General features: G+C 42.3%; 900 protein-coding genes, 2 tRNA genes, 2 other RNA genes, 42 pseudogenes, 5 riboswitches and 1 other annotated feature (2 of these 952 cut by a window edge). Of the genes and pseudogenes, 339 read left to right on the forward strand and 607 right to left on the reverse strand.

The genetic code is table 11. From position 1 onward, the window contains the following. The 75 genes and pseudogenes from cheY to CDO84_RS08175 form a co-directional block, all read left to right on the forward strand. On the forward strand, window positions 1–212 hold the 3' portion of the coding sequence (gene cheY, locus CDO84_RS07810; protein WP_014476812.1) for a chemotaxis protein CheY. 151 nt of this gene lie to the left of the window's left edge; only the last 212 of its 363 coding nucleotides appear in the window; its start codon lies off the left edge, out of view; it ends in the stop codon at window positions 210–212. Between the two features lie 14 nt (window positions 213–226). Beyond that, window positions 227–886 (forward strand): flagella biosynthesis regulatory protein FliZ, encoded by a 660-nt coding sequence (gene fliZ, locus CDO84_RS07815; RefSeq protein ID WP_040083170.1) that lies wholly within the window; start codon window positions 227–229, stop codon window positions 884–886. Beyond that, window positions 879–1,544, forward strand: coding sequence for a flagellar type III secretion system pore protein FliP (fliP, locus tag CDO84_RS07820; RefSeq protein WP_003245692.1), 666 nt, complete (start codon window positions 879–881; stop codon window positions 1,542–1,544). Before fliZ ends, fliP begins: the two co-directional genes overlap by 8 nt. A 14-nt stretch (window positions 1,545–1,558) precedes the next feature. After that, window positions 1,559–1,828, forward strand: a complete 270-nt coding sequence (gene fliQ, locus CDO84_RS07825) for a flagellar biosynthesis protein FliQ (RefSeq protein ID WP_003220888.1) — start codon at window positions 1,559–1,561, stop codon at window positions 1,826–1,828. A 7-nt stretch (window positions 1,829–1,835) separates the two neighbouring features. After that, window positions 1,836–2,615: a flagellar biosynthetic protein FliR gene (gene fliR / locus CDO84_RS07830; RefSeq protein WP_040083169.1), complete on the forward strand. Its 780-nt coding sequence runs from the start codon at window positions 1,836–1,838 to the stop codon at window positions 2,613–2,615. Further along, window positions 2,615–3,697 (forward strand): flagellar biosynthesis protein FlhB, encoded by a 1,083-nt coding sequence (flhB, locus tag CDO84_RS07835; protein ID WP_014663980.1) that lies wholly within the window; start codon window positions 2,615–2,617, stop codon window positions 3,695–3,697. The genes fliR and flhB overlap by 1 nt, the downstream gene beginning before the upstream one ends. Window positions 3,698–3,729: 32 nt before the next feature. Continuing rightward, a complete protein-coding gene (gene flhA, locus CDO84_RS07840; RefSeq protein WP_014663981.1) occupies window positions 3,730–5,763 on the forward strand; it encodes a flagellar biosynthesis protein FlhA in 2,034 nt (677 codons plus the stop codon). Continuing rightward, complete coding sequence (gene flhF / locus CDO84_RS07845; protein ID WP_040083168.1) at window positions 5,763–6,860, forward strand: flagellar biosynthesis GTPase FlhF; 1,098 nt, start codon at window positions 5,763–5,765, stop codon at window positions 6,858–6,860. The genes flhA and flhF overlap by 1 nt, the downstream gene beginning before the upstream one ends. After that, the gene (flhG, locus tag CDO84_RS07850; protein WP_082033009.1) at window positions 6,851–7,747 is read left to right on the forward strand and encodes a flagellum location/number ATPase FlhG; all 897 of its coding nucleotides are present in this window, start codon (window positions 6,851–6,853) and stop codon (window positions 7,745–7,747) included. The genes flhF and flhG overlap by 10 nt, the downstream gene beginning before the upstream one ends. A 1-nt stretch (window position 7,748) precedes the next feature. Beyond that, window positions 7,749–8,819 carry a protein-glutamate O-methylesterase CheB gene (cheB, locus tag CDO84_RS07855; protein ID WP_040083166.1) on the forward strand — a complete coding sequence of 357 codons (1,071 nt, stop codon included), beginning with the start codon at window positions 7,749–7,751 and terminating at the stop codon, window positions 8,817–8,819. 5 nt (window positions 8,820–8,824) lie between these two features. Beyond that, window positions 8,825–10,840: a chemotaxis protein CheA gene (gene cheA, locus CDO84_RS07860; protein WP_040083165.1), complete on the forward strand. Its 2,016-nt coding sequence runs from the start codon at window positions 8,825–8,827 to the stop codon at window positions 10,838–10,840. A 21-nt stretch (window positions 10,841–10,861) separates the two neighbouring features. Continuing rightward, on the forward strand, window positions 10,862–11,332 hold the full coding sequence (gene cheW, locus CDO84_RS07865; protein WP_003231938.1) for a chemotaxis protein CheW: 471 nt from the start codon (window positions 10,862–10,864) through the stop codon (window positions 11,330–11,332). An 18-nt stretch (window positions 11,333–11,350) separates the two neighbouring features. Next, window positions 11,351–11,980, forward strand: a complete 630-nt coding sequence (gene cheC, locus CDO84_RS07870; protein ID WP_003231935.1) for a CheY-P phosphatase CheC — start codon at window positions 11,351–11,353, stop codon at window positions 11,978–11,980. Continuing rightward, a complete protein-coding gene (cheD, locus tag CDO84_RS07875; RefSeq protein ID WP_014476818.1) occupies window positions 11,977–12,477 on the forward strand; it encodes a chemoreceptor glutamine deamidase CheD in 501 nt (166 codons plus the stop codon). Before cheC ends, cheD begins: the two co-directional genes overlap by 4 nt. Window positions 12,478–12,499: 22 nt before the next feature. Further along, entirely contained in the window at window positions 12,500–13,264 is a 765-nt protein-coding gene (sigD, locus tag CDO84_RS07880; RefSeq protein ID WP_003220911.1) for an RNA polymerase sigma-28 factor SigD, read from the forward strand. 28 nt (window positions 13,265–13,292) lie between these two features. Next, window positions 13,293–13,796 (forward strand): hypothetical protein, encoded by a 504-nt coding sequence (locus CDO84_RS07885; protein WP_040083164.1) that lies wholly within the window; start codon window positions 13,293–13,295, stop codon window positions 13,794–13,796. A 143-nt stretch (window positions 13,797–13,939) separates the two neighbouring features. Then, window positions 13,940–14,680 carry a 30S ribosomal protein S2 gene (gene rpsB / locus CDO84_RS07890; protein WP_003220918.1) on the forward strand — a complete coding sequence of 247 codons (741 nt, stop codon included), beginning with the start codon at window positions 13,940–13,942 and terminating at the stop codon, window positions 14,678–14,680. Window positions 14,681–14,781: 101 nt separating this feature from the next. Further along, window positions 14,782–15,663, forward strand: a complete 882-nt coding sequence (gene tsf / locus CDO84_RS07895) for a translation elongation factor Ts (protein WP_014663986.1) — start codon at window positions 14,782–14,784, stop codon at window positions 15,661–15,663. A 145-nt stretch (window positions 15,664–15,808) separates the two neighbouring features. Beyond that, window positions 15,809–16,531, forward strand: coding sequence for a UMP kinase (gene pyrH, locus CDO84_RS07900; RefSeq protein WP_003220923.1), 723 nt, complete (start codon window positions 15,809–15,811; stop codon window positions 16,529–16,531). A gap of 1 nt (window position 16,532) precedes the next feature. Beyond that, on the forward strand, window positions 16,533–17,090 hold the full coding sequence (gene frr, locus CDO84_RS07905; RefSeq protein WP_003231927.1) for a ribosome recycling factor: 558 nt from the start codon (window positions 16,533–16,535) through the stop codon (window positions 17,088–17,090). A gap of 130 nt (window positions 17,091–17,220) precedes the next feature. Further along, on the forward strand, window positions 17,221–18,003 hold the full coding sequence (locus CDO84_RS07910; protein ID WP_040083163.1) for an undecaprenyl pyrophosphate synthase: 783 nt from the start codon (window positions 17,221–17,223) through the stop codon (window positions 18,001–18,003). A 3-nt stretch (window positions 18,004–18,006) separates the two neighbouring features. Then, window positions 18,007–18,816: a phosphatidate cytidylyltransferase gene (cdsA, locus tag CDO84_RS07915; RefSeq protein ID WP_082033008.1), complete on the forward strand. Its 810-nt coding sequence runs from the start codon at window positions 18,007–18,009 to the stop codon at window positions 18,814–18,816. A gap of 61 nt (window positions 18,817–18,877) precedes the next feature. Further along, window positions 18,878–20,029: a 1-deoxy-D-xylulose-5-phosphate reductoisomerase gene (gene dxr / locus CDO84_RS07920; protein ID WP_014663990.1), complete on the forward strand. Its 1,152-nt coding sequence runs from the start codon at window positions 18,878–18,880 to the stop codon at window positions 20,027–20,029. Between the two features lie 6 nt (window positions 20,030–20,035). Continuing rightward, on the forward strand, window positions 20,036–21,304 hold the full coding sequence (rseP, locus tag CDO84_RS07925; RefSeq protein ID WP_082033007.1) for an RIP metalloprotease RseP: 1,269 nt from the start codon (window positions 20,036–20,038) through the stop codon (window positions 21,302–21,304). A gap of 32 nt (window positions 21,305–21,336) precedes the next feature. After that, the gene (gene proS, locus CDO84_RS07930) at window positions 21,337–23,031 is read left to right on the forward strand and encodes a proline--tRNA ligase (protein ID WP_040083160.1); all 1,695 of its coding nucleotides are present in this window, start codon (window positions 21,337–21,339) and stop codon (window positions 23,029–23,031) included. A gap of 108 nt (window positions 23,032–23,139) precedes the next feature. Continuing rightward, window positions 23,140–27,453, forward strand: coding sequence for a PolC-type DNA polymerase III (locus CDO84_RS07935; RefSeq protein WP_040083159.1), 4,314 nt, complete (start codon window positions 23,140–23,142; stop codon window positions 27,451–27,453). A 328-nt stretch (window positions 27,454–27,781) separates the two neighbouring features. Then, window positions 27,782–28,252, forward strand: coding sequence for a ribosome maturation factor RimP (rimP, locus tag CDO84_RS07940; RefSeq protein ID WP_014663994.1), 471 nt, complete (start codon window positions 27,782–27,784; stop codon window positions 28,250–28,252). A gap of 34 nt (window positions 28,253–28,286) precedes the next feature. Beyond that, entirely contained in the window at window positions 28,287–29,402 is a 1,116-nt protein-coding gene (nusA, locus tag CDO84_RS07945) for a transcription termination factor NusA (RefSeq protein WP_014663995.1), read from the forward strand. Window positions 29,403–29,415: 13 nt separating this feature from the next. Next, window positions 29,416–29,691: an RNase P modulator RnpM gene (gene rulR / locus CDO84_RS07950; RefSeq protein WP_014663996.1), complete on the forward strand. Its 276-nt coding sequence runs from the start codon at window positions 29,416–29,418 to the stop codon at window positions 29,689–29,691. Window position 29,692: 1 nt separating this feature from the next. Then, window positions 29,693–29,995 carry a YlxQ family RNA-binding protein gene (locus tag CDO84_RS07955; protein WP_003220946.1) on the forward strand — a complete coding sequence of 101 codons (303 nt, stop codon included), beginning with the start codon at window positions 29,693–29,695 and terminating at the stop codon, window positions 29,993–29,995. A gap of 19 nt (window positions 29,996–30,014) precedes the next feature. After that, entirely contained in the window at window positions 30,015–32,162 is a 2,148-nt protein-coding gene (gene infB / locus CDO84_RS07960) for a translation initiation factor IF-2 (protein WP_014663997.1), read from the forward strand. Next, entirely contained in the window at window positions 32,159–32,437 is a 279-nt protein-coding gene (locus tag CDO84_RS07965) for a DUF503 domain-containing protein (RefSeq protein ID WP_003220950.1), read from the forward strand. Before infB ends, CDO84_RS07965 begins: the two co-directional genes overlap by 4 nt. Before the next feature lie 16 nt (window positions 32,438–32,453). After that, on the forward strand, window positions 32,454–32,807 hold the full coding sequence (gene rbfA, locus CDO84_RS07970) for a 30S ribosome-binding factor RbfA (protein WP_009967251.1): 354 nt from the start codon (window positions 32,454–32,456) through the stop codon (window positions 32,805–32,807). 82 nt (window positions 32,808–32,889) lie between these two features. Next, entirely contained in the window at window positions 32,890–33,819 is a 930-nt protein-coding gene (gene truB, locus CDO84_RS07975; protein ID WP_040083158.1) for a tRNA pseudouridine(55) synthase TruB, read from the forward strand. Between the two features lie 18 nt (window positions 33,820–33,837). After that, window positions 33,838–34,788, forward strand: coding sequence for a bifunctional riboflavin kinase/FAD synthetase (gene ribF, locus CDO84_RS07980; RefSeq protein ID WP_040083157.1), 951 nt, complete (start codon window positions 33,838–33,840; stop codon window positions 34,786–34,788). Between the two features lie 156 nt (window positions 34,789–34,944). Then, the gene (rpsO, locus tag CDO84_RS07985) at window positions 34,945–35,214 is read left to right on the forward strand and encodes a 30S ribosomal protein S15 (RefSeq protein ID WP_003220957.1); all 270 of its coding nucleotides are present in this window, start codon (window positions 34,945–34,947) and stop codon (window positions 35,212–35,214) included. 172 nt (window positions 35,215–35,386) lie between these two features. Next, window positions 35,387–37,504: a polyribonucleotide nucleotidyltransferase gene (gene pnp, locus CDO84_RS07990; protein ID WP_014664000.1), complete on the forward strand. Its 2,118-nt coding sequence runs from the start codon at window positions 35,387–35,389 to the stop codon at window positions 37,502–37,504. A 116-nt stretch (window positions 37,505–37,620) separates the two neighbouring features. Next, window positions 37,621–38,580 (forward strand): polysaccharide deacetylase family protein, encoded by a 960-nt coding sequence (locus CDO84_RS07995; protein WP_040083156.1) that lies wholly within the window; start codon window positions 37,621–37,623, stop codon window positions 38,578–38,580. 39 nt (window positions 38,581–38,619) lie between these two features. Beyond that, entirely contained in the window at window positions 38,620–39,849 is a 1,230-nt protein-coding gene (locus CDO84_RS08000; RefSeq protein WP_040083155.1) for a M16 family metallopeptidase, read from the forward strand. Window positions 39,850–39,926: 77 nt separating this feature from the next. Then, the gene (locus CDO84_RS08005; protein ID WP_014664003.1) at window positions 39,927–40,184 is read left to right on the forward strand and encodes a YlmC/YmxH family sporulation protein; all 258 of its coding nucleotides are present in this window, start codon (window positions 39,927–39,929) and stop codon (window positions 40,182–40,184) included. A gap of 185 nt (window positions 40,185–40,369) precedes the next feature. Further along, the gene (gene dpaA / locus CDO84_RS08010) at window positions 40,370–41,263 is read left to right on the forward strand and encodes a dipicolinic acid synthetase subunit A (RefSeq protein WP_040083154.1); all 894 of its coding nucleotides are present in this window, start codon (window positions 40,370–40,372) and stop codon (window positions 41,261–41,263) included. 2 nt (window positions 41,264–41,265) lie between these two features. Then, window positions 41,266–41,868, forward strand: a complete 603-nt coding sequence (gene dpaB / locus CDO84_RS08015; protein ID WP_040083153.1) for a dipicolinate synthase subunit B — start codon at window positions 41,266–41,268, stop codon at window positions 41,866–41,868. Window positions 41,869–41,993: 125 nt separating this feature from the next. Beyond that, complete coding sequence (gene asd / locus CDO84_RS08020) at window positions 41,994–43,034, forward strand: aspartate-semialdehyde dehydrogenase (protein ID WP_014664007.1); 1,041 nt, start codon at window positions 41,994–41,996, stop codon at window positions 43,032–43,034. Between the two features lie 91 nt (window positions 43,035–43,125). Beyond that, the gene (gene dapG, locus CDO84_RS08025) at window positions 43,126–44,340 is read left to right on the forward strand and encodes an aspartate kinase (RefSeq protein WP_040083152.1); all 1,215 of its coding nucleotides are present in this window, start codon (window positions 43,126–43,128) and stop codon (window positions 44,338–44,340) included. Window positions 44,341–44,370: 30 nt separating this feature from the next. Continuing rightward, a complete protein-coding gene (dapA, locus tag CDO84_RS08030) occupies window positions 44,371–45,243 on the forward strand; it encodes a 4-hydroxy-tetrahydrodipicolinate synthase (protein WP_003245816.1) in 873 nt (290 codons plus the stop codon). 177 nt (window positions 45,244–45,420) lie between these two features. After that, window positions 45,421–47,088, forward strand: a complete 1,668-nt coding sequence (gene rnjB / locus CDO84_RS08035) for a ribonuclease J2 (protein WP_040083151.1) — start codon at window positions 45,421–45,423, stop codon at window positions 47,086–47,088. A 115-nt stretch (window positions 47,089–47,203) separates the two neighbouring features. Further along, window positions 47,204–47,941, forward strand: coding sequence for a translocation-enhancing protein TepA (gene tepA / locus CDO84_RS08040; RefSeq protein WP_014664011.1), 738 nt, complete (start codon window positions 47,204–47,206; stop codon window positions 47,939–47,941). Next, entirely contained in the window at window positions 47,938–48,150 is a 213-nt protein-coding gene (gene tepJ / locus CDO84_RS08045; RefSeq protein WP_003231871.1) for a YlzJ-like family protein, read from the forward strand. Before tepA ends, tepJ begins: the two co-directional genes overlap by 4 nt. A gap of 130 nt (window positions 48,151–48,280) precedes the next feature. After that, on the forward strand, window positions 48,281–50,644 hold the full coding sequence (gene spoIIIE, locus CDO84_RS08050; protein WP_040083150.1) for a DNA translocase SpoIIIE: 2,364 nt from the start codon (window positions 48,281–48,283) through the stop codon (window positions 50,642–50,644). Between the two features lie 144 nt (window positions 50,645–50,788). Next, the gene (locus CDO84_RS08055; protein ID WP_040083149.1) at window positions 50,789–51,514 is read left to right on the forward strand and encodes a GntR family transcriptional regulator; all 726 of its coding nucleotides are present in this window, start codon (window positions 50,789–50,791) and stop codon (window positions 51,512–51,514) included. Window positions 51,515–51,650: 136 nt separating this feature from the next. Next, on the forward strand, window positions 51,651–52,862 hold the full coding sequence (gene bcbE / locus CDO84_RS08060) for a bacillibactin exporter BcbE (RefSeq protein WP_080478329.1): 1,212 nt from the start codon (window positions 51,651–51,653) through the stop codon (window positions 52,860–52,862). Between the two features lie 198 nt (window positions 52,863–53,060). Beyond that, the gene (gene yfmF, locus CDO84_RS08065) at window positions 53,061–54,341 is read left to right on the forward strand and encodes an EF-P 5-aminopentanol modification-associated protein YfmF (protein ID WP_040083148.1); all 1,281 of its coding nucleotides are present in this window, start codon (window positions 53,061–53,063) and stop codon (window positions 54,339–54,341) included. Beyond that, window positions 54,338–55,624 carry an EF-P 5-aminopentanol modification-associated protein YfmH gene (gene yfmH / locus CDO84_RS08070; protein ID WP_040083147.1) on the forward strand — a complete coding sequence of 429 codons (1,287 nt, stop codon included), beginning with the start codon at window positions 54,338–54,340 and terminating at the stop codon, window positions 55,622–55,624. Before yfmF ends, yfmH begins: the two co-directional genes overlap by 4 nt. A 54-nt stretch (window positions 55,625–55,678) precedes the next feature. Further along, a complete protein-coding gene (gene ymfI / locus CDO84_RS08075; RefSeq protein WP_040083146.1) occupies window positions 55,679–56,407 on the forward strand; it encodes an elongation factor P 5-aminopentanone reductase in 729 nt (242 codons plus the stop codon). Between the two features lie 80 nt (window positions 56,408–56,487). Then, window positions 56,488–56,745, forward strand: a complete 258-nt coding sequence (locus CDO84_RS08080; RefSeq protein WP_003245199.1) for a DUF3243 domain-containing protein — start codon at window positions 56,488–56,490, stop codon at window positions 56,743–56,745. 129 nt (window positions 56,746–56,874) lie between these two features. Further along, window positions 56,875–57,666: a DUF3388 domain-containing protein gene (locus CDO84_RS08085; protein WP_040083145.1), complete on the forward strand. Its 792-nt coding sequence runs from the start codon at window positions 56,875–56,877 to the stop codon at window positions 57,664–57,666. Window positions 57,667–57,684: 18 nt separating this feature from the next. After that, window positions 57,685–58,599, forward strand: a complete 915-nt coding sequence (rodZ, locus tag CDO84_RS08090; protein WP_040083144.1) for a cell shape determination protein RodZ — start codon at window positions 57,685–57,687, stop codon at window positions 58,597–58,599. A gap of 49 nt (window positions 58,600–58,648) precedes the next feature. After that, window positions 58,649–59,230, forward strand: a complete 582-nt coding sequence (gene pgsA, locus CDO84_RS08095) for a CDP-diacylglycerol--glycerol-3-phosphate 3-phosphatidyltransferase (RefSeq protein ID WP_014664019.1) — start codon at window positions 58,649–58,651, stop codon at window positions 59,228–59,230. Between the two features lie 17 nt (window positions 59,231–59,247). After that, entirely contained in the window at window positions 59,248–60,498 is a 1,251-nt protein-coding gene (locus tag CDO84_RS08100) for a competence/damage-inducible protein A (RefSeq protein WP_040083142.1), read from the forward strand. Between the two features lie 172 nt (window positions 60,499–60,670). Further along, window positions 60,671–61,717 (forward strand): recombinase RecA, encoded by a 1,047-nt coding sequence (gene recA / locus CDO84_RS08105; RefSeq protein WP_003245789.1) that lies wholly within the window; start codon window positions 60,671–60,673, stop codon window positions 61,715–61,717. A gap of 166 nt (window positions 61,718–61,883) precedes the next feature. Continuing rightward, window positions 61,884–63,059: a serine hydrolase domain-containing protein gene (locus tag CDO84_RS08110; RefSeq protein ID WP_014664022.1), complete on the forward strand. Its 1,176-nt coding sequence runs from the start codon at window positions 61,884–61,886 to the stop codon at window positions 63,057–63,059. Window positions 63,060–63,335: 276 nt separating this feature from the next. Further along, window positions 63,336–64,898, forward strand: a complete 1,563-nt coding sequence (gene rny, locus CDO84_RS08115) for a ribonuclease Y (RefSeq protein ID WP_003221010.1) — start codon at window positions 63,336–63,338, stop codon at window positions 64,896–64,898. 69 nt (window positions 64,899–64,967) lie between these two features. Then, the gene (ymdB, locus tag CDO84_RS08120) at window positions 64,968–65,762 is read left to right on the forward strand and encodes a 2',3'-cyclic-nucleotide 2'-phosphodiesterase (RefSeq protein WP_040083141.1); all 795 of its coding nucleotides are present in this window, start codon (window positions 64,968–64,970) and stop codon (window positions 65,760–65,762) included. A 198-nt stretch (window positions 65,763–65,960) separates the two neighbouring features. Then, complete coding sequence (spoVS, locus tag CDO84_RS08125) at window positions 65,961–66,221, forward strand: stage V sporulation protein SpoVS (protein ID WP_003154135.1); 261 nt, start codon at window positions 65,961–65,963, stop codon at window positions 66,219–66,221. Window positions 66,222–66,486: 265 nt separating this feature from the next. After that, entirely contained in the window at window positions 66,487–67,530 is a 1,044-nt protein-coding gene (gene tdh / locus CDO84_RS08130; protein ID WP_040083140.1) for an L-threonine 3-dehydrogenase, read from the forward strand. A gap of 13 nt (window positions 67,531–67,543) precedes the next feature. Continuing rightward, entirely contained in the window at window positions 67,544–68,722 is a 1,179-nt protein-coding gene (locus tag CDO84_RS08135) for a glycine C-acetyltransferase (protein WP_040083139.1), read from the forward strand. Between the two features lie 144 nt (window positions 68,723–68,866). Then, window positions 68,867–70,396, forward strand: a complete 1,530-nt coding sequence (gene miaB / locus CDO84_RS08140; RefSeq protein ID WP_040083138.1) for a tRNA (N6-isopentenyl adenosine(37)-C2)-methylthiotransferase MiaB — start codon at window positions 68,867–68,869, stop codon at window positions 70,394–70,396. Window position 70,397: 1 nt separating this feature from the next. Continuing rightward, window positions 70,398–70,829, forward strand: coding sequence for a regulatory iron-sulfur-containing complex subunit RicA (gene ricA / locus CDO84_RS08145; protein ID WP_014664027.1), 432 nt, complete (start codon window positions 70,398–70,400; stop codon window positions 70,827–70,829). 261 nt (window positions 70,830–71,090) lie between these two features. Continuing rightward, the gene (gene cotE / locus CDO84_RS08150; protein ID WP_003221022.1) at window positions 71,091–71,636 is read left to right on the forward strand and encodes an outer spore coat protein CotE; all 546 of its coding nucleotides are present in this window, start codon (window positions 71,091–71,093) and stop codon (window positions 71,634–71,636) included. 132 nt (window positions 71,637–71,768) lie between these two features. After that, window positions 71,769–74,360, forward strand: a complete 2,592-nt coding sequence (gene mutS, locus CDO84_RS08155) for a DNA mismatch repair protein MutS (RefSeq protein ID WP_040083136.1) — start codon at window positions 71,769–71,771, stop codon at window positions 74,358–74,360. A gap of 15 nt (window positions 74,361–74,375) precedes the next feature. Continuing rightward, on the forward strand, window positions 74,376–76,259 hold the full coding sequence (gene mutL, locus CDO84_RS08160) for a DNA mismatch repair endonuclease MutL (RefSeq protein WP_040083135.1): 1,884 nt from the start codon (window positions 74,376–74,378) through the stop codon (window positions 76,257–76,259). Between the two features lie 189 nt (window positions 76,260–76,448). Beyond that, window positions 76,449–76,574 carry a hypothetical protein gene (locus tag CDO84_RS21820; RefSeq protein WP_269429571.1) on the forward strand — a complete coding sequence of 42 codons (126 nt, stop codon included), beginning with the start codon at window positions 76,449–76,451 and terminating at the stop codon, window positions 76,572–76,574. A 66-nt stretch (window positions 76,575–76,640) separates the two neighbouring features. Then, window positions 76,641–76,838: an XtrA/YqaO family protein gene (locus CDO84_RS08165; protein ID WP_052438160.1), complete on the forward strand. Its 198-nt coding sequence runs from the start codon at window positions 76,641–76,643 to the stop codon at window positions 76,836–76,838. Window positions 76,839–76,880: 42 nt separating this feature from the next. Continuing rightward, a pseudogene (locus CDO84_RS21555) lies at window positions 76,881–77,204 on the forward strand (VWA domain-containing protein). A gap of 511 nt (window positions 77,205–77,715) precedes the next feature. Continuing rightward, window positions 77,716–77,964: a hypothetical protein gene (locus tag CDO84_RS08175; protein ID WP_040083134.1), complete on the forward strand. Its 249-nt coding sequence runs from the start codon at window positions 77,716–77,718 to the stop codon at window positions 77,962–77,964. Between the two features lie 158 nt (window positions 77,965–78,122). Here CDO84_RS08175 and CDO84_RS08180 read toward each other — a convergent pair whose 3' ends face one another. Beyond that, entirely contained in the window at window positions 78,123–78,404 is a 282-nt protein-coding gene (locus tag CDO84_RS08180; RefSeq protein WP_040083133.1) for an LCI fold-containing protein, read from the reverse strand. A gap of 500 nt (window positions 78,405–78,904) precedes the next feature. On the opposite strand from CDO84_RS08180, the gene CDO84_RS08185 reads away from it, so the two are divergent. Next, window positions 78,905–79,369, forward strand: coding sequence for a hypothetical protein (locus CDO84_RS08185; RefSeq protein WP_040083132.1), 465 nt, complete (start codon window positions 78,905–78,907; stop codon window positions 79,367–79,369). 416 nt (window positions 79,370–79,785) lie between these two features. Here CDO84_RS08185 and CDO84_RS08190 read toward each other — a convergent pair whose 3' ends face one another. The 3 genes from CDO84_RS08190 to CDO84_RS08200 form a co-directional block, all read right to left on the reverse strand. Beyond that, complete coding sequence (locus tag CDO84_RS08190) at window positions 79,786–79,911, reverse strand: YjcZ family sporulation protein (RefSeq protein ID WP_014664033.1); 126 nt, start codon at window positions 79,909–79,911, stop codon at window positions 79,786–79,788. Between the two features lie 578 nt (window positions 79,912–80,489). Then, the gene (locus tag CDO84_RS08195) at window positions 80,490–80,945 is read right to left on the reverse strand and encodes a regulatory YrvL family protein (protein ID WP_014664034.1); all 456 of its coding nucleotides are present in this window, start codon (window positions 80,943–80,945) and stop codon (window positions 80,490–80,492) included. 134 nt (window positions 80,946–81,079) lie between these two features. Next, a complete protein-coding gene (locus CDO84_RS08200) occupies window positions 81,080–81,637 on the reverse strand; it encodes a hypothetical protein (protein ID WP_040083130.1) in 558 nt (185 codons plus the stop codon). A 120-nt stretch (window positions 81,638–81,757) separates the two neighbouring features. Between CDO84_RS08200 and CDO84_RS08205 the strand changes: the two genes are divergently transcribed. The 16 genes and pseudogenes from CDO84_RS08205 to CDO84_RS08280 all read left to right on the forward strand — a co-directional run bounded on the left by CDO84_RS08205 (window position 81,758) and on the right by CDO84_RS08280 (window position 158,314). Continuing rightward, the gene (locus tag CDO84_RS08205) at window positions 81,758–82,375 is read left to right on the forward strand and encodes a TetR/AcrR family transcriptional regulator (protein ID WP_040083129.1); all 618 of its coding nucleotides are present in this window, start codon (window positions 81,758–81,760) and stop codon (window positions 82,373–82,375) included. Window positions 82,376–82,560: 185 nt separating this feature from the next. Further along, entirely contained in the window at window positions 82,561–83,238 is a 678-nt protein-coding gene (locus CDO84_RS08210) for an MBL fold metallo-hydrolase (protein ID WP_040083127.1), read from the forward strand. Between the two features lie 110 nt (window positions 83,239–83,348). Beyond that, window positions 83,349–83,618, forward strand: a pseudogene (locus CDO84_RS08215) (hypothetical protein). Beyond that, window positions 83,615–84,481 carry an ACP S-malonyltransferase gene (fabD, locus tag CDO84_RS08220; protein ID WP_040083126.1) on the forward strand — a complete coding sequence of 289 codons (867 nt, stop codon included), beginning with the start codon at window positions 83,615–83,617 and terminating at the stop codon, window positions 84,479–84,481. Before CDO84_RS08215 ends, fabD (CDO84_RS08220) begins: the two are co-directional and overlap by 4 nt. 498 nt (window positions 84,482–84,979) lie before the next feature. Then, entirely contained in the window at window positions 84,980–85,954 is a 975-nt protein-coding gene (locus CDO84_RS08225) for an acyltransferase domain-containing protein (RefSeq protein ID WP_040083124.1), read from the forward strand. After that, window positions 85,951–88,254, forward strand: a complete 2,304-nt coding sequence (gene fabD, locus CDO84_RS08230) for an ACP S-malonyltransferase (protein ID WP_040083123.1) — start codon at window positions 85,951–85,953, stop codon at window positions 88,252–88,254. The genes CDO84_RS08225 and fabD (CDO84_RS08230) overlap by 4 nt, the downstream gene beginning before the upstream one ends. Before the next feature lie 61 nt (window positions 88,255–88,315). Next, entirely contained in the window at window positions 88,316–88,564 is a 249-nt protein-coding gene (locus tag CDO84_RS08235; protein ID WP_040083122.1) for an acyl carrier protein, read from the forward strand. After that, window positions 88,542–89,789 carry a polyketide biosynthesis malonyl-ACP decarboxylase PksF gene (gene pksF, locus CDO84_RS08240; protein ID WP_040083121.1) on the forward strand — a complete coding sequence of 416 codons (1,248 nt, stop codon included), beginning with the start codon at window positions 88,542–88,544 and terminating at the stop codon, window positions 89,787–89,789. Before CDO84_RS08235 ends, pksF begins: the two co-directional genes overlap by 23 nt. Further along, window positions 89,790–91,052, forward strand: coding sequence for a polyketide biosynthesis 3-hydroxy-3-methylglutaryl-ACP synthase PksG (gene pksG / locus CDO84_RS08245; RefSeq protein ID WP_040083120.1), 1,263 nt, complete (start codon window positions 89,790–89,792; stop codon window positions 91,050–91,052). Further along, window positions 91,040–91,819 carry an enoyl-CoA hydratase/isomerase gene (locus CDO84_RS08250; RefSeq protein WP_082033004.1) on the forward strand — a complete coding sequence of 260 codons (780 nt, stop codon included), beginning with the start codon at window positions 91,040–91,042 and terminating at the stop codon, window positions 91,817–91,819. The genes pksG and CDO84_RS08250 overlap by 13 nt, the downstream gene beginning before the upstream one ends. 39 nt (window positions 91,820–91,858) lie before the next feature. After that, window positions 91,859–92,608 (forward strand): polyketide synthase, encoded by a 750-nt coding sequence (locus CDO84_RS08255; protein WP_040083118.1) that lies wholly within the window; start codon window positions 91,859–91,861, stop codon window positions 92,606–92,608. A 44-nt stretch (window positions 92,609–92,652) separates the two neighbouring features. Next, window positions 92,653–107,772, forward strand: coding sequence for a non-ribosomal peptide synthetase (locus CDO84_RS08260; RefSeq protein ID WP_040083117.1), 15,120 nt, complete (start codon window positions 92,653–92,655; stop codon window positions 107,770–107,772). Beyond that, window positions 107,756–121,381 (forward strand): type I polyketide synthase, encoded by a 13,626-nt coding sequence (locus CDO84_RS08265; RefSeq protein ID WP_082033003.1) that lies wholly within the window; start codon window positions 107,756–107,758, stop codon window positions 121,379–121,381. The genes CDO84_RS08260 and CDO84_RS08265 overlap by 17 nt, the downstream gene beginning before the upstream one ends. A gap of 15 nt (window positions 121,382–121,396) precedes the next feature. Continuing rightward, window positions 121,397–134,158, forward strand: coding sequence for a type I polyketide synthase (locus tag CDO84_RS08270; protein WP_040083113.1), 12,762 nt, complete (start codon window positions 121,397–121,399; stop codon window positions 134,156–134,158). 67 nt (window positions 134,159–134,225) lie between these two features. After that, entirely contained in the window at window positions 134,226–150,692 is a 16,467-nt protein-coding gene (locus CDO84_RS08275; RefSeq protein ID WP_082033046.1) for a non-ribosomal peptide synthetase, read from the forward strand. Between the two features lie 14 nt (window positions 150,693–150,706). Continuing rightward, a complete protein-coding gene (locus CDO84_RS08280; protein ID WP_040083111.1) occupies window positions 150,707–158,314 on the forward strand; it encodes a beta-ketoacyl synthase N-terminal-like domain-containing protein in 7,608 nt (2,535 codons plus the stop codon). A 42-nt stretch (window positions 158,315–158,356) separates the two neighbouring features. On the opposite strand, the gene CDO84_RS08285 is transcribed toward CDO84_RS08280, so the two are convergent. The 4 genes from CDO84_RS08285 to aprX form a co-directional block, all read right to left on the reverse strand. Then, window positions 158,357–159,571, reverse strand: coding sequence for a cytochrome P450 family protein (locus CDO84_RS08285; protein WP_040083109.1), 1,215 nt, complete (start codon window positions 159,569–159,571; stop codon window positions 158,357–158,359). Window positions 159,572–159,800: 229 nt separating this feature from the next. Then, a complete protein-coding gene (locus tag CDO84_RS08290) occupies window positions 159,801–160,157 on the reverse strand; it encodes a protein YmzB (protein WP_014664051.1) in 357 nt (118 codons plus the stop codon). A gap of 78 nt (window positions 160,158–160,235) precedes the next feature. After that, on the reverse strand, window positions 160,236–161,060 hold the full coding sequence (locus CDO84_RS08295) for an MBL fold metallo-hydrolase (protein WP_082033002.1): 825 nt from the start codon (window positions 161,058–161,060) through the stop codon (window positions 160,236–160,238). Window positions 161,061–161,170: 110 nt separating this feature from the next. Further along, window positions 161,171–162,499, reverse strand: a complete 1,329-nt coding sequence (gene aprX / locus CDO84_RS08300) for a serine protease AprX (RefSeq protein WP_040083107.1) — start codon at window positions 162,497–162,499, stop codon at window positions 161,171–161,173. A 223-nt stretch (window positions 162,500–162,722) separates the two neighbouring features. Here aprX and CDO84_RS08305 point away from each other — a divergent pair, with 223 nt between their 5' ends. The 3 genes from CDO84_RS08305 (at window position 162,723) to CDO84_RS08315 (ending at window position 164,465) form a co-directional block, all read left to right on the forward strand. Continuing rightward, window positions 162,723–162,956, forward strand: a complete 234-nt coding sequence (locus CDO84_RS08305; protein WP_014664054.1) for a hypothetical protein — start codon at window positions 162,723–162,725, stop codon at window positions 162,954–162,956. A 279-nt stretch (window positions 162,957–163,235) separates the two neighbouring features. Then, the gene (locus tag CDO84_RS08310) at window positions 163,236–163,943 is read left to right on the forward strand and encodes a poly-gamma-glutamate hydrolase family protein (protein WP_014664055.1); all 708 of its coding nucleotides are present in this window, start codon (window positions 163,236–163,238) and stop codon (window positions 163,941–163,943) included. Between the two features lie 69 nt (window positions 163,944–164,012). Then, a complete protein-coding gene (locus CDO84_RS08315) occupies window positions 164,013–164,465 on the forward strand; it encodes an OsmC family protein (protein ID WP_040083105.1) in 453 nt (150 codons plus the stop codon). A gap of 13 nt (window positions 164,466–164,478) precedes the next feature. Here the strand turns inward: CDO84_RS08315 and ebrB are convergent, their stop codons facing one another. The 3 genes from ebrB to CDO84_RS08330 form a co-directional block, all read right to left on the reverse strand. After that, on the reverse strand, window positions 164,479–164,832 hold the full coding sequence (ebrB, locus tag CDO84_RS08320) for a multidrug efflux SMR transporter subunit EbrB (RefSeq protein WP_040083104.1): 354 nt from the start codon (window positions 164,830–164,832) through the stop codon (window positions 164,479–164,481). A 13-nt stretch (window positions 164,833–164,845) separates the two neighbouring features. Continuing rightward, on the reverse strand, window positions 164,846–165,163 hold the full coding sequence (gene ebrA, locus CDO84_RS08325) for a multidrug efflux SMR transporter subunit EbrA (protein ID WP_040083102.1): 318 nt from the start codon (window positions 165,161–165,163) through the stop codon (window positions 164,846–164,848). Between the two features lie 135 nt (window positions 165,164–165,298). Then, window positions 165,299–165,580, reverse strand: a complete 282-nt coding sequence (locus CDO84_RS08330) for a hypothetical protein (RefSeq protein ID WP_040083101.1) — start codon at window positions 165,578–165,580, stop codon at window positions 165,299–165,301. Between the two features lie 89 nt (window positions 165,581–165,669). On the opposite strand from CDO84_RS08330, the gene CDO84_RS08335 reads away from it, so the two are divergent. From CDO84_RS08335 to CDO84_RS08375, 9 genes are all read left to right on the forward strand, one after another. Next, window positions 165,670–166,083: a YmaF family protein gene (locus tag CDO84_RS08335; RefSeq protein WP_080478223.1), complete on the forward strand. Its 414-nt coding sequence runs from the start codon at window positions 165,670–165,672 to the stop codon at window positions 166,081–166,083. A gap of 99 nt (window positions 166,084–166,182) precedes the next feature. After that, a complete protein-coding gene (miaA, locus tag CDO84_RS08340; protein WP_014664061.1) occupies window positions 166,183–167,127 on the forward strand; it encodes a tRNA (adenosine(37)-N6)-dimethylallyltransferase MiaA in 945 nt (314 codons plus the stop codon). A 39-nt stretch (window positions 167,128–167,166) separates the two neighbouring features. Next, on the forward strand, window positions 167,167–167,388 hold the full coding sequence (gene hfq / locus CDO84_RS08345; RefSeq protein ID WP_003221097.1) for an RNA chaperone Hfq: 222 nt from the start codon (window positions 167,167–167,169) through the stop codon (window positions 167,386–167,388). Window positions 167,389–167,588: 200 nt separating this feature from the next. Continuing rightward, window positions 167,589–167,861 carry a YmzC family protein gene (locus tag CDO84_RS08350; protein ID WP_040083098.1) on the forward strand — a complete coding sequence of 91 codons (273 nt, stop codon included), beginning with the start codon at window positions 167,589–167,591 and terminating at the stop codon, window positions 167,859–167,861. 81 nt (window positions 167,862–167,942) lie between these two features. Further along, entirely contained in the window at window positions 167,943–168,173 is a 231-nt protein-coding gene (locus tag CDO84_RS08355) for a hypothetical protein (RefSeq protein WP_003245262.1), read from the forward strand. A gap of 243 nt (window positions 168,174–168,416) precedes the next feature. Further along, complete coding sequence (gene nrdI / locus CDO84_RS08360; protein ID WP_040083097.1) at window positions 168,417–168,809, forward strand: class Ib ribonucleoside-diphosphate reductase assembly flavoprotein NrdI; 393 nt, start codon at window positions 168,417–168,419, stop codon at window positions 168,807–168,809. Then, window positions 168,769–170,871: a class 1b ribonucleoside-diphosphate reductase subunit alpha gene (gene nrdE / locus CDO84_RS08365; protein ID WP_040083095.1), complete on the forward strand. Its 2,103-nt coding sequence runs from the start codon at window positions 168,769–168,771 to the stop codon at window positions 170,869–170,871. Before nrdI ends, nrdE begins: the two co-directional genes overlap by 41 nt. Before the next feature lie 17 nt (window positions 170,872–170,888). Continuing rightward, the gene (gene nrdF / locus CDO84_RS08370) at window positions 170,889–171,878 is read left to right on the forward strand and encodes a class 1b ribonucleoside-diphosphate reductase subunit beta (RefSeq protein WP_014664066.1); all 990 of its coding nucleotides are present in this window, start codon (window positions 170,889–170,891) and stop codon (window positions 171,876–171,878) included. A gap of 48 nt (window positions 171,879–171,926) precedes the next feature. After that, entirely contained in the window at window positions 171,927–172,547 is a 621-nt protein-coding gene (locus CDO84_RS08375; protein WP_040083094.1) for a hypothetical protein, read from the forward strand. 63 nt (window positions 172,548–172,610) lie between these two features. On the opposite strand, the gene cwlC is transcribed toward CDO84_RS08375, so the two are convergent. Next, window positions 172,611–173,378: a sporulation-specific N-acetylmuramoyl-L-alanine amidase gene (gene cwlC, locus CDO84_RS08380; protein WP_040083093.1), complete on the reverse strand. Its 768-nt coding sequence runs from the start codon at window positions 173,376–173,378 to the stop codon at window positions 172,611–172,613. Between the two features lie 622 nt (window positions 173,379–174,000). Between cwlC and spoVK the strand changes: the two genes are divergently transcribed. From spoVK to CDO84_RS08415, 6 genes and pseudogenes are all read left to right on the forward strand, one after another. Beyond that, window positions 174,001–174,969 (forward strand): stage V sporulation protein K, encoded by a 969-nt coding sequence (gene spoVK, locus CDO84_RS08390; protein WP_003231746.1) that lies wholly within the window; start codon window positions 174,001–174,003, stop codon window positions 174,967–174,969. 132 nt (window positions 174,970–175,101) lie between these two features. Then, window positions 175,102–176,364 carry a GTPase HflX gene (gene hflX, locus CDO84_RS08395; protein ID WP_040083090.1) on the forward strand — a complete coding sequence of 421 codons (1,263 nt, stop codon included), beginning with the start codon at window positions 175,102–175,104 and terminating at the stop codon, window positions 176,362–176,364. Window positions 176,365–176,381: 17 nt separating this feature from the next. After that, a complete protein-coding gene (locus tag CDO84_RS08400; RefSeq protein WP_040083088.1) occupies window positions 176,382–177,647 on the forward strand; it encodes a methionine gamma-lyase family protein in 1,266 nt (421 codons plus the stop codon). Window positions 177,648–177,757: 110 nt separating this feature from the next. After that, window positions 177,758–178,165, forward strand: coding sequence for a transcriptional repressor GlnR (glnR, locus tag CDO84_RS08405; RefSeq protein WP_014664075.1), 408 nt, complete (start codon window positions 177,758–177,760; stop codon window positions 178,163–178,165). Window positions 178,166–178,223: 58 nt separating this feature from the next. After that, entirely contained in the window at window positions 178,224–179,558 is a 1,335-nt protein-coding gene (gene glnA, locus CDO84_RS08410) for a type I glutamate--ammonia ligase (RefSeq protein WP_014664076.1), read from the forward strand. Between the two features lie 84 nt (window positions 179,559–179,642). Further along, a pseudogene (locus tag CDO84_RS08415) lies at window positions 179,643–179,788 on the forward strand (peptidoglycan-binding domain-containing protein); the annotation flags it as partial. A gap of 38 nt (window positions 179,789–179,826) precedes the next feature. Here the strand turns inward: CDO84_RS08415 and CDO84_RS08420 are convergent. The 3 genes from CDO84_RS08420 to CDO84_RS08430 are packed head-to-tail and all read right to left on the reverse strand — an operon-like array spanning window position 179,827 to window position 182,380. Further along, window positions 179,827–180,126, reverse strand: a complete 300-nt coding sequence (locus CDO84_RS08420; RefSeq protein ID WP_040083087.1) for a contact-dependent growth inhibition system immunity protein — start codon at window positions 180,124–180,126, stop codon at window positions 179,827–179,829. Between the two features lie 53 nt (window positions 180,127–180,179). Next, a complete protein-coding gene (locus tag CDO84_RS08425; RefSeq protein WP_014664078.1) occupies window positions 180,180–180,488 on the reverse strand; it encodes a hypothetical protein in 309 nt (102 codons plus the stop codon). Between the two features lie 20 nt (window positions 180,489–180,508). After that, window positions 180,509–182,380, reverse strand: coding sequence for a T7SS effector LXG polymorphic toxin (locus CDO84_RS08430; RefSeq protein WP_088299186.1), 1,872 nt, complete (start codon window positions 182,378–182,380; stop codon window positions 180,509–180,511). Window positions 182,381–183,002: 622 nt separating this feature from the next. Here CDO84_RS08430 and CDO84_RS08440 point away from each other — a divergent pair. Together CDO84_RS08440 and CDO84_RS08445 are read left to right on the forward strand one after the other, a co-directional pair. Beyond that, a pseudogene (locus CDO84_RS08440) lies at window positions 183,003–183,172 on the forward strand (phage holin family protein); the annotation flags it as partial. 75 nt (window positions 183,173–183,247) lie between these two features. Further along, window positions 183,248–184,068, forward strand: a pseudogene (locus CDO84_RS08445) (peptidoglycan recognition protein family protein). A 682-nt stretch (window positions 184,069–184,750) separates the two neighbouring features. Here the strand turns inward: CDO84_RS08445 and CDO84_RS08450 are convergent. Both CDO84_RS08450 and CDO84_RS08455 read right to left on the reverse strand, forming a co-directional pair. Continuing rightward, window positions 184,751–185,209, reverse strand: a complete 459-nt coding sequence (locus CDO84_RS08450) for an SMI1/KNR4 family protein (RefSeq protein ID WP_040083791.1) — start codon at window positions 185,207–185,209, stop codon at window positions 184,751–184,753. A gap of 26 nt (window positions 185,210–185,235) precedes the next feature. Beyond that, window positions 185,236–185,448: pseudogene (locus CDO84_RS08455) on the reverse strand (HNH/ENDO VII family nuclease); the annotation flags it as partial. A gap of 43 nt (window positions 185,449–185,491) precedes the next feature. Here CDO84_RS08455 and CDO84_RS08460 point away from each other — a divergent pair. Then, window positions 185,492–186,076 (forward strand): annotated as a pseudogene (locus tag CDO84_RS08460) (DinB/UmuC family translesion DNA polymerase); the annotation flags it as partial. 41 nt (window positions 186,077–186,117) lie between these two features. Here the strand turns inward: CDO84_RS08460 and CDO84_RS08465 are convergent. Continuing rightward, window positions 186,118–186,294 (reverse strand): hypothetical protein, encoded by a 177-nt coding sequence (locus tag CDO84_RS08465; protein WP_040083082.1) that lies wholly within the window; start codon window positions 186,292–186,294, stop codon window positions 186,118–186,120. Then, window positions 186,284–187,420, reverse strand: a complete 1,137-nt coding sequence (locus CDO84_RS08470) for a response regulator aspartate phosphatase (protein ID WP_040083081.1) — start codon at window positions 187,418–187,420, stop codon at window positions 186,284–186,286. Before CDO84_RS08470 ends, CDO84_RS08465 begins: the two co-directional genes overlap by 11 nt. Before the next feature lie 286 nt (window positions 187,421–187,706). Here CDO84_RS08470 and CDO84_RS08475 point away from each other — a divergent pair, with 286 nt between their 5' ends. The 6 genes from CDO84_RS08475 (at window position 187,707) to xynB (ending at window position 194,034) form a co-directional block, all read left to right on the forward strand. After that, window positions 187,707–188,219: a GNAT family N-acetyltransferase gene (locus CDO84_RS08475; RefSeq protein ID WP_040083079.1), complete on the forward strand. Its 513-nt coding sequence runs from the start codon at window positions 187,707–187,709 to the stop codon at window positions 188,217–188,219. Between the two features lie 280 nt (window positions 188,220–188,499). Next, window positions 188,500–189,141, forward strand: a complete 642-nt coding sequence (locus tag CDO84_RS08480) for a DUF3885 domain-containing protein (RefSeq protein WP_040083078.1) — start codon at window positions 188,500–188,502, stop codon at window positions 189,139–189,141. Between the two features lie 268 nt (window positions 189,142–189,409). Beyond that, window positions 189,410–189,574: a hypothetical protein gene (locus CDO84_RS08485; protein ID WP_003231681.1), complete on the forward strand. Its 165-nt coding sequence runs from the start codon at window positions 189,410–189,412 to the stop codon at window positions 189,572–189,574. Between the two features lie 129 nt (window positions 189,575–189,703). After that, window positions 189,704–190,174, forward strand: coding sequence for a hypothetical protein (locus CDO84_RS08490; protein ID WP_040083076.1), 471 nt, complete (start codon window positions 189,704–189,706; stop codon window positions 190,172–190,174). A gap of 836 nt (window positions 190,175–191,010) precedes the next feature. Further along, window positions 191,011–192,402 carry an MFS transporter gene (locus tag CDO84_RS08495; protein ID WP_040083075.1) on the forward strand — a complete coding sequence of 464 codons (1,392 nt, stop codon included), beginning with the start codon at window positions 191,011–191,013 and terminating at the stop codon, window positions 192,400–192,402. A gap of 30 nt (window positions 192,403–192,432) precedes the next feature. Continuing rightward, window positions 192,433–194,034, forward strand: a complete 1,602-nt coding sequence (xynB, locus tag CDO84_RS08500; RefSeq protein WP_040083074.1) for a xylan 1,4-beta-xylosidase — start codon at window positions 192,433–192,435, stop codon at window positions 194,032–194,034. 107 nt (window positions 194,035–194,141) lie between these two features. On the opposite strand, the gene xylR is transcribed toward xynB, so the two are convergent. Next, window positions 194,142–195,296, reverse strand: a complete 1,155-nt coding sequence (gene xylR, locus CDO84_RS08505; RefSeq protein ID WP_040083073.1) for a transcriptional repressor XylR — start codon at window positions 195,294–195,296, stop codon at window positions 194,142–194,144. A gap of 240 nt (window positions 195,297–195,536) precedes the next feature. On the opposite strand from xylR, the gene xylA reads away from it, so the two are divergent. From xylA to CDO84_RS08520, 3 genes are all read left to right on the forward strand, one after another. Further along, window positions 195,537–196,874, forward strand: coding sequence for a xylose isomerase (gene xylA / locus CDO84_RS08510; protein WP_040083071.1), 1,338 nt, complete (start codon window positions 195,537–195,539; stop codon window positions 196,872–196,874). A 145-nt stretch (window positions 196,875–197,019) separates the two neighbouring features. Beyond that, the gene (xylB, locus tag CDO84_RS08515) at window positions 197,020–198,522 is read left to right on the forward strand and encodes a xylulokinase (protein WP_040083070.1); all 1,503 of its coding nucleotides are present in this window, start codon (window positions 197,020–197,022) and stop codon (window positions 198,520–198,522) included. Between the two features lie 243 nt (window positions 198,523–198,765). Further along, the gene (locus CDO84_RS08520; protein WP_040083068.1) at window positions 198,766–199,464 is read left to right on the forward strand and encodes a glycoside hydrolase family 11 protein; all 699 of its coding nucleotides are present in this window, start codon (window positions 198,766–198,768) and stop codon (window positions 199,462–199,464) included. 213 nt (window positions 199,465–199,677) lie between these two features. Here CDO84_RS08520 and CDO84_RS08525 read toward each other — a convergent pair whose 3' ends face one another. Further along, the gene (locus CDO84_RS08525; RefSeq protein ID WP_040083067.1) at window positions 199,678–200,289 is read right to left on the reverse strand and encodes a thermonuclease family protein; all 612 of its coding nucleotides are present in this window, start codon (window positions 200,287–200,289) and stop codon (window positions 199,678–199,680) included. A 409-nt stretch (window positions 200,290–200,698) separates the two neighbouring features. On the opposite strand from CDO84_RS08525, the gene CDO84_RS08530 reads away from it, so the two are divergent. After that, complete coding sequence (locus tag CDO84_RS08530; RefSeq protein WP_082033000.1) at window positions 200,699–202,114, forward strand: sugar porter family MFS transporter; 1,416 nt, start codon at window positions 200,699–200,701, stop codon at window positions 202,112–202,114. Between the two features lie 78 nt (window positions 202,115–202,192). Here CDO84_RS08530 and alr read toward each other — a convergent pair whose 3' ends face one another. Continuing rightward, the gene (gene alr / locus CDO84_RS08535; RefSeq protein WP_014664095.1) at window positions 202,193–203,377 is read right to left on the reverse strand and encodes an alanine racemase; all 1,185 of its coding nucleotides are present in this window, start codon (window positions 203,375–203,377) and stop codon (window positions 202,193–202,195) included. Window positions 203,378–204,023: 646 nt separating this feature from the next. Here alr and CDO84_RS08540 point away from each other — a divergent pair. After that, window positions 204,024–204,485, forward strand: a complete 462-nt coding sequence (locus tag CDO84_RS08540) for a DUF2691 family protein (RefSeq protein ID WP_014664097.1) — start codon at window positions 204,024–204,026, stop codon at window positions 204,483–204,485. 34 nt (window positions 204,486–204,519) lie between these two features. Continuing rightward, window positions 204,520–204,948, forward strand: a complete 429-nt coding sequence (gene dutA, locus CDO84_RS08545) for a dUTP diphosphatase DutA (protein WP_069149646.1) — start codon at window positions 204,520–204,522, stop codon at window positions 204,946–204,948. Between the two features lie 92 nt (window positions 204,949–205,040). On the opposite strand, the gene CDO84_RS08550 is transcribed toward dutA, so the two are convergent. Then, entirely contained in the window at window positions 205,041–205,688 is a 648-nt protein-coding gene (locus tag CDO84_RS08550) for a VanZ family protein (protein ID WP_332457862.1), read from the reverse strand. A 316-nt stretch (window positions 205,689–206,004) separates the two neighbouring features. Here CDO84_RS08550 and CDO84_RS08555 point away from each other — a divergent pair, with 316 nt between their 5' ends. Both CDO84_RS08555 and CDO84_RS08560 read left to right on the forward strand, forming a co-directional pair. After that, on the forward strand, window positions 206,005–206,844 hold the full coding sequence (locus CDO84_RS08555) for a thymidylate synthase (RefSeq protein ID WP_040083061.1): 840 nt from the start codon (window positions 206,005–206,007) through the stop codon (window positions 206,842–206,844). 539 nt (window positions 206,845–207,383) lie between these two features. Further along, on the forward strand, window positions 207,384–207,950 hold the full coding sequence (locus CDO84_RS08560; protein WP_040083059.1) for a hypothetical protein: 567 nt from the start codon (window positions 207,384–207,386) through the stop codon (window positions 207,948–207,950). A gap of 28 nt (window positions 207,951–207,978) precedes the next feature. Here the strand turns inward: CDO84_RS08560 and CDO84_RS08565 are convergent, their stop codons facing one another. The 5 genes from CDO84_RS08565 to CDO84_RS08585 all read right to left on the reverse strand — a co-directional run bounded on the left by CDO84_RS08565 (window position 207,979) and on the right by CDO84_RS08585 (window position 210,743). Then, window positions 207,979–208,191, reverse strand: coding sequence for a hypothetical protein (locus CDO84_RS08565; protein ID WP_040083057.1), 213 nt, complete (start codon window positions 208,189–208,191; stop codon window positions 207,979–207,981). Window positions 208,192–208,646: 455 nt separating this feature from the next. Beyond that, the gene (locus tag CDO84_RS08570) at window positions 208,647–209,363 is read right to left on the reverse strand and encodes a YrpD family protein (protein ID WP_040083056.1); all 717 of its coding nucleotides are present in this window, start codon (window positions 209,361–209,363) and stop codon (window positions 208,647–208,649) included. Between the two features lie 163 nt (window positions 209,364–209,526). Continuing rightward, window positions 209,527–209,883: a YoqO family protein gene (locus CDO84_RS08575; RefSeq protein ID WP_040083055.1), complete on the reverse strand. Its 357-nt coding sequence runs from the start codon at window positions 209,881–209,883 to the stop codon at window positions 209,527–209,529. Between the two features lie 250 nt (window positions 209,884–210,133). Further along, a complete protein-coding gene (locus CDO84_RS08580; RefSeq protein ID WP_040083053.1) occupies window positions 210,134–210,379 on the reverse strand; it encodes a hypothetical protein in 246 nt (81 codons plus the stop codon). Between the two features lie 175 nt (window positions 210,380–210,554). Beyond that, window positions 210,555–210,743, reverse strand: coding sequence for a twin-arginine translocase TatA/TatE family subunit (locus CDO84_RS08585; protein WP_014664108.1), 189 nt, complete (start codon window positions 210,741–210,743; stop codon window positions 210,555–210,557). 71 nt (window positions 210,744–210,814) lie between these two features. On the opposite strand from CDO84_RS08585, the pseudogene CDO84_RS21915 reads away from it, so the two are divergent. Both CDO84_RS21915 and CDO84_RS08590 read left to right on the forward strand, forming a co-directional pair. Further along, window positions 210,815–210,889 (forward strand): annotated as a pseudogene (locus tag CDO84_RS21915) (hypothetical protein); the annotation flags it as partial. A 39-nt stretch (window positions 210,890–210,928) separates the two neighbouring features. Then, window positions 210,929–211,327: a hypothetical protein gene (locus tag CDO84_RS08590; protein ID WP_040083052.1), complete on the forward strand. Its 399-nt coding sequence runs from the start codon at window positions 210,929–210,931 to the stop codon at window positions 211,325–211,327. 49 nt (window positions 211,328–211,376) lie between these two features. Here CDO84_RS08590 and CDO84_RS08595 read toward each other — a convergent pair whose 3' ends face one another. Next, complete coding sequence (locus CDO84_RS08595; RefSeq protein WP_040083051.1) at window positions 211,377–211,811, reverse strand: SRPBCC family protein; 435 nt, start codon at window positions 211,809–211,811, stop codon at window positions 211,377–211,379. Between the two features lie 256 nt (window positions 211,812–212,067). Between CDO84_RS08595 and CDO84_RS08600 the strand changes: the two genes are divergently transcribed. The 6 genes from CDO84_RS08600 (at window position 212,068) to pghL (ending at window position 217,034) form a co-directional block, all read left to right on the forward strand. Further along, a complete protein-coding gene (locus CDO84_RS08600; protein ID WP_014664111.1) occupies window positions 212,068–212,256 on the forward strand; it encodes a hypothetical protein in 189 nt (62 codons plus the stop codon). Between the two features lie 336 nt (window positions 212,257–212,592). Continuing rightward, the gene (locus CDO84_RS08610; RefSeq protein ID WP_040083050.1) at window positions 212,593–213,399 is read left to right on the forward strand and encodes a hypothetical protein; all 807 of its coding nucleotides are present in this window, start codon (window positions 212,593–212,595) and stop codon (window positions 213,397–213,399) included. 4 nt (window positions 213,400–213,403) lie between these two features. Beyond that, window positions 213,404–214,021 (forward strand): DUF4166 domain-containing protein, encoded by a 618-nt coding sequence (locus CDO84_RS08615; protein WP_040083048.1) that lies wholly within the window; start codon window positions 213,404–213,406, stop codon window positions 214,019–214,021. Beyond that, the gene (locus tag CDO84_RS08620; RefSeq protein ID WP_040083046.1) at window positions 214,018–215,658 is read left to right on the forward strand and encodes a YndJ family protein; all 1,641 of its coding nucleotides are present in this window, start codon (window positions 214,018–214,020) and stop codon (window positions 215,656–215,658) included. Before CDO84_RS08615 ends, CDO84_RS08620 begins: the two co-directional genes overlap by 4 nt. A gap of 77 nt (window positions 215,659–215,735) precedes the next feature. Then, complete coding sequence (locus CDO84_RS08625) at window positions 215,736–216,050, forward strand: hypothetical protein (RefSeq protein WP_040083045.1); 315 nt, start codon at window positions 215,736–215,738, stop codon at window positions 216,048–216,050. Between the two features lie 225 nt (window positions 216,051–216,275). Further along, complete coding sequence (gene pghL / locus CDO84_RS08630; protein WP_040083043.1) at window positions 216,276–217,034, forward strand: gamma-polyglutamate hydrolase PghL; 759 nt, start codon at window positions 216,276–216,278, stop codon at window positions 217,032–217,034. A gap of 41 nt (window positions 217,035–217,075) precedes the next feature. Here pghL and CDO84_RS08635 read toward each other — a convergent pair whose 3' ends face one another. Beyond that, window positions 217,076–217,525, reverse strand: a complete 450-nt coding sequence (locus CDO84_RS08635) for a YndM family protein (protein WP_014664120.1) — start codon at window positions 217,523–217,525, stop codon at window positions 217,076–217,078. A gap of 215 nt (window positions 217,526–217,740) precedes the next feature. On the opposite strand from CDO84_RS08635, the gene fosM reads away from it, so the two are divergent. After that, window positions 217,741–218,175 (forward strand): FosM family fosfomycin resistance protein, encoded by a 435-nt coding sequence (gene fosM, locus CDO84_RS08640; protein ID WP_040083042.1) that lies wholly within the window; start codon window positions 217,741–217,743, stop codon window positions 218,173–218,175. Window positions 218,176–218,609: 434 nt separating this feature from the next. On the opposite strand, the gene lexA is transcribed toward fosM, so the two are convergent. Further along, a complete protein-coding gene (gene lexA, locus CDO84_RS08650) occupies window positions 218,610–219,227 on the reverse strand; it encodes a transcriptional repressor LexA (RefSeq protein WP_003238209.1) in 618 nt (205 codons plus the stop codon). 149 nt (window positions 219,228–219,376) lie between these two features. On the opposite strand from lexA, the gene yneA reads away from it, so the two are divergent. From yneA to CDO84_RS08680, 6 genes are all read left to right on the forward strand, one after another. Continuing rightward, window positions 219,377–219,694 (forward strand): cell division suppressor protein YneA, encoded by a 318-nt coding sequence (gene yneA / locus CDO84_RS08655; protein WP_080478226.1) that lies wholly within the window; start codon window positions 219,377–219,379, stop codon window positions 219,692–219,694. Between the two features lie 19 nt (window positions 219,695–219,713). After that, a complete protein-coding gene (locus tag CDO84_RS08660) occupies window positions 219,714–220,367 on the forward strand; it encodes a YneB family resolvase-like protein (RefSeq protein WP_040083041.1) in 654 nt (217 codons plus the stop codon). A gap of 67 nt (window positions 220,368–220,434) precedes the next feature. After that, a complete protein-coding gene (locus tag CDO84_RS08665; RefSeq protein ID WP_003231595.1) occupies window positions 220,435–220,668 on the forward strand; it encodes a DUF896 domain-containing protein in 234 nt (77 codons plus the stop codon). A gap of 168 nt (window positions 220,669–220,836) precedes the next feature. Further along, window positions 220,837–222,840: a transketolase gene (tkt, locus tag CDO84_RS08670; protein WP_040083039.1), complete on the forward strand. Its 2,004-nt coding sequence runs from the start codon at window positions 220,837–220,839 to the stop codon at window positions 222,838–222,840. Between the two features lie 152 nt (window positions 222,841–222,992). Continuing rightward, window positions 222,993–223,439, forward strand: coding sequence for a sporulation inhibitor of replication protein SirA (gene sirA, locus CDO84_RS08675; protein WP_003231591.1), 447 nt, complete (start codon window positions 222,993–222,995; stop codon window positions 223,437–223,439). An 85-nt stretch (window positions 223,440–223,524) separates the two neighbouring features. Next, complete coding sequence (locus CDO84_RS08680) at window positions 223,525–223,743, forward strand: YneF family protein (RefSeq protein WP_003221221.1); 219 nt, start codon at window positions 223,525–223,527, stop codon at window positions 223,741–223,743. A 73-nt stretch (window positions 223,744–223,816) separates the two neighbouring features. Here the strand turns inward: CDO84_RS08680 and ynzD are convergent, their stop codons facing one another. After that, complete coding sequence (ynzD, locus tag CDO84_RS08685) at window positions 223,817–223,990, reverse strand: aspartyl-phosphate phosphatase YnzD (protein WP_024121579.1); 174 nt, start codon at window positions 223,988–223,990, stop codon at window positions 223,817–223,819. Between the two features lie 219 nt (window positions 223,991–224,209). Here ynzD and ccdA point away from each other — a divergent pair, with 219 nt between their 5' ends. The 3 genes from ccdA (at window position 224,210) to CDO84_RS08700 (ending at window position 225,938) form a co-directional block, all read left to right on the forward strand. Next, window positions 224,210–224,917 carry a cytochrome c-type biogenesis protein CcdA gene (gene ccdA / locus CDO84_RS08690; protein ID WP_040083037.1) on the forward strand — a complete coding sequence of 236 codons (708 nt, stop codon included), beginning with the start codon at window positions 224,210–224,212 and terminating at the stop codon, window positions 224,915–224,917. 88 nt (window positions 224,918–225,005) lie between these two features. Then, window positions 225,006–225,368, forward strand: coding sequence for a response regulator (locus tag CDO84_RS08695; protein WP_014113939.1), 363 nt, complete (start codon window positions 225,006–225,008; stop codon window positions 225,366–225,368). A gap of 78 nt (window positions 225,369–225,446) precedes the next feature. Then, a complete protein-coding gene (locus tag CDO84_RS08700; RefSeq protein ID WP_080478227.1) occupies window positions 225,447–225,938 on the forward strand; it encodes a CcdC family protein in 492 nt (163 codons plus the stop codon). Between the two features lie 31 nt (window positions 225,939–225,969). Here the strand turns inward: CDO84_RS08700 and yneK are convergent, their stop codons facing one another. The 4 genes from yneK to sspO all read right to left on the reverse strand — a co-directional run bounded on the left by yneK (window position 225,970) and on the right by sspO (window position 227,429). Next, window positions 225,970–226,398, reverse strand: a complete 429-nt coding sequence (yneK, locus tag CDO84_RS08705) for a DynA interaction protein YneK (protein ID WP_014664129.1) — start codon at window positions 226,396–226,398, stop codon at window positions 225,970–225,972. A gap of 233 nt (window positions 226,399–226,631) precedes the next feature. After that, entirely contained in the window at window positions 226,632–227,024 is a 393-nt protein-coding gene (gene cotM, locus CDO84_RS08710; protein ID WP_014664130.1) for an outer spore coat protein CotM, read from the reverse strand. Between the two features lie 80 nt (window positions 227,025–227,104). After that, on the reverse strand, window positions 227,105–227,251 hold the full coding sequence (locus tag CDO84_RS08715) for a small acid-soluble spore protein P (protein WP_003221237.1): 147 nt from the start codon (window positions 227,249–227,251) through the stop codon (window positions 227,105–227,107). Between the two features lie 31 nt (window positions 227,252–227,282). Then, on the reverse strand, window positions 227,283–227,429 hold the full coding sequence (sspO, locus tag CDO84_RS08720) for a small acid-soluble spore protein SspO (protein WP_003244839.1): 147 nt from the start codon (window positions 227,427–227,429) through the stop codon (window positions 227,283–227,285). Window positions 227,430–227,655: 226 nt separating this feature from the next. Here sspO and acnA point away from each other — a divergent pair, with 226 nt between their 5' ends. From acnA to CDO84_RS08755, 7 genes are all read left to right on the forward strand, one after another. Further along, a complete protein-coding gene (acnA, locus tag CDO84_RS08725; protein WP_040083035.1) occupies window positions 227,656–230,385 on the forward strand; it encodes an aconitate hydratase AcnA in 2,730 nt (909 codons plus the stop codon). 71 nt (window positions 230,386–230,456) lie between these two features. Then, window positions 230,457–230,969, forward strand: coding sequence for a redoxin domain-containing protein (locus CDO84_RS08730; protein WP_040083033.1), 513 nt, complete (start codon window positions 230,457–230,459; stop codon window positions 230,967–230,969). Window positions 230,970–231,048: 79 nt separating this feature from the next. Next, window positions 231,049–231,174, forward strand: coding sequence for an FbpB family small basic protein (locus CDO84_RS08735; RefSeq protein ID WP_003244964.1), 126 nt, complete (start codon window positions 231,049–231,051; stop codon window positions 231,172–231,174). A gap of 64 nt (window positions 231,175–231,238) precedes the next feature. Beyond that, window positions 231,239–231,385: an acid-soluble spore protein SspN gene (sspN, locus tag CDO84_RS08740; RefSeq protein ID WP_003221249.1), complete on the forward strand. Its 147-nt coding sequence runs from the start codon at window positions 231,239–231,241 to the stop codon at window positions 231,383–231,385. Window positions 231,386–231,420: 35 nt separating this feature from the next. Then, on the forward strand, window positions 231,421–231,672 hold the full coding sequence (tlp, locus tag CDO84_RS08745) for a small acid-soluble spore protein Tlp (RefSeq protein ID WP_014664135.1): 252 nt from the start codon (window positions 231,421–231,423) through the stop codon (window positions 231,670–231,672). Window positions 231,673–231,756: 84 nt separating this feature from the next. Continuing rightward, window positions 231,757–232,173 carry a YbgC/FadM family acyl-CoA thioesterase gene (locus tag CDO84_RS08750; protein WP_014664136.1) on the forward strand — a complete coding sequence of 139 codons (417 nt, stop codon included), beginning with the start codon at window positions 231,757–231,759 and terminating at the stop codon, window positions 232,171–232,173. A 15-nt stretch (window positions 232,174–232,188) separates the two neighbouring features. Further along, window positions 232,189–232,488: a hypothetical protein gene (locus CDO84_RS08755; RefSeq protein WP_014664137.1), complete on the forward strand. Its 300-nt coding sequence runs from the start codon at window positions 232,189–232,191 to the stop codon at window positions 232,486–232,488. A gap of 31 nt (window positions 232,489–232,519) precedes the next feature. Here CDO84_RS08755 and CDO84_RS08760 read toward each other — a convergent pair whose 3' ends face one another. Next, window positions 232,520–232,807, reverse strand: a complete 288-nt coding sequence (locus tag CDO84_RS08760) for a HesB/YadR/YfhF family protein (RefSeq protein WP_014664138.1) — start codon at window positions 232,805–232,807, stop codon at window positions 232,520–232,522. Between the two features lie 87 nt (window positions 232,808–232,894). Then, window positions 232,895–233,476 (reverse strand): glycerol-3-phosphate 1-O-acyltransferase PlsY, encoded by a 582-nt coding sequence (gene plsY / locus CDO84_RS08765; RefSeq protein WP_014664139.1) that lies wholly within the window; start codon window positions 233,474–233,476, stop codon window positions 232,895–232,897. A gap of 169 nt (window positions 233,477–233,645) precedes the next feature. Between plsY and CDO84_RS08770 the strand changes: the two genes are divergently transcribed. From CDO84_RS08770 to parC, 3 genes are all read left to right on the forward strand, one after another. After that, window positions 233,646–234,053, forward strand: a complete 408-nt coding sequence (locus CDO84_RS08770) for a CoA-binding protein (protein ID WP_040083030.1) — start codon at window positions 233,646–233,648, stop codon at window positions 234,051–234,053. Window positions 234,054–234,449: 396 nt separating this feature from the next. Beyond that, the gene (parE, locus tag CDO84_RS08775) at window positions 234,450–236,417 is read left to right on the forward strand and encodes a DNA topoisomerase IV subunit B (RefSeq protein WP_014664141.1); all 1,968 of its coding nucleotides are present in this window, start codon (window positions 234,450–234,452) and stop codon (window positions 236,415–236,417) included. A 3-nt stretch (window positions 236,418–236,420) separates the two neighbouring features. After that, entirely contained in the window at window positions 236,421–238,841 is a 2,421-nt protein-coding gene (parC, locus tag CDO84_RS08780) for a DNA topoisomerase IV subunit A (protein ID WP_040083028.1), read from the forward strand. 40 nt (window positions 238,842–238,881) lie between these two features. Here parC and CDO84_RS21825 read toward each other — a convergent pair whose 3' ends face one another. Together CDO84_RS21825 and CDO84_RS08785 are read right to left on the reverse strand one after the other, a co-directional pair. Beyond that, entirely contained in the window at window positions 238,882–239,007 is a 126-nt protein-coding gene (locus tag CDO84_RS21825; RefSeq protein WP_003231548.1) for a hypothetical protein, read from the reverse strand. Window positions 239,008–239,032: 25 nt separating this feature from the next. Continuing rightward, complete coding sequence (locus CDO84_RS08785) at window positions 239,033–239,386, reverse strand: hypothetical protein (RefSeq protein WP_014664143.1); 354 nt, start codon at window positions 239,384–239,386, stop codon at window positions 239,033–239,035. Window positions 239,387–239,897: 511 nt separating this feature from the next. On the opposite strand from CDO84_RS08785, the gene CDO84_RS08790 reads away from it, so the two are divergent. The 3 genes from CDO84_RS08790 to CDO84_RS08800 all read left to right on the forward strand — a co-directional run bounded on the left by CDO84_RS08790 (window position 239,898) and on the right by CDO84_RS08800 (window position 243,461). Beyond that, a complete protein-coding gene (locus CDO84_RS08790; RefSeq protein ID WP_040083027.1) occupies window positions 239,898–241,295 on the forward strand; it encodes an alanine/glycine:cation symporter family protein in 1,398 nt (465 codons plus the stop codon). A 328-nt stretch (window positions 241,296–241,623) separates the two neighbouring features. Next, window positions 241,624–243,123: a cellulase family glycosylhydrolase gene (locus CDO84_RS08795; RefSeq protein ID WP_040083026.1), complete on the forward strand. Its 1,500-nt coding sequence runs from the start codon at window positions 241,624–241,626 to the stop codon at window positions 243,121–243,123. Between the two features lie 74 nt (window positions 243,124–243,197). Continuing rightward, entirely contained in the window at window positions 243,198–243,461 is a 264-nt protein-coding gene (locus CDO84_RS08800) for a YnfE family protein (protein WP_040083025.1), read from the forward strand. A gap of 601 nt (window positions 243,462–244,062) precedes the next feature. On the opposite strand, the gene xynC is transcribed toward CDO84_RS08800, so the two are convergent. Both xynC and xynD read right to left on the reverse strand, forming a co-directional pair. Next, window positions 244,063–245,331 (reverse strand): glucuronoarabinoxylan endo-1,4-beta-xylanase XynC, encoded by a 1,269-nt coding sequence (gene xynC, locus CDO84_RS08805; protein WP_040083023.1) that lies wholly within the window; start codon window positions 245,329–245,331, stop codon window positions 244,063–244,065. Between the two features lie 109 nt (window positions 245,332–245,440). Next, window positions 245,441–246,982 carry an alpha-L-arabinofuranosidase gene (gene xynD, locus CDO84_RS08810; protein WP_040083022.1) on the reverse strand — a complete coding sequence of 514 codons (1,542 nt, stop codon included), beginning with the start codon at window positions 246,980–246,982 and terminating at the stop codon, window positions 245,441–245,443. Between the two features lie 578 nt (window positions 246,983–247,560). Between xynD and CDO84_RS08815 the strand changes: the two are divergent. From CDO84_RS08815 to CDO84_RS08825, 3 genes and pseudogenes are all read left to right on the forward strand, one after another. Next, window positions 247,561–248,012: pseudogene (locus tag CDO84_RS08815) on the forward strand (GtrA family protein). Window positions 248,013–248,018: 6 nt separating this feature from the next. Further along, window positions 248,019–248,912 (forward strand): UTP--glucose-1-phosphate uridylyltransferase GalU, encoded by an 894-nt coding sequence (galU, locus tag CDO84_RS08820; RefSeq protein ID WP_014664150.1) that lies wholly within the window; start codon window positions 248,019–248,021, stop codon window positions 248,910–248,912. Window positions 248,913–248,984: 72 nt separating this feature from the next. Then, window positions 248,985–249,581 carry an undecaprenyl phosphate transporter UptA gene (locus tag CDO84_RS08825; RefSeq protein WP_040083021.1) on the forward strand — a complete coding sequence of 199 codons (597 nt, stop codon included), beginning with the start codon at window positions 248,985–248,987 and terminating at the stop codon, window positions 249,579–249,581. A gap of 48 nt (window positions 249,582–249,629) precedes the next feature. Here the strand turns inward: CDO84_RS08825 and nrnB are convergent, their stop codons facing one another. The 21 genes and pseudogenes from nrnB to CDO84_RS08930 all read right to left on the reverse strand — a co-directional run bounded on the left by nrnB (window position 249,630) and on the right by CDO84_RS08930 (window position 304,889). Beyond that, a complete protein-coding gene (gene nrnB / locus CDO84_RS08830; RefSeq protein WP_040083020.1) occupies window positions 249,630–250,829 on the reverse strand; it encodes an oligoribonuclease NrnB in 1,200 nt (399 codons plus the stop codon). A 169-nt stretch (window positions 250,830–250,998) separates the two neighbouring features. Beyond that, window positions 250,999–252,534, reverse strand: coding sequence for an acyl-CoA carboxylase subunit beta (locus tag CDO84_RS08835; RefSeq protein WP_082032998.1), 1,536 nt, complete (start codon window positions 252,532–252,534; stop codon window positions 250,999–251,001). Between the two features lie 10 nt (window positions 252,535–252,544). Next, on the reverse strand, window positions 252,545–253,327 hold the full coding sequence (locus CDO84_RS08840) for an enoyl-CoA hydratase (RefSeq protein ID WP_040083017.1): 783 nt from the start codon (window positions 253,325–253,327) through the stop codon (window positions 252,545–252,547). A gap of 20 nt (window positions 253,328–253,347) precedes the next feature. Continuing rightward, entirely contained in the window at window positions 253,348–254,247 is a 900-nt protein-coding gene (gene ldeG, locus CDO84_RS08845; protein WP_040083016.1) for a hydroxymethylglutaryl-CoA lyase, read from the reverse strand. A gap of 14 nt (window positions 254,248–254,261) precedes the next feature. Further along, window positions 254,262–254,483 carry an acetyl-CoA carboxylase biotin carboxyl carrier protein subunit gene (locus tag CDO84_RS08850; RefSeq protein WP_014664155.1) on the reverse strand — a complete coding sequence of 74 codons (222 nt, stop codon included), beginning with the start codon at window positions 254,481–254,483 and terminating at the stop codon, window positions 254,262–254,264. Between the two features lie 14 nt (window positions 254,484–254,497). Further along, complete coding sequence (locus tag CDO84_RS08855; RefSeq protein WP_040083015.1) at window positions 254,498–255,832, reverse strand: acetyl-CoA carboxylase biotin carboxylase subunit; 1,335 nt, start codon at window positions 255,830–255,832, stop codon at window positions 254,498–254,500. 9 nt (window positions 255,833–255,841) lie between these two features. Continuing rightward, window positions 255,842–257,491 carry an AMP-binding protein gene (locus CDO84_RS08860; protein ID WP_040083014.1) on the reverse strand — a complete coding sequence of 550 codons (1,650 nt, stop codon included), beginning with the start codon at window positions 257,489–257,491 and terminating at the stop codon, window positions 255,842–255,844. 43 nt (window positions 257,492–257,534) lie between these two features. Beyond that, window positions 257,535–258,677: an acyl-CoA dehydrogenase gene (locus tag CDO84_RS08865; protein ID WP_040083013.1), complete on the reverse strand. Its 1,143-nt coding sequence runs from the start codon at window positions 258,675–258,677 to the stop codon at window positions 257,535–257,537. Between the two features lie 90 nt (window positions 258,678–258,767). Next, window positions 258,768–259,073 carry a DUF5367 family protein gene (locus CDO84_RS08870; RefSeq protein ID WP_082033045.1) on the reverse strand — a complete coding sequence of 102 codons (306 nt, stop codon included), beginning with the start codon at window positions 259,071–259,073 and terminating at the stop codon, window positions 258,768–258,770. Window positions 259,074–259,181: 108 nt separating this feature from the next. Continuing rightward, a pseudogene (locus CDO84_RS08875) lies at window positions 259,182–259,762 on the reverse strand (TetR/AcrR family transcriptional regulator). A gap of 109 nt (window positions 259,763–259,871) precedes the next feature. Beyond that, on the reverse strand, window positions 259,872–260,438 hold the full coding sequence (locus CDO84_RS08880; RefSeq protein WP_040083011.1) for a GNAT family N-acetyltransferase: 567 nt from the start codon (window positions 260,436–260,438) through the stop codon (window positions 259,872–259,874). 118 nt (window positions 260,439–260,556) lie between these two features. Further along, on the reverse strand, window positions 260,557–262,089 hold the full coding sequence (locus CDO84_RS08885; RefSeq protein WP_040083009.1) for a glycoside hydrolase family 10-like protein: 1,533 nt from the start codon (window positions 262,087–262,089) through the stop codon (window positions 260,557–260,559). Window positions 262,090–262,242: 153 nt separating this feature from the next. After that, complete coding sequence (locus CDO84_RS08890; RefSeq protein WP_014476970.1) at window positions 262,243–262,635, reverse strand: DUF1360 domain-containing protein; 393 nt, start codon at window positions 262,633–262,635, stop codon at window positions 262,243–262,245. A 111-nt stretch (window positions 262,636–262,746) separates the two neighbouring features. Next, window positions 262,747–266,586: a non-ribosomal peptide synthetase gene (locus CDO84_RS08895; RefSeq protein WP_082033044.1), complete on the reverse strand. Its 3,840-nt coding sequence runs from the start codon at window positions 266,584–266,586 to the stop codon at window positions 262,747–262,749. Window positions 266,587–266,593: 7 nt separating this feature from the next. Then, a complete protein-coding gene (locus CDO84_RS08900; protein ID WP_088299187.1) occupies window positions 266,594–277,408 on the reverse strand; it encodes a non-ribosomal peptide synthetase in 10,815 nt (3,604 codons plus the stop codon). A gap of 25 nt (window positions 277,409–277,433) precedes the next feature. Next, window positions 277,434–285,101, reverse strand: coding sequence for a non-ribosomal peptide synthetase (locus CDO84_RS08905; RefSeq protein WP_040083005.1), 7,668 nt, complete (start codon window positions 285,099–285,101; stop codon window positions 277,434–277,436). A gap of 18 nt (window positions 285,102–285,119) precedes the next feature. Next, window positions 285,120–292,799, reverse strand: a complete 7,680-nt coding sequence (locus tag CDO84_RS08910; RefSeq protein WP_040083004.1) for a non-ribosomal peptide synthetase — start codon at window positions 292,797–292,799, stop codon at window positions 285,120–285,122. A 24-nt stretch (window positions 292,800–292,823) separates the two neighbouring features. Continuing rightward, window positions 292,824–300,509: a non-ribosomal peptide synthetase gene (locus tag CDO84_RS08915; protein ID WP_040083002.1), complete on the reverse strand. Its 7,686-nt coding sequence runs from the start codon at window positions 300,507–300,509 to the stop codon at window positions 292,824–292,826. Between the two features lie 369 nt (window positions 300,510–300,878). Beyond that, window positions 300,879–302,354 (reverse strand): D-alanyl-D-alanine carboxypeptidase/D-alanyl-D-alanine endopeptidase, encoded by a 1,476-nt coding sequence (dacB, locus tag CDO84_RS08920; RefSeq protein ID WP_040083001.1) that lies wholly within the window; start codon window positions 302,352–302,354, stop codon window positions 300,879–300,881. A 33-nt stretch (window positions 302,355–302,387) separates the two neighbouring features. Then, window positions 302,388–303,365 (reverse strand): aldose 1-epimerase, encoded by a 978-nt coding sequence (gene galM / locus CDO84_RS08925; RefSeq protein WP_040083000.1) that lies wholly within the window; start codon window positions 303,363–303,365, stop codon window positions 302,388–302,390. A gap of 132 nt (window positions 303,366–303,497) precedes the next feature. Next, window positions 303,498–304,889, reverse strand: a complete 1,392-nt coding sequence (locus tag CDO84_RS08930) for an MATE family efflux transporter (protein ID WP_014664169.1) — start codon at window positions 304,887–304,889, stop codon at window positions 303,498–303,500. Between the two features lie 284 nt (window positions 304,890–305,173). On the opposite strand from CDO84_RS08930, the gene iseA reads away from it, so the two are divergent. Continuing rightward, on the forward strand, window positions 305,174–305,719 hold the full coding sequence (iseA, locus tag CDO84_RS08935) for a DL-endopeptidase inhibitor IseA (RefSeq protein WP_014664171.1): 546 nt from the start codon (window positions 305,174–305,176) through the stop codon (window positions 305,717–305,719). A gap of 90 nt (window positions 305,720–305,809) precedes the next feature. Here the strand turns inward: iseA and CDO84_RS08940 are convergent. From CDO84_RS08940 to CDO84_RS08950, 3 genes are all read right to left on the reverse strand, one after another. Then, window positions 305,810–305,882, reverse strand: a tRNA-Arg gene (locus CDO84_RS08940). Window positions 305,883–305,934: 52 nt separating this feature from the next. Further along, the gene (locus tag CDO84_RS08945; protein ID WP_014664172.1) at window positions 305,935–306,480 is read right to left on the reverse strand and encodes a site-specific integrase; all 546 of its coding nucleotides are present in this window, start codon (window positions 306,478–306,480) and stop codon (window positions 305,935–305,937) included. Window positions 306,481–306,795: 315 nt separating this feature from the next. Beyond that, window positions 306,796–307,026: an excisionase family DNA-binding protein gene (locus CDO84_RS08950; protein ID WP_003231472.1), complete on the reverse strand. Its 231-nt coding sequence runs from the start codon at window positions 307,024–307,026 to the stop codon at window positions 306,796–306,798. A gap of 184 nt (window positions 307,027–307,210) precedes the next feature. Between CDO84_RS08950 and ggt the strand changes: the two genes are divergently transcribed. Next, window positions 307,211–308,974 carry a gamma-glutamyltransferase gene (gene ggt, locus CDO84_RS08955; protein ID WP_040082998.1) on the forward strand — a complete coding sequence of 588 codons (1,764 nt, stop codon included), beginning with the start codon at window positions 307,211–307,213 and terminating at the stop codon, window positions 308,972–308,974. A gap of 126 nt (window positions 308,975–309,100) precedes the next feature. On the opposite strand, the gene CDO84_RS08960 is transcribed toward ggt, so the two are convergent. Further along, on the reverse strand, window positions 309,101–309,958 hold the full coding sequence (locus tag CDO84_RS08960; protein ID WP_040082997.1) for a LysR family transcriptional regulator YofA: 858 nt from the start codon (window positions 309,956–309,958) through the stop codon (window positions 309,101–309,103). Between the two features lie 128 nt (window positions 309,959–310,086). Between CDO84_RS08960 and CDO84_RS08965 the strand changes: the two genes are divergently transcribed. Then, complete coding sequence (locus CDO84_RS08965) at window positions 310,087–311,076, forward strand: zinc-binding dehydrogenase (RefSeq protein ID WP_040082996.1); 990 nt, start codon at window positions 310,087–310,089, stop codon at window positions 311,074–311,076. A 59-nt stretch (window positions 311,077–311,135) separates the two neighbouring features. On the opposite strand, the gene gltD is transcribed toward CDO84_RS08965, so the two are convergent. Together gltD and gltB are read right to left on the reverse strand one after the other, a co-directional pair. Then, a complete protein-coding gene (gltD, locus tag CDO84_RS08970; protein WP_040082995.1) occupies window positions 311,136–312,617 on the reverse strand; it encodes a glutamate synthase small subunit in 1,482 nt (493 codons plus the stop codon). Window positions 312,618–312,633: 16 nt separating this feature from the next. Continuing rightward, window positions 312,634–317,193, reverse strand: a complete 4,560-nt coding sequence (gene gltB / locus CDO84_RS08975; protein ID WP_040082994.1) for a glutamate synthase large subunit — start codon at window positions 317,191–317,193, stop codon at window positions 312,634–312,636. A 146-nt stretch (window positions 317,194–317,339) separates the two neighbouring features. On the opposite strand from gltB, the gene gltC reads away from it, so the two are divergent. After that, window positions 317,340–318,242, forward strand: a complete 903-nt coding sequence (gene gltC / locus CDO84_RS08980) for a glutamate biosynthesis transcriptional regulator GltC (RefSeq protein WP_014664178.1) — start codon at window positions 317,340–317,342, stop codon at window positions 318,240–318,242. A gap of 49 nt (window positions 318,243–318,291) precedes the next feature. On the opposite strand, the gene proB is transcribed toward gltC, so the two are convergent. The 4 genes from proB to CDO84_RS09000 all read right to left on the reverse strand — a co-directional run bounded on the left by proB (window position 318,292) and on the right by CDO84_RS09000 (window position 321,819). Then, entirely contained in the window at window positions 318,292–319,407 is a 1,116-nt protein-coding gene (gene proB, locus CDO84_RS08985; protein ID WP_040082993.1) for a glutamate 5-kinase, read from the reverse strand. Then, window positions 319,404–320,297 (reverse strand): pyrroline-5-carboxylate reductase, encoded by an 894-nt coding sequence (gene proC / locus CDO84_RS08990; RefSeq protein ID WP_082032997.1) that lies wholly within the window; start codon window positions 320,295–320,297, stop codon window positions 319,404–319,406. The genes proB and proC (CDO84_RS08990) overlap by 4 nt, the downstream gene beginning before the upstream one ends. 147 nt (window positions 320,298–320,444) lie before the next feature. Then, window positions 320,445–320,813 (reverse strand): replication termination protein, encoded by a 369-nt coding sequence (rtp, locus tag CDO84_RS08995; RefSeq protein WP_003220337.1) that lies wholly within the window; start codon window positions 320,811–320,813, stop codon window positions 320,445–320,447. Between the two features lie 289 nt (window positions 320,814–321,102). Beyond that, entirely contained in the window at window positions 321,103–321,819 is a 717-nt protein-coding gene (locus tag CDO84_RS09000; RefSeq protein WP_040082991.1) for a 3-ketoacyl-ACP reductase, read from the reverse strand. A gap of 152 nt (window positions 321,820–321,971) precedes the next feature. Here CDO84_RS09000 and CDO84_RS09005 point away from each other — a divergent pair, with 152 nt between their 5' ends. The 3 genes and pseudogenes from CDO84_RS09005 (at window position 321,972) to CDO84_RS09015 (ending at window position 323,694) form a co-directional block, all read left to right on the forward strand. Continuing rightward, on the forward strand, window positions 321,972–322,277 hold the full coding sequence (locus tag CDO84_RS09005; RefSeq protein ID WP_040082990.1) for a DUF948 domain-containing protein: 306 nt from the start codon (window positions 321,972–321,974) through the stop codon (window positions 322,275–322,277). A 69-nt stretch (window positions 322,278–322,346) separates the two neighbouring features. Further along, window positions 322,347–323,119 (forward strand): annotated as a pseudogene (locus tag CDO84_RS09010) (hypothetical protein). 41 nt (window positions 323,120–323,160) lie between these two features. After that, a complete protein-coding gene (locus tag CDO84_RS09015; protein WP_040082988.1) occupies window positions 323,161–323,694 on the forward strand; it encodes a GNAT family N-acetyltransferase in 534 nt (177 codons plus the stop codon). 156 nt (window positions 323,695–323,850) lie between these two features. Here the strand turns inward: CDO84_RS09015 and CDO84_RS09020 are convergent, their stop codons facing one another. From CDO84_RS09020 to CDO84_RS09040, 6 genes and pseudogenes are all read right to left on the reverse strand, one after another. Continuing rightward, window positions 323,851–325,356, reverse strand: coding sequence for an arylsulfotransferase family protein (locus CDO84_RS09020; protein WP_040083789.1), 1,506 nt, complete (start codon window positions 325,354–325,356; stop codon window positions 323,851–323,853). Beyond that, a pseudogene (locus CDO84_RS21560) lies at window positions 325,345–326,172 on the reverse strand (lipase family protein); the annotation flags it as partial. The gene CDO84_RS09020 and the pseudogene CDO84_RS21560, both read right to left, overlap by 12 nt. Window positions 326,173–326,196: 24 nt before the next feature. Then, window positions 326,197–327,027, reverse strand: coding sequence for a lipase family protein (locus CDO84_RS09025; RefSeq protein ID WP_040082987.1), 831 nt, complete (start codon window positions 327,025–327,027; stop codon window positions 326,197–326,199). Between the two features lie 190 nt (window positions 327,028–327,217). Continuing rightward, the gene (locus CDO84_RS09030; protein WP_040082986.1) at window positions 327,218–328,462 is read right to left on the reverse strand and encodes an MFS transporter; all 1,245 of its coding nucleotides are present in this window, start codon (window positions 328,460–328,462) and stop codon (window positions 327,218–327,220) included. Between the two features lie 94 nt (window positions 328,463–328,556). Beyond that, on the reverse strand, window positions 328,557–330,020 hold the full coding sequence (locus CDO84_RS09035; RefSeq protein ID WP_040082985.1) for an FGGY-family carbohydrate kinase: 1,464 nt from the start codon (window positions 330,018–330,020) through the stop codon (window positions 328,557–328,559). 4 nt (window positions 330,021–330,024) lie between these two features. Further along, the gene (locus CDO84_RS09040; protein WP_082032995.1) at window positions 330,025–331,059 is read right to left on the reverse strand and encodes a 2-hydroxyacid dehydrogenase; all 1,035 of its coding nucleotides are present in this window, start codon (window positions 331,057–331,059) and stop codon (window positions 330,025–330,027) included. Window positions 331,060–331,154: 95 nt separating this feature from the next. Beyond that, window positions 331,155–331,246: riboswitch (SAM riboswitch) on the reverse strand. A gap of 145 nt (window positions 331,247–331,391) precedes the next feature. Here CDO84_RS09040 and CDO84_RS09045 point away from each other — a divergent pair. Together CDO84_RS09045 and CDO84_RS09050 are read left to right on the forward strand one after the other, a co-directional pair. Beyond that, window positions 331,392–333,434 carry a molybdopterin oxidoreductase family protein gene (locus CDO84_RS09045; RefSeq protein ID WP_040082983.1) on the forward strand — a complete coding sequence of 681 codons (2,043 nt, stop codon included), beginning with the start codon at window positions 331,392–331,394 and terminating at the stop codon, window positions 333,432–333,434. A gap of 103 nt (window positions 333,435–333,537) precedes the next feature. Continuing rightward, window positions 333,538–333,831, forward strand: a complete 294-nt coding sequence (locus CDO84_RS09050) for a hypothetical protein (protein WP_040082981.1) — start codon at window positions 333,538–333,540, stop codon at window positions 333,829–333,831. Window positions 333,832–334,180: 349 nt separating this feature from the next. Here the strand turns inward: CDO84_RS09050 and CDO84_RS09055 are convergent, their stop codons facing one another. Continuing rightward, on the reverse strand, window positions 334,181–334,585 hold the full coding sequence (locus CDO84_RS09055) for a UPF0715 family protein (RefSeq protein WP_040082980.1): 405 nt from the start codon (window positions 334,583–334,585) through the stop codon (window positions 334,181–334,183). Between the two features lie 275 nt (window positions 334,586–334,860). Here CDO84_RS09055 and CDO84_RS09060 point away from each other — a divergent pair, with 275 nt between their 5' ends. Further along, a complete protein-coding gene (locus CDO84_RS09060) occupies window positions 334,861–334,986 on the forward strand; it encodes a hypothetical protein (protein WP_014664191.1) in 126 nt (41 codons plus the stop codon). A gap of 43 nt (window positions 334,987–335,029) precedes the next feature. After that, window positions 335,030–335,317 (forward strand): YozQ family protein, encoded by a 288-nt coding sequence (locus CDO84_RS09065; protein WP_040082979.1) that lies wholly within the window; start codon window positions 335,030–335,032, stop codon window positions 335,315–335,317. 114 nt (window positions 335,318–335,431) lie between these two features. Here CDO84_RS09065 and CDO84_RS09070 read toward each other — a convergent pair whose 3' ends face one another. After that, the gene (locus CDO84_RS09070) at window positions 335,432–337,117 is read right to left on the reverse strand and encodes a methyl-accepting chemotaxis protein (protein WP_040082978.1); all 1,686 of its coding nucleotides are present in this window, start codon (window positions 337,115–337,117) and stop codon (window positions 335,432–335,434) included. Window positions 337,118–337,423: 306 nt separating this feature from the next. On the opposite strand from CDO84_RS09070, the gene hpaB reads away from it, so the two are divergent. Next, window positions 337,424–338,875 (forward strand): 4-hydroxyphenylacetate 3-monooxygenase, oxygenase component, encoded by a 1,452-nt coding sequence (gene hpaB, locus CDO84_RS09075; RefSeq protein ID WP_040082976.1) that lies wholly within the window; start codon window positions 337,424–337,426, stop codon window positions 338,873–338,875. Window positions 338,876–338,912: 37 nt separating this feature from the next. Here the strand turns inward: hpaB and exlX are convergent, their stop codons facing one another. Beyond that, entirely contained in the window at window positions 338,913–339,611 is a 699-nt protein-coding gene (gene exlX, locus CDO84_RS09080) for an expansin ExlX (protein WP_040082974.1), read from the reverse strand. 271 nt (window positions 339,612–339,882) lie between these two features. Next, a complete protein-coding gene (locus CDO84_RS09085) occupies window positions 339,883–340,560 on the reverse strand; it encodes a YoaK family protein (RefSeq protein WP_040082973.1) in 678 nt (225 codons plus the stop codon). Between the two features lie 172 nt (window positions 340,561–340,732). Between CDO84_RS09085 and CDO84_RS09090 the strand changes: the two genes are divergently transcribed. Both CDO84_RS09090 and CDO84_RS09095 read left to right on the forward strand, forming a co-directional pair. Beyond that, window positions 340,733–341,770 carry a polysaccharide lyase family 1 protein gene (locus CDO84_RS09090; protein ID WP_040082972.1) on the forward strand — a complete coding sequence of 346 codons (1,038 nt, stop codon included), beginning with the start codon at window positions 340,733–340,735 and terminating at the stop codon, window positions 341,768–341,770. Window positions 341,771–342,001: 231 nt separating this feature from the next. Beyond that, the gene (locus tag CDO84_RS09095; RefSeq protein ID WP_040082970.1) at window positions 342,002–342,631 is read left to right on the forward strand and encodes an SOS response-associated peptidase; all 630 of its coding nucleotides are present in this window, start codon (window positions 342,002–342,004) and stop codon (window positions 342,629–342,631) included. Between the two features lie 502 nt (window positions 342,632–343,133). Here CDO84_RS09095 and oxdD read toward each other — a convergent pair. From oxdD to CDO84_RS09110, 3 genes are all read right to left on the reverse strand, one after another. Further along, window positions 343,134–344,312: an oxalate decarboxylase gene (oxdD, locus tag CDO84_RS09100; RefSeq protein WP_040082968.1), complete on the reverse strand. Its 1,179-nt coding sequence runs from the start codon at window positions 344,310–344,312 to the stop codon at window positions 343,134–343,136. Between the two features lie 122 nt (window positions 344,313–344,434). After that, window positions 344,435–344,917, reverse strand: a complete 483-nt coding sequence (locus CDO84_RS09105; protein WP_040082967.1) for a DUF4944 domain-containing protein — start codon at window positions 344,915–344,917, stop codon at window positions 344,435–344,437. Window positions 344,918–345,079: 162 nt separating this feature from the next. Further along, on the reverse strand, window positions 345,080–345,841 hold the full coding sequence (locus CDO84_RS09110; protein ID WP_040082965.1) for an N-acetyltransferase: 762 nt from the start codon (window positions 345,839–345,841) through the stop codon (window positions 345,080–345,082). 334 nt (window positions 345,842–346,175) lie between these two features. Between CDO84_RS09110 and CDO84_RS09115 the strand changes: the two genes are divergently transcribed. After that, window positions 346,176–346,535: a hypothetical protein gene (locus CDO84_RS09115; protein WP_040082964.1), complete on the forward strand. Its 360-nt coding sequence runs from the start codon at window positions 346,176–346,178 to the stop codon at window positions 346,533–346,535. 388 nt (window positions 346,536–346,923) lie between these two features. On the opposite strand, the gene CDO84_RS09120 is transcribed toward CDO84_RS09115, so the two are convergent. Next, the gene (locus CDO84_RS09120) at window positions 346,924–347,418 is read right to left on the reverse strand and encodes a hypothetical protein (protein ID WP_040082963.1); all 495 of its coding nucleotides are present in this window, start codon (window positions 347,416–347,418) and stop codon (window positions 346,924–346,926) included. Window positions 347,419–347,503: 85 nt separating this feature from the next. Next, the gene (locus CDO84_RS09125; RefSeq protein ID WP_040082961.1) at window positions 347,504–348,415 is read right to left on the reverse strand and encodes a VanW family protein; all 912 of its coding nucleotides are present in this window, start codon (window positions 348,413–348,415) and stop codon (window positions 347,504–347,506) included. A 337-nt stretch (window positions 348,416–348,752) separates the two neighbouring features. Here CDO84_RS09125 and CDO84_RS09130 point away from each other — a divergent pair, with 337 nt between their 5' ends. The 3 genes and pseudogenes from CDO84_RS09130 (at window position 348,753) to CDO84_RS09140 (ending at window position 350,399) form a co-directional block, all read left to right on the forward strand. Next, window positions 348,753–349,235, forward strand: a complete 483-nt coding sequence (locus tag CDO84_RS09130; RefSeq protein ID WP_040082960.1) for a DUF2975 domain-containing protein — start codon at window positions 348,753–348,755, stop codon at window positions 349,233–349,235. A gap of 10 nt (window positions 349,236–349,245) precedes the next feature. Next, a pseudogene (locus tag CDO84_RS09135) lies at window positions 349,246–349,502 on the forward strand (helix-turn-helix domain-containing protein). Window positions 349,503–349,607: 105 nt separating this feature from the next. Next, window positions 349,608–350,399 (forward strand): DUF817 domain-containing protein, encoded by a 792-nt coding sequence (locus CDO84_RS09140; protein ID WP_040082959.1) that lies wholly within the window; start codon window positions 349,608–349,610, stop codon window positions 350,397–350,399. 132 nt (window positions 350,400–350,531) lie between these two features. Here CDO84_RS09140 and CDO84_RS09145 read toward each other — a convergent pair whose 3' ends face one another. Further along, window positions 350,532–351,404, reverse strand: a complete 873-nt coding sequence (locus tag CDO84_RS09145; protein ID WP_040082958.1) for a LysR family transcriptional regulator — start codon at window positions 351,402–351,404, stop codon at window positions 350,532–350,534. Window positions 351,405–351,504: 100 nt separating this feature from the next. On the opposite strand from CDO84_RS09145, the gene CDO84_RS09150 reads away from it, so the two are divergent. Continuing rightward, the gene (locus tag CDO84_RS09150; protein ID WP_040082956.1) at window positions 351,505–352,383 is read left to right on the forward strand and encodes a DMT family transporter; all 879 of its coding nucleotides are present in this window, start codon (window positions 351,505–351,507) and stop codon (window positions 352,381–352,383) included. Window positions 352,384–352,548: 165 nt separating this feature from the next. Here CDO84_RS09150 and CDO84_RS09155 read toward each other — a convergent pair whose 3' ends face one another. After that, complete coding sequence (locus CDO84_RS09155; RefSeq protein WP_040082955.1) at window positions 352,549–352,980, reverse strand: hypothetical protein; 432 nt, start codon at window positions 352,978–352,980, stop codon at window positions 352,549–352,551. 326 nt (window positions 352,981–353,306) lie between these two features. Between CDO84_RS09155 and CDO84_RS09160 the strand changes: the two are divergent. Next, window positions 353,307–353,510 (forward strand): annotated as a pseudogene (locus tag CDO84_RS09160) (hypothetical protein); the annotation flags it as partial. Window positions 353,511–353,704: 194 nt separating this feature from the next. On the opposite strand, the gene CDO84_RS09165 reads toward CDO84_RS09160, so the two are convergent. Then, window positions 353,705–354,070 (reverse strand): DUF3221 domain-containing protein, encoded by a 366-nt coding sequence (locus tag CDO84_RS09165; RefSeq protein ID WP_040082954.1) that lies wholly within the window; start codon window positions 354,068–354,070, stop codon window positions 353,705–353,707. Window positions 354,071–354,440: 370 nt separating this feature from the next. Here CDO84_RS09165 and CDO84_RS09170 point away from each other — a divergent pair, with 370 nt between their 5' ends. Continuing rightward, complete coding sequence (locus CDO84_RS09170) at window positions 354,441–354,704, forward strand: hypothetical protein (RefSeq protein ID WP_040082952.1); 264 nt, start codon at window positions 354,441–354,443, stop codon at window positions 354,702–354,704. Window positions 354,705–355,110: 406 nt separating this feature from the next. On the opposite strand, the gene ppsA is transcribed toward CDO84_RS09170, so the two are convergent. Together ppsA and CDO84_RS09180 are read right to left on the reverse strand one after the other, a co-directional pair. Further along, window positions 355,111–357,711, reverse strand: a complete 2,601-nt coding sequence (gene ppsA / locus CDO84_RS09175) for a phosphoenolpyruvate synthase (RefSeq protein WP_088299188.1) — start codon at window positions 357,709–357,711, stop codon at window positions 355,111–355,113. A 332-nt stretch (window positions 357,712–358,043) separates the two neighbouring features. After that, complete coding sequence (locus CDO84_RS09180; RefSeq protein WP_040082949.1) at window positions 358,044–358,598, reverse strand: SMI1/KNR4 family protein; 555 nt, start codon at window positions 358,596–358,598, stop codon at window positions 358,044–358,046. Between the two features lie 113 nt (window positions 358,599–358,711). Between CDO84_RS09180 and CDO84_RS09185 the strand changes: the two genes are divergently transcribed. Beyond that, window positions 358,712–360,148 (forward strand): flavin monoamine oxidase family protein, encoded by a 1,437-nt coding sequence (locus CDO84_RS09185; RefSeq protein WP_157678354.1) that lies wholly within the window; start codon window positions 358,712–358,714, stop codon window positions 360,146–360,148. Between the two features lie 363 nt (window positions 360,149–360,511). After that, window positions 360,512–362,914, forward strand: a complete 2,403-nt coding sequence (locus CDO84_RS09190) for a peptidase G2 autoproteolytic cleavage domain-containing protein (protein ID WP_040082947.1) — start codon at window positions 360,512–360,514, stop codon at window positions 362,912–362,914. A gap of 1,141 nt (window positions 362,915–364,055) precedes the next feature. On the opposite strand, the gene xynA is transcribed toward CDO84_RS09190, so the two are convergent. Further along, the gene (gene xynA, locus CDO84_RS09195; RefSeq protein ID WP_040082946.1) at window positions 364,056–364,697 is read right to left on the reverse strand and encodes an endo-1,4-beta-xylanase XynA; all 642 of its coding nucleotides are present in this window, start codon (window positions 364,695–364,697) and stop codon (window positions 364,056–364,058) included. 311 nt (window positions 364,698–365,008) lie between these two features. On the opposite strand from xynA, the pseudogene CDO84_RS09200 reads away from it, so the two are divergent. Together CDO84_RS09200 and CDO84_RS09205 are read left to right on the forward strand one after the other, a co-directional pair. After that, a pseudogene (locus CDO84_RS09200) lies at window positions 365,009–365,179 on the forward strand (ATP-dependent DNA ligase); the annotation flags it as partial. A gap of 384 nt (window positions 365,180–365,563) precedes the next feature. After that, complete coding sequence (locus CDO84_RS09205; protein ID WP_390627141.1) at window positions 365,564–366,010, forward strand: transposase; 447 nt, start codon at window positions 365,564–365,566, stop codon at window positions 366,008–366,010. A gap of 103 nt (window positions 366,011–366,113) precedes the next feature. Here the strand turns inward: CDO84_RS09205 and CDO84_RS09210 are convergent, their stop codons facing one another. From CDO84_RS09210 to CDO84_RS09235, 4 genes and pseudogenes are all read right to left on the reverse strand, one after another. Further along, on the reverse strand, window positions 366,114–367,403 hold the full coding sequence (locus CDO84_RS09210) for a Na+/H+ antiporter NhaC family protein (protein WP_040082943.1): 1,290 nt from the start codon (window positions 367,401–367,403) through the stop codon (window positions 366,114–366,116). 485 nt (window positions 367,404–367,888) lie between these two features. Then, window positions 367,889–368,245: a hypothetical protein gene (locus CDO84_RS09220; RefSeq protein WP_040082941.1), complete on the reverse strand. Its 357-nt coding sequence runs from the start codon at window positions 368,243–368,245 to the stop codon at window positions 367,889–367,891. 804 nt (window positions 368,246–369,049) lie between these two features. Then, the gene (locus CDO84_RS09230) at window positions 369,050–369,364 is read right to left on the reverse strand and encodes an XkdW family protein (protein ID WP_014664233.1); all 315 of its coding nucleotides are present in this window, start codon (window positions 369,362–369,364) and stop codon (window positions 369,050–369,052) included. Window positions 369,365–369,404: 40 nt separating this feature from the next. Further along, window positions 369,405–369,783 (reverse strand): annotated as a pseudogene (locus CDO84_RS09235) (hypothetical protein). An 85-nt stretch (window positions 369,784–369,868) separates the two neighbouring features. On the opposite strand from CDO84_RS09235, the gene CDO84_RS21660 reads away from it, so the two are divergent. Beyond that, window positions 369,869–370,102 (forward strand): hypothetical protein, encoded by a 234-nt coding sequence (locus CDO84_RS21660; RefSeq protein ID WP_082032992.1) that lies wholly within the window; start codon window positions 369,869–369,871, stop codon window positions 370,100–370,102. Window positions 370,103–370,140: 38 nt separating this feature from the next. On the opposite strand, the gene CDO84_RS09245 is transcribed toward CDO84_RS21660, so the two are convergent. Beyond that, window positions 370,141–370,662 (reverse strand): hypothetical protein, encoded by a 522-nt coding sequence (locus tag CDO84_RS09245; protein WP_040082939.1) that lies wholly within the window; start codon window positions 370,660–370,662, stop codon window positions 370,141–370,143. A gap of 256 nt (window positions 370,663–370,918) precedes the next feature. On the opposite strand from CDO84_RS09245, the pseudogene CDO84_RS09250 reads away from it, so the two are divergent. Both CDO84_RS09250 and CDO84_RS21665 read left to right on the forward strand, forming a co-directional pair. Then, a pseudogene (locus CDO84_RS09250) lies at window positions 370,919–371,583 on the forward strand (SOS response-associated peptidase). Window positions 371,584–371,652: 69 nt separating this feature from the next. Continuing rightward, a pseudogene (locus tag CDO84_RS21665) lies at window positions 371,653–371,745 on the forward strand (ATP-dependent DNA ligase); the annotation flags it as partial. An 87-nt stretch (window positions 371,746–371,832) separates the two neighbouring features. Here the strand turns inward: CDO84_RS21665 and CDO84_RS09255 are convergent. Beyond that, window positions 371,833–372,739, reverse strand: a pseudogene (locus tag CDO84_RS09255) (hypothetical protein). A gap of 59 nt (window positions 372,740–372,798) precedes the next feature. Next, window positions 372,799–372,967: pseudogene (locus CDO84_RS09260) on the reverse strand (hypothetical protein); the annotation flags it as partial. Between the two features lie 145 nt (window positions 372,968–373,112). Between CDO84_RS09260 and CDO84_RS09265 the strand changes: the two are divergent. Beyond that, window positions 373,113–373,260 (forward strand): annotated as a pseudogene (locus CDO84_RS09265) (hypothetical protein); the annotation flags it as partial. A gap of 42 nt (window positions 373,261–373,302) precedes the next feature. Here the strand turns inward: CDO84_RS09265 and CDO84_RS09270 are convergent. Then, window positions 373,303–373,532: pseudogene (locus CDO84_RS09270) on the reverse strand (hypothetical protein); the annotation flags it as partial. A 427-nt stretch (window positions 373,533–373,959) separates the two neighbouring features. On the opposite strand from CDO84_RS09270, the gene CDO84_RS09280 reads away from it, so the two are divergent. The 4 genes and pseudogenes from CDO84_RS09280 (at window position 373,960) to phrK (ending at window position 376,655) form a co-directional block, all read left to right on the forward strand. Next, complete coding sequence (locus tag CDO84_RS09280) at window positions 373,960–374,334, forward strand: YoqO family protein (protein WP_040082937.1); 375 nt, start codon at window positions 373,960–373,962, stop codon at window positions 374,332–374,334. Window positions 374,335–375,189: 855 nt separating this feature from the next. Then, complete coding sequence (locus tag CDO84_RS21670) at window positions 375,190–375,267, forward strand: phage holin (RefSeq protein WP_231560778.1); 78 nt, start codon at window positions 375,190–375,192, stop codon at window positions 375,265–375,267. A 153-nt stretch (window positions 375,268–375,420) separates the two neighbouring features. Continuing rightward, a pseudogene (gene rapK / locus CDO84_RS09290) lies at window positions 375,421–376,536 on the forward strand (response regulator aspartate phosphatase RapK). After that, complete coding sequence (gene phrK / locus CDO84_RS09295; protein ID WP_004399440.1) at window positions 376,533–376,655, forward strand: phosphatase RapK inhibitor PhrK; 123 nt, start codon at window positions 376,533–376,535, stop codon at window positions 376,653–376,655. Before rapK ends, phrK begins: the two are co-directional and overlap by 4 nt. Before the next feature lie 54 nt (window positions 376,656–376,709). Here the strand turns inward: phrK and CDO84_RS21675 are convergent. Then, window positions 376,710–377,888, reverse strand: a pseudogene (locus CDO84_RS21675) (Y-family DNA polymerase). Then, window positions 377,881–378,205, reverse strand: a pseudogene (locus CDO84_RS09315) (YolD-like family protein). The pseudogenes CDO84_RS21675 and CDO84_RS09315 overlap by 8 nt, the downstream one beginning before the upstream one ends. 173 nt (window positions 378,206–378,378) lie before the next feature. Between CDO84_RS09315 and CDO84_RS09320 the strand changes: the two are divergent. Beyond that, a complete protein-coding gene (locus CDO84_RS09320) occupies window positions 378,379–378,714 on the forward strand; it encodes a YolC/YozM family protein (RefSeq protein WP_040082934.1) in 336 nt (111 codons plus the stop codon). A gap of 42 nt (window positions 378,715–378,756) precedes the next feature. Here CDO84_RS09320 and CDO84_RS09325 read toward each other — a convergent pair whose 3' ends face one another. Further along, window positions 378,757–379,113 carry a hypothetical protein gene (locus CDO84_RS09325; protein WP_040082933.1) on the reverse strand — a complete coding sequence of 119 codons (357 nt, stop codon included), beginning with the start codon at window positions 379,111–379,113 and terminating at the stop codon, window positions 378,757–378,759. Between the two features lie 5 nt (window positions 379,114–379,118). Then, window positions 379,119–379,586: a YolA family protein gene (locus CDO84_RS09330; protein ID WP_040082931.1), complete on the reverse strand. Its 468-nt coding sequence runs from the start codon at window positions 379,584–379,586 to the stop codon at window positions 379,119–379,121. 231 nt (window positions 379,587–379,817) lie between these two features. On the opposite strand from CDO84_RS09330, the gene bsrG reads away from it, so the two are divergent. Beyond that, complete coding sequence (bsrG, locus tag CDO84_RS21365) at window positions 379,818–379,934, forward strand: type I toxin-antitoxin system toxin BsrG (protein WP_052438156.1); 117 nt, start codon at window positions 379,818–379,820, stop codon at window positions 379,932–379,934. Window positions 379,935–380,234: 300 nt separating this feature from the next. Here bsrG and yobK read toward each other — a convergent pair whose 3' ends face one another. Then, complete coding sequence (gene yobK / locus CDO84_RS09335) at window positions 380,235–380,693, reverse strand: type VII secretion system immunity protein YobK (protein ID WP_003231326.1); 459 nt, start codon at window positions 380,691–380,693, stop codon at window positions 380,235–380,237. Between the two features lie 9 nt (window positions 380,694–380,702). Continuing rightward, window positions 380,703–382,505 (reverse strand): LXG family T7SS effector ribonuclease toxin YobL, encoded by a 1,803-nt coding sequence (gene yobL, locus CDO84_RS09340; RefSeq protein ID WP_040082929.1) that lies wholly within the window; start codon window positions 382,503–382,505, stop codon window positions 380,703–380,705. Between the two features lie 208 nt (window positions 382,506–382,713). Here yobL and CDO84_RS09345 point away from each other — a divergent pair, with 208 nt between their 5' ends. Both CDO84_RS09345 and CDO84_RS09350 read left to right on the forward strand, forming a co-directional pair. Then, complete coding sequence (locus CDO84_RS09345; protein ID WP_040082928.1) at window positions 382,714–384,174, forward strand: hypothetical protein; 1,461 nt, start codon at window positions 382,714–382,716, stop codon at window positions 384,172–384,174. A 21-nt stretch (window positions 384,175–384,195) separates the two neighbouring features. After that, a pseudogene (locus CDO84_RS09350) lies at window positions 384,196–384,309 on the forward strand (excalibur calcium-binding domain-containing protein); the annotation flags it as partial. Between the two features lie 123 nt (window positions 384,310–384,432). Here CDO84_RS09350 and CDO84_RS09355 read toward each other — a convergent pair. From CDO84_RS09355 to CDO84_RS09375, 5 genes are all read right to left on the reverse strand, one after another. Next, window positions 384,433–384,966 carry a GNAT family N-acetyltransferase gene (locus tag CDO84_RS09355; protein WP_040082927.1) on the reverse strand — a complete coding sequence of 178 codons (534 nt, stop codon included), beginning with the start codon at window positions 384,964–384,966 and terminating at the stop codon, window positions 384,433–384,435. Window positions 384,967–385,047: 81 nt separating this feature from the next. Then, window positions 385,048–385,257, reverse strand: a complete 210-nt coding sequence (locus tag CDO84_RS09360; RefSeq protein ID WP_040082925.1) for a bacteriocin-like WGxF protein — start codon at window positions 385,255–385,257, stop codon at window positions 385,048–385,050. Window positions 385,258–385,270: 13 nt separating this feature from the next. After that, window positions 385,271–385,891 carry an ATP-binding cassette domain-containing protein gene (locus tag CDO84_RS09365; RefSeq protein WP_040082923.1) on the reverse strand — a complete coding sequence of 207 codons (621 nt, stop codon included), beginning with the start codon at window positions 385,889–385,891 and terminating at the stop codon, window positions 385,271–385,273. Further along, window positions 385,888–388,059, reverse strand: a complete 2,172-nt coding sequence (locus tag CDO84_RS09370) for a DUF1430 domain-containing protein (RefSeq protein WP_040082922.1) — start codon at window positions 388,057–388,059, stop codon at window positions 385,888–385,890. Before CDO84_RS09370 ends, CDO84_RS09365 begins: the two co-directional genes overlap by 4 nt. Before the next feature lie 103 nt (window positions 388,060–388,162). Beyond that, window positions 388,163–388,492, reverse strand: a complete 330-nt coding sequence (locus tag CDO84_RS09375; protein WP_269429576.1) for a lactococcin 972 family bacteriocin — start codon at window positions 388,490–388,492, stop codon at window positions 388,163–388,165. Window positions 388,493–388,962: 470 nt separating this feature from the next. Here CDO84_RS09375 and CDO84_RS21570 point away from each other — a divergent pair, with 470 nt between their 5' ends. Beyond that, complete coding sequence (locus CDO84_RS21570) at window positions 388,963–389,115, forward strand: hypothetical protein (protein ID WP_197071821.1); 153 nt, start codon at window positions 388,963–388,965, stop codon at window positions 389,113–389,115. Window positions 389,116–389,775: 660 nt separating this feature from the next. Here CDO84_RS21570 and CDO84_RS09380 read toward each other — a convergent pair. After that, window positions 389,776–390,522: an SDR family NAD(P)-dependent oxidoreductase gene (locus CDO84_RS09380; RefSeq protein WP_040082921.1), complete on the reverse strand. Its 747-nt coding sequence runs from the start codon at window positions 390,520–390,522 to the stop codon at window positions 389,776–389,778. 169 nt (window positions 390,523–390,691) lie between these two features. Between CDO84_RS09380 and CDO84_RS09385 the strand changes: the two genes are divergently transcribed. Then, complete coding sequence (locus tag CDO84_RS09385; protein ID WP_014664240.1) at window positions 390,692–391,042, forward strand: winged helix-turn-helix transcriptional regulator; 351 nt, start codon at window positions 390,692–390,694, stop codon at window positions 391,040–391,042. Next, complete coding sequence (locus tag CDO84_RS09390; protein WP_040082919.1) at window positions 391,017–391,286, forward strand: hypothetical protein; 270 nt, start codon at window positions 391,017–391,019, stop codon at window positions 391,284–391,286. The genes CDO84_RS09385 and CDO84_RS09390 overlap by 26 nt, the downstream gene beginning before the upstream one ends. Before the next feature lie 329 nt (window positions 391,287–391,615). On the opposite strand, the gene csaA is transcribed toward CDO84_RS09390, so the two are convergent. From csaA to CDO84_RS09425, 7 genes are all read right to left on the reverse strand, one after another. After that, window positions 391,616–391,948 (reverse strand): chaperone CsaA, encoded by a 333-nt coding sequence (csaA, locus tag CDO84_RS09395; RefSeq protein ID WP_040082915.1) that lies wholly within the window; start codon window positions 391,946–391,948, stop codon window positions 391,616–391,618. Between the two features lie 64 nt (window positions 391,949–392,012). Next, complete coding sequence (locus tag CDO84_RS09400; RefSeq protein ID WP_080478332.1) at window positions 392,013–392,738, reverse strand: helix-turn-helix domain-containing protein; 726 nt, start codon at window positions 392,736–392,738, stop codon at window positions 392,013–392,015. A 14-nt stretch (window positions 392,739–392,752) separates the two neighbouring features. Then, window positions 392,753–393,496 carry a GNAT family N-acetyltransferase gene (locus tag CDO84_RS09405; RefSeq protein ID WP_014664245.1) on the reverse strand — a complete coding sequence of 248 codons (744 nt, stop codon included), beginning with the start codon at window positions 393,494–393,496 and terminating at the stop codon, window positions 392,753–392,755. Window positions 393,497–393,572: 76 nt separating this feature from the next. Beyond that, a complete protein-coding gene (locus tag CDO84_RS09410) occupies window positions 393,573–394,148 on the reverse strand; it encodes a TetR/AcrR family transcriptional regulator (RefSeq protein ID WP_040082913.1) in 576 nt (191 codons plus the stop codon). A gap of 5 nt (window positions 394,149–394,153) precedes the next feature. Next, window positions 394,154–394,855: an MBL fold metallo-hydrolase gene (locus CDO84_RS09415; RefSeq protein WP_040082912.1), complete on the reverse strand. Its 702-nt coding sequence runs from the start codon at window positions 394,853–394,855 to the stop codon at window positions 394,154–394,156. Between the two features lie 77 nt (window positions 394,856–394,932). Then, window positions 394,933–395,415 (reverse strand): GyrI-like domain-containing protein, encoded by a 483-nt coding sequence (locus CDO84_RS09420; protein WP_040082911.1) that lies wholly within the window; start codon window positions 395,413–395,415, stop codon window positions 394,933–394,935. 53 nt (window positions 395,416–395,468) lie between these two features. Continuing rightward, entirely contained in the window at window positions 395,469–396,407 is a 939-nt protein-coding gene (locus CDO84_RS09425; protein WP_040082909.1) for a helix-turn-helix transcriptional regulator, read from the reverse strand. A 206-nt stretch (window positions 396,408–396,613) separates the two neighbouring features. Here CDO84_RS09425 and csk22 point away from each other — a divergent pair, with 206 nt between their 5' ends. Continuing rightward, window positions 396,614–397,159 carry a mother cell-specific sporulation protein Csk22 gene (gene csk22 / locus CDO84_RS09430; RefSeq protein WP_014664250.1) on the forward strand — a complete coding sequence of 182 codons (546 nt, stop codon included), beginning with the start codon at window positions 396,614–396,616 and terminating at the stop codon, window positions 397,157–397,159. 26 nt (window positions 397,160–397,185) lie between these two features. Here csk22 and czrA read toward each other — a convergent pair whose 3' ends face one another. Further along, on the reverse strand, window positions 397,186–397,509 hold the full coding sequence (czrA, locus tag CDO84_RS09435) for a Zn(II)-responsive metalloregulatory transcriptional repressor CzrA (protein ID WP_003231284.1): 324 nt from the start codon (window positions 397,507–397,509) through the stop codon (window positions 397,186–397,188). A 192-nt stretch (window positions 397,510–397,701) separates the two neighbouring features. Between czrA and CDO84_RS09440 the strand changes: the two genes are divergently transcribed. Beyond that, on the forward strand, window positions 397,702–398,379 hold the full coding sequence (locus CDO84_RS09440) for a lysozyme family protein (protein WP_040082907.1): 678 nt from the start codon (window positions 397,702–397,704) through the stop codon (window positions 398,377–398,379). Window positions 398,380–398,468: 89 nt separating this feature from the next. Here the strand turns inward: CDO84_RS09440 and CDO84_RS09445 are convergent, their stop codons facing one another. Together CDO84_RS09445 and CDO84_RS09450 are read right to left on the reverse strand one after the other, a co-directional pair. Further along, entirely contained in the window at window positions 398,469–399,005 is a 537-nt protein-coding gene (locus CDO84_RS09445) for a DUF420 domain-containing protein (RefSeq protein WP_003231280.1), read from the reverse strand. 137 nt (window positions 399,006–399,142) lie between these two features. Then, window positions 399,143–399,925, reverse strand: coding sequence for a VLRF1 family aeRF1-type release factor (locus CDO84_RS09450; protein WP_040082906.1), 783 nt, complete (start codon window positions 399,923–399,925; stop codon window positions 399,143–399,145). Window positions 399,926–400,095: 170 nt separating this feature from the next. Here CDO84_RS09450 and CDO84_RS09455 point away from each other — a divergent pair, with 170 nt between their 5' ends. The 5 genes from CDO84_RS09455 (at window position 400,096) to desR (ending at window position 404,704) form a co-directional block, all read left to right on the forward strand. After that, on the forward strand, window positions 400,096–400,593 hold the full coding sequence (locus CDO84_RS09455) for an N-acetyltransferase (RefSeq protein WP_040082905.1): 498 nt from the start codon (window positions 400,096–400,098) through the stop codon (window positions 400,591–400,593). 63 nt (window positions 400,594–400,656) lie between these two features. Beyond that, the gene (locus CDO84_RS09460) at window positions 400,657–401,634 is read left to right on the forward strand and encodes a S66 family peptidase (RefSeq protein ID WP_014664254.1); all 978 of its coding nucleotides are present in this window, start codon (window positions 400,657–400,659) and stop codon (window positions 401,632–401,634) included. A gap of 161 nt (window positions 401,635–401,795) precedes the next feature. Continuing rightward, entirely contained in the window at window positions 401,796–402,854 is a 1,059-nt protein-coding gene (desE, locus tag CDO84_RS09465; protein ID WP_040082903.1) for a Delta(5) desaturase DesA, read from the forward strand. Window positions 402,855–402,973: 119 nt separating this feature from the next. Beyond that, complete coding sequence (desK, locus tag CDO84_RS09470; RefSeq protein ID WP_014664256.1) at window positions 402,974–404,086, forward strand: two-component sensor histidine kinase DesK; 1,113 nt, start codon at window positions 402,974–402,976, stop codon at window positions 404,084–404,086. An 18-nt stretch (window positions 404,087–404,104) separates the two neighbouring features. Then, window positions 404,105–404,704 carry a two-component system response regulator DesR gene (gene desR, locus CDO84_RS09475; protein ID WP_014664257.1) on the forward strand — a complete coding sequence of 200 codons (600 nt, stop codon included), beginning with the start codon at window positions 404,105–404,107 and terminating at the stop codon, window positions 404,702–404,704. A gap of 512 nt (window positions 404,705–405,216) precedes the next feature. Here desR and CDO84_RS09480 read toward each other — a convergent pair. The 6 genes from CDO84_RS09480 to CDO84_RS09510 all read right to left on the reverse strand — a co-directional run bounded on the left by CDO84_RS09480 (window position 405,217) and on the right by CDO84_RS09510 (window position 410,311). Next, entirely contained in the window at window positions 405,217–406,053 is an 837-nt protein-coding gene (locus tag CDO84_RS09480; RefSeq protein ID WP_040082902.1) for a LysM peptidoglycan-binding and 3D domain-containing protein, read from the reverse strand. Window positions 406,054–406,300: 247 nt separating this feature from the next. After that, on the reverse strand, window positions 406,301–408,076 hold the full coding sequence (recQ, locus tag CDO84_RS09485; protein WP_040082901.1) for a DNA helicase RecQ: 1,776 nt from the start codon (window positions 408,074–408,076) through the stop codon (window positions 406,301–406,303). Between the two features lie 141 nt (window positions 408,077–408,217). Next, window positions 408,218–408,404, reverse strand: a non-coding RNA gene (gene ssrS, locus CDO84_RS09490) — 6S RNA. 231 nt (window positions 408,405–408,635) lie between these two features. Next, complete coding sequence (gene azoJ / locus CDO84_RS09500) at window positions 408,636–409,262, reverse strand: FMN-dependent NADH-azoreductase AzoJ (protein ID WP_014664261.1); 627 nt, start codon at window positions 409,260–409,262, stop codon at window positions 408,636–408,638. A 150-nt stretch (window positions 409,263–409,412) separates the two neighbouring features. Further along, on the reverse strand, window positions 409,413–409,904 hold the full coding sequence (locus CDO84_RS09505) for a TraR/DksA family transcriptional regulator (protein WP_040082899.1): 492 nt from the start codon (window positions 409,902–409,904) through the stop codon (window positions 409,413–409,415). Window positions 409,905–409,978: 74 nt separating this feature from the next. Beyond that, on the reverse strand, window positions 409,979–410,311 hold the full coding sequence (locus CDO84_RS09510; RefSeq protein WP_040082898.1) for a hypothetical protein: 333 nt from the start codon (window positions 410,309–410,311) through the stop codon (window positions 409,979–409,981). 76 nt (window positions 410,312–410,387) lie between these two features. Here CDO84_RS09510 and CDO84_RS09515 point away from each other — a divergent pair, with 76 nt between their 5' ends. Further along, window positions 410,388–410,615 carry a hypothetical protein gene (locus CDO84_RS09515; RefSeq protein WP_014664264.1) on the forward strand — a complete coding sequence of 76 codons (228 nt, stop codon included), beginning with the start codon at window positions 410,388–410,390 and terminating at the stop codon, window positions 410,613–410,615. On the opposite strand, the gene yocM is transcribed toward CDO84_RS09515, so the two are convergent. After that, window positions 410,602–411,078: a salt stress-responsive protein YocM gene (gene yocM / locus CDO84_RS09520; protein ID WP_014664265.1), complete on the reverse strand. Its 477-nt coding sequence runs from the start codon at window positions 411,076–411,078 to the stop codon at window positions 410,602–410,604. The two genes, CDO84_RS09515 and yocM, sit on opposite strands and share 14 nt — an antisense overlap. Window positions 411,079–411,144: 66 nt before the next feature. Here yocM and CDO84_RS09525 point away from each other — a divergent pair, with 66 nt between their 5' ends. After that, the gene (locus CDO84_RS09525; RefSeq protein WP_004399338.1) at window positions 411,145–411,408 is read left to right on the forward strand and encodes a hypothetical protein; all 264 of its coding nucleotides are present in this window, start codon (window positions 411,145–411,147) and stop codon (window positions 411,406–411,408) included. 4 nt (window positions 411,409–411,412) lie between these two features. Beyond that, window positions 411,413–411,646 carry a hypothetical protein gene (locus CDO84_RS09530; RefSeq protein ID WP_014664266.1) on the forward strand — a complete coding sequence of 78 codons (234 nt, stop codon included), beginning with the start codon at window positions 411,413–411,415 and terminating at the stop codon, window positions 411,644–411,646. Between the two features lie 78 nt (window positions 411,647–411,724). Here CDO84_RS09530 and CDO84_RS09535 read toward each other — a convergent pair whose 3' ends face one another. Together CDO84_RS09535 and CDO84_RS09540 are read right to left on the reverse strand one after the other, a co-directional pair. Continuing rightward, window positions 411,725–412,069, reverse strand: coding sequence for a PH domain-containing protein (locus CDO84_RS09535; RefSeq protein ID WP_003220141.1), 345 nt, complete (start codon window positions 412,067–412,069; stop codon window positions 411,725–411,727). 354 nt (window positions 412,070–412,423) lie between these two features. After that, window positions 412,424–412,627, reverse strand: coding sequence for a DUF6501 family protein (locus tag CDO84_RS09540; RefSeq protein ID WP_003231245.1), 204 nt, complete (start codon window positions 412,625–412,627; stop codon window positions 412,424–412,426). Between the two features lie 229 nt (window positions 412,628–412,856). Here CDO84_RS09540 and dhaS point away from each other — a divergent pair, with 229 nt between their 5' ends. The 3 genes from dhaS (at window position 412,857) to CDO84_RS09555 (ending at window position 417,178) form a co-directional block, all read left to right on the forward strand. Continuing rightward, window positions 412,857–414,344, forward strand: a complete 1,488-nt coding sequence (dhaS, locus tag CDO84_RS09545; protein ID WP_040082897.1) for an aldehyde dehydrogenase DhaS — start codon at window positions 412,857–412,859, stop codon at window positions 414,342–414,344. Between the two features lie 100 nt (window positions 414,345–414,444). Next, the gene (gene sqhC, locus CDO84_RS09550) at window positions 414,445–416,343 is read left to right on the forward strand and encodes a sporulenol synthase (protein ID WP_040082895.1); all 1,899 of its coding nucleotides are present in this window, start codon (window positions 414,445–414,447) and stop codon (window positions 416,341–416,343) included. Further along, a complete protein-coding gene (locus CDO84_RS09555) occupies window positions 416,333–417,178 on the forward strand; it encodes a superoxide dismutase (RefSeq protein ID WP_014664269.1) in 846 nt (281 codons plus the stop codon). The genes sqhC and CDO84_RS09555 overlap by 11 nt, the downstream gene beginning before the upstream one ends. A gap of 31 nt (window positions 417,179–417,209) precedes the next feature. Here the strand turns inward: CDO84_RS09555 and CDO84_RS09560 are convergent, their stop codons facing one another. Beyond that, entirely contained in the window at window positions 417,210–418,547 is a 1,338-nt protein-coding gene (locus CDO84_RS09560; RefSeq protein WP_040082893.1) for a sodium-dependent transporter, read from the reverse strand. A gap of 219 nt (window positions 418,548–418,766) precedes the next feature. Between CDO84_RS09560 and CDO84_RS09565 the strand changes: the two genes are divergently transcribed. Continuing rightward, window positions 418,767–419,732 (forward strand): bile acid:sodium symporter family transporter, encoded by a 966-nt coding sequence (locus tag CDO84_RS09565; protein ID WP_040082892.1) that lies wholly within the window; start codon window positions 418,767–418,769, stop codon window positions 419,730–419,732. A gap of 48 nt (window positions 419,733–419,780) precedes the next feature. On the opposite strand, the gene odhB is transcribed toward CDO84_RS09565, so the two are convergent. From odhB to cdaS, 8 genes are all read right to left on the reverse strand, one after another. After that, complete coding sequence (gene odhB, locus CDO84_RS09570; protein ID WP_040082890.1) at window positions 419,781–421,034, reverse strand: 2-oxoglutarate dehydrogenase complex dihydrolipoyllysine-residue succinyltransferase; 1,254 nt, start codon at window positions 421,032–421,034, stop codon at window positions 419,781–419,783. A gap of 15 nt (window positions 421,035–421,049) precedes the next feature. Next, on the reverse strand, window positions 421,050–423,884 hold the full coding sequence (sucA, locus tag CDO84_RS09575; RefSeq protein ID WP_040082889.1) for a 2-oxoglutarate dehydrogenase E1 component: 2,835 nt from the start codon (window positions 423,882–423,884) through the stop codon (window positions 421,050–421,052). Between the two features lie 228 nt (window positions 423,885–424,112). Next, a complete protein-coding gene (locus tag CDO84_RS09580) occupies window positions 424,113–426,029 on the reverse strand; it encodes a vWA domain-containing protein (RefSeq protein ID WP_014664274.1) in 1,917 nt (638 codons plus the stop codon). 10 nt (window positions 426,030–426,039) lie between these two features. Beyond that, window positions 426,040–426,954: an AAA family ATPase gene (locus tag CDO84_RS09585; protein WP_080478239.1), complete on the reverse strand. Its 915-nt coding sequence runs from the start codon at window positions 426,952–426,954 to the stop codon at window positions 426,040–426,042. 63 nt (window positions 426,955–427,017) lie between these two features. After that, window positions 427,018–427,608 (reverse strand): superoxide dismutase family protein, encoded by a 591-nt coding sequence (locus tag CDO84_RS09590; protein ID WP_014664276.1) that lies wholly within the window; start codon window positions 427,606–427,608, stop codon window positions 427,018–427,020. Window positions 427,609–427,701: 93 nt separating this feature from the next. Further along, entirely contained in the window at window positions 427,702–428,940 is a 1,239-nt protein-coding gene (gene cwlS / locus CDO84_RS09595) for a D-gamma-glutamyl-meso-diaminopimelic acid endopeptidase CwlS (RefSeq protein ID WP_040082888.1), read from the reverse strand. A 379-nt stretch (window positions 428,941–429,319) separates the two neighbouring features. Then, window positions 429,320–430,537, reverse strand: coding sequence for a macrolide family glycosyltransferase (locus tag CDO84_RS09600; protein ID WP_040082886.1), 1,218 nt, complete (start codon window positions 430,535–430,537; stop codon window positions 429,320–429,322). Window positions 430,538–430,772: 235 nt separating this feature from the next. Continuing rightward, the gene (gene cdaS / locus CDO84_RS09605; RefSeq protein ID WP_082033042.1) at window positions 430,773–431,396 is read right to left on the reverse strand and encodes a cyclic di-AMP synthase CdaS; all 624 of its coding nucleotides are present in this window, start codon (window positions 431,394–431,396) and stop codon (window positions 430,773–430,775) included. A gap of 265 nt (window positions 431,397–431,661) precedes the next feature. Here cdaS and CDO84_RS09610 point away from each other — a divergent pair, with 265 nt between their 5' ends. After that, window positions 431,662–433,020, forward strand: a complete 1,359-nt coding sequence (locus tag CDO84_RS09610; RefSeq protein ID WP_040082884.1) for an MATE family efflux transporter — start codon at window positions 431,662–431,664, stop codon at window positions 433,018–433,020. A 14-nt stretch (window positions 433,021–433,034) separates the two neighbouring features. After that, the gene (rsbRC, locus tag CDO84_RS09615) at window positions 433,035–433,883 is read left to right on the forward strand and encodes an RsbT co-antagonist RsbRC (protein ID WP_014664282.1); all 849 of its coding nucleotides are present in this window, start codon (window positions 433,035–433,037) and stop codon (window positions 433,881–433,883) included. 25 nt (window positions 433,884–433,908) lie between these two features. On the opposite strand, the gene bshB2 is transcribed toward rsbRC, so the two are convergent. The 4 genes from bshB2 to rarD all read right to left on the reverse strand — a co-directional run bounded on the left by bshB2 (window position 433,909) and on the right by rarD (window position 436,190). Beyond that, window positions 433,909–434,574: a bacillithiol biosynthesis deacetylase BshB2 gene (bshB2, locus tag CDO84_RS09620; RefSeq protein ID WP_040082883.1), complete on the reverse strand. Its 666-nt coding sequence runs from the start codon at window positions 434,572–434,574 to the stop codon at window positions 433,909–433,911. Window positions 434,575–434,592: 18 nt separating this feature from the next. Next, on the reverse strand, window positions 434,593–434,943 hold the full coding sequence (locus CDO84_RS09625) for a YojF family protein (RefSeq protein ID WP_003231213.1): 351 nt from the start codon (window positions 434,941–434,943) through the stop codon (window positions 434,593–434,595). Beyond that, complete coding sequence (locus CDO84_RS09630; RefSeq protein WP_040082881.1) at window positions 434,940–435,218, reverse strand: hypothetical protein; 279 nt, start codon at window positions 435,216–435,218, stop codon at window positions 434,940–434,942. The genes CDO84_RS09625 and CDO84_RS09630 overlap by 4 nt, the downstream gene beginning before the upstream one ends. A gap of 75 nt (window positions 435,219–435,293) precedes the next feature. Continuing rightward, window positions 435,294–436,190 carry an EamA family transporter RarD gene (gene rarD / locus CDO84_RS09635; protein WP_040082880.1) on the reverse strand — a complete coding sequence of 299 codons (897 nt, stop codon included), beginning with the start codon at window positions 436,188–436,190 and terminating at the stop codon, window positions 435,294–435,296. A 98-nt stretch (window positions 436,191–436,288) separates the two neighbouring features. Here rarD and gerT point away from each other — a divergent pair, with 98 nt between their 5' ends. Beyond that, window positions 436,289–436,762 (forward strand): Hsp20/alpha crystallin family protein, encoded by a 474-nt coding sequence (gene gerT, locus CDO84_RS09640; protein WP_040082879.1) that lies wholly within the window; start codon window positions 436,289–436,291, stop codon window positions 436,760–436,762. 31 nt (window positions 436,763–436,793) lie between these two features. Here gerT and CDO84_RS09645 read toward each other — a convergent pair whose 3' ends face one another. Together CDO84_RS09645 and CDO84_RS09650 are read right to left on the reverse strand one after the other, a co-directional pair. Next, window positions 436,794–437,030, reverse strand: coding sequence for a hypothetical protein (locus tag CDO84_RS09645; RefSeq protein ID WP_040082877.1), 237 nt, complete (start codon window positions 437,028–437,030; stop codon window positions 436,794–436,796). Window positions 437,031–437,116: 86 nt separating this feature from the next. Continuing rightward, window positions 437,117–437,296: pseudogene (locus CDO84_RS09650) on the reverse strand (GntT/GntP/DsdX family permease); the annotation flags it as partial. Window positions 437,297–437,774: 478 nt separating this feature from the next. On the opposite strand from CDO84_RS09650, the gene CDO84_RS09655 reads away from it, so the two are divergent. Next, window positions 437,775–438,164: a tautomerase family protein gene (locus CDO84_RS09655; RefSeq protein ID WP_040082874.1), complete on the forward strand. Its 390-nt coding sequence runs from the start codon at window positions 437,775–437,777 to the stop codon at window positions 438,162–438,164. Window positions 438,165–438,530: 366 nt separating this feature from the next. On the opposite strand, the gene yodB is transcribed toward CDO84_RS09655, so the two are convergent. Then, the gene (gene yodB / locus CDO84_RS09660; RefSeq protein ID WP_014664291.1) at window positions 438,531–438,869 is read right to left on the reverse strand and encodes a transcriptional regulator YodB; all 339 of its coding nucleotides are present in this window, start codon (window positions 438,867–438,869) and stop codon (window positions 438,531–438,533) included. Between the two features lie 129 nt (window positions 438,870–438,998). On the opposite strand from yodB, the gene CDO84_RS09665 reads away from it, so the two are divergent. Next, a complete protein-coding gene (locus CDO84_RS09665; RefSeq protein WP_014664292.1) occupies window positions 438,999–439,607 on the forward strand; it encodes a nitroreductase family protein in 609 nt (202 codons plus the stop codon). Window positions 439,608–439,650: 43 nt separating this feature from the next. Here the strand turns inward: CDO84_RS09665 and CDO84_RS09670 are convergent, their stop codons facing one another. Then, window positions 439,651–440,253, reverse strand: coding sequence for an alpha/beta hydrolase (locus CDO84_RS09670; protein WP_040082873.1), 603 nt, complete (start codon window positions 440,251–440,253; stop codon window positions 439,651–439,653). A 14-nt stretch (window positions 440,254–440,267) separates the two neighbouring features. Beyond that, window positions 440,268–441,179 carry a ring-cleaving dioxygenase gene (locus CDO84_RS09675; RefSeq protein ID WP_040082871.1) on the reverse strand — a complete coding sequence of 304 codons (912 nt, stop codon included), beginning with the start codon at window positions 441,177–441,179 and terminating at the stop codon, window positions 440,268–440,270. A gap of 183 nt (window positions 441,180–441,362) precedes the next feature. Between CDO84_RS09675 and CDO84_RS09680 the strand changes: the two genes are divergently transcribed. Both CDO84_RS09680 and CDO84_RS09685 read left to right on the forward strand, forming a co-directional pair. Beyond that, window positions 441,363–441,563 (forward strand): DUF3311 domain-containing protein, encoded by a 201-nt coding sequence (locus CDO84_RS09680; RefSeq protein WP_014477095.1) that lies wholly within the window; start codon window positions 441,363–441,365, stop codon window positions 441,561–441,563. After that, complete coding sequence (locus tag CDO84_RS09685) at window positions 441,563–443,053, forward strand: sodium:solute symporter family protein (protein ID WP_040082870.1); 1,491 nt, start codon at window positions 441,563–441,565, stop codon at window positions 443,051–443,053. Before CDO84_RS09680 ends, CDO84_RS09685 begins: the two co-directional genes overlap by 1 nt. Before the next feature lie 33 nt (window positions 443,054–443,086). Here CDO84_RS09685 and ctpA read toward each other — a convergent pair whose 3' ends face one another. Next, window positions 443,087–444,487 carry a carboxy-terminal processing protease CtpA gene (ctpA, locus tag CDO84_RS09690; protein WP_040082868.1) on the reverse strand — a complete coding sequence of 467 codons (1,401 nt, stop codon included), beginning with the start codon at window positions 444,485–444,487 and terminating at the stop codon, window positions 443,087–443,089. A 152-nt stretch (window positions 444,488–444,639) separates the two neighbouring features. Between ctpA and CDO84_RS09695 the strand changes: the two genes are divergently transcribed. Together CDO84_RS09695 and CDO84_RS09700 are read left to right on the forward strand one after the other, a co-directional pair. Continuing rightward, the gene (locus CDO84_RS09695; RefSeq protein ID WP_014664296.1) at window positions 444,640–445,341 is read left to right on the forward strand and encodes a class I SAM-dependent methyltransferase; all 702 of its coding nucleotides are present in this window, start codon (window positions 444,640–444,642) and stop codon (window positions 445,339–445,341) included. A gap of 86 nt (window positions 445,342–445,427) precedes the next feature. Then, window positions 445,428–445,679 (forward strand): hypothetical protein, encoded by a 252-nt coding sequence (locus tag CDO84_RS09700; protein ID WP_014664297.1) that lies wholly within the window; start codon window positions 445,428–445,430, stop codon window positions 445,677–445,679. A gap of 80 nt (window positions 445,680–445,759) precedes the next feature. Here CDO84_RS09700 and ldcB read toward each other — a convergent pair whose 3' ends face one another. After that, entirely contained in the window at window positions 445,760–446,581 is an 822-nt protein-coding gene (ldcB, locus tag CDO84_RS09705; RefSeq protein ID WP_014664298.1) for an LD-carboxypeptidase LdcB, read from the reverse strand. A gap of 82 nt (window positions 446,582–446,663) precedes the next feature. Then, complete coding sequence (gene deoD, locus CDO84_RS09710) at window positions 446,664–447,365, reverse strand: purine-nucleoside phosphorylase (RefSeq protein ID WP_003241589.1); 702 nt, start codon at window positions 447,363–447,365, stop codon at window positions 446,664–446,666. 201 nt (window positions 447,366–447,566) lie between these two features. Between deoD and CDO84_RS09715 the strand changes: the two genes are divergently transcribed. Next, window positions 447,567–447,692: a hypothetical protein gene (locus tag CDO84_RS09715; protein ID WP_003231174.1), complete on the forward strand. Its 126-nt coding sequence runs from the start codon at window positions 447,567–447,569 to the stop codon at window positions 447,690–447,692. Window positions 447,693–447,730: 38 nt separating this feature from the next. Here CDO84_RS09715 and yodL read toward each other — a convergent pair whose 3' ends face one another. The 3 genes from yodL to CDO84_RS09730 form a co-directional block, all read right to left on the reverse strand. Next, entirely contained in the window at window positions 447,731–448,045 is a 315-nt protein-coding gene (yodL, locus tag CDO84_RS09720) for a shape determination protein YodL (protein ID WP_014664300.1), read from the reverse strand. Between the two features lie 60 nt (window positions 448,046–448,105). Beyond that, window positions 448,106–448,717, reverse strand: coding sequence for a phosphatidylglycerophosphatase PgpB (gene pgpB / locus CDO84_RS09725; RefSeq protein WP_040082866.1), 612 nt, complete (start codon window positions 448,715–448,717; stop codon window positions 448,106–448,108). A gap of 78 nt (window positions 448,718–448,795) precedes the next feature. After that, complete coding sequence (locus CDO84_RS09730; protein ID WP_003231166.1) at window positions 448,796–448,972, reverse strand: YozD family protein; 177 nt, start codon at window positions 448,970–448,972, stop codon at window positions 448,796–448,798. Window positions 448,973–449,090: 118 nt separating this feature from the next. On the opposite strand from CDO84_RS09730, the gene CDO84_RS09735 reads away from it, so the two are divergent. Beyond that, entirely contained in the window at window positions 449,091–449,234 is a 144-nt protein-coding gene (locus tag CDO84_RS09735) for a hypothetical protein (protein WP_040082865.1), read from the forward strand. Here the strand turns inward: CDO84_RS09735 and CDO84_RS09740 are convergent. From CDO84_RS09740 to cgeC, 14 genes and pseudogenes are all read right to left on the reverse strand, one after another. Further along, window positions 449,231–449,911: a hypothetical protein gene (locus CDO84_RS09740; RefSeq protein ID WP_014664302.1), complete on the reverse strand. Its 681-nt coding sequence runs from the start codon at window positions 449,909–449,911 to the stop codon at window positions 449,231–449,233. The genes CDO84_RS09735 and CDO84_RS09740 overlap by 4 nt on opposite strands. A 150-nt stretch (window positions 449,912–450,061) precedes the next feature. Further along, window positions 450,062–450,286, reverse strand: coding sequence for a YozE family protein (locus CDO84_RS09745; protein WP_003241575.1), 225 nt, complete (start codon window positions 450,284–450,286; stop codon window positions 450,062–450,064). 86 nt (window positions 450,287–450,372) lie between these two features. Continuing rightward, entirely contained in the window at window positions 450,373–450,651 is a 279-nt protein-coding gene (locus tag CDO84_RS09750; protein ID WP_040082864.1) for a YokU family protein, read from the reverse strand. Next, complete coding sequence (gene ablA / locus CDO84_RS09755; RefSeq protein WP_040082863.1) at window positions 450,648–452,063, reverse strand: lysine 2,3-aminomutase; 1,416 nt, start codon at window positions 452,061–452,063, stop codon at window positions 450,648–450,650. Before ablA ends, CDO84_RS09750 begins: the two co-directional genes overlap by 4 nt. Before the next feature lie 28 nt (window positions 452,064–452,091). Then, a complete protein-coding gene (gene ablB / locus CDO84_RS09760) occupies window positions 452,092–452,919 on the reverse strand; it encodes a putative beta-lysine N-acetyltransferase (RefSeq protein ID WP_040082861.1) in 828 nt (275 codons plus the stop codon). Then, window positions 452,897–454,207, reverse strand: a complete 1,311-nt coding sequence (locus CDO84_RS09765) for a peptidase (protein ID WP_082032988.1) — start codon at window positions 454,205–454,207, stop codon at window positions 452,897–452,899. Before CDO84_RS09765 ends, ablB begins: the two co-directional genes overlap by 23 nt. Further along, a complete protein-coding gene (locus CDO84_RS09770; protein WP_040082859.1) occupies window positions 454,188–454,868 on the reverse strand; it encodes a 3-oxoacid CoA-transferase subunit B in 681 nt (226 codons plus the stop codon). The genes CDO84_RS09765 and CDO84_RS09770 overlap by 20 nt, the downstream gene beginning before the upstream one ends. Continuing rightward, complete coding sequence (locus CDO84_RS09775) at window positions 454,853–455,542, reverse strand: CoA transferase subunit A (RefSeq protein ID WP_014664308.1); 690 nt, start codon at window positions 455,540–455,542, stop codon at window positions 454,853–454,855. Before CDO84_RS09775 ends, CDO84_RS09770 begins: the two co-directional genes overlap by 16 nt. 6 nt (window positions 455,543–455,548) lie before the next feature. After that, a complete protein-coding gene (locus tag CDO84_RS09780) occupies window positions 455,549–456,883 on the reverse strand; it encodes an aspartate aminotransferase family protein (RefSeq protein WP_040082857.1) in 1,335 nt (444 codons plus the stop codon). After that, window positions 456,864–457,018, reverse strand: a pseudogene (locus CDO84_RS21370) (hypothetical protein). Before CDO84_RS21370 ends, CDO84_RS09780 begins: the two are co-directional and overlap by 20 nt. After that, the gene (locus CDO84_RS21920; protein WP_370881202.1) at window positions 457,012–457,161 is read right to left on the reverse strand and encodes a YjcZ family sporulation protein; all 150 of its coding nucleotides are present in this window, start codon (window positions 457,159–457,161) and stop codon (window positions 457,012–457,014) included. The pseudogene CDO84_RS21370 and the gene CDO84_RS21920 overlap by 7 nt, the downstream one beginning before the upstream one ends. A gap of 43 nt (window positions 457,162–457,204) precedes the next feature. Continuing rightward, entirely contained in the window at window positions 457,205–457,984 is a 780-nt protein-coding gene (gene cgeE, locus CDO84_RS09790; protein ID WP_040082856.1) for a spore maturation N-acetyltransferase CgeE, read from the reverse strand. Window positions 457,985–458,012: 28 nt separating this feature from the next. Further along, the gene (gene cgeD, locus CDO84_RS09795) at window positions 458,013–459,293 is read right to left on the reverse strand and encodes a spore maturation glycosyltransferase CgeD (RefSeq protein ID WP_040082855.1); all 1,281 of its coding nucleotides are present in this window, start codon (window positions 459,291–459,293) and stop codon (window positions 458,013–458,015) included. 63 nt (window positions 459,294–459,356) lie between these two features. After that, on the reverse strand, window positions 459,357–459,662 hold the full coding sequence (cgeC, locus tag CDO84_RS09800) for a spore maturation protein CgeC (RefSeq protein ID WP_014664314.1): 306 nt from the start codon (window positions 459,660–459,662) through the stop codon (window positions 459,357–459,359). Between the two features lie 205 nt (window positions 459,663–459,867). Between cgeC and cgeA the strand changes: the two genes are divergently transcribed. Further along, window positions 459,868–460,269 (forward strand): spore crust protein CgeA, encoded by a 402-nt coding sequence (cgeA, locus tag CDO84_RS09805; RefSeq protein WP_040082853.1) that lies wholly within the window; start codon window positions 459,868–459,870, stop codon window positions 460,267–460,269. A gap of 6 nt (window positions 460,270–460,275) precedes the next feature. Then, entirely contained in the window at window positions 460,276–461,229 is a 954-nt protein-coding gene (cgeB, locus tag CDO84_RS09810; protein ID WP_040082851.1) for a spore maturation protein CgeB, read from the forward strand. A 70-nt stretch (window positions 461,230–461,299) separates the two neighbouring features. On the opposite strand, the gene CDO84_RS09815 is transcribed toward cgeB, so the two are convergent. Then, entirely contained in the window at window positions 461,300–462,448 is a 1,149-nt protein-coding gene (locus tag CDO84_RS09815; RefSeq protein WP_040082850.1) for a phytase, read from the reverse strand. Between the two features lie 344 nt (window positions 462,449–462,792). On the opposite strand from CDO84_RS09815, the gene CDO84_RS09820 reads away from it, so the two are divergent. After that, a complete protein-coding gene (locus CDO84_RS09820; protein WP_014664318.1) occupies window positions 462,793–463,818 on the forward strand; it encodes an SDR family NAD(P)-dependent oxidoreductase in 1,026 nt (341 codons plus the stop codon). A 43-nt stretch (window positions 463,819–463,861) separates the two neighbouring features. Here the strand turns inward: CDO84_RS09820 and msrB are convergent, their stop codons facing one another. Then, a complete protein-coding gene (msrB, locus tag CDO84_RS09825; RefSeq protein WP_040082849.1) occupies window positions 463,862–464,296 on the reverse strand; it encodes a peptide-methionine (R)-S-oxide reductase MsrB in 435 nt (144 codons plus the stop codon). Further along, the gene (msrA, locus tag CDO84_RS09830) at window positions 464,297–464,830 is read right to left on the reverse strand and encodes a peptide-methionine (S)-S-oxide reductase MsrA (protein WP_040082847.1); all 534 of its coding nucleotides are present in this window, start codon (window positions 464,828–464,830) and stop codon (window positions 464,297–464,299) included. Window positions 464,831–464,961: 131 nt separating this feature from the next. Between msrA and CDO84_RS09835 the strand changes: the two genes are divergently transcribed. Further along, on the forward strand, window positions 464,962–465,387 hold the full coding sequence (locus CDO84_RS09835) for a MarR family transcriptional regulator (protein WP_004398634.1): 426 nt from the start codon (window positions 464,962–464,964) through the stop codon (window positions 465,385–465,387). A 51-nt stretch (window positions 465,388–465,438) separates the two neighbouring features. Here the strand turns inward: CDO84_RS09835 and CDO84_RS09840 are convergent, their stop codons facing one another. From CDO84_RS09840 to ilvA, 7 genes are all read right to left on the reverse strand, one after another. Further along, window positions 465,439–466,776 (reverse strand): MATE family efflux transporter, encoded by a 1,338-nt coding sequence (locus CDO84_RS09840; protein WP_040082846.1) that lies wholly within the window; start codon window positions 466,774–466,776, stop codon window positions 465,439–465,441. 71 nt (window positions 466,777–466,847) lie between these two features. After that, window positions 466,848–467,042 (reverse strand): protein YpmT, encoded by a 195-nt coding sequence (gene ypmT, locus CDO84_RS09845; RefSeq protein ID WP_014664322.1) that lies wholly within the window; start codon window positions 467,040–467,042, stop codon window positions 466,848–466,850. Window positions 467,043–467,054: 12 nt separating this feature from the next. Next, window positions 467,055–467,618, reverse strand: a complete 564-nt coding sequence (locus CDO84_RS09850) for a YpmS family protein (RefSeq protein ID WP_040082845.1) — start codon at window positions 467,616–467,618, stop codon at window positions 467,055–467,057. Between the two features lie 9 nt (window positions 467,619–467,627). After that, window positions 467,628–468,395: an SGNH/GDSL hydrolase family protein gene (locus CDO84_RS09855; RefSeq protein WP_040082844.1), complete on the reverse strand. Its 768-nt coding sequence runs from the start codon at window positions 468,393–468,395 to the stop codon at window positions 467,628–467,630. 77 nt (window positions 468,396–468,472) lie between these two features. Beyond that, entirely contained in the window at window positions 468,473–469,054 is a 582-nt protein-coding gene (gene scuA / locus CDO84_RS09860; protein ID WP_040083780.1) for a cytochrome c oxidase assembly accessory protein ScuA, read from the reverse strand. Between the two features lie 147 nt (window positions 469,055–469,201). Beyond that, complete coding sequence (locus CDO84_RS09865) at window positions 469,202–469,453, reverse strand: YpmP family protein (RefSeq protein WP_014664326.1); 252 nt, start codon at window positions 469,451–469,453, stop codon at window positions 469,202–469,204. Window positions 469,454–469,538: 85 nt separating this feature from the next. Continuing rightward, the gene (gene ilvA / locus CDO84_RS09870; RefSeq protein ID WP_040082842.1) at window positions 469,539–470,807 is read right to left on the reverse strand and encodes a threonine ammonia-lyase IlvA; all 1,269 of its coding nucleotides are present in this window, start codon (window positions 470,805–470,807) and stop codon (window positions 469,539–469,541) included. A 248-nt stretch (window positions 470,808–471,055) separates the two neighbouring features. Between ilvA and CDO84_RS09875 the strand changes: the two genes are divergently transcribed. Continuing rightward, a complete protein-coding gene (locus CDO84_RS09875) occupies window positions 471,056–472,051 on the forward strand; it encodes a sigma 54-interacting transcriptional regulator (protein ID WP_014664328.1) in 996 nt (331 codons plus the stop codon). A 20-nt stretch (window positions 472,052–472,071) separates the two neighbouring features. Continuing rightward, the gene (gene trhA / locus CDO84_RS09880) at window positions 472,072–472,713 is read left to right on the forward strand and encodes a PAQR family membrane homeostasis protein TrhA (protein ID WP_014664329.1); all 642 of its coding nucleotides are present in this window, start codon (window positions 472,072–472,074) and stop codon (window positions 472,711–472,713) included. A 32-nt stretch (window positions 472,714–472,745) separates the two neighbouring features. Here the strand turns inward: trhA and CDO84_RS09885 are convergent, their stop codons facing one another. The 10 genes from CDO84_RS09885 to CDO84_RS09930 all read right to left on the reverse strand — a co-directional run bounded on the left by CDO84_RS09885 (window position 472,746) and on the right by CDO84_RS09930 (window position 481,077). After that, window positions 472,746–473,366 carry a lysophospholipid acyltransferase family protein gene (locus tag CDO84_RS09885; RefSeq protein WP_014664330.1) on the reverse strand — a complete coding sequence of 207 codons (621 nt, stop codon included), beginning with the start codon at window positions 473,364–473,366 and terminating at the stop codon, window positions 472,746–472,748. After that, complete coding sequence (dfrA, locus tag CDO84_RS09890) at window positions 473,367–473,873, reverse strand: dihydrofolate reductase DfrA (protein ID WP_040082841.1); 507 nt, start codon at window positions 473,871–473,873, stop codon at window positions 473,367–473,369. A gap of 142 nt (window positions 473,874–474,015) precedes the next feature. Continuing rightward, window positions 474,016–474,549: a phosphatidylglycerophosphatase A family protein gene (locus tag CDO84_RS09895; protein ID WP_040082840.1), complete on the reverse strand. Its 534-nt coding sequence runs from the start codon at window positions 474,547–474,549 to the stop codon at window positions 474,016–474,018. Window positions 474,550–474,566: 17 nt separating this feature from the next. Next, on the reverse strand, window positions 474,567–475,178 hold the full coding sequence (locus CDO84_RS09900) for a YpjP family protein (protein WP_009967559.1): 612 nt from the start codon (window positions 475,176–475,178) through the stop codon (window positions 474,567–474,569). 262 nt (window positions 475,179–475,440) lie between these two features. Beyond that, entirely contained in the window at window positions 475,441–476,223 is a 783-nt protein-coding gene (locus CDO84_RS09905) for a class I SAM-dependent methyltransferase (RefSeq protein WP_014664333.1), read from the reverse strand. Window positions 476,224–476,264: 41 nt separating this feature from the next. Beyond that, the gene (gene brxA / locus CDO84_RS09910) at window positions 476,265–476,699 is read right to left on the reverse strand and encodes a bacilliredoxin BrxA (RefSeq protein ID WP_040082838.1); all 435 of its coding nucleotides are present in this window, start codon (window positions 476,697–476,699) and stop codon (window positions 476,265–476,267) included. A 106-nt stretch (window positions 476,700–476,805) separates the two neighbouring features. After that, window positions 476,806–478,482, reverse strand: a complete 1,677-nt coding sequence (gene ilvD, locus CDO84_RS09915) for a dihydroxy-acid dehydratase (RefSeq protein ID WP_040082837.1) — start codon at window positions 478,480–478,482, stop codon at window positions 476,806–476,808. Window positions 478,483–478,770: 288 nt separating this feature from the next. Next, window positions 478,771–479,904 (reverse strand): conserved virulence factor C family protein, encoded by a 1,134-nt coding sequence (locus tag CDO84_RS09920; RefSeq protein ID WP_040082836.1) that lies wholly within the window; start codon window positions 479,902–479,904, stop codon window positions 478,771–478,773. 59 nt (window positions 479,905–479,963) lie between these two features. After that, window positions 479,964–480,581 carry an Mn(2+)-dependent (deoxy)ribonucleoside pyrophosphohydrolase gene (hdhQ, locus tag CDO84_RS09925; protein WP_014664337.1) on the reverse strand — a complete coding sequence of 206 codons (618 nt, stop codon included), beginning with the start codon at window positions 480,579–480,581 and terminating at the stop codon, window positions 479,964–479,966. Between the two features lie 13 nt (window positions 480,582–480,594). Next, window positions 480,595–481,077, reverse strand: a complete 483-nt coding sequence (locus CDO84_RS09930) for a glutathione peroxidase (protein ID WP_040082835.1) — start codon at window positions 481,075–481,077, stop codon at window positions 480,595–480,597. Window positions 481,078–481,405: 328 nt separating this feature from the next. Between CDO84_RS09930 and metA the strand changes: the two genes are divergently transcribed. The 4 genes from metA (at window position 481,406) to cspD (ending at window position 484,133) form a co-directional block, all read left to right on the forward strand. After that, window positions 481,406–482,311 carry a homoserine O-acetyltransferase MetA gene (gene metA, locus CDO84_RS09935; protein ID WP_014664339.1) on the forward strand — a complete coding sequence of 302 codons (906 nt, stop codon included), beginning with the start codon at window positions 481,406–481,408 and terminating at the stop codon, window positions 482,309–482,311. Window positions 482,312–482,541: 230 nt separating this feature from the next. Further along, complete coding sequence (locus CDO84_RS09940) at window positions 482,542–483,690, forward strand: diglucosyl diacylglycerol synthase (protein ID WP_040082834.1); 1,149 nt, start codon at window positions 482,542–482,544, stop codon at window positions 483,688–483,690. An 80-nt stretch (window positions 483,691–483,770) separates the two neighbouring features. Beyond that, a complete protein-coding gene (locus CDO84_RS21380; protein WP_136654129.1) occupies window positions 483,771–483,917 on the forward strand; it encodes a hypothetical protein in 147 nt (48 codons plus the stop codon). 15 nt (window positions 483,918–483,932) lie between these two features. After that, the gene (cspD, locus tag CDO84_RS09945; protein WP_003153604.1) at window positions 483,933–484,133 is read left to right on the forward strand and encodes a cold-shock protein CspD; all 201 of its coding nucleotides are present in this window, start codon (window positions 483,933–483,935) and stop codon (window positions 484,131–484,133) included. A gap of 51 nt (window positions 484,134–484,184) precedes the next feature. Here the strand turns inward: cspD and degR are convergent, their stop codons facing one another. Further along, window positions 484,185–484,367, reverse strand: a complete 183-nt coding sequence (gene degR, locus CDO84_RS09950; RefSeq protein ID WP_014664342.1) for a transcriptional regulator DegR — start codon at window positions 484,365–484,367, stop codon at window positions 484,185–484,187. A gap of 155 nt (window positions 484,368–484,522) precedes the next feature. On the opposite strand from degR, the gene CDO84_RS09955 reads away from it, so the two are divergent. Beyond that, the gene (locus tag CDO84_RS09955) at window positions 484,523–484,792 is read left to right on the forward strand and encodes a DUF2564 family protein (RefSeq protein WP_040082832.1); all 270 of its coding nucleotides are present in this window, start codon (window positions 484,523–484,525) and stop codon (window positions 484,790–484,792) included. 27 nt (window positions 484,793–484,819) lie between these two features. On the opposite strand, the gene CDO84_RS09960 is transcribed toward CDO84_RS09955, so the two are convergent. Further along, a complete protein-coding gene (locus CDO84_RS09960; protein WP_004397944.1) occupies window positions 484,820–485,002 on the reverse strand; it encodes a zinc-finger domain-containing protein in 183 nt (60 codons plus the stop codon). Beyond that, window positions 484,995–485,675 (reverse strand): ribonuclease H family protein, encoded by a 681-nt coding sequence (locus tag CDO84_RS09965; RefSeq protein ID WP_040082831.1) that lies wholly within the window; start codon window positions 485,673–485,675, stop codon window positions 484,995–484,997. The genes CDO84_RS09960 and CDO84_RS09965 overlap by 8 nt, the downstream gene beginning before the upstream one ends. 82 nt (window positions 485,676–485,757) lie before the next feature. Between CDO84_RS09965 and CDO84_RS09970 the strand changes: the two genes are divergently transcribed. From CDO84_RS09970 to sspL, 3 genes are read left to right on the forward strand one after another with little or no spacing between them, the layout of a single operon-like run. Next, complete coding sequence (locus CDO84_RS09970) at window positions 485,758–486,447, forward strand: queuosine precursor transporter (RefSeq protein ID WP_040082830.1); 690 nt, start codon at window positions 485,758–485,760, stop codon at window positions 486,445–486,447. After that, a complete protein-coding gene (locus CDO84_RS09975; protein ID WP_040082829.1) occupies window positions 486,447–486,845 on the forward strand; it encodes a reverse transcriptase-like protein in 399 nt (132 codons plus the stop codon). The genes CDO84_RS09970 and CDO84_RS09975 overlap by 1 nt, the downstream gene beginning before the upstream one ends. Before the next feature lie 41 nt (window positions 486,846–486,886). Continuing rightward, window positions 486,887–487,015: a small, acid-soluble spore protein L gene (gene sspL / locus CDO84_RS09980; RefSeq protein WP_003218255.1), complete on the forward strand. Its 129-nt coding sequence runs from the start codon at window positions 486,887–486,889 to the stop codon at window positions 487,013–487,015. Window positions 487,016–487,022: 7 nt separating this feature from the next. Here the strand turns inward: sspL and exnP are convergent, their stop codons facing one another. From exnP to kdgR, 14 genes are all read right to left on the reverse strand, one after another. Beyond that, the gene (exnP, locus tag CDO84_RS09985) at window positions 487,023–487,913 is read right to left on the reverse strand and encodes a 5'-3' exonuclease ExnP (protein ID WP_014664347.1); all 891 of its coding nucleotides are present in this window, start codon (window positions 487,911–487,913) and stop codon (window positions 487,023–487,025) included. Window positions 487,914–488,010: 97 nt separating this feature from the next. Continuing rightward, a complete protein-coding gene (locus tag CDO84_RS09990; protein WP_003230761.1) occupies window positions 488,011–488,157 on the reverse strand; it encodes a hypothetical protein in 147 nt (48 codons plus the stop codon). A 74-nt stretch (window positions 488,158–488,231) separates the two neighbouring features. Further along, on the reverse strand, window positions 488,232–488,489 hold the full coding sequence (locus tag CDO84_RS09995) for a YpbS family protein (RefSeq protein WP_040082827.1): 258 nt from the start codon (window positions 488,487–488,489) through the stop codon (window positions 488,232–488,234). Window positions 488,490–488,553: 64 nt separating this feature from the next. Then, the gene (locus CDO84_RS10000; RefSeq protein ID WP_040082825.1) at window positions 488,554–492,135 is read right to left on the reverse strand and encodes a dynamin GTPase; all 3,582 of its coding nucleotides are present in this window, start codon (window positions 492,133–492,135) and stop codon (window positions 488,554–488,556) included. A 175-nt stretch (window positions 492,136–492,310) separates the two neighbouring features. After that, window positions 492,311–492,400 carry a Fur-regulated basic protein FbpC gene (gene fbpC / locus CDO84_RS21385; protein ID WP_100069434.1) on the reverse strand — a complete coding sequence of 30 codons (90 nt, stop codon included), beginning with the start codon at window positions 492,398–492,400 and terminating at the stop codon, window positions 492,311–492,313. 70 nt (window positions 492,401–492,470) lie between these two features. Further along, window positions 492,471–492,977, reverse strand: coding sequence for an alkylpyrone methyltransferase (gene bpsB, locus CDO84_RS10005; protein ID WP_040082824.1), 507 nt, complete (start codon window positions 492,975–492,977; stop codon window positions 492,471–492,473). A gap of 3 nt (window positions 492,978–492,980) precedes the next feature. Further along, window positions 492,981–494,078: a type III polyketide synthase BpsA gene (gene bpsA / locus CDO84_RS10010; RefSeq protein WP_040082822.1), complete on the reverse strand. Its 1,098-nt coding sequence runs from the start codon at window positions 494,076–494,078 to the stop codon at window positions 492,981–492,983. A gap of 72 nt (window positions 494,079–494,150) precedes the next feature. Continuing rightward, window positions 494,151–495,467 carry a xanthine permease PbuX gene (pbuX, locus tag CDO84_RS10015; RefSeq protein WP_040082821.1) on the reverse strand — a complete coding sequence of 439 codons (1,317 nt, stop codon included), beginning with the start codon at window positions 495,465–495,467 and terminating at the stop codon, window positions 494,151–494,153. Next, on the reverse strand, window positions 495,464–496,048 hold the full coding sequence (gene xpt, locus CDO84_RS10020; protein ID WP_040082820.1) for a xanthine phosphoribosyltransferase: 585 nt from the start codon (window positions 496,046–496,048) through the stop codon (window positions 495,464–495,466). Before xpt ends, pbuX begins: the two co-directional genes overlap by 4 nt. 90 nt (window positions 496,049–496,138) lie before the next feature. After that, window positions 496,139–496,239, reverse strand: a riboswitch (purine riboswitch). Between the two features lie 140 nt (window positions 496,240–496,379). After that, a complete protein-coding gene (gene ypwA, locus CDO84_RS10025; protein ID WP_040082819.1) occupies window positions 496,380–497,885 on the reverse strand; it encodes a carboxypeptidase in 1,506 nt (501 codons plus the stop codon). A 111-nt stretch (window positions 497,886–497,996) separates the two neighbouring features. Continuing rightward, entirely contained in the window at window positions 497,997–498,989 is a 993-nt protein-coding gene (gene kdgT, locus CDO84_RS10030; protein ID WP_040082818.1) for a 2-keto-3-deoxygluconate transporter, read from the reverse strand. 44 nt (window positions 498,990–499,033) lie between these two features. Further along, window positions 499,034–499,624, reverse strand: coding sequence for a bifunctional 4-hydroxy-2-oxoglutarate aldolase/2-dehydro-3-deoxy-phosphogluconate aldolase (gene eda, locus CDO84_RS10035; RefSeq protein WP_040082817.1), 591 nt, complete (start codon window positions 499,622–499,624; stop codon window positions 499,034–499,036). A gap of 1 nt (window position 499,625) precedes the next feature. Continuing rightward, the gene (gene kdgK, locus CDO84_RS10040) at window positions 499,626–500,600 is read right to left on the reverse strand and encodes a 2-dehydro-3-deoxygluconokinase (protein WP_040082816.1); all 975 of its coding nucleotides are present in this window, start codon (window positions 500,598–500,600) and stop codon (window positions 499,626–499,628) included. Between the two features lie 37 nt (window positions 500,601–500,637). Next, window positions 500,638–501,657, reverse strand: a complete 1,020-nt coding sequence (kdgR, locus tag CDO84_RS10045; protein WP_040082815.1) for a pectin utilization transcriptional regulator KdgR — start codon at window positions 501,655–501,657, stop codon at window positions 500,638–500,640. Window positions 501,658–501,878: 221 nt separating this feature from the next. Here kdgR and kduI point away from each other — a divergent pair, with 221 nt between their 5' ends. Further along, window positions 501,879–502,706, forward strand: coding sequence for a 5-dehydro-4-deoxy-D-glucuronate isomerase (gene kduI / locus CDO84_RS10050; protein WP_040082814.1), 828 nt, complete (start codon window positions 501,879–501,881; stop codon window positions 502,704–502,706). Between the two features lies 1 nt (window position 502,707). After that, the gene (gene kduD / locus CDO84_RS10055) at window positions 502,708–503,472 is read left to right on the forward strand and encodes a 2-dehydro-3-deoxy-D-gluconate 5-dehydrogenase KduD (RefSeq protein ID WP_040082813.1); all 765 of its coding nucleotides are present in this window, start codon (window positions 502,708–502,710) and stop codon (window positions 503,470–503,472) included. Between the two features lie 41 nt (window positions 503,473–503,513). Here kduD and CDO84_RS10060 read toward each other — a convergent pair whose 3' ends face one another. Both CDO84_RS10060 and CDO84_RS10065 read right to left on the reverse strand, forming a co-directional pair. Then, the gene (locus CDO84_RS10060; protein WP_040082812.1) at window positions 503,514–505,439 is read right to left on the reverse strand and encodes an ATP-dependent DNA helicase; all 1,926 of its coding nucleotides are present in this window, start codon (window positions 505,437–505,439) and stop codon (window positions 503,514–503,516) included. A 102-nt stretch (window positions 505,440–505,541) separates the two neighbouring features. After that, on the reverse strand, window positions 505,542–505,733 hold the full coding sequence (locus CDO84_RS10065) for a hypothetical protein (protein WP_014664362.1): 192 nt from the start codon (window positions 505,731–505,733) through the stop codon (window positions 505,542–505,544). A 163-nt stretch (window positions 505,734–505,896) separates the two neighbouring features. On the opposite strand from CDO84_RS10065, the gene CDO84_RS10070 reads away from it, so the two are divergent. Further along, entirely contained in the window at window positions 505,897–506,049 is a 153-nt protein-coding gene (locus CDO84_RS10070; protein WP_010327933.1) for a YpzG family protein, read from the forward strand. Window positions 506,050–506,101: 52 nt separating this feature from the next. Here the strand turns inward: CDO84_RS10070 and CDO84_RS10075 are convergent, their stop codons facing one another. From CDO84_RS10075 to CDO84_RS10110, 9 genes are all read right to left on the reverse strand, one after another. After that, on the reverse strand, window positions 506,102–507,259 hold the full coding sequence (locus CDO84_RS10075; RefSeq protein WP_014664363.1) for a THUMP domain-containing class I SAM-dependent RNA methyltransferase: 1,158 nt from the start codon (window positions 507,257–507,259) through the stop codon (window positions 506,102–506,104). A gap of 100 nt (window positions 507,260–507,359) precedes the next feature. Next, an RNA gene (rnpB, locus tag CDO84_RS10080) (RNase P RNA component class B) lies at window positions 507,360–507,741 on the reverse strand. A gap of 65 nt (window positions 507,742–507,806) precedes the next feature. Further along, on the reverse strand, window positions 507,807–508,103 hold the full coding sequence (gene gpsB / locus CDO84_RS10085) for a cell division regulator GpsB (protein WP_003225629.1): 297 nt from the start codon (window positions 508,101–508,103) through the stop codon (window positions 507,807–507,809). A gap of 77 nt (window positions 508,104–508,180) precedes the next feature. After that, window positions 508,181–508,723, reverse strand: a complete 543-nt coding sequence (locus CDO84_RS10090; protein WP_040082811.1) for an SLOG family protein — start codon at window positions 508,721–508,723, stop codon at window positions 508,181–508,183. A gap of 89 nt (window positions 508,724–508,812) precedes the next feature. Continuing rightward, window positions 508,813–509,037, reverse strand: a complete 225-nt coding sequence (cotD, locus tag CDO84_RS10095; RefSeq protein ID WP_040082809.1) for a spore coat protein CotD — start codon at window positions 509,035–509,037, stop codon at window positions 508,813–508,815. 82 nt (window positions 509,038–509,119) lie between these two features. Then, a complete protein-coding gene (locus tag CDO84_RS21390; protein ID WP_003230707.1) occupies window positions 509,120–509,248 on the reverse strand; it encodes a hypothetical protein in 129 nt (42 codons plus the stop codon). A gap of 100 nt (window positions 509,249–509,348) precedes the next feature. Beyond that, on the reverse strand, window positions 509,349–510,590 hold the full coding sequence (gene mrfB / locus CDO84_RS10100) for a metal-dependent exonucleaseMrfB (protein ID WP_040082807.1): 1,242 nt from the start codon (window positions 510,588–510,590) through the stop codon (window positions 509,349–509,351). 15 nt (window positions 510,591–510,605) lie between these two features. After that, complete coding sequence (gene mrfA / locus CDO84_RS10105; protein ID WP_040082805.1) at window positions 510,606–512,855, reverse strand: ATP-dependent helicase MrfA; 2,250 nt, start codon at window positions 512,853–512,855, stop codon at window positions 510,606–510,608. A 102-nt stretch (window positions 512,856–512,957) separates the two neighbouring features. Continuing rightward, window positions 512,958–513,464 carry a PTS sugar transporter subunit IIA gene (locus CDO84_RS10110; RefSeq protein ID WP_040083778.1) on the reverse strand — a complete coding sequence of 169 codons (507 nt, stop codon included), beginning with the start codon at window positions 513,462–513,464 and terminating at the stop codon, window positions 512,958–512,960. A 138-nt stretch (window positions 513,465–513,602) separates the two neighbouring features. On the opposite strand from CDO84_RS10110, the gene CDO84_RS10115 reads away from it, so the two are divergent. After that, window positions 513,603–514,022, forward strand: a complete 420-nt coding sequence (locus CDO84_RS10115; RefSeq protein WP_040082804.1) for an Hsp20/alpha crystallin family protein — start codon at window positions 513,603–513,605, stop codon at window positions 514,020–514,022. Between the two features lie 20 nt (window positions 514,023–514,042). Here the strand turns inward: CDO84_RS10115 and CDO84_RS10120 are convergent, their stop codons facing one another. Then, window positions 514,043–514,420 carry a YppG family protein gene (locus tag CDO84_RS10120; protein WP_014664370.1) on the reverse strand — a complete coding sequence of 126 codons (378 nt, stop codon included), beginning with the start codon at window positions 514,418–514,420 and terminating at the stop codon, window positions 514,043–514,045. Between the two features lie 186 nt (window positions 514,421–514,606). On the opposite strand from CDO84_RS10120, the gene CDO84_RS10125 reads away from it, so the two are divergent. Continuing rightward, window positions 514,607–514,795 carry a YppF family protein gene (locus CDO84_RS10125; protein ID WP_003230690.1) on the forward strand — a complete coding sequence of 63 codons (189 nt, stop codon included), beginning with the start codon at window positions 514,607–514,609 and terminating at the stop codon, window positions 514,793–514,795. Window positions 514,796–514,834: 39 nt separating this feature from the next. Here CDO84_RS10125 and CDO84_RS10130 read toward each other — a convergent pair whose 3' ends face one another. Continuing rightward, window positions 514,835–515,206: a YppE family protein gene (locus tag CDO84_RS10130; RefSeq protein ID WP_040082803.1), complete on the reverse strand. Its 372-nt coding sequence runs from the start codon at window positions 515,204–515,206 to the stop codon at window positions 514,835–514,837. 45 nt (window positions 515,207–515,251) lie between these two features. Next, window positions 515,252–515,497: a DUF5446 family protein gene (locus CDO84_RS10135; protein ID WP_040082802.1), complete on the reverse strand. Its 246-nt coding sequence runs from the start codon at window positions 515,495–515,497 to the stop codon at window positions 515,252–515,254. A 197-nt stretch (window positions 515,498–515,694) separates the two neighbouring features. On the opposite strand from CDO84_RS10135, the gene sspM reads away from it, so the two are divergent. Beyond that, entirely contained in the window at window positions 515,695–515,799 is a 105-nt protein-coding gene (gene sspM, locus CDO84_RS10140) for an acid-soluble spore protein SspM (protein WP_003225606.1), read from the forward strand. Window positions 515,800–515,823: 24 nt separating this feature from the next. Here sspM and CDO84_RS10145 read toward each other — a convergent pair whose 3' ends face one another. Beyond that, complete coding sequence (locus tag CDO84_RS10145; RefSeq protein ID WP_040082801.1) at window positions 515,824–516,786, reverse strand: DUF2515 domain-containing protein; 963 nt, start codon at window positions 516,784–516,786, stop codon at window positions 515,824–515,826. Window positions 516,787–516,826: 40 nt separating this feature from the next. Between CDO84_RS10145 and recU the strand changes: the two genes are divergently transcribed. Both recU and CDO84_RS10155 read left to right on the forward strand, forming a co-directional pair. Continuing rightward, window positions 516,827–517,447, forward strand: coding sequence for a Holliday junction resolvase RecU (recU, locus tag CDO84_RS10150; RefSeq protein ID WP_014664374.1), 621 nt, complete (start codon window positions 516,827–516,829; stop codon window positions 517,445–517,447). A gap of 21 nt (window positions 517,448–517,468) precedes the next feature. Beyond that, complete coding sequence (locus CDO84_RS10155; RefSeq protein WP_040082800.1) at window positions 517,469–520,210, forward strand: PBP1A family penicillin-binding protein; 2,742 nt, start codon at window positions 517,469–517,471, stop codon at window positions 520,208–520,210. A 73-nt stretch (window positions 520,211–520,283) separates the two neighbouring features. On the opposite strand, the gene CDO84_RS10160 is transcribed toward CDO84_RS10155, so the two are convergent. The 18 genes from CDO84_RS10160 to CDO84_RS10245 form a co-directional block, all read right to left on the reverse strand. Continuing rightward, window positions 520,284–520,778, reverse strand: a complete 495-nt coding sequence (locus CDO84_RS10160) for a YpoC family protein (protein WP_040082798.1) — start codon at window positions 520,776–520,778, stop codon at window positions 520,284–520,286. Beyond that, window positions 520,775–521,434: an endonuclease III gene (nth, locus tag CDO84_RS10165; protein ID WP_014664377.1), complete on the reverse strand. Its 660-nt coding sequence runs from the start codon at window positions 521,432–521,434 to the stop codon at window positions 520,775–520,777. Before nth ends, CDO84_RS10160 begins: the two co-directional genes overlap by 4 nt. Before the next feature lie 18 nt (window positions 521,435–521,452). Next, window positions 521,453–522,151 (reverse strand): DNA replication protein DnaD, encoded by a 699-nt coding sequence (gene dnaD / locus CDO84_RS10170; RefSeq protein WP_014664378.1) that lies wholly within the window; start codon window positions 522,149–522,151, stop codon window positions 521,453–521,455. A gap of 92 nt (window positions 522,152–522,243) precedes the next feature. Next, entirely contained in the window at window positions 522,244–523,536 is a 1,293-nt protein-coding gene (gene asnS, locus CDO84_RS10175; protein ID WP_040083776.1) for an asparagine--tRNA ligase, read from the reverse strand. Window positions 523,537–523,678: 142 nt separating this feature from the next. After that, complete coding sequence (gene aspB, locus CDO84_RS10180) at window positions 523,679–524,860, reverse strand: aspartate transaminase AspB (RefSeq protein WP_014664380.1); 1,182 nt, start codon at window positions 524,858–524,860, stop codon at window positions 523,679–523,681. A 22-nt stretch (window positions 524,861–524,882) separates the two neighbouring features. Next, window positions 524,883–525,368, reverse strand: a complete 486-nt coding sequence (gene tseB, locus CDO84_RS10185) for a cell wall elongation/penicillin-binding protein regulator TseB (RefSeq protein WP_040082796.1) — start codon at window positions 525,366–525,368, stop codon at window positions 524,883–524,885. An 8-nt stretch (window positions 525,369–525,376) separates the two neighbouring features. After that, window positions 525,377–525,547: a YpmA family protein gene (locus CDO84_RS10190; RefSeq protein WP_003225588.1), complete on the reverse strand. Its 171-nt coding sequence runs from the start codon at window positions 525,545–525,547 to the stop codon at window positions 525,377–525,379. A 143-nt stretch (window positions 525,548–525,690) separates the two neighbouring features. Then, window positions 525,691–528,486: an ATP-dependent DNA helicase DinG gene (gene dinG, locus CDO84_RS10195; RefSeq protein ID WP_040082795.1), complete on the reverse strand. Its 2,796-nt coding sequence runs from the start codon at window positions 528,484–528,486 to the stop codon at window positions 525,691–525,693. 125 nt (window positions 528,487–528,611) lie between these two features. Then, the gene (gene panD, locus CDO84_RS10200; protein WP_014664383.1) at window positions 528,612–528,995 is read right to left on the reverse strand and encodes an aspartate 1-decarboxylase; all 384 of its coding nucleotides are present in this window, start codon (window positions 528,993–528,995) and stop codon (window positions 528,612–528,614) included. 1 nt (window position 528,996) lies between these two features. Further along, entirely contained in the window at window positions 528,997–529,857 is an 861-nt protein-coding gene (gene panC, locus CDO84_RS10205; RefSeq protein ID WP_014664384.1) for a pantoate--beta-alanine ligase, read from the reverse strand. A 1-nt stretch (window position 529,858) separates the two neighbouring features. Then, on the reverse strand, window positions 529,859–530,692 hold the full coding sequence (panB, locus tag CDO84_RS10210) for a 3-methyl-2-oxobutanoate hydroxymethyltransferase (protein ID WP_014664385.1): 834 nt from the start codon (window positions 530,690–530,692) through the stop codon (window positions 529,859–529,861). A gap of 245 nt (window positions 530,693–530,937) precedes the next feature. Further along, on the reverse strand, window positions 530,938–531,915 hold the full coding sequence (locus CDO84_RS10215) for a bifunctional biotin--[acetyl-CoA-carboxylase] synthetase/biotin operon repressor (protein WP_040082793.1): 978 nt from the start codon (window positions 531,913–531,915) through the stop codon (window positions 530,938–530,940). Next, the gene (locus CDO84_RS10220; RefSeq protein ID WP_040082792.1) at window positions 531,900–533,093 is read right to left on the reverse strand and encodes a CCA tRNA nucleotidyltransferase; all 1,194 of its coding nucleotides are present in this window, start codon (window positions 533,091–533,093) and stop codon (window positions 531,900–531,902) included. The genes CDO84_RS10215 and CDO84_RS10220 overlap by 16 nt, the downstream gene beginning before the upstream one ends. A 4-nt stretch (window positions 533,094–533,097) precedes the next feature. After that, window positions 533,098–534,231, reverse strand: coding sequence for an N-acetyl-alpha-D-glucosaminyl L-malate synthase BshA (bshA, locus tag CDO84_RS10225; protein ID WP_040082791.1), 1,134 nt, complete (start codon window positions 534,229–534,231; stop codon window positions 533,098–533,100). Next, entirely contained in the window at window positions 534,228–534,938 is a 711-nt protein-coding gene (bshB1, locus tag CDO84_RS10230; RefSeq protein WP_014664389.1) for a bacillithiol biosynthesis deacetylase BshB1, read from the reverse strand. Before bshB1 ends, bshA begins: the two co-directional genes overlap by 4 nt. Continuing rightward, window positions 534,931–535,344 (reverse strand): methylglyoxal synthase, encoded by a 414-nt coding sequence (gene mgsA / locus CDO84_RS10235; protein WP_014664390.1) that lies wholly within the window; start codon window positions 535,342–535,344, stop codon window positions 534,931–534,933. Before mgsA ends, bshB1 begins: the two co-directional genes overlap by 8 nt. A 15-nt stretch (window positions 535,345–535,359) precedes the next feature. Further along, window positions 535,360–536,163 (reverse strand): 4-hydroxy-tetrahydrodipicolinate reductase, encoded by an 804-nt coding sequence (gene dapB, locus CDO84_RS10240; protein ID WP_040082790.1) that lies wholly within the window; start codon window positions 536,161–536,163, stop codon window positions 535,360–535,362. A gap of 11 nt (window positions 536,164–536,174) precedes the next feature. Next, entirely contained in the window at window positions 536,175–536,510 is a 336-nt protein-coding gene (locus CDO84_RS10245) for a nucleotide pyrophosphohydrolase (RefSeq protein ID WP_014664392.1), read from the reverse strand. Between the two features lie 140 nt (window positions 536,511–536,650). On the opposite strand from CDO84_RS10245, the gene CDO84_RS10250 reads away from it, so the two are divergent. Then, complete coding sequence (locus tag CDO84_RS10250; RefSeq protein WP_040082789.1) at window positions 536,651–537,523, forward strand: YitT family protein; 873 nt, start codon at window positions 536,651–536,653, stop codon at window positions 537,521–537,523. Between the two features lie 43 nt (window positions 537,524–537,566). Here the strand turns inward: CDO84_RS10250 and ypjB are convergent, their stop codons facing one another. From ypjB to CDO84_RS10430, 36 genes are all read right to left on the reverse strand, one after another. Then, window positions 537,567–538,361, reverse strand: coding sequence for a sporulation protein YpjB (gene ypjB / locus CDO84_RS10255; protein WP_040082788.1), 795 nt, complete (start codon window positions 538,359–538,361; stop codon window positions 537,567–537,569). 68 nt (window positions 538,362–538,429) lie between these two features. Beyond that, on the reverse strand, window positions 538,430–539,023 hold the full coding sequence (locus CDO84_RS10260) for a lipoprotein heptaprenylglyceryl N-acetyltransferase LhaT (protein ID WP_040082786.1): 594 nt from the start codon (window positions 539,021–539,023) through the stop codon (window positions 538,430–538,432). Window positions 539,024–539,132: 109 nt separating this feature from the next. Further along, window positions 539,133–539,900: a menaquinol-cytochrome c reductase cytochrome b/c subunit gene (locus tag CDO84_RS10265; protein ID WP_014664395.1), complete on the reverse strand. Its 768-nt coding sequence runs from the start codon at window positions 539,898–539,900 to the stop codon at window positions 539,133–539,135. A 34-nt stretch (window positions 539,901–539,934) separates the two neighbouring features. Then, the gene (gene qcrB / locus CDO84_RS10270) at window positions 539,935–540,609 is read right to left on the reverse strand and encodes a menaquinol-cytochrome c reductase cytochrome b subunit (RefSeq protein WP_003225560.1); all 675 of its coding nucleotides are present in this window, start codon (window positions 540,607–540,609) and stop codon (window positions 539,935–539,937) included. Between the two features lies 1 nt (window position 540,610). After that, window positions 540,611–541,114 carry a Rieske (2Fe-2S) protein gene (locus CDO84_RS10275; RefSeq protein WP_004398062.1) on the reverse strand — a complete coding sequence of 168 codons (504 nt, stop codon included), beginning with the start codon at window positions 541,112–541,114 and terminating at the stop codon, window positions 540,611–540,613. 142 nt (window positions 541,115–541,256) lie between these two features. Continuing rightward, complete coding sequence (locus CDO84_RS10280) at window positions 541,257–541,703, reverse strand: YpiF family protein (protein ID WP_040082785.1); 447 nt, start codon at window positions 541,701–541,703, stop codon at window positions 541,257–541,259. Between the two features lie 54 nt (window positions 541,704–541,757). After that, window positions 541,758–542,297, reverse strand: a complete 540-nt coding sequence (locus CDO84_RS10285) for a ReoY family proteolytic degradation factor (RefSeq protein WP_014664397.1) — start codon at window positions 542,295–542,297, stop codon at window positions 541,758–541,760. 71 nt (window positions 542,298–542,368) lie between these two features. Further along, a complete protein-coding gene (locus CDO84_RS10290) occupies window positions 542,369–543,640 on the reverse strand; it encodes a tetratricopeptide repeat protein (protein WP_040082783.1) in 1,272 nt (423 codons plus the stop codon). A gap of 348 nt (window positions 543,641–543,988) precedes the next feature. Beyond that, window positions 543,989–545,275 (reverse strand): 3-phosphoshikimate 1-carboxyvinyltransferase, encoded by a 1,287-nt coding sequence (gene aroA / locus CDO84_RS10295; protein ID WP_040082781.1) that lies wholly within the window; start codon window positions 545,273–545,275, stop codon window positions 543,989–543,991. An 11-nt stretch (window positions 545,276–545,286) separates the two neighbouring features. Next, window positions 545,287–546,402: a prephenate dehydrogenase gene (locus CDO84_RS10300; protein WP_040082779.1), complete on the reverse strand. Its 1,116-nt coding sequence runs from the start codon at window positions 546,400–546,402 to the stop codon at window positions 545,287–545,289. Between the two features lie 48 nt (window positions 546,403–546,450). Continuing rightward, window positions 546,451–547,533: a histidinol-phosphate transaminase gene (hisC, locus tag CDO84_RS10305; RefSeq protein WP_040082777.1), complete on the reverse strand. Its 1,083-nt coding sequence runs from the start codon at window positions 547,531–547,533 to the stop codon at window positions 546,451–546,453. Window positions 547,534–547,543: 10 nt separating this feature from the next. Continuing rightward, window positions 547,544–548,347: a tryptophan synthase subunit alpha gene (gene trpA, locus CDO84_RS10310; RefSeq protein WP_040082776.1), complete on the reverse strand. Its 804-nt coding sequence runs from the start codon at window positions 548,345–548,347 to the stop codon at window positions 547,544–547,546. Continuing rightward, complete coding sequence (gene trpB, locus CDO84_RS10315) at window positions 548,340–549,542, reverse strand: tryptophan synthase subunit beta (protein WP_040082775.1); 1,203 nt, start codon at window positions 549,540–549,542, stop codon at window positions 548,340–548,342. Before trpB ends, trpA begins: the two co-directional genes overlap by 8 nt. Beyond that, on the reverse strand, window positions 549,523–550,170 hold the full coding sequence (locus CDO84_RS10320; RefSeq protein ID WP_040082773.1) for a phosphoribosylanthranilate isomerase: 648 nt from the start codon (window positions 550,168–550,170) through the stop codon (window positions 549,523–549,525). The genes trpB and CDO84_RS10320 overlap by 20 nt, the downstream gene beginning before the upstream one ends. Window positions 550,171–550,174: 4 nt before the next feature. Further along, window positions 550,175–550,927, reverse strand: coding sequence for an indole-3-glycerol phosphate synthase TrpC (gene trpC, locus CDO84_RS10325; protein ID WP_040082771.1), 753 nt, complete (start codon window positions 550,925–550,927; stop codon window positions 550,175–550,177). Next, on the reverse strand, window positions 550,920–551,936 hold the full coding sequence (trpD, locus tag CDO84_RS10330; RefSeq protein ID WP_040082769.1) for an anthranilate phosphoribosyltransferase: 1,017 nt from the start codon (window positions 551,934–551,936) through the stop codon (window positions 550,920–550,922). The genes trpC and trpD overlap by 8 nt, the downstream gene beginning before the upstream one ends. Then, on the reverse strand, window positions 551,908–553,455 hold the full coding sequence (gene trpE / locus CDO84_RS10335; protein WP_040082768.1) for an anthranilate synthase component I: 1,548 nt from the start codon (window positions 553,453–553,455) through the stop codon (window positions 551,908–551,910). Before trpE ends, trpD begins: the two co-directional genes overlap by 29 nt. 216 nt (window positions 553,456–553,671) lie before the next feature. Then, window positions 553,672–554,055, reverse strand: a complete 384-nt coding sequence (gene aroH / locus CDO84_RS10340; RefSeq protein WP_014664409.1) for a chorismate mutase — start codon at window positions 554,053–554,055, stop codon at window positions 553,672–553,674. Then, the gene (gene aroB / locus CDO84_RS10345; RefSeq protein WP_040082766.1) at window positions 554,052–555,140 is read right to left on the reverse strand and encodes a 3-dehydroquinate synthase; all 1,089 of its coding nucleotides are present in this window, start codon (window positions 555,138–555,140) and stop codon (window positions 554,052–554,054) included. The genes aroH and aroB overlap by 4 nt, the downstream gene beginning before the upstream one ends. Beyond that, window positions 555,140–556,312 carry a chorismate synthase gene (gene aroC / locus CDO84_RS10350; protein ID WP_040082764.1) on the reverse strand — a complete coding sequence of 391 codons (1,173 nt, stop codon included), beginning with the start codon at window positions 556,310–556,312 and terminating at the stop codon, window positions 555,140–555,142. The genes aroB and aroC overlap by 1 nt, the downstream gene beginning before the upstream one ends. Before the next feature lie 74 nt (window positions 556,313–556,386). Beyond that, complete coding sequence (gene cheR, locus CDO84_RS10355; RefSeq protein ID WP_040082763.1) at window positions 556,387–557,157, reverse strand: protein-glutamate O-methyltransferase CheR; 771 nt, start codon at window positions 557,155–557,157, stop codon at window positions 556,387–556,389. 236 nt (window positions 557,158–557,393) lie between these two features. Beyond that, the gene (gene ndk / locus CDO84_RS10360; RefSeq protein WP_010886554.1) at window positions 557,394–557,843 is read right to left on the reverse strand and encodes a nucleoside-diphosphate kinase; all 450 of its coding nucleotides are present in this window, start codon (window positions 557,841–557,843) and stop codon (window positions 557,394–557,396) included. 115 nt (window positions 557,844–557,958) lie between these two features. After that, on the reverse strand, window positions 557,959–558,921 hold the full coding sequence (gene hepT / locus CDO84_RS10365; protein WP_003246013.1) for a heptaprenyl diphosphate synthase component II: 963 nt from the start codon (window positions 558,919–558,921) through the stop codon (window positions 557,959–557,961). A gap of 25 nt (window positions 558,922–558,946) precedes the next feature. Next, window positions 558,947–559,648 carry a demethylmenaquinone methyltransferase gene (gene menG, locus CDO84_RS10370; protein ID WP_040082761.1) on the reverse strand — a complete coding sequence of 234 codons (702 nt, stop codon included), beginning with the start codon at window positions 559,646–559,648 and terminating at the stop codon, window positions 558,947–558,949. A 6-nt stretch (window positions 559,649–559,654) separates the two neighbouring features. Then, window positions 559,655–560,410 carry a heptaprenyl diphosphate synthase component 1 gene (hepS, locus tag CDO84_RS10375; protein ID WP_014664416.1) on the reverse strand — a complete coding sequence of 252 codons (756 nt, stop codon included), beginning with the start codon at window positions 560,408–560,410 and terminating at the stop codon, window positions 559,655–559,657. A gap of 163 nt (window positions 560,411–560,573) precedes the next feature. Further along, the gene (gene mtrB, locus CDO84_RS10380) at window positions 560,574–560,801 is read right to left on the reverse strand and encodes a trp RNA-binding attenuation protein MtrB (protein WP_003230576.1); all 228 of its coding nucleotides are present in this window, start codon (window positions 560,799–560,801) and stop codon (window positions 560,574–560,576) included. 21 nt (window positions 560,802–560,822) lie between these two features. Continuing rightward, the gene (gene folE / locus CDO84_RS10385) at window positions 560,823–561,395 is read right to left on the reverse strand and encodes a GTP cyclohydrolase I FolE (RefSeq protein WP_003225516.1); all 573 of its coding nucleotides are present in this window, start codon (window positions 561,393–561,395) and stop codon (window positions 560,823–560,825) included. A 187-nt stretch (window positions 561,396–561,582) separates the two neighbouring features. After that, on the reverse strand, window positions 561,583–561,861 hold the full coding sequence (hbs, locus tag CDO84_RS10390) for a non-specific DNA-binding protein Hbs (protein WP_003153447.1): 279 nt from the start codon (window positions 561,859–561,861) through the stop codon (window positions 561,583–561,585). A 374-nt stretch (window positions 561,862–562,235) separates the two neighbouring features. Continuing rightward, on the reverse strand, window positions 562,236–563,714 hold the full coding sequence (gene spoIVA, locus CDO84_RS10395; RefSeq protein ID WP_014664418.1) for a stage IV sporulation protein A: 1,479 nt from the start codon (window positions 563,712–563,714) through the stop codon (window positions 562,236–562,238). A gap of 182 nt (window positions 563,715–563,896) precedes the next feature. Beyond that, complete coding sequence (locus tag CDO84_RS10400; RefSeq protein ID WP_040082760.1) at window positions 563,897–564,631, reverse strand: YphF family lipoprotein; 735 nt, start codon at window positions 564,629–564,631, stop codon at window positions 563,897–563,899. A gap of 21 nt (window positions 564,632–564,652) precedes the next feature. Continuing rightward, entirely contained in the window at window positions 564,653–564,856 is a 204-nt protein-coding gene (locus CDO84_RS10405) for a DUF2768 domain-containing protein (RefSeq protein ID WP_014664420.1), read from the reverse strand. A 336-nt stretch (window positions 564,857–565,192) separates the two neighbouring features. Next, a complete protein-coding gene (locus CDO84_RS10410) occupies window positions 565,193–566,230 on the reverse strand; it encodes an NAD(P)H-dependent glycerol-3-phosphate dehydrogenase (RefSeq protein ID WP_040082759.1) in 1,038 nt (345 codons plus the stop codon). Window positions 566,231–566,247: 17 nt separating this feature from the next. Next, window positions 566,248–567,558 carry a ribosome biogenesis GTPase Der gene (gene der, locus CDO84_RS10415; RefSeq protein ID WP_014664422.1) on the reverse strand — a complete coding sequence of 437 codons (1,311 nt, stop codon included), beginning with the start codon at window positions 567,556–567,558 and terminating at the stop codon, window positions 566,248–566,250. A gap of 153 nt (window positions 567,559–567,711) precedes the next feature. Beyond that, window positions 567,712–567,906 (reverse strand): capping complex subunit for YIEGIA, encoded by a 195-nt coding sequence (locus CDO84_RS10420; protein WP_004398137.1) that lies wholly within the window; start codon window positions 567,904–567,906, stop codon window positions 567,712–567,714. Then, window positions 567,903–568,796: a YIEGIA family protein gene (locus tag CDO84_RS10425; protein WP_014664423.1), complete on the reverse strand. Its 894-nt coding sequence runs from the start codon at window positions 568,794–568,796 to the stop codon at window positions 567,903–567,905. The genes CDO84_RS10420 and CDO84_RS10425 overlap by 4 nt, the downstream gene beginning before the upstream one ends. Beyond that, a complete protein-coding gene (locus CDO84_RS10430) occupies window positions 568,793–569,392 on the reverse strand; it encodes a YphA family membrane protein (RefSeq protein ID WP_014664424.1) in 600 nt (199 codons plus the stop codon). Before CDO84_RS10430 ends, CDO84_RS10425 begins: the two co-directional genes overlap by 4 nt. Before the next feature lie 80 nt (window positions 569,393–569,472). Here CDO84_RS10430 and CDO84_RS10435 point away from each other — a divergent pair, with 80 nt between their 5' ends. Then, window positions 569,473–569,604: a YpzI family protein gene (locus CDO84_RS10435; RefSeq protein WP_003225499.1), complete on the forward strand. Its 132-nt coding sequence runs from the start codon at window positions 569,473–569,475 to the stop codon at window positions 569,602–569,604. A 42-nt stretch (window positions 569,605–569,646) separates the two neighbouring features. On the opposite strand, the gene fni is transcribed toward CDO84_RS10435, so the two are convergent. The 17 genes from fni to CDO84_RS10520 all read right to left on the reverse strand — a co-directional run bounded on the left by fni (window position 569,647) and on the right by CDO84_RS10520 (window position 585,540). Next, window positions 569,647–570,696 carry a type 2 isopentenyl-diphosphate Delta-isomerase gene (gene fni, locus CDO84_RS10440; RefSeq protein ID WP_040082758.1) on the reverse strand — a complete coding sequence of 350 codons (1,050 nt, stop codon included), beginning with the start codon at window positions 570,694–570,696 and terminating at the stop codon, window positions 569,647–569,649. 12 nt (window positions 570,697–570,708) lie between these two features. Then, the gene (rpsA, locus tag CDO84_RS10445) at window positions 570,709–571,857 is read right to left on the reverse strand and encodes a 30S ribosomal protein S1 (RefSeq protein WP_014477197.1); all 1,149 of its coding nucleotides are present in this window, start codon (window positions 571,855–571,857) and stop codon (window positions 570,709–570,711) included. Between the two features lie 232 nt (window positions 571,858–572,089). Next, window positions 572,090–572,764 (reverse strand): (d)CMP kinase, encoded by a 675-nt coding sequence (gene cmk, locus CDO84_RS10450; RefSeq protein ID WP_040082757.1) that lies wholly within the window; start codon window positions 572,762–572,764, stop codon window positions 572,090–572,092. Window positions 572,765–572,842: 78 nt separating this feature from the next. Then, window positions 572,843–573,019, reverse strand: coding sequence for a YpfB family protein (locus CDO84_RS10455; RefSeq protein WP_052438154.1), 177 nt, complete (start codon window positions 573,017–573,019; stop codon window positions 572,843–572,845). Between the two features lie 44 nt (window positions 573,020–573,063). Then, complete coding sequence (locus CDO84_RS10460; protein WP_040082756.1) at window positions 573,064–573,717, reverse strand: cyclic di-GMP receptor DgrA; 654 nt, start codon at window positions 573,715–573,717, stop codon at window positions 573,064–573,066. A gap of 93 nt (window positions 573,718–573,810) precedes the next feature. Further along, window positions 573,811–575,163, reverse strand: a complete 1,353-nt coding sequence (gene ypeB / locus CDO84_RS10465; RefSeq protein ID WP_014664429.1) for a germination protein YpeB — start codon at window positions 575,161–575,163, stop codon at window positions 573,811–573,813. A 34-nt stretch (window positions 575,164–575,197) separates the two neighbouring features. Further along, entirely contained in the window at window positions 575,198–576,115 is a 918-nt protein-coding gene (gene sleB / locus CDO84_RS10470; RefSeq protein WP_014664430.1) for a spore cortex-lytic enzyme, read from the reverse strand. Window positions 576,116–576,267: 152 nt separating this feature from the next. Then, window positions 576,268–576,924, reverse strand: a complete 657-nt coding sequence (gene prsW / locus CDO84_RS10475) for a glutamic-type intramembrane protease PrsW (protein WP_040082755.1) — start codon at window positions 576,922–576,924, stop codon at window positions 576,268–576,270. 118 nt (window positions 576,925–577,042) lie between these two features. Next, window positions 577,043–578,017, reverse strand: a complete 975-nt coding sequence (locus tag CDO84_RS10480; protein ID WP_040082754.1) for a YpdA family putative bacillithiol disulfide reductase — start codon at window positions 578,015–578,017, stop codon at window positions 577,043–577,045. 108 nt (window positions 578,018–578,125) lie between these two features. Then, window positions 578,126–579,400 (reverse strand): NAD-specific glutamate dehydrogenase, encoded by a 1,275-nt coding sequence (gene gudB / locus CDO84_RS10485; RefSeq protein WP_014664433.1) that lies wholly within the window; start codon window positions 579,398–579,400, stop codon window positions 578,126–578,128. A 158-nt stretch (window positions 579,401–579,558) separates the two neighbouring features. After that, window positions 579,559–580,143 carry a genetic competence negative regulator gene (locus CDO84_RS10490; protein ID WP_003230533.1) on the reverse strand — a complete coding sequence of 195 codons (585 nt, stop codon included), beginning with the start codon at window positions 580,141–580,143 and terminating at the stop codon, window positions 579,559–579,561. A 158-nt stretch (window positions 580,144–580,301) separates the two neighbouring features. Continuing rightward, window positions 580,302–581,081, reverse strand: a complete 780-nt coding sequence (locus CDO84_RS10495; RefSeq protein WP_040082753.1) for a metallophosphoesterase — start codon at window positions 581,079–581,081, stop codon at window positions 580,302–580,304. Between the two features lie 85 nt (window positions 581,082–581,166). After that, complete coding sequence (locus CDO84_RS10500) at window positions 581,167–581,610, reverse strand: YpbF family protein (RefSeq protein ID WP_014664436.1); 444 nt, start codon at window positions 581,608–581,610, stop codon at window positions 581,167–581,169. 62 nt (window positions 581,611–581,672) lie between these two features. Beyond that, entirely contained in the window at window positions 581,673–582,419 is a 747-nt protein-coding gene (locus CDO84_RS10505; RefSeq protein WP_040082752.1) for a LysM peptidoglycan-binding domain-containing protein, read from the reverse strand. Beyond that, window positions 582,370–582,972 carry a CPBP family intramembrane glutamic endopeptidase gene (locus CDO84_RS10510; protein WP_014664438.1) on the reverse strand — a complete coding sequence of 201 codons (603 nt, stop codon included), beginning with the start codon at window positions 582,970–582,972 and terminating at the stop codon, window positions 582,370–582,372. The genes CDO84_RS10505 and CDO84_RS10510 overlap by 50 nt, the downstream gene beginning before the upstream one ends. A gap of 26 nt (window positions 582,973–582,998) precedes the next feature. Continuing rightward, a complete protein-coding gene (locus CDO84_RS10515; RefSeq protein ID WP_040082750.1) occupies window positions 582,999–584,489 on the reverse strand; it encodes a RecQ family ATP-dependent DNA helicase in 1,491 nt (496 codons plus the stop codon). Beyond that, the gene (locus tag CDO84_RS10520) at window positions 584,482–585,540 is read right to left on the reverse strand and encodes a YpbB family protein (RefSeq protein ID WP_014664440.1); all 1,059 of its coding nucleotides are present in this window, start codon (window positions 585,538–585,540) and stop codon (window positions 584,482–584,484) included. Before CDO84_RS10520 ends, CDO84_RS10515 begins: the two co-directional genes overlap by 8 nt. 266 nt (window positions 585,541–585,806) lie before the next feature. Between CDO84_RS10520 and CDO84_RS10525 the strand changes: the two genes are divergently transcribed. Continuing rightward, complete coding sequence (locus CDO84_RS10525; RefSeq protein WP_003225461.1) at window positions 585,807–586,055, forward strand: ferredoxin; 249 nt, start codon at window positions 585,807–585,809, stop codon at window positions 586,053–586,055. 38 nt (window positions 586,056–586,093) lie between these two features. Here the strand turns inward: CDO84_RS10525 and fmnP are convergent, their stop codons facing one another. Continuing rightward, the gene (fmnP, locus tag CDO84_RS10530; RefSeq protein ID WP_014664441.1) at window positions 586,094–586,666 is read right to left on the reverse strand and encodes a riboflavin transporter FmnP; all 573 of its coding nucleotides are present in this window, start codon (window positions 586,664–586,666) and stop codon (window positions 586,094–586,096) included. Window positions 586,667–586,819: 153 nt separating this feature from the next. Next, window positions 586,820–586,954: riboswitch (FMN riboswitch) on the reverse strand. A gap of 208 nt (window positions 586,955–587,162) precedes the next feature. Here fmnP and serA point away from each other — a divergent pair. After that, the gene (serA, locus tag CDO84_RS10535; RefSeq protein WP_014664444.1) at window positions 587,163–588,740 is read left to right on the forward strand and encodes a phosphoglycerate dehydrogenase; all 1,578 of its coding nucleotides are present in this window, start codon (window positions 587,163–587,165) and stop codon (window positions 588,738–588,740) included. Window positions 588,741–588,782: 42 nt separating this feature from the next. On the opposite strand, the gene aroD is transcribed toward serA, so the two are convergent. The 15 genes from aroD to scpA form a co-directional block, all read right to left on the reverse strand. Next, window positions 588,783–589,550 (reverse strand): type I 3-dehydroquinate dehydratase, encoded by a 768-nt coding sequence (aroD, locus tag CDO84_RS10540; RefSeq protein ID WP_040082748.1) that lies wholly within the window; start codon window positions 589,548–589,550, stop codon window positions 588,783–588,785. Window positions 589,551–589,661: 111 nt separating this feature from the next. After that, window positions 589,662–590,768, reverse strand: coding sequence for a GerMN domain-containing protein (locus CDO84_RS10545; RefSeq protein WP_040082747.1), 1,107 nt, complete (start codon window positions 590,766–590,768; stop codon window positions 589,662–589,664). After that, complete coding sequence (gene sigX, locus CDO84_RS10550; RefSeq protein WP_040082746.1) at window positions 590,704–591,288, reverse strand: RNA polymerase sigma factor SigX; 585 nt, start codon at window positions 591,286–591,288, stop codon at window positions 590,704–590,706. The genes CDO84_RS10545 and sigX overlap by 65 nt, the downstream gene beginning before the upstream one ends. Window positions 591,289–591,492: 204 nt before the next feature. Beyond that, the gene (gene resE / locus CDO84_RS10555) at window positions 591,493–593,262 is read right to left on the reverse strand and encodes a sensor histidine kinase ResE (protein ID WP_040082745.1); all 1,770 of its coding nucleotides are present in this window, start codon (window positions 593,260–593,262) and stop codon (window positions 591,493–591,495) included. Further along, window positions 593,259–593,981 carry a DNA-binding response regulator ResD gene (resD, locus tag CDO84_RS10560; RefSeq protein ID WP_040082743.1) on the reverse strand — a complete coding sequence of 241 codons (723 nt, stop codon included), beginning with the start codon at window positions 593,979–593,981 and terminating at the stop codon, window positions 593,259–593,261. The genes resE and resD overlap by 4 nt, the downstream gene beginning before the upstream one ends. An 80-nt stretch (window positions 593,982–594,061) precedes the next feature. Beyond that, window positions 594,062–595,237: a cytochrome c biogenesis protein ResC gene (gene resC / locus CDO84_RS10565; RefSeq protein WP_014664450.1), complete on the reverse strand. Its 1,176-nt coding sequence runs from the start codon at window positions 595,235–595,237 to the stop codon at window positions 594,062–594,064. A gap of 19 nt (window positions 595,238–595,256) precedes the next feature. Then, entirely contained in the window at window positions 595,257–596,885 is a 1,629-nt protein-coding gene (gene resB / locus CDO84_RS10570; RefSeq protein ID WP_040082742.1) for a cytochrome c biogenesis protein ResB, read from the reverse strand. Then, window positions 596,882–597,421 carry a thiol-disulfide oxidoreductase ResA gene (resA, locus tag CDO84_RS10575; protein WP_014664452.1) on the reverse strand — a complete coding sequence of 180 codons (540 nt, stop codon included), beginning with the start codon at window positions 597,419–597,421 and terminating at the stop codon, window positions 596,882–596,884. Before resA ends, resB begins: the two co-directional genes overlap by 4 nt. A 94-nt stretch (window positions 597,422–597,515) precedes the next feature. Beyond that, window positions 597,516–598,250, reverse strand: a complete 735-nt coding sequence (rluB, locus tag CDO84_RS10580) for a 23S rRNA pseudouridine(2605) synthase RluB (RefSeq protein WP_014664454.1) — start codon at window positions 598,248–598,250, stop codon at window positions 597,516–597,518. A gap of 91 nt (window positions 598,251–598,341) precedes the next feature. Then, window positions 598,342–598,878 carry a spore maturation protein SpmB gene (spmB, locus tag CDO84_RS10585; protein WP_040082740.1) on the reverse strand — a complete coding sequence of 179 codons (537 nt, stop codon included), beginning with the start codon at window positions 598,876–598,878 and terminating at the stop codon, window positions 598,342–598,344. A gap of 4 nt (window positions 598,879–598,882) precedes the next feature. Further along, the gene (gene spmA / locus CDO84_RS10590) at window positions 598,883–599,473 is read right to left on the reverse strand and encodes a spore maturation protein SpmA (protein ID WP_014664456.1); all 591 of its coding nucleotides are present in this window, start codon (window positions 599,471–599,473) and stop codon (window positions 598,883–598,885) included. Next, window positions 599,461–600,609 (reverse strand): D-alanyl-D-alanine carboxypeptidase DacB, encoded by a 1,149-nt coding sequence (gene dacB, locus CDO84_RS10595; protein ID WP_040082739.1) that lies wholly within the window; start codon window positions 600,607–600,609, stop codon window positions 599,461–599,463. The genes spmA and dacB (CDO84_RS10595) overlap by 13 nt, the downstream gene beginning before the upstream one ends. 122 nt (window positions 600,610–600,731) lie before the next feature. Next, entirely contained in the window at window positions 600,732–601,271 is a 540-nt protein-coding gene (locus tag CDO84_RS10600) for a YpuI family protein (protein ID WP_040082737.1), read from the reverse strand. Window positions 601,272–601,325: 54 nt separating this feature from the next. Beyond that, window positions 601,326–601,919 (reverse strand): SMC-Scp complex subunit ScpB, encoded by a 594-nt coding sequence (scpB, locus tag CDO84_RS10605; RefSeq protein ID WP_014664458.1) that lies wholly within the window; start codon window positions 601,917–601,919, stop codon window positions 601,326–601,328. Next, on the reverse strand, window positions 601,909–602,664 hold the full coding sequence (gene scpA, locus CDO84_RS10610) for a segregation/condensation protein A (RefSeq protein WP_040083775.1): 756 nt from the start codon (window positions 602,662–602,664) through the stop codon (window positions 601,909–601,911). The genes scpB and scpA overlap by 11 nt, the downstream gene beginning before the upstream one ends. A gap of 213 nt (window positions 602,665–602,877) precedes the next feature. Between scpA and CDO84_RS10615 the strand changes: the two genes are divergently transcribed. After that, the gene (locus CDO84_RS10615; protein WP_040082736.1) at window positions 602,878–603,402 is read left to right on the forward strand and encodes a DUF309 domain-containing protein; all 525 of its coding nucleotides are present in this window, start codon (window positions 602,878–602,880) and stop codon (window positions 603,400–603,402) included. 13 nt (window positions 603,403–603,415) lie between these two features. Here CDO84_RS10615 and ribT read toward each other — a convergent pair whose 3' ends face one another. The 9 genes from ribT to CDO84_RS10665 all read right to left on the reverse strand — a co-directional run bounded on the left by ribT (window position 603,416) and on the right by CDO84_RS10665 (window position 610,847). Further along, window positions 603,416–603,790 (reverse strand): GNAT family N-acetyltransferase RibT, encoded by a 375-nt coding sequence (gene ribT, locus CDO84_RS10620; RefSeq protein ID WP_040082735.1) that lies wholly within the window; start codon window positions 603,788–603,790, stop codon window positions 603,416–603,418. Window positions 603,791–603,903: 113 nt separating this feature from the next. Further along, a complete protein-coding gene (gene ribH, locus CDO84_RS10625) occupies window positions 603,904–604,368 on the reverse strand; it encodes a 6,7-dimethyl-8-ribityllumazine synthase (protein ID WP_003223915.1) in 465 nt (154 codons plus the stop codon). A 32-nt stretch (window positions 604,369–604,400) separates the two neighbouring features. Continuing rightward, window positions 604,401–605,597 carry a bifunctional 3,4-dihydroxy-2-butanone-4-phosphate synthase/GTP cyclohydrolase II gene (locus CDO84_RS10630; RefSeq protein WP_014664462.1) on the reverse strand — a complete coding sequence of 399 codons (1,197 nt, stop codon included), beginning with the start codon at window positions 605,595–605,597 and terminating at the stop codon, window positions 604,401–604,403. A 14-nt stretch (window positions 605,598–605,611) separates the two neighbouring features. Continuing rightward, the gene (ribE, locus tag CDO84_RS10635) at window positions 605,612–606,259 is read right to left on the reverse strand and encodes a riboflavin synthase subunit alpha (protein ID WP_040082734.1); all 648 of its coding nucleotides are present in this window, start codon (window positions 606,257–606,259) and stop codon (window positions 605,612–605,614) included. A 10-nt stretch (window positions 606,260–606,269) separates the two neighbouring features. Continuing rightward, window positions 606,270–607,355, reverse strand: coding sequence for a bifunctional diaminohydroxyphosphoribosylaminopyrimidine deaminase/5-amino-6-(5-phosphoribosylamino)uracil reductase RibD (gene ribD, locus CDO84_RS10640; RefSeq protein WP_040082733.1), 1,086 nt, complete (start codon window positions 607,353–607,355; stop codon window positions 606,270–606,272). Window positions 607,356–607,484: 129 nt separating this feature from the next. Beyond that, window positions 607,485–607,629, reverse strand: a riboswitch (FMN riboswitch). Window positions 607,630–607,750: 121 nt separating this feature from the next. Further along, window positions 607,751–608,095 (reverse strand): hypothetical protein, encoded by a 345-nt coding sequence (locus tag CDO84_RS10645; protein WP_014664466.1) that lies wholly within the window; start codon window positions 608,093–608,095, stop codon window positions 607,751–607,753. A 232-nt stretch (window positions 608,096–608,327) separates the two neighbouring features. Continuing rightward, the gene (sipS, locus tag CDO84_RS10650; RefSeq protein WP_014664467.1) at window positions 608,328–608,882 is read right to left on the reverse strand and encodes a signal peptidase I sipS; all 555 of its coding nucleotides are present in this window, start codon (window positions 608,880–608,882) and stop codon (window positions 608,328–608,330) included. Window positions 608,883–609,215: 333 nt separating this feature from the next. Continuing rightward, window positions 609,216–609,422: a zinc ribbon domain-containing protein gene (locus tag CDO84_RS10660; protein WP_003230483.1), complete on the reverse strand. Its 207-nt coding sequence runs from the start codon at window positions 609,420–609,422 to the stop codon at window positions 609,216–609,218. 117 nt (window positions 609,423–609,539) lie between these two features. Beyond that, window positions 609,540–610,847: a VTT domain-containing protein gene (locus tag CDO84_RS10665; protein WP_040082732.1), complete on the reverse strand. Its 1,308-nt coding sequence runs from the start codon at window positions 610,845–610,847 to the stop codon at window positions 609,540–609,542. 626 nt (window positions 610,848–611,473) lie between these two features. Between CDO84_RS10665 and CDO84_RS10670 the strand changes: the two genes are divergently transcribed. Continuing rightward, on the forward strand, window positions 611,474–611,686 hold the full coding sequence (locus CDO84_RS10670) for a spore germination protein (protein ID WP_014664471.1): 213 nt from the start codon (window positions 611,474–611,476) through the stop codon (window positions 611,684–611,686). A gap of 138 nt (window positions 611,687–611,824) precedes the next feature. Here the strand turns inward: CDO84_RS10670 and CDO84_RS10675 are convergent, their stop codons facing one another. Further along, window positions 611,825–612,256 (reverse strand): peptidylprolyl isomerase, encoded by a 432-nt coding sequence (locus CDO84_RS10675; protein WP_003223931.1) that lies wholly within the window; start codon window positions 612,254–612,256, stop codon window positions 611,825–611,827. A 257-nt stretch (window positions 612,257–612,513) separates the two neighbouring features. On the opposite strand from CDO84_RS10675, the gene CDO84_RS10685 reads away from it, so the two are divergent. Next, entirely contained in the window at window positions 612,514–613,386 is an 873-nt protein-coding gene (locus CDO84_RS10685) for a DUF1002 domain-containing protein (protein ID WP_040082731.1), read from the forward strand. A gap of 28 nt (window positions 613,387–613,414) precedes the next feature. Here the strand turns inward: CDO84_RS10685 and lysA are convergent, their stop codons facing one another. From lysA to ansA, 23 genes are all read right to left on the reverse strand, one after another. Next, window positions 613,415–614,734: a diaminopimelate decarboxylase gene (gene lysA, locus CDO84_RS10690; protein ID WP_040083773.1), complete on the reverse strand. Its 1,320-nt coding sequence runs from the start codon at window positions 614,732–614,734 to the stop codon at window positions 613,415–613,417. Window positions 614,735–614,839: 105 nt separating this feature from the next. Continuing rightward, entirely contained in the window at window positions 614,840–616,321 is a 1,482-nt protein-coding gene (spoVAF, locus tag CDO84_RS10695) for a spore germination protein SpoVAF (protein WP_014664473.1), read from the reverse strand. Next, the gene (gene spoVAEA, locus CDO84_RS10700) at window positions 616,272–616,883 is read right to left on the reverse strand and encodes a stage V sporulation protein SpoVABEA (protein ID WP_014664474.1); all 612 of its coding nucleotides are present in this window, start codon (window positions 616,881–616,883) and stop codon (window positions 616,272–616,274) included. Before spoVAEA ends, spoVAF begins: the two co-directional genes overlap by 50 nt. 7 nt (window positions 616,884–616,890) lie before the next feature. After that, window positions 616,891–617,241, reverse strand: a complete 351-nt coding sequence (spoVAE, locus tag CDO84_RS10705; protein WP_014664475.1) for a stage V sporulation protein AE — start codon at window positions 617,239–617,241, stop codon at window positions 616,891–616,893. 1 nt (window position 617,242) lies between these two features. After that, complete coding sequence (gene spoVAD, locus CDO84_RS10710; RefSeq protein WP_014664476.1) at window positions 617,243–618,259, reverse strand: stage V sporulation protein AD; 1,017 nt, start codon at window positions 618,257–618,259, stop codon at window positions 617,243–617,245. A 12-nt stretch (window positions 618,260–618,271) separates the two neighbouring features. Continuing rightward, window positions 618,272–618,724, reverse strand: a complete 453-nt coding sequence (gene spoVAC / locus CDO84_RS10715; RefSeq protein WP_003223947.1) for a stage V sporulation protein AC — start codon at window positions 618,722–618,724, stop codon at window positions 618,272–618,274. Between the two features lie 12 nt (window positions 618,725–618,736). Further along, window positions 618,737–619,162 (reverse strand): stage V sporulation protein SpoVAB, encoded by a 426-nt coding sequence (spoVAB, locus tag CDO84_RS10720; protein ID WP_003230463.1) that lies wholly within the window; start codon window positions 619,160–619,162, stop codon window positions 618,737–618,739. Beyond that, the gene (gene spoVAA / locus CDO84_RS10725; RefSeq protein ID WP_040083772.1) at window positions 619,152–619,772 is read right to left on the reverse strand and encodes a stage V sporulation protein SpoVAA; all 621 of its coding nucleotides are present in this window, start codon (window positions 619,770–619,772) and stop codon (window positions 619,152–619,154) included. Before spoVAA ends, spoVAB begins: the two co-directional genes overlap by 11 nt. A gap of 126 nt (window positions 619,773–619,898) precedes the next feature. Further along, window positions 619,899–620,666: an RNA polymerase sporulation sigma factor SigF gene (sigF, locus tag CDO84_RS10730; RefSeq protein WP_040082730.1), complete on the reverse strand. Its 768-nt coding sequence runs from the start codon at window positions 620,664–620,666 to the stop codon at window positions 619,899–619,901. A gap of 11 nt (window positions 620,667–620,677) precedes the next feature. Continuing rightward, complete coding sequence (gene spoIIAB, locus CDO84_RS10735) at window positions 620,678–621,118, reverse strand: anti-sigma F factor (RefSeq protein WP_014664478.1); 441 nt, start codon at window positions 621,116–621,118, stop codon at window positions 620,678–620,680. Beyond that, window positions 621,115–621,468, reverse strand: a complete 354-nt coding sequence (spoIIAA, locus tag CDO84_RS10740) for an anti-sigma F factor antagonist (protein ID WP_040082729.1) — start codon at window positions 621,466–621,468, stop codon at window positions 621,115–621,117. The genes spoIIAB and spoIIAA overlap by 4 nt, the downstream gene beginning before the upstream one ends. A gap of 95 nt (window positions 621,469–621,563) precedes the next feature. After that, window positions 621,564–622,733: a D-alanyl-D-alanine carboxypeptidase DacF gene (dacF, locus tag CDO84_RS10745; RefSeq protein ID WP_040083771.1), complete on the reverse strand. Its 1,170-nt coding sequence runs from the start codon at window positions 622,731–622,733 to the stop codon at window positions 621,564–621,566. Between the two features lie 154 nt (window positions 622,734–622,887). After that, window positions 622,888–623,703 (reverse strand): purine nucleoside phosphorylase I, inosine and guanosine-specific, encoded by an 816-nt coding sequence (locus CDO84_RS10750; RefSeq protein WP_040082727.1) that lies wholly within the window; start codon window positions 623,701–623,703, stop codon window positions 622,888–622,890. 12 nt (window positions 623,704–623,715) lie between these two features. Then, the gene (deoB, locus tag CDO84_RS10755; RefSeq protein WP_014664482.1) at window positions 623,716–624,900 is read right to left on the reverse strand and encodes a phosphopentomutase; all 1,185 of its coding nucleotides are present in this window, start codon (window positions 624,898–624,900) and stop codon (window positions 623,716–623,718) included. A 160-nt stretch (window positions 624,901–625,060) separates the two neighbouring features. Next, window positions 625,061–625,951: a site-specific tyrosine recombinase XerD gene (gene xerD / locus CDO84_RS10760; RefSeq protein ID WP_014664483.1), complete on the reverse strand. Its 891-nt coding sequence runs from the start codon at window positions 625,949–625,951 to the stop codon at window positions 625,061–625,063. A 7-nt stretch (window positions 625,952–625,958) separates the two neighbouring features. After that, window positions 625,959–626,186, reverse strand: coding sequence for a YqzK family protein (locus tag CDO84_RS10765; RefSeq protein WP_014664484.1), 228 nt, complete (start codon window positions 626,184–626,186; stop codon window positions 625,959–625,961). Between the two features lie 124 nt (window positions 626,187–626,310). Next, complete coding sequence (gene fur / locus CDO84_RS10770) at window positions 626,311–626,760, reverse strand: ferric iron uptake transcriptional regulator (protein ID WP_003223972.1); 450 nt, start codon at window positions 626,758–626,760, stop codon at window positions 626,311–626,313. A gap of 112 nt (window positions 626,761–626,872) precedes the next feature. After that, window positions 626,873–627,517 (reverse strand): stage II sporulation protein M, encoded by a 645-nt coding sequence (gene spoIIM / locus CDO84_RS10775; protein ID WP_014664485.1) that lies wholly within the window; start codon window positions 627,515–627,517, stop codon window positions 626,873–626,875. Window positions 627,518–627,617: 100 nt separating this feature from the next. Further along, on the reverse strand, window positions 627,618–627,833 hold the full coding sequence (locus tag CDO84_RS10780; protein ID WP_040082726.1) for a hypothetical protein: 216 nt from the start codon (window positions 627,831–627,833) through the stop codon (window positions 627,618–627,620). Between the two features lie 87 nt (window positions 627,834–627,920). Further along, window positions 627,921–629,240, reverse strand: a complete 1,320-nt coding sequence (locus tag CDO84_RS10785) for a malic enzyme-like NAD(P)-binding protein (RefSeq protein ID WP_040082725.1) — start codon at window positions 629,238–629,240, stop codon at window positions 627,921–627,923. A gap of 16 nt (window positions 629,241–629,256) precedes the next feature. Beyond that, window positions 629,257–630,663 carry a malate-H+/Na+-lactate antiporter MleN gene (gene mleN / locus CDO84_RS10790; protein WP_014664488.1) on the reverse strand — a complete coding sequence of 469 codons (1,407 nt, stop codon included), beginning with the start codon at window positions 630,661–630,663 and terminating at the stop codon, window positions 629,257–629,259. A gap of 141 nt (window positions 630,664–630,804) precedes the next feature. Further along, window positions 630,805–632,232, reverse strand: a complete 1,428-nt coding sequence (aspA, locus tag CDO84_RS10795; RefSeq protein ID WP_014664489.1) for an aspartate ammonia-lyase — start codon at window positions 632,230–632,232, stop codon at window positions 630,805–630,807. A 44-nt stretch (window positions 632,233–632,276) separates the two neighbouring features. Beyond that, window positions 632,277–633,266 (reverse strand): asparaginase, encoded by a 990-nt coding sequence (gene ansA / locus CDO84_RS10800; RefSeq protein WP_040082724.1) that lies wholly within the window; start codon window positions 633,264–633,266, stop codon window positions 632,277–632,279. A gap of 181 nt (window positions 633,267–633,447) precedes the next feature. Between ansA and ansR the strand changes: the two genes are divergently transcribed. Next, entirely contained in the window at window positions 633,448–633,798 is a 351-nt protein-coding gene (ansR, locus tag CDO84_RS10805) for an HTH-type transcriptional regulator AnsR (protein WP_014664491.1), read from the forward strand. 8 nt (window positions 633,799–633,806) lie between these two features. On the opposite strand, the gene CDO84_RS10810 is transcribed toward ansR, so the two are convergent. Together CDO84_RS10810 and nudF are read right to left on the reverse strand one after the other, a co-directional pair. Beyond that, entirely contained in the window at window positions 633,807–634,970 is a 1,164-nt protein-coding gene (locus CDO84_RS10810; protein WP_040082723.1) for a TIGR00375 family protein, read from the reverse strand. Next, window positions 634,967–635,524 carry an ADP-ribose pyrophosphatase gene (gene nudF / locus CDO84_RS10815; RefSeq protein WP_040082722.1) on the reverse strand — a complete coding sequence of 186 codons (558 nt, stop codon included), beginning with the start codon at window positions 635,522–635,524 and terminating at the stop codon, window positions 634,967–634,969. Before nudF ends, CDO84_RS10810 begins: the two co-directional genes overlap by 4 nt. Window positions 635,525–635,597: 73 nt before the next feature. Between nudF and mciZ the strand changes: the two genes are divergently transcribed. Next, on the forward strand, window positions 635,598–635,720 hold the full coding sequence (gene mciZ / locus CDO84_RS10820) for a Z-ring formation inhibitor MciZ (RefSeq protein WP_040082720.1): 123 nt from the start codon (window positions 635,598–635,600) through the stop codon (window positions 635,718–635,720). 63 nt (window positions 635,721–635,783) lie between these two features. Next, on the forward strand, window positions 635,784–636,704 hold the full coding sequence (locus tag CDO84_RS10825; RefSeq protein ID WP_040082719.1) for an aldo/keto reductase: 921 nt from the start codon (window positions 635,784–635,786) through the stop codon (window positions 636,702–636,704). 166 nt (window positions 636,705–636,870) lie between these two features. Here CDO84_RS10825 and CDO84_RS10830 read toward each other — a convergent pair whose 3' ends face one another. Further along, complete coding sequence (locus CDO84_RS10830; RefSeq protein ID WP_014664496.1) at window positions 636,871–637,095, reverse strand: YqkE family protein; 225 nt, start codon at window positions 637,093–637,095, stop codon at window positions 636,871–636,873. A gap of 161 nt (window positions 637,096–637,256) precedes the next feature. Between CDO84_RS10830 and CDO84_RS10835 the strand changes: the two genes are divergently transcribed. Next, window positions 637,257–638,174, forward strand: a complete 918-nt coding sequence (locus CDO84_RS10835; protein WP_040082717.1) for an alpha/beta hydrolase — start codon at window positions 637,257–637,259, stop codon at window positions 638,172–638,174. Window positions 638,175–638,213: 39 nt separating this feature from the next. On the opposite strand, the gene CDO84_RS10840 is transcribed toward CDO84_RS10835, so the two are convergent. From CDO84_RS10840 to CDO84_RS10870, 7 genes are all read right to left on the reverse strand, one after another. Further along, entirely contained in the window at window positions 638,214–638,453 is a 240-nt protein-coding gene (locus tag CDO84_RS10840) for a YqkC family protein (protein WP_014664498.1), read from the reverse strand. Window positions 638,454–638,465: 12 nt separating this feature from the next. Then, a complete protein-coding gene (locus CDO84_RS10845; RefSeq protein WP_014664499.1) occupies window positions 638,466–638,789 on the reverse strand; it encodes an iron-sulfur cluster biosynthesis family protein in 324 nt (107 codons plus the stop codon). Then, window positions 638,786–639,817 carry a GNAT family N-acetyltransferase gene (locus CDO84_RS10850; protein WP_040082716.1) on the reverse strand — a complete coding sequence of 344 codons (1,032 nt, stop codon included), beginning with the start codon at window positions 639,815–639,817 and terminating at the stop codon, window positions 638,786–638,788. Before CDO84_RS10850 ends, CDO84_RS10845 begins: the two co-directional genes overlap by 4 nt. After that, complete coding sequence (locus CDO84_RS10855) at window positions 639,810–640,154, reverse strand: antibiotic biosynthesis monooxygenase family protein (RefSeq protein WP_040082715.1); 345 nt, start codon at window positions 640,152–640,154, stop codon at window positions 639,810–639,812. The genes CDO84_RS10850 and CDO84_RS10855 overlap by 8 nt, the downstream gene beginning before the upstream one ends. 9 nt (window positions 640,155–640,163) lie before the next feature. Next, window positions 640,164–640,634: a GNAT family N-acetyltransferase gene (locus CDO84_RS10860; RefSeq protein WP_040082714.1), complete on the reverse strand. Its 471-nt coding sequence runs from the start codon at window positions 640,632–640,634 to the stop codon at window positions 640,164–640,166. A gap of 183 nt (window positions 640,635–640,817) precedes the next feature. Beyond that, window positions 640,818–641,156 carry a YolD-like family protein gene (locus CDO84_RS10865; protein WP_040082712.1) on the reverse strand — a complete coding sequence of 113 codons (339 nt, stop codon included), beginning with the start codon at window positions 641,154–641,156 and terminating at the stop codon, window positions 640,818–640,820. Next, a complete protein-coding gene (locus tag CDO84_RS10870; RefSeq protein ID WP_080478242.1) occupies window positions 641,153–642,391 on the reverse strand; it encodes a DNA polymerase IV in 1,239 nt (412 codons plus the stop codon). Before CDO84_RS10870 ends, CDO84_RS10865 begins: the two co-directional genes overlap by 4 nt. A gap of 166 nt (window positions 642,392–642,557) precedes the next feature. Here CDO84_RS10870 and CDO84_RS10875 point away from each other — a divergent pair, with 166 nt between their 5' ends. The 3 genes from CDO84_RS10875 to CDO84_RS21575 all read left to right on the forward strand — a co-directional run bounded on the left by CDO84_RS10875 (window position 642,558) and on the right by CDO84_RS21575 (window position 644,682). Beyond that, window positions 642,558–642,764 (forward strand): YqzH family protein, encoded by a 207-nt coding sequence (locus CDO84_RS10875; protein ID WP_003226541.1) that lies wholly within the window; start codon window positions 642,558–642,560, stop codon window positions 642,762–642,764. A gap of 476 nt (window positions 642,765–643,240) precedes the next feature. After that, window positions 643,241–644,473: an MDR family MFS transporter gene (locus tag CDO84_RS10880; RefSeq protein WP_040082710.1), complete on the forward strand. Its 1,233-nt coding sequence runs from the start codon at window positions 643,241–643,243 to the stop codon at window positions 644,471–644,473. Window positions 644,474–644,523: 50 nt separating this feature from the next. Beyond that, on the forward strand, window positions 644,524–644,682 hold the full coding sequence (locus tag CDO84_RS21575; protein ID WP_041521369.1) for a hypothetical protein: 159 nt from the start codon (window positions 644,524–644,526) through the stop codon (window positions 644,680–644,682). Here CDO84_RS21575 and CDO84_RS10890 read toward each other — a convergent pair. The 5 genes from CDO84_RS10890 to CDO84_RS10910 all read right to left on the reverse strand — a co-directional run bounded on the left by CDO84_RS10890 (window position 644,679) and on the right by CDO84_RS10910 (window position 649,269). After that, a complete protein-coding gene (locus CDO84_RS10890; RefSeq protein ID WP_040082709.1) occupies window positions 644,679–645,065 on the reverse strand; it encodes a VOC family protein in 387 nt (128 codons plus the stop codon). The genes CDO84_RS21575 and CDO84_RS10890 overlap by 4 nt on opposite strands. Window positions 645,066–645,069: 4 nt before the next feature. Beyond that, window positions 645,070–646,029 carry a type I pantothenate kinase gene (gene coaA, locus CDO84_RS10895; protein WP_003245966.1) on the reverse strand — a complete coding sequence of 320 codons (960 nt, stop codon included), beginning with the start codon at window positions 646,027–646,029 and terminating at the stop codon, window positions 645,070–645,072. A 71-nt stretch (window positions 646,030–646,100) separates the two neighbouring features. After that, a complete protein-coding gene (gene dsdA / locus CDO84_RS10900) occupies window positions 646,101–647,450 on the reverse strand; it encodes a D-serine ammonia-lyase (protein ID WP_040082707.1) in 1,350 nt (449 codons plus the stop codon). 74 nt (window positions 647,451–647,524) lie between these two features. Then, window positions 647,525–648,304, reverse strand: a complete 780-nt coding sequence (locus tag CDO84_RS10905; RefSeq protein WP_040082706.1) for an SDR family NAD(P)-dependent oxidoreductase — start codon at window positions 648,302–648,304, stop codon at window positions 647,525–647,527. Between the two features lie 5 nt (window positions 648,305–648,309). Beyond that, window positions 648,310–649,269: an MBL fold metallo-hydrolase gene (locus tag CDO84_RS10910; RefSeq protein WP_040082704.1), complete on the reverse strand. Its 960-nt coding sequence runs from the start codon at window positions 649,267–649,269 to the stop codon at window positions 648,310–648,312. Between the two features lie 402 nt (window positions 649,270–649,671). Between CDO84_RS10910 and proC (CDO84_RS10915) the strand changes: the two genes are divergently transcribed. After that, window positions 649,672–650,505 carry a pyrroline-5-carboxylate reductase gene (gene proC, locus CDO84_RS10915; protein ID WP_040082703.1) on the forward strand — a complete coding sequence of 278 codons (834 nt, stop codon included), beginning with the start codon at window positions 649,672–649,674 and terminating at the stop codon, window positions 650,503–650,505. A 32-nt stretch (window positions 650,506–650,537) separates the two neighbouring features. Here proC (CDO84_RS10915) and CDO84_RS10920 read toward each other — a convergent pair whose 3' ends face one another. Beyond that, window positions 650,538–652,172, reverse strand: a complete 1,635-nt coding sequence (locus CDO84_RS10920; protein WP_040082701.1) for a M20/M25/M40 family metallo-hydrolase — start codon at window positions 652,170–652,172, stop codon at window positions 650,538–650,540. A 172-nt stretch (window positions 652,173–652,344) separates the two neighbouring features. On the opposite strand from CDO84_RS10920, the gene namA reads away from it, so the two are divergent. Further along, window positions 652,345–653,361, forward strand: a complete 1,017-nt coding sequence (gene namA, locus CDO84_RS10925) for an NADPH dehydrogenase NamA (RefSeq protein WP_040082699.1) — start codon at window positions 652,345–652,347, stop codon at window positions 653,359–653,361. A 109-nt stretch (window positions 653,362–653,470) separates the two neighbouring features. Then, complete coding sequence (locus tag CDO84_RS10930; protein WP_014664515.1) at window positions 653,471–654,232, forward strand: alpha/beta fold hydrolase; 762 nt, start codon at window positions 653,471–653,473, stop codon at window positions 654,230–654,232. 43 nt (window positions 654,233–654,275) lie between these two features. Here the strand turns inward: CDO84_RS10930 and rpmG (CDO84_RS10935) are convergent, their stop codons facing one another. Further along, window positions 654,276–654,425 carry a 50S ribosomal protein L33 gene (rpmG, locus tag CDO84_RS10935; protein WP_003226511.1) on the reverse strand — a complete coding sequence of 50 codons (150 nt, stop codon included), beginning with the start codon at window positions 654,423–654,425 and terminating at the stop codon, window positions 654,276–654,278. Window positions 654,426–654,504: 79 nt separating this feature from the next. Next, the gene (rnz, locus tag CDO84_RS10940) at window positions 654,505–655,428 is read right to left on the reverse strand and encodes a ribonuclease Z (RefSeq protein WP_040082698.1); all 924 of its coding nucleotides are present in this window, start codon (window positions 655,426–655,428) and stop codon (window positions 654,505–654,507) included. A 226-nt stretch (window positions 655,429–655,654) separates the two neighbouring features. Between rnz and zwf the strand changes: the two genes are divergently transcribed. Further along, a complete protein-coding gene (zwf, locus tag CDO84_RS10945) occupies window positions 655,655–657,124 on the forward strand; it encodes a glucose-6-phosphate dehydrogenase (RefSeq protein WP_040082697.1) in 1,470 nt (489 codons plus the stop codon). Window positions 657,125–657,246: 122 nt separating this feature from the next. Here the strand turns inward: zwf and gndA are convergent, their stop codons facing one another. Together gndA and CDO84_RS10955 are read right to left on the reverse strand one after the other, a co-directional pair. After that, a complete protein-coding gene (gene gndA / locus CDO84_RS10950; RefSeq protein ID WP_014664518.1) occupies window positions 657,247–658,656 on the reverse strand; it encodes an NADP-dependent phosphogluconate dehydrogenase in 1,410 nt (469 codons plus the stop codon). Between the two features lie 109 nt (window positions 658,657–658,765). Continuing rightward, complete coding sequence (locus tag CDO84_RS10955; protein ID WP_040082695.1) at window positions 658,766–660,010, reverse strand: DNA polymerase IV; 1,245 nt, start codon at window positions 660,008–660,010, stop codon at window positions 658,766–658,768. Between the two features lie 72 nt (window positions 660,011–660,082). On the opposite strand from CDO84_RS10955, the gene mifM reads away from it, so the two are divergent. The 3 genes from mifM (at window position 660,083) to CDO84_RS10970 (ending at window position 662,142) form a co-directional block, all read left to right on the forward strand. Then, entirely contained in the window at window positions 660,083–660,370 is a 288-nt protein-coding gene (gene mifM, locus CDO84_RS10960; protein ID WP_080478337.1) for a membrane protein insertion/folding monitor MifM, read from the forward strand. A gap of 30 nt (window positions 660,371–660,400) precedes the next feature. Beyond that, window positions 660,401–661,228 carry a membrane protein insertase YidC gene (locus CDO84_RS10965; RefSeq protein WP_014664521.1) on the forward strand — a complete coding sequence of 276 codons (828 nt, stop codon included), beginning with the start codon at window positions 660,401–660,403 and terminating at the stop codon, window positions 661,226–661,228. Window positions 661,229–661,413: 185 nt separating this feature from the next. Beyond that, window positions 661,414–662,142 carry a YqjF family protein gene (locus tag CDO84_RS10970; RefSeq protein WP_040082693.1) on the forward strand — a complete coding sequence of 243 codons (729 nt, stop codon included), beginning with the start codon at window positions 661,414–661,416 and terminating at the stop codon, window positions 662,140–662,142. 40 nt (window positions 662,143–662,182) lie between these two features. On the opposite strand, the gene CDO84_RS10975 is transcribed toward CDO84_RS10970, so the two are convergent. From CDO84_RS10975 to mce, 3 genes are read right to left on the reverse strand one after another with little or no spacing between them, the layout of a single operon-like run. Next, window positions 662,183–663,298 (reverse strand): tripeptidase T, encoded by a 1,116-nt coding sequence (locus tag CDO84_RS10975; protein WP_003230352.1) that lies wholly within the window; start codon window positions 663,296–663,298, stop codon window positions 662,183–662,185. Window positions 663,299–663,315: 17 nt separating this feature from the next. Next, complete coding sequence (locus CDO84_RS10980) at window positions 663,316–664,839, reverse strand: acyl-CoA carboxylase subunit beta (RefSeq protein WP_082033039.1); 1,524 nt, start codon at window positions 664,837–664,839, stop codon at window positions 663,316–663,318. Next, entirely contained in the window at window positions 664,832–665,254 is a 423-nt protein-coding gene (gene mce / locus CDO84_RS10985; protein WP_040082691.1) for a methylmalonyl-CoA epimerase, read from the reverse strand. Before mce ends, CDO84_RS10980 begins: the two co-directional genes overlap by 8 nt. Before the next feature lie 89 nt (window positions 665,255–665,343). Here mce and prli42 point away from each other — a divergent pair, with 89 nt between their 5' ends. After that, a complete protein-coding gene (prli42, locus tag CDO84_RS21395) occupies window positions 665,344–665,436 on the forward strand; it encodes a stressosome-associated protein Prli42 (protein WP_041521370.1) in 93 nt (30 codons plus the stop codon). 21 nt (window positions 665,437–665,457) lie between these two features. Here the strand turns inward: prli42 and CDO84_RS10990 are convergent, their stop codons facing one another. The 6 genes from CDO84_RS10990 to brxB all read right to left on the reverse strand — a co-directional run bounded on the left by CDO84_RS10990 (window position 665,458) and on the right by brxB (window position 670,010). Beyond that, a complete protein-coding gene (locus tag CDO84_RS10990) occupies window positions 665,458–665,988 on the reverse strand; it encodes a L,D-transpeptidase (RefSeq protein WP_014664525.1) in 531 nt (176 codons plus the stop codon). Window positions 665,989–666,039: 51 nt separating this feature from the next. Next, window positions 666,040–667,008, reverse strand: coding sequence for an aromatic acid exporter family protein (locus tag CDO84_RS10995; RefSeq protein ID WP_014664526.1), 969 nt, complete (start codon window positions 667,006–667,008; stop codon window positions 666,040–666,042). A 73-nt stretch (window positions 667,009–667,081) separates the two neighbouring features. Further along, window positions 667,082–667,804 (reverse strand): arginine ABC transporter ATP-binding protein ArtM, encoded by a 723-nt coding sequence (artR, locus tag CDO84_RS11000; RefSeq protein WP_014664527.1) that lies wholly within the window; start codon window positions 667,802–667,804, stop codon window positions 667,082–667,084. Continuing rightward, window positions 667,797–668,456: an arginine ABC transporter permease ArtQ gene (gene artQ / locus CDO84_RS11005; protein ID WP_014664528.1), complete on the reverse strand. Its 660-nt coding sequence runs from the start codon at window positions 668,454–668,456 to the stop codon at window positions 667,797–667,799. Before artQ ends, artR begins: the two co-directional genes overlap by 8 nt. Before the next feature lie 80 nt (window positions 668,457–668,536). Continuing rightward, complete coding sequence (gene artP, locus CDO84_RS11010; RefSeq protein WP_014664529.1) at window positions 668,537–669,304, reverse strand: arginine ABC transporter substrate-binding protein ArtP; 768 nt, start codon at window positions 669,302–669,304, stop codon at window positions 668,537–668,539. 268 nt (window positions 669,305–669,572) lie between these two features. Then, window positions 669,573–670,010 carry a bacilliredoxin BrxB gene (gene brxB, locus CDO84_RS11015; protein WP_014664530.1) on the reverse strand — a complete coding sequence of 146 codons (438 nt, stop codon included), beginning with the start codon at window positions 670,008–670,010 and terminating at the stop codon, window positions 669,573–669,575. Between the two features lie 160 nt (window positions 670,011–670,170). Here brxB and CDO84_RS11020 point away from each other — a divergent pair, with 160 nt between their 5' ends. From CDO84_RS11020 to bmrR, 3 genes are all read left to right on the forward strand, one after another. Further along, window positions 670,171–671,064 (forward strand): diacylglycerol kinase family lipid kinase, encoded by an 894-nt coding sequence (locus CDO84_RS11020; protein ID WP_014664531.1) that lies wholly within the window; start codon window positions 670,171–670,173, stop codon window positions 671,062–671,064. 100 nt (window positions 671,065–671,164) lie between these two features. Next, window positions 671,165–672,334: a multidrug efflux MFS transporter Bmr gene (gene bmr / locus CDO84_RS11025; protein WP_014664532.1), complete on the forward strand. Its 1,170-nt coding sequence runs from the start codon at window positions 671,165–671,167 to the stop codon at window positions 672,332–672,334. 72 nt (window positions 672,335–672,406) lie between these two features. Next, the gene (gene bmrR, locus CDO84_RS11030; protein WP_014664533.1) at window positions 672,407–673,243 is read left to right on the forward strand and encodes a multidrug efflux transcriptional regulator BmrR; all 837 of its coding nucleotides are present in this window, start codon (window positions 672,407–672,409) and stop codon (window positions 673,241–673,243) included. A 59-nt stretch (window positions 673,244–673,302) separates the two neighbouring features. Here bmrR and bfmBB read toward each other — a convergent pair whose 3' ends face one another. The 8 genes from bfmBB to CDO84_RS11070 form a co-directional block, all read right to left on the reverse strand. Then, on the reverse strand, window positions 673,303–674,577 hold the full coding sequence (gene bfmBB / locus CDO84_RS11035) for a branched-chain alpha-keto dehydrogenase complex dihydrolipoyllysine-residue (2-methylpropanoyl)transferase (protein ID WP_014664534.1): 1,275 nt from the start codon (window positions 674,575–674,577) through the stop codon (window positions 673,303–673,305). A gap of 21 nt (window positions 674,578–674,598) precedes the next feature. Next, entirely contained in the window at window positions 674,599–675,582 is a 984-nt protein-coding gene (bfmBAB, locus tag CDO84_RS11040) for a 3-methyl-2-oxobutanoate dehydrogenase subunit beta (protein WP_004398638.1), read from the reverse strand. Between the two features lie 13 nt (window positions 675,583–675,595). Then, window positions 675,596–676,588 (reverse strand): 3-methyl-2-oxobutanoate dehydrogenase subunit alpha, encoded by a 993-nt coding sequence (gene bfmBAA, locus CDO84_RS11045; RefSeq protein ID WP_040082690.1) that lies wholly within the window; start codon window positions 676,586–676,588, stop codon window positions 675,596–675,598. A 21-nt stretch (window positions 676,589–676,609) separates the two neighbouring features. Beyond that, on the reverse strand, window positions 676,610–678,034 hold the full coding sequence (lpdA, locus tag CDO84_RS11050; protein ID WP_040082689.1) for a dihydrolipoyl dehydrogenase: 1,425 nt from the start codon (window positions 678,032–678,034) through the stop codon (window positions 676,610–676,612). 20 nt (window positions 678,035–678,054) lie between these two features. Beyond that, complete coding sequence (gene buk / locus CDO84_RS11055; protein WP_040082688.1) at window positions 678,055–679,146, reverse strand: butyrate kinase; 1,092 nt, start codon at window positions 679,144–679,146, stop codon at window positions 678,055–678,057. Window positions 679,147–679,164: 18 nt separating this feature from the next. After that, complete coding sequence (gene bcd, locus CDO84_RS11060) at window positions 679,165–680,259, reverse strand: branched-chain amino acid dehydrogenase (RefSeq protein WP_014664538.1); 1,095 nt, start codon at window positions 680,257–680,259, stop codon at window positions 679,165–679,167. 11 nt (window positions 680,260–680,270) lie between these two features. Then, window positions 680,271–681,170, reverse strand: coding sequence for a phosphate butyryltransferase (gene yqiS / locus CDO84_RS11065; RefSeq protein WP_040082687.1), 900 nt, complete (start codon window positions 681,168–681,170; stop codon window positions 680,271–680,273). Window positions 681,171–681,294: 124 nt separating this feature from the next. Continuing rightward, window positions 681,295–683,373, reverse strand: coding sequence for a sigma-54 interaction domain-containing protein (locus CDO84_RS11070; protein WP_040082685.1), 2,079 nt, complete (start codon window positions 683,371–683,373; stop codon window positions 681,295–681,297). Window positions 683,374–683,525: 152 nt separating this feature from the next. Here CDO84_RS11070 and CDO84_RS11075 point away from each other — a divergent pair, with 152 nt between their 5' ends. Further along, window positions 683,526–683,762, forward strand: a complete 237-nt coding sequence (locus CDO84_RS11075) for a DUF2627 domain-containing protein (RefSeq protein ID WP_040082684.1) — start codon at window positions 683,526–683,528, stop codon at window positions 683,760–683,762. 42 nt (window positions 683,763–683,804) lie between these two features. Here CDO84_RS11075 and prpB read toward each other — a convergent pair whose 3' ends face one another. The 9 genes from prpB to CDO84_RS11120 form a co-directional block, all read right to left on the reverse strand. Further along, complete coding sequence (prpB, locus tag CDO84_RS11080) at window positions 683,805–684,710, reverse strand: methylisocitrate lyase (protein ID WP_040082683.1); 906 nt, start codon at window positions 684,708–684,710, stop codon at window positions 683,805–683,807. A gap of 16 nt (window positions 684,711–684,726) precedes the next feature. Beyond that, entirely contained in the window at window positions 684,727–686,142 is a 1,416-nt protein-coding gene (locus CDO84_RS11085) for a bifunctional 2-methylcitrate dehydratase/aconitate hydratase (RefSeq protein ID WP_082032987.1), read from the reverse strand. 14 nt (window positions 686,143–686,156) lie between these two features. Beyond that, window positions 686,157–687,275 carry a citrate synthase gene (gene mmgD, locus CDO84_RS11090; protein WP_040082681.1) on the reverse strand — a complete coding sequence of 373 codons (1,119 nt, stop codon included), beginning with the start codon at window positions 687,273–687,275 and terminating at the stop codon, window positions 686,157–686,159. A gap of 34 nt (window positions 687,276–687,309) precedes the next feature. Beyond that, entirely contained in the window at window positions 687,310–688,449 is a 1,140-nt protein-coding gene (locus CDO84_RS11095) for an acyl-CoA dehydrogenase (RefSeq protein ID WP_040082679.1), read from the reverse strand. A gap of 26 nt (window positions 688,450–688,475) precedes the next feature. Beyond that, window positions 688,476–689,339: a 3-hydroxybutyryl-CoA dehydrogenase gene (locus tag CDO84_RS11100; RefSeq protein WP_040082677.1), complete on the reverse strand. Its 864-nt coding sequence runs from the start codon at window positions 689,337–689,339 to the stop codon at window positions 688,476–688,478. A gap of 24 nt (window positions 689,340–689,363) precedes the next feature. Beyond that, entirely contained in the window at window positions 689,364–690,545 is a 1,182-nt protein-coding gene (locus CDO84_RS11105) for an acetyl-CoA C-acetyltransferase (protein ID WP_040082676.1), read from the reverse strand. Between the two features lie 127 nt (window positions 690,546–690,672). After that, window positions 690,673–691,404: a glycerophosphodiester phosphodiesterase gene (locus CDO84_RS11110; protein ID WP_040082675.1), complete on the reverse strand. Its 732-nt coding sequence runs from the start codon at window positions 691,402–691,404 to the stop codon at window positions 690,673–690,675. A gap of 77 nt (window positions 691,405–691,481) precedes the next feature. Beyond that, on the reverse strand, window positions 691,482–692,102 hold the full coding sequence (locus CDO84_RS11115) for an N-acetylmuramoyl-L-alanine amidase family protein (RefSeq protein ID WP_082032986.1): 621 nt from the start codon (window positions 692,100–692,102) through the stop codon (window positions 691,482–691,484). Between the two features lie 19 nt (window positions 692,103–692,121). Then, window positions 692,122–692,418, reverse strand: coding sequence for a hypothetical protein (locus CDO84_RS11120; RefSeq protein WP_040083767.1), 297 nt, complete (start codon window positions 692,416–692,418; stop codon window positions 692,122–692,124). Between the two features lie 307 nt (window positions 692,419–692,725). Here CDO84_RS11120 and CDO84_RS21400 point away from each other — a divergent pair, with 307 nt between their 5' ends. Both CDO84_RS21400 and CDO84_RS11125 read left to right on the forward strand, forming a co-directional pair. After that, entirely contained in the window at window positions 692,726–692,878 is a 153-nt protein-coding gene (locus CDO84_RS21400) for a hypothetical protein (RefSeq protein WP_156122887.1), read from the forward strand. Between the two features lie 72 nt (window positions 692,879–692,950). Continuing rightward, complete coding sequence (locus CDO84_RS11125) at window positions 692,951–694,069, forward strand: NADH-dependent flavin oxidoreductase (protein WP_040082672.1); 1,119 nt, start codon at window positions 692,951–692,953, stop codon at window positions 694,067–694,069. Window positions 694,070–694,282: 213 nt separating this feature from the next. On the opposite strand, the gene CDO84_RS11130 is transcribed toward CDO84_RS11125, so the two are convergent. The 28 genes from CDO84_RS11130 to CDO84_RS11270 form a co-directional block, all read right to left on the reverse strand. After that, entirely contained in the window at window positions 694,283–694,462 is a 180-nt protein-coding gene (locus tag CDO84_RS11130; protein WP_014664554.1) for a hypothetical protein, read from the reverse strand. Window positions 694,463–694,607: 145 nt separating this feature from the next. Continuing rightward, complete coding sequence (gene spo0A, locus CDO84_RS11135) at window positions 694,608–695,411, reverse strand: sporulation transcription factor Spo0A (RefSeq protein ID WP_003226427.1); 804 nt, start codon at window positions 695,409–695,411, stop codon at window positions 694,608–694,610. Between the two features lie 275 nt (window positions 695,412–695,686). Then, window positions 695,687–696,967: a SpoIVB peptidase gene (spoIVB, locus tag CDO84_RS11145; RefSeq protein WP_014664555.1), complete on the reverse strand. Its 1,281-nt coding sequence runs from the start codon at window positions 696,965–696,967 to the stop codon at window positions 695,687–695,689. Window positions 696,968–697,141: 174 nt separating this feature from the next. Next, on the reverse strand, window positions 697,142–698,872 hold the full coding sequence (gene recN / locus CDO84_RS11150; protein ID WP_040082671.1) for a DNA repair protein RecN: 1,731 nt from the start codon (window positions 698,870–698,872) through the stop codon (window positions 697,142–697,144). A gap of 36 nt (window positions 698,873–698,908) precedes the next feature. Next, complete coding sequence (argR, locus tag CDO84_RS11155) at window positions 698,909–699,358, reverse strand: arginine repressor ArgR (RefSeq protein WP_003230265.1); 450 nt, start codon at window positions 699,356–699,358, stop codon at window positions 698,909–698,911. A 96-nt stretch (window positions 699,359–699,454) separates the two neighbouring features. Continuing rightward, window positions 699,455–700,300: a TlyA family RNA methyltransferase gene (locus CDO84_RS11160; protein ID WP_040082669.1), complete on the reverse strand. Its 846-nt coding sequence runs from the start codon at window positions 700,298–700,300 to the stop codon at window positions 699,455–699,457. Continuing rightward, a complete protein-coding gene (dxs, locus tag CDO84_RS11165; protein ID WP_040082667.1) occupies window positions 700,297–702,198 on the reverse strand; it encodes a 1-deoxy-D-xylulose-5-phosphate synthase in 1,902 nt (633 codons plus the stop codon). The genes CDO84_RS11160 and dxs overlap by 4 nt, the downstream gene beginning before the upstream one ends. A gap of 175 nt (window positions 702,199–702,373) precedes the next feature. Beyond that, window positions 702,374–703,264 (reverse strand): polyprenyl synthetase family protein, encoded by an 891-nt coding sequence (locus tag CDO84_RS11170; RefSeq protein WP_014664560.1) that lies wholly within the window; start codon window positions 703,262–703,264, stop codon window positions 702,374–702,376. Then, window positions 703,254–703,508, reverse strand: a complete 255-nt coding sequence (locus CDO84_RS11175) for an exodeoxyribonuclease VII small subunit (RefSeq protein ID WP_003226409.1) — start codon at window positions 703,506–703,508, stop codon at window positions 703,254–703,256. The genes CDO84_RS11170 and CDO84_RS11175 overlap by 11 nt, the downstream gene beginning before the upstream one ends. Beyond that, window positions 703,505–704,851: an exodeoxyribonuclease VII large subunit gene (xseA, locus tag CDO84_RS11180; protein WP_040082666.1), complete on the reverse strand. Its 1,347-nt coding sequence runs from the start codon at window positions 704,849–704,851 to the stop codon at window positions 703,505–703,507. Before xseA ends, CDO84_RS11175 begins: the two co-directional genes overlap by 4 nt. Before the next feature lie 138 nt (window positions 704,852–704,989). Then, window positions 704,990–705,841 (reverse strand): bifunctional methylenetetrahydrofolate dehydrogenase/methenyltetrahydrofolate cyclohydrolase FolD, encoded by an 852-nt coding sequence (gene folD, locus CDO84_RS11185; protein ID WP_003226403.1) that lies wholly within the window; start codon window positions 705,839–705,841, stop codon window positions 704,990–704,992. An 11-nt stretch (window positions 705,842–705,852) separates the two neighbouring features. After that, a complete protein-coding gene (gene nusB, locus CDO84_RS11190) occupies window positions 705,853–706,248 on the reverse strand; it encodes a transcription antitermination factor NusB (protein WP_003230256.1) in 396 nt (131 codons plus the stop codon). Window positions 706,249–706,510: 262 nt separating this feature from the next. Beyond that, on the reverse strand, window positions 706,511–706,918 hold the full coding sequence (gene yqhY, locus CDO84_RS11195; protein WP_040082665.1) for a fatty acid biosynthesis protein YqhY: 408 nt from the start codon (window positions 706,916–706,918) through the stop codon (window positions 706,511–706,513). 20 nt (window positions 706,919–706,938) lie between these two features. Further along, a complete protein-coding gene (accC, locus tag CDO84_RS11200; protein ID WP_014664563.1) occupies window positions 706,939–708,291 on the reverse strand; it encodes an acetyl-CoA carboxylase biotin carboxylase subunit in 1,353 nt (450 codons plus the stop codon). 11 nt (window positions 708,292–708,302) lie between these two features. Next, complete coding sequence (gene accB, locus CDO84_RS11205) at window positions 708,303–708,785, reverse strand: acetyl-CoA carboxylase biotin carboxyl carrier protein (protein WP_014664564.1); 483 nt, start codon at window positions 708,783–708,785, stop codon at window positions 708,303–708,305. Between the two features lie 156 nt (window positions 708,786–708,941). Continuing rightward, window positions 708,942–709,598, reverse strand: coding sequence for a stage III sporulation ratchet engulfment protein SpoIIIAH (gene spoIIIAH, locus CDO84_RS11210; protein WP_040082664.1), 657 nt, complete (start codon window positions 709,596–709,598; stop codon window positions 708,942–708,944). After that, window positions 709,599–710,288 (reverse strand): stage III sporulation protein AG, encoded by a 690-nt coding sequence (spoIIIAG, locus tag CDO84_RS11215; RefSeq protein ID WP_040082663.1) that lies wholly within the window; start codon window positions 710,286–710,288, stop codon window positions 709,599–709,601. After that, complete coding sequence (gene spoIIIAF / locus CDO84_RS11220) at window positions 710,281–710,901, reverse strand: stage III sporulation protein AF (protein ID WP_040082662.1); 621 nt, start codon at window positions 710,899–710,901, stop codon at window positions 710,281–710,283. Before spoIIIAF ends, spoIIIAG begins: the two co-directional genes overlap by 8 nt. Before the next feature lie 13 nt (window positions 710,902–710,914). Then, a complete protein-coding gene (gene spoIIIAE, locus CDO84_RS11225; RefSeq protein ID WP_040082661.1) occupies window positions 710,915–712,114 on the reverse strand; it encodes a stage III sporulation protein AE in 1,200 nt (399 codons plus the stop codon). Window positions 712,115–712,132: 18 nt separating this feature from the next. Next, the gene (spoIIIAD, locus tag CDO84_RS11230) at window positions 712,133–712,534 is read right to left on the reverse strand and encodes a stage III sporulation protein AD (protein ID WP_003230228.1); all 402 of its coding nucleotides are present in this window, start codon (window positions 712,532–712,534) and stop codon (window positions 712,133–712,135) included. 6 nt (window positions 712,535–712,540) lie between these two features. After that, window positions 712,541–712,747, reverse strand: coding sequence for a stage III sporulation protein AC (gene spoIIIAC, locus CDO84_RS11235; RefSeq protein ID WP_003153142.1), 207 nt, complete (start codon window positions 712,745–712,747; stop codon window positions 712,541–712,543). A gap of 22 nt (window positions 712,748–712,769) precedes the next feature. Beyond that, the gene (spoIIIAB, locus tag CDO84_RS11240) at window positions 712,770–713,285 is read right to left on the reverse strand and encodes a stage III sporulation protein SpoIIIAB (protein ID WP_014664569.1); all 516 of its coding nucleotides are present in this window, start codon (window positions 713,283–713,285) and stop codon (window positions 712,770–712,772) included. Next, window positions 713,279–714,202, reverse strand: coding sequence for a stage III sporulation protein AA (spoIIIAA, locus tag CDO84_RS11245; RefSeq protein WP_040082660.1), 924 nt, complete (start codon window positions 714,200–714,202; stop codon window positions 713,279–713,281). The genes spoIIIAB and spoIIIAA overlap by 7 nt, the downstream gene beginning before the upstream one ends. A 75-nt stretch (window positions 714,203–714,277) precedes the next feature. Then, on the reverse strand, window positions 714,278–714,559 hold the full coding sequence (locus CDO84_RS11250; RefSeq protein ID WP_014664571.1) for a YqhV family protein: 282 nt from the start codon (window positions 714,557–714,559) through the stop codon (window positions 714,278–714,280). 145 nt (window positions 714,560–714,704) lie between these two features. Further along, the gene (gene efp / locus CDO84_RS11255) at window positions 714,705–715,262 is read right to left on the reverse strand and encodes an elongation factor P (protein WP_003226377.1); all 558 of its coding nucleotides are present in this window, start codon (window positions 715,260–715,262) and stop codon (window positions 714,705–714,707) included. A 24-nt stretch (window positions 715,263–715,286) separates the two neighbouring features. Further along, a complete protein-coding gene (papA, locus tag CDO84_RS11260; RefSeq protein WP_014664572.1) occupies window positions 715,287–716,348 on the reverse strand; it encodes an aminopeptidase PapA in 1,062 nt (353 codons plus the stop codon). Between the two features lie 2 nt (window positions 716,349–716,350). Continuing rightward, complete coding sequence (aroQ, locus tag CDO84_RS11265; RefSeq protein ID WP_040082658.1) at window positions 716,351–716,791, reverse strand: type II 3-dehydroquinate dehydratase; 441 nt, start codon at window positions 716,789–716,791, stop codon at window positions 716,351–716,353. Window positions 716,792–716,877: 86 nt separating this feature from the next. Then, window positions 716,878–717,414 carry a YqhR family membrane protein gene (locus tag CDO84_RS11270; protein WP_014664574.1) on the reverse strand — a complete coding sequence of 179 codons (537 nt, stop codon included), beginning with the start codon at window positions 717,412–717,414 and terminating at the stop codon, window positions 716,878–716,880. Between the two features lie 225 nt (window positions 717,415–717,639). On the opposite strand from CDO84_RS11270, the gene CDO84_RS11275 reads away from it, so the two are divergent. Next, complete coding sequence (locus CDO84_RS11275) at window positions 717,640–718,596, forward strand: DUF1385 domain-containing protein (protein WP_040082656.1); 957 nt, start codon at window positions 717,640–717,642, stop codon at window positions 718,594–718,596. A 39-nt stretch (window positions 718,597–718,635) separates the two neighbouring features. After that, window positions 718,636–719,031 (forward strand): SA1362 family protein, encoded by a 396-nt coding sequence (locus CDO84_RS11280; protein WP_040082655.1) that lies wholly within the window; start codon window positions 718,636–718,638, stop codon window positions 719,029–719,031. Here the strand turns inward: CDO84_RS11280 and CDO84_RS11285 are convergent. From CDO84_RS11285 to lipM, 3 genes are all read right to left on the reverse strand, one after another. Then, window positions 719,028–719,903, reverse strand: a complete 876-nt coding sequence (locus CDO84_RS11285; protein WP_014664577.1) for a patatin-like phospholipase family protein — start codon at window positions 719,901–719,903, stop codon at window positions 719,028–719,030. The two genes, CDO84_RS11280 and CDO84_RS11285, sit on opposite strands and share 4 nt — an antisense overlap. A 124-nt stretch (window positions 719,904–720,027) precedes the next feature. Then, window positions 720,028–720,456 (reverse strand): transcriptional regulator MntR, encoded by a 429-nt coding sequence (gene mntR / locus CDO84_RS11290; protein ID WP_014664578.1) that lies wholly within the window; start codon window positions 720,454–720,456, stop codon window positions 720,028–720,030. 99 nt (window positions 720,457–720,555) lie between these two features. Next, entirely contained in the window at window positions 720,556–721,392 is an 837-nt protein-coding gene (gene lipM, locus CDO84_RS11295; protein WP_014664579.1) for an octanoyltransferase LipM, read from the reverse strand. 190 nt (window positions 721,393–721,582) lie between these two features. Between lipM and CDO84_RS11300 the strand changes: the two genes are divergently transcribed. Beyond that, entirely contained in the window at window positions 721,583–721,963 is a 381-nt protein-coding gene (locus CDO84_RS11300) for a rhodanese-like domain-containing protein (RefSeq protein WP_014664580.1), read from the forward strand. 35 nt (window positions 721,964–721,998) lie between these two features. Here the strand turns inward: CDO84_RS11300 and gcvPB are convergent, their stop codons facing one another. From gcvPB to gcvT, 3 genes are read right to left on the reverse strand one after another with little or no spacing between them, the layout of a single operon-like run. Next, on the reverse strand, window positions 721,999–723,465 hold the full coding sequence (gene gcvPB / locus CDO84_RS11305; protein ID WP_040082653.1) for an aminomethyl-transferring glycine dehydrogenase subunit GcvPB: 1,467 nt from the start codon (window positions 723,463–723,465) through the stop codon (window positions 721,999–722,001). After that, complete coding sequence (gene gcvPA, locus CDO84_RS11310; RefSeq protein ID WP_040082651.1) at window positions 723,458–724,804, reverse strand: aminomethyl-transferring glycine dehydrogenase subunit GcvPA; 1,347 nt, start codon at window positions 724,802–724,804, stop codon at window positions 723,458–723,460. The genes gcvPB and gcvPA overlap by 8 nt, the downstream gene beginning before the upstream one ends. Before the next feature lie 28 nt (window positions 724,805–724,832). Beyond that, the gene (gene gcvT, locus CDO84_RS11315; protein ID WP_040082650.1) at window positions 724,833–725,921 is read right to left on the reverse strand and encodes a glycine cleavage system aminomethyltransferase GcvT; all 1,089 of its coding nucleotides are present in this window, start codon (window positions 725,919–725,921) and stop codon (window positions 724,833–724,835) included. A gap of 173 nt (window positions 725,922–726,094) precedes the next feature. Next, a riboswitch (glycine riboswitch) is annotated at window positions 726,095–726,196 on the reverse strand. A 168-nt stretch (window positions 726,197–726,364) separates the two neighbouring features. On the opposite strand from gcvT, the gene CDO84_RS11320 reads away from it, so the two are divergent. The 4 genes from CDO84_RS11320 to sinR all read left to right on the forward strand — a co-directional run bounded on the left by CDO84_RS11320 (window position 726,365) and on the right by sinR (window position 729,579). Further along, a complete protein-coding gene (locus tag CDO84_RS11320) occupies window positions 726,365–728,038 on the forward strand; it encodes a DEAD/DEAH box helicase (protein ID WP_040082648.1) in 1,674 nt (557 codons plus the stop codon). A gap of 20 nt (window positions 728,039–728,058) precedes the next feature. Beyond that, the gene (locus CDO84_RS11325) at window positions 728,059–728,853 is read left to right on the forward strand and encodes a YqhG family protein (protein ID WP_014664585.1); all 795 of its coding nucleotides are present in this window, start codon (window positions 728,059–728,061) and stop codon (window positions 728,851–728,853) included. 183 nt (window positions 728,854–729,036) lie between these two features. After that, complete coding sequence (gene sinI, locus CDO84_RS11330) at window positions 729,037–729,210, forward strand: anti-repressor SinI (RefSeq protein WP_003230187.1); 174 nt, start codon at window positions 729,037–729,039, stop codon at window positions 729,208–729,210. A 33-nt stretch (window positions 729,211–729,243) separates the two neighbouring features. Continuing rightward, window positions 729,244–729,579 (forward strand): transcriptional regulator SinR, encoded by a 336-nt coding sequence (gene sinR / locus CDO84_RS11335; RefSeq protein ID WP_003226345.1) that lies wholly within the window; start codon window positions 729,244–729,246, stop codon window positions 729,577–729,579. 93 nt (window positions 729,580–729,672) lie between these two features. Here sinR and tasA read toward each other — a convergent pair whose 3' ends face one another. From tasA to tapA, 3 genes are all read right to left on the reverse strand, one after another. After that, window positions 729,673–730,458 (reverse strand): biofilm matrix protein TasA, encoded by a 786-nt coding sequence (gene tasA, locus CDO84_RS11340; RefSeq protein ID WP_014664586.1) that lies wholly within the window; start codon window positions 730,456–730,458, stop codon window positions 729,673–729,675. A 63-nt stretch (window positions 730,459–730,521) separates the two neighbouring features. Continuing rightward, on the reverse strand, window positions 730,522–731,094 hold the full coding sequence (gene sipW, locus CDO84_RS11345; protein ID WP_014664587.1) for a signal peptidase I SipW: 573 nt from the start codon (window positions 731,092–731,094) through the stop codon (window positions 730,522–730,524). Beyond that, window positions 731,078–731,833, reverse strand: a complete 756-nt coding sequence (gene tapA / locus CDO84_RS11350) for an amyloid fiber anchoring/assembly protein TapA (RefSeq protein WP_014664588.1) — start codon at window positions 731,831–731,833, stop codon at window positions 731,078–731,080. Before tapA ends, sipW begins: the two co-directional genes overlap by 17 nt. 271 nt (window positions 731,834–732,104) lie before the next feature. Here tapA and CDO84_RS11355 point away from each other — a divergent pair, with 271 nt between their 5' ends. Beyond that, window positions 732,105–732,431 carry a YqzG/YhdC family protein gene (locus CDO84_RS11355; protein ID WP_040082645.1) on the forward strand — a complete coding sequence of 109 codons (327 nt, stop codon included), beginning with the start codon at window positions 732,105–732,107 and terminating at the stop codon, window positions 732,429–732,431. A 40-nt stretch (window positions 732,432–732,471) separates the two neighbouring features. Here CDO84_RS11355 and CDO84_RS11360 read toward each other — a convergent pair whose 3' ends face one another. The 11 genes from CDO84_RS11360 to corA all read right to left on the reverse strand — a co-directional run bounded on the left by CDO84_RS11360 (window position 732,472) and on the right by corA (window position 738,298). Next, complete coding sequence (locus CDO84_RS11360) at window positions 732,472–732,651, reverse strand: YqzE family protein (RefSeq protein ID WP_014480252.1); 180 nt, start codon at window positions 732,649–732,651, stop codon at window positions 732,472–732,474. Between the two features lie 71 nt (window positions 732,652–732,722). Then, window positions 732,723–733,097, reverse strand: coding sequence for a competence type IV pilus minor pilin ComGG (gene comGG, locus CDO84_RS11365; RefSeq protein WP_040082643.1), 375 nt, complete (start codon window positions 733,095–733,097; stop codon window positions 732,723–732,725). Next, entirely contained in the window at window positions 733,098–733,478 is a 381-nt protein-coding gene (locus CDO84_RS11370) for a ComGF family competence protein (RefSeq protein ID WP_040082642.1), read from the reverse strand. Between the two features lie 25 nt (window positions 733,479–733,503). Beyond that, window positions 733,504–733,851: a competence type IV pilus minor pilin ComGE gene (gene comGE / locus CDO84_RS11375; RefSeq protein ID WP_040082640.1), complete on the reverse strand. Its 348-nt coding sequence runs from the start codon at window positions 733,849–733,851 to the stop codon at window positions 733,504–733,506. Further along, on the reverse strand, window positions 733,835–734,266 hold the full coding sequence (gene comGD / locus CDO84_RS11380; RefSeq protein ID WP_040082639.1) for a competence type IV pilus minor pilin ComGD: 432 nt from the start codon (window positions 734,264–734,266) through the stop codon (window positions 733,835–733,837). The genes comGE and comGD overlap by 17 nt, the downstream gene beginning before the upstream one ends. Further along, window positions 734,256–734,552, reverse strand: coding sequence for a comG operon protein ComGC (gene comGC, locus CDO84_RS11385; protein ID WP_019258890.1), 297 nt, complete (start codon window positions 734,550–734,552; stop codon window positions 734,256–734,258). The genes comGD and comGC overlap by 11 nt, the downstream gene beginning before the upstream one ends. A 13-nt stretch (window positions 734,553–734,565) precedes the next feature. Further along, on the reverse strand, window positions 734,566–735,603 hold the full coding sequence (comGB, locus tag CDO84_RS11390) for a competence type IV pilus assembly protein ComGB (protein ID WP_040082638.1): 1,038 nt from the start codon (window positions 735,601–735,603) through the stop codon (window positions 734,566–734,568). Then, window positions 735,590–736,660 (reverse strand): competence protein ComGA, encoded by a 1,071-nt coding sequence (gene comGA / locus CDO84_RS11395; protein ID WP_040082636.1) that lies wholly within the window; start codon window positions 736,658–736,660, stop codon window positions 735,590–735,592. The genes comGB and comGA overlap by 14 nt, the downstream gene beginning before the upstream one ends. After that, window positions 736,623–736,841: a hypothetical protein gene (locus CDO84_RS21580; protein ID WP_040082635.1), complete on the reverse strand. Its 219-nt coding sequence runs from the start codon at window positions 736,839–736,841 to the stop codon at window positions 736,623–736,625. The genes comGA and CDO84_RS21580 overlap by 38 nt, the downstream gene beginning before the upstream one ends. 30 nt (window positions 736,842–736,871) lie before the next feature. After that, a complete protein-coding gene (locus tag CDO84_RS11405; protein ID WP_040082633.1) occupies window positions 736,872–737,282 on the reverse strand; it encodes a CBS domain-containing protein in 411 nt (136 codons plus the stop codon). A gap of 62 nt (window positions 737,283–737,344) precedes the next feature. Continuing rightward, window positions 737,345–738,298, reverse strand: coding sequence for a magnesium transporter CorA (gene corA / locus CDO84_RS11410; RefSeq protein WP_040082632.1), 954 nt, complete (start codon window positions 738,296–738,298; stop codon window positions 737,345–737,347). Window positions 738,299–738,439: 141 nt separating this feature from the next. Between corA and CDO84_RS11415 the strand changes: the two genes are divergently transcribed. Next, window positions 738,440–739,768, forward strand: a complete 1,329-nt coding sequence (locus tag CDO84_RS11415; protein ID WP_040083766.1) for a hemolysin family protein — start codon at window positions 738,440–738,442, stop codon at window positions 739,766–739,768. Window positions 739,769–739,817: 49 nt separating this feature from the next. Here the strand turns inward: CDO84_RS11415 and CDO84_RS11420 are convergent, their stop codons facing one another. Beyond that, window positions 739,818–740,654: an STAS domain-containing protein gene (locus CDO84_RS11420; RefSeq protein WP_040082631.1), complete on the reverse strand. Its 837-nt coding sequence runs from the start codon at window positions 740,652–740,654 to the stop codon at window positions 739,818–739,820. An 84-nt stretch (window positions 740,655–740,738) separates the two neighbouring features. Here CDO84_RS11420 and CDO84_RS11425 point away from each other — a divergent pair. Then, a tRNA-Gln gene (locus CDO84_RS11425) sits at window positions 740,739–740,809 on the forward strand. Window positions 740,810–740,875: 66 nt separating this feature from the next. Here the strand turns inward: CDO84_RS11425 and mgsR are convergent. Continuing rightward, window positions 740,876–741,256 carry a transcriptional regulator MgsR gene (gene mgsR / locus CDO84_RS11430; protein WP_014664601.1) on the reverse strand — a complete coding sequence of 127 codons (381 nt, stop codon included), beginning with the start codon at window positions 741,254–741,256 and terminating at the stop codon, window positions 740,876–740,878. 232 nt (window positions 741,257–741,488) lie between these two features. Here mgsR and CDO84_RS11435 point away from each other — a divergent pair, with 232 nt between their 5' ends. Beyond that, complete coding sequence (locus CDO84_RS11435) at window positions 741,489–741,734, forward strand: DUF2626 domain-containing protein (RefSeq protein WP_003226300.1); 246 nt, start codon at window positions 741,489–741,491, stop codon at window positions 741,732–741,734. A 39-nt stretch (window positions 741,735–741,773) separates the two neighbouring features. Here the strand turns inward: CDO84_RS11435 and CDO84_RS11440 are convergent, their stop codons facing one another. Beyond that, complete coding sequence (locus CDO84_RS11440; RefSeq protein WP_014480263.1) at window positions 741,774–742,409, reverse strand: MBL fold metallo-hydrolase; 636 nt, start codon at window positions 742,407–742,409, stop codon at window positions 741,774–741,776. Window positions 742,410–742,565: 156 nt separating this feature from the next. Between CDO84_RS11440 and CDO84_RS11445 the strand changes: the two genes are divergently transcribed. Continuing rightward, window positions 742,566–742,739: a DUF2759 domain-containing protein gene (locus CDO84_RS11445; protein ID WP_003230141.1), complete on the forward strand. Its 174-nt coding sequence runs from the start codon at window positions 742,566–742,568 to the stop codon at window positions 742,737–742,739. Between the two features lie 31 nt (window positions 742,740–742,770). On the opposite strand, the gene CDO84_RS11450 is transcribed toward CDO84_RS11445, so the two are convergent. From CDO84_RS11450 to CDO84_RS11505, 12 genes and pseudogenes are all read right to left on the reverse strand, one after another. After that, window positions 742,771–743,085 carry an MTH1187 family thiamine-binding protein gene (locus CDO84_RS11450; protein ID WP_014664603.1) on the reverse strand — a complete coding sequence of 105 codons (315 nt, stop codon included), beginning with the start codon at window positions 743,083–743,085 and terminating at the stop codon, window positions 742,771–742,773. Window positions 743,086–743,087: 2 nt separating this feature from the next. After that, complete coding sequence (locus CDO84_RS11455) at window positions 743,088–744,143, reverse strand: YqgU-like beta propeller domain-containing protein (protein WP_014664604.1); 1,056 nt, start codon at window positions 744,141–744,143, stop codon at window positions 743,088–743,090. A gap of 67 nt (window positions 744,144–744,210) precedes the next feature. Next, window positions 744,211–745,341, reverse strand: coding sequence for a M14 family metallopeptidase (locus CDO84_RS11460; RefSeq protein WP_082032985.1), 1,131 nt, complete (start codon window positions 745,339–745,341; stop codon window positions 744,211–744,213). 82 nt (window positions 745,342–745,423) lie between these two features. Beyond that, window positions 745,424–747,340: an LTA synthase family protein gene (locus CDO84_RS11465; protein WP_040082627.1), complete on the reverse strand. Its 1,917-nt coding sequence runs from the start codon at window positions 747,338–747,340 to the stop codon at window positions 745,424–745,426. 116 nt (window positions 747,341–747,456) lie between these two features. After that, a complete protein-coding gene (gene glcK, locus CDO84_RS11470) occupies window positions 747,457–748,422 on the reverse strand; it encodes a glucose kinase GlcK (RefSeq protein WP_014664607.1) in 966 nt (321 codons plus the stop codon). A gap of 10 nt (window positions 748,423–748,432) precedes the next feature. Continuing rightward, window positions 748,433–748,649: pseudogene (locus tag CDO84_RS11475) on the reverse strand (YqgQ family protein). Between the two features lie 113 nt (window positions 748,650–748,762). Next, entirely contained in the window at window positions 748,763–750,274 is a 1,512-nt protein-coding gene (yqgP, locus tag CDO84_RS11480) for a rhomboid protease YqgP (RefSeq protein ID WP_040082625.1), read from the reverse strand. A gap of 89 nt (window positions 750,275–750,363) precedes the next feature. Beyond that, window positions 750,364–750,537: a hypothetical protein gene (locus CDO84_RS11485; RefSeq protein ID WP_003230126.1), complete on the reverse strand. Its 174-nt coding sequence runs from the start codon at window positions 750,535–750,537 to the stop codon at window positions 750,364–750,366. Between the two features lie 66 nt (window positions 750,538–750,603). Further along, window positions 750,604–751,167 (reverse strand): 5-formyltetrahydrofolate cyclo-ligase, encoded by a 564-nt coding sequence (locus CDO84_RS11490; protein ID WP_040082623.1) that lies wholly within the window; start codon window positions 751,165–751,167, stop codon window positions 750,604–750,606. An 84-nt stretch (window positions 751,168–751,251) separates the two neighbouring features. After that, entirely contained in the window at window positions 751,252–751,401 is a 150-nt protein-coding gene (gene rpmG, locus CDO84_RS11495) for a 50S ribosomal protein L33 (RefSeq protein ID WP_003153056.1), read from the reverse strand. A gap of 83 nt (window positions 751,402–751,484) precedes the next feature. Next, a complete protein-coding gene (locus CDO84_RS11500) occupies window positions 751,485–752,564 on the reverse strand; it encodes a glycosyltransferase family 4 protein (protein ID WP_040082622.1) in 1,080 nt (359 codons plus the stop codon). Next, entirely contained in the window at window positions 752,561–753,031 is a 471-nt protein-coding gene (locus CDO84_RS11505) for a hypothetical protein (protein ID WP_040082621.1), read from the reverse strand. Before CDO84_RS11505 ends, CDO84_RS11500 begins: the two co-directional genes overlap by 4 nt. A 179-nt stretch (window positions 753,032–753,210) precedes the next feature. Here CDO84_RS11505 and CDO84_RS11510 point away from each other — a divergent pair, with 179 nt between their 5' ends. Both CDO84_RS11510 and CDO84_RS11515 read left to right on the forward strand, forming a co-directional pair. Continuing rightward, the gene (locus CDO84_RS11510; RefSeq protein ID WP_014477348.1) at window positions 753,211–753,564 is read left to right on the forward strand and encodes a hypothetical protein; all 354 of its coding nucleotides are present in this window, start codon (window positions 753,211–753,213) and stop codon (window positions 753,562–753,564) included. Further along, on the forward strand, window positions 753,561–754,025 hold the full coding sequence (locus CDO84_RS11515; protein WP_040082620.1) for an endolytic transglycosylase MltG: 465 nt from the start codon (window positions 753,561–753,563) through the stop codon (window positions 754,023–754,025). Before CDO84_RS11510 ends, CDO84_RS11515 begins: the two co-directional genes overlap by 4 nt. Before the next feature lie 30 nt (window positions 754,026–754,055). On the opposite strand, the gene pstB (CDO84_RS11520) is transcribed toward CDO84_RS11515, so the two are convergent. From pstB (CDO84_RS11520) to CDO84_RS11560, 9 genes are all read right to left on the reverse strand, one after another. Continuing rightward, window positions 754,056–754,838 (reverse strand): phosphate ABC transporter ATP-binding protein PstB, encoded by a 783-nt coding sequence (gene pstB, locus CDO84_RS11520; protein ID WP_040082619.1) that lies wholly within the window; start codon window positions 754,836–754,838, stop codon window positions 754,056–754,058. A gap of 10 nt (window positions 754,839–754,848) precedes the next feature. Then, window positions 754,849–755,658, reverse strand: a complete 810-nt coding sequence (gene pstB, locus CDO84_RS11525; RefSeq protein WP_040082618.1) for a phosphate ABC transporter ATP-binding protein PstB — start codon at window positions 755,656–755,658, stop codon at window positions 754,849–754,851. A 20-nt stretch (window positions 755,659–755,678) separates the two neighbouring features. Next, complete coding sequence (gene pstA, locus CDO84_RS11530; RefSeq protein WP_040082617.1) at window positions 755,679–756,563, reverse strand: phosphate ABC transporter permease PstA; 885 nt, start codon at window positions 756,561–756,563, stop codon at window positions 755,679–755,681. Further along, the gene (gene pstC, locus CDO84_RS11535; RefSeq protein WP_040082615.1) at window positions 756,563–757,492 is read right to left on the reverse strand and encodes a phosphate ABC transporter permease subunit PstC; all 930 of its coding nucleotides are present in this window, start codon (window positions 757,490–757,492) and stop codon (window positions 756,563–756,565) included. The genes pstA and pstC overlap by 1 nt, the downstream gene beginning before the upstream one ends. 67 nt (window positions 757,493–757,559) lie before the next feature. Continuing rightward, window positions 757,560–758,462, reverse strand: a complete 903-nt coding sequence (locus CDO84_RS11540) for a phosphate ABC transporter substrate-binding protein (RefSeq protein ID WP_014664620.1) — start codon at window positions 758,460–758,462, stop codon at window positions 757,560–757,562. A gap of 154 nt (window positions 758,463–758,616) precedes the next feature. Continuing rightward, the gene (pbpA, locus tag CDO84_RS11545; protein ID WP_040082614.1) at window positions 758,617–760,767 is read right to left on the reverse strand and encodes a penicillin-binding protein 2A; all 2,151 of its coding nucleotides are present in this window, start codon (window positions 760,765–760,767) and stop codon (window positions 758,617–758,619) included. A gap of 113 nt (window positions 760,768–760,880) precedes the next feature. Next, window positions 760,881–762,173, reverse strand: coding sequence for an MFS transporter (locus CDO84_RS11550; RefSeq protein ID WP_014664622.1), 1,293 nt, complete (start codon window positions 762,171–762,173; stop codon window positions 760,881–760,883). 106 nt (window positions 762,174–762,279) lie between these two features. Then, window positions 762,280–762,888 (reverse strand): superoxide dismutase SodA, encoded by a 609-nt coding sequence (gene sodA, locus CDO84_RS11555; protein ID WP_040082612.1) that lies wholly within the window; start codon window positions 762,886–762,888, stop codon window positions 762,280–762,282. Between the two features lie 178 nt (window positions 762,889–763,066). Next, window positions 763,067–763,549: a DUF456 domain-containing protein gene (locus CDO84_RS11560; RefSeq protein WP_014664624.1), complete on the reverse strand. Its 483-nt coding sequence runs from the start codon at window positions 763,547–763,549 to the stop codon at window positions 763,067–763,069. A gap of 110 nt (window positions 763,550–763,659) precedes the next feature. On the opposite strand from CDO84_RS11560, the gene CDO84_RS11565 reads away from it, so the two are divergent. From CDO84_RS11565 to ispG, 3 genes are all read left to right on the forward strand, one after another. Next, window positions 763,660–764,421, forward strand: coding sequence for a DUF1189 domain-containing protein (locus tag CDO84_RS11565; protein ID WP_040082611.1), 762 nt, complete (start codon window positions 763,660–763,662; stop codon window positions 764,419–764,421). Window positions 764,422–764,515: 94 nt separating this feature from the next. Then, window positions 764,516–764,815 (forward strand): LysM peptidoglycan-binding domain-containing protein, encoded by a 300-nt coding sequence (locus tag CDO84_RS11570; protein ID WP_040082610.1) that lies wholly within the window; start codon window positions 764,516–764,518, stop codon window positions 764,813–764,815. Between the two features lie 122 nt (window positions 764,816–764,937). Then, the gene (ispG, locus tag CDO84_RS11575; protein ID WP_080487989.1) at window positions 764,938–766,071 is read left to right on the forward strand and encodes a flavodoxin-dependent (E)-4-hydroxy-3-methylbut-2-enyl-diphosphate synthase; all 1,134 of its coding nucleotides are present in this window, start codon (window positions 764,938–764,940) and stop codon (window positions 766,069–766,071) included. A gap of 25 nt (window positions 766,072–766,096) precedes the next feature. Here the strand turns inward: ispG and CDO84_RS11580 are convergent, their stop codons facing one another. Next, window positions 766,097–766,486, reverse strand: coding sequence for a DUF308 domain-containing protein (locus CDO84_RS11580; protein WP_080478340.1), 390 nt, complete (start codon window positions 766,484–766,486; stop codon window positions 766,097–766,099). A gap of 132 nt (window positions 766,487–766,618) precedes the next feature. On the opposite strand from CDO84_RS11580, the gene CDO84_RS11585 reads away from it, so the two are divergent. After that, window positions 766,619–767,200, forward strand: coding sequence for a nucleotidase (locus CDO84_RS11585; RefSeq protein WP_014664629.1), 582 nt, complete (start codon window positions 766,619–766,621; stop codon window positions 767,198–767,200). 40 nt (window positions 767,201–767,240) lie between these two features. Here the strand turns inward: CDO84_RS11585 and zur are convergent, their stop codons facing one another. Both zur and CDO84_RS11595 read right to left on the reverse strand, forming a co-directional pair. Further along, the gene (gene zur / locus CDO84_RS11590; protein ID WP_004398578.1) at window positions 767,241–767,678 is read right to left on the reverse strand and encodes a zinc uptake transcriptional repressor Zur; all 438 of its coding nucleotides are present in this window, start codon (window positions 767,676–767,678) and stop codon (window positions 767,241–767,243) included. A gap of 136 nt (window positions 767,679–767,814) precedes the next feature. Next, window positions 767,815–768,696 (reverse strand): YitT family protein, encoded by an 882-nt coding sequence (locus CDO84_RS11595; RefSeq protein WP_014664630.1) that lies wholly within the window; start codon window positions 768,694–768,696, stop codon window positions 767,815–767,817. Between the two features lie 115 nt (window positions 768,697–768,811). Between CDO84_RS11595 and CDO84_RS11600 the strand changes: the two genes are divergently transcribed. Then, a complete protein-coding gene (locus CDO84_RS11600; RefSeq protein WP_014664631.1) occupies window positions 768,812–769,066 on the forward strand; it encodes a DUF2624 domain-containing protein in 255 nt (84 codons plus the stop codon). Window positions 769,067–769,092: 26 nt separating this feature from the next. Here CDO84_RS11600 and CDO84_RS11605 read toward each other — a convergent pair whose 3' ends face one another. Beyond that, complete coding sequence (locus tag CDO84_RS11605) at window positions 769,093–769,986, reverse strand: deoxyribonuclease IV (RefSeq protein WP_040082607.1); 894 nt, start codon at window positions 769,984–769,986, stop codon at window positions 769,093–769,095. A gap of 9 nt (window positions 769,987–769,995) precedes the next feature. Then, the gene (gene cshB / locus CDO84_RS11610) at window positions 769,996–771,312 is read right to left on the reverse strand and encodes a DEAD-box ATP-dependent RNA helicase CshB (RefSeq protein ID WP_040082605.1); all 1,317 of its coding nucleotides are present in this window, start codon (window positions 771,310–771,312) and stop codon (window positions 769,996–769,998) included. Between the two features lie 168 nt (window positions 771,313–771,480). Between cshB and CDO84_RS11615 the strand changes: the two genes are divergently transcribed. Further along, entirely contained in the window at window positions 771,481–772,218 is a 738-nt protein-coding gene (locus CDO84_RS11615) for a YqfQ family protein (protein WP_040082604.1), read from the forward strand. Between the two features lie 122 nt (window positions 772,219–772,340). Next, window positions 772,341–773,285 carry a 4-hydroxy-3-methylbut-2-enyl diphosphate reductase gene (locus CDO84_RS11620; RefSeq protein WP_040082603.1) on the forward strand — a complete coding sequence of 315 codons (945 nt, stop codon included), beginning with the start codon at window positions 772,341–772,343 and terminating at the stop codon, window positions 773,283–773,285. Window positions 773,286–773,307: 22 nt separating this feature from the next. On the opposite strand, the gene CDO84_RS11625 is transcribed toward CDO84_RS11620, so the two are convergent. The 25 genes from CDO84_RS11625 to rpsU all read right to left on the reverse strand — a co-directional run bounded on the left by CDO84_RS11625 (window position 773,308) and on the right by rpsU (window position 796,352). Continuing rightward, window positions 773,308–774,429 carry a Nif3-like dinuclear metal center hexameric protein gene (locus tag CDO84_RS11625; protein WP_040082601.1) on the reverse strand — a complete coding sequence of 374 codons (1,122 nt, stop codon included), beginning with the start codon at window positions 774,427–774,429 and terminating at the stop codon, window positions 773,308–773,310. Beyond that, window positions 774,422–775,072, reverse strand: coding sequence for a tRNA (adenine(22)-N(1))-methyltransferase TrmK (trmK, locus tag CDO84_RS11630; RefSeq protein WP_040082600.1), 651 nt, complete (start codon window positions 775,070–775,072; stop codon window positions 774,422–774,424). Before trmK ends, CDO84_RS11625 begins: the two co-directional genes overlap by 8 nt. A 256-nt stretch (window positions 775,073–775,328) precedes the next feature. Then, on the reverse strand, window positions 775,329–775,691 hold the full coding sequence (gene cccA, locus CDO84_RS11635) for a cytochrome c550 (protein ID WP_040082599.1): 363 nt from the start codon (window positions 775,689–775,691) through the stop codon (window positions 775,329–775,331). Between the two features lie 329 nt (window positions 775,692–776,020). Continuing rightward, the gene (rpoD, locus tag CDO84_RS11645) at window positions 776,021–777,136 is read right to left on the reverse strand and encodes an RNA polymerase sigma factor RpoD (RefSeq protein ID WP_003226225.1); all 1,116 of its coding nucleotides are present in this window, start codon (window positions 777,134–777,136) and stop codon (window positions 776,021–776,023) included. 199 nt (window positions 777,137–777,335) lie between these two features. Beyond that, window positions 777,336–779,147, reverse strand: coding sequence for a DNA primase (dnaG, locus tag CDO84_RS11650; RefSeq protein WP_040082598.1), 1,812 nt, complete (start codon window positions 779,145–779,147; stop codon window positions 777,336–777,338). 33 nt (window positions 779,148–779,180) lie between these two features. Next, a complete protein-coding gene (locus tag CDO84_RS11655; protein ID WP_014664640.1) occupies window positions 779,181–779,675 on the reverse strand; it encodes a YaiI/YqxD family protein in 495 nt (164 codons plus the stop codon). A 253-nt stretch (window positions 779,676–779,928) separates the two neighbouring features. Then, complete coding sequence (locus tag CDO84_RS11660) at window positions 779,929–780,741, reverse strand: pyruvate, water dikinase regulatory protein (RefSeq protein ID WP_014664641.1); 813 nt, start codon at window positions 780,739–780,741, stop codon at window positions 779,929–779,931. A 25-nt stretch (window positions 780,742–780,766) separates the two neighbouring features. After that, window positions 780,767–781,405: a transcriptional regulator CcpN gene (gene ccpN, locus CDO84_RS11665; protein WP_003237058.1), complete on the reverse strand. Its 639-nt coding sequence runs from the start codon at window positions 781,403–781,405 to the stop codon at window positions 780,767–780,769. A gap of 132 nt (window positions 781,406–781,537) precedes the next feature. Next, entirely contained in the window at window positions 781,538–783,577 is a 2,040-nt protein-coding gene (gene glyS / locus CDO84_RS11670; RefSeq protein ID WP_040082596.1) for a glycine--tRNA ligase subunit beta, read from the reverse strand. Then, window positions 783,570–784,457 (reverse strand): glycine--tRNA ligase subunit alpha, encoded by an 888-nt coding sequence (glyQ, locus tag CDO84_RS11675; protein ID WP_040083765.1) that lies wholly within the window; start codon window positions 784,455–784,457, stop codon window positions 783,570–783,572. Before glyQ ends, glyS begins: the two co-directional genes overlap by 8 nt. Before the next feature lie 82 nt (window positions 784,458–784,539). Beyond that, window positions 784,540–784,714, reverse strand: a binding site (T-box leader). Between the two features lie 39 nt (window positions 784,715–784,753). Beyond that, window positions 784,754–785,521, reverse strand: coding sequence for a DNA repair protein RecO (recO, locus tag CDO84_RS11680; protein WP_014664644.1), 768 nt, complete (start codon window positions 785,519–785,521; stop codon window positions 784,754–784,756). A 36-nt stretch (window positions 785,522–785,557) separates the two neighbouring features. Beyond that, entirely contained in the window at window positions 785,558–785,701 is a 144-nt protein-coding gene (locus CDO84_RS11685) for a YqzL family protein (protein WP_003230053.1), read from the reverse strand. A 147-nt stretch (window positions 785,702–785,848) separates the two neighbouring features. Further along, window positions 785,849–786,754, reverse strand: a complete 906-nt coding sequence (gene era / locus CDO84_RS11690) for a GTPase Era (protein ID WP_014664645.1) — start codon at window positions 786,752–786,754, stop codon at window positions 785,849–785,851. After that, window positions 786,735–787,145: a cytidine deaminase gene (locus tag CDO84_RS11695; RefSeq protein WP_040082595.1), complete on the reverse strand. Its 411-nt coding sequence runs from the start codon at window positions 787,143–787,145 to the stop codon at window positions 786,735–786,737. Before CDO84_RS11695 ends, era begins: the two co-directional genes overlap by 20 nt. 118 nt (window positions 787,146–787,263) lie before the next feature. Further along, complete coding sequence (locus tag CDO84_RS11700) at window positions 787,264–787,635, reverse strand: diacylglycerol kinase family protein (RefSeq protein ID WP_040082594.1); 372 nt, start codon at window positions 787,633–787,635, stop codon at window positions 787,264–787,266. Next, a complete protein-coding gene (ybeY, locus tag CDO84_RS11705; protein ID WP_014664648.1) occupies window positions 787,616–788,089 on the reverse strand; it encodes an rRNA maturation RNase YbeY in 474 nt (157 codons plus the stop codon). Before ybeY ends, CDO84_RS11700 begins: the two co-directional genes overlap by 20 nt. Continuing rightward, window positions 788,090–790,225, reverse strand: coding sequence for a cyclic-di-AMP phosphodiesterase PgpH (pgpH, locus tag CDO84_RS11710; RefSeq protein WP_082032984.1), 2,136 nt, complete (start codon window positions 790,223–790,225; stop codon window positions 788,090–788,092). It lies immediately after the preceding gene. Between the two features lie 78 nt (window positions 790,226–790,303). Further along, entirely contained in the window at window positions 790,304–791,263 is a 960-nt protein-coding gene (locus CDO84_RS11715) for a PhoH family protein (protein WP_014477373.1), read from the reverse strand. Continuing rightward, the gene (gene yqfD / locus CDO84_RS11720) at window positions 791,260–792,456 is read right to left on the reverse strand and encodes a sporulation protein YqfD (protein WP_003230033.1); all 1,197 of its coding nucleotides are present in this window, start codon (window positions 792,454–792,456) and stop codon (window positions 791,260–791,262) included. The genes CDO84_RS11715 and yqfD overlap by 4 nt, the downstream gene beginning before the upstream one ends. Window positions 792,457–792,474: 18 nt before the next feature. After that, the gene (gene yqfC, locus CDO84_RS11725; protein WP_003237082.1) at window positions 792,475–792,756 is read right to left on the reverse strand and encodes a sporulation protein YqfC; all 282 of its coding nucleotides are present in this window, start codon (window positions 792,754–792,756) and stop codon (window positions 792,475–792,477) included. A gap of 56 nt (window positions 792,757–792,812) precedes the next feature. Beyond that, on the reverse strand, window positions 792,813–793,232 hold the full coding sequence (locus CDO84_RS11730) for a YqfB family membrane protein (protein WP_040082590.1): 420 nt from the start codon (window positions 793,230–793,232) through the stop codon (window positions 792,813–792,815). Between the two features lie 24 nt (window positions 793,233–793,256). After that, a complete protein-coding gene (gene floA / locus CDO84_RS11735) occupies window positions 793,257–794,252 on the reverse strand; it encodes a flotillin-like protein FloA (protein ID WP_040082589.1) in 996 nt (331 codons plus the stop codon). Window positions 794,253–794,273: 21 nt separating this feature from the next. Continuing rightward, window positions 794,274–795,587 (reverse strand): NfeD family protein, encoded by a 1,314-nt coding sequence (locus tag CDO84_RS11740; protein WP_040082588.1) that lies wholly within the window; start codon window positions 795,585–795,587, stop codon window positions 794,274–794,276. Between the two features lie 130 nt (window positions 795,588–795,717). After that, the gene (locus tag CDO84_RS11745; RefSeq protein ID WP_040082586.1) at window positions 795,718–796,164 is read right to left on the reverse strand and encodes a GatB/YqeY domain-containing protein; all 447 of its coding nucleotides are present in this window, start codon (window positions 796,162–796,164) and stop codon (window positions 795,718–795,720) included. A 14-nt stretch (window positions 796,165–796,178) separates the two neighbouring features. Next, window positions 796,179–796,352 carry a 30S ribosomal protein S21 gene (rpsU, locus tag CDO84_RS11750; RefSeq protein ID WP_003152957.1) on the reverse strand — a complete coding sequence of 58 codons (174 nt, stop codon included), beginning with the start codon at window positions 796,350–796,352 and terminating at the stop codon, window positions 796,179–796,181. A gap of 172 nt (window positions 796,353–796,524) precedes the next feature. On the opposite strand from rpsU, the gene CDO84_RS11755 reads away from it, so the two are divergent. Further along, on the forward strand, window positions 796,525–797,448 hold the full coding sequence (locus CDO84_RS11755; protein WP_040082584.1) for a Na/Pi symporter: 924 nt from the start codon (window positions 796,525–796,527) through the stop codon (window positions 797,446–797,448). 37 nt (window positions 797,449–797,485) lie between these two features. Here CDO84_RS11755 and mtaB read toward each other — a convergent pair whose 3' ends face one another. From mtaB to gpr, 12 genes are all read right to left on the reverse strand, one after another. Then, window positions 797,486–798,841 (reverse strand): tRNA (N(6)-L-threonylcarbamoyladenosine(37)-C(2))-methylthiotransferase MtaB, encoded by a 1,356-nt coding sequence (mtaB, locus tag CDO84_RS11760; RefSeq protein WP_014664655.1) that lies wholly within the window; start codon window positions 798,839–798,841, stop codon window positions 797,486–797,488. Continuing rightward, window positions 798,841–799,611 (reverse strand): 16S rRNA (uracil(1498)-N(3))-methyltransferase, encoded by a 771-nt coding sequence (locus CDO84_RS11765; RefSeq protein WP_040082583.1) that lies wholly within the window; start codon window positions 799,609–799,611, stop codon window positions 798,841–798,843. The genes mtaB and CDO84_RS11765 overlap by 1 nt, the downstream gene beginning before the upstream one ends. A gap of 22 nt (window positions 799,612–799,633) precedes the next feature. Beyond that, entirely contained in the window at window positions 799,634–800,569 is a 936-nt protein-coding gene (gene prmA / locus CDO84_RS11770; protein ID WP_004398884.1) for a 50S ribosomal protein L11 methyltransferase, read from the reverse strand. A 24-nt stretch (window positions 800,570–800,593) separates the two neighbouring features. Further along, window positions 800,594–801,721, reverse strand: coding sequence for a molecular chaperone DnaJ (gene dnaJ, locus CDO84_RS11775; protein WP_014114461.1), 1,128 nt, complete (start codon window positions 801,719–801,721; stop codon window positions 800,594–800,596). Window positions 801,722–801,920: 199 nt separating this feature from the next. Beyond that, window positions 801,921–803,756: a molecular chaperone DnaK gene (gene dnaK / locus CDO84_RS11780; RefSeq protein WP_014114462.1), complete on the reverse strand. Its 1,836-nt coding sequence runs from the start codon at window positions 803,754–803,756 to the stop codon at window positions 801,921–801,923. A 23-nt stretch (window positions 803,757–803,779) separates the two neighbouring features. Further along, on the reverse strand, window positions 803,780–804,343 hold the full coding sequence (gene grpE, locus CDO84_RS11785) for a nucleotide exchange factor GrpE (protein ID WP_014664659.1): 564 nt from the start codon (window positions 804,341–804,343) through the stop codon (window positions 803,780–803,782). Between the two features lie 71 nt (window positions 804,344–804,414). After that, window positions 804,415–805,446, reverse strand: coding sequence for a heat-inducible transcriptional repressor HrcA (gene hrcA / locus CDO84_RS11790; RefSeq protein WP_040082581.1), 1,032 nt, complete (start codon window positions 805,444–805,446; stop codon window positions 804,415–804,417). A gap of 80 nt (window positions 805,447–805,526) precedes the next feature. Continuing rightward, entirely contained in the window at window positions 805,527–806,666 is a 1,140-nt protein-coding gene (gene hemW / locus CDO84_RS11795; RefSeq protein WP_040082580.1) for a radical SAM family heme chaperone HemW, read from the reverse strand. A 55-nt stretch (window positions 806,667–806,721) separates the two neighbouring features. Further along, window positions 806,722–808,557: a translation elongation factor 4 gene (gene lepA / locus CDO84_RS11800; RefSeq protein WP_014664662.1), complete on the reverse strand. Its 1,836-nt coding sequence runs from the start codon at window positions 808,555–808,557 to the stop codon at window positions 806,722–806,724. Between the two features lie 133 nt (window positions 808,558–808,690). After that, entirely contained in the window at window positions 808,691–809,029 is a 339-nt protein-coding gene (locus CDO84_RS11805; RefSeq protein WP_040082578.1) for a YqxA family protein, read from the reverse strand. 16 nt (window positions 809,030–809,045) lie between these two features. Further along, entirely contained in the window at window positions 809,046–810,251 is a 1,206-nt protein-coding gene (spoIIP, locus tag CDO84_RS11810; RefSeq protein WP_040082576.1) for a spore autolysin SpoIIP, read from the reverse strand. Window positions 810,252–810,313: 62 nt separating this feature from the next. Beyond that, window positions 810,314–811,420, reverse strand: coding sequence for a GPR endopeptidase (gene gpr / locus CDO84_RS11815; RefSeq protein ID WP_040082575.1), 1,107 nt, complete (start codon window positions 811,418–811,420; stop codon window positions 810,314–810,316). Window positions 811,421–811,623: 203 nt separating this feature from the next. On the opposite strand from gpr, the gene rpsT reads away from it, so the two are divergent. After that, window positions 811,624–811,890 (forward strand): 30S ribosomal protein S20, encoded by a 267-nt coding sequence (rpsT, locus tag CDO84_RS11820; protein ID WP_003229989.1) that lies wholly within the window; start codon window positions 811,624–811,626, stop codon window positions 811,888–811,890. 14 nt (window positions 811,891–811,904) lie between these two features. On the opposite strand, the gene holA is transcribed toward rpsT, so the two are convergent. Continuing rightward, window positions 811,905–812,948, reverse strand: coding sequence for a DNA polymerase III subunit delta (gene holA, locus CDO84_RS11825; RefSeq protein ID WP_014664666.1), 1,044 nt, complete (start codon window positions 812,946–812,948; stop codon window positions 811,905–811,907). Between the two features lie 39 nt (window positions 812,949–812,987). Beyond that, a complete protein-coding gene (locus CDO84_RS21405) occupies window positions 812,988–813,101 on the reverse strand; it encodes a hypothetical protein (RefSeq protein ID WP_134975484.1) in 114 nt (37 codons plus the stop codon). Window positions 813,102–813,177: 76 nt separating this feature from the next. On the opposite strand from CDO84_RS21405, the gene CDO84_RS11830 reads away from it, so the two are divergent. Beyond that, on the forward strand, window positions 813,178–813,312 hold the full coding sequence (locus tag CDO84_RS11830; RefSeq protein WP_003229983.1) for a YqzM family protein: 135 nt from the start codon (window positions 813,178–813,180) through the stop codon (window positions 813,310–813,312). Between the two features lie 40 nt (window positions 813,313–813,352). Here CDO84_RS11830 and CDO84_RS11835 read toward each other — a convergent pair whose 3' ends face one another. The 3 genes from CDO84_RS11835 to CDO84_RS11845 form a co-directional block, all read right to left on the reverse strand. Next, window positions 813,353–815,683 carry a DNA internalization-related competence protein ComEC/Rec2 gene (locus CDO84_RS11835; RefSeq protein ID WP_040082574.1) on the reverse strand — a complete coding sequence of 777 codons (2,331 nt, stop codon included), beginning with the start codon at window positions 815,681–815,683 and terminating at the stop codon, window positions 813,353–813,355. Window positions 815,684–815,686: 3 nt separating this feature from the next. Continuing rightward, on the reverse strand, window positions 815,687–816,256 hold the full coding sequence (locus tag CDO84_RS11840) for a ComE operon protein 2 (protein WP_014664668.1): 570 nt from the start codon (window positions 816,254–816,256) through the stop codon (window positions 815,687–815,689). 66 nt (window positions 816,257–816,322) lie between these two features. Continuing rightward, entirely contained in the window at window positions 816,323–816,940 is a 618-nt protein-coding gene (locus tag CDO84_RS11845; RefSeq protein WP_014664669.1) for a helix-hairpin-helix domain-containing protein, read from the reverse strand. An 83-nt stretch (window positions 816,941–817,023) separates the two neighbouring features. Between CDO84_RS11845 and comER the strand changes: the two genes are divergently transcribed. Further along, window positions 817,024–817,845 (forward strand): late competence protein ComER, encoded by an 822-nt coding sequence (gene comER, locus CDO84_RS11850; RefSeq protein ID WP_004398597.1) that lies wholly within the window; start codon window positions 817,024–817,026, stop codon window positions 817,843–817,845. A gap of 65 nt (window positions 817,846–817,910) precedes the next feature. Here comER and CDO84_RS11855 read toward each other — a convergent pair whose 3' ends face one another. From CDO84_RS11855 to CDO84_RS11890, 8 genes are read right to left on the reverse strand one after another with little or no spacing between them, the layout of a single operon-like run. Then, window positions 817,911–818,654 (reverse strand): class I SAM-dependent DNA methyltransferase, encoded by a 744-nt coding sequence (locus tag CDO84_RS11855; RefSeq protein WP_014664670.1) that lies wholly within the window; start codon window positions 818,652–818,654, stop codon window positions 817,911–817,913. After that, window positions 818,651–819,007 carry a ribosome silencing factor gene (rsfS, locus tag CDO84_RS11860; protein WP_014664671.1) on the reverse strand — a complete coding sequence of 119 codons (357 nt, stop codon included), beginning with the start codon at window positions 819,005–819,007 and terminating at the stop codon, window positions 818,651–818,653. The genes CDO84_RS11855 and rsfS overlap by 4 nt, the downstream gene beginning before the upstream one ends. Before the next feature lie 17 nt (window positions 819,008–819,024). Then, the gene (gene yqeK / locus CDO84_RS11865; protein WP_014664672.1) at window positions 819,025–819,585 is read right to left on the reverse strand and encodes a bis(5'-nucleosyl)-tetraphosphatase (symmetrical) YqeK; all 561 of its coding nucleotides are present in this window, start codon (window positions 819,583–819,585) and stop codon (window positions 819,025–819,027) included. After that, window positions 819,575–820,144 (reverse strand): nicotinate-nucleotide adenylyltransferase, encoded by a 570-nt coding sequence (locus tag CDO84_RS11870; RefSeq protein WP_014664673.1) that lies wholly within the window; start codon window positions 820,142–820,144, stop codon window positions 819,575–819,577. The genes yqeK and CDO84_RS11870 overlap by 11 nt, the downstream gene beginning before the upstream one ends. Before the next feature lie 11 nt (window positions 820,145–820,155). Then, entirely contained in the window at window positions 820,156–820,446 is a 291-nt protein-coding gene (gene yhbY, locus CDO84_RS11875) for a ribosome assembly RNA-binding protein YhbY (RefSeq protein ID WP_014664674.1), read from the reverse strand. Next, complete coding sequence (gene aroE, locus CDO84_RS11880) at window positions 820,440–821,282, reverse strand: shikimate dehydrogenase (RefSeq protein WP_014664675.1); 843 nt, start codon at window positions 821,280–821,282, stop codon at window positions 820,440–820,442. The genes yhbY and aroE overlap by 7 nt, the downstream gene beginning before the upstream one ends. Window positions 821,283–821,299: 17 nt before the next feature. Beyond that, the gene (gene yqeH, locus CDO84_RS11885; RefSeq protein WP_040082573.1) at window positions 821,300–822,400 is read right to left on the reverse strand and encodes a ribosome biogenesis GTPase YqeH; all 1,101 of its coding nucleotides are present in this window, start codon (window positions 822,398–822,400) and stop codon (window positions 821,300–821,302) included. Window positions 822,401–822,403: 3 nt separating this feature from the next. Further along, entirely contained in the window at window positions 822,404–822,922 is a 519-nt protein-coding gene (locus tag CDO84_RS11890) for a YqeG family HAD IIIA-type phosphatase (RefSeq protein WP_003226126.1), read from the reverse strand. Between the two features lie 361 nt (window positions 822,923–823,283). Here CDO84_RS11890 and CDO84_RS11895 point away from each other — a divergent pair, with 361 nt between their 5' ends. Beyond that, on the forward strand, window positions 823,284–823,424 hold the full coding sequence (locus CDO84_RS11895) for a sporulation histidine kinase inhibitor Sda (RefSeq protein WP_003226124.1): 141 nt from the start codon (window positions 823,284–823,286) through the stop codon (window positions 823,422–823,424). A gap of 305 nt (window positions 823,425–823,729) precedes the next feature. On the opposite strand, the gene CDO84_RS11900 is transcribed toward CDO84_RS11895, so the two are convergent. Then, on the reverse strand, window positions 823,730–824,461 hold the full coding sequence (locus CDO84_RS11900) for an SGNH/GDSL hydrolase family protein (protein WP_014664678.1): 732 nt from the start codon (window positions 824,459–824,461) through the stop codon (window positions 823,730–823,732). 432 nt (window positions 824,462–824,893) lie between these two features. Here CDO84_RS11900 and CDO84_RS11905 point away from each other — a divergent pair, with 432 nt between their 5' ends. Next, window positions 824,894–825,520 (forward strand): TVP38/TMEM64 family protein, encoded by a 627-nt coding sequence (locus tag CDO84_RS11905; protein WP_040082572.1) that lies wholly within the window; start codon window positions 824,894–824,896, stop codon window positions 825,518–825,520. An 18-nt stretch (window positions 825,521–825,538) separates the two neighbouring features. Here the strand turns inward: CDO84_RS11905 and CDO84_RS11910 are convergent. Beyond that, window positions 825,539–825,974: pseudogene (locus CDO84_RS11910) on the reverse strand (NAD(P)-binding domain-containing protein). Window positions 825,975–826,210: 236 nt separating this feature from the next. Between CDO84_RS11910 and CDO84_RS11915 the strand changes: the two are divergent. After that, window positions 826,211–826,933 (forward strand): YqeB family protein, encoded by a 723-nt coding sequence (locus CDO84_RS11915; RefSeq protein ID WP_040083764.1) that lies wholly within the window; start codon window positions 826,211–826,213, stop codon window positions 826,931–826,933. A 32-nt stretch (window positions 826,934–826,965) separates the two neighbouring features. Here CDO84_RS11915 and nucB read toward each other — a convergent pair whose 3' ends face one another. Further along, window positions 826,966–827,376, reverse strand: a complete 411-nt coding sequence (gene nucB, locus CDO84_RS11920; protein ID WP_014664682.1) for a sporulation-specific Dnase NucB — start codon at window positions 827,374–827,376, stop codon at window positions 826,966–826,968. A gap of 196 nt (window positions 827,377–827,572) precedes the next feature. On the opposite strand from nucB, the pseudogene CDO84_RS11925 reads away from it, so the two are divergent. After that, window positions 827,573–827,923 (forward strand): annotated as a pseudogene (locus CDO84_RS11925) (sigma-70 family RNA polymerase sigma factor); the annotation flags it as partial. Window positions 827,924–827,950: 27 nt separating this feature from the next. Here CDO84_RS11925 and spoIVCA read toward each other — a convergent pair. From spoIVCA to CDO84_RS11940, 3 genes and pseudogenes are all read right to left on the reverse strand, one after another. Beyond that, the gene (spoIVCA, locus tag CDO84_RS11930; protein WP_223257626.1) at window positions 827,951–829,411 is read right to left on the reverse strand and encodes a site-specific DNA recombinase SpoIVCA; all 1,461 of its coding nucleotides are present in this window, start codon (window positions 829,409–829,411) and stop codon (window positions 827,951–827,953) included. After that, window positions 829,369–829,547 (reverse strand): annotated as a pseudogene (locus CDO84_RS21685) (hypothetical protein). Before CDO84_RS21685 ends, spoIVCA begins: the two are co-directional and overlap by 43 nt. A 657-nt stretch (window positions 829,548–830,204) precedes the next feature. Next, the gene (locus CDO84_RS11940; protein ID WP_080528950.1) at window positions 830,205–830,798 is read right to left on the reverse strand and encodes a TetR/AcrR family transcriptional regulator; all 594 of its coding nucleotides are present in this window, start codon (window positions 830,796–830,798) and stop codon (window positions 830,205–830,207) included. Between the two features lie 158 nt (window positions 830,799–830,956). Between CDO84_RS11940 and CDO84_RS11945 the strand changes: the two genes are divergently transcribed. Together CDO84_RS11945 and CDO84_RS11950 are read left to right on the forward strand one after the other, a co-directional pair. Further along, window positions 830,957–831,952, forward strand: coding sequence for an NADPH:quinone oxidoreductase family protein (locus tag CDO84_RS11945; RefSeq protein ID WP_088299191.1), 996 nt, complete (start codon window positions 830,957–830,959; stop codon window positions 831,950–831,952). Window positions 831,953–832,191: 239 nt separating this feature from the next. Continuing rightward, window positions 832,192–832,355: pseudogene (locus CDO84_RS11950) on the forward strand (DUF255 domain-containing protein); the annotation flags it as partial. 245 nt (window positions 832,356–832,600) lie between these two features. On the opposite strand, the gene CDO84_RS11955 reads toward CDO84_RS11950, so the two are convergent. The 4 genes from CDO84_RS11955 to CDO84_RS11970 form a co-directional block, all read right to left on the reverse strand. After that, a complete protein-coding gene (locus tag CDO84_RS11955) occupies window positions 832,601–833,365 on the reverse strand; it encodes a YqcI/YcgG family protein (RefSeq protein ID WP_088299192.1) in 765 nt (254 codons plus the stop codon). 497 nt (window positions 833,366–833,862) lie between these two features. Continuing rightward, window positions 833,863–834,735 carry a collagen-like protein gene (locus CDO84_RS11960; RefSeq protein ID WP_088299193.1) on the reverse strand — a complete coding sequence of 291 codons (873 nt, stop codon included), beginning with the start codon at window positions 834,733–834,735 and terminating at the stop codon, window positions 833,863–833,865. Between the two features lie 50 nt (window positions 834,736–834,785). Beyond that, window positions 834,786–835,133 carry a DUF3992 domain-containing protein gene (locus CDO84_RS11965; RefSeq protein ID WP_040082472.1) on the reverse strand — a complete coding sequence of 116 codons (348 nt, stop codon included), beginning with the start codon at window positions 835,131–835,133 and terminating at the stop codon, window positions 834,786–834,788. A 75-nt stretch (window positions 835,134–835,208) separates the two neighbouring features. Then, window positions 835,209–835,892, reverse strand: a complete 684-nt coding sequence (locus CDO84_RS11970; protein WP_052438148.1) for a CotZ-related putative spore coat protein — start codon at window positions 835,890–835,892, stop codon at window positions 835,209–835,211. Between the two features lie 482 nt (window positions 835,893–836,374). Here CDO84_RS11970 and CDO84_RS11975 point away from each other — a divergent pair, with 482 nt between their 5' ends. The 6 genes from CDO84_RS11975 (at window position 836,375) to CDO84_RS21410 (ending at window position 841,857) form a co-directional block, all read left to right on the forward strand. Then, entirely contained in the window at window positions 836,375–837,751 is a 1,377-nt protein-coding gene (locus CDO84_RS11975; protein WP_088299194.1) for a glycosyltransferase, read from the forward strand. Continuing rightward, the gene (locus CDO84_RS11980) at window positions 837,748–838,854 is read left to right on the forward strand and encodes a glycosyltransferase (protein WP_040082470.1); all 1,107 of its coding nucleotides are present in this window, start codon (window positions 837,748–837,750) and stop codon (window positions 838,852–838,854) included. Before CDO84_RS11975 ends, CDO84_RS11980 begins: the two co-directional genes overlap by 4 nt. After that, window positions 838,841–839,548 (forward strand): class I SAM-dependent methyltransferase, encoded by a 708-nt coding sequence (locus CDO84_RS11985; RefSeq protein ID WP_052438147.1) that lies wholly within the window; start codon window positions 838,841–838,843, stop codon window positions 839,546–839,548. Before CDO84_RS11980 ends, CDO84_RS11985 begins: the two co-directional genes overlap by 14 nt. After that, window positions 839,545–840,216 carry a glycosyltransferase family protein gene (locus CDO84_RS11990; protein WP_040082469.1) on the forward strand — a complete coding sequence of 224 codons (672 nt, stop codon included), beginning with the start codon at window positions 839,545–839,547 and terminating at the stop codon, window positions 840,214–840,216. The genes CDO84_RS11985 and CDO84_RS11990 overlap by 4 nt, the downstream gene beginning before the upstream one ends. 344 nt (window positions 840,217–840,560) lie before the next feature. Next, window positions 840,561–840,962, forward strand: a complete 402-nt coding sequence (locus CDO84_RS21690) for a hypothetical protein (protein WP_232465396.1) — start codon at window positions 840,561–840,563, stop codon at window positions 840,960–840,962. Between the two features lie 550 nt (window positions 840,963–841,512). Then, the gene (locus tag CDO84_RS21410; RefSeq protein WP_156122884.1) at window positions 841,513–841,857 is read left to right on the forward strand and encodes a hypothetical protein; all 345 of its coding nucleotides are present in this window, start codon (window positions 841,513–841,515) and stop codon (window positions 841,855–841,857) included. A gap of 222 nt (window positions 841,858–842,079) precedes the next feature. Here the strand turns inward: CDO84_RS21410 and CDO84_RS12000 are convergent, their stop codons facing one another. Together CDO84_RS12000 and CDO84_RS12010 are read right to left on the reverse strand one after the other, a co-directional pair. Continuing rightward, entirely contained in the window at window positions 842,080–842,652 is a 573-nt protein-coding gene (locus CDO84_RS12000) for a cupin domain-containing protein (protein ID WP_040082467.1), read from the reverse strand. A gap of 123 nt (window positions 842,653–842,775) precedes the next feature. Beyond that, window positions 842,776–843,030, reverse strand: coding sequence for an ASCH domain-containing protein (locus CDO84_RS12010; RefSeq protein ID WP_052438145.1), 255 nt, complete (start codon window positions 843,028–843,030; stop codon window positions 842,776–842,778). 398 nt (window positions 843,031–843,428) lie between these two features. Between CDO84_RS12010 and rapE (CDO84_RS12015) the strand changes: the two genes are divergently transcribed. The 7 genes and pseudogenes from rapE (CDO84_RS12015) to CDO84_RS21585 all read left to right on the forward strand — a co-directional run bounded on the left by rapE (CDO84_RS12015) (window position 843,429) and on the right by CDO84_RS21585 (window position 848,171). Further along, window positions 843,429–844,556, forward strand: a complete 1,128-nt coding sequence (rapE, locus tag CDO84_RS12015) for a response regulator aspartate phosphatase RapE (protein WP_040082465.1) — start codon at window positions 843,429–843,431, stop codon at window positions 844,554–844,556. Beyond that, window positions 844,546–844,680 (forward strand): phosphatase RapE inhibitor PhrE, encoded by a 135-nt coding sequence (phrE, locus tag CDO84_RS12020; protein WP_014114495.1) that lies wholly within the window; start codon window positions 844,546–844,548, stop codon window positions 844,678–844,680. The genes rapE (CDO84_RS12015) and phrE (CDO84_RS12020) overlap by 11 nt, the downstream gene beginning before the upstream one ends. A 223-nt stretch (window positions 844,681–844,903) precedes the next feature. Continuing rightward, the gene (locus CDO84_RS12025) at window positions 844,904–846,796 is read left to right on the forward strand and encodes a T7SS effector LXG polymorphic toxin (RefSeq protein ID WP_040082464.1); all 1,893 of its coding nucleotides are present in this window, start codon (window positions 844,904–844,906) and stop codon (window positions 846,794–846,796) included. A gap of 21 nt (window positions 846,797–846,817) precedes the next feature. Next, window positions 846,818–847,177: a ribonuclease toxin immunity protein CdiI gene (gene cdiI / locus CDO84_RS12030; RefSeq protein WP_040082462.1), complete on the forward strand. Its 360-nt coding sequence runs from the start codon at window positions 846,818–846,820 to the stop codon at window positions 847,175–847,177. A gap of 51 nt (window positions 847,178–847,228) precedes the next feature. Then, a pseudogene (locus CDO84_RS12035) lies at window positions 847,229–847,552 on the forward strand (tRNA-Val4). 60 nt (window positions 847,553–847,612) lie between these two features. Then, window positions 847,613–848,002 carry an SMI1/KNR4 family protein gene (locus CDO84_RS12040; RefSeq protein ID WP_052438144.1) on the forward strand — a complete coding sequence of 130 codons (390 nt, stop codon included), beginning with the start codon at window positions 847,613–847,615 and terminating at the stop codon, window positions 848,000–848,002. Window positions 848,003–848,009: 7 nt separating this feature from the next. Then, window positions 848,010–848,171 carry an RNase A-like domain-containing protein gene (locus CDO84_RS21585; RefSeq protein ID WP_223497694.1) on the forward strand — a complete coding sequence of 54 codons (162 nt, stop codon included), beginning with the start codon at window positions 848,010–848,012 and terminating at the stop codon, window positions 848,169–848,171. A 98-nt stretch (window positions 848,172–848,269) separates the two neighbouring features. On the opposite strand, the gene CDO84_RS12050 is transcribed toward CDO84_RS21585, so the two are convergent. Continuing rightward, a complete protein-coding gene (locus tag CDO84_RS12050; protein WP_039076474.1) occupies window positions 848,270–848,593 on the reverse strand; it encodes a hypothetical protein in 324 nt (107 codons plus the stop codon). A 159-nt stretch (window positions 848,594–848,752) separates the two neighbouring features. Here CDO84_RS12050 and CDO84_RS21695 point away from each other — a divergent pair, with 159 nt between their 5' ends. Both CDO84_RS21695 and CDO84_RS21700 read left to right on the forward strand, forming a co-directional pair. After that, entirely contained in the window at window positions 848,753–848,998 is a 246-nt protein-coding gene (locus tag CDO84_RS21695) for a hypothetical protein (RefSeq protein ID WP_231560763.1), read from the forward strand. 120 nt (window positions 848,999–849,118) lie between these two features. Further along, the gene (locus CDO84_RS21700; protein ID WP_231560762.1) at window positions 849,119–849,400 is read left to right on the forward strand and encodes a hypothetical protein; all 282 of its coding nucleotides are present in this window, start codon (window positions 849,119–849,121) and stop codon (window positions 849,398–849,400) included. A gap of 74 nt (window positions 849,401–849,474) precedes the next feature. On the opposite strand, the gene CDO84_RS12060 is transcribed toward CDO84_RS21700, so the two are convergent. The 16 genes from CDO84_RS12060 to CDO84_RS12135 all read right to left on the reverse strand — a co-directional run bounded on the left by CDO84_RS12060 (window position 849,475) and on the right by CDO84_RS12135 (window position 863,152). After that, the gene (locus CDO84_RS12060; RefSeq protein ID WP_040082461.1) at window positions 849,475–850,449 is read right to left on the reverse strand and encodes an N-acetylmuramoyl-L-alanine amidase; all 975 of its coding nucleotides are present in this window, start codon (window positions 850,447–850,449) and stop codon (window positions 849,475–849,477) included. Between the two features lie 44 nt (window positions 850,450–850,493). Beyond that, complete coding sequence (locus CDO84_RS12065) at window positions 850,494–850,916, reverse strand: phage holin family protein (protein WP_040082459.1); 423 nt, start codon at window positions 850,914–850,916, stop codon at window positions 850,494–850,496. A gap of 45 nt (window positions 850,917–850,961) precedes the next feature. After that, window positions 850,962–851,855: a phage-like element PBSX protein XepA gene (xepA, locus tag CDO84_RS12070; protein WP_040082458.1), complete on the reverse strand. Its 894-nt coding sequence runs from the start codon at window positions 851,853–851,855 to the stop codon at window positions 850,962–850,964. Window positions 851,856–851,942: 87 nt separating this feature from the next. After that, entirely contained in the window at window positions 851,943–852,107 is a 165-nt protein-coding gene (locus tag CDO84_RS12075; protein ID WP_040082457.1) for an XkdX family protein, read from the reverse strand. Then, the gene (locus CDO84_RS12080) at window positions 852,104–852,439 is read right to left on the reverse strand and encodes an XkdW family protein (protein ID WP_040082456.1); all 336 of its coding nucleotides are present in this window, start codon (window positions 852,437–852,439) and stop codon (window positions 852,104–852,106) included. Before CDO84_RS12080 ends, CDO84_RS12075 begins: the two co-directional genes overlap by 4 nt. Before the next feature lie 9 nt (window positions 852,440–852,448). Beyond that, window positions 852,449–853,543 (reverse strand): hypothetical protein, encoded by a 1,095-nt coding sequence (locus tag CDO84_RS12085; protein ID WP_040082454.1) that lies wholly within the window; start codon window positions 853,541–853,543, stop codon window positions 852,449–852,451. A 3-nt stretch (window positions 853,544–853,546) separates the two neighbouring features. Continuing rightward, window positions 853,547–853,819, reverse strand: a complete 273-nt coding sequence (locus CDO84_RS12090; RefSeq protein ID WP_040082452.1) for a hypothetical protein — start codon at window positions 853,817–853,819, stop codon at window positions 853,547–853,549. Then, a complete protein-coding gene (locus tag CDO84_RS12095; protein WP_040082450.1) occupies window positions 853,816–854,394 on the reverse strand; it encodes a putative phage tail protein in 579 nt (192 codons plus the stop codon). Before CDO84_RS12095 ends, CDO84_RS12090 begins: the two co-directional genes overlap by 4 nt. Continuing rightward, window positions 854,378–855,424 carry a baseplate J/gp47 family protein gene (locus tag CDO84_RS12100; RefSeq protein ID WP_040082448.1) on the reverse strand — a complete coding sequence of 349 codons (1,047 nt, stop codon included), beginning with the start codon at window positions 855,422–855,424 and terminating at the stop codon, window positions 854,378–854,380. Before CDO84_RS12100 ends, CDO84_RS12095 begins: the two co-directional genes overlap by 17 nt. After that, complete coding sequence (locus CDO84_RS12105) at window positions 855,417–855,842, reverse strand: DUF2634 domain-containing protein (RefSeq protein ID WP_040082447.1); 426 nt, start codon at window positions 855,840–855,842, stop codon at window positions 855,417–855,419. Before CDO84_RS12105 ends, CDO84_RS12100 begins: the two co-directional genes overlap by 8 nt. Before the next feature lie 12 nt (window positions 855,843–855,854). Continuing rightward, on the reverse strand, window positions 855,855–856,121 hold the full coding sequence (locus tag CDO84_RS12110) for a DUF2577 family protein (RefSeq protein WP_040082446.1): 267 nt from the start codon (window positions 856,119–856,121) through the stop codon (window positions 855,855–855,857). Beyond that, window positions 856,118–857,098 carry an XkdQ/YqbQ family protein gene (locus CDO84_RS12115; protein WP_040082444.1) on the reverse strand — a complete coding sequence of 327 codons (981 nt, stop codon included), beginning with the start codon at window positions 857,096–857,098 and terminating at the stop codon, window positions 856,118–856,120. Before CDO84_RS12115 ends, CDO84_RS12110 begins: the two co-directional genes overlap by 4 nt. A gap of 13 nt (window positions 857,099–857,111) precedes the next feature. Next, window positions 857,112–857,771: a LysM peptidoglycan-binding domain-containing protein gene (locus CDO84_RS12120; RefSeq protein ID WP_019715086.1), complete on the reverse strand. Its 660-nt coding sequence runs from the start codon at window positions 857,769–857,771 to the stop codon at window positions 857,112–857,114. Continuing rightward, window positions 857,764–862,521 (reverse strand): phage tail tape measure protein, encoded by a 4,758-nt coding sequence (locus CDO84_RS12125; RefSeq protein WP_040082442.1) that lies wholly within the window; start codon window positions 862,519–862,521, stop codon window positions 857,764–857,766. The genes CDO84_RS12120 and CDO84_RS12125 overlap by 8 nt, the downstream gene beginning before the upstream one ends. Before the next feature lie 2 nt (window positions 862,522–862,523). Continuing rightward, on the reverse strand, window positions 862,524–862,661 hold the full coding sequence (locus CDO84_RS12130; RefSeq protein WP_021480099.1) for a hypothetical protein: 138 nt from the start codon (window positions 862,659–862,661) through the stop codon (window positions 862,524–862,526). Window positions 862,662–862,702: 41 nt separating this feature from the next. Then, window positions 862,703–863,152: a phage tail assembly chaperone gene (locus CDO84_RS12135; RefSeq protein WP_024122156.1), complete on the reverse strand. Its 450-nt coding sequence runs from the start codon at window positions 863,150–863,152 to the stop codon at window positions 862,703–862,705. Window positions 863,153–863,297: 145 nt separating this feature from the next. Here CDO84_RS12135 and txpA point away from each other — a divergent pair, with 145 nt between their 5' ends. Together txpA and bsrH are read left to right on the forward strand one after the other, a co-directional pair. Continuing rightward, window positions 863,298–863,477 (forward strand): type I toxin-antitoxin system toxin TxpA, encoded by a 180-nt coding sequence (gene txpA / locus CDO84_RS12140; protein ID WP_024122157.1) that lies wholly within the window; start codon window positions 863,298–863,300, stop codon window positions 863,475–863,477. Window positions 863,478–863,856: 379 nt separating this feature from the next. After that, the gene (gene bsrH, locus CDO84_RS21415) at window positions 863,857–863,946 is read left to right on the forward strand and encodes a type I toxin-antitoxin system toxin BsrH (protein ID WP_075058862.1); all 90 of its coding nucleotides are present in this window, start codon (window positions 863,857–863,859) and stop codon (window positions 863,944–863,946) included. Between the two features lie 292 nt (window positions 863,947–864,238). On the opposite strand, the gene CDO84_RS12150 is transcribed toward bsrH, so the two are convergent. The 19 genes from CDO84_RS12150 to CDO84_RS12240 all read right to left on the reverse strand — a co-directional run bounded on the left by CDO84_RS12150 (window position 864,239) and on the right by CDO84_RS12240 (window position 878,207). Then, window positions 864,239–864,682: a phage tail tube protein gene (locus tag CDO84_RS12150; protein ID WP_003229930.1), complete on the reverse strand. Its 444-nt coding sequence runs from the start codon at window positions 864,680–864,682 to the stop codon at window positions 864,239–864,241. A 2-nt stretch (window positions 864,683–864,684) separates the two neighbouring features. Then, window positions 864,685–866,085, reverse strand: a complete 1,401-nt coding sequence (locus CDO84_RS12155) for a phage tail sheath family protein (protein ID WP_040082441.1) — start codon at window positions 866,083–866,085, stop codon at window positions 864,685–864,687. Continuing rightward, on the reverse strand, window positions 866,086–866,277 hold the full coding sequence (locus CDO84_RS12160) for a YqzN/YkzM domain-containing protein (RefSeq protein WP_082032961.1): 192 nt from the start codon (window positions 866,275–866,277) through the stop codon (window positions 866,086–866,088). Then, the gene (locus CDO84_RS12165) at window positions 866,274–866,711 is read right to left on the reverse strand and encodes a phage tail terminator family protein (RefSeq protein WP_040082440.1); all 438 of its coding nucleotides are present in this window, start codon (window positions 866,709–866,711) and stop codon (window positions 866,274–866,276) included. The genes CDO84_RS12160 and CDO84_RS12165 overlap by 4 nt, the downstream gene beginning before the upstream one ends. Before the next feature lie 12 nt (window positions 866,712–866,723). Then, on the reverse strand, window positions 866,724–867,227 hold the full coding sequence (locus CDO84_RS12170; RefSeq protein ID WP_040082439.1) for an HK97 gp10 family phage protein: 504 nt from the start codon (window positions 867,225–867,227) through the stop codon (window positions 866,724–866,726). Further along, a complete protein-coding gene (locus CDO84_RS12175; RefSeq protein WP_040082438.1) occupies window positions 867,224–867,586 on the reverse strand; it encodes a YqbH/XkdH family protein in 363 nt (120 codons plus the stop codon). Before CDO84_RS12175 ends, CDO84_RS12170 begins: the two co-directional genes overlap by 4 nt. Next, window positions 867,583–867,978 (reverse strand): protein YqbG, encoded by a 396-nt coding sequence (yqbG, locus tag CDO84_RS12180; protein WP_015714318.1) that lies wholly within the window; start codon window positions 867,976–867,978, stop codon window positions 867,583–867,585. The genes CDO84_RS12175 and yqbG overlap by 4 nt, the downstream gene beginning before the upstream one ends. 4 nt (window positions 867,979–867,982) lie before the next feature. Beyond that, window positions 867,983–868,294: a YqbF domain-containing protein gene (locus tag CDO84_RS12185; RefSeq protein ID WP_040082437.1), complete on the reverse strand. Its 312-nt coding sequence runs from the start codon at window positions 868,292–868,294 to the stop codon at window positions 867,983–867,985. A gap of 10 nt (window positions 868,295–868,304) precedes the next feature. Continuing rightward, window positions 868,305–869,240, reverse strand: coding sequence for a phage major capsid protein (locus tag CDO84_RS12190; protein WP_003229922.1), 936 nt, complete (start codon window positions 869,238–869,240; stop codon window positions 868,305–868,307). A gap of 18 nt (window positions 869,241–869,258) precedes the next feature. Next, on the reverse strand, window positions 869,259–870,230 hold the full coding sequence (locus tag CDO84_RS12195) for an XkdF-like putative serine protease domain-containing protein (protein ID WP_040082429.1): 972 nt from the start codon (window positions 870,228–870,230) through the stop codon (window positions 869,259–869,261). Window positions 870,231–870,386: 156 nt separating this feature from the next. Then, window positions 870,387–871,292 (reverse strand): hypothetical protein, encoded by a 906-nt coding sequence (locus CDO84_RS12200; RefSeq protein WP_040082428.1) that lies wholly within the window; start codon window positions 871,290–871,292, stop codon window positions 870,387–870,389. 44 nt (window positions 871,293–871,336) lie between these two features. Next, a complete protein-coding gene (locus tag CDO84_RS12205; protein ID WP_040082427.1) occupies window positions 871,337–872,254 on the reverse strand; it encodes a phage head morphogenesis protein in 918 nt (305 codons plus the stop codon). Then, entirely contained in the window at window positions 872,251–873,783 is a 1,533-nt protein-coding gene (locus tag CDO84_RS12210; RefSeq protein ID WP_040082426.1) for a phage portal protein, read from the reverse strand. Before CDO84_RS12210 ends, CDO84_RS12205 begins: the two co-directional genes overlap by 4 nt. A gap of 3 nt (window positions 873,784–873,786) precedes the next feature. Next, a complete protein-coding gene (locus CDO84_RS12215; protein ID WP_082032960.1) occupies window positions 873,787–875,082 on the reverse strand; it encodes a PBSX family phage terminase large subunit in 1,296 nt (431 codons plus the stop codon). Then, a complete protein-coding gene (gene terS, locus CDO84_RS12220; protein WP_040082425.1) occupies window positions 875,075–875,794 on the reverse strand; it encodes a phage terminase small subunit in 720 nt (239 codons plus the stop codon). Before terS ends, CDO84_RS12215 begins: the two co-directional genes overlap by 8 nt. 67 nt (window positions 875,795–875,861) lie before the next feature. Then, window positions 875,862–876,326: a hypothetical protein gene (locus CDO84_RS12225; RefSeq protein ID WP_004398685.1), complete on the reverse strand. Its 465-nt coding sequence runs from the start codon at window positions 876,324–876,326 to the stop codon at window positions 875,862–875,864. A gap of 143 nt (window positions 876,327–876,469) precedes the next feature. Further along, entirely contained in the window at window positions 876,470–876,925 is a 456-nt protein-coding gene (locus CDO84_RS12230) for a hypothetical protein (RefSeq protein WP_040082424.1), read from the reverse strand. Between the two features lie 92 nt (window positions 876,926–877,017). Beyond that, window positions 877,018–877,470, reverse strand: coding sequence for a hypothetical protein (locus CDO84_RS12235; RefSeq protein WP_040082422.1), 453 nt, complete (start codon window positions 877,468–877,470; stop codon window positions 877,018–877,020). A 68-nt stretch (window positions 877,471–877,538) separates the two neighbouring features. Further along, window positions 877,539–878,207, reverse strand: a complete 669-nt coding sequence (locus tag CDO84_RS12240) for a hypothetical protein (protein WP_040082421.1) — start codon at window positions 878,205–878,207, stop codon at window positions 877,539–877,541. A 262-nt stretch (window positions 878,208–878,469) separates the two neighbouring features. Between CDO84_RS12240 and CDO84_RS12245 the strand changes: the two genes are divergently transcribed. Then, entirely contained in the window at window positions 878,470–878,829 is a 360-nt protein-coding gene (locus CDO84_RS12245) for a BLB8/JUQZ-1 family protein (protein ID WP_040082420.1), read from the forward strand. A 147-nt stretch (window positions 878,830–878,976) separates the two neighbouring features. Here the strand turns inward: CDO84_RS12245 and CDO84_RS12250 are convergent, their stop codons facing one another. From CDO84_RS12250 to CDO84_RS12305, 13 genes are all read right to left on the reverse strand, one after another. Next, the gene (locus CDO84_RS12250) at window positions 878,977–879,186 is read right to left on the reverse strand and encodes an XtrA/YqaO family protein (RefSeq protein ID WP_040082419.1); all 210 of its coding nucleotides are present in this window, start codon (window positions 879,184–879,186) and stop codon (window positions 878,977–878,979) included. A gap of 81 nt (window positions 879,187–879,267) precedes the next feature. Continuing rightward, window positions 879,268–879,696 carry a RusA family crossover junction endodeoxyribonuclease gene (locus CDO84_RS12255; RefSeq protein WP_040082418.1) on the reverse strand — a complete coding sequence of 143 codons (429 nt, stop codon included), beginning with the start codon at window positions 879,694–879,696 and terminating at the stop codon, window positions 879,268–879,270. 95 nt (window positions 879,697–879,791) lie between these two features. Next, window positions 879,792–879,941 (reverse strand): hypothetical protein, encoded by a 150-nt coding sequence (locus tag CDO84_RS12260; protein WP_080332533.1) that lies wholly within the window; start codon window positions 879,939–879,941, stop codon window positions 879,792–879,794. Continuing rightward, the gene (locus CDO84_RS12265; RefSeq protein ID WP_082032959.1) at window positions 879,932–880,873 is read right to left on the reverse strand and encodes an ATP-binding protein; all 942 of its coding nucleotides are present in this window, start codon (window positions 880,871–880,873) and stop codon (window positions 879,932–879,934) included. The genes CDO84_RS12260 and CDO84_RS12265 overlap by 10 nt, the downstream gene beginning before the upstream one ends. Further along, window positions 880,755–881,432 carry a DnaD domain-containing protein gene (locus CDO84_RS12270; RefSeq protein ID WP_156122886.1) on the reverse strand — a complete coding sequence of 226 codons (678 nt, stop codon included), beginning with the start codon at window positions 881,430–881,432 and terminating at the stop codon, window positions 880,755–880,757. Before CDO84_RS12270 ends, CDO84_RS12265 begins: the two co-directional genes overlap by 119 nt. Before the next feature lie 76 nt (window positions 881,433–881,508). Further along, entirely contained in the window at window positions 881,509–882,363 is an 855-nt protein-coding gene (locus CDO84_RS12275; RefSeq protein ID WP_040082413.1) for a recombinase RecT, read from the reverse strand. A gap of 2 nt (window positions 882,364–882,365) precedes the next feature. Then, entirely contained in the window at window positions 882,366–883,325 is a 960-nt protein-coding gene (locus CDO84_RS12280) for a YqaJ viral recombinase family nuclease (RefSeq protein WP_021480130.1), read from the reverse strand. 106 nt (window positions 883,326–883,431) lie between these two features. Continuing rightward, entirely contained in the window at window positions 883,432–883,626 is a 195-nt protein-coding gene (locus tag CDO84_RS12285; RefSeq protein WP_021480131.1) for a YqaI family protein, read from the reverse strand. Then, a complete protein-coding gene (locus CDO84_RS21420) occupies window positions 883,586–883,759 on the reverse strand; it encodes a hypothetical protein (protein WP_156122885.1) in 174 nt (57 codons plus the stop codon). The genes CDO84_RS12285 and CDO84_RS21420 overlap by 41 nt, the downstream gene beginning before the upstream one ends. Next, a complete protein-coding gene (locus CDO84_RS12290) occupies window positions 883,756–884,013 on the reverse strand; it encodes a YqaH family protein (RefSeq protein ID WP_021480132.1) in 258 nt (85 codons plus the stop codon). The genes CDO84_RS21420 and CDO84_RS12290 overlap by 4 nt, the downstream gene beginning before the upstream one ends. Beyond that, window positions 884,010–884,579, reverse strand: a complete 570-nt coding sequence (locus CDO84_RS12295; RefSeq protein ID WP_015714341.1) for a helix-turn-helix domain-containing protein — start codon at window positions 884,577–884,579, stop codon at window positions 884,010–884,012. Before CDO84_RS12295 ends, CDO84_RS12290 begins: the two co-directional genes overlap by 4 nt. Window positions 884,580–884,652: 73 nt before the next feature. Next, window positions 884,653–884,793 carry a hypothetical protein gene (locus CDO84_RS12300; RefSeq protein WP_032725213.1) on the reverse strand — a complete coding sequence of 47 codons (141 nt, stop codon included), beginning with the start codon at window positions 884,791–884,793 and terminating at the stop codon, window positions 884,653–884,655. 2 nt (window positions 884,794–884,795) lie between these two features. Further along, complete coding sequence (locus CDO84_RS12305) at window positions 884,796–885,035, reverse strand: helix-turn-helix transcriptional regulator (protein WP_032722187.1); 240 nt, start codon at window positions 885,033–885,035, stop codon at window positions 884,796–884,798. 155 nt (window positions 885,036–885,190) lie between these two features. On the opposite strand from CDO84_RS12305, the gene CDO84_RS12310 reads away from it, so the two are divergent. Next, complete coding sequence (locus CDO84_RS12310) at window positions 885,191–885,544, forward strand: helix-turn-helix domain-containing protein (RefSeq protein ID WP_021480133.1); 354 nt, start codon at window positions 885,191–885,193, stop codon at window positions 885,542–885,544. 265 nt (window positions 885,545–885,809) lie between these two features. On the opposite strand, the gene CDO84_RS12315 is transcribed toward CDO84_RS12310, so the two are convergent. Next, on the reverse strand, window positions 885,810–885,977 hold the full coding sequence (locus CDO84_RS12315) for a hypothetical protein (protein ID WP_052438142.1): 168 nt from the start codon (window positions 885,975–885,977) through the stop codon (window positions 885,810–885,812). Window positions 885,978–886,233: 256 nt separating this feature from the next. Here CDO84_RS12315 and CDO84_RS12320 point away from each other — a divergent pair, with 256 nt between their 5' ends. Both CDO84_RS12320 and CDO84_RS12325 read left to right on the forward strand, forming a co-directional pair. After that, on the forward strand, window positions 886,234–886,752 hold the full coding sequence (locus CDO84_RS12320; RefSeq protein ID WP_040082410.1) for an ImmA/IrrE family metallo-endopeptidase: 519 nt from the start codon (window positions 886,234–886,236) through the stop codon (window positions 886,750–886,752). Next, window positions 886,752–887,150: pseudogene (locus CDO84_RS12325) on the forward strand (sigma-70 family RNA polymerase sigma factor); the annotation flags it as partial. The gene CDO84_RS12320 and the pseudogene CDO84_RS12325, both read left to right, overlap by 1 nt. Before the next feature lie 102 nt (window positions 887,151–887,252). Here the strand turns inward: CDO84_RS12325 and CDO84_RS21925 are convergent. Both CDO84_RS21925 and CDO84_RS21710 read right to left on the reverse strand, forming a co-directional pair. Beyond that, a pseudogene (locus tag CDO84_RS21925) lies at window positions 887,253–887,357 on the reverse strand (recombinase family protein); the annotation flags it as partial. Further along, window positions 887,315–887,493, reverse strand: a pseudogene (locus CDO84_RS21710) (hypothetical protein). The pseudogenes CDO84_RS21925 and CDO84_RS21710, both read right to left, overlap by 43 nt. Window positions 887,494–887,678: 185 nt before the next feature. On the opposite strand from CDO84_RS21710, the gene CDO84_RS12340 reads away from it, so the two are divergent. Then, entirely contained in the window at window positions 887,679–889,112 is a 1,434-nt protein-coding gene (locus CDO84_RS12340; protein ID WP_014664691.1) for an ApeA N-terminal domain 1-containing protein, read from the forward strand. A 98-nt stretch (window positions 889,113–889,210) separates the two neighbouring features. On the opposite strand, the gene CDO84_RS12345 is transcribed toward CDO84_RS12340, so the two are convergent. Continuing rightward, entirely contained in the window at window positions 889,211–891,178 is a 1,968-nt protein-coding gene (locus tag CDO84_RS12345; RefSeq protein ID WP_040082406.1) for a hypothetical protein, read from the reverse strand. Window positions 891,179–891,493: 315 nt separating this feature from the next. On the opposite strand from CDO84_RS12345, the gene rapE (CDO84_RS12350) reads away from it, so the two are divergent. The 3 genes from rapE (CDO84_RS12350) to CDO84_RS21930 all read left to right on the forward strand — a co-directional run bounded on the left by rapE (CDO84_RS12350) (window position 891,494) and on the right by CDO84_RS21930 (window position 893,270). Then, window positions 891,494–892,621: a response regulator aspartate phosphatase RapE gene (gene rapE, locus CDO84_RS12350; RefSeq protein WP_040082405.1), complete on the forward strand. Its 1,128-nt coding sequence runs from the start codon at window positions 891,494–891,496 to the stop codon at window positions 892,619–892,621. Further along, a complete protein-coding gene (phrE, locus tag CDO84_RS12355; RefSeq protein WP_014114495.1) occupies window positions 892,611–892,745 on the forward strand; it encodes a phosphatase RapE inhibitor PhrE in 135 nt (44 codons plus the stop codon). Before rapE (CDO84_RS12350) ends, phrE (CDO84_RS12355) begins: the two co-directional genes overlap by 11 nt. 111 nt (window positions 892,746–892,856) lie before the next feature. Next, a complete protein-coding gene (locus CDO84_RS21930) occupies window positions 892,857–893,270 on the forward strand; it encodes a CDI toxin immunity protein (protein ID WP_040082404.1) in 414 nt (137 codons plus the stop codon). A gap of 229 nt (window positions 893,271–893,499) precedes the next feature. Here the strand turns inward: CDO84_RS21930 and CDO84_RS12365 are convergent, their stop codons facing one another. Next, complete coding sequence (locus CDO84_RS12365; RefSeq protein ID WP_040082403.1) at window positions 893,500–894,516, reverse strand: NAD-dependent epimerase/dehydratase family protein; 1,017 nt, start codon at window positions 894,514–894,516, stop codon at window positions 893,500–893,502. 128 nt (window positions 894,517–894,644) lie between these two features. Further along, window positions 894,645–895,226, reverse strand: a complete 582-nt coding sequence (locus tag CDO84_RS12370; protein WP_040082402.1) for a Crp/Fnr family transcriptional regulator — start codon at window positions 895,224–895,226, stop codon at window positions 894,645–894,647. A gap of 404 nt (window positions 895,227–895,630) precedes the next feature. On the opposite strand from CDO84_RS12370, the gene CDO84_RS21865 reads away from it, so the two are divergent. Both CDO84_RS21865 and CDO84_RS12380 read left to right on the forward strand, forming a co-directional pair. Continuing rightward, complete coding sequence (locus tag CDO84_RS21865; protein WP_040082537.1) at window positions 895,631–897,556, forward strand: ribonuclease YeeF family protein; 1,926 nt, start codon at window positions 895,631–895,633, stop codon at window positions 897,554–897,556. A gap of 13 nt (window positions 897,557–897,569) precedes the next feature. Next, window positions 897,570–897,857 carry a hypothetical protein gene (locus CDO84_RS12380; RefSeq protein ID WP_040082400.1) on the forward strand — a complete coding sequence of 96 codons (288 nt, stop codon included), beginning with the start codon at window positions 897,570–897,572 and terminating at the stop codon, window positions 897,855–897,857. Between the two features lie 192 nt (window positions 897,858–898,049). Here CDO84_RS12380 and CDO84_RS12385 read toward each other — a convergent pair whose 3' ends face one another. The 4 genes and pseudogenes from CDO84_RS12385 to CDO84_RS12400 form a co-directional block, all read right to left on the reverse strand. Next, window positions 898,050–898,325, reverse strand: coding sequence for a barstar family protein (locus CDO84_RS12385; RefSeq protein ID WP_040082399.1), 276 nt, complete (start codon window positions 898,323–898,325; stop codon window positions 898,050–898,052). Window positions 898,326–898,343: 18 nt separating this feature from the next. Beyond that, a pseudogene (locus CDO84_RS12390) lies at window positions 898,344–898,529 on the reverse strand (ribonuclease domain-containing protein); the annotation flags it as partial. A gap of 492 nt (window positions 898,530–899,021) precedes the next feature. Next, window positions 899,022–899,378, reverse strand: coding sequence for a hypothetical protein (locus CDO84_RS12395; protein ID WP_052438141.1), 357 nt, complete (start codon window positions 899,376–899,378; stop codon window positions 899,022–899,024). 147 nt (window positions 899,379–899,525) lie between these two features. Beyond that, entirely contained in the window at window positions 899,526–900,062 is a 537-nt protein-coding gene (locus CDO84_RS12400; protein WP_040082396.1) for an ATP-binding protein, read from the reverse strand. 269 nt (window positions 900,063–900,331) lie between these two features. Here CDO84_RS12400 and CDO84_RS21715 point away from each other — a divergent pair. Further along, window positions 900,332–900,592, forward strand: a pseudogene (locus tag CDO84_RS21715) (ImmA/IrrE family metallo-endopeptidase); the annotation flags it as partial. Between the two features lie 599 nt (window positions 900,593–901,191). Then, window positions 901,192–901,369, forward strand: a pseudogene (locus CDO84_RS21725) (DUF255 domain-containing protein); the annotation flags it as partial. Between the two features lie 201 nt (window positions 901,370–901,570). Here CDO84_RS21725 and CDO84_RS12415 read toward each other — a convergent pair. The 11 genes and pseudogenes from CDO84_RS12415 to bltR form a co-directional block, all read right to left on the reverse strand. After that, on the reverse strand, window positions 901,571–902,047 hold the full coding sequence (locus tag CDO84_RS12415; RefSeq protein WP_040082394.1) for an HXXEE domain-containing protein: 477 nt from the start codon (window positions 902,045–902,047) through the stop codon (window positions 901,571–901,573). Window positions 902,048–902,679: 632 nt separating this feature from the next. Further along, window positions 902,680–903,456 carry a sulfite exporter TauE/SafE family protein gene (locus CDO84_RS12420; RefSeq protein ID WP_040082393.1) on the reverse strand — a complete coding sequence of 259 codons (777 nt, stop codon included), beginning with the start codon at window positions 903,454–903,456 and terminating at the stop codon, window positions 902,680–902,682. Between the two features lie 59 nt (window positions 903,457–903,515). Next, window positions 903,516–903,743 (reverse strand): sulfurtransferase TusA family protein, encoded by a 228-nt coding sequence (locus CDO84_RS12425; RefSeq protein ID WP_014664707.1) that lies wholly within the window; start codon window positions 903,741–903,743, stop codon window positions 903,516–903,518. A 33-nt stretch (window positions 903,744–903,776) separates the two neighbouring features. Beyond that, window positions 903,777–904,941 (reverse strand): annotated as a pseudogene (locus CDO84_RS12430) (MBL fold metallo-hydrolase). Continuing rightward, window positions 904,907–905,476: a sulfurtransferase TusA family protein gene (locus CDO84_RS12435; protein ID WP_040082390.1), complete on the reverse strand. Its 570-nt coding sequence runs from the start codon at window positions 905,474–905,476 to the stop codon at window positions 904,907–904,909. Before CDO84_RS12435 ends, CDO84_RS12430 begins: the two are co-directional and overlap by 35 nt. Before the next feature lie 65 nt (window positions 905,477–905,541). Beyond that, on the reverse strand, window positions 905,542–905,916 hold the full coding sequence (locus tag CDO84_RS12440) for a rhodanese-like domain-containing protein (protein WP_040082388.1): 375 nt from the start codon (window positions 905,914–905,916) through the stop codon (window positions 905,542–905,544). A 41-nt stretch (window positions 905,917–905,957) separates the two neighbouring features. Continuing rightward, the gene (locus CDO84_RS12445; RefSeq protein ID WP_040082387.1) at window positions 905,958–906,440 is read right to left on the reverse strand and encodes a DsrE/DsrF/DrsH-like family protein; all 483 of its coding nucleotides are present in this window, start codon (window positions 906,438–906,440) and stop codon (window positions 905,958–905,960) included. A 153-nt stretch (window positions 906,441–906,593) separates the two neighbouring features. Further along, entirely contained in the window at window positions 906,594–906,854 is a 261-nt protein-coding gene (locus CDO84_RS12450) for a metal-sensitive transcriptional regulator (protein WP_003237170.1), read from the reverse strand. A 21-nt stretch (window positions 906,855–906,875) separates the two neighbouring features. After that, the gene (locus tag CDO84_RS21730; protein WP_082032958.1) at window positions 906,876–907,193 is read right to left on the reverse strand and encodes a sulfurtransferase; all 318 of its coding nucleotides are present in this window, start codon (window positions 907,191–907,193) and stop codon (window positions 906,876–906,878) included. 360 nt (window positions 907,194–907,553) lie between these two features. Continuing rightward, a complete protein-coding gene (locus tag CDO84_RS12465; RefSeq protein ID WP_040082386.1) occupies window positions 907,554–908,114 on the reverse strand; it encodes a cupin domain-containing protein in 561 nt (186 codons plus the stop codon). 355 nt (window positions 908,115–908,469) lie between these two features. Then, entirely contained in the window at window positions 908,470–909,291 is an 822-nt protein-coding gene (bltR, locus tag CDO84_RS12475) for a multidrug efflux transcriptional regulator BltR (protein WP_014664713.1), read from the reverse strand. Between the two features lie 114 nt (window positions 909,292–909,405). On the opposite strand from bltR, the gene blt reads away from it, so the two are divergent. Both blt and bltD read left to right on the forward strand, forming a co-directional pair. Next, entirely contained in the window at window positions 909,406–910,608 is a 1,203-nt protein-coding gene (gene blt / locus CDO84_RS12480; protein ID WP_040082385.1) for a multidrug efflux MFS transporter Blt, read from the forward strand. Window positions 910,609–910,808: 200 nt separating this feature from the next. Next, on the forward strand, window positions 910,809–911,267 hold the full coding sequence (gene bltD / locus CDO84_RS12485; protein ID WP_038829690.1) for a spermine/spermidine acetyltransferase: 459 nt from the start codon (window positions 910,809–910,811) through the stop codon (window positions 911,265–911,267). Window positions 911,268–911,470: 203 nt separating this feature from the next. On the opposite strand, the gene CDO84_RS12490 is transcribed toward bltD, so the two are convergent. The 6 genes from CDO84_RS12490 to CDO84_RS12515 form a co-directional block, all read right to left on the reverse strand. Then, window positions 911,471–911,935 (reverse strand): (2Fe-2S)-binding protein, encoded by a 465-nt coding sequence (locus CDO84_RS12490; protein WP_040082384.1) that lies wholly within the window; start codon window positions 911,933–911,935, stop codon window positions 911,471–911,473. Continuing rightward, window positions 911,928–912,770, reverse strand: coding sequence for an FAD binding domain-containing protein (locus CDO84_RS12495; protein WP_040082383.1), 843 nt, complete (start codon window positions 912,768–912,770; stop codon window positions 911,928–911,930). Before CDO84_RS12495 ends, CDO84_RS12490 begins: the two co-directional genes overlap by 8 nt. Further along, complete coding sequence (locus CDO84_RS12500; RefSeq protein WP_040082382.1) at window positions 912,757–915,087, reverse strand: xanthine dehydrogenase family protein molybdopterin-binding subunit; 2,331 nt, start codon at window positions 915,085–915,087, stop codon at window positions 912,757–912,759. The genes CDO84_RS12495 and CDO84_RS12500 overlap by 14 nt, the downstream gene beginning before the upstream one ends. A 5-nt stretch (window positions 915,088–915,092) precedes the next feature. Then, window positions 915,093–915,713, reverse strand: coding sequence for an NTP transferase domain-containing protein (locus CDO84_RS12505; protein ID WP_040082381.1), 621 nt, complete (start codon window positions 915,711–915,713; stop codon window positions 915,093–915,095). Continuing rightward, complete coding sequence (locus tag CDO84_RS12510; protein WP_040082380.1) at window positions 915,710–916,744, reverse strand: XdhC family protein; 1,035 nt, start codon at window positions 916,742–916,744, stop codon at window positions 915,710–915,712. The genes CDO84_RS12505 and CDO84_RS12510 overlap by 4 nt, the downstream gene beginning before the upstream one ends. Before the next feature lie 67 nt (window positions 916,745–916,811). Continuing rightward, on the reverse strand, window positions 916,812–917,780 hold the full coding sequence (locus CDO84_RS12515) for an FUSC family protein (protein WP_052438151.1): 969 nt from the start codon (window positions 917,778–917,780) through the stop codon (window positions 916,812–916,814). Window positions 917,781–918,076: 296 nt separating this feature from the next. Between CDO84_RS12515 and CDO84_RS12520 the strand changes: the two genes are divergently transcribed. Continuing rightward, a complete protein-coding gene (locus tag CDO84_RS12520) occupies window positions 918,077–918,943 on the forward strand; it encodes a DUF1259 domain-containing protein (RefSeq protein ID WP_040082378.1) in 867 nt (288 codons plus the stop codon). A 1,005-nt stretch (window positions 918,944–919,948) separates the two neighbouring features. On the opposite strand, the gene CDO84_RS12530 is transcribed toward CDO84_RS12520, so the two are convergent. The 3 genes and pseudogenes from CDO84_RS12530 to CDO84_RS12540 form a co-directional block, all read right to left on the reverse strand. After that, entirely contained in the window at window positions 919,949–920,986 is a 1,038-nt protein-coding gene (locus tag CDO84_RS12530) for a flavin-containing monooxygenase (RefSeq protein ID WP_040082376.1), read from the reverse strand. 87 nt (window positions 920,987–921,073) lie between these two features. Beyond that, window positions 921,074–922,009, reverse strand: a complete 936-nt coding sequence (locus CDO84_RS12535; protein WP_014664724.1) for a cation diffusion facilitator family transporter — start codon at window positions 922,007–922,009, stop codon at window positions 921,074–921,076. A 534-nt stretch (window positions 922,010–922,543) separates the two neighbouring features. Then, window positions 922,544–922,746: pseudogene (locus CDO84_RS12540) on the reverse strand (substrate-binding domain-containing protein) (its annotated part continues 211 nt past the right edge of the window); the annotation flags it as partial.

A 922,746-nucleotide genomic window follows, 5' to 3' on the forward strand; every position in this document is an offset into this window, starting at 1 on the left:
TTACGATGGATATCACGATGCCTGAAATGGATGGGATTACAGCATTAAAAGAAATTAAACAAATTGATGCTCAGGCAAGAATCATTATGTGTTCTGCTATGGGACAGCAATCAATGGTTATTGATGCCATTCAGGCCGGCGCTAAGGATTTCATTGTGAAACCTTTCCAAGCTGACCGTGTGCTTGAAGCAATCAACAAAACATTAAGTTAAAGGGTGTACGATTGTTGAAAAAAAGTCAATATTTCATCGCTTTTATTTGTTTTTTCGTTTTATTCACTGTACATCCAATTGCTGCTGCTGCGGCAGACTCTGAGAATTCAACTGTAAACGAATGGTTTCAAAAGAAAGATGAGAAAACTGCAGATAAGTCAGGGCAAAAGGAAGAAAAAACAACAAAAACTGCTGATGAGACGGAGGGAGCGGCTGCTCCTTCTGTCTCAGCTTTTGATTTTGTAAAGATGATTTTCGCTTTACTGTTTGTTATCGTGCTGATTTACGGGCTGGTTAAGCTCATGAACAAAAGAAATCGGCTCCTCAAGCCTTTTCAATATGTTGAAAATATTGGCGGCACATCGGTCGGCCAGAACAGATCCATACAATTGATCAAGGTCGGAAAAAGCGTGCTCGTCGTCGGTGTAGGAGAGACGATCCAGCTGCTGAAAGAAATTGAGGATGAAAAAGAGATTGAAGTCATTCTCAGTCAGCATGAAGAGGCAATGTCAAGCAAAATAGAGTGGCAAAAGTTTGTGAAGCCGCTTAAGAGTTCTGAGCATCAGCCGCAGCAAAAACTGCCTTCATTTTCAAAAGCATTAAAAGAGCAACTTGAAGAGTTAAAACAAAACCGTTCTGAAGGAAAGAAGAAAGGCCCACGTCATCATGAATGAGTTTATAAATATTTTCAGTTCAAGCGATCCGGAAAACGTAAGTTCAACTGTTAAATTACTATTATTGTTAACTGTATTTTCAGTGGCGCCTGGAATATTGATTCTTATGACTTGCTTTACTCGCATCGTCATCGTTCTGTCATTTGTCAGAACTTCACTTGCGACGCAATCTATGCCCCCAAACCAGGTTCTTATCGGGCTTGCGCTGTTTTTAACATTTTTTATTATGGCTCCTACTTTTTCAGAAATTAATAAAGAAGCGCTGACCCCATTGATGGACAACAAAATCAGCTTGGATGAAGCGTATACGAAAGCTGAGGAACCAATTAAAGAGTTTATGAGTAAACACACAAGGCAGAAGGATTTGGCGCTGTTCATGAATTACGCAAAAATGGATAAACCTGAATCATTAAAGGATATTCCGCTAACAACAATGGTTCCGGCTTTTGCCATATCAGAGCTTAAAACTGCATTTCAAATAGGGTTTATGATTTTTATCCCATTTTTAATTATAGATATGGTAGTGGCGAGCGTCTTGATGTCAATGGGAATGATGATGCTCCCTCCAGTTATGATTTCTCTGCCCTTTAAAATATTACTTTTTGTTTTGGTAGACGGCTGGTATTTAATTGTGAAATCTTTGCTTCAGAGCTTTTAGGGTAGGTGCTAAACGTGAGTTCAGAATTTGTAATTTCTATGGCGGAAAAAGCCGTATACGTAACACTGATGATCAGCGGGCCGTTATTGGCTATTGCTTTACTGGTCGGTTTAATTGTCAGCATATTTCAGGCGACAACTCAAATCCAGGAACAGACTTTGGCGTTTATTCCGAAAATCGTGGCGGTTCTTCTGGCCCTCATTTTTTTTGGTCCGTGGATGCTGTCGACGATTCTTTCATTTACAACAGAGCTGTTTTCTAATCTAAATCGTTTTGCAGGGTAATGCAGAGATGAATTCAATTATTGACTTATTTCCTGCTTTTTTATTGGTTTTTATTAGAATCTCTGCTTTTTTTGTAACGATTCCGCTATTCGGACATCGAAATGTCCCAGCTGTTCACCGCATAGGATTTGCTTTTTTTCTGGCGGTTATTTGTTTCAGCACCATTGATAAACCGCCCTCTTTGGAGATAGATGAGCAATATATGCTCTTGGCTTTTAAGGAAGCCTTGGTTGGCCTATGTCTGGGCTTAATCGCTTATATGATGATTGCCGCAGTACAAATTGCCGGCTCGTTTATTGATTTTCAAATGGGATTTTCAATAGCGAACGTTATTGATCCGCAAACCGGAGCGCAAAGTCCGTTGATTGGCCAGTTTATTTATACGATGGCACTTTTGTTTATGCTGAGTGTCAATGCCCACCATTTGCTGCTGGACGGTATTTACTACAGCTTTCAGTATATTTCAGTTGATCAGGCATTTCCGAATTTCGGCGATGAAAAGTTTGCTTATTTTATCGCGAAAAGCTTTAATGCGATGTTTATTATCGCTTTTCAAATGTCAGCGCCTGTTGTAGCCAGTTTGTTTCTAGTTGATTTAGCTTTAGGCATCGTGGCTCGAACTGTTCCGCAATTAAATGTATTTGTGGTCGGTCTGCCTTTAAAGATCGCTGTCAGTTTCATCATGCTCATTGTATGTATGTCCGTGTTCTTCGTCGTTGTGCGGAATGTTTTCAGTTTAACGATTGAAACGATGCGGAATCTTTTAGCATTGGTCGGTGTTTCTTAATGAAGCTTAGAATTGACCTGCAGTTTTTTGCCGGGGAGAAGACTGAAAAAGCCACGCCGAAAAAACGGAAGGATACGCGAAAAAAAGGACAGGTAGCCAAAAGTTCGGATGTCAATACCGCCATTTCTTTACTTGTTATATTCCTTTCGCTTATAGCAATTGGCCCGTATATGAGAGACAGGCTGCTGTCATTTATAGAAACATTTTATACCGAATCGCTCACAATGAAGCTCTCAGAATCAAATGTGCATACTTTGTTTGTCAGCTTATTAAAGGATACGGGCATGATACTTGCACCAATCTTGCTTGTAGCTCTTGTTGCAGGGGTCGTAAGCAACTATATGCAGGTTGGATTCTTGTTTTCTGCTGAAGTGATACAGCCTAAGCTTGAAAAACTCGATCCGATCAAAGGCTTTAAACGAATATACAGTATGAGGGCGATTGTGGAGTTGATTAAATCAATTTTGAAAATCGCAGTTGTCGGTTTTGCGGCATTCGCTGTGCTTTGGCTGCATTATGGAGAAATTCTCCGGCTTCCTCTCCTGACACCTGAAGAGGCACTTTCTTTCGTTTCAAAACTCACTTTGTGGATGGGACTGAGCGGTGCAGGTGCTTTATTAATTCTTGCTGGTCTTGACTATTTATATCAGAGATTTGATTATGAGAAAAATATCAAAATGTCAAAACAAGATATAAAAGACGAGTACAAAAAATCTGAAGGTGACCCGATTATAAAGTCTAAAATTAAACAAAGACAGCGGGAAATGGCGATGAGGCGGATGATGCAGGAAGTTCCAAAAGCAGATGTCATCATCACAAACCCGACTCACTATGCGATTGCCCTGAAATACGACGAAGAAAAAATGGACGCTCCTTATATTGTTGCAAAAGGTGTTGACCACCTGGCGTTAAAAATCAGGAAAATTGCTAAAGAGCACGATGTCATGATGGTAGAAAACAGACCGCTAGCCCGTGCGTTATATGATCAGGTGGAAATTGACCAGGCAGTGCCGGAAGAATTTTTTAAAGTCTTGGCAGAAATTCTGGCTTACGTATATAAAACAAAACAAAAAGTATATTGAATTTTTCGATTTAAAAGGAGAGAAAAAACAGCATGTCAACAAGAGATTTATCCGTTTTAATAAGTGTTGTCCTCATTGTGGCGATGCTGGTGATTCCATTTCCTCCATGGCTGTTAAGTATTTTGATCATTATTAATATTTCTCTTGCGTTGATCGTGCTTCTCACCACAATGAATATGCAGGAAGCTCTTCAGTTTTCGATTTTTCCGTCACTGCTGCTGCTTTTAACCCTATTTCGTTTGGGCTTGAATGTCTCAACTACCCGTTCAATTCTTTCACACGGTGAGGGAGGGAAAGTCGTCGAGACATTCGGGAATTTCGTTGTCGGTGGAAATGTATTAGTTGGACTCGTTGTATTTATCATCTTGATTATTATTCAGTTCATCGTCATTACAAAAGGTGCTGAACGTGTTTCTGAGGTTGCAGCAAGGTTTACGCTGGACGCAATGCCCGGGAAGCAGATGAGTATTGATGCTGATTTAAACGCAGGGATGATTACCGAACAGGAAGCGAAGCATCGCCGCGAAAAAGTGGCAAGAGAAGCAGACTTTTATGGAGCAATGGACGGTGCCAGTAAATTTGTAAAAGGTGACGCCATTGCCGGAATCATCATTGTGATGATCAATATTATTTTCGGAATCGTGATCGGAATGCTTCAGCAGGGCATGTCCATTCAAGAGGCCGCTTCACACTTTACGATGCTGACTGTAGGGGATGGAATTGTTTCGCAAATCCCGGCACTGTTAATTTCTACAGCTACGGGTATTGTGGTTACAAGAGCTGCCTCTGAAGGAAACTTAGGGCATGACATTACAGGCCAGCTGTTTGCGTATCCAAAGCTTTTATACGTCGCCGCAGCTACGATCATGCTTTTAGGTATTTTCACTCCGATCGGCATTTTTCTGACGGGGCCGCTTGCGGGGTTGCTTGCTTTTGGCGCTTATACGCTATCTAAATCTGGTAAGGAAAAAGAAGAAGTGGATGAGATTCTTGAGGAAGAGGCTGAGGTTGACGAGCTTAAAAGTCCTGAAAGCGTTGTTCAGCTACTGCATATAGATCCGATAGAATTTGAATTTGGCTATGGACTGATACCGCTTGCTGATGCCAATCAAGGCGGTGATTTATTAGACCGAATTGTTATGATACGCCGTCAGTTGGCTTTGGAACTCGGGCTGGTCATTCCTGTCGTGCGGATCAGAGATAATATAGCGTTGCAGCCTAATGAATACCGATTGAAAATTAAAGGAAACGAAGTAGCAAAAGGTGAGCTGTTGCTTGATCATTATTTAGCAATGTCGCCTACACCTGAAGACGATCTGATTGAAGGGATAGAAACAGTGGAACCTTCATTCGGACTGCCGGCCAAATGGATTAGCGAAGCGGTAAAGGATGAAGCCGACATGCTTGGTTATACAGTAGTTGATCCTGCATCAGTCGTTTCAACGCATATTACGGAGAAAATAAAGCAGCATGCTCACGAATTGATCGGAAGGCAGGAGACAAAGCAGCTGATTGATCACTTGAAAGAATCGTATCCAGTCCTGGTTGAAGAGGTTACGCCAAATCCATTGTCTGTCGGTGATATTCAGAAGGTGCTTGCTAAGCTTTTAAAAGAAAAGGTTTCAATTCGAAACTTAGTAACGATCTTTGAAACACTTGCTGACTATGGGAAATTAACAACAGATTCTGATCTTTTGACAGAGTATACAAGACAAGCACTTGCTAAACAAATTACAGCCCAATTTGCCAAAGATAATGAAGTGTTGAAAGTTGTTACTTGCTCGGGCCGGGTAGAGAAGGCTATAGCAGACGGTGTGCAGCAAACGGAACACGGAAATTATTTATCGCTCGAACCAGATATTTCAGAAAGCATAGTGCGTTCTGTCGCTAAAGAAGCTGAACAGCTGTCATTACGTCAGGAAACCGCGATTCTTCTATGCTCGCCGCCTGTCAGAATGTATGTGAAACAGCTTCTGGAACGATACTTCCCTGATCTTCCGGTACTCTCTTATAACGAACTTGAGGCGAATGTTGAGGTACAAAGCATTGGAGTGGTGGATATTTAATGAAAATAAAAAAATTTACTGCTGCTTCAATGCAAGAAGCGGCACTTCTCATCAGAAAAGAATTGGGCAATGAAGCGGTCATATTAAATTCGAAAAAAATTAAAAAGCGAAAATGGTTTGGCCTCATCAACAAGCCTGCTGTTGAAGTGATCGCCGTATTGGATCAGGACTTTCTTGAGAAAAAAACGCCTCAGAAGGCAACTGAACCGAAACAAACATTCAAAACTCCGGTCAGCAGTCCGAAAATAGAGGAGAGGACATCCCCTCAAATTCCGGTGCAACAGGAGCAAGGTGATTTTTCAGCATATCAATCTGTACTTCCTGAGCCACTGCGAAAAGCAGAGAAGCTTTTGCAAGAAACGGGAATTAAAGAGTCAACGAAAACGAGCACTCTGAAAAAATTGCTTCGCTTCTCTGTGGAAGCAGGCGGCCTTAATGAAGAAAATGTGGTCGGCAAACTTCAGGAATTACTATGCGATACGCTGCCTTCAGCAGACAAGTGGCAGGAACCAATCCATTCAAAGTATATCGTTCTCTTTGGTTCAACAGGGGCTGGTAAAACAACTACACTAGCTAAACTCGCAGCCATATCTATGCTTGAAAAACAGAAAAAAATCGCTTTTATTACTACAGATACGTATCGAATTGCAGCTGTTGAACAGTTGAAAACATACGCTGAGCTGCTGCAGGCTCCTCTGGAAGTTTGTTATACAAAAGAAGAATTTGAGCAGGCGAAGGAGTTATTTTCTGAGTATGATCATGTGTTTGTTGATACAGCAGGAAGAAACTTCAAGGACCAGCAATACATTGATGAACTGAAAGAAACGATTCCTTTTGAGAGCAGCATTCAGTCATTTCTTGTTTTATCCGCGACTGCAAAATATGAAGATATGAAACATATTGTCAAACGGTTTTCATCCGTCCCTGTCAATCAGTTTATTTTTACGAAAATAGATGAAACGACTTCCTTAGGTTCTGTGTTTAATATACTGGCAGAATCAAAAATAGGTGTCGGATTTATGACAAACGGCCAGAATGTGCCTGAGGATATACAGACTGTATCTCCACTTGATTTTGTAAGGATGCTGTGCAGATGAACCGATATGACCAAGCAGCAACTTTACGGGCGAAAATGGAAAAGCGTCAGCGCGTTCTGCCAATGGTTTATTCACAAAAAGCGAAGACACTTGCTGTCATCAGCGGCAAGGGCGGTGTCGGAAAATCTAATATTACCTTAAATATGGCACTTGCGTTGCAGGATAAAGGTAAAAAGGTGCTTCTCATCGACCTTGATATTGGGATGGGGAACATTGATATATTAATGGGAAATTCATCGTCTGCCACGATAATCGATGTTTTAACCGATCAGAAGCCGTTGTTACAGTCATTATCCGTTGGCCCAAAGGGTTTGCGGTATATATCAGGTGGAACCGGCCTGGATGTGATGTTTCAACTGGATCAGAGAAAATGGACGTTTTTTGCCAATGAACTTTCTCATGCATTAAGCCAGTTCGATTATGTGCTGTTTGACATGGGAGCAGGATTATCAAAAGATCAACTGCCCTTTATTTTATCAGCAGAAGATATTTTGATCATAACAACTCCCGAGCCGACGGCCATCATGGACGCATACAGTGCTGTCAAGCACTTGGTTTTGACAGGAAATAAGCTTTCGATGAAGGTGGCTGTCAATCGGTGCCGTGACCAAAAAGAAGGGCTTGACGCTTTTGCCCGCCTTTCTCGCACAATTCAAATGTTTTTGGATGTTCAGGTTCAGTTTGCCGGTTCCGTTTCTGACGATGTGATCGTGAGCAAAGCGGTTGTCGAACAGGTTCCTTTTTTCATAAAAAGCCCTCAGGCAAAAGCCAGCCGGTCAGTCCGCCTTTTAGCGGACGCCTTGTTTGAAAGAGAAGAAACGAGACACAAAGAAGACAAACAGACATTTATTGAGAAGTTATCTTCTTTTTTAATGAGGAGGGCTTAATTTGATTCGTGTGCTTGTAGTTGATGATTCAGCTTTCATGAGAAAAATGATAAGTGATTTTCTGACCGAGGAAAAGCAGATAGAAGTAATCGGAACTGCCAGAAACGGAGAAGAAGCGCTTAAGAAGATTGATTTATTAAAACCGGATGTTATTACTCTTGATGTTGAAATGCCGGTCATGAATGGAACAGATACGCTTCGCAAAATTATTGAGATTTATAACTTGCCGGTCATCATGGTATCGAGCCAGACCGAAAAAGGTAAAGAGTGCACAATTAATTGTTTGGAGATCGGTGCCTTTGACTTTATCACAAAGCCATCAGGCTCAATATCTTTAGATTTGTACAAAATTAAAGAACAATTAGTTGAGCGTGTCGTCGCGGCTGGACTTTCCGGCAAGCGGAACCGTCCTGTTTCCCAAACGGTTCGGCCCGAACCTATTGTGCGAGCTGTTAAGCCTGAATTGAGCAAACCGAAATCAGGCACAGGCAGACAAATTGTGTGTATCGGCACATCAACTGGCGGTCCAAGGGCGTTACAAAAGGTGATACCGAAGCTTCCTAAGGACTTGAACGCACCAGTGGTTGTCGTTCAGCACATGCCTGAAGGATTTACTGCTTCTTTGGCTGATCGGCTGAATCATTTATCTGACATTCAGGTGAAAGAAGCAAAAGATGGTGAAGCAGCTCTTAACGGCTGTGTTTACATAGCACCGGGCGGAAAAAACATTTCCGTTATTAAAAGCAGCGGAGGACTCCAGATTGTGCTTGATAATCTCGATACCCCGAGCCGTCATAAACCATCTGCTGATTATTTATTCCGTTCTGTCGGTAAACTGACAGATTATGAAAAAGTAGCGGTTATTATGACCGGAATGGGCAGTGACGGCACTGCAGGGCTAAAGGACATGCTAACAGCCGGCAATGTGAAAGCCATTGCGGAGTCTGAAGAATCTTGTGTCGTTTACGGGATGCCAAAAGCTGCTGTTAAAGCGGGTCTCATTCATGAGATTAAACATGTAGAAGATATCGCAGCATCCATCACAAGCTGTGTGAAAAAAGAGAGGGTGTGATTCAAATGGATATGAATCAGTATTTAGATGTCTTTATTGATGAGAGTAAAGAACATTTACAAACATGTAATGAAAAGCTTCTCCTTTTAGAGAAAGACCCGACTGACCTTCAGCTCGTACATGATATATTCAGGGCTGCCCATACATTAAAAGGAATGAGCGCAACGATGGGCTACACGGATTTAGCGCATCTTACCCACCTGCTTGAAAACGTGCTGGATGCAATCCGAAACGGAGACATGGCAGTTACCTCAGAATGGCTGGATATTTTGTTTGAAGCTCTGGATCACCTGGAAGCTATGGTTCAGTCTATTATTGATGGCGGGGATGGTAAAAGAGATATCTCAGAAGTGAGTGCCAAGCTTGATGTAAATGGTGCACACACTGAATCTGCTGCATCCGCGGAACCTGCAGAAGCACCGAGTTCAGCATCTGATTGGGAATATGATGAATTTGAACGTACAGTTATACAAGAAGCGGAGGAGCAAGGATTCAAACGATATGAAATCAAGATTTCTCTGAACGAAAACTGTATGTTAAAAGCAGTTCGTGTCTATATGGTGTTTGAAAAACTAAATGAAGTCGGAGAAGTAGCCAAAACAATTCCAAGTGCTGAAGTGCTTGAAACAGAAGATTTTGGAACTGACTTTCAAGTTTGTTTCTTAACACATCAATCAGCAGAAGACATTGAACAATTAATCAATGGCGTGTCGGAAATTGAGCATGTTGAAGTCAGTCAAGGGGTTCCTTTAACATCAGCTGAAAAGCCTGAGGAATCTAAGCCTGTAGACTCGCCGGCAGCTGTACCTGCGAAGCAGGAAAAACAAAAACAGCCTGCTAAAAACGATGAACAGGCGAAGCACTCAGCCGGCGGATCCAAAACAATTCGTGTCAACATTGACAGGCTTGATTCTTTAATGAACTTATTTGAAGAGCTTGTCATTGACCGCGGACGTCTTGAGCAGATTGCGAAAGAGCTTGAGCACAATGAACTGACTGAAACGGTTGAACGGATGACGAGAATTTCCGGAGATTTGCAATCGATTATTCTGAATATGAGAATGGTCCCGGTTGAAACCGTTTTTAACAGATTCCCGAGAATGATTCGCCAGCTTCAGAAAGAGCTGAATAAAAAAATTGAACTCTCGATCATCGGCGCGGAAACTGAGCTGGATCGTACAGTGATTGATGAAATCGGAGATCCTCTCGTTCATTTGATCAGAAACAGCATTGACCATGGTATCGAGGCGCCGGAAACGCGTTTGCAAAAGGGAAAACCGGAATCAGGAAAAGTTGTGCTTAAAGCTTATCACAGCGGTAACCATGTCTTTATCGAAGTAGAAGATGACGGTGCAGGCCTTAATCGCAAGAAAATCATGGAAAAAGCGCTTGAGCGCGGGGTCATAACGGAAAAAGAAGCTGAAACCTTAGAAGACAACGAAATTTACGAATTGATTTTTGCTCCGGGGTTCTCAACCGCTGACCAAATTTCTGATATCTCTGGCCGCGGCGTCGGACTTGACGTTGTAAAAAACAAACTGGAGTCTCTAGGCGGTTCAGTCAGTGTGAAATCAGCCGAAGGTCAGGGCTCTCTATTCAGTATACAGCTGCCGCTTACCTTATCTATTATTTCAGTCCTGCTGATTAAGTTGGAAGAAGAGACATTTGCCATTCCGATTTCTTCAATCATTGAAACAGCAGTCATTGACAGAAAAGACATTTTGCAAACGCATGACCGTGAAGTGATTGACTTTAGAGGACACATTGTCCCTGTCGTTTATTTAAAAGAAGAGTTTAAAATAGAAGATACAAGAAAAGATGCGGAACAGCTCCATATCATTGTCGTGAAAAAAGGCGACAAACCTACTGCATTTGTGGTGGACTCCTTTATTGGCCAGCAGGAAGTTGTGCTTAAATCACTCGGAGATTATTTAACAAACGTCTTTGCAATTTCCGGAGCTACTATTTTAGGAGACGGAGAAGTAGCGCTCATTATTGATTGTAATGCACTGATTATTTAACCATTCGAGGAGGTGTCTCACATGACTGCAGAAATTAAAACAGGCGAAAAAATGATTGTCTTTATGGTAAATGGAAAAGAATATGCCATTTCCGTCACTCAGGTGAAATCAATTGAAAAATGGCAAAAGCCAACGAGGGTACCTGGCGTCGAACCATATATTTGCGGGGTAATCAATTTGCGCGGGGTGGTGACTCCGGTTATTGATTTAAGAAAGCGCCTGAATTTGCCAGAGTATGAAATTACCGATGAAACACGAATTATCATTATTGCTTATCGTGATATTGAAGTCGGCTGGATTGTGGATGAAGCGAATGATGTGATAACCGTACACGAAAGTGAAATAGAATCCGCTCCAGAAGGCGTTCAGAAAGATACGGATGTGTCGATCGAACAGATTGTGAAACAAGAGAACAGACTCTTAAATATTATTGATGCGAACGCGGTTTTGGATAAAGAATCATCTCAGTCCGCTGTGCCCGATCAAGCTTAATCTTAAAGGGGTTATGACATGAGTATTTTTAATGGAATCAAAGAAGAGCAGATGGACATTTTGCGGGAAGTCGGCAATATAGGCGCCGGCCACTCCGCCTCTGCAATGGCCCAGCTGTTAAATAGAAAGATAGATATGGAAGTCCCATTTGCAAAGCTGCTGTCTTTTGATGAGCTTGTCGATTTTTTCGGCGGTGCTGATGTCCCGGTTGCCAGCATCTTTTTAAGAATGGAAGGCGATTTAACGGGTTCGATGTTCTTTATAATGCCTTTTTTTCAGGCGGAGCAATTTATCAGAGAGCTGATTGGAAACCCTGATTTTGATATAGAGGACTTAGGTGAAGATCATATGAGCTCATCCGCTTTGCATGAACTGGGCAATATTTTAGCGGGATCATATTTAACAGCTTTGGCAGATTTGACTAAACTCCAGCTTTATCCAAGTGTTCCTGAAGTTTCATTGGACATGTTCGGAGCTGTGATCAGCGAAGGGCTGATGGAACTCAGTCAGGTTGGAGAACACGCCATTGTGGTCGACACGTCAATTTTTGACCAGAGCCATCAGCAAGAGCTGAAAGCGCATATGTTTATGCTGCCGGACTATGATTCATTTGAAAAGCTCTTTGTCGCTTTAGGTGCATCATTATGAGTACAACTGAGGCTGTTGTTATAAAGGTTGGGATTGCTGATGTGAAGATCGCCCGCTTCCCGGATACCATTCGGACCTCTGGTTTAGGATCATGTGTGGGGCTGGTGCTTTATGATAAAGAAAAGCAAACGGCGGGTCTTGTTCATGTCATGCTGCCGGATTCGACGTTATCGAAAACTGCAGAGCTCAACCGGGCTAAGTACGCTGACACTGCCGTAAAGACCACGATTGATATGCTGATAGAAGCGGGATGTAGGAAATTTGCATTAAAAGCAAAGCTGGCCGGCGGATCAGAGATGTTTAAATTTAAATCGACAAATGATTTGATGAAGATCGGACCGAGAAATGTATTAGCGATAAAAGAACAGCTGTCTTTATTTAATATTCCTATTATTAGTGAAGATACGGGCGGCTCAAGCGGCCGGACGATAGAATTTGAACCGAAGTCCTGCATGCTGCATATTCGAACTGTTAAACAAGGTGAAAAAACGATTTAATTAAGGTATTAGGGGGATAACAATGCAATCCTTGAATTATGAAGATCAGGTGCTTTGGACGCGCTGGAAAGAGTGGAAAGATCCTAAAGCCGGTGACGACTTAATGCGCCGTTACATGCCGCTTGTCACATATCATGTAGGCAGAATTTCTGTCGGACTGCCGAAATCAGTGCATAAAGACGATCTAATGAGCCTTGGTATGCTTGGTTTATATGATGCCCTTGAAAAATTTGACCCTAGCCGGGACTTAAAATTTGATACCTACGCCTCGTTTAGAATTCGCGGCGCAATCATAGACGGGCTTCGTAAAGAAGATTGGCTGCCCAGAACCTCACGCGAAAAAACAAAGAAGGTTGAAGCAGCAATCGAAAAGCTTGAACAGCGTTATCTTCGGAATGTATCGCCCGCGGAAATTGCAGAGGAACTCGGAATGACGGTACAGGATGTAGTGTCAACAATGAATGAAGGTTTTTTTGCAAATCTGCTGTCAATTGATGAAAAGCTCCATGATCAAGATGACGGGGAAAACATACAAGTCATGATCAGAGATGACAAAAATGTTCCGCCTGAAGAAAAGATTATGAAGGATGAACTGATTGCACAGCTTGCTGAAAAAATTCACGAACTCTCTGAAAAAGAACAGCTGGTTGTCAGTTTGTTCTACAAAGAAGAGCTGACACTGACAGAAATCGGACAAGTATTAAATCTTTCTACGTCCCGCATATCACAGATCCATTCAAAGGCATTATTTAAACTAAAGAATCTGCTGGAAAAAGTGATTCAATAATGAATTTCATGGTTAGCGAGTGAAAAACATGTCAACACTATTATGGCTTTTAAGCTTTACGCTCCACGGCGTTCTTCTGTACGCTGTCATTATCCTGTATACGAGGCTCGCTGCAGTGAAAGAAACAGAAAAACAGCAAAAGCAGATACTTGAAGAGACGGAAAACACCTTGGCCGCCTTTCTTCTTGAATTAAAAGAAGAAAATGAGAAACTGATAGAAAACGCCGCTCCATCTTCAAGTGAATCTGACGCAGAATCTCAAAAGACAGATCTTCAGCACTTTGAAAAACATCCAGAGCGGGATGAAGTTCAAGAAATAGAGAACCTTCCTGAACATATTGAAGGTCTGATTACTGAGGTTGACCGTCGGGAAGAGATCGTAAACAGTGATGTCCCATCATTTGAAGACCAGGTCATAGAATTATATGAACAGGGGTATTCGGCAAGTCAAATTGCTCAGAAACTGAAGAGCGGAAAGACAGAAATCGAGCTATTTTTAAAATTTCGCTCCAAAGGTGTAAAGGATTCTTGATTGTCGGATAAAGCTGTGTTATATTATGTCTTGGTGTTAAATACACACGCTTAACGATTTATGCAGAGGGTGCTGCAGGCGGCAGTTCTGCACAAAAATGACCTAAGCGGAGGAAAAAAACCATTATATTAGGAGGAAATAACATGTCAGTCATTTCTATGAAGCAATTGCTTGAAGCTGGTGTTCACTTCGGTCACCAAACACGCCGTTGGAACCCAAAAATGAAGCGTTACATTTTCACGGAGCGTAACGGAATCTACATCATAGACCTTCAAAAAACAGTCAAAAAAGTAGAGGAAGCTTACAACTTCACTAAAAATCTTGCTGCTGAAGGCGGAAAAATCCTTTTCGTCGGAACAAAAAAACAAGCTCAAGATTCTGTTAAAGAAGAAGCTCAACGCTCTGGCATGTACTATGTCAACCAACGCTGGTTGGGCGGTACATTAACAAACTTTGAAACAATCCAAAAACGTATTAAACGTCTTAAAGACATTGAAAAAATGCAAGAAAACGGTACGTTTGATGTACTTCCTAAAAAAGAAGTCGTTCAATTGAAAAAAGAATTAGAGCGTCTTGAAAAATTCCTAGGCGGAATTAAAGATATGAAGGATCTTCCTGATGCATTATTCATCATCGATCCTCGCAAAGAGCGCATCGCTGTTGCGGAAGCTCGCAAATTAAACATCCCTATCATCGGTATCGTAGATACTAACTGTGATCCAGATGAAATCGATGTTGTAATCCCAGCGAACGATGACGCTATCCGCGCTGTTAAACTTCTAACTTCTAAAATGGCAGATGCAATCTTAGAAGCGAAGCAAGGCGAAGAAGAAGCGGAAGTTGCTGAAGAAACTGCACCAGAAACAGAAACAACAACTGCGTAACCTATTCAAAAGGTGATAAGAGGGACTGCCTTTTATCACCTTTTTTCAAGAAAAATGTGTAATATACATACTCTTGTTTAAACATATAAGGAGGAATACAAATGGCAATTACTGCACAGCAAGTAAAAGAACTGCGTGAAAAAACTGGCGCGGGCATGATGGATTGTAAAAAAGCGTTGACTGAAACTGACGGAGATATGGACAAAGCAATTGACCTTTTAAGAGAAAAAGGGATTGCAAAAGCAGCGAAAAAAGCTGACCGTATCGCCGCAGAAGGTTCTACTCTTATTAAAACTGACGGCAACAAAGGTGTTATCCTAGAAGTAAACTCTGAAACTGACTTTGTTGCGAAAAACGAAGGATTCAAAGAGCTTCTTAACACTTTAGCTGACCACCTTCTTGCAAATGCACCTGCAGATGTTGAAGAAGCAATGGGTCAAAAAATGGAAAATGGCTCTACTGTTGAAGAGTACATCACAAGCGCAGTTGCTAAAATCGGTGAGAAAATCACTCTTCGCCGCTTTACAGTTCTTACAAAAGACGACAGCTCTGCATTCGGTGCTTACCTTCACATGGGCGGCCGCATCGGTGTATTAACTGTTCTTAACGGTACAACTGACGAAGAAATTGCGAAAGATATCGCAATGCACGTTGCTGCGGTTAACCCTCGTTACATTTCTCGTGATCAAGTTTCTGAAGAAGAAGCTAACCATGAGCGTCAAATCCTAACTCAGCAAGCCCTTCAAGAAGGCAAACCTGAAAACATCGTAGCGAAAATGGTTGAAGGCCGTCTGAACAAATTCTTCGAAGAAATTTGTCTTTTAGACCAAGCGTTCGTTAAAAACCCAGATGAAAAAGTGAAACAAGTTGTTGCAGCGAAAAACGCAACTGTTCAAACTTATGTCCGCTACGAAGTTGGAGAAGGCATCGAAAAACGTCAAGAAAACTTTGCTGAAGAAGTAATGAACCAAGTGAAAAAATAATGGCGAAAAGATTTCGCGGCCAAGTCGCGACTTTTCAGGCAGTATAGGGGACACAATTTGTGTTCCCTATTTTTAAAACTATATTTACAAACCTTTTTTTCTCTTGCATAATAGAAAACGGCAATGTTTACACTTGGAGGTTATCATGGAAAAACCAAAATACAAACGTATCGTATTAAAGCTTAGCGGGGAAGCATTGGCAGGAGAACAGGGAAACGGAATTAACCCAACTGTCATTCAATCCATTGCAAAGCAAGTGAAAGAAATCGCTGAGCTTGAAGTCGAAGTGGCTGTTGTAGTAGGCGGCGGCAACCTATGGCGCGGAAAAACAGGAAGTGACCTGGGCATGGACCGTGCAACTGCTGACTATATGGGGATGCTGGCGACAGTTATGAATTCGCTTGCTCTTCAAGACAGCTTGGAAACACTCGGAATCCAGTCCAGAGTGCAAACATCCATTGAAATGAGACAAGTTGCTGAACCGTACATAAGAAGAAAAGCGATACGCCACTTAGAGAAAAAACGTGTCGTTATTTTCGCTGCGGGCACAGGAAACCCATATTTCTCAACTGATACAACAGCTGCACTGCGGGCTGCTGAAATTGAGGCAGACGTTATTTTGATGGCTAAAAATAATGTTGACGGTGTGTATAATGCTGATCCTAGAAAAGATGAATCAGCTGTTAAGTATGAATCACTTTCTTATCTTGACGTTCTTAAAGACGGCCTGGAAGTCATGGATTCAACAGCATCATCTTTATGCATGGATAATGACATTCCGCTTATCGTCTTTTCTATTATGGAAGAAGGAAATATCAAACGTGCCGTTATCGGTGAATCAATCGGAACGATCGTGAGGGGGAAATAACGTGTCAAAAGAAGTATTAACTCAAACAAAAGAAAAAATGGAAAAAGCAATTGCTGCTTATCAGCGCGAATTGGCTACTGTACGCGCAGGCCGTGCAAATCCATCTTTATTAGATAAAGTAACGGTTGAATATTACGGGGCACAGACACCTTTAAATCAGTTGTCTTCTATTAATGTGCCTGAAGCTCGTATGCTTGTTATCACGCCATACGACAAAACAGCAATCGGCGATATCGAAAAAGCGATTTTAAAAGCTGATTTAGGTCTTACACCGACAAGTGACGGCAATATGATTCGAATTGCAATTCCGGCACTAACGGAAGAGAGACGGAAAGAATTAGTGAAAGTTGTAAAAAAATATGCTGAAGAAGCAAAAGTAGCTGTCCGTAACGTTCGTCGTGATGCTAACGATGATCTCAAAAAACTTGAGAAAAACGGAGACATTACTGAGGATGAATTGCGTGCTTCCACTGAAGACGTTCAAAAACTGACAGATGAATATGTGTCAAAAATTGACAGTGTCACAAAAGACAAAGAAAAAGAAATCATGGAAGTTTAATGAAAAACTATGTACAATAGATAATAGTGAAAAGACCCTCTCATGTTTACAGGGGGTTTTTTTGTTAATACTGTTGATTACATTGATAATCAGCAGGGAATGTAACCTTTTTGGGTGACGGAGGAATCTCATGCTCAACATACTCAAAAATTGGAAGAATCAGCAAACTGCGGCTTCCAACTTAGAACGTTATACAAAAGAAGACATACTTAAGGGAGAAATTCCCGAACACATCGCCATTATCATGGATGGAAATGGCCGTTGGGCTAAAAAACGCTCTCTTCCCAGAATTGCAGGCCACCATGAAGGGATGAAGGTGGTAAAAAGGACAACGAAGCTCGCAAACGAATTAGGTGTCAAAGTGCTGACTTTGTATGCATTTTCAACAGAAAACTGGAAAAGACCGAAAATGGAAGTCGATTTTTTAATGAAGCTTCCGGAAGAATTTTTGAATACGTATCTTCCAGAGCTTGTTGAGGAAAATGTACAGGTTCGGATCATTGGGGATGAAACAGCTTTGCCGGCGCATACATTGCGTGCGATTGAAAAGGCTGTTCAGGATACGGCGCAAAATGATGGAATGATCCTTAATTTTGCCCTTAACTATGGAGGCCGTACTGAAATTGTCACTGCTGCAAAATCACTCGCGGAAAAAGTGAAGGAAGGCTCTTTGAATATTGAAGACATTGATGAATCGCTTTTTTCTACTTATTTAATGACTGAATCTTTGCAGGATCCTGAACTTTTAATTCGAACGAGCGGCGAGATAAGACTGAGTAACTTTATGCTATGGCAGGTGGCCTACAGTGAATTTGTCTTTACTGACGTCTTGTGGCCTGATTTCAAAGAAGATCACTTCTTACAGGCGTTAGGAGAGTTTCAGCAGAGAGGCCGGAGGTTTGGCGGAATTTAGAGGATGGTGGACATGAAACAAAGAATTTTGACAGGTGTTCTGGCAGCAATTGTATTTTTATTTTTGGTTATTGTCGGGAAATTGCCGTTCACCATATTAATTTATGCTATGGGCAGTGTGGCGCTTTTTGAACTTTTACGGATGAAAAAGCTGAAGATGATTTCACTGCCGGGTTTGATCGGTCTTTTATTATTGTGGATGTTCTTATTGCCAAGCCAGTATTCGTTTTTCGAAGCTGACGGAATTTCCAAAATGGAAATCGCTTTGTTTGCGGTATTGCTATTGCTGACTTACACAGTGTTGGTCAAGAACACCTTTACTTTTGATGAAGTCGGATTTATTACGCTTGCCGCAATCTACATCGGAATGTGTTTTCATTATTTTATCGAAATTAGAAATCTTGACCAATACGGATTAACATACATTTTTTATGCATGTGTTGTCATTTGGTCCACTGATTCCGGTGCATATTTTGTCGGTAAAGCGCTTGGGAAGCGAAAACTGTGGCCTGAAATCAGTCCGAATAAAACAGTGGAGGGTTTTGTAGGCGGAATTGTCATCGCACTTGTATTGGCGACGATTTTTCAGCTTGTGGCACAACTTCCGATCCCGTATATCTATTTGCTGTTGATCACGCTGTTTTTGTCTGTTTTCGGACAACTTGGAGATTTAGTGGAATCCGCCTTGAAAAGACATTACGATGTAAAGGATTCTGGGAATATTCTTCCCGGGCATGGCGGTATATTAGACCGTTTTGACAGTTTCTTGTTTGTCATGCCTTTCTTGTACTTTCTGCTTGCCCTTTTTTCATAAAAAAGTCTAATATGAATATGAGACTGATCATGCAGCAATAAGAATAGGAGTAGTGGCAACTTTGAAAAATATTTGTCTTTTAGGAGCAACAGGATCAATCGGCGAACAGACTCTTGACGTACTGCGTGCGCATCAAGATCAATTTCAGCTGGTATCTATGTCGTTTGGCAGAAATATTGATAAGGCCGTTCCGATGATTGAGGCCTTTCAGCCGAAATTTGTCTCTGTCGGTGATCTGGATACATATCATAAACTAAAACAAATGTCTTTTTCTTTTGAATGCCAAATCGGGCTGGGAGAAGAAGGACTGATAGAAGCAGCAGCAATGGAGGAGGTTGACATTGTTGTCAATGCTTTGCTCGGCAGCGTTGGCCTAATCCCGACATTAAAGGCGATTGAACAGAAAAAAACAATTGCGCTTGCAAATAAGGAAACTCTTGTCACTGCAGGGCATATAGTAAAAGAACATGCTAAGAAATATGATGTTCCGCTGCTGCCTGTTGACAGTGAGCATTCAGCCATTTTTCAAGCCCTCCAAGGCGAACAGGCCAAAAACATTGAACGCCTCATCATTACGGCATCAGGCGGAAGCTTTCGGGACAAGACGCGGGAGGAGCTCGAATCAGTAACTGTTGAGGATGCATTAAAACATCCGAATTGGTCAATGGGTGCAAAAATTACAATTGATTCGGCTACAATGATGAATAAGGGATTAGAGGTGATCGAGGCACATTGGCTGTTCGATATACCTTATGAACAAATTGATGTGGTTTTACATAAGGAGAGCATCATCCATTCAATGGTTGAGTTTCATGATAAAAGTGTGATCGCGCAGCTTGGAACTCCGGATATGAGAGTCCCAATTCAATATGCGCTCACATATCCTGACCGGTTGCCATTACCAGATGCGAAAAGGCTTGAATTATGGGAAATCGGCAGCCTTCATTTTGAGAAAGCTGATTTTGACAGGTTCCGATGCTTACAATTTGCATTTGAATCAGGTAAAATAGGAGGAACAATGCCGACAGTGCTTAATGCGGCAAATGAAGTAGCTGTCGCTGCCTTTTTAGCCGGCAAGATACCGTTTTTGGCTATTGAAGACTGTATCGAAAAGGCACTAACCCGCCATCAATTACTGAAAAAACCGAGCCTGGCGGACATTCAAGAAGTGGACAAAGATACCCGGGGATACGTCAATTCAATACTCACATAAGGTGGTATGTTCGTGAATACAGTTATAGCGTTTATCATTATTTTCGGAACGCTCGTTTTCTTCCATGAACTGGGCCATTTATTGCTAGCCCAAAGAGCGGGAATTCTCTGCCGTGAATTTGCGATCGGCTTCGGTCCAAAGATTTTTTCTTTCAAAAAAAATGAAACAGTTTATACGATCAGGCTGCTTCCGGTCGGCGGATTTGTTCGTATGGCCGGCGAAGATCCGGAAATGATTGAGGTGAAACCCGGTTACACGGTTGGGCTTCTGTTTAATAAAGAAGATCAAGTTGAGAAAGTCATCATCAATCAAAAGGAAAAATATCCGGATGCTTTAGTCATTGAAGTGGAAACAGCGGATTTAGAGCATGACATGAAGATTACCGGTTATGAACAAGGGAAAGAGGACGAACTTTCCAGCTTTACGGTCAGCGAAACATCCTTTTTCATTGTAGACGGAGAAGAAGTGCAGATTGCGCCGTATAATCGCCAATTTGGTTCCAAACCTGTGTGGAAGCGGATCAAAGCCATTGCTGCAGGACCGATTATGAACTTTATTTTAGCTTACGTCATTTTAGTGATGCTTGGGCTGATTCAAGGTGTACCGTCAAATGAGCCTATGCTCGGACAGCTGACAGACAATGGACGGGCGGCCGAAGCAGGGCTAAAAGAAGGGGATTACATCCAAAGCATCAACGGAGAAAAAATGAGGTCTTGGACTGACATTGTCTCCGCTGTAAAAGAAAACCCGGAAAAAGAAATGGACGTTGCAGTAAAAAGAGAAAACAAAACGCTTCATATTTCAGTGACTCCGGAAGCTGTTAAAGATGAGAATAAAAAAACAATCGGACGTTTCGGCTCCTATGCGCCGACTGAAAAAGGCGTTCTTTCAGCGGTGGCTTATGGCGCGACATCAACCGTTGATGTCACCAAAGCCATTTTAACCAACCTGAGCAAATTAGTAACAGGCCAATTTAAACTTGATATGCTGTCAGGTCCTGTCGGCATATATGACATGACAGACCAAGTGGCGAAAACAGGGATAGTGAACTTATTTCAGTTTGCTGCGTTTTTAAGCATTAACCTTGGGATTGTCAACTTGCTTCCGATTCCGGCACTTGACGGGGGAAGACTGTTATTTCTATTTATTGAAGCGATTCGGGGCAAACCGATTAACAGGGAAAAAGAAGCATTTGTTGTGTTTATCGGAGTAGCTTTCTTAATGCTTCTTATGCTGGTCGTCACATGGAACGATATCCAGCGGCTGTTTTTGTAAACGAAAAGTAAATCAATCAGAGGTGCGAAGAAATGAGACAAAGCTTGACGCTTATTCCTACGCTCCGTGAAGTTCCAGCTGATGCCGAAGCAAAAAGTCATCAGCTTCTTCTGAGAGCAGGATTTATCAGACAGAATACGAGCGGGGTATACAGCTATATGCCTCTTGCGTATAAGGTGATTCAAAACATTCAGCAGATTGTTCGAGAGGAAATGGAGAAAATTGATGCCGTAGAAATGCTCATGCCCGCATTGCAGCAGGCTGAGACATGGCAGGAATCAGGCAGATGGTATACGTATGGTCCCGAACTGATGAGACTAAAAGACCGTCATGGCCGTGAATTTGCTTTAGGGGCAACGCATGAAGAGGTTATCACTTCGCTTGTTCGCGATGAGGTTAAATCTTATAAGCGTCTCCCTCTGACTCTGTATCAAATTCAGTCTAAGTTCAGAGATGAAAAACGTCCTCGCTTCGGTTTGTTAAGAGGCCGCGAATTTATTATGAAGGATGCGTACTCATTCCATGCATCTGCAGAGAGCCTGGATGAAACGTATCAAAAAATGTATGAGGCTTATTCAAATATTTTTGCCCGCTGCGGCATTAATGTAAGACCTGTTATTGCTGATTCAGGCGCAATGGGAGGAAAGGATACGCACGAATTTATGGCGCTTTCTGCGATCGGAGAGGATACGATTGCGTATTCTGATGAATCACAGTACGCGGCTAATATCGAAATGGCTGAAGTTCTTTACCAGGAAGTCCCTTCAAATGAAGAACCTAAAGCTCTAGAGAAGGTTCATACGCCTAACGTGAAAACAATTGAAGAACTGACTGCGTTCCTACAGGTTTCTGCTGAAGCATGCATTAAGTCAGTATTGTTTAAAGCCGATGACCGTTTTGTCCTAGTGCTTGTTAGAGGGGACCATGAAGTGAACGATATTAAAGTGAAAAACTTGCTTCATGCAGAGGTTGTAGAGCTTGCCACACATGAAGAGGTCATTCAGCAGCTCGGAACAGAACCAGGGTTTGTAGGCCCTATCGGTATTCATCAGGATGTGGAAGTATATGCCGATCAAGCTGTGAAGACAATGGTCAATGCTGTTGCCGGAGCAAATGAAGGAGATCATCATTATCAAAATGTCAATGTGAATCGTGACGCGCAAATTAAAGAATTTGCTGATCTTCGTTTTATTAAAGAAGGTGATCCTTCACCAGACGGCAAGGGAACGATCCGTTTTGCTGAGGGGATCGAGGTCGGACAAGTCTTTAAGCTCGGAACACGCTATTCAGAAGCGATGAATGCGACATATTTAGATGAAAATGGACGCGCGCAGCCAATGATGATGGGCTGTTACGGAATCGGTGTGTCAAGAACGCTTTCTGCTATTGCTGAACAGCATCACGATGAAAAAGGCTTAATATGGCCAAAAAGCGTTGCACCGTACGATCTTCATATTCTTGCTTTGAACATGAAAAACGATGGGCAAAGAGAGCTTGCTGAAAAGCTGTATGCCGATTTAAAAGCTGAAGGCTATGAAGTGCTCTATGACGACCGTGCTGAGCGTGCCGGCGTAAAATTCGCTGATTCAGATCTCATCGGCCTTCCAATTCGCATCACTGTTGGAAAACGGGCTGACGAAGGCATTGTCGAAGTGAAAATCCGCCAAACAGGTGAGTCAACTGAGATTTCAGTAGACGAATTATCCGCATTTATCAGCAAGCAGTAATCACCATAACGATTTATCAAAAAACATGTTAAAATAGAAATAATAGAAGGTACCTCATTGCCTGAGGTACCTTCACTTATGATGTTTTTAGGGAGGGATACTGTCTTAATGGAACAGTTATCAGTAAACAGAAGGCAGTTTCAAATTCTTCTGCAGCAGATTAATATGACAGATGATACCTTCATGACATACTTTGAAGATGGCGAGATTAAAAAGCTGACAATACACAAAGCTTCTAAGTCTTGGCATTTTCATTTTCAATTTAAATCTTTGCTGCCTTTTCAAATATATGACACATTAACAACGAGGCTGACGCAATCGTTTGCCCACATAGCAAAAGTGACATCTTCAATTGAAGTTCAGGATAACGAGGTCAGTGAAAGTATTGTTCAAGACTACTGGTCACGCTGCATTGAAGAACTGCAGGGCATTTCGCCGCCAATTATCAGTCTTTTAAACCAGCAAAAACCGAAGCTGAAGGGCAATAAACTGATTGTCAAAACCAAAACGGATACAGAAGCGGCTGCGCTAAAGAACAAATACAGTTCCATGATTCAAGCAGGCTACCGTCAATTTGGCTTTCCGGATCTTCAGCTTGATGCTGAAATATTTGTATCCGAGCAGGAAGTTCAAAAGTTTCGGGAGCAAAAGCTTGCAGAAGACCAAGAGCGGGCTATGCAGGCCTTGATTGAAATGGAGAAGAAAGATAAAGAAAGTGATGAAGACCAAGCTCCATCTGGTCCTCTAGTCATCGGTTATCAGATTAAAGATAACGAGGAAATCCGGACACTTGACAGCATCATGGACGAGGAACGGAGAATTACGGTCCAAGGTTATGTGTTTGAAGTGGAGACGCGCGAGCTGAAAAGCGGGCGCACGCTGTGCATCTTTAAAATTACAGACTATACAAATAGTATTTTAATCAAAATGTTTGCACGTGAAAAAGAAGATGCGGCACTGATGAAGTCTCTGAAAAAAGGAATGTGGGTAAAAGCACGCGGAAGCATTCAAAATGATACATTTGTCAGAGATCTTGTCATGATCGCAAATGACGTAAACGAAATAAAAGCAAAAACCCGTGAAGATTCAGCACCTGAAGGAGAAAAAAGAGTGGAATTGCATCTGCATTCCCCAATGAGCCAAATGGATGCTGTTACGGGTATCGGAAAGCTTGTCGAACAAGCGAAAAAATGGGGGCATGAGGCCATCGCTTTGACCGACCATGCTGTCGTTCAATCCTTCCCTGATGCGTATTCTGCGGCCAAAAAGCATGGAATTAAAATGATTTACGGGATGGAAGCGAATCTCGTGGATGATGGCGTGCCAATTGCTTATAATGCCGCACATCGTCTGCTCGAAGAAGAAACATATGTTGTTTTTGACGTTGAGACGACAGGATTGTCTGCTGTATACGATACCATTATTGAGCTGGCTGCAGTAAAAGTAAAAGGCGGAGAAATTATTGATAAATTTGAGGCGTTCGCGAACCCGCATCGTCCGCTTTCCGCCACAATCATAGAGCTGACAGGGATCACTGATGATATGCTACAAGACGCTCCGGATGTCGTAGATGTCATAAGAGATTTCAGAGAATGGATTGGCCATGATATCCTTGTCGCTCATAATGCAAGCTTTGATATGGGATTCTTAAATGTAGCCTATAAAAAGCTTCTTGAAGTCGATAAAGCGAAAAACCCAGTCATTGATACGCTTGAACTTGGACGTTTTCTCTATCCGGAATTTAAGAACCACCGGTTGAACACGCTTTGTAAAAAGTTCGATATCGAACTCACACAGCACCACCGTGCGATCTATGATACTGAGGCAACCGCTTATTTGCTTCTGAAAATGCTGAAGGACGCAGCTGAAAAAGGCATTCAGTACCATGATGAGCTGAATGAAAATATGGGTCAGTCCAATGCTTATCAAAGATCAAGACCGTATCACGCCACATTGCTTGCTGTGAACAGCACGGGACTCAAAAATTTATTTAAGCTCGTGTCACTTTCTCATATTCATTATTTTTACAGAGTGCCCCGTATTCCGAGGTCTCAGCTTGAGAAATACAGGGAAGGGCTTCTGATCGGTTCAGCCTGTGACAGGGGAGAGGTTTTTGAGGGAATGATGCAAAAATCGCCTGAAGAGGTGGAAGACATCGCGTCATTCTATGATTATCTTGAGGTTCAGCCGCCTGAAGTGTACCGTCACTTGCTGGAGCTTGAACTGGTCCGCGATGAAAAAGCGCTGAAAGAAATTATTGCGAATATCACCAAACTGGGGGAAAAGCTTAATAAACCGGTTGTTGCTACGGGAAATGTTCATTACTTGAATGATGAGGATAAAATCTACAGAAAGATTTTAATATCCTCACAAGGCGGGGCAAATCCGCTGAACAGGCACGAGCTGCCAAAAGTGCATTTCAGAACGACAGACGAAATGCTTGAAGCTTTTTCTTTCTTAGGCGAAGAAAAAGCGAAGGAAATTGTAGTCACCAATACCCAAAAGGTTGCTTCTTTAGTTGATGACATCAAGCCGATTAAAGATGATTTATATACGCCGAAAATCGAAGGCGCCGATGAAGAGATCAGAGAAATGAGCTATCAGCGTGCAAGAAGCATTTACGGGGAAGAGCTGCCTGAAATTGTCGAAGCACGGATTGAAAAAGAATTAAAGAGTATCATTGGCCACGGCTTTGCTGTTATTTACTTGATCTCTCACAAACTTGTAAAACGTTCACTAGATGACGGGTATCTCGTTGGTTCCCGTGGTTCCGTAGGATCTTCATTAGTTGCGACACTTACTGAGATTACCGAGGTAAACCCGCTGCCGCCGCACTATGTTTGTCCTGAGTGCCAGCATTCTGAGTTCTTTAATGACGGTTCTGTCGGTTCTGGTTTTGACCTGCCTGACAAAACATGTCCTCATTGCGGAACACCTTTGAAAAAAGACGGCCATGATATTCCATTTGAAACATTCTTAGGATTTAAAGGGGACAAAGTACCTGATATCGATTTGAACTTCTCGGGAGAATATCAGCCGCAGGCACACAATTACACAAAAGTGCTGTTCGGAGAAGACAATGTATATCGTGCGGGTACAATAGGCACGGTGGCAGAAAAAACAGCCTACGGTTATGTAAAAGGCTATGCCGGAGACAATGATCTTCATATGCGCGGTGCCGAAATAGATAGGCTCGTACAGGGATGCACAGGTGTAAAACGTACAACTGGACAGCATCCCGGCGGTATTATCGTAGTTCCGGATTATATGGATATTTATGATTTTTCACCGATTCAGTTCCCGGCAGATGCCACAGGTTCAGAGTGGAAAACGACTCATTTTGATTTCCACTCCATCCATGACAACCTGTTAAAACTGGATATTCTCGGACACGATGATCCGACTGTCATTCGGATGCTTCAAGACTTAAGCGGAATAGATCCAAAAACAATTCCGACGGATGATCCTGAAGTGATGAAGATCTTCCAGGGAACCGAATCACTCGGTGTGACGGAAGAACAGATTGGCTGTAAAACGGGCACGCTTGGAATTCCTGAATTCGGAACCCGATTTGTCCGGCAGATGCTTGAAGATACAAAGCCGACAACTTTTTCAGAGCTCGTTCAGATTTCAGGCTTGTCTCACGGAACTGATGTATGGCTAGGCAATGCGCAGGAACTCATCCACAATAATATTTGTGAGCTGAGTGAGGTTATCGGCTGCCGTGATGACATTATGGTGTATTTAATCTATCAAGGCCTTGAGCCGTCCCTTGCCTTTAAAATCATGGAATTTGTGCGTAAAGGAAAAGGATTAACGCCTGAATGGGAAGAAGAAATGAAAAATAACAATGTCCCAGACTGGTATATTGATTCTTGTAAAAAGATTAAATACATGTTCCCGAAAGCCCACGCCGCGGCATATGTATTAATGGCAGTCCGCATTGCTTACTTTAAAGTGCACCATGCTCTTTTATATTATGCGGCTTATTTTACCGTTCGTGCAGACGACTTTGATATCGATACAATGATCAAGGGCTCTACAGCAATCAGAGCGGTTATGGAGGATATAAACGCTAAAGGACTTGATGCTTCACCGAAGGAAAAGAACCTTCTGACTGTTTTAGAATTAGCGCTTGAGATGTGTGAGAGAGGCTATTCATTCCAAAAAGTCGATTTATATCGCTCCAGCGCTACAGAGTTTATTATTGACGGCAACAGTCTTATCCCGCCGTTTAACTCTATCCCTGGATTAGGAACGAACGCTGCTTTGAACATTGTAAAAGCTCGTGAAGAAGGCGAATTCCTCTCAAAAGAAGATTTGCAAAAGAGAGGGAAAGTATCAAAAACGATTTTGGAGTATTTAGATCGCCATGGCTGTCTGGAATCACTGCCTGATCAAAACCAATTGTCACTGTTTTAACATAGAAGCAGAATTTCTCGGAAATTCTGCTTCTATGCATACATATGCGCAAAAAGTGTCATCGTATTATTAGAGTTTCTGTCACTTGCTTAGGTATGAAGGTAAGCGTATATCCATTTGCAATAAAAATATGGTTATGGTATAGTTTTATTGGAAATGCTAACGATTACCGAGGCAAAGAGTGGGGAAACCCGCTCTTTTGTATTGAACAAGAGAATTTTGTCTCGACATGTTCATCGTTTACTTTTTAGCCCCTGCTCTTTTGAAGCAGGGTTTTTATGCAGAGTGACGAGACGAATATGAGATCGACAGCACAAGGAGGAAGAACATGAGCAAAAAAGTGACTGACACCGTTCAAGAAATGGCTCAGCCAATCGTAGACAGCCTTCAGCTGGAACTCGTTGACATTGAATTTGTCAAAGAGGGCCAAAGCTGGTTCCTTCGCGTGTTTATTGATTCCGATGACGGTGTGGATATTGAGGAATGTGCCAAAGTAAGCGAAGCTTTAAGCGAAAAGCTTGATGAGGCAGACCCAATTAGCCAAAATTACTTTCTTGAAGTCTCATCTCCAGGAGCTGAGCGTCCGCTAAAGAAAAAAGCCGATTTCGAAAAATCACTTGGAAAAAATGTATACATTAAGACGTACGAGCCTATTGAAGGCGTAAAAGTGTTTGAAGGTGAACTGGCTGAATTTGATGGACAAACAGTGACAGTTGAGATCACGATCAAAACAAGAAAGAAACGGGTCAATATTCCGTATGAAAAGATAGCTAATGCAAGATTAGCTGTTACATTCTAATGAATACAAATGTTTTAAGGGGGGAGACCGTTAAATGAGCAGTGAATTATTAGATGCTCTCACGATTCTTGAAAAAGAAAAAGGCATCAGTAAAGAAATTATCATTGAAGCAATCGAAGCTGCGTTAATTTCTGCTTATAAGCGGAATTTTAATCAAGCGCAAAATGTACGGGTGGATCTAAACCGTGAAACTGGCTCCATCCGTGTATTTGCAAGAAAAGATGTCGTTGACGAAGTATACGACCAGAGATTAGAGATCTCTATCGAAGAAGCGCAGGGCATCCATCCGGAATATATGGTCGGCGATGTCGTCGAAATCGAAGTAACTCCTAAGGATTTCGGGCGCATAGCTGCTCAAACAGCAAAGCAGGTCGTCACACAGCGTGTGCGCGAAGCTGAGCGCGGTGTGATTTATTCTGAATTTATCGACCGTGAAGAAGACATCATGACAGGTATCGTCCAGCGTCTGGACAATAAATTTATCTACGTGTCTTTAGGCAAAATAGAAGCCTTGCTTCCGGTTAATGAGCAAATGCCGAATGAAAGCTACAAGCCTCATGACCGCATTAAGGTATTTATCACAAAAGTAGAAAAAACAACGAAGGGCCCGCAGATCTACGTGTCGAGAACACATCCAGGCCTGTTAAAGCGTTTGTTTGAAATTGAAGTGCCTGAAATTTATGATGGAACTGTCGAGCTAAAATCTGTTGCCAGAGAAGCCGGCGACCGTTCAAAAATTTCTGTCCGCACAGATGATCCTGATGTGGATCCTGTCGGTTCATGCGTAGGCCCTAAAGGCCAGCGTGTGCAAGCAATCGTCAATGAATTAAAAGGTGAAAAAATTGACATTGTCAACTGGTCCAGTGATCCTGTAGAATTTGTCGCGAATGCGCTCAGCCCTTCCAAAGTGCTTGATGTCATCGTTAATGAAGAAGAAAAAGCGACAACTGTTATTGTTCCTGATTACCAGCTGTCTTTGGCGATTGGCAAAAGAGGACAAAACGCACGCTTAGCTGCTAAACTGACAGGCTGGAAGATTGATATTAAGAGCGAAACAGACGCAAGAGAACTTGGAATCTATCCGAGAGAACTTGAAGAAGACGATGAGCCGCTCTTTACAGAGCCTGAAACTGCTGAATCGGATGAATAAGAGGTGACTTTAGGTGAATAAACACAAAAAGATCCCATTACGCAAATGTGTAGTGACTGGTGAAATGAAGCCTAAAAAGGAACTGATCCGAGTTGTACGGTCGAAAGAAGGCGATATCTCAGTAGACCCGACCGGCAAAAAGAACGGGCGGGGTGCTTATTTAACGCTGGATAAAGAGTGCATCTTAGCAGCAAAAAAGAAAAACACTTTGCAAAATCAATTTCAATCACAAATCGATGACCAGATTTTCGATGAATTGCTGGAACTGGCGGAAAAGGTGAAAAAATAAAATGTCTGGAATGGAATGGTTTCCCTTGCTGGGTCTGGCCAATCGAGCTCGTAAGGTCGTGTCAGGCGAAGACTTGGTGATAAAAGAAATCAGGAATGCGCGTGCAAAGCTTGTCCTGCTTACAGAGGATGCATCATCTAACACAGCAAAAAAAGTAACCGACAAGTGCAATTATTATAAAGTCCCTTATAAAAAAGTCGAGAGTCGCGCGGTTCTTGGACGCTCTATCGGTAAAGAAGCCCGTGTCGTTGTCGCCGTCACTGACCAAGGTTTTGCGAATAAGCTGATCAGCTTGCTCGATTAATATTTTTGGGGGTGAACGAATGGCTAAAATGAGAGTATACGAATATGCAAAAGCGTTAAATGTTTCAAGTAAGGAAATTTTGACCGCACTGAAAAACATGGATTTAGAAGTGAATAATCACATGGCCATGCTAGAAGAAAAGGCCATTAAAAAGCTTGATGCCAAATATAAAAAAGGCGGCGCTGCCGCTAAATCTCAAAAGCCAGCAGAAACGAACAAAAACAAACAGCCACAAGGGGTTAATCAGCAATCAGCTGGAAATCAACCAAACAAAATTCGAGACGGAAAGAAGAATGACGTGCAGAATAATCAATTTAACAAAAACAAGAAGAATAACAACAACAAAAAAAATAAACGCAACCACAACAATAAAAACCAACATCAGCAAAAGCCTGTAAAACCGAAAAAAGAGCTTCCTGAGAAAATTACATTCTCTGGCACTTTAACAGTTGGCGCACTTGCTGAAGAGCTTGGCAAAGAGCCTTCAGAAATCATTAAAAAGCTGATGCTTCTTGGCGTAATGGCAACCATTAACCAAGAGCTTGATAAAGACACAATCGAACTCATTGCATCAGAATATGGTGTTGAAACAGAAGAGGTCATTGTGCTTGAAGAAACAGAGCTGGAAAAATACGAAGAGCCTGATAAAGAAGAGGATCTTGAAATTCGTCCACCTGTTGTAACAATCATGGGCCACGTTGACCATGGGAAAACGACGCTTCTTGACAGCATCCGTAAAACAAAGGTTGTTGAAGGAGAAGCAGGCGGTATCACTCAGCATATCGGCGCTTATCAAATTGAAGAGAACGGCAAGAAAATCACGTTCTTGGATACACCGGGCCACGCCGCATTTACAACGATGCGTGCACGCGGTGCAGAAGTAACGGATATTACGATTCTCGTCGTAGCTGCCGATGACGGTGTCATGCCGCAAACAGTAGAAGCGATTAACCATGCTAAAGCAGCAGAGGTTCCAATCATCGTTGCTGTGAATAAAATTGATAAAGAATCCGCAAACCCTGACCGTGTGATGCAAGAACTGACGGAATACGGGCTTGTCCCTGAAGCTTGGGGCGGAGAAACCATTTTTGTGCCGCTTTCCGCTTTAACTGGAAAAGGCATTGATGAGCTCATTGAAATGATCTTGCTTGTCAGTGAGGTAGAGGAATTGAAAGCGAACCCGAACCGTCAGGCAAAAGGAACGGTTATTGAAGCTGAACTCGATAAAGGCAGAGGGTCAGTCGCGACATTGCTCGTACAGACTGGAACACTGCATGTCGGTGATCCGATCGTAGTCGGCAATACATTTGGCCGTGTCCGTGCGATGGTCAACGACATTGGCCGCCGTGTAAAAACTGCCGGTCCGTCTACTCCGGTTGAAATTACCGGTTTGAATGATGTCCCTCAAGCGGGAGACCAATTCCTTGTCTTTAAGGATGAAAAAACAGCTCGTTCTGTCGGTGAAGCCCGTGCTTCGAAACAGCTTGAAGAGCAGCGCAGCGATAAAGCGAAGCTCAGTCTTGATGACTTATTCGAGCAAATTAAACAAGGTGATGTAAAAGACATCAATCTCATCGTAAAAGCTGACGTTCAAGGATCTGCAGAAGCTTTAACGGCTGCACTTCAAAAAATTGAAGTAGAAGGCGTTAAAGTGAAAATCATCCATACAGGCGTTGGTGCGATTACTGAATCTGACATTATCTTGGCATCTGCTTCCAATGCAATTGTTATCGGGTTTAATGTGAGACCGGACGGAAATGCTAAGAGTACGGCTGAAGCTGAAAATGTAGATATTCGACTTCACCGTATCATTTACAAAGTAATTGACGAGATTGAAGCTGCCATGAAAGGTATGCTTGATCCTGAATATGAAGAAAAAGTGATTGGTCAAGTAGAAGTGCGCCAAACATTCAAAGTATCTAAAATTGGTACAATTGCCGGCGGATATGTTACTGAAGGAACCATTACGCGCGACAGCGGCCTCCGTTTAATTCGTGACGGCGTCGTTATCTTCGAAGGCGAAGTAGATGTTCTGAAACGCTTTAAAGACGATGTGAAAGAAGTTTCACAAGGCTATGAATGTGGTATTACAATTAAGAAATACAATGACATTCGTGAAGGTGACATCCTTGAAGCGTTTGTCATGCAAGAAATTGAAAGAACGTGATCGGATTTGCGGAGTGTGAATGCATCATTTATGATGCAGGATCGCTAAAAGAAAAGCGCGCCGTTCTGAAGCGAATTTTAACCAGGGTTCAAAACAAGTTCAATGTTTCGATTTCGGAGATTGGCTATCAGGACACCTGGCAAAGAACCAGCTTCGGAATCGCCGCTGTTTCTTCCTCTCGCGTTCAAACAGAAAAAGAACTACAGCGCGTCCTAGCGTTTATCGATTCTTTTCCTGAAATTGAACGGACGATCACTAGGACAGAGTGGTTTTAACTTAGAGGTGATTGAATTGAGTATGAGAGCAAACCGTGTCGGCGAGCAAATGAAAAAAGAACTCGGTGATATTATCAGCCGCAAGCTGAAAGACCCGAGAATTGGTTTTCTGACAGTAACGGATGTACGTGTATCAGGTGATTTGCAAATTGCAAAGGTGTATATCTCGGTTCTCGGTGACGAGAAAAAACGGGAAGAAGCACTGAAAGGGCTGGCAAAAGCGAAAGGATTTATCCGATCTGAAATCGGCAGCCGCATCAGACTTCGTAAAACGCCTGAAATTGAATTTGAGTTCGATGAATCAATCGATTACGGAAATCGAATCGAAACATTGATTCACGAATTACATTCAGAGAAACCATCTGAATAAAAAATGAGAGGATAGGCGTATATCGTCTGTCCTCTTTCTTCGTTTATAAGAAAAAAGCTAAAAAAGAAGGAGTGAAAGGCAAATGGTTAACGGAGTTCTCCTTTTACATAAACCTGTTGGCATGACATCGCACGACTGTGTCATGAAGATCCGAAAACTGTTGAAAACAAAAAAAGTAGGACATACGGGAACGCTCGATCCAGAAGTGTCAGGCGTGCTTCCGATTTGTGTGGGCAGAGCGACAAAAATAGTCGAATACTTAACTGAAAAATCTAAAACATATGATGCGGAAATAACGCTTGGCTTTTCAACGACAACAGAAGATCAAACCGGAGAAACGGTGGAAACAAAGCCTGTCAATCATGACATTGATAAAGCCGATGCAGAAAAGGTTTTAAACAGTTTAAAGGGTAAACAAGAACAAATTCCGCCCATGTATTCCGCTGTAAAAGTAAACGGCAAAAAATTATACGAATACGCAAGAGCGGGGATTGAAGTAGAACGTCCGAAACGTATGATTACCATTGAAAACATTGCCCTGACAACCGGGATTAAACATAATGGAGAAACCGCAAGCTTCCGGTTTACAGTGACATGCTCCAAAGGGACCTATGTAAGGACGCTGGCGGTCATGATCGGTGAAAAGCTCGGATATCCGGCTCATATGTCTCATTTAATCCGTACGGCATCCGGAGATTTTTCTCTCGACGAATGCTTTACTTTTGACGAACTGGAGGCACAGGTCCAATCCGGAACCGTGGAAGAGCATATAGTCCCTATTGAACGTGCGCTCAATCATTTGCCGAAATGGATCATAAGTGATACATTAGCTAAGAAAGTAGAAAATGGGGCTTTGCTTGAGACGCCCGAGCAGTTTTCTGAAATGACAAGTGAAGACCGAATTGCCGTCTTTACTGAATCCGGAAGCTGTTTGGCGATCTATCTCCCCCATCCTGCGAAAAAAGGGCTGTTAAAGCCGGCAAAAGTATTGATGCAAAAAAGCGAACAATAGAAAAAAGGTGACCGTTCTGTGAAGACGATACATATTACACATCCTCATCATTTAATGAAAGAGGAGCAGGCAAAATCAGTGATGGCGTTAGGTTATTTTGACGGCGTTCATCTTGGACATCAGAAGGTAATCGGCACAGCGAAGCAAATAGCCGAAGAAAAAGGCCTGACATTGGCTGTGATGACCTTTCATCCTCATCCTTCTCACGTTTTGGGCAGGGATAAGGAGCCAAAGGATCTAATTACGCCTCTTGAAGATAAAATAAACCAAATTGAACAATTAGGTACAGAAATTCTGTATGTCGTTAAATTTAATGAAGTGTTTGCTTCTCTTTCTCCCAAGCAGTTTATAGACCAGTATATTATCGGCCTTAATGTGCAGCACGCAGTGGCCGGCTTTGACTTTACGTACGGCAAATACGGCAAGGGTACAATGGAGACCATGCCGGCTGATTTAGACGGAAAAGCTGAGTGCACCATGGTAGAAAAATTAACGGAGCAGGATAAAAAAATCAGTTCTTCGTATATCCGTACCGCGCTTCAAAACGGGGATGTTGAATTGGCGAATGTCTTGCTTGGACAGCCTTATTTTATAAAAGGAATTGTAATTCATGGTGATAAAAGAGGGCGGACCATCGGGTTTCCGACAGCAAATGTCGGTTTAAATAACAGCTATATCGTTCCGCCAACGGGTGTATATGCCGTAAAAGCGGAAGTGAACGGCGAAGTCTACAATGGCGTTTGCAATATCGGCTATAAGCCGACGTTTTATGAAAAGCGCCCTGAACAGCCTTCCATTGAGGTCAATCTGTTTGATTTCGATCAAGAGGTATATGGAGCCGCTATAAAAATCGAATGGTACAAACGGATTCGGAGCGAGCGGAAATTCAATGGCATCAAAGAATTAACAGAGCAAATTGAGAAAGATAAGCAGGAAGCCATCCGTTATTTCAACAATTTGCGGAAATAACTTGCAACGCACGCAAATTTTATTCTAAAATATTTGCATATAGGCACGATTTTTAGTATGATAGTTTTCGTAGTCTTAAAACCATTGCTTGGCAATCCGAAGTCACCGACGGTTGCTAGGTAACTGGGGCTAAATATGATTTGGAGGTGAAACAGGATGGCAATTACTCAAGAGCGTAAAAACCAACTCATCAACGAGTTCAAAACACACGAATCTGATACTGGATCTCCAGAAGTTCAGATCGCTATCCTAACTGACTCAATTAACAACTTGAACGAGCATTTACGTACTCACAAGAAAGACCACCACTCACGTCGCGGTCTTCTTAAAATGGTAGGTAAGCGTCGTAATCTTCTTACGTATCTACGTAATAAAGACGTAACTCGTTACCGTGAGTTAATTAACAAACTAGGCTTACGTCGATAATCGTAAAAAGCGGGAGGATTCCCGCTTTTTTATCGTATTAAAGCGAAATTTCTTATAACAAATCATTGAAATCCTTTTACATACTACTTTGACATTGATATGTTCAATTCATTTCGTTCATAATAGGAGTAATTGATTATTTCACACAACGAAGAGAGGAGTTCGTAATCGTATGGGACAAGAAAAACACGTCTTTACCATAGATTGGGCCGGAAGAACGCTTACTGTTGAAACCGGCCAGCTTGCCAAACAGGCAAATGGTGCTGTGATGATCCGCTACGGTGATACAGCAGTACTTAGTACAGCAACCGCTTCAAAAGAACCAAAACCGCTTGATTTCTTCCCTCTTACTGTAAACTATGAAGAAAGATTATATGCGGTAGGGAAAATTCCGGGCGGCTTTATTAAAAGAGAAGGACGCCCGAGTGAAAAAGCGGTTCTTGCCAGCCGTTTAATTGACCGTCCGATCCGTCCTTTGTTTGCCGATGGATTCCGTAATGAAGTTCAAGTCATCAGCATTGTCATGAGTGTTGACCAAAACTGCTCTTCAGAAATGGCTGCCATGTTCGGTTCATCTCTTGCGCTTTCTGTATCGGATATTCCGTTTGAAGGACCAATTGCAGGGGTTACTGTCGGACGCATTGATGATCAATTTATCATTAACCCAACAGTTGATCAGCTTGAAAAAAGCGACATCAATCTTGTCGTTGCCGGCACGAAAGATGCCATTAACATGGTAGAAGCGGGAGCGGACGAAGTTCCTGAGGAAATCATGCTTGAAGGCATTATGTTCGGTCATGAAGAGATTAAACGCCTGATTGCATTCCAAGAAGAAATTGTTGCAGCAGTCGGCAAAGAGAAATCAGAAATTAAGCTCTTTGAAATTGATGAAGAGCTTAACGAAAAAGTAAAAGCTTTAGCAGAAGAGGATCTGCTGAAAGCTATCCAAGTTCATGAAAAGCATGCTCGTGAAGATGCCATTAACGAAGTGAAGAGCGCAGTTGTGGCAAAATTCGAGGATGAAGAGCATGATGAAGATACAATCAAACAAGTGAAGCAGATTTTATCTAAGCTGGTGAAAAATGAAGTTCGCCGCCTGATTACTGAAGAGAAAGTAAGACCGGACGGCCGAGGTGTCGATCAAATCCGCCCGCTTTCTTCAGAAGTTGGCCTCTTGCCAAGAACGCACGGTTCAGGTCTATTTACAAGGGGACAAACTCAGGCTCTCAGCGTATGTACGCTAGGTGCTCTGGGAGATGTGCAAATCCTTGACGGCTTAGGTGTCGAAGAGTCGAAACGGTTTATGCATCACTACAACTTCCCGCAATTTAGCGTTGGGGAAACAGGACCGATGCGCGGACCGGGACGTCGTGAAATCGGACATGGAGCACTGGGTGAGCGCGCGCTTGAGCCAGTTATTCCGTCTGAAAAAGACTTCCCTTATACTGTCCGTCTTGTTTCAGAAGTGCTTGAATCAAACGGTTCTACGTCTCAAGCAAGCATTTGCGCAAGCACACTTGCAATGATGGATGCCGGTGTACCGATTAAAGCGCCAGTCGCTGGTATTGCGATGGGTCTTGTCAAATCAGGCGAACATTACACTGTTTTGACTGACATCCAAGGCATGGAAGACGCGCTCGGAGATATGGACTTTAAAGTAGCGGGAACTGAAAAAGGCGTAACAGCCCTGCAAATGGACATTAAAATTGAAGGCCTTTCCAGAGAGATTCTTGAAGAAGCGCTTCAGCAGGCGAAAAAGGGCAGAATGGAAATCCTCAACAGCATGCTTGCAACATTAAGCGAATCAAGAAAAGAGCTTTCTCGATATGCGCCTAAGATCTTAACAATGACCATTAATCCTGATAAAATCCGCGATGTCATCGGACCAAGCGGAAAACAAATCAATAAGATCATCGAAGAAACCGGTGTTAAAATTGATATTGAGCAGGACGGCACAATCTTCATTTCCTCTACAGATGAAAGCGGCAACCAAAAAGCGAAAAAAATCATTGAAGACCTTGTCAGAGAGGTTGAAGTCGGCCAGCTTTACCTAGGTAAAGTGAAACGGATTGAAAAATTCGGTGCTTTCGTTGAAATTTTCAGCGGAAAAGACGGTTTGGTGCACATTTCAGAGCTTGCGCTTGAACGCGTAGGGAAAGTTGAAGATGTTGTGAAGATCGGAGACGAGATTCTTGTTAAGGTCACTGAAATTGACAAACAAGGACGAGTGAATTTGTCTCGCAAAGCGGTGCTCCGTGAAGAGAAAGAAAAAGAAGAACAACAATCTTAAATGAAAACATAAAAGGAGCCTGGGAGACCCGGCTTCTTTATTTTGAAGCTTTTCAAAAGCAGGCGGGTTCTACCTTGTCCTTCTCCTTCATAATGTGAGGTGAGGGGGGACAGAACATGTACAAAAAATTTGTACCGTTTGCCGTTTTTTTATTTCTTTTTTTTGTCTCATTTGAGATGATGGAAAATCCGCATGCACTTGATTATATAGGGGCAATGAAAAAAGATACGGTGACTGTCACGGCGTCCAAAGACCCGTTATATGAAGAATTGCTTCAAAAAGCGCCGGAGTACGAAGTTAAGCCCCAGAATGCAAGAATCGATAAAGTGTGGAAAAGCATTCCTGGCTACAATGGATTAAAGGTCAATATTGAACAATCATATAAAAAAATGAAAAAGCATGGCGAGTTTCGGGAAAATGACCTGGTGTACAGCCAAGTAAAACCAAGCGTTCATCTTGAGTCACTTCAGCCTGAGCCTATTTATAAAGGAAATCCTGACAAACCGATGGTGGCTTTTTTAATCAATGTGGCATGGGGAAATGAGTATTTGGAAAAAATGCTTCCTATTCTGCAAAAGCACCATGTCAAAGCTACGTTCTTTTTAGAAGGCAATTGGGTGAGAAACAATGAACAGCTCGCTAAGAAGATTGCAAAAGACGAACATGAAATCGGAAATCATTCATACAATCATCCGGATATGAGCAAACTGACTACAGGAAGAATTTCCGAGCAGCTCGACAAGACAAATGAGCAAATAGAACAAACGATCGGCGTTAAGCCAAAGTGGTTCGCTCCGCCGAGCGGAAGTTTCAGAAAAGCGGTTATCGATATTGCAGCTGAGAAACAGATGGGGACAGTTATGTGGACAGTTGATACAATCGATTGGCAAAAGCCGGCTCCGTCTGTACTTCAGACAAGAGTGTTAAGCAAGATACATAATGGTGCCATGATTTTAATGCATCCGACTGACCCTACGGCGGAAAGTCTTGAAGCGCTGATTACAAAGATAAAAGACAAAGGATACGCACTTGGAACAGTCACTGAACTAATGGATGAAACAAGACTATTGAAGTAACAGATGAAGGCAGCTTGTCTTTGAATAGGAGGAACAAATTTGATTAAACGATATACGTGTCAAAATGGTGTAAGAGTTGTGCTGGAAAATAACCCGACAGTCCGTTCTGTTGCGATCGGCGTATGGATCGGCACAGGGTCGAGACATGAAACGCCGGAGATAAACGGAATTTCTCACTTTTTAGAGCACATGTTCTTTAAAGGGACGAGCACAAAATCTGCACGTGAGATAGCAGAATCTTTTGATCGTATTGGCGGTCAAGTCAATGCGTTTACTTCAAAGGAATATACCTGCTACTATGCAAAGGTGCTTGACGAGCATGCGAATTACGCGCTGGACGTATTAGCAGATATGTTCTTTCATTCAACGTTTGATGAAAACGAGCTGAAAAAAGAGAAAAATGTAGTATATGAAGAAATTAAAATGTACGAAGATGCGCCGGACGACATTGTACACGATTTACTGAGCAAAGCCACTTACGGCAATCATTCTTTAGGCTACCCAATTCTTGGCACGGAAGAAACGCTTGCTTCCTTTAACGGTGACTCTCTCAGACAATACATGAATGATTATTATACACCGGACCGAGTGGTGATTTCGGTAGCGGGCAATATATCTGACAGTTTTATCAAAGATGTGGAAAAATGGTTCGGTTCATACGAGGCGAAAGGCAAAGCGACAGGACTTGAGAAGCCTGAGTTCCACACGGAAAAACTGACGAGGAAAAAAGAAACAGAGCAGGCTCATTTGTGCCTCGGATTTAAAGGCTTAGAGGTTGGCCATGAACGTATTTATGATTTAATCGTCCTCAACAATGTGCTCGGAGGCAGCATGAGCAGCCGGCTGTTCCAAGATGTCCGTGAAGATAAAGGACTTGCTTATTCTGTTTACAGCTACCACAGCTCGTATGAGGACAGCGGAATGCTAACGATTTACGGCGGAACGGGTGCAAATCAGCTTCAGCAGCTGTCAGAAACAATTCAAGAAACGCTTGCTACATTAAAACGTGACGGCATTACTTCGAAAGAGCTGGAAAACAGCAAAGAGCAAATGAAGGGTAGCTTAATGCTGAGCTTAGAAAGCACAAACAGCAAAATGAGCCGAAACGGGAAAAATGAACTGCTTCTCGGCAAACATAAAACATTAGATGAGATCATCAATGAATTAAACGCCGTGAACTTAGAGCGTGTCAACGGCCTTGCCAGACAATTGTTCACCGAAGACTATGCATTAGCACTGATCAGCCCTTCCGGCAATATGCCATCTTAAAAAGGAAAGCCTGCCCCATAATGGGGCAGGCATTTTTTAATCTTTTCCATCATACATAGTACAAGGGGGTGACAGACATGCGGCTCAGTGAATTATCAGGAAAGGAAATTGTAGACATCAAAAGAGCTGAACGGCTCGGAGTGCTCGGCCAGACCGATTTAGAAATTAATGAACAGGATGGACAAATTACAGCACTTCTCATTCCCACAGTTAAGTGGTTTGGTTTAAGAAAACAAGGTCATGACATTCGCGTCCCATGGCATCATATTCAAAAGATCGGATCAGATATGATCATATTAGATGTACCTGAGGAAATGTCTCCTCGACAAGAGTAAATCGCCTAATTGTCTGTAATGCGGGTTCTAAAGAAGACATCTGAAACATCGGCTCTGGCAGCCGATGTTTTTTTATATGGAAAAAGCGCATCTTTTATATTCACCGGTATTTCCTTTTGATCATAAGATGAAGGGGAGCTTAACAACTAGAGATCCAGTATATACAAAGAAGGTGAACGTTTAGAATGTTAACCGGATTGAAAATTGCAGTTATCGGCGGTGACGCAAGACAGCTCGAAATTATAAGAAAGCTCACTGAACAGCAGGCTGACATCTATCTTGTCGGGTTTGACCAATTGGATCACGGTTTTACCGGAGCAGTAAAATGCAATATTGATGAAATTCCTTTTCAACAAATAGATAGCATCATTCTCCCAGTATCCGCAACAACAGGAGAAGGTGTCGTATCGACTGTATTTTCGAATGAAGAGGTTGTGTTAAAACAGGAGCATCTCAACAAAACGCCTGCACATTGTGTCATTTTCTCAGGTATTTCTAATGCCTATTTAGAAAACATTGCAGCTCAGGCAAAAAGAAAACTTGTTAAGCTGTTTGAGCGGGATGACATTGCGATATACAACTCTATTCCGACAGTAGAAGGAACGATTATGCTGGCTATTCAGCACACGGATTATACGATACACGGATCTCAGGTGGCCGTTCTCGGTCTCGGGCGCACCGGGATGACGATTGCCCGGACATTTGCCGCGCTCGGGGCGAATGTAAAAGTGGGGGCAAGAAGTTCAGCGCATCTGGCACGTATCACTGAAATGGGGCTCGTTCCTTTTCATACCGATGAGCTGAAAGAGCATGTGAAAGATATAGATATTTGCATTAATACCATACCGAGTATGATTTTAAATCAAGCGATACTTTCTTGTATGACACCGAAAACCTTAATATTGGATCTGGCCTCACGTCCCGGAGGAACGGATTTTAAATATGCCGAAAAACAGGGGATTAAAGCACTTCTTGCTCCCGGCCTTCCAGGGATCGTCGCTCCTAAAACAGCTGGGCAAATCCTTGCAAACGTCTTGAGCAAGCTTTTGGCTGAAATACAAGCTGAGGAGGGGAAATAAGGATGTCGTCATTAAAAGGAAAAAGAATCGGGTTCGGGCTGACCGGGTCGCATTGCACATATGAAGCGGTTTTTCCGCAAATTGAGGCGTTGGTCAACGAAGGAGCTGAAGTTCGTCCGGTTGTCACATTTAACGTAAAATCCACAAATACCCGATTTGGAGAGGGTGCAGAATGGGTTAAAAAAATTGAAGACCTGACTGGATATGAGGCCATTGATTCGATTGTAAAGGCAGAACCCCTTGGGCCGAAGCTGCCCCTTGACTGCATGGTCATTGCGCCTTTAACAGGCAATTCAATGAGCAAGCTGGCAAATGCCATGACGGACAGCCCGGTGCTGATGGCGGCAAAAGCGACAATCCGAAACAATCGGCCAGTCGTTCTAGGTATCTCAACAAATGATGCACTCGGTTTAAACGGTACAAATTTAATGAGGCTCATGTCAACAAAAAATATCTTTTTTATTCCATTCGGGCAAGACGATCCATTTAAAAAACCGAATTCAATGGTAGCCAAAATGGATCTGCTTCCGAAAACGATTGAAAAGGCACTATTGCACCAGCAGCTTCAGCCGGTTCTCGTTGAGAATTATCAGGGAAATGACTAAATTTACAGAAAATCATTCCCAAACTAAAAAATTCGGTCATCACCCGCATATTCTATGGTAAAATAAAACGTAAAATCATAGTCAAATCAATTCAATGAAGCTGATTGGCGGAAGGAGTTTTACAGATGGGAAGAGGTTTACACGTAGCTGTTGTCGGAGCGACAGGGGCTGTGGGACAACAAATGCTTAAAACACTTGAAGACAGAAACTTTGAAATGGACACACTTACATTGCTATCTTCAAAACGCTCTGCGGGGACAAAAGTCACGTTTAAAGGCCAAGAGCTGACTGTTCAGGAAGCTTCTCCTGAGAGCTTTGAAGGGGTAAATATTGCTTTGTTCAGCGCCGGCGGAAGCGTATCACAAGCATTGGCACCAGAAGCTGTAAAACGCGGCGCTATTGTTATAGATAATACGAGCGCGTTCCGCATGGACGAAAATACACCGCTTGTTGTGCCAGAAGTGAATGAGGCAGACTTGCATGAACACAACGGCATTATTGCCAATCCAAACTGCTCTACAATCCAAATGGTTGCGGCTCTTGAGCCGATCCGTAAAACATACGGCTTAAACAAAGTCATCGTATCAACTTACCAGGCAGTATCAGGAGCGGGTAATGAAGCTGTAAAAGAGCTTTACAGCCAAACACAGGCAATTTTAAATAAAGAAGAAATAGAGCCTGAGATCATGCCTGTAAAAGGTGACAAAAAACACTATCAAATCGCCTTCAACGCGATTCCGCAAATTGATAAATTCCAGGATAACGGCTATACGTTTGAAGAAATGAAAATGATCAATGAAACGAAAAAAATCATGCACATGCCTGACCTTCAAGTAGCGGCTACATGTGTGAGACTGCCAATTCAAACTGGGCACTCAGAGTCTGTCTACATCGAAATAGACCGTGATGACGCTACAGTTGAAGATATTAAAAATCTATTAAAAGAAGCTCCGGGCGTGACACTTCAGGATGACCCGAGCCAGCAGCTTTATCCGATGCCTGCTGATGCTGTCGGCAAAAACGATGTGTTTGTAGGCCGCATCCGCAAAGACTTGGACAGAGCAAACGGTTTTCATTTATGGGTTGTTTCTGATAACCTATTAAAAGGCGCAGCATGGAACTCTGTTCAAATTGCAGAAAGCCTGAAAAAACTAAACCTCGTATAAAAGAGAGAATTTCCTAAAGACGAATAGAAGAGAGTAAGGCACTATCAGCCTGCTCTCTTCTGTTACGTCCGAATAATTTGGAGTGAAAACAGTGAAGATAATTGTTCAAAAGTTCGGCGGAACATCAGTAAAAGATGATAAAGGCCGCAAACTGGCTTTAGAGCATATTAAAGAAGCAATCAGTGAAGGATATAAGGTCGTCGTTGTCGTTTCAGCGATGGGCCGAAAAGGAGACCCGTATGCAACAGATTCTTTGCTGGGGCTGCTTTACGGCGATCAGTCAGCGATTTCTCCAAGGGAGCAGGATTTGCTTTTATCTTGCGGAGAGACCATTTCCTCTGTCGTATTTACAAGCATGCTACTTGATAACGGTGTGAAAGCAGCTGCGCTGACAGGGGCTCAGGCTGGCTTTTTAACGAATGATCAGCATACCAATGCGAAAATCATTGAAATGAGACCGGAGCGTTTATTCGGTGTGCTCGCCAATCATGATGCGGTGGTCGTCGCAGGCTTCCAGGGCGCAACTGAAAAAGGTGATACAACAACAATCGGCAGAGGGGGCAGTGATACGTCTGCAGCCGCACTCGGAGCAGCTGTTGATGCAGAATACATCGATATTTTCACCGATGTAGAAGGCGTAATGACTGCAGACCCAAGAGTTGTGGAAAATGCGAAACCGCTTCCTGTCGTGACGTATACGGAAATCTGCAACCTAGCGTATCAGGGGGCTAAGGTCATTCATCCGCGTGCTGTGGAAATCGCGATGCAGGCCAAGGTTCCGATCCGCGTCCGTTCGACTTATTCGAAGGATAAAGGTACATTGGTGACATCACATCACTCTTCCAAGGTCGGCAGTGATGTTTTTGAAAGGCTGATTACGGGAATCGCTCATGTCAAAGATGTCACGCAGTTCAAGGTGCCTTCAAAAATCGGCCAGTATAATGTTCAGACTGAAGTGTTCAAGGCAATGGCGAACGCGGGAATCAGTGTCGATTTCTTTAACATTACACCTAGTGAAATCGTTTATACGGTAGCCGGAAATAAAACAGAAACAGCTCAGCGTATTTTAATGGATATGGGCTATGATCCAATGGTAACAAGAAACTGCGCGAAGGTATCGGCGGTCGGTGCGGGCATTATGGGTGTTCCCGGTGTTACGTCCAAAATTGTGTCAGCTCTTTCAGAAAAAGAAATTCCGATTCTTCAGTCGGCTGACAGCCATACGACGATATGGGTGCTCGTCCATGAAGCGGATATGGTTCCTGCTGTAAACGCTTTGCATGAAGTGTTTGAACTTTCCAAGTAAATGTGATTGAATCATGATGAGGTGAATAAAATGAATTTCGGAAATGTGTCTACAGCGATGATTACACCCTTTGACAATAAAGGGAACGTAGACTTTCAAAAACTGTCTACACTGATTGACTACTTGTTGAAAAACGGAACGGATTCTTTAGTAGTAGCGGGAACAACTGGAGAATCTCCAACCCTTTCAACTGAAGAAAAAATTGCGCTTTTTGAATATACGGTAAAAGAAGTAAACGGACGGGTTCCGGTTATCGCCGGTACTGGAAGCAACAATACGAAAGATTCAATTAAGCTGACAAAAAAAGCTGAGGAAGCAGGCGTGGACGCTGTTATGCTTGTTACGCCGTATTACAATAAACCTTCCCAAGAGGGAATGTACCAGCATTTTAAAGCAATTGCAGCAGAGACATCACTTCCGGTTATGCTTTATAATGTTCCGGGCCGTACGGTTGCTTCTCTGGCTCCTGAAACGACAATCCGTTTGGCGGCAGACATTCCGAATGTTGTTGCGATTAAAGAAGCGAGCGGCGACCTCGAAGCGATTACAAAAATTATTGCTGAAACGCCTGAAGACTTCTATGTCTATTCAGGGGATGACGCTCTGACGCTTCCAATTCTTTCAGTTGGAGGAAGAGGAGTTGTGTCAGTGGCGAGCCATATCGCAGGCACTGATATGCAGCAAATGATCAAAAATTATACGAATGGGCAAACAGCTAATGCGGCACTGATTCATCAGAAACTGCTGCCGATTATGAAGGAACTGTTTAAAGCGCCTAACCCTGCTCCAGTCAAAACAGCGCTTCAGCTGAGAGGTCTTGATGTCGGTTCTGTGCGTCTGCCTCTTGTCCCGTTAACCGAGGATGAACGTCTGAGCTTAAGCAGCACGATCAGCGAACTGTAAGAAAATTTCATACAGTGAAACAAACGCGGTCATTCTCACATTCAGCTGAGTTTGACCGTTTCTTTTACATATTGGTTTTCCCTAAACCTTCTGCTTTATCTTGTTTTCTAAATTTACTTTCAGTTATAATAGGAACAAGTGATGATGGACGGGTATGAGACTAGGAGGATATAGATTTTGAAAAAGAAAAATACAGAAAACGTTAGAATTATCGCCCTTGGCGGTGTCGGAGAGATTGGGAAGAACCTTTATGTCATCGAAATTGACTCAGACATATTTGTCGTTGATGCCGGCCTTATGCATCCAGAAAATGAAATGCTCGGTATTGATGTGGTGATTCCTGACATATCATATTTGATTGAACGGGCTGATCGCGTCAAGGCAATCTTTTTAACGCACGGGCACGATGAAAATATCGGCGGCGTTTTTTACTTATTAAACAAGCTGTCCGTTCCAGTGTACGGAACAAAGCTGACGCTTGCGCTGTTAAGAGAGAAATTAAAACAATACGGACATAACCGAAAAACTGATTTAAGAGAAATTCACTCCAAATCTGTCATTACATTTGAATCGACAAAAGTATCGTTCTTTAGAACGATTCACAGCATCCCTGATTCTGTAGGTGTGAGCTTTAAAACATCACTTGGATCTATTGTATGCACGGGAGACTTCAAATTTGACCAAACACCTGCACTTAATCAGACGTGCGACATTGGCGAGATCGCCAAGATCGGCAATAGCGGCGTGCTCGCCTTGCTTTCTGACAGTGCAAATGCGGAACGGCCGGGTTATACTCCTTCTGAATCGGCTGTCAGCGGAGAAATTTCGGATGCGCTGTATAATTCAGAGAACCGGGTGATTATTGCTGTTTTCGCATCCAATATTAACCGGATTCAGCAAGTCATTCATGCAGCGGCTCAAAATGGCAGAAAGATTGCCGTAGCCGGAAAAAATCTTCAATCTGTCCTGCAGCTGGCAAGAAAGTTAGGATACATTGAAGCAGATGATGAATTATTTATTTCTATACAGGATGTCAAGAAATATCCGAAGCGCGAAGTGGCCATTATTACAGCCGGAAGCCAAGGTGAACCATTAGCTGCCCTTACAAGAATGGCAAACAAAGCTCACAAACAGCTGAACATTGAAGAAGGGGATACGGTTGTCATTGCGTCAACTCCAATCCCCGGGCAGGAACTTATTTATTCAAAAACAGTGGACCTACTTGCGAGAGCCGGTGCACAAGTCATCTTTGCCCAAAAGCGTGTTCATGTATCAGGCCACGGCTCACAAGAAGAGTTAAAGCTGATGATCAATCTGCTTAAACCAAAATATTTAATTCCTGTAAACGGCGAATACAGAATGCAAAAAGCCCATTCAAAAATCGCTGAAGAAACCGGCATGAAGCGCAGTGACATCTTCTTAATTGAAAAAGGAGACGTCGTTGAGTTCCGCGGCCAAAACGTAAAAATCGGGGATAAAGTTCCTTACGGCAATATTTTAATTGATGGGCTAGGTGTCGGTGATATCGGCAATATCGTATTGAGAGACCGCCGCTTGCTTTCACAGGACGGAATCTTAATCGTTGTCATTACACTTGATAAACAAAAGAAACATCTTGTATCAGGACCAGAAATTATCACTCGCGGTTTTGTTTATGTAAGAGAGTCTGAAGGTCTTATCGTACAGGCTACTGAGCTTGTTCGTTCCATCGTGACAGAAGCGACTGAAACATCAAATGTTGAATGGTCAACGCTGAAGCAGGCAATGCGGGATGCTTTGAACCAATTCCTTTATGAAAAAACGAAACGTAAACCGATGATCATCCCAATTATTATGGAAGTATAATGACTGACTAAAGACCGGAGCAGCTCCGGTCTTATTTTTTTGCCCTTTAAGCCGGGATTGAATTGAGTATCTTTGTTCATAATACAAAGAGAAACTCGGAAAGGGTGAAAGCGAGATGGATCATCGTATGGAAAATACAGAAGAAGAGCGTTCTGAAAAAAATGATGCGAAAGACAGCATTATGAATAAAATACAGCAGCTTGGTGAAACGTCACTTCCACAGCTGCCCCAAGATACAAATATTCATTGTCTGACTATAATCGGACAAATAGAAGGCCATGTTCAGCTCCCTCCGCAAAACAAAACAACAAAATATGAGCATGTCATCCCACAGATTGTGGCAATTGAACAAAATCCTAAAATTGAAGGCCTGCTGATTATATTAAATACTGTGGGAGGAGATGTTGAAGCCGGTCTAGCAATTGCGGAAATGCTGGCATCTTTATCGAAACCGACCGTTTCTATCGTGCTTGGCGGGGGTCATTCCATCGGCGTTCCGATTGCTGTATCCTGTGATTACAGCTATATCGCCGAAACAGCAACGATGACGATTCACCCCGTTAGGCTCACCGGTCTAGTCATCGGGGTGCCGCAAACGTTTGAATACCTGGATAAGATGCAAGAAAGAGTTGTTAAATTTGTAACAAGCCATTCCAATATAACTGAAGAGAAATTTAAAGAGCTAATGTTTTCAAAAGGAAACTTAACACGCGACATCGGAACAAATGTAGTTGGTAAGGATGCAGTTGAATACGGATTGATTGATCACGCAGGCGGCGTCGGACAGGCAATCAATAAACTGAATGAGCTCATAGAGGCAGCAAGGAAAGAAGAAGGACGGATGATCCAATGATTCTGTATACCGTGATGCCGCAGGAAATTGTGTTTGCAGAACAGAACCAAGAAACGAGCGCACATGAGCAAATAGAATATAAAGGTGTACCGCTTCTGGTCGAAATGAAAGGAAATGAAGCGGAAGTCATTCAAATTATGAGCACAAACCCAATGCATTTTCTGCATCCGGACATTTCACCGGGACAAAAGCTGAAATTAAACGTATAAGAATCCAATCCTTTTTTAAGGGCAAAATATGCTATAATAGGGGAATCCTACAGAAAAAACGCAGCCTGTAAACGGCTGCTTTCTTCATTATGTATGAACTTACATTTTTTAACGCAGTAAGGTGATGAGTGTGGCAAAGAAAAAACGAAAATCAAGAAAAAAACAGGCGAAACAGCTCAATATAAAATACGAACTCAACGGACTGCTGTGTATAGCCATTTCAATTATCGCAATCTTGCAGCTGGGGGTAGTCGGGCAAACATTTATCTATTTGTTCCGCTTTTTTGCTGGAGAGTGGTTTATTTTATGCTTGTTAGGTTTATTGGTGTTAGGAGTCTCGCTGTTTTGGAAGAAGAAAACCCCAAGCCTATTAACGAGACGAAAGGCCGGGTTGTACTGTATCATCGCAAGCATATTGCTGCTTTCTCACGTGCAGCTGTTTAAAAATTTGACGCACAAAGGGACTATTGAGTCCGCAAGCGTGGTCCGCAATACGTGGGAATTGTTTTTGATGGACATGAATGGCAGCTCTGCTTCTCCTGATTTAGGCGGAGGGATGATCGGTGCGCTGCTGTTTGCAGCTTCACACTTCTTGTTTGCGTCAACTGGTTCTCAGATCATGGCGATTGTCATGATTTTGATCGGCATGATTTTAGTCACAGGACGATCACTGCAAGAAACGCTGAAAAAGTGGATGAGCCCGATTGGACGCTTTATAAAAGAACAATGGTTGGCATTTATTGATGATATGAAATCCGTCAAATCAAATATGCAGTCATCGAAAAAAACAAAAGCGCCTAGCAAAAAACAAAAACCGGTCCGCAAAAAACAGCAAATGGAACCGGAGCCTTCTGATGAAGAAGGGGATTCTGAGACAGAATCGCCTCTTGTCCATTCAGAACCAATTATCTCAAGCTTTTCTGATCGTAATGAAGAGGATGAGTCTCCAGTTATAGAAAATCGCACCGAACCTGTATCGGAGCCGCTTCAGGACATCCAACCAGAGACAGGTGATCAGGAAACTGTTTCTGCTCCTCCTATGACCTTTACGGAGCTTGAAAATAAGGATTACGAGATGCCGTCACTGGATTTACTGGCAGATCCAAAGCATACCGGCCAGCAGGCTGATAAAAAGAATATTTATGAAAATGCGAGAAAGCTTGAACGGACCTTCCAAAGCTTTGGCGTAAAGGCGAAAGTCACACAGGTTCATCTCGGGCCGGCCGTAACAAAATACGAAGTGTATCCTGATGTCGGAGTGAAGGTTAGCAAAATTGTCAATTTAAGCGATGATTTAGCGCTGGCGCTTGCTGCGAAGGATATCAGGATCGAAGCGCCTATACCAGGCAAATCGGCAATCGGAATTGAGGTTCCAAACGCAGAAGTGGCAATGGTTTCGCTGAAGGAAGTGCTGGAGTCTAAATTAAATGACAGGCCGGATGCGAAGCTGTTAATTGGACTTGGCCGCAATATTTCAGGTGAAGCTGTATTGGCTGAGTTAAATAAGATGCCCCACCTTTTGGTCGCAGGCGCAACCGGAAGCGGAAAAAGTGTCTGTGTCAACGGCATTATTACAAGTATTTTAATGCGCGCAAAACCGCATGAAGTGAAAATGATGATGATCGATCCTAAAATGGTAGAGCTGAATGTCTATAACGGGATTCCGCACCTGCTTGCTCCGGTTGTAACCGATCCGAAAAAAGCATCGCAGGCTTTGAAAAAGGTTGTCAATGAAATGGAGCGGCGGTATGAATTATTTTCTCATACGGGCACACGAAATATTGAAGGATACAATGATTATATAAAACGCGCCAACAATGAAGAAGGAGCGAAACAGCCGGAGCTTCCTTATATTGTTGTCATTGTGGACGAGCTTGCCGATCTCATGATGGTCGCTTCGTCTGATGTGGAAGATTCGATTACGAGATTGTCCCAAATGGCGCGGGCTGCCGGCATCCATCTCATTATTGCGACGCAGCGGCCTTCGGTGGACGTTATCACAGGGGTGATCAAAGCGAACATTCCGTCACGAATCGCGTTCAGCGTATCTTCGCAGACGGATTCAAGGACCATTCTTGACATGGGCGGCGCTGAGAAGCTTCTTGGCCGCGGCGATATGCTGTTTTTACCTGTAGGGGCTAACAAACCTGTCCGCGTACAAGGAGCATTTTTGTCGGATGACGAAGTGGAGAAGATCGTCGACCATGTGATTACGCAGCAGAAAGCGCAATATCAAGAAGAAATGATTCCTGAGGAGACAACGGAAACTCATTCAGAGGTTACTGATGAACTTTATGATGAAGCTGTTGAATTAATCGTCGGCATGCAGACGGCATCTGTTTCAATGCTGCAAAGAAGATTCAGAATCGGCTATACGAGAGCGGCGCGCCTGATTGACGCAATGGAGGAACGCGGCGTTGTCGGGCCGTATGAAGGCAGCAAACCTAGGGAAGTCTTATTATCAAAAGAGAAATATGATGAGCTCTCTTCATAATGAAGGGAGTTCCATTCTCCTTTAGTTATCAATAATAACATTATGTAAACTGATAAGCTTTCTATTTATTTTTTCGACAAAACATGATATAGTTGTCCCAATTGTTCAATAATTTTTATCGAAAGTGGTTTACGGAGGGGAAACATGTCTACAAAAGCTGATAATCGGCACTTGTATTTGAAAGTAATTGAACGAATTAAAGAGGATATAAAAAATGGGATCTACACTGAGAAGGAAAAGCTGCCTTCTGAATTTGAGCTTTCCAAAAAGCTAGGTGTGAGCAGAGCGACGCTAAGAGAAGCCTTGCGGATATTGGAAGAAGAGCACGTGATTATCAGAAGGCATGGTGTAGGCACTTTTGTCCATTCTAAGCCGTTATTTCTTTCGGGCATTGAACAGCTGAACAGTGTAACGAAGATGATAGAACAGGCAAATATGACCCCTGGCACGATTTTTCTGTCATCACAAGTGCTTATGCCGTCTGAGGATGATACGAAGAGGTTTCATTTGGCAGAAGGGCAAGAACTTTTTTACCTTGAACGTGTTAGGACAGCTGACGGACAGCCGATTGTATATTGTGTAGACAAAATTCCGATGAATATTTTGCCGAATTCTTTTTCTCATCAGCAAGAATCTATGTTTGACCTGCTTGAGAAAAATTCAGGCTCCGTAATCAGTTATGCAGTAACTGATATAGAACCGATCGGCTATCACGATACCATTTCTCCAGTGCTGGAATGCGATCCGGAAACAGCACTTTTACTGTTAAAACAAACCCATTACGATCAGCACGATAAACCGGTGCTTTACTCGTTAAATTATTTCAGAGCGGATAAATTCAGATTTCATGTTTTGCGTAAACGATTCTAAAAACGGACGCTAGTGTGTCTGTTTTTTTATTTGCACTGATTCATGTTTCTTTGTACATACTTTCATTCCGGTTAACGCAATATATAAGAGATGACAAGAAAGTGAATGGGTGAAAATGTTGAGAAAGAAAAATGGAATGAAAAATATTATTGCATTGTCTTCCGTCCCGCTTGTGATGACACTCGGGAACTCCATGCTGATTCCTGTTCTTCCGATGATGGAAAAAAAGCTGTCGGTGACTTCATTTCAAGTGTCGTTAATCATTACTGTATATTCAGTAGTGGCAATTATTTGCATTCCGATTGCCGGATATTTGTCGGATCGTTTCGGGAGGAAAAAAATATTGCTTCCATGTCTTCTCATTGCAGGATTAGGTGGAGTGGTAGCTGCTTTTGCCTCAACCTACATGAAAAATCCTTATGCTATGATCTTGGCGGGGCGTGTTCTTCAAGGCATCGGTTCTGCAGGTGCCGCTCCTATCGTCATGCCGTTTATCGGTGACCTGTTTGAAGGAGACGATGAAAAGGTCAGCGCTGGACTTGGAGATATTGAAACCGCTAACACGTCAGGGAAGGTACTGAGTCCCATACTTGGCGCATTACTGGCTTCTTGGTACTGGTTCGTACCGTTTTGGTTTATTCCGTTTTTCTGTTTGATCAGCTTTTTGCTCGTATTGTTTTTAGTGGCCAAGCCTGAAGAAGATGAAGATGCGCCTGCGGTTTCTGAGTTTATCAAGAGCGTGAAGAAAATCTTTAAACAGGATGGGCGCTGGCTTTATACGGTCTTCATTATCGGGTGTGTCATTATGTTTTTGTTATTTGGCGTATTATTTTATTTGTCAGATACGCTGGAGAACAAGTATGCCATTGACGGAGTAGCTAAAGGCGGATTACTGGCAATCCCACTTTTGTTTTTGTCAACCAGTTCTTTTATAGCTGGAAAAAAGATCGGTAAAGATAAAGGCCGAATGAAGTTTTGCGTTGTGACAGGAATGATTCTGTTAACCCTGTCGTTTATTGCCTTGTGGTGGAACCACAGTTTTTATTTTTTATTTGTCTTTTTAAGCTTTGGCGGGATTGGGATTGGCATGGCTCTTCCTGCTTTAGATGCATTGATAACCGAAGGAATTGAAAGTGAGCAATGCGGAACCATATCCTCCTTCTACAATAGCATGCGCTTTATAGGAGTGGCTCTCGGCCCGCCTGTTTTTGCTGCATTAATGTCAAATGCAAACTGGATTATTTTCATCCTCTCGGCGTTTTGCAGCATTGTTTCTTTATTTTTAGTGCTATTTACTATAGATGCTAAAAAAAGTGAAGAAGAAGAAAAAAACTTAGGGACGGTCTAGCCAACCGTCTTTTTTTGCGCGCCCTTGCAGGTTCCAACCATCGCCGAGATTGGAAAAGAACTTACTATACCGTATGCGGAGGTTATTGTTTCCTTATAAATCCTACAGTTGCTATAATTACATGAAAGAGTGTTTCTGCGTATGCTTAAAATTGGTCATAATACATACTAATGAAGAAATGAACGAAGGAGGTTCCATATGTCATATGTTAATGAACTCAAAACAAAGCACGGCGGTTTAACCGCACACATTGTAGAAACAGAAAAATTTAAAACCGTCTCGCTTATTTTTAAGATGCTTGCGCCGCTGACAAAGGATCAAGTCACCAAAAGAGCGCTTCTCCCGCATGTGCTTCTTCGCGGAACGAAAAGCCATCCGAAAACCTCAGAATTGCGTTCCTATTTGGATGAGCTGTACGGTACATCAGTATCGGCGGATCTTACGAAAAAAGGAGAGCGGCACGTCATTACGTTCAGGCTTGAAATCCCGAATGAAAAATATTTAAAAGACCAAACACCGCTTCTTGAGAAAGGGCTTCAGCTTCTCGCAGAAATCGTCTTTTCACCTGCTTTAGAGGGGGGCGCTTTTCAGGCACAATATGTGGCTCAAGAAAAACGGACGCTTAAGCAAAGAATCCAAGCCGTCTATGATGATAAAATGCGCTACTCGAATTTAAGGCTGATACAGGAAATGTGCCAAAATGAGCCTTACGCGCTCCATGTCAATGGTGAAATCGACGATGTCGATGACATTACGGCCGAGCAATTATACGAAACATACCAAAGCGCTATCCAAAAAGACCAGCTTGATCTTTATGTTGTTGGTGATGTGGACAGTAAGCAGGTGCAAACGGCCATTGATAAGTATTTCCAAACCGAAGAGCGCACTCTTGACATGATTGAAAACAATCGGGCTGATGAAAAAGTTCAGGCAAAAGAAGTGATTGATGAGGAAGATGTCAAACAAGGAAAGCTGAATATCGGCTACCGCACCGGCATCACTTATACAGATCAGGACTATCCGGCTTTACAAGTGTTTAACGGATTGTTCGGCGGATTCTCTCACTCTAAACTTTTCATTAACGTTCGGGAAAAAGCCAGCCTTGCTTACTACGCTGCTTCACGTATAGAAAGTTTTAAAGGCTTGTTAATGGTGATGTCAGGCATTGAAGTGAAAAATTACGACCAGGCTGTTTCAATTATTGCGGAGCAATTTCAGGCAATGAAAAACGGCGATTTCAGTGAGCAGGACATCGAACAGACAAAAGCCGTCATTCGCAATCAAGTGCTGGAAACGATTGATACTGCATACGGTTTAAATGAATTTTTATATCAGCAGGCCGCTGCTCAAGTCGAGATTCCTATCGAAGACTTTCTTGCCAATATTGAGAATGTCACAAAAGAGGATATCATGAAAGCCGGCGAAAAGATTCAGCTTGATACGACTTATTTCTTAAAAGGGACGGAGGGAGCATCTTGATCAAACCAATCGAATATGAACAGCTTCAGGAGACGCTGTATCATGAAAAAATGTCCAACGGCCTTGACGTATACGTTTTGCCGAAAAAAGGCTTCAACAAGACATATGCGGTCTTTACAACAAAGTACGGCTCAATAGATAACCGGTTTGTCCCTTTAGATAAAAATGAGATGGTTCACGTGCCGGACGGGATCGCCCATTTTCTTGAGCATAAGCTGTTTGAAAAAGCGGACGGAGACGTTTTTCAAGATTTCAGCAAACAGGGTGCTTCTGCCAATGCGTTTACGTCATTTACAAGAACGGCTTATCTTTTCTCAAGCACATCAAATGTTGAACGCAATTTAGAGACGCTCATCGATTTCGTGCAGGACCCATATTTCACTGAAAAAACGGTTGAAAAAGAAAAAGGGATTATCGGGCAGGAGATTAACATGTACGATGATAATCCTGATTGGAGGCTTTACTTCGGAGTCATTGAAAACATGTACAAAGAGCATCCTGTCAGAATTGACATAGCGGGAACAGTGGAAAGCATTTCACATATTACAAAAGATCTTCTTTATGAATGCTATGAAACGTTTTATCACCCGAGCAACATGCTCCTATTCATTGTCGGCCCGGTAGATCCTGAAGCGATCATTTCCCAGGTCAGAGAAAATCAGGAGAAAAAGCCGTATACCGATCAGCCGGAAATCAAGCGTGAAGAAGTGAAAGAGCAAGAAGCGGTTTTCCGAAAAGAAAAAGAGATCAAAATGAACGTGCAGGGACCGAAATGCCTTGTCGGGCTAAAATCAAAGAACCCGTTTAGATTAGGCAAAGAGCTGTTAAAGCATGAACTTTCTATGAACTTATTGCTTGAAGCTCTTTTCGGCAAAAGCTCTGCCCAGTATGAATCACTTTATGAAAAAGGGTATATTGACGAAACGTTCAGCTTTGATTTTACTGCTGAATATGGGTTCGGTTTTGCAGCGATCGGCGGAGATACGCCTGATCCTGATCAATTGGCTGAAGACGTTTCAAGCATGCTTTTGCGCGCGGGCGAATTGATTACCGCTGAAAAGATTGAACTGGCCAGAAAGAAAAAGATCGGTACATTCTTAAAAGCGCTGAATTCCCCTGAATACATCGCCAATCAATTTACCCGTTATGCATTCTTGGATATGAGCCTGTTTGACGTCGTAACGGTACTCGAGCAGATTACTATCGAGGATGTGCAGAAAGTCATACAAGAGGAAATTGCTGCAGACAGACTGACTGTATGCAAGGTTGTTCCTAAATCATAAACAAAACATCCCTCCAGTGTGAGGGGTGTTTTTGTGCGGAAAGAGGGAAAGAGGATGAACAAAACAGCACTAATCACCGGAGCAAGCGGCGGCATTGGCAAAAGCATCAGCGAAACCCTTGCGGCTAAGGGATACAATCTGCTGCTCCATTACAATACAAATCAAAATGCGGCAGCGGAGCTTGCTGAAAAACTAAGAGAGAAGTTTGGCGTGCACGCGGAAATATTGCAAGCCGATCTGTCCTCGCCAGAAGGGGCAGATAAGCTGACAAGTTCAATTGTTCAGCCGATTGATGCGATTGTTTTAAACAGCGGAAGAAGCCATTTTGGGCTGATTACGGATGTGGATAACGTAACAGTCCAGGAAATGGTTCAGCTCCATGTGGCGAGTCCGTATATGCTGACGCGAAACCTTCTTCCAGGCATGATTCGGAATAAATCGGGAGCAATTGTGGCTGTCAGCTCGATTTGGGGAGAGACTGGAGCATCCTGTGAAGTGCTGTACAGCATGGCAAAGGGAGCTCAGCATTCGTTTGTAAAAGGGCTGGCTAAGGAGCTGGCGCCAAGCGGAATCAGGGTAAACGCGGTAGCGCCGGGCGCGGTTGATACAAATATGATGAATCAATTCACCCCGTCTGAAAAAGAAGAGATTGCTGATGAGATCCCGATCGGCCGGCTGGCCCGGCCGCAGGAAATTGCGGATGCAACAGCTTTTCTCCTGTCTGACAAAGCATCATATATCACCGGCCAAATTCTGTCGGTGAATGGCGGCTGGCACTGCTGATCCGAAAATATTCGGTGTATAGTTTCTTTTGCGAAGGACACAATAATCTTGTAACTTCACATGAAATGGAGGAAACAAGCATGTCAGTATTAGAAAACTGGGATAGCTGGAAAAACTTCCTTGGCGACCGTCTGAACTATGCGCAAGATAAAGGTATGAGCCAGGATACGATTACAGATCTTGCGACAGAAATCGGCAGCTACTTGGCTAATGAAGTGGAATCTAAGAACGAGCAGGAGAAAGTGCTGGCAGATCTTTGGAGTGTAGCATCAAAAGATGAACAGCACGCCATTGCCAATATGATGGTTAAGCTTGTTGAAAATAACAGCACTCACTAGGAAGAGAGGGGATTTTTCCTCTCTTTTTTATGTTTTCCTCATCACAGCAACATTCTTCTTTCTAATTAGAGAAAAATGCTTTATGATAAAGGAAGGTAAAATTTTGCCACAATGAAGGGGGTATATCATTTGGCAAAGCTCGAATGGTATTTTGAATATGAAATTCAAGTGAACCGCCCCGGACTGCTCGGGGATATCTCATCTCTTCTTGGGATGCTTTCTATTAACATCGTAACGATAAACGGCGTCGATCTTTCCAGAAGGGGAATGCTCCTCAGGTGCCGCCATATAGATCAAATTAAACGATTAGAATCAATCTTAAAAACGATGGAAACAATTAAAGTAACGAAGCTTAGAGAACCGAGGCTTCGCGACCGTCTTGCCGTACGCCACGGCCGCTATATTCAACGGGATGCCGATGATAAGAAAACGTTCCGCTTTGAACGGGACGAGCTTGGCTTATTAGTCGATTTTATGGCCGAATTATTCAAAAAAGAAGGCCATAAATTAATCGGAATCAGAGGAATGCCGCGTGTCGGAAAAACGGAATCGATTGTGGCCTCCAGTGTGTGTGCAAGCAAAAGGTGGCTGTTTGTGTCCTCAACCTTACTGAAGCAGACGATAAGAAGCCAGCTGATTGCCGAAGAATACAGCACTGAAAATGTCTTTATCGTTGACGGAATTGTGTCAACACGAAGAGGATCGGAACGCCATCTCCAGCTGGTCCGAGAAATAATGCGGCTTCCGGCAACAAAAGTGGTGGAGCATCCGGACATATTCGTTCAAAATACAGAGTATACACTAGATGACTTTGATTATATTATTGAACTGAGAAATGACCCTGATGAGGTTATTACATATGAACATGCCGAGGAACCCCAAATGTTTGATCAACCCGGGTTTTCAAGCTTTGATTTTTAAAATTGGAAGGTGTTTGTTGTGACTGAACTAGGAATCCGGCTCAAAGAAGCCAGAGAGGAAAAAGCAATGTCATTGGATGATCTCCAAGCGGCAACAAAGATTCAAAAAAGGTATTTAACCGCCTTGGAGGAAGGAAACTATGACATTATTCCGGGGAAGTTTTATGTTCGGGCATTCATCAAGCAATATGCAGAAGCCGTTGGGCTTGATGCGGATCAGCTGTTTGAGGAGCATAAAAAAGATATCCCGAATACGTATCATGACGATGTGTCTGAAAAGATCTCTGGCATGAATCTTCAAAAGGAAATGCCAAAGCCAGCATCTAAGGCGCTGGAGCTGCTGCCAACGATACTTGTCATTCTCGGCGTGATTGTCGTGATTGCCATTGTGTACGCGATCATTCAATTTGCGAATCACAAAAACAGTGATGATCACAATGCGGCATCAGAAAAAGCAATTACGCAAAGTGAGAGCAAGTACGAAATCCCTAAAGATTCAACGCTGAAAGAGAATCAAAATAACAGCTCTGAAAAAGAGACAGACACTAAAAAAGAAACGAAAGAAAACGAAGATAAGAAAAAAGAAAATGACAGTAAAAAGCTGGAGATTAAAGCTGCTGGCACTGAAGGATCGTTAACGACTTATGAAGTGTCCGGCGCTGATAAAATCGAGCTTGAATTGAAGGCAGCGGACAGCTCTTGGATTCGGGTGCGCGATGAAAACAGCAGCTCTTTAAAAGAAGGAACGCTGAAAAAAGACGAAACCTATAAAAAAGATATAACTGATCAGAAACAGGTTGAAATCCGCACAGGATATGCACCTAATCTGAAAATAAAAATCAACGGCAAGGTTCTTTCATATGAACTTGATCCGAAAAAAGTGATGGCACAAACCATAAAGATTGTAAATAAAAAGGAAGAAAAGTCATCTTAATTACCAGATGACTTTTCTTCACGTCCGAGTATGAAATTGGAGGGGCTTTATGTTTAACTTACCAAATAAAATCACACTAGCTAGAATCGCATTAATCCCAATCTTCATGATTATCATGCTGGCGCCGTTTGACTGGGGCAGGCTCGAAGTTGGAGACGAATCGATCCCGATCGCACACTTGGCGGGGGCCATTCTATTTATTATTGCATCTACAACAGATTGGGTTGACGGATATTATGCCCGAAAACTGAACCTCGTAACAAACTTCGGGAAATTTCTTGATCCGCTTGCGGACAAGCTGCTTGTATCCGCAGCGTTAATTATCCTTGTTCAATTTGATCTCGCGCCAGCTTGGATGGTCATTGTGATTATCAGCAGGGAGTTTGCTGTAACAGGTTTAAGGCTTGTTTTGGCCGGAACAGGAGAAGTCGTAGCTGCTAACATGCTTGGTAAAATCAAAACGTGGGCACAGATTATTGCGGTATCCGCATTGCTTCTTCACAATCTTCCATTTGAACTTGTGTCATTCCCGTTTGCTGACTTGGCGCTGTGGGTAGCAGTCTTCTTTACTGTCGTCTCAGGCTGGGAATATTTCTCTAAAAACTGGGAAGCGTTAAAAACATCTAACTAAGAAAGAAGGACTTCGTCATGGAATTTCCAAAAAAAGCAGAAATAATTGCAGTCGGTTCAGAGCTGCTGCTTGGCCAAATCGCCAATACAAATGCTCAATTTATCAGCAAACAGCTCGCTGAAATCGGGGTCAACGTATTTTATCATACAGCGGTCGGAGACAATCCGGAGCGGCTGAAGCAGGTCATCCGCATTGCTGAAGAACGCTCTGACTTCATTATTTTTTCAGGAGGTCTTGGACCCACAAAAGATGACCTGACGAAAGAAACGATTGCAAATACGGTGGGGCGTCCGCTTGTGTTAAATGATGAGGCATTCCAATCCATTGAGGACTATTTCAAGCGAACAAAACGCACGATGTCACCTAATAACCGAAAACAGGCGCTTGTGATCGAAGGATCTGACGTGCTGGCGAATCACTTTGGAATGGCCCCGGGAATGCTCATAGAGCATGAATCGCGCTTCTATATGCTTCTTCCTGGGCCGCCGAGCGAATTGCGTCCAATGTTTGAAAACGAGGCAAAGCCTCTTCTGCTCAAAAAGATGGGTTCAAATGAAAAAATTGTGTCCACCGTTCTTCGCTTTTTCGGTATCGGCGAATCTCAGCTTGAAGCCGATTTGGAAGACATTATTGATGCACAAACCAACCCGACAATCGCTCCTTTGGCTGCTGATGGAGAGGTGACGCTGCGTCTGACAGCCAAACACGCCGATGAAAAGGAAACAGAGCGTCTGCTAAAAGAAACAGAGGCCGTTATCTTAGAGCGTGTCGGTGAATTTTTCTATGGGTACGATGATACTTCTCTTGTAAAAGAGCTATCTAAAGCATGTAAGGAAAAAGGCATTACAATTTCTGCGGCAGAAAGCTTTACTGGCGGGCTTTTTTCTGAATGGCTGACGGATCTTAGCGGTGCTTCAACATTATTTGCCGGCGGTGTTGTTTGCTATACAAACGACGTGAAGCAGAATGTGCTTGGTGTGAAGAAGGACACATTAGACCGTTTTGGAGCGGTCAGCAAGGAATGCGCAGCCGAACTGGCTAAGGGTGTTCAAAAACTCACTGGCAGCGATATCGGCATTAGCTTTACTGGTGTAGCAGGACCTGATGCTCAAGAAGGGCATGAGCCTGGGCATGTGTTTATCGGTATTTCCGCAAATGGGAAAGAAGAGGTTCATGAGTTTCACTTTGCGGGCTCCAGAACGGGAATCAGAAAACGCGGCGCCAAATATGGCTGCCATTTAATCTTAAAGCTTTTAGAACAAAAATAATATTATCAGCACATTATCCTCCTAAGAAAACATGATTTCTCTGATACATTATGATGTTTTGATAGGAATCACGCCAAGAAAAAATCCGAATATGCGTTCGCTTTTTTCTTGGCAAATCCCTTCAAACAGGGTATAGTATATGTAGTGGTAACATAAAGGAGGAAAAAATAGAATGAGTGATCGTCAGGCAGCCTTAGATATGGCTCTTAAACAAATAGAAAAACAGTTCGGCAAAGGTTCCATTATGAAACTGGGAGAAAAGACAGATACAAGAATTTCTACTGTCCCAAGTGGCTCCCTTGCTCTTGATACGGCATTGGGAATTGGCGGATATCCGCGCGGACGGATTATTGAAGTATACGGTCCTGAAAGCTCAGGTAAAACAACTGTGGCGCTTCATGCAATTGCTGAAGTACAGCAGCAGGGCGGACAAGCCGCGTTTATCGATGCGGAGCATGCGTTAGATCCGGTATACGCGCAAAAGCTTGGTGTTAACATCGAAGAGCTTTTACTGTCTCAGCCTGACACAGGCGAGCAGGCGCTTGAAATTGCGGAAGCATTGGTTCGAAGCGGGGCAGTTGACATTGTTGTTGTCGACTCTGTAGCTGCTCTCGTTCCGAAAGCGGAAATTGAAGGCGACATGGGGGATTCGCATGTCGGTCTACAAGCACGCTTAATGTCTCAAGCGCTTCGTAAGCTTTCAGGAGCCATTAACAAATCGAAGACAATCGCGATTTTCATTAACCAAATTCGTGAAAAAGTCGGCGTTATGTTCGGGAACCCGGAAACAACTCCTGGCGGCCGTGCACTGAAATTCTATTCTTCCGTGCGTCTAGAAGTGCGCCGTGCTGAACAGCTGAAACAAGGCAATGACGTAATGGGGAACAAAACGAAAATCAAAGTCGTGAAAAACAAGGTGGCTCCGCCGTTCCGTACAGCCGAGGTTGACATTATGTACGGAGAAGGCATTTCAAAAGAAGGAGAAATCATTGATCTAGGAACTGAACTTGATATCGTGCAAAAAAGCGGTTCATGGTACTCTTATGAAGAAGAGCGTCTTGGCCAAGGCCGTGAAAATGCAAAACAATTCCTGAAAGAAAATAAAGATATCATGCTGATGATCCAGGAGCAGATTCGCGAACATTACGGCTTGGATAATAACGGAGTAGTGCAGCAGCAAGCTGAAGAGACACAAGAAGAACTCGAATTTGAAGAATAAAAATAAATAAATTTCAAATGATACAAAAGGCTGAGTGAAAAACTCAGCTTTTTTGTATTTTGCAAAAAAATGATAAAAATATTGCTTTTCTTGACAACTTTTTTAGGGCTTTATTCGTCTAACAAAACGTGTGCAAAATGGAATTTATTTCGGGAGGAAAAAATGAATGACGAGCCCAACCCGCAGAAGAACTGCGAAACGCAGACGGAGAAAACTAAATAAAAGAGGAAAACTTTTGCTTGGTCTTTTAGCAGTGATGGTTTGCATTACGATTTGGAATGCGCTTCATCGAAATAGTGAAGAAAACGAGCCATCTCAAGAAACTGCAGCGGTTTCAAATACCGATCAGAAAAAAGAGGTTAAAAAGAAAACTGCCAAAAAATCAGAGGAACAAATCAAAACAGTAGACCGAAATCAAAACATCAGCAATTATTTAAAAGAGATCGGTTTCAGCGGAACCGCTATGATTGTCAGAAATGGAGAAATCGTAACAAATAAAGGTTTTGGCTATGCAGACCGTGAACATCATATTCAAAATAATCCATTGACGTCTTTTTACGTCGGTTCGTCACAAAAAGCGCTGATTGCAACCGCTATTTTGCAGCTTGAGGAAAAGGGGAAACTTCAGACAAGTGATCCGGTAAGTACATATTTACCTCATTTCCCCAACGGACAAACGATTACTTTGAAGAATCTGCTTACACATACATCGGGGATAAACGGACATATTGAAGGAAACGGCGCCATTACCCCGGACGATTTAATAAAAGACATAGAACTTCAGGGAATCAAACGTCAGCCTGGCGTATGGGACTACAAGGATTCCAACTATTCTGTTCTCGCTTATATCATTGCTGAAGTAAGCGGTGAGCCGTATGAACAGTACATAAAAAAACACATTTTTAAACCGGCGGGAATGACGCATGCAGGCTTTTACAAAACATATGAAAAAGAACCTTATCCTGCCGTCGGATATAAGATGAAGGGCAGCAAAACGGTTACACCGTATATACCTGATCTATCTCAGCTGTATGGAGCGGGCGATATTTATATGAGCGCTATAGATATGTACAAATTTGACCAAGCGCTGATAGATGGAAAACTGTATTCACAAAAAAGCTATGAAAAGATGTTTACGCCAGGGAGCAGCTCCACATACGGCATGGGATTTTATGTTGCTCCCGGAAGCTATTCAAACCATGGCGTTATGCCGGGCTTCAATATCTTGAACAGCTTTAGTAAATCTGGGCAAACCATTGTTATTTTGTTCTCCAACATTCAAAATAACGCTAAATTGGGCCAAGTAAACAATAAAATATATCAGCTTCTGAATCAAGAATGATCCGTGATCTTCTTTTGGATAAATTGCATTCGGCACGGGAAAAGACGTCGGGTCTGCAAACGTTAAGATGGCAAGCTTGACAAGTATTTCCGACACATTTACAATGAAGTTGTAACATTTGTTTTTTTAACATGATTGTTAAACCATTTAAACTTGACAAGGGCGATGAACATACTCATTCCCTGTGAAGGTTCTGTATGTTGAGAAAACTAGACAATGTACATGCCGACACTTATTTAAGCAACAACCAAGTTCATAGCAAGAGGAGGTGAAAGTATGACCCCAATTATGATGGTTCTCATCTCCATTTTGCTGATTCTACTCGGTTTAGTTGTTGGCTACTTTGTTCGTAAAACCATTGCCGAAGCGAAAATTGCGGGCGCACGCGGTGCAGCCGAGCAAATTCTTGAAGATGCAAAGCGTGATGCTGAAGCACTGAAAAAAGAAGCTCTGCTTGAAGCAAAGGATGAAATCCACAAACTTCGAATAGATGCTGAACAGGAAGTTCGTGAAAGACGAAATGAGCTTCAAAAACAAGAAAACCGTTTACTCCAAAAGGAGGAAAACCTTGATCGCAAACATGAGGGAATTGATAAACGGGAAGCGATGTTGGAGAAGAAAGATCATTCTCTGAATGAACGACAACAACATATTGAAGAGATGGAAAGCAAAGTGGATGAGATGATTCGTATGCAGCAGTCAGAGTTGGAACGAATTTCGAGTCTGACTCGTGATGAAGCAAAGCAAATCATTCTTGAGCGGGTTGAAAACGAGCTTTCACATGACATCGCCATCATGACAAAAGAAACTGAAAACCGTGCGAAAGAAGAGGCGGATAAGAAAGCGAAAAACATTCTTTCACTCGCCTTACAGCGCTGCGCAGCGGACCACGTTGCCGAAACAACGGTATCAGTTGTCAATCTTCCAAATGATGAGATGAAAGGACGTATCATCGGACGGGAAGGGCGTAACATTCGTACGCTTGAAACGCTGACAGGAATTGACCTGATTATTGATGATACACCTGAAGCTGTCATTCTTTCCGGATTTGATCCGATCAGACGTGAGACAGCCAGAATTGCTCTTGATAAACTCGTTCAGGATGGCCGAATTCATCCGGCACGGATTGAAGAAATGGTTGAAAAATCTCGTCGCGAGGTCGATGACTATATTCGTGAGATGGGTGAACAGACAACATTTGAGGTTGGTGTTCACGGCCTCCACCCGGATCTCATCAAGATTCTCGGCCGCTTAAAGTTCCGTACAAGCTACGGTCAAAATGTGCTTAAGCATTCCATGGAAGTCGCATTCTTGGCCGGTCTAATGGCATCGGAGCTTGGTGAAGACGCAAAGCTTGCCAAACGTGCGGGTCTTCTTCACGACATCGGGAAAGCAATTGACCATGAAGTAGAAGGAAGCCACGTTGAAATCGGGGTAGAGCTTGCGACCAAATATAAAGAGCACCCAGTCGTGATTAACAGTATTGCATCACACCACGGGGATGAGGAGCCAACTTCCATTATCGCTGTGCTGGTTGCTGCAGCAGATGCGCTTTCCGCTGCAAGGCCTGGCGCGAGAAGTGAGACGCTTGAGAATTATATTCGAAGACTTGAAAAACTCGAAGAAATTTCTGAGTCCTACGAAGGTGTTGAAAAATCATTTGCCATTCAGGCTGGACGCGAAGTGCGCATTATGGTGAAGCCGGATTCAATTAATGATCTTGAAGCTCATCGACTGGCGCGAGATATCCGCAAGCGAATTGAGGACGAGCTCGATTATCCAGGTCATATTAAGGTGACTGTAATCAGAGAAACTCGTGCCGTAGAGTATGCAAAATAAAGTGATGCGCTAAGCATCACTTTATTTTTTTGACGGCTAAGGAATTTTCAAGAAGAAAGGATTTACAAAATGAGAATTTTATTTATCGGAGATGTTGTCGGTTCACCGGGCCGTGACATGGTCAAAGAATATGTACCAAAGTTAAAAACAAAATATAAGCCTCACTTTACCATTATTAATGGTGAAAACGCCGCACACGGAAAAGGCCTGACGGAAAAAATTTATCACAGCTTAATCCAGTCCGGTGCAGATGCAATCACAATGGGGAACCACACATGGGACAAAAAAGAAATTTTTGATTTTATAGATGACGTTCCGAATTTGGTTCGCCCGGCAAACTTTCCTGAAGGAACACCGGGGAAAGGGATCACATATGTGAAAGCAAACGGCAAAGAACTTGCGGTTATTAATTTGCAGGGACGTACGTTTTTACCGCCTCTTGATGACCCGTTTTTAAAAGCGGATGAATTGATTGCTGAAGCTGCGAAAAGAACACCGTACATTTTTATCGACTTTCATGCCGAAGCGACAAGTGAAAAGCTCGCGCTTGGCTGGTACACGGATGGACGGGCATCAGCTGTTGTAGGAACTCATACACACGTGCAGACAGCGGATAACCGCATTTTGCCGAAGGGAACGGCATATATTACTGATGTAGGAATGACTGGCCCATATGACGGTATACTGGGAATGGACAGAGAGACGATTATTAAACGATTCAAAACGAACCTTCCAGTCCGGTTTACTGTCGCTGAAGGGAAAACAACGCTCAGCGGAGTTGTCATTGACATAGATGATCAAACGAAAAAAGCCGTGAAAATCGAGCGTGTTTTAATCAATGATGATCACATGTTCTTTGAATAATTGAACATAGGTTATTTTATAAAAATATTAAAAAGAAAAGCAGGAATATAGCAACTCCTTAGTGAATATAGTAAAAATGGAAGGTAGCCCGCTATTTTTGAAAAGCATTGTGGGGATGGCTTTTTGGATAGCAACATCTAATAATGATTGTTCTAATGAACACTCACTTATCCATTGTAAAACTAAGGGGGAGCAGAAATGGAAATCTTAAAAGTTTCAGCAAAATCGAGTCCAAATTCAGTGGCAGGTGCGCTTGCAGGCGTGTTGAGAGAGCGAGGAGCCGCCGAGATTCAAGCGATCGGAGCTGGTGCATTAAACCAGGCTGTAAAAGCTGTGGCGATTGCCAGGGGATTTGTGGCGCCTAGCGGCGTAGATTTGATTTGTATTCCGGCTTTTACAGATATTCAAATCGATGGGGAAGAAAGAACAGCGATTAAATTAATCGTGGAACCTCGCTAAAAACAAATAAAGTATTCTCAACCTGTTTGCGTAATGCAAACAGGTTGTTTTTCATTTATTGTGATATTTTCTCCCGATAGTATTTTTGGCATATAATGGGCGGATATGCAAAATCAGAAATGAGCTAAAACGTTTCAAAAAAAAAATTCCGCCCATTTTTCAAGACAGATACTTTTGTCCTTCTGGAAAAGACAGTGCTGTTTACGCTTATTCCATATCATGGTACAATCCGAATGTAACAAGAATTTTTCAAGGAGGATTGTACATGCAGAGTGGAAAGATGAAAGCTCTAATGAAAAAGGACGGGGCGTTCGGTGCTGTGCTGACTGAAGTTCCTATTCCTGAGATTGATAAACATGAAGTCCTCATAAAAGTGAAAGCTGCTTCCATATGCGGCACGGATGTGCACATTTATAATTGGGATCAATGGGCACGTCAGAGAATCAAAACACCCTATGTTTTCGGTCATGAGTTCAGCGGAATTGTTGAAGCTGTGGGAGAGAATGTCAGCGGTGTAAAAGTAGGAGAGTATGTGTCGGCGGAAACACACATTGTCTGCGGTGAATGTGTCCCTTGTGTAACAGGAAAATCTCATGTTTGTACCAATACTGCGATTATCGGAGTGGACACGGCAGGCTGTTTTGCGGAATATGTAAAAGTTCCCGCTGATAACATCTGGAGAAATCCTGCTGATATGGACCCGTCGATTGCTTCTATTCAAGAGCCTTTAGGAAATGCAGTTCATACCGTACTCGAGAGCCAGCCGGCAGGAGGAACGACAGCAGTGATTGGATGCGGGCCGATTGGTCTTATGGCTGTTGCGGTTGCAAAAGCAGCAGGAGCTTCTCAGGTGATAGCAATCGATAAGAATGAATACAGGCTGAGGCTTGCCAAACAAATGGGAGCGACTTGTACTGTTTCTATTGAAAAAGAAGACCCGCTCAAAATTGTAAGCGCTTTAACGAATAGGGAAGGCGCAGATCTTGTTTGTGAGATGTCCGGCCATCCCTCAGCGATTGCCCAAGGTCTTGCGATGGCTGCGAATGGCGGGAGGTTTCATATTCTGAGCTTGCCGGAACATCCGGTGACAATTGATTTAACGAATAAAGTGGTATTTAAAGGACTTACGATCCAAGGAATCACAGGAAGAAAAATGTTTTCAACCTGGCGCCAGGTGTCTCAACTGATCAGTTCAAACGTGCTCGATCTATCACCTGTTATTACCCATCAGTTTCCGTTAGAGGAGTTTGAAAAAGGGTTCGAACTGATGAGAAGCGGCCAGTGCGGAAAAGTAATTTTAATTCCATAAAAGGGGGATAAACATGACGAAGGAATTTGAGTTTTTAAAAGCAGAGCTTGATAGAATGAAAGAAAACCATACATGGCAAGACATAAAACAGCTTGAATCTATGCAGGGCCCATCTGTCACAGTGAATCATCAAAAAGTCATTCAGCTTTCTTCTAATAATTACCTCGGATTTACCTCACATCCTAGACTCACAAACGCCGCACAGGAGGCCGTACAGCAGTATGGAGCCGGCACCGGATCAGTGAGAACGATTGCCGGCACATTTACCATGCATCAAGAACTTGAGAAAAAGCTGGCAGCCTTTAAAAAAACGGAGGCAGCACTTGTATTCCAATCAGGCTTCACAACGAACCAAGGCGTACTTTCAAGTATTCTTACAAAAGAGGATATTGTCATCTCAGATGAGCTGAACCATGCCTCTATTATTGACGGAATTCGACTGACAAAGGCGGATAAGAAGGTGTATCAGCACGTCGATATGAGTGATTTAGAGCGGGTGCTGAGAAAGTCAATGAATTATCGGATGCGCCTGATTGTGACAGACGGCGTGTTTTCCATGGATGGCAACATAGCTCCTTTGCCTGATATTGTAGAGCTTGCTGAGAAATATGACGCATTTGTGATGGTGGATGACGCCCATGCATCCGGAGTGCTTGGCGAAAACGGCAGGGGAACGGTAAATCACTTCGGTCTTGATGGCAGAGTTCATATTCAGGTCGGAACACTAAGCAAGGCAATCGGAGTGCTTGGCGGCTATGCTGCAGGTTCAAAGGTGCTGATCGATTATTTGCGCCATAAAGGCCGTCCGTTTTTATTCAGTACATCCCATCCGCCTGCTGTCACTGCCGCTTGTATGGAAGCGATCGATGTCTTGCTGGAAGAGCCGGAGCATATGGAGCGCTTGTGGGAGAATACCGCTTATTTTAAAGCAATGCTTGTAAAAATGGGCCTGACTCTCACGAAGAGTGAAACGCCGATTCTTCCTATTTTAATAGGTGATGAAGGTGTGGCAAAGCAATTTTCTGATCAGCTCCTTTCTCGAGGCGTTTTTGCCCAAAGCATCGTTTTCCCGACTGTAGCAAAGGGTAAAGCCAGAATTCGCACGATTATAACAGCTGAGCATACCAAAGATGAACTGGATCAGGCGCTTGATGTCATCGAAAAGACGGCAAAGGAGCTCCAGCTATTGTAGGAGGAAGAGTTTGCTCTTCCTCTTTTGATTCCTTATTGATTATTATTCTCAATGAGTGTACAATGATAGGTTGCCAGTTGTGCAGAGCTTCAATAACCTTTATACTGAAGGGTGGAAGTTTGGTTTGAAAGGAGAAAATATGATATGAATGAAAAACAAAAATTAGAGAGCGGACAAGTAAATCCATCGGACAAAAAATCCGAGAAGGATTACAGCAAGTACTTTGAAGCTGTTTACATTCCGCCTTCCTTAAAAGACGCGAAAAAACGAGGCAAGGAAGCCGTTACTTATCATAATGACTTTAAAATTTCTGAACAATTTAAAGGCTTGGGAGACGGAAGAAAGTTTTATATCCGTACGTACGGCTGCCAAATGAATGAACACGATACAGAGGTTATGGCAGGGATCTTTATGGCGCTCGGTTACGAAGCGACAAACTCTGTTGATGATGCCAATGTCATTTTGTTAAACACATGCGCAATCCGTGAAAATGCCGAAAACAAGGTGTTTGGCGAGCTCGGGCACTTAAAAGCACTGAAAAAAAACAATCCCGATCTGATTCTAGGCGTGTGCGGCTGTATGTCTCAAGAGGAATCAGTCGTGAACCGGATTTTGAAAAAACATCCGTTTGTCGATATGATTTTCGGAACCCATAACATTCATCGCCTGCCGGAGCTTTTGTCAGAAGCATACCTTTCAAAAGAAATGGTCATAGAAGTTTGGTCCAAGGAAGGGGACGTTATTGAAAACCTTCCGAAAGTCCGGAACGGAAAAATTAAGGGCTGGGTCAATATTATGTACGGCTGTGACAAATTCTGTACGTATTGCATTGTGCCTTACACACGCGGAAAAGAAAGAAGCCGCCGCCCTGAGGAAATCATTCAGGAAGTGAGAAGGCTTGCGAGTGAAGGCTATAAGGAAATTACACTGTTAGGCCAAAACGTAAACGCGTATGGAAAAGACTTTGAAGATATGACGTACGGACTTGGTGATTTGATGGATGAACTGAGAAAAATCGATATCCCGAGAATCCGCTTTACAACAAGTCATCCGCGCGACTTTGACGATCGCCTCATTGAAGTGCTGGCGAAAGGCGGAAATCTGCTTGATCACATTCATCTTCCGGTTCAATCAGGAAGCTCAGAAGTTCTGAAGCTGATGGCCCGCAAATATGACAGAGAGCGTTACATGGAGCTGGTTCGAAAAATTAAAGAAGCAATGCCGAACGCTTCTTTGACAACGGACATTATCGTCGGATTTCCGAACGAAACGGACGAGCAGTTTGAAGAAACGCTTTCTCTATATCGTGAGGTGGAGTTTGACAGCGCCTATACGTTCATTTACTCTCCGCGTGAGGGCACTCCGGCTGCTAAGATGAAAGATAATGTACCGATGCGTGTGAAAAAAGAGCGCCTGCAGCGTCTAAACGCACTGGTTAATGAAATTTCTGCTAAAAAAATGAAGGAATACGAAGGCAAGGTTGTCGAAGTATTAGTTGAGGGTGAAAGCAAAAATAACCCTGATATTCTTGCCGGCTATACTGAAAAAAGCAAGCTTGTCAATTTCAAAGGGCCGAAGGAAGCCATCGGCAAAATTGTCCGCGTGAAAATCCATCAAGCGAAAACATGGTCGCTTGATGGAGAAATGGTAGGAGAAGCAATCGAGGTGAAATAAGATGACGCTCTACTCAAAAAAAGACATTGTGCAGCAGGCACGGAACCTTGCAAAAATGATCTCTGAAACAGAAGAGGTTGATTTTTTCAAACGAGCTGAAGCGCAAATCAATGAGAATGACAAAGTGTCTGCAATCGTTAATCAGATTAAAGCCTTGCAAAAGCAGGCTGTCAATCTGAAGCATTATGAAAAGCATGAAGCGCTCAAACAAGTAGAAGCAAAAATTGACGCGTTGCAAGAAGAGCTTGAAGGGATTCCTGTTATCCAGGAATTCAGAGACTCGCAGATGGAGGTAAATGACCTACTGCAGCTCGTTGCACACACCATTTCCAACCAAGTCACAAATGAAATCATCACGTCAACCGGAGGCGACCTGCTGAAAGGGGAAACCGGTTCTAAGGTGAAGCATTCAAATAACAGCTGTTCTCTCTAAACACGGTGCCTTTACAGGCCCGTGTTTTTTTATCATTTATTTGGTTATAAATGAACTAAATTATCTATGTACTAAATGTTCAATTGGTTTTTCTGTGCTCAGCCGCGAGTAAACTTTATCGCACTTATAAGTAAAGTTTCTAGGCACACCTGCATACAATGGAACAGAAACTTTGTATTTTTATATTTTATTTATAAAAATGCACACTAGACAAATGCCCAGCATAAGATAACACGAAGAAGAACAAGGAGGCATGCCGGAATGTCTGAATACAGGGAAATTATTACGAAGGCAGTAGTAGCGAAAGGCCGAAAATTCACCCAATGCACCAACACCATCTCCCCTGAGAAAAAACCTAGCAGCATTTTGGGTGGTTGGATTATTAACCACAAGTATGATGCGGAAAAAATTGGAAAAACGGTAGAAATTGAAGGGTATTATGATATAAACGTATGGTACTCTTACGCGGACAATACAAAGACAGAGGTTGTCACAGAACGGGTAAAATACGTAGATGTCATTAAACTCAGATACAGAGACAATAATTACTTAGATGATGAGCATGAAGTAATTGCCAAAGTGCTTCAGCAGCCAAACTGCCTTGAAGTGACTATTTCGCCGAATGGAAATAAAATCGTTGTGCAGGCAGAAAGAGAATTTTTGGCGGAAGTGGTAGGAGAAACAAAGGTAGTTGTTGAGGTCAATCCTGACTGGGAAGAGGAAGACGAGGAAGATTGGGAAGATGAGCTTGATGAAGAGCTTGAAGACATCAACCCGGAATTTTTAGTGGGAGATCCTGAAGAATAAAAAAGGGACTAGGGGAGACAGTACCCCCAAGTCTCTTTTTTATATTGATATATCATTCTTTTATCACTTTTTGTTTATGTTATAATGAAGGTTGGAAAATAGATACGTTGATACATAGTGAGGGATTAAACAATGGCCGGATATACGCCTATGATACAGCAATATTTAAAAATTAAGGCAGAGCACCAGGATGCCTTTTTATTTTTTCGACTAGGTGATTTTTACGAAATGTTTTTTGAGGACGCTAAAAAAGCGTCACAAGAGCTGGAAATTACGTTAACGAGCAGAGACGGCGGTGGGGCAGAAAAAATACCGATGTGCGGTGTGCCGTATCATTCTGCTTCCGCGTATATTGAACAGCTTATTAAAAAAGGATACAAAGTGGCGATCTGTGAACAGACGGAAGATCCGAAGGCCGCAAAGGGTGTTGTAAAAAGAGAAGTGGTTCAGCTTATTACGCCCGGAACTGTAATGGACGGCAAAGGCATCCATGAATCGGAAAATAACTTTATCGCATCTGTTTCAGCCTGCTCGAATGGATACGGGCTTGCGCTTTCCGATTTAACAACGGGAGAAAATTTGGCTGTTTTGATTGAACGGCTTGAAGACGTCATATCAGAAATTTATTCCGTCGGCGCACGTGAAATCGTGGTTTCAGGAAGCCTGGATGCCGATACAGTCGCACAGCTGAAAGAGCGGTGCGGTGCAACGATTTCAATTGAAGACGGAGAAATAGACGAACACGTCACGATCATTGAGCACTTAAATAATGAAGATGTAACAAAAACGTTTATGCGCTTATATGCGTATCTGAAAAGAACCCAAAAGCGCAGCCTTGATCATCTTCAGCCTGTGCAGGTGTATGAGCTTGAGGAAGCGATGAAAATTGACTTGTACTCTAAGCGTAATCTGGAGCTGACTGAAACGATCCGTTCGAAAAATAAAAAAGGCTCCCTTTTGTGGCTGCTGGATGAAACAAAAACGGCAATGGGAGGCCGGCTTCTTAAACAGTGGATTGACCGGCCGCTTATCAGAGTCAATCAAATCGAAGAGCGCCAAGAAATGGTGGAAACATTGATGTCCCATTTCTTTGAACGGGAAGATCTACGTGAACGGTTAAAAGAAGTATATGATTTAGAACGTCTTGCCGGCCGCGTGGCATTCGGAAATGTCAATGCCCGGGATTTGATTCAGCTGAAGGAATCGTTAAAGCAAGTGCCTGGCATCAAACAGCTGGTTGCTTCACTTGCTCATGACAAGGCCAAGGAACGTGCAGAGCGTATTGACCCTTGCGGAGATGTACTTGAACTGCTGGAAGAAGCGCTGTACGAAAACCCTCCTTTATCGTTAAAAGAAGGAAACCTGATAAAAGACGGTTACAATCAAAAGCTTGATGAATACCGTGATGCAAGCAGAAACGGAAAAGACTGGATTGCCCGCCTGGAACAGCAGGAGCGGGAATACACAGGCGTTCGCTCTTTAAAGGTCGGCTTTAATAAAGTTTTCGGTTATTACATTGAGGTGACAAAAGCAAATTTGCATTTGCTTGAGGAAGGGCGTTATGAGCGGAAGCAGACGTTAACGAATGCAGAGCGCTACATTACACCAGAATTAAAAGAAAAAGAAGCGCTTATTTTAGAAGCGGAAAATAACATCTGTGAGCTGGAGTACGAGCTGTTTACCGAGCTGCGCGAGAAAGTGAAGCAGTATATTCCGCGGCTTCAGCAGCTTGCAAAACAGATGAGCGAGCTGGATGCGCTGCAATGCTTTGCGACAATTAGTGAAAATCGTCACTACACGAAACCGGAGTTCTCTAAAGATGAAGTCGAAGTGATTGAAGGCAGACACCCGGTTGTTGAAAAAGTCATGGACAGCCAGGAATATGTCCCGAACAACTGTATGATGGGCGATAACAGACAAATGCTTCTCATTACAGGTCCAAACATGTCAGGGAAAAGCACGTATATGAGACAAATCGCGCTCATTTCCATTATGGCGCAAATCGGCTGCTTTGTACCCGCGAAAAAAGCGGTACTTCCGATTTTTGATCAAATTTTTACGCGAATCGGCGCTGCAGATGATTTGATTTCCGGACAAAGTACATTTATGGTAGAAATGCTTGAAGCGAAAAATGCGATTGTCAATGCGACGAAAAACAGCCTCATTCTGTTTGATGAAATTGGGCGGGGCACGTCCACTTATGATGGCATGGCGCTGGCACAGGCGATTATTGAGTATGTTCACGATCATATCGGCGCCAAGACGCTGTTCAGCACACACTATCACGAGCTGACCGTTCTGGAGGACAAGCTGCCTCAGCTGAAAAACGTTCATGTTCGCGCTGAAGAATATAACGGAACTGTTGTCTTTCTTCATCAAATTAAAGAAGGTGCCGCTGATAAAAGCTATGGTATCCATGTAGCTCAGCTTGCTGAGCTGCCTGAAGATCTGATTGCGCGGGCTCAAGATATTTTAAAAGAGCTGGAGCAGTCAGGAAACAAACCAGAGGTGACCGTGCATAAATCCCAGGAGGAGAAACCCCAGGTGAAAGAAGAACCGGCACAGCTGTCTTTTTTTGACGCAGCGGAAAAGCCGGCTGATACACCAAAGCTTTCAAAAAAAGAAAAGCAGGTGCTCGATGCCTTCAAATCACTTAATATACTTGATATGACACCGCTTGAAGCGATGAATGAAATGTACAAGCTGCAAAAGAAATTACATTAAAACGGGGTGATGAATGTGGCAAAAGTCATCCAGCTGTCAGATGAGCTTTCAAATAAAATAGCGGCGGGCGAGGTTGTGGAACGGCCCGCCTCAGTCGTCAAGGAATTGGTGGAAAATGCGATCGACGCTGACAGCACAGTCATTGAAATCGATATTGAGGAAGCAGGACTTGCATCCATTCGGGTTTTGGATAACGGCGAAGGAATGGAGAATGAAGATTGCAAGCGTGCTTTCCGCCGCCACGCAACAAGTAAAATAAAAGATGAAAATGATTTATTCAGGGTAAGAACGCTTGGTTTTAGAGGAGAAGCCTTGCCGAGTATCGCGTCAGTCTCTCATCTGGAGATTACGACAAGCACTGGTGAAGGAGCTGGGACGAAGCTCGTCCTTCAAGGAGGAAACATCATTTCCGAATCGCGGTCCTCAAGCAGGAAGGGAACTGAAATTGTCGTTTCCAACTTGTTTTTTAACACACCGGCCCGTTTGAAGTATATGAAAACCGTTCATACAGAGCTTGGAAACATTACAGACGTGGTTAACCGTATTGCTCTGGCGCATCCAGAGGTATCGATCCGCCTGCGCCATCATGGGAAAAACCTGCTTCAAACGAATGGAAACGGAGATGTACGCCATGTCCTGGCAGCGATTTACGGCACTGCTGTCGCCAAAAAAATGCTTCCGCTGCATGTAAGCTCTTTGGATTTTGAAGTGAAGGGATATATCGCTCTCCCAGAGATTACACGGGCGTCGAGAAACTATATGTCGTCTGTGGTCAATGGCCGTTACATTAAAAATTTCCCGCTCGTCAAAGCGGTTCATGAAGGATATCATACGCTTTTGCCGATCGGACGCCATCCCATTACCTTTATAGAAATTACGATGGACCCGATTTTAGTCGATGTCAACGTGCATCCATCGAAGCTTGAGGTCCGGCTCAGCAAGGAAACAGAGCTTCATGACTTAATACGTGACGGGATTAAAGATGTATTTAAACAGCAGCAGCTGATTCCGAGTGCCCAGCTCCCGAAAAAATCAGCGCCTGCCATCAAAAATGAGCAGCAGATTATAACCTTTGATGAAAAACCTGCGGAAAAAAAAGTTCCGGAAAAATCGACTGCGCCATCTTATTCACCAATGAAGCTCAGCTCAGTCGTGAAAGAGCCGGTTGATGCGGAGGAAGAATTGCCTCCTCTCCATTTTGATGCTCCACCTATCGATGATGAGGAACAAACCCTTGAGGTGTCCAGTGTTTCAGAAGAACAGTCTGAAACATATGAGCAGGAATACCATGAGGAACAGCCGCAGCCAACGTCTGAGCGGGTTCCGATTATGTACCCGATCGGCCAGATGCACGGGACTTATATATTGGCACAAAATGAAAATGGCTTGTATATTATCGACCAGCACGCCGCCCAAGAACGTATTAAATACGAGTACTTCCGTGAAAAGGTGGGGGAGGTTGAACCTGAGGTCCAGGATATGATTGTACCGCTGACGTTCCACTACTCCACAAACGAGGCTTTGATTATCGACCAGCACAAACAAGAGCTCGAAAGTGTTGGTGTCTTTTTAGAGTCATTCGGCTCTAACAGTTACATCGTCCGCTGCCACCCGGCCTGGTTTCCAAAGGGAGAAGAAGCAGAGCTCATAGAAGAAATCATTCAGCAGGTGCTCGACTCCAAAAATATTGATATTAAAAAACTCCGTGAGGAAGCCGCGATTATGATGAGCTGCAAAGGCTCCATCAAAGCAAATCGCCACCTCAGAAATGACGAAATCAAAGCGCTTCTGGACGACCTCCGAAGCACATCAGACCCATTTACATGCCCGCACGGCCGCCCGATCATTATACACCATTCCACTTATGAGATGGAAAAGATGTTCAAACGCGTGATGTAGCGGGGGGTTGGTGAAGGGGAAAAGACCTTTTGCCCGTATTTTGTCCATACATTTTTCAAGCATTGAGATATTCTTCGGAATTGATCAATGCTTTTTTTATTGTGTTTTTTCAGTGATATGAATTTAAACATTTGAAGTCATCTTGACTGTAGAAAATAAAGACTTACGTCAGCATAGGGAAGTCATTACATGGATTATGACGGAAGAGGAGCGTTTGGAGTATATAAAAAACATCCAATCATCCCAACAGAAGAACCACAGACTAAGCTGCAAGTTTTCGACAATGAACGATTGGATGTGATAACAGTCATCTAATAGACGTCACCCGTATGGAAAAATAGAAACTCAACACTTTTATTATACCTTTCGAGTGCGTTTACAGTGAACTGTCTAAAACATATAGAAAATCTGGAACAGGTACTTAATCAAATTGAAAATGACAAAAATTACGTCATTGTGATTGACGGAAACAATAAATCATTCAAGTTAACGGAAATGCCGGAGCACGGGAAAACAATCGTACAAACGTCAAAAGGCAATCTCTCCAGAATTGATTTTGAGATCGGCTATAAAATGTGACGCAGAGGGGCCGGTCCTCTATGCGATAAGGGAGGAACAGACATGGATAAATTACAGGAAATTAAAGCGCGTATTTCAAAACTAAAAGGCTATGAAAATGCTAAGCTGACAGATCAATATTGGATGGCCAAAGAGCATATTGACTTTCTGATTGATCGGACTGAACTGTCTGTTAAGCAACAGGAAATCATTGAGGAAAACAAGCGTCAACAGGAAATACTGTACATTAATTTCGGCAGGCTCAAAAGAACATTCAGCAACTAAGCGGGGATAGAAACATATAAACAAGCATTAGAGAAGATCATTACCAATCGCAATTTTGCGATAACAGTTGACCAAAATGAATCGGAGGGTGATTCGAAATGAACAAGACTATTCAATTTTTGAAAGAGCTTCAAAATGAACTGAAAACACAGGATCGTGAAGTTTTCAAACTCCACTACAATTTTGGTCTGTAGGGGATTAACATGGATTTGAAATTCAGAGGATGTTGCGGAACGCTTTTTTGTTTACATCCCTGAAGATGGTGAATCATATGAACTGGAAAGTTATATAAAGGACATTAAGGAGAATAAAAAATTGTCCTCAGAAGCGATGGAAGATATAAAGTGTAAGTTTCCTCATTAAATTGGATACATGAATATGTAGACAGTGACGCTAATCTGATACCAGAAACAGAGGTTCATCACATCTATCAAAATATAATGTTTCTGACTAAAGCGGAGGCAAAACAGCACATAAAACAAAATCATTACCACTATACGAAAAAGGTTCATACCTACGCTATGACAGCTTGGAGAGTACCAAAAGTTGAACGGTTGCTCAAAATTCTTTAAACGTTTGGTTGGGATTCGTTCGGGAAAGAAGGTGCTGCAAAATGATTCCTTCACAAGTTGAACTTCAGCGGGCAGTCAAAGCCACAAAAGATGAAGCGATGACAGTTGAGCAGGCGGCGGAATATTTGAAAGTGCATCCAGATTACATACCGGTGTTCGTGGCAAAGTCAGAAGATCTGAAAATGATCGGTGATGAAACAATCATTGTAAAGCGTGATAAGACAAACGGTTGGCTCCTTGGGGCGATGATTTTGGTTTTATTCTTTGCAATCGCAGTTGGCTGGGAATAGGGGGATGACAGCATGATCGAATACAGCTGCCCTGAATGTGGTCACAACGAATTAGATATAAAAATCCGCCCAGATGCACGCTGCCCGAAATGTGGCTACAGCATGGGCGTTGAGGAAGAAATAACGTGAAAAGGGAGCAAAGCTCCCCATTGTAAATGTTAATATTTACGACCTTCATAGTAGGCTGTCCAGGTTCCATTGTTGTTTTTTGTAATTTTCTTCAGGTACCAAGTGATTCCATCTGCATCAGTGTATGAGTTGATAAAGATACCGGTATCATTAGTTTCTGTTTTGGTGTAAATATTAGCTTTGAAATCACTTGAAGCAACACTGGTCTGTTCAGAATGTGTACCATCTGGATTAGCAGCAAAAGCAGGAGCAGCAGAAACTAATAGAGCAAGGGACAATGCAGAACCAGTTAACACTTTTTTCAATTTCATTTTAAACACTCCTTTGAATTTTTGTGTTACACCATAAGGATTCAACGAAAGTAATTATTTCCCTTGTAAATAAATGTTAATTATTTGTGAACTTGCTTTATGATCGAATACAGCTACCCTGAATGTGTGGTTACAACAAATTAGATATAAAAATCCGCCCAAGATGTACGCTGCCCGAAATGCGGCTGTAGCATGGGCGTTGAGGAGGAATTTGTGTGATGGATTACAGGCAAGTTCATAAGCTGAAAATCTTGCCGGAATACTTCAAGTAATATCCCTTGTGGCTCTAGCGCCAGCCCACTTTTTGGTTGTGCGAATAAAGTCATACTTTTTGCGATTTTGTACCCAATAAGATCGTATTCATTATCAATTATATATTTATAATCGAGAATAGAAAACAAATAACCTAGTAGAAAATAAAGCCCAAAAATATGATTGTCATTAATTTACTAATATGTTAATATTTTTATTGTGCAAAGCAACAATATGGGGGGAATAAAATGGTGAAAAAGATTCTTACTTTGTTTAGCGTACTTATTTGCTTGGCGATCAGTCCGTTTGCAACGGCGAATGCATCATCATTGAACTCTGAAAAACCGACTGCGAATTCTGTAACCCCGGCTGCTTCGTGTTATGACTCTTACGATTTTGACTTTGAATTTTCCGCCAGACTCACGGGAGTAACCAGAGCCCTTTGTGCAGGAACCTTGAATGTTTCAGGAGAAATTTATGCTACTGGATATGAATTGGAAGACGAAACGACAGTATTAGTTGAGATTAAAAAAGATGTATTGGGCACTGACCCAGTGATCGACAGTTTTACAATAGATGTTGCAGATGGTGAAACCACCTATTTTGATGAGGATTTAGTAGATATACCTGCAGGAAATTATTATATGGTCATGAAAAAACAATCAGGTTCATATTGGTATTTTGAAGGATCTGGAACAATTTCAACTTATTAAATACAAAAATATGCCTACACCTCTTCTGGTGTGGGCATATTTTTGTAGAAAAGTGTTTACATCGTAAACAGTCTAGCATGTTAAAGTTGGCGGCACTGATCGAGTAAGAACGCAGAAATTAACGGATGTACTTAACCAATGTTTTATCGCAAGATACAAAATAGAAGATCAAAAAATATGGAATGGAGTTATTTAAACATTAATAAAAAAGATTAAAGCCCTCTTTAAGATGGGCTTTTTTATTCTCTGTAAACTGCTTCCGGTAAATCTCATGATAGACTATTGGCGGTTAACGGCTTTAGTGCGGTGGCAGTTTAGAGTTTGTTTCGGCAATCACATGGCAAAACGCCATAAAAACTTCTTATGGCGTCTGCCGTACAGGGAGGTGAGTCAAAAAGACTTTGGATACTCTTAGATTAGTAAAGGAATGAAGCACCAACAATGATCAACAAGATGAACAACACTACGATCAATACGAAGCTGCTTCCGCCTGAATATCCGCCGCCAGAGTATCCACCAGAATATCCACCGTAGAATCCCATGATGTCACCTCCTTTAGTCGAGATAGAATAAGGTATGCGAAACAATAACTTTCGACATAGTTTTAAGTCTAAAAAAGAAGAAATGAATATTTTGTCTAAAGGTGGACCAGTGGATTTCAGCAGACTATTAACAGTTGTACCTCACCTTCATCTTCATCCGCAGCAGTTGCGATTGAACCAACCTTATTAAAATACATCTCTACATCAACCCCTGATGAAGTTTTGCGATATCAATGCTTTTTATGTATCCATTGGAGTGTGAAACGGTTGTAAACGTGTGATCCATCATACTTCGCGGATATATCCATCTACATAACAAAATTTACATTTACAGGTAATTTAAAATAATGTATATTTTGGGTGAGGGGGTGGAAACACATGGCATGTGGTCCGAAGATCATTATCTTTTTGGATGAACTTGATGACCCGAATGTAAGAATCATTCTAGAATGCAGAATTTAAAATACATCATTGTGTTTGCTCCCTGTTCGTGTGAGCAGGGAGTTTTTTTCGTTTATATAACTGGTGATGTCCAAATATAAGGTGTTATGAATTCTCCATATCTGCCATCGGCATTTTTAAGCGGCTTCTCTATTTGGCTGGTTATCAAAAGCAAGTTCAATGAAAGCCATCAAAGCTGATATCACAACAAGCAAGACATCTGGAATATAAATAGACTGCATAAAGTAATCTGCAAAACAGATCGTTATAAGATTGCTGATAAAATACAGTATAAAAGCAAAAAGTGCAGTCTTTTTCAAAGAAAGTGATTTTTCCAAAATGATAGAGATTATCTTTGTGAGTGGGTCTATGATTACGCCTACAGCAAAGCAGGCTAAAATAAATAAAGCTAATGTTTGATTGGAAGCGTATGTGATGCCAAGTATGGAGAATAATCCTTTCATCCCGAAGAAAAAGCCGCCGAAGATGACTGCAAGTGCAATAGCCACGATAAAAATGACAGATATAATTCCGATTAATTTTGATTTCAGGTTAAAATCCTTAGAGTGCTCGTTCTGTTCTTTTTGGCACAAGGATGACACTCCCTTCACCTGCTTACTCATACAAACCGTATATCTATAAGTCTGTTTCTGACGAAAGTAGTATAACATATTTTAACAAAACCAAAAAAGGCCCTTTCCGCTGGGGAAGGGTCTTTTTCATCATGTTAATTTCTGAGATTCGCCGAAGATTTCTCTTTTTTTGGCCAAATAAAATAGCTGGCTGTAATGAGAAAGTCAATGCCTATAATGACAGTCCACAGTTTAAGAATGCCGCTCAATGCCTCGGTTCGGGCAGAGTCATTGATAAAATAAATCATCCCTGCCAATAGTCCCGCACCAATTAAGTAGGCCAGCACATGTCTTAGCCAGCCTTTCGCACCGTGCTTGGCATGGTCCATTCCAAAACGTTTCAGAGGTTTTGCGCCATTTTTTGTCACATAATATTGAAATTTTTCATCTGCCCATTGAATCATTTGTTTTCCATAAGCGATCGATATACCGATGTAAACAGCTGCAATTCCATGTGCTGCGGTCGCTGAGGCTCCGCGGTAAAGGTCCACACCAGTTGCCGCTAATAAGATCAAATCGATAACTGGAGTTAAGGCAAGGAATAGCAGTCCTAATGTATGTCGTTTGAATAGGTAGCGTACAGCAAGCCCCAAAACAATGACAACCCAAAACGCAATTTCACAGAAAACAATCATCCATGCGATACCGTTCAATCCATTCCCCTCTTTTCAATACAGTTGTATTATTTAAATAATATGTTACCACCTTTGTTTTTGTAACACAACTGTATTATAAAAATTGCTCTCTCATTTTTTTCTTGTTACAATAAAGCTATGCCAAAACAAATTGACCATGAGAAAAGAAGAAAACAAATTGCAGAAGCGACGTGGCGCGTTATTTTAGAACGGGGGATGGAGGGAGCATCAGCCAGGAACATTGCAAAGGAAGCAGGATTGTCATTAGGTGCGCTGCGCCATTATTTCACTACACAGGATGAACTGCTTGCGTTTGCAATGAAACTTGTTCAAGAAAAGGTGAGGGCCCGAATTAAGGACATTGCCATGAAGGATTTGCTCCCTAAGGAAAAAGTGTTGCACATTTTGCTTGAAATTGTCCCAACGAATGAAGAAACGATAAGAGAGATGGAGGTTTGGTTTGCTTTTACTGCTTACGCCAGACATAAAAAGGATATGTTTGATGCGAATCACGACGGGATTTTCAGCGGCATGCGGAATCTGATTGCCTATTTAGATGAATCCGGTTTACTAAAGCAGAATGCTGATAAAAACATTGAGGCTGAGAGGCTTTACGCGCTTGTTGACGGCTTGGCTTTACATGCGATGCTCGACCCTGTGCGAGTGAATAAAGACAGAATCAAGCGGGTCATTATGCAGCATGTAGAGTCCATTTGCGTGGAAGATACACGCGAGACACAAAAACGAAATCTCTAAGGAACTAGTGCGAAAAGCGATTCTTGTTGGACATGCTTCCAAAAGAATCGCTTTTTCTATATGCAAAGAACAAGGGTCTCTGAAAAAAATGGAAAACAATCATACTGTTTGATAAAGTGGAATGAAAGATGGAGGGTGAACATCGGTCCATCATTTAAGAACTTTACATGATAGGGATGGTATAAATGAATCTTACTTATAAGGTGCATCCAATTAAAACAAGGTATCAGGGCTGGACGAATTATTGCTATATCATTGAAGATATTGTAAGCAGATCTGCAATTGTTGTTGATCCCTCATGGGAATTGAGTAAAATAACAACTGCACTTTCTGAACTAAAAGCTGAATTAAAGGCAGTCGCATTGACACATTCTCATTATGATCATGTAAACCTAGTAGACCCGCTGACGAAGATGTTTAACGCTCAAGTTTATATGTCGAAAAAAGAAATTGATTATTATCAATTCCGATGCAGAAATTTAATTAGCCTAGAGGATCATCAGACGATCAGCATAGGGAACACAAGTGCACAATGCCTTCTCACACCGGGGCATACAGCCGGCGGAATGTGTTATTTGTTTTCTGAAAGTATTTTTACCGGAGATACGGTGTTTACGGAAGGGTGCGGCATATGTGAGGATGATGGCAGTTCTGCGGGAGAGATGTTTGATAGCATTCAAAGAATAAAATCGGAGGTTTCACCCCATGTACGGGTGTATCCTGGTCACTCTTTTGGCAAATCGCCCGGCCATTCAATAAAGGATCTTTATCAGCATAATATTTACTTTCAAATTGATAAGAAGGAATACTTTGTGAAATTTCGCACCCGTAAAAATCAAAAAGGCATTTTTGATTTTAAATAATCCTTTTGAATCTATTATCCTATTTTTCTTCGAATATCTAAATGCTTTTTATTTTTCAAAATGATTACATAGGAGGGTGTTATTTATTTTGAAAACTTATTAGGAAGAAAATGAAGCGCATTATCTTGATATGTCGCCCTATACGTGATGCAGGTCCTTTTTCTTATATTCTGTTATATCTACTGATCCTTTATTCCTCAATTGAAAGAAGCAGAAAAACAATTGGGTTAACTGTAGGAAAAATTAACTTGACGGATAATATTTACAGAGGTTACCATCAACTTGAACATGCTACTATTTATCCGGTCATCACTATTTTTTATAAAAACATACAAAAGTGAAACACATCTACTATCGGAAGGGTGGCTTTGAGAGAATGATCACATATGTTTTTCCGGGGCAGGGTTCGCAGAAACAAGGAATGGGCAGCGGCTTATTCGATGAATTTAAAGAACTGACGGATCAGGCAGATGAGATCTTAGGCTATTCAATCAAACGTCTTTGCCTGGAAAATCCTTATTCCAATTTAAATAAAACGCAATTTACTCAGCCGGCGTTATATGTGGTAAACGCACTAAGCTATTTGAAAAAAATCAAGGAAAAAGAAGTTAAGCCTGACTTTGTCGCCGGGCACAGCTTGGGTGAATACAATGCGTTATTTGCAGCTGGCGCCTTTGATTTTGAGACAGGTTTACAGCTTGTCAGAAAAAGAGGCGAGCTGATGAGTCTGGTAAGCAACGGCGGTATGGCAGCTGTTATGGGACTAAATGAAGAGCAGGTTGCAAAGGCTCTGAAAGAACATCATTTATATGATGTTGATATTGCTAATGTGAACGCCCCATATCAAATTGTAATTTCAGGGAAAAAAGATGAGATTGAAAAAGCCGCATCTCTTTTTGATACGTTGACTGAAGTTACAATGGTACTCCCCTTAAACGTAAGCGGCGCGTTTCATTCCAGGTACATGAATAAAGCAAAAGAAGAATTCGAGGAGTTCCTTCATGCCTTTCATTTTTCGCCCCCGTCTATCCCGGTTATTTCAAATGTGTATGCCAAACCGTATACATCCGAATTCATGAAGCAGACGCTGGCCGATCAAATTAATCATTCAGTGAAATGGACTGAGAGCATAAGCTACTTAATGAATAAAGGCCATATGGAGTTTGAGGAGATAGGTCCAGGAAATGTTTTAACCGGGTTAATACATCGCATAAAGAAAGAAGCGGAACCAATGCCCCGTTAAAAACGTTTGTTCCTATGGCCTTGTACCTCATTAATTAGAGCTAAAGACAGAATTCCTTTCCTTTAAGGTAGAAAGTTTTAAAGAGTCAATCGTTCGTTTGACACTGTTTCTAATTGAATAACTTTATATACTGTTACATAAAGAGGCTGAAAAAAGTTAGACATTTGAACTATGTCAGCCAGATTTCCAAACCATCGCTCTCACATCTAGATGGTCCCTTTTTAACTGCACCCACCAATCATAGAGTCAATGTTCTTTGCTGATCCTGTCATTAGGGTACATCAATTTTGAGATATCAACATACATCTACGATCACTTCATAAATGAACCGCATCCAGAGCACTAATAGCATTCCTTCCAAAGTTGAATCTCCTTTACTTTTTTCATATAAGACTTTTTTATTTATTTTCTTTCAATCGCTGCTATGTGTCTTTACAGCATATATAGAGCTGAAAAATCAAAATAGCCGTCATAAATAAAAAAAAGAAGGTTATACACATGAATGAACCGCTTGTTTTTATGTTTTCCGGGCAAGGTTCCCAATACTATCACATGGGGAAAGAACTATTTAAGGAAAATGCCGTGTTTCGCCAATCGATGCTTGAAATGGATGCCATTGTAGCACGGCGAATCGGCACATCTATTGTTGAAGAAATCTACCATCCAGATAAACGGGTGTCAGATCCGTTTGATCGTATTCTTTTTTCCCATCCAGCTATTTTTATGGTTGAGTATTCCTTATATAAAGTTTTGGAAGACAGGGGAATTTATCCTGATTACGTATTGGGATCGAGCCTGGGAGAATTCGCATCAGCGGCAGTTTCTGGTTTGTCAGACGCAGAGGATATACTGGATTGCATAATTGAACAGGCTATTGTCATCCAAAATTCCTGCGATAAAGGTAAAATGCTGGCCATTCTTGACAAACCGCAATTGCTGAAAGATTATCCGCAACTGTTTAGAAATAGTGAACTTATTTCTATCAATTATGATTCGCACTTCGTCATTTCTGGTGAAGAAAATCATATAAAGCAGATTATGGAGGCTTTAAAAGAGAAACAGATTCTTTGCCAGCTGCTTCCTGTATCCTATGCTTTTCATTCTTCGCTTATCGATCCGGCAGAGAGTGCCTATGAAGAATTTTTAAGATCAAAATCTTTTAAAAAACCGTTCATACCGATTGTATCGAGCTTAACGGGAAGCTGCCTTCACGTAATCGACAATCATTTCTTTTGGAATGCGGTCAGAAAACCAATGATGTTTCGTGAAGCGATTCGATATTTGGAAAGCAAGCATACATGCAAGTTTATCGATTTAGGGCCATCCGGCACCTTAGCTGCATTTGTGAAACAGCTGATTCCGGGTGATTCAGCTGACCGCTGCTGCTCAATCATAACACCATTTCATCAGGAGCTGAAAAATCTGAATACGGTTGAGGGTTTCCGTACACCAGAAAGGAAGTTTACAAGATGATTACATATGTCTTTCCAGGGCAAGGCTCCCAGCAAAAGGGAATGGGACAAGGGTTATTTGAACAATATCAGCATTTGACTGATCAAGCAGATCAAATATTGGGCTATTCAATAGAGAAGCTATGTACAGAGAAATCCTATTTGGATGTAAACCATACTGAATACACGCAGCCTGCTTTATATGTTGTAAATGCACTCAGTTATTTGAAGCGAGTGGAGGAAACCGGAAGAAAACCTGATTTTGCGGCAGGACACAGCTTAGGAGAATACAATGCGTTGTTGGCTGCCGGTGCATTTGATTTTGAAACCGGATTAAGACTTGTCAAAAAAAGAGGAGAATTGATGGGACGCATTACAGGAGGCGGAATGGCTGCTGTGATCGGCCTGAATAAGGAACAAGTTACAGCCGTTTTAGAAGAGCACCGCCTTCATGACATTGATGTGGCAAATGAAAATACGCCTCGGCAAATTGTAATTTCCGGCCCGAAAAAAGAGATTGAAAAAGCTCGGGCTGTTTTTGAAAACACGAAGGATGTAAAGCTGGTTCATCCATTAAATGTGAGCGGAGCTTTTCATTCCAGATATATGAATCAAGCAAAACAGGTCTTTAAGCAATATATTGACTCATTCCAGTTTGCACCTTTGGCGATCCCGGTTATCTCCAATGTCTATGCAGAGCCATACCATCAGGAACGGTTAAAAGATACATTATCTGAACAAATGGACAACACAGTGAAATGGACGGACAGCATTCGTTTTCTGATGGGAAGAGGAGAAATGGAGTTTGAAGAGATTGGGCCTGGTACTGTATTAACCGGTCTCATTCATCGGATTAAAAATGAAGCTCAACCATTGACATATATACCGAAAAAGAATCTCGCGATCAACGTGCATCTAAAGGAAAAAACCAATGTTCAAGCCGGCATTACGGCAGAATCTTTAGGAAGTGCTGAATTTAAACAGGATTATCATCTTACATACGCTTATCTTGCAGGAGGAATGTACCGCGGAATTGCTTCGAAAGAAATGGTAGTAAAGCTCTCAAGAGCGGGAATGATGGGGTTCTTTGGCACAGGCGGTCTGAGTCTGAATGAGGTTGAAGATGCGATCCGTGCTATACAAGGTGAATTAGGGAAAGGACAAGCCTACGGCATCAATCTGGTACACAATATGAAACATACTGAATCAGAGGAAAAAATGATCGATCTTTTATTGAGGAATCAAGTGAGCGTTGTGGAAGCTTCAGCATTTTTAAGTGTCACTCCTGCATTAGTAAGGTACCGCGCAAAAGGAGTGAAACGAAATGAAAATGGTGAGGTTATATGCTCAAATCGTCTCATAGCAAAAATATCACGTCCGGAAGTTGCAGAGTCATTTCTGAGCCCTGCGCCTGAGAATATGCTGCAAAAGCTTTTAGGAGAAAATAAAATCACCATGAATGAAGCAGAGTTGCTGCGGTGCATTCCGATGGCTGACGATATTTGTGTGGAAGCTGATTCAGGCGGACACACAGATGGCGGTGTGGCATACAGCCTGATGCCGGCGATGACATCTTTAAGAGATGACATGATGAAAAAATATCAATATCGGAAAAAAATAAGAGTTGGTGCAGCTGGAGGGATTGGAACACCTGAGGCAGCGATGGCGGCTTTTATGCTTGGGGCAGATTTTATTCTAACAGGTTCAATCAATCAATGTACGGTTGAGGCGGCAACAAGTGATAAAGTAAAGGATTTGCTTCAGCAGATGAATGTACAAGATACAGCCTATGCGCCTGCTGGCGATATGTTTGAATCGGGCAGTAAAGTGCAAGTGCTAAAAAAAGGCGTGTTCTTTCCCGCACGTGCAAACAAGTTATATGAACTGTACCAGCGGTATGGGTCTATACGTGAGCTGGATGCAAAGATGCTGGCCCAGCTTGAGGAGAAATACTTTAAACGCAGTTTAGAAGACATATATAAGGAAATTGCCTTACATTATCCCGCGGCAGATATTGAGAAAGCTGAACAAAATCCGAAGCATAAAATGGCTTTGATTTTCCGATGGTACTTCAGATACAGCTCAAAATTGGCAATCAGCGGAAGCGAACATTCGAAGGTCGATTATCAAATTCACTGCGGTCCCGCGCTGGGAGCCTTTAATCAATGGGTCAAAGGATCGCAATTAGAAAATTGGCGAAACCGTCATGTCGATGAAATCGCGAAAAAATTAATGACAGAAACGGCAGTATTGCTTCATGAACGGATGCAATCGATGTATCAGCCGTCGCATGAAACAGACAATATAAGGATAAAAGTTTGAATATTATGAAAATATACCTATAAAAATCATTAAAATGATCCATTGAAGGAGAGAGCGCGTTATGGATAAACAGAGAATCTTTGAAGTATTAATCACCAATATTTGCGAGGTGCTTCCTGAATTAGACGAACACAGATTTGAGCCTGAAGATCAGTTAGTTGAGCTAGGGGCTGACTCTGTAGACAGAGCTGAAATTATCACAATGGTGCTAGAAGATTTATCGTTAAAAATTCCTCGCATTGAGCTATCCGGAGTGAAAAACATCGGTGAATTAGCTGAGGTGCTTTATGACAAAGTGCAATCTGCCTGAGGTCGTAGTGACCGGTGTAGGCGTCACGGCCTCCATCGGTCAAGGAAAAGAGGACTTTGCTTCCTCGCTGCTGTCCGGCAGACATGCCTTTGATGTCATGAAGCGTTCAGGCAGACAAAAAGACAGCCGGTTTATCGGAGCTGAAATCGCATCATTGTCTTATCCCGACCGGCTTTCTAAAAAAATATTGCGGAAAGCATCATTTTCCAGCCGCGCTGCATTGGTAACTCTCACGGAGGCTTGGGAGGAGGCTGAATTGGACGATGCAGATTCCTCACGTATCGGACTAGTAGTTGGCGGGTCAAATTTCCAGCAGAGAGAAACCTTAGAGGTTTATGAAAGCTATCAAGACCGCTCTGGTTTTATTTCGCCGGCGTATGGCCTGTCTTTCATGGATAGCGATCTTTGCGGGATATGTACAGATCAGTTTGGCATCACAGGATTGGCATATACGGTAGGAGGAGCCTCGGCCAGCGGCCAGTTAGCAGTCATTCATGCGATTCAGCAAGTCCTGTCAGGCGAAGTTGATACTTGCATAGCACTTGGTGCTTTAATGGATCTTTCTTATATGGAATGTGAGGCGCTAAGGGCTTTAGGCGCTATGGGAACGGACAAATATGCTGATGAACCTGAAAAAGCGTGCCGGCCCTTCGATCAAAACAGAGACGGGTTTATTTATGGAGAATCGTGCGGTGCATTGGTAATAGAACGAAGGGAGACGGCTTTACAAAGAGGTGTTAAACCTTATGCAGCATTGCCTGGCTGGTCAATTAAACTGGACGGAAATCGGAACCCTGATCCTTCATTAGAAGGAGAGATTCATGTCATCCAGAAGGCGCTGGGGCGTGCCGGCCTTTCACCAGAAGATATTGATTATATTAATCCTCATGGTACAGGTTCTTTTATTGGAGATGAAACAGAATTAAAGGCGCTCCGTGCATGCGGGCTTTCCCATGCTTATATCAATGCAACAAAATCGATAACCGGACACGGGCTTAGTGCGGCGGGCATCGTAGAGATTATTTCTGTTTTGCTGCAAATGAAAAAATCTGCCCTGCATCCGAGCCGGAATTTGGATCATCCAATCGATGATTCCTTTCATTGGGTAAATGAGAAATCGATTTCATACCGCATCAAAAATGCGCTGAGCTTAAGCATGGGGTTTGGTGGAATGAACACTGCGGTTTGTATACAAAACATTGAGAAATGTGGAGGCGAATCATAAATGGTTTCAGCCGGAATAGAAGCGATGAATGTCTTTGGCGGAACGGCATACCTTGATGTCATGGAGCTGGCCAAATACAGACGCTTAGACACTGCCAGATTTGAAAACTTATTAATGAAAGAAAAAGCGGTAGCACTGCCTAATGAAGATCCCGTGACCTTCGGAGTCAATGCAGCTAAGCCGATAATTGATGCTTTATCTGAAGCAGAGAAGGACCGGATTGAATTATTAATCACTTGCTCTGAATCCGGGATTGACTTTGGAAAATCGTTAAGTACATATATCCACGAGCATTTAGGCCTCAACCGCAACTGCCGTTTGTTTGAGATTAAACAGGCATGTTATTCAGGAACGGCTGGATTTCAGATGGCGGTGAATTTTATATTATCCCAGACTTCCCCGGGGGCCAAAGCACTGGTTATCGCCAGTGATATTTCACGTTTTTTAATTGCAGAGGGCGGAGACGCATTAAGCGAAGATTGGTCTTATGCGGAACCAAGCGCCGGGGCGGGAGCGGTGGCCGTTTTAGTTGGCGAAAATCCCGAGGTGTTTCAAATAGATCCCGGAGCAAATGGGTATTACGGCTATGAAGTCATGGACACGTGCCGCCCCATTCCCGACAGTGAAGCGGGTGATTCTGATCTCTCTTTAATGTCATATCTGGATTGCTGCGAACAGACCTTTCTGGAATATCAAAAACGTGTACCGGGAGCCAATTATCAGGACACGTTTCAATATCTTGCTTACCATACGCCCTTTGGCGGGATGGTGAAAGGTGCACACCGGACAATGATGCGTAAGGTGGCGAAGATGAAAACAGCTGAGATTGAGACAGATTTTTTAAATCGTGTAAAACCAGGTTTAAATTACTGTCAACGGGTTGGAAATATTATGGGGGCAGCCTTGTTTCTGGCATTGGCCAGCATGATCGACCAAGGGAGATTTGATTCGCCTAAACGAATTGGCTGTTTTTCCTACGGATCCGGTTGCTGTTCCGAGTTTTACAGCGGAATTACAACTCCGGAGGGCCAGGAGCGTCAGCGAACATTTGACATTGAGAAGCATTTGGATCGCCGATACCAGCTCTCTATGGAAGAGTATGAGCTGCTGTTTAAGGGGAACGGGATGGTGCGGTTTGGGACGCGTAATGTAAAGCTGGACTTTGAGATGATACCGGGCATCATGAAGTCTGCTCAAGAGAAGCCGCGCTTGTTTTTAGAAGAAATTTCTGAGTTTCATCGGAAGTACAGGTGGATCACGTGACTTATCAAACGATAAAGGTCCGCTTTCAAGCGTCGGTTTGCTATATTACCTTTCACCGCCCTGAAGCGAATAATACGATTAATGACACGCTGATAGAAGAATGCCTGCAAGTGTTAAACCAATGTGAAACATCATCAGTGACAGTTGTCGTTTTAGAGGGGCTTCCCGAGGTGTTTTGTTTCGGAGCGGATTTTCAAGATATCTATCAGGAAATGAAAAGGGGCAGAAAACAGGCAAGCTCTCAAGAGCCTCTCTATGATTTGTGGCTGAAATTACAGACCGGTCCTTACGTCACGATATCTCATGTCAGGGGAAAAGTGAATGCAGGAGGTGTTGGATTCGTTTCTGCCACTGATATTGCCATTGCTGATCAGACGGCGTCATTCAGTCTCTCTGAGCTGCTATTTGGCCTGTACCCTGCTTGTGTTTTACCGTTTTTGATCCGCCGTATCGGCTGGCAGAAAGCGCATTACATGACACTTATGACAAAGCCGATTTCCGTTCAGGAAGCCAGTGAATGGGGGTTAATAGATGCTTTTGATGCTCAAAGTGACGTGCTGCTGAGAAAGCATTTATTGCGTTTGCGGAGGCTGAATAAAAAAGGAATCGCACATTATAAACAGTTTATGAGCTCACTCGATCATCAAGTCAGCCGTTCGAAAGCCACCGCTTTAACTGCAAATCAAGACATGTTTTCTGATCCCCAAAACCAAATGAGAATCATCAGGTATGTTGAAACAGGACAATTCCCATGGGAGGATCAGTAACCGTTTGAGCAATGAAATCAGAACCGTTAGGAGGACATCATGACGCATTCCGTTGTGGAGCTTATTGAAATTGAACACGCCATTATTCAGGTAAAAATGCATGATCGTGCTCATAAAAATGCGTTTTCACAAGAACTTACAGACGGTTTAATTCAAGCGTTTGAATACATACGGCAGCACCCCAAATATAAAGCGGTCATTTTGACAGGATATGATAATTATTTTGCTTCAGGAGGAACGCAAGAAGGACTGCTTCGAATTCAGCAGGGGTTGACCAAGTTCACTGATGACAATCTTTATTCTCTGGCGCTGGATTGCGAGATTCCAGTTATTGCGGCAATGCAGGGCCATGGAATTGGAGGCGGTTTTGTCATGGGGCTCTTTGCTGATTTTGTCATACTGAGCAGAGAAAGCGTGTATACGACTAATTTTATGAAATACGGATTTACACCTGGAATGGGCGCTACCTTTATCGTTCCTAAAAAACTGGGATTCAGCCTGGCCCAGGAAATATTATTGAATGCGGGAAGCTACCGCGGAGCTGAGCTTGAAAAAAGAGGGGTGCCCTTTAAGGTGCTGCCCCGTGCAGAAGTGTTAGATTATGCAGTGGAGCTGGCACAAGAACTGGCGGAAAAGCCGAGAAACTCATTGGTTACCCTGAAAGATCATCTGGTTGCCCCGCTTCGTGATCAGCTGCCGCGCGTCATTGAACAGGAACTGATGATGCATGAGAAAACATTTCATCATGAAGAAGTCAAAACAAGGATCAAAGGTTTATACGGGAATTAACTGAAAATCTATAAAAATTTCGCAGGTGAAATGGAGGCAGCGCGATGAGAAATAATGATAATATCCGCCTATTAGCTAATCCTTCTGTCAGTCATGGTGAGCCTTTACATATATCTGAAGAGCAGCCGTCAACAATACCTGAAGTTTTATACAGAACGGCTGCGGAGCTTGGAGATACAAAGGGAATCATTTATTTGCAGCCGGATGGAACTGAAGTTTACCAATCCTATAGACGATTATGGGATGATGGATTGCGCATTGTGAAGGGACTTCGCCAATCAGGCCTGAAAGCAAAACAAAACGTGATTTTGCAGCTTGGTGACAATTCACAGCTTCTCCCTGCGTTCTGGGGGTGTGTGTTAACAGGGATTGTTCCGGCTCCGTTAGCCGTTCCGCCAACGTATGCTGAATCGAGCAGCGGCACTCAAAAGCTGAAAGACGCATGGACGCTTCTCAACAAGCCGGCGGTCATTACAGACCGGGGGATGTACCAGGAAATGCTTGATTGGGCAAAAGAACAAGGGCTTGAAGGGTTCAGGACAATTGCTGTAGAGGATCTGCTCAGCGCTGAAGCGGACACAGATTGGCATCAAGCCAGTCCCGAAGACTTAGCGCTTTTATTGCTGACTTCAGGCAGTACGGGAACACCTAAAGCAGTGATGCTTAATCATCGTAACATTATGAGCATGGTGAAAGGGATTATTCAAATGCAAGGCTTCACCAGAGAGGATATTACGTTTAACTGGATGCCGTTTGACCATGTCGGAGGCATCGGAATGCTGCATTTGCGAGATGTTTATCTTGGCTGTCAGGAAATTAACGTCTCAAGTGAAACGATCTTAATGGAGCCGTTGAAATGGCTCGATTGGATTGATCATTACCGAGCTTCTGTTACGTGGGCGCCGAATTTTGCGTTTGGTCTTGTCACTGATTTTGCAGAAGAAATAAAAAATAGGAAATGGGATCTATCTTCAATGCGGTACATGCTAAATGGCGGTGAAGCAATGGTAGCCAAGGTAGGGCGCAGAATACTTGAGCTTTTAGAACCTCATGGACTGCCTGCTGACGCCATCCGACCTGCATGGGGAATGTCCGAAACTTCATCGGGCGTTATTTTTTCTCATGAGTTTACCCGGGCTGGAACAAGTGATGATGATCATTTTGTTGAAATAGGCTCTCCAATCCCCGGCTTCTCTATGAGAATTGTGAATGACCATAATGAATTGGTTGAAGAGGGCGAGATCGGCCGTTTTCAAGTTTCGGGTCTTTCTGTTACTAGCGGTTATTACAAGCGGCCTGATTTGAATGAGAGTGTGTTTACAGAAGACGGCTGGTTTGAAACCGGAGATCTCGGCTTTTTGCGAAATGGGCGCTTAACGATAACAGGCCGTACGAAAGATGCAATTATCATTAATGGCATTAATTATTACAGTCATGCGATTGAGTCTGCAGTTGAAGAGTTACCTGAAATTGAAACTTCTTATACTGCTGCCTGCGCTGTCCGTTTGGGCCAGAATTCAACAGATCAGCTGGCTATCTTCTTTGTTACTTCCGCAAAATTAAATGATGAGCAGATGTCTCAGCTTCTTAGAAACATACAATCCCATGTCTCGCAGGTGATCGGAGTCACTCCAGAATATTTGCTGCCTGTACAAAAAGAAGAGATACCAAAAACGGCTATCGGAAAAATCCAGCGCACCCAGCTGAAAACTTCATTTGAAAATGGAGAATTCGACCACTTGCTTCATAAACCCAACCAGATGAAAAATGCGGTCCAGGACGGGGAGATGCAGCAAGCAGACCATGTGAAAAGAGTAAGGGAAGAAATACAGGAGCAGCTGCTCACCTGTTTGACTGAGGAACTGCACGTTTCCCGCGATTGGGCGGAGCCAAATGCAAATATCCAAAGTCTTGGTGTGAATTCTATCAAGATGATGAAGCTCATTCGATCGATCGAGAAACACTATCAAATCAAACTTACAGCCAGAGAGATACATCAATATCCTACAATTGAACGCTTAGCCAGCTATATATCTGAACATGAAGGCATCAGCAGTTTGTCTGCTGACAAAAAGGGCACTGACACATATAAAACGGAACCGGAAAGGAGTCAGGCAATTTTTCAGCCCCTCTCTGAGGTTCAAAAAGGATTATGGACATTGCAAAAAATGTCACCCGAAAAAAGTGCATATCACGTACCGCTCTGTTTTCGATTTTCATCAGGGCTTCACCTTAAAACATTACAGCAGGCTTTCGACTCTGTATTGAATCAGCATCCAATCTTAAAGCACGTCATCCAAGAGAAAGACGGAGTGCCATTTCTGAAAAATGAGCCAGCGCTTTCAATTGAAATCAAGACAGAAAACATCTCAAGTATGAAAGAGTCTGATATTCCTGCTTTTCTTAGAAAGAAAGTAAAGGAACCGTATGTAAAGGAAAACAGCCTGTTAGTGCGTGTCATGAGCTTTTCCAGATCTGAACAAGAGCATTTTCTATTAGTTGTCATTCACCATTTGATTTTTGACGGAGTTTCGTCTGTCACATTGATGCGCAGTCTGTTTGATACCTATCAGCTTCTTTTACAAGGACAGCAGCCGGATACAGCTGTTTCTCCTGCCATTTATCATGATTTTGCGGCATGGGAGAAAAACATGCTTGCCGGCAAAGACGGTGTGAAGCATCGTACGTATTGGCAAAAACAGCTATCGGGAACGTTGCCGAATCTTCAATTGCCTAAGGTCAGCGCAAGTTCAGGCGATTCTGAGTTTGGAGAGGATACATACACCCGGCAGCTGTCCAGCGGCTTCATGAATCAGGTCAGGACGTTTGCGAAAGAGCATTCTGTAAATGTTACGACGGTATTCTTAAGCTGCTATATGATGCTGCTTGGCCGTTACACCGGGCAAAAGGCACAGATCGTCGGCATGCCGGCCATGGTGAGGCCGGAGGAAAGATTTGATGATGCCATTGGACATTTTCTCAATATGCTCCCGATTCGGAGTGAGCTGAACCCGGCAGACACTTTTTCTGGCTTTATTTCAAAATTGCAATTAACGATATTGGATGGGCTTGATCATGCAGCTTATCCTTTTCCAAAAATGGTGAGGGATCTGCATATTCCTCGGAGTCAAGCAGGTTCACCGGTATTTCAAACTGCTTTTTTCTATCAGAATTTTCTTCAATCCGGAAGCTATCAAAGCTTGTTGAGCCGCTATGCTGACTTCTTTTCTGTCGATTTCGTTGATTGTATTCATCAAGAGGGCGAATATGAACTAGTTTTTGAGCTGTGGGAAACAGAAGAAAAAATGGAGCTGAACATCAAGTACAATACAGCTCTGTTTGATGCGGCTTCGATATCCGCCATGTTCGACCAGTTTGTTTATGTAACAGAGCAGGCGATGTTGAATCCTTCTCAGCCTTTAAAAGAGTACGCTTTATTACCTGAGGCAGAGAAGCAGATGATTCTTAAAACATGGAACGCCACTGACAAAACGTATCCATATACATGTTTTCATGAGTTGTTTGAGCAGCAGGCGAAAAAGACGCCTGATAGAGCAGCTGTCAGCTATGAAGGCCGAACCTTGACGTATCGGGAGCTTGATGAAAGAAGCACACAGCTCGCCATTTATTTGCAGGCGCATGGAGTGGGTCCGGACCGTCTGGCGGGAATCTATGTGGATCGATCGCTAGAGATGCTAGTGGGATTATTAGCGATTCTTAAGTCCGGGGGAGCATATGTGCCGCTAGACCCATCCTATCCGGCTGAACGATTGGAATACATGCTAAAGGACAGTGAAGTTTTCATTACACTGACGACAGCAGAATTAGTAAATACTTTGAGTTGGAACGGTATCGAAACTGTTCTTTTAGATCAAGATTGGGGTGAGATTGCTCAAACAGCCTCAGATCGAAAAGTGCTTACACGAACTGTCACACCGGAAAACTTGGCATATGTCATTTATACGTCTGGCAGTACAGGAAAGCCAAAAGGTGTCATGATACCGCATAAAGCTTTAACAAACTTTCTCGTTTCGATGGGGGAAACACCAGGTCTTACGCCAGAGGATAAAATGCTTGCTGTCACAACCTACTGTTTTGATATCGCCGCTCTGGAATTATTTTTGCCTTTAATAAAAGGCGCACACTGCTATATTTGTCAAACGGAGCATACAAAAGACGTTGAAAAACTGAAACGGGACATCCGAATGATCAAACCAACAGTGATGCAGGCAACCCCCGCTACGTGGAAGATGCTCTTTTATTCAGGCTGGGAAAATGAAGAGAGCATGAAAATTTTATGCGGAGGCGAAGCATTGCCTGAGACATTAAAACGATATTTCTTGCATACGGGCAGCGAAGCCTGGAATATGTTCGGGCCAACCGAAACAACAATCTGGTCGGCGGTTCAGCGCATTCACGATGAATGCTCTCATGCCACGATAGGAAGGCCGATCGCCAATACACAAATTTATATTACGGATTCTCAGCTCGCGCCAGTTCCGGCTGGTGTCCCGGGTGAGCTGTGCATTGCAGGAGACGGTGTGGCGAAGGGCTACTACAAAAAGGAAGAATTAACGGATTCGAGATTCATTGACAATCCTTTTGAGCCGGGGTCTAAGCTTTATAGAACGGGAGACATGGCCCGCTGGCTTCCGGGAGGACGAATTGAATATATAGGCCGCATCGATAATCAGGTGAAAATCCGCGGATTCCGTATTGAACTTGGTGATATTGAAAGCAGGCTTAGTGAGCATCCCGGCATTCTGGAATGCGTTGTGGTTGCAGGTATGGATAACCTAGCAGCCTATTATACAGCTAAACATGCAAATGCTTCTATTACAGCGAGAGAGCTGCGTCATTTTGTGAAAAACGCTTTGCCTGCCTATATGGTGCCTTCTTATTTTATTCAGCTTGATCAAATGCCGTTAACGCCGAACGGAAAGATAGATAGAAACAGCCTTAAGACTATCGATGTAACAGGGGAACCGCTAATGGAAAGGCAGCCCTCACGTAAGAACATTCAGGATACTGTTTTGGCCATTTGGCAGGAAGTACTGAAAACGAGTGAGATTGAATGGGAAGACGGATTTTTCGATGTGGGCGGGGACTCGCTTCTCGCGGTCACTGTGGCTGACCGCATCAAACATGAACTATCCTGTGAGTTTTCTGTCACAGACCTGTTTGAGTTTTCATCGATCAAAAATATCAGCCAGTACATCGCTGAACAGCGCATGAATGATGCAAGCGATCATGTGCCGACAGAGCCAGCAGCTCATATTGCCCATTCTACCGAGATGAGCGATCTCCCGGACTATTATGAGAATAGTGTGGCGATTATTGGCATATCGTGTGAATTTCCAGGGGCGAAAAATCATGATGAATTTTGGGAGAACCTCAGAGACGGCAAGGAAAGCATTACGTTTTTCAGTAAAGAAGAGCTCCAGCGCTCTGGCATTTCAAAGGAAATAGCGGAGAATGCCGACTATGTCCCGGCTAAATCTTTTATTGAGGGGAAAGACAGATTTGATCCAAGCTTCTTTCAAATCTCCCCTAAAGATGCTGAATTTATGGACCCTCAGCTTCGGATGCTGCTGACTCATTCATGGAAAGCAATAGAAGATGCCGGTTATGCTGCGAGACAGATTCCGCAAACCAGTGTTTTTATGTCGGCAAGCAATAATTCTTATCGCGCGCTGCTGCCGTCAGATACAACAGAGAGCCTGGAGACGCCGGACGGCTATGTTTCGTGGGTGCTTGCACAGAGCGGGACGATTCCGACAATGATTTCTCATAAGCTCGGACTGAGAGGGCCAAGCTTTTTCGTCCATGCCAACTGCTCATCATCTCTGATTGGCTTGCATTCTGCCTATAAAAGCCTGTTGTCGGGTGAATCTGATTATGCTTTAGTTGGCGGTGCAACGCTGCATACCGAGTCAAATATCGGATATGTGCATCAGCCTGGGCTGAACTTTTCAAGTGACGGACATATTAAAGCTTTTGACGCTTCAGCTGATGGAATGATAGGCGGTGAGGGCGTTGCTGTTGTATTGCTGAAAAAAGCTGCTGCAGCTGTGAAAGACGGGGATCATATCTATGCCTTGCTGAGAGGCATAGGTGTAAATAACGACGGCGCTGACAAAGTCGGTTTTTATGCTCCAAGTGTCAAAGGGCAGGCTGACGTCGTGCAAAAGGTCATGAATCAAACGAAGATACAGCCTGAATCAATCTGTTATGTGGAAGCACACGGGACCGGAACAAAGCTGGGCGACCCAATCGAGCTGGCGGCTTTAATGAACGTTTACAGGCAATATACAGATAAAACGCAATTTTGCGGCATTGGATCAGTGAAAACCAATATCGGACACTTAGATACAGCCGCCGGTCTCGCGGGCTGCATTAAGGTCGTGATGAGTCTCTATCATCAAGAGCTTGCACCGAGTATCAATTATAAGGAGCCGAATCCAAATACAGACTTAGCCAGCTCTCCTTTCTACGTCGTCGATCAAAAGAAAACGTTAAGCCGTGAGATCAAAACGCACAGGGCTGCACTTAGCTCGTTCGGGCTTGGTGGGACAAATACCCATGCCATTTTTGAACAATTCAAAAGGGATTCAAATCAGAGAAAGATAGACAAGGCCTGCATTATCCCGATCTCGGCGAAAAATAAAGAGAGGCTGCAAGAGTATGCAGAAGATATTCTGGCCTATTTGGAAAAAAGAGGGCTTGAGAACAGCCAGCTGCCTGATTTGGCGTATACCCTTCAGGTGGGGCGGGAAGCGATGGAGCATCGCGTTGCCTTTATAGCTGAGCATGTAAATGGGTTAAAACAGAAGCTCGCAGATTTTATTAATGGAAAAACAGCGATTGAAGGCTGTTTTCACGGAAGTAAGAACAATGCAAGAGAGGTTTCATGGCTGACGGAGGATGAGGACAGTGCTGAACTTATCCGCAAGTGGATGGCCAAAGGAAAAGTAAACAAGCTTGCGGACATGTGGAGCAAGGGAGCGCATATGGATTGGATGCAGCTTTACAAGGGTGAGCGCCCATACAGAATGAGTCTGCCGACATATCCATTTGCAACGGAACGATACTGGCCGTCACAGGATGACCGCAAACCGGTGGCGCAGAGATCCGGAAATCAGACAGGGATCGGCTCTATTCATCCATTGCTTCATCAGAATACATCCGATTTTTCTGAACAGAAATTCAGTTCGGTTTTCACTGGTGACGAATTCTTCCTGAGAGACCATGTGGTAAGAGGAAAGCCGGTGCTTCCTGGTGTTGCGTACCTTGAAATGGCGTATGCTGCTATAAACCAGGCGGCAGGAAGTGAAATTGGCCAAGATGTCAGAATCAGATTGAATCATACAGTCTGGGTTCAGCCTGTTGTGGTTGATAAACATTCAGCTCAAGTCGATATCAGTCTCTTTCCTGAAGAAGATGGAAAAATCACTTTTGATATTTACAGTACACAGGAAGACGGGGACGCCCCGGTTATTCATAGTCAAGGCAGTGCGGAGCTGGTATCTGGAGCTGAAACGCCGATCGCTGACCTCGCTGACATATCACGTCGCTGCGGCGAAGCAGAGATGTCACCCGATCAATTTTACGAGGAAGGCAGGAGCAGAGGGATGTTCCATGGTCCGGCCTTCCAAGGAATTAAGAATGTGAATATAGGAAACAGAGAGGTTTTGGCTCAGCTGCAGCTTCCGGAAACCGTTTCTGGAACGAATGAACAGTTTGTGCTGCATCCAAGTATCATGGACTCCGCCTTGCAGACGGCAACGATATGCATCATGCAGGAATTAGCGGATCAAAAGCTGATTTTGCCATTTGCGCTTGAAGAGCTTGAGGTGATCAAAGGCTGTTCGTCTTCTATGTGGGCTTATGCTCGCTTAAGTGACAGCGACCACTCCGCGGGGGTTGTCCAGAAAGCGGATATCGATGTCATTGACGAGAGTGGAAACGTATGTGTCAGGATCAAAGGATTCTCAACAAGAGTATTAGAAGGAGAGGTTCATACTTCAAAGCCTTCAACACGGCACGAACGCTTAATGCTAGAGCCGGTGTGGGAAAAACAGAATGGAGAACGAGAGGACGAAGATCCTTCGTACACGGAGCATATCATTGTTCTCTTCGAAACTGAACGAAGTGTCACAGACAGCATTGCCTCCCACATGAAAGATGCCCGTGTGATTACTCTGAACGAAGCTGAAGGACATATTGCTGAACGTTATCAATGTTACACGCAGAATCTATTTGAACTCCTGCGAAGCAAGCTCCGTGAGCTTTCTGCAGGCCGCATCATTATTCAAGCGATCGTTCCGTTAGAAAAAGAGAAGCAATTGTTTGCCGGCGTTTCCGGTCTGCTTAAAACAGCAGAAATAGAGTTTAGCAAACTGACTGCTCAGGTTATCGAAATTGAGAAACCTGAAGAAATAAAAGACCTTCATCTCATGCTGAAAGACGATAGCCGGAGACCATTTGAAAAACAAATTCGATATAAAGCTGGAAACCGTTTTGTGAAAGGCTGGCGGAAAATGGCGATTCCTTCAGCTGATACGCCCCATATGCCATGGAGAGACGAAGGCGTTTATCTTATCACAGGCGGAGCAGGCAGCTTAGGCCTTCTGTTTGCAAAGGAAATTGCCAATCGAACTGGCCGATCGACGATTGTGCTGACGGGACGGTCTGTTTTAAGTGAAGATAAGGAAAACGAGCTGGAGGCTCTTCGAAGCATCGGAGCGGAGGTTGTCTATCGAGAGGCTGATGTAAGTGATCGGCAGGCTGTTCATCATCTTTTTGAGGAAATCAAAGAAAGGTATGGCACTCTCAATGGAATCATTCACGGTGCAGGCAGCATTAAAGATCAGTTCATCATTCATAAAACGAATGAAGAGCTTCAAGAAGTGCTGCAGCCGAAAGTAAACGGGTTGTTACATGTAGACGAATGCAGCAAGGATTTCCCATTGGATTTTTTCGTTTTATTCTCATCCGTTTCGGGATGTTTAGGGAACGCTGGACAAGCCGATTATGCAGTAGCCAATACGTTTATGGATGCCTTTGCCGCGTACCGCCGTTCTCTTGCGGCATCTAAAAAGCGATCCGGCTCCACCATTTCCTTCAACTGGCCGTTGTGGGAAGAAGGCGGTATGCAAGTCGGCGCTGAAGATGAAAAGAGAATGCTGAAAACGACGGGAATGGTCCCGATGCCGACAGATAGTGGCTTGAAAGCATTTTATCAAGGGATGGCATCTGATAAGCCGCAAGTTTTTGTGATGGAAGGGCAGCTTCAAAAAATGAAACAAAAACTGCTTTCAGCAGGAACGAAAGCCAAGCGGAACGATCAGAGAAAGGCGGATCAGGATCACGGACAAGCTCGACAATTGGAAGCAGCCTTAATCCAAATGGTTGGCGCGATTTTGAAAGTGAACACTGACGATATCGATGTCCACACAGAGCTAAGTGAGTACGGATTTGATTCGGTTACATTCACTGTCTTTACAAACAAGATCAACGAAGAATTTGAGTTGGAGCTAACGCCGACCATTTTCTTTGAATATGGCAGTGTCCAAAGCCTGGCTGAATATGTAGTTGCTGCGTATCAGGGCGAATGGAATCAAGATGCTACTGCTAAAGGCATAGATGAAAGAACAAATTCATTGCACAGTTTAAACAGCCTGGAGGCATCATTAAGCAGCATGGTCAGTGCGATTTTAAAAGTAAATAGCGAAGATATTGATGTCAATACAGAGCTAAGTGAATACGGATTTGATTCGGTTACATTCACTGTCTTTACAAACAAGATCAACGAAGAATTTGAGTTGGAGCTAACGCCGACCATTTTCTTTGAATATGGAAGCATCCAAAGCCTAGCTGAGTATTTGACTGCTGAATATGGGGACACCCTAGTTCAGGAGCGAGAAAAATCAAAGGGGCAGGAAGAGAGAAAAACAATATCCCCTGAAGCGCCGAAAATCACATCGCGTAGAAAGCGCCGCTTTACACAGCCAGATATTGCAAAAGCAGAAAGAAACAAAAAGCAGGCTGCCGATTTTGAGCCGGTTGCAATTGTCGGCATCAGCGGCCGATTCCCTGGCGCTATGGATATAGATGAATTTTGGAGAAATCTTGAGGAAGGCAAAGACAGCATTACAGAAGTCCCGAAAGAACGCTGGGATTGGCGGGAGCATTATGGAAACCCAGACACTGATGTCAATAAAACCGACATCAAATGGGGCGGATTTATTGACGGTATCGCAGAGTTTGATCCATTGTTTTTTGGTATTTCGCCGCGAGAAGCTGATTATGTAGACCCTCAGCAGCGCTTGTTAATGACATACGTATGGAAGGCACTGGAAGATGCGGGGTGCTCGCCGCAAAACCTTTCGGGTACAGGGACCGGTATCTTTATCGGTACGGGAAACACCGGTTATAAAGATCTATTTCATAGAGCGAATCTTCCAATTGAAGGCCATGCTGCTACAGGTCATATGATTCCTTCGGTTGGCCCGAATAGAATGAGTTATTTTTTGAATATCCACGGTCCGAGCGAACCAGTCGAGACGGCTTGTTCCAGCTCTCTTGTAGCCATTCACCGTGCTGTGACTGCGATGCAAAACGGTGATTGTGAGATGGCGATCGCTGGAGGCGTGAATACGATCTTAACAGAAGAGGCGCACATCAGCTACAGCAAGGCTGGCATGCTTAGCAAAGACGGCAGGTGTAAAACCTTTTCCGCCGATGCGAATGGTTATGTCAGAGGCGAAGGGGTCGGAATGGTCATGCTGAAAAAGCTGGCAGATGCCGAGCGCGACGGAAATCACATTTACGGTGTTATACGGGGGACGGCGGAAAATCACGGCGGAAGAGCCAATACCCTGACATCGCCTAATCCGAAAGCACAAGCTGATCTGTTGGTGCGTGCATATCGACAAGCAGGCATAGACCCAAGCACTGTCACATATATCGAAGCACATGGAACAGGGACTGAATTGGGCGATCCCATTGAAATAAACGGGCTGAAAGCCGCGTTTAAGGAACTAACCAACAAGAGACAGCTGGATGTTATTGATCACCGTTGCGGCATTGGCTCAGTTAAAAGCAATATCGGTCATTTAGAGCTAGCAGCAGGTATATCCGGTTTAATCAAAGTGCTTCTTCAAATGAAGCATAAAACGTTAGTGAAAAGCCTGCATTGTGAGACGCTTAATCCTTATCTTCAGCTGACTGACAGCCCGTTTTACATCGTTCAGGAAAAACAGGAATGGAAGGCTGTCACAGATCGTGACGGAAACGAGCTTCCGCGCCGTGCGGGAATCAGTTCATTTGGGATTGGCGGAGTAAACGCTCATATTGTGATTGAAGAATATATGCCAAAAGCCAATTCAGAACACACGGCTACAGAACAGCCAAACGTGATTGTGCTATCGGCTAAAAATAAAAACAGGCTGATAGATCGTGCTTCGCAATTGCTTGAAGCGATCCGCGATAAAAAATATACAGAGCAGGATTTACACCGCATCGCTTACACCCTGCAAGTTGGACGCGAAGAAATGGATGAGCGTCTTGCGTGTGTTGCGGGGACGATGCAGGAACTTGAAGAGAAACTGCAGGCGTTTGTTGACGGTAAGGAAGAAACAGAAGGATTCTTCAGGGGACAGTCTCATCGAAATAAAGAGACCCAGGCTATTTTTACAGCGGATGAGGATATAGCGTTGGCAATTGAAGCTTGGATCAGAAAAAGAAAATACGCCAAACTTGCTGATTTATGGGTCAAAGGCGTCACCATTCGGTGGAACACATTATACGGAGAGACCAAACCGCGCCTGATCAGCCTCCCTTCATATCCGTTTGCGAAGGATTACTATTGGGTGCCGGCAAAGGAACATTCACAAAGGGACAAGAAAGAACTGGTGAATGCAATTGAAGACCGCGTCACATGCTTTTTGACAAAACAATGGAGGTTGAGTCCAATTGGCTCAACAGTGCCGGGAACAAGAATGGTTGCTATCCTGAGCAATCGAGAGACAGCAGATTTAGCAGCAGAAGTGTCTTCGTATTTTCCAAATCATCTCTTATTAGATGTGAGCCGGATAGACAATAATCAGTCAGACATCGATTGGAAAGAGTTTGACGGTATAGTGGATGTCATTGGCTGCGGCGAGCATGATGAAGACCGGCTGGATTGGATTGAATGGGTGCAAAAACTGGTTGAATTCGGGCATAAAGAAGGACTCAGGCTGCTTTGTGTGACAAAGGGGCTCGAATCGTTTCAAAACGCATCCGTCCGGATGGCTGGCGCCGCACGAGCTGGTTTATATCGGATGCTTCAAAGCGAATACAGCCACCTTACTTCAAGGCATATGGATGCAGAGGGAATTATTGATCATCACCGTCTCGCGAAGCAGATCGCTGATGAGTTTTATTCAGATTCTCATGATACGGAGGTTTGCTACAGGGATGGTTTACGGTATCAAGCTTTTCTAAAAGCTCATCCAGAAACAGGTAAGGAAGCGGAACAGAACGCGGCCTTCCCGAAAGATCATGTGCTTCTCATTACAGGCGGCACACGAGGCATTGGGCTATTATGCGCCCGACATTTTGCGGGGCACTATGGAGTGAAAAAGCTGGTGCTGACCGGACGAGAGGAGCTTCCTCCGCGAGAGGAATGGGCTCGTTTTGACACCTCGAACACATCAGTGGCCCAGAAAATCCAGGCAGTGAGGGAACTGGAAGCACAAGGTGTGCAGGTGCAAATGCTGTCCCTTGCTTTATCTGATGATGCTCAGGTCGGGCAAACGCTGCAACATATCAGGCAAACCTTAGGGCCGATCGGCGGTGTCATTCATTGTGCAGGCCTGACGGATATGGATACGCTGGCGTTTATCAGAAAAACTGCCGATGATATTCAGCGGGTGCTAGAACCTAAAGTGTCAGGTCTTACAACGTTATATCGCCATGTGTGTGACGAGCCATTACAGTTTTTTGTCGTATTTTCTTCTGTTTCAGCTATTATTCCGGAGCTTTCGGCGGGGCAGGCTGACTATGCGATGGCCAATAGCTATATGGATTATTTTGCAGAAGCACATCAGACACATGTGCCGATCATCAGTGTTCAATGGCCGAACTGGAAAGAAACCGGTATGGGTGAAGTGACAAATCAAGCGTATCGGGCAAGCGGCTTATTGAGCATTACGAATTCAGAGGGATTACGTTTTCTCGATCAAATCTTATCAAGAATGTACGGACCGGTTGTTCTCCCTGCGATGGCGAATCAAACAAACTGGGAGCCGGAACTGCTGATGATGAGGAGAAAACGGCATGAGGGCGGTTTGCAGGAAGCTGCTTTACAGAGCACGTCAGCAAGAGACATTGAAGATGTCGATGCAGTTTCCAAAAATGATGGATTATTATCTGAAACACAGTCCTGGCTTGTTGACTTGTTTGCCGAAGAGCTGAGAATAGATCGTGAAGACTTCGAGGTTGACGGGTTATTTCAGGATTATGGCGTGGATTCGATCATTTTGGCGCAGGTGCTCCAGCGTATAAACCGCACATTAGAAACAGCGCTCGATCCGTCAATTCTATATGAATACCCGACAGTTCAAAGGTTCGCAGATTGGCTGATTGGTTCTTATTCCGAAATGCTGTCCGCTCTATTTGGAGGCAGGGTATCGGATGCATCAGCCCCTTTGGAGAACAAAATAGAGGCGGAGGTACCTGTTCCTGTGGAGGATCGAGCTCCTGCCACTCAGATTCAGGCGCCAGCGATTTTGTCACCGGGCTCTCATGCAGAAGATATTGCTGTTGTCGGACTCTCCTGCCGTTTCCCTGGAGCAGATACACTGGAAACCTATTGGTCGTTACTATCTGAGGGGCGTTCGTCAATCGGCCCGGTTCCTGAAGAGCGCTGGGGCCGTAAGACGCCATATTATGCCGGCATGATTGATGACGTCAGGTATTTTGATCCGGATTTCTTTTTGCTTCATGAAGAAGACGTAAGGGCGATGGACCCGCAAGCACTGCTTGTATTGGAAGAATGTCTGAAACTCTTGTATCACGCCGGTTATACACCTGAGGAAATAAAGGGCAAGCCTGTAGGCGTTTATATTGGAGGCAGAAGCCAGCACAAACCTGATGAAGAGAGCCTTGATCATGCTAAGAATCCGATCGTGACAGTCGGCCAAAATTATTTAGCGGCAAATATTTCACAATTTTTTGATGTCCGCGGCCCGAGTGTTGTAGTTGATACTGCATGCTCATCAGCTTTGGTCGGCATGAATATGGCCATTCAGGCGCTGCGTGGCGGAGAAATTCAATCCGCCATAGTCGGCGGTGTCAGCTTGCTGAGCTCTGATGCCTCTCACAGTCTGTTTGATCGGCGCGGCATTTTAAGCAAGCATTCATCCTTCCATGTGTTTGATGAGCGTGCTGATGGAGTTGTGTTAGGTGAAGGCGTCGGAATGGTCATGCTAAAAACCGTAAAACAGGCGCTGGAAGACGGAGATACCATATATGCTGTTGTGAAAGCGGCCTCGGTCAATAATGACGGAAGAACGGCGGGGCCTGCAACACCTAATCTGGAGGCGCAAAAGGAAGTCATGAAAGATGCGCTTTCCAAAAGCGGAAAAAAACCAGAGGACATCAGCTATCTCGAGGCAAACGGGTCGGGTTCAATCGTAACCGATCTCCTTGAGCTAAAAGCGATCCAATCCGTGTACCGTTCCAGTCATTCATCGCCTCTTTCTCTCGGTTCAATCAAGCCGAACATCGGGCATCCGCTATGTGCTGAAGGGATTGCCAGCTTTATTAAGGTTGTGCTGATGCTGAAAGAGCGCCGCCTTGTCCCATTTTTATCAGGTGAAAAAGAGATGGCGCATTTCGATCAACAGAAAGCGAACATCACGTTCAGCCGAGCCCAGGAAAAATGGACAGATTCACGGCCTGCGGCGGCCATTAACTGCTTTGCCGATGGGGGGACGAATGCCCATGTCATCGTAGAGGCGTGGGAAAAAGATGAAAAACACGCCATCAAGCGGAGTCCAATATCGCCTCCTCAATTAAAGAAACGAATGCTTTCGCCAGGCGAGCCAAAGCTGGAGGCGGAGACTTCGAAAATGACTGCGGCAAACATATGGGATACTTATGAGGTGGAGGTCTAACGTGAAAAAGATAACGAAACAACTCACATTATCGTTAAAAAATCCGTTTATTTATCACCATGTGGTTTACGGACAAAATGTCCTGCCGGGATTGGCTTATATCGATATAATCTACCAGATATTCAGAGAATACGGCTTCTCCTGCTCAGAGCTTCAGCTGCGCAATTTATCCATCTATCAGCCATTGACGGCTGAACAGGATGCAGTAATTGTTCTTACTATCCAATGCGCGGAGAAAAAAGAAGGACAGTGGCAAATCACAGCCAAGGGAATTGAAAAACGTGATGGGAAAGAAGCTTCAGAAGAAAAGCTCTATATGAAGGCTGACATGTACGCAGACTCCCCAGCCATATTTGAAGAAACACTGGATCTCAGTCAAATCAAAGCATCTGCACAGAACGTTGTTCAGCTTGATGATGTATATGAACAATGCAGACGTCAGGAATTGGTGCACAGCGAATATATGAAAGCAAGTGGCTGCATCTATGAAGAGGAAGACGGCGTCCTTCTTGAGCTTTCTCTCGGTTCGGAAGCCATGCTTCACGCAGAAGGCTTTATGTTTCACCCGACTCTCATAGACGGGAGCGGGGTGGGTGCCAATCATTTGCTCACATCTTTGCTTAAAGGAGAACAGAGGTTGTATTTGCCTCTGTTCTATGAATCCTTTTCCGCTTCTGCACTTTTGCAGTCGGATTGCATGACGAGAATTAAGCGCTCCTCCGTCCGGCGGGAAAAAGAGCTGATTTATGTAACACTTGACTTTTTTAATGCATCGGGAGAAAAAGTGGCTGAGTTGAAAAACTTTACAAGCAAATTGGTGCGAGAAGCGGAGCTGATTAGCGGAAAACATCAAGATGCACAGGAGACCCAGATGACAAGAGCGGACACTGCTGAGCGTGATAAACCTGCTGACGCGGTATCTTCTCCCATAGATTCCTATAGCGGGGCTGAACAGTTCGTAAGTCAATTAATCGCAGAGAAAATCAATAAGCCGATAGAACAAGTTGAAAAACAGGTCGGTTATTACCAAATGGGACTGAATTCATCGGGCTTGCTTGAGGTGGTAGAAACGATCAGTGATAAGATCGGTGAAAGCCTTTCGCCGACTCTTCTGTTTGAGCATACCACCATAGCTGAGCTGTCAGCGTTTCTTGCCGAGGAATATGCTGAGCATTTTAGTGCCGCTGGTTCCCTTGGCCAGAATGAAAGAGCACGCGTTTCCGACACAATAAACGATCGTAAGACTGTTGAAGAATCTCGTGCTGTACCTATCGAGGCAGCAGGCGACATTGCGATTATCGGCTTGGCGGGCAGGTATCCGAAGGCAGCCAATATTCATGAATTTTGGAACAATCTGAAAGAGGGGAAGGACTGCATTAGTGAGATCCCTGAATCACGCTGGGATTGGCGGCGCTTTGAAGGAATCACATCTCCTTCGGGTAAGGACATTTCCAAATGGGGCGGATTTATTGATGATCCCGAATGCTTCGATCCCCAATTTTTCAGAATCACGCCGAGAGAAGCAGAGACAATGGACCCTCAGGAGCGGCTGTTTTTAGAGACATGCTGGGAAACGATTGAGGATGCGGGCTATACGCCAAAGACGTTAGCCAAGCCTAAAGGACGAAACAAAAGGCAGCATGTAGGCGTTTTTGCTGGCGTCATGCACAAGGATTATACATTAGTAGGAGCTGAAGAAGCATCAGCAGAAAATGTGTTTCCTCTCTCGCTCAACTATGCGCAAATCGCCAACCGTGTTTCTTACTTTTGCAATTTTCACGGTCCGAGTATGGCGGTCGATACGGTATGTTCATCCTCTCTGACCGCAGTGCACTTGGCGTTGGAAAGCATACGCCACGGTGAGTGCGATGTCGCGTTAGCAGGCGGAGTTAACCTGTCTTTGCACCCGAATAAATATATGACATACGGGGTCTGGGATATGTTTTCCACTGACGGACACTGCCGTACGTTTGGAAAGGGTGGGGACGGTTATGTGCCGGCCGAAGGTATAGGCGCGGTTTTATTGAAGCCTTTGCAACAAGCGGAGGAAGACGGAGATCGCATTTATGCAGTTATTAAAGGAAGTGCTGTGAATCATGTGGGCACTGTCAGCGGCATTTCAGTGCCGAGCCCTGTTTCTCAAGCTGATCTGATTGAGACATGCTTGGAGAAAACGGGAATTGACCCGCGGACGATCAGTTATGTGGAAGCTCATGGAACGGGCACGTCCTTAGGAGATCCAATCGAAATACAGGGGTTAGTGAAGGCGTTCCGCCAATATACGCAGGATCGGCAGTTTTGTTCAATCGGTTCTGTAAAGTCAAACATCGGGCACGCCGAATCCGCCGCGGGGATCAGCGGTTTAAGCAAGGTTGCCCTTCAGCTTCATCATCAAAAACTTGTGCCTTCTTTGCATTCCGAAGAACTGAATCCGTACGTTGATTTTGAAAAGTCTCCATTTTATGTACAGCATGAAACAGAAACGTGGAAGCAGCCTGTTATCAAGGAGAATGGGGAAGACGTCCCTTATCCGCGGCGGGCGGGGATCAGTTCTTTTGGCGCAACAGGTTCAAACGCACATATTATTCTTGAGGAATATATTCCTCAAACAGCGGAGCAGGACGTTTCTTTGTCCTCAGATTCTGACATGTCCGCAGTAATTCCGCTTTCTGCGCGTAATCAAGAACGTCTTCGTGTATATGCAAAACGTCTCTTGGATTTTCTTCATGATGGGATTTTGATTAGAGATTTGGCGTATACATTGCAGGTAGGCCGTGAACCGATGGAAGAACGAGTTTCTTTCTTAGCATCCGGAATTCAAGAATTGAGCGACCAATTGAAGGCTTTTATAGAAGGACGAGAAACCATTCAGCATTCCTGGAAGGGCCGCGTGTCACGAGGAAGCGAATCATCGCTTTCTGCCGAATCGGTACATAAATTGCTGGAGCAAAGAAAGCTCGATCAGATTGCAGAGCAGTGGGCGAAAGGATCTGGTGTTGACTGGAAGCTGCTTTACGACGGAAACAAACCAAAGCGGATCAGCCTGCCGACTTACCCATTTGAGAGGGTGAGTTATTGGGTGCCGAAAGCGGAAAAAAAGACTGATCGTTTAAAGGAGAAACGACACATCCTGCATCCTCTCCTGCATCAAAATGTGTCCGACATATCGGGTGTCCGCTTTCGTTCAACGTTTACAGGACGTGAATTTTTCTTGAAGGATCATGTCATAAAGGGCGAACGCGTTTTACCTGGCGCGGCATTATTGGAGATGGTTCGAGCAGCTGTGGAAAGGGCAGCTGCGGATCAGTTCCCGGCAGGATTCCAGCTCCGGAACATCGTCTGGGTCCGGCCGTTTGCCTTCACGGAACAGCAAAAAGATATAGATGTATGTCTATATCCTGAGGACAATGGTGAGATTGCATTTGAAATCTGTCGGGACCCTGAAAGCACAGAGAGCTCTCCGATTATATACGGGCAAGGAAGTGCAGTGCTTGGTGAGACGGGTGAAAATCCGGTCATCAACATTGAAGAACTGAAGGCAGGCTATAATGAGCGGACTCTGTCACCTTTTGATTGCTACGAGGCTTATAGAGAAATGGGGATTCACTATGGCGACAGCCACAGAGCGATTGACAGCCTATATGCCGGTAAAAACGGAGTTCTAGTGAAATTGACGATGCCTCCTGTAGTTTCTGATACAGAAGACCATTATATTCTGCATCCGAGCATGATAGATTCGGCATTTCAAGCATCTATCGGTTTGAGGCTGGGAGAAGATACGAGTTTAGGAGACAGAAAGGCAATGCTGCCTTTTGCAATACAGGATGTCCAAATCTTCAAAGGCTGCGAGGCATCTATGTGGGCGCGGATCACATATAGCGAGGGCAGTACAGCTGGGGATCGTATGCAGAAGCTTGATATCGATTTATGCAATGAAGAGGGGCAGGTTTGCGTGCGGTTGAGAGGCTATTCTGCAAGAGTGTTAGAAACAGATGAAGAAGATCCTTCTGGAGCGACTGACACGCTATTGTTCGAACACATTTGGGAAGAATGTGCTGCAGAGAAGCAAGAGTTCATAGAGTACGACACGCATAAAGTCGTTGTCTGTGATATTGGAGAACAAATGGAAAGCATCCGAAATCATCTTGACTGTACAGTTCTGCAGCATGATGCTGAGGCAATTGATGAACGGTTTGAAGGTTATGCCATACAGTTATTTGAAGAAATCAAACAGCTGATGCACTCAAATACAGGGGGACATACATTCATTCAAGTGGCGGTGCCTGCGTTGGAAGAGCCTCAGCTATTAAGCGGCTTAACGGGACTGCTCAAAACGGCTGAACTGGAAAATCCAAAACTGACAGGGCAGTTGATTGAAATAGAAACCGGGATGCCAGCCGGTGACCTATTCAAAATATTGGAGGAAAACAGACGCTGTCCGCGTGACACGCATATCCGCCACTGGCAAGGAAAGCGATTTGTCAGCAGGTGGAAAGAAGCGTCTGGTATGCACCTAAGTACTGACATGCCATGGAAGGATAATGGCGTGTATCTGATCACAGGCGGTGCAGGGGGTCTTGGATTTATCTTTGCAACTGAAATCGCAAACCAAACGACTGACGCGGTTGTGATCCTGACAGGGCGCTCTCCGCTTGATGAAAGAAAACAGAAAAAGCTTCAAGCCTTACAGAAACTTGGCATCCAAGCGGTTTACAGACAAGCGGATCTGACCGAGAAACAAGCGGTTGATACTTTATTAAAAGAGATCCAAAACGTTTATGGCGACTTAGACGGCGTCATTCATAGCGCCGGTTTAATAAAAGATAATTTCATTATGAAGAAAAAGAAAGAAGAGGTTCAAACCGTTCTAGCTCCAAAGGTAGCCGGACTGATTCACCTTGACGAAGCAACGAAAAATATTCCGCTCGATTTCTTTATCCTTTTTTCCTCGGGTGCCGGGGCGGTAGGAAGCGCGGGACAGGCTGATTATGCAATGGCCAATGCATTTATGAATGCATTCAGCGAATATCGAAATGGCCAAGCGGAACTTCACAAACGTTACGGAAAGACTCTTTCAGTGTGCTGGCCGCTGTGGAAAGACGGGGGCATGCAAATTGATGCGGAGACTGCAAGAATGCTGAAAAGCGAGACAGGCATGGTGGCCATGGAAACAGATCGTGGGATTCAGGCGCTATATCATTGCTGGTCGTCTGGAAAGCCGCAAGTGTTAGTTGCTTCCGGTGTTACTGATCGGATTTGTGCATTTTTACATGAAACGGGACATGGCAAGGGCCAATCTCACAATATCCAAAAAGCAAGTCTCAATCAGGAGGCAGAAAAAGCAGGCATGATCGGGGAAGCCGATGAAGAGATACTGAGAGAAAAAGCCGAGAACTATTTTAAACAGGTGCTTTCTTCGGTGATCAAGCTGCCAGCCGGCCAGATTGATGCTAAAGCTCCTCTCGAAGATTACGGGATCGATTCTATCATGATCATGCATGTAACGGGTCAATTAGAAAAAGGATTCGGTTCTTTGTCCAAGACGTTGTTCTTTGAATATCAGGATATTCGGTCATTAACACGGTATTTTATTGATTCCCACAGAGAAAAATTGCTGGACATCTTGGGAATTGAAACAAGAAAAGCTTCTGTTGAAAGACAACCAGAACCTGAAAAACAAGAAATTCCAGTTACTCCAAGAAAGTCTGGATTTCTTCCTTTGCAAGGCAAAGAGCAGAAGAAGTTAAGAGAAAAGGAAACGGAAGAAATCGCGATCATCGGTATCTCTGGCCGCTATCCACAGGCAGACAATATTGATGAATTGTGGGAAAACCTGAGAAACGGTCGAGACTGTATTACTGAAATTCCGGAAGATCGCTGGGATCACAGTCTTTATTATGATGAAGATAAAGACAAGCCTGGAAAAACCTACAGCAAGTGGGGAGGCTTCCTAAAGGATGTAGACAAGTTTGATCCGCAGTTCTTTCATATATCGCCGCGTGAGGCCAAATTAATGGACCCGCAAGAGCGTTTGTTTTTGCAGTGCGTGTATGAAACGATGGAAGACGCAGGCTATACAAGAGAACACCTCGGCCGTAAGCGTGATGCTGAGCTTGGCGGAAGCGTCGGTGTTTACGTCGGTGTCATGTACGAAGAATATCAGCTGTACGGGGCACAAGAGCAGGTGCGGGGACGGTCTTTGGCTTTAACAGGAAATCCATCATCCATCGCGAACCGGGTATCTTATTATTTTGATTTTCACGGGCCGAGTATTGCTTTAGACACCATGTGTTCTTCTTCTTTAACGGCTATCCACTTGGCATGCCAAAGCTTACAGCGCAGAGAGTGTGAGGCGGCATTCGCGGGCGGCGTGAATGTGTCAATTCACCCAAATAAATATTTGATGCTTGGGCAGAACAAATTTATGTCCAGCAAAGGCCGGTGTGAAAGCTTCGGGCAGGGCGGAGACGGCTATGTGCCGGGAGAAGGCGTTGGAGCAGTGCTTTTGAAGCCATTGTCTAAAGCCATTGAAGATAGTGATCACATTTATGGAATCATTAAGGGGACGGCCATCAACCACGGCGGAAAAACAAACGGGTACTCAGTTCCTAATCCGAATGCCCAAGCAGATGTCATCAAAAAGGCGTTTGTGGAAGCGGAGATTGACCCGCGGGCAGTCAGTTACATTGAAGCCCACGGCACCGGAACCTCTCTCGGTGATCCTATTGAAATCACAGGGCTGTCCAAAGTGTTTACGCAAGAAACCGATGATAAACAATTTTGTGCAATAGGGTCAGCCAAATCAAATATCGGGCACTGTGAGAGCGCGGCAGGTATTGCAGGAGTAACGAAGGTATTGCTTCAAATGAAATACAGGCAGCTTGCGCCATCCCTGCATTCAAACGTGCTGAATCCGAATATTGACTTCCTTAACTCACCGTTTCAAGTACAGCAAGAGCTAGAAGAGTGGAAGAGGCCGATCATCAGTGTCAATGACAAAGACATCGAATTACCGAGAATCGCAGGAATCTCTTCATTTGGTGCCGGGGGTGTGAACGCCCATATTTTAATAGAAGAGTATGCTCCGGAACCTGTGGAGGAACGTTCCCAAGCGAGGAAGCAGCCAGCTGTCATTGTGCTCTCAGCAAAAAATGAGGAAAGACTTCAAAAACGCGCGGAAGATTTGCTGGATGCCATTCGGAAACAAAAATATGTTGAAGCAGATTTGCACCGAATTGCCTATACGCTGCAAGTCGGAAGGGAAGCGATGAACGAACGGCTGGCGTTCGTTGTGGAAACGATGCAGGAGCTTGAAGAAAAACTGAATGAATGTATCTCGGGAACAGAAAATCGTGAATATGTCTATCGCGGACAAGTAAAGCGCAACAAAGAAGCCATTGCTGCTTTTGCTGCTGATGAAGATATGTCAAAAACAATTGAGGCATGGCTGCAGAAAGGAAAATACGCGAAGGTTTTAGACCTGTGGGTAAGAGGTTTGCGAATCGACTGGAGCACGCTTTATCAGGATCAAAAACCGCGGCGCATCAGTTTACCCGTCTATCCTTTCGCAAGAGATCGCTATTGGATAGACGTAAATGCAAAGGCTGAGGAAAAAAGAACGGTAGAGACATTCGCTCCGGTACAGCCCGTTATTTCAAAGCCGTCTGTAGCCAGAGAAGCCAGCGGCAAGCCTGCCAATATAACGCTACAGCCTTTAACAGCAGACCAGGGAAAACCGCAGCTTTCAGCAATCCAGCTTCCTCCAGATACAGAAATAGAGACCATTACAGCGGAGTCCTTGTGCGATGAACTGACAGCGAGCTTAGCGGAAGTGCTGTACATGGACCAAAACGAGATTGATCCAGATGAAGCATTCATAGATATCGGAATGGACTCGATTACCGGGCTCGAATGGATAAAAGCAATAAATAAACAGTATGGCACATCGTTAAATGTCACAAAGGTATATGATTATCCGACAACACGTGAATTCGCTGTTTACTTAGCACGTGAGTTAAGCCCACACGCTAGGGAGAAAAAACAAACGGAGACGTACCCGCCAATCAGACAAAAAACAGCTGTGCCTGCTGCTAAACCGGCTAATATATCATTGCAGCCGTTAGAACATCAGCCAGTGCAAGAAGAACCTGAAGAAACGATTCAATATGCCGCGGCAGAAATATCTGTAGCAAGACAATATACGGAAGCAATTGAAACGCTGCATGAAAAATTGAAGGAAAGCATAGCGGACGTGTTATACATGGAGCCATACGAGGTGGATATTGACGAAGCGTTCATAGATATCGGAATGGACTCAATTACCGGACTCGAATGGATAAAAGCGGTGAACAAGCAGTACGGAACGTCTTTCACAGTGACCACAGTATATGATTATCCAACGATACGTGATTTTGCCGAAATGCTAAAGTCTGAGCTTGGAGCTCATCATGATAGAAAGATAGAGCATACTGTCCCGACCGAAGCAACGCAGCAAAAACCAGCAGCGCCATCTATTCCAAATCCGGCAGAGCGACCGCTACAGTCAGTTCAACATCCTATAAAGAAAGAACATGAGAAGGAACAAGTTCCTGTTCGTCAAGACCGCCCCGAGGATGCGATCGCGATTGTCGGGATGTCGGGAAGATACCCGGGCGCTCGTAATGTAAGAGAGTATTGGGATAACCTGGTTCATGCAAGGAATGCCATTCGGGACATTCCAACATCACGGTGGGATGTTGACAAATACTATGATCCTGCCCTCAACAAGAAAGGGAAAGTCTACTGCAAATCAATGGGGATGCTTGATGATATTGAACATTTTGATCCGTTGTTTTTTAATATTCCGCCGTCAGAAGCTGAACTGATGGACCCGCAGCATCGAATCTTTTTGCAGGAAGGCTATAAAGCCTTTGAGGACGCTGGGTATAACGCCAGAACTTTAAATGAGAAAAAATGCGGCGTATATCTCGGCATTATGAGCAATGAATACGGGGTCATGCTGAATCGGCAGTCAAGAACAAATGCCACCGGAAACAGCTTTGCGATCGCAGCGGCGCGTATTCCGTATTTTCTAAATTTAAAAGGGCCTGCGATTCCGATTGATACCGCATGTTCATCTTCATTGGTCGGCACTCATTTAGCGCGCCAGGCACTTATAAACAAAGAAATTGATATGGCGCTGGTCGGTGGTGTCAGCTTATATCTGACGCCGGAATCTTACATCAGTATGTGTGAGGCCGGCATGCTTTCACCTGATGGACAATGTAAAGCTTTTGACAATGGCGCGAATGGTTTTGTGCCCGGCGAGGGTGCGGGTGCGCTTGTTCTGAAAAGGCTGAAAGATGCAGAAGCGGACCGTGACCATATTTATGGCATCATCATTGGCTCGGGTATTAATCAGGACGGGAAAACAAACGGAATCACAGCACCGAGTGCGAAAAGCCAAATGGACCTGGAAAGAGGCATATATGAAACATACGGCATACATCCTGAGAGTATCAGTTATGTCGAGATGCACGGAACAGGAACAAAACAAGGCGATCCAATTGAATTAGAAGCCCTGTCTGCCGTATTTCAAGAAAAAACAGACAAAAAGCAGTTTTGCGCAATCGGTTCCGTCAAAAGCAATATTGGCCATACATCGGCGGCTGCAGGAGTAGCCGGGGTTCAAAAAGTGTTATTGTGCATGAATCATAAAACACTTGTGCCAACATTGAACTTCACGACGCCGAATGAGCATTTTCAATTTGAGCATTCTCCTTTATACGTAAATACGGAGCTCAAGCCTTGGGAAACGGCTGATGGAAAACCACGGAGAGCATGTGTGAGCTCTTTCGGATATAGCGGAACGAATGCCCATATCGTCATAGAGGAATACCAGCCTGAAAAGAGGAACGATCGATTAACAAAGCAGCACCGCTCAGCATTATTTGTACTTTCAGCGAAAAAAGAGAAGCAATTGAAGGCCTATGCGGAAGCAATGAAAGATTTCGTAACCGCCAATGAAGATATCAATTTGGAGGATATGGCATACACACTTCAGACGGGCCGGGAAGCAATGGATTATCGGCTGGCATTTTTGGCGGATTCGAGAGAAATGCTGATCAAAGCTTTAGATGATTATTTGGCTGAAATGCAGAACAACAGTATATTTGCTGCTCACGTGAAAACGAAAAAGAGCGAAATCAAGCTGTTTGAAACGGATCAAGATGCCAAAGCGTTGCTGCAAACATGGATAGAGAAAAAAAGACTGGAGAAAGTAGCGGAACTATGGGTGAAAGGGCTGCAGATAGATTGGAATGAGCTTTATGGAGAATACACGCCTCGGCGAATCAGCCTGCCTGCTTATCCGTTCGCGGAAGAGTATTACTGGCTGCCAACTCAAGAAGGCGAAACCGAAACCATTGCTACAGCACTCCCTCATTCCGAACTGATGACTAAACGCTGCTTTCTGCGTAAACAGTGGCAGCCTTGTCCGATTGAACCGGCAGAAATGACGAATCAAACCGTAGCCATTTTGGCAAATGAGGAGACAATGGTATTAGCGGAAGAGCTTTCGATGTATTTCTCGAAATACCATATATTTGACAGTCATGAGCTGGATCGGGTGTCTGCTGCGGACTATGAACACGTTGCTGGAGCAATCGATCTGATCGGATGCGGAACGAGCCACGAGCAGTCTTTGGGCTGGATAAACTGGCTCCAAAAGCTGATCGAGCAAGGACGTACAAGCAAGCATCATTTGACGATCTTAGGTGTAACAAAGGGGCTGGAGGCTTATGCAAATGACGCTGTTCATTTGTCTGGTGCTTCGCGGGCCGGTTTATACCGCATGCTTCAAAGCGAGTACAGCCACCTTACTTCAAGACATGCAGATATGGAGTGCGAAGCCTCTCTTGAGGAGCTGGCCAGACTGATTGCAGCGGAGTTTTATGCCAAGAGCACAGAAGCAGAAGTCTGTTATCGAAACGGACACCGATATCGCGCATATTTGGCAGAGCAGCCAGCAGAAGCCGCTCATAGTCATAAGCAAGTATCGTTTTCAACAGACAAAGTTCTGCTCATTACAGGCGGGACAAGAGGCCTCGGCTTGCTGTGTGCGCGGCATTTTGTAAAAACATACGGCGTTAAGCGGCTGGTGCTTATCGGCCGTGAAGAGCTTCCGCCGCGAGACCAGTGGAATTCGGTGAACATTGTCTCGCTTGCCGAGAAAATAAAAGCCGTTCAAGAGCTAGAAGACATGGGTGCGCAAGTTCAGGTGCTGTCTCTAGATCTGACAGACAGGGTTACTGTCGAACAGAGCCTGAAGACAATACGCGATACAATGGGAGCGATTGGCGGAGTCATCCATTGTGCCGGGATGGTGAACAAACAAAACCCGGCTTTTATCAGAAAATCACTTGAAGAGATCGAACAGGTGCTTGAACCGAAAGTCGAAGGTCTGCAAACGTTGTTTGACCTGCTTTATAATGAACCATTGGCGTTTTTTGCTTTGTTTTCCTCAGTTTCAGCGGCGATTCCTGCCCTAGCAGCAGGACAAGCTGATTACGCGATGGCAAATGCTTTTATGGATTATTTTGCAGAGGCTCATCGAGATAAATGTCCCATTGTAAGCATTCAGTGGCCTAACTGGAAGGAGACCGGGTTAGGTGAGGTCCGAAGCAAAGCTTTAGAACAAACTGGATTGATCAGTTTAACAAACGATGATGGATTACAGCTGCTTGACCAAATTCTATCTGACAGACAGTATGCTGTCGTGCTGCCGGCGGTTCCAGATAAAAATGTTTGGAAGCCGGACAAGCTGATGCAGCCGTCACTGCCTGCCGAAGCTCTTTCGCATCCTGAGATGAAAGAGCAGGCCGGCACTCGAACCGTGTTTCTTGAAACAGTAGATTGGCTCGTAACGCTTTTTTCAGAAGAACTGAAGATAGCTGCAGAAGACTTTGAAACGGATGAGCCTTTCCAAGAATACGGAATTGATTCAATTATATTGGCCCAGCTGGTACAGCAGATGAACGAACAATTAAATGGAGATATTGATCCGTCAATTTTGTTTGAATATCCGACAATAGAATCCTTTGCACACTGGCTCATTTCGAAATATGACATAGCAGCTGTTTTACAACCATCTGTTCCTGAGAAACAGACACCTGTCAAGCCGCAATCAGCAATGAAGCAAAAGCCGGTGCCAGAACAGCGGCCGCAGCAGATAGGCCATGAGAAAACGGCACTTCTTGCTGAGGACATCGCCATCATCGGTCTTAGTTGCAGGTTCCCAGGAGCGGAAACTCTTGAAGAATACTGGGATTTAATACGTGAAGGACGGTCCGCGATTACACCTGTTCCGCCTGACCGATTCGGGAACTCCAGCTCCAATTACGCGGGCCTCATTGAGGAAATGAACCGATTTGATCATGATTTCTTCATGATGTCCGAAAACGATGTCAGAGCGATGGATCCCCAAGCTTTGGCTGTATTGGAGGAAAGCTTGAAACTGTGGTATCACGCCGGTTATACAGAGAAAGAAGTGAAAGGCATGAGGGCTGGTGTTTATATAGGAGGCCGCAGCCAGCACAAGCCTGATCCGGCCAGTCTTTCAAAAGCAAGAAACCCGATAGTCGCTGGCGGACAAAACTATTTAGCGGCTAACATCTCACAATTTTTTGACTTGAAGGGACCGAGTATTGTCTTGGATACTGCTTGTTCCTCTGCGCTTGTGGGGCTGAATATGGCCATTCAGGCTCTGCGAAGCGGGGATATTGAGGCAGCAGTTGTAGGCGGCGTCAGTTTGCTTGATGCTGATGCGCATCGAATGTTTCATGAACGCGGACTTTTATGTGACAAACCGTCATTCCATATTTTTGATAAGCGGGCAGACGGTGTCATTTTAGGAGAAGGCGTTGGCATGGTTCTCGTCAAAACCGTCAGCCAAGCGCTTGAAGACGGAGATTCCATATATGCAGTCATTAAAGCCGCTGCGATTAATAATGACGGAAGAACGGCAGGCCCATCATCTCCGAATCTAGAGGCGCAAAAGGATGTCATGCTGACAGCGCTTGAAAAAAGCGGCAAAAGGACAGAAGAGATCAGCTATCTTGAAGCGAACGGATCGGGGTCGGCAGTAACAGATTTACTTGAATTAAAGGCGATTCAATCCATTTACCGTTCTGAATCAAAGGCTCCGTTAGGGCTGGGATCGGTGAAACCTAACATCGGGCATCCATTATGTGCAGAGGGAATCGCGAGCCTGATTAAAGTAGCTTTAATGCTGAAACATAGACAATTGGTTCCATTCCTGTCAGGTAACGAACATATGCCGTACTTTGATATAGAAAAGACAGATTTGTATTTCTGCAGATCACAGGTCGAATGGAAGGAGACAACGCCTGCTGCGGCAATTAATTGTTTTGCCGATGGCGGAACGAATGCACATCTCATTGTAGAAGGTTGGAATGACTCGGCTGAGCGTCCAATTAGAAGAAAACCTCTGGCTTTGCCGGAATTAAATCGACAGCCGATTTTAACAAAACCATTGGCTCAAAACGTGCAGAAAAAAGTGCATTCAGACACGAAGGCTTCTAACGAAATGTTTTGGAAAACTTTCAAATAAGAGAGGAGTGGGAAAATGATAACTGAACAACTGCACATTTCATTAAAAAATCCAATCATGTCCAACCACAAGGTATATGGACAAGCGTTATTACCCGGCCTTGCTTATATAGATTTGATCTATCAAGTATTCCAAGAACATGGTTATGCATACCAAGAGCTTGAATTAAAAAACCTGACCATTTTTAACCCTTTGATCGCAGATGAGTCATATGACATTGCCCTGACCATTCACGTGTCTGAAAGAAAGGAAGGGACATGGTCCATCATCATTGACGGACAAAAACAGCATGGAGAGTCGCTATCTGACAAGAGACAATATGTGACTGCTGACATGCATCGTAAAGAGCAAACCGCTTTTGCAGAATCAATAGACCTTAATCAGTGGAAACGTACAGCTGACAGGATTCTGAATTTAGATGAAATATATGAACAATGCAGATCTCAAGAGTTAGTGCATACCGGCATGATGAAGGCAGAAGGGCAGATTTATGAAACCAAAGAGGGGGCTGTAATTGATTTAGCAGTCGGACAGGAAGCGCTGCGTCATTCTGATGCTTTTCTGTTTCATCCCACGCTCATTGACGGGAGTGGTATAGGGTCAAGCTGCCTGCTCTCAGATCAAACGATGTATCTGCCATTGTGTTATGAATCGTTTTCAGCTTCAGAACGATTGCAAAAAGGATGTACAGCACGGATCCTCTCCTCATCTGTGCGCCGGAAGAAAGAGCTCACTTATATGACGATTGAATATTTTAATTCATCAGGACAAAAAGTGGCCGAGCTGAGACAGTTTGCAGGCAAGTCTGTACGGAATGGGTCAGTTTTTCACTCTGCAAAAGAAATTCAAGAAGAAAGAGCCGCTGTCTCTCAGCACACAAGTCGAGACTATCACGCATTTGAAACGTATTTGCGTCAATTGCTTGCTGAGCAGCTTGAAAGGCCGGCAGAACAAATGGATATCCACGCTGGGTACTATGAGCTTGGTCTAGATTCACCGTCGTTGCTTACAGTGGTTCAGGAAATTGGAGATAAGGTTGGAGCGGATCTTGCTCCAACACTGCTGTTTGAATTCACAACAATTGCAGAACTGGCTGCACATCTTGCTGATCACTATTCAATTAGAGAGGCGGACGATGCTGTCCGCCAATCTCCTTCACAAAAGAAGGATTATTCAGAAGGTGCTGCCTCTTCAATGGAGCTCGGGGAGGACATTGCTATTATCGGGATGGCAGGCCGCTATCCTAAGGCAAAAAACATTCAGGAATTTTGGGAACATCTTAAAGCTGGTACCGACTGCATCACAGAGATCCCGAACTCACGCTGGGAATGGAAAGAAAACGATGGTCTGGATTCCCCTGCAGGCAAGCCGCTCTCGAAATGGGGCGGGTTTATCGAGGAAGCTGATTGCTTTGATCCTCAATTTTTCAGAATCTCTCCTCGTGAAGCGGAAATGATGGACCCTCAGGAGCGGTTATTTTTAGAGACGTGCTGGGAAGCTATTGAAGATGCGGGTTATACACCAGAGACAATTGCTTCGCCAAAGGGAGAAAATAAAAGGCAGCATGTCGGTGTGTTTGCCGGTGTTATGCATAAGGACTATTCGCTAATAGGGGCGGAAGCTCTATCAGAAAACAATCCATTTCCTTTATCGTTGAATTACGCGCAAATAGCCAACAGGGTCTCTTACTATTGTAATTTCCACGGCCCAAGCATGGCGGTGGATACGGTCTGCTCTTCCTCATTAACTGCGGTTCATTTGGCAATAGAGAGCATCCGGAATGGAGAATGCGAGGCCGCGCTAGCGGGAGGCGTCAATTTGTCACTGCATCCGGCTAAATATATCAGCTATGGCAGTGTAGGGATGCACTCAAGTGACGGTTATTGCCATACTTTTGGAAAAGACGGGGATGGCTACGTATCTGGAGAAGGTGTCGGCACAGTATTGCTAAAGCCGCTGCGAAAAGCTGAACAAGACGGTGACCGAATCTATGCTGTCATCAAAGGCAGTACGATAAATCATGTAGGAAAAGTAAGCGGAATTACAGTACCAAGCCCGGTAGCCCAAGCTGATGTGATTGAAGCATGCCTAGAAAAAACAGGAATTGATCCGCGCACCATCAGCTATGTTGAAGCCCATGGCACGGGCACCTCATTGGGAGATCCGATTGAAATACAAGGATTAGTAAAAGCTTTCAGTCGCAATACGCAGGACAAGCAATTCTGTTCAATCGGTTCTGTGAAATCAAATATTGGCCATGCTGAAGCGGCAGCCGGCATTAGCGGTTTAACGAAGACAGTCCTGCAGCTGCATCATAAAACATTGGTGCCGTCATTACACTCAGAAGAGCTGAATCCTTATTTGCAGCTCGATCAAACCCCATTTTTTGTTCAGCATGAAACAAAGGAATGGGAGCAGCCATCTTTTGAAGAAAACGGGATGGACATCACATTTCCCCGCCGCGCAGGTTTAAGTTCGTTTGGCGCTTCAGGATCAAATGCGCATCTTATTTTGGAAGAATATATTCCGGCAGAGGACCATTCAGAGACGATTTTAACGAAAAATGAAGGAATAGTGATACCTTTGTCAGCGAGAAACAAAGATCGTCTGCAGGCTTACGCTCTTAAACTTCTGGATTTTCTTAGCGAGGACGTCAATCTTATAGCGTTAGCTTATATCATGCAGACAGGACGGGTTGAAATGGAGGAGCGCGCAGCTTTCTTCGCAAAAGACAAAACAGATTTAGCTGCTAAACTTCGGGCGTTTGCCAATGGCGAAGAAAAGATCGAGGGCTGCTGGACCGGACAAGCCAAAGAAGATCAACAGGCGGCTGGGCCAACGTCGGTGAATGCGCTGAATAACAATTTGATCACAGACAGTGAAATGAAGGAAATGGCGACATCATGGGTTCAAGGAAAGCGGGTCACTTGGGACGATCTATACGGCGATCGCAAGCCGTTTAAAATCAGTGCTCCGACCTATCCGTTTGCAAGGGAACGCTACTGGATCCCAGCTCCTGAAACGAAAACCAGCTCTGTGAATCACATCTTACATCCGCTGGTGCACCGCAATACATCAGACTTTACTGAGCAGCGCTTTAGCTCTGTATTTACAGGCAAGGAATTTTTCCTGTCTGATCATGTTGTACAGGGACAGAAGATTTTGCCTGGCGTTGCCTATTTAGAAATGGCAAGGGAAGCAGCGGAAAAAGCTGCAGGCGACCTGGACGGCGAACAAAGAATTGTGTCGCTTAAAGACATTGTGTGGATACGCCCTATCACGATAGAAAATGACCCAAAAGAAATACATATTGGCCTTTATCCTGAGGATAACGGAGACATTTCCTTTGACATTTACAGCAGCTCTGAGCAAGAGGAAACCATGACGATATACTGCCAAGGCCGCGCAGTCATTTCAGATGAAGCGGATACTTCTGTTTTAAACCTATCATCAATACAGACAGAATGCAGTCTGGACACAGTGACGTCAGAACAATGCTATGTAGCGTTTCGAAAGATTGGGCTTGACTATGGAAAGGGCTATCAAGGGATTGAAAAGATCTATGTCGGCAAAGATCAATTGCTTGCAAAAATCTCGCTACCCGCTTTTCTAAAAAACGATAAGCAGCATTTTGCGCTCCACCCGAGTTTAATGGATTCCGCGTTCCATGCCACAGTCGGTTTTATCGTTAGCTCAGTCAATGCCGCTGGACAAGCGCAGACGCTGTCTCTTCCATTTGCGTTGCAAGAGGTTGATATTTTCAGCCCGTGTCCAGAGGAGATATGGTCTTATATTCGATACAGTTCAGACAGTAAAGCGGAGGACAACGTCAGAAAGTATGATATTGATTTATGCGATGAGAACGGAAATGTTTGTGTGCGAATGAAAGGTGCCTCAATGCGGGCGCTTGATGGAGAGCGGCATTTAAGGCCTCAACTAGTAACTGCTTCTCAGCTGACCGGGCATACGATGATGATCCCCGTCTGGGAACCAGTCTCTCCAGAAGCGGAGGATAATGCTTCGTTTGCTGGTACAAGAGCTGTTTTATGCGGAGCTGCTGAAGCTGAACGGACTTTCATAAAGCAGCATTATCCGCAAATTTCCTTTGTCGATATCCGCCCTGCAGATGACATTGAGGCAATAGCGGACAAACTGCAAACGTACGGAAGAATTGACCATGTCTTGTGGATTGCCCCGTCAGACCTGGAGAATAGTGATAGACAAGGAGAAGCTGTTCTTCACTTATTTAAGTTTGTGAAAGCTTGCCTGCAATTAGGCTATGGCGAGAAACAACTTGAATGGTCTCTTGTGACAATCCAAGCGCAGCCGGTTACGCAACATGAGACAGTACAACCCGCTCATGCAAGCATTCATGGACTTGCCGGCACAATGGCAAAGGAATATCCTCATTGGAAAATCCGCCTTCTTGATCTGGAAAAAGACTGCACATGGCCGGTATATCAAATGTTTACGCTCCCTGCTGACCGTCTCGGACACGCTTGGGCCTATCGGAATCAGCAATGGCATCAGCAGCAATTGATCCCGTATCGGCACTCACCGGCAAATGACACGCTTTATCGAAAAGGCGGGGTGTATGTGGTCATTGGAGGCGCCGGGTACATTGGAGAGGCATGGAGTGAGTACATGATCCGCCGCTACCAGGCGCAAATTGTTTGGATTGGACGCAGTCAAATCAATGCTGCCATCCAGTCGAAAATAGACCGTCTTTCGGCGCTTGGCCCTGAGCCTTTCTATATTGCAGCCGATGCTGCCGATAAGCATTCATTGCAGCAGGCATATGATCAAGTGAAAAAACGCCATCCTCATATTCACGGGATTGTTCACTCTGCGATGGTTTTATTTGAACAAAGCCTAGAAAATATGACGTTTGAAGAATTCACCGCCGGACTGGCGGCGAAGATCGATGTCAGTATTCGGATGGCCCAAGTGTTCCGCCGGGAGAATGTAGATTTTGTTTTATTCTTCTCTTCGCTTGTGGCACATATCAAAAATGTGAAGCAAAGCCATTATGCCTCTGGCTGTACATTTGCAGATGCTTTTGCTCACCAGCTTTCCCAGAGCTGGGCATGCCCTGTAAAAGTCATGAACTGGGGATATTGGGGGAATAGTGAAGCGGCTGAGGATGAACATTATGTACAGCTTATGAATCAAATCGGCTTAGGTTTAATTGAGCCTGCGGAAGCTATGAAGGCGCTGGAAGCACTGCTTTCTGGGCCAGTCGGCCAAACGGCTTTCATTCATACGACAAAGCCTGTAGCAGTCGAAGGCGTGAATCAGAATGAATGCATCACTCTTTATCCCGAGCAACCTTCAGCAGATGCAGAGAGCCTGATGGAGCGTCTGCCGAAAACGGGACGAATACAAAGAGCGACACATGAAGAACTAGACGATCTTCTTTACAGGCTGTTGTTAGGACAGCTGCAAACGGCTGAACTGTTTGATGGTCATACATTATCGGTTGAACGTCTTCAACAATATAAGACTCGTGAATTTTATGAAAAGTGGCTTCGGCAAAGCAGCGAGTTTCTTTTGCAGCATGGCTATCTTAAGAAAGATGGAGATTCATTGGTGAGGAAGGATCAAGCAGAGGATATCGAGCTGCTTTGGCAAGAATGGAACGCCAAAAAAGAAAAGTGGCTGAAAGACAGCGAGACAAAGGCGATGGTTGTCTTAGCAGAGGCCATGCTAAAAGCACTACCGGATATTTTGACAGGGAAAGTCCCGGCAACAGATATCATGTTCCCGCAATCCTCGATGGAATTGGTGGAAGGCATTTATAAGCATAACCAAGTGGCAGACTATTTTAATAAAGTGCTTGCCGATACATTATTAGCTTATCTGGATGAACGTCTGAAGCAAGATCCTGAGGCATCAATTCGCATTATGGAAATAGGTGCAGGCACAGGCGGCACGAGTGCCGGAATCTTTGAAAAACTGAAACCATATCAAAAGCATATCAACGAATACTGCTATACAGATCTGTCGAAAGCATTTTTGCTGCATGCAGAAAAGGAATATGGGGCGGAAAATCCGTATCTGACGTATCAGCTATTTGACGTGGAAAAACCGGTTGACCAGCAGGAAATCGAGGCTGGCGGCTATGATGTCGTCATTGCGGCTAATGTCCTTCACGCGACAAAAAATATCCGTCAAACCCTGCGGCATACAAAAGCAGTGATGAAAAACAACGGAATGCTGCTGCTGAATGAAATGGCGGGAAACAGCCTGTTTCCTCACATCACTTTTGGTCTTTTGGAAGGCTGGTGGCTGTATGAAGATCCTGCAGTGCGGATTCCCGGCTGTCCAGGCTTACATCCTGACAGCTGGAAAGCGACACTCGAAAGCGAAGGCTTTGAATCTGTCTTTTTCCCGGCCGAGGAAGCCCATGATCTGAGTCACCAAATCGTAGCAGCCTCAAGCAACGGGCTGGTTCGCCGTATAATGAAAAATGAGCTCTTGCCGGAGAAGGATGTTTCACAGGCGTCTAATCAGGAGCCAGCCTGCATTCAATCCATAGATTCAGAGGGAGCAGGCCAATCTAAACATGCTCTTCTAAGAGAAAAAAGCACAGATTATATGAAAAAACTAATCGGAGAAACGTTGAAAATTCCTGCAGGTAAGATTGATTCATCTGAACCGCTTGAAAAGTACGGTATTGATTCTATCGTTGTTGTCCAGCTGACGAATACATTGCGTAAAGAATTTGACCATGTAAGCAGCACTCTATTTTTCGAGTACCAGACCATTGACGCGTTAGTGGAGCATTTCATCAAAACAAAAACAGAAGCGCTGATGAAATTAACAGGTCTTGACCGTCAAGTTCAACAACAGACACCGGCCGAAAGCAGAACCCAATCTTCACAGAAACCTGATGAGGCCGCTAAAAGAACACGGCGCTATCGCAAGCTTGGCTTCAACAGGGAAAAAGAAACACCGACAAACGCTCTTCCAAGCCGTGACGTTGCCATTATCGGCATTTCCGGACGCTATCCTCAGGCGGAAACAGCAGAAGACTTTTGGAACAACCTAAAAGAAGGAAGAAATTGTATTGAGGAAATTCCGAAAGAACGCTGGGATTGGAAAGCTTATTACGATAAAGAAAAAGGAAAAGAAGGATCGATTTATACGAAATGGGGCGGATTTATCAAGGATATGGACAAGTTTGACCCATTATTCTTTCAGATTTCGCCGCTTGAAGCAGAACGAATGGACCCTCAGGAGCGATTATTTCTGCAAACCGCTTATGCAAGTATTGAAGACGCGGGATACACGCCTGACTCGCTCAGTTCAAGCAGAAAAATCGGCGTCTTTGCCGGAGTTATGAACAAAAATTATCCGACAGGCTACGGCTATTGGTCTATCGCCAACAGAATATCCTATTTGCTGAATTTCCAAGGCCCGAGCCTTGCCGTCGATACAGCCTGCTCATCCTCTCTGACAGCGATTCATTTAGCGCTGGAAAGCATTTATAGCGGATCGAGTGATTGCGCCATTGCCGGCGGTGTCAATTTAGTCGTCGACCCGGTTCACTATCAGAACTTATCTGTCATGAATATGCTCTCTACTAGTGATACATGTAAATCATTCGGAGTTGATGCAGATGGATTTGTCGACGGTGAAGGCGTAGGCGCGATTGTGTTAAAGCCGCTGCAGCAAGCAATAGCGGACGGCGATCATATTTACGGTGTGATAAAGGCAAGTGCCGTTAACAGCGGAGGAAAAACAAATGGATACACGGTTCCAAATCCTCATGCGCAGGCACAGGTGATTAAAGATGCAATGGAGCGCGCCAACATTCCTGCCCGAACCATCAGTTATGTGGAGGCGCATGGAACAGGCACCGCATTAGGAGATCCGATTGAGATAGCGGGTTTAACAAAAGCATTTGAGGAAGATACGCAGGAGAAACAGTTTTGCGCGATCGGCTCCAGCAAATCAAACATCGGTCATTGTGAAAGTGCAGCCGGAATTGCAGGGCTGACAAAAATACTTTTTCAGTTTAAATATGGACAAATTGCGCCATCATTGCATGCTCAGCGGTTGAATCCGAACATTGAGTTCAGCCATACTCCATTTGTCGTTCAGCAGCAGCTTGGTGAATGGAAACGCCCGGTGATTGGCGGACAAGAGGTGCCTAGGCGCGCCGGATTGAGCAGTTTTGGCGCCGGAGGGTCCAATGCCCATATCATTCTGGAAGAATATATTCCGAGAATGGGAGTGCAAACGCCGGAAGACCATCCCCCAGCGCTGATTGTGCTGTCGGCCAAAAACATGGAACGTTTGCAAGAAAGAGCGGAACAGCTGTTCACAGCCGTCAAACAAAAAAGGTACCACGAATCAGATCTGATTAGAATCGCCTATACCTTGCAAACGGGACGTGAAGCAATGGAGGAACGGCTGGCCTTTATAGCGGAATCACTAGAGGATCTTGAGAGAAAGCTGAACGATTTTATCGAAAACAAAGCAGATAGCCTGTATCTGGATCGCATTGATGATAGCAAAAAAGCATTAGCAGTCTTATCAGCGGATGAGGATACGGAAAAAATCATAGAAGCATGGATGAGCAAAGGGAAATTCACGAAACTGCTGGATCTTTGGGTGAAAGGCTTGTCTTTCGACTGGGATATGCTGTACGGCACCCAAACGCCTGTCCGGATCAGTCTCCCGGCATATCCATTTGCAAAAGAACGATATTGGGCACCAGGCTCGGCAAAGGCCCCGGCGCCTATAGAAAAAAATCTTGATCAGCAAAGAGAAGAACCTTTCGAGGTTATGACATTTCAAGAAGTGTGGAAAGAAGAGCCGGCAACCCACGCTCCGAAACGTATCAAAACGCTCATCTGTTTTCTGACTGATAGAGAAAAGCAAAACGCATTTGCTTCAGCGGTAAAAAATGTTGATCAAGACACCAAGCTCATTTTTATATCACAGGGCGAAGTGTACAGCAAACAGTCTGAATATAGCTACCAGATTGTGCGGCAAGAACCCGTTACTTTTGAAAAGGCCTTCCAGAGCATTAAAGAAGAACATGGAGAGCCAGATGCAATTCTCTATATGTGGCCTGCGGAAGACAAGAGCTGTATAAAGGACCATTCCTGTCTTGTCTATTTATTACAAGGTATGTCCGCAGCAAAGCTGCATCCTTTACGGCTGATGCTGGCAGGCTGTTTTGAAAATGGCCTTGACCGAAGCTATCTGGAATCATGGATTGGTTTCGAACGATCGCTCGGGCTTGTCCTTCCGCACACAAAAGTGACTGGAATCTTTCAGCCGGCAGATCAAGGATCGATGGATGATTGGGCACGTAATATGTGGACAGAATTACAGGCTTCAATAGAACAAACCGTTTTGTATCAAAGTGGGAAACGGTATGTAAGTCACATAGAACGGACAACGTTACAACCGAACAAGAGCAAATTAAAATCTAGCGGGACTTATCTGATTACAGGCGGGTTAGGAGGGCTCGGCTATTTATTCGCCAAGCATTTGGCTAAAAACTATGCCGCAAACCTGATTTTGACAGGGCGGTCGCCTTTCAATGAAGAAAAACAAAAGAAAATAAAAGAATTAAAGAATCTAGGCGGCGAAGCGATGTATGCAGAAGCAGATGTATCTGACCCTATCGCGATGGGAGACTGCGTAAAAAGAGGGAAAGACCGATTCGGTGAAATCAACGGTGTTATTCATGCAGCCGGAATTGAGAGCGACTCTGCTATTTTTGACAAAAAGATCGAAAGCTTTCAGCACGTCATTGAACCGAAAATCAACGGAACGATAGCGCTTGATGAATGGCTTAAAAATGAAGCCCTTGATTTTATGTGTTATTTTTCTTCTTCTTCGGCGGTTTTGGGGGATTTTGGATGTTGTGATTATGCGATTGGCAACCGATTTCAGATGGCTTACGCACAATACAGAAACCAGCTGCATAGCGGCAATACGTTTGTCATCAACTGGCCTGTATGGAAAGATGGCGGAATGAAAATCGGTGATGAAGAAACAACTGATATGTACCTGAAATCAAGCGGCCAACGCTTCCTAGAAGCCGAGGAAGGCATCCGTATGTTTGAGCATATTCTAGCTCAGCAGGATGCTCAGCACCTCGTGATAGCCGGTCAACCAAGCCGTGTCAGCCGATTTTTAGGAATGACTGAACCAGTAATTCCAGAACCGGCCACTCAAGTCCCTGTCGTACAAGAAAAATACAATGAGGTAAAAACACTAAGCGTTGAAAAGCGGTTAGAACACGATTTGAAAGAGCATATCCACACATTGCTTAAGATTTCAAAGGACAAGCTGAATGTGAACAAAAATTGGGCTGACTTCGGATTTGATTCAATCTATTTGGCTAAATTTTCGAATGTGTTATCAAAGCATTTCAACATTGAAGTAACACCGGCTTTATTTTTCGGCTATTCGACTTTACAGGAATTGATCGGCTTTTTCTTAACGGATCATAAAGAGCTGATTGAAGCATTTTACCGGGATGATGCATCTGAGTCGCAAAAGTCCATAGAAGCTCCTGCTGCAAATTCTGTAGTTCCCGAAGCAGAAACCAGTAAAAAAAGCAACGGACAGGGTCACAATGAGCCGATCGCCATTATCGGCATGAGCGGCAGGTTCCCTCAAGCTGATTCGGTCTATGAGCTGTGGGATAATCTGCAAAACGGAAAAACGTGTATCTCTGACATCCCGGACGAACGCATGGACTGTGGGGGATCGAACGGAGATCCAGAAAAAGCAGTGCCAAGGTGGGGCGCATTTTTGAAGGACATAGACCGGTTTGATCCGCTGTTTTTTCAAATATCGCCTAAAGAAGCCAAAAGCATGGATCCGCGCCAGCGCATTTTTCTAGAGGAAGCATGGCGCACGTTTGAAGACGCCGGCTATATGGGAGACCGGATAAAAGGAAAATCCTGCGGTGTCTATGTAGGTGTGGAAGAAGGAGAATATGCGCATTTAACAGGAGATACGGATTACATTAATGGAACACAAAACGCCACATTATCTGCGAGAATTGCGTACGCATTGGATTTAAAAGGGCCTAATATGGCGTTGACAGCAGCATGTTCATCTGGACTTGTGGCGATTCACCAGGCATGTTCAGCTCTGCGTCAGGGGGATTGTGAAATGGCTTTAGCCGGCGGCGTCAGCTTGAATATTTCTCACATGTCTTTTGAGGCGCTGACAAGAGCCGAAATGCTGTCTCCGAATGGACAATGTAAAGTATTTGACGAGAATGCCAATGGTCTTGTGCCAGGTGAAGCGGTGGCTGCTGTTCTCTTGAAACCATTATCAAAGGCAATTGAAGATAAAGACCATATTTATGGCTGCATCAAGGCCAGCGGCGTGAATTACGATGGAAAAACCAACGGCATTACTGCGCCAAATCCTTTTAGCCAGGCAGAATTGATCGAAAACATTTATGAAAAAAATGAAATCAATCCGCTCGATATTCAATATGTGATGGCGCACAGTACCGGTTCGAATATTGGTGATCCGCTTGAGGTCCAAGCCTTAACGAACGTGTTCAGCAAATATACGAAGCAGAAGCAATTCTGTATGATCAGCTCAATTAAACCTTTAATCGGACACACATTTGCAGCGTCAGGAACGGTAGCTTTAATCAGTATGCTGATGGCTATGAAAAACCAGATCATCCCGGCTACTCATCACTGTGAATCGGAAAACCCGTATATTCCGTTTAAAGAAAGCCCGTTTGTGCTTTGCAAAGAAAACCGTCCATGGATCAGGAAAAATCAGAAGCCGAGGATGGGAACGATCAGCACGACGGGAATCAGCGGCACCAATGCGCATGCAGTCATTGAAGAATACATCCAAGATGATCAGCCGTTCACGCAGCGGCGTAATGAGTCACCGCAGGTCATCGTGCTTTCAGCCCAAAACGACGATCGGCTTCAGGATGCTGCCTGCCGCATGATTGCGTATCTGGAGCAGAATCACAACCTTTCTTTACCTGATGTAGCATATACGCTTCAGGTTGGGAGGAAAGCCATGGAAGCAAGGCTCGCGATCGTTGTAAACAATCAGGAGCAATTGGTGCGAAAATTGAAGGAATATGCAGAAGCAATGAAGAATGGTGTGGTATCGGGCCAACAGAGATCCCTTTATACAGGATATACAGAAGGGATATTAGAAGAACAGGAAGCTCTGCAAGCTCTCGCAAAAGAAAGAAATTTGGAAAACATTGCGGAACGCTGGGTGAAAGGATATCAGATTCCTTGGGAACTCCTTCATGATGGCGATGACGTACGGATGGTTTCTTTACCTGGTTATCCATTTGCAAGGGAGCGGTATTGGGTTTCGTCAGGCACACAGCAATCAGAGGCCGTTAAACAGCATTCACAATATATGAGTGGGGAAACCCATATTCAAAAGATCATTGTTCAATTTTTAGCACGAGAGTTGGACATATCTGAGGATCGAATCAATTTTAATAGAAATTTTCTGGATTATGGGATGGATTCAATTCTTGGCCGAAAATTGATGCGGCATATCGAAAAAACCACACAGCTGAAGATGACCGGCCGAGAAATCCTTGAATGTCAGACAGTGCAAGCTCTATCTAACCATTTGGCCTCAAAGGCTGAAAAACAAAATCATAGCGCAGCACATCAAACAACGGGCACGTATACAGACGAGCAAATCATCGGATTGATGCAAGAGGTGGCGCAAGGGAAATTGGATTTTAAGGGTGTGCAAAACATCATAGAAGGGAGTAAATCGTATGAATCATAAAGAAATTCTTGATGCCTTCAGATCAGGAGAATTAACCATTTCTGAGGTGGAAGAACGTCTTAAAGGCATGAAGCGGCAGTTGAAAAGTCCGCTTTCAGAAGGGCAAAAAGGGCTGTGGATGCTTCAAAAAATGTCTCCTGGGATGAGTGCATATAATATTCCTTTATGCTTTCGTTTCAGCAAGCCAATACATGCACAAACGTTTAAGAAGGCCCTTCTGTTTGTACAGAGACAATATCCTGTCTTAGCCAGTGTGATTCAAGAAGAGGATGGCATTCCATTTCAAACGGTTCAGTTATCAGAGAATCTTTATTTTGTGGAAGAGGATATATCAGCAATGAAATCAGCAGATATCTTGCCTTTTCTAAAAGAAAAAGCAAAAGAACCTTTCCATTTGGAAGCTGATCCGTTAATGCGCACACATCTTTTTCATCGATCGAAAGAAGAATGCATTGTTCTTATAACGATTCACCATATCATATTCGATGGTGTGTCGATGCTGACATTGATGGCGGCGCTATTTGAAGCGTATCAACAATTGCTGAATGGGATTGAGCCCGCGCAGCAGCCAATAACAGCTGATTATTACGATTTTGTCGCTTGGGAAAACCGGATGCTGACTGGCAGAGAAGGGGAAGAGCATCTCGCTTACTGGAAAGAACAGTTGTCTGGGAGTCTGCCAGTTCTTGATCTGCCAGCTGACCGTCCGCGATCTTCAGCACGAAAATTCAAGGGGCAAGCTTATAAAAGCTTGCTCCCACATCACCTGAGAAATCAAATTAAATCGTTTGCCCGCACTTATCATGTGAATGAATCTGTTGTGTTTCTCGCCATTTACAAAGTACTGCTGCATCATTATACAAAACAAAAGGATCTCATTGTCGGCGTTCCGACAATGGGTCGGCATGAAGATAGCTTTGAAACCCTAATCGGTTATTTTATCAATATGATGGCTGTTCGGAGCAAGAATATCGGAACTCAGCCATTAACAGCATTTATTCGGGAACTGCAGCTGACAATGGCTGACGGTCTGGATCATGCGGCGTATCCGTTCCCTGCATTGGTAAGAGAGCTGAATGTAGACCGATCGTCCGCGGATTCTCCGGTTTTTCAAACAGCCTTTCTGTACCAAAACTTTTTTCAGGCAACAGGCTTGCAAAAAGTGCTCGAGCCGTATCAAACGCTTGGCATCGAATATATTGAAGACATTCGGCAAGAGGGTGAATTTGAGCTGGCACTCGAAATATATGAGCAAGAAAATGAAACAGTGCTTCATCTTTTGTTTAACCCTGATTTGTATGATGTGTCCTCCATTGAAAGCATGATGGAGAACTATATGAAGCTTGCGCAGCACATGATGGAGGACCCGTCTTTGCCGCTTGAAGCCTACTCTATGCAATTAAATCAAGAACAAACTAGTTTGCTGGAACAATGGAATGCGACAGGGACAAACATCGCAAATGACAAGTGTATACATGAAGTGTTTGAGGAAAAAGCGAAACAAACCCCAGATGCGGTTGCTGTGATGTTTGAAGACAGATCACTTACATACAAAGAAGTAGATGAAAAAAGCACATCTGTGGCAGTCTACCTTCAACATCAGGGGGTTGGACCAGAACAGCCAGTTGGCATTTGTGCAGAGCGTTCGTTTGATATGATCATCGGAATTTTAGGAATACTGAAAGCCGGAGGAGCATATGTGCCGTTAGATCCAAGCTTCCCGCAAGAACGATTAGAGTACATGCTCAAAGACAGTCAGGCATCCGTTGTCCTCACCCAATCTAACGTTCATGATAGAATCAGCGGATTAACGGGGAGCCAAGTGAAAGCAATCAATATCGAGTTAGCTTGTCGAAACGGTTATCCTGATCAGCAAAGCAACGGCTTAAAACGGCAAGTAAAGCCAAAGCACCTCGCTTATATCATTTATACATCAGGAAGCACCGGACAGCCTAAAGGGGTTATGGTAGAGCATCGGAGCATTATGAATACCCTGAATTTTCTTGAATCTCATTATCCTGTTATGGCTGAGGATGCCTATTTACTGAAGACGAACTATGTGTTTGATGTATCGATCTCAGAATTATTCGGATGGTTTATTGGAGACGGCCGTCTTGTGATTCTTCCGCCTAATGGGGAGAAATCACCGCAGCTTTGTATGGATTACATTGAAACATATAAAGTGACTCACGTTAATTTTGTGCCGGCCATGCTGCATGTTTTTTTAGAAATGGCGAAAGACAACAAACGATTTACAGAGGATGGACCACTGAAGTATATGATGGTTGCAGGTGAAGCCTTCCCTAAAGAATTAGTGAAAAAGGCGGTATCGCTCTTTACAAACTGCCGTGTTGAAAATATATACGGACCGACGGAAGCCTCCATTTACGCTGCCTATTTCGGGTGCGGAGAAGGAGATATTGCAAGTCACCATACACCGATTGGAAAGCCTGTCTCCAACACGAAAATTTATATTGTGGATGAGCATTTGAAGCCTGTGCCAATCGGAAAGCCTGGAGAGCTTTGCATCGCTGGAGCCGGCTTGGCAAGAGGCTACTATAATAAGCAGGGGCTTACGGCTGAAAAATTTATTGACAATCCCTTTGAACCAGGGACGAAGCTATATAAATCGGGTGATTTAGCAAGATGGCTTCCTGATGGCAACATAGAATACTTGGGACGGATGGACAGCCAAGTGAAAATACGCGGTTTTCGCGTCGAGCTGGGCGCAATAGAAACAAAGCTGAGTGAATACCCGGGCATTTTAGATCAGGCTGTAGTGGTAAAGCAGCTGGAGGGCCATCAACAGCTCGCTGCTTATTATACAGAGGAAAGCGGACATTCCCCTGCCGATCCGAAAGATTTGCGCTGCCATTTAAAGTCCAGTCTGCCGGAATATATGATACCCTCACACTTTATCCGCTTGGATGAGCTTCCATTATCGCCCAGCGGAAAAGTGAACCGTAAAGAACTGGAAAAACGTGAGATTGTTTTCAATAGAAGGGAACCAAATCACTTGCAGGCAACGGAAATAGAAGATCAGGTGCTACACATTTGGGAGGAAACTCTCCAGGTCAGCGGATTTGGGCCGGAAGACGGATTTTTCGATGCGGGCGGCGATTCGCTTCTGGCTGTAGCTGTGGCTGAACGAATCAAAAAAGAATTCGATTGTGAGTTTAGTGTTACTGAGCTGTTTGAGTATTCCACGATCCGTGCAATCAGTGAATACATTTTGGAGATGAAAAACTCAGATCCAGCCGTGACGCAAAATGAAGATGATCATGATGACAAAAAAGATGGAAAATACCCGCAACAGACGATTCCCCCTTATTTTGACGACAGTGTTGCGATTGTGGGGATATCGTGCCAGTTCCCAGGCGCGAAAAATCATCATGACTTCTGGAACCACATCAAAGAAGGCAAAGAAAGCATACGATTTTTTTCTGAAGAAGAACTACGCGCAAATGGAGTTCCCGAAGAATTGATACAGCACCCTGACTATGTGCCAGTGCAATCTGTGATCGAAGGGAAAGACTTATTCGATCCCGGTTTCTTTCAAATCTCGCCAAAAGATGCTGAGTATATGGATCCTCAGCTCCGCCTCTTATTGCTGCACTCCTGGAAAGCGATTGAAGATGCAGGATATGTGGCTAAGGAGATTCCGGCAACAAGTGTATATATGTCTGCAAGCAGCAATTCATATAGAACGTTATTGCCGAAGGAAACAACAGAAGGACATGAATCACCTGATGGCTATGTTTCATGGGTGTTAGCCCAAAGCGGAACCATTCCGACAATGATTTCGCATAAGCTCGGATTAAAAGGGCCAAGCTACTTTGTTCATTCTAACTGCTCCTCATCACTAGTTGGTTTATATCAAGCATACAAAAGCCTGACATCAGGCGAATCAGAATATGCGCTTGTCGGAGGCGCAACATTGCACGCACAATCAGCGATCGGCTATGTGCACCAAAACGGGTTGAATTTTTCAAGCGACGGGCATGTAAAGGCGTTCGATGCTTCGGCGGATGGAATGGCTGGGGGCGAAGGTGTAGCGGTCATCCTGCTGAAAAAAGCTGTGGATGCCGTAAAAGACGGAGACCATATTTATGCCATTATGCGCGGAATAGGCATCAATAATGATGGGGCAGAAAAAGCCGGCTTCTATGCGCCAAGTGTAAAAGGCCAAACAGAGGTGATACAGCATGTATTGGATACAACCAAGATCCATCCTGAAACGGTCAGTTATATTGAAGCGCACGGGACGGGAACGAAATTAGGCGATCCTATTGAAATGTCTGCGCTAAATAAAGTGTACAAGCAATACACCGACAAAACACAATTTTGCGGAATTGGTTCAGTGAAAACGAATATCGGCCATTTGGATACAGCTGCGGGGTTAGCTGGATGCATTAAAGTTGCGATGAGCTTATACCATAATGAACTTGCACCGACCATCAACTGCACGGAGCCAAATCCGAATATAAAGTTTGAAAGCTCTCCTTTTTATGTTGTCCGGGAACGAAAATCGTTAGAGAAACACGCAGGTGTCCATCGGGCGGCTCTGAGCTCATTCGGGCTAGGCGGAACTAACGCTCATGCTATATTTGAGCAATATGAAAACAATACTGATGCAGGTACCGAAAACGAAGGCAATCAGCCTTACATCATTCCGATATCAGCAAAAAATAGAGAACGGCTCCAAGCATACGCGAAGGAAATGTTGTCTTATATCAGTCAAGACGAGAAAAGGAATTTCTCTTTAAAAGATATTGCCTATACCTTTCAGGTCGGCCGTGAAGCAATGGATAGCAGGATCGTTTTTATGGCGAATGATCCGGAACAATGGAAACAGCAGCTGGAAGCTTTTGTGAATGGGGAGACGCTTCCAGAGGGTTGTATCCAAGGAGAAAGAACGAAAATGACATCCACTGAACAGCTGCTTGGAAGTGCTGAGGCAGAAGATATGGCTTCATCACGGATATCAAAGGAAGAAGTGAGAAAGCTTGCCGAGATGTGGGCAAAAGGCTTTCACGTTGAATGGCGCAGGCTCTATCCTGATGTAAAGCCGCGCCGCATCAGCTTGCCGACATACCCTTTTGCCGAAGAACGATACTGGCCTGAAAGCAATACCATCACAGCAATTGAACCGGCGCGTTTGCATCCTTTAGTGCACCATAATACATCGGTTCTGTCAGAGCAGCGTTTCAGCTCCATTTTCACAGGACAAGAGTATTTTATTGCCGAGCATATCATTAAAGGCATGGCCATTTTGCCGGCGGCAGTCACGCTTGAAATGGCAAGAGCCGCTATAGAACAAGGAATTGGCGGATTGGAGGATCATAATACTGGAATCAGGCTGAAAAATGTCGTATGGATTCGTCCGGTTGTAGCAGGAAGTGAGCCGGTTCAGGTAAATATTGGACTTTACGATGAAGATGGCGGTCAAATCGCTTATCGGATGTATGGTGAGACGGAATCCGCTGATGCAGAACCAGTTGTATATAACCAAGGTACAGCGGAATTGATTCAGTTAAAGCAAGAAAAAGCACTGGATCTTTCTGAGATCAAGAAACAATGTGATCAAAGCAGAATGGATGCTGTCTCGTTTTATGAAAGCATGATCGGCGCCGATTACGGTCCGGGTTACAAGAGCGTAGAGGCCGTATATAAAGGCGACGGACAGCTGCTTGCCAAATTATCACTGCCGGAATCTGTCACACATACGTTGGACGATTATGTTCTTCATCCAAGTGTATTGGACGGAGCGTTACAGGCGGCTGAATATTTGCAAAATGTCGTCAGAGCGGAACTTTCAGACACGGAAGACTTTAAGGCAGCACTGCCATTTGCCTTAGAGGAACTTGAGGTCTTTCGTCAGTGCGTTTCTGACATGTGGGTTTATGTTCAATTCAACTCGAAAAACAAACCAGGAGATGCGATACAGAAAGTCGATATTCATCTATGCGATGAGCATGGCATGATTTGCGTGCGGCTGAAAGGATTTTCGGCGAGAGTGATGGAAGCAGATGTACAAACCGAACCATCAAACACCAACAGCGAAACTTTATTGCTTGAGCCCGTTTGGCAGGAACAAAAGGCAGCCGACGGCTTAGCTGCAAAAAAATATGCAGAGCATCTCGTATTTCTATGTGAATATGATCATGAGACGAGAAAACAAATTGAAGCAGCCATCGGGGATGTCCGTGTATACAGCCTGGAAGCAAGGCCTTCTTCAGTGGAGGGGCGTTTCCATTCTTATACAGAACAAGTGTTTAAAAAGGTACAAGAGATCATTCGTACGAAACCGAAAGACGGCATTCTCATTCAGATCGTAACCTCTGCAGAGGGAGAACAGCAATTGTTTTCAGGATTGACAGGACTGCTGAAAACAGCTTGTCAGGAAAATGCCAAACTAACCGGCCAAATGATTGAAGTCAGCAGTGAAGAAAGCGGAGAAAGCATTGCCAGCAAACTATTAGAAAATCAATTGAGCAAAGATTCATATGTCAAATATCAAAACGGGACACGGTATATTGCTGACTGGCGCGAAGTCAAACAGGCAAAAGGAGACGTCAGCAAACCGTGGAAAGACAATGGCGTTTATCTCGTTACAGGAGGCGCCGGCGGACTAGGCCATATTTTTGCAAAGGAAATCGCGGAACAAACGAAGAATGCGACAATCATTCTGACGGGCCGTTCCTCTCTTAGCGAAAGCAAAAGCAAAAAGCTGAAAGAGCTTCATAGCAAGGGGGCTGAGGTTACCTATCGGCAAACGGATGTTACCAATAAAATTGAAGTCTATCAGCTCATTGACGACATTCAAAAAAAATATGGCCGCCTGAATGGTATTCTTCACAGCGCGGGAATCATCAAGGACAGCTACATGGTCAATAAACAGGCAGAAGATCTGCATGATGTACTGGCGCCTAAAGTAAAAGGGCTTGTTTATCTAGACGAGGCAAGCAAGGATTTGCCTTTGGATTTCTTTATTCTCTTTTCATCTCTTTCAGGAAGTTTAGGAAGCATCGGTCAGTCTGACTATGCGGCAGCCAATGTATTTATGGATATGTATGCGGGCTATCGAAATAGGCTTGCCGACCTCAGCCAGCGGCATGGGAAGACGCTTTCTGTAAACTGGCCTTTATGGAGAGATGGAGGCATGCAGGTCGAACAAGAAACTGAGAAAAGGCTTGTACAAGTAGCCGGTATTGTTCCTATGAGGGCAGAAAAGGGAATTCAGGCATTATATCAAGCGCTTCATTCAGAGGCAAACCAAGTAATGGTGATCGAGGGCGATGGGCAGAAAATAAAACAAAACATGCTGGCAAAAACCGCCTCAGCACCTATGGAAAAGAAGGAAGCAAAAGACATGACTGAACAAGTAAATAGCATTGATACAGACAGTTTGCTGGATAAAGTAAAGGCGATGTTAAAGCGAGAGGTTGCCAAGCTGTTAAAGGTTAAGCTTGAAACGATTGATGATCATGCCGAGATGACGGTGTATGGTTTTGATTCAATCTCAATGACTGAATTCACCAACCATATCAATCGCGCCTATAAGTTAGAACTAACGCCAACCGTATTTTTTGACCATCCGACGATACATGCGTTTGGCAAGCATTTGTCAGAAGAATATCAATCGGTATTTGCGAAGACATTTGCTGTACGTGCTGCATCGGCTCAGATTCAGCCAGCCGTGAAACAGGAACAAGCCGTTCTCGCCAAAGCTAAAAGACGCCGAAAGCAGCAAGTCATGCAGCCAAACGCCATACAGAGTGATACTGGGCCTGAGCCAATTGCCATCGTAGGCATAAGCGGGATTTTCCCTATGGCGAAAGATATTGAGGCATACTGGAACATCTTAAAAGAGGGCAAAGACTGCATGACGGAAATTCCGAAAGATCGCTGGGATTGGCGTGAATATGAAGGTGATCCGGCGAAGGAAGTCAATAAAACGAACGTAAAATGGGGCGGTTTTATTGACGGAATAGCAGATTTTGATCCATTATTCTTTGGCATTTCTCCGCGTGAAGCTGAACAAATGGAACCTCAGCAGCGCTTACTGCTGACTTATGCCTGGAAAGCGATCGAAGATGCAGGATATTCGGCGAAAAGGTTGTCAGGCACAAAGACCGGCGTTTTCATCGGAACAGGAAATACAGGATACAGCTCTCTTCTATCTAAAGCGAACTCGGCAATAGAAGGATCAGCGGCAGCCAATACAAGCCCTTCAGTCGGTCCAAACCGGGTCAGTTATTTCCTTAATCTGCACGGACCGAGCGAACCGATTGATACAGCGTGCTCAAGTTCACTAGTGGCGATCCACCATGCCATCTCTTCCATTGAGGAAGGCACTTGTGACATGGCGTTAGCCGGCGGTGTAAATACGATTATCCTTCCTGAGGTGTATATCAGCTTTGATAAGGCAGGTGCGCTGAGCAAAGAAGGAAAATGCAAGACGTTTTCAAATCAAGCCGATGGTTTTGCGCATGGGGAAGGTGCCGGCATACTGTTCCTGAAAAAATTAAAAGCGGCTGAAGAAGCGGGAGACCATATTTACGGAGTCATCAAAGGCAGTGCAATCAATCACGGCGGACGTGCAGCCTCTTTAACGACTCCTAATCCGAAGGCGCAGGCAGATGTTATTCAGTCGGCATATCAAAAAGCGGGAATCGATCCGAAAACCGTGACCTACATTGAAGCCCACGGAACCGGAACGGAGCTTGGCGACCCGGTTGAAATTAACGGTTTAAAATCAGCTTTTAAAGCATTGGGGATAAATGAAGGAGACACATCAGCCAATCCTTACTGCGGATTAGGATCTGTAAAGACAAACATCGGCCACTTATCGCTGGCAGCTGGTGCGGCAGGAGTTATTAAAATATTGTTGCAGCTTAAGCATAAAACCTTAGTGAAAAGTCTGCATTGCGAAACCGTAAATCCGTACATTCAGCTAAAAAACAGTCCGTTCTATATCGTACGGGAAACGGGAGAATGGAAAGCGCTGAAAAATGAACGGGGAGAAGCACTTCCTCGCCGGGCGGGTGTCAGTTCATTTGGAATTGGCGGCGTAAACGCCCACGTGGTTATTGAGGAATATATTCCAGAAGCAGCTGATGAGAATATACCATCTATCACGCCGGAACATCCGGGTATCTTCGTTTTATCTGCTAAAAATGAAGCGCGGTTAAAAGAACACGCACAGCAGCTGGCAGATGCGCTTGATAAGAAAGCATACAGAGACGCTAATCTCACCCGGATCGCTTATACACTGCAAGCCGGACGGGACGCGATGGAGGAACGTCTTGGGATCATTTCTGGTTCCGTTGAGGATTTGCGGCAAAAATTAAAAGACTTCGCAGCAGGCAAAAACGATGTGGAGGATGTATTTAGAGGCAGGATTGATAAAGGCACACTGCAAATGCTGACAGAGGACGAAGAAATTCAAGAAGCCGTCAAGAAATGGATGGAACGGGGAAAGTATGCAAAATTGCTTGAATTATGGGTAAAGGGACTTGATGTAGACTGGACGAACATGTATGGCGAGACTGTGCCTAAGCGCATGAGCTTGCCGACGTATCCGTTCGCAAAAGACCGTTATTGGATCTCTGATCATATTGAAGATAGCGGCAGCACGAATGTAAATAAAGCAGCCTCCAGCGTTGGCGGAGCTGTGCTACATCCATTGATGCATCAAAACACATCGCACCTCTCAGAACAAAGGTTTAGCTCTATCTATACGGGAGAAGAGTTTTTCCTTGCTGATCATGTTGTGAAAGGCCAACGGATCTTGCCGGGAGTGGCTCATCTTGAATTGGCGCGGGCAGCTGTTGAGCAGGCCGCAGAGGTACAAGGTGTTCCGTGCACCATAAAGCTAAAGAACGCGGTGTGGGTGCGGCCAATTGTCGTAGAAGACCAGCCGATGCAAGTACACATCAGGCTTTCACCAGAGGAAAGTGGTGAAATTTCTTATGAAATCTATGGTCATTCAGACGTTGCAGGTGAACAGTCAATCGTCTTCAGTCAAGGCAGCGCGGTATTGAACCCTGCTGGAAATCTGCCGGCGGTTGATTTGCCATCCCTGCTGGAGCAGTGTAAGGAAAGCCATTTCAGCGTAAACGAAGTATACGACACATATCGAATGATTGGCTTTGAATATGGTCCTGCTTATCGCGGAGTGAAAAAAATCTATACAGCTGAACAATTTGTTTTGGCAAAATTGTCATTGCATCCGTCAGCTGCAGATACGCTCAGCCAATACAACATGCACCCGGGGCTGATGGATTCTGCTTTGCAGGCGTCAAGCATTTTGACAGGCGCCGGGGATAACCAGCTGACACTGCCTTTTGCGGTCCAGGAGCTTGAAGTCTTCGGAGCATGTTCGTCGGAAATGTGGGTATACGCAAGATACAGCCAAGGCAGCAAGGCAACTGATAAGGTGCAAAAACGGGATATTGATATTTTAGATGTGAACGGCAATGTTTGTGTTCGGATGAAAGGATTGTCATTCAGGGCAGCGGAAGGCGGCTTTGGATCGGCGGAACCTGATCAAACGCTGGAAACCCTGATGTTTGAAGAACAATGGGTGCCTAAGGCTTGTGTAAAAGAAAGTCCTGAGCCTCAATACGAACGGCACATTGTCATGCTTTGCGACATGAATGGCCTCTCAAAAGATAGCATTGAATCAAGAATGACAGGGGCGGAATGCATCGCTTTGGAGTCATTCCGCGAAGGACTTGCAGAGAGGTTCCAAGATTATGCCGAACAAGCGCTTGAGACAATACAGGGTCTTCTCAAAAACAAGCCGCAGGGCAATGTCCTGATCCAGCTTCTTACCTCAGCACAAAAAAAGCAGTACTCATTCTCAGGGCTATCGGCGCTCCTTAAAACAGCCGGTCAGGAGAACAAAAAACTAATCGGCCAGACGATTGAAATCGATTCACTTGAAAATATTGAAAGTGTGATAGAAAAACTGAAAGAGAATAAAAGACACATAGAAGATCAGCGTATCAAATATGAAAAAGGCAAACGGTACATCAATGATTTGCGTGAATTGCCAATGGCTGATCGGGAAATAAGCCTGCCGTGGAGAGATAAAGGCGTATACCTCATCACGGGCGGCGCGGGAGGACTTGGGTTTATTTTTGCAAAAGAGATTGCTCGTCAATCTGAACAGCCTGTGCTCATTCTGACAGGCAGATCTGCGTTGAATGCGGATCAGCAGGCGGAGCTTAACGAACTTCAGCAATTAGGGGCTCGCGCAGAATACAGGCAGGTAGACGTGACACAAACGGAAGCAGCCTCAGAGCTTATCACAAGCATTACCTCTGATTTCGGAGACTTGAATGGCGTCATTCACAGCGCAGGGCTGATTAAAGATAACTATCTGATGAGCAAAACCAATGAAGAGCTGACACAAGTTTTTGCTCCTAAGGTAAAAGGGCTTGTGAATGTGGATGAGGCAACTGAGCACCTTGCGTTAGATTTCTTTATCCTCTTCTCTTCAATATCAAGTGTTGCCGGCAGCGCGGGACAGGCGGATTACGCAATGGCTAACGCATTTATGGACAGGTATGCTGCTTATCGAAATGCGCTTGTAACCGCCATGTACAGGCACGGGCAAACGTTGTCGATCAATTGGCCGCTCTGGAAAGAAGGCGGCATGCGCGCGAATAAAGAAATTGAAAACATGACGTTGAAAAACACAGGTGTGACGCCAATGCGGACTAAGACTGGCATTCAAGCACTGTATAAAGCTTTGGCATTTGGCAAGGATCAAGTCATCGTCATGGAAGGAATCAAAGACATGATGAGGGAAAAGCTGGCTCAAAAGCCGTCTTCTGATGAAGTGCCACTGAAAACAGTACAAGTACCGGTGACAGCTGGAAAAAGAATGGATCAAGGGAATATGTTTGACCACATTCAAGAAGCTTTAAAGCAAGCAATCTCTCAATTGCTCAAAATCAAACCTGAAGAGATTGACCCGGACATGGAGTTTAATCAATATGGATTTGATTCGATTACCTTAACTGAATTCGCGAATACACTGAATGAGAAGTACAAGCTGGATCTCACGCCGACGATCTTCTTTGAGCACGCAACGGTTAATGCATTTGCAGGGTATCTGTCAGAAGAATATCCAAATGCTTTTGCAGCTCAAACACCTGCCAAAGCTGAGGTGCGGATGCAGCCTGTCGAACAGAATATAAAAAATATGACGTTTTTGACTGAAAACCGCTTTGCAAAACGCTCGGTAACACCAAAGCAAAAGGAAGCTGATCATAAGCCTGAGCCTATTGCGATTGTGGGGATGAGCGGCGTTTTCCCAAAGGCAAAGGACGTCGAGGAATATTGGGAGAACCTGTCATCAGGCACAGATTGTATTACAGAGGTTCCAAAAGACCGCTGGGATTGGCAGGAGTATTACGGAGACCCTCTGAAAGAAGCGAATAAAACAAACGTCAAATGGGGCGGTTTTATTGATGAAGTAGCTGACTTTGATCCATTGTTCTTCGGCATATCTCCATTGGAGGCTGAGCAGATGGAGCCCCAGCAGCGTTTGTTAATGACTTATGCGTGGAAGGCGGTAGAAGAAGCGGGACACTCAGCGAGAAGCCTGGCAGGAACCAAAACGGGCATCTTCATTGGGACAGGAAACACAGGGTACAGTTCGCTTCTCTCTAATGTAGACATTGAAGGCTCAGCGGCTGCGAATATGAGTCCTTCTGCCGGGCCGAATAGAGTCAGTTATTTCCTGAACATTCATGGACCGAGTGAACCGATCGACACTGCGTGCTCAAGCTCTTTAGTCGCCATTCATCATGCGGTCTGCGCCATTGAAAATGGAAACTGTGACATGGCGATTGCGGGAGGAGTCAACACGGTCGTAACTCCGCAAGGTCATATCGCTTATGATAAGGCCGGAGCGCTGAGCAAAGAAGGAAGATGCAAAACATTTTCTGACAAAGCCGATGGCTTCGCAGTCAGTGAAGGTGCCGGCATTCTCTTCCTGAAAAAGCTGACAGCGGCTGAACGGGACGGTGATCATATTTACGGTGTCATTAAAGGAAGTGCGGTAAACCACGGAGGCCGCGCAAATTCTCTAACGACTCCTAATCCGAAAGCCCAGGCGGATGTCGTAAAAACAGCATATGAAAAAGCGGGAATTGATCCAAGAACCGTAACTTATATTGAAGCGCATGGGACTGGAACAGAACTGGGTGATCCAGTAGAAATCAACGGCTTAAAAGCGGCATTTAAAGAGCTGTATAAAAAAACGGGGGACCCGGCTGTTCATGGCAGCCATTGCGGACTTGGCTCTGCGAAAACAAACATCGGTCACTTATCGCTGGCGGCCGGTGTGGCGGGTGTCATTAAAGTGTTATTGCAGCTTAAGCATAAAACGCTTGTCAAAAGTCTGTATAGTGAAACCATTAATCCGTATATCAGACTGGATGACAGCCCGTTTTACATTGTGCAGGAATCGAGAGAATGGCAGGCGCTTCGTGATGAAGCCGGCCGAGAGCTGCCGCGCCGCGCAGGTATCAGTTCATTTGGGATAGGCGGCGTCAATGCCCACGTGGTCATTGAGGAGTATATTCCGAAAGAAACAACCCATCCTGCACAAGCACCAGCTGTGACAGCACAGCACCCGGGCATCTTTATTTTGTCGGCAAAGGATGAAGACCGTCTGAAAGACCAAGCCCGGCAATTAGCAGACTTTATCAGCAAGCAATCTATCACGGCTCATGACCTCACTGATATTGCTTATACACTCCAAGAGGGTCGTGATGCAATGGAGGAGAGATTAGGGATCATCGCTGTCTCGACTGGGGACTTGCTGGAAAAATTGAACCTCTTTATAGAAGGGGGCACCTACGCGAAGTACATGTATAGAGGCAGAGCAGAAAAAGGCATCGTACAAACATTGAGATCAGATGATGAAGTACAGAAAACGCTCGAAAATAGCTGGGAGCCTCACATATATGAAAAACTGGTTGATTTATGGGTGAAAGGCATGGAAATAGGCTGGAGTAAACTGTATGACGGCAAACAGCCGAAACGCATAAGCCTCCCTACCTATCCATTTGCGAAAGAACGCTACTGGATAACGGATACGAAAGAGGAAGCAACTGCTCATCAAACAGTTCTAAAAACTGTCGAACCAGCAGCTTTGCACCCATTGGTCCAACTCAACACTTCAGATTTATCAGAGCAGCGTTTCAGCTCCACCTTTACAGGCGCTGAGTTCTTTTTCGCCGATCATAGGGTGAAGGGAAAACCGGTTATGCCGGGGGTGGCATACCTTGAGATGGTACATGCTGCCGTTACAAGAGCAGTGAGAGGAACCGAAGATCAACAATCTGTTATTCACATCAAAAATGTTGTGTGGGTGCAGCCGATTGTGGCGGACGGCCAGCCTGTTCAAGTGGATATCAGTCTACATCCCCAGCAGGACGGTGAGATTGCTTTTGCCATCTATACAGAGGCAGAGGATGCACACAATAATCGAAAGATACATTGTCAAGGCAGTGCTTCAATCCGCGGGGCAGAAGACCTGCCAGTCCAAGATATCAGCGTGCTTCGAGACCAGTGCAGTTTAAGCACACTCTCACACGACCAATGTTATGAATTGTTTAAGGCGATCGGCATTGACTACGGCCCTGGTTTTCAAGGGATAGATCGGCTTTACATCGGCCGCAATCAAGCTTTGGCAGAGCTTTCCCCGCCTGCTGGTGTAACTCACACAATGAATGAATTCGTTCTGCATCCAAGTATGGCGGACTCTGCTTTACAAGCGTCGATCGGGCTGAAGCTGAATTCCGGTGACGAGCAGCTTTCTCTGCCTTTTGCGCTGCAAGAGCTAGAAATATTCAGCCCGTGTACAAATAAAATGTGGGTATCTGTGACATCTCGCCCAAATGAGGACAAAATACAGAGACTGGATATTGATTTGTGTGATGAACAAGGCCGAGTGTGTGTAAGAATCAAGGGGATTTCATCAAGGGTGCTGGAAGAAGGTATACAACCGCCAGACGAGCCGACATCACTAAACTCCAAAGCAACTCTTGACGGAGCGCTTCTTATGGCGCCGATATGGGATCAAGTGCAGCTGGAGAAGAAGATCATTTCACCTGCTGATGAGCGTGTTGTCATCCTCGGAGGGGATGACAACAGCAGAAAAGCTGTTCAAAGGCAGTTCCCGTTGTCCAAGGAGCTGAACATTGAGCCGAACGCATCAATTCAGAGAATTGCAGATGAGCTTGAAGCACTTGGATCGTTTGAGCATATTGTGTGGATGTCTCCATCTCGTGTGCCAGATTGCGAAGTCGGCGATGAAATGATTGGAGCCCAAGATCAAGGCGTCATTCAATTGTATAGGCTCATTAAGGCAATGCTTTCTTTAGGCTATGCACGGAAGGAGATCAGCTGGACGGTCGTGACGGTGAACACACAATATGTTGATCAGCAAGATATTGTCAACCCGGTCGATGCCGGGGTGCACGGCCTGATTGGTTCAATGGCAAAAGAATATCCAAATTGGCAGACAAAGCTGATCGATGTTAAAGAATACGAAGACTTGCCGCTATCTCAACTCCTTTCCTTGCCTTTTGATCAAGAAGGGAATACGTGGGCCTATCGAGACAGGATTTGGCATAAGCTTCGTCTGATTCCAGTACACAACAATCAACCGGTGCACACGAAGTATAAGCACGGAGGCGTTTATGTTGTCATAGGCGGAGCTGGCGGTATTGGTGAGGCCTGGAGTGAATATATGATCAGAACATATCAGGCGCAGATCGTTTGGATTGGCAGAAGGAAAAAGGATGCAGCCATCCAAAGCAAGCTGGACAGACTTGCGCGTCTAGGGCCAGCCCCATATTACATTCAAGCTGATGCGGCTAACCGAGAGGAATTAGAACGCGCTTATGAAACAATGAAACAAACGCATCGTGAAATCAACGGCATCATTCATTCTGCGATTGTCTTACAGGACCGAAGCCTGATGAATATGAGTGAAGAATGTTTCAGAAACGTTCTTGCTGCAAAGGTTGATGTAAGCGTGCGAATGGCACAAGTTTTCCGGTATGAACCACTGGATTTTGTTTTGTTTTTCTCTTCCGTCCAATCGTTTGCGAGAGCTTCGGGACAAAGCAATTACGCTGCGGGCTGCAGTTTTAAGGATGCTTTTGCACAGCGGCTATCTCACATATGGCCTTGTACAGTGGCCGTGATGAATTGGAGTTATTGGGGGAGCATTGGTGTTGTTTCATCACCGGATTACCAGAAGAGAATGGCTCAGGCAGGCATTGGCTCTATTGAAGCCCCTGAAGCAATGGAAGCTTTGGAATTGCTGCTCGGGGGACCGCTGAAGCAGCTAGTGATGATGAAAATGGCAAACAAAACGAATGATGAATCGGAACATTCAGAAGAAACAATTGAAGTGTACCCGGAAACTCACGGCTCCGCCATTCAAAAGCTGCGAAGCTATCACCCGGGTGACAGCACAAAGATTCAACAACTGTTATAGGAGGGGAAGCGCCAATGCTGAATACAGAAGACATTCTCTGTAAAATGCTTTTTGCACAATTGCAGTCCATAGGTTTTTTCACTGAAAGTAAATCTCAGCCGGTATTGGAGAATTTCTATGGCAGATGGTTCGAAGAAAGCCAATCCATTTTAGAACGGCAGCAATACCTGAAGCGAACGGAGAACGGATATATTCCCACATGCTCAATGGAGAATATAGATGAACTATGGAAGGAATGGAATCAACAAAAATCAAACCTGCTTCAAGATGATAATATGAAAGCCATGGTGACATTGGTGGAGACAGCACTTAAAGCCTTGCCGGAGATTTTGACCGGCAAGTCGTCTGCCACCGATATCCTGTTTCCGGATTCATCTATGGATTTAGTAGAAGGGGTCTATAAAAACAATCAAGTCGCAGACTATTTTAATGAGGTGCTGGCGGATACGTTAACAGCCTATCTGCAGGAACGCCTGAAGCAAGAACCTGGGGCGAAGATTCGAATATTAGAAATCGGTGCCGGAACCGGCGGGACAAGCGCGGCAGTTTTTCAAAAATTGAAAGCCTGGCAGACACATATAAAAGAATATTGTTATACAGATCTGTCTAAAGCTTTTTTAATGCACGCAGAAAATAAGTATGGCCCGGACAATCCTTATTTGACATATAAACGATTTAATGTCGAGGAGCCGGCGGCTGAACAGCATATTGACGCGGGAGGCTACGACGCAGTTATCGCGGCAAATGTGCTTCATGCCACAAAAAATATCCGGCAGACATTGCGAAATGCAAAAGCAGTTTTGAAAAAGAACGGGCTGCTCCTTTTAAATGAAATAAGTAATCATAATATATATTCGCATTTGACGTTTGGCCTTTTAGAGGGCTGGTGGCTGTATGAGGACCCTGATCTCCGCATACCGGGCTGCCCGGGTTTGTATCCAGACACTTGGAAAATGGTGCTTGAGAGTGAGGGATTTCGCTATGTTTCCTTTATGGCTGAACAATCTCATCAGCTCGGCCAGCAGATCATTGCCGCTGAAAGTAACGGAGTCGTCCGGCAAAAGAAGAGAACGGAGACGGGGGCAGATCAAAGCCATATACAAATAAATGCTGAAAAAGCTCATTCACAGAAAAGCAATTCTCTCATCGAACAAACGACTCAATTTGTAAAGCATACCTTGGCAAAATCGATCAAACTATCACCAGAACGTATTCATGAAGATACGACATTCGAGAAGTATGGAATTGATTCGATTTTGCAGGTGAATTTCATCCGTGAATTAGAAAAGGTGACGGGGGAGCTTCCAAAAACCATTTTATTTGAACATAACAATACAAAAGAACTCGTCGATTATTTGGTAAAAGGGCATGAAAATAAGCTCCGCACAGCATTGTTAAAGGAAAAAACGCAGCCTGCAAAAAATGAAGCTCCTCTTCAAACAGAGCGTAAAGCCCCTAATCAGCCATTTGCTCTTAATACACGCCGCTTTGTTTTAGAGCAGCAAGTCACTGAAACTCAGCTGGCAAATACCGAACCGTCAAAAAAAGAAAAGACAAGTAATTTGCAAGGAACACCTTTAAATGATCCTCGTACAGAAGATATCGCAATAATCGGGGTAAGCGGGCGCTATCCGATGTCTAACAGTTTAGAAGAGCTTTGGGGGCATTTAATCGCTGGAGACAATTGTATAACAGAGGCACCGGAATCCAGATGGCGCACATCTTTATTGAAAACATTATCAAAGGATCCAAAAAAGCCGTCGAATAAGAAACGCTATGGCGGATTTTTACAAGATATAGAGGCATTTGACCATCAGCTTTTTGAGGTGGAGCAAAACCGGGTGATGGAAATGACACCGGAACTCCGTTTATGTTTAGAAACCGTCTGGGAAACGTTTGAGGACGGCGGCTATACGCGAACCCGGCTGGATAAATTGCGGGATGATGACGGAGTAGGTGTTTTTATAGGGAATATGTATAACCAGTATTTTTGGAATATCCCATCTTTAGAGCAGGCAGTCCTCAGCTCAAATGGGGGAGACTGGCACATTGCAAATCGGGTTTCCCACTTTTTTAACCTGACCGGACCGAGTATCGCGGTCAGCTCAGCATGCTCCAGTTCATTAAACGCCATACATCTTGCATGTGAAAGCCTAAAATTGAAAAGCTGCTCAATGGCGATTGCTGGAGGTGTCAATTTAACACTCGATCTCTCTAAATATGATTCTTTGGAGCGTGCCAATCTGCTGGGGAGCGGCAATCAAAGCAAAAGTTTTGGCACAGGAAACGGGCTTATTCCCGGGGAAGGCGTCGGTGCTGTCCTGTTAAAACCGCTATCGAAGGCAATTGAGGATCAGGATCATATTTACGCTGTGATCAAAAGCAGTTTTGCCAACCATAGCGGCGGAAGACAGATGTATACAGCTCCGGACCCGAAGCAGCAAGCGAAATTAATTGCCAAATCAATTCAGCAGTCCGGCATTGATCCAGAGACTATCGGCTATATTGAATCGGCGGCAAATGGCTCGGCACTTGGCGATCCTATTGAAGTAATTGCCTTAACAAACGCGTTTCAGCAATATACAAACAAGAAACAGTTTTGTGCGATAGGCTCTGTCAAATCCAATCTGGGGCATTTAGAGGCGGCTTCAGGCATTTCTCAGCTGACAAAAGTGCTGCTGCAGATGAAGAATGGGACACTGGTGCCGACAATTAACGCGACGCCTGTCAATCCAAATATTAAGCTGGAAAACACGGCTTTCTATCTTCAGAAACAAACAGAGCCATGGCCTCGTTTGAATGATCCTGACACTGGAAAGCAGTTGCCGCGCAGAAGCATGATCAATTCCTTCGGGGCGGGGGGTGCCTATGCTAATCTCATTATAGAAGAATATATAGAGACGGCCTCTGAGAAAAAACATCTCGCTTCCCGCCAGCAGGAATTCACTGCCGTTTTTTCAGCCAAAACCAAATGGAGCCTGCTTAGCTACCTTGAAAACATGGAATTGTTTTTAGGGAAGGAAGCGTCTATGGATATTGAACCCGTTGTCCAGGCTTTACACCGGATCAACCACAATTTAGAGCATAGGGCTGCATTTACAGTGACATCGACTCAGGAGCTGTCCGAAAAACTAAGGATGTTCCGAACATCAGAAAAAAGCTCACTCCAGCAAGGCATTTATACATCGTTCGATTTACAGCCATGTGCCGAATCAGCAACTAATGATAGAGAAATAAGCGCAGCAGAGCAGTGGGTACAAGGGGGATCGATTGCTTTTCAAGAAGCTACAGGAACAGGCTGGGTTCATCTGCCTCACTATGCCTTTGACCATAATACATCATTTCATTTCGATGTAACGCCGATCAATGAGAATTCGCCAGCTGTTGAAGGCGATATCCATCAGCCGGTCATACAGGATCAATTCACTTATGATGAGCCTTATGTTCAAGGACATATCTTCAACAATGAACGGGTGCTTGTCGGTGCCACTTATGGCAGTCTGGCCATTGAAGCGTTTTTTAACTTGTTCCCTGAGGAAAACAGCGGCCGTATCATCAAATTGAGCTATATCAATCCAATTGTCATCAAACAAGGCGAGACCATTGAACTGCAGGCAAAGCCGCTGCAAAAAGATCATGTCATAGAACTGCAAATCATGTATCGTGAGCCGGCTTCTCGTTCGTGGAAGCCTGCCGCAATCGGACAATGCGAAATCGGTTCTTTTAAGCCGAAAAAAGTAAATATCGAGAACGTTAAGCATTCATTAACCAAGCTTCATCACATTGATCGGATGTATAAAACCGAAAACGGCCCTGAATGGGGGGCGTTATTTAAGACAATTACTCATCTCTACAGAGATCACAAGTCTATACTGGCAAAAATTCGCCTGCCTCAAAACGGGCTGGCAAACGATCATCACTACACTGTAAGCCCATTGGTGACAAACAGCGCCTACTTGGCCATCCTCAGCTTCTTAGAGCAGTTTGACATGACGGGAGGGTACCTGCCATTTGGAATCAATGATATCCAGTTTACAAAGCAAACGATAAAAGAGGATTGCTGGCTTTTAATTACAATGGTGAAAAATACAGGTGACATGCTTCTGTTTGATGTAGATGTGATCAATGAGTCGTCAGAAACAGTCCTCCACTATTCAGGCTACTCGTTGAAGCAGCTTCGTATTTCGAATCAAGGAGGAATTGAAAATACGGCCATCAAGGACAGCAATCTGAAAGAACGTATCAGAAGCTATGTAATAGATAAACTGTCAGTCAACATGGCCGATCCATCAAAATTGTCTCTTGCAAAAGCGCATATCATGGATTTTGGAATCGATTCTTCTCAGTTGGTTGCACTGACAAGGGAGATGGAGTCAGAGACAAAGATCGAATTAAATCCGACACTGTTTTTTGAATATCCGACTGTTGATGAGCTGACCGAATTTTTTGAAGCCAAACATGAAACATCATTTGTGCGGCTGTTTGGCCAAACTGATCAGCAGCAGAAACGCCCAGCTCAATCCGAAATCAAAATGAAACAGATTCCGGCTTTTGAGATGAAGACAGATAAAGCAACCAACAACGCGGCTGACGGGATAGCCATTATCGGCATGTCGGGACAGTTTCCGAAAGCAAACAGCGTAACGGAATTTTGGAATAACATGATTCAAGGAAAGAACTGTGTCTCTGAAGTGCCGAAAGAACGCTGGGACTGGAGAAAATATGCCTCAGCCGATAAGGAAGGGCAATCAAGCCTTCAATGGGGCGGTTTTATAGAAGGAATAGGTGAGTTTGATCCCCTGTTTTTTGGCATATCGCCTAAAGAAGCGGCGAATATGGATCCACAGGAGTTTCTGCTCTTGATACATGCATGGAAGGCGATGGAAGACGCAGGCTTAACCGGACAGGCCTTATCAAGCCGCCCGACAGGAGTATTTGTCGCAGCCGGCAATACGGATACAGCTGTGATTCCTTCCTTAATTCCAAACCGTATATCCTATGCGCTTGATGTAAAAGGGCCAAGTGAATATTATGAAGCTGCCTGTTCCTCAGCTCTAGTGGCTTTGCACAGAGCTATACAATCCATTCGAAACGGCGAATGTGAGCAAGCCATTGTCGGGGCTGTGAATTTGCTGCTTTCACCAAAAGGCTTTATTGGCTTCGACTCAATGGGCTATTTGAGTAAGAAAGGACAGGCCAAATCCTTTCAAGCAGATGCAAATGGCTTTGTCAGAAGTGAAGGAGCAGGAGTTCTCATTATTAAACCTTTGCAAAAAGCCATTGATGATTCTGATCATATTTATTCGGTTATTAAAGGTTCAGGTGTATCGCATGGCGGCAGGGGAATGTCACTTCATGCACCAAATCCGGCCGGTATGAAGGATGCAATGAAGAAGGCTTATCAAGGAGCACAAATTGATCCCAAAACGGTGACCTATATAGAAGCGCATGGGATCGCCTCTCCATTGGCAGACGCGATAGAATTGGAGGCGTTAAAGTCAGGATCCAGTCAGATGGAACTTCAGGAAGTACAGGAGGAAGCGCCATGTTATATCAGCAGCTTAAAGCCGAGCATCGGACACGGTGAACTCGTCTCCGGCATGGCTGCTATTATGAAGGTCAGCATGGCGATGAAGCATCAAACAATACCAGGCATATCCGGATTTTCATCTTTGAATGACCAGGTGTCAATAAAGGGCACCCGCTTCCGAGTGACTGCCGAGAACCAGCCATGGGGAGATTTTCATGACGATGCAGGCAACAAAATTCCTCGCAGAGCGAGTATCAACAGCTATAGCTTTGGAGGCGTAAATGCGCACGTCATTTTAGAAGAATATATTCCTTTACCAAAACCACCGGTTAGTATGAATGAGCATGATTCCCACATTGTGGTTCTTTCCGCAAAGAATCAGGACAGGCTAAAAGCAATTGTTCAACAGCAGCTTGACTATGTGAATAAACAACAAGAACTGTCATTACAAGATTATGCTTATACACTCCAAACCGGCCGAGAGGAGATGGGGGACCGCCTGGCACTGGTTGTCCGCAATAAAGAAGAACTGGTAAACGGCCTGCAAGCCTGCTTGGCTGAGAAAAAAGGCGATAAGCCGAAAAACACTGTACCTGTCTTTAGCGGAAATGAAGAAAATGGCACGTCAGATATCGAAACATTGCTTGATGGACCATTAAGAGAAATGGTGATCGAGTCTTTGTTGTCCGGAAACAACCTTGAAAAGATCGCGTTTTGCTGGACAAAAGGGGTGCAAATCCCGTGGGAGAAGCTTTATAAAGGAAAAGGTGTCCGCAGAATACCTTTGCCAACCTATCCATTTGAAAAGAGAAGCTGCTGGAAGGGCTTTCAAGCAGTAGAGAATACGCCTTCTGTTTCACAGGATGAGCATATCAACAACAGCGGCGATCCTCACATATTAGCAAATGTATTAGGGATGGCTCCAGATGAACTGCAGCCTCAAAAGCCATTGCAGCAGTACGGGTTTGATTCGATTTCTTGCATACAGTTATTACAGCAATTGCAATCAAAGGTAAACCCTCACATAGTCTTGACGGAGCTTCAAGCATGTCATACGGTTCAGGACATGACGGACTTGATCGCAAAGAAACAGGAGGATACATCCTTGCAAAATGATCACGCTCGCACGTTTCCGGAATTGATACCGTTAAATGACGGCAAGCGGGGGCGTCCTGTCTTTTGGTTCCATGGCGGAGTAGGAGGGGTTGAAATCTATCAGCAATTTGCACAAAAGAGCCAGCGCCCTTTTTACGGCATTCAGGCCAGAGGATTCATGACTAATTATGCTCCTTTGCATGGAATTGAACAAATCGCTTCCTATTATATAGAGATCATTCGATCCATACAGCCTGAAGGCCCTTATGATGTAGGCGGATATTCATTAGGCGGGATGATTGCATATGAAGTCACACGCCAGCTGCAAAGCCAAGGCCTTTCTGTCAAAAGCATGGTGATGATTGACTCCCCATATCGTTCTGAGACAAAAGAGTATGAGGCATCTATGAAAACGTCAATGCTGCAAACAATTAATACGATGCTGGCATCGATTGCGAAACGGGATAAGCTTACTGATGTCCTCATCAGCCGTGAAGAGGTGGACATAAGCTTAGAGGATGAAGAATTCCTGTCTGTGTTGATTGAACTGGCAAAAGAACGAGGGCTAAACAAACCAGAGAAGCAAATACGTTCACAGGCTCAGCAAATGATGAAAACACAGCGCGCCTATGATTTGGAGACGTATACTGTTAAGCCTCTCCCTGACCCTGAGGCGGTAAAATGTTATTATTTCCGCAACAAAAGCAGGTCTTTCTTTGGTGATTTAGACATTTATTTCACTTTATCAAATGAAAAAGAACCGTTTGATCAAGCTGTCTATTGGGAGGAATGGGAGCGGCAAATTCCCCATTTCCATCTGGTAGATGTCGATTCAAGCAACCACTTCATGATATTAACCGAACCGAAAGCATCAGCAGCCATGTTAGAATTTTGCGAAAAGCTCTATTCAAATAAGGGAGTAGTAAATGCGAATTTCCTTAAGGCTTTCAGGAAAAAACATGAAGCGAAAAAAGAAGATGAATTGGTGAAGCGCTGAGAAACACAAACGCCCCCTCTTTTGAAGGGGGCGTTTTGAATGTTATTTTGAAAGTGAAACAGAGAGACTTTCTAATCCTCTTAAAAAGACATTTTTTCTCCATTGAATGTCATCAGGCATCGCGAGTTCAATATCAGGAAACCTCTTCAGAAGTGCGTTAAATGCAATGTGGCCTTCCAGCCTGGCAAGAGGCGCTCCTAAGCAGAAATGAATGCCAAAACCGAAAGAAATATGTCTGTTAGGCGACCGATTTATATTTAAAATTTCGGGGTTTTCAAAAAAGTTCGGATCGCGATTGGCAGATCCGATGCCTATAAAAATCATGTCTCCTCTTTTGATCGAATGCCCTTTGTATGTAAAGTCTTCGATGGCCCAACGATTTGCCATCATAACGACAGGTGAGGTGTATCGCAGCAATTCTTCAACCGCTGTAGCAATCATTTCGGGATGCTGCTTGAGCTTCTCATATTCCTTCTTATGCTGCAGCAATGCGAGGGTGCCGGAGCCGAGTAAGTTTACAGTCGTTTCAAGGCCCGCTACAACGAGCAAGAACAGCATGGAATAAAGCTCTTTTTCGCTTAATTTGCTGCCGTTTTCCTCAGCATGCACAAGTTTGCTGATTAAATCGTCTTTTGGCTTTATCCTTCTGTCATGGATCAGCTTGGCGATATAATCCTTAAATTCACGAAGGGCTTGATTAGTCAGCTCTCTGTTACCTTCAGAGGTATCAACCATCGCATTGGTCCAGATTTGAAACTGTGTTCGATCTTCTTTAGGAATACCCATCAATTCAGATATAACAATAAAAGGCAAAGGGGAAGCGAAGGATGTCATGATATCCGCTTTATCTTCTTTTTCCATTTCATCTAAAAGCTGTTCAGAAATTTGTTCGATGCTGCCGCGCAGATTTTCAATGGTTCGGGGAGTAAATGCTTGATGAACAAGTGATCTCAAGCGGGTATGGTCAGGTGTGTCTTTTGCCAGCATATGATCGGAAACAAAATCGATATCTTCACTAACGTTGAGCATTTTGATTTGTTCTTGGCTCATCACATTTTTCACGTCTCTTGTAATTCGAGTGTCTTTTAAAAAGGCCATACAATCATCGTATCGGGTTATTAGCCAAGCCGGATACGTGCCTCCGAACCGTTTTAATTCAAATCGGTGAATGGGATCTTCCTCTCTAAATCGTCCTAAAACTGAAAAAGGGTTATCATGAAACTCTTTACCATGCGGATGAAACATCAATTTTTCCATTTGCATTCTCCTCGCCTAATAGGGTAAATAGATGAATCAAATTGCTGAACTCGTTTACAAAAAACAGAATGATTTGAAATGTAATCCTGTCTCTAAAACTATATATCTATTATAGGCGTCATTCAATAGGATGAAGAACGAAAAAGCAAAAAAAGGGCTTGATGTAAAGCAGCGCCTTTGAGCGAATGCTCTAAGGCGCTAAGCTGCATTATTTCGATGAAAGTGAGAATCAGCTGTGCTGGATATCAATTGTATATACTGCACGATCTGTTACGACCTTCAATCCTTCGTTTTCTTGATGAATATGAATATCACCTAATAAAGGAATCTCATAGGCATTTTGCGGAAGCGGCACGTTTCCGTCCTCAGTGAAGGTTGTTCCTTCACCTTCTAAAACGAGCTCTTCTTTCGCTACATAGTCATCAGGGTGACTCGTGCTTCGTATAGCCACTTTTTGAAGGTGGAGAACAATCTGATCCAAGTCTGATATCTCTTCATCATGGGTCAATTCACCTTTTCTAATATCAAGTGTCTGGCCGACTTTTGATTCCAGCCATTGGGAAAGCTGTGTATTCGTGTGTGCCATCAATATTCCTCCTTTTGATCTACACGATACTATTCCCAATTGCTGCATCTTTTACACGGAAAAGAGCCGCCTCACCCCTTATGTATGAAACAATTCGCTGTTCAAAGCCTTGATATAACGTATGGCAGAACGCTGGACAGCTTCGCCGGCATTTTCTTTGACAACTTTAGAAAAAGCATTGTAAAGCCGGTTGAATTGAAGCGGTTTCACTTTGGCTGCTATTTCTTCAACTTTGGATGCGGGAAGGGGAATGAGATTTGGGTAGCTGTACATAAAGCTGACCCAGTTTCGATCCGCCGTAACCGTAATGATATCTCCAGTCAATAGACATCCTTTCCCTTTATTGCCGTTGCTCCAATGAAGAACAGCACCGCCTTTAAAATGTCCGCCCAGTCGGTAAAGGTCCAGCCCCGGCTTCATGCTGAGCGTTTCCCCTGACCAGAAGTGAATGTGATTGCTTGGTCTTGTCACCCATTTTTTGTCATCTTCATGGATATAGATCGGGGCCTGAAATGCTTCAGCCCACTCAACCTGAGTAGAGTAATAATGTGGATGAGACAAAGCGATGGCTTGAATACCGCCTAATTCGTTGATTTGGTCAATTGTCCTTTGGTCAAGATATGAAATGCAATCCCACAGCACATTAAAGCCCTTATGCTGGATCAGATGGGCTGTTTGTCCGATCGCAAACTCTGGTTCAGTTTTGATGCTGTAAAGATGGTCTTCTTCCTTTTTGAGAATGTTTTGAAGGTTTTCTTTCTCACGCATGTCTTCAAGAGTTGTCCAAGTTTGTCCATCAGGATGAATATACTGTCTCTCATCCTCGCAAATCAGACACGAGTTGGGCGGATCTACAGTCTGTGCATGCTGCACACCGCATGTGTTGCAGATATAATATGGCACTTTCTTCACTTCCTTCATCCATTTTCCATTATTTTACCTTATGGTTATGAATATTCAAACAAAAATCCGGCAGTTCTGCTGAGAGAAAATTGCCGGATTTTTGATGCTGTTTATTGGCCGGGAACGGAATTTTCCGCGTTGACAGCGCCCGCTCCGTACACATTCGGATCTTCATCTTTCCATTTGTCCGTGCCGTTTTTCAAAAGATCTTTCACTTCATCGGGTGAAAGATCCGGGTTTTGCTGAAGAATTAAAGCTGCGATTCCTGCGCAAATTGGTGTTGCCATCGAGGTTCCTGACATTGTGAAGTACTGAGATCCTACACGGCTTGACTTTTGAAGCTTATCAATATAGGAATTCGGAGAGCGAAGGGAAATAATATTAACACCCGGCGCTAAAATATCGGGCTTTTCTTTCCCGTATACTGTCGGACCGCGGCTTGAGAAGGAAGCGACCGTATCATCATCGTTGCTTGCAGTATCGTTATCGTCAAGCGCACCTACTGTAATCACTTTTTCGCTCACGCCCGGGCTTGCAATGGTCTGCGAATCAGGGCCTGAGTTTCCGGCAGCGACACAGACGACAATCCCTGCGTTCCACGCTTCTTCAACCGCTCTGACTAACGGATCTTCCTGTTCATTATCATATCTAAGGGCATCGCCCCCGAGCGACATACTCATAATATCAATCGGTTCATCAGGGTTGTCCTCATTGTATTGAATACACCACTCAACACCCTCTATAATATCTGCTAACGTTCCTGAACCCTGCTTGTTTAAAACCTTTACGCCGATGAGATTGGCTTCCGGTGCAGGTCCGCGGTATTTTCCGGAAGAGGATGCGCCGCTGCTTGCGACATCACCTGCACAATGTGTGCCATGACCATTATCATCGTATGGCTCTGTTTTTTGATTGACCATGTCCGCGAACCCGATAATCCTGCCTTCTAAATCAGGATGCGGGTAGATTCCTGTATCGACAACAGCGACAGTAACGCCTTTTCCTGTCAGGGTTTGCCCGTTTCGGACGACTTCCCTCGCATGGCTTGCTTCAGTTGCCGTGTCTAAAAGCGCTTTGACTTCGCGGTTTAAATACACTTTACGGATATTGCTGCATTCAGAAAGAAGAGAATGTAATGCTGAGGGGGTAACCTCCGCACTGCAGCAGTTGATTTTGTTGAAGCGGGTTTTTAGCTTACTCCGTTTTTCTTTTTGCAGTACCTCCCCAGCCATTTGAATGCCGGTCTCGTGACAGCCTTCCTCAAATTCAATAATGACTGACATTCTTTTTCTGTTTTTCAATTTGGTTTCGAAAAAATTATGCAAGAAGCAAGGAGTCCATTTGAAGGGCTTGTAAAGCTGCAATACGGTTTCCCGTAACGGCCAATCTAGCTTATGAGCATTTGCTCTCACCATTTGTACCATAGAGTACCCAAACATGTATTTTCCTCCTATTATAAGGTTCTCTGTATACTCTATGAACAGATGATAGGTTTGGTAAGTTTGTTTGTCCTTTATAAGAGGCGGATAAGAGTTTGTTTTTATGAATCTTTCGTATTAGATACGATGGATGAGAGGTTGAGGAAATCATTGGGGATTGAAAAGGAACGTTTGTTCGTATTATAATGTGGTCATATCAAACTGGGAAGGGGAGAGCGGCTGTATGAATTTCTACTTACATCGATCTTTGGAAAGCCAAATGCCAATCAGCATTATATATATGAAGAAAGACGGAACAATTAGTAAAAGAACGATTATTGTAAGGCAGAAAAGCAAAACGAAAATCAAAGCATTTTGTTTTTCGAAACAACAGATCAGAACATTTTTGTTGGACTCTATCCTCTCCTGTGACTTTGTGAGAACAAATAAGAAAAATCTTTATTTTGCAGGCCAGTAACAGGCGTCCGTCTCAGCAAGCGGCCAGCCTGTTACGAAAACCCTCCTTAAACCTATATACATTTATTTGCCAAGTGAGGTTGTTCCTACCTTTTTTGGCTTTCCTCTCAACCTTTTTTCACTCTTATTTGAAATGAACCGCTAATAACCGTGACAATCAATTGATTTTTTGAAACCGGGAACTTTTTCACTGATGATATCGTGTATACAATGGTAAGATAAAACCTATTGGCTAAACCTCATATAATGAACCGTGCCATTCTTATGAAAGGAGTTAAACATGAGAAGATTTTTACTAAATGTCATATTAGTCTTAGCCATTGTCTTGTTCTTGAGATATGTTCATTACTCATTAGAACCTGAACCATCAAATCAGCCAGATACATATTCAAATTTCAGCAGCTTGGCAGAGAATGAGAGTCCAGCCGATTACGATATTTCATATAATGAGAAAAAAGGAAGCAAAGTCTTAATTATGTCTCCGCATGGCGGAAGAATTGAAGGCGGAGTAAGTGAGCTTGTTCGGTATTTCAATCATGAATACTCTACATACCTGTTTGAAGGGCTGAAGTCCCATGATAACCAAACGCTGCATATTACAAGCACCAATTTTGATGAGCCATTAGCTAAAAAGAAAATCAAGGAGCATCAATATGTGGTGGCTTTTCACGGATATAAAGGGGAGAACAAGAATACCCTTGTAGGGGGAACGGACCGAAAGCGGGCAAAAATGATTGTGAGAGCTCTTGAGCGGAGAGGTTTTTCCGCTGAATTAGCGTCGTCTAAAAGCGGTCTCGCTGGATTGAATGCCGAAAATATTAACAACCAAGGAGAAACGGGGCTAAGTATACAGCTGGAAATCAGCCGCGAGCAGAGAGAAGCATTTTTTGATGATTTTTATTATAAAAATAGAAAATACACAAAGAACAGTGAATTTTATGCTTATGTCAGTGCGATCAAAGGTGTCCTGGAAAAAGAGTATTCGTAACAAGCAGATCAGGAGACAAAATACGAGAAGATCAGTAGACTGAAATAGGATGAACAAGGAGGCAAAACAATGGCAGATCATCATTTTTATTTAAAAGCGAACTGGCCGGGTAAACGCAATGATGTGGGTACGATCGAAAGCGGTAACCTGATCACATCGATTTCCATCCCTAAAGAAATGGATGGACCGGGAGAAGGGACCAACCCTGATGAAATGCTTCTCGGTGCGGCAGCGACCTGTTATATTATTACACTTGCAGCGATGATGGAAAGAAGCGGGCTGGAAAAAGAAGACTTGCAGATGGAGTCAGAAGGTATTGTCGACGTCACGAAAGGAGTCTTTACATACAAAAAGATCATTCACCGTCCCTTTGTTGTGCTTAAACATGATGCTTCACAAGACGACATCGCATTGGCGCACAAGCTTTGTGAAAAAGCGGAGTCGTCATGCATGATTTCGCGCGCGATTCAAGGGAATGTTGAGCTGCAGCTTGAAGCCTCTGTAAAAGTGGGAGGAGAATAATGAAAACAGACGGTTACTCACAGACCGTCTGTTTTTTATCTTCAGCGTGGGCTTTCGACTGATTTAGCACGACCACGCCCGCAATGACAAGCGTGAGACCGAATATTCCCTTTAAACTGATGGTTTCGCCAAAAAGCAAAAAACCGACAATGGCTGTAAGCGCGGTACCAACGCCCGACCATGTTGCGTACGCGCTTGATAAGTCAATTGTTTTTAAAGAAAAGCTTAGAAAAGTAAAAGCGGAAAGAAATCCGACTACGATTCCGGCAATGGGCCAGGCCTGTGTAAATCCTTCTGAAAGCTTCAGCATCGTGCTTCCAAACACTTCAGATAAAATGGCGAGAGCCAAATAAAGCAATCCTTTCATCATCCTCACTCCTTTACTGCCAGTTGAGTAATACAACCCCTGATATTAATAATAGAATCCCGAAAAGCCCTTTCGCATTCAGTTCTTCCTTGAAACATTTCACTCCGATTACTGTCGTCAGCACCGTTCCCGCCCCGCTCCAAGTCGCATAGGAGAGGCTTAGGGGAATATGGTTTAACGTCAGTGACAGCATATAAAAGGCGAGGGAATAGCCAATGACGACCAAGGCACTCGGCTTCCACTTTTTGAAGCCATCAGATACTTTCAGCATGGCTGCCCCTATCGATTCCGAACATATGGCAATCGTGAGGAATATATATCCTATTAACATCTTAAATTCTCCTCACTATATTTTTAGATTAGAAAAGAGCTTCAGCTAGAAAAATATTAGTGTATGCATATGTATGAGTCAAGAGATTCATTTTTACACACTTAAAAAGACCCCTTTTTGAGGGGTCTTTTGCGATTAATAATAATAAGGGAACGGGGCATACGGATAATAGGGGTATCCGCCATACAAATAAGGATTAAATAAAGCGCTTCCTATAAGCCCGCCTGCAAGGCCGCCGATAAACGGACCTCCAAAAAATCCGAATGGCCGGCCAAACCCAAATCCATAGCCAAATCCGGGTCTTCCAAACCCGTAACCGAATCCGAAAGGTCTTCCAAATCCAAACGGTCTCCCGAATCCAAAAGGTCTTCCAAATATTCTTGTATCTTCAGGATTGAAATTCTCTAACTCGTTCATGTTTTCTTTCCTCCTGTAATAAAGTGTAGATGATGCAGTGTATTCAGCCTGCCCGGATTTGATTGGGCGAATTAAGGAAAAAAGAGGATGTGAACACATTGGGCCTGTATCAGTCTGACTGGTCGAAAGCACCTCCCCACGCACATGCTTATCATGTCAAAACATCGAGGGAACAGGGCCATTATCATCTGATTGAAGGGTTTACTCAGCCCGCAAACGGATCAAATACCGATCAGCACACACATTACTATACAGGGATCACTTCATTTGAAAACGGCCATTTTCATCGGTATTACGGAATCTCAGGACCGGCGATTCCTTTAGCAGATGGCACACATTATCATGAAATCGAAGAAACGACGTATCTGGCCTATAACAAGCCGGTTGAGATCCAGTACGGAGGGGTTGTTTATGCTCCCGGAGATGACGAAAGAAAAACGCACCGTCATACCCTGAAAGGACAGACGAGGGAAATTGTCGGCAATGAGCCGATCGGCTGGTAGAAGGATGTTTACCGATGCAAAAAAAGGGCAAAATGGATAGGTGGTTGTCCATGTTGAATGCTATAATGGGGGGAGATTTATAAAAGAGAGTGATACATATTGAATAATACGAAGCAGCCCGTTGTCATTTTAGTCGGACCGACGGCAGTGGGAAAAACCAATTTAAGTATTCAGCTAGCCAAATCTTTAAACGCGGAAATTATCAGCGGAGATTCAATGCAGATTTATAAAGGGATGGATATTGGAACAGCTAAAATTACCGAACAGGAGATGGAGGGAGTTCCTCATCATCTGATTGACATTTTAGAACCCCAAGACTCCTTCTCTACCGCCGATTATCAAAGCTTAGTAAGAAACAAAATCAGCGAGATTGCAAATAGAGGAAAGCTTCCGATGATTGTCGGTGGTACAGGGCTATATATACAATCTGTGCTTTACGATTATACATTTACGGAAGAGGCAAATGATCCTGCATTTCGAGAGAGCATGCAAATGGCAGCTGAACGGGAAGGCGCTGATTTTCTTCATGCCAAACTTGCTGCAGCAGATCCCGAGGCGGCAGCTGTGATTCATCCCAATAATACAAGAAGAGTCATTCGCGCGCTGGAAATTTTACATACATCCGGAAAAACGATGTCGCAGCATTTGAAAGAACAAAAACGAGAACTTCTGTACAATGCAGTGTTAATCGGGCTGACAATGGATAGAGACACGCTTTACGAAAGAATTAACCGGCGGGTCGATATGATGATGGAGGCAGGTCTGCTTCCGGAAGTGAAACACTTGTACGACAAGAACGTGAGAGACTGTCAATCGATACAGGCGATAGGCTATAAAGAGCTTTATGCATATTTTGACGGTTTTGTGACACTTTCCGATGCTGTTGAACAACTAAAGCAGAATTCAAGACGGTATGCGAAACGCCAGCTGACGTGGTTTCGCAATAAAATGCAAGTTACATGGTTCGATATGACACCGCCAGTTGATATGGAGCTGAAAAAAAAGGAAATTTTCACACATATAGCAGGAAAACTCGAACTTTAATCGAAACTGTATGATATAGAGAATCAAGGAGGACGAAACATGAAACCGATTAATATTCAGGATCAGTTTTTGAATCAAATCCGGAAAGAAAATACGTATGTCACTGTTTTTTTGCTGAACGGCTTTCAGTTGCGGGGCCAGGTAAAAGGCTTTGATAACTTTACCGTTTTGCTGGAATCGGAAGGTAAGCAGCAGCTTATATATAAACATGCGATCTCAACGTTTGCGCCGCAAAAAAACGTCCAGCTTGAACTCGAATAGATCAAAAAATGCCATGTCAAGACATAAGAAGGCTGCCGGGGGATTCTCGGCAGCCATTTTTAACATGTAAATTCACTTTTGCTCCAAACTTTTTTGAGTAAGCTGACCATGCCAAGGCACGGTCTTTTTTTATGAGAACAACATACTAAAGAAAAAATGGTATATTATGTATAAATATGAACTTAGGGAGTGACGCGACCTTGTTTGAAAGTGAAGCAGAACTGAGACGAATCAGGATCGCCCTTGTGTGGATAGCTGTTTTTTTACTGTTCGGGGCGTGCGGGAGTCAAGATACCATCATTGAAACAGACAGCGGCAATTCAGACTATGAAACGCCTCAGCCAACCTCGTTTCCGCTTGAACATAATCATTTTGGCGTGATGGAGGACGGCTATATCAAAATTTATGAGTATAATGAGTCCCGCAATGAGGTAAAGCTGAAGAAAGAATACGCGGATGATGAGCTTGAATAAAATTCACAAGCATTCGAATTTACAAAGCGGATGCCAGCCGCTAAACTAAATACAGACACAGATCAAACAGAGGGTGAAAAAATGAAGCATAAAGTGATCGTGAATCATTGGGAAGAAATTTGCGAAGATGATTCTTGCTATGAATATGGAACAAGTATCATTGTGAACGGAAAAGAATTAATCAGAGAAGCGTCAATTATCACTGCTTTGAAGGCGGTTTTAGAAGAGATCGGCGCGGATGTTGAAATAGAAGAAACAGTAGAGAGCGAAAAATGCTGTGATAGCTTAAGAAAAAAAAATCTAGACTACTAAGCAGTTTTTTTTCATGTTATGATAAACATCGGCTAAAAAACGACACCCCGAGTAGGATGAGAGATGATTCTCGTTCTGCTCTCTTTTTTGGGCCCTAATGAGTCTGTCCATTTGCCTGATTTGATCAAAATATGAATTTTTCATAAAAACGAATCTATATATTGTGTTTTTGCTAGAGGGTAGTATACTATATATAGTGTTAGTGATGAGAGATTCATATTTTTTGATAGGTCGTGATAAAACGTGGTACAAATCATATTTGATTCGAAAACAGGGAATGTTCAGCGGTTTGTGAATAAAATAGGCTTTCAGCAGATACGCAAGGTGGACGAAATAGACCACGTGGACACTCCGTTTGTTTTGGTCACCTACACGACAAACTTCGGTCAGGTACCGGCATCAACACAATCATTTCTCGAAAAATACGCCCATCTCTTATTAGGAGTCGCTGCGAGCGGCAATAAAGTATGGGGCGATAACTTTGCAAAAAGCGCCGATACCATTTCTAGACAATATCAGGTGCCGATCTTGCACAAATTTGAACTCAGCGGCACATCTAAAGACGTTGAATTGTTTACTCAGGAGGTAGAAAGAGTTGTCACAAAATCAAGTGCCAAAATGGATCCAGTTAAATAACGAAATCATGATCCAAAAAGATGGAAAATTCCAGTTTGATAAGGATAAAGAGGCTGTACATAGCTATTTTGTAGACTATATCAATCAAAACACAGTTTTCTTTCACGATTTAAAAGAGAAGCTGGATTATTTGATTGAAAACCAATACTACGAAGAGGAATTCTTAAGCCTTTATTCTTTTGAAGACATTAAAGAAGTGTTTAAGACAGCTTACGCTAAGAAGTTTCGTTTTCCTTCCTTCATGAGTGCGTTTAAATTCTATAATGACTATGCTTTGAAAACGAATGACAAGAAAAAAATCCTCGAGCGTTATGAGGACCGGATCTCAATTGTTGCGTTGTTCTTCGCAAACGGCGACACTGAGAAAGCAAAAGAATATGTGAACCTGATGATCAATCAGGAATATCAACCGAGCACACCGACATTTTTGAATGCCGGCAGAAAACGCCGCGGAGAACTTGTCAGCTGCTTCTTGCTGGAAGTCAATGATTCCTTAAACGATATTTCAAGAGCGATCGATATCTCCATGCAGCTTTCTAAGCTGGGCGGCGGGGTTTCTCTTAACCTGTCCAAGCTCCGCGCGAAAGGTGAAGCCATTAAAGATGTTGAAAATGCGACAAAAGGCGTTGTAGGCGTCATGAAGCTTCTTGATAACGCGTTCCGTTACGCTGACCAAATGGGGCAAAGACAAGGGTCCGGCGCGGCGTACTTAAACATTTTCCACCGCGATATCAATGATTTTCTTGATACGAAAAAGATTTCTGCGGATGAAGATGTGCGTGTCAAAACGCTTTCTATCGGTGTTGTCATTCCGGATAAGTTCGTTGAGCTTGCACGTGAGGACAAAGCGGCTTATGTATTCTATCCGCACACGATTTATAAAGAGTACGGCCAGCACATGGATGAGATGGACATGAACGAAATGTACGACAAATTTGTCGACAACCCTCGGGTCAAAAAGGAAAAAATCAACCCGCGGAAACTGCTTGAAAAACTGGCGATGCTTCGTTCTGAATCAGGCTATCCATACATCATGTTCCAAGATAACGTGAACAAAGTGCATGCGAATAACCATATTTCCAAGGTGAAATTTTCTAACCTTTGCTCTGAAGTGCTGCAGGCATCTCAAGTGTCTTCATACACAGACTATGATGTAGAAGATGAAATCGGTTTGGATATTTCCTGCAACCTGGGCTCACTTAACATTCTCAATGTTATGGAGCATAAATCAATCGAAAAAACAGTCAAGCTTGCGACAGACTCTTTAACACATGTGTCTGAAACGACTGACATCCGTAATGCACCTGCTGTAAGACGTGCAAACAAAGCGATGAAATCAATTGGTCTCGGCGCTATGAACCTTCACGGTTACCTTGCGCAAAACGGTATTGCTTATGAAAGCCCGGAAGCGCGTGACTTTGCAAACACGTTCTTTATGATGGTGAACTTCTACTCCATCCAGCGTTCTGCGGAAATTGCAAAAGAGAAAGGCGAAACGTTTGATCAATATGAAGGCTCAACCTATGCGACGGGTGAATACTTCGACAAATACGTTTCCACTGATTTCTCGCCGAAATACGAAAAAATCGCCAATCTGTTTGAAGGTATGCATATCCCGACGACAGAGGACTGGAAACAGCTAAAAGCATTTGTCGCTGAACACGGTATGTATCACAGCTACAGATTATGCATTGCGCCAACAGGCTCTATCTCATACGTGCAATCAAGTACGGCGTCTGTTATGCCGATTATGGAACGAATTGAAGAAAGAACATACGGCAACTCAAAAACGTATTACCCAATGCCTGGGCTTGCATCTAATAACTGGTTCTTCTATAAAGAAGCCTACGATATGGACATGTTCAAGGTTGTAGATATGATCGCGACTATCCAACAGCACATTGATCAGGGCATCAGCTTCACATTGTTCTTAAAAGACACAATGACGACCCGTGATTTAAACCGAATCGATCTGTATGCACATCATAGAGGAATTAAAACCATTTACTATGCAAGAACGAAAGATACTGGGCAAGACAGCTGCCTTTCTTGTGTTGTTTGATTAAAGGAGAGTTTATAGTGACAAAAATTTATGACGCAGCAAACTGGTCAAAGCATGAAGACGATTTTACCCAGATGTTCTATAACCAAAACGTGAAACAGTTCTGGCTTCCGGAAGAGATTGCTTTAAACGGCGATCTCCTCACATGGAAGTACCTCGGAAAAAATGAGCAAGACACTTATATGAAGGTACTTGCTGGACTTACGCTTCTTGATACAGAGCAGGGGAATACGGGGATGCCGATCGTGGCTGAACACGTAGACGGCCACCAGCGGAAAGCGGTGCTGAACTTTATGGCGATGATGGAGAACGCTGTCCATGCGAAATCGTACTCTAATATCTTCATGACCCTTGCACCGACTGAAACGATCAATGAAGTATTTGAATGGGTTAAACAAAATAAATATTTGCAGAAAAAAGCGCAAATGATTGTCGGGCTTTACAAAGCCATTCAAAAAGATGATGAAATTTCACTGTTCAAAGCGATGGTTGCTTCCGTCTATCTGGAAAGCTTCCTTTTCTACAGCGGTTTCTATTATCCGTTATATTTCTACGGACAAGGAAAACTGATGCAAAGCGGTGAGATCATTAACCTGATTCTTCGTGATGAAGCGATTCACGGCGTGTATGTCGGTCTCCTAGCTCAGGAAATTTATAATAAACAGACAGAAGAGAAAAAAGCAGAGCTTCGTGAATTTGCGATCGACCTTCTGAATGAGTTATATGAAAATGAGCTTGAGTATACAGAGGACTTGTACGATCAAGTCGGACTCTCACACGATGTAAAGAAATTCATCCGCTATAATGCAAATAAAGCGCTCATGAACCTTGGATTTGATCCATACTTCGAAGAGGAAGACATTAATCCGATCGTTTTAAACGGATTAAATACAAAAACAAAATCGCATGACTTCTTCTCTATGAAGGGGAACGGTTATAAAAAAGCGACAGTTGAGCCGCTCAAAGATGATGACTTTTATTTTGAAGATGAAAAAGAGCAGATATAATATCTGCTCTTTTCGGCTTGAAGGTTAAATGAGGAGGACGCAGTACCCATGGGAAAAATGGACGAAATGATTTTAGTCGCCCCGCGTGATGATGTGTTTAAGAAAGAAAGCTTAACCTTCCAGGGCGTGAACAGCGAAGATAGCAGAGTAGCAGAAATCATGGCTCGGATTGAAGCTGCCTATCGTGAAATGAGAAGGGGAGACGCGGAAGAAGATCCGCGTTTCAAACAGCCGATACCTTATGTCGTCATCAAGCGCGAAGATGAAGTCTTCCTTTACGAGCGGCTGGCCGGCGGCGGTGAATCACGCCTGCACAACAAACTTTCTCTCGGCTTTGGCGGCCATATGAACGCGATCGAAGGGGCAGCTTCATTTGCTGAAGTCTTAAAGCTGAACACAGACCGTGAGCTTGAGGAAGAACTGCAAATAAATGAAGAAGATAAACAGGCGATTGTCACACTGGGATTGATCAATGATGATGAAAACAGTGTCGGTAAAGTGCATATCGGTCTTCTTTCTGCGCTTCAATTGAAGCCCGGCGCACAAGTGGAAGTGAAAGAGAAAGACCAAATTGCAGGTAAATGGATGAAAGTTTCTGAATTAAAACAGGATGACATCTATAACCGTCTGGAAACATGGTCACAGTTTGTTGTTGATATTCTTGAATAAAAAAACCCGGTTTCTCGTGATGAGGAGCCGGGTTTTTTTATGAGACGCTCGTCTCCGTCTCGACTATGATTCCAGAATCACAATAGCGTCAAAGCCGGCATTTCTCACTCTGGCAGCGAGAGTGTCCGCATTGTCTTTGGATGAAAATGCGCCAATCTGCACTTTGTATAATCCATCCTTTAAAAGGACAATCGAGTCAAACCCTTTAGCTTCGGCGCTCCTTGCCAGCGAGTCCGCATTCGCTTTGACTTTAAATGCACCGATTTGAACCTTATATAACCCTGTGCTGGAAGTCTTTTTAAGGTTAAAGGCTTGCTCCAGCCCGTTTGCATGCCCTCTTGCTAAGCTTTGAATAAAGCTGCTTGTTTTCAGTTTGTTTGCATCGGCAACGGTATCAAGGAAGCCGTTTTCGGTCAATAGGGCAGGCATGGCCGACTCCCTTAGGACGTGGAAGTTGGCTGTTTTTTTGCCGCGATCGGCAAAGTCGACTGCTTGTATCACTTCAGAGTGAATTGTCGATTGATAAGACGTCGTTGGGGCACCTACACCTGGATAAATGTAGCTTTCAAAACCTGTGCCTCCACCGGAATTAACGTGAATGGATAAAAAGAAATCTGCTCCCCAGTTATTTGCGGCAGATGTGCGGTCATTTAAGCTGACATATTGGTCGCTTGTCCGGCTCAGCAGCAAAGAAATACCTTCATATTCATTAGTCAATATCGTACGTAAGGCAAAAGCGATTTGCAGAGTTAACGTTTTTTCTTGAAGGCCATTTCCTGTTGCGCCAGGATCAGACCCGCCATGGCCAGGATCAATAAAAATTTTAACCATTCTTCATCACCTCATTACAGGATATGAAAAAACACGGCTTCTGCTTGTACGATTATCATTTATCTGAAAAATGAGGAAATACCCCTTCAACATCCGGAAATTATTTCTCGGGAAAGCGCACAATTCAACATGAAGCGACAACTGATACGGTCTGAAATGAAATATGTGCATATGTCAGATGTTAGTGAGTATTATGGGTTCGATTCTATCTGCACTGATTCCTGCTGGTTTTAAGCTGTGCTTTCATTTTAAAAGCATGCATTTAGATATGAGAGCGCCGTTCATTTTGAAAAAAGGAACGGTCATGAAAGATATCATTAGAAGAAAAGGAAAACACCTTCGCAGGGATCTTCGGGCGGATGATACGCTTTGCACAAAAAACAGCCCGTGTTTCTCAACGTGAAGGGAGAAAAGTATATATTACTCTAATAAAATGATTAAAAACAAAATCTCATGGTTTGTCCACCCCATGTCCGTGAATACAATAAGAAATAAAGTATTTCTCGGGAAAGCGCAGGATTCCCTATCGTTCCCGAAAAAAGCAACTGATTCGACACATGATAGGCGTTTGTCACAATCGGCATCCGCTTGAATATCATATAGAGAGAACAGAGAGGTGAAGATGTTGGAGCGCGCTGTGACTTATAAAAACAACGGACAGATCAACATTATTCTGAACGGGCAAAAGCAGGTGCTGACAAATGCTGAGGCAGAGGCGGAGTATCAGGCTGCATTGCAAAAAAACGAAGCAAAGCACGGCATTTTGAAGGAAATTGAAAAAGAGATGAGCGCATTAGTTGGGATGGAGGAAATGAAACGCAACATCAAGGAAATATACGCCTGGATTTTTGTGAACCAAAAACGCGCGGAGCAAGGCTTGAAGGTGGGAAAACAAGCGCTGCACATGATGTTTAAAGGAAATCCGGGAACGGGAAAAACGACGGTTGCACGGCTGATCGGCAAGCTTTTCTTTGAAATGAATGTCCTCTCAAAAGGCCACTTAATCGAAGCGGAGCGGGCTGATCTGGTCGGGGAATATATTGGACACACCGCCCAAAAGACGAGAGATTTAATCAAAAAGTCATTAGGCGGCATTTTGTTTATAGACGAAGCCTACTCGCTGGCAAGAGGCGGCGAAAAGGACTTTGGGAAAGAAGCGATCGACACACTTGTAAAACATATGGAAGACAAACAGCATGAGTTTATTTTGATACTCGCCGGATATTCTCGGGAAATGGATCATTTTCTCTCGCTAAACCCGGGTCTCCAATCAAGATTTCCCATCTCTATTGATTTTCCGGATTATTCTGTGACCCAGCTCATGGAGATTGCGAAACGAATGATTGATGAAAGGGAATACCAGCTCAGTCAAGAAGCGGAATGGAAATTGAAAGATTACTTAATGACAGTGAAAAGCACGACAAGTCCCATTAAATTCAGCAATGGACGTTTTGTCAGAAATGTGATCGAAAAATCGATCAGAGCACAAGCCATGAGGCTTTTAATGGGAGACCAATACTTAAAAAGCGACTTGATGACAATCAAAAGCCAAGATCTTTCCATTAAAGAAGAAGCATCTGGATCTGCATAGACCTCTCAGTTTTTGAGAGGTCTGTTTTTTGCTTGTATTTCTGCTTTTCAAAGCAATCGATTTGTGGTATACACATGCAGGGTTTGGTATGATAATACTACTGCCCAATATGCAAAAGAAAGGAACATCCATTTGAACGAACAAGAAACGATTCAGGAGAAAGCCATTTTAGTCGGATGTCAGCTGCCGCATATCACGGATGAGCATTTTGAAAACTCTATGGAAGAGCTAGCCTCTCTGACAAAAACAGCAGACGGAAAAGTATTGACCAGCGTCACGCAAAAACGGAACAGGGCTGACGCCGCTACATATATAGGAAAAGGGAAGGTAGAAGAGCTGAAGGCGCTGGTGGAAGAGCTTGATGCTGATCTCCTCATTTTTAATGATGAACTGTCGCCAAGCCAGCTGAAGTCATTGGCAACAGCAATCGAAGTGAAGATGATTGACCGCACGCAATTGATATTAGATATTTTCGCAAAGCGGGCGAGAACAAGAGAAGGCAAACTTCAAATTGAGCTGGCTCAGCTGCAATATGCACTGCCGCGTCTGACGGGACAAGGGATCAACCTCTCCCGGCAAGGCGGAGGAATTGGTGCCAGAGGTCCCGGGGAAACGAAATTGGAGACCGACCGCCGCCATATCAGAAATCGCATTCATGAAATCAACACACAGCTTTCAACTGTCATTCGTCATAGAAGCCGATACCGAGAAAGAAGAAAGAAAAACGGTGTGCTTCAAATTGCGCTTGTCGGCTATACAAACGCGGGGAAATCAACATGGTTCAACCGCCTGACGAGTGCTGACAGCTATGAAGAAGACCTCCTGTTTGCCACGCTGGACCCGATGACCAGAAAAATGGTCCTGCCAAGCGGCTACAGTGTTCTTCTTTCAGATACAGTAGGATTTATTCAGGATCTTCCAACGACATTGATTGCTGCATTCCGGTCAACGCTTGAGGAAGTAAAAGAAGCGGATTTGATCCTGCATTTAATTGATTCTTCAAATGAGGATTATGTGGGACATGAAAAAACAGTCCTTCGTCTGCTTGAGGAACTTGAAGCAGATGATATCCCGATGCTCACGGCTTACAATAAACGTGATCAAAGACTGCCTGATTTTATACCGTCCGCCGGAAGGGATCATATTATGGTCAGTGCGAAATTTGAGGACGACGATGAAACCTTTAAAGAAGCGATTCAGCGCTATTTGCGCAAAGAGCTGTTAACGTCTTTTGAAGCACATGTGCCGGCAAGTGAAGGGAAGCTCCTTTCCAGAATCAAATCGGAAACGATGGTAGACCGCTTCTATTTTAATGAAGAAAATGAACGGTATGACATATCGGGCTATGTCCAAGAAGAGCAAAGTATCATCGGTGAATTAAAGAAGTATATGTAGGAAGGAAATATAAAGACATGTTTGACACATTAACACACGGAGAATTACTCAAAAAAACGGCAATGGAAGTGGAAGCGGACATTGCCGGGGTTCATAAACAAATAGAAGAAATCAGCGAGCGCAATGAATGGAGAGTGCTTCAAAGCTATAGAAAACACAAAGTAAGCGACACGCATTTCACGCCGTCTACTGGATACGGCTACGATGATATCGGAAGAGACACGCTTGAAAGCATATATGCGGATGTGTTTGGCGGAGAAGCGGGGCTTGTAAGGCCGCAAATCATTTCAGGCACACATGCCATCTCGATTGCTTTGTTTGGTGTCCTCAGACCGGGGGACGAGCTCCTTTATATAACGGGCAAGCCGTATGATACGTTAGAGGAAATTGTGGGCGTCAGAGGCGGAGAAAACGCTGGATCATTAAAGGATTTTCAAATCGGCTACAATGCGGTTGATCTGACGGAAGACGGAAGGATAGACTACGATGCAGTCGCCGCTGCGATTAATCCGAAAACCAAAGTAATCGGCATTCAGCGCTCAAAAGGGTATGCCAATCGCCCTTCTTTCTTAATTAGTGAAATAAAAGAAATGATCCGTTTTGTAAAAGAAATCAATGAAAACTTGATCGTCTTTGTGGACAACTGTTACGGAGAATTTGTGGAAGAGCTTGAGCCTTGCCATGTCGGAGCCGACCTGATGGCTGGATCTCTTATTAAAAATCCCGGCGGCGGTCTTGCGAAAACAGGCGGTTACCTTGTTGGAAAAGCGAAATGGATTGAAGCTTGCTCATACCGTATGACATCACCTGGCATCGGCAGAGAAGCAGGGGCGTCTCTTTACTCGCTCCAAGAAATGTATCAAGGATTCTTTTTGGCCCCTCACGTTGTGTCTCAAAGTCTAAAGGGAGCGGTGTTTACAGCGAGATTCCTTGAAAAGCTCGGCTTCACTTCAAACCCGAAATGGGATGCGAAAAGAACGGATTTAATACAATCCGTTGAGTTTTCTGACAGAGAAAAGATGATTGTTTTTTGCCAGGCTATTCAATTTGCATCGCCAATCAATGCCCATGTGACGCCTTATCCGGCCTATATGCCGGGATACGAGGATGATGTCATTATGGCAGCAGGCACATTTATTCAAGGAGCAAGCATCGAATTATCAGCTGATGGCCCTATTCGCCCGCCGTATGTAGCGTATGTTCAGGGAGGATTAACCTATTCGCATGTGAAGAATGCCATATGCAGTGCGGTAGACTCATTGATGGAAAAGCAATTAATTTAAATTTTTTAAAAATTTCTTTGGATTTTGATGTTAAGAATCCTTACATCGTATTGACACAAAATATAACATCACCTATAATGAAACTAAGTTAAGAAAAGGAGGAAATTGAGATGAGTGATAATATTCGCCGCTCAATGCCTTTATTTCCAATAGGAATTGTCATGCAGTTAACGGAGTTATCAGCAAGACAAATTCGATATTATGAGGAAAATGGACTGATATTTCCAGCCAGAAGTGAAGGGAATAGACGATTATTTTCATTTCATGATGTAGATAAACTGTTAGAAATCAAGCACCTGATAGAACAAGGTGTAAACATGGCAGGAATTAAACAGATTCTGGCGAAGGCGGAAGCCGAGCCGGAGAAGAAACAAAATGAGAAGACGAAAAAACCAATGAAACATGATCTGTCTGATGACGAACTGAGACAGCTCCTGAAAAACGAGCTTATGCAAGCCGGCCGTTTTCAAAGAGGGAATACATTCCGTCAAGGCGACATGTCCCGCTTCTTTCATTAATCCGTTAGCAACTGTTTTGCTATATACATTTACCTTTTAAGAGGAGGAATTTTACCAAATGGCAAAGTACACTAGAGAAGATATCGAAACATTAGTAAAAGAAGAAAACGTGAAGTATATCCGTCTTCAATTTACTGACATTCTTGGAACAATCAAGAATGTTGAGATTCCTGTAAGCCAGCTTGGAAAAGCGCTTGATAATAAAGTCATGTTTGACGGTTCTTCTATTGAGGGATTCGTTCGTATCGAAGAGTCAGACATGTACCTGTATCCAGATCTAAATACATTTGTTATCTTCCCATGGACAGCTGAAAAAGGTAAAGTAGCACGTTTCATCTGTGATATTTATAATCCGGATGGCACACCTTTCGAAGGTGACCCGCGAAACAACTTAAAACGGATTCTGAAAGAAATGGAAGACCTCGGCTTCAGCGATTTCAACCTTGGACCTGAGCCTGAATTCTTCTTATTCAAATTAGACGAAAAAGGCGAGCCAACGCTTGAACTAAACGACAAAGGCGGATATTTCGACTTAGCTCCAACTGACTTAGGAGAAAACTGCCGCCGCGATATCGTGCTTGAGCTTGAAGAGATGGGCTTTGAAATCGAAGCGTCTCACCACGAAGTAGCACCTGGTCAGCACGAAATCGACTTTAAATATGCTGGAGCAGTCCGCTCTTGTGATGACATCCAAACATTTAAACTAGTTGTTAAAACAATTGCCCGCAAACACGGCCTGCATGCGACATTTATGCCAAAACCATTGTTCGGTGTGAACGGTTCAGGTATGCACTGCAATCTATCACTCTTCAAAAATGGTGTTAATGCATTCTTTGACGAAAACGCAGATCTTCAGCTAAGTGAAACAGCGAAACACTTTATTGCAGGTATCGTGAAGCACGCAACAAGCTTTACAGCAGTAACAAACCCGACAGTAAACTCTTACAAACGTCTTGTTCCTGGCTATGAAGCACCTTGTTATGTAGCATGGAGCGCGCAAAACAGAAGCCCGCTTATCCGTATCCCGGCTTCCCGCGGCATCAGCACACGTGTTGAAGTACGCAGCGTAGACCCAGCTGCAAACCCATACCTTGCACTTAGCGTATTGCTTGCTGCAGGATTAGACGGAATCAAAAACAAACTGGAAGCGCCGGCTCCAATCGACCGCAACATCTATGTGATGAGCAAAGAAGAGCGCATGGAAAACGGAATCGTTGACCTTCCAGCAACACTTGCGGAAGCGCTAGAAGAATTCAAATCAAACGAAGTCATGGTCAAAGCGCTGGGCGAGCACCTATTCGAACACTTCATCGAAGCAAAAGAAATCGAATGGGATATGTTCCGCACGCAAGTACACCCTTGGGAGCGCGAACAGTATATGTCTCAGTATTAATCTATCAATCCCTTGGCACTATTGGTGTCAGGGGATTTATTGATTAGTTAAACAATTTAATAATTTAATATAGATCCTGTAACACCAGACAAAAGGACGAGGAATAACGGCATTGACGGCGTGTATGGTCTGAAAACAGCAAATGCAGTCAAACGGTTCCAGTCAGTATGTGGCCTGACTGCATTTATGGACCTAAGACTAAAGCGAAAATTGAAGCGAAATTGAATTAATAAAAGAAGCCCTTCTTAAAAGAGGGCTCTTTTTCTAACTATGTTGTTTTAAGGTGTTTTCTAATTTGTTCAGTGACTTGCTTAAGCCATTCTAATGGAGTTATATCATCTTCAGGAAAGTGTATACCATCAGCTGCTTCTTCTATAAATTCATTCTTATCTGCTTCAGAATAATTACTATTTACAAACTCAGTTAGTGCTATTAAATCTCTTTCTTTTAGCTTTTGTGATGCTTCATTTAGATATTCATTAAGAGCATCTTCAGGAGATTCCATATCTTGGTGGAAATGTCCGCCGAGAAATCTAAATACAGGATCAGAAACTTCGATTTCAATCATTACTTATCACCACCAAGAAATGTTAACTTCAAATCTGAGAAATAGTGCATATCTTATTCTATATAACTTTCTGCTATATCAATATCGTTTGTCATTTCTAAGTCAGGGTACTTTTCATCTAATTTTCTTAAACAATTAATAAGTTCTTTACTTTGCAAACTTTCAGCTAAATCTTCAAATACCTCACTGATCCAATATAAATCTTCTTTATTACAATTTTCTAGATAGCTAATTGTATTTTCTTCATTTTCTGAGAGCACTTCAACTATTTCATCCCAACTTTTTTGAATTCCATAGTCATCATTAAGATTAAGTTTTTTTCTTTTAATTAATATAGCTTCCATTTTTTTCTCTAAATTCATATTGATCCTCCATACTTTGTCTATGGTTGTTTAGTTGCATCGGGGAAAATGGTTCCTATTTCTCCATTTGTTTTAATAACTCCAACCCTAACACCTTTATACTCTCCGAATATAGTCACACCATTTTCTGCATTAGTGAATTCGGGTAATTCAGCAATCTTTGCACCGGCTGCTGCAATATCAGACTCTGTCCAACTTTCGGGAAACCAAGATTGATTGGAGCCTGATCTTTTTGCTTTCACCTTGTGTCCGGGAACATTACCTACTCTAACACCATTTTCATATACTTTATTTATATTATAATCTATATTATTTTTTTCAAGAAATTCAATGTTACTTTGTCCATGTCCTCCACCTTTCATTTTTGAAATATTACCTGTTTTCGGGTTTTTAGTAAAATCACCTATGTCTGAGTGCTTAATGCTACTATCAGGAATATTAACCTTAAGACTGCCAGTATCTCTATGATTCCCACCGTTTGGTTTTTCTGACTTGAAGAGTACACTGCTTTTTTCATTTTCCGCAATACTTTTTAATAACGGAGTATTTTTAACGTTAATAGGATTCCCGGCGTCTTGTAGAATCCCTTCTAATGCAGGAGTATATCGATTAATATAAGGTTTGACAGATGGATTGCCATTTTTAATCTTTTCACTAGCTACTTTCCCAACTGTAGCAAGATCCTTCGATCCTGTTGAGACAGAGGACTTTCCACCTTTCAATAACAGAAGACTTCCGCCCAAATAAGTAACATAGTGCATCCGTGTATATGCATCCCCGTGAATCATTTTTTTATCCCAATTATCCTTCAATGTGTCAACCATACTTTGAAAGGCAGTTTGATAGTCGTATTCCAAAACGGTATCCAGCACTTTTTGAGGATCCTTGTTTAAGTTGTCAATTGTCCAACCGATATTCCATCCGAATTGAATAGCTCCTTCACCGGTATCCTTGGCAAGATCGTATATACCAACAATCGCACCCTTGGCGCCATCACCTATGATTTGCAACACTTCTTTTCCGTTATCCATGAAAGCTTTACGCTGTTCAAGAAATGAAACAAATTCAAGCTGTTCAGGGGTAAGATTCTCATAGCCGACCTTCTTGGCAATTTTTAAGTATTCATCCGGATCCGTCACTCCGTCAGCTAGCTTCTTCTTTAAATCTTTGATTTCTCGTTCTTTCGCTTCATCTTTCTTGATCTTCAAATAAGCTTCAGTCTGTTTCTCAATATCGCCTTTTTTCTTATGTATGTCACTTTCACGGTACGCCTTGGCGTTGTAGTGAATGGGTGTGGCGTTCTTCCCTTTGCCTGTGGATTCCTCAAGCTTTTGGAAGTCCTTCTTGATGAATTGCTCGTTTGGCTCTGACTGAGCATATTCAGTAACAAGTGCTTCGTCCACGCTACCTAGTTTGTCGACTGTTTTTTTGCGCTTGTCCTCCGCATTGGCGAGTTCGTCTTTGAAGTTTTCTGTCGAGAACAAATCAAGCGGAAGTATATCGTCAATATCATTTAAGATATCCTTCATGGCTTTCTTTTGTTCTGACATAATAGATTTTGATTTTGTGTAGGCGTTAGCCAGTTCGTGTTCTAAGAAGGATTCTTCTATATATGCATCAGATAAGCTGGCGTCCTCTAAAGTGCCTGAAATGCTCGTCAAGAAAGCAATTTTCATATCAAGTAAGTCAATCCAATTGTCAGCTACACCTGCATGATCTTGATAAAATGCTTTGATGTTGTCGGCGCCTTTTCCGGAAAACTCACTGTCATCTAAATCAGCTACGGCTTTAAAGGCCTTCTTGAGATTGACCATCTGACTTCTTAATTCCTTGTATTCTTTTGCGCGTCTATCTGCTTCTGAAAGCAGTGATTTGGCTTCAAATACTTTCATGATCATATCCTTTCGGTTGAATAGCTCCAACAAGATTTTACCATGGGAAAATGAAGAAATAGACACGGATGTGATTCAAAAGTGAGAAATGATTAATTTGATCTGTGTCATTTTACCTATCTGAATTAATTGAAGACCGTTTACGCAGTCAGGCGGTGCCAGCATGGATATCGCATAACAAAAATAGCCCTTTAGCACCTTACTTTTTTTGTTAAAATGATGAAAACAGCAAGGGGAGATAATATGGCATTACTACGCTTTATAAGTTTATATGGAATAGCCATCATTATACTGATGGTCATAGCGAATTTTGCTCCTTTTTTGGCGATGCCATTATACTATATTGCCATGGCTACATTAGTCTTTCTGATTGTTTATCTGATATATTATTATTCCCAAAAGTTTAGAGGGAGGAAAAAGTAAACAAGCAAAAAGAATTCCAAATATATTTTTGCGCAAACTTTGCACAAAAATATTGTTATAAATCCTATTAAATCAATGATTCAATAGGGGTGATTAACTCCCTCCTAGGTAGTAAGCATATTATTCATAAAACATGCTTTTGACCAAAATTAAGACCAAAATATGACCAAAAAAATTTGAAGTTATGAATCTAACTCCAATTGTGGCAAATATCGTAGATACAATCCTTAATCTGAACGGTGTCCTGACATTTGGAACCGTTCTTTTAATGAGGGACTTTCCATTACGGAGAACCTTACACAGATTGGCGTTAAGATTCCGGCTACCATTACTGAACGTCTTCACGTAATCGAAAGTGACAACGAATAAACAAACGAAAAAGATGAACAGGCTGCTGGGTAACCCGGCGGCTTTTTCTATATCAAAATAAAGGAGAGTACACTTATGACAATCAAAGTGAAAATGAATCTTGTATCAGAAGCTAAATACGGTTTGGAATGCCCGAATCACATGGACGCTGAATACATCACCATTCACAACACGGCAAACGACGCGTCAGCTGCTAACGAGGTCAGTTACATGACCGGAAACACCAGTTCAACGAGTGTTCACTTTGCAGTGATGATAAAGAGGTTATTCAAGGCCTGCCGTTAAATCGCAATGCATGGCACACAGGCGACGGTACAAACGGTCCTGGGCCGTAAGTCTATTGGCGTTGAAATCTGTTACAGCAAGTCAGGAGGGGCTAAATACTACGCGGCAGAAAAGCTGGCTATTAAATTTGTGGCGCAGCTGCTTAAAGAACGAGGATGGGGTATTGATCGTGTGCGGAAGCATCAAGATTAGAGCGGAAAGTATTGCCCGCATCGTATCTTGTCAGAAGGGCGCTGGGATGAAGTCAAAGCTGCAACTGATGCTGAATTAAAAGCGCTTGGCGGCAAAACATCTAGCAAGAAAACAACTTCATCTAAGACAGTTAAAAAATCAAGCTCAAGCAAAAAAGAAATCGTCCTTTAATCTACCTTCCGGCATTTTTAAAGTGAAGAGCCCATTGATGCACAGCAATGCAGTTGAGCAAATTCAAACAGCGTTATCGGCATTGCATTTCTATCCAGATAAGAAAGCCAAAAACTTTGGGATCGATAGCTATTATGGACCGAAAACCGCCGATGCCCGTACGACGGTTCCAGCTAATGAATGGATTAAAAGCTGACGGTATTTATGGGCCAAAAACAAAGGCGGAAATTGAAAAGCTTTTAAAATAAGTTTGTGAATTGACGAGGTTGAAAAATCTCGTATTTTTATACCGATAAGAATAAAAAAGGACGATTTAAGCATAAAAATATACCCGCGATGAATAAACCGGGAGTTTTTTTATGCAAAAAAAGAAAGCCTATTAGATCAGACTTTTGCAGTTTTCTAGTTAACATACTATAAGAAATTCTTAAAAAATGTTATCTAAAAAAGTTTTTTATAGCCTCTAAACGTATGTTATGACTACATTCTTCACAAGTATATTTTCCTTTCATGTTTTCTTTAACTTGCTTATATTTCAATGTACCTTCATATACTCTAAATCTTTTCCTGCAACTTATACAAATTACTTCATAATAAAAAATCACAAATCCCTCCTTTTCTCAAAATTAATATATACAAAAAGGACTTAATTCGAGAATTTTCATTTGAACTTTGACCGAACTATTCAAGATGAACGTAATGCTTCTCCAAAGTAAAATTGACATTAAGTTGCACATACAGCCAGCAATAACTACTATATGTGTTCCATACTTCATTTTAAAACAAAATGAGTGCAGTTTTCTATTCTATACAGGGGCTTAGGCAGGACAATATTTATGGACCTAAGACTAAAGCGAAAATTGAAGCGAAATTAAAGTAATAAAAGAGCCTCTCATATAATGAGGGGCTCTAAATTGCAATCCTTTGACCTTAATCGTCCCATTCTTCATCATCAATCCAGTCGTCTTTCGCTTCTTCAAGCTCTTCTATTAAAAACTCTAGGAATGTGCTACCAACTTGTTTACCATATCCCTCTTGGTTATCCCAAAGGATGACAGGGCATTCTCCTTCTTTTATCTTGTTAGTGTCAAGACAATAAGTAAATTCATCAACATATTCGATCACTACAAGACCATCGAAAAGGTTATAATATTTTTTATATTCATTGGTCTGTTCAACAACTTCAGCACCGTGAGAATCATATCCGAGTATCATTGTCCCGTATGCTCCCCCTGAACCATACTCAGTTAAAAACCATTTATAGCTGTCTGGAAGGGTTACATTAAGATCCTCTTCTATTTCTCTAATCTGATCTTCAGTGACTCCCCCGGTGAGAATTGAATTTTCTTTATTTTCATCAAAGAAAGTTTTCACTTTTGAATAATCCATTAAACTTTCACCTCTTATTCTTGGTTCTAAAATTGCTGAGCTCTCCATCTCCAATACCTTCTCCTAAAGCTTTTATATTGTTTATCAAGTACTGGATCGTTTCTAAAATTTTGTCCATTCTCTTTTAATCCATGCAAAACATCACTGTACTTATTGTGCCAGCTTTCAGGTATCTCGAGCATATTGCCAGGCTCTTCTTGAATCAAATGATACAAATTAATTTGGGTTCCATCTTTTGCATTAGTCATATCTTTAACTTCATTTGAACCTTTACGAACTCCTCTACCTAAAAAGTTCGGCATAATGGGAAACCAGTTGTATTATCATGCTCATGGAATCGATTTATCAGAAATAGGAGCTCCTTTGATGCAAGGGCAGATTAGTTTTGGTAAGAGTCAGATCTTGCTGAGGGATTATACAAGGAGAGAAGAGATTAAGGCTGTGCTTCTAGAGATATGTGAGGTCGCAAGAAGCGCACGTACACATAATAAAGTTGGTCGGACAATCAGCCTGGGAATTGGATACAGTAAAGATGAGCTTGGTGGTGGATTTCATCGAGCAAAAACAATTGATCTTCCTACAAATATCACAATGGATATTTATAGATGCTGCTTAATGCTCTTTAATAAATTTTACTCGGATAAAACAGTGAGAAGTATCTCAGTTACGTTATCAAATATTGAGGAAGATGTTAACCAGCAGTTGAGTTTATTTGAAGCGGATAATGAAAAGAGAAGGAAACTCGGGTTTGTCATGGATGGGATTAGAAGCAAATACGGATCGAAAGCAATTCTGAGAGCAGTTTCTTATACACCTGCAGGAACTGCACTCCACAGAGCTGGACTTACTGGGGGACATAAATCATAAAAATAACCCCCTCAATTTGGAGGGGGTATAAGAAAAAAATATTAAGAAGTATGTCCTCTGCTTGCAATTTCATACGAATGACCATCAGTAAAACCAATACTGGACGTATGTCCTCTGCGTGCTTCTTGGACATCTTTTTGAGTGTTAGTTAAATAAATGCTTACAAATCCAATTAAAACAATGGCTAAAATTAAGACAGATGCATGCTTAAGTTTCATAAAGACAATCCCCTCTCTGAATTTGTTTACGGGCATAAAGCACTTTCTCATAATAAACAACAGCCACTTTATGGTCTTCTTTTTCATTGTAATACTTCGCTGCATCTGCTGCTAAATCCTCCACGTCTGAAAACATTGACTTTAATTCTAAATAATTTAGAATCGAATTTAATTTTCCTTTGTCGTTATCTACATATAGGGCATGAATGAATTCAAACATTTTGGCCATTATCTCATCGTTTAAATCTTTGGATAAAGACAGACCATGTGCACACCAAGAAGTTCCCTCGGAGTGATTTCTCATTTTAAATGTGGTTTTTGTCAACATAAGTAAGATGTCTAATAAACGATTTGAGTGCTCATACCCATTATCCTGGTATACTCTAATACCCTCCTTAAAGTACTCAGCTGCCTTTTCATAAGCTTCCTCAGCAAATAAACATAAGCCAAGATTGTACAGAGATGATCCGATTAATCGTGACATATCGATTTCTCTTGCTTTATCTAGAGCATCTTTAAAATGAGGGATCGCTTTTTCAGGGAAGTCCATATCCAAATAGTTTAGACCGATGACAAATGAGCATTGAATAACTCTTACAGTGTAGTTTTCATGTGCTTTATAACTATCAATTGCTTGAACAATGTGATGCATCGACATATGAGTTTGCTTCATATGATAATAAATTTCTGCAACTTTGTAGTGGAATTCTGCTCGTTCAATCTCATCTGCAACAAGTGATAATTTTCTCTCGGCTTGCTTATAGAAGCTTATGGCATTAAGATATTCGTATTGTTCAAATTCATACATTCCACGGAAAAAGTTAAAATAATATTCAAGAATCCCTTTCAAATCAGTTTGGTTACTTTCAATCTTTTCTAATAAGTCTGAAATTTCAGGTCGTTCTTCGTTCATTGTTTTTGGTTCAAGGTAATCCAGCATTAATTGATGGCGAAAACACATGAGAGAATAGTACAGCAATAAATCTTGGTCTTCCTTCATATGTTTTATTTCTTCTTCAACCTCTGCTTTTAATATCTCTGCATCTGGAACGGCGAACATCCGTATGTATTTATACCACTCATTGATTTTAACTCCAACTGCGGATGACGGAATTAATTGCTCCATTGAAATCCCTCCCTATATGTATCCAATATACTAATATGTAATATTTTATCATATTTAAATGAATAAGGAAGATTAATGTTATCTTAAAAAACGAAAAAAAACCTTCTCAATTAAGAGAAGGGTAGAAGGTTTATCTCGGTGAATCATAATCCATTGCTTGTTCACTGTCAGAATCAGTTGATTCAAGTAAGTGGCAATATTATTGAATAAGGATAGTCATTTAAAGAGGTTATTGTTGTCTTCATATCGAAATAAAGGTCAAGTAAGAATGAGGGGAGTTACTTTAATGCACATAACAACAAAAAGGTTATTGATACGTGAATTCGAATTCAAAGATTGGCAAGCTGTATATGCGTATACATCAGATATTAATGTGATGAAGTATATACCAGAAGGGGTTTTTACTGAAGAAGACGCAAAAGCATTTGTAAATAAAAACAAAGGTAATAATGCTGAAAAATTCCCTGTCATATTAATAGATGAAGATTTACTTATAGGCCATATTGTTTTTCATAAGTATTTTGGTGAACATACATATGAGATTGGGTGGGTGTTTAATCCGAATTATCAAAATAAAGGGTATGCTTCTGAAGCAGCGCAGGCTATCTTGGAATATGGATTTAAAGAAATGAAATTACATAGGATTATAGCTACTTGTCAACCTGAGAATATTCCATCATACCGAGTTATGGAGAAGATTGGAATGAGAAGAGAAGGCTTTTTTAAAAAGTGTATTCCAAAAGGCAATGAGTGGTGGGATGAATATTATTACGCTATTTTAGAGGAAGAGTGGAATTGAACTATACTGATCTAGCGTTAATCATTTTATAACCGATCTTCTCACTTTTGCCTTAGTAAGAATTGATCTATGGTGAATTGCTTAATATGTCATTGAACTCAGAGAATAAAGTGAACAAGCCACAGATGTTCATTATCTTTTAAGGGGTTCCAAAAAGACCATATTCCTATCGATCGCTCAGAGTGAAAATGGTATACTAAAGTTACAATCATAGGAAGGAATTACAATTTTTCTAGGTCTACATAAAATCATCTGATTAACCGAAAGTGAGAATGTATGAATGAATGTAATAGGGTATATGGAGGAAAGGTTTCAAAACCTCGAATTAATTCCTAGCATCTATAATCAATGGGGCACAGGAATCCATTTTTGTCTTGGGGAAAATATCTATCAACTCAAAGCAAATGAAGAATTGAATCTAAAGATGTTTCAGATTGTATATGAACAAACCTCAATCATTTTTAATGAATTATTCGAACAAAATGATGACATATTCCTTGTGGCGAATATGTATAAGCACAAAAAGAAAGAGAAATGTATAAGAAAATTAAAGGTATATCAACCGTTTCTAAAGTGTAAAAATCTTTTGAATCAAATGATGGTGAAGACATATCCCTACCCTTTTGAAATCAATAAAGCTGAAGAATATGAGATGCAGCAATTTTCCTTGTTATGCAAACCTCGAGACTTACGTGTAACTGAATTACTTAAAGCCGCCAGTAACGAGGATTTTCCATTGAAACCGAAATTCGGAGGTTACTCTATTGATTACCCTGATGTTTTCTTTGTGAACATTACAAAAGACATTATTTTCTTTATCTATGATGACCGCGGATGTGAAGTCATAGCTCTTGATTTCAAACGAATACGTCACCTTTATGAAAAATACCACGACTGGGTAGAAGAGTATAAGTACGTGTAATACTCTTTTTTAATAGAAACTGAAAAAATCTAAGTTTTATATGGCTCTAGTTCAGTTCGACAAGCCATGGGACAACAGCTAAAATGGTTTTACGTAATTAGGGAAGGATTCTAAAGGTCGGGCTGAGAAATGAATGATTCAATTAGTTGTCCATTTCAAAAAAACCATATGCTGATGATGAGGATTGGATTAAATTAAGTGTCAACAAAAGGGATGGGAAATTTCAGAATTGCTTGACTTTACTTTATGATGAAAGGGGTCGAGTAAGATGGATAAAAAAAAGGATGAAATACAAAGAAAGTATAGGGAGCAAATGAGGGAGAAGAAAGAACGAGAAAAAGAAGATGGCAGTTCACATACTTTTGAAATTGTTGTTGTGCTAGCCATTATCATATTGATGTTTTTCTTTAATTCAGTATTTAAGGCTTTTTAGATATTGTACAGATGACTTTCAGGATTATTGAAAAAATAACCCATTGAGGTATTAGTATTGAAGGACTTATGAAAATTCAAGAGGCAGTTGAATCTTAAATAATTAATTACCAAATATCGGGGATGGAAAATGAAATTGTATAATGAATTTATCGATATAGCTAAAATTTTTAATAAAGAGCTAGACATCATTCCATTATTATATGGCTCTTTAGGTCTTGAAAAGGTAACTGGGTTGGGCTTTTCCCCAGAAGATATTGATATCCTTATTCCTTTAATTTTTTTAGAGGAAAAGTGGGGAAAACTAAAAAAAGTGATGGAACTGCATGGATACAAAATGGTTGATTTACATGAGCATGAATTTAAGAAAACTAATACCAAAATAGGCATTGCTTACATTGAGGATTTAAAACCATTTGCAGATGTAGACTATAATAACCTAGAGGTTTTTGAAGATGACGGAGCGAAATATCATTTGCTAACGATTGATGATTACCTCAAGGTTTATAAAAAGTCTTTATTAGATGGCTATAGAAGAAGGAAGAAGAATCATAAAGACCAAAGTAAAATTAACATATTGAATAAATTAATACAGAATTAATTTCTGTATTCTCTTTTGTTTTTACCCTCAATTAAATTTTTAAGATTAAAATAAGTTTGGATAAATCATAGTGTTTAACAGAGTTCTTAATCCTCAGACAGTCAAATAGCCATTTCTACTCCTGTTGAAAGCTTCTCTATTTTTGCTTCTTATTTATTCCTGTATTGATATATGTATGTAGGGTTGGACTTATAACATAAACTACTCTGGCCATTCCTTTCCTTTCTACTCATGACCAGGCTTGCCATCAGCATAAATCTACGCTAACAGTCTACATACATCCTGTTATCACCTTTATCAAACTCTTAAATGCAGCTTACCACTAACCAATTCCTTATTTCGCATAGATCATATTTGTCATGTGGTTACACAAGAATCTGTTTTCGGACTGATCGTTGTTAATTGATACATGACATTCGCAAATATTTGAGACACTGAATATAACGAAAGAGTCAAAAATCAATATTAATTTCATTCCTGTTTAAACTTTCTGAAAAAGATGTTGAAAAAGTCAAAGGGATTTTATAATATTAAGTCAAGTTAGTTTGTTCGGTCAACAAACTAATGAGGTGAACTTTAATTGTCTATCGATAAAGCTCTTGTTAAATATGGATGGAAGGGGGGAATTATAACAAACAAAAGAAAGAAGCTTTTATCCTTTTTCAGCATATAAAGTATGATGAAAAAAGATGAGTTTACTGCTTGCTGACCATTTAGATGATGAAAATGCTCTGTTTTGAAAGCGCTTTTATAAACACGTCCAGTCCATAAGTTTGAGGGGATTTTTAAACCGTTTCACACTGTTCCATATTAAAGGATCGAAAAGGGGAGAAATCATGCTCAGTGAAAATGTAAAGAAGATTAGCATGGTTGAAAAAGTTGGATATGCGTCTGGAGATTTTGCGTGTAATTTAATTTATGCAACAGTGTCTACTTATCTTTTGTTTTTCTATACAGATGTATTTGGTTTATCGGCAGCCGCCGCCGGTACTATGTTCTTAGTGGTTAGAATAATCGACGCACTCGCTGATCCTTTTATTGGAACAATAGTTGACAGAACGAATAGCAAATTTGGACGCTTTAGACCGTATCTTTTATTCGGAGCTTTTCCATTTGTCATACTGGCCATACTCTGTTTTACAACCCCGGATTTTTCGGATATGGGGAAATTAATATATGCCTATTTGACCTATGTTGGCTTGTCGCTTACATACACAACGATTAACGTGCCATATGGCGCATTAACTTCTGCAATGACCAGAAATAATCAAGAAGTGGTTAGTATTACGTCTGTCCGTATGTTATTTGCGAATCTTGGGGGACTTGTCGTTGCATTTTTTGTTCCTTTACTGGCTGCTTATTTAAGCGATACTTCCGGCAACGAATCTCTTGGTTGGCAACTAACCATGGGTATTTTGGGAATGATAGGCGGGTGCCTTTTAATCTTTTGTTTTAAAAGCACAAAAGAGCGTGTCACTCTTCAAAAATCCGAAGAAAAAATTAAATTTACGGATATATTTGAGCAGTTTCGTGTTAATCGTCCACTTGTTGTATTAAGTATTTTCTTTATCATTATTTTTGGAGTGAATTCCATCAGTAATTCGGTTGGCATTTATTACGTAACGTATAACCTAGAAAGAGAGGATTTGGTGAAGTGGTACGGTTTGATCGGAAGTTTGCCCGCTTTGGTCATTTTACCGTTTATTCCAAGGCTACATCAATTATTGGGGAAGAAGAAATTACTAAACTATGCATTATTACTGAATATAATCGGCCTCTTAGCTTTACTGTTTGTTCCGCCAAGTAATGTATACCTCATACTTGTCTGTCGCTTAATCGCTGCTGCTGGAAGTCTCACTGCCGGGGGATATATGTGGGCGCTTATTCCTGAAACAATAGAATATGGAGAGTACAGGACTGGGAAAAGAATGGGCGGTCTCATATACGCTATTATCGGATTTTTCTTTAAGTTTGGTATGGCCTTAGGAGGAGTTGTTCCAGGTCTGGTTCTTGATAAGTTTGGATATGTGGCAAATCAGGCACAAACTCCGGCGGCATTAACGGGGATTTTAATTACAACGACCATTATTCCCGTGTTCTTGCTGGCTCTGGCTTTAATTGATATTAATTTCTATAACTTAGATGAGAAAAAATATAAAAACATGGTTCGAGAATTAGAGAATAGAGACAAAGTTTATTTGGATCATATTGATGATTTCAAAGCTTAAAAAAGAAAATAAAATGAGGAGGAGTCCCAAATGAAGATTACCAATCCAGTCCTAAAAGGATTCAATCCCGATCCAAGTATTTGCAGGGTAGGAGAGGATTATTATATCGCTGTATCTACATTTGAGTGGTTTCCGGGAGTCCAGATACATCATTCAAAAGATTTAGTCAATTGGCGCTTAGTTGCACACCCATTACAGAGAGTTTCACAATTAGACATGAAAGGGAATCCTAATTCTGGTGGGGTTTGGGCACCATGTTTAAGCTATAGTGATGGAAGGTTCTGGCTGATCTATACGGACGTTAAGGTAGTAGATGGCGCTTGGAAAGATTGTCACAATTATTTAGTGACTTGTGAAACGATTAATGGTGATTGGGGAGAGCCGATACCATTAAACAGCTCGGGGTTTGATGCTTCTTTATTCCATGATACAGATGGAAAAAAATATTTATTAAATATGTTATGGGATCACCGTATTGACCGGCACTCCTTTGGAGGAATTGTCATCCAGGAATATTCTGATAAGGAGCAAAAATTAATCGGTAAACCGAAAGTGATATTTAAAGGAACTGACAGAAAGCTAACAGAAGCTCCGCACCTTTATCATATCGGGAACTATTATTATTTACTAACTGCAGAAGGCGGAACACGGTTCGAACATGCTGCAACAATTGCCCGATCTGCAAATATTGAGGGACCATATGAAGTTCATCCCGATAATCCAATCTTAACGTCATGGCATGATCCAGGAAATCAATTGCAAAAATGCGGACATGCATCCATTGTTCAAACACATACAGGTGAGTGGTATTTAGCTCATTTAACGGGACGTCCCATACATCCAGATGATGAGTCAATTTTTCAGCAGAGAGGATATTGTCCTTTGGGCAGAGAAACAGCTATTCAAAAACTCTACTGGAAAGATGAATGGCCCTATGTAGCAGGCGGAAAAGAAGGAAGCTTGGAGGTGGAAGCGCCTTCTATACCGGAAACCGTGTTTGAAGCCACGTACCCCGAAGTTGATGAATTTGAGGATTCAACATTAAATATCAATTTTCAAACGTTAAGAATCCCGTTTACAGAAAAATTAGGTTCATTAATCCAGGTGCCAAATCATTTACGATTATACGGTCATGAATCATTAACCTCGACATTTACTCAGGCATTTGTAGCCAGGCGTTGGCAAAGCCTCCATTTTGAAGCGGAAACAGCTGTAGCGTTTTTCCCGGAAAATTTTCAACAAGCTGCTGGATTGGTGAACTACTACAATACAGAGAACTGGACGGCTCTTCAAATCACGCATGATGAAGAACTTGGCCGTATTCTTGAATTAACAATATGTGATAACTTTTCTTTTTCACAGCCATTACACAATAAAATTGTTATTCCTCGTGAAGTAAAGTATGTATATTTAAAAGTAAATATCGACAAGGAAAAATATTATTATTTCTATTCTTTTAACAAAGAAGATTGGCACAAAATTGATATTGCATTGGAATCGAAAAAATTATCAGATGATTACATCCGTGGGGGAGGATTCTTCACAGGAGCCTTTGTAGGGATGCAATGTCAAGATACCAGCGGTCATCATATTCCGGCCGACTTTAGATATTTTCGCTATAAAGAAAAATAAAGTATATGTGAAAAAGGAGGCTCTATTTTAGAACTCCTTTTTCATATAAGAATGTGTCCTATATCACAAACAAAAAGCTCATCAATAAAGATGAGCGGAGAGCGACATTACATTGTAACCATATCCAGAAAATGATCAATCACAATGGAGGACATTCCTAATGCCGGCGCATTTTTTCCTAAGGAAGATGGTAATAATTCATAGCTATTGCCTAATTGGGAATAAACCCTGGACGATACTTCGCTTCTAATTGAATTTAAAACCATAGGATGGGATTCAATTATGCTGTTTCTTAAAATGATGGCTTGTGGATTGAATGTATTTAGAATATTGGTAAGGCCTATTCCTAAATAGAATCCAAAATTCTGTAATGCATGTAAGGTGCTGATATCATTTGCATGGGCGAGCTCTATGATATCTTGATAGGACACTTTTTTCTCTTTCGTCTGAAGAGATGTTAATAAAGCCTTTTCTGAAGCATATAATTCCCAGCAACCTCGGTTTCCGCAACTGCATTTAGGACCATTAAAGTCAATTGTCATATGTCCCATTTCTCCAGAGAATCCGCTTACCCCTCTATATAAATGGTTGTTGATAATAATACCGATCCCTATCCCTGTACTGATACTTGCATAAATAATGTTATCGTGATTTTTTGCAGCACCAAATACTTTTTCTCCATATGCGCCAGCATTTGCCTCATTTTCAATAAAAACAGGCACATTGAACTTCTCATGTATAGAAGATTTTAAGTCGATATCTTTCCAGTTCGAGTTCGGAGTGAAAACAATTTTTTGATTTTTATCAATGAGTCCTGGCACACAGATGCCTATACCAATAAGACCGTAAGGAGATTGGGGCATATGCGTAATAAAGTGATGAATCATATCAATTAAAATGTCTTTCGTTATTTCTGGAGAATTTGATTCTAAATGGTGGTGTTGATCAAGAACGATCGTCCCTTCAAGGTCTGTTAAAATGCCATTGATATAATCCACACCAACATCTATTCCTACGGAGTATCCTGCCTTTTTATTAAAAACAAGCATGACAGGCCTTCTTCCGCCACTTGATTGACCTTGTCCTATTTCAAATACAAGATTTTCTTTCATTAATGTGTTTACCTGTGATGAAACAGTTGATTTATTTAATCCAGTCATTTCAGATAATTTTGCTCTTGAAATCGGTGAATTTTTAAGTATTTCTTTTAATAATAACTTTTGATTTACTTTTTTAACAAAGGCTTGATCTGCGATATCCACTTCATCCACTCCATTTATATAACCTTTAAATTAAGTATGAACATAGTACATAGTGAATCTTCCCTTTATTATATCTAATGTGTTAATAAAAAACTAAAAAAATATTGAAAATACTGATGAGGTTATATAAGATGAAAATAAGTTAGTTTGTTCAGGCAACAAACTAACAAGCAGCTATGAAATAAATGCAGCTGTATTTGAATGATCATGTTTTGAATTTATTTTTAAGGGGGAAATCACATGGCTCAATCTCATTCTAGTTCAATCAACTATTTTGGAAGCGCAAACAAAGTGGTTTACGAAGGGAAAGATTCGACTAATCCTTTAGCATTTAAATATTATAATCCTCAAGAAGTACTCGGCGGAAAAACGATGAAAGAGCATTTGCGATTTTCTATTGCTTATTGGCATACATTTACTGCTGATGGCACAGACGTTTTTGGAGCAGCTACAATGCAAAGGCCGTGGGATCACTATAAAGGCATGGATCTAGCGAAGGTGAGAGTAGAAGCAGCATTTGAGATGTTTGAAAAACTAGATGCACCATATTTTGCTTTTCATGACCGGGATATTGCACCAGAAGGAAGTACGCTAAAAGAGACTAACCAAAATTTAGATATGATCGTGAGCATGATCAAAGATTACATGAGAAATAGCAACGTTAAGCTATTATGGAATACTGCAAACATGTTTACAAATCCCCGTTTCGTCCATGGCGCTGCGACTTCTTGCAATGCAGATGTGTTTGCGTACGCTGCAGCCCAAGTGAAAAAAGGGTTAGAAACAGCAAAAGAGCTTGGCGCCGAGAACTATGTATTTTGGGGCGGCCGTGAAGGATATGAAACATTGTTAAATACCGATTTAAAATTTGAGCTTGATAATTTGGCAAGATTTTTGCATATGGTAGTGGATTACGCGAAGGAAATCGGGTACACAGGGCAGTTTTTGATTGAGCCAAAACCAAAAGAGCCGACCGCCCATCAATACGATACAGATGCAGCAACAACCATTGCCTTTTTAAAGCAATATGGCTTAGACAATCATTTTAAATTAAATCTCGAAGCCAATCATGCCACATTAGCCGGGCATACATTCGAACACGAATTACGCATGGCAAGAGTGCATGGTCTGCTTGGCTCTGTTGACGCGAACCAGGGACACCCTCTGTTAGGCTGGGACACAGATGAATTTCCGACAGATTTATATTCTGCGACATTAGCAATGTACGAAATTCTGCAAAATGGCGGCCTTGGAAGCGGCGGATTAAACTTTGACGCGAAGGTCAGAAGATCTTCTTTTGAGCCTGATGATCTAATATATGCCCATATTGCAGGGATGGATGCATTTGCAAGAGGATTGAAAGTCGCCCATAAATTAATCGAAGATCGTGTGTTTGAAGATGTGATTCAACACCGTTACCGCAGCTTTACTGAAGGGATTGGTCTTGACATTATAGAAGGAAGAGCTAATTTCAATACACTTGAGCAATATGCGCTAAATAATCAATCAATTAAAAACGAATCTGGAAGACAGGAGCGATTAAAAGCGATATTGAACCAATACATTTTAGAAGTGTAACGGGATAAGCTTCAGATCCTGCGATACAAAGTCACCGAACTACCCGTCATAATTCCTTTACTCTTTCTGATTGTTATGACGGGTAATTTTTATAATTGGGATTTATTTAGAGTGAATGATTTTTTAAAGGGTAAGGAGTGGAAAAATGAAGTACGTCATTGGAATTGATCTAGGGACGAGTGCTGTTAAAACCATTTTAGTCAATCAAAACGGCAAGGTTTGTGCAGAAACGTCCAAACGTTATCCACTCATCCAAGAGAAGGCGGGATATAGTGAGCAAAATCCTGAAGACTGGGTGCAGCAAACAATTGAAGCATTGGCTGAATTGGTTTCTATATCTGAAATTCAAGCCAAGGATATTGATGGGATAAGCTATTCGGGACAAATGCATGGGTTGGTGCTGCTTGACCAAAATCGTCAGGTGTTGCGCCATGCAATTCTTTGGAATGATACCAGAACGACGCCTCAATGTATCAGGATTACCGAGACATTTGGCGATCATCTGCTTGACATCACAAAAAACCGCGTTCTTGAAGGGTTTACATTACCTAAAATGTTATGGGTGAAGGAAAATGAACCTGAACTTTTCAAAAAAACTGCTGTTTTTTTGCTTCCAAAAGACTATGTGAGATTCCGTATGACTGGTGCCATTCACACTGAATACTCCGATGCAGCAGGGACTTTACTTTTACATATTGCCCGCAAGAAGTGGAGCGATGATATTTGCAAACAATTTGGTATACCTGTAGATATTTGCCCTCCGCTTGTTGAATCTCATGATTGTGTAGGATCGCTGCTTCCGAATGTCGCCGCGGAGACAGGACTATTGGAAAAAACAAAAGTGTACGCCGGGGGAGCGGATAATGCTTGCGGTGCTATTGGAGCGGATATTCTTTCTTCCGGCAAAACATTATGCAGTATTGGGACCTCAGGGGTCATACTTTCCTATGAAGAAGACAATGAAAGAGACTTTAAAGGGAAAGTGCACTTTTTTAATCATGGAAAAAAGGATTCTTTTTATACGATGGGAGTCACGCTCGCTGCAGGATACAGCTTGGACTGGTTTAAAAATACGTTTGCGCCAAACGAATCGTTTGAGCAATTATTGCAGGGGGTGGAATCTATTCCGATAGGAGCCAATGGGCTGCTATACACTCCTTATTTGGTGGGTGAAAGAACGCCGCATGCTGATTCTTCTATTCGGGGAAGCTTGATCGGAATGGATGGAGCCCACAAAAGAGAGCACTTTTTGAGGGCGATAATGGAAGGTATCACATTCTCTTTGCATGAATCAATTGAGCTATTCCGCGAAGCGGGAAAATCAGCTAATACTGTCGTTTCTATTGGTGGGGGTGCTAAAAATGAAACGTGGCTGCAAATGCAAGCTGATATTTTCAATGCGAGGGTGATTAAGTTAGAAAATGAACAAGGCCCAGCCATGGGGGCTGCTATGCTGGCTGCCTTTGGAAGTGGTTGGTTTGAGTCCCTTGAAGAATGTGCAAAGCAGTTCATTCGTAAGGCTGCTACATTTTATCCAATGGAACAAAATGTCCAAAAATATAAAACACTATTTGATTTGTATAAGAGCATTTACACTCACACAAAGGATCTCAATACAGCTATGAAAAGCTTTCGAAAAAACGAATGACAATGGAACAATTAGCGACGAATCACCATCAAAGGCGTTATCTGTTAACAAAATTGAAAACGTTATCAAAAAAATGATTTCATGCAATTCTATTTTCAAAAAAACAATAGGCTATTACATTATAAACTAAGCTTTTTAGGGGGATTGAGAGAATAATTCTAACTACCATGGCAGCCTCTTTTGAAAGGTGGTGAGCACAACGGTAAGACCAAATACACCCTCATCAAACAGGAGGAATACCAAATGAAGCAAAAAAGAATGAAGTTTTTGTTAGTAGTTTTATTTAGTCTAGCACTGACATTACCTGCATGGTCCGCACAGGCGGCAACTACAATCACCTCAAATCAAACTGGCTCCCAAGATGGCTATGATTATGAATTGTGGAAGGATTATGGGAACACTAGTATGACGCTAAATAGCGGTGGCGCGTTTAGCGCCCAGTGGAGTAACATTGGGAATGCTTTATTCCGAAAAGGCAAGAAATTCGATACAACCAAGACTCACTCACAACTTGGAAATATATCAATTCGTTACAACGCAACCTTCAATCCGGGAGGAAATTCATATCTGTGTGTTTATGGATGGACAAAAGATCCGCTCGTAGAATATTACATCGTCGATAATTGGGGCACCTATAGACCGACTGGAACGCCTAAAGGTACATTTACTGTTGATGGAGGGACATATGACATTTATGAGACCACTAGAATCAACCAACCTTCCATTATAGGTATCGCAACCTTTAAACAGTATTGGAGTGTCCGGCAGACAAAACGAACAAGCGGAACCGTATCTGTCAGCGAACACTTCAAAAAGTGGGAAAGCTTAGGAATGCCAATGGGTAAGATGTATGAAACCGCACTTACTGTAGAGGGCTATCAAAGTAATGGCAGTGCTAATGTAACTACCAATGTATTGACTGTTGGTGGGAAAAGTCAATAATCCTTTCTCTTGGTTTACGATGAATATTGGTAGTATGTTCATGCACAAAAAACCCCCTCACATTAACGTGAAAGGGGTTTTTTATTATCTACGCTTTTTATATTATTCAAAAAGATTCATGTTGAAAAAGTAAGATCAACTCTAACTATTAGGAGTTGCGAAATCAGCTATCTCGTGTGCTATACAGCAGAAAATTTCGCAGGCAGTGTTTTTCTATTTCACACAGCCATGAAAACCTCTATTGGTCACGTATCCATTCTTGCTCCAGATGGAAATTTTTTCTAATTTTGCGTCTTGCTCATCTAGTCTGAATTGGTCTATGTATTTGGTGTTTGGCTCATATACATATGCTACTCTGGCCAATCCTTCTTTCAACAATGTTTCCTGAACAGATTTGCCGTCAGCATAAACGTAAGCTAACAGTCTTCCATACTTATCTCTGCGATCGCCTTTATCAAATTCCAGCTGCAGCTTACCGCTGTTGACCAATTCTTTATTTCGTTTTGACGCATCCTCACCGTATGGCTGAACACAAGAATGCGGTTTCTTCGTCTCAGGTGTATCAACGAGCAAGTAGCGAACTGTGTCTTTTTTTCCGTTGTAAATCACCTTAATCGTATCTCCATCAACTGTTCTATCTAATGTAACATCTACCAATTTCTTATGAGGCGTGCCAGCCTCTTGTTCTGGCTGTTTATATTCATTAGAGTGAGTATGCTCAGCCTCACTAGAACCTGAATGGTTTGTTGATGTGCGAATTGATCCGCAAGCTCCCAAAGTCATACTTAAAACGATGGCGATCATACTGACCAAAATCTTCTTCATATTCATTCCCTCTTTATCATTTTCTCTTTTCGCGTTTAAACATCAACATTATAACGATATGGACATTTTTTGTGAATGGAAAATTCCTATAACTTCAGGGGAGCTTCTTACACTGAAATTGCCAATGGTTAACTTTGTAATAAGGTGACCAAAATATTACCATTACAGAAGGAAGATAAACAATTCTGAAAATGATATTGACTGAAAATGCTTTTAGAATTATGATAATATCAGAAGTGACAATAATATGACAAAAACATCACTACAACATAACAATTAATGGCTTATGTTATTGATTAAAAATGCAAACGATTATAAACGCAGAAATCTAAGATCGAGATGACATTAGTTTTGTATCAATATCCACACTGAAAGAGCTTATTAAGTATTCTTAATAAAGGCAGGGGAGATGGATATGAATGAACATCGAAATCGAAGGTTAAAATTAATAATGATCTCAGCAACTTTTGGAGGACTTCTCTTTGGGTATGACACCGGAGTTATAAATGGAGCTTTGCCTTTTATGGCAAGACCAGATCAGCTTCATTTAACAGCGGTTACAGAAGGGCTTGTTACGAGTATTCTTTTATTAGGTGCGGCGTTTGGAGCGTTGTTATGCGGAAGATTAGCTGATCGATATGGCCGCCGTAAAATGATCCTTAATCTCTCTTTTTTATTTTTCTTGGCATCACTTGGGACAGCGTTTGCACCTAGTGTTTTCATCATGACGGTCTTTCGTTTTTTATTGGGACTGGCTGTTGGGGGAGCCTCAGCGATGGTACCGGCCTTTTTAGCAGAAATGGCACCGCATGAGAAGAGAGGACGTATGGTAACCCAAAATGAGCTAATGATTGTTGGCGGGCAATTTTTAGCATATGTTTTTAATGCCATCCTTGGTGTAACAATGGCAAATACGGGACATGTTTGGAGATACATGCTAGTCATTTGTGCCGTTCCGGCTATCATGTTATTTGCCAGTATGCTTAAGGTGCCAGAAAGCCCGAGATGGCTAATCTCCAAAGGCAAAAAAAATGAGGCGCTGCGTGTTCTTAAACAAATTCGTGAAGATAAACGTGCAGAAGCTGAATATCGGGAAATTGAAAAAGCGGTAGAAAAAGATACACAGCTTGAGAAGGCATCGCTCAAGGACTTTTCTACCCCATGGCTGCGCCGTCTTTTGCTGATTGGAATCGGTGTAGCCATCGTAAATCAAATTACAGGTGTGAACTCGATTATGTATTATGGCACACAAATCCTTAAAGAATCCGGTTTTGGCACAAAAGCGGCTTTAATCGCTAATATTGGGAATGGGCTGATATCCGTTATTGCAGTTATATTTGGGATTTGGCTGGTCGGAAAAGTAAGGCGGCGTCCAATATTGTTGATTGGTTTGGCGGGGACGACTACAGCGCTCCTATTGATTGCAATTTTCTCAATTGTGCTTGATGGATCTATGGCACTTCCTTATGTGGTGCTTTCTTTGACCGTTTTATTTCTTGCCTTTATGCAAGGGTGTGTAGGACCTGTGACTTGGCTGGTCATAGCGGAAATATTTCCTCAAAGATTGAGAGGACTTGGTTCTGGGATAAGTGTTTTTTTTCTCTGGATATTAAACTTTGTGATTGGTTTTGCTTTCCCGATCTTGCTTAGTTCTGTAGGGTTGTCTTTTACATTCTTTATATTCGTGGCTTTAGGTGTATTGGCAATTGGTTTTGTGTACAAATTCATGCCGGAAACAAAGGGGCGTACACTTGAAGAACTAGAAGAGCATTTCCGTTTTCGACATGATCATAATGCTCCTGAACAATCAGTTATTGAGGTATAGATATGTTGAAATCTCTCTTCTTCAGAAAAAACAAAATCCCTCTGCCAGAGGGATTTTGATTCAGCATGTTAAGATGTTCTACACGTATAATACAGGAGTTGATACTTTGAAAATCTCGCCATCTCTTATATAAAAACGAGGGATGCGGCGGCTTAATGTAGACACCACTTCATAGTTAATCGTATTGAGCATTTCAGCCACTTCATCAACGGAAATCTCAGCTCCTTTTTGCTTACCGTAAATTACGACTTCTTCTCCTTGTTCACCTTCACCGTTTTCTCCTAAACTGACCATGATCATATCCATTGTTACTCTTCCCGCTACAGGCACTCGTTTTCCGCGGTGAAGAACAAACCCGCGATTGGAAAGGGCACGAGAATAGCCGTCAGCATAGCCGATCGGGATTGTAGCAATTACTTCATTAGGTTCTGCAACGTATGTAGCACCATAGCTAACGGTTCGGGGCTCTGTCCGCATGGTTTTGACATAAGCGATGCGCGCTTTTAAACTTAGCGCAGGTTCAAGCTTAACGAGATGTAGTTGTTTAATATAGGAAGAAGGATATAAACCATATAAGCCGATACCTAAACGGATCATATCAGCGCTAAATTCCGGAAATGCGATAGCTGCAGCTGTGTTGCACATATGCACGGTGGGCAGCTCAATTCCTTGTTCTTTTAAAAAGCTGAGAAAATTGATGAATTTTTCGTGCTGCAGCTTTGTGAGTGTTGTGTCTGGTTCATCAGCTGTTGAAAAATGTGTAAAAATCCCTGTCCACCTGAGAAATTCGCTTGCCTTTAGGGCTTTCACTACTGCTAAAAGCTCTTCCTTTGTGCGTACACCTAATCGTCCCATGCCGGTATCCACGTTAATATGAATAGCCAGCCGATCAGTACTTGCTTCTTTCTCCAATATCTCGTTTGCTTCTTTTATCCAATCAACCTGAAATGCTGATAATGTTATATTCCAAGCCGCTGACTTCTTCACACAACTAAGGGACGTAAAACCAAGCACAAGGATAGGTGCTGTAATCCCCGCTTTTCGTAAAACGATTCCTTCCTCCACGCTGGCAACAGCGAGCTCACTCGCCCCGTGTTCAAGTGCATGACGCGCCACTTCTATAGACCCGTGACCATAACCGTTCGCTTTTACGACAGCCATAATTTTGCTCTTATGTGGAATATGACGGCGGATCGCTCGCAAATTCTTTTTGACGGCATCAAGATTGACTTCGATCCAAACTTCTCGGCAAAGCTTTATCATCAACGCTTCCTTCCTTCTTATGGATTGTAACTGCCACCTATTGCCGCAAGAATAAATGTTAATTGTTGGATGATTCGATCTTATTTTATTCAGCTTCATTTGAAATCATTCAACAGCAAATCCATGTGATACGAAAAGGTGCTAATCAATGTTCGAATAGCAAATACGGATAAACGAGGCTTGTAAGGGGATGAGAATGGATATGGAGGCTGAGGATATGAGAAGTACAACTAATCAAAAATAATCTTCAGTGATTATTTGTTTTGGTACACTCTCATAGGAGGAATGATAACCAGAAATCAAACAGGGAGGTTTCACCGTTCTCAATAACAAGGGATACCGATTAGAGTGTTGAACACTATGACGGAGCAAACTGCCCAAAACATGAAGATGATTAAAGCGAAAAAGTACGGTCTGCAGAGAATAGAACAAGAAAGACACTTTATATAAAGATACTGACTGAGCCTAGAGGAAAGGGGGGCGCCTAAGGTATGAACATTAGAAGAACCTTTTAAATGAGAAGGACTGAGAAAATTCTGTAAAAGATAATCCGTTCAAAAAGCAGTCGATTCCTTGTTCCATAAACCTGACATCAGAGTATATAATTAAATTCGTATTCAAAAAATTGTTTAAGTAAGGGGTATACATGAAAAGGGGAGTTAGTTTTCAAATACCGAATGAATATGGAAATTTTCTATGGAGAATACTGCAGCCAGTAGACATAGCTCATTATAAGTGGCAAACGAGTGGTGAATCTTATTTTGTAGTAGATGGAGAGCTCGATAATGAGGAGCTTTTTCATGACTTTGCTATTGTTGAAGGGGCGGATTTTGCGCAACTATTAAAAACGAATCAGTACTATACCATTTTCGTTGAATTGAAAGCATTTCCACATGGAAAAACAGTTAATCAAGTCAATACATATGAAGAGTTTGCTGACAGTGATTGCGAATTTGTACTTTTGATAGCAGATAATAGCTACGTTTCGATTTACTGTAAAAACAAAAATACCATTGAAAAACTTTATTTTAATGCTTTACACAATGATTTTGAAGACGTTCAGTTTATAACTGATGAAAATGACACAAGAACAGGCCTTACTGTATGATAGCCAATAAAATAAAAGGAGCTAATACATAACAATGCAAATTAAAATCAAATATCTAGATGAAACACAAACAAGAATCAGCAAAATTGAGAAGGGAGACTGGATCGATCTTCGAGCGGCTGAAGATGTAACAATCAAAAAAGATGAATTTAAGCTTGTCCCATTAGGTGTAGCAATGGAGCTGCCAGAAGGTTACGAAGCACATGTCGTTCCTCGGTCAAGCACATATAAGAACTTTGGCGTTATTCAAACAAATTCAATGGGTGTTATTGATGAGTCATACAAGGGAGACAACGATTTTTGGTTCTTTCCTGCTTATGCATTGCGCGATACTGAAATTAAGAAGGGTGATCGTATCTGTCAGTTTAGAATCATGAAGAAAATGCCGGCGGTTGAATTGGTTGAAGTTGAGCATTTGGGAAACGAGGATAGAGGAGGACTCGGTTCAACAGGTACTAAGTAAACAAAATAAATCCTTGGCTGTCTTCATGATGTGTGATTGATCAATGCAGATTACAGCCAAGGTACATATTATCTAATTTGATCAGCAAATGATTAAATGTTTATTGAGGTCCTATTTTTATTTTTATAGCGATTAGCTAGTCTTTTATAATACATGCTTAACATGTAAAAGAACCAATAGCCTAACAAAGTCCCTAAGGTGTTAAGCATTAAATCATCCACGTCAAAACTTCTGTAAACAGATTTTATATACACTGAATACGAAAGCTGTGTTAGTTCAATAAACAAAGAAATGAAAAATCCAATTAGTAATATTTTTTTAAGGTTATTAAGCTTTTCAAATAACAGTGGAAATAAAAAGCCAACTGGGAGCAGTAATATCAGGTTTCCTCCTATTGATCTGATTACATAAAATTGTAGGCCTTCGTGATAAACATCTACAAAGAAATAAAATGGGATGAAGTTATTCCCTGATACAAATGGGAGATAAGAGTCGTACCTCTTATCTTTTATCAAACCAGCATCTACGGGCAGAGGAAATAATGTAACACTTATCAAATTGAAAAAGTAAACCAATAAACAAAAGATAACGATATGCTTATGTATGGGTAATCCATCTTTTTTAAAAAGGGCTCGTTTAATGAGTCGATAAACTAGAAAGCAAAAATAGAGGACCATTAAAAATGGCAAGAGAAAAGACGAGTCGAGCATAAGTACACCACAATTTCCTTTTTGATTCATTTTAACACAAATAGGAAAATGAAGGAATTTCTAAAATAAAAGAATGTTTGATCAGAGGGCAAATAAAAACTAGGATATCATCAACTTAACCAAGTTAAATGGTGTGTCTGGGTCAAAACTTGCGGTAACTAAAAGCAATGTGACAGACTATGTTATGGAGAAATACCGATGTAAAAGAGGGGGTAACTCCTCTTTACACACAAAGGGATGGAATAAGAATCTCATTTTATCGGTGCGTGCTTACTATTTGCGATAATATTGTATTCGTAATATATTATGCCAAGCAACTGAAAATGAAGGAAGGAAATGAATTGCCATGACTCAATTCGATAAACAATACAGTTCAATCATAAATGACATTATAAATAATGGAATCTCAGACGAAGAATTTCAAGTAAGAACAAAGTGGGACTCAGATGGAACACCGGCTCATACACTAAGCGTGATTAGTAAGCAAATGAGATTCGACAACTCAGAGGTTCCGATTTTAACGACAAAAAAAGTTGCCTGGAAAACAGCCATTAAAGAATTGCTCTGGATTTGGCAGCTGAAATCGAACGATGTTAATGATTTAAACAAGATGGGCGTACATATTTGGGATCAGTGGAAACAAGAAGATGGCACCATTGGTCATGCATATGGATTTCAGCTGGGGAAGAAAAACAGAAATTTAAATGGAGAAAAGGTGGATCAAGTTGATTATCTTCTTCATCAATTGAAGAATAATCCATCTTCACGCAGGCACATTACAATGCTGTGGAATCCTGATGAATTAGACGCAATGGCCTTAACACCATGTGTATACGAGACACAGTGGTACGTGAAACAAGGGAAACTCCACCTTGAGGTAAGAGCGCGGAGCAATGACATGGCTTTGGGGAATCCGTTCAATGTATTTCAGTATAATGTGTTGCAGCGCATGATTGCTCAAGTGACTGGCTATGAGCTTGGTGAATATATCTTTAACATTGGGGATTGCCATGTGTACACCCGTCATATAGACAATTTGAAAATCCAGATGGAAAGAGAACAGTTTGAAGCACCGGAACTATGGATCAATCCTGAAGTGAAAGATTTTTATGATTTTACAATCGATGATTTTAAGTTAATCAACTATAAGCATGGGGACAAGCTTTCATTTGAGGTAGCAGTTTAATGCTGCCTTTTTTTATTTTATTGTTGGTAATTTTTATAAAATTTAAATATGAAAGGATATTCTATAACAGAATATAAGTTGCAAATAAAGAGAAAACAAAATTAGAGCGCATGTAACCGAAGGTATTGTTTAAAAGTGTCAGATGGTCTTACGTACAAGAGGAATGGCGGATTCTTTGATCTGAAAAAATTGAATACGCGGTGAAAAGGCAATTCGTTTTATCAGGTGTAATTCCTGCTAATAATATTATAGGCCTTAAGAATATTGTGTTGCGAAGAAAAGTCTATACGATAGCTGTAAGGATTGTTGAGTCTATTCTATGCTTCAAACTTTTATCGTTAGAATTGACTGGTTTTGTATTTATACATGCGATCACATTAAAGAATCGCCGTCATAATCTCTGTTTTTCATCTATTATTCTCTTACTCAGCCTATATATAAAAAATATTCCCAACATTTAAAAATAACCATTTAAATATATTTCTAGAAATTGTATACTTATATGGTACTAAATGAATACATAGAAAGGACTGTTGTTGATGAAAAAAGTTTTTTGTAAGTTAGCCATTAGTTCGATTGCTCTATTTATATTAGGTGTTCCTAATGGCAATGTATTAGCTGCTGAAAAAGGAGCAGACAAGACTGTTAACGATGTGGCATCACAAGTACATACTGTATTTGCAAACGAGTCGACTGAATCTGGAGGCGGAGAGTTTACTGCGCAATTTGTGAACGATTTTCGCAATGTTAAGATGAATGTTAAAACGTATAAAAGCTGGTCTAGTTTTAAAAGGGTATCCGATAATATAGCAACTGGCAGTAAAGGGGGATCTATTACTGCAAACAAAACAGTTACTTTTACAACAACTGTAAGCGGATCTATTAGTGGTTTAGGAATATCTACTGCAGGCTCTGTAGCTAGCTCTAAAGGATACACTCTAAATGTTGGAGCAAATAAAAGAGTCTATATGGCATATAGAGTTAGATATAATGTAGAAGAAGGGTACAACTGTCACAAGGATATTGTTACTGGTAAATGTGTATCAAAGAAAAAATATGTAGTTAAAAAACCTATGTATGGAGAATATGCTCTGAAAAACTATTAATCTTATATAAAAAAGATTAGCTTAAAAGCTAATCTTTTTTATTAAGAAGAAAATATCCTAATTTTGAAACTAGATACAAAGTGAAAGCGATCATTAATGTTCTTGATATAACTATTCCATGAATAGCTAAATCATATCCAGCAGGAATCAACGCTTTTGTATTAAACATAAAATACATTGATACCAGTAGAGCAATAATAACAAGAATTATCCCAAAAAGACCTGTTTTTTCGTATTTCATACAAATTCCACCCTATATTATAATGTGATATAAACAAACGAAAGAGCTGAATATTAAGATAATTCAATAATCAGCAAACAATAGAATATTGTCAAACTGTCTTTGAATATTATTTTTGTAATAAAGAAATAATTGAAAGCCCCACAAATGAGGGGCTTTTAATAGTATCTAGTTCTATATTACTTAAATAAATCATACCAAAGTTATTTTAAAATTTCAACTTTTGTTTTACTAATATTTATTAACATTGTTAACCTTTTCAACTATAGGAGAGAATTTCTTTTGTTTCTTACTCTTTAATCCCTTAAACAAAACGTCTTATTTTATCGCATAGCTGAACAAAAGGTTCTCTGTTCATATATCTCTATAATTTTGGAAACTGAGCGGGTTTTTTAGAGAGGACGAAAATGCTAGCAAAAACCGCCAGCAATGCTGGCGGCCTTTTGCTGCTTCGTTTATTTATTAACAGAGATTGTAACGTTATTTCCTGAAACAGAAACCTTTGCGAAATCCTGTGTATCTACCACAGGAGTGATAGCTTTATTGTCGATTGTGATGCTGTTAAAAGATGTCGAAAAGGCTGTTTTGATGGCATCACGCTGGCTTTCATAAGAAACTGCTGCAGTAGCAAGTGTTTTCCATTTTGAAATCGTGCCGATGTTGGTCCCTTGAATTTCTGTGATAATTCGTCCGGTATAGCCGTCATTGTTCGTTCCCCAAAGGGTCATGCGCGTATTGCCGTTTAAATTTTTATAGATTGTCATTTGGACTGTGCTTCCAGGGCGGAAGCCTTTATTGTATGTGAACTTGTCTTTTCCTTCGATGTACGTTTCTTCATTTTTGGATCCTACCTTCATGAGGGGCTTCCAGACGTTGTATTGCTTGCTGTACTGAAGCCCGATATCTGCCTCAGTTCCGCTTGTTGCCCTAAATCCTGAATAAATATAAGGAGTAGAGACCGTATCATATTTTACAGTGTCAGGAAGATTGATTTTAGCTGTGAAAACGGCGCCTGTACTATTCAGATAGGCGCGGCCGCCGATTCCCTTAGGCAGCTGGGAGGCTGCTTTTGCGACTTGAGCATCTGCCGCGGGCAAGCCTGGTATACCTGATGGAAGTGTTCCGAAAAGAATGGCTGTTCCTACTGCACCTGCAATCAATACTTTTTTCACTCAAATTCCCCCTTTTGATAGTGATTTCGTCATTTATTATACCTTATTTTGGAACTGGATTTATGTATATAAATCGACAAAATATTTCATTTTGAGTGATGTAAGGGACGAAACGTTTCTGAAATCTGAAAGCTATATACCTTTAACAAAGGAAATAATAAGATCATAATCGTTTTAACCGATTTGAAATTTTCCTCATAATAAAAGCACAAATGCTTAAAGAAACGATAATCAAAAGAATGCGCGCTATCGTTTCCCAGCCTGTAAAAAAGGGGTGCTGTTTCATCAATGTCTGTCCTTGTAACATGATAAAAGCACAGATACCGACTAAGAAAAGAAAACAAATGCTTAGAATTGCTAACGCTTTACGTGAGTATGTTTTCATTTCATCTTTAAAATACAGCAATACGAAAACAAAGCAGCTAACATTGGCGATTGTTCTTATCACCTCAAAGCTTGTCATGGCAACTGATATAAATAGACAAAGTAAAATGAGATAAAATACGATGTTTCTAGACAAACAACCTCCCCTTTTATGTGTGATACTCTAAGAGTTTATAAACATTCCTTTGTAACTGCAATAATTGGAAATCGAATTGAATCTGCCTATATAAGAACTAAATAAACTATGTACTAAATATTCATCATTCTTTTTTTAATTCAGTCACCAAGGTTTTTATAGAAAGTGAAGGGAAGCTTCAAGATGATAGTGCCCAAAAAAGCCCGGCATTAGCCGGGGAAAAGTGAAAACGAGGAGATGTGAATGGAGTTTAGTAATGTTTCTTATGCTTTTTATACTCTACAACATAATCATAGTCTTTTTTGTCGTGATCATAATATTTTTTATCGTAATCACAGTCATCATCTTTCTTATGATAGTCATCATATTTTTTGTCATAATCACAGTCGTCATCTTTTTTATCATAGTGGTATTTTTTATCATATTCGTAATACTTTTTATAATACGTTTTTTTGACCGTATAATACTCTTCTTTATATTTTTTGTAATAACCCATATATACTCCTCCTTTATTTATAATACGTTTTATTATACGGCGAGTTGCTTTTGCGGCTTGGACAGTTAAAATCATAGAAGGAAAAAAGGGCTGTCCAAATGGAAGAAAAAAGACAGGTGACATAGAAATAAATCAAAATAAAGAGCCGATTTTTCATCGGCCCAAACGATTTATCTTATATTTGTTTGTCTTCTTTGTTGTCTGCATCACTTTTTCTTAAATCCTGAGTCAGTCCGCTGGTTGCTTGTTTAAATTCTGATAAGGCTTTTCCTGCTGCACGGCCAAGCGCCGGCAGTTTATCAGGTCCAAACACTAAAAAACCTACAAACAAAATAACGAGTATTTTTGTGAAGCTTAATTCCATATCCCTTTCCTCCTGATTGAAGTACAACCTTTTACACAAATTATAAGAGATGGCAGTTCAAATGGGAATGCATTTATTTTGACAAATTAAAACCAGCACAAAAGCGGATTCTTAAAACAGCTGCTGCTGAATATAATGTCCAATGCCCTGCTTAAGATGATTGAAATAAAGGAGAGGTGTGGCTGATGAGATTTACTAAGGTATTTGGATTTTTGTCTGTTTTAGGGCTGGCGGCGGTTTTTCCATTAACGGCACAAGCAGAAAAAGCGGGAACTGCGGGAGCTGGAGAGTGGGATAAATTGGGGACTTACACATATACCTACTCAAGTCCCGCGGTATACTCGAGCGGAGGAGATTTTAGAGTGTGCCTTTCAGGAAGCACTCCTTTTTCTGTCTCACTGCACTTATATGAGGATGATGCCGGTGACAATCCTGATGATTATGTAGGGTCAAACTATTTTTCACCCGGAGAATGCTACACCTTTGGCAGTATTGGAAAATTTGTAGACGGGAGCAATAACAAGGCTGAGTTTTTTGTCACCGATTACTCTGGTAAACCTAAAGCTGTTACGTTTTATGATTGATTATAACCCTTTGTTAAAAACAAAAAAGAGAGAGATACCTCTCTCTTTTTTATTCTTCGACCGCCTTACGAAGCCGTTCATTTACGATGCCAGTCCAGCCGCCATCCATCTTACCGCGAATGACGGAGCTTTTCTCGTTTGCTTTGCCGATCAATTCATTCGGCTCTTTCCAGCCGCCGTGAATAAGGGTAAACTTCGTTTTTTCCCCCAAGTCTTCTAATTGAAAGGTAACGGTCCATCCTTCTGTATCCCATTCAAAAGAAAGTTCAGTTGGAGCTTGAACAGCCAAAACCTTACAAGGGGACGGTCCAAACGGTGATTGCAAGTGGAATTCTTGTCCTTCTTTGAGCTGAAAGTCATTGGGCATAAACCACTTGGCAATGCCTTCTGAAGTGGAGACTGTCTCCCAGACTTTCTGAATGGGAGCCTCCAGGGTAATGCTTTTCGTAATATCTGGTAATGTATTTTTATTATTTTGAACCATTTTGTTTACCTCTTGACATAAGATGTTTTTTCAATTTAATCATATAATAACTAATAAGATCATGTCCATAGCTTGCATTGTTTATGCTGCAGCTGCTGATGAATAGTGTATCAGCCGTAAATGTATAGTTGTGATTGCATTCTAGCTTATGTTTGAATCAGGTTCCTGTTCAGCCCATTTATTTTGCGCGATTTTGCTGTGCTTATCAGTTTTGTTTTAATAGTAAATCTCATTTTTCTAAAACAGGAGGTTTTTTATGCTTGGAAAAATCAAAGCAGCCATTGATAACAGTCCAGGGAAGCCAGCCAGAATCGTAGTTAGTGAAAAAGCGTTTCAGCAATTAAAGGAAGAAATGCGCTTTGTTTACGTATCCAAACCGAAAACGATAATGGGGATTCCTGTGGAAGTTTCAGATCAGGCAGAAAGCTTCAAACTGGAATTTTAGTTGATCCAAGACTGTCTAAAAAAGGTCAATTATGTTATGCTAAAATGTTCAATTTGATTTCTTGAAAGCATGATGAAATGTTCATCATGATATGTGCGCAGTAATCTTCACTCATGACTACAACTTTTAAATGCAGGCTAAACACTTCTTGGTCCCGCCTTAACACAAAGGGACGGTTAAGACTCAGTAATGAATCACAAGGAAGAGAAGAAAACCTCTCTTCTTTTTTTCTTGCATTTTTTAGGATTAAGATCCTTTTTTTGAAGAGATATACACTTTTCAAAACGACCAATATGCTAATATAGGAATTGCTTGAAATAGAAGGGAGGAGGGGCTATGAGACAGAAACCGATTTATGTAGAAATCGAAATGAATTCTGATTTGGATACACTCTGGGAATATACACAAAATCCATCACTGCATAAGGAGTGGGATCTCCGGTTTTCAAATATCACGTATTTGGATAGACAGCCATGCGAAAAACAGAAGTTTCTTTACGAAACAAGAATAGGTTTTGGGTTAAAGGTGTCAGGTACAGGAGAAACCGTCGGCGTTTTCGACAAATGTTCAGCTGAAAGATCTTCCTCACTGGCGTTCGGCTCAGATCATCCGTTATCTCTAATTCGGCATGGAAGCGGGTACTGGAGGTATATACAGAGAGAAAATGGGAAAATGACGTTTTTAACACAGTACCAATATAAAACAGCCTACGGACTGCCGGGAATGTGGATCGATCGTTTATTATTTCGGCCGCTGCTTGGATGGGCGACTGCCTGGAGCTTTGATGCATTAAGGCTTTGGATTGAGCAAAATAAACATCCGAAACATTTCATTCGATCTGCTGTCGTCTATGTGTTCATGTGCCTGTTTTTCAGCCTGTTTTGGTTTAATCAAGGCTTTACAGATGTTGAAACAAGCATTTTGGCAGGGACAGCGGAGATAGGTTTAGCTATTTTGTGGCTGATTCCTTTAAAAAGAAAATGGATCATTCATGGTGTCCAGGCTTGTATCTTTGCTTTGTTCGCTTGTCTAGGTTCCGAGATGCTCATATGGGTTCTGTTGAGTGTGTGTTCTGCGGCAAGCGGTGCTCTTAGCCTGCAGCTCCCTAGTGCCATGCGCACAAATCGAAAGAGAAAGAAGTGACATTGTGAGTTCGATTTATGAAAAATCAATTATTAACTACCATTTGCTCCATCCCAAGCTGCGGAAACGGTACCAATTAGACGGGTCTCATACCTTTAGCGGGACGGGAACGATGTCAGAAATCAGCGGAGGCTCTTTTCTGGTTAGAATACTGTTAAAGCTGGGCGTTTTGTTCAGATGTTTCTTTTCAGAAAGAGGCAAAGACATCCCATTTACGATACAAAATAGATCTTGCCTTATGAACTCGGAACATATCGGGATAGAATGGAACCGTACATTTTTCTTTAAAGGCAAAAAACGTTTCTTTGACGCGATTATGATATACGACGAGAAAGAAAATAGAATCCTTGATTTCTTTGGTAAACCTCATCTGCTGCTGTCTGTTTTGTCGTTCGAGGCATCTCATGACGGCTCTCTTACGATCACATCGGGAAAGCAATGGCTACTGATATGCGGAAAACGAATCCCGCTGCCAAAATGGCTGACAGGTACATCCGTAGTTTGCGAAACATTTGATGAAAGAAAGAATTGTTTCACCATTGAAGTGCATGTGCGAAATACAATTCTCGGCACTCTTTTCTTTTATAAAGGAACGTTTCAGGAGGAAGAGAGGGAATCATGAAACGAAATGGCATTGTCAGTGCGCTTTGTTTTATAGGATTTATTGCATCAGAAGCACCGGATATTTCAGTGGCAGAGGCACTCGTTTTGTTATCCATTCTTTTTTTCGTGCCGGGAATTTTCCCTTTTGTTTTTCGTCAATCGCAGCTTCGTGCTGCTCAATTCATTGAATACGGGCTAATCCATTGCTATCCGGCAGCCGCGTTCTTTGCAGTGCTGGCTCTTGTGACAGAGATTGGTGGTTTCGCGCTAATCTGGTGGATATACACAGTTTTTATTGCATTGTATGCGATCCTCCGCCTTTGGGAAACAAAGATACATAGAATCGAAGAGACATCGGTTTTGTTCGGTCTTATTTATTTGGCGGGAGGAGGATTTTGGTTTTTTGCTTATGCTGACCATTTGCAGATCATGCAATTTGCTCCTCTCATCATTTTGCTGACCGCTGTCCACTTTCACTATTCTGCTTTTCTGATCCCGATCTTCAACGGTTTACTCGGCAGAACCATTAGAAAGCATCGTATGTTGTACAGTTGGATAACATGGGTGATTTTGCTTTCGCCCCTTCTGATCGCACTGGGCATAACCTATTCAAAAACACTTGATGTCATTGCGGTTGGCATTTATATGGCGGCGATTTATCTTCATGGATTTTTGGTGTTCACGGCAGCTTTTGGCACCAAGACGGGGGCATTTCTTATTCGGCTTTCTTCCGCTGTTTTAATGATTACGATTGCTTTCTCGATGATTTATTCATTTGGTGTATTTCGGCAAGAAGTTACATTGACCATTAATCAGATGATTTGGATTCACGGTTTTGTAAACGCGTTTGGTGTTATCTTGCCCGCTCTCATAGGATGGAGAATAGAGGATCCGAAGCCTTTTGATGCAGGCCGTATAAAGACCTTCAGCCATATCTTCGGAAAAAGAAAGATTGGAAAAGACTTTTTAGCTAACATTCAAGCTGAGAGTAACGTCCAGTACAGCGGACTTGTGGACGATATGGGCAGCCTTCGTTCAAAGGATTTTTCACCTGAAAAACTGGCACCGCTCATTCTTTCGTTTTATGAACAAACCATCGAATACAATATCAAAGCAAAAGTAACATGGAACACGTGGTTTCGTCCGCTTGCAATTGTTTACGAATGGTTCAGCAGAAGAACCGGCCAAATACATCTTTCGACGAACCCTGACTGGTATAGAATGTACAGCGAAATAAAAGGTGTTCATTCAAAAAAAGACGGAAGAGAAAAAGTACGTGCCTGGATTAGAACAAATGAAAAAAACGAAACCATTTTTACCGCGCTATATTCAGTGTACCGTTCAAATGGAGAGGGGTATATGAATATTTCTTTGCCGCTTCCATTTAGCAGCATGACAGGTATTTTAAAACCATATCATCATCAGGAGAAGCTGATTTTAACAAGCAGGCGGAGAAAAAGCAGAGCGGGGGATGAGGGAATTTATCTGCAAACAAGAGCGGGAACTTGTCCGCTTCCTTTATCTGAAACCTTTCTGATAGAAGCTGCACATGACAACAAATTAACCGCTGTTCATCAAATGTGGCTCTTTGGAATAAAATTTCTAACTGTTCATTACAGTATGACACATATTACCCGGCCTATTGAAAGAACCTAACATAAAGAAGAAGCTTCGTCTGCCAGTTGCTGCATTTCAAAATTCTGCGCCGCATCTAGACAGGAAAGGAAGAATTTATGATGTTTTATATCAGTTTATTTCTGATTCTTTGGCTGGCTGCGGGGTTTGCAGTGGGAATGAAACAAGTGTATGTCGATCAACTGTTTGATAAAGCTGTGATCGAAAGGCTGGAAAAAGAAGCGAATGATCATGGACACGCTGACCGGATGATCAAACAGCGTGTCCTTTATATCGCAGCAGTGACATTAAGCGGATTTATTTCTGTTTATCATGAACTTAAAACAATTCCGCAAAGGCGAAACATAAGAAAAATTGAAAAAAACATCATGAAATTAAATCAAGCAAAAAAACGAAGAATGAAGAGAAAATAAAAAATGCACAGGCCAAATGGCAGGTGCGTTTTTGTTTTGTATGGAAATGTGAGGAAGTGGTGCCAGATTCCTTTTCATAAATTCAAAAATGAGAAGAACAGCGCCCGGGCTAATGGTATATAATATTGTGAATTTAACAAAAATTTAACAAGGAGGACGAGAGAAATCGTGCTAAAGCCTCAAAGAAACCGACATCCTGTTGATTTGGACTTAGAGGCGGAGTAGATGAAACCGGCCAAAGTATCCCTGCTCCGCCGTTTGCTCCATTCCTTGAAGCATGTTGATTGTAACATAGCCAAACGTTTTCCATCAACTATTAAAATTGTAAAATTATTGTTAATTTTTATGGTATTTACTCCGATTTCTTCAATTTATGCTGAAGATGTATATCAGAATTTTGAGGAATTAAAAAACAATGAAGACCCTTCTGATTACGACATTGTTACGAAAGAAACCGAAAGCCCTGTACTTGTTTTAGCCATTCACGGAGGAGGTATTGAAGGCGGGACAAGTGAGGTAGCGAGAGAGCTCAGCAAAGAGTACTCGCTGTATTTATTTGAAGGCTTAAAATCGTCGGGAAACTCAGTCCTGCACATTACGAGCACACATTTTGATGAACCTCGGGCCCTGAAAATGACGGAAAATCATGAATATGTCATTTCATTGCACGGATACGCAGAAGAAGATCAGCAGATCGAAGTTGGCGGTACAGATCGCGTAAGAGCGGCAGATTTAGTTGAGAAGCTGCAACATGCCGGTTTTCCTGCTGTATTGCTCAATACAGACCATCCGCATGCGGGCGTTAGTCCAAATAATATTGCAAATAAGTCAAAAACAGGTTTAAGTATCCAGATAGAAATGAGCACAGGCTTTAGAAAGTCTTTGTTCGGCATCTTTTCTTTAAAAAGCAGAGCTGTTACTCAAAATGAGAGGTTTTATGATTTTACAGAAGAGATGTCCCGTTTTCTCAAAAATAGCTACTGAAAAAATAGCTACTGAAAAATAGGAGGCAATTTGACAGCCTCCTATTCCTTATGCTTCTCATTCGTTTCGGGAAACAGCTCGTCCGCGGTTTCCGTTTGATACTGCAACGTGTTATCTCTGGCTGACAGTTCATTTCGGAAATTTTCATCAAGCACATTTTTCAGTAAATACCGATGAAAAAAGTATTCAAATACAGTAAGACAGGCAGCGGACAGAAGAGCAGCTCCAAATGGTGAAAAATCGTTTCTTGTTTGGGTTAAAACAAAGACCCAAAGAATCACGAAAGAAAGGCCAAAGTCAGCAAGTGAAGCTGTAATATTGTTTGTTCTCGGTAAGACGAGCATGTCGCCAGATAGATAGGAAACAAAACCCAAGAAAAGTGCAATAAACATCACGCTCAAAAAGGATGCGTGATAGACTCTGTCCAAAATCACATATAAAAGGGCGAGAGTGAAAGCAATCTTTGAAGCAAGCGCAATGATATGTTTCATTTGACCACCTAAATTGTTATTTTTTGAAGAAAATTCTTGGGAGAAACAAGTGATAAACATGGCAATTCGATATCATTCATAATGGTCATGACGATTACAGTGATTATTTTAAACAATCCGTTTTTGTTTACACTGGTATTTTTTTCAGCTGTATGAAACTTTCTAATGAAAAAGGTCGTATATGTAGATGATCAGCTTTCAAGGGGGAATGGTTTATGGAGATAAAAGGAATCAATCACTTGCTATTTTCAGTTTCGCATTTGGATACATCGATTGATTTTTATCAAAAAGTGTTTGGCGCAAAGCTTCTGGTAAAAGGGAGAACAACTGCATATTTTGATATGAACGGGATCTGGCTTGCGCTTAATGAAGAAGCAGACATCCCCAGAAATGAAATTAAGTCTTCTTATACTCATATTGCTTTTACGATTGAGGATCATGAATTCGAGGAAGTATCAGCGAAATTAAAAAGACTTCATGTCAATATTCTGCCTGGCAGAGAACGAGATGAACGCGATCGAAAATCAATTTATTTTACCGATCCTGACGGCCACAAATTTGAATTTCATACCGGAACCCTTCAAGACAGGCTTCGATATTACAAACAAGAAAAAACACATATGTCCTTTTATGACGATACGGCCTTTTGATATCACACACCATATATGGTTAAAAGCATATTTACTTGTTGTATATAGCTCACGACGATTTAGAGAAGTGAGCGGTTTTTAACAGAAAAATGAACTAAATAAACTATGTGCTAAATTTTCAATATATTCAATCGCCTCGCCCCTTAATAAATATGAAACCATATCCTTTCACGACCCAAAGAATGAAACATTTTTAAGAAGGTAGCGTCTAATATTATAAACATGCATGTGTTGATTAAAAGTTTCCTGAAGGAAAGAAAATTTCTTGACTTCAACAATCTTTTAGTGGATAATTATGGTGTAAACATGATGTTCTTTTTCCTCCTATTCAGGCTCGCACCCAAAAGTCAGGGCGAGCCTGCTTTTTTTGAACAACAAACCCCCTCTCCGTAAAGGAAGAGGGGGTTATTTCATGCATCTGATAGATCAATAGATTAATGGACCGTTCTGAACACGCCAATTACTTTCCCTAGAATGCTGACATTCTGCAAAATGATGGGTTCCATCGTTGGGTTCTCAGGCTGCAAGCGAATGTGAGTATCCTCTTTATAGAAACGTTTTACCGTAGCTTCATCATCTTCTGTCATCGCAACTACAATTTCCCCATTGTTCGCTGTGTTTTGCTGTTTAACGATGACATAGTCCTTATCGAGAATACCAGCGTCTATCATGCTGTCTCCCATAATCTCCAGCATAAATACATGTTCGTCTGGAGGAACCATGCGGTCAGGAAGCGGAAAGTATTCTTCAATATTTTCTACTGCTGTAATAGGAGATCCCGCTGTGACTTTCCCAATGACAGGTACATTAACAACCTGGCTTTGCGGAATGTCTACTTCTTCATCAAGAATTTCTATTGCTCTTGGTTTTGTCGGATCCCGTCTGATCAGCCCTTTTGTTTCCAATCGGGCCAAATGGCCGTGGACAGTAGAGCTGGACGCAAGCCCGACAGCCTCGCCGATCTCTCTCACGGAAGGCGGATATCCTTTTGATTTAACCTCTGCTTTAATAAAACGGAGGATATCAAGTTGCCTTTTTGATAGCTTCGTCATTTTTCGCACCTCAAAACGTCGATTTTAAGAAGATTATAGCATGATTTTCCTTACAGTACAAACATAGGTTCGAAAAAAACAATTGACAGAAACGTTTGTTCGTATATACTGAAATTATAAAAATGCGAACAAACATTCCTGTCGGAGGTATGATCATGAGTAAAGAATCTATTATTTTTGTCGGTCTGTTCACAGTGATTTTGAGCGCGGTTATCCTGATGCTGTCATATACAAGCAGCGGCCAAGAGCTTAATCAGTATGTTAAAATAGAAGTCCAGCAAGGGGACACACTCTGGTCAATTGCTGATCAGGTAGCTGATACAAAAAAGATAAATAAAAATGATTTTATCGAATGGGTGGCTGATAAAAATCATCTTCAGACGTCTGATATCCAGCCGGGTGATGAATTAGTGATCCCATTGAAAAAGAAGCATCAAGATGCATATGAATTGGCAACTGTAAGATAGAGAGGACAGATAGAAAAAAATGAAAGCACTCATTTATGCCCGTGTAAGCACAAATAAAGAACAACAGGAAACGTCGTTAAAGCGGCAGGAGGAGGAGCTTGCGGCCATTGCAGCTGAGAACGGCATGGAAGTTGTCAAAGTGATTTCTGAAAAAGCCAGCGGATATGAAATGGATCGGGATGGTGTATTTGAGCTGCTTGATGAGATTAAGAACGCTGGAATCGATGTCATTTTGGTTCAGGATGAGACAAGGCTCGGAAGGGGAAACGCAAAAATCGCACTGCTTCATTGCATTTACAGAGAAGGTGTGAAAGTCTATACAACTGCACACAGAGGTGAATTGGAGTTATCGGAGGCTGACTCAATGGTGCTGGAAATCGTCAGCATTGTGGAAGAGTATCAACGTAAAATTCACAACATGAAAATCAAACGGGGAATGAAGCGTGCAGTAAAAAACGGTTTTAAACCGCAAAAAAACTTAAAAAACCAACACGAGAACAGCGGAAAAGATAGAATAGAGGTGCCAATCTCTGAGATCGTCCGCCTGAGAGCGAATAAACTGACGTTTGCTGAAATCGCGGCTACCTTAAGAGGGTTTGGTTATGATGTCTCTAAAGCAACCGTTCACCGGCGTTTTCAGGAATACATAGAGAATGAAGAGACAGCGGAGTGAATCAGTTGTAAAACTTTTTTTGATCTAGTACTATATAGACAAAATGCAATAAATAAAGGAGTTTAACATGATTTCAAACGCGAAAATTGCCAGAATTAATGAGCTTGCTGCTAAAGCAAAAGCTGGCGTTATTACAGAAGAAGAAAAAGCCGAACAGCAAAAGCTCCGTCAAGAGTACTTGAAAGGTTTTCGTTCTTCTATGAAGAACACTTTGAAAAGTGTCAAAATCATTGATCCAGAAGGCAATGATGTAACACCAGAAAAGCTAAAAAGAGAACAAAGAAATAACAAACTTCACTAATATAAGAGGAATACGGCAATATCGTATTCCTCTTTTGCATATACTATAATCAAAACTCTTATGTGACAAAATTCAACAAGTTTCTCTCAAATTTAAGCTGAAACAGTTGAGAAAAAGTCGTCAGACATTTATGATGTAAGGGTACAACACATAAGGAAGGGGATTTTTATGGATACAATTGAAAAGAAATCAGTTGCTACCATTCGCACACTGTCAATAGACGCTATTGAAAAAGCAAATTCTGGTCACCCAGGGATGCCAATGGGGGCTGCTCCGATGGCATACACGCTGTGGACAAAATTTATGAACGTAAGTCCGGCAAACCCTGGCTGGTTTAACCGTGACCGTTTTGTTTTATCTGCTGGACATGGGTCAGCACTTTTATACAGCATGCTTCATTTAAGCGGGTTTGATCTTAGTATTGAAGATCTTAAGGGATTCCGCCAGTGGGGCAGCAAAACACCTGGACATCCGGAATTCGGACATACTGCCGGTGTGGATGCGACAACAGGTCCGCTTGGCCAAGGAATTGCCATGGCAGTCGGTATGGCAATCGCTGAACGCCATTTAGCGGAAACTTACAACCGTGATTCATTTAACGTAGTCGATCATTATACATACAGTATTTGTGGTGATGGTGATTTAATGGAGGGGATTTCTTCTGAAGCCGCTTCACTCGCAGGACATCTTCAGCTTGGCCGTCTGATCGTACTATACGATTCTAATGACATCTCTCTCGATGGAGATCTGAACCGTTCATTCTCTGAAAACGTAAAACAGCGTTTTGAAGCAATGAATTGGGAAGTTCTTTATGTTGAGGATGGAAACAATATTGAAGAATTAACAGCGGCTATCGAAAAAGCACGCCAAAATGATAAGAAACCTACATTAATTGAAGTGAAAACGACAATCGGATTCGGATCGCCTAACCGCGCAGGTACATCCGGTGTTCACGGCGCGCCGCTTGGTAAAGAGGAAAGCAAATTAACAAAAGAAGCATACGCGTGGACATATGAAGAAGATTTCTACGTTCCGTCAGAAGTATATGAGCACTTCGCTGCAGCTGTAAAAGAATCAGGCGAGAAAAAAGAACAGGAATGGAATGCTCAATTCGCTAAATATAAAGAAATTTATCCTGAACTTGCTGAACAGCTTGAACTGGCAATCAAAGGAGAGCTTCCGAAGGACTGGGATCAAGAGGTTCCTGTTTATGAAAAAGGAAGCAGCCTGGCATCCCGTGCATCTTCCGGTGAAGTTCTCAACGGACTCGCGAAAAAAATTCCTTTCTTTGTCGGAGGTTCTGCCGACCTAGCGGGATCGAACAAAACGACAATTAAAAATGCCGGTGATTTTACAGCGGTTGATTACTCAGGCAAAAACTTCTGGTTTGGTGTACGTGAATTTGCGATGGGTGCAGCATTAAACGGTATGGCGCTTCATGGCGGACTGCGTGTATTCGGCGGAACTTTCTTTGTCTTCTCTGATTACCTGCGTCCTTCTATTCGCCTTGCAGCGTTAATGGGCCTTCCTGTCACATATGTCTTCACACATGACAGTATTGCTGTAGGTGAAGACGGCCCGACGCACGAGCCTGTTGAACAGCTTGCTTCACTCCGTGCAATGCCTAACCTTTCTTTGATCCGTCCTGCAGACGGCAATGAGACAGCAGCAGCGTGGAAGCTTGCAGTACAAAGCACTGATCAGCCAACAGCGCTAGTGCTAACACGCCAAAACCTTCCTACCATCGATCAAACGCCTGAAGAAGCATTGGCAGGAGTAGAAAAAGGTGCATATGTTGTTTCTAAATCTAAAAACGAAACACCTGACGCTCTTCTCATCGCTTCAGGATCTGAGGTAGGTCTTGCGATTGAAGCGCAAGCAGAATTGGCAAAAGAAAATATCGATGTTTCTGTTGTCAGCATGCCTTCAATGGACCGTTTTGAGAAACAATCTGATGAATACAAAAACGAAGTCCTTCCTGCAGCTGTGAAAAAACGCCTAGCAATTGAAATGGGCTCATCATTTGGATGGGGCAAATACACGGGGCTTGAAGGAGACGTACTTGGCATAGACCGATTCGGTGCGTCTGCCCCTGGTGAAACCATCATTAACGAATACGGCTTCTCAGTACCGAACGTAGTGAATCGAGTAAAGGCATTAATTAATAAGTAAGTCTTTGAAAGAGGATGAGTCAAATCATCCTCTTTTTCTTGTTTATCCGACAAAAATAGTATTGGCTGTTTAACAGTAATAGACAATTCTTTCTTTTCTTCTTTTGTATAATAGAGAGCAAATGAAATGCTGCTGGAAAAGGGGATGAAAAGATGGAACGTCACTACTATACGTACCTGATAAAAGAGGAGTTTGCCAATCACTATTTCGGGCGGGAATCGGTTATGTTTGAGCTGTTTCAAGACTATCATTGGACAAGCCTTGAAAAGCAGCAATATGAAATGACAGAGAAACAGATTCAATATATTACACAACCAATCCCGATTTTACATATGCATCAGCGATTAAAAATGAATTTAAACAAAACGGATTACAGGCAGTTGGATTATATTTATAGAATAGCTTTGCCAAAAGCAAAAGGCCATGCGACATTTATGATGAAGGAGCACATGATAGAAATAGTGGCTTCGGGAGATTATGAGGCAGAAACGATATTCTTTGAAGTGTTAAGAAAAGTAAGCCCTTGTTTTTTAGCGATGGATTTCAATTCGAAGCGTTACGGATGGCTAAATCCGGTGAAAGAAAGAAATTTTGTCTAAAACCGAAGAAAAAGAGATGTAAATGTTGTATAATAGCTTTTGGTTTAGTACACTTTAAACTAGACAACATGAAGGAGGAAATAAAATGACTTTATGGGTTGGCATCCTAGTGGGCGTTGTTGCATTGCTCATAGGTGTTGCACTCGGGTTTTTTATTGCTCGTAAATATATGATGAGCTACCTGAAAAAGAATCCGCCTATTAATGAACAAATGTTACGCATGATGATGATGCAAATGGGAATGAAACCTTCTCAAAAGAAAATCAATCAAATGATGAAAGCCATGAATAATCAAACGAAATAATACGTAAAGATTATGATATAGAGAAACATGGTTATAAAATAAAAAACCCTTATACGGGTTTTTTATTTTGCGATCATTCATCACCCGCTACTGCTCGAAGGCGCTGCTTTTGATATTGTATGAGAAGATGGTCAAGCTCCTGACTGAGCTCTATCGTAATATGAGATGTCATTCCGTTCGCCATGACAATTTGCAGCAGCTCTGCTCTTTTTTTTTCAATTTCATTTAATAGATGCTCTCTAATCACAGGGATGTATCCTTTCATACATTAAATCTTCAAGTTGAATGTTTATATTATATCCATATTTATACTAATTTTCAAATGAGAAGGAGTACAATATCTCAATGTCAAATTAAATTATATAAGTTTTTTCTGAAAATAGAAATCCTTCAGGTGAAAGTGTTAAAAAAATGAAATGATTTTGTCATAACTTGAAGGAATGTCAAATCATGAAGGGATGATGACATGGGAGACGTAAATTATTTTTTGACATTCGGAGCGGGGTTTTTATCTTTTATTTCGCCTTGCTGCCTGCCGCTTTACCCAGCTTTCTTGTCATATATTACAGGGGTCAGCATGGATGATGTAAAAACAGAAAAGCTGCTGCTGCAGAAAAGAAGCCTGTTTCATACTTTGTTTTTTTTGCTCGGCTTTTCAGTCATTTTTATTGCTTTAGGCTATGGAACATCTTTAATTGGCAGCCTGTTTAGGGATTACCATGATGCGATTCGGCAAATTGGCGCGTTGCTTATTATTTTGTTCGGTTTCTTTACACTCGGCGTGTTCCGGCCAGAGGCTATGATGAAAGAGCGGAGAATCCATTTTAAGCATAAACCGAGCGGGTTTTTAGGTTCAGTCTTAATCGGAATGGCATTTGCGGCGGGATGGACACCGTGTACCGGTCCAATATTAGGTGCTGTTATCTCACTTGCAGGCACCAATCCAGGCTCAGCCGTGCCATACATGATGTTATATGTACTCGGTTTTGCTGTACCGTTTGTTTTATTGTCTTTCTTTATCACAAAGCTGAAGTGGATAAGAAAGAACCAGCTTTTGATCATGAAAGCAGGCGGCGTTTTAATGATTGTGATTGGTGTGCTGTTATTCTTTGATTGGATGAGCCTGATCATTATTTTGCTGTCTGACCTTTTTGGGGGATTTACTGGTTTTTGATGACGAATTACTTTCGCACTACTACTAAACCTGTTGTTTTTGGTACAATAAGACTATTATTTGTGGAAATCGTTTTTTGGAGGGGCATATGACAAGAGTTTTAGTTGTAGACGACGCCAAGTTCATGAGAGTGAAAATCAGAGAGATCTTGGAAGAGGCAAATTACATAATCGCAGGCGAAGCGGCGGACGGCGAGCAAGCAGCGGATCTGTATAAAAAACTGCGCCCGGACATTGTGACAATGGATATTACAATGCCAGTGAAAAACGGCATAAAGGCGCTTCGTGATATCCTAACCTTTGATCCTAAGGCGAAGGTCATCATGTGCACTGCCATGCGCCAGCAAAGAATTGTAACGGAAGCAATTGAGCTGGGGGCAAAGGATTTTATTGTGAAGCCGTTCGAGGAAACAAAAGTGCTGGAAGCTGTCAGCCGCGTTATGGGATATTAAAGTCATTTCTTTTCAAAATGGTTTTTTTTATTGTTTTGGAGTATAGTATATAGTATCAACACTCCGAGAAACAAAGGAATGATAAGTATGATGATTATAATTTCATCGATTATTGCTGTGTTCATGGCTGTAGCTGTCATGGTTGTCAGAATAAAGTCCTCTGACAAGCCTGTTTCACCAAAAAAAATCATTCTCCCGCCGATTTTTATGAGTACGGGAGCGTTAATGTTTTTATTTCCGGTATTTTGGGTAACTGGTGCAGAGTTTTTAGAAGCATTCACTTTAGGTGTGATTTTCTCTATTTTTCTAATCAAAACCTCTAAGTTCGAAGTTAAAAATAATGAGATTTACATGAAACGCTCTAAAGCATTTGTTTTTATATTAGTCGGTCTTTTAGTGATCAGAATCGTGATGAAATCGATTTTGAGCACATCAATTGATTATGGTGCATTGAGCGGAATGTTTTGGATTCTGGCTTTCGGTATGATTGTGCCTTGGAGAATCGCCATGTATTTATCATATCGAAAACTTCATAACGAGCTGCAGTCAGCTAATATTCAAATGAATTAAAAAAACCTTTCCTCTTGCCAGGAAAGGTTTTTTATTTGAGAAGGGTTTGATAAGGCTCCAGATCGATTTTTTTGTCCCGCAGATGCCTTTTTAAGAAGGTATGGTCTCTTTTAGGAGTTGCGAGAATATAACCTTTGATCATAAGTTGCTGATCAATCTTTGCTACCTTTTCTTTTAATGCAAGCTCACCGATTTTGCCTGCGATTTTGGCTTTTGCTGCATCTCTGAACAGCTCTGGCACCGGCGCTGTCAATTCATCTAGAAACTGTTTATTTTCATCGTTCCATAAATGTTTGCTGTTTTCAATATAGTAATCCTGCCAATCAAGCTCTGACCTGCCGTCTTCTTTTGGTAAACGCTTTAAAAACTTTCGAAACATAAAAAACCCGCCGATTGATAATAAGATAACCATCATGATCACCCAAAATAGAATAAACCACAAAAACCATCCTTCCAGCATCAATCATCCCCCCTTATTCTAACCATATTGTATACGAAGAGAGATTAGAAGAACACAGTAAAAAAAGAATAGAAAAAAGTGATAGATGTCTAGTCAAAAGAGATAGTAGATCATATTCTATTGTATAGTGAATCTGCTATTTGGCCATGGGAGAGTCACTAGAGGGTATTTGACGATAAATGGACGGAAAAAAAGTCACTTTCATTATAGGGGATGAAAGTGACTTTTTATGTTTAGCTGAGAGGGAATTGAAGAGAAAAAGAAGAGCCATCTTCTGTTTCTTTATTGACGGCGACTGTGAGTATTTGATTTTCGCATTCGGCTTGAATGGTTTTGTCATTAAAATAAAAAGGAAGCATCATTTGTTTTTCAAAAGTCTGTCCAGATGATTTGACTGTTAAAATGAACTCGCAGCCAGACAGGGTAACCATTACTTGTGTCGGCTGTAAAAAAGTCAGGTCCGCTTCTATAATATACTGCTGACTTGTTTCATATAAATCAATAGGCAATGTTTCGTCGTACCAGGCGAAGGGGTCTTCAAAAAATTGCCGAAGCCATTCATCCATACTATCGAAATCATTTGCATCATTACGTTTTGAATGAGTCATGGAAGCATTCCTCCACATATCAACCTTGCCTTACAGTATATGCGGTGGATAATAAATGGGTGAACGCATAAAAAAACAGACACTAAGGTCTGCTTTTCTTACATATCATGGCTTGAGTTGTGCTTTTGTCTAGTGTGGTTTCGATTCTTCACTTTTTTGCTTCCGCTTAAAGGCTCAGGCTGTCCCGGATTGTGTCCTTTTGGCGCATTTTTATGCATATCTTTACTTGTATTTTTATTGGTCATAAAATGAGGACCTCCTTAAAAGAGTTCGATGTTATTGATTGGTTTTTCTCTTTTTATTATTTTGGCGTTCAGCTTCAGTCAGTACAAGCTGATCGTTTTCGATATAGCCGGCGCCTTTGCCTTGGCTTTTGGCGTCATTCATTCCGTTAATAACGTGATTCGCTTTTCTTTTAACCATCATTATCACCTCAATCATAATATGGCTCCTTTTAGTGTGTTCTATGAGAGAGCATAAACAGTAAAAATTACCGGTGTATATTCTCATAAGTCGAACTTATTGTATTTAATAAAAACATTGATATTTACTTATGTATGATTTTGTTTTAATATGAAATTGTGAGAAAATTGTGATGGAATGTAATGTTCATCTGAGAATGATCTGATCTGAAGGGGGATTTTGGAGAATGACAAACGAGCAAAAAACTGCAGCAAAAGACGTTTTCCAAGCGAGAAAAACGTTTACTACAAATGGGAAAACATATCATTACTACTCTTTAAAAGCGTTAGAAGATTCAGGTATCGGGAAGGTTTCGAAGCTTCCTTATTCCATCAAAGTTCTTTTAGAATCAGTTTTGCGTCAAGTGGACGGATTCGTCATCAAAAAAGAACATGTGGAAAATTTGGCAAAATGGGGAACTGCCGAATTAAAGGAAATCGATGTTCCGTTCAAACCGTCTCGTGTTATTTTACAAGACTTCACAGGGGTTCCGGCAGTAGTAGACCTTGCTTCACTGCGTAAAGCGATGGCAGCTGTCGGCGGAGATCCTGATAAAATCAACCCTGAAATTCCTGTTGATCTCGTTATCGACCACTCTGTACAGGTTGATAAAGCGGGTACGGAAGACGCGTTAGCAGTAAATATGGATTTAGAATTCGAAAGAAATGCAGAACGCTACAAATTTTTAAGCTGGGCAAAGAAAGCGTTTAACAATTATCAAGCAGTGCCGCCTGCAACAGGTATTGTGCATCAGGTCAACCTTGAGTTCCTGGCAAGTGTTGTCCATGCCATTGAAGAAGACGGTGAGCTTGTAACGTATCCTGATACGCTTGTGGGGACAGACTCACATACAACAATGATTAACGGTATCGGTGTTCTTGGCTGGGGTGTCGGCGGAATTGAAGCTGAAGCGGGAATGCTTGGACAGCCTTCTTACTTCCCAGTTCCAGAGGTAATCGGCGCGAAACTTGTCGGCAAGCTTCCAAACGGAACAACAGCTACTGACTTGGCGTTAAAAGTAACACAAGTGCTCCGTGAAAAAGGCGTTGTCGGCAAATTTGTTGAATTCTTCGGACCGGGAATTGCTGAACTGCCGCTTGCTGATCGCGCAACAATTGCGAACATGGCTCCGGAATATGGTGCTACATGCGGATTCTTCCCAGTAGATGAAGAAGCGCTCAACTACATGCGCCTGACAGGCCGTGATCCTGAACATATTGATGTTGTCGAAGCGTACTGCAGAAGCAATGGCTTGTTCTACACTCCTGATGCGGAAGACCCTCAATTTACTGATGTGGTTGAAATCGACCTCTCACAAATTGAAGCAAACCTATCAGGTCCAAAGCGTCCTCAGGATTTAATTCCGCTTTCTGCTATGCAGGAAACGTTTAAAAAGCACTTAGTCAGCCCTGCGGGTAACCAAGGGTTCGGTTTAAACGCTGAAGAAGAGAATAAAGAAATTAAATTTAAACTTCTCAATGGCGAAGAAACAGTTATGAAAACGGGTGCGATCGCTATTGCCGCGATTACAAGCTGTACGAATACATCTAACCCCTACGTGCTGATCGGTGCAGGACTAGTAGCGAAAAAAGCGGTTGAGTTAGGGCTTAAGGTGCCTAATTACGTGAAAACGTCACTTGCACCAGGTTCTAAAGTCGTTACAGGATATCTTGTGAATTCAGGCCTTCTTCCATACATGAAAGAGCTTGGCTTTAACCTCGTTGGGTACGGCTGTACAACATGTATCGGAAACTCAGGTCCGCTTTCACCAGAAATCGAAGAAGCGGTTGCGAAAAATGATCTTCTGATTACGTCTGTCCTTTCCGGAAACCGTAACTTTGAAGGACGTATTCACCCGCTTGTTAAAGGAAACTACCTTGCTTCTCCGCCGCTTGTTGTGGCATATGCGCTGGCTGGAACGGTAAACATTAACCTGAAAACCGACCCGATCGGTGTAGGTAAAGATGGTCAAAACGTATACTTTAACGATATTTGGCCGTCAACAGACGAAATCAATTCACTTGTTAAGCAAACAGTTACGCCTGAGCTCTTCCGTAAAGAGTATGAAACGGTATTTGATGACAACGAGCGCTGGAACGAGATTGAAACAACAGATGAAGCGTTATATAAATGGGATAACGAATCAACTTACATTCAAAATCCGCCATTCTTCGAAGAAATGTCTGTTGAACCAGGCAAGGTTGAACCATTAAAAGGTTTGCGTGTTGTCGGTAAATTCGGCGATTCAGTCACAACTGACCATATTTCTCCTGCTGGTGCAATCGGTAAAGATACGCCTGCCGGAAAGTATTTGCAAGAAAAAGGGGTTTCTCCTCGTGACTTTAACTCCTACGGTTCGCGCCGAGGAAACCATGAAGTCATGATGAGAGGGACATTTGCAAACATTCGCATCAAAAATCAAATCGCACCGGGTACAGAAGGCGGATTTACGACGTACTGGCCAACTGGTGAAGTAACATCCATCTATGATGCGTGCATGAAATACAAAGAAGATAAAACCGGTCTTGTTGTATTAGCAGGAAAAGACTACGGTATGGGATCTTCACGTGACTGGGCCGCAAAAGGAACAAACCTACTCGGCATCAGAACGGTAATTGCAGAGAGCTTTGAAAGAATTCACAGAAGCAACCTTGTATTCATGGGTGTGCTGCCGCTTCAGTTTAAACAAGGTGAAAATGCAGATACACTTGGCTTAACGGGTAAAGAAGTCATCGAGGTAGATGTTGATGAAACAGTTCGCCCTCGTGACCTTGTGACGGTAAGAGCAATCAATGAAGACGGCAATGTAACAACTTTTGAAGCAGTCGTCCGCTTTGACAGTGAAGTTGAAATTGATTACTACCGCCATGGCGGCATCCTTCAAATGGTGCTTCGTGAAAAAATGAAGCAGTCCTGATGAATCAATAGGAAGAGAAGGCATTTCGCTTTCTCTTCTTTTTATGACAAAATGTGCTGCGGAGGTGGCATATGCTGAAAAAATGGCTTGCAGGGATCCTGATTATTATGCTTGCCGGTTATATGGGTTGGAACCTGTATCAAACATACAGCAAAAAAGAAGTCGGAATTGAAGAGGGGCAACAAGCACCTGATTTTTCTTTGAAAACGCTGTCGGGAGAGAATAGCTCCTTAAAGGATTCACAAGGCAAAAAAGTATTGCTCAATTTTTGGGCAACTTGGTGTAAGCCGTGCCGTCAGGAAATGCCGGCGATGGAAGAGCTGCAAAAAGAGTATGCCGACAAACTTGCGGTTGTTGCGGTAAATTTCACTTCAGCTGAGAAAAGTGAAAAACAAGTCCGAGCGTTTGCTGATACGTATGATTTAACGTTCCCCATTCTGATTGATAAAAAAGGGATCAATGCTGACTATAACGTGATGTCATATCCAACGACATATATCTTGGATGAAAAAGGTGTTATTCAAGACATACACATTGGCACCATGACAAAAAAAGAAATGGAACAAAAACTGGATCTTGATTAGATTCAGTTTTTTTATGTTCAGATATGCTTACAAGTTTTCAGAATTGGAAAAAATAAAAGAATATGCGGAGGTGAGAAGCGTGAAGAAGATGAGAAAACGTTCTTTTCATGAGCTCGTCATGGAAAACAAAAAAGAGCTGATGACTAATACAGAGTATTTAAATCAGCTTGAGGAAAAGCTTGAACAGCGATTTAAGCAAAAATAACCTTTAATTTGTATTCATGTTTACCCCTCCTTTTGAGAAACCTATCTGTTGAGGAGGGATAAGCATGGGAAACAACAAGAAAAACGGTCAGCCTCAATATGCTCCAAGCCACTTGGGTACAAAGCCTGTGAAATATAAAGCCAATAAAGGGGAAAAAATGCATGATACTTCAGGACAGCAGCCGATCATCATGCAGACAAAGGGCGAGTAGCGAAAAATCGAGTTTATTTCTAGGAGGTACATCCGATGACAAAGAACCAAAATCAATATCAGCAGCCTAATCCTGATGATCGTTCTGATAATGTAGAAAAATTGCAGGATATGGTTCAAAATACAATTGAAAATATAGAAGAAGCAGAAGCAACAATGGAGTTTGCTTCAGGAGAAGATAAACAGCGTATCAAAGAAAAAAATGCAAGACGCGAACAGAGCATTGAAGCATTTCGCAATGAAATACAGGACGAATCCGCAGCGAGACAAAATGGATACCGCTCTTAAAAAACCAGGGAAACCTGGTTTTTTTCTTTCTGATTTGGTTATGGTAAAATGGGGCTAAATTGACGTTAAGGGAGCAGAGTAATCTTGCATGTATCAAAAAAAGAAATAGAAGTGCGTTATGCAGAAACAGATCAAATGGGGATTGTCTATCACGCAAATTATCTTGTGTGGATGGAGGTCGGCAGAACTGCTTTAATCAAGGACTTAGGCTTTTTATATAGTGATATGGAGAAAAAAGGTGTTCTGTCTCCAGTCGTTGATATCAACATCTCCTATAAAAAGCCGCTTCATTACGGAGAAACCGCGGTTGTCCATACATGGATAGAGGAATATAACGGCTTTAAAACCGTTTATGGTTATCACATTTATAATCCGGCCGGTGAGCTTTCCATCAAAGCCACCTCATCTCATATATGTGTGGATAAAGAAAGCTTTAAGCCTATTCAATTCCGCAAAGCTTTTCCTGATTGGCACGCAGCATATGAAAAGGCCAAAAAATAGGGAAGTGAACGGGATATGGCGTTTGGTGTGAAACGGGAGGAACTGAACCGGTGGAAACAAGCAGTGAAAAAAGGAGAAATCGCATTTTTAACACATTACTGGCTTGATGACCGGTTTCCGGAAGCAAAAACTGTGACAAAAGCCGGCTGTGCAGATATTGATAAGCTGATCCGGTGGGGAGCAGCCTACGGGTTAAAGAAAGAATGGATACATAAGAAAAGTGAATTTCCTCACTTTGATCTGCTGGGGGAGACCCAAAAATATATTTTGGAACAAGAAAACCTAACCGATCATCTTATACGATTTCATTTGTAAAAAAAAGAACGCACATCATGTGCGTTCTTTTTTATTGGTATTCAAAAACCGGTTCATTAGCGTCTTCTGAATAGCTGACGAGAAGGTCGTGATTATCAAAGTACCATAAATCACTTTCTTCAATAAAGAAGGTAATGCCGTCTGCTTCTGCAGTGACTCCAGCCTCTTGTGGGGCATCTTTCGCTACACCGAGAGAAAAACCCTTTTGAACGTTGCTGCAGCCTCCGTAGCGGACGAAAAAGCGAACCTGGTCTCCGCTTTCCAAATCGAGCTCTTCTTTATACCAGTTCAATGCGTCTTCGTTAATTGTCATATTCATAACAGCACACCCCTTTGTTCTTCATTTGAATTTTCTCTATTATAAACGTATTAGGCTATTCTGTGTCAAAAGAGAAGGTTTTTAAGCTTATAGCCATTTTACTTTAGGTTCTGTTTTATTGATGATTCGTTTAATGTTTGCCCGGTGTCTGTATATCACAAAAATAGTGAGCAGGGTAACGACAATCAATAAATACGTATCATGGACAAAGAAACTATATATAACAGTATAGATCCCTGTTAACATTGATGATAGAGAAACAAATTTAGTCAAGTATAAAAAGATGAAGAATACCGCAACCATCGTGATAAATAACAGAGGTGCGTAAAATAGCAAAACGCCACCTGATGTTGCCACGGCTTTACCGCCTTTAAATTTAGCGAAGACGGGGAACACATGGCCTATAACCGCAAAGACTCCTGCAAGAAGCGGATGAATATCAACGTGCATGAGAAAAGGCAATGCAGTTGCCAGTGTCCCTTTCAAAATATCTCCGGCTATGACGACCGAACCTGCTTTTACGCCCAGTGTACGGAATGCATTGGTAGCGCCTAAGTTGCCGCTTCCGTGCTCCCGAATATCGATTCCCTTGGCAAGCTTGCCCACAATTAAGCCAGATGGAATGCTACCTATCAAGTAGGCCAAAATAATCAATAAAGCAATTAACATCTACATTTCTCCTTTTTCAAATTCCCTTCTTTCTATTTTAACATGAGATGTCATGATCTGATGATAAGTTTTTTTGTAAAGTTTGCTTACAAATCTAATCAAACCTGCATCATATTTTGATTTCTCCTGTTTTGATCGTGTAAAATAAGTGGAAAAGGAGTGACTCATGATGCAAAACCCTTCTAAAGCGGAAATTAAAGAGATTCTTCAAAGAAGCAAACGTATAGCAGTAGTGGGGCTTTCAGACCGTCCGGATAGAACGTCACATATGGTTTCAAAAGCAATGCAGGACGCGGGTTATGAAATTATCCCAGTGAACCCGACAATTGATGAGGCACTAGGTGTCAAAGCCGTTTCATCTTTAAAAGAGATTGACGGTCCGATTGACATCGTCAATGTATTCCGGCGCTCAGAACAGCTTCCTGGAGTGGCGGAAGAGTTTTTAGAGACAGATGCCCCGGTATTTTGGGCGCAGCAAGGGCTGGTAAACGAGGAAGCATACCAGAAGCTAAAAGAAAAAGGCAGAACGGTTATCATGGATCTGTGCATAAAAGTGGCACACGCTGTAACAAAATAGGTGCAGAACTGCAAAAATCCTTGTGAATTCAAGGATTTTTGCTTTTTAATTTTAAGATATTGTTTGCGTATTACGGTGAAACAGATACAATAAAGCTTGAACAGCTTTTTTTGAATACCTTGTCCAGCTGGGTTTCGGCCGTTCGATTTGCGAAGGTCTGCTGCTTTATATATAATAAACAAACATACGTTCTCATAGTGCGAAAACAGCACTAGCCGATGTTTTGAGAACTGATTCGTTAGCTCTATGTTGCGATTGCAAACATATTGGTTATAATGAGGAGTCCAAGGCAGTACCGGCTTGAGGCGAGGTTTATAAAAAATATCTTATATACAAATGATGTGTAACACTGAAAAAGAGAAAGACAATGTTAGTTTTTGAAAGGGGTTTGTACGTTTGGCTAGAAAACAGCAATTTGATTACAACGAAGATGCCATACAGGTGCTCGAAGGCCTTGAGGCTGTCCGGAAAAGGCCGGGTATGTATATTGGCTCTACTGACGCGCGCGGCTTGCACCACTTGGTTTATGAAATTGTAGATAACTCTGTCGACGAGGTGCTTGCCGGCCATGGAGATCACATAATCGTCAAAATACATAAAGACAATAGCATTTCTGTACAGGATAGAGGCCGTGGCATGCCGACCGGAATGCATAAGCTCGGCAAACCAACCCCTGAAGTGATTTTTACGGTACTTCATGCCGGAGGAAAATTCGGCCAAGGCGGCTATAAGACAAGCGGCGGGCTCCATGGAGTGGGTGCGTCAGTCGTGAATGCTTTATCTGAATGGCTGACAGTTACCATTGAACGGGACGGTTTTATCTATCAGCAGCGATTTGAAAATGGAGGAAAACCGGTTACATCTCTCGAAAAGATCGGCAAAACGAAAAAGACGGGAACACTCACACACTTTAAGCCAGATCCAACGATGTTCAGCGCAACAACCTATAATTTTGAAACGCTTTCCGAGCGCTTAAGAGAGTCTGCGTTTTTGTTAAAAGGATTGAAAATTGAGCTGATTGATGAACGCAATGACCAGCATGAGGTCTTTTATTATGAAAACGGCATAGAGGCGTTTGTCGCTTACTTAAATGAAGAAAAAGACGTCTTATCTGAAGTGGTCTCGTTTGAGGGAGAGCACCATTCCATAGAAGTGGATTTTGCGTTCCAGTTTAACGATGGTTATTCTGAAAATATTTTGTCTTTTGTTAACAATGTCAGAACAAAAGATGGCGGGACGCATGAGTCGGGTGCAAAAACTGCGATGACCCGGGCTTTTAATGAATATGCGCGAAAAGTGGCTTTGCTGAAAGAAAAGGATAAGAACCTTGAAGGCACCGATATAAGGGAAGGGCTTTCAGCCATTATTTCTGTCCGCATTCCTGAGGAGCTTCTTCAATTTGAAGGACAAACAAAAGGAAAGCTCGGAACGAGTGAAGCAAGATCAGCGGTTGATGCAATTGTTTCCGAGCAGCTTGCTTACTTTTTAGAGGAAAATCGGGACACCGCAACGCTTCTTGTCAAAAAAGCAATCAAGGCGAGCCAGGCGCGCGAAGCGGCACGCAAAGCCCGTGAAGAAGCAAGAAGCGGCAAAAAACGAAAAAAATCAGAAGCGACTTTAAGCGGAAAGCTGACGCCTGCGGGTTCGAGAAACCCGGCAAAAAATGAATTGTATCTCGTTGAGGGTGATTCAGCAGGCGGGTCAGCCAAGCAGGGAAGAGACCGCAGATTCCAAGCAGTTCTGCCTTTACGCGGTAAAGTCATTAATACAGAAAAAGCTAAGCTTGCGGATATCTTTAAAAATGAAGAGATCAATACGATCATTCATGCGATCGGCGGGGGTGTCGGAGCAGATTTCTCAATCGATGACATCAACTACGACAAAATCATCATTATGACCGATGCCGATACTGACGGCGCCCATATTCAAGTGCTGCTTCTTACCTTTTTCTATCGCTATATGAAGCCGCTCATTGAGCATGGCAAGGTGTTTATAGCGCTGCCACCTTTATATAAGGTCAGTAAAGGAAGCGGGAAGAAGGAAATCATTGAATATGCATGGTCTGATGAAGAGATGGGTGATGTCCTGAAAAAAGTCGGCAAGGGCTATACCATTCAGCGATATAAGGGTCTTGGAGAGATGAACGCAGACCAGCTTTGGGAAACGACAATGAATCCGGAGTCCCGCACCCTTGTTAGGGTCAAAATTGACGATGCGGCACGTGTAGAGAGACGTGTAACGACGTTAATGGGAGACAAAGTAGAGCCGCGCAGAAAGTGGATTGAGAAAAACGTCGCTTTCGGCTTAGATGAAGAAAGCAATATTTTAGAAAATGAAAACTTATCGGTCGCTGAGGAGGTTTAATGATTGTCACAGCCAGAATTATTTCATGATTTACCATTAGAAGAGGTGATCGGCGACCGTTTTGGACGCTACAGTAAATATATTATTCAAGACAGAGCGCTGCCTGATGCGAGAGACGGATTAAAGCCGGTACAGCGCAGAATTCTGTATGCGATGCATACAGATGGAAACACGTTTGATAAAAACTTCAGAAAAGCGGCCAAAACGGTCGGTAACGTCATCGGTAACTATCATCCGCACGGTGACAGTTCGGTTTATGAAGCAATGGTGCGGATGAGTCAGGATTGGAAAGTTCGTAATGTGTTGATCGAAATGCATGGAAACAACGGAAGCATCGACGGAGATCCCCCGGCAGCCATGCGTTATACAGAGGCACGATTATCTCCGATAGCATCTGAGCTTCTTCGGGATATTGACAAAAACACGGTTGAATTTGTGCCTAACTTCGATGACACAAGCAAGGAGCCTGTCGTACTCCCGGCGATGTTTCCTAACTTATTGGTCAACGGATCAACCGGGATATCAGCGGGATACGCGACCGACATTCCCCCTCATCATTTGGGAGAAGTCATTGATGCTGTCATTAAGCGTATTCAAATGCCATCTTGCTCTGTTGATGAACTCATGGAAGTCATTAAAGGGCCTGATTTTCCGACAGGCGGTATTATTCAAGGCGTTGACGGCATAAGAAAAGCTTACGAAACTGGAAAAGGAAAAATCATTATCCGCGGAAAAGCTGAAATTGAAACAATCAGAGGCGGACGAGAACAAATAGTCATTACTGAAATTCCATTTGAAGTAAATAAAGCAAACCTTGTGAAAAAAATGGACGAGTTCCGTATTGATAAAAAGGTTGAAGGCATCTCAGAGGTTCGTGACGAAACGGATCGAACAGGGCTGAGAGTGGTCATTGAGCTGAAAAAAGAAGCGGATGCCAAAGGCATTTTGAATTTCTTATATAAAAACACTGATTTGCAGATCACATATAACTTTAATATGGTGGCTATTCATAACCGCCGTCCGATGCTGATGAGCCTGCCGTCTATTTTGGATGCGTATATTGGACACCAAAAGGAAGTCGTCACAAACCGGTCCGTTTATGAGCTTCAAAAAGCAAAAGACAGACATCACATCGTAGAAGGGCTCATGAAAGCTTTGTCCATTTTAGATGAAGTCATTGCAACGATCCGTTCTTCAAGCGATAAACGTGACGCTAAAAATAATTTGATTGCGAAATACGAATTTACAGAGCCTCAGGCTGAAGCCATCGTGTCATTGCAGTTATATCGTTTAACCAATACCGATATCACAGCGCTTAAGGAAGAGGCAGAAGAGCTCGGTAAAAAAATTGAAGAGCTCGAATCTATTTTAAGCAATGATAAAAAGCTGTTACAAGTGATCACAAACAGCTTAAAAGCACTGAAAAAGAAATATGCAGACACGAGACGCTCCGTGATTGAAGAAAAAATTGAGGAAATTAAAATCAACCTTGAAGTTATGGTTGCGTCTGAGGATGTATATGTAACCGTTACGAAGGATGGCTATCTAAAACGGACAAGCCAGCGCTCATATGCCGCTTCTAACGGCCAGGATTTCGGAATGAAAGATACGGACAGGATGCTGCATCAATTTGAGATGAATACGACGGACGTGCTGCTGCTCTTTACGAACAAAGGAAGCTACATTTATTGTCCTGTTCACCAGCTGCCTGATATCAGATGGAAGGACATGGGTCAGCATTTTTCTAATATCATCACCATTGACCGTGATGAAACGATTGTAAAGGCCATACCGATAAAAGAATTTGATCCGTCGGCATATCTATTGTTCTTTACGAAAAACGGCATGGTGAAAAAGACAGAGCTCACCCATTACAAAGCACAGCGTTATTCTAAGGCGCTTGTGGCCTTAAATCTGAAGGGTGAAGATGAATTGATTGATGTTCATGTAACAAATGGGGAAAGCCAGATCTTTATGGCCACTCACTTAGGGTACGGCCTGTGGTTTAGAGAAGACGAAGTGAATGTAGTTGGCGCGCGTGCGGCAGGTGTCAAAGGGATTAACTTAAAAGAGGATGACTTTGTTGTCTCAGGAGAGATCCTTCAAGAATCTGATTCAATTGTTTTGTTCACACAGCGGGGAGCGGTAAAACGCATGAGTCTTTCTGAGTTCGAGAAAACATCCCGCGCAAAACGCGGTGTCGTGATGCTAAGGGAACTGAAAAAGAATCCTCACCGTGTTGCAGCACTGTTCGCTTGCGGTCTTGAACAGCGGCTTATGGCAGAAACAGAAAAAGGCGACAGAAAAGAACTGCAGGCAAAAGAGCTGCGGACAAACGACAGATACAGCAATGGCTCTTTCTTTTTTGATGAAGAGGAATCAGGCAAGGTTACAGCTGTTTGGCGCGTTCATACAGAACAATAATAAAAAACCCGCTCATATTACGTGAGCGGGTTTCGTTTATTTAGCTTTCATGGTTGGTGAATAGATCTGTTACGGCATGAATGACTTCAATTCCCTGCCATACAAATAAATTCAGCGCTGTGAAAGAAAATAAGCCTAATATCACCATTCTTAAGATAAACAACATGTTAAACAGCCTCCTCATATTATCGTTATATAATCGGGTGATGTTGAACATGAAGTTTGCCGAAATAAGACGACTGATAAAATTTGGCCAGTATAAAGCTTTTTTTCCGCTGGCGCCTGCGGGTGTATCCCGTACTTTTGCTTTCAGCGGTCAGAAGCAGAACAGCCATTGCCCACAAAGCGGTTAGCGCAAATGCCCCTGTGATGGATTTCTTCTCATCATCAGCATTTTGGCCGGCTTTCATCTCGTGCATTTCCTGCTGGTCGGCTACGGCTTTATAATGATGGCCGATATCAAAGGCGTGGGGAATTGAGAGCAAATGAAAACTGGCGATCGCCAAGAATAAGATGGATGCTTTCAATATCGTTACTTTTTTCAAATGATCTCCCCCTCCTTTAATATTACTGAATATTTTTATAATAATACCCCAATCCATCCTAAAAGTAAACCTGATTTATTAAATTTAAAAACTAAATTTCACTTTGTTAAGTATATATCTTTTTGCTTATTTTTGAAAGAGAAACATTCTTTATTAGTGTATGTATACCCGGTTTATGGTGTGAATAAAAGCATATTTTAGATGATATGTTTGTTGTCTAAGGTTTATTCCTTTATTTGTGAGCTAAAATCAAAGGAAAGGTAAGAAAATGAGAGGAAATGATTGCATTGTTAATAGGTACTTTTTTAAAAATGCAAACTTGCAACGAATGTTTTTATTTTTTATAGGAAAATGCTAGGGAAAGGGTCGACAGAGTAACATCTGGCTATGACAATATTCTTCGCGAAAAAACTTCCTAATTCGTCATATTGTGATATAATAAAACTCGTTATGTTAAAAAATCTAACATCAAAACGAATTCGTATTGAATTGATGAAAACGGGAGGTAAATATGGCGTCTTTTTTCGATAGTTTAATTCATATTCCAAGTGATTTCATTTGGAAATACCTATTTTATATTTTAATAGGGCTTGGATTATTTTTTACCATACGTTTTGGTTTTATCCAATTCCGTTATTTTATTGAAATGTTCAGAATAGTAGGTGAGAAGCCTGAAGGAAATAAAGGCGTTTCCTCTATGCAGGCATTCTTTATTTCCGCTGCATCCCGAGTCGGTACTGGGAATTTGACTGGTGTAGCTTTAGCAATTGCGACAGGCGGACCGGGCGCTGTGTTTTGGATGTGGGTTGTAGCTGCTGTAGGTATGGCTTCTAGCTTTGTTGAGAGTACGCTAGCGCAGCTTTATAAGGTAAGAGACGGGGAGGATTTCCGCGGAGGTCCGGCCTACTACATTCAGAAGGGTCTTGGAGCCAGATGGCTTGGCATCGTTTTTGCTGTCTTAATTACGGTATCATTCGGTTTAATCTTTAACGCTGTTCAAACGAATACTATTGCAGGAGCGTTGGATGGCGCATTTCATGTGAATAAAACAGTTGTAGCCATTGTCTTGGCTGTTTTAACTGCGTTTATCATTTTTGGCGGTTTGAAACGTGTTGTGGCTGTAACACAGTTAATCGTACCGGTTATGGCAGGCATTTATATTATTATTGCATTATTTGTTGTCATCACAAATATTACGGCTTTCCCTGGCGTTATCGCTACAATTGTTAAAAATGCTTTAGGGTTTGAACAAGTCGTCGGCGGCGGAATTGGCGGCATCATCGTTATCGGTGCGCAGCGCGGACTTTTTTCAAACGAAGCAGGGATGGGAAGCGCTCCGAATGCGGCTGCAACAGCTCATGTATCGCATCCGGCAAAACAAGGTTTTATTCAAACATTAGGCGTATTTTTCGATACATTTATCGTATGTACGTCCACAGCGTTTATCATTTTGCTGTACAGTGTAACGCCAAAAGGTGATGGTATCCAAGTAACCCAGGCTGCCCTTAATCATCATATCGGTGGCTGGGCGCCTAGCTTCATCGCAGTCGCAATGTTCTTGTTTGCATTCAGTTCAGTTGTCGGCAACTATTATTATGGTGAGACAAATATTGAATTTATTAAAACAAGCAAAACATGGCTGAATATTTACCGGATTGCGGTTATTGCTATGGTTGTCTACGGTTCTCTATCAGGCTTCCAAATCGTTTGGGACATGGCGGATCTCTTTATGGGTATCATGGCGCTGATTAACTTAGTTGTGATTACGCTGCTGTCAAACGTTGCTTACAAAGTTTATAAAGATTACGCGAAACAGCGTAAACAAGGACTTGATCCTGTATTTAAAGCGAAAAACATTCCAGGGCTGAAAAATGCTGAAACATGGGAAGATGAGAAACAAGAAGCATAAGAACACGGCTGCATTCAATTCATTGAATGCGGCTTTTTATTTGGCGCAAAGAAGCAGAATCTTTCAAATTAAACAAAAAGTAACGTGAATAGTCCTGATTAAACAATTTTCTATTTGGTCCGTATGTGTCAGCAGTATCTGAATCAAGACAAAAAGAGCAAATTGACAGGCTTTTAATCCGTCTAAAAACAAGAAATTAGGTTGATAGACAAAGATGAGATAAATTTTTACAATAGTCCGTGCCAAACAAAAACGGAAGGGAGGTGGAGCGGACGAGTTAATAGGCATATATTTTCGTCATGATGTAAAGGAGGAAAGAATACTATATATGAAACGTCAAGTCTCTATCTTAATCGTATGTTTATTAATTTCAATACTCGCAACCAGCGGCTTAGGAAATCCAGCAGCATCTGCTGCAGGAGCAAAAACGCCAGTCGCCATAAATGGCCAGCTTAGCATAAAAGGCACGCAGCTAATCAATCAAAACGGCAAAACGGTGCAATTGAAGGGGATCAGTTCACACGGATTGCAATGGTATGGCGATTTTGTCAATAAAGACAGCTTAAAATGGCTGAGAGACAATTGGGGCATTACCGTTTTCCGAGCGGCGATGTATACAGCAGATGGCGGTTATATTGACAACCCATCCGTGAAAAACAAAGTAAAAGAAGCGGTTGAAGCGGCAAAAGAGCTTGGGATATATGTCATCATTGACTGGCATATCTTAAATGACGGTAATCCAAATCAAAATAAAGAGAAGGCAAAAGAATTCTTCAAGGAAATGTCAAGCCTTTACGGAAACACGCCAAATGTCATTTATGAAATTGCAAACGAACCAAACGGTGATGTGAACTGGAAGCGTGATATTAAACCGTATGCGGAAGAAGTGATTTCCGTTATCCGCAAAAATGATCCAGACAATACCATCATTGTCGGAACCGGTACATGGAGCCAGGATGTGAATGATGCTGCCGATGATCAGCTAAAAGATGCAAACGTCATGTACGCGCTTCATTTTTATGCCGGCACACACGGCCAATCTTTACGGGATAAAGCAAACTATGCACTCAGTAAAGGAGCGCCTATTTTCGTGACGGAATGGGGAACAAGCGACGCGTCTGGAAATGGCGGTGTATTCCTTGACCAGTCGCGGGAATGGCTGAATTATCTCGACAGCAAGAAAATCAGCTGGGTGAACTGGAATCTTTCTGATAAGCAGGAATCATCCTCAGCGTTAAAGCCGGGAGCATCTAAAACAGGCGGCTGGCCGCTTACAGATTTAACTGCTTCAGGAACATTCGTAAGAGAAAACATTCTCGGCAACAAAGATTCAACGAAAGAACGCCCTGAAACGCCGGCACAAGATAACCCCGCACAGGAAAACGGCATTTCTGTACAATACAAAGCAGGGGATGGGGGTGTGAACAGCAACCAAATCCGCCCGCAGCTTCACATAAAAAATAACGGGAATACCACGGTTGATTTAAAAGATATTACTGCCCGTTACTGGTATAACGCGAAAAACAAAGGCCAAAACCTTGACTGTGACTACGCGCAGATTGGATGCGGCAATCTGAAACACAAATTTGTGACGCTGCATAAACCTAAGCAAGGCGCAGATACCTATCTGGAACTGGGGTTTAAAAAAGGAACGCTGTCACCGGGAGCAAGCACAGGAAATATTCAGCTTCGTCTTCACAACGATGACTGGAGCAATTATGCACAAAGCGGCGATTATTCCTTTTTCCAATCAAATACGTTTAAAACAACGAAAAAAATCACATTATATAATCACGGAAAACTGATTTGGGGAACAGAACCCAAATAGTTTAACTGTTGGCGGACATCAGCAATGATGTCCGTTTTCATTATCTTATCCAGTAAAACAAGGAGGTGTAGGGTGTGGATGAAACACTGAAGCAATATATGATGCTGTTCAAAGAAATGAATCATGCGATAAATGGTCCGGACTATCCAGGTAAGGAAAAAGACATCCAGTATCAAAAAGAACAGATTGAAGCTTACGAAAAACAGCTGCAGCAAGGATTTTCTACAGATTATGACTATGATGTGTTTGCTGACTCTGTTATCAAATGCGCATATGGCGATATGACGCTGGAAGATTTAGAAGCAGTTTATTATGGATTAACAACGCCATTTTTTTGATTAGCAACAAACCAATAAAATTTCATTTCAATTTCTGTCTCACTAACTTAAGTATACTTTTGATATGAGACAGAAATTCATTTATTTTGTTTACTTCCTAGAATATATATTATGTAAACTAAAAAGCGAATTCTTTTAGTAGTTGGTTATTAAATCTTGGCCTTCCGGTCTTTTCTTTTCTTAAAGTTTGAATTGTCAACAAGTCAAACTTTCGATAGCGTTCTACATTTCCCTTCCCTGAATATTCATAATATCTATCTCAGTAATAGTGCACCAGTTGTCGTTCAGAATGGATCTAGTTTTACTTTCTGTAAAGAGAACATAAAAGTGAATCCATTAAATGATAAAATACTTATTTGTTTATAACGCTTATGTTTATTCCTTATACATTTATTTTAACAAGCTGATGCCCTCCCACATTTAAAAACCTTGAATCATGCGTCTTCAAAACGACGCACGACAAGAAAAAAAGCGATTTTCTGAACGGAAAATCGCTTTTTTCTACTTCAACTTTTTTATTCCCGTGCAGGTTTATTTGCGGCACCCTCGGCGGTTAATGTCCGTATCCGCTCCAATGCGGTACCGCTTGCCTTAGGTGTCCTTAACGATTTACAACAAATGTTGTCACGCTTTGAGCTGGAAGATGGGCCCAAAAATGATTGCCTGATACAGTGAGATTCGTTCCAGGTTGTAGATTGCTGCTGCTGCTCGTGATCCATCTAGATACGTTTGAAGCAGATCCATTCTGCAAAACAAAGTTTTGGTTGACCCCTGTGTTGCTTTTGTTAATGGCAACAATAACGACCTTGTTGTCACCTTTATAGGCTGACACGTAAACGTTCGTATTAGGGTTTTTCGTTGCATCAATCCTTACATAGCCGGGACGCACAAACTTCGAGAAATGAGCCATATTGTAACCGCGTTTACTGATCGTACCATCTTCTTTCATAGGACCATATGATCTTCGGATGTACCACCATACATAAGCTTGAAAATCTCCCTCTACCATCGAATTGTGAATATGTTGTGAAACATCCAATGCCTCGGGCCATCGATCCGCCGAGTTGTTATCACTGTTCGGATAGTATACTTCCGTCATCCATAGGTCTTTTCCTGCTCCTTTTTGTTTGAAAAGAGGATAAGGGAATTGGCTGACCTGAGTGCCGTACAGGTGGGTTCCGAGAATATCCATATTGCCAAGAGCCTGCGGGTCGTTCAAGATCGGGTCCGACAAATTCTTCAAGTATTGAAATGACTCAGGCGCAATGACACGGGCATTGATCGAGCCGGCGTTTTCTCTCATAAAGCGAAGCATTTCTTGCGGCGTCCACCACGTCCACTCGTGAGCGTAATCAGGCTCATTTTGGACCGAAATCGCGTAAAGATTCACACCATTATTCTTCATGAAGGTAACAAAATCATTAAGATGCTGCGCATATGCGGCGTACTTGTCGTATTTCAGCCGTTTAGCCGATGTATCACCATTACGATTAAAGGTCTCAACCATACCACTTGGAGGATTCCAGGGAGAAGCAAAAACGATTGCCCCATGTTTGACCGCACTCTTGGCAGTCTCCACCTCTTTATACCAATTATTTCGATTTTCATCTACATGAATTCTTAAGATTGAAAAGCCTAACTGATTCTGTCCATTGCCAAAAGCCGTTTCTCTTTGAGCTGCTGTAAGATCCCCAGTCCAAGCCGGATGATTCATCCCTCCAAAACCGCGAATCACTTGTTTCTCTGCAGATACATTAACTGTTACATCACTGGCTGCCAAAACTTCAGTAGCGCCTGGCCCTAACATGACTGACAACATAGTGAAACATACTAATAATATACAAATTGTTTTTTTAAAACGTGGAATCATTTATTTCGCTCCTTCGTCATGTGTCTTTTACGGTATTAGAAAATTCATAATGGCGGGCTATTCCGGTGCTTGCCACCCGTCTCGTTTTTAAACGGTCCCATTACGAATCCTATCTTTGTGTAAACTGCCAGTAATCAAAATTAAACAAGTTTCCTGTACCTGTTCCGGTAAATACAAAGAATACTTTGTGCACACCGGTTGCCCCGCTTACTGCAGTTTCTATCTCTCTCCACGTTTGCGCTCCGCCTGTGGAAGGTACATTCAGGGTTCCAACAAGCTTACCATCAGCACTGTCGAGGCGCACTTCTATTTTTCCGCCTAAAGTGGATGCTACATTTGCTTTAAATGACCTGGCACCGCCCGCTCCAAAGTCTGCATTTCCTACAGCAATCCAGTCTCCATTTTGAATGCTTGTTACATGCTGATTATTTACTGGCCCGCCGGGGGCTGTGGACTTCTCTGTCAAAATGCGTCCATTCCAGGCAAACGTTTCAGCTTCTACCCGGTTATATGGGTTTAAATTGGAAAGCTGTGTTACACCTGCATAATTTGCTGCTACCTCTTGGATGGATCCATCTGGGTTATGCACCAGCTTATTAATATGGGGAGAACGGTAACCTTTGCCGGCCCCGAACAGAGCGGAACTGACAGTTTGCGCATGGTACACTGCATACCACTCGTTTTTAAAATTGAAAACAGCATGATGGTTGTTTCCGCCGCCTCCGAAAAATGCACCCGGATTTTTCAGGAAGTGCCCTCTATATGTAAAGGGACCCATGGGATTTGAACTGGTCATGTAGCCGATCTCACCTGGGGGTTTATCGGCCGGGTGCGTGCCGCCGAAATTGATGCAATAGGAATAGTAATATGTTCCGTTATACTTGTGCAATCCCGAATCTTCAAACATGAAAGGCGCATCAATTGTGGATGCACTTCCCTCAACACTCGTCATATCAGGCCCCAATTTTATGACTCTTGCCGTTTTAGGATTGGCCCATTGTCCCTGCGTTGGATTTGAACCGCCAGGAACGCCTCCCCCGGCATACATGTAACCGGTGCCGTCATCATCTACAAATACAGCCGGATCAAAAAGCCATACAACACCAGACATTCCTGGCGTACTTGGCGTTACGAGCGGTTTTCCGATTGGGTCGGTCCATGGACCAATCGGGCTGTCTGCGGTGAGAACCCCGATACCTCCGCCGCTGTTTGCGAAATAAAGGAAGAATTTATCCTTGCCATTTATTTTTTTAACTGTGATTGCCGGTGCCCATGACGCACCTGCCCATTTTGCAATTCCACGGCCTCCATTAGCTCCATTGGCACCTGCTACCGGAATGGCTCCGTGGTCTGTCCAGTTCACCATATCCGCTGAAGATATGACGAATACTCTATTCAAATTGGCAAATGAATTATCTTTAATTGTTCCGTTGCTATTATATTCATAATCATCACTTGACATATAAATGTAAACCCTTCCGTTATAGGTCAGCGCAATCGGATCTGCTCCCAAATGATGGTCGATAAGCGGGTTTGAATTCCCTATATGTTTTGCAATTGTAGTACTGGTGGCAGCATACGCAGACTTTCCAGATAAGCAGCTCAATAATAAAACTAGAATCCATAAACATACGCTACACTTTTTCCTCATCACTTAACATCCTCCTTTTTCCTTAAAATGGGGGGATTTTCTTTTGGAATTTGATAACAACAGGTCATGAAGAGCGCACCACTAAACCCATTGAACGGAGATGCATATTTATCCAAAATATCCCTTTGTCTAACATCCTACCTTATTAAAAAAATTGTGTATAGGATACTTTTGGAGGAATTCGTGTTCGATTCTACAAAGGAACTGGATACATTTATTCATTGATAAGATGGGGCTAACATAGACGGCTGTTACCGACTTCTTCTTCGCTTCCTGTTCCCTCGAATCTCGTTGTTTTAGAGCTATTGACATAATAGACATCTTTGCAGATAGGAAATCATGGCTCGAAACTTCTCAATCTATTGAATTCGGGCTGCTTTTTCTGCTGATTCCTGTTTACATTGTTCTCTTCTTTGTAAGACATTTCGTTATCATTCCGCCCTCTTCCCCTTCGACATACTGCATATTTTGTCCATCCTTATGTAAAGAGAGCGGTATACCCGCTTTTTCATGTTTTGTTCATATTTTATTAATTGTTTATTCAACACTGTCCGTTAAAGTAATCCATATCAACAAATATGGCAGCTATTCGCATCTTTTATGAAGGGAGGTCGGTGCCGTTATGCTGAAAGAAAAAATAAAAACATTAGGACGCTTTTGCACCGTAGGCGTCGGCAATACACTGATAGATTTTGGTGTCTTCTTTCTCCTTACTGCTTGTCATGTCCCTTATCTGTCGGCGCAGATCTGCTCCTATTCGGCAGGTATCATCAACAGCTATGTGTGGAACCGGAATTGGACATTTCGTGTAAAACGTAAGGCTGACGGGAAAGAGATCGTACGCTTTCTCATGATTAATATTGCCGCGTCGGGGATCACCTTTTTGCTGCTTTATTTGTTTCAAAACTGCGGATGCTCGCTTTTGGTGAGTAAGCTCGCCGCCACTATCGGCGGAATGATGATGAATTTTATCGGAAACCGAATCTGGGTATTTGGAGATTCGCTGAAAAATATACAGGATCAGGAGTGAAGATGAATGAGAAAAAAAGTGAGAAAAGCGGTTATTCCCGCAGCGGGTTTAGGAACGAGATTTTTGCCGGCGACAAAGGCGCAGCCTAAAGAAATGCTCCCAATCGTCGACAAACCAGCAATCCAATATATTGTAGAAGAGGCCGTAGAGTCAGGAATTGAAGATATACTGATTATTACAGGGAGAAACAAACGCTCGATTGAAGATCATTTTGACCGATCGGCGGAATTGGAATTCAATCTGCGGGAAAAAGGCAAGACGGAGACACTTGAAGAAATGCAGCAGATCGCCGATTTGGCCAACATTCATTACATCCGCCAGAAAGAACCGCTCGGATTAGGCCATGCGGTACTGTGTGCGGAGCATTTTATCGGAGATGAGCCTTTTGCCGTTCTCTTAGGTGATGATATTATGGTGTCTGAAACACCGGCTCTTCGGCAATTAATGGATGTATATGACGTTTATGGCACAGAGGTTGTCGGTGTACAGTCAGTTCTCCCTGAGGATGTCAGCAAATATGGTATTATAAATACATCAGGGTCTCAAGGGCATGTGTATGAAGTGAAAGATTTAGTTGAAAAGCCTTCACCTGAAGAAGCGCCTTCCGACATCGCCGTAATGGGACGGTATGTGTTGAATTCTTCGATCTTCCCCGTTTTGAAGTCAATTGGCAGAGGCGCGGGAAACGAAATTCAGCTCACAGATGCGCTTCGTGAGGTTTGCCGTAATGAGCCGATCCATGCTCGGCTGCTGGAAGGAAATCGATATGACATTGGCGATAAGCTGGGCTGTTTTAAAGCGAGCACTGAAATCGGCTTAATGCGTCCCGAAATGAGATCTCAGCTTTTGACCTATTTAGAAGGTGTAATCAAACGGGAAACGAAAGAAATGCTGCGGTAAAAAAATTGTAACCATCTTGCTCGTCAATCAGTCATATAATAGTGAAAAAGATTAGGACAGGTTGTGAAGAATGTGGGCAGTTTGATAAGCGAAATTTTAACATGGCTGACGAACATGGGATATGCGGGTATTGCGATTGGGTTAATGATTGAAATCATTCCGAGTGAGATTGTATTAGCTTATGGCGGCTATTTGGTATCGGAAGGCACGATTGGGTTTATTGGCGCCATTATTGCGGGTGTTATCGGAGGTACCATTGCCCAGATCTTTATTTACTGGATCGGCCGCTATGGAGGCAGACCATTTTTGGACAAATACGGGAAGTATTTATTGATTAAAAAGCATCATATCGACATGTCGGAAAACTGGTTTCAAAAGTACGGCGCCGGGGTTGTTTTCTCGGCTCGTTTTATACCGGTTGTCAGACATGCGATATCCATTCCTGCAGGTATTGCCAGAATGCCATTTCTCAAGTTTGTGGTACTGACTGTGCTTGCTATCATTCCATGGTCTATCCTGTTTGTTTATTTAGGCATACAGCTAGGAAGCCAGTGGGATGATGTAGAGAACATAGCGGGTACTTATACAACACCGATTATGATATTGGCTGTTGTTGTGATAGCCCTTTATTTTGTGATTAAGAAACGTACAGCCATATTCAAACGATAGCTAGCGGATATGCATAGGGGTGAATGAAGCTCCCCTATGCATATTTTTTTACTTGCGATGTTGATTTGCCAGCTTCAGATTCTCCGCTAAAAATGCGACAAACACTTCATCCCGCACGAGCGATGCGGCATAATTTCTTTTAATGAACCATTCTGCTTCTTCAAACGCTGCGAATGTTTCATCCTGTGTTTCCCCGTTAATTTGGATATTCCACTCGTTGTCTAAAGGAAACAGAAAAAATCTCATTTGAGCACGATTTTCATATAATGATCCGTTCGCAGATCCTTTTAGATTATAGATGTTACGGAAAGCATCAGGCCGTACAGGATCAATCCGGAAAGCTTCAGTTACAAACAACTCGTATACTTCGTCGGTTATTGAACAGCCGGATGCCTTTGCATGCCCCCCGCCTCCGTATCGGCCGGCGATCTCTGACACATCGATGTAATCATGAATGGTGCGCAAACTGACTCGTTTTGATCCCATGCTTAAAATCGCAATGTAATCGAGGTGCGGATTATCTTTCCCTAGCCTGTTTCCCAGTTCTGAATGGTACGATTCAGCGTGAACAATGCCTACACAGTGTTCGTGCACAAAGGTTTGTACCATTTCCCTTTTCTTTCTTCGGAGGTAACGCTCAATTTTTTCGTTTTCTAAATCAAGCAGCTTTTCTTCAAAATCATCGAAGAAAAATTCGTCATGCGAGGATAGGCGCTGAATCATTTTTGCCTCAAATTCATCAATTGACAACAAAAAGAAAAGATCATTAAGCCGCTTCGCCTGTTTTTGATCGTACCGCTCCCATTCCCATGTATCGTATTGGCGGACGAGCTCTGTGAATTGGTCTAAGGCATTTGTGGGTTTCATGAAGCTATTTTCAACGAGATAGCCATATAAAAGTGACGTCGCGGATGTGAGCCTTCCATCATCGTATTCCACCTGGATTAATCCCCATTCATGCTCATTCAAATGAAGGGCTGTTTTATGGTGGTCAATAAGCTTCACTTTGCCCCCTGCATGAACATAATCATTCAATCTCTGTTCGTTTTCTTCATTGACGGCGAGATCGGTGATGAATAATGCATCTTGTCTGTTGCTCTCCTTCATTTTTTCTAAAAAGTACTGCACCTGTGCGTTTAAGCCGTTGACAGAGTTATACCGGACCTCAACGTCTTTTCCGAATGCCAATTTTGCTACGATTCCGCATCCTACTCCGTCCAAGTCGTTATGTGAATATAAATGATACATAATGTAGGCCCCTTTTTATGATAAACTGACAATTGCCGCTAAAGATGCGGCAGCCTTTATTTACTATTCTAAAAAACAAAGCGTTTTATGCAAAGGCGATTAGTTTACATAATATTATTATTGTGAATATATAAAAGAGCGCTTTTGGCGCTCCTAAGTTCTTGCTATTTTATACCGGATAAACCGGATGTTTTCGATTGGTAAATGTCATTTCCTTTGTCATGTATGCCTTCAGCCGTTTGGCCAGCTCATTACGCAGCGAATTGGCTGGGATAACAGCATCAATGATCATTTCTGAAGCCAGACGGTAGATATTGATGTCCTCTTTGTATTCCTCCCGTTTGTTGCCGATAAATGCGGCTCTCTCTTCTTTTGGCAGTTCGGCGATTTTTTTAGCGTAGACAGCGTTTACAGCAGCTTCAGGGCCCATAACGGCGATTTGGGCGGTTGGGAGCGCTAGACAGCAGTCCGGTTCAAAGGCAGGCCCTGCCATTGCATACAACCCCGCTCCGTACGCTTTTCGGACAATGACAGAGAGCTTTGGAACAGTTGCCTCCGACATCGCAGAAATCATTTTCGCTCCGTGTCTGATAATCCCCGCCTGTTCCACTTTTGTGCCAATCATAAAACCGGGAATATCCGCTAAGAACAGCAACGGGATATGAAATGCGTCACATAAGGTAATAAACTTAGCCGCTTTGTCTGCTGAATCGTGGAATAAGACGCCGCCTTTAACCTTGGGCTGGTTTGCAACAATGCCGACAGGCTGTCCCTCGATCCGTGCGAAGCCTGTTACTAATTCTGGTGCAAATAAGGCTTTGATCTCAAAAAATGACCCTTCATCAATGATCCGCTCAATCAGCTCATGCATATCAAAAGGTGCGTTCTGGTTTTGCGGAATGACGTCGGCAAGCGGGATGTCGAAGTGTTTTGGCGGGTGTTCCTCATGAATGGGCGCCTTTTCTTGAAAATTTGCCGGAAAGTAAGACAAATAAGCCCGCGCCAGATGTATGGCTTCTTCTTCAGTTTCTGCAAGAATATCTCCGCAGCCGGAGATTGAGCAATGCATACGAGCGCCGCCCATTTCTTCGAGAGACACTTTTTCACCAATGACCATTTCCGCCATCCTTGGCGAGCCTAAATACATGGAGGCGTTACCGTCTACCATAACGACGATATCACAGAAGGCCGGAATATAAGCGCCTCCTGCCGCAGACGGTCCGAAAAGCAAACAGATTTGCGGAATGCGTCCCGATAATTTGACTTGATTATAAAAAATTCTTCCTGCTCCGCGTCTCCCTGGAAAGACATTGATTTGATCGGTGATTCTGGCGCCTGCTGAATCGACTAAATAAATGAGCGGAACGTTTAGTTTTTCGGCAGTTTCTTGAATTCTGATGATTTTTTCAACGGTTTTAGCTCCCCAGGAGCCCGCTTTCACTGTTGAATCATTTGCCATGACGCAAACAGTTTGGCCGCCAATTTTGCCGATCGCTGTTACCACTCCGTCAGCGGGAAGGCCGTCTGACATGCATTCCGCAAAAAAAGCGTCTTCTAGCTCAATGCCATCGTCAAAGAGAAGCGAGAGCCGCTCTCTGACAAAGAGCTTGCCTTTTTCTCGATTGCTTTGGTGATACTTTTCCGCTCCGCCTTTTCGGATTCGTTCGGCCAATTTTGTTCGTTCCTTTTCATAATCCATGAGCATTTCCTCCCTTTTATATTCCCTTGTATACGGCCCGTCTTTTTTCTTGAAACGCCTGAAGTCCTTCTCTCCTGTCTTTTGAAGGAATGGTATGTTCATACGCCTTTTGTTCAATCGCAAGACCTGTAGCGAGATCTGTCTCCAATCCTTTATTGATTGCGAATTTAGCTTGACGGACAGCGATCGGCCCGTTGGCAGAAATGGCTGCAGCCAGTTCCTCTGCTTTTGGCATAAGGTCGCAAGGAGCCGTGACATGCTCTACAAGGCCTATCTCTTTTGCTTCATGAGCGGTTACGCGTTTGCCAGTATAAATTAATTCTTTGGCTTTTCCTCTGCCAATCAGCCGAGGCAGTCTTTGGGTCCCTCCAGCGCCTGGGATAATAGCTAACCCTGTTTCCGGAAGTCCCAGCACAGCTGATTCAGATGCAATTCGAAGATCGCATGCCAATGCCAATTCTAGCCCGCCGCCTAATGCGCTGCCGTTTATCGCGGCTATGATTGGCTGCGGCAAGGCTTCAAGGAAAGACGCTGTTCTTTGAATGAGAGATACACTTTCCAGAACCTGATCTTCTATTAGTTTTATTCGTTCTTTCAGGTCTGCCCCCGCACAGAACGCTTTTTCGCCGGTGCCGGTGAGGATGACGCAGCGAATGTTTGAGTTGAATTCAATTTCTTGAAGAATCATTTGCAGGTTTCTAAGCATTTCTGCTGAAAGAGCATTTGCCGCTTGAGGCCTGTTTAAGGTGATCAACGCAATATGTTCATTTTTCACAGTGAAAAGAATAGATTCTCCCATTGTATGCGTCCTCTCTTTTATCAAGATGATTTAAATACTTGTAAATTTCGGCTCGGCAGCTGTTTGCCCATTTTTTCTTCAATCCATTTGGCCGCAGATAGCAGTTTTTCGAGCTTTACATTTGTTTTGATGCCCATCTGTTCAAGCATGTACACGATATCCTCAGTTGCGGCGTTTCCTGATGAACCTGGCGCATATGGACATCCGCCAAGCCCGCCTGCCGAGCCGTCGAATACCGTGATGCCCATTTGGAGCGCTGTGACCATGTTGGCGAGCGCTGTTCCTCTCGTATCATGAAAATGCAGGGCGATTTGATTCGCGGGGAACCGTGCCAAAAGAGCTTCAAGTACAGTTTCCACTTGGGCAGGATTAGCCGCTCCAATCGTATCTCCAAGCGACAGTTCAGAAATCCCAAATTCAAATAGAGCTTCTGAAAGGCGAATGACTTGTTCAACGGGGACATCTTTTTCGTACGGACAGCCGAAAACAGTCGAGAGGTAGGCTCTTGTTGTGAGGTTTGCTTTTTTTGCGTCATTGTTTACTTGTTTGAGTACACGAAGAGTTTCAGAAGTGGATTTATTGATGTTTTTTCTGTTGTGCGTTTCGCTGGCGGACATAAAAACGCAAGCTTCGTTAATGCCTCCTTCAAGCGCATTCTCCAGTCCTTTTTGATTCGGGACAAGCGCCGCGTACGTCACCCCTTTTTCACGGTCAATGCCTTTTGCTACATCAATAGCATCTCGAAGCGCCGGAATCCATTTCGGATGAACGAAGGATGTGATTTCAATATACGAAAGCCCTGTCCGGGAAAGCTGGTTGATCCAGGTTATTTTATCCTTTGTTTCGATCCATGCGGACTCGTTTTGTAAGCCGTCACGCGGGCCGACTTCTTTGATTGTCACTTTTTTAGGATATGACATGGTCTTCCTCCAAATTATTGAGTGGAATCGCTTAGTTCGAGCAGTACGTCGCCTTCATTTACAAAGTCGCCTTCATTTTTTTTGACTTCTTTTACGACTCCGCTTCGATCTGCAACGATCGGGATTTCCATTTTCATCGATTCCAAAATGGCAACCTCCTGGCCTTTTTCAATTTTGTCGCCTGCTTTGACGTGGACTTTCCACAGGTTTCCTGCCATTTGTATGCTAACTGTCATAACAACTGCCTCCTTTATAGGTGTTGTTTCAAAAAGTCAGTCGTAACATCCCCTTCTTTAAATGCCTTTGATGCCGCAGCCTGTATGAGAAGCGGAAGATTTGTTTTGATTCCTTCTACATGGTAGTCGCGAAGCGCTGTCTCCAGTTTTTCAATCGCTTCTGTTCTGGACTGGCCTTTGACGATCATCTTAGCGATCATCGGGTCATAAAAAGGGGTAACAATGCTGTCTTTTGCTACCGCACATTCGTGTCTGACCCCTTTATGGTCAGGGAGTGAGAACGCAGTGATCGTGCCTGGTGACGGGTAGAAGGTCTTGGGGTCTTCCGCGTATATTCTCACCTCTATCGCATGCCCGTTTCGTTTGATGTCTTTTTGAGAGAATGTGAGTGTATGGCCCGCAGCAATTCGCAGCTGCTGCTCAACTAAGTCCAGGCCAGTTATTTCTTCAGTCACGGGGTGTTCAACTTGCAGTCTCGTATTCATTTCGAGGAAATAAAAATTTTGCTTTTGGTCAACTATAAATTCGATGGTGCCTGCGTTCGTATAGCCGATCGCCTTTGCTGCTTTTACTGCCGTTTGCCCAATCCTCATTCTCAGTTCATCGTCTACAAATGGAGACGGCGCTTCTTCAATGACTTTTTGGTGGCGCCTCTGAACTGAGCAATCACGTTCAAACAGATGTACTGTATGGCCGTGTTGATCGGCTAAAAGCTGAACTTCGATATGGCGTGCATGTTCAATGACTTTTTCTATATACATTGATCCGTCACCGAAAAAATCTGCCGCGCGCTTTTTGTTCCCCTCGAACGCTTTTTTTAATGCTTCTTCATTTTCAACAAGCTGCATTCCGATGCCGCCTCCGCCCGCTGAAGCTTTCAGCATGACAGGATATCCGATTTGACTAGCAGTGCGGCAGGCTGCCTCTATGTCTTCGAGGGGTTCTGAAACGCCGGGCACCACAGGGACACCCGCAGCCTCCATTGCTTTGCGCGCTTCAATTTTGCTGCCCATCTTTGCAATGATATCGGGTGAAGGTCCGATAAACACGATGTTTTCTTGCTTGCAGCGTTCAGCAAATCGGCTGTTTTCTGATAACAATCCATATCCCGGGTGGATCGCGTCGGCATTTGCTTTTTTTGCCGTCTCTATGATTCTCTCTATATTTAAATAACTTTCTCTGACTCTTGATTCCCCGATCAAATAAGACTCTGTAGCGGCTTTTGTATGGGACGCTTCCTTGTCTGCTTCTGAATAAACCGCGACTGTTTTGATGCCTAGACGGCTGCACGTTCGGATAATTCTCATTGCAATTTCTCCGCGGTTGGCGATCAGTACTTTAGTAAACATGATTTCACCTCATTGAGTTGATGATAAGTTGAACATTTCAATGGTTTTTTCTCGCAGTTTATATTTTTGAATTTTACCTGAAGCCGTCATCGGATAGTCGTCTGTAAAAATCACATAACGCGGAATTTTGTGGCGGGCGATTTTTCCTTTGCAATATGCTTTAAGCTCATCAGATGAAACGCTTTTCCCGTCTTTTAGTTTAATCCAGGCTGCAGCCTCCTCCCCGAATTTGGCGTCAGGCACACCAACGACCTGTACGTCTAAAACAGCGGGATGCCGGTATAAAAATTCTTCAATTTCCCGCGGGTAAATGTTCTCGCCGCCTCTGATGAGCATATCTTTTAATCTTCCGGTGATACGACAGTACCCGTCTTCATCCATGACAGCAAGATCTCCTGTAAATAGCCATCCGTCATGATTGATTGCTTTTCTGGTCGCTTCTTTGTCTTTATAATAGCCTTTCATGACGTGATAGCCGCGGGTGCATAGCTCTCCCTGCACGCCTCTTTGAACTTCTTGGCATGTCCCGGGCTCTACAATTTTCACTTCAGTATGCGGCAGGGCTCGGCCGGTTGTTTCGACTCTTCTTATGAAGGAATCATTTGCCCTCGTTTGCGTAATGACCGGCGAGGCTTCTGTTTGTCCATAGGCGATTGTAATGTCTTTCATGCCCATCCTTTCAATCACAGCTTTCATTACTTCACTTGGACAAGGAGAGCCGGCCATGATGCCTGTTCGGAGCGTTGATAGATCATATGCATCAAAATCCGGATGATGCAGCTCGGCGATAAACATGGTAGGCACACCATGCAGCGCTGTGCATTTCTCTTTTTCTACCGTTTTAAGGACGGTAACGGGATCAAATTCTGGAACAGGTATCATGGCTGCCCCGACGGACACACATGCCAAAACCCCGAGCACGCATCCGAAGCAGTGAAAAAACGGAACCGGGATGCACATGCGGTCTTGAGCGGATAAAGCCATACATTCAGCGATATTGGCAGCGTTATTGATGACATTAAAATGGGTCAGCATCACGCCTTTTGGAAACCCTGTTGTTCCTGATGTGTATTGCATGTTAATCACATCGTCTTTATCCAGGCTGTTCATTCTTGCTTCCAGCTCAGCATCTGTCACTGTTTTTGCCAATATCTCTATATCGTCCCACTGATACAAGCCAGGCAATCGTTTATTGCCAATATAGATCAGCGTTTTTAAAAAGGGATAGCGTTCAGATTTCAGTTGGCCGGGCTTTGCTTCTTGCAGTTCTGGTATTAAACGGTTCACGATGTCTGGATAAGAAGTGCCCCTGTATGAATCCATGATGATAAGCGCCGCGGCATCCGATTGCTTTAACAAGTAATCAAGCTCGTGTGCTTGATAATTGGTATTGACGGTTACGAGCACGGCTCCGATCTTCGCAGTTGCGAACTGGACGGCAAGCCATTCAGGGATATTAGAAGCCCATATGGCGACGTGATCTCCTTTTCCAATCCCCATCCGCATAAGACCTTTAGCGGTTTGACGGCACAGACTGTCAAATTGGGCGTACGTATAGCGGATATTCCGGTCTGGATACACAACCGCGTCTCGATGGGGATGCGCTTCAGCTGTTTGTTCCAGCAGCCTGCCGATTGTGGAATGGATGAGTTCAGCCATTGATTGTTCCTCCTTTCTTAATGATTAGAAAGCGTTTACATTTTCATTTTAAAAGCTGTCTGGCGATCACGAGGCGCTGAATTTCAGATGTGCCTTCACCGATTTCCATTAATTTTGCATCCCGCAGCATCCGTTCCACCCCGTACTCTTTCATATATCCTGAACCTCCATGGATTTGAATGGCTTGATTGCAAGCTCTAGTCGCCATTTCAGATGCGAACAGCTTGGCGTACGCCGCTTCTTTTGTGAACGGACGATTATGGTCTTTCAGCCAGGCGGCTTTTAACACCATTTGCCGTGCCAGATCAATTTCCATCGCCATGTCAGCAAGCTTAAATTGAATCGCTTGGAAGGAAGAAATCGGCTGTCCAAATTGCTTCCGTTCTTTCGCATATGCCAATGATGCGTCAAGTGCCGCCTGGGCAATGCCAACCGCAAGAGCAGCAATGGAGATTCGCCCGCCGTCCAGCGTATATAGAAATTGTTTAAATCCTTTTGTTGGATCGCCGAGTAAGTTGCCCGCAGGCACTCTTACATCCTCAAGCAAAATTTCTGCTGTATTCGAACCACGGACGCCCATTTTATCGTACGGGCTCGTAATCGTGAGTCCTGGTGTGTCAGTTGGCACAATCAATGCGGAGATGATGTTTTTTCCGTCTTTGGTTTTGCCTGTTACCGCGGTCACAATAACTGTCCGTGCGTAGCTTGCATTTGTAATCCAGCACTTTTCGCCGTTGATTACATACTCGTCACCATTTGAAATCGCTTTTGTTTGAGTGCCCCCCGCATCTGAGCCGGCATTTGGTTCCGTCAGGCCGAATGATCCGAGTGCTGTGCCCGAAGCCAGCGGCGTCAAATGCGTCCGTTTTTGTTCTTCTGTTCCAAAGTAATAGAGAGGGCTGGCGCCTAATGAGACCGCTGCAGCGTAGCTTAATCCAGTACTGCCGCAAGCTTTGCCGACTTCTTCAACCGCTAAGGCATATGAAATCGTATCACCGCCAGATCCGCCGTACTCTTCTGGAAATGGAATACCCATCAGCCCAAGTTCACCCATTTTTTTGAATGTTTGGATCGGGAACTCGCCCGTTTGATCTACATGTTCAGCGTGAGGAGCAATTTCTTTTTTCGCAAAATCTTTTACCATTTCACGCACCATTTGTTGTTCTTTTGTCAGCTCAAAATTCACGTCGTTTCCTCCTTCACATCTTTGTAACATTTTATTAGGCGAGTTCTATAATCATTCCCTGACAAGAAAAGTCTGAAAATTAAAACTGAATCATTTTTTATGTGATAATATCAGCGGAATGAGCAAATACATGCCGTAGGCGCATACCATCCATATCGCAAACGCAATGACTTGGCCCTTTGATAGAGCCGGGAAGATGATGGGATGATTCCAAAGGGAAATCGTATCAATCAATAAACCGACCGCTGACCCCCATATACCGAGCTTGATCACCGCGTATTGTGATCGGTCGAGTTTTTGATAGAGAAAGAACACAAGGCATAAAAAAATGGCGGTGCCCGCTTCCAAGAGAAGAAAGCTCATCAAAAAGGCTTCTTCAGCCGGATCAGTCAACACAGCGTTTCCGAACAGAACAAAAAATAATGTGGCACCTAACCAAACTAGAAATGAAAACGTAAGGGCCAGTCTTAATTGCTGGGAAAACATGTTTGATCTCCTTTCGTGTTACATCATTTTTTCAGTCAGCTTCACCAGCATCCATTCGAGCTCTTGATAGACATCTTCGGTTGAAAAATTTTTAGAGACGAGAGACTGAATAGCAAGCCCGTCTATTAAAGCGTTCAGCATGATTCCCCATGTTGTTAAGGAAACGCCTTCAATTGGAGATGTGCCCCACAATCGAGTGAGCTCTTCTGTCAGAAGTTGATTTTCGGATTGTAAGAGATGACTTAGCTGTTCTTTGATCCGTTCATTTTGAAATCCTGATACGGTCAGCGTTAAAAATAGCCGGTGGAAATCAGCGCTATCTTTCGTTCGAGATTTTGCGGACAACAGTGCTTCTCTCACCTTTTCGATTGACGAAAGGCGGCTGTTTTTTACGTTCGCCCAAGAGCTGCCGCACACGTGGCGAACACCTCCAGCATGAGGTTTTCTTTCGTGCGGAAATGATAATAAACCGTTCCTTGACTGACATTGGCTTGTTCTGCAACTGATTTTAACGTCAGTTTTTCTAAACCTTTTTCTGAGATGCATATCTTGGCTGATTCAATGAGTGTTTCTTTAGAAACGACATTTGGTTTTGCCATGGCGATCCTCCTTATAAATTAGTTAGTTAAATAACTAACTTTTATAATGACTATCATATGGAATGTCTGTGAAGTTCAATACGGATGATTTCCCCTTTTGAATAAATATTTACATGAATTCTTTCTTTAGAATGCCGTAGATTTCTAAATCGACAACTCCTTTGCCAGACCAATAGGAAGCTTGTCTGATGACGCCTTCCTTTATAAATTTGTTTTTGAGGAGGACGTTTTTTGAAGCACTATTTTCAGGCATGACTTCAGCCTGTATTCTGTTTACATTGACTTTGTGAAATAAAAACTCTATCACTATACTGACAGATTCAGTTGCAATGCCTTTTCCCCAATAGTTCTCAGCTAAGAAATACCCAATGGATACCATGTTTACTTTTTGATTAAAATCCATCGCTTCAATGATTCCAACCAATGTATTGTCTTGACTCTTTGGAAAAATCCCCCACTTGATTCTGCTTTTTTTATTGTAATCCCGATCAAAATGGCCAATCATGTTATGTACTGTTTTTATGTTATGTTTCGGGATGATTCCGCAGTAATCGAATACTTTTTCATTATCATAGATCGAAAACACGTCCTGTACATGGATCTCTTCGATTTTACTTAGTACTAGGTTCTCAGATTCCAATACTGGAAAATGTCCAAACACCGCTTCCACATTCATGCGAGTCTCTCCCTTGCTTTTTTTGTTTCTATAAAAATTTCAGCGGCTTATCATCATTTCCTGTTTCCAACATCATTTTTTAAAAAAAGACGACTTGGAAAGCCGTCCGTCTCATTTCTTATTTTGTTGTTCGTTTGGAAGCCTTGCTTTCATTATGAAGCCGGTCTGCTGAGGTGACATAATACGTATATTTCTTGTTAGGATCTGCCGAGTTATCTAAGAAGGTTTGCTGCTCATGTGTTTTTCTTTGCGTTGCCAGCAATGTTTTCTGCTTTTTCCCTTCGGCTCTGTATATTGCGTAATAGGCTGTTTCTTTCGTTTTTTGATTTGATGGATGGTCTTTAATCTGCAGAAGGTTGCCGTTTTTGTTTTCGATGACTTTTGTAAGCTTCGGTTTTTTTGGAGCGGTACTGTCAAGCCAAGGCATTTGCGGAACCAATGCCGGCTTGCTGTAAAGATCAGTGATGAGCCTGTCTTTGATGCCAAGCGGATTTTTGTTGAGGTCCTTGAGGCTGAAATGCATGCTTCCTTTTACCAGCTCATGCTGACGGTTCAACGTGATTTGCCGCACATATTCCTCGGGGTCGGACCAAGGCGGATCAAAATTGTTATTGATTTTATATGCTGCCTGGCCAATATATAAGTGAACAGGCCTATTTTTAACTTCATTGCTCCACCAATCAGCCAGCACGTCGTAAGCCGCTGCGTTAAAGCCGATACTCCAATAAATTTGCGGAGCGATATAATCGATGTCACCTTCTTGGATCCAATGTCTTGTGTCTGCATATAGGTCGTCATAATTTCTGACGCCTGCTTTTGTATTCGATCCGGTCGGGTCATCTGCGGCGTTTCTCCATACGCCAAAGGGACTGATGCCGAATTTGACATACGGTTTTGCAGCTTTAATTGTTTGGTTGATTTGTTTGACAAGCTGGTTCACATTGTCCCGCCGCCAGTCATCAATATTCGAAAAAGCGTGTTTTCCGTATTGTTCATACTGTGCTTGATCAGGAAATTCCTTTCCCGCTATTTTATAAGGATAAAAATAATCATCCATATGAACGGCATCGATATCATAATGTTTTACGACTTCTTCAATTCCTTTAACGATAAAATCTCTCGCTTCTGGAATGCCCGGATGATAATACAGCTGGTTTCCGTAGGCGGCAACCCAGTCTGGATGTTTTCTTGCCGGGTGATCTTCAGACAATTTATTAAGATCTGTATGATTCATCGTAATACGGTAAGGATTAAACCACGCGTGATATTCCAAATTTCGTTTGTGGGTTTCCTCAATCATAAATGCAAGCGGATCATAGCCTGGGTCTTTCCCTTGGACACCTGTTAAGTATTCAGACCAAGGTCCGTATGCGGATGGATAAAAGGCATCAGCCGTCGGTTTAATCTGAACAATAACGGCATTCATTCCCATTTTTTGCACATCATCCAGCAGTTTGCTATACTCCTGCTTTTGCTTTTCAACCGATAACCCTTTTTTTGACGGCCAATCAATGTTCAATACGGAAGCTATCCATACGGCTCTCAGCTCCCTGTCAGACTGTGCATTGGCCATAAACGGAACGGAGATGACAAACGTTCCGACGATCAAGCTGACAAGGAAACGGACAATCGACTTTTGGCAAACCTTCATTCTGTTTCTTCTCCCCCATTACATCACTTTCACTATTCGCTATTACGGTATTCCCGGGCTATAAAAGGGTGATTAACAGAATGAAGAAATCAGGATTTATGTCTATCTCACTAAATAAACGAAAAAAGTCCTAAAGCATGTTGTGAGCCGCTTTTAGGACTTTTTATCATTCATCATGGTTTGCAGGCTTTTTAACACATCAATGAGTTTTACGCCGACACCGACAGCGGTTTCAAGGATCGCTTGTGCCCCGGCGATGGCTAAAATAAAGATCAGCGGTATAGCAATACGAGGCAAAAAAAGATAGCCAAGTCCGATCAAGATGGCACACCAAACACCGGCACACCAGTAGCAATTGAGCATGTATCCAAAGTTAGAAGCCGGCACGCTTTTTTCGTCTACATGCCCGTTTTGATCTACAATCCTTTTCTTTTTCATAAAAGGTTTTCGGATAAATTCTGTGATTTTGTCGAATACAATCAAATGTGTCAGCCTGTAACTGGCTAGAATCAGCATGATAAATGTAAGAAAAGATAGGTGATCCATGGGAAGCCTCCAAGAAAAAGGATAATGTTATCATTCCCTAGTGTCCTTTATCCATTCTTGATACAAACAGAAAGACGGACAGAGAATGCATGCCTCTGTCCGCTAATTCGCTTATCGTTTTTGCAGTATCGCGTTATTTAAAGTGATCTTGTCTATTATGTCGAGGATGATGTCAGCATTCTTTTCAGCATATGTTCCTTCCAGCATGTCTTTATGAGCGCCAAAGCCCGTGTACTCACTGTAGGTTCCACAGGCTCCCTCCCATTTCGTCAAGCCTGTATGCCCGCTGGTTTCGGTTTGAATTCCAGCTTCAATGAAATGAATGTTTGCTTTGATGCGCCCTTCATTTAGCAATTGTGCCCAATATGCCTGATAGTTTCTCTTTTTCTTGATCACCTTTTCCCTGACCGCTTCAGGCAAATATGCTGCAGATTCGTCATTTCCGGTATCGATAGGCAAAGACTGTTTTTTGAGATAAGCGTCCACGATAATGAAGTCGCTGACTTCCAATCCTTTGCGCTCCATAGCCTGTGCCACTTCAAAAGCCAGGTTTCCGCCTGCCGAGTAGCCTAATAAAACGTATGGGCCTTCAGGCTGTATGTCCGTGATGCAATTAACATATTGTTCAATGCGGGTGTCGTGTTCAATAAAGTGAAATCCGTAGACAGATGCCTTGTCATTCAGCAATAAAGCAAGGTCTTTGAAATAAATGCCAAATCCTGATATCGGCGGGAAGCAGAACAGGTTTTGCGCGCCGTGCTGGTTCAGTTTGATCACATGCTGTTCATTTGCGTCTGTCAGCTGTTTAGAGTAAAGTGTTTCGGCAAGCTGAGCGATTGTCGGATGTTCGAATAACAAATCAATCGGTATATCAATTTGCTGCTGGTGCTTCAGTGTGTGTATGACCTGCAGTGCTTTTAGTGAATGTCCGCCAAGTGCAAAGAAGTCATCATCAATACTGATTGTGTTGACACCGAGAACATGCTTCCAAATGTTCGCCAATTCTTCCTCAACCAAGTTTCTTGGCAGTGTGATGTCCTTCCGTTTGTCAGGCTTATTTTCTGGTATAGGAAGAGCGCTGCGGTCTATTTTTCCATTTCCGGTCAGCGGCATCCGGTCCACACGCACCCAGTGCTGCGGGATCATATAGTCTGGGAGCACACGCGTCAAATCGGCACGTATCTCCTTTTCTGTTCGTTTGTCATCGCCGACGTAATGAGCGTACAGCTGTCCCTCTCCGTCAATTTCTCTCATTGTCACTGCCGCTTCCTGCACACCTTCCATTTCTAACAGGCGCGCTTCAATTTCGGCGGGCTCAATTCGTTTTCCGCGGATTTTCATCTGCCTGTCAATCCTGCTGATGTATTCTAAGTTTCCATCGGGCAGCCAGCGCGCCAGATCACCGGTACGGTATATTCTTTCTCCAGGCAAGAAAGGATGTGGAGAAAAAACAGCATTTGTCAGATCTTCTCTGTTCAAATAGCCTTTTGCGACTCCATCGCCGCCTACACAAAGCTCGCCGGGAACGCCTATTGGCAAAAGTTGCCCTTTTGCATCTAAGATATAAGCGGTGCTATTGCTGATTGGTTTCCCGATCGGAATCGGCCCTGCATAATCTCTTTTCATCTTAAAAAAGGTTGAAAATGTCGTGTTTTCCGTAGGTCCGTAAATATTATGAAGCGCAAGATCAGGACAGGCATGTCTGACAGCATTCATCAGGGCGGGAGAGAGTGCTTCTCCTCCGACATATAATGTATGGAGCCCGCTGAACATGTCTGCTCGTACCTGTGCCAGCTGATTAAAAAGAGCTGTCGTTAAAAATAGCACGGTGATGTCATTTTCAATCAAATACGCCCCAAACCGATCAGGTGACAGCAGTGTCGATTGGCCAATGATATGAAGGCTTGCACCATTTAATAGCGCCCCGAACATTTCAAAGGTGACGGCGTCAAAGCTGATAGATCCAGTCAGAATAAATCGGTCATCAACGGACGCAGACGTATAATTGCTGTTTTTGACAAGGGACACGACATTGCGATTGGTGATCATGACGCCTTTCGGCCGGCCTGTTGATCCTGAGGTATACATGATGTACGCAAGATCATCCGGGCTGGAGCTGATGTTGATAGGGATATCGTTCTCTTCCATCAATCCCTGCGCATCTGAAATGATACTTGTTCCTGAGAATGCAGTTGTTTGCTCCAGCCCCTTTTGAACAATCAGCATTTTTGCTTGCGTTTCCTCAAGCATAAAGCTGGCTCGTTCAGGAGGGAGCTCAGCATCAAGCGGGAGGTATGCTCCCCCTGCTTTTAAAACGGCAAGCACACTGATGATGAATTCGGGAGAATGAGCAGCCAATATTCCGGCTGTCTCGTTTTTCCGAAACCCTTTTTGATATAACGCTCTGGCGAGTGAATTAGAGCGTTTATCAAGCTCTTCATACGAAAAAGACATATTCCCATATACAAGTGCGGTATGGTCTGGTGTTTTTTCTGCTTGTTCTCGAAATAAATCGATAATTGTATGATTCTTTGGATACTCTGTTTTTGTATTGTTGAACTGTGTGACAATCTGCTCTTTTTCTGTTGCATCAAGAAAAGAAAAATCAGCAATAGGAATATCAGGATAATGTGCAGCTGTGCTTAGTGCTTGCGTAAATTGCCTCTTGATACAGCTGATCCAAGCAGCATCGTAAACGAACGCATTATAGCTGAATTTGATGACAAGTTCTTCGCCGGGAGCAACGACAAGATTAAAGTGATATCCTGATTGCTCGGATACTTGAACTTGATCGATTTGCAGCGGTGAATCGGTATGATCAGCGGAATCGGCGATTTTCTGCTGTATCGGATAGTTTTCAAAGACGATAATGTGATCAATCAGTTCCTGTTTTAATGAGGTGTTTGCCTGAATATCAAATAAAGGCTGACAGGTAAACGGCTCAGCTTCCAGCATTTCTTTCTGGCATCGTCTGAGCAGTTCTTGGAACGTTTCGCCTTGCTGTGTTTTAATGCGAACAGGAATGGTATTGATAAACAATCCTATCATTTGCTCCACGCCCGGAATTTCTGATGGTCTGCCTGATACAACCGCACCAAATACAACGTCGTCGGTGCGGTTATATTGCTGGAGCATAACGCCCCAGACGGCCTGAATTAGGGTAGCGAGGGTGGCGCCCTGTTGTTTGGCAGTCTCTTTCAGCTTGTCAGTCAGTGACTTACTTAATGAAAATACCAAATCTTCACGTTGATAACCTTCTTTTGTTTCTTCATCAGACACACGAGGCAGCGGTGATGGGGTGCTGTAGTTTTTTAAATATGAATCCCAGTACTCCGCCGCTGTTTCTTTGTCACGGTTTGTCAGCCAGGAAATATAGGTGCTGTACGGACGAACAGGGTCTAAAGAAAGCGGTTTTCCTGCATGAATCGATTGATAAATCCGCATAAATTCCTGAAGAACGATGCCAAGGCACCAGCCATCCATTAAAATGTGATGATGGCTCCAGACACAGACATGCTCCTCTTCAGCTGTTTTGAACAGAGAAATTCGCATCAGCATGTCTTTTTGCAAATCAAAGCCTTTTTGTTTGTCTCTTCCCTTAAAGCATTCAATATACTCATTCTGGTCGTTTGTTGGCAGATGGGAAATGTCTTCACTGCACAAATGAAATTCGCGTTCAGTCATCACGACTTGCCGAGGTCCCGACAAATGGGGGACGTGCGGCAAAAAGACGGTTCTGAAAATGTCATGGCGGTCGATGATGGTTTGAATGCTGCGCTGAAACCATTCATAACTGAGGCTTCCTTTAATGGTGAAGAGCGACTGTTCAACGTATGCCCCCTCCTCTTTACGGAGGAAGGAATGAAAGAGCATTCCCTCCTGCATGTGACTCAGAGGATAAATGTTCTTGATTTTTTTGATGTTATTCATAATGTCTGCACCTTTCTTCACGGATTCATTAGTGAAAACTGAGCATATCAGCAATCTCTTGCAGGGCGTCCTCGGTTAGTTCTTGATCATCAAAATCACTGATGGTCTTTTCTGTTTCTCTTTTGTTCTGGCAGTGTTCGATCAGCTGTAATAAAAATTGACGGCATGTTTCGCTAAGCTGTTCGATGGTTTTGTGCTCAAAACGGGTAGTGTCATAAGTCATATTGACAGTCATTTTCCCTTCTGCAGCGATTGCACTGATATCCAGTAACTGTTCACGATTCCATGTTGTGCTGATATCATCCCCGGCACCCAGCGGAGAGAATGAGAAGGCGTCCTCTTCAGGTGCTTCAGCTGGGCCGCTGCTTTCAAATTGCCCCAAATAATTGAAGCTGATTTCTGGCGTGCCTGTGAAATTGATGTCTTTTTTGTCAGGCGGCGTCAAATATTTGATGACACCGTAGCCGAATCCTTTGTCCGGTACGCGTCTCAGTGTATCTTTTGTTGTTTTTAGCACATGAACCATGTATTCTTCCGAAGCTGGCAAGTCTGCGTTCAGTTTAATCAATAACGGATAAATGGCGGTAAACCATCCAACCGTACGGCTCACATCTATCCCGTCTAATACACCCTCTCGCCCGTGTCCCTCTAATGATAGTTTGAAGGCGGATCGATTGGTCCAATGGTGCAGCGCAAGAATGACAGAAGACAGCAGCATGTCCTGCGTATCAGTGTTATATGCGCTGTTGGCGTCTTTTAATAGCGCAGCTGTCTCTTTCTCGTTTAAGGTATACGAAATCGTGGACCGTTTTCTCTCGTTTTCTCTGGTTCCGCCGATTTGATCAAAAGGCAGTGCTTCTGTTTGATATTCTTCGATTTCGCGCCAATACTTAAGCTGTTTCATTAGCTGCTGGCTTTCAGCGTAGTCAGAGAGCTTTTTCGTATACGCTTTAAATGAGCTTGTTTTAGGCGGCAGCTGAATCTCTTCCCCGCCTGCAGCTTGACGATAGCCTAAAGCCAAATCTTCTAGCAGCACTCGCCACGAAATACCGTCAACAACGAGGTGATGAGCAGATAAAAATAAGAAATCACCGTCAATTGTGTGAAATAGACCGGCTTGCAGCAGCGGACCATTTTTCAAATCCATTTTCTGCTGAATATCAAGTACATGGGTTTTGATAAGAGGTTCATACGGTCTATTACCATCAGTGCCGTCCGAAGCCGACAAATCAATAATCTGAAGGCCGTACAGCGCGTCGTCCGAATGACTGAGCGGCCGATTATATTGACTCCACTTTCCTTGTTCATTCTGTGTAAATACCATCCGCAGCGCATCATGATGACACGTTATTGCTTTTAACGTTTTACGAAGTGCCACCTCTTGTACAGAAGTGCTCCGATGCAGCATAACGGACTGATTAAAATGGTTTCTTTCTTTTATCTCTTGAGAAAGAAACCATTTTTGAACAGGCGACCATTGTACGTCTCCCTCAACCGCAGCTTGGCTGGAACTTGTATCTGAATCACGGATATAAGCTGCCAGTTCTTGAATGGTCGGATGGCTAAACAAATCTTTTACTGCCATTTGCTTTCCTATCCGATGAAGCCGCGCGGATACTTGTAACGCTTTGATCGAATCTCCTCCAAGTTCAAAGAACGAATCAGCAGTTCCGATTTTTTCTGCCCCCAGTACTTCTGTCCATATATCCGCCAGTATTTGTTCCATCTTGCTGGCTGGCGCGAGGAATGGACGTTCAGCTCCGCTCTTCGATACGGGTTTCGGAAGTGCTCTGCGATCCAGCTTGCCGTTAGGTGACAATGGAAGTGCATCCAGTTTTTCAATAAACGCAGGGTGCATAAACACCGGCAGCTTGTTTTGTAATTCTGAGCGTACAGTATTTGTGCTCAACTCTGGTTTTGTCACAATATAAGCGCTTAATTCGGTTTGTCCTGACGCTGTTACATGAGCAACTACTGCGGCGTCTTGTACACCGTTTATACAACGGATGACCGATTCAATTTCTTTCGTTTCTACACGGTATCCTCTGATTTTGACTTGATCATCGATTCTTCCCAGATATTCGATTGTTCCGTCGGCCATCCATCTAGCGGCGTCTCCTGTTCGGTACATTCGGGTTTCAGGTTTGAATGGGTTCTTTGTGAAGGCTCTCTCTGTCTGTTCCGGAAGATTGACGTACCCCCTTGCAAGCCCTGTTCCAGCTATACAAAGTTCTCCCGCAACACCGATTGGCTGAAGCTGATGACTGCTATTTAAAATCAGTACTTGAGTCCCGTCAATCGGTTGGCCGATGCTTACGCATGTCTGCTTTTCCATATGTCTCATGACGGTTGTTGCCACGCTGTTTTCTGTAGGCCCATATTCGTTGGCGAGTTCGGTATGCGGACAAATGGCCAAGCTGCGGTGGATCAATTCGCGGTCAACTGCTTCTCCCGCTAGTGTGACGACTCTAAGTGTCTTTACATCTGACGGCTGCACTACGTCCAAAAGCGCTCGATATAAAACAGGCACAATAATCATATGTGTAATCCGGTGACGAGACAGCTGATGCTTAATGGCCAGAATGTCCTTTGCTTCCTCTTCATGAAGCAGAACTGCTTTTGCACCTGACAAAAGCGGTGTGAACATACTAGTTAAAAAGCCGTCAAATGAGAAAGAAAAGAGCTGCAGGATGGCATCTGTCTCGTTGAATGCATAAGTGTTTCTCCGCCACAGAAGCGTGTTGGCAATCCCTTTATGCTCGACCATCACCCCTTTTGGACGGCCCGTCGTTCCTGAAGTATAAATGATATAAGCCAAATGATGGGTAGACGACACTTGCGGCAGCGGCGATTTGTCATAAGCCTCCGCACTCTCTATCGTCAAGACCTCTCCTTCAAAATCAGCAAGTTCTCTCCAATCCGCTTCATTTACTGTCAACAGTAGTTTCGTTTCGCTGTCGCTGAGAATATATCGTTTCCGTTCCGATGGGTATTCAGGATCAATGGGAACGTAACAGCCTCCGGCTTTCCACACACCAAGTATGGCTGCTACCATACTAAACGAACGATGCACCATGATACCTACTGGTGTGTCCGGTTTAACACCTCTGCTGCGTAATGTGTGTGCGATTCCATTGGACCACTCGTCTAGCTCCTGATAAGTCAGTGTTTTGTCTCCGCTGACAAGTGCAGACGCTTTTGGTGTTTGCGCAGCTTGCTGTTCAAACAATTGACTGATGGTTTGTATTTCGTACTGATTCGCTTTCCCGGTGTTAAACTCATTGAGCAGCTGGTTCCGCTCTTCTTGTGTCAGGACGTCGATATGGTTGAGTGTCACCTCCGGGTGTTTGCCGATGATGCGAAGTATATTTGTCAAGTGCGACGCCCAGCGTTCAATGGTGGTTTTCTCAAACAGTGCTGTTGAATATTCAAAAAGGAAATGGATGTTTCCGTCACCTTCAGATGCTTGTAATGTTAAATCGAACTTAGACACGAGATGAGAAACTTGTGCCGGCTTCATTTGCAAATCATGCAGTTGCAATGGCTCGTAATCATTATTTTGGACAACTAGCATAGCATCAAACAGCGGGTTTCTGCTCATATCCCTTGTCAATTCAAGCTTATCGACAAGCTCTTCGAACGGATAATCCTGATGCTCGTAGGCTTCCAATGCTGTCTCGCGCACTTCCTGCAAATACTGTACAAACGGCTTCCCGCCCTCCGGGCGTGTCCGCAGCGCCAGCGTGTTCACAAACATGCCGAGTATCGGCTCCAGATCCTTGTGCGGCCGGCCGGCAATTGGCGAGCCGACGATGATATCTTCCTGTCCGCTTAAGCGTGACAATAACGCTGTGTAGGCCGCAAGGAGCACCATGTACAGTGTGCTTCCGTTCTCCCTTGCCAGCTTGTGGAGCCCTGATGCGGCCTCTTGATCAAGCGTAAATGAGACCTTGTCACCCGCAAAGCTTCGCACCGGCGGGCGGGGTTGATCAGCCGGGAGATCCAGCACCGGCAGCTCGCCCTCGAGCTGCTTCAGCCAGTACGCCTCCTGCGTTTTGTACGTGTCTCCTGTTTTGAATCCTTCTTGCCATACGGCGTAGTCTTTATATTGAATATGAAGCGTCGGAAGGGCCCGGTTGTTGTACAGCTCTCCGAATTCCCGAATCAGAATGTTGACGGAAACACCGTCTGAAATGATGTGATGCATATCAACCAGCAACAGGTGCCGCTCATCTGATACCTTTACGATTTGGGCACGGAACAGCGGCGCTTGGCTGAGATCAAACGGCTTGATAAACGCGGCTGCGGCCTCCTGTTCAGTTTGGTCGCCGAGAACTGTCGTCTGTAATGTGAACGGCACCTCGTCATGGATGCGCTGCACCGGCTCACCGCCTCCATCCTGTTCAAAGGAGGTCCGCAGCGACTCATGGCGATTGATCAGCGCTTTGAAAGCCCTGTCCAGCCTTTCTGGATCAAGCTTCCCTTCCAGTTCTAATACAGCCGGCATATTGTAGCCTGTCCCTCCGTCCTCCAGCTGCTGAAGGACATAGATCCGCTTTTGGGCAGATGAAACCGGATAGGTCTCACGCTGTTCCGTCGGCTTTATCGCTTCATATGGACTGTCCGTTCCTTCACGGATAACAGAAGCCAGTCCTTCTATCGTCGGATGGGCAAACACATCTTTCAGTGGCACCTGTACATCAAATTCTTTTGAGATTCGGGAGACAAGCGCCGTTGCTTTTAAGGAATGTCCTCCGCGGTCAAAGAAGTTGTCGTGAATCCCGACAGGGCCGTTTTTCAGGACGTCTTCCCACAGCTGGGCAAGCTTCATCTCGGTCACATTTCTTGGCGCTGTGTAGGTCTCTGCATCTGCCGCTCCGTTAGGAGCTGGCAGGGCGTTCCGGTCCAGCTTTCCGCTTGGAGTAACCGGCCACTGTTCCATCTCGATCATATGGGCTGGGATCATGTAGCCCGGCAGCTGTCTCTCAAGCTGCGCCCGCACTTCGTTTCTTTCGAGCCCTTCTATATAAGCGCATAATTCCGGCTCGCCGCTGTCTGTCCGTACGGTAACGGCCGCTTCCCTTATGCCTTCTATGCTTCTAAGCGCTGCTTCAATTTCTCCAGGCTCAATCCGGTAGCCGCGGATTTTCACCTGATCATCCGTGCGGCCGAGGAATTCCATATTCCCGTCAGGGAGCCAGCGGGCTACATCCCCTGTTTTGTACATGCGTTCCCCCGGGTAAAAGGGATCCTCAAGAAAACGCTCCTCTGTTAAGGCCGGCCGATTCAAATAACCTCTGGCCACACCCGCTCCGGCAATGTACAGTTCACCGATACATCCGGCAGGCAGCATCCGATGCTTCTGATTGAGAATATACAATCTGACATGGTGAACAGGTTTGCCAATAGGAATTCGTTCAAGTTTTTCATGCATCGGACAATCAAAGAATGAAGCTTCTACAGTTGCCTCTGTTGGCCCGTAGGAATTGGTTAATGCAACATTTGGAAGCAACTCGCTAAATCGGGAGACGAGATGGGCCCCCAGCTGCTCTCCACCGGAAAACACCCGCTTGAGTCCGTTTGGCTTCTTCATCGGTACAGAGCGATTTTTTATATGTTCTAAAAAGGCATGTAGCATTGAAGGCACAAAATGCATAGCTGTGATCTCTTGTTCTTCTATGGCCTTTGCGATCACTTCAGGTTCTTTTTCGCCTCCCTGAGGAAGCAGATAAACAGAAGCACCGGCATAAGGCCACCAAAACAGCTCCCATATTGAAGCGTCGAATGAATAAGATGTTTTATGCATAATCACATCTGATTGCTTCAGTTGATAACGGGACTGAAGGGAATTCAAAAAATTCACCGCTGATCGATGTTCAACTTCAACGCCCTTAGGCATCCCGGTAGAGCCGGATGTATAGATGACATAGGCTAAAGATTGCGGGAGAACGTCAACATTCGGATTGGACAAACGATGTTTCAGCCCGTTATTTGTCCGATTGAGATAAAGAATCTCTCCTGCAAATGCCGGAACATGAAGGCCGTCAGACTGAAGCAGAAGAATGTTTGTACCGCTGTCTTTGAGCAGAAAGCTGATTCGTTCTTCCGGATAATCCGGGTCAATGGGCAGATAAGCGCCGCCCGCTTTAAGAATGCCATAAATGCCAATCAGCATTTCAGGCGAACGCCTTCCCATAATGGCAACTGTTGTTTCAGATTTTACTCCCCGTCCAATCAGCTCCCAGGCGATACGGTTAGCCTGTTCATTCAATTCTTTATAGGTCATCGCTCCAGCTTCAAAGATAACGGCTGTCTGATCAGGCGTTTTTGCTGCCTGCATTTCGAGTGCATAGTGGAGCGTTTGATTCATCGGATAGCCCGTCCCCTGAACCGGATGGCATGATTCAATGAAATCTCTCTCTTCTTCTTTTGTTAAGAGTGGAATGTTGTCCAATTCTGTTTCAGGACTGGCAGCTGTATGTTCCACAAGGGTGGTGAAAAGGCCGGCCCACCTTTGGATGGTTTCTTTCTCAAACAAAGCTGTACTGTATTCAAACTGACAGAAAAGTTCGGAATCGTGTTCTGTAACATACAAGGAAATATCGAATTTTGATATTGGATGATGCAAGTCCTTCCATTGAAGCTGTACATCTTTCATTTTCAGCTTTTGCTGTTCCATATTCTGAAGGACAAGCGTTGTGTCAAACAGTGGATTCCGGCTCATTTCCCGCTGTACGCCGAGTTTATCCACGAGCTCTTCAAACGGATAATCCTGATGCTCGTACGCTTCCAGTGCCGTTTGTCTGACTTCTTTCAGAAATTCTTCAAATGTCTTATGACCGGCCGGGCGTGTGCGGAGAGCCAATGTATTGACGAACATCCCAAGAACAGCTTCAAGATCGGCATGGGGCCGTCCGGCGATAGGTGAACCAATCACGATATCATCCTGAGCGCTTAACCGTGATAAAAAAGATGAATACAAAGCGAGCAGTGTCATGTAAAGTGTGCTGCTGTTTTTATGGGCGAGCTGTTTTATCCGGGACGTGAGCTCTTTATCCATTTGAAAGGTTACTTTTCCGCCTGCGAATTGCCGTTCTGCCGGACGGCGTTTATCTGTAGGAAGCTCTAGTACAGGGAGGTCTCCGCTAAACTGCTGCAGCCAGTAAGTCTCCTGCTTTTGATACGAGTCTCCCTTTTTAAAAAGCTGCTGCCAGACGGCGTAATCTTTATACTGGATCCGCAGCGGCTTAAGCTGCCGTTTTGCATAAAGATCGGTGAATTCTCGGATTAGGAGCTGAACGGATACGCCATCTGAAATAATATGGTGCATATCTACCAGCAATACATGCTTCTCGTTCGACACTTTTACAAGACCCGCTCTAAATAACGGCGCTTGATTGAGATCAAAGGGACGAACAAATCTCTCGATATCGGTCTCTCTGCTTAATTCAAACGGTACCTCGGTGTGAATACGCTGAACAGGCTCGCCATCTGCCCCGGATACAAAGGAAGTTCGAAGAGGCTCATGCCGACTGATCAGTTCTTTACATACAGCAGACAGGTTAGCGACATCCAGTGTCCCTTCCAGTTCTAAGACCGCAGGCATATTATAGGCGACACCCTCATCAAGCTGCTGAAGCACATAGATCCGTTTTTGAGCGGAAGATACAGGATATGCCGCCCTTTCTTCTGCCGGTTCAATTGCTGCATACGGATTTTCTTCTGCATTTCGAATGATTGAAGCTAACCCTTCCACTGTCGGATAGGCAAAAATGTCCTTAAGCGGAACTTGCACATGAAATTCCTTTGCAATCCGTGACATCAGCACTGTTGCTTTTAGAGAGTGGCCGCCATGATCAAAAAAATTGTCTTGGATGCCTATAGAGCCATTCTTCAGCACATCTTCAAATAGTTGTGAAAGCTTTGCCTCTAACAGATTACGAGGGGCAGTATATGGATTTCCGCTGATCGAAGCATCTGGCTCTGGAAGTGCTGATTGATCTACTTTGCCATTTGGGGTAAGAGGTATGCTGTCAACCCATACCCATTTCGCCGGAATCATGTATTCTGGCAGCTCACTAGCCATATAGCTGCGTAAATCTATTGCATTCAGATTTTGTACACTGCAATAGTAAGCGCATAATTCATATTCACCGTTTTCATCTTGTCTGATGAGAATGGCAGCCTCTTTTATGTCCGGATGATTCATTAACGTGACTTCGATTTCTTGCGGCTCAATTCGATAACCCCTGATTTTCACTTGATTGTCTGCCCGTCCGATATATTCGATGTTGCCGTCTTCAAGCCGTCTGGCCAAATCACCTGTACGGTACATGATCGCACCAGGCCTGAATGGGTCGGATGAAAATTTGTCGCGTGTCAGTTTATCGTGATTGACATAACCTCTGGCAACACTTGCGCCGGAAATATAGAGTTCACCAGGTACGCCGCAGGGCTGCAGCTGTTTTTGGTGATTTAAAATATATAGATCAGTACAGCCTATCGGTTTACCGATTGGCGGAAACTCCGGAATAGGGCCTCCCGGATGAATGGTATACGTAGATACGACATGAGTCTCTGAAGGTCCGTAATGATTGTGCAGGTGCAGGCCGCGCTCACGCAATACGTCCTGAAAAAGCTCTGAAATTATTAATTGTTCCCCGGCTGCAATCAAGTGTTTGACGCCATAAGGAAACGAGTTCGCCAGTTGCTGTTCGCTGAAAATCATTTTGATAAAAGCAGTTGGGAGAAACACAATATTCGTCTGTTGCTTGTTTATAAATGCAAACAGCTGAGGCACATCTCTTTTTATGGATTCTGGCACGATGTGCAGTGTGCCGCCTTTCAGAAGCGCAGAAAATATTTCTTGATAGCAGACGTCAAAGGCAGGTGTCGCAAATTGCAGAACATCTGCTTCGAAATCAATGCCAGAGTGTGCATATTCGAACTTCAGCAAGTTAGCCATGTTTCGATGCTCAAATTGAACACCCTTTGGTTTACCTGTTGTACCTGACGTATAAATGATATACAGCAGATCGTCAGCATTATTGACTGACTTCATGTTACTGCCGTCTTCTTTGCTTTCGATATCTTCTGCATGAGTGATAATGTAATTGTTTTCTAACGATGAGGAGAGATGCGCTTGTGAAACAACATGCGAACAGCCGCAGTCATTTAGAATATAACGGATTCTGTCAGCTGGATAATACGGATCAATCGGAACAATAGCGCCGCCTGCCTTTAAGATTCCAAGAACACCTGTGATAAACGCCGCTGAGCGTTCCATCATAATCGCAACGGGCTCCTGTCTCGCAACACCCTTCATTCGTAAATGCCGCGCCAATCTGTTAGCCGATTTATTCAGTTCTTTGTATGTTAACGAGCAGGCTTGATCAATTACCGCATAAGCATCCGGCGTCTTTTCTGCTTGTGTTTCAAACATGGCATGGATGGTTTCGTAAACTGGTGTTCGATCTGCGATTTCTCCAATCAGCTGCCGCTTTTCAGTGTCTGTCGTAATCTCGATTTCGCCAGGTGAAAGATTCGGATTGTGTAAGATTTGCGATACAACATTCAGAAGATGCTCCTTGACAGAAAGCACAAAAGACCGATCATGCTGCTCAGCATCATAGCTCATTTTTATATGGATTTCTTCTCCTGGCGCTACCATAAGATAAAAGCTGTAGTTGGTTTCATCTGCGACAGCGAAGTTATGAATCTGAAAAAGATCTGAAGCATGGTCCTGTTTGTTGAGCATTTGAATCTCTTGCTGCACCGGATAGTTTTCAAATACGAGAATATGGTCAATCAGCCCTTGCTTAACCGCTGAACGGGCTTGAATCTCATATAAAGGATGGTAGCTGTATGCTTCAGCGGCAAGTCGGTCTTTTTGCATATCTTTTATGAGCTGTAGAAATGGTGTTTTTGCCCCCTGCACCCGAACCGGTATCGTGTTAATGAAAAGACCTACCATTTGTTCAATGCCTTCGATTTCGGCGGGTCTTCCAGACATGACAGAACCGAATACGGCGTCATCATGATTATTATATTTTTGAAGCAGAATGCCCCAAATGGTATGGAAAATCGTACTGAGTGTCACTTCTTCTCTTGCTGCAAGCTCCGAAAGCCTGCTGCTTTCTTTCTTAGAGAATGAAAACGTAACGTGTTCCTGCCTGCTTCTCCCTTTTGTTTTTTTCTGCTTTGGGAGCATGGTTTGCTGTTCATAGCCGGAAAGGTAATGATCCCAATATGAAACCACCTGCTCTTTGTCTTGCTCCATCAGCCATTTGATATACCTTCCGTATGGCTGAACCGGCTCTAGTGATATAGCGGATTCATTTACATAAGATGCATAAATATGAAGAAACTCCTTTAACACAATGCTGAGGCACCAGCCGTCCATCATGATGTGATGAAAGGTCCAAATACAAGTGTATTGGCCCTCTCCTGTTTGAATCAGAGTGATGCGCATGAGCAGATCTTTCTGCAAGTGAAACCCTTGAGCGCGGTCTTTTTCTTTCAATTGTTCGATAAACTGTGATTGCTTCTCTTTGTTTAAATGCGTAATGTCTTTTTCCTGCACGACGACATTGCGTTCTCTCAGGACAACCTGCTGGGGAGAGGAAACATTTTGACTGATAAAAATCGTCCTGAAAATATCGTGTCTTGCGACAAGAGCATTGATGCTGTTTTGAAAATACTGCGGATTGACTTTTCCTGCTATTGTAAAAGAAGCTTGCTCAACATATGCCTGTGAATCTTTTTGCAGGAGGGAATGGAAAAGCATCCCTTCCTGCATGTAAGACAGCGGATAAATATCCTGAATTGAATTCGATTTTGTCATGTTCATGTCTCCCTGTCACGATTTTCTACAATTCTTCCACCAAGCTGGATATACTGTCCAAATCCTCTGCCGTTAATGATTGACTGCTAAAATCGCTCAGTGTCTTTTCTGCTTTTTGTTTACCGGCGCAGTGTTTCATAATGTCCAGCAAAAAGTGTTCGATCCTGTTGATAAGCTGGTCCATTGTGTTTCTAAGGAAACGGGCCGGCGGATAGCTAAGATTGAAATGAAGCTTTTTGTCTGCTGCCATTGCACTTAATTCTATGATTTGCTCACGCTTCCATGTATGAGTGATATCCTTTCCGCTTCCAAGACTTGATGGGCGGAAGCTGCCCTGTCTTTCGATGTCGTTGAACTGGCCCAAATAGTTAAAACTGATTTCAGGTGTTTTTGAAAACGCAATGCTTTTGTTTTCAGGGTGTGTGAGGTATTTCAGCATACCGTAACCTATCCCTTTGTTTGGTATCCGGCCAAGTGTATCTTTAACGGTTTTTACTGCGGTTCCCAGCTCATCCCTTTGATTTTCAAAGCTTATGAGGGCCGGGTACATGGATGTAAACCAGCCGACCGTCCGGCTGATATCCAACTCCGGCATAATGTGCTCTCTTCCGTGTCCTTCCATAGCGATTCGGAGCTTGCTTCCTCCTGTCCATTCACAAATCGCCAACGATGCCGCCGTTAACAGAATATCTTGTGTATCTGTACCATAGGCGTGATTGACGTTTTGCAACAAAACGTCAGTGTTTGCTTCAGAGAGTGAAAAGCTTACCGAGTCCCTCTTGCTGCAGCCAGTGTTCTCATGAAGCGGCATTTCATATGGCAGTTCCGCAGTTTGCTGTTCTTCTGCACTTCGCCAATACGCCTCTTCACGAATCAGCTTGCTGCTTTGGGCATATTCCTGAATCCGTCTGGCGTATTCCTGGTAGGAATCAGTTTTAGGCGGAAGATCAATCGGCTGGCCTGAGGACGCTTGTTGGTACCCTGCTGACAAATCCTCCAGCAAAATCCGCCATGCCACACCGTCAACGACTAGATGATGGATCGCGAGGAACAAGTAATCTCCGGTCAGTGTTTTAAACCACGCGGCATGTAACAATGGCCCTTCCTGCAAATTGATGCTTTGCTGAAGATCTGCAACTTCTCGTTTGATTTGTGTTTCCCAATCGTTTTCAGATTGTGAAAGATCAGATATTTTTAACCTGTATAGCTGTGATTCATGAATGCCTTGGTTGATTTGAATCCATCGCCCGCCATCGTTACGATAAACCATCCGAAGCGCATCATGATGCTCCGCCAGCTTTTTTAAGGATGCTCTAAGAGCGTCTTCAGACAAACGGTCAGTATGGAAAAGCATGACAGACTGATTAAAATGGTGTCGTTCTTCTATGTCTTGTGAGAGAAACCATTTCTGAATAGGCGTCCATGGAACATCTCCCTGAACAGGTCCTTGTTCTATGACTCTCTCTGTTTTACGAATAAATGGTGATAAGTCTTTTATCTTTGGATGACGGAATAAATCACTTACCTGCAAGCTTAACCCGTGGCGCCCGAGACGTGCAGAAACTTGAAGCGCTTTGATTGAATCGCCGCCCAATTCAAAGAATGAATCCTCTATTCCGATCCTCTGGATGCCTAGAACCTCCTGCCAGATCAATGCCAGCTGCTCTTCAAGTTCGTTGCGTGGCGGGATGTATGTTTGTTTAGATGCGAAATCTGGTTCAGGCAGTGCTTTCCGGTTCAATTTGCCGTTCGATGTGAGCGGAAGATTCTCCATTTCAATGATATACGCCGGAATCATATAATTAGGCAGTGAACGGGCGAGAAGAGAACGCACTTGTTCAGCATTCGTGCCCGCTTTTACGCTGATATAGCCAAACAGCTCTTTGCTCCCTGACTGTCCTGTACGTGCCAACACCGCCGCTTCTTTGACTCCGTCTATGTGGCGAAGTGCTGATTCGATCTCGCCCAGCTCTACCCGATAGCCTCTGACTTTTACTTGATCATCAATACGGCCAACGTACTCAATTGTGCCATCGGGAAGCCAGCGCGCCAGATCACCTGTGCGGTACAGTCGATCGCCGGGTACAAATGGGTTTTGGACAAATTTCTCTTTCGTTAAATCAGGACGGCGTAAATACCCTCTGGCAACGCCATCTCCGCCGACACAAAGTTCGCCAACAGCTCCGGCCGGCTGCAGCATTCCCCATTGATTTAAGATATAAGCGGAGGAATTGCCAACCGGCCGCCCGATCGGAATGGAGAGTTCATATGTTTTTTGAATGTGGAAGCATGTCGAAAAAGTTGTATTTTCGGTTGGCCCATATCCGTTCCATATCGATACTTCCGGGCAGGCATTTCTGATTCGATTGACGTGGCTTGCCGACAAAGCTTCTCCGCCTATGATCAGATGGTTAAGCTGCGAAAATGTTGTCTCGAGTTGCTCTGTCAAATGATTGAATAGAGACGAGGTCAGCCACATCGTTGTGATTCCTTGATGTTCTATGTATCTCTTAAGCTGTTGGGAATCGAGAAAGGTTTGTTGATCGGACAGGTGCAAAGCGGCACCATTTAACAGCGGTCCAAAAAATTCAAATGATCCAACGTCAAAACCGATTGATGATGTCATCAGAAGGCGGTCAGCTGGTGTAAATGTAATATAATTGCTGTTTTTCACAAGACGAATGACACTTCGCTGCTCAATCATGACACCCTTTGGTTTACCGGTTGATCCAGAGGTATAAATGATATATGCAAGTGAATGGGGCCCTGCTGAAGATTCAACGTTCTTCGCCTCTCCTTGCTTTTGAATATCTTCGATTATGATTTGTTCACATTCGATGCCTACTAGCTGTTTTTCTGTTTTTTCAGATTGAAGGAGTAATGTTGCCCTGCTGTCAGACAGCATATAAGCTATGCGTTCAACAGGCAGATTAGAATCGATAGGCAGATAGGCTCCCCCGGCTTTCAGAATGCCCAGCATACCTGCTATGAGTTCTGGCGTTCGTCCTGCCAACAAGGCTACGACTCGATCGGGACCGACTCCCTTTCTCTGTAGAACTGAAGCAATTTGATTTGCCCAGCTGTTCAGATCCGCGTAAGTTAACTCTTGTGTATCGCTGACAATTGCTATGGCATTAGGCGTTTGTTCCGCCTGCATTTCAAAGAGTCTGCTGATGGTTTCATTTCTTGGATAATCCATTTTTGTACGATTGAGTTCATGGATAAGGTAATGGGCCTCATCTTCATTCAGGATATTTATTGTTCCGAGAACGGCTTTGTTGTCCTGGATGATGGAGAGTAACATATTGATGAAGTATTGAAGCCACTTTTCTATCGTTTTTTTCTTATATAAGTCAGTACTAAACTCCATTTGGAACGTCAGCAAACCGTGGGGCTGTTCCTGAGCATATAGGGTTAAATCAAATTTGGACGTTTGATGCCCATTGTTTGCTGCAGGTTTGAGACACAGTTCATCCAGGTCCAACGATTCCTGATCCATGTTTTGAAGAACAAACATGACGTCAAACAGCGGATTCCGGCTCATATCCCTTGTCAATTCAAGCTTATCGACAAGCTCTTCGAACGAATAATCCTGATGCTCATAGGCTTCCAATGCAGTGTCGCGCACTTCCTGCAAATACTGTACAAACGGCTTCCCGCCCTCCGGGCGTGTCCGCAGCGCCAGCGTGTTCACAAACATGCCGAGTATCGGCTCCAGATCCTTGTGCGGACGTCCGGCAATTGGCGAGCCGACGATGATATCTTCCTGTCCGCTTAAGCGTGACAATAACGCTGTGTAGGCCGCAAGGAGCACCATGTACAGTGTGCTTCCGTTCTCCCGTGCCAGCTTGTGAAGCCCTGATGCGGCCTCTTGATCAAGCGTAAATGAGACCTTGTCACCCGCAAAGCTTCGCACCGGCGGGCGGGGTTGATCAGCCGGGAGATCCAGCACCGGCAGCTCGCCCTCGAGCTGCTTCAGCCAGTACGCCTCCTGCGTTTTGTACGTGTCTCCTGTTTTGAATCCTTCTTGCCATACGGCGTAGTCTTTATATTGAATATGAAGCGTCGGAAGGGCCCGGTTGTTGTACAGCTCTCCGAATTCCCGAATCAGAATGTTGACGGAAACACCGTCTGAAATGATGTGATGCATATCAACCAGCAACAGGTGCCGCTCATCTGATACCTTTACGATTTGGGCACGGAACAGCGGCGCTTGGCTGAGATCAAACGGCTTGATAAACGCGGCTGCGGCCTCCTGTTCAGTTTGGTCGCCGAGAACTGTCGTCTGTAATGTGAACGGCACCTCGTCATGGATGCGCTGCACCGGCTCACCGCCTCCATCCTGTTCAAAGGAGGTCCGCAGCGACTCATGGCGATTGATCAGCGCTTTGAAAGCCCTGTCCAGCCTTTCTGGATCAAGCTTCCCTTCCAGTTCTAATACAGCCGGCATATTGTAGCCTGTCCCTCCGTCCTCCAGCTGCTGAAGGACATAGATCCGCTTTTGGGCAGATGAAACCGGATAGGTCTCACGCTGTTCCGTCGGCTTTATCGCTTCATATGGACTGTCCGTTCCTTCACGGATAACAGAAGCCAGTCCTTCTATCGTCGGATGGGCAAACACATCTTTCAGTGGCACCTGTACATCAAATTCTTTTGAGATTCGGGAGACAAGCGCCGTTGCTTTTAAGGAATGTCCTCCGCGGTCAAAGAAGTTGTCGTGAATCCCGACAGGGCCGTTTTTCAGGACGTCTTCCCACAGCTGGGCAAGCTTCATCTCGGTCACATTTCTTGGCGCTGTGTAGGTCTCTGCATCTGCCGCTCCGTTAGGAGCTGGCAGGGCGTTCCGGTCCAGCTTTCCGCTTGGCGTAACCGGCCACTGTTCCATCTCGATCATATGGGCTGGGATCATGTAGCCCGGCAGCCGTCTCTCCAGCTGCGCCCGCACTTCGTTTCTCGGGAGTCCTTCTATATAAGCGCATAATTCCGGCTCGCCGCTGTCTGTCCGTACGGTAACGGCCGCTTCCCTTATGCCTTCTATGCTTCTAAGCGCCGTTTCAATTTCTCCGGGCTCAATCCGGTAGCCGCGGATTTTCACCTGATCATCCGTGCGGCCGAGGAATTCCATATTCCCGTCAGGGAGCCAGCGGACTACATCCCCTGTTTTGTACATGCGTTCACCCGGGTAAAACGGATCGGCAAGAAAACGCTCCTCCGTTAAGGCCGGCCGATTCAAATAGCCTCTGGCCACACCCGCTCCAGCAATGTACAGTTCACCGGAGACACCTAAGGGCTGTACGGCTAAATGGGGATCTAAAACATACAAACGCGCACCGGGTACAGGCTTCCCGATCGGAATCCGCAAGCGGTCCCTGTTCCTCTCTGGGTCCAACACGTAGAATGCCGCGTCAACTGTTGCTTCTGTCGGCCCATAGCCATGGATCAGCGATACCTCAGGCAATAAAGAAGCAAATCGCGCTGCCACACGGGGTGCAAGCGGTTCACCTCCGGCGAATACACGCTTCAGGCTTGTCCCGTCACTTAGTGTTGCGATTTCCGCTTGATCGAGAAAACTGTTCAGCATAGCCGGAATAAAATGAACCGTTGTCACGTTTTCCTGATGAATGGCTTTGACGATCAATGCCGGATCTTTCTCCCAGCCCGGAGGAAGCAGATAAGCCGAAGCACCGGAAAGCGACCACCAAAACAGCTGCCACACAGACGCATCAAAGGAAAAAGAGGTTTTCACCATGACAATGTCATCTTCCTGAAGCGGAAACTGGTGCTGCATGCCGGTCAGAAAAGAAACAGCCTGGCGGTGCTCGACGGCTACCCCTTTTGGCTGCCCGGTGGAGCCAGACGTATAGATGACATAGGCGAGAGAACCGCTGTCAGCAGAAACAAATACATGGTTTTCTGCTTTTTCTCTCGCAAGTGATGTCAGGTCAACTTCAAGCGTCTCTCCGGAAAAGCTCGGTGCGGAGCACCCCGGCTGTGTCAGCAAGAGCGCTGCCCCGCTGTCTTTCAGCATGTAGCTCAGCCGCTCCTCTGGATACTCAGGATCAAGCGGCAAATACGCCCCGCCAGCTTTTAATACAGCAAGTACAGCGATCAGCATGTCAGGTGACCGCTCAGACAGGACACCTACGATGCTTTCCTTCGAGACGCCGCGTGCCGCAAGGCGGGCGGCCAGCCGGCTGGCATACATGTCAAGCTCAGCGTACGTCAGCGAACCGTCTGAAAATCGAATGGCTGTCCGTTCCGGTGTGAAAGCCGCCTGTCGTTCAAACAGAGCATGCAGAGTTGGGGCTTCAGGCGAAACAGATACTGACCTGTTGTTTTGAGAAACGATTTTCCGTGTTTTGTTCTCATCAAGCAATGTCATCTTTGACACAGGAAGAGATGGATCAGAGATGACGTCAGAGACCATGTGCAGCAAATAATCTTCTATTTCGGACATCATGCTTGGTTGATAAGCGCCGGTCTGAAAATGAATCCGAACGTACAAGGTACGGCCTGGGATCACTTTGACACTGCATTTATAATTGGTCACCTCTTCCATTTCAAAATCTTTGACGGAGAAATCAAATGACCCCGCTTGATTCAGTTTTTCGATCTCTTGCTGGGTAGGTGTATTTTCAAAGACGATAATATGATCGATCAACTCTTGCTTTAGAGCACTCTGCGCCTGAATATCATACAAGGGGAAGTAACTATAGGCTTCTGCCTCATTCATGTCCTTTTGCATTCTCCTGACTAGGTCAGAAAAAGACAGAGAATCACTTTGGGCTCGAATAGGAATGGTATTGATAAAAAGCCCGACCATGTTTTCCACATCTTTTAGCTCAGAAGGTCTGCCTGATATAACTGAACCGAACACAGCATCGCTGCTGCGATTGACCTTTTGAAGCATAATCCCCCATAAAGCTTGGAAAACAGTGTTTAGTGTCGCACCAGAAGCTGTTGCGATTTTCTGTAATTCGGCGGTTTCTTTTTCAGGAATGGTAAACGTGATCTGCTGTAGTGTCCCATTCGGAATTTGATCTGTTCTTTTCGGCAGGGGTGTAGATTTTTCGAAATGCTGAAGCCGCTTTTTCCAGTACTCAGCTGCTTCTTCACGATCTTGCTGCATCAGCCATTTAATATACGTCCCGTACGGCTGTACGGGAGGCAAATCAGGAAGCTGGCCTTTACCCAGCGCTTGATAAATGTGAAGAAAATCTTTAATGACAATGCCTAAACACCAGCCATCCATTAAAATATGATGGTGGCTCCAAATACAGACATAACGACCAGGCGCCCATTTTAAAATAGATATTCTCATTAGTACATCCGTTTGCAGATCGAATCCCCTGGATTTATCCTGCTCTTTGAATGCCTCTGTACAATGTTCTTTATCTTTTTCATTGAGATGAGAAATATCTTCAAAATGAACATGGCAAGGACGTTGCTTGAGCACGACCTGACGAGGCTTGGCAACATTTTTATAGATGAATGCTGTTCGAAAGATATCGTACCTGTCAAAAACAGCATCCATACTTTTCTGGAAACGCTCCAAGTCAAGCTGTCCATTGATCGTAAAAGAGGCCTGTTCAAAATAAGCTCTCGACTGTTCATCATACAATGAGTGAAAAAGCATCCCTTCCTGCATAAAAGACAAAGGGTATATATCCTGTATTTCGGGTTGCTGCGGCATCAGATGAATCTCCTCTCCCTATAGTTTGTTGACGGCTCCCATAATCTCGTTCAATTCATCAAGCGTTAAATCTTCATCAGTGAAATCCGATGCGCTCCATTCTCGGCTTTCTTTGCCCGTACAATGCTCAGTGATGTTTTCCAGTGTCTGTTTAAAATGCCCGGCAAATGTTTGGATTGTTTTTCCCTCAAATTGTAGCCTGTTATAGATGATGTGCAGGTTCAGGCATCCCGAAGAAATGGCACCGCTGATATCCAGTACATAAGGCCGCTCCCAGTTCGGGCTGATCTCATTTTCTGGCTTGATGTCAGACACTTCAAAGGCTTTTGATTGAATATCCTGATCAAATTGACCTAAATAATTAAAGCTGATTTCCGGGCTGTTTTTCTCAGAGTCCCATTTTTTGCTGATATATTTCAGCACACCGTAGCCCACACCTTTATGCGGTATACGATGCAGCATGTCTTTTGTCTGTTTAATGAGGTGGCCCAGCCGCTCATCGTTATTCTTATGTTCAGAATCGCTCATATCAAGCCACACAGGATAAATGGAGGTGAACCAGCCAACAGTTCTGCTAATATCAATGTCGTCAAGATAGGATTCTCTTCCGTGGCCCTCCATGCTGATTTTAAATTGGTTATTGCCCGTCCATTGCTGCAAAGCAAGTCCTAAAGCTGTCAGAAGGATATCATTCATCTCCGTGCTGTAAGCTTTATGCACAGCCGTTAACAGTAATTCTGTGTGATGGCGGGACAGCTCAAAATCAATCATTTCTGTATCTATGAATGTGTTAGGTGCTGCGTCATTGTCTTTTGGAACAGGCTGAATGTGACGGTTCTCGCACTCGTCCCAATACGCTGCTTCGCGCTGCACTTGACGGCTTTTTGAGTAGTCAGCTATTTTTTGTGAATACGTTAAATATGAGTCTGTTTTTTGCGGCAGTTGAATAGATTCTCCTGAGACTGCCTGTTTGTAAGCTGTTGAAAAATCCTCAAACAAAATGCGCCAAGAAACCGCATCAACGACTAAGTGATGAATCGTCAGAAACAAATGGTCACCATTCTCGGTTCTGAACAATCCAGCGTGAAGCAAGGGGCCGGTTTCCAAACGCATATGCTCCTGCATCTGGCTGGCTGCTTCCTTAATCCTGCTATGTGTGTCTGTTGCGTTACCCTTTACATCAAACAGTTCAAAAGCATATAGCTCCTCATCTGGCAGATCTATGCCTCTGTTTAGCTGAACCGGGCTGCCATTTTCATACCGGCATATGATTCTCAGTGCGTCATGATGGGTTACCAGGCTTTTTAGCACCTTTTTGAGCGCAATCTCGTCAAATCGTTCAGACCGGTAGAGCATAACGGACTGGTTAAAATGATGGCTTTCCAGAGATTGCGAGAAAAACCATTGCTGGATAGGTGTCCAAGTGATCTCACCTTCGACCGGACCTTGGTCAATGACGCGTACGGCTTTTTGGACACGAGCGGACAGTTCACCAAGAGTCTGATGTTCAAACATCTCACGTACTGTCGTTTCATATCCGCGCTGCTTCAGTCTGGCACAAACCTGCAGCGCTTTAATAGAATCTCCGCCCAGTTCAAAGAAATTGGCGTTTACGCCCAGCTCATCTACATCAAGAAGCTCCTCCCAAATTTCAGCCATCACCTTTTCAATCTCATCTCTTGGGCTGATATCATCAGCAGTATAAGTGTGTTTTTCAGGTTCCGGGAGAGCTTTCTGATCAAGCTTGCCATTAACAGTTAGCGGGATGCTGTCAATCTGTATCAAACGGGCGGGCAGCATAAAATCAGGCAGCATGGTTTTTAGAGAAATCCGGATGTCTGATATATTCGCAATTTGTTGATCTTTTATCACCATGTAAGCATATATAGCTGTTTGCCCTTGCTCGTCTGCTCTGGTAATGACAGCTGCCTCCTTAATCATTGGAAGCTGGAGAAGAGCCGCTTGGATTTCACCCAACTCGATGCGATGCCCTCTGACTTTAACCTGATCATCAATGCGTCCTAAGTATTCCAGCTCGCCATTTGACAGGCGTTTAGCAAGATCTCCCGTGCGATATAATCTGTCTCCCGGAAGGTATGGATTGGGTACAAAACGGTCAGCGGTTAACTCATCTCTGTTTAGATATCCCCGTGCCACACCTTCACCGCCTATATACAGCTCCCCTGGAACTCCGATAGGCAGCAGATTCATATGAGCGTCCATCACATAAGCCTGCAGAGTTGAAAGAGGCCGGCCGATATTGCTTTTATTTTTTGCAATATCTGCTGCGGACAATTTTTTGAACGTTACATGTACCGTCGTTTCTGTAATACCGTACATATTGATGAGATCGGTATGAGGATATTTTTCATTCCAGCTTTGAAGCATGCCTGGCTGTAAAGCTTCACCGCCAAAAATGACGTAGCGGATGGTTAATCGGTCCGAATGGTTTTGATCTTCATGCATCAGGCCGTAAAAAGCTGTTGGGGTCTGATTGAGTACAGTGACGCGTTCTTTTTTTAACAATAATCGGAATGCCTGGGGATCACGGGCTGTTTCCTTAGAGACCACGACTAGTGTGCTTCCGTTCAATAACGCCCCAAACATTTCCCATACAGAGAAATCAAAACAATATGAATGAGAGAACGTCCAGATGTCTTCATGGCCAAATTCAAAAGGTTGGTTTTGATGCTTTAAGAGACTGATCACATTGCGGTGCTCGACAATGACGCCCTTTGGCTGGCCAGTCGTTCCGGATGTGTATATCACGTATGCAGGCTGATCTGTTAATATTTGAATGTTATAATCAGCCGGAATTGAGTCGTTTTCGCCTTCATCGATATACAAAATATGTCCGTTGTAGCCTGCGGGCTTGTTTTGACTGCGCTCTGTCAGCAATATCTCTGTCCCGCTATCATTGAGCATAAAGCTAATACGTTCCTGAGGATATTCAGGATCAATCGGCAAGTAGGCCCCTCCAGCTTTTAAAATCGATAAAACACCAATGACCATATCAGATGACCGATCGAGCATCAGACCGACGATATCCCCAGCGCTGACTCCTCGTTTGATCAGCAGAGCAGCTGTCCGCTCGGCTTTTTCATTCAGCTCTCGATAGGTAAGCTGAGAGTCACCGCACACCACTGCGAGATGCTCGGGATGTTCAGCGGCTTTTTTTTCAAATAAGCTTACAATGTTTTCATTTCTTGGATAAGCTGCATACTGTCCCATTTTTTCAAGGAGCAAGTCACGCTCTTCAGAAGGAAGCAATTGCATACCAGAAATCCTCATCTCGGTATCCGCCGTTACACTTTTTATCAGCTCAATAAAATATGATGCCCACCGTGCAATGGTTTCTTCTTCAAAAAGAGCAGTGCTGTATTCAAAACGGCAGCGGATTCCGCCAGAATGCTCCTCAGCGTGCAAGGTCAAATCAAATTTAGATATATCGTGTTTAGGAGTGACAGACGAAATCGATAGACCCGGCACTTCGAACTGAAAATCATCACTGCTTTGAAGCACGAGCATCGCATCGAACAGCGGGTTGCGATTTACTTCTCTATGTGTATCGAGCTTATCTGCCAGCTTCTCAAAAGGATAATCCTGATGCTCATAAGCTGTCAGAGCCAGGTGGCGAATGTCCTGCAAATACGAGCTGAACGTTTTGCGGCCCTCGGGCTGGCAGCGAATTGCTAATGTATTGACGAACATCCCGATGACGCGCTCCAGATCGGCGTGCGGTCTTCCGGAAGCAGGTGAGCCGACAACAATATCCTCTTGTCTGCTGAGCTTAGATAACAAAATAGAATAGGAAGCCAGAAGAATCATATACAATGTTGTTCCCGTTTCTGCCATTACACGGTGCAGCTCATCAGCCGTGTCTTTATCAATGTTGACTTCGATTGTTCCGCCGCTGAAATCGGGGAGACGCGGTCTTGTTTGATCAAGCGGTAAATCTAATACAGGAAGACTCCCCCCTAGCTGATTGAGCCAATAGGCCTCCTGTTTTTTGTGTAATTCTTCAGGATACTTCTCTTGTTGCCAAACAGCAAAATCTTTATAATGCAGGCTTAATGCTGGAAGCTCTTTTCCACAATATAAGTCAGTAAATTCTTGGACTAAAGTGCTCATCGAGACACCGTCAGCGATAATATGATGCATATCAAGCAGCAAAAATCCGCGGTTATTGCCCATCGAAACGAGACATGCTCTAAAAAGCGGGCCGGACGATAAATCAAACGGTTTGATAAAGGACTCAATTGCAGACTCAAGCATTTGGTCTGATTCCATTTCAAGCTCTTTCAGATCAAAGTCCATCTCAGGATAAATGAGCTGTACGGCCTCTCCTCCATCAATCACAAAAACAGTCCGCAATGCTTCATGCCGAATCACAAGTTCTGTGAGAACGCTTCTCAGCCGCTGACGATCGAGGTATCCGCTTAATTCAAGTACAGCGGGCATGTTATAGCCAGTGCTGTCATCTGCCAGCTGATGAAGAGCATATATTCGCTTTTGTGAAAAAGACAGCGGATAGACATCTCTTTGATCCGCAGGTTCAATCTGTGTAAAAGCATGTTCTTTTAAGCTCATCAATTTGACAGCCATGCTTTCAATTGTCGGATTTGAAAAAACCTCACTGATCGGCAGCTCAATATTAAGCTTTTTATGTATTCTTGATACAAGTAAGGTCGCTTTTAAGGACTGTCCGCCTAACTGAAAGAAATCATTACGAATGCCGATTGGCTGTTTATTCAGCACATCTTCCCAAATACGTGCGAGATCAGCTTCGATTAAGGTTCGGGGCGCCATATATGTGAGGCTCGTATTTGTTTCAGGTTCAGGAAGTGCTGAGCGGTCAAGCTTTCCGCTGGATGTTAATGGCATTCGGATGATGTTGATCATACTTGCTGGAATCATATAGGACGGCAATGTCCCAACAAGATGCCGATACAAATCTGGGAGACTGTTTCCCTTTTCCGGAACGATATAAGCAACAAGCTCTTTTTCCCCAGCAGAAACATTACGGGCCAGTACGGCTGCTTCCTTTACACCTGGTATCTGTCGAAGAACCGTTTCAACCTCTCCCAGTTCAATGCGGTAACCCCTAATTTTCACTTGATCATCAAAACGTCCAATATATTCAATCGTTCCATCCGGCAAAAAACGGCCTGCATCACCTGTTCGGTATACGCGCTCCCCTTCAAGGAATGGATGATCGTAGAATACTTTCTCTGTCAGCTCCGCCTGTTTGTAGTATCCTCTCGCAAGGCCCGCGCCGGAAATACACAGTTCGCCCGCCGCGCCGATCGGCTGTATCTGATTTCCGTACAAAACAAATACCTTCGTGTTTGCTATCGGGTGTCCGATCGTGATCCTCTCTTTTTCGTTCAGTTGACGCAATATTGTTGTTGCCACACTATTTTCGGTCGGACCGTATTCATTTGCCAATTCTGCAGAAGGACAAATCTTTTCGCTCATCTTAACCAGGTCAGGTGTGACCGCTTCACCAGCAAATGTCACAATACGAAGACTTTTTGCATCCTCAGCAGTCATTACTTCCAATAACACCCGGTACAGAGAAGGAACAATGATCATGTGATTGACCTTATAACGGGCTATTTTTCGCTTAAGGGCTAGCACATCCTTCGCTTCGTCATCCGTTGTCAGCAATACGCAAGCACCGGATAAAAGCGGGGTAAATAAGCTCGTTACACAGCCGTCAAACACGTATGAAAACAAATGGAGGGATATATCCTGTTCGGTCATGCCATACTCTTCCCGTCTCCATTGCAATGTATTGGCAATGCCTTGATGTTCAACAAGAACACCTTTAGGCCGCCCTGTCGTTCCCGACGTATAAATTAAGTAGGCAAGATCACCAGGCGGCACATCTGGAGCTGCTGATTGAAGGCTTTCTGTTCGTTCTATCGATATCATGTTTCCTTCATAGTGCGGCGGGATAAATGTCATAAGGTCTTCTTCTATCAGCATTTGAGCCGCTTGACTGTCCTTCAGCAAGAAAGAAAGACGTTCTGTCGGAACATTTGGATCAAGCGGCATATAAGCGCCCCCCGCTTTCCAAATCCCTAGTAAAGCTGCTGGCATTTCCATTGACCGCCTCATCATCACAGCGACGATATCTCCAGATCCAACCCCTTTTTCTATGAGAGCATGCGCAATCTGATTGGCCCTTCCGTTTAATTGACGATAGGTCCAGCATTCGTCTCCCATTTTCAATGCAGCAGCTTCGGGTGTTTTGTAAGCTTGTTCCTCGAACAATTGGGATATCGTTTTGTTCACATAAGGACGCTCTGTTTCATTAAACAATTGGATAACCTGTTGTTCCTCCGGCGGCACGATATTGATGTCACTGACGGCAACATCGGGATGTGTCACAATGCATTCAAGCGCTTGCTTTAGATGGCCTTGTATCCGCAGCATCTCCTCACGTTCATAAACGGCTGCGTTGTAGCTGAATTTGATATAAAATGATTCTCCCGGAACGATCACGATATTAAAGTCGTAATTGGTTTGCTCCGACATTGAAATGTCACCTAGCTTCAGCGCATTTTCCTCATTCTCGCTCTCGATGCGTAATGCCTGATCAAGCTGTACGGGATAATTTTCAAAAACAAAAATATGATCGATCAAACCTTGCTTCAATGGACTATGGTTTTGAATGTCATAAAGCGGATAATACCCGTGCTGTTCAGATGATAAAAAATCCTCCTGCACAGTTTTGGCCAGCGAAGAAAACGTCATGCCCTCAGCAGATCGAATTCGCACTGGGACCGTATTAATAAACAAGCCGACCATTGATTCAATCCCGTCAATCGCTGACGGACGTCCAGAAATAACGGAGCCAAAAACGACATCATCAGCGGCATTATATCGATGGAGAAGCACGCCCCAAATACTCATAAACAACGTGTTTAGTGTGACTCCCCATTTTTGAGCGGCCGTAGTCAGTTTCTCAACCATTTCCGGCGCTAAAGAAAATCGGACCTGAGCGGCTTCGTAATCCCTGTCCGCTGGGCGGCTCTTTATCCGGGGAATAGAAGCAGTATTCCCGTACTCCTTCAAATATTCGCTCCAATAAGCAGCAGTCTCTTCTTGATCTTGTTCTCCGAGCCATTCAATATAACGGCTGTACGGCACCGTACTGCCAAACTGTACAGGTGAGTTATTTTTGAGTGAATCATACATGCTGAAAAACTCTTTCAGAATAATGCCGAGACACCAGCCATCCATAATGATATGGTGATGTGTCCAGACACATGTATATTGGCTGTCGCCTCTATCAAAAAGGGCAAGGCGCATTAATGGATCTTTTTGCAAATCAAATCCTTTTTCCCGATCCTTGGTCATAAAAGCATCAATCAGCGACTGCTGGTCTTGATCAGCCAGGCGAGAAATATCTTCTCTATATACTATCAATTCACGGTTTGACAAGACTACCTGCTGCGGCCCTGTAAGATCTGGTACTTCTTTAATGAAAATTGTTCTGAAAATATCATACCTTGAGACAAGAAGGTTTAAGCTCTTTTGAAACGAGTCGATACATAGATTGCCTGTGATCGTAAACGAGGTCTGTTCGACATAGGCTTTTGAGCTGAAATCCATCAGTGAATGAAACAGCATTCCTTCTTGCATGTGCGATAACGGATAAATATCTTGAATTTGCGCCGATTGTGCCATCAATTCCACACACCTTTTCAAAAGTTAAAGATCTTTCACCAAATTTTCGATGCTAGATAATGCAGACAACGTTAATTCCTTATTGCTGAAATCACTCAGCGTTTTTTCGCGTGCTTTTTTCTGTGAACAATGCTCAATCGTCTCGATAAGATGCCTGTGAAAACGATCCATAAAGCACTCAATCGAGTGTTTGCTGAATACTTGGGTGTATACCGCTTTTACGTGAAGCCGTCCGTCTGTAATGAGAGCATTGATGTCCAGCTCATATTCTCGTTTTCTCTCACCCGCTATTTCGTAACGGGGCTGGTAATATGACAATTGAAACGTTTCAGATTCCTTCTCTTCGCTAAATTGGCCGAGATAATTAAAGCTGACCTCAGGCTCTTTATGACGCAGTTCTCCTATGTGTGTTAACAATCCGTAACCAGTTCCTTTGTTCGGGACTCTTCTCAGCATATCTTTTGTCATCTTAATTCGGTATGCGAGCGGATCCTCGAAAGGCTCGGGAATACCCATGTCTAGCAGAATAGGATAAATGGAAGTAAACCAACCAACTGTCCGTGAAATATCAATGTTTGGCACATGCCCTTCTCTACCGTGTCCCTCAGTGCTAATCAGGATTCGGTCATGCCCTGTCCATTCAGAAAGCGCCATTCCTAAAGCTGTAAGCAAAAGTTCGTTGACATCAGTGCCATAGGCTTGCTGAGTCTCAAACAGCAATTTTTCAGTCCAGTCTCCGGATAGCACAAACGCTTGTGCATCGCTGTTCATTTGGAGTCTGCCCGGCACATTTTCTATGTCCTTAGGAAGAAAAGCAGTGTGAGCGTCTAAAATCGTTTGCCAATACGTTTTTTCTGAAAGCAATTGTTTACTTTCAGCTATTTGGGCAAGACCATTGGCGTAGGACAAATAAGAATCGGTTTTTGGCGGCAATTGGATTTCTTGTTTTTCTAAAGCCTGCTGGTATGCCGCCGCTAAATCCTCAAGCAGAATCCTCCAAGAAACACCATCCATCACTAGATGATGAAGCGCAATCAAAAGATGATCCCCTTCTGACGTTTTAAACAAACCTGCTTGCAGCAGAGGCCCTTGTTGTACATTCATTTTGCTTTGAATGACGGTTTCCTCAGCCGCTAGTTTTTCATCAAGGTGAGTCCTTTCCAGCGATGCTTTTGTCCAATCTGAAATATAAAGGCCAAATAGTTCATTATCCTTGTGATTGATTCCGCGATTAAACGGAATGACATAGCCGCTTTGGTCACGTTGGAAAATCATGCGAATGGCATCATGATGCTTGGTTATTATACGCAGCGCTAGACGAAGCGCGTTAGCATTGAATCCTTTTTCACTGAAAAGCATGACGGACTGGTTGTAATGATAGTGAAAAGCATGGTCCTGTCCGAAAAATCTTCTCTGAATCGGGGTGAGTTCAGCTTCACCTTCCACAGGTCCCTGGTCCGCTTGAGATGCCAATGGTGTGATATGTCCGCATAGTTCTTGAATCGTTGAATAACGGAATAAGTCGCGTATTGTCATGCTCCAGCCTTCAGCTGCCAGCCGTGCTGCCACTTGTAATGCTTTAATTGAGTCTCCGCCAAGCTCAAAAAAGGAATCGTGAATGCCGACTCGTGACATGCTCAGTACATCTTCCCATATGTACGCCATCGTTTTTTGCATGTCGTCAACTGGTGCAGTATATGGACGAGACAACACGTCATTTGGAGCCGGCAAGGCATTTCTGTCCAGCTTTCCGTTTAGGGTCAGCGGCATGTTTTCTAAAGGAATCAGATGTGCAGGAATCATATACGCTGGCAGCTCCTTTGTTAAAGCAGAACGGAGAGCATTCGTATTGACATCTGAAGGCACAATGTATGCTGCCAAACCTGCATGTCCATTTTTATCATGCTGAACGGCAACAGCAGCTTCTCTGACAAGCCCCGTTTGAAGCAAAACACTTTCAATTTCTTCTGTTTCAATTCTGTATCCATTTATCTTCACCTGATAATCCATTCGGCCAAGAAGCCGGATCGTTCCGTTCGGAAGGAAGCAGGCGCGATCGCCTGTTCTGTACAGCCTTTCTCCAGAGACAAATGGATTTTCTGTAAATTTCATTTTCGTTAAGTCAGTTTTATGATGATAGCCTTTCGCAACACCTGCCCCGCCGATGCACAGCTCGCCGGCAACACCGATCGGCTGAATTTGATCAGTCTGGCTGAGTACGTACATGCGTACATTCGGCAGAGGGCTGCCGATTGGTACGGTATCGCCCGTACACTCTTCACCCATACTTGTTTCATAAAAGCTCGAATCAATGGTTGCCTCTGTGACACCATAGCTATTGATAATGCGCATGCTTTGACCAAAGCGGTCTGTCAATGTTTTGAAATCTTGAGCTTTCACCATGTCGGAACCAAGAATCAGTATGTCTAGGTCAGAAAGCTTGAGCTTGTTACGGTATATATACTCCATAAGCGGGATAATGAGAGCCGGTGTTGACTCCATTATCGTAATTCGCCGGGCGCTCATGATTCCATATAATTCAGCAGGTTCCAGCCTCTTTTCATCTGAACAAATGATTAGCGTCCCGCCGTTTATCAATGATCTCGCCAAATCTCCTGAAAAGACATCGAATGAAAAGCTCGCGATTTGAAGCAGTCTGACAGGCTTCCGATCAAGCTCATAAATTTGACGCCAAGCAAGAGCAACATGAGTAAAGTTCTGATGGGTGACAATCACACCTTTAGGCGCACCCGTCGTTCCTGACGTATAAATGATATATACCTCCTCTTCAGGAGCAGGAGATAAGTTAAGGTTGCAGTTACTTTCTTCATAAGAGCTCTCATCGTCAAGGCAGATGTGAGACATCTCAGATTCAGGCGAGTTCGAAATCAAATGCTCCAACTCTCTCTGTAAAAGAAGAATATCTGCCCCGCTATCACGAAGAATGTATTCAATACGAGCTTTTGGATAGTGTGAATCGATTGGGATATACACTCCGCCAGCTTTCATCACTGCCAGCACGCCAACAATTGCATCAATGGACCGCTTGGCTAAAACTGCCACAGTTGGCTTCGGACCTTTTCTGTTTTGCAATGTTCGTGCCAGACAATTGGCTCTTTCATTTAGAAGCCGATAGCTAATCTCTGTTTCCTTATCAATAACAGCTATATGGTCTGGAATTTCTTCAGCTTTTGCTTCAAATATGCGATGAAAAGGAACATTACTTTGAGCAAATTCAACTTGAGTTTTGTTAAATGTAGTGAGAATTTTTTGTTTTTCTTTTTCACTAATGATATTTATTTGTGAAAGCCTTGTTTCAGGATTAGAAATGACCGCATGCAGTAATTCGATAAAATGAGCTGCCCAGCGTTCAATCGTATCTTTCAGGAACACTTCTGTACTAAATTCCAATTCGCAGCATACGGCTTCATCTGTTTCGGTTGCTATTAACGTGATATCGAATAAAGAAATGTGATGTGCGAATGTGGCAGGCCGGACTGTTATCTCTTCCAGATCCATCTCCTGCTTTTCCATATTTTGAAGGATAAACATCGCATCAAATACTGGATTCCGGCTCATATCCCTTGTCAATTCAAGTTTATCGACAAGCTCTTCGAACGGATAATCCTGATGTTCATAGGCTTCCAATGCTGTCTCGCGCACTTCCTGCAAATACTGTACAAACGGCTTCCCGCCCTCCGGGCGTGTCCGCAGCGCCAGCGTGTTCACAAACATGCCGAGTATCGGCTCGAGATCCTTGTGCGGCCGGCCGGCAATTGGCGAGCCGACGATGATATCTTCCTGTCCGCTTAAGCGTGACAATAACGCTGTGTAGGCCGCAAGGAGCACCATGTACAGTGTGCTTCCATTCTCCCGTGCCAGCTTGTGAAGCCCTGATGCCGCTTCTTGATCAAGCGTAAAGGAGACCTTATCACCCGCAAAGCTTCGCACCGGCGGGCGGGGTTGATCAGCCGGGAGATCCAGCACCGGCAGCTCGCCCTCGAGTTGCTTCAGCCAGTACGCCTCCTGCGTTTTGTACGCGTCTCCTGTTTTGAATCCTTCTTGCCATACGGCATAATCTTTATATTGAATATGAAGCGCCGGAAGTGCCCGGTTGTTGTACAGCTTTCCGAATTCCTGAATCAGAATGTTGACGGAAACACCGTCTGAAATGATGTGATGCATATCAACCAGCAACAGGTGCCGCTCATCTGATACCTTTACGATTTGGGCACGGAACAGAGGCGCTTGGCTGAGATCAAACGGCTTGATAAACGCGGCTGCGGCCTCCTGTTCAGTTTGGTCGCCGAGAACTGTCGTCTGTAATGTGAACGGCACCTCGTCATGGATGCGCTGCACCGGCTCACCGCCTCCATCCTGTTCAAAGGAGGTCCGCAGCGATTCGTGGCGCTTGATCAGCTCTTTGAAAGCCCTGTCCAGCCTTTCTGGATTGAGCTTTCCTTCCAGCTCCAATACCGCCGGCATATTGTAGCCTGTCCCTCCGTCCTCCAGCTGCTGAAGGACATAAATCCGTTTTTGGGCAGATGAAACCGGATAGGTTTCACGCTGTTCCGTCGGCTTTATCGCTTCATATGGACTGTCCGTTCCTTCACGGATAACGGAAGCCAGTCCTTCTATCGTCGGATGGGCAAACACATCTTTCAGCGGCACCTGTACATCAAATTCTTTTGAGATTCGGGAGACAAGCGCCGTTGCTTTTAAGGAATGTCCTCCGCGGTCAAAGAAGTTGTCGTGAATCCCGACAGGGCCGTTTTTCAGGACGTCTTCCCACAGCTGGGCAAGCTTCATCTCGGTCACATTTCTTGGCGCTGTGTAGGTCTCTGCATCTGCCGCTCCGTTAGGAGCTGGCAGGGCGTTCCGGTCCAGCTTTCCGCTTGGCGTAACCGGCCACTGTTCCATCTCGATCATATGGGCTGGGTTCATGTAGCCCGGCAGCCGTCTCTCAAGCTGCGCCCGCACTTCGTTTCTCGGGAGTCCTTCTATATAAGCGCATAATTCCGGCTCGCCGCTGTCTGTCCGTATGGTAACGGCCGCTTCCCTTATGCCTTCTATGTTTCTAAGTACTGCTTCAATTTCTCCAGGCTCAATCCGGTAACCGCGAATTTTCACCTGATCATCCGTGCGGCCCAGGAATTCCATATTCCCGTCAGGGAGCCAGCGGGCTACATCCCCTGTTTTGTACATACGTTCACCCGGGTAAAACGGATCCTCAAGAAAACGCTCCTCTGTTAAGGCCGGCCGATTCAAATAGCCTCTGGCCACACCCGCTCCAGCAATGTACAGTTCACCTGAGACACCTAAGGGCTGTACGGCTAAATGGGGATCTAAAATATACAAACGCGCACCGGGTACAGGCTTCCCGATCGGAATCCGCAAGCGGTCCCTGTCCCGCTCTGGGTCCAACATGTAAAATGCCGCGTCAACCGTTGCTTCTGTCGGCCCATAGCCATGGATCAGCGATACCTCCGGCAATAAAGAAGTAAATCGCGCTGCCACACGGGGTGCAAGCGGTTCACCTCCGGCGAATACACGCTTCAGGCTTGTCCCGTCACTTAGTGTTGCGATTTCCGCTTGATCGAGAAAGCTGTTCAGCATAGCCGGAATAAAATGAACCGTTGTCACGTTTTCCTGATGAATGGCTTTTACGATCAATGCCGGATCTTTCTCCCAACCCGGAGGAAGCAGATAAGCCGAAGCGCCGGAAAGTGTCCACCAAAACAGCTGCCACACAGACGCATCAAAGGAAAAAGAGGTTTTCACCATAACAATGTCATCTTCCTGAAGCGGAAACTGGTGCTGCATGCCGGTCAGAAAGGAAACAGCCTGGCGGTGCTCGACGGCTACCCCTTTTGGCTGCCCGGTGGAGCCAGACGTATAGATGACATAGGCGAGAGATTCGTCGCTAACAGAAGCAGACATATGACGTTCTGTTTCTTCACGCGCAAGAGATAACATGTCAACCTCAAGCGTCTCTCCAGAAAAGCTCGGCGCAAAACATCCTGGCTGTGTCAGCAAGAGAGCCGCCCCGCTGTCTTTCAGCATGTAGCTCAGCCGCTCTTCTGGATACTCAGGATCAAGCGGCAAATACGCCCCGCCAGCTTTTAATACAGCAAGTACAGCGATCAGCATGTCAGGTGACCGCTCAGACAAAACACCTACGATGCTTTCCTTTGAGACGCCGCGTGCCGCAAGGCGGGCAGCCAGCCGGCTGGCATACATGTCAAGCTCAGCATACGTCAGCGAACCGCCTGAAAATCGAATGGCTGTCCGTTCCGGTGTGAAAGCCGCCTGTCGTTCAAACAGACCGTGCAAAGTTGGGGCTTCAGGCGAAACAGCTTCTGTCTTGTTATACTCATACAACAATTTTTGCTTTTCTCTTGTATTCGTCATATCTAATTCTCTTATAAAGCTGTACGGTTGTTGAAGGGCGCTTTCCAGTAAGGTAAGCAGATGGTGTTGAATACGTTTAATATCCTCAAGAGAAAACAAGGTATTTTGATAGTCGAAATTTAATTGTATGGTTCCGGTGTCTACACGTTCCTGTATCTGAACAGAAAGCTCATTCGCGGTGTATCCGCTGAAATACAGCGCTGTTTCATAGTCAAAACCATCTGCATTATGCCACTGAAGTGGCTGATACTGCATAGATATACCGATAAGGTTGTGTAAATCCTTCTGTTCATTTCTTAATTCATTCACAAGCAAATTATAAGGAAACCGTTGATGACGCATAACGGAAAGCTGTTCCCTGCCTATTCTGCGGACAAAGGAAAGAAAATCTGTGTCAGGATCAACCGTTATTCTGATTGGAAGAGAACTGACGAACATGCCGAGCATTTCTTTTTCAGCCTTTGACCCTCTGTTGCCATAATAGGTGCCAATGGCAAGATCTTTTTTAGAAGTGATTCGGCTGATGCATATGTAAAATGAAGCCATAAATAAGGAAATGATATTGATCTTGTGTTCTTTACAGAAGATTCGAATCGTTTGCTCTAGATCAGGTGAAAGAATAATGGTGTCTCTGGATGCGGCTGTGCTCTGTTTTTGTAAGGACGTCTGGCCGGCTAACGAGTGATATTCCAACGGGCGCTGAAAGGTTTGCGTCCAAAATAAACGATCCTTTGCAAAACGTGAAGATTGTAGATATTGACTCTCTTTTTCAATATAGCTCAAGTAAGAAGGCTCCGGCTGATCTGGTAAAGGATCTTTCTTCTTTATTTTTTGATAAAGATCTATAATTTGATTTCCCATCACATTTAAAGAGATTCCATCCATGATGATGTGATGGAATTTCGCGAACAGCCAAACTTCATGAGAGTCAATTCTGAGGAGGTAAAATTGATAAAGAGGTGAGTTGAACAGTTTAAATGGGATTCTCGCTTGATCTTGTATCCATTGCTCCATTTCTATCATTTCAACATTTGAAAAATCTATTATTTCAAGTGAAACGTATTTATATTCAGTAAGGTACAGTCGCGGTTCAGGCTCTTCTCCTTCTAGCAGCTGAAATCTAATGGCGTCGTTGCGGGCGACGGAATGATTCAGTGCTTCCTCTAGGGCCTCAAGATCAATATCGCCCCTGAATTTCACGCAGGCGGTAAGATTGCAAATGCTAGTACCTGGCTCCAGCAGTTCGGTAAACCACACTCTCCTTTGGGCATGGGTTAAAGAATAAGTATGTACGTTCAACGGATTCCCTCCAGTTCTCATAATAAGAGGATAAAAAAGTAGAAAAAAGCAGAAAAATGACAATAAAAGAAATTATATGCCTGTATAATCCATATATGCACTATATTAACGGATATTTTTTAAAGTACAATAAAAAATATTAAATTTTTATAACATTTTTTTGAATATAGTATTATTTCTTTATTTTTAGTTTCCTTTTTTATCTAATTTTCGGATATAAAGTGATAAAAGTATGGTTTCACGTAAGGTCTTACACACTATTTTTTGATCAAACTAATTTGCTTTTGTGATAATTCTTCTAAGGTTCGACAGGGCGTTGTTACAGACATAAAAAAACCTGTTTTCTCTTGGAAAACAGGCCTGATACCATTATTGATTTGCTAAAACGACAGCAATTTGATCCTCAATATCTTTTCCATCCTCTTCATCAATCAATCCGTTTAGCAGAATAGAGAAAACAAGCTTTTTTCCGCTCTTTGTTTCTGCGTAACCAGATAGAGAGCTGACCGTACTTAGCGATCCGGTTTTTGCTCTTACTTTTCCTTGTGCAGGAGTATCTTTCATGCGGTTTCTCAGCGTTCCGCCTACCATTCTGTCAGGATTGCCTGCAACAGGTAAAGAATTTAGATAAGCCGAGAACCAACTCTGATCTTGAATGTCGTATAACAGCTGTGAGAGTTGATCTGAGGATACAGCATCAATATGTGAGATTCCTGATCCATCCCTTAAGATGAGTGATTTGGAATCAACACCAAATTCCGGAAGCGTACTGTTTAACACTTCGAGCCCCTTTTCCCAGCTTCCCTCTCCTTTTTTCACTTTCCCGATCTCTTTTACGAGTACTTCGGCATGTCCGTTATTACTTAATTTCATGAACGGCACAAAGAGTTTCGATAAAGGCATTGAGCGATGAGCGAGCAGCACGTCTGAAGAACCAGGTGCTGCACCCGTTTTGACGTCCCCTTTCACAGTAATCCCTTGTTTTTTAAGTGCTTGCTTAAATAAATCTAAGGCATATCCGGCAGGCTCCCAGACAGAAATCCATTCCTTTGTCTTGTTTGCGTCAACCGGTACGCTCCCTTCAATTGTAATCGTGTTTGTTCCATGCTCTCTTTCGATCGTGAGGTCTTTCTTTGAGCCGGCCGCCGTCGTTTCGGCATCATTCTTAATCGTTATATAATCGGTTTTCGGAGAGACAGAAACAGCAGGCTTTTCTCCTTCTTTTTTATTTGGGGTGACCTCAACAATCACAGTGCCTGCATCATAGTCTTCATTCGGAGACGCTGTTAGAGCGGAGATTGGCGCACCGTAATATGTGTATTCATCGCTCCAAGGCATATCAGGTGATAATCGCATGTCATCATACCACGTATCATCACCGATCAGATTGCCTTTAATTACTTTTACGCCGGATTCTTTTAATTTCTCAGCCATTTTGTCAAAATCAGATGGTAAAAGTGTCGGATCTCCCTTCCCTTTCAAATAAAGGTTACCATTCAGCTTTTTCCCTTTTAGTGCGCCGTCCGTCCGGACCTCGGTTGTAAAAGAATAGTTCTCGCCAAGGACAGAAAGTGCCGCAGCCGCTGTCAATAGCTTTAGAGAAGAAGCGGGCCTCATTCGGGTGTCTCCTGAATGTTCATATAGAACAGCACCTGTTTCCGCGGAGCGAACGGTGATGCCGGCCATTGCGCCTTCGAGTGCAGGATGATCAGCTAAAATCTTATCAATCTGCCCGGAAAGTGCACCTTGTTTTTCAGCGGCAAGCGCAGCCTGATGCATATAAGGAACCGAAGCAACGACGAAAAGCAGTAAAACAGCAACATAAACCTTTATGCTTTTTTTCATTAATTACCCCGCCTCTCTGCGCTTCATCATTGGCTATTGATGATTCAGTTCAATGGTGATACTGCTTTTGGCTGTCGTTTCTTCTCCCGGCTCCAGCACTTGTAAACCAGTGAGTGATGAAGGTAAATCAAGATTCACGGTGTTTGTCACCCATGTGTAAGGCTCAGGGCACAAATACCCTTGTTTTCCGTCCGCATTGTATACAACCCATTGTTTAAACTGTGCATCTGCCTTATAAATAATGCTTATATGTGCATGCTGATGATAAATGACTGCCTGATTTTCTCTGCCTCTCTTCTGATAAGAAGATAAAAAGACATCATCCAGCTGCTTGTGGCGCAAATCTATTCCTTCATGCAAAGCTTCTTTATACGGTACATCCATCAGTTTCCCGGTCGGCAGCAAGCGTTCATCTAATTCCCATTGCTGATCTGCTGTCAGGGAGAATAACGAGCTTTCTGCCGGAAATACAAATGTAGTATGATAACCAATTCCCCAAGGAAACGCTTCCTTTCCTTTGTTCATGACCGTCGCATGTTTAAATAGGGTATTCCCCTTGATTGTGTATGTCATCCGAACGACGGCATGATGAGGAAATTGCTTCTGCACATGGGGGAGCTCAGAAAGATCAATTTCTGTTTCAACAATCACTTCTTCATCAGTTTGCTTCGTGGTCACGACATTCCACTTTTCATGGTAAAGAAACCCGTGAAGATGGTTGTGTTTATCCTTCTCGTTGATATCAAAATGATACGTTCTGCCCCGGAAACTGAATGTTCCGTCACTTATGCGGTTAGGCGGAAACAGGATTGGAATGCCATACAATGTTGGTGTATCGTGAAAACTTTCTGCTGTTTCCGGTTCACGCAAAAGCTGGACTTTTGTTGTTTTGTCCACGAGTGAAATGACGTTGCTCCCCCACTCGGGGACAACAATCATTTCTAGATGTTCGTTGCCTGCTTTGATGGCCGGCGTTCCCAAATACGTGATGTTTTCAATAAAGTTTGCCATGTATACTCAACCTCTCCTTGATTCATTGCTAGTATAAGAATTCAATGTACTGTGCCATATTTCCTCCATTTTATGTTTCCCCTATCAAATAAAAAACACCGTTCAAACTCATGAACGGTGTGATTCGGGAGACTATTGGATGAGACGTGTGATCTGTTTCTTTTTCCACACGAATTGATAATACCCATAAATCAACAGCAGGCTGACGGCAAATGCAGCCGGATAGCCAACCCAGACGCCGAGTATTTCAAGCTTTGTGTAGTGAGAAAGGACGAAGGCGACAGGCACCTCAACTCCCCAGATCGAAAATATACTGATAACGGTCGGCCATAAAACCGTTCCGCTTGCCCGCATCGTTGCGGAAATAATTTGGGCATTTCCAAACAGCAAATAGCTCCACAATGTAATCATCAATAGACGGTGCGCAATGTAAAGCGTCTCTTGCTCGGTTAAAAATAACGCTAAAATCTGATGTGAAAAAACATAGATCAAAATGATCAGTACGCCGCCAATGATATAATTCAGCCAAATCCCCACGCGAATGACCTGCTTTAAGCGGTCAAATTCGTTCGCGCCAATCGATTGCGCAGCGAAAATAGAAACCGCGATACCAAGGCTGACGGCCGGCATTTGTACATAGCTGGCCACCTGGTTGACCACTCCGTATGCAGCTGTTGCATTAGAGCCGTAATGATTGACGAATGAAATAACCGCTATCTCTGATAATGAGACAAGAATCATATTGATGCTTGCTGGAATCCCAAGACGCAGCAGGAGAGCCAGCAGTTCCTTATCCATTTTCAAATAACGCCGCACTGTTTTATCAAATTGCAGCGGGTGTTTTCGTTTTCGTAAATACACCATTAACACAAGAAAAGTCGCAATCGTGGAAATGACAGTTGCATATGCCGAGCCGTATATGCCCAGTTTCGGAAGACCAAACATGCCAAGGATTAAGACAGGCAAAAGGGAGATGTTGATAACCGTACTCACAATCAGTGTATAAAACGGTGTCTTGGAATCTCCTGTTCCCCGCAAAAAGGTAGTATATGCAAAATATAAAAACATAAACGGCATAGCGTAAAATAAAATACGTGCATAGTTAGCGCTGACATGAATGACATTTTCAGGCGTGCCCATTAAACGAAGGATATCCAGGGTGAATATACTGCCGATGACGGCTAACACAACGCCTAATAAAAATGTAAACGTGAGCGTCGTCCCGACAACAGCCTTTAGCCGTTCTTCATTTTTCGCCCCATAGGCTTGTCCGATCAGAATCGAGCTTCCTGAACCAATCCCAATCGTAAATGAGATTAAAAGAAAAAATAACGGGAAAAAGGATGATACAGCTGCCACTGCGTCAACACCGAGCCATCTGCCTACAGCCATCATCCCGACAAGCTGGCCGACTGATTGCAGCACATTGCTCAGCAGAAGAGGCACCAAAAAGAGTGACATAGACCGCCAGACTGATGGTTTGCTTTTCTCTTGAGTTACATGAGGTTCTTGTGATGTTTCCATATTGAAGGACTCCTTTATTTGAATTCGTTTTGAACATGCCCTCATTTTTTGACAAAAACAGGAGATGCAACATGTTATTATTCATCACTGTATATATGAAAACCTTCCCGATTCTTCTCATTTTACACATCTTTTTAGCTTATGAAGAATAAACTAGCAAGTAATGGCGTATTTTTTGCGAGTAAAAGAATAAAAAATAATTTATGCAAAACTATTGTAATCTGGACGTAATTATTGTAACATTTGTAACATAAGAGAAAGAGATTTTGAAGGAGAGAGCGATAATGAAAAAATGTCTTCTATTTCTAACAACCATTGCACTTATTCTGTCATTAAGCACAAATGCATTTGCGAAAAATACATCAGGCGATTTATCACAAAAACAAGCACTGCAGCTGGCGTTATCCGCAAGAGAACATTTTTGGAACACAATGAGCGGCCACAATCCAAAGGTGAAAAAAGCAGTTTGCCCGTCCGGCACATTTGAGTATCAAAATCTTCAATATGTATACATGTGCAGTGATCTAGGCACTAAAGCAAAAGCGGTGAATTACCTAACTCCTATTTTTACAAAAACAGCAATCGAAAAAGGCTTTAAAGATTATCATTTCACTGTTTCAAAAGGAAAACTCGCTGTTCCGATCGGTGACGGAGACAACCTTTTAAATTGGAAAAAATCAACCGCTAAACTGATCTCTAAAAAAGGCAGCACAATCACTTACGAATTTACCGTTCCTACTTTAGACGGATCCCCTTCTGCAAAACGGAAAGTGACATATGTGAAAGAAAATAAAAAGTGGAAAGTTAATCAATTTGACGCAGTTATATAAGAAAAACGCCCTGCATAAGCGGGCGTTTTTTACTTGTGAAAAAAGAAAGACAACAGGCGAAAAGTGCCTGTTGTCTTTCTGTGAATATAACGCTCTAGGAGAGATTCGAACTCCCGACCTGCAGTTTAGGAAACTGCTGCACTATCCGCTGTGCTACTAGAGCTTTTGGTATTTATATAGTAGCTCTGATAATCAATATTTTCAAGCGATTTGTATTAAAGCCCTCCAAAAACCTTATACGCGGCTCTTGTCGTATCTTCATCAATACCGATATACCGCATTGTAATTGAAGGTGATGAATGATTCAGTATTCTCTGCAGCTCGGCGATGTCTTTTGTCCGCTGATAAAAATGATAGCCAAACGTTTTCCGGAGTGTATGTGTCCCTATCTCCTCAAGTCCGCACGCCGCAGCTGCCTCTCTTAAAATTCTGTAGGCCTGAATGCGGGAAATCGGCTTTCTGGTCCGCACAGATTTAAAAAGATATTCATTTTCCTTCATATCTTTCGTATACTCGTATATTTCCTGTTTCAGTGACTCTAAAATAAGAATCTTTCTTTTCTTTTTCGTTTTGCTTTCAGTCGCCCATAAATGATCTTTATGTTTAACGTCCTTCACTTGCAGCGGCAGAATATCAGAAATGCGGAGCGCGCTGTTGATTCCGAAAATAAACAGAAAATAATCCCGCTTGTTTTTGTTAAGCAAATACTGTTTGACTTCTTGGATTTTCTCTAGACTGCGAATCGGCTGTACAATATGCATCAAAAAACTCCTTAAAAACCGTTATGTAACGTTTTGAGGCTTATGTTACTATTATAGCTGAAAAACCTTGAATGTCAAAGCGTGACGGTATTTATGTAACATAATATACATAGTGTTACATAAGCGTGTGAGTAAGCTTCTGCAAACCTCCTTCCTTTTAAATGGCCTTTAGATCCTCTTATAAAGCTTTTAATCTCTCAGATACTTATCCCCCTAGTTATGATCAAAAAGCCTCTTAAAACGAAATCTGACGTTCCTGATTTTTCAGCGTTTCTGCAAAAACATACAAAAAAAGACACAATTTCAAATTGTGTCCTAATCTTCATCCTTTACATCAATATCTTCCGGGATTGGTTCATTTAATATTTCCTGCACAAGTGCTTTGTAATTCTCCAGCTGTTCGAGATGCGTTTTGAACTGCTCCTTATAAATCAAAAATTGCTCCCCGTCATGAACGGCCCTGATTTTTCCTTCGAGCACCAAGCTTTTAATATAATCCTCTGAAAGATTTGTATATTCTGCTGTTTCTTCGATCGTTAAATACATATAGCAGTCCCTTCTTAATCCGTATGCTGATTCTAATATAGCACATGGCTCATCTCAATATAATCAATTTTGCACAGAAAAACGGCTTTGTGTACTATATAATATACCATTTGTCACTTGTGAAAACGCTGTAATTTTTTTACGCTAAGATTGTAACAATACAGCTTCATATAGGAGGGAGAACATGAAAAGAATGTGGAACGTCTGTTTAACAGCTCTGCTTAGTGTCCTGTTAGTCGCTGGAAGTGTCCCTTTTCACGCGGAAGCTAAAAAACCGCCCAAAAGCTACGATGAGTACAAACAAGTAGATGTCGGAAAAGACGGCATGGTTGCGACCGCACATCCTCTCGCTTCAGAAATTGGTGCTGATGTGCTGAAAAAAGGAGGAAATGCCATTGATGCAGCGGTCGCTATTCAATTCGCACTCAATGTAACGGAGCCGATGATGTCAGGCATTGGCGGCGGCGGTTTTATGATGGTGTATGACGGAAAAACGAAGGATACAACGATAATCGACAGCCGTGAGCGTGCACCAGCAGGCGCAACCCCTGACATGTTTTTGGATGAAAACGGCAAAGCCATTCCTTTCTCTGAACGTGTGACAAAAGGTACTGCCGTTGGTGTTCCAGGCACGCTGAAAGGGCTGGAAGAAGCCTTGGATAAATGGGGAACCCGTTCAATGAAGCAATTAATTACCCCTTCTATTAAACTCGCTGACAAAGGCTTCCCGATTGATTCAGTGTTGGCAGATGCCATTTCTAATTACCAGGAAAAACTGTCACAGACAGCCGCAAAAGATGTATTTTTGCCAAATGGCGAGCCGCTGAAAGAAGGCGATACCCTTATTCAAAAAGATTTGGCCAAAACGTTTAAACTTATTCGCTCCAAAGGCACTGACGCTTTTTATAAAGGAAAATTCGCCAAGGCGCTTTCTGACACTGTCCAGGATTTCGGCGGATCAATGACGAAAGAAGATTTAGAAAATTACGACATTACAATTGATGAACCGATTTGGGGAGACTATCAAGGCTATCAAATCGCCACTACTCCTCCTCCAAGCTCCGGTGGTATTTTCTTATTGCAAATGCTGAAAATACTTGATGACTTTAACCTTTCACAATACGATGTCCGCTCATGGGAGAAATATCAGCTGCTTGCCGAAACGATGCATTTGTCTTATGCCGACCGTGCGTCATACGCTGGTGATCCCGAATTTGTAAATGTTCCTCTCAAAGGCCTGCTTCACCCCGATTATATTAAAGAACGCCAGCAATTAATCAACCTAGATCAAGTGAATAAAAAACCGAAAGCCGGTGATCCTTGGAAATACCAAGAAGGATCAGCAAACTATAAACAAGTCGAACAGCCGAAAGATAAAGTAGAAGGCCAAACAACCCACTTTACAGTTGCTGATCGATGGGGAAATGTTGTTTCCTATACAACAACAATCGAACAGCTATTCGGAACGGGTATTATGGTCCCTGATTACGGTGTTATTTTAAACAATGAATTAACGGATTTTGATGCGATACCAGGCGGAGCTAATGAAGTACAGCCAAACAAACGGCCTTTAAGCAGCATGACCCCGACGATTTTATTTAAGGATGACAAGCCTGTCCTCACTGTTGGATCTCCTGGCGGGGCCACAATTATTTCATCCGTTTTGCAAACCATTCTCTACCATATAGAATATGGTATGGAATTAAAAGCGGCTGTTGAAGAGCCAAGAATTTACACAAACAGCATGAGCTCTTACCGTTACGAAGACGGAGTTCCTAAAGATGTCCTCAGCAAGCTGAACGGCATGGGCCACAAATTTGGCACAAGTCCGGTGGATATCGGAAACGTGCAAAGCATATCGATCGACCATGAAAACGGCACCTTTAAAGGCGTAGCTGATTCAAGCAGAAACGGCGCAGCGATCGGCATTAATTTAAAACGCAAATAAAAAGAAAAAACTGTACTCTCTTCAAATGAGTACAGTTTTTTTATGCCCATCTTTAAAATAAAAACTGATAAACGGCTTTATTCTGCTAATGCAGTGTATCAGACCAGAAATCCAACACGTCTATCTTCATCTTTTCATTTCGTTTATCTCATCAAGAAATGTCTGAAACGCACTCGTAATAAAAAAGTCTTTCCTGTATATAAATACGATCTCTACGTCTTGATATGCTGCTGGCAGCTGATAAATCCATACATTCGTTCGATGCTCGGAGCAATCAATAGCGGACCTTGGGAGCAGCGCCGTACCCATCCCGGCGGAAACTCCTTTTATAATCGCCTCCAATGTGCCAAACTCTATGATTTTTTGGTTGGGTATGCCTGCTTCCTCCAGTAATCTTTTGACCCTGTCACGATGAGAACAGCCTGCTCCAAAAAAGAGCATCGGCTGCTGAAGCATAACCTCGGCCGACCCTTCTCGTGATGAAATCAAAACTAATTCATCACGGGAAACATGGATTTGTCTGACAGCAGTGTGCTCAACCGGTCCATATACAAAAGCGCCATCAACTTTATGATCAAGAACCTGTTGAATCAGATGATGCGTATCAGCTGTGTTCACCGATAAATCCACATCAGGAAAACGTCTGAGGAAGGAGGCGGCATGTTCGGGCAGATGCGTTACCGCCGTCGTTTCTAGTGAGCCGATCCGCAACGGCCCTTTCGGATGCCGGCTCATCTGTGCCGATTTTTCAGCTTCGTCTAACAGCAATAATACTTGATCAGCATATTGCAAAAGATTTTCTCCCGCAGCAGTCAGCTTCATCCCGCGATTCGTTCGATGAAAAAGCCTGATATTCAAATTTTCCTCAAGGTTATGTATTCTGGCTGTCACATTCGATTGAACATAATTCAGCATTTGCGCTGCTTTCGTTATGCTTCCTTCACGGGCCACAGCCTGAAAAATCTTTAAATCTCCGCTTTCCACGGGCTCTCACCTTCTTGCTATGATTAAAAGTGATAGTGGCTATCATATTTGTTCATTTTACTCGAAGAAAACTGCTAAGTAAAATATGTAAAGATATGAAAATACAATTCAATGAGGAGGAAGACAACATGAAAGCTGTAATTCACAATGGAACAACCGGACTGCAGGGATTATCATTTCAAAACGTCCCTACGAAAAAGCCTGGATATGGAGAGGTAAAGGTAAAATTAAAATCCGCGGGTCTGAATCATCGTGACCTGTTTCTCATGAAAAACAAATCTGAACAAGATCCTCACGTGATACTCGGTTCTGACGGCGCCGGTCTCATTGAAGAGATTGGTGAAGGCGTGAAAAATGTTACTGTTGAAACAGAAGTCATCATTTTCCCGACATTAAACTGGGATTTGACAGAGAATGTTCCGCCTGTACCTGAGATTCTGGGAGGTCCTTCTGATGGAACACTTGCTGAATATGTGATCATTCCTTCACAAAATGCAATCAAAAAACCTTCTTATTTATCTTGGGAAGAAGCGGGTGTTTTACCTTTATCCGCTTTAACTGCATATCGGGCCCTGTTTACGAAGGGACAATTGAAAAAAGACGAGCATCTATTGATACCCGGCATCGGAAGCGGAGTTGCAACCTACGCTTTATTGATGGCGAAGGCGATTGGGGCAACAGTAAGCATGACCTCCCGCAGTGAGGAGAAAAGAAAAAGGGCGCTGCAATTAGGTGCTGATTACGCATTTGACAGCTACAGCAATTGGGATGAACAGATGCAGGGAAAAAAGGCTGATGTTGTTCTTGACAGCATAGGCCCTGCCCTCTTTTCGGAATACTTCCGTCATGTAAAGCCGAATGGCCGCATTGTCAGCTTTGGGGCAAGCTCAGGGGACGATCTCAGTTTTCCGGTGCGTTCTCTATTCTTTCCGCAGATCAATGTTTTGGGAACTTCGATGGGAAGCGGTGAGGAATTTCGCGATATGCTCGCTTTCATTGAAAAACATAAGCTGAGACCTGTAATCGACCGCACATATCCTTTAGAAAAAACATGTGATGCATATAAAAGAATGCAGGAAGGCAGGCAGTTTGGAAACATTGGGGTCGTAATGGAATAAAAAAAGAAACCGGCTGGCAACCAGACCGGTTTCTTTTTTTATATGATAATCCCCTTTATTTACGGAAGAACTGAACTCCCCATCAAATACCGATCCACTTCACGCGCTACTTCACGGCCTTCATTAATCGCCCATACGATTAAGCTTTGGCCTCTTCTTGCATCCCCTGCGGCGAATACGCCATCGATATTTGTTTGATAATCCCCATATGCTGCACTAATTTTGTTGTTTACAGAATCCACACCGAACTGTTTCAACAGCGGCTGTTCTGTGCCTTCAAAGCCGATAGCGATAAAGACAAGCTGAGCAGACCATACTTTTTCAGTTCCAGGCAGCTCGCGGAACTCGTATTTTCCATGCTCATTTTTCACTTTTTCCATTTGGATGGTATGGAGCTCCTTCAGCTGGCCATTTTTATCCGCGACCATTTTTTTCGTTTGAATGGAGTATTCCCTCGGATCTCTTCCGAATTTTACTTCCGCTTCTTCATACGCATATTCAAGCGTAAAGACGTGCGGCTGTTCAGGCCACATATTGTCATTCGTGCGGGCTGGCGGAAGTTTTGGATGTTTGCCGAATTGATGCACGCTTTTGGCTTTTTGTCGCAGAGCAGTAGCTACACAGTCAGCTCCTGTATCTCCGCCTCCGATAACGATGACATCTTTCCCTTTGGCGTCAATGAATTGCTTGTCTTTAAAATTAGAATCTAAATAGCTTTTCGTTGCGAGCGTCAGGTAATCCATCGCGTAATGGACTCCTTTTGAGTCGCGCCCTTCAATTAAGAGGTCCCGCTGCTTTTGAGCGCCTGTGCACAGGATCACAGCATCAAATTGCTCCTTTAACTCATCCGCTGTTATGTCAACACCGATTTCTGTGTTCGTGACAAAATCAATTCCTTCTTGCGTCAGTAATTTAATTCGGCGTTCTACAATGCCCTTCTCAAGCTTCATGTTTGGAATGCCGTATGTTAAAAGGCCGCCCGCTCTGTCTGCTCGTTCAAAAACAGTGACGGAATGTCCCGCTTGGTTCAGCTGGTCAGCACTCGCCAGTCCGGCTGGGCCTGACCCGACGATGGCCACTTTTTTGCCTGTTCGTTTTTTAGGAATTCTAGGTTGAATCCAGCCGTTCTCAAATCCTTTGTCGATAATGGTTCGCTCGATATTTTTAATTGAAACGGCCGGGTCTGAAATCGCTAAAGTGCATGACCCTTCACAAGGGGCAGGACATACCCGCCCTGTGAATTCAGGAAAGTTGTTTGTTTTCAACAGACGTTCCAATGCTTCTTTCCATCTGCCCCGGTAGACAAGATCATTCCATTCAGGAATTAAGTTGTAAATCGGACAGCCGGATGTAAATCCGTTAATGTCCGCACCGATCTGGCAAAACGGTGTACCGCAATCCATACACCGCGCCCCCTGCCGTTTCGATGCTTCTTCTGAAAAAGGAGCAGAATATTCTTTCCAATCCTTTAAGCGAGTGAGAGGGTCCCGCTCAGCAGGTTTTTCTCGTTTGATCTCCATAAATCCAGTTGGTTTCCCCATGTTCCTCTCCCCTTCCTTACTGTACTACCGCTTGTTTTTGTCCAGCTGCTGTATTCTGCTTTGGCTTCGTGTTGGCCTCAAAAGCGAACATGATGGCTTCTTCTTCTGATAAACCTGCAGCTTTTTGCTCTTCGATGCTCGCAAGCATTTGTTTATAGTTTTTCGGAATGACTTTAACGAATTTTTTTACGCTGTCTTCCCATTGAGCAAGCAGATCTTGTGCTTTTTGGCTGTTTGTATACGCAGCATGTCTTTTAAGCATTGCTTTGATTTGCTGGATTTCTTTCTCATCCTCTAATGATTCAAATAAAATCATCTCAAGGTTGCATTTGCGTTTAAAGGCTTTGGCATCTTCAGCCAATACATAAGCGATTCCGCCGGACATACCTGCCGCAAAGTTTTTGCCTACATCACCGAGAACGACAACGCTGCCGCCAGTCATGTATTCGCACCCGTGGTCGCCGATGCCTTCTACAACAACGTTCACACCGCTGTTCCGAACGGCAAAGCGTTCACCAGCACGTCCGTTAATATATGCTTCTCCGCTTGTCGCACCGTAAAAAGCAACGTTGCCGATAATGACATTGTCATCCGAAGCAGAGTTGAATTCTTCTGGTGACTTGACGATGATTTTTCCGCCAGAAAGCCCTTTTCCGACGTAATCATTTGAGTCTCCGTCCAAATAAAGTGTCATTCCTTTAGGAACGAAAGCTCCAAAGCTTTGGCCGGCTGATCCAGTAAAGTGCAGCTTGATCGTATCTTCAGGAAGCCCTTCTTCTCCGTAGCGCTTAGAGATCTCACTGCCGGTTATCGTTCCGGCTACACGGTTTGTATTATTGATTTCAATCGATATATCAGCTTCTTTTCCAGATTCGATGGCTTCTTGTACTGCCGGGAGAATCGTTGTGATATCAAGCGATTGTTCAATTTTATGATTTTGCGGTGATTGGAACGTCCGTACGCCTTCAGGCTGATAAAGAAGTGTAGACAAATCTAGCTGGCTTGCTTTCCAGTGCCCCTTCGCCCGTTCACTTACATGAAGTGCATCAGTGCGGCCGATCATTTCATCAAATGTCTTGAAGCCTAACGCGGCCATGTACTCACGAACTTCTTCAGCAATGAACAGCATATAGTTCACAATATGGTCGGGATCCCCCATGAACTTTTTGCGAAGCTCTGGGTTTTGTGTGGCTACACCGACAGGGCATGTATCCAAATGGCAGGCACGCATCATGACACAGCCGAGTACAACTAACGGAGCCGTTGCGAAACCAAATTCTTCTGCACCGAGCAAGGCAGCCATCACAACGTCGCGGCCCGTCATGAGCTTTCCATCCGTTTCTAATACAACACGGTCACGAAGGCCGTTAAGCATTAATGTTTGATGTGCTTCTGCAAGACCAAGTTCCCATGGCAGCCCTGTATGTTTAATACTGGTTTTCGGAGAAGCGCCTGTACCTCCATCGTAGCCGCTGATCACAATGACATCTGCAGTCGCTTTGGCCACACCTGCAGCAATTGTGCCTACGCCTGCTTTTGACACCAGCTTTACGCTGATTCTTGCGTCACGGTTGGCATTTTTCAAATCGTGGATCAGCTGGGCTAAATCCTCAATTGAATAAATGTCATGGTGAGGAGGAGGTGAGATTAAACCGACACCTGGTGTTGACCCTCGGACATTAGCAACCCATGGATATACTTTGTTTCCAGGCAGCTGACCGCCTTCACCCGGCTTAGCGCCTTGAGCCATTTTAATCTGCAGCTCATCAGCATTAACAAGGTAATGGCTTTTGACACCGAAACGTCCTGATGCAATTTGTTTGATCGCACTTCTTCTATCATCGCCGTTCACATCTGGAACAAAACGTTTTGGATCTTCTCCGCCTTCACCGCTGTTGCTTTTTCCTCCAAGACGGTTCATTGCGATGGCTAAAGCTTCGTGTGCTTCCTTACTCAAGGACCCAAATGACATCGCACCCGTTTTAAAGCGTTTGACAATCGATTCAGCGGATTCAACCTCTTCCAGCTTCAAAGGCTTGCGGTTTCCGTCAAATGCGAACAAGTTCCGCAAAAATCCGATGCGTTCTTCATCTGCCGCTTTTGTATACTGTTTAAACAGATTGTAATCATTTCTGCGGCAAGCCCATTGCAAGGTATGAATCGTTTTCGGGTTAAACGCATGATGCTCTCCGCCATTTCTCCATTGGAAGTCACTTCCCGGTTCAAGCGTTTTGCTGTAATCATCCTGATACGCTTCTCGGTGACGGCGCTGCGCCTCTTCTGCAATTGTTTGTATATCGATGCCGCCGAGCTGTGATGCAGTACCTGTGAAATAGCGGTCGATCACATCACGGCTGATTCCTACCGCTTCAAAAATTTGGGCGCCTCTGTAACTTTGTACGGTTGAAATCCCCATTTTGGACATGACTTTTACAACGCCTTCAGTAATGCTTTTTCCATATTTGCTGACCGCTTCTTCATAGCCGATATCCAAACGGCCTTCATCAATTTCCTGCTTGTAGGTCGCATAAGCGAGATAAGGGTTAATCGCATCTGCTCCATAACCGATTAATGCTGCAAAGTGATGCACTTCACGTGCTTCTCCCGACTCCACAATAATGCTGACTTTCGTACGCAGCCCTTTGCGGATTAAGTGCTGATGCAGCGCGCTTACTGCCAGAAGCGGCGGAATTGGTGTCAAGCTCTCATTCATCTTTTTGTCTGATAAAATTAACAGGCTTACGCCTTGACTGATGGCTTTCTCTGCCTGTGTGAACATGTCCTTTAATCCGCGTTCAAGATCCTCTGAAAACAGCACATCGATTTTTTGGCTTTTTAAATCAGGATGAACAATCGTTTTCAATGCGTAAAACTGTTCATTGGATAAAACAGGTGTATACAGTTTAATCCGGCGAACGTTTCGTTCACTTGGGTGAAGAAGATCGCCTTCCGCACCAAGCCATGTCATCGTTGAAGTGACAAGCTGCTCACGAATCGCGTCGATTGGCGGGTTCGTTACTTGTGCAAACAGCTGCTTAAAGTAGTTAAACAGTGATTGCGCGCGATCGGAAAGTACAGCAAGCGGCGCGTCATTCCCCATTGAACCAAGGGGGTCTTTGCCTTCTTTAATAACAGGAATGAGATATTTTTGGATATCCTCATATGTGTATCCGAATGCCTTTTGGCGAGTTAGAAGATCAGTAAATTGTTCTTCCTCTCTTGATTCCGGATCAGGATTCACTTGGACAAGCTCTTCTTCTAGCCATTTTTGGTACGGGTATTCAGTTGCAATTTGTGTTTTGACTTCTTCATCGGAGATAATCCGGCCTTCTTCCAGGTCAATTAAAAGCATTTTCCCAGGCTCAAGACGGTTTTTATATAAAACGTTCTCCTGTTCAACGTCAATAACGCCTACTTCAGATGAGAAAATAATATAATCATCTTTTGTGACATAATAACGGGCCGGACGGAGACCATTCCGGTCAAGAATTGCGCCGATTTGTTTTCCATCAGTAAATGAAATGGCTGTCGGTCCGTCCCAAGGCTCCATCAGAGAGCTATGGTACTCGTAGAACGCTCTTTTTTCCTTAGACATATGCGTATTTTCCGTCCAAGGTTCAGGAATGAGCATCATTGCTGTATGTGCCGGTTTGCGTCCAGCCATCACAAAAAACTCAAATGCGTTATCTAAAATGGAAGAGTCACTGCCGTCAGCATTGAGAATCGGCAAAATCTTATTTAAGTCCTCACCGAAGCTTTCAGATACAAATTGCTGCTCACGTGCTCTCATCCAATTGATATTTCCGCGAAGGGTGTTAATTTCACCGTTGTGAACCAAATAGCGGTTAGGATGCGCTCTTTCCCAGGTAGGGAATGTGTTGGTGCTGAAGCGCGAATGAACAAGCGCAAAAGCTGAAACGAATGCTTCATCTTGCAAATCAGAATAAAACGCATCAACCTGTTCAGGTGTTAAAAGGCCTTTGTAAACAATGGTCTGGCTTGAAAGACTGGCAAAATAAAAATCAAAACCTTCCGTTACACCCCAGTTTTCAGCCTGTTTACGAATGACATACAACTTTCGTTCAAAAGATAAATTGTCCTTTAGGTCAGAGCTTGCGCCGATAAATACCTGACGGACAAACGGACAGCTTTTTTGTGCCACTGTTCCGATTTTTCCGACATTTACAGGTACAGTTCTCCATCCAAGAACGACTTGGCCTTCTTGTTCGATCAGTGCATTGATTTGCTTTTCAATTTTTTTTCTTTCATCTTTTTTCTGTGAGAAAAAGACCATTCCTACCCCATAACGTTCTTTTTCCGGCAGATTGATGTCTTTGCACTCTTTTCTAAAGAAAGCATCAGGGATTTGAACCAGTAAGCCGGCTCCGTCTCCTGTATCCGGATCACTGCCTTGCCCTCCTCTGTGGTCCAGCTGGCAAAGCATCTTAAGTCCTTGTTTGACAATGTCATGAGTCTGCTTGCCCTTTAAGTGTGCGTATAGGCCGATTCCGCATGCATCATGTTCAAATTCAGGATGGTAGAGACCTTGAGCTTTTGGCATTTGATTGTACGTCATAATTCCTCTCCCCCGATCAATTTCCGATAATACCGGTCATAAAATCTAACAACTCTATAATCATTGTAGGTTTTCAAAACGATATAAACAATATATAATTTAGATCAAAAGAATCTCAAATTGAGATAGATGGATGTGAGACAAACATGGAGTTGCGCCAACTGCGTTATTTTATGGAGGTGGCTGAAAGAGAACACGTTTCAGAAGCTGCTGATCATTTGCATGTGGCCCAATCAGCAATCAGCAGACAAATTGCCAATCTTGAAGAGGAATTAAATGTGACCTTATTTGAGCGTGAAGGGAGAAATATCAAACTCACGCCAATCGGGAAAGAATTTTTGATTCATGTGAAGACCGCAATGAAAGCCATTGATTATGCAAAAGAACAAATTGATGAGTATCTTGACCCGCACCGCGGAACGGTAAAGATCGGATTTCCTACGAGCCTCGCCAGCCAGCTTTTGCCGACTGTCATTTCAGCGTTTAAGGAAGAATATCCGCACGTCGAATTTTTGCTGCGCCAAGGCTCCTATAAGTTTCTGATTGAAGCTGTCAGAAACCGCGATATTGATCTAGCCTTATTAGGGCCGGTGCCGACGAATTTCTCTGACATAGCGGGGAAAATTTTATTCACTGAAAAAATTTACGCGCTTGTTCCATTAAATCATCCGCTCGCTCAACAAAAAACGGTTCATTTAATCGATTTGCGCAACGATCAATTTGTATTGTTCCCGGAAGGATTTGTACTCAGAAAAATGGCAATCGATTCCTGCAAACAAGCCGGCTTTGCTCCTCTCGTTTCAACGGAGGGTGAGGATTTGGATGCTATCAAAGGATTAGTGTCCGCAGGAATGGGCGTTACCCTTCTGCCTGAAAGTACGTTTGCTGAAACAACACCTCGTTTTACTGTGAAAATTCCAATTGAGTTCCCTCAAGTGAAGCGGACTGTCGGAATCATTAAACCGAAAAATAGAGAGCTGGCGCCTTCTGCGAATGATTTTTATGAGTTTGTCATTCAATTCTTCTCTAAGCTGGAGCAGTATCAATAAAAAAATGAACCCGATCTTCTTTATAGAAGCTCGGGTTTTTTGCTGCAAATTAATTAACAGGCAAAGTAAAATCCACATGGCAAACAAATGCTTCTTGATCAATTAGCGCTTTGTTGATCAGTTCTTTCTTCTTTTCTGGTTCTTGAAGCTGTACAGAAGAATATTTAACGATTCCAAGCCCGATTTCTGTTCCTTGTGAACTCATTAGCCGAACAACTGAACCGCTTTTGAATTTTCCTTTAATCTTCTGTACACCGTCCAGGTATAAGCTCGATTGCCCATTTGTAATTTTTTGTGAATAATCATCTGATAAAATCATTTCACCTTCAGGACCGGAATTAAAAGCGATCCATTGTTCCTTTCGATTCAACGGAAGCGTTCCTTTTGCTTCAAAATAGGTGCCTGCCGCCTCTTCACGAACAGCATGGTATAAAATATCGCCGGCATCTGCCTGACCAAGAAAACCTTTAATGCCAGAAGCCATGACGATTTTAAATGCATCAAGCTTAGAGCGCATGCCGCCGGTTCCGACAACGCTCCCACTGTCACCTGCGCACGCTTCGATGTCAGGTGTTATTTCACTCACTCGCTGTATCCTTTTCGCTTCTGGATTTGTGCGCGGATTGCCGTCATATAATCCGTCGATATCTGATAAAATCACAAGCATATCTGCATCAATCAATCCAGCGACTTTTGCTGCGAGCGTATCATTGTCGCCAAACTTGAGCCGATTGACTGTAACTGTATCGTTTTCGTTTATGATCGGGATGATGCCGCGCTCGAGCAGCACATTCATTGTATTCCTGACATTGTTATACCGATATTCATCAGAAAAATCGCTTCTCGTAATTAAAATTTGGGATGCGACATAGCCGTGTGCCAAAAACAGTTTTGAATAAGCTTCCATCAGCAATCCCTGGCCGATTGAAGCTGACGCTTGTTTTTCTGGAAGCTTCACGGGTCTTTGGATAAATCCGAGCTTCCGATATCCCGCCGCCACTGCGCCTGAGGAAACCAAAATCACTTCATATCCGGCGTCTTTGAGTTTGACGATCTGATCGACCAGCGCTTCTAATTTTCGAATGCTGATTTCTCCATGGAGGCTTGTTAATGAACTGCTTCCAATCTTCACTACAACTCTTTTTATGCTTGTATCAGGCGTCACTTTATCACTCCTGAAAGCGGCGCTGCTGTTTTTTCAATATCTTCGCTGATTTCCTTTGAACGCTTAGCTGCATGCTTTATCGCTTGAGAAATCGCTTCTCCGCCGCCGCTCTTTTTCAAGGCTTGCAGCCCCGCCGCTGTCGTTCCGTTCGGTGACGTGATATTGTCTCTCAAGATCTCGGGATGTTCCCCTGTCTCCATGAGCATTTTTGCTGCGCCTAATAGCGTCTGTGCGCCGATGCTTCGAGATAACTGTTTATCAAGACCCGCTTCCTCACCTGTCTTTTCAATGAATTCCATTAAATAATAAAAGTACGCGGGACCGCTGCCGGCAATTCCGGTGAATATGTCCATTTGATTTTCTTGGATTGTATAGACTTCGCCCATGCATCCGAGCAATGCTTCGGCCAGTTTATTCAAGTCTTCTGACACATACTTGCCAAGGGCAATCGCTGTTGCAGAAGCGCCGATCATACTGGAAGTATTGGGCATCACTCTGACAACCGGCTGTTCATTAAGCAATGATTGTTCAATAAAAGAGGTGGTTATGCCGGCAAGGACCGACAATATTAATTGATGGGGTTGGATACGTGATTTTAGTGATGACAGAGCGTTTTCGGCATCTTTTGGCTTCATTGCCAAAATGAGCACATCCATGTCTTCAATACATAGTTGGTTCGGCAAGGCGCCTTTGATTCCATATTGAAGTTCAAGTTCAGTTAATCGCTCTGTATTGCTGCGGTTTGTAACGCAGATGTTTTGTTTCGGGATTTTGTTGGCACGAACGATACCTGATATCATTCCTTCCGCCATAGATCCTGCTCCTATAAAGGCTACTTTCTTTTGATCAAAGATCGGTAACATCTCCTTTGTTCGCTTTTTTGTTCGCATTTTCACACGTTTTAAATGTTACCACGTGAGGAAATGATGTCAAGTTTGAAGGTCATCATTGATTTGTATTGTTTCTTTTCGACAAATATGTATAATGTAAAGCAGAAAACACCCGGTGCAGCAGTGTGTACCAGGTGTTTGTTTCTATTAAAAATTATCTGAGAGAGCTTTTTCAATCAGTTTTTTACAGCGGTCCAGCTCAACTTTCAGCTGTTTTTTATATAGTTTGGCAGCTTCGTAATCTTTAAATTGATAGAGGACGACTTCCTGAAGCTTAGCCCCTTCTTTTTTTACTTTAATTTGTTTTAGTATCCCATCATCAAGAAGCTCATGCAAAGACCGGTATACTTCAGTATGATTTGGTTTAAAACCAATCTCTTTAAATTCAGACCGAAGTACTTCAAGCAGCTTTAATCCATAGAGTCTCTCTTGCTCTGTCATTGTTATCATATAAAGCTTCAAAAATGCACGTTGTTTCACTAAAAAGCCGGTTGAACTCCTTTTTTCTTCTTTCATGATATGCACTCCTTCTTCTGTCACTGACAACACTATGTACTAAATATTCAATTTTCTTTTATTGTTTTCCTCCTTATATTAAAGACTGATCGTCGAGTTATCTCATGGTTACTGATTATAGGTGAAGCGGAAAATAAATAGGTCGTTGAACATTTGGCACATAGTTTTCTTAGTTCTATTATAGCCTACATTCACTGCCAGCTTCAATTTAAAACGATTTTCAGATTTGCATATGTCGGTATGAATTTCACTCAAATAAAAAAACCTGTCGAAAGACAGGTTCTCATTTTTACGGATTTGTTGACCATAATCCCGCTGTTTTGATGAAAATACGAGGATCTAATTTCAATTGCGCCACCATGTATTCAGCAAGATCTTCAGGCTGCATCACTTTTTCAGGATTACCGTCTGTCAAGTTCAATTCGATAGACATATCACTAGCGACAGTGCTCGGCGTTAACGCGCTGACTCTGATATTATGTTTTCTCACTTCTTGCATAAGAGACTCTGTTAATCCGAGAACGGCAAATTTAGAAGCGCTATAAGCACTTGTTACAGCAGCTCCTCTTTGGCCCGCTGTAGACGAAATATTAATGATGTCTCCGGCTTTGCGTTCGATCATTTCCGGAAGCACCGCGCGAGTCACATGATACACACCCATTAGGTTGACTTGTATTATATTTTCCCATTCATCGGCTGATAGATCTAAAAAACCGCCAAATTTGCTGATTCCGGCGTTGTTAATGAGAATATCGATATCACCAAGCTGTTCCTTCACTTGAGCTACGGCTTGGTTAACCTGCTCGGCATCTTTTACATCTGCAGCAGCAAATGCAGTTTTTACACCAAGCGCTTTGACTTCTTCTGCCACTTTTTCAACATTAGCGGCAGTCCGGCCGATTAACCCAATATTTACGCCTTCTTTCGCAAGAGCAAGAGCTGTAGCGCGGCCGATCCCTCTGCCTCCGCCTGTAATTAAAGCGGTTTTATTTTGTAAACTTTGCAATTGAAGCACCCTTTCTTTGTTTACCTATGTACGATATCACATTATAAGTAGAATATATCCAATACGCAAATCAAACGAACTGTGCAATCATCATTTCTTTGGATTAAAAAAGCGGAAACAGGGTAATGACAAAAGAAAAAAGGAGTGAACATATGGTTATTGTTTATATCAGTCTGGCAGTATTGGCTATTTCTATCATATTTTTAGGGTTTAATGTGATCCAAAACAAGAAAAAAATAGACCCCGCACTAAAGGAGCTCACTTCTGTTACGCAGGCTATGCAAAAACAAGTCGAGGGATTAAAAACAGAAGCAGAGCTGCTGACGCAAAAACAAAAGAAGATTCAGCATGATATCCAGATGAAAAAATACGCGTTTCAGCAGACAGCAGCTGAAGTGAAAGAAGTTCCCCAAGCAGTCAAAGAGGTGTGGCAGGCAGGACATTTTAATAGCAGATAAAGATGAATGAGATCTCGTTGTTACGATCAGAATGGACAATGGGATCTCATTTTTCGAGGAGGCTTACATATGATTATAAACCGCAGCTGCTTAAAGGAGTTCGCAGAGATACTACATTTTCTTCCCTCTTCACTTACAAAGTCCGATTTACTTACTGATCCATTTCGTCTCCATCAAGAAAACGAACTTGCCATCTACTATTCACCTCATAATGAATTTATCAATCGGGATGCCTCACTTGTGATTGCCGGGATCACGCCGGGTTTTTCCCAGATGAAGACAGCGTACGAAACAGCCGCCGAAAGCCTGCGGCAAGGCGGGACTCTTGAGCAAATGGCAGTAGACACAAAAATAGCAGCGGGTTTCTCCGGATCAATGAGGCTTAACCTTATTACCATGCTGGATTTATGCGGGCTGCCACAGGCTTTCGGCATTCAAAGCGCCGCGCAGCTTTTTGGTGACTTACGGCATATGCTCCATACAACTTCCGTTATTAAATATCCTGTCTTTATCCAGCAAAAAAACTATACCGGATACAAACCGGCCATCACTCGTTCTCCTATCCTAAGCACCTATGCTTTTGATCACTTCCCTGCGGAGCTCAATCATGTGGCGGGACCAGCTCTTCTGATTCCGTTAGGAAAAGCCGCCGAAACAGTATGTGAAACATTGATCAGACAGTACAGATTCCAGAATTTGATTTGCCTTAGCGGCTTTCCCCACCCATCAGGCGCAAACGGCCATCGTTTAAAACAATTCGCCAAAAACAAAGAGCAACTAGAAAGACAAATTCATTCTTTTGCTTTCTCAGTTTTTAATTTTCTATAGAAAAGAGAAAATAAAAGGGATATGATAAACAGAAACAAACATGGGGAGTGGTTGAATGTTTCCTGTATTAGAAACGGAGCGGCTTACACTTAGGCAAATGACAGATCAGGACGCGGAAGCCATTTTTGCTTGTTTCTCAAACCATGAAGTGACACGCTATTACGGACTTGAAAACATGGAATCTATAGAACAGGCCATTTCAATGATTCAAACCTTTGCCGCCCTCTATCAAGAAAAACGTGGTATAAGGTGGGGAATAGAAAGACGGGATACGAAAGATTTGATCGGAACAATCGGCTTTCACGCTCTGGCCCAAAAGCATAGGCGTGCAGAGATCGGTTATGAAATCACCCCGGCGCATTGGCGAAACGGCTTTGCATCAGAAGCCATTTCAGAGGCTGTCTCCTACGGGTTTACTTCCTTTGGCCTGACGCGTATTGGCGCAGTTGTATTTACCCAAAATGAAGCATCAAATCGGCTGCTTATAAAAATGGGATTTCAAAAAGAAGGTGTTTTAAGACAGTACATGTATCAAAATGGAATTCCCTATGATACAAATGTATATTCTATTTTAAAATCAAGCAAATAAACGGACGACATTCTCTCAATCTGTATGCACACTCCCTTCATCTTCTTGGTGACTGCCCAAAATAGAAGGGGCAGCCAGCCTCTGCACTGACTCCAGTATAGGACAGTAAATGCTAAATAGCCTGATAGAACACATCACAAAATATAGTGAAGAGGCTTATTCTTTTTCTTGCCCCGCATGAATGATCTGTGATGTACCAATGGTTTGGCCAGAAGAATTCAATGCTTTCACCTGAAAATATGGCCCAATCGAATGAACAAGTATATCTGTTTCAAATCCGGTTCGGGGAGCATCCGTTCCCACCTCAGACAATTTGTTAGGTGCTGGACCAGCTAACACTTTCCAGGCTACAGTTTCAGTTGAACCGTTCCATGATGCATAAACAATGGCTGCATCTTCACATAATGGATTTACAGCAATACTGGGTGGATAAAACGGCAAGCCTACCCATTTATCCTTAAACGCCCTATAAGAAAGATTTTGACCAGGAAACTGCATATCATATAACAAATTCAACGAAGGATCTTTTTTATTATTACCAGCACTCCTATATTCAGAAAGATACGGTTCCTGTCCCCATCCAACGAATTGATTTCCATTTGATAGTTTCTGAACATTTCCTTGACTTGGAACATACAGCGCTGGATCATGATAATAAGTTCGATCTGCTTTTGCAGTCATGTTATGGAAATCAAGTTGAAGGATTAAACCACGAGCCTCTCCCTCAGGCGGAGAGCTTGAAGAAGCACAACAAGCATCATCAAATAGACTTATCCGTGTTCTAGACCTAAAACGTGCATCATGTTGCCAAGAAAATGTTGCATTTGGCTCAAAAGTAAAATCGCTTTTTTTGCCACCAAGCTGCCAGACAATCTTTCCTGTTGTTTTATCAACCAAATAAATCGCCCACATGTTACGCATGCTTATTAGAAGAGTATTGTTCGGCCCTTCCTCAACTGAATTCACGTGAAAACAGTCCCAAATATTGTTAGCGCTTGTGGCGGATGACGCAGGTAACATCGAGTCATCCGGATTAACATGAGCAAGCACATCCCAGAAGAAAAGAAGCTCTCCTGTCTCAAGATCTACTTCTTGAATGGAATAATTGTCAAAGTACCCATCTGCCGGACCTCCATACATTGTGAGATCCGCTGGCACTTGTTTCACAGCAGTAAACAAAGCCGTATCTTGCTTTGTAATCGTAAACTCGTGAACATCAGAGGTAAATCCTTTTTTGGCGGTGAGTTTCTTAATCACTTTATAATTCTGATTGATGATTTGAAAAAAAGCTCCAGGTTCCGGATCCCCCGCCGGGAGATTAGGATCTTTAGACTGAGTTCCAGATATTGTTCCTTGCCACATGGTAAGAACGGGTTCCCCTTTGTAGGATTGTACCCTAAAGTCCGTATTTTGTGTAAATCTACTATCAAGAGGTCTAAACCATACTGGGTTACCTGCTTGATCTATGATCAGTGCACCTGTTTGCCCAATCATAGTCGCGCCGAACACAGTATAGGGTGCAACGAATATTAAGCCGGGTGCTGCCCCTGGCTTGTTGATATTTATAGAAACCTTCATGGGATGCAGGGCAGGAGCCGAAACAAAGTTCCATTCTTGTGAGCTTGAATGATTTGCGGATGCCTTATCACCGCATCCCCCCATAAATGGCACGCATAATTCCGTATCGGGACAGAATCCCGGGTTTTCATCACATAATGATTTGGCAAAGGCAGGATTTTGTTGGCTGAGGTTTTTAAAATAACAGACAATCTCATGATTGCGAACAGGTAAACTGTTCAGCTGAAAAGAGAGCGTTACCTTCTTGTCTACATGCTGATAGAATAATCCTTGCTTTGTAAACGGAGGCGGATATGCTTGATCCGGCAAGGTGGGAATAATGTCATGGATATTGAAAATACGAATACTATTCTTTACCGTTTGGTTGAACCGAGACGCAAAGACAGGGTCAGCGACTCGAGGGCTGCCATAAGTATACACAAAAGGATTTTTAAATCGGGTATTCACCGCAATATCAAAAGCGGCTAACACGGCTAAAGCTCCTCCTAAACTATGGCCTGCGACTAATATTCTTTTTGCTGCATAAAGCTTGGTTAATTCCCCGATCAGCTCATTTCTTGTCGATTGATAAAGACATGTAAATCCACGATGGGTTTTTCCTGCATTTCTGACAAACGGATATGGTACTTGATATAAGTCTTGGTCCGACTCATTGTCCTTAAATGTTCGGGTTCCTCTAAAAATTACAATGATCTGATCTTGTGACTCGGCAATAAAACCAAATACTTCAGCTTCCGGATCCTCAACACCAGCAAGAGCTCGTATGGTATATCGAAGGCTATATCCTTTTGGCAAGACAAGCGGTTCCTTTTCAAAGAGTTGATATGACTGATAGATCATGGCCGATAGCAATATCGAATCCTCACGGTTAAACATATAATATAAGCTTGAGTGATTCATCCGAGCAGCTCCTTTCTTTTATTCCTAGCATGTTCCTCGAAACGGAGTACACATGTCAGGATCGGGACAAAACCCTGGATTTTTATCGCATAATATTTCGGAGAAATCAGGATTCATTTTACTAAGGTATTTAAAATAACAAGCAATCGCATCATTGCGCGGCGTATTATTCAATTGAAAAGAGATTGGATACTTTGTTTTTACATGGTGATAGTATAATCCTTCCTCCGTAAAAGGTGGTGGATACTTTTTTGCTGGGAAAGTTGGAAAAGAGTCATGAATATTTACAATTCGTATACTATTTTTCACCACTTTGTTAAATTGGGAAGCAAAGACAGGGTCACCGATACGCGGACTGCCATACGTATACAAGAAAGGATGATTAAACCCAGTGTTCGCAGCAATATCTAAAGCAGCTAACGTTGCCAAAGCTCCTCCGTAGTTGTGCCCGGTAACAAACAGCTTTTTTGACGTAGAAAGTTTATTTATTTGTCTGATTAAATTGTTTCTTGTTGATTGATAAAGACATGTGAATCCACGAGACGTTTTCCCGCCATTTTTAACATAGGGATAGGGAACTTGAAATATGTCATAGGATGCTAAAAGATCCTTGGGATATGCTGCGTATCCTCTAAACGCTATAACGATTTGATCTTGTGATTCGGCAATAAAACCGAATACCTCTTCCATAGGATTCTCTACGTCAGCAAAAGCACGAATGGTATATCGAAGTTTAAAGTCTTTTGGTAAGGTAAGTTTCCCTTCTAAAAAGAATGGATATGTCTGATAGCTCATTGCTGCAAGAAATATTGCAGTTTTGCTGTTAAAAATACTGTTTTTATCTAAAGAAACCATATATACGCAATTCCTTTCTTAATACAGGTAAATATGATGTTAATGGTACAATATGAATGGAAACCCGGAATTGCTAATGATGGTGAAATGAACGGGGATATTGGTAAAAAAAACTGGGAAGTTACTTTATGACGGAATAAAAGAAAATGTAAAAAGACAAAAAGCGCCCTGTTGCAGGGGCGCTTTTTGATTAAGATGCATATTGAGGAGATGTTTCCTCTTTTACTGCTTTTTCTTCAGGTATATGAATGCATTTCGTCATGACCGTACTTGCAAGGTAAAGAACCGCAAAGATCCAGACGACGCCTTGCGCACCGACAAGGCCGATGAACAACCAAGCAAGCGCGGGACCGACAAACGCTGATAAACCTGCAGCCAAATTCAATACAGACATGGCTGCCCCTTTGTCTTTTCCGGCCACCGTCGGCACAATTGCACCGATCGGCACATAGCCTGCCAGCAAACCTCCCCAAATAAAGCCGATCACACTGACAACCGCTACACTTCCGCCGGAGAAAACCGGTGCGTAGTATAATAAGACGGTGAAAATACCGCAGCCGACTCCGCCGAACCACATAACAGTATTTTTCCAGCCGAATTTATCGCCGACAATTCCAAAGATAAGGTTAAACACAATGTTCCCCAGAAAAATGGTTCCCCAAATTTGCAGCCACACATTGGTTGAAATTCCGTGCTGAGCCATGTGCATCGGCAAAAAGACTGGGAATCCATATGTACCAATGCTGTTGATGATTCTGATGATTCCGCCTGTAAGCACGCGCGGGTTTGTAAATAGAATCGTAACCCCTTTTAAAAGCTCCTCGGCTGTTTCTGATCGTTTTCTTTTCTTTTTTTCAAAACGGTCTTTATTGATAAACAATGCGAAGAATGCACCGAGACATACCCAGAATATAGAGCTCCAAAGCGTATTCAAATAACCGAACGCTTTGATCGCGTAGCTTGAGTACCAAGCACCGAATACAAACATGCCGAGGCAATAGGCAATCCAAAACCAGCCGACAGCAGTGCTCAGTCTGTTTTGCGGTGTTCTGTAAATGACCCATGTCAAGAAAGAATAAGCAAATAGCGGGTAGCCTAACCCTTTTACGAAGTAAGTCACATACATCACAGGGAGGTTTAGCTGTTCAAACCCAAACACGATAAAGGCGGCTGTACCGATTACATAAAACAACAGCCCCATAAACATCGTCCGTTTTGCGCCAAATGCTTCGAGACATACACCTGAAAACCAGGAAGCTATGGCAAGCGCAATCCCGTAAATGCTAAAAATTGAAGCGGATTGCTGAACAGTAAGTCCGTTTTCGGTCAGAAACGGGCTGAGCCAGCCTTGTTCAAGTCCGTCTCCCATCATAAACAAAACAACTCCTAAAAATCCCCACGCAAGCCGCTTTGGTATACCAATTTTATCTAACATATCTGTTTCCTCCTTAGATGCTCATATACATTACCGTATTACCTTATTAAAGCTAAAAATTAGACAATTCCTCAAAACATCCGGATATGCCGCCTTATATCAACACTTTGCCTTCTGACCCTGAAAAAAAGCGCTGAGTTTGCTTCCATTCCTCATATAAAGCCAATTCTGTCTGACAGCTCTTCGGTTCGATCACCCGGACATTTGCTGACATCTCCTCCGTTAATTGAAAGGTTTCATTGCAAATGACTGCAGCACCAACGACAGATGCCTGATGATATCCCTCTTTGACATAGATTTTTTTCTGAAGAAGGTCAGCGATATATTGCGTGAGCGCTTTGCTTTGGAATCCCCCTCCACACACCCAAACATAGTCACGTGTAAACGGAGTAACCTCTGTTAAAATGTCAAAATTCCATTTGATTGAAAATGCGATCTCTTCTAGCGCCGCACGTACAAAATGTGCCCTCTTTAAATCTGCTGAAAGCGGAGTGTCAAAAAGAAAACCGCCTCTCGTCAATGCATTCTTTTCAGCTGATAAATAAGAGCCGAGAGCCGCTACACACGCATTGTCTTCTTTTGCAAGTGCAAAAATTTCCTCCTCCATTACGTCGTACGATTCATTCGGATAGAAAATCTGTTTTAATTTTTGATAATTCAGACCGGTAATTCCCGGATTCGTTTCTACTAGCCAATGCCCTTGATCTGTATGGCAGTTCAGCCAGGCTTTATGTTTTGTGTCGCCATGATCCGCAGTAATTTTGGTTATTGGCGTTGTTGTCCCTGATACGATGACAATGTCCTCAAGTCCAGCTCCGGTGCTTTTCACAGCTAGCTGTGTATCCCCGCCCCCGGTTATCACCTTAGCATTTATTGAAAGACATAATTCGGCTGCATATTCATTTGCTATTGTTCCAATTGCTGTTCCCGCTCTTACAAGAGGCGGAAGGAGAGATGGAGAAAAGCCGAATATGTCGCACATCTCTTCTGACCAAGTGTTATGCTTCACATCAAACAGCAGCGTTTCTGTTGCCTGCGATGGTTCATATGTTAGGATTCCGCTCAGTTGGTATGTCACCCAATCACTGATGCTTGTAAAGCTTGCAGTCTTTTCCCATAAAGAAGGCTGGCGCTGCTTCAAACCATAAAGCTTGAGCGCAGAAAAAAGCGCAGTTGGCAGACGGCCTGTACGGCTGTATATCTCTTCCCGATCTGGAATGCTCTCCTCCCACTCTCGGCCACGGTTATCTATGTTCGGCAGCCCGAGAAAAGAGTCACCGTTTTGATCGATCAGAACAATCCCCTGTCTTTGACTCGTCGATGTCAACCCAATGATGTCAATATCACGCGAACGGGATAGCGCACGTTTTGCCAACCTCATTACTTGCTTCCACAGTATCTGAGGAGAAAAATAACGGCTGTCCGGGTAAAACGTCTCAGTGGAATACTCGATGTCCTCCCGTTCAACCGTTTGAACAATGCCTGAGACACTCACGACCGCTACCCTCGCATTGCCTGTGCCGATATCGAAAACGAGATAGCCTTTTTGTTTTTTCATTCTGTTAACCTCTTTTCTTTACCTCTGTTCTCAGTTTGTCTTTGTTATACAATGTCGGATTATTGGGAATTTTTTCAACCTTCCACTTTTTGAGGGCATCATTCATGATCGACACGTGATGATCCTCTACTTCAAAGGTTGCCCCAGCGAGATGCGGTGTTGCCAGAACATTAGGCAATGAGATCAATTCATAATCTGATTCCTCTGGAGGTTCATGATAAAAAACGTCTAGTACCGCACCTCTGATTTTATGTTCTTTTAATACAGATAAAAGATCTTCACGGTTTACAACAACTGCTCTTGAAGTATTGACGAATATCGCACTCTCTTTCATCAGATCAAAATATTGCCGATCTATTAGTCCAAGTGTTTCCTCAGTGCGAGGCAGATGGACAGAAACGATATCACTGTCTGAAAATACCGTTTTAAGAGCTACTTTTTCATACAGCGGATAATCGTCTTGAATGTATGGATCGTAATACTTTATTTTACAGTCAAACGCAGTCAGCAGTTTTGCAATCCTTTGGCCAACCGCGCCGAACCCAATCATGCCAACCGTTTTTCCTGTTAGCTCATTTCCTTTAAATTTGATATAAGCCTGCAGGTAATCACTTTTCCACTTCCCATCCTTCAGCCACTGATTCGAGGCTCTGGTATGACGGAGAAAGGAAATCACATTTCCAATAAACAATTCGGCAACGGCTTGTGCATTCCGCCCTGGTGTATAAAAAACAGGTATACCCCTTTTTGAGGCAGCTGCCACATCCACATTGGAGGGCATTCCCCTGCAAACACCGACAAATGAAAGTTCGGGAACAGAAGCAAATACGCTGTCTGTTACCTGATCAAGCTCAGTAATCAAACCTGTCGCATTTGTTGCCTTTAGCAGCTGAATGAGTTCATCCTCCCGATATGCCCGGCCTTGTTCTTTCCAAGATTGATAAATAACTGAGCCAAACAAGTTTTTTAGCTCTTTTCGCCCTTCTTCGTTGTACGGCGCTGTAACCAAAACCGTCATGGTGCAAAACATCCTTTTCATCGTATTTTTTCATAAAAAAATCTCTTTCCGAAGATGGAAAGAGATTCATATATGGGCGCGCTCTGTTACAGGCAGACGCCGGTATAAACCTTGCTTTCCTATCTTTCAAGCTGACGCTTGCTGGAATTGGCACAATAATGTTGCCGAGGTTTCATAGGGCCAGTCCCTCCACCTCTCTGGATAGAAAATGTTGAGTATGTAATTTTCAGAATAAAGAATACGTTTATCATAAAGAAGTCTCAGATTGATGTCAATCTCTTTTTTCAGAATTGACGTTATCATCCGAAATGTTATAATTCTTACAAAATATCTAACTAGAGAGGAACTGGGCCATGAAATCTTTTGCCACACAACAAAACGGCATTTTTAAATCCGTTTGCTCGCTGGACTGCCCGGATCAGTGCGGATTATTAGTACATAAAAAAGACGGGAAAATTGTGAAAGTGCAGGGAGATCCCGATCATCCTGTCACAGCTGGAAACATATGCAACAAAGTCCGAAACATGACGGAGCGCATCTATGATGAAAAGCGGCTGACTACACCGTTTAAACGGACAGGCGCGAAAGGCCAAGCGATATTTGAACCGATTTCCTGGGAAGAGGCGATTGATACGATCACCTCCCGCTGGAAGCAGCTGATTGATGAAATGGGAGCTGAAAGCATACTTCCTTACAGCTTTTACGGAAATATGGGGAAATTGACAGCTGAAGGAATGGACCGCCGCTTTTTTTACCGCATGGGATCAAGCCAGCTTGAACGGACGATTTGCAGCAAAGCGGGATCTGAAGGCTATAAATATACAATGGGCATAAGCGCGGGAATCGATCCTGAGGAAACCATTCATACAAAACTATTTATTTTTTGGGGAATTAACGCTGTCAGCACAAACATGCACCAAATTACAATCGCCCAAAAAGCGCGAAAAAAAGGTGCCAAAATTGTCGTGATCGATGTACATAAAAATCAGACAGGGCGTCTTGCAGATTGGTTTATTCCAATAAAGCCGGGAACTGACAGCGCACTTGCTCTTGGCATTATGCACATTCTATTTAAAGAAAACCTTCACGATGAAGCATTCCTGTCTGAATACACGGTCGGCTACGACAAGCTCCGTGAACACGTGAAACAGTATAATCCGGAAAAGGTATCAATGATCACCGGGATCAGCACTGAAGGTATTTATCAGCTGGCAAGAATGTACGGGAAAGTCTCCCCTTCTTTTATCAGAATCGGAAATGGAATCCAGCATCACGATAACGGCGGGATGATTGTAAGGACGATTGCCTGTCTTCCGGCGATCACCGGCCAATGGCTGCATAAAGGGGGCGGCGCCATTAAGCATAACAGCGGAATTTTAGAATATAACACAAATGCCTTGCAGCGGCCCGACTTATTGAAAGGACGCACACCGAGGTCGTTTAATATGAATCAGCTTGGCAAGGTGCTTTTGGAAACAGATCCGCCTATCCGCTCTCTTTTTATTTACGGAACAAACCCTGCCGTCGTCGCGCCGGAAGCAAACAAAGTCAGACAGGGCTTGCTGCGGGAAGACTTGTTTACTGTGGTTCATGATTTGTTTTTAACGGAAACGGCTGCATATGCGGACATTGTACTGCCTGCAACATCCGCTTTTGAGAACACTGATTTTTATACCTCCTACTGGCACCATTACATTCAGCTTCAGCAACCGGTGATTGAGAACTATGGAGAAAGCAAGTCTAATACTGAGGTGTTCCGATTACTGGCTGAAGCAATGGGATTCACAGACCAGGAGCTCAAGGATTCAGATGAAGAATTAATCCGCCAAGCGCTTGACCATCCAGATAATCCGCATTTGGCAGAGATTAATTACGATTCACTTACTAAGCATTCATTTATGAAAGCGAAACGCGATAAACCGCTGTTTCCTGGCAAACTTCCAACGCCAAGCGGAAAAATAGAATTATATTCAGAACAAATGAAACAAGCTGGCTTCCCGGCTTTACCGACATTTACGCCTCTTGTAACCGATAATGAACATCCTTTTATGTATGTTCCGGCGCCAAACCATAATTTCTTAAACTCAACGTTTTCAAACAATGAAAAACACATCAAGCTCGAAAAGACGCCAAAGCTCTTTATCAACACAAAAGATGCTGAAGAACATGGAATCGTTGATGGGGCTCCTGTACGAGTTTGGAACAGCCGGGGAGAATGTGAGCTGACCGCATCAGTCGGAGAACAAGTGCTGCCAGGTGTCGTTGTCAGCCAAGGATTATGGGCAGATGAGCAAGGAAAAAAACAGCTTGTAAACGCGCTAACCCCAGACCGGCTGTCCGATATGGGGGGCGGCGCCACCTTTTTTTCAGGCCGTGTACAGATTGAAAAGGTTTGAAAAAACAGCCAGTATTCGTTTTGGCTGTTTTCTTTCAAATTTAATGAAACCCGGAGCATGCCATGCCCGTATATCATAACATTGACATAATGGAGGCATGCATATGGACGTTTTTTTAGGAATCGGTATTGCTTTGGCTGGCTATTTTATCGGTGAAGGCTTAAAGCAAATGAACCATCCAAAAGCATATGAAAAAAGTGATACCTATCTTATAAAAGAACGAGATATTCACTTTTACATCGGACATTTTTTAGGAATTACTACAGCTGAGGCTAAACAGTTAGCCGGAGATATGAAAGACATCCCTTACATCGAAATAAACGGAAAAAGATATGTACAGAAACAGATGTTAAAAGAATGGACATTCACATTAGTTGAAAAACTGCAGGGTGAATAAAGCAAAACTGAGGAGAGCGCAATGCTTTCCTCAGTTTAGTTTAGCTATATGGATTGACCCCCACCAAAACTTTGCCATAAGTGGTGATAAAACGATTAACCCCTTCAATTTCTTTCCTCAAACACTAGTTTTTATATTCCCTTTGATTGATGACGTTATCATCTTGATGAACGTATGTATCGTAAAAACTTAGAAAACCTATTCGGATTTGAATATGTGCTCTCATTATGCCCTTCCATACTGCGCCTTTATCCTAAAACTTTTAGGTTCACGCAGCAATGTAAGTGCAATATCCTGAATTTTCATTGAATCTCCGTCTTTTTTCATATTCAACTTTAGTTTCTTTGCTTTATACGCCCGAAGCTGTACGTTTATAAAGGATCAGGGAATCCCAGAACCAGTAAATCACTGCAGCTGTAATACTTAACAGATAATAAATATACGATTGCAATGTCCATGCTATTGACGCAGGTTCACCAATAAAAAATAACAAGAAAGCTACGATAAAAGCAATCACACTGTAAATCAATAAATACATGACATTGAATGTTCTCGCTTTTTTCTGCAACATCATTTGCAGCGGAACAGCAAAAAGGCCATACATCATAAAACCGTATAATAAAGCAATTGCTGCTGTAAACAATGCAATTATCATATCGCCATACATAACGAAAGAATATAGCCCGAAAAACAAACCAAAAGTAAGGCTGGATAGCCCTAATGTCATTAGATAATATGCTGCGATTTTTTTCATTTTTTCACCCCCCTTGTTTGATTTATTCACAGTGCTGTTAGTATACATTCACAACCTTTGCATTTCTTTTATCGAGATGTCTTCCCCCACTGCCATACGCAATGCGATGATAAAAAGTTTCAAAAATGCCGGCTTTTTATTAAATAATACGATTGGCATGGAGATGCCTCTCCTGATTGTCCAAATCGCGAATGAAAAAAACGAATGAATACCTGATCAACAGACAAAATAAGAAGAGTTGATATTTCAACACTTTTCGTAAAGGAGTGAAACCTATGAGCCAAAAAGGAATTCAAAATTCAAGTATTGAACAAATAAAAAATGACCATGAGACTGAGACAGCTTTTAAAGCAGATGATCCTAAAAAACATGGTTCTTCTGATCCTAAAAGAACGAAATAAGTTCTTGCCCTCATTAAAATTTCAATAATCTGGAGGAAGTAAAGTGACTCAAAAAAACGGAGCCGACAGACCTGATGATTATAAAAGATTTTCTTCAATAGACAAGGAATATAATTTTCAGCAATCTGTAAGCAGCAATGCTGAGACAGAAAACACTGAAACACAAACTCATAACAAAGAAAACATAAATGACACAACGGATGTAGCCGGGAAATCCTTTGAGCCCTCAGATTATAAAGGGACCACACAATTAGAAAAAGGATTGGCTGAAACTCATGAACAAGTCAGCGATGACTATTTTGAAGGGACGATCGATCAAAACTTGGACTAGTCATTCAAACGGAACGAGCTTGAGAAAAAAGCCGGTTCCGTTTTTAGAAACAATCTCAATAAAGGCAGTAAAACCCCACCTCATGAGATGGGGTTTTGCACTTTAGTAATCTGATTAATATTTAAAACGGTTAATGACGGATTGAAGCTCTTCCGCCAACTGAGATAAAGATTCTGCAGCATAGGAGATTTCCTCCATTGAATGTAGCTGTTCCTCTGATGATTTTGCAACCGCTTCTGTATTTGCTGACGTTTCTTTTGTTCCAGCGGCCAATGTATGAACTGTGTGCTGTATCACTTCAACGCCTGAAGTAAGCTGTTGAGTTGCTGCTGCGACTTCTTGTATTTGAGAAGTGACCTGTTCCACCAGGTTCAGGATTTCATTGAAATTTCCTGTTGTTTCTTGAGAAAGAACAATACCTGAGGTCACATTTTCTTGAACAACCTTAATATTATTTACCGTTTCTATCGATTCGTTTTGGATGGTCGCTACCACCGATTGAATGTGGTTTGCTGATTTATTTGTTTCATCCGCTAATTTCCGAACTTCTTCAGCCACCACAGCAAATCCTTTTCCTTGCTCTCCTGCTCTGGCCGCCTCGATCGCTGCGTTTAGGGCCAACAAATTGGTCTGCTCGGAAATTGTCGTGATAAGCGAGGAAATATCACTGATTTCTGCTGTGCTCGCTACCAATGCCTGTAATCCATTCCCGGCTGAATCTACGGATTTATCAATAAACTTCATCTGATCTAACATCTTGTTAACTGATTTAGATCCTATTTCAGCCTTGTCTCTCATCGAAGAAGAAAGATCCGCTATGTTCCCTGTATTTGAAGCAACAGATGATATACTGTCTAATAATTCAGTGATGGATTCTGCGCTCTTTTCTGTCATTGAGCTTTGCTTCACATTGCTGTCTGCAGCCATCTGCATGGATTGGGAAATATGTTCAGATGTTGATTTTGATTCTTCAGCGCTTGCCGATAATTCTTCGGAGGAAGCAGCGACTTGTTCAGATGAACTGCTGATTTGCTTCACAATTTGCGATAATGAATGAGTAAAAGCATTAAAAGATTGGGCAAGCTGGCCAAATTCATCTTTATTTTTCACTATGACTTTTTTGGTTAAATCAGCCTCGCCGTGAGCAATTTCTTCTAGCTGCTTATTTATGCTTCTTAGTGGCACCATAATGGACCTTAACAGCATTATGCTTAGAACAATGCCTAATATTACTGATATTCCTGTGACAGTGATGATGAGCCATTGACTCATTTTCCCATTGCACCGTATTTCATCCTTTAGATCTTCTACCTCTTGATCCAGGCGATCAGACAGCTTATTGACAGCCGGATCTACGACTTCTTTTCTTAGTGTTCTTTCTTCCCCAAAATGGATGGTTTCTGCTTTTTTCGGATCTGAAGAGTAGGCTGTTAATACTTGCTGATTCAAAGCTCTATACTGAGTAAAACTTGTCTTAATGTCTTCAATATTGGATTGATACTTCTCTTCATCAATCAAGTCATAAACCCGATCAAGGCTCTTTAAGACATCGTCTGATTTTTCCTTCATGCCTTCGTCATATTCTTTGTCTCCAGTAATCAAGAAGCCTCTTTCATCATTTGATAACCCGGTCAATTCATACTGAATGTGTTTCATCTCTTTTTGGAATTCCATTTTGTCTTTAAGTTCTTCATTCTTTTTCACAATAGAAGAAATCATAAAAACTGAGGAGCCCCCAATTCCAATGATTGAAACAACTAGTATTAATATAATCCCCAGCAATTTTGTTTTGACTTTCATGTGTCGTTTTCCCTTTCTCCACGAAGTAATGGCTGAAATAAAATATATTCAAGCGTATGAATCCAATTCGTTTACGCTTATGCCCATAATATCGACACCTGTTATCAAGTTTTATAGTGATGTTTTCACATAAATAAGCAAATGTTTTGACGTCTCTGAACTTACAGAAAAACCTTTACGGTATGTAAGTCACTCTTATTCGTTTTTCTAAAAAAGGCTTTTCCCATCTCAAATTGGCTGAACAGGCTGTTTTCTCGAAAATATAATGACAATACGCAGCATACATTTAAGGAGCGATACACTAAAATGGGGATCATCAATGGCAAAGAATTCATTGACCGATTGAACAAACTAGAAAACGAAATATGGTATGATGGCAAAAAAATAAAGGGTAACATTTCTGATCATCCGGCATTTAAAGGAATACTCAAAACAAAAAGCTCGCTTTATGAACTGCAAACAAAGGATGAGTTAATAAACGAAATGACTTATTGCCTTCCTGGAGATCATGATCGAATCGGCCTTTCCTATCTCCAGCCTAAAACCAAGAATGATTTGAAAAAAAGAAGAAACATGATTGAACATTGGGCTAGACACACTCACGGAATGATGGGGAGAAGTCCGGATTACATGAATACGGTTATGATGAGCTTTGCTTCGTCAGCAGAGCTTCTAAAAGATAAAGAGAATTGCTTTCCTGAACATATACTAGATATGTATAAACAAGCTGCTAAGCATGATCTTTCTTTTACCCATACATTCATTACCCCGCAAGTGAACCGGTCACAGTCCTATTTCGGGCTAAGTGAAAAACCGATATCTGCTAAAGTCATTGATAGAACCGAAAAAGGTTTAATCATTCATGGCGCGCGTCTGCTTGCAACACAAGGCGGGTTGACTGATGAAATATTGGTTTTTTCAGCGCCTAAATTTTTCTTTGAAACAGATGAAGCTTATGCTTTTTCACTCCCTTCTAATACAAAAGGCGTCAAATTCATCACAAGAGAATCATTTGTGTTAAGCGACTCTGCCTTTAATCACCCCTTAAGCTCAAGGTATGAAGAGATGGATTCAATTGTAGTTTTTGATCATGTGTTAGTGCCATGGAATCGTGTGTTTTTTTACGATAATGTGGAAGCAGCTAAAGAATTTATGACAAAAAGCTCATTTCATGCTTTTACCTTTCACCAGGTTGTCATTAGGCAAATGATAAAAATTGAATTTCTATTAGGCGTTGCACAGCTTCTGGTTGACACCATTAATGTTTCCGAATATCAGCACATACAAGAAAAGCTCTCTGAAATCATTGTGGGATTGGAGACAATCAAAGCGCTCATTGACAAGTCGGAAAATGACGCTCAATTAGATGAATTCGGCTATATGCGCCCTAGTTTAATTCCTCTTCAAGTCATCAGTACGATTATTCCTAAGCTATATCCTCGATTTACTGAAATCATACAATTAATTGGAGCTAGCGGGATGGTGACACTGCCTACTGAAAATGCGTTTGATTCAGAGATACGGGAAGATCTTGACCAATATCTTCAAGCAACCAATACAAATGCTGAAGAACGGGTGAAAATTTTCCGATTGGCATGGGATTTAACAATGAGTTCATTCGGAACAAGACAAACCCATTACGAAAGATACTTTTTCGGAGATCCTATTCGGATTTCAAGCAGGCTATATACCAGCTATCCAAAGCAGGAGCAGTTGAACATCATAAAAGCATTTTTACAAGCAGATGTAGAACAATGAAAAAAACAGCGGGAAAAGATCCGCTGTTTCGTATTTTTTATTTAGGAAACTGTACATGCCCTGGCACTGTATATGCATTGGACGTTCCGCTTTCAGGCAGCTTTGGAATGGTGTCTTTCACGACTTTCCCGCGAATGTCAGTTATTCTGACTTTGAGAGAGCCTGTCCCTAAATTCGTACTGACAAAATGGTTATAGTCCATTTTTTCCATGTTGATCCACTTGCCATTTTTTTCATATTCCATTTTCATAACAGGATATCTGTGGTTTCTGACTTGAATTGCCGCCCACCACCTGCTGCTGCCTTCTTTGACCCGGTACGTGAAATTTCCGGTGATTGGAGCTTTGACAACACGCCATTTAATATTGATTTTTCCATCTTTCATATTCCCGATTTTACGGAAGGCATTAGGTGACAGATCGAGAGCTCCCCGAGCACCTTCGGGATATAGATCAGTAACATAAACGATTGTTTTCCCTTTTGGCCCTTCAACTTCCAAATAAGAGCCGGCAAGAGCTGCTTTTACTCCTCCGTAATTGAGATCCGCCGGATTTATTGCAGTAATCTCCATATCGGAAGGAATGGGATCCAACAGGAAAGCTCCTCCTGAATAACCTGACCCTGTATACGTTGCATATCCTTCATGCAGGTCGTCATATGCTGCCGAAGCTTGCGGGGAAAAACAGAGGATCGTCAATAAAACCATACCAACAAATGCACTCATGATCTTTTTCATACTTGGTCCTCCTCAAACCAGACTTCAAATGAGAATCATTATCATTATAAGACTCAATCCAACTGGTTTGAAAGAGGAAATAGATTCATAGTTGATTTTAAGGCGAATTCACTATCATTCATATATCTAATGAAGCGTACTTATGAAAAAAGCAATTCGAATGAACGAATGTGCACATCAGCCGAATTTCTTATTTTCACCTCACAAAATTCACATAACCAATCAAAAAATGAGACAGGCTGTTGGCCTGATAACAGCTATGCAGGAAAAGCTATTTTTCCCCGCTTAGTTTCAACTTAGCTGTCATCATAATGCCAAAGATCAGCACAATCGGAACCCAAATAATGAAGTGATTAAAATCAGGCTCAGCCAGAGCAACAATAATAGCTCCCACACAATATAAAATAATAGCCAGTGCTCTTAACACAGTATCTCTTAAGAAAGTCTTCTTTTGCTTCTCAAAAAACAAACGGCCGGATATATCCTCTAATAGAGAAGCGAGTGTTCCGGTCAATACAGTTGAAGAAATACCTGCGATCCCCAGTTTTTTGGCTGCTATCGTTTGAATCCCCATGGAAATGCTCATGAGTATAATCAGAATGTGCACAGGAACAAAAGCCCGGTAAAAAGAAAGACAAGCAAAGACAAATAAAATGAATGCTTCAAGTGCAAGGGCTTTTGTTACAGCAGCAGGCCAAAGGGTATTTTCCGCCTTTCCGACAATCAGTGTTGCAATGATCACGCCGCATATAAATCCAATGAGCGCAGTTAAGGAATTGAAAACAGTGACCTGAAGGGATTTACCGATAGCTAATCCCAATAATACAATGTTTCCAGTCATATTAGCTGTGAACACATGTCCCAAGCTTAAATACCCAATTACATCCACGATTCCAGCTGTTAAACATAAAAGTGATAGCAAGGTGTTTCGATAAGCGGCTGCAGTCAACGTTGTATCAATCCTTTCTTCTATTTCAATTGTTAGTATGTCTTTTGACGCAATCTGTATTTTTTAAGTAACCAAGCGTTAATTGGGAAGATAGAACCTATCATCCCTTTCCATTAACTGTAATAATAATCTCCGCAAGGAAATGATTAAAATTGAAAGGAAGTATATTGTAATGAAACGATTTTGTTTATGGTTCGCCGTGTTTGGTTTGTTATTGGTTCTCTTGCCTGATAAAGCGTTAGGCGCAGTTGATTTTCCGAATACCTCGACAAATGGCCTTTTAGGATTTGCCGGAAATGCTAAAAATGAAAGAGGCATTTCCAAAGCGGGCACAACGGGTGGGAAAAACGGGCAGATTGTTTACATTCAAAGCGTAAATGAGTTAAAAACCCATCTAGGAGGATCCACACCAAAAATTTTAGTGCTCCAAAATGATCTTTCCGCATCTGCGAAAACAACATTTACCGTTGGCTCAAATAAAACACTCGTGGGCTCTTACGCGAAAAAAACGCTGAAAAATATTTATTTAACAACTTCTTCAGCTTCTGGAAATGTCATTTTTCAAAATTTAACGTTTGAACACAGTCCGCAGATTAACGGAAATAATGATATCCAGCTTTATTTAGACTCCGGCATGAACTATTGGATAGATCACGTCACATTCTCAGGCCACAGCTATAGTGCAAGCGGGAGTGATTTGGACAAACTCCTGTATATCGGTAAATCAGCAGATTATATCACGATCAGTAACTCAAAATTTGCGAATCATAAATACGGTTTGATTTTAGGATACCCAGATGATTCTCAGCATCAATATGACGGCTACCCGCACATGACAATCGCAAATAATTATTTTGAGAACTTGTATGTTAGAGGCCCGGGTCTGATGAGATACGGATACTTTCATGTTAAAAACAATTACAGCAACAATTTTAACCAGGCGATTACGATTGCCACAAAAGCAAAAATATATTCCGAATATAATTACTTTGGGAAAGGCAGTGAAAAAGGCGGAATCCTTGACGACAAGGGCACCGGTTATTTCAAGGATATAGGCAGCTACCCTTCACTCAACAAGCAAACCTCCCCTTTGACTTCATGGAATCCGGGGACAAATTACAGTTATCGCGTTCAAACACCGGAGTATACAAAAGAATTTGTCACGAAATATGCCGGATCACAAAGTACAACTCTGGTATTTGGCTACTGATATAAAAGAGGCCTGCGTAAAAAACGCTGTGCCTCTTTTTGTTCTTAAACGCGATTTTTAAACGATCCTTGGTCAAACCAAAAAGCATTATTTCTTTTTCACAATAACTTCTTAACTGTCTTTCTTATTATACCAGTTTATCGCAAGTAAAAAGAAATCATTGTCTGGTCCTGTATGTAATGAACGTTCGTCCCACACACTAATCAAAAACCCCTAAAAAGGATGATGGACATGTGCGGCAGGTTTACTTTATTCTCTGCATTTGATGATATTATTGACCAGTTTGACATCGATCAATTTTTTCCTAAAGATGAATACCAGCCGAGCTATAATATCGCACCATCACAAAACATTCTTGCGATCATCAATGATGGATCAAATAATCGCTTAGGCAAAATGATCAATGCTCGAGCCGAAACAATAACCGAGAAACCGGCTTTTAAAAGACCGCTTGTCAGCAAACGCTGCATCATCCCTGCCGACAGTTTTTATGAATGGAAACGGTTTGATTCCAAGACCAAAATCCCATTGCGGATCAAATTGAAATCATCTGCTCTTTTTGCGTTTGCTGGCTTATATGAAAAGTGGAACACACATCAAGGAGACCCTCTTTATACCTGCACCGTCATAACAACTGAGCCTAATGAGCTCATGAAAGATATACACGACCGGATGCCGGTTATATTGTCCCGTGATTTTGAAAAGGAATGGCTAAATCCTCACAATACAAACCCTGAATATCTGCAAAGCTTGCTTTTGCCTTATGAAGCTGATGACATGGAAGCATACCGGGTTTCATCATTAGTAAACTCACCTAAAAATAATTCATCTAGACTTCTTGATGTACAGAATCGTCTGTAGTGATTGCAATTCTATAGTAAGAACTTGCAAAATGGCTTTGTTCCTTAGGGCCAATCTATTTTTGTTGCAATGAATATTTAGTACACAGATCAATTAGTTATTCTTTTTCGGTTTTAAATAATATCATTATGTAAACTTAATGTTAATCCAATGATGTAAAAAGAATTTACATTGCTTATAAAATTGGTCACTTTTCAATTTTGTCAGCAAAAAAACTGAACCACATTAAACTGATAAAACCTGCCGCACCTGTGATTGCAAATATGATATACGCCCATATAGGTAAATCCATATCTTTTCCTCCTAAGAATTTAATTTTTTATCTTACATTAAGGTCTTCTTTCTTTTGTCTATCCAGTGTAATACCTAAACAGTTTAAAGCTCATTACAATACGATTCAAGCAGAAAACCCCTACATAACGCATACATAGGGATTAAATAAAAACGCAGGCCAACACCCAGCTCTAGTCACTTTAAGACCACTGTGTGATCGGTTCAGTCTTTACGTGCCTGGATATTTTACAACAGGCACTTTCTTCTTACGCAGAGAATCAAGCATGACTGATCCAGCATTTAAGTTGCTTTGCACTAATTCTTTAGGGGTCAATGCCATCCATTGATTGAGTGACACATCTGCATAACGGTCACTTTTGAACATTTCTAAAAACCATAAGGTTTCTGTACCAGTGTTTTGTATATAGTGTCCAGCATTAGAAGGCACGTATCCAACGTCACCTGCTCTATAGTCAAATGTGCGGGCAGTCCCATTCCCGATAAATACTGTCATGCGTCCCTGCCCTGTTAGATAATACTGCCACTCATCGCTATTAGGGTGCCAATGAAGCTCTCTCATCGCGCCAGGCTCAATCTGAACAAGTGCAGCGGCTATCGTTTTTGAAATCGGGAAGTTAGAAGAATCCACAATTCGTACGCTCCCCCCTGGCATTTGAATTGGGGGTTGATTTAGCAACTCGTGTTTAAAGGTCATGGGTACTTTTCCATATGGTGACTGAATGTCTTCACTTTCGACTGATCCCGGCACAATCCCTTGGTAGATATAGACTTGCTCTGAAGGAAGAGAGTTGAAAGCATTCTCCGGCACACCAAAATTCGCAGAGAGAACATCTTTTGGGGTGTGTGCAAGCCAATCAGAAATAGTTAACGTTGAAAACTCAGAAAAGTTTCCATCATCGAAAACGAGCAGAAATTCGCAGTGTTCTAATCCCTGTATGGAATGCGGAATTCCTGCCGGGAAGTACCAAAGGTCGCCGGGGCCAACATCAGCAATGAAATTTCGTCCGTCTTGGTCAACAGCGGTGATACGTGCCCGTCCCAAAAGCATATAAGCCCACTCCGCTTGCTTATGCCAATGAAGCTCGCGGACACCTCCCGCAGTTAAGCTCATGTTTACCCCTGCAATCGCAGTCGAAATTGGAAGTTGTCTGACGGTGATTTCTCTTGACCAGCCGCCATGATCTAATTTCATGGGAGCGTCTGAGAATGAAAATCTCAAGTTAGGAATCATACCTTCATCTGTAACAGGCGGAACAAGTATATTCGGATTTTGAATATCCCGCATCATATTTCGCGGGCCTGCATCAATAGCTCCAGCTCCATCACTTCGAATAGGCTGCGGCACGTTTCTGTCTTCATGATTGATTGGTTGTTGTTCCAACAGCATGCACCTCGTTTTAGAAATGAACAAGATTTTATTTCAGCCTATGCAGAGTCTTAGATTGCTGTGTCTAGGAATCCGCAAATAAAAAAGTGACCACAAATGTGATCACAAATACATCAAATAAGCTATTTTTTATACCATGGCTTCTTATGTAATTTGATTTCTTCTGTCTGTTTTTTCTGGCCTGTCTTCCACTCTACCTTCACTAATACATCATGTCCTATCACTTCATCTTCAGGCATATAATCAAAGGTGGCGATATGGTCCTCCATACGTCCCCCACCTGGCATTTCTTCACCTGTGTATTCTGATAAGTCATAATTTTCCCTGTCATCATACCTTTTACCATCTATATATAAGGTGATTTTTTCTATGACGGTCCGCTTCTCGTCTTCCTTACTCCCCTGCCAATACAAATTCAGAAAGTAATTAGGTCCAATTGAAGTTTTGTCTGATTTTTCAAGGTTAGACATCCACAGTCCGCTTTTCCCGCTGCCCTCATATTTCACTTTGTTTCCTGACACCATTACAAATAATGCGATGGCGCAGATGATCAAGAATCCAGCAATGATCAATAGCCATTTCTTAAAGTTGTTCTTTTTTATCATGTTTTTCCCCACTTTCCTGATTCTTTAGTAGGGAAACACGATCAAAATGTTACTGAAAAGAAAATAAAAAACTTCGAATTTAAATTAAAGCTCTTTCAGAGACAAAATTAAAACGTATATCACGCCTTACATAGTTTTAGAATGGGCTTATATTTTTAAAAATCAAGCTAACAAGAGTTTAATAAGTAACTTTTCAAATTTATTTACACTCATAATCTCATGAGTCACAAATCTCCCATCAAAAAAAACGCTAAAAGTTGTCCAAATAGCTGGTGATTTTTGTGCCTCTTCTTTTGAAGATAAATAAATTGACTGAAATTGAACTCCTTTCTTTTCAGTCAATTCCCGCAAATCATTTATCATGCCCACTGCAAACGGGCACTGAGCTGTATAGTATATGGTAATCCCCTTTTCATTGACGGAATCACTTTTCACCTGGCCCTTAAATGCAGGAGAAGCTGCAAGGCCATTCCAAGTTAAAGCCATTAATTGAAAATAAGGGTCAGCTTCATCTTGTAGAGTAAACCCCATATGCTCAAAGAAACGCTTATCACTTAAATAGGGACGTTTTTTCTTGCCTGCGATATGGACAATGCCATCCATGCCGCGGACTTTCGCATCTGCTATACATTTGTCCAACAATCGTTTCGCATGACCGTTATTTTTATATGTGCCAGATACCCACAAACAATTAATATACATAAAATTAGGCGCATCGATAGGCACCCATGCCTCATTCGCAGGTAGATATTCAATAAAGACTTTTGCCCGTTCATGTAAGCGATAGAACACCAATCCTTCATCCATTCGAGCTTTGAGCCATCTCTTCTTTTCATGAACTGCATGCTCATATTGTTTCGCGCCTAATGCGCAGCAAATATGATTGTCTTCAATATTGTCCTTTGTGATTTCAATGTAGCGCATCTCCTCTTTTCCCCTCCTTTAACACAATTACTTGGAATTCAACTCATTTTACCCGTCCCAACTCAAATACTTTTTCTTATCTTCTATTTTGCCAATTAATAAAAAAAACCTTCTTATATTGAGATTTTATCTTGATTCCTCTATCACCCATTTCAAATTGCAAGTGTGTTCATCTTCAAGGATTAGATGCACTCCTCTTGCTTTAACGTAATGGAAAAAAATAATACAAATATCGGTTAAAATGCTATAAATACGTACAAGAAGTTTTTTATTTGAAGTAATATTTGTTACGGGACAGCAAAAGCAAATAACAGTTAAAGGAGGATTAAACTTAGTGGAAAAATGTTATTCTTGTTTAATTTGCGGATACAAAGGATTAATTCAAAATCCTTTGTATAAAGGAGAATATCAAAAAACGTTTGACATTTGTCCATGTTGCGGTTTTGAATTTGGCTACAGTGAGGATCATGATGTGAGATTAGGTTTTATTGTAACTCCTGATCATTTAATTGAGGCTGCATTTCAATTGTATCGCAAACAATGGATTGAGAGCGGGATGGAAATTGCTCATCCGGAAGATATTCCAGAAGAATTGAAAAATGGTGGTTGCTTAAAATTCGACGTTTTGCTGGAACAATTAAAAAACTTAAATCTTGACATAGAAAATTTTGAAGTGAACGGTTTTAATGATTAAGTGGGGTGTTTTTTGTTTTTCAAAGGGTTAACACTCTTTATCCACACATTTCAAGCTAAAATGAGCAGGAGTGATTCAACCGCTTGTACATTTCCATGCTTTCTTTATTCGTATTCAATGACCTTATGACAATCAACAAACATTCACTTCAATTGGAGCCTTTTCTGGTTCTTCACTATAGTGATAAATTGCAGTCACTTTGGAATTGACTCATCTGTGATTGGCTTTCCAACTGTCATTTTTTTCTCTGGCAATGTACTGGCTTCATCATCAAACCCACATCATATTCGTATTCCTCTCCCCTTTCTCTGCGGTATGCTCAATGCTGGTTAATCTTATCTATCTAAGAAATATGACTATTCATATCGATGACTGACAAGTTTTTTGCCTAATTAACGCCATCCTCAGTGAATTTAAAGGTCTGTTTTAAATTTCTCCCTTCTTGTCCCTTTTGCGTCCAAATAATGACAACCTCTAATTCGGAGGCCTTATCTGCCAGCATAAAATGATTGAACTTCAGCGGTGAGCCATCGTTTAAACTTTTAGCTAACATTTTATGATCTTCTGGTTTGTCACAGTTTTCATCAGGGCATCCAAAAAGCGAAAACCTTGTGATTGAATCAGGATCATTTCTATACAATTGCACATCTACAGCAGCTGCTTTTTCTCCTACATTTTTGACTTCCAAGGAATATACTTGATATTCTCCTTTTTGAGATTCCGCAAATTCTTTTGCATTTTTTGCTTCACTTACTTTTACTGACCACTGGTCTGTTTTTTGTGTAATAGGCAACACCGTAAAAGTCAGAGCGTGCGCTTTTGATTGGCAAAAAGCAAATCCAACTACTATTACCGTACATACGGAAAAGAATACCCTTTTCATTTCATTTGTCCCTCCTTTCTTTTCACTGGCGATCCCTTAAAAAATTGAGCTCTCTTAAGCCATAGCCTTAACTACGGTTGTGTATTTACTGCTCAGCATTTATTTCTTTCGGTATCCGAGATGGAGCTTTTGGGATTTTTCTCAACTTGTTGTTGATCACATCAGAAGAGTATAGCGTAACAATCATACTTCCCCCATACCTTTTTGCCCGAATTAAGATTGGCTGGTTATATTGGTTTTGAAAACGAAAATCAGGGCCTCCCCAACTGACCGTAGCATCCCGTCCGGGTGGAACGTATGGCACGCTTCTAGTATGAGAATAGCGCTGAACGACCTGCAGCCCTGCCTGGTCGACTGCATTGAAAAGTGTTGAGGACACCTGGCAAATTCCGCCTCCTACACCTTCAGACAACTCCCCTTTTACAATAATGGGGGCACTTTTATACCCTTTGTTCCGAGTTCTCATGCCTACAACTTGGTTAAACGAAAACGTCTCATTAGGGAAAACAACGTGATTGTCAATGGCTTTTGCAGAAAGATAAATATTGTGTGAGCGGCTTTTATTGCTTGAATTAAAATAAGTCACGTACTGACCAAGCCGCTGCGTACTGATGTGAGAAAGCAGCTCGCTGTCAACCTTCGGATAAATGTTCATTTCCGGCACTTCTACCTTGGAGGGGCCTTGGCCATAAAAATACGCATAAAACTTTTCCTTAAAAGCCTGTTGATACAGTTTGTAGCCAACCCTGCCCGGGACGATGCTTCCATGATCGTTAAGGACAGCGTTTATCGGCTCCCGGTACACTTTCTGATCAAGCTGTTTGATAAATTTACTGTATTTTTCATCGTCGACCATTGGAGTGCCGGGAAGAGGCATTGTAAAGTCTTCACGGTGAACAGTGGCAATTGTTCGTCCTTGCTGTGTAACCGTTAAGCTGTCATCCGGCCCACTCGGCTGAGCCAATAAAAAAAGACCAGTGATCAAAATTTGTATCATAAGCTGCTTTACCTCCCGATCATTAGTATGAACAGCAGCTTCTCCTTTGATGTATTTCTTCCCATCGTTTGTTTGAATCTTTAGATGTTCATAAAAGAGCTATCACTATAATTGTTCACACCGATCCCTTGAGCCCACTGAAGTACACGGTTCATTCAGTCGCCAAGTTTAAAATAGCAGAGCATCTCAGTGATGTGGGATGCTTTTTTGTCTTGCTCAAAAAATGAAAAAGGGTTTCCCATAACAACAACAAATTAGTTCTTTTCAATATTTTTTTATTGAGAAACGATAAATTTTTTGTTACATTCAAATAGACAACAAACAAATGAGGTGCGTTATGAATCGAATGTCAACACTCTTTTTAAAGATAGCTGTTATTTTTATTGGAATTCCAATTCTTGCTTTATGCATTTTTTTAGTGCCTAAGATAGCCAACTATTCAGCAGAATTACTTCCAAATATCGTTTATATAAAATATCTCGTTTTCATCTATTTGTATGTAACGGCGATTCCTTTTTACTTTGCTCTTTATCAAGCGTTCAAACTTTTAAGCTATATTGACAAGAATAAAGCTTTCTCGGGATTGTCAGTAAGGGCTTTGAAGAATATAAAATACTGTGCGGTCACTATCAGTATCTTTTATGCAGCAGGTATGCCTGTCTTTTATCTGATAGCCGATATAGACGACGCCCCGGGTATCATAGTCATCGGATTGGTTATTATTTTTGCTTCAATGGTCATTGCGGTCTTTGCTGCTGTTCTGCAAAAACTATTAAAAGAAGTGATTGATATAAAATCAGAAAATGACTTAACGGTCTGAGGTGATGACTATGGCAATTATTATTAACATTGATGTGATGCTTGCTAAAAGAAAAATGAGCGTAACAGAGCTTTCGGAGAGAGTTGGCATCACCATGGCTAATCTTTCGATATTGAAAAACGGAAAAGCAAAGGCCATTCGATTATCAACTTTAGAAGCGATTTGCAAGGCTTTAGAATGTCAGCCCGGAGATATATTGGAATACCGAAGTGATGAAGACACAAAGGAGTCGTAAAAAGCAAATATGTGGCATCAACAGAAAAATAAAGTGATTGGCGGTGAGCCTATGGACATAACCTTATATCCATCCAGCTCCTATACTAAGCGTCCCTTACATACACGAAGAATACTCCTTTGGAGGGGGCATATAACATGAGAGCTTTAAAACAAATCGTTCATTTCGGCTGGGAACAAGCGCTTTCATGTTTGTTTCCTGTCGTTATTTTTGCCTCTTTGGCTATCACACAAATGATCCCACTACCCTTCTTGCCGCGGTACGACTGGCTTCTCATGATCTGCGTCCTCATGCAATTGTGGATGGTGCGTTCTGGTCTTGAAACTCGGGATGAATTAAAAGTGATTACATTGTTCCACCTTATCGGGCTTGCTCTGGAACTTTTTAAAGTCCATATGGGCTCTTGGTCTTATCCAGAAGAAGGATACTCCAAAATATTTGGAGTACCTTTGTATAGCGGCTTTATGTACGCAAGTGTAGCCAGTTATTTGTGCCAGGCATGGAGAAGGCTTAAGGTTGAATTGGTTAAGTGGCCGCCTTTTTTTGCGGTTGTTCCGCTTGCCGCTGCGATTTATTTGAATTTTTTCATCCATCATTTTTCGATTGATATTCGATGGTGGTTATCTGGACTTGTCCTCATTGTCTTTTGGCAAACATGGGTTACATACGAGGTGAATGCAGCTCGTTACCGTATGCCGCTCGCACTTTCTTTTGTACTCATCGGATTTTTTATATGGATAGCGGAAAATATCGCTACGTTTTTTGGGGCTTGGAAATATCCAAACCAAATCGAGACATGGAGTCTCGTACACCTCGGAAAGGTAAGTTCATGGCTCTTGCTGGTGATTGTTAGCTTTCTTATAGTAGCATCATTAAAACAAGTTAAGGAGCAGAGTCCCACAAAGCAGAGAGGGGTGAATCTTTTTTAGGTTAACAGTCTGCTGGCATACAAGACTCCAGCTAAAAAGAAAAGCAACGTTCAAATGTGTTGCTTTTCTTTTTTGTCACTCTGCCTGCGGGTATCCATCTTCTTCAAACTTCGTCGCACCACGAGAACTGATTCAGATTACGACTGCTTTCAACGACTTGACAAACTCATGCGCCGCCGGCGTTATCTCTTCAAATGAATGTGCGATGACGCCGATATCGCGTGTGATCCTAGGAAAAATGTTCTTTTTGCTCAATTGATGCCGGACGGATGAAAGTGTAAAGTTTGAAATAATGCCTATGCCCAAGTTATTTTTGACCATATTAATCAAGGTTTCGGCATTTTGCACAGTCAAGTTTTCCTTTAATTCGATGTTGTATTGCGAAAATGCGTTTGACATCGCGATTTCATGACCGCCTTTACAGAAAATGAGTTCATCTTGATATGTTTCAAGGTTGACATGCTTTTCCTGTTTTAATTCATCACGCTGCTGCGGGATGACGGCCACCATATAGTCGTTACACAATAGCTGATTTTCAAATGGTTCAAATGGAGATGCTGCGATCCCAATATCAACCGTCCGATCCTCAACCCATTCTTTTATTTGGTCAGAGGTTCCCTCGATCAATTCGATGCGGATCAACGGGTAGTTTGATCTGAATGCCGCAATCGCCTGGGGCATGATATTTGTTGAAACTGCAGGAAATGAACCAATTTTCACCTTCCCGTTTAACAGCTTGTTTTCCCGGTTGGCTAATTGATATATTTTGCTTTCAATTCCCTTCATTTTCCTCGCCAGCAGCAAAATTTCTTTTCCAACGTCAGTCAGCATTAAACCATGATGTTTATCCCTGATCAATAATTTGAGCTGCAGCGAGCTCTCCAGGTTTTTTATCGCTTTGCTTACCGCCGGCTGAGAGATGAACAATTCTTTTGCCGCTTCTGTAATATTCAATTTCTCTCCGACTTTTACAAATATGTGAAGATGGTTCATGTTCATAACCATTTGGTTATACCTCCGATAATAAAAATGTATTTCAGTTATATAAAAATGTAACATATGATAGAAACCAGCACGATATTTAAACAAGAAAGGCGGCTTCATCATGGTAAAAGTCATGCTGGGAATCTTATCTGTCACATTTATTTGGGGTTATACTTGGGTTGCAATGAAAGTAGGAATTCATGACATCCCCCCGCTTTTATTTTCGGCTTTGCGCCTGATCATCGGAGCTGTTCCATTATTTCTCATTCTCTTCATTCAAAGAAAAAAGCTTTCAATTCAAAAAGAACATCTCAAAAGCTATATCATCATGAGCCTGCTGATGGGGCTGGGTTATATGGGGATCTTAACGTATGGAATGCAGTTTGTCGATTCAGGAAAAACCTCTGTTTTGGTATATACGATGCCCATATTTGTTACGGTGCTCAGCCATTTTACATTAAATGAGAAAATGAATGCGTATAAAACGATCGGACTGATATGCGGTCTCTTCGGACTGTTATTTATATTTGGAAAGGAAATGCTTGCTATCGATCAAAGCGCTTTATTTGGAGAGCTGTGCGTCCTTGCGGCAGCGCTTAGCTGGGGAATCGCGAATGTGTTCAGTAAGCTACAATTCAAGCATATCGATGTTATTCATATGAATGCCTGGCAACTTATGATGGGGGCCGTCATGTTATTGGTGTTTTCCTTTATATTTGAGCCGGTCCCTTCAGCCGAGTGGACATATCAGGCGGTATGGTCATTGCTGTTTAATGGCTTGCTTTCCACCGGCTTTACCTTTGTCGTATGGTTTTGGGTGCTCAATCAAATCGAAGCGTCAAAAGCATCCATGGCATTAATGTTTGTTCCCGTATTGGCCCTATTTTTTGGATGGCTGCAATTGCACGAACAGATCACCATCAACATTATCCTCGGCGCACTGCTGATATGCTGCGGCATCTTTATGAATACATTTACATTTTCACGCCGAAAAATGTGAATGGACAGAGGGTACACTTTTTTTTACGATTTGTGCCTCGTGTGACAGGAGACGGCTGTCTTTTATAATCCTGCCGGCAGCCTATTAAACAATAAAAAAAGCTAATATCTGCATGTGAGACATTAGCTTTTTTATTGGCGTTTAGGTTGCCAAAATTCTTTTTTATTACCATTCCGGCTGATCAAACTGAAAACCGTATAGACCTTTTACTTTAACATCTCCGCAATCTGGATCTTTTGTTAAAATCAAATAATGAGTCTTATAAGGCATCGCCTCAACTCGATCAGTTGCACTAAAATCATAATGATCCCCTGAGAAGTTTTTTTCACTAACGGTTATCTCGTATCCAGACAAAGTCATTCGCATGATTCTTGCGTTAATTGTACATCCTTCAGTATCGAAAATGGTGAATCTGTATCCAAAGTAAGACGTCCAATGGTTTGGATTTAAATCATCAGATTTCATAAACCATTTTTCATTTTCTGTCATTGTAAAGCTCACTTTCTCCTCATCTTTCACTATAACTGCCGAAGCTTCCCTAATATGAATAGTCAAAGCCAAAAGAAATATGAAAGCTAGCATCAACATCTTTTTCAAAAGAGTTCCTCCCGATATCTTTTTACTTCAATATATTGGAAGGATCTTTTCTGATCAAGACCGCCTTCTTCAAATGAATCTTTAGCACCATGAAATGAGCCTTAAAGAGAACAGTTTTCATCAGAATCTATTTCCTTTTTAAGAGCCAGTGAATCTTTTATATTTAATTTGATATGTCATCTGAAGTCTTTCCTGATGTTAAAATCTGAAACTTTAAAGGGGTTTGTTACACTAACTGTCATGGGAAACATTTCATTGGAAAAATATTATTTTTATATCTGCTTTTGCGAGGTTAATTAGAAGGCAATACAAAATCATTTGAATTAGGAGCCGGAAGTTACGGGACACGAAATGACATTGCTATCGTTTGGCCGCCTAACAGAGCTCCTATTGTTTTGGCAATCCTATTAAAGCGGTTTACGAAAGATGCAAATTATGATAATGCTCTTATCGCTGAGGCAGCTAAAGTCGTCCTTAACGTTCTCAAATTAAAGCACAATATTGCGAATTGCTTTATCCTTTTGCCATAAAGGAAAAAAGACATTACTTTTGTCAACCTCGCCGTTCATTTTTAATGAACGGTTTTTTCATATTCTCACTAATACCTCTTTTTTTAAGTATCTTAAAACACTACAAACACGAATCGTTAACATGAATGGCAAGTTTTCATTTATGAAACCAAGTAAAGTTTGAACAGACCATCAGTGGTTATCTATATGAGAATTCAATTATTTTTTTGTAATAATTTATATTGCTGTATCGTTGCACTTGGTGGATTTGACTCTTTTCGTGTATGGAACCACACTTTTACTTTTTCACCTCTTTTGAGATCAGCTGTGCTATCAATCTCACTTAATCCCACTATGACTATCTTATTTTTAAACTTGTTCATCAGTTGTTCTTCCGAAAGATTATAATCTTCTTTCGCTAGGGCTTCCGTATCAGTAATGAGAATTGCCCTATTATTGTCTTTAAACCCGACATAGCCGACTAGGCTCTGCGTCATTGTTTCGTCTCCGTTTTGTTCATTTTTATTGCAGCCAGCAAGGAAAATCATGAGCACTATCAAGCTTACTCCGATTTTAGGCACCTTTCTCCCTCCTCTTTAAACCTCTTTTGATCTTTAAAATAAACAACAGGATCACCCAACCCATCTACTTCTTTTTGCAATTCATAACAGCAGCATACTCCATTCTCCAATTCCTCAAACTTCTTTTTGTTCTTTCACAAATGTTTATATGTGGTTGCCTTCGACATTATCCCCTTACTCTTTTACGCTTTTAAACTTGAAGGCTCCTTCTTTGTGGATTCCAGCATAAATATACTTATCATTACTGTCGTTCACATCACGACTCCCATTAAAATCAAAATTTTCACATTTTATGATCCATTATTCACTTCTAAAACGACTTCCAATCGTTACATAATATATGTATTAATTGTAAAAGGGGTTGGTATAATTGAACATTAAGAAAATCTTATTGGGTTCTGTTTTATCCTTTGGCATGCTCATATCCGCGGTTCCCGCATTGGCTGCTGAAAATTCGCCTGAAGTTGCAGTAAAAAATGAAGAATATGATTATGACACTATATACCGCATTAGTCCTCTGCCAATGAACTTCCAGCCGACAATAGAATATAACGGTTATACTTATACGCTTACACGTCATTATTTTGATTACTCAATCGGGTTTTACACGGCTATTTATACAAAAGTTGTTTAAACTTATAAAGGAGCTTTTTAGCTCCTTTTTCTCTTGTTTTAAGCAAGGTGTTTCTTTCTATGTGGTCTTCTATCAAATACATATCAACATTCTCTGGTTTTGTTCTTTTCTTGATCTTCCATGTTCTCAATACGATTGATTCACTGTTGTTCAATTTCCTTTAAAGCCGTTCTTTATTTTCAACACGAACAAAAAGTAAGCTCAGTTTAAATGCTGATAATAAAAAAATTCACTTTAAAAAGTTGTCGCCCGCAAAATCGGCTTTCTCACACTACACCAATTTAAAATAAAAAGCCGGATCTCCTCTAAGAGGTTCCGGCTTTTCTTGGTACAAATGCTATTCCATCAGCTTACAGCTTCTGAGAACATGGAAAAATATCTGATGGCTCGTTACACTCATCAGCCATTATCGTATTTCAATGTAGCCTTCTGTACCATGAACGCGAATCTGTTGCCCATCTTTTATCAGTTGCGTAGCATTTTCAACGCCAACAACTGCAGGCAAGCCATATTCGCGCGCTATAACAGCTCCATGGGTCATCAGTCCACCAACTTCCGTGACCAGGCCTTTTATGGATACAAACAATGGTGTCCAGCTTGGATCAGTAAAGGAGGTGACTAATATATCTCCATCTTCTAGATCTGCATCTTCCATGTTTAAGATGACACGTGCTCGCCCCTCTATCACTCCCGAGGAAACAGGGAGACCTGCAATTGCTCCGGCTGGTAGATTCTCTCGCTTGTATTCGCCTGTAATGATCTCACCATCAGACGTGATAACACGTGGTGGAGAAAGTTTTTCATATAATGTGTACTCGTCTTTTCGTTTGCTGATAATTTGATCATCAAGTTTATTTGTGCGTACGACTTCGTGAAGCTCTTCAAAAGTAAGATAGTATATATCTTCTTTTTCATGAATAACGCCCATTTCTACGAGTTGTTCGGCTTCTTTCAGTAAAGCCTGCTTATAAACAAAATAGCGATTAACCATTCCGTATTTTGGATATTCCCTGAATCCGCTGAAATTCCGGATGATGTCGATCATTCGTTTGGTTTCTTTGGCTTTTTGTTCACCATCGGGCAATTGTTTTAAGCGATCTAATAACTCTTGTTCTTTCTTTAAAGCCTCCTCTCGCCCTTGCTCAAATTTCCGCTGGCCGGCATTAGGCTCAAAATTTTTGATATTATTAAGAATCATCGGGACAAGTGTAGTTGGTTTTTCGCTCCATCGAGTTCTTGTAATATCAATCTCTCCGGCACATCGCATTCCGTATTTGTTCAGATAAGCATAGATCGCGTCTTGAATTTCCTGTCCATTTTCAAACTTAACCATCTCATCCAAAAAGTGATCATCTTTGACATCCTGTAAATAAGCAATTACCTCTGGATAAGGACGAATCACATCTGCGACATCCAATAGCGCAAGACCCATTTCTGAAGTAATATTATGGGGCACAGATTGAGAGAGTGTATCTGCTGCGTTTTTTTCACCTAACCACTCGTTCATTTTTTCGTTAATCCATAATGAAGCATTCATAGCAGTTCGAATCACAACCGAACTTTTTGGGTTAAATAAAATCTTCTTTAATTCCTGGATATCTTCCAGAATAAAACGAAATAAATCTGATCCTGATTTCGTTTGGATGTTTTGTTTTAACTCTTCTATTGATGTTTGACTGCTCTCAATCAAATCTGACACGATTGTCGGATCGTTTTCAACTTGAGCTGGCATATCTGCATTGCCTCTGCTGGGATTTGGTGCTGTTTTATCATTTGGTATCGATTTTATGAAATCTCGTCGCTTTATTAGAGTCATAAGTGCGTCTTTTAAGAGCTGATCGTGCTGTCCCATGCCTTTTAAGAAAACTTCTCTGCTGTCAGAGGATGCCAGTTGATGTGTGACATCAACAAATAGCCTTCCACCGGCTTTCCGCATGGGTGCAGCAGTCGTCAACAGAAAAAAAGACAATCCCAGTGGTTTTATGGGATCCGTCATCATTTGTTGATGACCTACAGAAATATAGACGTGATTTTCTTGGTCACTCGCTTCAGGGATGGGGAATAAAGTAGTGATTGGACGACTCTGTACAATATAAAAAGTATCTCGGACCAAACACCATTCGATATCTTGCGGCTGGCCGAAATGAGCTTCGATCTGTCTTCCGATGCGTGCAAGCTGTAAAATTTGTTCATCAGTCAGCGTTTGAGCCTTTTGCTGATCAGGCTCGATTTGCTGTGTTTCTGTTCCGCCTTCTTTCCGTCCATAGATAGCTATTTTTTTAGTTGCTATTCCCTTATCGACGATTTGCCCATCCTGTACTTTATAACAATCGGCAGATACCAAGCCGGAGACCAGAGCTTCACCAAGTCCAAAGCCGGCATCGATGGATAACACCTTTCGGTTAGAGGTAATCGGATCAGTGGTAAATAAAATCCCCGAAGCCTGAGGGAAAACCATCCTTTGAACGATAACGGATAAATAGACTTGGCTGTGGTCGAATCCATTTTGCATGCGGTAGATTACCGCTCGATCCGTAAATAGGGAAGCCCAGCATTTGCTGATATGCTGCAAGATTGCATCGACGCCGATAATATTTAAGTAGGTATCTTGTTGACCGGCAAAAGAGGCATGTGGTAAATCTTCAGCAGTCGCACTTGAACGCACGGCATAGGCATGTTCCTCACCGAACTGGGAGAGATAGTGAGCCACTGCTTTCACAACATCGGAAGGAATATCTACTTCCATAATGATTTGCCGAATCTTCCGGCTGATGTTACCAATTTGATCTCGGTCATCAACTTTTAGCATGGCCAATTGATCCAACATCGCTCGTAACGTTTCGTTTTGTTCAATGGCTTTTTGGAATCCTCTTGTTGTAACACAAAATCCTTCTGGTACTTGTATTCCTTGAATTTTTAATAATTCTCCTAAATTTATTCCTTTTCCTCCAACGAGCGAATGCTGTGTTTTTTCAACTTCGTGTAAACCGAGAACGAAAGAACTCATTCTACATCTCCCCTTCAAAAAAATATTGACAAGAGCTTCCCAGTAGGATATAATAAAATTATAAGATGGATAACTATGACTTTTTAACTAGAAAGCGCACGTAGTGTGATTATATCACCGTGTCTGCTTTTGTGCAATATAAAAAGAACCTGGGCAATTTCACCAGGTTCTTTCTTAATTTCTGCAATTATTAGCCACATAAAAAACTTGGTTCAAACTTTGTTCGTTTAGTCCCCATTCATAAATTAGACTTATTTTTTGTGTAAGAAACTTCGAGTCATAAGTTTCGATCCTATAAACTCTATCAGTCAAAGACTGTCTTATACATAGAGCTATCTTGTTTTGTAGTAGTTTTCTGCTGTATAGAAGCGCCATTCCCAAAAAGTTGCCCCATTGGATTCTATATACCGATCTAGAAATATCTCAAAATTTAAATTTAATGGTGTATATTCCCCTATTTCTAATATGAAAAGATAGTTGGGATCCCCTTTATCCAATTTGCCTTTGTCGATCATCAAATGGCACCCTTCTAATAAGTGACCAATTGGAATACCATTGATGCCTTCAAACAAATCCTCATATTTTAATTCTTCTTCAATCTCTTCAAGGCTAAATAAATAAAGTCCTCCACCTATATTCTCCCCATCGGAAAGAATCTGAAAAATTTTCGCACCATTATGCAGTGTAATAAACTTCTTATAATCATCTGGAAGGGTAAGCTGGTGTTTAGCCTCAAAGCTTTGAATGTCATTCAGGGTTGCTTTGTCCTGTGAAAATGTAACAAGGAACTCCTTGATATCCCCTTCAGAACAAAACAATTGAATGGCTCCTTTTTCATCTAAGAGACTTTTCAAACCATTTAAAGTCTTATGAATAAAGTTAGTCAAATACATCACCCCTTTATTTCCTTTTAAACTCCAAAAGATGTAAACAGATCGTGATAGACGCTCTTTTCAGTGAATACAATGCAATAAATCCTAAAAAGAGGTGCCTCCCAAAAGTGAATTTTCTAAAGAATGATGACATGGTGAAGATCATTCGAAATGGCCTTAGTGCAACGCAGCACCCAAAGCATATTCTTGTTGTAGGAGCTGGATTGTCCGGGCTTGTATCAGCATCATTGCTGAAAAATGCCGGTCACAGAGTAACGATTCTCGAAGCGAGCGGCAGAGCGGGCGGCCGTGTCTGCACTTTGAGATCTCCCTTTAGTGGTGATTTGTATTTTAACGTTGGTCCGATGCGCATACCGAATAACCATTTGTTAACCTTAGAATATATCAAAAAATTCAAATTGCCAACAAATGTATTTATCAACAGAACCCCTCTGGACATCATTTATGCCAATGGAATCAAGACACGTCTCCACATGTTTGAACGAGCTCCTGGAATACTGGGGTACCCAGTCGCATCACATGAACAAGGGAAAACGTCTGAAGAGCTGCTGCTTTCTGTACTGCAGCCTATTCTAAATTTCATCAATCAAAATCCAGCGAGAAATTGGCGGATTGTCGAAGAACAATACAAAAATGATTCGTTAAGCTCTTTTTTGAATAGGTATTTTTCCTATGGCGTGATCGATATGATTGGTGTACTTTTGGATATGGAAGCGTATATGGGGATGTCCCTTGTTGAAGTATTGCGGGAATCCATCTTTTTTTCATCACCCGCTCACTTCTATGAGATAACAGGCGGCATGGATCTGCTTCCACACGCGTTTCTTCCCCAATTAAAAACAAACATTCTATACCATCAAAAAATGATGAAAATATCTCAGGATGAAAATCGTGTTACGATCCATTGCCAGCATCAACAATCGGCAGAATTTGCATCGTTTACAGCTGATCTCGCTATTGTAACCATTCCTTTTTCAACTTTGCGATTTGTAAAAGTCGAACCATACCATTCTTTCTCGTACTATAAACGGAGGGCCATCCGTGAGTTAAACTATATCAGTGCAACAAAAATCGGAATAGAGTTTAAAAGCCGATTTTGGGAAAAAGCCGGGCAGCGCGGCGGCAAATCTATTACTGATTTACCGATTCGTTTTTCGTATTATCCAAGCAGAAATATTGGAGCAAATGGACATGCTGTCATTCTGGCCAGCTATACATGGGCAGATGAGGCGCTGATATGGGACAGTCTTTCAGAAGGAGAGCGTATCCGGTATACTTTACTGGATTTATCTAAAATCTATGGTGATATTGTATGGTCTGAATTTGTATCAGGCGCTTCTTTCAGCTGGAGCCAGCACCCCTATTCTGCGGGGGGATTTACAGCTTTCGAACCAGGACAAGAATTAGAGCTGTATCCCTATATTCCTGTCCCTGAGGGCAGAATTCATTTCGCCGGAGAACACGCCTCACTCACTCATGCGTGGATGCAGGGCGCAATTGAATCTGGAATACGCGTTGCTGTCGGGGTCAATCGCTTACCTTAGATCATGCTCACATCTAGTTAGAATTGGTTGATATAAAAAAGAAGTGATGTATTTAAACAGTCAGCGGTGAAAGAGGATGTCTGAACATTCGATTCTTTATTATTCCTGTACACGATGGAATTGTAGTCCTCCCTTTTCATCCATAATCATTAATAAATACCAAACTATAAGAAACATTTTAATTAATCATCAGGCGAACTTTCTTTCACTGTACAATATTCTTAATGTTGCTTCAATACTTTACAAATCTAAAAGGAATTTTGTAACAAATACAGAATTGGAAATATAAGCGCACAAGAGATGTCTACCCTTATCTTAAAGACAAAAACTGCGCTTATATTAAAAGAAAGAGGTGTCTTTAGAATGGTTCATTTTAAAAACTGCCCTGATCCTTCTCTAAACGCCAAATCTCACCCCGAATTAGAACATATTAAGACAAGAATGCAAAACTTTATTAAGCACTCCGTTACAGACCAAAATATCGAAGTTACTGACGCAAGGGTGACGGCCGAAGGAGAGATTACCTCTCTTTTAAAAGAACGTCTCGACAAGGAATACTATAAGCTTTTATCTAAAATCACCCGGGAAGTAAATGTGGAAGACTTTGGCGCTGTTCCAGATGGAAGAGATAATACTGAGGCTTTTCGAAAAGCAATCGGGAATGGCCGAGTCAAGGTAAACGTTCCAGCAGGAGAATATCACGTACAAGGGATTAAACTCCCCTCTTGGACAACAATTGTTGGACAAGGTAAAGGGATCACAGTGATTAAATTACATGAAGATACTCCAGCACATGAATGGGTGATTACAAATGATGATTATCAAAATGGAAATCGCAATATTTTTGTCCAAGGAATGTCATTAGACTGGAATCCAAGCAGACAATGTGGTGTGAGAAACCCAGGGGGACAGTTCTCCAGTTGTTTGACTTTTGCTAAGGTTGAATATGGATGGATCAAAGATGTGGAAGCTATTAACGCAGGTCTTCATGGCATTGATATCACATCGCCAACGTATGATCATTTGCCTAATACCGATTGGACAAAAGACGGATCAAGATATATTTGGATCGATAACTGTGTGACATATGGTTCGGGAGACGACGGCATTACCACCCATTACAGTGAATACATCTTTATTTCAAACTGCCATTCAGGAAATCCTCGAGGAACAGAATTTGCAGAAGGTGTTTCAAACTCCAACGGAATAGAAATTGACGACGGCTCTAGGCATGTGTGGCTTTTAAATAACTTTACAAGTGGAAACATCCGTGGAGTTGAGGTAAAAGCCCATGAACTTTGGCCGGCCTCTCAAAACGTCCATATCATAGGGCATGTTTCTTATCGCGATGTTCGTGCGTTTGATCTTCGTCATATTGGTCACCACCAAATTACAGATCCTGAAAGCACAACAGCATACGATGTCACACTCATTGATTGTTCAGCAGTTGAACCGGTTTTTAACTCGCTTTATGATGCTGTGACACCAAGAGCATTGGTTATTTCAGCGTATAAAAATGTCAATGTAAGCGGATTCACAGCAATTGGTGATCCAGACTATGATTATAAAGGAAATCCTGTTGTGGCTTTGCAATATCGCAGTCAAAATATAACTATTAATGGCATAAAAATTCGAGGGTTTAAAAAGGCCGGCGTTGATATTAATTTATCAGGCGGATCAAATAAAACAGACTATATTAAAATTTCAAATTTCGATATTTATAAATCTGCACCTAAAGGAATTTCAATCGGTGGCGGTCTCTACAATGTGAATATTCTAAATGGAACGATGATTACTGACAATGGGACAGTTGGAATCCAGTCTCCCAATAATCAGGCCACAATTCTTGGTGTACAGTCAGAAGGTTATGGTATAGCAGCCTCAATCAAAGGTCAAGCATACCAACAAGTTCCAATCAATTTGAAAGGAGGCGTACAGCTTGCGACGACCTCTGGCTTTGCCGTAAACCAAACAAGCGCAGTTATAGCCGGTACCGGTGACATTATGGCCCGCGGAGAAAGAAATGCGGTCATCAGCTCTTCTGGAGGCTCCAGTACTGAAGGCTCTCGCGCATTAATCGCTTCTTCAAATAACGCACATCTTAAAGGAAACCATGCTTCAAGAACGATACTGTCTTCTGAAAATATTATACTTGAAGAACCATACACCGTCGCAGGAGGTCATCAATCAATGAAATGGCTTCTTGACTCTGTTGGGGGAAACGGGACGTTTGCCGGGGCAATCAGTTCTTCTTTAGGTGGATATGGAGAGTATTTTGAGAGCTCAAATGGACAGTTAATCCATACGGGTACAATCGTGACTTTAAGAGGTGAAAAGATAGCGCCCGCGAATGTGGGAGATTATATGCTTGGCGTTATTTCAGAAACTTCAGCTTTCATTTCAGGAGCCTCCAGTTTCGTCTGGCAGGGCCGTTATTTGACTAATGAGTTTGGCGGATTTATTTATGAGACAGTGACTGATAAGGAAAGCGGTGAACTCATACAAGTTCCCAAACAAAACCCAGACTACGATACAGCACTTGAGTCAAATTATCATTCACGGGCAGCAAGAGACGAGTGGCACGTAGTAGGGTTAGTAGGCCAACATTATGTGCGTATTGACGAAACTGTCAGTCAAGGTGACTATCTTACAGCACATCATGGAATAGGAACAAAAGCCACCGAAGGAAGCTGGAAAGTAATGAAAATAACTTCTGTTTACACATCAGAAAAAGGATATGGTATCGCTCTAACCGTCATTAAATAGTGGACACCAGGACAAGTTCAATATATGTTTATCCATATAATTAATAATTAGATCCTTTATCAGGTTCGTTTATTAAATAACGATAAGGAGCAGTTGTCAAAACTTATTGTTATAATATAAGTTGATTACGATTTGATTAACATACAAAGCTACTATTGAAATGAGCAAATAGATATAAAGTTCGGTTTCTCCTTTAAGTATTTACAAATTGCAATTTTCATTTCCCTTCGCCCTCCATGCTATTCAGATAGTGATGAGCAGAATTGTGTAAACCGATGTATGTGCCCTTTGCGACACAAACGAATATGGCGTGTTCAAAGAGGTATTACAAACCCTTACACATCATAGCTTATCGCTATTTGTTTTTCGTCAGGTCACGATTTTAACAATAAAACCACCTTATCTGCTGCTTCTACTTGCATTGACGGAAGAGCATGACTGTATGTTCCTAAAATTTGCTTAATATCAGAATGACCTAACCTCTCTTGTACTATTTAGGATTTGTTCCGAAAATTAAGAGGTAAGTATTATGCGTGTGTCTTGCGTATTGTCTGATGCTGAATGATATAAAACAAAATTATGGATCGATAATAGATATACCTGCACTTTGTTTACTAATTATAAACTAAGAAAGATATAGTCAGTTTTTCAAACTAAATATAATCCCATTCCCAAATAGATTTCTTTAAAAATCTTATTTTGATGCAAATAAAAAAAGCAGGTTATTCCCTGCGCTCACTGAATATCTCCTTTTCCAACCATATCCTTCTTATAAACCAACCTAGGTGTCACACTTTGGTATGCACTTCCCTGTAAAGAATGATAAGGTTCCCAAAAATGGCTTCCTTCATTAAGTGGGAAAACACCAGATGTGCTAAAACCATAGACTTGATACATTAACTTTGAGCAATACGTATACTGATTATCTAGGAAATTCATTGTTATTCAATCGGTCTAATAACTTTAGTTGGCTTTCCTTTATAGTCCAACCACTTGGAGAAAACCCTACCTCAAACAATACCAATATCCGAGGCATATATTAGGATTCAACTAAAAGACCATCGCCTCTTAGTAACTCACAATAACAATGATAAAGGAACGATCAGCAGCCCGTTAGCTACCCCTGATTAAAGATGATCTGTTACCACACTGTTACGTTAGAACTTCCACTACTTTGATATCCTTCTGTCGCCATGACTTGGTAAGCCCAATTACTTCCCAGATTCATTCCATGGCTCTTCCATGCGTTCACATGATTGCTGAAAGTGATTGTAGCGTTTCTTCCTGTTGGTCTCTTCGTCTGACGAACACTCCAGTACTGCGTAAAAGTAGTGTTATCGCCATCAATGGAAGGTGCGTTATAACGTGTCGTTGTATATATGTCATATGTACCTCCATCACTCTTTACAGTACCTTTATACGTTCCGGTAGGTCTGTAAGTACCCCATGAATCCACTACATAATATTCAATGAGAGGTGCTCTCGTCCAACCATATAAAGTCAAATATCCATTGCCATTCGGCGCCCAAACTCCGGCATTATAGTTTATCGTCCTAAATGGCGAACCTGTAGTCCAGCCTTTGCCAACAACGAAATTTCCGGTATTAGACCAATTAACACTGTAATTCCCGCCAGACCCATTGACGGCGTTTACTGTTCCGCCACCATCAGTCCAATTTTGCCAGTAGTCTGTGCTAGCTGCAGAGGCGGTTGCAGAAAACAAGCTTATACTCATTAAAGCTGCCGTTAATCCAACTAAAAAATTCTTTTTAAACTTAAACATTTGTTACCTCCTATAATTTTTTTCTGACTTTGACATGAGGTAGCACTTGTATATATTTAAAACATTCTAATGACTAACGCCATAGCTTTTGATCGTTCCCTTCAGTATAATACCACGAATTCACGAGTGAATATTAAAAGTATTTGTAATTTAATTACAAATACCTAAAAATCATATTATAGATGGTTTTGTTCTGCCATATTCTAATTCTTTCTTCGCAGGATCACAATTCTTGTTTCTAAATCTGATGGAGTAAAATCTGTAACGAATTCCCATTGGAACCATTTCGTATAAAGGTGATATTAATGAGAGATTTTGAAATTATTGTAGCTGATCCAGGTGGTGATCTTGACTTTCAAGCTCTAATGCAACGTTTCTTGTCCAAAAAATTAGCTTATATGATTGTCGATGTTATCTATAAAGACAGTCAGTCAATTGCCTCTAAGCCGCTCACTGTGCGTAAGACAGTTTTGAATTCACTATAGTTATAGAATAACTCACGATTAATTTAGACAAAATAAGACAAGTTTTATTACGTTTTCAATTACATTATCAAAATAATCCTTGAATTCCTTCGCCCGCCATGCTTTATTGAGATGGCGATGAGCTGTATTGGGTGAGCCGGTGTACATGCCCTTTGCGGCACACACGAATGTGGTGTGTTCAAAGAGGTATGACAAAGCCTTACACAGCGCAGTTCATCGTTTTTTTATTTCGTCAGGTCACATGTTAAGACACGATTTGGTTTTCAAGTAGAAGCCGTCGCTCTTGATTCCGGATATTTAACGACTCCGATCTGTAAAGGATTATCTGACCGCCAAATCTTTGATGTCATCGCACATAGACGTTATCACTCTATCCGAGGATTGTTTCCAAAATGGAAATTTCATTATGACAGTGAACAAGACAGATACATTTGTCCAAATCACCAAACACTTACATACTCAACAACTGACCGAAAAGGCTGCCGGTCATACAAATCAAACCCTGAAATATGTTCCTCATGCCCGCTGCTTGAAAACTTGACAAAATCAAAGAATCGGCAGAAAGTGATTACTCGGCATGTTTGGGAAGATCATAAAAAAAGGACAGACAAAATCGCTTGTCTGTTTCAGGAAAAAACCTCTACAAAAAAAAGAAAAGAAAAAATAGAGCGAAGCTTTGCAGATTCAAAACAGCTGCATGGGCTTCGCTATTGCAGGTTGAGGGGAAAACGAAATGTGAGTGAACAAGTTCTCCTCACAGCCGCATGCCAGAACATGAAGAAGATTGCCACATACCTAGCCAATGGAGCGCTTTTTCTGCATCTCTGAAACCTGATGAATATCTAAAGAAACTGTATAAAACAAAAAAGCTTGTAGAAAAAACATCGTTTTCTCTACAAGCTGAAGTTACCATTTGGTACCTTTTTTATCTTCACTTCGTATTTCTTGTGAATTTTGGTAGTTCGAATATAATTGCTATGATGCCACAGATCCCGATTAAAACAGGATAGAAGGAGTAATGCAGGATGCTGACGGGTGAAACATTTCCAAACTTCCCGGCCGATAACATCTGCGCTCCATAAGGAATTAAACCTTGTATCATGCAGGAAAAGATATCTAAGATACTTGCCGACTTTCGATTGTCTATTTTAAATTCATCAGAGATATTTTTGGCAATCGGCCCGGCTGTAATAATAGCAATGGTATTATTGGCAGTAGCTAGGTTCGTAACGCTGACCAATCCGGCAATACCGGCTTCAGCACCTTTTTTCGAATGGATTTTTTTAGAAATGATTCCCAGTAAAAAGTCAATCCCGCCGTTTTGTTTCATGACGCCGACCATTCCGCCAATTAACATTGAAAGGACGATAAGATCAGACATTCCGGCAATTCCATCTGTAATTGCTTTAAAATAAGACTCAAGCGTTAAGCTGCCGCTTACAAACCCTATAATTCCTGTTAAGATCAATCCGCCAAAAATGACAGCCACCACATTAAAACCAATTAACGCAAAGACTAACACGGCAACATAAGGAAGTACTTTAAACCAGCTGTAAGATTCAGCTCCAGTATGTCCTATGTGTCCTGTCGGTATAAAAAATAATAAAATGATAGTTATGATAGCAGCAGGCAAAACGATCAAAAAATTCGTTTTAAATTTATCCATCATTTGTGTTTTTTGTGAACGTACTGCCGCGATGGTGGTGTCCGAAATAAAAGAAAGATTATCTCCAAACATAGCTCCGCCGACAACAGCTGCAATTGCGACTGCAGAAGACAAGCCCAGTTCTCCACTCATACCAGCGCTAATTGGAGCAACTGCCGCAATCGTCCCCATTGATGTTCCCATCGAAACAGAAATAAAACAAGCAATGATAAAAAGCCCTGGCAGTATAAACTGCTGCGGAATAATGCTCAAAGCAAGGTTGACGGTTGAGTGTACTGCTCCCATCGCTTCAGCTGCAGAAGCAAAAGCACCTGCTAATATAAAAATGATAACCATAATAATAATATCAGGATGTCCCGCACCGGAAGCAAACCATTCAATTTTCTGATTGAGCGATTGCTTCTGGTTAAATGATAGCGCGAAAGCTGATGCTATAATTGCCGCAATCAATATTGGTAATTTATAGAAATCTCCAGTCAATACACCAGAGCCGACAAAAAGACCTACAAATAAAACTAGCGGCAATAGCGCCCAAGGATTTCCATTCTGTTTCATCTAAGTAGCCACCTCTAATTTCAATATCAAAACCGTTAAACATAGTCTAAACAACATTCCATACTTTAAAAGGCTACAGTAAAAAAGTCAAGCTGAAAAATAGTATTAGTATTTATTAAATTAATAACAGAAAAGAAAGAAGGATTATTCAAGGTGAGGAAAAAACACTCTTATCAACAGATTATTTGGAAAGTACAATATGCAAATACAACTGTTTGATGAGGTGTGTTTAAGCGGGAATATCTAGAAAATTAAAACTATTTTTTAAAACTTTGGGGAAGTTGGCAACAACGATATTCGGCAGAAAAAACAGTAAGGAAAGAGTTCATACCCTTCCTCTATATGCACCAACTCAATCTGCGGTCGTAGCAACTGTTATTCAAACAAGACAAAACAATTTCAGAGAACATGAGAAGCATTTACAAGAAAATGCTTTCAATAAGAAAAACGCCCAGCACTTTATTAAACTGTTCCCTGTTTTATATTTAAATTGAATTTTTATAAGCATTAATTGCTTCGTTTCGCAACAGCATATTATCTTTATTAACCATGCCTAAGTTGTAAGCTTTTTTGATCATATCTAATAACTGCGAATCCAATGCAGAAAGGCTGTTTCCACCATTTAATCTTGATTTCCAATAATCTAAAGACTTATTTAGGTCAAGTGAGCTTTTTTTATTCTCGGGTTCTACTACCTCATTTTTCTCAAGTTTTTCACAGAATTCACTAAAACCAATGGATGAAAGAGTTGGATTATTCCCTCCATACCCTTCTGTAGCCAAGCAGCAAAATGCTAAGAATTTTGGATCATAAATAAGTTCACTTGAGTTTACATTTACCAACCTAATCACATTCCTTTCATGCTTTTTATAATTATAGAGCACCCTTTCCATCTTTTTCATATGTTAGATATCGACAATTTCTCAAATGATTTAATATCTGTGCCAAAAGGTTATAGAGCCACCAAAGTGATCTCGATAGTGACTAACTTTCATTTTTGGTTTATAACTCTTTGATTTTAAGTAGTCGGCAATTTCTTCAGCGCCAAATTCTTGACCTATTTGACCTCTTTCTTTAAGCACTCTCTAAACCTCACAATGAATAAAATAATTATTTTATTACTATAATACCACAATTTTCCATAGTTCCAATAAGCAAAAAGCAGTCAATTCAGATCTGCTTCTTAGTGTTTTCATCCTTTAACTTTTTGTTTAGTTTGAACCCAATTAAGACGTTGACAATCGCAGCGGGAAAATATAAAATCCCTGCACCCATTATTCCTAACGCGGTACTTGAACCCACTATAAATGCCTGTATTTCTGTGTTTCTTTGCTTCAAGCTAAGTAATACGAGGAGACCAGCTAAAACACCCATAAGCCGTGCAATACCTGAAATAAAGAAATCTGTCAGGACTCCAAATAATAGCCCTATAATCGATAGCACAACTCCGAAAAAGCTGGACAATAAAACTAAATTTTTAATGGCATTTCACCCCTTTTTAAAGCCGCTTCCATTCAACATACCCAAACCGCTTTTGAAACAGTTTTATGTTTTTCGGGTATATAAGCTGACAGATTAACTATTCTTTCGATTTCAAAATAAAATTATCATTTTTAATATAAAAAGCCCCTATAAGGGACTCTTTGTTAGTTTGTTCCTTCAACCTTACTTGTTAAGTAAGCCACTTGTTTTTCTAAATCAGCAACTCTTTCTTCAAGAGTTTTTGGCTTAGGCGCATTTTTCTTCTCTTCAAGCTCAATTGCTGCTTTTTCAATTTCCTCTACTGTAGGAATAGGTTCACTTTTTCTCCAAGCAGTAAAGATATGTCTCCCGTTATCATTTACAAATTCCCAATGATAAGATTCGTCTGAATGAGGGAACATATACATTAAAACTTCCGGAAGAATCGATCCATGAATATTCCAAATTTCTGATACGTCTTGGCCAACTTTAAACTCCACAAAAAACATCTCCTCAATTATCAAATCCTTCTATATTCTATCATATTTTCATTATATAGGTAAAGAGTTTGCTATAAACAATTTCACTCCACAACCACATATCTATTGTTTGCAATGTAAAGCCGTCAGGCAGCTTTTTCATTTTTACATTAACTTTGAATCTCTTGCCGACTGTTCTATGTACAATAGCTAACTCTTCTCCATTAAAGAAACGTACAATGGGCTCATCAAATACAATTGGCTGATTAACCACGTATCCCCTTTTAATGCTCTGTTAAACAAATAAGGGTCATTTTTATACAGCTCGTAAAGGATATTTACATAATATTCGTTCTTGTCTCTAAGTAGTTCTAAATTAATCAACGGTATGTATAAATCTTTTTTGATAAATTTAATTTCCCATCTTGCACTTTAGAAATAAATGTTTGGCATTTTTCTATTCTCCTTTTTATATAATGTTTTAATACAAACTTAATTGGGTAAAAATCTGTAGAGGTGATTTTTTTGAATAATGATCATAAAGTTACTCATTACTCTTCATTTATTTTTTCAACAATCATGGTTTTGCTGGTTGCCATCTTTCCAGAATACACTTCTTGGTTTGTAACAGTTTTCTTCTTGGGTTTTGCACTTATCTATACATTCCAAAAACATAGAACAAGTTCGTCAAAAGCACTTTCTTATATTTCGTATTTTTTATTCATCGTTTCATTGACTTACACTTTAGTTAATATGTAATAATAATCCTCCCTTGTGGGAGGATTATTTGTTTAAACTTATTTCTTAGCTGCTTTTGGGCCACCTGTATCAGTAATGATAAAGCTATCTGATCCAATTTTCTTCTTACGATCTTTGTCTTCATAAATTGTAACATTGTGGCGTGTCATTAGTGTCGCACCGGCCATTTTAAACTCTTTACGATCTTTAAAATAAACAACAGGATATTCGCCTAGAATAATCATATTTGCTAATCCGGCTAAATAGGAAGACCATCCACCTGAAGGAAGGTTTAATGCAAATCCTAGAGTCTGAACAACTGCAGCTAAGGAATATTTTTCGAACTTTGTGCTTCCATACTCAGTTCCTGCTGATTCCCAGTCATCAGCAGTTGCTTCAATGTTTTGACTATTAAACCTTGAAGCTATTTTAACTACATTAACTGGTTGATTAACACTTAATATAGTTGTATGGTTGTTTCTAGCTTCTTCTTTAGCTTCTGCTCCAGTCGCAAAAGGTGAAAACAGTCCACCAATGACCAGCGCTCCAACAATACCTACCTTACAGATTGTAGAGTTCAAGGTAATCCTCCTCCAAATGTAAAATTGTGTACATTCGGTTATTACCCCATATTTATCCATTTAAACTATAAAGTGAGATTTTTCAACTAGTCTGACTTAATCACTCATATATTTATTCCATTAAATAAAAGGTCAATTAAAGGTTGTCTGTTTCCTGCAAAACTAATAAATACATCCAGATTAAAGCTATGCTTCTAGTTGGGTAAAATAGTGACTGTTTATGTATAGATAACAACTTTTTAAATGGATGATGAATATGTGTGGCAGGTTTACTTTATTTTCTGAGTTTGATGACATCATCGAGCAATTCAACATAGATCAATTCTTACCTGAAGGTAGAATATCCCCAAGCTATAATGTAGCTCCTTCACAAAACATCCTGACAATCATTAACGATGGATCCAATAACCGTCTGGGCAAGCTTAGATGGGGCCTTATCCCTCCTTGGGCTAAAGTTGAAAAGATCGGATACAAGATGATTAATGCTCGTGCCGAAACACTGGCCGAGAAACTAAGCTTTCGAAAGCCACTTGTCAGCAAACGTTGTATCATACCCGCTGACAGTTTTTATGAATGGAAACGCCTTGACCCAAAGACTAAGATTCCTATGCGGATTAAGCTTAAATCATCTAATCTCTTTGCTTTTGCTGGTCTTATATGAAAAGTGGAACACGCCATTGTACACTTGCACAATCATTACAATAAAGCCTTAATGAGCTTATGGAAGACATTCATGATCGGATGCCGGTTATCCTTACTGATGAGAACGAAAAGGAATGGCTCAACCCTAAAAATACTGATCCTGATTATCTACAAAGCTTACTGCAGCCTTATGATGCTGATAACATGGAAGCATACCAGGTTTCATCTTTAGTGAATTCACCTAAAAACAATTCACCTGAGCTCATTGAACCCCATTAAGTACCACTGCCAGATCGCTTTATATATCACCTTCTCTTAGCTAATATGTTCTAAGTAGGAGCTGATATTTTGTTTATATCGCCAATGCTATTGCTTTCAATAAAAGGGCCATTTGACGACGAGAACTATATCACTGAGCTTAAATTATCAAGACTAAAATTAAGGGCTCATACCTAGTTGATATATATAATATGTATTGAGACCTTTATTTAACAAACGCCCCGTTTGTTAAAGTGGAAATCTCTATAATTAATAGCCGACCTTTAAAATTTCCAATCTAAAATTATCCTCTAAATCGGCTAGCTTCATTAACTTCTCCGATATACCTTTCCAATCTTTATTTACAGACATAGAATGGCACATACCAAACACCTTAGCCTGTTCAGTCTTCAACACTGATAAATGTGGATGCCTACCTTTAAAATACACTGCATAATCGTTGGCCCTTCTTGTACTTAATTGGAAAAGGAAGAATGTTGTATGCCCTATAGTATCAGCTGTAATAGAGGCATTTAATAATTGATCAGCATAAAAACAAATTGCTTCCCTTCCAATTAATCCCATATCCACTTTTTCGAATTCCCGATAAGTTCTCTTAAAATAATCAATAGCTCTCTCGTATATTTCGTTATTGTCTAATGTGACAACCTTTTTTGCTGTAGACCAATATTTATTGATTCCTTTCCGCCATCCAAGCCTTCTTAAATTGGTCCAGTGATAATGGAACAAATGGAAAGCCAGCTGGATCTTGCACATAAATATTTTCATTATCCATTTGGTAACCTAGAACATAATGGTCAGAACCATTTAAATTTTTATGATTCGGATGGTATGTTAGCTCCCCCATATCTAAAGGACCTAGAATGACAGGATTTTGTTTGATTTGCTGTTTTAATAACGGAAATGGGTCATCTAAGTCACTAGCTTGCTGATGTTCTTCTGCAGTAAATCCAAGGATGTTTAAAGCGTAATTGATACCATCATCAGGATCTCTCATACTAAAATAAAGGTTTTTTTCATTTTCTATCATCGCACCTAACCCAACACCAGTTAATATTTCTACAAGTTGAGGAGATACATTTTCTCCTATTGATGAAAGAAACATTGCAGTTGAATTTGAATAACAGTAATGACCATTTCCTATATACATTAACATCACCTCCAGGTAGATAAATTAACCTTACAATTTTGAAAATTGAAAATCCATATTAAATTAGCCCTGTTCTCGTACTCATCATCCGGATCATTTTTATCAACAATTATGATCTTCTCGCCAACCCCCGTTTTGCCATCTACCTCTACGTATTTCGCGCTTGATACCGCTTAGTGTTTCGTCAACCAGTACGTGAATCTTTACATTTGCGTTCGCTTTAGTCTCCGTCATTTACTGCACCCTTTATATTTTTTTATGTTTTTTTCAATTCTTTTTTAGATTTTCATATTGGATTTCACTCTTTTATTTATAGAGGCGTGTCATACACATGCCATCTAAGAGAGATAGGACATTTTTGTCTCGGAGGTGAAATCTAATGAATTTTCTTCTGGATCTTTTCACAAATTGGACTTTTGAAAAAGTCCTGGATTATATGTTTGCTTTTGCAATTTTTTGTATTTAAATCCAGATCAAAGCAGAATAAGTATCCAGATTATTTCGAGAAAAGACGCCGCTATAGGGATTAACAACCCCTCCATCTTATATGTTTAGTTAAAAACTATCTTTTATTCAATCTCTATATTCAACCCAGTTGCTCCCACTTTAATTTCCCTCATCTCTCCAATCTGTGGCATATATAAATGATTCTTTTCATTCACCGAAACAATTTCACCCTTCCAACACCGTTTTGCACAAAGACTTTTGTCCCAATTGGTAAAGTTCGAAGATCTGCGTTCTCTATGTATTCTTCTTCCTCTCTATACACCTCTCCTCGTTCAGCAACTCTCCTTTTAGTTCTGCTCCCTCATCAATTATTTTCGAATCCACTCAATAGCATCATCATAGTCTTCCTCAATTTCTTGCAACTCTGTTAGGACTTCCTTAGACAGCTCACTATTTTCTTTTATTTTCTTCTAGATACATCTAAAACATATGATTCTGCAATATATGGGAGGTATACAGAATAGCGCTCTGCGTTTTCCTACCGAGCTTCGACCCATTCATAATCACCGACTGTCCAAAACCGTGATGCAGCTTGACCGTCAATGTCTTGAGTTTCCAACTCATTCTGTACTCTTTTAAAAACTGAATATCTTGATCCATTCGTTACCCCTAGTTTAATTAAAATCACGATTTTAAGTTAACTTTAAAGTACATTGTCTTGAGAAATTCCCCTTCAATTGGTAAGCTGGCACCTAGGATCATACAAAGCAGGTGATGTTTTGAATAAAATAATCGGAATAATTGGATTAATTGTTTCCTTAATTGTGCAAGGGTTTTCAGCAAGTGGTTCGTTGACTCATGAGATTGCTATGGCTTGTCTATTTGTATTCCTAATAATTTATAATTTTGAACATGCTAAGGATTTCTCTAAAAAATCTCTAATTGTTTTAGGAGCAATCTTTATAGCTCTAATGCTAGGTATTTATCAACTCATTTCCTTTACCGGTGATTACTTTGATAGACTTAACTTAAATATTGGACTTATCATCTTACTTGAAATCGCTTTGATTATTGTTTTGGTATCTATTGCAGTAAATTTAATGAAATTCATTTCGAACCGGTTAAGGAAAACACCACAAGGCAAAGAGTTTTAACTCTTTGCCTTGTGGTCTTTTATGTATGAAATCAAATGCTTTCCATAATTCCATCTCTTCTGTTACCGCTGAGTAATAACAATTACTTGGCCATATCTTATATTGCATATAAAGTTTAGTCAGTCGAGATCATTGAGGGGTCAAAATATGGCCAAATAAAAAAACGATGGATGCTCCATTTCCATTAAAAAGACAAGGTTGAATATAGAGTACTTCACTCAGAACATTTTGCTTATTAGTGTTCGTATTAATTTTTCCTGTTACGATAATGATCAAAAAACAGAGTTATCTATCCCATTTCAAGCTATAGAAGTTATTCTGCTTTTTTAAAAAAATATTCTTGATTTTCACTTATATATCCATAAAGCATTCGTTCATAACCCTTATATGGAACTGAAATGCAGGTATAATACTTATTATATAGTGATTCAACTACCAATATGTGGGATTATGTTGACATCCAAATACTCAAAAGCAAGAACAAAAGTACCTATAGTACTTCCATTTCCACACCCTTTCCAAATTTTCATTTTCCTAATTTCACATTAAATCGTCCTTTTTCACATCGTAATCGTTATCGTAAAAGCCTATAGTATCAACGTTTTTCCTTCTCAAAATTTTACTATTTTTATCAATATCTCCTTAAAACAACCACTTTTCCCTACTCCCGCTTATGTTTTACGATCGTTTATCCTCTATTCACTAATTAAAGTATCAAAAATCCTTATGTTTACTGTCTTTTTTTAGTTCATTATAAATTTTTACGATAAGCATGTTATTCGTGTATGATATACAACTTAACTGTAATTGGCGACAATTTGACTGAGAAATTTAATGCACTTCTTTTTAACTGCAATGGGTATCATTGTTGCCCCAACAACTCAAGGTATTTCTGATAGTGAACAAGCAATGGATTATGATTCACCGAGATAACCTCCCTACCCTTCTTTTGATTGAGGAGGGTATTTTTTTCGTTTTTTCAAATGAAAAAATCGCAGAAAACTTTACATCCTTTTACAATTTTTTCAATGACTATGTTATGATTGGTTTTAGAGATTTTTGAAATTTTCAGAAATAGGGGTTTGAATGAGTAAGATCGCTTCTGAAGTTGTCGCTACTACACTGAATGACTGGTACATTGCTATAAAAAAACAAAAGGTTGATGAATCAATAAAATATTATTCAGAGATAAAGAAACTTTTTGATGAAATGGAAGAAGATCAAGAGGTTCTTGCGTATTATAGTCTATTAGAAGAAAGACATAAAATGTTGCTGCATTCCTCACGAGGAGAACCTTTACAAATGCACACCTATTTCACTGAAGACAATCAAAACTTCATTAAAAAAACAAATGACAAATTAGAATACAACTTTTATTTATTTGAAGCAATGTATGAGGCATACAACAAAAACTATGATCGAGCAATTAACCTATATGGATTAGCTGAGAAAAAGCTTGCAGAAATTCCAGATGAAATTGAAGCAGCTGAATTTTACTCTAAAGTCTCTTACTTATACACTCTTGTTAAACAAAGCATTGTGGCACAACACTATATAAAAAATGCAATTTCAATATATAAGCGACACCCTGATTATAAATGCAAACTAGCTACTTCAACAATGATTGCAGCTGCAAACTATGCTGATATGAAGCGATTTGCGGAAGCAGAAAAATATTATTTAGAAGCAATTGATATTGCAAAAGAAACAAAAGATGAATTTTTGAAAGCTCAATTATATCACAACCTCAGTATCGTTTATTCGGATTGGAACAAACCTGATAAATGCATTGAATCTCTTGAAAAAGCAATAGGAAATGAATCTTAGTTAAATTCTATTTATTATATAAATTCATTATTCATGATGATTAAAGAACTCTTTAAAATTGACGAAAAAATGAAAGCCATTAATTTTTACAATAAAGCACAGGAAAGACTCATATTAATGGAGAATAAAGTATACGAAGCCAAAATTAGCATCTTATACAACCTTTATTGTGGGGAATTAAAAAATAATTTTAATAATTGTATTAGTAATATTGAGTCTTTAAAACAGCAAAATGAACTTGAAAGTGTAGATGAATTGTCCTATATAGCTGCAAAAAGGTTTGAATCAATAGGTGCTTTTGAAGAAGCAACGAGCTTTTTCAATGCGAAAGTTTGGGCTGAACAGAAAATGAACCAGGTGGAGGGAATCTTATGAAAAAACTTGTGCTTTGCGTCTCTATTTTAGCTGTAATTTTAAGTGGGGTAGCTTTAACGCAATTGAGTACAGATTCACCATCTAACATCCAGGTAGCTGAAAGGCCTGTCGGAGGTTAAAAAAAGCTTGATTAATTAATTAGCCCACTCAAATGTTTGAGTAGGGCTTTTATTTTATGATTTATGTCCACCAGTCAGCCTTGCTCTGTGAAGCGCAGTACCAGCAGATGTATAAGAAACTGCTCTCAGAATTGCTTTCGATCCGTATTTGCTTCTAATCCCATCCATGACAAACCCGAGTTCCTTCTCTTTTCATTAATAAACTCAACTGCTGATTAACATCATCATCAAATACTTCTCACTGTTTTACCCAAGTAAAACTTATCAAACAGCATCAAGCAACATCTATAAATATCCATTGTGATATTTGTAGGAAGATCAATTGTTTTTGCTCGATGAAATCCACCACCAAGCTCATCTTTACTGTAGCCAATTCCTAGACTTATTGTTCAGCCAACTTTATTATGTGCACGTGCGCTTCTTGCGACCTCACATATCTCTAGAAGAACAGCTTTAATCTCTTCTCTCCTTGTGTAATCCCTCAGTAAAATCTGACTTACCGAAACTAATCTGATCCTGCATCAACGGAGCACCTATTTCGGATAAATCGATTCCATGAGCATGATAATACAACTGGTTTCCCATTATGCCGAACTTCTTTTCAAGCAGCTCTAAGGGAAGCTTAGCTAATTGACCTACAGTTGAATTCCCATTCGATTTAGGTTTCTTTCCATCCTCCCTCCTATCCCCCACATTTTAGACAAAGGGCGAACCTTCCAGAGTTTATTTGGCACATCCTCATATCTCCAACGTGCAATGCCGCTTTTCGTTTTCTTACTCTCTAGGTCAAGTGCTAGCTTACATCAAACCAAATTCTCTCCACATGCTGCTTTGGATTGCTTTGGCCATGTCTTCAGGATCTTCTTTTCCTGCATCTAAAAAAGATTCATCAATTGAATATGTATGAACACATTTTTCAGGAACAAATCTGTAAAACAGCTTTGTAATCTCAGTAGAAACTCTGATGAAAAGCTTCATTTGCGGATTTACAATGTGTATTCTTGGATCTTCAGGTATCTCGAACAGTCTCGTTCCTGTTTTGATTCCAAAATCTTTTTTAAGTGCAGGAGATGCAGCTAACACTACACTTCCCTGTCTCTCCGTATTCCCGACAACAGCAAGATAGCATGTCAAAGGATTAAGTCCCATTGTTATAGCCGATACAGAAGCATAAAAGGATTTCATATCGACACAAAGTATATTCTTTCTTGGAAATTGTGAGTAATCAATCATTGTATGTAACTCCTATGATGTTATTCATGTTGATATAAACTGTATTGTCATTCTGGTCTTTTACATGAAAGCCTGTGTTGTTCAAAATTAATGTAATGGACTCTGCCGGTGACATTTTCAACGAATCCATTGTTAAAGAGTTTAAATCTCAACTCTTTATTAAATTCAAGTACGAGAATATCCATCTCCTCAATTTGTTGATCATCTAAGGCTGGCTTTTCAATTTTTGATACATCAATCAAATCTTGTTTAAGATGTGTTAAATGTTCTGGAAGCATCATTGATGTCCATTTGATTGTTCCTCGATCCCTAAGCATATCGACTCACTCCTTTATTGATCTAACATTAACAGAACAAATGTTCTTTATTCGATATAAATAAGAACGAAAGTTCGATGTAAATGTTGGTAATAAAATATAAAGGTCAATAATGATATACGCAGTATTAATAAAGGAGAGATTCTTTTCCACGAAGGAGAGTGTAATGATGAATGAAGAAGAGGCTAACCGGATTTTTGGTCTTAGTTCCTGTTTTTATTATGTTGGGTATTACTTTAACCGAAGCGAATAAAAAGTCCCCTTTGGAAGTAATTGATAGTATTCGGGATGAATTTGGTTTATTTAGTGTGCAAATTGGCCAAACAGATCCGGCAATTACAATTGGCATGGATCAAACCAAAAGTGAAGCAAAGCTCCGTGAATATTTAGAACATAATCTGTCAAGAGAAGCAAAGGAAAAATATAAGATTTATATATTCAAAGATGATATTGAAAAGTTGGAGAAAGAACATCGAGAGTATCTGAATGCAAATAACTCTAATAAATAAAACGCCCAGCATTTTTATTAAGCTGGGCATTGTTTTCATTATTTAAATAGAATTTCTATAAGCATTAATTGCTTCATTTCGTAACAGCATATTATCTTTATTAACCATGCCTAAGTTATATGCTTTTTTGATAACATCTAATACCTGCGAATCCATTGTAGAAAGGTTTCCGCCTGCAGTAAATCTCATTTTCCAGTCTTCTAAAGACTTATTCAAATCAAGCGTGCTTTTTTTATTCTCAGGTTTAACGATCTCATTTTTCTCAAGTTTTTCGCAAAACTCGTTAAAACCTATGGAAGATTGCTGAGTATTGTTCTGACCATACCCTTCTGTTGCTAAGCTACAAAAAGCTAAGAATTTTGGATCTTTAGTTACATCATAATTAGCAGTACTAATCACCTGGTTCACTCTCTTTCAAAATCAATTTTTTGACTGTAAACAAAAGTGGTGCCTGAGCTCAATGCCTTAATCTGTATAGAGTTATCTTGAAGTGCGTCCATGGGAATCTCAAAATATTTATCCCAGCCTATTACCACCTTATTTTGACCAAGGATGGCATCAGATTTAAACATCTTAGCTGTGCCGTTATACAACAGATTCTTACCATCTTTGCCTGTGATAACTGTTAACTTGGTATAACCCATAAAACGAGCTTTCACATATAGTTTATTCCCCTTCAAAACGTTTGGAGCTTTGGTTTGACTAGAAGTGATGGTATCCCAAGCAAAATCGTTTCCGTCTGATGTAATCCCTGTAATTTGTAGATAGTAGAGTGGTAATGCTTCTGCCGCTTTTGCTTTTGATGAATCAGTGAAAGCGAAAGCAACAACTGCTAGAAGAGCAAGCAGTACATATGTAATTCTCTTCTTCATTTCCTAAATCCTCCTTGGTACAAGTTTACATGTTAAATATCGTCAATTGAAGGGAATTGTTTAATATTTGAAATAAAAAAAGAACCTGCATTAAGCACGTTTTTTTCATACTATCAATTTATTGTGAATTTATAACGACAAGGACATTTATGTATAGTATAATATTTCCTGTACATAAAGTTTGCTCACTCAAGGGAGTCTTGCTCATCCCCTATGAAAGGGGGTGAGAAAATGACTGTTTACGAATCATTAATGGTAATGATCAATTTTGGCGGGTTGATATTAAATACCGTCTTGTTGATCTTCAATATAATGATGATTGTAACGTCGAGCCAAAAGAAAAAATAGACCTCCCCTTGAGATTGCGACCCTAAGGGGTTGATCTACTATGTCACATGCATTTGAGCAAGCCCTTTGATGGGCAGCTTTTTGTACAGAGTCGGGGTGTTGGTAGCACCCTGACCTTTTTTATTTTATGCATTTCATTAAACAAAATGCAAAAAATAATTATATAATTGTATCATTACCCTAATTATAACCATATAGAAATGGTATTTGCAATACTATTGCTTTGTGGTAAAACCATTATTTTTTTTAGATTGAGGTGTTCAACTCAAGTCTTCTATTGCGCTATAGCAATACTTTTGCTTAATCGTCCCAGTCTTCATCCTCATCCCAGTCATCTTTCGCTTCCTGAATCTTATTATAAAAAAATTCAATAAAGCTGTCTGCAACAGTATCTTGATAACCAATTACCCTATCCCATTCAACTACAGGGCATTCTCCGTCTTTCATTTTATTTGTATCTAGACAGTAAGCAAAGTAATCAACGTCTTCAATAACCACAAGTCCATCAGTAAGGCCATAGTGTTCTTTATATTCATTAGTTCTATTTACAACTGATGCATGATCAAAGTTGTAACCTAAAACTAAAACACCGAATAAACCACCAGCACCGTATTTTTCTAAAAACCATTTATAGCTATTGGGAAGATCGCATTGGAGGTTTTCTTCAATGCGACCAATGTTTTCATGACTTGCGCCTTCTGTAAATATAGCATTTTGTTTATTTTCATTAATAAAGTTCTCAACCTTCGAATAAATCATATAGACACCTCAATTCTCATTTTCAAATTGTTTCGCTCTCCACTTCCAATATCTCTTTCTAAAGCTCTCGTATTGTGCTTTTAAAACCTTATCATTTCTAAAACTTTCACCATCAGACTTAAGCTGATGAATGACATCACTATATTTTGTATGTAAGCTGTTCGGGATTTCAAGCATTGGGCCAGGTTCTTCTTGAATCAAGTGATGTAAATTAATCTGTGTACCGTCTTTTGCATAAGGGGCATTCCCGTTTTTCATTAGCTGAAGATTTGTAACACCGAATTCTGTTTTTTGATTAATATCAATATCTTTCATTGTATACACTCTACGGCTTACATCTTTAACTTTCCCCTTCGCCTTTACTTTCCCCTCTATTTCATATGCTTCATACTTTTCTTTATTTAGCCATGAAGGACTTATCTTTTGGCCAGTAAACGGTTTTCTTGTTCCATCTGGTATTTTCTTCGCATTAGTCAAAAGTTCATTCTTAAGGTTTTGGCTATCAACCACATTGTATGGCACGTTATCTGCTAGAGCAAGCTTATACTTAGGGTTGTAAGGCAGCAAATCTGGAATCTTAACGTCCTTGATTTTCTTACCTGTTTGACTTGCTTTATTTATTACCTTGCCCGCTGCATCTGCTTTGTTAATGGCTCCTGCACCTTTGGTTCCAAAAACAGCTACTGCCACTGAACCAACAGCATAGGTAACCCATCTTGATCTAGAATAGGCATCTCCATTCACCATATCCTTTTGATATGACTCTTCAATTGCAGCAGATATTGCATCATATGTTTTCACTGGATGAATAATTGCATTCCCCAGTGCTGAGAGTGTTTCTCCTGGATCGGTGATGAAGTCCCATGTGCCGGTTACAGTGTCTTTTCCTACATCATATAAGCCTACTCCTACACCTTTTACGATGTCCCAGGTGATTTCTCCTGCTCCTTCTAGCTGCTTCGCTTGTTCAATTTGCACTGCAAGCTGTACTTGAGCCGGCTCTAGATTCTCGTACCCTACTTTCTTAGCAATCTCTAAATACTCATCAGGATCAGACACACTGTCATTAAGCTTCTTTTTCAATTCCTTTATTTCACGTTCTTTAGCTTCTTCTTTCTTCACGCTTAAATAAGCTTCAGAATGCTTCTCAATATCGCCTTTTTTCTTATGTATGTCACTTTCTCTGTACACTTTAGCGTTATAGTGAATCGGAGTGGCGTTCTTCCCTTTGCCTGTAGATTCCTGCAGCTTTTTAAAATCTTGCTGAATGAATTGTTCGTTAGGCTCTGTTTCGGCATATTCTGTTTTCAAATTCTCATCAAGCTTGTTTAGCTTATCGATTGTTTTTTCACGTTTGTCATCTGCAGAAGAAAGTTTGTCTTTGAAGTCTTCTGTTGAGAATATTTCAAGTGGAAGGATGTCATTGATGTCATTCAGAATGTCTTTCATTGCTTTTTTCTGTTCAGACATAATGGATTTTGATTTTGTGTATGCATTTACAAGTTCATGTTCTAAAAAAGATTCTTCTATGTAAGCATCAGACATCTTGGCATCTTCAAGTTTTGCAGAAACGCTGCTTAAGAAAGCAATCTTCATATCAATAAGATCAATCCATTGATCTGTAACACCGACATGATCATGATAAAACGCTTTAATGTTGTCTGCCCCCTTGCCTGAAAACTCACTGTCATCTAGATCAGCTACAGACTTAAACGCTTTTTTAAGCTTCACCATTTGCGACCTTAGTTCATTGTACTCTTTAGTTCTTTTATCTGCTTCAGAGAGTAATGAATCAGCTTCAAATACCTTCATATCATTCTCCTTTCATGCTTACTCTATGTAAATTTTACCACAAACCCCCATATCTTAAATGGGAATTTCTAAGGTGCACCTTCTAAGTTATTAAAGGAAAATATCCTCCATAACTGTATTGTTTATAAATAGTTAAATCTACGGCGAATAAATTGCTCTCCTTATGAGGAATAATAAAAAAATCTTAAGAAGTGAGGTTAAGCATCTGATGTATAGTGAAGAAAACAATTTAGAGACATTCAAAAAAATAATAAACCAAATTTATGAGTTGATTACGGCTAAACCTGATTTTGGGAATCCTACGACTTCCACTATGGTACAGTTATGTCATCCTGGAATACCGATAAACGAAAATGATTATAAAAATGCGATGAGCAGGAGTAACCCTAGCGGTGATATTAGCACAGCAGTTGCTTTTTCAAAACTCGTCGATAATATTCCAAAGTGTGGAGTTGCATCATACACACCATCAGGGAATTCCGTTGATTTGGCATTTGGTACATGTATTCAAGCTAATGGAACGTCTGAACCTGATCCTGAACAACTGAAAAAATATCAGGATGCTAAGAAGTATTTATGGAAGTCGGAACAAATGACTGACATGGACGGTAATGTAATTCAACTTCCAGAAGTGCCTACGCAGGTATATCAGGATTATTTAAACTCATTAGAAAAGTATAATATAGCTGAGGAGAAAGTTACTGCTTTAAAGAACAAATGCGATATGAACACAACAGAAGGTAGAAACCGTTATGCTCAGGAATCGGTACCGCTTATTCGTAGAAGAGATCAAGCTCTAGCAGAATGGAACTCTAAACGTCCCCCCATTGATCAAGCGTTTAATGTGATGGCAACAACTCTCAATGACGTGACACGTTTTGGAATAAGACGAGCGCAAGAGATTTATGAACAATCTAAAGTTACTGACCCTGCCACTAATCAACTAGTACACGTTAGTTTTGCAACTCCAAGCAATTGGTATGATCCAGCAATGGCAGATAATATGGCTCTTATTGAAGTAAGCCACAGGGTAAAAGACTTAACGGTAACAGATTATTATGAATCATATCGAGTTGGTGCATCATTTGGTTGGGGCTTATGGTCTGTAGGTGGCTCAGGTGGACATACTACCCAAGAACACACTGAACATTCTACTTCAACGGATGTTGAAATTTGTTTTAAAATTGGATCTATTCAAATAGAACGTCCATGGATGGATATGACATTTTTTAAATTAGGGGGATGGTATTTATCCGGTCAAAAAGCAGGCGTGATTTCTTCTGGAAGGGCTCCTAATACTGATGCTGAAATTCTCCCTCAAATGCCTGTGCAAATCCTTGTAGCACGTGAAATTGAAATAAAAGCTTCCTGGTCTGAAAGGGAAAAAGAGATTATTAAGGAAGCAACAAGTGGCGGGGCCTCAATTGGATATGGGTGTTTTAAATTATCAGGTAGTTACGAATCCAGTCAGAGCACTGAAACATTCCATTCAGAATTTGATGGTACAACAATTAAGGTTCCAGGTATTCAAATTATAGGATTTGTATCATCTATTCCTGTGCCACTTTGTCCTCCAATAGATGATCCTGATATAAATAGTTTAGCGAAAGCTCCTATTGGTTCACAACGTTGGGAATTAAAACAAAAAACAGAACTACCTAAAACCTAAAACATTGAAATAAATGTTGCTTTTCAAATAATTACAGAGTTGAGAAAAAAATATCCGCATGGAGTGCTTAGCTCCCACCCTGCTTACCAATCTAAAATGGACAGGGATCATGACAACTATGCATGTGAACGCTAATTGAAAGCCCTTTGTGGCTTTCTTTTTTATTTTTAGGGCTCTTTACACAAAAAGAGGCTATCCACAGATTAAAAAATTCTCGGGACAACCTCTTTTTAAAATATCTAATCAATCATCTAATTTTTACTCAAAAAAAGCTTTTGAATAATTAACGATACCTTGCACATCTTCAAGAGAATTATCTGCTAATTCTAGAGCCATAAACACTTCATCAGGCACCTCAAATGGGGCTTTTATATTCCATAAGCTAGCTGGCTTAAAACCAAACCTTGGATAATAATCTTTATGTCCTAAAACAATTACTGAACGATAACCAAGCTCTATTGCGTTTTTTAACGTAGTACGAATTAATTTACTCCCAATTCCTTTTTTCTGATAATCAGGCGCAACCGAAACTGGAGCGAGTGCTAAAGAATCGACAGTGTTATCGCCATCTATGATTTTTATTTTAGATAAAAGGACATGGCCTACGATATCTTTATCTTGATTTAATGCGACCAATGAAAGTTCAGGAATGAATGCATCTGATTTTCTAATCCTATTTACAAGTAAATGCTCTTTCTTGTCACTATATTCTTCATTTAAAAAAGCTCTTTTAACAATTTCTTCAGTCGTATTATATTCATGTGTGAGTTCTTGTCTAATTAAGAATTCCATTCATAGTCTCCTGTTCTTAATTAATTACCATAAGATTTTTCTTCATCTTATAAATTGCACTCCCTTAATGACCAGATTGAGTTACGCCTGATATCTTCTGCTGCTAGAACCAACATTTCTAAAGAGTAAGGAAGCAATCAAAGCTAAAACAAAATAAACAACAACAAACCCGCCCCAGAAGACAAGCGCTTCATCGAATGGAAATCCAAATAGTCTAAAAATAACCCTGTGAACAATACCGGTAATAATAATCAGGATGCTTGTAGAAATTGCAAAGGTAATATGTTTCATCAAGAACAACTCCTTACGAAAGATTTATTACTCTATCAGAGCAGTTAACTATTTCTGGATCATGCGTTACACATATGATTGTTTTCCCCATTTCTTTCAACTGATGGAAAAGAGAAAGAATAATGTTCTTATTGTACTCATCAAGGTTTCCGGTCGGTTCATCGGCCAGAATGATATCGCAGGGTTTTAGAATAATCCTGGCTATTGCTACACGCTGTTGCTCCCCACCGCTCAACTGGTATACCTTTTTCTTTAAAAAGCTTTTATCTAAGCCTACCATCTCTAGAGCTTCAGATAGCTTGTTTTTGTCAAAGTCTTTTGCGTATGCTGTGGAAAGCAATAAATTTGTTAATACAGTTTCATTATCCATCAGCACATAATTTTGAAAGATATATCCTAAATTCTCTCTCCTTAACTTCATCACCTCTTTAGATTTAGGATTTTCATAGCCTAAAATCACAACTTTACCTTCATCTGGATAATCTAAGAGGCTGATTATATTTAGAAGAGTGGTTTTGCCAGAACCGCTCTTGCCAACAATAGAAACGAATTCATTTTCCTCTATGTTAATTGAAAAATTAGAAAGAACTGATTTCCCATCAAAGCTTTTGGATATGTTTTTAAGTTCAATCATAATCTGTCTCCTTTTAAAATCTTATTCATGTTTTTCCTGTTTAAATAAAGACTGAGGAAATACAGAATATTCATCTCAATTCCAATGAACAATACAATCAAGCCTATTAATTCATAGATTTTATAATAAATACTAAAGCAGATTCCTATCAGACAGTTAGACACAGTCGACAATATGATTAAGCTCTTATTTCTAGCCCAGTATGAATATCCAAAAATCTCTTTAAGGTACAGTCGATACGCATTTGCACTGTAGTATGACCATATATAAGAGATAAGGAAGGCTACTGACAATATGAGTGTTATAGCTAATCCAATTAGATTCTGGATGAACTGATTTTGAATTCGTGCTATTTGGTTGCTTAATTCTTGATAGACCGATATCGCAGAACCAATCAGCTCTTTTGTATCTGTTTTATCTAAATAAGGGATGATGTGGTCATATGCCATACCTTTTGAAGCATCAGAAAAGAATAAACTTGAGGTTGCATATGCACCTATAACTGATGAATCAACATTATCGGTGAATACAATTGCAATTGGATCAACAATATTGTTTTTATTGTTGCCGAGCATACTATTGTAAGTGAAGTATTCTTGATTATTTTGAGTATATATTATTTTGATCTTCAACTGCTCTTTTTTCAGCGTATTCAATGGTTGCTGAATTTCTTTGTTATACATATTGTCTACTTCAACCTTATCGAAGAAAAATTGATCTTTGTAAGCTTTGAGGATTTTTTCTTTATAATTAGCGTATTTTTTTGGAACAAGTAAATTCAATGTGTTTTGATCGAAGGTTAATTTTTTTTCAGTAATCGTTTTTCCGTTAATTCCTTTAATGGTGTTTACTTTTAAATAATTAGGGCTAATCGTTACGCTTCTTCCGGATGGTGAATAAATTTCATTTTCTTTGGTTGTATTCAATGTATAGAAATAAACTGGAGTTTTCCCATTCATTTTCAGTACTCCATAGTTTTGAGCTTCCATTATAAATGCATCTTTATGTCTTTCTAATTCATGATAAAGCTTTCGCACCTTCTCATTTTTTTCTCTATCAATTTTTAAGTCACTGTAGTTTAAACCTGTATCAGCAAAACTGGTTTTATAAACTGTTTGTGTCTTATTCCAATAAGATTGATTGTCTAGCCGTTGTTTTAAATCGAACAAATTAGAGAGGGATGAAGCAAAAATATTAAAAAGTAGGATTGTTATAATTAACTTAAAACCCAATGACAGCCATTGAAACTTTTTAAATGGTATACTGCCTTTTATAGTGGCGCTTATATTGCTGTTGTTATATAAAATCAAAGTAACAATAATTGTGTATACCATCATTGAGAATGTCGCAATCAGTGCATTTCGCATGTACATTTTAACGTACACTGATAACCAGTCGTTTAGGTTGAATATAAAAGCCAAAATTACAGTGAGAAGGGCGCCGCAAATTATGATCATAACAAGTGGTTTTAAAAACATTTTTGGGAAAGTTAACAGTGATTTGGTTTTCGAATATCCCCATAGCTTCTGTAAGAGAAGTTGCTTGCGATTTTTAATTACGAAATAAAGGATGCCAATAAATAAGATTAGCATGGAAAGCAATGCTAACAAGAGCAATGCGGTGCTGAACACAGCGGAGTCATTTAAACTGATGTTATCTTCAATACTGACATCACCATAGTCTGAGAATAGCTTTTTAGCTTGTTCAATTACATCTTCGTCCTCGGATGAAATATAAAATCTATTTCCTAACCCTACGTTGCTTATTTGGTTTAAATTGAAGTATCTGATTTTCCATGTTGATAAAGGGAAATCAATAGTACCAATTAAATTTTCATCTGATTCATTTGCTGTTTTATTGAAATTAGATATAAACCTATCTCCTATTTTGATTGAAGGTTCATTCTTAAGGTTTGAAGCGTAGATATTTAAGGTCTTCTCGTCTAAAAAATTGTATTGAGTAATATTTACGTTCTCTTTTTTTGAAAATCCAGCTATTTCCTGAATGAAATCATCACTTTTAAAGTGTCCTTTATTGTAATTAATAATTAACGTTTGTTTATTAGAGAATAAAGTATAAAAAACTTGCTTATTCAGAGTATAGTGATAGCTGGATATGTTCATTGAGAGTAAAAATAGAATGAACAATAAATAAATCGTTTTCTTCATTGGATGGCCTCCATAAAAAGAAATCCGGTGCCTTATATTCAAGTTTTGACGGCACCGGAAGTAAATTAAAAATCACTTTGTTATTGTCTGTTTATTTCGTATCTCAATAAGCCTTATTTCCCCAAAGAGTTGCATACACTGAAGCGTAGGTATACCCTTCATCTTTTTTCTTCCATTTAGATGAAAAGTACCTTTCTCCGCCAGCCCTCGCACTTGATTTGTGAGTCTTTTTAGTATGATTGTAATTAGATTTAACTTGATCATCTTCGAAACCGTGATACCAAGTACCGCCACCCGCTTTGGTTTTGGTCAATTTCATGATTTGTATTAAATCCCTTGTTTCATCCAAGTTCACTTCTCCGTGTGTGGCTTCACCTGAAGAACTGGCAAAAACGACAGAAGATGATACTAGTAAAGTAGCTCCCAACACCATTGAAGCAAAGGTAATAGTAGCTGTAACAAAAAGCAATGTGATTTACATTTTGATAGATGGTTCTGACTGCGGATCCCTAAATATTTCGTTTAGCATTTTGTGATTACTTTGTCTTTCACTATATTGAAATAGTGTTTTAATTTCTTCTGATGTCAAATAACATTTCTCCTCTGCTTAAAATGATTGCTTAAAATAAATGGCTGCTACTTATTCAAATTATCTAATATATTGGTTACCTTATCACTTCTGTAATAGAGACAAAAAATACGGTCATTAGATGACTTGCTAGAGCAAATATAGCTGATTCCTTTCTTCTGAAAGCATTTATGTAAATTGAAATCATAACAAAAATAAAAGTCTTTTCTTGTTATCTCTTGGTTCATTTATTAAACTTCTTTTCCGAAAAGAAAATCAATATATTGTGTTTTTTAAATATGCATAATACAGTATATAGCACGGAGGTGATTCGAATGTCTAAAAGAAAAAACGGGAAACCTAGTAAAAAGAAGACATCAAGCACGAAAACTGCAAAACTGGCATCTAAAGTCTTAAAAGATGGAAGATACAGTAAAGATTCTAAAACATTAGCTGGTTCTGTGTTAACTCAGTCAAGAGGCAAGTAATCCTTAGAAAGGAAGCGAATGTCTCCTTATTCTCCTGTTTCAAATGGTTCATTTACATATATTTTGTTTAATTGGGATATATTAACTTGGTATGTGTATACTATTTTATAGAACCGGAAAGGAAAATACTAGTATGCAAATGAGCGAAGCAGCTAAGTTAAGAAAAGCTTGGAAAGAAAAAGGTAATCTACCTTGTGACCATCCTAATACCCGATAAAGATTATTACCTTGGTACAAGTACAGGGATATTTTTTATTAAAATCCAATAAAATGTTTAATATTATTAATAATTAAGCAACCAAATAAAATGTCAAACATTTTATAAACAAAAAAAGAGGATAGATGAACAGGGTGAAAATGCCTGTATTCAACTATCCTTTTTTTGTACAACAAATGACCTCATTTACTACAACAACGGTGTTGTTTGTTCTTCAATTAACGCCCCCGTTACATTAAGTACATTTATTCACAAAGTAATCTTTTTTACAGGTCATTTAGTGGTAGCCCCAGGTAAATGCAAATTTACAACGTTAATCAAATTCAAACATAAAAAAGTCGAATTCCCTGTCCTTTAAGGAAAACGACTTTTTTATACGACTTCTTCAAGTAAATCCCCATTAACCTTTTTTGGGGACTATTTGTAATCTCTGCGCAGTGAAATTATACCTGTGCTAGCCCGCCATCTACGAACAATTCAACACCCCTCAAGTAACTGCTTTCGTCTGAAGCAAGGAAAGATACAGTGTTTGCTACTTCTTCAGGTGTCCCAACTTTTCCAGCTGGGACAGTATTTCTGGTATTTTCCATTGCTCCTTCAAGTGCATCACCAAAAAGCTCATCGTATGCAGGTGTAAGAATAACTCCTGGACTAACCACATTTACACGGATTTCAGTACCTTTTAGGTCAAGAATCCAGTTGCGAACTAGTGCTCTTAATGCTGCTTTAGATGCTCCATATACACTAAACGCTGGGTTGCCAATTGATCCAGCAGTAGAGCCCGTTACAATAATAGAACCTACTTTGTCCGGGAATAGTGATAACGCTTTTTGAACAGTAAAGATGGTTCCTTTAACGTTAATGTCGAACGTCCTATCAACCTGCTCTTCAGTAATTTCACCTAATGGAAGGAAGTTGCCGATGCCTGCATTAGCAAAAAGAATGTCCAACTTACCTTTTTCCTGCTTTATAATGTCATATAGTTTGTCTAAGTCTTCAAGCTTAGATATATCACCTTGAACACCGGTTACGTTCTTGCCAATTTGGTTAACAGCTTTATCAAGTTCGTTTTGTCTACGTCCCGTGATATAAACATATGCACCTTCGTTTACAAATTTTTGTGCTGTAGCAAGACCAATCCCGCTTGTTCCACCCGTTACAAGCGCTATTTTACCTTCAAATTTACCCATACTTAACACTCCTTTAGAATTAATTTTATTTTATGTCTAGTACCTTTAAGTACCTTGAAGAACAACTTACAAGATATAGTATCCTTCAGTAAGCACATTATCGGAAGTACCCACTTTTTTGTGATATAGTAACTAAAAAGTAATAAACGTGGAATGGAGAGCTTTCGACATGAAAAAATTTAGCTGTGGGTTTGAAGTGACAAAGGAAGTTATTGGCGGAAAATGGAAAGGCCTTGTATTATACTTTTTAATGAATGGACCAAAGAGAACGAGTGAATTAAAGCGCATTATCCCAAATATAACTCAGAAAATGCTGATTCAAACACTTAGAGAGCTTGAAGCCAGTGGACTTGTGAGCAGAAAGATGTATAATCAAGTACCGCCGAAGGTTGAATATTCATCCACTGAACTTGGAGAATCTCTTAAACCTATCTTGCAGGAGCTATGTCAATGGGGAAGCCATTATGCGGAGCAAGAGTATGCAGAAGGCGAATATGAAATTGTACAACCAGACAACTAAAGTTAGGATTGATGTAGCTGCTGAAGTAAATGCTAAACAACTTCAATACCATCACCTAACAGATGAAGAACAGTCAGAAATAAATGAGATATTCAATTTTGAAAGCGAAGTTTTAATAAGAAGTGTCATGGACTATATTCAAGAGAACTTTGATGAGATTCAAAAAAGAGCTGTTTCAAATGTTAAAGAGAAGGTTCAGAAACTTAGCCAAAAAATAAATGAAGATATTGATAATAATATTTAATGCCTATGATCTCTAGATAGGCATTTTTTGTGCATAAAAAAGACCTGAATTAAAAATCCAGGTCACACTACTCCCCTGTATTCACCTTATTATTTAGTACGTGTTTATTGATTTAACAGGTTTTATTCACATTATCAAATTCTGACAACAAATTCACTCACAATTACAAATTTACCTTGCATTCCTACGCCCGCCATGCTATATTCATATAGCGATGAGCTGAATTGTGTAAGCCGATGTACATGCCTTTACGGCACACACGAATGTGGCGTGTGGTGCATCGCCTCAATACGCAAAGACGTTTGCCTTAGGCAAACGTCTTTTTTGTGTTATCCGATTTTTGTTCCGTTTGAAACAGGCTGATCCGGCTGCAGCAGAACGACGTCGCCCTGGCCGGGAATGCCGCCAAGGACCAAGACTTCCGATTTGAATCCGGCGATCCGGCGGGGCGGAAAGTTCACGATTGCTATGACTTGCTTGTTGACGAGAACTTCCGGCTGGTAACGCTTCGTGATCTGAGCGCTCGATTGTTTTATGCCGATTTCCGACCCAAAATCTATTACAAGCTTGATTGCCGGTACTCTTGCTTCAGGAAATTCTTCCGCTTTTACAATTGTTCCCGTTCTGATATCCAATTTCTCAAAGTCTTCAATGACTGCCATATCAATAACTCCTTTTTCTCCTATTGTAAAGGAGATATTCAAGATTCGCTTAACCAAAGAGCCATTATTTTTTATCTGAATATAAGGTGTTTCGATACAGGCGGGGCGGCATTCCTGTGCTTTTTGTGAACCATCTGGTAAAAGAAGAAAGGTTTTGAAAGCCCAGCGCCTCGCTCACAACGGTAAGAGTTTCATTTCTCTCCATCAGCATTCGTTTTGCTTCCTCAAGGCGAAGGTCGGCAATATAGTTCTGCGGGGACTTCCCTGTCTGTTTTTTGAACCAGCTTGAATAGTAAGCTGGGTGATAATGCTCGATTTCTGCCAGCTTCTTAATCGTCAGCCGCTCAAATAAATGGCTGTGAATGTATGCAATTGAAGCATAGCTATGGGATTGAAGCTTTTCTTTTATGTATTGTACTAGCATATGAAGCGAGTTGGCTGTTCCGGCCTTTGCTTCCTCTGTCAGCAAGTACCTGATCGAAGACCAGAAAGGATCGAGTGCAGCTTCAATTCCCGATCCTGCACGATACTCATCAATTTTCATTGCATGAAGCGGAACATCCAGTACAAGACATTCATTTCTTCCGATAGAACGGAAGCGATGCTCGCACTCCGGCGGAATATATAAAAAATGATCCGGATTTAATTTCACCTGGCGCCCCTCAGTCTCAAGATCTATACTTCCTTGAAGCGGAAATAGAAATTGGCTGTACGCGTGCTTATGTGAATGATATAGGCGTGTGTATGTCCGTTTTTCGCAAATAATCTCTTGAAGCGATTCCATCAGCAACCCCCTTTCTTTGGTCATCTTTTCATCCGGTAATGGTGTTCCGATATAGGCGAAAATCCGATTTTTTCATATAACGAAACTGCCGCCAGATTTTCTTTCATCACTTGTAAAAACATGCGTTCCGCTCCGTTGTTTTTTGCCCATTCAGTCAACACCCTGATCACTTGGGTTCCTGCTCCTTTTCCTCTGTGCTCCTCGGCTACAACGATATTACTAAGTCCGCCATAACCATCAATAACAGAAACCGTGCCAAGCGCTGTCAGGCTTCCTTTGTCATACATCTTAAAAAAAGTTTTACACGGCGGCATGCGTTCGAAAATGTGTTTGTAACCTTGGTGACGCTCGGGCGAAAACCCTTCTAATTGAATAAATTCATCTATCCAAACAGATGATGGCTCTTGTTCCCACTTGTATGTAAATCGGCTGTTGTCATTTGTTCGGCTCATAATCGACCGGCACAACGCCGTCATTTGGAAGCACTCGTCAACCTTTTCATATCTGCTTTCTGCCAATGCGTCATCAAGCCCTTTCGGTGATGCGTTGCTAATATGAAAACAAACAGGCAAGCCTAAACTTTGATAAAAAAGTTCGGCCTCAAGCTGAAAATCACCTTCAGGCATATCCGCAGAAGTCCATACACTATTTGCCCTTTTGGTTACTCCAAAATTCGCTCTGAGAAGCCATTGCCCTATGTTTTTTTGAATATAAGGCGGCCATGAAGCTGCCGCTAACCGTTCAATCTTGTGAATGTCATCCATTGCATAATGCCTCTCCCCTATGTATACTTCCTTGACATTATACAATATTCAGAAATATAAGACACCTTTTATAGGTTTACATAATAGTTTTATTGCTTATTAATAAACCTGACAAAAACGTTCTAATTGAAAATGACAGGCTTTCTGAAATGTTCTCCTCGCGTTCAAATGCTTCTTTTGCAATTAACGCAGTAAAGCCATGCAGCAGGCTTCTAAGCCCCCTTGTAGCATGAATGGCAGTCTTTTCACTTGCATAGCCGTTTTCAATGAGCAGCTCTGTCACAAGACGGACAATTTGGTTTGAAGCGATTTCCGCTCTTTTGTCCTGAACCTTAAGCAGAGCCGCTTCATAATATCCGGGATTTTCAATTGCAAAATCAACATATGCATGAGCTAAAGAAAGCATAGCCGAATCTCCCTTTCGTTCCGTTACTGAGTCCGCCATTTGATCAAAAAGCTTTGTCAGTCCTCTGACAGCAAGCTCTGTTCTGATTGCTTGCAGCCCGTTGATATGGTTATACAATGACGGAGGGCGTACATTCATTTTTTTAGAAAGCGCTGCAAGTGAGACACCATTTACCCCTTCCTGATCAGCGATCTCAGCTGCAGCGTCTATAATCATTTTTGAGGTTAATCCTATTCTCGGTGACATGCTCATCATCCTTTCTTTGCTTTTTGAATCGCCTGTCCTATCCGCTCTGAGGGTGATCGCAGAAAATTCCCATGTCCGACAGCGAGACAGGAAGGCGCCTTATCGGCGAGCAATTGTGCACTTTTGATGGCCTCCTCCTTATTCCATGTAGCGAAAGCGGGAAAAGGAAACGTCCATTTTATCTGGCCTGAAACAGCGATTCCTCCGCGCAACTGAAACGCATCCCCTGCTATTAAAGTGCCGTTTCTTGTATCAAGAAATGACATGCTGCCTGGTGTATGGCCGGGTGTAGGGATGGCAAGCAGGGAACCAATTGTTTCACCGCCCGTCAGCAGTTGGTGAGGCTTTGTTTGTATGTGTTTCGGAATACCTCCTTTTATAGGCGTCTGCGGCTCATCTTGCCGCAAGGATGTGTCACCTTGAAGCAAGAATGAATCCCGTTCCGAGATCATGACCTTCGCATGCGGAAATGTTTGTGCCAATGTATCCAGTGATCCAACATGGTCCCCATGTGCATGAGTCAGTAAAATATGCTGAAGCGGTTTTCCAATTTGATTCACAGCTTGAATGATTCCTTTATAGCTGCCTGGAAGCGCGGCATCAATAAGGGTGACTTCGTTTTCTTCCTCTACTAAATAGCAATTGACTGGAAACAATGCTGGAAAAAAAGTCAGCTGCCAAACGGTTTGATACTGAGTCATTCTCATCTTTTTATTCCCACTAACAAAAAACTAATAGCGTTAGTTTTATTATTAACTAATACCATTAGTTTTTCAAGAGTTTATTATTTTTTTATCGCTACATAAATGTTAACTTGTGCCCGCTGTGGCACTGCAGCACTTCGATCATACACCTCAAAGTCACCTGTAAACGTGCGCAGATGTCGCTTATCCCACGTCCAAATGTCCTTCCACGTTTCAAGCACAATCTCTTCAATAGGACCGATTCTGGAAGTGAAAACGGCATAAGCGGAAGCCGGCAAATCAATGTTTTCATATGGTTCCGGAAGGATGTCGTCGTATTCCTGAAACGTTCCGATTGAAAATGTGTAAAGCCCATTTGTCTCCTGTTCATAATTCGAATATAAGGCAATAATGCTCTGGTCTTTTTCTCCCTGTGATAAAAGAACGCTCATATCCTGCTTCCAGAATTGGTCCCACAGTGCCGGAATCCTCCTTTCTTCCGTCATTTCCAGTGCGTTGCTTGTCCGTTGTGAAAGTCCGGCAAATCGTTTCCGGTCTAAGTGTGTCATATGTGAAAAGCCCATACGATCTCCTCCTTTTTTTAAGATTATAGACAAAGAAACCTGACAGCAGTGTGTCAGGTTTCATATATTTTTTGCATGTGATGAATGGTTTCTTTTACTTTATCCCGTATATGAAGAGGCTGCAGAACCTCAATATCCTTTCCGAACTGGAGCAAAAAACCGATCAGCCATTGATCTTCAGGAAGCGAAATCACTGCCCGGCAGATTTCATTTTCATCACAGTGAAGGACATCATATCCGAACCATTCACCTATGCGCTGACGTGCTGCCGGCTGAACAAGAATAACCAATTCAGTTAAACGGTCCTTTTGGTACCATCTCTTATCCCATGGCAAAGTGGCCAGCTGAATGTCTTTTCTGATAAAGGTCTGATGTAAGATGGCCAGATCTTTCATCCGGTTTAGTTTAAAAAAACGAAAATCATTTCTTACCAGGCAGTAGGCATATAAATACCAGTGCCCCGCCTTGCAAACCAATGTATAAGGTTCAGTCTCCCGAAGCAGTGTTTCCCCGCTTGCGCTTGTATATGTAAAAGATATCGTTGACAATCGATCGATGGCGGCGCTGATTTTCTCACGAAGCGCCTTTTGATCCTCAGTCTGGCCCCAAGCCGTCATGTCAATAAACCATTTTTCAGTTTGGTGCTTAAATGCTTCGGCTGACTGCTCAGGTATGAGGTGCTTGATTTTTTGATAAGCTGTGCTGTGAGAAACAGGTTCGTGCATAGATGAAACACTCTGCAAAGCAGAAGCGATCGCAAACAGCTCCTCCTCCTTCAGCCACTCTCTCTCAAGCCGATACGTCTCCATAATGCCAATTCCGCCCCCGGAGCCCTGTGAGGTCACAATTGGAATACCAGCCCTATTGATCGTCTCAATATCACGGTAAATGGTTCTGACTGATACTTCAAACAGCTCAGCAAGTTCAGCAGCCTGCACTTGTTTTTTGCTGATTAATAATACAACCATCGCTAACAAACGTTCCAGTTTCATTCTGCGCACCTTTTCTTCTTGTATTTCCCATCAAAACAATCATAACATTTTGATAAAGCTTGGGCATATCTATTATGCGGCCACATACACCTCGCATATGTTATGAAAACAGGGGTTCCCCCTTCTTTTTTGTGTTCAGTATTTGATTTCAGCTACTATTTCCAACCGGATAAGCATACACTTCTCAACGGAGGGGATTTCACATCATGCATTTTACACTTCAAAGCGTTTATCCTGCCATGATCATCATCTTTTTTCTGTATAAAAAAATTAAAAGGTCCATCGGATATCAGCCGCTGAAGCCCCGCTGGCTGTTCACCCGCATCATTCTTTTCTCGCTGTTTGCTTTTGTGCTTTCAATCTTCAGCCTCATCCACCCTTTTTTATATGGATATCTCATTATGGGTATTCTTGGCGGATGGCTCCTTGTCTTTTTCGCTAAGAAAAACATCTCCTTTAAAAAACGCAGAGGAAAGATCTATTTTCGGACTCATATTTGGGTAGAGATGATTCTCTTGACTTTATTTCTATCAAGATTTCTGTATCGAGTGACGGAGCTTTATCTTACCTCACCTGATCTAAACAGCCTTGGATCATACAGTCAGTCAATCGGAACGGACCCTCTGACAATTGGCGTCTTTTTTCTGATAGCCGTTTATTATATCGGTTTTTCCTCTTTTGTCATCAAGCTTAGCCGAAACGAACTCGAACAGCACAGACACAATAAAGAAAAAGACATCCTTGCCCGCTAACAGCGAGTTAAGCAAGGATGTCTTTTTCAATCATGCTGTGTATGATGGATCATTTGTTGAAGAACATCTAAAACATGTTCATCCTCCGGAGAGTAATAAATTGATGTTCCTTCTCTGCGCGATTTGACAAGCCGGAGATTTTTTAAAAATCTAAGCTGGTGGGACACTGTAGACTGCAGTAAATTCAGCTTTTCTGCAATTCCGTTTACTGCATGTTCACCCTGTGACAATAAATGAAGAATTCTGATTCGGGTAGGATCAGAAAGCGCTTTGAATGTTTGCGCTACTAGAAACAAAGTCTCCTCGTCCAGATCAGCAGCCGATTGTTCCGTTTCTCTAAATTCAGTCATATGTATCACCTTTCTTTATTCATAATTTTATCTTATAACAAATGCGCTTGAGTGCAAAACAGCCTGCTTGTATTCCATTTCAATCTCATAGTTTAAATTTATGTTTCAAATTAGGTTTTTACTTGGTCTGATTTATCGTTCTATGTCATAATAAAAAGGTCATACTGCTCCAAACATTGAGGGTGAAACACAGTGAAGAAAAAGAGAAAAGGCTGTTTCGCTGCTGCGGGTTTTATGATGATTTTTGTCTTTGTCATCGCCTCTTTTTTATTGGTATTGCTTTTTTTTAACCGGGATTTAATCAAAAAACTTCCGATCGATACAAAAACGATTGTTTTGGAACGTTTAACCGATTACAAACCCTTGGTGGAAGAAGAGCTTGAAAGCCAAGGACTCTCTCATTATACATCACTCATATTAGGCATGATGTATCAGGAGTCAAAAGGAAAAGGCAATGATCCCATGCAGTCCTCTGAATCTCTGGGGTTAAAACGCAATGAGATAACAGACCCTCAACTCAGTGTTAAACAAGGCATCAAGCAATTTACCCTCATGTACAAAACCGGTAAGGAAAAAGGTGTGGATTTGGATACCATTATTCAAAGCTACAACATGGGGGCAGGTTACATTGATTTTGTAGCTGAACATGGAGGAACGCATACTGAGGAATTGGCAAAACAATACTCCGAGCAGCAAGTCAAAAAAAATCCTGATCTGTATACTTGTGGGGGAAACATGAAGAATTTCCGCTATCCGTATTGCTACGGTGATTATACGTATGCAGAAAAAGTAAAAGAAAAAACAAAAACTGTTGAAGAATCTATGCAGGTTGCAACACTTGAAACCATGGAATCCAAGGCTCATGAATAAGAGTCTATCAATTTGCTGACAAAAGCCCAAACATGAATTTGGGCTTTTGTCATGTTTACATGTAAAAAAAGCCATACTCAGTATGGCTTTTAATAATATGGTGAAATCATCAAATATACAATAACGCCTGTAAGGCTTACATACAGCCATAAAGGCATTGTCCATCTGGCGATTTTTTTATGGCGCTCTACCTGCATGCTGAAGCCTCTGATCAGCGTAAACAGCGCAAGCGGCACAATGATTGCAGAAAGGCAGATATGTGTAATTAAAATAAAGAAGTAAATCGGACGCATAATACCTTCTCCGCCATAAAGCGTATTTTCCGCAATCGAGTGGTAAGTCACATAGCAAATCAAAAATAGTAATGTTGTTGTGAATGCGGCTAAGATAAAGCGTTTGTGAGCTTTAATATTTTTCTGTTTAATCATAATCAGCGCGGCCAATAAGAAGATAAACGTAAAGCTGTTGAATATCGCATTCAGCATGGGCAAAATGTGAATATTCGCATGGCTGAACTGATCTAATTTAGGCATAAAAAACAGCACTGCGATTAAACCGTTAATCAGAACTGTCAGCGTGAGGACAATCCCCGTGTAATTTTTCGGTTTATTTTCTGTTTGATTCATTTGGTGACCTCTCCTAATTTGTACTGGCTATCCAAATCGTATGCAAATTCAAAGAAGATGTCAACGTTTTCGACTGCTTCGTCAGAAATTAGACACACTTCAAAGGCCGGCGGCTATTAGCCCCGGCCCTGTTAGGTTTACGCTTCTTTTATCAGATGTTCAATGACCTTATGTTCATTTTCATTCAGCAGGTTCTTTTGAATTTTCGAATGAATGGGTTTATTCATATGCTGATCCAAGATATCAGCCGTTTCTTTATCCCCGGCGATGACCATTCGTTCCCATCTTTTCGCAGCAGCTTTTTGATCTAGGCTGGCAGCCAGCCGCTTATATAGTCTCGATTGGTTCTCTGTTACATGTTCCCTCATCCGGTTCTCTTCAAATGCTTCCGCTTTGTTTACAGCGGAACGGCAATTCTTCCAAGACTCATTGATCATATCATACTCATAACGCTCCACCGTCTCAATTTCCCCTAAAACGGTTTCAATAATTTTCACTTCATGCTGCTGAGTTAAAATAAACGCCGTACTTGGGTATGTTTGGCGCAAATCCCTTAGCTGATCCAGGACAGCTGTTTCTTCCCAGTAAAATCTAGTATCTACAGGGACTTGAAGCTTAATCGCTTCCCATATGCCACTGTCGGAAACAAAAAACACGAGACTGCGGGGCATGTCTTTTCCCATTGCATTCAGGTATTGATTCATTTTAGCTCTTATTCCATCCAGACACTTCTCCTCCTCTGGATTACTAGCAGCCAAATACTCTTTTAATCGGCTGAATCCTGACTTTAGGGCAATCTTCCATTCCCCCCTCTGCTGCTCTGGATCTCTCGTATCTGTATTGAGATACAGGGAGAGAATTTTATCCGGCGGTTCCAATTGGACATATTGTAATTTGTTAATCAATGAATCAATCGCCATTCCGCTTCCTCCTTTTTCACAGGTTAGTTTTCTATTTCCTCTCTTAAAAATGATCAAACCTGACTTAGCGTTAATTTCTAGTAATAATGGAATTGTTGTTTACAATACGCCTTTCTTCTAATACAATTGGTAACTGTGTTTCTAAGCAGTTTTTTGAAAGGAGTTTGATCTTGTTTACTATTAAAGAAAAAAATCGTCAAGAGCTTGAGGAAGAGCTAAATGAATTAGAATTTCAAATTTACCGAATGCAGGAGAATATGAAGGATTTATCTAAGGATGCCAAAGTGCTTGGTATTGATCAATCGAAACATCAAGAGTGGATGATTGTTTCCTCGATTGATGATGGCCAAACATGCAAAATTATGCTTACTGATTGTAAAACGGCTTACAGAGGAAAAGGCAGTTTTTCACTTGTAGCGTCTTACAAGGATGATGCCATTCATATCGGGGACATCAAAGGCCCTCCGAATCACGGGTTTGGTTCCATTTGCATGAAATATTTAAAAGATATCGCCAGAGACCACAATATTCCGAAAGTCACAGGCGACATTGCCAAGCGTGATTGGAATCATGTAGACCGGCTGATTCATTTTTATGAAAAACATCAATTCAAAGTATGCGTCGATCCTGATACACAATCCGGCAGCATTAAGTGGGTTGATTTGTAAAAAAATCTGGAATCATGAGCCTAGATGTGCTGTAATGGTGTAAAACCATTGATGGAGGGTTCTATGTACGCCTCAAAATTGAAAAAGGGAGACGAGATCCGGATTGTGTCTCCCGCAACCAGCATGTCTATATTATCAAACGAAGCAAAAGTTCAAGCAAAAACAACATTAGAACGCTTAGGTTATCGGGTCACCATTGCTGAACATGCAAATGAATGTAACGAATTTGATTCATCCTCTATCGAATCAAGAGTCCATGATCTGCACACGGCCTTTTTTGATCCAGGCGTCAAAGCGATTTTAACGACACTCGGAGGCTTCAATTCAAATCAGCTGCTGCGCTATCTTGATTACGAAAAAATCAAACAGCATCCAAAAATTCTGTGCGGCTATTCTGATATAACGGCCCTCAGCAATGCCATTTATCAAAAAACGGGTCTTGTTACGTATTCAGGCCCCCACTTTTCAACATTTGCAATGAAAAAAGGGCTCGATTATACACAAGATTATTTTCTTTCTTGCTGCGCTTCGGACGATCCGTTTGAGATTCATCCTTCGAGCGAATGGAGCGATGACCGCTGGTATTTGGATCAAGAAAGCAGACGCTTTTATCCAAATAACGGACCTGTTGTGATTCAAGAGGGTTATGCGGAAGGCACTTTGATTGGCGGAAACCTATGCACGCTTAATTTGCTGCAGGGAACGGAGTATTTTCCAGAAACAGAACATACCATCTTATTGATTGAAGATGATTATATGTCAGACATCCACATGTTTGACCGCGATCTGCAATCACTCATCCACCTCCCCGCTTTTTCACATGTAAAGGGTATTTTGATCGGCAGATTTCAGAAAGCATCAAACGTATCAATGGATCTCGTAAAAGCCATGATCGAAACAAAAAAAGAATTATCCGGCATCCCGGTCATCGCAAACATAAATGCTGGACATACCTCGCCAATTGCCACATTCCCTATAGGGGGAACATGCAGAATTGAAGCTGTTTCGGGCACCTCGCGAATATGGATCGATAAACATTAATCAGCTTGTAAATTTTTTTACAAGCTTTTTTAGCGTAATCGGTTATGCAAGGCGCACCAGACATGACAAATGTCATATAGGAGGCATGATGTGTGCTACTACAAAAGACTTCTCTCATTAGCGTATACTGAACCGAGACACACAATGAGAGGATACTTACTATGACTGAACAAACCGTTGCACATAAACAAAAACAGCTGACAAAGCAAGTCGCTGCATTTGCTCAGCCTGAAACGAAAAACAGCCTGATTCAGCTTTTGAACACGTTTATTCCATTCTTCGGCCTGTGGTTTCTTGCTTATCTCAGCCTCAATGTCTCCTATCTTCTTACGTTAGCATTAACAGTGATTGCCGCGGGTTTTCTGACAAGAATTTTTATCATCTTCCATGACTGCTGCCATCAATCTTTTTTCAAACAAAAACGCTATAACCATATTCTTGGTTTTCTGACAGGTGTCCTGACTTTATTCCCGTATCTTCAATGGCAGCACAGCCATTCGATTCACCATGCGACAAGCAGCAATCTGGATAAACGCGGAACAGGTGATATCTGGATGTTAACAGTGAACGAATATAAGGCTGCATCCAGACGAACAAAGCTTGCCTACAGACTTTATCGAAACCCGTTTATCATGTTTATTCTCGGACCGATTTATGTTTTTCTGATCACGAACCGTTTTAACAAAAAAGGCGCAAGACGCAAGGAGCGTGTAAACACATACCTTACGAATCTGGCAATTGCCGCGTTGGCTGCCGCTTGCTGTCTGATCTTTGGTTGGCAATCGTTTTTGCTCGTTCAAGGCCCGATATTTCTGATTTCAGGTTCAATCGGTGTTTGGCTGTTTTACGTGCAGCATACCTTTGAAGATTCTTATTTTGAAGCGGATGAAAACTGGAGCTACGTTCAGGCCGCTGTTGAAGGCAGTTCATTTTATAAGCTTCCGAAGCTGCTTCAATGGCTGACAGGCAATATCGGTTACCACCACGTGCATCATTTGAGTCCAAAGGTGCCTAACTATAAGCTTGAAGTGGCTCATGAACATCACGAACCATTAAAAAACGTACCGACAATTACCTTAAAAACAAGTCTGCAATCACTTGCATTCCGCCTTTGGGATGAAGATAAAAAACAATTTGTGTCCTTTCGGGACATCAAACATAAACCTTCAAGCTCTTCGCCTGGTTCACCAGATAAAGAGCAGTTGCGAAAGAACGCCTGATGATGAAGGAGGTCTTCTAATATACTAGAGGACTTCCTTTTTATTATTGGAGGGTGCATTCCGGCTTTCACAATGATAAAGTAACAAGTAAGATGAAAAGCTGAAAATGAGGTAAGATCATGATTAAAAAGCATTTTACATTTCAAAAACTAAGCGGAATTACTCCCTATATATGGACAATATTTTTCATTCTCCCCTTCTACTTTATATGGAAATCATCATCTACATTTGTTATTATTGTCGGCATCATTTTGACGCTTTTATTTTTTTCCGTATATAGATTTGCTTTCGTCTCAAAAGGCTGGACCATTTATTTGTGGGGATTTTTATTAATCGGCATTTCGACGTCCTCCATTACTCTGTTCAGTTATATTTATTTTGCTTTTTTTATCGCGTATTTTATTGGAAACATTAAGGAACGCGTCCCTTTTCATATTTTATATTATGTCCATTTAATAAGCGCGGCTGTCGCAGCTAATTTCAGTCTCGTATTAAAAAAGGAATTCTTCTTGACTCAAATTCCTTTTGTCGTCATTACCCTCATCAGCGCGATTTTATTGCCCTTCAGTATAAGAAGCCGCAAGGAACGCGAACGGCTGGAAGAAAAGCTTGAGGATGCAAATGAACGGATTGCAGAACTGGTAAAATTAGAAGAACGGCAGCGAATTGCCCGCGATCTCCATGATACGCTTGGACAAAAGCTTTCTCTTATCGGATTAAAAAGCGACTTAGCGAGAAAATTGATATACAAAGATCCCGAACAAGCAGCTCGTGAATTGAAAAGTGTTCAGCAAACAGCGAGAACTTCTTTAAATGAAGTAAGAAAAATCGTATCCTCCATGAAAGGCATCCGGCTCAAGGATGAACTGATCAACATCAAACAGATTCTCGAAGCCGCAGACATTACGTTTATCTATGAAGAAGAGAAGTGGCCCGAAAATATCTCATTGCTAAATGAAAACATTTTGAGCATGTGCTTAAAAGAAGCTGTCACAAATGTCGTCAAACACAGTCAGGCTAAAACTTGCCGAGTAGACATTCAGCAGCTCTGGAAGGAAGTTGTCATTACAGTGTCTGACGATGGAACATTTAAAGGAGAAGAAAATTCCTTTTCTAAAGGACATGGCTTACTTGGGATGAGAGAACGGCTTGAGTTTGCAAACGGAAGCCTTCACATCGATACCGAAAACGGCACCAAGCTTACCATGGCAATTCCTAATAATTCAAAATAAACATAAAGGATGGCTTACATGATTAGTATATTTATTGCAGAAGATCAGCAAATGCTGCTGGGCGCTTTAGGATCACTTCTAAACCTAGAAGACGATATGGAAGTCGTAGGAAAAGGGACAACCGGCCAAGATGCTGTTGATTTTGTCAAAAAACGCCAGCCTGATGTATGTATTATGGACATTGAAATGCCTGGAAAAACAGGCCTTGAAGCTGCCGAGGAGCTAAAGAATACAGGCTGCAAAATTATAATCCTAACCACCTTTGCCAGACCCGGCTACTTTCAGAGAGCTATTAAAGCAGGCGTAAAAGGCTATTTATTAAAAGACAGTCCGAGCGAAGAACTCGCCTGCGCCATCCGTAGCGTTATGAACGGAAAGCGCATCTATGCACCTGAGCTGATGGAGGACTTATACAGCGAGGCTAACCCTCTTACAGATAGAGAAAAAGAAGTGCTTGAACTTGTGGCTAACGGTAAAAATACCAAAGAAATCGCTCAGGAACTCAGCATCAAAAGCGGAACGGTGCGAAATTATATCTCAATGATTCTAGAAAAACTTGAAGTGAAAAATCGAATTGAAGCCATTACCCGTTCAAAAGAAAAAGGCTGGTTTAAATAAAAAAAGATCTTGGCAGATGCCAAGATCTTTTTTGTTAACCTGAATACATCGCCGGAACCGGAATTAGACGGATCGATATCCTTCACGCTTAAAGCCAGCTGAACGATGATATGCTTAACAGCCTCAGATAGACTAGTTGTCCTGTTAAAATCGCCGCCACTGCATATCTGCTGAATTGCTGATATCGATTGAATTGCGTATTTAATGGAAAGTCATCTGCTGTCCAACTCCGCTCACAAGCTGCCTTGCCCAACTGCAAGAGTGCCTAATATGACAATAAAAGACCGTCTAAAATGAATCGGATTCCGTATAGGGCAACTGCTACATCCAACTGCCTTTTATCCGCAAAAAAAGATACACAACAGCTCATTTCGCCGATCAAGGATATTAACAACCAGCTATAAATGCCATGGTGCAAAAAAGAAATACGGGACCACTTTTCTTTATCAGCATATGATAAAGAAAAAAAGACACAAGCCAAAAGCTCATGTCTTTTATCACAATCTATATCATTAGTTTAAGACTTTCACACTTACAGTTTTGACGCCCCAATTTGATGCATCGCTTTTATTTGGTACAAATACGTCAATTTTATTTCCTTTAATAGCGCCGCCAGTGTCTGCTGCTGTTGCTTCCCCGTAGCCTTCAACATAGACTTTAGAACCTAGCGGAATCACATTAGGATCAACCGCGATAACTTTCGCGTTCGGGTTTTTATTTAAGTCAATGCCTGTTGCCGTAACGCCGGAGATGCCGCCGTCGTTAGCAGTGTAAGCAGTAGCAGTAACTGTTAGTTCTTTTGAAGCTTCTTGATTATTTGTATTTGATTGAACAGCCTTCTCTTCTGTATTAACAGAAGTTTCTGCCTCAGCTTTTGTTTCTTGTTTAGGTTGCTCTTTTTGCACAGCCTCTTGTTTTGGTGCAGCTTGAGGTGCGCTTGTTTGCGCATTCTCAACAACTGTGTTTGCTGCTGTTGCCTGACCTTTTACTGAAAGAGTTGATCCAGCATAGATCATGTCAGAGCTTAAGTTATTCCAAACTTTCAGGTTGTTGACTGTCGTGCTGAATTTTTGAGCAATCTTAGAAAGCGTATCTCCCGCTTTAATTGTATATTGCCCATTAGTGGTTGTTTCTTCTGAAGAAATGGTCAGTTTTTCTCCTGCAATGATTTTATCAGAAGTTAACTTGTTCCATTCTTTTAAGTCCTTTAGGTTCACTCCGTTTTTCTGAGAGATTCCCCAGAGCGTATCACCCTTTTGCACCGTAATTTCTTTTGCAGAAGCGTGAGCTCCGAATGCAGTTGTTGAAAGTGCAGCAACTGCCACAAAGGACATAATCGTCTTCTTCATAAGTAAATCCTCCCTTGTTAGCTTTTTATTGGCGGCTAACAGGTGATATCGTAACACACGTAAATGTCAAATCAATAACAAAAAGATATGATTTAGATTACAGTTCCTTTACATGAAGGATTTCTCTCTGATGGAAAGACTTGCTGAACCCTTGATATAATAGGCTTCGCAAGTCTTTTTATTTTAAGGCAAAACAGAGAAAATAAAATGTGTTTTTTATAGAAAAAAAGATTGATTTTCTGTTTTTTTAGTCTGTCATCCTTGCATAAGCCTGTATTTCTTGTAAAAAAAGCCGGCCGTATTTTGCTCTTTTTTGTTCTCCGACTCCTTTTATAGACAAAAGTTCCTCATCATTTACGGGCTGTTTTCCTGACATTTCTTTTAACGTTTGGTCAGAGAAAACAACAAATGGCGGAACACCCTGCTCAGCCGCGATTTCTTTCCGAACCATGCGCAATCGTTCAAACAGCTCGTCATTTTCAGTAATCGCTGCCGCTTTTAACGCTTCTTTTCTCGTGACTGATAATTCTCCTCTCAGCACATTCCTTCCTTTACTGCTGACAAAAAGAGTCGGAAACGTACCATCTGACATCCTGATAAAGTCGTCAGAAATAAGAAATTCAATAAAATCACTGATTTCGCCAACTGATTGGTGTTTTAATATTCCGTATGTTGAAAGGTCCGAAAAACCGTTTTCAAGAACTTTTTTATTTTTGGAGCCGGCAAGCACTTGGGCAACTATCGTCTTGCCAAATCGTTCTTTCATGCGAATGATACAAGATAAGACCATTTGCGCCTCCCGCGTCACGTCATGGGCCGCCCTTGTATCAGTGCAGTTTCCGCATTGTCCGCACGCATCAGGCTCCTTTTCTCCGAAATACATAAGGATAAAACGCTGCAGACAATCTTCCGTATGACAATAGTCGACCATTTGTCTCAGCTTTTTTAAATCCTGCTTTTGTTTTTCTTCATGTTCTGATTGCTCAATTAAGAAGCGCTGCACCATAATATCCTGCGGTGAAAACAGGAGAACACATTCACTGGCAAGGCCGTCCCGCCCAGCTCGTCCAGCCTCTTGATAATAGCTTTCCATATCTTTTGGAATTTGTGCATGCAGAACAAATCTGATATTTGATTTATCAATCCCCATTCCAAAAGCAGAGGTTGCCACCATCACTTGAAGCTCATCATTAAGAAACCTTTCCTGCTGCTCTTTTCTCACATCATCAGCCAAACCCCCGTGATACCGCCCTGCCCTGATCTGATTTCGTTTCAATCTCTCATATATCCGATCAGCTTCTTTTCTGGTCGCGGTATAGACAATTCCTGCTTCATGTCTGTTGTTTTGCACATATTCATCTATAAAACGATCTTTATTTTCTCCTTTTACTACTTTAAAGGTTAAATTTTCTCGTGAAAATCCGGTATATACCGTGTTTTCTTTTTGAATGTGCAGCTGTTTGCAAATATCATCATGAACCTCGGGTGTGGCTGTTGCTGTTAACGCCATGATGACAGGCTTGTCGTGTAATTCACGGAACAAAATTTCAATATTTCTGTAGCTTGGCCTGAAATCGTGCCCCCATTGAGAAATACAATGCGCCTCGTCTATTGCGACCAAAGGAACATCTATGCCCTGCAAAATCCGGATAAACTCCGTGGACGTTAGTCGCTCTGGTGTAATGTAAAAAAGCTTATAAGCCCCTTCTTTGAGTCCGTTCAGCCTCTCGTATATTTCCTGATTGGATTGTGTGCTATTAATGTAGGCGGCGTTAATCCCCGCTTCTTCTAATGCATCAACTTGATCCTTCATCAAGGAAATCAACGGTGAAATGACGATCGTCGTCCCTTCAAACATTAATGCTGGAATTTGATAGCAAATCGATTTGCCGCCTCCCGTTGGCATAATACAGGCCGTATTTTGCCTCGCTTCCGTTACCAAGCGGATCGCTTCATCCTGGCCGCTGCGAAGCTTTTCATAACCAAAATAATGAGCCAGAAGGGATTGGGCTCTATGTAACATAATGTGTAAACCTCGCTTTTCCTTGAATTTCCCCCATCATAACATAAAAAAGAGGCCTTCATTTCTTTCACACAAAAATTGAATTTTTTGCTATACCAACCTTTTCATATAAAATAAAAAGCCATTTCCGAAAAGGAAATGGCTTTCGCTACATCTTGCCGTATGCAAGTAAGAAAGTTTTAAACCACCACTCCTCAAAGTGGGTGTTTGCAGAAACGTTCCTGTCGTCCTCAGCAATGGAGGCATGACATTCCGGCTTCGATATAAAACTCCCTATTACAGCTTAAAGGTTAAAACTTAATTAACAATACGCACAAAGTAGCTTCTTTTATATAGTACACCATCGAGCGGTTTTAATCAAGAGGCCAGAACAATTGTTTAGAAAAACTTTTTCCAGCCAATAAAAATGTTTTTTCGCTATTATATCCAAAGATTCGACAAATCAAAAAATATATTACAATAAAAAAACAGCCTTTTTTCGCTAAGAGGATTCATCACTTTCTTCTATATAAATATGTATACAAAAAACTCCTATCGCAATGATAGGAGTTTTTGTTCATTAGAATTTTGCAGCAAGATCTTTTGCTTCTTGTAAACCTTTTTCAACGATTTCTTGCGCTTGATCAGGCGCTGCGTTATGTCCTTCGATGACAACTGTGTGTAAGTCTTGAACACCCCAGAAACCAAGAACTGTTTTCATGAAGTTTAATGACATTTCTAAAGAAGCCATTGGTCCTTCTGAATAAATGCCGCCACGCGCGTTAAGGAGTGCAACTTTTTTGTCGCCCATTAAACCAACTGGTCCTTCTTGTGTGTATTTGAATGTAACGCCTGCACGAGACAGGTAATCAACATAAGTATGAAGCACTGCTGGCACTGTGAAGTTCCAAAGCGGGAATGCGAAAACAACTTTGTCAGCTTTTACAAACTGATTCAGATATTTGTCGGCAATTGCTGCTTGTTTTTTCTCTTCTTCTGTCATTTCCATTCCTTGACCTGCTTTAAATGTTCCGTTAATCATATCTCTCCCGAGGTAAGGAAGGTTTTCTTTATGAAGGTCTAATTCAACCACTTCATCATTAGGGTTATTTTCTTTATAAGCAGCTAAGAAAGCCTCGTAAAGTTTAGTTGAAACGCCTTCTTCAGCTGTACGGTCGCTTGATTTTACAAATAAAACTGTAGACATTTGTATTCCTCCCGGTAAACTTTTTATATTTACTTACAAATAGTATGTTACTTTCTTTTTTACTCAAAGTCAATCACTTTATTTTGAATATGAGATTTTTTTCAAAAAAAAAGCAAGTACATCTAATATCGGTGTACTTGCCTGGCATTTTTACTTCGAATCTTGTTCACGATCCAAGATTTCATACGTCTGTGAGCTTTTTTGATCAATTGTTTCTTTGTTGGATAGATCTTTTACCTGTTCGTGAAACGCTCGTTCATATGAAGGAGCATCTGTCTCAAGGTCATCCTCCATATCAGCTTGCGCCTCAACTGTCATTCTCGCATAGGGAACAATTTCAAGTCTTTCGTAAGGAATGTCTTGGCCCGTTTTTTCACACACGCCGTAAGTTCCTTCTTTCATCTTTTGTAATGCATGGTTAACCTCCTCTAACAGCTCCCGGTCAATCTCTCTCACCGTTTGGTCTGTCATCCGGTCTGTGACGAGCGTACCGTGGTCTGCCATATGGTTGTCAACCCCATTGGAAAGCTCCCCCACTTCTTCTGTCATTGATTCTGTTTCCTTTTTCTCTCCAGACAATTCTTTTTGCATATCGAGCAATTTATGATAGAGATGCTGTGTTTGTTCATTTGTCAGTGCCATGTATATCCTCTCCTTTCTATTCTGTTTCCCGTTTTGCCTCCTGTCAAACATGGGAACATGGATGGAAGGATGAGCTACTGCCTTTTTGAACGGATCTTGACCGCTGGTGTTGGTGGTGCTTCGGATTTTCGCCGGCACTTTTTGTCTTTCTTTTCTGGCGGCATATAATAGGTTGCGCCTATATTTAATCTGCCGCTCAGTTCATCAATGGTCAGCTCGCCGAATTCGAGATGATAATCAATTTTTTCAACATTCAGCGTTTCAATATGTATATAGGTTTCTTCAGCCTGCTGTTTGCTGCTGTTGTTCTGTTCCTCAAGCCGTGAAAGCCTTTCTTCACATTCACGCAGTTTGTCAAATTCTGATTTCAAACAATGCCTGATCAGGGACCTAAGCATTTTTTTCATGACATCACGACCCTTTGCATACTCCTCTTTCGTCTACATATATAATGTGTATATCCCAAAGAAAGGAGAGGTTTTCATGCTTCCGACTAACATCAATATTGCTCATCTCAAAACTAACACGATAGGCAGCGGCTCATCCCTTACCTTTGGTTCTGCGGAATTAAGGAACAAGTGCTCTGCTATCAAAAGAAATAACGGTTTCGGGGAACAAAATGCAGATTTTGTGGTCATGGTCATTCCGATTGAATCAATTGATGACCGTGACGGAGCAGATGCACTCAGTATGAAAATCAATCATCAATAACAATGGTTTTCGCTTGACCTTCGTCTTTTTGAATGGTGATGTATAGGATTCCGTCTTTAAAAATGGCACTCATCTTTCCATGAAGATGGTCGGAAAGCGGAATTTTCTTTTCAAAACTTCCGTATTTCCCTTCTTTTTGGCGAAAGTCCTGTTCATTAAAATAGGAAAAGCGCTGTCCCTTCACCACTAAATAATCTCCGTACGATAATATGTGAACGTCCTGTTTACGGTAGCCTGGAAGATAAATTAAAAACTGGACTTCCGTAACGGTATCTACAATATCCATGCTTGGAAATGAAGCATCTCCTTTCCCTCGCTGATCTTGCTGCGAAAACGGAAACGGAGATTGGCCATTTGTCATAAAAGGGGTTTTTTGGTCTTCATCAAATACCTGTTTCCAAAAGTCACCGCCGTACATCTGCTGTGCGAATTCCATCCACTGCTTCATCTTTTCGAAATCCATTTGAAGCCCCCTGTCTTAACATACTTTATAACCGCCAGCATACAACTATAGAAAGGAGGTTTGCCTGTGGTTCAACCAACTCCGTATATCAATATTAATATTTTCATGCTGAAAATTAATTCCTTTGAAAATGCTTCAGCGGTTAACGTAGGACAAAATTTATTGGCAGAATGGCAAAATTCAGATAAAAAAAATCAAGGCTACGGACAGAATTTTGGAGATGCGAGCGGATTTATGGGCACGAGGAGCCATGTGGATGACAGAGACCAAATTGATTCTCCGGCCTCTTTTGAAAGTGAAGCGGTTAACTCTTCGATCAAAAGGAAGTGATGAGATGTTCTTTTCACCCTCCGTCGTGAATGTCGGCGGATTTAAAATCAATACGATGGACCGCGGTTCCTCTTTAACACTCGGTCCGTATCAGCAGGTCGATTACTTTTTATCAGCCAAAATAAATCAAGGCTTTGGAGAAGAAAATGGCGACTTTACTCCTCTTGTCGTACCGATTTCAAATGTATTAGATGCAGATCTTATTGATTCGAACTCAGCGAAAAACAGTGTGGTATAACCAGAACAGGGCGCATATGCCCTGTTTTTTTATAAAAAAAAGCCTAACCATTTTTTGAACGGCTGGCTCATCAAATATTCAGCTGCACAAATGCTTTGTCAGCACCGCCTGAACTTCGCTTAAATCGGTGTCTTTCGCAAATTCTAATTCGAACGTTTTGCTTCTTGTCATCAGTAAAAGCCCAGTGTCCGGATCGAACATTCCCGCTTCTTGGATGGCAAAGCTTTCAATTGTTTTATATGGAAGAAATACACGAACCTTCTTTTTGGAAAACATTTTATTGTCAAAGAAAATGATCCGCTTATTTGTAAAGCAAATTTGGTCCACTCGGAGCTTATAAATCGATTCTATTCTTTCCCCTTCAACGAGCAAAGCTTCAAGCTTCTTTGCGTCCGTTGATCTGCTAACAGAAAAAATACCCAATGAAGAACCCCTCTTTCTGCATTTATCTATTTGTTTTATCATTCACTACATAAAAATAAGTCCTTTATCCCTATATAAGAATACGACATAGAAGACATTTAAACCATTACGAACAGATTACATTTTTCAAATTTTTGATTTGTTTTTCGGATTTTAAGCTGTTGTCATCAAGTAATACGCACATATTGAGGAAAAAGTTTCAATATTCAGCAATGTTTTTATAAAAAAAGTTGTTTTTAATGTGTCATGCATTTTGTTTTATATTTCCTGTTTAATCACAAAAAAACCGCAGCTGAGCTGCGGTTTTATGTATCGACTGCTTTTAACAAGTTTGTCTGATGCTTTAAGGAAACATTACATCTCTTCGAAGTATTCTTTATAGTAGCCGCCCACTTTATTCGTATTGTCGACCACAAAGAGAAACTCCTCTGTTTCATTTTTCACTTCATATTCTTTTCCCGGAGTTAAGACCCTGTTTACGATATATTTTTTTGCGTTTGTCTGCACACATTTTACCTTTTTGATTGTTTCTTTTTCAAGCCAATTTTTATGAATCATGATGAAATCTCCTTTACTTATCTATAAGCTTATTGTAGCTTTTTTCTTTTGTAAATTGCAATATCGGTTATTCATTGATTTTGCCTTGTTTTCTATTATAGAATGTTTGTATACGCTTACGTTTGCAGCAAATATCACAGCTTATTTCTGCTATGCAATCAAGAAATCAATGTGCTATCACCAAGAATCTCAGGACAGACCATAAAAAATGACTGGAGGTTTGTTACGAATGAGTTCTTTAACGATGCAAGTGACGAAAAGGCTGGAGACATTTTTACAGGGAACAAAGAAGCTTTATATTGACGGAAAATTTGTTCCGAGTGCCTCAGGGGCAACCTTTGACACTCCCAACCCGGCGACCGGCGAAACCTTGATGACGCTGTATGAAGCCCAGACTGCGGATGTGGACAAAGCGGTGAAAGCTGCCCGGAAAGCCTTTGATCAAGGCGAATGGAGAACAATGTCTCCAGCTTCTAGAAGCAGACTGATGTATAAGCTGGCAGACTTAATGGAAGAGCATAAAACTGAGCTTGCTCAGCTTGAAACACTTGATAATGGGAAACCAATTAATGAAACGACTAATGGAGATATTCCGCTGGCTATCGAGCATATGCGCTATTACGCCGGCTGGTGTACAAAAATAACAGGACAGACGATTCCGGTTTCCGGCGCTTATTTTAATTATACGCGTCATGAGCCTGTCGGTGTCGTCGGCCAGATCATTCCATGGAATTTCCCGCTCCTGATGGCGATGTGGAAAATGGGCGCGGCACTTGCAACAGGCTGTACAATCGTTCTCAAACCGGCTGAACAAACACCGCTTTCAGCTCTTTATTTGGCAGAATTAATTGACCAAGCCGGTTTCCCGGACGGTGTAATCAATATCATTCCGGGATTCGGTGAAGATGCGGGAGAAGCGCTGACGAACCACGAAGCAGTTGATAAAATTGCCTTTACCGGTTCGACTGAAATTGGAAAGAAAATCATGTCCACCGCAGCGAAAAGCATTAAGCGTGTTACATTGGAGCTGGGCGGAAAATCGCCTAATATTCTTCTGCCGGATGCGAATTTGAAAAAAGCAATCCCGGGCGCTTTAAACGGTGTGATGTTTAACCAGGGCCAGGTCTGCTGTGCGGGCTCCCGTGTCTTCATTCATAAAGACCAATATGATGAAGTTGTTGATGAAATGGTGTCCTATGCTGAGTCACTCCGCCAAGGAGCGGGTCTTCATAAAGATACGCAAATCGGGCCTCTCGTAAGCAAGGAACAGCATGAACGCGTTCTTTCCTATATTCAAAAAGGAAAAGATGAAGGAGCAAAAGCAGTGACTGGCGGAAGCTGTCCTTTTGAAGAAGGATATTTTGTCGCACCGACTGTGTTTGCGAATGTTGAAGATGAAATGACCATCGCAAAAGAAGAAATTTTCGGACCCGTGCTGACTGCCATTCCGTACGAAACAGTCGATGAAGTTATTGAACGGGCAAACCATTCAGAATATGGGCTTGCGGCCGGACTATGGACAGAGAACGTCAAGCAGGCGCACTATATCGCGGACCGCCTTCAAGCCGGAACCATTTGGGTGAACTGCTATAATGTATTTGACGCGGCATCTCCGTTTGGCGGTTATAAACAGTCAGGACTCGGACGAGAAATGGGATCATATGCCTTGGATAATTACACAGAAGTTAAAAGTGTTTGGATAAATCTTGAAGACTAACATGTATGTTTAAAAAACTGCTGCCTGCCAGCAGTTTTTTTCTTTCTGTAATGCCCATAAAAGATGCTGAATATATATGCTTCTGAAGGAGTTGAGCGTGGTGGGCACACTTCAGGAGAAAGTGAGGCGTTTTCAAAAGAAAACCATTACAGAGTTAAGAGACAGGCAAAATGCTGATGGTTCATGGACATTTTGCTTTGAAGGACCAATCATGACAAATTCCTTTTTTATTTTGCTCCTGACCTCCCTAGATGACGGCAAAAATGAAAAAGAACTGATATCAGCACTTGCCGCTGGCATACGTGCAAAACAGCAGCCCGATGGCACATTTATCAATTATCCCGATGAAACTCCCGGAAATCTAACGGCTACCGTCCAAGGATATGTCGGGATGCTGGCTTCTGGCTGTTTTCACAGATCTGACCCACACATGAAAAAAGCCGAACAATTTATCATCTCACATGGAGGTTTGAGACATGTACATTTCATGACAAAATGGATGCTTGCCGCGAACGGGCTTTATCCTTGGCCTGCTTTGTATTTACCATTATCACTTATGGCGCTCCCTCCAACATTGCCGGTTCATTTCTATCAGTTCAGCTCATATGCCCGTATTCATTTTGCTCCTATGGCTGTAACACTCAATCAGCGATTTATCCTTAATAACCGCAATATTTCATCTCTTCGCCATCTCGATCCGCACATGACAAAAAACCCTTTCACTTGGCTTCGGTCTGATGCTTTTGAAGAAAGAGATCTCACGTCTATTTTGTCACATTGGAAACGCATTTTCCATGCGCCATTTGCTTTCCAGCAGCTGGGCTTACAGACAGCTAAAACGTATATGCTGGACCGGATTGAAAAAGACGGAACATTATACAGCTATGCGAGTGCAACCATATTTATGGTTTACAGCCTTCTGTCACTAGGTGTGTCGCGCTACTCCCCTGTTATCAGGAGGGCGATTAACGGCATCAAATCACTGATGACTAAATGCAACGGGATTCCTTATCTAGAAAACTCTACTTCAACTGTTTGGGATACAGCTCTAATCAGCTATGCTCTTCAAAAAAGTGGTGTGACCGAAACGGATGGCTCTGTTTCAAAAGCAGCCGACTTTTTGCTAGAGCGCCAGCATACCAAAATAGCAGATTGGTCTGTCAAAAATCCAAATTCAATTCCCGGCGGCTGGGGATTTTCAAACATTAATACAAATAACCCTGACTGTGACGACACTGCAGCTGTTTTAAAAGCGATTCCCCGCAATTATTCTCCTGCAGCTTGGGAACGAGGGGTGTCTTGGCTTTTATCGATGCAAAACAATGATGGCGGATTTTCTGCTTTTGAAAAAAATGTGAACCATCCACTGATTCGCCATCTGCCGCTTGAATCCGCCGAGGACGCTGCAGTTGACCCTTCAACCGCCGACCTCACCGGACGTGTACTGCATTTTTTAGGCGAGAAAGTTGGCTTCACAGAAAAACATCAGCATATTCAACGCGCAGTGAAGTGGCTTTTCCAGCATCAGGAACAAAATGGGTCATGGTACGGGAGATGGGGTGTTTGCTACATTTACGGCACCTGGGCTGCTCTTACGGGTATGCATGCATGCGGGGTTGACCGAAAGCACCACGCTATACAAAAGGCTCTGCGTTGGCTCAAATCCATACAAAATGATGACGGGAGCTGGGGAGAATCTTGCAAAAGCGCCGAAATCAAAACATATGTACCGCTTCAAAGAGGAACCATTGTACAAACGGCCTGGGCTTTAGACGCTTTGCTCACATACGAAAATCCCGAACATCCGTCTGTTGTGAAAGGCATGCACTACCTTACTGACAGCAGTTCACACAGCGCTGATAACCTCGCATATCCAGCAGGAATCGGATTGCCAAAGCAATTTTATATTCGCTATCACAGTTATCCATATGTATTCTCTTTGCTGGCTGTCGGGAAGTATTTTGATTCTATTGAAAAGGAGACAGCAAATGAAACGTGAATCTTATCAAACGGAGATGTTCAATTGGTGTGAAGCACTGAAAGACCAGATTCAAAAGCGGGGACAGCTTGACCAGTTCGAAGATCAAATCGACAAGATGATTGAGGCTCTGGAAGATGACCAAACAACAGAAGAAGATTGGTATAAGCAGGCAGCTGCCCTTTACCGGGATATTACAGAATCAGATGATACAAATGAAAGACGCGCTTATGTCCCTATAGGGAAACATGTGCTGCCAAAGCTTCCATACAAATATTCCGCCTTAGAGCCTTATATTTCACGCGATATTATGGTCCTTCATCATACAAAACATCATCAAAGCTATGTCGATGGGCTGAACAAAGCAGAATTGGAGCTTAAAAAAGCGAGGGCGACAAAGAATTTTGACTTGATCACTCATTGGGAAAGAGAGCTTGCGTTCCATGGAGCAGGCCATTATTTGCACAGTATTTTCTGGTTTTCCATGCATCCAAACGGAAAGCGGCGCCCTACAGGGGCATTGTTTCAAATGATTGACCTTTCATTCGGAAGCTATTCCGCTTTTAAAGAACATTTTACCCAAGCCGCTAAAAAAGTGGAAGGTGTCGGCTGGGCCATTCTGGTCTGGGCACCTCGATCAGGACGGCTGGAGATTTTAACAGCAGAAAAACACCAGCTCTTCAGCCAGTGGGATGTGATCCCTCTTTTACCGCTTGACGTATGGGAGCATGCCTACTATTTACAATATAAAAATGACCGGGCCAGCTATGTCGATCACTGGTGGAATGTCGTGGATTGGCGCGAGGCAGAAAAACGTTTTGAGCAGGCAAAAGAAGTCGTTTGGAAACTATATTAAAAAAGCCCCCTTTCCTCGGGGGCTTCGTGTGTTAAAAAATGCCTATCACATGCAAAAACACGATGATGATGGCCACAGGAGATAGATAACGAATAAGCAGCAGCCAAACCGCAAACCACTTCCGTTTGAGGCTGGAACCGCTTTTCAGCTCGTCAAACAAATCCTGTTTCGGTATTTTAAGCGGGACAAAAATCGAGATCAATAACGCGCCTAACGGCATTAAAATATTGCTCACAAGATAGTCGGCCGCATCAAAAATGGATAAGTGAAATATAGAAACGTCACTTAAGACACCGTATGATAGTGCAGACGGCACACCGACAATAAATATAGCGATTCCGCCTAACCAAGCGAATCGTTTTCTCTTATTAACATCACCTTTTGAAAGCACTGCGACCAAAATTTCCAGCATTGAAAAAGCAGATGTCAATGCAGCAAATAAAAATAGAATTAAAAATGCTAATAAAAAGATAATTCCGAACGGCATTTGATTAAATATAGTTGGCAGCACGTTAAATAACAGAATCGGTCCTTGGTCTGGCTTGAGACCAAATGAAAATACAGCTGGAAAAATCGCAATCCCTGCCATAACTGCAACAAGTACGTTCAATACAGTTACTGATACAGCAGACTGCACAAGATTTTCCTGTTTCCCTAAATAAGAGCTGTAAGTAACCATGACAGATACACCGACACTTAATAAGAAAAAGGACTGGCCCATCGCATACAAAATGGTATTAGCGTCAATCGCTGAAAAATCAGGCATCAGGAAAAACTTGAGCCCTTCCATCGCACCGTCAAGGGTAACAGAACGCACCATTAAAATAATAAATAATATAAATAGCGCCGGCATTAATACTTGGCTAGCCTTTTCAATTCCGCTGCTAACTCCTTTTGCAACAACCAAAATGGTCACTGCCATAAAGAGCAACTGGCCTCCTACAGCCAAATAAGGATTTGAAATGGTACTTGCAAATATCGTATCAAAACCAGATGTTTGCGACAAACCGCCAGTGAAGCCTTTTATAATATAAATTAAAATCCACCCGCCGACGACACTGTAGAAGGAGAGAAGAATAAAGCACGTTACCATGCCTAAATATCCGATCCAATGCCACTTCGTTCCTGGAGCAAGTGTTTTATAGGACTGAACGGCATCTTTCTGCGTTTTTCTGCCTATGATGAATTCACCTAACAATAAAGGCAGTCCGATTAAAACCGTAAATAAAATAAAAATAAGTAAAAATGCGCCTCCTCCGCTGGTTCCAGCTACATATGGGAATTTCCATATCGCGCCAAGCCCAATAGCTGATCCTGCCGCGGCTAAAATAAAGCCGATCTTCGAAGACCATTGATTCGCTTCCTTCACCCTATCACTCCTATTTTGTCTAACCATTATAAAGGTTCATTGTAAGAATATCTTCCTATATAGTCAAGAACATTTTGATTAGTTTACATAATAAATTTATCGACTATTATTAGACGATTGATATTGAATTATTCAGAAAATTAATTATAATAAGAGAATGTTTAAAAATCTGTGAGATTTTCTGCTGAAGTTCTTGATGAATGTGTTAGGAGTGTTTTTATGGACATCATTAGAAAAATAAGCCATTTTGCGGGACAAACCTTTGGCATATGGGTCATTGTGTTTGCCGTGCTGGGATTTTCCTTCCCGTCTTTTTTTACGTGGATCAGTTCTTATATTACGATTTTTCTTGGTATTATCATGTTTGGGATGGGACTTACACTGCAAGCCGATGATTTCAAAGAGCTGCTCAGAAAACCTTGGCATGTCATTATTGGGGTGATTGCTCAGTATACCATCATGCCGCTCGTTGCTTTCGGCCTTTCAATTGGACTGCATCTTCCGGCTGAAATCGCAGTAGGTGTTATTCTTGTCGGCTGCTGTCCAGGGGGAACTGCTTCTAATGTCATGACATTTTTAGCAAAAGGAAATACGGCCCTTTCTGTTGCTGTTACAACAATATCTACCTTGTTGGCACCCGTTTTAACTCCGGTTTTGATTATGCTGTTTGCCAAGGAATGGCTTCCTGTCTCGCCAGGATCTTTATTTCTTTCAATCTTACAAGCGGTTTTATTTCCAATCATTGCAGGTGTGATCGTCAAAATGTTTTTCAGAAAACAAGTGGCGAAAGCCGTACATGCCCTTCCGCTTGTTTCTGTCATTGGCATCGTGGCGATTGTCTCAGCTGTCGTCAGCGGCAACCGGGAAAATCTGCTTCAATCAGGGTTGCTGATTTTTTCAGTTGTTATCCTGCATAACGGTATCGGTTATTTGCTTGGATTTATGGGCGCAAAGCTTTTAAAAATGGATTACCCTTCTCAAAAAGCGATTGCAATCGAAGTCGGCATGCAAAACTCAGGACTTGGGGCTGCACTTGCCACGGCCCATTTCTCACCGCTATCTGCCGTGCCAAGCGCAATATTCAGTGTGTGGCATAACCTTTCAGGTTCTATGCTTGCAACATATTGGTCTAAAAAAGTGAAAAAGAAACAAGCAGGATCCAAAAGCAGCAATCTATCACTTTAAATATCATCAAAAAAGGTACATCACGATAAAGTGATGTACCTTTTTTTATTATCCTTCTAATAAAAGCTGTTCAGGATCTTCCAGTAAATTTTTGATTGTCACGAGGAAGCCAACCGCTTCTTTACCGTCTACAATCCGGTGATCATAAGATAAAGCGAGATACATCATCGGACGGTTTTCGAAACGTTCTTCATCAATTGCTACTGGGCGCAGCTGAATCTTATGCATGCCCAGTATACCGACTTGAGGGCTGTTTAAGATCGGAGTTGACATCAGTGAACCGAAAGTCCCTCCGTTTGTAATCGTGAAGGAACCTCCCTGAAGCTCGCTAAGGGTTAATTTATTGTTTCTTGCTTTCTTCGCCAGCTCGCCGATCTCTTTTTCGATTCCTGCAAATGTCAGGCGGTCCGCATCACGTACTACCGGAACAACAAGGCCTTCATCAGCCGCAACAGCGATACCGATATCATAGAATTTCTTAACGATCAACTCATCGCCCTGAATTTCCGCATTCAACAGCGGATATTTTTTCAATGCAGCGACGACCGCTTTCGTGAAGAAAGACATAAAGCCGAGCTTTACTTCGTTTTGCTCAAAGAATTGATCTTTGCGGCGTTTTCTGAGATTCATGACAGCCGTCATGTCCACTTCATTAAATGTAGTCAGCATCGCCGATGTTTGCTGCACCTCTACAAGGCGTTTTGCAATCGTTTGTCTGCGGCGTGACATTTTTTGCACTTCGACAGGTTTGTCAAAGCTTTGCTGTGCTTTTTGAGCCTGAGGCTGCTGTTTTTGCTGAGGAGCAGGTTTTGATGCTGGTTTTTCATACGCTTCGACATCCTGCTTGCGCACTCTTCCAAACGGATCTCCAGTTGGAACTTGAGACAGATCAATTCCTTTTTCTCTCGCCAGCTTACGGGCTGATGGAGAAGCGACCGTTCTTGATTTTGCTTCGGCTTGCGCTTCCTCGCTAACCTCTTGTGCAGCTGGTTCAGCCTGTTTCTCTTCTTTCACGCTTTCCTTGCTTTCTGCTTTCTCTGTAGGAGCAGGGGCAGAACTTTCACCCGCGCCTTCTGAAATCGTACCGATAATTTCTCCGACCTGGACGGTATCACCCGAATCTTTCAATACCTCTTGAAGTACACCCGATTCTTCTGCTGTCAATTCAACATTCACTTTATCCGTTTCTAGTTCAAGCAGATATTCACCCTGTTCTACATAGTCACCAGGCTGCTTTAACCATTGGGCTATTGTTCCTTCTGAGATTGATTCTGCTAATTCAGGTACCTTAATTTCCGCCATTTTTTCATTTCCCCCTTAGTTTTTGCGAGTCAAGCTATCAGATACAATACGTTCCTGTTCTTTTTTATGAACTGTCGGATCTCCCTCTGCAGGGCTGGACCGTCTTCTTCGTCCAATATATTGAACGCTTACTCCCTCTGGTGCAATCTCTGTCAAATACGGGCTGATATAACTCCAAGCTCCCATGTTCTGCGGCTCTTCCTGCACCCAAACGATTTCTTTCAGGTTCGGAAGTTTTGCAAATAATTCTTTGACTCCTTTTGCCGGGAATGGATACAGCTGTTCAATTCTCGCAATGTGAAGCCACTCTTTACCGTCTTCTAGCTTATTAAAATGATCACTAATGTCTATTGACACTTTACCGCTGGATAACACAAGTCTGGTTACTTTTTCATAGTCATGAGAAAGCCCCGACTGTTCATAAACAGGCTGGAAGCGGCTTTCGCTTAGCTCCTGCACTTCCGACACTGTATTTGGGTTGCGAAGAAGGCTTTTCGGCGTCATAATGACGAGCGGTCTGATTTCTTCACGAAGCAGCATCTTAGCCTGTCTTCTTAAAATATGGAAATACTGTGCCGCGCTTGTCAGGTTGGCAACCGTCCAGTTGTTCTCCGCGGCAAGCTGCAGGAACCGCTCGATTCTTCCGCTTGAATGCTCAGGCCCCTGTCCCTCGTAACCGTGCGGAAGCAGCATGACTAATCCGGATTTTTGGCCCCATTTTGCGCGTCCGGCAGAAATAAATTGGTCAAAATACACTTGAGCAGCGTTGGCAAAATCTCCGTACTGCGCTTCCCATAACACAAGCGTTTCTGGTGAATGAACGTTATAGCCGTATTCAAACCCGAGAACTGATCCTTCCGACAGCGGGCTGTTATGAACGGCAAATGATGTGCTGCAGTCAGATAAGTGATGAAGCGGCACAAATTCTTCGCCCGTCTCACTGTCATGAAGCACAAGGTTTCTTTGGGCAAACGTTCCGCGCTCGGAATCCTGTCCTGTTAAACGAATCGGTGTTCCGTCTTTCAAAATCGAAGCAAACGCAAGTGATTCTGCCAAAGACCATTCCACTTTTCTGTCATCATCAAACGCCTTGGCGCGTCTTTCTAAAATGCGCTTTAGCTTGCCGAAAACATTAAATGACTCCGGCCAGTTGATCAATTCGCCATTCAGCTTGCGAAGCACATCAAAATCAATCGATGTGTCCACATCAGGGAAACCGTTTGATACAGGCTCTGGAAGTTCAATTTCACAGGCGATATGTTCCTTTTTAGACGGTACTTTCTGATAAGCGTCCTCAATGCGCTTCGTTACCGATTTTTCGATATTTTGAACGACTTCCTCGGTAAGCACACCTTCTTTTACGAGTTTTTCAGCGAAAATTTGTTTGACGGTCGGATGCTTTCTGACAGCATCATACAGCATTGGCTGAGTGGTTGACGGCTCATCCATTTCGTTGTGTCCATAGCGTCTGTACCCGATCAAGTCAATCAGGAAATCCTTGTTGAATGTTTTTCGGTATTCGACTGCAAACTTCACAGCAGAAAGACAAGCTTCTGGGTCATCCGCATTCACGTGAACAATCGGAATTTCATAGCCCTTTGCCAAGTCGCTGGCATATTTTGTCGATCTGGATTCAGCGCTTTCTGTTGTGAATCCGATCATATTATTGGCGATAATATGAATCGCACCGCCTACTTGATACCCTTTTAAGGAGCTTAAATTCAATGTTTCAGCGACGATTCCTTCCCCAGGGAATGCAGCGTCTCCATGAATTAAAATGGCAAGCGATTTTGTTTCGTCTTGCACTGGATATCCGCTTTGTGTTCGCGTTTCCTGTGCCGCTCTTGTGCTGCCTTCAACAATCGGATTGATAAATTCCAAGTGGCTCGGGTTGTTTGCTAACGTAATTCGCGCTGATTTTGTTTCAGCGTCTTGAAGCTCCCGATTCGCCCCCAAATGGTATTTGACATCCCCTGTCCAGCCGTAGCTGATCCCAATTGATCCCTCAGACGGAACAAGATCTTTGTTCGGCGCATGCTGGAATTCGGAGAAGATGATTTCATACGGCTTGCCAAGCACATGTGCCAAGACATTCAGGCGTCCCCTATGCGCCATCCCGATGTTGACGCTTGTCGTTCCTGATTTGACAGATTGTGCAATAATGTCATCAAGCACTGGAACAAGAGCGTCCAGACCCTCAATGGAAAAGCGCTTCTGTCCGACGAATGTGCGGTGCAAAAACTGCTCAAAGCCCTCTACTTCTGTCAGTCTTTCCAACACAGCTGACAGCTTTTCATCTGAGTTCTTCTGGAACAGCTCGCCAGATTCAATCATCTTTGTCAGCCATTCGCGCTCTTTGAAGTCATGCACATGGTCAAATTCAAATGAGATGGTTCTTTTATACGTATTTCGTAAATACTGAATGGCTTCTAAACCGTTCGTAATGTTTTTAGGAGCGTCTTTACAGATGACTGACGCAGGTATTGCTTTTATTTCCTCTTCTGTTAGCCCGTAATCGGATAATGGAAAAAGTTCACTCTTTTTCCCATCCTTTCTGAGCGGATTGACGGAAGCGTTTAAATGGCCATAGGTTCGGATATCTTCTGCAAGTCTGACTGCGGATGCGATCTTTTGAATCAGATCGGCTGTAACACGTCCCTTTTCTTTTGTTCCCGAGGCCTCTTTTAACTCGCTTGGCGGAGCACCGAGCTCGTCGAACATTTCCTTCAAATCCGGGTCAATGCTGTCCGGATCCTGGGTATATTGATCGTAAAGCTCCAGCGCATAGCCGAGGTTCGGACCGTAAAAATCTTCCCAATTCATTCGTTGTTTCATACTATTTTGAAACATTTGAATATTACCCCCAACTTAGATAATCAAGTGATTGATTCACTATCTTGAAATAACTTTCGAACGCTGTGTCCAAAATTATGTAATAAAAACGCTTCCAACGATATTTTACCACTGTTTGCAATTTGATTCTACCTTGATTGTTCACAAAATAGTAAAAAACCTTTATAAAAAACAAAAAATTTAATCATTCGAAAAAAGAAACGCCAAAAAGCATAGGATTAAGGGCTATCCTATGCTTTTATGAAGCAGTTTTTTCAGCAGCGGATACAGAACATCCGGTAACTGATCAACATCCGGGACAAATATACTGAATTTTCCGTACATATCCTGAATTGTCTTCATTTGCGATTCTTCTATTTCTGAGTTGGAGAGAAAAACATTTATCACTTCTATTCCTCTTTTTCGAGCTTCGATAACCGCCTCACTTGTATCGACGATTCCGTTTTGTTCGTAGCCAAATGCAGCCGGCTCTCCATCTGAGAAAACAATTAAAAACTTTTGCGCCTCGCTGCGCTGCAGCATTTTTTTTGTCATCTGGCGGATCGCGTACCCGTCACGGTTATCTTCCTCTGGCTCAAGCTGCATAATTGCCGGCCCAGATTCTTGTCTTAATGATGATTGGAAGGGAATAACCGTATTGAAATAGTTTGGCTGGCTTGTTTCGGTCGCATCATTTGTGTCTTCCCAGAAGCCGACAATCTGATGCGGAACCGCTACCGATTTCAACGCTTCGTGAAAGAGCACGATTCCTCGTTTTGTTTCGTCCATTTTGTCGAACATGCTGGCTGAACAGTCCACCAGTAATGTAAAAACAGCGTCGATTTCTGAAGATGGTTCTTGCTTTTTATAAAACAGGCGCGGATTTCGCTCAGTGAAATACCGGAGAAGCTTATTGTTCAGTCTCCCTGCATGAAGGTCTGTTCTTGGCAATGTTTTTTTATGCTCCAGCGTTTTTTGAATCATTTGTTTCAAACGCTTTTGATATGACTCAATCGTTTTTGCCTGCTGTTTATAAGAAAGCTCTTCTTCGTTTGTTGCCGGCTGCGGTTCTTTATAAATTGGGAATGCGTATTTATTTTCTTTGCCGTCAGCCATACCCGCTCCATTCGGCTGATCTTTTTGGGATTCCAGCGCTTCCAGCTTGGAATAGTCTTTCCGTTTCGTTTGTCTGGCTGATCCTTGAACAGAGCCAAGGGCCTGATCTCCATCGTCGCCTTCCCTTGCTGCATCTTTTCCTAAATCCGATTTTGCGCCGTGCTCAATATCAAATTGAAGAAAACTTTTAGACGGTGCTTCTGTTTCCCTGTGCCATGTCGGCATTTCTTCTTCATGAATATCCTCATCACCGTCTGATTGTTTTGGAAGCGTAATGTCATCACTCAGCTTCGGCGCTTTTTTCTCTTCTTCGAATAACGGCTGATCAGCAGCTTTTGCATAATCCAGCTCCGGCAAAAAAAAGTAAGTGTTGAGCATATCTTTATCGAGCACCTCTTCAAGCCCGTCCATGAGGTCCTCCACAATTTTCAGAACCTGCCGTGTCGAATCTGCTTCATACACAAGCAAGAGCTGCTGCTCAATAAATGGGCGCATCAGATCGATATCTTCACGCATGGACGGAAGGGTCTCAAGCGGTGATTCCGCAGTGAGCTTGACATAGATCGCGCAAAAGAGCGCATCCGTAAAAATGCTTCGTTCCAAATTTAAGGTGAGCTGGGTTGAGAAATGTTTTCTGTACATGTCTTTTCGTTTTGCAAATACATGTTTCGTACCCGGGCGCTCACGTTTGATGCATTCTTCGATCCTGATGTCTTCAAGCAGCATAAACAGCTGCTTGGCAAAACTTTTGAATGTAAGGCGGCGATGGATATCACTCAAAAAGTTCGCGAACTCATGCAGCGAGCTATATCTTGTTCCGACTGAACGCAGGTAGACGTCGCTTTTCAGCCCCGCTTCCATGTCCTCAGCTGCCCTGTCTTTCCAAAAGTGGCTCATATAGATTTTCTTTTCGAATGGATTGTAATAGGACTGAACGCCATACTCTACTTCTACCGCTTCACTCTTGGTGAGTGTTTTGGCCAAATCAGCCAGCATCATAAATAAAAACGAATCAATCGTGCTGTCGTTAAATTTGATAAATTTCATCGCAGCCCCCTCATTCAAACAGAGTTTCTGCAATATTTCGGACGGCGGCTTTTTCCCGGTCATCATCAAGCTTTTCTACAATTCCCCGCTCAATGGCACGGCGCGGCGGAATATAAGCGGCTAAATCACATGTATCGATTAAAGCTCTGATGGATGCCGCTTCTTCAGACACCTGTCCGTTATTGGCCTGAACAATCAAATCAGAGGAAAGCGTAATAAATCTGTCAATCAATTTCTCGTCTTTCAAGGCTGACTGAGACATAAGCACTTGTTTCAGCAGCTCGCCTTTAATATAAGGCACATCAATGATGACAAAACGGTTTTTCAAAGCTTCATTTAGAGGAACAGTTCCGACATAGCCTTCATTGATGGCTGCAATGACTCCGAAACCGCCTTTAGCCCGTATGACCTCGCCTGTAAACGGATTTGTCATCATTTTTCTGTAATCTAAAACACCGTTTAAAATAGGCAGTGTTTCCGGCTTCGCCATATTGATTTCATCTATATAAAGAAAATGTCCTTCCTTCATTGCCTTTGTAACAGGCCCTGAAACAAACTCGATTGTCGCCTGGCCAGATTGATTTTCAATCGTTTTATAGCCGACCAATGCCTCGGCGTCCAAGTCGACTGAACAGTTGACGCTGTGCATCGGTTTATGAAAATAGCTGGACAATGTTTCAGCCAGCTTTGTTTTCCCTGAGCCTGTAGGCCCTTTCAGCAGGACATTTTTTCCCATGGCTAATGCAATAATGGCATCGAATAAAATGGCTTCATCCTCCGCCTCATAGCCTGATGTTCCGATGAGCGATTGAAACTCTGGGGAAATTGGCTGATCTTTATATGATAATAGCTTTTGTTGTATATCTTCCGGCAATGTTAAGTGCTGTAGTTGAGTTGTCATAGACAGATTCCCTTTCCTATTCATATTCCATTAACGAGTATACTAAAAAAGCCCCTGTATGCTCAATACAAAAGGGCTTGGATGATATTACTGCTTCTCGTTATTTCCCAAAAGGGCTCCGCAGACAATACGCGCACCAGAATTGCCGCTTGGGTTTGTCAAATAGTCGTCGGCTTGCTCATGAATAATAAACGCACTCCCGTCTCCGTCGAGAATATTTAGTTTACTTCCTTTTTTCAATGAGGTGTCAGGCGCATTCATAATGACATCTACCTTTCCATCAGCACCGACTTCAAGGTTCGGCAGATCTCCGGCATGATGCCCCATCGGATTGTTGAAGCCATGTTCTTTGTTCAGCGGATTAAAGGGACCGCCCGCTGATTCAAAATCCGGCCTGACACAAGAACCTTTCTCATAAATATGAAAACCGAGGGAAGCCCCTGGACGCAGGCTGTTTGCAGAAATGTGAATATCGAGGCCTTCATCATCTGATTCTTTGATCTCTATGAAACCGACTGCTTTCCCATCACGATTGACCAGCTGGACGTGGTGACCAAACGCTGACGTTTCAACCACCTTTTTTTCCGGCACCCGATTAGGCGGGTCTGGAGGTTTTTTTTGTCCGCATCCCGCAACTCCCAGTGCCGTCAGCATTATCAACAGCAAGAGACGGTACATACTGTCTCCCCCTTGTTTTTTTCTAACAGTGTGGTCAATCATTGTCTGATATAAACAAAAAAGCCTGTAAAAGGCTTTTTGCCATGCTCATTTTTAAAAATAACTTCGTGCGCCCAAGTATCGTTGTTTCCAATACGAATTGCTGAGATTGGAAATGTCGACGCCCGATGAGCTTGCATGAATAAAATCACCGCCGCCTAGATAAATCCCCATGTGAGACGGGCCGGATTTATATGTGGTAAAGAAGACAAAGTCTCCTACTGACGGCCGGCTTACTTTCTGCATGACATTCCAATATCCTGCCGTACTCAATCTTGATATAGATGATACATTATTAATGAGGTAATAAATGAAGCCGCTGCAATCAAAACCGGCAGGCGTGTTTCCGCCCCATCGGTACGGCACTCCGACATATTTTTTCGCTTCCGTTATCATTCTGTCAATCTTCGAGCCTATTTGAATGTTTGACCCTGAGTTATCTTTTGGCTTTGTTGGCTTTGTCGGATTAGATTTTGATGTTCCCGAAATAGTCAGAACCTGCCCGATTTGCAGCACATCCGATGATAAATTGTTTTTATCACGGATGCTTTGGACAGTGACTCCAAGCTGATTTGCAATTTTCCACAGTGAATCGCCTGCTTTTACCTTGTACGTCGTTGTTTTTGGGGAATTGGCGTTTGGCGGCTTCTTGGAACCGCTGTTTCCGCTCTTAGGTGAGCTGCTTCCTTTTATTTTGAGCACCTGTTTAGGATAAAGCGTATCTGATGTTAAGCCATTTAATGTTTTCAATTCAGCTACAGTCATATTTAAGCTGTTTGCGATTTTCCACAGTGAGTCACCGAGCTTAACTGTATATGTACTTTTTGAAGAACCTGAAGAATTGGAACCGCTGTTTTTCTTTGATCCATTTGATCCGCTTGAACTGCTTGTCCCTTTGATCTTAAGCTTTTGCCCCGGACGAATCAGGTCACTGCTCAGGCCGTTTAAGCTTTTAAGCTCAGATACACTCATTTTATGATTTTTAGCAATCATCCATAGGGAATCACCATAGGCAACTGTGTATGTTGACGTTTTGCTTGAGTTAGACGAGGATGTCGTGCTTTTTTTGCTGCCGCTTTCAGGAACTTTAAGGCTTTGTCCGACGTAAAGCACCGTTGATTTCAATTTGTTTTCGGATTTCAGAGCTGATATTGTCGTATCATACTGGCGGGAAAGTTTCCAAAGAGAGTCACCGCTTTTTACTTTTATCGTTTTTGCTTCCGCGGGTGCTGCGGCCATCGACGACCCAACAACTGCAGAAACAGCCAAGCCGGCTACAATTTTCTTTTTCATTCATTCAACCTCCTAAACTGTTTTTTGGCAAAAACAGCTAGTATTTTGTTTCCAAAAATGGCATACAACTGTTTTATCGTCAATTTTTCAGCAAGTTAAACCCTTTTTCAAACATTTGGCAGCATTTTCAGCATCATTCGACCTTTAAACCTTCAAATAAACATCTAACATTTTACATAAACACGATATGTTTTTCGAAAGTCTAAGGAACTATTTAAGTGAGGGTAAAAATGATGGTTTTCTATTGATGAATGAAGCAGATTTTCCTCCTTTCTTGTCTGTTTTTCTTATCATTCTCTATCGATCTGCCAAATCCCTTCCTCTGCATTCTTATGAAAAGGCAAAAAGCCTGTTCTTTCGATAAGAACAGGTTTTTACACTATGCATTTGCTGATTGAGTTTTTTGTTTTACAGCTTCAAGAATGCTGTCGGCCGCTTTTTTAGAGCCGCCTGCCGCTTTCAGTGATTGTCCAATTTCTTTTGCTTTTTCAGCATACGTGCGATTGTTCATCACTTCTTGAATCGTCTCTTTCAGCAGACTTTCAGATAATTCTTCCTTTTTAATTACTTTTCCTGCGCCGACTTTTTCCACCTGATCTGCGACCACGAATTGGTCACCTCCCATCGGTATGACAACAAGTGGTGTTTCAAAATACAAACCTTCACTTGTGCTGTTCATCCCGCCGTGGGTCACAAATAAGCTGGCTCTTTTCAGGATCTCAAGCTGAGGAACATACGGGCGTACAATGAAATTTTCAGGAATTTCGTTTAACTCATTTGCTTTAATATGTTTGCCGATGGAATGCACAACTTTACCATCAAAGTCTTTACACACTTCAAGGCATTGATTAAAAAACTGCTTTTGATTGTTAAAAATGGTTCCCATTGAAATAAACAGCACGTTTTCATTGTCAATTTGATCAAATGGGAAATCATTGTTTCCGGCTCTTTCTGTAATGGAAGGGCCGACAAAAACATACCGCTCACCGAATTGCTCAGCCATTGGCTGAAATCCCCTTGATGTAAAGACAATCGTCAAGTCACCATCAGCTAAAAAAACATCAAATGGCTTTTTGATCTCTGCTTGAAAATCAGTATTTAAAGCTTCTACAAGCTGCTGATATGATTCATAATGAGGCGAATCTTCAAGTGACCCTTTCATGTACGCTCCCATCATTTCTTTAGCAAATTCCTCATTCATCGCAAAGGTTGTACACAATGAAAATCTCGGCAGCTTCAGCAAGTTGGCAATGACTTTACCCGCGAGAAGATGGTGATCATAGATGACATAATCATACGATTCATGTTTGACTTCCTCATAAATATGAGTCGCAATATCTTTACAGCTTTTCAAAAAAGCGCAGATCATTTCAGTAAAGTCTCTTTCTTCATCACCGGTTGCGTTTTTGCCGAAGTAATCCCCCCTGAAATCATGAAACTCACGAAACTCAATATCAAGTGCTGTGATTTTATCTTTATATTCCTTCACTGCGTAGTACGTAATGTTTTCCCCCCGGGATTTCAGCTCCTTCATCACACCGATAGAGGGATTAATATGCCCTTCACCGGGAAAACCGATCATTAATACATTAGCCATGCGGCAGCACCCTTCCTTTGAAAATTTATGTAATATTTCATACGGTACTATAAATACATAAACAGGTAAAGTATTTCACTTAATTAATATTAATAACATATAACTTTTCTACCACTTTATATTTTCTGTCTTCAAGACAAAAAGCATTCAGCTTGAAGCGAATGCTTTAATAAAGATGCGAATTCAGTCATTTTGTCTCATGGCAGGATTCTAAATCAGGCCATTTTCATTATTTTTACGTTCTTGGTGAAATTAACGGATATAATACACCGTCTTTGGCAAACGACATCTTCCCTGTCTCCTCTGAAACCACAAGCACAAGCGCATCCGTATAGCCCGACATACCGAGAGCCGCCCGGTGCCGGGTTCCCAAATGGATATCCACTTCCTTCGTCGTCAGCGGGAGCACATTGGCTGCTGACACAAGCTTGTTTTCTCTCACCAATAAAGCACCGTCATGAAGAGGGTTTCCGGGGAAAAAGATGCTTTCAATTAATGATGAGCTGATCTCGGCATGAAGAGCGGTGCCTTTTTGAATATAATGTTCAACTGGATCCGCTCTTTCAATCACAATTAAGGCGCCGTGCTTATGCTCCGATAAGGCTTTAATCGCCTTGGCCAGCTCTATGAATGCCGGCGTAAACTCCTCAATGTATGATTGCAAATAAAAAGATGATGCAATCCCCTGCATATCCTGAAAAATGTGCCCTAACTCATCTAATTCACAAAGAAGGCACTGGTCTTTTTCATGAAGCGTTTTCAAAATTAACGATGCATCCCCTAATATTTGCTCTAAGTACACCTGTATTTTCCCTTTGAATGCATTTTCTGATATCTGTTCATAACGCATAGCCTTCATCTCCTGTTCAAATTTCCAACTTTTCACGAATGCTTATCTTATTGATGCACATTCTATAGGGAAAGGAGGGATGTAAAGAATGGAAATCGAAAGAATCATTCAGTATATTTGCACCTTTTTAGGCGTGATTTCGCTTTCTTTTATTTATGCCCAAATGTTTAGAAAAACGAAACCGACAAAAAAAGAATAGGCCAGGCGTTCATTGCTTTTTATACATAAAATGTTATAATTTCTCTCGTTATGAAAAAGAAACGGGGATCAATGTATGAAAGAAACTCAAAACGCCCGGGAAAAAATCAAACAGCTCTTGCACATTTTAATCCCGATATTCATTACCCAGGCGGGGCTTTCTCTAATGACTTTTCTAGATACGGTGATGTCAGGGAAAGTCAGCCCCGCTGATTTAGCGGGTGTCGCGATTGGCTCAAGCCTTTGGACCCCTGTTTACACAGGACTGGCAGGTATATTAATGGCGGTCACCCCGATTGTCGCTCAGTTATTAGGCGCCGAGAAAAAACAGAAGATTCCTTTTACTGTTTTACAAGCTGTATACGTGGCCGCGCTTCTTAGCATCGCCGTTTTAGTGATTGGATATGCTGCAGTTGACCTTATTCTTGGCCGATTGAACCTTGATATTCACGTGCATCAGATTGCTAAACACTTTTTAGGCTTTTTATCACTGGGAATTTTCCCTTTATTTGTTTACACCGTGTTGAGATCATTCATCGACTCATTAGGAAAAACGAGAGTCACAATGATGATTACACTCAGTTCTCTTCCAATCAATTTTGTATTGAATTATGTATTTATCTTCGGGAAATTCGGCATGCCGGCACTTGGCGGCGTCGGCGCAGGGCTGGCATCCGCGCTTACTTATTGGTGTATCTGCGTTTTCAGTTTTTTCATTATCCATAAAAACGCACCGTTTTCTGAATACGGGATTTTCCTTACGAAGTATAAGTTCTCTTGGGAAGCATGCAAAAATCTACTCAAAATCGGCTTGCCTATTGGGTTCGCTGTATTTTTTGAAACGAGCATTTTCGCAGCTGTTACGCTTCTAATGAGCCATTTTCATACAGTGACCATCGCGTCCCACCAGGCAGCCATGAATTTTGCGTCTCTTCTATATATGCTGCCGCTCAGCGTGTCCATGGCTTTAACAATTGTAGTCGGGTTTGAAGCGGGTGCAGCCCGATTTAGAGATGCACGCTCATATAGCTTAATCGGCATCATGATGGCGATCGGCTTTTCTTTGTTCACAGCCGCCTGTATCCTGTTATTCAGAGAACAAATTGCGGGCATGTACACTTCTGACCCCGATGTGCTCAGGCTGACACAGCACTTTTTAATTTATGCGCTGTTTTTTCAGCTTTCCGATGCTGTGGCCGCACCGATCCAAGGAGCGCTCAGGGGGTACAAAGATGTGAACTATACGCTTGTAGCTGCTTTTGTCTCTTACTGGATCATTGGCCTTCCGATCGGTTATATGGTCGGTACATTTACAAGCCTGGGTGCATTCGGCTATTGGATTGGATTAATCGCAGGACTCGCCGCCGGAGCAGTTGGGCTGTTTTTCAGGCTGGCAAAACTGCAAAAACGTTATTCGCAAAAACAATACATGTAAAAGAGGTGTCAATCATGGCAAAAAACAACAAATTATACGAGTATCTTTCTCAGCATGCGGAGACCATCAGTTCAACATGGTATGAAACAATTGAGGAGACTGATCCAAATTCCATTTATGCATCAACAGACCCTGCTGTCGTTCACAATTTAAAAAGCCAGAACCTCGCCTTCAATTATAAGATCAATCGTATTTTCATAGATGATGAGGAAGTATACCTGCCTATCCTGAAAGAATGGGCCTTTGAAGTGACACAGGATCCTGAGCATTTAAAGACTCCTATCCACTATATTATTCGTGAGTTTGTCAGAGTGAGAGATTTATATGTTTCCTATGTGAAAGAATTTGTCCATCTCAATCAGGATACTGTGAAAGGCGAAGAAGCTGAAGACCTGTATCATTCCCTTATCAAAGCGTTTGATCTTGTGATCCATATTTTTATAGAAGAAATGTACAAAAACACAAGCCTTCAGCTGCAGGCCCAAAAAGATATGATTACTGAATTGAGCGCGCCGGTCATTGTGCTTTTTCACAGCGTCGGGCTGCTGCCTTTAATCGGAGATATTGATACGGTTCGCGCCAAACTAATTATGGAAAACACTCTGCATCAATGTGCGGAGAAAAAAGTGACACAGCTGTATATTGATTTGTCAGGGGTAGCAATTATTGATACGATGGTTGCCCACCAGCTGTTCAGTTTAATTGAGGCGCTGCGTTTAATCGGTGTTTCTTCAACTTTGTCGGGAATCCGTCCGGAAATCGCGCAAACAGCGGTTCAGCTAGGTCTGTCTTTCGATGACATTTCCTTAAGATCCACCCTCGCTTCAGCAATTGCATCAGACTTAAAATTAAAAAAGGTATAAGGCTTAAGGCCTTATACCTTTTTGATTAATCATTCCATTGATACGTCCAATATATTTCTTCTTCAAACCATGTTGCCATAACAGGTTCATTATTTTTTAATTTCTCTTCAAGCTCTCTGAGCATACCTTCTGTTTGTGTACGGTGAGCTCTTAACGCATTCATTTTAATATCAGCTACTTCTTTGATATCAAGTACCACATCAGCTTCGCCGAGAATCTCTTCTCTGTTGCGGGTAATAGCCATGCAGATTGTACGCGGACGGTCTTCTTTCTTTTTGCGGTACAATGCACGGATAACCGCTTCCCCGCATGCATCATGGTCAGGGTGCACACCGTGTCCGGGATAAAATGTGACAATTAAACTTGGTTTTACATCATCTATGATCTCTTCCATAATATCAGCTAAATACTCATCATCTTCAAATTCGAGCGTTTTGTCACGGAGTCCAAGCATACGAAGGTCATTGATATCCATTTCTTTGCAAGCGTTGATGAGCTCTTGTTTTCTTAGCAGCGGCAACGTTTCCCGATTCGCGAAAAATGGATCGCCCATATTTCTGCCCATTTCACCTAAAGTGGCACAAGCATACGTAACGGGAATGTCTTTTTTTCTGTTTAAGGCAATGAGGCCTGCCACTCCATATGATTCATCATCAGGGTGAGGCAGGATTACTAGTACATGTTCTTTCATTATTATTCACCCTTTTCTTTAAACTGTGAACGGTTTTTCACTGATTTGCAGAGAAATAGCCAGTTTACCGCCCGGCAGGTGTCCCGCCATTAATAAACGGTTTTCTTCATCTACCGTGTATTCAGTCAAGCCTTCAGCATAAATCCAGCCTTCTTCTGTTTTCAAGCCAACGCGGTAAGGTCCATTGCCTTTGATTTTTGCCTGATGATAAGTGACTTTTGCATTGCGGATATATGCAACAACCGTCATGTTCTTTTCATTTAAATGCGCTGAATAAGAACCTGTGGTAGTTTCTAAATGGATATATACAGGGCGGTCCGCATATCGTTCTAAAGATGCTTGCACATCTTCTTTTATGATTGCTTTCATGATTGCTCCCCTCTTTCTTCTTTTAAATACTCTGCACGTTTTGTATGTAATTTGACCAGCTGATATTTCACAGCCGGTTCGAGCTGTGAATTCACGATGCGCTGAATTGCGGCAAAATATTTTTCCAGCATCGGTTTTCGGAGTCTTGGATGTGTACGTTTATCCAAAAGCTCAAGATCAATCGCCTCTGCTACCGCTTCTGCGTCATCATGTGCGAGAGATCGGTTATTCCAAAGTGAAGCGTAGGCTTTCACTATCTCTTTATCATTGTCCATCGTCTTGCTCCTTTATGTCTTACATACATGAAATGATTATACATAATATATGCATCAGCTGAAAAGCCAAAGGCCTCAATGGCTTTTTGACGCCCGTTTCCACTTCACTTGTGAAAACGTAAACAAGAGCAGCGCAGCCCATATACAGCTGAATGTAAAAGCCTTCGAGCTTGAAAATGGCTCATGGTAAACAAACAGCCCGATCAGCAGAGTAATGGTTGGCGCAATATATTGTAAGATACCGACTTGGTACAGCGGCAGCCGTTTCGCTCCTTCCGCAAACAATAAAAGCGGCAATGCCGTAAACACACCGGCCAAAAAGAGAAGCAGCCACGTCCCTCCGCTTTCTGCACCCGCTGGCTGAGCATGTCCGCTGAACAGTAAATATCCCAATGCAATCGGCATAATCATGAATGTTTCCAGCGTTAAACCGATGGCGCTTGGCAGGCTTGTTCTTTTTTTGCTTAACCCGTACAGTCCAAAGCTGAATGCGAGCAGAAGCGCGACATAAGGAATGGAGCCGTATTGGAACGCCGAGATAATGACGCCGGCCGCCGCAATCGAAACGGCCACTAATTGCAGGCGATTCAGTTTTTCCTTTAAAAATATAATCCCAAGGAGTACTGATACAAGCGGATTAATGTAATAACCAAGACTAGCCTCAAGCAAAAAGCCATGATTGACAGCCCATATGTAAACAAACCAGTTAATCGAAATCAGGATAGAAGCGAGAAATAAAGAAAGAATTCCTCCGTTCTTTTTCAAAGAGCGCAGCTCCTGCCATCCTATTTTCCATTGGCGCAAGAAAAAAAGTACGATACACATAAAAACAAAAGACCATATAATACGATGAGCCAAAATATCAAGAGCCGGCAGCTGTTCGAGAAGCTTCCAATAAAGCGGAAACAGCCCCCACATGATAAAGGAAACGGCTGTGTAAAGAACGCCTTTTTTTGTTTCTGCATGTTGCATTGATATCCCTGCCTTTCTTTAGAGCATCTTATATTATATCACGTGAAAGATCTGGCGGGCATATACTATTTTGTCCGTGAAGAAAGGATGTGAAAACAATGTTTGAGTGGAACAAGTACTTTCCTTTCCACAATCAATTTTCTAAAGAAGCATTAAAAAAAGCTGATCCGAAAGAAGTTGAAACGTATGTCAATCGTGTGATGGAAAGTGTGTTCGGCAGTGATTATGCGGCTCAATTTCCTTTCCGCGATCCTCTCCCCCAAAAAGAACAGCCCGCCAAACCTGATGCAAAATCTGATGTCAAACCTGATATTGATATATTCGAAACAGCAGACCATGTGTTTGTAAAGGTACCAATCGGCGAAGAACAGCTGGAACATGTGAGAATTAAACACACATCTCACGAATTATGGTTGGAAAACTTCCCAAGGTCAGATCATCCGAAAAAAGTAAACCTTCCTTGTTTAGTCAAACGCAAAGGAACAAAAGCCGTCTATAAGGATGGCCTTCTGGAAGTCATGTTTCAGAAGCAGCAAGACTACAATATGTCTGAGGTAGAAATCATCCGATAAAAAACGGCCTGCAAAATGCAGGCCGTTTTTATTAATAGAAGCCGGCATATCCCCCATATGGCACGCCGGCACCAAAACCGTACGGTCCGCCTCCGTATCCATAAGGGCCAGGCGGATAAGCATAGGGACGAGAATAGTTAAACAGGGCACTCCCAAGAAAACCGCCTAATAAACCGCCGACTAAAGGAGCGCCAAACAAAAAAGGACTACGCGCCGGGTATCCGGCTGGACCGAGATTCCCGCGATAATACGAATGATGAGGGTACAAGATTTTTCCTCCTTTATGTCTGCCTATACGTAAGGTATTCAATAAAGAAGAAAAACGATTGGGCTATAGACTGAATCTATAGATTGTTACACAACAAGCCCTGCCAATAACACACAGCCGAGCCCTGTAACGGAAAGAACTGTTGTAAGCAGCGTCCAGGTTTGAAATGTTTCTTTCAGGCTCAAACCGAAAAATTCCTTTACCATCCAAAATCCTGCATCATTTACATGACACGCAATGACACTGCCCGCTCCGGTTAGGGCAATGCCAATGATAAAAGAGGCAATCACAACCGCCGTCTGTATACTTTTATTCCTGAATTTGTAAATCACCGTAATAGCAATCCGGTAGCACTCCGGCAGCTACAATTAAAATCGGCATGGTGTCCCCCTCCAAAAGTATTTGATATGATCTCGCGATGTTTCAGCGCTTTTCATTCCTGGATAAACAGAAATCGTTTTCATTAATATCTAAAAAACGTCTTGGTTAAATGATTGTCACCTTTTGGTTAACTAATATTTTCATACTAATCTCCTAATCAATGACTGTCAATCGTTTTTACGAGTTTGTCTCGATTACCTATCGCCTATCAAATGATTAATTAGTTATATGTTGATTAACTATTGGTTATGTGTTATGTTTTTTTAAAGTTGATTGCCAATCAATAATTCTATCCATTGTCTGAAAGCAACTGAACCAATATGAAAACAGACGGATAACAACTTCACAAGAGGAGGCGTTCACATGCCATTATTGCGCTTTGATGTAATTGAAGGACGTGACGAAAAATCGCTGCAATTGTTATTAGATACTGCTCACCAAGCAATGGTTGAAGCATTTGGTGTTCCGGAAAGAGACCGTTACCAAATAGTCCACCAGCATCCTGCAAACGAGCTTATGATCCAGGATACAGGATTAGGATTGCAAAGAAGCAAAGATCTGGTCATTATCAGTATGACAAGCAAAGCAAGAACAGAGAGCCAAAAGGAAAAATTGTATGCCCTGCTTGCTGAAAAGCTAGAAGAAAAATGCGGAATCTCCCCTGAAGACCTCATGGTATCTATTACTGAGAATGGTGACGCAGACTGGAGTTTCGGTCTCGGTGAGGCTCAATTTTTGAATGGAAAACTATAAGATTTCGCTTCTTCATAAAAAAAGAGAGAGCTCAAAAGAGCTCTCTCTTCTTACGGAACCAGAATGAAATCATCCTGCAAAACGAGGTGCCTGGATCTTTTTTGAAATCCAGTCTCTATGCCAATTGGAAACTGCTGGCGGTTAGCATTCCGCATTGTAATTTGCATAACAGGGTAAACCACAACAGGCTGCACGCTGTAACTTATGGGTTATTTCTTATTTTAAGCATACTCCCTTCTACATGACACGTTTGCAAATCCCGAAATGCCATTCTGACAAATATAAAAGGTCATGTAAACGGGTGTGAACCGACACTTACATGACTCATCATTGAAACAAAAGCTCTTTTTTCAGACGCTAATTTCCTTATTTCTCTTCTTCGCACACTGTGTCACCAGGCTCGCAAAATTGATCTGCCCATGCCTGCATCTCTTGGAATACAGCTTGAAGCGCTGTCCCTTTTTCAGTCAGCGTGTAGATGACCTTGACCGGCGTTTCAGGGAGAACCTGCCGTTCGACAATCTCGTTTTGTTCAAGCTCTTTCAGGCGCTCCGCCAACATTTTTTGGCTGATCATCGGTATTGTTTCCGTTATCTCTTTAAACCGTTTCGGCCCATCCATAAGCACATGGATGATCAGACCGTTCCATCGTTTTCCCAGCAATGAGAAAGCGGTTTCCATTTTAGGGCACATTGTATTTCCCACAAGTCCTCATCCCTTCATCTATTGATTGACATGTATTCAATGATCCATTACAATAATCTTTCAAGTTACATTTAGTAAGCTTCTAACTTTTCTATTATCATACCACGTTTATCCGAAGGAGGAAACACTATGACGAATACTCTGGATGTTTTAAAAGCACGAGCATCTGTAAAGGAATATGATACAAATGCCCCGATCTCTAAGGAAGAGCTGACTGAGCTATTGGATCTTGCCGCTAAAGCACCTTCAGCTTGGAACCTTCAGCATTGGCATTTTACAGTATTCCACAGCGATGAATCAAAAGCGGCACTTCTTCCTGTAGCGTATAATCAAAAACAAATCGTTGAGTCTTCCGCTGTTGTTGCCATTTTAGGCGATTTAAAGGCAAATGAAAACGGTGAAGAAGTTTACGCTGAATTAGCAAGCCAAGGCTATATTACAGATGAAATCAAACAGACTTTGCTCGGCCAAATCAACGGTGCCTACCAAAGCGAGCAATTCGCACGTGATTCCGCTTTCTTAAATGCTTCTTTAGCTGCTATGCAGCTTATGATTGCCGCAAAAGCAAAAGGCTATGATACTTGCGCAATCGGCGGATTTAACAAAGAGCAGTTCCAAAAGCAGTTTGATATCAGTGAACGCTATGTTCCTGTTATGCTTATTTCAATCGGCAAAGCAGTAAAACCTGCCCATCAAAGCAACCGCCTGCCGCTTTCAAAAGTGTCAACTTGGCTGTAAGGATATGAAAAACCTTAGTCCGACATACGGACTAAGGTTTTTTTTATACAATCGCTTCTTTGTACCATTCACGGGCCTGTTCAGCTTCATGCTGAGTCAGTTGATGGCCCCCGTCCTGCCAGAAAACGGAGGCTGATGCTCCGCTGTCACGTAAATAGCGGTAAAGCTCTTCTGATTCTTCCTTCGTGCAGAGAGGGTCATATTTCCCAGCACCGATAAAAACGGGAAGCCCGGCCATATCAGGCAGCTCGATACCGCGAATCGGAACCATTGGATGATGCAGAATAGCTCCTTTTAACACATCTTTATAATGAAAAAGCAGGCTTGCCGCAATATTTGCACCGTTTGAATAACCGACTGCAATCACTCGGCTGCGATCAAATTGATGCGTGTCTGCAGCCTCGTCGATAAAATCTTTCAATTCTCTTGTCCGCACCACAAGATCCTTTTCATCAAAAACCCCTTCACTCAGACGTTTGAAAAATCGCGGCATTCCATTTTCAAGCACTGATCCTCTGACACCAAGCAAATGGGCATGAGGGTCTATAAACCGGCCCAATGAAAGCAGATCGTGTTCATTTCCGCCTGTGCCATGCAACAGCAAAAGTACGTTTTCAGATGTCCCTTTTTCATAAATATGCTTCATCATAAATTCCCCCTTTAAAGTTCAGGCAAAATGTCTGTAATTTGTTGTCTATGTTTCTCCAGCCAATCAGGCAGTTTTAAGGAAGTCCCCAGCTTATCAAATGATTCATCTGTCATAAAACCCGGTTCATCTGTGGCGATTTCAAATAAGATACCGCCTTTCTCTCTGAAATAAACGGATGTAAAGTATTCCCTGTCAAGGATTTCTGACGCAGGCAGATGGTGTTCAGCAATAATCGGCAGCCATTTCGCCTGTTCCTCTTTCTTTGTCCGAAACGCTACATGGTGTACCGTCCCATAACCTCCCACCCCTCTTTTTTCAGGATGTAAATGAACGTCAATGACGCCGCCGACAGCTGCTGAGGATGTCAGCCTGACAATCTGATCTTCTTCGTCCACTTTGATATATCCAAAGCTTTCCGTTAACAATTGTATGGTTGCCTGCGGGTCGTAGGAATACAGCAGCACGCCTTTCATTCCCGTAATTGCTTCATTTGTTGTGATCCCATCAGGCGTCCACTCGCTTTTGCTGCTTTTCGCATCCTCCATGATCGCCAGCGGAAGGTCTTCTGTATCATCAAAAATAAGGCCCTTTTCACCGAATAACGTCTTTTCCTCTAGGTTCAGCCCGTTTTTCTCAAGACGCTCCTTCCAAAAAGACAGGGAGCCTGCAGGAACTGAAAAGTACACCCGGCCCGCTTGGCCTTTGCCGACCGTTCCCTGTCCGCTTCCTTGGAACGGGAAAAAGGTCATTATTGTGCCGGGATCTCCATTTTGATTCCCAAAGTAAAAATGATACGTTCCGGGATCATCAAAGTTTACTGTTTTTTTAACAAGCCTGAGCCCAAGCACTTCTGTATAAAATCGCAAGTTTTCCTGCGGATCTCTCGCAAATGCTGTGACATGGTGCAATCCTTCTGTTTTCATTTTCTCACTCCTATTTATCTCGATTTCAAGATATTTATCATTTTAAACCTTTATTGAAAAGGATGCAAACCATGTGTTTTGATTAAATAATTGAAAAAATCATTTTTTTCTAATAATTATCTTGTGATCTTATCTTACAACTGCTATTATAGTGAGCATTATCATGTTTCAGGAGGAAAGTAAATGGTTAAAAAAGCACTTATTGTTATTCTTATTCTTTTGCCATTCGTTCAGCTCGCGCTTTTGCCGCTTGTGAATCGAATAGAACCGATTATGTTCGGCCTGCCGTTTTTCCACTTTTGGCTGCTGTTGTGGATTATCATTACGCCGTTATGCTCGTTTGGCATTTATCAGATGCAAAAAAAAGATGGAGGACTTGAATAATGCAAGGGAATCTGACTGCACTTCTTATTACAGCTATTATCGTCTTAACCGTTGTCTGTATCGGGTTTCTTGCCGGAAGAGACAAATCCTCACGCACTTCTGTGGAAGAATGGTCTGTCGGCGGCAGGCGCTTCGGCGGTCTTCTCGTCTGGTTTTTAGTAGGAGCTGACCTCTATACGGCCTATACGTTCTTGGGGTTAACCAGTACGGCTTTTACAGGGGGAAGCGTTGCATTTTTCGCCATTCCCTACTCTGTGTTGGCCTACTTTATTGCCTACTTCTTCCTGCCTAAACTTTGGAAAGTTGCGAAAATTCATAAATTAACAACACTCGCGGATTACGCTCGGGAACGTTTTAACAGTAAGCTTTTGGCAAGCCTTGTTGCCATCGTCGGGGTACTCATGCTTATTCCGTACATATGCCTTCAGCTGAGCGGCATTCAAGACACGCTTCAGGTTGCCGGCACCGGATATATTAATGTGAAATTCGTTGTAATCATTTCATTTATTCTCGTTGCTCTTTATACATTCTTCAGCGGGATTAAAGGGCCTACATATACAGCTATCATTAAAGACATTTTAGTATGGGTCATTATGCTGTTTATGGTGGTGTCTCTCCCTCTCATTCATTTTAACGGCTGGACGCCAATGATTGACACGTTAGTGAAGGAAGCGCCGCAAATGCTGACGATACCGGCAGAAGGGCCAAAAGGCATTCCTTGGTTTATCACAGCATCTATTGTTTCCGCCTTGGCACTTTTTATGTGGGCACACGCCGCTACAGGCGTTTTTACAGCGAAAAGCGCCGATGCAGTAAGAAAAAACAGCATGTTTTTGCCGCTTTACAATATTGTGTTAATTTTGGTCATTTTTCTTGGATTTATCGCCTTTCTTGTTCTGCCGGAAGATACAAATCCAAGACTGGCGCTGCTGCATTTGATTCAAACATCTTACGGCGGCGTGGCACAAGGTTTTGCATATGCCACGATTGCTCTTGCTTCATTGATCCCTTGTTCCATCATGGCAATCGGGGCATCAAATTTGTTCGCCAATAACTTGTACCGCGACTTGATTCATCCGACTGTGTCTCAAAGCAAGCTGACCCTCGTCACACGTTCAATGGTGTTTGTTGTCATCGGCCTTGCGCTTCTGTTTGGAATGCTGTTTCCGACTGCTTTAGTGACACTTCAGCTATTAGGCGTATCCGGTATGGTGCAAATTTTCCCTGCGATTGCTGTCAGCCTGTTCTGGAAAAACCAAACGAAAGAAGCGACGGTTATCGGATTATTAGCCGGTCTTGCGGTAACGTTTATTGTGTACACCACTCAGTCCGCACATGGCATTTATGAAGGATTCTGGGGACTGGCCGCTAACATGATCGCTGTGGTTATTCTGAATCCGCTGTTCGTTAAAAAAGCGGGATCCAATCCTGTCATTGAAGGTTTATTTGGCAAAAAACAAGACGCTAACCCGAATCAAAAAGGTGCATAAAAAAACCATACGCGGCAGCCGCGTATGGTTTTTTTACATTTCTTTTTTTAGTGTTTCAATTGCCTTTTCCATTTGCGTATCATTATTTGACAGCTTCTTTTGAAGTTCTGTCATTAATTTCGTTGTTGTATCGCCAGTCAATACGCCTGTTTCTTTCAGTTTCTCTTTTTTCTGGAACTGTTTGACGACAGATACAAAATCCTGGTCATACGTACCGGTAACCTTTACCTTGTAACCAAGTGCTTTGAGCATTTTCTGGGCCACTTTAACGTTTGTGCCTGAATCACCTGATTTGTACGTTTTATCTGCGTCCAAATACGGCAGCTTCGCGTAATCAGGCAGCTCTGCTTTCACTTGAGGTTTGATGCCTTTTTTGTGAATCCATTCACCGTCAGCAGTCAGCCATTTGGCGACTGTCAGTTTGACGGTAGAGCCATCATCATATTCTTTTGCCGTTTGCACTGTGCCTTTGCCGAATGTCGTTTCACCGATTAACGGTATGTTTGACGATTCATGAAGGGCAGCGGACATAATTTCGGCGGCGCTTGCTGTACCGTCATTTACCAAAACGACGGTCGGTTTGGTCACTTTACGTTCTTTTTCAGCCTTCATGACTTCTTTTGAACCGTTTTTGTATTCAACCTGCATGATGTTTTTCCCTTTATCAATGAACAGGTTGCTCATCGTAATCGCTTGTTCCATTAAGCCGCCCGGGTTGCCTCTCAAGTCTAAAATATAGCCTTTGGCGCCTTTTTTCTCTAAACTGTCAATCGCATTTGTCAGCTCTTTAGCTGTTGTTTCAGAGAAAGAAGTGATTTGAATTTCTCCGATTTTGTTGTCTTTCATCTCTGAATAGACAGTTTCTACAGGAATGGTATCGCGTTTAATGGAAAGATCGATATGACCCACTCCCGCTCTGTTCAGCTCAAGCTTCACCTTTGTGCCCTTTTTGCCTCGGATTAAAGCAACGGCCTCATTTACATTCATGCCTTTAACGCTTTTTCCATTCACTTTTAGGATTTGGTCCCTTGGTTTAATACCGGCTTTTTCAGCAGGTGAACCTTTAATTGGTGATACAATAAGGATTTCTCCGTCTTTCTCCTCCACTTGGGCACCGATTCCTTCAAAAGATGCAGAAATCGTTTCGTCGAATGATTTCGCTTGCTCTTGATCCATATATGTGGAATACGGATCATCCAGAGATTGAATCATTCCTTTAATTGCTCCGTCTACTAATTTGTCATCATCTGTTTTTTGGTAATAATCACTCTTGATTTGCTCATACGCTTTATTTAATTTGTCGAACTTGCTGTCTCCTGTGCTTGCTGATTTTTGGCCCAGGATACTGGAATTGCCCGTAATAAATAAAGTAAGCGCTGAAGCGACAACCGCAGTGATCAGCACAATAAAAAACAGTTTTAATTGCCGTTTCAATTAAACACCACCTTTTTCTTCTTACATTATTATCATGGACGAATTCTTATTCGTCAACTCGGAGCAGAAATGAGAGAGAAACGCCCTTCTTTTGCTTTTCATAAACCTATGTCTTTATACGACATATGATAAAGAAAAAGGAGGATTCGATATTGAGCCGATATTTAGAAATGCTGTCCTTATTCGGTGTCGCAGGAGCGCACCCAGGCGGGCTGGCTTTTTCAAAAGCAGTCTTGCAAAAGGCTGCGCCCTCCCCGGATCAGCCGATACTTGATGCTGGATGCGGAACAGGGCAAACAGCGGCTTATTTAGGACATTTGCTGTATCCTGTGACAGTCGTTGATAAAGATCCTATCATGCTTGAAAAAGCGAAAAAAAGATTTGCAAATGAAGGGCTTGCCATCCCTGCATATCAGGCGGAGCTGGAACATCTCCCGTTTTCTTCTGAATCCTTTTCCTGCGTCCTGTCAGAGTCGGTCCTCAGTTTTTCACGCCTGACTTCCTCTCTTCAAGAAATTTCAAGAGTTTTAAAACCTGGCGGGATGCTGATTGGTATTGAAGCAGCTTTAAAAAAACCGATGCCCCCTGCAGAAAAGAATCAAATGATGGATTTTTACGGATTTACTTGCTTGCATGAAGAAAGCGAATGGCATAAACTCTTAAGATCTTATGGCTTTCAAAAAACGGAAGCGATGACACTGCTTCCAGAAGACATGGAATTTGAACCAACCACAGAAATGGATTTATCGCAAACGATCGCCCCCATCTATTACGATACGCTTCAAACACACTATCAGCTCATGCAAATATATAGTGAGTACATGGGTCATTGTATTTTTATCGCGTATAAGTAAAACGGCGTATCGCCCCCTATTTTCGTCCAACCTTTTTTTCCTATCTATCATATGCTGATAGAAAGTCAGTATAGGAGGGAACAATATTGGAGAGATATTACCATCTTTGCCGTAACCATCAAGGTAAAGTCGTCAGAATTACAGAGAGAGGCGGAAGAGTTCACGTCGGCAGAATTACCCGTGTAACAAGAGACAGAGTTTTTATTGCTCCGGTCGGCGCAGGGCCAAGAGGTTTCGGTTACGGATATTGGGGCGGTTATTGGGGATATGGAGCGGCTTACGGGATTTCCCTCGGTTTAATTGCAGGAGTGGCTCTGGCTGGTTTATTCTTCTGGTAAATAGAGAATCATAGTCAGATCAATGCTAGATTACCGAATACAAGTAAGCCCGCTTATCAATGGTAAGCGGGCTATCTCTTTTAGATTTTTTTCACTTTTTCAAAGTACTCTTCCAGCGTTAAATCATTATCATGCATGACTTTCGCGGCCTTTTTGCCTACATAGCGCAGGTGCCATGGCTCATATTCATATTTCGTAATATCTTCTTTATTTTTCGGATAGCGAATGACAAAGCCATACTTATAAGCATTGTCCTGCACCCATTTCCCATCGGCCGTGCTACCGAAGGCTTCATTTAGCTCAAAGCCATTGCTTCGGCTGGAAATGTCCATCGCAAGGCCTGTTTGGTGCTCACTTTCACCTGGATAAGCAACCGCTTCTCTTGCCTTCTTTTCTCCTTTAAGGCTTACTTCATTGTCGAAAATGACTTTCTGTCTGTCATACGCACGGTATCCTGAGACAGCCGCCAGTTCATAGCCTTCCTTTTTCGCAGCATCGAACATCGTTTTTAACGCATCTGCCGCTTCCTTTCTGATATAACGTTTTTGAATCTTTTCTTCAAAAGAAAACTCCACATCAGGTATGACAAGATCGCTAGGTTCATAGTTTCCGGGCAGCGCGTATTGTTTATTGACAAGCGCGAGTATATTTTCTGGATTTTGAATGGTTTCCAGACCGTCCACTTTTTTAATATCATTGAAATACTTGCTTTCCAATGAAAACTCACTGTCCTGGGTGTTTGTTTTTTTGCTGTCAGCTGTTTTTTGTTCTGCTTGCTTTGTTTCTGCTGTGGTTTTCGTATCCTTTTGAGCATCTCCATTTGACATGCTGCAGCCGGCTCCGACTATTGCCGTTACACTCAGAGCGGCAGCCAGTGAGAACCATTTACCGGACTTTTTCATATTACATTACCTTCCTTTTATCAATCGTTTCCGCATTCATAAAGAAGAGGCTGCCGGCACCCAGCACGCCTCTTGATTTATTTTATTGTGATACGGAATGTAAAGCCACTTCTATCATATCATGAAATGTGGTTTGACGCTCTTCCGCTGTCGTTTCTTCTCCTGTTAATACGTGATCACTCACGGTGAGAATTGACAGCGCTTTTCTTCCGTGCTTCGCTGCTAATGTATACAATGCAGTGGTTTCCATTTCAACACCCAGCACACCGTATTTTGCAAGCTTTTCAATTTGTGAATCGTCATTGTAGAACTGGTCAGCAGTAAATACGCTTCCTACAGTCACCGGCACGCCTTTATCCTTTGCGGCATCATAGGCATTTTTTAAAAGCTCGAAATCTGCACAAGGCGCAAAATCAATGCTTCCGAAAGCGACTCTGTTCATTTGTGAATCAGTTGAGGAGGTCATCGCTAAAATGACATCTCGCACTTTGACATCTTTACGGATAGCGCCGCAAGAACCTACTCTTATTAGATTCTGCACATCGTAGCTTTGAATTAATTCATTCACATAAATTGAAATAGACGGAACGCCCATTCCCGTGCCTTGCACTGAGATTTTTTTGCCTTTATATGTACCGGTAAACCCATACATGCCTCTGACTTCATTGTAGCATTCTACATTTTCAAGATACGTTTCTGCAATGAATTTTGCTCTGAGAGGATCACCCGGCAAAAGCACAGTATCCGCAATTTGTCCCTTTTCAGCACCTATATGTACGCTCATCTCATATCCTCCTGTAAATCTAAATTATCATCCAGCCCGTCCATTTTACAACGAATGTCATGATGAAACAAACTTCAGCATTGATTATAAAGGAATATGCAGAAAAAAGAAATGTTCGGGGATCTGTTAGGCGCTTTCTGAGAAAAGCGGATAATCGGGGTGTTAATTTGAAAACCTAACCGCAGGAAGGAGGGATGGGACATGGGTAAAAAACATCGTAACCGGATCACCGGCCAAAAAAAGAACAATCATATACCTGAAAAAGATATCATTGCAGCTGAAGAAGCACACGGGAAAGAATATTCCGCTGCCAAACGCAAGCCTTAAATTGCAGAAAACTGCGGATTTCCGCAGTTTTCTTTTCGTTATGTCGTTTGTACAATCAGACGGTTGATTTTCCTCCAGCCGGCGGGAAGCAGTTGATAATATGTTTTCCCTTTTCTGCCTTCATCAATCAGGATCACGTCCCCTGTAGCCATAAATCTCGCATCATAATCACTCGGAACAGTGTCGAATACATTAAACAAAGAGAACGCTCTTTTCAGTACATCTTGATGATCGCTCCCGTTCAGTTCAGTTCGATAGACGGCTTTGTAGCCCTTTTTTTCGCCAAACCGGGGTGTTTGAAATATTGTCACGTCATAGGAACAAGACTTCTTTTTAAACACGGATAACATCATCAAGATCCCCTCCCTTTTATTTCTTTAACATATTGGCGTTTTTGCTGTGTTTTCCTCTCTCTATTTTTGTCGAAACCGCTTAATCTTTTCGTCAAAATCTTTTACCAGGAAAAACAGAAGCAAGCCGAGACTGAAGCCTCCTAACACGTCTGTCAAAAAATGAACCCCCAGATAGATTCTGCTTAAGCCGACCAAAACAGTGATTACGCCGGCAATGGTATATACCATTTTTTTATGCTTGGACAAAAACGGGAGGTGTTTCACTAAAACATAAGCAATGACAGGATAGACACAAGCAGCATTCATAGAGTGGCCGCTCGGAAAACTGTAGGATGATTCATGAACCAGCGGTGCAAAATCAGGCCTCACTCTTTCGATCCATTCTTTTAGGACTTTGTTTAACAGCCGATCTGCGCCGAATACCAAGAGCATCAACAGGCCATCCCATGTTTTTCTGTAGAAAAACAGGCCCGCTCCGATGATCACAATTAGAGGAAGCAGAAAAGAAGAAGCACCAAGATGCGTGATTCCTGTCATGACATCATTAAGCCATGGCTGGCGGATCAAAACAGCCGCTTTGCTTATGGCTTCATCTGCAGACTGAACAGCATTTGTATGAATGGCCGCAGCTAGAATGAGGAAGAAAAGAAACAAACTAACGGGCTTGTACAACAATGTAACCACCTCAATTTCACAGAAGTCATAGAACATGAATAATAAAACCGGAGCTGACCGCTCCGGTTTTAAGCCTCACTCATCTTCATCCAGCTCTTCATCTATCATACATTTTTCTATCAAATAATCAAAGGTAATATCAGCGATTTCAAACAGCTCATCCTCACTCGGTATGTAGCCCCGTCTTGCAAGCTCTCTGTAAAAAAATTCAGCGATTTCTTCCGTATCAATTACAAGATCTATCTCTTTCATCTCCGTACCGCCTCCTTTTTTATGTTTTATGAAAAAACAGGCTGAATTATACCCGGTGTTCTAAACAATTCTTTCAGTCATATATTGAATAAAAAACGAGCCATGGGAGGCTGACGCTATGATCGCTAAAATGATGGAAGCACTGGACGGAGAAAGATTTGATATCATAATGGAAAAAACGCTCAAAGGGATGACGCGTGTCATGATTTGGGGCTGTCTGCCTTATTTTTTATATATCTTGATCCGTATGTTCACAAACTAACTGAAATGCTCTTTTAAACTTTCCAGAACAAACTTCATCATATCTTTATACTCTTCATCATGAAACATTTCGTACAGAATTTTGTAATCATTATAAATATCCAGAAGCTCATCAACAATTGATACAGCAAGGATGTGAAGGGTATCTTGATCTTCATCATCGCCTTCAAACTGAAGAAGAGCAGACGATGCGATATCTTCGCCGATCTCATGGCCAGTTTCTCCGACATAGTGGACAAACAACAGCTGGTGTACAAACTGGTCCATTTCATATTTTCTAAGCACCAGCGTGAGATCCTCTTCCTCCGTTTCAAGCCACTCTCCATCCTTTAAACGGGTGAGCTCATAAATGATATCTTCCCAGCCATCTTCTAAATATCTCCAAATTTCTGTCCTGTGGCCGATAATGCGAAAGAGTTCTTTTCCATAATCTTTTACATAAACAACGTCCCCAATAAGGAATTCATATTCAATATCAAGCTTTTCCATGTCGACAATGACACCCTCATAATCTTTATAAAGCTGAATGGACGATTCAAAGTATAAAACTTCGTTATGATTGACTTCATAAAGATAGTGTTTATCAATTTGATGCACTTTTGTGATGGTGCCAACTGTTCCATACATAATGACGACTACGATATCCCCTACTTGGAATTTCGGTTTATTTTGCTTCATGGTGTCTCCCCCTCGCCGCAACATTTCTCATACGCTATCGTATGCCGGGGGAAGCCAATTCGCATGGGCATGAAAACCAAAGGAAATATCCAATTATGGTATGAATATGGACATAAAAAAATCCGCAGTGATCTGCGGATGAAACAGCTATTATCTGCCGTGCACTTCAGCCTCGTATTGATCCCAAGCTTCATCAAACGTTGCCATCGTGTGAAGATAATCAGCATTCAGCTCCAAATACGAACTGATTTCATGATAATCGGTTGATGTTTTCGGAAAGCTGTGATCCTCATACGCCTGATTGGCAAATTCACTGATGCTGTCCTTCGGCTTCGGGTGTCTGTATTTTAATAAATAGTGATAAAAGGATTTCATGGGTTTCCCCTCCTGGTGTCTGTCTTTTGTTGTTCTATTATACAGTTCAAGTGTAAAATTACAACAAAAGAATACTGAAACATGACTCAGGAGAAGTCAAAATAGTTGCGTTTCAAAATCCTTTCTGTCTCCATGAGCTGCTGATACGTTAGGCTTTCAGGCAGTTTTTTTGTTTGAATCAAAAGCAGCTGATCCTCAATCTCCTTAACCGTATTTTCCTCTTGATAGCTCATACCGCAGGCAGCACATACCATGGCGGGGGTGTCTGTCAATTCTATAGCCCTCGTTCCATCAGGGAGCTCCCAGTACACCGTGTTCCTTCCGGGCACCGCTTCAAGTTCGCCGCACCATTCGCATGTTTTCATGAAGAATCTCCTCCGCTTTCAATCTCTTCCTGTTTTTTCTGCTGCGCCAAAAATTTCTTTTCTTTAAGCTGATCTCTTTTCTCACGCCGGTCTTTTAATGTTTCATGCTCCGGATTTGCGATGTATGCCTCTCTCCTTTTGATTCTGTCTACATTTTCAGGTGTAAATGAAACTTCTTTGTCAGCAAAAATGGCACTCAGCCCGACCGGATCCTTTTTGTCAGCGGTTTCAGGAAAAACGGACTCAAAATAAGCGTCTGCCTGGTTGGGGATATAATTCTCCGGTTCCGGATATGACGTAATCACACCTTCAAAATTTCTTAAGATGACTTTGTCTGGACTTTGTGACAGGACATAGTTTGGCTGCAGGGCGATTTTACCTCCGCCGCCTGGTGCGTCAACGACAAAGGTAGGAACCGCATAGCCTGAGGTATGCCCTCTCAGCCCTTCAATGATCTCCAAACCTTTGGAAACAGGCGCCCTGAAATGCCCGATACCCTCTGACAGATCACATTGGTAGATATAATACGGACGGACTCTGATTTTTACCAAATCGTGCATAAGCTTTTTCATAATTGGAACCGAATCATTAATACCCGCTAATACGACAGCCTGATTTCCGACCGGCACACCTGCGTTCACAAGCTTTTCACAGGCTTCAACGGATTCCTCTGTCATTTCGATGCTTGTGTTGAAATGGGTGTTCAGCCAGACCGGATGATATTTTTTCAATATCTCGCACAATTGTTCGGTAATGCGCTGCGGAAAGACGACGGGCGCCCTTGTTCCGATTCTGATGACTTCCAAATGCGGAATGCTCCGCAGCTCTTTTAAAATGTATTCTAAAATTTGATCATTAATAAGCAGCCCGTCACCGCCTGAAATTAAACAATCACGGATTTCAGGTGTTTCCCTGATATAAGCAATTGCAGCATCCAGCTGTTTTTTAGGGACTCCCATTCCGATTTGTCCGGAAAAACGCCTTCTTGTGCAGTAGCGGCAGTACATGGAACATTGATTCGTGACAAGAAACAGCACACGGTCGGGATAGCGGTGTGTCAGACCCGGTACCGGTGAATCTTCATCCTCATGTAGCGGGTCTTCCAGATCGTATTTTGTTTTGTGCATTTCTTCAGAAAGCGGCACAGACTGCATGCGGATCGGGCATCTCGGATTGTCGGGGTCCATTAAAGAAGCATAGTAAGGCGTAATATTTAAGGGGATCGTTTTTGTAGAAATTCTGACACCTTCCTCTTCTTCCTTGGTCAGATTGATGACCTTCTTTAAATCATCTAACGTTCTAACAGTATGTGTCAGCTGCCAAAGCCAATCGTTCCATTTCTCTTCCGGAACGTCCTTCCATAACTCGATCTCCTTCCAATGCCGTTTCGGTTTATACCATTTGTTTTCCAAACGAACTCCTCCTCGCGCATGTTTTGACTTACAGTTGTTTGCACCAAATATTCATGTTTTCAAGACCTTCGGCTATAAAGCAATTATTGATCAGCCTTCCGCCATACTGATAACCTGAATGGTACAACACAGCATTCATCCCAAAAGACGAAGCACGGGCGAGAGAAAACACATGGAAGATATCCCTTCCAGCCATTTCTTTTTCTAACGCCTTGATTAAAAAGCTTGTCAGCGAATGGCCGCGGTATTCCGGCAGCACAGCACAATCGGTTATTTCTGCATGCCCCAGCTCTGGATTGATTTCTGCGCTTGCTGCGCTGATCAGGCGGTCATGATCAAGCATGATATAATACACCGTATTTGCCTTCATCGTCTTTTCAATATAAGCTGGGTCAAATACGGGGGTCGGATACGTACGGAATACTTTTTTATACAGCATTGACAGCTGATACATGTCGTTTATCTCTGCTTTTCTCATCGTAAATACGGGTATGTTGTCGTTGCGGAGACGAGGCACTGTGCGATATAAGGATTCGATGATCTCCTGTTCCTCAGTATATGAATCTGTTTGCCTCCGGCTTTCTGAAAGGTAACGAACCATGACACAAGCCGAATGGCCGAGATAATAGCCCTTTAGATAACCCTCCGGCGCAAATAATTGATTGGCAAGCATTGGTTCATCATGCTGCTTCGTATAGACGATGATTTTTTCCGCATTCTCTTCTTTCGCCGCTGCCACGATATCTGGCAGGGCCTTCTCAATGGCTCCGTCATAACAGACCACTCTGATTCGTTTATTAAAGCTGTCATGGTCCAAAACTGCTGTGACACCGCTACTCTTTATCGACTTGAGCATCCGCATCCTCCCCGTCTGTATGAAGCCCGCACCAATCCATGACAAAAAGTGCAATAATTTTAGCAGATTCTATCATGGCTTCAACCTCAATGTATTCATTGGCCTGATGAGCCGCTTTTGTTTCCCCTGGCCCGAAGACGATCACTGGCGTATCTCCTGCATGATATAAAAGCCCTCCATCCGTTCCCCACGGGGAAGCTTCGAGAATCGGCTCTGTCTGTTTCATTTTTTGATAGGCTGATTGCAGCACAGAAATTAAAGGGTGGTCATCTGGTAAATCATTCGGCAGCCACTGAGCGCCAAACCATTCTACTTCTACGGGATGGCGTTTAAACCATTCGTCACGGTATTCTAAATCCTTCAGCCAGTTTTCCAATTCAAGTTTGACAGCTTCTGGTTTCTCATGGGGGGCAATTCCGCATCTCCCTTCTATGACGACACGGTCTGCAACTGAAGATGGCCAGGCACCGCCTGAGATGGTGCCGATATTCACCGGTACCGGTATTGGGATATTGTCATACAGCGGATCTGAGATTTTCGCATTGCGGACCTTCTCCAGCTCTTGTATCGCTGTAATAACATGCATGCTTTTTTCAATCGCGCTTACCCCTTCATAGCGTGTGCCCCCATGTGCCGCTAATCCCTTCACTGTGATCCGAAACCACATTGAGCCCTGCTGCTTTATAAATAGTTTCATATTCGTCGGTTCAGGTATCAGCGCCCCGTCAGCACGATAGCCCCTCATGATGGCAGACAGTGTTCCGGCGCCGCCGCACTCTTCATCTACAACACTCTGAAACAATACATCTCCCTTCAATTTGACATCGCAGGCGTGCAAGGCTTCTAAAGCAAAAAGAAGGGCTGTATTGCCTCCCTTCATATCCGTTGAGCCGCGGCCGTATATTTTACCGTTCTCTTCGAAAGCTTGATACGGTTCATACTTCCAATCCTTTATGTTTCCTTCAGGCACAACATCGATATGGCCGTTCAAAATCAGGGACCTGCCTCCGCCTGCTCCTGTTTTTTTCGCCACGATGTTCGGGCTCTCATGAAAATCAGAACGATTTGATTTAAAGTAGGGATGCTGTTTTAATTGCTTTAGGCTTGGCTCCCATACATCAATGTCCATATGAAATTGCCGGAGTTTTTCAAGCACAACAGCTTGGGCGTTAAACTCTGACCCCAAAGTGCTTTTTTCCCCAATCAGCCTTTTGAGAAGACGAATGGCTTTGGCCGAATGCTGATCAAGCCACCCGATAACTTTTCTTTCAATGTCTTGCATCCTCATTCCCCCTCTTAAGAAAAGGCATATCTATCTTGATTTCAGCCTCTGTCAGCCTCGTCACCTCTTCGATTGTCGAGCCATTCATCAGCTCTTTTAAAATAAAGTGATGGCCATCGACCTCAAGAACCGCTTTTTCGGTAATAATCAAATCCACACAGCCTGCGGCAGTTAACGGCAGCGTACATCTTTCTGTTAATTTAGGCCTTCCCTTTTGATCTGTATGACTCATGACAACAACCACTTTTTTCGCTTTTTGGGCAAGCTCCATCGCCCCGCCCATACCCGGCACCTTTTTTCCCGGAACAAGCCAATTTGCCAAATCGCCTGATTGGCTCACCTGCAGGGCGCCTAAGATGGTAATGTCAATTTTGCCTCTTCTGATCATTGCAAAAGACATCGTAGTATCAAAATAGGAAGCCCCTTTTACAGCCCGGACAGGATATCCCGCAGCGTTGCATAAATGCGCATCCTCTTCTCCCTTTTCAGGACTTTCTCCAATGCCAAGGACACCGTTTTCGGCTTGAAACATGACCTGCATGTCAGTTGGCAAAAAGTTAGGGACCAAGGATGGGATGCCGATGCCGAGATTCACAATCATGCCCTGCTTAATTTCAGCAGCAGCCCGTTTTGCGATTTGTTCTCTTTCTGCTACTCCCAAGCCCATTTCCACTTCACTCCTTCACTTCGTACAACCCCCTCGACAAAAACCCCCGGTGTGACAATCATTTCTTCAGAAATCTCTCCCATCGGGACGATACGCTCAGCTTCGGCAAAGGTTCTCCTGGCGGCCATTGCCATTAACGGATTCATATTGCGCGCGGTTTTGTCATACGTTAGATTGCCGAATTCATCGGCAATGCACGCATTGATGAAAGCAAAATCAGCCGTCAGCGCTTCTTCTATCAAATATCGTTTTCCCGCCACAGTTACGATGTCCTTTTCCTCGCAAACCATTTGATTATCAATGCCGATATCGCTTAAAATACCGCCAAGTCCCGCTCCGCCGGCGCGAATCCGCTCCGCAAGCGTTCCCTGAGGTGAAAATTGAACTTCTAATGTCCCGTCTGTCATCTGTTTCCCCGCTACAGGATTGGAACCGATATGCGAGGCGATCAGGGTTTTGACCCGTTGATTAACAATAAGCGGGCCGATCCCTATCTCCGGGAAACCCGCGTCATTGCAAATAACAGTTAAATCCGTTACACCGCTGTCCAAAATAGCCTCAATCAATGAAGGAGGCGACCCGACTCCTCCAAAACCGCCAAACATCAGAACCGATCCGTCCTGAACATCTGCAATTGCTGTTTCAATGCTGATTGCTTTTTGAAATGGCGCCATTTGATGTCAATCCTTTTTTAAGTTTTTTTCGACCGCTGCAACTGTTTCTGAAAAAATAGAGATAAGCTCTTCAACTTCACCGTCAGAAATGGTAAAAGGAGGGGCAATAATGACAGCATCTCCTTCTCCGCTGTCTATCCCAGCTTTGGAAGGATAAACAATCAGCCCGCGTTTTTTCGCCTCGCTGACAATAAGCTGGGTTACCGCCTGTTCTGGCGGAAACACTTTCTTCGTTTTCTTGTCTGCCACAAATTCAATGCCTAATAGCAGACCCTTTCCGCGCACATCACCTATGATGCCGCTTTGAGACGCCGCCTCTTCAAGCTTCTTCCTCAGCACAGCTCCTTTTATTTCTGATTGTTTGATCAAGCCGTGCTTTAACACATACCGCAAAACTTCAAGAGCAGCTTTGGCTGAATAGGGATGTGCACTATATGTGTGGCCGCTCATAATCACACCTGATCCTTGTTTAATCGTTTCAACAATAGAATCAGATACAACAGCAGCAGCAATAGGGGCATACCCCGCACCGAGACCCTTGCCCAGTACAGCAATATCAGGAATGGTGTGCCAATGCTCTGTCGCAAGCATCATTCCTGTTCTCCCAAGCCCTGTCATGACTTCGTCTGCAATAAAAAGCACGTCGTGTGTGCGGCATACCTCGCTTAATTTCTCATAATATCCCGGAGGCGGAGTAATCGCTGCTCCTGCAGCACCAATAATTGGCTCAGCCACAAAGCCGGCGATGAATTGGCTTCCGATTCTTTTGATCGCAGTATCCAATTCATCAGCTGCAGACTGAACAAAATTTTCTGCCTTCTCTTGATTCAGCCGATAAAGGTGTGGAGCTGAGATAGCTGGATACCGCTCTATGAGATGGGTGAACCGGTATCTCCTTTCATAAAAACCAGATAATGAAAGCGCTCCCAAAGTTATTCCGTGGTAACTGCTCCACCGAGACAAAAAGATGGATTTTTGTGTTTGCTTTTTTTCCTGCCAATACTGAATGGCGATTTTCATCGCTGTTTCTATCGCTTCTGATCCGCTGTTGACAAAAAAAGACCAATTCACATCTCCCGGCAGCTCCCGTGCCAAGAGAGCGGCTAATTGCTCGGCAGGCTCGCTCGTAAACTGTGAGCGGTAAGCAAAAGACACCTGATCAAGCTGTTCTTTCAGCTTCTCAGTCACATCACGAACTCCGTGGCCGATATTACATGTCACCGCACCTGACGAGCCGTCAAGATATTTTTTTCCGGTCTGATCATAAACATATGAACCCCTCGCATAACCGACAACCGGATAGACCGAGCTAAGCTCCGGCTTAATCAAATAACTGCTCATGCTCCCACCTCAAAACCCTTTTAACATATTGTATGAGTGTCCAAATGGCGGCATGACGTTCCCAGCAAAAACTTTTTCACATAAAAAGAGCCTCCCTGAAGGGGAAGGCTCTTTTTGAATTTCAGCATCTAGCAAATAAAAGCGGCTCCGACAATAATTAATAAAATGAACAAGACGACAATCAATACAAATGTATTTGTCCCGCAGCCAAATCCGTAACCGTATCCAGGGTATCCATACATGCTGTTTTCATCCTTTCTTATCACGATATACGGCATTTTATGCGGGCCAAGTCCCAAATGGTTTGTGCAAACGCCTATTTCATGTAAGGAAATAATGAAAAACAGTATGCACCCGCTCATATTTTTTAAATGTCAGCTTTTCGTAAAAATGGGTTGCACCGTCTGTGCTTGTAGCGACTAAGTAGGCTGCTTCCATTCCTAGTGATTTGGCGATGGACAGCATTTCTTGCACTAAGATACTGCCGTAGCCCCTCCTTTGAAACTGATCTAAAATTGCCACTTCTTCGATTTTAGCTGTTTTCTCTTGCTGATCGATAAACAGCTCTCCGCACCCAATGGGAATTTTCTGTGCCTGGTCGCTATAACAAACAACAAGAATGATTGTACCCGCTTCGTAGAAAGGATATTTTCTATTTAATTTTTGTTCGGCGATCGCTTCTCCAATATAAATGGAATCGTAAATTTTCATAATAGAAGATCCGTCGCTAAGGCTCTTTGCCGTCCCCCATGCGGTTAACGGATGTCCCATCTGTCCCTTCCAGTCACTAAGCTTCATGTCATATAGCAGCTCATCCTCGACGACAAAACCGCTTTTTACAAGCGACTGCTTCAAACCGAGCGGAAAAACATGCTGCGGCGATGCTTTTAAATGGAGATAATTCGCTTCAAGCAGCTTTGGTACGGAGGGCAAAAAATTCAATAACCGCTCCAATGGAAACGTATCATGGAGCTGAACAAAATTATGAGAAAAAATTTGCGGAAGCTGAGGATCTCTGTATACGCTGTAATGATCAAACGATGTCGATTCAGACGTTAACAATATATATTGATGTTCCGTTTTTGCATAATGTCCTGTCATGAACGTCTCCTTTTTATGACCTATCCCTTTACTCTGTTGCAATGTTCAATTTCTTTATAATCTCATCGTACACCGGATAAAACGGCTTTCCAATTGGAAATTGCTGAATATTTCGGAAAGAAGCGGAGATTGGCTTCTGATGTAAAAAAAACTTCCTTGCTACTTGTTCACTAATTGGGTGAAAGAAGCCGTTTAGAAACAAAAACGGCTCGCGTTCTATGAAAAACAGTCTTCGGCCAGGCGGATTTTTGATCAATTCAGATCGCTTCCACATAATCGGCGGTCCTTCCAAAAGCGCCTCCATCTCTTCTTTTCCAACTGTCAATATGTCTTTTCTTTGAAATTGATAAAATTGAAACGTATACTGGTCCACAATGCGCCTTTTTTTTCCGGCTTCGATATAAAATATGGCAGGATGGTCAGCTTCCTTTACTAAAATATAATTCGGAATGTTTAAAATTTTCCCCATCCTATATTGGAATAAATATGGGTCTGGAACAACGACAGTCCGATTTAGATACCAAAAACTCCACTTTTCCCCGACAGGGTGCCGTACACCCTGATCAAGAAAATACACAGTTTGATCTGAACCTTTCACAAAAGAGCCGTCAATCAAATCGGCGGGCAGAAACCGATATGCATTTTGAAATGAATCTGGGGTTTTATAAGTTGTATCTAATACTTCATTTATCGGCAGAAATGGGGTAAAGTTGTTGAGTCTCGCCCAAAAAATTGCGTCGCCATGATTCCAATGCTTCATATCATCATCCCAATAGCCTCCATATTTATGGTGAATGAGATTAAGTAACGAACGGCGATGCATTACTGAACAATGATCAACATGAAAAGCCGCCTGCTCTAGCACTGCATTGGCATTTCTATAGAAATGTGAGATTTCCTCTCCCCTTTCGTTTACATGTACAACTTTTTGTTTTGAATAGACAACCTGCGCTTCAGGCTGATGTGAAAATTCTTGCACCATACGGCTCAGCCGCTCGGGATGATAAACAGTGTCATCAGTAAGATAGGAAATGAAATCGCCGTCTGCAAATGGGAGCGCACTGTTAATTAATGTGGCATAACGGGCTGTTTTTAATCGATCTGCAGGTTGCACGAAACTGTTATGATATTGAATGCGCCGGTCATGGAGATACTTGTGAATCACCGCAGTTGTTTCTTCATTCGAATGATCATCCATAATAAAAAGCTCCCAAAGATCATGCGTTTGCTGAATCACGCTTTCGATCGCTTTTTGCAAATATTTAGGTTTGTTGTAACTTGTTAAAATAATAGACACTTTCTCTCCCATCTATACCGCCCCCGCCGTCAAACATAAAAACGGCTCCGCAGCAAGCAGAGCCTCTGTCATCATTTAAAAAGCACCCCAGCTTACAACACTTGAGAGTGACACATGAGATCTCGTGTTATTTAACGGGTTTTGAAAAATAACCAAATCAGTCAGTACTTCTTTTACGATGACATTCTGAAGCGTATCTCCGTTGATCAAATGAACTTTTGAAACCGGTACGCCCAGCTCCTTTGCAAAAACGAGCTGGCGTCTGAGATCAGATGGATTTCCTTCAGTAGATGATTGACGAATAAGCAGAATCAGCAAAAGCAAAATAAAATGCAGTTCATCTTGGTTTTCTTCTCGATCCACTTGTTTCTCTAAATCCAAATAATCCCTCTCCCTTATCCCTTTACTCTGTTTCACAATATGAGCGACTTTGATGTATGGTATAGGGCTATGTCCACTTCATTAAAAAATCAGCATTTTCCTTAAATACATGAAAAATAGGTCTGGTACGGCGTTCGACTCATACCAAACAACAGCCAGAAGAATAGATTAACGTGAGTTCACTATCGAATAGGAGGTGTGTGTAATGAGCTCTGAAAATGCACAGTTAAAAAAGGATTTAATTAAAACCGTTTTAAGTCCTTTATTTCCAACTGCAACAGAAGGAGGAGAAAACATGGAAAGTAATCTTAAAGCCTTGCTTGAAGCTGCCATCGATCAAAAAGTAGATGAAAGTGAAACAGTTACGGCAGAATCTATTTTAGACCCTTCCCTTCCGGCAAGATGGATTTTTGCCAGAATTACGCCAGGCACGACAATCAGCATTGTGACTGATTCAGGTGACATGATCGGGCCGGTTGTCTTCGTTGCTTTCGATCAAGTTCACGGTATCGTCTTTGTAACACAGGAAAGCTCCGTCACTCCGGCAGGTCAAGCTACAACATTAATTGATGTAGACAAAGTAGAAAGCGTTACGTTCTTTTCATAACATCCGATGAAAGTCTTGTATATCCAGTCGGGATACGGAGGCATATACAGTTATTTTGATCGCTGGGCTGAAGAATGTTTTCAGAACACTCATACAGAGTATATGATTGCAGATAAACCTGAAGCAGAATATTTGGTGAAGATCGAAGCGTTTCAGCCGGACTTCGCACTTATAATGGTTGGAGACCGCGTTCCTCACGACTGGCTGACCTGGTTAAAGGGTAAGGATATCCCCGTGTATGTTTGGCTGACCGAAGACCCATTTTATATTGATATCAGCCTACAGGTAATTAAGCTTGCTGACGCCATATTAACGATTGAACAAAATGCCGCTTTCTATTATCAAGAGCTCGGCTACCAGAACGTCTATTATGTTCCGATACCAGTTAACCATCGGCTGTTTAAAAAAATGGCCACCGAACATTCCTATCATTCAAATCTGTTAATCATCGGCTATCCTTACCCTAATCGGGTTCAGCTTATGAAAGAAGCGGTCCATCTGCCTTTCACGGTTCGGGTAATCGGCAAGGAATGGAGAAAATATCTGCCTAAAAAAGTGCTCAAACAGCCGCACATTGATGTCGTCAGCACATGGGTTCCACCCGAACAGGCCGTTCATTATTATAACGGAGCAGATATCGTAATCAATGCGCATCGGCCCTATCATTTTGCTTTCAACCAAAATACTATGCGCATCAAAAATGCCAGTTTTAATAACCGAACGTTTGATATTGCTGCATGCGAAGCATTTCAATTAACCGATTTACCCGCGGCCCATCATTTTTCATCCTTTATTTCTTATCACGGCATGGACGACTTTAAGGAAAAAACCGCTTTCTATATCAAAAACCCTGAAGAACGGCATAAAGCTGCAGCAGCCAATTATAATGAGACCGTACCTGCATTTACGTTTGATGAGCTTCCTGCAACACTAAAGGCGATTCATCTGGCGCTTTCTTGAAAAATCGTTCATTGCTATGAACGATTTTTTCATTCACAGAAAAAAGCAGCTTGTTCAGCTGCTTTTGTTTCTAGTCGTCAGAACGGTCTTTCAGCTTCCTCGGGTTCACCTGTTTATGAAGATCAGGCATTCCGTCGAGATGCTGTGCAATTTGTTCCCACGATACAATTTTGAAGTTTTGATTGACTGCTTGTCCATTATCGATATTTTCGCCGTCCTGCGCCACAAAAATCCCATACGGATATTTTGGACCAAGCCCGAAACCGAGAACATCAATACCATCCGTGTCACTAGTACCGTCTATCTTCTCTCCATCTGTAATTTCAAAGTTGGCCACATAGCGATTTTTCCCCTGCCGTTCATACATTGCATAGCTGTTATCTCCTTGACTTGAGGCCATGAGATATCCTTTGCCATTTGGTGCATAATAGATTGTCAGTCCTTCAATATCAGCTGTCAAATGTTCACCTGTCGCACGGTCAACAACCTGTCCCTTTGATCCTCCGCCTGGCTCAGCGTTAAATTTCCAGATCGCCTCATCTTCCTCTGCTATGTATAGGTTCCCGTACTCATCATCCGCAACAAGGCCTTCAGTCTGAGAATTCAACTTAAATTCACGCACTTTTTTTCCTGTTACAAAACCTTTTCCACCATCAACAATTTCATACTGCTCAAATTCCCCTTGTTTGCCTGTCACTAATGCGTAAAATGCCCCTGTTTTCTGGCTGTGATACAGGCTGAATCCGTAAACCTCAGAAATACCAGTGGAAATAGGATGTTTCGGATCTGTAATGCTTTTCAATTTCCCTTTATCCCCGTCTATTGCATATACTTCAATTGTATTTTTTCCTTCAGACCTGTTGGATGCGGCAGCAATATCAATTTTTTCGCCGTTCAATGGAAAATCATAGCGCAGATCGACATTATTGAGCTTGCCAAATTCATATGAATGAAGCTGTTTTCCATCTAAATCATAGACGACGAGCCCTGATTTCTTATTTGTCGTAATTAATTTGCTTTTTTCCGGGTGTTTCTCATGAACCCAAATGGCCGGATCATCTGCTGCGTCATCGCCAGAAGCGACCGGATCTGTCTCCGTTTGCGCAGTCACTTTGAAATGATGTTCCTCACTCACATCATGAGCCGACACCGAGTTTGCTGTCAGGCTAAGCAATAAACCCGCCGCGGTGCTTAGCAGCATTGTTTTTGAAACCTTCATTTGGTACCCTCCTCTTTTATCACTATCATCCCTATTGTAAAATATATACAAGTATTTACCGTGAGGAAAATGAACCTTTTTTTTATAGGGTTTCTGACTCATAAACAACTTTCCCTAAAGAGGTACGTGAGATGATTTTGTCAGCTTTGCTTTTGCGGTGCGAAGTAAAAACATAATGAATATTTAGTACATTGTTTATTTAGTTTCATCATTTTCTATTAAAAAAGAACACGTTGTGACATGATCATTCCCCTAAATTTTGTTTTATTGGTTGCTTTCATTAATTCGATTATAAAGTTGAACATATGATGCATGGTAGAGAAACGAGAGTTGGAGGATAAGCCATGCCTAAACAGCAAACAGCAGAACTAAAACCATTTTTTCATAACAAAACAGTTTTAGTCACTGGCGGAACAGGTTCAATTGGGAGTCAAATTGTCAAACGCCTTTTGCTGCTTACACCTAAACAGGTGATTGTATTCAGCAAAGACGACAGTAAACAGTATGTCATGAGCCAAAAGTATGCGGAGGATAAGCGGCTATTATTTGTACTCGGAGATGTGCGCGATCACAGAAGGGTGAATCAGGTGATGAAAGGCGTCGATATCGTCTTTCACGCGGCTGCGCTGAAACAGGTTCCGACATGTGAGGATCATCCATTTGAAGCGATCCAGACCAATCTCATCGGCGGACAAAATGTGGTGGAAGCTGCCCTTTTACACCGAGTGCAGCATGTCATTAATATCAGTACAGATAAAGCTGTATCTCCTGTGAACACAATGGGTGCCACCAAGCTGTTATCTGAAAAGCTGTTTCATCAAGCAAACCGCCACGTTCAAAACAAAGGAACCGTGTTTTGTTCGGTCCGCTTCGGAAATGTTCTGGGCTCCAGAGGTTCGGTCATCCCTATATTATTTGAACAGATGATGGAGGGTCAGCCTCTGACTATCACAGACAAGAACATGACCAGATTTTTCATGTCAATAGACGATGCAGCTACATTGACTTTGCAATCAGCTGCGATTACAAAAGGCGGAGAAACCTTTATTTTTAAAATGGAATCACTGAAACTTGAAGAACTGATTCATGGATTTGAAGAATATGCATCGCAGCACGGGCTCCCGCGGCCGGCTGCAGTAGAAGTCGGCAAGCGTCCAGGTGAAAAGCTTCACGAAGAATTAACATCCCCGCATGAAATTGAATCACTGTATGAATGGGGCAACCTTTATGCGATCCTTCCAGAGCCTGAAAAACATCCTGACTTTCGCAAAGTCAATCTGCCTGGGTATCAATCTGATCAGGCCCCGCTCATTACGAAAGAAAGAATTGCCCAGATTATTGAAGACTTGCATCAAGAGAAAAAGGCATAAAAACAAGCCTGTCTATCCATTAGGCAGGCCTGTTTTTAATATTTTATTTATCAAAGAGATGCAGGTAGCTTTCGTATCCTTCCTCTTTCAGCTTATGCTTTGGAACAAACCGCAGCGCTGCTGAATTTATGCAGTAACGAAGCCCGTTTGGCCCCGGTCCGTCATTAAATACATGGCCAAGATGAGAGTCGGCAGTTCGACTTCTTACTTCTGTGCGAATCATGCCATGAGTCGTGTCCAGTTTTTCTTCCACTTCTTCTTCTTCAACCGGTTTTGTAAAGCTTGGCCAGCCGCAGTGGGAATCAAATTTATCCTTGGATGTAAACAATGGCTTGCCTGATACAATGTCTACATAAAGCCCTTCTTCCTTATGATCCCAATATTCATTTTGAAACGGCGGCTCCGTGCCGTTATTTTGCGTTACTTCATATTGTATGCGATTTAATGACTTCAATTTTTCTTCTTTATTGTACGCCATTTATTTATCCCCCCAATGCTCATTAATAAATCCGGCACGTCCGGAACCTGTCCGGTAGCGCTGATAATGTGCTGGATTCTTTTTATAAAAATGCTGATGGTAGCCTTCCGCTTCATAGAAAGGTTCAGCTTTTAAAATGTCCGTTACAATCGGATCTTTAAAGATCCCGCTTTCCGAAAGACGTTGCTTGGAAGCTTCCGCAAGCTCCTTTTGTTTATCATTATGATAAAAAATGGCTGCGCGGTAGGAACTGCCGCGATCAGCAAACTGTCCGCCGGCATCTGTCGGATCGATTTGCTGCCAAAATAATTCAAGCAGTTTTTCATAAGGGAATACATCAGGATGAAACGTGATTTGAACAGCTTCACGATGTCCTGTCGTTTCACTGCACACCTCTTCATACGTAGGGTTTTCAGTATGGCCGCCTGTATACCCGGACACCACTTTTTCAATTCCCGGCTGTTCGTCAAAAGGTTTAACCATACACCAAAAACAGCCTCCTGCAAATGTGGCGATTTCTTTTTTTTCAGACATACTGGTGCCTCCTTTGTTAATACGTGGTATTATTATATTATAGCATGTAAAAATAGAATGAAAATGATTCTGCTTTTCAATAAAATCTATAGGTTTTAAGCAATATGCTTATGTAATGGAGGTTCACAAATTTGAAAGTAAGAACACAGATGATGTACGATATGGAAACTTTACTCCGTAAAGTCTTTAAACAAATACGCAATGAAATCAATGAAATTTTAGATAAAGAGCTGTCGCGGAATGAATTCACCATTCTTCGGATCCTCAGTGAGCAAGGGCCTAAAAAAGTCACTGAATTTGCGCCTATTTTAGAGGTATCGGCAAGCCACATTACGGCTGTGACTGATGCACTGGTAGAAAAGGAATGGATTACGAGAATCAGATCGAAGGAAGACAGACGTATCATCCGCATTCATATCACTGAAGCTGGCGAAAAAGTCCTTCAGCACTTTAACGAGAAAAAAACGGAATATTTCTTTAAACGCTTTGACTGTTACACTGATGCTGAACTCGCCACGTTAATCGAGCTCTTCAGCAAACTTGATAAAAAACGGTAAAAAAAAGCACATACCGCTATATATAGGTATGTGCTTTTCGCAGTTCTTCACTTATTTTTCAGTGAACAGCTTCATTGTTTTCCAGCGGCCATAGCGGTAATACAAAAATGCCGCGCAACTGCTAAATAAAAAACTCATTCCGATTCCAAGCCCGATTCCTTTTTGTCCAAGCCAAGCTGAAAAGAGAACCGTGAAAGGATATCGCAGCACCCAAAACGAGATCAAATTTAAAACCAGCACCTGCAGCATCGCTCCCGCGGCTCTGACAATTCCGTTCAGTACGAAATTAATCCCAATAAAAGGGTAGAAAAACGCGATCCACCGCAAATATTGTTCACCAAATGCGACCGCATCAGGCTCGCTGATAAATAACCTTATAAGGTATTTACCAAGCACCCAAATCATAACCGCAATCACCAGCATGCAGGAAATAACAGCCAGCACACCAAGCCTTGCAATCGTTCCTACTCTTTTCTTGTTTCCGATTCCGATATTTTGCCCTGCCATACTGTTGACGGCCGTACCGGCAGCCATTGCTGGAAGCGTGATGATGCTGTCGAGCCGCTGGACCGCGCCAAAACCTGATACCACGTGCTCCCCGTATGAGTTGACAACACTCATAATCGCCATCATACCGCCTGTAATCACCATCATCTGCAGACCGGCCGGAATTCCGAGTTTTAAAATCAGCGCAGACTCTCCCCACTTGGGCACTCTCGGAATTGAGAATGGCACAAGCTTGTGTTTGATGACATAAAGCAACCCATACAGAAACGCAATGCCTTGCGACAAAATCGTTGAATAAGCCGCACCCGCTATTCCCATGTGAAACACAGAAATAAAGAGCGGCGCCAGCACTGTATTCAGTACAACAGCAAACGCAATAAACCGGAGCGGTGTCTTGCTGTCGCCCAGCGCCCGAAGCACAGTACTGATAAAGTTATAACCAAATAAAAATAAAATGCCAATAAATTGAATCTGCAAATAAGTCTCAGCAAGCGGCAGCATTGACTCCGGCGTTTTTAGAAGACGCAGCAAAAGCTCTGACAGAAAAAAACCGGCCACGCCGAATCCGATGCTTAGGCCTGTTAATAAAACAACAAAAGCGTTAATATACGACGTCATTCCCTTTACATCATCTTTTCCTTTTTGCTGAGATAAAATGGTTAACGTCGCATTGTTAAGGCCCAAAATAAAAGACAGCACGGTTAGAACAATCGTGCTTGATACCGCGGCTGCCCCAAGAGCCTGTGCCCCCAGTAAATTGCCGATCCACAAGCTGTCTATAAACTGAAAGGAAACCTGCAATGCGTTTCCGAGCATAATAGGCGTTGAAAACAATACAAGCTGTTTCAGCACGTTCCCCTGTGTAAAATCGTATGCTTTCATCTTTTCTCCTTGTATTCTCAAATTTTCTTCGGACCGCACGAAAAAAGAGACGTTGTTTCATGTCTCTTTTTTCATGATTTATCGGTTTTTTTTCGGTCTCGCATACCGAATGTAAACACCATCACACTTAGGAACAAGGCACAATAGGAAACATTCAAATACATTTGATCCATGTCTTCAGCGGCCAGATGATGATAAGCCAGCCAGCCGAAGTACAGGGAAAATGTAAAGGATAATAAACTGAAATACTGGTAAACCTGTTTCATTTTCAGTCACCTCTATTGTTTAGGATGGTAATAGGAAAATTCAATTTCATCATTTTCTAAATTTATTTTATCCGCTTTGACATACATACCATTCGTTAAAGGCATTTCTGACAAACGCACTTCAATGCTTTTATCTCCGGGGTGAACGTGGACAAATGACGGCAATTCATAAAAGCTGTCCATATAATTTAACACAAAGCTAATCGGTATACTCAATTTCCCTAACGAAAATTTCGTAACATTCAACTCTACATCACCGTTTTTTTTCACGGTCGGTTCAAAAGCGATAAAAGCATCAATAGAGGTAGAAAATGCCTTGATTTTCCCTGCGACATGAACATCATCATCAATCTCTACTTTATAATCAAGCTTGTTTGATGCCTTGTCGTTTAAATATGAGTTAACAAACGCAGCTAATGATTCTTTTGTGCTTGTCACTTGAAATCCATACTCGCTCTCAGATGAATCCTTCACCTGAGCTTGCTCTCCCGGGAGCAAAACAAGTGTTACAAACCCGGCAGCGAGGATAAAATTGATTGCAAGCAATATAAAAAACAGTCGTTTCCACTTATTCATGCTGTCACCCTACTCTTTCGGTAATCCTTCTTTTTTTATGGATTGATAGACGCGCTTCGCGATTAGAGAATAACCCGTACCATTAGGATGAAAATCATCTTCCTCAGAAATTCGGCTGCTGTCACTTTTTTTGTTGAACAAATCTTCGATATAAATGATTTTCGCATGCTTATCCTTTTTCAGCTCTTTTTCAGCAATATGGTTCCAATCCGTGACAACACCGTTTATTTCATTTAGTTCAGATAATGTAAACGTAAACGGATTGTACATGCTGACATAAATCAGCTCAGCGTGATCATTCAGCTTGCGAATTTCAGAAATGATTTTTTCAAAGCGCTTTTCGTACGGTTTTTCCGCTTCCTGAAACGGTTCAACGGTTAATTGCAGGAAGTTTTGGCGAAGGACTTTCATCAAATCATTACCACCAATTGTAAAAAAGACATAATCTGCGTCCTTTATGCCTTTTTGAACCTTTTTATCTTTTAGTTTTTCTAATAAATCATCCGAACGGTTCCCTTTTACGGCATAATTTTTCACGTCAACCGTTTTGACTTGTTTATCTGACCGGATAGAATCCGCCACCTTGCCGACATATCCCTTTCCATCGGGATCTCCGACTCCTTCTGTCAGCGAATCTCCGACAGCCGCTATGACAATGTGATCTTTCGTTTTCGTTTCATGATCTTTTTGTTTTCCCTCAGATGCTGTACGTATGCTCGTACAAGCAGTAAGAAGCAAAACCAAACTGGCCATGATTGAAAAAATGCGCAGCTTCAATCTTGTTGCTCCTTCCCATTCTACTAGTGGAAAGTGTATCATGTTTTAGAAGATTTGCAAATGCCTAGTCTTCTAGCTTACTTGAGTGCGCCTGCTGATTTTACATCGGCGATAATTTCATCGTACGGTGTATTCTCAACTCCATTGTAATCTTTCAGCACCTTACCGTCCGGGCCCACCAAATAAAAAGATGATTGATGAATGACTTGGTCCTCTCCCTCCGGTTTCTTTACGATCGCTTTAAAGCTCTTAAGTGCGAACTCCTCAATCTCACTCTGGCTGTATCCGGTGAGAAAATCCCAGTTATCAAAAGATAATGGATAATTTGCGGCAAATTTCTTCAGCTGTTTCGGCTTATCGTTTTCTGGATCAACACTAAATGATACGATGCGGACATCTATATTCTCGGCTTTCAGTTTTTTTTGCAGATCGGTCATATGAGCAGTCATCGGCGGACATACAGTTTCACAATTGGTAAAAATAAAATCCGCCAGCCATACTTCTCCTTTTAAACTCTCTAATGAAACGTTCTTGCCGTCTTGGTTTTGAAATGTAAAAGGCTCCACTTCGTAATTGAGCGGATTTTTAATCTGCTGTTCTCCACAGGCACACAAAAGCAGAAAAAACAGCCCAGCCATTAAACCTTTGATAACCTTCATGACATTCATCCTTTCAGCCAGCATAAAAACGCTTTCTAAAACCTGTCCTTACTGTCCCATATTTGTATTCGATACTGAGCAAAAAAAATCCTGCATGCCTCCCCATTAACGATTACAAAGGAGGACATACAGGTAAAAAACGGCATGTTATGCGTTGTGCTTTAACACCTCTTGATGAAAAACAGCCTGATAATCTGCCCACTTCATCCGGCGCTTCATATAATGTCGGAAAGAATACACTTTTGTCCTGCTGTTTGATGAAAACACTTCTTTTAAGTAGAATTGCAAATGGTGATGTAACATAAAGAAATAGTGCTCATCTTCCTTTAATACAGGTATTTCTGTCACTTTCACCTGAATCCCGTCACCGCGTTTGAACTCTAGGCTTTTGAGTAACAAGCTATCAATCCTCTTTTTTTGTTTTTCTTCTATTATATATGATGCCAGCCTGGCTGTCTGTCATTTTGCGCGGTTGCGAAAAAAATTAGATCAGCAGATGGAATAAGTCTTCATCCTTATTGACCTCTACATAATGAAACGGTTTTTTGTTCATCCGTTCAATCAGCGGCCCATAATCGGCTTTGTTCTGCAGCTCGATGCCAACAAGAGCAGGTCCGTTGCTTTTGTTATTTTTCTTCGTATATTCAAACCTTGTAATGTCATCATTCGGCCCTAGGACTTCGTCAAGAAATTCACGGAGTGCCCCCGCTCTTTGCGGAAAGTTGACGATAAAATAATGCTGAAGACCTTCAAAAATCAAGGATCGCTCCTTCATTTCCTGCATTCTTCCTATATCATTATTTCCCCCGCTGACCACACACACCACATTTTTTCCTTTAATTTCATCCTTGTACAAATCAAGCGCTGAGACAGAAAGAGCTCCGGCCGGTTCAGCAACAATCGCACATTCGTTATACAATTCAAGAATGGATGTACATACTTTTCCTTCAGGGACAAGGAGAATGTCATCAACAACAGATTCCAGCGTCCGAAAGGTTTCCTCTCCAATTTTTTTAACTGCTGCCCCATCTACAAACTTATCAATTTTATCAAGTGTGACGACATGCCCAGATTTGTTTGATTCAAAATAGGATGCCGCTCCCGCCGGCTCAACAGCAATTACCTTTGTATCAGGAGACACATTTTTCAAATATGTACCTACCCCTGAGAGAAGACCGCCGCCTCCGACACTTGCAAAAAGAAAATGCGGTTCTGCATCAATGTCGTTTAAAATCTCGACTGCGAGCGTTCCTTGTCCGGCCATCACATCCGGATCATCGAACGGATGGATAAACGTCCGAGATTCCGCCTCACAGCACTCTACGGCACTTTTATACGCGTCATCAAACGTATCGCCTGTCAAAATAATATCGATAAATCCTTTTCCGAATAGTTCAACTTGAGATACTTTTTGTCTCGGTGTAGTAGACGGCATAAAAATTTTTCCGTGAATGCCAAGATGTTTACACGAGAATGCCACGCCTTGCGCGTGATTTCCGGCGCTTGCACACACCACTCCGTTTTCTGTCTGCTCGCTGGAAAGCTGTTTCATTTTATGATAAGCCCCTCTGAGCTTAAAAGATCTAACAACTTGCAAGTCTTCACGTTTTAAATAGATATTGCATTCATATCTCTCAGAAAGTCTGTCATTCCTCTGCAAAGGTGTGTGAATGACAACGTCCTTTACGTTTTGATGAGCCTTCAAAATGTCTTTCACTTGGATGAGAGAGTTTTCTTTCAACAACGGTTTCATGTACAGATTCCTTTCTTGTTTTAAATCCCTATTTAATATGCCATTATAACACGAATATTCAAAAAATAAGACAATTATTTTTATTTAATAATTAAAAAAATACAGACTATGTCCACCACATCTCGTGGAAACTTCTGTTTAACCATTATCCTGCAGACTCAAGAAAAAAGATGATCGTAAAATAAAGGGTGTTTTCAGCCAAAAGGCATGATATAATGAAACCAATTAGAACCAAAAGGAGCCAATTGATGAATAGCGCACCAAAACTCAATACCTTTCAACAACTAATCGGAGAACATCAAACTTTCCTGGAAGCAAAGCGAATCGCCAAGCAGTTCTCATTATCTGAGCTTCCTGTCTTAATAACAGGAAAAATCGGAACAGGCAAAAATCATTTCGCACATGCCATACACTTGGAATCTTCGAGAAGCAATGAACCGTTTATAAGCGTCAATTGCAGCACGCATTCTGAAGAAAGCCTTATGCATGAGCTTTTTGGTCCTAACGGAAACTCAGGTGCTTTTCACAAAACGGCACGAGGAACCCTTTTTCTTGATGAAGTATGGCGCATGCCGGCTTCTGTACAAGCTCAGCTGTTAAAAGCGTTTGATTCAGACATGGAGAAGCCGCGAATGATCTGTGCTTCTGCAGACGGATCCGTGGAACATTCCTTCAGGCAAGACTTATTTTACAGGCTGAACATTTTAACGCTCACACTGCCCGAATTATCCGAACGAAAAAGCGATATACCGCTTTTGACACAATATTTCCTCTCAAATTCCGGGCAGCAATTGTTAATCGACCCCTCTGTCTTTCCGGTGCTTGAGCAGCATACATTTGAAGGCAATGTCAGGGAATTAAAAAACGCTGCAGATTATATGGCGGCAGTATCAAGCGGGGGAACGATTCATCCACATGACCTGCCGCCATATATTAGAGGCGCGATAGACGGAAAAACCTCAAAGAAAAAAGCAAAGCTGCTGACTTTAATGGAAAAAGCTGAGTTTTTGTTTATTTTGGAAACAATAAAAGTATTGAATGAAAAAGGAGAACCTGCCAGCAGACGGATCATTTCTGAACACAGCAAAAATACCCAAACCTCGTTAACGCCACAGCAGGTCAGAAGCCGTCTCGACTATTTGGAGAAAAAAGACTATGTCACCAAAAGCCGCGGACGCGCCGGCACAAAAATTACCTTTGAGGGCTTGCGCTTTATAGAGACGTTAAAAAATCAAATGATTTAGCGATCGAAAGGAGAATGCACTTGTTTACAATGAAAGAAGAGATCGCCAATGCCATTACACACGGCATTGGTGTACTCTTATCCATCCCTGCTTTAGTGTTTTTAATCATATTCGCGGCTAATTACGGGTCTGCCTGGGACATTGTCAGCTTTACGATTTTCGGTGTCTCTATGCTGCTGTTATATTTGAGCTCTACACTGCTTCACAGTATCACACATAAAAAGACGAAGGACATTTTGGAGATTATCGATCATAGCGCGATTTACGTACTCATCGCAGGAACCTACACGCCTTTTTTACTCGGACCGCTGAAAGGCACACTCGGCTTTACCCTGCTGGTTATCGTATGGTCACTTGCCCTGGGTGGAATCGTCTTTAAAATTTTCTTCGTGAAACGCTTTATCCTACTGTCAACCATAGTGTACTTGATCATGGGCTGGCTGATGATTATTGCGGTTAAACCTTTATATGCTTCGCTGAGCGGAGCGGGATTCAGCCTTCTTTTTCTCGGCGGCATTCTATACTCTGTCGGAACCATCTTTTACATTTGGAAAAAGATCCCCTTCCATCACGCCATTTGGCATAGCTTCGTATTGGGCGGGAGCGCTGCTATGTTTTTCTGCGTGCTCTTCTATTGTGTAAAGGTACCGTTCCTTTCGTAACAAAAAAGCGCAGTCTTAACGACTGCGCTTTTTTATGCACGTAATTGTTTTTCATTGGCAGGTATATAAGCTTTTGAAAAGGACAATTCAATGTCGGCTGGTTTTAAGCGTTTAAAAAACGCCCCCTTTTGCAGGTGCTCTGTTCCTTTCGTTTCCACCATCACTAACGGAAGTTGATAGCGGGCTGCAAGTTCTACAGGATCAATAGAACCATCTAGTGAAAGAATCAAGCTTTGCCCCTTTTCCAGCTGTTTTGTCACATTTTCATATACCTTCTCTGAATGACCGTCTGAAATCACATCCATACGATCCAGCCATTGCCCGATAAAAGGCAAGCGGAACACTTTTGGGTTGGCGATAAAGCCGGCCGGTTCCTCAATATATCCAGCAATTAAGGCCAGTTCAGCCAAGCGCAAACGAGAGTGCACATACAAAACAGGACCTTGTGGGATTGGCTCTGGCTGATGGATTGTCACAACTGAACCGGAGATGCCAATACAGCCTTCCAAAAATGCCTTTGGCTGTTCGTACACAAGAGTCATCTGTTTTTTATATGACAGACGAGGGTCGAGCATTGTTTGATTAAATAATTGTTTCATATTTTTCAACAGCATATACACAATATAAACCATTAGAAAGCTGTAGCGAACCAATTAAAATCCTCCCGCTTTAGAAGAATTCTTTTTTTCATACACGAGAAATTCGTAATCATACGGGTTTTTTTCGTCCTTGATCCCCTGCTCAGAAGAAACCAGTTCCCAATCGCCTTCATCAAATTCAGGAAAGTGACGGTCACCTTCAAACTCGTGATGAATTTTCGTCATATACAGTCTGTCCGCATAAGGGAACAGGTCCGTATAGAGCTGAGCCCCTCCGATCACAAAGCATTCTTCAGAGCCTGAACAAATATCCAGTACATCCTGTAACGAACTGACAACCGTGCATCCCGGAAATTCTAAAGCCGGCGCTGATGTGACGACAATATTTTTCCGATTTGGAAGCGGACGTCCGATCGATTCAAATGTTTTCCTGCCCATAATGATTGAATGGCCCGATGTTACTTTCTTAAAGTATGCAAGATCATTGGGCAAATGCCACGGCAAATCATTGTCTTTGCCGATAAGCCTGTTGGCATCCATCGCAAAAATAAATGAAATCATACGCTGACCGCCCCTTTTTGCTCTAAAACATGTCTGCATAAATCCTTATACTGTTTCATTTTTTTCATCCTTTAAAAGTAGTCTTCTTGTAGTGTAACACAATAAAAAATCATTTCTGAACCCAGAAATGATTTTTTTATAGTCAGCTGACGACAGGCTTTTCATCCTGTTCTTTTTCTTCATCTTGCAGATCCTGATGCGTATGCGCAATTCTGCTCGCCGCTGCTGCAGCAAGAGCTGCCACAATATCATCCAAAAAGGTGTGAATACCGTCTGGACTTTCATCAAGTTCCTTAATAATACCAATCTTCTCTTTATCCAAATAACCGAAATTGGTCAAGCCGATCGACCCATACACATTAACGATTGAAAGCGGGATGATTTCGTCTATGCCGTAAAGCGGTTCATCTGTTTCAACAAGATGCTGCAGCGGTTCGGGGAGAAGCTTCTGTTCTGCAAGCTGATCGAGTGCAAGTCCTGTCAAAACAGCATGAATAATTTCACGTTTGTTCAGGACTTTTTCTACATTCTCCATGCAAACACTGAGCGGCAGGTTTGGATTGTATTTTTCCTGAAGTTTTTGAACAATGCGTGCAATATCTTCTATCATAACGCCCCGTTTATTCAGCATATCTTTTGTTATATTGACCATTTCATTCATTGTGTACTTTTTCATGTCTAATGGCATCTCCTTTAAGCACTCATCCAGTTGGGAGGCGTGTTGCGGTCCCAGTAAATGCTCCCAAGCTCATGATGTGATTGAAATCCATCTTCTGCTGTATGATAATGAAAATTAAACCAGTAGCCGTCATGAGGCGGATGGTCTCTGCGCACATGGAATCTCAGAAGATCTTCTCCAGTTGTCCGATTGTAAACGTTGAATATTTTTTCCGTTTTGCCTGCTGAAGGCATGCTTGAGATCACAACATCTTGATACGCTTCATCATCTTGCAATGTCGCTAAATAATCACTAATCACATTTTCGATTTTTGGCAGGATCTCTTTCCGATAATCATCTTCAATGACCGGAGCGATTCTGCTGCCGAATTTTAAAAAGGACTGATCCTCAGCGCTGTCAAGGAGCTGTTCCTTGTACGATTGAAAAAGCAGTTCAGGATCTCGCCTGTCATCCGACTCATCATCGTACAGGTCATGCTCATCATAAAAAGCGGTGTAATCATTCTGCTCAAGACTGCTCGGCTGTCCAGAAGGCTTGTCCGCCATAAGAGCAGCCGGAGGAGATACGAGCCCGAACGTCACAATGGTAAATAAAACCACAAGGGTCTTTCTCATCCACAATTTCATGACTGCTTATTCCTCTCTATTTTATTGTCATGTTTCTCTTATTTTAGCACATCCAAAACATTCAAGTCATGTACTATATGAAACTGATACACAAATTAGGAGATTCGTTGCTATGCACTTTGTGTAAAAACGCTTACAATATTCTGTGAAAGGAGGCTTTCCGCATATGATTGACGCTCTGTTTGCCACAGTTTCACTCTTAACATTGTTATACTTTGTCGTCATGGAAGTCACCGATTAACAGAAAATCCCGTGGTATGAATCACGGGATTTCTTTACTTGCCTGAATGACACCATAATGGAACAGTGCTGTTTTTCTTTTTATGACATGAAAACCAAACTGTTCAAACCGCGGGCTTTTCCAATGGTCTTTTAGCACAACACTTTTTCTGGCAATGCGTACCGCTTCCTTGATACACTCTTCGTGCAAAACGGAATCCTCAGCCAAATCGCGTAAAGGCGCAATACCGTCAGAGGTCTCTACAGGTTCATGAAACATTGGATCGAAATAAACCACATCAACAGAGCCGTCAGGAAGCTGCTTGATGTATTCTAAGCAATCACCATTCTTTACCTGGATTCTTCTCATCGCTGCTTGAAGCTCTTCTATACCTGTTTCCCATGAATGCAGCCCCGTTCTCACTAAAACGGATACAAGATGGTTTTTTTCCACCCCAACCACAGACCCCGTTTCGCCTACCGCCATACTTGCGATAATGGCATCTGACCCCAGCCCGAGTGTGCAATCTAAAAACGTATCCCCTTCCGATAAACCGGCAGCCCGAAGCATCGGCTCTTGCTCACCGCGTAAGAAGCGTTTGGCTCTGAACATCGCGGTATTCGGATGAAAAAAGAATTTGGCACCTTGTTTCGTAAATAGCTCAAATCGCTCTTTGCCGACCACAAGCAAATCACGTTCAGCTGACTTCAGCAGGTTTTCAACCGTTTGTTTATTTCGGCCGCAGTATGGCATATTTAGCTCTTTAGATAGCTGCTTTGCAGTTTTTATGGTGTGTTCAGACGGTCTATAGCTTGTTGTTATCATCTTCTGTACTCCCAAAAAGAAAATGCCCGGAAAACGGGCACTTAGCAGTGTGCATCAAAGGCAGCAGTCAGATTTTTCATAATTTCTTCCATGTCGTGTCCTTCAATTTCATGACGCGGAATAAAATGTACAACTTCTTTGCCTTTCAAAAGAGCCATTGACGGTGAAGAAGGCTCTTGGCCAGTAAAATACTCACGCATTTTTGCAGTAGCGTCTTTATCTTGGCCCGCAAATACAGTCACCGTATTGTCAGGCGTTTTGTCATTCTGGAGAACTGCCTGTGTTGCTGCAGGACGTGCAAGGCCTGCGGCGCAGCCGCATACAGAGTTAACGACTACAAGAGTTGTGCCCTCTGCCTTTTCCATAAAGTTTTCTACTTCTTCCGCTGTTGTTAACTCTTCAAAACCTGCTCCAGTCAGCTCGCGGCGCATCGGTACGACAAGCTGACGCATGTATTCTTCATAAGCCATTGACATAAAAAAGCCCCCTCTAGTATCCTTCATCTGAAGTAAAGGATACTATAGAGAGGGCCGGATTTCAAATGTTCACGCCTTAAAATACAGAAGTAAGTGTCCTCACCTACTAGATTTTCATGATACCGCCAGTGTTGGCACTTGTCACAAGCTTAGAATAACGTGCCAGGTAGCCGGTTTTCACTTTCGGTTCAAAACCTTTCCAGTTTGCTTTCCGTTTTTCCCACTCTTCTTCTGGCACTTGTACATCCAAGATGCGTTTTTCAATATCAACGATAATATGGTCTCCGTTTTCAACAAAGGCAAGCGGTCCGCCCTCAGCGGCCTCAGGGGATACGTGACCGATGGAGAGCCCACGGGAGGCTCCGGAAAAACGTCCGTCCGTAATCAATGCCACTTTTGGTCCGAGTCCCATTCCAACGATTTGAGATGTTGGCGCCAGCATTTCCGGCATGCCAGGTCCCCCTTTTGGCCCTTCGTATCTGATGATGACAACGTCGCCTTCTTTTACTTTTCGGTTGATAATGCCGTCAAGTGCCTCGTCCTGAGAATCGAATACGACAGCCGGCCCTTCGTGTCTTGTAATCCCATTCTGTACGCCGCCCGTTTTAATGATAGCGCCGTCCGGAGCCAGATTACCAAATAAAACAGCCAGACCGCCCTTTTCAGTAAATGGCTGATCCAATGGATGAATAACGTCATAATCCTTTATTTCATGTCCCGCAATGGTTTCTCCAAGAGTTTTTCCTGTAACAGTCAGCGCATCTAAATGAAGCGCTCCTTCTTTCTTTGAAAGCTCATTCAGAGCCGCTGACACGCCGCCCGCTTCATGAAGATCTTCAATAAACACATCCGAAGCAGGCGCCAGCTTGGCCAAGTGCGGCACGCGCTCAGCGACTTCGTTAATGCGTTCTAAAGAGTATTCAACGCCGGCTTCGTTTGCAAGAGCAAGCGTATGAAGAACGGTATTTGTAGAACCTCCGAGCGCCATATCGAGTGCAAACGCGTTATCAATCGCTTTTACAGTAACGATATCACGCGGTTTGATATCTTTGCGAATCGTTTCCATTAATTGCGCAGCCGATTTTCTGACAAACTCTTTGCGTTCCGGAGATGTCGCCAGAATGGTTCCATTACCCGGCAAAGCAAGACCAAGTGCTTCTGACAGACAGTTCATTGAGTTCGCCGTAAACATGCCTGAGCAAGACCCGCACGTTGGGCATCCGAACTGCTCTAGTTCTTGAAGCTCGTTTTCATTGATTTTCCCTGCTTGGTAGGCGCCTACCCCTTCGAATACTGAGGAAAGGGAGATTTTTCGCCCGTCACTTGTTCTTCCTGCCGCCATCGGCCCGCCGCTGACAAAAATCGTCGGAATGTTGATGCGCATTGCCGCCATAAGCATTCCCGGCGTGATTTTGTCGCAGTTCGGAATACAGACCATTCCGTCAAACCAGTGTGCGGATACAACCGTTTCCACAGAGTCAGCGATGATTTCACGGCTTGGCAGCGAATATCTCATACCAATATGCCCCATCGCGATGCCATCATCTACTCCAATGGTATTAAATTCAAATGGGACGCCTCCTGCTTCCCTGATTGCTTCTTTTACAATTTTTCCAAATTCCTGCAAGTGAACATGACCGGGAACGATATCAATGTATGAATTACACACCGCAATAAACGGCTTGCCGAAATCCTCTTCTTTTACACCTGCTGCACGAAGCAAACTGCGGTGCGGAGCTCTATCGATTCCTTGTGTGATCATGTTACTGCGTAATTCTGCCATGGTGATCCCCCTAAATTCTTTCAATTGTTAGATTGGATTTTATTTTAACAATTTTCAGTTTATTTATGGGCTGTTTTTGCAAAAAAGATAATTTCAGGCCGCCCTCGCCTTGGTTTGTTCTTTTGTGTTTTTATATTTATATAGCTTTCTGTCGATTTGAACCCTCCAACTATTAATATTGTTACTTACTATAAATAGTTTTCGAACATTTTTCAACAATATTCGAAATAATTTTTATAAAAAGTGAATTCACATAAAAAAGGTGCATGATCTGCACCTTTTTCATCTCTATTCACCCTTTTTTCTGCTCTCTGTCATTTGTTTCCAAACAGACCCTTTTGCTTCTTCTCCATGTTCAATACGCTCAAGCGCCATTTTCACTTGAAGGCTGACCTCAAATTCGGGATCATCTTCGGCAGCGCGCAAAGCTTCAATTGCACTTTCATCGCCGACTTCGTACAGGAACATAGCCGCACGCCAACGAACAAGCTTGCTGGAGTCGCTTAACGACTTGATCATAACAGGAATGGCTTGAGGATCGCCGATATCAGACAGGCAGTCTCCGGCCGTTCTTCTGACTGAGACCGCTTTGTCCTCAAGTGCTTTATACAATAGAGGAAGAACATCAGGTGTTTCAATCATTCCTAAGTACACAACAGCCTGTCTTCTGATGGACACCTTTGGATCATCCAATGCCTTCTGTAAAACCGGGATATCCTCTTCTTTTGGATCCATCTGTTCCAGATGCGCATAACGCTTTTTCCAGTCCTCATCATCAAGCATGTCGAGCGTTACTTTATACGCTTTGCGCTGTACTGCTTGTTTTGCTTCGCTCTTTCCTTGAGCAGCTGCTTCTGTCAGTCGTTTCAGCCGTTCATCACTGTATGCCGCCTGAAGCTCTTCTGTCACGTCATGGCCGATTTCATTAAAGTCACCGAATCTGACACCTTGTTCTTTCCAGGCCCGCTCAAACACAACATTTGAAGCTTCAGATCTGAGTTTTAAGATCGCCTGCTGAAAGCGCTCAGGTAAGCCGAAGCGCTCTTCCCGCTCCCCATCCGTCAATTTAACTTGCATAGGAATGCCGCTGAACATCTGCACAAAAACTTTTACCTCCCCAAAAGATTCTTGTTCAGAGCGGTTTTCTTCTGCGCTTTCAGCACTTTCCATCCCAAATGCAGTGCGGACTTGCGGTAAAATGTCTTTCCAGTCGTATCTTGCATTCCGTTCAACAGCTAGAAAATCTGCGACGTGATATACCCCTTTAACTCCATCTATTTTAAGGATTTCCGCTATAACGGGCGGTGCGCCTTCTGCTTGCTCAGGTTTATAGTTATTGCTTTTGCCCGCCGGAAGCTCTTCCGTTAAGATGACTTTCATTGTATTCGGGCTTGGTGTAGGTTCAATTGATTTTATCTTCATGATCGTCCTCCTATAGCATATCTGTGACTTATTCTATCACAGTCGTTCCAAGCCTTCTATTACGACGTTTTGGCATCAATCCCGGGTATGTCTTTTTCTAATTGGCGGACAAACTGAAGCATAAAATCGTGTCTTTCTTCTGCCAATTCCCGTGCAGTGTCTGTATTCATCATATCTTTCAGCCGCAGCAGCTTATGAAAAAAATGAGCGTAGGCGCTTTGCTCATCTCCATATAGGCCATGCCCTTTTGCGCCCGCAAACATGAAAGCTCTCGCAATGCCGACAGCACCAATCGCATCAAGTCTGTCAGCATCCTGTACAGCTTTTCCTTCAATTGAGAGCGGCTCCTTCGCCAATTTCCCCCTGTCCCGAAAGGACATCCTTGTTATAATATGAATCACTCTGTCAGCAGCCTCTTTTCCTACCCCGAAAAAAACGAGCTGATCATACACTTCGCTCACAGAAAGCCTGACCGTGTCAGGCAGCTTCACATCAATTAAATCATGAACCAAAGCCGCCGTTTCAACAATGAACAAATCCGCTTTTTCCTTTTCTCCAATATACACAGCAAGATCTGCAACTCTTGATACATGATGATAATCATGTCCAGAGCTTTCGCCAGTCAGGATAGATTGAACCCATGTCCTGATTTGCTCTGCCTGCTTCAATTTCTTCACAAAAACACCCTCTTCATTGCCCTAATAGCTTCACGATAGCATCTTCCAGCTCTTTCGGATTTGTATTTGGTGAATAACGGCCAACGATTTCTCCATTTCTATCCACTATAAATTTCGTGAAATTCCACTTAATTGCCTTAGTTCCCAGCATTCCTTTTGCATGCTCTGTCAAATACACAAACAGCGGATGGGCGTTTTTTCCGTTTACATCCACTTTTGAAAACATGGGAAACGTAACACCGTAATTTGTTTCACAAAATTCCTGTATGTCAGCCTCTTCTCCAGGCTCTTGGTTCATAAATTGATTGCAGGGAAACCCTAAGATCTCAAGCCCCTCCTGCTGATATGTATCATATAATTCCTGCAGCTGCTTCAATTGGGGAGTAAAACCGCACCTGCTTGCAGTATTCACGATCATCAGTACCTTTCCCGTGAAAGGCTGAAGTGTCATGTCTTTCCCTGTTATTGTACGTACCTTCATATGATATATAGACATGTAATTCCCTCCTATGTCCCTGGTGAATATTTTATCTTTTTTAAATTTCAATTCAAAATGTAAACATCAATTAAGAAACTTGACGACATGAGCAGTCGTTTATTTTCAATTCATAGGGTTCGTTTTTATCTTATCATTCTATAAAACATTTCAATTCCCTCCGACATCATGGAAAATCATTTTCTGTGAAACCAAAAGATGTGTCAGTGCGTTTTATATAAAGAGTTTTCTGTTGTTTCCCCCCTCAACACGTATAGATAGATTGAAAATTGGCGTGAAAATTCCTATAATGAAGAAAATTAAACGGGGAAATAATGGAGGTGGCACGTTGCCTATTAATATACCAACACACCTGCCGGCAAAACAGGTGCTTGAAAGTGAACATATATTTGTAATGGATGAAAGCAGAGCATTTCATCAGGATATCCGGCCGCAAAAAATTATTATCTTAAATTTGATGCCGAAAAAAATCCAAACAGAGACTCAGCTTCTCAGATTGCTTGGAAATTCGCCTTTACAGGTTCATTTCACATTTTTAATCCCAAGCACACACACGCCGAAAAACACTGCAAGAGAACACCTTGACGAATTTTACACGACTTTTTCCAATATCCGTCACAAGAAGTTTGACGGAATGATTATCACCGGTGCGCCGATCGAGCATTTGGCGTTTGAAGAGGTTTCATATTGGGAAGAGCTCAAGGAAATCATGGAGTGGAGCAAAACAAATGTTACTTCAACCATGCATATTTGCTGGGGCGCTCAAGCAGGTTTGTATTACCATTATGGTGTGGAAAAAATTCAAATGCCGAAAAAAATCTTCGGTGTGTTCGAGCATACCGTTCTTTCAAAACACGAAAGATTGGTAAGAGGTTTTGACGAGCTATACTACGTGCCGCATTCCCGGCATACAGATATAAATATGGAACAGCTTCAAGCAGTGTCCGAGTTAAACATTCTTACCGCATCAAAGGAAGCCGGGGTTTGCTTAATTGTGTCTAAAGACGAAAAACAAGTCTTTTTGACAGGGCACCCTGAATATGATACAAATACGCTTCTTCAAGAGTATGAAAGAGATTTGGAACGAAACCTTTCTACTGTTGAGGCGCCTAAACATTATTTTGCAAAAGGCAGCAATGAGCCAGTGAATCGCTGGAAAGCGCATGCCACATTATTGTTTATGAACTGGCTGAATTATTACGTTTACCAAGAAACTCCTTATGAATGGGACTAATTTTTCTTATTTTAGTGATACGCTGAGCAAAAAATATGATAAAATACATCTGATTCAGTCTGCCTATAACAAAAATTTAAAATACTGGAATCCAAATCATTTAAAATTAGCTTAACTTTTTCACTGCATTAATAATTCGATTATGTATTTGTGTTATGTTTATGTATAGACAATAACTCCTTACGATGCATGAAGCTTGCTTGTTGTTGATTACATTGAGGTGAATTTACTTGAATACCAATAAAAGAGTATTAATTTTGACTGCAAATTACGGAAATGGACATGTGCAGGTAGCCAAAACACTTTATGAACAATGTGTAAGGCTCGGCTTTCAGCATGTAACAGTTTCTAATTTGTACCAAGAGTCAAATCCGATTGTTTCAGAGGTAACTCAATACCTTTATTTAAAAAGCTTCTCAATCGGGAAACAGTTTTATCGTTTGTTTTATTACGGAGTTGACAAAATCTATAATAAACGTAAATTCAATATTTACTTTAAAATGGGTAATAAAAGATTGGGCGAACTTGTTGATGAACATCAGCCCGATATTATTATTAATACATTTCCGATGATTGTCGTGCCGGAGTACAGACGCCGAACAGGAAGAGTCATTCCTACCTTCAATGTTATGACTGATTTTTGCCTTCATAAAATTTGGGTTCACGAGAACGTGGATAAATATTATGTGGCGACAGATTACGTGAAGGAAAAACTGCTGGAGATCGGCACTCATCCAAGCAACGTAAAAATCACAGGAATTCCAATCAGGCCGCAATTTGAAGAATCCATGCCGGTTGGACCGATATATAAAAAGTACAATCTTTCGCCAAACAAAAAAGTGCTTCTGATCATGGCAGGTGCCCACGGTGTATTAAAGAACGTAAAAGAGCTGTGCGAAAACCTTGTCAAAGATGAGCAAGTGCAAGTGGTTGTCGTGTGCGGGAAAAATACGGCTTTAAAAGAATCTTTGAGTCCGCTTGAGGCGGAAAACGGTGACAAATTAAAAGTTCTGGGCTATGTGGAGCGCATTGATGAGCTATTCCGGATCACAGATTGCATGATTACTAAACCAGGCGGCATAACTTTGACTGAAGCTACTGCCATCGGTGTGCCTGTCATTCTGTACAAACCTGTGCCTGGCCAAGAAAAAGAAAATGCAAACTTCTTTGAAGACCGCGGAGCTGCCATCGTCGTGAACCGTCATGAGGAGATTCTCGAGTCAGTCACTTCCCTTCTTGCAGATGAAGATACCTTGCAGCGCATGAAGAAAAACATTAAGGACCTTCATTTAGCAAACTCCTCTGAAGTCATTTTAGAGGATATCCTGAAAGAATCAGAAATGATGACAGCCAAACAAAAAACCAAAGCGCTATCTTAATGGCGTACTTGAGAGCATACGAAAACCGTGTGCTCTTTTTATTTATATTCAGCCATAAATAAAAGCGGTTACATTTTTTCATGAAACTCGCCTTCCTTTTCAAAAATAAGCCGATTCGCAACTTGACGGGTGCTCCCAGATGGTGTATAGTTGAACCATCATTTAACAATGAATCAAAGTTAAATGATGACAAAATTTTTTTTAGCACATGGGTGCTACAGTACTAGGAGGAATTAAGCAATATGCAAAACGGTAAAGTAAAATGGTTCAACAACGAAAAAGGATTCGGCTTCATTGAAGTTGAAGGCGGAGACGATGTATTTGTTCACTTCACAGCTATCGAAGGAGAAGGATACAAATCATTAGAAGAAGGACAAGAAGTTTCTTTTGAAATTGTCGAAGGTAATCGTGGACCTCAAGCTTCTAATGTTGTAAAACTCTAAACTCAATACATGATGATGAGATGACAAATAGAGGAGAGGCATTCGCCTCTCCTATTTGATTTTCATCTGGATTTCAATCGCCAAAATGTTTTGTTTACACCTCTGTTCAATCTCTTCAACATACTTTTCCATTGACGGTTTTCCTTTTTTCGCGATATCCGCCAGTTCTTCTAAATCACTGTATATTTCTATAAATGTTTTGTGAAGGATCGACTTCAAATCTTTATCATCCATAGCTGCGTTCCCCTTCTCTATCAAGATACCTCAAATAGTAAAACGGTCCTATTATTTCTGGTTCAATAGTTATATCGGCTTATTTTTATTTTATTTTCTATTTTGGTACATAAATTTCAAAAAAACTCTGCAAAATAATTGTGGAGGTGTTTTTGTTGACTTCAAAATTCCATAATGAGGATCAGACTGGCTTTACGGATAAGCGGCAGCTGGAACTAGCAGTGGAAACAGCGCAGAAAACAACAGGAGCCGCGACGAGAGGCCAAAGCAAAACATTAGTCGACTCAGCATACCAAGCCATTGAGGATGCTAGAGAACTGTCACACTCTGAAGAGCTGGCAGCTCTCGACGATCCTGAATTTGTAAAGCAGCAACAGCAGCTGCTGGATGACAGCGAGCATCAGCTTGATGAATTCAAAGAATAAAAACCGCAGCTTCTGCGGTTTTTATTTTTAGTGATTGGTTAAGACATCTCCGTATGCTTTCAATTTTTCACCAACCGTACATTTATTGATACAAAAAGAATGTGCATAAGTTTTGCCAAATTCTTTGCGAAATTGCTTCTTAATAAAACAGTCCTTGCAATATTCATCGTGCAGTTCTGTCAGTTCTTTAAAGATCATTTTCTTATCCAATATCGTCATCTCCGTTACGGTCTAATTTCGTGTGGCTTTCTACGAATTGATGGGATAGAATTTTTTTAGCGAGGCCGTCAGCTTCCTGGTTGTCTTTCCGTTGTATCGTTTCGTAGGTTGGAGTAAGCTTCAGTGATTCAAGGAGTGCTTCTATTTTGTCCAGCCATTCATTATGAGATGGATCATAGCAAGGCCAGCTGCCGTCAAGCTGATTCAGTACAACAAGCGAGTCCCCTTTGATCGTAATTGAATTTCTGCTTGCCCCAAGCTCTCTTACTTCTCTTATTGCTTCATAAAGTGCCGCGTATTCAGCTTCATTATTGGTTTTCAGCCGGAAGCTTTTATTTTTTCTCAAACGATGCCGGACTCCTCCCAACGAATAATAGATAACAATCCCTAGACCCGCAAGTTCGCTCTCCTTATCGAAACTGCCATCAAAATAAACAGTGATGTTATCAGGCTCTTGAGCAAGCTCCTCGGTCAGCTTTTCCAATTCCTTCAGCGTCCAGCTGCCGCCTTTCTCGTCTTCGAACTCTAGCTCTTTCATGTATGGAAAACGTCCAAGCTCTCTGGCGAGCATACGTGCCTGCTGTGCTGTCAGCCAGTCTTCGCTGAAAAATGAGACGGATCCCGTTCCTTTTGCTTCTATTTTTAAATGCGGTCTGAGCTTCATTACGATCACCTTACCATTCATTAGTTGCCGGGCTTATGCTATAATCAAACCAATCTTACCCCGGAAAGGAAGCTTTTTCATCTTGTTTAATAATTCGTTTTGGATCTTTTTTGCGATCATTCATTTTATCATTGTTCTTTTATTTTATAAAGGATTTGGCAAAATGGGACTGTTTGTTTGGATCGGTTTTGCGACAGTCTGCGCCAACCTCCAAGTCGTCAAAACAGTGGAACTGTTTGGCTTAACAGCGACACTCGGGAATGTGATGTATGGCACAATCTTTTTTGCGACAGATGTACTGAATGAAAAATACGGGCCGGCTGAAGCCAGAAAAGCGGTATGGCTCGGATTCTCAACGCTCCTGACGCTGACATTTGTCATGCAGGGCGTGCTTCTTTTCGAACCGGCTTCCAGCGACATATCACAAACAGCGCTGGAAACGATTTTTGGATTTCTTCCGCGAGTTGCGTTAGGAAGTCTGCTTGCCTTTATCTTCAGCCAAACGCTGGATGTTTATGTATATTCGGCAATTAGAAGGATATTTCCTTCTGATCGGCTTTTATGGCTCAGAAACGGCGGCAGTACAGCAGTCAGCCAGTTGTTTGATACATTCATATTCACTGCTGTCGCTTTTTTCGGCATTTATCCGGCAGACGTTTGGCTTCATATTTTTATTTCTACATATTTGATTAAGTTTGCGGTATCTTTAATTTCATTGCCTTATGCTTATGCAGCCAAAAAAATGATACCTAATGATGAAAGGAGTTCATAATGCCTACAGAAATATATGTAGACGGCGCAAGCGCTGGTAATCCCGGGCCTTCCGGTATCGGCATTTTTATCAAACATGAGGGGAAAGCAGAATCTTTCTCTATTCCAATCGGAGTGCATACAAACCAGGAAGCGGAATTTCTTGCATTAATTGAAGGGATGAAGCTATGCGCAACGCGCGGGTATCAATCGGTTTCCTTTCGAACGGATTCAGATATTGTGGAGCGCGCCGCTGAGCTTGAAATGGTTAAAAATAAAACGTTTCAGCCGTTTGTAGAGGAAATCATCCGTTTAAAAGCAGCCTTCCCTCTTTTTTTCATCAAATGGATACCGGGCAAGCAAAACCAAAAAGCCGATCTTCTGGCAAAAGAAGCAATTCGGCTGAATGAAAAGAATTAAATCTTAGTCATTGGTTCATCCTAATGGCGAGGTGAACTAACATGAAAAAGAAAGATAAAGGCCGGCTGACTGGCGGCGTTACTCCGCAAGGCGACCTGGAAGGCAATACACATAATGACCCTAAAACAGAGCTTGAGGAAAGGGCAAAAAAAAGCAATACAAAACGCTAGAGAAGATCTATACGATCTCTCTAGCGTTCAGCTTTTCAAGCATGCGCTCAATTCCTTTAATTTGGTGGCGGCGAAGCATTTGAGCCGCCTGCTCCATTTGCAAAGTAAATAAAGCGTCTTTCAGTGTGCAGACCAGCGGCACAGAGCAATGAATTTCCGCAAGCTTCCTCGACATCTCCAAATCACTTAAACCTTGCTGAATTTTTCCCTGCTGTCCCTTTGGAAGAAGAGAAAGATTTTCCAATAAACGGTCAATCGTTTCATATTCACGAATCAGTTTGTAGGCTGTTTTTTCTCCAATCCCTTTGACGCCGGGATAGTTATCACTGGAATCACCCATAAGCGCTTTAATATCAATCAAAGCTTTCGGCATTACGCCTGTTTCTTCATAAAAAGTCTCTTTTGTATAGACTTTATAATTTCCGATTCCTTTTTGGAGCAGAGCAACGCTTACTTTATCCGTTAGCAGCTGGAGTAAGTCTCTGTCCCCTGTTACGACCGTAATGTCTGCTTCATTTGCAAATAAATCGGCAAGAGTTCCAATACAATCATCTGCTTCATAACCGGCAAAGCCAATATTCATGATCCCAAGCTCAGCGGCTGCTTCCTTTGCCAAATCAAACTGCGGGATCAGTTCCACAGGCGGTGCGCTGCGGTTTGCCTTATAATCTTGAAACAAGTCATTACGATACGTTTTGCTCCCCATGTCCCAGCAGCAGACGACGTGTGTCGGCTGGAATGTTTCCACGGCTGTAATCAAATGCTTTAAAAAGCCGTTGACGCCGTTCGTCGGCACCCCGCTGTCATTTATCATAAAGTTGCGATGTACGGCCGTGGCAAAAAAAGCCCGAAATAAAAGAGCCATGCCGTCAACCAGCAATAGTTTATTATTATTCATCTGATAACTCCCTTTTCTTTCATTCCTTCTATTTTAGCATAAAGCGGCCCAAAATAAAAAACAGTATCTCTAATAAAGAGATACTGTTTGGGTATCATCAGTCGTTGTGTCTTTTGTTGCTGGCGATCAGCTTCTCAGCTTCGCGTCCTGCGTAAGAGTCAAAATGGGTTTGAAATCCGTTTTTCTTTTTGGCATTGTTATTCGCCTGTGCATTTCTGTTTCCCAGCTTTGTTCTGCCCAACATGAATCCCCCCTTACGTCGGATGTCCATAGTATATGCATCCGGCAGGAGGTTCAATCGCGGCAGGATCATCCAGCTTACACTCGGCTTGCGTATTCTCTGACCATTTCTTTTGATACAAGCCGTCTTGTCGGGACGATGCCTTTTTTAGCGAGCTGATTCATTTGCTCGGTGATGTCATTAATAGCGTCTGTAGTAAAAGGCTCATCGTTTTTGCATTTAGCAACAGCTTCTTCAATGGCCATTTCACGCATATTTTCAAGACGCATAAATGCTTTGATATGCTCGTGCTGTTTTGATGAATGTGCTGAAATTGCTTTATGTACCTCTGACATTAATCGTTCATCTCGCTTTTTTCTATTTAGTCTATCATGCCTTGACATACAAGCCAACTGAATTTTACATTTTTATTGTATTCTCTGAACTTTTCCAGGAGATGCACGCTTGGTACGCCATTTCAATCTCTTTCGCATGTTCCCCTTCTGCATATCCTTTGAAATACGTCTCTTTTTGATCCGTTATTTGCGCGATTGCCTTTTCAGCCATATCTTCCTGTAAGCGTCTGAGGTGAGCTGTGTAATGAGAGATCAGGCTCTCTTCTTCGTTTTTTATCCATGCCTCTGTGATTTTCGTAAGTTTCAACCGTACAGCTTCGATAAAGGCCGATTTTCCTTTTTGCTCAAAAAACTGCTTCGGTGATTTGACCTCTTTTAGTTCCTTTTCAAAAACACGTTCTTCCATTTCTGGTTCAACTTCCTTCAGCTGTATGCCGCTCAAATGCTGATCACCCGCATAAATGGAAAAATAACCGTCTGCGTTTAATGTTTTTTGAAAGTTATCCAGCCATTCTTCTGTGATATGCCGTTCGATGAAACCGCTCATGCGAACATCAAGCGTTTTGATTTCCTGAATATATTCAAACTGGTATTCATGCAAGGCTGTTGTCATCGCCTTACTCACATTCTTTTTCCAATCCCCGTTTTGCAGCCCGGGATGAAATGCCGATTTTAATAAATCATTTGCAAAATACGATAATCGCTGTGTAATGTGATAAAGCTGCTCTCTTGTATCTTTTTTCACTTTCTCAATGATGGTTACTGAGTTCCGCCGTTTCTCGATACCGGCAACTGCCTGCTCAAATGACAGCATGAGACGCTGTTTCTGCGCTTCCTTCTCTTCTATGGACTGATGCTGGGATTTGTGAAGCTGGAAAACAGTTTCGCATAGTTTGTCTGCTTCCAAACTGAGCTGTGCAGCTGACGCTTTTTTAACGTCCACTTCGATAAACTGATCTAAGTGTTTTCTTACTTTCGGGAACTGGTTATAAAATGATTCTGGTTTTCCCAGCAGCTCCTCCTTACTTGAAACGGTAAAGAGCTGCGGCTCATAAACCCCTTCTTTTACAAGCTCTGCGCTGACATAATCGGTCACTGTTTCAAGCTCTGTTTTATCTTTTGCAAGGTCTGCGGCATTAATAACGAAAAACATTTTATCCATGCTGAGCGATTCTTTCACAAGTCCGAGCTTCCGTAAAAATGAACGATCTCCTTTTGAAAAGGAGTGTTGATAATAGGTCATATAAAAAAATGCATCCGCATCTTTGATATATTGGAATGCCAGCTCTGTATGCCGTTTATTCATGCTGCTCGCGCCGGGTGTATCAACAATCGTAATTCCTTTTTCAGTGAGTGGGCATGTATAGTAGACCGTTACCTCTTTCACCGCACAGGCCGTTGTTTCCTCTGCTACATACGGCTTTAATTCAGACAGCGGAATCGTTAATATCTTCTGTTCCTCTATATACTGCTGATACCTCTTGTATGCAAGCACGAAATTTCTGATCAATTTCACGTGCTCTTCTTGCAGCCTGTTTTTTTTGACTGCCTTTTCCCACTTCTCTGTGAAGGAACGGCCTGCGGGTTCTTTTGATATTCCGGTGAGCTGCAAAATTTCAGCTGTTATGTCATCCTCCGTCTTAAATACTACATCCGCTGTTTTGTTTAGGCTGCCATTGATTGGCTTTGTGATTTTGTTAATTGTCGCTGTGGTTGGCGTTGGTGAGGATGGCAGCACTCTTTCGCCGACAAGCGCATTGGCAAAAGATGATTTCCCCGAACTGAAGCCCCCAAAAAGAGCAAGTGTAAATCTCCGTTCCTCAAGCCGTTTAACCCTTTCACGAAACGCTGAAATATGCTTTGACAACATGCTGCTTTCGCCTAAAACATCAGACAAAGTGTAAAAGCGTTTGATTTGGTCTTGAAGCGGCAGTTCTTGTTCTATTTTGATTTCTGGATTCGGCATCTGCTGCTCCGCCAGCTGGCCTCGGCCTTGTTTCTGTTCTGGAGCCGCCACTCTTTTTTTCTTCAATTTAAACCATTCTGTGTCTATATGCATCGGGCATTCGGACTCTTCTTCCCAAATGGCCCACAGGCGATTGATTTTCTCGCGGGCATGATTCTCTAAACGAGCCTGTTCTTGAAGAAGGACAAGTTTTTCTGATTCTTGGGCGAGCCGGTCGTTAATTGTTTGCACGTCTTTGGAAACACGCTCTTTCACCATAGCGGAGAGTACCTTTATGATGTCTGCGGCCTCTCTTTTCGCCTCTTTCCGGACCAGCTCTGCCAAGTCTTTTGTATATTGCAATACATATTCAGAAGAAAAGGCTGCACCTTGCTTGACCGCGCGTTCAATGATGCTTATATCAAGCGGAGTGCGATAGGACTGAATCAGCTTTTCACTCTCAGCGTCATGGACATCAAATGCTTTGGCGAGTTTATGGAGCGTGTCTATTATGTGCCAATCCGCTTCGGCCTCTGTTCGTTTTGCCACATCAGAGAAAAAAACATTCCGCCTTTTATCTCTTTCTTGTGCAGTTTTCGCTTTAGAAAAGAAAAAGCCGGTTTTAAAAGAAGGCTTTTGTGACTCTAAAAATGCAGCCGCCAATTCACGCATTTCAAAAGGCGTCAGGTTGGCGTTTTTTAAAATACGATTGATTTCTTCCTGCATCCTCTTCTCTGCCTCAGCCGCTTGATTTGCAGCCTCATCCAATTGATCACGCAGCGATTGGACCAGTCCAGTTTGGATGTGAAGCTGTTCAGCGAAATTCGGGCCGTCTATTTCGTCTTTCTTCAGCATTTCCGTATGTTCCTTCAGCAGATTATGGATCTTTTGTTCGGTTAAAGCCTGCAAATTGTTTTTTGATTGCTTTTCTATTCTTTTTAACTCTTGTCTCAAAGCCCCAATCTGATTAAACGGGTGATCCGGTTCTGTTACTGACGTAAAATAGAGCGCTTCCTTTGAAATCCCTTCATTGCAAAGCATCTCCTCTACCTGTTTTTTATAGTCTCCAAAGTTTGTCTCCGTCTCGTCATGGCGGTCAATTTGATTAACGATAAAATACACATTCGGAATGTTTTCTTTTATTGATCTGAGAAACTTTACATTTTCCTCAGCGTGTACGTGATTATAGTGAACAACGTAAAACAGCGCATCCGCCTGGTGAAGAATAGAAGCAGCCGATAGAAAATGCGCATCATCCGTTGAATCGATCCCTGGAGTATCAATATACGCAACCCCGGAATCGATCTCAGTATACCTGTCAAAAATTTCGACGCTTTCAATCTGTTCACCGTCTTTGCAATATTGCTGTACCTTGTCTTTCTGGTAAGCCCCTTCCAGCTCAGCACACGCTCCGTCTGTTGTATGAAGCCGAACTCGCTTTTCCCCGTTTCTGATCACAACAAGGTTAGCGCTCGTTGGGATCGGGCTTGTCGGCAAAATATTCTCCATTAACAGGCAGTTCAGCAGTGATGATTTCCCCGCTGAATAATGCCCCGTAAACGCGATATAAACCTCTTCATCTGCCGCTTTTTTCATGACCGCAGCCAGTTTAGCAGCCCTTTGTTCATCTTGATTCTCAATAAATTGCTGATAAAGTTCCCCAGTTTTGTGCAAAAGCTCGTTTCTGTTATGTTCTGTCATAAGCCTGTACCCCTTTGTGCCGTTTCAATTGTGAACCTTTTTCGAAAGGTCTGAATTCATTCCCTTTTCATTTTACACAAGAATAAACCAAATTTCTTTAGGAGAATAGAAAAAAGCCGCCATTACGGCAGCCTCTATAAAAGAAAATCTGCAACTTTTACAAGTTCCAGATTCATCAAACAGATTTATTAGAGATTCCTTTTAATACAAAACCAATCAAAACACTATATGTACAAACCGCTCCGAGCAAAAACAGCATTGTCATTTGATTCACCATCCTGATTGAGAATCTTTTTCAAATTCATTTTAACATGAGTGAGAATGATTTTCAATCGCTATTTTACACTGTATTCATGTAATGCCTTGTCTTCTGCGCGAATTCTGACGGTTAACAACACGGCATTGAATACGGAAAACAGACACATGGTGACATACGCTTGATAAAGCAGCGGAATCAGCAAAATTTCAAGTATAACAACAGCATAGTTTGGGTGTTTCATCCATTTATAAGGACCTTTTTTTACAAGCTCTGCACCTGGAACGACAAGGATTTTCGTATTCCAATATGCTCCTAAGGAACAAAGCGCCCAATATCGCACTGCCTGTACACTTAAAATAACTGCGGCGATACCGATCCACCAGCTTGACGGCTGTTTATTCATCAGCAGCACTTCGGCAATTAAGGACAGGAAAAAAAGGATATGCATCGTAATGATATACGGATAGTGGCTCTCGCCAAATTCAATTGCTCCTTGCTTCTTTACCTTTTGTTCATTTTGTCTGGCCACTGCCATTTCTGCTGCTCTTTGAACAATGAGAATGGCGATCAACAACCAAAACATAAGTCAAGCCCCCTTTTCCCAGCTGAATAATAGCAGTTCTGATGAGAAACCCGGTCCTAATGCGCCAATCAGTCCCCGTTCAGCTTCCTTTTTATGTCCGTTCTGCAGATGGTCTTTGACCACATACAAGATTGTGGCTGAAGACATATTTCCGTGCTTTCGCAATATGTTTTGCGCTGATGAAAGCATTTCTGACGACAGTCCAAGACTTTTGATGTATGCGTCGATCACTTTTTTTCCGCCTGGATGCGCCAAAAAAACACTGATATCACGGAATGACAGCTGATGTTTGTCCAAAAAAATCTGTACATTTGTTTTGAGCCAATTTTCTACCAAAGTTGGTATGTCTCGTGAGAAAATGACTTTGAATCCTTGATCGGTAAAGTCCCAGCCCATGATATCTTCTGATTGTTTCATCAAAACAGATTGGGAGTCTGTTATCTTCGGGGCAAGCTTCAGTTTTGACACCGTGCGGTCTGCCTTCTCTCCGCATAATAATGCTGCGGCAACGCCGTCACCAAATAGCGAGGTGCCGATCAGATTGCTTTTCGTTTTATCTTCCGGCTGAAATGTCAGGCTGCACAGCTCAGCAGCAATGACAAGCACAAAAGCCTCCGGGTACGCTTTGCAGTATTCGGCTGCGCGCGCAAGCCCGCTGGCCCCTCCTGCACAGCCTAAGCCCCAAATCGGAATCCGCTTCGTATATGGAGAAAACGGAAGTTCATTCATAAGCCGCGCCTCGATACTCGGTGTGGAAAGACCTGTGCTGGAGACGAAAAAAACCGCTTCCACTTTCTCATAAGGAATGGCTTCTTGAACAAATTCAGGGTGAGAGAGGCACTCACGAACAGCCTCCCTGCTGTGCTTAAGTGTTTCTTCTATGTATATTTGATTTTTTTCTTCAAAGCTGTGCTCCTCTTTATACCATTCAATCGGCTTAACAAACTGTCTCGAATAGATTTGCCCGTTTTTAAAGGAGGATAACAGCCGGTCAATATCCTTAAAGGAATGCTGAAACATATAGCGGGCGAACTCAGCCGCTTTCTCTTGATTTACATCATATACAGGAAGACTTGTTCCAATGGATAAAATAAACGCCATGCAATCACCTCTTTGCATACATTGTGCCGCAACGATCTTTTTTATATGCAAAAAAACTCCGCCGCGGCGGAGTTAGACTGCTGTTTTTTGTTCCGTAAGGTCAGCTTCTTGTTCTGTTTTTTTGGCTTTAGAAAATACGTTATATACAATATTTAGGACAACTGCAGTGAAGCTGCCCGCTACAATGCCATTCGTTGTAAGAAGCGTAAGTGCACTCGGAAGCTGTTTGAAAATATCCGGCACAACGGTCACACCGAGTCCCAAACCCACTGAGCAGGCAACAATCAGCAGATTTTCCTGTTTCGCAAATTCAATGCGGCTAAGCATTTTAATTCCGTAAGCGATCACCATTCCAAACATCGCCACCATTGCACCACCCAAAACGGCAGATGGAATAATCGTCGTGAAAGCAGCGATCTTTGGAAACAGCCCGAATGCCATTAAGATCACACCTGTGACCACAATGACAGCATTTTTTTTGATTCCTGTTAGCTGAACAAGCCCGACATTTTGAGAGAATGCCGTGTAAGGAAAAGCGTTAAAAATACCGCCCAGAAGCACAGCCAGCCCTTCAGCGCGATAGCCTTTAGACAAATCTCTCTCTGTCAAACGGCGGTTTGTCAGGTCACCTAAGGCGAAGTAAACACCTGTAGACTCCACAAGACTGACAATCGCAACGATGGACATCGTAATGATAGGCGCTGCATGAAAAGACGGCGCTCCGAAGTAAAATGGCTGAATCATTTGTACAACTGCCGCATCCGACACATTATCAAATTGAACTTTCCCCATAAAATAAGCGATGAAGGTCCCAATCAAAATACCGATCAAAATCGAGACGGACTTGATAAAGCCTTTTGTAAAACGGTATAGAAGCACAATGATACTCAAAACGATAAAAGCAAGGGCAAGGTTGGAGAGATCTCCGAAATCTGCACTTCCTTCTCCGCCGGCCATGTTATTCATGGCAACCGGCATCAAAGTAATACCGATAATCGTAACAACAGAGCCTATCACAACCGGCGGAAAAAACGAGACGAGCTTTCCAAAGAAAAATGAAATAAGTATCACTAGAATGCCTGAAGCAATAATGCTTCCGTAAACCGTTGAAACCCCGTATTCAGATCCAATTGCAATCATCGGCGATACAGCTGTAAATGTACAGCCAAGCACTACCGGAAGTCCGATCCCGAAAAAGCGGTTGCTCCATACTTGCAGAAGTGTAGCCACACCGCACATAAAAATATCAATCGATACTAAGTAGGTCAGCTGTTCGACAGTCAGTCCCATTGCTTTTCCGACAATCAGAGGAACGACAATGGCACCGGCATACATGGCAAGAACATGCTGAATCCCTAATGACAGCGTTTTGCCGAATCCATTTTTCATGAATGAACCTCCTGTACGAAGGACACTTTCCCTTCTTCTAAAGACCGAATTCTTGCCAAAGATTCCACTCGGTAGCCCAGTTTTACAAGTTCATCTCTTCCCGGCTGAAATGACTTTTCAATCACAATGCCAATTCCTGCAATAGAAGCACCCGCTTGCTTCACAATTGACGCGAGTCCGTGCGCTGCCTGTCCATTTGCCAAAAAATCATCGATAATCAGCACATGGTCCTGATCCGACAGGTGGGTCCCAGACACCGCGATTTGGCTTTCTGTTTGCTTCGTAAAGGAATAAACGGACGCTGTCAGCAAGTTGTCGGTGAGTGTTAATGATTGATGCTTTCTCGCGAAGACAACGGGCACACCCAGCTTCAAGCCAGTCATTACAGCGGGAGCGATACCTGATGATTCGATTGTCACAATTTTGGTAATACCATCTTGTGCAAACCTGGTCGCAAATTCGTCACCAATTTTCTGCATAAGCAGCGGATCAATTTGGTGATTCAAAAAAGAATCCACTTTCAATACTTGATTTGATAACACGACGCCTTCTTCCTCTATCTTCCTTTTCAGTGCTTCCATCCAGTCTTACCTCCGTTATGAGAATAAAAAAAGCATTGCCCGCTCAAATAAAGAGCAAGCAATGCTGATATAACAAAAAACCGTACATATGCGGTTCCATTGCTCACCCATAGTCGGAACATTTACGGTGCCCGGTAGAAACTTGCGTGCCATATCCACGCGATTATATGAGTGTTCCTATGATATTGTAATAAATTATATCAAGATTCTAATCTCTTGCATAGGCTGAAAGTGAAAATTTCCGAACTTTATTTTCTTTTTTTTAGATATCATTCGTATTTAAAAGGAATCCGATCATAAAAAGCCTGGCGGCCGCGCCGCCAGGCTTTGATTATGCCAAATAGAGATTTGAATATTTGGTTGATAAATAGTCAATTAAATAGCGAACGTTCAGTTCTTCTCCTGTCGCATCTTTAATAATGTCTAACGGCTTTTTCCGTTTTCCATGAATATGCACCTTTTCCGTCAGCCATTGCTTTATCGGATGAAATTCCCCTCTTTCTAAGAGAGCGTCAAATTCAGGGAGATCCTCAAGCATTTTTTGTTTCAGCTGAGCCGCATACATGTAGCCGAGCGCATAGGATGGGAAGTAACCGAAATCTCCTCCTGCCCAATGGACGTCCTGTAAAATCCCCTCTGCATCCGTCTGCGGTGTAATCCCTAAATAATCTTGGTATTTTTGATTCCAAAGCGATGGCAGTTCTTCTACAGACACTTCATTGCTGAAAATCGCTTTTTCAATTTCATAACGGATGATGATATGAAGAGGATACGTCAATTCATCCGCTTCAACCCTGATAAATGAAGGTTTTGATTCATTGATTGCCCGGACAAAATCATCCAGGGAGATGTCCTTGAACTGTTCAGGTGATGCCTCTTGAATTTTCTTATAGTACGGTGTCCAAAAATGCTTGTTGCGGCCGATAAAATTCTCGTAAAATAATGATTGAGATTCATGAATTCCCATTGATGCACCGTCTGACAAGTTCGTGCCGCTCAGTGCTTCATCAATATTTTGCTCGTATATCGCGTGCCCGCACTCATGAATGGTGCCAAAGATTGCCGTCCGAAAATCTTTTTCATCATATCTCGTCGTGACTCGAACGTCTCCCCGGTTCAGCGTAGTTGCAAACGGATGAACGGTTTCATCAAGTCTTCCGCCATCAAAATCGTAGCCAAGCTCCTGTAAAAAATACAGACTGAGCTCTTTTTGCTTTTTTTTCGGGAACGCTTTTGTAATAAAGCTTGTATCTGGTTTATTTCCGGAAGCTGTCACCTGTTTAACAAGAGGGATAATCGCTTCCTTCAGCTCAGCAAACAGCTGATCAAGCACCTTTACCGTAACACCGGGCTCAAACAAATCAAGCAATGCATCATAAGGATGCTCTTGATATCCCCAGTACGTAATAAAACGTTTATTACATTCAATCAGCTGCTCTAAATAAGGAGAAAACAAGCTGAAATCAGATTTTCCTTTCGCTTCCTCCCATGCTGTTTCTGCCTTTGAACACAGAATCACGTATTCTTTGTATTCAGCCTCAGGGATTTTCTTATTCTCTTCATACTCTTTTTTTGCCAGTTCCACCGCTTTTTTCGTATCTTCTGACAAGTCATCAAATCGTTCATACAAGGCATCGATTAGCTCTTTCATTCGATCGGATGTCTGGATATTGAATATATCTGTTGAAAGCTGGCCGATGCTTTCAGCCCGGTCCTCTGAGCCGTTTTTCGGCGCGCCTGTTCTGGAGTCCCAGTGCATTAACGCGACTGTTTCGCTGTAATGTGAAATTCGTTTTAAAAGATCAAAAAATTCCTTTTCATATGTATGTATCTCCATATCCATTCCCTCCCTATTCTAGCCGTTCCATTACAGGCTAATGGAAGGGGGAATGAAAGTCAAATTGTTTGTATAAAAGGCTGCCGGTACGTTTGGCGGCAGCCTTTTTATTCAGTTGATCGTCATTTGATTTTTTGGCGGAGGTGTTCTCCTCTTTTTCTGTTTGATTTTTTTATCCACCCACACTGTTGCCAGCGGGGTTAAGAGCGAGGTGACAATAACGCTCGTCGCTATAATTGCAGTTGCCGATTCAGCAACTGGGGCAAATGAGGCATTCGCTTCCGCTAATGCGTATGGGACAGCTACAGCCGCCCCCGCCGTAGAAGAAGCCGCCACACCCGCGACACCGTCTCCCCGCGCGACAAAACGATCAAGCAAAAACAAGGAGCTGCCCGATAAAATGACGACAGAAACTCCGATAAAAATGCCGAGCAGCCCTGATTGGATCAGCATTCCAAAATTCAAGGTATTGCCGAGCGAAAAGGCGAAAAATGGAATGATCGCTGGCACAACCTTGCTGAATAAGTCCCTGAGATCATGATCCAGATTTCCAAGTATACATCCGAGCAAAAACGGGATGACTGTCGCTGCCAGCGTTTCCCATGGGAATGCGGCAAGTCCCGTCACACCAAACGTCACCATGGTCATAAAAGGACCTGATTCTGTACTAATAAAGGCGAAAGCGCCCGCATCCTCTTTTCTTCCCATATGGTTCATAAGCGCCAAATACAGTCCGCCGTTCGTTTCATTCATTACCGCGACAATTGCTAAAACAGAAAGGCCTGCAAAAAAGCCGGATTGTATGCCTTCGTCAGGTATAAATTGCGCTGCGATCACGCCGAGCAGCGCTGCAAATCCGACCTTCCCCAATAATAACGTGATTCCTTTTCTTGCGATGTAGCCTGAAGAACGAAAATCAATCGTTGCTCCTACGCAAAAGATAAAAACACCCAGTATCGGCAGCGTTCCAGTAATCAAAGCACCCGTAAAACCTCCAAAGAACTCCGCTGTTCCAGGAGCAAACGTGTTGAGCGCCGCTCCAAGAAATAGCGGAATAATCATCATTCCGCCAGGTACCCGTTCAATTGTCGCCTTGATTTTCATATTGTGGATTCTCCCATCCTCCGGTTATGAAAAAACAATACCCCTTACACTTGGAAAACAGCCTGTAAATCCTCTTTTGAACAGCTGCCCAGCTGGCTGCCGACACCGACGGCACCTGCTCCGGCTCTAAGCCAATCCGGCACTTCAGACGGATGAATCCCGCCTGTCGGAATAAAGGTCACCTGCGGGAAAGGGCCCGCTAAACTTTTCATAAACGGAAGGCCAAACACACCGCTTGGGAACAGTTTTAATGTAGTAAAACCGCATGTCAACGCTTCCATAATTTCGCTTGGAGTCAGGACGCCGGGGATATAATGTGTTTTTACAAAAGAAAGGTGCTCAGCAAGATCAGCTGAAAAACCCGGACTGACAATAAACTGTGCGCCAGCCTCAGCAGCTTCCCCAGCTTGCTGCGCGGTGATGACCGTGCCCGCGCCAATTAAAATATCTTCCCTATTACGGAAGGATTCGATAATATCTGATGCTCTGGGCGTCGTATACGTCACTTCAACTGCACGAATCCCTTTATCTAATAAACTCTCAATCTGCTGACAGGCCTCCTGTTTATCCTTTGAGCGAATGACTGCAATCAGCCTTGCTTCTTTCAGACGGTTTTCAACGATTTTGGACTCCATATTAATAATCCCCTTTCTTTTGGTGAACCGTTCTTTGAGCAGATAAAAAAGAAGCTAATTTCTCCCTGGTCGGCAAACCGTCCATATCCCCCGGTGCCTGAACTTGCAAAGCGCCAATCGCATTTCCCCTTTGCACCGCATCCTTGTACGACAAACCATCTAGGATACCGCTGATTACACCGACTGCAAATCCGTCTCCGGCGCCGACTGTATCAACCACCTGATCGACCCTGCAGCCTTCTAGAAATCCTTCACTTGTCTCCGTTTTAAAGTAAGCGCCTTCTTTTCCGAGTTTAATAGCAACAAAGCTGACTCCTTTTTTCAGATAATAATCAGCAATACCTTCAGGTGTTTTTTCTCCGGTCAATAGCTCTCCCTCTGTGATCCCCGGAAAAAACCAGTCTGCAAGCCCAGCCAAATCATTGATTGTGTGTATCATTGTTGCTTGATCAGGCCAAAGCGAAGGCCTTAAATTAGGGTCGAATGAAATGGTTTTCCCAGCGTTTCTCATGTCGTTCATGACATGATACGTGAAGTCTTTCATATCAGCTGATAAGGCAGGCGGAATGCCTGTCACATGCAAATGGCCTGCGCATTGAAAATAATCTTTTGGATATTCAGTAAAAGTTAATGTGCTTGCAGCTGAGTTTTTCCTATAGTAGGTAACTTGCGGGTCACCTTCCTTCACTTTTGACTTCAGCAGCAGCCCGGTGGGATTTTCGTCCTGCGAGCGGATCACGCGGGACACATCCACTCCCTCTTTTTTAAGTTCCTGTACAATAAACGTGCCGAGCTGATCATTGCCGACCTTGCTCATCCATCCCATTCGGAATCCGAGTCTGGCAAGGCCGCAGGCGACATTGCTTTCTGCTCCGGCAAGCCCTTTAGAAAAAGTGGATACTTCATGAAGGCCTCCATACTCATTTGCGTAAAACATGGCCATTGATTCACCGAATGTCACCGCATCAAGCTTCATCTCTTCCCAACCTCCTCTTAGTTGAGGGCACCTAGGATTAAAGTGACTTTCTCATGATGACTTTTGCCTCCAATTCAATGGTTTGAGGCGCTCCTTTGTCACCTTCAATCCTTTTTAATACACGTTCCATCGCCGTCCTGCCCATATCATGTGACGGCTGAGCGATCGTTGTAATGCCTGGACCGATCAGTTTGTACCATTCCGTGTCATCGAACCCTGCAATCCCTATATCTTGAGGGATGCGCAGGCCAAGCTCTTCCATACAGCTGATGATTTTCAGCATAATCAAGCCATTCAAAGCCAGAATCGCTTTTTTTTGCTCCGGCATCTCCTTGTGAAAAGAACGTAGCGCCGCCTTAAGCTGCTCCTTGTCCTTTACGTCAATTTCATACATTCTGACAAGCCCGTTCACATTTTGAACCGCAGCCATTTCCTGATACACCGCTGCTCTTTCTGCACGAGGGCTGATAGAGGAAATTGGTTCGGTAAACAGCGCGACATCAGTATACCCTTTGCTGTAAATCTTCTGAAGAATCTCTTTAGTGATCCACCTGTTGTCAGTCGTTACGGTATCCAGTTTCAGATCCGGCAGTTTCCGGTCAATTAAGATCGTCGGAATGTGCTGTTCAGCAAAAGCGCGCAGCAAATCCTTGTTTTCCCCTGTTGCGTTTAAAATCAGGCCCTCAACCGAATGGGCTTCTAGCTTTAAGAGCATTTCCCGCTCTTTTTCAGGACTGTTATCTGTGTTGCACACCATAATGCTGTAGCCATATTGATCACAAACCTCTTCGACTCCCCTGAAAGCAGCGACCGAAAAAGGGTTTGTAATATCCGCTACAACAAATCCAATTAACTTGCTTTTTTTTATTTTCAAACCTTGGGCCATTTTACTCGGCCGATAATTCAGTTCTGCGATTGCCTTTTTAATGTTTTTCACTTTTTCAGGAGAAATCGCGTCAATTTTTCCGTTAATATAGCGGGAAACTGTCGATTTCGAAACTCCTGCATATTCAGCTACATCTTTGATGGTCATATGGCCTGTTGTTTTCTTTTTCATTCAAGTGCTCCTGTATCTCATATATTTGAAACCGATTTCAAAACCGTTACAACAAAAGAATACCATAATTTTAACATTTGGAAAGAGTTTTTTTAATAACGTGTCAATTCATTATTTTTCCGTTGACTCTTTTCACTATTTATTCTAAAATTTTCTTTGAAACCGTTACCAAAATGTTTTCATTCAAGTGATGCTGAAATCCTAACCAAGGGGGAAATATAATGGAAAATCGTTATTCTGTACACCCTGAACAAGTAAAACGCTTTGCAACAGAGGAACTTCGCAGTCATTTCTTAATGGATCCTTTATTTACGGAAAACAAGCTTACGATGTATTACTCACACGAAGACCGGGTTGTCATCGGCGGAGCGGCTCCAGGGCAAAGTGAACTGAAGCTTGATGCAGGTGATTTTCTAAAAACAGACTTCTTTTTGGAACGGCGTGAAATCGGGATTATTAATGTCGGCCAGCCTGGTGCTGTCAGGGTTGGCGATGATGAATATGTGCTTCAAACAAAGGATTTTCTCTATATTGGAATGGGCAATCAGGATGTATCGTTTTCAAGCCTGAACGGGGAAAAAGCGAAGTTTTACTTCGTCTCCGCTTGCGCCCACAAAAGCTATCCGACACAAAAAGCCGCCCTATCTGAACTGACACCGGACCGCCTTGGTGATGATGCAGCGTCTAATGTCAGAAGCCTGTACAAAGTCATACATCAGGATGGCATTAAAAGCTGCCAGCTGATGATGGGAATAACGATGTTAGATCAAAACAACAACTGGAATACCATGCCGGCACACGTTCATGACCGTCGGATGGAGGCTTATCTTTACCTGGATCTTGAAAAAGACTCAAAGGTGTTTCATTTCATGGGCCAGCCAGACGAAACACGCCACCTTGTGGTTGGTAATGAGCAGGCTGTCCTTTCCCCCGCCTGGTCTATTCATTCTGGCGCAGGAACATCAAATTACAGCTTTGTGTGGGCGATGGCTGGAGAAAATTATACTTTTACGGACATGGATCTCATTCCGATGGATGGGCTGAAATAAGATGGGTTATCTGCATGACGCCTTTTCACTAGAAGGAAAAACAGCGCTGGTGACAGGCCCGGGAACAGGGATCGGTCAAGGAATTGTCAAAGCGCTGGCCGGGGCTGGGGCTGATATTATCGGCACATCACATACAAGCAGTCTGTCTGAAACACAGCAGCTTGTGGAACACGAAGGCCGGACATTTACATCTTTTACATTGGACATGAGCAAGCCGGAAGCGATCAAGAATTCTGCAGCTGAGCTGTTTGAAAACAGGCAGATCGACATTCTTGTCAATAATGCGGGTATTATTCATCGAGAAAAAGCGGAACATTTTGCAGAAGAGAACTGGCAGCACGTACTGAATGTCAATCTAAACAGCTTGTTTATTCTGACACAGCTGGCAGGCAGACACATGCTGAAAAGAGGTTATGGAAAGATAATTAATATCGCCTCTCTCCTGTCTTTTCAAGGCGGGATACTCGTTCCTGCTTACACCGCGAGCAAACACGCTGTTGCCGGTTTGACAAAATCCTTTGCAAATGAGTGGGCAGCATCGGGCATTCAGGTCAATGCAATCGCCCCAGGCTATATTTCTACTGCGAATACAAAGCCTATTCGGGATGATGAAAAGCGAAATGAGGACATTTTAAAAAGAATTCCTGCCGGCCGCTGGGGCCAAGCGGATGATATCGGAGGGACAGCAGTCTTTTTGGCGTCACGTGCTTCAGATTATGTGAATGGACATATCTTAGCTGTTGATGGAGGCTGGCTATCCCGCTGACAATGAAAAAAGCTGACGAACAAGATCGTCAGCTTTTCCTATTACATCATATGCGGTTCAACAGGCAGGACCTTTTTGACCTCATCAATGATGCGTTCATTTTCTCCGCCAGCGTAAATGTGAATCGAGCCGCTGTCTTGATTCGAGCGAATCAGACGCCCGATGCCCTGCCGTACGCGTAACAACATATATGGCAGATCCACTTCTTCGAACGGATCTTTTTTCGCTCCGTTGCGTTTCGCAGTAAATACAGGGTCATGAGGCGGGAATGGCAATGACCAAATTGTAACATTCCTCAATGCGTCACCAGGAATATCGAGTCCTTCCCATAAGTGAACCGAACAAAGTACTGTTTCCTCTTCCTCTTGGAATTTCTCCACTAAGCTGCTGATTTCTTCATCACCTTCAAAGAAAATCGGATACGGCAGCTCCCATGCAGCCGACAGCTCTTTAAACTCGTTTAATTCTTCAAAAGAAGGGAATAGCACAAGGGTTCTACCTTTGTAACGTTTGATTGTTTCAATCGTCTCAGCCGCTTTTTGTTCAGCCGCCATGTCTGTTTTTGTGTATAGATTAACAGTCATTTGCTCGTCATAATCATAAGGGGAATCAACAGTTAATGACAAATAATCATGAATCCCGAGACTGGCGGCAATATAATCAAATGAACCGCCTTCTGACAACGTAGCAGACGAGAAGATATAAGGGATTTTCTTAGAAAACACCTTTTCGCCAAGTACTTCTGCTACCGTTCTCGGCATCACGACAAAAGTGGATTCTGCTTCCTTTTTCTCCAGCCAGCTGATCGCGTCCTTTTGATATAGAGATAATGAATACGCCATTTGTTCAACATACTCTTCTACAACTGACAGCTCGTATTGATCAATCGTGTACATTTCAGACTCGAATACAAGTGCCTCACCGATTTTATCAAGTAAACGGCAAAGCTCGTCCGCCGTCTTTTTGACACGCTGGTCATTTTTTATTTCTAAACGGTGTGAACCGGCTACTTCTTTTGATTCTTCAGAAAGAACATAGAAAAATTCGTCGTTTGCAGCAAGTGCATCTTCAATCAATTCTGCAAACTCTTCTCTGATGTCATTTTGCAGCAAACGTTCTAAAAACAATTCAAGTGTAGACTGCTTCACTCTGTAGGTAAGCGCTTTTTGTGCAGCAAACTCTAGCAAATGCCCTTCATCAAATACAACTGCACTATGATCAGGCAAAAGCGGCAGCTGTCCTTCTCGTTTGCGTGATTCTTCCGTCCATATATGCTCCATATAAAAATCATGAGAACATATGATTAAGTCCGTTGACTTGCGATAGTAATCTCTGGAAAGCGTCAGGCCGCATCTGTGTCTCATATCACAAGTCAGACAGTCCTGAAACGAGTCGTAGCTTACGTCAGACCATTCTTCATTTGATAGATTTGCGTACTGCTTACGGTCGCCATACGGATAAAAGCGCTGCATCGCCTGTGACTCATGGACAAATGACGGTAACGATTCATAAAGATCCAGCCATTTATCATCATCAGAACGCTGCATTGTTTTTTCAAGCTTCTTCAAGCATAAATATTGCTCATGTGATTTTGACAGCCTTGTATCAATTTTCAGATCAAGATGCTCAGCCAGCTTTGAAATATCGCCCTCTTTTTTCACCAGCTGTTCGATTAATGTTTCATCGGCACAAGCAATGATGGCCGGTTTGCCGACATACCTTGCATAGCTGATCGCAAACAGAAGATAAACCAGCGTTTTCCCCGTTCCCACTCCAGCTTCGGCGAACATGACTTTTTTCTCTTTAAACGCCCGCTCCAGCTGAAAAGCCATAAATACTTGCTCATCCCGAAGATCAAACCCTTTTTCGGGAAGGATATCGTAAAACACGTCACCAATCCAATTGTTCAATTCTTCATAAAAATTCTTTGTTTTCGTTAAAGAAAAAGGCAAACGTGATGTTGTCACCTAGTTCCAACCCCCAACTATTCGACATTCAGACCACCAATAATATCATTTTCCGCTGATGAATACAATAAAAAAACTTGGCATTGCCAAGTTTTTTGCAGTTTACTTGCGATTGATCACATGCGACGATAAAAAAGGATGGTCTGTTGAATAAATATGTTCTACCGCTTTTTCTAAATCATTTTGCGCATGCGACATCACAGACGGAGACGAATCAGTCCCGAGCTCCTTTAGCTCGTTTGCTGTTGCGTCAAGCGCCCTTTGAATAAGATTAAAATGTTCGCTGTTCAGCATGAGATCACCTCTGATGGAAATAATCATCATTGTATGCGAACTTTTCATTTTATATACATGCTTTACCGCATGTTATCCCCGAAACTTGCACAAACTACACTTGATATTCCGTCTTTGGATTATCCGTCTTATCAACAATATTCTATCAGGGAGTGATGTTGACATGAGTTATAGAAACCGATTAGATCAGCATTCTGAACTGTTTCATCACAATTGGACGCGGCCTAAACGTTCTAAGTCTCAAGTAAACGGTCACACTGAAATGTCCCAAACCAACATTATATTGAGAAGCAATGCGAAAGCTCACCGTTGGTAACGATAGAATATGGCTGAAAGATGAAAGAAGACGCATGCAGAGCGTCTTCTTTTTATTCGTTTTCTGTTTTCTTGCGCTGCGGTCTTACTTTTGACCAATATTGATAATAATCCGTTTTAATAAACCCGTTAAAGAGCTTGCGTTTCTTCGTTGCTTTTCTGCCATATGCTTCCTCAAAGTTTTCATTTGATGTCAGCATATACACAGACCAAGTATCAAGCGGCTCGAACGCCTGCCCCATTTCTTTGTACATCTGTTCAACAGCTTTTTTCTCGCCAAGACGCTCTCCATATGGCGGGTTGCCGACAATTACGCCAAACTCCAGATTCGTTGTGAAGTCTTTGACCTGCATCTGCTTAAATTGGATGAAATCTCCCAGTCCTGCTTCCTCTGCATTTTCTTTAGCGATTTGAACCATGCGGTGGTCTATATCGCTTGCGAAAATCGTAAGCGGCTGGTCATAGTTTGCCTTTTCTTCGACTTCAAGCCGCGCTTTGTCCCACAGGTCTTTGCCGATCCATTCCCAATCCTCTGAGACAAAATCGCGGTTGAATCCCGGAGCGATGTTTTGGCCGATTAATGCCGCTTCAATCGCGATTGTTCCGGAACCGCAGAAAGGATCGGCAAACGGACGGTCCGGCGTCCAATTGGTTAATTGCACCAAAGCGGCTGCAAGTGTTTCTTTAATCGGCGCACCGCCCTGATCGACACGGTATCCTCGTTTGTGAAGGCCTGTCCCTGATGAGTCCAGTGTAATAAGAGCCTGATCTTTCAATAAAGAAATTTCCACTTTATACTCAGCACCTGTTTCTTCAATCCAATCATTGGCTTTGCCGGACTGCAGCTTAAGCTTTTCTACAATTGCTTTTTTGACAATCCGCTGACAGTCGGGAACGCTTGCAAGTGTTGATTTTACCGATTTTCCGATGACAGGGAATTTCCCGTTTTCAGGTATAAATGAGCGCCAGTTAATCGCTTTCGTTTTTTCAAACAGTTCATCAAATGTTTTCGCTTTAAAAGAAGCAACCTGAACCTTTATGCGGTCGGCTGTTCTAAGCCAAAGGTTTGCACGGCAGATGGCGAGCGCATCACCTTCAAAAATAACTTTCCCGTTATCAACCTTGCATTCGTATCCTAAATCTCTTACTTCCTTTGCGACAACAGCTTCAATACCCATTGGTGCCGTTGCAATTAGTGTATACTTCTTCATCGTATCACCCTGTCTTTTAAAACTTTTCTCATTTCAAGATAAAAGCTCTCCTTATACGGGAGAGCTTGTTTTCATCATTTTAAATGTAAGTGGTCTAACGTTCTGTAAGCCATGTTTTGTTCCGTCGTACTGCAAACGGCTTATCACCTCGTACTCAGGCGGCAATCATCTATCTACAGAAAGCATTCTGTCCTTCTCTCCGTTGAATTCCGTTAAGAAGGTTCCCCTACCAAAATTTGGGTTTCTCGCTCGAGGGGTTTACCGCGTTCCACTCTCACCATTTCTAGTGAGACTTCGTCACTGTGGCACTTTCAAGGATACTCAGCCATATCCAGAGGACGTAGGCTTTTTTCCTGCCGTCAGCCCCTAAAGGCTGCCCTAGCTTATGACTTCGCTAGGCACGAACACTACGGGCATCTCAGCACCGTGCGAGCATGGACTTTCCTCTACAGATTCAAGATCTGCAGCGATTACCCGAACGTTAAGAACATGAATTATTATATAACAACTGATTACAATTTACAAGCGCCATTTTTTTCAAGCGCGATCAATCATAAAGCTTGCTGCCAAAAACGTGTTTTTCTAAGTTAGACAGCCGTTTTAAAATATCAAAGTTTGTTGTGTTAGATTGCACAGGCTGTTTCTTGCTAGCTTCTTCAAGCTGTTTTTTCAGCTGCAGATTTTCCTGCTGCAGTTCTTCAATCTCTTGATGGAAGGTTTCATAATCCTTAATAATCATATCTAAAAATTTGTCAACGTCTTCTTGCTTGTAGCCTCTAACGCCTGTTTTAAATTCTTTTTCCAAAATTTCTTTCGCAGAAAGCTTTACTTTATCAGCAAGCATCTTTTTCACCTCGTATCGTGAATCATCACATATATTTTTTCAGAAATCTGTACGGTTGTCAAATTTCTCTCTCTTTGTTAGTAGCTGTCTTCCTCCACTGTCACTCTCAAGTCATCCATCGTGATAAAATAGATGGGATACCCGTCCCGTTCGTGTCTCTTTTCAGCCGTCTCAAGCATATACTTTGGAGATCCTTCCTTTTCAGGATCATATAACAGCATCAAGGCGTCTGATTTTTCTATAAAAAACTGATTTTTTTGTTTAAACTGAAGCGGGCTTTCATACGGCCTGTGAGTCAGGCTTTCTTCGTAGTCAGCCTGTGCCAGGACAGCTTCGTAAAGCTCTTTATTAGGCTCTTTCCAGTTCTTGTCCTGATCGTAGAAAGGGGTAATTACAGCTACCTTTAAATCAGGGTATTCCTCCTGCAAATCATATGCAGCTTCAGCAGCCCACAGCTCCGCTCCAAGCTGTCCCGAAATTAAAATCCATTCTAAACCCTCATCTAAAAATCCGATCAGCCGGTTTTTAATCGCTTTTTTTATGTAATACAGCGCCTTATCATCCTGCTTAAAAATCCCCAATTCAAACGGTTTATATCCCGTAATAGCCAAAACTTTCAAGTTTTCACCTACTTTTAAAAAATGGGGTCCCCTTCAGGGCCCCATTTTTATTGTTGCGTGTTACACCAATCAGTCTGCACGATTCAATACTAATCGCAGCAAGGTTTTCCTGCCTGAAAATGCTGATGTGTTGTCGGATCATAGCTAGAGTATGTGTGTGGATAGTAGTGAACATGCTCAAAATGATGGTGATTTACATTTGTCGTATGCTGTGGATGAATATGCGGCACGACAGTATTGGAAAACGTATGGTGCTCACAGCAATGCGTAGGATGGACAATCGGCGCCATCACGTGCGGTCTGCAGTGGTACATAATAAGATCCCCTTTCCATAACTTTATTACAATATTAGGTTATGAAACATAAGGGGTACATGTTCTAATACAAAAACCTATTTTAAAAGTGTGCAATTAAGCTGTCTTTAAAGTTTGAAAACACAAAAGCAATCAAAAATACCACAACAAAGAACAAGTAAAAAACACCCTTATACATACCAACTCTCCCTTTAAAAATAACTAACGTCATTTTACAGGATTCGCCGCTATTCTACAACAAAATCACTGTGAATTCAGCAAAAAAAATTCATAGCGAAACAAGTCGTCTTTTGCGCTTTCCCGGGGAATATTTAAGAGGAATATTTCCTCTTCAGCCGGGCGATTCTCATATGCAGTTTTTCTGTTTCTTTTTCTGATAAAAATGCCGCATCGCTAAGCAGTTGTTCTGCTATCTGCAATGCTTTTCCGAATTCTTTTTTCTTATGCTCAAAATATTTCGCGAGCTCTATTACAGCAGCGTATCTGCACTTCTGATTTTGCGAGCAGGACAGTTTTTCCCAAAGCTGCACTGCATCTTCCAAGCGGTTTTGTTTTTTGTACAGGAGCGATAAATCCAGTCGTGCACTGTCCTGATCCTCAAACGGTTTTTCTATAAGCCTTTCCAGCTGTTTGATCGCTTGATCCATCTCTTTATGAGCCATAAACCATTTGGCCATGGCATAAGCTTCACTGTGTTCTTTTGGCGCATGTGATTCTGAAAGGATTTTTTTAGACATATGAATATACAATGAAATAAGCGATAGCACATCCATTTCATTATGCTGCAGGACACCTTTTAGAAGATCCGGCTCTTGCGCCTTGATAAAATGAAAATAAAGCATCGGCGCCAAGTAGCCCGGTGTGTCTTCTAGTCTGCGGATGCCGAGCTCTTCTTTTTCAACCGTGCCGAGGGATACACGGTCCATTTTGTGTTTCCACAGGCGTCTAGCTCCATGTAAAAGGTCAAAGTGGCCGAATTCCGGAAGCTTCGGAAGTCTGTCACGGATCAAGGTATGCCTTGTTTTCACCTGAGGCCAATCAAAGGCTTTGCCGTTGTAGGTCACAAGTGATGTAATGTCAACCTCGCTTAAAAAGCTTTGGTACAAGGCGACTTCGTTCCCCGGCTTAGGCAAAAGATGCTGTTTGACTGTCACTCGGTCTTCATACACTCTCGCATGGCCAAGCAAAAAAATGGTATTCCCAGCTCCGCCTCCAAGACCGGTTGTTTCTGTATCAAAGAAAAAGAGATTGTTTTTGTTATACCCTTTTGCTGACAACGTATGAGACAGGCTGCTTTGGTTCCATAATTTGATCACTTCCTCAAGCTCAGAAAAATGGTATAGCCCATGGCGGTGAGAAAGCGGATATTCTACTTCTCTGATGAGGCAGTATTCATCTTCGAAAAAGAAAGGCTTCATGCCAAAAGCCTCCCACTCTTCTAAAAACGGGATGTCATCAAAGTGGTTTTCTTGTTTGCCAGCTTCTATTTTTTGTTCTCCTTCGTCGAGCACCATGTGCTTTTTCATACGCTGGAGTTTCCCTTTTAATGACATATCCAACCTCCCTCCTTACGACATCTGATCCAACATGCGCAAAATTCTTTCCTTTGCTTTTATCCCTTCTATTTCGGTACCTATACAAGACGGACAGCCGTCATGACAAGGGCATCGTTTTATAAGCTGTTTCGCCGCTTCTTTGATGTCTGAAAAACGTTTAAAAACTTCCTCTGCCAAACCGATACCGCCCGGATAATGATCGTATAAAAATATGGTTGGCAATCCTGTATGGGCTGCTTTAATTTGAGAAACGACATGAACATCATTTCGATCACACATGATATACACAGGGACAATATGCTGAAGCACATTCGTGATGCCAAGAAGCAGCTGTTCCAATGTCTTTTCTGCGATGTCTTCGTCCGCTGTTTTGATTTCGAGCCAAGCTGCACTTGTATGCAGTTCTTCTTCCGGCAAATGAATAGGTCCAGACCCAATATTTTCAAACGTAGTCATTTTTATTTTTTTAAAAATGGTCGGCAGAGCATTGACAGTGACATCTCCGTAGTGCAATGATGTACGGCTTTTTTCTTTCGTTTGATCGATTTCTAACACCTTCAGCTGAACTGCCAGGTTTGCATCTGTATAATATTCGACATCAACTTTTCTGACATAAGCCTTTTTATGGTCCCAATCGAGCTTCTCTACTTGATACTGAACGCCTTCATGCAAATAAATGGCTTCATCATGCAAAAGCGTCATCGCACTAAAACGGTCCATTTCACCGATAATCCTGACATTTGCAATATCCGACTGATCAACTATGACGACATTTTCCTGTGATGCGGAACGCAAACTGATGTTTGAAGCAGGGAACGACTCACTTGCCCAATGATACCGTTCGCCGTTGCGGTGAAGAACGGCCTCTTCCTGAAGATACTCAAGAATATCACTTACATCCATGGGCCCAAATTCTTCATCAGCTCTAAATGGAAGCTCATAAGCAGCACACTTTAAGTGGTCTACTAAAATAATCAAATTCTCCGGATTGATTCTTGCAGATTCCGGCGAACGATTAAAGAAGTATTCAGGATGCCGTACAATATATTGGTCGATCGGCGTCGAATTAGCTACCATGATAATTAAAGATTCACCGTGTCTTCTGCCAGCTCGTCCCGCCTGCTGCCAAGCACTTGCGACACTTCCGGGATAACCTGTCATCACACACACCTGCAGCTGGCCGATATCAACACCAAGCTCTAAGGCATTCGTACTGACCACTCCTAAAATGTCGCCTTCTCTCAGGCCTCTTTCGATTTCTCTTCGCTCTTTAGGCAGATAGCCTCCCCGATAGCCTCTGATTGATTTTGTTCCAATTTCTTTTTTCACGAGCTCGTGGATATGGCTTAAAATAATTTCCACCCGGACCCTGCTTCTGGCAAAAACAATGGTCTGCACTTTGTTTTTAAGAAAATCTTTCGCCAGTTCATTCACTTCTGCAGTTGCGCTCCTTCTAATATTCAGCGGTTTGTTTACAATTGGCGGATTATAAAATACGAAATGCTTGCGTCCGCTCGGGGCACCGTTGTCATCGACCAGCCGCATCGGTTTGCCTGTCAACTGCTCTCCCAATTCCTTCGGGTTGGCAATCGTTGCAGAAGTGCAAATAAAAACCGGATCACTTCCATAAAACCGGCAGATCCGCTTCAGCCGACGGATCACATTTGCCACATGGCTGCCGAACACCCCCCGATACGTATGAAGCTCATCAATGACGATATACTTAAGGTTTTCAAACAAACTGACCCATTTCGTATGATGCGGAAGAATGGCAGAATGCAGCATATCGGGATTTGTAATGACAATGTGACCTGCTTTTCTCACCTTTTGCCTGATTGCCGGAGACGTATCCCCGTCATATGTAAAGCTTTTAATGTCAATTCCCATTTCATCGATGATTTCATTTAGCTCGCTCTTTTGGTCTTGTGCCAGCGCTTTAGTCGGAAATAAATATAACGCCCGGTTTGTTTCATCCTGAGCGATGGACTGCAGGACTGGGAGGTTGTAGCATAACGTTTTTCCTGACGCGGTTGGCGTAACGGTAACAATGCTTTCTCCTTTTTGCACATATTGAAAAGCGGAATATTGGTGGGTATATAGTTCATCAATGCCCCTTTTCGAAAGGGCAGCTTTGATTCTCTCATCTATACTTTCAGGCATGGGCCTTGTTTTTGCTTCACGAGGCTCAATTTCATGCCAATTCACAACGTTTTCATTTCCTTTCAAATCAGAAATGAGTTCAGTCAGTGATTTCTTTTTCATTCTTTACACCTCTTTGTCAAGTACAGTTTACCGAATATTTGTTTGCATGGCTAGGTGCAAATTTTATACAGTTGAATAAAAAAAGCAAGGCATACGCCCTGCTTATTTCGCTTTGATTGTAAGGAGCTTTGATTCGCCTTTACGGGCAGCCTTTTCGCCTGCCGGCACAATTGATCCTACAGCCTCACCATTCATTATAACGATCGGGATGACGGTGCTGCTCGCTTGTTCTTTTATTAATTCCAAATCACATGTAATCAGCGGGTCACCGACCTTCACTTTGTCCCCTTCTTTAATGTGGGCAGTAAATCCTTCTCCGTTCATATTAACTGTTTCCAGCCCGACATGAATTAACAGTTCAATTCCCAAGCGAGTCCGAATGCCAACAGCGTGTTTGGTGTGGAAAATCTGAATGACTTCACCTTCAGCGGGAGAAACGATTTCACCGTTAGAAGGCTCCACCGCTATTCCTTCTCCCATCATTTTCTGTGAAAAAACTGGATCCGGCACATCTGACAGGTCCATTACTGTACCGTCTGCCGGAGAATAAATAACCTCTTCTGTCACTTTTTCTTGAGTTTTGCCCATTCCGAATAATTTTTTCAGCAATGTGTTTTCTCCCTTCTCATTCACTTCAACCGTTATCCCTTCATTCACCACTATTTAACCACACTTTCAATTTTGCTTCAATTTATAACAACATCTGGCATAGACGCATAATCTGGTTAAAAAAAGGCGGTGGCTAAAGTGGAATTCTATGATGACAAAAAGAACGAACTGCAAAAAAAAGAGGAAATCATAACGGGGGCAATAGACACTCTTTTTCAATCCTCAGCTTTCGGCAACCTTATAAACGGATTTCAGAACCTCATCAATTCGAGTTTAAAGGATGTGCAGACGACCATACATGTCAGAGAAAAAGATACTGGGCTTTATGTCGATATTACCATTCCGGCGACGTTTCGAGATGGCGAAATCGTCGTTGATGTCAAATCGAGATATCTCCATGTAACACTTCAAGAAAAACAGAAACACCAATATGAAGCTACTTTTACAAGCATGACAAGAACGGTGCAGCTTCCTTATGAAGTTCGCCAAGAAGAGATGGAAACATCTTGGAACGAGCAGACAATGACACTATTCTTTCCAAAAAATAAGCATGAATGAACGATTCATTCATGCTTCTATCATTTAAAAAAGCTGGTAAATCCCTTTATTAAAGATCCGACCTGATTCATTGCACTCATCACTTGGCCTGTCGTATCCATCATTTTATTAAAATCAAATTGCCCATTGGCTTTTTTGAACTGCGACATAATGCTTTGAAATTGCGAAGGCTGCTGTTGATTAGGCCTTGGAATAGGATAAGGGTTGGAAAATACAGGCGGCTGCATAGGCATAGGCTGGATTGGAGCATAGGGCTGATAGTAATCCTGCTGTCCATAATGCTGCTGAGGCAGATGTTGCTCCAAATAACCGGGTGCAGCCTGCTGATAATATCCTTGCATTTGCTGAGGATCATAATAGCCCATTTGCCGAGGATAGCTTCGAGAGCTCCTGTTCATTGCGATTCCCCCTAAACTCAACATATTTCTCTTCTATATATGTATGAATGACTTCTATTGTTTGTGTCACGAGTAAAGGTTAGCGTTTGTCAAATTGTGTCGAAAGTTTAAATTTTTTAAAAACAGAAAAAAGTCGAATCATTATGGTACCATGTTTTCAATACAGATGAGAGGGGATGCACCATAATGAACGTATCATACTTAAGCAAACGTTTTGCAGAAATGAAGAAATATGAAACAGACTGTATGAATAAACTGATGGACTTTGCCAAGTTCCTCTATATTCAAGGACATCTCAGCATAACTGAGTTTCGTAACAGTATGAAGGTTCTCGAAGCAAATGGAGCAGAAAGCCCGGCATATGAGATGAATTAACGTCCGGCCCCCTATAACGAATTTAAAAGAAGACAGCCTTTACCGGCTGTCTTCTCTTGCAATTTCATCCTTTACTGCATGCAATGTATAAAGGACTGACTCAGTGATGTCCTTGAATCGTTTTTTATGAATATGATGAACATATGATTGAAGGACCAATTCCAGGAAATTATCTTTCACGGTCTCAATTTGCTCTTTATGCACATATTTAGGGCGACGGGCTTTTATCAATTTAAGAGCACCCTCAGCCCAGCGAGCCGCCAGCTCATCATTCTCTTCAACTGCAGGCTTTATCGTCTCAAAAAAATCATAAGAATGATTACTGCTTTTTCCTTCCTGATACCGATCAGCGCCTTTTTCAGCAACTTCAATCATTTTCTCGGTCATTTCCAGCAATGTTTGTGATAGCAATACCCTTCACCTCAATGCCTATCGTACCAAATTTCACTCGTAAATTCAGCCGATGCGGTATACCTTCTCAAACGCATACCTGTGTTCAGGCGATTGATACAGCTCATTTATACAAATATGAAGATCTATGATTTCTTCTTCCAGCACAGTCAGGCGATCGTTTTCCGCTTCCCGCATCTCAGCCTCTAATGCATTTACAGAATGATTCAGGCTTTGTTCAGCTCGCGTTAATTCATCTTCTATATCAGAAAGCATACGGAGAATATCTGTCTTGCTTACATAACCGGACATTCGTGTACCTCCCTTTCCTCGTCTCTCCGGTTAACATTCTTTGCTCCCCAGGCTCTTTCCTTCTTCATGACAAAACTAGAAGCAAATCGCCAAACAAACAGGTATTCCACGAAAAGCTGAAGTTTTCGACAAAAACACCCGCAAAAATTGTATGATCCTCCTCCTTAATGCAAACGATACTTGTGAGGAGGTGCCGTATGAAAACTAGACCGAAAAAAGCCGGCCAACAAAAAAAGACTGAATCAAAAGCAATCGATTCTTTAGATAAAAAATTAGGCGGCCCGAACCGCCCTTCTACGTAAGAAGCAAGGAATTTCCTTGCTTCTTTATTTTTTCAGCCAATGTTCCACCGCAAAAAGCGCATGAAGCTGGCGCTTTTTATGTAAATACCAGTCTGTCAATTCAATCTGCTTCGGCAATTCCTCGCGCCTAAAGAACGTTTTCTTTATCTTTCCATGAAACCAATCTGTTTTCGTTCCGTCTAATGAGTGGATTACCTCAGGGTAGCATGTCCTTAGCATAGGAGATGTTCTCTTTGTAATCCCGATTATCTTTTCCATATCAAAACGGGAACCTGTGTGCGGCACTGTGTGCAAAAAGTGATAAAAAGCGGAAAACAATTCTGGCTTGAACAGCAATTCAGACAGCTGCTTTCCCAGCCTTATCCTTTCCTCCGCCTTTGAAAAGCGTTTCACTGAAATGCCGTAAAGAAACCCGTCTGAGGAAGGAAAAATAACGGTGTTAAAATGAAACCAGTCACTTAAATAAAAAGGAATCGTGTCAAAAACATTCTTTTTAAACGAAGGATTTTGTATAATAGGTGTTTGGATAGTGTTTTGTTCATTTATAATGAGGGCATACATTAGCCGCTCTGTGTTTCGCTCATGCCAAAAACGGGCCCATTCTTCCGACATAAATTGTGAGACGCCAAACACATGCAGAAGATGAAACAGCGGTTTCCCGACTTTTTTGGACCAGTGGTACAAAAGAAGCTGCGGATAGGCATCCGAAAAAATAAGCCAGTTCGCTCTTTCGTAGGCTAAAAAGAACCATTTTTGCTGTCTCTCACGGAGTCCAAGCTGAAACAGACTGCCTTTTAAGTCAGTCATTGACCAGCCGGCATTACGAGAAACGAAAGAAGCTAAGAGTGACCATTTGATTTCCGGATGACGGTCATAAAATGCTTTATATGCATTTGTTCTTGAAATGTTATCTGCGTTTTTTGTTTTTGTTTGCCGCTCAATCCGGCTCAGAAGCTTTCTGATGGTCTGTTGTTCTTGCACGTTCATTCACTTCCGTCATGAATAGTTTAATAAGGAGGATGAGAAAGTGATTCGGTATCCTAATGGAAAAACATTTCAGCCGAAACATTCGGTTTCATCCCAAAGCAGTCAGAAAAGGGCCCCGTCATACAGTAATCGCGGAATGACCCTCGAAGATGACTTAAACGAAACGAATAAGTATTATCTGACAAACCAAATTGCCGTTATACACAAAAAGCCGACACCTGTTCAAATTGTAAATGTCCATTATCCAAAAAGAAGTGCCGCAGTGATTAAAGAAGCTTATTTTAAACAATCATCGACAACAGACTACAATGGGATTTACAAAGGACGGTATATTGATTTTGAGGCGAAAGAAACGAAAAACAAGACCTCTTTCCCCCTGCAGAATTTCCATGACCATCAAATCGAGCATATGAAGCAGGTAAAGGCTCAAGACGGTATTTGTTTTGTTATTATATCCGCTTTCGACCAGGTTTATTTTTTGGAAGCCGATAAGCTGTTTTATTTCTGGGACAGAAAAGAAAAAAACGGCAGAAAATCAATTCGAAAAGATGAGTTGGAAGAAGCGGCTTATCCGATTTCTCTTGGATACGCACCTAGAATTGATTATATTAGTATTATTGAACAGCTTTATTTTTCGCCATCATCTGGTGCGAAAGGTTGATTAACGAAAGGTTGAGATGTTATGTCAGATCAATTTAACAGCCGTGAAGCTCGACGAAAAGCGAACAGCAAGTCGAGTCCTTCACCAAAAAAAGGAAAGAAACGAAAAAAGGGCGGATTGTTTAAAAAGACCCTTCTCACTTTACTCATTCTGTTTGTTTTAGGCGTTGTCGGCGGTGCCGTTACATTTGCCGTCATGGTTTCAGATGCGCCAAAACTGGATGAAAGTAAATTGAAGACGCCTTATTCATCAACAATATACGATAAAAACGGAAAAGAAATCGCTGAAGTCGGCGCTGAAAAACGGACCTACGTGCCGATAGATCAAATTCCCGATGTTGTGAAAGAAGCCTTCATCGCGACAGAAGACGCTCGTTTTTATGAGCACCACGGGATTGACCCTGTCCGTATCGGCGGCGCCTTAGTTGCAAACTTTACAGACGGCTTCGGAGCTGAAGGCGGAAGTACGATCACCCAGCAGGTCGTCAAAAACTCCCTTCTTTCACATCAGAAGACGTTAAAACGGAAGGTGCAGGAAGTATGGCTTTCGATTCAGCTGGAGCGCAATTACTCTAAAGATGAAATTTTAGAAATGTATTTAAACCGGATTTATTTTTCTCCTAGAGCATACGGAATCGGAAAAGCAGCGGAAGAGTTTTTCGGCGTCACAGATTTAAGCAAATTGACTGTCGAACAGGCTGCCACACTGGCAGGCATGCCGCAGAGCCCAACAGCATACAACCCGGTTAAAAACCCGGATAAAGCGGAAAAAAGACGGAACATCGTCCTCAGTCTGATGAAAAAACAAGGATTCATTTCTGATTCTCAATACAACAAAGCGAAAAAAGTGGCAGTGAAAGACGAAGGCATTGTGTCACAGAAGGAATATGAAAAAACAAACTCAAATAAATACAGCGCGTTTGTAGAAGAAGTCATGAAAGAAATTGATGAAAAATCTGATGTCGACCCATCTGCTGACGGATTAAAGATCTATACGACATTAGATACAAAAGCACAAGATAAACTAGATGAATTAATGGACGGAGACACTGTCGGATTTACTGAAGGTATGCAGGGCGGCGTTACGCTTCTCGATACAAAAACCGGAGAAGTCCGCGCGATTGGTGCGGGAAGAAATTCTACGGTTGGAGGCTACAATTACGCGACCCAAGCTAAGCGACAGCCTGGATCTACCATTAAACCTATTCTCGACTACGGTCCAGTTATTGAAAATAAAAAATGGTCAACTTATGAGCAAATTGATGATTCAGCTTACACGTATTCAGATGGAACACCTATTCGAGACTTTGACCGCAGATATAAAGGACCAATGTCTATGCGTGAAGCACTGGCACAATCTCGTAATATTCCAGCTTTAAAAGCATTCCAAGCAGTCGGAAAAGATACAGCGGTAGACTTTGCCAATGGACTTGGACTGGGATTAGATAAAGATACTGTATATGAATCCTACTCTATTGGAGGATTCGGAAAAGGGAATGTCGGTGTCTCTTCACTGACAATGGCAGGAGCATACAGCGCCTTCGGAAATAACGGAACATATAATGAACCGCATTTTGTAAAGTCTATTGAATTTAACGATGGCACAAAGCTTGACTTAACACCAAAATCAAAGTCAGCAATGAGCGATTATACTGCGTTTATGATTACAGATATGCTGAAAACAGCTGTTAAAACAGGTACTGGACAGCTTGCACAAGTACCCGGTGTAGAAGTAGCAGGAAAAACAGGGACGACCAACTTTGAAGAAAGTGAAATCCAAAAGTACAATATTGCAAGCGACGGTGCTCGAGATTCTTGGTTTGTCGGTTACACACCGCAATATACAGCAGCCGTCTGGACGGGTATGGAAGAAAACGAAGCTGGAAAGAAATCTCTTTCAACTGAAGAACAAAAAGTTGCAAAGCGCATCTTCGCCCAACTCATCGCCGATGTCGATGACGGAAGCGGATCATTTGAGAAGCCTGACAGCGTAGTGGAAGCCACTGTAGAAAAAGGCTCTAATCCGGCAAAACTGGCAGGGCCAAATACGCCAAGCGATAAGAAGCTCACAGAGTACTTTGTTAAAGGCACAGCTCCTTCTACTGTTTCTAAAACATATGAGAAAGAAGAAAAAGAGGAAACAGCTAAACTGTCTGGTTTAAACGTGAAATACGATAAAGACAATCAATCTTTAACGTTAAGCTGGAATTACGACGGAGATGCGACCTTTGCTGTTAAGCAATCTGTTGATGGCGGCAGCTACTCGGAAATTCAAAACAGCTCTGCAAAAGAAGCAGTCATTTCGGGTGTGCAGCCAGGATCTGTGTACAAATTCGAAGTAACAGCCGTCAGTGATGATGGCAAAAGCACAGCTTCCACATCCTATGAGGTGCCAAAAGCTGAAGACGATGAAGATAAAAAAGACCAGCAACAAACGGATGATGAAAAACAAGATGATGAGAAGACTCAGGATGATACACAAACTGATGATTCTCAAAAAGATGACGGTCAGACGGATCAAGATCAGACAAATGATTCAACAAACGATCAAGACAATAAACAAGACAACACGAACACAAATCCGTCCGACAACAGTAACCAAGACCAATCAAACGATAACGACAACAGTAACAACCAGGATACGTCGGATGGTGATTCGAACTCTGGTAAAAATGATTCATCAGGTTCTGACACGAATAAAAATAAAACAGACACATCTAATAAAGCACAAACAAACTCATCATCAACTGAAAAAACAAATTAAACAAAAAAGCCGTCACCCTTCGGGTGATGGCTTTTTTTGTTCATAAAAAAACCTCCCCTTTTAAGAGAAGGTTTTATCGATTCATCGCATGATATTTATAAAAATGCTTTTTCATTTCAGTAAACAGCTCATCCAGCTGAATAAAGCAATGATATTGAGTCGGCTTGAGGAGGATAAATTCCACTCGTTCGGCCCAATTGATCGGCATTACGGGAAATGATTTCTCCGTCAGTTCTGCCCAATCAAGAGATTTCACCCGCTCACCTGCTGTCCAATGAAACGAAGCAAGCAAACACACAATGCCCTTCAGCATGTCATTTTGATCGCATCTCGATTTTCGTGTTTGAAAGACAGGCAGAAGTGATTCTTTAATGTCTTCCCACACATTAAATAAAAGCGGAACATACTTGCCTCTGTCCTCCCATGGCAAAACACCTTGAGATTCCGTGCTGAAATCAAAATACACAGGGTTAACCAGCAAGACATCTTTCATATCCGGGGAGATCACCGGGCCAAGACTGCGCAAGTATTCCTCATAGGAAGCCAACTCTTCTTTCGCTTGCGTCATCGTTTCACCAGTCCTTTTTTATCTCTCTTCTGCCCTTCTCTGCATAAAGAAAGCAGCGGACATTCCGCACAGCGCGGAGATTGGGCTTTACAGTGATATCTGCCGAAGAAAATAAGGCGGTGATGCGTAACGGACCAGTCTTCTTTTGGAACCTTGCGCATCAGCGTCTTTTCAACTTCCAGCACTGAGTCCTTCCACCGGCAGATGCCCAACCGTTTGCTGACCCTCTCCACATGGGTATCTACGGCGATGGCCGGCACGCCAAAGGCAACCGATACCACTACGTTAGCAGTCTTTCTTCCGACCCCTGGCAGTTTAACAAGCTCATCGCGGTCCCTCGGCACTTCTCCGCCGTACTCTTCAATAATCATTTTACTCAGTTTTTGAATATTTTTCGCTTTATTACGATATAAACCGATTGATTTAATATCTTGCTGAAGCTCTTCCAGCGGGACAGCCAAATAGTCTTCCGGCCGTTTATATTTTTGAAATAATGTTTTGGTCACTCTGTTTACAAGTGCATCTGTACATTGAGCAGATAAAGCGACAGCCACCACTAATTCAAAAGGATTGGAATGAACCAGTTCACACTCCGCATGAGGAAACATGTCACCTATCTTGTCCAAACAGAATTCAATTTGTTTTAGATTTAACACGATTGTCACCTTTTCACTTTATTGTTCAAGCCAATTGTAAAAAGGAACCTGCCTTTTATACTCTTTTTGCGGTTCATTCTGCTTTGCTTGTACCCGCCGGAATTTTTGGCTGTGTATTTTTGCCTGCTCCACAGTTTTCAGCCCGTTTTTCTTCCATTCAAACAAAATCCGGTCAATGTAGCGGAAACTGAGTTTTCCTGACAGTACAGCCTCTTTTAACGCGTGTTTGATCAGTTGTGCGTCATGCTGATCCTGGTCCTGCCAGATCGCCAGCGTTTCACACTCTAAAGGTGATAACGGCCTTGCGAACTCTTCCTCAAAAATGGTATAAAGGCTTTTTTGTTCCCCTTCTGCTTTTCTTTCCTGTGTTTGATTCTGTACAAGCTGAATATACTCGTACAGCTTGCCCCATAAAGGCTGGAGAGAATACTTCTCAAATTTGATGCCGTTTTGATCCTCGCATTCTTCAATAAACAGAAAGCCTTTTTGAATAAACATGCGCAATCTGTTTGTACATTCCTCAACAGAAATTGACATACCTTCCTGCAGCTGATTCGGTGTAGGAAAATATGATCCTTTTTCTAAATGCATTTTAATTTTTAACAGCAGAATAAGTTCTGTTTCATTAAGTCCAAGCTGTTTATAATGCGTGAGCAGAAGATTGGGGATTGTTGATGTTCCATGCTCCTGCATATCAATAAATTGCTGTTTTTTCATCGTCACACCTCTTACTGTAAAGGATTGTGATTTCCCCTTTACTGTAAAAAGTCTCCCTTGCAGGAGACTCTTTTTTGTTTCATTTGAATGTATTACGGATACAGACGGTTTAATAGTCTTGGGAACGGGATCGTTTCACGAACGTGAGGCGCTCCGCTAATCCAAGCTACTGTCCGCTCTAATCCAAGACCGAAGCCTGAATGAGGAACTGATCCATATTTTCTAAGTTCAGCATACCATTTATATGCGTCAGAATCCAGTCCATGTTCTGTAAGACGCGATTCCAAAAGTTCCATATCGTGAATCCGTTCAGATCCGCCAATGATTTCTCCATAGCCTTCCGGTGCAATCAAGTCAGCGCAAAGCACGACGTCCTCACGGTCAGAAGCCGGCTGCATATAGAACGGTTTTAAAGACGTCGGATAGCGAGTGATGAATACCGGTTTGTCATAGTGTTCAGCAATTGCTGTTTCATGAGGCGCTCCGAAATCATCTCCCCACTCGATATCGTCAAAGCCTTTTTCTTTCAGAAATTCAATCGCTTCATCATACGTGATTCTTGGGAAAGGAGCTTTGATTTGCTCAAGTTTTGACGTGTCTCTTCCCAATGTGTTTAATTCAATTTTGCAATTCTTAAGAACGGATTGCACGATGAAAGAAACATAATTTTCCTGTACTTGAAGGTTTTCTTCAAACTCTACAAACGCCATTTCCGGTTCAATCATCCAGAATTCGATTAAGTGGCGTTTTGTTTTAGACTTTTCCGCTCTGAATGTCGGTCCGAAAGAGAATACTTTTCCTAAAGCCATTGCCGCAGCTTCCATGTAAAGCTGGCCGCTTTGAGACAGATACGCATCTTCATCAAAGTACTTTGTCGCAAAGAGCTCTGTTGTTCCTTCAGGTGCACTTCCAGTCAAAATCGGCGGATCCACTTTTACAAAGCCTTCGTTATTAAAGAATTCGTAAGTCGCGCGAATGATTTCATTACGGATTTTCATGATCGCATGCTGGCGCTTTGAACGAAGCCATAAATGTCTGTGATCCATCAAAAATTCCGTACCATGTTCTTTTGGTGTAATTGGATAATCAGTCGCTTCGTGAATGACTTCAATATCTGTCACAGCTAGTTCATATCCAAGCGGGGAACGCTCGTCCTCTTTGACAATCCCTTTTATATAGAGTGACGTTTCTTGAGTCACTGATTTAGCTGTTTGGAAAATGCTTTCTTCCACTTCCGCTTTTACTACGACACCTTGAATAAAACCAGTACCGTCCCGAAGCTGTAAAAATGCAATTTTCCCGCTTGAACGCTTATTAGCGACCCAAGCTCCGATCGTTACTTCCTCACCTACGTGCTTGTACACTTGGTTGATTGTTGTTTTCAACATATTTCCCTCCAAAACAAGAAAGACATTCGGAAGCTCATTGCCCCGCGAACTCTTTTATCATCACTTTATTATACCCGCTCTTAACTAACCGGGTCAATGCAGATAAAAAGCGGCTTTCTGTCAGCCGCTTTTTTCACTATTAGCTATGTTTTTCGACAAAACGTTTGATTCTTTCAATCGCTTTTTCAAGAAGATCTAGCGAGGTGGCATAAGAAAGACGGACATTTTCAGGAGAACCGAATCCGGATCCAGGAACAATCGCAACTTTTTCCTCCTCGAGAAGCGCTTTAACAAATTCATCTACATCTTTGAAACCGCAAGATTGAGCCGCTTCTTTTGCATTCGGGAACAAGTAAAAAGCACCCTCCGGCTTCACACAGCTGAACCCAGGGATTTCTACGAGCTTTGCATAGATCGTGTTTAATCTATGTTCAAAGGCTTCTCTCATTTCTTCCAATGGCTCAGAAGGTCCGTTATAAGCAGCAATCGCCCCGTACTGTGCGATTGATGTCGGATTTGACGTGCTGTGGCTAGCAAGGTTCGTCATCGCTTTTATAATGTCTTCAGCTCCAGCCGCATAGCCAATTCGCCAGCCCGTCATGCTGTGTGACTTCGATACGCCGTTTATAATGACCGTTTGCTCTTTCAGTCTGTCAGACAGCTGTGCAATGGAAACATGTTTCTTTCCGCCGTATGTAAGTTTTTCATAAATTTCGTCAGACACAATTAGGATGTCATGTTCAAGGCATACTTCACCAAGCGCAGACAGTTCTTCTTCCGTATACATGACTCCAGTCGGATTGCTTGGAGAGTTAATAACGATTGCTTTTGTTTTTTCCGTAATCGCATTTTTTAGCTGCTCAGGCGAAATTTTGAAGTGATTTTCTTCAAGTCCTTGTACATAAACAGGCTTTCCGCCAGCGAGTTTCACCTGCTCCGGATAGCTTACCCAGTAAGGCGTCGGAATAATGACTTCATCTTCTTCATCCAAAATCACTTGGAAAAGGGTGTACAGAGCATGTTTGGCACCAGTGCAGACAATAATTTGAGACGGTTTGTATTCAATATTCTGGTCGCGTTTAAATTTCTCTGCAATGCTGTTTTTCAGTTCAGCCAAGCCACCTGAAGGCGTATATTTCGTATGGCCTTCGTTCATCGAACGCACAGCGGCATCAATAATGTGCTGCGGTGTATTGAAGTCCGGCTCGCCTGCGCCTAAACCGATGACATCATGGCCCGCGGCTTTCAGTTCTTTCGCTTTCGCTGTGATTGCCAGTGTAGTTGATGGTGTTAATGCGGATACTCTTTTTGCCAGTTTCAACTTGAACTCCCCCTAATTCGTCTTAAGGCGTGATATTTTTGAGAATCTTTCCAGTTGTAAAGTCCACATAACTTAAACTGTATTGACCTTCTTTGTCTAAGTACGTCACTTCCCATAGCAGAACGTTACCTTCTCTTGCCAGATGAACCTCTTTTTGTTTTGAAACCAGCCCTTCATCCTGTATGATTTTCGCCGCTTTGTCTTCCGAGATTCCCTCTTTTGCTTCTTTTGAGAGAATTTTTGCTTTTTTATTAGCAGGAACCCAGACATATAAGGCAGTGCCTTTTTTATCCGTACCCTTGACAACATAATATTTTTCTTTTCCGACAAATGTTTCGACTTGATCAACATTGGCGAGATCGGTTTCTTTTTTAGCTTCAGCAGCTGCTGCTTCGTGCCCCTCTTCCTTTTGTGCCATGGCTGATTTATAAATGCTTGCCGAGACAAGAAGTACTGCTAAAAAAATAATACCAAAAATGGCGGTAAATATTAATGCTTTTTTTCTCATCTTCTCACCTACGTACGATAAATGGTAAAAACGGCTTGGTTTTTGTTTTCTTCATCAAGTGCAAGACCGAACATCAGATTGTCTCTTTTCAGTGTCCGATTCAGTGTGTCCACAATTTTATACAAATCATCAGAATGCTCTACATTAATTGTTGAAAGAATCTCGATTTTACTTTCCATTTTTTCATCCTCCAGTTTGAACAAATATTGTTAGTCATACTCCATTTCAGGACACGCCATACTAGTATCACAGAGCGGGAATAACCGCTTTTAAATAAAACATCATCCTACTCCCACACCGCAAAAGCCGCTTTATGCGGCTTTTATTTATTTTTCCCTGCAACATAAGCTTCAAGCTCGCTGTCAGTCATTTCGAATACTGAGGTTGTCGGCAAGGCATCAAGAAACAGCCGGCCGTATCCAGCGGTTTTAATCCGTCTGTCCAATATCATAATCGTTCCTTTGTCTCCCGCAGTACGCAGCAAGCGTCCGACTCCTTGCCTGAAGGTCAGTACAGCCTCCGGTAATGACACTGTTTGAAATGGATTCTTTCCTTTTTTGCGGGCAAGCTCACATTTTGCAGCATGAAGCGGGTGATCTGGGGATCGGAATGGGAGCCTCACGATCATTACTGTTGTCAGCTCATCACCAGGGAAATCAACGCCTTCCCAAAAATGATTTGTTCCAAGCAGGATCGCCTGATTGGATGTTTTAAAAGTTTTCATCAGTTTGCCGGGACTTCCGCCTGTAATCCCTTGTGCCAAGAGCTGAATGCCGGATGCACTCATGATATGCTTAAGCTCCTGGTGGGCCTTTTTCAGCATCTCATGGGATGTAAACAGCACAAGGATTTTGGGCTGTTTTTCCTTTGCCATCAGTTCGATATAACGAGCCGTATCCTGGATAAATTCAGTTTGTCCTGTATCCTGAATTGACTTCATTTCCTTAGGAATCATCACCTGCATGCGCTCATCATAAGAAAAGGGCGACTCAATTCTCATTGTCCGCGGGAAAAAGTCACTCAGTCCCAGTCGTTCAATCATAAATTGAAAAGAGCCTTCGACTGTAAGGGTTGCAGACGTTAGCACCACACTATTTTTGCGCGCGAAAAACTGATCAGCCAGAAGTTCCCCCGGTTCAAGAGGCTGTGCGTAAATGGCCACAGCATTTTTCGCACCTTTAGCATCAATTTCAATCCAAACCGCTTCATCGTCATCGCACCCAAAGAACAGCTTCTGCAACGTCTGACAGTAATGCTGCAAACCTTTCATGCTTCTTTGGTATTCATCGGCCAAAAAGACGGTTTTGCTCTTCATACCCTTCAGATGTTTTTCTATCAGGGACGACTGTGCCTCAAAAAGCTGCTGCAGGTGTGTCAGCATGGAACAAAGCCTTTCCGCACCATCCGTTAAGATCGACCAGCTTTTATCCTGGCTTTCTTTGTTCACCTTAAAAACTAGACGGTTTAAGTCCTCTTTAGGTTTTCTTCGTTTGACAAAAGAATGAACAGAGCTGAAGAAAGCATCACTTTCTGCTTGAATGTGCTGAAGCCACTCTTCCAATTCGAAAAATGAATCAACCGGCAGGCTGTTTCGCTGGAATAGCTGTCTCATTTTTTTTAGAAGTCCCTGCTCCTTCAGAGTGCCGATTCTGCTCAATTTCGTATGCAATTCTATGTACGTGGCTCTTTTTCCTAAATGTTCACTTGCCGCTCGTTCAAAGTGATGTGCTTCATCAATAATAAATGTGCCGCTTTCGGGGAGCCTTTTTTTCTGGCTGCCTTCATCGGTCAGCAAAAGGGAATGATTGGTGATCACCAAATCGGAACGCATAGCGATCTGTTTGGCCCGCTCGTAAAAGCCGGTCACATGCTCATTGCGGCTTCTTTTATAGGAGTCATCGTCATAAGCCAATCTGTCCCACAGCAACTTTCCGCCTGAAGGCAAATTCAGTTCCGCTACATCCCCTGTATTTGTCTCTGTCAGCCAAACGAGAAGCTGTGCCTTTGTCAGTACCGCATCATAATTATCATCTTCTTCATGAAGCACCTGCTCGAATTTATACAGGCATAAATAATGCGATTGCCCTTTTAAAATCGCCGCTGTTACCGGAAATGGAAACAGTTCTTGGACAATCGGCAAATCCTTTGTTAGAATCTGCTGCTGTAAAAGCGTCGAATACGTGCTGATAATAACCGGCTTTTTTGATTTCTTGGCAAAAAGCGCAGCCGGAATAAGATAGCCAATCGTTTTTCCGATTCCCGGAGGAGCTTCAATCAGCGCATGCTCACGATTGGCAAACGCTTCAGCCACCTCTTTCATCATCATCATTTGGCCGTCTCTTTTTTCATACCCGGGCATTAACTCTGACAGCGCTTTTTCATTTTCCGCTTCCCATCGTTCGATCTCAAATGAAAAGTTCCCGTCCTCATTCACACGAACATCGATCGATTCAGGTTCTCTGACAGAAAAGGAAGAAAAGCGTGTATAGCCCGGTATCTCGGTTTGTCTGTTTTCATTAATGAACATATCCAACAAATGCGTCAGATCACTGATGAAATGCTGCGAAAGCCTTCTTAACTGCTTTAATGTCGGATAAGGAAGCTGCCGCAGCTTTTCAAGGATTTCCAAAAAAATAAGCCCTGTCACTTCAGCATCGCTGTCAGCCCGGTGCGGCTGATCATGCCGCAGCTGAAGCTCCTCGCTTAATTCCGTCAGCTTATACCCTTCAAATCCCGGAAAAACAATCCGTGAAAGTTCGACAGTATCCAGCACTTCACAATCTGGGAGCTGAAAACCCGCCTTATGAAGCTCATACTTGACAAATCCAAGGTCAAAATGAATATTGTGAGCGACAAAATAAGCGCCCTCAAGCAATTGGAAGACTTCTTCAGCGACTGCTTCAAATGGCTGTTCATTCTCTACCATTTGACTAGAGATCCCAGTAAGCTGCTCAATAAAAGCAGGGATTGGTTTATTTGGATTAATGTATTTTGAAAACCGCTCAGTAATTTGTCCATTTTCAATTACAACCGCTGCGATTTGTATGATTTTATCGCCTTTCTTCGGCGAATTCCCTGTTGTCTCTACGTCTATTACAACGAACCGTTGCTTATTCATTAAAATGGACACCTCAATTCTTGCATACGACAAAAGTGTAACACGTTTTGTACGGAAATGGAGCGGCAAAACCGTTTTACTCTCAAAATCTTAAAAGAAAACCCCCGATAAAGGGGGCTTTTCTTCTACAAAATTGTACGGGCTGGTTCGTTCCCCAGCATTTGTTCAATTTTGTTTTGATCATTGAGAACAGCCACTTTTGGCTCGTGGCTTTCCGCTTCTTGATCAGACATCATTTTGTAGGAAATAATAATAACCTTATCTCCTTCCTGCACAAGGCGTGCGGCTGCACCGTTTAAGCATATGACGCCGCTTCCCCGTTTACCAGGAATAATATACGTTTCAAGACGTGCTCCATTATTATTATTCACAATTTGCACTTTTTCATTAGGAAGCATTCCCACCGCATCAATGAGATCTTCATCAATTGTAATGCTTCCCACATAGTTCAGGTTTGCTTCCGTAACAGTTGCCCTGTGAAGCTTGCCGCTCATCATTGTTCGATACATATTATATTCTCTCCATTTCTCGAATATCAATAATGATATTATCTATTAAACGCGCTTTTGAAAAAGCAACTGCAACAGCGAGAATCATCTTTCCGGCAATTTCATTCACAGGTTCGAGTTCCGGATAGGAATAAAGCTCTATATAATCTATCGCTCCGCTTGTCGTTTCAATGATTTCTTTTGCAGCTTTTATCACCGCTTCCGGGTCTCTTTCACCGGCTTGGATCAGCTCCGCACTGGTTTGCAGGGCCCGATACAGCTTAGGCGCTTCCTTTCTTTCCTCAGCTGTTAAGTATACATTGCGGGAGCTTTTGGCTAAGCCGTCTTCCTCTCTCACCGTATCGACAGCAACCAATTCAATATCCATGAAAAAGTCGCTGATTAAGCCATCAACAACAGCTACCTGCTGCGCATCCTTTAAACCGAAATAGGCACGGGTCGGCTGAACAAGATTGAACAGCTTCGTCAGTACGATCGCAACACCGTCAAAATGTCCCTCTCTTGAGCGCCCGCATAACACGTCTGTGCGTCTTTCTACATGAATCGTGACATTCTTTTCACCGGGATACATATCATGAGCATCCGGCGTAAAAAGAATATCGACTCCCGCGTTTTCCGCAAGAGCTGCATCCCGCTCAATATCGCGTGGATATGCTTCAAAATCTTCATTAGGGCCGAATTGTGCAGGATTGACAAAAATACTCATAATAACAGTGTCGTTTTCTTGTCTAGCTTTGTCTGCTAAGGTTAAATGCCCCTCATGCAGAAACCCCATCGTCGGAACAAATCCGATTGACCTGCCCTCTGATTGGTATTGTTTTATCGCTTCTTTCAGCTGTGAAATATCAGTAATCTGTCTCATCTTATTTTCCCCCGTACAAGCCGTTCAGAACTGTCTGGTTCATTTGAAAGGAATGCTTTTGTTCAGGGAAAGCACGATGTCGTACATCCTGAACATATCCGCTGATTGCTGTTTCGATGGTTTCGTCAATGCGCGTATATTGCTTTACGAATTTAGGTGTTCTCTCAACACCGTGGCCGATTATATCATGATAAACGAGAACTTGTCCGTCCGCTTTCACACCAGCCCCGATTCCGATGACCGGGATGCTTAGCGTCTCGGCAATTTTGGCTGTTAGTTCCGCCGGTACACATTCCAGCACAAGCATCATAGCTCCTGCCTCTTCGCATTTTATACTGTCTTCTATTAATTTTTTGGCGCTTTGTTCATCTTTGCCCTGTACTTTATATCCACCCAATACGCCGACTGACTGCGGAGTTAAACCTAAGTGACTGACTACTGGAATGCCTCCAAGCGTCAATGCGCGAATGGATTCAAATACGCCTTCTCCACCTTCAAGCTTTAGTGCGTCTGCTCCGCTTTCCTGAACGATAGCCGCTGCATTTTTCAGCGTATCTTCCTTGGAAAGATGATAAGACATAAAAGGCATATCTGTCACAATAAAGGTATTCGGCGCTCCCCTTTTAACGGCTTTTGTATGATGAATCATGTCCGCTACTGTCACACCGACAGTTGAATCAAGGCCGAGAACGACCATTCCGAGTGAATCACCGACTAAAATCATGTCAACTCCCGCTTGTTCAGCAAGCTTAGCTGCCGGATAATCATAAGCGGTCAGCATGACGATCGGTTCTTCAGACTCCTTCATTTTTAGAAAATCCAGTTTTGTTTTCATGTTTTCTCCTCCTCATGTTTAGAGGAGATGAGCTGCCGTTTTCTTCTGCAAGCCAAAAAACCTTCCGTTACAACGAGAAGGATCCTTCACTTTCTAAAGTTCGGCGAGTTTCATCCCTCTGTCCCAGTCCTTTTTTGGATCAAGGCAGACTGCTGCAATGTCTATCTATTTTAATAATAGGTGCAGTTCGCAGGCGATACTGCCCAATGGAAGTATACCAAAATCAACGGGCTTGTACCAACACATTAGCCCAATTCAATATCGGCAGAATAGATTTTTTTCATGCCTTCATTCGTTTCTAAAAGCAGAACGCCTTCATCATCTATACCTAACGCCTTCCCGTAAAAGGTTCCGTTTAACGTTCTGGCTCTCATATTAGCGCCAATTCCGAGCGCATAGCTTTCCCATAAAAGCTTAATCGGCGTAAATCCGTGTGTCATATAATCCCGGTACCGTTTCTCAAAGCAAAGTAAAATTTGCTGGATGACGCCGGCCCGATCGACTTTTTCTCCAGCGGCTTGGCTGAGACTTGTCGCGATGTCCTTCAATTCATCTGGAAAATCATCGGGCTGCTGGTTAACGTTAATGCCGATTCCAATGATCACTGAACGTACGCGGTCTTCTTCAGCCTGCATTTCTGTTAGGATGCCGACTGTTTTTTTTCCGTTAATTAAAATATCATTAGGCCATTTAATATCCGTTTGGATGCCTGCTGCCTCTTCTATTCCCTGCACAACAGCTACTGCAGCAAGCAGAGTCAGCTGCGGTGTTTTTTGGAGCGGGATGTCTGGCCGCAAAATCAGGCTCATCCAAATGCCGTTCCCTTCTTGAGAATGCCATACCCTAGACATTCGGCCCCTTCCGGCTGTTTGTTTGTCAGCCACCACGAGGGTGCCTTCCGGTGCATTATTATTCGCAAGCTCATGAGCCGATTTTTGCGTGCTTGAAAGAACGTCATGATAAATAAGATGCTGCCCCATCATGTCCGTTTTTAATCCAAAGCGAATTTCGCTTTCACTGAGTTTCCCGGGCTTTTTGATGAGCCGATATCCTTTTCTTCTTACGGCTTCTACTTCATAGCCCTCTTTTCGAAGCTCTTCAATATGCTTCCATACAGCAGTTCTAGAACAGCCGAGTGCATCACTGATTTTTTGGCCGGAAATAAATTCTTTGCCGGCCTGAGCAAATAATTCAATAAGGTCTTTTCTTAATGTTGACCGCATGTCTTCAGCCACTCCTCTATGTGTTTCTTTTGATTGGAGAGCTTTCCTGTCACAACAGCCTGCTCGATCCTTTGTAATTCTTCCGACACCCATTTTCCGGCCGGCCGGTTTCGAAGCGCAAGCAAATCCTTACCTGTGATATCAAGATCCTTAAGGCTTTTGATCGGCAGGTTTTGATAAGCGTATTGAATGTCCTTCAGTTTTTTTTCATCCAGTGTTTTGTTTTGCCGCAGCTGCGATATTTTGGCCGCTGAGAGCAGTGATTTTTCCCCAGCTCTGTACATTGACATTGCGTCAAGGCTCTGGCCAAACGTATCGGCAATGTGAATGGCTTCCTTCATCACTTTTCCCGGGAGCTTCCAGGCTTTCAGGAAAAGAGGCGCGTCTTTCAAGACGATGTCGAGGTCAATTAAAAGAGCTGCCCAAAGCTCCTCACGTGATGTTAAAGAGAAGAATGGAAACTCACTCGCTGAAATCAGGTTTTCTCGTTTATGATACAAACCAGGCAGCTCTTCATACAGCCTCGTTTGAATAAGCGTTTGAAGCGCTTGGCGGGAAGCTCTTCCCTGCAGCAATTTCTCGAACTCTATTGTTTTTCGTTCGACTGAAATATGGGAGAGGAGAGATTTTTCTATCGAAATGGCTTTTTCTGTTTCCGGTGAAAGCGTAAAGCCAAGCTGGCTCATAAAGCGTACGGCTCTCAGCATACGAAGCGCATCTTCTTGAAATCTGTCCTCGGGCTTTCCAACGGTTCGAATCACTTTTTGATCAATATCTTTCCTGCCGCCAAAATAATCAAGCACCTTCCCGTCCGCTGTCATGGCCATCGCATTGATCGTCAAATCTCTGCGTTTTAAATCCTCTTCTAATGATGAGATAAATTGCACTTCTGACGGTCTTCTGTAATCCACGTAATCAGACTCAGTCCGGAATGTCGTGACTTCATAGGTTTCATCTTCCCAGAGCACAATGATGGTCCCGTGCTCTTTGCCTACATCAACAGTCCGCTGAAACAGCCGTTCTACTTGATCAGGTGCGGCATCTGTCGCGATATCAACATCTCCGATCGTTCGTTTCATATAACTGTCACGAACTGCGCCCCCGACAAAATAAGCCTGATGGCCCGCTTCGATTAAGGTGCGGAGCACGGGAAGTGCTTTGATAAAAACTTTTTCCATGTGATCACTCCGGTTCTGCTAAATCGGCATAAATCTGTTCATACTGACTGACAATTTTCTTGGAGGAAAATTCATTTTCAAGCATCTCTATTGCCGCCTTTGTAAAACGATTGCTTAGCTGTTCATCTTCTAAAATGCTCATCGCGCGGGCTGTTGCGCCTGCAACATCACCGACATCCACCAAAAATCCGCTCACATTGTTTTTAATAACCTCCGGGATACCGCCAATGTTCGTTCCGATACAAGGCACCCCGCAAGCCATCGCTTCCAGAAGGACAAGGCCAAAACTTTCTTTTTCAGACAGCAGCAGCTTCAAATCACTAATAGAATAAAGTTCTTCAACACGGTCTTGATTACCAAGCATTAAGACTTGGTCTTCCAAGCCATATTTTCTGATAAGCTCGCAGGCTGTCGATTTTTCCGGACCGTCTCCGACTAAAAGCAGCTTCGCTTTCGTTTTACCGGCGATATTACGGAACACACGAATGACATCCTGCACGCGTTTGACCTTTCTGAAGTTGGACACATGGATGACGACTTTTTCATCTGGTAAGATTCCATGTTTCTCTTTAATTGTTGTTGTGTTTTTCTTCAGATACACGCGCTCGTCTATAAAGTTATAAATCGTTTCGATTTTTTTCTCCGGTTTAATTAAATCATATGTTTCAGCTGCAAGCGCTGAAGAGACGGCAGTTACCCTGTCTGATGACTCGATGGCAAAACGGATCAGATCTTTTAGAGACGGGTCATAACCTAATACCGTGATATCCGTGCCGTGCAAAGTTGTGACGATGCCGATATTGCGTTTCAGCATCTGTTTTGCAAGATAGGCGCAAACAGCATGCGGGAGAGCATAGTGAGCATGGATAATGTCTAAATTCTCCCGCTCCGCCACCTCAGCGATTTTACTTGCCAATGTCAAATCATACGGAGGATACTTGAAAACAGCATATTGATTAACCTCAACTTCATGAAAATGAATATTGGGATGATATGTATTCAGTCTAAACGGAATGCTTGATGTGATGAAATGGATTTCATGTCCCTTTTCAGCAAGCTGCTTCCCCAGTTCTGTCGCAATGATACCTGAGCCTCCGACGCTCGGATAGCATGTGATCCCTATTTTTAGTTTTTTCATTGTTCGCCCCCAAGAACATCATGATCTAGCATCAACATCCGTTTGGAAAAGAAACCTTCGGCATACTCCACGCCCGCTTCTTTACCGTAAAGCTTTTCTCTCGCTTCGACGATCTCGATATAACCATTCGTCAGTGGAGTAGAAACTGAATCCTTTGACGGGATAAACTGGCTTTTGTAGGCATTGAGGCTTTGTTTCTTTGCCTCTATTGTATCCGAGATATCAATAACAAAATCCGGCTGATGAAAACCATTTATCATATAATAGTAAACCTTGCTGACTTTATGCGCCGGAAGGCTTTTTTCGTCTTTATATTTATGGATTCCAGCGGAAAAGATCGCTTCTTCCACCAGTGCAGCCGCATTGCCGTGATCCGGATGGCGATCCTTTTTATACGGCATAAAAACCGCTTTTGGCCGGTTGGTTCTGATCACTGTAACAATCGACCGAATTGCCTGATCGCTCATCATTAGGCCGCGGTCCGGAAGCGTCAGCTGAATTCTTTTATCTGCGCCTAATATGCGTGCTGCTTCAGCTGCTTCTTCTCTACGCAAACTGACCGTACCGTTAGAAGAGAGTTCCGCTTCTGTCAAATCGCATATCATTACTTTTTTTCCCTGTTTGACAAACTTCGCTATTGTGCCGCCCATTCCGATCTCGACATCATCACTGTGGGCGCCGAAAGCAAGAACGTCAGCATTATACATTCGGCTCTTCTCCCCGAAGAAGGTCGCGGAATTCGAAAACACCTTCATCAAGTGTCCGGACAAGAATTTCCGCAGTACCCATATTTGTGGCGAGCGGAATGGAATACACATCACACAACCGGATTAATGCCGAGACATCCGGTTCATGCGGCTGCGCGGTCAGCGGGTCGCGCAAAAAAATGACAAGATCGAGTGCATTAGCTGCGATCAGTGCTCCGATTTGCTGGTCTCCCCCTAGAGGACCGGATTGAAAACGTTCAATTTGAAGGCCTGTCGCCTCTTGAATTTTCAACCCTGTGGTTCCGGTCGCGTACAGATCATGATGCTTCAAAATATCCCGATAGGCAGTCGTAAATTGAACCATATCCTGTTTTTTCTTGTCATGCGCGATTAAAGCAATTTTCATCGTTTCTCCCCCCGTCTAATCAATGATATTTTCTAGTCCGTACACAAGCTGATCAATCTTCATGACTTGTTCGACTGACAGCTTAACACCTGACATGAAAGAAGCGCGATTATAAGAATCGTGTCGGATCTGAAGCGTTTGGCCATCCATGCCGAACATGACCTCTTGATGTGCGATCAGCCCCGGAAGACGGACGCTGTGCAAGCGAATACCGTTTTGCTCCGCTCCTCTAGCTCCTGGGAGAATTTCTTTTTCATCTGGATGTCCTTGCTGCTTTTCTTTACGGACTTCTGAAATCATTTCCGCTGTTTTAAGCGCAGTTCCGCTTGGTGCGTCAAGCTTCTGGTCATGATGAAGCTCAATAATCTCTACATCTTCAAAATAGTTGGCAGCCATTTTTGAAAATTTCATCATCAGCACCGCGCCCAGCGCAAAGTTTGGAGCAATGATGGCTCCGATCCCCTTTTCTTCTGTTAAGGACGTGAGCTCTTTTAAATCAGCTTCTGAGAAACCGGTTGTTCCGACAACTGGACGGACGCCGTGCTCTAATGCGATTTTTGTATGTACTTTTCCGATTTCAGGCGTTGTTAAATCAATCAAGACATCCGGTTGTGTTTCTGTAAAGCAGGCATGGATATCTGTGTAAATCAGAGCATCTGACTCAACAGGCATCACATCAGATAATTTTTGCTGATCGTATGTATGGTCTATAGCACCGACAAGGTCAAAATGAGGTGTTCGTTCTGCCAATTTAACAGCTTCCTGCCCCATTCTTCCACGCGGCCCTGCAATGACTACTTTAATTGTTTGGTTTGACATCTTGATCTCCTCTACTTTCCTTCTTCTTTTCTGGTCCAGCGATCTTTATCTCTTGTATTAAATTTATGCATGACTCGGTCGTGGGCTTCCTCTAAAGAGATATCAAGAGAGTTGGCTAAACAAACCAATACAAATAGCACATCGCCCATTTCCTCTTCCATGCTTTTATCGTCTTCAGTCGCTTTTTTTGGTTTTTCTCCGTAGCGGTGATTGACTTCTCTGGCAAGCTCGCCCAGTTCTTCAGTCAGCCTTGCCACCATGGCTAGCGGGCTGAAATATCCTTCTTTAAACTGGCCGATGTAACGGTCTACTTCAGCCTGTATGTCTTTCATTGTTTTATCACTCACTGAAACGAAACCTCCTATCATCCTCTTACATGTTAGCTAATTCAGATACGTTTGACAAATGTTTAAGCACGTTTGCTGTTTTCTTTTTCATCCACTATAATATAAACGCTATCTAATGGAAGGAAAAGGGGTTTTGTGTGATGCTTGGAGAAATTAGATTAAAAAACATATTTTTCATTTTAATCGGAGCGGCAATTTTTTCATTTGGCTTGGTTCATTTCAATATGCAGAACAATCTGGCTGAGGGCGGTTTTACGGGTATTACACTTTTGCTTTATGCTCTTTTCCACATCAGCCCCTCTATCTCGAACCTAGTGTTAAACATTCCGATTTTTTTTATTGGCTGGCGTTTGCTCGGCAGGACAATGTTTGTTTATACCCTTGTCGGCACTGTAGCCTTGTCTTTGTTCCTCAGCATCTTTCAGCGATATGAAATCCATATGCCCCTTCAGCACGACTTAGCGCTCGCCGCTTTATTTGCCGGCGTATTCATTGGAGCCGGACTGGGAATTATTTTCAAGTTCGGCGGTACGACAGGCGGTGTCGATATCATCGCACGTTTAGTGAATAAGTATTTTGGTATCCCGATGGGCAGAACGATGTTTGCTTTCGATGCCTGCGTCATCATTTTGTCTTTGCTTACTTATCTCTCCTATAAAGAAGCGATGTATACGCTGGTAGCTGTATTTGTAGCGGCAAGATTAATCGATTTTATTCAGGAAGGCGGCTACGCTGCTAAAGGCGCTACGATCATCTCTTCGAAAAACGATCTGATTCAGATAAAGATCCTTGAAGAAATGGAACGGGGTGTCACCATTTTGAAAGGACAAGGTTCCTACACAAAAGAGGATATAGATGTACTTTATTGTGTGGTGCCGAAAAACGAATTGGTGATGCTGAAAAGCGTGATTAACTCCATTGACCCTCATGCCTTTGTAGCGGTAAGCGATGTCCACGATGTGCTCGGAGAAGGATTTACGCTTGATGAAAATAAAAATCCGCTTCCACGCTGACATGTAATAGAAAAAAGAGGCGGCTGACCGCCGCCCCTCATCCTTATTTAGGGTAGTCCCGTTTTTTCAGCTTGTTTTTTTCCGCCTTGTACTTTCTGTAGCCGACATAGGTGAGAGCTGTAATGATGATACTGCCGGTTGTAATCATCACCCACAGTAAAGACGGATCGGCATCATCCTCCTCCGCCCTGTCAAACAAATTTTTCAAGTCATGCTGAAGAAGGGAAAGCCGTTCAAGCTTCGTGCTCTCTGTCATTTGTTGAAATTCCCCTTGTTCAATAACATCTATATGTTTTCCGACTGTTTCAAGCTTTTCCTCTGATACATCGATTGTAAGACTTGGGTAAATCAAATCATATAAACTAATAAATTCATTCCATTTTTCATGGAAGCTAGTGCTTTCATTCTTTTGGACATCTCGCTTCAGCTCAGTAAAGGCTTCCATAATCGGTTTTTCCAGTGAACCCCAAAGCGGGTCAGACCGGTTGTCAACCGCATCCATCAGCATTCTGAACTGCGCGGCTGCTCTGAGTTTTTGCGTGTCTGATGTATCAGCCTGCTTTAAACTTCGAACCATATCATTATAGCCCAGTGTGATTTGACGGATTTGGGCTCCTGTTAGCATGGAATCTTGCTGTTTTTTCTCAGCGGATTTTAATGTTTTCTCAAAATAACCCAAGACTTGCAGCGCCTCTGCATATTTCGACTGACGGGTCATTTGAAAGACCGTATCGGATAAATCATTCAATTCCTCGAGGCTTCCCCGCTCTGCAGCCTTGGCATTTCCATTATAAAAAATAAGAGCAATCAACAAACAGATCGTCAGCTTTCGTTTCATGCAGGTCCCTCCCACTCTCTCTCCTTACAGAATATGAAGAAAGGGACAAGGATAGACCAACATTGTCTTTACATCAGCTTAAGCTTCGTTTGCTTTTTCGAGATCACAAGGAAGTAAGCAAGCCCGATTGAAAAGATGCTTAGCCAAAATGTTCCGTACCCTATTTCAGTCATATAATTAGAAAGCATAGAGTACTGCGGCATCATATTAAACAAGTAGTCAATGACATCGTTATGCAGTGTCCAGACTGCAGCAATTGCAAGATGCCAAAATGAAAAACGAAAATACGGACTGTATAATACGCCTTGCACTGCCATTGCAAAATGCGAAGCAATTAGCATGTAGCCCTCCCAAGGCAAGTCACCAGTTACTGCAAGCACAAGAAAATTCATAGCGACCGCCCATAGGCCATACTTTACGAGAGTAACTAGCGCAAGCGCTTCAAAGAGCGGAGCATTCCGTTTCATGATAAAGGCAAGCAGCACAAACAGAAAGAAAAACGTTGCTGTCGGACTATCTGGAACAAAAACCAGGAAACGGGCCGGTGTCTCCAGGAGCTGCGGCAAGTACCAATAGTAGCCGTAAACCGTTCCCAGAAAATTAATGGCTAAGACAAGAATAAGCATCGGCCGCTGTCCTAATACATATTGAAACCATTTCACATCAATCAACTCTCAGTCTGTAAAAATAATGTGTCCATATAAAAAAGCTGACGCCAGGTCAGCTTTTGATAATAAAAGTATATCCTTCCATTTGACAATTCACAATACGTTATTTTGCGGTTGTTTCAGAAATAAATTTCGCAAGTTCTTCGAGCTGCTTATCATTTCCTTTGAACACACCCGCAGGCATTTTGCCTTTCCCTTCTACAGCGATCTTTTTGATTTCTTCCGGTTTCAGCCCGCTGTCAACCAATGAAGGTCCAGCCGCTCCTCCCTGAAGGTTATCCCCATGGCAAGAAATACAGCCTTGTTCCTTAAAAATCTTATATCCTTCTGTATTGGTGTCAATGTCGGCCTCTTTTGTGATTTTCCCCTGTTCCTCTGCCTTGGCCCAGTCATGAGTAGCAACTGACTGCCACGTCAAAAATACAGCAGCGGAAATGGCCAGAAGCATCATACCGACAGCGACCGGACGCTTCCACGGCCTTCTTTCTGCCCCTCTGTCTAAGAATGGAGCCAAAAGCAGGGCTCCAAAAGCGAGACCTGGCATAATCATGGCGCCGACCACTGTAAAGCTTCCGGCGGCGTATTCATACTTCAACAGCTGGTATAAGAAAAGAAAATACCAATCCGGCAGCGGAATATAACCAGTATCAGTCGGGTCAGCCATCCGCTCTAAAGGCGGCTGATGCACAATCGTCAAAACAAGAAAACCGATGAGAAAGACAGCTCCAACCATCCATTCCTTTAACAAGAAATTTGGCCAGAAAGCCTCTGTTTTACCGGGATACTCCGAATAATCCTTCGGTATATTCGGCTTTTTTTCAGCCGGTATCCTTGAGTCGCCTACAAATTTCATCCCTTTGCCCCGGTGCATGTCGTTCCCTCCCTTTTATTCGCAGATCAAGAGTTTAAAGCGGTCCTGAAATCCCCTGCTTCCGGATCATAATAAAATGTGCTGCCATCAGCCCGAACAATGCGGCAGGAAGAAAGAATACATGGATCGCAAAAAACCGAGTCAGCGTTTGGGCGCCTACAATATCCGGATGCCCTGCAAGGAGCGTTTTTACTTGCGTCCCGATCAAAGGTGTGGCCTCGGCGATCTGCAGCCCGACTTTTGTTGCAAACAGTGCCTTCATATCCCAAGGAAGCAAGTAGCCTGTAAAACCAAGACCGAGCATGACAAAAAAGATCAGCACACCGACAATCCAGTTCAGCTCGCGCGGCTTTTTGTACGCGCCTTGGAAAAAGACCCTCAGCGTATGTAAAAACATCATCACAATGACCAAGCTCGCACCCCAATGGTGCATCCCCCTGACAATCTGGCCGAATGCCACTTCATTTTGCAAATAATATACCGATTCCCAGGCATTTTTGATATCAGGCACATAATACATCGTTAAAAACATTCCAGATAATACTTGGATAACGGTTACAAAAAACGTCAGTCCCCCAAAGCAATACACAAACGCAGAGAAATGATGGGCGGGATTCACATGTTCCGGTACTTCGTGATCGGCAATATCCCTCCACATCGGTGTAATATCAAGCCGCTCGTCTACCCAGTCATAAATTTTGTTCAGCATGTCACCCTTCCCCCTTAGGCTTTGCTTTTCCAAGATACAGGAAGCCGTCTTTTACTTCTTGCTCGTAATGATCAAGAGGCGAAAGCGGCGGCGTGCCAGGGACATTGGTGCCGTCCTTTTCATAGAGTCCGTAATGGCATGGACAAAAGAATTTATTCGGGTTTTTAGGATCACTATTCCAGTTCACCGTACACCCTAAATGTTTACAAATTGGCGAAAGTGCTACAATTTCATCCCCGTTTTTGAAGACCCAGGCTGATCTTGACTCTTCGGACTCATACCAGGCATCGACTTGATTAATTTTGAAATCAAAGCGCTGCGGCTCTTTTGTCAACTCATCAACGCTGACAACCTGAACCATGTCCTGCTTCCCTGTCGATTTTAATACCGGGTCGAGTGCAAAGCGAACCATAGGCATGAGCATACTAGCCGCCATAAAACCTCCTACGCCTGTGAGCGTATAATTCAAAAATTGACGTCTGGATATATCATGTTTTCCGCCCATCTCTTCTCCCCCCTCTAGGTCACCCCTGCAAACTGACTAAAATAGAAAATATTGCAATAACTCTAGACACCCTCATAATATATGAATCTCTCAGCAAGGTCAATATAGCCAAAATATTGTTTATGAGGAAATGTAAGTGTTTTTATGAAGTGCTCCATAACTGTAACAAAACGTTCAAAATTTCAGCAGTGCGTTCATCCAATATTTTTCTTTTTAAAGAGTCATTTAAATGCTCTAATGGAACAGACGGTGTAACAATCATTTTGCCTAACGTATCCTCAGTTCTCCAATTTTCGTCAGATGTGAGCAGGACAACATGCGGAAATTCCGCTAGCAGCTCTTCCCGCAAATCCTTAAGCCCTTGAACGGTTATGTCATTTCTATCAACATATGTATAAGGAGGCAGTAAATATACCCGTCCCTTTAACTGCCTTTCCAATTCCTCTGAGAGAAGCTGTGTAAACTCGCCTTTCTCCGCCACCATTTTAAAATGGTTATCCACCTTTATGTTAATTAATGGAATGACAGCGGTATCAATGTAATCCTTAGCTTGTAAATAGTCCTTGGCATCAGTGATTCTCCACCTCATTGTTCTCCCCCTTTACGGCAACAAGCCTTGCAATACGCTGCAAGGCTGGTCATATTATGTGAGCTGATTCAACTGGCGCGATAATTGTTCAAATGCTTCTTTATCATGACGATCTAACGCGTCGTCAATGTCTTTTAATAATTTTTCTCTTTGGAATGTGGAAATGGCGTGCTCCAAAATCTGTTCCGCCAACCCCTGGTCTTTTTTATTCTCAAAAAGATCTTTCGGCATATGCGGATTGGACTCCAGCACCGCCGCATACTCAGGTGAGCTGTAGGCCGAACGGAAATTAAGCTGGATAAACAAATCCTGCTGTTTATTTAATCTAATATCATGAAAAGATTTTTCCGCGTCGGTAGTCATGACATTCTCTTTATAGAACCGAAACGGAACTTCTTCAACACAATGTGTTGACATTATAATGCCTCTCGGGCAAAATTCAGCCTGCTCCACAAAATGAACCTTCTCCATGAGAGAATCATGGCTCATTAAGTAGTTCAAGATCCAAACGCACTCTCGGCGCTTTAACTGATAATGGTTTAAAAACCAACGGATAAAATCCTTTTTCTCATTGACAGAAACAGGGGTCTGCATGTAATTCCCTCCTCTATCGTTCGTATAATCTATATACTTATATGTTCCACATGAACGGTTAATATTCCTGCTTATCTCGAAAATTCATCCTCGATTCGCAAAATCGTTTCTTCCAGCTCTTCATTGGCTCCGTCCATTTCAAGAACCTTTTTCAAAAGCGGCAGCGCTTCTTTTTGAAGGCCTTCTTCTAATAGGAAGCTTGCGTATTCATATAAGAAATCTCTATCCTCCCGGTAATGAAGATAGGCAGCCTCAAAGGATTGTTTTGCTTCCTCGTATTGCTCTAATTCAGTATATGCGCTTGCAAGATACCAATTGTATTTCGGATCTTCTTCACCGTAGCTGCGAACCTCTTGAATAAGATCAATGATCTGTTCATAATCCTCTTCTTTATGATACACGGCAAGAAGTGTATGAAGGGCTTCGACGAATCCCGGATCAAGCGCAAGCGCCTCCTGAAGCAGCTTTTTCCCCTCTTCTGACTTCCCGATTTTCAGGGCCATTTTAGCGGCATAAAGGAAAAGTTCTTTGTTATATTCATCAAATCTGATACCCTCTTTTGCCGTTTTTAATGCCTCTTCATACATTCCTTCAGCTTCATAGCTTTTTGAGAGCGGCATATACAGTGAAGAATAAGATGGATCAAGCTCCTTTAAATCAAACAGCTGCTTAATAGCCGTTTTTACAAGGCCCGCCTGTAAGGCTGTAAACCCATAGCCGAAAATCGTATTAGGATCAGGACTCTCATCAACAGCTTTCTCGTACCATGGAATGGCATCCTCAAATTCACCTGAGGCACTTAACGATTCTGCCAGTCTTTGATGGACATTAACGCCTCCGATCTCCCTCTTCTCCTCAGCCGTTGTTTTAAAATATTGAACCGCTTTTGCATAGGCTCCCTGAGTAAAGTAAAGTTCCCCCAGTGCAAAATCAATAACGGGTTCATTGGCCAGAATGGACTTTGCCTGTAAAAGCTTTTGTTCACTGACTTCGAATAATCCCTGCATCTGATAAAGATCCGCCATAAGCAGCAAACTTTCCGGATATGATGGATCTGTTTCCGGAATAGTCTCCAGCACAGCAAGAGCTTTTTCTTCTTCGTCAATATCTATTAAAAGTTCAGCGTAGAAATTCGTCAGTTCTGTTTCATTTGGGTATAAATCATGTAAATCACTAATCAGTGAAATGGCTTTTTCTACATCGCCCCACTCGTAATAAAGCTGGGCTGCAATCGCTTTATCTTCATCATGCAGCTGTTTTTCGGCTTTCGAGAGCGTATTGAGACCTTTTTCTGTTTCACCTGCTTCAACTAATTTTATGGCTTCTTGAATTAATGTATTCAAATCGGACCGGTCCTTTCTTTTCCTATACAACATCAACCATACAAAAAAGCTTTATTTGTTCGGGTTAATCTTATCTTAATTCAGACGAATGCCCCCGGCAAATAAGATGCTTGCTGTACGGAAGGAAATTATTGAGTCTTATTAGTTTACCAAAAGATCTTGAGATAGAAAATGAAAAAAGGAAGATCGCCCTCTGTACAGTAAAGCAGCTCTTTGACCTGCCGGCTTGTCAGTAAAGCGCATCCCCCCTTTTCGTTTTTCTTTCCTCTCTATAAGACAAGCTATGTTTTTTTGCCTCGAATTATGATTCTTCCAGTCAATCTGCAAAAAAAATCCTGAAGTAAAACTTCAGGATTTTTTAGAAAGCTTATTTAAATGTTCGAAGAAGGTTGGATAAGAAACGTGAATGGCATCCGTGTGCTCGATGTCAATCGGCTCCTCTGTTATACAGGAAGCAATACCAAGCATCATTCCGATTCGATGATCTCCGTGGCTGGACACTGCTGCGCCGCCTTTCAGCGTTTGTTTGCCATAAACCTTCATTCCATCTGCTGTCGGTTCAATTTCAGCACCTAGCTTGCGAAGCTCAGAAACAACAGTGTCAATGCGGTTTGTTTCTTTCACTTTAAGCTCTGCCGCGTCCTTAATAACGGTCGTTCCTTCCGCCTGAGTCGCAAGAAGCGCGATGATAGGGATTTCATCAATTAAACGCGGAATGATATCTCCTCCGATTTCAACTGCTTTGAGAGATGACGTTTCTATAATCAAATCTCCATAAGGCTCTGCACTGCTGTCAGCAGATGGTTTAATTTCAAGTTTTGCCCCCATGTTTTGAAGGACGTCAATAATACCTGTCCGAGTCGGATTTAACCCAACGTTTTTCAATACAATTCTGCTGTTTGGAACCATCGCGCCAGCAGCAAGGAAAAACGCGGCTGAAGAAATGTCTCCAGGAACAAAAATATCAGCAGCTGTCAGTTTCTGGCCTCCATCAATGGAAACACTTGTTTGATCTTCAGAAAGCTTAACTCCAAAAGCAGACAGCATCCGCTCAGTGTGGTCGCGGGATTTATGGGGCTCTGTAACAGTTGTTGTGCCCGCAGCCTGTAATCCGGCCAGCAAAACAGCAGATTTAATTTGCGCGCTTGCGACAGGTGATACATAATCAATGCCTTTTAATGAGGCGCCGCTCACTGACAGCGGTGTAAATTCTCCACCGGCTCTGCCGTCGATTTTAGCCCCCATTTTTTTCAAAGGCTCAGTAACACGCTTCATTGGACGCTTCGCAATGCTCTCATCTCCTGCTACCGCGCTGTAAAAAGGACGACCCGCCAATATTCCGAGCATCAGGCGAATTGTTGTCCCTGAATTTCCGACATCTAAAAGGCACTCTGGCTCTTCCAGGGCATCGATTCCTTTTCCGTGAATCACGACATCGCTGCCGTTTTGCTCAATTTGAACACCCATTTTTCTAAAACAATCGATTGTGCTCAGACAATCTGCTCCCGGCAGAAAGTTTTTAACTGTTGTTGTGCCTGTCGCTAACGCGCCAAACATAACAGAGCGGTGAGAAATGGATTTATCACCGGGAATATGTATTTCTCCGTGTAAAGCCTGCACCTTTTCTTGTTTCATTTTTTTCCACCTCAATCAGCATAAAAAGTTTCATATTCCGCCCGGGCTTCAATGCATTGTTCTGCCCGTTTGCGGTCGTCATCAGACTGAAAACTGATCCTTAAAATCCCGTTAATATCCTCTCGTGTTTCAATAATGCGGATATTCGTGATGCTGATGCGCTCCGCAGCTAAGATCGCCGTTATCTCGGATATCACACCCGGATGATCGGGAACATCCACGTATAAATCATAAAATGCCGGTATCGCTCCCTTCTGCCGAAGCGGCAGCCCGTCGCGATAATCCTTAGCTGTTTTAAAATAACGAAATAGATTTTCTGCATCTTCTTGTTCTACATATGTACGGATCTTGTCAATTTCACGAATCCACTCATCAAAACGATCCAAAATTTTATCTTTATTATGTAGTAGAATATCCCGCCACATGGCCGGGCTGCTCGATGCAATCCTTGTAATATCTCTGAACCCGCCGGCAGCAAAACGCTTAACTAGCGGATAAAGGTCTTCCGAATGATGGGTTTGATGAACTAGGCTTGCTGCGACAATATGCGGAAAATGACTAATAACACTCGTGACGCCATCATGTTCCTCTGGTGACATTTCCACAAAATGGGCATTTGTCCCCTTCAGCAGGTTTTTCAATTGTTTTACCGCTCGTCTATCCGTTTTCTGGCCTGGTGTTAAAATATAAAATGCATTTTCAAATAGGAATTCTTTCGCAGCGGCCACCCCTGATTTATGTGAACCCGCCATCGGATGCCCTCCGACAAATTGATAGCGGCTAGGCAGCACTTGATCAGCATAATCAACCACTTTTTGCTTTGTGCTTCCCACATCCGTAATCAAAAGCTCGTGTTCAATTCCTGAATGAGCCAGCTCTTCAAGCATAACCAGCGTTTGTTCGACTGGTGTCGCAATGATGACTGTAGACGACTCTTTCGCACCGCTAATAAACGAATCAGCACGATCGTCTATCACACCTAACTTTAATGCGGCAACCGCCTGTTCATCAGAGATATCGATTCCGATAATCCGTTTGCCGGGGTGATTTTTTTTGATCGCTAGCGCAATCGAACCGCCTATCAATCCGAGACCGGCGAGCAATATTGTATCTTTCATTTGATTCATACGTCATCACCTGGTTTATAGACTAAAGAGGTGACATTTGATCACCTCTTATAAAATTTCAGCTAAAATGGCAAGTATTTCTTCGTTTTGCTCTTTTGTTCCGATCGTAATCCGGAGTGATGTCGGGAAACCTAACGCATTTCCTGACCGGACGATATAGCCTTTTTCAAGCAGAGCCTGAAACAGTTCATCAGCAGGGCGTTTAAAGTCCATTAACACAAAATTTGTCTGTGAAGGGTAGCACTTTAAACCATGAGTCTTCGCAAAATCATAATACTGCTGAAGGCCTGCATTATTTTGCTCGACACAGGAAGCAATAAACGCTTGATCATCAAGCGCTGCGATCGCCGCAGCCTGGCCCAGACGGCTCGTATTAAACGGCTCTCTCGCCGGCTCAATCTGGCGAATCAGGTTCTCGTCAGCAATTCCGTAGCCGACTCTGAGCGCTGCCAGACCATATGCTTTTGAAAATGTGCGCAAAATCATCAAATTGGAATACTTGCTTAAGAGCGGCACGGTTTCCGGGTAATCCTCGGCTGTTACATATTCATAATATGCTTCGTCAAGGACGACAAGGACACGTGAAGGAACGCGCTCCAGAAATGCGAGTAATTCTCCTTCAGATGTATAAGTGCCAGTCGGATTATTCGGGCTGCATATCCAAACGACTTGTGTCTGTTCGTCGATCGCTTCTAACATGGCGTCTAGATCATGTGAGCCGTCAGGACGAAGTGCGATTTCACGTACTTCAGCACCTTCAATGACCGCATTATGTTTATATTGCGGAAAAGTGGGGGCAGCAGTAACCGTGTTTGTTTTATCGTTTAAAAATGCCCGACAGATGATTTGAATGATTTCATCAGAACCGTTGCCGAAAATAAGTGATGTTTCGCTGACATTGAGGTGCTTACTGAGCCTTGTCCGCAAAGCGGCGCTATACCCGTCTGGGTAAAGGGCAAGCTGTTGAATCTCATGATGAAGCGCCTCTTTTGCAGCCTCCGAACAGCCGTACGGATTCTCGTTTGAAGCAAGCTTCACAACTTTATCCAAGCCATATTCTGATTTCACTGCTTCGATCGGCTTACCGGGCTGATAAGGCTTCAGCTGTTTTAAATGTTCTTTGATACGCAAATCAGTCACCTCATTTTAAACTGTACAAGCCGCCAAACGCCATTGCGTACTCCTCAAATTCCTGCAGCGCTTGTTTTCTCTTTTCAGCGCTGGTGAGCCGGTCCTTTAATTCTTCTATCTTTCTGACGAGCGCACTTCCTACTACGACACCGTCACAAATTTCATTCATCTTTAGGACCTGTTCACGGTTTGATATACCGAACCCTACAGCGACCGGAACAGTGCTGAGATCCTTCACAGTCCGAATGAACGGGTACACGGATGAATTGAACTCATTGCGGACACCGGTCACACCCAGAGAAGATACACAGTAGACGAAGCCCTCGGCTTGTTCAATAATGGTTTTCAAACGGCTTTCACTTGTCGGCGCAACCAAAGAAATATACGTCACCTCATGGCTTTTACACTCCTCTTGAAGGCTGGCGCTTTCTTCTAGTGGCAGATCCGGAACAAGCAGACCGTCAATATGATTTTCCCGCAGTAAAGCGAAAAAGTATTCTTTGTTCAATTGTAACACAGGATTATAATACGTAAAGAGGATAATCGGAATATTCACTCCGTTTTTTTTCATTTCTCCGCCTAATTCGATTGCCTTTACGATATTCATTCCTTGATCAAGCGCCCGCTTTGAAGCCCGCTGTATCACCGGGCCGTCTGCAAGCGGGTCAGAGTATGGAACACCAAGCTCCAGTGCTGTGGCGCCTGCTTTTTGGAGAGACTTCGCCAGTTCAATCGAAACCTCAGGCACTGGATCGCCAGCCGTAATAAACGGGATAAACAATTTTTCTGATGGTTGAAGATCTAATTTAAACATGGGGTTTCACCTCATTTTCCAATACATTCATTAATGTGTTGACATCCTTATCTCCCCGTCCTGATAAACAAACGAGAATGATTTGACCGCGATCCATTCCTTTGGCGAGTTTGAATGCCTTCGCTAACGCATGGGCAGATTCGATTGCCGGCAAAATCCCCTCTTTTTCTGACAAGAGCTTTAATGCATTCACCGCTTCTTCATCTGTGATACTGTCATAAGTGACACGGCCGCTCTTATGCAAGTAAGCGTGCTCCGGACCGATTCCCGGATAGTCGAGACCTGCTGAAATAGAGTAAGGCTCAATTATCTGCCCGAACTCATCCTGAATGAGATATGTCAATGAACCGTGAATAACCCCTATCGTACCTTTCGAAATAGTGGCGGCATGAAGAGGAGTATCTATTCCTTTTCCTGCAGCTTCAGCTCCGATCAGTTCAACATCTTCGTTTAAAAATGCCTGAAACATACCCATCGCATTGCTTCCTCCGCCTACACATGCCACTACTTTATCAGGCAGAGCGCCTTCAATACGTTTCAGCTGATCCTTCGCTTCCTCTCCGATCATTTTTTGAAATTCGCGGACCACTTGCGGATAAGGGTGCGGACCGACAACTGATCCAATCATGTAAAAATGATCCTCGCAATGCTGAACCCAGTAACGGATCGCCTCATTTGTAGCATCCTTCAATGTTCCGTTCCCGCTTGTTACAGGCACTACTTCCGCACCAAGAAGCTTCATGCGAAAAACGTTCAGAGACTGGCGGACAACATCCTCCTCGCCCATAAACACAATGCACGAAAAACCGAATTTGGCTGCGACTGTTGCAGCGGCAACGCCGTGCTGTCCGGCGCCCGTTTCAGCAATGATTTTCGTTTTGCCCATTTTTTTAGCAAGCAGCGCTTGGCCTAACGCATTATTGATTTTATGGGAACCTGTATGGTTTAAATCTTCTCGTTTCAAATAGATTTTCGCGCCGCCTAAGTATTCAGTGACTCGATCAGCATATGTTAATGCAGTCGGCCGTCCGGAATAGTCCTTTAACAGCTTATAATATTCTTCACGAAAAACAGGATCATCCTTGATTTGTTTAAATGCTGTCTCTATTTCATCTAACGGCTGCATGAGTGTTTCCGGAACAAACTTCCCGCCAAAATCACCGTATCTGCCTATTTCATTCGGATATGGATACATATCGGTTCATCCTTTCTTCTAAAAGCCTCATCAGATTTTTATCTTTTTGCCCATTTTTTTCAATTCCGCTGGCAAGGTCAATTCCTGCCGGTTGCCATTTCAATAGGCCTGTGACGCTATCCGGATTCACCCCGCCAGCGATAAAGCAGCGTTTACCAATCACCGCCCGCTGATATTCCGGCACACAATCCCATGAAAATGCAACACCAGTTCCGCCTCTAGCCCCTTTTACAGATGAATCAATCACAAAGCCGTCCACATTATCTATAAAGCGGGTTATCTCTTGAGTTGTATTATGATGGTGGTGAAGCGCCTTCCAGATTTCACAATCTGTCAGCTTGCGAAGCGCATCAGCCACCGCCGGGTTTTCATCACCATGAAGTTGAATGACGTCAAGCTTCAATTCCTTGGCAATGCGTGACATCCTCTCTATTGATTCATTAACAAAAACACCTGCAACTTTTTTTTCGACACGAACCTGGTTCAGCCACTTTTTCACATCTTGCGGAGATACTTTTCGTTTGCTTTCAGCAAATATAAAGCCAAGATAGTCAGCCTGTGATTGCGCCGCAAGCTGCAAATCCTTTAGTGACCGAATACCGCAATATTTTAATGCCGGTTTCTCCACAACCTTACTCCCCAAACAAAGCATGGATTGCTTTTCGCTGAGAAGTTTGTCTCATCAATGATTCACCGATAAGTACAGCTCGCGCCCCATGTTCGTTGACAAATGTTAAATGTTCTAAAGAACCGATTCCGCTTTCGCTGACAAGCAGAGATTCTTTCGGAACGAGAGATGCGATTTGTTCTGTCTGCTTTACAGATGTTTCAAACGTCTTTAGGTTTCGGTTATTTACGCCGAGAATATCAGGTGTGAACACTTTCAATATTTGTTCTAGCGTTGATGCATCATGAACCTCCACTAACACGTCCATCCCCTTTTCGCCTGCTTCAAGATATAATTCATAGAGGTGTAAGGGGTCAAGCACCTCGCCGATTAACAATATGGCATCCGCACCGATTCTTCTTGATTCCTCCACTTGAAGAGAATCAATAATAAAATCTTTTCTGAGTACAGGAATCGAAACAGCGCGCTTTACATCTGATAAATAGCTGTTTTCCCCTTGAAAAAACGGGGTGTCTGTTAAAACGGAAAGCGCATCTGCCTTCGCAGCTTCATAGTCTTTTGCAATCCGCACAGGGACAAAATCCTCTTTAATCAGCCCTTTTGACGGTGATGCTTTCTTCACTTCGGCAATCAGCCCGATAAACCGATTCGGGCTTGCCAACGCATCTTTAAATGAACGTTTTTCGAAAGGCTGCTCTACCGGCAGAACCAGTGTTTTCACTTCTTCTTTCTTTTGTTTGATGATATTTTCAAGCATAGATCTCTTCCTCTTTCTGTTTTAGTCGTTCAAGCTGCGCAGCAGCGCCTCCGCTTGTAATCGTCTCTAACGCCAGCTCCGTTCCTTCCTTCAGTGAGTCGGTAATTCCCGCCGTGTAAATCGCAGCACCCGCATTAAAAGCCGTTATAGATAAAGCGGAACTGCTGCTTTTATTTTCAAAAATATTCTGAATGAGATAAGCGCTCTCTTTCGGTGACTGCACCTGTAAATCTTCAAGTCTGCCATTTACAAAACCAAAATCTTCGGGTGAAACCGTATATTCCCGGCGCTCTCCATCCTTTAATTCAATCACGTCGGTCGGCGCTGTAATTGAAAGCTCATCTAAACCGTCACGGCTTGATACGAACATGACATGCTTCGGCTGAAATGACTCTAGTGCGCTTGCCATCAGTCCAGCTTTTTCAACGCAATAGACCCCGATCACCTGACGCTGCGCCTGCAAAGGATTGCTTAGCGGTCCGAGCAGGTTAAATACCGTTCTGAAACCTAGCTCTTTTCTAGTACCTGCTACATGTTTCATAGACGAATGATAAAGCGGCGCAAATAGAAATCCCATATTATTTGTTTCAATGCTTGTTTTGACCTTCTCAGGAGTAGTTTGAATTGAAACCTCTAGCTCCTCTAAAACATCAGCGCTCCCGCTTTTAGAAGAGACAGAGCGATTGCCATGCTTAGCGATTTTCGCGCCAGCTGCCGAGGCAACAATTGCCGATGCCGTTGAGATATTAAAAGTGGAAATACCGTCTCCCCCGGTTCCGCATGTATCAACGACATCAGGAAGTCCATCGACTGTAAGAGCGTGTGCCCGCATTGACTTCATAAAACCCATAAGCTCTTCTGGCGTCTCTCCCCGATGAGCAAGAATAGACAATATACCGCCCATTTCAGAAGGAGTCATTTCCGCTGCCATCATCATATTCATCAGCGCTTCAGCCTCACCGACTGTAAGGGTTTTTCCGTCAACGCACAATTGTAGAAATTTGTTCATCAGCTTTATCCTCCTTGCTATGAAACATGTCTTCTGCAATATGAATCGTTTTCAGCAGCGCACCGGCTTTATTACAGCTTTCTTCGTATTCGGTTTCTGGAACAGAATCAGCAACAATGCCGGCACCTGCCTGTATCGATGCAACACCGCTCTTTACACTCATCGTGCGAATCGTAATACAAGAGTCGATATTCCCGTCAAACCCAATGTAGGCAATACACCCTCCGTATGTCTCTCTCGGTGTTGGTTCGAGCTCTTGCAAAAGCTGCATGGCACGAATTTTAGGTGCTCCTGTTAAAGTCCCCGCCGGGAAAGCAGACATCAGTGCATCAACGGGATGAACCCCTTTTTTCAGTTGCCCTGTAACCACCGAGATAATGTGCATGACATGTGAAAAGGAGACAATTTTTGTGAACTCCGGCACAGAAACAGACCCATACTCTGCTACTCTGCCGATATCGTTTCGTGCAAGATCAACGAGCATGTAATGCTCCGCCTTTTCTTTTTCATCCTTCATCAGCTCAACTTTCAGCCTCTCATCTTCGGCTTTGTCTGCACCGCGTTTTCTCGTACCGGCAATCGGATGGATTTCCAAGTGCCCGTCCTGAACGTGGATTAACCGTTCCGGAGAACTGCCGACTATTTCTCTGTCTTGTAGTTTCATATAATACATATACGGAGAAGGATTGACGATCCTAAGCACTCGGTATAACTCAAAAGCATCTGCTTTTATCGGAACCTCAAATTTTTGTGACAAAACGCCCTGGAAGATATCGCCTGCTTTTATATAGCCTTTGATTTTTTCTACATCAGCCATAAAAGCCGATTTTTCATAATTAGAAGATACTGTCTCAAAGCTGGGTGTCTTGTATGAATCAACAGAGAGAAACAGCTCTTTTATGTTTTTTTGGTCCATCATTTTTTCGATGAGATGTTGGAGCTCTTGATGATTTTGATGGAACACATCAATTTTTTCGTTTTCTGTTTCCTCTCCATTGAGCCTTGCATACTGGATAAAGTGGACGTTTTTGGTTTCATGATCATACGCAATTAATGTCCGGCAAACAAACAGCATACACTTTTCCATTTCTGTTTCTTTTGTATGCGAAGGAACAGAAGGCTCAATCAGCGGGATCATATCATAACTTAAGTACCCGACAGCCCCGCCGACAAAAGGAATGCCAAGCTCAGGTGTTTTGATTTTGTATGTGGCATTCATCCAGTTCAGTACGTCCTTTAGTTCATTTCCCGTGTAAAGAGATTTGCTGTCCTGATCAACGGCTGCAAATCGGCACTGTTCTTCTTTAATTGTGAGAAATGGATTCAGACCGATAAACGAATATCTTGACCAAGCTGATGTATCGTCCTTGCTTTCAAGAAGATACGTAATCTCTCTGTCAAGCTTCTCTATCATTTGAATGGGTGTCAGTGTATCGACTGTGAAGGTCTCCACAATCGGTATCGTGTGGTGGGACAAGCTGTCCTTTAAAAATGCGGAAATGTTTGATTGGAAATTCAATGTTCTCACTCCTTATGGCAAGGAGAATGAGAAGATGGCATGAGAGGATAAAATATTATATAACAAATAAACCCAAAAGAAAGACTTCTTTTGGGTAGAATAAACATGCATGTCTCAGCTCAACTAAACTCATTCTCTGCTACCCTATTCTCTAACTCAACTCATTCTAATCGCTTTATACACACTCTTGTGTATTTCTAAGCTGTTCTTATCGTATTACAATTCAGTATTTTTTGTCAATGATAAATCGGGCCTCAATACGACGGCTTTTTCTAAATATACATGTCTGATCTGATCCTGAGGGACATCTGTCTGGACCGTCATCATGACTCTTATGCACTTTTTCAGACCGCCTGTTACGTCCATTTCCTGCATACATGTTACCGGTACATACTGCCATCCTGAAAGCTCGCGAACAGCTTTTGCCGGGAAAACAGAGTGCAAATCAGGTGTAGCCGAAAGAAGCATTTGAACAACATCTTCCGGTTTTGTTTGATTTTCTTCTATGATTTTCTCTAACAGCTGTTTTGTTTTTTGTAAAATTTCTTCTTCAGTATCCCGTTCAACTGTAGTTGCTCCGCGAATTCCGCGAATCATCATGATGTCTCCTCCAATCGCCATTTGTTCAGCCAGCTCTCAAGTTCATTTCTTGAAAATGTGTGGTCAGCAACTTTCCCTAATTCGTTGAGCACAATAAACTGAATCTTCCCGCCTCGGGTTTTCTTATCATTCATCATACGGTCCAAGAGAACCGAAGTTTCCGTCTCTTTTCTGATTTGAGTTGGATAACCCAAACGTTTTAGCCAGCTGACCAAACGTTTTCTGTCCATTTCACAGCCTGCAGTCTTTTCGCTTATATATAAAGCAAACTGCATCCCGAGGGCTACTGCATCACCGTGAGTGATTTGCCCGTAGCCATATTCCGCCTCAACGGCATGGCCGAGCGTATGCCCAAAGTTTAAGTAAGCTCTTATCCCCTCTTCTTTTTCATCCTGCTGAACGACAGACGCTTTAATTGAAATGCCTTTAAAAATCATGTCATTCAGCTGATCATTAGTGATATCACGAAGTGAGCGGACATTCAGCAGCTCTTCCAGAAACGCTCTGTCGTAGATAAATGCGTGTTTAATTACTTCTGCCATTCCGGACCGAAGTTCTTTTTCAGGCAGAGAACGCAAGAACTCTGTATCGTAGAGCACGGCTTTCGGCTGGTAAAACGCACCGATTAGATTTTTTCCAAGCGGATGGTTCACGGCTACTTTTCCTCCGACTGCGCTGTCATGCGCCAAGAGCGTCGTGGGCATTTGGATGAAATCAATGCCGCGCATAAAAGTGGCAGCCACAAAACCGGCAAGATCCCCTACAACACCGCCTCCGAATGCGATGATACAAGAGGAGCGATCCAGATGAAAACGAATCGCTTCACTCTGCAATTTCGTATACATGTCCATGGATTTCGCCTGCTCTCCACTCGGTACCGTCACTTTTTTCACAGGCCACTTTTCTTGCAGCAAATGAAGCATTTCATCGCCATACAGGCGGTCCACCTCTTCATCCGTAACAAGCATGATCCTTGTTAAAGGCCTGTTTAAGGAGGTTAATAGATCGCAAGCCTTTTTTCTGATGCCTTGTCCGATAAAAACAGGATACGACGAAGAAGCAGTTTGAACATGCAGTGTCTTCATTAAAATTCCCTCGACAGTTTTCTCATATTCTCCACATTTTCTCTAATGCGGTCGATTTGATCTAAGCCGAATTGTTCAACGACTGCGTTCGCAATTTCCCAAGCGACAGCCGCTTCAGCTACTACACTTGCCGCAGGAACAGCACAGCTGTCAGAACGTTCAATGCTGGCGGAAAACGGTTCTTTCGTTTCAATATCGACACTTTTCAGCGGTTTATACAAAGTCGGAATCGGCTTCATGACTCCGCGGACAACAATTGGCATCCCTGTTGTCATGCCGCCTTCCAGCCCTCCAAGTCTGTTGGTGGCACGGGTGTAGCCTTTTTCCTCGTCCCAAATGATCTCGTCATGGACTTCACTTCCATTTCGGCCTGCCGCCTCAAATCCGATCCCGAATTCAACACCTTTAAATGCGTTAATTGACAGTACAGCTGCAGCAAGCTTGCTGTCCAGTTTGCGGTCATAATGGACATAGCTGCCCACACCTACTGGCATTCCCTCGACAATGACTTCCACAATTCCGCCGATGGAATCTCCGTTTGCCTTCGCTTCATCAATGGCAGCCATCATTTTTTTGCCTGCCTCTTCATCGTAGCATCTGACAGGAGACTCCTCCGTTACACGCTGCAGGTCTTCAATTGACGTATATGCTGTTTTTTCAGCTTTAACTGCGCCAATTTGCAACACGTGGCCCGCCACCTTAATGCCGAGCTCAGAAAGAATCTTTTTAGCAACAGCCCCTGCCGCCACTCTGACAGTTGTTTCCCTTGCTGAAGAGCGCTCAAGCACATTTCTCATATCACGATGATTATATTTAATCGCGCCATTTAAGTCAGCGTGCCCAGGTCTCGGTCTGGAAATTTGGCGCTTCATTTCCTTTTCTTCATCTTCTGTAATCGGAGCGGCACCCATGATTTTTGTCCAATGCTTCCAATCGTTATTTTCAACAACGAGAGCAATTGGTGAGCCGAGTGTACGTGCATGGCGCACCCCGCTCATAATTTTGGCTTGGTCTTTTTCGATCTGCATGCGACGGCCGCGGCCGTGGCCTTTTTGGCGTCTGGCAAGCTCAAAATTGATATCTTCCTCCGTTATGTAAAGCCCGGCAGGCACACCTTCAATAATGGTTGTCAGTTGGGGGCCGTGTGATTCTCCGGCTGTTAAATATCTCATGACTTCTTCTCCCTTCATCGCATTAACGCTTTTAAGTAAGACTACTATAACATATTTTTCAGCAAAAAGTCAGTCTATCTTTTTTGATAAAAGAATGTATCGGCTGGAGCCAGGCCGAATTTCTCAGGGTTGAAGATTTGCTCGGTGCTGCCGACAAAAAGAACTCCATTCTTTTTCAAGCTATTTGCCATTTTTAAATAAAGCTCTTCCTTCGCGCTTTCTGTAAAGTAAATAAATACATTGCGGCACACGATTAAGTCAAAGTCTTGTTCATAACGATCCGCCAGCAGATTGTGCTTTTTGAATGTAATATTCTTTTTGATTCCCGGTTTTACTTCATAACTTCCATTTGTGTTTTGAGTAAAATAACGATCCTTCACTGATAACGGCACTTCCTGTAAAGACCGCTCCTGATAAACGCCTTTTTTCGCTTTTTCCAATGCTTTTTCATCAATATCCGTTGCCAAAATCTGATAGCCCGGAAGACCTTTTTGCTGGTCCAAAAGCATGGCAAGCGTGTATGGCTCCTCACCTGTTGAACAGGCGGCACTCCAAATCTTCAAAGGCTTAGAGGTCTTGATTAACGGCAGAATAGCAGTCTCAAGAACTTCCCATCTTTTATAATTACGATAAAATTCTGAAACATTGATCGTCATTCTGTCCAATGTTTCATTTAAGAGAGCTTGATCCTTTTCCAATGCCGCCGCAAAGTCCTTAAAGCTTTGGAACCCCTTTTTCTCATAAAGTGATGTTAGCCTTCTCTTCATTTGTGATTCTTTGTATAGTGTCAAATCGACTCCGGTTAATTGTTTCCATTTCGTTGTAAAAACGCTGTATGTATCCATCTCTACTCTCCCAGTCTCGCTGTCTTTTTGTCCTAGTATAGCTTGTTTTATCAGGAAATTGTATTAATTCAATAAAAAAATCAGCTTTTCAGCTGATTTTAGATCATTGGGAAAGGCAGAGGCCTGATGCGCACTGCCATTGAACCCTTTATTCACTTCAATGTAAACCTTTACAAAACAGTTCAAAAACCGGCGGCGTTCAATAATGCCGGCTCTGTTACATATTTTCACAATGATTAATAGATCCAGCCTGCCATAAGCTGCTGATATGACACTAATTCTTCATTCTTAAAGAAAATGTTAATCTCGCGTTCTGCACTTTCGAGAGAATCAGAGCCGTGGATGATGTTTTTCCCGACAAACATGCCATAATCTCCCCGGATCGTACCAGGTAAAGCTTCTTTAGGATTTGTCTTTCCGATCAGCTGTCTCGTCACTTCAATGACATTTTCGCCTTCCCACACCATTGCGAATACAGGTCCTGAAGTAATAAACTCAACGAGCTCTCCGAAGAAAGGCTTCCCTTGATGTTCGGCGTAGTGTTTCTCAGCCATTTGTTCAGTCACTCTCATTAACTTGGCACCAGCTAATTGTAAGCCCTTACGTTCGAATCTAGATAAAATGTCCCCAATGAGCTGACGTTGGACACCGTCTGGTTTCACCATGATAAAAGTCTTTTCCATCATATTCTCCACCCCATCATTATGTATGTATAGGCTTTCACACTGCACACCGAAATCGTAACATCTTTCTGATAATTAATCAATCCGGGGCGGAGAAATTTCTTAATATCTACAAAAATTAAAATTTTCTTTTACCGATATATTTTGCGATGGCTGCAAGAGACGAGCGCGCGCGGCCTCTGGGAAGCGTATTTAATTTCTGGAAAGCTTTCTGCAAATACATTTCGCTTACTGCCATAGATGCTTCAATGGCATCCGTTTTTTTGATTTCTTCAATGATTGGTTCAAGCTGTTCCTGCGTTGTCTCACTGTTAATCAATTTAAGCTGGTTCTTTAATGCTGGATTTTTCAGGGCATACAGCACTGGCAATGTGACGTTCCCTTGAAGCAAATCTCCTCCAACGGGTTTACCCAGCTCTTCTTCAGTTGAAGTGAAATCAAGAATATCATCAATAATTTGGTAAGACATTCCGACATAATATCCAAACCAGTACAGCGCCTTATGAATCTTCTCATCAGCGCCAGACGCAATGGCACCGAGCTGGCAGCTGACCGCGATCAAGAGAGCCGTTTTTCTTTTAATACGGCGGAGATATGTTCTGAGGTTTTGTTCCATGTTGTATTTGTCTTTGATCTGCTCGATTTCTCCTAGACAAACTTCAACGATCGTCTGCGACAAAATCCTATGGGCTTTCGGTTCGTTAATCCTCGTCATCATTTCAAGAGATCCCGCAAGCATATAATCGCCTGTGTACATCGCAATACGATTGTCCCACTTTGCTTTGATTGTCGGTTTCCCTCGGCGAAGCTCCGCATCATCAATGACATCATCATGAACCAGAGATGCCATGTGAATCATTTCCAGAGTGACAGCCACATATTTAATCTTATTAATATCGTAATCGCCAAACATGCCTGAAAGCAGTACGAAAACAGGCCGAATACGTTTCCCTCCGGCCTGCAGCAGGTGAAGCCCCGCCTCGCTTAAAAGCGGATAATCGGAACGTACGGTTTGTTCAAGTTCTCTTTCGATTACATCAATATCGTCATTTAAAAAAGAGTAGGCCATTTTAAATTTCATATCATTCACCCAAACATCTGTGTTTTCATTTCCATCCGATATGCGTGGCAGCGACTCCGCCAGTAAACGAATGATATTTAACATTTTTCAGGCCCGCCTCTTCAAACAGGCCTGCCAGTTCCTTCATTCCAGGGAATTCTCTGGCTGATTCTTGAAGCCAAGAATATTCTTTATAGCTCTTCGCAAACAGTTTTCCGAAAAACGGCATAATGTACTTAAAGTACATAAAGTAAGCCTGTCTGAATCCGAACATTTCCGGTTGAGACGTTTCCAGACATACAACCTGGCCGCCCGGCTTCACTACACGTCTCATCTCTTTCAATACAGTCAAGTAATCAGGGACATTGCGGAGTCCGAAGCCAATAGTGACATAATCAAATGTATCATCATCAAAAGGAAGCTCCATCGCATTTCCATGCAGCAGTTCGATTTGGCTGAATCCGCCGTCTTTTACTTTCTGCTGGCCGACACTCAGCATATTTTCACTGAAATCCAAGCCCTTGATCTCGCCGCTTTTGCCGGCCGATTTTGCAAGAGCGATCGTCCAGTCAGCCGTTCCGCAGCATACATCGAGTGCTTTGGCGCCTTCTTTTACATCCATGATGCGCATCGTTTTATCGCGCCATTTTTTGTGCTGCTGAAAACTGATGACAGAGTTCATTTGGTCATAGTTTTTATATATTTTTTCAAATACTCCGTGTACGCGCTGTTCTTTTGAGTCCTGCATAATGGTTTACCCTTCTTCCACTTTCTGATGATAGGTTTGATCTTGGCTGATTGTCTTCAGACGGTTTAATAAAATGTTCTGAATAGGAGAATTTAGAGGCAAAAGTGACTCAACGCTGTTTTTCGCTTTTTTAAAACAATCTTCTAATATCTCTTCTTTTGTTTTTCCAAGCTGTATAAAACTGCCGATCACGTCCAGAAATGTATCATTCCCGTTCATAAGCCGCTTAAATACAAAAAAATCACTCGACAGCTTTTTCCAGCGCGGAAGGTTGAAGTGTTCTGCCACACGATGGAATAAAGCTGATTCAACGATGCCGACACTTTCGAAAAAATCGTTTTCGTCCTTGAAAGAACGGTCATATAGGCGAATTTTATGTTCATTGATTTCTTTGATAGCTGTAGCAAGCGTCCGAATCATGTAGATATCCTTCATTTCAGATAGTAAAGAGTAGTACAGCCCGCTGAAATAATCGCCCGCGAGAACAGTCAATTGGCGGTTTTTGTTTTCGTCTCGTTTTATGACTCTAGCTGTCGTCACTTCATCATGGGTATCAAGGGCGCTTTGTACAAGCATCGCTGTTACAATATAATTTTCTCTGTCGTTGTTTTTTATGTCTGCTTCTTCAAATAAAGCATGAAAAAGAAGAAGCTTATCCTCATCAATTTTCGGCGCAGAAATATGCTTCGCTAAATAAGGATGAGACAGCTTTTGTTTTAATTTTGTGTTCAAATTGGCTAAAGTTCCGTAGATGTCTTGCAAAAATATCACCCTTGTCCCCAAATTCACATTTATTTCTTAATCTATGTAAGAGTCTTATCTTTTCATTCGCTTACGCAGATATCATTATAGCATAAAAAAAAGAAATTGGCTGTATCCTCCCGCTGTTTGCGAGCATTTGCTTTTAACAGCGGGGACAGCCAGCTTATTTTTTTTCGCTTTTCATTTCTCCGTACGCGGTTTGAATCAGTGCCTCTCCTCTGACTTTGATGGCAGAAGTATGTTCTGTAAACTGAGCGATGATCACTTCTCCCTTGTCGAGTTTTTCGGAATGGTGAAACTTTGTGTCTGTTCCTCTTGTCAGGCCGATCACATTTACTCCATCCTCAACCGCTTTAATGACGACAAAATCACTTGAATGCTTTTGATTCATTTATAGCACCCTCTATCTTTATTAGTCCTGACGTTTAATATGCTCCAGTACTTCTGCACGGGCAGCGGCATCATCTTTAAAAACGCCTCTGACTGCTGAAGTGACAGTTTTTGCACCCGGTTTTCTTACACCGCGCATCGTCATGCACATGTGTTCTGCTTCAACCACAACCATTACGCCATGCGGGTCAAGCGTTTCTACGATGCTTTCCGCGATTGTCGAAGTGATGCGTTCCTGAAGCTGCGGACGCTTTGCAACGGCTTCAACGGCACGTGCCAGCTTGCTGAGTCCGGTGACCTTTCCGCCTCGCGGTATATATGCAACATGTGCTTTTCCATAAAAGGGAACCAGGTGATGCTCACACATAGAATGAAACGCGATATCTTTTACAAGAACAAGCTCCTCATGGTTTTCACCGAAGATAGTCTGGAAATGTTCTTTTGGATCTTCATTCAAGCCGGAGAATACTTCGGCATACATCTTTGCGACTCTTTTCGGAGTATCAAGAAGCCCTTCTCTATTCGGGTCTTCTCCGATCGCTTCTAAAATTTGACGAACAGCTTGTTCGATTTGCTCTTTATTAACTTCTTTCATGTTCTATGTCCTCCACCAATGAATACATTTAATTTCGATTCTAGCACACATGCCCCGCTAAAAGCAAAGTGAATGCCCTGTCAGGAAGCCCATGCTCTTGAAATATGAAAAGCCCCTTAGAAAGGGGCTTTTCTGTGAAGAAATAAAGTGTATGTAAGCTAGATGCATACACGATCTATATTCACAATTATTTTCCGGCAACTGCGTCTTTAAGCGCTTTACCTGGTTTGAAAGCAGGTACTTTGCTTGCAGGAATTTCGATTTCTTCACCTGTTTGAGGGTTGCGTCCTTTACGTGCAGAACGTTCACGCACCTCGAAGTTACCAAAACCGATCAGTTGGATTTTATCACCGTTTTTAAGTGCATCTAAGATCGTATCAAAAACAGAGTCAACTGCTTTTGTAGCGTCTTTTTTAGACAATTCGCTTGCTTCTGCAACCGCATTGATAAGTTCTGTTTTGTTCATGCCTTTCACCTCCTCCCAAAAGGAATACATTCAGTTCGTTTATTATCATTTCTTCACAGTTCAGTCTGATTCTAAACCTGTCTCAGAAAAAAATAAGAGCAGGCAAGAGAAAGACAATTAAACGGCTTTTTAAGAAAAACTGCACTCTGAGGAATGTTTGTCCAACAAAGTGAAGAATTTCTGTATGTAGAGTAACACATATAAAAAGCCATATCAAGCATTTTAAAGCGTCAATCCCTTGCTCGTCAAGGATTTAACGTGATTTATCGAACAAATATTCCTTTTTTTACTTTTTTCATCCTATTCCTTGATCCTTTTCCATTATTAAGAGCAAAGAAAAAAGACCTCCCATTCTATAAAGAGGTCTACCGGTATTACAGGATAATGGCGATTAAGCCGCCAGAGCCTTCGTTTATGATTCTTTCTAACGTTTCTTTTAATTTATACCGTGCGTTTTCAGGCATGAGTGACAGCTTCGCCTGAATCCCTTCTCTCACAATTGAGCTCAGTGACCTTCCGAATATATCGGAATTCCAAATGGAGAGCGGATCATCCTCAAAGTCCTGCATTAAATAACGTACAAGCTCTTCACTTTGTTTTTCCGTTCCAATAATCGGGGCGAATTCGCTTTCGACGTCGACTTTGATCATATGGATCGACGGAGCGACAGCTTTCAGCCTCACACCGAATCGCGAGCCCTGTCTTATAATTTCCGGCTCATCAAGACTCATATCAGCTAAAGCAGGCGCTGCGATGCCGTATCCCGTCTGTTTGACCATTTTTAAGGCCTCAGACACTTGATCATATTCTGTTTTCGCATGGGCGAAGTCTTGCATGAGCTCAAGCAGATGGTCTCTTCCTCTGATTTCAACGCCCACAACTTCTTTTAGGATTTGATCATATAGATGATCAGGCGCGTACAAATCAATTTCTGCCACCCCTTGGCCCAGCTCAATTCCGGCTAAGCCGGCACTTTCAATGAACTCAAACTCGCTAAATTGGCCGACAACCCTGTCTACGTCCCGGAGCCGTTTAATATCCTTAACCGTTTCCTTCACGGACTCCTGATAGCTTTCACGCAGCCAATGGTTTTCTTTCAGCACCATTACCCAGCTTGGGAGATTGACATTCACTTCAAGCACCGGAAACTCGTAGAGGGCCTCTCTGAGCACACTCAGTACATCTGATTCCCGCATACTCTCTACACTCATTGCCAATACCGGGATATCATATTTTTCGCTTAAATCCTGGCGCATAGCCTCCGTTTCCGGGTGATACGGCCTGACTGAGTTGATGACCATAATAAAGGGTTTGCCAACCTCTTTCAGCTCTTCAATGACTCTTTCTTCAGCCTCTATATAGTCACTTCTGGCGATATCCCCAATGGTGCCGTCTGTCGTAATGACAACTCCTATGGTCGAGTGTTCTTGAATGACTTTTCGTGTGCCGATTTCAGCAGCCTCATGAAATGGGATCGGTTCTTCGTACCAAGGCGTGTTGATCATCCGCGGCCCGTTTTCATCTTCATACCCTTTAGCGCCGGGCACTGTGTAACCTACACAATCTACTAATCTTATATTCACATCGAGTCCGTCTGACACATGAACAGACATCGCCTGATTCGGAACAAATTTAGGCTCTGTAGTCATAATTGTTTTGCCGGCTGCGCTTTGCGGCAGTTCATCCTGCGCTCGGGCCCGGTCTGCTTCGTTACTGATATTCGGGAGCACCACAAGCTCCATAAATTTTTTAATAAACGTGGATTTTCCTGTACGGACAGCACCTACGACTCCTAAGTATATATCGCCTCCTGTTCGTTCAGCGATATCCTTGAAAATATCGACCTTTTCCAAGTGATCCCCTCCCGGACTTCCTATCCTTATCAATTTTATTAAGCTCTTTCAATCAAACACAGGACACTATATGTGTATGACGTTGTCCTATTTGAATATGACATCTTTAGAAAATTTCTCATCCTCAATCTATTAAAGTATAAAAAAACCTTTCTCCCTATTTGTATGCAAGGGAGAAAGGTTCATTCCTTTTTCATATCATTTTCTAAAAAAACAGGTTCCTGCTTGTCATTTACCGTATATTTCACAGAAAACGCGGGGACAAAGGGGGTTTCTTGCCAAATTATATCCTGGATTTCAGTCCCGGGTTTAAACGTTTTTTTGCTTTTTTTGAGATAAGAAGCCAGCTCAGTCCGGTAATCGGCATATATTTCTCCGTCTCCGTCAATCATAAGCGGCAAGGAATCCCCTGAGATTGGGCTTGTCACTGTAAGAGAGCTTCCATCCCCCAGCTTCTTCTCATCGAGTGTAAATAAATCATGTGATAGCACATCCTTGTAAGGCGGATATTGATGCTCCTGACGGTACATTTGGATACGCAATTTCACATCGCGAATTTTTTCAGCCATCTTCAGATCAATTAATTTAACAGTCGGATCGTTCTCTACGTCAACAAGCACGTATTGATAGTCTCCCCCGCTTTCATATGCCGTACTCGGAGGTTCAGCTATGTATCTTGGCGCTAACCGGTTAAAGTCTATCGGATATTTTTGATATAGCGGAGTCGACATATCTTTGGTTTGAATTGGAAGCAGCCCTCCATTTGCCTTTTGAAATTCATCAACAGCAGACTGAACCTGCTGCAGCTGGTCTTGATAAGGAATGGCATGCACACTGCTTTTCCGTTCATTCGGATACAAACAACCGGATAAAAACACGACTGCCGCAAAAATGATAGCGCACTTCAGTTTACCCATACAGCACTTCCTTTTACAGCTTTATTCATTGACAGGGCCGCTAAAAACCACGACAAACACAATAATTCCAGATATGAGCATACACATGTAAGCGAATGATGAAATCGTAATCTTCAAAAAACGGTTTTGGCACTTAAAGCGACTGAAATAGATGGAAGCGACAGCCAGAAACATCAAACCCATGGACCCTAGAGCAAACCACATTTTCATCAATGCCAGATTCAATGACGTGCGCCTCCCCGATATGTATGATGTAAGCGTTATATTTTATTTTAATATACAGCACCGGAAAAGATCAACCAGATTTTCCATCCTTTGATAGAACAAAAAAACTGAAGCAAAGAGGGGGACCTTCGCTTCAGTCAACTTGACTATATTCACCTGCACGTTTAAGAAACACTCTCTTGGACTTCGATGCTATAGTATGCGACTTGGCATACAGATGCATCCTCTATTGCCTAAATCGGCAAAATGTTTCAGGAGATCCCAAGACTTGGGTATTCTTCTGTTTTTCGGGCTTTCGTTCAATTAAGATATGCGATTCATTATACGATTGACACTTTACTTCACTTGATTTTCAAACGTATTTACTAAATCCTCCATCTCGTGGGTTTTCCCTCTCGCCATTAAAGATTCAACAGCGGTTTCCACTTTTTGTCCGTTGAATAGAACCTGATGGAGCGCCTCTGTAATCGGCATTTTGACATCATATTTCTTCGAAAGCTGGTAAGCCGCTTTCGTCGTGCGGACGCCTTCGACTACCATTCCCATCTCTTCAAGAACGTCTTCAAGCTTGTACCCTTTTCCGAGCAAATTGCCCGCACGCCAGTTTCTGGAATGAACACTTGTGCACGTCACAATTAGATCGCCTACTCCTGTCAATCCAGAAAACGTCAAGGGATTGCCGCCCATTTTCGTTCCAAGTCTCGCGATTTCGGCAAGTCCGCGTGTAATCAAGGCAGCTTTGGCGTTGTCGCCGTACCCTAAACCGTCTGTAATTCCTGCAGCAAGGGCGATAATATTTTTTAAAGCCCCTCCAATTTCAACTCCGATAACATCAGGATTTGTGTACACCCGAAAATTGTGATTAATAAATAAATCCTGCACCTCTTCCGCTGCTTTCATGCTTTTTGAAGATGCAGTAACAGTTGTAGGGTGCCGCAGCCCTACTTCTTCCGCATGACTCGGACCGGAAAGGACAACGATATCTTTTCTGACATCACTCGGAAGCTCTACTTCCATAATTTCAGAAATGCGCAGGAGTGAATCCGGCTCTATCCCCTTGCTGACATGGACAAAGACTGCCTTTTTCGTTATAAAAGGGACAGCCTGCCTCAGCACTTCCCGAATCGCTTTTGTCGGAACCGCAACGATAATGACATCTGCGTCTGCCACAGCCTCTTTCATATCTGTTGTTCCTTTAATGGATGTAGACAGCTTAACATTCGGCAAATAATCCTTGTTTTCATGCAACTCATTAATTTGATGAATTAAATCTGCACGGTGAGCCCACACACACACTTCATTTCCATTATCAGTTAGAACTAAAGCCAGTGCTGTTCCCCAACTCCCCGCTCCAAGCATTGTGACTTTTTTCATGTTTGATTCACACCTTTTTATTTTCTAGCTCTTGCAAATATTTTGATTGGTGTCCCCTCAAAACCGAACGCGTCTCTGATTCGGTTTTCTAAAAACCGTTCGTATGAAAAATGCATCAATTCAGGATCATTTACAAACACAACGAAGCTTGGCGGCTTCACCGACACTTGGGTCGCATAGTAAATTTTCAAACGCGAACCGTTATGAGTCGGTGTCGGATTCATTGCCACAGCATCCATGATAACATCATTTAAGACGTTCGTTTGAACTCGAAGTGAATGATTTTCACTTGCTTTGATAATCGCAGGCATCAGCGTATGGATCCGTTTTTTCGTTAAGGCAGACATAAATAGGATTGGCGCATAATCCAGAAATTGAAAATGATCGCGAATATTTTCTTCAAATTCCTTCATCGTGCTCTCATCTTTGTCAACAGCATCCCATTTGTTTACGACGATTACGACGGCCTTGCCCGCTTCGTGTGCATAACCGGCGATACGCTTGTCCTGTTCAATAATGCCTTCTTCGCCATCAAGCACAACCGCCACGACTTCTGAGCGGTCAATCGCTTTCAGCGCCCGCAGTACACTATACTTCTCAGTCGTTTCATAGACTTTCCCTTTTTTTCGCATACCTGCAGTATCGACAATGACAAACTCCTGCTGGTTGTAAGTAAATGACGTATCAACAGCATCTCTTGTCGTTCCAGCCACGTTGCTGACAATAACGCGTTCTTCGCCAAGCATGGCGTTCACAAGTGAGGACTTTCCGACATTCGGACGTCCGATCAGACAGAATTGAACAACTTCCTCATTGTATTTCGTTTCTGGAATGTTTTTAAAATGCTCTGCAACGGCATCCAGTAAATCACCCAGTCCGAGTCCGTGTGTTCCCGAAATTGGATATGGCTCGCCAAAGCCTAGCGAATAAAAGTCATAAATATTCGCTCTCATTTCTGTGTTATCCAGTTTATTAACCGCTAAAACAACAGGCTTTTTTGTGCGGTACAAAATTTTCGCTACTTCTTCATCAGCAGCTGTTACGCCTTCACGGCCGTTCACCATAAAAACGATCACGTCCGCTTCATCCATGGCGATTTCAGCCTGCTGGCGAATTTGAGCTAAGAACGGCTCATCACCGATATCAATACCGCCCGTATCAATCAAATTAAAATCATAATTCAGCCATTCAGCCGAGCTGTATATCCGATCCCTTGTCACGCCAGGGGTATCTTCTACTATTGAAATTCTTTCTCCCGCAATCCGGTTAAAGATTGTGGATTTTCCTACATTTGGTCTCCCAACAATGGCTACGACAGGTTTACCCATAGTACCCTTCCTTTCGATCCAGCCGCTTTCATTTTTACATAAATTTTCAACCGGTTATTAAAATCATTTCATTCACTTTTATGAAAAGAAACCCTTCAGAGGAAGGGCTTAACTCATTTATTATATCAGTTTTTACTGGGATCACAACTATTCTTAAAAATGTTTCACGATCAAATACACGTCATCTCCGATTCTATGCGCTATTCCATCAAGGATTGCCTCAAGATTTTTAGCGAAAAGCTCCATCTCCTTTTGGTCATTGCAAAAAAAGACAGGCGCTCCCCCTGCAGCCCGGTTTCGATTTGTCGTAATCACAGACAAAATCACTTTCGTGAGAGATTCACTCATCCTATCACCTTATCCTGATTCTTGATAAACTCTGTCGGCATTCTAATCGCATTTTCCAGGGTTGGAACATTGCTAATAATCTGTACTGCCGTTTCGGGGTGGTGAATTTGCGGCAGAACAAAAACTGCCACTCTCCCGTCATTTAAATCCCGTTTTGCAATTGGGGTCAGAGACGGCTCTCCTGAATCTCGATAAACCCCGAGCACATTGGAAACATCAAATAAAATCGCCTGACGCTGCCCTAAATTGGCTATCGTCGCTGCTGAATTAAAGTTTTTTGGCGTCAAAATAAAGCCCATGCCATGCTTTAAAATCAGCTCCTGTTTCTCTGGAAGCCCGATATTCATCATATAAATATTATCAACAAACAAGCCCGGACCGTCAAAGCGCGGCTTTATGTACTCGATGTCTACAATATCCTTTAACACACTGCCAGACATAAATTTCATGGCCAGTAAGAAACAAACGACAGCCGCTATGACTGCAGCCCAGATGGATAAAAACACATACGCGGAGGTTGTCAAAAGTGCTGTAAAGATCACAATATAATTTCTGCTTTCAAACGCAATAGCAATCCCCTCAATATATGTGCTTCCCCTCGAGACAAGTTCATATGAATCCATTTGCGTCAATGTGTTCCGCTCCATGTTTCGAACATCTCTAAATTGCGTCGCTGCCAACGTTAAAAATGTGATGGCAGTAAATTCCTGCTGCAAAAGCGCCGGCATAATAATTGCACCTAAACCAGCCGCTATCATCCCCAGAGCGATATGAATCACTTTCCCATGAATATAGGTCGGATACTGGCGATAATCTGTTTTCAGCATATAAAGCCTTGTTGCAATACCGGCGATGACCCCCGCAATAATCGGATAGATGTAATCACTCATGACATTTTGGTAGCTCCTTTGTTTGATCTTTTGCTTTTCTGACCAATCTGGCTTGCGAGCTGTTCGTATTTAGATATGCCAAACAGCAATATCATCCCCGCAGAACACGCATTCAGCCATTGAAAGCCGCCGACAGCCAAAGCCCCGGCCAACTTCTGAATCACAAATGAATACACCAGTTCCCCTTGGCACATTCCGAGGACAAATAAGGCAAGCTGCTTCTCAAAATCCCTTTCAACAGAAGCTGTCAAAAGCACTATTAATATAACGGCAGCCCACTCAGGTTTTATGATGAACCAAACCGGGTCATATAATGCAAAAAGATAAACAAACGCATACGCGGCAACAAGCGTCAGACAAACTAGAATGTAACGGAAACGATACATTCCTAAATACCCGGCATAGACACACCCGCAAACGAAAAACATCATATATGCAGCGTTAAGGGAAAAATATAAAGCGATGTCATGTATGCTAAGAATAATATTAGTTAAAATAAAGACAGAGACGGCAAATCGTCTTTTTGTCTTTTCGATAATAAATGTTGTCAGAACCCACAGAAACCACATTGACCAATAGTAATAAAATTGTTCCATTTTACACTTCCTCCATATTCCCAGTATGGAGCCCAAGCGCATTTTTTAAACAATCTATCTCACAATTAAGGAGTATGATCATGGGAAAAGACAGACAGGAAAAAAAACTCAAAGCTTCAGGAAGAGTCGAATCAGACCGCGACCAGTCCATTCACTATGACGGAGCGACAAGCCTTGAACAAAACGGAAGATTCAAAAAACGAAAATCATAATGCAAAAAGCCCAAACCACATATGGTTTTGGGCTTTTATCATTTATCGCACACTATAGCTTGATGTATTGACCCCTCTTTCTGTGAGCCAATGATGGGTTTCACCTTTGATCACAAGAGGGGCCTTTTGTAAATCGGCAATCGTACTGGCGCCCAGCACGGTCATAATCATCTTTAATTCCTCAAGAATCAGCTGAATCTCCTCAAGCAGTCCTTCCTCACCACTGTCAGTCAGCGCTTTTAAAAAATGCCCTGCCATTCCGGTACAAGAGGCTCCCAGCGCAATTGCCTTTGCCACGTCAAGTGCATCCTGCAGGCCGCCAGAGGCGATCATGGTGCTTGCGGGAAACTCAGAGCGGATTTCCGCCAAACTTGCAGCTGTTGAAATGCCCCACGAATTAAAAAAGGTGATTTGCCGCTGCCTGCGGAGATTTTCAATTTTGGAGAAATTCGTCCCCCCATAACCGCCAATGTCAACAGCTGCAGCACCAGCTTCATACAGCTTCCCTGCTGATTCTTTGCTCATACCGAATCCGACTTCTTTCACAATGACTGGTACACTGACATGACTGCAAATTTGTTCAATACGTTCCAGTGCCCCGCTAAAGCTTCTGTCTCCTTCAGGCATCACAATTTCCTGAATCACATTGAGGTGGATCTGCAGTGCGTTTGCTCCAATCATCTCAACTGCTTCCTTTGCCTGATCAGCCGTTACCTCGCTTCCCAGGTTGGCAAAAATCAGCCCGTTTGGGTTTTCCTTTCGAACTATTTCATAGGAAAGACGCTCTGATGGATCTTTTAATGCTGACATTTGCGATCCCACAGCAAGAGGAATTCCAGCCTGAGCAGCCGCTCGCGCAAGCGATTTATTAATCTCATATGTAAGTTTTCCGCCGCCGCCAGTCATTGCATTGATAAAAATCGGCGAACTGCTTGAAAGTTCGCCGATTTTTGTGGAAATATCTACTTGTTCTAATGCAAGATCGGGCAGACTGACGTGAACAAACGTAATATCATCAAGACCTGTTTCCCGCTTTTGGCCGGTGGACAAGGCATGATTGATGTGTTGTCTTTTTCGTTCTGCTCGAGTCACGTTTATCACCAGTTATTTTAGTTTATTCAGCTTATCTCCGATCAGATCTCCAAGCTGGAAGCCAGTGCTTGTTTCTTCCTTCGCTTGATATTGACGGTAATCTTCCTGATCAGCTTTAGGCGTTTCTTCAAGTTCACGCATGCTTAATGAAATGCGCTCCTCATTTTCATTCACATCAAGAACCTTCACTTTTACAGTCTGTCCTTCTTCAAGGACTTCATGCGGCGTGCCGATGTGTTTATTGGAAATTTGAGAAATATGAACGAGACCTTCAACACCTGGAAGGATTTCAACAAAGGCACCGAAGCTTACAAGACGCTGCACAGTTCCTTCAAGCACATCGCCAGGCTTCACTTTTTCGCCGATTTGGCTCCAAGGTCCAGGCAGTGTATCTTTGATTGATAATGAAATACGTTCATTATCGCGGTCAACCGATAGCACTTTCACTTTTACTTCTTGTCCCTCTTCAACAACGTCAGACGGTTTCTCTACATGTGAGTGAGAAAGTTGTGAAATGTGCACAAGTCCGTCGATGCCGCCGATATCTACAAACGCGCCAAAGTCAGTCAGGCGCTGCACTTTGCCATCAAGTACACTTCCAACTTCAAGAGACTGAAGAAGTTCCTGTTTTTTATTCGCTTGTTCACTTTCAACAACGGCACGGTGTGAAAGGATCACGCGGTTTTTATCACGGTCAAGCTCTACAACGAGCAGAGACAGTGTTTTTCCTTTATAGTCAGTGAAATCTTCAACGAAATGTGCTTCAACAAGCGATGCCGGAATAAAACCGCGAACGCCGATATCAACGACAAGGCCGCCTTTCACGACATCTTTTACTTCAGCTTCAAACACTTCTTTTGTTTCAAATTTTTTCTCAAGGTCTTCCCAAGCGCGGTCTGCATCAACAGCACGTTTAGATAAAATCAAAGCATCGTCTTCCACTTTTGTTACTTTCAGGTCAAGCTCGTCGTCTACTTTAACAACATCCGATGCTTTCTCTACATGAAGACTTGATAATTCACTGATTGGAATAATACCGGATTGTTTAACATTGATAATTTCTACATCTACATGCTTGTCCTCTACCTTTGTGACAATCCCTTTAACTACATCTCCAACCTCTGGCACTTGAACATCAATTTGATTCATTTCCTCTGTCATTTGAATAACCTCCTTGGTCCAAACCTACACAGCTTAATTAAAACGGTTTGAAAGCTGAACATATAACATGCCCGCTTTTAGCCGAATATGTATTAAAGAATCATCCAAAAAAGTTTTTTGAATGATCAATAAAAAGTTTTATTAGTATTAACTTCTAATAAAAGGACAGGTTTGTCAAGCAATAACATTCTATCTTCGTTGAAAAATTCAAAAAAAGTGGCATTTGCCATCCTCAGCGGGACTTTTGCTCCACCGCCTCGAGGATTTTATCAGCTACCTCTTGAATGGAAAGCGATGTTGTGTCGATTTCAAGAGCGTCTTCTGCTTTACGCAGTGGAGATACCTCACGCTCTGAATCAAGCTTGTCTCTTCTTGCAATTTCCTCAATTAAAGTTTCGTAGTTGACATCAAAGCCTTTTTTTACATTTTCTTCATAACGGCGTTTCGCTCTCTCTTCAACAGATGCCAAAAGAAAGATTTTCACCTCTGCATTTGGCAGCACGTGAGTTCCAATATCACGACCATCCATGACAACGCCGCCTTTTTCCCCAAGCTGCTGCTGGCGTTTCACCATTTCTTCTCTGACACTTCTATGCTTGGCCGCAATTGAAACCTGGTTGCTGACTTCATCTGTTCTGATCGCCTCAGTTACATCAGTGCCGTTTACAAGCACTTTTTGTCCTTCTTTTGTCGTAATCAGTTCAATGTCAGTCCGCTTTAATAGCTCAGCCAATTTTTCTTCATTTGTCAGCTCAACGTTTTCTTGTAAAGCCGCGTACGTTATCGCCCGGTACATTGCTCCTGTATCAATATATATGTACGATTTTTTCTCAGCCACAATTTTGGCGACAGTGCTTTTCCCTGCAGCTGCCGGGCCGTCGATTGCAATCGATAATTTCTTTTCCATAATTCCTCTCCTTGCTCTTTTCTCCTCTATGGATTGTATCATGAACTTTATGAAAAAGGGTGAAAAATTGATGAATAATTAATGTTTGAACGTTTCAATCCTATTGTTTTCCGCCATTTTATCCACCCCTTCATATTGAATCACTTTTGATACGTATGGTTCAATATGCTGATAGTGAAAAAGAAATTGGACACCAAGTAAAATGATGGCCTGAATGAACACTAATTTGATCAGCAGCCGTTCAAATGTTTTCATTGGAGCACCTCCATTACTAATAGTATGGAAGTGTTTGACGATGTTTATTCCATTCGGGCTTTTCTTCTCTTTTTTAACTGGCGCCGAATGCAGTATTGAAGCAGAGCCTGCTGGTCACTTGCTGCAATTTCTGAATACTCTAAAGTCATTTTGCGTTTTCCTGACTTTGGGTCATCAAAGAGACGTCTGACAACCGCTTCTGTTTCTATTTGACGTGTGTGCTCCTCTTCAGAAAGACAGATGATCAGGCGCAATGATTCCCCGGCTTGAAAAGAACGTCCATCAGCTAAAACCACGGCGATGCCGCCTGCACTAATGTTATAGGATAGTGTGCGGAATTCTTCTTCATTTGCCGGCTGAATTTGCACATCTAATACCGCATCAGTTCTTACATACTGGCGGCGCTGGATTCTTTTCATTTTTTCACGGGGAGGCACTTCAAGACAGATCATTTGAAGTTTGTCCTTCACTTTGCCTTTTATACGGCTTGAAAAGCGGTAAGGAACTTCGTCTTTACCCACAAACTCTACCGTTACTTCCATATCATTATGTAAAATCACAGTTCGCCCTGTAACTACATCAACCGGATACGCGATCAAAAGCTCATTGTTTTCGATGCTTACCGCCTTAGTTTTTGCCTTTTTCAATTCATTTTCTTCTATATATTCTAAAAGTACATTTTCTCCAATCTCTATCATTGACTTCACTCTTTCGTATTCATTATACTCACGTTTTTATTAAAGCACGTAATGAAAAAAAGGAAAAGACATTTAGTCCTTTCCTCCTGTTTTTTATAGGTCTTTATATATAGGCTCTGCATTTTTTAATTTTTCAACCTTTTCTTCTGTGCCATCATTGGCATTTATATACATTCTAAATGTGTCATTTTCAATGGTTCCGAGCATTTCATAGCATAACACTTCTTGACCAAGTTCATTTGTAATTAAAGCGAGCCTTGTTTCTCTCACTTGTACATTTTTATTTAATTTAGATTTTGCCTCTGCTTCAGTAATTGCCGGCTTAGGTATAGTTCTTTTTCTGTGGGATGTTAGGAAGTCTCTTGCTGAAAAACCGACAACCTCACCGTCATCCAAGGCCACTTTCATGCGGATTGCCTCCGGGTACATCCGGACTTTATTTTCAACAGGGACATATGAAAATACGCCGATTTTATCATATTGGGCACTTTCATCAATTTCCAAATCATCTGTTTCAAATCCGTTTTTCTTTAAAAATGCGAGCGCTCGGTTCGATCCGTCATTCAAACTGATTTTCTGGTTTTTCACTTCTCTGTTTTGGATCAAATATACCGGATGCCCACCCTTCTTCGTGATATCCATATAAATCGCTGCTTTATGATCTGGGTCTTTCATGCTGATGCTATATACATCGCGATTTGTTTTTTTTCCGCTCTTTACCACCTTAATTGAATAATTGTCATCAGGGGCAAAGCGCTCAGCAATTTGTTTTGCTTCCTGTTCGGAAATTTGCTTTCCCTTCAGGTGGCTGAAGCCCTTTTCTTCTTTTTTCGTGCTGGTGAAACTTGGGCCAAGGTCAGTGCCAGTGGAGAATGCACCAACATTCTTTTCGACAGTTTTAAAGCTGTTGATAATTGTATTGTCACTTTGTTTTTCGTCTGAAGCCAGTGCCATTTCTACGTCCATCCAGCGAAGGTTTTTGCTCATGACAAGGTGCTGAACATGGCGCAATTCATTTTGGATATCTTCAGACTGCTGATAAAGCTTATTTAGTGATGTATACTCGTTTTTATCAAGGGGCTTCTGGTCCAAATCTCTGACTGACGTTTTATAGCTGAAATCACCGATCTTTGATAATAGCTCTTCCGTTTTATTAAACGGCATTAATGTAAGCGGCAGCTGACTGACGCTGTTATGTGCTTCAGAAGTAATCCTCCACACATCAATCAATGCAGGCGACAGTGATTTTTGGCTGTTCATGGCAAGTGTTGTTCCGATTTTATCATGAAGCTGATCCACCTGATAGGTAAGCTCATGAAACGCCCGCTGATAGTTATTTTCAGCATGAAGAAGAACTGCGTCTTTTTCCTGGTGTTCTTTGTATCCCCAGTAGCCTGTACCGACTATTGCAATACCAAGCACGGCGATTAAAATTCCTCTGATCATTTATCACACCTCTTTTTATGCTTTCTCATATCTGCTACTCACAGAAAATGTGTTTACCGATTCTTTTAATCTGCGGACGCCCCCAAATCCACGGACTTGTAGCCGTATCCGGATTAAAGTAGTAAAGTGCTTCCTCTGACGGGTCCCAGCCATTGATGGCATCCAGCACCGCTTCTCGGGCCGTTTCATTCGGCTGCATGTAAATTTGCCCGTCGGCTACTGCTGTGAAGGCAAGCGGCTCAAAAATAACCCCCGCCACTGAATTTGGAAATAACGGGCTGTTCAAACGGTTCAAAATGACTGCTGCAATCGCAACCTGCCCCTCGTATGGCTCGCCCCGGGCTTCGCCATAAACCGCTTGAGCAAGCAGCCTGATATCGTTGTTGGAAAATCCACCAGGCATGTTCGCTGCTACCGCATCCTGTTTTCTTGCTTTTGCTGGTGTATTGTTTTGCTGTTTATTCGCATTCGCTTTAGGCTGCTGCGTTGTTTTTTCCGCAGGCTGTTTCTGCCTCGCTTCCGCTTGCTGTCTTGCTTTTTGTGTTGCTGCTTTTGACGGTTTCGTCTGATACTTCAGCGGAATTTTTCCGTAATGCGTGAATGTGTTCCCTTTATTGAGCTGTTCCATAACATATTCACGATAATACTTAGATTTACATATTAAGGTATGCTTTGTTTTAGCCCCGACAAGGCCGTCAACCTCTTTTAACCCGAATTGATCCTGAAAATTTCGAACTGCCCAGTATGTTCCCCATCCATAAACCCCGTCAATTTTTCCGTTATAATATCCGTTGTATTGAAGACGCGCCTGAAGCTCGACCACATCATCCCCTGTTGCCCCTCTTTGAATGACCTGATTCGAAAAGGCAGAGATCGTTTCAGTATTAATAAACGTCGTTATTGTAAAGGAAAAAAGGATGAGACATGCCATAATCGATCCTTTGGACTTCATCTTTTCAAGCCTCCTACAGCAAATTTTTAAGTGTAATCGTATTTTCTGTAACGAGGTTATTTTTATACACTCTTTCCTTGTTATCCCTCAGAACATAAAATCTCTTTTGTAAAAACTGTACACAAAAAAGCCGCACGATTGCTGTGCGGCTTCTATACTTGCATCATATTAACGGAACGGGCTTTTTTCGCTTTACGCAAACCAAACCACCATAAAAATACCATAAATGGAAGCATGTAATAAATCCAATTACTAAGCGCTGTCAGGATAAAATCATATGATCCATGCAAAAGGGATGGGAGAACTAAAGAAAGAACAAGCCACTTCACACGCGCCTTATCAGCGGAAAAGCGCGCTTTTCCGAGGTAAAATCCCATTATCACACCAATCAAGGCATGGCATGAAACAGGCAGGAGCGCTCTGACAAACGCATGCTCCACACCGTGGCCAATTAAATAAAGAATATTTTCGAGGGTTGCAAAACCGAGTGATACACTTGCACCGTACACAATCCCGTCATAATGCTCATCAAAGTGGGCGTGCGGGTAAACACTGATTATCAGTATAAACCATTTTAATGATTCCTCTAAAAACCCTGAAGATAAAAAAGAAACGAAAAAGCTTCCGCCTCCTACATTCTCTTTTTCAAGTACATACTGGATAAACATTGTGGGAAATACAAGAACAACCCCGAGAAAAAACGACCGAAGCACCATATGTACAGGTTCATTATCATACTGATCTTTTAAATAAAAATAACTTAACAGCGCGATGCCGGGGGCAATTCCTGCAGAGATGATTGCAAACATCAGGCAACCTCTTTCCTTTATATTCCTACGTCTATCCTACCATGTTGTTTATCATTTTACATCTGTCTGCACTTAAAAAATAAAAAGAGCATACGAATGCATCATATGCTCCTCATCTTTAGTGGTTTTCTCTTTTGACGATTTCCGCTGCGATATGCCCCCCATGAAACCTGCCGTTTTCAATAAATATTTCATTTGCGTTGTTTCCCGCAGCAATAACCCCGGCAATAAAGACACCTTCAACGTTCGTTTCCATTGTTTCTTCATTGAAAAATGGACGTCCTGTTTCTTTATCAATCTCAACACCAATTTTTTCAAGAAATTGATGGTCAGGATGATAGCCTGTCATGGCAAATACAAAATCATTTTTAATGGTGATGAGTTCTTTCTCTCCGGAACGAAACACAACTTCATCCTCGGTGATTTTTTCGACACAGGCGCCAAATTCCATACGGATTGTACCGTTTCTGACGAGCGCTTCAAATTCGGGCAAGATCCACGGCTTAATGCTTGGCGAATACTCATTGCCCCTATATAAAACTGTGACACGCGCTCCAGATTTCACGAGTTCAAGGGCGGCGTCCACGCTTGAATTTTTCCCGCCGATGACCACAACATCTTTATCAAAATACGGATGGCCTTCTTTAAAATAATGAAATACTTTCGGCAAATCCTCACCGGGTATATTCATATAGTTTGGATGATCATAATAGCCTGTGGCGATGATACAATATGGCGTCGTGTAAATCTCTTTTGACGTCTCAATAACGAATGCGTTATTTTCCGTTTTCGTCACTTTATGCACCATTTCAAACGCATTAACACGAATGTTTTTCCGTTTAACGACTTCCCGGTAATACGATAGAGCCTGAATTCTGACAGGCTTCCTGTTTTCTGTAATAAATGCCACATCTCCGATTTCGAGCTTTTCACTTGAGCTGAAAAAGGTTTGATGTGTCGGATAATTGTAAATACTGTTAACGACATTGCCTTTTTCGATGACGAGGGCATCAATGCCAATTTGTTTTAGGTGAATGGCAGCAGATAGTCCACAAGGTCCTCCGCCTATAATAATTGCTTTTTCTTGAATCATTTCTGTCAACTCCTGCGATTGGCATTTCACTTCATATTTTCTATTTCCGAATAAAAAAATCTCCTATTTTATCATAGGAGATTTTTTATTTTTATGCAAATCATCAACTTATATCCAGCCTCTAAAACGCGAAGCTTCAGCCATTTTGCGTACGCCGACCATATATGCAGCTAGCCTCATGTCAATTCTTCGGTTATTAGCCATTTCGTAAATATTGTTAAATGACTTGATCATCATTTTTTCTAATTTTTCTTCTACCTCTTCTTCACTCCAGTAGAAGCCTTGGTTATTCTGAACCCATTCAAAATAAGAAACTGTTACGCCACCGGCACTTGCCAGCACGTCTGGTACAAGCAGAATGTCTCGGTCTGAAAGAATTTTTGTTCCTTCAAGCGTTGTTGGCCCGTTCGCCGCTTCAACGACAATTTTAGCCCGGATATTATGGGCATTTTCTTCTGTAATTTGATTTTCAATCGCAGCAGGAACGAGAATATCACAATCAAGCTCCAGCAGCTCTTGGTTCGTAATGGTATCGTTGAAAAGCTTTGTTACAGTGCCGAAGCTGTCGCGTCGGTCGAGTAAATAATCGATATCAAGGCCTTCCGGATCATAAAGTCCGCCATATGCATCTGAGATGCCGACAACCTTTGCTCCCGCATCATGCATGAATTTTGCCAAATAGCTTCCCGCGTTTCCGAAGCCTTGGACAACGACACGCGCACCTTTAATATCGATGCCTTTTTTCTTGGCCGCTTCTTTAATACAGATGGTTACACCTTTTGCTGTCGCAGATTCTCTCCCGTGAGATCCCCCAAGCACAAGCGGCTTGCCTGTAATAAATCCAGGCGAATTAAATTCATCAATTCTTGAATACTCATCCATCATCCAAGCCATGATTTGTGAGTTTGTAAATACATCCGGCGCCGGCACGTCTTTTGTCGGGCCGACAATTTGGCTGATCGCTCTGACATACCCTCTGCTCAGACGCTCCAGCTCTCTAAACGACATATCCCTTGGATCACAAACAATTCCGCCTTTACCACCGCCATATGGAAGATCAATTATGCCGCATTTTAAACTCATCCAAATTGAAAGCGCCTTCACCTCTTTTTCTGTTACGTTCGGGTGAAAACGTATCCCGCCTTTCGTCGGACCGACAGAGTCATTGTGCTGCGCACGATAACCTGTGAAAATCTTTACTGAACCGTCGTCCATACGAACAGGTATTTTTACCGTTAATAACCTCATCGGCTCTTTTAACAGTTCGTATACCTCTTCGGGATACCCCAATTTTTCCAGAGCCTTATGTATTACGGTTTGGGTTGATTTTAATACATCAAGTTTGTCCTCTTCTGTATGACCGGTGTTTCGATCGGCTGCCATTTGAGTTAACCTCCTAGAATCTTCTGTTTCTCACATGCTCCCTTTCAGAGAATAGTATACACCTTCATCTGATCTGTGCATAGAATAAACGTTATGTTTTTCCATGTTTTTTACCGAAAAAAAAACTGCTGTGAAATCAGCAGTTTTCCGTTGCATTCTTATGAAAAATGAGTTTGTATCGTCTCAACGGCATTACCGTCCATAATGAGCTTACCATACTCTTGCAGGCGATAAATCGTTAAAGTTGTCGGATTGCCGTATTCAGCCAGAACCGCCACAACCCCCTCAGCCGTATGTGACCCCAGATCTTCAAGGCTTAAAAAGTACTGCCCGTCATAGTGGTAAACAGTTCCCCCTGTGATACCGATTCGCTGTAAGCTTTCTGAAAGCTGAATGATATCTTCAAAGGAATGGAATTGATATATGATGTCCGCGCTTTCATCAAGCTTGACTTGCATTTCGATGTAATCATCATCATACTCATCGTCTTCTGAATCGGCGTCTTGGTTCTTTGTTACGATCACGACCATCCCTTGTGCTTGGAGAGAATACACTTCCACTGCAATCGGTCCATTCGCTTCAAAGCCGAGCTCTGTATTTGCTTCATTCATCATATCTTTAAATAACTGGTGGACTTTAAATGAGTCCTTCCAGAGGTCTTCTTTTGTCAATCCCCGGTCTGTCAAATCATCGAGGGTTAAAAAGATTTTGATCTTGTTATAATTCAGACGCTCAAGCCGCATAACGTTCCCTCCTGCCTCTACTTGCACACAAATCATATAACACATTATATGAGATGATGAGTCATAGGTTCTTAATTGTTATCAGTTTACACTGAGTTCACTAGTAAGACAAGCACAATGCAGTTTTTATTGCCATATGGATTTTCGCTTTTTAGAAGTTACTCTGGTCCGCAAAGAGTCACAATGTGTGTTTCAGGCTCAGCACCTAAACGCAGAGGCACTTTTGTCGTGCCGTAGCCGTTGCTGATCAGATAAGCCGCATTTTTAACAATGCCTGTTTTCCCCAGTTCATAAGGGCCAAATTTCCCAAACCTGATCTGACCTCCATGGGTATGTCCGCTGAATATCACATCAATACCGTCACCTTCATTGATTTGCTCATGAATCTCCGGATTATGACAAACTAGAATATTCAGCTGGCTTTTGTCAAGTTCTTTAATGGCTTCCTCATAATGATCCATCTCCATCCTGATATCATCAACCCCGGCAATCGCAATCGTATGGCCGTTGTACGAAAACGGAACTGACTCATTCCTCAGAGTGATGACACCGTGCGCTTTGAATATGGAATACAGCTTATGCTGTTTGACTTCATAATCATTATTCCCCCACACAAATACAACAGGAACTCCTAAATCAGCGAGCCTTTTGATGTTTTCCTCAATTCTCGCAATAGGCACCCCGCCCTCAGCTAAATCTCCGCCGATGATTACGAGGTGAGGGGCATGGCTTCGCGCTTTTTCCAAAAGGTCTTGATCGATAAGACGTTTGTGAATATCCGAAATAAAAAAGATGGTAAGTGGCGGCTTGCCCTTCATTTTTGATAAAGGAAACGTATGTGTTTTTAAATGGTTGCCTTTTGCAGTTGAATACATTTTTGCCGTCATTGCCGCTGCCGCAACAGTCAGCACACTGGCAATTTTCACTGATAGCTTCATAAAAACTCTCCATTCTTTTTTAGAACTTATCAATAAGACGGACAATAAAAAAAGACGTTTCTACCGTTTGAGAAAACGCCCGATTTTATTTACTTTCAAAATATAGATTAATGTCATATCTGTGCTTCATCATTTGAAAAACAGACTCTCTCGCCTTCCATTTATCCGGCTGCGGCCAAAGATCAGTGCTCTTCTGAATAATTTCGCATCTCAGTTTATGGAAATCACCCTCAGCTTTTTCTTCCTTTTTCTTAAAGTAATATGAAGTGCAGTATGCAAAAGCGGTTGCCATCATCCAAAATAAATAAAAGGTATGGCTGAGCATTTCTTGAAGTATGAGCTGAGGCGCCGGGCTTTTGACCATAATCATAAGACATAATAAGCCTAAGCAAATAAGTGAAGCCCATCGCCATCTGCGGCATTGCAACGCATAATTTTCAAATTTTTGTTTTCGCTTCACCAGCGCTTGAAGCATCTGTTTGGTCGGCGCGTCTGTAAACTGATCCAGCTGATTCCATAAGGATTCCATACGCTTCACACCTTGTCCATTTTCATTGCTACAATATATGAACGTAAAAGAAAAAAAATGCCCTATTCATCCATTAAGGGGATGTCCAAAACTTGTCCGGTGTAAACATCATTTCCATTCAGATGATTATACGCCCGAATTTTTTCTTCTCCTGTCCGGCTTTTATAATACTTCATGGAAATGCGGTATAACGTTTCTTTCTTTTGAACGGTGTGCTTGACAATGCGATTCGGCTCAGGTTGAGCTGGCTCAGCCGGCTTCTGTTGCTGTTCTTGCCGTTGTACTGTTGATTGGGAAGAGGAAGCAGCCGCGGCGGTTGCTTCCTCCTTATTTGCCGAGTCTTCTTTTTCCGCTACAGCAGTCTGTTTTTGATCAGCAGCTGATTTTGCCGGCTCTTTCGCCTTTGAATCCTCAAGCTTTTTTTTTGACTCCTTTTGCAGTGCTGTCTCTTTGGTGTCTTTAGTGTCGGCATTGTTTTTATCCTCTGATTTCGGGACAACCTCGTATTTGCTTTGGCTGCTGTCGATAAAAACATCTTCATAATCGTCATGATTATCCGGGTGGCTCTTTAAATAAAATAAGGTAACTAAAACGATAACCGGCACAAATACAAATAGTACAGCGAGTACTGTAAATAATGGCGTTTTTGTTTTGCCTTGCTTTTTTTTCTGTTCTCTTTGATTTTTTACGGATTGTCTTGTCGGGAGGCTTTCACCATCATCATCGACATAATCGTCCGCCAATGCGGCATTTTGATCTTCATAAAGATTCTGGGCTTTTCTTCTCTCTACTCTCGACATGTTCGTCATGTTTATCCCTCCTCACATGTTGAAAACGAATCTGACAGGCAAACACGGCATCAATGATAAAATGTGCCGTCATCGGAACAAATAAGTTACCGGTCCATTCATACATCAGACCAAGTAAAAAGCTGATTGCTGTCACCATAATAAATAACAGCCATTTTGACAAATACCGAAAGTGCAGAACGGCAAAGATAAGGCTGGCCGCCCAAAAACCGATATGAGTCTGCAGCACTCCTCTGAATAACATTTCTTCCGCGAAAGCAATCAGAAGCGTTAAAAATATAATATGAGGGATTGACCTCTTACTGAATATTTTTTTATTGATTCCGCCGTCATCATATAAATGATGTGGGCACCATTTCATTATTGCCATATCGGCTAAAATAACAATAACCGCTATAGAAACACCATACCAGATGATCCGCATATCGCGAATGTCCCAGAGCTTTAATACATCCCGTATATCCTCAAAAAAGAACAGCCCTACTGCAGCTGCGGCAAAGATGATGAGTAGCTGCGTCAAATATAACTGCTTCAGCATATCACGGTCAGACATATGCTGAATATAATCTTTTTGCTGTTTCAGTTCAGCTCACCTACAGTCTGCAAGCTGAATATCCGGTGCAATTCCGAACTCCAGCTGTTTAATGGCGCCCTTTTACTCCGTTCCCCTATTTGTTCATACAAGGATAAATCAAAACCGCAATGAGAACAGCACGGGAAGTTTCCGGCATCTGGCTCGTACGATTCATCAAAGTAGGTTAACAGTGACTGCCTTAAACAGCCCTCACGCTGAAGCAGAAAAGATACACGGCGCATTTTTTCCAGCTTCAGCTCCATGCGGTATGAAATTTCTTTCTTCATCAGTTCAACTGACGTTTTCCCCTGCATAAAGAGATGAATCATCATACGGGCCTGTGTCTCTCCGGCGCCATACTGCATTAATACGTCACGCAGTCTTCTCTCATCCCGCTCCTCCGTCTTCTCTAGCACACGGATCACGTCGGCGATTTCTTCAGCTGTGACACTCTCCATTTGGATAATCTGCTCCTGCAATTCAAAATCCCCTGGCGCCCGCAGCAAAATGCTGACACTCGGCTTTCCATCGCGGCCCGCTCTGCCGATTTCCTGCATAAAAGCTTCAGCCGTCTGCGGAAGGTGAAAATGAATCACATATCTGATATCAGGTTTATCGACACCCATTCCAAACGCATTCGTACAACATATCACATCAAGCTGGTTATGAATAAACTGCTGCTGAATTAAAATTCTGTCACCTGACTCCAAACCGCCATGGTAAAAGTCTGCTCTGCTGCTTGTTTTGCTTTTAATTTCACCAGCTAATTCCTCAGCCCATTTCCGTGTCGGACAATAAACAATTCCTGGACCTTGCAGGTTTTCAACCAGCTGAATGACCCTATCTATTTTTTCGGCCGCATCCGCCGCATTTTCAACCCTCAGTGCGATATTCGGGCGATTGACTGAGTTGAGATGCTGATTAGCATGCTGCAGCTCTAGCAGGTTCATGACATCTTGCAGCGTATCCTTTGTAGCCGTAGCAGTCAATGCCAAAACGGGCGGGTGTCCCAATATTTTTCTCAGTTGTCCGAGCTTTGAATAGTCAGGCCTGAAGTCGTGGCCCCATTCAGATATACAATGTGCTTCATCAATAACAAATAGGCTGATCGGGACGTTTTTCAATTTTTCCAATACATATGGAGACTGCAGGGCCTCAGGGGACAAGTACAAAAATTTATAGCGATGAATATGTTCTAAAACAAATTGTCTTTCCTGCCTGTTAAGCATGCTGTTCAAAGCGGCCGCACGCTTTTCTCCTCGGGCTTTCAGCTGCTGTACCTGATCTTCCATTAAAGAAAGCAGTGGAGAAACGATTAATACCATGCCGTCAAGCATATAACCAGGCAGCTGGTAGCAAAGCGATTTCCCTCCCCCAGTCGGGAGCATTGCAATGGTATCCTTCCCGCTGAGAATACTTCTAATAATGTCCTCCTGCCCTTTTTTAAAGGAAGTAAAACCAAAATAATGATGTAACGTTTGCTGTAATCTACTCATATTGCTGCACCTGCTTTGTCAATGCCAGTCTGATTTGAAAGTAGCTGAACCGCTGCCCCAGACCGTCACGAATTTGTTTGATTTTGTTCGTCCGCATCCGTTTGGCAAACGCTGCAATTTGGATTTGATCTTCTGCTGATACATAGTCATTAATTATAAACGCAGGCTCGTGAAGAGAAATCTCAACAATATGGTCTTCGATCGTCGCTGTTTTCAGCTTTCTGATTTCGGCAATTCGATGTATCGGGAAACCTTGTTTGACCATCTGCCATGTTTTCCTCGTTGACTCTGTCAGGGCATTATCTAAATGCACATCAGAAAGTAGATCCTTTAACAAAGCATCTTCACACTCGGGAAGAGAATGAATAAAATAATGTACCGAAGCCCAAAACATGATATAGACATACCATTCATCTTCTTTCAGCGTGTCAGCAAGCTGCCTGCTCGTATAACCGATCCGATCGTGCGAGGTTAAGGAGTAGACAAAAATTTGCGCTGCTTTGTCTTCGATCTTTTTCAAATGCGCCTCAAGCATGGCGAAAAGGCTCCTTGCCATCTCTTTATGATCCGTATGCCGGGACAGGTATTTCTTTACCCAGTGAAGTGTCTTGTAATCCTTTGTGACAGGAATATATCGCCTGCTCCCTTTCTGCTTATGGGATAAGACCTGCACAAGCAGCGAAAGCCTTTTCCAAAGCACGCTGGCAGCCTGCTGATAATGAGCACCGTGGCAATAAACGGGCCAAGGCCGCTCACTAAGGGCATGCCTCAAAACTCCTTCGCCGCTGGCTGTTACTTTGTATGTATCTGTTTCAGACAAAGGCGCGAGATATGAATGCTTTTCAAGCTTGTCAAGCGACGCAGAAATATCGTTTCTCGAACATTGCGCCGCCATTCCAAAGTATTTTGCAGTCTGAAATAAGCCGGCATCTTGAATGGTTTGTGACGATCTCTTGCCTTTGAATAGGTGAAAAACAGCGCTGCCCGACCGTTCCCCATTTATTTTGCAAAGGCAATCGAGAACCATAATATCGAAGTAATTTAATGACAACCTATTCACCCACATTCTTCCTGACAAAAATCGTTGATTTGCTCTTTTTATTTTAACAGATTTCAAACAGAAATCGACGTTTAAAGTCATCATTAAGGGGGATGTTATGTAGATAACCCCTTATGTGATAAGCATTCTCAATCATTTTTCTGTTGAAATGTGGCAGCAACATCATTACAATAAGTAAGAGGAATAGGTGTTAAATTGATTAAATTATAAAGATTGATCCATTTGTTCCACCAAGAACAATCTGGGAGGTTTTATTCATGGCAAAGTACACAATCGTAGACAAAGATACATGTATTGCATGCGGCGCTTGCGGAGCTGCTGCACCAGACATTTACGATTACGATGATGAAGGCATCGCGTTCGTAACGCTTGACGAAAACAAAGGTGTTGTCGAAGTTCCTGAGGTACTGGAAGAAGATATGATAGACGCATTTGAAGGATGCCCTACTGATTCCATCAAAGTGGCGGATGAGCCATTTGAAGGCGACCCGCTTAAATTTGAATAGAAGTAACAAAAAAAGCTCCCCGGCGGGAGCTTTTTTATTTAATGGATATGTGCACTTCGCTGCTGCTCAATCCATGGCTTAAGCTTGATAAAAATAAGTGAGAAAACAACCGTAATCACAATACCTTTTATCATGTTAAACGGCAGGATACCCGCGACGACTGCTGTTTTCAGCGCGCTGTCGGATAATGCCGGTGAATGTAAAAACCACGTGTATGCAGGAAGAATCAGAACATAATTTAAAATACTCATCAAAATGGTCATCGCTGCAGTTCCCAAAAGCAGGCTGACAGCCAAGCCCTTTGCTGAGTTGAGCTTTTTAAATAAGAAAGCAGTCGGCAATATAAAGAGTGTTCCTGCAATAAAATTCGCAATTTGCCCAACAGGAACTCCTGCCATGCTTCCCTGAATGATATACTGAAGAACATTTTTTATCGCTTCTACGGCAATACCCGCCAAAGGTCCGTAAATCAGAATGGCAATAATAGCGGGAACATCGCTAAAATCGATTTTTAAATAATCCGGAAGACCCGGAAACGGGAAATTTAACAGCATCAAAACAAATGCAATGCTGCTCAGCATACTGACCACAACTAATTTTTTTACTTTCACTTCACTCTCTCCTTTTCGATCACATCTTACTCGAAAACGGAAAGGTCCTTTTCCAGCCAATAAAAAAACCGCTTCATATATAAAAGCGGGGTTTCGAAAATTAGGCTAGGCAAAGAAACGTTTGAAAACTTTAATTTCAAAACGCTTATGAACCTCCATCTTCTCCCATCCAGACTGTACTGTCGGCTCCGGAATCTCACCGAATCCTGCTGTAAAAACAGCTCGCGGGCTTAGAGCCATTGGCTCATCACCGCCGGTAGGGAATTTCACCCTGCCCCGAAGATTGATCATATGAAATTTAGTTCCATTATAAACGATAACTGGTTGGCTGTATAGAGAATTGCTTCAAATTATAAATATTGTCTATAAGCTGTCAGAACATTGATATATTAGGCTTTACTTTTATCCTTTACTGCGTCAATACACGTTGACACTCTTTTGAGAATATGTTAAATTATCAGATATTTAGTTTGTCAATTTAGGAGGAAATCTAACGATGTTTCGAGTATTGGTCTCAGACAAAATGAGCAACGACGGTTTACAGCCACTTATTGAATCAGACTTTATTGAAATCGTTCAAAAAAACGTAGCAGATGCAGAAGATGAATTACATACTTTTGATGCTCTTTTGGTGCGAAGCGCGACAAAAGTAACAGAAGACCTTTTCAACAAAATGACTTCTTTAAAAATTGTCGGAAGAGCCGGTGTCGGTGTCGATAATATCGATATTGATGAGGCAACTAAACACGGGGTAATCGTGATCAACGCTCCGAACGGCAACACCATTTCAACAGCTGAGCATACATTTGCGATGATCTCTTCTTTAATGAGACATATTCCTCAGGCTAATATCTCAGTGAAATCCAGAGAGTGGAACCGTACAGCTTACGTCGGTTCAGAGCTTTATGGAAAAACACTTGGTATTGTAGGATTAGGCCGAATCGGAAGCGAAATTGCACAGCGTGCGAGAGCGTTCGGTATGACTGTGCACGTTTTTGATCCTTTCTTAACGGAAGAAAGAGCGAAAAAAATCGGCGTAAACAGCCGTACATTTGAAGAAGTGCTAGAAAGTGCGGATATTATAACTGTTCACACGCCTTTAACAAAAGAAACAAAAGGCTTATTGAATAAAGAAACGATTGCAAAAACGAAAAAAGGTGTTCGCTTAATTAACTGTGCGCGAGGCGGTATTATCGATGAAGCTGCACTTCTCGAAGCTTTGGAAAGCGGGCATGTTGCCGGAGCGGCGCTTGACGTTTTCGAAGTTGAACCGCCAGTTGACAACAAACTCGTTGATCATCCATTAGTCATTGCCACTCCTCACCTGGGAGCATCAACGAAAGAAGCACAGCTCAATGTCGCGGCACAAGTGTCAGAAGAAGTTCTGCAGTTCGCAAAAGGTCTACCTGTTATGTCAGCTATTAACCTGCCTGCTATGACAAAAGATGAATTCGCTAAAATTAAACCCTACCATCAAATTGCAGGAAAAATTGGCAGCCTTGTATCACAGTGCATGAAAGAACCGGTACAGGATGTTGCCATTCAATATGAAGGCACAATTGCCAAACTTGAAACATCGTTCATTACAAAAGCCCTTTTGTCAGGCTTTTTAAAACCGCGCGTTGACTCTACTGTTAATGAGGTCAATGCCGGAGGTGTCGCAAAAGAACGCGGCATTAGCTTCAGTGAAAAAATTTCCTCTTCTGAATCTGGATATGATAACTGCATCAGCGTAAAAGTGACAGGAGACCGAAGCACCTTTACTGTAACGGCTACGTATATTCCTCATTTCGGGGAACGTATTGTCGAGATCAACGGATTTAATATCGATTTTTATCCGACAGGTCACTTGGTATATATCCAGCATCAAGATACAACAGGTGTGATTGGCCGAGTAGGACGTATTCTCGGGGATAACGATATTAACATTGCAACCATGCAGGTTGGCCGTAAGGAAAAAGGCGGAGAAGCCATCATGATGCTTTCCTTTGACAGACATCTGGAAGATAAAATTGTGAAAGAACTAACAAATGTCCCTGATATTGTGTCTGTGAAGCTCATTGATCTACCATAATCAAAAAAACTCAAGCTATATAGCTTGAGTTTTTTTATTGTTCTATTCTCGTGTGTTTTTATGCAAAATGTCTAAGACACTCCTTAGCTCAGAAACAGGTATTTGGCCTGGTGCCGACGCCTCTTCTCCCGCGCCAAAAGTACAAGCCGATCCAAAAATCTCACCGCTCAGCCTGCTGATGAGCCCTGTTGCAGCCATTGACATTGTAATAATGGGACGGTCTGCATATTTTGTTTTCATTGTATACGTCGCATCAAGCAGCGTTAAAAGATCTCCAGTATCATTCGGCATGACAGCCATTTTTGGAATATGCGCGCCTAAATCCTGCATTTTTCGAAGTCTGGAAAGAATTTCATCTTTTGCAGGTGTTTTTTCAAAGTCGTGATTTGACATCACCACATAGACGTTGTTTTCTTCTGCTAGCGACACTAACGATTTTACATGTGCATCTCCTGTAAATAATTCGATGTCTATCAGATCGATGTCTTTTGTTTGGATTGCCGATTCCAGCAAAGCAAGATAGGAGCTTTCGTCTATTTCCAGGCTTCCTCCTTCTTTATGGGTTCTGAATGTAAATAGAAATAGCTCGTCCGCTAAAGACTTACGAAGCTTAGAAATCATCTTTGTGACCGCTTCTCTGTCATTCGCTTTTTCAAATACGTCAACTCGCCACTCTACAATATCCGGATTCAGAAGTTTTACAGCTTCTGCTTCATTCAAAATTTGTTTTTCCGTTTTCCCCATCAGCGGAACGATGATTTTCGGCATCCCTTCTCCGATGGAAACTCCTTTAATCGTTAACACGTTCACTCGTCTCAAATCCTTTCAATAATTACCTTGTTTTATTATACACGCACAACTTTTTTTTGAAAATTTCTATTATAAGAACAGCAACTAAAAAAGAGCCTCAAAAGGCCCTTTTTAGTTTAAGAAAATCGGATTTGGAGCAGCTGGCACCGGTATTGCATCTGATATGTCATATTTGCCGATTTTTTTCGTTCTGGTTTCCGTAAAGGTCACTTCTGTGAAGCCAAACTCTTTTGCAGTTAAAAGTAGTCCCTCAATCATTAAAATACCGGCAATAGAATCATTAACTTCTGAGTCCTTTGAGAAGCGGATATATAAGTGTTTCTGTTTCTTCGTTACAGATTGGACAGCACCCGCTTGAATAAGAGGTCTCGTATCTTCTTGGCTGTTCGATTCCATTTCCATAATCGCTTCTTTTACTGTATCAAAAGAATTTTTTGACGGAACGAGAAAGTCTTGTCCCTGTTTATTTTGGTACAAGTAGTAGGATCGTTTTGACTGTTTGGGAATCGAAATTTCCGTAAAAGTGCCATATGAGCCAATCCGAACCCCAGGCTCATTTTGATCCGAAAGAAATTTTATTTTTTCATAAGGACTCCATTTTAAGGATTCTTTCAGCAATTTTTTTAACAGTGTATCATCTTTTACAGAAAAAGCCGTAATAGGCTGATGGACTCGTACACTTAATTCCTTCTGCTTTGGGTTTTCCTTTATTTCTACTTCATCTATGAAGGATGGAATCGTAATGGCATGATCAAAGATATCCAATTCACTACTTACAAACAGCATATCCTGTATCGTTTGGTATGCATTTGTTTTTTGGATGCTGATGGGTATGATTGCGGATGTATCGGCATCAGCAACCGCTACAGTGATGTAATTGTCTTGTTCCTTTTCAGGTACAACATACGATGTCTGATCCAGGGATGATGCAGCTTTTGGGCTGTCTTCTGACTCAGTTTTCGTTACTGCGTGCTCTTGGGACGCTTCTTTTTGTTGAGGCTGTGCCTGATCAAAGAAATGAGGAGAAATAATGAAGGCGATATAAACCGCAATTGCAGCGGCACACGCGGGGCCAATCCACCTGACAGCGGGCTTTTTTTTACGCTTTGCCATCGTCAGCCGCTTGTAAATATCCTGAGGCGAACGATGGTCTTTAACTGCCGGAAGTTGACTTAGCAACTCCTTTATCTGTTCTTCGTTCCATTCTGACTTCATCATCCATTAGCTCCTCCCTCAAAAGCTCCATATGTTTCCGAAGTACTTTGAGCCCTCTGTGTTGGGTCGTTTTTACTTTGCTTTCCGAGAAGCGCAGAGCTTTGGCTGTTTCCTGTATTGAATATCCCTGAATAAACCGCAAGATAATCACAGCTCTTTGATCGATCGTACATTGATCAAGTGCAGCATAAATTTCCCGGGCATTTTCATGTTGAACCGCAAGTTCGTCCGGAAGCAATTGCTGATCCCTGACATTCTGTGTATCCCAGTCAAATGTGCCAAGTATACGCTGTCTGATCGTTTGCTGTTTACGGAACCAGTCTATCGCTACATGGCGTGCGATAGACAAAAGCCATGTTTTTTCACTGCTTCTTCCTTCAAACGTATGATAAGAATTTAATACACGGATATAAACCTCTTGAAGAAGATCTTCTGTCTGGTTTTTATCCTTTACCATATAAAATAAAAATTGGTACAAATCTTGATGATATGTATCATATAATAATTGAAAGGTTTCTTCCATTTGAAACCCCTCCGTTCACTTTTTTGTCGTATGAATAGCTTGAAAAGTTACATTACAACTATATTACGAGAAACTGGAATTTGGAAGGGAATTTATATTAACATATCCTTAAATTTTATTAATGTTGGCTATTAAAAAAAACACCCGCTCAATCAGCGGGTGTTTCTTATGGAACAAGATTCTTCGGCAAATTCAGACTCGATTTTACCGTTTTGTCGGAATATAAAAAGTAAATGTTGTTCCTTTATCTATTCGGCTGTGCACAGTAATCGATCCGTTGTGGGCTTCCACGATATTTTTAACGATAGCCAGCCCTAGACCGGTTCCTGCTCTGCCCCTTGTCCGCGCTTTATCTGCCTTATAAAACCGCTCAAAGATAAATGGCAGATCTTCTTCTGGTATGCCGGATCCGGAGTCTTTGATATCAACTTTCAATCCATCCTTTACAGAATGGACTGTAATGGAGACACTGCCTCCAGATGAAGTATGACGCAGCGCGTTATCGATCAAATTGGTAAATACCTGCTCCATCTTGTCTTCATCAAACATAAATTCCTCTTCTGCGAGAGAAATGTCATGATGTAAAGCAATATCTTTTTCTTTAGCAACACCGGAAAACTTCCGAATAATCTTCTCTAAAAATTCATTGACATTGATTTTTTCATAATGCAAACCTGTATGGCCTGATTCCATTCGGGCTAAATCAAGCAAATCATTAACTAGTCGGCCCATTCGGAGCGATTCGTCATAAATGATTTGGGCGATTTCTTTCCGGTCTTCTTCAGAGCTTGCAATGTCATCGACAATCGCTTCACTGTATCCCTGTAGCATAGAGATCGGTGTTCTCAGCTCATGACTGACATTTGCGATAAAGTCCTCCCGCAGTTTATCAAGGCGGCGTTCTTCAGTCATGTCACGCAGTACGGCAACTGCTCCTCTGACGTGCGATTCCGCGTAAAGCGGCGACATCAAAAGCACCCATGATCTGCCTTGCAGCGTCATCTCAATCATTTGTTCTTTTTCAGTGCTGACAGCATTTTGGAACAGTTCTTTTGCTTCAGGCGGAAGGTTGTCGCCTTCTTTGATATTCATGTTCTGCTCATAATACCACGCCTGAAGAAAACGTTCAGCCGGCGGGTTAGTCACAAGAATCGTACCGTCAATATTAATGGTAATAACCCCGTCAGCCATACTGCTCAAAATGTTAGAAAGCTGCTCTTTTTCTTGATTGAGTGCATTGATATGAAAGTTAAGCTGCCGGCCCATTTGATTAAAAGCGGTCGCCAGTTCACCGATTTCATCCTGGGTTAAGATCGGGATTTTTGTATCGAACTTGCCCTTCGCCAAATCCTGCGCGCCTTCTCTCATTTTTCGGAGCGGGTACGTGACCCTGCTTGATAAAAAGAATGCGAAAAATGTGGTCAGCACTATCGCGATCCCCGCGGCAAGAAAAATATAGCGGGTCGTATGTTTTGTTGTATCTTTAACGGCAAGCAAAGACTGGGATAAAAAGACCATGCCTTTCTTTCCGTCTTTTTCATACGGGACACCTACAATCAAGCGTTCATTATCCGTATCTGTATCGCTCAGTCCCGTTCGTTTGCTTACTTTTTTATGATCTCGGAGAGCTTTATTTAAGTCTTTGTCATGCTGTATTTGCTCAACCGTAATAGACGACAGGCGATTTTTGTCATTGGGAGAATACCAGTACTTCTTCTCATCCTGGATGATGGCAATGCTTGTTAAGTTATCAGCGAGCTCCCAAGTGATTGACCGTGCCAGTGCCTGGTCCTCGTGATTTTCCAAGATGACAGCTACTTTATTCGCAAGCTGTGTTAAATCATTCTCGGCTTCTTCCACATGGTAGTTTTCAATAAACTCCAGCAAAAGAACCGTTAAAATGAACAATACGATCAAGACGAGTGAAAGGATCGTAAACCACAGCTTGCCTACTACGCTTTTCCAAAATTTCATTCAGCGCCGACCTCAAATTTATAACCTACACCCCATACGGTGACAATTTTTTTCGCAGCTTCCGGAGATACCTTGTTCAGCTTCTCTCTCAGGCGTTTGACGTGAGTGTCCACTGTCCGTAAATCACCAAAAAACTCATATTGCCACACTTCTTTCAGAAGCTTTTCCCGATCATACACCTTGTCAGGCGTTTTCGCTAAGAAGTATAGAAGTTCATACTCTTTTGGCGTCAGGCTTACTTCCGTTCCATCAGCCGTTACGCGGTGAGCATCATGGTCAATAGACAAATGTGAAAACACGAGCACATTTTTCGTCGGTGTATTGGCATTGAAATAAGAGGTTTGGGATGCTCTTCTCAAAAGAGCCTTTACCCGCAGCACGACTTCTCTCGGACTAAACGGCTTGACAATATAATCATCTGTGCCCGCTTCAAACCCCTGCACCCGGTTTGCTTCTTCTCCTTTTGCGGTCAGCATGATAATGGGTGTCGCTTTTTTTTCGCGAATTTGCCGGCACACTTCAATTCCGTCAGTTCCCGGCATCATCAGATCAAGCAAAATCAGATCATAATTGGCTTCAAGCCCTTTGGCAATGGCTTCATCACCATTTTCCGCTTCATCTATAACATAATTTTCACGTTCAAGATACATTCTTAAAAGGCGGCGAATTCTGGCTTCGTCATCAACTACTAATATTTTTGTTTCGTTCGTTTGGTCCATGTTTTCCCCCTGCTTTCCTTCTGTTACTTTCATTTTATCAAATCGTGAGAAAGTTTGAGAACTGTATCGCTTTCAAAGGACTATGCATAAGAATGAAGTCCGGCAAGCACTAGATTTACGAATATTAAATTAAACATAATAATAGCAAAACCGATTACGGCCAGCCATGCTGACTTCTCACCGTGCCAGCCTCTTGACAGTCTTAAATGCAAGTAAGCCGCATAAAACAAAAACGTGATCAGCGCCCATACTTCCTTAGGGTCCCAGCCCCAAAATCTCGTCCACGCGAGCTGAGCCCAAATCATCGCAAAGATCAGTGCGCCGAGCGTAAAGACCGGAAACCCGATTGATACGGCCCTGTACCCAACCTCATCCACCAGATCAAGATTGACGTTTTTCACAAGCGGATGTAAAAGAGCGCTGATTCTTTTTCTGATGATCAGACGAAGAGCCCCATACAACACAAGACCTGCTCCAAATGACCAAATGACAGTGTTCACTTTTCTGCCTGAGAAAAGCGCGGGAAGATCAACAAGCGGTTCCATTCTCCCCTCGGTCAAAAGCTCTCCCTGATGCGGACCGACAAGCGCAGGCATTTCGTACACCATCACGCTTTTTTCTTTATTTTTATCCACCCAGTTAAACTCCGCTTCATAGCCCGCAAGACGAAATGCTGATGTAATCGCAATAAAGGCGACGGTTGTGACCAGGATAAACATAATCGCTTCAAGCCAGAAGGTTTTTTTGCTTGGTTTTGTCTGGTCTACATGCTTCAAAAGAAAGATGACACCAGCGACAAAGCTGATGGCAAGTATAGCTTGCCCAAGCGCGGCCGTTGTTACGTGAATATACAGCCAATTGCTTTGGAGCGAAGGAATTAAAGGCGAGATATCTGTCGGAAACATGCTGGCGTAGGCAATCAGCAGTAAAGCGATTGACAGCGTAAACAGGCCTAATGAAGGCAATCTATAAATAAAATAAAGAATAATAAACGCCAAAACAAGCATCATGCCAAAAGCGGTGGTGAATTCAAACATATTGCTGACCGGCGCATGGCCGCTGGCAGCCCACCTTGTGATGAAATACCCAAGGTGGCAAATAAACCCAACAACAGAAAGGGTGATTCCAATGTTGGCCCATCGGTTTTGCCTGCCCTTTTTATCTTTATTTCCCCGTATGGCCCCGCCGAAAATCGGGACAGCGATTAAATACACAAGAAAGGCCGCATAAAGAAAATTTCCGCTCAGCTCTGCCATGACATCACTCCCTTTTCGCCTATTTCTGTGTTTTGATTAATTCTTTTTGGTCCGCCGGTTCAGTCAGTCCGGAATCATCCAATATAAATGCTATATCCTTCTTCAGGCCAAACCAGTTTTTATTGGTATGCCCCGCCACCATGACTGCGCCGTCCTGTGAGTGCAGCCAGATTCTTCGATGCTGCCAGTACATACCTTGAATGACACCGATCATAAAAATGGCTCCGCCGACAGCAAGCACCCAGAGTGTCAGATCCTTTCTGACTGTAAGTCCCGTAATGTTTTTCGTTTCGACATGGTCAAATTTCAGCTTGTATTTATTGCTGCCTGATCCTTCGATGGTTTCTTGGATGGCGACAAAGCTCTTTTCACCCTTTGGTTTATCCGGCGTTATGATATTAAAGACAAAAGCCGGGTTGTTAGGGATCTTTGTTTTCGTGCTTGGTTGTCCGTCCTGATTAAAATAGAAGTCTGGCAGATAGCTGGCGATTTCCACTTTGTAACCGTTGCCAAGATCATAGACCGAATCTGGATCCAGAAGGTTAATCTTCAGGCTTCCAAAAGATTTTTTTGTTTTTTTATCAATCAGCTGGAACACCATTTGGTCAAGCTGATTTTCTTTATAATCCACCTGGTAAACGGAAAAAGAATCAAAGCGCAGCGGCTGATTGACAAGGATGTCTTCTTCTGTTACTTTTTTCAGCTTCGGCTTTTCGCCATAAACAATTTTTCCTTCTCTCTTGTAGAGAACGGCATCGGTTTGAAAGTTCTTTGCCACTCTCCCGTCCCCGACTCTGTCAATGGCATCTGCAAATACCTTTTTTTCCGTTTTGCTGTTATAGGTCTCTACGCTGAATTGATTGTTTTTCAAGTAGTATTTCCCGTCTGTACCCGGAATTGCTGCGGTTTCGCCTTCTCTGACCCAAAGCGTCTCATCGACGTACATGCCCGGCACAAATCTCAGCATCGCACCAATCAGAAAGATGATCAATCCAATGTGGTTGACATACGGACCCCAGCGGGAAAATCGGCCTTTTTCAGCAAGAATGCTGTCCTCTTTTTCTCTGATTCTATAATGTTTTTTCTTTAATAGGGCAACTATCTTTTCTTTTGCTTCCCCGTCCAGCACAGTAGCCGTTTCACTGAACAAGCGCTGCCTTCTTAAAAAAGCTGGGTTCCTTCTGATGCCTTGGTTTTTTAATGCTCTGTACAACGGAATGACACGGTCAAGGCTGCAAATCACGAGCGAAATGCCGATCGAGGCAATGAGCAGCAAATACCACCAAGAACCATATAAATGATGAAACCCGAGCAAATAATAAAGCTGGCCAAACACGCCGTACTGCTCCTTGTAATAAGTCTCGGCCTGTGCGCCCGGAGGCAGATAGGCTTCCTGGGGAAAAATGGTGCCGAACGCTGATGCAGCAAGGGTTATGACAATAAGCCATATTCCCACCTTAACCGAGGAAAAGAAATTCCAAATTTTATCGATAATTGTTTTGTTATAGGTTTGCGAACGTCTTGCGCTTCCGTCATATCTCATATCAGCGAGCGGAGGCTGAGTTTCCTGGAGAGCCCTCCCGCACGATTCACATAAAACGGTTCCGACCGGGTTTATATGTCCGCATTTACATTTGACTTGCTTCATCCCGAAGCTTCTCCGGGTTTTATGAGATTCATATAATCGTGTATCATGCTTTCTGTCATAGTGCCGGTCACCACCTTGACAACTTTTCCTTCCGGATTAATCAAAAAGGTTGTCGGAAGCGGAGATACGTCGTAGGCATCAAGCACTTGGCGATCTGTATCCAGAACAACCGGGAAATTCACTCCGTAGGATTTCATAAAATTATGTACTGCTATCTTTGACTCCCCAACATTTACAGCGACAATTTCAACACCTTGGTCTTTAAAATGCTTATATTGGTTTGCCATATAAGGAAATTCTTTTTTGCATGGTTCACACCATGTACCCCAGAAATTCAAAAAAACACCTTTCCCTTTTAAGTCACTGAGCTCGATACGTTTCCCATTCGTATCCTCAAGGACAAAATTCGGTGCGTCGGACCCTTCGGATATACTTTCTTTGTCGGCAAATACAGCGTTATAAATGGTATAGCCAAGTGCGCAGATTAAAACGAGAAGGATGCCGGTCCGAATGAATAATCGCCTTTTTTTCTTCATTGTCCACTGCCCCCTTCCCCCTATTGCAGATCCATTCAATTATATCATTGCAAGTTCATTTCACATTTCTTACTTTTTGAAGGTTATGTGAAATTTAGAAAGCGTTTTTACCGTGCTCCGCCAGTGCTCTGAGTCTTTTTACTTCATGAGGCGTAAGTTCTCTGGCATCTCCCGTGTGCAGGCCTCGCAGGTTTAAAAACGCGTATTCCTCACGCTTCAGCTTGATTACCTCATGTCCGATCGCTTCAAACATGCGGCGCACCTGTCTGTTGCGTCCCTCATGGATCGTCAGTTGAATAATGCTTGTCTGCTTTTTCTTATCCAAAGACAATAGCTTCGCTTTAGCAGGCGCTGTTTTGCCTTCTTCCAGCCTAATTCCACGCTCTAACTTTCTGAGCAGCTCTTTAGGCGGGATTCCTTTTACCTTCGCCACGTATGTTTTGTCTATTTCATACTTAGGGTGCATCAGCTTATTGGCGAATTCGCCGTCATTGGTTAAAAGCAAAAGACCGCTCGTATCATAATCCAGGCGTCCAATCGGATAAATGCGCTGCGGAATATTTTTAAAAAAGTCTGTCACCACTTTACGTCCTTTGTCATCTTGCGCTGCAGAAATAACGCCTCTCGGTTTATATAAGAGAAAGTAAACCGGCTCTTCGCGTTCAACCTTTAACCCGTTTACCTCAATCTGATCAGAACCGGTGACCTTAACACCGAGCTCTGTTACTACTTTGCCGTTCACCTTTACTTTTCCTTCTTTAATCAGCTCTTCTGCCTTTCTGCGCGATGCAACTCCGGCATGAGCAATTACTTTTTGCAGTCTTTCCATGTCTTTCACCTCAAGTATTATCTTACTTTTTTCAACCATAACAAACAAGCTTTTTCAAATCTGTATGCCAAATCTAAAAAAAACGCCGTTTTCAGGCGCTCCCAAATAATAACGTAACGATGATGATTGATGCAACTACGCCGATTAAATCGGCAAGAAGTCCCACCTTTAATGCATCACCCATTTTTTTAATACCGACTGCACCAAAATACACTGTCAATACGTAAAGCGTTGTATCTGTAGATCCCTGCATGACGGAAGCCAGTCTGCCGATAAAGGAATCGGGCCCGTATACTGCGATTAAATCGGTCGTCATTCCGAGTGCGGCCGTACCGGAGATCGGGCGGATCAGAGCAAGCGGTACCACCTCACCGGGGATGCCGATAGCAGAGAAAACCGGTTTTAAAAGATCCATTATAAAATCAAGCGCGCCTGATGATCGGAAAACAGTTATCGCGACAAGCATTCCGACTAAATAGGGGATAATGGAGAAGGCGATTTCTATCCCCTCTTTGCCTCCTTCGACAAACAATTCATATGTGGGAACCTTTTTGATTGTCCCATAAAGAAGTATGCCGGCAATAATGATCGGAATCATCGCTAAAGACATCCAGTTGATGATTTCCATCCGCTTACCTCCCCTTCTTCTTGCGGCGATAATAAAAATACCGGTCAATGATAATAGCGCCGATTCCGGAAATGAGCGTTGCCAAAATGCTTGGTCCGACGATATCTGTCGGCGTTTTGGAGGAATAAGCCATCCGGACAGCGATCACCGTTGTCGGAATGAGAGTGATGCAGGACGTATTAACAGCTAAAAACGTAATCATCGACCGGCTTGCTTCCGATCGGTCTCCATTCAGCTTTTTCATTTGCTCCATTGCTTTAATGCCAAGCGGAGTTGCTGCATTTCCGAGGCCGAAGAAATTCGCCATAAGATTAGATAAAATGTAGCCCATCGCCGGGTGATCCGGCGGTATATCAGGGAACAGCTTAGATATAAAAGGCCTGCACATCCGGCTGAAAATATCCAAAAGCCCTGACTGCTCAGCTATTTTCATTAAGCCAAGCCAGAAAACAAGCACGCTCATCAATCCAAATGAGATCGTAACGGCTTCTTTCGCACCCTTAAACACGGCTTCATTTACATCTTGCAGAGTTCCGTTGCACATCGCAAAAACAAGTCCGATCACAGTTAAACTGACCCAAATTATATTGACCATTTTGCTCCGCCTGCCGCATTCAGAAAGATTGACTTAAACGTTTCAAAAAATTGTTTCTTCGGTTTTTGATGACGTTCATTTTCATAATAGATCGGCACTTTTGCGATGGTTTCATTGTTGAACATGATCTCCATGTGCCCTACGATGTCAGGAATTTTTGAGGCGTCTTTTTCCCATGCTTTTTTTGGCTTGAGCAGCGTGGTATTAATTTTCACATCTTCTTTTTCCTCTTCGTTCAGCAAATAGGTGATATCTCGTTTGATAAAAGCCTTCGATTCATAAAATGTGCCTTTCAGCTTTGGAATGTCCCCTTTTTTTGCAATTAAATAGGTTTGATAATGATCAAACACATAATTAAACATTTTCATATGGTCATCCCAATCATCAGGGTCATTAATGGTGACGGCTATCAGGTTAATGCCATCCTTTGAAGCCGTTGAAACCAGTGTCCGTTTTGCAAGTTTTGTATAGCCTGTTTTCCCTCCTGTACTGTATGGATAAAGCATGGTCAGCAGTTTATTTTTATTTTTCCATACGCTTTCCATCGTTTCCGCTTTGTATATTTTTGTGCCTGAAATCTTTTGATAGTCTTTCAGTTTCATAGCATATTTAGTTAAAATGGCCATGTCATAGGCTGTTGAATAATGATTTTCATGGTCGTCCAAGCCGTGCGGGTTTTGAAAACGGGTGTTCTCCATACCAAGCTGCTCGGCTTTTTGATTCATCATATAAACAAACCCATCGAGGCTCCCACCGACATGCTCAGCAATCGCGACAGCGGCGTCGTTTCCTGATCTTAGCATCAGGCCATACACAAGATCTTTCAATTTCACTTTTTGACCTTCTGTTAAATAAATGGCGGAGCCTTCTGTTCTGACAGCATTTGCCGAAACCGTCACCGTTTGATCCATTTTGCCAGATTCGATAGCAAGGACGGCGGTCATAATTTTTGTGATGCTGGCGATCCGCCTTTTTTGATGCTCATCCTTGGCAAATAACACTCTGCCTGACGCTCCGTCGATAATGATCGCGCTTTTTGCACTGACATCTATAGCTGCATGTGCTGTATTCACATTTACAGTGGCAATCAGAAAAGAAATCATAATCACGAATACTGCTTTTTTGAAAATGCGCATGTTTGCTCACGTCCTTGTGGTGGTTTGTACAAGTTTATGCGCATGTCCATCAGTTATGAATAACAATTCTATTTCTGGAAGCAAACATAAAAAAACTCTCCCTGAAAGAGGGAGAGTAAACGTTATCTGATTGGCACCATGCTTGATCCGGACGCTTCGTAATGAGCCAGCTCTTCCCTCATCTTCAGAAAGGCTGCGCTCAACGGCAATAGTAATTGCTCAAGCGACGCAGGAACAGCATGATAAAACTCAATTGCGCTGACCCCGGTATAAGACGCCCGGCTATTTTCACACCACGTGTCTTTTTTCGGCATAAAGAACTCTTCAATGCATTGGTGATACACATTATAAAGTGTTTTTTCCGCTCTGGCTTCCTGAAAAGGCTCCTGCATCAGGAGACGGCGGCATGCTTCTGCGCCTCCTTCACAAAATACTGCCATTCTTCTCAAAGTGCTCAGCACATCACAGCAGTATCCTTTTTCAATAGGCAATTCAGCCTGTAAGGATTCCAGCGTCGTTTGATTTAGGTAATCGTTCACGGTATTGACAACCATTGATAAGAATTCGCCTGTTTTTTGAGTCTGCGCTCGCACAATCGAATGTCCCATTTCGTTTGGTATCTTCCCCTCATGTCTTTGTCTCTCACATTTTGCTTCTTTCATGATAGCTTCTTCCTTATATCTTATGATGATGAAAAAGCGCGATTCATTAAACTTCTATTTTATATCTTCGAAGGTTTGGTTAAAGTTTTCAAAAAATAAATCTGCTTCTTCTTGAAGAACGTCTTCTTCCGCATTTTCAGGCAGCGGCGGAAGCTCGTCCAGTGTTTTTAGACCGAATTGTTCAAGAAAAGTCGGCGTTGTACCGTATAAAATGGCACGTCCCGGACCGTCAGCACGTCCCACTTCACATAATAACGCCTTCGCGACGAGACTGTGTAAAATCCGCTCTGATTTTACTCCTCTGATTTCTTCAATTTCTGCTCTCGTAATTGGCTGTTTGTATGAAACAATGGCCAGCACTTCTAAAGATGCTTGAGAAAGGCCCTTTGACGGCACTTCAATCAGTTTTTTCAAGTAAGGTGCAAAGTCTTTTTTGGTAGAGAGCATGTACGTATCTGCATACTCAATCAGTTCAATGCCTCTTGTATCCCCGCGGTATTCGTCCGCCACTTCCGCCATGATGGTGTTCAGCTCAGGCTCTTCGATTTCAAGCACCGTTAACAGCTGCTTTTTTGTGAGCCCTTCATCGCCTGCCGCATAAAGAAGGGCTTCCACTATAGCTTTCCAATTCACGATATCAAGCCCCATGAATGGATTCACTCCCCGTAATGTAAATATCTGAAAAATTTTGCTCCTGTTCAATGAGAACCAGCTGGTTTTTCATCAGCTCGAGAACGGCTAGAAAGGTCACTACTAAATGTTCTTTTTGCTCATATGGAAACAGGTCCATAAAGTTGATTCTCGTTCCTCTTGATTTCAGGCTGTGCACGATTTCGTTCATTCTGTCTTCGATTGGTATGTCCTGTCTGGTAATCGTCGTTCCCATCGGCCTGTTTATTTTTTTGCGTTTCAGCACTTTTTGAAAAGCCCCGATCATATCATAGACCGTAACAGAGAGCTTTTGCTCAGACTGTTTTATTTCTTTTGCGTATTCACTCAAATCACTCGGCGGTTTCGTGAACGATTTTTGTCTTTCTTCTTCCCGTTCTTTTAAATCCTTCGCCGCATCTTTATATTTTCTATACTCAATCAGCTTTTCAATCAGTTCCTCACGCGGATCCTCTTCTTCAAGTAATTCATCTTCAAAAAGCTCCTCCTCTTGCTTCGGAAGCAGCATTCTGCTTTTAATGCTGAGCAGCGTGGCGGCCATAACCAAATACTCGCTGGCAATATCGAGCTCAAGCACGCGCATTGTATGTACATATAATAAATATTGTTCAGTGATCTTCGCCACAGGTATATCATATATGTCAATTTCAAGACGATTGATTAAATGAAGCAACAGGTCCAATGGGCCCTCAAACGTATCAATTTTCACTTGATATTCTTCCATCATCTCACCATTTTCAAGTATCACTCTCATTGCCGGTAAAACTGGCTATCCTTTAGTATAAGCCACCAAAAAGCTCTCGTCCAATACTATTTCATTTCCTGTTTTGAAGCAGTTTGTACAGAATATTCAAAACGCGTAATGCGTTGGCTGAGCGTTCTTTTTTCCTTTTATCCTTCCTGTGTTACACTAAAAGACATTAAAGGAGGAAGCACCTTGTATCCAAAAGCTTATATAGATTATCTCGTTGAGTTTCACGCGACACGGGATTATTTTGAATGCCATGAAATATTAGAAGAATATTGGAAGGAAGATCCGCCAAAGAAACGAAAACGCTATTGGGTCGCCTTTATTCAGCTTGCAGTTGCTTTATATCATCACAGAAGGCAGAATACAGCCGGGGCCAAAAGACTGATGGCGAACAGCATCCGGATTCTTCAAGCAGAACACCAGGCAGTCGAAGACTTAGGGCTCGATCATGGGCGTTTGCTCGAGCTTATGCAAACGGTTTATGAACAAATCGAAACCGGCTCTGCCTATAAAAGCATTATGCTGCCGATCAAAGATGAGAAATTGGAGGAAGCTTGCCGGAACGAATGCAAGAATAAAAAGTATACATGGGGGCAGCCCAGCACACTTAGCGACACATTTCTTATCGACAAACACCGTTTGCGGGATCGAACTGACGTCATCCGCGAACGTGAAAAAGAAAGAGAACGCAGAAAAAAAAGCAGAGGCTGATCACGGCCTCTGCTTAATTATTGTATGAAATGTCTTGATCCTGCTGATCTTGACAACGTTCGAAAAATCTCTGCGTTAATTCATTTGGAACCAGCACTTGCGTTTTGAATAAATGCTTTAAAGCATCCATCATCTGTTTTCCGATTCCTTGATGGCGATGAGAAGGATTCACACTGATATGCCGGATCTCTACCTCAGAATCCTTTTTTTCGACTCCGATTGCTCCGACGATATCCTCGTCCTCTTTCCAAAGAAAGAGCTGGCGGTCTGTATCCGTTTCGTAGTCCTTAATTGTCTGCTGAAGCTGCTTAAGGTCTTTTTCATTCGGCATAAACGAAAGAAGTCCCATCGCAATCTTTTCAAACGATTTTTTATAACGAATTAACATAAAAACCCCTCTATATCCAAAATGTCCAGTCTGCTATTAAACGGATACGAATAGGTGATCCGTTTTCTCACATTATATCATTTTCGCCATATTTTTAAACTGTTTTCAGCAAATTATTCAAATGAGCGGTTTAAATTTGCCATTTCTATGGCAGAAACAGCACAATCTACACCTTTGTTGCCCGCTTTTGTGCCGGCACGCTCGATAGCCTGTTCGATGTTTTCAGTTGTCACAATTCCAAAGATGACAGGTACTCCAGTAGTGTTTGCGGCTTGCGCGATGCCTTTTGCAGCTTCATTGCAGACATAATCATAATGAGTCGTCGCGCCTCTGATGACAGTGCCTAGTGTGATAATAGCGTCATATTTTTTTGTTTCCGCCATTTTTTTCGCAGCAAACGGTATTTCAAATGCGCCTGGAACCCAAGCCACATCAATATCATTTGTGTCTACGCCGTGTCTGAGCAACGCATCTTCTGCACCGCTCAGCAGCTTGCTCGTAATAAAATCATTAAATCTTCCTACTACGATTCCGATTTTAAGACCTGTACCAACTAAATTTCCTTGTATGATATTCATATGATTCCCATCCTTTTTTGTGATATTTGTGATTAGAAATGAAGTAAATGACCCAGCTTGTTCATTTTGGTTTGCAAATATTTTTTATTGTGCTCTTTCGCCTCCATTTGAAGCGGCACTCTTTCTGAAATACTGAGTCCGTAGCCTTCTAGGCCTGCGATTTTCCGTGGATTATTCGTCAAAAGCTTCATATTCCGCACACCGAGGTCGCGTAAAATTTGTGCACCGATGCCATAGTTGCGAAGATCCGGCAGGAATCCAAGCGCCTCATTGGCTTCGACGGTGTCATAGCCTTGTTCCTGAAGCTTATAAGCTTTTAATTTATTGATTAAACCGATGCCTCGTCCTTCTTGGCGCAAATACAGAAGCACTCCGCGGCCTTCTGCGGCAATTTGGGTCAGCGCGGCGTGAAGCTGCGGACCGCAGTCACAGCGATGAGACCCAAACACATCACCTGTGAGACATTCTGAATGCACCCGGACCAATACCGGTTCTTCTCCGAACGGCACATCCCCCATCACAAATGCGACATGCTCTTTTCCATCTACCTCATTTGTGTATCCGTAAACCTTGAATGTGCCAAAATCAGTAGGCAGCGTAATGTCAACTTCACGCTCGACTAGTGTTGTCAGATTGTAACGGTATTGAATCAAATCTTTAATCGTGATCATTTTCAGCTGATGCTTTTTCGCAATTTCAATGAGCTCAGGCACTCTCGCCATCGTTCCGTCTTCATTCATAATTTCACAAATGACGCCGGCTCCTTGAGATCCGCAGGCTTCAGCAAGATCAACAGCAGCTTCTGTGTGGCCCGCTCTTTTCAGGACACCTCCTTTTTTCGCAATCAGAGGAAAAATGTGCCCCGGACGCTGAAAATCAGATGGCACGGATTTGCTGTCCAGCAAAGCTTGAACAGTAAATGATCTTTCTTGAGCGCTGATACCTGTTGTCGTTTCTCGATGGTCTATGCTTACGGTAAAGGCAGTATGGTGAGAATCTGTATTATGCTCAACCATAGGGTGAAGATCAAGCCTGTCTGCAATTTCCTCACTGAGAGGCGTGCAGATCAGCCCTCTTCCGTGTGTCGCCATAAAGTTAATCACTTCCGGCGTTGCATGCTCGGCTAGAGCCACAAAGTCTCCTTCATTTTCTCTGTCTTCATCATCTACAACGATGATGACTTCGCCTTTTTTTAAAGCGTCAAGTGCTTCTTCTATCGGATGAAACATGCAAATCTTCCTCTCTAAAAGCCGTTTTCGCTTAAGAAGGCTTTTGTAATGGTTTGTTGGGTCTTATTTTCATTGGCTTTATGCAAAAATCGATACATATATTTTCCGATCATATCGCATTCGATATTCACTTTAGAGCCGATCGTTTTTTCTGAAAAGATCGTTTCGCTGATCGTATGCGGTATTAAAGAAATCGTCACTGTGTCTTCTGTCAGGCCGAAAATGGTTAAGCTCACGCCATCCACGGTAATTGATCCCTTTAAAACCAATGTTTTGGTTAAAGACGGGTCCATTTTTAAATCATAGTAAACTGCGTTGCTTTTCTCTTCAATTCGTGTGATTTCCGCAGTTCCGTCGACATGGCCTGAGACGAAATGACCTCCGAAACGGCCGTTTGCCGCCATCGCTCTTTCCAGATTTACTTTGCTTCCTTTTGATAAATCATTCAGTGACGTAGCTTTGACTGTTTCAGGCATAACATCCACAGTGAATTGATTTTTTGTAAAATCAGTGACAGTCAGACAAATACCGTTCACTGCAATGCTGTCGCCAAGATGAACATCCTCTAAAATCTTTGAGCATGTAATTGTTAAGGCCATTGAATGCCCTGCTTTTTTCATGGAATCGATTGTGCCTGTTTCTTCGATAATTCCTGTAAACATGGTCACCATCCTACTCGTTTGTCGGTTTGGCCGTCAGTTTGATATCACGGCCGATTTGGGTTATATCAGTGAATTGTAATAAGGGGACATCTTTCATTGATTGAAAACCTTCACCGGAGATTAAGCTGGGAGCAAGCGTTCCTCCGATTAGTTTAGGGGCAAAATAGAAGATGATTTCTTGAAAACAGCCTTCTTTGACAAAGCTTCCGTGAACAGCTGAACCGCCTTCCACATACACCGACATGATGCCTTCTTCCGATAGGATTTTCAAAACATCGGGAACTTGAATGCGCTCGGTTTCCAGTGTAAATATGTTCACTCCGAAAGCGGAAAGCCGTTTTTTCTTTTCCTCGTCTGCGCGTGCCGTTGTAAAAATCCATGTCGGCGCTAATTGATCGCAAATCACTTTAGCGTCCTCAGGAATCGAGAGTACGGTATCAAGTATAACCCGAATGGGCTGTTTTGTTACATTCGGCAGTCTGCAAGTTAAGCTCGGATTGTCGGCTTTCACCGTGCCAACTCCGACTAGAATGCTTTGGTGTGTTCTCCTGTATTGCTGAGCATCCTGTCTTGCAGCCTCTGATGTGATCCATTTGCTGTCACCCGTGCTGGTAGCTATCTTGCCATCAAGGCTTGCGGCCGCTTTTAGTGTGACGTACGGAAGGCCTGTCCTCATAAAGTGCAGAAATTTTTCATTCAGCTTCTCCGCCTGGTCTGGCAGGATGCCTTCCTTTACCTCAATGCCGGCTTCTTTCATCATGCTGATCCCTCTTCCAGCCACAAGCGGGTTAGGATCTCTCATCGCCACGAACACTCTTTTGATGCCAGAATTGATAATCAATTCTGCACATGGCGGTGTTTTTCCGTAATGGCTGCACGGTTCGAGTGTAACGTAAATGTCGGCCCCTTCTGCATGTGCTCCAGCCATATGGATAGCATGAACTTCTGCATGAGCTTCCCCATATTTTAAATGGGCGCCCATTCCGACAACTTGTCCGTCCTTTACGACAACAGCGCCGACGAGCGGATTTGATTCGGTCTGTCCTTCGCCCTGATTCGCAAGATCTAATGCCAGCTTCATATAATACTCTTCCATTTGTTTACCTCCCCTCTTTTGTTATTTACCGTCAAAAAAGCCCCGAATTTATGAAAAATCCGGGGCTTTAGGTATTTTACGCAATAGGAAATAACACTATGCATTTTTAAACTTTTTGCATAGCGGCTCATCATCCTTCTCCCATCCAGACTTTCACTGTCGGCTTCAGCTTAAACTGAATCCACCGCGTGCTTATGCACACGGGTCACGGGCTCTAAAGCGAATTCGCTTTACTACCGCCGGTCGGGATTTCCACCCTGCCCCGAAGGATACAATCTTTATTCATTTGTCCTTATTGGCTATTATAGCGATCCTTCTAAAAGTACGCAATGAAATAAACTTACAATTTGAGAAAAACAAAAACATCACCCTTCGATCTGAAAGGTGATGTTTTGTTAATCATTCACTTTTGCAACCTTGATTAATCCATCGATCCGCTTTGATTTGCTGAAGTACGCCTTAATCTTGTCACCTTCTTTTATATCAGATAAATCCTGATTTAATTTTTTTCCGTTGAAGATGATTTTCGTTCCGTTTTCTGCTACTCCATGATACTCTGAGCCGTCGATTGCCGTTACTTTATATTCTTGGATGGTGTATTCCTCTTCTTCCGAGGACAAGGTTTGTCCGATTGCTGTCGGGACATCCTTCAGCTCAACATCATTTATGTACATATAACCGCCTGCAAGTAAAAGCAAAAGCACTAACAGAATGGTAATCTTGGTTTTTATTCTTCCCATATCTAAACCTCCAGCCAATATGAATCTATTCATTCATATGAGTTATTCCTTTTTTTCATGAATAAAAAACCGTAAATTCTCGTAAATTATTAATATAACGATGCATAACGGGAATATGTTTCACATTTCTGCAAAAATTTCTTTTCTATAGATATACGAATTTATGTTCTGGTTTTGGGGGATAACCATAAAAAAGATATAAAAAAAGCAGCCCCAATGGGTCTGCTTGACTCTAATTTGTTTTGCGCATTTCGTTAAACGGGTAGAAAACAAACTTTGACGTACCCGCAATTTGTTTTTTCGTGAAGAGGCCAAGTCCGTTACGGCTGTCCATGGAATTCCGACGGTTGTCACCCATCACAAAATACTTGTTATCAGGCACTTTAACCGGGCCGAAATCATCGGTCAAATGGTCAAAACCGTCCTGTTTCGCTCTCTTTTTATTAGCTGCCAAATAAGGTTCGTCCACCTTTTTCCCGTTGATATAGAGCTGGTCATTTTTCATCTCAACTGTATCGCCGGGAAGGCCGATAATGCGTTTGACGTAGTGAACATCATCTCCGTTTAACACAACGATGTCTCCCCTATCAAACTCGCCGATGTATTTGACTGTCATATTGACAAAGACCCTTTCACGGTTGTGAAGTGTAGGATACATAGAGTCACCATCAACGACATACGGCGCAAAAATAAAGTTGCGGATGAGCAAAGCAAGAATGACAGCTATCACAATTGCTTTAACCCATTCTAAAATGGATTTTTTCTTCGAAACATTTTCTGATTTCAACTGATTTCCTCCAATAAACAACGGTCTTCAATTTATGTTATCACGAATCGAAAAGAAATCCCATTAGGACCATTGAAGTGATTTTACAAACTGTTAATCTTCATCTTCTTCATGCCTATTTTTTCTTGTCGATCACAACCAGGCCTTCCTCAAATGTCGCTTGAGAAATTGAACTTCAACTTCATAGTTCAACATAACCTGGACGGCATCAACGTCAGCATCCTTATCCTGCACAGGGACAGAGGTTACGGGCAGCTTATTTCACAGGTGACTTAACAGGCATCCGTTTTGCTTTCATGATATGTTTAAATCAGTGAAGCTCGAAAAACATTGTCAGCCTCCAAAAAATAAATCCAATATATTCCCGGCAGTTGAAGACTCTTTATTATAAAACTCTGAATATCCGCAGTTCTTACAGTAAACCACTAGAAATCGGTTATGCTGCACGTCAAACAGCTTTGATAAACCCGTGCCGGTTGTGGCTATTTCTTTTTGTCCGGCTTCAGTGCTGCCGCATTTTATACAGCCTTTGTTGTCCATATATAGAACCCCTTTTCATACATCACGTTTGTTTTGATTTATTTTACTACAAAATACCAATCTCAATGAATCGTACAACTTTAAAGTTTTCTTAATTTTAATCACCCGTCCTACATACTAATCGGGTTCGTTTCTCAGCTTGCTAAATCTTCTGGAGAAACGGAAGAGTTCCATGACGAAAACATTCAAACTGAGCCAAACACCGCCGAAGGCGTAGCCCGCAACAACATCACTAGGATACTGTTCATGAAAGTACACACGGCTTAGCCCGATGAGGAATAAAACGACAAGCAACGATAAAAATGTAACAGTTTGCAGACGAGCTTTGTGAGAATGACGCACAAAGAGATAAGCGCAAAAACCAAAAATGACAAATGCCGTTAACGTCTGTTCGCTTGGAAACGGGTATAAGACGGGACTTTCCAAAGGAGCATGGACAGGACGAAGGGAATGAAAGAGCCGCCTGATTCCCTCTTCATAAAGCTCTCCGCCAATGACTAGGAAAAATAAGAAAGAGAGTTCGATTTTCCGGTCTTGCCCTTTGAATACTGTCCAAAGAAAAGTTACAACAATAACGGCTAATAGAACATCTCTCGACGCAAAAGCCCCGAATACTGCCATCCAATACTGCCACTGTGAGTTAAAAAGAACTGTCACAACAAGTGTAACGATCGTATCAAACGGCTTAAATTCATTATTGATATAATTTTCAACCAAGCTTCCCATTAACAGCACAAACATCAAAAACAATAAAGCTGTGAACACGATCAGAAGCCTTAAACGGCGAAGGGTGTGAAATTGTCTTGCCCCCTTCACCAATCCCGCTATGATCAACTCTCTGATCTTGCTTTTTTGCGTCTTGACCAGGTAGAAAAGAAGGAACAGAATAGCAGCAAACAAACTCACGATCAATACATACTTTTTGATTGCGGCATGAAACTGTTCCCAGTCCGGTCCGAGTAACTTTCCAAGTGAAATGAACGTGCCGGTCCAAAGAAATGCACCGCAATACGCATAGATGGCATACTGTCTAAATCGGATATGAGTAATGCCTGCAGCATAGCCGGCGACATGGCGCACACCTGGTATAAAGTAAGCAATAAGAAATAATTTGTTTCCGTAATGTGCAAGCCAGCGTGATGTTTTTTCCATCCTGTCCTTTCCAAAATGAATTTGTTCTCCATATTTATAAATGGCAGGGCCCAGTCTATACCCGATCCAATACGAAATGCTCACTCCCGCACAGCTTCCCAATCCTGCCGCTAACATGCTTAGCGCCCAGTTTAACTTATCTTGAAACACGAGAACACCGGCATAGCCCATCAGAAACTCTCCAGGTCCAGGTAAAGCGATAAGCTCTAACATTAACACAATAAACAAGACGGCATATCCATGCTGTTCAAGTAACCCCGTCAAAATTTGCATGTGTTTCTCCTTAACCTTTTTTGTCCCTTTATCATTCCCAATCCACTTTTGTATAATCAGCTCAATTTTCTTTTCAGTAGTTCCGACGGGATCTTATCTGGATAAAAAAACGCAACCTATCCTTGTCCATACATATTGATGCAGATTGTTTGCCAAGGGCGGTTCTGGTCAACGTCCAAGTCAGGTGTTTGTTTGGTTTGAAAAATCTAACATATACGGTTAAGGGAGTGACTACCTTATCTCCCCCATGTTTTCATTTGAGGGTCATCATAGCAGTTTATTAAATTTAGGAGAAACCGTTCTCTTACAAGAAAGGAACATCACGGCTACAGCATGCGTCCTCACTGGTTATTTGAAGAGCCGCTTGTAATGTATATCTATTTGTAGTCAACCAGAAGTTAATCTTAGCATTATCTAGAAAAAAAGCCGCCATTTTCAGAGAGAATAAAAGCACAGACAAATACTTGGGTTTCGGGAAGCTTTAAAGAAGCTCTTTTTTATGCACATTTTTCAAAAACCGAAAAAAAGAGGCTTCATTTAAATATTTTTACCAATAAGTTTATGCTTATTGACTCTAGCACTAATACATATAAAAAGTAGAATAATATGAAAGGAGATTAGATGGTATGATTGATTATCCTATTAATATAAACAACATTTCCGGCAACGGCGTAGTTAACGTAGGCGGCGCTTTTATGATCAGGCCATTAACTTTGTCCAAATCTGTGTTTGGCTCCGGAGGTTTAAACACAGGTATTGTTTTTGAAAATAACTTCGTAAGCAAAGCTAAAATGATTAATCATCAATTTACTGATCAGAACGTTACCAAAACTTTTTAATGTATTTATTTAGGGATTGAGAAACTCCTTCCTTAACACCTGGTTTACCAACCGCCATCAGCATTCGGCGGTTTTTTATTGACCATTTTTGGCCAACAAAAAAGCTTCCTCTCTAAGAGGAAGCCTTTTGCCTGCCGATTAGCCTTCTACGCGAACTTCTTTCATGACATCGCCGTTAGACATGTTTTTCGCGAATTCTAATCCGCTTGTTACTTTACCGAATACAGTGTGAACACCGTTCAAATGAGGCTGTGGCTCATGAACGATGAAAAATTGGCTGCCGCCAGTGTCTTTTCCGGCATGTGCCATAGAAAGTGCGCCCGCCTCATGTGTATGCGGGTTTCCTTCTGTTTCACATTTGATTGTGTATCCTGGACCGCCAGTACCAGTTCCGTGCGGGCATCCGCCTTGGCTGACGAAGCCAGGAATCACTCGGTGGAATGTAAGGCCGTCATAAAAGCCTTCGTTCGCAAGCTTTTCAAAGTTTGCGACAGTACCCGGTGCAGCTTCAGGGTAAAGTTCAAATTCAATTTTGTTTCCGTCTTCTAATAAAAAGTAACCTGTTTTCAATTGTATGCCTACTTTCTTTATTTTAATTTTCAAAGGAGATTATGTATGATAGGTTATAGCCTGTCTCTCCTTGTCGCGGCTATTATACCACACCTTTCGGGGGAAAACGAATCTCCCGGCTTTACTAAAAAATAAAAATGAAACCTGAATCTCTTTATCTCCGTCTAACCTAACGGAACTGTATTTTCATTATGATTCAGGTCCTCACAAAGCAGCTCTAGCCAGCTGCTTGTGAAGTTGAAGGAGGTCAAACTGCTTTGAAGAAAATTTGGATTGGAATGCTGGCAGCGGCCGTTTTGCTGCTGATGGTTCCGAAGGTCAGTCTCGCGGATGCCGCAGTTGGAGATGTCATTGTAACACTTGGTGCTGATTTGTCAGAATCCGACAAACAAAAAGTGCTTGATGAAATGAATGTCCCTGATAATGCCACAACGGTAACCGTGACCAATAAGGAAGAACATGAATATTTAGGAAAATATATATCGAACGCTAAAATCGGATCGAGAGCGATTTCTTCATCGTCAATTACCATTGCCAAAAAAGGCTCCGGATTGAATGTTGAGACACATAATATCAGCGGCATTACAGATGAAATGTACCTGAATGCGCTGATGACAGCCGGTGTTAAAGATGCAAAGGTGTATGTTACAGCGCCGTTTGAAGTATCCGGGACTGCGGCTTTAACTGGATTGATTAAGGCGTATGAGGTTTCTTCCGACGAAGCGATCTCGGAGGATGTTAAGCAAGTCGCCAACCAAGAGCTTGTCACGACATCAGAGCTTGGAGACAAAATCGGTAACGAAAATGCGGCAGCCCTGATTGCAAAAATCAAAGAAGAGTTTGCTAAAAACGGGGTGCCTGACAATAAAGCTGACATCGAAAAACAAGTGGACGACGCAGCTTCTGATTTAAACGTCACACTTACAGACAGCCAAAAGAATCAGCTTGTCTCCCTATTCAATAAGATGAAAAACGCTGACATTAACTGGGGACAGGTCAGTGACCAGCTTGATAAAGCGAAAGATAAGATTACGAAATTCATAGAATCAGATGAAGGCAAAAACTTCATCCAGAAAGTCATTGATTTCTTCGTATCTATCTGGAATGCGATTGTATCTATCTTCAAATAAAAAAAGCGCCGAAGAATCGGCGCTTTTTTTATTGCTTTACACTCGTTTTAAATGGCAGATCAAGTTTTACAATATCTTCGTATGTTTCTCGCTTCACGACTAAATGAGCCTCACCGTTTTCGACAAATACGACGGCAGGTCTCGGAATACGGTTATAATTGTTGGCCATGCTGTATCCGTAAGCGCCTGTACAAAAAACGGCAAGAAGATCGCCTTCTTTAACTTCCGGCAGGTCAATATCCCAAATCAGCATATCTCCGCTTTCACAGCACTTTCCAGCAATCGATACCGTTTTGTCATGCGCTTCTCCGATCCGATTGGCTGTCGCAGCTTCATATTTAGCTTGGTAAAGCGCAGGACGAATATTGTCGTTCATGCCTCCGTCTACTGCCACATACTGGCGGACACCCGGCACTTCTTTTTGTGAGCCAACCGTATAAAGGGTTGTGCCTGCGTCTCCTACGAGAGAACGGCCCGGTTCGATCCAAATTTCCGGGATATCAAAACCGTAACGGGAAGCATTTTCTTTCACAGCTTCGATAATTTTTTCGACGTATTCAGTGGCGTGAAGCGGTTCATCCTCTTCCGTATAACGGATGCCGAAACCTCCTCCTAGATTCAACACCTTGGATACAAATGAGTATGAATCTCTCCACTCGTCTAGTTTTTTGAAGATTTTTTCCGCTGCTAACACAAAACCGGCCGTATCAAAAATTTGCGATCCGATATGGCAATGGACACCCAGCAGCTGAATGTGTTCCGATTGTAATACTTGTTCAATCGCCCGTTCAGTTTGTCCGTTATGAAGATCGAAACCAAACTTTGAATCTTCTTGTCCCGTCGTAATGTAGTCATGCGTATGCGCTTCTACTCCAGGCGTGATCCGAAGCAGAACATCGATGGAGTGTCCCGTTTCTTTACATAGGTCTTCAAGTAGCGCGATTTCATAGAAATTATCCACCACAATGCAGCCGATACGGTGCTCAAGCGCCATCCGCAGTTCTTCCCTGCTTTTATTGTTTCCATGAAAGTGAATGCGTTCTGCCGGAAAGCCTGCCGCAACAGCCGTATAAAGCTCTCCTCCGGATACGACATCTAAAGAAAGTCCCTCTTCCTCAGCGAGCTGAATCATTGCAACTGATGAGAATGCTTTGCTCGCATATGCCACCTGTGCTTTCAGCCCTGCGGAAATAAAAGCCTGCTTAAAGCTTTTAGCACGCTCACGTATTAAAGCCACATCATATACGTAAAGAGGTGTACCATATTTCTCCGCTAAATAGAGAGCATCCACACCTCCGATTTCTAAATGACCATGTTGATTTTGTCTGCTTGTGCCGTGTAAGAACAATGTCATTCCCTCTTTCTCCGCTTATGGATGAAAGGACAGTTTTACGGACTGTCCCTTCATAATTAAGACATACATTATCATACTCTTCAGTCAGTTTCAATGCGATTATGAATTGGTAGGCTGTCTTAAGCGATTTTTGGGGTGAACGATACTGGGCCTAACTTTTGCGCCAGGTTTCGCTGTGCGGACAAGAACCTGCCACAGCGCCTTTCCGTTAAAGGGAATCAGCGGCCATAAGTACGGTGTCTGAAGGGATTTGATGCTTGCCATGGCAATAATTAGCACTGTAAATCCAATAACGAGCCCTTTTATATGAAATAAGGCAACGAGTATCATGAGAACAAGGCGGCTCATTTTGTTTGCCAAGCTTAATTCATAACTAGGCGTCGTAAAGGTTCCAATCGCCGCAAGTGAGACGTACAGAATCACCTCAGGCGAAAAAAGGCCGACCTCAATTGCAATCTGCCCGATCAGAACAGCGGCAATTAAACCCATTGCTGTCGATAAAGCTGTCGGTGTGTGAATGGCAGCCATTCTGAGAAACTCGATTCCTAAGTCCGCTAAAAATATCTGCAGGATGATCGGGATATGCGTATCTTTATTTAAACCGATAAATTTCATATTGTCCGGAAGCAGATCAGGCTGAAGCACAAAGAGAAACCAGATCGGAAGAAATAAAGTAGAAGCAAGAATACCGAAAAATCTGACCCATCTTAAAAAGGTCCCGACTGAAGGCGCCTGCCTATATTCTTCCGCATGCTGCACGTGGTGAAATAAAGTCGTCGGGGTAATGATCACACTAGGCGATGTATCCACTATAATGACAACATGGCCCTCAAGAACATGATTCGCGGCCACATCCGGTCTTTCTGTGTAGCGCACGAGCGGAAAAGGATTATAGTTTTGATTAACAATGAATTCCTCGACAGTTTTGTCGGCCATTGTTAATCCATCGACATCAATGGATGCAACTTCCTTTTCCACGATCTCAACCAGATCCGGATCAGCTATATCTTCTATATAACAAATGCTTAAATCCGTCTTTGACCGCTCGCCAACTTTCGTCATCTTGACTCGAAGGCGTTCGTCTCTGATCCGCCTTCTGAGAAGGGCCGTATTGACGACGATATTTTCAACAAATCCGTCTCTGGCTCCCCTGACTACCTTTTCCGTATCTGGTTCTTCCGGATTTCTGCCCGGATAGCTCCTGACATCAATGATAAATGCGAAGCCTGCGCCTTCAACAATGACTGCGACGAGCCCGGAAAGCACTTGGTCGGTGGTTTCATCCAAGGTTTTTACTTTTTCGACCTGGGCGTTAAGCAATCTGTTTTCGACGATATCTACCAGCTCATCAGGATCTTCTTTCCGATTGTTAATGGCAACAAGCTCTCTCATTAAATGAATAATATAAGCCGTATCGCATAATCCATTTAGATAGTAAAGCTGGATCTCTTTGTCTAAAATAATGAGCTTGCGAACACCTACATCATAGCTTGTCCCCATCCCGACACGTTTTTTGAAGTACTCTTCATTTTTAGCTGGATTCCGATAAACCCGAATTTTCTCTTCCTTGTGGTCCGGCATGATACCCGCTCCTTTCTAAAATAAACTCGACCGCTTTCATGGTGATTGGCGACCCTTTTGAGATATCGTCTTTTCTGCCCATTTTCCCAATATCCCCGATACCGACAATAAGCGGGAGATCAAGTTTATCAAGGCAATAGACAGTATCTCCACTCATTCTGTGGTCATCAAATTCTCTTTCCCCGACTTTATCGACGCCATATTCAGTTACTTCTCCATTGCGGTCAATGCTTACATCGACCCTGGTCCATTCAGCCTGATGTGTTTTTGACGCGACCGCAATCACACCGAGCACTTCAATAGACGGATGGGTCGCGACATAGGTCAGAGCGGCTTCTCCCGGACCCTCTCCTTGAAGGCCGGAGTCGTCAAACATGACAAAAACAGGATCATACGGTGCTGAGGCGATCAGCTTGACGAGCTCGGCGCCGCTACGAGTGGAGGGGTTCCCTTTCGATTGTGAAATACATCGGCCTCCTACTTTTCTTGCGGCGTATTCAATTGTTTTAGCGGCATACACATCCCCGTCTGTTACCAGTATGACCTTGCGTTTTGTTGTCATGTCGGCATTATCCTTTCGGTTTGAAAATAACAGCTACGATAAAAGCGAAGAGAATGGCGGCTGAGATACCGGCAGATGTCAGCTCAAAAATTCCCATGCCGATTCCGATAAATCCGTGTATATGCGCCTGATGCATGGCACCGTGCAAAAGACTGTGACCAAAGCTGACGATCGGAACGGTGGCGCCTCCTCCGGCAAATTCAATAAATTTATCGTAAATGCCGAAACCATCTAATATGGCACCGATTACAACGAATGTTGTCATGACATGAGCTGGCGTCAATTTGAAAATGTCCAAGAGCAGCTGACCGACGATACAAATGGCACCGCCACATACAAAAGCCAAAAGATAATCCATGTTAAGATGCACCTCCTGCACGCTCAAATACAACCCCGTGGGCGATAGTCGGGATGCTTTCTTTTTGCTGGATCATCGTCGGGCTTAACAGCGCACCGGTCGCCACGACAAATACACGGTTTAATTTTCCTTCTCTCAGCTGCTTAAAAATATGAGAGTAGGTGACAACCGCTGAACAAGCACAGCCGCTCCCCCCGGCAAAGACCTGCTGATCCGGGGTATAAATCAGAAGCCCGCAATCATCATGCTTTGTGCCGACTGGATAACCATCTTCTTTTAAGAGATCTTTTACGATTGGAGAACCGACGCCTGACAGGTCACCTGTCAGGATAAGATCGTAGTCATCCGCTGTCCGGTTTAGATCTTTAAAGTGCTGCTTAATTGTATCAGCTGCAGCCGGAGCCATGGCCGATCCCATATCAAAAGGATCTGTAATTCCTAAATCAGAAACCTTTCCGACAGTCGCACTTGTGATTTGAATATCACTCGGTGTCTGACTGATGACAACTGCGCCGCTTCCGGTTACAGTAGAAGTGGCAGTGTCCGGTTTTTGGCCTCCGTATTCTGTCGGATAGCGAAACTGTCTTTCCGCTGTTGCATTGTGACTGCTGGTGGCAGCGAGTGCCCTTTTGGCAAACCCGCCGTCAACTAACGCTGACGCGACAGCCACTGTTTCCATTGATGTTGAACAAGCGCCAAACATACAAAGAAACGGGATTTTTAAATGTCTTGCCACGTAGTTAGCCGTCACGTTTTGGTTCAGCAAGTCGCCTGCCAGCAATAGATCAATATCATCTTTTGTCAGATTGTTTTTTTGAAGCGCAACATTTACAGCGTCTTCCATTAGCTGCCGTTCCGCCATTTCCCAGCTTTTTTGATTGCAATGCATTTCGTCATAGGTTTTATCAAATAGAGAGCCGAGCGGTCCGTCTTTTTCCTTTGGTCCTGCTGCCGTTCCCGCTGAGTTCACAAATAAGGGATGTTCAAATACCCAGGTTTGCTTTCCTGTTAATTTCATTATCTTCTCCTCCTATGACATCAGTTTCTCAAAAGCAAACCGAATCATTCCAACGATGTATGCAGCCACAACCCCGAAAACAATAACATTTCCTGCCAGTTTAAACATATTAGTCGCTACCCCAAGCACTAACCCTTCGCTTTTATATTCAAGTGCAGCGCTTGCCATGCTATTGGCAAATCCTGTGACAGGTACGGCTGAACCGGCGCCTGCGAATTGTCCGATTCTGTCATAGATGCCGAACCCTGTAAGCAGGGCAGAAATTAATATCAGCGTTGCAGCCGTTGGATTTCCCGCAGTTTTTTCATTAAAATCAAAAAAATGGATGTAGAAATTTTGCAGACCTTGCCCGATTGCACAAATCAGCCCGCCCACCAAAAAGGCTTTTACACAGTTCCAGACGTAAGGCGGCTTAGGCTGATATGTTTTTACTTTTGATTTGTAATTTTCTTTAATGTTTGTCATCTTGAAACCTCCTTATGAATGGTCAATAAAGTACAGCCAATGAAATAAAGATCCCGCGATTTTCCCAATCACGATGGCCATTAACAGAATAATGATTTTACTTCTGAGCCCGATTCGTTTTGCCAAAATCGGCAGGACATTTAAAACCTCTGTAAGGGCAGCCGCTAGCATCCCGACAAACAAACCTGCCAGAAGTCCGACCGGCACAGCTATCCATTTTGTCAGATAAAGATGATTCATATGAAGCGTCTCCCATCCCCCGCAAACCGCGCCAAGAATAACAGCGGCTTCATAAGCCTGGACAAATCTCATTGTTTTGGTGAGCTGCATCAGCCGCGGAATGATCCCCATTACGGTTAAAAAAGCAACGAAACCTGCCCCCACCGTTATGCCTCCGCCGAGCCCGACAAAAATAATGAACAATACACTAACGATCATGCAGATCCTTTATGGTTTCTTGATTCTCGTGCATGGCCACATATTGATCGAGATCAAGCTGATAGTTAAACATCTCAACCTCGAGCGGGCTGGGCTCTTCATTTAGGCGCTTTTTAAATATGTGATTGAAAAACACGATCATCCCCAGTCCCAAACCGATGCTGTATGGGATTTGAAGCAAATATGGATAGTCATTCCTCTCTCCGGTTATGATTTCATATAGTGCGATATGAACATCTCTCATGCTTACATCCTCATGAAAGTTCATGATGGCAAGACACGATCCGATAAACAGAAGCAGCCAGACACCGATAAACAGAACCGTTGATAATTTCCGTTTTCGATACTGAATTTCAACAATGGCTTCTGCTCCGCCTACTGTTTGAACATCAAGTGTCGGATCTTGTAAGTGAATGGCTTTGAGGACCTGTATGATATCCAGAATTACGATATTTTTATCTTTTTCGCTCACTTGATAAAGCGGCATAGCCGAAAGTTTCTTTTTCAGCTGCAGCTGCCCTTCTATCTGCGCGGCATCTCCAACGGTAATGATATCCCCTGGATGTGCCAGCACCCGGTGGCGAAGCCGGATAAATATTCGTCGTTCCATCATTGATCACCATCTTTCGGTGGTTATATATGTAGTATGTGGTTCGATTTTGTTCTCATTCATCCGCTCGAAAAGACCATAAATTACCACGCTTTTGCACACAAAAAAGCTAGCCTGCACTGCAGACTAGCCATCCGTATGATCCATTTGAACCTTGATCTGTTTTAATATTTTCTTTTCAAGTCTGGAAACCTGTACTTGAGAGATCCCGAGCCGTTCAGCCACCTCGGACTGTGTCTGGTCCTTATAATATCTGAGATAAACGATTAATTTTTCCCTTTCCTCCAAATCGCTGATCGCTTCTTTCAGCGCAATTTTGTCAAACCATTTTTCTTCTGAGTTGTCAGCGATTTGATCAAGCAGGGTAATCGGATCTCCGTCATTTTCATAAACGGTTTCATGAATTGAAGATGGAGCCCTTACCGCCTCTTGGGCCAGTACAACATCTTCTGCTTCAATCTCCAAATGGTCTGCGATCTCCTGCACCGTCGGCACTCTGCCCAGTGTTTTCGAAAGCTCATCCTTGGCGCGCCGAATTTTGTTTCCGAGCTCTTTTAATGACCTTGATACTTTTACGGTTCCGTCATCACGGATAAACCGCTGGATTTCTCCGATAATCATCGGCACTGCATACGTTGAAAAACGCACATCATAGGTTAAATCAAATTTGTCAACAGATTTTAACAGCCCGATGCAGCCGATCTGGAAGAGATCGTCAGGCTCATATCCTCTGTTTAAAAACCGCTGTACGACAGACCAAACAAGACGCATGTTTTTTTCTATGAGGAGGTCTCTTGCCTGCTGGTCGCCATTTTGGCTTTGTTTGATTAAATCCTTTACTTCATGATCCTTCAGCTGAGCGTTTTTGCCGTTTTTCTTAACCTCCACATCCATAACAAATCTCCTTAATTACAAAGCGCTTTGCTTTTTGATAAGTGCTTTGTTAAGCGAATCGTTGTTCCCATTTCAGGCGATGAATCGATACTGACATCATCCATGAAATTTTCCATAATGGTAAAGCCCATTCCAGAACGCTCAAGCTCAGGCTTAGTCGTGAATAAAGGCTGGCGGGCTTCTTCAAGATCTGTTATGCCCAAGCCTTCATCACGAATGGTCATATATACGACATGATCTTCCAGCGTTACAGAAATGTAAACTTTTCCGTCACAGTTTTCTTCATATCCATGGATAATCGCATTCGTGACAGCCTCTGACACGACTGTTTTGATTTCAGTCAATTCATCCATTGTCGGGTCCAGCTGAGCTATAAATGAAGCGACTGTTACACGGGCGAATGATTCATTCTGGCTGAGGGCAGAAAATTCAAGGTGCATTTCATTTTTCATGATGCCACCCCCAGTGTAAGCAGGGCCTTCTGCTCAGATTGTTCAAATCGGATAATTTTAAACAGACCTGACATATCAAACAACCGCTTCACCGCAGGAGAGATAGCGCAAACGACCATTTCTCCGCCAATTTGCTTAATTTGCTTGTATCTTCCTAAAATGACGCCAAGCCCCGAGCTGTCCATAAAGGAAAGGTCCTCCAGGTTCAGCACGATATGGCGAATATCATCCTTCTCCAATGATTGAGTCACTTTTTGTTTCAGGGTTTCAGCCGTATGGTGATCGAGTTCGCCTGTTAATCGAATACAAAGCACAGATTCTTTGACATGCATGTCAATTCCAAGGCTCATGCTCATTCCTCCTTGATATGATCGGATAATGAGTGTTTCGATTTCGACGGAATGAATTCCTTCACCGTGACAAAACTAGTGGTCATTCGGCATAATTACTTAAATTTTGTCCAGTCTCCCATCGTCCGCTTCAAGAATGTGATAAACCCGGCTTTCTTCATATCTTCTTTTGCAGCAACTGGACTTTCAGCGAGTACTTCTCCATCCTTTTTCAGAACAAGAGTGCCAAGCTCTTGGCCTTTTTGAATCGGAGCACTGATATTGTCCTTCATTTTGATTTCTTTCTTCACATTGTTCATATCCTCGCCTTTTTTCGTCAATATTGAAATCGGCTCAGATGTAGTGAGTTCGATCAATTTTTGTTTCCCTTTTTTGACCTTTACTTTTGCTACTGTTTCATTTCGTTTATATAAAGGATGCGTTTCATATTGACTAAAGGCGAAATCAAGCATCTTTGTCACTTGCGCGTTTCTTTCTTTAGGTGTGCTCGCTCCAAATACAACTGCGATGGCCCGCATGTTCCCTTTTTTAGCCGAAGCAGTCAGACAATATTTCGCTTCACCTGTATAGCCTGTTTTGACGCCGTCTACACCAGGATAAAACTTGATCAGGCGATTCGTATTCACAAGCCAAAACTTTTTATCTGTATTTTCACGCAGGTAATCTTCATACGTGCCGGTAAACTTCGTAATTGATTCGTATTTCAATAATTCCTTAGCCATGATTGCCATGTCATAAGCAGAGCTGTAATGTCCTTCCTCTGTCAATCCGGTCGGGTTTTTGAAGGCTGTATTTTTCAATCCCAGCTCTTTTGCTTTTTTGTTCATTTTCTGAACAAATTCTTCTTCAGAGCCGGAAATAAATTCAGCCATGGCTACAGAAGCGTCATTTCCTGAAGCGATTGCGATACCCTTCAGCATTTCTTTGACAGTCATTTCTTCGCCGGGCTCAAGGAAGATCTGTGAGCCGCCCATTGACGCCGCATGCTCGCTTGTACGGACCTTATCACTCATTTTGATTTTGCCTTTATCTAAAGCTTCCATAATCAAAAGCATCGTCATAATTTTCGTCATGCTTGCAGGCGCCAGTCTCTCATTACTATTCTTGTTGTAAAGCACTTTTCCCGTGTCACGTTCTATCAGCACCGCAGACTTCGCTTCATGAGCAAGCTCCGATGTGCGTTTTCCGTCTTGTTTTGCAAATGCAGACGGTGCAAATGTAAGTAGCATTATACCAATCAACAAAGTGGATAAAAGACGTTTCATCTCAAAAGCCCTCCATTTCATAATCCTTTTTATTTTTTCCAAGCGGGATGGTTTTATACGCCACTGATGGAAAATGTTTCGAATTTTGGGCACAAAAAAAGACAGCTGTGTGATATCAGACACAGCTGTCTTTTGGTCCTGCTTTGATTCTTTTTTATTCGTATTGAGCGACGACCGCTTTAACAAGCTTCAAAAATCCAGCTTTTACTTTTTCGGTCACTTCCATTACTTCATCGTGACTTAAAGGCTGATCCAGAATTCCGGCTGCCGCGTTAGAGATGCAGGAAATGCCAAGAACCCGCATTCCCGCATGATTCGCCACAATGACTTCCGGAACAGTAGACATGCCGACTGCATCAGAGCCCATCGTTCTTAAGAAACGGACTTCTGCCGGTGTTTCGTAAGAAGGTCCTGTCACAGCAGTATACACGCCTTTTTGAATTGGAATATTAAGGTCTTTTGCAATCTTTTCAGCCAAGCTGGATAGCTCTTTGTCATAGGCTGAAGACATATCTGGAAATCTGGCGCCGAAATCAGCTTCGTTTGGCCCGATTAACGGGTTTGTCCCCATAAAGTTGATATGATCGGTAATAATCATTAAGTCTCCCGCACGGAATTCAGTGTTGACACCGCCTGCGGCATTTGTCACGATCAATGCTTCCACGCCGAGCGCTTTCATCACGCGTACTGGGAATGTCACTTTCTCCATTGAGTAGCCTTCATAGAAATGAAAGCGGCCCTGCATTGCAATGACGGAAACTCCTTCAAGAGTGCCCAGCACAAGCTGTCCCGCATGCCCTTCAACAGTAGATACCGGGAATTCAGGTATGTCTTCATATTTCAGCTTGACCGGATTTTCGATTTCGTCCGCCAAAATGCCAAGACCTGAGCCTAAAATAAGGCCGATCTTCGGAGATTCCGGCAGGTTTTGTTTAATAAAAGCGGCTGCGCGTTCAATTCTGTCCTTCAAGAAACAGTCCCCCTATTGTAATAAAGATAAAAAGCTTTTCCCGTATTTCGGTTTATTTGTTTGGAAATTATCAGCGATCGTTGCGCCGATATCGGCAAATGTATCTGCGAGCGGCAGCATTTGCGCTTTTTTATGTTTTTTGCTGTAAGCGAGAATCGGCACATACTCGCGTGTATGGTCAGTCCCATGATGAATCGGATCATTGCCGTGGTCTGCTGTAATAATCAACAGATCGTCTTCTTTCATTTTTTCAAACACTTCCGGAAGCCGCGCATCAAATTCTTCAAGCGCGCGTCCGTAGCCTTCAGGGTCACGGCGGTGTCCGAATAAGGCGTCAAAATCAACAAGGTTCGCAAAGCTGAGACCCGTAAAGTCTTCTCCCAGCGTATCGATCACCTTGTCCATTCCGTCCATATTAGAAACCGTTCTCCGTGAAGAAGTAATGCCTTCTCCGTCGTAAATATCAGAGATTTTACCGATTGAAATCACATCTAAGCCGCTGTCCTTCAATTCATTCATGACAGTGCGGTCAAACGGCTTAAGCGCATAGTCATGGCGGTTTGGCGTCCGTTTGAATTGCCCCGGCTCTCCGACGAACGGCCTTGCAATAATGCGGCCAACCATATACTTCGGATCAAGCGTCAGTTCTCTCGCCGTTTCACAAATGCGGTACAGCTCTTCAAGCGGCACAACCTCTTCGTGAGCGGCAATTTGCAGAACAGAGTCAGCAGACGTGTAAACAATTAAAGCTCCTGTTTCCATGTGCTCCTGGCCAAGCTCATCCAAAATCGCCGTGCCTGAAGCCGGCTTGTTTCCGATTATTTTGCGTCCAGATCTCTTTTCCAGCTCTTGAAGCAATTCATCAGGGAAGCCTTCCGGGAACACTTTAAAGGGTTTATCAATGTATAAGCCCATAATCTCCCAATGGCCGGTCATTGTATCTTTGCCGTTTGACGCTTCTTGCATTTTTCCATAATACGCAAGCGGATGTTCTGTTTTTTCTACACCTTTGATATCTTCGATAAGACCAAGGCCGAGTTTTGCCATATTCGGCATATGTAATCCGTTCATATGCTCGGCAATATGCCCGAGCGTATGAGCGCCTTCGTCATTAAAGTCAGCGGCATCCGGCGCTTCGCCAATTCCGACTGAGTCCATCACAATTAAAAACACACGATTATATTTGTATGCAGGCATCTTGAAAGCCTCCTTTTTTTCTATACGTCTATTGTATCGCTAAGAGGTCTGACAACTCAAGTATAAACCGTTTTCATTCCCGTTGACAATGCATTTGGAAATAATGAGAAACTTCAATATTTTCTGTCGCTCTAAACAAAAAAGCCGCAGCCATCTGCGGCTATGCACGCGGATGAAACTGCTTGTACACATCCTTCAGCCTTGTTTTCGTCACATGCGTATAAATTTGCGTCGTGGATATATCCGCATGACCGAGCATTTCCTGAACCGCTCTTAAATCTGCCCCGTTCTCAAGCAGATGCGTCGCAAAGGAATGCCTGAGTGTATGCGGAGTCAGCTCTTTCTTAATCCCGGCTTCCAACGCGATTTTCTTCAGGTTCTTCCAAAATCCCTGGCGGCTGATCTGTTTGCCGTGATGATTTAAAAAGAGGGCGTCAGACACATTGTTCTTTAACAATTTCCCCCTGGCTTTTGTCATATATTCCTCAATGGCGGAAGCGGCTGCTTCACCAATTGGCACGATCCTCTCTTTTCTTCCTTTGCCGAAGCATCGGACAAACCCCATAGATAAATGAACATCAGACGTTTTCAATTCAATCATTTCACTGACTCGTATGCCTGTCGCATATAGCAGTTCCAGCATTGCTTTATCCCGATAGCCGAAAGGGCTCGTCAGCTTAGGCGTGTCCAATAATCGCTCGACCTCATTGAGTGCGAGCACTTTCGGAAGCGCCCGTTCCGTCTTTTGTGTTTCGATATGAACGGAAGGGTCCTTGTCCGTCACTTTTTCTCTGAGCAGAAATTGATGAAAAGAGCGAATGGATGCCAAATGCCGCGCCGATGTCTTCCCGGATTTCCCCGAGTCCTTCAAGTGCTTTAAGTATTGGATAATATGTATGCGGGTCACGTGATTCCAATCCGTAACATGAAGGGTTTCTGTTAAGTAGAGAGAATAGCTTTTCAAGTCACGTTCATAGGATACGATCGTATTTTGAGAGAGCCCTCTCTCTACCATGACGTAGTGGATGAAATCCTTTATTTGATCTTTCACTCTTGATCTACTCCCCGTTTTGGTAAAAAAAGATCAACCGGTCGAACCATCCGCCTTTTTCATCCTGATCCATTTCCACAACTTTTACAGCGGAGCCTTCCGGTTTATCGTACCGATGATAGTTTTCATACTCTTGATTCACCCATATCATAGCATAATAGAACAAAGCGGTAAAACCGGTAAACAGGATGAAAACTTTCAATGCATCGACAGTTGTTTTCAGGAATCTTCCCATGTCCTAATCGATCCTTTCCCTATGGTTCCAGTTATATAAACCATATGCCAAATCAGAAAGGTTTTATACATAGAAACAGCAAAAAACCCTTTCCCCAGGAGAAAAGGTTCGCGCTCGGCACCGTCTATTCAGTTTCTTTTCCGTTACAGCGGTGGCAAATGCCGTGAAACGTTAATCTATGATCTTTAATCTTAAATTTCCAATCACGTTCAATGATTTCTTCCACGTCTTCAAGCAAATCTTCTTCAATTTCATCAACGGCTCCGCACTCCATGCACACCAAGTGGTGATGAAAGTGGGCTGCGCCCTCTTTCCGAAGATCGTAACGGGATACGCCGTCTCCAAAGTTAATTTTATCAACGACTTTTAATTCAGTTAATAATTCAAGCGTACGGTATACTGTAGCGAGACCGATCTCAGGAGATTTCTCTTTTACGAGGAGGTATACATCTTCTGCGCTTAAATGGTCTTCTTCGTTTTCAAGCAGCACTCTTACTGTCGCTTCACGCTGGGGCGTAAGTTTATAGCTGGATGAGTGCAGTTGTTTCTTAATTCGATCAATACGGTTTTCCATGTCTTTCCCTCCTACGCCGCATTCCATGACTCATTATAACAAAATAAGCGCAGAGTTCCAACTATAATTATTATAAACTGATAAATAAAACGATTTTCTTTTAATAATTATTTTAAAAAAGTTTCGATGTAAGCTTTTCCATTAATACAGGAGATAAGTATGCTTCAAAGAGAGACGAAATCAGCGCTAAAAGCAGAATAACCAGCAGCACAAAGGCATACCGTCCGAACCATTGAATCGGCGCGTCATGCAGGCTTCGTTTCACGAACAGCTGCCTAATTAACTTTAAAGAAAACGCAATCGCACACGTACCCATAATGAGATACGCCGGAATCAGCAGCACATTTTGCGGCAAAACGGAGACAAATGATAGGAAAAACCCGCTCACTCCCATCTGATTGACAAGGAACCCGACAGTAAAGCCGACGACGATGCCTTTTAGAAAGATCATGATAAAAATAATCGGCATGCCAATGACGGAAATCCCCAATATCCACATTAGCCCTAAATATTTTGCATTATGAAAGATACTTTGTCCAAACATATCAGATGCACTTGCTTGTTTTCCATCCGAAAGCTGTCCGAAAAATTGGCTTAAATAGTAGTATAAATCTTCTTTCTGGCTGATGGTCATGCTGTTGACAATGATCGCGCCAAAGATGACACCCATGAAAAACAGCACTGAAACAAATATATAAAGAGAGAGATGATCTTTGACGTGCCTGAGAAACATGTCCTTATAAGAGATTTTTCGCATACCGTTTCCTCCCGCCCGCTCTATTGATTTGATTTAATAGATTGTATGAAAGAAACACAAAAAGATGCCCCTTTTCAAAAAGAAACGATAGAGAAGAATGCTAGGTGGTTTTTTTGGACGAAAAAAAATCCTTATCATCAACTGCCGTATGATCATAAGGATTCTTATGCTTGCTTTTATTCAAAATCTCTTTTTTGCTTTTTGTCATTCTTTCATGTGTGCTGAAAGATGGTGTACTGCCTCTTGATGATAAGACGTCACGTCCGCCGTTTCTCAGCCGATGCTCCCGCTTCTTTTTTGCCTTGCTTTTTGCCATGTGATCACTCCCTTATTTAGTAATGATAACAAAATTGAACACGGATAAGAAAAAACAGCACCCTGCTAAGGTGCTGTTTAGCTACTTTTATTTTACTGCTGTAAGAGCTGCATGCTCGACAGCTGCTGCTACCTCATGATGGACTTTTGAATCAAGCGGCTGAGGGACCACATCGCCTTGTTTTGTGCAGGCTGCGATGGCCTCTGCTGCTGCGACAAGCATATCATGATTAATTTCCTTGCTCTTTGCGTTAAGCGCTCCTCTAAAAATCCCCGGAAAACCGAGTACATTATTAACAGAACGCCCGTCAGCTGCATATGCGGCGCCAGCCTGCAGTGCGGCCTCCGGCTCAATTTCCGGCTTCGGATTTGATAATGCCAAAATCACCTGGCCGGAACGTACAAATGCCGGTTTGATTAACCCCGGAACTCCAGTTGTAGCAATGACAATATCACATGTTTCCATGAGCTCCTCAATACTGGAAACCGCATGTCCGCCGTATTGTTCAAGACGGTTCATTGCCGCCTCTGATTTGTCTGTTCCGTACACGGCTTTCACGCCATAGGCCATGAACATCCGGCAGATGGCGACGCCTGCCGCGCCCAGGCCGATTTGCCCCACTTTCGCTTCCTTGAGGTCAACCCCCGCACTCCTGCATGCCGAGATGGCAGCAGCCAGCGTCACTACAGCTGTACCATGCTGGTCATCGTGCATAACAGGGATGTTCAGCTCCTCTTTTAGGCGGTCTTCGATTTCAAAGCAATGCGGCGAACCGATATCCTCTAAAAGGATACCGCTAAAACCAGGAGAAATATGTTTTACCGTTTTGATGATTTCTTCCGGATCACTCGTATCAAGCAATATCGGGATGCCGCTAATGCCCGCCAGCTGATCAAATAAAGCAGCCTTTCCTTCCATGACAGGCATGCCTGCGACAGAGCCGATATTTCCAAGACCTAAAATAGCGGTTCCATCGGTTACAATCGCGACAGAATTGCTGATCGTTGTATATATAGAAGCCTTTTCAGGTTCTTTTTCGATCAATCGGCACACATCTGCAACACCTGGTGTATAGACACGCCCCAGCTCTGCAAGTGAACGGATCGGCATTTTGCTTTTCATTTGGATTTTTCCGCCTTCATGTGCGGACAGGACTTCATCAGATACGGTATGAAGTCTGATCCCTTCTCCGAGGGCCTGGACAGCCGCGATCACTTCCTGAAGCTGTTCTTCATTCTCCACTTGAACGGTAATATTCCGCATTGTGTAATTGGGGCCGACTTTTACAGTCTCCACTTCACCAATATCCCCGCCCAGAAGGCCGATTGCCGTAGCCACCCTTCCAAGATTTCCGGGAACCGAAGGCGTTTCGATCATCAGTGTCCGAATCATGTGTTTCGCTATCATTCAGTATCCTCCCCTATTAGCCTAGTTTTTCAGCTTTAACTGTATTGTTTTTCGTATACCATATAAATTTTCCTGTATAACCATAGATAATGGCAAGACCTATTGCTACAAAACTGAGCCACATAAACGGCAGATATGAGAAGGTAGAAACTCCTAGTATTCCCGCCATGTAAATCCCGTTATCAGACCAAGGAACCATACCTGAAGTTAATGTACCCCCGACCTCTGAGTTACGGGATAACACCCTTCTATCGAGATTCAAACGATCATAGCTGTCTTCCATAATTTTCGGAGTCAAAATAAGAGATACATACATCGCACAGCCAAAGATGTTTGCTAAAAACGCTACGATCAGCGTAGATAAAGTCACATTGCCCGGTGATGTCAGCTTCTTTTCAAACATAGAAACGATCACTTTTAAGACGCCAAGCTTTTCTAGCAGTCCGCCAAAACCAAGTCCAAAGATAATCACGACAAGGGAACTGAGCATTCCGACAATTCCGCCGCGGTTTAATAGGCCATTCAAAAATTCAACATCTGTTTTAATGGAGAATCCGTTGTATGCGGTAGCGATAGCGTCCGCAGGATTCATGCCTTGGAAAGCAACAGCCCAGATTGCACCAAGTAACGCACCAATCACGATAACCGGCATTGATGGTTTTTTCATCGCCAATAAGACAATAACAACAACAGCCGGGATCAGCATCCAAATATGAATGTCAAACGTATTTTGCAAAGATGATTTCAAGAAGTCAACTTTATCAAGATCAATATTTTTCCCGCCGTACATAAAACCAGTAATTGTAAAGAGAATAGCTGTAATCACATATGCTGGCACAGATAAAAAGAGCATTGCTCTGACGTGGTCTAACACATCTACTTTAGATAGCGAAGAAGCAAGAACCGTGCTGTCAGACAGAGGAGACAGCTTGTCCCCGAAATAAGCGCCTGAAAGGATAGCACCAGCTACAAGAGGAAGCGGAATGCCTAACCCCTCTCCAATTGCGATCATGGCAATGCCGGCAGTTCCGACTGTTCCCCATGACGTACCTGTTGCGACAGACATAATTGAACAAATAATAAGCGTTGCAAGTAAAAAGATGCTAGGGTGAATAAATTCTAAACCATAGTAAATCAGTGTGGGCACAATTCCACCAGCGATCCATGTTCCAATAAGCGCTCCTACTGAAACAAGAATCAGAACGGCTTCAAGCCCATTTGATATTCCATGCAGGATCGCATTTTGCATATCTTTATAAGTATAACCGAGTCTGATTCCGAGAATCATTGCGATAAACCAGGAAATGAAAAGCGCGAGCTGTATCGGCAAGTCTAAAAAGACGGTAAACGACATGACAAGTGCTAAAAATGATCCTAGTACAATAATAATTTCAAATAGTGTTGGCAGTCTTACATCCTTCAAAAGAAGTCCCCCTTCATGTAAAAAGCTAAAACGCTTTCAATAAATAGTGCAACACGTATACTATACTTCCTCATCCCTATGTTGTAAACAGCTTATTCATCGGAATATCCCGAGATGAATAAGCTGTTTTTTGTTCAAATTTTATTTTTCTAATAGTTCTTTCCCAGCGATACCTGGTTTTGTCATTTCATATGGGTTTAAAATGATATCCAATTCTTCTTCTGTCAGCACATCATGCTGCAGGCAAAGATCGCGGACAGATTGCCCTGTCATAATTGCTTCCCGGGCAATTCTAGCTGCCGCTTCATACCCAAGATGCGGATTGACTGCAGTGATGACTCCCGCACTTTTTTCTACGTATTGCTTTAAGCGCTTTTCGTTGGCTTCGATGCCTTTTAAGCAATTATCAGTGAACGAGCGGAAGCCGTTGTTCATGATGCTGATAGATTGAAGCAAATTAAAGACAAGCACGGGCTCCATGACGTTTAATTCAAGCTGTCCTGCTTCTGAAGCAAGGCAGATTGTATTGTCGTTTCCAATAACCTGGAACGCAATTTGGTTGATCAGCTCCGCCATAACCGGATTGACTTTTCCCGGCATAATGGATGACCCCGGCTGACGTGCAGGCAGAGAAATTTCCGCAAGGCCCGCGCGCGGTCCTGACGCCATTAAGCGCAGGTCGTTTGCGATCTTCGACATGTTCATCATGCAGACTTTTAATGAAGCTGATACCTCTGTATACGCATCTGTATTTTGTGTTGCATCAACAAGATGATCAGCGCCGACGAGAGGAAGACCGCTGATATCAGCAAGGTGCTTTACTACCTGTTTAATATATTCGGGATCAGCGTTTAGCCCTGTACCAACAGCAGTTGCGCCCATGTTGACTTCATACAGGTGCTGGCGCGATTGTTTGATTCGTTTAATATCACGCTCCAGAACACGGCTGTACGCTTCGAATTCTTGCCCAAGACGAATTGGAACCGCATCTTGAAGGTGTGTCCGGCCCATTTTAATAACAGAATCAAACTCCTGTGCTTTTTGCTTAAACACACTATGCATATCTTCCATTGTTTTCAGCAGTTTTTCCAAGAGATTCAATGTGGAAATATGAATCGCAGTCGGGAACACATCGTTTGTAGACTGTGACATATTCACATGTGTGTTTGGGCTTAAATGGATATAATCTCCCTTTTTATGTCCCATGATTTCAAGAGCCCGGTTTCCGATAACCTCATTCGCATTCATGTTCATAGAAGTTCCGGCACCGCCCTGAATCGGATCGACGATAAACTGATCGTGCCACTTGCCTTCAAGAATCTCATCAGCGGCTTGTACGATAGCTTGGCCAATTCCTTCATACAGCCGTTTCACGTCCATGTTGGCAAGAGCCGCGGCTTTTTTTACTATCGCCAGTGCGTTAATCATTTCTTCATGGATTTTGTATCCCGTAATCGGGAAATTTTCAGAAGCACGGAGCGTCTGAATTCCGTAATAAACATCTGCCTCAATTTGTTTTTCCCCAAGGAAGTCTTTTTCCACGCGATATTCTTTTTGGCCGTTTAACATAATCTTTAACCTTCTTTCTCTTTGCTGGTTATCGTTTTTACATTTTACAGGACAACGTCATCAGCTATCGGCGTTTCCATAATTCTCTTGACGACAGGGAGATCCGAAGACTGACCTAGTGCCCACATCAATTTTGGCACAATGGCTTCTGTGTTCATATTTCTTGATCGGATAATTAAGTCTTGGTTGACTCTGCGGCCTACCTCGTAAATGCTCATGTCTTCGCCTTCTTCCAGACATTGAGTTGTAATGACGACGACAATGCCGCTTTCAATCAGCTCATTCACTTTTGACAAAATGTCTCTGCCTTCAAACGGCACCCCTCCGCTGCCATAACTCTCAATGACAATCCCTTTGTACATGCTTTTCAGGGCATCAAGCATTTCGGGCTTTAAGCCTGGATGCAGCTTCAGCAGACATACATCTGTGCAAAGTGAAGTGTCAACTGCAAAGGTGTCGTTCTCAGGTTCCGTTACTTGTTTGTTGTATTCGATCCCGTCTTCATTGATAAAAGCGATATATGGGTAATTGATGCTTTCAAATGCGTCATAGCTTTTCGTTCTTAATTTGATCGCACGCGTTCCTTGAATGACTCTGCCGTCAAATACAACATAAACCCCGCCTACGCCTTCACAGGCAAAGCGAATGGCATCTGTAATATTTTTTTTGGCGTCGGTTTTTTGGAACGTGATCGGAATCTGCGAGCCGGTGATGACGATTGGCTTTTTGGCATGCTGCAGCATATATGATAGTGCGGCAGATGTATAGGCCATTGTATCTGTACCGTGAGTAATAACAAACCCGTCATAGGCATCATAATTTTCCTTAACGGCTTCGGCTATTTCCACCCAGTATTCAGGCTGCATATTGGTGCTGTCTATATTCATAAGCGACTGAGTTTCCATCGTGTAATCGTTATCAAGTTTTGATACGTAACTTAGTAATTCATCAGCCTTGACCGCGGGAGCCAGCCCATTTTCCCCTTCAACTGAAGCAATCGTTCCCCCAGTTGTCAACATCAATAATTTTTTCATACCATGCACCTCTTCACTGTATCTAAAGATGGGTTGCGAGAAGGTATTCGCTTTTCGCATACTTTTAATGCAATTATAGACACGGAAAATAAAATACGCAAGACATTATTATTCAATTCGCGTACACTTCCTAATACCTATATGATATAATCAGCTCAAGGTGAAAAAGGAGCGGAAGTTCATGAATCTAGATCGTTTAACTGAATTGAGAAAAAAGAAAAATTGGTCACTTCAATATACAGCTGACCTTCTAGGCATCGCAAAAAGCACATATGCCGGCTACGAGTCAGGCTACCGACGGCCTTCTCTTGAGGCACTTGCCATGCTTGCTGACCTCTTTGACACAACCTGCGATGAACTTTTAGGCCGCGAGAAACAAAAGCAGACTGCTCCTCAGACCATTGAATTGGCCACGTGGAGCAGCCTTGACTTTACCATTTCTGTTGATGGCAAGCCGCTGAGTGAAGATGAAATCATCCAGCTGATTACCTTTATACGGACAAAAAGAAAAGTACAGGAGGAACTGAGTTAATCTTTAACTCACGGTTTAATTTTACCGTAGGTTCCTCCTCCTCCGGCTTTCAATTCCAGTTTTCCGGATCTCGCTTTTACGATAAGCGCCGCGGTTTTTGGCGGGACAACGTGAGCCAAATCTTCTTCTGCAGCCTCATGAAGAACAGCCATTTCTGTTCCGAAGGCTTTTTTTAGCTTGTCCAGCGTTTTCGGGCCTACACCCGGAACAAATTGCAGGGGGATCTGATGTACATATCGCGGACGCGGGACGCGAACTTGAGGCTGATCACTCAATTCACGCAATCTTTCGCTGACTCCCTTGGTAAATCTAACATTGCCGCAATTCGCGCACGATTTTTCCCCGCTCACGGCAGGTTCTCCGCACGCTTCGCAAGCCGTCTGATAATATTTCCCCAATAACGGGTCCAAGCCGTAATTTGCGATCATTTTCCTTTCATCTTGCCCTTTTAATGCAAGAGCAAACTCAGTAAAATCAGCTGATTGCACATATAGTTCATTATATTCTCTGCCGATTTTCCCCAACGAATGCGCATCAGAATTTGTTAAAAAAGGATACGGATTCAATTCAGATATGTGTGAAGCCATGTCTGTATCGCAGCTTAATCCAAGCTCCACCGCATCTATCATTGACGGATCAAAAACCTCAGTTAAGCTTGATTTAACCCCTTTTCCATATAAGCTTTTGTGCGGTGTAAAGATATGGGCGGGGATAAAAAGACCGCCCATTTCCTTGACTTTTTGTTGCAGGTTTAAGCCCGTTTCATATATCCGCTGTGAGCTTAAATGAATATTTTTCAGCCTGGCTGACAGCCAGTTTGAAAACTGCTTCATATCAGCCAGCTTCGGCATAAATACAAGCACATGGATCGGCCCGCTGCAGTCTTCATCATAAATCTCCAGCTCGCTCCCCAATAAAAGAGTCGTACTGCGATAACGGATTCCTCCCCCGTCAAGCTCGTGATATTTTCCAGATGATATGCCTTCCTCAAGCTCTAGAATGACTTCCGGAGAATGACAGTCAATAATACCGAGGAGTTCAATTCCTTTATGTTCACTGGCTTCAACCAAAATTCGGTCCAGCGTTAATGTTTTGGCGCCTGTTATTTTGACAGCTCTTCCTGTAAAGGTCCGGCCGATATGAATGTGCAAATCCGCGTAAATCTTTTTCATTTTTGTGCTTGGAGCGCTTCTTTCAGTTGAAGATATTGAATCGCATAGGCAGTTTTAGCATCGTATACTTCACGCGATTCAACCAGCTTTAGCGCATCTTCAAGCGTCACCTCCATCACTTCAACAAACTCGTCCTCATCAAGCTCCCGTTTTTCTTCAAGTACAGAAAGCTCCTCAGCAAGAAATACGTGAACGATTTCATCAGCAAAGCCGGGAGAGGTATAAAACGCAGTTATATTTGTCAGTTTTTTTGCTGTATAGCCGGTTTCCTCCTCAAGTTCCCGAAGTGCCGTATACTCCGGCTCCTCACCTTTTTCAAGCTTTCCGGCTGGAATTTCAACGATTGTCCGCTCAAGCGGCTTACGGAATTGTTTGACCAAGATAATGTTCCCTTCATCTGTGACGGCTAATACCGCTACTGCTCCAGGGTGTTTCACAATTTCACGTTTACTCGTTTTGCCGTTTGGCAGCTCTACATCCTCGACAAATAGATCAATAACTTTACCTGAAAAGATCTGTTCTTTGGCAATTGTTTTTTCTTCTAATGATTTCATTTCTTCATCTCCCGTTCTGTCTCTATATGATGCCCCATACATTTTATCATACTAGAGAAAAGGAGGCCTTTTCGTGAAAGTGTACCGCATGCCAAAAGGTGTTGTCTTAGTCGGAAAAGCGTGGGAAATTCGGGCAAAGTTAAAAGAGTATGGACGCACATTTCAATATGTAAAAGAATGGGTCTCAAAGCCGTAAAAGTTGAAACTTTGGCTCCTTTATATTACGGTCAATACAAAGCCTAAAAAAAGGAGTGTGCACATGAGAAAGCGCAAACTTGGTACATCTGATTTAGAAATAAGCGAAGTCGGACTCGGCTGTATGTCTCTTGGAACTGAAAAAAACAAAGCATTGTCCATTTTGGATGAAGCGATAGAGCTCGGCATCAACTATTTGGACACAGCGGATTTGTATGACCGGGGACGCAACGAAGAAATCGTCGGTGATGCGATCCAAAACAGACGCCAAGATATTATTCTGGCAACAAAAGCGGGAAACCGTTGGGATGACGGGAGCGAGGGCTGGTATTGGGACCCTTCAAAAGCTTACATAAAAGAAGCGGTAAAAAAGAGCCTTACACGGCTGAAAACTGATTATATCGACCTTTATCAGCTACACGGCGGCACGATAGAGGATAACATTGATGAAACGATCGAGGCGTTTGAGGAATTAAAACAAGAAGGTGTCATCCGCTACTATGGCATTTCTTCCATCCGCCCGAATGTGATAAAAGAATATGTAAAGAAATCAAACATCGTCAGCATCATGATGCAATTCAGCTTGTTTGACAGACGCCCTGAGGAATGGCTCCCGCTTTTAGAGGAGCATCAAATCAGCGTAGTCGCCAGAGGCCCTGTTGCCAAAGGGCTCTTAACCGAAAGACCCCTTGATCAAGCGGCAGACAGCATGAAACAAAACGGGTACTTGTCCTATTCATTTGAGGAACTGACAAATGCCCGCAAGGCAATGGAGGAAGTGGCTCCCGACCTTTCAATGACAGAAAAGTCGCTGCAGTATCTGTTAGCACAGCCAGCTGTCGTTTCAGTGATTACAGGCGCCAGTAAGGTTGAGCAGTTACGAGAAAACATTCAGGCAGCAAACGCTCGGCGTTTAACAGAAGAGGAAATCAAAGCGCTTCAATCTCATACGAAACAAGACGTTTATGAAGCCCACCGCTCTTAATAGAAAAATCAGCACCCTTAAGGGTGCTGATTTCATTTTGTTAACCGCGATTGAAAAACATGCAAGTTAGAAAAGACATGCATGGAAGCTGCCGACTCACAGGCTTGACAAGGTACACAAGTGTTTGTCGACACACCTGAAACCAGCCTCTGTATGGGTGGCCGATTTATTTATATCGATGCCAATCCATTTGGCTTTCATTTAGGAGTTGTTCAAAACTTTTATTTTTTTCGATCTCTTTTTTCTTTCTGATCTGTTCTGCTTTTTCTCTTTCCTGCCTCTTTTCATCCTCTTCCTTCAATTGGCTCTTCATCTCCATAAGCTTTGCTTTGATATCGGATTGAAGGCCGTCTTTTAGCTGGTGTTTATCAGCGGATTTTTGTTTTTTCATGCAGACTTCCCCCATGTATTGTTTTGAAGCCAGTTTATCACGGAGCATATAAGCTGAACAAGCAAACTCTCTTCTGATAACTTTCTCAGCGCAGCAGTGTTTAGGTATAATGATCTTACACACGAATGACCTATATATTTCGTTGAAAGGTGCTGTGACTTTTGAAGAAAATCCTTTTGGCCATTGGCGCTCTCTTAACTGCTGTCATCGCAATCGGAATTGTTTTTTCGAACATGATTCTATTCATCAAGAAAAAAACGGACGAAGACATTATCAAAAGAGAGAAAGACGACGGACATGATGTGTTCGAATCATTTGAACAAATGGAGAAAACTGCTTTTGAGATTCCATCCGCTTACGGGTATAACATAAAGGGATACCATGTCGCACCGCATGACACTCAAAACACCATCATCATCTGCCACGGAGTAACGATGAATGTGCTGAATTCTCTTAAGTATATGCATTTATTTCTTGATCTCGGCTGGAATGTACTTATTTATGATCACCGCCGGCATGGCCAAAGCGGCGGAAAGACGACCAGCTACGGGTTTTATGAAAAAGATGATCTCAATGAGGTTGTCAGCTGGCTCAAAAACAAAACAAATCATCGCGGATTGATCGGAATTCACGGTGAATCGATGGGAGCTGTGACCGCTCTGTTTTACGCTGGCGCACACTGTGAAGATGGCGCTGATTTTTATATTGCCGATTGTCCGTTCGCATGTTTTGATGAACAGCTTGCCTATCTGCTGAAAACGGAATACAGGCTCCCGTCTTGGCCCCTGCTCCCTATCGCCGACTTCTTTTTGAAGCTGAGGGGCGGCTATCGCGCTCGCGAAGTATCTCCGCTTGCTGTCATTGATCAAATCGAAAAGCCGGTCCTCTTTATTCACAGTCAGGATGATGATTACATTCCTGTTTCTTCAACCGAGCGGCTTTACGAAAAGAAAACCGGACCGAAAGCGCTGTATATCGCCGAGAACGGTGAACATGCCATGTCATACACCAAAAACCGGGACACGTACCGAAAAACGGTGCAGGAGTTTTTAGACAAAATGAAGGTCTCAACAGAATAAAAAAGCGAAAGGCCTCGTCGGCTCTTTCGCTTTTTTATTTCACAAAACGTCGGTAATATCATCCATATGTTCTCTGATCCATTCAATCGCAAGGTCTATCGTTGTAAACTCCTGCGTCTCGAAGGTCATTTCATCCTGCAATAGCCAAACATCTTTCTTGACGGATTCTGCTCCTCCAATTGACCAGTGAAGCAAGGTATAGGGATGGTTTTGATTCAGGAAGGATACCCACGTTTTATTTTGTGCTGTGTTCTTCATTGCTTTCAGCTTTTGTTCCACGTTTCGCGTCTCCTACTTTACTAATATGCTCATTCTGGGGCTGAGCATTTCAGCCGGGCTTTTCAGCGCCAATGTTTTGGCTTTTTCATTGTAATCGATCGTCATTTGATCGTCAAAAAACACTTTTTGCGACGATTGGATATACAGCGGAATGCCGTTCGTTTCCAGCTGCTCGCACTGTCCCGTTAATTCTTCTGTCAGCCAGATTGTCGGTACACCGCTTACCGCGCAGCCGCATCCTTCTGCATCATAACGAAGCTGGGCTTTTTTTCCCGGGTTGGCGTCGAACGCCTGCTGCAGTGCCTGTTTCGCTGCATCTGTCACATGTATGTTCATAAGGTGAAACCCCCGTTTTCATCATTTTCGCTATTGTAGCATACAACACTGCCATTCGCATGGTTTCTGCCTTTTTTCCACCGCTTCGCATTTTCTTCTGCAGCCTTGACCCATTCATCTTTCCCTTGCATGTATTGTTTGATGCTATCGGAATGCTGGGCCGCCAGCCGTTTTTTGAGAACGGCGTATTCTTTCGCTATGCTCGGATGAGCTCTGAGATAATCTCTGAATAACAGATGCCTTTCAATAGCAGGGTTTCCCTGTTCGTACAGATGGAGATGATGGGTTCGTTTATTTCCGCCCTTTTGAAAATAACGCCTGCCTGCTATGCCGTTCTCACCTTTTGGCATATAGCCGACAGCCTTCATTTGTTCATCAAATTGGCTCACGGCCTCAATGCTTCTGACTTCAATTAGCATATCAATGATTGGCTTCGCTGCCATGTTCGGTATCGATGTGCTTCCGATATGATGAACGGCGATCATCTCCGGCCCGAACACCCGCTTCAGCCGTTCTTTTTCTTCATCGAAACCTTTCGTCCATTTTTCGTTGTAGGGAACGACCTCAACTTTTCTTTTCGGATACAAATGAAAGACCGACAGCAATAGACCCTGCGCTGCTTTGACGGTTTCTGCTTTTTGGAATCCCGCCTGTGTATAGAGTGACACGGCCGGGATATTTTTCTCGGCTGTGACTACTTCGATTTTCTCAGCGTCTTCGTTCTGATCAATGACAAATTGCAGAAGTGCTCGTCCAATTCCTTTTCTAAAACCGTCAGGATGCACAACAAGCCTGCAAATGGTGAGATAATGCATGTTTTTCTCATATGAAATGACACCGATCAGCTTGCCGTTTTTCCGGTATCCTGCAAACCGTTCATGAGATGCTTGAATATCCTTCACCTTCTCTTGTAAAGCGGGAATGCCGTCAAAACCGATAATCTCTGTTTCCTTTATGTAAGATGGGATCTGTACGGCTATAATCTCACGGGCTATTGTGTCTTCCTTATGCTGAAGAAATTCAATCATTCGTGTTCTCCTGAAACAGCCGCTGTCTTTCGACTTTTGCGACGCGGACTGCATACGACTCGTACCAAACACTTTTTCCTTTTTCTTTTGCCGCTTGATGTTCAGTGTGATACTTCCAAAGGGTAATTGCGTCCATACTGTCCCAATAGGAAACTGTGATGCCCCTTCCATCCGCTTCACGAACGCTGTCCACGCCTAAAAATCCAGGCTGATCCGCCGCAAGCGATACCATCCGCTCTGCCGTTTCTCCATATCCTGTGTCAGTTTCGCTTTTGACAGAAGAAAAAATGACGGCATAGTAAGGAGGCTCAGGTGTTTTTGATAAAAAATCCATCATATTTCCCCCTCATATGTTTTTGACAAACAGTACCCTGTCTTGGCCAGGGCCATCATAGTTTGCAAACACTGAGATGCCATTTACCGTCTTGGTGCCCTTTTCAATATCAAACCCCAATTTTGTGTGATATGCGATTGATACTTTATTCACTGGTGAAGTGACGCACTTCACCCGGGTGCATCCTCTTTGTTTTACTGTTTCAATAAATACATCGTATAATTGTTTTCCAATTTGCATTTTTCTGAAATCTGGATGCACACCGGAAAAATGAATGTACGCCGTTTCAGGATCCGATTGCGATTGAAATCCGATTAAAAATCCGGTCATGCTGTTATGTTCAGATGTAATAAAGCTTGTGTCCTGAAAATGCTCAAAAAATAGTCTCGGCAATTTTTCTTTCAGCTGTCTGCCGCCCCACCATTCATTCATTACAGACGTTACCATTTCATAATCTGAAGACGTGATTGTTCGAATATCCATTACGATTTGATCTCCCTCCGTCTGGCAAAACGAATGTCAGCTCTTTTTCTCACAATATAAAAATTATATTTTGCCTGGCTGGAATTGTAAATGCCTTCTTTCCTGTATCATACGTTTCCAGACTGCCGAGGGAACAATATTTGATCATTTTACACATTTCTCCCCCAAGCAGGAGGAGAGACTTTACAGCACAATATCAAGCACTTGATCAAGTTTCAGCTTATAAAGCTGGTCCTCATTTCCTTTTATCCATACTGCTTTTTCAAACTCTTCATACCGGCAGATTTTCCCGGTGCAGCGGACAATTTCACCGTCCTGAAAGCAGCTGACAGTGATATCCTGAGCAAACTCCATCGCGGTGCAAAGCGTTTGATTCATCTCTTCCAGCTTATCGGGATCAAGGGTCGGCTTTTGCAGCTTCTGTTTATGCCGCTTTCTCTCCAGCAGGCTTTGCTTATGTTCCGGCAGAAACATCCTGCTTCCTTCCCACAGCAGGTTGCCCCTTTTTAAATGGTCGTTCATTTATAGTGCCCCCCTATTTTAGCCGCACGTTCAAATGCTTGGCCTGCCGCTGTCAATGACGCCGCCCTGATGATTGCTGTATCGCCGAATCGATTTTTAATGCCGTCCATCACATAGCCTAGGCTCATTTTCTTTGCATAATCCTGAAATAAATTGAGCTGCCATATGTCATCAGATGAGAGCTGAGACAGATTGACACCGAGGCGGCGGACAGGTTTCCCGTCCCAAAATGTAAGAAACAGCCGGCATACAGCCTCATATACATCTTGCGTAGAATTAGTCGGTTCCGCCAGCTTCACTTGCCGATTGAAGCCCGTCGGCCAATCAAAATCAGCACCCCGGCAGCTCACTGACACCGTCTGCCCCATTACCCCGGCGTTTCGGCTTCGCCTGCACACTTCTTCACTCAGCTCCAGCAATACGACCTTGATTTCTTTGTCAAAGTGTTCGTAGTCTCTCGGGAGAGTCATTCCATGGCCGATCGCCTTTTGCCCGTCTAGAGATGAAGTTGATACAGGGGAATAATCAATTCCGTTTGCCGTCATCCACAGCACGTGGCCGTTAATGCCCCATTTCTTTTTTAAAAGATCGAGCGGAAAAGCCGCGAGCCCGCCGATCGTACTGATGCCCATTCGATTTAAATGATGCTTCATGCGGCTCCCGACGCCAAACATGCTGCCCACCGGGAGCGGCCACATTTCGGTTTTTATATTTTCTTTCGTTAAGGTAAAAATACCGTTCTTATTCTTTTTGGCAAAATTGTCACACGCAATTTTGGCCAGCGCTTTGTTAGGGCCGATTCCAACCCGCGCATAAACGCCGATCTCCCGCATGATTCTGCCCTGAATGCTTTTCGCGATCTCCATCGGCGTCCCAAACAACTTCTGGCTGCCTGTAATGTCCATGAACTGTTCATCGATGGAATAAGGCTCCACAAGGTCTGTATACTCCTCTAGAATAGCCGTAATTTGCAGTGATACATCAATATACCGCTGCATACGCGGCCGGAGCACAACAGCCTCAGGACACTTTTCCTGTGCCTCCCACAGCCGTGAAGCATTCACCACACCCTTTTGTTTCGCCAGCGGGCAGGCAGCCAGTACAACTCCGCCCCTTTTTTCAGGATCCCCCGAAACAATGACGGGCTTATTTTTCAAATGTGGATTTTCCGCTTTCTCTACAGATGCATAAAACGATTGCATGTCAACGAGAAAAATCACTTTTTCTTTCATCATACACACCTCTAAAAAGAACTTATGTTCGTTTTTCTATTATATGCGAAAGTATGTTCGTTTTATACTGGTAAATGATTCTTGTCTGACAGAAAATATGATCCAAGGGTTTGAGAGAAGAAAAACATTTAGTAGAATAAAAGCGAAGCATAAGGATAGGAGAGTCATAATGGAGAAATTTGTTGAAAAAATGATGGGACAGGCACTGCGTCAATACGGCAGAAACGTTGCTATAGATCCGTTAAGCCCGTATGAAAAACAAAGCCTGAAAGCAGCTCTAGAAGAGAGACGGAATGAAGAACCAGATGAGGATTTGCATGCGCATATAGAAGATATCATTTATGACTATGTCACAAACCAGGGCCTGTTCTCTTAAACGTATGACTGCCAGTGCTTTCAGCCGCTGATGCGGCTTCCCTTTGATAACACCGCCTGATAACAAATAAACAGTCTCAAAGTCATACGACAGCCCTTCAATGCTCGCGCAAAACGGAATAAGCTGTCCACGATCACGCGTGGATACACGATTACCCTCCTTGATTCAACCGAAGAGATTCGCTCTCTCTTCTGTCATGCGGCATGACGATTTTCCTCGTACTTCTTGATCTCATATCCGGCTTTGCTGCCGATATGCTCCGACATCCCGGCGGTAAACTCCTTTACTGTTTCAAACAGACACCCTCAATTTCAATACGTAGCCATGTACGCCGTCAACACATAATGTATTGCCATCCATACAATCCACAGACATACGACGTGTCAATAACGAAATATTTTGAATCATCTATTGGATAAGGGAATTTTTTCATATATGATAGAGAAAGATCTTACATACAGGAGAGAATATAATTCATGAAGCAATGGAAAGATATCCACCCGATCAGCTGGACAATTATAATCGGAACCATTTTTGGCAGAATGGCAACATCGATGAGCATTCCTTTTTTAGCGATTTATTTGACAGCCGTCCAAGGTGCATCAGCTTCCTATGCAGGGCTGGTCATTGCCGCAAGCTCCTCAGTCGGCATCCTCGCAAGCTTTTACGGCGGATATATCTCCGATAAATTCGGCAGAAAAAACATGATGCTTGTGTCCATTTTTGGATGGATGCTGGTATTTATGGGGTTTGCAGCAGCATCTCATCTCTGGGTGTTTTTTGTAGTCAACGCATTAAACGGCCTTTGCAAATCACTGTTTGAGCCCGCTTCAAAGGCTTTGCTGTCTGATATGACAGAAGAAAAAACAAGACTGCTTGTTTTTAATTTACGCTATGCAGCTATTAATATCGGCGTTGTCTTCGGACCCGTGCTTGGCCTGTATTTCGGCTCATCGCAATCGACCACGCCCTTTTTGGTGCCTGCAGTCATTTACGGACTATACGGACTTGTGCTTGCCAGCCAATTTAAAAAACATCCCTCCTTATCAGCTTCAGACCAGTCCCGGCCTATGAGCGTGAAGGAAGCGTTTATGGTCACACAAAAGGATTATCTTTTTACAATTGCTTTGGTTGGCATTACGCTATGCACCTTCGGCTACTCACAATTTAGTTCCACATTCCCTCAGTATATGGCGCAGAACCCCTTGATCGGCAATGGAACGAAGCTGTACGGACTGATGCTGACATTAAATGCAATCGTTGTGTTGGCGACGCAATTTCCCATTGTCCATTTTGCAAAACGTTTTTCGCCGCTTTGCTCTCTGATGCTCGGTAATGTGATGGTTAGTATCAGCATGGCCATTTTCACCGTATCACACGGTGTTTCATCACTTGTGATGATTGTCATCACTTTTACAATCGGCGAAGTGCTTTTGTTCTCTATGATGGATTTGTTTGTAGACCAGATTGCAAAACCAGGATTAAAAGGCACTTATTTCGGGGCAATCGGTTTTTCCCAGCTCGGAAACGTCATCGGCCCCTGGGTCGGAGGGATATGTATAGACCTGTTTGGCGCTGGTCGGCCAATTTTTATTTTTTCTGTCCTGAGCGGCATTACCCTGCTCGGACTGCCATTTTTAGCGGTCGCCTATCGGCAGATGAAAACGGCAACCACAATACACGGTTCCCGTCTGGAAAAGCAGCTTTAAATAAAAAACGGGAGAAAATGAATCTCTCCCGCAAACATGAGGTGAAGAACATGAATATAGGCGATGTGATGTTTCAGCTGTTTGTATTTATCCTATTTGCCGCAGTCATCTTTGCGGCTGTTACAGGCTTCAAGTATGCGAAAAACCGAAAAGCGCAGCTGGATCGCATTGAGAAAAAGCTGAACAGCCTGTCCAAAGATCACGATTAACAGCTTGGGGCAACGAGCTCTACCTTAATCCGGTCCGGATCCTCACAATAAACTGCATAATGCCCGTCTCCTCCGGCAAAAGGATGCCTGTCTTGGTACAACACACGATAGCCTTTTGCCGTCAGTTTTTTGGTCATCTGATCGACTTGATGCTTGGATTCAGCATGAAATGCGAGATGGTTCAGACCGACTCGGCATCTATGGTATTCCGGCTCTAGAAAAGGCTCTTTCGCCTGCACAATTACTAAGTAAAAACAATCTTTCTTCCAGCTGATGCCTGAGCTCCATTTTTGGTACTCTTTATAGCCAAGTTCTTTTAAAAACCAGCCCCAAAACCGCCTTGACGTCTCCAAATCAGAGACATACAGTTCCAGATGATGCACAGTTTCATACCCTCCTTACCAGCACTTCCTCGACCTTATGCCCGTCTCCCTTACGCAAAATGAGATCTGATCTGAATTTAGTCGGCAGGATATTTTCATATAAATTCGGCCGGTTAACACTCTCCCAAATCGAGGCTGCCATCTCGTCAGCCTCCTGATCGGACAAGTCTTTAAATTTATGAAAATATGAATCAGGATTTTGAAAAGCAGTTTCCCGAAGCAGACGAAAACGCTCCAAATACCAAGTGAAAATCCGGCTTTCCTCCGCATCCACATAAATCGAAAAATCGAAGAAATCGGAAACAAAAATACGCGGGTTTTCCCGGTCATCCTCCAAGGTGGGGGACTGAAGCACATTAATGCCTTCAATAATTACAATATCCGCCTGCTCTACAACCTCGAACACACCTTCCTCGCGGTCATAGGTTAGATGGGAATACACCGGGGCCTTTACGCTGTCCTTTCCTGATTTTAAGTCATTCAAAAATTCGAGCAGCGCCTTTACATCATAGCTTTCAGGAAACCCTTTTCTTGACATCATATTTTTCTTTTTGAGCTCAGCAGTAGGAAATAAAAAACCATCTGTTGTAATAAGGCTCACTTTGGGACGGTCAGGCAAACGCGAAAGCAGCTTCTGCAAGATCCGCGCCGTCGTGCTTTTTCCAACTGCGACACTGCCGGCGATGCCGATAATAAACGGGATTTTGGCTGAATGCGGGTGCTTCAAAAAAACATTGACATGCTTATTGCGTTCAGCAGCAGACTTGACATGCAAATGGAGCAGCCGAACAAGCGGAATATAGATCGTTTCCACTTCTTCAACAGATAGATAATCATTGAGCCCTTCCACCGCTTTTGCCTCTTCTTCAGATACAGCAATCGACAAATGTCCCCCAAAACCAGACCAAGACTCTCGATTGTGCTGTGTATATAAAGTATGTAAGTTAAGCTCTTTATTTTTCACTGTTTACACCTGACTCTCTGTAGGTTAAAACCCTTACAAAGATTGTAACGGAAAACCTTTTCACTGTCTGCTTATTTTTTCATTTCGTTTTTTAGCAAATCAGCACCGATTCGGTTATACGCAGCCATTTCCTCTTTTGGAACCATGCTTCCTCCCGTTCCCCAGACGATATGTACGGCATGTTCCATATTATATTTCTGACTATAGCGCCTTCCCTCTTCTGTCGAATAAAGCTGAACCGGCCCGAACATGCCGGCAAGAGCAGATGGCTCTAAATATTGATTTTCGGATACAGCCAGCATATGAAGCAAAGTATAAAGCATATTGTCCTCTACCGTATAACAGCCGCTCAGAAGCGGTTCAACCAGCTTGCCGACAAACCCTGACGGCCTCCCTACGGCAAGTCCGTCAGCAGCCGTCCGATTATCCAGACCGATATCCTGGACGGAGATCTGCTCGTGAAGTCCTGAATAAAGCCCTAACAGCATACACGGTGAATGAGTTGGTTCTGCGAAAAACACGTGAACATGATCTCCGTATAAAAGCTTCAGCCCAAAGGCTACACCGCCCGGTCCTCCGCCGACTCCGCACGGCAGATACACAAACAAGGGCGTTTCGAGACTTGGCTGTATATTCATATTGTCAAGCTGTGTTTTTAATCGGCTTGCAGCAACAGCATATCCTAAGAACAGCTGACGAGAATGTTCATCATCAATAAAATAACAGAATGGATCTTGTTCCGCCTGCCGTCTCCCTTCGTTCACCGCTTCACTGTAATCTGTTTCGTACTCCATAACAGTGACACCCTTTTGGCGGAGGAGATCCTTTTTCCACTGCTTAGCATCGGCCGACATATGCACTGTCACGCGAAACCCGAGTGCCGCGCCAATGATGCCAATGCTTAAACCCAGGTTTCCTGTTGAACCGACAGCAATCGAATAGCGGGAGAAAAACGCGGCAAACCGGTCTTCCCGTAAGATGCAGTAATCATCAGTTTCCTGAAGTATGCCTTCTTGAAGCGCCAGATCTTCTGCATGCTTTAATACTTCATAAATCCCGCCCCGCGCTTTAATCGACCCTGAAATCGGAAGTTCGTGGTCGCACTTTAAAAGCCATCTTCCCGGGAATGGCTGCTGATATGCCGCTTCCAGCTTTTCCTTCATATACTGCATCTCAAAAAGCGGAGACTCGATGATCCCTTTAGCTCCTTTCGTCTCAGGAAACACCTCGGCAATATAAGGGGCAAAGCGCCGCAGTCTTTTTTCCGCTTCCGCGATCTCGGTTGCCCACTCATCTGCATGGGGTAATGGCCGCTTCTCTTTCTTGCCTGAATTTGCCCAGAATACAGGCTCTGCATCAATCAGTTTCTGAATAAACGGATCTTTGAGCAGAACATGAAGGACATCTGAATGGATTGACATTCAACAATCTCTCCCTTCCACTATCAAAAACTGCCTCGTGAGAAACAATCATTCCACCACAGGCAGTTCCATCATTATTTTTTCATGAGCACGCGTCCTGCCAGCTTTTCAACGAGAGCTGGAAACAGCTGATACAGCTTAGTGCCGGCATTCATTAAACGCGGAAGATTGATCTCCCGTTTGTTCGTAAAAATTGCAGCTGTAATTTGAGCTGCCACGTCATCAGGATCAAGCATCCAGCGGCCGACATTTTTGACGTAGTCCCCGCCTTTATCAGCAATGGAAAAAAAGTCCGTCTGAATCGGTCCCGGATTGACTGTTGTCACATAAATGCCGGTTCCCGACAGCTCCATCCGCAAAGCATTTGAGTATCCTAGCACGGCATGTTTTGTCGCGGAATACAGGCTAGACTTCGGTGTTGCGATTTTCCCCGCTTGAGAGGCGATATTGATGATATGGCCCTTTTTTTGCTCAAGCATTTGCGGGAGCACCGCTTTTGTACAGGCGACCAGGCCGAACACATTTACATCAAACATTGCTTTCATGTCTTCCAATGTCGAGTCTAAAACCGTTTCAAATATACCGAAGCCCGCATTGTTGATCAGAACATCAACCGAGCCGATCTGATCACGGACCCGGGCGATATCCTCTAGGCGGCCGACATCCAGAGGAAAGATCTCACACTGTCCGCTCCATTCCTCGGTTATTTTCCTTTTGATTTCTATCAAACGATCCTCACGTCTAGCCGACAGCAGGACATGGGCTCCTTCAGCCGCGCATAAGTATGCGATTCTTTCTCCAAGCCCTCCTGAAGCACCGGTTATCCAAATCCTTTTTCCCGCTATATGTTTCACCCATTTCACCTCTTCATTGTTCTAAAGTATGCGATGTTTCCTTCCCAATATGACGTGATGGCTTCTTCAGCCTCCAACACATCAAGATGCCCTGCCGTTTCTGACATTGTTAAAAACAATTCCTTTTCATATACAGCAGGAAAAAGCTGCTGACAGACCTGAAAAGCGGTCATCGGCTTTTCAGCCAACATGCGACGCACATCCTCCGTTCGATTCCTCTGCTTGTCAAAACGCTTCTCAATCAGCGCTTGGACACTGGTGATTGGCTCGCCGTGACCAGGAAATACGATTGTTGGCTCAAGTTGAGACAGCCTGCGCAAAGACCGCTGATAATCCACTAAAGGCTTTGACCTGACGTCTCCCGCTTTCGGCGCTTCTATAATCGGATTAGACGAGCTGTTGGCCAGCAGTAGATCTCCGCCAAGCATCCTTCCGCTTTTTTCATGGAAAAGAACGATATGCGATTCAGCATGTCCAGGCATCTCCAACACAGACCAGCCCTCAAGCCCGTCAATGCCCATACCTTCACTGATTGTTTTTGTCAGAGATCTCGTACAGGAAAATGCATACGCTGACCGAATCAGCTTTTCCGCCTTCCCCGTATCAAATGGAACGCCTAATTCAGGCAGCAGCTTTTGAAAAAAATGTTTTTGCCAATCCATAAAGGCTTGATTTCGGCTGATATAAGGTTCGTTGAAGGCATGCCCAATCACTTCGATTTCATCTGAAAAGACATCAAGCAAGCCTGCATGGTCAGCATGATGGTGAGTCAGTACAACCTGCTCGATATCTGACATTTTCACATTTACAGCAGCAAGCTGCTCTTGTAAGGCGCTGGAAGCCTCTTTTGTATTCGGCCCGGCATCGATAAGTGTCAGCGCATCACCTTTTACGAGGTAAACGATAACATCGCCGACAGCAAACGGCGTCGGGAGGCGGATCGCAATTACATCTTCAGTTGTCATCCTTTCGCTCCTTGTCTTCATTCATTATTCATATTTTAGCTTTTTCTCGGTCTTATGTCATTATTGCTGAATGAGAACAGACCTTTTTGAAAAAGCTATTGACATTAGCTTGTCCGCCATTGCATAATGAACAACAAACTAAAACGAGAACATTGGAACGCTATGACGAGGAATAGTATACAAGGCAATGGCCTAAGAGAGCGATACCCCTGGCTGAAAGGTATTGCGGCCCGCTTGTTTGTAGAACCTGCCCTCAAGTCGCGGTTAGGAAAACCTAAACGTTTCCCGCGTTACGGGATTTGAGCTGAGCACAATTTGTGCTAATGAGGGTGGTACCGCGAACCTTTTCGTCCTTTACGTGATGAAAAGGTTTTTTGTTGTTCTGATAGAAGGAGGATATCAATGAAAAAGATAGGATTTGTCGGCGCCGGGTCAATGGCTGAAGCAATGATCAACGGTATTTTGCAAAGCGGCATCACAAAATCAGAACATATCTATATTACAAACCGCTCAAATGACGAGCGTCTGATTGAATTAAAGGAAGCGTACGGCGTGCGTCCATGCAGAGATAAAAATGAGTTTTTCACTCACACCGATATCATCATCCTCGCTTTCAAACCGAAAGACGCGGCGGAAAGCATCGACAGCATCCGGGCGTATCTCAAGGACCAGCTGGTGATTTCAGTACTTGCAGGCCTTACCATCGAAACCATTCAGCATTATTTCGGCAGAAAGCTCGCGGTCATTCGAGTCATGCCGAATACATCAGCGGCAATCAGAAAATCAGCAACCGGATTTTCCGTAAGCGCAGAAGCAAGCCAGGACGATATTGCTGCTGCAAAGGCTCTATTGGAAACAATCGGCGATGCCACACTGGTGGAGGAGCGTCATCTTGACGCCGTCACTGCAATCGCAGGCAGCGGCCCGGCCTACGTATATCGTTATATTGAGGCAATGGAAAAAGCGGCGCAAAAAGTAGGATTAGATAAAGAAACGGCAAAAGCACTCATTTTGCAGACAATGGCAGGGGCAACTGATATGCTCCTTCAAAGCGGCAAACAGCCTGCACAGCTGCGCAAGGAAATCACCAGTCCTGGGGGCACTACAGAGGCAGGCCTTCGTGCTTTACAGGACTCCCGCTTTGAAGAGGCGATTATTCACTGTATTGAAGAGACCGCTAAACGGAGCGCAGAAATCAAAGAACAGTTTGCCGGAGCGGCTTTAGAGAGGCATTAGACAGAAGGATAGGGCCTTCTGTCTTTCTTTTTCTACAACTGCTGGCCGGCTGTTTCCGATTGCTTTAATAGCGCGGAGATCGTAAATGAAAGCAAATCGGGAAGCACTTCAAAGGAATAAGGCATGTACAATCTTTCCGTCCATTTGTGCGGGTCTTTGCCAGCCGGACCGACATTTAAAACGGGGACATATAAAGCCTGTTCTTTGCCGCTTGGCAATGAATATCCTCTATTAAAGAGCGGCATATTGCTTGTGTATGCGTCAACCTCCTGCTTTTCCAGCTGAAGATAGCTCAAGTCCGATAGTCCGGGAAAGTACTGAACCTCCCGCAACGCAATGCCGTATCTGTTAACCGCATACTGCATAAGCTGATCAGCTGTATGCCTAATCAATTGATCGTCCTTTGACGAAACGGCCGGATAAAACGGCGGACTATAAAAAAGAACAATAAGCGGGGCATCCTCTTTACAAAGCGAAGCAATCTCAGAAACAATTTTCGTCGAAAAATCCCTGTCTCCAAGCTCCCCCCTGTTAGCAAAGGCATAATTAAGAGCTCGGTCTGTTTCCGAAATTCCAGCACGTTTTTTTGCACGCGCGACCAGCTCATCAAATGTCAAAACAGTGACGGCCCGTTCAATCGGCTGAAATGGCTCAAATTGCTGAAAACTCTGTGTTTTCTTCCGAACGTTCGACATGATTTCCTCCGCCGCCTGTTTTGCGGTTTTCAGCAGCATCTGGTGCAGCTCACTAGCCGAGCGTCTCATTGACAGCACATTAAATAATGTGACAGCTGTATGCGGTGTCTGAACTGAATATGCCTCTTTCAAGTCCTTTTGCATTAAGTTTACCGGCGGCGGAGTGACCTCACCATCAACCTTTTCACAATAATCAGCATTCAGTTCAAGCAAACGGTTAATCTCAGATACCATTAAATTCGCGTTTAGGCCTGAAAACGGCTCTCCAACATGTGTCTCAATTCCCTTGCAGAAAAATCCCGCAAGCACCTTGCCAATGCTTCCTGTATAAAAATATTGCTGCTGGTCGCCGGGGAATTTTTCAAACATCGGTTCAGCATTCAGGCAGGCGGTTAATGTGATATCATGCTTTTTCTCCATTTCCTTCAATACAGGAACCGCCTCAATCATGCCTCTTGAATTCACTTCCTCGTCCGGAACTGTTATCAACAGCAGATTGCCCTCAAAATGGCCGTTCATTGCACGCTCCAGCATCGACAACTGAACACAAAGCCCCGCTTTCATATCCATCGTCCCTCTGCCAAACAGCCAGTCTCCGCTTTCAGCATCTCTTCTCACACGTTCAGGAAGCAGCTCTTTTTTCTCTAAAAAGGAACTCAAAAGCTCAGCAGGCTTGCAAGCCATATGTTTAAATTCTCCGTAATCCTCTATGTCAACGACATCAAAATGACTCAACAGAAGCACTGTCTTTTTGACTTTCTTCTTTTTGACTAAAGCCGTAAGAAAAGATCTGCCATCGTCCATCGTATGAAGAGTTACATCATCAGGATGTTTTTGAAAATAAGGCTTGTCCTTCAAAATAAAATAAAGATATTCTGCAAGTGCTGCCTCGTCCTTCGAACCGGTGATGCTTTCGTATTGCACAAGAGAAGTTAAAAGTGCCCGCAATTCGTCCTTCGTCTGCCAATTCATCGATTACCGCCCCTCCTATGAATAAAAACGCTGATAAACTGAAAAATAAAATGATTTCTTGTCTATTATACAGAAATGTTTGACAAAAACGGATCTTTTGAGCAGTTTATATGACGCGAAAGAAATGACTTGATATAATCAATCTCTAAAAACCTTACGGGAGGCGAAAGAAATGGCCAGAAAATTATTCACACCTATTACAATTAAAGATATGACATTAAAAAATCGCATTGTTATGTCACCAATGTGCATGTATTCTTCTCATGAAAAGGACGGGAAATTAACGCCGTTCCACATGGCGCATTACATATCGCGTGCAATCGGCCAGGTCGGACTGATTATTGTAGAGGCGTCAGCAGTTAACCCTCAGGGTCGAATCACAGACCAAGACTTAGGCATTTGGAGCGACGAGCATATTGAAGGCTTTGCCAAACTGACTGAGCAGGTCAAAGAACAAGGTTCAAAAATCGGCATTCAGCTTGCCCATGCCGGACGTAAAGCTGAGCTTGAAGGAGACATTTTCGCTCCATCGGCGATTGCGTTTGACGAACAATCAGCAACACCAGTAGAAATGTCAGCAGAAAAAGTAAAAGAAACGATCCAGGAGTTTAAGCAAGCGGCTGCCCGCGCAAAAGAAGCCGGCTTTGATGTGATTGAAATTCATGCGGCGCACGGATATTTAATTCACGAATTTTTATCTCCGCTTTCCAACCATCGCACAGATGAATACGGCGGCTCACCTGAAAACCGCTATCGTTTCTTGAGAGAGATCATCGATGAAGTCAAACAAGTATGGGACGGGCCATTATTTGTCCGTGTATCTGCTTCAGACTATACAGATAAAGGATTGGACATCGCCGATCACATCGGTTTTGCAAAATGGATGAAGGAGCAGGGTGTTGACTTAATCGACTGCAGTTCAGGCGCCCTTGTTCACGCAGACATTAATGTATTTCCCGGCTATCAGGTCAGCTTCGCCGAGAAAATTCGTGAACAGGCGGACATGGCGACTGGTGCCGTCGGCATGATTACAGACGGTTCAATGGCTGAAGAAATTCTGCAAAACGGACGTGCCGACCTCATCTTTATCGGCAGAGAGCTTTTGCGGGATCCATTCTTTGCAAGAACCGCCGCGAAACAGCTCAATACAGAGATTCCGGCCCCTGTTCAATACGAAAGAGGCTGGTAATGCCTATGAGAGATATCCACTGCCGGATATCTCTTTTTTTATTTTTAGAGAAACGATCGGCTAAGGTTCTCCGTCTCCCTAGTAGAACCAATTAGAGGAGATGACTCCAATGAAATCAGCTTGGATGGAAAAGACATATACAATTGACGGATGTGCGTTTCATACACAGCACCGGAAAGGAACAAGCGGTGTAACGATTGTCTTTGAGGCCGGCTACGGTACTTCTTCTGAGACGTGGAAACCATTAATGGCGGACATTGATGATGAATTTGGCATTTTCACATATGATCGGGCGGGCATAGGGAAAAGCGGGCGAAGCAGAGCGAAACGAACAGCCGAACAACAAGTGAAAGAATTGGAGAGTTTGCTTAAAGCAGCAGATGTAAAACCTCCTTATCTGGCTGTTTCACACTCATACGGAGCTGTCATCACCGGCTTATGGGCCTGCAAAAACAAGTATGATATTATCGGCATGGTCCTTCTTGATCCAGCTTTAGGAGATTGCGCCAGCTTCACCTTTATACCCGAAGAGATGCACAAATCATATACGAGAAAGATGATGCTTGAGGGCACACCTGCAGAATTTTCAAAAAGTCTGCAGGAGCTCAAACAGCGGCAAATCCATTTAGGAAACATGCCTCTCCTTGTATTGTCATCAGGAGAACGGACTGAGAAATTCGCTGCTGAACAGGAATGGCAAAACTTGCACAGCAGCATATTGTCTCTATCCAACCAAAGCGGCTGGATTCAAGCTAAAAACAGCTCCCACAACATCCATCATGATGAACCTCATATCGTTCATTTGGCTATTTATGACGTATGGTGCGCAGCGTGCCAGCAGGCCGCCCCTCTTTACCAGGCAGTCAATTAACGTAAAAAAAGACCGGGCCGTAAGAGACGCCCGGTCTTTTTTGTTATTTTGTTTCACGGTGAAGGGTATATTTCTTCAAACGCGGTGAATATTTTTTCAGCTCCAAACGATCTGGATTGGTGCGTTTATTTTTTGTTGTAATGTAATTTCGGTCTCCCGTTTCAGTGCAAGCTAAAGTAACATTGACTCTCATCGTTCACATCTCCTTTTTTAAAACGTAATGATTACGCTTTATTATACAACGTAATGGCAAATTGTCAAATAAGATGCCTTCAGCCTCGCGGGATGGTTACCTCTAAGAAATCATATGCCGCCACACTATTTGGGAAAACATCAACCGCTTCTTTTTGAAGCTCCAAAGAGGCATCCCCCTGATATCTTGCGCTGATATGGGTTAAAATGAGCTGCTTCGCTCCTGCTTCTTTCGCTGTTACAGCCGCTTGTTCCGTTGTGCTGTGATAATAATCATAAGCCAGTTTATGATCTTCCTTAGCAAAGGTTGCTTCATGAACAAGCACATCACAATCTCTTGCAAGCTCTTTTAGTTTGTCGCTAACTCTCGTATCTCCGGAGAACACAACAGATCTTCCTTTGTTGGGAGGCTCCAGAAAATCACTCCCATTGATGATGCGTCCGTCTTCAAGCGTTACCGTTTCGCCTTTTTTGATTTTCTGATACACCGGTCCGGGCGGGATGTTCATTTCTTTTAATACATCCGCCTTCAGGGCACCCGTTACGTCTTTTTCCTGCACACGGTACCCGAAGGCTTCTACGCCATGAATAACAGAAACCGCTGTGACAATAAACTGATCGTCTTCAAACACGATGCCTTCTTCAATTTCCTGGACCGCAAGCGGATATGTCAAATGGGTTTTCGTGACGGCAAGGCTTGTTTCAATAAACGCTTTGATCCCTTTAGGTCCGTACACTGTCAGCTCGTCCTCTCCGCCTTGAAAGGAACGGCTCCCCAGAAGCCCCGGAAGTCCGTATACATGGTCACCATGCATGTGTGTAATAAAGATTTTCTCTATTTTACGAGGTTTAATCGTTGTATGTAAAATTTGATGCTGTGTGGCTTCCCCGCAGTCAAAAAGCCATACCGAACGCCTTTCTTCAAGCAATTTCAATGCGATAGAGGTGACGTTTCTCGTCTTGGCGGGAATGCCGGCTCCCGTCCCTAAAAAAAGTAATTCCACGTTTCCTTCCTCCTACTAGAACCAGATACCTACAAGAATACAGGATCAAGCGCAAAATGTGAATCTTGCCTCTCAAAAGAACAATCCTTTCGTGCTAGAAACATTTTTTCAGCATTCTGCTTAAAAAAGGGCTTAAATGTTTGCTTTCGTTGAATTTTAGATTTAAAATGAAGGAAATATACGGGGTGTACTAAAATAAAGCTTCGAATAAAGTGAGGTACTTTTAGTGAAAACAAACCAACAACCAAAAGCAGTAATTGTCATATTCGGTGCAACTGGAGATTTAGCAAAACGAAAATTGTATCCGTCTATTCACCGTTTATATCAAAACGGACAAATCGGAGAAGAGTTTGCAGTGGTAGGAGTTGGAAGAAGACCTTGGTCAAATGAGGATCTTCGCCAAACCGTTAAAACATCCATTTCCTCGTCTGCAGATAAGCATATAGATGATTTCACGTCTCATTTTTACTACCACCCGTTTGACGTGACAAATCCTGGATCTTATCAAGAGCTTAACGTATTGCTTAACCAGCTGGAAGATACATATCAAATTCCGAACAACAGAATGTTCTACTTGGCAATGGCTCCTGAATTCTTCGGAACAATTGCAAAAACATTAAAATCAGAGGGTGTAACAGCTACAACAGGATGGTCCCGCCTTGTCATCGAAAAGCCGTTCGGCCACGATCTGCCAAGCGCACAGGCATTAAACAAAGAAATCCGTGAAGCGTTTACGGAAGATCAAATTTACAGAATCGACCATTATCTAGGCAAACAAATGGTTCAGAACATTGAAGTGATTCGATTTGCCAATGCGATTTTCGAACCGCTCTGGACAAACCGCTACATCTCAAACATTCAAATTACGTCTAGCGAATCACTTGGCGTAGAAGACCGTGCAAGATATTACGAAAAATCAGGCGCCCTCCGCGACATGGTGCAAAACCATATTATGCAGATGGTTGCCCTCCTTGCAATGGAGCCGCCGATCAAATTGAACACAGAAGAAATCCGCAGCGAAAAAGTGAAGGTGCTGAGAGCACTGCGCCCTATTGCAAAAGATGAAGTGGATGAGTACTTTGTGCGCGGACAATATCAAGCCGGTGAAATTGACGGTATGCCTGTTCCTTCTTATACAGAAGAAGATAATGTCGCTCCTGACTCCAATACAGAAACCTTTGTTGCCGGCAAGCTCTTGATCGACAACTTCAGATGGGCTGGTGTTCCATTCTATATCCGTACCGGAAAACGAATGAAAGAAAAGTCCACAAAAATTGTCGTTCAATTTAAGGACATTCCGATGAACCTGTACTACGGCAATGAAAACAACATGAATCCGAACTTGCTTGTCATTCATATTCAGCCTGAAGAAGGCATTACACTTTACTTAAATGCTAAAAAGCTTGGCGGTGCAGCACACGCGCAGCCAATCAAACTCGATTATTGCAGCAATTGCAATGACGAGTTGAACACTCCTGAAGCATATGAAAAACTAATTCACGACTGTCTTCTTGGCGATGCAACAAACTTTGCACACTGGGATGAAGTTGCCCTTTCTTGGAGCTTTGTCGACTCCATTTCTGAAACATGGGCAGCAAACAAAACCTTATCTCCTAACTACGAATCAGGCTCAATGGGACCGAAAGAATCAGATGATCTTTTGGCGAAAGACGGCTTGCACTGGTGGAATATATAATAAGAAAAAAGCCGAAAATGCTCGCAAGCATTTTCGGCTTTTTTGCAGCTGCCACAGAGGTATAGCACTCTCTTTAATAACAAAACCCCCCGAAGCTCTTGCGGTTCGGGGGGTTCTATTGATTACTTCATCCATTCAGTATGGAAAATACCTTCTTTATCAGTACGCTCATACGTATGAGCGCCAAAGTAGTCACGCTGTGCTTGGATTAAGTTTGCAGGCAGTACGGCTGTACGGTAGCTGTCATAATAAGCTAATGCGCTTGAGAATGATGGCACCGGCACACCTTGGGCAACTGCAAGTGAAATCACCTGGCGAAGCGCTCCTTGGTAGCTTTCTGCAATATTCTTGAAGTAGCTGTCAAGAAGCAGGTTGTCAAGCTCAGGCTCGCGATCGTAAGCTTCTTTGATTTTCTGAAGGAACGCTGCACGAATGATGCAGCCGCCACGGAAGATCATAGCGATTTCACCATATTTCAGATCCCAGTTATATTCTTCAGAAGCAGCTTTCATTTGGGCAAATCCTTGCGCGTATGAGCAGATTTTACTCATGAACAACGCTTTTCTGACCGCTTCAATCAGCTCTTCTTTATTTTCCGTAACAGGCTTCACTTCCGGTCCTGAAAGAAGTCCGCTCGCTTTCACACGCTCTTCCTTCATAGCTGAGATAAAACGCGCGAATACAGATTCAGTAATAATCGGAAGCGGAACACCTAAGTCAAGTGCGCTTTGGCTTGTCCATTTTCCTGTTCCTTTTTGCCCTGCTTTATCGAGAATCACATCAACAAGCGGTTTGCCTGTCTCTTCGTCTTTTTTCGTGAAGATGTCAGCTGTAATCTCAATCAGGTAGCTGTCAAGCTCTCCTTTATTCCATTCAGCGAAAACTTCATGAAGCTCATCAGCTGAAAGGCCCAGCACCTGTTTCAGAATGAAGTAAGATTCAGAAATCAGCTGCATATCTCCATATTCAATACCATTGTGCACCATTTTTACATAATGGCCGGCACCATCAGGACCGATATATGTCGTACAAGGTTCTCCGTCAACTTTTGCAGAAATGGCTTCAAGAATCGGTTTCACAAGCTCATGTGCTTCTTTTTGTCCGCCAGGCATGATAGAAGGCCCTTTAAGCGCCCCTTCTTCTCCGCCGGAAACGCCTGTTCCGATAAAATGAATTCCGCTTTCAGCGAGTTCTTTGTTACGGCGCTGTGTATCTTTATAATATGTATTTCCGCCGTCAATTAAAATATCATCCTTCTCTAGATGAGGAAGAAGAGATTGAATTGTCGCATCTGTTGCAGTTCCCGCTTTAACCATTAATAAGATTTTGCGCGGTGTTTCCAAGGATTGGACAAATTCTTCAATGCTGTATGTGCCAACAACATTTTTTCCTTTTGCCTCTTGCAAAAACTCCTCAGTCTTACTGCTAGATCTGTTGTAAACAGAAACAGAAAATCCCCGGCTTTCGATATTTAAAGCCAGATTTTTACCCATGACCGCAAGTCCGATAACGCCGATTTGTTGTTTTGACATATTCTAACGTCCCTTCTGCAAACGTTTAATCATTTTAAAATTTAAATTAAAATAAAATGATATTTATAATAAAGAAATTACCATACTTTCACCCTTTTTTTCAAGCGATTCAGCTTTTCTTTTCATCCTGAAAAAAATCTTTATTAAAGCTTGTTCCCTTCGTTTTGCTCTCCTCTTTTTTTACCCTTGCACCTTTTCTGATCAGTTTAGATCCGTACTTTTCATTCAGCTTTTCCATTATCTGCTGAATGGGCTCATCCCTCGCATCCTCATTAAAGCTGAACAAATCGAGCTGCTTATAGGCCTGCTCTTTTTCTACCAAATCGGTTCCGGTAATGCCAAGCAGCCTGACAGGATTTTTATTCCAGTGCTTAAAAAAGAGGTGCTCTGCTTCTTTCAAGATTTCATTTTTTTGATCAATCGGATTTCTCAGCGTGATGCTTCTCGTAATGGTTTTCCAATCCGCATATCTAATCATAATAAATAGCTTTGAAGCCATGACTTCCTTGCGCTGTAAACGGTCACTCACGGAAGCGGCAAGTTTTCTGAAAACGCCTAACAGCTCCTCTTCATCACTGGAGTCATGTGAAAGTGTCAATGAGTTGCCGACGCTTTTAAATTCGTAAATGCGCTCCGGGTCAACCGGCGCATGGTGAATGCCGTTTGCTTTATTTTTAAGGCGCGGACCGTTGATGCCAAGCAGGCGCTTCAGCGAGTGTTCATCAGCTGCAGCTAGCTCTCCGATTGTATGAATGCCGAGTCCTTTCAGTTTTTCCGCTGTCTTATTGCCAACTCCGTGCATCTCTCCAACAGGAAGCGGCCAAAGGATGTCGGGCACTTGCCTCTTTCTTAAAATCGTAATTCCAAGCGGCTTTTTCATATCAGACGCCATCTTAGCGAGAAATTTATTCGGCGCGATTCCTATGCTTGACGGAAGCAGCAGCTCTTTTTGCAATCTGCTTTGGATTTCTTTTGCCGTCTCCAGCGCTCGACTGCTGTATGGTGTATCAGTCATGTCCATATAGCCCTCATCAATGGAGACAGGCTCCACCAGGTCAGTATATTCACGGAGAATAGTAAACATGGCTCTGGAAGAGTTTCTATAGCGGTCAAAATTCGGCGGAAGAACGATGAGCTCTGGACAATGGCGCTTCGCTTGCCAAACCGGCATTGTTGTTTTGACGCCGCGCGCCCTTGCTTCGTAGCTGCATGTCACCACAATGCCCTTTCGCTCCTTTACGTTTCCGGCAACTGCGACCGGCTTTCCCCGGAGAGCCGGATCATATGCCATTTCAACCGATGCATAAAAGCTATTCATATCAATATGGAAAATAATTCGGCTCTTTCCCGGCATAAACAAATCTCCTTTTCGTTCATTAGACAACGGCTTGTACATATAGTAAAATGAAGGTACTGAATGGATGTGATTAAAATGTTTGTGGAATCGATAAATGACGTTTTATTCTTAGTCGATTTTTTCACAATTATTCTTCCTGCTCTGACGGCAATCGGGATTGCATTCCTCTTACGAGAGTGCCGTGCCGGCGAGCATTGGAAATCCAAACGAACAGATGAACATCAGACAGTCTTTCACATTAACCGAACAGACTTTCTTATTATTATATATCATCGCATTACAACTTGGATACGTAAAGTCTTCCGCATGAATTCGCCTGTGAACGATGATGAAGACGCCAGTTCTCTTCTTTTATAAACCGCATTTATAAAAAGGAGGAGAACAAAATTGCTAAAAACATATCAAAAACTTATGGCTATGGGTATCTTTTTGATCGTATTATGCTCGGGCAATGCTGCCTTCGCGGCGACGAATCAGGTGGGAGGTCTCAGCAACGTAGGGTTTTTCCACGATTATTTAATCGAACCGTTTTCCGCGCTGCTTAAGGGGGTTGCCGGGCTGTTTCATGGAGAATACGGACTCTCTATTATTCTCGTAACCATTATTGTGCGTTTGGTTGTACTGCCCTTGTTTGTCAATCAGTTCAAAAAACAGCGTATGTTTCAAGAAAAAATGGCGGTTATTAAACCTCAGGTTGACAGCATTCAGGCCAAACTGAAAAAGACGAAGGACCCTGAAAAGCAAAAAGAGCTGCAAATGGAAATGATGAAGCTGTATCAAGAGAACAACATCAATCCGCTTGCCATGGGATGCCTCCCAATGCTGATTCAGTTTCCTATTGTGATTGGATTTTATTACGCGATTCGCTCTACACCTGAAATTGCGTCACACTCGTTTTTATGGTTCAGTTTAGGACAATCAGATATTCTCGTGTCTCTTAGTGCGGGAGCTATGTACTTTATCCAGGCCTATGTCGCTCAAAAACTGAGCGCGAAATATTCCGCTGTCCCGCAAAACCCTGCGGCGCAGCAATCCGCAAAATTGATGGTGTTCATCTTCCCAGTGATGATGACGATTTTCTCGCTTAATGTCCCGGCAGCGCTGCCGTTGTACTGGTTCACAAGCGGGCTATTCTTGACAGTCCAAAACGTCGTCCTTCAGATGACGCACCATAAAAATAAAAAAACTGCCGCTCTTACTGAGCCGGTGAAATAATGAAGCAACCCCGCGCGACAAGCCGGGGTTGTTTTTTTGTTACTTGCGAAGCATTCACCGCGCCAGGCAGCCTTTTTTGTCATGGCTGAAGCAGAAATGGCCATCCTAAAAAAACAGCGGTCTCGTTTAAAAAGAAGGAAATCGGGAATACCTTTACTCACCTCCAAATGAAAGGAGCATATACGTTGACGGAACGCTTTCAGCAAAAAAACATTTCTGTGCCTGAAGGAATCTGGATCATGAGACAAACCTGGAATGATGTCTTATTTGCCCACTGGCCTGTTGATGTTTCTATCCTTCGCGCTTTGGTACCGTCCGTATTAGAATTAGATACATACAACGGGCAAGCTTGGATCAGCATGCTTCCCTTTATGCTCACGAACCTAAGGGCGCGTTACCTTCCTCCCATTCCCGGTGCGCGTGCATTTCCTGAGCTTAACCTCCGCACCTATGTCACATATAAAGGCAAGCCCGGCATTTATTTTTTCAGCTTAGATGCCGATCATCGGCTGGCGGTTTTGGGCGCTCGCACGTTCTTTCATTTGCCTTATGTTCACGCTGATATGAAAGCTGACAAAAACGTTGATGGCATTGACTATGTCAGCAAGCGGAGAGACGGCAGAGAAACAGTATTCCGCGCCGCATACCGGCCCGTTTCAGCTCCTTTTACAGCGGAAAAGGATTCACTCGATTATTGGCTGACGGAACGGTATAGACTCTACACTGCCTACCGAAACAAACTCTATTACGAAGACATCCACCATCACCCATGGCTGCTGCAAAACGCTGAAGCGAAAATTTCAGTCAATACGGTGACAGATGCTCACGGCATTACGTTGCTAGAGGCAGACCCCTTGCTTCATTACGCTAAAAAACAGGACGTGTTATTTTGGCCGCTTAGGAAATGGAGCTAAAAAAACCCGATGCGGGAAATCGCATTCGGGTTTTCTTTTTTTATTTTGCCGCCTCTTCAATAATGGCAACAACCATTTCTGCCGTTTTGACGAGTTCTTCGATCGGCATTTTTTCATTCTTTGTATGAATTTGCTCATAACCGACAGCAAGGTTGACCGTCGGGATGCCATGACCTGCGATTACGTTCGCGTCGCTTCCGCCGCCGCTTGTTTGCAGCTCGCTTGGACGTCCGATTTTAGCAGCCGCTTTTTTCGCGATTTCAACAACTTGGTCGCCATCTTGATATTTGAAGCCAGGATACATGACTTCAATTTCGACTTCTGCGCGTCCGCCCATATCAGCAGCAGCTTCTTCAAAAGCAGCTTTCATTTTTTGAACCTGAGCTTCCATTTTCTCAGGAACTAAAGAGCGTGCTTCAGCAAGAATATGGACTTCGTCGCACACAATGTTTGTTTGCGTGCCGCCTTCAAACCGGCCGATATTTGCTGTTGTTTCTTCATCAATACGGCCCAATGGCATTTTTGAAATGGCTTTGCTAGCGATTGTAATCGCAGAAATGCCTTTTTCAGGTTCAACCCCGGCGTGCGCGGTTTTCCCGAATATTGCAGCTCTTACCTTCGCCTGTGTCGGCGCAGCCACAATGATATTTCCGACTTTCCCGTCTGAGTCAAGGGCATAGCCGTAGGATGCTGTAATCATAGAACGGTCAAGCGCCTTCGCTCCGATCAGGCCAGATTCCTCACCAACTGTGATGATGAATTCAATCGTTCCGTGCTCAATGTTTTCTTCTTTCAGCACCTTAATCGCTTCAAACATTGCAGCCAGTCCCGCTTTATCATCAGCACCTAAAATCGTCGTGCCGTCTGTTTTGACGTAACCGTTCTCTACAACTGGTTTTACGCCGTTACCGGGTACAACTGTGTCCATATGAGATGTAAAGTAGATCGTATCTGTTTGCTTTGTCCCTTTTAATGTGCAAATCAGATTACCGGCTCCGTGGCCAGTGATATCCATTGTATCGTCTTCTTTAACGTCCACACCTAAATCAGAAAATTTTCGTTTCAGCACTTTGCAGATTTCTGCTTCGTGTTTTGTTTCTGAATCAATTTGGACAAGCTCTAAAAACTCTTCCAGCAGGCGTTTTTCATTCACCATTTGTAAGTCCCCCCATATTAAAGCGGTATGTTACCGTGCTTTTTTTTCGGTCTCTCTTCTGTCTTATGTGCAAGCATATGAAAAGCTTGAATCAGTCTTCCCCTTGATTCTTCCGGCAAAATAATGTCATCGACCATTCCACAAGCGGCCGCTTTGTATGGGCCGGCGTTTTGCTTTTTGTATTCAGCTGTTTTTTGGCGTTTCGCCTTTTGCGGGTCAGCTGAAGCTTTGATTTCCTTTTCATACAAAATCGATGCCGCACCTTCTGGACCCATCACCGCAATTTCAGCATTCGGCCATGCAAATACAAGGTCCGCTCCGATTGCTTTGCTGTTCATGGCCACATAGGCGCCGCCATATGCTTTTCTGATAATGAGCGTGATTTTTGGAACAGTCGCTTCTGCATAAGCAAACAATAATTTTGCTCCGTGTCTGATGATTCCGTTGTGCTCCTGCTGAATACCGGGGAGAAATCCCGGGACATCCTCAACAGTCAACAGCGGGATATCAAATGCGTCACAAAAACGGATGAACCTTGCTGCTTTATCAGCAGCGTCAATCGTCAGGCTTCCCGCCAGATGCTTTGGCTGGCTCGCAACAATGCCGATTGCTTTTTCACCCAGCCTTGCAAATCCGATGACAATGTTCTTCGCAAAAAATGGCTGAATCTCAAAAAAAGACTGTGGATCGGCCAGCTCCTTAATCACCGTCCGAACATCATACGGCTTTGTCGTGTCAGCAGGCACGAGACGGTTTAATAACGGTCTGGGGGCCTCTTTCTCTGGCTTCGGCCCTGTTGTCCGGCCATTCAGCGGCAAATAAGACAGCAGTTTTTTCACCCCTGTCAGAACCTCCTTCTCCGTATAGCCGGAAAAGTGGGCGTTTCCGCTGACGGCATTATGTATTCCCGCTCCGCCTAAGCTCTCCGCATCGACCTGTTCCCCTGTCACTTTTTCAATCACCTTCGGGCCGGTAATAAACATCCGGCCGGTCTGTTCAGCCATAAATATAAAATCTGTGAGTGCCGGAGAATATACAGCGCCTCCAGCGCACGGCCCTAAAATAACCGATATTTGCGGAATGACTCCGGAATATAAGACGTTTCGGTAAAATATGTGACCGTATCCATCTAATGATACCACACCCTCTTGAATTCTCGCACCACCTGAGTCATTCAGCCCGATAATCGGCGCCTTATTTTTTGCTGCCAGGTCCATCAGAGCGCAGATTTTTTTGGCATGGGTTTCGCCAAGCGCCCCGCCGAATACAGTGAAGTCTTGCGCAAATACATAAACTGAGCGTCCGTCAATTGTGCCGTACCCTGTCACGACCCCATCCCCTAACATGCGCTGTTCTCTTGTTAACACTTGACTTTCCATGAAGGGGTGTAATTCGATAAAGCTGTTCTGGTCAAGTAGAAATATGATCCTTTCCCGGGCGGTGAGCTTTCCCTTTTGCCGCTGCTGAGCCTGCTTTTCCAGTCCACCGCCCTCTTCTGCCTGTCTGCGTTTCGTGTATAAATGATCAATGTGCTCATTCATGTTCATTGTGTTGGTCTCCTTTCGGTTCACAAAGCTCTACAAGAACACCATTTGTTTCTCGAGGGGAAATAAACGCGATCTTTTTCCCGTTCGCTCCCTGTCTAGGATACCCGTCAATCAATTGAACTTGCTGGTCAGACAATGCTTTGAGCTGTTCAGATAGGCTGTTGCACAAAAATGCAATATGATGCAGCCCCTGCCCTTTCTTCTCCAAAAATAAACGGATGGGGCTGTCAGCTGTCGACGGTTCTATCAGCTCAAGTTTGACGCTCCCCGCTTGAAAAAAAGCAACTTTCACCTTTTGCTCTTCAACCGTTTCTTGATGAAGAAATGCAAGCCCCAATACATTTTCATAAAAGCGTCTTGCATCTTTTATCGAAAAAACGGCTATCCCGATATGGTCAAGCCTGTTCATTTGCATCCCTGCTTTCGCTAATAGATATCGCTTGTCCGTCCATTCAAAACACGCTAAAATATAGACAGATTGTGTAAGGAGTGAAAATCATGTCTCAAAAACTGATGAAAAGCGTTTTGATCGTGATTTTGGGAGTTTTTATTCTTTCAACTGTACTCTCAGGAATCATCATGTTTTTATAACGATAAAAAAGCAGGGCAGCCTTATTCAATGGGAACATCCTGCTTTTTTATCAGAGCTTTATGCTCGATGGCAATCTCCTCAAAAGAGCGATTGTCGTCTGTGATCAGCACTCTCGTTCCTACTGGTATCGTTTGAAACAAATGAACGACCTCATCGTTATGCATACGTATACAGCCGTTTGACACAAATTTTCCTACTGATTCCTCTCGGTTTGTCCCATGAATTCCATAAATCCGCCCGTCCGTTCCTTTCGCGTCAAATCCGATCCATCTTGCCCCAAGCGGGTTGTCAGGAGATCCTCCTTCAATATTTTTCTTTCTGTAGTAAGGATTTTCCGCTTTTACCGTTACCGAAAACTCTCCTTCAGGCGTCAAATCATCTGTTTTTCCAGTGGCCACACTGTACACGCCTTCTACTTTGTTGTCGAGGATAACAGCAAGTTCATTTGTTCGCTTGTTGACAATAACATACGGATCACCCGGCAGCGGATTTTCGCCGAGCGGCCAAATCGGTGAAATCATCATTAAAATCGAACATAAGAAAAAACGCATAAGCTCCTCCTTTTTCATTAGGTTGACCAATGAAGGAAGAGCTCATGCGAATCATCCAAGTGATTTTTGCGCTTTTATTCCTTTAAAATAACTTTTAATCACTAAATATTGTTCCATTTCGCCGAGAAGATGGAAGAGAGCGGCTCTCGCTTCAAATTCCTCTCTAGTCGCCGGAAGCGGCATCTCCTCAAATTCTTTTCTCATGTCAGCAAGTCTTTTCAGAAATTTATACGCCGTGTTCCCAGGGTGTATCGCCTCCCGCAAATCGTGAATGAATTCAGCGATCATTTTTCCCTGATCTACCGTGATGGAGATCGATGTCACTTTAGGGAGAAGGCGTTCGATAATTTCAAATTGCTTTTCTCTCATTTTAAAATAATGATAATGCAGATTTTCGTAACGCAAAATGTGGTTTTGCACATCTCGATATGCCAGGTTTTTGGCCTCCGTAATGAGCTGGTGCGTTTCCGGAATTTCTTTTCCTGACCAATCTTGCTCACCAGTTAACAAATACCGTTCGATTTCTGCGAAAATGACAGCAAAGTTATCCTCTATCTTTTTGCGGTAAGCAATCAGCTTCCGATCAAGACTCGGCATATACAAGTTCATCAATAGAGCGACGCCGATACCGACCGTAATCAGCTGAACTTCATTCCAGATGAAAGCAGGCGTAATGCCGCCGGACATGTATAAATGAAGGATAATAACAGAACTGGTGACGATACCCTCGTTAATTTTTAACAGAACCGTTATCGGAATGAATATCAGAAGAAGCGCTCCGATCACAAACGGGTGGTAGCCAATGAGCTCGAAAAAGAGATAAGAAAAAACAATTGCCAGACAGCATGCCGCAAAGCGGGCCCATGACGCCTGAAGCGACCGTTTTTGTGTGATTTGAATGCACAAAATGGTGATGATTCCTGCTGATGCGAAGTTTTGCAAATGCAATAGCTGGCTTATATAAATAGCCAAAGCTGTTCCTAGCGCGGTCTTTATTGTGCGGTAACCAATTTTAAACATGTCGGACTCCATTTCTATTTGTTTCTTCAATAAAAAAGAAGAAGCGATCAGCCTTCTTCTTTTTTTCTATATTCTATAATATTTTCTCTAAAAAGTCCTGCGCTCTTTTGGATTTTGGCGAAAGAAAAAATTCCTTCGGATTGCCGTCCTCGACAATCGTTCCTTGATCCATAAACAGCACGCGGTCTGCCACTTCTTTTGCGAAGCCCATTTCATGTGTGACAATCACCATGGTCATGCCTGTTTCGACCAGCTCTTTCATCACCTGCAGCACTTCTTTGACCATCTCCGGATCAAGGGCGGAGGTCGGCTCGTCAAACAGCATGATGTCCGGATTCATCGCAAGAGCCCTGGCAATCGCGACACGCTGTTTTTGTCCGCCAGACAAGCGGTTTGGATAGTCATTTCGCTTTTCAAACAAACCGACTTTGCGGAGCAGGTCCTCAGCTTTCTCCTGTGCAGCCTGTTTTGATTCTTTTTTTACATTGACAGGCGCGTACATGATATTTTCGAGAACCGTTTTGTGCGGAAAGAGATGAAAATGCTGAAAAACCATCCCGATGTTTTCCCGAACCTTTAATGTGTTGGTTTTCGGCTTCGTAATCTCTGTATCTTTTATTGTAATGGTTCCGCCGTTTGGCTTTTCCAGCAGGTTTAAACAGCGTAGGAACGTTGATTTGCCTGAGCCTGAAGGACCGATCACGGCAACAACCTCGCCATCAGCGATTGTTGTTGAAATATTTTTTAATACTTCGTGTTTCCCAAATGATTTTGACAGCTTTTCAACCTTAATCATTGGATTTCAGCTTCCTTTCTACAGCCTTGCCGATAAACGTTAAAATCAAGACAAGCACGTAATAAATCAATCCCGCGATAATGAGCGGCTCAAGGTAATTGTAAGTGGCGGCGCCAGCTTGATATGCGCGTCTCATGACATCACCAAGCCCGATGACGGTGACAATCGCCGATTCTTTTGTTAACGTAATTAATTCATTCACAATTGCAGGCGATATATTTTTGAAGGCCTGCGGCAAAAGCAGATCCTTCATCATTTTGCCGTACGGGACACCCAGTGCGACAGCCGCTTCTTTTTGCCCTTTATCAATGGCGTTGATTCCGGCTCTGATAATTTCCGATACATAAGCGGCGGAATTCAAAGACAATGCGACAACCGCAGCCCAAAACTGGTCAATTTGAAATCCGAGCAGCTGAGGAAGTCCAAAATAGACAATCATAAGCTGCAGCACTAAAGGTGTGCCTCGGAACACTGATGTATAAAAATCAGCGATCCAGATCAGCGGGCGGAATGTGCTGATCTTGCATAAGCTTAGCACAATACCGAGTATAAGTCCGATAATAGCAGATACAACAACAATTTTTAATGTAATTGCCAAGCCTTCTAATATAAAAGGAATTTGGGGGATCGTTGCTGAAAAATCCAAATTCATAGCCTTTGTCTCCTTTTCTTACAGGAAAAAAGATTTCCTATTCAATAAAAAGGCTCAACGAAAAAGTTGAGCCGCTTTTTTTACTTCTCGTCAGTGAACCATTTTTTCTTCAATTTCTCAAGCTCTCCGTTATCTTTCATTTCCTTGAGCGCTTTATTGAATTTGTCTGTCAGTTCACTGTCCTTTCTGAAAGCAATTGCTGAACCGGCCTCTTCCGCTTTCGCATCAGGAATCACGAAGCCTTGCAGGTCATCATTTGATTTGAAATACCCTTCTGCAACAATGTCTTCAATAATCGCGGCATCGAAGCGGTCAGATTTGATTTCCTGCACCAAATCAGAAATTCTGTTGCGGTCTTCTGTTTTAAAACCATATTCCGGAGAAAGCTCTTTCCCCTTCTCTTCCTGAATAGAGCCAAGCTGAACGCCAACCGTTTTTCCTTTCAGGTCTTTCAAGGATTGAATGCCGCTGTCTTTTTTGCTGACAATCATATGGTTCGCTGTGTAGTACACCTCAGAAAAATCAACTTGTTTTTTACGATCAGGCGTCGGTGTCATTCCTGACAGAACGAGATCCACCTGTTTTGATTTCAGCGCTGTAATTAAGCTGTTGAAGTCCATATCCTGCACTTCAATTTCATAGCCAGCCTTCTTCGCCAGAGCTTTTGCCAACTCCACATCAAAGCCGACAATATCATCGCCTTCTTTATATTCAAACGGTTTGTAATCCGCCGAAGTACCCATAATTATTTTTTTCTTTCCGCTTTCTGAACCTGAATTGCTTGAGCCGCATGCAGTTAATGCAAAGGTGATGCAGGCAGCTACAAGTAATAAGAGTATTTTTTTCATGATCCATTTCCCCCGTATTCATTACTTTTGGTGTATTTGAATATTTATTCGTTAATTTGTATTTTAAACAGTTTCTTATTTTTATGCAATACTATTTTTAAAAATTATCTTCAAGCTTATCTTTCCAGTGATCTCTTTTTGATATTACAAGATAAAAATAGATTCACTATACAATCTGAATGAATAATACCTTAATATTTATTCATATACCCTTGGAATTTTATGCACAAAAAAACCCGGGAAACTTTGAGTATCCGGGTTTTTTGTCTTATACTTCTTCACAATATTCTTCAAAGGCTCCCTGCAGCTTTGCCACTACGGCCATCGGCTCATGGCCTTCAATTTCATGGCGCTCTACCATTTTCATGATCTTTCCGTCTTTCAAAATCGCAAAGGACGGAGAAGATGGCGGATATCCTTCAAAATAGTCGCGGGCACGCGCTGTCGCTTCTTTGTCCTGTCCGGCAAAAACGGTCACGAGCTGATCAGGTCTTTTATCATAGTGAACGGAGTGGTATGCTGCCGGTCTTGCAATTCCTCCGGCGCATCCGCAAACAGAGTTTACCATGACGAGCGTCGTGCCTTTTTTCGTAAGTGCCGCGTCTACCTCTTCGGCTGTTTTCAGCTCGGTGTATCCGGCAGCTGTTATTTCTTGTCTCGCTTGGCGTACAATATCATTCATAAATAAATTAAAGTCCATGTTCAATGAAGACCTCTCCTTTTTCATCATCTGTTCTTATGATAGCAAGGAAACGTCCAAATCGGCAAATGACTTTGCTTCGCCGTGCACTTTTTTTGCTTTTCGTTTACTGCTTACAGAAAAAGGGGATTATATAACCAGAAGTAAAATAAAGGAGCAGTTGTATATGAGCCAACGGAAAGCATTACTGATTCATAACGGAAATGCCGGCAACAAAAATATAGAAAAAGCACTTGGTGCTGTCGTGCCGGTTTTATCTCACCATTTAGATGAGGTGATTATTAAGCAGACAAAGAAAAAGGATGATGCGTATCATTTTTGCCAATCCATTGATGATTCTGTCGACACCGTCTTCATTCTCGGCGGCGACGGCACGATCCATCAATGCATAAATGCTATCAGCGCTCTAGAAAGAAAACCCGCGGTCGGAATTTTGCCCGGCGGCACGTGCAATGACTTTTCAAGAGTGCTTGGCATCCCTCAAAATCTTGCAAAGGCCGCGGAAGCACTTATGTCAGGAAAAAAAACCAGCGTAGACGTATGTCAGATGAACGACCGTTATTTTTTAAATTTCTGGGGGATCGGCTTAATTGCAGAAACGTCGAATCAAATCAACGAAACAGAAAAAGCATTATTGGGGAAAATCAGCTATTTTACAAGTGCATTGCGAACCGTCTCATCCGCTGCATCGTTTCCGATGAGATTAAAAATTGATGGAGAAGAAATTAAAGAAGAAGCCGTTATGCTGCTTGTGATGAACGGCCAATACATTGGAACAAATCGAATTCCTCTACCCGATGCCAGTATTGAAGACGGCTTACTCGATGTCCTCATTTGCCGCAACACCAACCTCACCGCGTTGCGGGAGCTGATGAGCATGGAACAGGGCACAATTGATCGTTTTACCGGAGAGCTGTCCTATGTCCAGGCCTCTCGAATCGAGATTGAAACAGACACTGCCAAAAAGGCGGATATGGATGGAGAAGTTTATACACATACACCCGCAGTCATTCAGGTCCTGCCGCAGCATATCGACATGCTTGTTCCCGCAAATGATTAACTGTCTTAAGGGCTTAGAAAGATTTTGCAAATCCGTTGACTCTCCCCTAGGAGGAGGTCTTACAGTATAAGGGATACACACTTGAAAAAGGGGAAGTCATATGGAGAAGAAAAATATTACCTTAACGATATTATTAACCAATTTATTTATTGCTTTTTTGGGGATCGGGCTTGTGATTCCTGTAACGCCGACCATTATGAATGAATTGCATTTATCAGGGACCGCGGTCGGCTATATGGTTGCCTGCTTCGCTATTACGCAGCTCATTGTTTCACCCATAGCCGGGCGCTGGGTTGATCGCTTCGGACGCAAGATTATGATCGTGATCGGCCTGTTTTTCTTTAGTGTGTCGGAGTTTTTATTTGGCATTGGAAAAACAGTTGAGATGTTATTTATCTCCCGTATGCTAGGCGGTATCAGCGCTGCCTTCATTATGCCTGGGGTCACGGCTTTTATCGCAGATATCACGACCATTAAAACACGGCCGAAAGCGCTCGGTTATATGTCAGCCGCTATTTCAACAGGATTTATTATTGGTCCCGGCATCGGGGGATTTTTAGCAGAAGTCCACTCCCGGCTGCCTTTTTTCTTTGCGGCCGCTTTTGCACTGTTAGCAGCCATTTTATCAATGCTCACGCTGCGCGAGCCGGAACGGAACCCTGAAAATCAGGAAATAAAAGGGCAAAAGACAGGCTTCAAGCGGATTTTTGCGCCCATGTACTTCATTGCTTTTCTCATTATCTTGATTTCGTCTTTTGGTTTAGCATCATTTGAATCTTTATTTGCATTATATGTGGATCATAAATTCGGATTTACGGCCAGCGACATTGCCATTATGATTACAGGAGGAGCGATTGTGGGCGCCATTACGCAAGTCGTCTTATTCGACCGCTTCACAAGATGGTTTGGCGAAATTCATTTCATTCGGTACAGCTTAATTCTCTCAACGAGTCTGGTATTCTTGCTGACAACCGTAAATTCATATATTGCGATTCTGCTGGTTACAGTCACCGTTTTTGTCGGATTTGATCTCATGAGGCCTGCGGTAACGACTTACCTGTCAAAGATTGCGGGAAACGAACAAGGATTTGCCGGCGGTATGAATTCAATGTTTACAAGTATCGGCAATGTATTCGGGCCTATTATCGGCGGAATGCTGTTCGATCTTGATGTAAACTATCCTTTCTACTTTGCAACGGTTACCTTAGCTATAGGCATTGCACTGACGATTGCTTGGAAAGCGCCTGCACACCTTAAAGCCAGCACATGATCAAAAGCGTATTCTTTGTGTACTGCAAAGAGTACGCTTCTTCTTTATACTGGTGATAAAAGGAGTGATGGCATGAAGGAATCGTATTACTCAATTGGAGAAGTTTCAAAACTGGCAAACGTGTCGATTAAAGCGCTCCGTTATTACGATAAAATTGATTTATTTAAACCCGCCTACGTCGACCCGGATACCAGCTACCGCTATTATACAGATTCTCAGCTCATTCATCTGGATTTGATCAAATCATTGAAATATATCGGCACCCCTCTAGAAGAAATGAAAAAAGCACAGGACTTAGAGATGGAAGAACTGTTTGCTTTTTATACAGAGCAGGAGCGGCAAATCAGGGAGAAATTAGACTTTTTATCAGCACTGGAGCAAACGATTTCGTTGGTGAAAAAACGGATGAAACGGCAGATGGAATATCCCGCGCTCGGTGAGGTGTTTGTTTTAGATGAAGAAGAAATACGGATTATTCAGACAGAGGCAGAAGGAATCGGGCCTGAAAACGTGCTCAACGCCTCCTACAGCAAATTAAAAAAATTTATCGAATCAGCAGATGGATTTACGAACAATAGCTACGGCGCCACTTTTTCTTTTCAGCCCTACACCAGCATTGATGAAATGACTTACCGTCATATTTTCACGCCTGTACTGACGAATAAACAAATTTCAGCCATTACGCCGGATATGGAAATCACAACGATTCCTAAAGGAAGATATGTGTGTATCGCGTACAATTTTTCGCCTGAACATTATTTTCTCAACTTACAGAAGCTTATCAAGTATATCGCAGACCGCCAATTAACAGTTGTCAGTGATGTATACGAGTTAATTATACCGGTTCATTACTCCCCGAAAAAACAAGAAGAATATCGGGTCGAAATGAAAATACGAATCGCAGAATAATACTGCATAGAAAAAGAGCATTTTTGAAACAAAACTTCAAAAATGCTCTTTTTGCTTATTTAGTAAACAGATGTCTTTTCGTCAATAGATTCTAAAATTTGTTTCACTCGTCCCAGGAATCGTCCGCACACGAGACCGTCAAGCACTCTGTGGTCTAAGGACAGACACAGATTAACCATGTCTCTGACAGCAATCATGCCATTCTCCATGACGACCGGGCGTTTGACGATGGATTCTACTTGAAGAATCGCAGCCTGAGGATAGTTGATGATGCCCATCGACTGAACAGAGCCGAACGAACCTGTGTTATTGACGGTAAACGTGCCTCCCTGCATGTCATCTGCTGTGAGCTTTCCATCCCTTACTTTTTTGGCAAGACCGGTAATGTCTTTCGCAATGCCTTTAATTGTTTTTTCATCAGCGTTTTTAATCACCGGAACAAATAAAGAATCCTCTGTGGCAACTGCAATTGAAATATTGATATCCTTTTTCTGAATAATTTTGTCCCCCGCCCACATGCTATTCATTTGCGGGAATTCTTTTAACGCCTGAGCGACTGCTTTGACAAAAAAGGCGAAGAACGTTAAATTAAAGCCTTCTGTCTTCTTAAAGGAATCTTTTATACTGTTGCGATATGCAACCATATTTGTGACGTCGACTTCCATCATCGTCCAAGCATGCGGAATTTCTGTTTTGCTGCGCTTCATATTGGAAGCAATTGCTTTTCTTACGCCTGTGACAGGGATTTCTATATCACCTGCTGCAGACGCAGGATATGAAGTCTCTTCTTTTGGCTCAGGTTTTGGTGCAGACTTCGGTGCAGGAGCTGCTGTGTTCGGCTCCTCAGCCTTCCGTTCTTGCACGCCGCCTGTTTCAATTAAGCGCTGAATATCTTTTCGTGTGATGCGCCCGCCGGCACCTGTTCCCGTCACTTGATCAAGGTCAATGCCGTGTTCACCGGCTAAACGGAGTACAGCTGGCGAGTAACGCTTCTTATTGGGCTGATCGGTTGCTTCGGCACTATTTGCAGCAGGCGTCCCAGCGGATTCTGGCGCTTCTGGCTGTTCTTGTTTTTGTTCGATCGGATTCGCGCCTTCTGTTTCAACTTTGCAAATCACTTCTCCGACTTGCAGAGTCTGGCCTTCTTCTCCCACAAGCTCTGTTATCGTTCCAGTAAAAGAAGACGGAACCTCTGCATTTACCTTATCTGTCATGACTTCCGCGATCGGATCGTATTTGTTCACTTTATCACCGGGGGCGACAAGCCATTTGCTGATCGTCCCTTCTGTTACGCTTTCTCCAAGCTGCGGCATCGTCATTTGTTCAATTGCCATGATTGTATCCTCCTTACGTCTTTAAAACTCCGCTAATTCTCTCATCGCCGCTTCCACTTTATCAGGGTTGACCATAAAGTATTTTTCCATTGTCGGCGCATAAGGCATAGCCGGAATATCAGGACCTGCAAGCCGTTTGATCGGCGCGTCTAAGTCGAACAGACAATGCTCGGATATAATTGCGGCTACTTCGCTCATGATGCTGCCTTCTTTTGTATCTTCTGTGACCAAAAGAACCTTTCCAGTTTTGGACGCAGCTTCGATGATGGCTTCTTTATCAAGCGGGTAAACCGTTCTTAAATCTACCACATGTGCTGAAATGCCATCTTTTTCGAGACGTTCTGCAGCCTGTAAGGCGAAGTGGACACACAGGCCATATGTGATCACTGTGATATCGTCGCCTTCCCGTTTTACGTCCGCCTTTCCGATTGGCAGGACATAATCATCTGCTGGAACCTCTCCCTTTATCAGGCGATACGCCCGTTTGTGCTCAAAAAACAGCACTGGGTCTTCGTCACGAACTGCGGCTTTTAAAAGGCCCTTGGCGTCATATGGTGTTGAAGGCATGACAATTTTCAGTCCGGGCTGATTGGCGAAAATCGCTTCGACTGATTGAGAATGATAAAGGGCACCGTGCACACCTCCGCCGTATGGCGCTCTGACGACAATCGGACAGCTCCAGTCATTGTTGCTGCGGTAGCGGATTTTAGCCGCTTCAGAAATAATTTGGTTGACCGCCGGCATAATAAAATCGGCAAACTGCATTTCAGCAATCGGTCTCATTCCGTACATTGCCGCTCCAATACCAACTCCTGCGATCGCAGATTCAGCAAGCGGTGTATCCATCACGCGTTCTTCCCCGAATTGTTCATAGAGGCCGGCTGTTGCTTTAAACACACCGCCTTTTCTCCCTACATCTTCCCCAAGGACGAAGACGCGAGAATCTCGTTCCATTTCTTCTTTCATCGCCAAATTGATTGCATCAATATATGACATTACTGACATTTGTTCTTCCTCCCTACTTCGCATACACATAATCAAGCGCTGACTCAGGAGCTGCATAAGGGGCGTTCTCCGCTTCATCCGTCGCTTCATTAACGATTGCCATAATTTCATCCAGCATGGTTTGTTCTGTCTCATCGGACAGCAGGCCTGTTTCCTTTAAGTAAGTTTGATAAGTAAGCAGGGGATCACTTTTTTTCGCTTCCTCTACTTCTTCACGTCCTCTGTAGCTGCTGTCATCGTCATCACTGGAATGCGGTGTAAGGCGGTAAGAAATCGTTTCAATTAATGTCGGACCTTCTCCTCTGCGTGCCCGTTCGCGTGCTTCTTTAACCGCTTGATAAACTTCCAGCGGATCATTTCCATTCACAGTGACGCCAGGCATCCCATAGCCTACGGCACGGTCAGAAATGTTCTCGCATGCGACTTGCTTATCGTAAGGCACTGAGATTGCGTATTTATTGTTTTCACACATGAAAATCACAGGCAGCTTATGAACAGCGGCAAAGTTTGCCCCTTCATGGAAATCGCCTTGGTTTGAAGATCCTTCCCCGAATGTAACAAAGGCTGCGATATCCTTTTTCTCCATCCGTCCCGCAAGCGCAATGCCGACTGCGTGCGGCACTTGCGTTGTAACTGGAGATGATCCCGTCACAATACGGTTTTCCTTTTGTCCGAAATGTCCCGGCATCTGGCGGCCTCCCGAGTTCGGATCCGCCGCTTTGGCAAATCCGGACATCATTAAGTCCTTTGCTGTCATGCCAAACGCGAGCACGACACCCATGTCTCTGTAGTACGGCAATACATAATCCATTTCACGGTCAAGTGCGAAAGCCGCTCCTACCTGTGCTGCTTCCTGTCCTTGACAAGAGATTACGAATGGGATTTTGCCAGAACGGTTTAACAGCCACATTCTTTCATCGATTTTTCTTGCTAACAGCATGGTTCTATACATATCAACGGCTTCCTGATCAGTCAGCCCTAGTGCTTGATGTCGGTTTTTACTCATTCAAGCCCCTCCTTTATGCTTTTAAAAATGAATGGCTTTGCCATCTACGGCAAGCGCTGCTTCTCCAATTGCTTCAGAAAGTGTCGGATGCGGGTGAATCGTTTGCCCGACCTCCCACGGCGTAGCGTCCAGCACTTTGGCAAGACCCGCTTCAGAAATCATGTCAGTGACATGCGGGCCAATCATATGAACGCCGAGAATATCATCGGTATCTCGATCCGCCACGATTTTGACAAAACCGTCGCTTTCACCGTATACAAGCGCTTTTCCAATCGCCATAAATGGGAACTTACCGATTTTGACATTATGCCCGTTCGCCTTCGCTTCATCTTCTGTTAAGCCGACACTGGCAGCTTCAGGGCTTGAGTAGATGCACTTCGGTACCAGCGTCGGATCAAGCGGATGCGGATTGAGGCCTGCAAAATGCTCAACAGCAATGATTCCTTCATGCGAAGCAACGTGAGCTAACTGCAGGCCACCGATTACGTCTCCGATTGCATAAATATGAGACTCCTTCGTTTGGCAGCTTTCATTGACTGAAATCATGCCATTTTCAGTGATAATATCGGTGTTCTCTAGGCCGATGCCTTCGATATTTGCTTGTCTGCCGATGGAAACAAGCATTTTTTCAGCAGAGTAGGTGGCGGTTTCTCCGTCTTTTTCCGCTTGAATGCTGATATCATCTGATGTTTTTGTCATTGTGTCAGGCAGCACCTTTGCCCCTGTTATGAACTGGATGCCTTTTTTCTTAAGAAGACTTTCCATTTCTTTTGAAATCTCTAGATCTTCAGTCGGCAATATGCGATCCGCGTATTCGATAACTGTTACCTTCACGCCAAAATCATGAAGCATAGACGCCCATTCGATACCGATAACACCTCCGCCGACGATAATGATTGATTTTGGCAGCTCCTCCATTTGGAGCGCCTCATCTGAAGTCAGTACAGACTTACCGTCCGCTTCAAGGCCCGGAAGCATTCTCGGTCTTGATCCTGTTGCAATGATCACTTGTTTCGGGATCAGCATGTCATTTTCTTCGCCATTTCCCCGTTCAACAGAAATTGTTCCCGGCAGCGGAGAGAAGATTGATGGTCCAAGGATACGACCGTATCCTTTGTACACGTCAATTTTTCCTTTTTTCATTAAATGGTTTACACCCGCTGCAAGCTTATCAACAACGGCTTGCTTGCGCTGCTGCACTTTTTCAAAGTTGAGGGACACGCCAGCCGTCTCTACTCCGAACTGGTCGGCTTCACGCGCTGTCCGGTATACCTCTGCGCTTCTAAGAAGCGCTTTACTCGGGATACAGCCTTTATGTAGACATGTTCCTCCGAGTTTTTCCTTTTCAACAACGGCTGTTTTTAAGCCGAGCTGAGCAGCTCTGATGGCCGCAACATAACCGCCGGTACCGCCGCCCAGAATGACTACATCATACTCAGTTGCCATGGTGACTCACTCCTGTCTGTCTATTCAATACGATATTGTTTGGATTGCTCTTCGCCCTGCAATACTCTGAGCGCCCCTTGGGCAAGAGACTGCAATTCATTTTCACCCGGATAGACTAAAACGTCTGAAATCCAATCTATGTATGATCTGATAGTAGAAACAAAGCTTTTGCCGTACGCAAGGCCCCCCGTCAGCACAATTGCTTCAACTTCACCTTTTAAAACCGCGCTTGCTGCTCCGATTTCCTTTGCTATCTGATATGCCATGGCATCATAAATGAAGCGGGCTTTTTCATCGCCCCCCTGAATCATTTGTTCCACTTTTACGGCATCATTTGTACCGAGATAGCCTAAAAGCCCGCCGGTGCCCACCAGTTTTTTCATGATTTCTTCTTTTGTATATTCTCCTGAAAAACATAGATCAACAAGATCCCCCGCAGGCACCGTTCCTGCACGTTCAGGACTGAACGGCCCCTCTCCATGAAGGCCGTTATTGACATCCACGACTCGTCCGCGGTCATGGACGCCAATTGTAATACCTCCGCCCATATGGGTAATAATCATTTTCATGTTCTCATATCGTTTGCCAAGAGAGGCTGCCGCTTTACGGGCGACAGCTTTTTGGTTTAACGCGTGAAAAATGCTTTTCCTTTCAATTTCAGGCATGCCTGAAACTTTTGCGAGCACTGACATTTCGTCTACGACAACAGGGTCGACGATATACGAAGGGATATTCAGGCCGTCAGCAATTTCCCGCGCGATAATGCCGCCGAGATTAGAAGCATGCTGGCCGGCGTAGCCGCTTTTCAAGTCCTCAATCATGTCATCGTTCACTACGTAAGTCCCGCCTTCAATCGGCCGGAGAAGGCCGCCTCTTGCGCAGACTGCATCAAACTTTGAGATATTGATTCCCTGTTCATGAAGCGTTTCGAGAATATGATTTTTGCGAAATTCATATTGATCAATAATTTGGTCAAATCGCTGCAGCTCTTCTATGTTGTGTCTCAATGTTTTTTCAAAAATGCTTCGTTCGTTATGAAAAACACCGATTTTCGTTGAAGTTGAGCCTGGATTAATTGTGAGAATGCGTTTTTCGTCATGTAGCACTTTCATAACCTCCAGATCAATTTCTTAACGTCTGCTTAATACACTGTGGCCGTTTTGCAAAAACTGGCTTCTTGAGCGGCGCATGCGTTCAATCCGTTCCTCTGCCAAGCGGTCAGCCGCTAAATATGCCGGAATGCCGTCACGCTGAGAAATCTCGAGTACACGCTCGATATTGCTGTAAATGCCTTCTACTTTTTTCAGTGCGCGTTCAGCATTATAACCGTAAAGCTCATCTGCGACGTTAATGACACCGCCCGCGTTAATCACGTAATCCGGTGCATAAACGATGCCCATTTCGTGAATTTGATCACCATGGCGTGTTTCTTTTAATTGGTTGTTGGCCGCACCTGCGATCACCTTCGCCTTCAGCTGTTTAATCGTGTCGTCGTTAATAGTCGCACCAAGGGCACACGGCGCGTAAATATCGCAGTCTTGTGAATAAATATCATCCGGATCAACTGCACGGGCGCCAAAATCTTCAACTGCACGCTGTACAGATTGTTTGTTGATATCCGTAACGATTAAGTTTGCCCCTTCTTCATGCAGGTGGCGGCAAAGGTTATAGGCTACGTTCCCAACACCCTGTACAGCAATGGTTTTCCCTTCAAGAGAGTCGGTTCCGAAAGCAGCTTTAGCTGCTGCCTTCATTCCTCTGTACACCCCGTACGCTGTGACTGGGGAAGGATTTCCGGAAGAGCCGAACGCAGGAGAAATCCCTGTGACATAGTCTGTCTCATCATGAATGATATCCATATCCTCCACCGTTGTACCCACATCTTCAGCTGTGATGTATCTGCCGTTCAGCCCTTGAATATAGCGGCCAAACGCGCGGAACATTTCCTCATTTTTGTCTTTGCGAGGATCGCCGATAATGACTGTTTTTCCGCCGCCCAGGTTTAAGCCTGCCGCCGCGTTCTTATAGGTCATGCCTCTTGCCAGTCTGAGCGCGTCTTCAATTGCAGCTTCTTCATTTTCATATGTCCACATTCTCGTTCCGCCAAGTGCTGGACCGAGTGTTGTATCATGAATCGCGATAATCGCTTTTAAGCCTGATTGTTCATCTTGGCAGAATACCAATTGTTCGTAATCATATTTCTCCATATATTTAAAAAGTTCCATGTTCGTTCCTCCTAATGTGTGTATTCTTCGGATGCGCATATTGCCAACGCAATGGAATACAGTTTATTTTCAGCAGAGTCCGCTCTGCTTGTTAAGGCAATCGGTGCTTTGGCTCCTGTAATGACAGCCGCCACGCTGGCTTTGGCAAAATAAATCAGTGATTTATATAAAATATTGCCGGCCTCAATTGTTGGGACGAGAAGGATATCTGCGTTGCCCGCTACGTCTCCCGAAATTTTTTTCTGAGCCGCGGCAATTTGTGAAACTGCGTTATCCAAAGCAAGCGGCCCATCAACAATACAGCCTTTGATCTGGCCTCTTTTGAACATTTGAGCTAGAGCTGCTGCATTCACGGTCGCTTCCATTTTGGGGTTCACCGTTTCGACCGCTGCCAGAGCAGCTGCTTTTGGCATATTGTTCCCTACTGAATGGGCCACATGAACGGCATTTTGCAAAATCTGCCGAAGCTCTTCCAGCGAGGGAGCGATATTCATTGCCGAATCTGTCACAAACATCAGTCTGTCAAAATCCGGTATATCAAAGACAGCCACGTGGGAAAGGACACTTGATGACCGAAGCCCCTCCTGTCTGTTTAATACCGCTTTAAGCAAAACAGAAGTCGGCACATTTCCTTTCATTAAAACGTCCGCTGTTTTATGATGTACAGCACGAACCGCTAATTTCGCCGACTCCTCAGGTGTATCGGCATGGACGATTTCCACTTGATGACCTTGCATGGATGATGTCAGCTCGTTCAGTTTTTTGCTGTCGCCCGTTAACAAAAAACGGGCGGATAGGTGCTCGGCAGCCAGCTTTACAGCCCGGATCACTTCCTCATCCTCAGCATGAGCAACCGCAATGGTCTTGTTTTTGTGCATCGACGCTTTGCCGATTAAATCTTTCAGCTTCATCTGCTACCACCTTTCTTGTTTCGACCCCGCCTTTTATTATGCAAGTTCCGTGCCAGCTCTTAAGGGTGCTGTCATACCTGGTATATTGACACATTCGTGCAGAAGTTTGCGTTTATTCTGCAGATTATTGCATGCCTTCATTTGCAAGGCCATATTTATCCATTTTGTAATATAAATTCCGAATGCTGACACCGAGGGCTTTCGCTGTTTTTGTCCGGTTAAAATGATGCTTTTCGAGCGTTTGCTGGATCAAATGCGCTTCAAATTTTTCTACTGCGACAGACAGCTTTTCGCCTTCAATATCCGGAAAATCAAAACCTGTCCTCAGATCTGTGTCATTTTCTTTTTGCTCAAGTTCAAATATAGGCAAATGATCTTTTTCAATCCATTCCATATGCGGATTGAGAAAAATCATGGCTCGTCCAAGGACATTTTCAAGCTCGCGGACATTCCCAGGCCAATGGTAAGCAGATAAGGCGCGCAAGGCTTGCTGCGAGAGCCCTTTTACATTCCTGCCGTAATCCCGGTTGATCTTTTGGATAAGTCTGACGCTTAATGCTTCAATGTCCTCCAACCGCTGCCGCAAAGGCGGAATGGAGATGGGATAGCGGTTGATCCGGTAATACAGGTCTTCGCGAAACTTTCCATCCGCCATCGCCTTTTCAATATTTACATTTGTTGCCGCGATCACTCTGACGTTGACAGGGATCGCTTTCGTGCCGCCCACTCTGACGATTTCCTTTTCTTGAAGGACGCGCAGCAATTTGGCCTGCATATTTTGTGTCAGCTCACCGATTTCATCTAAGAAAATACTGCCGTTATTTGCTTCTTCAAATAAACCCTTTTTACCGCCCCGCTTCGCCCCTGAAAACGCACCATCCTCATAGCCGAACAATTCTGATTCGAGCAGGTTTTCAGAAAGGGCTGCACAATTTACGCGAATAAATTTATTGTACTTCCGGTCGCTTTCGTTATGGATGGCATGGGCAAACAGTTCTTTTCCTGTTCCTGACTCTCCGCGCAACAAAATCGTTGCCGGCGTTTTCGCACCGAGCTTCGCCTGCTCAAGCGCAACCAGCATTTGCTCGCTTTTGCCGATAATGTCGTCAAACGTGTATTTCGCTTCAAGCGTGCGAATAATTTGCCTGGCGCGGTTAAGCTCCGCTGTCAGCATTTTAATTTCGGACACATCGTGAATCACACCGACGCTGCCTTTCAAAATACCGTCCACAATCACCGGTGCTACATTGACGATGACCTCTTTTTCATTCGGGCCGACCTTCATTCTGACACCGCGGACAGGGCGTCTTGTTTCAAGCACCTTTAAATGCATGCTTTCGCCTTCGGAAATATCCGTGTTTGCAGGCTTGCCGATAACTTCTTTTTCAGATAGCCCGGTCATTTTCGTATATGCTTTATTGATTAGGAGCCCGATGCCGTTTTCATCAACGACAGAAATCGCCTCATCGGAGGATTGGATAATCGCCTCCAGCATCGTACGGACCTGCTTTAAGTTGGTCACTTCCTCCGCCAGCTCGACCGCATCGGTGATATCTTTAAACACACAAAGAGCCCCGAGCAGACGTCCGCCTTCATCAATAATCGGCAGCCTTGTGGTCACAATTTGCAAATGATCGCCTAAAAGCTGCTTCTGGTTGTATTCAGGCACTCTTGTTTTTAAAATCCGCGGCATCTTAGTGCTCGGAATGACTTCTTTTATTGGCCGTCCGATGACTTCCTCGCGTTTTTTCCCGACCATTTTTTCGGCCATATGGTTAAAGAGAATGATCTCTTCATTGATATCAATAAAAATCATCCCGTCATGGGTGGAATTAAAAATTCTGTCGTGTTTGTATGTTTGCTCTTTTAGCATTTGAATCAGGTGCTGCTTTTCTTCCATCAGCTGAAAAACGATGTATGCCATTTTCCCCGGCATGACAATGGTATCTTCATGCTTTCTTTGAAGGAGTTCGTCAAACACGGCTTGATCGCCGGTGGTATGAATGACGATATCCGGTTTTTGTTGTATGTAAGGTTTCCAATCAGATGAAACGGCAATCCCATACTGTTCTGCTTCTTTCAATCCCGGCGCCTTGGGGTCTTTGTCAACTACGGCAATGATATCTATGATGGCTGTTTTGATCAGAATATGTAATAACGCCGTTCCCCTTTTGCCGGCACCTACTATCAGTACCTTTTGCATCCCGATACCCCTTTGTATGAAAAAATTTGCACACCTAATTATTCCGTTGCAATAATTTGCACAACCCTATGTTACCACGTTTTCTTCTCTTGACAAAATATTTTTTCCGCTGGACAATAAAGGAAATGAAAAGATAAAGGGGTTTTCTGAAGATGAACCGACTTCTTGCGCTTTTGATATTAGTCATCCCCGGGGCCATTTCCGCTTTAGGCATTAAACTGATGAGAGATACACTTTTCGGCCATGCAATAAAGCCATTTTCAGCTCTTTGGCTCCAAGGGTTGTCAGGATTCATCTTTTTCGCGATCGGCCTCTATGTGCTGGCCGGGTTCATTCTATACAGAGACAGAAAACGCAATCAAGTCAGCCCGCGATTCAGAAAACGATAACTGCAAAAAAAGCCGGAGAATGCTCCGGCTTTTTTTGTCGCACTATTCGTCAGGCAAAACGGTCTTGGCAATCGTTTTATCTAATGCCTCATAGTCATAATAAGAGATGGTATCGTACAGTTCTTTTCGCGTCTGCAAATGATGAAGTCCTTCTTTTTGTGAGCCGTGCTCCTTCATCAAACCAAATATCCGCTCATAAGCTTTTGCCGCCGCTCGAAGCGAGGTGACAGGATATATCACCATGCGAAACCCCATATCTTCGAATTCATCGGCACGATAATACGGCGTTTTCCCAAACTCCGTCATATTCGCAAGGAGCGGAACGGAGATATGCTCAGCAAACTGGCGGAATTCATTCTCTGCCTGGAGCGCTTCCGGGAAAATCGCGTCTGCTCCCGCCTCAATGTAGGCCGCTGACCGTTTTATTGCAGCATCAAGCCCTTCCTGCGCCCTGGCATCTGTGCGGGCAACAACAATAAGGGTGGGTGCCGCTTGTTTAATGGCTTTTATTTTTTGCGCCATTTCCTTGATCGGAACGAGCTGTTTGCCATTTAAATGCCCGCATTTTTTTGGGAGCTGCTGGTCTTCTATTTGAACGGCTGCTACCCTGGCTTCAAGCATCTCCCGGGCGGTTCGGGCGGCATTTAACACACCGCCAAATCCCGTATCGATATCCACTAGCAGAGGCAGATCAGCAGCACGCACAAGGTCTTTGGCCCGATCCGCCATTTCTGCCGACGTGATGATCCCTAGATCAGGAAGTCCCCTGCTGGCTGTATAAGCCGCACCAGACAAATATATGGCAGAAAAACCGGCCTCCTTCGCGAGCAACGCTGCCATCCCGTCATGGGCGCCGGGAATTTGAAGAATGTCCGGCGCCGACATCAGCTTGCGGAAACGCCCGGCAAGCTCTTCTTGTGACGATTGCTGATTGACGATCCACGACATGACACAAATCCTCCTTTTACATGCAGAACATGTCTACGAATTCATTTACGCGCATCGTTTGTAAAATCTCGCTGGTACAGCGCTCATAAATGTGTTTGCAATGTTTATCAGGAAAATGGCTTTTGAGATTGTCAGAAAACTTTTCCAGCAGTTTTGGCACTGCCTCCTCTCTTCGAAAACGGTGGCCAAGAGGAAACTCACATTCCACCATTTCCGTGCTCGTTCCGTCTTTAAAATGAACCTGAACGGCATTTGAAATAGAACGCTTATCAGGTTTCAAATAATCCTCGGTATATGCTTTATTTTCAGTCACCTCCATTTTATCACGTAATTTATCTATTCTCGGATCACTCGCAGTTTCAGCTTCATAATGCTGTGCGGTGATATCACCAAAAAGCAAACCGATTGCTGTAATATATTGGAGGCAGTGATCACGGTCTGCCGGATTGTGAAGCGGGCCTTTTTTATCAATGATTCGGATAGCGGATTCATGCGTACTGATGACAATACGATCGATCTCATCAATTCGGTCCTTTACCCGCGAATGTAAAATAACGGCGCACTCTGCCGCTGTTTGAGCGTGAAATTCTGCTGGATAAGACACTTTAAATAACACATTTTCCATGACATAAGCGTCGAGCGGACGGGCGAGCTTGATCTCTTTCTTATTGAATAGAACGTCCTGGAACCCCCAACCCGGTGCGCTCAATGCTGTCGGATACCCCATTTCCCCTTTTAACGACATCAGCGCCAAATGAACACCTCTGCTCGTTGCATCTCCTGCTGCCCATGATTTGCGAGAGCCTGTATTTGGTGAATGCCGGTATGTTCTTAATGCTGCATTGTCAATCCATGCATTCGAAAGCGCATTTTTGATTTCTTCTCTCCCGCCGCCTAAAAGCTTTGCTGCAACAGCTGTTGTCGCAATTTTAACAAACAGCACATGATCAAGACCCACTCGATTCAGGCTGTTTTCTAACGCAAGGACGCCTTGAATTTCGTGCGCTTTAATCATCATCTCGAGTACGTCGCGTACCGTTAAAGGCTCTTTTCCTTCAGACAGCCTCACTCTTGATACATAATCACAAACAGCAAGGATGCCTCCCAAGTTATCGGATGGATGCCCCCACTCCGCTGCCAGCCACGTATCGTTGTAATCGAGCCAGCGAATCATGCAGCCGATATTAAACGCTGCCCTCACAGGATCGAGAACATAGGACGTTCCCGGAACTTTGCTTCCATTTGGCACAGTCGTTCCTGGAACAATTGGGCCAAGCAGCTTTGTGCACTCTGGATACCGCAGCGCCAAAATCCCGCAGCCCAGGGTATCAAGCAATACATGCCCCGCTGTTGTATACGCTTCGGAACTTGTAATCTCTTTCTCAAGCACATAATCTGTGATTTCTTCGATAACACGATCCGTTTTCTGCATTCTGCCAGCTCCTTTCATGATTCTGTTTGATATCGCGGACCCATGTAACTGACACGGGGACGGAAGAGTCGATTATTGGAATGCTGTTCAATCACATGAGCGCATAAACCGGATGTTCTCGCGCTGAAAAAGACAGGCGTATATAAAGGGATCGGTATGCCGAGCATCCAATAAACCGGGGCAGCATAGTAATCCAAGTTCGGGTAGAGCCCTTTTTCCTTCTCCATCAGCCGCTCACCTGCTTCACACATCTCATATAAACGATGGTCACCGGCTTTATCGCATAATTGCTGCAACGCCTCTTTCATCATGAGTGCTCTCGGATCCATTTTTTTCATATACACACGGTGGCCGAAGCCCATGATTTTTTCTTTTCTTTTCAGCTTTGTTTGCAGAAGCTGCTCAAATTCAGACGTCGTTTTCGCCTCCAAAAGCATATACATTACAGCTTCGTTTGCCCCTCCGTGAAGATTCCCTTTCAGGGAAGCGACAGCTCCTGTCAAAGCGCCATAAAGATCCGAGTGAGTAGATGCGATGACTCTGGCCGCAAAAGTTGAATTCGGCATCTCATGTTCACTATACAGGACGAGCGACCGGTCAAAAATCTGTTCTTCCAACGAGGACGGCAATTTGCCTGTCATCATGTATAGAAAATTCGCACTGTAGGACAGGGATTGAAGCGGAAGAATCGGCTCTTTTTTATTGATGATCCTGTAGCTGGCAGCAGTGAGGGCAGGCAATTTCCCAAGAAGCTGATATGCGCGCTCCTTGTTAGCGGAAGGAGACCGATCATCAATTTGCCGATCATAACCGGCAAGTGCCGACAGGCCGGTACGCAGGCTATCCATTGGATGCGTGTGCTCAGGGAGCAGCTCAAGCAGACGGAGATGATTAGCAGGCAGGCTTGACGCACTGTTTATTTTACTTTCCAGCGTCTCTCTTTCACTTTCTTCCGGCAGCCTCCCTTCCAGCAATAAATGGACAAGCTCCAGATAACTTTTTGTTTTAGAAAGATCTATTAAATCATAGCCTCGTATCAAAATCTGGCTGAACTGCGTGTCAAGATAAGAAATGTGAGTTTCTGCCGCAATCACACCGTCCAACCCTGGAGAGTAATGCTGTTTCTCCTCCATATCCTCAACCTCCGTTTTTGCGTTTTTTTGGTTATCAGGTCCCACCAAGCAAATACTTGGAAATAATCAGTCTTTGAATCTCATTCGTCCCTTCATAGATTTGCGTCACCTTTGCATCGCGAAGCAGCCGCTCAACGGGATAATCCTTCATATAACCATATCCCCCATAAATTTGGACGGCGTCTAACGCCGCCTTCACCGCTGCATCGGAAGCAAATTGTTTAGCCATAGACGCCTCTTTTCCACATGCCAGGCCGCGGTTATGAAGGTCTGCAGCGTGGTAGACAAGATGTCTTGCCGCCTCAGCTCTAGTCGCCATATCAGCCAGCTTAAATGATATGCCTTGATTGGCTGCAATCGGCCTTCCAAATTGCACTCGCTGCTTCGCATAATCAACGGCATGCTCAAGAGCCGCCTCTGCAATACCGAGCGCCTGTGCCGCAATGCCGATCCGGCCGACATTTAAATTCGCCATGGCAATGTTGAAGCCGTCACCCTCTTTGCCAAGCAAATTAGCTTCAAGCACTTCTGCGTTATCAAAAATCAGTTCCGTAGTATTAGAGCCATAAAGCCCCAGCTTTTTTTCTTTTTTCCCAACGGTAAAACCGGGTGTGTTTTTTTCAACAATAAAAGCCGAAATCCCGTGCCTGCCTTGATCCGGAGCCGTTAAAGCAAATGTGATATAGATATCAGCTGCTCCGCCATTCGTTATGAATATTTTCGATCCGTTTAATACGTATTTGCCGTTCTTTTTAATTGCCGTTGTGCGAAGGCTTCCGGCATCCGATCCTGAGTAAGGCTCTGTCAGCGCAAAGGCCCCTAAATGGTCTCCTGAAGCAAGCTTCGGTATATATTTCATCTTTTGTTCCTCATTGCCGAAGTACAGAATCGGATTTGTGCCGACCGAGGTATGGACGGAGAGAATCACGCCGACCGCCGCGCTGATTTTTGAAATCTCATGAATCGCCAAAATATAAGAAACAACGTCCGCCCCGGCACCCCCGTACTGTTCCGGCACCGGTATTCCCATCAGCCCGTGTTCGCCCATTTTTTTGATCAGCTGAAAGGGAAATTCGTCCGTTTTCTCCATAATTTCCGCAGCGGGAGCAATTTCTTTTCGGGCAAAATCACGCACCATTTTTCGCATCATGACTTGCTCTTGGGTTATATGCAACTCGGCCACCCCCGATGGAATTGACTTCAGGAAGTCCTCTCCTCATATTCATAAAAACCGCGTCCGCTCTTTTTGCCAAGCCAGCCTGCTTTTACATACTTGCGGAGCAGCGGGCAAGGACGGTATTTAGAATCGCCAAGGCCCGAGTGAAGAACTTCCATAATGGATAAACACGTATCCAGTCCGATAAAATCCGCTAATGCAAGCGGACCCATCGGATGATTCATGCCAAGCTTCATCACCTCGTCTATTGCCTCTGGCTTCGCCACTCCCTCATACACGCAATAGATGGCTTCATTAATCATTGGAAGAAGCACACGATTGGAAACAAACCCCGGAAAATCATTGACTTCAACCGGTGTTTTCCCCATCTTTTCCGCTAATGCCATAACATCTAAGGCCGTTTCCTCTGATGTAGCCAAGCCGCGTATTACTTCAACCAGCTTCATCACAGGGACGGGATTCATAAAATGCATGCCAATGACCCGTTGAGGCCGATTTGTCACAGCAGCGATCTCTGTAATAGGCAAGGAAGATGTATTGCTGGCCAAAATCGTATGAGGCGGGCAAATGCGATCAAGTGTTTTAAACATTTTAGTTTTCGCCGTCATGTTTTCAGCGATAGCCTCAATCACAATGTCCGCATGCTCTGCCTCCTCAAGCGTTTGAGAAATCGAAATGCGGCTGATGATACTCCTCACTTCTGCCTCGGTCCTTTTTCCTTTCTCAGCGTCACGGGCCAGCTGTTTCTTCAGCCGCTTCAATCCTGCCTCCGCAGCTTCCGGACTCACATCGTACATCCGCACATAAAAGCCTGCGTCAGCAGCTGCTTGTGCAATGCCGCTTCCCATCTGACCTGCGCCAGCTACCATGATTTGTTTGATTTCCATTTAAATCCCCTTTTTCATCATGTTTTAATGAACCTGCACTAAGACGGCATCTCCTTGGGCTGCCCCACTGCAAATGGCTGCAACACCCAGTCCCCCTCCCCGTCGCTTTAATTCGTAAACGAGCGTCATGAGAATTCTCGCTCCGCTCGCGCCGATCGGGTGGCCGAGCGCGATCGCACCACCGTTCACATTTACTTTTTCAAGATCGAAACCTACGATTTTTTCACATGTTAACACAACAGATGCAAACGCTTCATTTACTTCAAACAAGTCAATATCTTGGGCAGTTAAACCGTTCTTTTTCAGGAGCTTATTAATAGCAAACCCCGGTGCTGCCGCCAGTTCATGCGCTGGCATTCCCATAGTTGAAAAACCAAGAATTGTAGCCAGAGGCTGTTTGCCAAGCTCAGCTGCTTTTTCCTCCGACATCAGCACGAATGCGCCAGCTCCGTCATTGACCCCGGGAGCATTGCCGGCTGTGATCGAACCATCACTTGTATAAATCGGAGAAAGTTTCGCGAGCTGATCCAGACTTGTGTCACGGCGAATCGCTTCATCCTTATCAACAACGTTTGATTTTCCTTTTCGACCGATCCAGTTGACGGGAACAATTTCATCCTGAAATTTCCCTTCATCGGCTGCTTTAGCTGCCCGCGCATGGCTTCTCAACGCCCATTCATCCTGCTCTCTTCGTGAAATTGCATATTCCTTGGCCGCTGTATTTCCGTGAACAGCCATATGCACTTCGTCAAATGCGCACGTTAACCCGTCATACACCATTAAATCCCTAAGCTCGCCGTCCCCCATCCGTGCTCCCCAGCGTCCAGCGGGAATGGCATACGGAATATTGCTCATGCTTTCCATCCCCCCGGCAACAAGTATGTCCGCATCCTGCGCCCGAATCATTTGATCACATAAAGTGACAGCGCGAAGACCCGAAGCACAGACTTTATTCAGTGTTTCTGACGGCACACTCCAAGGCATTCCAGCAAGACGGGCAGCTTGACGGGAAGGGATCTGTCCTGAGCCGGCCTGGACAACCATGCCCATGACATTTCCTTCTACATCATCTCCAGAGACTCCAGCCCGTTGCAACGCCTCCTTCATCACAATGCCCCCAAGCTCGGCAGCTTTCACCTCTTTCAATACTCCGCCGAATTTGCCAAATGGCGTTCTTGCAGCACTTACAATGACTGTTTTCCTCATGGTTTCACCTCATTCAGAAGATAGACAGCGCTTACAATTTCTAGTTGTCTTCTATGAATGTATGCTTTGAAACGAGCATGAATGTATGAAAAAAGAAGGCTGTGTCAACAGCCTCCTTCTAAAGCAACTAATCATTTTTCAGCAATGCCGCAGCCTTTGCAGGAAAATCGGTAAACATGCCGTCTGCTCCCAGTTCAATGAGGTGCTTCATATCTTCCGGCCGATTGACTGTATACGGCCTTACCTTAATCGAACTGCTCCTCATTTTCTTCAGCACTTCATCTGTGCCCCCGGGGCTGTTTAGCTTCGGGTGATAGCCGGAAGCTGGAATAGACGCGATATATCGATCTGCCTGATAAAGCACATCTGCAGTTAATACCGCCCGTTCAATATGGGGCGCAAGCTGAGCGCACAGTGCTACGCTTTCATGATTAAACGTGGAAAGGATGACTCTCTCCTCTATATTGAAGCGCTTCACTGCCTCCAGCACTTTTTCTTCCATTCCCTCATAGCGGATCACGCTGTTTTTCAATTCAATGTTGATGAGAAAATCCTTTTTTACCGCCCACGAGAGCACGTCCTCTAATAGCGGCACTTTTAGATCGCTGTACGCCTGATCGTGACCAGCGGCCGCATTCGCAGTCTTGATCACATCATAGGCTGTATCCTTCACGAATCCTTTAAGCGATGTCGTGCGGTTAAGCCTTTCATCATGAATCACAACAATGCGTCCGTCTTTCGTCAGCTGTACATCAAGCTCTATCCCGTCCGCTCCGGCTTCAATTCCTTTTTCAAATGCAAGCATTGTATTTTCGGGAAAGTGTCCTGATGCCCCCCGGTGGGCAAAAATCTTTGTCATCGTTTCACCTCAAGCCCTAAGTTTTCTCCATTATACTTATTTTGTCGGATCCACTCTAGGATTAAGGCTATATTTATCTACTGATCATAATAAGAATCAATGCCGTTAACAATCGCATCTGCTGCCTTTTGCTGGTATTCTTCATTTCCCAGCTTGTCCGCGTCAGAGCTATTCGTGATAAACCCAAGCTCCGCCAACACACTTGGCATTTGTGAATATGTAATGACGTAAAAGTCTGATTCTTTCACGCCCCTGTCTCTCGTTTGTAAGGATGAAACGAGCTGCGACTGAATATCGGACGCCAGACGCCGGCTGTTTTCCCCTTCATAATCAGATTGAAAATACGTTTCTGTTCCTGAAGCTGAAGCAACCCCGGAATTTACATGAATGCTGACAAAAAGATCAGCGTGATTGGCACTTGCCTTTGCGACTCTGTCCTCCAAGGTCAGAAAATGATCGTCTGATCTGGATGCAACAGGATTGGCTCCCTCCGCTTTTAGCTTGTCCGTCACATGCTCTGAAACAGCCAAATTAATATCCTTTTCAAAGAGCCCGTTTCCGACCGCTCCACTGTCTTCACCGCCGTGTCCGGCATCAATATACACGGTTTTCCCTTCTATCGGCTCTGCTGCCTGTGCACAAGGCGCGAGAGTCAAAGCCAATCCGCACAGCGCCAAGCTCCTCCATAACATTCTCAACTTTCTCCCTCCGGTCTCTTTATGACGAATTCTTTCGCAGCTGAATATCTTCCAGCTGTAAAGTCCCATTATCCTTCTTTGTATATTTCACCAAAACTTTTGTCTGGTCTGGCAAAGATTCACATTCATCACGTTTATCCTTCGGAACTTGTATCATGGTTTCTTCTCCATTGAGAGAAACCGCAATCGTATGAGGATCAACCGAGCCAATAAATTTTCCCTCTTCGGTAAACCTTGGTGCTGAGTCATCCGCACTTGCTACACTGCATCCCGAAAGAAAAAGCGCAGTAAATAGCAAAAGAACCGTTTGTTTCACACGATCACCTCTTCCTGATGTTTGGCTTTTATCTTTGACCAGAATGGCGGATTTGTAAAGACAACATGAATGCAGGCGATCAAGTTCCATGATTTTCAAAAGGGCTATACGACCCGATCATTTCCTGTTGTTAGAAAGATAACGAGCAGATTTGTCTATGAGGATGGCTCTAAATGAGGCGATAATTAGAAAAAATTAGTGGAAAGAAGCAACTTTTTATTCATTTTTAAAAATTTGAGAATTGGGTGAGCAAATGGTTTGACTGCTAGATCAGCCAGGCGTAACCTTTGAAAGGATATTTCCTTTATTGAAAGAAGTTAACGCCATGAAAAAATTCGTTCTGCTGCTTGCGGCCGCTCTCATCACATGCTCCATCGGCCACCAAATCAGCGGCGGCTACAAAGGCCCTGAAAAAGAGCGGCGAAAACATCACTCTGCACTCAAGATATTCAGTCGGTAAAGCAGATCAATTGCATTAATTTTTACATATAGGCTAGAATATGTGCGAATCCAAACGAAAGAAGATGATCAAATGAATTCTAAGTATAAGGCGCTGTTTGAACCCTTCACGTTTAAAAGCGGTGTTACAATCGACAACCGGATCGCAGTCGCACCAATGACTCATTACGCTTCTAATGAAGACGGTACAATTTCTGAAGCAGAGCTTGACTACATCATCCCTCGTTCAAAAGAGATGGGAATGGTGATTACAGCCTGCGCAAACGTCACACCGGACGGAAAAGCATTTCCTGGGCAGCCGGCCATCCACGACGATTCCAACATTCCGGGTTTAAAAACATTAGCACAAGCCATTCAGGCACAAGGCGCTAAAGCCGTTGTGCAAATTCATCATGGCGGCATCGAATGCCCATCTGAGCTCGTTCCTCAACAGGATGTTGTGGGGCCAAGTGACGTGTTTGATAACGGCAAACAAATCGCTCGCGCATTAAAAGAAGAAGAAGTGGAAAACATTGTGAAGGCGTTTGGAGAAGCGACAAGACGTGCCATTGAAGCCGGCTTTGACGGTGTCGAAATTCACGGTGCAAACGGCTACTTGATTCAGCAGTTTTATTCTCCAAAAACCAATCAGCGCACGGACCGCTGGGGAGGAAGCGATAAAAAACGATTAGCCTTCCCGCTCGCTATTGTCGATGAAGTGAAAAAAGCCGCTTCAGAACATGCGAAGGGCGCGTTCTTAGTCGGCTACCGTCTGTCTCCGGAAGAACCTGAGACACCAGGGTTGACAATGACTGAAACCTTTACGCTTGTTGACGCTTTAGGGGATAAAGAATTGGATTATCTTCATATTTCACTGATGGACGTGAACTCAAAAGCACGCCGCGGTGCAGATCCAACTCGCACGCGCATGGACTTATTGAATGAACGTGTCGGAAACAAAGTGCCGCTGATCGCCGTTGGTTCCATCCATTCCGCAGATGACGCGCTGGCCGTCATCGAAAACGGTATTCCGCTAGTCGCAATGGGACGCGAAATTTTAGTTGACCCTGACTGGGCGGTAAAAGTAAAAGAAGGCCGTGAAAAGCAAATCGAAACAGTAATCAAAGGCACAGATAAAGAAAAATATCATTTGCCTGAACCGCTATGGCAAGCCATTGTGAACACGCCTGGCTGGGTGCCTTATAAAGATTAATATGAAAAGACTGCCGAAACGGATTCGGCAGTCTTTTTTCCCTTATATAAATAGTTTATGTACACACCGAAACAGCAAAAGAAAGAGCTCCCCACCTACTTCAAAAAGAAAATCTAGGAAAAGTCCATCACGCTTTCTTGTTTTTTTCTTTCTCATTCGTACGTCTCCTTTGAATAAAATACGCCTTACTTACGATTTTGCAGGAGAAAGGTTTCAATTTGATCCTGATTGTTTGTTTTTGATAATCCAAGCAGCGAGAACACATGAAACCATGACTGTAAATGAGATAAAGTCAATCAGGGTGCCTAGTAAGCGTGAATCTGTAATGATGTTCGAATTGACGCAAAGCGCAAGAATAAATAAAGCAATCAGCAGACCATATTTTTCAAACACATACCTCACTCCTTACGGAAAATAAATTTTTCATATCCATCACCTATGATAACAAATGTCCCCAAAAACAAAACGCCTCCTATTTATCAGCGCAAACCAATAAATAAAAGACGTTTGATTTAATTATCACATAATATCCACATGTTTAAGAAGCCTTATGTTCTAATCTAAGCTTATCCGCAACCATCGCAATGAACTCTGAGTTTGTCGGTTTAGCTTTTGTCATGCTGACAGTATAACCGAACAGCGAGGAAATGGAATCAATGTTTCCTCTGCTCCATGCCACTTCAATTGCATGGCGGATCGCTCTTTCTACACGGCTTGCGGTTGTGTTGAATTTTTTGGCGATGTCCGGATAGAGGACTTTTGTAATGCTGCCGAGCAATTCGATGTCATTGTATACCATTGAGATTGCTTCACGCAGATAGAGATAGCCTTTAATATGGGCTGGGACGCCGATTTCATGGATAATGCTTGTGATGCTCGCGTCGAGATTTTTCTTCTTTGGTTCAGGCTGGCTGCTGCGTATAATGCTGCTTTGCGATGATGGCGCACGATGCGTCACACTGCTGGCATTTCCGCTGACTTGGCGGATATGACCAACAAGGTTTTCCATATCAAACGGTTTGAGAATAAAGTAGGACGCGCCTAAATCGACGGCCTTTTTCGTGACATCTTCCTGTCCAAAGGCTGTCAGCATGATGACATTCGGCTGTTTTTTCAGATCTGATTCCCTCAGCCTCTCTAAAACCGCAAGTCCGTCTAAATGCGGCATAATAATATCTAATACGAGCACATCGGGATCTTTTTCTTTAAACAACGACAGGCATTCCTGTCCGTTATAAGCAACGCCGATCACTTCCATGTCTTCCTGTCCTTCTATATATTCACTCAACAGGCTTACCAGCTCTCGATTATCATCAGCAACACAAACTTTAATTTTCTCCACGTTTCTTCCTCCCCAAATGTAGTTAACAGGATTCACCCTTGCTACATGTTTACATTCGACAAAACCGCTATATACCCTCTAAAAAAATCATAATCACCAATATTAGTGGCATATCTTTGTTATTCTATGTTTTTCTCTGTTTTTCGACTAAAAATGAAATTTGACAAACAAGGAAACGTGAATTTGTCGAAAAATCTTCTTTTGTATATTTTACCGTATGTATTCTGAGAAGTGAAGAGGGATCAAAACAAAAAAACTGCCGGAAACTCCGGCAGTCAGCTTGCTTTTTCTTTTCCGTAAATATCGATTCCTGCTTCTGACAGCATCCATTCAATATGAACACCGTAGCCGCTTGTCGGGTCATTTACAAACACATGGGTGACAGCTCCGATCACTTTTCCATTTTGAATGATCGGGCTTCCGCTCATCCCCTGTACGATGCCCCCTGTTTCTTTCAACAGCCTTGGATCAGTAATTTTCAACACCATTCCTTTTGTCGCAGGGAATTTTTGCGGCGTTGTGCTGACGATTTCAATATCAAATTTTTCCACCTTGTCATCATCAATGACCGTTAAAATTTCAGCCGGCCCTTTTTTGACTTCAGTAGAAAATGCAACCGGCAGTGCTTGATCTGAAATGTTGTTTTGAATCGGCTGATGCAGCGTGCCGAAAATCCCGAATGGGCTGTTTCTGTTAATATCCCCGATCGTTTTGCGTTCTGAGGAAAATCGCGCCAGTTTTTCTCCCGGATTACCGCCTGTCCCTTTTTCAATTGATGTTACAGTGGATTTAACGATTTCTCCATTCTCCACCACAATTGGTTTCTTTGTGTCCATATCGGAAATCACGTGTCCAAGTGCTCCATATTTTTTTGTTTTCGGTTCATAAAAGGTCATAGTGCCAATGCCGGCAGCAGAATCCCTGATATATAATCCGATTCTGTATTTGCCTTCTTGTTCATCCTTTTGTGGAATCAGCTTTGTTTTGATTTTTTGTTTGTCACGTTTGATCAGTAAATCTAAAGATTCACCGGTTTTTCCGGCTTTTTGGATAAATGGGGCTACATCGTTCATTTTTTCAATTTTCTGTCCATTCATCTCAATAATAATGTCGCCCGCTTCAATTCCGGCTGTTTCTCCCGGAGATTTTTTACCTTCACTTGTATTGATTTGATGGAATCCGACGACAAGAACACCGACGGAATGAAGTTTTACACCGATTGATTGTCCGCCAGGTATAACCTTTAAATCAGGAAGAACTTGCACTTTTGTTTTTTTTATTGGAAATCCGGCAAGATCGTATACTAATTCTGACTCACCTGACTTTTTGCCTGTCACCCTAATTTCGTGCGGATCTTTCTTTACTGTAAACGCTTCTGACGATTCTGATGTCTGAGCGTTTACCGATAAGCTTGTTTCAATCGCTTGTGTTTGGGATTCAAATACTCTCATTTGCGTTGGAATCAGTAAATACTCTTTTAGCGGTTTGCATAAACCTACACTTAATAACGAAACAAGGAGAATTAAACCTACTGCTTTTCTGATGTTATCGGGCATTCACTACTTCACTCTCCTCGCTCCTATCCCACACCTTCTTTATGACTTGCTGCTACATCATTTAATTTTGCCTTTTGGAGGCTTATTTATAACTGTCATATGAAGAAAAACATTGGATATACTGATGAACGAATGGATGTAAACAAAAAAAATAAGCTGCGCTTTTCGCGCAGCTTACCCAGTTGTTTTGACTTGATCCGCTTGTTTTAAAAGTTCTTTCGCATGGCGTTTCGTTAAATCGGTTACCTCGACACCTGCAATCATGCGTCCGATTTCCACTATTTTTTCCTGCTTAGAAAGCGGCTTGACACGTGTCGTCGTTCTGCCGTCTTTTAACTCCTTCGCAATATAAAGATGCGTATCGGCCATGGCAGCCACCTGAGGCAAGTGTGTAATACAAAGCACTTGTGATCCTATTGACACTTTATGGATCTTCTCAGCGATTGCCTGTGCGACCCTGCCGCTTACACCGGTATCAACCTCATCAAAAATGATCGATGTCACATCCTGCTGTGAGGAAAAAATGCTTTTTATGGCAAGCATCACCCGTGACAGCTCTCCACCTGAAGCGACTTTCGAAAGAGATTTCAGCGGCTCGCCTGTATTGGTTGAAATTAAAAACTTCACCAGATCGATCCCTTGTTCAGTCAGCTGAACAGGCTGGCCGTTTACAACCGGTGACTCTTCATTGCGTGACGCTTGTCTGATTTTGAATTCCGTATCAAACGTTGATTTTTCCATGTACAGGCTTTTTAATTCCCGATGAATCTCATCAGCCAGTTTTTTCGCCCATGTTTTCCGGATTTGAGAAACATTTGCCGCTTCCACTGCGACATCCTTGCCAACGGAGTCAAGCTCCTTTTTCAGGCTTTGTAGGTGGCTGTCCCTGTTTTCAATTTGGTCAATTTCTTCTTCAATTTTAGAAGCATATTCCAAAATGTCCTCGACAGTGGCACCGTATTTTCGTTTCAGCTGTTTGATTTCATTGAGCCGCGTCTCAATATAGTTCAGGCGTTCCGGATCATATTCAAGCTCATCCAGCATATTTCTCATCTGAAATGTAGCGTCCTCAAGCAGATAGTAGGAGTTCGAAACACTCTCAGACAGTTTTTTCAGCGGTTCGTTAATATCAGATATATCTTCAAGCTGGGCTGATGCCATTCCGACCCAGTCCAATCCGCTCTGTTCACTGCGAAGCGCATTATATGCATTTTGCAGCGATTCATATATCTTCTCAAAGTTTGAAATTTGCTGACGCTCTTCTTGAAGCTGTTCATCTTCGTTGATCTCAAGCTTTGCTGATTCGATTTCTTCGAGCTGAAATTGAATGAGATCAAGGCGATGGGCCATTTCCTGTTCGCTTTCAGAAAGCTGTTTTAGCTTTTTGAGCAGCTTCGTATACCGCTGGTACCCTTCCTGATACGCTTGTAGCGCGCTTTCCACTTCGGCTCCGGCAAACTTGTCCAAGAGCTGGAGATGATTTTCGTCTTCCATTAACAGCTGGTTATCGTGCTGCCCGTGAATATCTAATAAAAGCCTGCCGATCTCTCTTAGCGAGGCAATCGTGACAAGCTTGCCATTGACACGGCAAACGCTTTTTCCGCTCGTGCTGATATCTCTTCTCATGACGATCATTTCGTCTGAAACGTCGATTCCCTGCTCAGCGCATACGCCTAAAACGGGATGGCCGCTCTCCAAAAGAAACAGCCCTTCAAGTTCTGCTTTCGCTTCCCCATATCTAACAAATTCAGATGATCCGCGGCCTCCGACTAAAAGAGAAATGGCATCTATAATGATGGATTTGCCGGCTCCGGTTTCTCCTGTTAAAACCGTAAGCCCGCGTTCAAAAGAAACCGTCAGTTCCTCAATAATGGCAAAGTTTTTAATCGATAGTTCAGCTAACAAACAGCATTACACCTCTTATCTTTGTTAGTTTTTCTGTTACAGCAGTTCAAGCAGCCTGTTTTTTACGCCTTCTGTATCTTCAGGAGTCCGGCAAATAATTAAAATCGTATCATCTCCGCAAATGGTCCCCATCATTTCATCCCAGTCCAAATTGTCCATCAGCGCCCCGATTGCCTGGGCATTGCCCGGCATCGTTTTCAGCACAATCATATGGCTTGCTGAGTCTATTTTCACAAATGCGTCCATCAATGCCCGCTTTAGCTTTGAAAGCGGATTGAAACGCTGGTCCGCCGGAAGACTGTATTTGTAAGAACCATTATTCGTAGGCACTTTTACAAGGTGAAGTTCTTTAATATCCCGTGATACCGTCGCTTGCGTCACTTTGTAGCCATCCTGCTTCAGCATGTCGACCAATTCATCCTGCGTTTCGATTTCATTGCTCGTAATGATCTCTCTGATTTTAATATGCCTCTGGCCTTTGTTCATGTAAGCACCTCTATTTCCAGCTTCTCTGTTCTTTTATGTTATATGATTCTCTGCACATTGTACATGAATGCAGAAAAAAGGAATAATAGCGCACTATTATTCCGGTACATCTGCTTTTTTTTCTTTTAACGTCGTATGTGCCTCTTCTACAACGCGCATGATCTCTTCTTCCGGCAGTTCCTGACCTGCCTGTCCCTCTCCCGGCCAATACAAATGAAGGAGAAACTCAATATTTCCGTCTCCTCCCGTGATCGGAGAAAATGACAGGCCTCTACAGATATAGCCTTCAGCGGCAGAAAAACTGATCATTCGCTTGAGCACATCAGCATGCACTTTAGGATCTCTGACAATCCCTTTTTTGCCGACCGATTCCCGTCCTGCTTCAAACTGAGGCTTAACAAGAGCCATGCAGTCGCTGCCCGGTACGAGCAATGTTTTAAGGACAGGAAGGATGAGCCGCAGGGAAATAAAGGACACATCTATTGTGGCAAACTCCGGCATGCCCTTTGTAAAGTCCGCCGGTGTTGCATAACGGAAGTTCGTCCGTTCCATCACGACGACCCGTTCATCCTGTCTGAGCTTCCACGCAAGCTGATTATAGCCTACATCCACAGCGTATGACTGTTTAGCTCCATTTTGCAAAGCGCAGTCCGTAAAACCGCCAGTGGAGGAGCCAATATCAATCATAATTTTATCTTTGACAGAGACGGGAAATTCCTTCAGCGCTTTTTCGAGCTTTAAACCGCCTCTGCTCACATACCTCAGCGGGTTTCCTTTGACGGTTAACGGAAGGTCGCGGTCAATTTTTTCTCCAGGCTTGTCCAAGCGGTTTTCGTTTGAATAGACGATCCCCGCCATAATGGCTCTTTTGGCTTTTTCACGCGTTTCCGCCAGCCCTCTTTCCACTAATAATACATCTAATCGTTCTTTCTTTGACGTCATGATCCAATTCCTTTGTGTGTCTTTGGCGGCATCAGTAATCTAATACGGTTTGCCACCTGCTGTTTTGTCAGTCCAATTTCCTCTAGAAGCGCGGTTACGCTTCCGTGTTCAATAAACCGATCAGGGATACCCATTCTGTCGATCGGTGTACGATATTCACCTTGATCATGAGCGAATTCTAAAATCGAGCTTCCGAAACCGCCTTCTAAGACCGCTTCTTCAATTGTTAAAATTGGCAAGCCTTCTTTTAGGATACTCTTCATCATCTTTTCATCAATCGGCTTAATAAAACGCGCATTCACAACGCGCACGGAAAGGCCTTCTTTCTGCAGCTCTTCGGCTGCCTCAATCGCCATCTCAATTGTTGTACCGAATGTTAAGATGACAGCATCGTTCCCTGGACGCAGCACATCCCACGTACCGATCGGAATCGTTTTCAACTGTTCATCCATTTTTACGCCGAGTCCGTTTCCGCGCGGAAAACGCATCGCTATCGGACCTTCGTCATAGCTTAGTGCTGTATGAACCATGTGCTGGCCTTCATTTTCGTCTTTCGGCATCATTAAGACCATGTTTGGAACGTGACGCATAAACGCAATATCGAACACGCCTTGATGTGTCTCTCCATCTGCGCCAACGAGTCCTGCACGGTCAATTCCAATAAACACATTGGCGTTTTGGCGGCAGATGTCATGAACGACTTGGTCATATGCCCTTTGCAGGAAGGTTGAGTAAATTGCCAAAAACGGCTTCATACCCTGCATTGCCATAGCTGCAGCCATTGTTGCGGCATGCTGTTCTGCGATTCCTACGTCGAACATCCGGTCAGGGAATTCCTTTGCGAACCCTTCAAGCTTTGAACCGACAGGCATAGCTGGCGTAATGGCTACAATGCGTCCGTCCTCGCGCGCCATTCGCTGCACAGTTCCACTGACAAGGCCGCTCCATGAAGGAGCTGCGGCTTTCGGTTTTACAAAGTCACCGGTATTAATTTTGTATGGTCCGGTACCGTGCCATGTTCCAATTGTATCGGTCTCAGCCGGTTTGTACCCCTTCCCTTTTTTCGTGATGACATGCAGGAGAACAGGGCCTTTCGTTTTTTTGGCGTATTGAAGATTCTCAATCAGCTCATGATAAGAATGTCCGTCCACCGGGCCCAAATACGTAAAACCAAGCTCCTCGAAAAACATTCCGGAGACGAGCATGTATTTCAGGCTGTCTTTGACCCGTTCAGCTGTCGCGGCAAGCTTGCCTCCAACTGCCGGAATCTTTCTAAATAAGTATTCAAGCTCATCTTTGACCCACTGGTATTTCCCCGCAGTGCGAAGCCGTCCGAGCATAGAATGAATGGCGCCGACATTTGGTGCAATACTCATTTCATTATCATTAAGAATGACAATCATGTCTTTTTTCTCGTCGCCGATGTGATTAAGGGCTTCAAGCGCCATTCCGCCGGTCAGCGCGCCGTCCCCAATAATCGGAATAATATATTCATCCGTTCCTTTAATATCACGCGCAGCTGCCATTCCCATCGCGCCTGACAGAGAAGTCGAGCTGTGCCCGGTTTCCCAAACATCGTGCTCGCTTTCGCTCCGCTTTGGAAATCCGCAAAGCCCTTTGTACTGGCGAAGCGTCGCAAATTCTTTTCCGCGACCTGTCAGCAGCTTATGAACATACGACTGATGGCCTACATCCCATAAAAACTTGTCTTTCGGGCTGTTAAATTCCTTATGCAGTGCAACAGTAAGCTCTACGACACCTAAGTTTGGGCCGATGTGGCCGCCGGAAGCGGATAAACTTGTAATTAAAAACTGACGGATTTCATCACTTAATTTCTCTAATTCATCAATGGACATGTTTTTTAAAAACGACGGGTCCTGTATTGATAAAAGATCCAAAGCGGATCAACTCACTTTCAGCATGAATTTCTGCAATGACACATGTCTTCCAGAATGCCGAGCTGGACAATCATCTCGGACATAAAAAAAGACAAACGCGCTTTCCTTTTCATTTTTCATATAAACTGCTTACATTTTACCATATCTCGTGCAGCCGCTTCAAATTAGGATCGTTTTAGTGATCTCTTGCCGCAATTAAATCACAAAGCTCATACAAAAGGTCTTGTTGAAGAGAGAGTCCGCCGATCAATCGCTTCGCCTCTTTTATATGAGCATCCAATTTACGTTTGGCCCCTTCCAGTGAAAGAAGTGATGGGTAAGTCGATTTGTCATTTGTGGTATCCGAGCCGACACGTTTGCCGATTTTCTCTTCACTGCCTTCTAAATCTAAAATATCGTCTCTGATTTGAAAACCGATTCCAATGTGGCTGCTGAAGGTACGCAGGGTTTCAATGTCTTCCTCAGGTGCATCCGCCAAAATCGCGCCGGCGATTACACAAAAACCTAGAAGCTTGGCAGTTTTCCGTTCATGAATGGATTCCAGCTCTTCAAGCGTGACTTGGCGGTTTTCCGCTTCCATATCAGCGACTTGTCCCCCGACCATGCCCTCGGTGCCTGCCGCTGAAATCAGTTCATTGACAAGCCGAAGGCGCTTTTCTGCTGACACCTCGTCTGACACGTGGGAGGTGATGAGCTTAAAGCTTTCCGTGAGCAGTCCGTCACCCGCTAATACTGCTGTCGCTTCACCAAATACTTTATGATTTGTCGGCTTCCCGCGGCGCAAATCGTCATCATCCATGCATGGAAGATCATCATGAATTAGCGAATATGTGTGAATCATTTCGACAGCACAGCCGACCGGAATGCCGTCTTGTTCGCTTTTTCCATATGCGTTTAATACAGCCAGTACAATCAGAGGACGCAACCGCTTTCCGCCGGCCTCTAGAGAATACAGCATAGATTTCTTTAATGAGTCCGGCATATCAAGCTTTTCTGTATAGACAGAAAGCTGATTTTCAATTGTTTTTTTCCGGTCCGCCAGAAAACTCGTTAATTTATTTGTCACCTTCGTCTTCCTCCTGAACACTGAAAGGTGCCAGTTCGCCGTCTTCTTTTAAAATGAAGTCCATTTGCTTTTCGACTTTTTGCAGCTTTTCATGGCACATTTTGGATAAAGCCATGCCTTCTTGGAAATAGTTAATCGCTTGCTCTAGAGGCACATCCCCCTCTTCAAGCTTTGAGACAATGCTCTCAAGCCCTTTCATCGCTTCTTCAAATGTCATGTTTTCATTTTTTTTCACGTCTGTCATTTGTCTTCCCCTCTCTTTTCTAATACTTCACAGGCCAGCACGCCATCCGTCAGCTTCACTTCTAGCCGGTCCTTCTCTTCTATCTGATTGACACTTTTAATGAGTTTATCTTCTTTATAAGCAAGACTGTATCCTCTTTCCATCACTTGAAGAGGACTTAGTGCATTCAGCTTGCCAAGAACTGTTTGGAATTGGGAATGCAGCTGCTTCATTTGGATATTCATATTTTTTCTCAGCTGATTTGTCTGTTCCTCGTAGCGTGTTTTCGCTTGCTTCAGCTGTTCATGAGGATGCAGCGCCTCTAATCTGTACGTTTCCCGCTCCAACTGTCTGCTTTTCCGATCTAAAAGAGCGGTCAACTGTGCTTGAAACTGCTGGTACGCGAGGTCAAACTGCTGCTCTTTTTGCGCATACAATCGCTTTGGAAAACGAAAGGCATAGGACGATTGCAGCGTTTGAATCCGTTCTTTTTTCTGGCCGAGATGCTGCTGCATCGCTCTTGTCATCCTGACTTCCGCTGTTTTTGTCCGTTCGATTAAATCAGTGGTATGAGGCACGGCAATCTCAGCTGCCCCTGTCGGCGTCGCTGCTCTGATATCTGCGACAAAATCACTGATCGTAAAATCCGTCTCATGCCCAACTGCCGATATAATTGGAATATTGGAAGCAAAGATTGCGCGAGCTACAATTTCTTCATTGAATGCCCACAGTTCTTCTATCGAACCGCCGCCTCTCCCGACAATTAATACGTCGCACATCTCTTTTTCATTTGCTTCTTCAATGCGCGTAACAATGGATCTGCTCGCATTTTCGCCTTGTACGAGCGCTGGAAGAACAATGACTTTTACAAGGGGATATCTTCTTTTTAGAGTTGTAATAACGTCTCTGACAGCGGCACCCGTTGGAGATGTCACAACCCCGATTGTGGCTGGAAATGCGGGGATTTGTTTTTTGTAGCGGTCGTCAAATAAACCTTCTCCGGCAAGCTTCTTTTTTAATTCTTCGTACGCTAAATAGAGCGCTCCGACCCCGTCAGGCTGCATTTCTTTGGCATATAGTTGATAGTTTCCGCTCGGTTCATATACGGAAATTCCGCCTCTGACCAGCACTTTCATACCGTTTTCAGGTTTAAAAGGCAGACGCTCGCTTTGTCTCGCGAACATCACCGACTGCATTCTTGCGTTTTCGTCTTTCAAAGTGAAATAAATGTGGCCTCGTGTGTGTATCTTTACATTCGATAATTCGCCTTTAATCCAAATATTTTCTAGGTGAGGATCTACATCGAATTTTCGTTTTATATACTTTGTCAGCGCTGAGACGGTAACATACGCTGCTTCACCCATGTCTAAAAACTCCTCTCCTAAGCATTCCTGCACCATAACTAAAGAAAACCCGCCCTGGCTTTAGGAGCCTGAAGAAGCGGGTATCGTGCTCATATTCAAGGCGGGCAATACGCCCCGCCTGTGAATATCTCCAATTATCTATGATAACGTACGTTTCGCAGATTTAACAGTATTATGCGCAAGCATCGTGATGGTCATCGGACCTACTCCGCCTGGAACCGGCGTGATGAAGGATGCTTTTTCCTTTGCCCCTTCAAATTCAACGTCTCCGCAAAGCTTTCCGCTTTCCAGACGGTTAACGCCGACGTCAATGACAACAGCGCCCTCTTTGATCTGGTCTGCACTGATGAAGTTGGCTCTTCCCACTGCCACCACCAGGATGTCCGCTTTTTTCGTATGCTCAGTAATATTTTCTGTTCTTGAATGACAGTAAGTAACCGTCGCGTTTTCATTTAATAAAAGCTGGCCGACAGGTTTGCCGACAATGTTGCTTCGGCCGACTACAACAACCTCTTTACCGGAAAGGTCGATATTGGTTTTCTTCAAAAGCTCAACAATTCCATGAGGCGTGCAAGGGAGAAACGTATCTTCACCAAGCAGCATTTTCCCTACGTTTAACGGATGAAACCCGTCTACATCTTTATCAGGAGAGATACGTTCGATCACCGCTTTTTCAGAAATATGATCTGGAAGCGGAAGCTGAACGAGAATGCCGTGAAACTCAGGGTCTTGGTTATATTGATCAATAATGGAAAGCAGTTCAGCTTCAGTGAGGCTGCTGTCAAATTGATCGAGCTTGAAATTCATTCCCATTGTTTCAGCCGCTTTCTTCTTTCCTCGCACGTAAGAGTGAGAAGCAGGATCATCTCCAATCAAAATAACCGCCAGTCCAGGAGTGACACCTTGCTTTTTAAGCTCTTCTACCTCTTTTGCCAATTGTTCGCGTTTTTCTCTAGCCGTTTCTTTTCCGTCGATGATTGTTGCAGTCATTTTCTTTCCTCCTATGATTGTTCAATATCAGATTTAATGTTAGAAAGAACCCCGTTTACAAACTTTGTCGCTTTGTCATCACCAAACCGTTTTGCCAGCTCAATCGCTTCGTTCATGGAGACATTCACCGGAATGTCTTCGGCATATGCCATTTCATATGCTGCCAGGCGCAAAATCGCACGGTCAACATTGGCTATCCGATCGAGCTTCCAATTCACCAGATGCTTGGAGATCATTTCATCCAGCTGGTCTTGGTGTTCCAATACCCCGTGTACAAGCTGTTCAAAGAAAGGATCTGTTTTTTCTTCATCCAGTGCGTGTTCTATGGCTTCATTCACTGCAATATCGCTGACATCAATTTGAAATAGTGCCTGCAAAGCTTTTTCTCTTGCTGTTCTTCTTTTCATTTTCTTTCTCCTTTGATCCTCTTTATCCGCTTGTCGTTAAGCCACAAAGAGATCATAACATATTTTTTTCGTATCCGCATATTGAAATCAAGGTTTTTTCACCCTATTACCGAATATTTTCATAAACCTTAATATGATCATTCGGATTTCACGTTCATGAAGAAACTCGGCTTTTGAGCCGGCTTTCTTCATGCTTTGAAATAAAGGGTAACGTGTAAAAAAACCAAAGGGCCGCCCTCCCCTTGGTTTCGTGTTAAGCCATTTACATTTCTTCGTCGATTTGGACTTCCTGGGCTTTTGTGTCAAATTGAATGCCGACGATGTGAATATTAATCTCGTTAATCGAAAGAGACGTCATATTTAATAAGGTTTGACGAATGTTTTCCTGAACGGACGCTGCAACTTTCGGAATCGAAACGCCAAATGTAACGACACAGTATACATCAATCGTAATTCCGTCATCCGCCAGGTCGACTTTGACACCTTTGCCATGATTCACTTTGCCAAAGCGCTCGACGACGCCTGTCGCAAAGTTTCCGCGCATTTCGGCAACCCCATCAACTTCTGATGCTGCAATGCCGGCAATGACCTCAATGACCTCCGGTGCAATCTCAACCTTACCTAAATGCGTATCTACTTGATCCATTTTAAGCAAGCTGTTGTCTTTCATTCAATTCACCTCCGTAAAAATTATGAGCCCATTACATCATATGTTTCTAAAAATTTCGTATTAAACTCTCCGCTCACAAATGTTTCGTGTTCAAGCAGTTTTAAATGGAACGGGATTGTTGTCTCAATGCCTTCGATGACGAATTCGCTCAATGCGCGTTTCATGCGGGCAATCGCTTCATCCCTCGTTTTTCCGTATGTGATTACCTTTGCAATCATGCTGTCATAGTACGGCGGGATGGAATAGCCCGGGTACGCAGCTGAATCGACGCGGACACCAAGACCGCCAGGAGGCAGGTACATTTTAATTTCACCAGGTGACGGCATGAAATTTTTACTTGGGTTTTCTGCGTTGATTCGGCATTCGATGGACCAGCCTTCAAATTCAACATCTTCTTGCTTAAGGTCCAGTTCCATTCCAGATGCAACCTTGATTTGTTCCTTAATCAGGTCCGTTCCCGTCACCATTTCTGTGACTGGGTGCTCTACCTGGATTCTCGTGTTCATTTCCATGAAGTAATAGCGCTGTTCATTGTAGTCATAGATAAATTCAACTGTTCCAGCACCTGTGTAGCCAACCGCTTTTGCAGCCTTTACTGCTGCATCTCCCATCTGCTCCCTGATTTCTGAATCAAGGGCTGGAGATGGTGATTCTTCCAAAAGCTTTTGCAGGCGTCTTTGGATCGAGCAGTCGCGTTCTCCCAAATGGATGGTGTTTCCATAGTTATCGGCAAGCACTTGGATTTCAACATGGCGAAAATCTTCTATGTATTTTTCGATGTATACGCCTGGATTTCCGAATGCTGTTGCAGCTTCCTGCTGTGTAATCTTAATGCCATTAATCAGTTCCTCTTCAGTGCGGGCAACTCTGATTCCTTTTCCGCCTCCGCCTGCGGTGGCTTTTATAATTACAGGATACCCAATTTCATTAGCAAGCGAAACCGCTTCTTCCACATTTTCTATAATTCCCTGTGAACCCGGTACGATTGGCACGCCGGCCTGTTTCATCGTTTCCCGCGCAACGTCTTTTGTTCCCATTTTTGAAATGGCGTCAGCGCTCGGGCCGACAAACGTGACATTCACTTCTTCACATAATTCAGCGAAATCAGCATTTTCAGCTAAAAATCCATATCCCGGATGAATAGCGTCCGTGCCAGTCAGCTTTGCAACACTCACAATATTTGTAACGTTTAAATAGCTGTCTTTTGATGCTTTTGGCCCGATACAAAAAGCTTCATCGGCCATTTGAACATGAAGGGCATCTTTATCAGCTTCTGAATAAACAGCCACAGTCTCAATACCGAGCTCTCTGCAGGCTCTGATGATTCTGACAGCAATTTCTCCTCTGTTGGCGATCAATAGCTTTTTAATCATGTTCAGTCTCCTTACTCTGCTTTTACAAGAAATAGAGGTTGTCCGTATTCGACCAGCTGGCCGTTTTCTACTAATACTTCAACGATTTCGCCTTTCACTTCTGCTTCGATTTCGTTGAAAAGCTTCATCGCTTCTACAATGCAGACAACTGTGTTTTCATTCACTTTTGAACCGGCTGTTACATACGGGCCAGCTTCCGGTGATGAAGATGCATAAAATGTTCCTACCATTGGTGAAGTGATTTTATGTAGATTCTCATCTTGCTTTGGTGCTTCTTGGGCAGGTGCAGACGCTGCTTGCTGCGCTTGCGGCTGAACTGCCTGCGGAGCCTGTGCCTGTACAGGTGCTGCCGGCGCCTGCTGCATGACTTGAACAGTGCCTGCTTCGTGTTTTTTCAGTTTTAAGGATACACCTTCATTTTCATATACGAATTCGTCAATTGTAGACTCGTCAATTGCTTTAATCAGCTCGTGGATTTCTTTGATATTTAACATTCAATCGCACTCCTATGTATGAAATTTCTTTTTTTATAGGTTACTACTAAAAGTACATACTATGTTCATCTTACAGGAGCGGACTTTTGAATTCAACTCTAATATGATAGCAACGCAAAAAGCCCGCTTGTTTAGCGGGCTTTTTTCTCCTCATTCTTATTTAGAGGGTTCAAATGTGACAGCGACATCTTTCATTGTTTTGATTTCTTTTGCAACAAGGTCGATAATGGCTGTCGCCTTCGATTTGGAGTGTTTGTCTGCTTTGACTGTAATATTGATTTTATCTCCTTCAGCATTGACGAGCGCATCCTCGTAACCTTGTGTTTTAATCAGCGTTTCCAGCTGTTTTTCTGTTCCTTCCACTTCACTGAGAGCCGTCATTTTATCGTATGCTTCGCTTTTCTCCTTGGCTGTTGCATCATCGCTTGACACAATGGCATTCAGCTCTTCTCTTTCTTTGCTTCTGGCATCTTCTAAATCCAGACGGTACGTTGTAAACAGATCATCATCGGCTGTTTCCGTAACAACAGTTCCTTTTTCACTGGCTTCAGCGGATGTTTCCTTGTCTGCTGATGAATCTTTCGTTCCCTTTGTTCCATCTTCTTTTCCTTTTTCAGTTTCTGTACCGCTTTTTTCCTTCGTGTCTTGCTTGGCAGGCGCTTTTTCAGTTGCGACCTCTCCACTGTCAGACGCGCTTTTTTCACTTTGCATTTGCACGGCGTTTTTGCTTTCCGGCGACATGATATAGTAGACGCTTAACACCACGACAAGACTGAGCATTGTTAATAGCCAAACGGTTTGTTTTTTAAGCATTTATGAATCCTCCTTTATTTTTTTAGGGGCAACCGCAACCCGGTGGCTTGGAACATCCAGGACCCGTGTCACCGCTTCAATAATGGTTTGTTTTATTTGAACGTTGTCCACTCCTTGAGCAACAACGAGTACACCGCGTATATCAGGTTTTTTCGTTTGGACGACGACTGGTGTTTCTTTATCGCCGTTTTTGATCATAACGATTTCTTCCTCCGATGTCTGGTCTGTAACACTTCTTGTTCCGCCTTCTTTGTCTGTTTCTTCAGTGGTCGTATTTTTGTTTGATTTGTTTTTTTCATATACTTTCAGGGACGTTGCATCAACATTCACGACAACCGAGACATCATCCACTCCAATGATTGTTTCAAGAATTTCTTTCAGCTGATTTTCGTATTCTTTTTCATAATCATCGATCGAGTTTTTAGGCTCGTCAGATTTTGAGGCTTTAAACACTTCAGCTGTTTTCTCTTTGCTGCCTCCAGAATTTTGTGAGGATACGGCCGTTATCGTTTTGGCGTTTTCTGTTTTCTCAGGTGAAGAAAACAACTGGCTGACAAGCATAAAGGAAACTCCGAGAACAAAAACGAACAGAAAGTAATGATATTTGGTCAGCTTCGGCTTTTCGCCGTCCTTCGTTTGCCCCGGAAGAAACTGCTTTTTCAATACATTCCATAATCCGTTTTTATTCATTGCCGACACTCTCCCCGCCTTCCATATGAACCGTAATTTTCTTACTTCCGATTTCCCAAATGTCCGCGAGCTGCGTTTGGATCTGTTTGGCTTCTTTTTGTTCGGCTGCTTCTTTCGTTACGTATGCATGATCTGTATCAATGTGGACCGGCGCGACCGTTTGGACCGTTTTTTCAGAAGACGGGGCCATATACACGCTGATTGTTTTAATATCCTCTTCTGAATCTACCTTTTCTCCTGCCGTGAGTTTGATGCTGCCTACTTTATATTCATCATGACTGAATCTCTCCTCCGCTTTCTTTTTTAGTTGGACAGCCATTTCTTCTAGAATATATGCGCGCTGGGAAGCTTGTATTTCTATTTTTTTTGAATTGATTTGATTTTTTATGTCGGCAGACTCTGATTGCTCGTTTTTTGTCAGGTATTCAAAGATGACTTCGGGGTCTGTCTTGAAAAGTTTAAAAATTGGCGTAAGCATGACGACAATCAAGAGCAGGCTGACTACCATTTTTGCGTACTTTTGCATGCTGGAGCTTGGCAGCAGCATATCAATCACAATTGCAAATAGGATAAACAACACGATGGTGGTAAGCCATTCCGTTAAAAAACTCATTCGCCTGCCTCCTTTATTTCATCATCATCGTGAGGTTCCCGGCTGTGATTATGACAGTAAGGCTTAAAAAAAACATGAGGGACACAATGGCGAGAGCTGCAAAAATATAGATGACGCTTTTGCTGATGACGTCGAGGCAGGTGATGACGGGCCCGCCTCCAAGCGGCTGAAGAATCGCGGCTGCCAGCTTATAAATAAAAGCGAGGGAAAGCACTTTGATTGCCGGAAATGCCGCGATACAGATCAAAATAGCGACACCCAGAATCCCTACCGTATTTTTCAGCAGTAAGGAGGCGCTGATTACTGTATCTGTTGCGTCTGTAAACATCCGGCCAAGCACTGGAATAAAATTTCCGGTTATGAATTTAGCCGTCCTGAGCGTAATGCCGTCTGTCACTGCAGCTGAGGCTCCCTGAACAGAGATGACGCCGAGAAAGATGGTAAGAAAAACAGCCAGTGCTCCGATGGCGATATTTCTGAGCAGGTTGGCCAGCTGCGTTACTTTGTATTGTTCGGTCATTGTGCTGACAATGCTCAGAATCGCTGATAAGAAAATCAGCGGCATGACGATATTTTGAATCAAGAGGCCGCTCGTGTTCATCAGAAAGAGGATAACAGGATGAAAGAAGGCAGCAGATACAGCTCCGCCTGAGGAAGCCAAAAGCGCCAAGAGGAGCGGAATGAGTGCCAGGATAAAGCTGGTCATCGTCTGAATGGCCTCAGTTGCATAATTGATTGCCACATGAAAGCTGTTCAGCGCAAGGATAATCAGCACCATGTACACAATTGAGTAAGCGACCTTACTGACAGTGCTTTGCTGAAACGCATTTTGCAAAAGCTGCAGAATGACGCAAAAAATCGTGAGCAAAATCAATGTGCCCAGCAGCTTTCCATTGGCTAGCACTTCATGGAACAAATAAGAAAAGAGAGCTTTCAGCCATTCTTGCGGTGAGAATGATTTATCGCCATTGATAAACTCGATTAAGCTGCCTTTTTGGCTTTCCGGCAGCAGTCCGCCGTATTCTGTCATAATATCATTCCAAAATTCTCCGATCTTATCTGTTTCAAGCGAGGCTGCTGTCCTTTCCGCTAATTGCTCGGCCGTTTCAGCATGATCTTCCGTTTGTTCGTGATTACCGGCTGCTTGTACAATTTCTGCACGCCCTGCTATGATCAGCACGGCCAAAAGCAAAACCCATTGAAAACGCTTCAATCTACCGCCTCCTTTCGGTTATGACATAGAAGGTATAAGTCCGAGAATCGTTTCGATAATGACGGTTAAAATAGGCACAGCCATAACGAGAATTAAAATTTTCCCCGCCAATTCTATTTTCGAGGCGATGGCTCCTTGACCGGCATCTTTTGTGAGCTGTGCCCCGAATTCAGCAATATAGGCGATTCCGATAATCTTTAAAATGGTTTCAACATAGACCATGTTGACATTTGCATTAATCGCGATTTTTTCTATCATTCGTATAATGTCGTAGATTTGGTCTACTAAATAAAGAAAAATGGCACATCCGGCAAAAACGACGATTAAAAAAGCAAAAGTCGGCTTTTGTTCTTTTACTATTAAAGAAAGGAAGGTGGCGATCAGCCCTAAACCTACAATTTGAACAATGTCAATCTGCAAGCCCCCCTATCCTTGGAATAAAAACACAGCTTTTATCTTTTTAAATAGGTCATCTACAATCGTGGCGACCATAAATAAAATATAGATAAAACCTAACAGCGTCACCCACTGAGCGTATTCTTTCTTGCCCATCTGATCCAATATCGTGTGTAAAAAAGCGACCACGATTCCCACTCCGGCGATTTGAAATATGACATTCACATCTACTCCCATTTTATTTTTGCTCCCCTCATGTTTACATCAATAGAAGAATGAGTAACAAGCCCGCTAAAAAGCCCAAACTCTTTATCATCTTTTCGTTTTTCGCTTGCGCCTGCTCAGCATCCGCTTCTGAGGCTTCCAAATGTGTCAGCGCCAGCTTGATGTGCTTTTGCTGTGAGATTCGATCATGAATCCCGAGCGTCTCGCCAAACTGCTTTAGCACCTCGTACTCGCTTTTTTTCAAAGACATGGTGTCCCATACCTTTTTTAAGCTTTGCTCCCACGCCGTTTTCGCGGAATCGCTTCCCTTTTCCAGCTGATCACTGAATGCGGAAAAAAGAGCTGAAACAGGCTGTGCGAGCTGCTTGGCAATCTGCTGTGAAGCGATATGAAGCGGTGTATGGCCGTACATGATTTCAGCCTCGAGGGATTGAAGCGCCGCACGCAGCTGGCGGATTTGCCGCGGCCGTTCTGTATAAATCTTCGCCATCTCAAAACCTGTCCATGTTGTCGCTACCACAATGAATACTGCGCCCAGCAGCTTCAGCATGTTTTCACGCCCGTCGTCCTAGACAGCACATGTCCGTCTTTGTCATAAATGCGGCTCACTGTGCCCGGCCCTTTTGCTCTTGATAATTCCAAATAGCGGTCAAAGGCTCTTTCTTCCCACAAACGCTTCAATGAAGGCCGCTTCATGAGATCGGATATGCTCCAGCCATGCGCCGATACGATTACTGAAACACCTGCATGCAACGCCTCCAGAAGCGCATCTGTATCTTCCATACGCCCGATTTCATCGACAATCATCACCTCAGGACTCATGGATCGAATCATCATCATCAGCCCCTCAGCCTTTGGACAGGCGTCTAATACGTCAATTCTCTGTCCAAATTGATGCTGCGGAATGCCGCGCAGACATCCGGCAATTTCTGACCGTTCATCGACGATGCCTGTCTTTACGGGCAGCATGCGGTTTTTGCCGGTGCTCGAGAGCCTCGCAAGGTCCCGAAGAAGTGTTGTTTTGCCGGTTTGGGGCGGTCCGATAATCAACGTATTCAGCCAGCTGGTTTGATATAAGTACGGAAGCAGCGGCTCCGCAATCCCCAGCTTTTGCCTGGCAATTCGTATATTAAAAGATGCGATGTCACGGAGTCCTTTCACACCTCCGTTTTCCGTAATGACTCTGCCTGCCAGTCCGACTCTGTGACCGCCTCTGATCGTGACATACCCTTTCTTCAGCTCTTCTTCAAGTGTATACATGCTATAGTTGCTGAGCCGGCTCAGGATCAGATGGGCATCCTCGGCCGTACCCGCATAGGATAAAAAAACAGGTTGTCCTTTTCGAATCAATTCAATAGGGCGGTTGACCCGGATTCTGACTTCTTCGATTTCCAGCCATTGTTGTTCCGGTATTTCAGAAAGGGCGTTTTTCATGGATTCAGGGAGAACCTCAGCGATTTCATTCAACAGAGCCTCCTCCTTTCTACCGATTGGCTTCTTTAAAATGTATGATGTGAGGCAGACTTTATGACAAGCCTCTCCTTATTTATGAACACCCGCCAAAATCAAAACAACACCCGTGAAAATCAGAATCAGCTTTGCATACGAAAGCTGCCCGGCAATTTGGTAGATTCCGACTGTCATCGTAATGATAAAAATCAACGGCCCTACAATTGCAAGAATGCTGTTAACCACAACCGCCTTCCGGACATCGTTTGTCACAAGCATGATAATGGCTGCAGTCAGCTCAATCATAGAGGATAAAACTCGTAATCCCGCCATTGTTAAAACAGTAGAATTGATATTTCCAAGAAAAAATTTCATAGCACTCTCCCAACCTCCTGTTTTTTTATATGATATGCTCTAGCTTGCTGAAGTAGTCTTGTCATTTTCGTATAAAAGAAAGATTCTGTTTTTGGGCACAAAAAAAGCCTGCTCCCAATTTGGGAACAGACTTCTTTTTTTCTTTCTATGCTCTTGAAACGTAAGAACCGTCTGATGTATTGACAACAAGTGTGTCGCCTTCATTCACAAAGAACGGCACGTTTACAACAAGCCCGGTTTCAGTTTTCGCAGGTTTTGTACCGCCTGATGCTGTATCACCTTTAATACCAGGTTCAGTTTCAACAACTTTCAGCTCAACTGTGTTTGGAAGTTCGATGCCAAGTGTTTCATCCTGGTACATCATGATATGCACAGACATGTTTTCAAGCAGGTATTTTAATTCTTCTTCGATTTGAGTTGCGCTCAGTTCAAGCTGCTCATAAGAAGAAGTATCCATAAATACGTGCTGATCACCGTTTGCATATAGATATTGCATTGTTTTTGTTTCGATTTGCGCTTTCGCTACTTTTTCACCAGCGCGGAAGGTTTTTTCCTGAATGGCGCCAGTGCGAAGGTTGCGAAGTTTAGAGCGGACAAATGCCGCACCTTTTCCAGGTTTTACGTGCTGGAAGTCAACGACGCGCCAAATGCCGCCATCTACTTCGATTGTTAATCCTGTACGGAAATCGTTAACTGAAATCATGTTTAATGTCCTCCTATATTACAATCACAAAATAATAAGTTCTTTTGGGGAATGGGTGATTGTCCGGTTGCCGTTTTCTGTAATCACGATGTCATCTTCAATACGGACACCGCCTGTTTCTGGTATGTAAATGCCCGGCTCCACTGTGACCACCATGCCCGGTTCAAGGATAGCTGAAGATCTGACGGATAATCCCGGCGATTCATGAACTTCCATGCCGAGCCCGTGCCCGGTTGAATGACCGAAATATTCACCGTAGCCTTTTGCCGCAATGTGATCCCTTGTGAGGGCGTCAGCCTCTTTTCCTGTCATTCCCGGCTTAATATGTGCGACGCCGAGCGCCTGAGCATCAAATACAACCTGATAGATCTCCTTCAATTGATCACTGGGCTGACCCACAGCGACCGTACGGGTAATATCAGAACAATATCCTTTATAATAAGCGCCAAAATCAAGCGTAACAAGGTCTCCGCTTTCAATCAGTTTGTCACTGGCCACACCGTGAGGAAGGCTTGACCGAAGGCCCGAGGCGACAATCATATCAAAAGAAGAGCTGTCAGCTCCCTGGCTTCTCATATAAAATTCCAGCTCATTGGCAACAGCGATTTCAGAAATGCCGGGTTTCATAAACGTCAAGATATGTTTGAAGGCATCATCTGCAATCTTCGCAGCTTCCTCTAATATCTTAATCTCTTCACTAGACTTAATCAAGCGCAACTTTTCCACGGATTCAGCCACAGGCACTAATTCGGCCTCACTGATAACGGCGCTGTATGAAGCGTAAGTGCCATATGTCATGCTGTTCTGTTCAAAGCCGAGACGCTTGATGCCGAACGATTCCACAGTGTCGGCAGTGGTCTGAATCAGGCTGCCGCCATGTTCAATGATCTCAAAACCTTTTACCTGAACCTTTGCCTGCTCTGTATAACGAAAATCCGTAATAAACGCTGCTTTGTCACCCGATATAACAGCCAAACCCGCAGAACCTGTAAACCCTGTCATATAGCGTACATTCGTGCTGCTTGTAATCAGCATGCCGTCAATTCCCAGCTGTTCAAAAAGGTTTCTTAATTTCTCTAGCTTCATCCTTATTCTCCCCCTTGCTGGCTTAATAAGTAGCGAACAGCAAGCTTGTAGCCTTCAGCTCCAAGACCGACAATCTGCCCTTTCGCAACCGGAGCGATAACCGACTGATGCCGTAATTCTTCCCTGGCGTATAAGTTTGATAAATGCACCTCAACCACAGGAAGACTGATGCTTGAAACAGCATCCCTGATCGCATAGCTGTAATGGCTCAGGGCGCCGGGGTTCAGAACAATCCCGCTGTATTGCTCCTCAGCCTCATGTATCGCATCGATCAAATCACCTTCGTGATTAGACTGGAAGAAAGTGAGCTGGATATGTAAGGCTTCAGCAAATTGAAATAAATCTGTTTCAATATCGGTCAGCGTCTGGCGGCCGAATACTTCAGGCTCACGCTTCCCAAGCCGATTGACATTCGGTCCGTTCAAAATCAAAAAATGAGGCACATAATCTCTCCTTTTCGCGAGGGTTTCTCATGCAAAAAATGTTCACTTCTCGTGAACATTTTATCATACTGGAAAAGGTTTATACACTATTCTCTATGCATTCCCAGCGCACGTGCCAGCTTTTCCGAATTCAGCTCATTGTATTCAAATGAAATGGAATACCCGACAAACAGCCCGTAAAGCAAATAAATGCAAATCGTCGTAATAATGGTATCTGATGTCAGTTCGTTCACCGTGCGCACATCTGGAAAAATCGGATTAAAAACAAAAAACACGAGCAGCCAAAGCACCAAGCCGTATAAAATACCCGGCCACATTGTTTTTAAACGTTTCAATAGAAGAAAATAAAGAAACGCTGCGCCAATTGAAATCACTCCAATCAAAATGATGCTGATCACCGTTCCTAGTCCATGTTTTTTCCACTCTCCGAGCACAAACGGCTGCAAAATCATATTCGGACTGATTTCAGAAAAATGAAACAAATATGCGATATAAGCAACGAAACTCCATAATACGCCTCCGCAAAAACCTGTTGCTGCCACCCTGCCGGCCATCGAAACAGGCGGCCCTTGCTTCTCATTCAATTCTTCATTTTGTTCTGTATCTTTTTCGCTTGTCATCATGGCACCTCCAGTTAAAGTGTGCCCAAAAAATGAAATGTCAATAAAAAAGCTCACACTTTTTGACAGCTGCGAGTAAAATTTGAAAATAACGGGTATAATGCATGTAGAAAAAGCAAGGCTATGGCAATTTTTCAGCCTGTCAATCTAGAGGTTTAGCGCTGTTTCCTGTACAATAGAGTGAAAGGAAATGGTTAGCAATCCTAAAGAAATAGGCAGGTTGATAATATGTCAAAACATAAAATTCCGCCCGTTTACGGCGGGCAGGCTGTTGTGGAAGGCGTTATGTTTGGCGGAAAGCATCATTACGTTACAGCCATCAGAAGAACGGATGGAAGCATGAACTTTTTTAAGCTTCCCCGCAAACACAACCCGAAACTGAACATCGTAAAAAAGATACCGTTTTTACGGGGGATCGCGGCCATTATCGAAGCGAGTGCAAACGGCACAAAGCATTTGAATTTTTCAAGCGAACGTTACGGGCTCGATCCATCTGAAGACGAGACACTTGAGCAGGAAGAAAAAAAATCGTCTGGACTGTCTATGTATCTCAGCCTCGCGGTTATCGGCGTCCTTTCATTTTTGTTCAGTAAATTCGTATTTACATTGGTTCCGGTTTTCTTAGCTGAACTGACAAGGCCGATTTTTTCATCGGACATAGCTCAAATCGCGGTTGAAAGCCTGTTTAAGTTGATTTTGCTGCTCGGTTACATCTATTTTTTGTCCATGACACCGCTCATTAAAAGAGTGTTTCAATATCATGGAGCCGAACATAAAGTCATAAACTGTTATGAACAGAATTTGCCAATTACTGTGGAGAATGTCCAAAACCAATCTCGGCTTCATTACCGCTGCGGATCAAGCTTTATTTTATTTACGATTATTGTCGGCATGTTTGTTTATTTACTCGTTCCGACAGATCCGCTTTGGCTGCGTGTGATAGATCGTGTCGCACTGATACCGGTCGTACTTGGTATATCCTTTGAAGTTCTGCAGCTGACAAACAAAGTGCGTGATATTCGCGGTCTGAAATTACTAGGGTACCCGGGACTTTGGCTTCAGCTGCTAACTACGAAGGAACCTAAGGATGACCAGGTTGAAGTTGCCATTGAAAGCTTTAACGAACTTCTCAGACTCGAAGAATTGTCTGAGCAAAATCAGAAGCCTTCTCACAACGTCATCTAAAATCCGTTGCCCTGCTACTACTTTCGGAGGTGGACAGTTATGAATCATCGTGTACAACCTATTGTTGCTGTATTAATTGCGCTGGGAGCGTTCGGTTTCCTCTATGTGCTGGTAACCAATCCCGGGGAAATGGCAAAAATGGCGGTTACCGTCATCGTGGCAGGTATCATTATTTATTTTATTGTGAAATATGTAATGAATCGAAATGCGGGCAGCGAAGGAGCAGCCTTTAAAAAAGCGGCGAAACAATCGCGGAGCCGGATGAAAGAACAAAAAGCAAAACACCGCGCCGGACATAAGGGACGTGTCAGCCACCTGCGAAGCGTTCCGAGCGCCAGCAAGCCTAAGCCGATGATTCTCAAGAAAAAAAGCCAGACTCAGCTGACTGTTATAGAAGGGAAAAAAAATAAAAAGAAAAACAGAGCGCTTTTTTAATAGGTCCACTGCTTTAAAAACAGCTCTGTCCGTCTTTTGCCTAGCTCAATCAGGGCTAGTTTTTTTTGTTGCGTTAAATGAAAATCAGTCGCCATTACGTCATCAACAGGGAGAAAAATAATATTTTGTTCATAGCGTGATGCTATGTGTCTTGCGTCATGGGCATCCTTCATCGTTTCAAACAGGGCGCCGAACAGTTCGAAGGCGTTGCGGATATTTTTTTTCGGACGTTCCCTTTCACGCGGCGCAAGCGTCACACCGATTACAGGCCGCTTTCTTTCCTTTGAAAACAGCCAGATGGGGAAATTGCTTAACACACCACCGTCAACAACCGTGGCGGTGCCTGTGTCCGTTTTTAATTTTATCGGTTCAAAAAAATACGGAATGCTGCAGCTCATTCTGACCGCTCTGGCAACCGGGAACATATCGGGATTTAACCCGTAACGGGGCAAATCGTCCGGCAAAACAATCATGGTGCCGTTTGTCAGATCAGAAGCAATAAGGCGCAGAGACCCTTTCTGCAAATCGCCGAAAACCCTTATGCCTTTCGCTCTTAACAGATCAGCAATCCATTTTTCTATCGTATCGCCTTTGTATAATCCAAGACGCCAGTATATGGACACCCACTGGAGCATTTTTAAGGGGAGAAAAGAGTACCTCTGATCCAGCAATTTCTCTCCGTCCACTTCTTCAATTAAAGCGTGGATTTCCTTACTGGTGTAACCTGACGCAATGAAAGCGGCAATAATGGCGCCCGCGCTTGTTCCCGCAACCCTTTTAAAGCGGAAGCCTTTTTCCTCAAGCGCTTCATAAGCACCTGCAAGCGCAATGCCTTTTACTCCTCCGCCGGAAAACACACCGTCAATATACATCTCATTCCCTCCCCCTCCACCCGATCGTTTATTACCATTTTAAGAAAACACGCGAAGAAATAGACCAACGAATGACGGGCGGCGCACCGCATCAAAAAAGACGGCCTCCTTTGAGACCGCCTTTTTACTGATTATGATGTTCTGTTTTCTTTTGGATTGATTTCAGATCTTTTTTACGGGTATCATCTTCTTCAAAATATTGAACAAGATCCCCGATGCGATCAATGCTGTTCCAGCTTAAATGATGTTCGATTCCTTCGACATCGTTATATATTTTCTCTTCATCAACACCAATGATTCTTAAAAACTGCTCAAGCAATTCATGTCTGTAAACCAGCCGTTTGCCTATTTTTTTCCCTTTAGACGTTAACACGAGACCGCGATATTTTTCATAAATTAAATATTCGTCTTTATCTAGTTTTTGAACCATTTTTGTTACAGAGGAGGGATGGACTGCCAATGCTTCCGCGATATCGGAAACTCGCGCATATCCTTTTTCTTCAATCAGCATATAAATCTGTTCAATATAATCTTCCATACTTGGTGTTGTCATCGAAACCCTCCCAAAAAGCACCTTAACTTTATAAACCATTACAAGTTTACACTAATGAACTTGAAAAAACAAGGATGCTCCGCGGGTCAAAAGCCCTGTTTACCGCTTATAATTCCATTCATCTGAAGCATACTTTGTTTCAGCCAAGTGATGAACGAAATCAAGCTCTTCCTGAGAAAGTTCGTACGGCTCCAGATGAATGTTAAGACCTGTTTCAAATCCTTCTTTAAAGGCTTTACGAGCCTCATCCATCGTCACCCGTTTTTCGGTGAGTTCATTAATGGCGACCGCTTTATTTTTGAAATTGCGCTGCATCCGCTCTCTTACTCTTTCACTTGGATATAAGAACAGATCGAACAGCTTGTCCTCATCCAAATCAAGAAGAATGGAGCCATGCTGAAGAATCACGCCTTTTTGTCTCGTTTGTGCGCTTCCCGCCACCTTGCGGCCCTCAACCACTAGCTCATACCACGAAGGCGCGTCAAAACAAACGGATGACCGCGGATTTTTTAAGCTTTCTTTTTCTTTTTCGGTTCTCGGGATGGCAAAGTAAGCATCCAGGCCGAGATTTCTAAAGCCTTGAAGTATGCCTTCTGAAATAACCCTGTATGCCTCAGTAACAGTCGCCGGCATTTCGGGGTGCTCTTCCGAAACAATCACGCTGTATGTCAATTCCTGATCGTGCAGAACGCCTCTCCCTCCGGTCGGGCGTCTGACGAATCCGAGATTATACTTATGTACTGCTTCAAAATTGATTTCCTTTTTAATATTTTGAAAATACCCTACAGAAAGCGTCGCCGGATTCCAGCCATAAAAACGGATAACCGGGGGAATTTTCTTCTCGCTATGCCAATATAAAAGCGCTTCATCAAGCGCCATATTGAATGCAGGACTTGCATTGCCTGAGTCTATAAACCGCCAAGTTTCTTTTTGCATTTTAAGACCTTCCTTACCGTTTTAATAGAATCAGTTTATCAAACTGCCGGGAAAATGAAAAATATTTTAGTTCCATTATAGATGACAATCACGCTGTGCTTTACTATAATAGTATTTGTCGAAAACGGCTCTATGACCTTGTTTTATGAAGCAGGGTTTTGATTTTATATGCTAAAGGAGTAGAATCACATTGTCTAATATGATCGTTTTGATTATTTTTGCTGCATTTATTGTCTATATGATTGCTTCATATGTTTATCAGCAGCGTATTATGAAAACACTTACCGAAGAAGAATTCCGCGCGGGTTACCGCAAAGCGCAGCTTATTGACGTTCGTGAACCGAATGAGTTTGAGGGCGGACATATTTTGGGCGCCCGCAACATCCCGCTGTCCCAGCTGAAACAGAGAAAAAATGAAATCCGTCCGGACAAGCCTGTTTACCTATACTGCCAAAACAGTGTCCGCAGCGGACGCGCGGCACAAACCCTGCGCAAAAACGGCTGCACTGAGATTTATAACCTAAAAGGCGGCTTTAAAAAATGGGGCGGAAAGATTAAAGCGAAGAAATAAATAAAAACAGCTGTCTGGCAGACAGCTGTTTTTATTTATTTCTCTTCCGCCTCGTATCTGAGCACCGGGTGTCTCGCCGCTTTTGTTTCATCCATTCGTTTTACAATCGTTGTATGCGGCGCCTCCTGAACAAGCTCCGGATTCTCCTCCGCTTCTTTTGCGATTTGAATCATAGCATCAATAAACGCATCCAGTGTTTCCTTTGATTCTGTCTCTGTCGGCTCAATCATGATGCATTCTTCAACATTAAGCGGGAAATAAATTGTCGGCGGATGATAGCCGAAATCAAGCAGCCGTTTTGCAATATCAAGCGTACGCACTCCCAGATTTTTCTGCCGCTTCCCTGACAATACAAATTCATGCTTGCAATGGCGGTCAAACGGAAGATCGTAATAAGGCGCGAGCTTTCTCATCATATAGTTGGCGTTTAACACTGCGTTCTCAGTAACAGCTTGTAACCCGTCAGGCCCCATGGAACGGATGTACGTATACGCTCTGACATTAATGCCAAAGTTGCCGTAATACGGCTTCACGCGGCCGATCGCATGAGGGCGGTCATAATCAAACGTAAAGCGCCCTTCTTTTTTGACTAAAACGGGTTTTGGCAAATACGGAATCAGATCTTGTTTTACGCCGACAGGGCCTGAGCCGGGGCCTCCGCCGCCATGAGGGCCTGTGAATGTTTTATGCAGGTTGAGGTGCACCACGTCAAATCCCATATCCCCAGGTCTCGCTTTGCTTAAAACGGCATTTAAATTAGCGCCGTCATAGTACAATTTCCCTCCCGCTTCGTGAACAATCTCCGCCATCTCTGTAATCTGTTCCTCAAACAAGCCGAGCGTGTTCGGATTCGTCAGCATAAGAGCTGCAGTTTCTTCATTCACTGCTCTTTCTAAATCCTCTAAATCAACAAGCCCATTTTCATTCGATTTCACCGTAACGGTTTCAAAGCCTGCTACTGTTGCTGATGCAGGATTCGTCCCGTGCGCGGAATCAGGGACAATGACCTTCGTCCGTTTGAAATCCCCGCGCGCTTCATGATAGGCGCGGATCATCATCAGCCCCGTCCATTCACCGTGCGCTCCGGCAGCAGGCTGAAGCGTGACTTCATCCATTCCCGTTATTTCTTCAAGGTGCTTGCTTAAATCATATAAAAGCTCTAACGCCCCTTGTACCGTGCTTTCATCCTGAAGGGGGTGAATCGCAGCAAAACCGGGAATACGCGCGATTTTCTCATTGATTTTCGGATTGTATTTCATCGTGCAAGAACCGAGCGGGTAAAAGCCGGAATCCACCCCGTGATTGCGTTTGGAGAGCGCCGTATAATGGCGCATGATATCCAGCTCTGAAACCTCCGGCAGCGCTGCGTCTTCGTCACGAATATAGGTGTCTGACAAGAGGCCCTCCAATTCGATTTCCGGTACATCGAGCTCCGGCAGACTGTAGCCGATACGGCCTTCTCTGGAAAGCTCAAAAATAAGTGCCTGATCCTGATTACTCATGGCGATCCCCCAATTCCTGAATGAGTGCGTCAATTTCTTCTTTTGTTCTCAGCTCCGTTACAGCAACCAGCATATGACAGTTTAGCTCCGGGTACGTCAGCCCCAGATCATATCCGCCAATCATTCCTTTTGCCAGCAAACGCTGGTTCACAGCTCTCACTGGTTCCTTCAGTTTGATGACAAATTCATTAAACATCGGCCCGTCAAACATAACGGTAAGGCCTGCTTTTTTTGCTTCTTGCTTTGCATAGTTGGCTTTTAAGAGATTTTGGCGGGCTATTTCTTTTACACCGTTTTTTCCGAGAGCAGTCATGGCCACTGATGCCGCCAGCGCATTTAAAGCTTGGTTCGAGCAAATATTTGATGTTGCTTTATCCCGGCGAATATGCTGCTCCCTGGCTTGCAATGTAAGCACAAAGCCTCTTTTCCCGTTTTCGTCTTCCGTTTGCCCGACGAGGCGGCCCGGCACCTTTCTCATCAATTTTTTCGTAACGGCAAAAAAGCCGCAGTGCGGGCCGCCGTATGCTGAAGGAATGCCGAAAGGCTGCGCATCACCGACGACGATATCAGAGTGAAACTTGCCAGGTGGCGTGAGGAGGCCAAGTGCAAGCGGGTTGGCTGATACAATAAACATGGATTTCCCTTGATGAGCGATAGGCTCAATATCCTGTAACGGCTCAATCCGGCCAAAAAAATTCGGGTATTGAACGATCACTGCGGCTGTGTCCTCGCAAACGGTTTGGCGCAAAGCATCAAGATCTGTAACGCCATCTGCAGCGGGTACTTCAACAACTTCGATATACTGACCTTTTGCGTACGTTTTCAGCACTTCCCGCGATTCAGGATGCACGGTTTTTGACACAACGATTTTTTTCTTTTTCGTGTGGCCTGAAGCAAGCATTGCTGCTTCTGCCAAAGCTGTACCGCCATCATACATAGAGGAGTTGGCGATATCCATTCCCGTCAGCTCACAGATCATCGTTTGGAATTCAAAAATCGTCTGAAGCTCTCCTTGTGAAATCTCTGGCTGATAAGGCGTATATGCGGTATAAAACTCAGAGCGCGAAATGACATGATCCACAATGACAGGCTGATAGTGGTCATATACACCCGCTCCTAAGAAAGAAGCATATTGTACGGTATCACGATTTTTAGAGGCCAGCTTTGTCAGTTCTCTTGTTAATTCCGTTTCTGATTTCGCTTTTTTGATTTGATACTCTTTTTTATATTTGACGTTCTCCGGTATATCAGCAAATAAATCATCGATGCTGCTTACGCCGATCGCGGCAAGCATTTCCTGTTTATCCTTTTCTGTTGCGGGCAAATAACGGTGCTTCATGTGTTGACTCCTCTCTCCAAGAAAAATATTAGCGTTTATAAAATGGTGTTTTGACAACCTTTGCTTTCACTAATTTTTTGCGAATCTCTACATCTACAACAGTCCCGATATTACTCGCTTCCGAAGCAATTAAGGCAAGGCCGACGTTTTTCCCTAATGTGGGTGACTGCGTGCCGGTTGTCACCTTTCCTACGGATTTGCCATTATGAAAAACTTCATATCCGTGCCGCGGTATCCCTTTGTCAATCATTTCGAGACCGACAAGTTTACGCTTCGCTCCGTTTTCTTTTTGTTCACTCAATACTGATTTCCCAAAAAAGTCAGACTCCTTTTTGTGCTTTACGGCAAAGCCTATACCTGCTTCAATCGGTGTAATATCCCGGGTCAGCTCCTGACCATACAGCGGGAGCTTCGCTTCAAATCGAAGCGTATCACGTGCTCCGAGACCACATGGAATCAGTCCATATGCATCCCCTGCATCAATGATTTTTTTCCAAATATGAACAGCATCATCACTGCGGCAGTAAATTTCATACCCGTCTTCACCCGTATAGCCAGTTCGGGAAATAAGCGCTTTGCAGCCGCTGATATCGGCTTCATCCATAAACGCAAACGGCTTTAAGGCAGACACATCTGCAGCTGTCAGATTTTTTAAGATTGCTTCTGCTTTCGGCCCCTGTACAGCCAAGAGCGCGATTTGATCTGACTGATTGTCAATCTGCACATCACCTGCTGCATGTTCTTTCATCCAAGCCAAGTCTTTATCTATATTAGAAGCATTAATGACAAGCAGATAGCGGTTTTCTCCTTTTTGATAGATAAGCAAATCATCGACGGTTCCGCCATCCGGATAACACATCGCTGTATATTGAGCACGTCCTGGTGTTAACACAGAAACATCATTTGTCATCAGCCTTTGCAAAAAAGACAGACTATCGTTTCCTGATACTTCGATTTCTCCCATATGGGATACATCAAACAAACCGGCTGCAGTTCGGACAGCCTCGTGTTCTTTTTTTATAGAAGAAAATTGGACAGGCAGCTCCCAGCCACCGAAATCAATCGTTTTTCCTCCATATTCCTTATACAGGTCAAATAACGGCGTTCTTTTCAGCATCTAATTCCTCCCCTTTTTCAACGGCGCAGCTAAAAAACATACAAAAAAGGACAGAGAAACACCTCATGTAAAATGAAGGTTCTCTGTCCTGGCACCTGAAAGTTTACTTTGCATACGCAAAGACGTCCCCTTTGGTGGTTTGCGCGCATCCGCGCAAACACTCTCCAGAGTTGCGTCGAGCAAGAGTTCTTTTGCCTGAGAGATTCACTCAGCAGTTTGCTCCTTCGGCGCCTGTATCCCGAGGTTTTCGGTCAGGTCTCTCCCCTTGCTGTCATTCGCTCATATTTTCATGCTGTTGTGGACATACTATAGCAATATCTTACATCAAATACATACTCATATCCTACCATCATCACTATATGCTGGGCAACAGCAATTTGGGCAGATTTTTCTTATATTGTTCATCTTAAGAATCGAAGAATAAGAAAGGCGGTTTCAAAGCAATGAATGCAGAAATGATCTACGATGCAAAATGGCCTGAAGAATTTGCTGAAAGGCTGAAAAACGATGGCCCTTGGGCAAACTGGGAACTGTACAAACTCTCTGCAGAAATCCAGAAAACATTAGCAATTCCAGAGTTTGAAGGCTTACGGGCTCCGTTATACCTGCCTTCCTTTACGCCGCTCCCACACCAGCTTGAGGTGGCGCAAAAAGTGGTTGAAAAAATGAACGGGAAAGCGATTTTAGCAGATGAGGTCGGCCTCGGGAAAACGGTTGAAGCCGGTTTAATTTTAAAAGAGTATATGATTCGCGGGTTAGCAAAAAAAATTTTGATCCTTGTGCCTGCTTCACTTGTGTCACAGTGGGTCAAAGAGCTTCAGGAAAAATTTTTGATTCCGGCTGTTGAACAAAAGAAAAGCTATGTGTGGGAACAATGCGATATTGTCGTCTCGTCAATAGACACCGCAAAGCGCTCGCCCCATCGCGAAATCGTTCTGTCTATCCCATATGACCTTGTCATTATTGATGAGGCACACAAACTGAAAAATAGCAAAACGAAGAACTATGAATTTGTCCGGAATCTCGTAAAAAAATATTGCCTGCTTCTTACCGCGACGCCAATTCAGAACCGTATCGAAGAGATTTTCAATTTGGTGTCCTTACTAAAACCGGGCCATTTAGGCAGCCAGAATCACTTTCAGGAGGAGTTCGCCAACAAGAAAACCAGTTTAGAAGCGCATGAACATTTAAAAGATCTTGTGAATAAAGTCATGATCCGCAATAGGCGGCATGATACCGGGCTGAATTGGAAACAGCGCCATGTTGAAACAGTGCCGATTGAATTTTCTCCTTCAGAGCAGGCCCTTTATGATGAAATTTCCCGCTTGAAGGAAAGTATCAATAAGCCGGCCAGCATGTTCTCAATTATGACCTTGCAAAGAGAATGCTGTTCGAGCAGAGAAGCGGTATATATGACGCTGAAAAAAATGCTTGATCAAAAAGAGAAACAAGCACCTGCCATTGATGAGCATACGATTTCAGTTTTAATAGAGCGCATCAATCAAGTGACACAAAATTCTAAAGCGCTTCAAGTCGTTGATTTAATCAAAAAGATTGACGATAAGGTCATCATTTTTACAGAATACCGGGCAACCCAGATTTATTTGCAGTGGTTTCTTCAACAAAACGGGATCAGTTCTGTGCCGTTTAGAGGCGGATTTAAACGCGGGAAAAAAGACTGGATGAAGGACCTTTTCCGCGGAAAGATTCAAGTTCTTATTGCAACTGAAGCAGGCGGTGAGGGGATTAACCTTCAATTTTGCAATCACATGATCAACTATGACTTGCCATGGAACCCGATGCGACTTGAGCAAAGAATCGGAAGAATTCACAGGCTAGGGCAGGAGCGTGACGTGCACATTTATAACATGGCAACAAAACATACGGTGGAAGAGCATATTCTAAAGCTTTTATATGAAAAAATTCATTTGTTTGAAAAAGTGGTTGGCGAACTTGATGATATTTTAACGAAAATTCAAGTGAACAATTTTGAAGAACACCTTCATGACATTTTGTATCACTCAGCAACAGAAGAAGAAATGAAAATAAAAATGGATAACTTAACCTCATTTTTGTCTTATAAAAAACAGCTGCCTGCTGAAAAAAGAGGATCTTAGCCTGTAAGGAGGTTTTAGTAGTGAGACAGCGAGAGGTTCACGATTTTCTGCTGCGTTTTTTTCAAGCAAACAGCTGCCAAATCGTCGATCAAGGCTTAGGCTATATGACAGTACAGCTTACAGTTGAAATGGACAAACAGATCATGAACCGCCCTTTCTATTGGCATTGGCGTGAGAAGACAGGCGGTGATCCGAATCCAATGAAAATCACCTTTATTACAGATAAAGAAAATGCGCCAAAAGACCTAGATGGCGAATTTATATATTTTGGGGCCCCGCGCCTTTTTCAAATATTTAAAGCTGTTAAACAAAATGGGAGATTTACCAGAATGTATGAGAAAATTGAATCAGCCGGAGCCAAAGTCCCACTTCAGCCTTGGCTTGGTATAAATGTCACGATTTCATACCAGTCCGACATGAAAAAGGATAAGCTATTGTCACTAGGTCTTCACCTAGTCTCTGGAACGATTATTGAAGATTTTCAAAGCAAGCTGACCCAGCTTTCACTGACATCTCAAATATGTGACTATTGCTTCACTATTTCACCTATGATCAAACCAGAAAGCGGGCTTAAACGTATGGAAAACTATATTTCCAAATCCGCTATGCAGGAGCCGTCCGACTGGGCGGAACAAGCGGTTAACAGGTGGAGAAATGATATGACATTGCTTGATAAGTTTTACGAGCATATAGAAGAAAAACCAGAAGAATACCATCTAGAAAAACAGGCGCTGAAAACGTTGTATCAACCAAAGATTTCAGTTGAAATTGAAAATGGCGGATTGTTTTATCTGCAAAATAATATTTCAAGCTAACTTTTTTACCATTCGACACCATTCTCGTTTTTTTTAAGAAAATGCGATTATAATAAAAGTATATTGGAAAAAAATTCTGGTAATTGTAATGGCAAATGACTTCCAGAGACTAATGAAGCATACAATGAGTCATGGCCGGACTGGCTGAAATACATAAACAAGTATTTTAGGAGGAGAAACTGCATGAAAAATGCAAAACAAGAGCACTTTGAATTGGATCAAGAATGGGTTGAATTAATGGTGGAAGCCAAAGAGGCAAATATCAGCCCGGAAGAAATACGAAAATATTTACTTTTAAACAAAAAGTCTGCTCATCCTGGTCCGGCAGCCAGAAGTCATACCGTAAATCCTTTCTGAATGTGCTATAATATCACAAGGAAGGTGATGACATTGATTGGCCAGCGTATTAAACAATACCGTAAAGAAAAAGGCTACTCACTATCAGAACTAGCTGAAAAAGCTGGGGTAGCGAAGTCTTATTTAAGCTCAATAGAACGAAATCTACAAACGAACCCCTCCATTCAATTTCTCGAAAAAGTCTCCGCTGTTCTGGACGTCTCGGTTCATACTTTGCTCGATGAGAAACATGAAACCGAATACGATGGTCAATTAGATAGTGAATGGGAGAAATTGGTTCGCGATGCAATGACATCCGGGGTATCGAAAAAACAATTTCGTGAATTTTTAGATTATCAAAAATGGAGAAAATCCCAAAAAGAGGAGTAGTGCCTGAGCAGAGGCACTAACTCCTCTTTTGTCAATAAACATCGAGACGGCCCAGTATACAATATACTGGGCCGCCTCTTTTTATTGCTGTTTTTAATTTTTATCCTCGCTGTGCGCTTTTTCATTTTCTTTCACGTAACCGTCTTTATCAGTATGGTCCTTTTTGATTGTCAGGCCGTTCCACTGTGTAGCTTCGAACGAGAATTGAAGCTTAATGGAGTTGCCTTGGTATTTATTTTGAACCATAAGCCCGTTTTCATCTTTTGTTTTATCATCTTTGAATTGGATCTCCATTTGAACCTGATCGAAATCAGTTGGTGTTTTTGGAACACCATCATATTCAGGAGCGGTTTTACCGTCAATTGTTGCTACATTGACTTTACCGCTTGCATGTAAGAATTTAGGGTCAATTTGTTTTTTAATTTTTTCAGCAGCCGCTGCATCATTTTTAGCAGACATCAAATACAAGTCTTTAAGGTTCGCATCATCTAAAATAATGTTTTTCGGGTAACCATTGCCGCCCTCTTTTCCAACTGTCAATAATGTCACTTCAAACTGGCTGAGAAAATCTTCCGGAGATGTATTGCTGCCGCCGTTTGCTTTAAAATCTCCATAATTAAGCGCCATTAACACTTCTTTGATCGCAAGTGAGCCGTTATTTTCAAATTGGAAATCCTTTGTCAGCTTATCTCCCGGCTTTAGATTTGATAAGTTCACACTCGCTGAATTCTCTTTAGCAGATAAATCAAGCGTACCTGATGCAAAAGTAGCATCCTTTGATTTAATATCGTTAAATGCTGCCCATGTTCCTCCTCCAACTAAAGCTAATCCTAATGCCGCAGAAGCAACTCCTAAACTCAATTTCTTTTTCATACCCATGGCTAACTCCCCTTTTATTGAATATTTTTATATCGAAACCTGTTGCCAGGTTTACAACTGAGGTTAAGTGGACATGGTGCTGTCCTTTGTATCTGTTTCCAAGGCTTTTGTCTTTCTTTCAATTTCTCTGATGGCGCTGGTGATCGTCACAAAAGCGTACACTAGCAGCATCACGCCAGGAACAATTAATAAAATTGCCGTTCCAATCGGCTGGCTGGCAAAATGAAGCATATAGCCGGCATATGGAAGCTGAAAACCTGTGTATTGCGCGCGAACATTTTCGTCGGATACAGGCGCTGAATCGGCTGCAGCATTATTATCACCTTTTGTTTTAAATAACAAATGGTCTTCTTGCTTAGTGATGCCAACAATTCTGTGGGTGACCGCCGTATTTGCATCCTGCATAAATGTAATAACATCACCTTTTTGGAGCTCTTTCACATCAGTGATTTCTTTGACCAATATTAAGGAACCTGTATTGAACTCCGGCTCCATCGAACCTGACAGAACTGATTTCAACGTGTACCCAAACACTGCCGGCTCTCCCCCGGATGAACGTGTTGAAATCACGACAAGTGTCAGCACTATAATAAGAGTAAAGATGATCACATAAAGAATATTACTGATCAGCTTCATTGCTTTTTTCATCCTCTTCCCCGCTTTCCTTCTGATCTGTTTGAGTTTCATTTTCTTTTATTACAGCTTCTTGAGATGTTTCTTCTTTAATTGTTTTTTTCTGTATATCGTTTTGTGTTGTTTCCTTGTTGACGTGCGACTTCGTTTCTTTTTTAGGAACTGTCGGTTTTTCATCGCATTTTGCAAGCGTCATAGGCTCCGACCACTCAAATGTACTGCCGTCTGCCGGGTAGCCGGCCGGTTTATATACTTTAAATGCATAAATGCCGGGTTTCATTTTTTTCTTCGTCTCAATTTTATAAAGTGAATCGCCAATTTGATTGGAGACAAACCCTTTTTCGATCACATTCCCATTCTTTAACGGTTTGCGGGCATTTTCCAGCTTATGAAGCTCCCACTTCCACTTTGATTTCTTAAGTTTCTCACCTGTATTTTTGAGCTCAGCAAATAAGGTAATAGGTGAGCATACAGTCCCTTTCGTATTTGTTTGATCTGATATGTGCAAATCACTTTGATCCCAGCGTTTATCATAATGGCAGTTTTTATCTGTATGCTGAAAGTCTTTACACGTTTGAAGTGAGACATCCAACGTTTCAATATCATGAAAAGCAGCGCTTGTATCATCGGAAAATTGTAAGCATATTGCGGCAGTCAGACTGAAAATGACTGAAAGCTGAAAGATAAGCAGCACTTTCAGTTTTGTCTTCGCCTTTTGCTGATTGCGAAACAATCGAAACATATCTTACCTCCTGTAAAACACTGTAACTTGATATGACAATCGTTCTCTTTAAAGAACTACACAAATAGAGTATAATCAACGATTTATAGATTTAAAAACATCAAAATCGACCATTTTGTTCGTTTAAAAGAATGTTTTCGCCATATTACAAAGTCTCGCTCCATATTGCTCATGTTTTCAATTTTTTAGAAATTTTTGGGATTGTTATGTGAGAAATTAAATGCATATCCCGCTCTAATTTGGTAATAATAAACAAAGAAAGGGTGACAGCATGATGATCAAACAATGTGTGATTTGTCTATCTCTTCTCGTCTTCGGCACCGCTGCCGCTCACGCAGAAGACACACCGCTCCTAACCGCCCGCCACATGTCCAAATGGGAAGAAATCGCTGTAAAAGAAGCAAAAAAAAGGTACCCGCTCGCACAGGTACTGTTCAAACAAAAAGTATGGGACCGCAAAAGAAAAGATGAAGCAGTGAAGCAATACCATTTAACTTTGAGGGAAGGGTCAAAAGAATTCGGTGTTTTTGTGACGATTTCATTTGATCCTTATAGCCAAAAGGTCAATAAAATTGCCATTTTAGAAGAATATCAATAAGGTCCTCCATTTTTGAAGGACCTTATTCGTTAATTTGCGGTTATTTTTTCCGCTTGAGCCAAAGACGGAAGCCATAGGGTAAAATACCGAACCACTGCTGGGAAGCGGGCGTTTTTGTTTCTTTCCGCACCTCTTTTCGTTCTTTTCGCTCATCTCTCGGAGTATCTATATATTTGACAAATTGCTGCGTCATATATTTCACATAATCATTCGTTTTCACGTGATCACCTCATCATTCAATTATTATGAAGTGTTATCTCATATGACTTTTTTTATACCCTTTCGACTGCTTTATTCTGTCCAGCTCAGCATTTTTTTCTTTTTTTGATCAAACACGATCAGTGCAGTTCTTTCTGTTCCCGACTCCGTTAACACTTTTAAGTTGATTTCTTTTTGCTCTTTTATCGATGTATCGCGAATGTAATAAGAAACCTGTCCATATGGAAATTGCTGCGTACCCTTCTGGCCTTTCTGTTGCTCAAGAACATGCCGAATTGAAAGAAGCGCACCATTCTGAAGCAAATTCTCTCCTGTGTATAACTCTTTCGTTTCCTTCTCAAACATGCAGCGTGAAATATATTGAGCAGCAGTAAAGTTCACGATTAACAGCACAAGTGCTGACACAAAAAGAACAGCTGGATAAATAAACCCTCTCGTACGGTACATTCACCCTCCTCCTAAATACGAATAAACCGGAAAAGCAGTTTGATACACTTTTTTCTCACTCTCAATTTTCAGCAAAACAATACCATTTTCAATATCAGCTTTCATAGCTGTAATATGATCTAAAATGGGAACATGCCCTTTGCCATCCACTCTTTTTCTTACCATAGAATGATAAACTTCAAAACGGATGTCTTGCCCGGAAAGATTGGTGCAAATTAAAACGCTCCCATGCTCGGCTGTCTTAACTGCCTGTGACTCCTTGCATTCATTCATCATCTGTTCTATCGAAATCATCCATTCTTGCTGTGTAAAACCGTCATGATCCTGCTGTCGAGATAAAAACAAATGGAAAATCGTCGCTAACGATCCTGATATGAGCAAAAAGACAGAGAGAGAAAATAATACGTTAAGAAGCGTGTAGCCATTCTGTCTGCAGAATGCTGAGGCAAAATGATTTTTCTTTATAAGCTGCCGCTGAGATGCATACGTTTTGATATTCGCCCTCCTCCTCCCACGTCATAGCATAGGTCTGGTTGTTCTTTGTCATCGTTTTTGACGCGGCTCCTTCACCAGTCATGACATATTTGCTAATGCTCTCATTCATCATCTGATAACCGATTTCTCGTGATTCCGCCATATTTTCATCAGCTATCAGCTTGTCCCACAAGGGAACAACTGTCAGCAGCACAAACAGCCATAGGCTTAGCGCAGACATTGTTTCTATTGTAGAAAAACCTTTACTTCCTATCCACATTGACTCTCCCGCTCCCTAAATAAACTGTTATGTCATAAGTCGCATAGCCTTTTACTTGTATTTTCCCGCCTGCATTCGGGTGCCCTTTCTCATTAAATTCCAAACGGTCTTTTAATGTCAGCGGTTTTATAGAAAGTCCCGTTGTATAAGGACGTTTAATTACCGTTTCACCCATGACTAATTGATATTCTTTTTTGTGAAAGAGAATTTTTGTTCTTTGTTGACTGGAAAGCGCAGTCTGCTGTGCGAGCATCATATCATTTTTCAGCTGCCATGCTGCCTGGCGAACAGAAGTATTGGCATAAACAGGAGGAAGCGTTGTAAACACGGCAATCAAGAGGATAGAGGCGAGACTTAACACAAGCAAGCTCTCTAAAAGTGTAAATCCCTTCTCCTCGTTTAATTTAATGTTCAACCTTAACTTCTCCGCCACTGATGATAATGTGCTTCCCATTTGGACAAACTGCATCCTTTTTCACATAACCCTCTGACTGCAAATCAGCTAGGCTCGGTGTTTGCCCTTCATGATCGAGCTCAAATGCGGTCATTTGTGCCTTTATCATGTTTTGCAGGCCTTCACAGCCTTTTTTCTGAATGGTTTGATTATGTTTTGTCACGTTCGGTATTGTAATTAAAAGCAATATCGAAATAATGAAGAGCACGATCAACATTTCAACAAGTGTAAATCCTTTTTCATTCATCAGCCTCTTCCTTTCACATTTGATTCATCATCTGATACATAGGCAAAAGCATAGATAAATACACAAGTAAGATCATTGCAGCAACAAATCCATAAATCATCGGCTGAAGGATGCCTGTCCATTTTTGCGCTTTATGTTCCAGCCGCTGCAATATGAACTGGCTGTATGTGAAAAGCTCACGATCTAGACGGCCGCTCAGTTGGCCATGGGATATGACTTTTGAAAAATCAGTTTCAAAAAAAGGGCTCCCACAAATAGCCGCTTCAATTGATTCACCGGCTTTTAGCCGTTCAATCACGTGTTCTGCCTCGCAGCGGTAGAAAGGGAGAAACGTTTGATGTTTAAATGCATGAAGACTGTCATAAATGGAGAGGCCTGATTTTAAAAGGCTGCTTAGCTGCAAAGAAAAAAAGTAGCTGTTAAACAGTCTGACAAGCTTTCCGACAAAAGGAATCCTGACACAAATAAGCATTTGCCTGGCAGGTGATTTTTTCTTAAACACAAACCCATAATAAATCCCGATACCAGCTGAAAAAAGAATCAGTAAAATGATCACAAGATCAATATGCTGAAAAAAAGCAAAAAGCATATCGGTTGAACGTGAGGTTTCCATATTCATCGATTGATAGATACCGGAAAATTGAGGAATGATGATGGACTGTAACATATAAAACATGACAGCAACGGTGAAGATGAGGAAAAGCGGATAGCGCAGCACCCTTTTCAGCTGGTCTGCCTGTGCAATTTTTCGTTCAAGCAGCTCTCCGCTCTGGATCATGGAAGCAGGCAGTTCACCATGTGTTTCAGCAAAATAACAAATACCTACAGCTTCCTTATGAAATGACAAACGCTTTAATACTTGATAAAACGGAGCTCCTTCCCTCAAACGAGTGACCGTGTCAGTCAAGTCAGCTGACTGCCTCTTATTCATCTGAAGTTCCATCAGGCGCAATCCATCCAGAAGTGTATATCCGCTTGCCGTCATTTCTCCGAGCCGCTTTAATAACCGGGCCTGATCCTTTAACGGCCAGGTTTTTCTAATCTTTTTCATGATAAACCCACCGGTCATAGTTGTTTGTCGTTAAATAGCCGAGCGCAATTCCTTTTCTGATAATTTGACGAAGCGTTTGATATTGGTAATTTGCATGATTTCCTTTGGCCTCCTGGATACATTGCTGAAGGTTTTTCCCATAAAGAAGCTCATAAACGCTAGCTCTTCTGGTATTTCGTGACTGACGGCAATATACTGATGAACATCCGTTTTCACAAAATGGACAAGCCAAATCAACCAAGCGCTGAGCCGCTATTGCAATAATGGTCTGTTCAATTTCATTCATATTGATACCGAATTCAAGCAGCCTGTAAATTGCGCCCTTTGCATCTCTCGTATGAAGGCTCGTAAGTACCAGATGTCCCGTCATCGCTGCCCGCACCGCAATTTCAGCTGTTTCCGCATCCCTGATCTCACCTAAAATAATCATATCGGGGTCATGGCGCAAAATTGCCTTCAGACCTGCGGAATAAGTTACACCGGCTTTTTCATTCACCTGAACCTGAAGAACGTCTTCATCCCTAGTTTCAACAGGGTCCTCTAATGTAACAATATTTCGATTAAAGTGTTTTTTTGCGTATTGAACGAGAGAGTATAATGTGGTAGTCTTCCCTGAACCAGTCGGCCCGGTAAAAATGAGCATGCCATGGGAATGTTTTAAAAATGAGAGTAATGTGGCTCCTGTCTTTGGAAATAACGACAGTTTATCAATCGAAGGGATATTGTATTGAGGCATCACTCTGATCACGAGGCTTTCTTCATTAATTGTGGGAAGCGTTGACATTCTTAAATGAACATTTCCCTCTTTCAGCTTTAACGTAAGCGAACCGTTTTGCGGCTTTCGCCTTTCCCCTATGTCCATTGCAGAAAGAAATTTAAAATGTGAAATCAATCTTACGCACTCTTCTTTTTTCATGTTCCTTTTTTTCAGCAAGGCATGATCGACCCGAAAATGAATGATAGCGTCTCGCTCCCTCGGCACGATGTGAATATCAGAAGCCTTTGTTAGATATGCCTCTTCAATCAAGTTTTTGCTTATCTTTTCTATTGAATCCAATTTGATTCCCTCTCCTTTCCATGCGTATTGTAGAAAAAGAAGAGGCGGTAATCAAACAGGAAAAACGTGATTTTGTGAAGGCGTTATATACTGAAAAATCAATTCCTGCTGGCAAAAAAAAGACTTTCAGCTGGAATGTACCCCTTTCATTATTATTTTCCCAATATAAAAAAGCAGACATGGTCACCATGCCTGCTTCATTCCATTTTCATTATGCTGTTTTAGAAATTTCACTTAATGCTTCTCCGGCTTTTTGATCAGTATCTTTCTCAACAGAAAGATCGCCTAAGGCAACGATACCGGTAATGTGCCCATTTTCAAGGATCGGTAAACGGCGGATTTGATGCTCAGCCATAAGCTGCCCCGCTTCTTCAGCAGACATATCAGGGTGGCCCGATACGATGTCAGTGCTCATGATATCACTTGCTTTTGCATCCATCTGATTTTCAGCTAAGCATCTCGTCACAATATCCCGATCAGATACAATCCCCTGAAGCGTGCCATTTTCACAGATTGGAATAGAACCGACATTGGAGTCTCTCATCTTTTTCGCTAGTTCCGTGATTGAAGCGTTTGGCTCACAGCATTCTACATTCTTCGTCATGATGTCTCTTATTCTCATGTTCATTCCTCCTTTACCGTGTTCTATTTATTCTTTATCCGCTGCACAAAATATGAAACATCTTATAAGGTCCGCCTTTTTCGAGATTTCCTTTTCTTCTTCCGCTCCTGCAGCATATCTCCCGTCCAGCCTTTTTTCCTCAAATATAGGTAGATCAGAACCGTAGATGTGACAATCAATAAGAGAGAAAAGAGGTATCCATATTTCCAATTCAGCTCCGGCATTACTGAAAAGTTCATCCCCCATAAGGCGCCCAGAGCTGTAATCGGCGTAAATAGCGTCGTGAAAATGGTCAATGCTTTTACAATTTCATTCCCCCTGTGTGAGGTAATGACTTCCTCTGAATGCAACAGATTGTTCAGCTCCCCTTCAAATTCGCTGATGTATGTAAATCCTCTGTCAATTTTCTGGTGTGTCCGCTGATAATCCTTTTTCCCTTCATCTTGAGGTAAAAAGGTTTCTTTCAATGCCATTTCAATTTTTTTGGCGCTTAATATTAAATTTTTCCAAATCATCAGTTCATGGCGTAGGAGATGGACACGGTTTAAAATGCTTTTGCTATTGTCATCTTTAATTTGCCATCGCAACTTTCTCAGCTTTACTTCAAATTCATCGACACCGATTAAATACGCATTCATTAGTTCGCCGAGAAGAATTAAAAACCCCTCTATCGCATTGTCCGCTCTTTCCATTTGCCGGACAACTTCTTTTCCTTTAATCTCTCTCAAAATCGCAAAGTCAAAGTTGATTGTGAAAAAATATTGCCTTGTGATGTAAAAGTGAAAAACAGTATGGTCTTTTTCTTCACCAAGCCCCTGATCATAAACAATCGACCCAAATACCGCTTCATTGTCCGTTTCAGTTGTATCTACTCGCAAAAAATTAACGTGATGGTTATTTTCAAACCACTTTTCACACTGAGGCCAGTGAGAAAAATGGATTAGATCTCTTGCCTTACTTCTTTCTTGAGGCCCCATTTGGTACCAAAACCAATCTTTTCCCGTATGTGCCTTCATGTCAAGCTCCTCCAAACTTTTGTTCTTTATACTTTAATTGCCCAATAACGGCGTCACTAAACCATTGTGCGGCTTTAACCATGTTTTGTGAGCATTTTCCGGTGGTATGGAATGAAGAAAGACATCGGAAAAGGGAGGTGCATGCCTTCCTTGGAGAAGGCAGTTGTTTTGGAATTTGTCAATTTACTAGCAGTCGCTATTCTCATTTTGTTAACAGGATTTTTTGTCGCCATAGAATTTTCAATTGTAAAAGTGCGGCGATCCAGAATTGATCAGCTTGTTGCAAAAGGTAAGAAAGGTGCTAAAGCGGCAAAGCATGTCATCACTCACCTTGATGAATATTTATCAGCCTGTCAGTTGGGCATCACAGTCGCAGCTTTAGGATTGGGATGGCTTGGAGAGCCGACGGTGCAAACTCTGCTTCGGCCGCTTTTTCATAAAGCAGGCTTAAATGAATCGCTTACACACCTACTTTCACTCGTCATCGCGTTTTTAGCGGTTACGTATTTAAATGTCGTGATTGGGGAGCTGGCGCCAAAGAGTTTCGCCATTCAAAAGGCAGAGAGCATTACCTTATTGTTCGCTAAACCGCTTATTTGGTTTTATAAGATCATGTTTCCATTCATTTGGCTGCTGAACCACTCTGCCCGATTGATTACAGGAGTGTTCGGACTGAAACCGGCATCAGAGCATGAACTGGCATATACAGAAGAAGAGCTGCGGGTCCTATTGGCTGAAAGCTATAAAAGCGGTGAGATCAGAAAAAGTGAATTAAAGTACATGAATAATATCTTCACCTTTGATAAACGAATGGCAAAAGAAATTATGGTGCCGCGAAATGAAATGGTCAGTTTATCACTAGATGAAGGCTCCATTTCAAATCTTCAGGAAACAGTCAAGCAAACAAAATATACGCGGTATCCAGTTGTAAGAGAGGATAAAGATAACGTCATTGGCGTGATCAATATGAAAGAAGTGTTGTTTTCCATGCTGACGAAAGATTTTTCACTCAAAAAGCATCAAATTGAACCTTTCGTTCAGCCGGTTATCCATGTCATTGAGACGATTCCTATTTATAAACTACTGCTGAAAATGCAAAAGGAACGCACTCATATGGCGATCCTAATAGATGAATACGGCGGGACTTCCGGTTTGGTCACTGTCGAGGATATTATCGAAGAAATTGTAGGAGAAATCCGTGATGAATTTGATGCGGATGAAGTGCCTCATATACGCGAACTTGGAAAGGATCACTATTTATTAAATGCAAAATTATTAATCACCGACGTCAACAGCCTGCTTGGTACAGATTTATCAGACGCGGAAGTAGACACCTTGGGCGGCTGGTTTCTGACACAAAACATAGACGCTGAGCCTGAAAGTGTCATCGAATATGACGGCTACTCTTTTAAGGTAAAAGACATCGACAGCCATCACATTTTATTTATAGAAGTAAAAAAAGCTGAATAGCCTGAGAAAGGCTGTTCAGCTTCTACTTTCAGAATGAATGGCAAAAGCATCAACACTCTTTTATTTTAAATCCTTTATTGGCCAGAGCTTTAGCAAGACTTTGCTCGGTTTTCACATTCGAAAAATCCAGACCCAGCTTCACGACAGTTTGGGCAATTTCCGGCCTGATTCCTGAAATAATCGTCTCAATCCCGAGCAATTTGGTGCTGTCAATCACTTTAAAAATTTGATAGGCCACCATGGTATCAACGATAGGAACGCCAGAAATATCTAAAAATAAATACGAGAGCTTTAACGCTGAGCACTGCTCCAGCACCGACTCCAAAATCGTCCTCGCTCTGTAGGTATCAATTTCACCGACAAGCGGAAGAATCCCTATTCCCTCAGTAATCGGCATAATCGGCGCACTCAATTCATTAATCATTTCTTTTTGCGCGTTTAATTGTATTATGGTCACCTGATGATATTCCTCCGTAAACACTTCGATGATCCTATCAATGTTTTGATTCAAGATCCGGCTCCATTCATAAAAATCCTGAATGCTGATTTCTTGAGAAGAAGCTTCGCTGAATTTTTGAATCCATTCAAACATAATGTGCCTGAAGGCGTTAAACTGGCCGACACTTTCTGTTACCGTCACTTCATGAACGGCACGGTCTCTGGCGCATTGAAGAGACCATCGATTGAGCTCCTCCGTTACGTCTTCTTTTCCAAGGGATTTTGCTACGATGGTCACCAATAATTCATGTTGGTCTTTTAACTTTTGTGCTAGTTTTTGCTGATCTTTCGCCGAATACAGCCAGCTGCCTTTTGACGTACTAACTTCAAGCCATTGTTGCGTGATATCTTCTTTGTGCTCTGTTAAGTGCTGATCAAGAGCTGCCATCTTAATGAGTTACCTCCTGTTTTTGAAAATTATGCTTTATATGTATAACGCATCTGCCTTTACACATACTATGTTTACATTCAATGGGCTATAGCCAAGCGGTAAGGCAATGGACTTTGACTCCGTGATCGTTGGTTCGAATCCAGCTAGCCCAGTTTCTGAACAGGTGAAAAACCGAAGATAAGCTGATTCGTATAAATCAGCGGATCTTCGGTTTTTCATCATGCAGATTGATGAACCGTTTTCTTCTTTGATAATTTCAACAGTTCTCCCGGATTGTAACCGATCACCAGCTTTTTGTTATCCACTAGAATTGGGCGTCGCAAAAGCTTTGGCTTCTCGATTAAAAGTTCCAGCACCTCATTTACCGTCATTTCTTCGATGTTTAAATTTAAATTTTTGAAGGTCTGGCTTCGTGTCGCTAAAATTTCATCAATGCCTTCTGTCGTTAACGATAAGATGTACTTTAATTCATCTATTGTTGGGGTTTCTCTGAATAAGTGCCGTTCGTTAAATTCAATTTGATGTGCTTTAAGCCAATGTTTTGTTTTTCGGCATGACGTGCAGCTTGGGTATGAGTAAAAAGTTAATTGTTGTTCCATTGTTTATTTTCCTCCTCAGTTAACCATCTCTTTGTAGAATAACTACCCGGATCATTTTTCATTTAAACCATTTACAGAACTTTTTTCGGATTATTTTTTAAAAAATATTCATACATTAGAGAACGCATCAAAAGGACAAATTCCATATGTATATTAATCATGAAAATGTTTACATTTCTAGGTGTGATCTATTATAATAACAGTCAGAGGGACTCTCGGGAGGGGATAAAAAATGAATCGCATGTTCCGGGTGTTAGGATTTTGGACGGGAATTTTTGCAGTCATGTTTTATTTAGGTGATATGAAAGATGCTTCCCTTTTATTTTTTGGACAGACGATTTTATTTGTGTTCCTATCGTATTTGAACTTAACTGAACGCATGTATATTTATATTTTTGGCGCTTATTTAACGATTTTCTTCGCCGGCTTTACATATTACTCGATTTTTATTATGGTGCCCGGCGGCGGAGGCCATTAAATGCAAAAAGAGACAAACCTTATCGGTTTGTCTCTTTTTTTACAATGAAAACCCATTTAAAAACGGATTTTGATCCTGCTCAGTCAGTACGTCTGTTTCAGGTCCATGGCCGCTTAACACCAGCGTATGTTCCGGCAGCGTAAGCAGTTTTTCATGAATGGATGTCAGCAGCGTCTCTTGATCGCCGCCTATTAAATCCGTACGCCCTATACCGCCTTGAAACAGGACATCTCCGGAGATGACCAGGTCTGCGTCTTTCACGTAGTAAGACACACTGCCTGGTGAATGTCCCGGCGTAAATAATGTTTCCAAATGAAACGGCCCGATATTCAACTCACCGTCGCCTTCAATCAGATGATCTGCAGGCTTAGCTGTAACCTCTATCCCTCGCAGCATGCCGGAGCCGTTTAGAGAGGCATCCGTAAGCCAATTTTTTTCATTTTGATGTAAGTAAACAGGAATATCCCATTTTTCTCTCACTTCATCAAGCGCCCCAATGTGGTCAAAATGGGCATGTGTAAGTAAAATGGCTAAAGGCGTCAGCCCTTTTTCTTTTATGTATTGATTGATTTTATGTCCCTCGCCGCCCGGATCAAAAATCAGGCATTGATCATCACTGATGAGAAAATATGCGTTCGCTTGAATCGGCCCTACTGGCATTCGTCTCCATTTCACTATTATCACCTCTTTCTTTTTTATGCTCTTATTATGAGGGTTTTTTAAAAAAGATTCAAACAATCGCAATGAAAACGCTATCGACAAACCTATAAAAAACAGGTAGAATAAAACTGGAAAGAATTGCAGGTTTTTCAATGTAAAGGGGGCTGTGTTATGTTACTTGTTGTGATTTTCGGCCTTGTCGCTCTTTTCGCTTTATGGGGAGTCTTGCGTTCTGTTAGAAATAAAAATATACTCGGGTTTTTATTAGCCGGCGCCACCTTATTTGTCTTTGGCTGGTTTACCGTGATGACCGTCATAAACAGCGGCTATCCAACCGCACATTAAAACCTGTATCCGATAGGATACAGGTTTATTTTTATGGCTGTAAATGTTTATTGACACTTTCTATTTTGCTCTCAAGCGTCGTTTTTTTGTCACGTCTGTCATCAATGCGGATATTCGTTGCCACTCTGTGCAATCCTTTTTGAAATGGCGCTTCGTGAATGGCCTGAATGACTGTGAAAAGGTCACTGAGTTCACCTTCAATCAGCGTATTCATCGGTGTCAGCTGATATTTGATTTTCCCTTCAGCTTGATATCCTTCTAAAATCTTTTGCACATCGGCCACGTAAGCACTGACACTGGGTGTTTCCGTACCGATTGGGATAATGGTCACATCTGCGATAGCCATCGTTACTCCATCTCCTTTTGATCAATAATGAGTTGCTTCGTTTTATGTGATTTCAATAAAATGATTTGCTCAAAATGAAAGCCGTATAACGCATATTTCCCGTTCGGAGATATTTGAATCGGCTCCATTTCCCGCAGAGAGACAAGATCTTTTGTCTCACCCGATGCCACATTGATTGCAGCAAGCTTATAAGCATCACCGCTTTGTTTGAACGTATAAAACAGGCCTCCCGCTTCATCATAGTCATACTCCATTGGAGCCAAACTTGTATATTTCGTTTGGAGCGGCCATTTCACTGTAACAGGTGATTTTGTATGCGGCGTTTCAAACTGATACGTCCCTTTCTCTCCGGAAGCTGACTTCACAGTAAAACTCATTTGATGGAAAGAATCGAAGAACAGAACGTTATCCTCAAGCTTTTGCTCCGTCTTAGAGACTGTATTAAACGTATATAAAGGCCCTGTTTTTTCGTCTCTTCCCTCTTTTACATAATCAAATGTATTTTTGGATGTCCAATGAATGAACGGAACCTGTACCGGACTTAAGAAAGACTCGTCTTTTTTAGCATTCACCTGATATGTATGGAAATCCCAGTTCTCACTGAATTCCGTCACCATTATTTGATAAGGATCATACTGATTCCAAGCAGCCTCCAGTTCATATGTTTCGTAATCTTTTTCGTAAAGCGTCTCTCCGTCTGCATTAAGCAAAACCACTGCTGTCTTTTGGCTATGTGTGATTTGCAGCAGAATCATCTGCTCCCTCGCATTAATTTGAACATCAACGATTTGACCATCCGTTTGATAGAGCTTTTTCGCTTTGCCTGTAAAGATGCGGTACGCAAAAAGCTCTGTTTTCGTCGGATTAGACGCAGTATATAAAATGGTGCTGTTATTCAGCCAGCCTTCCGCACCGTCCGCTTTTTCCGCGGAAAGCGGTATGATATCTTTTTCCTCATCTTTTGCCGCCGATGCCTGTTTTTGCTGCTGATGAGATGGTTCGCATGCCGATAAACTAAAGAGCAATGCCGACAGCAGAATGAAACAAACTGATCTCATCAGCCTTCCCCTCCGATCCTCTTTATTGTCTCATATTTGCTTCGGCAGAAAAAAGAAAAAGTTTTAGTTACTCATGAAAAAATAACGCTCTCCACAAGATGCCGTTTGTGGCGTTATAAATATGTGAAAACTCCTGAAACGGCAAAGGATTTCGGCCTTTTCCAAGTTCCACCGTGTACCCTTCTTTAAAATAGTGGTGAATAAACCAATCGCGAAATCCCGCGTAGCTGTCTATATCCCTTACTCCCTTATAAATGTTCCCGCTTATCTCCTCAAAATCCTTTATAACAGCGGCAGATTCTTCAGGCTCAAGGCCTTTATAGCCCCAATAAATTTCTTCCCCTTGAGTATGGAGAGCCAGCAGTCTGTCAGGCGGATTCTCCGTTATCAGCCGGTACATCGCAATGGATTCCGGCTCTGTAAGCGGAGAGATTCCCGGAAAATCGCGGTAGCTGGGTGCTGTCGGTTTTCGGTATTTTTCAATTTCCCATAACGAAGGGAATTGTTTATTTAAATCAACCCCGTTTATGTTCGCCTTCCATTCATTAAAATTCGGACGATGCTCATTTAGCCTCTCGAGCTCATCTCTTCTGGCTCCCATAACTTCTGATCCGTTTAAGACAAGATCAACGCCATCCGGATTGACAAGAGGAACGAGGGATAAGGATGTACTGCTAAACAGCTGTATGGGAGAAAAGCCGAAGAAGGGCGAGTTGCGGCATAATGACATACAGTATTCCTTAAACCATTTTAGCAGGACAGACGTAGTAATCCACTCATTCGCATGAAATGATGCATTCATATGGACCTTTTTTACGGTATGCTCCCCACCAGCCTTCAGCTCCCAGATAGGCCTTCCGAGTACAGAACGGCCAATTTCCCTGCATGAGACAAACGGAAACACATCAATGATCTTCTTTAATTCCTTTTCAACAGCTGAATCATCGTAGATTTTCTCTTGCTCAATCCAGTTATCAGAAAAGTCCAGCTGCCGAGGCTGTAAAAAACGCTTTATGTCCTGTATGGTTTGAAGCTCTTTGCCACTATGCTCTTCTATCACATAACCAGGGCAATACAATTGGTGTTCCTGTGCGGTACGATTTGCACGTCTAAGCAATTCCTCGTCTATCTTCAGCTCTCTCGCCACTCTGGACAAATTGTTCTTGATCTCAGGCTTCACCGTAATAAACGCCATCATCATCCCCCTTTTTTGTTACTATATGACAGCGCACTTAAAAAAAGAAAGCCTCCCGCTCACTTTGATGCGGGAGACATTATGATTACGATGCTTGATCAAGCATTTGTTTTTCTTTCCGTTTTGACGAATTGTCCAGCCTTTTCTGATCATAAAATCGCAACAAATCTCCATAAATGATTTCATCAGAAAGTGATAGCTCTTGTTTCGCTTTATCAGCAAATGCTTCACATTGTTGTGTCTCTTCTAACGGTTTTCCCGTCTCTTTGTCATAACAAGCACCGTCTGTATATACAACCTGATCCGTGATAAAGCTCCCGTCCCGGAGCACCGTAAAGTCCAGTTTTTCGTCCGAAAGCAGATCGTTGCCGAATTGAATTTGATCTTTCGTATCAATTCCTAAAAGATTCATCAGCGTCGGCCTGATATCAATCTGCCCGCCTACTGTTTCAATGGTTTGCGGCTTTTTATCAGTAATACCCGGAATATGAATGACAAGCGGCACTTTTTGGAGTTGCACCTCTTCAAATGGGGTTATTTCTTTTCCTAAAAACTGCCCCATCGCTTCATTATGGTTTTCCGATATACCATAATGGTCACCGTATAATACAATAACAGAGTTGTCGTATAACCCGTCTTCCCTCAGCTTTTCGATAAACCGTTTCAGCGCCTCATCCTGATAACGCACTGTCGGAAAATACTTATTTAGCGTCTGGCTGCTTGAATCATATTCATCAATCAGTTGATCCTCTTCATCAAGATCAAATGGGAAGTGGTTCGTCAATGTGATCAGCCTCGAATAAAACGGCTGAGGCAGATTTTTCATCAGCTCTGAAGACTGCTCAAAAAATTCTTTATCCTTTAGTCCCCAGCCGACTGAATTTTCGTCCGTAACATCATACGAGTTACTATCAAAAAACGAATCATATCCAAATGAGTCGTACATTAAATCACGATTCCAAAAGCTTTTATTATTAGCGTGAAGCACCGCTGAATAATATCCGCTGTTTTTCAAAATTTCAGGAGCGGCCATATATTGATTGCCCGCATTCGTAAAAAACACGGCACCTCGTCCAAGCGGATACAGTGAATTGTCCACGATAAATTCAGAATCCGAGGTTTTCCCCTGGCCTGTTTGGTGGTAAACATTATTAAAGTTGTAGCTCTGTTTTATAAAGTCATTCAGAAAAGGCGTGATTTCTTCTCCATTCACTTTTTCATTAATCACGAAGCTTTGCGTTGACTCTAAGGATACGAGAATGACATTCCTTCCTTTTGCAGCGCCGAATAACCTTTTGTTGGCATCTTTCGCATTAGCGGTTACATAGTTTTCAATTTCCGTCAGGCTGTTGCTATCTGCCAACGCTCTCTGTGCGGATTGCTTTGACTGAAGAACACCGTCGTAAATATGAAAATTAAACAGGCTAATGTTTTTAACAAGCATTTCTCTGTCAAATGAGCGTGTCAACAGCTGAGGTCTTTCCGCCTCAGACAAGCCCAGATTGAAGAAATAAACAGAAGCAACGAACAAAAAATAAGCCGCCCGTTCATTTTTCGTAGAGGGAATGTCCGATTGAAAAGCTTTTTGCCGGATGTGAAGCCATATTAAAACCGCAATATCTACACCCAATAGGAGGTCTGTCGGTTCAAGAAGTGTTCCGATGCTGCTTCCGAGATCACCCATATTGCTCGTTTGAAAAAGAACAGGGATTGTTAAGAAATCATTGTAAAAACGGTAAAAAACCATATTAGCCAGCAATACAAACGTGACAAGACAGCTCATCGCGATAATGTAACGATTTCTGTTTTTGCCTTTTAAAAACAGGCTGAGGCCAAAAATAAGCAACAAAAAACTCAATGGGTTGATAAACAGAATAAATTCCTGTGTTAGATTGTCGATTTTAATATGAAAACTGGTTTTGTAAACAGCATACGTTTTCAGCCACATCAATAAAATGGCAATCAGCATAAATGAAATCTTCGAAAAAAATGTTTTTCGCATTTCAACCTCCTATGCAGCACGCTCAAAAAAATCAGTCAATTCCCAACATTCTCATTAACACATCAAATTAAATCTTAACCTGAGCACAACAAAAAATCAATTTCATTTACACAATTTTAACAATTTTGGTGTTTTAGCCATTCGTTTTTAGCGATCCAAGCGCCTCCAATAACGCCGGCATCATTTCCAAGCGCTGCGATTGAAATATCAGCAGCTTGGGCTGCCCGCGGAAACGCGCATTTGCGGAATGTTTTCTCTACTTTTGATCTCAGCAGCTCTCCGGCTCTCGATACGCCGCCGCCAAGAACGATTTTTGACGGATTAAGCGAGCTTGCCAAATTTCCGAGCACCAAACCAAGGTGCTTGGCTACATAATCAACCACCTCAAGGGCAATTTCGTCATTTTCACCAGCCGCTTCAAACACATCCCGCGCTGACAATTGTTCAGTTGCTTTTAAACGTGTCGTCTGCTTAGCATTCGCTATTTTTTCTTTTGCAATTCTTACAATTCCTGTTGCCGATGCAATGGTTTCGATACAGCCCGTCTTGCCGCAGTTGCAAGGCGCTCCGCCTTCAGGGATGCTGCAAATATGGCCGATTTCTCCGCCTGCGCCATTTATGCCATGTACAATTTCACCATTTGCAATAATGCCGCCTCCAACTCCTGTGCCAAGCGTCACGAGAATGACGTCCTTTGCGCCATCACCCGCTCCTTTCCACATTTCCCCAAGCGCAGCAATATTCGCGTCATTTTCTATCACTGCTGGGATGCCGGTCTCTGTCTCCAAATGGTTTTTTAAAGCGTAATTTTTCCATCCTAGATTTACGGTTTCATACACAACTCCTGCCGCCATATCTACAGGACCTGGTGCGCCCATTCCGATGTATTTAATGAGGTGCTTCGGTTTTTGCAGCTCATCCAGCTTGCTGTCGATTGTTTTTGCAATTGTAACGGTAATGGTGTCGCCGGTTTTATCAGTCGGGACTTCCCATTTATGCTGAATTTCACCATATTGATTAATAAAAGCGAGTTTAATCGTCGTTCCTCCCAGGTCAATGCCCGCAAACCAAATCTCATCCATTTTTATCACCTTAGCCTTTATAAAAATCTCTTAACATTTTTTGTTTGTTCCAATTCTTTTCGAAGGACAGCTGCCGCTCTGGCCCACTGCTCCTTTTCAATCATGTGGTTCATGTATAATTCCTTTAATTCATCTAACATAAACTCAATTTCAAGCTCTCTGTCTCCAAAATAAACAATGTGGCCAAACGTTTTTAACAGCTGCTGCACATCATAAAATGTATTCATTTTTCCTCACCATTTCTTGATCTTAACTTATCATAAGCGTATTCATATGGAAGCGGTCCGTCAAGAAGAAAACGCTGACAAAAAAGCCAGCCCCCCCTTACCCTATTCCGCCTTTATGATTGTTTATTGTTTTCAATTTGCTGCTGGAGCTCTTTGTAGCGCTTCTCCTTCGGCTTCAGTTTTACAGCCGTCCGGATGGCCTTTTCTGCTTGGCCAAGCTTCTTTTTTTCCAAATACAATACGGCTAAATTGTAATATGAAGCATGGTCTTTAGGTTCTTTTTTCACTGCTCGTTCCAAAAGGGAAATCGCCTGATCATATTCGCCGAGTTGAATATCAGAAACCGCCAGGATTTTCAACAGATCGGCAGAGGCATCTTTCTGCTCTGCTTCTCCGTTTAGCAATTCCGTTACTTCTTCATACTTTCCTTCCTGATAAAGCTCGCTTGCCTGCTGAATCAGCGCTGACTCCTGGTGGGAAGGCGAATGCAATCCGTAATATAAAAATCCAGCCGCCAAAGCAATCAGTAAAACCGCTGACAACAATCTTTTTCCCAAGGCTCCGGCTTTGGGCAGCCCCAGTGCTCCAGCGGCGAAAAAGCCGCCAATCAAGCCGCCAATATGTCCCGAATTATCAATATTCGAAACCGCAAAACCAAAGCCCAGATTGATGATAATAATGACAATAATATTGGTTCCTATGGTTCTCAAAAACATTTTCCGATTTGAGAAAGCTACATACAGCAGTGCGCCTAAGCATCCGAATATGGCTCCTGATGCGCCTGCTGAAGGATACGGGCTGAACACAAAGCTCGCAATCGATCCCGTAATGCCAGCCGCCAGATAAATCAGCAGAAACCTGCCCGATCCATACATGCGCTCAACCGCTGTACCAACCGACCATAAAGCCAGTGTATTAAAAGCTAAATGCGCTATGCCAATGTGAAGCACGATCGGTGTCAGAAGACGCCACCATTCTCCTTGTGCAATCAGGCTGTTTTCCTTTGCTCCAAAAGCGACCAGCGTCTCCGTATTTGTGCTGCCCCCGTTTATTTCGAGCACGAAAAACATTAGGACCTGAAGCGCAATAAATAAATATGTAAAAATGGGTTTTCCGTTTTGAAAAACCGCCGCTTCAGTTTTTCTCTGTTCTTCTTGTTTCAGCACTAACGAAAGGAAGTGTTCCCTTGCCATTTGCGTGTCTTCAAACGAAACGTGTTCTTCTGTACGAAATGATGGAAAAACCGCTTGAAGATCATCTCGAAGCATCGATCCTCTAACGATCACAGGCTCAACTGACACAGTTCCCTTCTCAAAAGGTCGTTTGGAAATTTCTTGCCAGTCATCAACAGGGGCTTCAGTTGAAAAAAATACATTCAGCAGCTTCATCCTTCGTCTGCCCAATTGATTTCTGACTCTTTCTACTCGTTCGGCCTGCTCTTCGATGTCTCTAACCATTTCTTGACGGAAATCAAGATCGTGCTTATAAAGACGAACTAGATCATGAGAGGACTTGTCCGGTGCTTCCATCCATATTTCATCTGACTCGCCGGCTTGTATGACGCCATACCCGCTTTTAACCAGGTGTGTTGCCACTTTCCAATATGTATACTCCAGCAAAAACATATTTACCGCTCCAATAGTTTTTTTTCATTATAACAGCTGGCGGTCCGAAACGCCTACTGAAAGCAAAAAATCCCGTTTTTCACGGGATTTTAGAAAGCTTGCTGTATAAACTTATTGCGGATAAACGGAATTCTTAAAAACAAATGGATAAAAGACCGCCTGATTCCTGGCTGGCTGAGTACAGTATTCATAAGACGGTAGCGATTTTGATAAAACATGACGGCAGAAACAGCAAAAATGGCATAAATCAAAAGTTTTTTCATGATATCCCTCCTGCCAATAGGGTTTGTTATTCTACCTGATTTATTCTCGAAAAAGAGGCAGGAAAGTTATGAATAACAAGAAATGATGCGATCCTCTGTTATCAGCTTATGGACCGGCATGTCATGCGGCAGACGGGGTACCTGTGCAAACAGCTGGCACTCGAAAAGCAGAGAGACTGACTTTCCTTCATATTTACTTAAAAAACGATCATAATAGCCGCCTCCAAAGCCGATCCTAAACCCGTTAACATCAAAACAAACACCTGGAACGATCACCAAGTCAATTTGTGATTGGTTTACTTCTTTTGTTTTTTCAATTATCGGCTCAAGGAGTCCAGCGTAAACGGTTTCTAGCTGATCATCAGTCTGATATGCGCGAAATTGCATTTTCTTCGTGTCCGGGTGGCATTTTGGGATGCAAACTTGCTTTCCTTCCTCCCAAGCCTGCTCAATGACAGGACGCGTCGGTATCTCTAGTCCTCTGGAAATGGTGACGGCGATGGTGCTGGCATTTTGCCAGTCCGGCAGAGAAAACAAATCCTTATACATACGTTCCGTTTTTTGAAGCAGATCTTCATTTGGTAAAGCAGACAGTGCCGCCATCGTCTGTTTTCTTAATTGTGATTTCATCTCTCATCCCCCTCGGAATAGAAAAAAAGCCAGAACCTTTTTCAAAGCTCTGGCTTTTTTCTTACACCTCAAACAGCAAAGCTGTTATTTTGTTTCACGGTGTAACGTAGATTTTTTATCACGTGGGCAATATTTTTTAAATTCAACGCGGTCTGGATTGTTGCGTTTGTTCTTTTTAGAAATATAGTTACGCTCACCACATTCAGTGCAAGCCAAAGTAATATTAACGCGCATTATTTTCCCTCCAAACTAAAATCATTTACTTATTCAGACTTATATATAATACCACTATAATGGACGGAATGCTAGGCTGTTTTTCAATGAATTGCTGAATTATTGATGATACGCTCATAAAGCTGCACATATGATGGCGTAATGAGTCGGGGGTGGTGGAGCTTAAACACTTGTTTTCTGCCAGCTTCTTTTATCCGGCGGGCTTTTTCCCGGTCTTTTAAAAAACGGTCCAGCAGATCAGCCGCTTCCTGTACGAGCGTAAAATCAGCGATGATTGCCGTTTTGTCATGAACGGCATAATCACAAAAACCACCCGACTGAGAAACGACAGTCAGCACACCTTGTTCCATGCTTTCCTGTGCGGCAAGCCCAAACGGTTCATAAGAACTAGGGAAAACAGCCATTTCACAGTGAGACAGTAACATTCTAATGTCTTTCCTATTCAGAAACGGCAGGAACATGACTCGATCCTTTAGGTTCAATGCCGCAGCCAATTTCTCATAGGAGGACAGAGACGGACCTTCCCCAGCCAGCACTAGATAGAGGTCAGGCTGCCGCTGCTTCAAGATGGCAAACACCTTTAACAGCTGAGAAAATCCTTTTTCCGGAACGAACCTTCCATATGAAAAGAGGAATCTTCTATTTATGCTTCTTGGGATTTTCCCCTTCTCTTCCTCCATAGATGCAGGGCTCGGGATAACTATTATTTTTTTATGTGCTGCCTTATTTAAAGACTGCTTCATAAATGTGCTTAATACGATCAAAGCATCAGCGGACTCTATAAGGAGCTGTTCGGTCTTGAGCCTGTATGGGTGTGGGACTTCTCGGCACACCTTCTTCCTTTCGCTTTCAAGACCGTGGATTGTCGCAGCAAGCGGAAGGCCAAGCCGTTGTTTCAAATACTGGGCGGCAGGAGCTGTTGAGTCATCATGCGCATGAATCAGATCAAAGCGTTCATTGCCGGATAACACCTGGCGAACCATTGTAGAGTTAGCATCGGCTATGTAATCTTCAAACTTCGCATATGAAGACAACTGCCTGCTCGGAGTACAAACCGTCATGTTGATATGAGGATTTAAATAGGAAATGAGACGGTTTAAATGGACACCGAGCCCGCTTTTCGGGACATCGGGATGTTCGAGTGAAAGCATGAGAATGTTCACCGTTCTTTTTCTCCTTCTCCATAACAGGTGTATGCAGAAAATTGCGCCTCCCACCTGGTGTGTGCCTCCTCAATCTGAAAGCTGTTTATATGACGAATCCCATTTTCTTCAAGATAGATGTCGTCTGTGCAGGCAAGCTTGAGAGAGACATTCATGGAGTTAACCATTCTGTATTCAGCCCGATATACAGCATCACCAGCCGCCTGTCCAATCGTCCATTCCCCTTTATCATACGGTGTGCGTTTAGTCCTGACAGCTTCGTTATCTTTTCTTTTGATGACAATGCGCAATTCTTTCATCATATCCTGCGTTTTTTCGAAAAGGACCGCTTCAGCCAGCCGCATTGTTTCTTCTGAGATTTCCCAGCATACGGTCAAGGTGTGAGCGTTTTGAATGTTCATGTCGAATGTGTCCCTAAAAAAAGAAAGCTTATGTCGTATATTATAGGGAAATGGGTGTTTATCCATGGACTCCTGACATTCTCCTTTCCTATCGTTCACTTAGTGATCCTATTAAACCATTACATAGAGAAGAAGCAAAGAAAGATTTCTCGACAAAATCTCGTTTTTTTCGCGAATTCCTTTAGAAACTATTGGTTTTATGGTATAAAAAAGAAGGATAAAAAAAGAATAGAAGGTGATGAAACGTGGAAATTGCTATTATTGCGTTGTTTATCGTCAGTATAGCGCTAATTGCATTCTCATATTCTCAAAGAGACCCGATGAAAGATGTAGAACAAGAGCTCGAAACTCTGCAGCTTTCTGCGATGCAGGAAATTTACAAGCTCAAAAAGAAAATGACCGTGCTTGAGGAAGAATTACTGGAAACAAACCTTGTCATCCGCAAATCAAAGCAGAGTGACATCAATCAAAAAATTGCTAAACAAATACTTTCTAAATATAATAACGGCATGTCCGCTGAAGCGATTGCTAAAGCTGAGCATGTATCAGTTGAAGACGTAAATACGATTATCAAAGATAACGAGAAGGTGCTCGTATGACAAAACGAGGCATTCAGGCATTTGCTGGCGGCATCATTTTAGCGACAGCCGTTCTTGCAGCTGTTTTTTATCTGACTGACGAAGACCAGGCCGCTGCTGTAAAAGAAAATAAAACAGTAACCGAACAAGACGTGAACAATTACCTTGATTCTAAAAAAATGGTTTCTGTGAATCGCGATGAATATCAAAAACTTCTCGATTCAAAAGAGAAATCCTTGACCAATGACAGCGGATCAGACACGAAAACAGACAAGGTCAAAACGTACAAACTGAAAATTAAAGACGGCATGAGCACTGCAGATGTATCTGCTCTTCTTGAAAAAGAAGGCATTATCTCCTCGGCTCAAGACTTTAATGACTATGTCATTGATGCCGGCTATCACAAAGAAATCCGTGCCGGCGAGTTTAAAGTAAAATCAGATATGAGCTTTAAAAAGCTCGTAAAAACGTTAACACGATAAAAAACAGGCTGAAGACTCAGCCTGTTTTTTTCAACCAAACTTTCCTGTAATGTAATCGAGGGTTCTTTGGTCCTGCGGGTTAGAGAACATTTTATTCGTATTGTCGCATTCAACAAGCTCGCCCATATAGAAAAAGGCGGTTTGATCAGAAACCCTTGCTGCCTGCTGCATGTTATGCGTGACAATGACAATCGTATATTTATTTTTCAGCTCAAGAATGAGTTCTTCAATTTTTCTTGTTGAGATTGGATCTAATGCAGATGTCGGTTCATCCATCAGCAAAATATCTGGATTGGTCGCAAGTGCCCTGGCGATACAAAGACGCTGCTGCTGGCCGCCTGACAAGGAAAGAGCGGACGTATGCAATCGATCCTTCACCTCATCCCATAGCGCCACGTCTTTCAATGATTTTTCCACAATTTCTTGAAGCTTCTTTTTATTTTTGGTGCCGTGGACTCTCGGTCCGTAAGCTACATTATCAAAAATAGATTGGGGAAACGGGTTCCCTTTTTGGAATACCATACCGATATTTTTTCGCAAATCCACGATATCCACTTTATCTTTTAAAATGTTGCTGCCATTATAATTCAGCTCACCTGCAAGCTTTACATTCGGCGTCATTTGAATCATTAAATTCAATGTTTTGATAAAGGTCGATTTCCCGCATCCCGATGGCCCGATAATCGCCGTGACCTCGTTTTCATGTATGCTCAAATTGATATTTTTTAAAGCATGATGCTGTCCATACCATAAGTTCATTCCATTGACTTGATAGACTTCCTGTTTCATTACAGCTTCGGTAGCAATGCTCATTGCCGCCCTCCTATCCGAATTTCCCGTTAATATAATCCTCTGTCTTTTGCTGTTTCGGACTCGTGAAGATCTGTTCAGTCTGTCCGTATTCTACAAGCTCGCCGTTTAAAAAGAATGCCGTCCGATCAGAAACCCGCAGAGCCTGCTGCATATTGTGCGTGACTATAATAATCGAGTATTCTCTTTTCAATTCTGTTATTAATTCCTCTATTTTTGCATTTGAAATCGGATCAAGCGCTGAAGCTGGTTCATCAAGCAGAAGAACAGCCGGCTTCATCGCAAGCGTTCTCGCAATGCATAAACGCTGCTGCTGGCCGCCGGATAACGAGAGTGCGGATGAATGTAAACGATCCTTCACCTCATCCCAGAGCGCTGCTTTTGTTAAACTCTCTTCCACAATTTGATCTAAGGCCGCTTTATTACGCTCTCCGGCATATTTCAATGCATGTGTGATATTTGCATAGATCGATTTCGGAAAAGGATTTGGTTTTTGAAAAACCATTCCGATTTCTCTTCTCAAGCTGACGACGTTAATATTGCCGCCCAATATATTTAATCCTTCATAAAGAATTTCACCTTCAGCTCTTGCAGAAGGAATTAAATCATTCATTCGGTTAATATTTCTCAAAAAAGTAGATTTTCCGCATCCCGACGGCCCAATTAAAGCAGTCACCGCATTCTTTTCAATATCCATGTTCACATGATGAACCGCTTGTTTATTTCCGTAAAAAATAGACAGGTCTTTGACTTCAAGCACGTGGTTCTGCTTCCGAACAATAACAGCTCGCTCAGGTTTTTCTTTTACCATTTGTTCAGACATGTTTTTCGCCTCTTTCCGTTCTAATTTGCCGTAAGCTTTTTGTAGATCATCGTGCCAAGCCATCTCGCTGCGAGATTAAACACAAGAACAGAAATCACCAGCACAGCAGAACCTCCGTTGGCAATCGCTTCAGCATCCGGAATTATTCCTTGTGTATTTACGTTCCAAATGTGAACCGCAAGTGTTTCAGCGGGCCTGAAAATATTAAGCGGCGATGTTTCCGAAAACGGATTCCACTCCGTAAAATTAAGACGCGGTGTTGTCAGGCCGGCTGTAAATAATAATGCTGCCGCTTCCCCGAACACCCTTCCTGACGCTAAAATGGCTCCAGTAATGATAGAAGGGATCGCACTTGGAATTAAAACGGTTTTTACGGTATGCCAGCGTGATACACCTAAAGCGAGAGAGGCTTCCTTCAGGTCCTTAGGGACTGAACGAATCGCGTCTTCTGTCACACGCACCATCACGGGAAGGTTAAAAACAGTTAACGCAAGCGCTCCGCCTATGATCGTATATCCCCAGCCTGTTAAATTGACAAACATCAATAATCCAAACATTCCAATGACAATAGACGGGAGAGATGAAAGCACCTCGATACATGTTCTGATGAAATCAGTCACTTTGTTATTAGGCGCATACTCAGCCATGAACACTCCGCCTCCCACACCGAGCGGGATTGTAATCAGCATCGTAATCAATAAAATATAAAAGGAGTTAAACAGCTGGTCACGTATGCCTCCTCCGGCTGCAATGGCGCTCGATTTTGTCGTAATAAAATGAAAACTGAGCTGAGAAACACCGTTTATAATAATATAGGAAAACAAACCTACTAAAATGGCAGCGATAATGGCTGCACACAAACCAAACATTCCGGTCGCCAGTTTATCTGTTATTTTGCGGTTCATTACACTTTCCTCCTAGATGACAAGTAGCGAATAAGCAGGATGAACAAGAATGACATCGTCAGAAGCACAAGCCCCATTGACCACAGCGTATTGTTTTCAACACTTCCATATGTGGTGTGGCCCATATTCAGCGTGATGATTGTTGTCAGCGTTCCCGCAGTGTCAAACAGACTTTCCGGCAATACTCTTGTATTTCCTATGACCATCTGAACAGCCAAAGCTTCACCGAACGCCCGAGCCATGCCTAACACAACAGCTGTCATTAATGTTGGAAAAGCCGCAGGCACAAGTACTTTTCTGATCGTCTGCCATCTCGTCGCACCAAGCGCGTAAGAACCCTCTCTTAAGCTCTTCGGAAGAGAAGCCATTGCGTCAGCAGAAATTGATGTAATGGTCGGCAGAATCATGACGGAAAGGACAATCGTTCCCGCCAATAAACTGTGCCCTGTCCCGCTCGATTTGAACTGGGCGATAAACGGCACCAATACTGTAAGACCTATGAATCCATAAACAACAGATGGAATGCCGACTAAAAGCTCAATCACAGGCTGCAGCACTTTTTTCCCCCAATTCGGGGCAATTTCTGTCATGAAAATCGCTCCTGCAATGCCAAGCGGAGCAGCGATCAGAGCAGAAAGAATCGTTACTGCAAACGAGCCAAAAATAAATGGCAGCACTCCGTATTTCGGATCACTATCTGTAGGATTCCAATTTAAGCTCGTTAAGAATTCAATTGGGCTTACACCATTTACAAGAAAAGATTGCAGCCCCTTAATGCCGAGGAAAATGGTGATCGCCACAGATGCCGCAATCATAATGAGCGCACATGCTGTCACCATCATTCTTCCACGCACTTCATCCAATTGCCGATTTTGCCTCGAGCTGATTAAACGCTCGCTCACAGACATATTTTCTCTATTGTTTATCATTTTTTACACTCCTATGAATGTGTTAAGAGGAGAAACGGTTGTCCCCGCACTCCTCTTTTTATTAAGATCAGCTTTGCTTCCCTTTGGCATCACGTGTCACTTTCATATCAGTAACCGGAATGTAGCCTTGGTCAGTAACAATGCTTTTTTGAATGTCTTCACTCTTTAGATAATCGAGAAACGCTTTAGCTAAACCTGTCGCTTCACCTTTTGTATAAGAATGCTGATAAGCCCAGATTGGATACTCGCCAGTTGCTACATTTTTCGCTTCAGGCTTAACTCCATCAATAGATAGCGCAGTTACTTTGTCATCTGTTAAATATGAGAATGCAAGATATCCAATCGCTCCCGGAGTATCAGCAATGATCTTTTTCACTGTGTTGGAGGAATCTTCAGTAATGCCTTCTGCAGGTTCTGCTCCATCAAGCGCATACTTCACAAATGTAGCACGTGTGCCAGAAGAATCAGGACGGTTTACAAGTGTAATCTTTTGGTCTTTGCCGCCAAGCTCTTTCCAGTTTTTGATTTTGCCAGTGAAGATTTTTTTCAATTCATCTTTTGAAATATCCTTCACACCAGCATTAGGGTTTACAGCTGCTGCCATACCAACTACTGCGACTTGATGATCGACAAGCGCTTTTGCATCGATGCCTTCTTTTTCTTCAGCAAAAACGTCTGAATTCCCGATTTGAACAGCTCCTTCAGAGACTTGAGAAAGCCCTGTTCCAGAACCGCCAGCTTGTACCTGTATATCAGCATCAGGGTTTTCTTCCATAAATTTTTCCGCGGCTGCAAGTACTAGCGGCTGCATAGCCGATGAACCAGAAATGGTTAAAGAACCTGATGCCTTTTCTTCTCCTTTTGCAGAATCGCTATTCGATTTTTCACTTTCTCCTGCATTTCCGCATGCAGCTGCAATCATCATAAAAGCAGCCATCAGAAGCATAAGCACCAATTTGTTTTTTTTCATTTCCTGAATTCCCCCTGCGTATAATGTGTAATTTGTCCTACACGTATAGAGTAAAGGTTCTATGTAAAAAGGGTTTGAATCGAATGTTAAGGTTTTGTAAATCAATGCGTTTTTTTGTATAAAAAAAACGCCCACATTATGTGAGCGTTTCTTTTTAGTTATCAGAAGACGTTGTGTTTTCTGCATTTTCTTCGATTTTGTTTTTATTCTTTTGTTGCGTATCTTCTTTGTCCTGCTTCGATTTCAGCTCAAAATATTTATCCATTACTTCCCTGCCGATTTCGTTTGTGATGCTATATTTAGCGCTGTAATCAATATAAGCCCAAGGGACTACTACAGAGATCGCAATCTCAGGATTATCAGCCGGTGCATAGGCAACAAGTGTCGTATTATAAGTCGATGTTCCTGTTTTTGATTTATCAGGTCCATCATAGAACGATTGTGCTGTTCCTGTTTTACCGGCAGGCTGATATGACGCTGAAGCAAATTGGCTGGCAGCTGTCCCTTTTGTCATCACCCGTCTGAATCCGGCCTGAACCTCTTTAATATATTCACTCTTCATGTCGATTTTATTCAGCACTTCCGGCTGAACGGATTGTACGACAGCACCGATCCCTCTTTTAGCATCAGGTTCTCTGACTTCCTTTACAAGCTGAGGCTTTAAGCGATATCCGCCGTTTGCAATCGTTGATACGTATTGCGCGAGTTCCAGCGGTGTATACGTGTCGTATTGGCCGATCGCATAGTCAAGCAAGAATCCCGTCAATCTGTCTGTTCCTTTATAGCCTGTCATTTCATTCGGAAGATCAATTCCAGTTTTGACACCTAATCCAAATTGGCTGAAGTAATTACGGAACGTATCAAAGGCCGTCGTATCAATCGGTAAAGCTTGGTGCGGTTTATATTCACCTTTTCCGAGCGCGATCGCAGTTTTAAACATAAATACGTTGGAAGACTGCTCTAAGGCTCTTTGAATATTGACCGGACCTAAGTTAGTCCATGACTTTTTACCGCGTTTATCCTGACCAATATATAAAGGTTCATCTTGAAAAACAGTATTCAGATTGATGGCTCCGGTTTGAAGGCCTGTCAAGACTGTTGCGCCTTTGACTGCTGAACCCATGGCGTAAGATGACGTCATTGTACCTAAAGCATAATCATCAATTTTATATTTCCCATTTTCTTGTTTAATCTGCTTGCCTGCCATTGAAAGCACTTCACCGTTTCTTGGGTCCATCATAACAACGAATGCCCGGTCTAACAATTGAGTGCTTGGTCTTGCTTTAGCAGATTTGAGGTTCTTCTCAATGATTTTTTCCACTTCTTTTTGCAAATCAATGTCAATCGTAAGTACGAGATCTTTACCGGCTTTGCCTTCAGATACCGTTTTTGTTCCCGTGACATTGCCGTTTGAATCTGTGATATTTTCGACTTTGGCTTTTTGGCCCTGCAGAAGGCTTTCGTATTGGTATTCCAAATAGCTTTTTCCGACCCTGTCATTACGGCTGTAGCCAAGCGACAGATAATGGTCGAGCAAGTTGGACGGCAATCCTTCATTAGAGCTGGAAACACTTCCGAGCACTGAGCGAAGAAGGTTTTTATACGGATATTCACGTTCCCAATCGGAGGTGACATCAACACCCGGCAGTTCGTCTAAATGTTCACTTACCACTGCCATTTCCTTCGCTGATACATCTTCGTTTTTGATATATTGAGGGGTCAATGCATAGCCCGAATCCATCTGTCTTTTGATAGCGAGGATCTGCATATCTTTATCCGTCAATTCATTCAGCTGCTTATCAGTAATCCGTTTTAGCTGAAGCTGGTATAAATCGTCATCGGATATTTTTTTGTCTTCAACCTGCTGTCTTTCTTTAGAGCTAATCAGCTTTTTTGCTTCTTTCGGTCTAGTCAAAATCCAATAATCTTTTTTATCCCGTTCTGTTACTTTTTTTGTATCAACTTTGATCATGTCAGACAGCTTTTTTGCGATCTTTAAGCGCTGTTCTTGCGTGGTCGATTTAGATCTTGTGTATGTGATTGCATTTAAAGCCTTATTTGTCACAATGGCATTAAAGTTTCGATCATAAATTTTCCCGCGCGGCACCGCCGAGCTGACTTCACTTTGTTCCTGCTTATTCGCTTGATTTTTGTAATCATCGCCTTGCACGATCTGCTTGATGCCCAATTCCACAATGATCCAGGTGAATATAACAAAGGCAGCTAAAAATAAAATATTCAGCCGGATCGGAAGCGACTTCTTTTTCTCTTTATGATTTTGTTTTTTTGGTTTATTTCTCCTCATAACATCACCTTTTTCTATTTACAGAAAGAAAAGACACTCAGTAAGAGTGCCAGTTTTCATTTTAAAGGTTTTTTCGACTTTTTTCTACAGATAACCCCTTTTTGGCAAAAAAATTATCTCTCGCCTTTTAAAAGGGTCGGTTCTGTTACCCGTTTTTGGCCGTCTTCTTCCATGGTTTCATTTTCCCCTTCCTTCTCCTTAAAACGGATATCCTTGACAAAGTAATAAATCAAAGGATGTCCTATACCTAATATCGCAAGTGACAAAGGAATTCCCACGTCCTCTTTCAGAAGGGCCACGATCAGGAGGAAGCATAAAATCGAAACAATTCTGCCAGCGTTCAAAAACATTTCCCTTAGCACGATATATTCAATTCTTGCTTTTCTGGCATGCCTCGCGCGCCCTATCACATCATATGTAAGTGATACATATGGCACAAGCAACAGAGGATAGCCGATGGCAATAAAAACGCCATACGTTAATAATGTCGAAAAGCTCATATGAAACAGAATCAAAAACAGCGCGCCATACAAAATAAGTCCGCCCAGCAAAATCGATTTTTTTCTGGCCTTTTTCTTAATCAGCCTGGATGCAAAGTAGTAGGCAAAGAAGGAAACAGCTGAATTGACAAGGCCGAATGTACCGAGGGCAAGTTCGCTGTTTGTCTCAATAAATACAAACACACTGATTAAAAAGACAAAAATCCCTTCTCTCAAACCCTGAAAAAAATGCGCATTCGTAATTCTCCGCCAATTCATATTGCTATGGCGCTCTCCAAATACTTTGCTCAGCATAAAACGGCCCTTTGATTCTCTCCGTTTTAAGAAAAAGCTCATCACGACAGCGAGGGCAAATAAGCTGAGGGAGAGACTGAAAATGACTGTATAACCCGTATTATTTTCAAGCCTTGAGATCACGAATCCCGCTACAATCGGGCCGATCATTCCTGCAGAGGAAGACAGAATGCCCATAAACCCGTTGAAAAAGTCTCGCGTATCCGGCTCTGTTATTTCAAAGGTCAGCACGTTAAACGCTAGCCAATAAAAGCCATAGCCCACTCCGAGCACCGCTCCGATCAGCACGAGACGGCTGGCCGCCGTTTCTCCGGCTAAAAGCACACTTAAATAAAAGGCAGCTAAGAAAATGACGCCGAATCTTAAAATAAACACCCTGTCTATTTTTTTGGCTAACCGTCCAGCCAAATAAAAGGTTATCGGCTGCATTGTCACAACGGATAAATTATATATCGCCAAATCAATAAATTTCCCTGACTGCTTCCAAAGATACACATTAACAAATGTATTGGACAGTGCAATTCCCAGCGAGTAAAGCCCGCCAATGGTCAGCAGAAAGAGTAACCCTTTGTTTACGTCTACATCGCCTATCACTTTTTTTAGTTTGCTCATTACTGACTCCCCTTTACTATCCCTTAGTCTGTCTCACTCAAACTGAGATATGTAAAAAGAAGACATAAAAAAACAAGGTCCTTTATTGAGGACCTTGTTTGTGTCATTATTTTGCTTCGCTGTATAGACGAGCCACTTCATCCCAGTTTACAACTTTCCAGAAAGCTGAAATGTAATCAGGACGGCGGTTTTGATAGTTAAGATAGTAAGCATGCTCCCAAACGTCAAGACCCAAGATAGGCGTTTTGCCTTCTGAAAGTGGAGAATCTTGGTTTGGCGTGCTTGTGATTCCAAGTTTGCCGTTGTTCACAACAAGCCATGCCCAGCCAGAACCAAAGCGTCCAGCCGCTGCAGCTGCGAATTGCTCTTTGAATTTGTCAAAGCTTCCAAATACACTGTTGATCTCTTCAGCAAGCGCGCCAGTCGGTTCGCCTCCGCCGTTTGGAGATAAAAGTGTCCAGAATAATTTGTGGTTCGCGTGTCCGCCGCCGTTGTTGCGGACTGCAGTGCGGATGTTTTCAGGAACAGAATCAAGATCTGCAACAAGCTCTTCAACTGATTTGTTTGCAAGAGCAGTGTTTCCTTCAACCGCTTTGTTTAAATTTGTAACGTATGTGTTGTGGTGTTTCGTATGGTGAATAGTCATAGTTTCCTTGTCGATATGCGGTTCTAAAGCATCGTACGCATATGGTAATTCTGGAAGTTCGTAAGCCATGATAATTCCTCCTTAATATATATGTACTGAAATGCCGCTTCACAGCGAGCCTTTCTTCATTCAATGTAACAAAAGAATGCATTGTAATCAATGAAAAAGCTCACAATTTGGCTCATTTCAGCGGACATATTTCACTTTAACCGATAATCAGCACCATTAAACCTCCCGCCAGTATTTCTTATAGGACCGTCCATAAAAAATATCCGATCATCAAAAGCTGTATGATGCCCTTTGCAATGACGCCTGTTAAAAAACCAATGAGTGAACCGAGGCCAATTTTAAACGCTGACTTTAAGTCCTTCTGATGGACGATAAGTTCTGCACAAACAGCACCGATAAACGGACCCAATATGATCCCTGCAACCGGAATGACAAAAGGTCCGATTAATAAACCGATCGTGCTTCCCCATATGGCGGCCTTGCTTCCTCCGAACCTTTTCACTCCAAGCAGATTAGACACGTAATCTGCCGCGAATAATACTGCAGCAAAAACTGCCTCAACGAGCCAGAACATATAGGAATACGGACTGAATGAAAATAAAAATCCGTATAATATAAATCCGGCAACAATAAATACTACACTCGGAATAACAGGATACACCAGCCCGATAAAGGCGATGATAAAAACCGCTGCAATTAACAGCCAATACAACATATCCATAGTTTCCATCCTCCCATTTTACATCTGCCTTCTTCATATCTTCCTTGTATTCACACGCATGCAACGATACAATAAGCAACATATATTAGTTTAGCTAGGAAGTGAAGATAGTGAATGTGTTTCAGCTTTTCATTAAAAGTACATACTCTCCCCGTGATATTGCAAAAACAAGATTTCAAGGAATCGGTAAAGCGATTCTTTATGTATTTTTGCTCTCTGTCCTGTTTGCAATCCCTACCGCTTATTATGTAAGTACAGGGACCGTAAAATCAATGAATGGCTTTAAAACTGTTTTAAACAAAGATTTCCCTGATTTCACAATTTCAAACGGCAAACTTCAAACGGATGAGAAAAAAGCCACGGAATCTCAGGCAAATGGTTTCGTTATCGTGTTCGATCCGACAGACTCCTATGACATTGAACAAATTGAAGCAAAGCAAAACGCAATCGGCATCCTTCAGAACAAATTTGTTTTGGCCATTGACGGACAAGCCCAAGAAATGCCTTACTCAATGATGCCGTCAGAGTTACAGAAAAAAGATGTCATTGCAGGTTTAAACCAAAATAAAGCGATGATCGTAACTGTTCTCTCAGCACTTATTTTTCTCGTAACAGCAGCGGGGAAATTTATTGAAGTGTCATTCTTAGCGCTTATCGGGTTAATCATTAAGAATTCGCAGAAAAAACATCTATCCTATCATCAGCTTTGGAAGCTTTCTGCTTATTCCATCACCCTTTCGACTGTATTCTTTACAATCATGCGGGCATTAGAAGCAACCGTTCCAAGTGAATTTTTGCTTAACTGGTTTGTCAACTTTGTCATCCTGTTTCTCGTTTTAAAAGAGATTCCGTCCAAAAAAGCTCCTGTATAAACCGAGACTGCATTCGCAGTCTCTTTTCTTTTGTCATGATTCTAAATGGACAAGCATACTATGGTATAAAATTTCGTATGCGGGAGGAAAAGCGATGAAGCGTCTCACCTTAGTATGCAGTATTGTTTTTATTCTTTTTATTCTTTTTTATGACCTTAAAATTGGAACGATACCCATTCAGGACCTCCCTGTCTATGAAGCATCAGCAAAAACTGTTTCACAAGAACCAGCATATAAAACGGTGAAGGTAAAGCCGGGTGATACGGTTATGTCGATAGTCGGGTCAGCAGGTTCCCCAGATGACATTGTAAAGGATTTTGAAGCACTGAATCCGAATGTGAAAGCCAACGCCATTCAAGCCGGAACAGCGTACAAATTCCCGGTCTACCCTTAATTTAACGTTAATTTCTTGTCAGTTCGGCGAAGACACTGTTACAATGTAATTTGTAAAATAAATTCACATAAACCATACTAGAATTGTTATATCTAGAAGCGGCAACTACAATTAAGGAGCGATTGCAAGTGAGTGAAATCACACATCGTACAAAAACGCGTCCCGTCAAAGTGGGACCTTTAACAATAGGCGGCAACAATGAAGTTGTCATCCAAAGCATGACAACAACTAAAACACATGATGTAGAAGCAACGGTTGCGGAAATTAACCGTTTGGCTGAAGCCGGATGCCAAATTGTTCGGGTAGCATGTCCGGATGAACGGGCGGCAAACGCCATTGCGGATATTAAAAAGCGCATTTCCATCCCTCTCGTTGTTGACATACATTTCGATTATAAACTTGCGTTGAAGGCCATTGAAGGCGGCGCAGATAAAATCCGAATCAATCCCGGCAACATCGGCCGTCGCGAAAAAGTGGAAGCGGTTGTTAAAGCGGCCAAAGATAAGGGCATTCCGATCAGAATCGGGGTAAACGCAGGTTCACTTGAAAAACGGATTTTAGAAAAATACGGTTACCCAACTGCCGACGGAATGGTAGAAAGTGCACTTCATCACATTAAAATTCTTGAAGATCTTGATTTTCACGATATTATCGTCAGCATGAAGGCATCTGATGTGAACCTTGCGATCGAGGCCTATGAAAAAGCGGCAAAAGCGTTTGACTACCCGCTGCACCTCGGCATCACCGAGTCAGGAACACTGTTTGCCGGCACAGTAAAAAGCGCAGCAGGGCTCGGCGCCATTTTAAGCAAAGGCATCGGAAACACCCTGCGCATTTCATTAAGCGCAGACCCTGTGGAAGAGGTAAAAGTAGCAAGGGAGCTTCTGAAATCTTTCGGTTTAGCCTCCAATGCTGCCACGCTCATTTCATGTCCGACTTGCGGCCGTATTGAGATTGACCTGATCAGCATTGCCAATGAAGTGGAAGAGTATATCTCTAAGATAAAAGCGCCCATTAAAGTGGCTGTTCTCGGCTGCGCTGTAAACGGGCCTGGTGAAGCGAGAGAAGCTGATATCGGAATCGCCGGCGCACGCGGTGAAGGGCTGCTGTTCCGGAAAGGAAAAATTGTCCGTAAAGTTCCCGAGGAAACGATGGTTGAGGAACTCAAAAAAGAAATTGACATTCTTGCTGAGGAACACTATGCAAAGCTTGAAGCTGAAAAAGCAAATTTAAAAGAAGAAACACAAAAAGCTTGACGGGAACCCGTCAAGCTTTTTTGTGTTAGAAAAATGGAATAATAAATATTCCAAGCACTAATGAAACGACACCGATACCCATTGCCCAAGCACCCAGACCTTGAGCACCTCTTCTTCTTGCGATATAGCCGACAATAATACCGGCAGCTCCCAATAAAACAGGCAGTACAAACAATGAAATAATGGACAAGGCTAAAGCAATATATCCTATTCCCCGTCCTTCATTGACATTGCCGCCGCTGCGATCGTTATCTCGGTCATTGCTGCGGTCAGCAGCACGATAAGGCTCTGCAATTTCAGCAGCTGTTTCCTCAAAAAAACCGTCATTGTCGCGGGTAATATTTGTTCCTTCAGATCCATGATCAACATAGTAACTGTTGTTATCACGCTTTTCGTAATCGTATGCCACCTTCAATTCCCCCTTCTGTTTTATTAAAGGAGCTTTTATAGTTTGATCCATTTTGCCTGATTCATGTTTGCTAAACTTTTCTGTTAATGTCAATTGTTTATGTTACACTTGAAAGGATGAAACTGAAGGAGTGTGGGCATGTTACGCTTAGGAATAGATATTGACGGCACAATTACGGCTCAGGATACATTCGTCCCTTATTTGAACCGTTCGTTTAATCTTTCCATTTCATTAAACGATATGACGGATTATGATTTAACAAAATTGTTAAACATTACCCAGGAAGAATTTTGGGATTGGATGAATCAAAATGAAGCGATCATATATAAGGAAGCATTGCTTGCACAGCATGCAAAACAGTCACTTGACCTCCTCAAAGAGGAGCACAAGCTTATTTATATTACAGCGAGACGGACTCATTTAACTGATGTTACCTATGAATGGTTTGACAGACAAAACATTCATTATGATCACATCGAACTCGTTGGCGGTCATCACAAAGTTGAAGCGGTCAAAAACCATAACATCGACCTGTTTTTTGAGGATCATCATGGAAACGCCATGATGATTGCGAAGGAAGCCGGAATTCCGGTGATTTTGTTTAATTCCCCTTATAATCAGCTTCCGATTGATTCAAGCATCATCAGAGTGAACAACTGGCTGGAAGCCGTCCAATGGATGAACAACAACAAGCACCACTTGATACGTGTCAATAACTAAAAAAGGAGCCCAAACCGGGCCCCTTTTTCATATATACGCATTACGCAGTAGTGTTTTCTTGGTTTTCCGCTGTACAATCAGGGCAAGTGCCGTAAATCTCAAATTTATGCCCGCTGACCTGATAGCCATCCAAATCATCACAAAGCTTGTCCATCGGACATGATTCAATTTCCTTTGTTTTGCCGCAGGCAAGACAAATAAAATGATGATGGTGATGAGTGAATGAACACTTAAATCGGAAGAGCTTTTCACCAGACAGCTCAGTTGTTTCCAAAATCCCAAGTTCTTCATATAAAGAAAGGTTTCTGTAGATTGTATCAAAGCTTAAGCCTGGATAATCATCATTTAATGCAGACAGTACGTTTTTAGCGGTAAGATATCTGTCTGAATCAGCAAAAAGCTGCAGCATATCCTCCCGTTTGTTTGTATATTTATATCCGTTTTCTTTTAGTAGGTTCAGCGCTTCTTGTACGTTCATGAAGGGTCCCCCTTTTCGCTTTGCTTAAGAACGTATCCCATGTATGAAAAAGAAAATGGCAGCTGTCTGTCAGCAAGCCATTTTCTTTACCGCAGATAAAATTATACCCATAAAATGAATAAAAGTAAATGAAAGCCTAGTGGATTGCGTTTTTGAATTTTCCGCCTCTCGTTTCATGAGTATTCATAATTGTGATGAATGCATTTTGATCAACTTCAAACACGATTGATTTGAGCTTTGTCACTTCCAGCCTTGTGACAACCGCGTAAATCACGTCCTTTTCTTCGTCCGTATATCCGCCTTTGCCCTTCAGCTTTGTTGTTCCCCGGCCGAGACGGTGCAAAATAGCATCCGAAATCTCATCATACTGATCAGATACAATAATGACCGCTTTTGTTTCATCAAGCCCTTGGATGACGGCATCAATGGTTTTCATCGCAATGTAATAAGTCATGAAAGAGTACATCGCTTGCTCAGGACCAAACTCAAAACCAGCCCAAATGAAAATGAATACATTGATGAGCATAACGAACTCACCTACTGAAAAAGGCAGCTTTTTCGTCAGCAAAATACCGAGGATTTCAGTGCCATCCATCGAACCTCCGTTTCGTATAACGAGCCCGACGCCAAAGCCGAGCAAAAGACCCCCGAACACAGTAGCCAAAATAGGCTGGGTTGTAAAGGCTTCTACATGGTGAAGTGAGGATTCAATAACGGCAAGCCCGACAATCCCTATAAACGTAGAGACAAGGAAGGTCTTACCGATATATTTATATCCGAAGATCATAAAAGGAATATTTAATATGACAACGAAAAAAGCAAAATTCAGAAAGGGGTTTGATATAAAGAGGTGGTCTAAAATAAGTGATACACCGATGATCCCGCCATCAATAAAATCATTGGGGATTAAAAATAATTCGATACTTACAGCCGCAGATGCAGCTCCTGCCAGAATCATAAAGACCCTGAAAATAAAATGGGAAAATGTTTCTCTCTTATGTTGTTTTGTTGGGGTCATAAAATCTCCTTTCCTGCAATAACTATTTTAAATACATTATAAATCTATTTTACCATTAAACACTGACACATTTTACTGATTTGCCCATACATTAAGTCTGGAGGTGGAATGATCGATGATTTTATTTCAAAGAATTATTTTGCAGCGGCTCAATCAGGCTACTGCTGACGATTTGCTGAAGTACTCAAAACAATACGGAATCAGCTTAACAAGATCGCAGGCCGTTGAAGTGGCGAACCTGTTAAACGGGAAAAATGTAAACATCTTTAATGAAAGTGAACGGATGCGGCTGTTGAAACAAGTAGAGACAATTACATCGAAAGAAACAGCTCAAACCGTTAATGAACTATTCAAACAATTCACAAGCTAAAAAATGGGGGTGTTATCCCCCATTTTTTATTGCTGTAAAATCTTTTCGAGCAATGTATCATCAAATTGTTTTTCTTTCAGCATTTCGATCTCAAAACGGTATGGCGGTTTTTTGTTCTTTTTATCCTCACCGACATACGGTGTTTCTAGAATTTTAGGAATGTCTTTTAACTGCTCATGGTGAACAACATATTGCAGAGCGTCAAAACCTATTTCACCAAAGCCGATATTTTCATGGCGGTCTTTTCTCGCGCCTTTGATGTTTTTGCTGTCATTGATATGAAGCACTTTAATACGGTCAATGCCGACGATTTTATCGAACTCGCTCAGCACCCCGTCAAAGTCCTCAACAATGTTATACCCGGCATCATGTGTATGGCACGTGTCGAAGCACACTGACAAATGCTCATTGTGTGTAACGCCTTCGATAATCTGTGCAAGCTCCTCGAAGCTTCTGCCGCATTCTGATCCTTTACCTGCCATTGTTTCTAATGCAATCTGGACATTTTGATTCGGATCAATCACTTCATTTAAGCCTTCAATAATTTTTTTGATGCCGGCTTCAGCTCCTGCCCCTACATGAGCGCCAGGATGAAGGACAATTTGCTTCGCTCCGATGGCTGCTGTCCGTTCAATTTCAGAACGAAGAAAATCAACACCCAGCTCAAAAGTGGACGGATTTGTCGTGTTGCCAATATTAATAATATAAGGCGCATGTACGATAATCTCGTCAATGCCGTTTTCTTGCATATGTGCTCGGCCTGCTTCTATATTTAAGTCTTCAATTTTCTTTCGGCGCGTATTTTGCGGTGCGCCTGTATAGATCATAAACGTGTTCGCCCCATAAGAGACTGCTTCCTGGCTTGCTGCCAAAAGCATATGTTTTCCGCTCATAGAGACGTGTGAGCCTATTCTCAACAACAGGTTCCCCTACTTTCTTTTCTTAGATTGGTTTCTTCTCTGTTTTTTCTTGATTTTCTCCATCTCATAGCTCATTTTCTTTTTATATCCAGGCTTAACCTTCTTCGGCTTTTTCACAAGACGATGAGCAATTTCATCTGCTTCGTTCGGCGTTTTTTTACGCTTTTTGCGTCGCTGGCGGTCATCGCCTTTTTTCCATTCGCCCTTTTCAAGCTCTAAGTAATCAAATTCGATGCCCATTTTCTCAAGTTTTACTAATGCATCCTCATCAGAAAGCTCATAAATGGTCATCGCTTGTCCTGATGAGCCGGCTCGGGCCGTTCTGCCCACACGGTGAACATAGAAATCGAGATCATCCGGCAGCTCATAGTTGATAACATGGCTGACACCTTTAATATCAATGCCTCTTGCAGCAAGGTCAGTTGCAATGACATAAGTGAATTCTAAATCATTAATCTGCTTCATGACTTTTTTCCGCTCACGTGGTGTTAATCCGCCGTGCAGCAGGCCGATTTTCATGCCTTTGCCAGTCAGAGACTGGGCAATATGGTCAGCCGTGTTTTTCGTGTTGGCAAACACAATCCCCAGGTATGGATTCAGATGCGACATGATGTCAAAAAGGAGCTTGTCCTTGTCACGATGTTTCGAAGGGATAAGGATATGCTCAATTTTCGCAGCAGTCACCTGCTTTGGCTCCACATGGGCGTATTTTGGATTTTCCATGTATTTCTTTAAAAATGGTTTCAGCTTTTCCGGTATGGTCGCTGAGAACACAAGCATTTGCAGGTCCTCAGGCATACGGGAACCGATGTAATCTACATCTGCAAGGAATCCCATGTCCAGCATTAAATCCGCTTCATCAATAACAAGAGCTTCCGCTTTATGAACACTTAACGCCTGTTCTTTGATTAAATCAGCAATCCGTCCGGGTGTACCGACAACAAGATGCGGCTGTATTTTCAATTTATCAATTGATTTTTGTTTGTCGGTGCCTCCGATAAAACATTTCGAGCGAATCTGACTTCCTTCTTCACCCTGCGTGATTTTAAGCGCTTCCTGATAAATCTGGTTGGCAAGCTCTCTTGTCGGAGCCGTAATAACAACCTGAACGACATCTTTAGCAGGATCGATTTTGTTTAATAAAGGCAGTAAATAAGCGTGGGTTTTTCCAGTTCCCGTCTGAGACTGGCCGATGACGCTTTCTTTTTTTAGCACTGCAGGAATCAGCCTTTTCTGGATATCAGTCGGTTCGTAAAAACCAAGACGATGTACTGCATCTATAATAAACGGTTTCAATTCATAAAGTTCAAATTTCGTTTCTTTCATTTTTCCCAGCTCCTTAAAGCGGCACATTATGTGTCCATCATCACATTATACCCGATTTCGCTTAAAAACACCACGTTTGCAAGGTGTTTGTTTTATTCAGTTATGTAAAGCAAATACCGCAGCCCCTGCATATTCTAATAGCAGAGAGAGCTGAAAGGAGGTACAAGTATGTTTTCACCGCAGCAGCCAATGAGAAATTATCCACAGCCCGGACCGCCCCGCCCTATGCCAAATCAGCGAATGATGGGGAGAAGACCGCCTAATATGCGAGGGCCTTCATTTGGAGCACAGCAGCAGGGTTTTCAGCAAGCGGGACAATTTCTTCCTCAGGCAAATGCCGGAGCGAGAAATGGTGCGGGCGGAGGCTTAAAAGGGATGCTGTCAAAGTTCCTCCCCGGCGGAGGAGGCGCTGGAGGCGCCGGCGTTCCCGGCGTTCCTGGAGCAGGTGCAGCAGCGAGCGGAGGTGCAGGTCTGCAAGGCATTCAAAATATCGCCAATCCTGCATCTTTATCCAGTATGCTTGGAAATGTGCAAAAAGTACTCGGCATGGCGCAGCAAGTCACCCCTATGATCCAGCAGTACGGCCCTTTAGTCCGCAATCTGCCGTCATTGATGAAGCTGTACAGCCAATTAAGTAAAAGTGATGATACAGAGACAGAGAGCGATGAGGAAAGTAAAAAACAATCGGATTCAGATGAATTATCAGAAAAAGAGAAAGAGGATGAAACAAAAACCTCAGACGGGAACAAAAAATCAAAACCAAAAAGTTCTTCTCTGCCTAAGAAATCAAAAACACCTGACAATAAAGAGCAAGAATCAAAAACATCTGCTCCGAAGAAAAAAGAAGCTGCCTCTCCTGCTCCGAAAAGAACATCAGGCAGTTCAAAACCGAGATTATATATTTAACATTCTTTGATATCTGAAGTGAGATTGGCTATAATGAGATCAGAAGAATGCAAGAATAAAGCCGTTTGATTACGGCTTTTTATATTGCCTTTACTCACTTCAGTATTGGAGGACAACCGAAAATGGACGTAATTAAAATTTCGCCGCGCGGCTATTGCTATGGCGTTGTTGATGCTATGGTCATTGCCAAAAATGCGGCACTAGATAAAAGTTTGCCAAGACCCATCTATATACTCGGGATGATTGTTCATAATAAACACGTCACTGATGCGTTTGAAGAGGAAGGGATCTTTACATTGGACGGCTCTAACCGTCTGGACATTCTAAAGCAGGTTGACAAAGGAACTGTCATTTTCACTGCGCACGGTGTTTCTCCCGAAGTCAGAAGAATCGCAGACGAAAAAGGATTGGTAGCAATTGATGCTACATGTCCGGATGTGACGAAAACTCATAATCTAATCTTAGAGATGAAAGAAAAAGGATATCACGTGATCTATATCGGCAAAAAAGGGCATCCGGAGCCTGAGGGAGCCGTTGGCGTAGCGCCGGAAATCGTTCACTTAGTTGAAACAGAAGAAGATGTAAAAAACCTTGATATCCAAGCAGATAAGTTAATCGTGACGAATCAAACAACCATGTCTCAATGGGATGTTCACGACATTATGGAGCTTGTCAAAGAAAAATATCCTCATGTCGAATATCACCAAGAGATTTGCCTTGCTACTCAAGTGCGGCAGGAAGCTGTATCAGAGCAGGCGAAAAAAGCGGACTTAACAATCGTTGTCGGAGACCCGAAAAGCAACAATTCAAATCGGCTTGCACAAGTGTCAGAGGAAATAGCCGGCACAAAAGCATACCGGATCGGCGACTTAAGCGAATTAAAGCTTGAATGGCTGAAAGGCGTTAATACCGTTGCAGTTACAGCGGGAGCTTCAACACCTACGCCGATCACAAAAGAAGTCATTCGCTTTTTGGAGCAGTACGATCACGAAGATCCATCAACTTGGACAACTGATCACAATGTACCGCTCAAAAAAATACTTCCAAAAGTAAAAGCAAAAAACTGAGGCTGTAAAAGCCTCAGTTTTTTTATAGAAATGCAAATGGATTTGTATCTGTTTCAGAAACAAAGATATTCACGTCATATTTTTTATCATTACACATTGATGTCAGTTTTCTCGTGACGCCTTCTTTCATGATTTTTTCCGCGTAATGGCCCGGATCAACCACATTCAGGCCAAGCATCATCGCATCATGGGCCACATGGAAATATAAATCTCCTGTAACGTAAACATCGGCGCCCTTTCGTTTTGCATGGTGAATATACTTGTTCCCATCTCCGCCAAGAACAGCTACCTTTTTCACCATACTGTCAGCATTCCCCACCATTCTGACACCATTGACATCAAGCTTGTCTTTCACATATAAAGCAAATTCCTTGAGCGTCATCTCATTTTTAAGGGTTCCGACACGGCCGAGCCCTTTTTCGGCGGGAGACTGTTCAACAGGATAGATGTCGTAAGCGACTTCTTCGTATGGATGGCTTTTTATCATTGCATTGATAACAGCTTTTTCGATGCTTTTAGGAAATACAGTCTCAAGCCTTACTTCATGAACAAGCTCAAGCTCTCCTACTTCACCGATAAAAGGCTTAGCTCCGTCCAATGGCTTGAAGCTGCCGATCCCTTCAGACGAAAACGCGCAATGGCTGTATTCGCCGATATGGCCGGCGCCAGCATTTCCAAGCGCGGCTCTGACCTGCTCTTCATATTCCTTCGGCACGTAGACGGCCAGCTTTTTTAGAGGATCCGTATAAGTAGGCGCCAGCACTTCCGTCTCACGCAGCTCTAGTGCTTCAGCAAGCAAATCATTCACGCCGCCGTCCGCAACGTCTAAATTTGTATGAGCTGCATAAACAGCAATATCGTGCTTCAAACACTTTTCAATTAACCTTCCGGCAGGCTGATCTGTTGAAATATGCTTGAGCGGCCGAAAAATAGGAGGATGGTGTGCTATAATCAAGTCAACCTCTTTTTCAATCGCTTCATCGATAACGCTCTCCAACACATCAAGTGTAACCATCACATTTTTAATCGGTTTGTTTAAGGTGCCGATTTGCAGGCCGATTTTATCTCCTTCGACCGCATAGGCTTTCGGGGAAAATTGTTCAAACAGCTGGATGATCTGCTGCCCATTTACGCTTTTAGCCATGATCGATTACCTCCTTTAATAGCTCGATTCGATCGGAGAGCTCCTTTAATTTTTGTTTATTTTGCTCTGTGCCTGCGGCTTGTCTAATCTGCTCATAAATGTTTTGAGTGTGCTGAAGCTCTTGTGTCCACTTTTTCAAAAAGACAGCATTTTTTTCTTTAGCCAAAAAAGGACCAACGAGCATTCCGGCTGATAAAGAAATACCGGCATAAGCCGCATCCCTGTCTCCCGCTTCGGCTACCAGCACCTCATAGCACTTTCCGTCCTCTTCAAGGATTACCTCATCTATCAGCGCATACCCTTCTTTATATAGCCACTCCCTGATATGAACAGCATGAATATTCGGCTGTAAAATAAGGCGTTCCTTCCCCGTTAATTTGTCTTTACCTGCTTCTAAAATGTGAGCGATCAAAGCCCCGCCCATTCCGGCAATCGTAATGGCATCAGCTTCACCTTTTTTAATCACTTCCAGTCCGTCTCCCTGCCTTACAGAAATGTGCGAGTTTAAGCCTGATTTTTCAACCTGCCGCTTTGCAGACAAAAATGGGCCTTCTGTTATTTCTCCGGCAATCGCTCCGCTGGCTTTATGATTCAGCACCGCATAACAAGGAAGGTATGCGTGGTCAGACCCGATATCGGCCATCACCGCTCCATTCGGTATGTATTCCGCTACTGTTTGCAATCGTTTAGATAATTTTAATTCGTTCACTTGTCATCACAACTTTTCTCAATCATTTTTTCCTTTACTATCATATAAAAAATCAGCTCGGAATCCAAGCTGAAGCAAATGATTTTGAGATTATTTCTTTTGATGCGAGTCTGTACGCGGCCGTCAAAAATAAAAGGCTGTCGAGAACATCTCGGCGGCCTGTGAATGTATAAAGAGAAATATGGTTCTTTTATTTAATTTTTGACACCCACTCTGCCATATCATCCAGCTTATCTGCCGGAACAAGACCGGAAGGCATTCCATTACCGCCTTTTTCGATCTTTGTTTTTATTTCAGCGACATCTTTCTTATCCCCTACACCTTTTAAGCTCGGACCCGAAACACCTTCATAATTTTCACCGTGGCATGTGATGCAGTTTGCCTTGTAAATTTCTTCTGGTGAAGCGTTTGCATCTTTCTTTTCAGCAGATTTGCTTTCTCCTCCGCTTGCAATTTCTCGAGAGTCATCAAGTCCTTTTACTGATAAAAAGAAAGTTAGACCAATTCCTAAAACAGCGATCAGTAAAAATGGAATAAGCGGGTTCCATTTCATTTCCCTTCCCCCTTTTTGATCCTTCCCCCTATGTAAACACTTCTAATTCTAACTTATTTTAACAAAAAGTAAATGGATTGCTATACAAAAGTTTTTTATTCACACTTTATACAAAATTGAATAGAGACATGCCTATTTCTCTAATATCCTTTTTATTCTATTGTATAATGTATTGTATACGCTTACAATAGAAAATATGGAATTAGATTTTGAAATTTTTCATCACAATGTTCATTTGCAAATGACATCATTTTTCAGTAAAATAAAGGCATATTATCCATATATCTTTTTTTAAAAAAGAAGAACGGATCTGCAAGACCCGTTCCATCTTATTCGAGGAAATCTTTCAAACGTTTACTTCTGCTAGGATGTCTTAGTTTCCGCAACGCTTTGGCTTCGATTTGTCGAATACGCTCTCTCGTTACTCCAAATACTTTGCCGACCTCTTCTAATGTTCTTGTACGGCCATCATCAAGACCGAATCGAAGACGCAATACATTTTCTTCACGATCAGTTAACGTATCAAGTACATCTTCCAGCTGCTCTTTTAACAGCTCGTATGCGGCGTGATCTGAAGGTGAAGTTGCTTCTTGGTCTTCAATAAAATCACCAAGGTGTGAGTCATCCTCTTCACCGATCGGTGTTTCCAGTGATACCGGCTCTTGTGCAATCTTTAAGATTTCGCGTACTTTTTCAGGCGTTAAATCCATATCTTCCGCAATTTCTTCAGGTGTTGGTTCTCTGCCTAAGTCTTGAAGCAATTGACGCTGCACACGGATTAATTTATTAATGGTTTCCACCATATGAACGGGAATCCGGATCGTTCTCGCCTGATCGGCAATAGCGCGTGTAATCGCCTGTCTGATCCACCACGTAGCATACGTACTGAATTTATAACCTTTGCGATAATCAAATTTTTCAACGGCTTTCATCAGACCCATGTTTCCTTCTTGGATCAGGTCGAGGAACAGCATACCGCGTCCGACATACCGTTTTGCGATACTGACAACAAGCCGCAGGTTCGCTTCAGCCAATCTGCGTTTAGATTCTTCGTCACCTTCTTCAATCTTTTGAGCGTAGGCGATTTCTTCTTTTGCAGAAAGAAGGTTAACCCGACCGATTTCTTTTAAATACATACGAACTGGGTCATTGATTTTAACGCCAGGCGGTACACTTAGGTCATTAAGGTCAAATTCTTCTTCGGCTTTGGCAAGCTGCTGAATATTAGGATCTTCTGTTTCTTCATTCTCACTAATTAATTCAACACCTTGTTCACCTAAAAATTCATAATACTCATCCATTTGGTCTGATTCAATTTCAAAGCTGGACATACGCTCAGCGATTTCTTCATATGTCAAAACGCCACGTTTTTTACCAGACTCTGTTAATTGCTCTTTTACTTGGTCGAATGTTAATTCTGTCTCGTGGGTTTGTTTATCAGCCATTATGGATCCCTCCTTCCAAAGCTTGCAACGAATTCTATAAGCGGTATGATTCTTATTCGGTCCATTCAGGCGTTTTCTATATGAACTGCCTTTAACAAATGTGCGAATAATGAAATGACAATTCATGATGAGGTTAAGCGATCTATTTGCTCCTCCGCAAGGAATCATTGCCAATAAATGCTTCTCATCAGTTTTCCAGTTATTTTAAAGATCGGTTCAATGTAACGATTTCTTGAGCCAGAGAAGCAGCTCTTAAAAAATCTTTTTGCCTTTCGGCTTCGGCTCTTTCCGCCTCTTTTTCTTTTATCATTGACCAATTTCTTTGATTCAACACTTTTTTTACATAATCTGATAACTCAGCTTCGCTAAGCTCTTGATTAACCTGAAGCATTAATATATCAGACAAGAGCTGGCTTATATGATCATCTGTCACCCTGGCCATCAGATGCTGAGGCGTCAGCTCGGCTCCCTCTTCATAAAAAGCATAAAGATAAGCGGCTAATGCTCGGTGCTCATCAATATTAAATTGAAACCCTACCCGGTCAATCACTTTTTTGATGACGCTCCGATCTCGAAGCATGTGAGCGAGTAACAGCCTTTCTGCATTTTCATACGCCGGGCGCAAACGTTTATGCCTTGCTTTTGTCGTCAAATGCGCTCGCCGTGTTTTTGTTTCACCGCCATTGTCAGCAGGTTTGTTTTGCTTGCTGAAAACAGACAGCTGCTCAGTTAAAGACTCCTGTGAAAGCGAAAACTCTGAAGCAAGCTGTTTTACATAGACTTCCTGCTCTAGAGACCCTGAAAGCGTGCTGATTTCTTTCAGTACGTCTTTAATGTAAGCCAGGCGATCGCCTTCATCGGACAGGTTCTTTCCTTTTCGGAAATATTGCATTTTAAATGCCATTACGGTGACACTGGCGTCAATAATGTCGTTTTTAAATTTTTCCCCGCCGAATTTTTTGATGTAATCATCAGGGTCCAATCCGTCAGGAATCATTGCAACTCTGACTTTGCACCCTTTTTTTTGCAGAAGCTCCGAAGCTTTTAAGGTGGCTTCATAACCGGCTTTATCTGAGTCATAGCAAAGAATGATTTCTTCGACGTTTCTTCTCAGGATCTTGACATGATCATCTGTAAGAGACGTTCCCATCGTGGCTATGCTCTCTTTTACACCCGAGCTTACAGCCGATATGACATCGGCAAACCCTTCAAATAAGACTGCTCTTTCCTGCTTTCTGATATGAAGACGGGCCTTATAGAAATTGTAAAGCAGTTTACTTTTATGAAAAAGCGGGGTCTCAGGACTGTTCATATACTTAGGCTGCTGGCTCCCAAGAGCCCTGCCCGAGAAAGCAACAACAGCCCCGTGATGATCATGGATCGGAAACATGACACGGTTTCTGAAGCGGTCGAAATATCCGCTTCCGTCTTCGCGTCTGATCAGAAGACCCGCTTTTTCCATTTGCCCCTCACTAAATCCCCTCTTCACAAGGAATTTCGTGATAAAGTCCCAAGAATCAAGAGCATAGCCAATCTGAAATTCATCAATCAGCTCTTTCGTAAAGCCCCTGGAAAGCAGATAATCCAGTGCCTCTTGACCTTCTTTTGTATTTATTAACAAATGATGGTAAAATTTCTTCAGGAGCTCATGTGCCTCAGCCATTTTTTGATCCCCAGAAGACTCTGGCCGAGCTTCGGAATGGACTGTTATATCATCTGGAAAATCAATTTGGTATTTGTCAGCAAGGTGAGAAACCGACTCGGCAAATGAATAGCCTTCCATCTGCCTTAAAAAAGAGAAAACATTGCCGCCCGCTCCGCAGCCAAAGCAATGAAAAATCTGTTTGTCGGGCGATACGGAAAACGAAGGTGTGCTTTCTCCATGAAAAGGACAGAGTCCAAAGTAGTTTCGGCCTTGCTTTTTTAATTGAACATAATCACCTATGACTTCAACGATATCTGCCGACTTTTGCACCTGATCCACAATTTCATCTGGTATCCGATTTCCCATCTTATAACACTCCGTCGTACATTATTCGATGCTTTAGTGCAAAATCCCTTCATCGTTCGACAGGATTTTTTGCAGCAGTGTAATAAATCGTTCTCGATCTTCTTTATTCAATTTTTTAGGCCCTTTGGCGTATACGCCTTTTCTCCTTTGTTTGCCGGAAAAATGACGGCTCTCAAGAGCAAAATCAATCGTGTCTTCTTTGTAAAGACGACCTCTTTCCGACATAACAGAGACATTTCTGTTCAACAGCAGAGATGCTAATCCGATGTCCTGCGTCACAACAATATCTCCCGGTTTTACGTGATTTGCGATATATATATCAGCAGCTTCTTTATGAGGATCAACGTACTTCCATTTTTCTTCATTGCTTCTGGAAAGCTGATAATGTTCAAATGAAGCGACAAAAAGAACTTGAACTTCATACTCGGATGCTGTTTGTAAAATTTCATCTTTTACCGGACAAGCATCAGCATCGACAAAAATCGTCTTTTCTTGTTCATTAAGAAGAGTAATTCTCCATCCCTCCATTAAACTCCTGCATAAAAGCAAGCAAAATCGCACATCCTTTATTATTGCGGATGTATATGAATTTGTCGAAAAATTTCCGGGAGAAATTCTTGACATCTTACCCATAATAGTTTATTCGTATCACACGATCCTTAAACCTAAAATTAATCATTTTATCACAATTTTTTATTATAATACAAACTTCACAAAGATGCTATTGTTTTTCATTATTCCCTTTTGGCATAGCCAAAAACCCAGGATAGAGCGTCCTGAGTTATAGGTTTTTTGTTTTGAGATGATGGATAATATTCGCTGTTTCTTCAACCGCTTTATTTGAAACATCAACAACCTGGCAGCCGATCCGATCCACAATCTTTTCGAAATACTCCAGTTCCTCTTTGATTCGGTTGATATTTGCATAAATCGCTTTATCATTAAGCCCGAGTGATTTTAAGCGTTCTTTTCTGATATGATTCAGTTTATCAGGGCTAATCTTTAAGCCGATGCATTTTTTCGGATCAACGTTAAAAAGTTCTTCCGGTGGATCAACCTCAGGTACAATCGGAACATTGGCAACCTTCAGGCGCTTGTGTGCGAGATATTGAGACAGCGGTGTTTTAGACGTTCTTGAGACGCCGATCAAAACGATATCAGCTTTTAAAATCCCTCTTGGATCACGTCCATCATCGTATTTAACTGCAAACTCGATGGCCTCCACTTTTTTGAAATAATCTTCATCAAGCTGGCGGACCCGCCCCGGTTCGTATTTCGCTGTTAAACCGTAGGCCGTTTCCATTTTATCAATTAACGGGCCGATAATATCATAATATAAAACATTTGCTTTTTCCGCTTCGGCTATCAAATATTCTCTGATTTCCGGCACCACGAGTGTAAAACAGATAATGCCGCCGTCTGCCTTTGCAAGTGAAATCACTTCATTGATAGTGCCTATATCTTCAACATAAGGAATTCTTCTTACATGTGTATCATCCGCCGATCCGTTAAATTGGCTGAGTGCTGCTTTTACTACCAATTCGGCCGTTTCACCGACGGAATCCGATACAACATAGATGATGCGGTTATTCATATTATCCCCCCGTTAGTTTGCAATCTTATAGGATTTCATTTTCCGATAAACTGACAAGTATTTTTGTCATATTTGTTTTTGTCACTCTGCCGATTACTTCAAAGCCTTTATCGGTGTCTTTGATGACAGGCAGCGCATCAATTTGTTTTTCTATTAAGTGCTTTGCAATGTCCATTACATAATCCTCACGTCTGCACACCGTAATGTTCGGCATCCTTGTCATGATGATGTGAACAGGGACCGATGTAAGCTCCTGCTGGCCAATGCTCGCTCTGAGCAAGTCCTTTCGTGAAAGCACCCCGACTAAAACAGCATCGCGGTCCACCACAAACAGAGTACCTACATCTTCTAAAAACATGGTGCAAATCGCATCGTACACAGAAACGTTTTCGTGAATCACTACGGGGATAGATTGAAAGTCTTTCACCTGAAGCTTTTTGAGTTTATCCGCCAAAAGCTGTGTGCCGGTTTTTCCCGTATAGAAATAACCGACTCTCGGGCGCGCCTCGAGGAATCCTGACATGGTGAGTATGGCTAAATCCGGACGCAATGTCGCCCTGGTAAGGTTCAGCTTTTCTGCAATATGCTCCCCTGTAATCGGCCCGTTTTCTTTTACAATCTGCAAAATATGTTCTTGCCGTTTATTTAGTTCGATCGTACTCACCACCTTTTCACTTCATAGCTATGTAAAGAAATAATAATCCATATTATAGCGTAAATATCTTGTAATCAAACAAAAAACTTATAAATGGGGAAAAGACGATTACCGATCACACAGCAACCGCCTTTTCTCTCTTTATTTTACAATAAGGGCATTCATATTCGCAAAGGACTTGATCTCATCCGCCAAGCTTACCATTTGCGCTAAACGATTTGCCTTTAATGCCTCATTATCCGCTATAACCATTGTATGGTCGAAGTAAGCATCAATCGGTTCTTTTAAGGCTGCAAGTGAAGCAAGCGCCGCCTCATAATCTTTTTTGCTGAAGTTTTCCTGCAGATTTTGCTTCGCTGTTTGGTAGGCATCAAACAGCTTTGCTTCGTATTCATTTTCAAACAGATCAGGCTGAATGTCTCCGCGGACTCCTTTTTTGCTGATAGAGATCACTCGGCCTAACGCTTCAGCTGTTTCCTTAAAGCCAGGTGCACCAAGCTTTTGTTCCAGTACTTGAGCTTTATGCAGCGCTGAGTATGGCTCAAGCTCAGAGCTTTCCAGCACGGCGTCGATGACATCATGTCTGATTTGTTCAGCATTCAAGACATATTTCAGGCGCTGAGTGAAGAAATCCAGCAGTTCATTTTCTTTATCAGTTTGAACGAAAGTAAGCAGCTCTTCAAATGAAATTCCCCAGTTGCGGTCAAGAAGAATCGCAACAATACCGCTTGCCTGGCGGCGCAGTCCGTAAGGGTCCTGAGAACCGGTCGGAATAACGCCGATTGAGAAGAATGAAGCGATTGTGTCAAGCTTATCCGCCATTGCTACAACAGCTCCTGTAAAAGTAGAAGGCGTTTCTCCGCCAGCTGATCTAGGCATATAATGTTCATTGACTGCCGCAGCCACAGCTTCATCTTCACCAAGCATTCTCGCATACTTTTCGCCCATAATTCCTTGAAGTTCAGGGAATTCATATATCATATGCGTGACAAGGTCGAATTTAGAAATTTCAGCAGCTCGCTTCACATGTTTTAACGTATCTCCATCAGCCTGGAGACGAACGGCAAGCTTCTCTGCGATTGATGTGACTCTTCTAACCTTATCAGCTAGAGAACCAAGCTCTTCATGGAACACAATGTTTTCAAGCTTCTTCACGTTTGCATCAATGTTCAGTTTCTGATCTTCCTTGTAGAAGAATGAAGCATCAGACAAACGCGCGCGCAGCACCTTTTCATTGCCTCGGGCCACATTTTCGATCGCGTGGCTGTTGCCGTTTCGGACTGTGATAAAGTGAGGCAGCAAGTCACCGTTTTTGTCTTTGACAGGGAAGTAGCGCTGATGCTCTTTCATTGTCGTGACAAGCACTTCCTCAGGAATTGAAAGAAACTCAGATTCAAATGAGCCGTAAAGAGCTGTCGGGTATTCTACTAAATGATTCACTTCATCAAGAAGGTCTTCGTCAACCGGAATGCTCCAATTGTGTTCTGCAGCCATTGCCTCCAGCTGAGATTGAATCATTCGCTTCCGGGTGGTAGGATCAGCAATAACATGCTGTTCTTTCAGCTGCTCTTCATAAGCTGAAGGTGATTCAATTGATACTTCATGTCCGAGAAAACGGTGTCCCTGTGTTGTACGTCCAGATTCAACGTTTGTGATCGAAAATGGAATGACATCCTGTCCAAATAAAGCGACAATCCATTTGATTGGTCGGATATAACGCAAATCTTCATTTCCCCAGCGCATGTTTTTCGGGAAATGCAAGCTTGTAATTAAACCGCTCAGTTCTGGCAGAAGCGATTTCGTTTCTTGGCCGGCTTGGAATTTTTGCACGAATACATACTCTGTGCCTTTTACTTCTTTGATGTACAGGTCTTCCACATTCGCGCCTTGGCCTTTTGAAAATCCGATTGCCGCTTTTGTCCAGTTTCCGTCTGCATCTAGGGCAATTTTTTTCGCAGGTCCTTTTGCTTCCTCTTTTATATCATCCTGCTTTTCTGCAACATCCTTAACGAACACAGCAAGACGTCTCGGTGTATTGAAGAGCTTCACATCACCGTGAGTAATATTTTTTTCTTTAAGCCAGCCTGTCAGCTTCTCGCCAAGCTGAACCATGCTTTCATTCAAAAAGCGCGCCGGCATTTCCTCTAATCCGATCTCTAAAAGTAAATCCTGTTTACTCATGAGAAGAACCCTCCCCTTTAAGCATTGGGAACCCTAGTTTTTCTCGTTCCTCATAATAGGTTTTTGCTACTTTTCTAGCTAAATTCCGCACTCTTGCGATATAGCCCGTCCGCTCGGTAACAGAGATCGCACCTTTGGCGTCAAGCAGATTGAAGGTGTGCGAGCATTTCAGCACATAGTCATATGCAGGATGAACAAGTCCGTTATCCATTTGCTTGATCGCTTCTTTTTCATATGTGCTGAACAGTTGGAACAGCATATCGACGTCTGACGTTTCAAATGTATAAACGGAATGCTCATATTCAGCCATCATGAATAAATCTTTTACTGTAAACCCTGTCGTCCATTCCAAGTCGAAAACATTTTCTTTATCCTGGATATAAGACGCGAGACGCTCGATTCCGTACGTAATTTCTACTGAAACCGGTTTACATTCAAGTCCTCCGACCTGCTGGAAATACGTAAATTGTGTAATTTCCATTCCGTCAAGCCATACTTCCCAGCCAAGACCCGCACAGCCTAAAGACGGATTCTCCCAGTTGTCTTCAACAAAACGAATATCGTGCTCAAGCGGATCAATTCCGAGAGCCCGCAAGGAATCTAAATACAGCTCTTGAATGTTATCAGGAGACGGTTTGATAATGACCTGGAACTGATGATGCTGATACAATCTGTTTGGGTTCTCCCCGTATCGGCCGTCTGCAGGGCGTCTTGAAGGCTCTACATAAGCCACTTTCCACGGCTCAGGGCCGATGCTGCGCAAAAATGTATACGGGCTCATCGTGCCGGCTCCTTTTTCTACATCGTAAGCCTGCATAAGCACACAGCCCTGACTGGACCAATGCTTTTGCAAGGTAAGAATCATGTCTTGAATATTCATTTCAAGCACCTCCACTTTTCTTTCATAAAATGACTGCGGCAGCAACCAAAAAACTCCCGTCTCTATGCTTGCCTGCCGCAAACATAGGGACGAGAGTTCTCCCGCGGTTCCACCCTAGTTGCTGAGAATAAAATCCCAGCCTCTTTTTTAAAATTGCTCAAGAATGCCTTTCGTTGCGTGCTCATCCTTAGCTTACACCGCCCTAAGGTCGCTTTCATGAGGTAAACGCAAGTACTTCTTTCTCTCACTGCAACATATTTTATAATAAATGATCATATAAAAAGATGGACCAGATGTCAACTTTTGTTTTCACCCATAAGATGTTTCATGCTTTCCATTTGATCTAAAAAGCGCTTTGATTTTAAATATAACCCTGAATATTCTTCGTAATACAAATCAATCACTTGCTTTAATTCAGCTTTTGTTTCCTCTTTTAAGGACACATTGCCCAGCCTCGACAGATCGAAGTAATAAAAGAGTCTCAACAGCCTTGCTGTTTGCGGTTTAATCGGAATCCTATAAGGATCTTTTTCAAAACAGCGATGGCATATAAAACCATTATCACGGACAGAAAAGTGAAAAGTTCCGTCTTGGCTTTTACAATGTACACAATGATTCAGCTCAGGATACAGCCCCATGACACCGAGCATCTTCATTTGAACAATGAAGGTGATAACATCCGGATCTGTTCCTTCATTCAGCTGTTTTAGTGATTCTAATATAAATTCAAATAAATAAGGATTTGGCTTTCTTTCCTCTGTGCCTCTGTCGACTAATTCAGCAATATATGCAGCATAGGCTGTTAAAAACAAGTCTTCCCTGATGCCTCGCATGCTGAGGATCATTTCCCCCTGCTGAAGCGTTCCGAGGCCTGATGTTTTTTGCATTAAAAATGAACCATACAAAAAGGGCTGGCTGACTGCTGATAAACGGCTGTTCGGTTTTTTGGCGCCTCGTGCCATAACACCTATTTTTCCGTGTTCTCTTGTCAGTAATGTTACGATTTTATTCGTCTCTCCGTAATCATTTGTGCGAAGAACGATCCCTTCACATTTTGTCAGCATTTCCGCACCTTCCTAAAGCAGGAGCGGCCAAGAGGTTTATAAAATTGGATAATCAAATCGGGCTAGCTCATCTTCTAGTTCTTCGGGTCTTTCCATGTTCTCTTTTTCCAGTTCTTTAAAAAGAAGATACGTATCAACATTTCCTGTTTGAGAAAATACGTTCCAGGTAAAATTCAACACAAGAAACCCACCTTTCTGTAGTTAAACTAGCTTACCTAAATTCCAAATTCTTACCTTTATCTTGACCAGATGTCCTCCATTTCATGTTAAACAAAATTTGCTAATGTATCCCTGTTCCTGTGAGATAATGTCCCACACGGCAAGAGATTAATATTCGTCCTCTTTAAAGCCAAAATCGCGAAGCTGGGACATTTTATTGCGCCAGTCTTTCTGCACTTTCACCCACAATTCAAGGTAGACACGGGAGCCTAACAGTGCTTCAATATCCGCCCTCGCTCTTTTTCCGACCTCTTTCAGAAGGCTTCCTTTTTTACCAATCACGATGCCTTTCTGGGAATCCCGCTCGACCACAATCGTTGCCGCTACATGCACAGAACCGTTGTCCTGCCCTTTGATGGATTCGATGGCCACCGCAATGCTGTGCGGGATTTCTTCTCTCGTCAAATGCAGCACCTTTTCCCTGATTAATTCAGAAATGATAAATCGCTCTGGGTGGTCGGTGACCTGATCACTCGGATAGAATTGCGGCCCTTCCGGCAAATACGCTTCAATCTGAGCGAGCAATGTTTCGATGTTATTTCCTTCTAGAGCAGAAATCGGAACAATTTCCTTAAAAGGATAACGTCCGCGGTATTCGTCAATTAACAAAAGCAATTGGTCGGGATGAATTTTATCAATTTTGTTTACGATTAAAAATACAGGCGTAGACATCTGCTGCAATTTCTCAATGATGAATTCGTCGCCTTTCCCGTAGCCTTCCTCGGCATTGATCATAAACAAGATCAAATCAACTTCTTTTAATGTATTTTGCGCCACTTTCATCATAAAGTCCCCGAGCTTATGCTTAGGTTTATGAATCCCTGGTGTGTCTATAAAAATGGTTTGTGATGTGCCTGTCGTTAATACCCCTTGCACCTTGTTTCTCGTCGTTTGGGGCTTATCGCTCATGATCGCGATTTTTTGCCCTATGACTCTGTTCAAAAATGTAGACTTTCCTACGTTTGGTCTTCCAATAATGGATACAAATCCTGATTTAAAGCTTTCGTTCGTCATGTAAATCCTCCGATGAAAATGCGCCTGGCAGTAATTCTTCCACAGTCATTTCTTTTATTTGTCCTTGTAAATTAGTCAGTACGACAACAACGTCCTTTGTGCAAAGCTCAGAAATCACCTGGCGGCAGGCTCCGCACGGAGATACCGGTCCAGGGGTGTCAGCCGCAACGGCCAGCATCTGAAACTCTGTATCCCCTTCAGAAACAGCTTTAAATAAAGCGGTACGCTCAGCGCAATTGCACATGCTGTATGCAGCGTTCTCAATGTTGCAGCCTTTGTACACTTTTCCATCCTTGGTAAGAAGAGCGGCTCCTACTTGGAACTTGGAATACGGCGCATATGCCATATCACGCGCTTTTAAAGCTTCTGTTATTAATTCTTGTCTGTTCATGTGTACATTCCTCTCTTACCTATAATGGTACCGCTATCACTTTATATTTTACATAATCGCGCGCTTTTTTTCACGCCCATTTCTAAAAATGTAAAATAAATGTAAGAATTTTCAGCCATTACAGCTTTGGCAAAAAAATAAGTAAACCAATGATACACGAAATGACGGCAAAAACGCAAACAGCCCCGGCGGCAGCGTCCTTGGCCGCTTTAGCAAGAGGGTGATGTTTGTCAGTTATTAAATCAACCGTATGTTCAACGGCTGTATTTAAAAGCTCAAGCGAAAACATTCCGCCGATCAAAAGGAATATAATCACCCACTCTATCGTGCTGAGCTCTACAAGGAAGCCGCAAATGAGAACAACGCAGGCGGCTGCGGCATGAAATTGGAAATTCCGCTCCGTCCGCGCTGTTTTCCAGATTCCCCGGCCTGCATGCACGAAGCTTTTGTAGAATCGCTTCAGCTCATTTCTATGATCTCTTGAGTCCATAAGCGTCCAGCAAATCCTTTTGCTTAGTAAACATCTCCTCTTCTTCCTCTTTCGTCATATGGTCATATCCTAAAAGGTGCAGAAATCCGTGTACGGCAAGAAATCCGAGCTCTCTTTTAAAAGAATGATTATACTCCTCTGCCTGCTCTCTTGTGCGATCGGCACTGATGATAATATCACCTAAAACCGGAGGCATCTCGGCGCCCACGATTTCGACCTCGCCTTCTCCCTCTTCTTCAAGAGCAAATGAGATGACATCTGTCGGTGTATCCTTTCCCCGGTATTCTTTGTTAATCTGCTGTATGTCATCATTGGTAACGATCGTGACAGAAACCTCAGCCTGATCCTGAACGCCTTCACGCTCAGCAGCAAATTGAAGCAGATTTTCTACTTCTTTGAGCATCTCTTCTGAGACGCTTCCTGTTTCATCAACGATATCAATCAGTAAACTCATCTATTTCACCTTCTTAGTAGCCTCCGGATATTCAATCCGGGAGTGGAAAATTCCTTTTAATGTTGCACAGAGCGTTTTTGCGATTGTATCCAGCTCTTTAAATGTCAAATCGCATTCACTGAACTGTCCGTCCTGAAGCTTATCGGATATAATACCCCGGACAAGCTTTTCAATTCGTTCAGGATTTGGGTTATGCATGGATCTGACGGCCGCTTCAACACTGTCGGCCACTGATATAATTGCGGCTTCCTTTGACTGCGGCTTCGGCCCCGGATAACGGAACTCTTCCTCTGTAATCTGGTCGCCTTTTTCCTTCGCCTTATAGTAAAAAAACTTTAAAAGCGAGGTTCCATGATGCTGCTCGGCAATATCGACAAGCTCTTTCGGAAATTTATAGCTTCTCAGCATGTTCGCACCGTCAGTCGTATGCGAGATGATAATATTTTTACTCAGCTGAGGTGACAGCTTGTCATGCGGATTGTCAATATTCATTTGGTTTTCAATAAAATATTGCGGGCGCTTTGTTTTTCCGAGATCGTGATAATATGCGCCAACTCTTGCAAGCAAACCATTAGCACCAACCGCTTCACAGGCTGCCTCTGATAAATTGGCGACCATTACACTGTGATGATATGTACCTGGTGTTTCTGTCAGTATTTTGCGCAATAGCGGATGGTTAGGATTAGACAGCTCGAGCAGCCTCATGGTGGATAAAATGCCAAAGCCTGTCTCGAAAAACGGCATCAGGCCGATGATCAATACCGATGAAGCAAACCCCGACACAACCCCCATGAGCATTAACGTGCCGATTTCAAGACCCGACAATGCGGTGTTCTGGATCAATAATAAGGAAAGAACAACAACCATATTAATAAATGCCACGAAAAGTCCGGTCTGCAAAATTTTTGACCTTGCATTATGTTTTCCTAAAAATAAAACGCCTGAAATACCGCTAATCAAATAATAAATTCCTATGACATAATTGAACGTTCCTGTCACACCCTGATTAAACATCATACTCCCGCAAATCGCAAGAATGATACTTCCCAAAATGGCAATGCGTTCATTCATCAGCAGTTTGATTAAGATGGCCCCGGCCGCAATGGGAACCAGATAGCCGATATTATTATATTCCATCTTCTGAAACAAACTGACAACCTCCATGATCACAAGCAAAAGTGTTGTGATAATAGAGAAAAGCAGAATGGATTGGTTTTTAAACTTTAGGTTTTGTTTCTGTTTTTCAAAATAATATACAAGTGTTGCAATGAACAGTCCGATCATAATCAAGAGCCCGCTGATCGGCTTAAAGAGATTTGAGTTATTTAATAACCCGGTCAGCTCAAGTTTTCTGTACACTTCCCGATCAATAAGGTCATTTTCTTCCACGAGCACTTGCCCCTGTTTGATTTGAACTTGCTGGACATTATCTGACGCTTCCTGCCGCTTTGCCTCTGTTGCTTTCGGATCGAAGACGTAATTCGGAATAATAGCAAAACGCCCGATTTCTGTCGCAGCTCCCAAGTATTTAGATGGAATAGAATTGCTCTTTAGCTCTTTTTCCACTTTATCCTTTGCATCAGATAACTTATCCGAAGGGATTTCACTGCTCATGACCGTATTTACCGCGGTAATGACCGTATCTCTTACAAAAGAAAAGTCTTCACTGTCTGCTTTCAGCAATGTCTTGATGGAATCCTCGGATATGGAATCATTCACATCTGACGTCAATTTATCCTTTACGGATTTGACCATTGATTTTTCCGATGGGGATTTGCTGCCTTCTTCCGATGATTTTTTCACTTCACTGATACTGTCGAATATTGATGACACAAGGTCTATCCGATTATCTGTGTATTCTTTTTTTAATGTATATTGATCCTCAACCGCGTCCTCAGCGGCTTGCTTTTTTTCCTCCGTGGCTTTTTGATCTTCCACGGTTGCCGGAGCATAAATGGTCTTGTCGCTGACTGAAAACAGGTCCAAATCAAGTGTTTCCGGCTTAACATGTACAAAGAGCAAAGCAAACATAATGGCAGCCAGCAGAAGATACAGCAGTACATGCATGGAGCGGGCATTTTTAAAATTGCTCCATTTTTTTGAGCTGCTTTTGGTCTTAGACTTCTTTTTCAACACAAGAACCTCCTCTTGAAACATCAAGCCCACAAGCAATCATAAAAATGACCCGATAACGCGCGATCGGGTCATTCAGCATTAATTTTGCTTATCGTATGCTTCAATAATTTTCGCAACAAGCGGATGTCTGACCACGTCTGTCTGGTCTAGCTCAATCATAGAAATGCCGTCTATTCCTTTCAGCATCTCCTTCGCTACTGCAAGTCCCGATTTGACGCCTTTCGGCAGGTCAATTTGGCTAACGTCACCTGTAATGATCATTTTAGAGCCAAAACCCAGTCTCGTCAAAAACATTTTCATTTGAGCAGGCGTGGTATTCTGTGCTTCATCAAGTATAACATAAGCATCATCGAGCGTCCGTCCCCTCATATATGCAAGCGGAGCAATTTCAATGATGCCTCTTTCCATCAGACGTTCTGTATGATCTGCCCCAAGCACATCATGGAGAGCGTCATACAGCGGGCGCAAATAAGGATCTACTTTTTCTTTTAGGTCACCTGGGAGAAAACCGAGGCTTTCACCGGCTTCCACGGCAGGCCTTGTTAAAATGATTTTTTTAATATGTCCGTTTTTTAAAGCATGGACTGCTTTTACGACAGCCAGGTACGTTTTCCCGGTTCCCGCCGGGCCAATGCCGAATACAAGGTCATTCCGCTTCATAGCGGCCACGTATTCCCGCTGTCCCATTGTTTTTACACGGATTGATTTGCCTTTTGCGTTTTTTGTAATTTCTTCTTCATACATGCTTTCAAAGTATTCAAGTTCATTCTTCTTTGCCATTTTGATGGCGTAAATCACATCACGTTCAGAGATCTCTATCCCCTTGCGAATTAAAGCGAGGAGTGATCCCAGCAGCCTGTCTGCAATCTGAAACGATTCATCATCGCCTGAAACATAAATCGTTTCGCCGCGCGTAATGATATTTACATTCAGATCTTTCTCCATCAATTTCAAAAAAGAATCTTGGTTCCCGAAGAGTGAAAGCGCCTCGTCCGGGTTTTTCAGTTTTTGATTCATCGCAAGTAAATGTTCTGTCATTCTTCAGTCTCCCTGACAATAGGTGTGGTTTGAACGATATCTTCTATAACTTGGTAGAGAATAATCAACTTTACTTTACCATTCTCAACAGTCTGGTGCAAAACTTTTTCACTTTTCACCTCGCCGTTTTCGCCTATTTTATCCTCTACATCCTGTTTACCCAATTTAATGCCTTCTTGAACTGCTTCTTCTTTCGTATATTTTCGCAAAGCCTCTTCACTTTCTCTTGTTTGCTCTTTGACATAGGATACAGGGAGCTTAAATCCGAGAAAATGAAGCGAGTGCTTTTCTTGTTCTGTTTTTGGATGCTTCAATTCCTCTTTTTTAAACGTCATCCCCCAGATCGGGATTGCCAACGAGCCAAAAGAAAGCTTGTGCTTTGTCCTTACTTTGCCCGTATAGACGTTAAATAATGTTTCAAGCGGGACTGTCACTTCTGATCTATACCAGGTTTCTCCGTAAATTTCTGCTTTTGAGGCGACTTCCTGCTGATGGTCTTCACTGCCAATCAGCCCAGAAACAAGCAGCTGTCCCTTTTCAACATGGTCGTGTATGGCGGCCATGGGCTGCCCTTTTTGCACAAACATTCTCGTAATCGTTGCTTTCTTTTTGGCGACAATATTGCGCGGGCTAACATACTTTTCTTTTTCGGGCTCATTTTTCTCCACGACTTTCATGTGAATGGTCGTCCCCTTCAGATCAACGCCGACCCAGGTGATATTGTCTATTCCATTGGTTAATGATTTCTGTATTTTTTCGGGCGACATCATTAAAAACTGCAGCCGGCCCTTTTTGACGCCGATTTCATTAAGATGCTGCCTCATTTGATGCTCTGTTTCAGGCTTAGCGCCTGTCACATCAATTTTCCACACCATATTGGAAAGCAGAAACAAAAGGATGAAAAAAATCGCAAAACCGATCGTAAACCCTATATTCAGCTTTGATTTCAGCAACAGGAAGGGAAAACCCTTCCGATTGATAAATCGGGCTTTACATTTAAATTTACTTCTCACCCGCCGAAAGGCATGTACATCCTGAAGCTGTATATATAACGATACGGCTTCTTTCTTTTTTTTGACATGAAAGACTGGAATCCCCTGTCTTGTGCATTCATTAAGGAGCCGCTCAATCCCTCTTCCCGTCAATTCAAGCTGGACCTTACCCGAAAAAAAAGACAGCCATTTATTTTTCACAACATTTCCCCCTCGGCTTTATGACTCAACATATCGAACGACATCAATCGTACCCTCCAAAAGTATTTCTTCCGGAAGAATCGCCTTGATGACAAAATTTTTACCAGATATGATGCACTGGCCCTGCTTCAGCATCAGCCTCACTTCATTCTCGCTGAAAAGCAAAAGGCCTCTGTGGTTTTCTATGTAGATATGAAGTCTGCCAACCATTGTAATCCTCGGCAGATCCATCATAACGTCCGGGGGAATTTCCAATGCTCTTGTCAGCCAAGCTTTCACACGATTCTTTCTTTGCCCCATACAAAAAGAACCCCCTTTCATCTCATATGTATGATTTGAAAGGAGGTTCTAACACTTTAATTTTTACGGGCCGGGCGCATCGTATGATGAGGTTTTTTCGCCCTTGGAGGCCCGAATACCTCTCCTAGAACGATCCCCTGTACCACGGTGTCTTTATTCACCTGGAGCATTTTTTGTTTTGTGTATACCGCTTTTTGTTTGGCAGCAGTAAGATCTCGTTCCAGCCCTTTCAGATTTCTTTCTGTTTCCCTGCGTCTTTCTTCCGCTTCCCGTCTTGCCTGTTCCATGCGGTTAGGGATAGGTGCAGGAGCTTCTTCTTTTGACTGCTTCTTTTGAGGGGAAGCAGTTTGCACCTGTTGAGGTATTTTTCTTTTTTGGCTGTTTTGCTTTTCTTCTTTGCTCTTTTTGCCGAAAATCGCAGAAATAATTCCGATGATCGCTGCAATAATAAGCGGATTTGTCAGTAGATCTTCCATCAGCGTTCTCCCTTCTTAGAGAGATTATGATTTGCGGTCTTCATCCGACGGGTCTTTCGTCAGCTTGCCGAATGAATCACGCATATCTGTGTCAGCATCAATGTTCTTGATATTCATGTAATCCATGACGCCAATATTCCCTTCACGCAAGGCTTCCGCCATCGCAAGCGGCACTTCCGCCTCGGCTTCTACCACTTTCGCGCGCATTTCTTCTACGCGGGCGCGCATTTCCTGTTCTTGAGCGACAGCCATTGCACGTCGTTCTTCCGCTTTTGCCTGCGCGATGTTTTTATCAGCCTCGGCCTGATCAGTTTGTAAAATCGCACCGATGTTTTTGCCGATGTCAACATCAGCAATATCAATCGAGAGAATTTCAAATGCCGTCCCTGAGTCCAATCCTTTTCCTAGTACCGTCTGAGAAATCATGTCGGGGTTTTCAAGCACTTTTTTGTGATTTTCGGATGAACCGATTGTAGAGACGATCCCTTCACCGACACGGGCAACAATAGTTTCTTCCCCCGCTCCCCCGACGAGACGTTCGATATTCGCTCTTACTGTGATTCTCGCTTTCGCTTTCACTTCAATACCGTCCATGGCCACACCGGCAATGAACGGCGTTTCAATGACCTTAGGATTAACGCTCATTTGAACAGCTTCCAACACGTCCCGGCCGGCAAGATCAATGGCAGCACAGCGCTCGAATGTGAGTTCAATGTTAGCTCGCTGGGCGGCGATAAGCGCGTTGACGACTCTGTCAACATTACCTCCGGCCAGGTAGTGGCTTTCAAGCTGGTTTGTTCCAACATTCAGTCCTGCTTTATGCGCTTTAATCAGCGGGTTAACAACCCGGTTCGGTATGACGCGGCGAAGCCTCATCCCAACCAGGGTGAAAATGTTGATTTTCACTCCGGCTGCTAAAGCTGAAATCCAAAGCATTACAGGCACAAATGTAAAAAATACAGCCAAAACAATGATCGCGACTGCGACAATTGCCAGAATCATAAATGTTGACGGATCCATATAACTTCTCCTCGTTTCTATTTAAATTTCTCTCACGACAATACGTGAGCCTTCTACTTTAATCACTTTTACTTTCTTATCTTTTTCTGTAAACGATCCCTCCGAAACAACGTCAAGGCGTTCATCGTCAATAATGACGGTACCGGAAGGACGCAGCGGTGTAGAGGTTATACCCACCTTTCCCATTAGGTCCGTCCGCGTTTGATTTGATACGTAGCCGCTCTCCGTATTTGTAGAATCATTTAATATCAATTTTCTAAAGAATTTCATACGCTTTCCCAACACCCTTGTCAGTAAAATAAAAGCTGTAATTGAAACAGCTGTGGCGATCAAGAGAGAAACCGCCATGACAGTGAAGCTCCCCGCGGCTAAAAACAGGCTCACAATAATCGATCCCAAGCCAAGTAAACCAATGATTCCTCCAGGAAGGAAAATCTCAAGCAGGATGAGGATCACCCCTGCGATAAAGAGGAGAACCGTCTCATACCCGGCAAGCCCTGCTGCGAGATGACCGTAGAAAAACAGCAATAACGCAATGAATCCAGCTGTTCCAGGGAGGCCGACACCCGGGGAAAAAAGCTCTACTGTCAGACCTAAAAAAGCGATAGTCAGCAGAATGGGGACAATGACCGGACTCGTCAGCCATCTTGCTGTTTTTTCAGCAAAGCTTTCCTTTGCATAGCTGATCTGCGCTTTTTCGAACCCAAGCTTCTTTACGAGCGCGGATACATTGTCAGCAGTGCCTTCTGAATAGCCTACCTCCATCGCCTTTTCTGCGTTAAGTGTCAGCAGATCTCCCTTAGGCGCGCCGACTTCCTTGGCATCTATATCCGGGTCAGCCATTGCGAGCGCATATTTTGGATTGCGATTGTTTTTCACTGCGGCATCTTCCATCTCTGCCAACCAAAGTGATTCAGCTTTTTGGTCAGCAGCATTGCCTTGGCCATCAATAATCGCGGCGGCTCCCATTTTTCCGCCAGGCGCCATATAAATGTGATCGGCTTGCAACGCAATGTATGCACCAGCAGACAACGCGCGTTTGTTTACATATGCAGTTACGGGGATCTTGCTTTCGGTGATCACATCCGCCATATCAATAGCTGATTTGACCAATCCCCCCGGTGTATTGATATCAAGAATAATGTGGGCTGCATGTGCATCCTTTGCATCTTGTAACGAACGGGACAAAAACGAGGCGAGACCCTGTTCGACATTTTTCTCAACCGGGATCACATATACAGTTTGTTTTTCTGCTTTTGCGTTCAGCTGTACGCCAAATAAAGAAAGTAAAAATATACTCAAAAGAACAGCACGGAATCCTTTGATTTGAAGCAAGGGCTGTGTATCCCTCCTTCCTTTTATAATAAGTGCCTTCTCTTCATACGTAACAAATGTATCAAAGGTTTCATTTTTTTATGTATAAAAAAAGACATCTCTCTTAGAAAGATGTCCTTTTCTTTGCCATTTAAGACAGTTGACTGCTCACAAGCTTATTAATTAAACTTCCGTCAGCTTTACCTTTTACTTTAGGCATAATTGCCCCCATCACTTTGCCCATGTCCGCTTTTGAGCTCGCACCGACCTCTGCGATGGTTTCATTTACGATTGTACGCAGCTCATCTTCTGACAGCTGCTCAGGTAAATAAACTTCTAAAATGTCCAGCTCTTTTTGAACTTTATCTACTAAATCTAAACGATTAGCGTTTGAAAATTCCTGGAGGGAGTCTTTACGTTGCTTAAGTTCACGAGAAAGGACAGTGAGTTCCTCATCCTCGGTCAAACTGTCTTTCTTAAGCTTAATTGCTTCATTTTGAAGTGAAGCCTTAACCATTCGAACGACAGTCAGTTTGTCTTTCTCACGGTTTTTCATATACAGCTTCATATCCTGGTTGAGACGCTCAAGAAGACTCATAAATCCACCCTCTTTTAGAATTTGCGTTTTCTAGCAGCTTCAGACTTTTTCTTGCGCTTTACGCTAGGTTTTTCATAAAATTCACGCTTTCTTGCTTCTTGCAAAGTACCTGTCTTTGATACACTGCGTTTGAAGCGACGAAGAGCATCTTCAAGCGATTCGTTTTTTCTAACGACCGTTTTTGACATTCTCTTTCCCTCCCTCCGAATACACCAATCGACTACCTTTAAGTTACACATATAAACATGTACTTTGACATTATAATATAAGCCATCAGTCAGGTCAACTAAGTGAGTTCACTTTTCCGTCATGAGTGAGACTGCCTGTCTATATAATGATAGAAAGGGGTTGGTGAATGGGATGTTGATTCTGATCAGTTTTACAGCTCTTATATTATTCTTTCTCGCAGGCATGAATATGCTTCGAAAAGGCTTAATATCGATGGCGTACTCAAAAATTGAAGACCGTTTGCTATTATTTACGGACCACCCGCTAAAAGCGTTTCTTATCAGCATTGTATTTACGGGGATACTTCAGAGCAGTTCAGCCTTTATGGTCATTGTCATTGGCTTTGTCAGTGCGGGCGTTCTTTCTTTTAAGCGGACGATACCGATGATTCTGGGGACAAATGTTGGCTCTACTTTTACAACTGAATTTATTGCCATCAAAATGGATATTTTGATTTGGGTTCTTTTAATAGGCGGTTTATTGTTTTTTCTGACTGGCAGGTATCCTTTAAAACAGCTGGGAACAAGCTTCCTCGGACTGGGCATCATCTTCTTTTGCATCAGTGGATTCAGCCATCTTGCCGGGCCGCTGACAAAGCTGAAAACGGGAGCCGACGTTTTATACCACGTTAACGATTCGAACTGGTCAGCTTTGCTCATCGGAATGGTGTTAACTGCCATCATTCATTCCAGCTCTGTCTGTATCGGCATTTTAATGAGTTTTATGAATGAAGGGATTATCGGATTGACACAGGCGATGAGCGTTGTGCTCGGATCAAATATCGGGACATGCATTACAGCTGTCATGGCGGCTGTATCCGGCGGATATGCGGCGAAACAGACAGCGTATGCCCATGTGGTGTTTAATGTGCTAGGCGTGGCTCTAGTATTGCCTTTTCTGACCGCCGCGACTGGTTTTGTAGAACAGTTATCACCAGATCCCGCCCAAAGGATTGCTCATTTCAGCCTTTTATTTAATGTAGTGACAGCTCTTTTATTTCTTCCGCTTACAAACTTGTTTTACCGATTGATTCACCTTCTTATCTCAGCTAAATAAAAAACCGGGACATTTTAAATGCACCGGTTTTTTTAGGTTAAGAAGACAAACGCATATGTTCAGTTATTTCATCCCCAACAACACGGACAAATTGCCCTTCGTTGTAAGGATAACCTGCTTTTAGGATTTTGACTTTTACAATTTTGCCGATCATATCTTCCGTGCCTTTGAAAACAACCTTCATATAATTGTCTGTGTAACCGACAAACATATTTTCTTCTTCTGTTTCCTTAAACGCTTCCTCAGGGATAATCTCAAGCACTTCATTTTCATACTGAGAAGCGTATTCCTTTGCAAGCTGGTCAGAAAGAGCAATCAGGCGGTGCACACGTTCGTTTTTCACGTTTTCATCCACTTGGTCTTCCATTCGCGCAGCTGGTGTTCCTGTACGTTTACTATAAGGAAAAACATGCAGTTCAGAGAATTTATGTTCTTTAATAAAGTTATAGGTTTCCATAAATTCTTCTTCTGTTTCACCAGGGAACCCAACAATAACATCAGAAGTAACGGCTAAGCCTGGCAGTGCTTTTTTCAATTTGTTTAAACGGTCTGCAAAGAATTCCATTGTATATTTGCGTCTCATCCGTTTAAGCACTGTGTTTGAGCCGGATTGGATAGGAATATGCAAATGATTCACTATCTTATCTGAGCGGTCTAAGACTTCGATCACTTCGTCAGTGATTTGGCTGGCTTCGATTGAAGAAATTCTGATCCGTTTCACGCCTTCTACACGAGAGTCTAATTCGCTCAAAAGCTTAGCGAAGTTGTAATCTTTCATATCTTCGCCGTAACCGCCCGTGTGAATACCTGTAAGAACAATTTCTTTATAGCCCGCATTGACAAGCTGCTGCGCTTGTTTAATGACTTCTTCAGGGTCGCGGGAGCGTAGCAGGCCGCGCGCCCACGGAATGATACAGAATGTGCAGAAATTATTGCAGCCCTCTTGTATTTTCAATGACGCTCTTGTCCGGTCCGTGAAAGCAGGCACATCGAGCTCTTCATATACTCTTGCTTTCATGATGTTGCTGACGCCGTTAATCGGCTGGCGTTCTTCACGGTATTGGTCAATGTAGCCAAGCATTTTTTCACGGTCCTGTGTTCCAACTACAATATCGACACCAGGGATCGCCATAATCTCAGCAGGTGAGGTTTGCGCGTAGCAGCCTGTGACACAGATGACACCGTCAGGATTTTGACGAATGGCGCGTCTGATCACTTGGCGGCTTTTTTTATCTCCAGTATTAGTTACTGTACATGTATTAATGACATATACATCAGCTGTTTGTTCAAAGTCTCTTCTTTCATAGCCCGCTTCTTTGAAAAGCTGCCAGATTGCTTCTGTTTCATAATGGTTGACTTTACAGCCAAGCGTATGGAAAGCAACAGTTGCCATTACTGATCACCTCTTAATAACTCTGTTTGATAAGAAATCGCACTCAACGCATATAGCGGAGCGGTTTCTGTCCTTAAAATTCTCGGTCCAAGGCCGCACGGCACACCGTCTTTCTCAGTGAGCCGTTCAACCTCCGCTTCTGTTAAACCGCCTTCGGGACCAAATACGATCAAAAGAGATGATCCTTTCGGAAGGCTGCTTACAACCGCGCTGAATGCGCTTATTTCCCCTTGCTTCGATGACTCCTCGTATGCAACGACACATTTATCGAAATCCTGCATCCTTTGAAGAAGCTGCTGAAAAGAATGGACATCCATCACTTGCGGCACTTCGTTACGGTACGATTGTTCAGCCGCTTCCTTCGCAATTTTCGTCCATCTTTCCCGCTTTTTCTTCGCCTTTTTGTCATCCAGCTTGACAACAGAACGCGCGGCTTTGAAGGGAATAAAGGCATGAGCTCCGAGCTCAGTCCCCTTTTGGATAATCCATTCAAGCTTATCACCTTTCGGGAGGCCGCTCGCAATATAGATCTTTATCGGAAGCTCTCTGTTTTCATTCGTCCATTCTATCACAAGGCAGGACACTTTATCTTTGGAAACAGATTGAAGTTCACATTTTGCCTCGAAGCCGTCTTGAGAGCAGCAGATGATCTGATCTCCCTCATTCATTCTCATCACGTTTACAATATGATGAACATCTTCGCCGGTAACCGAAAAAGCCGGCGCTTCCTCTATTTGCTGCTTCGTGAGCTCGATAAAATATCGTTGCATACGCTGTGACACCTACTAATTGTTATTTTTTCGCAATAATGCTGACCCAATCTTCCATTGAAAGGATTTCTACAATGGTGAAGCCAGCTTGTTCCAATGCTTCTTTTACTTCTTGTTTTTTATGGCCGATGATACCTGACGTAATAAAATGTCCGCCTTCTTTTAACAAGCTGTACGCTTGTGAAGTAAAGCGAAGAATGACTTCAGCCAAAATGTTGGCCACAATCACATCATGTTCACCTTCAATCCCGTCTAACAAGTTGTTTTGCTTCACTTGTGCAATATCGCTCACTTTGTTCAGCTTGAGATTGAGGCGTGCACTTTCTACAGCTACAGGGTCAAGATCGTAGGCATGAACCGATTCAGCTTCAAGCATTGCAGCCGCAATACTTAAAATCCCCGAACCTGTACCAACATCAATCACCTTATCACCCTTTTGCACAAAGCGTTCAAGCGCCTGAATGCAGAGCACGGTTGTCGGATGTGTCCCTGTGCCGAAAGCCATTCCCGGGTCCATTTCAATAATCAGTTCATCAGTATGGACCGGCGTATATTCCTCCCACGTCGGCACAATCGTAAACTTTTCAGAAATTTTCACAGGATGATAATACTTTTTCCAGGCAGTCGCCCACTCTTCTTCATTTACTTCAGAAATGGTGATGTGATTTCTGCCCAAATCAATATTGTAAAGAAGGAGATTATTAATCGTTTCTTTAATGCCGTCTACAGTTTCGCCTAGAAAACTGTTAACCGGCAGATATGCTTTGACAATGACACCCTCATCAGGATAATCATTGGGGTCGAGCTGGTAGATTTCCCCGTACACATTCTCACGTTCTTTAATTAAATCAAGCGGGTCCTCTATCACAACCCCACTTGCACCAGCTTCATGCAATATATTTGAGATAGGTTCGACCGCTTCATGTGTTGTGTGAATGCTTAATTCGGACCATTTCAAAACTACCAACTCCTCATCCAATAATTAATCGCCTTTAAACGCGCGTTTTACCTTGTCAAAGAAACTCATTTCCTGTTCATCAGGCAGGTTTCCGCTGACCTCGGCAAATTCGCGGATAATGTCTTTTTGTTTATCTGTCAGGTTTGTCGGCGTAACGACGCGGACGACGATATGCTGGTCACCCTGTCCATAGCCCCTGACATTTTGAACACCTTTTCCTCTTAATCTGAATTTCGTTCCTGTTTGTGTACCGGCTGGAATTTTCAATTTCACTTTTCCATGCAGCGTCGGAACTTCTACCTCATCTCCAAGAGCAGCCTGAGCAAACGTTAACGGCATTTCACAGTAAATATCATCGCCGTCACGCTCGAAGAACTCGTGGGCGCGCACATGGAACACGACAAATAAATCCCCGGCAGGGCCGCCGTTTACTCCTGGTTCACCCTGTCCCGAGAGACGAAGCTGCTGTCCGTCATCTACACCGGCTGGAATTGTCACGTTGATTTTTTTGCGTTTTTTGATTTTTCCTTTGCCGCCGCAATCCGCACACTTGTCTTTAATAATTTTGCCCGTACCTTCACAGTGGTGGCAGACCCGTCTGTTCACGACTTTTCCAAACGGCGTGTTTTGCTCCACGTTTAACTGGCCGGAGCCTCCGCAGTGGGAGCACGTTTCCGGGTTTGTTCCAGGTTTCGCACCTGAGCCTTTACATGTGTCGCACGTTTCCTCGCGCGGAATTTCAATCGTTGTTTCTTTACCGAAAGCGGCATCCTCAAACGACAAGGTCATCGTATATTGCAAATCGGCACCTTGGCGCGGTGCGTTTGGATCTCTTCGTCTTGTGCCTCCGCCGAAAATACTTGAAAAAATATCATCGAAACCAAAACCGCCGAAATCGCCGCCGCCAAAACCTCCGCCGCCGAAGCCCTGATTAGGATCAGTATGCCCAAATTGGTCGTAATGCGCACGTTTTTGGTCATCTGACAGCGCTTCGTACGCTTCTTTTACCTCTTTAAATTTTTCATCTGATCCGGCTTCTTTATTAATATCTGGATGATATTTTTTTGACAGCTTCCGATAAGCTTTTTTAATTTCATCCTTTGAAGCGCTCTTACTTACTCCCAGCACTTCATAGTAATCACGCTTACTCATCTCGCTTCACTCTCCCGAATTTCTCACATAAATTAGATTGTATCATTTTGAATTATGATTTTTCAATTCCTTTTATCCCGGGCAAGAAAAAAAGTCAAAGCCAAGAGATGCCTGACTTTGACTTTCTAATCATTGAATCAGATTATGAAATGTGTTCTTTTCTGTCAGCCCCGGAAGCGGGACTGACTTTAAAAAGAATTTATTTTTTGTTTTGGTCGTCGTTTACTTCTTCGTATTCAGCGTCGACAACGTTGTCATCCGCTTTGCCTTCAGCGTTTGCTCCGCCTTGAGCTTGCTGTGCTTTAGCAGCTTCTTCATAAAGCTTCATAGAAAGCTCTTGGACGATTGCTTGAAGCTCATCTTTTTTCGCTTTGATCTCTTCAAATTCGTTTTTCTCAATCGCCGCTTTTAAAGCGTCTTTGGCATCGTTGGCTTTTTTCACTTGTTCTTCATCCACTTTGCCTTCAAGATCTTTTAATGTTTTCTCAGTTTGGAAAACAAGCTGATCTGCTTCGTTGCGGACTTCGATTTCTTCTTTTTTCTTCGCATCAGCGTCAGCATTTTCTTCCGCTTCTTTTACCATGCGTTCGATCTCATCATCAGAAAGACCTGAAGAAGATTTGATTGTAATGTTTTGCTCTTTTCCTGTGCCTAAGTCTTTTGCTCTTACGTTTACGATACCGTTTTTGTCAATATCGAAAGAAACTTCGATTTGAGGCACGCCGCGCGGTGCTGGCGGGATATCAGTAAGCTGGAAGCGGCCGAGTGTTTTGTTGTCGGCAGACATTGGGCGCTCACCTTGAAGAACATGGATATCAACAGCTGTTTGGTTATCAGCAGCAGTTGAGAACACTTGAGATTTGCTTGTCGGGATCGTCGTATTGCGGTCGATCAGTTTTGTGAACACGCCGCCCATTGTTTCGATACCGAGAGAAAGCGGTGTAACGTCAAGAAGAACTACGTCTTTTACGTCACCAGTGATAACGCCACCCTGAATCGCAGCACCAAGCGCCACAACTTCATCTGGGTTTACGCCTTTATGCGCTTCTTTTCCAGTTTCTTTTTTGATTGCTTCTTGTACGGCAGGGATACGAGTTGATCCGCCGACAAGGATGACTTTGTCGATTTCGCTTGCAGAAAGTCCTGCATCTTGAAGCGCTTGACGGACAGGACCCATTGTGCGCTCTACTAAATGAGAAGAAAGCTCTTCAAATTTAGCGCGAGTTAATGTAAGTTCAAGGTGAAGCGGTCCTGCTTCTCCAGCTGTGATAAACGGTAAAGAAATTTGCGTAGAAGATACGCCGGAAAGATCTTTTTTCGCTTTTTCAGCTGCGTCTTTCAAACGTTGAAGCGCCATTTTGTCTTTTGACAGATCAATGCCGTTTTCTTTTTTGAATTCAGATACAAGGTGATCGATGATGACTTGGTCAAAATCGTCCCCGCCCAGACGGTTGTCACCGGCAGTTGAACGAACTTCGAATACACCGTCGCCAAGTTCAAGGATTGAAACGTCGAATGTACCGCCGCCAAGGTCGTATACTAGGATCGTTTGATCTTCATCTGTTTTATCAAGTCCGTATGCAAGAGCTGCTGCAGTCGGCTCGTTGATGATACGTTCTACTTCAAGACCTGCAATTTTACCAGCGTCTTTTGTCGCTTGACGCTCAGCATCGTTAAAGTATGCAGGAACTGTGATAACTGCTTTTGATACTGTTTCGCCAAGATAGCTTTCAGCGTATGATTTAAGGTGTTGAAGGATGATAGCAGACACTTCTTGAGGAGTGTAATCTTTTCCTTCAATTTCCACTTTATAGTCAGTACCCATATGGCGTTTAACAGACATGATTGTGTTAGGGTTTGTGATAGATTGGCGTTTAGCCACTTCCCCTACTTGGCGTTCGCCGTTTTTGAATGCAACAACTGATGGCGTTGTGCGGTTTCCTTCAGCGTTAGCAATAACTTTAGGCTCGCCGCCTTCAAGCACTGCCACACATGAGTTTGTTGTTCCTAAGTCGATTCCGATAACTTTACTCACTTGAATAACCTCCTGCTATGTAATTATTGATTCACTTTGACCATGGAAGGGCGAATGACGCGATCCTTCAGCTTATAGCCTTTTTGCATTTCCTCAACAACAATGTTGGAGCCGTAATTTTCGTCTTCAGCCTGCATAACGGCTTGGTGCAGATTAGGATCAAATTCCTGCCCTACAGCTTCGATGGCTTCGACGCCTTCTTTTTTCAAGGCTTCTACGAGCTGACGGTGGACCATTTCCATTCCCTGGAGCAAACTTTTCGTCTGTTCATTGTCGGTTTCAACCTGAAGCGCTCGTTCAAAGCTGTCAAGAGCCGGCAGCAAATCAGTCACGATATTTTGAGAACGGTATTTTTGAGACGCTTCCATCTCTAAACGGCTGCGTCGTTTATAGTTTTCAAAGTCTGCTTGAACACGCAAAAGTTTGTTTTCTTTTTCCTCAAGCAAACCTTGCAATTCGTTAATTTGATTTTGAAGAAGTTCGCTTTCATTTGTTTCCTCTTGCTGTTCATCAGCAGCAGCTTGTTCTTCAATGATTTCTTGCTCTTCTGTTTCGTTTTGTTCAACGGTTTGTTTTTCTTCTGACATTGTGTTCACCTCCCTCAAAGTGTAAGGAGAAGGACAGGTGCTGTCCTTCGATAAAATTTGCCAAAATTCCCTTATTCATCATACAGATTTGTTAATGCTTTTGACAAGTCCGAAGTCACATGCTGAAGCAGGCTGACGACCCTGGAATAATTCATGCGGGTCGGACCGATGATCGCAATTGAGCCGATCTGCTTCTGGTCAACGGAATAAGATGCCGTAATCAGACTGCAGTTTTCCATCTCTTCATAGTCGTTTTCTTTTCCGATTTTAATCGAAATTCCCGTGTGCGGGGATTGAACCAGCTTGAGAACATCCTGTTCCTTCTCAATTAATGAAAGCAGCGACCGAACTCGGGTAATATCATGGAACTCCGGCTGATTTAGCATATTGATTTTTCCGCCAAAAAACAACTTTTCGACGTGATTTGTGGAATGAAAGGTTGATCGAAGCGCATCGAGTATATTGTCATAGTTCTTAATGTGCTGTCTTAGGTACATGACAACTTCCTTAAATATGCGCTCATTCAGTTCATCCATTGGAACGCCGCTTAAACGGTCGTTCAGTATATTTACCAGTTTTTCAATATCAGACAGATCCATTTTGGTCGGAAAGTTAATCGTTTTGTTTTCCACATGCCCCGTATTGGTAACGAGAATCGCTACCGCCATATCAGGCTGAATCGGTATGATTTGAATCTGTTTAAGGTAATTCTCACTCAGCTTCGGCCCGAGTACGATGGATGTGTAATTCGTCAGATCGGACAAAATTTGCGCTGATTTTTGAACTGTCTTCTCCAGCTCGAAAATTTTCTCTTTGAAGATCGAGTGGATTTGGTCCAGGTCGCTTTTCGTCAGTTTAACGGGTGACAGCAAATGGTCAACATAGTACCGATACCCTTTTTCTGACGGAACACGCCCTGAGGATGAATGGGTTTTTTCAATAAAGCCCAATTCCTCCAAGTCAGCCATCTCGTTTCTAATTGTTGCAGAGCTAAATGTGATTTCATCTTTTTTCGAAAGAGTTCTCGATCCTACCGGCTGTGCCGATTTAATAAAATCGTTGATTATAACCTGAAGGATCAGCAGCTGACGATTTGTTAACATCATCATCACCTCTGTTAGCACTCTCAATAAGTGAGTGCTAATTCTATAACAAAAGTATCAAACCACAAGAAAAATGTCAATTATAACTCACCCAAAAAAGCGCCAAAAACTTCATTGCCTAATAATTTCCCTTGATGAGTCAAATAAACGGCAGACTCCGAATTGTGAATCAGCCCTTTTTCAGCAAGGTCTTTTAATACGTTTGGGAAAAGTCCATCCAGGGAACGGCCGTATTTTTCTGCGAATCGTTTTTTGCTGACTCCGGCTGTTTTTCTCAAACCTAAAAACATTTCTTCCTCAATCTGTTCTTCTGTTGTCACTTCATGTGTATCTCTGTACGGAAAACCCTTTTCAGCAATCAGGTCAATGTAATGCTTAACAGGTCCGACGTTCACTGTTCGTGTGCCGCCGATATATCCGTGGGCCCCTGCTCCGAAACCAAAATATTGTTCGTTGCTCCAATACGTCAGATTGTGCTTGGATTCCATGCCCGCCTTAGCAAAGTTGCTGATTTCATATTGATGAATATCGTGAGCTTCCATCCGGCTCATCACCATTTCATACATTTCAGCTTCCTGCTCCTGCGGCGGAAGATGAAGCCGCCCTTTTTGCATCAAATTATAAAATACCGTTTTCGGTTCTACAATAAGGGAGTATACGGAATAATGCTCGGCATCCAGTGATAAAGCAGTGTTTATGGAATGTTCCAGATGCTTGAGGGTTTGCCCCGGGAGCCCGAACATTAGATCAAGACTGATATTCTCAAAACCGATTTCCCGCGCTCTTTCAAAAGAGGCGAATACATCTTTTTGCTTATGCACTCGGCCGATTTTTTCTAACAGATCGTCTTCGAATGTTTGAACACCAAAGCTGAGGCGGTTTACGCCTGCTTCTTTTAATATCTTTAATTTCTCTGCGGACAAGTCGTCCGGATTCGCTTCTACCGCAAATTCCGATAAGTCGCTTGATGGCTTCAGCACGCGATTGACCATGTCCATCAGCTTTTTGAGCTGTTCCTCAGACAAGGAGGTCGGCGTGCCTCCTCCGATAAAGATCGTTTTGAGGTCTGGCTGCCCAGTTTTTGCTAATGTATTTATCATTTCCTGTTCGAGTGCGTTTAAATACTCGTCGACAGGCTGACTTTGAATAAAATATTTATTGAAATCGCAGTAGTGGCAAATATGCTCACAAAATGGAATATGGATATAAGCTGATTTCAACGGATTCACCTTCTTTACAGAAAGAAGCCGCAGTACAGGACTGCGGCGGCTTTTATTATTTTTTCGGACTGTCGTCCATTTTCAGGACCGCCATAAATGCTTCTTGCGGCACTTCAACTGAGCCGACCTGCTTCATTCGGCGTTTTCCTTCTTTTTGTTTTTCAAGAAGCTTTCGTTTCCGCGAGATGTCCCCTCCGTAACATTTAGCCAATACGTTTTTACGCATTGCTTTTATGGTAGAGCGGGCCACGATTTTCTGGCCGATCGCCGCTTGAATCGGTACTTCAAAGTGCTGGCGCGGAATGAGCTCTTTCAGTTTTTCTACAATTACTTTTCCGCGTTCGTACGCGTAATCGCGATGCACGATAAAAGAAAGGGCGTCGATTTTTTCTCCGTTCAGCATAATGTCCATCTTGACAAGTTTAGACGGTTTGTAGCCGATCAGTTCATAATCAAAGGACGCATAGCCTTTTGTGCTTGATTTCAGCTGGTCAAAAAACTCATATACGATTTCCGCTAATGGCATATCATAAATGATGCTGACACGGTTTGCGTCTAAATACTGCATATCAATGAAATTGCCGCGTTTTCCTTGGCAAAGCTCCATTACAGCGCCGACATAGTCATTCGGCACCATCATCGTCGCTTTTACGTATGGCTCCTCAACCCGTTCGATCTTTTGAGGGTCCGGCATGTTGGAAGGGTTGTCGACAACGACCTTTTCGCCGTCTGTCATATACACGTCATAGATAACACTTGGCGCTGTCGTAATCAGGTCAATGTTGAACTCACGCTCAATACGCTCCTGAATGATCTCCATGTGGAGCATGCCTAAAAATCCGCAGCGGAACCCAAATCCAAGCGCTTGTGAAGTTTCCGCTTCATATTGAAGGGAGGAATCATTCAGCTCAAGCTTTTCAAGGGCCTCCCTTAAATCATTGTACTTCGCTGTATCAATCGGATACAAACCACAGTACACCATCGGGTTTAGCTTGCGGTATCCCGGCAGCGCTTCTTCTGCAGGATTGGCAGCGCTCGTTATTGTATCACCGACACGTGTGTCACCGACATTTTTAATTGATGCAGTCAGGAAGCCAACATCACCGACAGTCAGTTCATTTGTCGGAGTCGCTTTCGGCGTGAACACGCCGACCTCTGTTACTTCGAATTCTTTGCCGGTTGCCATCATTTTGATTTTTTGACCCGGCTTTACCGTTCCTTCTACAACTCTGATATACGCCACGACACCGCGGTAGGCGTCATAAAGCGAGTCGAAAATCAGCGCTTTTAGCGGTGCCTCCGGATCGCCGGTCGGAGCGGGCACCTTTTCTACGATTTGCTCTAAAATCTCCTCAATCCCGATCCCTGCTTTTGCGGAAGCAAGCACGGCTTCTGACGCATCAAGGCCGATAACGTCTTCTACCTCTTGGCGTACGCGTTCCGGTTCGGCGCTCGGAAGGTCGATTTTATTGATGACCGGAAGGATTTCAAGATCGTTGTCAAGCGCTAAGTAGACATTGGCGAGCGTCTGCGCTTCAATCCCCTGGGCTGCATCCACGACTAGAATCGCTCCCTCGCAGGCAGCAAGGCTTCGGGATACTTCATACGTGAAGTCGACGTGTCCCGGCGTGTCGATCAGATGAAAAATATATTCCTCTCCGTCTTTTGCTTTATATTTAAGCTGAACAGAGTTTAACTTAATGGTTATGCCCCGCTCACGTTCAAGATCCATAGAATCGAGCAATTGTTCTTTCATTTCTCGTTGAGTGATTGCCGACGTTTTTTCTAAAATACGATCCGCTAAGGTCGATTTTCCGTGGTCAATATGGGCAATGATAGAGAAATTCCGTATTCTCGACTGCCTCTCTAAACGCTTTTCTTTATCTGTCACAATCTATCACTCCTACTATTAAACGCAAAATACACTAGCTTAGATTATATCAATAGGATTGTAAAGATTCAATGTAAAACAAGAAAGAGAAAAGGCCCCCGTCATATCTGGGCTGCTTTTCTCTTCCACATACCTATTGATTCATATCCCGTATCCATTCATACATTGACTGGGCAGTATTGGTTACGGTATCCGAAAGCGCTTTTCCGGCTTTTGAGAACATATTGAATGTTTCCACCTGTTCAAGCTCTTTTTGTTTTTCTTCTAAATCTTTTGCTGTGACTGTTTCTCCTAGAATCGAGGCTTCTTTTTTATTCCCTTTTCCGTCGGTGAGCGTAAACGCCCCCTTCAGTGAAGGGTCATGATAGCCTTTCATACTCAGCATTCCATTGTTTGCCTGCTGCATGCCAAACAGAACGCCTAAAAACATAATTGTAACAAGCAATAAGCACTTTCCAAAGTATGCAATCAAATCAATCACCTATTTCTTATTGTTTTTTCGTCTCACCGCTCTTCGCGTTGACCTTTTCAGCATCCCAATACATTTCGCTGAATACATCCGCTGCCGCGTTAGCCGCACGCTGCAGCTCTTCGAGATTATTATCTACTCCGCCAAATTCGAGCAAAAGCGCTCTGTCGGTTAAATCTTGATTGTAAACACCGTTATCGCCTGGCGAACCTTTGGAAAAGACACCTGTACTTAGTCCAGGGTATTTTTTCTCCATCAGTTTATGAAGCTCGCTCGCAATTTTATAGTTTTCTTCGAAGTTTTTGCTTTTTTTCCCGACGACAAAGGATACTCTGGCATAGCTTTTCCCTTTAATCGTTGCGGTCGTGTCTTTTTTGCGTCGTGAGTCTCTGTGGATATCAATGATATATTGCAGATTTTTATTTGTAGTGAGAGCGTCTTTCACGACCGGTCTTGATTCATCATAGGACCTTGCATAGTTTAAGCCTTTTTTATTCAGTTTCGACTGTATATCGGTTTTATTCACTGTGGCTCCGATACCTTGGGATTCAAGCGCTTTTCCGAACATATCTCCTACAAGCGTGACGTTGGCTTTAGAATGGCGCGCCATATCAGGATTAGTCTCGCCTTTTAATAGAGGGAGATATGATTCCGTATTGTGCGTATGATAGATAAACACGACCTTTTTGTCACCTGTTGTTTGTTTCGGCGGATCTTTTTGCCCATTGTCTGATTGCGTCTGCTGTTTTTCAATCTCTGCCAAATTCGCTTCTCTTTCTTCTTCCATCACCTTAGACGGCGGCGGCGATTCCGCAGGCATATTCGTATAATCCGTGCCTTGTCCAGCTAACAGAATCTCGGTATCAAATTGTGCAAACCCCGGCAGCTCCCGGCCGAGAAAGCTCCGCGGATCTTCGAGGTTAATGCTCGTCGCCAGCTTTAAAGATAGACGCGAAAGATGAAATGAGCTGTCGGTTTCAGAAAGGTCAGAAGCAAAATAATGGTTTTCCATCCGCAGCAAGTGTGCAAACACGTCACCCGGCAATTCTTCAGCAATCCCATAAAAAGAGTCGGACGACGGCCTGAGTTCCGGCCGGAGAGACGTCAGCACACCGGATAGAACAAAAATCACGATAAGGCTTACGATAAATAGAAAGATGGCTTTTACCGCTTTCCCGCCATTTACCGCAACAACAATTTGTCTGTTTCTGCGTTTATTTCTCATTGAATCCCTCCAGCGCTTGTCTAGTAATTACTCTATGAACAAGCTAGAGGAAGTAGAACTGTTTAGTGATTGTAGGAGCCTTTGTTTTCTTGTGATACTTTTTCATGAAGCGCTGTGTTTAATCCGTTCGCCAAAACATTTGCCATGTCATCGATAAATGAATCGACTTCCTTCGGCGTAACCATTAAGTTGTGCCCTAAAGGCGAAAGCACCTCGTGAATAAGCTGCCGTTTTTCATCTTCATGAAGGGTTCCGACAATACCCAGAAACGATTGGCGCTGCTTTTGATCTGGAAGATCTTCTTCAGTGAGCACTTTCTTTTTCCCAAACGTCATGCCAGCTGGAACAAGTGATCTTGACGGACTGTTATCCTTCATTTCTCTGCCAAAATGTTTTAATATGTAGTCCACCGTGTCGCTGGCAATTGTCACGGCATCAACTACTGTCGGAACACCGATAGCAATCACCGGAACACCAAGTGTGTCTTTGCTTAAATCTTTTCGTTTATTCCCCACCCCAGATCCTGGGTGAATGCCTGTATCCGATATCTGAATGGTTGTGTTGACCCTTTCCACCGCCCGTGCCGCCAATGCGTCAATAGCAATGACAAAATCAGGCTTCGATTGCTCAATCACACCTTTAATAATGTCGCTTGTCTCGATTCCTGTAATCCCCATAACACCCGGTGCAAATGCACTGACAGGCCTATACCCCTCCTGTACGTTTTCCGGCTGAAGCTTAAATAAGTGCCTTGTTACCAACAGATTTTCTACAGCCATCGGTCCAAGTGCGTCAGGTGTCACGTTCCAGTTGCCGAGTCCAACGATCAAACAGCTCGCATCTTTTGAGATATTAAGGTTTTCAAGAAAAGCCGAGAATTCCTCTGCAAAGACAGCAGAGACCTTTTCCTGCATTTCCGAATCATTCTCCCTGATTCCCTGTGCCTCAAGCGTTAAATAGCGCCCTTCTTTTTTTCCCGAAAGCTCCGCGCCTTCCTTTGTAACATCAACTGTGCGGATTTTAATGCCGCCGTGATCACGCTCTTTTTCAATAAATCCTTTAATTTCTTTTGTCGGCACAGTCTGCTGATTGGCCATTACTTCCTTCGTTTCCACTGCCAAATCGGTACGTATCAAATACTGATTCACATCCAGCTCACTCTTTTTCATACAGGGGCCTCCTTCACATTAAGTACCTATATTGTTGCCATTTGCTGAATGAATCATGCTAAAAAGAGAGCCTTCAATGAAAAATACTTTACATTTATATTGCAATCTAAAGATGTGTTTGATAGAATACAATTTGTTCTATTGTGAAGAAGATTTAACCTTAAGACACTGTGCTACAGGTTGTATCTTAGGAGGTGAAACACATGCCAAACATTAAATCAGCGATTAAACGTACAAAAACAAACAACGAACGCCGCGTTCATAACGCGACAATCAAATCTGCTATGCGTACTGCAATCAAACAAGTTGAAGCTTCTGTTGCCAACAACGAAGCTGACAAAGCGAAAACTGCTCTTACTGAAGCAGCTAAACGTATTGATAAAGCAGTGAAAACAGGTCTTGTACACAAAAATACCGCAGCTCGATACAAATCAAGACTAGCGAAAAAAGTGAACGGACTTTCTGCATAATATAAAAACGATCCTCAATAATGGGGATCGTTTTTTTCATTTCTTTTTAACAGCTGTAAAAGGAACAGTTCGAGCAGGAGCTGCTTGTCCTTTTTACCGGTTTTCATCTCATAGTCCATGACGGCAAGCTGCTCAATGATAGAACGGAGCTCCTCCTCTGAAAAAAGCCTCGCTTGATCCATCGCCAGCTTTACCCGAAATGGGTGAACTTTTAGATTAGACGCGATTTGTTTTTGTCCGTACCCCTGTTCCGCAAAGTACTTTGTCTGTAGAATCAGCCGGAACTGGTTCGAAATAAGCGCCATGATCTTGATCGGTTCTTCATTTTGTTTAAGCAAATCATAAAAAATTTGCAGACTCTCAGTTCGTTTTCGGTTGACGATTTTATTGATCAGCTCAAAAATATTTTGTTCAAGGCTTCTAGCAACAAGCATTTTCACATCATCCAGCGTAATTTCTTCACGGTCTCCAATAAACGTGCAGAGCTTTTGAATCTCCTGAAAAATCGATGACAGATGTCCATTCACAAGCAGAACCAAATGCTCCGCCGCTTCAGTGCCAATCGTTTTTTGCTCTGTTTTTGCAAGGTTGACAGTAAAGTCTGTTGTCTCCTTTGCGTTTAATTCCTTCGCCTCCATCATAAACGCGTGCTTCTTTAACGCTTTCGTCAGCTTTTTCCGCTCATCAAGCTTTTCATACGGAGCAAGCAGGACAAAAACTGTGTAAGGCGCAGGCGATTGTATATACGATTCAAGCGCACTTATGTTGTGCTCCAGTTTTTCTTTTTTCTTTTCACCTGTTAAAAAATATGGATTTTTCACAATGACAAGACGCCGCTCTCCCATAAACGGAAACGTTTCAGCATCTGCAATCGCTTGATCCAGCGGGTCCTCTTCCAGATCGAAAACGGATAGATTGAAATCCTTTGTCTCCTGATCAACGACCGTCTGTCTGATCCTGCTGACGGTTTCCTGCAGCAGATATGTCTCTTTTCCGTATAAGCAATAAACCGGATGGACATCTCCTTTTTTCAGGCTTTTCCACACATCAAATACCATTGTTGTACGACTTCCTCTCTTTCATCATCCCCTTCTATCCTAAATTGAGTTTACAAAATAGTAAAGAGGAAGCCTGACTGCTGCTTCCCCATTTATATTAAACGCCTGTTCGCAAGCCCCCGGGACAGCTTGTAAAAAGGCGATAATCACCAGAACAGAAAACGTTACCTAAGCTTCTAGATTTTTCAAAACGATTCGATTATACTTAAATCAGTCAGGAGGGATAAAGTTGAATGATTTTGAAAAAAACGTTCAAAGCAAACGAAATGATGCTGTAGACTCAGCTGTTGGTTTTGTTGTGTCCTTCGGATTTTTCGCCTTCTTGTTTGTCATGGCAACGGTTATTCACCTGGTTGGTTCATAACAGCGACTGCCCGGGCTGCTGATTTCTCGGCAGTCTTTTTTTAGTTCGTCTCTGTTATATCTGATGTATCATATGGAGGATAGACAGAAAAGGTTCCAACTCTGTTTTGATATCTATATTGGATCGTTCCGTTTTGATCTGTACGCAGCACACGGATAGAATGTCTCTGTAATATCTGCAGAACTTCTTGATGAGGATGGTGATACCGATTGTTTTTCCCGGCTGAGATAATGGCCGTTTTCGGCTGAAGCTGTTTGATGAATTCTTCACCGGTAGAGCCTTTGCTCCCATGATGCCCCACCTTTAACACATCTGCTTTTATATTCGGAAACACCTTCATCACCTCTTGTTCCCCTTCTTTCTCCAGATCACCCGTCAAGATCCAGCTCATACCGCCCATTTCCATCCATAGAACGAGAGATGAATTATTTTTGCTTGCCGGATCAGGCGCTTCCGGTGACAGTACATGGAACTGCAAATCCTTTATTTGCAATACATCGCCTCGCTTCACCTCTTCAATTGCCACTCCCTCTTCTTTAGCTGCCTGCAGCACTTTTTCATCTTTAGGTTCAGAAACGAACCCTTTCGGAATCACGAGGCGCTTTACTTTGTGGTGCTTCAGCAAGGTCTCCGCCTCTCCGATATGATCTTGGTCAGCGTGCGTCAGAATTAAAGCATCAAGCTGGTTGATTCCCTTAGCAGTTAAAAACGGAATCAGCACCTTTTCCCCCAGTGAAAACGGATGTTGTTTTTCGCGCCAAGGCTCTGACGAGTAAGACAAAGTGCCGCCAGTATCGATTAAGACATGTCCCCGCTGATGCGGAGCACCTACATACATGCTGTCGCCCTGCCCAATATCAATCATATCCACTTCTCCTTCGGGACTAAGACGCGGAGATGCAAAGAGAAGAAACAGCACCGAGCAGCAAATGCCGCTGGTTATCATCAACTGAGAAAAGGAGCGTTTTTCAATCGACATAAGCAATAGGATGATCGTCACTGTGAATAAAAAGAGAAGAACAGGCACGGGACGTGCGATGATAAGCGTGAACACATCAATATCTGCGATTTTTGTGATCAGCTTATTGGTCCAGCTTATCAAGAAATCAAACCAACTGAAAAACAATCTGCCAAATGAAGAGGAAAGACTTAATAGAAGAACACCTGCTACAGCCCCCGGCAAAATACAGAACGTATAAAATGGAACCAACAGCATATTCATCGGTATGCTGATGATTGAAAACTGATGAAAATGATACAGGAGAATCGGAAGCGATCCGAGCTGGGCGATGAGTGATACAATTGCCAGCTGACCCAAGGAGGTTTTTACCTGCTGAAAAATAGAAGAGGAAAGAATTAAAGAAAAACTGACAGCGAACGATAGCTGAAAACCGGCTTCAAAGAGATGATAAGGATTGAAGAGCAGAAGGGTGATATATGAAAGACAGATTGCCGTTGCCGAGCGGACACGCCATTTGACGAGACTTCCAGCTAAGTAAACACCTGACATTAAAGCGGCGCGAAGCACTGAAGGAGCAGCGCCGGTCAACATCACATAGAGCGGCAGAAATAACAGCAACAGAATTGACGCCTTTTCTCTTGTTATACCGACACGGATCATGATAAAAAACAAACCCGCTGTCAAAATCCCAACGTGGAGCCCTGAAATCGCCAAGAGATGGACAACACCAAGCTTTTGATACGCGGTAAGCACTTCGTCCTCCACATAAAATCTGTCACCAACTGTAAGTGCCTGTACAATTCCTGCCGAATCAGGAGGCAGAAGGCTGTTTGTGAATGATATGATATGTTTTCTCAAGCTGGGCACCTTATACTTGAAATTTTCAGGTTCGCCGCAGTTTTGGATAGACGTGACAGAGTAGTTCCAATGAATATGCTGTCGATAAAGATACTCATTATAATCAAATGCACCCGGCACAGTTGCGTGATTCGGTTCTTCCAATGTACCAGTCAATTCACATGACATTCCTGGTTCTATGTATAACAGCTTTTCTTTTTCATCAGCAGACTGAATGCGATACGCAGCAGCCCATTTTTCCTTATCAGGTGTCTTAACCATCATAGACATACGGTCGCCGTCAATTTTGGGAATAGTGTCAATCACTGCCTTGAAATGATAGGTTCCCTGCCGATAGGAAGAGACATTCTGAGAATCTGTGACTGCATACAGTACAAAAAACAATATAAAAGAGAAGAAACAAACAATAATGAGAAAAGCGTGCCTCGTTTTGATTAAAATGATGAGGAGAAAGAGGATGAATAGAAAAATAGCGGGGAAATAAGCGGCGGCAGTAATTCCAGCCGTTGCCGAAGCTGCCGCCAAAGGCAATAACAAACGCGAATTACGCATTCATCACACGTAGCTCGTGAAAAGTGTATTCGCCTGTTCATGTATCTTTTTCAATTCTTCCTCCGCTAAACCGGCATCGGCCAATTTCCCTATAAGACCCGCTACAAATGAAAGCTTTTCCCTGTTTTTCAAATCAACGATCATTTCATCGAGTTCAACCTGTTCAACAGTTACACCCGCCTGTTCAAATAATTCCTGCGCATACGGATTTGTTTTGTAATCCTCAGCATAATAAACCGTTTTGATACCCGCTTGAATAATAGATTTGCAGCATTGAATGCACGGATAATGCGTCACATAAATCTCCGCTCCATCAGTCGGTACCCCAAACTTAGAGCATTGTAGAATCGCATTCATTTCAGCGTGAATCGTTCTTGCACAATGATCATCTATCATTAAGCATCCTTCGTCGGCACAATGCACGCCGCCCGCAATTGACCCGTTATAGCCTCCTGCAATCATGCGTTTGTCTCTGACTATAGTAGCGCCGACAGATAATCTCGGACAGGTGCTGCGCAGCGCCAATAAATGGCTTTGAGCCATAAAGTATTGATTCCATGAAATTCGTTCCACGTTGTTCCCTCCAAATGTTGTGTTGCCTGACCTTTAGTTTACCTATCATAATGCATGACCGTCAAATCACTTTACTGAAATGGAAGACTTTATTTTCTCAAATGACTTTTCGCCTATTCCTGAAACCTTCGTGATATCTTCAATAGTATGGAAACGCCCATTTTCTTCCCGGTATGCAATAATAGCTTCAGCTTTGGATGGCCCCACTCCTGAGATGCCTTGTAACTCCTCTAAGGTGGCTGTATTGATATTTACCAGCTCCCCCTTCCCTCCACCGCTTTGAACAGCTCCTCCGGCACCCTGCTGCACTGCTGTTTCCTCTCCTTTTTTCGGGATGTACACCACTGTCCCGTCCTGCAGAATCTCCGCCAAATTCACTTGCACTTCATCAGCTTGCTCATTGGTTCCACCTGCTTTCTCAATTGCCTGAGATACTCTGTCCCCTGTTCGCATTTCATAAACGCCAGGATGCTGAACAGCACCTTTGATGTCTATCACAATTGCTTCGCTTGGCTCATCTTTGCCTGCTTCCTGCTTTACCTCTGTATTTACCGTCTCAGTTGGTACAGCCTGCTTCACCGGCTCTTTGTTTCTCCCGCTGGCCAGAAAGATCATAATTGCTGTGAAAACAGCTGCAGAAGCCGCTAAAATCATTGCTTTCTTATGCTGATTCAACCAATTCATCGTGCATGTTCCCCGCTTTCGTCATATTTTATTTTCATAACACATATGGTTTAGAGGATAATAGCTCAAAGGAGGGGAAACCATTGAAGATAGGCTTTATCGGCACAGGAAATATGGGTACGATCCTTATAGAATCATTTATTGAATCAAAAGCAGCCGATCCCTCAAACATGACAATCACAAACCGCACAATTGAAAAAGCGTTGCACATAAAAAACCGCTACAACAGCATCAACGTTACCGAAAGTCTCGAAAAGCTCGTTTCTGAAAACGAGATGATTTTTATTTGTGTTAAGCCGCTTGATATATATCCTTTACTGGCAAGAGCGTTACCTTATTTAAGAAAAGATCATATTCTCATTTCAATTACAAGCCCCGTTCAAACCGAACAGCTCGAACAATATGTGCCGTGTCAAGTGGCGCGAGTGATCCCAAGTATTACGAACAGGGCGCTGGCAGGTGTTTCTCTCGTCACTTTCGGCACAAGCTGCGGCGAATCTGCAAAAGCGAAAATCAATGAGCTGATGCAGCATATTTCTCATCCGCTGCAAATTGAAAGTGACATAACGAGAGTTGCATCAGACATCGTAAGCTGCGGCCCCGCTTTTATGAGCTATCTGATTCAGCGGTTTATAGATGCAGCTGTTTCGGAAACGTCAGTGTCTAAACAGGACGCGATTTTGATGTGTAAGGAAATGCTTGTCGGAATGGGAAAACTGTTAGAAACCGAATTGTACACCCTGCCTGCATTACAGGAAAAGGTTTGCGTTAAAGGCGGTGTAACGGGAGAAGGCATTAAAGCGCTGGAAAGCGGTGTGCAGGATATGTTTCATCGGGTATTTCAAAATACTCATATGAAGTACGAGGAGGATATTTCCGCAGTGAAAAAGCAGTTTCATGTGTAGGCGAGTATGTCATACTTTTGTCTGTACTGCAAAAGCATAAAAAAGCATTTTAAAAAACCATCGTTTTAGGAAACGATGGTTTTTGGTTTCTGCGCCTTGAAAAATAGGCGTTCTGATTGTGCTGATGGCTCAGAATCCGTAAAATCAGCTGTCACGTGATGGAGCTGAAAGCCACAGTTCTTCAGCATTTCTTCGTATTCATCCACTGGGAACGTTCTTTGCTCGTGTGTCTCATCAAAGCGGTCATATGCTTCTCCGTTCCAAACAAAAAACGACATATCATGAATGACAGAAAGCTCTTCACTTCCAGCAAAGCTCTGCCAAATATAGCTGATATCTTCGTCCTGGTCAGCAAATGTGCTATCCGGAAAAACTTCTGCAATTTTATAAGATGAATGTACATCAAACAGCAAAATGCCTCCAGGCTTTAACACCCGAAACACACTTTTAAAGGTTTGGATTACATCATTTTTTGTTTTTAAATAATTTAATGAGTCACAGCATATCGCAACAGCATCAAACTGACCGTCAAAGCCGGAAATCTCTCTCATATCCTGCTGAAGAAATAGAATAGGCTGGCTACTAGATACCTTTTGCTGGGCGAAGGAAAGCATCTCCTCGCTGAGATCGATGCCTGTAACCTCGAAACCTTTTTCGGCAAGCCGGATGGAGATTTCTCCCGTGCCGCATGCAAGATCAAGAACACGGCCTTTTTCCGGGAGAGATGCATCAATCCATTTTGTCCATTGATCATAAGGCGCGTGTGACATCAACTCGTCATACACGCTTGCAAAGCCTTGATAAATCATTGGTTCATTCCAAGGTCAAGATCTGCGAGCGGAGCGTCTCCCCACAGCTTTTCAAGGTTATAGTAGCTTCTTTCGTCCTTGTGGAAGACATGAACAATCACATCGCCAAGGTCAACGAGCACCCATCTTGCTTCATCAAAGCCTTCCATCTTTTTGACTTGAATGCCGTTTTCATCAGCCTGATCCTTGATTTCACGGGCAATCGCCTGCACCTGTTTATCTGAATTTCCGTGGCAGATCAAAAAATAATCAGCAACTAGAGAAATGCCTTCCATATCCAGTGCTAAAATATCCTCTGCCCGTTTATCATCGCATGCCGCAGCTGCGAGCTTTAAAATGGCCTTTTGGTTCATTCACAAATTCCTCCTGTTCAGTTGCCAGACACAAGCCAGTTATATGTTAAAAATGTGTCTGGAAAAACCGGTTGATTTTTTTTCATAAGAAAAACCATTGTATTTTTAATGGACTGAATCAGCGCTTGATTCAAATCAGTCTCAGCAAGCTTACGCACCTCATCGACACCGGGAAATGCCCGATTAGGCTCAATGTAATCAGCAACGTAAATGACTTTTTCTAAAAGTGTCATGCCAGGGCGCCCTGAGGTATGATACCTGATGGCGTCAAGAATGTCTTCATCTTGGACACCCGCTTCTCTTTGGACCAAATACGCGCCGACCGGAGCGTGCCAGAGCTCCGGATTATGATCCAATAAATGCGCAGGCATTTTTTCTCGCGCAATAATTTGTTTCATTTCTTCTTTTGGGCGGAATTTGGCATAATCATGAAAGATCGCCGCTGTTTCCGCTTTTTTAGAATCGGCTCCAAAACGCTCCGCAAGTTCGATCGCCGTGTTCATCACGCCAATCGTGTGGATATATCGATGTTCGGTCAATTGCTGCTTCACGCATGCAAGTGCCTCCTCACGATTCATATAAACCATTCTCCTCTACATACTTCTTCACTTTATCAGGGATTAAGTAGTCAGTGGGCTTCTTGCTTTTAAACCGTTCCCTTATCATAGTTGATGATACCTCAAATTCCGGAACGTCTGCAAAGAGAAGCGGATAAGGGGTTTCAACATGAAAACCGGGGCGCTTTACTCCAATAAATTGAATGAGGTTCAGCAGCTCGTCCAGCTTATACCATTTCGGCAAATATTCAATCATATCAGCACCGATTATAAAGAACAGCTGATCATTTGGATAACGCTGCTTCAATAAAGAAACGGTATCAAAGGTATATGATGGCCCTTCTCTTTCCATTTCAACAAGCTCCAGCTTAAAGGACGGATTGGATTGAATCGCAAGCTTCAGCATTTCCACGCGATGCAAGCTGTCGGTATAGTCTTCGTCCTGTTTATGCGGCGGAATTTGATTGGGCATAAACCAAATTTCATCAAGCCCCGCCTGGTACAGCACCTCATTCGCCATTAAGAGGTGACCATTATGCGGAGGATCAAACGTGCCTCCGAAAATTCCGATTTTCTTCATTTCAACCACCTTTAAGGAAGCTCGATTTGTTTATTTTCCTTTGATTCCTTATATAACACAATTGTATTGCCGATTGTCTGCACCAATTGAGAACGGCTTCCTTTTACAAGAGCGTCCGCCACATCATTTTTATCCTCTTCGCAATTCTGGAGAACACTGACTTTAATCAGCTCTCTCGCTTCAAGTGCCTCAGCAATTTGTTTAATCATGTTGTCGTTTACTCCGCCTTTACCTACTTGAAAAATCGGCGTTAAATGATGCGCTTTTGAACGCAAAAAACGTTTTTGTTTACCTGTTAACATTCTGTTCCTCCTAATTTTCCTATTACAATTGTTCTCATTTTTTCAATATCAGGCTCTTGTCCAGTCCATAATTGGAAGGATAATGCCGCCTGTTCAACAAACATGCCCACACCATCAAGTGTTTTTAAGCCTTTCTGGCTTGCTTCTTTTAAAAGAGCCGTCTGAATTGGATTATACACGATATCACATACGACAGCACTGCTTGCGGCACGCTGTAATGAAAGCGGCACTTCATCCACGTTCGGATACATGCCCACTGATGTTGTATGGATGATCACATCATACTGCTCAAGACGTTCTTCTGCTTCTTTTAAGCTTAATACTTCTTTATTGTGAAACGAGGGAGTGGATTCTGTAAGCCGCTTTGCTTTTTCCAGCGTCCGGTTGCAAATGTCAAATTTTTTTGGGCTATTACGGACAATTGTTGTAAAGATGGCTCTCGCCGCTCCGCCCGCGCCGATCATTAAAAATGACAGTTCAGAGATGGGCTTGTCTAATACCTTCATTAATGACTTTACAAAGCCTTCCCCGTCGGTATTGTATCCGACAAGCTTGTCTCCCTCTCTTCTGACCGTGTTTACGGCACCAAGCACTTTTGCACTCTCATCAATATGATCCAAATAATCCATAATAGAAACCTTGTGCGGGACAGTCACATTGATTCCTTGTACGCCTAGAGCTTTTATTCCCTTTACCGCATCCTCCAGATCATTCTCTTCCACCTTGAAGGCATGATAATGCCCGTCAAGCCCAAGATCTTTCAATGATGCGTTATGAATATCAGGTGACATGGAATGGCCAATCGGATTTCCGATAACCCCGTACAGCTTTTTCATACTCCTCTCCCCTTTTCTTAAATTAATGAGCGCCGAACAAATACATGAACGCCTTTTGGAGCGTATGCAGTTACCTTTTTATCGGCGTCATGGACAGTAACCCAGCCTAACCCAGAGAAAACGATATCTGTCTTTTTGTCTTTTATCGTAAACGTATGGGCGACCAATTCCGGAAACTCATCCATTTCATCTTTACCCGGAGGCGTGAGCAATTCCCCTGCATGCTTTTCGTAAAGCGCGTCTGCATTTTCAAGTTTTGTTCTATGAATCATCAGCTCATTTGGCATATAACAAATAAAAGGAGATCTTTCCCCAGACACATAATCGAACCTTGCAAGTCCGCCAAAATACAGTGTTTGCTGATCATTAAGCTGGAAAGTGCGAGGCTTCAGCTCTTTTTTAGGGGATAGTATTTTCAGATCCTTCTTATTGACATAATGCGCCATTTGATGGTTGTTGATAATTCCCGGAGTATCATAAAGCGCTGAGCCGTCATCCAGCGGAATTTCAATCGCATCAAGGGTTGTGCCAGGAAATTGGGATGTTGTAATAATATCTTCTTCACCTGACACTTCTTTAATAATCCGGTTAATAAAGGTGGACTTCCCTACATTTGTACATCCGACAACATAGACATCTTTGCCGTTGCGGTAATGCTCAATCGCATCAATGACTTCTTTGATTCCCTGGCCGCGTCCTGCACTGACCAAAAATACGTCAACAGGTTTTAAGCCAAGCTCTTTCGCTTCACGTTTCATCCACTGGATCAGACGCTCTCTTTTCAGTGACTTAGGCAAAATATCCGCTTTATTGCCAACTAATAAGATAGGGTTCCCCCCCACCAAGCGCTGCAGCCCATTAATCCAGCTGCCGTTAAAATCAAAAATATCAACTATTTTTACGACAAGAGAGTCCGTTTCCCCAATACCGTGAAGGATGTTCAAAAAATCATCATCCGTTAAGGAAACATCTTGTATTTCATTGTAGTTTTTCAGTCTGAAACAACGCTGGCAAATCACATTTTCTTTCGTAAGCGATGCAGGCGGCGCGTACCCCAGACCTGTTTTGTCCTCGGTTTGGATTGCAACTCCGCATCCGATACAAACAACCTTTTCCATTTCTTACTCCTCCCACTGAATGTGCCCTTTTCGTTTGAGAGCACTCAGTATTCTGCGTTCAACCTGGCGATTAAAGCGCGTAATGAATCCGTCAGAAGAAGCGACAGGCACGACCAAAATCGTATGGTAGCCGTTTCGGTTTCCCCCGAGTACATCGGTCAGCAGCTGGTCTCCGATGACCACGCAGTCCTCTTTTTTCAGCTCCATATTGCGCACCGCTCTATTAAAGGCTTTACCCATCGGTTTTCTTGCTTTATAAATGAATGGGATTCCAAGCGGTTCAGAGAAAAGTTTCACTCTTCTTTCATTATTATTAGAGACGATTGTCACTTTAATGCCGTGTTCCTTCATTTCTTCAAACCACTCGATCAAGCGCGGCGTTGCGTTCGGCCTGTCCCATTCAACAAGCGTATTATCCAGATCAGTAATAATCCCTTTTACATTTCGTTCCTTTAATTTTTCAGGTGTAATATGAAAAATATTTTTTACAAACTCGTCAGGTAAAAAAAACTTTTTTAACAAAACCCGCACCCTTCCCTTTTCTTTCTCCTTAATATGATTGTCGAAAAAAATCGAACTTGCGCCTAAAGAAAAACTGAGCAAAAAAATTTCGACAAAAATTGGGTTTCTTCACCAGGTGTGGATAAATTTACACACACTATCCACTCTTATTACATCACTCTTTAGACAAATTATAAACACGATACTCACAAGTTATCCACTTTTTGGTGTGGATAACAGAACGATTGTTCTTATATTCATTTCATGGTAGATTAAAGATAACTTCAACCTCAGATAAACGCAACTTATCATTGTATGCGTTAAGATCATGAATGATTCCAACTTTTAAGGAGGTGCCTCTCCCATTAATTGGGTTCCTAGCATGAGAAAACTGTCTGATGAATTACTAATAGAATCTTATTTCAAAGCCACCGAGATGAATTTAAACCGTGACTTTATCGAGTTAATTGAAAACGAAATAAAAAGAAGATCGCTCGGACATATTATTTCCGTATCTTCTTAATAGGAATTTGTCTATTTTTTCCGGGCGTATTTCCTTTTTTTACTCAGATGACTGATATTATATCACTTCGGCTGCGCGCTTTACTACTATTTTCAGCAAAAAACACCCCTAAAAAGAGGTGTTTTAAAGGGCCGGTTATTATGCTAACCAGTATATGCCGCCCACAACCAGGAGAACAACAACTAAAACAACAATAAAAGCGTATCCATATGCTCTGCCTGCGCCATACATGTGAAGCGCCTCCTTAATAAGGTTTTATAACAGCCTATGTAGGAGAAATAAATCGGACTAGGCGGTTGTCCAGCTCAACGCTGCAGAATCTGCCCATCTTGTATTCCTTCATATACGATCCTTGCCCCTTTAGGTGTCATATGATTGCCTGAAGGATCTATAAGACCGGATTGGATAAGCGCTTCATCAGTTGCTTTTCCGCCGTCTGCTTCTATAAAATGCTTCCAGTTATCTACAAGAGGGACATTCAGGCGCTTCGACACATCTCTTGTAATATCGTTGTATGAGTCGTGCCATTTCCTTGCTCCGCCTTTTGGTTCAAAAGCAGCTGCTTTATATCTGGAATAGTAAAACAGATGATGCTTCCCATTACCTTCTATAATCGGAATACACGTCATTAAGATTGGCTTGATCCCGTGTTTTCTGCTTTCTTCAATAAAATAAACCAGATTTTCTCTAAAACGCTGCTTCGACACTCTCGGTTTTCCCTCAGTCAGTATGGCGGCGTCATTTGTGCCGAACATAATAAACAAATACTTCGGTTTTTGATCCAGCACATCTGTCTGAAACCGAAGACGGGCATCCTCTGTCGTCTGTCCTCCGATTCCCGCATTGAGTATATCAAGGTTACCGCGTTCAGCTGTTTTAAGTATATTGACCCACTGCTGTGCTTTTGGATAATCGCGATAATCCCAATTAGAGCCACGCGTATTGCTGTCACCAAATGCTACAACGTCTTCGTATCCCATTCCCTCGCACCCTGCTGTAACGAACAACAGAAGGAAAAGGATGATAAAATGTTTCATCTTTACACCCCCAAAAGCCTCACCTTAATGTTATACCTCTGTTTCCCTTCGTTCAACGAAGAGTTTTTTTGCTAACACTGTTTTTTCCTATAGTTAACGTGTCCCCCTCAGTGAATATCATTCTGCTTTCATTGCGGCGCAGCAGATGACTTTTTATTTTTAAATTCCCTTCTCTCTAATCTGAAAAACACACAAACCAAAGGAAATAAATAGGCTAAGATACAGCTTATCCCTTAAGGTTATGGTTACCCTTTCTATCTCCCCTATGTTAAGAAAACAGAGAGATAGACGGACAGCCTTTTTTATGAACTAAAAAGAATTGTGTTCTTAACCTGGTTTTCAGTTGAACGGCTGAAATGACACCAGTTATACTAATTTAGATGACGGAGATTTTGGCTCCTGACATCATCTAAGTTGGGAGTGACATAGACTATGTTAAAAAAGGGAATAGGTATACTTGTGATTATCGCTATCATTGCAGTCGGTTTTTTTCAAAAAGAAGCTTGGCTTGATGCAATCAAAGCAGGGGGGATATTTTCCGTTTTATTTAGTATGCTGCTGATTGCTGTCGATGTTTTTTTCCCAATAGTGCCGTTTGCTTTAGTTGCTGCTTTAAATGGCGCTGTGTTCGGGACGGCAAATGGAATTTGGATTACACTGACCGGCTCAATGCTTGGTACAATATTGCTGTTTTTTCTCGCAAGGTACAGTTTTAGGGATTGGGCCAGAAAAAAAGTTCAGGCATATCCTGCCATACAAAGCTACGAGGATTCCTTCAACAAAAATGCTTTTACCGCTGTTTTATTAGGAAGACTGATACCGGTCATACCTTCCCTTATAATGAACGTGATCTGCGGACTGAGTCAGGTTCGCTGGCATGTTTTTTTCTTTGCATCTTTCATAGGAAAAATCCCCAACATTGTTGTTGTCACCATTGCAGGTGCCAACTTCAGCAGCAATAAATTATTGTCTATCAGCATTTACGGTGCGTATATTCTGATCATCATGCTGGTCATATATAAAAAGTTCCCTCATCTTCTGAAGGTGCCAAAAAAATAAGGAGGCTTGTTCGCCCCCTTACTTTTTTTCCGTCGCATGGCCTCCAAATTCATTTCGAAGGGCAGCGACATGCGACCACAGGAGTTGCGCTCTGCAGATCAAGCGTGGTTTTCGCCGTCCGTTTCCCTTCACCTATGGATCATTTTTCAAAAATGTCCGCTTCCCGCTTCCGACGGCGGTGTCCCGAAAAAGCGGTTCTACAATCTCCCATGCTTTATGATCACCCCCACCATAAAACAGGCTCCATGCCATGCGCCTTCATTCCGCCCGCCGTACCGGCATCGAGATAATGGATACCGCTTCTTTCATTTAATTGTAGCGGTAGATCGATTCTTTTTAACGATAATCATATCGCCTTTTCTTAATAAAGGTCATACATCACGCAAAACTGCATCATCTCTATGAATTGCTTTCCTATGTTTATTTTCCCTAAGCCGATTAATCCGATTTTCATGCCTGTTCTTCCTGATTGTCAAAAGCCTTTACTTTTTATGTTCCCTTTGTATTTGATACGCAGGAAAACAAATGAAACTACATCTTCTGCCCATTTTAATATGTTTTTCATGACCTGCTGTACCTGCCAGTTCCATTTCAGAACCCTCTTTAAATCCATAATTTTTACTTTATCCTTGATTTACCATCTCGTTGAGTTAAAATATGGGAAGAGAATTTTCAGTAAAAGAAGGTGTCATGTTGCAGAATCAATCTCATACTCTTATTGGTGTTACGAAAACCGCTGTATTCTTTTTATACGCTGCACTTGCAATCATCGGTTTTACCATCGGGTATTTTATCCCGCAGATTGCGAAATGGGCATTATCCCTCCCGTGGATTCCTTTTGAAGGACCGCTTCGGCTCATCACCTCTTTTCAGGGATCAACAGCTGCATTTATCACTGCTCTTCTCGGTATGACTGCAGGGATTTGGTTCGCTCATTCTGTTATTGCAATGCTGCTGTCTGTCAAGATTACAGATCACACAGTGGAATTCATGAAAGGAAAAAAAGTGCAATCAATTCATTCCGGTGACATCGCTCTTGTATTTATGGATCACAAACAGCTTGTCCTCCTAGGAACAGCCGGATATGAATTGGTACGGGAAGAAATTGATGAAAAACCAGTAAACGTTGAGAAGGCCTTTAGACAGCATCATTACGAATGGGCAGCAGATGGTGATCCGTTTACAGATCAATTTCGTCGATGGATTCCTAATGCACCTGACCTATCGCAAGGCGCCCATGCCTTATTAAAAGCTCGTCACAAAGCGCTGGAGGACGAACAAAAAGACGATATTGAAGAATTCCGTCTCGAACTGGCACAGCTGGGCATTGTTGTACGGGACGAAGGCACACGCCAATATTGGCGAAAAGCAGAAACCTATCCCCCGAACATTCAGCACGGCGAAGGGTTGTAACAACAGAGGCTCAAGAAAGAGCCTCTTCTTTACTACTGCACAATAAACAGCACTCTGGTGCCGTCAGGATAGCTGCTCATTTGATTCCCTACCCATGAGCCAGCCCCGCGATTATCAGAAGGCGTCACATATCGGACATCAGCTCCTGCGCCGCCTTCCTCGCAGACCGCCATCGGCCACTCATCCCGATCATAGCCCGGCTTCGTCGGAATACCCTTTAATGATTCCTCCCGCCTTTTGTCTGCTCCATCTCTATCTATGGTGCAAATCTCAGAATGTCCCTCTGCAATCGCATCTCTAATATGATCGCCTGTTTCCGGATAACGAGACAGCGGAAAATATAACACTTTGTCATACAAAGAAGCGCCTTGGATCTGCTGCGGAACCATTACACAAAGAAAAACTGCTGCAGCAATAAACAGGCCTGCCATCCATTTTTTCATTCCCATCCCCCCATACATTTGTTCATTTCAATGTATGGGCGCATGATAAAAATTATTGTTAACATTTGAAGTTAATATGCTGTTTACAAAAGCCCAGGCTCCCATGCGAGAAATTTCCCGGTACAGACACAGACAGCCTCCCGCCCACATACATTTACATATAGGCTTTTGCCTACATACTTTTGTGGAGGTGACGATGGTGACAGGTGTTTTCGCAGCGCTCGGCTTTGTTGTTAAAGAGCTTGTCTTTTTAGTATCTTACGTGAAAAACAATGCCTTTCCACAACCGCTCTCAAGCAGCGAGGAAAAAAAATACTTAGAGCTCATGGCTAAAGGGGATGAACATGCCAGAAACATGCTGATTGAGCATAATCTTCGCTTGGTCGCCCATATTGTGAAAAAATTTGAAAATACAGGTGAGGATGCAGAGGACTTAATCTCCATCGGAACGATCGGGCTGATAAAAGGAATTGAAAGCTATTCCGCTGGTAAAGGGACAAAGCTGGCGACGTATGCTGCGAGGTGTATTGAAAATGAGATTGTAATTACAAAAGGGGGGTGCATACACCCCTCTTTAATACGTTTCAATATATATGGTGTCAGAATCCACAATGGTAACTTCTTTCACGATAAAGTTAACAATTGTTTTTTTATCTTCAAGAGTTAAGTTATCTGCACCGATTGATTGAAAATAGTCGATGGCTCTTTTTAGAGCATTTTCACTTGAGCTCGTATCATCTAGGACTTTCATTTTTGACTGGATTTCGTTACACTTTTCAGTAAGCTGATTTTGCTTTTTTTGCAGTTCAATAATTTGTGCTTTGATTTCATCTATGTCTAAATCATCGTCATCGCTTAGGCTGATTAGCGTTAAAAGACGCTTGCGGCCTTTTTTTGTTTTCTCTATCTCTTTTTCAATAAGTTCTAATTCATCAGACAGGTGATTTGATTGTTCAGCCTCTTTAAAAGAAACATACTTTTGAGGATTTGTGATGAATTTAAAAATTTCACCCCATACATGCCGGTTCAATTTATTCTCAGACATTTCTTTTCCGCAGCCGCGGTCCTTTGCGCCAGAATAATTTTTCCGGCAAGTATATACATAGTAGTCTTTACCATGTGATTTTCTTTTCTTCCCTGTCATGGTATTTCCGCATTTTCCGCATCTAACCAAACCCGATAACAAGTAATTGTGAGGGCTGATACTCAAGTGTTTTCTTTTACTTTGACCTAAGAGTTCTTGAGCATAATCCCATTGTTCAGCTGGAACAATTGCTGGAATTGTCACAGTGATTTGCTCCTCTTCAGGCCTTATTTTAATTATAGATTTGTTCCCTGCCTGCTTTGAAACATAGGAACCCTCTGTATCATATTTATACTGTCTATGTTCACCCTTATAGGAAGAGTTCATTAATATTTGCCGAACAACCTGCCTGTGCCATACTTTGGCGCCTTTTTTTGTTTTAACCCCCATCTGAGTTAAATGTAGAGCAATACCATTTACTCTGCCGAAAAAAGGGCTTTTATGATCGGTGAAATAGTTAAAAATCATCCGAATGATTTTTGCTTCCTCTTCTAATATCTCAAGAGTTCTTTTCTCTTTAACAAATTTATAGCCATATAGTTTAGAATCTTTAATGATCATGCCTTTTTTCATTTTTTGAAGTCGGCCGCTTGATGTCCGTTCTTTGATTTTGGCTTTTTCAAATTCTGAGATTGCCCCGCGCATTGCGAAAAACAATTGACCTTCTGGAGAATTGGCGTATTCACCATTTACAAAAATCAAGGGTATATTTCGCTTTCGCAATTCGTCATCAATGATTAGCTGATTCATTAATTTCCGAGAAAGACGGTCAGGATCGTAACAAATGACTTGACTTATAAGTCCCTTGCTTGCATCCTCCCTCAAGCGATTCAAAGCCGGACGTTCTAAAAGCTCTCCTGAAAATCCTTCATCTGCATACTTCAGCACATCTTTAGTCCCTGCTTTCTTTATACAGGCCTCGATTTGGCTGTCGATGCTCGATCCCTTGATCGCTTGTTCCTCGGTCGATACCCTTACATATATTGCTATCACCCTGAATCTCCTTCCTATAAAGTTTTATTAAATAATGATAGCAATCGTTAATGCATTTGTCAGCTTGCGGTCCCTCGATGATTATCACTTTCATAAAATGCATCACCCCTTGGGTAATGCTATGTAAAGGCGGTTTGTCCTAATGAAATTATTTTCAATGAGTGTGAAAAAAGCATTTAAAAAACCGATAGTTAAAACGATCGGTTTTTCGACATCGCCTAGGCCCTCAACATAGTAAATTCATATCATTAGTTATGAAAGCTTATTTTCACTACACTCCTTATATTTATTTGCCATCATTTCTATACGATTTATATGAAATATGGTAAAAAATGGTTATATAAAACGATAAAGATACCAACCTGTTCATTTGGTATCCCCATTCTTCAAGTACCTCAATAAATGTAAACCACTGAATATTTTTATGACATTGCACGTGTCAATGATGCCAATTCATGAACTCATAAAGGAGATTTAATAAAACTCCCAAAACAAAAGGGATATCAATATAGTTTGGTATCTTCTTTATTAGTTTGAATCCCTCAATAAAGTGGATGCTTATCATAATTACAAAAAACTTTATTTGAAGCACTGAAGTCATTCATTATATTGTTGTAAAGATAACACTATAGTCCCCTTCTTACTTCATAAACGGTTGTTATATTTAACTTCTTAATTAAGGGACATTTTCTGTTTTTAGATTCGTTATGTCTTTTTCTGTTACGTAAAGAATGGAGATAAACCAATAGAATTAAGTGAGCTTTAAATGCTTCAAAAAGCTCTGATAACAAATCTCTTTATAATATTCATGTGAATTTATATCTTCACTCATTAGCCATTGAATGAGCAATCCATCTACAATAGATCGCATTGTTTTTGAAGCTTTTTCAACATCTATACTTTGGTCAAATACGCCTGTTTCCTGTCCGAAAATAATAATGTTAGATGTGGTGCCCCAGCACTGTTGATAAAAGCTATGGTTAATTTTCCTGTACGTTTCATTTCGGGTTGCCTGAGACAAGAAATCTAAATAAACCTTATAAAACTTTTCATTTTCCTCGGGAGAGACAAATATTGAATTTACATAAGCTTTCAACTTATCTAGTGGCGTAGATTCCGAATCCACTGCTTCCAATTCATGTTTATAAATTTTATTTGTAAGCCACTCAAGTAGTTGAGAAAGGGTATCTTCCTTATTATCAAAGTAATAATGCACGACGCCCTTACTAACTCCTGCGTGATCTGCAATACTTTGTAGTGTAACTGAATTATAACCTTGTGTTGACACAGCTTGGAAAGCTGCCCTTAATATCTGATTCTTTCTTTCTTCTGCTTTTTTCTTCATAATAAACCTCCAGAAAGCTAAACCTTCAATTAGTATACAACAGTTCATGAAATCCACACAAAATTATTCCGACCAGACAAAATAGTTTGACCGGTCAGAATAATTTAGTATACTAAAAGTGGTTTCACATCAAGATAGCATATAGGAGGATTTATAAAATGAAAGACGAATTCAAGGCTCTAGTTGTAAACAAAGTTGATGATGAATTTTCAATTAAAGTAAAGAATGTTTCTCCAGCGTTTTTACCAGAAAGTGATGTCCACATCCAAGTACACTACTCTGGAATTAACTACAAAGATGGACTTGCAGGGAACCCCAATGGGAAAATCGTAAGAAAATACCCATTTATACCGGGTATAGATTTAGCAGGTGTAGTCATTTCTTCTAATGATCCTCGCTTTAAAGAGGGGGATAAGGTGATTGCCACAAGTTATGATATAGGTGTTTCTCATTTTGGCGGTTTTAGCGAATATGCAAGTCTCCCTGGAGACTGGATTGTACCTTTACCTGATAATTTGACCCTCAAAGAAGCAATGATAGTAGGAACAGCTGGCTTCACAGCGGCACTATCTATTCAACGTCTAGAAGAAAATAACCTATCTCCCGAAAAAGGAAAAGTTCTGGTAACAGGAGCAACAGGTGGCGTTGGTAGTTTTGCTGTTTCATTCCTTAACTCTCTCGGTTATCAAGTAGAAGCTAGTACAGGTAAAGAATCAGAATATGATTACTTACGAAAACTTGGAGCTAGTACAATTATTTCACGGGATATGACCTATGGAGGGAAGGTTAAAGCCTTAGGATCACAAAAATGGGCGGCAGCTGTTGATCCTGTAGGCGGGGAACCTCTTGCCTCTATCTTAAGCCAAATTCAATATGGAGGTTCCGTTGCTGTTAGTGGATTAACAGCTGGAACAAAACTGCCAACTACTGTTTTTCCATTCATCTTAAGAGGTGTTAATTTACTTGGAATTGATTCTGTATATTGTCCAATGGAAACACGGTTAAAAACATGGGATCGTGTAGCAACAGATTTTAAACCATCTAATTTAAAGGAATTTATATCACAAGAAATTACTTTAGATCAACTTCCTAACGTTCTTCCTGAAATATTGGAAGGACAAGTAAGAGGGAGAACGATTGTAAATATCGTATGATTATTCATCAGAACTCATCCAGTTGCTAAAGATGAAACAATGTCTTAAAGGTCTAGTAAAGGGATTCTCAACAGGAATTCCTTTACTTATTATAGCTTACTTTATGTTAATGCAAAAATATAAGGAGTGATCCTCCCCATTCAGCTTACACAGTCTTAATGATATGAAAACGCTTATTCATCGTACATTATAAATGTGGCTCCTAGTCTGGAGTTTCGTTATGGGCAAACAAAACTCAAATAAATAGGAACCCACCTTGTCACAATAAACTCAATAGACTAATGCTGAGAAGTCTCCTTACTTACTTCAACATGCTCAAAACCCTGTAAACTGGTTCCCTTGGGGAGAAGAAACATTTGAAAAAGCGAAACGCGAAAACAAACCTGTTCTCGTATCTATTGGGTAGCTATACGCACATGCCATTGATGCCATATCTATCTAAAGTGAAGACCAAAAACGGAGATCGTAAACGCTAATTTCTAATTTCAAGAAAAAAACATTAAATAATTTTTGTGAATATGTAGAATCGAATAATTAGAGATAATACGTATGTAGTCAGAGCACACAGATTTATCATCGATTAAAACCCTATGTGAAGATTATAACCCGTTCAATCCATCCTTCCTTCCACATAAGGTTTTAATCAATTTAATCAGACCTTTTCTTTTTGAATATGTTCTTCATTTTCATAAAAGGGCATTGTGACACTTGATTTTCATCATCCCGCAAGAAGTACTGTTTCCACTCCAGATTGTCTTTTTTTCCATACCATCCTAAATGCGGATGGATTGGTACTTCATCATATGCCTCAAGCCTTTTTCGAATTTGCTTACTCATATTTCGTCCAAATGCAGTAGTATCATTTAGCTCCTCAAAAACCCACCTAGGCTGAAACGTCAACATAAAATAAGGAAAACTTCTGCTTTTTCTTTTGCTGTGAGCCGGTGTAGCACACAGAACAAAATATGGTTCTCCATTAAAACAGTATTCCCATTGAAAGTGCTCTGGATTTTCTGGTATATCATCTGGCCAATCAGCTGGATCTTCCATACTCAATGAATTGAGCAACTGCCAAAACAACGATTCGTAATCCTCAATTTTGTAATCAGTCAGTAATTCTTCTAGTGTATGAAATATTACAGTTAATGATGCATACTTTCCTGTCTCTCGTGAAATAGTTCCATACCGAGTAAGCAACGGCGCTAATTCCTTCGCAGTTTCAGGATTCCTTGGATCACCGACAAAAGCAATCCGCAACTGGTCGCTTAAAAATGCTTGCCTTCCCGGTATACAAGGAAATTTATTTTCTTTATCACCTATTTTTTCACTCAAATAGTTAAACGAATCCCTTTGCCAACCAGGTAGCGTTTCTTTAATTTTTTCAAGATCACTTTTGGCATATAACTCAGTCAAAAAATCCACCTCCGAGGCATTTATGATAATGTATTGCGGGAGCACGAAGGAGGTGAATGCCTAATTACTTTTTCGTAAATCCGAATGAATATTAATTAAATGGTTATGGTTTAATGGCTAAGTAATTTGCTTATCAAGAAAAATCCAGAATCAGTTTCGCGTTTAGCTGTTAATACACACTCAGCCCTCAAAACGACGAATGCTGAACCTTCTGGATTTTTTAATGTTAAACTCCAATAAATTATCTGTATTTTCACCTTCAAATACTTGGGGCTAACAACCTGTTTTTGGTGTTAAGTTCGTATAGCTACACATAACGTAATGCTAGTGTTTACACATGCAGTCAATTTACTTTAACCAAGTTATCTTGTCATAGACTTCTAAATTACATTCTGCAACAGTGTTTTTCATTTAAATAATAGAAAAGTACAGGAGATATTAATGTGGTTTGATATCTTCACTATTAGTTCATGAAAGAACTTATCAGTATGTCTATATTAAATCTGTCTTGTTGCATTTCCTGCGCGTGTATCAACTGCCACACTCGTTATATTTCCAGCTGTAGTTATAATTATATTCACCGTATAAGTGTTATTTCCAGTGCTTGTTATTGTATCCACATAAGTTGTTGATACTACAAAGCTTTGATTACCTGCACCTGTTCCTGATCTAATAAATGGGACTTCGGTTAATAATGTTCCATTTCTCCGTAACCGTGTTGATCCTGCTATATTATAATTAGCTGTTGTATTCGCAAGGATGTCTGCAGAAATATCAACTTTAATCCTCTGTCCATTGGTTACTGGTACAGTAAACGTTAATACTGTCACTTCTGTATTTATAGGCGGGTAAACCTGCAATGGTATTGCTGATTGGTCGAAGAAAATAGGCGCAGGAGATCCTGTTTCTCCAGTTGCACCTGTGGCTCCAGTTGATCCTGTTACTCCCGTGGCTCCGGTTGATCCGGTTGATCCTGTTACTCCCGTTGCTCCAGTTGATCCTGTTACTCCCGTGGCTCCAGTTGATCCTGTTACTCCCGTGGCTCCAGTTGATCCTGTGGCTCCGGTTGATCCTGTTACTCCCGTGGCTCCGGTTGATCCGGTTGATCCGGTTGATCCTGTTACTCCCGTGGCTCCAGTTGCACCTGTGGCTCCGGTTGATCCTGTTACTCCCGTGGCTCCGGTTGATCCGGTTGATCCTGTTACTCCCGTGGCTCCAGTTGCACCTGTGGCTCCGGTTGATCCTGTTACTCCCGTGGCTCCAGTTGCACCTGTGGCTCCGGTTGATCCTGTTACTCCTGTTACTCCTGTTACTCCTGTTGCACCTGTTGGCCCCCTAATACCGCCACATGCGTTAAGCTGAGCGCACATTTATGTCACTACTTTCAGTAAAAGTTTGTGAATTAAAAGATGCAAACTCATTAATATTGATAATTAAGTGAAAAGGAAACAGTTACATTTGCAGTCCCAGTACCTCCTGTTCCTACAATACCAATTGAGTTAATATCATTTAAAGTAATTGATCTACTTTCACCCGGAGCTACTGTAAACCCTGTTACTGCAGTTCCGTTAACTGTAAGTGAAGCTGTGGGACCTACACCAACAATTCCATTGTTTTCTACCATTATTGTTCCATTTATAACAAAAGAAGTTCCATCTTCCCAAACTGGTGTAGCTACAGCTCCAGTATCCCCCAAATCAATCGTGAAGCACACTGCATCGTTGACAAATCCTGTTTGCTCGTTACTACAACCGCCTAGCATCGCCATAATAATCCTCCTAAATCAATTAATCTTTATAATTTATGTTATAAAAAACGATTTGGATTGGATAATCAACCACATTTAAAAATATCTGATAGTCTTTTTAATGTGGTTCAATTGAACTTCTAATAGAGCATGTAATATTTGATTTGATGAATCTACTTTAAGACACTCGAGATCTTTAACCGTAATGGCAATACATTCACCTTTTCTTACGCTTAATGAACTTATATTCTTTTTAGTCTGAAGAAAAATCTTAATAGTTGAATTCTTATCATCTTTGTGATGGAGAGTGACTGTAGCAGTGTTATCAATGTTAGATACATTGTTCCATAAAATACTGGACTTATTTTCAGGTGTTGAAAAACATATATTAAAGGTATCTTTTATAGTTGTTTTTATAACCAAATAATCATACACTGGAATATTAAGTTCACCAATCCCACAAATAAACGAAATATCAATCAGAATACGCGACTCTGAACGATATAAAACTTTATTAGCACATATAGATTCTAAACAACAAGGAACTAGTAGTTCCAGTACGGCACAATTTTGTAGTTCATTCACTGAAACAACTGTAAAATAACATGTTTGAAATGAAATACCCTTGGATATCCCAGATGCAAAGAAATGTTCACCCTCCTGGGTAATTAAAAAAATTGGTGTTACATAAAAACATTCACCAACTTTTAATTGTTTTTCATTGTTTTGAATTCTTTTTAGTTTTTCAATAATGGAGCACGTCAAGTTCAACCAACTCAATTCATTGCTTTCAAGTTAAAGTGGCTTTTTATAACTTATATTATGCGATGCAAGGCTAATTGTGCATTACTGAACCCTTAACTTGTTTGTTATGACAAATATTTAGTACCATGCCTATTAAAGTAGACCCAAAAAGAGAAAAGCTTTAAACTTCAGTATTATTACTACAAGTCTCGATAACTCCATTGTTTTTTAACATCCAGATAAAATTTAATTAAATAACAAGCAAACTCCAATTAACTAGTTGTAAGCAATTTATTCATTTCAATTATTAGCTTATCATCATGTTTTTAATACACCATTAGTCTGGTTAGATTAGAGCATTTATTAACCATGAATTTTATTAGTGAGCAGGACCAATCAACAATTCTAACAGCCCGTCTTTAAATGATCACCATTCCCTTTTTTACAGGATGGAATCATTCCCTCTGAACAATAAAATATATATGTAGTATCCAACTGTTACGAAGAGGAGTTGAGGTATGTTGAAAACGAGTATTATTGTGCTGACTTATAATCAATTGGATTTAACAAAACAATGCCTGGAGAGCATATGGAAGCATACGAATCATAACAGTATAGAGATCATTGTTGTAGATAACGGCTCTCATGACGGGACACGAGACTACCTTAAAAAGATGTCTTCGATTAAAACAATTTTCAACGAAGCAAACGAAGGTTTCGCGAAAGGCTGCAATCAGGGTCTTGAAAATGCTTTAGGGGACAATATTCTTTTTTTAAACAATGACACTATCGTAACAAATCAGTGGCTGGAGCCAATGATCAAGCTGCTTTATCAAGATGAAAAAACCGGCATGGTCGGGCCTGTTAGCAATTATGTCAGCGGCGCCCAGCAAATTCCGGTTGATTACACCAGCATAGAAGAAATCGAGCATTTTTCTCAGGGCTACTGCAGACAACATCAAGGCGAATCAAAAGCCGCTTTACGGCTGGTCGGTTTTTGCCTTCTAGCAAAAAAAGAAGTCCTGGATAAAATCGGCGGTTTTGACGAACGTTTTGAAGGCGGTTCATTTGAAGACGATGACTTATGTCTACGCGCCCTGCAAGCAGGATATCAGCTAAAAATCGCCCTTGACTCGTTTGTGCATCATCACGGGCATGCCACATTTTCTGGTAATTCGGATTTAAGCATCAGCCGGTTATATCAGGTCAACCGCCAAACATTCATAGATAAATGGAAGCGGGATGTAACGGCTTTTATCGATCCTCAGCCAGACCTAAAGGAGCTCGTGCCTTCCGCTTCCCGTTCCATCCTCCATATCGGCTGCGGGGCGGGAGCTGCTGGCGCAGAGCTTCTGAATCGGCAAACCTGTACACTGTACGGCGTTGAAGAGGATGCGATATTACGGAGTATAGCAAGCGCCTATTATGAACAAGTCATTTCGGCTGATACGAAAGCATGCGAACTTCCTTATCCGAAGGCTTTTTTTGATGCGGTTTTGATAGGAGACCTTTTGAACAGCTCGGCGCATCCCCAGCAAACAATTGAGGCCCTTTCCGTTTACCTCAAGCCTTCTGGCTCGTTGATTTGCAGCATCCCGAACACAGCTTATGCAGACACGCTTTACTCATTATTATGCGGAACACCTTTACACACTCACTTCATTACACCTCAAAACGTAAACACGCTTTTTCCAAAACATCTTTATGAGCTAAAGTCAATCAATCCCCATTCCGCCGTACCTGAACCGAAGATCCAGCTGTTTTTACAGGAACTCAAATTTCTCGCCCGACAGTTTGGCCTGCCTGTGGATCACTTGTCAACACATGCTCATATTGACTGCATGTTTGTCCATGCCATCAAGAAAAAACAAAATGAAACGGAGGCCGCGTTGTGATTTCGATAAGTCTGTGTATGATCGTGAAGGATGAAGAAGCTGTTATTAGCCGCTGCTTAGATTCTGTCAAAGAGATTGTGGATGAGATCAACATTGTGGATACCGGCTCAACAGATCAAACGAAAAACATTGTTGCCCGCTATACAGACCGAATTTTTGATTTTGAATGGATTGACGATTTTGCGGCGGCCCGAAATTTTTCGTTCCAGCAGGCGACATCCGACTACATCTTATGGCTTGATGCCGATGACGTATTTACAGAGAAGGATCAAGAGCTGTTAGTGGATTTAAAAAGGACGCTTGACCTGAACATCGACGCGGTCTCAATGAAATACCATCTTGCATTTGACGAAGCAAATAATGTCACATCCAGCTTAAGAAGGTATCGGCTTGTCAAACGGGAAAAGGGCTTTAAGTGGATCGGCGCGGTCCACGAGTACTTGGAGGTATACGGCAATCTTCACCACAGTGAAGCAGCCGTTTCTCACATGCCGCTTAGCCATGAAACAGGTCGAAACTTACGTATTTATGAAAGTATGGTTTCATCCGGGAAAGAATTTTCACCAAGGGATCTATTCTACTATGCAAATGAGCTCTGTGATCACGGTAAAATCGAAAAAGCAATCGAATATTATTTACGTTTTTTACAAACAAAGCAGGGATGGGTCGAGGATAATATCAGAGCATGCTATAAATTGGGAGATTGCTATCATTCATTGGGACTGAAGGAAAAAGAATTAAGCTGGGTACTTCACACGCTCATCTACGGACCACCTAAAGCTGAAACCTGTTGCAGGCTGGGATACTCTTTCTTAGAGAAAAACGATTTTCAAAGCGCAGTCTATTGGTATGAAAAAGCAATAGACAACAAAGACGGAGAAAGTCTAGCTTTTCAAAACCGAGCCTGCGCCACCTGGCTTCCCCACCTCCAATTAGCTGTCTGCTACGATAAACTCGGCCAGCATCAGCTAGCCTATAAACATAATGAGAGTGCTTTACAATACCGTCCTCAAGATGAAAGAATGTTATCTAACAAACAGTACTTTGAAAATATACTTCAATGTCAGGATGCTTCAGGGGGTGAACAACATGGAAATCAATAAAAAGCCACAAGCTAATTCTATGAAAGAATATCATCTAAAAGATAACGAATATTACAAAGGGATTAATTGGAGACTTTTTAATTTAATAGAACCTCATGCAAAAGCCATTCTTGAAGTCGGGTGCGCTGAAGGTTTGTTTGGCGCAGCTGTTAAGGAAAAAACGAATTGCTCCTATTACGGGATCGAACCCTATCCGCCCGCTGCCGAAAAAGCCGCGCGCCACATTGACGAAGTGATAACAGAAGACATCGAAACACTGAAGCTGCCTTTTCAAAAAAACACTTTTGATTACCTCATATTCGGAGATGTATTGGAACACTTAAAAGATCCGTGGGCAGTTTTACGTAACCTCAAGCCTTATGTAAAAGAGACAGGAAGCATTTTGGCAAGCATCCCAAATATCAGCCATATCTCGATTTTTGAAAGTCTGCTGTCCGGCAAATGGACGTATACACAGGCTGGGCTGCTTGATAAAACACACTTCCGTTTTTTCACTCTGCAGGAAATGAGAAAGATGTTTCATGAAACAGGCTACAAGATCAGCCAAATTGAGCCTATTCCCTTCACGACTCACTATTATGAAAAAATGATCAGGAAACTGGCTCACGTCAGAGCATGCATGGGGATTTATCACACAGATTTCGAGGAGGAAGCCAGAGCCTATCAATATATCATAAAGGCCGAGAAAAGATGAACCCGCATGTAAATCAACACTCAATCAGCTTCATTACATGTGTGAATGATGACACCCTTTATGATCTCTGTCAGCGTCATATCCAATCTCTTTCTGTACCGCCGCATATGAAAGTAGAATTGATCAATATACGCAACGCAGACAGTATGGCCTCAGGATACCATAAGGCCATGCAGGACTCAGATTCAAAATATAAAGTGTATTTACATCAGGACACATTTATCATCAACAGGAACTTTATTTATGATCTCCTTTATGTCTTTCAGCAAAATGATGGCCTAGGTATGATAGGTGTCATCGGAGCTGAAGAAGTGCCGCAAAGCGGGATTTGGTGGGAGGCTTCTAAAAAAGCCGGAAAAGTCATTGAATACCGCAGTACGTACAGCTATTTGTTATTTGATGAAATTGATGAAACTGTCAAAAAAGTTCAAGCATTAGACGGTTTATTGCTGGCGACTCAGTACGATGTTCCATGGCGAAAAGAGATTTTTGACGGGTGGCATTTATATGATATTTCTCAATGCTTTGAGTTTACAAAAAAAGGATATGCAGTTGGTATACCCCATCAGAAAGAGCCATGGGTTTTACATGCATGTGGCAATGAGTTTGATTCTGACCAGTATTCTTATTACCTCAAAAAATATTTGAAGGAATATTTCAAACAATGATAAGTATTATAACGATCACAACAAGAAACCACTTTTTAAAGTAGGTTTCTTGTTTTCGTCTATATATATTTTAGTTAAAAATCTATAAAAAAACACGGCAAACACACTAACGCTTTTTTTCATTCTTTATATAATATCTACGAGTTAAAAGAAATATATAAAGGATGTGTATTCTTTGTCAAACAATAAACGATGTAATCGTTGTGGAGAATGTTTAAGTCATTGTTGTTGTATTAGAACAATAGGCATCCCAGGAAGGCGCGGACCTGCTGGAATACCTGGAAGACCCGGACCGACCGGGCCGTCGGGACCACCAGGGCCACCAGGACCACCAGGGGCAACTGGTGCAACTGGTGCAACTGGTGCAACTGGCGCAACTGGTGCAACTGGACCGACTGGTGCAACTGGTGCAACTGGTGCAACTGGTGCAACTGGTGCAACTGGCGCAACTGGCGCAACTGGTGCAACTGGCGCAACTGGCGCAACTGGTGCAACTGGTGCAACTGGTGCAACTGGTGCAACTGGTGCAACTGGCGCAACTGGCGCAACTGGTGCAACTGGCGCAACTGGCGCAACTGGTGCAACTGGTGCAACTGGTGCAACTGGCGCAACTGGCGCAACTGGTGCAACTGGACCGACTGGTGAAGCTTGCTGCCCTTGTACAAATCTTCTGGTCAACCCTGGATTCGATCTTTCAGCCACAGAAGCACCACCTGCTTCATGGACATCAGATGAGGCTACAGTAGTAGATTTTCCAGATTCTCATAGTGGCCGATTTGTAGGGAGTCCAACAACGCCTACACTTCAAGCAGTCAGCATTTTGGGTCTAGATCCTAACCCGCCTGTAGGAACAGTAGCAACACCAGGATTCGTAAACCAAGTAGTTCCTGTTTCAGGAGGCTGCTGCTATACTCTTACCTTTGCAGGCGATGTTAGAGATGGAGGTATCTTAGTTGCATCGGTATCTTTCCCTCCTCAACCGTGTCCACCACTAATTACGAATACGGGCACTGCTGGAGGAACTGTAACAACCAACCCAATATTCACAAATAATATACCGCATATTGTTGCACAATCTAACCAACCTCAAAGCGTATTCCAAAATTATACTTTAACTGTGTGTGCACCACTAGGAGCAACTACTGCGTGTATTACTTTCCAAAACATTGGAAACCCTGCCCCAGGCGGTCAAGCACTTGTTGACAATGTAGTCTTTAAAAACACAGGTGGTCCATGTGATACTTGTACTCAAAACTTCTAAATACAAATATTATTGAAAAAGGTATGTGAGTAATTATGAGAAAAAATTGTGGATGTGGGAGAAGAGTTGTTAGAGAAGAGGATTTGATCATTATTAACAGCTGTCCTGAACTTTCACTTGAAGTCTCTAAACCGCATAATAGTTATTTCCAAATTACCGGTACAGTAACATGTAATTCAACACCATTAGAAAATGTTAATGTTACCTTGACAAGTTCTTCTAATAGTATTGTTAAACCAATTGCGGTTAAAACCAATAATTTAGGTGAATTCTCTTCAAAAGGCAAAGTCTTATCAGATTCATGGAATACTATTGAAGTTACAGCGACTATTATTTCAAACGGTGAACCAATTTCAAAAACAGTGACCATTAATAAATAATCATTTTAAACCTTATGTTAGTTAAACAACATTCAATCTAAAAACTAACATAAGGTATTTTTTATTTTAAATAAACATCTTTAAAACCCTTGAAAAGTAATAATAATTCAATGCTGATTAATGGGATATCTATTAAAATAATACTAAAACAAGCCTATTTTATTTTGTTGAAATTCCCGTGGTTCGTATCGATGTGAGATGCAATATTCCTCAACCTTCTGTTTAATACCTATGCTCACGTTCCGTAGCCACTGCATCCGTTTTGGTTTCATGAACTGTACCAAATGGATGGTTTGGAGGAGCATAAATTGAGTATAGTTTTAACGGCGTATTACCTGTATTAATCACATTGTGCCAAGTGCCAGCAGGTATAACAATGGCAGAATCATCATAGACATTTCTTTGAAAATTTAAATTATCTTTGCTCTTCCCCATTTTAACGATCCCTCGCCCCTGCTCAACCCGTAAGAACTGATCGACGTTTGAATGCATTTCCAAACCAATATCTTCTCCAATACCGATACTCATCAAAGTTACTTGAAAATGTTTTCCTGTCCATAAGGCAGTACGGAACGTATTGTTTTGTTTTGTGGCTCTATTGATATTTACAACAAATGGCTTTGATCCATAATCCTTTAAGAGAAGGTTTCTATCTTCATAAGAAGAGCGCAAATCGGCACATCTGTGTACGTGCTCCATCTCATTTGGAATAGTCCAATAATTAGATCTTCCATCGTTATACATCGGTACAGTCACATAATAATAACATTGAGGCGAAAAAGGTATATAGTACATATTTTGATCCCCACAATTATAAATTTTTGTGATAGTATCCTATGCATTTATTAAGGGAGTGTGCTAAATCAAGAAAATTCATATTTAACACAAAAATGGACGTCTTAAATAATGTAAAATGTATTATTTAAAAAGACCTGCTTTGTATGTCCCTTTACGAATTCTCATAAAACCTATATTCATAAACCCTGATTTATTTGCACTAGATGCTTCTATAATATCGACTTCTAAGTAACGTTTTGTTCGATCACCGTTTGATTCACGAATGAACAATTTATCGCCGACCCTATAATCGTTTTCTGCAAGTTGAATTTCACTGACCTTTGTTAACAAGACATCAAATACATCGGACGACACTTTTATATGATGGATTATCAAAGGTCTACACTCCTAAATGTTTTTTGAACATTTACATAGTACTACAAACGGGTATACGAAAATCTGTTGTTTGTCCCCTTTTCCCTGTTCTTTAGATTTATCTCTTCGATAGCGCTACAAACGAGGTTTGTAATTCTTTACTTATCTTCACCTATATTTCCTAATTCAAACAACGATATTAGTAACACGATAGGCCCCACGTATCATATTTGTGTTTGTCTAAATTCAGGTTTGTAAAATCCCTAAAATAATCTGCATAGACTATTTTGATTAGAGCAGGCAAAAAGTTATTGCGGTCTCACCGAAAATTTAAATTGCGGTGCCCTATTGCCTTTTTCTCCGAATGAAAACTTGTTAATATTTACATTACTAGCAGAGTTAAGGGAAGGGTGAATATCTTGATATCAATCACATCAGCTGAAGTGGGAATGAAAATTAATGAATGGCATAGGCATATTCAAAAATTCAACGTAACTGATGCTGAAATGTTAAAAGCTGAAATAGAACGCGATATAGAGGTTATGGAAGAAGATCAAGATTTAATTATTTATTATCAATTGATGGCCTTTCGCCATAAAATCATGTTGGAATACACGCTGCCATCTGATGAAAACCGAATGGAACTTTCAGAATATTTGAAGAAAATCGAAGGACATAAGAAAAAACTAGACAATATGCGGGCATATTATTATAACTTCTTCCGCGGGATGTATGAGTTTAGAAACGGTAAATACACAAAGGCCATTACATATTACAAAAAAGCTGAACGCAAAATTCCAACGATCTCCGACAAGATTGAAAAAGCTGAGTTTTATTTTAAGTTATCCGAAGTCTATTATCATATGAAAATGACTCACATCTCAATGCACTACGCTGAACTTTCATACAACATCTATAAAAAACATGAACTTTATTCTGTTCGGCGTATTCAGTGCCATTTTGTCATTGCCGGTAACTACGATGACCTTGAAAACCATGAAAAAGCTCTCCCCCACCTTCAAGAAGCTTTAAAAGGTGCCGAGCTACTTAAAAGTAAAAATACTCACATCTATGCCACTGCATTTTTCAACCTCGGCAACTGCTATCACAAAATGGACAACTTAAATAAGGCTGCTCGTTACATCGAACAAGCCTTGGTTCAATACAGAAAAATTAACTCTGACGTACTTCCGCAAGCTTATCATGACCTAGCATTGATTTATTTTAAACAAGGCAAAAAAGAACAAGCAATGGATTGCTTCCGCAAAGGAATAAGAAGTGCTGTAGATTTTAAAGACGAACTTTTTATGAACTTATTTGAAGCATTAGACGTTCTTTATATAAGAAATGGCGATACACCTAAACTCCTCAACATTTTCTCTCGTTTAGAGAATGGCAAAGGATACCCTTATCTGGAAGAGCTGGAATTGTTAGGAGGCAACCTTTTCGATTATAATGGAAAAATAGAGGATAGTATCATCTGTTTCAAGAAGATGGTATATGCTCAAAAGCAAATATCGAAAGGGGAATGCATGTATGAAATCTAAATTGTTTATCAGTTTATCCGCCGTTTTAATTGGACTTGCCTTTTTCGGATCTATGTCTAATGGCGAAATGAAGGAAGCATCCCGGAATGTAACTCTAGCACCTACTCATGAATTCCTTGTTTGATTCGATAAACAACATTAGTTCTGATTCCCTTTAGCCGTTTCATAACGGCTTTTTCTTATTTTAGCCATGAAAAGCATTTCACAAAAGCTGGTCAAACCCCAAAAACTAGATCAAAAGACACAGATCGAATGATTCATTTCCACCCTTTGATCCACATAACACTTAGTTTCATCATTCTTCCATGGTAATATTTTGTTATATGATTAAATGAAAGGGTATGATTATGAAAGTCTTTGAAGCTAAAACACTTATGTCTGAAGCTACAGACCGCGCCAAAGAATATAAAGAACTAAGGACGCAAATGGTCAACTTGAGAAAAGCTTTACAAAGCGTTGCTGAACTTGACGACAGCGAATTCTCAGGTAAAGGCGCTAATAACATTAAAGCATTCTATCACGATCATGTTGGTGTAACTGATCAATGGATCGACTACATTGACATGAAGATCGCGTTTTTTAATAGCATTGCCGGGGCTGTCGAGGACAAAGGTCTCTCTGATGCTTATATTGAAGAATCTTTTTTAGAACATGAACTGGCTAACGCCCATAAAAAATCAAAGTCCATCATGTCTGAACAGAAAAAAGCCATGAAAGATATTCTAAACGATATCGACGACATCCTCCCGCTCGACTTGTTTTCAACAGAAACCTTCAAGGATGAGCTTGCAGATGCCAATGATAAACGCAAAAAAACAATTGAAAAACTAGGTGACCTTGACGAAGATTTACTGACAGAATATGCTATGTCAGAACCAAATGAACAATTCATCAAGTCAGACTTCCAAAAGCTCCAAGAAGCAACGGGCAAAGGCAAAAACGCTACACCCATTCACTATAACGCCAAGGCGTACCGTGAGAGTGATATACATAAGAAAAAAGGCGATATTGAGAAGCGAACGGAAGCTTATTTGACGATTAAGAAAAAGGAAGCGAAGGAACGCGAGATAAAAGACTTAAAGAAAAAGCTTGCGAATGGTGTCTCAGATCCGGATGAGTATTTAGAAATTGCGAAGAAGATCGGGTATGAGAACCTTGAACCTGCACAGTTACAGTATGTGGTGCAGCTAGAACAAGCAAAACAGCTGAAGTCCGTCGGTGAAAGTGTAATCAATGCGGGTAAAACGGCATTGGATATCATCGATGGGGTTAATGATGGGCTTAACGATGCGATTGATGATACGATATATGGCATCAAGGACTTGGTTGTAGGCGCATGGGAATTTTCACAGCTCCCTATGGAACTAAAACTTGCAAAAACAATCACAACAGTCTTAAGTGTCCCCTCCTACCCTAAAATAATTTGGACAAACATCGTCGATTCATGGAATGATAAAATGATAAATGGCAATGCATATACAAGAGCACATTATATCAGTTATGCGGTCGGTAATATCGTTGGTCCAAAAGGTGCAGGTGCCGCAGTGCAAACCACTACTAAGCTCTCAAAAGTGGGTAAAGTGGTTGAAGGTGGAACAGCCGCTTCTCATGTGAATAAAGGAATTACAAAAGGAAACAACCTTATTAATCCCTTTTTTAAAAACAGATATGAACCTGCACTTGTAGGAATTGCACAAGATATTGAGAATACTCATAACGTTAAAAACACACCACTGTTAAAAAGTATAATTGAAGAAGAAAAAAATAATGCTTTTCACAAAATAAATGTTACTTTTAGGCAAGGATATGATACCCATTTAGTTGAGGTAGAAGATATAGTTAGAAAGAAAAATAAAGGAATTGTCGGCGGTCACAATCTACAGAATTTTGAAAAGGCATTTATTGATAAAGGTTGGGATTTAGAGAGTTGTATAATTTCAAAAAGAGAACACCCCACAATTGATGGTATCTATGAAATTGAATATGGTTTACCTGCATTAGATAGAGAAGGAAATATCAAACCTGGAGAACTAAAAAAAGTCCGTACTCCAAAGACAGTTTATGATCCCGAGAAGATCTCAAACGAACAAATGTTGCAGTGGGGAGAAGAAGCAATGAAAAATGGAGAAGTAGTCGGGAGAAAAGTAACTGGATACGCTAAAAATGGTCTCAAGTTTGAAGGTTATATTGATGAAGCTACTGGAGAAATAACAAATTTTTTCCCTACCTTAAATGATTAAATAATTCGGAGTGAAAGTGAAATGGATAATAAAAACAAAGACTTAATCAACTATTTTTTTCAAGTTATGGGTGATGAACGTTTTTTACGCATTTTAGAGAAATTCTCCAACGGAGAGGGTTATGGAATAGAGAATGTCTGGTGTGTATTTGCTGATGACTACGAAGAGTGGGAAGAAGATTATTTTGGAGATGAGGGTATAGCTTTTTATTTCGATTACCCAGCAGTCGAGGAAGATGAAGAAGTCATATTAGATTACGAAAATTTCTATAAATATTTAAATGAATTTGTTAGGGAATATGTAGAACGACACCCAGAAAATAAACCCGAGGTAGAGAACTACATGAAAAGAATTAAGGAAAAGTATGATATTAAGGTATAAATAAAACTTCATATCCGTTATATAAATAATAAGCTTTAAGGGAAATAACATATGAAATATCCATACAAATTTGAAGAAGATCCATTTGGTGATGTAGGAATAGTATTGCCAGAAGAAATCAGTATTTTCTCTGATTTCATTGAAAACATCGCTACAGAAGAACAAGCCAACGAGTATATAGATTACATTGAGAAGGTTTCAGAAGGGATATAGATTGAGTTAAATGCTACAAGTGTGCTCATCAAGAAAGATGTGACAATTGTTGAAAACTCTTTTAGGGTAGAAGAACCCTATGAAAACTCAATTGAAACCGATCAATTTAGAGAATTGCTATTAATATGGCGAGATAAGATTCCAGATATATTTAAAGGTTGAATAAAATTAAAACCCTTCTTACATAAAGAAGGGTTTTACATATCGAGGCGGATATACCATATGGTTGAATGGGATTTCGGAGAGCATCCTGTTAGTAACGAGGAAATTATTGAAGTAGAAAACCTGTTACAAGTAAAGTTCCCAAAAGATTATTTAGAATATGTCAAAATTTATTCTGGCGCTACCCCCTCTTCTGAAACTTTTGATCTTGAAGATAGGGAAAAAATTGCATTCGGATACTTACATAGCTTCCATAAAGAAAGTGAGTCATATATAGTTAACGTTTCTAATCGTTATCGAGACGGCAGAATGCCAGATAAAGTAATACCGATTGCTGATGACGTGTTTGGCAATGAAATCTGCTTCGATTATCGTCTGAACAAAGAGAATCCGTCCGTAGTTTTCTGGGATCACGAGATAACTCACCTGGTGAGAATTAGCGCTAATTGATAGACATATCGGTAAGACTGATGAAAAGTTATTACAGAGACTACAGAAAAACAAGAAGATACGTGCCTCTTCTAGTTTCATTGATAGGCCAACTGCAGAAAGAGTTGCTAATGAAAAAGAAAGACCGGGAAAAGCGAACAAGAAATACGCGAGGCTACAAAAAGCCTGATCCGCAAAGGTGCTGTTTCATGGGATAAAGAAAAGAAAATATGGATTATTTAAAAAAGCCCTTCTCATATTGAGTTGGGCTTATTGAGGATAATAATTTTATCTTTCCTCAATAGGATTGTGTTTTGTTGCTTTCAACCCTGTTATCACTTTTTTGATGATCCTTAGTAATACATAAACCATCAGAACGGCGATTAAATAATTAACAACGTTAAACTCTGTCTTTATAAATTCTGTTGGAGTAAATAACAAAAACCTATTTCCTACAAATCCATCATAACTACGATAAATCACAAATTGAATAGGGAAACCGAGAGCATACCCCAATTCTGAAACCTTCTCATAGGGTATTACAAAAATCGAAATAAGTGGAACTAGAAAGCTTATCAAACCTAACTTGTATTTTTTCAATCGGTTTTTCATGCAATCACTCCCTTCCCCTTATATGTTACCCGGCAATTATAACATATCCAAATAAATAAATTTATTGAAAAATATAAATCTTTTGGTTTTTTATGGATTTAGGGACTTTCATATGTTTTAATTGGTTTGTAAGAACTAAATTGAATGGAGGTTGAAAGTATGAAAAGGATTTTAGTCTTAGTCATTGCCCTTGGCTTGGCTTTGGTACCTTTTGCTTCAGCCAACGCAGAATCCACAACAAAAGAGATTGCTGAAACAAGGAACCAAGTGGAAGAGTTACAAAAGGACCTTGGTTTTGAATTAGTGGATGTCTCAAGTGAAGAATTTTCAAGTGTATCTAAAAAGGATTTTTTGAAGTTTGACTCAGTTCAGGATTTTGAAGAGTTTATTAAAGATGCCCAATAACCACAAGAGTTTGAAGAGACTATTAACGTTAGTGAAGATACTCCCCTAATAAAACCACAAGTGAGTGACTCACATGTTATCAATTGGTGGGCGCCTTTTACAGGTTGGGGTATGACAGGGATGGCTTGCTGGAAAAATATCGCGTTTAATTATCAATATAAATTTGTAAATAAAAAGCCTCAGTTCACCAAAGTGTCAGGTATTAACTCTTATGTTACTGGCCTTAACGTAGCTTGGTGGAAACAAACTGGGAAGAGCTATAACATTACTAAAAAGAAAACAACTAATGATACTGCAAAAATTAAGGTTGTAGGGGCTATGGTTCTCGGTATAGACATTAAAGGATTTACGATTGGAGCTAAAATCGGACAAACTTGGAACGGTAGTTTGACTTTATATTAAAAGCAAAAAGGGGTATTGATACCCCTTTTTATTTTATTCTCTTTCCGTAATTAAGTGCATAGTCAGAATGCTTTTTATTTCAATTTCTCTTCAATTTTCGCTTTTGTCTTAGGTCCATAAATGCCATCAGCAGTCAGGCCATTTACTGACTGGAACCGTTTGACCGCGTTTGCTGTTTTCGGGCCGTACACGCCGTCAATGCCGTCATTCTTCGCTCCTTTATCCGGGTAGAAATAAAGAGCAGCAAGAGCATTTTGAACTTGTCTGACGTTTGTTCCTTTCGTCATCGGACTTGTCACTTTAATAATTCCGGAAGGAAGCGGGTACGATGTCTTTTTGCCGCTTGTTTTAGTGCTGCTGGATGAACTGGATCCTTTTAATTTCAACTTTTGGCCAACTGTAATTTTATTCGGGTCTTTAATGTTATTCCAGCTCTGAAGATTTGCCACACTCACTCCGTGCTCTTTTGCTATTGCAGAAAGAGTATCACCTTTTTTCACTGTATATGTTGTTCCGGATCCTGAAGAGCCGCCTGAAGACGCTGAGCTTTTGCCTCCGATTTTTCTTAATTCATCAGCGATAGCGGCTTTTACTTCATCCCATCGACCCTCTGACAAAATGCGGTGCGGGCAATACTTATCGTTCCAGTCTTGGTGCTTACGCACACGATCAACGCCCCATCCACGTTCTTTAAGTAGCTGTGCCACAAACTTAATAGCGAGTTTTTCCGCTGCCTTATATCGTGCCCCTCCTGACTTGCTGTAACAAATTTCGACACCAATCGACTTTCGATTCCCCGTACCATTAGTTCCATCTCCTGTGTGCCATGCATTTCTATTAGTTGGAATTCCTTGAATGACTTGTTTATCGTCTACTGCAAAGTGAAAACTTGTTGAGCTAGAGTTATTCTTCATGTAAGAAATCTCATTGGCTGCTGAAGCATCATTCGCAGTGTTATGAATAGTGATATATTCAGCTTTCATAGGGTTAGGACATTTCAATCCATACTTTGATTTAGATACTAGATTCTCTACAACTTTAATGGCCATATATCCTCTCTCCTTCTGTCTGTGTAATAAAAAAAGCCACTGGCTTAGCCAGCAGCTTTGTCTGCGTTACTCTTACTCTGTTCTTTTTCGTTCTCAATTGTTTGTAATCGATCTGTTATCGTTGAAGGGATTTTAACACCGATCTGTGCTAAATTTTCAGTTATTGATAAGCCTTCATTAGCAATATAAAAAAGAACGGTACCAAAGGTTAAAACACCGTTCAAATTGAGTACTGTATCAATAACGTTTGCTAAAATGACCGCAAAGAAATTGAGTAGTTTGCGGACATAGCCAAACCATGCGCTTCGGCTTCGTAGTTTCTTGAATTTCCATGCCTTAATTACTCCTGTTAAAACGTCAATTATGCTAAGTACTAGAAGTAAATCAAGGTACTTCACCCCTCCAAATAAATATACTCTTGCTAAATCTAATGTTTCAAAATTGATAAACAAACTTGTCTCCTCCATTTCTAATCACCTCCTCCGAGGCAAATAAAAAAGGACAGCCAGATCTTATGAGACGGCCGTCCCTCTAACTGAAAAGTTTCCATTTGTTAAAGCTGTAAGCTCCATAACAATTTCTTTAAAGCCAGTAATGTTAAAAGACCAAGCTTCTGATTTCCCTTTTGTGCTAGTGGCAAAGTTTCCGTCATCCACTTTCTGCCCTCTAAGGGCTCTTTTTGTTCCCGATAAGGATTTACCCCAGAACTTCAATTCACTTGTCTCAGCCGTTCCATAAACCTCAATGAGTAACGTTTTAAATGATCCAACGGTGAATGGGTTACCCTCACCTATGGTTTCTGTTTTATCGTGAAAGACAATATCCATTGTTTTTGCTTGAGTGTCTAATGAGCTAAGGTTCAAGCCTTCAGTTTGAACTTTTAAACGACCATCATTAGTTAAACCGTTTTTATCTAACTGGACTGACAACGGAGCAACTGCTGTAATAGGAACAGTGTGGTTAATGTTTATATCCTCTTCACCTGCGCCCAGTGACTGGTATAGTAAAAATTCAGATTGCTGCAGGTTACCATTTGCGTATCTGAAACGGAAATAGCGTTTAGTTAAATGAATCCATTCAGTCTCGCCAAGCGTATTTGCTTTAACTACCAATGAAGAGACAGTGGTCCATGTATTCATATCATTACTTTCTTCGATGAATAAGGTTCCTTCACGATCAGAATAAGCGTGACCTTTTACTTTTGAAATTAAAACCTGACCTAATCGATCTTGTCCATATTGCGTGTAGACTTCAGTGGCTTTTAAAACTGCGTTCGTCAGCAGCTCTGAATTACCGGAGATTGAAGCTACCGGCACAACAAAATCTCTGTTTCCTTCTCTGTATGGCTTGGCTGCCCCCGGCTTACCAGTTGCATCTGTTGAAAATTGAAAACTATATGATGCCATTATAAATCCTCCTTGCTATTGTAGATCATTAGTGGTGAGCATGGGTTTACAACGGAACCACCTCCTTTAAGGAAAAATAAAAAAGCCCTAAATGGCTTCTCCTGTGATCTCTTTATACTGTTCAGCTGTAATGAGTTTTTTCTCTACCCCTTTTTGTAAATCCTCAGGCGAGCAATCTTTATAATGAATTGCCTGTTTCACCATTTCAGGAGTAGCCCAGTCATAATGTAAAGCCCAAATCCAATAATTCATGAATCTTTCCCTCCTTGTAGAGTAAGCAGTTGCAACTTTATTTTTGAGAGCTCGCTTCCCAAAGTTTGGTTTAATTCTTCAAACTGTTTACGGGCTAGCTTCTCCTGAGATAACTCTCTTGCAAGTAGATCCACTTGAACTGGTGGTTCATATGCAGATGTACTCTGAAGCTCTTCCCACCAAGTTTTTAACTCTGCTTCCGTTGGTATAGGTGCCCTAATATTCCACTCTGCTATATATGAGGGAGTTCCGTCACCATTATTCTGGACAATAAAATCCTTTGTGGGATCAGCTGTTGGGTATTTAAAAAGAATAGCTTCACCTATATTCATCGTTACCTCCTAAAATCTTGGATAATTTCTCCCGCCTAATTCCTGTATGTCAATAAAGTTAAACGATCCATCCTTATCGTCCACGCCCCTTTGACCATTTCCTACGTAATTACAATAACACCAGATTTCTAAGTAATCACCTTTGTTCATTGGGACAGTTGCATTACCATTTAAACCGAGGTACATTTCATTATCTCTATTTTCATAATACCCTCGAATATGATGTAGCGTTTTGTATTTTTTTCCATTTAAATAAACTTTTAAATGAAGGTTAATATAAGAAGGAGAGTTTATCACATAAATTCCTGAACCAACCAAATACATTCCATCATTCGGTGCAATAAACCTGTTATTTTTAATGTCAAAAGCATTGTGACTGTCCTTGATTATTCTATTGAAAGCTATTTTAGTATGGTCAACTTTTTTTAAGTATTGAATGCCTGTAGTTCCCACATTTGCATGAGCAAAACCCGATATTTTCTCCCATTTTGTCCAGCCTGAACCACTCCACCAGTGCCTAATCCAAACTCCTGTACTGTAGTAGTAAGTCCCAGACTCATTTCCTGTCCCATAAAAGTATTGCGTAAATCGGTAATTATTATATTTTTCATTTTTGACAATGCCATAACTCAAAGGGTACCCTGTAGTATTGCCCTGACCAATGTCCATTAAGGTCAGTCCTAAAGGATATTCTTCCCCTCCCTTTCTAGCATCTTGAATAGCATTGTCACCAGTAATTAATGTCAGATTGTTATTTTTGTAGTTGGTATCTACGTAATATTTTGCATCCGATAAAGCCTTATCAGCTTTTTCCTGAGCTCCGGCAGTTGTTTCTTTTGCATTCCAATTCTCCCGCTCTACTGGTGTTATGTGCCGTTGTAAATCATTATGATGCTCTTCAAATTCTTTTTTCGAAGCTTGCTGTACATTATCTACGTTCCCTAGCCCGATTTGCGCCTTTGTTGTATTGTGAGGGTTGTTCATATCATTTTTATGTACAGCTAAATCTTTATGCGCGTCTTGAATGCCTTTCTCCCAACGGTTTACATCATCTTCATTTATCGGATCATCCGGAAGCCAATTTGTTTTTGCATCATAAGCCATTTGCTACACCACCTCGAAAGTAATCCTAAAATCTAGCGTTCTATTATTACTGACGTCTAAATCTGTTGTTCTTTCCGTAATTACGTTGTTTTGTTCATCAAGGATCTGCACACTCTTAATATGTTTGATATCTTCCTCTCGTTGAGTAAGTACCGTGACAACCGCACCGTGAATGGTGAGTTCCACAATTTCTGTTTCATTTCCATTCAGCAGCACTTTCGATATTCTATTTTTCAAATCTGCAGCTGTACGCTCTCTATAAAGCTGTGTAATCATACAAGGACCACCTCGTTATTATTGAGCGTGACGGAATAACCTACCTTTAGCTCACTTGCTTTTCGATACCTTCTGTTATTCAAAATGACAGTATCTTTTATTTGGAGTGGCTCATTCAAAGCAGCTCGCAAGGTATATGCCAAATGAGCTGGCTTCATATTCTCCAATGTTTCTATGAGCTCGCTCATATGCTGCATATCATCTATATCAATATCAACCTTAAAACGGTACTCTCCGGGAAGCAGCCGAACCTGAGCTGACGGATTTTTCAGGAACCGGTTCAACGCGTATTCAATGGCCCTATATGTTGCGGGGGGTATGTTGGACATTTTAGAGATTAGACGCAATCGGCGGATCTCATCGGTGTCAACTGATTCCCGCATTACGTTCAAAATCTTTTCCCATCGTTCAAGCCCCCAGGTTGCCGTAGTAACAAACAGCTGATCTGTCAGATCAAAGATACTGTTATTTTGCTTCTCAAATTCCGGAGCTTCCGCTTTAAGAAGTTCAGCCATTTCCTTTAATTTGGTAAGAAACGGCGGCAGGTAAGCAGTCATTTCATCGAGTTTGCTCAATGATGTTCACCTGCCCCAATTTAGGGATTTCGACATCACTCAGAACCAAATTTTCGGCCACGCCGTTGATTTTAATATCTGCGTAATCACTTACTGAAGGTGAATTGTAGACGATATTATTAATCTGCGATAAACGGATGACGTTATCTTCAAAGGCAATCTTTTTAAAAAGATTTAAAACACCTGATTCAATTTCTTGCTTTACCTGATCGATAGAGTTATTGATCTCGGGAAGTACCTCGGCTGAAATCTCAACCTCTTTCCATACCGCACTCTCCACTGTGACAAAGGCACCTATTGGCGCTTGTCCCTCACCTTGTCCGGGTTCAGGATCAATATAGTTTTTCACCTTTGATATTAAAATATCGGAAGCAGGTTCCAAGTTAGCATTGGTCACGACAATTTTGACTGTACCGTCCCCGTTCCAAAGCGGAAAGACCTTTACCTTCCCTACTCCGTCTACTTCTTCAGCCCATTGTTTATAGTGAGCTTTATTGGCACTGACAGCTTCCCGACGCACGCGGGTAAAATATCTAGCTCTTAAACTGTCATCATCCTCCTCTTCTCGACCAGGGATTAGAATCTCTTTCACGATCGCTTTTTGGAGTCCTGGTATGGTGTCTAATGACAATAGATTCTGGCCGGAAATATTTGCGTTCCCCGCTTCCCCCGCTGTTTCACATTCCAACGTCCCGTCAGCTGTGTATTGGAAATACAGGTTATCTACAAAAAAGCGGGAACCCACTGGAATGGTTACTCCTTCAGTAAACTCCGCTGCCCGGACTGCTTTCGTGGCAGCCGTTCGCTCGATGCCAGCTTCAGTAGCCCGACGATCTAAAAATTCTCCTTGTGCTGTGTCCGAGAAGACAAGTTCCAGTACAGTATCGAGCCAAATATAAGACTTGGCCAATTCTGCGGCTGCAGGAGCTAACGCGTTATAAATCACGCTTCCTTCCCTTGTATCAATGTCCGCTGAAATGCTGTCTAACATACGGTCCATAATCACTTCAAAGGTTTGATCTTCAAACATCTTCGCCAAGCACCTCCTTGATCTCCAATGTTCCTTCGTCAGTCTCGACTGTAAAGGAGACACGGAACGATTCGCCTTGTTTTTCTATTTCAAAATCTGTAACAGCAGAAATTCGGTCGTCATAGATTAGTGCTTCCTCTATCAGCCGAGGGATCTCCATTTTCTTATATGCGTCTGTTGTTTCGTTATCCGCCAGCACGTCTTGAAGCTCATTTCCAATGTCATGACTGTAAACAGAATATGCGTATCGCTCAGTATGGAGAGACAAATATACAAACTGCTTGATCGCTTCAAGGCCTGTAATGATTTCATTTGTGATACGGCCATTTTGAAAATCTATTTTGTAGGTTTGCGAGGTCTCTATGACTTCGCTGTCATCTTCTATATCCTCAAAATCGATTTCCGGAGACAAAGCCATTCCAAACACCTCCTATATTCTGTCGAGAATAAAAAAAGATTGTCCGCCTTTTAAGGAGACAACCATCACATTCTCACCCATCTTTAGTTCTTCATCTCCTCCACCGCGCAGCCGTTTAGGAATAATAATCAAATCAGACGGAATAATTAGCTTTTCATTTTCATTGAGTTTAATTTCAACCGGAGAAACGGAAACCACTTCAGCCGGCATAATATCCACCGGTGACTCAGAATCAACTGCACCGACAGCCAAATGTTTGATTGCTTCACTTAATCTCATGAGGAAACACCATCAGGGATAGAATTTTTCTCAACCACATCAATGGTCATCGTGTGTGTCGATCCTTTAAATTCGTGTTTATCTGTATCGATCCAGTACGTCTTCTTAACCCCAACTTCCGGAATTGAAATATAGACGGGCAAACCACTTTGAAGATCCGGAATCCCAATCGCTTGAATACTTTTGAGTTCTTTTTTGACGCCTTTTTTCTGTGCCTGTTTGACTTTCGCACGCTCCTGAAGCTGCGCCTGGTTAATGTTATCGGAAACCGTTTCGACATACTGAAGCACACCATATTTACTGATGCCTGAGTTGTCGCTTGCGGTAGCCGTGTATGTTTTATTGTCTTTCTGACGCCGCAGCTTTACTTTTGTGGCCGTGTCATTAATTGAAGTGCTGTATTGATAGCCGATGATGTTCACACCCGTCTCTAGCACCCATACTTCTGACGGATCAGGCCAAGCGCGAAGGCCGAGCTTCCCCTTCGCCGAATATAATTGATAATTTCTTCCGGTTTGGCTCTTCGTTTGTTTCAAGGCTTTCAGAATCATGTCATAAAGACTCGTATCATCTTTAAACACTAATGATTTAATGGTGTAACCCGTATTTGCAATGGATGTCGTTGGGATTTGAAAATCTCTTGTCAGGCGCTTGATAATCTCGTCTGCACGCTTATTGGAGAACACATAAACATCTTTGTTCTTAACCAGATATTGCAGCATGTCATAAGCCGTAAAGGTCAGCCCATGTTCTTCCGGATTGCGAGAAAACACAATACCTCGAAACAGCTCTTTCCCTTTCCACTTAAACAGAACCGTATCTCCTTCTGATACGCTGTAATATGAATGGGTTCCTTGTTTCGTTATGATCTTTGCCGTGATTGATCGCGGCGCCTGATACCGTTGTCCTTCGAGTGAAACACTTTCAGTTACCAGCTCAAGCCATTCCGTTTCTTTAATGACGAAAAGTTCTATCATTGTCATCACCTGCTTACTGCGGTATCTTTAATTTTTGCCCAGGAAAGATCCAGTGTCCTGGCTGTCTTATATTTCGTTTACTTCGTTTGATCATAGCCTTTTTATTGACGTTCCAAATCTTGCGCCATTTTGTACTGTCTCCATAAAATTTGCCGGCAAGGTCCCACAGTGTATCACCTTTTTTAACGGTGTATGTTTTAGGAGCTGATTTAGATGGCCGCTTCTTCTTCGTCTTTTTCTTCTGCTTGATCTTCCGCGGCGAAGCAGTTTTGTATTCCTTCAGTTTGATTTCATAATCACGATCACCTATATCTTTTTGGCCCTCGCTATAAGAAAAAACCTCAATACTGCAAGTTAAATTAATTTTCGTTCCAGTAATCAAGAATTGAACCGGCTTTTTAGATTTCACCCATTTCTCGACCTTTGCAATAGCATTTTCAGGAGAAGGAAATCCCTTATACTCAGCAAGCGGGCTGTGTTTCTTTGGAAAAAAAGAAGAGAACGAAATCTCTTTCGCTCCCGGTTTATCTATAAAAGTGATCTCCCCAAAACTGGCCACTTTTACTGATTCATTTTGAATTGTGTTGGATATATCAATTTGTTCAGGAAGGACAGGAAGCCGCAGCTTGTCCTTCCCTTGGGAAATCCAGAATTCATATACGGATTTAGTCAAAAGCAACGACTCCCTTCGTTCCAATGTTGATATCCTGTTCAAGCTCATCAATAAGGGTCTGCTTAATCTTAGCTATAAGACCGTTCATGTCTTGGTCATTGTGAAAATGCTGATCGCCATTAAATTGAATAATAACCTCTTTACCTCCTGATGCTGTAACAGTTGTTTGCTGACTGCCTGTTGTAGCTGCTTTTACCTGACCGGAAGATAATTCAGTTTGACCTTTTTGAGATGGGTCTGTAACTTCCATTCCGAGTGCCTTAGCTGCTTGGGCTAATAAATAACGTCCACGGATACCTCTCTCCTCTGGGATGATCCATTCCCTTTTGTTTCCTTCACCGACACGTGCAATCTGCTCTTTGGTAATAAGTCCTCCGTTAGCGTAGCCAACATATGGACCTCCGTGCCTCATGCTTCTAATGCCTGGTACATTATTAATTGATCCATATCTGCTTTTGATATAGCCAATCGCAGCAGCAGCGTTGTGTATCGGGTTAAGAATATTATTCATTCCCGGCAATTTGTGTGCGTTGAAGGTACTTGGGATTGTCTGCATGAGCCCCTGAGATGGATGTCCTGCTTTCGCATTACTATCCCATAAGTTGATTGCCTTCGGATTACCGCCTGACTCATGCTGAGCAATTGTCATCAGCCCTGGAAGCCAGCTCATCGGTGTCTTTGTAGCCATGATAGCAGCCATGAGCCATTGCTTCACATTTCCGCTTACTGCGCCCATTCCAGAATAAGCGGCAGCTAGTGAGCCTGCTTGTTTTTCAGCAAACTTTTTTACATCAACAGAATCCAGACCTTTTACAATACCTATAGAGGCAAAACGCCCGAGACTCATCATGACACGGGAAGGTGAATGAATATCTAGCTCTTCACGAAATGCCTTCTCAACTTTTTTCGCCAGTTCCTTGGCAGCCTCATGGACTTCACTTGTCTTAGAAGTCATGCCTGAAACAAAATTACCGATCATGCCGCTTCCCCATCCGTTTGATGATTCTTTAGAACGGATAAACGGCTTGTTAATATGAGTGCTGACGTATTGATCAGTACCAGTTTGAGAACTATTTTGTCCGGAAGCAAAACCTTTGACCGTTCCACTTCCCCATGAAGAGGATTTATTTACGGTGTTCTGAAATGGTGTTTTAACCTTTGTCTGCAAGAAGCCATCTGTACCGGTCGAAGTGCTGTTCTGACCTTTAGCATATCCATTGACCACTTGCTTTCCGTAATTCGGAGAATAAGAGATTAAATTGTTCATTGGCTGTCCAACGTTTTTCTGTTTCCAAGATTCCATAGAAACAACATTATCTCCAATTCCTTGATCAAAGCTCTTCGTGAACTGTTGACCAAATGATGTTGCTTGTTCATCAAGACTGGATGTGTCAATAATAGGAGATACAGAAGCAGTCACCGCCGCACTACGGACTAGCGGGGAAGTTGCCGGTTCACCTCCTGCAGATGAAGCAGACGCTATATCATCAACCACACTCATCCCTAATTTCGAAGCAGCTTGAGAAAGGAGCATTTTGCCGCGACCTTTATTATTCTCAACAGGGATAACGAATTCTTTACCAGCTTCACCAATCCAAGATATTGTTGGCTTCGTAATGTAACCACCAGTAGCATGTTTCTTTGGCTTTTCTTTTCCCGTACCAAATAAATAATTTACGCCACTCTTCACATATCCCCACGCTTTACCAGCAGTTTTTTTCGCACTTGAAGCTACTTTACCACCGACTTCTTTTACTCCACCTAAAATACTGCTTCCCAATTCCTTTACACTTTGCCACTTTTCAGACCACCACTTCTTACTAAAAAGGGTTTCTGAGATGGAACTCTTAACACTTTTCCATATTGATTTAGCATTGTCCCATTTATTTTTGGACCAGCTTTTTACACTTTCCCATTTTCCTGACCACCACTTCTCGCTAAATAAAGTGGATTTCAGTTTTCCTTTAACAGATTGCCAAACAGAAGACGCGCTGTCCCACTTACTTTGAGCCCAACTTTTTACGCTTTCCCATTTTCCTGACCACCACTTCTCACTAAACAAAGTGGATTTTATTTTTCCCTTTACGGACTCCCAAACAGATGATGCACTATTCCATTTGTCCTGTGCCCAGCTTTTAACGCCAGACCACCTATCAGACCACCATTCACTATTAAATAAAGTAGACTTCACCTTTTCTTTTACATTAGACCATGTATCACTTAACCCATTGAGAGAAGTCTTCGCATTACTCTTAATGCCTGACCATTTTTCAGACCACCATTTTTGATCAAATAATGTACTGTCTAGTTTCTTCTTTACTTCTGAACCATCAAACGCTTTACCTAAACTTGAGCCACCCATGGTGCCGGCTATACCACCAACTATTCCACCAATGGCTGTTCCCACTCCAGGAATAACGCTGCCAATAGCTGCTCCTGTAGCCGCTCCAGCAAGACCACCGCCAGCTGATCCAATTTTTTCACCAACATTGTCTTTATTCATCCCAATTAAATCTGTTGCTGCTAACGCTGTTCCTAATAGAGGGACTCCCTTTGCTAACTTGCCAACACTTTTCAGAGGACTTAAGACTTTTCCGAACTTCGATGTACCGCCTGCAGCTCTACCAGCTGAGTATAGCTCTGATCTCGTAGTGATTATTGCTGGTCTTGATCCTCTGGTTGGATTAGTACCTGCAGTTCTACCGGAACGCCTTCTCTCCAACCGTTCAGATGACACAACACTTGAACTGTCAGAAGGGCTCATTCGGTTTGGATTACCGTGTCGACCTAAAACTCTTTTCCCTCGTCTTCCACGAATGCGATCATTTTTACCTACATCGCTACAACAGCAACATGTTAAGCTGCCGCTTCGAGGTAAACTCGTTGGACTTGTGGCAGTTTTGGATTCTCTGCTCCTAGTGCTGGGATTACGATTACTGTTTCTGTTCCTCCTTTCACTTCGCGTGTTAGCGGCAGCTTCAGGAGTACGTTTTGGAATTAGCTTTCGGATTACGCCTGCTGCATCACTTCCGACAGTACCTATGCCTTTTAACAACGGACGTAGTATTTTCAAATAACCAATCAACCCAATTAAAGAAGGGATCACAACTTTAATTGCTGTTTTCAAATCATCCCAATGGTTGACGCTCCACTCAATGGCTACGTTTAACTTATCACCTATCTCCTCACCAAGATCGGCAATATCTTTTTTGATCTCTTTAAGTTTTTCCTGACCTTCTTTACTGTTAATGAACGAGCTGATTTTATCAAAGGCTGGCCCTAATCCAGTTAGCAGAGAGGTTCCCATATCCTTAGATATGCTTTCAAAATCTCTCATGGCATCATTAACCGGTGTCATCGGGTTATTATCCCGAAGTTTCGTAAAGCTGCGTTCCAATTCTCCGCTTGTTTTGGCACTTGTACCAATACCCTCAGCCATATCTAAAATAGGCTGCTTAAGATCTTCATATTGTGTTCCAATAAGCTCAGTCGCAATAGCAGCCCTCTTTGTTTTGTCTTTCACTTTAGAAAGTGCTTTTGCCACCCTAAATAAACTTTCCTCTCCGCTTATTGAACCATCTTTGAAGCCCTTGAACATTTTCTTAGTTTCCTTGGCTCCGAACAGCGTTTTAAATGCGTCCACTTGACTATCAGACATTTCGGTTCGGCGGATGTTAAACTCACGCATACTATCGGCTAGGTTATCGAAGTTTCTGGCGCCACCCTTTGTTCCTTTTATCATGGCGTTTGCAATCTGGCCGCCTGTGAGCTTCAAGTCTTTAAAGGTGGAACTGTATTCATTCATCGTATCCAATAAATCGTCAGCTTGGTCACCGGCATTCCGATATACATAAGCAATTAAGTCTCCGCTTTGTTTTCCAGACAATTTCAAGTTGTTATACATTGAACTGAAAGCACGATCTACCTCAGCCTGATCAGCATTCATAAGCTGGGCAATCTTACTTGACGACTCAGTCAATTCAGCAAGAGCTTTTTTAGACGCCCCTGTCTGTTGCGATAAGTTTCTTAGAGATAAACTGACTTCTTCCCGAGAACTGCCCGATTTATTGTTGAAATAGATCTGATCCGTCATTCTTGCAACATCTTTCTTATTAACGTTTGCAGTTGCTGACACATAAGCATCCTGAGACATTGTACTTTTACCTGAACCCATAATTGAACCTGCAGAAAAACCACCTGCAACTGCCAGAGTAATGGTAGCATCCTTCAAGCTGTCTATTCTCGCTTCAATTGCATCTAGAGCCGCTGAAGCTCTATCCTTAATAGAAACAGTTGGCTCAGCATGTTCGCTATCTACATCGGACACATGACGACGGATCTCATCTAATTGGTTTGAAGCATGATCATGAACTGAAACAGTTGGCTCAGCGTGCGAGCGATTCAAATCAGAGAGACCTCCACGGATTAAGCGAAAACGTGGTGTAGCTTGATCATTTACGGAAACTGTCACCTCATGGCTGCCCTCGGTAAGATCCTCTGCTTGCTGGCGTATAGAATGTAAGCCATTCGAAACTCGATCATCTAAATCCACTTCAAGCAATCGAGCCCGAGCCGTCAAACGGTTGGCTGATCGGTCAATTCGCTGCATAACTCTCTCAGTCCGGTCTTCAGCCTCAAAAATAAGAGGGCCATTAGCGGCCGTCTTAAGTCTTTCAGCATTGCCTTGTATCATTCGAAGCTTGCGGGAAATCTTATCATGTAATTCAAACGTGGCTGTTAGTTTAGCCATAGTTAATTACCTCCCTTCTTCGCTTCTTTTTCTAACAGCTCAAGCTTATAACCGATTAACCCATATAAGAGCGCCTTGAATTCTTTCGGAGCCTCATATAGTTCTCTTAATTCTGACGGGGCGTATTTGAGCTCATGCATCGCGTAATAAAGATATACAGCCTCTTTGTCCCCGTCCTTTACTAGTTTTTTGCCGCTTCTTCAAGGTCTTCGAGATCATCATCAAAGCCGTTGATTTCAATTGCTTTGTTCAGCCAGTTAGCATACTCACCACCGACTGAAAGAACACGTTTTGCGACTTCCACTGGATCTTCTGTTTTGTAAGCCTCACGCAGTTCCTTAGCTTTAAAGTTTGGATAAACAGTCGTTTCAACCGCAATCCGAGCATAAAAGCGTTGGCTGTCCAACTCCTTTACACGGCCGCGGCCTTTTACATTCTTGTAAGTCGTATTCTCTTTCTCAAGTTCGTCAATGCGTTCTGTGGTAATAGCTTTGAATACAAACGGAATCACCTTTCCTTGCTTGTCCACAAACCGCTTTGAGATAGGTACTTCAACTTCTTCAGCTTCGATTGTTTGTCCTGGCATAAAGAATGAAAGATCGTATACTTTTTCATTATGTTTTTCACTCATGTTTATTAGCTCCTTTTACTTTTTAGTTTTGGACAATAAAAAAAGCACATTCATACTTTTTGAATGTGCTTTCCATATAATTCATGTATAATAGATTCTTGAAGCTACCTTAGCTTATCCTCCGAATATGAAAGGAGGTGAAATTATGTCGACCTATGAATCTTTAATGGTCATGATCGGCTTTGCCAATTTAATAGGCGGGATTATGACATGGGTACTATCTCTTTTAACATTATTATTCATGCTTAGAAAAAAAGACACTCATCCTATTTACATTACTGTAAAGGAAAAGTGTCTACACGAGGACCCTCCTATTAAAGGGTAGTTTCTTTAAAAGCTAGAGTGCTGCAACACTCTGGCTTTTATATTTTATGCATTTCTCATGAAAGTAACACACATTAACAAGTTGTATTGTGGTAATGTGGTACCAACTATAAGCTTACGCCAGTAGTTGCAATACTTTTGCTTGGCACCATTATAACATGAATATATATTGATTATATAATTATTTGTATCTTTTATTTGTTACTTTTTTTATCTATGAGTTCAAAATGACCTGATCATAGAAGCCCCTTAACCCTTTTTCTTTTATTAAAAACCCTCGGATTATGAAAGTGTTATGGTACAATATGGTTTAGTATAAATGAATATTGGCTTTCAACATCTCAAGGGCGGTCTGGCTCACTCCCTCATGAAAGGGGGTGATGCACGTGTCAACATTTCAAGCATTGATGCTTATGCTTGCTTTCGGGTCATTTATAATTGCCCTGTTGACTTATATAAAGAAGAAATAGACCCACCCCTTGAGCTCGGCAAAGTTAAAGGGTAAAGTCTATCCTAAATACTTTCATGAAGTTGTTAAGCCAGCCCTCTTGATGGGCCAACATTTATACTGACCCGGCGGCAACCGGGTCTTTTTTTATTTTATGCATTTCATTTGAAAGAAATACATGTTTCTATTTGTAACTTGTTCAGTTGGATTACTTCTAAAGTAATCTTACCACATTTTTTCGTGAATATCTCGTGAGAGTTCACGATTTTTCGTGAATATCTTCGTTAAAGTTCGGCGATTTTTCGTGAAAGTGATTAGAATGTGGATTTTAACTGTTCAGGCACATCAAAATCCTCAAAGGTAAACGGCACTTCTTCTTCCAATGCTTCAGAATCAACATCCAGCCCGGCGATTTTCGCAGAGTCAAAGTTCACATCATACAAAGTGACACGTTCAGTGCCGCGGCCTGAAGAGGCGTCATCCAGAACAGCTTGTAAGGTGAAGTAAGGATCACTTCCCTTTTTCACATAGTCCATCATAATAAGAACAAATTGAGATGTCACTTTATAAAAAGTGGCTGTTCCCGTTCCATTTGCTCCAGTCGTTTTGTGCCCCGTCATCCTACGGCCCATGATATTTACCTCAGATTTATTTTTCTCCACATTGGCTTCAAACGTTTTGATATGAGCCATTTCTTCTCCATCAAGAAACAGCCTGCCCTCTTTACCCGAGATGGTATTTTGCGCTTTTAATGCCATTCTTATTTCACCTCAACATTAAAGTAGAATTTTTCAGCTGCATCCACCGGTTGAACTGCAAGATCAATCAGGAAGCCGTCACGATCGTTATTCAAAGCAATTGTAATGTCATTCTCTGAATCAAAATCAGTAATGCCCCCGTTATCTTGAAGAACACTCAAGTATTGAGTAATCAGCGTTTTTACAAACTGCAGTCCGTCATTTGTAGCGGGAACGTCACTGCCGCTTGCTTTGCGAGACTTGATCAATGCTTTTAATTGAGATGTTAGATCGTTATTGATTGCATCAAGTACACGGACAATTTTGTTTTTCTGGAACATCTTATTTTTCTCTGCTGTTAAGCTTGTGAGTGAGTTAATGTCCTTTTCAACCGAAACGGATTTATCACGGGAATCATAAGTAAACAAAAATTCCCCATTTGCCAATCGTTCAACGATTTCGTTGTTGTCAATTCGGTTAAGAACATCTACAGCTCCCTCGTATTCTACAAATGTAAGTGATTGATTAAATGTAGCTCCCGCACTTGCGCCTGCAACCCAAGCAGTAGCTTTCTCAGGAGTGATCTCCATTCCATCTTCAAGTAGGACGCCACCAGTTACATTGATAATACCCTCATGGTCTCCGTTGTAATTTGAAAGAACACCTTGAACCTTTTGCCCTTGGTTGTCTCTCAGCCGTTTGATAAACGCAACAAACGTTGCTTTTAATTGCTCGTTATCCTCTACAGGCAGTGCGATTGTGTCAAAGTATTCCGTTTCAGCCGCTTCCAAGAAAGCTATATAATCGGCATTTGTCGGTGTTTTGTCTGTTCCACCTGACAAGCGGATTCCGGAAGATGCCGGGAGAGCCCCGCTAACGTCTTCAGGGGCCGTACCGGTTAACGGAATAGTAACTGTTAAATCCCCTTTCCCTGTAAACGTGACATAGTTATTTTGTTTAAGCTCTTCAGCTTTAGACACTGTTTGTTTATCCACTTCTGACTGATCAAGGTAGGTAGTGACATCCACTTTTGAAGAGTCAATAACGTTTTCTGTAATGCTGATAATGATGTCATTTCCTTTAGTACCGCCATAAAGAGCAGTAGCCTTTACACCTTCGCTAATGTCTGCTGAAGCACGAAGACCTTCCGTCAAACGATAAAGCAGGACTGTACTTGCCTTTTTCATTGCCTCACGTAAAAGCAACAGCGAAGGATCATCAATGTTCAACCCCACTTTTTTATTCAAGTCCTCGATTGAAGAGATAGAAATGAATTTCTTAACCTCACCCCAGCTGGATGCTATCGGCAGCGCAACTGTCCCGCGTTCTCCGGCAGAAACTCGATTTTCCGCGGTCGTTTTAAAGTTAAAGTAAATACCGGCACGCTCTTTTTCCTTGCCGGGTGTGAATGCTCCGCCGTTCATCTATTTGACCTCCTTTTGAAGAAACTGAGTAATCAACTTCTTCGCTTCCGATTTTGTAATACTCGTTTTATGAACATGAAAAAGAGCACCGTCAAACACCTCGGGTTTTACCCCAAAGAGCTCTCGACTGTGCTCTCGCAAATCCCTAATATAAAAAGCGTTTTCCGCATTCTCTTTTTTAGTGGCCATCATTTCACCCCACTTTTAAATTTAAAACCATCAATTGAACGCTGTTCTTCCCGCTCATACCAATAGCGGCTCGTCCAGTTTAAGACAATGGTTGCGTAATCATCTGATACTCGCGTTTCTATTCGAGATAGCCGAATAAAATCACCTGTATCCTCGCCAGATTCCTGTATGAGCGGAATTATCCCCCTTCTGCTTCTAAGTGTATCCACAATTCGTTCCGCTTCGTTATGAGCCTTCTGTGCGTTTTCGTGAAATAGTTTTACGTTTAAAACATAGGCTTTCTGAAACGTGGATACTGTGTCCACCCCATCGACCGTGGAAGCCGGTGGAAAGTAAAGAGATGGAACAGCAAAGTCCTGCGGTATTTCTTCTTCATACACTTGAACAGGATACAGTTTGTATAGATAGCCCATAATTGAACCTACTTCTTGATTCATGGAAACACCGCCTTAAAATTCTTCATCAATCCATTGCTGCAGCTTCCGCTCAAGGCTTCTCTCAAACATCAACTGAAATATAGCCATGGCGTTATCCCAAAAGCCAGAACCGTCGACCCATTGGAACTTCAGTAGCATACCGGAATTTCTTTCGGCAGGGTCATATTCGAAACTGTCGCCTTTCCACCGCCCTGGAACCCACCGTCTATCCTGATTTTTAGACGGATCGATAGTAAAGTGCCCATCATTGACGTATGAGGCGTATTCCAGATTTGTTCCAACATCCAACTTTAAGCTGCCTTTTGTCATTGAAAAGATATTATCCTGGTCACCTCGTTGAAAAGAGTTAAGCAAGCGGCGTGTGTCTACCGTTTTCGTCCTGATAATTTCATCTTGGATAATGTCTAGGAACTCGAAACCCATGGCTTCAAGCCACTGTTCGTATTTCCCTTTCAATCCTACTCGAGAAGCACGGTTTAATGACTGAATGAACTGATCAAGACCTTTGATCTTCATAAATATTCAACCTCCCGTACTGCCGTCACTTCCCAATGATGATTCCTGACTTTGCGGGGCTTCTGTAATTTATAAGCAGTACCATCCCAAACCGTCCTGTCATTTACTCGAATATCAGCAGTAGCAGGGAAATGCACAAGGAATGATTGATAAATAGCTACATTCGGTTCTTGTTGGATAATGGACTGACTCTTTTCTGTAAAATAACACGGCTGATTTTCTATGTCCGGCTCATCAGGGTACGAAAAAACCGGTTGAACATCTTCAACCGGCACCCCGAATTTTTGCTGTCTATTTTCTTTTTTCTCCTGCAGATGGTAAATGTCACATCTGTGAGTCAATAAGGATTGATAACTCATATTGATCTCATCCGCACTTTCGCTTCAATCCCTTCTAAATCAGGGTCAGCCGGTTTCACATAATCTTTTATTAATGCATACACATCAGGTTTTTGAAGAGAACTGCCATCCCCCAGAGTATATGAATAGTCACCAATTTTTTCAGTTGTATATCCTTTAATAATTGACTCGTCGCCATTTATAAGAGCATAAAACTGAGACAACTTTAATAGGGCCAGTCGAACCGTTTCAGGCAAAGGAATATACTCTGCATCTGTAAAATCATGTCCAACTTTAAGAATGATATCGGCAGTTGCCTCAAGTATATCCTGTTTTAACAACTCGTCAGGCCTGGTCTTTACAGACTCAAAAACTGAATAACTCTTTAATTCATCGGGAGTGATTAACAGCATAAGGTCACTCCCCTTTGTTATCTATTTCGTTAAGGATGTAGGCAATTCTTTCATCTGCGTTTTTGAAGTCAGACGGATTGCCACCAAGATTAGAAATAATGGATTCATGCTCTGCTTTATTCATACCTTTCAATTCTGATTCAGTATAATTTATCGGAGCATTCTTTTGATTATTAAGCTCTTGGTTTAGTACAAAATATGGGTTTTCATTTAAATACTCATAGAGCCTTTTTGGTACTGTTTGACTGACACCTGCTCGAAAGGTTATTCCCATGACATTGTATGTTTTGCCTTTAATAAGCTTTGCAGTAAACACGCCAGACCACCTACTCCTTCACTTTCACAATCTTGGCTACTGCGTCTTCTTCTTCAAAAACACTATCCAATTTCGCTGTCAGAACGATGATAAACATACGGCGACGGATGTCTTTATCTACTTCAATCCGAATGTTACGAGAGAATCCGAGAATGATATTCTTCGGATGAGTTAGGATGATATCAGAAACATCGGCTGCAGTATCTCCCTCTCCAATCGTATAAGGTTGTAAATTTGCAATACCTTTGATCGGAACACCAAAAGCGGATGAAAGGCCACCTTGAACAGCTGCATCCCCTAAATTTGTTTGACGATCAGCAACGCGGTCTTTCCATTCAACCTCAATACCAGGCGATGTATAGAAACGGAACTCCTGCGGAATTCGCAAATATTTTGGAGGTACAGCTTTGTACCCTCGCTTGAACGTTTGGCGTGTCAGTTCCTCACCTGCAGCATCAACAATGTGAGATGTAGCTTGTTTTCTGATGCCATCTAATTGTGCAAGATATGAGTCGGATGAAGATGTATCTCCATTTACAAGCAACTCTTCAATATCAACCGCAGCACGTTCAGCTATCATTTGCATAATTGTATTTTGAAGACCATCTTTTTCGATGTTGTTTTCAAGTGTGTCATAGGTAATGTTAACTTCAGCAATTACTTCTTTTGTGCTTAAGTTAACTGTGCTAGTTGATGGAACTGACTTTTGATCTTTAGTTAGCGCAACTCCCTCTTGGGCTGCCCTTAAAATCCGCTGACCAAAACCGATCTTCTCGATTTTCTGTGTGTCATGATCCATTTGAATAACTCGCGCATCTCTTAAAATAGTTGGCGTATCTTGAACCATTCGAATAAAAGTTGAAGCTTGAGTAGGATTCATAATCCCGCCGCTCTCTAAAGTAGAAAGCGTCATTTCTGCTTTATTAATAACCTCTTGATTTCTCATTCTTATCCTCCTTAGCCATTAAAACAACCCTGACCAGATTGATTTTTGAACTTGTTCGGAACCCGATTCTTCAGTTTGCTTAGATGTTCCGCGACTTTTTTCGATTGCTTCAATACGATCAGCGAGCGGTTGAACAGCTTCTGAAATTGCCTTTTTCAACTTCTCGCCCTCTTTTTCAGTCTCTTCTTCTTTTTCTTTATCTTTCTTATTAAGCTCTTCCTCTTTTTCTAATGTCTCGAGCCGCTTCTTAATTGGCTCTAATGCTTCTTGAATGGATTTAGTTACTTCCTCCGAAGTCATTTCTTCTTCCCCCTCTTCTGTTTCCACTTGGCTCAGTAAATTTCCAAGAGCGGTGTGAGCATTTTTGATTTCTTGCAGGTTTGAAGCGGAAAATTTTCTGCCCGCCTTTGTAACTGGCTCTTCATATGATTGCTGTTGCTTACCCGTAAAAAAGTTTTTGAGCAAATTAAAAAGCCCTTTCTCATCTGTTTTCTCTTGAGAAACAGGCTTTTCATCTTGTAATTCGATTGTCTCAGCTGTACCAGCCATTGAATAACCGGTAATTTCACCTTTTTTGATTTGCTCCCATATTTCTTCAGAAGCCTTTGTAACGAGGACCCATGAGCCCTTTCTGATAGTTTCCCCATTCATTAAAAAGTCGGCAGGCGCGACATAGGACTCAACCACCTCGCCGACACCACCCTGAAAATCATGTTGCTTATCAATTTTACGGGCATCTTTCAGGAATCCATGAGCGGCCTTTTCAATTTCTGCAGCAGTCATGAAATCACCGTGGGCGTCCACTGTGTTCGGTTCATAAACAATACCGTAAACAAGTTTCTGCTCGTCTGCTTCTTTCGCAAGAACCTTGACCTCTTTTTGAAAGTCCGGCTGTTTTTCTGATTTCATAAAAAAGAACTGCTTTTGATTAGCAGCCTTGTCGACATAAGAAACATGTGTGATTTTTGCGTTTACCAATTCTCTTGGCATGTTGTTCACCTCCTTCCAAATATTAAAAACGCCACTAAGGATTTAATGGCGTTAGAAGTGTACTAAATTTTAAAAAGAAGACAGATACATCCCTTTATAACCCCCAGCTCAACCTAGAGCTTCTATACCGTGTGTATAGTTATATGAAACACACATTTACACTTTTTCTACTTCTTCAAATTTTATTGTTTTTATAAACTGTATCGTGGCTAAAGTGTTTAGAAGTCTCAAGGCGTCGGCTTTTCCCCAATGTTGGGGATTATCTCTTCCATGAAGGATCCAATTTCTATTAATCATAGGCTGTCTTTCTTCATCAAATAAATGTGTTTTGAAGAGCTTGTCCTCAAAGAAATAAAAAATAGAATACGATGCAATCGCTAAATATTTATCGCTCTCATCAATCTTGTCTTTAAATTCACTCATCAATTTCATCCCGACTTTTAAACTCTCCGTTAACTCGCTCATTTCACCTTCAATAATTGTGATGAGTGTAGGGATAGATATCCTAAATCCACCTTCCACATATAATTCAAACGAGTGCTCGATAAGTTCTTTCCACCTATCACCTAGACCTTCCAATAAAACTTCTTTTAGTCCGTCAAGTTGCTTATAGTTATCTCTTTCATAATATGACACAAAGGTATTATCTAATTCCTTTTGATCGTAACCTAGGAATGCATCATCCAGATAAAATTGTATTGGAATTTCTTCAGTTAGAGTCCATCCATGACGAGAGTTATGATATGTAATTTTTTCAATTCTCGCATAATCAATTGTAATCTTTGGCAATTGCAAATTGATTTTAGGAAATGTTGGAATTGTCATTTCTTTAGCAGAAGATGCCATCTTCATTACCTTTTGAATTCTGTGAGCGTGATTAGTATGAACCACCTTTTCAAACGCTTTACGTTGTGCCATTAGCGACTCAAATCTTTTTCTTGGTAAATTTATTTTTCGGTGAAGAGAATGAATCTGAGAGGACATGCTGGTGGCCTTAAGAAGTTCACTATTTCTCTTCTCCATTTCTTCAAAAACCTTTGCGATCTGACTATAATAATTCAACCGCTTCACCTTCCGTTTTTTAGTAACGAGGTAATTATACTATTTTATTCCATGTTTGCTAAGGCTTCTCTCCGAATCTCTTTTTTTTCCTCGGCTGATAATCCTAAAATCTCGTTATCTACCACAGGCGATAAAACACAATGGCAGTTAACCCGCTCCCCCGCTGAAAGTTTAGGATCCCTCGGGAACATGCAAGTCTCGCTGCTACCTGGTATCTGAAATTCATCATCCACTCCAATGACTGTGCCGTCAAGATCGATGTGATTTTCACGCGGATTGTTTTTCTTCCCTCCGCTGTGCCGCCATTTCTTTTTCTTTACTGCCGGCGATTGTGCATATGATTCATGCTGAGCGGCAGAGGAAGCAGCAAGCACTTCAGTTATGGCCGTGGTCCGGGCCCGCTCCCTATCGAATTGCGGCATGTCTTTGAGAGTCAATTCAATGTCCTGGATAGATGCCCCGTCCTCGATAGCATCTGTCAGCACGTTTTCCACTGCCTCATGAGTATTCAGCTTCATGATCTCGGCCAGCTTTTCAGACCAACCTTTGATCCAATCCGCTGCCCTGGTAGATAAAGCTTCAAATGGGACATCCGGATCCAATGAATCCATGATCACTCCGGCCAGTTCCTCAACGGTCTGCTGCAGAAATCCCTCGGTAAGCTCCTGAAATTCTTCCTCGAAGTCATCTTCTGCAAATAAGTTCTGTGTAAAAAACATCAGAAGGGCTTCCAGCGTTTCTTTCGAGTCTTTACCTATAAAACCATTCAGCCCATCTAAAAACCTCTTACGCTGGCGTCTGAGCAATCTAGCGATGCCTTTTTCATATTCCTCCACATATTTGGGGATATTAAGTTTGCCAGGAAAGTCAGGTACCATCTCCCCCAATTGCTTATACTGATTTTCCTCGGCTTTTAGAATGAATGCGTTCAGACTCTCCAACAGCTTATCCGTTTTGTTCATCTCTTCAGATCCTCCAGAACATCCCGCATATCTTTTAATACCCCGATCATATCAGGAGTACCGTTCTTAGATTTAAACAGCGCAGCCAAAGGATCGGAAACGGACGACTCGTTAGTTTTACCAAGCGGCCTGTTGTATTCTTCTTCTGGCCATTCTTCAAGTGTCTTACCGAGTACCCGTCCAGCCAAATCGCGTAAATCATTCGGAGAAACTGCACCGGCTGTTATAAACGGTGTTAGAACCTTAGCAATTTCTAAAGGATCTCTAAAGTCTGGCCCTTTTAGCTGAAGACGAACCTTATGAATTTCAAGATCATTTAGAAATAAAGCATTCAGTTTACCTGTGATTAACTTTCGTTCAGGCTGAAAGACTTGTTCCTCAGTAATCTTTCTTGCTGTATCTGCAGTTGCTCTGTTGTAATCTTGAGCTTCACCTGTATAAAGTGGAGGCAAACGAAAAGCCGATCTAATTTTGTCTCGGCTCTTTTGGTCATATTCAAGAAACAAGGCATCCTCTTGAAGGATTTCAGCAAGTGATTTAATATCAACTTTCACTGGAGCAATCTCTTCATCACCATGAATGTTTTTCCCCTTCGCTATGCCTTCCGCTTCAAGCAAAAGAAACTTATGAGCATTCTCCACTCCTTCAAGCCCATTCATGTAATCCTGCAATTGTGTGTATGAGTCCTCAGACAACATTCCATTTTCTATTGTGATGGCAGCGGGAATATGTCTTCCTTGTTTGAAGTACATAAAGTTCAGCTCTTCAGCTTTACGAGCACCATACAAATTAACAATATGGCCAATCCATCTGGGCTTACCATAAGTACCGCTTCCTATCTTGAAATGAACCACTTCATTTGCTTGTTTTTCGAATGGTGTTTGTTCATCATATTGACCTGTCTCTAAATTTAAAATTCGTGGATCACCATATTCCTTAAAGTAAACCATACGGCCATCAATCATCTGAACATACTTTCGGAATCGTTTCTCTCTTTTTATTGATTTCATTTGTCCTTGTTCGAAGTACGTAAAATCAACTTCGATTGGTTCAGACAGTTTGCAAACTCGTACATTTTGAACGTCCATGTATTCAATGCCGGCTGGCTTATTTTCACCGTTTCGGATAACCTCAATAAATCCATTACCGGTCTTTTCTCGGTCTTCAATTACAAAGCCGAGTAAAGTCTCAGCTGACTCATCAAAGTGAAGATATTTAACGAACTCTTCAAGCTTTGTCCATTCACTTTCAGCTTCTATTTTTTCTTCATTTGTCACATCTGGCGAATTCACATCAAACGAGTACTCAAAATCAAATCCAAAGCCCACAATATTTGTCCTGTAGGCATCAACACATTGCTGTAAGATCGTTGAATACTCAGCAATCATCTTTAATTCTTTTAGGTTATACGGAGGAGGCAAAATATTGCTGTCATAGCTGTCAGCAAATTCATCTTCATAAATTTGTTTCGTTGATTCAGTAGGTGGAGAGGCTTTGATCACTCGTGCTTTAACAGATTGTTTTGACATGCTTTACCTCCTTCCTGGTCTTGATCTTTGCGATCTTCCTTTTGATTCTTCTTTCAAATCGGTTACCTCATAATCATCGAGAGCGTACCAGATAGCTGACAGTGTATGCGGGTCTATGGTGAACTCGTCTTCTATGATGTTCCCCAGCTTATCGGTAGCATAAGCAAGCGGCTTAAGCTCATAAATCGTGTTCTCGCAACGATCAGAGCAAATAATCTTCCTGAACCGTTTGATCTTCTTTGTGTATTGGAGGCGTGATCCTTGGTACTTACGGGCGCCCACCATATTGAAACCGTGTTGCTGAAAATAACGGATTGTCTTTGGCTCTGCTGAATCCGCCTTGATTAATTCTTTAGTCTCGGCAAATTCCTTGAGTTCTTCGGCTGTCTTATCATCCGTCAGTCCATTTTTGTAATACTCCCAATAGATATAGAGATATTTCTTTTCATGATCCACAGCAACCCTAACAACAGCGTTATACGACTCCACAAAACCAAAGTCCATACCAACTCGTTTAAGCGGGCGGTTAATATCTGCGATAGCCTTCAAAACCTCTTCATGCGGTCGCTCTTCGAATTGTGGCAATACCCGTATTCCATTCACGCCAAAATGACCTTTCCGCGCAATTCGGTAAAGGTCTGGATCGTATTCCTTCAATTCTTCAAGTTGCTGGACATAGCTTTCTGGCAGAAAAAGATTATCATCCGCCGTTGAGTGATGATAATAGGTGTCGTTGCTAACGATTATCCGCTTTTCATAAAGCTCCTTGTCATTTAACACAAAGCGTTTCTCCCTATCATCCTTGAAGAAATGCTTAAAAGTCCAATTATCTTCTCCTACTGGATTTGTTGAGAGAATCATATGAAGCGGCAATGTCGGGTGACGGAGACGTCCTAGAAGCTCCTTGAATCCCTCATACTTCACTTCAGAACATTCCTCAATCCAAATAAGCGAAATATTATTGATTGATTTCAGTTTGGCTGGCTTATCCATCCCTTTAAAGATGATTCTGCTGCCATTTGAAAAACGAATCTGCATTGGAGAAGATACGCACCTAACAATTTGACCTAATTTCAGATCACTTACAAGTTCATCAAAAAGAGAAAATGTTGAATCCCTATGTGTGTCGTACACTTCTCTGATAATAAGTGCAGTACGCTTTTCTATAAGCAATTTCAGAACAATCTTCAAAGCAACATGATAACTTTTGGATGACCCATAACCACCAACAAGAAACTGAAACTTTTGATTCCAGTCAAAAAGAAATTCTTTAAAATGAGGGTTTACCTGTTTAATCACTGTCATCACCTTTGTTCACAATGGTGATCTCAAAAGGTTTATCTTCTTCCGTAAGCTCTTCAATCTCTAATTTTTTCTTGTCTATACTTAAACGCATATGCTCCAATTTAAGGCGTCGTTCGTCTTCTGCATGAGCTAACACATCAAACTGTTTTATAAGGTTCCTGAGCTCCGCCATTGCCCGAGATTGAGCATTTAAGAACGTTGCATGACGATCCCAAGAAAATTGGAACTCATACTCTTTCTCTTCAATTTCGCTTGCCTCAGATAGGACAGACTTTTTCTGTTTCAATTCTTTAATCATTTCTTCCTTATCAGAAACAAACATAATCTTTTGCGCCCTTATTATTGCGGCATATTGGATCTGTATCTGATCCCATATCATATCGACAGGCGAACGTTCTTGAATCCCTTCCATGATGGATAGCGTTTCTTCTGGCAGGAACTTAGAGAAGAATCCATGAGTCACAGCGTTTTGATTTCCCTTAGGTGCGCCGCCATTATTACCTAACGCATTCTTGTTACCGAGTGGTGCACCTACTTTTTTTGTGTGCACACCTTTTTTTAAGGGTGCACCCTTTTTTCTTTGCCAACCATGGCGTTGTTTCCACGATTTAATGGTGTTCACAGATACCCCATATTTCTCGGCAAGGTCCTTGTATTTCATACCTTTGGCGTAATCCTTATACGCCTGTATGTGCTTATCAACCATCTACATTCACTGCCGCCTCCTTTTAGATTGAGTTGTTTTGAAAATAAAAAAGCTCCTCAAAAGAAGCTTAAATATGTTTTTTTATTAAATTAGTTATTTCATCAATCAACCGCTCAATATATTCTTGATTGAAGTTCACCTCAATTATTGGATCATCGTTCATAAAACCTCTTAATGCCACTTCAACTTCTCTTAAATAATTTATATATTCCTGTAACTTGATATTCAGTTCTTTATCAAAGAGTATTGAAAATTTCTTAACAATCAGTTCAAATGCCGATAGCTCTTTAAAATAATCAGTATGTAATTTTTCTAAGTATCCTTCTGGGTGATTATAGAACGGTACAAAGGCAGCAGCGGTTTCAATTCTTTTATTGTTAATATTATAAATCTCATCAATTAGTATATAGCCTTTTGTGAAAATTTCATTTCCTTTTCTATTCTTCTTTTGTAAAACATAATTAGTTCCACCTGTAAAAAAAACTGCTGTTATAGCACTAGTAATGACTGTACCAAAATCTATTTGAATCAATTTCATCCCCTCCTTTTACTAATTATCGGCAAAAGAGAGCGATACAGGTACTATTCGCAAAATTTGTCGAACGAAACTGTTGTATAAAACCTAAATTTAGTGGTGACGCAGGAATAATTCGCCGCGCCGACCTGCCTCCCATTTTACACTACAGATTTTTTCAGATTCAACAAACGCTCAAAGTGGCAATCTTGGCATAATTGGCTGATGAAATCATCTTTCATTTTGCGTACAGTTTCCCTTGAAATGCCAAGGTGAAGACTTATTGCGCGGTAGCTCATACCCTCCATCATGCAATCATAAATGACTTTATGCTGCTCACCTTGGATCTTTTCAGCCCCTAATTCAACCGCGTAGACTCGTTCTTCATAATACTTAAGACGTTTGAGAAGACGTTCCTCTCTCATATCCATTTGCCTTAACTCAGCCTGACTCTTCCCAGGACTTCCTTTCGGCATAGCAGCTTCTAATCCATATTGTGAAACACCCCAATTCTTCATGGGAATTACTGAACCATAGAGTACCCTCTGCAATCGATGAACCTCTTTTACCATCCAGTGATAGCTATTGATAAGATTTTCAATGTCTTTTCGATTCATGGATATGTCCTCCTTTTTAACGAATAAAAAAGAACACCAAACAAACAGCGTAAATGCTGTAAGTTCAGTGTCCGCAGGCTTTCCATCTTGGACTAAGAAACAATTTGGTAATCCCTTTTATACTCGGTAGAATCATTTTGGTTTAAGTCTTCTCGCATAGCAGACAACAATAATTTATATTCTTCCTTAGAATCCTTCCCTGGACTTTTAACTGCTTTAAAAAAATTATCTGCTGCATCACATACCTTATCTGATCCCCAAAGTGACAATTTATCATAAGTCTCTAAAGCTAGCGCTCTCACCTTTGATTTATCTGCATCTTCCACTCTATCTGTAATAAAGAATTGAAGTCCCTTGCACAAATCTTCGTATATCTCCCTTTTACGTTTAAGCATCTCTAAACGTTGTTGTGATTCTATGCTTAATTCTGATTTAATAGCTTCTAATTTTTTTGCTCCAAAGTAATAAACACCAAAGCCCACTAATATTGTAGCAGAAGCATTTATTAATGCATTTATTAACCCTGCTTCTAAAGCTGAATTCATTAAAAAAGTCACTCCCATTTAATTGATATAAAAATTTATATAGACAACCATTCAAATCTATCGCAAAACTAATACTCAAACCTGCAATATTTTAATGCTGAAGGACAATAAATCTCTAATGGTTTATCTATAAGAGAATTATCAATATTTTTCCATAACACTCTGTATTCTTTTTGATTTTTATATCTAATATCTTTAATTAGACCTGGGATTATATTAAAATTAGGGTCTTTAGCTTCGAATTTTAGTTCTCGATCAGTTAAGTATGTACATTTAGCAGCAGTCAATAAAAATTTCTTTTTCCTTAACATACATTTGTTTAGTTCGGTTAAAAATTGAGGGAAGTTTTCTATAATAAGACATGATCCCCCAAACTCTTTTTTAACATAATCATCATACTCCTCACAAAGACAATAGACGTAACAGTTATCATCTACCTCTTCAGTAATAAAATTACCCCCTGTGAGTTGGATATTACTTACTCCTTCAAAATTAAAAAATTGACTCAAATGTGCACCAAGAGGTGTATTCAAATCATTATCGGTAAATATATGTGAATTAAGAGTGACGTTCTTTGAAGCATGTCCCTCTAAATCATCTCCAATCACACTTCCATGTCGACTTTCAGGATAGTTATTTAAATGATTAACAAAAATCTTCTTTGTTGTTTCCAATTTTCTTAAAAAACATGGTTTCATAAATTTATATGCTTTGTGGGGTACAGTAATCGACCTCATTCTAAAAACTCCCTTTTATTCATGATTATAATCACAATTCCATTTTATTTCAATTTTCACACTATCATTCCATTCCTTCAACTTATTTTACTCACTCTACTGAGTATTTAAATCCTAAGTTTAATACCGAAATGTAGTATACAATTACAATCCATATCACAGAGTAACCGTTCACAAACAATTAACATTTATTTACAAGGAAAAACTTAACTAATGGTGAACTATACTAATGCACACAAGAAAATTAAAGGAGTGTTTTAGAATGAAATTAAGAAAATCTGTAGCATCCCTGCTTGCGGCCTCTGCTTTATCCTTCTCTATTGGTGGTATAGCATCTGCTCAAGAATCAGTTCAATCTAATCAACCCATGCATTTGAATTCATTATCAGAAGATGCCCCTTTTAAAACGATGGCTAGAAGCGTAACTATTAACGTAGGCAAATCTTATCCAATCGATGATAATGCTTCTTGGGCTGTCGTTGTTAAGGGGTCTCAGTATGTCGAAGTATCTGGTCGTGAAATTATTGGTTTGAAAGACTCAGGTAGTAATAAAGCAGAAGTTTGGATGTATAAATCAAACGGTGCTTTATTAGGAGCCCTTTATGTTACAGTTAGAAAATAGGATCTAAGAGCCTCTTTATAGAGGCTTTTAATTATATTCAATTATTAAAAACATACAGAGTTCTAATAATCCCAACTTCTAACCGGTTAACTGTTCACTTACAACCAGTTTCATGCTTATTTATGTTAATAGTAATGTTTCCTTAATTTATCCCCTCACCTTAAACCCAATCTCATGATCAACCCGCGCAAAGCTCCCCTTTACAGTTTGAATAACAGTTTTACCGTGCTCAGGAGCATCTAAGACATGTGCTGTACCTTGATTCCCATCTAAAACAATGATCTTAACTTTTCCTGGATCAATTTTCTGCTGAATAGTGAAGTCTTTTTTGATGTTTATTTCTCTTGGATTGTACACTCAAAGCGCCCCCTGTGTTATGATAGAAGTACCAGTTCATATCAAGAACACTGAGGCTAAGCGCTTCGGTGTTTTTTATTTTTAGGCAGAAAACTCTTTTATCTTGATCTCCACCCTCGGCTCTTCGCTATAAAACTTGCTTACTTTCAGATCCACAACCTGACTATCATCTTTGTAAATAAGATGGTTTAGAGCATCTTTCACACCCTTTACATAATTATCAACATCGGGCTTTGTAGTCGGCCGCAGAAGACCCTTTTCAGCTTTTTCTTTCTTCTTTGATGAGTTTGAAACTGACTTAGGCATTGGTCTGTACACTTTGACATCCATTGAGACAGGACCAGTAATAATTGTTTCTGGGCGATGCTGAGACGCAACCAAAGCTACATACTGTTTGAAATACTTTGATTTCGCTGGATCTCGCATATGCACCTTCCCATTTCGTATTGATCCACGCGGCCGTCCTTGTGCGACTGGCTCTCCATAAACAGTGAACTTAATGCAATCCAACTATTCTTTACCTCCCGTCAAGCTGTTCCCATAGCTGAATTTCTTTTTCTATACTCGGTGCGGAGAGTAAAATTGCCAGCAGAGACACGACTGCTTTAAGCACTCAGCATCCGCTCCATTTGCTTTATTTTTTCCTCAAGTAAACGGATAGTTGGTGTAAGATCTTTACCTTCTGTAGGACTTAAAGGTCCGAATATATAAAGTCCGCCAGTTGCTTTTACATTCGTTTTCTCCTTCATTCCCAATCACCTAACCTATGATTTAATTGCATTCGATCACCTTTAATAATCACTATGTAATCACGACACATCTGGTGAATTCGTGAACCAAGAGCCTCGTCTATATCCAGAATCTCATCGACTGTTAACTCCGAAGAAATCAGCAAAGGCTTGTGATTTAAATACCGGTAGTTTAAGACTGACTGGATTTGTTCAACCTGCCAGTCTGTAGCCCTTGGTTGACCGTTTATTGGTTTAAATAAATCATCAATGAATAGAACTTCGACCTTTCTCATGGCATCGAGTTTTGCTTCTAAATTGTCAAAGTCAGCTTTTAAATCACCCATGCCCTCTACGTAAGGAAAGTACATACAATGAATTGATTTTTTCTTGATCAGATTATTCATAATCGCTGTGAGCAAATGAGTTTTACCGCTACCTGGCTGTCCAAGTAATGCGATACTGTTTTGCCGTTCTCCTTTGATTTTTTGAAAATCTTTATAGTATTCCACTGCACATTCATAAGCATCTTTGATCATGTCTGGCTTACCGTCCGTGATGAAGTTACCAAAGAGAAGCTTTTCAAACTCTTCTGTAATGCCACTAGCTGACATGAGTCTGGCTATTTTCTTTCGTCTCACACATTCACACTGTTTTGAATAAGTATCTTTCCATTCACTAGCTTTGTCCGGCGTGCAAACCTTACCTAACAGAAAATCATCTTCAGGTACCATTTCATCTGGAACCATAAGATCTAACTGTTCATCCAAATGCCAAGGAGTGTCCTTATGTACCCGATAAACGACAATTCCACGATCCTTACAATAAGGACAATTAAATTCAGCCTTTTCTTCGGATGCGGCCTGTTTTGTTCCCAAAAAGCGGGCTGACTTTTCCCGAAGTTCCTGCATGATCGTTTGAAATGCGGTGTCTATACTGACTGCTTTGTTTATAGCCATATTGTTTCTCCTTTCTCTTTTGAGTGAATGGATTTGATAAAATGGCTTGAACGTATGACAAACTAGCTGCTTTCCCCTTTAATTGAAACGCTGTCTTGATAGCCTCCATCACTTTTTCTTCACCATAATCGTCGACCATGTATCCAATTCGCTGTGCCTCTATAGGACCGACTGACCGAGCAACTTTGTTTTCATATAGCTCAAAGACATTTTTCATTTTGTCATCAACCTCCTTATGTTCGATCTCAGCTGGTTCGAGAGCTTTTTTCTTCATGTAATTTCCTAGCTGTATGTAGTCTGCATAATGAAGTATGGTGACGATGAACCCTCTTTTCTGTGGAAGACGGTCCAATTTGATATATCCCTGTTTCTCCATTCGATCTAGTGAGTATTTGATCTGTGCAGCTGACCAGTTAAAATCTTTTGCAAGTTCCACAACTTTGATAATGGTCTGCCCAAGTTCTAGCTCTTGATTTGGCCTGTATTCAGCTCTTTTGAACAAGTGATCATAAATTTTTTCATCCCTAAACTCTTTGAATGGTAGTCGGGGTATGACCACATACCCCATTGCTTTTATGTCCAAGTCACTCACCTACTTCCTTTCACAGAGTGCAGTTATGTCACGGATGCCGACCTCAATCGAACGGAAGTTCATCGTCTTTTATATCTACAGGCTTGCCGTCAAAAGGATCAGCTTCCTGCGAGGTTGTTTTTTCTGTTTCTTCTTTATCTGAAGTCTCGGAATCGATAATTTCTGAACTGTCTGCCTCATTGGTAATGTCAATCCGTTCCCTTGTTTCATCTTCCTCAATAACTGCCTTTTGCATTTCAACAGAGAGAATCCCCCACTTGCTCAAAACTGCTTTTAATACAGTTTTGAGAGCCATCGCATCCCAGTCATTTTTCCATCCAAAATCAGACTTACTGAATTTCTTTTTGTGCTTCTCTACTTGTGCCTTTGTCCAGTACACTGTTTTTCGAAAGCCATTTATCAACTCAAAATAAGCTGCATAACCAATTACCGCGTCTGATTCTCGTTTTTCAAAATCAATCTCGATCTCCTCAGTCAACGGATTCCACTTCTGCAATTCGCCTTCATGAATCGGTATGCAATTGATGGATTTATATTGACCTGTTCGTAAGGCTAGCTGTATATATCCTTTGTATCCTAGCTGGAATTGAGCCTTACCCCCGTAAGGAACAATCCAGGCATATCCTAAGTTTTTATCTATAGGCAGATCGAGTGTAGCTGCCACCATTGCTGAGGATATGACGCTCATAGGATCTGTTTTCTGTAGCATCTGCTCGCTGTTATAAAGGCTTAAGATAGAAGCAGTAAACTGTGTAGCCCTCTTCCCCAACACTTCCTCAAATCGCTTAATAACGGATGGTGAGGAAAGCAAGCCTTTCATGGTTGCTCCTTGAGATTGCACAGGTGCGTTTTTCTGTTTCTTTTGGATGCTGTTTTTGATTGATTGATTAGTAGCCATAATCAACTAACCTCCTTGATTCCAAAACGTCTGAAATGAGTTTCCTTTTTGACCTTCTCGTAAATATCCGGAAACTGCTCTTTCAGCTTTTTCGTGTCAACTCGATTTGAGATAACAGGCTTCCAGCAAGCTTGGTAGTTTCCGATAAACCCATACTCTGCATCCTTCATTTCGTGTTTGATCTGGTTTTCTAATTCTTTTGCTTGGCTTTGAAGCTCTGAGATCTGTTCTTTAAGAAGCAAGTATTGTTGGATACGTTCTCGATTAGCCGCTGTTAAATCAATAGCTTTGTTATTTTCCGTTTCGGCATATCGTTTTTTGAGATATTCCTCCGCCGCACTTGAACCATCTAAAGCAGGAGCTTGTCCGCCTAAGACCTTGTCATTCCAGAACTCAATCTCTGCTTTAAAGATCATGTCAATTAACTCGTCGTCTCGCTCAATCTCTTTCCAGACAAATTTGTTCCCGCCAATCAGCACAGCAAAATAAGCTTTCCGATATTCAGGTCCAAGCACACCCAGATAATGCTGTACCTGAACGATATAGCTCTCGGGGATTTCTTCGTCTTCCCATTCTTTTAAGTTGTAGGCAGAGGTTGTTTTACATTCAAGGATCGCTTTTTCACCAACAATCATCCGATCTACATTAGCCAGTATGAAATCATGTTCTGGATGTCTGAGTATTGCTTTTTTACGTCTAACCTTCTTGCCACTACGTATCTCAAATTCTTTTGCAACAATGTCTTCAAGCAATGATCCAAAATAAGCAGCTTCACTTTGCGATTCACTTACAGGGACCTGTCCTGTTTTGTCTAACCATAATTCAAAAGGTGTCTTCCACTTGTTTAACCCCAAGATAATGGATGCATCTGAGCCGCCAATTCCTTTTCTTCTTTCAATAAGCCATTCATCGTGACTCATTTCAGAAGTCTTAGCAAGAACCTCAGCCCGTTTGCTTGTCATACCACCTAACCTCCCATTGTTTTTATTGAGGCTATCTGATAAAATATTTGCACATGAGTTTTTTTAGATAGCCTTTAAAGAAGTCCACTTTGCCGAGTGGGCTTTTTTATTGCGCATTTTTAAATTCAAAACCAAGTTGCTCCCTTAGATATCTTTCCAAGTTCTCTCTGAGAATGATTTCGCCGCCATCAATTATATAATCATCAACTGGTGTTACTTCATCACCGTAAAAATCTATTTGCACATCCGTTTCAGTCAGCTTATCGTGCCAGTTGTTTATGACCATTGGATTTTCGACCATTCATATTCTCCTCTCTGAATTTGTCTGCACGTATATCCCATAACAGATGGAATTCACTATTGTTACGAATCATCGCACACCATTTACGAACTTCCAGAGCAGTTGCCGGTTTATGAACAAAATGAACCATTATCCTATACACCTGCTCACTACAGTTAAGTTGATACCTTGCTGTTGCATTTTTAATGCCGTTTCATAAAGACGTCCTTTGTTTGCAAGCCGGCTAATATCCTCAGTAAGAACCTTGATGCTTCCAGCAAGACTAATCGCTTCTTCATAATCACCATCACGTAATGCCTCTGCCAGCATGATTGATAGCTCTTCTGCTGATTCGATTTTTCTTTTTGCGATAGGAACATCTGACTTCAAGAAATGATTAGTATTCATACTGAAACCGCCTGCCTTCCTTCTTGTTTTGCCATAGCCACTTGATCAACTAAAGCTTTCCGTGTCCACCTATCTGCAAGCTCCTGCATTTTCAACCCGTGAGTACGAACAAGTGAATAAATCAACGTTTTGTTAGCCGCAATCAAATCAAAAATCTGCTTAATATCGGCCATCGGCAGCTCCTCTGTTTTACCTGGTCGGTTATCCGTAAGCCAACGGGCTAAATGTTTGGTTGCTTGCAGTGCTTCCTCCAATTGGTGAACCATATTAATCACCGCATTACTTGCACATTCATTGAGTGCCGGATCAATAGGAGCAGCGGCTGTAGGATGAAGTTTAAATAAGTAATGGACAAGATCAATATGTTCATAGGCATCGCACTTCTCAAACCATTTAATACATAACTCCGGAGTAAGCTTGGCAAGTCCATTTTCAACATCTGAAACATACCTTTGATCCTTACCTCCGATTAGCTTTCCGATTTGGTATTGGGAAAGACCTGCAGCCTTTCGAGCACTACGCATAATCTGCGGTAAATTCCGCATGTTGTATGGGTTGTTCTCCATATGTTTGCCTCCTGATATATTGAGTTTTCAGTTTTAAAATTGAAGTTAAAAGACCATGCTGTTTATAAATGACTTAGGCTGATTCCTTTTTCTTTTGTTGTGCAAGCTTCTCTTGATGCTCATTCATTCGCTGAACAAGTATGCCACTGAGGTATTTGTAAGCTTTGGCCTCTGCCAGTTCAAACAGCGGTCCTTTTTTCAAGATGACTTTCATAATTAAGCCCCCTTATCTGTCCTTGTCTTATATTCAGGACACATTTTGTGTCTACTTTGCGTAAAAAAAATTTCATCTACAGTTGTTCCATAATAGTCTGCAATCTTTTTGGCCAGACTTAAGGAAGGAGTTCTATCCCCTCTTTCAATAGCCCCTAGCATCTGTGGAGTTATGTTTAAGTCATTAGCAACTACTGTTCTTGACGTGTTTCCACGTAAGGAAAACAAAACTTCTCTTTCCACTTATAACACCCCCTTAGAAACGTTTTGTTTCCTTCCACGATTTATAATATACAGGACACAAAACGTGTCCGTCAAGTGTTTTTAGAAACTTTTTGTTTCTAAATGTAGAAACGCTTAGTTTCCAAGTTATAATTAATAACAAGGAGTGAGTGTATATGTTAGGTAAAAGGATAGCAGCTTTAAGAAAAGAAAAAGGTCTAAGCCAATATGAACTCGCAGACAGATTAGGCTTTTCAAGAGGAAAACTTGCTAATTATGAACAAGGCACTCGCGAACCTGATTACGAAACATTAATCAAAATAGCCGACTTTTTTGATGTATCTACAGACTACCTTTTAAGAGGAAAAGATAAATCATCCAATATAATCACTGACGATGCAAAAAAAGTGTTAAACGATCCTGAAACATTCCTTGCAGCTAAAGACGGTGAAGTAACTGATGAAATTCTACAGGCTGCTTTGGAGATTATAACGGAGCAATTAAAGGAAAGACGGAAATCAGATAAATAAACGCAGTTAGTTTATTATTATTTATTTCTGTTTATTATGTTTAATTCTGTTTACTAATAAGATTTAGATTCTCATTTATATCTCAATCATATCCTCATTTATAAAGTGATTTTTGAATCCTTGAGAAACCCTTACATGACAAGGGTTTTTGTTGTTTTTCTCATTTATATTTTCATTTATGTTTCTTTTATATTCTCATATAAAAAATTGAGCGTTTATTGTGAGGAAAATTGCAGAGTATCGAAATGGAAAAGGGGGCTTCTTGTTAAAAACCTTGCAAGGTGTATGTGAAAAAAATAAACAATACAATTATCGTAACAACAATAATTGTTTCTTTAATAAAATTTTTATTATCTTCATTCTCTTGTTTCTTTTTTTTAATCTCTTCTCTGTATTTTCTTTGAACCTCTTTCTTCTTATCATTAATTTTCATGATTAAACTCCTTGAATTCCATTTTATTTTCTTTGCCCCTTCACTTGCAATTTTAATACTTTACAAATAATTACACCAGTGAATAAAGGATTGGCAATTGCTTTTCACTCAATGGTGTAATTCAGCTCGCTTTTATTAAACAAATTCATATACCCTCGCCTTAGATGCATTTTCCTATGAAAAAAGTCTTAGTTTTCCCTATAATATTTAACGAATCCAATTTTTAGATTGTCGTATTTTAAGGAGGTTTTTCATCTTGAGGTATACAAACAGTCATTTAGAGGATTGGATTGAAAACTTATACAGGAAGATTGATATTACAGAGCCTGAACAAATTAATTTTGAACGGATTGCCGAGGCTTTAGATATTAGGCTGTCGTTTAAACCTGTTACAAGCTTCGCACTTAAACACAGCGGAATTTATAATATATGCTTGGACAGCCGAAAAAGCCGAACTGAACAATGGTATGATTTCGCTCATGAATTTTGCCATATATATAGACATGAAGGCGATAAAAAAACAATGCCTGCAACTTGGACAGATTATTTAGAGTGGCAGTCCAATTATTTTACATATCACTTTTGCATTCCAACTTTCATGTTGCGTAATATTAATCTTTCGTACATACAATCACATGCAATTGAAAATATAGCTTGGTTATTTAAGGTATCCCCTTCGTTTGCGAAGAAACGTTTGAGCATTTATTACAGGAAGCTGACTCAACCTTTATTTAATCAAACAGTTACGGGAAATCTGTGCACCCCCCTTTTGTAATTAATAATGAAATCCTCATGCATTTGCGCGCATTGAAAAAAACAAAAAAAGATGTGTCCCTTCACGATCCGATCGGGCAGGATAAGGAAGGGAATGAAATAAGCCTGATTGATGTTTTGAAATCAGAAAACGAAGATGTGATAGACACGATCCAGCTCAATATGGAACTTGAAAAAGTGAAACAATACATTGACATTTTAGATGACCGTGAAAAGGAAGTGATTGTCGGGCGGTTTGGACTTGATTTGAAGAAGGAAAAAACGCAGCGTGAGATTGCCAAAGAACTCGGGATCTCGCGCAGCTATGTATCGCGGATTGAAAAGCGGGCGCTGATGAAGATGTTTCATGAGTTTTATCGGGCAGAGAAGGAAAAGCGGAAGAAGGCGAAGGGGAAATAATGCAGAAGAGGCCGGATCTCATATTCCGGCTTTCTCTATTTTACTAAAGTTTCTATTAAAAGAAATAGAAAAAGAGTTATGAACATCATTTTTGTTATCACTGATAAGCTCTCCTGAAAATCCTTCATCGGCATACTTCAACACATCCTTAGTCCCTGCTTTCTTTATGCAGGCTTCGATCTGGCTGTCGATGCTCGATCCCTTGATCGCTTGTTCCTCGGTCGATACCCTTACATATATTGCTATCACCCTGGATCTCCTTCCTATAAAGTTTTATTAAATAATGATAGCAATCGTTAATGCATTTGTCAGCTTGCGGTCCCTCGATGATTATTACCTTCATAAAATGCATCCCCCCTTGGGTATGCTATGTAAAAGGTGTTTGTCCAAATGCTGGATTTAAAACACATTAGTTAATATTCTTGGAATGAGTTTAGATATTCTAAATTTTATTGTTATTAGCTTGTAATTAATGGGCTGATTTGAAATAATTTCATAGTAATTTTAACTTTATTAGGAGGGGAAAAAATGAAAGCCAAATTCACCACAACCGGGTCTTGGAGTATAGGAAATTCTAGGTCAGACTATCGAGGAGATCTTTACTTAAATCAAAGCGAAGGAGGAATTGTATTAAATATTCACATCCCCAATAAAAAAAATGCTCCTATGAGCTATTTTAAATTCCCTCTTGATATTCCCTTTATTTCTGGAACAACAAACGATGGTGCTAAAATAACTTTAATAGATTGTTCACGAATTTCAACAAAAAGCATAATTGGATCGGAAGAAATTTATGTATATCAAGCTAAGTTTATGCTACAGGGAGTAAATTTCAAAAAAGAAGACGAAATACTATTTTCTAAAGTAAAGATTAATATCCCAGGAATCATTCAATGGGGTAACGTATCTAATTACGTTAGTTCTTCTATGGAAAGTACAAACGTTTTAATTGGCTTAGAGCAAGTTAACGCCATTAAAATTTATAGTTGTGACGAATATACTTTATCATATGATTTGTCTTTCAGTTTTCCAAGCACTAGTTTAATGAGAGAAGAGATTATACTAAATCAAACCCCATACCTTGTTATTGAATCTAAATTATCGATTAAACCATTAAAATGGTTTGTGAACATAGCTCTAAAAATGAAAAGAATTATTGAAATAGCTATGGGGAGACCATTAGGTTTTAAAACAATGTTTGCTGAATCTCCAGAGTTTTTTTGGGAATTTGGCGAGGGACAAAAACACTTAAGACCTATCGAAGTAACTCACGCTTTAACATTAGATAAAAGCAAGAGACAATATATAGATACTACTGTTACGGAAACTGACTTTCTATTTAACCTAGAAGAGCTTTCTAGAGAAGCAAATTTTTCTTGTTGGCAAGAAATAGCATTAGTGATGGAACCTATAATTGAATTATACATAGACGACTTATACAATAAAGAATTGTCAATCAGCCGCCATTTCTTAAACATGATTCAAGCTTTAGAAACATATCATTCTCGAAGGATTTGTAGTGGAAGTTTGGGAGAATATAAAAAAAGAGTTGAAAGAATTACATCAGATAGAAAGGATGATAAAGCTGAGGCTATAGATTTTCTATTGGGGTTCAGTAAAAACTGGAACAATAAAAAGCAAGTCCCTTTAAGATATAGAATAGCAGACTTAATATTAGCAGATTTTAAATTCTTTTTCTATACAGGTGAAATACACAGACTTGATTTCCCAAAAATAATTACATACACAAGAAATTATTACACCCATTATAGCCTCAGTTTAGAGAATAAGGCTCTTAAAGATGAAGATTTGGTAAATGCGTATTATTTTCTCAAAAATATTCTAGAATTTTATTTACTGAAAGAACTCGGTTTTAATGAAGATTTTATACACAATCGTATTAGAAAAAGAATAGAACCAATTAGAATTGGTATTGAGACAAAAGCAACAAATAAAAATTAGATGTACTTTATATAAATAGAGCAAAAACCATACCTACATAATTTGGTATGGTTTCCCAATGATGATATAGTATCAGTTAATGTATATGCGTTAAAAACTTATGTTTCTAAATAGAATTTCCGAATCAAAGATTTGTCAGTTTTGTTTAATTTAACACCCATGTGTACAGTTTTATTGACTTTAACATTCCTAGTAACATTAAATAATCCTAAAGATAAACTTCTCTCTTTGTACAATTCCTCATATATTTTTATTTGTGGTGGCGAATTTAGAAATTCAATCATTTTCTGGGCTGTTAATTCTCCTTTATACACATCAAACTTTTCACTTTCTATGTTCATTGACGCTCCCTTCCCAAAGTAATCGAGTCTAGGCGGCGTTCTATCTACAAACATTGTAAATGAAGATTCATCTACAATATGCACACCATTAACATACATAGGTCGTCCTATCATGGATGTTGTTAATAAAATTTTATGTATTTTTTTAGGTGTGAAGCTATCTTTTAAATTTAACTGTTCTTTAACTAAATGCAAGTTGACTTCATAAAAGTAAGCTATTCGATTTATCTGAAAAGTTTCATTGTATAATTTGTTTAAATGGTTCGCATGTTGTCTTGTTGTAAAGGGTTGTACATGCGCCTTGCACTCTACGAAAAATAACTCATTATCTAAAACAAATGCTATATCGCATTCATATTCTGTATTATCATCTCTTTTATAAAGCCTCGAACATTTTATATTGCTTAATTCCAGACCTTTTATAGTCCTTTCTTCGAAATTGGGACCTTTAAAGTCCATATTTAAATTTTCATTTAGAAAATTTGAAGCTAATGCTCTGGCAACATCGGCTTGAGATGTTAATGATGGTATAACTATAAGTTGATCGTTAACTTCAATAAATGGACAATCAATTAAATCTAAAGATTTTTTGTTAAATGTAAAATAGTTTATAATTTTTATTGAATTTTCTCGAGAAAACCCATTTTTCTCAAAAAATCTTTTCCAATTTTCTTTTGATTTACTAAGACAAACTTTATCTAAGTTTAATGTTGATAAGTGCTTTCTTCGTTTCAAATATTTTTTACTTTCATCTATTATTAATTGATATGCATAGATCCAATATTTAAGTTCTATTCCATCAATTTTCACATCTAGACGAGGCGAGCCAAAATATAAAACTGAAAACAAATGATTGAGATAGTTAGTAACCTCTGATAATTGTCTATCGAAATCATCTTTTTTTCCTAGGTACTTATTTTGTATTTCATTTATTTGATTCAATTGCCAACTCTCACGCAAATTAATAAATCGTTCATTAGAAATTAAATTATTTAATTCGAAGTCCTTATCAGATATTTCAAATAATGGTTTTCCATCTGCTTCTTTAGTTATTGTGACATCAGAGTACTTCCAATACTCCAAAATATCATTTAACTGCTCCCACATTTGACTAAAGATTATATGTTTTTGAGAAGCTTTAATTATTTTCGGTGAAATGTTTCTTTTGTATCCTTCAAACTCATAATTCTGAAACATGAAGTATTTTAAAATTAGTCCTGTCGAACCAATAGTAGCCTCATATAGAGCTGTTTTCAATTCAAAGTCGTTAATATTAGAAAAATCTATAAACCTGTTTTTGGTATTCTCTTTTGAATCAACTAAAATTTCATTAAGATATAGTTCTAAGGAGATTAAATATGAAACAACTTTATACTTTTCATCTATATTTTCAAATGTGTTAAAAAATTTAGTTCTTTCTTCTGCAACTTGATTAAAGAGGTTCTCAAATATAAAAATATTCTTTTTGATGTTATTGATTTTATACTGCTGGTCAGCATTGCAGTAAGAAGCAATGTGTTCGATTGTATCTTCAAACAATTCCCTGTGACTCTTACTGTTAAATAAGTTTACAGATAAACCTGACGACTTTAGTACTGTTAATGCTCCATCTATCCCCTTCATTTTCAAAGTATTATCAATAAACTCAATGAATTTCTTTTTCCCTTTTTTCACCTCATTTTCAGCTTTATAAAAATTAAACCTATCTAAATTTTTGAAGAACATACTATAACTCCCCGTTCTACTTAGAATTTCAAAATATAACAAACTTCACGGTTATTTTTAATAACACAATAATTATATAACAAAATTCTTATGAAATTTCAGTTAGATATTAAACCAGAACGCAAACAGAATTCACGCTTTTTTTAAAGCTCTTTTTCTGATCTGAATTCATTCCCTGTGTTAAAAAATCCTAATTCGAAAAAGTTATTGAGGTCTCACCGAAAATTTAAATTGCGGTGTCCTATTGCCTTTTTCTGCGAACGAAAACTTGTTAATATTTACATTACTAGTAGAGTTAAGGGAAGGGTGAATATCTTGATATCAATCACATCAGCTGAAGTGGGAATGAAGATTAATGAATGGCATAGGCATATTCAAAAATTCAACGTAACTGATGCTGAAATGTTAAAAGCTGAAATCGAACGTGATATAGAGGTTATGGAAGAAGATCAAGACTTGCTTATTTATTATCAACTAATGGCCTTTCGACATAAAATCATGCTGGAGTATACGCTGCCATCTGATGAGAATCGAATGGAACTTTCAGAATATTTAAAGAAAATCGAAGGACATAAGAAGAAGCTAGACAATATGCGAGCGTATTATTATAACTTCTTCCGCGGGATGTATGAGTTTAGAAACGGTAAATACACAAAGGCCATTACATATTACAAAAAAGCTGAACGCAAAATTCCAACGATCTCCGACAAGATTGAAAAAGCTGAGTTTTATTTTAAGTTATCCGAAGTCTATTATCATATTAAAATGACTCACATCTCAATGCACTACGCTGAACTTTCATACAATATCTATAAAAAACATGAGCTTTATTCTGTTCGGCGTATTCAGTGCCATTTTGTCATTGCCGGTAACTACGATGATCTTGAAAACCATGAAAAAGCTCTCCCCCACCTACAAGAAGCTTTAAAAGGTGCCGAGCTGCTTAAAAGTAAAAATACTCACATCTATGCCACTGCATTTTTCAATCTCGGCAACTGCTATCACAAAATGGACAACTTAAATAAGGCTGCACGTTACATCGAACAAGCTTTGGTTCAATACAGAAAAATAAACTCTGACGTACTTCCGCAAGCTTATCATGACCTAGCGTTGATTTATTTTAAACAAGGCAAAAAAGAACAAGCAATGGATTGCTTCCGCAAAGGAATCAGAAGTGCTGTAGATTTTAAAGACGAACTTTTTATGAACTTATTTGAAGCATTAGACGTTCTTTATATAAGAAATGGCGATACACCTAAACTCCTCAATATTTTTTCTCGTTTAGAGAATGGCAAAGGATACCCTTATCTGGAAGAGCTGGCATTGTTAGGAGGCAACCTTTTCGATTATAATGGAAAAATAGAGGATAGTATCATCTGTTTCAAGAAGGTGGTATATGCTCAAAAGCAAATATCGAAAGGGGAATGCATGTATGAAATCTAAATTGTTTATCAGTTTATCCGCCGTTTTAATTGGACTTGCCTTTTTCGGATCTATGTCTAATGGCGAAATGAAGGAAGCATCCCGGAATGTAACTCTCGCACCTACTCATGAATTCCTTGTTTAATTCGATAAACAACATTAGTTCTGATTCCCTTTAGCCGTTGCATAACGGCTTTTTCTTATTTCTAATACTGAAAAAATCCATCATATACATAAAGCTTTTGAGGTGAAAATTTTGGACTTATTTGATGAATGCTTAGAAGCTCTAGAGAAAAACATAGAAATCTTATCAGAAGAATTAACGGCAAAATATTATGAACTGCTTTCAAACAGTTTTCCCTTTACATCTTGGGGACGAATCAAGTGGGAAGAAGTTTGTTGTCACCAATCTATAGATTATGAGGAAGAGATTGACGAGTGGCTAGCTGAACATCATTTTAAAGATAGAAACATTATCATTCTTTGGGGTTACGGAGAACAACCAGCATTAAAAACCAGTCTTGAACATGCATTAAACGTAATTGATGATGTAACTGCCGTTGGTTCAGATACTTTTATGTTTAGTGAATCCGGCTACGTTATCGGATTTTTTCATGATGGCGATGTTACAATTGGAAAGTCCCCTTTCTTGGAAACGATTAGTGAATAGGTAAAATGATAGGATTCAGCAAAAACACCATTCTTTTTGTATATTTCTACAAAAAGAATGGTGTTTTTTTCGTTATATAGATACAAATTCGTCTTAACTTAATGACCATGTGGTGGAACCCTTTATTAGTTTATGGGCCTGTTACTAATGTGAGTTAGAAGTATGCCCAGAATTGGCGGTAAGTCTACTTGACCTTTATTTTATTGTCCAGTTAAGTGTAGCCGATTCATTATAAGGATTTTTTTCTTAGGCTAGCAAAAAACCGTTTAAAATACTCTTCTAATGCAACTTCACCCAACTTAGGCTTAAAATTCAAATCCTGTCTTGATGTAGTAAGGTCATAGTGTCTATTTATTCCACCATAATATAATTCCACCTGACTTCTAAGTAGTGATGGCTGAGTATTCTTTTCCTTTGCTTCAAATTCAAGTTTATCAGCTAAATATAACAACTGTTCTTTAGTATATTTTTGTGGTATCTCAAGATTAGGGTTAAATTTTTTTGCAATTTTAATGATATCAGCTGAAGTTACAGGCTCTTCATTAGCCAAGATATATCTTGTACCCCTTACACCTTTTTCCGCTGCAGCAATCATACCTTTCACAACATCAGTTACATCTATTGGCGTCATTTCACTTATATAGTTAACTTTCATCTTTCCTAAAAGAATACTCTCGAAGGCCAGTATGGTTGGAGTTTTCTTTAAAAACTCTCCACCAACCATTGCACCAGGAAGAACGCTAACCATATCCAAATCATATTTTTCTGCCAGCTCCCAAGCTGTTCTTTCAGCTCGTGCTTTTGAATCAAAGTATGCATTTCCATGACTGTTTTCAAGCCATGTAGTTTCATCAATTTTACCCTTTAAGTTTGTCTTGTCCAATGACAATGCTGCTACGGAGCTTACATATACTATTTTTCTTACATTTGCTTCTTTAGCAGCCTCCATTATATTTTGAGTTGCCTCAACATTAGGAATAATTATCTCTTTTTCAGGATCTTGTGCCCAATGTTTAAATACAGCAGCTACTTGATATAAGGTATTCACTCCATCAAGTGCTTTATGAAGTGAGTCTTTATCCCTCAATTCGGCGTAGACGATCTCACAATCAAGGCCTATAAATGGTTCTTTGTCATTTAAATCTCGTACACCTGCTCTAACAGTTTCTCCTCTTTTTAATAATTCCCTTACCAAGTTGTTACCCAAATGACCATTTGCACCTGTTACCAAGGAAATATTCTTCATAAATAAAACCTCCTAAATCAGTGATTACACTAGTCATCATAATGCGATAATAGCCTGTTGTAATTGACATATGTAAATTGCAATAAAAAAACACCAAATACTTTTATTTGATGTTTCCTAAAAACGTTTTATTCTATTTTCATACTTCTCTTAATTCTACTAAGTGAGCTTGCTCTAATTCCAACATAAGAAGCAATATATGATTGATTTATTCTACTTTCTAAAGAAGAATACTCTCTTTTAAACTCCATGTACCTTTCCAGTGCATCTTTCATAAGTAACGCCTGTTCTCGATTTAGCGTATCAACAAGAATCTTCTGAATATAATTAGTGAATATAATCTTCATTTGATTAGTTTTCTTCATACCTTGGTATATGGAATTATACGGAATAACTACGCAAATGCTGTCTTGCAGGCTTTCTACACTAAATCTAGCTTCTTCAACTCTTAATAAACCCTCTGCACAGGCAAATTCCGTTTCAGCTGCAAAACATTTTGTCACATCATTCCCTGAAGCATCTATATAATATCCTCTCATAATTCCTTTATGAATATAATACAGTGAAGAAACTCTTTGCCCCTGACTTAAAACAATTGTACCCTTTGGTACCATCTTTATATCAGCTGTTGAATTGAATAAGTATTTTAAATCTTCTTCCAACTCCAGCTTCAAACCAGCTTCAATATAATCACTCGGTTTATTAAGCATAATTCATCACCTCTCTAAACATATAAGGCATATCCTTTATCCATAATTTCACTATTATAGCATTTAACCATGTCAAGCAATATAATAGATTCACTTAAAATTCAATACAATCAATGATTAGCACTTATTGGGGTAGCAACACACATCCATCAACTTAAGAAATTGACTGTTACCCAAAACGAAAAAATGAATTTTATTTTCATAAATCACTATCAAGAGATAAAAATTTCGTTTTGGGGGTACTTCAAAATATTAGCTTGATGGGCATGTGGTCAAACCCCAAAAACCAGATCAATAGACACGGATCGAATGATTCATTTCCACCCTTTGATCCACATAACAGTTAGTTTCATCATTCTTCCATGGTAATATTTCGTTATACAATTAAATGAGAGAGTATGATGATGAAAGTCTTTGAAGCCAAAACACTTATGTCTGAAGCTACAGACCGCGCCAAAGAATATAAAGAACTAAGGACGCAAATGGTCAACTTGAGAAAAGCTTTACAAAGCGTCGCTGAACTGGACGACAGCGAATTCTCAGGTAAAGGCGCTAATAACATTAAAGCATTCTATCACGATCATGTTGGTGTCACTGATCAATGGATCGACTACATTGATATGAAAATCGCATTTTTTAACAGCATTGCCGGAGCTGTCGAGGACAAAGGCCTCTCTGATGCTTATATTGAAGAGTCTTTTCTAGAACATGAACTGGCTAACGCCCATAAAAAATCAAAATCCATCATGTCTGAACAGAAAAAAGCCATGAAAGATATCCTAAATGACATTGATGACATCCTTCCGCTCGACCTGTTTTCAACAGAAACCTTCAAGGATGAGCTTGCAGATGCCAATGATAAACGCAAAAAAACAATTGAAAAACTAGGTGATCTTGATGAAGATTTACTGACAGAATATGCTATGTCAGAACCAAATGAACAATTCATCAAGTCAGATTTCCAAAAGCTCCAAGAAGCAACTGGCAAAGGCAAAAACGCTACGCCCATCCACTACAACGCCAAGGCATACCGTGAAAGTGATATACATAAGAAAAAAGGCGATATTGAGAAACGTACAGAAGCTTATTTGACGCTTAAAAAGAAAGAAGAAAAAGAACGGGAAATCAAAGAATTACAGAAAAGGCTCAATACGTTGGTTGATGATCCTGACGAGTATCTAAAAGTTGCTAAAGAGATTGGATACGACAACCTCACCACTGAACAACAAGAGTATGTTAAATCCCTCGAGTTTTGGGATAATCCTCTTCGAGCGACCAAGGATATTTTGAAAGAGCAGATTGACGGTGTATATGAGGGTTTATTAGCCGGTATAGATAATACAGAGAAGACAGTTAAAGAATATTTAGCCCCTATAGATGCAGCGGGTAAAAAATATCTAGGTCCTGTATATGAATACTATAAAGGCAAACAAATGGCATATTATGATTTTTCAAAGGAAACTGGTGAAGGACTTTTAGGAATTGCAAAATTCGGGATCGATCTCGGTTTAGATCCAAAAGGAACGATAAAGTCCGTTTTTGAATTCGACTATAAAAAAGCCTGGGATTCTACTTGGGATGAGGTAAAAGAAAGCTGGGACAAAAACTTTGTACACGGAGATATGTATTCACAATCGCACTACACCACATATTTCACTTTAAATGTAGCCAGCTTATTCATATCAGGCGGCGGTGGTGCTGTTACAAAGAGTGGATCCGTCGTTTCAAAGGTGGGGAAAGTCGCAGAAGAGGGAATCAGCAAGTCGGGTAAAAAAGGGGTAAACAGTGCCGGGAATGTTGGTAAATCTGCATCAAAAAAAGTAGTAAAAGACACCAAAGACTTTGGAAAACTTTTCAAAAAAGGTTTGGAATCAATACCAAATCCTTTTGCTAAAGAACTTCTGTTAGCTAGCGATGTTCCTATAAATGTGCTAAACTTACAAAAATCTGGACAAGATACAATTCAACAAATTAAAAAGTCTTTTGATGTTGATCATGGTTCTAAGGGAAATGCTAATAGTAGTAAGGTAACCAGTGAAGCTAAATCAGTATCGAATATGAAAGAATTTTTTAATGATGGATTTGGAAAAACTATAAAAAACAATGTTACAAAAACAAAAAATCAATTCCAAGGCCAATCAATCTATGAAGTTAATAAAAAATTAGATAATCCGTTTCTGAAAAAAGGCGATAGATTTTATTTAGATAATTTGCACAAGGATCATTTAGAAGTTTTCGATAAAAGAGGAAATTTAAGAGTAGTGTTGAATTTGGATGGAACATTGAACGAAGTTAAGACTAAGAATGCCATTGGAAGAAAATTAAAATAGGTGGTTATGATAGATGAAAAATATTGATAAAATTTTTAGTGCTTTAAAAGAATTGAATGAAAAATATAATAGTACATTAATTTCAACAGAAGAACTTTTAGAAGAAGAGGAAAATATTAAAGAACTTCCGCAAATAGATGAAAGAATGAATAAAATTTTAGCTAACTTAAGCCAAATTGAAGATAAAGACAAACTAACTTCTGAATTACTACAGTTACATTTAGTAATAGGTGATATAGAATGGCAGTTTGACCAAATACATGAGATGGTTAGACAGGTAATAGAAAATATTGAGGATTAATATTATAAAAAAGGCCCTCTTTTCAAGAGGGCCTTTCTTATTTCAAGAACTCTTCAAGTTTCGCTTTAGTTTTTGACTCTTAAAGTCTGAATAAACATTATTAATAAAAATAAAATACCTCAGCAGCATTCTTGAACCCAAGTAAAGCCGCTAAGGTACTCTTTTCAAATTCACAAAACTAAAAAAGAAAGTCTACTCTACTATTATTATAAACTCACCTTCTAATTCCTCTTGAGCCTCTTGCAAAACTTCTAATACATCATCAGCGTATGAACCTAAAAACTTTTTACTCAACTCAAAATTTCTCCAAACTAAAGTTTGCGGCAATTCTATCCACCCTGTAAGGCAATCCCATAAAGCGTCTAAATTTTTCCCATAGTAGTCTGGGAAATTTAAATTATCTTTTAGTGCATTATGTAACCCTTCTTTATTTTCAAAGTCTTTTCCATCTACAACTATTTTTTTCATTAAAAATTATGTCCTCCATTATTTTAACTTAACAAACGTTTTATAATGATCTGTTGTTTTATATATTAATCCATCATTCGAATAGAGTAGTCTGTCATTCCCTCTGTAACCTGTGGTATAGTTTATATCAGCTTCACGCCACACTCTATTTTTAGCTTCAGGAAGACACTTTTCTCTGTTTTTGTATATATCTCCCCCGATACTTTTACCCGGTGCTACTTTTGATAAATTACCTTTTTTGCTTTCCCATCCTAATTTTTTTGCTTCTCCTTAGTTATGTAATTATCAGGACATCGTCCATTTTTCGCCTAAAATCGGAAACTTCAGTACAGCTATTAAGTACTTTCTTTGCCTTAACGCTACTCTCTACATATTTTGTGCTTTTGTTAGTTTTTGATACAGTTCCTGCTAATTTTCCTGAAACCTTAGCGTTAACTCAATGTCCTGAATGATAAACCGTCAGCGACCTTCTTGTTGGGGCATGGGGGTCTTTGATCTTTTCATGTATTCGGTTTACGGCTTCAATTGTTGTCTTATTCAAACCCAAAGTTGAGCAGTGTTCTACTTTTTATTTCAGGGATTGGAGGACTTATATGCATTGACTGGTTTTACTTAATACCAGCTGTATAACAGAAAAGAACCGCAACTGGCGGTTCTTTTAGTGTATATTCTTATTTTGAATAAACTGCTTCACTATTATTGGACAGTACCATAATCAAAATCAATATCTTTCTTGTCTAATTCCCCCTTAACATTTTTAGCATAAGTCATGGTTAAATGTACGTTTTTATCTATCCACCAAGTTCTATCATCAGTATTCGTATCCCAAGTAACATCTATATCCCTGCCGAAATTCTCAAAAAACACCAAATCCCCAACAGCTGCTGTTTTTCCGTGGATCTTGTAATATATTAGAACAATTTTCTTATCAAATATACCTGTCCCGTGCTTTACGATTGTTAAACTATAAGGCTTATTAGGACATTTCTCTTCAAGTATAACTTCAGGATTTAAAAATATAACATAACAAATGAATAGAATTGGTACAATCATTAACCTTTTTAAGAAATTTTTTATTGATATTTAACCCCTCCAACAGCATACTGATAGCGATATAAAAAAACAGCTCAGTAAATGCCATACTGGTACTTTCTTTGATTTTTAAATTTATTTTCTTATGTAGCTATCGCTATCGTGAGTTTAATTAGAATTCAAATAATCCAAGACACGGTCAACTCTTTCATTGACTGAGTGATCGCCTTCAATCTTTAGCACTGGACAAGATAAATCTGCCATCCAATGTTCATGCAAAGCTCTACTTCTAACTTCCATTCCAGCAGTGTCATATAAAGAAGCCCACTCTAAAAATGTTTTTGATTGTTCATATTTACTGCCACCGGCTAACACTTCATTTCCATAACGCTGAAATTCCCTATGCTTTAATCTCTCAAGCCGTATATCTTGTGGAATCCATAAGAAGACGACAAGGTCAAAATAACTTTTTAGATTATCGCCCCAGCCACACACTGCACCAGAAAGAATCCATTTCTCATTTATTGTTAAGTCTTTTTCAAGCAACCTTTTTCTTTCAGGAATTTCTCTTTTTTTAGTGAATTTATCTAACCAATAGTAATTATCAGTATCAAGATGCGTATGAGGCAAACGCTTTGATAATGCACCACCCAAGGTTGAAGTTCCGACACCAGAGGCTCCCAATATGTGAATATTTTTTTTCATACTTCCCCCTCCTTATTAAGCAACCAAACTCCCTGTTTGTTGCATAAGGTACTTACTATTATTTTGACATAAATCCCTAAAGACCTTTACTTTTTTAGGGAAATCCAGATGCGTGTTAAAATCATCATACTTACGATAACAGTCCTTATTAAACAGATTTATTTCCCATAGACTCAGACCCATTTTCCTATGAAAAAAAGTCATGATTTCCCTATAATATTTAAGCCAATCCAATTTTTAGATTGTCGTCTTTAAGGAGGTTTTTTATCTTGAGGTATACAAACAGTCATTTAGAGGATTGGATTGTAAACTTATACAGAAAGATTGATATTACAGAGCCTGAACAAATTAATTTTGAACGAATTGCTGAGTCATTAGATATCAGGCTTTCGTTTAAACCTGTTACAAGCTTCGCACTTAAACACAGCGGAATTTATAACATATGCTTGGACAGCCGAAATGTATCGCGGATTGAAAAGCGGGCGCTGATGAAGATGTTTCATGAGTTTTATCGGGTAGAGAAGGAAAAAGCGGAAGAAGGCGAAGGGGAACATCATTTTTGTCATCACTGATATGCTCTCCGAGAAAGACAGTCTGGATCATAGCAGATGATTTGGCTTATGGGGCCTTACTGACACCCTCCCTTAAACAGTTCAAAGCCGGACGTTCTAACAGCTCTCCAGAAAAGCATTCATTGTCAAACTTCAGAGCATCCTCGTTCCTGCTTTCTTCATGCAGGCTCCGGTCTGGCTGTCGATGCTCGCCCTCTTGATCGCTTGTGCTTACACGACACCCTTACAACATTTCGATTTTCAATTATAGCCATCGTTAATAACATTGTTCAGCTTGAGGACCCTCTTATGATTATCACCTCATAGAATGCATCATCCCTTGGCAATGCTATGTAACAGCTGTTTGTCCTAATGAGATGATCTTCACTAGGTAGGATAAATAAAAAAACACCAAATGTGTTGTTGGTAAGTTATATTGACTCCATCTGAAGTACCCTTTAAGTAGTTGCTTTATTCACAAATAGATTAGAAGTCCACAGAACAAGGCTATAAAGATATAGCTTGCGGTATACCAAATAAAGAAAATCATACTCGATAATAAATCATAAAGAAAGAAGGTGATCCCATGCCCGCACAATAGACCCAATGCTGAGAAGTCTCCTTACTTACTTCAACATGCTCACAACCCTGTAAACTGGTTCCCTTGGGGAGAAGAAGCATTTGAAAAAGCGAAACGCGAAAACAAGCCGATTCTGGTCAGCATCAGTTAATTCGATCTGCCATTGGTACCATGTCTCTCTTAAAATAACCACAAAAGGCAACCAGTTTCAGCTGCCTTTTAATAATTTCATTGCAAATTTTTAGAAATCTAGATTCAAAAACTTTTTCTCTTCTAATTTAAATACTGTTGTTTTTTCTTTTGTTTCACTCCTTTTTATCTTGACCTCTAATTTGTGTCCCTTAATATCTTCCTCAATTCTAATCAATTCAAACTCATTAAGGAGATACTTTATCACCAACTTTAAATAATAATGGAATAAGTGCTAATAAAATAATTCCTACAACCAACGTAGATATTATTAACTCCTTCCATACAATCAAATTCTTTAAAAACATTTGATAAATGACTAATGAGTTTACTGGAATATTAAGCAATAAGCCCGTGAGAAGTCCAGGTGCATACTTTTTCATTAAAACAGTTGCGATAAGATGTGGAAAAATAGCGTTGATAACCATAGAACCTAGAAAGCCAATGAAAATCCATTTTGCAATATCTGATTCTGGCATATATAAAAAACCAAATGCAGATAAATAAGCCAACATAGTTATAACAATGACAGCAAAATGAAATTCATTTGAGGTTACTGGCTTTTGAAACTTTGAAGGTTGTTGTGACCACTTAGGTAACCAAATAGCCTCCTCAATATTATGCAGTGTAATAGCAAAACAAAAAAATATTACGAAATAAACCATCTATCATTTCCTCCTCAGTGCCACGTCTCTTAAAGGAATCAACCAATATGGGTTGGCAACATTATATTACATATGAGGGTGATATGATATGGTGTTAAAAGACAGCAAAAGCTGCCTAAGTAGTTGCTTCTTTTTTATATGCTTAATAACGTGTTGTTGGTGCCATGTCATGATATTCAAATATAATAACTCTAAAGCAAACAAAGATACCCATATAGTTTGGCATCTTCTGTTTAGTTCGAATCCCTCAACAAAAGTAGTATATTATCAGTTACAAAAGCACGCCGTTTCAAGCATTTGAAATCATGCCATACAGCCTATTATACAAAATAGACATAATTTATATTAACTCATTAATACCCATTAAACCAATCAGGATTAAAACGTTTTAAAAAAATGATCAAAGGTGAAGTTATGGTTTTTTTTATTTTCTTAATGTTGTCCTAATTCCACTGGACGCCACTAAGTCAAATGCATTTCAAGGTACTATAATCAAGACTTGTCCAAGTCACCATTATCAAAATGAATTTCATCAAATACTTGGAACATCTATTGAACATGGCCAAGTGTCATAACATTAATAAGAAACCAACGAGTGATGAATCTTTTAATCTTTCATTTTACCCGCTGACTCATATCAGCTCTAACCAAATTTTAATAGCTGTCGCACTTATTAATAGCGCTAAAATCCATTGCAGGAATTTTGTATTTACTTTTTGCCCAACTGATGCGCCAATAGGAGAAGCAATTAAACTGGCAATCATAAGAACCAGAGCCGGTACAAAAAGAACCTGGCCCGTGATTACTTTTCCAACTGTTGCGCCAATAGATGAAAGAAATGTAATCGCAAGAGATGAAGCGACTGTGATTCTAACAGGAATATTTAAAATTGATAACATAAAGGGGACCAGGATAAAGGCGCCGCCAGCTCCTAAAACACCCGATACACCACCAATGATAAACGCTAGGGACGAAGCCAACCATTTATTAAATATCACTTCTTTGTCTTCGCTTTGTTCTTGTCCTTTTTTAGGTATAAACATTAAAATAACTGCTAAAATAGCCAGAATACCGTATATAAAGTTAATTCCTTTTTCAGATATATAATGAGAAAAGTAACTCCCCAATACACTCCCTAAAAGGATGCTGCTTCCCATGCAAAGAATTAATGCTTTATTTAGAAGACCACTCTTACGATAAGCCCAAACACCGCCAAGTGTCGCAAAGAAAACTTGAATAGCCCCTATACCTGACACTTCATGGGCAGTTAATGACATCACTCCCACTAAAGAAGGAATGTATAATAACATTGGATAATTAATAACTGCTCCGCCAATACCAATCATTCCAGAAATAAAGGCACCAATAAACCCTATAGTGAAAAGAGTTGTGATAAAGGCAATATCCACTTTGGTTTCCTCCTTTCAAAGGAAAAGGGTATCTTTTTATTCGATACCCTTTCCATTCATTAGCCTTTTTTAATCCAGAATTTCAATACATCGCCTTCATCAGTTTGCTCTAAAAGGTCATGCCCGCCTGATTTAGACCAAGCTGCAAGATCACTTTTAGCTCCCTTATCTGTTACATGCACTTCTAATATTTGACCTGATTCCAGTTCATTCATCGCTTTTTTTGTCCTAACGATTGGCATTGGGCATGCCAGGCCTTTTGCGTCTAATACTTTATCTGATTTCATGTTCATCTCTCCTCTTTTTAATAGAAACTTGTGTTACCGTATTGCACAGCGGTTTGGACCAATCTCCATTTCACGCTGTTTTTCTTCATCTGGGCTGATTTTCCCCATGTTTGTTTCTCGAATCTCTTGGTATGCATTTGGCTGCGGAGGCAAATGATCTGTTACTAGGTGTCTAAATTCTGTTTCATCCGCAATGTTCAAACCATGGTTCTCGCTAAATAACGTGCTTAGTTTTTTACCAACACTTCCATCCTCATTTAGCTCGTCAATGATCATAAAGTGTGCAGGTAATACAATTAAATCCTTTGATAACGACTTGTAACGGCTATAAAGCGTTGTTCTTAAATCTCCTACCCAATCTTCTGCCATACCGGCTAAGTCTGGTCTGCCAATTGAATCAATAAACAAAATATCACCTGAAAGAAGATACAGATCATCGACAATGAAAGAAGTGGACCCAATCGTGTGCCCCGGAGAATAAATCGCTTGAATTTTAATCTTTGTATTTCCAATGATCATGTCATTTCCTTCTTCCAACGGCTGATAATCGAATGCCACTTCTTCAGCATCTTTAGGCGGTAACCAGTAGGTTGCTTTTGTTTTTTCAGCAATGACTCTGCCGCCTGAAATATGGTCCGCGTGAAGATGTGTATCAAATACGTGAGTAATCTCCGCACCCTTCTCTTTCGCAAAGTCTATAAAAATATCCGCCATACGTGTCGCATCAATAATCGCCGCTTCACCATTGGAAATGACCATGTATGACAGGCAGCCTTTACCGATACGAACAAACTGATACATCTCACCGCCATCTTTTAAATCCCCGACTTTTACCGGCTCTAAATGTTCGCTCCATGCTTTCATTCCACCCTTAAGATAGGATACAGAATGACCTGCTTCAGAAAGCATTTCGGATACCATGACGGATGAACCTTCTTTTGCACAAACGACCAGCACTTCTTTATCAGAAGGAATTTTCTCCAAGATATCTTCTACGCCATCTAAAAGATCGAAATACGGTGCATTTAAATAGTCAAAACAATGTCCTTCGATCTTCCAATCGTTAAAGTCATTTTCATTACGCACATCCAGAATAAATAAAGATTCTTTGTTAAAGATTTTTTGTGTGACTTCTTTTGCGGTAAGTGCTTGAACGGTCATGTTTACATACCTCCTTTTTCTGTTTTACCTGTCCAATCCCGCATACCGGGGACAACATTAATAACCTTTTTAAAACCTTGTTTTTTCATGGTGTGGGCCGCCATTTCACTTCTTCTTCCCGAATGGCAGATAATATAAATTTCATCATTTTTGTTTAATTCGTTAGAGCGCTTTTCCACTTCACCTAGAGGGATATGCACAACTCCAGGAATATGAGCATTTTCATACTCCTCTATCTCTCGTACATCTAAAATGTTAAGAGACTCGTCACTATCCACTTTCTGTGTGAAAGCTTCTAATGAAATCTCAGGAATTGAAGATGCATTTTCTGATGAATGCTCTCCTCCTTTTCGAAGAAAGTGACGAAGGACTTCTCCCTCTGTTTCAGTACCTAGATATTCATGGCCTGTACTATTTGCCCATGCTTCCAGATCTGCTGTAGAACCTTTATCTGTCGCTTGAATTTCCAATACTTCACCAGCTTTTAAATCCTTCATACTCTTCTTCGTTTTTACGATAGGCATTGGACACGCCAAACCTTTAGCGTCTAGTACAATATTTGCTTTCATCATTTTTTCCTCCTTTTCTCATATAGGGGTGGGGGTATATAAATATGCAAAAAGGTTCTCCCTAGAAGTTAATACCATGTATTCATACCCCCTTTTATATTTGTGATGTTTTTAAATCCTTGTTTCTTCAATATGTTACTTGCCTTTAAACTTCTCATTCCGCTTTGACAGATAACAAAAACTTCTTTGTCTTTCGAAAGCTGATTAGTTAGATGAGGCAAGTTAGTCAAGGGAATATTTTTGAACCCTTTAATATGCCTTGTACGAAACTCATAAGGTGTTCGCACATCTATAAACTGTATGTCTTTATTTTTCAGCTCTGACTTTAAATCAGCAGTTGTTATTTGTTTAACACCTTGCAATGATAAAAAACGTCGAAATACGAACACGAACCATAGTAAAAATAAAATGAGTAAGATATTGAACATTACGCCACTATCCATAGTGTTATAACCTCCCTTCATTTATTTAGCAATGAGTAACATTAGATAAATAAGTTGACACTGCCTTCCTCAGCATCTGCCAAATAAGCTGCTACACCAGCATAGTCGATATCATCTAATAGTTCTTTTTCCTGTAAACCAAGAAGATCCATTGTCATCGTACAGGCTACGAGCTTTACCCCCTGTTCTTGAGCCATCTCAATTAACTGAGGCAATGTTAATGCATTATGCTTTTTCATCACATTTTTAATCATTTTAGGGCCCATACCTGCAAAATTCATTTTAGATAAGCTCATCTTATCAGCACCACGAGGCATCATCTTTCCAAACATTTTTTCAAGAAACCCTTTTTTCACTGGAACAGGTTCTTCTTTACGCAAAGCGTTTAATCCCCAAAAAGTATGGAAGATCGTCACTTCATGATCGTAGGCAGCTGCACCATTTGCAATAATATAGGCTGCCATTGCTTTATCATAATCCCCGCTAAATAAAACAATTGTTGTGCGTTTTGTTTGTTCTGTCATGTTTATTCCCCCAACTAATTACCCCCGCGGGTATATTAAAGCCGAAAAATTTTTTCGAAAGATCTGCTATTATTCAACTCTTTAAAATACCGGTAGGGGTATAATATTACGCATATAAAAATTCGTCAACCTTAAATATAGGTTGATGAATTTTTATCGGCTCTTTACCAACAAGTCGACTGCTTCTTTTACTAAATTTTGTGTGTCTTCGCCTTTTTCTAAACTTTCACGAACACAATGTTCAAGGTTTGTGCTCACAATTAAACCCATCGCTCGATCGATAGCATTACGGGAAGCTGCTAATTGGGTCACAACCTCTCTACAATCTTTTCCTTGTTCCATCATAGTCAATACACCTTTAATTTGTCCTTCTATCCGTCGTAAGCGGTTTTTAATCTTTTGATCATACTCCATATATCAATGAAATCCTTTCTTTCATTTATTTTCACATTTACATGCTGCCAGCTCATAACTGTTTACATGGATACCTTTGCGCTTTAGAAAACGCACTCCTAAATTTAATTCCACCCGATCACGAGCGATTATGTGTATTTTATCACGTGGGATCTCTAAATAAAAACGTTTTAGATACGCATATGGGATGTTTAAAATAATATCATCCGAAAAATTGGGTACATCGTTATAATGGCGAATATCTAATATTGTCATGTCCGTAGTTTTTAATTTATCTTTATGGATACAAGATATTCCGGTTATAGGATAATAACGTCTATACGTTGCAATGATAGTCACAAAAATAAGCAGGAATGCAATAACTAAATAATTGATACGAGTTACACCACCTTATTAACTCTTTGTTATTCACAAAACAATAATATACCCCCGTAGGTATATAGTCAAGTGTGAAAGTTACTTTCTTTGAGTTGATAGATTCATTTCGATAATGCCAATTCTGCTAAAAGTGACTCGAATAAAGAAATAAGTCGATTTTATTAAATCGACTTTATTTTATCAATTACTTTTAAAATTAGCACAAGACTGCTTGGATATTACATAGGGTTTCATTTGCATAAAAACAATTCTTAGGTGCTGGTTCCCTATGTTTCATGCTGGATGTGACTCCAATTACATAGAATTCTGCGAATATCTATGCTAACCTTCCGCAGCCACTGCATCTGCTTTGGTTTCATGAACTGTACCAAATGGATGGTTAGGAGGAGCATAAATGGAGTAAAGTTTTAATGGCGTATTCCCTGTATTCATCACGTTGTGCCAAGTGCCGGCAGGTACAACAATGGCAGAATCATCATAAACATTTCTTTGAAAGTTCAAATGATCTTTGCTCTTTCCCATTTTGACAATCCCACGCCCCTGCTCAATCCGTAAGAATTGATCGACGTTAGGATGGATTTCCAAACCAATATCTTCTCCAATACCAAGACTCATCAAAGTAACTTGAAAATGCTTTCCTGTCCATAAAGCAGTACGGAACGTATTGTTTTGTTTTGTGGCTCTATTGATATTTACAACAAATGGTTTTGGTCCATAATCCTTCAAGAGAAGGTTTCTATCTTCATATGAAGAGCGCAAATCGGCACATCTGTGTACGCGCTCCATCTCATTTGGAATAGTCCAATAAACAGATCTTCCATCGTTATACATCGGTACAGTCACATAATAATAACATTGAGGCGAAAAAGGGTTAAAGTACATTTTTGATCCCCACAATTATAAATTTTTGTGATAGTATCCTATGCATTTATTAAGGGAGTGTGCTAAATCAAGAAAACTCATCTTAAACACAAAAATGGAATGTTCGATCACCGTTTGATTCACGGATGAATAATTTATCACCGACTTTTTCATCATTTTATGGATGTTGAATTTCACTAGCCTAGAATTTTTAAAACTTTACAAATAATTATGCCAGCGAATAAAGACAGACATTGCTATTTATTCAATGGTGCAGCTTTTGAAGTAGGGCTGTGGGCTCGCTTTTATGTAACCAGTTTATATTCTTCTTGGGCACACAATAGTAACAATTTTTCCATATCAACATCTCGTAATCTTACACCTCCTTAACTTGAAGGAGGATTTTGGCGTATGTATTTTCATACCCGTCAACTACCATCTCATCCAGCATATATTCCTCATATGCATTTTCCCCTATTTGCATTCCATTCTTTTCAATGAACTCAATGATTCTGCGATACGCTTCTTCAGTGTTTCCACCTATTTCATATCCAACTGCATAAAGGCCTTTTGGCCGCACATGATAATTTATGTTCTCTATCCCATCTTTTACTTTTATATAAAAGTAACTGTAATTGTAGAAGTCTTTTTGTAATATTTGTTCCCGTGCAAAGATCCCGCCTATCGGATATCCTTCATCTAATTCATATTGTTGAACTTCATGAATGAGTTCTGAAATGGCAGCCACATATTTTCGTTCTCGTAAGTTTAATGTGTTTCGGCTTAACATGAATGTTTCTTCATGTAAATATTCAAAAGAAATTGAGGAAAAATCAGTCTCAAGTGCTTGTTCAGTAAGCGCCACTTTTGTATGTAAGATCGTTTGCAACTGTTTAAGCTCATTTATTTTTTTATCAATCTCAACAGATTTTTCTTTTAGAACATGCAGGATCTTGTCTGGTGTTTTCCCTTTTATTAGACACTTTATTTCTTTTAACGGAACGCCAAGCTCTTTAAATAGTCTGATGACTTGAAAAATCTCAAATTGATGATAGGAATAATATCTATACCCATTTTCTTTTTTTATTTCCGGTGAGAATAGACCAATCTCATCATAATGAAATAAGGTTTGTTTTTTTACACGGCAGAGCTTTGAAAACTCCCCTGTTGTGAAATACTTCCTAACATCTTCGCCCATAAAAACCTCCTTGACTATACGGTAACCATATACCTTATGATTTGATTGTACTTGAAAAAAGCTTCAAGTGAAAAGGATAGGTAAAAGGGTTCAATTGAGTAAAGGGGAATTTAAATGAAAAAATCAATAAGTGAGCAAAAAACGATTTTCATTATACTATTGAGCAACATCTTCGTAGCATTTCTTGGTATCGGTTTAATTATTCCGGTTATGCCTTCTTTTATGAAAATCATGCATTTATCCGGCAGCACTATGGGTTATCTTGTTGCGGCTTTTGCCATTTCTCAGTTAATTGCGTCACCTTTTGCGGGAAGATGGGTTGACCGTTTCGGCAGAAAAAAAATGATTATTCTCGGGTTGCTTATATTCAGTTTATCAGAGCTGATTTTCGGATTAGGGACCCATGTTTCAATCTTTTATGTTTCGAGGATTTTGGGTGGCATAAGTGCGGCTTTTATCATGACCGCGGTAACAGCATATGTAGCTGATATGACAACCCTAAAGGAAAGGTCAAAAGCTATGGGGTATGTTTCTGCTGCAATTAGCACAGGCTTTATCATTGGGCCTGGTGCGGGTGGATTTATTGCCGGCTTTGGTATCCGCATGCCGTTTTTCTTCGCCTCCGCCATCGCATTAATAGCAGCTGTCACTTCCGTTTTTATACTAAAAGAGTCATTGTCAATAGAAGAACGCCATCAACTCTCTTCTCATACAAAGGAATCAAATTTCATTAAAGACTTGAAGAAGTCCATTCATCCTGTCTATTTCATTGCATTTATTATCGTCTTTGTAATGGCTTTTGGTTTATCAGCTTATGAAACGGTATTCAGCTTGTTTTCTGATCATAAATTTGGCTTCACACCAAAAGATATTGCAACCATTATTACGATTAGTTCCATTGTGGCGGTAGTTATTCAAGTTTTACTTTTCGGGAAATTGGTCAACAAACTTGGAGAGAAAAGAATCATTCAGCTGTGCTTAATAACCGGAGCGATCTTAGCTTTCATTTCTACTGTTATGTCAGGATTTTTAACTGTTTTGCTTGTAACTTGTTTTATTTTTCTGGCGTTCGATTTGCTACGTCCGGCCTTAACTGCTCATTTATCCAATATGGCCGGTAACCAGCAGGGTTTCGTAGCAGGCATGAACTCCACATACACCAGCCTGGGAAATATATTTGGCCCCGCTCTAGGCGGTATCCTATTTGATCTTAACATTCATTTCCCTTTCCTATTTGCAGGTTTCGTTATGGTGATCGGCCTTGGTCTTACAATGGTTTGGAAAGAAAATAAGAATGATGCTGCAGCTTTGAATTAATTCATTCTCTATAAAGTCAAGTCATTTGGCTGCAGGGAATGCCCCTGGTTAGGCACAATAAGATAAGGTACTTAATTTGATAGGCTACATGTTGCTTGACGTGAATATAGTTATGCAGAGTTTTAGCAATATCAATTCCATCTGCCATCACCTTAAGCCGCAGCCTAACCGGGTGATAAGAAAAATAAGGAGAATGTAGTATGAGTATAAAAATAAAAGCAGTAACTGATGATAATCGTGCTGCCATTCTTGATCTGCATGTCAGCCAGAATCAACTATCATATATTGAATCTGCAAAAGTATGTTTAGAGGATGCGAAAGAATGCCCCTATTATAAACCTGTCGGGCTTTACTCTGAAGGAGATCTAGTCGGTTTTGCAATGTATGGATTGTTTCCCGAGTATGATGAAGATAATAAAAATGGACGAGTTTGGCTTGACCGATTTTTTATCGACGAACACTATCAGGGAAAAGGATTAGGGAAGAAAATGCTTAAAGCTCTCATTCAGCACCTTGCTGAGCTATATAAATGTAAGAGAATTTATTTAAGTATATTTGAAAATAATATTCATGCTCTTCGCCTTTATCAAAGGTTTGGTTTTCACTTTAATGGTGAACTCGATTTTAATGGCGAAAAAGTCATGGTGAAAGAGCTGTAGGTTTTCCAAGCACTTCTTCGTTTGCTAAGAAACGTTTCATCATTACAGGAAGCTGACTCATCATTGCCTATATACATTACCCCTAGGATAAGCTATGTTATACCTAAAAAAAGCCTGGATGAAACATTCAGTTCATCTCAGGCTTTAAGGATCTCATTAGAAGAAAAAATCTTACGTGATATTTGGTAATCAGTTATGCCGGGCTAATGATTCCCTTTCTCTGTATGTAAAACAGATTTAACTGCTTCTTCAATCTCCCTATAACCAGTACATCTGCAAATATTGGACTGCAGCCAATCTTTTATCGTTTCATCGCCAGCGTTCGGCTCAGTATTCACTAAAGCATGACAATTCATTAGAAAACCTGGGGTACAATAGCCACATTGAAACGCAAATTTCTCAATAAAAGCCTTTTGTATTGGCGTATTTATAAGTCCTTCAATTGTAGTAATATCCTTACCTTCACCTTCTACTGCAAGCATCAAACAAGATTTCATCGGTACTCCATCTATTAATACCGTACAAGCGCCACAATCGCCATTTAAGCAGCCTGGCTTTGAACCAGTTAATCCAAGACGAAGACGAAGGGCATATAACAAAGTATCGGCTGGTCTGACAGTAATCCGTCTTTCCTTGCCATTTATTTTTAATGTAATAGGGTTAGACATTTGGGCCTCCTTCTAATTCATGTAAGGCATCCAAGATTGCATGTTGCAAGACAAATATTCGATATTCACTTGAGCCTTCTACATCATCAAGAATGGGTTTGGGCAGATACTGTAAAGACCTGCGCACTCTGTCTTCTAATGAATAGCTTTTATCGTTGAACATTTTCTCCATTTCAATAGAACGAAAAGGAAATGGACATACGCCGCTAAAGGCCATTCTAACCTCTTCATCTTTTTTCAGTGCACAAACTGTCACCAATGGATACCCAACATTCCACTGTTGTCTTCTTTTTATACTTACAAATGGCGATTCTATATACGTTCGATCTATAAGGATATGAAATAAAAAATCCCCTTTTTGTAATTGTATTTCCCTGTTAAATACTTTATTAATAGGATGGTAACGAAGCCCTGCTCTCCCTGCGACTCCTACCAAACTATCGGAAATTAACAACGGCAAGACTGCCTCACGGTAATAGATGTTCCCACAAATATTTCCACCCAGGCTGATTTTATTTCGAGCCGTCCGGTCCGCGATTTCACTTACTGTTTTACTCAATAACGGAAACGGATTTTCTTCCTCCACTTTCGTTAATGACACACCTGCTCCCATCACTAGATACTTTTCATGAAAACGGATGGTATGAAATTCCGGAAGTGCGTTAATATCTATAGCTGCATCCGTATAGATGAGATTCAACCTTCCTAATGTTATGATTTCTGTGCCGCCGGAATAATACATTGGTGTTTTCTTTTCGGCCGCAAGAGAGTGAAACAGGCGGGTTGTTTCTTGAATGGTCTTCGGTTTAAAATAGTCGAAATCAAACGGTATCATCTTTCCACCCCTCTTGCGTCCTCCATAAATGTTCAGGAATCAGAGGAAGTTGATTCAATTGGACACCTAAAGCAGTGGAAAGGCAATTTCCCAATGCTGCCGGCATCCCCAACAGTCCGTGTTCCCCGCCGCCGCGCGCTCCATAAGGCGCAATCACATGCGGTGTTTCAACAAATTCAATGATATATTCAGGCTGCTCTCCATAGTGAAGGGGGCGGTATGTTCTAAGCTGAGGATTTAATACTCTGCCGTATGAATCAAATACAAAGGTTTCTCTTCCTCCAAATGCAATTCCCATACTCATCCCCCCCATCACTTGACCCCTTGCCGCTTTTTCATTCAGTACAGTTCCTATATCCACAACAGAATAGGCTTTTGTAATTCGATACGTATAATCCCGTTTATCTAATTCAACTTCAATTCCCTGAGCGCCTACAGCCCACTCGGGTCCCGACTTTCCTTTTCCTGTTTCTTGGTCTAAATTCGTCATCCGGGTTAATGTGTAGTTGCCGCTCGCAATGATTTGGCCGCCAATGGTATTTCCATTTGGAAATGTATATCCGTAAGCAATGTCTTTTATTTCAACATTCACATTAGGATTATCTAAAAAATAAACCTTTCCATCAGCCACCTCTAATTCCTCAACAGGAACTCTTAACACACAAGATGCCACGTCCTTAAGCTTTCGAATGGCTTCCTCCGCTGCATTCAGTACGGCTCTTCCTCCCATTAAAGTCCCTCTGCTGCCTACAGTTTTCCAATGCTCAGGTGTTGTTTGAGTATCGATAAGCATTTTTACATGAATTTTGCTTATGTCCATTTTCATTCGTTCCGCTAAGATTTGGGCTAACACTGTTTTTGTCCCTGTTCCAATTTCCACTACCCCTGACATCAAATTAATGCTTCCGTCAGGATTAAAGGTTAAAATAACCCCGGACGTTGCATTTGTATCAAATGTTGACGTTTTCCAAATACAGCTGATCCCCTTTGCCCGTATCTTCCGATCACCGATTTCAATTCTCTGTCCCTCATCCCAATTCATTAATTCCTTCAATCTTTCAATACATTTTGGTACATTTCCGACCGTGCTTGAATTGAGAAGAACTTGAGTAGGTGTAGTATCACCAGGACGAATGGCATTTTTATAGCGAAGTTCTAATGGATCCATGTTCAGCTTTTCTGCCAATACATCCATTGTTCGCTCAAAGGCAAATAAAACTTCAGCATGACTATAGCCTCTAAATGCACTGGGATATGGATGATTCGTATACATACAATATGAATCACACCATATATGGTCGATCGCGTATGGACCCGTACAATCAACCACTCCAGCTCGACTGACGTCAACTCCTTTATCGGAGTATGCTCCGCCGTCAAATAAAAACTGAATGTCTGCCGCCTTTAAGATGCCATCTTTTGTTGCTCCTAATTTTACGATGGCATCCAATCCGATATGAACAGGAGATGTGATCATATCCTCTTCTCTTGAATTAAATAATTTTACGGGCTGGCCACCAACTGCTTTTGATGCCAAATATGCAATAACCTCTAACTGAACTGCTGCTTTTCCCCCGTACGCCCCTCCTACTAAAGGGGTTTTGACGATAACCTTTCCAGGTTCAATTCCAAAATACCACTCCATTAATTTTTTAATGGCAAAAGGAGCTTGAGAGGATGTGGTGATGATAATCTCTCCATCCGCTCGAATTTCAGCAATCGAGCATCTTGTTTCCATAGCAGCGTGATCAGAAGGATTAAAGGAAATTTGAAACTCCGCTACCACATCACTTTCCCTAAACCCGTCTTCTATATTTCCTTTTCTGATTTTATCTAGGTTTGCGATATTTGTCTTCGGAACTGGGTATACACCTTCCTTCTTCTCATAGCGGTCCAAATGTTCATGGACGAGAGGAGCATTCTTCTGGAAGGCCGCACGGGGGGAATTTACGACAGGAAGAGGTTCATAGGACACTTTGATGGCATCCGCCGCCTTTTGAGCTATGATTGGATTTTCCGCAACAACTACAGCAACTGGCTCACCATGATATCTAACTTTTTTATAAGCAATCGGCGACCTGTCTTTAATTTCTTCACCTACACGCGGAAAAGGTTCATCACCCAATATCGCTTTTACTCCAGGAATCTTCCAAGCTTCTGAAAAGTCAATAGAAGCAATATTCGCATGGGCATATGGACTAACCAACATTTTTGCGTGTAATGTCCCTGTTTCTTGAAAATCATTTGTATATTTCGCCTTTCCTGTCACTTTTTCAAGGGCCTCTTTTCGTATAACACTTTTTCCGATATACTCCAACTCATTCACTCCCCGAATTTATTCAGTAGTAAAGTGTAATCTTCAACTGTATCTACGTCATAAAAAAGCAAAGGGTCTTGGAAGTTGATCATTTTTCCCGTATTTAAAATACGTTCACGGATGACATACCGAGCGCCTTGATCTCCCTTTAACTGATGTAACACTGGAAAACATTGATTTGAAAATAAGATAGGGGGCATAGGCAGATGTTGATTTTCAGCAGCTATAAATGAATAGTAGTGCTCTCTTTGATAGGAATCAATTAACGTATTGATGATATCCGTGGTGACAAATGGCTGATCTGCAAGAAGAATGATAACGGCATCAGCCTCATACTCTACTGCTCTTTTTAAACCACATTGTATGGAGTGGCCCTGGCCCTTACCCGCTTGCTCACATTCCACCTGACTCCACTTATGTGACATAGGATATAAAAAGAAAAAAGCTGAAAGCCAATGCAGTGAATCTCCCTTTCTCGTAATAACGAAAATATGATCTAATTTAGATAACAAGGCATTTTTAAGAGCCATACTTCCTAGGGAGGCTCCATTAAGAAATAAACTTCGCTTATCTGTTCCCATACGTCTGCTTGTACCAGCTGCCAAGTATATGGCTGCTGTTTTCATGAGGTAGACCTTTGTTTTCGCATGTTTTTAATCATCTCGCCAACAATACTTATAGCAATTTCCTCGGGGCCTTGTGCCCCAATGGGAAGTCCAATGGGGGAATGAATATCTTCTGGAATCTGAGCCCCGCCTAATAGTCGTTCCGTTCGCCTCCTAGGGCCTAATACACCTTTATAAAACACATCCATATTTTTAAATTTATGTAAAATGATCTGATCTTTTTGAAAGCTGTGTGTCATTATGACGATAAAATCCCTTTCTGTAATGCTCAGACCCTCCATTACTTCTTCCAGTACTCCTACAATCAAATCGTCGGCTTTAGGAAAATGGCCGTTATGACATAAAGAAGGACGCCAATCAATCACTGTGACATGAAAGCCTATACCAGCTGCCAAAGAAACTAATGGCTTCGCATCTTCCCCTGCTCCAAAGACATATAAACAAGGTTTTGGAACCATCTGATGGATAAAAAATAAATCAGACGTATGTTCATCCCTTTTGATTCCCTTTTCTGTATCATAAAGGGGATTCTGATTTCTCAGTTTTTGAATACAGCCTAGCTCCTTAACATCCCCAGTTCCAAACACACTGCCATCTTCAACGATATACATATCTTCCCTTGGCTCTAATCTTTTAGTGAATCGTTTCATTCGAGTAACAGACTTTTTTATATCTAAGCATTTCTTTACTGTCCTAAGATTTCTTTCTAATTCCCCTTTTACAGGCTCAAGTAAAACCGTCAAAACACCATTACAGCCAACTCCCTGTCCCCACGATAAATCGTCCTCTTCACTCATATCAAAATGAACAATCAAGGGCTCTCCTGTAGTCCAAACTTGCTCTGCCCTTTCAACAAGATCCTCTTCTAAACAACCGGCAGATAACATGCCAACTCTTGTTTTGTCCCCTAAAATTAACATGGAGGCCCCTTCTTTTTTATAAGCGGACCCCTCTACTTTAATTATGGTAGCCAATACCATAGCATTCTTAGAATTGGCGACTGCATCCAAAATCCGGTGTAAATCATCCATTTTATTCCCCCGCTTTTACCTCATTACATCTACATCTGTATATCCATATTCTTTTTTCGAAAAAATATTATAGGTTTTTCAGCAATTTCGTCGTTTCTAAAAAAAAAGAGTCTTTATAGACCTTATGATTAGGCGGTGGATACAACATCAGTTTTGAACGAAGAGATTCCAATAGCATGTTCTGTTCGTTCTGTTTCCAATCGTTTATTTGCCCCTGTTGTATTCCTTTAAATTCCTCAAAAAATTCACTTAACATTTTTAAATCATTGCCCAACTCCATTTTGTCACTTGAAGATAAAGTCCCTTCTTTTTCCCATTCTTTTAACGTTTTCGCGATATTTGATACATACTCATATCCTGCATTCATCTTTTGCATCTGTATTTGATATCTTGAAAGAATGATTTTATGCTTTTTTCTGATTGGGTTGAATTTTACGCTCTGAGAAGCCGTTTGTAACATTTCTTTTGTCGCATGCAGCTCCTGTAGGAGATGGTTCATTTTATACTCCATTAAGTTCCCTTTTCCTTGTCCCCACTCTAATTGAACCCATTTGGACAGTTCTAAAAGTATGTCAGAAAGCTGATGAGCTAATGTTTGAAAAGTTTCGGCTGCCTTTTTTGTAAAGTCTGGCGGAAAAAGTAACATATGAATCAAAATAGCGATAATGACTCCAATAATCGTATCGATGATCCGATCTATCACATAATCTTTAGATGTTCTTTCAAACGTAAATACTAATAAAATGGTGAGGGCAACCTGATGTAAAACCGTTTCATCTAATCTTAACCACTTTGCAATGTAGGTCCCGCCTAGCATTAAAAGACCCAATATCCAACCATTCATATGTAAATGACTAACAAGATAGGCTGTTAACATGACCCCGATTGCCGTTCCCACAATCCTGTGAAAAGAAAATCGAATCGACTTATCGATGGTCGTTTGCAAACATAATATAACAGATAGAGGTGCTAAATACGGGTGTTTAGAGCCCACTAGTTTTGCCGCTTCCCAAGAAACAGCAGATGCAATAGCCATTTTCCAGACTAAGGATGTTTTGTTTTCAATTTTTTTCTTCCCCACATACTCTTCCTCCTTTCAGCGAACCTTTTCCATTAGGTTTCTTTACTCAAAAGATTTTATACTGTCATATTAAAAAAACTATTATTGGACCATACGACATTAGGCTACTCATTTTTTCAGAGGAATATTGATCATTTTGTAACTTAAATAACAATTGAATTTCTCCTATATAGACTCATGCCGTGTTACATTTTTTCCATCTCCACATATCTTTAAAGTAAGGTGTAAATTTATTCAGGAGGAGATATTCAGTGGAAGAAATGGGCATGGAGCCATCCCAACTTTGTAGGGAATTTGCAAGGATTCTCAATTCAACACCTAGTGTCGTAAATGGTGTATGTACGGCTACAAGATTTCGAAACAACATTCATCCAGTGGTACTTGGAAGAAGAGCAGAAGCATTTCCTTTTATTCCTCAAGCTTTTTCATTTGAAAGCATGGATCGGAATGGCAGAGCTTTATGTCTAGGTGAGACTGTTTTACTTCAAGAAGAAGTGAATCCGTTTATGAGTGAGTTACGCGAATTTGGTATTATTGTAACTGCCGTTCATAACCATTGGCTGTTTGATAAGCCACGTCTGATGTTTATGCATTTTGAATCAATAGACGAACCTCTCACCTTTGCAAGAAAAGTAAGGGAGGCTATGAAAGTTCTTATCAAGAGAACCGTCCGTGCGGAAGCAAAAGTTGATGGTGAAATGATTCAACAGCATGGTCTTTGTGACGAATTCAACGATATTCTAGGTGGAACCATGCATACTTTTGAAAATGGAATTTGCACAGTGATGAGATCACGAACGAATATAAAACCAGAAGTACTGGGAAGACCAGGAAGATCATTTTTACTCATTCCTCAGTTGTTTTCATTTGAATCAATGACAAAAGATGGCCGCGCTCTTTGCAGTGGTGAAACCGTGATTCTCCAAAAAGAAATCAATCCATTTATTAGTGTGCTTCGGGAACATGATCTGATTGTCACGTCACTTCATAATCACTGGTTGTTTGATAAACCAAGACTGATGTATATTCATTTCGAATCAATTGATAAACCTATCAACTTCGCATTAAAAGTAAGAGATGCTTTAAAAGTTCTTACTGATAAAGAAGTTAGAGGTTAACATGATTTTGCGCAAAAAAAGCGATTTAAAAAATCGCTTTTTACATATACTAAAGAGTCCCTTAATAAAGTGAAAGTGTATGATCATAAAAGGTAGGGATGCTCTTATCGCATGAAGCTTTCTATATATGATGGATTTTTTTATTCACAAGTAAGCATGTAATCTTTTATCATCTAAATCTGGGCGATTGCCTTGATCAATAAGCAAGCTAGGTGCATATCCTGCCTAAAAGTCTTCAATGAAAGGGGTAAAGATATGCATTTTCAATCCAAACCGTATGATGATTCTTACGATTTTCGTCAACACCCTGATTTAAGTCAAGCAAATAATGAAATGCGAAGCCTTTTATCTACTATTCACCACATTCCAATACACTCCTCCTCCTTCAAAGAGTCAATGGCTACAGTGGTAAAAGACTTGAGAGTTGTTAGCAGGGCGCTTGCTCTAGGATGCGGCATGAGTTCAGAATTCAGGTTTCTTCCAGATACCTGGGGATTACGTGAACTTCATATTGTGCACGCGAAATACCTTACTCCATTGAGTTATCACGTTTATTCTGCCTTAGGTGCAGCAGAGCTTCTAGCCTCCGGACAAGGACGCGCTCCTCATTTCCCTCTTATGGTAGGCTGCATGAATTCGATACTTCGCCTATGGTCAAACTTCCCTGCAGCTATAGCAGACCTGCGAAGAGCATCTGGTCAACAATACGCGTCATCGGTAGACGAGGCAGAAAGTCTCCTAAGACCAATGGTCCCATACACACAACGGGCATTATCAGTCAGTCATTCTTCAGTTCATCCTACTATTTGGGAGGCAACCTTACGTGCTACACATTTAGCACGGGAAGTACGGCAGAAGGTTGCACAATCAGTGAACCAAGGTACCTCTTATTAATATGTCAAGAGATACAACAGCGATACCTTTGCGGCTTTACACCGTAACATAACGACACTTACTCACACAAAAAATAGAGCAGTAAACTTGTGAGTTACTGCTCTACTCAATTTATTCACCGTTCATTTGTTTTACAATGTATTCAGCATCATTTCCAACGCCTTGAAGCAATGCTGAACCTCGTCTATGCTGCCAAGGCAAACCAATAAAGTACAATCCCTCTATAGGTGAAACACCTCTATGATGTATAATTCGATTTTCTTTATCCAAAACACCTTTTATTTTTATCCAACTAAGGGGATTCCTAAAACCTGTAGCCCAAATAATATTATTTACTTCTAATGAAGATGAATCATTAAAAACGATTTCATTTTGCTTTCCCCCTATGACTCTTGTTTTTAAGATGACCTCCCTCTGTTTTATGGCATGTTTTAATTCGTGCCCAAATATTGGATCGCCTTTCTTTTGAATGAATTTTCCTAATATTGATGTATGACTAGCATGTAAAACTCCTAATTTATCAAACCACCAAAAGATGCTTCTTTTTCCAATCAATAAAGGGAAATAAACTGGTTTATTACTACAAGCTAAATATGTAACTCTTTCTTTGGATAATTCAACAGCTATCTGAGCACCACTATTCCCCCCACCAACTACTAGTACATTTCCATCTACCAATTGTTTTGAATTCTTATATTGTGACGAGTGTAATTGATGAATATTACTGGCTAAATCCTTTGATATTGATGGAATATGAGGGGTATGAAAAGGACCTGTAGCAATGACAAGATTCTTCGCTTGATATTCTTCCTTATTGGTTTTTATTAAGAAATGATTCTTTGATTTTAGGACACTTATTACTTCTGTCCGTAATTGGATTGGGATTTCAAATTTTTCAACATATTTCTTTAGATAAGCAACAATTTCATTTTTTGAAGGAAATCCATGCTTTTCTCCTTCAAGATGCATTCCAGGCAATGAGCTATACATTCGAGAAGTAAATAAAACCAATGAGTCATATCGATCTTTCCAGCTCTCCCCAACCTCATGGCTTTTATCCAAAATGAGAAACTTTTGGCCGGTCTGCTTAAGATAATACCCTATTGAGATTCCTGCTTGACCAGCCCCGATTACGATAGTGTCGTACATATTAAGCCCTCCATCAATTTTATATTGTCAGTAGACAAAATCTGCAAAATGCTATTGATCTCCTCACTATATAATGAGAGAAAAAATTTAATGGTGATGGTGGTCAAGAGGCTTCTCAATTTTGGCCTGACAAAGGATCGTATTATCGTGATGATTCGCTTCGGTTTCCATTTGTATGGTTACATGCGTAATGCCTTTATGCTCAAGCTTATGTTCAATTTTGCGTAAAATATTTTCACTTTCTGAAATGGTCAGTTGATCGGCAACAACAGCGTGGCAGGAAAGAGCATTTAATCCACTTGTGATAGACCATATGTGTAAATCATGAATGTCTTGAATTCCCTCTGTCTCTTTAATTGTATGAATAATGTCAGTGACATCGATATTTTCTGGTGTTCCTTCCATTAATACGTGAATAGCATCTTTAGTCACATTGTAACCGCTTCTTAAAACAAGAATAGCCACAATGACGCTCGCCAATGGGTCTGCCCAGCCCCACCCAAAGAAGATGATAAGTACGGCAGCTAAAATGGCGCCTACAGAGCCGAGCATATCGCTTAGCACATGTAAATAAGCTCCTCTTATGTTCAGGTTACCCTCTGTGTCTCCGCCTCTCAGCATAATCCATGCAACCAATACATTCACAATTAACCCGATAATACTAATCGTAAGCATGCCAGTTGTAGCAACTTCCGGTGGATGAGAGAAACGTTCGATTGCTTCATAAATGATGTAAAGGGAAATAAGAATTAATGCAACCCCGTTTATCACCGCGGCGAGAATCTCAAATCGTTTATATCCGAATGTCTTATTGTGACTTGCCTTCTTTTCAGCTAATCTAAAAGCAATCAGGGCAACCATTAATGAGATTGAATCACTCAGCATATGGCCTGCATCTGATAAAAGCGCCAGACTATTTGTTAGAAATCCGCCTATAGCTTCTATCATCATATAACCTGTAATGATGATAAAAGAGAACAATAAAACTTTTTTATTGGCTCCTTCGGTATGATTATGACCCATAAAAATCTCCTCCTTAACGAAAGTTTGTTGATACATATGTAGTTATGATGTTACATCTGTTATTGAGCATTCTAACGTGATGCAAAATAAGTATATGAATGTATGCTCATATATGAATATAAGTTTTTTACATTGAAATGTCAAAATATTTTTTATGAAAATTCCAGATTAGTCTTTAATCTTCCCCATATCGCTTCACAAGAATCATCGTTAGCATATAAAAAGAGGAGCAAACTCAAGGTTTACTCCTCTAACTTGGTGATGCTATGTTTGTCTCGGGTACCTTACACGCACACAGCATTGGGAGCATGTATGGATGCTTTTAAGAGATTCAATACATAAATAAAAACATACCAAAATCAATTTGGTATGTTTTCTTCTTGATATAGATCCTCTGCAAATGATCCTTCTCAATTTCTCTTACTTCTAATTTTATGTGTATCAAATATAGAACAAGCAAATCAATTAGAAGCGTTAAAAGGCCATCTATAAAAAGAGATCATCTAACTCCGTGGAACTCTTCTGCCATGTTCATTACGTCGTCTTGCCTTCGAAAAGCTGTACGGGCAAATACGTTTCAAGTGGTAAATCATCAAATTCGCCTTCAATTTGTTTTTCTAAAATCTCAATGGCTGTTTTGGAAATTAATTCAATCGGCTGTTGGATTGTAGTCAATTCCGGCAGAATAGCCTGAATGGTTTCTGTACCGTCATAACCAATCACTTTTAATTGACCTG

Origin of the sequence: Bacillus sp. MD-5 (assembly GCF_002201875.1) — a bacterium.
GTDB classification, from domain to species: Bacteria; Bacillota; Bacilli; order Bacillales; family Bacillaceae; genus Bacillus; species Bacillus stercoris.

Excerpts from the sequence above, each read along its gene's own strand:
- fliP (WP_003245692.1), top strand. The coding sequence starts at position 879 with ATGAATGAGTTTATAAATATTTTCAGTTCAAGCGATCCGGAAAACGTA.
- fliR (WP_040083169.1), top strand. The coding sequence starts at position 1,836 with ATGAATTCAATTATTGACTTATTTCCTGCTTTTTTATTGGTTTTTATT.
- flhB (WP_014663980.1), top strand. The coding sequence starts at position 2,615 with ATGAAGCTTAGAATTGACCTGCAGTTTTTTGCCGGGGAGAAGACTGAA.
- flhA (WP_014663981.1), top strand. The coding sequence starts at position 3,730 with ATGTCAACAAGAGATTTATCCGTTTTAATAAGTGTTGTCCTCATTGTG.
- flhF (WP_040083168.1), top strand. The coding sequence starts at position 5,763 with ATGAAAATAAAAAAATTTACTGCTGCTTCAATGCAAGAAGCGGCACTT.
- cheA (WP_040083165.1), top strand. The coding sequence starts at position 8,825 with ATGGATATGAATCAGTATTTAGATGTCTTTATTGATGAGAGTAAAGAA.
- cheW (WP_003231938.1), top strand. The coding sequence starts at position 10,862 with ATGACTGCAGAAATTAAAACAGGCGAAAAAATGATTGTCTTTATGGTA.
- cheC (WP_003231935.1), top strand. The coding sequence starts at position 11,351 with ATGAGTATTTTTAATGGAATCAAAGAAGAGCAGATGGACATTTTGCGG.
- cheD (WP_014476818.1), top strand. The coding sequence starts at position 11,977 with ATGAGTACAACTGAGGCTGTTGTTATAAAGGTTGGGATTGCTGATGTG.
- sigD (WP_003220911.1), top strand. The coding sequence starts at position 12,500 with ATGCAATCCTTGAATTATGAAGATCAGGTGCTTTGGACGCGCTGGAAA.
- CDO84_RS07885 (WP_040083164.1), top strand. The coding sequence starts at position 13,293 with ATGTCAACACTATTATGGCTTTTAAGCTTTACGCTCCACGGCGTTCTT.
- rpsB (WP_003220918.1), top strand. The coding sequence starts at position 13,940 with ATGTCAGTCATTTCTATGAAGCAATTGCTTGAAGCTGGTGTTCACTTC.
- tsf (WP_014663986.1), top strand. The coding sequence starts at position 14,782 with ATGGCAATTACTGCACAGCAAGTAAAAGAACTGCGTGAAAAAACTGGC.
- pyrH (WP_003220923.1), top strand. The coding sequence starts at position 15,809 with ATGGAAAAACCAAAATACAAACGTATCGTATTAAAGCTTAGCGGGGAA.
- CDO84_RS07910 (WP_040083163.1), top strand. The coding sequence starts at position 17,221 with ATGCTCAACATACTCAAAAATTGGAAGAATCAGCAAACTGCGGCTTCC.
- cdsA (WP_082033008.1), top strand. The coding sequence starts at position 18,007 with ATGGTGGACATGAAACAAAGAATTTTGACAGGTGTTCTGGCAGCAATT.
- rseP (WP_082033007.1), top strand. The coding sequence starts at position 20,036 with ATGTTCGTGAATACAGTTATAGCGTTTATCATTATTTTCGGAACGCTC.
- proS (WP_040083160.1), top strand. The coding sequence starts at position 21,337 with ATGAGACAAAGCTTGACGCTTATTCCTACGCTCCGTGAAGTTCCAGCT.
- CDO84_RS07935 (WP_040083159.1), top strand. The coding sequence starts at position 23,140 with ATGGAACAGTTATCAGTAAACAGAAGGCAGTTTCAAATTCTTCTGCAG.
- rimP (WP_014663994.1), top strand. The coding sequence starts at position 27,782 with ATGAGCAAAAAAGTGACTGACACCGTTCAAGAAATGGCTCAGCCAATC.
- nusA (WP_014663995.1), top strand. The coding sequence starts at position 28,287 with ATGAGCAGTGAATTATTAGATGCTCTCACGATTCTTGAAAAAGAAAAA.
- CDO84_RS07955 (WP_003220946.1), top strand. The coding sequence starts at position 29,693 with ATGTCTGGAATGGAATGGTTTCCCTTGCTGGGTCTGGCCAATCGAGCT.
- infB (WP_014663997.1), top strand. The coding sequence starts at position 30,015 with ATGGCTAAAATGAGAGTATACGAATATGCAAAAGCGTTAAATGTTTCA.
- truB (WP_040083158.1), top strand. The coding sequence starts at position 32,890 with ATGGTTAACGGAGTTCTCCTTTTACATAAACCTGTTGGCATGACATCG.
- rpsO (WP_003220957.1), top strand. The coding sequence starts at position 34,945 with ATGGCAATTACTCAAGAGCGTAAAAACCAACTCATCAACGAGTTCAAA.
- pnp (WP_014664000.1), top strand. The coding sequence starts at position 35,387 with ATGGGACAAGAAAAACACGTCTTTACCATAGATTGGGCCGGAAGAACG.
- CDO84_RS07995 (WP_040083156.1), top strand. The coding sequence starts at position 37,621 with ATGTACAAAAAATTTGTACCGTTTGCCGTTTTTTTATTTCTTTTTTTT.
- CDO84_RS08005 (WP_014664003.1), top strand. The coding sequence starts at position 39,927 with ATGCGGCTCAGTGAATTATCAGGAAAGGAAATTGTAGACATCAAAAGA.
- dpaA (WP_040083154.1), top strand. The coding sequence starts at position 40,370 with ATGTTAACCGGATTGAAAATTGCAGTTATCGGCGGTGACGCAAGACAG.
- dpaB (WP_040083153.1), top strand. The coding sequence starts at position 41,266 with ATGTCGTCATTAAAAGGAAAAAGAATCGGGTTCGGGCTGACCGGGTCG.
- asd (WP_014664007.1), top strand. The coding sequence starts at position 41,994 with ATGGGAAGAGGTTTACACGTAGCTGTTGTCGGAGCGACAGGGGCTGTG.
- dapA (WP_003245816.1), top strand. The coding sequence starts at position 44,371 with ATGAATTTCGGAAATGTGTCTACAGCGATGATTACACCCTTTGACAAT.
- tepA (WP_014664011.1), top strand. The coding sequence starts at position 47,204 with ATGGATCATCGTATGGAAAATACAGAAGAAGAGCGTTCTGAAAAAAAT.
- tepJ (WP_003231871.1), top strand. The coding sequence starts at position 47,938 with ATGATTCTGTATACCGTGATGCCGCAGGAAATTGTGTTTGCAGAACAG.
- CDO84_RS08055 (WP_040083149.1), top strand. The coding sequence starts at position 50,789 with ATGTCTACAAAAGCTGATAATCGGCACTTGTATTTGAAAGTAATTGAA.
- bcbE (WP_080478329.1), top strand. The coding sequence starts at position 51,651 with ATGAAAAATATTATTGCATTGTCTTCCGTCCCGCTTGTGATGACACTC.
- yfmF (WP_040083148.1), top strand. The coding sequence starts at position 53,061 with ATGTCATATGTTAATGAACTCAAAACAAAGCACGGCGGTTTAACCGCA.
- ymfI (WP_040083146.1), top strand. The coding sequence starts at position 55,679 with ATGAACAAAACAGCACTAATCACCGGAGCAAGCGGCGGCATTGGCAAA.
- CDO84_RS08080 (WP_003245199.1), top strand. The coding sequence starts at position 56,488 with ATGTCAGTATTAGAAAACTGGGATAGCTGGAAAAACTTCCTTGGCGAC.
- pgsA (WP_014664019.1), top strand. The coding sequence starts at position 58,649 with ATGTTTAACTTACCAAATAAAATCACACTAGCTAGAATCGCATTAATC.
- CDO84_RS08100 (WP_040083142.1), top strand. The coding sequence starts at position 59,248 with ATGGAATTTCCAAAAAAAGCAGAAATAATTGCAGTCGGTTCAGAGCTG.
- recA (WP_003245789.1), top strand. The coding sequence starts at position 60,671 with ATGAGTGATCGTCAGGCAGCCTTAGATATGGCTCTTAAACAAATAGAA.
- CDO84_RS08110 (WP_014664022.1), top strand. The coding sequence starts at position 61,884 with ATGACGAGCCCAACCCGCAGAAGAACTGCGAAACGCAGACGGAGAAAA.
- rny (WP_003221010.1), top strand. The coding sequence starts at position 63,336 with ATGACCCCAATTATGATGGTTCTCATCTCCATTTTGCTGATTCTACTC.
- ymdB (WP_040083141.1), top strand. The coding sequence starts at position 64,968 with ATGAGAATTTTATTTATCGGAGATGTTGTCGGTTCACCGGGCCGTGAC.
- spoVS (WP_003154135.1), top strand. The coding sequence starts at position 65,961 with ATGGAAATCTTAAAAGTTTCAGCAAAATCGAGTCCAAATTCAGTGGCA.
- tdh (WP_040083140.1), top strand. The coding sequence starts at position 66,487 with ATGCAGAGTGGAAAGATGAAAGCTCTAATGAAAAAGGACGGGGCGTTC.
- CDO84_RS08135 (WP_040083139.1), top strand. The coding sequence starts at position 67,544 with ATGACGAAGGAATTTGAGTTTTTAAAAGCAGAGCTTGATAGAATGAAA.
- miaB (WP_040083138.1), top strand. The coding sequence starts at position 68,867 with ATGAATGAAAAACAAAAATTAGAGAGCGGACAAGTAAATCCATCGGAC.
- ricA (WP_014664027.1), top strand. The coding sequence starts at position 70,398 with ATGACGCTCTACTCAAAAAAAGACATTGTGCAGCAGGCACGGAACCTT.
- cotE (WP_003221022.1), top strand. The coding sequence starts at position 71,091 with ATGTCTGAATACAGGGAAATTATTACGAAGGCAGTAGTAGCGAAAGGC.
- mutS (WP_040083136.1), top strand. The coding sequence starts at position 71,769 with ATGGCCGGATATACGCCTATGATACAGCAATATTTAAAAATTAAGGCA.
- CDO84_RS21820 (WP_269429571.1), top strand. The coding sequence starts at position 76,449 with ATGGATTATGACGGAAGAGGAGCGTTTGGAGTATATAAAAAACATCCA.
- CDO84_RS08175 (WP_040083134.1), top strand. The coding sequence starts at position 77,716 with ATGATTCCTTCACAAGTTGAACTTCAGCGGGCAGTCAAAGCCACAAAA.
- CDO84_RS08180 (WP_040083133.1), bottom strand. The coding sequence starts at position 78,404 with ATGAAATTGAAAAAAGTGTTAACTGGTTCTGCATTGTCCCTTGCTCTA.
- CDO84_RS08185 (WP_040083132.1), top strand. The coding sequence starts at position 78,905 with ATGGTGAAAAAGATTCTTACTTTGTTTAGCGTACTTATTTGCTTGGCG.
- CDO84_RS08190 (WP_014664033.1), bottom strand. The coding sequence starts at position 79,911 with ATGGGATTCTACGGTGGATATTCTGGTGGATACTCTGGCGGCGGATAT.
- CDO84_RS08205 (WP_040083129.1), top strand. The coding sequence starts at position 81,758 with ATGCCAAAACAAATTGACCATGAGAAAAGAAGAAAACAAATTGCAGAA.
- CDO84_RS08210 (WP_040083127.1), top strand. The coding sequence starts at position 82,561 with ATGAATCTTACTTATAAGGTGCATCCAATTAAAACAAGGTATCAGGGC.
- fabD (WP_040083126.1), top strand. The coding sequence starts at position 83,615 with ATGATCACATATGTTTTTCCGGGGCAGGGTTCGCAGAAACAAGGAATG.
- CDO84_RS08225 (WP_040083124.1), top strand. The coding sequence starts at position 84,980 with ATGAATGAACCGCTTGTTTTTATGTTTTCCGGGCAAGGTTCCCAATAC.
- fabD (WP_040083123.1), top strand. The coding sequence starts at position 85,951 with ATGATTACATATGTCTTTCCAGGGCAAGGCTCCCAGCAAAAGGGAATG.
- CDO84_RS08235 (WP_040083122.1), top strand. The coding sequence starts at position 88,316 with ATGGATAAACAGAGAATCTTTGAAGTATTAATCACCAATATTTGCGAG.
- pksF (WP_040083121.1), top strand. The coding sequence starts at position 88,542 with ATGACAAAGTGCAATCTGCCTGAGGTCGTAGTGACCGGTGTAGGCGTC.
- pksG (WP_040083120.1), top strand. The coding sequence starts at position 89,790 with ATGGTTTCAGCCGGAATAGAAGCGATGAATGTCTTTGGCGGAACGGCA.
- CDO84_RS08255 (WP_040083118.1), top strand. The coding sequence starts at position 91,859 with ATGACGCATTCCGTTGTGGAGCTTATTGAAATTGAACACGCCATTATT.
- CDO84_RS08260 (WP_040083117.1), top strand. The coding sequence starts at position 92,653 with ATGAGAAATAATGATAATATCCGCCTATTAGCTAATCCTTCTGTCAGT.
- CDO84_RS08265 (WP_082033003.1), top strand. The coding sequence starts at position 107,756 with ATGAGGTGGAGGTCTAACGTGAAAAAGATAACGAAACAACTCACATTA.
- CDO84_RS08270 (WP_040083113.1), top strand. The coding sequence starts at position 121,397 with ATGATAACTGAACAACTGCACATTTCATTAAAAAATCCAATCATGTCC.
- CDO84_RS08275 (WP_082033046.1), top strand. The coding sequence starts at position 134,226 with ATGAAGCGGCAGTTGAAAAGTCCGCTTTCAGAAGGGCAAAAAGGGCTG.
- CDO84_RS08280 (WP_040083111.1), top strand. The coding sequence starts at position 150,707 with ATGCTGAATACAGAAGACATTCTCTGTAAAATGCTTTTTGCACAATTG.
- CDO84_RS08285 (WP_040083109.1), bottom strand. The coding sequence starts at position 159,571 with ATGGAAAAATTGATGTTTCATCCGCATGGTAAAGAGTTTCATGATAAC.
- CDO84_RS08290 (WP_014664051.1), bottom strand. The coding sequence starts at position 160,157 with ATGGCACACACGAATACACAGCTTTCCCAATGGCTGGAATCAAAAGTC.
- aprX (WP_040083107.1), bottom strand. The coding sequence starts at position 162,499 with ATGTTTGGGTACTCTATGGTACAAATGGTGAGAGCAAATGCTCATAAG.
- CDO84_RS08305 (WP_014664054.1), top strand. The coding sequence starts at position 162,723 with ATGAATTTCTACTTACATCGATCTTTGGAAAGCCAAATGCCAATCAGC.
- CDO84_RS08310 (WP_014664055.1), top strand. The coding sequence starts at position 163,236 with ATGAGAAGATTTTTACTAAATGTCATATTAGTCTTAGCCATTGTCTTG.
- CDO84_RS08315 (WP_040083105.1), top strand. The coding sequence starts at position 164,013 with ATGGCAGATCATCATTTTTATTTAAAAGCGAACTGGCCGGGTAAACGC.
- ebrB (WP_040083104.1), bottom strand. The coding sequence starts at position 164,832 with ATGAAAGGATTGCTTTATTTGGCTCTCGCCATTTTATCTGAAGTGTTT.
- ebrA (WP_040083102.1), bottom strand. The coding sequence starts at position 165,163 with ATGTTAATAGGATATATATTCCTCACGATTGCCATATGTTCGGAATCG.
- CDO84_RS08330 (WP_040083101.1), bottom strand. The coding sequence starts at position 165,580 with ATGAACGAGTTAGAGAATTTCAATCCTGAAGATACAAGAATATTTGGA.
- hfq (WP_003221097.1), top strand. The coding sequence starts at position 167,167 with ATGAAACCGATTAATATTCAGGATCAGTTTTTGAATCAAATCCGGAAA.
- CDO84_RS08355 (WP_003245262.1), top strand. The coding sequence starts at position 167,943 with ATGAAGCATAAAGTGATCGTGAATCATTGGGAAGAAATTTGCGAAGAT.
- CDO84_RS08375 (WP_040083094.1), top strand. The coding sequence starts at position 171,927 with ATGGGAAAAATGGACGAAATGATTTTAGTCGCCCCGCGTGATGATGTG.
- cwlC (WP_040083093.1), bottom strand. The coding sequence starts at position 173,378 with ATGGTTAAAATTTTTATTGATCCTGGCCATGGCGGGTCTGATCCTGGC.
- spoVK (WP_003231746.1), top strand. The coding sequence starts at position 174,001 with ATGTTGGAGCGCGCTGTGACTTATAAAAACAACGGACAGATCAACATT.
- CDO84_RS08400 (WP_040083088.1), top strand. The coding sequence starts at position 176,382 with ATGTTTGACACATTAACACACGGAGAATTACTCAAAAAAACGGCAATG.
- glnR (WP_014664075.1), top strand. The coding sequence starts at position 177,758 with ATGAGTGATAATATTCGCCGCTCAATGCCTTTATTTCCAATAGGAATT.
- glnA (WP_014664076.1), top strand. The coding sequence starts at position 178,224 with ATGGCAAAGTACACTAGAGAAGATATCGAAACATTAGTAAAAGAAGAA.
- CDO84_RS08420 (WP_040083087.1), bottom strand. The coding sequence starts at position 180,126 with ATGATTGAAATCGAAGTTTCTGATCCTGTATTTAGATTTCTCGGCGGA.
- CDO84_RS08425 (WP_014664078.1), bottom strand. The coding sequence starts at position 180,488 with ATGAATTTAGAGAAAAAAATGGAAGCTATATTAATTAAAAGAAAAAAA.
- CDO84_RS08430 (WP_088299186.1), bottom strand. The coding sequence starts at position 182,380 with ATGAAAGTATTTGAAGCCAAATCACTGCTTTCAGAAGCAGATAGACGC.
- CDO84_RS08450 (WP_040083791.1), bottom strand. The coding sequence starts at position 185,209 with ATGGATTATTCAAAAGTGAAAACTTTCTTTGATGAAAATAAAGAAAAT.
- CDO84_RS08465 (WP_040083082.1), bottom strand. The coding sequence starts at position 186,294 with ATGAAACTTAAGCATGCATCTGTCTTAATTTTAGCCATTGTTTTAATT.
- CDO84_RS08470 (WP_040083081.1), bottom strand. The coding sequence starts at position 187,420 with ATGGAGCAATTAATTCCGTCATCCGCAGTTGGAGTTAAAATCAATGAG.
- CDO84_RS08475 (WP_040083079.1), top strand. The coding sequence starts at position 187,707 with ATGCACATAACAACAAAAAGGTTATTGATACGTGAATTCGAATTCAAA.
- CDO84_RS08480 (WP_040083078.1), top strand. The coding sequence starts at position 188,500 with ATGAATGTAATAGGGTATATGGAGGAAAGGTTTCAAAACCTCGAATTA.
- CDO84_RS08485 (WP_003231681.1), top strand. The coding sequence starts at position 189,410 with ATGGATAAAAAAAAGGATGAAATACAAAGAAAGTATAGGGAGCAAATG.
- CDO84_RS08490 (WP_040083076.1), top strand. The coding sequence starts at position 189,704 with ATGAAATTGTATAATGAATTTATCGATATAGCTAAAATTTTTAATAAA.
- CDO84_RS08495 (WP_040083075.1), top strand. The coding sequence starts at position 191,011 with ATGCTCAGTGAAAATGTAAAGAAGATTAGCATGGTTGAAAAAGTTGGA.
- xynB (WP_040083074.1), top strand. The coding sequence starts at position 192,433 with ATGAAGATTACCAATCCAGTCCTAAAAGGATTCAATCCCGATCCAAGT.
- xylA (WP_040083071.1), top strand. The coding sequence starts at position 195,537 with ATGGCTCAATCTCATTCTAGTTCAATCAACTATTTTGGAAGCGCAAAC.
- xylB (WP_040083070.1), top strand. The coding sequence starts at position 197,020 with ATGAAGTACGTCATTGGAATTGATCTAGGGACGAGTGCTGTTAAAACC.
- CDO84_RS08520 (WP_040083068.1), top strand. The coding sequence starts at position 198,766 with ATGAAGCAAAAAAGAATGAAGTTTTTGTTAGTAGTTTTATTTAGTCTA.
- CDO84_RS08525 (WP_040083067.1), bottom strand. The coding sequence starts at position 200,289 with ATGAAGAAGATTTTGGTCAGTATGATCGCCATCGTTTTAAGTATGACT.
- CDO84_RS08530 (WP_082033000.1), top strand. The coding sequence starts at position 200,699 with ATGGATATGAATGAACATCGAAATCGAAGGTTAAAATTAATAATGATC.
- alr (WP_014664095.1), bottom strand. The coding sequence starts at position 203,377 with ATGATAAAGCTTTGCCGAGAAGTTTGGATCGAAGTCAATCTTGATGCC.
- CDO84_RS08540 (WP_014664097.1), top strand. The coding sequence starts at position 204,024 with ATGAAAAGGGGAGTTAGTTTTCAAATACCGAATGAATATGGAAATTTT.
- dutA (WP_069149646.1), top strand. The coding sequence starts at position 204,520 with ATGCAAATTAAAATCAAATATCTAGATGAAACACAAACAAGAATCAGC.
- CDO84_RS08550 (WP_332457862.1), bottom strand. The coding sequence starts at position 205,688 with ATGAATCAAAAAGGAAATTGTGGTGTACTTATGCTCGACTCGTCTTTT.
- CDO84_RS08555 (WP_040083061.1), top strand. The coding sequence starts at position 206,005 with ATGACTCAATTCGATAAACAATACAGTTCAATCATAAATGACATTATA.
- CDO84_RS08560 (WP_040083059.1), top strand. The coding sequence starts at position 207,384 with ATGAAAAAAGTTTTTTGTAAGTTAGCCATTAGTTCGATTGCTCTATTT.
- CDO84_RS08565 (WP_040083057.1), bottom strand. The coding sequence starts at position 208,191 with ATGAAATACGAAAAAACAGGTCTTTTTGGGATAATTCTTGTTATTATT.
- CDO84_RS08580 (WP_040083053.1), bottom strand. The coding sequence starts at position 210,379 with ATGGGTTATTACAAAAAATATAAAGAAGAGTATTATACGGTCAAAAAA.
- CDO84_RS08585 (WP_014664108.1), bottom strand. The coding sequence starts at position 210,743 with ATGGAATTAAGCTTCACAAAAATACTCGTTATTTTGTTTGTAGGTTTT.
- CDO84_RS08590 (WP_040083052.1), top strand. The coding sequence starts at position 210,929 with ATGAGATTTACTAAGGTATTTGGATTTTTGTCTGTTTTAGGGCTGGCG.
- CDO84_RS08595 (WP_040083051.1), bottom strand. The coding sequence starts at position 211,811 with ATGGTTCAAAATAATAAAAATACATTACCAGATATTACGAAAAGCATT.
- CDO84_RS08600 (WP_014664111.1), top strand. The coding sequence starts at position 212,068 with ATGCTTGGAAAAATCAAAGCAGCCATTGATAACAGTCCAGGGAAGCCA.
- CDO84_RS08610 (WP_040083050.1), top strand. The coding sequence starts at position 212,593 with ATGAGACAGAAACCGATTTATGTAGAAATCGAAATGAATTCTGATTTG.
- CDO84_RS08620 (WP_040083046.1), top strand. The coding sequence starts at position 214,018 with ATGAAACGAAATGGCATTGTCAGTGCGCTTTGTTTTATAGGATTTATT.
- CDO84_RS08625 (WP_040083045.1), top strand. The coding sequence starts at position 215,736 with ATGATGTTTTATATCAGTTTATTTCTGATTCTTTGGCTGGCTGCGGGG.
- pghL (WP_040083043.1), top strand. The coding sequence starts at position 216,276 with ATGAAACCGGCCAAAGTATCCCTGCTCCGCCGTTTGCTCCATTCCTTG.
- CDO84_RS08635 (WP_014664120.1), bottom strand. The coding sequence starts at position 217,525 with ATGAAACATATCATTGCGCTTGCTTCAAAGATTGCTTTCACTCTCGCC.
- fosM (WP_040083042.1), top strand. The coding sequence starts at position 217,741 with ATGGAGATAAAAGGAATCAATCACTTGCTATTTTCAGTTTCGCATTTG.
- lexA (WP_003238209.1), bottom strand. The coding sequence starts at position 219,227 with ATGACGAAGCTATCAAAAAGGCAACTTGATATCCTCCGTTTTATTAAA.
- yneA (WP_080478226.1), top strand. The coding sequence starts at position 219,377 with ATGATCATGAGTAAAGAATCTATTATTTTTGTCGGTCTGTTCACAGTG.
- CDO84_RS08660 (WP_040083041.1), top strand. The coding sequence starts at position 219,714 with ATGAAAGCACTCATTTATGCCCGTGTAAGCACAAATAAAGAACAACAG.
- CDO84_RS08665 (WP_003231595.1), top strand. The coding sequence starts at position 220,435 with ATGATTTCAAACGCGAAAATTGCCAGAATTAATGAGCTTGCTGCTAAA.
- tkt (WP_040083039.1), top strand. The coding sequence starts at position 220,837 with ATGGATACAATTGAAAAGAAATCAGTTGCTACCATTCGCACACTGTCA.
- sirA (WP_003231591.1), top strand. The coding sequence starts at position 222,993 with ATGGAACGTCACTACTATACGTACCTGATAAAAGAGGAGTTTGCCAAT.
- CDO84_RS08680 (WP_003221221.1), top strand. The coding sequence starts at position 223,525 with ATGACTTTATGGGTTGGCATCCTAGTGGGCGTTGTTGCATTGCTCATA.
- ccdA (WP_040083037.1), top strand. The coding sequence starts at position 224,210 with ATGGGAGACGTAAATTATTTTTTGACATTCGGAGCGGGGTTTTTATCT.
- CDO84_RS08695 (WP_014113939.1), top strand. The coding sequence starts at position 225,006 with ATGACAAGAGTTTTAGTTGTAGACGACGCCAAGTTCATGAGAGTGAAA.
- CDO84_RS08700 (WP_080478227.1), top strand. The coding sequence starts at position 225,447 with ATGATAAGTATGATGATTATAATTTCATCGATTATTGCTGTGTTCATG.
- yneK (WP_014664129.1), bottom strand. The coding sequence starts at position 226,398 with ATGCTGGAAGGATGGTTTTTGTGGTTTATTCTATTTTGGGTGATCATG.
- cotM (WP_014664130.1), bottom strand. The coding sequence starts at position 227,024 with ATGTGGAGGAATGCTTCCATGACTCATTCAAAACGTAATGATGCAAAT.
- CDO84_RS08715 (WP_003221237.1), bottom strand. The coding sequence starts at position 227,251 with ATGACCAATAAAAATACAAGTAAAGATATGCATAAAAATGCGCCAAAA.
- sspO (WP_003244839.1), bottom strand. The coding sequence starts at position 227,429 with ATGGTTAAAAGAAAAGCGAATCACGTTATTAACGGAATGAATGACGCC.
- acnA (WP_040083035.1), top strand. The coding sequence starts at position 227,656 with ATGACAAACGAGCAAAAAACTGCAGCAAAAGACGTTTTCCAAGCGAGA.
- CDO84_RS08730 (WP_040083033.1), top strand. The coding sequence starts at position 230,457 with ATGCTGAAAAAATGGCTTGCAGGGATCCTGATTATTATGCTTGCCGGT.
- sspN (WP_003221249.1), top strand. The coding sequence starts at position 231,239 with ATGGGAAACAACAAGAAAAACGGTCAGCCTCAATATGCTCCAAGCCAC.
- tlp (WP_014664135.1), top strand. The coding sequence starts at position 231,421 with ATGACAAAGAACCAAAATCAATATCAGCAGCCTAATCCTGATGATCGT.
- CDO84_RS08755 (WP_014664137.1), top strand. The coding sequence starts at position 232,189 with ATGGCGTTTGGTGTGAAACGGGAGGAACTGAACCGGTGGAAACAAGCA.
- CDO84_RS08760 (WP_014664138.1), bottom strand. The coding sequence starts at position 232,807 with ATGAATATGACAATTAACGAAGACGCATTGAACTGGTATAAAGAAGAG.
- plsY (WP_014664139.1), bottom strand. The coding sequence starts at position 233,476 with ATGTTAATTGCTTTATTGATTATTTTGGCCTACTTGATAGGTAGCATT.
- CDO84_RS08770 (WP_040083030.1), top strand. The coding sequence starts at position 233,646 with ATGCAAAACCCTTCTAAAGCGGAAATTAAAGAGATTCTTCAAAGAAGC.
- CDO84_RS21825 (WP_003231548.1), bottom strand. The coding sequence starts at position 239,007 with ATGTTGTTTATCTTAAGAATGGTGATATTAGGCTTATTTTCTTTCACA.
- CDO84_RS08790 (WP_040083027.1), top strand. The coding sequence starts at position 239,898 with ATGGCGTCTTTTTTCGATAGTTTAATTCATATTCCAAGTGATTTCATT.
- CDO84_RS08795 (WP_040083026.1), top strand. The coding sequence starts at position 241,624 with ATGAAACGTCAAGTCTCTATCTTAATCGTATGTTTATTAATTTCAATA.
- xynC (WP_040083023.1), bottom strand. The coding sequence starts at position 245,331 with ATGATTCCACGTTTTAAAAAAACAATTTGTATATTATTAGTATGTTTC.
- xynD (WP_040083022.1), bottom strand. The coding sequence starts at position 246,982 with ATGAGGAAAAAGTGTAGCGTATGTTTATGGATTCTAGTTTTATTATTG.
- galU (WP_014664150.1), top strand. The coding sequence starts at position 248,019 with ATGAGAAAAAAAGTGAGAAAAGCGGTTATTCCCGCAGCGGGTTTAGGA.
- nrnB (WP_040083020.1), bottom strand. The coding sequence starts at position 250,829 with ATGTATCATTTATATTCACATAACGACTTGGACGGAGTAGGATGCGGA.
- CDO84_RS08835 (WP_082032998.1), bottom strand. The coding sequence starts at position 252,534 with ATGCTCATGGATTATGAAAAGGAACGAACAAAATTGGCCGAACGAATC.
- CDO84_RS08840 (WP_040083017.1), bottom strand. The coding sequence starts at position 253,327 with ATGGGAGAATCTATTCTTTTCACTGTGAAAAATGAACATATTGCGTTG.
- ldeG (WP_040083016.1), bottom strand. The coding sequence starts at position 254,247 with ATGTCATATCCTAAAAAAGTGACAATCAAAGAAGTCGGCCCGCGTGAC.
- CDO84_RS08850 (WP_014664155.1), bottom strand. The coding sequence starts at position 254,483 with ATGACAGTTAGCATACAAATGGCAGGAAACCTGTGGAAAGTCCACGTC.
- CDO84_RS08855 (WP_040083015.1), bottom strand. The coding sequence starts at position 255,832 with ATGTTTACTAAAGTACTGATCGCCAACCGCGGAGAAATTGCAATGAGA.
- CDO84_RS08860 (WP_040083014.1), bottom strand. The coding sequence starts at position 257,491 with ATGGCTGAACTCATCCATTCCACAATCGGCAGGCTGCTGGAACAAACA.
- CDO84_RS08880 (WP_040083011.1), bottom strand. The coding sequence starts at position 260,438 with ATGAATGTGGAAGCGGTGTTTGGACATTTTCCAGTATTGGAATCTGAG.
- CDO84_RS08885 (WP_040083009.1), bottom strand. The coding sequence starts at position 262,089 with ATGAAGGTTTGCCAAAAGTCGATTGTCCGTTTCCTTGTCAGCTTGATC.
- CDO84_RS08890 (WP_014476970.1), bottom strand. The coding sequence starts at position 262,635 with ATGGATCACCTATCTTTTCTTACATTTATCATGCTGATTCTAGCCAGT.
- CDO84_RS08900 (WP_088299187.1), bottom strand. The coding sequence starts at position 277,408 with ATGACAAAATCGAATTCAATTCAGGATATTTATCCGCTGTCTTACATG.
- CDO84_RS08905 (WP_040083005.1), bottom strand. The coding sequence starts at position 285,101 with ATGCCGCAGCAACCCGAAATACAGGATATATACCCTTTGTCTTTTATG.
- CDO84_RS08910 (WP_040083004.1), bottom strand. The coding sequence starts at position 292,799 with ATGGCACAATCGGCGCAAATTCAAGATATTTATCCGTTATCGCACATG.
- dacB (WP_040083001.1), bottom strand. The coding sequence starts at position 302,354 with ATGAAAAAAAGCATAAAGGTTTATGTTGCTGTTTTACTGCTTTTCGTC.
- galM (WP_040083000.1), bottom strand. The coding sequence starts at position 303,365 with ATGGCAAACTTTATTGAAAACATCACGTATTTGGGAACGCCGGCCATC.
- CDO84_RS08930 (WP_014664169.1), bottom strand. The coding sequence starts at position 304,889 with ATGGAAACATCACAAGAACCTCATGTAACTCAAGAGAAAAGCAAACCA.
- iseA (WP_014664171.1), top strand. The coding sequence starts at position 305,174 with ATGAAAAAATGTCTTCTATTTCTAACAACCATTGCACTTATTCTGTCA.
- CDO84_RS08945 (WP_014664172.1), bottom strand. The coding sequence starts at position 306,480 with ATGCATATTGTACAGCCGATTCGCAGTCTAGAGAAAATCCAAGAAGTC.
- CDO84_RS08950 (WP_003231472.1), bottom strand. The coding sequence starts at position 307,026 with ATGTATTTAACGATCGAAGAAACAGCAGAATATACAAATCTTTCAGAG.
- ggt (WP_040082998.1), top strand. The coding sequence starts at position 307,211 with ATGAAAAGAATGTGGAACGTCTGTTTAACAGCTCTGCTTAGTGTCCTG.
- CDO84_RS08965 (WP_040082996.1), top strand. The coding sequence starts at position 310,087 with ATGAAAGCTGTAATTCACAATGGAACAACCGGACTGCAGGGATTATCA.
- gltD (WP_040082995.1), bottom strand. The coding sequence starts at position 312,617 with ATGGGGAAACCAACTGGATTTATGGAGATCAAACGAGAAAAACCTGCT.
- gltB (WP_040082994.1), bottom strand. The coding sequence starts at position 317,193 with ATGACGTACAATCAAATGCCAAAAGCTCAAGGTCTCTACCATCCTGAA.
- gltC (WP_014664178.1), top strand. The coding sequence starts at position 317,340 with ATGGAGTTGCGCCAACTGCGTTATTTTATGGAGGTGGCTGAAAGAGAA.
- proC (WP_082032997.1), bottom strand. The coding sequence starts at position 320,297 with ATGCGAACAAAAAAGCGAACAAAGGAGATGTTACCGATCTTTGATCAA.
- rtp (WP_003220337.1), bottom strand. The coding sequence starts at position 320,813 with ATGAAAGAAGAAAAAAGGAGTTCAACCGGCTTTTTAGTGAAACAACGT.
- CDO84_RS09005 (WP_040082990.1), top strand. The coding sequence starts at position 321,972 with ATGGTTATTGTTTATATCAGTCTGGCAGTATTGGCTATTTCTATCATA.
- CDO84_RS09015 (WP_040082988.1), top strand. The coding sequence starts at position 323,161 with ATGTTTCCTGTATTAGAAACGGAGCGGCTTACACTTAGGCAAATGACA.
- CDO84_RS09020 (WP_040083789.1), bottom strand. The coding sequence starts at position 325,356 with ATGGGGGGATGCGGTGATAAGGCATCCGCAAATCATTCAAGCTCACAA.
- CDO84_RS09025 (WP_040082987.1), bottom strand. The coding sequence starts at position 327,027 with ATGGTTTCTTTAGATAAAAACAGTATTTTTAACAGCAAAACTGCAATA.
- CDO84_RS09030 (WP_040082986.1), bottom strand. The coding sequence starts at position 328,462 with ATGTTAGATAAAATTGGTATACCAAAGCGGCTTGCGTGGGGATTTTTA.
- CDO84_RS09035 (WP_040082985.1), bottom strand. The coding sequence starts at position 330,020 with ATGAAAAAACAAAAAGGCTATCTCGTTTTCGATATCGGCACAGGCAAT.
- CDO84_RS09040 (WP_082032995.1), bottom strand. The coding sequence starts at position 331,059 with ATGAAAAGGATGTTTTGCACCATGACGGTTTTGGTTACAGCGCCGTAC.
- CDO84_RS09045 (WP_040082983.1), top strand. The coding sequence starts at position 331,392 with ATGAAATCTTTTGCCACACAACAAAACGGCATTTTTAAATCCGTTTGC.
- CDO84_RS09050 (WP_040082981.1), top strand. The coding sequence starts at position 333,538 with ATGGACGTTTTTTTAGGAATCGGTATTGCTTTGGCTGGCTATTTTATC.
- CDO84_RS09055 (WP_040082980.1), bottom strand. The coding sequence starts at position 334,585 with ATGAAAAAAATCGCAGCATATTATCTAATGACATTAGGGCTATCCAGC.
- CDO84_RS09060 (WP_014664191.1), top strand. The coding sequence starts at position 334,861 with ATGAGCCAAAAAGGAATTCAAAATTCAAGTATTGAACAAATAAAAAAT.
- CDO84_RS09070 (WP_040082978.1), bottom strand. The coding sequence starts at position 337,117 with ATGAAAGTCAAAACAAAATTGCTGGGGATTATATTAATACTAGTTGTT.
- hpaB (WP_040082976.1), top strand. The coding sequence starts at position 337,424 with ATGGGGATCATCAATGGCAAAGAATTCATTGACCGATTGAACAAACTA.
- exlX (WP_040082974.1), bottom strand. The coding sequence starts at position 339,611 with ATGAAAAAGATCATGAGTGCATTTGTTGGTATGGTTTTATTGACGATC.
- CDO84_RS09090 (WP_040082972.1), top strand. The coding sequence starts at position 340,733 with ATGAAACGATTTTGTTTATGGTTCGCCGTGTTTGGTTTGTTATTGGTT.
- CDO84_RS09095 (WP_040082970.1), top strand. The coding sequence starts at position 342,002 with ATGTGCGGCAGGTTTACTTTATTCTCTGCATTTGATGATATTATTGAC.
- oxdD (WP_040082968.1), bottom strand. The coding sequence starts at position 344,312 with ATGCTGTTGGAACAACAACCAATCAATCATGAAGACAGAAACGTGCCG.
- CDO84_RS09105 (WP_040082967.1), bottom strand. The coding sequence starts at position 344,917 with ATGATAAAAAAGAACAACTTTAAGAAATGGCTATTGATCATTGCTGGA.
- CDO84_RS09110 (WP_040082965.1), bottom strand. The coding sequence starts at position 345,841 with ATGCGCTACATTGAAATCACAAAGGACAATATTGAAGACAATCATATT.
- CDO84_RS09120 (WP_040082963.1), bottom strand. The coding sequence starts at position 347,418 with ATGAAAAGGGTATTCTTTTCCGTATGTACGGTAATAGTAGTTGGATTT.
- CDO84_RS09125 (WP_040082961.1), bottom strand. The coding sequence starts at position 348,415 with ATGATACAAATTTTGATCACTGGTCTTTTTTTATTGGCTCAGCCGAGT.
- CDO84_RS09130 (WP_040082960.1), top strand. The coding sequence starts at position 348,753 with ATGAATCGAATGTCAACACTCTTTTTAAAGATAGCTGTTATTTTTATT.
- CDO84_RS09140 (WP_040082959.1), top strand. The coding sequence starts at position 349,608 with ATGAGAGCTTTAAAACAAATCGTTCATTTCGGCTGGGAACAAGCGCTT.
- CDO84_RS09145 (WP_040082958.1), bottom strand. The coding sequence starts at position 351,404 with ATGGTTATGAACATGAACCATCTTCACATATTTGTAAAAGTCGGAGAG.
- CDO84_RS09150 (WP_040082956.1), top strand. The coding sequence starts at position 351,505 with ATGGTAAAAGTCATGCTGGGAATCTTATCTGTCACATTTATTTGGGGT.
- ppsA (WP_088299188.1), bottom strand. The coding sequence starts at position 357,711 with ATGAGTTCTTTCGTTCTCGGTTTACACGAAGTTGAAAAAACACAGCAT.
- CDO84_RS09190 (WP_040082947.1), top strand. The coding sequence starts at position 360,512 with ATGGTTCATTTTAAAAACTGCCCTGATCCTTCTCTAAACGCCAAATCT.
- xynA (WP_040082946.1), bottom strand. The coding sequence starts at position 364,697 with ATGTTTAAGTTTAAAAAGAATTTTTTAGTTGGATTAACGGCAGCTTTA.
- CDO84_RS09210 (WP_040082943.1), bottom strand. The coding sequence starts at position 367,403 with ATGAAACAGAATGGAAATCCTTGGGCGCTATTGCCGCTAGTTTTATTT.
- CDO84_RS21670 (WP_231560778.1), top strand. The coding sequence starts at position 375,190 with ATGGGTATCATTGTTGCCCCAACAACTCAAGGTATTTCTGATAGTGAA.
- phrK (WP_004399440.1), top strand. The coding sequence starts at position 376,533 with ATGAAAAAACTTGTGCTTTGCGTCTCTATTTTAGCTGTAATTTTAAGT.
- CDO84_RS09320 (WP_040082934.1), top strand. The coding sequence starts at position 378,379 with ATGAAGAAGAGGCTAACCGGATTTTTGGTCTTAGTTCCTGTTTTTATT.
- CDO84_RS09330 (WP_040082931.1), bottom strand. The coding sequence starts at position 379,586 with ATGAAGAAGAGAATTACATATGTACTGCTTGCTCTTCTAGCAGTTGTT.
- bsrG (WP_052438156.1), top strand. The coding sequence starts at position 379,818 with ATGACTGTTTACGAATCATTAATGGTAATGATCAATTTTGGCGGGTTG.
- yobK (WP_003231326.1), bottom strand. The coding sequence starts at position 380,693 with ATGATTTATTCGAAGGTTGAGAACTTTATTAATGAAAATAAACAAAAT.
- yobL (WP_040082929.1), bottom strand. The coding sequence starts at position 382,505 with ATGAAGGTATTTGAAGCTGATTCATTACTCTCTGAAGCAGATAAAAGA.
- CDO84_RS09345 (WP_040082928.1), top strand. The coding sequence starts at position 382,714 with ATGTATAGTGAAGAAAACAATTTAGAGACATTCAAAAAAATAATAAAC.
- CDO84_RS09355 (WP_040082927.1), bottom strand. The coding sequence starts at position 384,966 with ATGGAATTCTTAATTAGACAAGAACTCACACATGAATATAATACGACT.
- CDO84_RS09360 (WP_040082925.1), bottom strand. The coding sequence starts at position 385,257 with ATGAAACATATTACCTTTGCAATTTCTACAAGCATCCTGATTATTATT.
- CDO84_RS09365 (WP_040082923.1), bottom strand. The coding sequence starts at position 385,891 with ATGATTGAACTTAAAAACATATCCAAAAGCTTTGATGGGAAATCAGTT.
- CDO84_RS09370 (WP_040082922.1), bottom strand. The coding sequence starts at position 388,059 with ATGAAGAAAACGATTTATTTATTGTTCATTCTATTTTTACTCTCAATG.
- CDO84_RS09375 (WP_269429576.1), bottom strand. The coding sequence starts at position 388,492 with ATGGTGTTGGGAGCTACTTTACTAGTATCATCTTCTGTCGTTTTTGCC.
- CDO84_RS21570 (WP_197071821.1), top strand. The coding sequence starts at position 388,963 with ATGTCTAAAAGAAAAAACGGGAAACCTAGTAAAAAGAAGACATCAAGC.
- CDO84_RS09380 (WP_040082921.1), bottom strand. The coding sequence starts at position 390,522 with ATGGGTAAATTTGAAGGTAAAATAGCGCTTGTAACGGGTGGAACAAGC.
- CDO84_RS09385 (WP_014664240.1), top strand. The coding sequence starts at position 390,692 with ATGAAAAAATTTAGCTGTGGGTTTGAAGTGACAAAGGAAGTTATTGGC.
- CDO84_RS09390 (WP_040082919.1), top strand. The coding sequence starts at position 391,017 with ATGAAATTGTACAACCAGACAACTAAAGTTAGGATTGATGTAGCTGCT.
- csaA (WP_040082915.1), bottom strand. The coding sequence starts at position 391,948 with ATGGCAGTCATTGAAGACTTTGAGAAATTGGATATCAGAACGGGAACA.
- CDO84_RS09405 (WP_014664245.1), bottom strand. The coding sequence starts at position 393,496 with ATGGATGACATTCACAAGATTGAACGGTTAGCGGCAGCTTCATGGCCG.
- CDO84_RS09410 (WP_040082913.1), bottom strand. The coding sequence starts at position 394,148 with ATGTCACCGAGAATAGGATTAACCTCAAAAATGATTATAGACGCTGCA.
- CDO84_RS09415 (WP_040082912.1), bottom strand. The coding sequence starts at position 394,855 with ATGAGAATGACTCAGTATCAAACCGTTTGGCAGCTGACTTTTTTTCCA.
- CDO84_RS09420 (WP_040082911.1), bottom strand. The coding sequence starts at position 395,415 with ATGGGCTTTTCACATATGACACACTTAGACCGGAAACGATTTGCCGGA.
- CDO84_RS09425 (WP_040082909.1), bottom strand. The coding sequence starts at position 396,407 with ATGAAACTGGAACGTTTGTTAGCGATGGTTGTATTATTAATCAGCAAA.
- csk22 (WP_014664250.1), top strand. The coding sequence starts at position 396,614 with ATGCATTTTACACTTCAAAGCGTTTATCCTGCCATGATCATCATCTTT.
- czrA (WP_003231284.1), bottom strand. The coding sequence starts at position 397,509 with ATGACTGAATTTAGAGAAACGGAACAATCGGCTGCTGATCTGGACGAG.
- CDO84_RS09445 (WP_003231280.1), bottom strand. The coding sequence starts at position 399,005 with ATGAATCAAACAGAAAATAAACCGAAAAATTACACGGGGATTGTCCTC.
- CDO84_RS09450 (WP_040082906.1), bottom strand. The coding sequence starts at position 399,925 with ATGGCGATTGATTCATTGATTAACAAATTACAATATGTCCAATTGGAA.
- CDO84_RS09460 (WP_014664254.1), top strand. The coding sequence starts at position 400,657 with ATGTACGCCTCAAAATTGAAAAAGGGAGACGAGATCCGGATTGTGTCT.
- desE (WP_040082903.1), top strand. The coding sequence starts at position 401,796 with ATGACTGAACAAACCGTTGCACATAAACAAAAACAGCTGACAAAGCAA.
- desK (WP_014664256.1), top strand. The coding sequence starts at position 402,974 with ATGATTAAAAAGCATTTTACATTTCAAAAACTAAGCGGAATTACTCCC.
- desR (WP_014664257.1), top strand. The coding sequence starts at position 404,105 with ATGATTAGTATATTTATTGCAGAAGATCAGCAAATGCTGCTGGGCGCT.
- CDO84_RS09480 (WP_040082902.1), bottom strand. The coding sequence starts at position 406,053 with ATGAAGAAGACGATTATGTCCTTTGTGGCAGTTGCTGCACTTTCAACA.
- recQ (WP_040082901.1), bottom strand. The coding sequence starts at position 408,076 with ATGTTACATAGAGCCCAATCCCTTCTGGCTCATTATTTTGGTTATGAA.
- azoJ (WP_014664261.1), bottom strand. The coding sequence starts at position 409,262 with ATGTCTACAGTTTTATTTGTAAAATCAAGCGACCGTACAGCTGAAGAA.
- CDO84_RS09505 (WP_040082899.1), bottom strand. The coding sequence starts at position 409,904 with ATGGCACTGACAAATGAACAAACACAGCATCTCTATCATAAATTGCTC.
- CDO84_RS09510 (WP_040082898.1), bottom strand. The coding sequence starts at position 410,311 with ATGAAAAAAATGCTTAGGTCCCTGATCAGGCATTGTTTGAAATCAGAA.
- CDO84_RS09515 (WP_014664264.1), top strand. The coding sequence starts at position 410,388 with ATGCTTCCGACTAACATCAATATTGCTCATCTCAAAACTAACACGATA.
- yocM (WP_014664265.1), bottom strand. The coding sequence starts at position 411,078 with ATGGATTTCGAAAAGATGAAGCAGTGGATGGAATTCGCACAGCAGATG.
- CDO84_RS09530 (WP_014664266.1), top strand. The coding sequence starts at position 411,413 with ATGTTCTTTTCACCCTCCGTCGTGAATGTCGGCGGATTTAAAATCAAT.
- CDO84_RS09540 (WP_003231245.1), bottom strand. The coding sequence starts at position 412,627 with ATGATTCATAAAAATTGGCTTGAAAAAGAAACAATCAAAAAGGTAAAA.
- dhaS (WP_040082897.1), top strand. The coding sequence starts at position 412,857 with ATGAGTTCTTTAACGATGCAAGTGACGAAAAGGCTGGAGACATTTTTA.
- CDO84_RS09555 (WP_014664269.1), top strand. The coding sequence starts at position 416,333 with ATGAAACGTGAATCTTATCAAACGGAGATGTTCAATTGGTGTGAAGCA.
- CDO84_RS09565 (WP_040082892.1), top strand. The coding sequence starts at position 418,767 with ATGGACATCATTAGAAAAATAAGCCATTTTGCGGGACAAACCTTTGGC.
- odhB (WP_040082890.1), bottom strand. The coding sequence starts at position 421,034 with ATGGCGGAAATTAAGGTACCTGAATTAGCAGAATCAATCTCAGAAGGA.
- sucA (WP_040082889.1), bottom strand. The coding sequence starts at position 423,884 with ATGTTTCAAAATAGTATGAAACAACGAATGAATTGGGAAGATTTTTAC.
- CDO84_RS09580 (WP_014664274.1), bottom strand. The coding sequence starts at position 426,029 with ATGAAATTTATCAAATTTAACGACAGCACGATTGATTCGTTTTTATTT.
- CDO84_RS09585 (WP_080478239.1), bottom strand. The coding sequence starts at position 426,954 with ATGAATAGGAAAGGGAATCTGTCTATGACAACTCAACTACAGCACTTA.
- CDO84_RS09590 (WP_014664276.1), bottom strand. The coding sequence starts at position 427,608 with ATGTACCGTCTCTTGCTGTTGATAATGCTGACGGCACTGGGAGTTGCG.
- cwlS (WP_040082888.1), bottom strand. The coding sequence starts at position 428,940 with ATGAAAAAGAAAATTGTAGCCGGCTTGGCTGTTTCTGCAGTTGTTGGG.
- CDO84_RS09600 (WP_040082886.1), bottom strand. The coding sequence starts at position 430,537 with ATGGCTAATGTATTAATGATCGGTTTTCCCGGTGAAGGGCATATTAAT.
- cdaS (WP_082033042.1), bottom strand. The coding sequence starts at position 431,396 with ATGAAGGCTATGCGTTATGAACAGATATCAGAAAATGCATTCAAAGGG.
- CDO84_RS09610 (WP_040082884.1), top strand. The coding sequence starts at position 431,662 with ATGAAAGAAACTCAAAACGCCCGGGAAAAAATCAAACAGCTCTTGCAC.
- rsbRC (WP_014664282.1), top strand. The coding sequence starts at position 433,035 with ATGGCAAAAAACAACAAATTATACGAGTATCTTTCTCAGCATGCGGAG.
- bshB2 (WP_040082883.1), bottom strand. The coding sequence starts at position 434,574 with ATGAAAGAACATGTACTAGTAATCCTGCCTCACCCTGATGATGAATCA.
- CDO84_RS09625 (WP_003231213.1), bottom strand. The coding sequence starts at position 434,943 with ATGAAAGCAATCATAAAAGAAGATGTGCAAGCATCTTTAGAACGATAT.
- CDO84_RS09630 (WP_040082881.1), bottom strand. The coding sequence starts at position 435,218 with ATGGACAATGATAAAGAGATAGTGAAAGCCTACGCTTCACTTTGGAAT.
- rarD (WP_040082880.1), bottom strand. The coding sequence starts at position 436,190 with ATGCAACATGCAGAAACAAAAAAAGGCGTTCTTTACACAGCCGTTTCC.
- gerT (WP_040082879.1), top strand. The coding sequence starts at position 436,289 with ATGTTTGAGTGGAACAAGTACTTTCCTTTCCACAATCAATTTTCTAAA.
- CDO84_RS09655 (WP_040082874.1), top strand. The coding sequence starts at position 437,775 with ATGCCATTATTGCGCTTTGATGTAATTGAAGGACGTGACGAAAAATCG.
- CDO84_RS09665 (WP_014664292.1), top strand. The coding sequence starts at position 438,999 with ATGACGAATACTCTGGATGTTTTAAAAGCACGAGCATCTGTAAAGGAA.
- CDO84_RS09670 (WP_040082873.1), bottom strand. The coding sequence starts at position 440,253 with ATGAAGCATATTTATGAAAAAGGGACATCTGAAAACGTACTTTTGCTG.
- CDO84_RS09675 (WP_040082871.1), bottom strand. The coding sequence starts at position 441,179 with ATGAAAACAGAAGGATTGCACCATGTCACAGCATTTGCGAGAGATCCG.
- CDO84_RS09680 (WP_014477095.1), top strand. The coding sequence starts at position 441,363 with ATGGTTAAAAAAGCACTTATTGTTATTCTTATTCTTTTGCCATTCGTT.
- CDO84_RS09685 (WP_040082870.1), top strand. The coding sequence starts at position 441,563 with ATGCAAGGGAATCTGACTGCACTTCTTATTACAGCTATTATCGTCTTA.
- ldcB (WP_014664298.1), bottom strand. The coding sequence starts at position 446,581 with ATGAAAAAGTCCGGTAAATGGTTCTCACTGGCTGCCGCTCTGAGTGTA.
- deoD (WP_003241589.1), bottom strand. The coding sequence starts at position 447,365 with ATGAGCGTACATATAGGTGCTGAAAAGGGACAAATTGCGGATACTGTG.
- CDO84_RS09715 (WP_003231174.1), top strand. The coding sequence starts at position 447,567 with ATGGGTAAAAAACATCGTAACCGGATCACCGGCCAAAAAAAGAACAAT.
- yodL (WP_014664300.1), bottom strand. The coding sequence starts at position 448,045 with ATGATGTTATCCGTGTTTAAAAAGAAGTCTTGTTCCTATGACGTGACA.
- CDO84_RS09730 (WP_003231166.1), bottom strand. The coding sequence starts at position 448,972 with ATGAAAGAGATAGATCTTGTAATTGATACGGAAGAAATCGCTGAATTT.
- CDO84_RS09735 (WP_040082865.1), top strand. The coding sequence starts at position 449,091 with ATGATCGCTAAAATGATGGAAGCACTGGACGGAGAAAGATTTGATATC.
- CDO84_RS09740 (WP_014664302.1), bottom strand. The coding sequence starts at position 449,911 with ATGAAGCAAAATAAACCGAAATTCCAAGTAGGGGATATCGTAGTCGTC.
- CDO84_RS09745 (WP_003241575.1), bottom strand. The coding sequence starts at position 450,286 with ATGAAATCCTTTTATCACTATTTATTAAAATACAGACACCCGAAGCCG.
- CDO84_RS09750 (WP_040082864.1), bottom strand. The coding sequence starts at position 450,651 with ATGAAAACATGCGAATGGTGCGGCGAACTTGAAGCGGTGCCCGGAAGG.
- ablB (WP_040082861.1), bottom strand. The coding sequence starts at position 452,919 with ATGCTCAAGTCGATAAAGAGTAGCGGTGTCACAGCAGTTTTGGACCAT.
- CDO84_RS09765 (WP_082032988.1), bottom strand. The coding sequence starts at position 454,207 with ATGAGGATGCAAGACATTGAAAGAAAAGTTATCGGGTGGCTTGATCAG.
- CDO84_RS09770 (WP_040082859.1), bottom strand. The coding sequence starts at position 454,868 with ATGGGCTTGGGAGTAGCAGAAAGAGAACAAATCGCAAAACGGGCTGCT.
- CDO84_RS09775 (WP_014664308.1), bottom strand. The coding sequence starts at position 455,542 with ATGGCGCCATTTCAAAAAGCAATCAGCATTGAAACAGCAATTGCAGAT.
- CDO84_RS09780 (WP_040082857.1), bottom strand. The coding sequence starts at position 456,883 with ATGAGCAGTTATTTGATTAAGCCGGAGCTTAGCTCGGTCTATCCGGTT.
- CDO84_RS21920 (WP_370881202.1), bottom strand. The coding sequence starts at position 457,161 with ATGCCGTATATCGTGATAAGAAAGGATGAAAACAGCATGTATGGATAC.
- cgeE (WP_040082856.1), bottom strand. The coding sequence starts at position 457,984 with ATGACAGGACATTATGCAAAAACGGAACATCAATATATATTGTTAACG.
- cgeD (WP_040082855.1), bottom strand. The coding sequence starts at position 459,293 with ATGGGAGAGAAAGTGTCTATTATTTTAACAAGTTACAACAAACCTAAA.
- cgeA (WP_040082853.1), top strand. The coding sequence starts at position 459,868 with ATGAGCTCTGAAAATGCACAGTTAAAAAAGGATTTAATTAAAACCGTT.
- cgeB (WP_040082851.1), top strand. The coding sequence starts at position 460,276 with ATGAAAGTCTTGTATATCCAGTCGGGATACGGAGGCATATACAGTTAT.
- CDO84_RS09815 (WP_040082850.1), bottom strand. The coding sequence starts at position 462,448 with ATGAAGGTTTCAAAAACAATGCTGCTAAGCACCGCGGCGGGTTTATTG.
- CDO84_RS09820 (WP_014664318.1), top strand. The coding sequence starts at position 462,793 with ATGCCTAAACAGCAAACAGCAGAACTAAAACCATTTTTTCATAACAAA.
- msrB (WP_040082849.1), bottom strand. The coding sequence starts at position 464,296 with ATGGCGTACAATAAAGAAGAAAAATTGAAGTCATTAAATCGCATACAA.
- msrA (WP_040082847.1), bottom strand. The coding sequence starts at position 464,830 with ATGTCTGAAAAAAAAGAAATCGCCACATTTGCAGGAGGCTGTTTTTGG.
- CDO84_RS09840 (WP_040082846.1), bottom strand. The coding sequence starts at position 466,776 with ATGAAAGCATACGATTTTACACAGGGGAACGTGCTGAAACAGCTTGTA.
- ypmT (WP_014664322.1), bottom strand. The coding sequence starts at position 467,042 with ATGAAACAGGTTTACCAGTATTTCAGTTTATTATCCTTTACATTTTCC.
- CDO84_RS09850 (WP_040082845.1), bottom strand. The coding sequence starts at position 467,618 with ATGAATAAGTGGAAACGACTGTTTTTTATATTGCTTGCAATCAATTTT.
- scuA (WP_040083780.1), bottom strand. The coding sequence starts at position 469,054 with ATGAAGGTTATCAAAGGTTTAATGGCTGGGCTGTTTTTTCTGCTTTTG.
- ilvA (WP_040082842.1), bottom strand. The coding sequence starts at position 470,807 with ATGAAACCGTTGTTGAAAGAAAACTCTCTCATCCAAGTGAAAGACATT.
- CDO84_RS09875 (WP_014664328.1), top strand. The coding sequence starts at position 471,056 with ATGAATAGCGCACCAAAACTCAATACCTTTCAACAACTAATCGGAGAA.
- dfrA (WP_040082841.1), bottom strand. The coding sequence starts at position 473,873 with ATGATTTCATTTATTTTTGCGATGGATGCCAACAGGCTTATCGGCAAA.
- CDO84_RS09895 (WP_040082840.1), bottom strand. The coding sequence starts at position 474,549 with ATGAAAAAGTACACAATGAATGAAATGGTCAATATAACAAAAGATATG.
- CDO84_RS09900 (WP_009967559.1), bottom strand. The coding sequence starts at position 475,178 with ATGAAATTGTGGATGAGAAAGACCCTTGTGGTTTTATTTACCATTGTG.
- CDO84_RS09905 (WP_014664333.1), bottom strand. The coding sequence starts at position 476,223 with ATGATAACAACAAGCTATAGACCGTCTGAACACACCATAAAAACTGCA.
- brxA (WP_040082838.1), bottom strand. The coding sequence starts at position 476,699 with ATGTCAATGGCTTATGAAGAATACATGCGTCAGCTTGTCGTACCGATG.
- ilvD (WP_040082837.1), bottom strand. The coding sequence starts at position 478,482 with ATGGCAGAATTACGCAGTAACATGATCACACAAGGAATCGATAGAGCT.
- CDO84_RS09920 (WP_040082836.1), bottom strand. The coding sequence starts at position 479,904 with ATGAAGATAAAATCAATTGAACCTACACCAAGCCCGAATACAATGAAA.
- CDO84_RS09930 (WP_040082835.1), bottom strand. The coding sequence starts at position 481,077 with ATGTCTATATATCATATGAAGGTACGTACAATAACAGGGAAAGACATG.
- CDO84_RS21380 (WP_136654129.1), top strand. The coding sequence starts at position 483,771 with ATGAAACTCGCCTTCCTTTTCAAAAATAAGCCGATTCGCAACTTGACG.
- cspD (WP_003153604.1), top strand. The coding sequence starts at position 483,933 with ATGCAAAACGGTAAAGTAAAATGGTTCAACAACGAAAAAGGATTCGGC.
- degR (WP_014664342.1), bottom strand. The coding sequence starts at position 484,367 with ATGGATGATAAAGATTTGAAGTCGATCCTTCACAAAACATTTATAGAA.
- CDO84_RS09965 (WP_040082831.1), bottom strand. The coding sequence starts at position 485,675 with ATGAAGCTCAGACCGCATTTAAAAATAGAAGCAAAAGGAACGGGATCC.
- CDO84_RS09975 (WP_040082829.1), top strand. The coding sequence starts at position 486,447 with ATGCCTACAGAAATATATGTAGACGGCGCAAGCGCTGGTAATCCCGGG.
- sspL (WP_003218255.1), top strand. The coding sequence starts at position 486,887 with ATGAAAAAGAAAGATAAAGGCCGGCTGACTGGCGGCGTTACTCCGCAA.
- exnP (WP_014664347.1), bottom strand. The coding sequence starts at position 487,913 with ATGAATAATAATAAACTATTGCTGGTTGACGGCATGGCTCTTTTATTT.
- CDO84_RS09990 (WP_003230761.1), bottom strand. The coding sequence starts at position 488,157 with ATGTTGGGCAGAACAAAGCTGGGAAACAGAAATGCACAGGCGAATAAC.
- CDO84_RS09995 (WP_040082827.1), bottom strand. The coding sequence starts at position 488,489 with ATGTCAGAGGTACATAAAGCAATTTCAGCACATTCATCAAAACAGCAC.
- CDO84_RS10000 (WP_040082825.1), bottom strand. The coding sequence starts at position 492,135 with ATGACAGAACATAACAGAAACGAGCTTTTGCACAAAACTGGGGAACTT.
- fbpC (WP_100069434.1), bottom strand. The coding sequence starts at position 492,400 with ATGACAATGCTGTTTTTGCTCGGAGCGGTTTGTACATATAGTGTTTTG.
- bpsB (WP_040082824.1), bottom strand. The coding sequence starts at position 492,977 with ATGTTTTGGTTGTTGATCGCCATTCTCATTGTTCAAAGAGCAGCAGAA.
- bpsA (WP_040082822.1), bottom strand. The coding sequence starts at position 494,078 with ATGGCGTTTATTTTATCCATTGGAACAAGTCTTCCTGTATATGATGTA.
- pbuX (WP_040082821.1), bottom strand. The coding sequence starts at position 495,467 with ATGAAAAATGGATTCGGCAAAACGCTGTCATTAGGGATTCAGCATGTT.
- xpt (WP_040082820.1), bottom strand. The coding sequence starts at position 496,048 with ATGGAAGCACTGAAAAGGAAGATAGAGGAAGAAGGCGTCGTGTTATCA.
- ypwA (WP_040082819.1), bottom strand. The coding sequence starts at position 497,885 with ATGGAGATACATACATATGAAAAGGAATTTTTTGATCTTTTAAAACGA.
- kdgT (WP_040082818.1), bottom strand. The coding sequence starts at position 498,989 with ATGAAAATCAAGGCGACAATTGAACGGGTACCTGGCGGAATGATGATT.
- eda (WP_040082817.1), bottom strand. The coding sequence starts at position 499,624 with ATGGAGTCCAAAATCGTTGAAAACCGTCTGAAAGAAGCAAGGCTGATT.
- kdgK (WP_040082816.1), bottom strand. The coding sequence starts at position 500,600 with ATGAAGCTTGATGCGGTGACATTCGGTGAATCAATGGCCATGTTTTAC.
- kdgR (WP_040082815.1), bottom strand. The coding sequence starts at position 501,657 with ATGAAAAAGAAAACAACAGGCCATATGACCATCAAAGATGTAGCTGAA.
- kduI (WP_040082814.1), top strand. The coding sequence starts at position 501,879 with ATGGAAAATCGTTATTCTGTACACCCTGAACAAGTAAAACGCTTTGCA.
- kduD (WP_040082813.1), top strand. The coding sequence starts at position 502,708 with ATGGGTTATCTGCATGACGCCTTTTCACTAGAAGGAAAAACAGCGCTG.
- CDO84_RS10065 (WP_014664362.1), bottom strand. The coding sequence starts at position 505,733 with ATGCTGAACAGCGAACATTTTAATCTTATTCAAAGGGCGCTTGACGCA.
- CDO84_RS10070 (WP_010327933.1), top strand. The coding sequence starts at position 505,897 with ATGAGTTATAGAAACCGATTAGATCAGCATTCTGAACTGTTTCATCAC.
- CDO84_RS10075 (WP_014664363.1), bottom strand. The coding sequence starts at position 507,259 with ATGAAGAAGTATACACTAATTGCAACGGCACCAATGGGTATTGAAGCT.
- gpsB (WP_003225629.1), bottom strand. The coding sequence starts at position 508,103 with ATGCTTGCTGATAAAGTAAAGCTTTCTGCGAAAGAAATTTTGGAAAAA.
- cotD (WP_040082809.1), bottom strand. The coding sequence starts at position 509,037 with ATGTACCACTGCAGACCGCACGTGATGGCGCCGATTGTCCATCCTACG.
- CDO84_RS21390 (WP_003230707.1), bottom strand. The coding sequence starts at position 509,248 with ATGACGTTAGTTATTTTTAAAGGGAGAGTTGGTATGTATAAGGGTGTT.
- mrfB (WP_040082807.1), bottom strand. The coding sequence starts at position 510,590 with ATGTCATTAAAAGGGAAACTCCAGCGTATGAAAAAGCACATGGTGCTC.
- mrfA (WP_040082805.1), bottom strand. The coding sequence starts at position 512,855 with ATGAAAAAGAAATCACTGACTGAACTCATTTCTGATTTGAAAGGAAAT.
- CDO84_RS10120 (WP_014664370.1), bottom strand. The coding sequence starts at position 514,420 with ATGAACAGGAGCTCTCGAAGCTATCCTCGGCAAATGGGCTATTATGAT.
- CDO84_RS10125 (WP_003230690.1), top strand. The coding sequence starts at position 514,607 with ATGAACGTATCATACTTAAGCAAACGTTTTGCAGAAATGAAGAAATAT.
- CDO84_RS10135 (WP_040082802.1), bottom strand. The coding sequence starts at position 515,497 with ATGTCCGGTTATGTAAGCAAGACAGATATTCTCCGTATGCTTTCTGAT.
- sspM (WP_003225606.1), top strand. The coding sequence starts at position 515,695 with ATGAAAACTAGACCGAAAAAAGCCGGCCAACAAAAAAAGACTGAATCA.
- CDO84_RS10145 (WP_040082801.1), bottom strand. The coding sequence starts at position 516,786 with ATGAACGTGCAAGAACAACAGACCATCAGAAAGCTTCTGAGCCGGATT.
- CDO84_RS10155 (WP_040082800.1), top strand. The coding sequence starts at position 517,469 with ATGTCAGATCAATTTAACAGCCGTGAAGCTCGACGAAAAGCGAACAGC.
- CDO84_RS10160 (WP_040082798.1), bottom strand. The coding sequence starts at position 520,778 with ATGACGCAAGCGAAAGAAGAGTTGGCTTCCTATGAGGAATACTTGCGC.
- dnaD (WP_014664378.1), bottom strand. The coding sequence starts at position 522,151 with ATGAAAAAACAGCAATTTATTGATATGCAGGAGCATGGAACATCAACA.
- tseB (WP_040082796.1), bottom strand. The coding sequence starts at position 525,368 with ATGAGAAAAAAAGCATTAATATTTACCGCCATTTTTGGTATTATTTTT.
- CDO84_RS10190 (WP_003225588.1), bottom strand. The coding sequence starts at position 525,547 with ATGGAAAGTAAAATCGAGATTCTTTCAACAATTAATGTAGAGCATTCT.
- dinG (WP_040082795.1), bottom strand. The coding sequence starts at position 528,486 with ATGAATAAGCAACGGTTCGTTGTAATAGACGTAGAGACAACAGGGAAT.
- panD (WP_014664383.1), bottom strand. The coding sequence starts at position 528,995 with ATGTATCGAACAATGATGAGCGGCAAGCTTCACAGGGCAACTGTTACG.
- panC (WP_014664384.1), bottom strand. The coding sequence starts at position 529,857 with ATGAGACAGATTACTGATATTTCACAGCTGAAAGAAGCGATAAAACAA.
- panB (WP_014664385.1), bottom strand. The coding sequence starts at position 530,692 with ATGAAAACAAAACTGGATTTTCTAAAAATGAAGGAGTCTGAAGAACCG.
- CDO84_RS10215 (WP_040082793.1), bottom strand. The coding sequence starts at position 531,915 with ATGCGGTCAACATTAAGAAAAGACCTTATTGAATTATTTGCTCAGGCC.
- CDO84_RS10220 (WP_040082792.1), bottom strand. The coding sequence starts at position 533,093 with ATGGAAAAAGTTTTTATCAAAGCACTTCCCGTGCTCCGCACCTTAATC.
- bshA (WP_040082791.1), bottom strand. The coding sequence starts at position 534,231 with ATGAAAAAACTAAAAATAGGGATCACATGCTATCCGAGCGTCGGAGGC.
- bshB1 (WP_014664389.1), bottom strand. The coding sequence starts at position 534,938 with ATGTATAATGCTGACGTTCTTGCTTTCGGCGCCCACAGTGATGATGTC.
- mgsA (WP_014664390.1), bottom strand. The coding sequence starts at position 535,344 with ATGAAAATTGCTTTAATCGCGCATGACAAGAAAAAACAGGATATGGTT.
- dapB (WP_040082790.1), bottom strand. The coding sequence starts at position 536,163 with ATGTCAAACCAAACAATTAAAGTAGTCATTGCAGGGCCGCGTGGAAGA.
- CDO84_RS10250 (WP_040082789.1), top strand. The coding sequence starts at position 536,651 with ATGCTTGGAGAAATTAGATTAAAAAACATATTTTTCATTTTAATCGGA.
- ypjB (WP_040082788.1), bottom strand. The coding sequence starts at position 538,361 with ATGAAACGAAAGCTGACGATCTGTTTGTTGATTGCTCTTATTTTTTAT.
- CDO84_RS10265 (WP_014664395.1), bottom strand. The coding sequence starts at position 539,900 with ATGCACCGGGGCAAAGGGATGAAATTTGTAGGCGACTCAAGGATACCG.
- qcrB (WP_003225560.1), bottom strand. The coding sequence starts at position 540,609 with ATGCTGAACAAAATTTATGACTGGGTAGACGAGCGGCTTGATATTACA.
- CDO84_RS10275 (WP_004398062.1), bottom strand. The coding sequence starts at position 541,114 with ATGGGCGGAAAACATGATATATCCAGACGTCAATTTTTGAATTATACG.
- CDO84_RS10280 (WP_040082785.1), bottom strand. The coding sequence starts at position 541,703 with ATGAGGTGGAGAATCACTGATGCCAAGGACTATTTACAAGCTAAGGAT.
- CDO84_RS10285 (WP_014664397.1), bottom strand. The coding sequence starts at position 542,297 with ATGCAGACCCCTGTTTCTGTCAATGAGAAAAAGGATTTTATCCGTTGG.
- aroA (WP_040082781.1), bottom strand. The coding sequence starts at position 545,275 with ATGAAACAAGAAAAGGTGCAGGCTTTACACGGAGAAATACATATTCCC.
- CDO84_RS10300 (WP_040082779.1), bottom strand. The coding sequence starts at position 546,402 with ATGAATCAAATGAAAGATACAATATTGCTCGCCGGTCTCGGATTGATA.
- trpA (WP_040082776.1), bottom strand. The coding sequence starts at position 548,347 with ATGTTTAAATTAGATCTTCAACCATCAGAAAAATTGTTTATCCCGTTT.
- trpB (WP_040082775.1), bottom strand. The coding sequence starts at position 549,542 with ATGTATCCATATCCGAATGAAATAGGCAGATACGGTGATTTTGGCGGG.
- trpC (WP_040082771.1), bottom strand. The coding sequence starts at position 550,927 with ATGCTTGAAAATATCATCAAACAAAAGAAAGAAGAAGTGAAAACACTG.
- trpD (WP_040082769.1), bottom strand. The coding sequence starts at position 551,936 with ATGAACAAATTTCTACAATTGTGCGTTGACGGAAAAACCCTTACAGTC.
- aroH (WP_014664409.1), bottom strand. The coding sequence starts at position 554,055 with ATGATGATTCGCGGAATTCGCGGAGCAACTACAGTTGAACGGGATACT.
- aroB (WP_040082766.1), bottom strand. The coding sequence starts at position 555,140 with ATGAAGACACTGCATGTTCAAACTGCTTCTTCGTCGTATCCTGTTTTT.
- aroC (WP_040082764.1), bottom strand. The coding sequence starts at position 556,312 with ATGAGATATTTAACAGCCGGAGAATCACACGGCCCCCAACTGACAACC.
- cheR (WP_040082763.1), bottom strand. The coding sequence starts at position 557,157 with ATGGATACATACAGCGTTTTTACAACGAAATGGAAACAATTAACCGGA.
- ndk (WP_010886554.1), bottom strand. The coding sequence starts at position 557,843 with ATGATGGAAAAGACTTTTATCATGGTGAAACCAGACGGTGTCCAACGT.
- hepT (WP_003246013.1), bottom strand. The coding sequence starts at position 558,921 with ATGAAATTTAAAATGGCCTACTCTTTTTTAAATGACGATATTGATGTA.
- menG (WP_040082761.1), bottom strand. The coding sequence starts at position 559,648 with ATGCAGGACTCAAAAGAACAGCGCGTACACGGAGTATTTGAAAAAATA.
- mtrB (WP_003230576.1), bottom strand. The coding sequence starts at position 560,801 with ATGAATCAAAAGCATTCAAGTGATTTTGTCGTCATTAAAGCGGTTGAG.
- folE (WP_003225516.1), bottom strand. The coding sequence starts at position 561,395 with ATGAAAGAAGTTAATAAAGAGCAAATCGAACAAGCTGTTCGTCAAATT.
- hbs (WP_003153447.1), bottom strand. The coding sequence starts at position 561,861 with ATGAACAAAACAGAACTTATCAATGCGGTTGCAGAAGCAAGCGAATTG.
- CDO84_RS10400 (WP_040082760.1), bottom strand. The coding sequence starts at position 564,631 with ATGGGTAAACTGAAGTGCGCTATCATTTTTGCGGCAGTCGTGTTTTTA.
- CDO84_RS10410 (WP_040082759.1), bottom strand. The coding sequence starts at position 566,230 with ATGAAAAAAGTCACAATGCTTGGAGCGGGGAGTTGGGGAACAGCACTG.
- der (WP_014664422.1), bottom strand. The coding sequence starts at position 567,558 with ATGGGTAAACCTGTCGTAGCCATTGTTGGGAGACCAAATGTAGGAAAA.
- CDO84_RS10420 (WP_004398137.1), bottom strand. The coding sequence starts at position 567,906 with ATGAGTGAATCTCTCACGAAAGTGATTTTGTCTGTGATTACGACAAAT.
- CDO84_RS10425 (WP_014664423.1), bottom strand. The coding sequence starts at position 568,796 with ATGAGTGATTACATCTATCCGATTATTGCGGGGGTCATCGCCGGTATT.
- CDO84_RS10430 (WP_014664424.1), bottom strand. The coding sequence starts at position 569,392 with ATGGAACAATTTTATTACTATTGGTCAATGTGGTTTCTGTGGGTTCTG.
- CDO84_RS10435 (WP_003225499.1), top strand. The coding sequence starts at position 569,473 with ATGGGAAAAGACAGACAGGAAAAAAAACTCAAAGCTTCAGGAAGAGTC.
- rpsA (WP_014477197.1), bottom strand. The coding sequence starts at position 571,857 with ATGACAGAGGAAATGAATCAAATTGATGTTCAAGTGCCAGAGGTTGGA.
- cmk (WP_040082757.1), bottom strand. The coding sequence starts at position 572,764 with ATGGAAAAGAAATTATCGATTGCAATCGACGGCCCGGCAGCTGCAGGG.
- CDO84_RS10455 (WP_052438154.1), bottom strand. The coding sequence starts at position 573,019 with ATGAAAACATTTGAACGGCTGCTGATCAAATTAGTGTTCATTCAGGCC.
- CDO84_RS10460 (WP_040082756.1), bottom strand. The coding sequence starts at position 573,717 with ATGATAGAGATTGGAGAAAATGTACTTTTAGAATATATAGAAGAAAAT.
- ypeB (WP_014664429.1), bottom strand. The coding sequence starts at position 575,163 with ATGATCAGAGGAATTTTAATCGCCGTGCTTGGTATTGCAATAGTCGGT.
- sleB (WP_014664430.1), bottom strand. The coding sequence starts at position 576,115 with ATGAAGTCCAAAGGATCGATTATGGCATGTCTCATCCTTTTTTCCTTT.
- prsW (WP_040082755.1), bottom strand. The coding sequence starts at position 576,924 with ATGTTTGCAATCATCTCTGCAGGAATTGCCCCCGGCATCGCGCTGTTA.
- CDO84_RS10480 (WP_040082754.1), bottom strand. The coding sequence starts at position 578,017 with ATGATTCAAGAAAAAGCAATTATTATAGGCGGAGGACCTTGTGGACTA.
- gudB (WP_014664433.1), bottom strand. The coding sequence starts at position 579,400 with ATGGCAGCCGATCGAAACACCGGTCATACAGAAGAGGACAAACTTGAT.
- CDO84_RS10490 (WP_003230533.1), bottom strand. The coding sequence starts at position 580,143 with ATGCGGCTTGAGCGTCTGAATTATAACAAGATCAAAATCTTTTTAACC.
- CDO84_RS10495 (WP_040082753.1), bottom strand. The coding sequence starts at position 581,081 with ATGAAGCTATCAGTGAAAATTGCCAGTGTGCTGACTGTTGCGGCAGCG.
- CDO84_RS10500 (WP_014664436.1), bottom strand. The coding sequence starts at position 581,610 with ATGGAATCCTTATGGAATCAGCTGGATCAGTTTACAGACGCGCCGACC.
- CDO84_RS10505 (WP_040082752.1), bottom strand. The coding sequence starts at position 582,419 with ATGACGAACATGTCGAGAGTAGAGAGAAGAAAAGCCCAGAATCTTTAT.
- CDO84_RS10510 (WP_014664438.1), bottom strand. The coding sequence starts at position 582,972 with ATGTCTGACCGTGATATGCTGAAGCAGTTATATTTGACGCAGCTACTC.
- CDO84_RS10515 (WP_040082750.1), bottom strand. The coding sequence starts at position 584,489 with ATGAGTAGATTACAGCAAACGTTACATCATTATTTTGGTTTTACTTCC.
- CDO84_RS10525 (WP_003225461.1), top strand. The coding sequence starts at position 585,807 with ATGGCAAAGTACACAATCGTAGACAAAGATACATGTATTGCATGCGGC.
- serA (WP_014664444.1), top strand. The coding sequence starts at position 587,163 with ATGTTTCGAGTATTGGTCTCAGACAAAATGAGCAACGACGGTTTACAG.
- CDO84_RS10545 (WP_040082747.1), bottom strand. The coding sequence starts at position 590,768 with ATGATGAAGTCAGAATGGAACGAAGAACAGATAAAGGAGTTGCTAAGT.
- sigX (WP_040082746.1), bottom strand. The coding sequence starts at position 591,288 with ATGGAAGAAACCTTTCAATTATTATATGATACATATCATCAAGATTTG.
- resE (WP_040082745.1), bottom strand. The coding sequence starts at position 593,262 with ATGAAATTTTGGAAAAGCGTAGTAGGCAAGCTGTGGTTTACGATCCTT.
- resD (WP_040082743.1), bottom strand. The coding sequence starts at position 593,981 with ATGGACCAAACGAACGAAACAAAAATATTAGTAGTTGATGACGAAGCC.
- resC (WP_014664450.1), bottom strand. The coding sequence starts at position 595,237 with ATGGCAGAGCTGAGCGGAAATTTTCTTTATGCGGCCTTTCTTGTGTAT.
- resB (WP_040082742.1), bottom strand. The coding sequence starts at position 596,885 with ATGAAGCAAGTCAAATGTAAATGCGGACATATAAACCCGGTCGGAACC.
- resA (WP_014664452.1), bottom strand. The coding sequence starts at position 597,421 with ATGAAGAAAAAAAGGCGATTATTCATTCGGACCGGCATCCTTCTCGTT.
- rluB (WP_014664454.1), bottom strand. The coding sequence starts at position 598,250 with ATGGAAAGACTGCAAAAAGTAATTGCTCATGCCGGAGTTGCATCGCGC.
- spmB (WP_040082740.1), bottom strand. The coding sequence starts at position 598,878 with ATGGAAATCATCAACTGGATGTCTTTAGCGATGATTCCGATCATTATT.
- spmA (WP_014664456.1), bottom strand. The coding sequence starts at position 599,473 with ATGGTCAATATAATTTGGGTCAGTTTAACTGTGATCGGACTTGTTTTT.
- dacB (WP_040082739.1), bottom strand. The coding sequence starts at position 600,609 with ATGCGCATTTTCAAAAAAGCAGTATTCGTGATTATGATTTCTTTTCTG.
- CDO84_RS10600 (WP_040082737.1), bottom strand. The coding sequence starts at position 601,271 with ATGAAAGAAGCAAAATGTGAGAGACAAAGACATGAGGGGAAGATACCA.
- scpB (WP_014664458.1), bottom strand. The coding sequence starts at position 601,919 with ATGGGGCTTGATATCGTGAATTGGAAAGCTATAGTGGAAGCCCTTCTT.
- scpA (WP_040083775.1), bottom strand. The coding sequence starts at position 602,664 with ATGGAAGAATATCAAGTGAAAATTGATACGTTTGAGGGCCCATTGGAC.
- ribT (WP_040082735.1), bottom strand. The coding sequence starts at position 603,790 with ATGTTAATTCGTTATAAAAAATCGTTTGAAAAGATTGCGATGGGACTT.
- ribH (WP_003223915.1), bottom strand. The coding sequence starts at position 604,368 with ATGAATATCATACAAGGAAATTTAGTTGGTACAGGTCTTAAAATCGGA.
- CDO84_RS10630 (WP_014664462.1), bottom strand. The coding sequence starts at position 605,597 with ATGTTTCATCCGATAGAAGAAGCACTTGACGCTTTAAAAAAAGGCGAA.
- ribE (WP_040082734.1), bottom strand. The coding sequence starts at position 606,259 with ATGTTTACAGGAATTATCGAAGAAACAGGCACAATCGATTCCATGAAA.
- ribD (WP_040082733.1), bottom strand. The coding sequence starts at position 607,355 with ATGGAAGAGTATTATATGAAGCTGGCATTAGATCTTGCGAATCAGGGC.
- CDO84_RS10645 (WP_014664466.1), bottom strand. The coding sequence starts at position 608,095 with ATGGGAAGAATAAAAACCAAGATTACCATTCTGTTAGTGCTTTTGCTT.
- CDO84_RS10660 (WP_003230483.1), bottom strand. The coding sequence starts at position 609,422 with ATGGACAACAAAGGCTGTATAAAATGCGGCAGCACTGAAGCCGGACAA.
- CDO84_RS10665 (WP_040082732.1), bottom strand. The coding sequence starts at position 610,847 with ATGCAAATTTTGACGGGGTTACTTGAACAGCATGGATATGCCGTCTTG.
- CDO84_RS10670 (WP_014664471.1), top strand. The coding sequence starts at position 611,474 with ATGATTGATTATCCTATTAATATAAACAACATTTCCGGCAACGGCGTA.
- spoVAF (WP_014664473.1), bottom strand. The coding sequence starts at position 616,321 with ATGCCGGACCACAAGGAAGAGAAAATTCGGGTTTATCGGAATCCAGCT.
- spoVAEA (WP_014664474.1), bottom strand. The coding sequence starts at position 616,883 with ATGACAACAAAACGCAAGGTCATACTGGTAACAGACGGGGATGTGTAT.
- spoVAE (WP_014664475.1), bottom strand. The coding sequence starts at position 617,241 with ATGGATTATCTTTTGGCTTTTGTATGTGGCGGTGCCATTTGTATCGTC.
- spoVAD (WP_014664476.1), bottom strand. The coding sequence starts at position 618,259 with ATGAAATTAACAGGAAAGCAAACCTGGGTATTTGAACATCCCTTATTT.
- spoVAC (WP_003223947.1), bottom strand. The coding sequence starts at position 618,724 with ATGACAAACATTAAAGAAAATTACAAATCAAAAGTAAAAACATATCAG.
- spoVAB (WP_003230463.1), bottom strand. The coding sequence starts at position 619,162 with ATGATCGTTAGTGTATTGTTCATTATTTTTGTCGGGCTCGGCGGAGGC.
- spoVAA (WP_040083772.1), bottom strand. The coding sequence starts at position 619,772 with ATGGAACGACGAATATTTATCCGGCTTCGCCACCGGGTGCTGGCACAT.
- sigF (WP_040082730.1), bottom strand. The coding sequence starts at position 620,666 with ATGGATGTGGAGGTTAAGAAAAACGGCAAAAACGCTCAGCTGAAGGAT.
- spoIIAB (WP_014664478.1), bottom strand. The coding sequence starts at position 621,118 with ATGAAAAATGAAATGCACCTTGAATTTTCTGCCCTCAGCCAGAATGAA.
- spoIIAA (WP_040082729.1), bottom strand. The coding sequence starts at position 621,468 with ATGAGCCTTGGAATTGACATGCATGTCAAAGAATCTGTGCTTTGTATT.
- dacF (WP_040083771.1), bottom strand. The coding sequence starts at position 622,733 with ATGAAACGTCTTTTATCCACTTTGTTGATTGGTATAATGCTACTTACA.
- deoB (WP_014664482.1), bottom strand. The coding sequence starts at position 624,900 with ATGCCTGCATACAAATATAATCGTGTGTTTTTAATTGTGATGGACTCA.
- CDO84_RS10765 (WP_014664484.1), bottom strand. The coding sequence starts at position 626,186 with ATGGGAAGATTCCTGAAAACAACTGTCGATGCATTGAAAGTTTTCATC.
- fur (WP_003223972.1), bottom strand. The coding sequence starts at position 626,760 with ATGGAAAACCGTATTGATCGAATTAAGAAACAACTGCACTCATCCAGC.
- spoIIM (WP_014664485.1), bottom strand. The coding sequence starts at position 627,517 with ATGCGAAAAATCTCTTATAAGGACATGTTTCTCAGGCACGTCAAAGAT.
- CDO84_RS10780 (WP_040082726.1), bottom strand. The coding sequence starts at position 627,833 with ATGGCAAAAAGCAAGGCAAAAAAGAAGCGGGAGCATCGGCTGAGAAAC.
- CDO84_RS10785 (WP_040082725.1), bottom strand. The coding sequence starts at position 629,240 with ATGATAGCGAAACACATGATTCGGACACTGATGATCGAAACGCCTTCG.
- aspA (WP_014664489.1), bottom strand. The coding sequence starts at position 632,232 with ATGTTAAACGGCCAAAAAGAATATCGCGTGGAAAAAGACTTCCTTGGG.
- ansA (WP_040082724.1), bottom strand. The coding sequence starts at position 633,266 with ATGAAAAAATTATTGATGTTGACAACTGGGGGAACGATTGCTTCAGTT.
- ansR (WP_014664491.1), top strand. The coding sequence starts at position 633,448 with ATGAATCTAGATCGTTTAACTGAATTGAGAAAAAAGAAAAATTGGTCA.
- CDO84_RS10810 (WP_040082723.1), bottom strand. The coding sequence starts at position 634,970 with ATGAAAAAGATTTACGCGGATTTGCACATTCATATCGGCCGGACCTTT.
- nudF (WP_040082722.1), bottom strand. The coding sequence starts at position 635,524 with ATGAAATCATTAGAAGAAAAAACAATTGCCAAAGAACAGATCTTTTCA.
- CDO84_RS10825 (WP_040082719.1), top strand. The coding sequence starts at position 635,784 with ATGAGAAAGCGCAAACTTGGTACATCTGATTTAGAAATAAGCGAAGTC.
- CDO84_RS10830 (WP_014664496.1), bottom strand. The coding sequence starts at position 637,095 with ATGAAAAAACAAAAATCCGCTGATAAACACCAGCTAAAAGACGGCCTT.
- CDO84_RS10845 (WP_014664499.1), bottom strand. The coding sequence starts at position 638,789 with ATGAACATACATGTGACAGATGCAGCGAAACAGGCACTGCAGCAGGCG.
- CDO84_RS10850 (WP_040082716.1), bottom strand. The coding sequence starts at position 639,817 with ATGATTGAATTTCTTCAGCATAAGGAAGACACAATAGCCCGTGAGATT.
- CDO84_RS10855 (WP_040082715.1), bottom strand. The coding sequence starts at position 640,154 with ATGATGGATTTTTTATCAAAAACACCTGAGCCTCCTTACTATGCCGTC.
- CDO84_RS10860 (WP_040082714.1), bottom strand. The coding sequence starts at position 640,634 with ATGGATATTCGAACAATCACGTCTTCAGATTATGAAATGGTAACGTCT.
- CDO84_RS10865 (WP_040082712.1), bottom strand. The coding sequence starts at position 641,156 with ATGAACGACCATTTAAAAAGGGGCAACCTGCTGTGGGAAGGAAGCAGG.
- CDO84_RS10870 (WP_080478242.1), bottom strand. The coding sequence starts at position 642,391 with ATGATGAAAGAAAAAGTGATTTTTCTCGTTGACATGCAATCGTTTTAT.
- CDO84_RS10875 (WP_003226541.1), top strand. The coding sequence starts at position 642,558 with ATGGAGAAATTTGTTGAAAAAATGATGGGACAGGCACTGCGTCAATAC.
- CDO84_RS10880 (WP_040082710.1), top strand. The coding sequence starts at position 643,241 with ATGAAGCAATGGAAAGATATCCACCCGATCAGCTGGACAATTATAATC.
- CDO84_RS21575 (WP_041521369.1), top strand. The coding sequence starts at position 644,524 with ATGAATATAGGCGATGTGATGTTTCAGCTGTTTGTATTTATCCTATTT.
- dsdA (WP_040082707.1), bottom strand. The coding sequence starts at position 647,450 with ATGTCAATCCATTCAGATGTCCTTCATGTTCTGCTCAAAGATCCGTTT.
- CDO84_RS10910 (WP_040082704.1), bottom strand. The coding sequence starts at position 649,269 with ATGACAACTGAAGATGTAATTGCGATCCGCCTCCCGACGCCGTTTGCT.
- proC (WP_040082703.1), top strand. The coding sequence starts at position 649,672 with ATGAAAAAGATAGGATTTGTCGGCGCCGGGTCAATGGCTGAAGCAATG.
- CDO84_RS10920 (WP_040082701.1), bottom strand. The coding sequence starts at position 652,172 with ATGAATTGGCAGACGAAGGACGAATTGCGGGCACTTTTAACTTCTCTT.
- namA (WP_040082699.1), top strand. The coding sequence starts at position 652,345 with ATGGCCAGAAAATTATTCACACCTATTACAATTAAAGATATGACATTA.
- CDO84_RS10930 (WP_014664515.1), top strand. The coding sequence starts at position 653,471 with ATGAAATCAGCTTGGATGGAAAAGACATATACAATTGACGGATGTGCG.
- rpmG (WP_003226511.1), bottom strand. The coding sequence starts at position 654,425 with ATGAGAGTCAATGTTACTTTAGCTTGCACTGAAACGGGAGACCGAAAT.
- gndA (WP_014664518.1), bottom strand. The coding sequence starts at position 658,656 with ATGTCAAAACAACAAATCGGCGTTATCGGACTTGCGGTCATGGGTAAA.
- CDO84_RS10955 (WP_040082695.1), bottom strand. The coding sequence starts at position 660,010 with ATGCCGGGAAAGAGCCGAATTATTTTCCATATTGATATGAATAGCTTT.
- CDO84_RS10975 (WP_003230352.1), bottom strand. The coding sequence starts at position 663,298 with ATGGTGAATGAAAAACGCCTGCTGGAAGAGTTTTTAGAGCTTGTCCAA.
- CDO84_RS10980 (WP_082033039.1), bottom strand. The coding sequence starts at position 664,839 with ATGAATGAGCACATTGATCATTTATACACGAAACGCAGACAGGCAGAA.
- mce (WP_040082691.1), bottom strand. The coding sequence starts at position 665,254 with ATGAACAGGCTTGACCATATCGGGATAGCCGTTTTTTCGATAAAAGAT.
- prli42 (WP_041521370.1), top strand. The coding sequence starts at position 665,344 with ATGTCTCAAAAACTGATGAAAAGCGTTTTGATCGTGATTTTGGGAGTT.
- CDO84_RS10990 (WP_014664525.1), bottom strand. The coding sequence starts at position 665,988 with ATGCGTTTTTTCTTATGTTCGATTTTAATGATGATTTCACCGATTTGG.
- CDO84_RS10995 (WP_014664526.1), bottom strand. The coding sequence starts at position 667,008 with ATGTTTAAAATTGGTTACCGCACAATAAAGACCGCGCTAGGAACAGCT.
- artR (WP_014664527.1), bottom strand. The coding sequence starts at position 667,804 with ATGATTAAGGTTGAAAAGCTGTCAAAATCATTTGGGAAACACGAAGTA.
- artQ (WP_014664528.1), bottom strand. The coding sequence starts at position 668,456 with ATGAATTTGGATTTTTCAGCAACGATCCCCCAAATTCCTTTTATATTA.
- artP (WP_014664529.1), bottom strand. The coding sequence starts at position 669,304 with ATGAAAAAAATACTCTTATTACTTGTAGCTGCCTGCATCACCTTTGCA.
- CDO84_RS11020 (WP_014664531.1), top strand. The coding sequence starts at position 670,171 with ATGAGCCAACGGAAAGCATTACTGATTCATAACGGAAATGCCGGCAAC.
- bmr (WP_014664532.1), top strand. The coding sequence starts at position 671,165 with ATGGAGAAGAAAAATATTACCTTAACGATATTATTAACCAATTTATTT.
- bmrR (WP_014664533.1), top strand. The coding sequence starts at position 672,407 with ATGAAGGAATCGTATTACTCAATTGGAGAAGTTTCAAAACTGGCAAAC.
- bfmBB (WP_014664534.1), bottom strand. The coding sequence starts at position 674,577 with ATGGCAATTGAACAAATGACGATGCCGCAGCTTGGAGAAAGCGTAACA.
- bfmBAB (WP_004398638.1), bottom strand. The coding sequence starts at position 675,582 with ATGTCAGTAATGTCATATATTGATGCAATCAATTTGGCGATGAAAGAA.
- bfmBAA (WP_040082690.1), bottom strand. The coding sequence starts at position 676,588 with ATGAGTAAAAACCGACATCAAGCACTAGGGCTGACTGATCAGGAAGCC.
- lpdA (WP_040082689.1), bottom strand. The coding sequence starts at position 678,034 with ATGGCAACTGAGTATGATGTAGTCATTCTGGGCGGCGGTACCGGCGGT.
- buk (WP_040082688.1), bottom strand. The coding sequence starts at position 679,146 with ATGAAAGTGCTACATGACGAAAAACGCATTCTCACAATTAATCCAGGC.
- bcd (WP_014664538.1), bottom strand. The coding sequence starts at position 680,259 with ATGGAACTTTTTAAATATATGGAGAAATATGATTACGAACAATTGGTA.
- yqiS (WP_040082687.1), bottom strand. The coding sequence starts at position 681,170 with ATGAAGCTGAAAGATTTAATCGGCAAAGCGTCGATGCACAAAAACAAG.
- CDO84_RS11070 (WP_040082685.1), bottom strand. The coding sequence starts at position 683,373 with ATGCAAAAGGTACTGATAGTAGGTGCCGGCAAAAGGGGAACGGCGTTA.
- CDO84_RS11075 (WP_040082684.1), top strand. The coding sequence starts at position 683,526 with ATGAACCGACTTCTTGCGCTTTTGATATTAGTCATCCCCGGGGCCATT.
- prpB (WP_040082683.1), bottom strand. The coding sequence starts at position 684,710 with ATGTCGTGGATCGTCAATCAGCAATCGTCACAAGAAGAGCTTGCCGGG.
- CDO84_RS11085 (WP_082032987.1), bottom strand. The coding sequence starts at position 686,142 with ATGCAGAAAACGGATCGTGTTATCGAAGAAATCACAGATTATGTGCTT.
- mmgD (WP_040082681.1), bottom strand. The coding sequence starts at position 687,275 with ATGGAGGAGAAACAGCATTACTCTCCAGGGTTGGACGGTGTGATTGCG.
- CDO84_RS11100 (WP_040082677.1), bottom strand. The coding sequence starts at position 689,339 with ATGGAAATCAAACAAATCATGGTAGCTGGCGCAGGTCAGATGGGAAGC.
- CDO84_RS11105 (WP_040082676.1), bottom strand. The coding sequence starts at position 690,545 with ATGAGGAAAACAGTCATTGTAAGTGCTGCAAGAACGCCATTTGGCAAA.
- CDO84_RS11110 (WP_040082675.1), bottom strand. The coding sequence starts at position 691,404 with ATGACAAAGATTTTTGCCCACCGGGGGGCATCAGGACACTTTCCCGAA.
- CDO84_RS11125 (WP_040082672.1), top strand. The coding sequence starts at position 692,951 with ATGAATTCTAAGTATAAGGCGCTGTTTGAACCCTTCACGTTTAAAAGC.
- spoIVB (WP_014664555.1), bottom strand. The coding sequence starts at position 696,967 with ATGCCCGATAACATCAGAAAAGCAGTAGGTTTAATTCTCCTTGTTTCG.
- argR (WP_003230265.1), bottom strand. The coding sequence starts at position 699,358 with ATGAACAAAGGCCAGAGGCATATTAAAATCAGAGAGATCATTACGAGC.
- CDO84_RS11160 (WP_040082669.1), bottom strand. The coding sequence starts at position 700,300 with ATGACGTCAAAGAAAGAACGATTAGATGTATTATTAGTGGAAAGAGGG.
- CDO84_RS11175 (WP_003226409.1), bottom strand. The coding sequence starts at position 703,508 with ATGACAGACGTGAAAAAAAATGAAAACATGACATTTGAAGAAGCGATG.
- xseA (WP_040082666.1), bottom strand. The coding sequence starts at position 704,851 with ATGGGTGAAGCAGCGTATGTTACCGTCTCAGCGCTGACAAAGTATATA.
- folD (WP_003226403.1), bottom strand. The coding sequence starts at position 705,841 with ATGACTGCAACAATCATCGACGGAAAAGAAACGGCTAGAGAAAAACGC.
- nusB (WP_003230256.1), bottom strand. The coding sequence starts at position 706,248 with ATGAAAAGAAGAACAGCAAGAGAAAAAGCTTTGCAGGCACTATTTCAA.
- yqhY (WP_040082665.1), bottom strand. The coding sequence starts at position 706,918 with ATGAAAGACAACAGCTTGCTTAAAATGGATCAAGTAGATACGCATTTA.
- accC (WP_014664563.1), bottom strand. The coding sequence starts at position 708,291 with ATGATTAAAAAGCTATTGATCGCCAACAGAGGAGAAATTGCTGTCAGA.
- accB (WP_014664564.1), bottom strand. The coding sequence starts at position 708,785 with ATGTTAAATATCAAAGAAATCCACGAGCTGATTAAAGCAATTGACGAG.
- spoIIIAH (WP_040082664.1), bottom strand. The coding sequence starts at position 709,598 with ATGCTTAAAAAACAAACCGTTTGGCTATTAACAATGCTCAGTCTTGTC.
- spoIIIAG (WP_040082663.1), bottom strand. The coding sequence starts at position 710,288 with ATGAATAAAAACGGATTATGGAATGTATTGAAAAAGCAGTTTCTTCCG.
- spoIIIAF (WP_040082662.1), bottom strand. The coding sequence starts at position 710,901 with ATGAGTTTTTTAACGGAATGGCTTACCACCATCGTGTTGTTTATCCTA.
- spoIIIAC (WP_003153142.1), bottom strand. The coding sequence starts at position 712,747 with ATGGGAGTAGATGTGAATGTCATATTTCAAATCGCCGGAGTGGGAATC.
- spoIIIAB (WP_014664569.1), bottom strand. The coding sequence starts at position 713,285 with ATGCTGAAGCTGCTGGGCGCAGTATTCATTGTGGTAGCGACAACATGG.
- CDO84_RS11250 (WP_014664571.1), bottom strand. The coding sequence starts at position 714,559 with ATGAAATTTTTTCTTGGAAATATCAATTCTACTGTTTTAACAATGGCG.
- efp (WP_003226377.1), bottom strand. The coding sequence starts at position 715,262 with ATGATTTCAGTTAACGATTTCCGTACAGGATTAACAATCGAAGTAGAT.
- papA (WP_014664572.1), bottom strand. The coding sequence starts at position 716,348 with ATGAAGCTAGAGAAATTAAGAAACCTTTTTGAACAGCTGGGAATTGAC.
- CDO84_RS11270 (WP_014664574.1), bottom strand. The coding sequence starts at position 717,414 with ATGATGACAAGCGAAAAAGATACAGAACAAAATGAAGAATTGAATGAG.
- CDO84_RS11275 (WP_040082656.1), top strand. The coding sequence starts at position 717,640 with ATGTCAAAACATAAAATTCCGCCCGTTTACGGCGGGCAGGCTGTTGTG.
- CDO84_RS11280 (WP_040082655.1), top strand. The coding sequence starts at position 718,636 with ATGAATCATCGTGTACAACCTATTGTTGCTGTATTAATTGCGCTGGGA.
- CDO84_RS11285 (WP_014664577.1), bottom strand. The coding sequence starts at position 719,903 with ATGTATATTGACGGTGTGTTTTCCGGCGGAGGAGTAAAAGGCATTGCG.
- mntR (WP_014664578.1), bottom strand. The coding sequence starts at position 720,456 with ATGACAACACCAAGTATGGAAGATTATATTGAACAGATTTATATGCTG.
- lipM (WP_014664579.1), bottom strand. The coding sequence starts at position 721,392 with ATGCAAAAAGAAACTTGGCGGTTTATAGACTCAGGCAATGCAAGTCCT.
- gcvPB (WP_040082653.1), bottom strand. The coding sequence starts at position 723,465 with ATGAGTAATCAGGATCAGGCACTTATTTTTGAGCTTTCCAGAGAAGGC.
- gcvPA (WP_040082651.1), bottom strand. The coding sequence starts at position 724,804 with ATGAAGCACCGTTATTTGCCCGCAACAGAAAAGGATAAACAGGAAATG.
- gcvT (WP_040082650.1), bottom strand. The coding sequence starts at position 725,921 with ATGCTGAAAAGAACGCCGTTATTTGACCTGTATAAGGAATATGGAGGA.
- CDO84_RS11320 (WP_040082648.1), top strand. The coding sequence starts at position 726,365 with ATGAATGCAGAAATGATCTACGATGCAAAATGGCCTGAAGAATTTGCT.
- sinI (WP_003230187.1), top strand. The coding sequence starts at position 729,037 with ATGAAAAATGCAAAACAAGAGCACTTTGAATTGGATCAAGAATGGGTT.
- tasA (WP_014664586.1), bottom strand. The coding sequence starts at position 730,458 with ATGGGTATGAAAAAGAAATTGAGTTTAGGAGTTGCTTCTGCGGCATTA.
- sipW (WP_014664587.1), bottom strand. The coding sequence starts at position 731,094 with ATGAAGCTGATCAGTAATATTCTTTATGTGATCATCTTTACTCTTATT.
- tapA (WP_014664588.1), bottom strand. The coding sequence starts at position 731,833 with ATGTTTCGATTGTTTCGCAATCAGCAAAAGGCGAAGACAAAACTGAAA.
- CDO84_RS11355 (WP_040082645.1), top strand. The coding sequence starts at position 732,105 with ATGATGATCAAACAATGTGTGATTTGTCTATCTCTTCTCGTCTTCGGC.
- comGG (WP_040082643.1), bottom strand. The coding sequence starts at position 733,097 with ATGTACCGTACGAGAGGGTTTATTTATCCAGCTGTTCTTTTTGTGTCA.
- comGE (WP_040082640.1), bottom strand. The coding sequence starts at position 733,851 with ATGTGGATAGGAAGTAAAGGTTTTTCTACAATAGAAACAATGTCTGCG.
- comGC (WP_019258890.1), bottom strand. The coding sequence starts at position 734,552 with ATGAATGAAAAAGGATTTACACTTGTTGAAATGTTGATCGTGCTCTTC.
- comGB (WP_040082638.1), bottom strand. The coding sequence starts at position 735,603 with ATGAAAAAGATTAGAAAAACCTGGCCGTTAAAGGATCAGGCCCGGTTA.
- CDO84_RS21580 (WP_040082635.1), bottom strand. The coding sequence starts at position 736,841 with ATGTCTGCTTTTTTATATTGGGAAAATAATAATGAAAGGGGTACATTC.
- CDO84_RS11405 (WP_040082633.1), bottom strand. The coding sequence starts at position 737,282 with ATGAGAATAAGAGACATCATGACGAAGAATGTAGAATGCTGTGAGCCA.
- corA (WP_040082632.1), bottom strand. The coding sequence starts at position 738,298 with ATGAAGGCACATACGGGAAAAGATTGGTTTTGGTACCAAATGGGGCCT.
- CDO84_RS11415 (WP_040083766.1), top strand. The coding sequence starts at position 738,440 with ATGCCTTCCTTGGAGAAGGCAGTTGTTTTGGAATTTGTCAATTTACTA.
- CDO84_RS11420 (WP_040082631.1), bottom strand. The coding sequence starts at position 740,654 with ATGGCAGCTCTTGATCAGCACTTAACAGAGCACAAAGAAGATATCACG.
- mgsR (WP_014664601.1), bottom strand. The coding sequence starts at position 741,256 with ATGGAACAACAATTAACTTTTTACTCATACCCAAGCTGCACGTCATGC.
- CDO84_RS11435 (WP_003226300.1), top strand. The coding sequence starts at position 741,489 with ATGAATCGCATGTTCCGGGTGTTAGGATTTTGGACGGGAATTTTTGCA.
- CDO84_RS11445 (WP_003230141.1), top strand. The coding sequence starts at position 742,566 with ATGTTACTTGTTGTGATTTTCGGCCTTGTCGCTCTTTTCGCTTTATGG.
- CDO84_RS11450 (WP_014664603.1), bottom strand. The coding sequence starts at position 743,085 with ATGGCTATCGCAGATGTGACCATTATCCCAATCGGTACGGAAACACCC.
- CDO84_RS11455 (WP_014664604.1), bottom strand. The coding sequence starts at position 744,143 with ATGAGATCAGTTTGTTTCATTCTGCTGTCGGCATTGCTCTTTAGTTTA.
- CDO84_RS11460 (WP_082032985.1), bottom strand. The coding sequence starts at position 745,341 with ATGATGGCGTTTATTACGGTGAAGCCTGAGATCAAGAACAATTTGTCC.
- CDO84_RS11465 (WP_040082627.1), bottom strand. The coding sequence starts at position 747,340 with ATGCGAAAAACATTTTTTTCGAAGATTTCATTTATGCTGATTGCCATT.
- glcK (WP_014664607.1), bottom strand. The coding sequence starts at position 748,422 with ATGGATGAGATTTGGTTTGCGGGCATTGACCTGGGAGGAACGACGATT.
- yqgP (WP_040082625.1), bottom strand. The coding sequence starts at position 750,274 with ATGTTTTTGCTGGAGTATACATATTGGAAAGTGGCAACACACCTGGTT.
- CDO84_RS11485 (WP_003230126.1), bottom strand. The coding sequence starts at position 750,537 with ATGAAAAAACTTTTGATTTATGCCATTTTTGCTGTTTCTGCCGTCATG.
- CDO84_RS11490 (WP_040082623.1), bottom strand. The coding sequence starts at position 751,167 with ATGAAATCACAATTAAGAAAACAGACGATGGCGGCACTGTCTGCTTTA.
- rpmG (WP_003153056.1), bottom strand. The coding sequence starts at position 751,401 with ATGCGCGTTAATATTACTTTGGCTTGCACTGAATGTGGTGAGCGTAAC.
- CDO84_RS11505 (WP_040082621.1), bottom strand. The coding sequence starts at position 753,031 with ATGGATAAACACCCATTTCCCTATAATATACGACATAAGCTTTCTTTT.
- CDO84_RS11515 (WP_040082620.1), top strand. The coding sequence starts at position 753,561 with ATGACAAAACGAGGCATTCAGGCATTTGCTGGCGGCATCATTTTAGCG.
- pstB (WP_040082619.1), bottom strand. The coding sequence starts at position 754,838 with ATGAGCATTGCTACCGAAGCTGTAATGAAACAGGAAGTCTATCAAGTC.
- pstB (WP_040082618.1), bottom strand. The coding sequence starts at position 755,658 with ATGTCTGAACAAATGGTAAAAGAAAAACCTGAGCGAGCTGTTATTGTT.
- pstA (WP_040082617.1), bottom strand. The coding sequence starts at position 756,563 with ATGAACCGCAAAATAACAGATAAACTGGCGACCGGAATGTTTGGTTTG.
- pstC (WP_040082615.1), bottom strand. The coding sequence starts at position 757,492 with ATGATAAACAATAGAGAAAATATGTCTGTGAGCGAGCGTTTAATCAGC.
- CDO84_RS11540 (WP_014664620.1), bottom strand. The coding sequence starts at position 758,462 with ATGAAAAAAAACAAATTGGTGCTTATGCTTCTGATGGCTGCTTTTATG.
- pbpA (WP_040082614.1), bottom strand. The coding sequence starts at position 760,767 with ATGAGGAGAAATAAACCAAAAAAACAAAATCATAAAGAGAAAAAGAAG.
- CDO84_RS11550 (WP_014664622.1), bottom strand. The coding sequence starts at position 762,173 with ATGAGCAAACTAAAAAAAGTGATAGGCGATGTAGACGTAAACAAAGGG.
- sodA (WP_040082612.1), bottom strand. The coding sequence starts at position 762,888 with ATGGCTTACGAACTTCCAGAATTACCATATGCGTACGATGCTTTAGAA.
- CDO84_RS11560 (WP_014664624.1), bottom strand. The coding sequence starts at position 763,549 with ATGGATATGTTGTATTGGCTGTTAATTGCAGCGGTTTTTATCATCGCC.
- CDO84_RS11570 (WP_040082610.1), top strand. The coding sequence starts at position 764,516 with ATGAAGCGTCTCACCTTAGTATGCAGTATTGTTTTTATTCTTTTTATT.
- CDO84_RS11585 (WP_014664629.1), top strand. The coding sequence starts at position 766,619 with ATGTTACGCTTAGGAATAGATATTGACGGCACAATTACGGCTCAGGAT.
- zur (WP_004398578.1), bottom strand. The coding sequence starts at position 767,678 with ATGAACGTACAAGAAGCGCTGAACCTACTAAAAGAAAACGGATATAAA.
- CDO84_RS11595 (WP_014664630.1), bottom strand. The coding sequence starts at position 768,696 with ATGACCCCAACAAAACAACATAAGAGAGAAACATTTTCCCATTTTATT.
- CDO84_RS11600 (WP_014664631.1), top strand. The coding sequence starts at position 768,812 with ATGATTTTATTTCAAAGAATTATTTTGCAGCGGCTCAATCAGGCTACT.
- cshB (WP_040082605.1), bottom strand. The coding sequence starts at position 771,312 with ATGAAAGAAACGAAATTTGAACTTTATGAATTGAAACCGTTTATTATA.
- CDO84_RS11615 (WP_040082604.1), top strand. The coding sequence starts at position 771,481 with ATGTTTTCACCGCAGCAGCCAATGAGAAATTATCCACAGCCCGGACCG.
- CDO84_RS11620 (WP_040082603.1), top strand. The coding sequence starts at position 772,341 with ATGGACGTAATTAAAATTTCGCCGCGCGGCTATTGCTATGGCGTTGTT.
- CDO84_RS11625 (WP_040082601.1), bottom strand. The coding sequence starts at position 774,429 with ATGGCTAAAAGCGTAAATGGGCAGCAGATCATCCAGCTGTTTGAACAA.
- trmK (WP_040082600.1), bottom strand. The coding sequence starts at position 775,072 with ATGGCCGATATCGGGTCTGACCACGCATACCTTCCTTGTTATGCGGTG.
- cccA (WP_040082599.1), bottom strand. The coding sequence starts at position 775,691 with ATGAAATGGAACCCGCTTATTCCATTTTTACTGATCGCTGTTTTAGGA.
- rpoD (WP_003226225.1), bottom strand. The coding sequence starts at position 777,136 with ATGGCTGATAAACAAACCCACGAGACAGAATTAACATTCGACCAAGTA.
- dnaG (WP_040082598.1), bottom strand. The coding sequence starts at position 779,147 with ATGGGAAATCGGATACCAGATGAAATTGTGGATCAGGTGCAAAAGTCG.
- CDO84_RS11655 (WP_014664640.1), bottom strand. The coding sequence starts at position 779,675 with ATGGAGGGATGGAGAATTACTCTTCTTAATGAACAAGAAAAGACGATT.
- CDO84_RS11660 (WP_014664641.1), bottom strand. The coding sequence starts at position 780,741 with ATGAATAACCGCATCATCTATGTTGTATCGGATTCCGTCGGTGAAACG.
- glyS (WP_040082596.1), bottom strand. The coding sequence starts at position 783,577 with ATGAGTAAACAGGATTTACTTTTAGAGATCGGATTAGAGGAAATGCCG.
- glyQ (WP_040083765.1), bottom strand. The coding sequence starts at position 784,457 with ATGAATATTCAAGACATGATTCTTACCTTGCAAAAGCATTGGTCCAGT.
- recO (WP_014664644.1), bottom strand. The coding sequence starts at position 785,521 with ATGCTGACAAAATGTGAAGGGATCGTTCTTCGCACAAATGATTACGGA.
- era (WP_014664645.1), bottom strand. The coding sequence starts at position 786,754 with ATGACGAACGAAAGCTTTAAATCAGGATTTGTATCCATTATTGGAAGA.
- CDO84_RS11695 (WP_040082595.1), bottom strand. The coding sequence starts at position 787,145 with ATGAACAGACAAGAATTAATAACAGAAGCTTTAAAAGCGCGTGATATG.
- CDO84_RS11700 (WP_040082594.1), bottom strand. The coding sequence starts at position 787,635 with ATGGACTCAAGAGATCATAGAAATGAGCTGAAGCGATTCTACAAAAGC.
- ybeY (WP_014664648.1), bottom strand. The coding sequence starts at position 788,089 with ATGAGTTTACTGATTGATATCGTTGATGAAACAGGAAGCGTCTCAGAA.
- CDO84_RS11715 (WP_014477373.1), bottom strand. The coding sequence starts at position 791,263 with ATGACAGAACATTTACTTGCGATGAATCAAAAACTGAAAAACCCGGAC.
- yqfC (WP_003237082.1), bottom strand. The coding sequence starts at position 792,756 with ATGGGGCAAAGAAAGAATCGTGTGAAAGCTTGGCTGACAAGAGCATTG.
- CDO84_RS11730 (WP_040082590.1), bottom strand. The coding sequence starts at position 793,232 with ATGGAAGATCTACTGACAAATCCGCTTATTATTGCAGCGATCATCGGA.
- floA (WP_040082589.1), bottom strand. The coding sequence starts at position 794,252 with ATGGATCCGTCAACATTTATGATTCTGGCAATTGTCGCAGTCGCGATC.
- CDO84_RS11745 (WP_040082586.1), bottom strand. The coding sequence starts at position 796,164 with ATGAGTCTTCTTGAGCGTCTCAACCAGGATATGAAGCTGTATATGAAA.
- rpsU (WP_003152957.1), bottom strand. The coding sequence starts at position 796,352 with ATGTCAAAAACGGTCGTTAGAAAAAACGAATCGCTTGAAGATGCTCTT.
- CDO84_RS11755 (WP_040082584.1), top strand. The coding sequence starts at position 796,525 with ATGTTGATTCTGATCAGTTTTACAGCTCTTATATTATTCTTTCTCGCA.
- mtaB (WP_014664655.1), bottom strand. The coding sequence starts at position 798,841 with ATGGCAACTGTTGCTTTCCATACGCTTGGCTGTAAAGTCAACCATTAT.
- CDO84_RS11765 (WP_040082583.1), bottom strand. The coding sequence starts at position 799,611 with ATGCAACGATATTTTATCGAGCTCACGAAGCAGCAAATAGAGGAAGCG.
- dnaJ (WP_014114461.1), bottom strand. The coding sequence starts at position 801,721 with ATGAGTAAGCGTGATTACTATGAAGTGCTGGGAGTAAGTAAGAGCGCT.
- grpE (WP_014664659.1), bottom strand. The coding sequence starts at position 804,343 with ATGTCAGAAGAAAAACAAACCGTTGAACAAAACGAAACAGAAGAGCAA.
- hrcA (WP_040082581.1), bottom strand. The coding sequence starts at position 805,446 with ATGTTAACAAATCGTCAGCTGCTGATCCTTCAGGTTATAATCAACGAT.
- spoIIP (WP_040082576.1), bottom strand. The coding sequence starts at position 810,251 with ATGAGAAATAAACGCAGAAACAGACAAATTGTTGTTGCGGTAAATGGC.
- gpr (WP_040082575.1), bottom strand. The coding sequence starts at position 811,420 with ATGAAAAAGAGTGAGCTGGATGTGAATCAGTATTTGATACGTACCGAT.
- rpsT (WP_003229989.1), top strand. The coding sequence starts at position 811,624 with ATGCCAAACATTAAATCAGCGATTAAACGTACAAAAACAAACAACGAA.
- holA (WP_014664666.1), bottom strand. The coding sequence starts at position 812,948 with ATGGTATTTGATGTGTGGAAAAGCCTGAAAAAAGGAGATGTCCATCCG.
- CDO84_RS11835 (WP_040082574.1), bottom strand. The coding sequence starts at position 815,683 with ATGCGTAATTCGCGTTTGTTATTGCCTTTGGCGGCAGCTTCGGCAACG.
- CDO84_RS11845 (WP_014664669.1), bottom strand. The coding sequence starts at position 816,940 with ATGAATTGGTTGAATCAGCATAAGAAAGCAATGATTTTAGCGGCTTCT.
- CDO84_RS11855 (WP_014664670.1), bottom strand. The coding sequence starts at position 818,654 with ATGATTTATCAAGGCTTTGCAAGCGTGTATGACGAGTTGATGTCACAC.
- rsfS (WP_014664671.1), bottom strand. The coding sequence starts at position 819,007 with ATGAACCAAAAGGCCATTTTAAAGCTCGCAGCTGCGGCATGCGATGAT.
- yqeK (WP_014664672.1), bottom strand. The coding sequence starts at position 819,585 with ATGAATCGTGAGGAGGCACTTGCATGCGTGAAGCAGCAATTGACCGAA.
- CDO84_RS11870 (WP_014664673.1), bottom strand. The coding sequence starts at position 820,144 with ATGAAGAAAATCGGAATTTTCGGAGGCACGTTTGATCCTCCGCATAAT.
- yhbY (WP_014664674.1), bottom strand. The coding sequence starts at position 820,446 with ATGTTAACAGGTAAACAAAAACGTTTTTTGCGTTCAAAAGCGCATCAT.
- aroE (WP_014664675.1), bottom strand. The coding sequence starts at position 821,282 with ATGAAAAAGCTGTACGGGGTTATCGGAAATCCGATTGGCCATTCCATG.
- yqeH (WP_040082573.1), bottom strand. The coding sequence starts at position 822,400 with ATGGAAAAGGTTGTTTGTATCGGATGCGGAGTTGCAATCCAAACCGAG.
- CDO84_RS11895 (WP_003226124.1), top strand. The coding sequence starts at position 823,284 with ATGAGAAAACTGTCTGATGAATTACTAATAGAATCTTATTTCAAAGCC.
- CDO84_RS11900 (WP_014664678.1), bottom strand. The coding sequence starts at position 824,461 with ATGAAACATTTTATCATCCTTTTCCTTCTGTTGTTCGTTACAGCAGGG.
- CDO84_RS11905 (WP_040082572.1), top strand. The coding sequence starts at position 824,894 with ATGTTAAAAAAGGGAATAGGTATACTTGTGATTATCGCTATCATTGCA.
- CDO84_RS11915 (WP_040083764.1), top strand. The coding sequence starts at position 826,211 with ATGTTGCAGAATCAATCTCATACTCTTATTGGTGTTACGAAAACCGCT.
- nucB (WP_014664682.1), bottom strand. The coding sequence starts at position 827,376 with ATGAAAAAATGGATGGCAGGCCTGTTTATTGCTGCAGCAGTTTTTCTT.
- CDO84_RS11940 (WP_080528950.1), bottom strand. The coding sequence starts at position 830,798 with ATGAAGAAAAAAGCAGAAGAAAGAAAGAATCAGATATTAAGGGCAGCT.
- CDO84_RS11945 (WP_088299191.1), top strand. The coding sequence starts at position 830,957 with ATGAAAGACGAATTCAAGGCTCTAGTTGTAAACAAAGTTGATGATGAA.
- CDO84_RS11960 (WP_088299193.1), bottom strand. The coding sequence starts at position 834,735 with ATGTGCGCTCAGCTTAACGCATGTGGCGGTATTAGGGGGCCAACAGGT.
- CDO84_RS11965 (WP_040082472.1), bottom strand. The coding sequence starts at position 835,133 with ATGGCGATGCTAGGCGGTTGTAGTAACGAGCAAACAGGATTTGTCAAC.
- CDO84_RS11975 (WP_088299194.1), top strand. The coding sequence starts at position 836,375 with ATGTTGAAAACGAGTATTATTGTGCTGACTTATAATCAATTGGATTTA.
- CDO84_RS11985 (WP_052438147.1), top strand. The coding sequence starts at position 838,841 with ATGGAAATCAATAAAAAGCCACAAGCTAATTCTATGAAAGAATATCAT.
- CDO84_RS11990 (WP_040082469.1), top strand. The coding sequence starts at position 839,545 with ATGAACCCGCATGTAAATCAACACTCAATCAGCTTCATTACATGTGTG.
- CDO84_RS21410 (WP_156122884.1), top strand. The coding sequence starts at position 841,513 with ATGAGAAAAAATTGTGGATGTGGGAGAAGAGTTGTTAGAGAAGAGGAT.
- CDO84_RS12000 (WP_040082467.1), bottom strand. The coding sequence starts at position 842,652 with ATGTACTATATACCTTTTTCGCCTCAATGTTATTATTATGTGACTGTA.
- phrE (WP_014114495.1), top strand. The coding sequence starts at position 844,546 with ATGAAATCTAAATTGTTTATCAGTTTATCCGCCGTTTTAATTGGACTT.
- CDO84_RS12025 (WP_040082464.1), top strand. The coding sequence starts at position 844,904 with ATGAAAGTCTTTGAAGCTAAAACACTTATGTCTGAAGCTACAGACCGC.
- cdiI (WP_040082462.1), top strand. The coding sequence starts at position 846,818 with ATGGATAATAAAAACAAAGACTTAATCAACTATTTTTTTCAAGTTATG.
- CDO84_RS12040 (WP_052438144.1), top strand. The coding sequence starts at position 847,613 with ATGGTTGAATGGGATTTCGGAGAGCATCCTGTTAGTAACGAGGAAATT.
- CDO84_RS12050 (WP_039076474.1), bottom strand. The coding sequence starts at position 848,593 with ATGAAAAACCGATTGAAAAAATACAAGTTAGGTTTGATAAGCTTTCTA.
- CDO84_RS21695 (WP_231560763.1), top strand. The coding sequence starts at position 848,753 with ATGAAAAGGATTTTAGTCTTAGTCATTGCCCTTGGCTTGGCTTTGGTA.
- CDO84_RS21700 (WP_231560762.1), top strand. The coding sequence starts at position 849,119 with ATGGCTTGCTGGAAAAATATCGCGTTTAATTATCAATATAAATTTGTA.
- CDO84_RS12060 (WP_040082461.1), bottom strand. The coding sequence starts at position 850,449 with ATGGCCATTAAAGTTGTAGAGAATCTAGTATCTAAATCAAAGTATGGA.
- CDO84_RS12065 (WP_040082459.1), bottom strand. The coding sequence starts at position 850,916 with ATGGAGGAGACAAGTTTGTTTATCAATTTTGAAACATTAGATTTAGCA.
- xepA (WP_040082458.1), bottom strand. The coding sequence starts at position 851,855 with ATGGCATCATATAGTTTTCAATTTTCAACAGATGCAACTGGTAAGCCG.
- CDO84_RS12075 (WP_040082457.1), bottom strand. The coding sequence starts at position 852,107 with ATGAATTATTGGATTTGGGCTTTACATTATGACTGGGCTACTCCTGAA.
- CDO84_RS12080 (WP_040082456.1), bottom strand. The coding sequence starts at position 852,439 with ATGAATATAGGTGAAGCTATTCTTTTTAAATACCCAACAGCTGATCCC.
- CDO84_RS12085 (WP_040082454.1), bottom strand. The coding sequence starts at position 853,543 with ATGGCTTATGATGCAAAAACAAATTGGCTTCCGGATGATCCGATAAAT.
- CDO84_RS12090 (WP_040082452.1), bottom strand. The coding sequence starts at position 853,819 with ATGATTACACAGCTTTATAGAGAGCGTACAGCTGCAGATTTGAAAAAT.
- CDO84_RS12100 (WP_040082448.1), bottom strand. The coding sequence starts at position 855,424 with ATGTTTGAAGATCAAACCTTTGAAGTGATTATGGACCGTATGTTAGAC.
- CDO84_RS12105 (WP_040082447.1), bottom strand. The coding sequence starts at position 855,842 with ATGGCTTTGTCTCCGGAAATCGATTTTGAGGATATAGAAGATGACAGC.
- CDO84_RS12110 (WP_040082446.1), bottom strand. The coding sequence starts at position 856,121 with ATGAGATTAAGTGAAGCAATCAAACATTTGGCTGTCGGTGCAGTTGAT.
- CDO84_RS12115 (WP_040082444.1), bottom strand. The coding sequence starts at position 857,098 with ATGATAGAACTTTTCGTCATTAAAGAAACGGAATGGCTTGAGCTGGTA.
- CDO84_RS12125 (WP_040082442.1), bottom strand. The coding sequence starts at position 862,521 with ATGGCTAAACTAACAGCCACGTTTGAATTACATGATAAGATTTCCCGC.
- CDO84_RS12130 (WP_021480099.1), bottom strand. The coding sequence starts at position 862,661 with ATGCATGAGCTCAAATACGCCCCGTCAGAATTAAGAGAACTATATGAG.
- CDO84_RS12135 (WP_024122156.1), bottom strand. The coding sequence starts at position 863,152 with ATGAGTGAAAAACATAATGAAAAAGTATACGATCTTTCATTCTTTATG.
- txpA (WP_024122157.1), top strand. The coding sequence starts at position 863,298 with ATGTCGACCTATGAATCTTTAATGGTCATGATCGGCTTTGCCAATTTA.
- bsrH (WP_075058862.1), top strand. The coding sequence starts at position 863,857 with ATGCACGTGTCAACATTTCAAGCATTGATGCTTATGCTTGCTTTCGGG.
- CDO84_RS12150 (WP_003229930.1), bottom strand. The coding sequence starts at position 864,682 with ATGGCATTAAAAGCGCAAAATACCATCTCGGGTAAAGAGGGCAGGCTG.
- CDO84_RS12155 (WP_040082441.1), bottom strand. The coding sequence starts at position 866,085 with ATGAACGGCGGAGCATTCACACCCGGCAAGGAAAAAGAGCGTGCCGGT.
- CDO84_RS12160 (WP_082032961.1), bottom strand. The coding sequence starts at position 866,277 with ATGATGGCCACTAAAAAAGAGAATGCGGAAAACGCTTTTTATATTAGG.
- CDO84_RS12165 (WP_040082440.1), bottom strand. The coding sequence starts at position 866,711 with ATGAATCAAGAAGTAGGTTCAATTATGGGCTATCTATACAAACTGTAT.
- CDO84_RS12170 (WP_040082439.1), bottom strand. The coding sequence starts at position 867,227 with ATGAAGATCAAAGGTCTTGATCAGTTCATTCAGTCATTAAACCGTGCT.
- CDO84_RS12175 (WP_040082438.1), bottom strand. The coding sequence starts at position 867,586 with ATGAGTTATCAATCCTTATTGACTCACAGATGTGACATTTACCATCTG.
- yqbG (WP_015714318.1), bottom strand. The coding sequence starts at position 867,978 with ATGCTGTTAATCACTCCCGATGAATTAAAGAGTTATTCAGTTTTTGAG.
- CDO84_RS12190 (WP_003229922.1), bottom strand. The coding sequence starts at position 869,240 with ATGAGAAATCAAGAGGTTATTAATAAAGCAGAAATGACGCTTTCTACT.
- CDO84_RS12195 (WP_040082429.1), bottom strand. The coding sequence starts at position 870,230 with ATGCCAAGAGAATTGGTAAACGCAAAAATCACACATGTTTCTTATGTC.
- CDO84_RS12205 (WP_040082427.1), bottom strand. The coding sequence starts at position 872,254 with ATGAACAAAACGGATAAGCTGTTGGAGAGTCTGAACGCATTCATTCTA.
- CDO84_RS12210 (WP_040082426.1), bottom strand. The coding sequence starts at position 873,783 with ATGTCAAAACAATCTGTTAAAGCACGAGTGATCAAAGCCTCTCCACCT.
- terS (WP_040082425.1), bottom strand. The coding sequence starts at position 875,794 with ATGGTTGATAAGCACATACAGGCGTATAAGGATTACGCCAAAGGTATG.
- CDO84_RS12230 (WP_040082424.1), bottom strand. The coding sequence starts at position 876,925 with ATGAATCGAAAAGACATTGAAAATCTTATCAATAGCTATCACTGGATG.
- CDO84_RS12235 (WP_040082422.1), bottom strand. The coding sequence starts at position 877,470 with ATGAATTCAGCTTTAGAAGCAGGGTTAATAAATGCATTAATAAATGCT.
- CDO84_RS12240 (WP_040082421.1), bottom strand. The coding sequence starts at position 878,207 with ATGAGGTCGATTACTGTACCCCACAAAGCATATAAATTTATGAAACCA.
- CDO84_RS12245 (WP_040082420.1), top strand. The coding sequence starts at position 878,470 with ATGAAATTAAGAAAATCTGTAGCATCCCTGCTTGCGGCCTCTGCTTTA.
- CDO84_RS12265 (WP_082032959.1), bottom strand. The coding sequence starts at position 880,873 with ATGGCTATAAACAAAGCAGTCAGTATAGACACCGCATTTCAAACGATC.
- CDO84_RS12275 (WP_040082413.1), bottom strand. The coding sequence starts at position 882,363 with ATGGCTACTAATCAATCAATCAAAAACAGCATCCAAAAGAAACAGAAA.
- CDO84_RS12280 (WP_021480130.1), bottom strand. The coding sequence starts at position 883,325 with ATGACAAGCAAACGGGCTGAGGTTCTTGCTAAGACTTCTGAAATGAGT.
- CDO84_RS12285 (WP_021480131.1), bottom strand. The coding sequence starts at position 883,626 with ATGGTCGAAAATCCAATGGTCATAAACAACTGGCACGATAAGCTGACT.
- CDO84_RS12290 (WP_021480132.1), bottom strand. The coding sequence starts at position 884,013 with ATGAATACTAATCATTTCTTGAAGTCAGATGTTCCTATCGCAAAAAGA.
- CDO84_RS12295 (WP_015714341.1), bottom strand. The coding sequence starts at position 884,579 with ATGGAGAACAACCCATACAACATGCGGAATTTACCGCAGATTATGCGT.
- CDO84_RS12300 (WP_032725213.1), bottom strand. The coding sequence starts at position 884,793 with ATGAAAGTCATCTTGAAAAAAGGACCGCTGTTTGAACTGGCAGAGGCC.
- CDO84_RS12310 (WP_021480133.1), top strand. The coding sequence starts at position 885,191 with ATGTTAGGTAAAAGGATAGCAGCTTTAAGAAAAGAAAAAGGTCTAAGC.
- CDO84_RS12315 (WP_052438142.1), bottom strand. The coding sequence starts at position 885,977 with ATGAAAATTAATGATAAGAAGAAAGAGGTTCAAAGAAAATACAGAGAA.
- CDO84_RS12340 (WP_014664691.1), top strand. The coding sequence starts at position 887,679 with ATGAAAGCCAAATTCACCACAACCGGGTCTTGGAGTATAGGAAATTCT.
- CDO84_RS12345 (WP_040082406.1), bottom strand. The coding sequence starts at position 891,178 with ATGTTCTTCAAAAATTTAGATAGGTTTAATTTTTATAAAGCTGAAAAT.
- phrE (WP_014114495.1), top strand. The coding sequence starts at position 892,611 with ATGAAATCTAAATTGTTTATCAGTTTATCCGCCGTTTTAATTGGACTT.
- CDO84_RS12365 (WP_040082403.1), bottom strand. The coding sequence starts at position 894,516 with ATGAAGAATATTTCCTTGGTAACAGGTGCAAATGGTCATTTGGGTAAC.
- CDO84_RS12370 (WP_040082402.1), bottom strand. The coding sequence starts at position 895,226 with ATGCTTAATAAACCGAGTGATTATATTGAAGCTGGTTTGAAGCTGGAG.
- CDO84_RS21865 (WP_040082537.1), top strand. The coding sequence starts at position 895,631 with ATGAAAGTCTTTGAAGCCAAAACACTTATGTCTGAAGCTACAGACCGC.
- CDO84_RS12380 (WP_040082400.1), top strand. The coding sequence starts at position 897,570 with ATGAAAAATATTGATAAAATTTTTAGTGCTTTAAAAGAATTGAATGAA.
- CDO84_RS12385 (WP_040082399.1), bottom strand. The coding sequence starts at position 898,325 with ATGAAAAAAATAGTTGTAGATGGAAAAGACTTTGAAAATAAAGAAGGG.
- CDO84_RS12395 (WP_052438141.1), bottom strand. The coding sequence starts at position 899,378 with ATGATTGTACCAATTCTATTCATTTGTTATGTTATATTTTTAAATCCT.
- CDO84_RS12400 (WP_040082396.1), bottom strand. The coding sequence starts at position 900,062 with ATGAAAAAAAATATTCACATATTGGGAGCCTCTGGTGTCGGAACTTCA.
- CDO84_RS12415 (WP_040082394.1), bottom strand. The coding sequence starts at position 902,047 with ATGGTTTATTTCGTAATATTTTTTTGTTTTGCTATTACACTGCATAAT.
- CDO84_RS12425 (WP_014664707.1), bottom strand. The coding sequence starts at position 903,743 with ATGAAATCAGATAAAGTATTAGACGCAAAAGGCCTGGCATGCCCAATG.
- CDO84_RS12435 (WP_040082390.1), bottom strand. The coding sequence starts at position 905,476 with ATGATGAAAGCAAATATTGTACTAGACGCTAAAGGTTTGGCGTGTCCA.
- CDO84_RS12440 (WP_040082388.1), bottom strand. The coding sequence starts at position 905,916 with ATGGATAGTGGCGTAATGTTCAATATCTTACTCATTTTATTTTTACTA.
- CDO84_RS12445 (WP_040082387.1), bottom strand. The coding sequence starts at position 906,440 with ATGACAGAACAAACAAAACGCACAACAATTGTTTTATTTAGCGGGGAT.
- CDO84_RS12450 (WP_003237170.1), bottom strand. The coding sequence starts at position 906,854 with ATGGAGTATGATCAAAAGATTAAAAACCGCTTACGACGGATAGAAGGA.
- CDO84_RS12465 (WP_040082386.1), bottom strand. The coding sequence starts at position 908,114 with ATGTACTTTAACCCTTTTTCGCCTCAATGTTATTATTATGTGACTGTA.
- bltR (WP_014664713.1), bottom strand. The coding sequence starts at position 909,291 with ATGGGCGAAGATGTTAGGAAGTATTTCACAACAGGGGAGTTTTCAAAG.
- blt (WP_040082385.1), top strand. The coding sequence starts at position 909,406 with ATGAAAAAATCAATAAGTGAGCAAAAAACGATTTTCATTATACTATTG.
- bltD (WP_038829690.1), top strand. The coding sequence starts at position 910,809 with ATGAGTATAAAAATAAAAGCAGTAACTGATGATAATCGTGCTGCCATT.
- CDO84_RS12490 (WP_040082384.1), bottom strand. The coding sequence starts at position 911,935 with ATGTCTAACCCTATTACATTAAAAATAAATGGCAAGGAAAGACGGATT.
- CDO84_RS12495 (WP_040082383.1), bottom strand. The coding sequence starts at position 912,770 with ATGATACCGTTTGATTTCGACTATTTTAAACCGAAGACCATTCAAGAA.
- CDO84_RS12505 (WP_040082381.1), bottom strand. The coding sequence starts at position 915,713 with ATGAAAACAGCAGCCATATACTTGGCAGCTGGTACAAGCAGACGTATG.
- CDO84_RS12510 (WP_040082380.1), bottom strand. The coding sequence starts at position 916,744 with ATGGATGATTTACACCGGATTTTGGATGCAGTCGCCAATTCTAAGAAT.
- CDO84_RS12515 (WP_052438151.1), bottom strand. The coding sequence starts at position 917,780 with ATGGCTATTGCATCTGCTGTTTCTTGGGAAGCGGCAAAACTAGTGGGC.
- CDO84_RS12530 (WP_040082376.1), bottom strand. The coding sequence starts at position 920,986 with ATGTACGACACTATCGTAATCGGGGCTGGTCAAGCAGGAATCTCAATA.
- CDO84_RS12535 (WP_014664724.1), bottom strand. The coding sequence starts at position 922,009 with ATGGGTCATAATCATACCGAAGGAGCCAATAAAAAAGTTTTATTGTTC.